General features: G+C 65.9%; 670 protein-coding genes, 4 tRNA genes, 1 other RNA gene, 5 pseudogenes and 1 riboswitch (1 of these 681 running past the window's edge). Of the genes and pseudogenes, 328 read left to right on the top strand and 352 right to left on the bottom strand.

Features of this window, described 5'->3' with window-relative positions; genetic code table 11:
• A protein-coding gene (locus V5734_RS18155) for a 4Fe-4S binding protein (RefSeq protein ID WP_347311011.1) crosses the window boundary here: on the bottom strand, positions 1–1,290 show its 5' portion. The gene continues 750 nt to the left of window position 1, outside the view; 1,290 of the gene's 2,040 nt are visible here — the first part of the coding sequence; its start codon is at positions 1,288–1,290; the stop codon falls past the left edge of the window.
• 129 nt (positions 1,291–1,419) lie between these two features.
• Between V5734_RS18155 and V5734_RS18160 the strand changes: the two genes are divergently transcribed.
• The 10 genes from V5734_RS18160 (at position 1,420) to V5734_RS18205 (ending at position 10,382) form a co-directional block, all read left to right on the top strand.
• A complete protein-coding gene (locus V5734_RS18160; protein WP_347311012.1) occupies positions 1,420–3,177 on the top strand; it encodes a cytochrome D1 domain-containing protein in 1,758 nt (585 codons plus the stop codon).
• Between the two features lie 78 nt (positions 3,178–3,255).
• Positions 3,256–4,047 carry a uroporphyrinogen-III C-methyltransferase gene (gene cobA, locus V5734_RS18165; protein WP_347311013.1) on the top strand — a complete coding sequence of 264 codons (792 nt, stop codon included), beginning with the start codon at positions 3,256–3,258 and terminating at the stop codon, positions 4,045–4,047.
• Positions 4,040–4,342: a c-type cytochrome gene (locus V5734_RS18170; RefSeq protein WP_347311014.1), complete on the top strand. Its 303-nt coding sequence runs from the start codon at positions 4,040–4,042 to the stop codon at positions 4,340–4,342. Before cobA ends, V5734_RS18170 begins: the two co-directional genes overlap by 8 nt.
• A complete protein-coding gene (locus tag V5734_RS18175; RefSeq protein ID WP_347311015.1) occupies positions 4,339–5,487 on the top strand; it encodes a cytochrome D1 domain-containing protein in 1,149 nt (382 codons plus the stop codon). The genes V5734_RS18170 and V5734_RS18175 overlap by 4 nt, the downstream gene beginning before the upstream one ends.
• A 2-nt stretch (positions 5,488–5,489) precedes the next feature.
• A complete protein-coding gene (gene ahbB, locus V5734_RS18180) occupies positions 5,490–6,476 on the top strand; it encodes a siroheme decarboxylase subunit beta (RefSeq protein ID WP_347311016.1) in 987 nt (328 codons plus the stop codon).
• Positions 6,473–6,946 (top strand): Lrp/AsnC family transcriptional regulator, encoded by a 474-nt coding sequence (locus V5734_RS18185; RefSeq protein ID WP_347311017.1) that lies wholly within the window; start codon positions 6,473–6,475, stop codon positions 6,944–6,946. Before ahbB (V5734_RS18180) ends, V5734_RS18185 begins: the two co-directional genes overlap by 4 nt.
• Entirely contained in the window at positions 6,943–7,428 is a 486-nt protein-coding gene (gene ahbB, locus V5734_RS18190) for a siroheme decarboxylase subunit beta (RefSeq protein WP_347311018.1), read from the top strand. Before V5734_RS18185 ends, ahbB (V5734_RS18190) begins: the two co-directional genes overlap by 4 nt.
• 3 nt (positions 7,429–7,431) lie before the next feature.
• Positions 7,432–8,640: a heme d1 biosynthesis radical SAM protein NirJ gene (gene nirJ, locus V5734_RS18195; RefSeq protein WP_347311019.1), complete on the top strand. Its 1,209-nt coding sequence runs from the start codon at positions 7,432–7,434 to the stop codon at positions 8,638–8,640.
• Positions 8,615–10,162, top strand: a complete 1,548-nt coding sequence (locus V5734_RS18200) for a cytochrome D1 domain-containing protein (RefSeq protein WP_347311020.1) — start codon at positions 8,615–8,617, stop codon at positions 10,160–10,162. Before nirJ ends, V5734_RS18200 begins: the two co-directional genes overlap by 26 nt.
• Complete coding sequence (locus V5734_RS18205) at positions 10,119–10,382, top strand: hypothetical protein (RefSeq protein ID WP_347311021.1); 264 nt, start codon at positions 10,119–10,121, stop codon at positions 10,380–10,382. The genes V5734_RS18200 and V5734_RS18205 overlap by 44 nt, the downstream gene beginning before the upstream one ends.
• 142 nt (positions 10,383–10,524) lie before the next feature.
• On the opposite strand, the gene V5734_RS18210 is transcribed toward V5734_RS18205, so the two are convergent.
• Positions 10,525–11,229 (bottom strand): SDR family NAD(P)-dependent oxidoreductase, encoded by a 705-nt coding sequence (locus V5734_RS18210; RefSeq protein WP_347311022.1) that lies wholly within the window; start codon positions 11,227–11,229, stop codon positions 10,525–10,527.
• 236 nt (positions 11,230–11,465) lie between these two features.
• On the opposite strand from V5734_RS18210, the gene V5734_RS18215 reads away from it, so the two are divergent.
• The 9 genes from V5734_RS18215 to ptsP all read left to right on the top strand — a co-directional run bounded on the left by V5734_RS18215 (position 11,466) and on the right by ptsP (position 21,516).
• Positions 11,466–12,014 (top strand): HutD/Ves family protein, encoded by a 549-nt coding sequence (locus V5734_RS18215; RefSeq protein WP_347311023.1) that lies wholly within the window; start codon positions 11,466–11,468, stop codon positions 12,012–12,014.
• A gap of 199 nt (positions 12,015–12,213) precedes the next feature.
• A complete protein-coding gene (hutI, locus tag V5734_RS18220) occupies positions 12,214–13,422 on the top strand; it encodes an imidazolonepropionase (RefSeq protein ID WP_347311024.1) in 1,209 nt (402 codons plus the stop codon).
• 218 nt (positions 13,423–13,640) lie between these two features.
• Complete coding sequence (locus V5734_RS18225) at positions 13,641–14,933, top strand: 3-deoxy-D-manno-octulosonic acid transferase (RefSeq protein WP_347311025.1); 1,293 nt, start codon at positions 13,641–13,643, stop codon at positions 14,931–14,933.
• The gene (locus tag V5734_RS18230; protein ID WP_347311026.1) at positions 14,917–15,888 is read left to right on the top strand and encodes a threonine dehydratase; all 972 of its coding nucleotides are present in this window, start codon (positions 14,917–14,919) and stop codon (positions 15,886–15,888) included. Before V5734_RS18225 ends, V5734_RS18230 begins: the two co-directional genes overlap by 17 nt.
• A 114-nt stretch (positions 15,889–16,002) precedes the next feature.
• On the top strand, positions 16,003–16,479 hold the full coding sequence (locus V5734_RS18235) for an NUDIX hydrolase (RefSeq protein ID WP_347311027.1): 477 nt from the start codon (positions 16,003–16,005) through the stop codon (positions 16,477–16,479).
• Positions 16,480–16,529: 50 nt separating this feature from the next.
• On the top strand, positions 16,530–16,961 hold the full coding sequence (locus tag V5734_RS18240) for a DUF1178 family protein (RefSeq protein ID WP_347311028.1): 432 nt from the start codon (positions 16,530–16,532) through the stop codon (positions 16,959–16,961).
• A gap of 98 nt (positions 16,962–17,059) precedes the next feature.
• Positions 17,060–17,710: an SDR family NAD(P)-dependent oxidoreductase gene (locus V5734_RS18245; protein ID WP_347311029.1), complete on the top strand. Its 651-nt coding sequence runs from the start codon at positions 17,060–17,062 to the stop codon at positions 17,708–17,710.
• Positions 17,711–17,794: 84 nt separating this feature from the next.
• Positions 17,795–19,054, top strand: a complete 1,260-nt coding sequence (locus tag V5734_RS18250) for an aspartate kinase (RefSeq protein ID WP_347311030.1) — start codon at positions 17,795–17,797, stop codon at positions 19,052–19,054.
• Positions 19,055–19,269: 215 nt separating this feature from the next.
• Positions 19,270–21,516, top strand: a complete 2,247-nt coding sequence (ptsP, locus tag V5734_RS18255) for a phosphoenolpyruvate--protein phosphotransferase (protein WP_347311031.1) — start codon at positions 19,270–19,272, stop codon at positions 21,514–21,516.
• 24 nt (positions 21,517–21,540) lie between these two features.
• On the opposite strand, the gene V5734_RS18260 is transcribed toward ptsP, so the two are convergent.
• Complete coding sequence (locus V5734_RS18260) at positions 21,541–22,356, bottom strand: EcsC family protein (protein ID WP_347311032.1); 816 nt, start codon at positions 22,354–22,356, stop codon at positions 21,541–21,543.
• 44 nt (positions 22,357–22,400) lie between these two features.
• Complete coding sequence (locus V5734_RS18265) at positions 22,401–22,886, bottom strand: GNAT family N-acetyltransferase (RefSeq protein ID WP_347311033.1); 486 nt, start codon at positions 22,884–22,886, stop codon at positions 22,401–22,403.
• 77 nt (positions 22,887–22,963) lie between these two features.
• On the opposite strand from V5734_RS18265, the gene V5734_RS18270 reads away from it, so the two are divergent.
• Both V5734_RS18270 and V5734_RS18275 read left to right on the top strand, forming a co-directional pair.
• Complete coding sequence (locus V5734_RS18270) at positions 22,964–23,548, top strand: flavin reductase family protein (protein WP_347311034.1); 585 nt, start codon at positions 22,964–22,966, stop codon at positions 23,546–23,548.
• Between the two features lie 24 nt (positions 23,549–23,572).
• On the top strand, positions 23,573–24,520 hold the full coding sequence (locus tag V5734_RS18275; RefSeq protein WP_347311035.1) for an ornithine cyclodeaminase family protein: 948 nt from the start codon (positions 23,573–23,575) through the stop codon (positions 24,518–24,520).
• A 40-nt stretch (positions 24,521–24,560) separates the two neighbouring features.
• Here the strand turns inward: V5734_RS18275 and V5734_RS18280 are convergent, their stop codons facing one another.
• From V5734_RS18280 to V5734_RS18295, 4 genes are all read right to left on the bottom strand, one after another.
• Positions 24,561–26,159, bottom strand: coding sequence for a SulP family inorganic anion transporter (locus V5734_RS18280; protein ID WP_347311036.1), 1,599 nt, complete (start codon positions 26,157–26,159; stop codon positions 24,561–24,563).
• A gap of 129 nt (positions 26,160–26,288) precedes the next feature.
• Positions 26,289–26,762: a restriction endonuclease gene (locus V5734_RS18285; protein ID WP_347311037.1), complete on the bottom strand. Its 474-nt coding sequence runs from the start codon at positions 26,760–26,762 to the stop codon at positions 26,289–26,291.
• 728 nt (positions 26,763–27,490) lie between these two features.
• Positions 27,491–27,664, bottom strand: a complete 174-nt coding sequence (locus V5734_RS18290; RefSeq protein ID WP_347311038.1) for a hypothetical protein — start codon at positions 27,662–27,664, stop codon at positions 27,491–27,493.
• Between the two features lie 30 nt (positions 27,665–27,694).
• Positions 27,695–27,883 (bottom strand): hypothetical protein, encoded by a 189-nt coding sequence (locus V5734_RS18295; protein WP_347311039.1) that lies wholly within the window; start codon positions 27,881–27,883, stop codon positions 27,695–27,697.
• A gap of 249 nt (positions 27,884–28,132) precedes the next feature.
• On the opposite strand from V5734_RS18295, the gene V5734_RS18300 reads away from it, so the two are divergent.
• The gene (locus V5734_RS18300; protein ID WP_347311040.1) at positions 28,133–28,666 is read left to right on the top strand and encodes an adenine phosphoribosyltransferase; all 534 of its coding nucleotides are present in this window, start codon (positions 28,133–28,135) and stop codon (positions 28,664–28,666) included.
• 135 nt (positions 28,667–28,801) lie between these two features.
• Here the strand turns inward: V5734_RS18300 and V5734_RS18305 are convergent, their stop codons facing one another.
• From V5734_RS18305 to coxB, 11 genes are all read right to left on the bottom strand, one after another.
• Complete coding sequence (locus tag V5734_RS18305) at positions 28,802–30,214, bottom strand: FAD-binding oxidoreductase (RefSeq protein ID WP_347311041.1); 1,413 nt, start codon at positions 30,212–30,214, stop codon at positions 28,802–28,804.
• Positions 30,215–30,253: 39 nt separating this feature from the next.
• On the bottom strand, positions 30,254–31,072 hold the full coding sequence (locus V5734_RS18310; RefSeq protein WP_347311042.1) for an MBL fold metallo-hydrolase: 819 nt from the start codon (positions 31,070–31,072) through the stop codon (positions 30,254–30,256).
• Positions 31,073–31,159: 87 nt separating this feature from the next.
• Entirely contained in the window at positions 31,160–31,744 is a 585-nt protein-coding gene (locus V5734_RS18315) for a GNAT family N-acetyltransferase (RefSeq protein ID WP_347313664.1), read from the bottom strand.
• Positions 31,744–33,006, bottom strand: a complete 1,263-nt coding sequence (locus tag V5734_RS18320; protein WP_347311043.1) for a M16 family metallopeptidase — start codon at positions 33,004–33,006, stop codon at positions 31,744–31,746. The genes V5734_RS18315 and V5734_RS18320 overlap by 1 nt, the downstream gene beginning before the upstream one ends.
• Entirely contained in the window at positions 33,003–34,394 is a 1,392-nt protein-coding gene (thrC, locus tag V5734_RS18325) for a threonine synthase (RefSeq protein ID WP_347311044.1), read from the bottom strand. Before thrC ends, V5734_RS18320 begins: the two co-directional genes overlap by 4 nt.
• A gap of 8 nt (positions 34,395–34,402) precedes the next feature.
• A complete protein-coding gene (locus tag V5734_RS18330) occupies positions 34,403–35,077 on the bottom strand; it encodes an SURF1 family protein (protein WP_347311045.1) in 675 nt (224 codons plus the stop codon).
• An 82-nt stretch (positions 35,078–35,159) separates the two neighbouring features.
• Entirely contained in the window at positions 35,160–35,963 is an 804-nt protein-coding gene (locus tag V5734_RS18335; protein ID WP_347311046.1) for a cytochrome c oxidase subunit 3, read from the bottom strand.
• Between the two features lie 21 nt (positions 35,964–35,984).
• The gene (locus tag V5734_RS18340; RefSeq protein WP_347311047.1) at positions 35,985–36,563 is read right to left on the bottom strand and encodes a cytochrome c oxidase assembly protein; all 579 of its coding nucleotides are present in this window, start codon (positions 36,561–36,563) and stop codon (positions 35,985–35,987) included.
• Positions 36,560–36,724 carry a hypothetical protein gene (locus V5734_RS18345; RefSeq protein ID WP_347311048.1) on the bottom strand — a complete coding sequence of 55 codons (165 nt, stop codon included), beginning with the start codon at positions 36,722–36,724 and terminating at the stop codon, positions 36,560–36,562. The genes V5734_RS18340 and V5734_RS18345 overlap by 4 nt, the downstream gene beginning before the upstream one ends.
• On the bottom strand, positions 36,724–37,656 hold the full coding sequence (gene cyoE, locus V5734_RS18350; protein ID WP_347311049.1) for a heme o synthase: 933 nt from the start codon (positions 37,654–37,656) through the stop codon (positions 36,724–36,726). Before cyoE ends, V5734_RS18345 begins: the two co-directional genes overlap by 1 nt.
• Positions 37,657–37,709: 53 nt before the next feature.
• Positions 37,710–38,573 (bottom strand): cytochrome c oxidase subunit II, encoded by an 864-nt coding sequence (gene coxB, locus V5734_RS18355; protein WP_347311050.1) that lies wholly within the window; start codon positions 38,571–38,573, stop codon positions 37,710–37,712.
• Positions 38,574–38,761: 188 nt separating this feature from the next.
• Here coxB and tldD point away from each other — a divergent pair, with 188 nt between their 5' ends.
• Entirely contained in the window at positions 38,762–40,183 is a 1,422-nt protein-coding gene (gene tldD, locus V5734_RS18360) for a metalloprotease TldD (protein ID WP_347311051.1), read from the top strand.
• 19 nt (positions 40,184–40,202) lie between these two features.
• On the opposite strand, the gene V5734_RS18365 is transcribed toward tldD, so the two are convergent.
• Entirely contained in the window at positions 40,203–41,849 is a 1,647-nt protein-coding gene (locus tag V5734_RS18365) for a hypothetical protein (RefSeq protein WP_347311052.1), read from the bottom strand.
• A gap of 261 nt (positions 41,850–42,110) precedes the next feature.
• On the opposite strand from V5734_RS18365, the gene dprA reads away from it, so the two are divergent.
• Entirely contained in the window at positions 42,111–43,241 is a 1,131-nt protein-coding gene (gene dprA / locus V5734_RS18370) for a DNA-processing protein DprA (protein WP_347311053.1), read from the top strand.
• A gap of 52 nt (positions 43,242–43,293) precedes the next feature.
• On the opposite strand, the gene V5734_RS18375 is transcribed toward dprA, so the two are convergent.
• Positions 43,294–43,725, bottom strand: a complete 432-nt coding sequence (locus V5734_RS18375; protein WP_347311054.1) for a hypothetical protein — start codon at positions 43,723–43,725, stop codon at positions 43,294–43,296.
• A 210-nt stretch (positions 43,726–43,935) separates the two neighbouring features.
• Between V5734_RS18375 and topA the strand changes: the two genes are divergently transcribed.
• The 7 genes from topA to V5734_RS18410 all read left to right on the top strand — a co-directional run bounded on the left by topA (position 43,936) and on the right by V5734_RS18410 (position 51,794).
• Entirely contained in the window at positions 43,936–46,515 is a 2,580-nt protein-coding gene (topA, locus tag V5734_RS18380; protein WP_347311055.1) for a type I DNA topoisomerase, read from the top strand.
• Positions 46,516–46,643: 128 nt separating this feature from the next.
• Positions 46,644–47,225, top strand: coding sequence for a L,D-transpeptidase (locus V5734_RS18385; protein WP_347311056.1), 582 nt, complete (start codon positions 46,644–46,646; stop codon positions 47,223–47,225).
• A 77-nt stretch (positions 47,226–47,302) separates the two neighbouring features.
• The gene (locus V5734_RS18390) at positions 47,303–48,007 is read left to right on the top strand and encodes a CoA transferase subunit A (protein WP_347311057.1); all 705 of its coding nucleotides are present in this window, start codon (positions 47,303–47,305) and stop codon (positions 48,005–48,007) included.
• On the top strand, positions 48,007–48,633 hold the full coding sequence (locus tag V5734_RS18395; RefSeq protein WP_347311058.1) for a 3-oxoacid CoA-transferase subunit B: 627 nt from the start codon (positions 48,007–48,009) through the stop codon (positions 48,631–48,633). Before V5734_RS18390 ends, V5734_RS18395 begins: the two co-directional genes overlap by 1 nt.
• Positions 48,634–48,755: 122 nt before the next feature.
• Positions 48,756–49,766 (top strand): lysylphosphatidylglycerol synthase transmembrane domain-containing protein, encoded by a 1,011-nt coding sequence (locus tag V5734_RS18400; protein ID WP_347311059.1) that lies wholly within the window; start codon positions 48,756–48,758, stop codon positions 49,764–49,766.
• Positions 49,747–51,060: an FAD-binding oxidoreductase gene (locus tag V5734_RS18405; RefSeq protein ID WP_347311060.1), complete on the top strand. Its 1,314-nt coding sequence runs from the start codon at positions 49,747–49,749 to the stop codon at positions 51,058–51,060. Before V5734_RS18400 ends, V5734_RS18405 begins: the two co-directional genes overlap by 20 nt.
• Positions 51,057–51,794 (top strand): SDR family oxidoreductase, encoded by a 738-nt coding sequence (locus V5734_RS18410; RefSeq protein ID WP_347311061.1) that lies wholly within the window; start codon positions 51,057–51,059, stop codon positions 51,792–51,794. The genes V5734_RS18405 and V5734_RS18410 overlap by 4 nt, the downstream gene beginning before the upstream one ends.
• Positions 51,795–51,800: 6 nt before the next feature.
• On the opposite strand, the gene meaB is transcribed toward V5734_RS18410, so the two are convergent.
• Positions 51,801–52,778: a methylmalonyl Co-A mutase-associated GTPase MeaB gene (meaB, locus tag V5734_RS18415; RefSeq protein ID WP_347311062.1), complete on the bottom strand. Its 978-nt coding sequence runs from the start codon at positions 52,776–52,778 to the stop codon at positions 51,801–51,803.
• Positions 52,779–52,879: 101 nt separating this feature from the next.
• Between meaB and V5734_RS18420 the strand changes: the two genes are divergently transcribed.
• Positions 52,880–53,629, top strand: a complete 750-nt coding sequence (locus V5734_RS18420; protein WP_347311063.1) for a DUF3108 domain-containing protein — start codon at positions 52,880–52,882, stop codon at positions 53,627–53,629.
• Positions 53,630–53,636: 7 nt separating this feature from the next.
• Positions 53,637–56,090, top strand: a complete 2,454-nt coding sequence (gene hrpB / locus V5734_RS18425; RefSeq protein ID WP_347311064.1) for an ATP-dependent helicase HrpB — start codon at positions 53,637–53,639, stop codon at positions 56,088–56,090.
• Between the two features lie 24 nt (positions 56,091–56,114).
• Here the strand turns inward: hrpB and argF are convergent, their stop codons facing one another.
• Both argF and V5734_RS18435 read right to left on the bottom strand, forming a co-directional pair.
• Positions 56,115–57,041 (bottom strand): ornithine carbamoyltransferase, encoded by a 927-nt coding sequence (gene argF / locus V5734_RS18430; protein WP_347311065.1) that lies wholly within the window; start codon positions 57,039–57,041, stop codon positions 56,115–56,117.
• Positions 57,042–57,102: 61 nt separating this feature from the next.
• The gene (locus V5734_RS18435) at positions 57,103–58,290 is read right to left on the bottom strand and encodes an aspartate aminotransferase family protein (RefSeq protein ID WP_347311066.1); all 1,188 of its coding nucleotides are present in this window, start codon (positions 58,288–58,290) and stop codon (positions 57,103–57,105) included.
• A gap of 548 nt (positions 58,291–58,838) precedes the next feature.
• On the opposite strand from V5734_RS18435, the gene V5734_RS18440 reads away from it, so the two are divergent.
• From V5734_RS18440 to V5734_RS18460, 5 genes are all read left to right on the top strand, one after another.
• Positions 58,839–59,420, top strand: a complete 582-nt coding sequence (locus V5734_RS18440; protein ID WP_347311067.1) for a GcrA family cell cycle regulator — start codon at positions 58,839–58,841, stop codon at positions 59,418–59,420.
• A gap of 80 nt (positions 59,421–59,500) precedes the next feature.
• Positions 59,501–60,427 (top strand): ABC transporter ATP-binding protein, encoded by a 927-nt coding sequence (locus tag V5734_RS18445; protein ID WP_347311068.1) that lies wholly within the window; start codon positions 59,501–59,503, stop codon positions 60,425–60,427.
• A complete protein-coding gene (locus tag V5734_RS18450; RefSeq protein WP_347311069.1) occupies positions 60,424–61,185 on the top strand; it encodes an ABC transporter permease in 762 nt (253 codons plus the stop codon). The genes V5734_RS18445 and V5734_RS18450 overlap by 4 nt, the downstream gene beginning before the upstream one ends.
• A gap of 78 nt (positions 61,186–61,263) precedes the next feature.
• Positions 61,264–62,634, top strand: a complete 1,371-nt coding sequence (gene rimO, locus V5734_RS18455; RefSeq protein ID WP_347311070.1) for a 30S ribosomal protein S12 methylthiotransferase RimO — start codon at positions 61,264–61,266, stop codon at positions 62,632–62,634.
• Positions 62,631–63,251 carry a GNAT family N-acetyltransferase gene (locus tag V5734_RS18460; protein WP_347311071.1) on the top strand — a complete coding sequence of 207 codons (621 nt, stop codon included), beginning with the start codon at positions 62,631–62,633 and terminating at the stop codon, positions 63,249–63,251. The genes rimO and V5734_RS18460 overlap by 4 nt, the downstream gene beginning before the upstream one ends.
• 72 nt (positions 63,252–63,323) lie before the next feature.
• Here V5734_RS18460 and V5734_RS18465 read toward each other — a convergent pair whose 3' ends face one another.
• The 4 genes from V5734_RS18465 to V5734_RS18480 all read right to left on the bottom strand — a co-directional run bounded on the left by V5734_RS18465 (position 63,324) and on the right by V5734_RS18480 (position 65,224).
• The gene (locus tag V5734_RS18465; protein ID WP_347311072.1) at positions 63,324–63,611 is read right to left on the bottom strand and encodes a hypothetical protein; all 288 of its coding nucleotides are present in this window, start codon (positions 63,609–63,611) and stop codon (positions 63,324–63,326) included.
• Positions 63,612–63,678: 67 nt separating this feature from the next.
• The gene (locus V5734_RS18470; RefSeq protein ID WP_347311073.1) at positions 63,679–64,041 is read right to left on the bottom strand and encodes a diacylglycerol kinase; all 363 of its coding nucleotides are present in this window, start codon (positions 64,039–64,041) and stop codon (positions 63,679–63,681) included.
• A gap of 111 nt (positions 64,042–64,152) precedes the next feature.
• Positions 64,153–64,431: a DUF6455 family protein gene (locus tag V5734_RS18475; RefSeq protein WP_347311074.1), complete on the bottom strand. Its 279-nt coding sequence runs from the start codon at positions 64,429–64,431 to the stop codon at positions 64,153–64,155.
• An 88-nt stretch (positions 64,432–64,519) separates the two neighbouring features.
• The gene (locus V5734_RS18480) at positions 64,520–65,224 is read right to left on the bottom strand and encodes a M48 family metallopeptidase (RefSeq protein WP_347311075.1); all 705 of its coding nucleotides are present in this window, start codon (positions 65,222–65,224) and stop codon (positions 64,520–64,522) included.
• A 172-nt stretch (positions 65,225–65,396) separates the two neighbouring features.
• On the opposite strand from V5734_RS18480, the gene V5734_RS18485 reads away from it, so the two are divergent.
• Positions 65,397–65,633 (top strand): hypothetical protein, encoded by a 237-nt coding sequence (locus V5734_RS18485; protein ID WP_347311076.1) that lies wholly within the window; start codon positions 65,397–65,399, stop codon positions 65,631–65,633.
• Between the two features lie 4 nt (positions 65,634–65,637).
• Here V5734_RS18485 and V5734_RS18490 read toward each other — a convergent pair whose 3' ends face one another.
• Both V5734_RS18490 and V5734_RS18495 read right to left on the bottom strand, forming a co-directional pair.
• Entirely contained in the window at positions 65,638–67,071 is a 1,434-nt protein-coding gene (locus V5734_RS18490; RefSeq protein ID WP_347311077.1) for a UbiA family prenyltransferase, read from the bottom strand.
• A 10-nt stretch (positions 67,072–67,081) separates the two neighbouring features.
• The gene (locus V5734_RS18495) at positions 67,082–67,969 is read right to left on the bottom strand and encodes a lytic transglycosylase domain-containing protein (protein WP_347311078.1); all 888 of its coding nucleotides are present in this window, start codon (positions 67,967–67,969) and stop codon (positions 67,082–67,084) included.
• Positions 67,970–68,321: 352 nt separating this feature from the next.
• Here V5734_RS18495 and V5734_RS18500 point away from each other — a divergent pair, with 352 nt between their 5' ends.
• From V5734_RS18500 to V5734_RS18565, 14 genes are all read left to right on the top strand, one after another.
• Positions 68,322–68,516, top strand: coding sequence for a hypothetical protein (locus V5734_RS18500; protein WP_347311079.1), 195 nt, complete (start codon positions 68,322–68,324; stop codon positions 68,514–68,516).
• A 321-nt stretch (positions 68,517–68,837) separates the two neighbouring features.
• Positions 68,838–69,032 carry a hypothetical protein gene (locus tag V5734_RS18505; protein ID WP_347311079.1) on the top strand — a complete coding sequence of 65 codons (195 nt, stop codon included), beginning with the start codon at positions 68,838–68,840 and terminating at the stop codon, positions 69,030–69,032.
• Positions 69,033–69,317: 285 nt separating this feature from the next.
• On the top strand, positions 69,318–69,512 hold the full coding sequence (locus tag V5734_RS18510) for a hypothetical protein (RefSeq protein ID WP_347311079.1): 195 nt from the start codon (positions 69,318–69,320) through the stop codon (positions 69,510–69,512).
• Positions 69,513–69,738: 226 nt separating this feature from the next.
• Positions 69,739–69,933, top strand: a complete 195-nt coding sequence (locus tag V5734_RS18515) for a hypothetical protein (protein ID WP_347311080.1) — start codon at positions 69,739–69,741, stop codon at positions 69,931–69,933.
• A 242-nt stretch (positions 69,934–70,175) separates the two neighbouring features.
• Positions 70,176–71,048: a Flp pilus assembly protein CpaB gene (gene cpaB, locus V5734_RS18520; RefSeq protein ID WP_347311081.1), complete on the top strand. Its 873-nt coding sequence runs from the start codon at positions 70,176–70,178 to the stop codon at positions 71,046–71,048.
• A 241-nt stretch (positions 71,049–71,289) separates the two neighbouring features.
• Positions 71,290–72,702, top strand: a complete 1,413-nt coding sequence (locus V5734_RS18525) for a type II and III secretion system protein family protein (RefSeq protein WP_347311082.1) — start codon at positions 71,290–71,292, stop codon at positions 72,700–72,702.
• A gap of 4 nt (positions 72,703–72,706) precedes the next feature.
• Positions 72,707–73,381 (top strand): OmpA family protein, encoded by a 675-nt coding sequence (locus tag V5734_RS18530; protein WP_347311083.1) that lies wholly within the window; start codon positions 72,707–72,709, stop codon positions 73,379–73,381.
• Positions 73,382–73,645: 264 nt separating this feature from the next.
• Positions 73,646–74,896: an AAA family ATPase gene (locus V5734_RS18535; protein WP_347311084.1), complete on the top strand. Its 1,251-nt coding sequence runs from the start codon at positions 73,646–73,648 to the stop codon at positions 74,894–74,896.
• Between the two features lie 15 nt (positions 74,897–74,911).
• Positions 74,912–76,363 carry a CpaF family protein gene (locus V5734_RS18540; protein WP_347311085.1) on the top strand — a complete coding sequence of 484 codons (1,452 nt, stop codon included), beginning with the start codon at positions 74,912–74,914 and terminating at the stop codon, positions 76,361–76,363.
• A gap of 5 nt (positions 76,364–76,368) precedes the next feature.
• A complete protein-coding gene (locus V5734_RS18545) occupies positions 76,369–77,337 on the top strand; it encodes a type II secretion system F family protein (RefSeq protein ID WP_347311086.1) in 969 nt (322 codons plus the stop codon).
• Between the two features lie 15 nt (positions 77,338–77,352).
• Complete coding sequence (locus tag V5734_RS18550; protein WP_347311087.1) at positions 77,353–78,342, top strand: type II secretion system F family protein; 990 nt, start codon at positions 77,353–77,355, stop codon at positions 78,340–78,342.
• A 4-nt stretch (positions 78,343–78,346) separates the two neighbouring features.
• Entirely contained in the window at positions 78,347–78,910 is a 564-nt protein-coding gene (locus tag V5734_RS18555) for a tetratricopeptide repeat protein (RefSeq protein WP_347311088.1), read from the top strand.
• A 27-nt stretch (positions 78,911–78,937) separates the two neighbouring features.
• On the top strand, positions 78,938–79,798 hold the full coding sequence (locus V5734_RS18560; RefSeq protein WP_347311089.1) for a tetratricopeptide repeat protein: 861 nt from the start codon (positions 78,938–78,940) through the stop codon (positions 79,796–79,798).
• Between the two features lie 4 nt (positions 79,799–79,802).
• Entirely contained in the window at positions 79,803–80,348 is a 546-nt protein-coding gene (locus V5734_RS18565) for a prepilin peptidase (protein WP_347311090.1), read from the top strand.
• On the opposite strand, the gene V5734_RS18570 is transcribed toward V5734_RS18565, so the two are convergent.
• On the bottom strand, positions 80,318–81,940 hold the full coding sequence (locus tag V5734_RS18570) for a hypothetical protein (protein ID WP_347311091.1): 1,623 nt from the start codon (positions 81,938–81,940) through the stop codon (positions 80,318–80,320). The genes V5734_RS18565 and V5734_RS18570 overlap by 31 nt on opposite strands.
• A gap of 144 nt (positions 81,941–82,084) precedes the next feature.
• Between V5734_RS18570 and V5734_RS18575 the strand changes: the two genes are divergently transcribed.
• The 5 genes from V5734_RS18575 to V5734_RS18595 all read left to right on the top strand — a co-directional run bounded on the left by V5734_RS18575 (position 82,085) and on the right by V5734_RS18595 (position 87,925).
• Positions 82,085–83,395 carry an ATPase gene (locus V5734_RS18575; protein ID WP_347311092.1) on the top strand — a complete coding sequence of 437 codons (1,311 nt, stop codon included), beginning with the start codon at positions 82,085–82,087 and terminating at the stop codon, positions 83,393–83,395.
• Positions 83,395–84,186, top strand: a complete 792-nt coding sequence (locus tag V5734_RS18580) for an NAD(P)-binding domain-containing protein (protein ID WP_347311093.1) — start codon at positions 83,395–83,397, stop codon at positions 84,184–84,186. The genes V5734_RS18575 and V5734_RS18580 overlap by 1 nt, the downstream gene beginning before the upstream one ends.
• 120 nt (positions 84,187–84,306) lie before the next feature.
• Entirely contained in the window at positions 84,307–86,709 is a 2,403-nt protein-coding gene (locus tag V5734_RS18585; RefSeq protein ID WP_347311094.1) for a ligase-associated DNA damage response DEXH box helicase, read from the top strand.
• Between the two features lie 122 nt (positions 86,710–86,831).
• On the top strand, positions 86,832–87,494 hold the full coding sequence (pdeM, locus tag V5734_RS18590) for a ligase-associated DNA damage response endonuclease PdeM (RefSeq protein ID WP_347311095.1): 663 nt from the start codon (positions 86,832–86,834) through the stop codon (positions 87,492–87,494).
• Positions 87,491–87,925 carry a PaaI family thioesterase gene (locus V5734_RS18595; protein WP_347311096.1) on the top strand — a complete coding sequence of 145 codons (435 nt, stop codon included), beginning with the start codon at positions 87,491–87,493 and terminating at the stop codon, positions 87,923–87,925. Before pdeM ends, V5734_RS18595 begins: the two co-directional genes overlap by 4 nt.
• A 2-nt stretch (positions 87,926–87,927) precedes the next feature.
• Here V5734_RS18595 and folD read toward each other — a convergent pair whose 3' ends face one another.
• The 13 genes from folD to ybgC form a co-directional block, all read right to left on the bottom strand.
• On the bottom strand, positions 87,928–88,818 hold the full coding sequence (gene folD / locus V5734_RS18600) for a bifunctional methylenetetrahydrofolate dehydrogenase/methenyltetrahydrofolate cyclohydrolase FolD (RefSeq protein WP_347311097.1): 891 nt from the start codon (positions 88,816–88,818) through the stop codon (positions 87,928–87,930).
• A gap of 10 nt (positions 88,819–88,828) precedes the next feature.
• Complete coding sequence (locus V5734_RS18605; RefSeq protein WP_347311098.1) at positions 88,829–89,719, bottom strand: bifunctional 5,10-methylenetetrahydrofolate dehydrogenase/5,10-methenyltetrahydrofolate cyclohydrolase; 891 nt, start codon at positions 89,717–89,719, stop codon at positions 88,829–88,831.
• 149 nt (positions 89,720–89,868) lie between these two features.
• Complete coding sequence (locus V5734_RS18610) at positions 89,869–91,545, bottom strand: formate--tetrahydrofolate ligase (protein ID WP_347311099.1); 1,677 nt, start codon at positions 91,543–91,545, stop codon at positions 89,869–89,871.
• 501 nt (positions 91,546–92,046) lie between these two features.
• Positions 92,047–92,826, bottom strand: a complete 780-nt coding sequence (locus V5734_RS18615; RefSeq protein ID WP_347311100.1) for a methyltransferase domain-containing protein — start codon at positions 92,824–92,826, stop codon at positions 92,047–92,049.
• A gap of 30 nt (positions 92,827–92,856) precedes the next feature.
• Positions 92,857–94,788, bottom strand: a complete 1,932-nt coding sequence (gene ftsH, locus V5734_RS18620; RefSeq protein WP_347311101.1) for an ATP-dependent zinc metalloprotease FtsH — start codon at positions 94,786–94,788, stop codon at positions 92,857–92,859.
• Between the two features lie 80 nt (positions 94,789–94,868).
• Positions 94,869–96,137: a tRNA lysidine(34) synthetase TilS gene (gene tilS / locus V5734_RS18625; RefSeq protein WP_347311102.1), complete on the bottom strand. Its 1,269-nt coding sequence runs from the start codon at positions 96,135–96,137 to the stop codon at positions 94,869–94,871.
• Positions 96,134–96,979 carry a tol-pal system protein YbgF gene (gene ybgF / locus V5734_RS18630; protein WP_347311103.1) on the bottom strand — a complete coding sequence of 282 codons (846 nt, stop codon included), beginning with the start codon at positions 96,977–96,979 and terminating at the stop codon, positions 96,134–96,136. Before ybgF ends, tilS begins: the two co-directional genes overlap by 4 nt.
• Before the next feature lie 13 nt (positions 96,980–96,992).
• Positions 96,993–97,517, bottom strand: coding sequence for a peptidoglycan-associated lipoprotein Pal (gene pal, locus V5734_RS18635; RefSeq protein ID WP_347311104.1), 525 nt, complete (start codon positions 97,515–97,517; stop codon positions 96,993–96,995).
• A gap of 76 nt (positions 97,518–97,593) precedes the next feature.
• Entirely contained in the window at positions 97,594–98,922 is a 1,329-nt protein-coding gene (gene tolB / locus V5734_RS18640; protein WP_347311105.1) for a Tol-Pal system beta propeller repeat protein TolB, read from the bottom strand.
• Positions 98,923–98,998: 76 nt separating this feature from the next.
• Complete coding sequence (locus tag V5734_RS18645) at positions 98,999–100,171, bottom strand: hypothetical protein (protein ID WP_347311106.1); 1,173 nt, start codon at positions 100,169–100,171, stop codon at positions 98,999–99,001.
• Positions 100,172–100,182: 11 nt separating this feature from the next.
• Entirely contained in the window at positions 100,183–100,662 is a 480-nt protein-coding gene (tolR, locus tag V5734_RS18650; RefSeq protein WP_347311107.1) for a protein TolR, read from the bottom strand.
• A 3-nt stretch (positions 100,663–100,665) separates the two neighbouring features.
• A complete protein-coding gene (gene tolQ, locus V5734_RS18655) occupies positions 100,666–101,361 on the bottom strand; it encodes a protein TolQ (protein WP_347311108.1) in 696 nt (231 codons plus the stop codon).
• A 117-nt stretch (positions 101,362–101,478) separates the two neighbouring features.
• Positions 101,479–101,880, bottom strand: coding sequence for a tol-pal system-associated acyl-CoA thioesterase (gene ybgC / locus V5734_RS18660; RefSeq protein ID WP_347311109.1), 402 nt, complete (start codon positions 101,878–101,880; stop codon positions 101,479–101,481).
• A 197-nt stretch (positions 101,881–102,077) separates the two neighbouring features.
• Here ybgC and V5734_RS18665 point away from each other — a divergent pair, with 197 nt between their 5' ends.
• Together V5734_RS18665 and V5734_RS18670 are read left to right on the top strand one after the other, a co-directional pair.
• Entirely contained in the window at positions 102,078–102,389 is a 312-nt protein-coding gene (locus V5734_RS18665; RefSeq protein WP_347311110.1) for a bactofilin family protein, read from the top strand.
• 60 nt (positions 102,390–102,449) lie between these two features.
• Positions 102,450–103,313 carry a class I SAM-dependent methyltransferase gene (locus tag V5734_RS18670; RefSeq protein WP_347311111.1) on the top strand — a complete coding sequence of 288 codons (864 nt, stop codon included), beginning with the start codon at positions 102,450–102,452 and terminating at the stop codon, positions 103,311–103,313.
• A gap of 33 nt (positions 103,314–103,346) precedes the next feature.
• Here the strand turns inward: V5734_RS18670 and V5734_RS18675 are convergent, their stop codons facing one another.
• The 4 genes from V5734_RS18675 to ruvC all read right to left on the bottom strand — a co-directional run bounded on the left by V5734_RS18675 (position 103,347) and on the right by ruvC (position 106,271).
• Positions 103,347–103,970 carry a hypothetical protein gene (locus V5734_RS18675; RefSeq protein ID WP_347313665.1) on the bottom strand — a complete coding sequence of 208 codons (624 nt, stop codon included), beginning with the start codon at positions 103,968–103,970 and terminating at the stop codon, positions 103,347–103,349.
• A 97-nt stretch (positions 103,971–104,067) separates the two neighbouring features.
• Positions 104,068–105,093 carry a Holliday junction branch migration DNA helicase RuvB gene (gene ruvB, locus V5734_RS18680; RefSeq protein ID WP_347311112.1) on the bottom strand — a complete coding sequence of 342 codons (1,026 nt, stop codon included), beginning with the start codon at positions 105,091–105,093 and terminating at the stop codon, positions 104,068–104,070.
• Between the two features lie 3 nt (positions 105,094–105,096).
• Positions 105,097–105,771 (bottom strand): Holliday junction branch migration protein RuvA, encoded by a 675-nt coding sequence (gene ruvA, locus V5734_RS18685; RefSeq protein ID WP_347311113.1) that lies wholly within the window; start codon positions 105,769–105,771, stop codon positions 105,097–105,099.
• On the bottom strand, positions 105,768–106,271 hold the full coding sequence (ruvC, locus tag V5734_RS18690) for a crossover junction endodeoxyribonuclease RuvC (protein WP_347311114.1): 504 nt from the start codon (positions 106,269–106,271) through the stop codon (positions 105,768–105,770). The genes ruvA and ruvC overlap by 4 nt, the downstream gene beginning before the upstream one ends.
• A gap of 317 nt (positions 106,272–106,588) precedes the next feature.
• Between ruvC and V5734_RS18695 the strand changes: the two genes are divergently transcribed.
• Positions 106,589–106,777 (top strand): DUF1127 domain-containing protein, encoded by a 189-nt coding sequence (locus tag V5734_RS18695; RefSeq protein WP_347311115.1) that lies wholly within the window; start codon positions 106,589–106,591, stop codon positions 106,775–106,777.
• 89 nt (positions 106,778–106,866) lie between these two features.
• On the opposite strand, the gene V5734_RS18700 is transcribed toward V5734_RS18695, so the two are convergent.
• The 6 genes from V5734_RS18700 to V5734_RS18725 all read right to left on the bottom strand — a co-directional run bounded on the left by V5734_RS18700 (position 106,867) and on the right by V5734_RS18725 (position 112,015).
• Positions 106,867–107,214, bottom strand: coding sequence for a hypothetical protein (locus V5734_RS18700; RefSeq protein ID WP_347311116.1), 348 nt, complete (start codon positions 107,212–107,214; stop codon positions 106,867–106,869).
• Positions 107,215–107,293: 79 nt separating this feature from the next.
• Positions 107,294–108,172: a 50S ribosomal protein L11 methyltransferase gene (locus V5734_RS18705; RefSeq protein ID WP_347311117.1), complete on the bottom strand. Its 879-nt coding sequence runs from the start codon at positions 108,170–108,172 to the stop codon at positions 107,294–107,296.
• Between the two features lie 41 nt (positions 108,173–108,213).
• Positions 108,214–108,759: a sugar O-acetyltransferase gene (locus V5734_RS18710; RefSeq protein ID WP_347311118.1), complete on the bottom strand. Its 546-nt coding sequence runs from the start codon at positions 108,757–108,759 to the stop codon at positions 108,214–108,216.
• 1 nt (position 108,760) lies between these two features.
• Complete coding sequence (gene msrA / locus V5734_RS18715) at positions 108,761–109,414, bottom strand: peptide-methionine (S)-S-oxide reductase MsrA (protein ID WP_347311119.1); 654 nt, start codon at positions 109,412–109,414, stop codon at positions 108,761–108,763.
• A 9-nt stretch (positions 109,415–109,423) separates the two neighbouring features.
• On the bottom strand, positions 109,424–110,779 hold the full coding sequence (locus V5734_RS18720) for an MATE family efflux transporter (RefSeq protein ID WP_347311120.1): 1,356 nt from the start codon (positions 110,777–110,779) through the stop codon (positions 109,424–109,426).
• The gene (locus V5734_RS18725) at positions 110,780–112,015 is read right to left on the bottom strand and encodes an MFS transporter (protein ID WP_347311121.1); all 1,236 of its coding nucleotides are present in this window, start codon (positions 112,013–112,015) and stop codon (positions 110,780–110,782) included.
• A gap of 177 nt (positions 112,016–112,192) precedes the next feature.
• Here V5734_RS18725 and V5734_RS18730 point away from each other — a divergent pair, with 177 nt between their 5' ends.
• The 4 genes from V5734_RS18730 (at position 112,193) to V5734_RS18745 (ending at position 115,018) form a co-directional block, all read left to right on the top strand.
• Complete coding sequence (locus V5734_RS18730; protein WP_347311122.1) at positions 112,193–113,254, top strand: YeeE/YedE family protein; 1,062 nt, start codon at positions 112,193–112,195, stop codon at positions 113,252–113,254.
• Between the two features lie 101 nt (positions 113,255–113,355).
• Positions 113,356–113,724: a COG4315 family predicted lipoprotein gene (locus V5734_RS18735; RefSeq protein ID WP_347311123.1), complete on the top strand. Its 369-nt coding sequence runs from the start codon at positions 113,356–113,358 to the stop codon at positions 113,722–113,724.
• 8 nt (positions 113,725–113,732) lie between these two features.
• A complete protein-coding gene (locus V5734_RS18740; RefSeq protein ID WP_347311124.1) occupies positions 113,733–114,239 on the top strand; it encodes a sigma-70 family RNA polymerase sigma factor in 507 nt (168 codons plus the stop codon).
• On the top strand, positions 114,236–115,018 hold the full coding sequence (locus tag V5734_RS18745) for an anti-sigma factor family protein (RefSeq protein WP_347311125.1): 783 nt from the start codon (positions 114,236–114,238) through the stop codon (positions 115,016–115,018). Before V5734_RS18740 ends, V5734_RS18745 begins: the two co-directional genes overlap by 4 nt.
• A 7-nt stretch (positions 115,019–115,025) precedes the next feature.
• On the opposite strand, the gene V5734_RS18750 is transcribed toward V5734_RS18745, so the two are convergent.
• On the bottom strand, positions 115,026–117,221 hold the full coding sequence (locus tag V5734_RS18750; RefSeq protein ID WP_347311126.1) for a primosomal protein N': 2,196 nt from the start codon (positions 117,219–117,221) through the stop codon (positions 115,026–115,028).
• A gap of 87 nt (positions 117,222–117,308) precedes the next feature.
• Between V5734_RS18750 and fsa the strand changes: the two genes are divergently transcribed.
• The 4 genes from fsa to V5734_RS18770 all read left to right on the top strand — a co-directional run bounded on the left by fsa (position 117,309) and on the right by V5734_RS18770 (position 120,456).
• Positions 117,309–117,962: a fructose-6-phosphate aldolase gene (fsa, locus tag V5734_RS18755; protein WP_347311127.1), complete on the top strand. Its 654-nt coding sequence runs from the start codon at positions 117,309–117,311 to the stop codon at positions 117,960–117,962.
• A 131-nt stretch (positions 117,963–118,093) separates the two neighbouring features.
• Positions 118,094–118,801 (top strand): DUF484 family protein, encoded by a 708-nt coding sequence (locus tag V5734_RS18760; RefSeq protein ID WP_347311128.1) that lies wholly within the window; start codon positions 118,094–118,096, stop codon positions 118,799–118,801.
• Positions 118,802–118,810: 9 nt separating this feature from the next.
• The gene (locus V5734_RS18765) at positions 118,811–119,740 is read left to right on the top strand and encodes a tyrosine recombinase XerC (protein WP_347311129.1); all 930 of its coding nucleotides are present in this window, start codon (positions 118,811–118,813) and stop codon (positions 119,738–119,740) included.
• Positions 119,741–119,763: 23 nt separating this feature from the next.
• Positions 119,764–120,456 carry a CDP-alcohol phosphatidyltransferase family protein gene (locus V5734_RS18770; protein WP_347311130.1) on the top strand — a complete coding sequence of 231 codons (693 nt, stop codon included), beginning with the start codon at positions 119,764–119,766 and terminating at the stop codon, positions 120,454–120,456.
• Between the two features lie 3 nt (positions 120,457–120,459).
• On the opposite strand, the gene V5734_RS18775 is transcribed toward V5734_RS18770, so the two are convergent.
• Complete coding sequence (locus V5734_RS18775; protein ID WP_347311131.1) at positions 120,460–121,296, bottom strand: EamA family transporter; 837 nt, start codon at positions 121,294–121,296, stop codon at positions 120,460–120,462.
• Positions 121,297–121,549: 253 nt separating this feature from the next.
• Between V5734_RS18775 and V5734_RS18780 the strand changes: the two genes are divergently transcribed.
• From V5734_RS18780 to V5734_RS18825, 10 genes are all read left to right on the top strand, one after another.
• Positions 121,550–122,110 carry a NifU family protein gene (locus V5734_RS18780; RefSeq protein ID WP_347311132.1) on the top strand — a complete coding sequence of 187 codons (561 nt, stop codon included), beginning with the start codon at positions 121,550–121,552 and terminating at the stop codon, positions 122,108–122,110.
• 3 nt (positions 122,111–122,113) lie between these two features.
• Positions 122,114–122,719: a tRNA (adenosine(37)-N6)-threonylcarbamoyltransferase complex dimerization subunit type 1 TsaB gene (gene tsaB / locus V5734_RS18785; RefSeq protein ID WP_347311133.1), complete on the top strand. Its 606-nt coding sequence runs from the start codon at positions 122,114–122,116 to the stop codon at positions 122,717–122,719.
• Positions 122,716–123,141 (top strand): ribosomal protein S18-alanine N-acetyltransferase, encoded by a 426-nt coding sequence (gene rimI, locus V5734_RS18790; protein ID WP_347311134.1) that lies wholly within the window; start codon positions 122,716–122,718, stop codon positions 123,139–123,141. Before tsaB ends, rimI begins: the two co-directional genes overlap by 4 nt.
• Before the next feature lie 169 nt (positions 123,142–123,310).
• The gene (locus V5734_RS18795; RefSeq protein WP_347311135.1) at positions 123,311–124,306 is read left to right on the top strand and encodes a BMP family lipoprotein; all 996 of its coding nucleotides are present in this window, start codon (positions 123,311–123,313) and stop codon (positions 124,304–124,306) included.
• Positions 124,306–125,874 (top strand): ABC transporter ATP-binding protein, encoded by a 1,569-nt coding sequence (locus V5734_RS18800; protein ID WP_347311136.1) that lies wholly within the window; start codon positions 124,306–124,308, stop codon positions 125,872–125,874. Before V5734_RS18795 ends, V5734_RS18800 begins: the two co-directional genes overlap by 1 nt.
• Positions 125,874–126,965: an ABC transporter permease gene (locus V5734_RS18805; RefSeq protein WP_347311137.1), complete on the top strand. Its 1,092-nt coding sequence runs from the start codon at positions 125,874–125,876 to the stop codon at positions 126,963–126,965. Before V5734_RS18800 ends, V5734_RS18805 begins: the two co-directional genes overlap by 1 nt.
• Positions 126,965–127,933 (top strand): ABC transporter permease, encoded by a 969-nt coding sequence (locus V5734_RS18810; protein ID WP_347311138.1) that lies wholly within the window; start codon positions 126,965–126,967, stop codon positions 127,931–127,933. The genes V5734_RS18805 and V5734_RS18810 overlap by 1 nt, the downstream gene beginning before the upstream one ends.
• A complete protein-coding gene (locus tag V5734_RS18815) occupies positions 127,917–128,720 on the top strand; it encodes a purine-nucleoside phosphorylase (protein WP_347311139.1) in 804 nt (267 codons plus the stop codon). The genes V5734_RS18810 and V5734_RS18815 overlap by 17 nt, the downstream gene beginning before the upstream one ends.
• Before the next feature lie 111 nt (positions 128,721–128,831).
• A complete protein-coding gene (locus V5734_RS18820) occupies positions 128,832–129,752 on the top strand; it encodes a sulfite exporter TauE/SafE family protein (RefSeq protein WP_347313666.1) in 921 nt (306 codons plus the stop codon).
• Positions 129,749–130,510, top strand: coding sequence for a TIGR02186 family protein (locus tag V5734_RS18825; RefSeq protein ID WP_347311140.1), 762 nt, complete (start codon positions 129,749–129,751; stop codon positions 130,508–130,510). The genes V5734_RS18820 and V5734_RS18825 overlap by 4 nt, the downstream gene beginning before the upstream one ends.
• Before the next feature lie 41 nt (positions 130,511–130,551).
• On the opposite strand, the gene V5734_RS18830 is transcribed toward V5734_RS18825, so the two are convergent.
• From V5734_RS18830 to V5734_RS18865, 8 genes are all read right to left on the bottom strand, one after another.
• Positions 130,552–131,289: an SDR family oxidoreductase gene (locus V5734_RS18830; protein ID WP_347311141.1), complete on the bottom strand. Its 738-nt coding sequence runs from the start codon at positions 131,287–131,289 to the stop codon at positions 130,552–130,554.
• A gap of 1 nt (position 131,290) precedes the next feature.
• Positions 131,291–131,527, bottom strand: coding sequence for an Lrp/AsnC ligand binding domain-containing protein (locus tag V5734_RS18835; RefSeq protein ID WP_347311142.1), 237 nt, complete (start codon positions 131,525–131,527; stop codon positions 131,291–131,293).
• A 119-nt stretch (positions 131,528–131,646) separates the two neighbouring features.
• The gene (locus V5734_RS18840; RefSeq protein ID WP_347311143.1) at positions 131,647–133,176 is read right to left on the bottom strand and encodes an ATP-dependent DNA helicase; all 1,530 of its coding nucleotides are present in this window, start codon (positions 133,174–133,176) and stop codon (positions 131,647–131,649) included.
• A gap of 42 nt (positions 133,177–133,218) precedes the next feature.
• Positions 133,219–133,851 (bottom strand): acyl-homoserine-lactone synthase, encoded by a 633-nt coding sequence (locus tag V5734_RS18845; protein ID WP_347311144.1) that lies wholly within the window; start codon positions 133,849–133,851, stop codon positions 133,219–133,221.
• Positions 133,852–134,019: 168 nt separating this feature from the next.
• The gene (locus V5734_RS18850) at positions 134,020–134,733 is read right to left on the bottom strand and encodes a helix-turn-helix transcriptional regulator (RefSeq protein WP_347311145.1); all 714 of its coding nucleotides are present in this window, start codon (positions 134,731–134,733) and stop codon (positions 134,020–134,022) included.
• Positions 134,678–134,893 carry a hypothetical protein gene (locus V5734_RS18855; RefSeq protein ID WP_347311146.1) on the bottom strand — a complete coding sequence of 72 codons (216 nt, stop codon included), beginning with the start codon at positions 134,891–134,893 and terminating at the stop codon, positions 134,678–134,680. Before V5734_RS18855 ends, V5734_RS18850 begins: the two co-directional genes overlap by 56 nt.
• Positions 134,894–135,103: 210 nt before the next feature.
• Positions 135,104–136,396, bottom strand: coding sequence for a crotonyl-CoA carboxylase/reductase (gene ccrA / locus V5734_RS18860; protein ID WP_347311147.1), 1,293 nt, complete (start codon positions 136,394–136,396; stop codon positions 135,104–135,106).
• 134 nt (positions 136,397–136,530) lie between these two features.
• Entirely contained in the window at positions 136,531–137,931 is a 1,401-nt protein-coding gene (locus V5734_RS18865) for a 1-acyl-sn-glycerol-3-phosphate acyltransferase (protein WP_347311148.1), read from the bottom strand.
• Positions 137,932–138,071: 140 nt separating this feature from the next.
• On the opposite strand from V5734_RS18865, the gene V5734_RS18870 reads away from it, so the two are divergent.
• Positions 138,072–138,695, top strand: a complete 624-nt coding sequence (locus V5734_RS18870) for a hypothetical protein (RefSeq protein WP_347311149.1) — start codon at positions 138,072–138,074, stop codon at positions 138,693–138,695.
• A 122-nt stretch (positions 138,696–138,817) separates the two neighbouring features.
• The gene (locus V5734_RS18875) at positions 138,818–140,788 is read left to right on the top strand and encodes a protein meaA (RefSeq protein WP_347311150.1); all 1,971 of its coding nucleotides are present in this window, start codon (positions 138,818–138,820) and stop codon (positions 140,786–140,788) included.
• Between the two features lie 61 nt (positions 140,789–140,849).
• Here the strand turns inward: V5734_RS18875 and V5734_RS18880 are convergent, their stop codons facing one another.
• Positions 140,850–141,455 carry a GNAT family N-acetyltransferase gene (locus tag V5734_RS18880; protein ID WP_347311151.1) on the bottom strand — a complete coding sequence of 202 codons (606 nt, stop codon included), beginning with the start codon at positions 141,453–141,455 and terminating at the stop codon, positions 140,850–140,852.
• A 160-nt stretch (positions 141,456–141,615) separates the two neighbouring features.
• Here V5734_RS18880 and V5734_RS18885 point away from each other — a divergent pair, with 160 nt between their 5' ends.
• Positions 141,616–141,969: a cupin domain-containing protein gene (locus V5734_RS18885; RefSeq protein WP_347311152.1), complete on the top strand. Its 354-nt coding sequence runs from the start codon at positions 141,616–141,618 to the stop codon at positions 141,967–141,969.
• Positions 141,970–142,183: 214 nt separating this feature from the next.
• The gene (deoD, locus tag V5734_RS18890) at positions 142,184–142,888 is read left to right on the top strand and encodes a purine-nucleoside phosphorylase (RefSeq protein WP_347311153.1); all 705 of its coding nucleotides are present in this window, start codon (positions 142,184–142,186) and stop codon (positions 142,886–142,888) included.
• 33 nt (positions 142,889–142,921) lie between these two features.
• Here the strand turns inward: deoD and V5734_RS18895 are convergent, their stop codons facing one another.
• Entirely contained in the window at positions 142,922–143,809 is an 888-nt protein-coding gene (locus V5734_RS18895; protein WP_347311154.1) for a LysR family transcriptional regulator, read from the bottom strand.
• A 95-nt stretch (positions 143,810–143,904) separates the two neighbouring features.
• Here V5734_RS18895 and glyA point away from each other — a divergent pair, with 95 nt between their 5' ends.
• A complete protein-coding gene (gene glyA, locus V5734_RS18900; protein WP_347311155.1) occupies positions 143,905–145,227 on the top strand; it encodes a serine hydroxymethyltransferase in 1,323 nt (440 codons plus the stop codon).
• A gap of 47 nt (positions 145,228–145,274) precedes the next feature.
• Positions 145,275–146,258 carry an aldo/keto reductase gene (locus tag V5734_RS18905; RefSeq protein ID WP_347311156.1) on the top strand — a complete coding sequence of 328 codons (984 nt, stop codon included), beginning with the start codon at positions 145,275–145,277 and terminating at the stop codon, positions 146,256–146,258.
• Between the two features lie 6 nt (positions 146,259–146,264).
• Here the strand turns inward: V5734_RS18905 and V5734_RS18910 are convergent, their stop codons facing one another.
• A complete protein-coding gene (locus tag V5734_RS18910; protein ID WP_347311157.1) occupies positions 146,265–147,131 on the bottom strand; it encodes an urea carboxylase-associated family protein in 867 nt (288 codons plus the stop codon).
• A 46-nt stretch (positions 147,132–147,177) separates the two neighbouring features.
• Positions 147,178–147,366 (bottom strand): hypothetical protein, encoded by a 189-nt coding sequence (locus tag V5734_RS18915; RefSeq protein ID WP_347311158.1) that lies wholly within the window; start codon positions 147,364–147,366, stop codon positions 147,178–147,180.
• 252 nt (positions 147,367–147,618) lie between these two features.
• On the opposite strand from V5734_RS18915, the gene V5734_RS18920 reads away from it, so the two are divergent.
• From V5734_RS18920 to V5734_RS18940, 5 genes are read left to right on the top strand one after another with little or no spacing between them, the layout of a single operon-like run.
• Complete coding sequence (locus tag V5734_RS18920) at positions 147,619–149,229, top strand: peptide ABC transporter substrate-binding protein (RefSeq protein ID WP_347311159.1); 1,611 nt, start codon at positions 147,619–147,621, stop codon at positions 149,227–149,229.
• Between the two features lie 60 nt (positions 149,230–149,289).
• On the top strand, positions 149,290–150,213 hold the full coding sequence (gene oppB, locus V5734_RS18925; protein WP_347311160.1) for an oligopeptide ABC transporter permease OppB: 924 nt from the start codon (positions 149,290–149,292) through the stop codon (positions 150,211–150,213).
• A gap of 25 nt (positions 150,214–150,238) precedes the next feature.
• Entirely contained in the window at positions 150,239–151,144 is a 906-nt protein-coding gene (locus V5734_RS18930; RefSeq protein WP_347311161.1) for an ABC transporter permease subunit, read from the top strand.
• Position 151,145: 1 nt separating this feature from the next.
• Positions 151,146–152,114 (top strand): oligopeptide/dipeptide ABC transporter ATP-binding protein, encoded by a 969-nt coding sequence (locus V5734_RS18935; protein WP_347311162.1) that lies wholly within the window; start codon positions 151,146–151,148, stop codon positions 152,112–152,114.
• Positions 152,111–153,124, top strand: a complete 1,014-nt coding sequence (locus tag V5734_RS18940; protein ID WP_347311163.1) for an oligopeptide/dipeptide ABC transporter ATP-binding protein — start codon at positions 152,111–152,113, stop codon at positions 153,122–153,124. The genes V5734_RS18935 and V5734_RS18940 overlap by 4 nt, the downstream gene beginning before the upstream one ends.
• 122 nt (positions 153,125–153,246) lie before the next feature.
• On the opposite strand, the gene V5734_RS18945 is transcribed toward V5734_RS18940, so the two are convergent.
• Positions 153,247–154,101, bottom strand: a complete 855-nt coding sequence (locus tag V5734_RS18945; RefSeq protein ID WP_347311164.1) for a fumarylacetoacetate hydrolase family protein — start codon at positions 154,099–154,101, stop codon at positions 153,247–153,249.
• Positions 154,102–154,298: 197 nt separating this feature from the next.
• Between V5734_RS18945 and V5734_RS18950 the strand changes: the two genes are divergently transcribed.
• The 8 genes from V5734_RS18950 to V5734_RS18985 all read left to right on the top strand — a co-directional run bounded on the left by V5734_RS18950 (position 154,299) and on the right by V5734_RS18985 (position 162,732).
• Entirely contained in the window at positions 154,299–155,888 is a 1,590-nt protein-coding gene (locus tag V5734_RS18950) for an ABC transporter substrate-binding protein (protein ID WP_347311165.1), read from the top strand.
• Position 155,889: 1 nt separating this feature from the next.
• Complete coding sequence (locus V5734_RS18955) at positions 155,890–156,951, top strand: ABC transporter permease (RefSeq protein ID WP_347311166.1); 1,062 nt, start codon at positions 155,890–155,892, stop codon at positions 156,949–156,951.
• A gap of 5 nt (positions 156,952–156,956) precedes the next feature.
• Entirely contained in the window at positions 156,957–157,862 is a 906-nt protein-coding gene (locus V5734_RS18960) for an ABC transporter permease (RefSeq protein ID WP_347313667.1), read from the top strand.
• 43 nt (positions 157,863–157,905) lie between these two features.
• Complete coding sequence (locus tag V5734_RS18965) at positions 157,906–158,739, top strand: ABC transporter ATP-binding protein (protein WP_347311167.1); 834 nt, start codon at positions 157,906–157,908, stop codon at positions 158,737–158,739.
• Complete coding sequence (locus tag V5734_RS18970) at positions 158,727–159,497, top strand: ABC transporter ATP-binding protein (protein ID WP_432759646.1); 771 nt, start codon at positions 158,727–158,729, stop codon at positions 159,495–159,497. The genes V5734_RS18965 and V5734_RS18970 overlap by 13 nt, the downstream gene beginning before the upstream one ends.
• Complete coding sequence (locus V5734_RS18975) at positions 159,494–160,546, top strand: dipeptidase (protein ID WP_347311168.1); 1,053 nt, start codon at positions 159,494–159,496, stop codon at positions 160,544–160,546. Before V5734_RS18970 ends, V5734_RS18975 begins: the two co-directional genes overlap by 4 nt.
• Positions 160,543–161,748 (top strand): winged helix-turn-helix domain-containing protein, encoded by a 1,206-nt coding sequence (locus V5734_RS18980; protein WP_347311169.1) that lies wholly within the window; start codon positions 160,543–160,545, stop codon positions 161,746–161,748. Before V5734_RS18975 ends, V5734_RS18980 begins: the two co-directional genes overlap by 4 nt.
• A 90-nt stretch (positions 161,749–161,838) precedes the next feature.
• Positions 161,839–162,732, top strand: coding sequence for a DMT family transporter (locus V5734_RS18985; protein WP_347311170.1), 894 nt, complete (start codon positions 161,839–161,841; stop codon positions 162,730–162,732).
• Here the strand turns inward: V5734_RS18985 and V5734_RS18990 are convergent, their stop codons facing one another.
• Complete coding sequence (locus V5734_RS18990; protein WP_347311171.1) at positions 162,733–163,605, bottom strand: MurR/RpiR family transcriptional regulator; 873 nt, start codon at positions 163,603–163,605, stop codon at positions 162,733–162,735. It lies immediately after the preceding gene.
• Positions 163,606–163,748: 143 nt separating this feature from the next.
• Here V5734_RS18990 and V5734_RS18995 point away from each other — a divergent pair, with 143 nt between their 5' ends.
• The 9 genes from V5734_RS18995 to V5734_RS19035 all read left to right on the top strand — a co-directional run bounded on the left by V5734_RS18995 (position 163,749) and on the right by V5734_RS19035 (position 174,554).
• On the top strand, positions 163,749–164,537 hold the full coding sequence (locus tag V5734_RS18995) for an N-formylglutamate amidohydrolase (RefSeq protein ID WP_347311172.1): 789 nt from the start codon (positions 163,749–163,751) through the stop codon (positions 164,535–164,537).
• A 1-nt stretch (position 164,538) separates the two neighbouring features.
• A complete protein-coding gene (locus tag V5734_RS19000) occupies positions 164,539–165,045 on the top strand; it encodes a TRAP transporter small permease subunit (protein ID WP_347311173.1) in 507 nt (168 codons plus the stop codon).
• Positions 165,045–166,364, top strand: a complete 1,320-nt coding sequence (locus V5734_RS19005; RefSeq protein ID WP_347311174.1) for a TRAP transporter large permease — start codon at positions 165,045–165,047, stop codon at positions 166,362–166,364. The genes V5734_RS19000 and V5734_RS19005 overlap by 1 nt, the downstream gene beginning before the upstream one ends.
• A gap of 55 nt (positions 166,365–166,419) precedes the next feature.
• A complete protein-coding gene (locus V5734_RS19010) occupies positions 166,420–167,457 on the top strand; it encodes a TRAP transporter substrate-binding protein (protein WP_347311175.1) in 1,038 nt (345 codons plus the stop codon).
• Between the two features lie 155 nt (positions 167,458–167,612).
• Positions 167,613–168,977 (top strand): glutamine synthetase family protein, encoded by a 1,365-nt coding sequence (locus tag V5734_RS19015; RefSeq protein WP_347311176.1) that lies wholly within the window; start codon positions 167,613–167,615, stop codon positions 168,975–168,977.
• 38 nt (positions 168,978–169,015) lie between these two features.
• Positions 169,016–170,404 (top strand): aldehyde dehydrogenase family protein, encoded by a 1,389-nt coding sequence (locus V5734_RS19020; protein WP_347311177.1) that lies wholly within the window; start codon positions 169,016–169,018, stop codon positions 170,402–170,404.
• Entirely contained in the window at positions 170,401–171,549 is a 1,149-nt protein-coding gene (locus tag V5734_RS19025; protein ID WP_347311178.1) for an iron-containing alcohol dehydrogenase, read from the top strand. The genes V5734_RS19020 and V5734_RS19025 overlap by 4 nt, the downstream gene beginning before the upstream one ends.
• Before the next feature lie 186 nt (positions 171,550–171,735).
• Positions 171,736–173,844, top strand: coding sequence for a YjbH domain-containing protein (locus V5734_RS19030; protein ID WP_347311179.1), 2,109 nt, complete (start codon positions 171,736–171,738; stop codon positions 173,842–173,844).
• Entirely contained in the window at positions 173,823–174,554 is a 732-nt protein-coding gene (locus tag V5734_RS19035) for a YjbF family lipoprotein (protein WP_347311180.1), read from the top strand. Before V5734_RS19030 ends, V5734_RS19035 begins: the two co-directional genes overlap by 22 nt.
• 164 nt (positions 174,555–174,718) lie before the next feature.
• Here the strand turns inward: V5734_RS19035 and V5734_RS19040 are convergent, their stop codons facing one another.
• Both V5734_RS19040 and V5734_RS19045 read right to left on the bottom strand, forming a co-directional pair.
• Positions 174,719–174,910: a hypothetical protein gene (locus V5734_RS19040; protein WP_347311181.1), complete on the bottom strand. Its 192-nt coding sequence runs from the start codon at positions 174,908–174,910 to the stop codon at positions 174,719–174,721.
• A 140-nt stretch (positions 174,911–175,050) separates the two neighbouring features.
• A complete protein-coding gene (locus V5734_RS19045; protein ID WP_347311182.1) occupies positions 175,051–175,674 on the bottom strand; it encodes a CAP domain-containing protein in 624 nt (207 codons plus the stop codon).
• 173 nt (positions 175,675–175,847) lie between these two features.
• Between V5734_RS19045 and V5734_RS19050 the strand changes: the two genes are divergently transcribed.
• Positions 175,848–177,152, top strand: coding sequence for a UDP-glucose dehydrogenase family protein (locus tag V5734_RS19050; protein ID WP_347311183.1), 1,305 nt, complete (start codon positions 175,848–175,850; stop codon positions 177,150–177,152).
• 58 nt (positions 177,153–177,210) lie between these two features.
• On the opposite strand, the gene V5734_RS19055 is transcribed toward V5734_RS19050, so the two are convergent.
• From V5734_RS19055 to V5734_RS19070, 4 genes are read right to left on the bottom strand one after another with little or no spacing between them, the layout of a single operon-like run.
• The gene (locus V5734_RS19055; RefSeq protein ID WP_347311184.1) at positions 177,211–178,719 is read right to left on the bottom strand and encodes a malonate--CoA ligase; all 1,509 of its coding nucleotides are present in this window, start codon (positions 178,717–178,719) and stop codon (positions 177,211–177,213) included.
• Positions 178,720–178,770: 51 nt separating this feature from the next.
• Entirely contained in the window at positions 178,771–179,559 is a 789-nt protein-coding gene (locus tag V5734_RS19060; protein WP_347311185.1) for a metal ABC transporter permease, read from the bottom strand.
• Entirely contained in the window at positions 179,552–180,310 is a 759-nt protein-coding gene (locus tag V5734_RS19065) for a metal ABC transporter ATP-binding protein (protein ID WP_347311186.1), read from the bottom strand. Before V5734_RS19065 ends, V5734_RS19060 begins: the two co-directional genes overlap by 8 nt.
• Positions 180,307–180,810, bottom strand: coding sequence for a transcriptional repressor (locus V5734_RS19070; protein WP_347311187.1), 504 nt, complete (start codon positions 180,808–180,810; stop codon positions 180,307–180,309). Before V5734_RS19070 ends, V5734_RS19065 begins: the two co-directional genes overlap by 4 nt.
• 80 nt (positions 180,811–180,890) lie before the next feature.
• Here V5734_RS19070 and V5734_RS19075 point away from each other — a divergent pair, with 80 nt between their 5' ends.
• The 3 genes from V5734_RS19075 to V5734_RS19085 all read left to right on the top strand — a co-directional run bounded on the left by V5734_RS19075 (position 180,891) and on the right by V5734_RS19085 (position 183,480).
• The gene (locus tag V5734_RS19075; protein ID WP_347311188.1) at positions 180,891–181,823 is read left to right on the top strand and encodes a zinc ABC transporter substrate-binding protein; all 933 of its coding nucleotides are present in this window, start codon (positions 180,891–180,893) and stop codon (positions 181,821–181,823) included.
• 86 nt (positions 181,824–181,909) lie between these two features.
• Complete coding sequence (locus V5734_RS19080) at positions 181,910–182,908, top strand: aldose epimerase family protein (protein WP_347311189.1); 999 nt, start codon at positions 181,910–181,912, stop codon at positions 182,906–182,908.
• A gap of 59 nt (positions 182,909–182,967) precedes the next feature.
• Positions 182,968–183,480, top strand: coding sequence for a GbsR/MarR family transcriptional regulator (locus tag V5734_RS19085; protein WP_347311190.1), 513 nt, complete (start codon positions 182,968–182,970; stop codon positions 183,478–183,480).
• A gap of 33 nt (positions 183,481–183,513) precedes the next feature.
• Here the strand turns inward: V5734_RS19085 and V5734_RS19090 are convergent, their stop codons facing one another.
• On the bottom strand, positions 183,514–184,266 hold the full coding sequence (locus V5734_RS19090) for a DUF1013 domain-containing protein (RefSeq protein ID WP_347311191.1): 753 nt from the start codon (positions 184,264–184,266) through the stop codon (positions 183,514–183,516).
• A 125-nt stretch (positions 184,267–184,391) separates the two neighbouring features.
• Here V5734_RS19090 and V5734_RS19095 point away from each other — a divergent pair, with 125 nt between their 5' ends.
• The 5 genes from V5734_RS19095 to V5734_RS19115 all read left to right on the top strand — a co-directional run bounded on the left by V5734_RS19095 (position 184,392) and on the right by V5734_RS19115 (position 187,927).
• Positions 184,392–185,021, top strand: a complete 630-nt coding sequence (locus V5734_RS19095; protein WP_347311192.1) for a ribonuclease T2 — start codon at positions 184,392–184,394, stop codon at positions 185,019–185,021.
• A 126-nt stretch (positions 185,022–185,147) separates the two neighbouring features.
• Positions 185,148–185,309 carry a hypothetical protein gene (locus tag V5734_RS19100; RefSeq protein ID WP_432759698.1) on the top strand — a complete coding sequence of 54 codons (162 nt, stop codon included), beginning with the start codon at positions 185,148–185,150 and terminating at the stop codon, positions 185,307–185,309.
• Positions 185,310–185,402: 93 nt separating this feature from the next.
• Positions 185,403–186,389: a type I glyceraldehyde-3-phosphate dehydrogenase gene (locus V5734_RS19105; protein ID WP_347311193.1), complete on the top strand. Its 987-nt coding sequence runs from the start codon at positions 185,403–185,405 to the stop codon at positions 186,387–186,389.
• Between the two features lie 74 nt (positions 186,390–186,463).
• Positions 186,464–187,366 carry a LysR family transcriptional regulator gene (locus V5734_RS19110; protein WP_347311194.1) on the top strand — a complete coding sequence of 301 codons (903 nt, stop codon included), beginning with the start codon at positions 186,464–186,466 and terminating at the stop codon, positions 187,364–187,366.
• A gap of 123 nt (positions 187,367–187,489) precedes the next feature.
• Positions 187,490–187,927 carry a DoxX family protein gene (locus V5734_RS19115; protein ID WP_347311195.1) on the top strand — a complete coding sequence of 146 codons (438 nt, stop codon included), beginning with the start codon at positions 187,490–187,492 and terminating at the stop codon, positions 187,925–187,927.
• A gap of 184 nt (positions 187,928–188,111) precedes the next feature.
• Here the strand turns inward: V5734_RS19115 and V5734_RS19120 are convergent, their stop codons facing one another.
• From V5734_RS19120 to V5734_RS19130, 3 genes are all read right to left on the bottom strand, one after another.
• Positions 188,112–189,425, bottom strand: coding sequence for an aspartate aminotransferase family protein (locus V5734_RS19120; RefSeq protein WP_432759647.1), 1,314 nt, complete (start codon positions 189,423–189,425; stop codon positions 188,112–188,114).
• Positions 189,422–190,456, bottom strand: coding sequence for a phosphotransferase (locus tag V5734_RS19125; RefSeq protein WP_347311196.1), 1,035 nt, complete (start codon positions 190,454–190,456; stop codon positions 189,422–189,424). The genes V5734_RS19120 and V5734_RS19125 overlap by 4 nt, the downstream gene beginning before the upstream one ends.
• Positions 190,457–190,799: 343 nt before the next feature.
• Positions 190,800–191,117, bottom strand: a complete 318-nt coding sequence (locus tag V5734_RS19130; protein WP_347311197.1) for a hypothetical protein — start codon at positions 191,115–191,117, stop codon at positions 190,800–190,802.
• Between the two features lie 222 nt (positions 191,118–191,339).
• On the opposite strand from V5734_RS19130, the gene deoC reads away from it, so the two are divergent.
• The 17 genes from deoC (at position 191,340) to V5734_RS19215 (ending at position 210,479) form a co-directional block, all read left to right on the top strand.
• Positions 191,340–192,314 carry a deoxyribose-phosphate aldolase gene (gene deoC / locus V5734_RS19135; RefSeq protein ID WP_347311198.1) on the top strand — a complete coding sequence of 325 codons (975 nt, stop codon included), beginning with the start codon at positions 191,340–191,342 and terminating at the stop codon, positions 192,312–192,314.
• Positions 192,315–192,321: 7 nt separating this feature from the next.
• Positions 192,322–194,679 (top strand): aldehyde dehydrogenase family protein, encoded by a 2,358-nt coding sequence (locus V5734_RS19140; protein WP_347311199.1) that lies wholly within the window; start codon positions 192,322–192,324, stop codon positions 194,677–194,679.
• Positions 194,676–195,374 (top strand): fumarylacetoacetate hydrolase family protein, encoded by a 699-nt coding sequence (locus tag V5734_RS19145; protein ID WP_347311200.1) that lies wholly within the window; start codon positions 194,676–194,678, stop codon positions 195,372–195,374. The genes V5734_RS19140 and V5734_RS19145 overlap by 4 nt, the downstream gene beginning before the upstream one ends.
• A gap of 299 nt (positions 195,375–195,673) precedes the next feature.
• Positions 195,674–196,570, top strand: coding sequence for an ankyrin repeat domain-containing protein (locus V5734_RS19150; RefSeq protein ID WP_347311201.1), 897 nt, complete (start codon positions 195,674–195,676; stop codon positions 196,568–196,570).
• 190 nt (positions 196,571–196,760) lie between these two features.
• Positions 196,761–197,342 carry an amino acid synthesis family protein gene (locus tag V5734_RS19155; RefSeq protein WP_347311202.1) on the top strand — a complete coding sequence of 194 codons (582 nt, stop codon included), beginning with the start codon at positions 196,761–196,763 and terminating at the stop codon, positions 197,340–197,342.
• Positions 197,342–198,703: a hypothetical protein gene (locus tag V5734_RS19160; RefSeq protein WP_347311203.1), complete on the top strand. Its 1,362-nt coding sequence runs from the start codon at positions 197,342–197,344 to the stop codon at positions 198,701–198,703. Before V5734_RS19155 ends, V5734_RS19160 begins: the two co-directional genes overlap by 1 nt.
• Positions 198,704–198,810: 107 nt before the next feature.
• Positions 198,811–200,103, top strand: a complete 1,293-nt coding sequence (locus tag V5734_RS19165) for an ABC transporter substrate-binding protein (RefSeq protein WP_347311204.1) — start codon at positions 198,811–198,813, stop codon at positions 200,101–200,103.
• 43 nt (positions 200,104–200,146) lie between these two features.
• Positions 200,147–201,028 carry a branched-chain amino acid ABC transporter permease gene (locus V5734_RS19170; RefSeq protein ID WP_347311205.1) on the top strand — a complete coding sequence of 294 codons (882 nt, stop codon included), beginning with the start codon at positions 200,147–200,149 and terminating at the stop codon, positions 201,026–201,028.
• Entirely contained in the window at positions 201,025–201,966 is a 942-nt protein-coding gene (locus V5734_RS19175; protein ID WP_347311206.1) for a branched-chain amino acid ABC transporter permease, read from the top strand. Before V5734_RS19170 ends, V5734_RS19175 begins: the two co-directional genes overlap by 4 nt.
• On the top strand, positions 201,963–202,664 hold the full coding sequence (locus V5734_RS19180) for an ABC transporter ATP-binding protein (RefSeq protein ID WP_347313670.1): 702 nt from the start codon (positions 201,963–201,965) through the stop codon (positions 202,662–202,664). Before V5734_RS19175 ends, V5734_RS19180 begins: the two co-directional genes overlap by 4 nt.
• Positions 202,665–203,360, top strand: a complete 696-nt coding sequence (locus V5734_RS19185; protein ID WP_347311207.1) for an ABC transporter ATP-binding protein — start codon at positions 202,665–202,667, stop codon at positions 203,358–203,360.
• Between the two features lie 175 nt (positions 203,361–203,535).
• Positions 203,536–204,555: a BMP family protein gene (locus tag V5734_RS19190; RefSeq protein WP_347311208.1), complete on the top strand. Its 1,020-nt coding sequence runs from the start codon at positions 203,536–203,538 to the stop codon at positions 204,553–204,555.
• Positions 204,555–206,099 carry an ABC transporter ATP-binding protein gene (locus tag V5734_RS19195; protein ID WP_347311209.1) on the top strand — a complete coding sequence of 515 codons (1,545 nt, stop codon included), beginning with the start codon at positions 204,555–204,557 and terminating at the stop codon, positions 206,097–206,099. Before V5734_RS19190 ends, V5734_RS19195 begins: the two co-directional genes overlap by 1 nt.
• The gene (locus V5734_RS19200; protein ID WP_347311210.1) at positions 206,089–207,138 is read left to right on the top strand and encodes an ABC transporter permease; all 1,050 of its coding nucleotides are present in this window, start codon (positions 206,089–206,091) and stop codon (positions 207,136–207,138) included. Before V5734_RS19195 ends, V5734_RS19200 begins: the two co-directional genes overlap by 11 nt.
• Complete coding sequence (locus tag V5734_RS19205; RefSeq protein WP_347311211.1) at positions 207,138–208,082, top strand: ABC transporter permease; 945 nt, start codon at positions 207,138–207,140, stop codon at positions 208,080–208,082. Before V5734_RS19200 ends, V5734_RS19205 begins: the two co-directional genes overlap by 1 nt.
• Positions 208,083–209,348, top strand: coding sequence for an amidohydrolase family protein (locus V5734_RS19210; protein ID WP_347311212.1), 1,266 nt, complete (start codon positions 208,083–208,085; stop codon positions 209,346–209,348).
• A gap of 276 nt (positions 209,349–209,624) precedes the next feature.
• Complete coding sequence (locus tag V5734_RS19215; protein WP_347311213.1) at positions 209,625–210,479, top strand: class I SAM-dependent methyltransferase; 855 nt, start codon at positions 209,625–209,627, stop codon at positions 210,477–210,479.
• A 72-nt stretch (positions 210,480–210,551) separates the two neighbouring features.
• Here V5734_RS19215 and V5734_RS19220 read toward each other — a convergent pair whose 3' ends face one another.
• The 7 genes from V5734_RS19220 to V5734_RS19250 form a co-directional block, all read right to left on the bottom strand.
• The gene (locus V5734_RS19220) at positions 210,552–211,319 is read right to left on the bottom strand and encodes a DUF1523 family protein (RefSeq protein ID WP_347311214.1); all 768 of its coding nucleotides are present in this window, start codon (positions 211,317–211,319) and stop codon (positions 210,552–210,554) included.
• Between the two features lie 10 nt (positions 211,320–211,329).
• The gene (locus V5734_RS19225; RefSeq protein ID WP_347311215.1) at positions 211,330–211,608 is read right to left on the bottom strand and encodes a hypothetical protein; all 279 of its coding nucleotides are present in this window, start codon (positions 211,606–211,608) and stop codon (positions 211,330–211,332) included.
• Positions 211,605–212,978, bottom strand: a complete 1,374-nt coding sequence (locus V5734_RS19230) for a DUF6638 family protein (RefSeq protein ID WP_347311216.1) — start codon at positions 212,976–212,978, stop codon at positions 211,605–211,607. The genes V5734_RS19225 and V5734_RS19230 overlap by 4 nt, the downstream gene beginning before the upstream one ends.
• A 151-nt stretch (positions 212,979–213,129) precedes the next feature.
• Positions 213,130–213,486 carry a hypothetical protein gene (locus tag V5734_RS19235; RefSeq protein WP_347311217.1) on the bottom strand — a complete coding sequence of 119 codons (357 nt, stop codon included), beginning with the start codon at positions 213,484–213,486 and terminating at the stop codon, positions 213,130–213,132.
• Entirely contained in the window at positions 213,483–215,420 is a 1,938-nt protein-coding gene (locus V5734_RS19240) for an AAA family ATPase (RefSeq protein WP_347311218.1), read from the bottom strand. The genes V5734_RS19235 and V5734_RS19240 overlap by 4 nt, the downstream gene beginning before the upstream one ends.
• A 75-nt stretch (positions 215,421–215,495) precedes the next feature.
• On the bottom strand, positions 215,496–216,623 hold the full coding sequence (locus V5734_RS19245) for a hypothetical protein (protein ID WP_347311219.1): 1,128 nt from the start codon (positions 216,621–216,623) through the stop codon (positions 215,496–215,498).
• Positions 216,624–217,700, bottom strand: coding sequence for a hypothetical protein (locus V5734_RS19250; protein ID WP_347311220.1), 1,077 nt, complete (start codon positions 217,698–217,700; stop codon positions 216,624–216,626). It lies immediately after the preceding gene.
• A gap of 169 nt (positions 217,701–217,869) precedes the next feature.
• Here V5734_RS19250 and V5734_RS19255 point away from each other — a divergent pair, with 169 nt between their 5' ends.
• A complete protein-coding gene (locus tag V5734_RS19255; protein ID WP_347311221.1) occupies positions 217,870–219,156 on the top strand; it encodes an acetylornithine deacetylase/succinyl-diaminopimelate desuccinylase family protein in 1,287 nt (428 codons plus the stop codon).
• Positions 219,157–219,213: 57 nt separating this feature from the next.
• Here the strand turns inward: V5734_RS19255 and panC are convergent, their stop codons facing one another.
• Positions 219,214–220,056, bottom strand: a complete 843-nt coding sequence (panC, locus tag V5734_RS19260) for a pantoate--beta-alanine ligase (protein ID WP_347311222.1) — start codon at positions 220,054–220,056, stop codon at positions 219,214–219,216.
• Positions 220,053–220,880, bottom strand: a complete 828-nt coding sequence (gene panB, locus V5734_RS19265; RefSeq protein ID WP_347311223.1) for a 3-methyl-2-oxobutanoate hydroxymethyltransferase — start codon at positions 220,878–220,880, stop codon at positions 220,053–220,055. Before panB ends, panC begins: the two co-directional genes overlap by 4 nt.
• 162 nt (positions 220,881–221,042) lie before the next feature.
• On the opposite strand from panB, the gene V5734_RS19270 reads away from it, so the two are divergent.
• Positions 221,043–222,515, top strand: a complete 1,473-nt coding sequence (locus V5734_RS19270; RefSeq protein ID WP_347311224.1) for an ABC transporter substrate-binding protein — start codon at positions 221,043–221,045, stop codon at positions 222,513–222,515.
• Positions 222,516–222,540: 25 nt separating this feature from the next.
• Here V5734_RS19270 and V5734_RS19275 read toward each other — a convergent pair whose 3' ends face one another.
• Positions 222,541–223,350, bottom strand: a complete 810-nt coding sequence (locus V5734_RS19275; protein WP_347311225.1) for a class I SAM-dependent methyltransferase — start codon at positions 223,348–223,350, stop codon at positions 222,541–222,543.
• A gap of 114 nt (positions 223,351–223,464) precedes the next feature.
• Here V5734_RS19275 and V5734_RS19280 point away from each other — a divergent pair, with 114 nt between their 5' ends.
• On the top strand, positions 223,465–223,806 hold the full coding sequence (locus V5734_RS19280; protein ID WP_347311226.1) for a cupin domain-containing protein: 342 nt from the start codon (positions 223,465–223,467) through the stop codon (positions 223,804–223,806).
• A 13-nt stretch (positions 223,807–223,819) separates the two neighbouring features.
• On the opposite strand, the gene V5734_RS19285 is transcribed toward V5734_RS19280, so the two are convergent.
• Both V5734_RS19285 and V5734_RS19290 read right to left on the bottom strand, forming a co-directional pair.
• Positions 223,820–224,725, bottom strand: coding sequence for a L,D-transpeptidase (locus V5734_RS19285; RefSeq protein WP_347311227.1), 906 nt, complete (start codon positions 224,723–224,725; stop codon positions 223,820–223,822).
• 185 nt (positions 224,726–224,910) lie between these two features.
• Positions 224,911–226,113 carry an aminopeptidase P family protein gene (locus V5734_RS19290; RefSeq protein ID WP_347313671.1) on the bottom strand — a complete coding sequence of 401 codons (1,203 nt, stop codon included), beginning with the start codon at positions 226,111–226,113 and terminating at the stop codon, positions 224,911–224,913.
• Positions 226,114–226,349: 236 nt separating this feature from the next.
• Here V5734_RS19290 and V5734_RS19295 point away from each other — a divergent pair.
• Both V5734_RS19295 and gdhA read left to right on the top strand, forming a co-directional pair.
• Positions 226,350–226,685, top strand: a pseudogene (locus V5734_RS19295) (integrase core domain-containing protein); the annotation flags it as partial.
• A gap of 167 nt (positions 226,686–226,852) precedes the next feature.
• On the top strand, positions 226,853–228,163 hold the full coding sequence (gene gdhA, locus V5734_RS19300) for an NADP-specific glutamate dehydrogenase (RefSeq protein ID WP_432759692.1): 1,311 nt from the start codon (positions 226,853–226,855) through the stop codon (positions 228,161–228,163).
• A gap of 633 nt (positions 228,164–228,796) precedes the next feature.
• On the opposite strand, the gene V5734_RS19305 is transcribed toward gdhA, so the two are convergent.
• A complete protein-coding gene (locus V5734_RS19305) occupies positions 228,797–231,031 on the bottom strand; it encodes an acyltransferase family protein (protein ID WP_347311229.1) in 2,235 nt (744 codons plus the stop codon).
• Between the two features lie 233 nt (positions 231,032–231,264).
• Between V5734_RS19305 and V5734_RS19310 the strand changes: the two genes are divergently transcribed.
• The 9 genes from V5734_RS19310 to V5734_RS19350 all read left to right on the top strand — a co-directional run bounded on the left by V5734_RS19310 (position 231,265) and on the right by V5734_RS19350 (position 244,637).
• Entirely contained in the window at positions 231,265–232,218 is a 954-nt protein-coding gene (locus V5734_RS19310; protein ID WP_347311230.1) for an SseB family protein, read from the top strand.
• Positions 232,219–232,561: 343 nt separating this feature from the next.
• On the top strand, positions 232,562–233,878 hold the full coding sequence (locus V5734_RS19315) for a UDP-glucose/GDP-mannose dehydrogenase family protein (RefSeq protein WP_347311231.1): 1,317 nt from the start codon (positions 232,562–232,564) through the stop codon (positions 233,876–233,878).
• Positions 233,879–233,885: 7 nt separating this feature from the next.
• Positions 233,886–235,364, top strand: coding sequence for a glycosyltransferase (locus tag V5734_RS19320; protein WP_347311232.1), 1,479 nt, complete (start codon positions 233,886–233,888; stop codon positions 235,362–235,364).
• Between the two features lie 10 nt (positions 235,365–235,374).
• On the top strand, positions 235,375–236,433 hold the full coding sequence (locus V5734_RS19325; RefSeq protein ID WP_347311233.1) for a hypothetical protein: 1,059 nt from the start codon (positions 235,375–235,377) through the stop codon (positions 236,431–236,433).
• A 21-nt stretch (positions 236,434–236,454) separates the two neighbouring features.
• The gene (locus tag V5734_RS19330; protein WP_347311234.1) at positions 236,455–237,873 is read left to right on the top strand and encodes a mannose-1-phosphate guanylyltransferase; all 1,419 of its coding nucleotides are present in this window, start codon (positions 236,455–236,457) and stop codon (positions 237,871–237,873) included.
• Positions 237,866–239,389: a right-handed parallel beta-helix repeat-containing protein gene (locus V5734_RS19335; protein WP_347311235.1), complete on the top strand. Its 1,524-nt coding sequence runs from the start codon at positions 237,866–237,868 to the stop codon at positions 239,387–239,389. Before V5734_RS19330 ends, V5734_RS19335 begins: the two co-directional genes overlap by 8 nt.
• A gap of 120 nt (positions 239,390–239,509) precedes the next feature.
• The gene (locus V5734_RS19340; protein ID WP_347311236.1) at positions 239,510–240,853 is read left to right on the top strand and encodes an alginate O-acetyltransferase AlgX-related protein; all 1,344 of its coding nucleotides are present in this window, start codon (positions 239,510–239,512) and stop codon (positions 240,851–240,853) included.
• Between the two features lie 5 nt (positions 240,854–240,858).
• A complete protein-coding gene (locus V5734_RS19345) occupies positions 240,859–243,597 on the top strand; it encodes a tetratricopeptide repeat protein (protein WP_347311237.1) in 2,739 nt (912 codons plus the stop codon).
• The gene (locus tag V5734_RS19350) at positions 243,594–244,637 is read left to right on the top strand and encodes an alginate lyase family protein (protein WP_347311238.1); all 1,044 of its coding nucleotides are present in this window, start codon (positions 243,594–243,596) and stop codon (positions 244,635–244,637) included. Before V5734_RS19345 ends, V5734_RS19350 begins: the two co-directional genes overlap by 4 nt.
• An 18-nt stretch (positions 244,638–244,655) precedes the next feature.
• Here V5734_RS19350 and V5734_RS19355 read toward each other — a convergent pair whose 3' ends face one another.
• Complete coding sequence (locus V5734_RS19355; RefSeq protein WP_347311239.1) at positions 244,656–245,585, bottom strand: LysR family transcriptional regulator; 930 nt, start codon at positions 245,583–245,585, stop codon at positions 244,656–244,658.
• A 150-nt stretch (positions 245,586–245,735) separates the two neighbouring features.
• Here V5734_RS19355 and chvE point away from each other — a divergent pair, with 150 nt between their 5' ends.
• The 10 genes from chvE to V5734_RS19405 all read left to right on the top strand — a co-directional run bounded on the left by chvE (position 245,736) and on the right by V5734_RS19405 (position 257,213).
• On the top strand, positions 245,736–246,794 hold the full coding sequence (chvE, locus tag V5734_RS19360; RefSeq protein ID WP_432759648.1) for a multiple monosaccharide ABC transporter substrate-binding protein: 1,059 nt from the start codon (positions 245,736–245,738) through the stop codon (positions 246,792–246,794).
• A 79-nt stretch (positions 246,795–246,873) separates the two neighbouring features.
• Complete coding sequence (gene mmsA, locus V5734_RS19365; RefSeq protein WP_347311240.1) at positions 246,874–248,394, top strand: multiple monosaccharide ABC transporter ATP-binding protein; 1,521 nt, start codon at positions 246,874–246,876, stop codon at positions 248,392–248,394.
• 11 nt (positions 248,395–248,405) lie between these two features.
• Positions 248,406–249,602, top strand: a complete 1,197-nt coding sequence (gene mmsB, locus V5734_RS19370; RefSeq protein WP_347311241.1) for a multiple monosaccharide ABC transporter permease — start codon at positions 248,406–248,408, stop codon at positions 249,600–249,602.
• A 4-nt stretch (positions 249,603–249,606) separates the two neighbouring features.
• The gene (araD1, locus tag V5734_RS19375; RefSeq protein ID WP_347311242.1) at positions 249,607–250,596 is read left to right on the top strand and encodes an AraD1 family protein; all 990 of its coding nucleotides are present in this window, start codon (positions 249,607–249,609) and stop codon (positions 250,594–250,596) included.
• A gap of 9 nt (positions 250,597–250,605) precedes the next feature.
• A complete protein-coding gene (gene araD, locus V5734_RS19380; protein WP_347311243.1) occupies positions 250,606–252,348 on the top strand; it encodes an L-arabinonate dehydratase in 1,743 nt (580 codons plus the stop codon).
• A complete protein-coding gene (locus V5734_RS19385) occupies positions 252,348–253,283 on the top strand; it encodes a Gfo/Idh/MocA family protein (protein ID WP_347311244.1) in 936 nt (311 codons plus the stop codon). Before araD ends, V5734_RS19385 begins: the two co-directional genes overlap by 1 nt.
• Positions 253,284–253,295: 12 nt before the next feature.
• Complete coding sequence (locus V5734_RS19390; RefSeq protein ID WP_347311245.1) at positions 253,296–254,825, top strand: aldehyde dehydrogenase (NADP(+)); 1,530 nt, start codon at positions 253,296–253,298, stop codon at positions 254,823–254,825.
• Between the two features lie 68 nt (positions 254,826–254,893).
• Positions 254,894–255,745, top strand: coding sequence for a 2-dehydro-3-deoxygalactonokinase (locus tag V5734_RS19395; RefSeq protein ID WP_347313673.1), 852 nt, complete (start codon positions 254,894–254,896; stop codon positions 255,743–255,745).
• Positions 255,742–256,353 (top strand): 2-dehydro-3-deoxy-6-phosphogalactonate aldolase, encoded by a 612-nt coding sequence (locus V5734_RS19400; protein ID WP_347311246.1) that lies wholly within the window; start codon positions 255,742–255,744, stop codon positions 256,351–256,353. The genes V5734_RS19395 and V5734_RS19400 overlap by 4 nt, the downstream gene beginning before the upstream one ends.
• A complete protein-coding gene (locus tag V5734_RS19405) occupies positions 256,350–257,213 on the top strand; it encodes an SMP-30/gluconolactonase/LRE family protein (RefSeq protein WP_347311247.1) in 864 nt (287 codons plus the stop codon). The genes V5734_RS19400 and V5734_RS19405 overlap by 4 nt, the downstream gene beginning before the upstream one ends.
• 25 nt (positions 257,214–257,238) lie before the next feature.
• On the opposite strand, the gene ureG is transcribed toward V5734_RS19405, so the two are convergent.
• The 11 genes from ureG to V5734_RS19460 form a co-directional block, all read right to left on the bottom strand.
• A complete protein-coding gene (gene ureG, locus V5734_RS19410) occupies positions 257,239–257,856 on the bottom strand; it encodes an urease accessory protein UreG (RefSeq protein WP_347311248.1) in 618 nt (205 codons plus the stop codon).
• Positions 257,853–258,494 (bottom strand): urease accessory protein UreF, encoded by a 642-nt coding sequence (locus V5734_RS19415; RefSeq protein ID WP_347311249.1) that lies wholly within the window; start codon positions 258,492–258,494, stop codon positions 257,853–257,855. The genes ureG and V5734_RS19415 overlap by 4 nt, the downstream gene beginning before the upstream one ends.
• On the bottom strand, positions 258,491–258,988 hold the full coding sequence (gene ureE, locus V5734_RS19420) for an urease accessory protein UreE (RefSeq protein WP_347311250.1): 498 nt from the start codon (positions 258,986–258,988) through the stop codon (positions 258,491–258,493). Before ureE ends, V5734_RS19415 begins: the two co-directional genes overlap by 4 nt.
• 9 nt (positions 258,989–258,997) lie before the next feature.
• Positions 258,998–260,740 (bottom strand): urease subunit alpha, encoded by a 1,743-nt coding sequence (ureC, locus tag V5734_RS19425; RefSeq protein ID WP_347311251.1) that lies wholly within the window; start codon positions 260,738–260,740, stop codon positions 258,998–259,000.
• Positions 260,741–260,751: 11 nt separating this feature from the next.
• The gene (locus V5734_RS19430; protein WP_347311252.1) at positions 260,752–261,081 is read right to left on the bottom strand and encodes a hypothetical protein; all 330 of its coding nucleotides are present in this window, start codon (positions 261,079–261,081) and stop codon (positions 260,752–260,754) included.
• Between the two features lie 13 nt (positions 261,082–261,094).
• On the bottom strand, positions 261,095–261,409 hold the full coding sequence (locus V5734_RS19435) for an urease subunit beta (protein WP_347311253.1): 315 nt from the start codon (positions 261,407–261,409) through the stop codon (positions 261,095–261,097).
• Positions 261,406–261,597, bottom strand: coding sequence for a hypothetical protein (locus V5734_RS19440; RefSeq protein WP_347311254.1), 192 nt, complete (start codon positions 261,595–261,597; stop codon positions 261,406–261,408). The genes V5734_RS19435 and V5734_RS19440 overlap by 4 nt, the downstream gene beginning before the upstream one ends.
• 9 nt (positions 261,598–261,606) lie before the next feature.
• On the bottom strand, positions 261,607–261,909 hold the full coding sequence (locus V5734_RS19445) for an urease subunit gamma (protein WP_347311255.1): 303 nt from the start codon (positions 261,907–261,909) through the stop codon (positions 261,607–261,609).
• Between the two features lie 10 nt (positions 261,910–261,919).
• Entirely contained in the window at positions 261,920–262,738 is an 819-nt protein-coding gene (locus V5734_RS19450; protein WP_432759649.1) for an urease accessory protein UreD, read from the bottom strand.
• A 159-nt stretch (positions 262,739–262,897) separates the two neighbouring features.
• Positions 262,898–263,521 (bottom strand): glutathione S-transferase family protein, encoded by a 624-nt coding sequence (locus V5734_RS19455; RefSeq protein ID WP_347311256.1) that lies wholly within the window; start codon positions 263,519–263,521, stop codon positions 262,898–262,900.
• 7 nt (positions 263,522–263,528) lie between these two features.
• Positions 263,529–264,308 (bottom strand): transporter substrate-binding domain-containing protein, encoded by a 780-nt coding sequence (locus V5734_RS19460; RefSeq protein WP_347311257.1) that lies wholly within the window; start codon positions 264,306–264,308, stop codon positions 263,529–263,531.
• A gap of 135 nt (positions 264,309–264,443) precedes the next feature.
• Between V5734_RS19460 and V5734_RS19465 the strand changes: the two genes are divergently transcribed.
• Positions 264,444–265,190: an amino acid ABC transporter ATP-binding protein gene (locus tag V5734_RS19465; RefSeq protein WP_347311258.1), complete on the top strand. Its 747-nt coding sequence runs from the start codon at positions 264,444–264,446 to the stop codon at positions 265,188–265,190.
• 2 nt (positions 265,191–265,192) lie between these two features.
• The gene (locus tag V5734_RS19470; protein ID WP_347311259.1) at positions 265,193–265,930 is read left to right on the top strand and encodes an amino acid ABC transporter permease; all 738 of its coding nucleotides are present in this window, start codon (positions 265,193–265,195) and stop codon (positions 265,928–265,930) included.
• A gap of 48 nt (positions 265,931–265,978) precedes the next feature.
• Here V5734_RS19470 and V5734_RS19475 read toward each other — a convergent pair whose 3' ends face one another.
• The 7 genes from V5734_RS19475 to V5734_RS19505 form a co-directional block, all read right to left on the bottom strand.
• Complete coding sequence (locus V5734_RS19475) at positions 265,979–266,755, bottom strand: succinate dehydrogenase iron-sulfur subunit (RefSeq protein WP_347311260.1); 777 nt, start codon at positions 266,753–266,755, stop codon at positions 265,979–265,981.
• Between the two features lie 3 nt (positions 266,756–266,758).
• Positions 266,759–267,055, bottom strand: a complete 297-nt coding sequence (locus V5734_RS19480) for a hypothetical protein (protein WP_347311261.1) — start codon at positions 267,053–267,055, stop codon at positions 266,759–266,761.
• Positions 267,055–267,501: a hypothetical protein gene (locus tag V5734_RS19485; RefSeq protein WP_347311262.1), complete on the bottom strand. Its 447-nt coding sequence runs from the start codon at positions 267,499–267,501 to the stop codon at positions 267,055–267,057. Before V5734_RS19485 ends, V5734_RS19480 begins: the two co-directional genes overlap by 1 nt.
• Positions 267,501–269,303: a succinate dehydrogenase flavoprotein subunit gene (sdhA, locus tag V5734_RS19490; RefSeq protein ID WP_347311263.1), complete on the bottom strand. Its 1,803-nt coding sequence runs from the start codon at positions 269,301–269,303 to the stop codon at positions 267,501–267,503. The genes V5734_RS19485 and sdhA overlap by 1 nt, the downstream gene beginning before the upstream one ends.
• A 12-nt stretch (positions 269,304–269,315) precedes the next feature.
• On the bottom strand, positions 269,316–269,687 hold the full coding sequence (sdhD, locus tag V5734_RS19495) for a succinate dehydrogenase, hydrophobic membrane anchor protein (protein ID WP_347311264.1): 372 nt from the start codon (positions 269,685–269,687) through the stop codon (positions 269,316–269,318).
• A gap of 10 nt (positions 269,688–269,697) precedes the next feature.
• Positions 269,698–270,081: a succinate dehydrogenase, cytochrome b556 subunit gene (sdhC, locus tag V5734_RS19500; RefSeq protein WP_347311265.1), complete on the bottom strand. Its 384-nt coding sequence runs from the start codon at positions 270,079–270,081 to the stop codon at positions 269,698–269,700.
• A gap of 187 nt (positions 270,082–270,268) precedes the next feature.
• Complete coding sequence (locus V5734_RS19505) at positions 270,269–270,961, bottom strand: DUF1194 domain-containing protein (protein WP_347311266.1); 693 nt, start codon at positions 270,959–270,961, stop codon at positions 270,269–270,271.
• Positions 270,962–271,218: 257 nt separating this feature from the next.
• Between V5734_RS19505 and V5734_RS19510 the strand changes: the two genes are divergently transcribed.
• Positions 271,219–271,797, top strand: coding sequence for a DUF4274 domain-containing protein (locus tag V5734_RS19510; protein WP_347311267.1), 579 nt, complete (start codon positions 271,219–271,221; stop codon positions 271,795–271,797).
• Positions 271,798–271,815: 18 nt separating this feature from the next.
• Here V5734_RS19510 and V5734_RS19515 read toward each other — a convergent pair whose 3' ends face one another.
• From V5734_RS19515 to V5734_RS19530, 4 genes are read right to left on the bottom strand one after another with little or no spacing between them, the layout of a single operon-like run.
• A complete protein-coding gene (locus tag V5734_RS19515) occupies positions 271,816–272,847 on the bottom strand; it encodes a MaoC family dehydratase (protein WP_347311268.1) in 1,032 nt (343 codons plus the stop codon).
• A complete protein-coding gene (locus tag V5734_RS19520) occupies positions 272,847–273,050 on the bottom strand; it encodes a DUF1737 domain-containing protein (protein ID WP_347311269.1) in 204 nt (67 codons plus the stop codon). Before V5734_RS19520 ends, V5734_RS19515 begins: the two co-directional genes overlap by 1 nt.
• A complete protein-coding gene (locus tag V5734_RS19525; protein ID WP_347311270.1) occupies positions 273,047–273,604 on the bottom strand; it encodes an NnrU family protein in 558 nt (185 codons plus the stop codon). The genes V5734_RS19520 and V5734_RS19525 overlap by 4 nt, the downstream gene beginning before the upstream one ends.
• Positions 273,605–273,644: 40 nt before the next feature.
• Entirely contained in the window at positions 273,645–274,523 is an 879-nt protein-coding gene (locus V5734_RS19530) for an HpcH/HpaI aldolase/citrate lyase family protein (protein ID WP_347311271.1), read from the bottom strand.
• 220 nt (positions 274,524–274,743) lie between these two features.
• On the opposite strand from V5734_RS19530, the gene V5734_RS19535 reads away from it, so the two are divergent.
• Positions 274,744–274,899: a hypothetical protein gene (locus tag V5734_RS19535; protein WP_347311272.1), complete on the top strand. Its 156-nt coding sequence runs from the start codon at positions 274,744–274,746 to the stop codon at positions 274,897–274,899.
• Between the two features lie 42 nt (positions 274,900–274,941).
• On the opposite strand, the gene V5734_RS19540 is transcribed toward V5734_RS19535, so the two are convergent.
• Positions 274,942–275,688: a sulfite exporter TauE/SafE family protein gene (locus V5734_RS19540; protein ID WP_347313675.1), complete on the bottom strand. Its 747-nt coding sequence runs from the start codon at positions 275,686–275,688 to the stop codon at positions 274,942–274,944.
• A gap of 310 nt (positions 275,689–275,998) precedes the next feature.
• Between V5734_RS19540 and mdh the strand changes: the two genes are divergently transcribed.
• The 10 genes from mdh to lpdA all read left to right on the top strand — a co-directional run bounded on the left by mdh (position 275,999) and on the right by lpdA (position 288,352).
• Complete coding sequence (gene mdh / locus V5734_RS19545) at positions 275,999–276,961, top strand: malate dehydrogenase (protein WP_347311273.1); 963 nt, start codon at positions 275,999–276,001, stop codon at positions 276,959–276,961.
• A 246-nt stretch (positions 276,962–277,207) separates the two neighbouring features.
• Complete coding sequence (gene sucC, locus V5734_RS19550) at positions 277,208–278,401, top strand: ADP-forming succinate--CoA ligase subunit beta (protein WP_347311274.1); 1,194 nt, start codon at positions 277,208–277,210, stop codon at positions 278,399–278,401.
• Positions 278,401–278,907 carry a hypothetical protein gene (locus tag V5734_RS19555; RefSeq protein ID WP_347311275.1) on the top strand — a complete coding sequence of 169 codons (507 nt, stop codon included), beginning with the start codon at positions 278,401–278,403 and terminating at the stop codon, positions 278,905–278,907. Before sucC ends, V5734_RS19555 begins: the two co-directional genes overlap by 1 nt.
• Positions 278,908–278,916: 9 nt before the next feature.
• Entirely contained in the window at positions 278,917–279,798 is an 882-nt protein-coding gene (gene sucD / locus V5734_RS19560; RefSeq protein ID WP_347311276.1) for a succinate--CoA ligase subunit alpha, read from the top strand.
• Positions 279,799–279,847: 49 nt separating this feature from the next.
• Positions 279,848–280,564: a sulfotransferase family 2 domain-containing protein gene (locus V5734_RS19565; protein WP_347311277.1), complete on the top strand. Its 717-nt coding sequence runs from the start codon at positions 279,848–279,850 to the stop codon at positions 280,562–280,564.
• An 89-nt stretch (positions 280,565–280,653) separates the two neighbouring features.
• Positions 280,654–283,620, top strand: a complete 2,967-nt coding sequence (locus tag V5734_RS19570) for a 2-oxoglutarate dehydrogenase E1 component (RefSeq protein ID WP_347311278.1) — start codon at positions 280,654–280,656, stop codon at positions 283,618–283,620.
• Positions 283,620–285,158, top strand: a complete 1,539-nt coding sequence (gene odhB, locus V5734_RS19575) for a 2-oxoglutarate dehydrogenase complex dihydrolipoyllysine-residue succinyltransferase (protein WP_347311279.1) — start codon at positions 283,620–283,622, stop codon at positions 285,156–285,158. Before V5734_RS19570 ends, odhB begins: the two co-directional genes overlap by 1 nt.
• A 269-nt stretch (positions 285,159–285,427) precedes the next feature.
• Entirely contained in the window at positions 285,428–286,231 is an 804-nt protein-coding gene (locus tag V5734_RS19580; protein WP_347311280.1) for a sulfotransferase family 2 domain-containing protein, read from the top strand.
• Between the two features lie 158 nt (positions 286,232–286,389).
• The gene (locus V5734_RS19585) at positions 286,390–286,785 is read left to right on the top strand and encodes an MAPEG family protein (RefSeq protein WP_347311281.1); all 396 of its coding nucleotides are present in this window, start codon (positions 286,390–286,392) and stop codon (positions 286,783–286,785) included.
• A gap of 178 nt (positions 286,786–286,963) precedes the next feature.
• A complete protein-coding gene (gene lpdA / locus V5734_RS19590; RefSeq protein ID WP_347311282.1) occupies positions 286,964–288,352 on the top strand; it encodes a dihydrolipoyl dehydrogenase in 1,389 nt (462 codons plus the stop codon).
• A gap of 14 nt (positions 288,353–288,366) precedes the next feature.
• Here lpdA and V5734_RS19595 read toward each other — a convergent pair whose 3' ends face one another.
• Together V5734_RS19595 and V5734_RS19600 are read right to left on the bottom strand one after the other, a co-directional pair.
• Positions 288,367–289,017, bottom strand: a complete 651-nt coding sequence (locus V5734_RS19595) for a GntR family transcriptional regulator (RefSeq protein WP_347311283.1) — start codon at positions 289,015–289,017, stop codon at positions 288,367–288,369.
• Between the two features lie 32 nt (positions 289,018–289,049).
• Positions 289,050–289,769: a M48 family metallopeptidase gene (locus V5734_RS19600; RefSeq protein ID WP_347311284.1), complete on the bottom strand. Its 720-nt coding sequence runs from the start codon at positions 289,767–289,769 to the stop codon at positions 289,050–289,052.
• A 159-nt stretch (positions 289,770–289,928) separates the two neighbouring features.
• Here V5734_RS19600 and V5734_RS19605 point away from each other — a divergent pair, with 159 nt between their 5' ends.
• Together V5734_RS19605 and V5734_RS19610 are read left to right on the top strand one after the other, a co-directional pair.
• On the top strand, positions 289,929–290,255 hold the full coding sequence (locus V5734_RS19605) for an FYDLN acid domain-containing protein (RefSeq protein WP_347311285.1): 327 nt from the start codon (positions 289,929–289,931) through the stop codon (positions 290,253–290,255).
• Positions 290,256–290,437: 182 nt separating this feature from the next.
• Positions 290,438–290,513, top strand: a tRNA-Ala gene (locus tag V5734_RS19610).
• Positions 290,514–290,874: 361 nt separating this feature from the next.
• Here V5734_RS19610 and V5734_RS19615 read toward each other — a convergent pair.
• Genes V5734_RS19615 through V5734_RS19630 form a run of 4 tightly spaced genes read right to left on the bottom strand, consistent with a single transcriptional unit; the run spans position 290,875 to position 295,708 of the window.
• Positions 290,875–291,588, bottom strand: a complete 714-nt coding sequence (locus V5734_RS19615; RefSeq protein ID WP_347311286.1) for a DUF3726 domain-containing protein — start codon at positions 291,586–291,588, stop codon at positions 290,875–290,877.
• Positions 291,588–293,261 (bottom strand): hypothetical protein, encoded by a 1,674-nt coding sequence (locus V5734_RS19620; RefSeq protein ID WP_347311287.1) that lies wholly within the window; start codon positions 293,259–293,261, stop codon positions 291,588–291,590. Before V5734_RS19620 ends, V5734_RS19615 begins: the two co-directional genes overlap by 1 nt.
• Positions 293,262–293,270: 9 nt before the next feature.
• Positions 293,271–294,257 carry a membrane dipeptidase gene (locus V5734_RS19625; RefSeq protein ID WP_347311288.1) on the bottom strand — a complete coding sequence of 329 codons (987 nt, stop codon included), beginning with the start codon at positions 294,255–294,257 and terminating at the stop codon, positions 293,271–293,273.
• A complete protein-coding gene (locus V5734_RS19630) occupies positions 294,254–295,708 on the bottom strand; it encodes an aldehyde dehydrogenase family protein (RefSeq protein ID WP_347311289.1) in 1,455 nt (484 codons plus the stop codon). The genes V5734_RS19625 and V5734_RS19630 overlap by 4 nt, the downstream gene beginning before the upstream one ends.
• Before the next feature lie 85 nt (positions 295,709–295,793).
• Between V5734_RS19630 and V5734_RS19635 the strand changes: the two genes are divergently transcribed.
• On the top strand, positions 295,794–296,645 hold the full coding sequence (locus tag V5734_RS19635) for a LysR family transcriptional regulator (protein WP_347311290.1): 852 nt from the start codon (positions 295,794–295,796) through the stop codon (positions 296,643–296,645).
• A gap of 14 nt (positions 296,646–296,659) precedes the next feature.
• Here V5734_RS19635 and V5734_RS19640 read toward each other — a convergent pair whose 3' ends face one another.
• The 3 genes from V5734_RS19640 to hemF form a co-directional block, all read right to left on the bottom strand.
• Positions 296,660–297,631 carry a 2-hydroxyacid dehydrogenase gene (locus V5734_RS19640; protein ID WP_347311291.1) on the bottom strand — a complete coding sequence of 324 codons (972 nt, stop codon included), beginning with the start codon at positions 297,629–297,631 and terminating at the stop codon, positions 296,660–296,662.
• Between the two features lie 21 nt (positions 297,632–297,652).
• Positions 297,653–297,946, bottom strand: a complete 294-nt coding sequence (locus tag V5734_RS19645; protein ID WP_347311292.1) for a chorismate mutase — start codon at positions 297,944–297,946, stop codon at positions 297,653–297,655.
• Positions 297,947–298,068: 122 nt separating this feature from the next.
• Positions 298,069–298,950: an oxygen-dependent coproporphyrinogen oxidase gene (gene hemF / locus V5734_RS19650; protein ID WP_347311293.1), complete on the bottom strand. Its 882-nt coding sequence runs from the start codon at positions 298,948–298,950 to the stop codon at positions 298,069–298,071.
• 149 nt (positions 298,951–299,099) lie between these two features.
• On the opposite strand from hemF, the gene V5734_RS19655 reads away from it, so the two are divergent.
• Complete coding sequence (locus V5734_RS19655; RefSeq protein WP_347311294.1) at positions 299,100–299,459, top strand: hypothetical protein; 360 nt, start codon at positions 299,100–299,102, stop codon at positions 299,457–299,459.
• A gap of 16 nt (positions 299,460–299,475) precedes the next feature.
• A complete protein-coding gene (locus V5734_RS19660) occupies positions 299,476–299,862 on the top strand; it encodes a hypothetical protein (RefSeq protein ID WP_347311295.1) in 387 nt (128 codons plus the stop codon).
• Here V5734_RS19660 and V5734_RS19665 read toward each other — a convergent pair.
• Genes V5734_RS19665 through clpS form a run of 3 tightly spaced genes read right to left on the bottom strand, consistent with a single transcriptional unit; the run spans position 299,856 to position 302,075 of the window.
• A complete protein-coding gene (locus V5734_RS19665) occupies positions 299,856–300,665 on the bottom strand; it encodes an SDR family NAD(P)-dependent oxidoreductase (protein WP_347311296.1) in 810 nt (269 codons plus the stop codon). The genes V5734_RS19660 and V5734_RS19665 overlap by 7 nt on opposite strands.
• Positions 300,666–300,706: 41 nt before the next feature.
• A complete protein-coding gene (locus V5734_RS19670) occupies positions 300,707–301,714 on the bottom strand; it encodes a class I SAM-dependent methyltransferase (protein ID WP_347311297.1) in 1,008 nt (335 codons plus the stop codon).
• A gap of 19 nt (positions 301,715–301,733) precedes the next feature.
• Positions 301,734–302,075 (bottom strand): ATP-dependent Clp protease adapter ClpS, encoded by a 342-nt coding sequence (gene clpS, locus V5734_RS19675; RefSeq protein ID WP_347311298.1) that lies wholly within the window; start codon positions 302,073–302,075, stop codon positions 301,734–301,736.
• 141 nt (positions 302,076–302,216) lie between these two features.
• On the opposite strand from clpS, the gene V5734_RS19680 reads away from it, so the two are divergent.
• Positions 302,217–302,927 carry an HAD family hydrolase gene (locus V5734_RS19680; RefSeq protein ID WP_347311299.1) on the top strand — a complete coding sequence of 237 codons (711 nt, stop codon included), beginning with the start codon at positions 302,217–302,219 and terminating at the stop codon, positions 302,925–302,927.
• Positions 302,928–303,154: 227 nt separating this feature from the next.
• Complete coding sequence (locus V5734_RS19685; protein WP_347313676.1) at positions 303,155–304,960, top strand: D-alanyl-D-alanine carboxypeptidase family protein; 1,806 nt, start codon at positions 303,155–303,157, stop codon at positions 304,958–304,960.
• A gap of 4 nt (positions 304,961–304,964) precedes the next feature.
• Here the strand turns inward: V5734_RS19685 and ccoS are convergent, their stop codons facing one another.
• The 4 genes from ccoS to ccoG are packed head-to-tail and all read right to left on the bottom strand — an operon-like array spanning position 304,965 to position 309,205.
• Positions 304,965–305,123 carry a cbb3-type cytochrome oxidase assembly protein CcoS gene (ccoS, locus tag V5734_RS19690; protein WP_347311300.1) on the bottom strand — a complete coding sequence of 53 codons (159 nt, stop codon included), beginning with the start codon at positions 305,121–305,123 and terminating at the stop codon, positions 304,965–304,967.
• A 10-nt stretch (positions 305,124–305,133) separates the two neighbouring features.
• On the bottom strand, positions 305,134–307,317 hold the full coding sequence (locus tag V5734_RS19695) for a heavy metal translocating P-type ATPase (protein ID WP_347311301.1): 2,184 nt from the start codon (positions 307,315–307,317) through the stop codon (positions 305,134–305,136).
• A 3-nt stretch (positions 307,318–307,320) separates the two neighbouring features.
• Entirely contained in the window at positions 307,321–307,776 is a 456-nt protein-coding gene (locus V5734_RS19700) for a FixH family protein (protein ID WP_347311302.1), read from the bottom strand.
• Position 307,777: 1 nt separating this feature from the next.
• Positions 307,778–309,205 carry a cytochrome c oxidase accessory protein CcoG gene (ccoG, locus tag V5734_RS19705; RefSeq protein WP_347311303.1) on the bottom strand — a complete coding sequence of 476 codons (1,428 nt, stop codon included), beginning with the start codon at positions 309,203–309,205 and terminating at the stop codon, positions 307,778–307,780.
• Between the two features lie 193 nt (positions 309,206–309,398).
• Between ccoG and V5734_RS19710 the strand changes: the two genes are divergently transcribed.
• Entirely contained in the window at positions 309,399–310,079 is a 681-nt protein-coding gene (locus V5734_RS19710; protein WP_347311304.1) for a DUF2270 domain-containing protein, read from the top strand.
• A gap of 96 nt (positions 310,080–310,175) precedes the next feature.
• Here the strand turns inward: V5734_RS19710 and ccoP are convergent, their stop codons facing one another.
• The 4 genes from ccoP to ccoN are packed head-to-tail and all read right to left on the bottom strand — an operon-like array spanning position 310,176 to position 313,614.
• A complete protein-coding gene (ccoP, locus tag V5734_RS19715; protein ID WP_347311305.1) occupies positions 310,176–311,048 on the bottom strand; it encodes a cytochrome-c oxidase, cbb3-type subunit III in 873 nt (290 codons plus the stop codon).
• Positions 311,045–311,263, bottom strand: a complete 219-nt coding sequence (locus V5734_RS19720; protein WP_347311306.1) for a cbb3-type cytochrome c oxidase subunit 3 — start codon at positions 311,261–311,263, stop codon at positions 311,045–311,047. Before V5734_RS19720 ends, ccoP begins: the two co-directional genes overlap by 4 nt.
• A 10-nt stretch (positions 311,264–311,273) precedes the next feature.
• Positions 311,274–311,999 (bottom strand): cytochrome-c oxidase, cbb3-type subunit II, encoded by a 726-nt coding sequence (ccoO, locus tag V5734_RS19725; protein ID WP_347311307.1) that lies wholly within the window; start codon positions 311,997–311,999, stop codon positions 311,274–311,276.
• 13 nt (positions 312,000–312,012) lie between these two features.
• Positions 312,013–313,614 carry a cytochrome-c oxidase, cbb3-type subunit I gene (ccoN, locus tag V5734_RS19730; protein ID WP_347311308.1) on the bottom strand — a complete coding sequence of 534 codons (1,602 nt, stop codon included), beginning with the start codon at positions 313,612–313,614 and terminating at the stop codon, positions 312,013–312,015.
• A 210-nt stretch (positions 313,615–313,824) separates the two neighbouring features.
• Here ccoN and V5734_RS19735 point away from each other — a divergent pair, with 210 nt between their 5' ends.
• Positions 313,825–314,664: a universal stress protein gene (locus tag V5734_RS19735; protein ID WP_347311309.1), complete on the top strand. Its 840-nt coding sequence runs from the start codon at positions 313,825–313,827 to the stop codon at positions 314,662–314,664.
• Between the two features lie 48 nt (positions 314,665–314,712).
• Here the strand turns inward: V5734_RS19735 and V5734_RS19740 are convergent, their stop codons facing one another.
• Both V5734_RS19740 and fnrL read right to left on the bottom strand, forming a co-directional pair.
• On the bottom strand, positions 314,713–316,275 hold the full coding sequence (locus tag V5734_RS19740; protein ID WP_347311310.1) for a trimethylamine methyltransferase family protein: 1,563 nt from the start codon (positions 316,273–316,275) through the stop codon (positions 314,713–314,715).
• Between the two features lie 196 nt (positions 316,276–316,471).
• The gene (fnrL, locus tag V5734_RS19745; protein WP_347311311.1) at positions 316,472–317,218 is read right to left on the bottom strand and encodes a transcriptional regulator FnrL; all 747 of its coding nucleotides are present in this window, start codon (positions 317,216–317,218) and stop codon (positions 316,472–316,474) included.
• A gap of 57 nt (positions 317,219–317,275) precedes the next feature.
• On the opposite strand from fnrL, the gene hemN reads away from it, so the two are divergent.
• The gene (gene hemN / locus V5734_RS19750; RefSeq protein ID WP_347311312.1) at positions 317,276–318,631 is read left to right on the top strand and encodes an oxygen-independent coproporphyrinogen III oxidase; all 1,356 of its coding nucleotides are present in this window, start codon (positions 317,276–317,278) and stop codon (positions 318,629–318,631) included.
• A 17-nt stretch (positions 318,632–318,648) separates the two neighbouring features.
• Here the strand turns inward: hemN and V5734_RS19755 are convergent, their stop codons facing one another.
• From V5734_RS19755 to V5734_RS19780, 6 genes are all read right to left on the bottom strand, one after another.
• On the bottom strand, positions 318,649–319,863 hold the full coding sequence (locus tag V5734_RS19755) for a glycosyltransferase (protein WP_347311313.1): 1,215 nt from the start codon (positions 319,861–319,863) through the stop codon (positions 318,649–318,651).
• Positions 319,860–321,464, bottom strand: a complete 1,605-nt coding sequence (locus V5734_RS19760; protein ID WP_347311314.1) for an ABC transporter ATP-binding protein — start codon at positions 321,462–321,464, stop codon at positions 319,860–319,862. The genes V5734_RS19755 and V5734_RS19760 overlap by 4 nt, the downstream gene beginning before the upstream one ends.
• Positions 321,461–322,564, bottom strand: a complete 1,104-nt coding sequence (locus V5734_RS19765) for an ABC transporter permease (protein WP_347311315.1) — start codon at positions 322,562–322,564, stop codon at positions 321,461–321,463. Before V5734_RS19765 ends, V5734_RS19760 begins: the two co-directional genes overlap by 4 nt.
• Entirely contained in the window at positions 322,564–323,649 is a 1,086-nt protein-coding gene (locus V5734_RS19770; RefSeq protein WP_347311316.1) for a microcin C ABC transporter permease YejB, read from the bottom strand. The genes V5734_RS19765 and V5734_RS19770 overlap by 1 nt, the downstream gene beginning before the upstream one ends.
• Positions 323,650–323,680: 31 nt before the next feature.
• Positions 323,681–325,552 carry an extracellular solute-binding protein gene (locus tag V5734_RS19775; RefSeq protein ID WP_432759693.1) on the bottom strand — a complete coding sequence of 624 codons (1,872 nt, stop codon included), beginning with the start codon at positions 325,550–325,552 and terminating at the stop codon, positions 323,681–323,683.
• Between the two features lie 195 nt (positions 325,553–325,747).
• Entirely contained in the window at positions 325,748–326,272 is a 525-nt protein-coding gene (locus tag V5734_RS19780) for a c-type cytochrome (RefSeq protein ID WP_347311318.1), read from the bottom strand.
• A 121-nt stretch (positions 326,273–326,393) separates the two neighbouring features.
• Between V5734_RS19780 and V5734_RS19785 the strand changes: the two genes are divergently transcribed.
• Positions 326,394–327,227, top strand: a complete 834-nt coding sequence (locus V5734_RS19785; RefSeq protein ID WP_347311319.1) for a prephenate dehydratase — start codon at positions 326,394–326,396, stop codon at positions 327,225–327,227.
• A 9-nt stretch (positions 327,228–327,236) separates the two neighbouring features.
• Here V5734_RS19785 and V5734_RS19790 read toward each other — a convergent pair whose 3' ends face one another.
• Both V5734_RS19790 and nudC read right to left on the bottom strand, forming a co-directional pair.
• On the bottom strand, positions 327,237–327,710 hold the full coding sequence (locus tag V5734_RS19790) for an SRPBCC family protein (protein WP_347311320.1): 474 nt from the start codon (positions 327,708–327,710) through the stop codon (positions 327,237–327,239).
• Between the two features lie 40 nt (positions 327,711–327,750).
• On the bottom strand, positions 327,751–328,710 hold the full coding sequence (gene nudC / locus V5734_RS19795; RefSeq protein WP_347311321.1) for an NAD(+) diphosphatase: 960 nt from the start codon (positions 328,708–328,710) through the stop codon (positions 327,751–327,753).
• A gap of 213 nt (positions 328,711–328,923) precedes the next feature.
• Here nudC and V5734_RS19800 point away from each other — a divergent pair, with 213 nt between their 5' ends.
• Both V5734_RS19800 and V5734_RS19805 read left to right on the top strand, forming a co-directional pair.
• Positions 328,924–330,903: a bifunctional 2',3'-cyclic-nucleotide 2'-phosphodiesterase/3'-nucleotidase gene (locus tag V5734_RS19800; RefSeq protein WP_347311322.1), complete on the top strand. Its 1,980-nt coding sequence runs from the start codon at positions 328,924–328,926 to the stop codon at positions 330,901–330,903.
• Positions 330,904–330,967: 64 nt separating this feature from the next.
• Positions 330,968–331,315, top strand: coding sequence for a hypothetical protein (locus tag V5734_RS19805; RefSeq protein ID WP_347311323.1), 348 nt, complete (start codon positions 330,968–330,970; stop codon positions 331,313–331,315).
• On the opposite strand, the gene V5734_RS19810 is transcribed toward V5734_RS19805, so the two are convergent.
• Positions 331,304–331,810, bottom strand: a complete 507-nt coding sequence (locus V5734_RS19810; protein WP_347311324.1) for a protein-tyrosine phosphatase family protein — start codon at positions 331,808–331,810, stop codon at positions 331,304–331,306. The two genes, V5734_RS19805 and V5734_RS19810, sit on opposite strands and share 12 nt — an antisense overlap.
• A 112-nt stretch (positions 331,811–331,922) precedes the next feature.
• On the opposite strand from V5734_RS19810, the gene ffs reads away from it, so the two are divergent.
• Together ffs and rsgA are read left to right on the top strand one after the other, a co-directional pair.
• Positions 331,923–332,019: signal recognition particle sRNA small type (gene ffs / locus V5734_RS19815), an RNA gene on the top strand.
• 156 nt (positions 332,020–332,175) lie between these two features.
• Positions 332,176–333,216: a ribosome small subunit-dependent GTPase A gene (gene rsgA, locus V5734_RS19820; RefSeq protein WP_347311325.1), complete on the top strand. Its 1,041-nt coding sequence runs from the start codon at positions 332,176–332,178 to the stop codon at positions 333,214–333,216.
• A 15-nt stretch (positions 333,217–333,231) separates the two neighbouring features.
• On the opposite strand, the gene V5734_RS19825 is transcribed toward rsgA, so the two are convergent.
• Positions 333,232–333,852 carry a YdeI/OmpD-associated family protein gene (locus V5734_RS19825; protein WP_347311326.1) on the bottom strand — a complete coding sequence of 207 codons (621 nt, stop codon included), beginning with the start codon at positions 333,850–333,852 and terminating at the stop codon, positions 333,232–333,234.
• 282 nt (positions 333,853–334,134) lie between these two features.
• Here V5734_RS19825 and V5734_RS19830 point away from each other — a divergent pair, with 282 nt between their 5' ends.
• From V5734_RS19830 to recR, 3 genes are read left to right on the top strand one after another with little or no spacing between them, the layout of a single operon-like run.
• Positions 334,135–335,889, top strand: a complete 1,755-nt coding sequence (locus V5734_RS19830; RefSeq protein WP_347311327.1) for a DNA polymerase III subunit gamma/tau — start codon at positions 334,135–334,137, stop codon at positions 335,887–335,889.
• Between the two features lie 10 nt (positions 335,890–335,899).
• Positions 335,900–336,253: a YbaB/EbfC family nucleoid-associated protein gene (locus V5734_RS19835; RefSeq protein ID WP_347311328.1), complete on the top strand. Its 354-nt coding sequence runs from the start codon at positions 335,900–335,902 to the stop codon at positions 336,251–336,253.
• 47 nt (positions 336,254–336,300) lie between these two features.
• On the top strand, positions 336,301–336,858 hold the full coding sequence (recR, locus tag V5734_RS19840; RefSeq protein ID WP_432759694.1) for a recombination mediator RecR: 558 nt from the start codon (positions 336,301–336,303) through the stop codon (positions 336,856–336,858).
• A 19-nt stretch (positions 336,859–336,877) separates the two neighbouring features.
• On the opposite strand, the gene V5734_RS19845 is transcribed toward recR, so the two are convergent.
• Positions 336,878–337,774, bottom strand: a complete 897-nt coding sequence (locus V5734_RS19845; protein ID WP_347313677.1) for a LysR substrate-binding domain-containing protein — start codon at positions 337,772–337,774, stop codon at positions 336,878–336,880.
• 175 nt (positions 337,775–337,949) lie between these two features.
• Between V5734_RS19845 and ugpB the strand changes: the two genes are divergently transcribed.
• From ugpB to ugpC, 4 genes are read left to right on the top strand one after another with little or no spacing between them, the layout of a single operon-like run.
• Positions 337,950–339,263: a sn-glycerol-3-phosphate ABC transporter substrate-binding protein UgpB gene (gene ugpB / locus V5734_RS19850; RefSeq protein WP_347311330.1), complete on the top strand. Its 1,314-nt coding sequence runs from the start codon at positions 337,950–337,952 to the stop codon at positions 339,261–339,263.
• Positions 339,264–339,305: 42 nt separating this feature from the next.
• On the top strand, positions 339,306–340,187 hold the full coding sequence (gene ugpA / locus V5734_RS19855; RefSeq protein ID WP_347311331.1) for a sn-glycerol-3-phosphate ABC transporter permease UgpA: 882 nt from the start codon (positions 339,306–339,308) through the stop codon (positions 340,185–340,187).
• An 8-nt stretch (positions 340,188–340,195) separates the two neighbouring features.
• Positions 340,196–341,032 carry a sn-glycerol-3-phosphate ABC transporter permease UgpE gene (gene ugpE / locus V5734_RS19860; RefSeq protein ID WP_347313678.1) on the top strand — a complete coding sequence of 279 codons (837 nt, stop codon included), beginning with the start codon at positions 340,196–340,198 and terminating at the stop codon, positions 341,030–341,032.
• Positions 341,033–341,035: 3 nt separating this feature from the next.
• On the top strand, positions 341,036–342,052 hold the full coding sequence (ugpC, locus tag V5734_RS19865) for a sn-glycerol-3-phosphate ABC transporter ATP-binding protein UgpC (RefSeq protein ID WP_347311332.1): 1,017 nt from the start codon (positions 341,036–341,038) through the stop codon (positions 342,050–342,052).
• An 86-nt stretch (positions 342,053–342,138) separates the two neighbouring features.
• Here ugpC and V5734_RS19870 read toward each other — a convergent pair whose 3' ends face one another.
• The 5 genes from V5734_RS19870 to V5734_RS19890 all read right to left on the bottom strand — a co-directional run bounded on the left by V5734_RS19870 (position 342,139) and on the right by V5734_RS19890 (position 347,580).
• Entirely contained in the window at positions 342,139–342,603 is a 465-nt protein-coding gene (locus tag V5734_RS19870; RefSeq protein WP_347311333.1) for an Hsp20 family protein, read from the bottom strand.
• Between the two features lie 141 nt (positions 342,604–342,744).
• Entirely contained in the window at positions 342,745–343,554 is an 810-nt protein-coding gene (locus V5734_RS19875; RefSeq protein WP_347311334.1) for a trypsin-like serine peptidase, read from the bottom strand.
• A gap of 132 nt (positions 343,555–343,686) precedes the next feature.
• Complete coding sequence (glcF, locus tag V5734_RS19880) at positions 343,687–344,979, bottom strand: glycolate oxidase subunit GlcF (RefSeq protein WP_347311335.1); 1,293 nt, start codon at positions 344,977–344,979, stop codon at positions 343,687–343,689.
• Positions 344,979–346,088 carry an FAD-binding protein gene (locus tag V5734_RS19885; RefSeq protein WP_347311336.1) on the bottom strand — a complete coding sequence of 370 codons (1,110 nt, stop codon included), beginning with the start codon at positions 346,086–346,088 and terminating at the stop codon, positions 344,979–344,981. Before V5734_RS19885 ends, glcF begins: the two co-directional genes overlap by 1 nt.
• Positions 346,089–346,146: 58 nt before the next feature.
• Positions 346,147–347,580 (bottom strand): FAD-linked oxidase C-terminal domain-containing protein, encoded by a 1,434-nt coding sequence (locus tag V5734_RS19890; RefSeq protein WP_347311337.1) that lies wholly within the window; start codon positions 347,578–347,580, stop codon positions 346,147–346,149.
• A gap of 217 nt (positions 347,581–347,797) precedes the next feature.
• On the opposite strand from V5734_RS19890, the gene V5734_RS19895 reads away from it, so the two are divergent.
• Together V5734_RS19895 and V5734_RS19900 are read left to right on the top strand one after the other, a co-directional pair.
• Complete coding sequence (locus V5734_RS19895; RefSeq protein ID WP_347311338.1) at positions 347,798–349,234, top strand: arylsulfotransferase family protein; 1,437 nt, start codon at positions 347,798–347,800, stop codon at positions 349,232–349,234.
• A 251-nt stretch (positions 349,235–349,485) separates the two neighbouring features.
• On the top strand, positions 349,486–350,124 hold the full coding sequence (locus tag V5734_RS19900) for a nucleoside/nucleotide kinase family protein (protein WP_347311339.1): 639 nt from the start codon (positions 349,486–349,488) through the stop codon (positions 350,122–350,124).
• A 339-nt stretch (positions 350,125–350,463) separates the two neighbouring features.
• On the opposite strand, the gene V5734_RS19905 is transcribed toward V5734_RS19900, so the two are convergent.
• Positions 350,464–350,880 (bottom strand): phosphohydrolase, encoded by a 417-nt coding sequence (locus tag V5734_RS19905; protein ID WP_347311340.1) that lies wholly within the window; start codon positions 350,878–350,880, stop codon positions 350,464–350,466.
• Positions 350,881–350,967: 87 nt separating this feature from the next.
• Here V5734_RS19905 and V5734_RS19910 point away from each other — a divergent pair, with 87 nt between their 5' ends.
• From V5734_RS19910 to V5734_RS19920, 3 genes are all read left to right on the top strand, one after another.
• Positions 350,968–351,150: a type II toxin-antitoxin system HicA family toxin gene (locus V5734_RS19910; protein WP_347311341.1), complete on the top strand. Its 183-nt coding sequence runs from the start codon at positions 350,968–350,970 to the stop codon at positions 351,148–351,150.
• Positions 351,151–351,203: 53 nt separating this feature from the next.
• Positions 351,204–351,593: a type II toxin-antitoxin system HicB family antitoxin gene (locus V5734_RS19915; protein WP_347311342.1), complete on the top strand. Its 390-nt coding sequence runs from the start codon at positions 351,204–351,206 to the stop codon at positions 351,591–351,593.
• Between the two features lie 78 nt (positions 351,594–351,671).
• A complete protein-coding gene (locus V5734_RS19920; protein WP_347311343.1) occupies positions 351,672–351,905 on the top strand; it encodes a hypothetical protein in 234 nt (77 codons plus the stop codon).
• On the opposite strand, the gene V5734_RS19925 is transcribed toward V5734_RS19920, so the two are convergent.
• The 44 genes from V5734_RS19925 to V5734_RS20140 all read right to left on the bottom strand — a co-directional run bounded on the left by V5734_RS19925 (position 351,883) and on the right by V5734_RS20140 (position 383,784).
• On the bottom strand, positions 351,883–352,740 hold the full coding sequence (locus V5734_RS19925; protein WP_347311344.1) for a DNA adenine methylase: 858 nt from the start codon (positions 352,738–352,740) through the stop codon (positions 351,883–351,885). The two genes, V5734_RS19920 and V5734_RS19925, sit on opposite strands and share 23 nt — an antisense overlap.
• Positions 352,741–352,859: 119 nt before the next feature.
• Complete coding sequence (locus V5734_RS19930) at positions 352,860–354,140, bottom strand: hypothetical protein (RefSeq protein ID WP_347311345.1); 1,281 nt, start codon at positions 354,138–354,140, stop codon at positions 352,860–352,862.
• A 151-nt stretch (positions 354,141–354,291) separates the two neighbouring features.
• On the bottom strand, positions 354,292–354,474 hold the full coding sequence (locus V5734_RS19935) for a hypothetical protein (protein ID WP_347311346.1): 183 nt from the start codon (positions 354,472–354,474) through the stop codon (positions 354,292–354,294).
• A gap of 13 nt (positions 354,475–354,487) precedes the next feature.
• A complete protein-coding gene (locus V5734_RS19940) occupies positions 354,488–354,808 on the bottom strand; it encodes a hypothetical protein (protein ID WP_347311347.1) in 321 nt (106 codons plus the stop codon).
• Entirely contained in the window at positions 354,808–355,098 is a 291-nt protein-coding gene (locus tag V5734_RS19945; RefSeq protein ID WP_347311348.1) for a hypothetical protein, read from the bottom strand. The genes V5734_RS19940 and V5734_RS19945 overlap by 1 nt, the downstream gene beginning before the upstream one ends.
• The gene (locus V5734_RS19950) at positions 355,095–355,568 is read right to left on the bottom strand and encodes a M15 family metallopeptidase (RefSeq protein WP_347311349.1); all 474 of its coding nucleotides are present in this window, start codon (positions 355,566–355,568) and stop codon (positions 355,095–355,097) included. The genes V5734_RS19945 and V5734_RS19950 overlap by 4 nt, the downstream gene beginning before the upstream one ends.
• A 7-nt stretch (positions 355,569–355,575) precedes the next feature.
• Positions 355,576–355,725: a hypothetical protein gene (locus V5734_RS19955; protein WP_347311350.1), complete on the bottom strand. Its 150-nt coding sequence runs from the start codon at positions 355,723–355,725 to the stop codon at positions 355,576–355,578.
• Positions 355,709–356,053 (bottom strand): hypothetical protein, encoded by a 345-nt coding sequence (locus tag V5734_RS19960; RefSeq protein WP_347311351.1) that lies wholly within the window; start codon positions 356,051–356,053, stop codon positions 355,709–355,711. Before V5734_RS19960 ends, V5734_RS19955 begins: the two co-directional genes overlap by 17 nt.
• Before the next feature lie 68 nt (positions 356,054–356,121).
• Entirely contained in the window at positions 356,122–357,522 is a 1,401-nt protein-coding gene (locus V5734_RS19965) for a hypothetical protein (protein ID WP_347311352.1), read from the bottom strand.
• Between the two features lie 12 nt (positions 357,523–357,534).
• Positions 357,535–357,915, bottom strand: coding sequence for a hypothetical protein (locus V5734_RS19970; RefSeq protein ID WP_347311353.1), 381 nt, complete (start codon positions 357,913–357,915; stop codon positions 357,535–357,537).
• Positions 357,912–359,375 (bottom strand): hypothetical protein, encoded by a 1,464-nt coding sequence (locus V5734_RS19975; RefSeq protein ID WP_347311354.1) that lies wholly within the window; start codon positions 359,373–359,375, stop codon positions 357,912–357,914. Before V5734_RS19975 ends, V5734_RS19970 begins: the two co-directional genes overlap by 4 nt.
• 2 nt (positions 359,376–359,377) lie before the next feature.
• Positions 359,378–359,878: a hypothetical protein gene (locus tag V5734_RS19980; protein ID WP_347311355.1), complete on the bottom strand. Its 501-nt coding sequence runs from the start codon at positions 359,876–359,878 to the stop codon at positions 359,378–359,380.
• 9 nt (positions 359,879–359,887) lie between these two features.
• Positions 359,888–360,292, bottom strand: a complete 405-nt coding sequence (locus V5734_RS19985) for a hypothetical protein (RefSeq protein WP_347311356.1) — start codon at positions 360,290–360,292, stop codon at positions 359,888–359,890.
• A gap of 77 nt (positions 360,293–360,369) precedes the next feature.
• Entirely contained in the window at positions 360,370–362,502 is a 2,133-nt protein-coding gene (locus tag V5734_RS19990) for a family 43 glycosylhydrolase (RefSeq protein ID WP_347311357.1), read from the bottom strand.
• Between the two features lie 17 nt (positions 362,503–362,519).
• On the bottom strand, positions 362,520–364,562 hold the full coding sequence (locus V5734_RS19995; protein ID WP_347311358.1) for a hypothetical protein: 2,043 nt from the start codon (positions 364,560–364,562) through the stop codon (positions 362,520–362,522).
• Positions 364,563–364,937 (bottom strand): DUF6950 family protein, encoded by a 375-nt coding sequence (locus V5734_RS20000; RefSeq protein WP_347311359.1) that lies wholly within the window; start codon positions 364,935–364,937, stop codon positions 364,563–364,565.
• Entirely contained in the window at positions 364,937–365,584 is a 648-nt protein-coding gene (locus V5734_RS20005) for a hypothetical protein (protein WP_347311360.1), read from the bottom strand. The genes V5734_RS20000 and V5734_RS20005 overlap by 1 nt, the downstream gene beginning before the upstream one ends.
• Positions 365,581–366,288, bottom strand: a complete 708-nt coding sequence (locus tag V5734_RS20010) for a hypothetical protein (RefSeq protein ID WP_347311361.1) — start codon at positions 366,286–366,288, stop codon at positions 365,581–365,583. Before V5734_RS20010 ends, V5734_RS20005 begins: the two co-directional genes overlap by 4 nt.
• The gene (locus tag V5734_RS20015) at positions 366,285–368,210 is read right to left on the bottom strand and encodes a hypothetical protein (protein WP_347311362.1); all 1,926 of its coding nucleotides are present in this window, start codon (positions 368,208–368,210) and stop codon (positions 366,285–366,287) included. Before V5734_RS20015 ends, V5734_RS20010 begins: the two co-directional genes overlap by 4 nt.
• The gene (locus V5734_RS20020; protein WP_347311363.1) at positions 368,203–368,343 is read right to left on the bottom strand and encodes a hypothetical protein; all 141 of its coding nucleotides are present in this window, start codon (positions 368,341–368,343) and stop codon (positions 368,203–368,205) included. The genes V5734_RS20015 and V5734_RS20020 overlap by 8 nt, the downstream gene beginning before the upstream one ends.
• Positions 368,340–368,759, bottom strand: a complete 420-nt coding sequence (locus V5734_RS20025) for a gene transfer agent family protein (protein WP_347311364.1) — start codon at positions 368,757–368,759, stop codon at positions 368,340–368,342. Before V5734_RS20025 ends, V5734_RS20020 begins: the two co-directional genes overlap by 4 nt.
• A 5-nt stretch (positions 368,760–368,764) precedes the next feature.
• Positions 368,765–369,214 carry a phage tail tube protein gene (locus V5734_RS20030; protein ID WP_347311365.1) on the bottom strand — a complete coding sequence of 150 codons (450 nt, stop codon included), beginning with the start codon at positions 369,212–369,214 and terminating at the stop codon, positions 368,765–368,767.
• Between the two features lie 65 nt (positions 369,215–369,279).
• Entirely contained in the window at positions 369,280–369,474 is a 195-nt protein-coding gene (locus V5734_RS20035) for a hypothetical protein (RefSeq protein ID WP_347311366.1), read from the bottom strand.
• A complete protein-coding gene (locus V5734_RS20040) occupies positions 369,471–369,965 on the bottom strand; it encodes an HK97 gp10 family phage protein (RefSeq protein WP_347311367.1) in 495 nt (164 codons plus the stop codon). Before V5734_RS20040 ends, V5734_RS20035 begins: the two co-directional genes overlap by 4 nt.
• The gene (locus V5734_RS20045; protein ID WP_347311368.1) at positions 369,965–370,369 is read right to left on the bottom strand and encodes a DUF3168 domain-containing protein; all 405 of its coding nucleotides are present in this window, start codon (positions 370,367–370,369) and stop codon (positions 369,965–369,967) included. The genes V5734_RS20040 and V5734_RS20045 overlap by 1 nt, the downstream gene beginning before the upstream one ends.
• On the bottom strand, positions 370,366–370,701 hold the full coding sequence (locus V5734_RS20050) for a head-tail adaptor protein (protein ID WP_347311369.1): 336 nt from the start codon (positions 370,699–370,701) through the stop codon (positions 370,366–370,368). Before V5734_RS20050 ends, V5734_RS20045 begins: the two co-directional genes overlap by 4 nt.
• On the bottom strand, positions 370,701–371,249 hold the full coding sequence (locus tag V5734_RS20055; RefSeq protein WP_347311370.1) for a head-tail connector protein: 549 nt from the start codon (positions 371,247–371,249) through the stop codon (positions 370,701–370,703). Before V5734_RS20055 ends, V5734_RS20050 begins: the two co-directional genes overlap by 1 nt.
• 23 nt (positions 371,250–371,272) lie before the next feature.
• On the bottom strand, positions 371,273–371,446 hold the full coding sequence (locus V5734_RS20060; protein WP_347311371.1) for a hypothetical protein: 174 nt from the start codon (positions 371,444–371,446) through the stop codon (positions 371,273–371,275).
• Positions 371,447–371,506: 60 nt separating this feature from the next.
• Positions 371,507–372,733 carry a phage major capsid protein gene (locus tag V5734_RS20065; protein WP_347311372.1) on the bottom strand — a complete coding sequence of 409 codons (1,227 nt, stop codon included), beginning with the start codon at positions 372,731–372,733 and terminating at the stop codon, positions 371,507–371,509.
• Positions 372,734–372,744: 11 nt separating this feature from the next.
• Complete coding sequence (locus V5734_RS20070) at positions 372,745–373,602, bottom strand: head maturation protease, ClpP-related (protein WP_347311373.1); 858 nt, start codon at positions 373,600–373,602, stop codon at positions 372,745–372,747.
• Positions 373,589–374,833 (bottom strand): phage portal protein, encoded by a 1,245-nt coding sequence (locus V5734_RS20075; RefSeq protein ID WP_347311374.1) that lies wholly within the window; start codon positions 374,831–374,833, stop codon positions 373,589–373,591. Before V5734_RS20075 ends, V5734_RS20070 begins: the two co-directional genes overlap by 14 nt.
• A 1-nt stretch (position 374,834) precedes the next feature.
• Positions 374,835–376,541 (bottom strand): terminase large subunit, encoded by a 1,707-nt coding sequence (locus tag V5734_RS20080; protein WP_347311375.1) that lies wholly within the window; start codon positions 376,539–376,541, stop codon positions 374,835–374,837.
• 1 nt (position 376,542) lies between these two features.
• Entirely contained in the window at positions 376,543–377,007 is a 465-nt protein-coding gene (locus V5734_RS20085) for a hypothetical protein (protein ID WP_347311376.1), read from the bottom strand.
• A 75-nt stretch (positions 377,008–377,082) separates the two neighbouring features.
• Positions 377,083–377,439 (bottom strand): HNH endonuclease, encoded by a 357-nt coding sequence (locus V5734_RS20090; RefSeq protein WP_347311377.1) that lies wholly within the window; start codon positions 377,437–377,439, stop codon positions 377,083–377,085.
• 116 nt (positions 377,440–377,555) lie between these two features.
• Positions 377,556–378,362: a hypothetical protein gene (locus tag V5734_RS20095; protein ID WP_347311378.1), complete on the bottom strand. Its 807-nt coding sequence runs from the start codon at positions 378,360–378,362 to the stop codon at positions 377,556–377,558.
• Entirely contained in the window at positions 378,359–378,952 is a 594-nt protein-coding gene (locus tag V5734_RS20100) for a hypothetical protein (protein ID WP_347311379.1), read from the bottom strand. The genes V5734_RS20095 and V5734_RS20100 overlap by 4 nt, the downstream gene beginning before the upstream one ends.
• Before the next feature lie 212 nt (positions 378,953–379,164).
• Positions 379,165–379,860, bottom strand: coding sequence for a DUF1376 domain-containing protein (locus V5734_RS20105; protein ID WP_347311380.1), 696 nt, complete (start codon positions 379,858–379,860; stop codon positions 379,165–379,167).
• Between the two features lie 97 nt (positions 379,861–379,957).
• A complete protein-coding gene (locus V5734_RS20110) occupies positions 379,958–380,308 on the bottom strand; it encodes a hypothetical protein (RefSeq protein WP_347311381.1) in 351 nt (116 codons plus the stop codon).
• Positions 380,305–380,790, bottom strand: a complete 486-nt coding sequence (locus tag V5734_RS20115; protein WP_347311382.1) for a hypothetical protein — start codon at positions 380,788–380,790, stop codon at positions 380,305–380,307. The genes V5734_RS20110 and V5734_RS20115 overlap by 4 nt, the downstream gene beginning before the upstream one ends.
• Positions 380,790–381,425 carry an MT-A70 family methyltransferase gene (locus V5734_RS20120; protein ID WP_347311383.1) on the bottom strand — a complete coding sequence of 212 codons (636 nt, stop codon included), beginning with the start codon at positions 381,423–381,425 and terminating at the stop codon, positions 380,790–380,792. The genes V5734_RS20115 and V5734_RS20120 overlap by 1 nt, the downstream gene beginning before the upstream one ends.
• The gene (locus tag V5734_RS20125; RefSeq protein WP_347311384.1) at positions 381,422–382,363 is read right to left on the bottom strand and encodes a ParB/RepB/Spo0J family partition protein; all 942 of its coding nucleotides are present in this window, start codon (positions 382,361–382,363) and stop codon (positions 381,422–381,424) included. Before V5734_RS20125 ends, V5734_RS20120 begins: the two co-directional genes overlap by 4 nt.
• A complete protein-coding gene (locus V5734_RS20130) occupies positions 382,363–382,842 on the bottom strand; it encodes a DUF1937 family protein (RefSeq protein WP_347311385.1) in 480 nt (159 codons plus the stop codon). The genes V5734_RS20125 and V5734_RS20130 overlap by 1 nt, the downstream gene beginning before the upstream one ends.
• Positions 382,839–383,390, bottom strand: a complete 552-nt coding sequence (locus tag V5734_RS20135; RefSeq protein WP_347311386.1) for a hypothetical protein — start codon at positions 383,388–383,390, stop codon at positions 382,839–382,841. The genes V5734_RS20130 and V5734_RS20135 overlap by 4 nt, the downstream gene beginning before the upstream one ends.
• Before the next feature lie 187 nt (positions 383,391–383,577).
• The gene (locus tag V5734_RS20140; RefSeq protein WP_347311387.1) at positions 383,578–383,784 is read right to left on the bottom strand and encodes a hypothetical protein; all 207 of its coding nucleotides are present in this window, start codon (positions 383,782–383,784) and stop codon (positions 383,578–383,580) included.
• Here V5734_RS20140 and V5734_RS20145 point away from each other — a divergent pair.
• Complete coding sequence (locus tag V5734_RS20145) at positions 383,783–384,418, top strand: DUF4145 domain-containing protein (protein ID WP_347311388.1); 636 nt, start codon at positions 383,783–383,785, stop codon at positions 384,416–384,418. The genes V5734_RS20140 and V5734_RS20145 overlap by 2 nt on opposite strands.
• Before the next feature lie 170 nt (positions 384,419–384,588).
• Here V5734_RS20145 and V5734_RS20150 read toward each other — a convergent pair whose 3' ends face one another.
• Complete coding sequence (locus V5734_RS20150; RefSeq protein ID WP_347311389.1) at positions 384,589–384,960, bottom strand: hypothetical protein; 372 nt, start codon at positions 384,958–384,960, stop codon at positions 384,589–384,591.
• Between the two features lie 87 nt (positions 384,961–385,047).
• On the opposite strand from V5734_RS20150, the gene V5734_RS20155 reads away from it, so the two are divergent.
• Positions 385,048–385,377: a hypothetical protein gene (locus tag V5734_RS20155; protein ID WP_347311390.1), complete on the top strand. Its 330-nt coding sequence runs from the start codon at positions 385,048–385,050 to the stop codon at positions 385,375–385,377.
• 17 nt (positions 385,378–385,394) lie between these two features.
• Here V5734_RS20155 and V5734_RS20160 read toward each other — a convergent pair whose 3' ends face one another.
• A complete protein-coding gene (locus tag V5734_RS20160) occupies positions 385,395–385,673 on the bottom strand; it encodes a hypothetical protein (RefSeq protein ID WP_347311391.1) in 279 nt (92 codons plus the stop codon).
• Positions 385,674–386,184: 511 nt separating this feature from the next.
• Here V5734_RS20160 and V5734_RS20165 point away from each other — a divergent pair.
• From V5734_RS20165 to V5734_RS20175, 3 genes are all read left to right on the top strand, one after another.
• Positions 386,185–386,703: a hypothetical protein gene (locus V5734_RS20165; protein ID WP_347311392.1), complete on the top strand. Its 519-nt coding sequence runs from the start codon at positions 386,185–386,187 to the stop codon at positions 386,701–386,703.
• A gap of 99 nt (positions 386,704–386,802) precedes the next feature.
• Positions 386,803–387,030 carry a hypothetical protein gene (locus tag V5734_RS20170; RefSeq protein ID WP_347311393.1) on the top strand — a complete coding sequence of 76 codons (228 nt, stop codon included), beginning with the start codon at positions 386,803–386,805 and terminating at the stop codon, positions 387,028–387,030.
• Positions 387,027–387,455 (top strand): hypothetical protein, encoded by a 429-nt coding sequence (locus tag V5734_RS20175; RefSeq protein WP_347311394.1) that lies wholly within the window; start codon positions 387,027–387,029, stop codon positions 387,453–387,455. The genes V5734_RS20170 and V5734_RS20175 overlap by 4 nt, the downstream gene beginning before the upstream one ends.
• 39 nt (positions 387,456–387,494) lie before the next feature.
• Here V5734_RS20175 and V5734_RS20180 read toward each other — a convergent pair whose 3' ends face one another.
• Positions 387,495–387,860, bottom strand: a complete 366-nt coding sequence (locus tag V5734_RS20180; protein WP_347311395.1) for a hypothetical protein — start codon at positions 387,858–387,860, stop codon at positions 387,495–387,497.
• 129 nt (positions 387,861–387,989) lie between these two features.
• Here V5734_RS20180 and V5734_RS20185 point away from each other — a divergent pair, with 129 nt between their 5' ends.
• The 14 genes and pseudogenes from V5734_RS20185 to V5734_RS20250 all read left to right on the top strand — a co-directional run bounded on the left by V5734_RS20185 (position 387,990) and on the right by V5734_RS20250 (position 393,517).
• Positions 387,990–388,205: a hypothetical protein gene (locus tag V5734_RS20185; RefSeq protein WP_347311396.1), complete on the top strand. Its 216-nt coding sequence runs from the start codon at positions 387,990–387,992 to the stop codon at positions 388,203–388,205.
• On the top strand, positions 388,202–388,501 hold the full coding sequence (locus tag V5734_RS20190) for a hypothetical protein (RefSeq protein ID WP_347311397.1): 300 nt from the start codon (positions 388,202–388,204) through the stop codon (positions 388,499–388,501). Before V5734_RS20185 ends, V5734_RS20190 begins: the two co-directional genes overlap by 4 nt.
• A gap of 3 nt (positions 388,502–388,504) precedes the next feature.
• Positions 388,505–388,798, top strand: coding sequence for a hypothetical protein (locus V5734_RS20195; RefSeq protein ID WP_347311398.1), 294 nt, complete (start codon positions 388,505–388,507; stop codon positions 388,796–388,798).
• 77 nt (positions 388,799–388,875) lie between these two features.
• Positions 388,876–389,028, top strand: a pseudogene (locus V5734_RS20200) (DNA translocase FtsK); the annotation flags it as partial.
• A 120-nt stretch (positions 389,029–389,148) separates the two neighbouring features.
• Positions 389,149–389,424 carry a DUF2312 domain-containing protein gene (locus V5734_RS20205; RefSeq protein WP_347313679.1) on the top strand — a complete coding sequence of 92 codons (276 nt, stop codon included), beginning with the start codon at positions 389,149–389,151 and terminating at the stop codon, positions 389,422–389,424.
• 3 nt (positions 389,425–389,427) lie between these two features.
• On the top strand, positions 389,428–389,658 hold the full coding sequence (locus tag V5734_RS20210; RefSeq protein WP_347311399.1) for a hypothetical protein: 231 nt from the start codon (positions 389,428–389,430) through the stop codon (positions 389,656–389,658).
• Between the two features lie 39 nt (positions 389,659–389,697).
• On the top strand, positions 389,698–389,940 hold the full coding sequence (locus tag V5734_RS20215; RefSeq protein WP_347311400.1) for a hypothetical protein: 243 nt from the start codon (positions 389,698–389,700) through the stop codon (positions 389,938–389,940).
• Entirely contained in the window at positions 389,937–390,578 is a 642-nt protein-coding gene (locus tag V5734_RS20220; protein ID WP_347311401.1) for an HNH endonuclease signature motif containing protein, read from the top strand. The genes V5734_RS20215 and V5734_RS20220 overlap by 4 nt, the downstream gene beginning before the upstream one ends.
• Positions 390,575–390,814 (top strand): hypothetical protein, encoded by a 240-nt coding sequence (locus V5734_RS20225; RefSeq protein WP_347311402.1) that lies wholly within the window; start codon positions 390,575–390,577, stop codon positions 390,812–390,814. Before V5734_RS20220 ends, V5734_RS20225 begins: the two co-directional genes overlap by 4 nt.
• Before the next feature lie 4 nt (positions 390,815–390,818).
• The gene (locus V5734_RS20230) at positions 390,819–391,037 is read left to right on the top strand and encodes a hypothetical protein (RefSeq protein ID WP_347311403.1); all 219 of its coding nucleotides are present in this window, start codon (positions 390,819–390,821) and stop codon (positions 391,035–391,037) included.
• The gene (locus V5734_RS20235; protein WP_347311404.1) at positions 391,034–391,285 is read left to right on the top strand and encodes a hypothetical protein; all 252 of its coding nucleotides are present in this window, start codon (positions 391,034–391,036) and stop codon (positions 391,283–391,285) included. Before V5734_RS20230 ends, V5734_RS20235 begins: the two co-directional genes overlap by 4 nt.
• Positions 391,278–391,490, top strand: a complete 213-nt coding sequence (locus tag V5734_RS20240; protein WP_347311405.1) for a hypothetical protein — start codon at positions 391,278–391,280, stop codon at positions 391,488–391,490. The genes V5734_RS20235 and V5734_RS20240 overlap by 8 nt, the downstream gene beginning before the upstream one ends.
• Positions 391,483–391,821 carry a DUF4326 domain-containing protein gene (locus V5734_RS20245; RefSeq protein ID WP_347311406.1) on the top strand — a complete coding sequence of 113 codons (339 nt, stop codon included), beginning with the start codon at positions 391,483–391,485 and terminating at the stop codon, positions 391,819–391,821. The genes V5734_RS20240 and V5734_RS20245 overlap by 8 nt, the downstream gene beginning before the upstream one ends.
• A gap of 112 nt (positions 391,822–391,933) precedes the next feature.
• Entirely contained in the window at positions 391,934–393,517 is a 1,584-nt protein-coding gene (locus V5734_RS20250; RefSeq protein ID WP_347311407.1) for a recombinase family protein, read from the top strand.
• Here V5734_RS20250 and V5734_RS20255 read toward each other — a convergent pair.
• Together V5734_RS20255 and V5734_RS20260 are read right to left on the bottom strand one after the other, a co-directional pair.
• Positions 393,480–393,556 (bottom strand) — tRNA-Met (locus tag V5734_RS20255). The genes V5734_RS20250 and V5734_RS20255 overlap by 38 nt on opposite strands.
• 59 nt (positions 393,557–393,615) lie before the next feature.
• Positions 393,616–394,629 carry an NAD-dependent epimerase/dehydratase family protein gene (locus V5734_RS20260; RefSeq protein ID WP_347311408.1) on the bottom strand — a complete coding sequence of 338 codons (1,014 nt, stop codon included), beginning with the start codon at positions 394,627–394,629 and terminating at the stop codon, positions 393,616–393,618.
• Between the two features lie 125 nt (positions 394,630–394,754).
• On the opposite strand from V5734_RS20260, the gene selD reads away from it, so the two are divergent.
• Positions 394,755–396,935, top strand: coding sequence for a selenide, water dikinase SelD (gene selD, locus V5734_RS20265; RefSeq protein ID WP_347311409.1), 2,181 nt, complete (start codon positions 394,755–394,757; stop codon positions 396,933–396,935).
• Positions 396,936–397,113: 178 nt separating this feature from the next.
• Here the strand turns inward: selD and mnmH are convergent, their stop codons facing one another.
• Positions 397,114–398,184: a tRNA 2-selenouridine(34) synthase MnmH gene (gene mnmH, locus V5734_RS20270; RefSeq protein WP_347311410.1), complete on the bottom strand. Its 1,071-nt coding sequence runs from the start codon at positions 398,182–398,184 to the stop codon at positions 397,114–397,116.
• A 38-nt stretch (positions 398,185–398,222) separates the two neighbouring features.
• Complete coding sequence (locus tag V5734_RS20275; RefSeq protein WP_347311411.1) at positions 398,223–398,819, bottom strand: L,D-transpeptidase; 597 nt, start codon at positions 398,817–398,819, stop codon at positions 398,223–398,225.
• 299 nt (positions 398,820–399,118) lie between these two features.
• Between V5734_RS20275 and V5734_RS20280 the strand changes: the two genes are divergently transcribed.
• Genes V5734_RS20280 through V5734_RS20290 form a run of 3 tightly spaced genes read left to right on the top strand, consistent with a single transcriptional unit; the run spans position 399,119 to position 403,404 of the window.
• On the top strand, positions 399,119–399,826 hold the full coding sequence (locus tag V5734_RS20280) for an ABC transporter ATP-binding protein (RefSeq protein WP_347311412.1): 708 nt from the start codon (positions 399,119–399,121) through the stop codon (positions 399,824–399,826).
• Positions 399,820–402,189, top strand: coding sequence for an FtsX-like permease family protein (locus tag V5734_RS20285; protein ID WP_347311413.1), 2,370 nt, complete (start codon positions 399,820–399,822; stop codon positions 402,187–402,189). Before V5734_RS20280 ends, V5734_RS20285 begins: the two co-directional genes overlap by 7 nt.
• A gap of 3 nt (positions 402,190–402,192) precedes the next feature.
• On the top strand, positions 402,193–403,404 hold the full coding sequence (locus tag V5734_RS20290; protein ID WP_347311414.1) for an efflux RND transporter periplasmic adaptor subunit: 1,212 nt from the start codon (positions 402,193–402,195) through the stop codon (positions 403,402–403,404).
• A gap of 206 nt (positions 403,405–403,610) precedes the next feature.
• Here V5734_RS20290 and V5734_RS20295 read toward each other — a convergent pair whose 3' ends face one another.
• Together V5734_RS20295 and V5734_RS20300 are read right to left on the bottom strand one after the other, a co-directional pair.
• A complete protein-coding gene (locus tag V5734_RS20295; RefSeq protein ID WP_347311415.1) occupies positions 403,611–406,139 on the bottom strand; it encodes an ABC transporter permease in 2,529 nt (842 codons plus the stop codon).
• Complete coding sequence (locus tag V5734_RS20300; RefSeq protein ID WP_347311416.1) at positions 406,136–406,840, bottom strand: ABC transporter ATP-binding protein; 705 nt, start codon at positions 406,838–406,840, stop codon at positions 406,136–406,138. Before V5734_RS20300 ends, V5734_RS20295 begins: the two co-directional genes overlap by 4 nt.
• A 28-nt stretch (positions 406,841–406,868) precedes the next feature.
• Between V5734_RS20300 and V5734_RS20305 the strand changes: the two genes are divergently transcribed.
• The gene (locus tag V5734_RS20305; protein WP_347311417.1) at positions 406,869–407,537 is read left to right on the top strand and encodes an arylesterase; all 669 of its coding nucleotides are present in this window, start codon (positions 406,869–406,871) and stop codon (positions 407,535–407,537) included.
• An 18-nt stretch (positions 407,538–407,555) separates the two neighbouring features.
• On the opposite strand, the gene V5734_RS20310 is transcribed toward V5734_RS20305, so the two are convergent.
• Positions 407,556–408,287 carry a Crp/Fnr family transcriptional regulator gene (locus V5734_RS20310; protein ID WP_347311418.1) on the bottom strand — a complete coding sequence of 244 codons (732 nt, stop codon included), beginning with the start codon at positions 408,285–408,287 and terminating at the stop codon, positions 407,556–407,558.
• Between the two features lie 86 nt (positions 408,288–408,373).
• On the opposite strand from V5734_RS20310, the gene V5734_RS20315 reads away from it, so the two are divergent.
• Together V5734_RS20315 and V5734_RS20320 are read left to right on the top strand one after the other, a co-directional pair.
• Positions 408,374–408,766: a hypothetical protein gene (locus tag V5734_RS20315; protein ID WP_347311419.1), complete on the top strand. Its 393-nt coding sequence runs from the start codon at positions 408,374–408,376 to the stop codon at positions 408,764–408,766.
• Positions 408,767–408,880: 114 nt separating this feature from the next.
• Positions 408,881–409,375 carry a Dps family protein gene (locus tag V5734_RS20320; RefSeq protein WP_347311420.1) on the top strand — a complete coding sequence of 165 codons (495 nt, stop codon included), beginning with the start codon at positions 408,881–408,883 and terminating at the stop codon, positions 409,373–409,375.
• Between the two features lie 66 nt (positions 409,376–409,441).
• Here V5734_RS20320 and V5734_RS20325 read toward each other — a convergent pair whose 3' ends face one another.
• A complete protein-coding gene (locus V5734_RS20325) occupies positions 409,442–410,251 on the bottom strand; it encodes a response regulator (protein WP_347311421.1) in 810 nt (269 codons plus the stop codon).
• 97 nt (positions 410,252–410,348) lie between these two features.
• Here V5734_RS20325 and V5734_RS20330 point away from each other — a divergent pair, with 97 nt between their 5' ends.
• From V5734_RS20330 to V5734_RS20345, 4 genes are all read left to right on the top strand, one after another.
• On the top strand, positions 410,349–410,495 hold the full coding sequence (locus V5734_RS20330; protein WP_347311422.1) for a NepR family anti-sigma factor: 147 nt from the start codon (positions 410,349–410,351) through the stop codon (positions 410,493–410,495).
• Positions 410,492–411,055: an RNA polymerase sigma factor gene (locus V5734_RS20335; RefSeq protein WP_347311423.1), complete on the top strand. Its 564-nt coding sequence runs from the start codon at positions 410,492–410,494 to the stop codon at positions 411,053–411,055. The genes V5734_RS20330 and V5734_RS20335 overlap by 4 nt, the downstream gene beginning before the upstream one ends.
• Positions 411,052–412,830, top strand: coding sequence for a sensor histidine kinase (locus V5734_RS20340; RefSeq protein ID WP_347311424.1), 1,779 nt, complete (start codon positions 411,052–411,054; stop codon positions 412,828–412,830). Before V5734_RS20335 ends, V5734_RS20340 begins: the two co-directional genes overlap by 4 nt.
• A gap of 67 nt (positions 412,831–412,897) precedes the next feature.
• Positions 412,898–414,472: a phospholipase D-like domain-containing protein gene (locus tag V5734_RS20345; RefSeq protein WP_347311425.1), complete on the top strand. Its 1,575-nt coding sequence runs from the start codon at positions 412,898–412,900 to the stop codon at positions 414,470–414,472.
• Between the two features lie 2 nt (positions 414,473–414,474).
• On the opposite strand, the gene V5734_RS20350 is transcribed toward V5734_RS20345, so the two are convergent.
• Positions 414,475–415,536 carry an AI-2E family transporter gene (locus V5734_RS20350; RefSeq protein ID WP_347311426.1) on the bottom strand — a complete coding sequence of 354 codons (1,062 nt, stop codon included), beginning with the start codon at positions 415,534–415,536 and terminating at the stop codon, positions 414,475–414,477.
• A gap of 183 nt (positions 415,537–415,719) precedes the next feature.
• Here V5734_RS20350 and V5734_RS20355 point away from each other — a divergent pair, with 183 nt between their 5' ends.
• A complete protein-coding gene (locus V5734_RS20355) occupies positions 415,720–415,917 on the top strand; it encodes a CsbD family protein (protein ID WP_347311427.1) in 198 nt (65 codons plus the stop codon).
• Positions 415,918–415,927: 10 nt separating this feature from the next.
• Entirely contained in the window at positions 415,928–416,437 is a 510-nt protein-coding gene (locus V5734_RS20360) for a pyridoxamine 5'-phosphate oxidase family protein (protein ID WP_347311428.1), read from the top strand.
• Between the two features lie 322 nt (positions 416,438–416,759).
• On the opposite strand, the gene V5734_RS20365 is transcribed toward V5734_RS20360, so the two are convergent.
• Genes V5734_RS20365 through V5734_RS20380 form a run of 4 tightly spaced genes read right to left on the bottom strand, consistent with a single transcriptional unit; the run spans position 416,760 to position 418,907 of the window.
• On the bottom strand, positions 416,760–417,719 hold the full coding sequence (locus V5734_RS20365) for a DUF3618 domain-containing protein (protein ID WP_347311429.1): 960 nt from the start codon (positions 417,717–417,719) through the stop codon (positions 416,760–416,762).
• Positions 417,703–418,113, bottom strand: a complete 411-nt coding sequence (locus tag V5734_RS20370) for a phage holin family protein (protein ID WP_347311430.1) — start codon at positions 418,111–418,113, stop codon at positions 417,703–417,705. The genes V5734_RS20365 and V5734_RS20370 overlap by 17 nt, the downstream gene beginning before the upstream one ends.
• Positions 418,110–418,643, bottom strand: a complete 534-nt coding sequence (locus V5734_RS20375; RefSeq protein WP_347311431.1) for a hypothetical protein — start codon at positions 418,641–418,643, stop codon at positions 418,110–418,112. Before V5734_RS20375 ends, V5734_RS20370 begins: the two co-directional genes overlap by 4 nt.
• 21 nt (positions 418,644–418,664) lie before the next feature.
• The gene (locus V5734_RS20380) at positions 418,665–418,907 is read right to left on the bottom strand and encodes a hypothetical protein (RefSeq protein WP_347311432.1); all 243 of its coding nucleotides are present in this window, start codon (positions 418,905–418,907) and stop codon (positions 418,665–418,667) included.
• A gap of 179 nt (positions 418,908–419,086) precedes the next feature.
• Between V5734_RS20380 and V5734_RS20385 the strand changes: the two genes are divergently transcribed.
• Positions 419,087–419,260 (top strand): DUF1328 domain-containing protein, encoded by a 174-nt coding sequence (locus V5734_RS20385; protein ID WP_347311433.1) that lies wholly within the window; start codon positions 419,087–419,089, stop codon positions 419,258–419,260.
• 106 nt (positions 419,261–419,366) lie between these two features.
• Here V5734_RS20385 and V5734_RS20390 read toward each other — a convergent pair whose 3' ends face one another.
• The 5 genes and pseudogenes from V5734_RS20390 to V5734_RS20405 all read right to left on the bottom strand — a co-directional run bounded on the left by V5734_RS20390 (position 419,367) and on the right by V5734_RS20405 (position 423,417).
• Positions 419,367–419,825: an HWE histidine kinase domain-containing protein gene (locus V5734_RS20390; RefSeq protein WP_432759695.1), complete on the bottom strand. Its 459-nt coding sequence runs from the start codon at positions 419,823–419,825 to the stop codon at positions 419,367–419,369.
• 123 nt (positions 419,826–419,948) lie between these two features.
• Positions 419,949–420,571 (bottom strand): annotated as a pseudogene (locus V5734_RS20395) (PAS domain S-box protein); the annotation flags it as partial.
• On the bottom strand, positions 420,565–420,963 hold the full coding sequence (locus tag V5734_RS21645) for a hypothetical protein (protein ID WP_432759696.1): 399 nt from the start codon (positions 420,961–420,963) through the stop codon (positions 420,565–420,567). The pseudogene V5734_RS20395 and the gene V5734_RS21645, both read right to left, overlap by 7 nt.
• 298 nt (positions 420,964–421,261) lie before the next feature.
• Positions 421,262–422,095 carry a PRC-barrel domain-containing protein gene (locus V5734_RS20400; RefSeq protein ID WP_347311436.1) on the bottom strand — a complete coding sequence of 278 codons (834 nt, stop codon included), beginning with the start codon at positions 422,093–422,095 and terminating at the stop codon, positions 421,262–421,264.
• An 86-nt stretch (positions 422,096–422,181) separates the two neighbouring features.
• Complete coding sequence (locus V5734_RS20405) at positions 422,182–423,417, bottom strand: DUF2254 domain-containing protein (protein WP_347311437.1); 1,236 nt, start codon at positions 423,415–423,417, stop codon at positions 422,182–422,184.
• Positions 423,418–423,561: 144 nt separating this feature from the next.
• On the opposite strand from V5734_RS20405, the gene V5734_RS20410 reads away from it, so the two are divergent.
• The 3 genes from V5734_RS20410 to V5734_RS20420 all read left to right on the top strand — a co-directional run bounded on the left by V5734_RS20410 (position 423,562) and on the right by V5734_RS20420 (position 427,074).
• Positions 423,562–424,701 (top strand): AI-2E family transporter, encoded by a 1,140-nt coding sequence (locus V5734_RS20410; RefSeq protein ID WP_347311438.1) that lies wholly within the window; start codon positions 423,562–423,564, stop codon positions 424,699–424,701.
• A gap of 97 nt (positions 424,702–424,798) precedes the next feature.
• Complete coding sequence (locus tag V5734_RS20415) at positions 424,799–425,290, top strand: hypothetical protein (protein ID WP_347311439.1); 492 nt, start codon at positions 424,799–424,801, stop codon at positions 425,288–425,290.
• Between the two features lie 365 nt (positions 425,291–425,655).
• Entirely contained in the window at positions 425,656–427,074 is a 1,419-nt protein-coding gene (locus tag V5734_RS20420) for an FAD-binding oxidoreductase (RefSeq protein ID WP_347311440.1), read from the top strand.
• Positions 427,075–427,104: 30 nt separating this feature from the next.
• On the opposite strand, the gene hemC is transcribed toward V5734_RS20420, so the two are convergent.
• Positions 427,105–428,055 (bottom strand): hydroxymethylbilane synthase, encoded by a 951-nt coding sequence (hemC, locus tag V5734_RS20425; RefSeq protein WP_347311441.1) that lies wholly within the window; start codon positions 428,053–428,055, stop codon positions 427,105–427,107.
• A gap of 104 nt (positions 428,056–428,159) precedes the next feature.
• On the opposite strand from hemC, the gene hemE reads away from it, so the two are divergent.
• A complete protein-coding gene (gene hemE / locus V5734_RS20430; protein WP_347311442.1) occupies positions 428,160–429,185 on the top strand; it encodes a uroporphyrinogen decarboxylase in 1,026 nt (341 codons plus the stop codon).
• A 3-nt stretch (positions 429,186–429,188) separates the two neighbouring features.
• Here the strand turns inward: hemE and V5734_RS20435 are convergent, their stop codons facing one another.
• Entirely contained in the window at positions 429,189–429,824 is a 636-nt protein-coding gene (locus tag V5734_RS20435; protein ID WP_347311443.1) for a TetR/AcrR family transcriptional regulator, read from the bottom strand.
• Between the two features lie 127 nt (positions 429,825–429,951).
• On the opposite strand from V5734_RS20435, the gene V5734_RS20440 reads away from it, so the two are divergent.
• The 9 genes from V5734_RS20440 to V5734_RS20480 all read left to right on the top strand — a co-directional run bounded on the left by V5734_RS20440 (position 429,952) and on the right by V5734_RS20480 (position 441,360).
• Positions 429,952–431,991 carry an NADH:flavin oxidoreductase gene (locus tag V5734_RS20440; RefSeq protein ID WP_347311444.1) on the top strand — a complete coding sequence of 680 codons (2,040 nt, stop codon included), beginning with the start codon at positions 429,952–429,954 and terminating at the stop codon, positions 431,989–431,991.
• Positions 431,992–432,114: 123 nt separating this feature from the next.
• Positions 432,115–432,978: an FAD binding domain-containing protein gene (locus V5734_RS20445; protein WP_347311445.1), complete on the top strand. Its 864-nt coding sequence runs from the start codon at positions 432,115–432,117 to the stop codon at positions 432,976–432,978.
• A complete protein-coding gene (locus V5734_RS20450) occupies positions 432,975–433,451 on the top strand; it encodes a (2Fe-2S)-binding protein (RefSeq protein ID WP_347311446.1) in 477 nt (158 codons plus the stop codon). The genes V5734_RS20445 and V5734_RS20450 overlap by 4 nt, the downstream gene beginning before the upstream one ends.
• A 1-nt stretch (position 433,452) precedes the next feature.
• Complete coding sequence (locus V5734_RS20455) at positions 433,453–435,696, top strand: xanthine dehydrogenase family protein molybdopterin-binding subunit (RefSeq protein ID WP_347311447.1); 2,244 nt, start codon at positions 433,453–433,455, stop codon at positions 435,694–435,696.
• Between the two features lies 1 nt (position 435,697).
• A complete protein-coding gene (locus V5734_RS20460) occupies positions 435,698–435,943 on the top strand; it encodes a MoaD/ThiS family protein (RefSeq protein WP_347311448.1) in 246 nt (81 codons plus the stop codon).
• Between the two features lie 210 nt (positions 435,944–436,153).
• Positions 436,154–437,260, top strand: coding sequence for an ABC transporter ATP-binding protein (locus V5734_RS20465; RefSeq protein WP_347311449.1), 1,107 nt, complete (start codon positions 436,154–436,156; stop codon positions 437,258–437,260).
• 82 nt (positions 437,261–437,342) lie between these two features.
• On the top strand, positions 437,343–438,437 hold the full coding sequence (locus V5734_RS20470; protein ID WP_347311450.1) for an extracellular solute-binding protein: 1,095 nt from the start codon (positions 437,343–437,345) through the stop codon (positions 438,435–438,437).
• Between the two features lie 86 nt (positions 438,438–438,523).
• Positions 438,524–440,170, top strand: a complete 1,647-nt coding sequence (locus V5734_RS20475) for an ABC transporter permease (RefSeq protein ID WP_347311451.1) — start codon at positions 438,524–438,526, stop codon at positions 440,168–440,170.
• A gap of 5 nt (positions 440,171–440,175) precedes the next feature.
• Positions 440,176–441,360 carry an ABC transporter permease gene (locus V5734_RS20480; RefSeq protein WP_347311452.1) on the top strand — a complete coding sequence of 395 codons (1,185 nt, stop codon included), beginning with the start codon at positions 440,176–440,178 and terminating at the stop codon, positions 441,358–441,360.
• Positions 441,361–441,412: 52 nt separating this feature from the next.
• Here V5734_RS20480 and V5734_RS20485 read toward each other — a convergent pair whose 3' ends face one another.
• The 7 genes from V5734_RS20485 to V5734_RS20515 all read right to left on the bottom strand — a co-directional run bounded on the left by V5734_RS20485 (position 441,413) and on the right by V5734_RS20515 (position 448,015).
• Positions 441,413–442,342: an AEC family transporter gene (locus V5734_RS20485; protein ID WP_347313680.1), complete on the bottom strand. Its 930-nt coding sequence runs from the start codon at positions 442,340–442,342 to the stop codon at positions 441,413–441,415.
• A gap of 16 nt (positions 442,343–442,358) precedes the next feature.
• On the bottom strand, positions 442,359–443,159 hold the full coding sequence (locus tag V5734_RS20490) for an MBL fold metallo-hydrolase (RefSeq protein WP_347311453.1): 801 nt from the start codon (positions 443,157–443,159) through the stop codon (positions 442,359–442,361).
• 1 nt (position 443,160) lies between these two features.
• A complete protein-coding gene (locus V5734_RS20495; RefSeq protein WP_347311454.1) occupies positions 443,161–443,967 on the bottom strand; it encodes a TatD family hydrolase in 807 nt (268 codons plus the stop codon).
• A 63-nt stretch (positions 443,968–444,030) separates the two neighbouring features.
• Positions 444,031–445,158 (bottom strand): DNA polymerase III subunit delta', encoded by a 1,128-nt coding sequence (locus V5734_RS20500; RefSeq protein ID WP_347311455.1) that lies wholly within the window; start codon positions 445,156–445,158, stop codon positions 444,031–444,033.
• Complete coding sequence (gene tmk, locus V5734_RS20505) at positions 445,155–445,766, bottom strand: dTMP kinase (RefSeq protein ID WP_347311456.1); 612 nt, start codon at positions 445,764–445,766, stop codon at positions 445,155–445,157. Before tmk ends, V5734_RS20500 begins: the two co-directional genes overlap by 4 nt.
• 8 nt (positions 445,767–445,774) lie before the next feature.
• On the bottom strand, positions 445,775–446,944 hold the full coding sequence (locus V5734_RS20510) for a D-alanyl-D-alanine carboxypeptidase family protein (RefSeq protein ID WP_347311457.1): 1,170 nt from the start codon (positions 446,942–446,944) through the stop codon (positions 445,775–445,777).
• 21 nt (positions 446,945–446,965) lie between these two features.
• Entirely contained in the window at positions 446,966–448,015 is a 1,050-nt protein-coding gene (locus tag V5734_RS20515) for an SPOR domain-containing protein (protein WP_347311458.1), read from the bottom strand.
• 241 nt (positions 448,016–448,256) lie between these two features.
• On the opposite strand from V5734_RS20515, the gene V5734_RS20520 reads away from it, so the two are divergent.
• A tRNA-Ser gene (locus V5734_RS20520) sits at positions 448,257–448,346 on the top strand.
• 270 nt (positions 448,347–448,616) lie between these two features.
• The gene (locus tag V5734_RS20525; protein WP_347311459.1) at positions 448,617–448,859 is read left to right on the top strand and encodes a hypothetical protein; all 243 of its coding nucleotides are present in this window, start codon (positions 448,617–448,619) and stop codon (positions 448,857–448,859) included.
• A gap of 146 nt (positions 448,860–449,005) precedes the next feature.
• Here V5734_RS20525 and V5734_RS20530 read toward each other — a convergent pair whose 3' ends face one another.
• Positions 449,006–450,163 (bottom strand): hypothetical protein, encoded by a 1,158-nt coding sequence (locus V5734_RS20530; protein ID WP_347311460.1) that lies wholly within the window; start codon positions 450,161–450,163, stop codon positions 449,006–449,008.
• A gap of 322 nt (positions 450,164–450,485) precedes the next feature.
• A complete protein-coding gene (locus V5734_RS20535) occupies positions 450,486–451,076 on the bottom strand; it encodes a hypothetical protein (RefSeq protein ID WP_347311461.1) in 591 nt (196 codons plus the stop codon).
• Between the two features lie 71 nt (positions 451,077–451,147).
• Between V5734_RS20535 and V5734_RS20540 the strand changes: the two genes are divergently transcribed.
• The 4 genes from V5734_RS20540 (at position 451,148) to V5734_RS20555 (ending at position 455,450) form a co-directional block, all read left to right on the top strand.
• Entirely contained in the window at positions 451,148–451,435 is a 288-nt protein-coding gene (locus tag V5734_RS20540; protein ID WP_347311462.1) for a hypothetical protein, read from the top strand.
• A 97-nt stretch (positions 451,436–451,532) separates the two neighbouring features.
• Positions 451,533–452,423, top strand: coding sequence for an SH3 domain-containing protein (locus V5734_RS20545; protein ID WP_347311463.1), 891 nt, complete (start codon positions 451,533–451,535; stop codon positions 452,421–452,423).
• 80 nt (positions 452,424–452,503) lie between these two features.
• Entirely contained in the window at positions 452,504–453,289 is a 786-nt protein-coding gene (locus V5734_RS20550) for a CPBP family intramembrane glutamic endopeptidase (RefSeq protein ID WP_347311464.1), read from the top strand.
• 88 nt (positions 453,290–453,377) lie between these two features.
• Entirely contained in the window at positions 453,378–455,450 is a 2,073-nt protein-coding gene (locus V5734_RS20555; RefSeq protein WP_347311465.1) for a M13 family metallopeptidase, read from the top strand.
• A gap of 217 nt (positions 455,451–455,667) precedes the next feature.
• Here the strand turns inward: V5734_RS20555 and V5734_RS20560 are convergent.
• Positions 455,668–456,512: pseudogene (locus tag V5734_RS20560) on the bottom strand (IS110 family transposase); the annotation flags it as partial.
• 317 nt (positions 456,513–456,829) lie between these two features.
• On the opposite strand from V5734_RS20560, the gene V5734_RS20565 reads away from it, so the two are divergent.
• The gene (locus V5734_RS20565; RefSeq protein ID WP_347311466.1) at positions 456,830–456,997 is read left to right on the top strand and encodes a hypothetical protein; all 168 of its coding nucleotides are present in this window, start codon (positions 456,830–456,832) and stop codon (positions 456,995–456,997) included.
• A gap of 83 nt (positions 456,998–457,080) precedes the next feature.
• Here V5734_RS20565 and ychF read toward each other — a convergent pair whose 3' ends face one another.
• From ychF to V5734_RS20580, 3 genes are all read right to left on the bottom strand, one after another.
• The gene (gene ychF, locus V5734_RS20570) at positions 457,081–458,178 is read right to left on the bottom strand and encodes a redox-regulated ATPase YchF (RefSeq protein ID WP_347311467.1); all 1,098 of its coding nucleotides are present in this window, start codon (positions 458,176–458,178) and stop codon (positions 457,081–457,083) included.
• Positions 458,179–458,291: 113 nt separating this feature from the next.
• Positions 458,292–459,374: a WD40/YVTN/BNR-like repeat-containing protein gene (locus V5734_RS20575; RefSeq protein WP_347311468.1), complete on the bottom strand. Its 1,083-nt coding sequence runs from the start codon at positions 459,372–459,374 to the stop codon at positions 458,292–458,294.
• Between the two features lie 2 nt (positions 459,375–459,376).
• Positions 459,377–459,646 carry a MoaD/ThiS family protein gene (locus tag V5734_RS20580; protein ID WP_347311469.1) on the bottom strand — a complete coding sequence of 90 codons (270 nt, stop codon included), beginning with the start codon at positions 459,644–459,646 and terminating at the stop codon, positions 459,377–459,379.
• A 105-nt stretch (positions 459,647–459,751) separates the two neighbouring features.
• Here V5734_RS20580 and trpA point away from each other — a divergent pair, with 105 nt between their 5' ends.
• Positions 459,752–460,543 (top strand): tryptophan synthase subunit alpha, encoded by a 792-nt coding sequence (trpA, locus tag V5734_RS20585; RefSeq protein WP_347311470.1) that lies wholly within the window; start codon positions 459,752–459,754, stop codon positions 460,541–460,543.
• 123 nt (positions 460,544–460,666) lie between these two features.
• On the opposite strand, the gene V5734_RS20590 is transcribed toward trpA, so the two are convergent.
• Complete coding sequence (locus V5734_RS20590; protein ID WP_347311471.1) at positions 460,667–461,455, bottom strand: ZIP family metal transporter; 789 nt, start codon at positions 461,453–461,455, stop codon at positions 460,667–460,669.
• Positions 461,456–461,559: 104 nt separating this feature from the next.
• On the opposite strand from V5734_RS20590, the gene V5734_RS20595 reads away from it, so the two are divergent.
• Positions 461,560–462,723 carry an alpha-hydroxy acid oxidase gene (locus tag V5734_RS20595; RefSeq protein WP_347311472.1) on the top strand — a complete coding sequence of 388 codons (1,164 nt, stop codon included), beginning with the start codon at positions 461,560–461,562 and terminating at the stop codon, positions 462,721–462,723.
• Between the two features lie 31 nt (positions 462,724–462,754).
• Here V5734_RS20595 and V5734_RS20600 read toward each other — a convergent pair whose 3' ends face one another.
• Positions 462,755–463,900 carry an MFS transporter gene (locus tag V5734_RS20600; RefSeq protein WP_347311473.1) on the bottom strand — a complete coding sequence of 382 codons (1,146 nt, stop codon included), beginning with the start codon at positions 463,898–463,900 and terminating at the stop codon, positions 462,755–462,757.
• A gap of 197 nt (positions 463,901–464,097) precedes the next feature.
• Here V5734_RS20600 and V5734_RS20605 point away from each other — a divergent pair, with 197 nt between their 5' ends.
• The 4 genes from V5734_RS20605 (at position 464,098) to V5734_RS20620 (ending at position 467,177) form a co-directional block, all read left to right on the top strand.
• Positions 464,098–464,721 (top strand): 50S ribosomal protein L25/general stress protein Ctc, encoded by a 624-nt coding sequence (locus V5734_RS20605; protein ID WP_347311474.1) that lies wholly within the window; start codon positions 464,098–464,100, stop codon positions 464,719–464,721.
• Between the two features lie 178 nt (positions 464,722–464,899).
• Positions 464,900–465,583: an aminoacyl-tRNA hydrolase gene (pth, locus tag V5734_RS20610; RefSeq protein ID WP_347311475.1), complete on the top strand. Its 684-nt coding sequence runs from the start codon at positions 464,900–464,902 to the stop codon at positions 465,581–465,583.
• 65 nt (positions 465,584–465,648) lie between these two features.
• Positions 465,649–466,800, top strand: a complete 1,152-nt coding sequence (locus V5734_RS20615; RefSeq protein ID WP_347311476.1) for a serine hydrolase domain-containing protein — start codon at positions 465,649–465,651, stop codon at positions 466,798–466,800.
• A gap of 8 nt (positions 466,801–466,808) precedes the next feature.
• Positions 466,809–467,177: a DUF2237 family protein gene (locus V5734_RS20620; RefSeq protein ID WP_347311477.1), complete on the top strand. Its 369-nt coding sequence runs from the start codon at positions 466,809–466,811 to the stop codon at positions 467,175–467,177.
• Positions 467,178–467,180: 3 nt separating this feature from the next.
• Here the strand turns inward: V5734_RS20620 and V5734_RS20625 are convergent, their stop codons facing one another.
• The 11 genes from V5734_RS20625 to V5734_RS20675 form a co-directional block, all read right to left on the bottom strand.
• Positions 467,181–467,732 carry a helix-turn-helix transcriptional regulator gene (locus tag V5734_RS20625; RefSeq protein ID WP_347311478.1) on the bottom strand — a complete coding sequence of 184 codons (552 nt, stop codon included), beginning with the start codon at positions 467,730–467,732 and terminating at the stop codon, positions 467,181–467,183.
• Between the two features lie 50 nt (positions 467,733–467,782).
• Positions 467,783–468,394, bottom strand: a complete 612-nt coding sequence (locus V5734_RS20630) for a hypothetical protein (RefSeq protein ID WP_347311479.1) — start codon at positions 468,392–468,394, stop codon at positions 467,783–467,785.
• Positions 468,395–468,493: 99 nt separating this feature from the next.
• Positions 468,494–468,820: a hypothetical protein gene (locus V5734_RS20635; protein WP_347311480.1), complete on the bottom strand. Its 327-nt coding sequence runs from the start codon at positions 468,818–468,820 to the stop codon at positions 468,494–468,496.
• A 404-nt stretch (positions 468,821–469,224) separates the two neighbouring features.
• Positions 469,225–470,457, bottom strand: coding sequence for a tryptophan synthase subunit beta (trpB, locus tag V5734_RS20640; RefSeq protein WP_347311481.1), 1,233 nt, complete (start codon positions 470,455–470,457; stop codon positions 469,225–469,227).
• A gap of 14 nt (positions 470,458–470,471) precedes the next feature.
• Positions 470,472–470,918: a GNAT family N-acetyltransferase gene (locus tag V5734_RS20645; RefSeq protein WP_347311482.1), complete on the bottom strand. Its 447-nt coding sequence runs from the start codon at positions 470,916–470,918 to the stop codon at positions 470,472–470,474.
• Positions 470,915–471,565, bottom strand: coding sequence for a phosphoribosylanthranilate isomerase (locus V5734_RS20650; protein WP_347311483.1), 651 nt, complete (start codon positions 471,563–471,565; stop codon positions 470,915–470,917). The genes V5734_RS20645 and V5734_RS20650 overlap by 4 nt, the downstream gene beginning before the upstream one ends.
• A 9-nt stretch (positions 471,566–471,574) precedes the next feature.
• Positions 471,575–471,937 (bottom strand): LapA family protein, encoded by a 363-nt coding sequence (locus tag V5734_RS20655; protein WP_347311484.1) that lies wholly within the window; start codon positions 471,935–471,937, stop codon positions 471,575–471,577.
• A gap of 9 nt (positions 471,938–471,946) precedes the next feature.
• A complete protein-coding gene (gene ihfB, locus V5734_RS20660; RefSeq protein WP_347311485.1) occupies positions 471,947–472,228 on the bottom strand; it encodes an integration host factor subunit beta in 282 nt (93 codons plus the stop codon).
• Between the two features lie 295 nt (positions 472,229–472,523).
• Entirely contained in the window at positions 472,524–474,209 is a 1,686-nt protein-coding gene (rpsA, locus tag V5734_RS20665; RefSeq protein ID WP_347311486.1) for a 30S ribosomal protein S1, read from the bottom strand.
• A gap of 184 nt (positions 474,210–474,393) precedes the next feature.
• Complete coding sequence (locus tag V5734_RS20670; RefSeq protein WP_347311487.1) at positions 474,394–474,960, bottom strand: hypothetical protein; 567 nt, start codon at positions 474,958–474,960, stop codon at positions 474,394–474,396.
• 37 nt (positions 474,961–474,997) lie between these two features.
• Positions 474,998–475,582: a (d)CMP kinase gene (locus V5734_RS20675; protein WP_347311488.1), complete on the bottom strand. Its 585-nt coding sequence runs from the start codon at positions 475,580–475,582 to the stop codon at positions 474,998–475,000.
• 181 nt (positions 475,583–475,763) lie between these two features.
• Between V5734_RS20675 and V5734_RS20680 the strand changes: the two genes are divergently transcribed.
• A complete protein-coding gene (locus tag V5734_RS20680; RefSeq protein ID WP_347311489.1) occupies positions 475,764–476,243 on the top strand; it encodes a YHS domain-containing (seleno)protein in 480 nt (159 codons plus the stop codon).
• Between the two features lie 16 nt (positions 476,244–476,259).
• Here V5734_RS20680 and V5734_RS20685 read toward each other — a convergent pair whose 3' ends face one another.
• From V5734_RS20685 to miaB, 12 genes are all read right to left on the bottom strand, one after another.
• Entirely contained in the window at positions 476,260–476,757 is a 498-nt protein-coding gene (locus V5734_RS20685) for a hypothetical protein (RefSeq protein WP_347311490.1), read from the bottom strand.
• Positions 476,754–478,103, bottom strand: coding sequence for a 3-phosphoshikimate 1-carboxyvinyltransferase (aroA, locus tag V5734_RS20690; protein ID WP_347311491.1), 1,350 nt, complete (start codon positions 478,101–478,103; stop codon positions 476,754–476,756). The genes V5734_RS20685 and aroA overlap by 4 nt, the downstream gene beginning before the upstream one ends.
• A 109-nt stretch (positions 478,104–478,212) precedes the next feature.
• The gene (gene trmB / locus V5734_RS20695) at positions 478,213–478,914 is read right to left on the bottom strand and encodes a tRNA (guanine(46)-N(7))-methyltransferase TrmB (RefSeq protein ID WP_347311492.1); all 702 of its coding nucleotides are present in this window, start codon (positions 478,912–478,914) and stop codon (positions 478,213–478,215) included.
• Between the two features lie 54 nt (positions 478,915–478,968).
• Entirely contained in the window at positions 478,969–479,433 is a 465-nt protein-coding gene (gene queF, locus V5734_RS20700) for a preQ(1) synthase (protein ID WP_347311493.1), read from the bottom strand.
• A 101-nt stretch (positions 479,434–479,534) separates the two neighbouring features.
• Positions 479,535–480,701, bottom strand: coding sequence for a methionine adenosyltransferase (metK, locus tag V5734_RS20705; protein WP_347311494.1), 1,167 nt, complete (start codon positions 480,699–480,701; stop codon positions 479,535–479,537).
• A 5-nt stretch (positions 480,702–480,706) separates the two neighbouring features.
• Positions 480,707–480,756: riboswitch (SAM-SAH riboswitch) on the bottom strand.
• A 33-nt stretch (positions 480,757–480,789) separates the two neighbouring features.
• On the bottom strand, positions 480,790–482,265 hold the full coding sequence (gene lnt / locus V5734_RS20710; protein WP_347311495.1) for an apolipoprotein N-acyltransferase: 1,476 nt from the start codon (positions 482,263–482,265) through the stop codon (positions 480,790–480,792).
• A gap of 59 nt (positions 482,266–482,324) precedes the next feature.
• Positions 482,325–483,212, bottom strand: coding sequence for a hemolysin family protein (locus V5734_RS20715; protein ID WP_347311496.1), 888 nt, complete (start codon positions 483,210–483,212; stop codon positions 482,325–482,327).
• A gap of 39 nt (positions 483,213–483,251) precedes the next feature.
• A complete protein-coding gene (gene ybeY / locus V5734_RS20720) occupies positions 483,252–483,758 on the bottom strand; it encodes an rRNA maturation RNase YbeY (protein ID WP_347311497.1) in 507 nt (168 codons plus the stop codon).
• Positions 483,742–484,761 (bottom strand): PhoH family protein, encoded by a 1,020-nt coding sequence (locus tag V5734_RS20725; protein WP_347311498.1) that lies wholly within the window; start codon positions 484,759–484,761, stop codon positions 483,742–483,744. The genes ybeY and V5734_RS20725 overlap by 17 nt, the downstream gene beginning before the upstream one ends.
• 144 nt (positions 484,762–484,905) lie before the next feature.
• Entirely contained in the window at positions 484,906–485,199 is a 294-nt protein-coding gene (locus tag V5734_RS20730; RefSeq protein ID WP_347311499.1) for a hypothetical protein, read from the bottom strand.
• A 1-nt stretch (position 485,200) separates the two neighbouring features.
• The gene (locus V5734_RS20735) at positions 485,201–485,773 is read right to left on the bottom strand and encodes an OmpA family protein (RefSeq protein ID WP_347311500.1); all 573 of its coding nucleotides are present in this window, start codon (positions 485,771–485,773) and stop codon (positions 485,201–485,203) included.
• 204 nt (positions 485,774–485,977) lie between these two features.
• Positions 485,978–487,255 carry a tRNA (N6-isopentenyl adenosine(37)-C2)-methylthiotransferase MiaB gene (miaB, locus tag V5734_RS20740; protein WP_347313681.1) on the bottom strand — a complete coding sequence of 426 codons (1,278 nt, stop codon included), beginning with the start codon at positions 487,253–487,255 and terminating at the stop codon, positions 485,978–485,980.
• 181 nt (positions 487,256–487,436) lie between these two features.
• Here miaB and V5734_RS20745 point away from each other — a divergent pair, with 181 nt between their 5' ends.
• Both V5734_RS20745 and V5734_RS20750 read left to right on the top strand, forming a co-directional pair.
• Positions 487,437–488,309, top strand: a complete 873-nt coding sequence (locus V5734_RS20745; RefSeq protein WP_347311501.1) for a glycosyltransferase family 2 protein — start codon at positions 487,437–487,439, stop codon at positions 488,307–488,309.
• A 31-nt stretch (positions 488,310–488,340) separates the two neighbouring features.
• The gene (locus V5734_RS20750) at positions 488,341–489,042 is read left to right on the top strand and encodes a hypothetical protein (RefSeq protein ID WP_347311502.1); all 702 of its coding nucleotides are present in this window, start codon (positions 488,341–488,343) and stop codon (positions 489,040–489,042) included.
• A gap of 8 nt (positions 489,043–489,050) precedes the next feature.
• Here V5734_RS20750 and irrA read toward each other — a convergent pair whose 3' ends face one another.
• Positions 489,051–489,446 carry an iron response transcriptional regulator IrrA gene (gene irrA / locus V5734_RS20755; protein WP_347313682.1) on the bottom strand — a complete coding sequence of 132 codons (396 nt, stop codon included), beginning with the start codon at positions 489,444–489,446 and terminating at the stop codon, positions 489,051–489,053.
• A 205-nt stretch (positions 489,447–489,651) separates the two neighbouring features.
• Between irrA and fabA the strand changes: the two genes are divergently transcribed.
• From fabA to V5734_RS20775, 4 genes are all read left to right on the top strand, one after another.
• Complete coding sequence (gene fabA / locus V5734_RS20760; protein ID WP_347311503.1) at positions 489,652–490,161, top strand: bifunctional 3-hydroxydecanoyl-ACP dehydratase/trans-2-decenoyl-ACP isomerase; 510 nt, start codon at positions 489,652–489,654, stop codon at positions 490,159–490,161.
• A gap of 22 nt (positions 490,162–490,183) precedes the next feature.
• The gene (gene fabB / locus V5734_RS20765; RefSeq protein ID WP_347311504.1) at positions 490,184–491,413 is read left to right on the top strand and encodes a beta-ketoacyl-ACP synthase I; all 1,230 of its coding nucleotides are present in this window, start codon (positions 490,184–490,186) and stop codon (positions 491,411–491,413) included.
• A 6-nt stretch (positions 491,414–491,419) separates the two neighbouring features.
• Positions 491,420–492,208 (top strand): enoyl-ACP reductase FabI, encoded by a 789-nt coding sequence (locus V5734_RS20770; RefSeq protein WP_347311505.1) that lies wholly within the window; start codon positions 491,420–491,422, stop codon positions 492,206–492,208.
• A 403-nt stretch (positions 492,209–492,611) separates the two neighbouring features.
• Positions 492,612–493,289, top strand: a complete 678-nt coding sequence (locus V5734_RS20775) for a hypothetical protein (RefSeq protein WP_347311506.1) — start codon at positions 492,612–492,614, stop codon at positions 493,287–493,289.
• A gap of 108 nt (positions 493,290–493,397) precedes the next feature.
• Here the strand turns inward: V5734_RS20775 and V5734_RS20780 are convergent, their stop codons facing one another.
• Complete coding sequence (locus V5734_RS20780; protein WP_347311507.1) at positions 493,398–493,988, bottom strand: hypothetical protein; 591 nt, start codon at positions 493,986–493,988, stop codon at positions 493,398–493,400.
• A 164-nt stretch (positions 493,989–494,152) separates the two neighbouring features.
• Between V5734_RS20780 and V5734_RS20785 the strand changes: the two genes are divergently transcribed.
• The 3 genes from V5734_RS20785 to V5734_RS20795 are packed head-to-tail and all read left to right on the top strand — an operon-like array spanning position 494,153 to position 496,634.
• On the top strand, positions 494,153–494,836 hold the full coding sequence (locus V5734_RS20785; RefSeq protein WP_347311508.1) for a haloacid dehalogenase type II: 684 nt from the start codon (positions 494,153–494,155) through the stop codon (positions 494,834–494,836).
• Positions 494,833–495,660: an alpha/beta fold hydrolase gene (locus V5734_RS20790; protein ID WP_347311509.1), complete on the top strand. Its 828-nt coding sequence runs from the start codon at positions 494,833–494,835 to the stop codon at positions 495,658–495,660. Before V5734_RS20785 ends, V5734_RS20790 begins: the two co-directional genes overlap by 4 nt.
• Positions 495,657–496,634: a threonine ammonia-lyase gene (locus tag V5734_RS20795; protein ID WP_347311510.1), complete on the top strand. Its 978-nt coding sequence runs from the start codon at positions 495,657–495,659 to the stop codon at positions 496,632–496,634. Before V5734_RS20790 ends, V5734_RS20795 begins: the two co-directional genes overlap by 4 nt.
• A gap of 38 nt (positions 496,635–496,672) precedes the next feature.
• Here V5734_RS20795 and V5734_RS20800 read toward each other — a convergent pair whose 3' ends face one another.
• From V5734_RS20800 to leuC, 4 genes are all read right to left on the bottom strand, one after another.
• Positions 496,673–497,698 carry an endonuclease/exonuclease/phosphatase family protein gene (locus tag V5734_RS20800; protein WP_347313683.1) on the bottom strand — a complete coding sequence of 342 codons (1,026 nt, stop codon included), beginning with the start codon at positions 497,696–497,698 and terminating at the stop codon, positions 496,673–496,675.
• Between the two features lie 41 nt (positions 497,699–497,739).
• Positions 497,740–498,576: a hypothetical protein gene (locus tag V5734_RS20805; protein WP_347311511.1), complete on the bottom strand. Its 837-nt coding sequence runs from the start codon at positions 498,574–498,576 to the stop codon at positions 497,740–497,742.
• Between the two features lie 277 nt (positions 498,577–498,853).
• On the bottom strand, positions 498,854–499,459 hold the full coding sequence (gene leuD, locus V5734_RS20810) for a 3-isopropylmalate dehydratase small subunit (protein WP_347311512.1): 606 nt from the start codon (positions 499,457–499,459) through the stop codon (positions 498,854–498,856).
• Between the two features lie 12 nt (positions 499,460–499,471).
• A complete protein-coding gene (gene leuC, locus V5734_RS20815; protein WP_347311513.1) occupies positions 499,472–500,887 on the bottom strand; it encodes a 3-isopropylmalate dehydratase large subunit in 1,416 nt (471 codons plus the stop codon).
• A 247-nt stretch (positions 500,888–501,134) separates the two neighbouring features.
• Here leuC and V5734_RS20820 point away from each other — a divergent pair, with 247 nt between their 5' ends.
• From V5734_RS20820 to V5734_RS20850, 7 genes are all read left to right on the top strand, one after another.
• Positions 501,135–502,472, top strand: a complete 1,338-nt coding sequence (locus V5734_RS20820; RefSeq protein WP_347311514.1) for a mechanosensitive ion channel family protein — start codon at positions 501,135–501,137, stop codon at positions 502,470–502,472.
• Positions 502,473–502,657: 185 nt separating this feature from the next.
• Entirely contained in the window at positions 502,658–503,029 is a 372-nt protein-coding gene (rsfS, locus tag V5734_RS20825) for a ribosome silencing factor (protein ID WP_347311515.1), read from the top strand.
• Entirely contained in the window at positions 503,029–503,499 is a 471-nt protein-coding gene (gene rlmH, locus V5734_RS20830; protein WP_347311516.1) for a 23S rRNA (pseudouridine(1915)-N(3))-methyltransferase RlmH, read from the top strand. Before rsfS ends, rlmH begins: the two co-directional genes overlap by 1 nt.
• A gap of 117 nt (positions 503,500–503,616) precedes the next feature.
• Positions 503,617–505,140 carry a 2,3-bisphosphoglycerate-independent phosphoglycerate mutase gene (gpmI, locus tag V5734_RS20835; protein WP_347311517.1) on the top strand — a complete coding sequence of 508 codons (1,524 nt, stop codon included), beginning with the start codon at positions 503,617–503,619 and terminating at the stop codon, positions 505,138–505,140.
• On the top strand, positions 505,137–506,270 hold the full coding sequence (locus V5734_RS20840) for a murein hydrolase activator EnvC family protein (RefSeq protein WP_347311518.1): 1,134 nt from the start codon (positions 505,137–505,139) through the stop codon (positions 506,268–506,270). The genes gpmI and V5734_RS20840 overlap by 4 nt, the downstream gene beginning before the upstream one ends.
• A gap of 3 nt (positions 506,271–506,273) precedes the next feature.
• Positions 506,274–507,614, top strand: a complete 1,341-nt coding sequence (locus V5734_RS20845) for a S41 family peptidase (protein WP_347311519.1) — start codon at positions 506,274–506,276, stop codon at positions 507,612–507,614.
• On the top strand, positions 507,611–508,096 hold the full coding sequence (locus V5734_RS20850; protein WP_347311520.1) for an RNA pyrophosphohydrolase: 486 nt from the start codon (positions 507,611–507,613) through the stop codon (positions 508,094–508,096). The genes V5734_RS20845 and V5734_RS20850 overlap by 4 nt, the downstream gene beginning before the upstream one ends.
• Positions 508,097–508,117: 21 nt before the next feature.
• On the opposite strand, the gene V5734_RS20855 is transcribed toward V5734_RS20850, so the two are convergent.
• Genes V5734_RS20855 through V5734_RS20870 form a run of 4 tightly spaced genes read right to left on the bottom strand, consistent with a single transcriptional unit; the run spans position 508,118 to position 510,937 of the window.
• Positions 508,118–509,302 (bottom strand): peptidase S41, encoded by a 1,185-nt coding sequence (locus V5734_RS20855; protein WP_347311521.1) that lies wholly within the window; start codon positions 509,300–509,302, stop codon positions 508,118–508,120.
• A gap of 60 nt (positions 509,303–509,362) precedes the next feature.
• Positions 509,363–509,779, bottom strand: coding sequence for an NUDIX hydrolase (locus tag V5734_RS20860; protein WP_347311522.1), 417 nt, complete (start codon positions 509,777–509,779; stop codon positions 509,363–509,365).
• Positions 509,769–510,044, bottom strand: a complete 276-nt coding sequence (locus tag V5734_RS20865; protein WP_347311523.1) for an NfeD family protein — start codon at positions 510,042–510,044, stop codon at positions 509,769–509,771. The genes V5734_RS20860 and V5734_RS20865 overlap by 11 nt, the downstream gene beginning before the upstream one ends.
• Positions 510,044–510,937, bottom strand: a complete 894-nt coding sequence (locus tag V5734_RS20870) for an SPFH domain-containing protein (RefSeq protein WP_347311524.1) — start codon at positions 510,935–510,937, stop codon at positions 510,044–510,046. The genes V5734_RS20865 and V5734_RS20870 overlap by 1 nt, the downstream gene beginning before the upstream one ends.
• A 129-nt stretch (positions 510,938–511,066) precedes the next feature.
• Between V5734_RS20870 and V5734_RS20875 the strand changes: the two genes are divergently transcribed.
• Positions 511,067–512,320 carry a DNA polymerase IV gene (locus V5734_RS20875; RefSeq protein WP_347311525.1) on the top strand — a complete coding sequence of 418 codons (1,254 nt, stop codon included), beginning with the start codon at positions 511,067–511,069 and terminating at the stop codon, positions 512,318–512,320.
• Between the two features lie 27 nt (positions 512,321–512,347).
• Here V5734_RS20875 and V5734_RS20880 read toward each other — a convergent pair whose 3' ends face one another.
• Positions 512,348–513,208 carry an N-formylglutamate amidohydrolase gene (locus tag V5734_RS20880; RefSeq protein WP_347311526.1) on the bottom strand — a complete coding sequence of 287 codons (861 nt, stop codon included), beginning with the start codon at positions 513,206–513,208 and terminating at the stop codon, positions 512,348–512,350.
• A gap of 152 nt (positions 513,209–513,360) precedes the next feature.
• Between V5734_RS20880 and V5734_RS20885 the strand changes: the two genes are divergently transcribed.
• Both V5734_RS20885 and ykgO read left to right on the top strand, forming a co-directional pair.
• Positions 513,361–513,435: transfer RNA gene (locus V5734_RS20885), tRNA-Val, on the top strand.
• A gap of 67 nt (positions 513,436–513,502) precedes the next feature.
• Entirely contained in the window at positions 513,503–513,628 is a 126-nt protein-coding gene (ykgO, locus tag V5734_RS20890; protein ID WP_263334173.1) for a type B 50S ribosomal protein L36, read from the top strand.
• An 88-nt stretch (positions 513,629–513,716) separates the two neighbouring features.
• On the opposite strand, the gene V5734_RS20895 is transcribed toward ykgO, so the two are convergent.
• The 11 genes from V5734_RS20895 to V5734_RS20945 form a co-directional block, all read right to left on the bottom strand.
• Entirely contained in the window at positions 513,717–515,357 is a 1,641-nt protein-coding gene (locus tag V5734_RS20895; RefSeq protein ID WP_347311527.1) for a peptidoglycan-binding domain-containing protein, read from the bottom strand.
• A gap of 28 nt (positions 515,358–515,385) precedes the next feature.
• Entirely contained in the window at positions 515,386–516,570 is a 1,185-nt protein-coding gene (locus V5734_RS20900) for a phenylacetate--CoA ligase family protein (RefSeq protein ID WP_432759650.1), read from the bottom strand.
• Positions 516,570–517,388 carry an ABC transporter ATP-binding protein gene (locus V5734_RS20905; protein WP_347311528.1) on the bottom strand — a complete coding sequence of 273 codons (819 nt, stop codon included), beginning with the start codon at positions 517,386–517,388 and terminating at the stop codon, positions 516,570–516,572. Before V5734_RS20905 ends, V5734_RS20900 begins: the two co-directional genes overlap by 1 nt.
• A gap of 72 nt (positions 517,389–517,460) precedes the next feature.
• The gene (locus V5734_RS20910) at positions 517,461–518,741 is read right to left on the bottom strand and encodes an ABC transporter substrate-binding protein (protein ID WP_347311529.1); all 1,281 of its coding nucleotides are present in this window, start codon (positions 518,739–518,741) and stop codon (positions 517,461–517,463) included.
• A 68-nt stretch (positions 518,742–518,809) separates the two neighbouring features.
• Positions 518,810–519,886 (bottom strand): branched-chain amino acid ABC transporter permease, encoded by a 1,077-nt coding sequence (locus V5734_RS20915; RefSeq protein WP_347311530.1) that lies wholly within the window; start codon positions 519,884–519,886, stop codon positions 518,810–518,812.
• Positions 519,886–520,212 (bottom strand): hypothetical protein, encoded by a 327-nt coding sequence (locus tag V5734_RS20920; protein ID WP_347311531.1) that lies wholly within the window; start codon positions 520,210–520,212, stop codon positions 519,886–519,888. Before V5734_RS20920 ends, V5734_RS20915 begins: the two co-directional genes overlap by 1 nt.
• Positions 520,213–520,322: 110 nt before the next feature.
• Complete coding sequence (locus V5734_RS20925; protein ID WP_347311532.1) at positions 520,323–520,697, bottom strand: VOC family protein; 375 nt, start codon at positions 520,695–520,697, stop codon at positions 520,323–520,325.
• On the bottom strand, positions 520,694–520,942 hold the full coding sequence (locus V5734_RS20930) for a hypothetical protein (RefSeq protein ID WP_347311533.1): 249 nt from the start codon (positions 520,940–520,942) through the stop codon (positions 520,694–520,696). The genes V5734_RS20925 and V5734_RS20930 overlap by 4 nt, the downstream gene beginning before the upstream one ends.
• A 2-nt stretch (positions 520,943–520,944) precedes the next feature.
• Positions 520,945–521,931 (bottom strand): branched-chain amino acid ABC transporter permease, encoded by a 987-nt coding sequence (locus tag V5734_RS20935; RefSeq protein ID WP_347311534.1) that lies wholly within the window; start codon positions 521,929–521,931, stop codon positions 520,945–520,947.
• An 80-nt stretch (positions 521,932–522,011) separates the two neighbouring features.
• Complete coding sequence (locus V5734_RS20940) at positions 522,012–522,833, bottom strand: ABC transporter ATP-binding protein (protein ID WP_347311535.1); 822 nt, start codon at positions 522,831–522,833, stop codon at positions 522,012–522,014.
• Positions 522,830–524,857 carry an AMP-binding protein gene (locus V5734_RS20945; protein ID WP_347311536.1) on the bottom strand — a complete coding sequence of 676 codons (2,028 nt, stop codon included), beginning with the start codon at positions 524,855–524,857 and terminating at the stop codon, positions 522,830–522,832. Before V5734_RS20945 ends, V5734_RS20940 begins: the two co-directional genes overlap by 4 nt.
• A gap of 155 nt (positions 524,858–525,012) precedes the next feature.
• On the opposite strand from V5734_RS20945, the gene V5734_RS20950 reads away from it, so the two are divergent.
• The 4 genes from V5734_RS20950 (at position 525,013) to V5734_RS20965 (ending at position 529,522) form a co-directional block, all read left to right on the top strand.
• Positions 525,013–526,941: a PAS-domain containing protein gene (locus V5734_RS20950; protein WP_347311537.1), complete on the top strand. Its 1,929-nt coding sequence runs from the start codon at positions 525,013–525,015 to the stop codon at positions 526,939–526,941.
• A complete protein-coding gene (locus tag V5734_RS20955; protein WP_347311538.1) occupies positions 526,938–527,657 on the top strand; it encodes a response regulator transcription factor in 720 nt (239 codons plus the stop codon). The genes V5734_RS20950 and V5734_RS20955 overlap by 4 nt, the downstream gene beginning before the upstream one ends.
• Positions 527,658–527,668: 11 nt before the next feature.
• Positions 527,669–528,322, top strand: a complete 654-nt coding sequence (locus tag V5734_RS20960; RefSeq protein ID WP_347311539.1) for a histidine phosphatase family protein — start codon at positions 527,669–527,671, stop codon at positions 528,320–528,322.
• Between the two features lie 69 nt (positions 528,323–528,391).
• Complete coding sequence (locus V5734_RS20965; protein ID WP_347311540.1) at positions 528,392–529,522, top strand: saccharopine dehydrogenase family protein; 1,131 nt, start codon at positions 528,392–528,394, stop codon at positions 529,520–529,522.
• A gap of 107 nt (positions 529,523–529,629) precedes the next feature.
• On the opposite strand, the gene V5734_RS20970 is transcribed toward V5734_RS20965, so the two are convergent.
• The 9 genes from V5734_RS20970 to V5734_RS21010 form a co-directional block, all read right to left on the bottom strand.
• On the bottom strand, positions 529,630–530,799 hold the full coding sequence (locus V5734_RS20970) for a DNA recombination protein RmuC (RefSeq protein ID WP_347311541.1): 1,170 nt from the start codon (positions 530,797–530,799) through the stop codon (positions 529,630–529,632).
• Positions 530,796–532,655 carry a DNA mismatch repair endonuclease MutL gene (gene mutL / locus V5734_RS20975; RefSeq protein WP_432759651.1) on the bottom strand — a complete coding sequence of 620 codons (1,860 nt, stop codon included), beginning with the start codon at positions 532,653–532,655 and terminating at the stop codon, positions 530,796–530,798. Before mutL ends, V5734_RS20970 begins: the two co-directional genes overlap by 4 nt.
• 79 nt (positions 532,656–532,734) lie before the next feature.
• Entirely contained in the window at positions 532,735–534,045 is a 1,311-nt protein-coding gene (locus V5734_RS20980) for a M16 family metallopeptidase (protein WP_347311542.1), read from the bottom strand.
• Entirely contained in the window at positions 534,042–535,394 is a 1,353-nt protein-coding gene (locus V5734_RS20985) for a M16 family metallopeptidase (protein WP_347311543.1), read from the bottom strand. The genes V5734_RS20980 and V5734_RS20985 overlap by 4 nt, the downstream gene beginning before the upstream one ends.
• A gap of 73 nt (positions 535,395–535,467) precedes the next feature.
• On the bottom strand, positions 535,468–536,025 hold the full coding sequence (locus tag V5734_RS20990) for a DUF3035 domain-containing protein (RefSeq protein ID WP_347311544.1): 558 nt from the start codon (positions 536,023–536,025) through the stop codon (positions 535,468–535,470).
• 52 nt (positions 536,026–536,077) lie between these two features.
• Positions 536,078–536,548: a signal peptidase II gene (gene lspA / locus V5734_RS20995; RefSeq protein WP_347311545.1), complete on the bottom strand. Its 471-nt coding sequence runs from the start codon at positions 536,546–536,548 to the stop codon at positions 536,078–536,080.
• A 13-nt stretch (positions 536,549–536,561) separates the two neighbouring features.
• Positions 536,562–538,163 (bottom strand): bifunctional phosphoribosylaminoimidazolecarboxamide formyltransferase/IMP cyclohydrolase, encoded by a 1,602-nt coding sequence (gene purH, locus V5734_RS21000; RefSeq protein ID WP_347311546.1) that lies wholly within the window; start codon positions 538,161–538,163, stop codon positions 536,562–536,564.
• 12 nt (positions 538,164–538,175) lie between these two features.
• On the bottom strand, positions 538,176–539,882 hold the full coding sequence (locus V5734_RS21005; protein WP_347311547.1) for a heparinase II/III family protein: 1,707 nt from the start codon (positions 539,880–539,882) through the stop codon (positions 538,176–538,178).
• 134 nt (positions 539,883–540,016) lie between these two features.
• Positions 540,017–541,303 carry an RsmB/NOP family class I SAM-dependent RNA methyltransferase gene (locus tag V5734_RS21010; protein WP_347311548.1) on the bottom strand — a complete coding sequence of 429 codons (1,287 nt, stop codon included), beginning with the start codon at positions 541,301–541,303 and terminating at the stop codon, positions 540,017–540,019.
• 82 nt (positions 541,304–541,385) lie between these two features.
• On the opposite strand from V5734_RS21010, the gene V5734_RS21015 reads away from it, so the two are divergent.
• The gene (locus tag V5734_RS21015; RefSeq protein ID WP_347313686.1) at positions 541,386–541,553 is read left to right on the top strand and encodes a DUF1674 domain-containing protein; all 168 of its coding nucleotides are present in this window, start codon (positions 541,386–541,388) and stop codon (positions 541,551–541,553) included.
• 47 nt (positions 541,554–541,600) lie between these two features.
• On the opposite strand, the gene dapB is transcribed toward V5734_RS21015, so the two are convergent.
• A complete protein-coding gene (gene dapB / locus V5734_RS21020) occupies positions 541,601–542,419 on the bottom strand; it encodes a 4-hydroxy-tetrahydrodipicolinate reductase (protein ID WP_347311549.1) in 819 nt (272 codons plus the stop codon).
• Positions 542,420–542,518: 99 nt separating this feature from the next.
• Here dapB and rbfA point away from each other — a divergent pair, with 99 nt between their 5' ends.
• Genes rbfA through truB form a run of 3 tightly spaced genes read left to right on the top strand, consistent with a single transcriptional unit; the run spans position 542,519 to position 544,622 of the window.
• Entirely contained in the window at positions 542,519–542,947 is a 429-nt protein-coding gene (gene rbfA, locus V5734_RS21025; RefSeq protein WP_347311550.1) for a 30S ribosome-binding factor RbfA, read from the top strand.
• Positions 542,919–543,668, top strand: coding sequence for a phosphodiester glycosidase family protein (locus V5734_RS21030; protein WP_347311551.1), 750 nt, complete (start codon positions 542,919–542,921; stop codon positions 543,666–543,668). Before rbfA ends, V5734_RS21030 begins: the two co-directional genes overlap by 29 nt.
• Positions 543,669–543,719: 51 nt before the next feature.
• A complete protein-coding gene (truB, locus tag V5734_RS21035; protein WP_347311552.1) occupies positions 543,720–544,622 on the top strand; it encodes a tRNA pseudouridine(55) synthase TruB in 903 nt (300 codons plus the stop codon).
• A gap of 57 nt (positions 544,623–544,679) precedes the next feature.
• Here truB and V5734_RS21040 read toward each other — a convergent pair whose 3' ends face one another.
• The 3 genes from V5734_RS21040 to V5734_RS21050 form a co-directional block, all read right to left on the bottom strand.
• Entirely contained in the window at positions 544,680–546,659 is a 1,980-nt protein-coding gene (locus V5734_RS21040; protein WP_347311553.1) for an FAD-dependent oxidoreductase, read from the bottom strand.
• A gap of 74 nt (positions 546,660–546,733) precedes the next feature.
• On the bottom strand, positions 546,734–548,281 hold the full coding sequence (locus V5734_RS21045; protein WP_347311554.1) for a trimethylamine methyltransferase family protein: 1,548 nt from the start codon (positions 548,279–548,281) through the stop codon (positions 546,734–546,736).
• A 185-nt stretch (positions 548,282–548,466) separates the two neighbouring features.
• Complete coding sequence (locus V5734_RS21050) at positions 548,467–549,918, bottom strand: aldehyde dehydrogenase family protein (RefSeq protein WP_347311555.1); 1,452 nt, start codon at positions 549,916–549,918, stop codon at positions 548,467–548,469.
• 198 nt (positions 549,919–550,116) lie between these two features.
• Between V5734_RS21050 and V5734_RS21055 the strand changes: the two genes are divergently transcribed.
• Entirely contained in the window at positions 550,117–550,770 is a 654-nt protein-coding gene (locus tag V5734_RS21055; protein ID WP_347311556.1) for a peroxiredoxin, read from the top strand.
• A 136-nt stretch (positions 550,771–550,906) separates the two neighbouring features.
• Here the strand turns inward: V5734_RS21055 and pnp are convergent, their stop codons facing one another.
• Positions 550,907–553,054 carry a polyribonucleotide nucleotidyltransferase gene (gene pnp, locus V5734_RS21060; RefSeq protein ID WP_347311557.1) on the bottom strand — a complete coding sequence of 716 codons (2,148 nt, stop codon included), beginning with the start codon at positions 553,052–553,054 and terminating at the stop codon, positions 550,907–550,909.
• A 275-nt stretch (positions 553,055–553,329) separates the two neighbouring features.
• Between pnp and V5734_RS21065 the strand changes: the two genes are divergently transcribed.
• Together V5734_RS21065 and V5734_RS21070 are read left to right on the top strand one after the other, a co-directional pair.
• Positions 553,330–553,689 carry a hypothetical protein gene (locus V5734_RS21065; protein ID WP_347311558.1) on the top strand — a complete coding sequence of 120 codons (360 nt, stop codon included), beginning with the start codon at positions 553,330–553,332 and terminating at the stop codon, positions 553,687–553,689.
• A gap of 471 nt (positions 553,690–554,160) precedes the next feature.
• A complete protein-coding gene (locus V5734_RS21070) occupies positions 554,161–554,631 on the top strand; it encodes a nucleoside deaminase (RefSeq protein ID WP_347311559.1) in 471 nt (156 codons plus the stop codon).
• Between the two features lie 98 nt (positions 554,632–554,729).
• Here the strand turns inward: V5734_RS21070 and rpsO are convergent, their stop codons facing one another.
• From rpsO to V5734_RS21100, 6 genes are all read right to left on the bottom strand, one after another.
• Positions 554,730–554,999 carry a 30S ribosomal protein S15 gene (gene rpsO, locus V5734_RS21075; protein WP_347311560.1) on the bottom strand — a complete coding sequence of 90 codons (270 nt, stop codon included), beginning with the start codon at positions 554,997–554,999 and terminating at the stop codon, positions 554,730–554,732.
• A 153-nt stretch (positions 555,000–555,152) separates the two neighbouring features.
• Positions 555,153–556,106, bottom strand: coding sequence for a calcium-binding protein (locus V5734_RS21080; protein ID WP_347311561.1), 954 nt, complete (start codon positions 556,104–556,106; stop codon positions 555,153–555,155).
• 112 nt (positions 556,107–556,218) lie between these two features.
• On the bottom strand, positions 556,219–556,746 hold the full coding sequence (locus V5734_RS21085; protein ID WP_347311562.1) for a DUF1643 domain-containing protein: 528 nt from the start codon (positions 556,744–556,746) through the stop codon (positions 556,219–556,221).
• Positions 556,743–557,399: an RluA family pseudouridine synthase gene (locus V5734_RS21090; RefSeq protein WP_347311563.1), complete on the bottom strand. Its 657-nt coding sequence runs from the start codon at positions 557,397–557,399 to the stop codon at positions 556,743–556,745. The genes V5734_RS21085 and V5734_RS21090 overlap by 4 nt, the downstream gene beginning before the upstream one ends.
• A 95-nt stretch (positions 557,400–557,494) precedes the next feature.
• Positions 557,495–558,391, bottom strand: a complete 897-nt coding sequence (locus V5734_RS21095; protein WP_347311564.1) for a homocysteine S-methyltransferase family protein — start codon at positions 558,389–558,391, stop codon at positions 557,495–557,497.
• 4 nt (positions 558,392–558,395) lie between these two features.
• On the bottom strand, positions 558,396–559,019 hold the full coding sequence (locus tag V5734_RS21100) for a LysE family translocator (protein WP_347311565.1): 624 nt from the start codon (positions 559,017–559,019) through the stop codon (positions 558,396–558,398).
• Between the two features lie 133 nt (positions 559,020–559,152).
• On the opposite strand from V5734_RS21100, the gene V5734_RS21105 reads away from it, so the two are divergent.
• Positions 559,153–559,575, top strand: coding sequence for a VOC family protein (locus tag V5734_RS21105; protein WP_347311566.1), 423 nt, complete (start codon positions 559,153–559,155; stop codon positions 559,573–559,575).
• 30 nt (positions 559,576–559,605) lie between these two features.
• Here the strand turns inward: V5734_RS21105 and V5734_RS21110 are convergent, their stop codons facing one another.
• The 3 genes from V5734_RS21110 to V5734_RS21120 all read right to left on the bottom strand — a co-directional run bounded on the left by V5734_RS21110 (position 559,606) and on the right by V5734_RS21120 (position 562,095).
• Complete coding sequence (locus V5734_RS21110) at positions 559,606–560,388, bottom strand: GFA family protein (protein WP_347311567.1); 783 nt, start codon at positions 560,386–560,388, stop codon at positions 559,606–559,608.
• Positions 560,388–560,843, bottom strand: a complete 456-nt coding sequence (locus V5734_RS21115; protein WP_347311568.1) for a GAF domain-containing protein — start codon at positions 560,841–560,843, stop codon at positions 560,388–560,390. The genes V5734_RS21110 and V5734_RS21115 overlap by 1 nt, the downstream gene beginning before the upstream one ends.
• A 73-nt stretch (positions 560,844–560,916) precedes the next feature.
• Positions 560,917–562,095, bottom strand: a complete 1,179-nt coding sequence (locus tag V5734_RS21120) for an acetyl-CoA C-acyltransferase (RefSeq protein WP_347311569.1) — start codon at positions 562,093–562,095, stop codon at positions 560,917–560,919.
• 91 nt (positions 562,096–562,186) lie between these two features.
• Here V5734_RS21120 and V5734_RS21125 point away from each other — a divergent pair, with 91 nt between their 5' ends.
• The 3 genes from V5734_RS21125 (at position 562,187) to V5734_RS21135 (ending at position 564,896) form a co-directional block, all read left to right on the top strand.
• On the top strand, positions 562,187–562,516 hold the full coding sequence (locus V5734_RS21125) for an STAS domain-containing protein (RefSeq protein ID WP_347311570.1): 330 nt from the start codon (positions 562,187–562,189) through the stop codon (positions 562,514–562,516).
• Complete coding sequence (locus V5734_RS21130; RefSeq protein ID WP_347311571.1) at positions 562,513–562,995, top strand: ATP-binding protein; 483 nt, start codon at positions 562,513–562,515, stop codon at positions 562,993–562,995. The genes V5734_RS21125 and V5734_RS21130 overlap by 4 nt, the downstream gene beginning before the upstream one ends.
• 320 nt (positions 562,996–563,315) lie before the next feature.
• Positions 563,316–564,896, top strand: a complete 1,581-nt coding sequence (locus tag V5734_RS21135; protein ID WP_347311572.1) for a gamma-glutamyltransferase family protein — start codon at positions 563,316–563,318, stop codon at positions 564,894–564,896.
• Positions 564,897–564,976: 80 nt separating this feature from the next.
• On the opposite strand, the gene hspQ is transcribed toward V5734_RS21135, so the two are convergent.
• Entirely contained in the window at positions 564,977–565,303 is a 327-nt protein-coding gene (gene hspQ / locus V5734_RS21140; protein ID WP_347311573.1) for a heat shock protein HspQ, read from the bottom strand.
• A 251-nt stretch (positions 565,304–565,554) separates the two neighbouring features.
• On the opposite strand from hspQ, the gene V5734_RS21145 reads away from it, so the two are divergent.
• Complete coding sequence (locus V5734_RS21145) at positions 565,555–566,136, top strand: lytic transglycosylase (protein ID WP_347311574.1); 582 nt, start codon at positions 565,555–565,557, stop codon at positions 566,134–566,136.
• A gap of 3 nt (positions 566,137–566,139) precedes the next feature.
• On the opposite strand, the gene V5734_RS21150 is transcribed toward V5734_RS21145, so the two are convergent.
• A complete protein-coding gene (locus V5734_RS21150) occupies positions 566,140–566,751 on the bottom strand; it encodes a LolA family protein (protein WP_347311575.1) in 612 nt (203 codons plus the stop codon).
• A 148-nt stretch (positions 566,752–566,899) separates the two neighbouring features.
• Here V5734_RS21150 and V5734_RS21155 point away from each other — a divergent pair, with 148 nt between their 5' ends.
• The 3 genes from V5734_RS21155 (at position 566,900) to V5734_RS21165 (ending at position 568,679) form a co-directional block, all read left to right on the top strand.
• On the top strand, positions 566,900–567,373 hold the full coding sequence (locus V5734_RS21155) for a BrnA antitoxin family protein (RefSeq protein ID WP_347311576.1): 474 nt from the start codon (positions 566,900–566,902) through the stop codon (positions 567,371–567,373).
• A gap of 99 nt (positions 567,374–567,472) precedes the next feature.
• Positions 567,473–568,144: a hypothetical protein gene (locus V5734_RS21160; RefSeq protein WP_347311577.1), complete on the top strand. Its 672-nt coding sequence runs from the start codon at positions 567,473–567,475 to the stop codon at positions 568,142–568,144.
• The gene (locus V5734_RS21165) at positions 568,137–568,679 is read left to right on the top strand and encodes a TIGR02391 family protein (protein WP_347311578.1); all 543 of its coding nucleotides are present in this window, start codon (positions 568,137–568,139) and stop codon (positions 568,677–568,679) included. The genes V5734_RS21160 and V5734_RS21165 overlap by 8 nt, the downstream gene beginning before the upstream one ends.
• A 164-nt stretch (positions 568,680–568,843) precedes the next feature.
• On the opposite strand, the gene V5734_RS21170 is transcribed toward V5734_RS21165, so the two are convergent.
• The 4 genes from V5734_RS21170 to V5734_RS21185 all read right to left on the bottom strand — a co-directional run bounded on the left by V5734_RS21170 (position 568,844) and on the right by V5734_RS21185 (position 574,758).
• Entirely contained in the window at positions 568,844–569,176 is a 333-nt protein-coding gene (locus V5734_RS21170; protein ID WP_347311579.1) for a hypothetical protein, read from the bottom strand.
• The gene (locus V5734_RS21175; protein ID WP_347311580.1) at positions 569,173–572,109 is read right to left on the bottom strand and encodes a DNA translocase FtsK; all 2,937 of its coding nucleotides are present in this window, start codon (positions 572,107–572,109) and stop codon (positions 569,173–569,175) included. The genes V5734_RS21170 and V5734_RS21175 overlap by 4 nt, the downstream gene beginning before the upstream one ends.
• Before the next feature lie 14 nt (positions 572,110–572,123).
• Positions 572,124–573,302: an aminotransferase class I/II-fold pyridoxal phosphate-dependent enzyme gene (locus tag V5734_RS21180; protein ID WP_347313687.1), complete on the bottom strand. Its 1,179-nt coding sequence runs from the start codon at positions 573,300–573,302 to the stop codon at positions 572,124–572,126.
• Positions 573,303–573,429: 127 nt separating this feature from the next.
• Positions 573,430–574,758 (bottom strand): amidase, encoded by a 1,329-nt coding sequence (locus tag V5734_RS21185; protein WP_347311581.1) that lies wholly within the window; start codon positions 574,756–574,758, stop codon positions 573,430–573,432.
• Between the two features lie 147 nt (positions 574,759–574,905).
• On the opposite strand from V5734_RS21185, the gene V5734_RS21190 reads away from it, so the two are divergent.
• Positions 574,906–576,132 (top strand): FAD-dependent monooxygenase, encoded by a 1,227-nt coding sequence (locus V5734_RS21190; protein WP_347313688.1) that lies wholly within the window; start codon positions 574,906–574,908, stop codon positions 576,130–576,132.
• A 35-nt stretch (positions 576,133–576,167) separates the two neighbouring features.
• On the opposite strand, the gene V5734_RS21195 is transcribed toward V5734_RS21190, so the two are convergent.
• The 6 genes from V5734_RS21195 to dapD all read right to left on the bottom strand — a co-directional run bounded on the left by V5734_RS21195 (position 576,168) and on the right by dapD (position 579,799).
• Complete coding sequence (locus V5734_RS21195) at positions 576,168–576,350, bottom strand: Trm112 family protein (protein WP_347311582.1); 183 nt, start codon at positions 576,348–576,350, stop codon at positions 576,168–576,170.
• On the bottom strand, positions 576,347–576,985 hold the full coding sequence (locus V5734_RS21200) for an LON peptidase substrate-binding domain-containing protein (protein ID WP_347311583.1): 639 nt from the start codon (positions 576,983–576,985) through the stop codon (positions 576,347–576,349). Before V5734_RS21200 ends, V5734_RS21195 begins: the two co-directional genes overlap by 4 nt.
• Positions 576,986–577,012: 27 nt before the next feature.
• The gene (locus tag V5734_RS21205) at positions 577,013–577,921 is read right to left on the bottom strand and encodes a co-chaperone YbbN (protein WP_347311584.1); all 909 of its coding nucleotides are present in this window, start codon (positions 577,919–577,921) and stop codon (positions 577,013–577,015) included.
• A 144-nt stretch (positions 577,922–578,065) separates the two neighbouring features.
• Positions 578,066–578,398 carry a hypothetical protein gene (locus tag V5734_RS21210; RefSeq protein ID WP_347311585.1) on the bottom strand — a complete coding sequence of 111 codons (333 nt, stop codon included), beginning with the start codon at positions 578,396–578,398 and terminating at the stop codon, positions 578,066–578,068.
• A gap of 138 nt (positions 578,399–578,536) precedes the next feature.
• Positions 578,537–578,962, bottom strand: coding sequence for a GlcG/HbpS family heme-binding protein (locus V5734_RS21215; RefSeq protein ID WP_347311586.1), 426 nt, complete (start codon positions 578,960–578,962; stop codon positions 578,537–578,539).
• Between the two features lie 9 nt (positions 578,963–578,971).
• Positions 578,972–579,799 carry a 2,3,4,5-tetrahydropyridine-2,6-dicarboxylate N-succinyltransferase gene (dapD, locus tag V5734_RS21220; RefSeq protein ID WP_347311587.1) on the bottom strand — a complete coding sequence of 276 codons (828 nt, stop codon included), beginning with the start codon at positions 579,797–579,799 and terminating at the stop codon, positions 578,972–578,974.
• Positions 579,800–579,964: 165 nt separating this feature from the next.
• On the opposite strand from dapD, the gene V5734_RS21225 reads away from it, so the two are divergent.
• Complete coding sequence (locus V5734_RS21225; RefSeq protein WP_347311588.1) at positions 579,965–580,831, top strand: TIGR00730 family Rossman fold protein; 867 nt, start codon at positions 579,965–579,967, stop codon at positions 580,829–580,831.
• A gap of 2 nt (positions 580,832–580,833) precedes the next feature.
• Here the strand turns inward: V5734_RS21225 and V5734_RS21230 are convergent, their stop codons facing one another.
• From V5734_RS21230 to V5734_RS21240, 3 genes are read right to left on the bottom strand one after another with little or no spacing between them, the layout of a single operon-like run.
• Positions 580,834–582,411 (bottom strand): 5-guanidino-2-oxopentanoate decarboxylase, encoded by a 1,578-nt coding sequence (locus tag V5734_RS21230; RefSeq protein WP_347311589.1) that lies wholly within the window; start codon positions 582,409–582,411, stop codon positions 580,834–580,836.
• Positions 582,408–583,598, bottom strand: coding sequence for a pyridoxal phosphate-dependent aminotransferase (locus V5734_RS21235; protein WP_347311590.1), 1,191 nt, complete (start codon positions 583,596–583,598; stop codon positions 582,408–582,410). The genes V5734_RS21230 and V5734_RS21235 overlap by 4 nt, the downstream gene beginning before the upstream one ends.
• Positions 583,595–584,227, bottom strand: coding sequence for a TetR/AcrR family transcriptional regulator (locus tag V5734_RS21240; RefSeq protein WP_347311591.1), 633 nt, complete (start codon positions 584,225–584,227; stop codon positions 583,595–583,597). The genes V5734_RS21235 and V5734_RS21240 overlap by 4 nt, the downstream gene beginning before the upstream one ends.
• Before the next feature lie 133 nt (positions 584,228–584,360).
• Between V5734_RS21240 and V5734_RS21245 the strand changes: the two genes are divergently transcribed.
• Positions 584,361–585,773 (top strand): M20 family metallopeptidase, encoded by a 1,413-nt coding sequence (locus V5734_RS21245; protein WP_347311592.1) that lies wholly within the window; start codon positions 584,361–584,363, stop codon positions 585,771–585,773.
• A 194-nt stretch (positions 585,774–585,967) separates the two neighbouring features.
• Here the strand turns inward: V5734_RS21245 and V5734_RS21250 are convergent, their stop codons facing one another.
• From V5734_RS21250 to pncA, 3 genes are read right to left on the bottom strand one after another with little or no spacing between them, the layout of a single operon-like run.
• Positions 585,968–587,095 carry a P1 family peptidase gene (locus V5734_RS21250; protein ID WP_347311593.1) on the bottom strand — a complete coding sequence of 376 codons (1,128 nt, stop codon included), beginning with the start codon at positions 587,093–587,095 and terminating at the stop codon, positions 585,968–585,970.
• 58 nt (positions 587,096–587,153) lie between these two features.
• The gene (pncB, locus tag V5734_RS21255; RefSeq protein ID WP_347311594.1) at positions 587,154–588,446 is read right to left on the bottom strand and encodes a nicotinate phosphoribosyltransferase; all 1,293 of its coding nucleotides are present in this window, start codon (positions 588,444–588,446) and stop codon (positions 587,154–587,156) included.
• Positions 588,447–589,055 carry a bifunctional nicotinamidase/pyrazinamidase gene (pncA, locus tag V5734_RS21260; RefSeq protein ID WP_347311595.1) on the bottom strand — a complete coding sequence of 203 codons (609 nt, stop codon included), beginning with the start codon at positions 589,053–589,055 and terminating at the stop codon, positions 588,447–588,449.
• 135 nt (positions 589,056–589,190) lie between these two features.
• Between pncA and V5734_RS21265 the strand changes: the two genes are divergently transcribed.
• The gene (locus V5734_RS21265; protein ID WP_347311596.1) at positions 589,191–590,423 is read left to right on the top strand and encodes an Hsp70 family protein; all 1,233 of its coding nucleotides are present in this window, start codon (positions 589,191–589,193) and stop codon (positions 590,421–590,423) included.
• A 37-nt stretch (positions 590,424–590,460) separates the two neighbouring features.
• Complete coding sequence (locus tag V5734_RS21270; protein WP_347313689.1) at positions 590,461–591,378, top strand: rhodanese-related sulfurtransferase; 918 nt, start codon at positions 590,461–590,463, stop codon at positions 591,376–591,378.
• A 21-nt stretch (positions 591,379–591,399) separates the two neighbouring features.
• On the opposite strand, the gene V5734_RS21275 is transcribed toward V5734_RS21270, so the two are convergent.
• Positions 591,400–592,551, bottom strand: coding sequence for a glycosyltransferase family 4 protein (locus V5734_RS21275; RefSeq protein ID WP_347311597.1), 1,152 nt, complete (start codon positions 592,549–592,551; stop codon positions 591,400–591,402).
• 301 nt (positions 592,552–592,852) lie between these two features.
• Between V5734_RS21275 and V5734_RS21280 the strand changes: the two genes are divergently transcribed.
• The 4 genes from V5734_RS21280 (at position 592,853) to V5734_RS21295 (ending at position 598,518) form a co-directional block, all read left to right on the top strand.
• On the top strand, positions 592,853–594,250 hold the full coding sequence (locus V5734_RS21280; protein ID WP_347311598.1) for an O-antigen ligase family protein: 1,398 nt from the start codon (positions 592,853–592,855) through the stop codon (positions 594,248–594,250).
• Entirely contained in the window at positions 594,247–595,323 is a 1,077-nt protein-coding gene (locus tag V5734_RS21285) for an acyltransferase family protein (RefSeq protein ID WP_347311599.1), read from the top strand. Before V5734_RS21280 ends, V5734_RS21285 begins: the two co-directional genes overlap by 4 nt.
• A 41-nt stretch (positions 595,324–595,364) precedes the next feature.
• Positions 595,365–596,045 (top strand): SGNH/GDSL hydrolase family protein, encoded by a 681-nt coding sequence (locus V5734_RS21290; protein ID WP_347311600.1) that lies wholly within the window; start codon positions 595,365–595,367, stop codon positions 596,043–596,045.
• A gap of 232 nt (positions 596,046–596,277) precedes the next feature.
• Positions 596,278–598,518: a LamG-like jellyroll fold domain-containing protein gene (locus V5734_RS21295; protein ID WP_347311601.1), complete on the top strand. Its 2,241-nt coding sequence runs from the start codon at positions 596,278–596,280 to the stop codon at positions 598,516–598,518.
• Between the two features lie 110 nt (positions 598,519–598,628).
• Here the strand turns inward: V5734_RS21295 and V5734_RS21300 are convergent, their stop codons facing one another.
• Positions 598,629–598,889, bottom strand: a complete 261-nt coding sequence (locus tag V5734_RS21300) for a spike base protein, RCAP_Rcc01079 family (RefSeq protein WP_347311602.1) — start codon at positions 598,887–598,889, stop codon at positions 598,629–598,631.
• A gap of 153 nt (positions 598,890–599,042) precedes the next feature.
• On the opposite strand from V5734_RS21300, the gene V5734_RS21305 reads away from it, so the two are divergent.
• Positions 599,043–601,028: a right-handed parallel beta-helix repeat-containing protein gene (locus V5734_RS21305; protein WP_347311603.1), complete on the top strand. Its 1,986-nt coding sequence runs from the start codon at positions 599,043–599,045 to the stop codon at positions 601,026–601,028.
• 65 nt (positions 601,029–601,093) lie between these two features.
• Here V5734_RS21305 and V5734_RS21310 read toward each other — a convergent pair whose 3' ends face one another.
• The gene (locus V5734_RS21310; protein WP_347311604.1) at positions 601,094–601,963 is read right to left on the bottom strand and encodes a glycosyltransferase family 2 protein; all 870 of its coding nucleotides are present in this window, start codon (positions 601,961–601,963) and stop codon (positions 601,094–601,096) included.
• A 322-nt stretch (positions 601,964–602,285) separates the two neighbouring features.
• Between V5734_RS21310 and V5734_RS21315 the strand changes: the two genes are divergently transcribed.
• A complete protein-coding gene (locus V5734_RS21315) occupies positions 602,286–602,951 on the top strand; it encodes a VPLPA-CTERM sorting domain-containing protein (protein ID WP_347311605.1) in 666 nt (221 codons plus the stop codon).
• An 84-nt stretch (positions 602,952–603,035) separates the two neighbouring features.
• On the opposite strand, the gene V5734_RS21320 is transcribed toward V5734_RS21315, so the two are convergent.
• The 3 genes from V5734_RS21320 to V5734_RS21330 are packed head-to-tail and all read right to left on the bottom strand — an operon-like array spanning position 603,036 to position 606,326.
• Positions 603,036–603,860 carry a CpsD/CapB family tyrosine-protein kinase gene (locus V5734_RS21320; RefSeq protein WP_347311606.1) on the bottom strand — a complete coding sequence of 275 codons (825 nt, stop codon included), beginning with the start codon at positions 603,858–603,860 and terminating at the stop codon, positions 603,036–603,038.
• A 43-nt stretch (positions 603,861–603,903) separates the two neighbouring features.
• Entirely contained in the window at positions 603,904–605,439 is a 1,536-nt protein-coding gene (locus tag V5734_RS21325) for a GumC family protein (RefSeq protein WP_347311607.1), read from the bottom strand.
• Positions 605,436–606,326 (bottom strand): ExeA family protein, encoded by an 891-nt coding sequence (locus V5734_RS21330; protein ID WP_347311608.1) that lies wholly within the window; start codon positions 606,324–606,326, stop codon positions 605,436–605,438. Before V5734_RS21330 ends, V5734_RS21325 begins: the two co-directional genes overlap by 4 nt.
• Before the next feature lie 494 nt (positions 606,327–606,820).
• Between V5734_RS21330 and V5734_RS21335 the strand changes: the two genes are divergently transcribed.
• The 6 genes from V5734_RS21335 (at position 606,821) to V5734_RS21360 (ending at position 614,837) form a co-directional block, all read left to right on the top strand.
• The gene (locus V5734_RS21335; protein ID WP_347311609.1) at positions 606,821–607,510 is read left to right on the top strand and encodes a sugar transferase; all 690 of its coding nucleotides are present in this window, start codon (positions 606,821–606,823) and stop codon (positions 607,508–607,510) included.
• Between the two features lie 122 nt (positions 607,511–607,632).
• Positions 607,633–610,083: a tetratricopeptide repeat protein gene (locus V5734_RS21340; RefSeq protein WP_347311610.1), complete on the top strand. Its 2,451-nt coding sequence runs from the start codon at positions 607,633–607,635 to the stop codon at positions 610,081–610,083.
• Positions 610,084–610,219: 136 nt separating this feature from the next.
• Complete coding sequence (locus V5734_RS21345) at positions 610,220–610,855, top strand: polysaccharide biosynthesis/export family protein (protein WP_347311611.1); 636 nt, start codon at positions 610,220–610,222, stop codon at positions 610,853–610,855.
• Between the two features lie 12 nt (positions 610,856–610,867).
• Positions 610,868–612,352 carry a hypothetical protein gene (locus V5734_RS21350; RefSeq protein WP_347311612.1) on the top strand — a complete coding sequence of 495 codons (1,485 nt, stop codon included), beginning with the start codon at positions 610,868–610,870 and terminating at the stop codon, positions 612,350–612,352.
• A gap of 177 nt (positions 612,353–612,529) precedes the next feature.
• Complete coding sequence (gene xrtD / locus V5734_RS21355) at positions 612,530–614,131, top strand: VPLPA-CTERM-specific exosortase XrtD (RefSeq protein ID WP_347311613.1); 1,602 nt, start codon at positions 612,530–612,532, stop codon at positions 614,129–614,131.
• Between the two features lie 10 nt (positions 614,132–614,141).
• On the top strand, positions 614,142–614,837 hold the full coding sequence (locus tag V5734_RS21360) for a rhomboid family intramembrane serine protease (RefSeq protein WP_347311614.1): 696 nt from the start codon (positions 614,142–614,144) through the stop codon (positions 614,835–614,837).
• 26 nt (positions 614,838–614,863) lie between these two features.
• Here the strand turns inward: V5734_RS21360 and V5734_RS21365 are convergent, their stop codons facing one another.
• The 3 genes from V5734_RS21365 to V5734_RS21375 all read right to left on the bottom strand — a co-directional run bounded on the left by V5734_RS21365 (position 614,864) and on the right by V5734_RS21375 (position 618,072).
• Complete coding sequence (locus V5734_RS21365) at positions 614,864–616,075, bottom strand: glycosyltransferase family 4 protein (protein WP_347311615.1); 1,212 nt, start codon at positions 616,073–616,075, stop codon at positions 614,864–614,866.
• Positions 616,076–616,187: 112 nt separating this feature from the next.
• Positions 616,188–617,069 (bottom strand): esterase-like activity of phytase family protein, encoded by an 882-nt coding sequence (locus V5734_RS21370; protein WP_347311616.1) that lies wholly within the window; start codon positions 617,067–617,069, stop codon positions 616,188–616,190.
• Positions 617,056–618,072 (bottom strand): glycosyltransferase family 2 protein, encoded by a 1,017-nt coding sequence (locus tag V5734_RS21375; RefSeq protein ID WP_347311617.1) that lies wholly within the window; start codon positions 618,070–618,072, stop codon positions 617,056–617,058. Before V5734_RS21375 ends, V5734_RS21370 begins: the two co-directional genes overlap by 14 nt.
• A 120-nt stretch (positions 618,073–618,192) precedes the next feature.
• Between V5734_RS21375 and V5734_RS21380 the strand changes: the two genes are divergently transcribed.
• Positions 618,193–618,765, top strand: a complete 573-nt coding sequence (locus tag V5734_RS21380) for an acyltransferase (RefSeq protein ID WP_347311618.1) — start codon at positions 618,193–618,195, stop codon at positions 618,763–618,765.
• 1 nt (position 618,766) lies between these two features.
• Here V5734_RS21380 and V5734_RS21385 read toward each other — a convergent pair whose 3' ends face one another.
• The 7 genes from V5734_RS21385 to V5734_RS21415 all read right to left on the bottom strand — a co-directional run bounded on the left by V5734_RS21385 (position 618,767) and on the right by V5734_RS21415 (position 625,630).
• Positions 618,767–620,173 carry an oligosaccharide flippase family protein gene (locus V5734_RS21385; protein ID WP_347311619.1) on the bottom strand — a complete coding sequence of 469 codons (1,407 nt, stop codon included), beginning with the start codon at positions 620,171–620,173 and terminating at the stop codon, positions 618,767–618,769.
• 271 nt (positions 620,174–620,444) lie between these two features.
• Entirely contained in the window at positions 620,445–620,867 is a 423-nt protein-coding gene (gene arfB, locus V5734_RS21390) for an alternative ribosome rescue aminoacyl-tRNA hydrolase ArfB (RefSeq protein ID WP_347311620.1), read from the bottom strand.
• 301 nt (positions 620,868–621,168) lie between these two features.
• Positions 621,169–621,792, bottom strand: a complete 624-nt coding sequence (locus V5734_RS21395; protein WP_347311621.1) for a queuosine precursor transporter — start codon at positions 621,790–621,792, stop codon at positions 621,169–621,171.
• Between the two features lie 93 nt (positions 621,793–621,885).
• The gene (locus tag V5734_RS21400; RefSeq protein WP_347311622.1) at positions 621,886–622,770 is read right to left on the bottom strand and encodes an esterase-like activity of phytase family protein; all 885 of its coding nucleotides are present in this window, start codon (positions 622,768–622,770) and stop codon (positions 621,886–621,888) included.
• Entirely contained in the window at positions 622,743–623,642 is a 900-nt protein-coding gene (mepA, locus tag V5734_RS21405) for a penicillin-insensitive murein endopeptidase (RefSeq protein ID WP_432759652.1), read from the bottom strand. Before mepA ends, V5734_RS21400 begins: the two co-directional genes overlap by 28 nt.
• A complete protein-coding gene (locus V5734_RS21410; RefSeq protein WP_347311623.1) occupies positions 623,639–625,006 on the bottom strand; it encodes an MFS transporter in 1,368 nt (455 codons plus the stop codon). The genes mepA and V5734_RS21410 overlap by 4 nt, the downstream gene beginning before the upstream one ends.
• Positions 625,007–625,099: 93 nt before the next feature.
• Positions 625,100–625,630: an acyl-CoA thioesterase gene (locus V5734_RS21415; protein WP_347311624.1), complete on the bottom strand. Its 531-nt coding sequence runs from the start codon at positions 625,628–625,630 to the stop codon at positions 625,100–625,102.
• A 136-nt stretch (positions 625,631–625,766) separates the two neighbouring features.
• Between V5734_RS21415 and V5734_RS21420 the strand changes: the two genes are divergently transcribed.
• From V5734_RS21420 to V5734_RS21430, 3 genes are all read left to right on the top strand, one after another.
• Positions 625,767–626,060 (top strand): YggT family protein, encoded by a 294-nt coding sequence (locus V5734_RS21420; RefSeq protein WP_347311625.1) that lies wholly within the window; start codon positions 625,767–625,769, stop codon positions 626,058–626,060.
• Between the two features lie 65 nt (positions 626,061–626,125).
• Positions 626,126–628,168: a DNA helicase RecQ gene (gene recQ, locus V5734_RS21425; RefSeq protein ID WP_347311626.1), complete on the top strand. Its 2,043-nt coding sequence runs from the start codon at positions 626,126–626,128 to the stop codon at positions 628,166–628,168.
• A 212-nt stretch (positions 628,169–628,380) separates the two neighbouring features.
• Positions 628,381–628,782 carry a RidA family protein gene (locus V5734_RS21430; RefSeq protein ID WP_347311627.1) on the top strand — a complete coding sequence of 134 codons (402 nt, stop codon included), beginning with the start codon at positions 628,381–628,383 and terminating at the stop codon, positions 628,780–628,782.
• Between the two features lie 62 nt (positions 628,783–628,844).
• Here the strand turns inward: V5734_RS21430 and V5734_RS21435 are convergent, their stop codons facing one another.
• The gene (locus V5734_RS21435; RefSeq protein ID WP_347311628.1) at positions 628,845–631,061 is read right to left on the bottom strand and encodes a response regulator; all 2,217 of its coding nucleotides are present in this window, start codon (positions 631,059–631,061) and stop codon (positions 628,845–628,847) included.
• 160 nt (positions 631,062–631,221) lie between these two features.
• Here V5734_RS21435 and V5734_RS21440 point away from each other — a divergent pair, with 160 nt between their 5' ends.
• Positions 631,222–636,663 (top strand): alpha-2-macroglobulin family protein, encoded by a 5,442-nt coding sequence (locus V5734_RS21440; RefSeq protein WP_347311629.1) that lies wholly within the window; start codon positions 631,222–631,224, stop codon positions 636,661–636,663.
• Complete coding sequence (gene pbpC / locus V5734_RS21445) at positions 636,660–638,693, top strand: penicillin-binding protein 1C (RefSeq protein ID WP_347311630.1); 2,034 nt, start codon at positions 636,660–636,662, stop codon at positions 638,691–638,693. Before V5734_RS21440 ends, pbpC begins: the two co-directional genes overlap by 4 nt.
• 94 nt (positions 638,694–638,787) lie before the next feature.
• On the opposite strand, the gene V5734_RS21450 is transcribed toward pbpC, so the two are convergent.
• The 4 genes from V5734_RS21450 to V5734_RS21465 form a co-directional block, all read right to left on the bottom strand.
• Positions 638,788–639,966, bottom strand: a complete 1,179-nt coding sequence (locus V5734_RS21450) for an acetyl-CoA C-acyltransferase family protein (protein WP_347311631.1) — start codon at positions 639,964–639,966, stop codon at positions 638,788–638,790.
• 31 nt (positions 639,967–639,997) lie between these two features.
• Entirely contained in the window at positions 639,998–640,834 is an 837-nt protein-coding gene (locus V5734_RS21455) for a metallophosphoesterase (RefSeq protein WP_347311632.1), read from the bottom strand.
• Positions 640,835–640,932: 98 nt separating this feature from the next.
• A complete protein-coding gene (locus tag V5734_RS21460) occupies positions 640,933–641,673 on the bottom strand; it encodes a metallophosphoesterase (RefSeq protein ID WP_347311633.1) in 741 nt (246 codons plus the stop codon).
• Between the two features lie 67 nt (positions 641,674–641,740).
• Positions 641,741–642,349, bottom strand: coding sequence for a dimethylsulfonioproprionate lyase family protein (locus V5734_RS21465; protein ID WP_347311634.1), 609 nt, complete (start codon positions 642,347–642,349; stop codon positions 641,741–641,743).
• A 264-nt stretch (positions 642,350–642,613) separates the two neighbouring features.
• Here V5734_RS21465 and V5734_RS21470 point away from each other — a divergent pair, with 264 nt between their 5' ends.
• Positions 642,614–643,099, top strand: coding sequence for a GNAT family protein (locus tag V5734_RS21470; protein WP_347311635.1), 486 nt, complete (start codon positions 642,614–642,616; stop codon positions 643,097–643,099).
• 66 nt (positions 643,100–643,165) lie between these two features.
• Here V5734_RS21470 and serA read toward each other — a convergent pair whose 3' ends face one another.
• Positions 643,166–644,761, bottom strand: coding sequence for a phosphoglycerate dehydrogenase (serA, locus tag V5734_RS21475; protein WP_347311636.1), 1,596 nt, complete (start codon positions 644,759–644,761; stop codon positions 643,166–643,168).
• A 51-nt stretch (positions 644,762–644,812) separates the two neighbouring features.
• On the bottom strand, positions 644,813–645,967 hold the full coding sequence (locus tag V5734_RS21480) for a phosphoserine transaminase (protein ID WP_347311637.1): 1,155 nt from the start codon (positions 645,965–645,967) through the stop codon (positions 644,813–644,815).
• 158 nt (positions 645,968–646,125) lie between these two features.
• Here V5734_RS21480 and serB point away from each other — a divergent pair, with 158 nt between their 5' ends.
• The gene (gene serB, locus V5734_RS21485) at positions 646,126–646,998 is read left to right on the top strand and encodes a phosphoserine phosphatase SerB (RefSeq protein WP_347311638.1); all 873 of its coding nucleotides are present in this window, start codon (positions 646,126–646,128) and stop codon (positions 646,996–646,998) included.
• A 100-nt stretch (positions 646,999–647,098) separates the two neighbouring features.
• Here serB and V5734_RS21490 read toward each other — a convergent pair whose 3' ends face one another.
• On the bottom strand, positions 647,099–648,094 hold the full coding sequence (locus tag V5734_RS21490; protein WP_347311639.1) for an asparaginase: 996 nt from the start codon (positions 648,092–648,094) through the stop codon (positions 647,099–647,101).
• Between the two features lie 175 nt (positions 648,095–648,269).
• Between V5734_RS21490 and V5734_RS21495 the strand changes: the two genes are divergently transcribed.
• Both V5734_RS21495 and V5734_RS21500 read left to right on the top strand, forming a co-directional pair.
• The gene (locus V5734_RS21495; protein WP_347311640.1) at positions 648,270–648,797 is read left to right on the top strand and encodes an invasion associated locus B family protein; all 528 of its coding nucleotides are present in this window, start codon (positions 648,270–648,272) and stop codon (positions 648,795–648,797) included.
• Between the two features lie 124 nt (positions 648,798–648,921).
• Positions 648,922–649,014, top strand: a pseudogene (locus V5734_RS21500) (chemotaxis protein MotB); the annotation flags it as partial.
• Between the two features lie 215 nt (positions 649,015–649,229).
• Here the strand turns inward: V5734_RS21500 and V5734_RS21505 are convergent.
• Entirely contained in the window at positions 649,230–649,586 is a 357-nt protein-coding gene (locus V5734_RS21505) for a hypothetical protein (RefSeq protein ID WP_347311641.1), read from the bottom strand.
• Positions 649,576–649,863 (bottom strand): rod-binding protein, encoded by a 288-nt coding sequence (locus V5734_RS21510; protein WP_347311642.1) that lies wholly within the window; start codon positions 649,861–649,863, stop codon positions 649,576–649,578. The genes V5734_RS21505 and V5734_RS21510 overlap by 11 nt, the downstream gene beginning before the upstream one ends.
• 1,086 nt (positions 649,864–650,949) lie before the next feature.
• Here V5734_RS21510 and V5734_RS21515 point away from each other — a divergent pair.
• Complete coding sequence (locus V5734_RS21515; RefSeq protein ID WP_347311643.1) at positions 650,950–651,585, top strand: flagellar hook-length control protein FliK; 636 nt, start codon at positions 650,950–650,952, stop codon at positions 651,583–651,585.
• A gap of 12 nt (positions 651,586–651,597) precedes the next feature.
• Positions 651,598–652,269 (top strand): flagellar hook capping FlgD N-terminal domain-containing protein, encoded by a 672-nt coding sequence (locus V5734_RS21520; RefSeq protein ID WP_347311644.1) that lies wholly within the window; start codon positions 651,598–651,600, stop codon positions 652,267–652,269.
• A gap of 6 nt (positions 652,270–652,275) precedes the next feature.
• On the opposite strand, the gene ubiB is transcribed toward V5734_RS21520, so the two are convergent.
• Both ubiB and ubiE read right to left on the bottom strand, forming a co-directional pair.
• Positions 652,276–653,805, bottom strand: a complete 1,530-nt coding sequence (ubiB, locus tag V5734_RS21525; RefSeq protein ID WP_347311645.1) for a 2-polyprenylphenol 6-hydroxylase — start codon at positions 653,803–653,805, stop codon at positions 652,276–652,278.
• 3 nt (positions 653,806–653,808) lie between these two features.
• Entirely contained in the window at positions 653,809–654,561 is a 753-nt protein-coding gene (ubiE, locus tag V5734_RS21530; RefSeq protein ID WP_347311646.1) for a bifunctional demethylmenaquinone methyltransferase/2-methoxy-6-polyprenyl-1,4-benzoquinol methylase UbiE, read from the bottom strand.
• Positions 654,562–654,645: 84 nt separating this feature from the next.
• Between ubiE and mutM the strand changes: the two genes are divergently transcribed.
• The 3 genes from mutM to rpsT all read left to right on the top strand — a co-directional run bounded on the left by mutM (position 654,646) and on the right by rpsT (position 656,751).
• Positions 654,646–655,497: a bifunctional DNA-formamidopyrimidine glycosylase/DNA-(apurinic or apyrimidinic site) lyase gene (gene mutM / locus V5734_RS21535; protein ID WP_347311647.1), complete on the top strand. Its 852-nt coding sequence runs from the start codon at positions 654,646–654,648 to the stop codon at positions 655,495–655,497.
• Between the two features lie 61 nt (positions 655,498–655,558).
• Positions 655,559–656,335, top strand: a complete 777-nt coding sequence (locus tag V5734_RS21540; RefSeq protein WP_347311648.1) for an enoyl-CoA hydratase — start codon at positions 655,559–655,561, stop codon at positions 656,333–656,335.
• A 149-nt stretch (positions 656,336–656,484) separates the two neighbouring features.
• Positions 656,485–656,751 (top strand): 30S ribosomal protein S20, encoded by a 267-nt coding sequence (gene rpsT, locus V5734_RS21545; protein WP_347311649.1) that lies wholly within the window; start codon positions 656,485–656,487, stop codon positions 656,749–656,751.
• Positions 656,752–657,269 lie beyond the last annotated feature (518 nt).

The following is a 657,269-nucleotide window of genomic DNA, read 5'->3' on the forward strand; positions in this document are numbered from 1 at the left end:
GAACCCGGCCCGGCCGATCAGCCAGAGTTTCGGCCGCCGCGTGATCCATTCCTGCGCAAAAAGGATCAGCGTCAGGACCGCGAGCATTGCCGCGACGATCCCCGTTTCAACCCGCTTCGCCTCCCAGATCTCGCGCCAAAGGGGTTCCGGTTCGGGCGGCGGGGCAAGCCGGTAGGCGTCGGGCAGGCGGTAATCCGCGCCGATGGTCATCGCCACCTCGCCGCTGTCCGTGGGTCGGGTCGCGGTCACCTCGACGCGGAAGGGCTGCATCGGGTCGATGGTGGCCGGAAGGCGGAACAGGCTGATCTCCTTCACCGGCGGAGCGCCTTCGACGGCCAGCTTCCTGACCATCCGGTAGCTCGCCTCGTCCGGCTGGTGACGGGTATCGCCCTGGACGATGGTCACGCGGTCGAAGACCCCGGTTTTGCGCCAGTCGGTGCCACGATGGGACTGGAGACCCGAAGAGATCACGATCAACTCGGTCTCGCCCGCGCCCATCGCGCCGATAGCCGAGGTGAAGACCTGCTGGCCGAGAAGGTTCTGGCCGACCGAGGGCGGATCGACGAGGCCACCCCAGAGGTGGAGGAAATCCCCCTCGCCTTCCGGCACAGGCACCTTGGCGCCGGCAAGCGCCGCAGCGGCCTCGCTCAGGGTGACTCGGACCTCGCCGAGCGCGCCGGACTGAACCAGCTCGGGCCAGTCGGCAGGGACAAAACCCAACCGGTCGATTCCGCCCCCCGCAGCCAGAATACCCCGCCCTATCGCAAGCGTGCGGGCGGTCCTGAGGATGCCATCGCGGATGACACCGGTCGAAACCGTCGCGCGCGAGATCACATCCGGAAGGCCCGGCGTTTTCGCGAGCGCCACATCGCGCGGCGCTGTCAGGTCGTAGCCCGCGAATCCGTTCACGTAGGCGGCGATGTCGGCGTCCGAGATGCCCAGCGTCAGCACCGGCTCGTTGTGCTGCATCAGCCGCGCCCCCGCGATCCGCGCATCCGGAGAAATCCCCACAAGGACGTCGAGCGGCCGCCCCGAATAGCCGACCGACCCGGCGATTTCCCAGGTCGAGCCGATATGGCCGACGACGCTGCCGTCCCGCCGCACGGTCCAGCCGGGGACACCGGCCTCGTCGCGCGTCACCGACAGATCGCCCGCGCCAAAGATCTCGGCGGCAATCGCGGCATCGGGAACGGAAGGAGCGATCGCGTCAGGCGCAATCCCCACCCCCCCGGCAAAAACCGGAGCGGCGAGAAGCGTCAGCGCTGCGATGAGCGGACCGAAAAGGCGCATGATAAGGGGTCTCGAAGTCTCGACGGACCCTCGCCCGGCGCACATCGCACCGCCTTGACACAAGTCAAGGAGCGCGGCGCCGGCTTCGCGCAAGGTCGCCACAGCCTCACCAGCAGACGGAGAAAACCCATGACATCCCGAGCCAACCGCGCCAGGAGGGTGTTGCTGAGCAGCGCTGCCCTGACGCTTGCCCTGATCGCAGGCCCCGTGCTTGCGCAGGAAAAGCCCAAGGACCACGCCGACGGCCCCGCCGCCGCGTATGAACCGTCCATGACCACGCTCGGTCAGCTGAAGGTCGAGATTCCCGGCCGCAAGCCCGACGACCCGGTGATGACCGCCGAGGAGTTCCAGTCGGCCACGCAGATCTATTTCGAGCGTTGCGCCGGCTGCCACGGCGTCCTGCGCAAGGGCGCGACCGGCAAGCCGCTCACGACCGACATCACCCGCGCGAACGGTTACGATTACCTGCAGAGCTTCATCACCTACGGCTCCCCGGCCGGCATGCCGAACTGGGGCACCTCGGGCGAGCTGACCGAAGAGCAGGTGGACCTGATGGCCCGCTATCTCCTCCTCGAACCGCCGGCGCCGCCAGAATGGGGCATGCCGGAGATGCGCGAAAGCTGGAAGGTCATCGTCGCGCCGGAAGATCGGCCGAAAGAGAAGATGAACGATATCGACATCGACAACCTGATGTCGGTGACGCTGCGCGACGCGGGCCAGGTCGCCCTGATCGACGGCGGCACCTATGAGATCAAGGCGGTGATCGACACCGGCTACGCGGTCCATATCAGCCGCATCTCGGCCTCGGGCCGCTACCTCTTCGTGATCGGCCGCGACGGTCTCGTCAACATGATCGACCTCTGGATGGAGACGCCCGCGACGGTTGCCTCGCTCAAGATCGGCATCGAGGCGCGGTCGGTCGAAACCTCCAAGTTCGAAGGCTACGAGGACAAGTTCGCGATCGCCGGCGCCTACTGGCCGCCGCAATACGTGATCATGGACGGCGACACGCTGGAGCCGCTCAAGATCGTCTCGACCCGGGGCAATATCTACGACGAACAGGTTTACCACCCGGAACCCCGCGTGGCGTCGATCCTGTCGTCGCACTACAAGCCCGAATTCATCGTGAACGTGAAGGAAACCGGCAAGATCCTCTTCGTCGACTATACCGACCTGAAGAACCTCAAGACGGTCGAGATCGAGGCGGAGCGCTTCCTGCATGACGGCGGCTTCGACAGCACGCACCGCTACTTCCTCGTCGCGGCGAACGCGCGCGGCAAGATCGCGGTCGTCGACACCAAGGAAGACAAGCTGACCGCGCTGGTCGAGACCGGGGGCCAGACGCCGCATCCGGGACGGGGGGCGAACTTCACGCACCCGGTTTTCGGCCCGGTCTGGTCGACCTCGCACCTCGGCGACGAAACGGTGGCGCTGATCGGCACCGATCCCGAAGGGCATCCCGACGAGGCCTGGAAGGTCGTCGACAGCTTCTATGCGCTCGGCGGCGGGTCCTTGTTCATCAAGACCCATCCGCAGTCCGACCACCTCTATGTCGACGCGCCCTTGAACCCGGATGCGGAAACCTCGGCCTCGGTGGCGGTCTTCACGATCTCGGCGATGACCGCCGATGCCGATCCGGAATTCCAGACTCTGCCGATCGGCGAATGGGCCGGCATCGCGGAAGGCCAGCCGCGCGTGGTGCAGCCGGAATTCAACAAGGAAGGCACCGAGGTCTGGTTCTCCGTCTGGAACGGCAAGACCCAGGAAAGCGCCATCGTTATTGTCGATGACAAGACGCTGGAGCTGAAGGAGGTGATCAAGGACCCGCGCCTTGTGACCCCGACCGGCAAGTTCAACGTCCTGAACACCCGGGAAGACGTCTACTGACGCCTTCGCGGAACGGGCGGAGGGGGCTTTGTCGGCCTCCCCTCCGCCCGACACCGGACCACGGAATGAGAGGCGGTCATGAAAGACCTTACCACAGGCAAAGTCTTCCTCATCGGCGCGGGGCCGGGCGATCCGGAGCTTCTGACGCTCAAGGCGCTCAGGCTCATCCGCGAGGCCGATGTGGTGGTCTTTGACCGGCTCGTCTCGGACGAGATCATGGCGCTGATCCCGAAGGAAACAAGGCTGATCGACGTGGGCAAGATGGCCGGCCGCCACAAGGTGCCGCAGCACGGCATCAACGCGCTTCTCGTCGACCTCGCGCGCGAAGGCCTTACGGTCGTGCGCCTGAAGGGCGGCGATCCCCTCATCTTCGGGCGCGGCTCCGAAGAGGCGGAGGTCCTGCGGGCGGAGGGCATCCCCGTCGCCTATGTGCCGGGGATCACCTCCGCCCAGGGGGCGGCGGCCTCGACCGGCGTGCCGCTGACCCATCGCGGCCTCGCCACCGGCGTGCGCTACGTCACCGGCCACCGCGCAAAGGATGCGCGGCTCGACCTCGACTGGGCCTCGCTTGCGAGCGAGGAGACGACGCTCGTCGTCTACATGGGGGCGGCCAACATCGCGGAAATCGCCTTCCAGCTCATGCGGCACGGGCTTCCCGCCTCGCTTCCCGTCATGGCGGTCGCCTCGGCCACGACCCCGCGCGAGGCGCGCATCGTCTCCACCCTCGGGACCGTCGCCACCGACATCGCCACGACCGCGCCGGAGGCGCCGGTGCTTTTCGTCATCGGCCACGTCGTCTCGCTTTACGATCAGGTCGCACTCGCCGACGCGCTTGCCTGCGATGGCGCCGGGATGGCGGCCTATGCGTAGCCTCGTCGCCCTTCTCGCGCTGAGTCTGCCGGCAGTGGCGGAAGTCAGCCCCGAGCGGGCGACGAAACTCGAAAACATCGTGATCCAGGATTGCGGCTCCTGCCACGGGCTGACGCTGAAGGGCGGGCTCGGCTCCGCGCTCACGCCCGACATGCTCGCCCATGCCGAACCGCAAGGTCTGGCCGCGATCATCCTCGACGGTGTGCCCGGCACCGCGATGCCGCGCTGGCGGCCGGTCCTGTCGGAAGAGGATGCGCTCTGGATCGCGGACTATCTGAAAGGACGCCCCGAATGAAAGCCCTTGTCGCCGCCCTTCTCCTGGCCGCTGCCGCCCCTGCCCTCGCGGACGAGCCCTGTTGCGCCACCGGCGATCTCGGGCTGGTGGTCGAGCGCGCGACCGGATCGCTTCTGGTCGTCGACCGCTCCGATCATGCGGCCCTCGGCCGGATCGAAGGGCTCGGGGATCTCAGCCACGCCTCGCTCACCTACAGCCCCGACGAGCGTTTCGCCTATGTCTTCGGCCGCGACGGCGGGCTGACCAAGGTCGACATGCTGACCCGCACCATCGCGAAGCGGATCGTCCAGGCCGGAAACTCCATCGGCGGGGCGATCTCCGACGACGGCAAGCTGATCGCGGTATCGAACTACGAACCCGGCGGCGTGAAGGTCTTCGACGCGGAGACGCTCGACCCGGTGGCCGACATCCCGCTCAACGCCAAGACCATCGGCCTCGTCGACGTGCCCGGCCGGCGCTTCGTCTGGTCGACCTGGGATTCCGGGGAAGCCTGGATGGCGGATTTTTCGACACCCGACATGGCGCTGACCAAGCTCGGCGATGTTGGTGCCAATCCTTTCGACGCGGTCCTGACCGACGATGCCCACACGTACCTTATCGGGCTTTTCGGCGAAAAGGGCGTGACCGCCATCGACCTTTGGGACGACCAACCGGCACCGGTGCGATTCCTCAAGGATTACGGCAAAACCGAGGACGACCTGCCGGTCTACAAGATGCCGCATCTTCAGGGCTGGGCTTTCACCGAAGGTCAGTACGTCCTTCCCGCCGTCGGCCAGCACGAACTCCTCTGGGTCGACCGGACGAGCCTTGAGGAGGTCGCGCGGACACCCGTTCATGGCCAGCCGGTCTTCATTATCGCCCAGCCCGGCTCGCCTTACGTCTGGGTGAACTTCGCTACCCCGCTCAATGACACCGTTCAGGTCGTGGACAGCCGCACGCATGAGGTTGTGAAGACCCTCAACCCCGGCGCTGCCGTCCTCCACATGGAATTCGCGCCGCGCGGCGCCGAGGTCTGGATCTCGGCCCGCGACGACAACCGCGTGATGATCTACGACACCCACAGCTACAAGGTGACGGGCGAGATCGCGGCCGAAAGCCCTTCCGGCATCTTCTTCACCGCGCGCGCGCACCGGACGGGGCTCTGACCATGCTCGACCGGCTCGACCCCATCGACCGCCGCCTTCTGGACGAGTTCCAGCGCGACCTGCCGCTGGTGCCGCAGCCCTTCGCCGCCATCGGGGCGGCACTGGGCGTCAGCGAGGACGAGGTGATCTCGCGGCTGGAGCAGCTTGGCGCGCGCGGCATGGTCGCCCGGGTCGGCGCCACCGTTCGGCCGAACACCGCCGGCGCCTCGACCCTCGCCGCGATGGCGGTGCCGGAGGACCGCATCGACGAGGTCGCGGACATCGTCGGGGCCGAGCCGGGGGTCAACCATTCCTACCTGCGCGAGGACGACTGGAACCTCTGGTTCGTCGCCACCGCGCCCGACACCGCCGCGCTCGAGGCATCGCTCGGCCGGATCTCCGCGAAAAGCGGCCTTCGCGTCCTCGACCTGCGGCTGGTCCGCCCCTTCAACATCGACCTCGGCTTCCGCCTTGACGCCCGCGCGCGCGCGGCGATGCCCGAGTCCCGCGCGACACGTCTTGCGGTTCTCGAATCCGCGGACCGACCCATCCTTCAGGCATTGACCGAGGGACTGCCGCTCGTCTCCCGCCCGTTTGCCGCCGTGGCGCAGCGGATCGGCCGGCCAGAAGTCGAGGTCATCGCCCGGATCGCCACCCTCTCGGGGGCTGGCATCCTCACCCGTGTCGGGGTCATCGTCCGCCACCGCGCCATCGGCTGGGCGGCCAACGCGATGGTCGTCTGGGACCTGCCCGAGAACAGGATCGCCGCCGCCGGCCCGGCCCTCGCACGGCTTTGCGGCGTGACGCTGTGTTACCAGCGGCGCACCGTGCCGGGGCTCTGGGACTTTCCGCTCTATTCGATGATCCATGCCCGCAGCCGCGCCGAGGCCGAGGAGGTCCTGGCGGAGGCCGCCGCACTCCCCGAACTTGCCGGCGCGCCGCACCGGGCGCTCTTCTCGCTTCGCTGCTTCAAGCAGACCGGCGCGCTTCTGAAGGCGGATGCGGCATGAGACGGACAGCGCTTTCCCCGGACGCGCTCGACGCCACCGACCGGGCGATCCTGAACGCGCTCCAGGACGGTTTCCCCCTGGCCCCCCACCCCTTTGCAAAGGCCGGCGAGGCGCTCGGCATCAGCGAGGAGGACCTGATCGCCCGGATCAGGAACCTGCGCGAGGAAGGCGCCATCACGCGCTTCGGCCCGTTCTTCGACGCCGAGGCGATGGGCGGGGCCTTCTGCCTCTGCGCCATGTCGGTGCCCGAGGACCGGTTTGACGCGGTCGTGACTTTGGTCAATGCCCATCCGGAAGTCGCGCACAATTATGAACGCGCCCACCGGCTCAACATGTGGTTCGTTCTTGCGACCGACCAGCCGGAGGGCATCGAACGGATGGCGCAGGAGATCGAGGCCGAAACCGGGCTCACGGTGCTGCGTTTTCCGAAACTGAAGGAATTCTTCATTGGTTTCCGGGTGAAGGCATGACGATCGACGCGACGGACCGGCGCCTCATCAACGCCACCCAGGGCGGCCTGCCGCTGACGCCGGAGCCCTATGCCGAGGTCGCCCGCTGGCTCGGCCTCGGCGAGGACGAAGTGATCGACCGGATGAGATCCATGCAGGAGCGCGGCGTGATCCGCCGCATCGCGCTCGCGCCCAATCACTACGCGCTTGGTGTCACCGCCAACGGCATGAGCGTCTGGGACGTCGAGGATGGCCGCGCCGAAACACTTGGCGCCCGTGTCGGCGCGCTCGACTTTGTCAGCCACAGCTATCTGCGGCCGCGCGCACTGCCGGACTGGCCCTACAATCTCTTCGCGATGGTCCACGGTCGCGACCGCGACGAGGTGGAGGCCAAGCGCGCCGAGATCGCGGAGCTTCTGGGCGGTGCCTGCCGGGCGAACGACATCCTCTATTCCACCCGCATCCTCAAGAAGACCGGACTGCGGCTGAGGGAAGGAAGCTGACCGATGTTCCGACTGACGCAATACATGCATGAACTCGTGGCGCCGACGCCAGTCCGCCGCCGCTCGGGGCCGGTCAAGCCGGTGGTGATCTGGAACCTGACCCGGCGCTGCAACCTGCGCTGCCGGCACTGCTACACGACCTCGGCCGACGTGCCCTTCCCTGGCGAACTCAGCCATGATCAGGCGATGGGTGTCCTCGACGACCTCTCGGCCTTCCGCATTCCCGCGCTGATCCTGTCCGGCGGCGAACCCCTCAGCCGTTTCGACTTCTTCGAACTGGCCGAACGCGCGAGGGCGTTGAACTTCCGCCACCTCAGCCTCTCGACCAACGGCACGCGGGTGGCCGAGCACGCCGACCGCATCGCCGATCTCGGCTTCGACTATGTCGGCATCTCGCTCGACGGGATCGGCGCGGTGAACGACTGGTTCCGGGGCGTGGAGGGTGCATTCGACGATGCGCTCGCCGGTGTCCGCGCCTGCAAGGCGAAGGGGATCAAGGTCGGGTTGCGGTTCACGATCACAGAGGACAATGCCCACACACTCACGGACATGCTTGACCTCTGCGAGGCGGAAGGGGTGGACAAGTTCTACCTCTCCCACCTCGTCTATGCGGGCCGGGGCGACAAGCACCGGGGCGACGATACCGCCCATGCCCGCACGCGCGCGGCGATGGACATCATCATCGACCGGGCCTGGGACGCCGTCGAGAACGGCCGACCGCTGGAAATCGTCACCGGCAACAACGACGCCGACGCGGTCTGGTTCCTGCGCTGGGCGGAAGGCCGGTTCGATGCCGCGAAAGTGGCGCATGTCCGCGATCATCTGGAAGCCTGGGGCGGCAATTCCTCCGGCCTCGGCGTCGCCAATATCGACCCGCAGGGCAAGGTCCATCCCGACACCTACTGGTCCGACTACACGGTCGGATCGGTGAAGGAGATGCCCTTCTCCGCGCTCTGGACCGGCGCCGACCCGATGCTGGCGACCCTTCGCCAGCGGCCGCGCCCCCTGAAAGGCCGGTGCGGCGCCTGCGCCTTCCAGCCCGTCTGCGGCGGCAATACCCGTATCCGCGCGCTTCAGGTCACGGGCGATCCCTGGGCCGAGGACCCGGCCTGCTATCTCAGCAACGCCGAGATCGGCATCGAGGATGCCGCGCGGCTGACCGTCACGCCCTTCCGAGGCAAGAGCCATGATCCGGCACATCGTTTTCTGTAGTTCCCTCGCCGCTATGCCGGCGCTTGCCGCGCCTTCGGGCGCGGCTCTTTTCTCTCAACACTGCGCCTCCTGCCATGCCGAGACCCGGCTTGGCGGCACGGGCCCGGCGCTGATCCCCGAAGCGCTCGGCCGGATCAAGGGCGAGGCGCTGGAGGAGATCATCGCGAAGGGCCGCGTGGCAACGCAGATGCCCGCCTTCGCCGACACCCTGTCGCCCGAGGATATCGTGGCCATCGCCGCCTATATCGGCGAACCTCTCGCCGAACGGCCCGACTGGCAGCCCGCCGATATCGACGCGACGCGCGAGATGCGGGCCGACTATACTCCGGCACCGGCCCCGGTCTTCACCGCCGATCCGATGAACATCACGCTCGTCGTGGAAACCGGGGACCACCATGTCAGCGTCCTCGACGGCGACACGTTCGAGGTGCTCGACCGGTTCCCGACGCCCTTCGCGGTGCATGGCGGTCCGAAATTCTCGCCCGACGGGCGTTATGTCTTCATCATGTCGCGCGACGGCTGGGTTGAGAAATACGATATCTGGTCGCTCCACGAAGTGGGCCGGGTCCGTGCCGGCCTGAACTCCCGCAACATCGCGATGAGCCATGACGGCAAATGGCTCGCCGTCGCCAACTACCTGCCCAATACCCTGACGATCCTCTCGACCGAGGATCTGAGCGTGGCGAAGGTGCTCGACGTCGCGGGTCGCGAAGGGGCGCCGTCCCGCGTCTCGGCCGTCTATCAGGCGCCCGACCGCAAGAGCTTCGTCCTCGCCCTCAAGGACGTGCCGGAGATCTGGGAGATCGCGACGGACCCGGAGGCGGGCCCCTATCACGACGGCTTCGTCCACAGCTACGAAAAGGGGATGGAGGAAGGGCTGGCCGCCGAACAGGGCCTTTTCGCCCGCCGGCGGATCGTGATCGGGGCGCCGATCGACGATTTCTTCTTCGACCCCGGCTACCGCAACCTCATCGGCACCAACCGCGAGGGCGACAAGGGCGTCGTCGTCAATCTTGACGTCGGGCGCGAGGTGGCGGAGCTTCCGCTGCCCGGCATGCCGCATCTCGGTTCCGGCATCAGCTGGATGCGCGACGGCCGCCGCGTGATGGCGGCGCCGCATCTGCGCGAAGGCGTCCTGAGCGTCATCGACATGAAGACCTGGGAGGTGGTGAAGACCATTCCGACCGACGGGCCCGGCTTCTTCCTGCGCAGCCACGACGCCTCGCCCTATTTCTGGGCCGATGTCTTCTTCGGCCCCCACAAGGACGAGATGCACGTCATCGACAAGGACACGCTGGAGATCGTCAAGACGCTCCGACCGGCGCCCGGCAAGACCGTCGCCCATGTCGAGTTCACGAAGGACGGCGCCTATGCGCTCGTCTCGATCTGGGAGGATGACGGCGCGGTCATCGTCTACGACGCGAAGACGCTCGAAGAGGTAAAGCGGCTTCCGATGAAGAAACCCTCGGGGAAGTACAATGTCTGGAACAAGATCACCTTCGAGGACGGAACCTCCCACTGAGGGGCGCTGGCCGCTCTGGAAACTCGGGCTTCTGCTCTACCCGTTCGTCGCGGCGGCGGTGGCGATCAACCTTTTCATGCTCGGCCTGATGGGACAGGCGGTGGGTCTGTCGGCGCTGTCGCCGCTGCTCACGCTGGCCCTGTCGGTCCCGCTCGGCCTGCCGGCAACCTGGCTGGCGGCGCGCTGGGTCCGGCATCTGATCGACGAGGCAGGCGGCTAGCCGCCCGACAGGCGCTGCGACCGCGCCGCTCGGTGCGCCATGCGTCCGCCTCGTTCATCGGACCCGAGGAGAGGGCCAGACGACCCGCAGGCCCGGACAATTCGCGCGGCGAACGGCCCGATGCTCCGGCAAGGCGGATCGCCTACCACTTTTCGCCGAACGGCCGGATGTCCAGTTCAAAGGTCCATGCCGACCGATCCTGCCCCGCCAGCATCAGGGCCGTCTCAGCGATCTTGTCGGGACGAATGAAGAATTCGTCGGGCGCGCCCTTTGCGAAATTCGCGCGCGTGTCTGCCGTGTCGATCACGCCGTCGATCACCAGATAGGCTACATGAACTCCGCCTGGGCCGAGTTGCTTGGCCAGCGATTGCGCCAGGATGCGCTGCGCTGCCTTTGCCGGGGCGAAAGCGGTGGTCCAGAGATTTCCGCGCAAGGATGCCGTTGCGCCCGAAACGATGATAGTGCCGGACCCGCGTTCGGTCATGCGCGGCCCGAGGATCTTCGCCGTGGAAAAAAGCCCCAGAACGCCGACGCGCCAGCTTTGCTCGAACTGATCCTCGGAGATTTCGGAGAGCGTGCCGAACTGGCCAAGATCGGCGTTGTAGATCACGACATCGACCTCCCCCATGTCACGCTCGACCGTTTCCAGCGCGGCCCGAAGCGATCCGGACTCACCCGCATCGCTGGCGTAGCCGCGTGCAACCGGGCCCGAAGCGGTGCCCCCGCCCGGAGTGGAGCCCGACCTGCTCAACAGGGCGAGATCGTAACCCGCTTGCCGGAAAACTTCGGCATATGCTGCTCCAAGGCCCGGACCAAATCCGATGATCGCGCAGAGCTTTCCCGCCATGCCATCCCTCTGCTGTCGGTTTTCTGACGGCACCACGATAGCACGGCAGTTGGCCAGGCATGAAATCCGCACTATCGCCTCAGGAAGGGCGGCAAGGTTGACGCGGTGCAGAATTCCTGCCGTCACGTCGAAATAGCCGGTCGTCTCCGTGGCATCTGCTTGCCGTCTGGACGGAACCCGGGAATCTGTTATTTGTCTGATCATATCGACCTCTAGCCCAACGAAAAGGCCGCGCCATGCACATTATTCCCGCCTCCGCCTTCCGCACCCAGCCGTGGAAGAACGGCGGCGGCGTCACCCACGAAATCGCGCGCGAGGACGCCGGCGACCGCCTCCTCTGGCGTCTTTCGGTCGCCGAGGTCGCCTCCGACGGCCCGTTCTCTGCCTTCCCGGGCCTTGCCCGCATCCTCACCGTGATCGAGGGCGCCGGGCTCCACCTCGACACGCCGGAGGGTCGGCTTGACGCCCTGCCCTTCACGCCCACCGGCTTTTCCGGCGACCTGCCGGTAAACTGCCGGCGCATCGCCGGGCCGGTCCGCGATCTCAACGTGATTCACGATCCCGAACGGATCGCCGCCTCGGTCCGGATCCTTGACGGAACCGAGCGCCACGAAAGCCCACCCGTCCCCGGCCGTCGCTACGCGATCCTCGCGACAGGCCCCCGAGCCGTCGTCGACGGCACCGCGATCCCGCCGGGCGCAGTCGGATTTTTCGAACATGGAACCGCGCAAGCCACCACCATATTCCCGGCTATCCTCGTGATTTTCGAACAAATCCCGACCTGATCTTCCCGCTGCCCGAAGACCGCCGCCGGAGGCGCCCGACGGTGCCGGCAATCCTTCGGCTCAGTCCCGCACAACCTTCAGCTGGCCTGACGGCACGTAACGCCCGCTTCGCGAACATCATTCCCCGCCGTTATGTCTAGGCATATTATCCGGACTGACATATGATCGAGTTCTCAACCGTTTTCGCCGGACTCTCCCCATGCGCCAGCCGAATGTCCTTCTCGTGAACTGCCGCGCCGCGACGATGTCCGGCCCCGAACCCTACGGGCTGATCGAGGATGCGGCCGTGGCGCTGACCCCCGACGGCATCCTCTGGGCCGGAGCGGCGGACGAGATCCCCGCCGCGACCGCCGCCTTCCCGCACCACGATCTCGGCGGCCGCCTCGTCACGCCGGCGCTCATCGACTGCCACACGCATCTCGTCCACGGCGGCGACCGCGCGGGCGAGTTCGAGATGCGCCTGAAGGGCGCGAGCTACGAAGAGATCGCCCGCGCCGGCGGCGGCATCGTCTCCACCGTCCGCGCGACACGCGCGGCCAGCGAGGAAGAGCTGATCGCCGCCGCCCTGCCGCGAATCGACGCGCTGATCGCCGAAGGAGTCTCCACGGTCGAGATCAAGTCCGGCTACGGCCTCGATATCGAGACCGAACTCACCATGCTGCGCGCCGCGCGCCGCCTCGCCGCGCTCCGCCCCATCGAGGTCGTGACCAGCTTCCTCGGCGCCCATGCCGTGCCGCCCGAGTACCGGAACCGCGCCGACGCCTATCTCGACGAGGTCTGCCTGCCGACGCTGAAGGCCGCCCATGCCGAGGGCCTCGTCGACGCGGTCGATGGTTTTTGCGAAGGCATCGCCTTCACGCCGGCCCAGATCACCAAGGTCTTCGACGCGGCGAAGGCGCTCGGCCTGCCGGTGAAGCTCCATGCCGAACAGCTCTCCAACCTCGGCAGCGCGGCGCTTGCCGCCCGCTACGGCGCGCTCTCGGCGGATCACCTCGAATATCTCGACGATGCGGGCGTCGTGGCCATGAAGAAGGCCGGCACCGTCGCCGTGATCCTGCCCGGCGCCTTCTACACGCTGCGCGAGACCCAAAGCCCGCCCGTCGGCCTCTTGCGGACGCACGGCGTGCCGATGGCCGTCGCCACCGACCTCAACCCCGGCACCTCGCCCATGAACTCGCTCCTTCTGGCGATGAACATGGCCTGCACGCTCTTTCGCATGACACCGGACGAGGCGCTGGCGGGAACCACGCGCAACGCCGCGCGGGCCCTCGGTCTTTCGGATCGCGGCATGATCGCGCCGGGCTTCCGCGCCGACCTCGCGGTCTGGGATGTCGCGCATCCGGCAGAGCTGTCCTACCGCATCGGTTTCAACGCACTCCACCAGCGCATCATCGGAGGCTGGCTGTGATCGCCCTGATCCCCGGCACCGTGACGCTGGTCGGCATCCAACGCGCGAAGGAGCATGGGCGAACGCTGCCAACGCCCCCCGGCGGCTGAGCGTCTTCGTCACCCGAACAGGCTTGGCGGGTCCGGGACGGCCCCGCCTCGGATCGCCCCCGACAAGGCCCGGGCGCAACCCGGCCCGGCTTGCCGCGCCCCCTCCGCCTGTGCGACATCAGCGGAACCATGATCCTCTATCGCCTGATCCTCTCCCTGCTCCTCTGGCCGTGGCTCGCGCTGCGCCTCTTGTGGCGGTTGTGGACCGGGCGCGGGGACAGGGCGCTGGACGAACGCTGGCTCCTCGACCGACCAGAGCCCGCTCCGGCGCGGCGCATCTGGGTCCATGCGGCCTCGAACGGCGAACTCACCTCGGCCCGCGGCGCGCTCCGCAGCCTTCTCGACCGCGCGTCCGACCTCCGTCTCCTCGTCACCTGCAACACGTCCACGGGCCGCGATCTCGTCGCCGGCTGGGGCGATCCCCGGATCGAGGCGCGCCTCGCCCCGGTCGACCTGCGCCCCGTCCTCAACCGCTTCCTCGACCTCTGGCGCCCCTCCGCCCTCGTCATCGTCGAAAACGAACTCTGGCCGGAGCGTTTGGTGACCTCTGCCGCGCACGGCCTGCCGGTCTTCGTCATCGGCGCGAGGATGAGCGCGCGCAGCCACCGTTTCTGGTCGCGCCTTCCCGGTCTCGCCCGCCGCCTGATGAAGAGCATCACCTGGCTCGCCCCGCAGGACGAAGACTCGCGGACCCGCTTCACCGACCTGGGCCTTGCCCCGGACCGCATCGGACCGGCGATGGTCCTGAAATCCGCCGCCGCCGCGTCAGACGCGGCGCCGCTCCCTTTCCCGCGCGCCCACACGATCCTCGCCGCCTCGACCCACGAGGGCGAGGAAGAGATCGTGCTCGACGCCTTCGCGGCGGCCCGGGCCGACCTGCCCGACCTTCATCTCGTCCTCGCCCCCCGCCATCCCCGCCGTCGCGACGAGGTCGAGGCGGCGATCCGCAAGCACGGCCTCGCCTTCGCCACGCGCTCGCGTGGCGCGGACCCCGAGGCCGGGACGCCGGTCTACCTCGCCGATACGCTGGGCGAGATGGATCGCTGGTATGCCGGTGCCGGGGTCACCTTCGTCGGCGGCTCGCTGATCGACCGGGGCGGGCATACGCCGTTCGAACCGGCCGCCCACGGCTCCGCGATCCTCACCGGACCGCATGTCTCGAACGCCGCGCCGGCCTATGCGGCCCTCATCGCCGCCGGCGGCGCGACCGAGGTGCGCGATGCCGCGAGCCTTGCTACCGCGATCCGCGCCCTCGCCGACCCCGCGCTCCAGGCCAAACAAACCGGGGCCGCCCGCGCGGCGCTCGCGGGCTTTGGCGCCTCGGACGCCATCGACGCATTCCTCGCCGCCCTTGCCGACGCGACCGGGATCGCGGCGCTCGCCCAGACACCGGAAGGACCCGACCATGCAGTTCACGCTTGACGAGCTGGAGGCGGCCGCCCGCCTCGTGCACCAGCACATGGACCCCACGCCGCAATACGAATGGCCGCTGCTCTCCAGCGCGACCGGCGCCGGTGTCTGGGTCAAGCACGAGAACCACGGGCCGATCGGCGCCTTCAAGGCGCGCGGCGCGATCACCTTCATCGACTGGCTCCGCCGCGCCCATCCCGACTGCCCCGGCATCATCACCGCGACGCGCGGCAATCACGGGCAGGCCCAGGCGCGGGCGGCGACCCGTGCCGGGCTGCGCGCCGTCGTCTACGTGCCGAAGGGCAACTCCGTCGAGAAGAACGCCGCGATGCGGGCGTTCGGCGCCGACCTGCGCGAACATGGCGAAGATTTCGACACCGCGAAGGACGAGGCGATGCGCGCAGCGGCGGCGGAAGGTCTCTTCCCGGTCCCGCCCTTCCACCGCGAACTCGTGCGCGGGGTCGCGACCTACGCGCTGGAGTTTTTCCGCGCCGCGCCGCCCCTCGACGCGGTCTATGTACCGATCGGCTGCGGGTCGGGCATCTGCGGCGTGATCGCCGCCCGCGACGCGCTCGGGCTTGCGACCGAGGTGATCGGCGTCGTCTCGGCCGAGGCGGCGGGCGCGAAGCTCTCGGTCGAGGCCGGACGGCTGACCGAGACCAACGCCGCCCGCACCTTCGCCGACGGCATGGCGGTCCGGGTGCCGGTGCAGGCGGCCCTCGACATTTACGGGCCGGGCGCCGCCCGCATCGTCGCGGTCGGCGAGGACGAAATCGCCGCGGCCGTGCGGCTCTGTTTCACCGCGACCCACAATGTCGCCGAAGGCGCGGGCGCGGCCGCGCTCGCCGCGTTGATGCAGGAGAAGGGCGCGATGCGCGGCCGGCGGGTCGGGCTGATCCTGTCGGGCGGAAATATCGACACGGACTGGTTCCGGACCATCCTGTCGGGCGGAACGCCCCGGCCATGACGCTGGAAAATTCCCGGCCGGCATGTTAGATTTTCACTATTCCCACGCAAGAACGGGAAGCAAAGAGCAGGTTTCGACACAGGAGCCGGGCCCATGACGGGTACCGGGCGGCCCATGAAAAAGATGGAAGAAGGCAAGACCGCCCCGACGGAGGCGATGGCACAGAACGCGGCGCTCTGTTTTCGCGTCACCAAGAAACGCGGGGCCGAGGTGCTTTTGGTCACCAGCCGCGACACCGGGCGCTGGGTCATTCCGAAAGGCTGGCCGATGAAGGGCAAGTCCGGCGCGGAATGCGCGCTCCAGGAAGCGTTCGAGGAGGCCGGGGTCGAAGGCCGGCGGGTCGCAGGGATCGTGGGGCTCTTTTCCTATGACAAGGTGATGGACGACAAGTCGCTGCAACCTTGCGTCGTTTCTGTCTACCCGGTCGAGGTCGCACGGCTGAAGGCCAACTTTCCCGAACGCGGCCAGCGCGAACGGCGCTGGATGAGCCCGAAGAAGGCCGCGCGCAAGGTGGCCGAGCCGGAATTGAGAACGATCCTCGCCGGTTTCGATCCCGCGAAACTCGCCGATGCGGATGGCGGAACCGCTTGATTTCGGCGCGGTTCTGCCCACATAGAGCGGGTAGTCCCTAGGATGACGCGATGATCCGCTACGCTTTGACCTGCGCCAACGATCACGGCTTCGAAAGCTGGTTCCAGTCGGCCGAGGCCTTCGACCGCCTCGCCGCCTCCGGCTTGGTCGCCTGCGCCGTCTGCGGGTCGGACAAGGTGGCGAAAACCCTGATGGCGCCGTCAGTGCGCCCCGCGCGCCAGTCGACGGAGCCCGCCGCCAAGCCGCTCACGACCCCGCAGAACCCGGCCGAGATGGCGCTGGCCGCGATGCGGCGCCAGATCGAGGAAAACTCCGACTATGTCGGCATGAACTTCGCCGCCGAGGCCCGCGCGATCCATGACGGCGAGGCGCCGGAACGCTCGATCTACGGCGAGGCGCGGGCGGACGAGGCCCGGAAGCTGATCGAGGACGGCGTGCCCGTGGCACCGCTTCCGTTCCTGCCGGCGCGCAAGACCAACTGACGGCGCCGACTGAAGGAAAGGGGGCCGTCTGCCCCCTCTGCGCGCGGATGCGCGCATTCACCCCCGAGAGTATTTGCCGAACAGAAGAAGGAGAGACCATGCGCATCATCGTCACCGGGGCGAACCGGGGTATCGGCAGGGCGCTCTTCGAGGCGGCGGCGGCGCGGGGCGAGCGGGTCACGGGGACGACGCGCGGGATGCCCGGGGGGCCGGGCTGGCTCCGCCTCGACGTGACGGAGCCGGCATCGGTGCGCGCCTTCGCATCGGCCTTCGGCGACGCGCCTCTCGAACTGCTCGTCTGCAATGCCGGGGTCTATCTCGACAAGGGCGCGGACCTCGCCTCCGGCTACCCGGCCGAGGCCTGGGCCGAAACCTTCGCGGTCAATGTCACCGGCGTCTTCCTGACGGCGCAGGCACTCTTGCCCAATCTCCGCGCGGCGAAGGGAAAGGTTGCGATCATCTCGTCGCGCATGGGCTCGCAGGCGCTCGCGCCTGGCGGAAGTTACATCTACCGCGCCTCCAAGGCGGCGGCGGTCAATATCGGGCGCAACCTCGCCACGGATCTGAAACCGTCGGGCATCGCGGTCGGCATCTATCACCCCGGCTGGGTCCACACCGATCTCGGCGGCGCCGGCGGCGATGTCACGCCGGCCGCGTCCGCCGCCGGGCTCCTGGCCCGGTTCGACGCCCTCTCTCTCGCGACCACGGGCTGCTACGAGGATTGGCGCGGCGCGGCGATTCCGCTTTGATCGCCTCCGTCTCGCCCCTTGCCCTTGGCGCCATCGCCGCATAAGAAGCGCGCGACTTGGACTCGGGCGCGACAGGGGGGCCGGATGCCGCTTCTCGTGATGAAATTCGGCGGCACCTCGGTGGCCGACCTCGACCGCATCGCCAATGCCGCCGCGAAGGTCAAGCGCGAGGTCGAGCGCGGTTACGACGTCATCGTCATCGTCTCGGCCATGTCCGGCAAGACCAACGAACTCGTCGGCTGGGTCGAGACGACCTCGCACCTTTACGATGCGCGCGAATACGACGCGGTCGTGGCCTCGGGTGAAAATGTGACCGCGGGCCTCATGGCCCTCAGGCTGCAGGAAATGGGCGTGCCCGCGCGCAGCTGGCAAGGCTGGCAGGTGCCGATCCGGACGACATCGGCCCATTCCGCCGCCCGCTTCGTCGACATCCCGCGCACCAATATCGATGCCAAGTTCGCCGAAGGTTTCAAGGTCGCCGTCGTCGCGGGCTTTCAGGGCGTTTCCGACGAGGGCCGCATCACCACGCTCGGGCGGGGCGGGTCCGACACGACGGCCGTCGCCTTCGCCGCCGCCTTCGGCGCAGAACGCTGCGACATCTACACCGACGTGGATGGCATCTACACGACCGATCCGCGCATCACCGACAAGGCCCGCAAGCTCGACAGGATCGCCTTCGAGGAGATGCTGGAGCTTGCCTCGCTCGGCGCGAAGGTGCTGCAAACCCGCTCGGTCGAGCTCGCCATGCGCTACAAGGTGCGCCTGCGGGTGCTATCCTCGTTCGAGGATACCGACGACAACTCCGGAACCCTGGTCTGCGACGAGGAGGAAATCATGGAATCGAAAGCCGTCTCTGGTGTCGCCTACAGCCGCGACGAAGCCAAGATCACGCTGGTGACGGTCGAGGACCGCCCCGGCATCGCCGCCGCGATCTTCGGCCCCCTCGCCGAAGCCGGAATCAACGTCGACATGATCGTCCAGAACATTTCGGAAAAGGACTACGAGGGCCACACCGTCGCCGTCACCGACATGACCTTCTCGTGCCCGGTCAATCAGGTCGCCCGCGCGAAGAAGGCGATGGAAGATGCCCGCGCCGCCGGAACGATCAATTATGACGATCTGGTCGTCGATACCGAGGTCGCCAAGGTTTCTGTCGTCGGCATCGGCATGCGTTCGCAATCCGGCGTGGCCTCGAAGATGTTCAAGGCGCTCGCGGCCGAGAACATCAACATCAAGGTCATTGCAACGTCCGAAATCAAGGTCTCGGTCCTGATCGACCGGAAGTACCTGGAGCTTGCCGTGCAGGCGCTTCATGACGCCTTCGGTCTCGACAAGGCCGCCTGAGAGGACCGCCCTCTTACGGCGCCCGGGACGGGCACCGGCGTGGCCGGACGGTCGTTTATTTCATGCTGCCGAACTTTTGGACGGATTGCCGTCCCGATCAGCCCCGAGGGAATCCGCAGGTCCGCCTTACTCAAAAACAATTCACTCGGCGCCCGGCTTGTGGTCTACACAGGGCCACAGGGGCGCCGCCACAGCGAAAGATATCCGGACGACACATGGCCGAACGGAGCGAAAGTGAAAGCCGCAAGCTGCTCCGCCGCTTGCGCGACCTGCTCGCCGAACCCGGCGCGGGCCAGGAGCGGCTTGACCGCATCACGCATATCATCGCCGACTCGATGCATTGCGAGGTCTGTTCGATCTACCTCTTCCGCGACGACGACACGCTGGAATTGTGCGCGACCGAGGGCCTGAAGAAGGAATCGGTGCACAAGACCCGGATGCGGATCGGCGAGGGCCTGGTCGGCCGCGTCGCCAAGACCTCGTCCCCGGTCAATACCGGCGACGCCCCCGCCGAAAAGGGGTTCCGCTACATGCCGGAAACCGGGGAGGAGATCTATTCCTCCTTCCTCGGCGTGCCGATCCAGCGGCTGGGCGAAAAGCTCGGCGTTGTCGTCGTCCAGTCGAAGAGCGCCCGCCAGTTCTCCGACGACGAGGTCTATGCGCTCGAAGTCGTGGCGATGGTGCTGGCCGAGATGACCGAACTCGGCGCCTTCGTCGGAGAGGGGGAGGCGCTGTCGGCGCTGCACCAGCAGCCGGTTCTCTACCGTGGCGCCACCGGGCAGGAAGGCTCGGCCGAGGGCCGCGTCTGGCTGCACGAGCCGCGCGTCGTGATCACCAACCTGGTGGGCGACGACCCGAAGAAGGAACTTGCCCGTCTCAATGCCGCGGTCGACCAGCTTCGCCTCTCGGTCGACGCGATGCTGACCATGACCGACGGACAGGACAAGGAACAGAGCCAGGTTCTCGAAGCCTACCGGATGTTCGCCAATTCCCGCGGCTGGATGCGGCGCATGGAAGAGGACATCGCCCGCGGCCTGTCGGCCGAGGCGGCGGTGGAAAAGGAACAGTCGGCCGCCCGCGCGCGCCTGGAGACCGTGCCCGACCCCTATCTCCGCGACCGGCTCCATGACCTTGACGACCTGTCGAACCGGCTTTTGCGCATTCTCACGGGACAAGGGGCCGATACCGGGGCCGAGATGCCCGACAACCCGATCCTCGTCGCGCGCAATATCGGCCCGGCAGAGCTTCTGGACTATGGCCGCAAGCTCAAGGGCGTGGTGCTGGAGGAAGGGTCCGTCGGCTCCCACGCCGCCATCGTCGCCCGCGCGCTCGTCATCCCGCTCGTCATCCATGCCGACCGGATCACGACCGAGGCGCTGAACGGCGACCACATCCTCGTCGACGGCGATCAGGGCATCGTGCACCTGCGGCCCGAAGACACCGTTGCGGCCGCCTTCCGCGACAAGATCGCGATGCAGGCCGCCGCGCAGACCCGCTACGCCAGCTTACGCGACCTGCCCGCGACCGCGAAATGCGGCACCACGATCGCGCTTCACATGAATGCCGGGCTGATGGCCGACCTGCCGTCGCTGGTGGGCTCCGGGGCCGAGGGCGTGGGGCTGTTCCGCACCGAACTGCAGTTCCTCATCCGCAGCCACGTTCCGAAGCGCGCCGAACTGGCCACGATCTATTCAAGCGTGATGGACGCCGCGAAGGGCAAGCGCGTGGCGTTCCGCACGCTCGACATCGGGTCGGACAAGGTCCTGCCCTACATGAAGCGGGTGGACGAGCCGAACCCGGCGATGGGCTGGCGCGCGATCCGCGTCGGCCTCGACAAGCCCGGCGTCATGCGGATGCAGCTTCAGGCGCTGATCCGGGCCGCGAACGGCCGGCCCCTGACGGTCATGTTCCCCTTCGTGGCCGAGATGGACGAGTTCCGCCGCGCCCGCCAGATGCTTCTCGACGCGATCCAGCGCGAACGCCAGCTCGGCCGCATCCTGCCCAGCGCGCTTGAGATCGGCGCGATGCTGGAAACGCCCTCGCTCGCCTATGCGCCGAAGGCGTTCTTCGAGCTTTGCGACTTCATCTCCATCGGCGGCAACGACCTCAAGCAGTTCTTCTTCGCCGCCGATCGGGAAAACGAACAGGTCCGCCGCCGCTACGACCTCCTCAACACGAGCTTCCTGTGCTTCATCTCGCACATCGTCGCCCGCTGCGCGGAGACCCGCACGCCGCTGTCATTCTGCGGCGAGGATGCCGGCCGGCCGGTCGAGGCGCTCTGCCTCGCGGCCCTCGGCGTCCGGACGCTCTCCATGCGCCCGGCCTCGATCGGTCCGGTCAAGCACCTGATCCGGCGTGTCGACCTGACAGAGTTGCGGCAGGTGATCGACGCGGATTGCGCCGAAGGCTCCCTGAACGTCCGGGCCGCGGTCATGGACTGGCTCGCCCGGCAGGATATCTGACCAGACGCGCCGGCCCGCCGTCGCTCAGTCGCCGACAGGCCGCGCCAGCGCCGCGCGAAACTCGGTTTCGATCGCTTCGGCGCCGTGCTGCCGTTCGAGCCGCATCAACCCGAAGCGCACATGCGCCATGTCGCGGTAATACCCCAGGAATGCGAGGTTGATCCCCGCGCCCGCCGCCGCGCCGAGAACCGGCACGGCCTGGCTCGCCAGCTTGCGGCCGAGAACGGCGGCGAGTGCCGGCGCGACCTTCTGGATCACCGCCTGGACGGTCGCCCCGTTCATCGCCATCCGCGCGCCCAGGAAGCTCGTGTTGACCCCGTCGTCATCCGCCAGCGGGCCGCCCGCCCCGAAGATTTCGAGGCAGGTCAACCGCGTCGCGTCAGCGCGCGGGTCGAAGCCATGCTGGCCCGCCACCTTCTGCATCGCCGAGAAGAATAGCGTGACCGTTGCCGGCAGCTCGATCACGGCCGAGCCGATCCCGCCGAAGCCGCCGAGTGCGCCGCCGGTGGCCACCGCGACATGGTGGCCCCATGCACCCACATCCGGCGCGCGGGGATGAGCGCCGACCACGCCGGCCGTCCGGTAGGCGCGCTCCAGAAGCTCCGCCGTCCCGCTGTCGAGCACCCGACGCACCCCGAGCGGCAGCGCGGCAAGCCGGGTTTCGATCCCGCCGCCGACCCGGTTCATCACCCGCATCACCGGGCCGTTCGCGCGGGCAAGACGCCGCGCCAGCGCCGCGATCTCGGCCTGGACCTCGGGGGGCAGCACGCCCCCCGGACTGCCTTTGGCCGCGACCGACGTGGCCGGGTCGGGCACGGGAAGGTTCGAAACCTCTGTCATGCTGGAAAGATAAGTACTGCCGCGCGGCGCTGCAATCTGGCGGCTCACGCCGCCTTTTCGACCGGCCCCGTCACACCGTCCCACGCACCGGGCCTGAGCGCGAGGCCGAGAACCCGCTCCGGGTTGGTCGGCGGCGGCATCTCGACCCCGTCGAGCTTCTTGAAGCCGAACCGCCGGTAATAGGGCGCGTCGCCCACCAGCAGCACCCGCTCCCAGCCGATCCGCGCCGCCTCGGCGAGGCTTTCGCGGATGAGAAGGCCGCCCAGCCCTTCGCCCTGCCGGGTCGGATGGACCGCCACGGGACCGAGAAGCAGGATGCGCTTGCCCGCCACCTGGGCCGGCCAGTAGCGGATCACGGCGGCGAGGATACCGTCGCCATCGCGCAGCACATGGCAGAGGTCCTTCACCTTCGGCACCCCGTCGCGAAGACGGTAGGACGAAAGCGCCGTCCGCCCCGGCGCGAAGCAGAGGTCATAGAGCGCCTCGACCTCCCACCAGTCGGCCTCGGTCTCCTCCTCGAGCCTGTACAAGCGCCGTTCCCCTTCGAATCCGCTGGAATTCGCCCCTAACATGGGGGCAGGATCGGTTCAAACCGAATGAGAGGCTCATGTTCTACCGACCCGAAGAAGGCCACGGCCTGCCGCACAACCCCTTCAACGCGGTCATCAACCCCCGCCCCATCGCCTGGGTCGGCACGCGCGGGAGCGAAGGCGACAACCTCGCGCCCTATTCCTTCTTCAACGGCGTCGCCTATACCCCGCCGCAGGTCATGTTCTCCTCCACCGCGCGCAAGGATTCGCTGCGAAACATCGAGGAAACCGGCGTCTTTTCCGTCTCGACCGTTGAATACGCCGCGCGCGACAAGATGAACCTGACCTCGGGCGCCTACCCGCCCGGCACCGACGAATTCGTGCTCGCCGGCGTGGCCAAGGCCGAATGCCGGACGATCCCCTGCCCCCGCGTCGCCGACGCCCCCGCCTGTTTCGAATGCGAGGTCGTGCAGATCGTGCGGCTTCGCGGCGACAACAACCACCTCGTCATCGGCGAGGTGAAGGGCATTCACTTACGCGACGACTGTCTTGTCGAAGGCCGCTTCGACGTCACCCGCTTCCAGCCCCTCGCCCGCGGCGGCTACCGCGATTATTCCGTCGTGACCGAGGTTTTCGAGATGATCCGGCCGAGCGAGAAGTAGGCCGCCCGATTGAAAGACGATGCGATGACAGGCACCGACCAACCGCTCTACCTGTCCGATACACAGCTCGAAGCGCTCGACATCCAGCCGTCCGAGGTCGCTGATGCGATCGAGGCCGCGCTGATTGCCAAGGCCGAAGGGCGGCTCCATACCGCGCCGAAGACGGCCATCCTGCCCGGCGGCGGACGCTACGCGATGTCCACGCTCGCGGTTGGTGACGACGGCTTCATCGTGGTCAAGCAGGTCACGGTCTGTCCGGAAAACCCCGGCCGGGGCCTTCCCGCGATCAACGGGGCCATCATGGTCCTCGACGCCCGGACCGGGCTCTTACGGGCCGTTCTGGGGGCGAACTGGATCACAGCCGTCCGGACCGCGGCCTTGTCGGCGGTCGCGGCCCGCCGCCTTGCGGATCCCGGTGCCGAGACGGTGGCCTTCGTCGGGACAGGCGTACAGGCCCATTCCCATCTTGACGCCTTCGCGGACCTCTTCGCCCTGAAACACATCCGGGCATACGGACGCGGGCGGGCCAATATCGACAAGCTCTGCCGGCACGCGCGCGCGATCGGTCTCGAGGCCGAGGTCTGCGCCCGCCCCGAAGACGCCTTGCGCGACGCCGATCTCGTGGTGTCGTCCGTCACCCTCGACTACACGATCGACCCCTTCCTCGACGCCCGCTGGCTGAAGCCGACGGCCTTCGCCGCGATCACCGATGCCTGCCTTCCCTGGATCCCCGACAGCATGACCGCCTTCGGAACCGTCATCGTGGACGACCGTCGGCAGGAGGCCGAAAGCGACAAGCCGATGCTTCCCTACGATCAGATCACGGGGGATCTGACGGACCTGGTTTCAGGATCGGTCGACGTCGGACCGTGCGGACGACCGGCGGCCTTTGCGTTCAGGGGCATATCCCTCGGGGACTACGCCGCAGCGGTTCTCGCGGTCAACCGGGCCGGGAACCGCGACACGACGTGAAGGCCCCGCGCCCGGAGCGCGGAAATCGGCGCCGGCCGCCTCAATGCCCCCCGAACAGCCCGCCGCGCACGGTGTAGTCCGCCGCCAGCGCATAGTCCGGGTCGTCGGCGCTGTCTTCCATCAGTTGCCCGGCGCGCTGCAACAACTGGTGGCAGTCGCGGCTGAGGTGGCGCAGGACCAGCGTCTTGCCAAGCGCGTCATACCGCGCGGCCAGCGCCTCGATCGCGGCCAGCGCCGACTGGTCCGCGACCCGGCTCTGGGCGAAATCGACGACGACCCGCTCGGGGTCCGCCTCGGGCGCGAACAGCTCGGCGAATCCCGCCGCCGACCCGAAGAACAAGGGCCCCTCGACCGCATAGACCCTGGCTCCGTCCTCTCCCACCGTCACCCGCGCATGGATGCGCCGCGCGTTCTGCCAGGCATAGGCGAGTGCAGAGATGATGACGCCCGCCACCACCGCCGTGGCGAGATCCGTCGCCACCGTCACCGCCGTGACCAGCACGATCACCACCGCATCGGTGCGCGGCACCCGCAAGAGAACGCGGAAGCTCTGCCAGGCGAAGGTGCCGATCACCACCATCAGCATCACGCCGACGAGCGCCGCCACCGGCACCTGCTCGATCAGGGGCGCCGCGAAGAGGATGAAGGACAGCAGGAACAAAGCCGCCGCCACCGCCGCGACCCGTGTGCGCCCGCCCGAGGTGACGTTGATCATCGACTGGCCGATCATCGCGCAGCCGCCCATGCCGCCGAAGAATCCGGTCACGGTGTTGGCCACGCCTTGCGCCACGCATTCCTGGCTCGCGCCGCCGCGCTTGCCGGTGATCTCGCCGACGAGGTTCAGCGTCAGCAGGCTCTCGATCAACCCGATCGCGGCAAGGATGACCGCATAGGGAAGGATGATCCTCAGCGTCCCGAAGGTGACGGGCACCGAGGGGATTCCGAATTCCGGCAGGCTCCCCCTGATCGAGGCGAGGTCGCCCACCCGCGGCACCTCGATCCCGAAACCGATGACCAGCGCCGCCACCACCGCGATCCCGGCCAGGGGCGCCGGCACCGCGCGGGTGATCCGCGGCATCACCCAGATCACCGCCATCGTCGCCGCCGTCAGCGCCAGCATCAGCGCGAGCGTTCCCCCTGCCATCCAGTGATGCGCCCCGTCCGGGCCCGCGATGCGGAAATGCTCGAGCTGCGCCAGCCCGATCACGATGGCGAGGCCGTTGACGAAGCCGAGCATCACCGGATGCGGCACGAGGCGGATGAACTTCCCCAACCTCAGAACCCCCGCCGCGATCTGGATCAGCCCCATCAGGATCACCGTCGCGAAAAGGTATTCGACCCCGTGATCCGCCACCAGCGACACCATCACCACCGCCAAGGCCCCCGTCGCGCCCGAGATCATCCCCGGCCGCCCCCCGATCAGCGCGGTGATGAGCCCGACCATGAAGGCCGCATGCAGCCCCACCATCGGATGCACCCCCGCCACGAAGGCAAAGGCCACCGCCTCGGGCACCAGTGCCAGCGCCACCGTGAGCCCCGACAAAAGCTCGGTCCGCAAGGCACCGAGCGACATCGGGAAAGCCGGCGCATGGGGCGGCGAGACGGCGGCGGCGGCAGCCGCCAGCACGGATCGGGACATCGGAACCTCGGGGATTGTCTGGTCGGACCGTCCCCTTAACGGCATTTCTCCGGCCGCGAAACCCGAAAGCCCCGTGGTGAACGCATGACTGTTGCCCGCCTGCGCCGATATACCGAAAACGACAGGCGGTCAGAGGTCCAGTTTCCCCTGCGCGCCCTTATCCTCTTCCCGCGCGGCCTTCTTGAACGTGTCGGACCGGCGCAGCGGAATCTGCACCGCGCGGTCGCGCAGGCGCAGCGCCTCTTCCACCGTCACGATCTGCACGCGCGGCACCGGGGCGGCGTCATCGGACTCATACTGACCGGCGGCGGCGGCCTCGGCCACCATGGGCTTGGTCGGTTCGGTCAGCGTCAGGAACACGCCGGTCTCGGCCTTCTCGCGCTCGATCACGCCGCGCAGGTCGCGGATCATCGCGACCGAGACATTGTCGCCCGCCTTGACGGAGACCAAGGCGCGGCTTGTCTTGCCGAAATAGATATTGCCGTCGATCCCCTTGTCGGCGCCCTTTTTCGACAGGTTGCCGGGCTGCGCGTTGATGAGGGAAAGAGCCCATTTCTCGAACTCGAAATAATAGTTCTTGTCGGTCCGGCCCCGGTTGGCCATGTCCCGCGCCCCGGCAAGGTCCTGCGGCACGCCGTGGGTGGTGAATTGAACCTTCGGGAAGGCGTCGCGCAGCCGCTTTTCGATCAGGCCGATGGCGAGGTGGGTGACGTCGATGCCGACCCACTGGCGGCCCAGCTTCTCGGCGGCATGGACGGTGGTGCCGCAGCAGCAGAACGGGTAGAGGACAACGTCATTGGATTATTGGGTTGTGGAAGTTGACCGCACATACGGTGACTGAAATAAGAACCGCGTTATTAATTACAAGAACAAGCGACTTAGGAATCATATGAACCGATGGATAAGACGGGCTGCAGCTCTCAGTATAGTTGGTTTTGCATCATACTATTCATACGATTTTTTTCGTGCCGGGTTCATGAGTCTTCCTGAGCTTCCAGTGGGGGCTTATACTCTCTCCTTCAGGAACGGCTTTAGGGCGATCGTCTTGGATGCTGACGTTCCAGATATGTCTGGCGATGATGCACCGAGGTATTTTAGGTCCCTCTCAGTAGCAAATCGAGAACGCAAATACCTCGGCTTTCCGTTTGAGGTTCAACCGTGGTTCAAGGATGTCTGGTCGTGGTGCGATCCGCCAACCGTAGAAGAGACAGCCGAACTTGAGCAGATGTCGGACGACTTTAAGCGCACTGTCGCGAATGCACGTTTCGAAGCTGTCTGTCGAATTGATGTGGACGACAGTAAAGTCATACGCGGCCTGATCTTTTCAGTTCCTAGGCTCTAACTTCGCAGTGCAGGTAAAGGCTCCCGGTCGGCTTCAGCACCCGGTGCAGTTCGATCAGCCGCACCGCTATCATGGCGAGATAGGCCATCATGTCGTTCTCGCCCAGGAACGACCGCATCGCGCGCAGCATCTCGGCCGCCGCCCCGTTGCCCGACCGCAGCACGTCTTGGAACGCCGCTTCCGCTGAGTCGTTCTAGTGCCAGGTGCCGTCGAAGGCCTCGGTCTGGGCGGCGGACTCGTTGCCCGACGGCCCCTTGAACAGGACGTTGTAGGAGGCGTTCGAATTGAAGGGCGGGTCGAGGTAGATCAGGTCCACGCTCTCGTCCCGGATGCTGTCGCGCAGCACCTTCAGGTTGTCGCCGTAGTAAAGGTGATTGCTCATCGGCCTGCCCGCCCCTGTCCGGTCGCGCCCAGTCGCGCTCTTATTGGTTGAAAAGACCTTAACCGCTTTGCCGCCGCAGACAAGCGGAACCGGCCCGGCGCCGCACCGTGAACGCCCCGCACGCTCTGTAGCTACGGAAAACCTACGAGGCTCCTACGCGGTCCCTACGGCAAACCGACGCCCCGGAGCGGGTTTGCGGGGCCCTGTCCCCATGCTACCAACCCTTCGGAACGACCGACCGGGGGCCCCATGCAGAAGACCGTCAAGGACTACATCCGCACGATTCCCGACTTCCCGCACGAGGGGATCCTGTTCCGCGACGTGACCACGCTTTTCGCCGATGCGCGCGGGTTCCGGATGGCCATCGACCAGCTTCTGCACCCCTATGCGGGGATGAAAATCGACAAGGTCGTGGGGCTCGAGGCGCGGGGGTTCATCCTCGGCGGGGCCATCGCGCATCAGTTGACCAAGGGCTTCGTGCCGATCCGCAAGAAGGGCAAGCTGCCGGGCGCGGTGATCTCGCAAGCCTACAAGCTCGAATATGGCGAGGCGGTGATGGAGGTCCATGACGACGCGCTTCAGCCGGGCGAAAAAGTGTTGATTGTCGATGACTTGCTGGCCACGGGCGGGACCTGCGAGGCGGGGATCAGGCTTTGCGAACGGCTCGGGGCAGAGGTCGTCGGCTGCGCCTTCGTCGTCGACCTGCCAGAACTGGGCGGGCGAAAGCTCCTGGAGGCGCTCGGGATGAATGTGCATGTCTTGTGCGAATTCGAGGGGGCATGAGCACGGATTTAACGCGGCGGTAAGGATTCGCGCCTAGACGTGACCCTGTCCGGTTCGTCCGGACCATGCTTGCAACATGTGAAACGGTTCATTGCTCCTGCCCCGCCGGTCGCTCCAACCGGCGGGGTTTCCCGTTCAGCCCCGCAGAACCGCGCCGGGATTGAGGATGCCCAAGGGGTCGAGCGCCGCCTTCAGCGCCCGCATCGCGGCCAGTTTCGCAGGGTCGCCGTAGCGCTCGAGATCCCCGACCTTGGCCCTCCCGATGCCATGTTCGGCGCTGACCGAACCGCCAAGTTCGTGAACGAGATCATGGACGACGCGCGTGATCTCACCGGCCTTGCCGGCATGGTCGGCGGCCCGGCCGCCTTTCGGCGGGAAGACGTTGTAATGCAGGTTGCCGTCGCCGAGATGGCCGAAACAGTTGATCCGAAACGGCCCGAGCGCCGCGACCGCCGGTCCCGCGCGGTCGAGGAACCCCGCGATTTCGCTGAGCGGCAGGGAGATGTCGTGCGACACCACCGCGCCGATACGCCGGTTGCCCTCGGGCAGGTTCTCTCGCAGGTCCCAGAGCGCCCGGCGCTGACCCTCGCCGGACGCGATCACCGCATCAACGACCAGGGCCTCTGCCTCGGCCGCCTCGTAGATCTCGCCCAGAACCGTCTCGGGATCGAGACCGGGTGGCAGGCCGATCTCGGCCAGAACCGACCATTCGGGACGGTCGGCGAAGGGTTGACGCAGCTCCGGCATGGTTTCGTCGAGGAATCTCAGCCCCTGCCCGCTGATCAGCTCGAAGCTCGTCACGTTGCCGCCAGTCCGCTCCTGCGCGATCGTCAGAAGCCGCAACGCCGCCGCCGGACCCGCGACCGCCAACATTGCGGTCCCCACCCCGGCGGGGCGCGGGAAGAGCCTGAGCGTCGCGGCGATGATCACCCCGAGCGTGCCTTCGGAGCCGATGAGCAAGTCCTTCAGATCGTAGCCGGTATTGTCCTTCCTGAGCCGCTTCAGCCCGTGAAAGACCGAACCATCGGCCAGCACCGCCTCCACCCCGAGGCAAAGCTCGCGCGCATTTCCGTAGCGCAGGACCGCGACGCCGCCGGCATTGGTGGCAAGATTGCCGCCGATCCGCGCCGTGCCTTCCGAGGCGAGCGACAGCGGAAAAAGCCGCCCCGCGCCCTCCGCCGCGGCCTGCGCGTCGGCCAGCGTCATGCCGGCCTCGGCGATCATCAGCCCCTCTTCGGGCCAGATGCCGCGCAAGGCCGCCATGCGTTCCAGCGACAGGATGAGTGGTGCGGGCCCTTCGGGCATGACCTGCCCGAGAACCAGCCCGGTGCCACCGCCCCAAGGGATGAGTCCGACCCGTTCGGCCGCACAGGTGCGCACGATCTCCGCCACCTCGGCGGTCGAGCGGGGCCGCGCGAGAAGCGCCGCCGGTGTTGCCGCCCTGCGGCGCGGTTCCTCAAGGTATCGCGGTTCGGCGGGGCCGATCGTGCCCTCCGGAAGGCGGGCGGCGAGCGTTTCGGCGAAAGCGGCATCTGCGGGGTTCAGCATGGCCCGATGAAGCACGGTGGGCGCGCGGCCCGCAAGGGGTCAATCGAGCCCCTGCGGCGCAAGTGCGATCACGGTGGGCCGGGACGGGAGCGTACGAAGCGAGATCTCGATCCCACTTTCGCGCCGGATGTCGATGACGAACTCCTCCTCCATGCCGCGCAGGAACCGCGCGAGCCCCTCCGGCCCGAACCAGTGCATCGGCAGGACGATGGAGGAGCGCAGGCGCTTCAGGACCCGGATCATCGTCGGCAAGTCGAGGGTCATGCCTCCATCGACCGGCGCCATAACCACGTCGAGCCGGCCAAGGGCCGCGTATTGCTCCGGTGTCGGTTCATGATGGAGATGGCCGAGATGGCCGATGCAGAGACCCGCGACCTCGAAGACGAAGATCGAATTGCCAGAGGGCTCGACAGTGCCGGCGAACCCCCGGATATCAGTCGGGACGTTGCGGATCAGCATCTCGCCAAGGTCGAGATGATGGTCCGCAGGTTCGCCTGTATAATCCCAGCCCTGAAGCACATGCGCAATGCGCTCGTCGGGCGCGGAGGTCCAGTGCGAGGAATGGGCGTGGTTCATCGTCACCACGTCCGGCACCACGTCGGCGGCACCGAGGATCCCGGTGTAATCGGTCGCGACGGAGAGGCCGCCGGAGGTCTCGATGAAATAGGTCGAATGCCCGACATAGGAGAGCCGGACAGTCTCTTCCGGCAACGGATAGCCCCAGCCCGCGCGCCAGATCATCTCGATCCCCGGCGCAGCATCTGCGATGGCGATGCAGTGGCTTGGTGTGCGGGTCTGCGCAGTCGCTGGTGCAGCAAGCCCGAGGAGCATCGTGCAGCAAAGGATGCGGACGAACATCGGCGTCACCTCCACTGGCAAGGGTAACGTGCCCGGCGTCGTCTCACCCAGCGCAAACCAGTTTCGCCCGACTTCACGCTTGCGTGATCAACCGGCCCCGGTCCGCCCCCTCCGGTCGCTCCGAAGGTTGGCGTAAAGCACGTGGTTGCGCCAGCGGCCATTGATCTGAAGATAGCTCTGCGCGACGCCTTCGTACTTGTAGCCTGTCTTCTCCAGCACCCCGCGCGAGGCGGCGTTTTCCGGCAAGCAGGCGCTTTCGATGCGGCTTAGGTCGAGCACCGTGAAGCAATGGTGGATGACGGCGCGGAGGGCTTCCGCCATGTAGCCCTGCCGGGCGAAGGGCGCGCCGATCCAGTAGCCGATCGTCGCCGCCTGCGCCGGGCCACGGCGGATATTGTCGACCGTCACCGCGCCAAGAAGGCTGTCGTCCGACCGCCTGATCAGAAAGAGCGGCAGCGCCGTGCCGCCCGCATGCGCCCGCGCCGCCCAGTAGACCCGGTTGGTGAACGCCTTGCGGCTCAGGTGGTCTGCCGACCAGACGGGCTCCCACGGCTCCAGGAACGCGCGGCTTTCGGCCCGCAGGGATGCCCAGGCCCGAAAGTCCGAATGTTGCGGCAACCGCAGCGTCATCCGCTCAGTTTCGATCCGGACCTTGCGCCGGCGGACGAGCATCAAGCCGCGAGCCTGCCGCGCAAGGCGTCCAGCGCCGGCGCGCCCCCGACCGGGCCGTAAAGTGCGAGTGCCGTCGTGGCGCCGCCGACCAGCCGCTCGGCAAAGTCGAGGACCGCAGACCGGCCCACCGCTTCGATCTCGGCGGTCGTTTCCTCGGCGGACTGCACCCGCCCCCAGATCGCGATATGACGCGCCATCCGTTCGGCGCGCCCCGAGGGGCTCTCCAACCCCATCAGCAATCCCGCCTTCATCTGCGCCCGCGCCCGCGCGATCTCGGCCTCGGTCATGTCCTCGGCCGCGCGCTTCATCTCGTCGATGGTCAGCCCGGAGAGATCGGCGATCTCCTCGGCCGAGGTGCCGGCATAGATGGTGATCATGCCGGTGTCGTCGTAGCTGCCGGACTGCGCGTAGATCGAATAGCAGAGCCCGCGTTCCTCGCGGATCTTCTGGAAGAGGCGCGAGGACATGCCGCCGCCGAGCGCCGTCGTATAGACCTGCGCGGTGAAGAAATCGACGTCCCGCACGCCCGGCCCCTGGAAGCCGAGCGCGAAATGCACCTGTTCGAGGTCTTTCGTCTCGCGCCGCTCCCCGCCGGACCAGCGCGCCGGCTGAAGCATCCGACGTCCCACCGGCTTCAGGTGGCCGAACAGCGCCTCCGCCTCTCGGACGATGGCAGCGTGATCGACGGCGCCGGCGGCCGAAAGGATCATCTGGTCCGGACCGTAATGCTCGCCGACAAAGTCTGTGAGGTCGGCACGACCGAAGGCCGAGACCCGCTCGGCCGGGCCGAGGATGGTGCGGCCAAGCGCCTGATCGGGAAAGGCCGCTTCCTGCAGCCAGTCGAAGATGATGTCGTCGGGCGTATCCAGCGCCTGGCCGATCTCCTGCAGGATGACGTGGCGCTCGGTCTCGATCTCCTTCGGATCGAAGGCCGGATTGAGAACGATGTCCGAGATCACGTCAAGCGCGAGCGGCACGTCCGCCTCCAGCACCCGCGCGTAATAGGCGGTCATCTCGCGGCTGGTATAGGCGTTGATGTAGCCGCCGACATCCTCGATCTCCTCGGCGATCTGCAAGGCGCTGCGCCGGGCCGTACCCTTGAACGCCATGTGTTCGAGGAAATGCGCGATGCCGTTCTGCTCGGGCCGTTCATGCCGTCCGCCGGCGGTCAGCCAGATACCGATGGAGGCCGAGGCAAGGCCCGGCATCCGCTCGGTCACGATCCTCAGGCCGTTCGGAAGCGTCGTCAGTTGCGTGGTCACCGCCTGCGCCTTTCATGTACCAGCGCCTCAAGGGCGGCGAGGTCGTTCGGAACACGTGTAACACGTTCGGGGCGCGAGAAAAGATCGGCCATGCGGTCGGGCAAGGGCGGACGGTGGCCGCTCGCCTTCTCGACCGCGTCGGGAAACTTCGCCGGATGGGCGGTGGCGAGCGTGATCATCGGCACCGACGGATCGCGATGCGCCTCGGCGACCGCGACGCCGACGGCGGAATGCGGGCAGAGAAGCTCTCCGGTCGTCGCCCGCATCCGCGCGATGGTGGCAAGCGTCTCCTCCTCGGACACGTGGCCCGAGGCGTAGAGATCGCGCAGGGACTGAAGCGCGCCCTGGCTGACGCTGAAGCCGCCCTCGGCCTTCATCTCGTCCATGAGCTGCGCCACAGCCCTTCCGTCGCGGCCATAGGCATCGAAGAGCGCGCGTTCGAAGTTCGAGGAGACCTGGATATCCATCGAGGGCGAGATCGAGGGCGTCACCCCCGTCGTCTCATAGCGCCCGGTGGTGAGGCAGCGGTGGAGGATGTCGTTCTGGTTCGTCGCGATCACCAGCTTGTCGACGGGGAGCCCCATACGCTTCGCGATGGTGCCGGCGAAGATGTCGCCGAAATTGCCGGTGGGAACGGTGAAGCTTACCCTCCGCCCCGGCGCGCCGAGCGACACCGCCGAGGTGAAGTAATAGACGACCTGCGCCAGCACCCGCGCCCAGTTGATCGAGTTCACACCGGCAAGGCCGACCGCGTCGCGGAACTCGAAATGGTTGAACATGTCCTTGAGCCGCGCCTGACAATCGTCGAAATCGCCGTCGAGCGCGAGGGCGTGGACATTGTCCTCCGAGGGCGTCGTCATCTGCCGGCGCTGGACGTCGGACACCCGGCCATGCGGGAAGAGGATGAAGACATCGACATTGGCAAGGCCCCGGAACGCCTCGATCGCCGCCGAACCCGTGTCGCCGGAGGTCGCGCCGACGATCGTCACCCGCTTTCCGTCGCGCGCGAGCGCGATCTGGAAGAGCTGGCCGATGAGCTGCATCGCGAAGTCCTTGAAGGCGAGCGTCGGGCCGTGGAAAAGCTCCAGCAGGAAGTGGTTCGGCGCGAGCTGCACCAAGGGGGCCCGGGCGGTATGGCCGAACCCGGCATAGGCGGCATCGATGGCGGCTCGGAACTCGGCATCGGTGAAGGCGTCGCCGACGAAGGGGCGCATCACCCGGAAGGCGGCCTCCTCGTAGGACAGCCCGCCAAGATCCGCGATCTCGTCTGCCGTGAGCACCGGGACGGTCTCGGGCACATAGAGGCCGCCGTCACGGGCAAGGCCGGTCAGCATCGCCTCGCCGAAGCCCAAGGTCGGGGCCTGCCCCCGGGTGGATACATAACGCATGTCGGTCCTCAATTCGTCCGCTGCCTGATACGCCAGAGAAGAAACGCTGTCATCCCCGCCCAGACCCCCGCGAGCGAAAACCAGGTGATCGCGTATTGCCGGTGGTCGTTGGGGATCGACGCGGTATCGACCGGATCAGGCGTGACCGGCCGGTCATCGGGACCGTCGCGCCCGACGATCAGCACGGGTTCGGCATGCAGTGCCCCGGCCATTGCCTCGACGTCGCGCGCGAACCAGATATTCTTCGCGAGATCCGGTGCCGGGGTGTAGCTGTCGGCGTCCTGCGGCCAGAGCAGGTTTCCGGTGATCGTGACAGGCGCGGCGTGCATCGGTGGCGGCCCTTCATCCTCGGCGACGAACCCCCGGTCGATCATCACGGTGCGGTCGCCGACTATGAACGGAGAGATGATGCGGTAACCGCTGCCGACATATTTCTGGCCGGACAGAATCCTGAGATACGCCTGCCCGATCCTCCCTGTCGCCGTCACCGGCCGGTACTGGTCGCGCTCCGGATCGGGGCCGGCGATACCGTCAAAAGCCGCCGGTTCGTCGCCGATCTTCGCCTCGATCGCGGCGATGACGCCCTCTTTCCATGCCAACCGGCGCACCTGCCAGAAGCCGAGCGACATCAGGATGGCGATGCCGCCGGCACCGAGGATCAGGGCGGAGAGATAACGCTTCATCGGCTCCACATCGAAGGGGCGCCGGATGACCCCGCGCCCCTCATTTCTTCTTGGAAAAAATACTCAAATCCGACCGGCCGGATCAGGCGCTGCCCCAGATATAGATCGCGGCGAAGAGGAAAAGCCACACGACGTCGACGAAGTGCCAGTACCAGGCGGCGGCCTCGAAGCCGACATGCTGCTCGGGCGTGAAGTCGCCCTTCGTCGCACGGATCATGCAGACCAGAAGGAAGATCGTTCCGATGATGACATGGGCGCCGTGGAAGCCTGTCGCCATGAAGAACGAGGCGCCGTAGATGTTGCCGGCGAAGCCGAAGGCGGCATGGCTGTATTCGAAGGCCTGAAGGATGGTGAAGCAGACCCCGAGGAACACGGCCAGCGCGAGGCCGTTGATCATGTCCTTGCGGTTGTTATCATGCGCGATCGCATGGTGCGCCCAAGTCGCCGCCGCCCCCGAGCAAAGCAGGATCAGCGTGTTCATGAGCGGCAGGTGCCAGGGGTCAAAGGTCTCGATCCCCGCCGGCGGCCAGACACCGTCGACGATCGGGCTCATCGGCCCCATCGGATAAAGCGCGTGCTTGAAGAAGGTCCAGAACCATGCCGAGAAGAACATGACCTCGGACATGATGAAGAGGATGAAGCCGTAGCGCAGGCCGATCCGCACGACAGGCGTATGGTCGCCGGTATTGCCCTCGTGCACCACGTCCGACCACCAGCCGTACATGACGTAGAGGACCAGCGCGACGCCGATCAGGAACATGAAGGGCGTGATCGACTTCATCCACAGGACGGCACCGAAAAGCATGACGAAGCCGCCGAGGGCCCCGAGGAACGGCCAAAGCGAGGGCGGAAGGATGTGGTAGTCGTGGTTTTTTGCGTGCGCCATGTCGGTTTCCCTGATTTGGCCTCAGTTATAGTCGGCCGTTTTTGCGTGCGAAAGACTCGCCTGCTCGCCCGGCAGTTCGGTTTGGTAGAATGTGTAGGAGAGCGTGATATTCCGGATACGCCCGGCGTCACGGTCCTTCACGAGGTCCGGGTCGACGTAGAAGATGACCGGCATCTCGACCCGCTCGCCCGGCTGCAACACCTGTTCGGTAAAGCAGAAGCACTGGATCTTGGTGAAGTAATAGCCCGCGAGGTCGGGGGCGACATTGTAGCTCGCCGTGCCGGCGACGGGATGATCGGTCGGATTGTAGGCCTCGTAGAAGGCCATTCCGGTTTCGCCGATCTTCAGCGTCATCTCGCGCTGGGCCGGGTGGAATTCCCACGGCATGTCGGGATCGGTATTCGCGTCGAACCGCACGGTGACGAGTTCGTCCAGCACTTCGGCTGCGCCATCGGCCCGTATGCTCGGCGTGCCGGCATAGCCGGTCACCCGGCAGAACCAGGAGTAGAATGGCACCGCCGCCCAGGCGAGCGCTCCCATCGTCACGACCACGCCGACCAGCATCGCCGCCACGCGGTTGTTGCCCTCCAGCCGCTTCATTGCTTCGCCTCCGAGGCCGGAAGCTGGCCCTCCTCAAGATGCGAGATCTTCACGACCGTCAGACCGAACACCAGCGCAACGAAGGCGCCGAGGACGAGACCGAGACCGAGGTTGCGCCCGAAGCGGCGGCCGTGAATCTCATGATCGCGGTGAATGGCCATTACCACCCTCCAAGCCCAAAGGGCGCCAGGCTCGTCTCGACCAGAAGCGCACCGAAATGCAGGAAAAGATAGGCGAGCGAGAAGCGGAAGAACGCCTTCTCGGCCTTGTAGCCGTCCGCCTCGGCCTGTCCCTCGTCGCGACGGACGATGCGGATCGCGCCGCGGATGAACATCAGGTTCAGGACCACGGCCGTCACCAGCGTGACCGGCCCGCCGATCGAGGTAAGCGCCAGCGCCAGCGCCATCGGCGCGAGCAGGAGCGTGTAGACGAGGATGTGTTTGCGGGTTGCCGCCCGGCCATGCGTGACCGTCAGCATCGGCACGCCTGCCTTGGAATAGTCGTCCTTCATGAAAAGCGCGAGCGCCCAGAAATGCGGCGGCGTCCACATGAAGATCAGACCGAACATCAAAAGCGATTCGAGCGAAACGCCGCCCGTCGCCACGGCCCAGCCGATCATCGGAGGAAAGGCCCCGGCCGCGCCGCCGATGACGATGTTCTGCGGCGTCGAACGCTTGAGCCACATCGTGTAAACGACGACGTAAAAGAAGATCGTGAAGCCCAGGAACGCGCCCGCGAACCAGTTCGCGGCGAGCCCGAGCATCAGGCAAGAGAGGCCCGAAAGCGCAAGGCCAAGGCCCAGCGCCTCGCCTTCGGTGACACGGCCGGACGGGATCGGCCGCGACTGCGTCCGCCGCATTACCCGGTCGATATCGGCGTCATACCACATGTTCAGGGCGCCCGACGCACCGCCACCGAGCGCGATGAAGAGGATCGCGGTGAAGGCGACGAACGGATGGACCGAAACGGGCGCCACGATCAGCCCGACCATCGCGGTGAAGACCACCAGCGACATGACACGCGGCTTCAGGAGCTGGACGTAATCGCCGAAGCCCGCCTCCTGCCCGTGGTCAATGGCGCTCAGATCGCTCATCGGGTCCCCTCCCTGTCAGGCGGGCGCGGCGTTCCGCGCTCGCCTGGCGGCCGTCAGTCGGCCGATGCCACCTGAACCGGCGCGGACGTGCCGAGAGCGGCGGTCTTGGTGCGCGCGACCCAGTCGTCGTAGACCTCCTGGCTGACCACCTTGACGGTGATCGGCATGTAGGCGTGGTCCTTGCCGCAAAGCGTGGTGCACTGGCCGAAGTAGATGCCTTCCTTCTCCGGCTTGAACCAAAGCTCGCCGATGCGGCCCGGAACGGCCGAATGCTGCACCGCGAAGGCCGGCACGTACCAGGCATGGATCACGTCGGTGGCCGTCACCTGGACGACGACGGTCTTGTTGACCGGCAGCACGACCGCATTGTCAGCGGCCAGCAGGTATTCATCCTGGGTATAGCCCGCGGCTTCCAACTCCTCGCGCCCTAGCAGGAACGCGTCGAAGGAAATGCCCTCATCCGGGTACTCGTAGGACCAGAACCACTGGTTCCCGATCACCTTCACCACGATGTCCGCCTTCGGAATCTCCACCTGCTTGAACAGCGTCGGCAGCGAGAACGAGCCGAGCACCACGAGAATCAGCACAGGAACCAGCGTCCATGCGATTTCGAGCGGCGTGTTGTGGGTGAACTTCGCCGGCGTCGGGTTGGCGCGGCTGTTGAACCGCAGGATTACCACCAAGAGCAGGGTCACCACGACGGCGACGACCGCGATGCAGAGGTAGAGCAGCATGTGGTCCAGCCACTGCTGTTCGTGTGCGAGTTCCGTTACCGCCGGGTGGAAGCCGGTGCCACCGGGATGCGGCGCCCCGACGACCTCAAGCCCGGTGATTCCGTCCTGCGCCCATACGGCGCCAGCGATGAGGCTGGAGGTGAAGATGGCCCCGAGGCCGGAAAGAATGGTCGCAAAGCGCATGTCGTGTTCCCGTTCCTGCCGCGGCTTCTACCCGCCGCTTTCAGTCTCGTCCGACCCCGAAAACTCCCTCGGGCCGGGCGGTTGTATCCGCGCACTCTAAAATCATATTAGAGGGAGTGCGACAAGCGAAACCATTGCGGCAAAGAGCCACTTTTGATCCAAATCAAAGACTGCTGGGGGCGATGACAATGACAGACGGCCGGTTTTCCCCGTTCGAGACCCATCTCGACCCCGAAGGCGCGCTCGCGATTCTGCGCGAGGCGACCTCGGGCGCCGATGACGGGGAACTTTTCCTCGAACGCCGGCGCTCGGAATCGCTGGTCTTCGACGACGGCCGGCTGCGGAATGCCAGCTACGACGCCTCCGAAGGGTTCGGCCTTCGCGCGATCCGGGGCGAGGTCGCGGGCTATGCGCATTCGACCGAGATTTCCGAGGCTGCATTGCGGCGCGCGGCCGAGACCGCGCGCCTCGCCGTCGGCGAGGGCGGCGGCACACTCGCGGCCCCGCCGCGGGGCACGAACCTGAAGCTCTACACCGACGCCGACCCGATGGCCGACGCCACCTTCGGCGTGAAGGTAGAGACGCTGCGCGAGATCGACGCCTATGCCCGCGCCCTCGACCCCCGCGTCGTGCAGGTCTCGGCCACCATCGCCGCATCCTTGCAGGAGGTCTTCATCCTTCGCCCCGAGGGTGGCCTCGTCTCGGACATCCGGCCGATGGCCCGGCTCAACGTCTCGGTGATCGTCGAAGAGAACGGACGCCGCGAATCCGGCAGTCACGGGGGCGGCGGCCGCGCCGGTCTCGCGGCGCTGATGACCGAGGATCACTGGCAGGCGACGGCGCGCGAGGCGCTGCGGATCGCGCTCGTCAACCTGCGCGCGGTGCCCGCCCCGGCCGGCGTGATGGACGTGGCGCTCGGCGCCGGCTGGCCCGGCATCCTTCTGCATGAAGCGGTGGGCCATGGGCTTGAGGGCGACTTCAACCGCAAGAAGACCTCGGCGTTCGCCGGGCTGATGGGCCAACAGGTCGCCGCGAAAGGCGTGACGGTTCTGGACGACGGCACGATCCCGGACCGGCGCGGCTCCATCACCGTCGACGATGAGGGCACACCCTCGGGCAAGAACGTCCTGATCGAGGACGGCGTGCTCGTTGGGTTCATGCAGGACCGGCAGAATGCCCGCCTGATGGGGGTAAAACCGACCGGCAACGGACGCCGTGAAAGCTTCGCCCACATCCCGATGCCGCGGATGACCAACACCTACATGCTGGGTGGCGACGCCCGCCCCGAAGATGTGGTGGCCGATGTCAAGGACGGCATCTATGCCGTGGGCTTCGGCGGCGGACAGGTCGACATCACCAACGGCAAGTTCGTCTTTTCCTGCACCGAGGCCTACCGGGTGAAGAACGGTGTCGTGGGCGACCCGGTGAAGGGCGCCACGCTGATCGGCGACGGGGCGACCGCGCTCAAGAACATCCGCGCGATCGGCAACGACATGACCCTCGACCCCGGCATCGGCAATTGTGGCAAGGCGGGTCAGTGGGTCCCGGTGGGCGTCGGCCAGCCCACCCTGCTGATCGGCGGACTGACGGTGGGCGGCTCGGCGGCCTGAGACGCCGAACCGCCGAATTTCACGCGGCGCGCAGCTTGCTCCGGCAATAGCAGGAGGCACGGATCGGCACCGTGGCCCGCGCCGCCGCCTGATCGAGTTGCAGCTTGATATGCCTTGCTTCGGTCAGTTCCCCGCGTCGGACAAGGCATTCATGAAGCCCGTGCAGGCTCCAGACGTTGCGAGGATGCTGGCAGGGCCGTGCCAGCGTATCGTCGAGCCCGAGATCGGCGCGATACACCGCCTCCGCCTCGTCGAACTTCTGCGCCTCCATCAGTAGCGCGCCGAGCGCGTGGCGGGTCGGCTGCATCCAGCCCCAGGGCTCGTCGTAGACGAGATTGTCGTCCAGTTCGACGCTCCTCCGCAGATGGGCGAGCCCTTCGTCGATGCGGCCGGCCTTGAACGCGATCTCGCCGTCCATCATCGCCTCGCCGACCTGAAGCACGTCCTCGCAGGTGTTGTTGAAGACCATCCACTGCTCCGGAATCGCCTTTCGCGCGGACACGGCCCGCTCGCGCTCGTCCGCCGCCTCCCCATGCCGCCCGAGATTGGCCAGCGCGATGGCCCGCGCCTGATGCATCGCGGCGGTCGTGTAGCAGTAAAGCGCGCGATCCTCGGGGAAAGGTTCGTCGAGTATCCCCTGCCAGTTGCCGAACCGGATCATGGCGTGGATCTTCTTGCCGTAGAAGCTTTCGAACAGCTCCGGCATGTAGCGCACGACCGGATCGGGCAGCATCTCCATCAGCCGTTCCGACGCGGCGAGCGCGACCTCCGGCTGGCCGAGGAACATCGCGCCGTAAGCCTCGAAATGGACATTGTGAATGCGGTAGACGGTGTAGAAGTTCTCCCCGCCCGCAAAGGCTTCGTACTTGCGGTCGATCTCGGCGGCCCACCGGTTTCGCGCGACGACGCTCTGATAATCCCCGCAAAGGACGTCGATATGCGTCGCCATGTGGATCAGATGACCGCTGTCGGGCACGAGGTCCGTCAGCCGGTCGCCATGTTTCAACGCCTTTTCCGGCGTCGGCGACATCTCCATCAGGTGGATGTAGAAGTGGAGAAGTCCTGGATGGTCCCAGGCGTCGGCGCGCTCCTCGAACGCCTTTTCCAGGACCGCCTGCGCCTCCAGCGTCGAGGCGCCTTCCATGGGACCGCCCTTCACGAGGTCCCACAGATGCCAGGGCGTCCGGTTCATCAGCGCCTCGGCAAAGATCGCCACGACGTCGAGGTCGTCGGTATGGGCGGCGTGGACCTTTCGCATCGCGTCGGCGAATGCGTCGGTCCAGGGTGTGTAGTCCTCGACCTCCGGGTCGTCAGGGAAACGGTGCGTGAGCGCGTCTATGAGATCGGCTTCGACGCGGGAAAGGCCGTCCCTCAACGCCAGCGCCGACGCGATCGCCGCGTGGGCGCGCTTCAACGTGGCCTTGCGTTCGGCGGCGTCGAAGATTTCCCAGGGCTTGTTGTAGTTGGGGCCGAGAGCATGGGCGAGCGCCCAATAGGCCGCGCCGCATCCGGGGTCGGCATCGATGGCCTGCTGGAAATCGTCCACGGCGGCCTCGTGGTTGTAGCCGTAAAGCCAGACAAGCCCGTGGTCGAATGCCTTCTGTGCGACGGGCGATGAAGTGGTGATGGTCCGCGTATGGCGGCCGAGGTCGAACTCGCTGGGCACGATCCCCTCCCTTCCTGTTGCGACGTTTTCACTGGTGGATACCGATCAAACAACGGGCGGGAGCGTAGCACGGCCGGGCGATAAATTCGCCCTCGGACAGGGAAAAGCGGCACTTCGATCGGCCGATGCGCCCGCAATCTGCCCCGGGCTGCGAATTTTTCGCCACAAGGCCCTGCAATCCCGCGCGAATCGTAACCATTGATTAACCTTAAGGTTGCAGATTGCCCGTGCGAATGAGGCGAAGGCACGAGGGATCAAGGTTTGTTTTCTTACCCCACCCCCTTCACCCCACCCACCACGGAAGACGACAGACTGTCGTGGCTCCGCCTCATTCGCTCCCGCCGCGTCGGCGTCGCGACATTCTATCGGCTTATCGAGGAACACGGCACCGCCCGGGCGGCGATCCTGGCCTTGCCGGAGATCGCCAGGGCCGCCGGTGTCCAGGCCTACGAACCCTGTCCCGAAGGCGTCGCCCTTGCGGAACTCAAGGCGGGCCAAGCCGCCGGGGCGCGGCTTCTCTGCCGGGGCGAGCCCGCCTATCCACAAGCGCTCGCCGACCTTCCCGACGCGCCCCCCGTGCTTTGGGCGATGGGCGATCCCGCGCACCTCGCGCGGCCGATGGTGGCGCTGGTCGGCGCCCGCAGCGCGTCCTCGCTTGGCACGCGCATGGCGCGGAAACTGGCCGAGGGCCTCGGCGCCGCCGGGTTCACTGTCGTCTCCGGCCTCGCTCGGGGCGTGGATGCTGCCGCCCATACCGCCGCCCTGCCGACCGGCACCGTCGCGGTGATGGCGGGCGGTGTCGATGCGATCTATCCGGCCGAGAACACGGCCCTCGCGGGAGAGATCACCGAGAAAGGGCTGCGCCTGTCGGAACAACCGATGGGGCTTGCCCCGCTCGCCCGGCACTTTCCCCTTCGCAACCGCATCATTTCCGGCCTCGCCCGCGCCGTCGTGGTGGTGGAAGCGGCCGCACGGTCGGGCAGCCTGATCACCGCGCGCACCGCCCTTGACCAGGGCCGGGACGTTCTGGCCGTGCCCGGCCACCCGTTCGACGGCCGCGCCTCCGGCTGCAACATGCTGATCCGCGATGGCGCAACGCTGGTGCGCGGCGTCGACGACGTGCTTGCCGCCCTCACGCTCGATCCCCCGGCCGAGCCGCGCATCGCGGAACCCGCTGTCGCCGCGTCACCCGCCCCCGAACGCATCTGGCGCGGCATGGCCGCCCTTCACCGCCAGATCCTCGACCGGCTCGGGCCGAGCCCGGTGGCCGAAGATCAACTCATCCGCGACCTCGCCCTTCCCGCCGCCACCATCGCGCCGGAACTCCTCACGCTCGAACTCGACGGCCGGATCGAAAGGCAGGCGGGCGGTCTCCTGTCGCGGGCCGAGTGACCCCCCCCAATACAACGCTGGCGATTTTCCGGCTGTGTCGCCGGGCCCGGGTTCAGGGGCAGACCTCGGCAATGACGGGGCGGAACTGCGCGCAATACATCGGTTCCGCCCACCACACATCGGTCGCACCGAAGACCACCTCGGTGGCCACCCAGCCGGTGGCCGTCCGCCGGAAGAACGCCTGCCCGCCGGTCCAGTCCGCATCCGGCAAGAAATAGCCGGACTGCCAACCGGGCGTCGCGGCGATGTCGATCGCCGTTCCGCCGGGCCGCTGGGCGCTGACCATCGCGAAGGCAACGTCGCCGGCGACCCGCAAGCCGCCGACCACGAACTCCACCGGCGGGCCAAAGATGACCTCGGCCTGCGGGCGCATCGCGTTCATGATCCCGCGCCGATCCGCGCTGCCCCTTTCCGGCTCATACCAGCCCTGAGCGGCCGCTGTCCCCGCCCAGACCAACACAACGGCCGCCAATGCCCGTGCCATCGTCACTCCCCCTTCGACGTCGCCCGGCGGCCGTTCCAAGCAGCCGCAGCTTCATGGCGCCGCACCCTGCGCAATCCGGCAAGTCGGCATCGTGCAGGTTAGCAGCGAACCCGTCATCGGAACAACGTGCCCGCGGGTCCATTGACATTCGGCACCCTTGCCCCACATGTTCCGCGCCCATAGCGAAAGACCCGTTTTCAAGAGGAAGTCATGGCCGTCGTCGTCGTAGAATCCCCCGCCAAGGCCAAGACAATCAACAAGTATCTCGGTTCCGACTACACGGTTCTCGCCTCCTACGGCCATGTCCGGGACCTGCCCCCGAAAGACGGATCGGTCGACCCCGAGCACGGATTCGACATGAAATGGGAGGTCGCGTCGGACAGCAGGAAGCACATCCGCGCGATCACCGAGGCGCTCAAATCCGACGACACGCTGATCCTCGCCACCGACCCCGACCGCGAGGGCGAGGCGATTTCCTGGCACCTTCAGGAAGCGCTGGCGCCGAGCCTGAAGAAGGGCAAGACCGTCCGCCGCGTCACCTTCAACGCGATCACCAAGGCCGCCGTGAGTGAGGCGATGGCCCATCCCCGCGACGTCGACACCGCGCTGGTCGAGGCCTACCTCGCCCGCCGAGCGCTCGACTACCTCGTCGGCTTCAATCTGTCGCCCGTCCTCTGGCGGAAGCTCCCCGGCGCGAAATCCGCCGGGCGCGTCCAGTCCGTCTGCCTTCGCCTCATCGTCGAGCGCGAGATGGAGATCGAGGCGTTCCGCGCCCGCGAATACTGGACCGTGACCACCGCGCTGACGACGCCGCGCGGGCAGGAGTACCAGGCCCGCCTCACCGTTCTCGGCGGCAAGAAGCTCGACAAGTTCGACATCGCCAACGAAACGGCGGCCGAACTGGCGGTGCAGGCGATCAAATCGCGCGACCTGCTCGTCAAGTCGGTCGAGGCGAAGCCTGCAACGCGCAACCCTTACGCCCCCTTCATGACCTCGACCCTCCAGCAGGAGGCGAGCCGCAAGTTCGGCATGGGGGCGAAGGCCACGATGTCCGCCGCCCAGCGCCTCTACGAGGCCGGCCACATCACCTACATGCGGACCGACGGCATCGACATGGCCCCCGAGGCGGTGACGGCGGCGCGCGAAGAGATCAAGAGCCGGTTCGGGGGCGACTACGTTCCCGCCAGCCCGCGCCTTTACAAGAACAAGGCCAAGAACGCGCAGGAAGCGCATGAATGCATCCGGCCGACCGACATGTCGCTGTCGCCCGACAAGCTTCGGGCCGAGGGCGAGCAGAAGAAGCTCTACGACCTGATCTGGAAGCGCACCATCGCCAGCCAGATGGAAGCCGCGCGTCTTGAGCGCACCACCGTCGACGTCGGCAGCGCCGATGGCCAGGTCGTGCTGCGCGCCACCGGGCAGGTCGTCATGTTCGACGGTTTCCTCAAGGTCTATGACGAAGGCCGCGACGACGAGGGCGACGAGGACAGCGCCCGCCTGCCGCAGATCATGGAAGGCGAAAAGGCCGAGAAGCGGACGATCACGCCCGAGCAGCATTTCACCCAGCCGCCGCCGCGCTACACCGAGGCGACGCTGGTCAAGCGGATGGAAGAGCTTGGGATCGGCCGCCCGTCCACCTATGCCTCGATCGTCACCACGATCCAGGATCGCGACTATGTCCGCAAGGACAAGAACCGGCTGATCCCCGAGGACAAGGGCCGGCTCGTCACCGCGTTCCTCACGAACTTCTTCCGCCGCTACGTCGAATACGACTTCACCGCCGATCTCGAGAACGAGCTCGACGAGATTTCGGCGGGCGACCGGAACTACAAGGAGGTGCTCGCCCGGTTCTGGCGCGACTTCACCGCCGCCATCGCGGAGACCGCCGATCTGAGAATCGGCGAGGTTCTGGAGAAGATCGACGAGTTCCTCGCCCCCCATCTCTATCCGCCGCGCGAGGACGGGTCGGACCCGCGCGTCTGCCCGACCTGCGGCGAAGGCCGGCTCAACCTCAAGACCGCGCGCTCCGGCGGCGCGTTCATCGGCTGCTCGAACTACCCGAACTGCCGCTATACCCGCGCGCTTTCAGCCCTGAACGGCGAAGACAGCGGCACGGCGGACCGGGTTCTGGGCGAGGATGGCGGCGATGATATCTGGCTGAAATCCGGCCGTTTCGGCCCCTATGTACAGCGCGGAGAAGCGACCGAAGACACGCCGAAGCCGCCACGCGCCAGCCTGCCGAAAGGCTGGACGCCGGATGCGATGGACCTCGAAAAGGCGCTGACACTCCTCAACCTGCCGCGCGAGATCGGGGCGCATCCCGAGGATGGCGAAATGGTCGAGGCCGGGATCGGACGCTATGGCCCCTACGTCAAGCATGGCCGTATCTACGCCAATCTCCCCGATGTGGAGGAGGTCTTCACCATCGGCATGAACCGCGCGGTCGAGGTTCTGGCGGAGAAGGCGCAGCGCGGCCGCCCCGCCGCCACAGCCCCCTTGCGTGAGCTTGGCGACCACCCGGATGGCGGCGCGGTCCAGGTCATGGCCGGCCGCTACGGTCCTTACGTCAAATGGGAAAAGGTGAACGCGACCCTGCCGAAGGAGCTGACGCCCGAGGCCGTGACGCTCGACGAGGCGCTGGCGCTGATCGCCGAGAAGGCGGCGAAGAAGGGCGGCGGGCGGAAGACGGCAAAGAAGCCCGCGGCGAAGAAGGCGGGCGCCAGGACGGCGGCTGCAAAGAAGCCTGCGGCGAAGACAGCCACGAAGAAGACGGCCGCGAAATCCGGCTGATCCGCATCCGGCGCCCGCTCCGGCGGACGCGGTCCGATCACATACAGCTTCAAGAATATGTGACTGGCAATCGCGGCCGGAAGCCGTCACCTTGCCGCCTGAATCAGGCAAGAACGCGGAGCAACGCCATGAACAAAAAGACAATTACCCGGCGTCACCTTCTCGGCGCCGCGGCGGCGGCGGTCGTGCTTCCGGCGACCGCACGGGCACAGATGGCGCTGCAACCGGCCGAGGTGGAGGATGACTTCACCCGCCGCAACGTGTCGAGCTTTGCGGCACATGACTGGCGCGACCATTTCAGCGATCTCGGCAAGGGCACGATCCTCGCCGACACCGTGTCGCGCGCCCTTCACTACTGGAGCGGCGACGGCAGCGACTACCGGATCTACCCGACCTCGGTTCCGAAGACGGAAGAGCTGACCAAGCGGGGCTACACCGAAATCGTGCGCAAGAAGGTCGGACCGGACTGGACCCCCACGGCATCACAGCGCGAACGCTTTCCCGACTGGAAATACATGCCGCCGGGACCGGACAACCCGCTTGGCACCCATGCGATGTATCTCGGCTGGCCGGCCTATGTCATCCACGGCACGCACGACACGAGGAAGATCGGCCGGCGGTCGTCGGACGGCTGCATCGGGCTCTTCAACTCCAGCATCGCCGAACTATTCGAGATCACGCCCATCGGTACGCAGGTCCGCCTGATCTGAGCACCGCTGCGCCGCGGCGATTGACTTGGGAAGCCCCCCGCGCCACAACTCCCGCGAAGACATTTCGGGGAGAAACCATGAAGAAGGTATTCGGTACGGCGAAGGAGGCCCTCGACGGCCTTCTTCACGACGGCATGTTCATCGCGGCGGGCGGCTTCGGCCTCTGCGGCATCCCGGAACTGCTGATTGACGCTCTGGTCGAAAGCGGCGTCAAGGATCTCACCATCGCCTCCAACAACTGCGGCGTGGATGGCTTCGGGCTCGGCAAGCTGCTCGATACCAGGCAGATCAGGAAGATGATGTCGTCCTATGTCGGCGAGAACGCCGAATTCATGCGCCAGTACCTTTCCGGAGAGCTGGAGCTGGAATTCAACCCGCAAGGCACGCTTGCCGAGCGCATGCGGGCAGGCGGCTGCGGCATCCCGGGCTTCTACACCAAGACCGGCGTCGGCACGGTGATCGCCGAGGGCAAGGAGCACAAGGACTTCGACGGCGAGACCTATATCCTCGAACGCGGGATCTTCGCCGACCTCTCCATCGTCAAGGCCTGGAAGGCGGACGAGACCGGCAACCTCGTCTTCCGCAAGACCGCGCGCAACTTCAACCCGCCGGCCGCGATGTGCGGGCGGACCTGCGTGGTGGAGGTCGAAGAGATCGTGCCGACCGGCAGTATCGATCCCGACCACATCCACCTGCCCGGCATCTACGTGCACCGGATCATCCAGGGCGCGCATGAAAAACGCATCGAACAGCGCACCGTGCGCAAGCGGGAGGAAGCCTGATGCCTTGGGATCGCAATCAGATGGCGGCGCGGGCCGCGCAGGAACTGAAGGACGGGATGTATGTGAACCTCGGCATCGGCATTCCGACGCTGGTCTCGAACTACATCCCCGAAGGCGTCCATGTGACGCTGCAATCGGAAAACGGCATGCTCGGCATGGGTCCCTTCCCCTACGAAGGCGAAGAAGACCCCGATCTGATCAACGCCGGCAAGCAGACGATCACCGAACTGCCGCATTCGGCCTATTTCGACAGCGCGCAGAGCTTCGGCATGATTCGCGGCGGCAAGATCGCGATGGCGATTCTCGGCGCGATGGAAGTCAGCGAAAAGGGTGATCTCGCGAACTGGATGATCCCGGGCAAGCTCGTCAAGGGCATGGGCGGGGCCATGGATCTGGTGGCCGGCGTCGGCCGGGTCGTCGTGGTGATGGACCACACCTCCAAGCACGGTGAATCGAAGGTGCTGCGCGACTGCACCCTGCCGCTGACCGGCAAGGCGGTCGTCGACCGGATCATCACCAATCTCGGCGTCCTCGATGTCGGCCACAAGGGCCTTCACATTGTCGAACTCGCCGATGGCGTCACCGAGGATGACCTTCGCGCCGCGACCGAGGCAACGATCGTCTGACCTGATCGAAAACGTCTGATGCGGCCGGACGGGCTTTCCCCATCCGGCCGCATCGGACTGTCGACTTTTTCGAAACAAATCCATAATCCTGCCCCAATCCGTTGCTAGCGACCGGGGCAATGATGAGCGCAGACCTGCCCCTTCCCAAATCCCCTTCCCCGGCGCCAACGCGGCGGCTGCGGGACATCGTCGTGATCGGCGGTCTTCTCGTGCTGTTCGCCGCCGGGCTCATCGGCCTCGCCGCCGCCACCGGCTGGGAAGAGACGCGCGCCCAGATTGCCCGCCTCGCGCTTTGGCAGGGGGCGGTTCTGCTGGCTCTGTCGCTCGCCAATTACCTGCTGCGCGGGTTGCGCTGGCACTTCTTCGCCCGTCGCCTCGGCCTCGCGACGACACTTCCGCAGGACCTGCGGCATTTTCTCGGCGGCTTCGCGATGGTTGTGACGCCCGGCCGGGTCGGTGAACTGGTCCGCATGCGCTGGCTGAAGCGCGAGACGGGTTGGGCCTTCGAACGCACGGCGCCGCTGGCGCTGGTGGACCGCGCCTCCGACCTTGCCGCGATGGCGCTGCTCCTCGGGTTGTCCGTCTCGCTCGCCACGACCGGGGTAAGAGGCGCGGTGCCGGTGACGCTCCTGGCGCTGGCGGCGGCGGTCGTCGCGACGCGGCCAAAGCTTCTTGCCGGGCTCGTCACCCTCGCCCACCGGATGACAGGGCGGGTGCCCCGGATCTTCGGGCGGCTCCGCGCCTCCGCCCGATCGCTCGACCGTTTCGCCGGCGCGGGCGCCACGATCCCGGCACTTTTTCTCGGCATCGGCGGCTGGTTCGCCGAGGGCTACGCCTTCCACCTGCTTCTCGGCTGGATGGGCGCCGATATCGGTCTCATGAAGGCCATCGCCATTTTTGTCTTCGCCACCCTCGCCGGCGGCCTGACCGGGGCACCGGGCGGGGTCGGCGGGGCCGAGGCGGCGATGATCGCGCTTCTGGCATTCGAAGGCATTCCGATGGAAGTCTCGGTGCCCGCCACTGCGATCATCCGCGTCACCACACTCTGGTTCGCGCTCGGGATCGGCATGGCCGTCTTCCCCTTCGCCGAACGCCATTCCCTGAGGGGGGCAAATGCTCTGGAAGACCGCTGATTATGCCGGCTGGGGCCGCGCGCTGACCGCCAAGGGCGAGATCGCCCGGCCGGAACGGCGCCGCGCCCTCGACGCGCTTCTGAAAGACGGGCTTGTCCCGGCGATCGGCATGCGCCGCAGCTATGGCGACGCCGCATTGAACGACGGCGGCCGCGTGATCGACATGACGCGGCTTGACCGGATGCTCGGCTTCGATCCCGCGACCGGTATCCTCGATGTCGAGGCCGGCGCGCGGGTGGGCGAGATCGCCGCCACCTTCGCCCCCAGGGGCTGGCTTCCGGCCGTCATGCCCGGCACCGGCTTCGCCACTGTGGGCGGCTGCATCGGCCAGGACGTGCATGGCAAGAACCACCATCATGCGGGTTCGTTCTGCGAACATGTGGTTTCGCTCACGCTGCTGACGGCCAAAGGCGCGGTCGAAGTGTCGCGCGACAAGACACCGGAGCTGTTCAGCGCCACCGCCGGCGGGCTGGGCCAGACCGGGGTGATCGCCTCGGCGCGCCTGAAGCTCCTGCCCTGCAAGGGCGACGTGATGGTCGTGACCGAGCGTCGGGTCGAGGGGTGGGACGAATTCCTCGCCCTCCTCGACGCGTCCGAGGCGACCTATACGGTCGGTTGGATCGACGCCACCGCGACCGGCGCCGCCCTGGGGCGCGGTATTCTGGAGGAGGGTGAGACCGGATCGGGCCTTGTCCCGAAGCGGGTCAAGTACCGCAAGGTGCCCTTCGACGCGCCGCACTTCTCGCTGGCCGGGCCGGTGGTGCGCAGCTTCAACGCCGCCTATTACCGCCGGGTGCCCGCGACGGGGCGGACCGTTGTGAAACCGATCTCGGATTTCTTCTTTCCGCTCGACAAGATCCACGACTGGAACCGGCTTTACGGAAAGCGCGGCTTCCACCAGTTCCAATGCGTCGTGCCGCTGGCCTCCGCCCCCGCCCTTCGCGACATGCTGGATGAGATCGCCAGTTCCGGCCTCGCCTCGCCGCTCGCCGTCCTGAAACGCATGGGACCGGGGCGGGCCGGTTACCTGAGCTTCCCGATGGAGGGCTACACCCTTGCCGTCGACTTCCCCAACCGCGCTGAGGCGCGCGAACTGATCCGCCGACTCGAAGCGCTGTCGGTCGATGCCGGAGGGCGGCTTTATTTCGCCAAGGACAGCCTCGCCCGCGGCACCGACATACCCGCGATGTATCCGGATCTTGCCGAGTGGCAGGCGGAGGTCACGAAGGCCGATCCGGATGGTGCGCTGATCACCGACCTTGTCCGCCGCCTCAACCTCAGGAGCGCCGCATGAATTCGACCTGGATCATTCTCGGCGCTACCTCGGCGATGGCCCGCGCCTTCGCTCGCGCGGTGTCGGCCGAAGGCGCGGCCGTCCTTCTTGCCGGGCGCGACAAGGACGACCTCGCGGCCCTCGCGTCAGACTGCGCCTTGCGCGGCGCACGGCTGGCCGAAGCGGTCGAGTTCGACGCCCGCAAGCCCAAGAGCTTCGCCGCGCTGATCGAGCGGATGGAGGCGGAGGAGGGAGAACTCAACGCCGCGGTCTTCGTCGGGTCGATGCCAGAACAGTCGGCGATCGACGCCGATCCCTCGCTGATCGACGGCGTCGTGACCGACAGCCATACCGGCCCCGCCCGCTTCCTGCAGATGCTCGCGCCCGTCATGGAGGCACGCGGCGGCGGCACCGTGGTTGGCGTCGCCTCGGTCGCCGGCGACAGGGGACGGATCGGAAATTACGTCTACGGGTCCGCCAAGGCGGGCTTCGCGACCTATTTATCCGGCCTTCGGAACCGCCTGACGCGGGCCGGCGGGCATGTGGTCACGGTCAAACCCGGCTTCGTCGATACCGCGATGACTTGGGGCCTGCCGGGGATGTTCCTCGTCGCCGCGCCGGAGGCCGTGGCGGGCGATATCCTAAAGGCGGTCCGCAAGAGGCGGAACACGGTCTACACGCCATTCTTCTGGCGCTACATCATGCTGATCATCCGGCACATCCCGGAGCCGATCTTCAAGAAGATGAAGATCTGAAAGCGATCAGCCGCCGCCAAGCGCCGCGAGAACCTCGGCCGCCGCTTTTCCCGGCGCGGTGCGGCCTTCGGCGACCGCGCCGCCCAGCGCCTCCATCCGTGCCCGGATCGTCGGATCGGCGTTCAGCCGGGCAAGGAGGCCCTGCCGCACCTCCTCCTCGAACCAGTGCCGAGCCTGTTCGGCGCGCCGCTCGGCGAAATGCCCGGTTTCGCGTCGCCAGGCGGTCAGCGCCTGTATCTCGGCCCAGGCGGTGTCGAGCCCCATCCGTTCCGCCGCCGAGACGCACATCGCCTTCGGGAACCCTTCCGGATCCTGCGGCCGCTTGCGCAGCAGGCGAAGCGCCCCGGAATAATCCGCGCAGGTTCGAGTCGCCGTCGATTTCAGTTCTCCATCCGCCTTGTTGACGAGGATCAGGTCCGCCATCTCCATGATCCCGCGTTTGACGCCCTGCAACTCGTCCCCGCCGGCCGGGGCGAGCAGCAGCACGAAGATGTCGGCCATCTCCGCGACCAGTGTCTCGGACTGGCCGACACCCACCGTTTCGACCAGCACGACGTCGAACCCCGCCGCCTCGCACAGGGCCACCGCCTCGCGCGTGCGCCGGGCGACGCCGCCGAGATGGGTCTGGCTTGGCGAGGGCCGGATAAAGGCGTTGGGATCGCGGGCCAGCCGTTCCATCCGCGTCTTGTCGCCGAGGATCGAGCCGCCGGAGCGCGCGGAGGACGGGTCGACCGCCAGCACCGCGACGCGCAGCCCCTGCCCGGTCAGCATCGACCCGAACGCCTCGATGAAGCTCGATTTGCCGACGCCGGGCGTACCCGACAGGCCGATCCGCAAGGCCTGCCGGCGGGTGCCGAGTGCCTCCAGCAGTGCCGTCGCCTCGGCCCGGTGATCGGCCCGGCCGCTCTCGACAAGCGTGATCGCCCGTGCCAGCGCCCGCCGGTCGCCGCGCGCAACGCGTTCCGCAAGCTCGCTCATCTCCATGTTACGCAACCGGCAGCCTTTCGCTGAGTGTACGGGGTTGTGAATTGACCTTCGCCGGGTTTTCTTGCCTGTTCCGGCGGGCCGATGTCCAGAGCAGAGGCATGAAAAAAGCGAGCAGCGCCATGACGATCACCTCCCGTTTCCTCGCCCCAGCGGCGCTCTTGCTGGCTGTCGCCGCAGGCTCAGCCGTCGCCGATCAGAAGGACAGTGCGGTCTTCGACCTGACCCTGAAAGGCATCCATGCCGGAACCCTCTCCATCAGCGGCGCGATCGAGGGGCGTTCCTATGCCGTCTCAGGCGTCCTGAAAAGCGGCGGCCTCGTCGCGCTCGTCCGGAAGATCCGCTACGATGCCCGCGCCTACGGGACCGTTGCAGACGGTCGCTTCACCCCATCGCGCTACGAAGAGGACGCCGATACCGGCAAGCGCCAGTCGCAGTCGGTGATGGACTACAAGGCCGGGGTGCCGCAGGTGAAGGTCTATAATCCGCCGAAATCGCCGCGCCCCGGCGACGTCGACGCGGCGACGCAGGGTGGCACCATTGATCCCCTGACCGCGCTATATGCGGCCCTTCGCGACGTGCCGGCAGCGGAGGCCTGCAACCAGACGCTCGCCCTTTTCGACGGCCGCCGGAAAAGCCAGGTGGTTCTGAGCGATCCAAGGCCGGTGAACGGAGGAACGGCCTGCGCAGGCGAATACCGCCGCCTCGAAGGCTTTTCGGAGAGGGAAATGGCCGATAAAAGCCGGTTTCCCTTCACCATGACCTATGCAACGACCGGCGATGGCCGGTTGCGCGTGACCGAGATCTCGATGGACACGATCTATGGCAAAGGCAGGCTGAAACGGCGATAACGCCGGTGTGCGTGACCGCCTTCCCATAGACGAGGCCCTGCCGGGGCTGATTGCCGCCCTCCGCGCCGAGGGTCGCGCGGTGCTGCAAGCGCCCCCCGGCGCCGGCAAGACGACGCGGGTGCCGCTGGCGCTTCTCGACGCTGGGTTTGTCGCCGGCCGCATCGTCATGCTCGAACCCCGCCGCCTTGCCGCACGCGCCGCCGCCGAGCGCATGGCCGAAACCCTGGGCGAGACCGTGGGCCAGACCGTCGGCTACCGAATCCGGGGCGAGGCGAAGGTGTCGAAGGCCACCCGAATCGAGGTCGTGACTGAAGGCATCCTCACGCGGATGTTGCAGTCCGACCCCGAACTCGGCGGCATCGGCGCGGTCATCTTCGACGAGTTTCACGAACGCTCGCTCAACGCCGATCTCGGACTCGCGCTCGCCTGGGAGGTGCGCCAGGCGCTGCGGCCCGACCTCGTGATCCTCGTCATGTCGGCGACGCTTGATGCCGAACCGGTGGCCGCGATGCTTGGCGCCGCCCCGGTGATCACCTCCGAGGGCCGCGCCTTTCCGGTCGAGACCAGGTGGCTCCCCCGCCCGACGGACGCCTCGCTGCGCTTCGAGGCGGCGGTCGCGGGGCTGGTGGCGGAGGCCGCCGGGGAAACCGAAGGCGGTATCCTCGTCTTCCTCCCCGGCGAGGGCGAGATTCGCCGCGTCGAGGCGTTGCTGAAAGGCCGGCTGCCCGCAGATTGCGCGATCCGCCCGCTTTTCGGCGCGATGGACTTCGTCGCGCAGCGCGCCGCCATCGCGCCGGCGAAGGCGGGCCGGAAGGTCGTGCTCGCCACCGCCATCGCCGAAACCTCGTTGACGATCGAGGATATCCGCGTTGTCGTCGATGCCGGCCGCTCGCGGCGGGCACGCTTCGACCCGGCCTCCGGCATGGCCCGGCTTGTCACCGAACGGGTGACGAAGGCCGAGGCCGAACAACGCCGTGGCCGCGCCGGGCGGGTCGCGCCCGGCACCTGCTACCGGCTCTGGACGAAGGGAGAGGAAGGCGGATTGGGTCTGTTTCCGCCTCCGGAAATCGCCGCGTCGGATCTCACCGGGCTTGCCCTCGAACTGGCGCTCTGGGGATCGGACGGCGGCGACCTCGCCTTCCTCACGCCGCCCCCGGCCCCGGCGCTGGCCGAGGCGCGGGCGCTCCTGACCGGCCTCGGCGCGCTGGACGATGGCGGACGCATCACCTCGCACGGGCGGGCGCTCGCTGCACTCCCGCTCCATCCCCGGCTCGGCCACATGCTGGTCACGGCGGGACCGGAGGCTGCGACGCTTGCCGCCCTTCTCGCCGAGAAAGACCCCTTGCGCGGGGCACCTGCCGATCTTTCCCTGCGGCTTTCCGCGATCCGAGATCCAAAAGGATACGAGGCTGACCATCCACACCGCGTGGACCGTGGCACGGTCGAACGCATCCGCGCCGAGCCGAAACGGCTCTCGCGGATGGTGCGTCCGGTCGCGGACGGGTACGATGCCGCCGAGCAGTCTGCCCTCGCCTATCCCGACCGCATTGGCCTCCGGCGCAAGGGCGAGGCGCCGCGCTACGTGCTTTCGGGCGGCAAGGGCGCGGTCGTCGCCGAGGGTGATCCACTTGGCACCGCGCGGCTGATCGTCGCGACCGATCTCGACGGCGATCCGCGCGAGGCGCGGGTCCGGCAAGGCATCGCGTTTTCCGAGGCGGCGCTTCGCCGTCTTTTCGCCGACCGCATCCACTGGCAGGACATCGCGGAATGGTCGCGCCGCGACGGCAAGGTGATCGTCCGGCGGCAGGAACGCTTCGGCGCACTCGCGCTTGCCGAGCGGCACTGGCCCGACGCCCCGCCGGAGGCGCTGGCGCAAGCCGCCCTTGACGGTCTTCGCCAGATCGGGCTGCCGTGGTCCGCGCCCGCAGGGCGCCTCAGGGCCCGCATCGAGTTCTTGCGGCGCGAAGGGGCGGACCTGCCGGACTGCACCGACGCGGCCCTCCTCGACAGCGCTGACGGCTGGCTCCTTCCGCATCTCGCCGGCAAGCGGACCGAGGCGGAGTTGCGGGCGCTCGACCTCACCGAAGCACTCAAGGCACGCCTCGATTGGGACCAGCGTCAGCTTCTCGACCGGCTCGCTCCGGCGAGTTTCGAGACGCCTCTCGGCCGCCATATCGCGATCGACTACGAGGGCGACCATCCGTCGATCACGCTCCGGCTTCAGGAAATGTTCGGCGTGACCGGGCATCCGACCGTGGGGCCGAAGCGCCTGCCCCTGCGGATCACGCTTCTGTCGCCCGCGCAACGCCCGGTCCAGACCACGCTCGACCTGCCGGGCTTCTGGGCCACAAGCTACGCAGAGGTCAGGAAAGACATGCGCGGCCAATATCCCAGGCATCCGTGGCCCGAGGACCCGACGGCACACGCGCCCACGCTCAGGGCCAAGCCGCGCGGGAGCTAGGGGGCTCTGCCGCCCGCCCGCATGTCAGACGCCGAGGCACCAGCGCATCACGGCCTTCTGGGCGTGGAGGCGGTTCTCCGCCTCGTCCCAGATCACCGAATGCGGGCCGTCCATCACCGCGCTCGTCGCCTCGTCGTCGCGGTGCGCCGGCAGGCAATGCATGAAAAGCGCGTCCGGCTTGGCCTCTTGCATCAGCCGCTCGTTGACCTGGTAGCCGCGCAGCTGGTTGTGCCGCCGCTCGCGTGCCGATTGCGGGTCGTGCATGGAGACCCAGGTGTCGGTGACGACGAGGTCGGCGCCCTTGACCGCCTTCATCGGGTCGCGCTCGATAGCGATCGTGACGCCCTTGGCGCGGGCCTCGGCGACGAAACCCGGTTCGGGATCGAGCGTCTCGGGCCCGGTGAAGGTGAAGTCGAAGCCGAACTGACCGGCGGCATGAAGGAAGGACGCGCAGACATTGTTGCCGTCGCCCGACCACACGACCTTGCGGCCGGCGATTGGCCCGCGATGCTCCTCGAAGGTCATCACGTCGGCCATGATCTGGCACGGATGGCTGCGGTTCGTCAGGCCATTGATGACAGGCACATCGGCGTATTCGGCCATTTCGAGCAGCGTTGCCTCCTCGAACGTCCGGATCATGATGAGGTCGACATAGCGCGACAGGACGCGCGCCGTATCGGCGATGGTTTCGCCGTGGCCCAGCTGCATGTCGGCGCCCGAGAGAACCATCGTCTGGCCGCCCATCTGCCGAACACCGACATCGAAGGAGATCCGGGTCCGGGTCGAGGGCTTTTCGAAGATCAACGCGACCATGCGGCCCTTCAGTGGCTGGTCGTCGTCGGGCGTGCCCTTCGGCCGGCCGTTCCGCGCCGTTTTCATCGCGTGGGCGTTGTCGATCATCGACCGGAGCGCGTCCGGGGCGGTCTTGTTGATATCGAGGAAATGGGTCATGTCACGGTCTTTCCACGTCTGGAGCCGGGGGCTGTCTGCCCCCGGACCCCCGAGAGTATTTTCAAACAGAAGAAGGGGTGAGGGCGAGTTGCGTGGCGGCCGCGTCGAGCCGTCGGACCGCCTCGGCGATCTCGTCGTCGGTGATCGTCAAGGGCGGCAGGAGCCGCAGCGCATCGTGAGCGGCGGGAACGGTGAGAACATGCTGGTCGTAGCCTGCCTTCACCACATCGACCGGGGCGACCTTGCAGACGAGGCCGAGCATCAGGCCCTGACCGCGCACCCCTTCGAAGACGTCGGGATGGGCGGCAACGAGTCCTTCGAGCTTTTGCCGGAAGAGCGCGGCCTTGCGGTTCACCTCTCCGAGGAAAGCCGGGTCGGCGATGATCTCCAGAACCTTGGCGCCGACGGCGCAACCAAGGGGATTGCCGCCATAGGTGGAGCCATGGCTACCCGCGACCATGCCGGCGGCGGCGCGTTCGCTGGCCAGGACCGCGCCGAGCGGGAAGCCGCCGCCGATGCCCTTGGCGACCATCATGATGTCGGGCGTGATCCCCGAAAATTCATGCGCGAAAAGCCGCCCCGTGCGGCCGACGCCGCATTGCACCTCGTCGAGGATGAGAAGCGCGCCCGTCTCGTCGCAAAGCTGGCGGATGGCCTTCATCTCGGCGTCGGTGAGTGGCCGGATGCCGCCCTCGCCCTGGATCGGCTCGACCATCACGGCGGCCGTCCGGTCCGATATCGCCTCCTTCAGCGCCGCGATGTCGGCCCAGGGCAACTGCCGGAAGCCCGGCATCAGCGGGCCGAAGCCCTTGACCATCTTCTCGGACCCGGCAGCAGCGATGGCGCCGGTCGAGCGGCCGTGGAAGGCCCCCTCGAAGGTCAGGATCTCGATCCGGTCGGGGTCGCCCTTCTCGTACCAGTATTTCCGCGCCATCTTGATGGCGAGTTCGGCCGCCTCGGTGCCGGAATTGGTGAAGAAGACGGTGTCGGCAAAGGTATGGGCGACGAGAAGGTCGGCCAGCCGCTGCTGCTCGGGGATCAGATAGAGGTTCGAGACATGCCAGAGCTTGCCGGCCTGTTCGGTCAGCGCGGCCACCAGATCGGGATTGGCATGGCCGAGCGCATTCACCGCGATCCCGGCGCCGAGATCGAGGTATCGCGACCCGCCCGCCTCGATCAGCCAGGAGCCCTCGCCCTTCACGAAGGAGAGGGGCGCGCGGTTATAGGTCGGCAGAACGGTCGGGATCATGCGAGAACTCCGATAGGGAAGGCCAAGGGGTGCCTCAAGGGGCGGGCCATGTCAACGATGTGAGGGGGGGTGTGGCGGGGCCACGGGGCGACGGACGTCAGGCGCGGATGCGGCGGCGTCGGGGACGGGCAAAAAGGCGGGTCCGGTGCGTCATGCCTGCCGCATATCGTCAAAGGGCGCGCCTGTCCATCGGGAATTCGTGCGCCGGACCATAGGCGCAACTGTCGAGAAACCGGCCGGGCGCGGCCCTGACGGCCCTGGGATTGTCTTTATGCACGATGTTGGACGCGTCGGAAATCAGAACATGCTCGAGCTGGCGCCGTTCCGGAGTCAGGCGGCAAAGGCACGGTCCGGGAATGCCGTGGCCGGTGATCCGGATCGCTGCCGCGCCGTCGCACGCGCCGCTCCCAAGTCAAATGCGCCCCTCCCCCTTGTCGCGGCCGCCCTGAGCTTGTATCTCAGTGCGTCCCGATTAGAATGGGACCAACCGAATTCAGGACCTGCCGGCCTCTTGCCGCCACTGCCGGTCCCAAACCCGAGGATCTGTCATGTCCTGGACCGACGAACGCGTCGAGACGCTGAAGAAGATGTGGGGCGAAGGCCAGTCGGCGAGCCAGATCGCAAAGGAACTGGGCGGCGTCACCCGCAATGCCGTGATCGGCAAGGTCCACCGCCTCGGCCTCTCGAACCGCGTCGGCGGCGCGCCCGAGCCCGTGAAGGCGAAGCCCGCCGACCCGGCGCCCAAACCGGAGGCCCGCCCCGCCGTCGCGAAACCCGCGCGGACGGAAGAAAAGCCCGCCGCCCAGCGCCCGGAACCCGCCCCGGTGGCCCCGCAGGCGGCACCGGGCCGCAAGCCGATCATTCCCGCAGGCCAGCCGCTGCCGCCGCAGCCCTCGGCCGGCGAAATTAGCCCCGAGGCGCTCGCCTCCGTCCGCGAGGTCGAGAAGAAGGCGCGTAAGATCAGCCTGATGGAACTGACCGAGCGCACCTGCAAATGGCCGATCGGCGACCCCGCGACCGAGGATTTCTGGTTCTGCGGCCTCTCCACCCAGCAGGGCAAGCCTTATTGCGAGGCCCATGTCGGCGTCGCATTCCAGCCGATGTCGTCGCGCCGCGACCGGCGGCGCTGATCGTGTCGGGAAGCGGCAAGAGCCCGCTTTCCTTCGCCGCGCCCAAGGTCTAGCCTGCCGCACGCGAGCAGGAGACTTCCATGAGCCCGATCATCGAGGTCAGCGACCTTTCCAAGACCTATGCCAGCGGCACGGCCGCCCTGTCGGGCGTGACGCTCGATATCCGCGAGGGTGAGATCCTCGCACTGCTCGGCCCGAACGGCGCCGGCAAGACGACCTTCATCTCGATCCTTTGCGGCCTCGTCACGCCGACGGGCGGCAGCGCCCGGGTCGGCGGGCACGACATCGTGCGCGACTATCGCGCGGCGCGGGCCCTCATCGGCCTTGTGCCACAGGAAATCGCGGTGGAGCCGTTCGAGACGGTGATGAATACGCTGCGGTTTTCGCGGGGGCTGTTCGGACGGCGACCGGATGACGCGCATCTGGAGAAGGTGCTGAAGGCGCTCACGCTCTGGGACAAGCGCGATGCGCGGCTCAACGAGCTTTCGGGCGGCATGAAACGCCGTGTGCTGATCGGAAAGGCCCTCTCCCACGGGCCGCGCGTACTCTTCCTCGACGAACCGACGGCGGGCGTCGACGTGAACCTGAGGCGCGAGATGTGGTCGGTGGTCCGCGACTTGCAAAAATCGGGCGTGACGATCATCCTGACCACCCACTACCTCGAAGAGGCCGAGGAGATGGCCGACCGGATCGGCATCATCGACAAGGGGCGGCTGCTGCTCCTGGAAGACAAGGCGAAGCTCATGCACGAATTCGGCCGCAAGCGGCTGGTCGTGGAACTGGTGGAACCGCTCGCGGAACTGCCCTCGACGCTGACGGGGCAGGATCTCACGCTTTCGGCGGATGGTACTCATGTCAGCTACGACTATGACACGCGCGCCGACCGCAGCGGCATAGCCCGGCTTCTGGCGGGGTTCGCCGCGGCAGGCATCGGCGTGCGGGATCTGGAGACCGAGCAGAGCTCACTCGAAGACGTGTTTCTGAGACTGGTGGAGGAAGGCGCATGAACTGGCAGGCCATGCGGACGATCTTTCAGCACGAAATGGCCCGGTTCTGGCGGACGCCTTGGGAGTCGCTCGCCTCTCCGGTCGTTTCGACCGTCCTCTATTTCGTCGTCTTCGGGGCGGCGATCGGGGGACGGATCCAGTCGGTCGAAGGTGTCACCTATGGCGCCTTCATCGTGCCGGGGCTGATCATGCTGACGGTGTTGCAGCAGTCGATCGCCAATGCCTCCTTCGGGATCTTCTTTCCGAAGTTCGCAGGCACGATCTACGAAATCCTCGCCGCTCCGGTGTCGTTCATCGAAGTCGTGCTCGGCTATGTCGGCGCGGCGGCGCTGAAATCGGTGATCATCGCGGTGGTGATCTACCTGACCGCGCTGTTCTTCGTCGATCTTCCCGTTGCTCACCCAGTCTGGGCACTGGCGTTCCTGATCCTGACGGCCTTCAGCTTCTCGCTCTTCGGGTTCCTGCTCGGCATCTGGGCCAAGGACTGGCAGCAGCTGCAATTCATCCCGCTGATGGTGGTGACCCCGCTCGTCTTCCTCGGCGGCGCCTTCTATTCCGCCTCGATGCTGCCGCCCTTCTGGGAAGGGGTCGCCCGGTTCAACCCGGTCCTCTATCTCGTTTCGGGCTTCCGTTGGTCGTTCTTCGGGCAGGCGGATGTGCCCGTCGCAGCGTCTTTGCTGGCGGTCTCGGTCTTCCTCGGCCTCGGAATCTGCGCTGTCTGGTTCATCTTCCGCACCGGCTGGCGGCTTCGGGCCTGACACCTCATTCCCGCGCATCGGGAAATTCCTTGGGCGAAGCATCTTCCCGCCTTCACCGCGTTCCATTATATGGCGCGGATGCCCATGAACCCGCCGAACCTTCGCCCCGACCTCGCGCCGAAGCCCGTCTTCGATACCGCTGCACGTCCAGGACAGCCGAGGATCGGCATGGTTTCGCTCGGTTGCCCGAAGGCGCTGGTGGACAGCGAGCGGATCCTGACCCGGCTCCGCGCGGAAGGCTATGCGATCTCGCCCGACTACGGCGGCGCCGACGCGGTCATCGTGAATACCTGCGGCTTCCTCGACAGCGCAAAGGCCGAGAGCCTTGAAGCGATCGGCGAGGCGTTGACGGCGAACGGCAGGGTGATCGTGACCGGCTGCCTCGGAGCCGAGCCCGATTATATCACCGGCGCGCATCCCTCCGTCCTTGCCGTCACCGGCCCGCATCAGTACGAACAGGTGCTCGACGCCGTCCACGCCGCCGTGCCGCCCTCGCCCGATCCGTTCGTCGATCTTCTTCCGGCGACGGGCGTCAGCCTGACGCCACGCCACTACAGCTACGTGAAGATTTCAGAAGGCTGCAATCACAAGTGCCGCTTCTGCATCATCCCCGACATGCGCGGCCGGCTCGTTTCCCGCCCGGCCCACGCGGTCGTGCGAGAGGCGGAAAAGCTGGTCGAGGCGGGGGTGAAGGAGCTTCTGGTCATCAGTCAGGACACCTCGGCCTACGGGGTGGACCTTAAGCATGCCGAGGCGAAGGGACACCGGGCGCATATCACCGACCTCGCCCGCGATCTGGGAAGCCTCGGCGCCTGGGTGCGGCTCCATTACGTCTATCCTTACCCGCATGTGCGCGATCTGATCCCGCTGATGGCAGAGGGATTGATCCTGCCATACCTCGACATTCCCTTCCAGCACGCCCACCCGGATACGCTGAAACGGATGGCGCGGCCAGCGGCCGCGGCGAAGACGCTGGACGAGATCGCCGCCTGGCGCGCCATCTGCCCCGAGATCACCCTGCGCTCCACCTTCATCGTCGGCTATCCCGGCGAGACCGAGGAAGAGTTCCAGACCCTCCTCGACTGGATGGACGAGGCGCAGCTCGACCGGGTGGGCTGCTTCCAGTATGAAAACGTCGCCGGCGCGCGGTCGAATACGCTGCCGGACCATGTCGCCGCCGACGTGAAGCAGGAGCGGTGGGAGCGGTTCATGGAAAAGGCCCAGGCGATTTCCGAAGCGAAGCTCGCGGCGAAGGTTGGCAGCCGGATCCAGGCCATCGTGGATACCGTTGACGAGGAAGGCGCAACCTGCCGGACGAAGGCCGATGCCCCCGAGATCGATGGCAACCTCTTCATCGACGAGGGGTTTGAAACCCTGTCGCCGGGAGATATCGTGACAGTCGAAGTCGACGAGGCCGGGGAGTACGACCTCTGGGGTCGCCTCGCGTGACGGCGATCCGCTTCGACGAGGCGCGGCCGGAAGATCTCGACACGGTGATCGCGATCTCGGCGATGACCCACCGGGAGCATCAGGACCGTCTGCCCGAGGCCTTTCCCCCCGGCCTTGACAACGAGCTGAACCAGATGTTCCGGGATCATTTCAAGGCGCCTCATGGCGCGCCGGCCTTTCCTGCGACCCGGATCCTTCTTTGCCGCGACGGCGGCCGCATCGTCGGTCATGCCTTCCTGCGCGTTCAGCGGTTCGACCGGCAGACCGACGATCACGACGTGGTCGGCACGGTCCTCGATATCTCCCTCCTGCCGGAGTACCGGCGTAAGGGGCTCGGCACGCGGCTTCTCGACGAGGCCCGGCAGACTTTGAAAGAGATGGGGGCGACCCGGGTCGATGCCCATATCTGGCGCGGCAACCACGCCTCGGCCGCGACCTTCAGGGGCCAGGGTTTCGAGATGCTCTACGGCCTTTACGTTCAGCGCCTGTCAGAGCCGGTGGCCGGTCGGGTCCACCGGGCCGAAAAGCCCGAGACCTGGCGCGGAAAGATGCTGATCGGAAGCCTCGCGCTCAACCTCTTCCTCCTCCTCTGGCTCATGGTCTTCCTGAACCGGTGACCCCTCGCGTTCCGGGATCCTGGCCCGCCACCGCCGGGAGCAAGCGGGGCGGGCCATCGGCATGCGCGCACCCTACCCGCGCGACACGCTGTAAAGGATCCAGCCCTGATACCGGGCCACTTCGACGGCTCCGGTCTCGGACACGAATGCGGCGGCCGCGCCGCCTCCGCCCGGACAACCGACGAGGTCGGCGCTGTCGTCGAGGAACTGGTTGGTAAAAGCGTTCTCGCCCACCCGTTTGCAGAGGTCACCGGGGCTTCGATAGCCGCTCATCACCGGCAGCGGATCGCCGACCGGAACCGGCGCCGTGCAGGCAGCCAGGGCGAAGGGAACCAAGAAGGAAGCAATAACAGGACGCATCGTGAACACTCCTTCCGCGCCTCGAAAGCATATCACCGACCTGCCCCCATGACGATACGGGTATCCCCTACCCCAAAAGGATGACGAGCCAAGCCAGGCCGCCCGCGCTTGCCGTAAGCGCAACGGCAGCCGAGCCGCAATCCTTGGCCTTCCCCGCGCGCGGATGCCGCTCGGGCGAGGCGAGGTCGACAATCTCCTCGATCGCCGTGTTGAAAAGCTCCGCCGCAAGGACCAGCAGACCGAGTGCCACGATCAGCGCCCGCTCACCCGTCGTGAGGTCGAGCGAAAACGCGAGCGCCACCGACAGGAGGTTGATCACACTCCATTGCCGAAGTGACTTTTCGCTCGCCCAAGCCGCCCGCCACCCCTGGAGCGACCAGCGGCAGGTGTTGGCGAAGCGCCGGATTTCGCCGCCGATGAATGCGCGCATGAATCCCTCCCGCATCGTTTCGGGCAACGTAACGGGTGCCGCAGCGCCCTGCCAATCGGGAACCGCGCGCCGGATGACCGGCGGTGGCGGGAATGTCACGGGTACCGGCGGTCAGACGATGCCGCGCAGACCTTCGAGAACGGCACGGTTGGCGCACCAGTCCGGGGCCTCGGCGGCGGTTCGGTCATGCCCGGGCTGGCCGCGCAGGGCCTGTCCCTCGTCGCAGACCCGGCACATCTCCAGCATCGCGCGGAAATCGTCAGGTGTCAGGATTCCGGCCTGCACCGCGCAGCCGACGTCGACCCCGTGGCGCCGCGTCTCTTCCTCGGTCAGGAAATACGGCAGGTCCGGCACCTCCGTTTGTGCGGAAATCGAAACGACCTTGCCCATCGCGATGCTCCTTTACGCGCGCGTGATGGCTTCAGCATCGGGCCGCAACCAGTCGTGCCGCAATGATCTGGATCAAGCGCGGACGCCGTTATCGGAGCCCAGCCAATGTCCGCCGCACAGTTTCGATGCGGCTGGCATTCGGCGGGTGGGTGCCGAGGAACTGGTTGCCGGGATCGGGAATGCGCGTGAAGAACACGGCGCCACGCTCGGGGTCGTAGCCGGCATCCCAGGCCAGGATGGTACCAAGCGCATCGGCCTCCAGCTCGAAATCCTTTGCATAGCGCCGCGCGCCGAGTGTGCCGCCGAGATCCTGCGCGCTTCGGACAGCCTCCGGATCCCCGCCGCTCGCCGCGGTCAGGACGCCAAGAACCAGCGCCCCGGTCATGGCCGTCTGTCGCTGGCGCGGAATATGTTCGGCAATATGGTGGGCCGCTTCATGGCCGAGGACGAAGGCGATTTCGTCCTCGTTCCGCGCCTCGGCGATGAGCGGCAGGGTGAATGCGATGATTGGCCGTCCGTTCGGGTCGAGCGTTTGATAGGCATTCGGCGGCTGACGAGGGCGGTCGTCGACGACGATGCGGAAATCGCAGTTGTTCCCGACGCTGCGAGCACGGCATTCGCGTTCGATCACCGGCTCCATCCGCGCGACGACGGACATGAAGTTGCTGGCGGCCACATCGGGCGCAACCGGCGGCGCGGCCCCATAGCTGACAGAGGATGGCGCGGACACCGGCGGTGCCGGCTCCACGCATCCGGACAGCGCGAGAAAGACGAAGACTAGCGTTCTTTTCATAAGCCTCTCCGGGGCTTTTGGCTGCTCATGTCTGCCGCGCGAATCCTACCGTCCCGAGGCGGATCGCGAAAGCCCCCGAAATACGGCAGTTTTTTCGGGTGGGGTCCGCCCGGGCCTTCCCCGCGCACTTCAGTCCATTGAGGACCGGCCGGCATCGCGCTAGACTGAATTCATGTTTACCATCGAGCACGATTTCGACGCCACCGTGATTACCCTCGTCGACGAGGGTAGCCCGCATCTTGAAGAAGATGTGACGATCCAGACGTTCGAGGAATGCGTCACGATCGAGCAATTCGATCCGCGCCGCGACGAGGTGGTAAAGATCGTCATGTCGATGGCCCAGGTGCGCGAACTGGCGGCCGCGCTCAACCTTCCGGAAGGCGTCTACCGGCTTTCGCCGAAGCGCTAGAGCCTCAGCCCCCGAACCACTGCGACCAGAGCCCGGCGGCCCAGAACATCAGGCTGAGCGTGATCATCAGGATGCCAATGCCGAACTTGTCGCGCATCGCGAAGACGATCGGGTCGTAATCCTGCTTGCCGAACCAGCCGAGCATCACCATCCGCACGAGCCAGAGCGTCATCGGGATCATCGCGAGCCAAAGGATCCAGGTCGTCGGATAAAGCTCCTGCCCCTGATCGCTGATCGAATAGAGAAAGAAGATGAGGACGGCGCCGATCGTGCCGAGCCAGGCGACGTTGAGAAGATCGCCCCGGTCCGGCCGTCCGTAACCCCGCCCCGGCAATCGTTCGTCCGAGGTCGCGAGCGTCAGTTCCGTCAGCCGCTTTACGCATCCGAGCGTGATGAAGATCGGGAAGATGAAGATCAGCATGTAGATCGAGACCTCGACCTGACCGGCCGCGGCTCCGGCGATCACCCGGATCGTGTAGAGCGCTGCCAGGGTCGAGATATCCACCCAGCGCAGCCGCTTCAGCTTCAACGAATAGGCGAGCGAGGTGACCATGTAGAGCACGACGACCCCGAAGAACGCCCAGTTGAGCGCCGCCGCGACCCCGAGCGCGAGGAGCATGAGCCCCCCGAACGTGGCCATCCCGACCGCAATCGGCACATCGCCGCTGGCAAATGGCCGCCGGCATTTCGTCGGATGCAGCCGGTCGGCTTCGAGGTCGAGAAGATCGTTGACGATATAGATGGAGGAGGCGGCCGCGGAAAACGCGACGATGCCCCAAAGGATCGGAACCAGTGTCACCAGATCGAAACGGTGCGCCGCGATCATGGCGAGGAGGAGCAGGACGTTCTTGACCCACTGATGCGGCCTCATCGCCTTCAGGAGCGCCCGCCAGCTCCAGCCACCCGCCAGCTCGACGACGTTCTGCCCCCGCGCCGCCAGTTCCCGCGCGCGCGGCACCCGGCCGACGACCAGCGCGTTTTCGGCCTTTTCCCAGACCGCCATGTCGACCGCGTCGTCGCCAGCATAGTCGAAGCCGCCCTCGCCATAGGCCGCCACCAGCGCCTTGGCCTTGTGGGCGCCCTTGAGGTTCGTCGTCGAGTCCGAAGCGAAAACCGTCTCCGACAGCCCGTATTCCCCCGCCAGCCGCTCCACGAGGCGACGATCGGAGGCGGAGGCCAGCACCACCTCGCGCCCCGCCATCCGGCTTCTGAGGGCGAGGTCGGCGACCTCGGGATTGACCGGCAGAAGGTCGGTGCGGATCGGCGCAATCTCCACCAGTTCGGCCTTGAGCCGCTCCGGATGGCGGAAATGCAGCGCCGCGGCGCGCAACGTCGCGATCGGATCGTGGCCAAGCCCCGCCCAGAACGACTCGAACAGCATGTCGGTCTTCAAAAACGTGCCGTCGACGTCGAGGACGAGCGGCTTCACTTCGGTCATCTTCGGAAACTCATCCTTTCACGGCGAACACGCAGCCGTCCGTCACCAGTTCCGGCGGGGTGACGCACAGTCCGCGCGCCACCGCCCAGGCCGCCAGGACCTTCGGCACATAGGCCCGGGTTTCCGCGTAGGGCGGCACCCCGCCATTGTTCTTCACCGCGTTCTCGCCGGCATTGTAGGCGGCGAGCACCATCAGCGGATCGCGGTTGAATTCCTTCATCAACCAGTCGAGATAGGCAACCCCGCCCTTGATATTCTGGATCGGATCGGTGCTGTCCGAGACGCCGAACCGGTCCGCCGTCGCCGGGATGAGCTGCATGAGCCCCACCGCCCCGGCGGTCGATACCGCGTCCTTGCGCCCCGCGCTTTCGATGCCGATGACGGCGAGGACAAGCGCAGGCGACACCTCGGTGCCGATCGTCGCCTTGAGGATCTCGGTGCCGTGCGCGGCGGCGATGTCCTGAAGGTGCTGAAGACGGGGGGCGGCGACGGACTTGCCGCCCGGCCCCTGCGTCAGCGCGGAAAGCGCGGTCGAGAACCGGCCGGCCCCGTCGGCGAGCGTCGGCGAAACGACATTCCAGTACCAGTCGAACGCACTCGGCTGCGGCAGCGCCGGTTCGAGCCCCGGCGCGACGCCGCCGCGCGGGATCGGATGTTCCGGGGGCGGCAGCCGCGTAGCGAGCCTGCGCGCCTGTTCCTCGGGATCGATCTGGACAGTGATGCGCTTTGCCCCGGTCGCCGACACTGAGGCCGATCCCTTCGGCGCGCTGATCCGCTTGAACGTGAAATCCGGATACCCGTTCGCCGCCGTTTTCGCCGGGGTCTCGGCCGACGCGACATTCGCCGCGAGCAACAGGGCGGCGCCACACGATAGTACCGGTCCGATGCTTTTCAGCATGCCGCCTGTCCTGACTGCTCTTGTTTTTTCTTGCCCCACTTGTCTCAGAAAACCAGAGGCCGGACTAGCATTTCCGTGCTTGACGGCGCCGGATTCGCTGAAGATTCGGCCTTTTGGCAACAGGCAAAACCAGCGAATACGGTCACGAATGAAGATTTTTATCTATTAAAAACAGAGTTTTACATGCAAATTTCGAAAAAGTGACCGCAACTATAAAATGTACGACCAATGCCCAACTCCTGCCACGATTCGACGGCCTCATAAGCCCATGCCGCGACGGAGACGGGACTTGGTGTAACTCCCCGGACGACACGGAGCGGATGGTGTAACGGGCGAACCTACGGAGAGAGACATGAAACTGTTCAAGCTTGCGAAGAAGTTCAACAACGAAGAAGACGGCGCCGTGACTGTCGACTGGGTCGTGCTGACCGCCGCCGTCGTCGGCCTCGGTGTGGCCGCCCTGGCCGCCGTCAAGAAGGGCACCGGCTCCCTCACCACGAAGATCAACAACTACCTGTCCAGCCAGTCGATCAACTCGACCTTCTGATCCCGGATCGGACAAGACCAGCAAAGGCCGCGCCCCTCCGGGCGCGGTTTTTTTGCATCCAAGGGCTGGGTGACGATTCCCGCCCGGGTCCGGCGGCCGCAGCGCGTCCGGCATACTGACGCCCGACAGGAAACACCCGGACCTCATCGTTTCCAAACTCCCCGAGATTTACATGGAAATGCACGACACGCGCCCAAGTTGTGTCACGATTCGAGAGCAAAACAGTCTCATGCCGCGACGGAGACGGGGCCGGATGAAGACCCGGCAATACGGTTCGCGGATGGAGCAAAAGCGAACCTTAAACCTACTACGGAGAGAGACATGAAACTGTTCAAGCTTGCGAAGAAGTTCAACAACGAAGAAGACGGCGCCGTGACCGTTGACTGGGTCGTGCTGACCGCCGCCGTCGTCGGCCTCGGTGTGGCCGCTCTGGCCGCCGTCAAGAAGGGCACCGGCTCCCTCACCACGAAGATCAACAACTACCTGTCCAGCCAGTCGATCAACTCGACCTTCTGATCCCGGACCGGACAAGACCAGCAAAGGCCGCGCCCCTCGGGGCGCGGCCTTCTGCTTTGACGCGTGGACGCCGGTGGCGGTGCAGCTGCGCGCGGCGTCCGCCTCGACCACACGGCGCGTTACGTCAAGCCCTGATGAAATGCCCGCGTATTGCACGATGTCCGCCCAACTTGCGTCACGATTCGCGGGCAAAACACCTCCATGCCGCGACGGAGACGGGACCTGGCGTAACTCCCCGGACGACACGGAGCGGATGGTGTAACGGGCGAACCTACGGAGAGAGACATGAAACTGTTCAAGCTTGCGAAGAAGTTCAACAACGAAGAAGACGGCGCCGTGACCGTTGACTGGGTCGTGCTGACCGCCGCCGTCGTCGGCCTCGGTGTGGCCGCCCTGGCCGCCGTCAAGAAGGGCACCGGCTCCCTCACCACGAAGATCAACAACTACCTGTCCAGCCAGTCGATCAACTCGACCTTCTGATCCCGGATCGGACAAGACCAGCAAAGGCCGCGCCCCTCCGGGCGCGGTTTTCTGTTTCCACCAGCGCCACGAGTCGTTTCGCTTTTGCTATCGCATAGCGCGAAAATGAACGACCACTGCCCAAATCATGCCATCTTGGCAGGCTTTACTTGGATCAAGGGCAAAGGGCGACATACGAGTTCGGAAGCCGGCACGGCGACGGCCTCTCTACAAAACGGAGCATGTGATGAAGATTTGGAGGATGATCTCGCGGTTTCAGGCTGACGAAGCCGGCGCGGTGACCGTCGACTGGGTCGTGCTGACGGCAAGCGTCTGCGGACTGGTGGCGTTGGCGATGGCGGGGCTCAAGGGCAACATGACCAGCATCGGTCAGAAGACCGAGCAGTTCCTATCCGCCCAGACGATCAACACGACGTTCTGATCGCATCCCACGCGGAAGAACTGTTCCGGCAAGAATTAGAGCGCTCCGCGAACGGGGCGCTCTCAGCCATTCGGGACTGGAAAAAGAGCAGGAATGTTTCCAGTCTCGGCAAGATTCCACCCAACCGGCGTGCTTTGACCACCATTTCGCCGTATTCCATTCGGATATTCCACGCTAAAGAGGCGCGCGAGTCTGCCGGGATCCGGCGAGCGTGCTTTGCCTGATCGACGAAAGGAACGACTATGCGTCTGGTATTTGGTTTGGTTTTGGTACTGGGTGTCGCGTTGGCGGGCTTTGCCGTCTACATGGCCCAGGGCTTCATCGCCCAGACCCAGGCTGAGCGGGACCGGCTTGCTGCGGAGCAGGCGCGGGCAGTGCGTCTGGTTGATGTCGTTGTCGCCAAGAAGGCGATGAACTACGGCGACCGGTTCACGCGGAACGATCTCGAAGTGATCAAGGTGCAGGCCGGCAAGGTGCCGGCCGGTACTTTCACCACCGTCGTCGCCCCGCAAGGTGGCGACAAGTCGGTCGTTCCGGTCTTCTGGGAAGGCGAGACCCGGCCCCGCGCGGCGTTGCGCAGCTATGAACCGTTCGAGCCGATTCTCGGCGCCAAGGTGACCGAACCCGGCATCGACGCGGGGATCAACGCCAACCTCTCTGCCGGCATGCGCGCCTTCGCGGTCAACGTCGACGTGACGTCGGGCGTCTCGGGCTTCCTGCGCCCGGGCGACCGCGTGGACGTCTACTGGTCGGGCGCGGTCAATGGCCAGGACGTGACGAAGCTGATCGACGAAGCCGTCCGGCTCATCGCGATCAACCAGAGCGCCGATGCCGACCGCAGCGAGGAAACCGTGATCGCTCGCACCGTGACGGTCGAGGCGACGCCGAAACAGATCGCGGCACTGGCGTTGGCCCAGCAGACGGGCCGGCTGACTCTGTCGCTTGTCGGCACCGGCGATGTCGAGCAGGTCGGCGCGATCGAGATCGACCGCAAGACCCTTCTCGGGATCGTGGAGGCCGCGCCGGTCGCGGCGCCCGAACCGGAGAAGGTCTGCACCATCCGCACCAACAAGGGCGGCGAGATCATCGAAACGGTGATCCCCTGCACAAACTGACCCGATCCGCGGCATGCGGTTCAACCGGGCGCCGGCCACCACATGGTGTGGCCGGCGCCTTCGCATTTTACTACTGCTTCCCGACTGTTGCGGCTTGTCCACATAAAGACGTCGGCGCAACACGTTGATTCTTGCAAAAAAACGTGTCTTCCCGCATTGTGACTGCAATCTGGGCGATAAAGACCCCTTCAAGCGGGCATCAAAGACCCATCAATGAGGCGTGATCGGAGAGGCAGGTCACATGAGCATGAACAGACTATTTGCGGCAGGAATGCTGGGCGTTTCGCTCACCATGACGGCCATCCCATCCGCTCAGGCGGAAACCCTGAAAATCATCAACGGCTCGGTATCGAGCGCGCTTACCGTACCGATGAACCGCGCGGTGGTTGTAGAATCCGACCAGCCATTCGCGGAGCTGTCGATCGCCAATCCCGGCATTGCCGACATCTCGACCCTTTCGGACAAGTCGATCTACGTGCTCGGCAAGGCACCGGGGCGCACGACACTGACGCTTCTGGCGCCGGACGGGAAGTTGATCACCAACGTGGATGTCCAGGTCTCGCTCGACGTCGCCGAATTCAAGGAGCGGCTGCAGCAGATCCTTCCGGGCGAGAAGATCGAGGTTCGCACAGCGAACGACGGCATCGTGCTTTCGGGCGTCGTGTCCTCGACCGCGAAACTCGACCGTGCGCTCGATCTAGCCGAACGCTACGCGCCCGACCGGGTTTCGAACCTCATGAGCGTCGGCGGCGTCCAGCAAGTCATGCTGAAGGTCCGCTTCGCGGAAATGCAGCGGTCCGTCACCAAGCGCCTGAGCTCGAGCCTCGGCGTGTCGACGCCGGATCCGACGCGGTCCGTCAACGTAGAGGCTGGGACCGGCGCCAACCTCAATGGTGCGGTCAGTGTCGCGCGCGGCGGCGGCTTCACGACGGCTCAGACCGGCGGCTTCGGCATCGGTTTCACGGCCGGCAGCGTCCAGTTCGGTATCCTGCTCGAAGCGCTTGAGAGCAAGGGGCTCGTGCGCACGCTTTCGGAACCGAACCTGACGGCCCTCTCAGGCCAGGAGGCGAAATTCCTTGCCGGCGGCGAATATCCGATCCCGGTTCGCAACACCAATGATACCGTGACGGTCGAATACAAGCCCTTCGGCGTTGAATTGGCATTCACGCCGCGCGTCGTCGATGGCGACGTGATCAACCTGATGATCAACGCGGCTGTGTCGAGCATCGACACCACGGTGCAGACCAGCGTCGGAACGGGCATCACGCTCAACGCCTTCAAGCGGCGCGAGGCCGAAACCACCGTGGAGATGCGAGACGGCGAAAGCTTTGCGATCGCCGGTCTTCTTCAGGACGACTTCAACGACTCGAGCGGCCAGATCCCCTGGCTCGGTGACGTTCCGGTGCTCGGCGCGCTGTTCCGTAGCGCCGACTTCCAGCGCAACCAGACCGAGCTCGTGATCATCATCACCCCGCACCTCGTTTCGCCGACGCGCGGCGAGGCGCTGGCCCTGCCGACCGACCGGGTGAAGGCGCCCACCGAAGCCGAACTCTTCCTCTTCGGCAAGACCGCATCGCAGGGGGCGTCGAAGGGTGCCATCGGTGAAGTTGCCCGTCAGGACTATTCCGGGTCCTACGGCTATGTGATGGAGTGAGACGATGCAGAAGCGTGTGAGCCTTCTCCTTCTTTCGACCGGCCTTGCGGTGATGGCGGGCTGCTCGAAGGAAACCAACATCGCCCGGTCCTTCTATTCCGAAGCCGGTTCCGAGATCGAAACCCGCGATTTCGGCAATGCGACCATGAACAACACCATGGTCCAGTCTGGCGAGCGGTCCTACATCATCGACCTGACGCGGCGGTTCGCGGCCGATGTGCCGAACACCGTGAACTTCGCCTTCGACAGCGCGGTTCTCGATGCCGGCGCACAGGCGGCCCTGATGCAGCAGGCCGACTGGATCCGGCAGTTCCCGGAAGTCCGCTTCCGCGTCTACGGCCATACCGACCTCGTGGGCTCAAACGCCTACAACAAGGGGCTCGGCCTGCGTCGCGCGAATGCGGTCGTCGCCTTCCTCTCGACCCAGGGCATCAGCCGCTCGCGGCTCGAGGCGGTGGTCTCCTACGGCGAAACCCAGCCTCTGGTCTTCGTGCAGAGCGAGGAACGGCGCAACCGTCGCACCGTGACCGAAGTGTCCGGGCTGGTCGAAAAGAACCCCGCCCTCCTCAACGGCAAATATGCCGAGGTGATCTTCCGCGAATACGTCCAGAGCGCCCAGCCGATCCACACCCAGGAAGAGGTGTCCGGCGGCGGTCAGGCCGCGGGTTCCGGCGGTTGACGCGAAACGACGCGATTGTTTCTACCTTTGGGCGGTCTTTGGCAACAAAGGCCGCCCTTTCCTTTTGATCGTGTCCAGAAATCGCATATTTACGATCTTTTAGCCCAAATCTTGCCAAGATTTTCACGGAGTTTCGAAACTCGGGAGTAATGGCGTGGCCTCAGAGTCGCGCTGGGTGGTTGGAATTTGGACCGTGGTGATTCGATGCAAGAGCGCGACAAACGGAACCAGAATTCGGCCCCGCGTGAAAAAGGACGTGTGGGAATGAGCAGTGTAGCAGCCTTGCAGCCGGAACCGGCACCGATCGTCGCGTGCACGATTTCGCGCGATGTCAGCAACTTCGACCTACTGATCGAAGACATGGAAACCGAGCTTGGGGAAAGCTGGGGCGACCTGACCTTCGACGATGCGGTCCTCTTCCTGAACCAGCCCGACGCCGATTCGCTCGAATTCGTCGCCATCGCTGTCGATGCGCAGGATGAAAACGACCTCGCCCGGATCTCCGGAATCATCACCACTGCCAAGGACAAGGGCCTTAAGGTGATCCTCATCGCCGAAGAGGTCAGCCCGATCGCGCTTCACCAGCTTCTCAAGCTCGGCGCCGATGATTTCGTCCCCTACCCGCTTCCCGAGAATGCCCTGCACGACTCGATCGAGCGTCTGCACAAGGCACCGGCCGCGGACATGGTCCTGCACGACGCCCCCGCGTCGCCAAGCTTCAAGCCCAGGGGCGACCGGGACGGGGTCATCCTGCCGGTCCACGGACTTGCCGGCGGCACCGGTGCCACTACCCTCGCGGTGAACCTCGCCTGGGAGCTTGCGACCGTCCAGAAGGACAACGCCCCCCGCGTCTGCCTGCTCGACTTCGATTTCCAGTACGGCTCGGTCTCCACCTATCTCGACCTGCCGCGCCGCGAAGCGGTTTACGAGATGCTGTCCGATACCGCCTCGATCGACAATGTGAGCTTCCTTCAGGCGCTCCTGAGCTTCAACGACAAGATGCATGTCATGACCGCGCCGTCGGAAATGCTGCCGCTCGACATCGTCACCTCCGAAGACATCAACCGGGTTCTCGACGTGGCGCGGGCGAACTTCGACTTCGTCGTCATCGACATGCCCTCGACGGTCGTCCAATGGACCGAGGCGGTCTTGAACCACGCCCATGTCTACTTCGCGACGATGGAGCTCGACATGCGTTCGGCCCAGAACACGCTGCGCATGATCCGCGCGCTCAAAGCCGAGGAACTCCCCTACGAGAAGCTGCGCTACGTTCTCAACCGGGCGCCGAAGTTCACCGACCTGTCCGGCAAGGGCCGCGTCAAGCGGTTGGCGGAAAGCCTTGATATCACGATCGAACTGCAGCTCCCCGACGGGGCCAAGCAGGTGACGCAGTCCAACGACCACGGCCTGCCGCTGGCCGAGACCGCGGCCAAGAACCCGCTCCGCCGTGAAATCGCGAAGCTCGCCAAGTCGATCTTCGACGTCAACGTGGCAGCGGAAGCGGCCACTGCCTAACACCGGGAGCCTGAGATGTTTTCTCGCTACAAGAAGCCCACCGCCGCAGCTCCGGCACCTGCCGCCACCGCGAAGCCCCAGGCCGCCGCGCCCGCATCGGGTGAAGGCGGCCGCCCGGCCATCGCGCGACGTCCCATGGCCGGAAACGCCACGGCGCCGGCCCAGGCCCTGGCGATGGACAAGGAGAAGAAGCGCAAGGAGCGGATGGGCGAGTTGAAAGTGGAGCTGCACAAGCGGCTTCTCGACAACCTCAACCTCGGCGCGCTGGAACACGCCACCGAAGCCGACCTGCGCCAGGAAATCGTCTCGATCACGACCGAGGCGCTGGAAGACATGAGCGTCGTTCTCAACAAGGACGAGCGCTCCACCCTCTTTCAGGAGCTTTATCACGAGGTCATGGGCCTCGGCCCGCTGGAGCCGCTGCTTCAGGACGACACGGTCAACGATATTCTCGTCAACGGCCCGCAGCAGGTCTTCGTCGAACGCGCCGGCAAGCTCGAGCTGACCGACACGACGTTCAAGGACGAACGCCACCTTCTCAGGATCATCGACAAGATCGTGTCGGCCGTGGGTCGGCGCGTTGATGAATCGAACCCCTATGTCGACGCCCGCCTTGCGGACGGTTCGCGTTTCAACGCGATGGTGCCGCCCATCGCGGTCGACGGCTCGCTCGTCTCCATTCGTAAGTTCAAGAAGGAAAAGCTCGCGGTCGACGACCTCGTCCGCTTCGGCGCCTTCACCGAAGAGATGGCCGCCTATCTTCAGGCCGCCGTCTCGACCCGCCTCAACGTCATCGTCTCGGGCGGTACGGGTTCCGGTAAGACGACCACGCTCAACGCCCTCTCCTCCTTCATCGACAACTCCGAACGGATCCTGACGATCGAGGACACGGCGGAACTTCAGCTCCAGCAGGTCCATGTGGGCCGGATGGAAAGCCGCCCCGCGAACGTCGAGGGCAAGGGCGCCGTCACCCAGCGCGACTGTCTGAGGAACGCGCTCCGGATGCGTCCCGACCGCATCATCGTCGGCGAAACGCGCGGCGAGGAAGTCATCGACATGCTCCAGGCCATGAACACCGGCCACGACGGGTCGATGACCACGATCCACGCGAACTCCGCCCGCGACGGCATCAGCCGTCTGGAAAACATGATCGCGATGGCCGGGATCGAGATGCCGATCAAGGCCGTGCGCTCGCAGATCGCCTCGGCCGTCAACCTCATCGTTCAGGCCTCGCGTCTGCAGGACGGCTCGCGCCGCATGACCTCGATCACCGAGATCACCGGCATGGAAGGCGACGTCATCTCGATGCAGGAGATCTTCCGCTACGAACGGCTCGGCCTTGCGCCCGACGGCAAGATCATCGGTCGCTTCACCGCGACCGGCGTGCGCTCCGCCTACGCGGACCGCTTCCGGTCCTGGGGCTATGACCTGCCGCCATCGATCTACGAACCCATTGCAGCGGAGTAACGCGCATGATCATCAGCCCGACACCAATCATCTACGGCCTGATCTTCCTTGCCGTTCTCCTTCTGGTCGAGGGCATCTACCTTGTCGTCTTCGGCAAGTCGATCTCGCTCAACTCCAAGGTCAATCGCCGGCTCGACCTTCTGGAAAAGGGGGGGCAGCGCGAACAGGTCCTGGAACAACTCCGCAAGGAAGCCAGCCAGCACCTCAAGGCAAAGGGCATCCCGCTCTATTCGATCCTTGCGGCCAAGGCCCAGAAGGCAAACATCGCATTCTCACCCAAAGCCCTGGTGGCCATCATGGGGCTTCTGTCGGTGGTCGCTTTCCTCGGCCTCAAGATCGGCACCGCGGCCTCGACCCCGGTGCAGATCGCCGTCTCCATCGTGATGGGGATCGGCGCGGTCTATTTCTGGGTCAGCAAGAAGGCCAAGAAACGCATGGACCTCGTCGAGGAACAGCTTCCCGATGCGGTCGAACTGATGGTGCGGAGCTTGCGTGTCGGCCACCCCTTCTCCTCGGCGATCCAGATCGTCGCGAAGGAGGTTCCCGACCCGCTCGGCACCGAATTCGGCATGATCGCCGACGAAAGCGCCTATGGCCGCGAAGTGTCCGAGAGCCTCAAGGACCTGGCCGAACGCATGGACATGCAGGATCTGCGCTTTCTTGCGGTGGCGGTCACGATCCAGCAGCAGTCGGGCGGCAACCTCGCCGAGATCCTCGACGGCCTGGCCAAGGTGATCCGGGCGCGCTTCCGTCTCTTCCGGCGGGTCCGCGCCATCACCGCCGAGGCGAAATGGTCGGGCATGTTCCTGTCGATGTTCCCGCTCGGCGTGCTGGCCGTGATCCAGATTCTGAAGCCGGACTATTTCGACACGGTGAAGAACACGGCGGCCTTCGTGCCGGCCGCGCTCATCGTCTTCACCTTCCTCGCCATCAACGTCGTCTTCATGAAGATGATGGTCAACATCAAGGTCTGAGGGGGCCACACCGTCATGCTGAGCACGATCAACGACTTCCTGATCGAGAAGATGGGCCCGCTTGGCCCGCTCTTCGCCGTTGCCGTCCTCGGCATCGTCCTGGTGGCCATGACGCTGCCGACGATCCTGAAGAAGCGCGCCGATCCCTATGCAAAGCTTCGCGACACGTCGCGCCCGTCGGGCAATGCGTCGAATCGTCCGACGACCGAAAAGAAATCGCTGCGCGCGTCCAAGGGCACCGACAAGCTCGACAAGTTCGCGAGCTTCCTCGAACCGAAGTCCGAGGAAGAGATGAGCACGTCGCGGCTCAAGATGACCCGCGCCGGCTATCGCGGCAAGAACGCGGTCCGCACCTTCCACGCGATCCAGTTCATCCTGGGCATCGTATTCCTGCTTGTCGGCGTGATCTACGCGATCGTCGCCTCGACCACGGACGACGTCTCCACGACGAAACTGATCCTCGCGGTGATCCTTCCCGGCGCGATCGGGTATTACCTGCCGAAATACTGGCTCGAACGCCGCATCCAGTCGCGCCAGCAGGAGATCCAGAACGGCTTTCCGGACGCGCTCGACATGCTTCTCGTCTGCGTCGAGGCCGGCCAGTCGCTCGACCAGGGCATCATCCGGGTGTCGAAGGAACTCAAGACCGGCTATCCCGCGCTCGCCGAGGAATTCGAGATCGTCGCGCAGGAAATCAAGGCCGGCAAGGACAAGAGCACGGTGCTGCGCGCCTTCTCCGAACGCTCCGGCGTGCCTGACGTCGCCTCCTTCGTGACGGTCATGATCCAGTCGCAGACCTTCGGCACCTCGATCGCCGAGGCGCTCCGGGTCTATGCGGGCGAAATGAGGGACAAGCGCGTGATGCGGGCCGAGGAAGCGGCCAACAAGCTGCCGACGAAAATGACGCTCGGGACGATGATGTTCACGGTGCCGCCGCTCCTGATCATCCTTGTGGGTCCGTCGGTCTACGATATGATGCAGCTGTTCGCGAATTTCTCACCCTGAGACGATGGCACTACGCATAACGGTTCTTCTGTTCGCAGCCGGATTGCTGGCCGCCTGTCAACCGACAGGCGGCCTTCCCGCGAATGGCGGCTCCCCCTTCGCGCCGTCAGGGCCCGCGCGGGGCGAGGCGGTCGACGGCCTAATTGTGGGCCACCGCCTGATGGCGGCGGGCGAGTACGAACTGGCACTCAAGGCCTATTACCGCGCGGCGGCCGACCGCGGCATGACCATCGACACGCTGTCGGCCCTCGGCTCCGCCAACCTCCGGCTCGGACGGCTCGGCCAGGCCGAGCGGCTCCTGCGGCGCGCGGTCAAGGAGGATGAGACCTTCGTGCCGGCCTGGAACAATCTCGGCGTCGTTCTGATGGAGACGGGCAAGTATGCCGAGGCGAGCCGGGTCTTCCGCACCGCCTTCGCCCTCGATAGTGGCCAAACAGACTCCATCCGCGAAAATCTGCGCCGCGCGCTCGCCAAGATCGAGGAACCGTCCTATGATATCAGCGATACAGGTGAATTCTCTTTGGTGAGGCGTGGCAACGGGCAATACCTGCTCCTCACCACACATTGAGGCAAGAAGCAGCAAAGGACGCATGAAATGCGCCACCCTATCCTGATTTCTCTCTGCATCGCAGGGGTTGCGGCCCTGTCGGCCTGCCAGAAGGCGTCCGATGCCGAGGTCGACCGCGCGATCAAGGACGTCAATGTCATCGACGAAAGCAACCTCAACGACGTCATGCTGACGGTGGCCGACCCGGACGAGGCCGTGGCCTATTTCCAGAGGACCGCCGACGCCAATCCCGACCGCATCGACGTGAAGCGGGGTCTGGCGAAATCGCTGGTCCGCGCCAAGAAGCCGTCCGAGGCGGCCCTGGTCTGGAAGTCGGTGATCGACAGCCGCGAGGGCACGAACGAAGACCGCGTCGCCCTTGCCGACGCACTCATCCGCGCCAACGAGTGGAAGAAGGCCGAGGCCGAACTCAACATGATCCCGCCGACCCACGAGACATACGAGCGCTACCGGCTGGAGGCGATGGTCGCCGACGCCAACAAGAAATGGAAGAAGGCCGACAGTTTCTACGAGACGGCGTTTGGGCTCACCACACAGCCGTCGGGCGTCCTCAACAACTGGGGCTATTCGAAGTTGACCCGCGGAGATTTCGGCGGCGCCGAAAAGCTCTTTGCCGAGGCGCTGACCTATGACAGCTCCAACTTCACGACCAAGAACAACCTCGTCCTCGCCCGCGCGGCGCAGCGGCAATACGATATGCCGATCGTGCCGATGACACAATCCGAACGGGCCGAATTGCTCTACACGGCGGCGCTGACGGCGATCAAGCAGGGCGACGTAACCATCGGCAAGGGGCTTTTGGAAGACGCGGTCGAGACCAGCCCGCGCTATTTCGAACAAGCCGCCCGCGCGCTTGAGACGATCAATGCCAGCGTGGTGAAAGGCTGACCCAATGCTCGGACTGACGGCGCCACAGGCGTATCTCGCTCTTCTGCTCACGGTTCTGCCGGTCTGCGCCTGGGTCGCATGGTCCGATCTCAAGACGATGAAGATCCCCAACAAGGCGGTCATGGCGCTGCTCGCGATCTATGTCGTGGTCGGGCTTCTGGTGATCCCGTTCGAGTTCTGGGCCTGGCGCTGGGCCAACTTCGTCGTCGTCCTTGCCATCGGCTTCGTGCTGAACGCCGTTGCGAATGTCGGCGCCGGCGATGCCAAGTTCGCTGCCGCCGCCGCGCCGTTCTTCTCGCAGCGGATCGAGCATCTCCAGCTCATCCTGATCCTGCTCGCGGCCTTCCTGCTCGGCGCCTTCGCCGCGCATCGGCTGATGCGCGCGGTTCCGGCCGTTCGGGCAGCAACGCCCGACTGGGTGAGCTGGACGCGCAAGGATTTTCCGATGGGCCTCGCGCTCGTCGGGACGTTCCTGACCTATCTCGTCTTCATGGCCTTCCCCGGCGTCCTGGCGGCGCTTCAGGGGGCGATCGGCTCGACCAGTATGTAAAGCGGGCTCCTGTGCACCTCGCGCAGGGCCCACCCCCCCTCCTCCAGTGATTTGAGCATCGAGGAGCGGAGAGAGAACGCCATCGGGCAAAGCGGCACGACGAGGTAGTCGGCATTCTCGATCCCCGGAAGGCCGCCATAATACCAAGGCGCCGCCCCTTTCACGGTCTTGAAATCGCCGAACATCCAGTAGGCTGAATAAAGGTCCGTTCCCATCAGCGCGGAGCCGGAATAGCCCGCCGCCATCAGGTCGTCGGTCGCCAGTTCGAACCATGCGGAGATGCCGCCCTCAAGCTGGCATTCCGGAAGTTCCTCGCCGTTCAGGACGGGCACGTCCTCGCGCTTGGCGAATTCACGGTAGCTGGCGAAAGGGTCGCCCGGCTGGTCGTAGGGGCGTTTGAGGTTGGCGGTGTAGAGCCGCGAGGCGGGCGTCAGAACGTCGTCGGCAAGAGGCAACCGCGGCAGGAGCGGTACCACATCCGTCGTGTCGGAGGCCATGTGGCGCCAAGGGCTGAAGGCGAGGTTGATCGCTGACGGCGCGCCGAAGCAGAGGGCCGCCACCCCGGTAAAGGTCAGGGCCGCGCGCAGATCCCAGCCGCAGCCGTTGATGGTGCCCGGCTCCGGCCGCAGCACGAACGCGAACATCGCCAGCAGATACAGCCATTGCGGGTCGTTGCCGAAATTCTGGTAGGCGACGTAGAAGCAGCCTGGCATCAGCACCAGAAGCGTCAGCCCCTCGACCGACCGGCCCGCCTGACGGAGAAAGATCACCCCGGCGACCAGCGCGAGGCTGCCGCCCATGTAGAGCGGCGCAACGATCACGTCGATCAGGCTTTCGCCCGGCGCCTGCCGCGCGTCGCCGGTGGCGACGGTCAGCAAGTCCTGAAGGTAGGCAAGCCAGAAGTCCGTCCCCGCGAGAGCGGTGACGAAGGCCGCGACGGCAAGCCCCGCGATGGCGGCCGCCAGGATCATCACCCATTGCCGGCGCGCCAGGAGCGCCACCAGCACGCCGGGTGCAAAGGCCGCGAAGTAAGTGACCTTGGTCAGGACCAGAACCGCCATCCCGAGCCCGATCAATGCCCCGTCGAGCCAGGGCCTTGGCCGGTCCAGCGGCGCCAGCACCGCGAGCGGGATCGCGATATAGCTTACCGCCCACGCCCAGCGGTTGTAATGCATGGAAATCGACGTCGCGCTCTGTGCCTCGCCGTGCACGAGGGCGAGACAGAGAAGCATGACGAAGCCGCCATAGGCATAGGGCCAGATCCCGGTGAGCCGGCTCATCGCCACCCGCATCACCGGCAGGAAAAGCACGACGGCGACAAGGATCTGCGCATAGAAGATCGCATGGCCCAATCCCGCCCCCGCCTGGATGAAGACCGAGATCGGCGCAAGCGCCAGAATTCCGATCGGCGTCATGAAATCGACATGCGGCCACTGCCCGTCGGCCATGCGCAACACAAGCTCTGCCAGATGCATCGTGTCGCCCTCGTGCTTGCCGAGATAGAAGGCGCCTTTCAGAAGCGGCGCGCCGCCGAGGATCAGCACGAGGGCCGCCATGAAGGCCGCCAGAACGGGGCTGCGGGGTCTGCTCATTAGGGCCTCTAGTCCAGAATTGTTTCCATTTTTTGGCCACAATAACCCGGCAGACTGCCGCTGTGAATCCCATGTCGGGTGGACGGGGCCGGAATGTGCCTTGCCCTGCCACGCCCGACATCCGCCGAAGAAGGTTTGACCCCGATGAACATGCAGGTGACCAACGTTATCGCGCCAACGCCGCCCCGCTCGATGACCGATACCGGCCTTTCGATCGTGATGATGCGCGATATCCTCCTCAAGACGATGTTCCGGATGAACCTCGAAACCGTCTCGGAGATTTCCCGGATCATCGCGTTGCCGATTCCGACGACGCAGGAGCTCATCGACCTCGCGCGGAGCCAGAAGCTCCTCGAGGCGACGGGCACGCTCCACGCCAACTCGGGCGGCGAAATGGGGTATCAGCTTGCCGATGCCGGCAAGGCGCGGGCGCTCGATGCGCTCAGCCAGTCCGAGTATTACGGCGCGATGCCGGTGCCGCTCGACGTCTACCGCGAGCAGGTCAAGAAGCAGTCGATCCGCAACGTCGCGCTGACCCGTCAGCAACTGACCGGCGCGATGGGCCACCTGATCCTGCCGGACGAACTTCTCGACCATCTCGGGCCCGCCGTCGGCGCGGGGCGCTCGATCCTCATGTACGGACCGCCGGGCAACGGCAAATCCTCGATCTCGAACGGGATCCGCGACGCGCTCGGCGACAAGATCTACATCCCGCGCGCCATCGAATATGCCGGTCAGGTCATCACCGTCTACGACCCGATCGTCCATTCGGCCGCCGAAGCCTCGGTCGACGACCCGAATGCGCTGCGCCGGTCCTCGAACCGCTTCGACAACCGCTATGTGCTTTGCGAGCGGCCGACGGTGATCACCGGCGGTGAACTGTCGCTCGACATGCTCGACCTCACCTACAACCCGACGGCGCGGACCTATACCGCCTCGCTCCAGCTCAAGGCCACCGGCGGCGTCTTCATCATCGACGACCTTGGCCGCCAAGCCGAGCCGCCGCAGAAGATCGTCAACCGCTGGATCGTTCCGCTCGAGGAAAACAAGGACATCCTCGCGCTCCAGTCGGGCGAGAAGTTCGAGGTGCCCTTCGACACGCTGGTGATCTTCTCCACCAACTTCCACCCGAACGAGATCTTCGACAAGGCGGCGCTTCGCCGGATCTTTTTCAAGATCAAGATCGACGGGCCGAACCAGGAAATGTTCCTGAAGATCTTCGCGATGGTGGCGAAGAAGAAGAAGATGCCGCTGAACGAAAAGGCGCTCCTGCACCTCCTGAAGGTCAAGTATCCGACGATCAGCAACGTCTATGCGAACTACCAGCCGGTGTTCCTGATCGACCAGATGATCGCGATCTGCAACTTCGAGGGTATCCCCTACCAGATGACGCCGGAGTTGATCGACCGGGCCTGGGCCAACATGTTCGTCCGCGACGAAAAGATCGTGCATTGATGCGCGGGCTTGGGATTGCCGGTTCCGGAAGGGCGGCGCGCCCCTTCCTCTCGCGGCTTCAGGCTGCCGGTATCGGCGCGGCCAGCTTCGCTGTCCCGGGCTCCGGGGCCGGGCCGCTCGACCGGGACGGTTTCGCGCGCGGGCTGACGACGCTGATCCTCGTGCCCGCGGACATCGCCGAGGCAGAGGCGCTCTTGTTCGAAGCGCAGGGCTTCGCCAAGCGCGTTCCCTCGCTCAAGACCGTCGTGATCGCCGCGACGCTTTCCCCCCGCTATGTGCGGGCGCTCAGGGGACGCATCGCCGCAAGCATCGCGCTGGTCGACGCGCCCTATTCCGGCACGATGCGCGCGGCGGAAGAGGGGCGGCTGTCGTTCTTCCTCGGCGGCGGCAAGGACGAGATCGCCAGCCTCGCCCCGATATTCGGCCAGCTCGGCCACAAGGCGGCCCGCATGGGCGGTTTCGGGACAGCGATGGCGGCTAAGGTGATGAACGACTTCCTCGCCGCCTCCACGACCGCGATGACACGGATCGCGCTTGACTGGGCCGAGGCCCAAGGGATCGAGGATGCGCAGCTTCTCGACATGACCGAGTGCCTCTTCTCGGGCCGAGCCCTGCCGGGCTGTGACATGGTTGACTACGGCGCCGGCTGTCTTGCCTCCGACGATTGCATTGCGACGCTGGTGAAAGAGGTCGAGTCCGCCCTCGACACGGCGCTTGCCGGCGCGCACCTGACGCCGCCCCGTGCGCTCGACGACGTTTTCCGCAGCATGAAGGCCCGGCCCCTGCACTGACCTGCCTGCGGAGAGCACCGCGCCAACCGCCCGTCTCATTCGGGAAGTCGATCCCGGCGGCTTCCCGGAACACGGCGATTTCTGAGGCATGACGGGCGCAATCCGCATAGAGTGCCGGCCATGCGTGCCCTCCCCGCCCCGTTTTCAGACTGGTTCTCTGCCCGTGGCTGGTCCATCCATCCGCATCAGCAGACGCTGCTCGACCGGGCGGCGGATCCCGCACTCCTCCTTATCGCGCCGACCGGCGGCGGTAAGACGCTGGCGGGGTTCCTGTCCTCTCTGGTCGAGCTTGCGGACGGGGCGCACAAGGGCCTTCACACGCTCTACATATCCCCCCTCAAGGCGCTCGCGGCCGATATCCGGCGCAACCTGACGGCGCCCGTCACCGAAATGAAGCTGCCGATCCGGATCGAGGACCGGACCGGCGATACCTCCTACACCAAACGCCGCCGCCAGCGCGCCGACCCGCCGCATATCCTTCTGACGACGCCTGAAAGCCTCGCCCTGCTTCTCAGCTACGAGGACGCACCGCGCATCTTCGCAGGCCTCAGCCGCGTGATCGTGGACGAGGTCCACGCGCTTGCCGAGTCGAAGCGCGGCGACCAGTTGATGCTCGGCCTCGCGCGGCTCGACCGCCTCGCTCCGGGTCTGCGCCGCGTGGGACTGTCCGCGACCGTCGAGGATCCCGGTGCAATCGCCCGCTTCCTCGCCCGCCACCCGGACCGGTGCGAGATCGTTCATGCCGATCCTGGCCCCGACCCTGAGATCGCCATGCTGGAAACGGAAACGCCGCCACCCTGGGCCGGCGGCGGCGGGCGCTACGCGATACCCGAAGTCCTGGCCGAGATCCGACGCCACAAGATCACCCTGATCTTCCACAACACCCGCGCGCAGGCGGAACTTTTTTTCCGCGACCTCTGGCTCGCGAACGACGAGGGCCTGCCGATCGCCATCCACCACGGCTCGCTCGCCCGCGAGGCCCGTGAAAGGGTGGAAGCGGCGATGGTCGCCGGAGAGCTGCGCGCCGTCGTCTGCACCGGCTCACTCGATCTCGGGATCGACTGGGGCGACGTCGACCTTGTGATCCAGGTCGGCGCGCCGAAGAACGTCAAGCGGCTGGTGCAGCGGATCGGCCGGGCGAACCACCGCTACAACGCCCCGTCGAAGGCGCTTTTGGTGCCGGCGAACCGCTGGGAGGTGGTTGAATGCCAGGCCGCGCTTGACGCGGTGAAGGATCACGACCTCGACGGCGATCCGCGCGGGCCGGGGCCGCGCGACGTCCTGTGCCAGCACATCCTTATCGCCGCGTGCTCCGGCCCCGTCTCCGCCGACGAGATGTACCGCGAAGTGAGAAGCGCCGGCCCCTATGCGGACCTGTCGCGCTCCGACTTCGATGCGTGCCTCGATTTTTGCGCGACCGGGGGCTACGCGCTCAAGGCCTACGACCGCTGGCAGCGGCTGATGCTCAGGAACGGCCGCTGGACCCTTCGTGACCCCCGCGCGGCGCGCGACATCCGCATGAACATCGGCACGATCACCGATGCCGAGATGGTCAAGGTCCGCTGGCAGAACCGCATGGGCGGCGCCCCCCTCGGCGAGGTCGAGGAAAGCTTCGCCTCGACGCTCACGCCCGGCGAAACCTTCCTGATCGGCGGTCAGGTCGTGCGCTTCATCGGCTTGCGCGAACTCGCCCTTGAAGTCGCCCCCGCACCGGGTCGCGAACCGAAGATCGCGGTCTATTCGGGCACCAAGTTTTCCACCTCGACCCAGCTTTCGGAGCGTATCTTCAGGATGCTTCAGGCGCAAAGCTGGCCGAACCTTCCCGCCGCCACCGCCGAGTGGCTGAGCCTTCAGCGCGAGGTGTCGCGCCTGCCTGCGCGCGACCGGCTTCTGGTCGAAAGCTTTCCGGCCGAAGGGCGGGCGCATCTTTGCGTCTACGGCTTCATGGGCCGCGCCGCGCAGCAGACGCTCGGTCTCCTCCTCACCCACCGGATGGAGGAGCTTGGCCTCAACCCCCTGGGCTTCGTCTCGACCGACTACGCGACGCTGATCTGGGGGCTCGACCCGGTCACCGATGCCGCAGCCCTTCTCGACCGCGAGGGCTTGCGCACCGGGCTCGGCACCTGGCTGGCCGGCAATGCGGTGATGAAACGCACCTTCCGCAATGTCGCCCTCGTCGCGGGACTGATCGCCCGCAACCTGCCGGGCGCGCGGAAATCGGGCCGGCAGGCGACATTCTCGTCGGACATCCTGTATGACACGTTGCGGCGCTACGATCCTGACCACCTCCTGATGCAGGTCACGCGGGAAGAGGCGATGCGCGGGCTGGTGAATTTCGGGCGGATCGAGGCGATGCTCGACAGGGTGGGGGGCCGGATCGACCACCTCACCCTGCCCCGCGTCACGCCCCTGGCCGCGCCGCTCTTCCTCGAACACGGGCGGGTGCCGGTGGACGGCGCGGCGCGCGAGCGGCTTCTGGCCGAGACGGCGGAGCGGCTGATGGCCGAGGCGGGGCTCGGCTGAGGGTGCGGATGAGGGGCGCTGCCCCTCTGCGGGCCGTGCGGCCCGCATTCACCCCGGGGTATTTGCCGAACAGAAGAAGACCGGGCGTTGCGTTTTTCACCGGCAAGGGGCAGGAACAAGCCATGAACAGCTATGCCTTTTCCTTCGCCGGCGCCACACTTTCGGCCCTGCCATCCGGCGCGCTACACTGGCCGGCGGAAGCCTGCCTTGTCGTCTCGGATCTGCATCTCGGCCGGTCGGAGCGTTATGCGCGGCGCGCGGGGGCGCTTCTGCCGCCCTACGAGGTCGCCGACACGCTCGCCCGGCTCGACGCGGATATCGCGGCCACGAACCCACGTCTGGTGATCTGCCTTGGCGACTCGTTCGACGATCTCCAGGCCTCAGAGTTGGCGGAGGACGAAGCGCTCTGGCTTGCCCGCCTGATGGCCGGCCGACGCTGGGTCTGGGTCGAGGGCAATCACGATCCGGGGCCCGTCGGCCTTGGCGGCGAGCATCGCGCGGAGCTCGGGCATGGTCCGCTTTGGTTCCGCCATATCGCGGTCCCGGGGGGGCGCGCCGAGGTCTCGGGCCATTACCACCCGAAACTTCGGCTTGCGGGCCAGTCCCGACGCTGCTTTCTTGTCGGTGGCGAACGAGTGATCCTGCCGGCCTACGGCACCTATACCGGCGGTCTCGGCGCGACGGATCCGGCCCTCTGCGACCTGATGGGGTCGGGCACGGTGGCCGTTCTGACCGGAAAAGTGGCCCGCCCGGTGCCCGTGCCGGCGAAAGGGAGATGGGGATGAACAGTCAGGTTGACACCGCCCTTGCCGAGAAACTGCGCGCGAGTTTCGCCCGCCAGAGCCTGATGACGACCTTCGCCGCCGAACTGACGGCGATCCGGCCCGGCGAATGCGAGATCACGGCGCCGATCCTGGCGTTGGCCCGCCAGCAGCACGACGTCGGCCATGCCGGCCTGACCTTTGCCCTCGGTGACACGGCCGCCGGCTACGCAGCTCTGTCCCTCATGCCCGAGGATGCCGAAGTGATGACCGCCGAGATGAAGATCAACCTCATGGCGCCGGCAAGAGGCGACCGGCTGATCGCGACCGGCCGCGTCGTCAGGGCGGGACGCAGGCTCACCATCGTCACGGCCGAGGTCGAGGCCGAATCCGGCGGGCAGCGCAAGCTGGTCGCGCTTCTGCAGGGCACGATGGTGCCCGTCGCCCCGGCCTGAGATCAGGCAGTGAGGCCTTCTGGTTCGTTGATTCCGTTTACGCGGCATGCGGCGGTGAGGGTGTTTGCGAGGAGGCAGGCGATGGTCATGGGGCCGACGCCTCCGGGGACGGGGGTGATGGCGCCGGCGACCTTGGCGCAGCTCTCGAAGTCGGCATCGCCGACGAGCTTCGTCTTGCCGTCCCGCTCGATGCGGTTGATGCCGACATCGATCACGGTGGCGCCTGGCTTGACCCAGTCGCCCTTGATCATCTCGGGCCGGCCGACGGCGGCGACGAGGATGTCGGCGCGGCGGCAGACCACGCCGAGGTCCTTCGTGCGGCTGTGCGCGATCGTCACCGTGCAGCTGTCGCCGAGAAGAAGCTGCGCCATCGGCTTGCCGACGATGTTCGAGCGGCCGACCACGACCGCGTCCATCCCGGCGAGCGACCCGTGGTGGTCGCGCAGCATCATCAGACAGCCCAAGGGCGTGCAGGGCACCATCGACTTCTGCCCGGTGCCAAGAAGCCCGACATTCGAGATGTGGAACCCGTCGACATCCTTCGCCGGGTCGATCGTGTTGATCACGAGGTCGGAGTTCAGGTGCTTCGGCAAGGGCAGCTGCACCAGGATCCCGTGCACCGCCGGATCGGCGTTCAGCCGTGCGATCAGCGCCAGGAGATCGGCCTCCGAGGTCTCCGCCGGCAGCTTGTGCTCGTAGGAGTTCATCCCCGCCTCGACCGTCGACTTGCCCTTCGAGCGGACATAGACCTCGCTCGCCGGATCCTCGCCGACCAGAACCACCGCGAGGCCCGGCGTGATCCCGTTCTCTTCCTTCAGCCGCGCGACATGGGCCGCGACCTCGCCCCGCACCCTGGCCGCAAAGGCCTTGCCGTCGATGATCTTCGCACTCATTCCGATCTCCTCAATTCGCAATCGCATAGGCATCGCGGTACTGCGCCTTCTGCAGCCGCGTCGCAAGAACCGCATTCTTCATCAGCATCGCCACCGTGACCGGCCCGACGCCGCCCGGAACCGGCGTGATCCAGCCCGCCACCTCGGCGCAGCTGCCGTAATCGGCGTCACCCACCGTGCGCGGCCCCTCCGGCGTCTCGATCCGGTTGATGCCGATATCGATCAGCGCCGCGCCCGGTTGCAGCATCGCGCCGGTGACAAGGCCGGGCTTGCCCACCGCGACGAAGACCGCATCGGCCCGGCGCGAATGCACCGCCACCTGCCGCGTCATGTGATGGCAGACCGTCACCGTCGCGCCCAGCCCCATCATCAGGAAGGCGATCGGCTTGCCGACGATCTCGGAATGGCCGATCACCGTCACGTCGAGCCCCTCGATCTTCAGGGGGAGGGTCTTCAGGATCTCCACCGCCGCCACCGCCGTGCAAGGGCCGAGCGCCAGGTCGTTGTAGACGATATTGCCGATCGAGGCCGGGTGCATGCCCTCGACATCCTTCAGGGGATGGATGGCGCGCTGCAGCTCCTTCACTGGGATATGCGCCGGCAGCGGACGCTGGATGATGATGCCGTTCACGCGCGGATCGGCGTTCAGCCCGTGCAGGACCCCGGTCAGCTGCTCAAGCGAGATGTCGGGCGGATAGGTCCGCGCCTCGAAGGCCACACCGGCACCGTCGGCCTGCTTCTGCTGGTTGCGGACGTAAAGCTCCGCCGCCGCGACATCCCCGACCGAGATCGAGACGAGCCGCGGCGCCCAGCCCTCGCCCGAAAGGTGCGCCGCCTCCGCCGCGACCTCGGCCAGCATGCGCCGCGCAATCGCCCTGCCGTCGATGATCGTCGCACTCATCCGCCGCCGGTTCCCTTGTCCGCCAGGCCCGACGCGCATCCGCCCCGGCCCTGCCTGCCTCTTCGTTGCCCGAATTCCCCGCGGTGGGGGGAGGGGCGTCCATCGGCCCGCCGATGGGCGGCGGGGGGCGAAGCCCCCCTGCCTTTGCCTTAGAACAGGCCCTCGACATGGCCCGCGTCGTTCAGCCGGATCACCTCCGCCGACGGCACCTTGGGCAGGCCCGGCATGGTCATGATCTCGCCGCAGATCACCACGATGAACCCCGCCCCGGCGCTGAGCCGCACCTCGCGCACCGGCACCGAATGACCCGTCGGCGCGCCCCGCACGTTCGGATCGGTGGTGAAGCTGTACTGGGTCTTGGCCATGCAGACCGGCAGATGGCCGTAGCCCGCCGCCTCCCAGGCCTTCAGCTGCTCGCGCACCGACTTGTCGGCGATCACCTCGTCGGCGTGGTAGATCCGCTTCGCGATGGTCTCGATCTTCTGGAAGAGCGGCATCTCGTCGGGATAGAGCGGCGCGAAGTTCGCCGAACCGCCCTCCGCCATCTCCACAACCTTCCGCGCGAGATCCTCGATCCCGGCCGACCCGTTCGCCCAGTGCTTGCACAGGATCGCCTCGGCGCCCTGCTCGGCGACATAGGCCTTCACCGCCGCGATCTCGGCATCGGTGTCGCTGTAGAAGTGGTTGATCGCCACCACCACCGGCACCCCGAACGACTTCACGTTGGCGATGTGGCGGCCGAGGTTCGGGCAGCCCTTCTGCACCGCCGCCACGTTCTCCGCCCCGAGATCGGCCTTCGCCACCCCGCCGTTCATCTTCATCGCCCGCACCGTCGCCACGATCACCGCCGCCGCCGGCTTCAGACCCGCCTTGCGGCACTTGATGTCGAAGAATTTCTCCGCCCCGAGATCGGCCCCGAAGCCGGCCTCGGTCACCACATACTCACCCAGCTTCAGCGCCGTCTTCGTCGCGATCACCGAGTTGCAGCCATGCGCGATATTGGCGAAGGGGCCGCCATGCACGAAGGCCGGGTTGTTCTCCAGCGTCTGCACCAGGTTCGGCTGCATCGCGTCCTTCAGAAGCACCGTCATCGCCCCGTCGGCCTTGATGTCGCGGGCGTAGACCGGCGTCTTGTCGCGGGTATAGGCCACCACGATGTCGCCGAGCCGCTTCTGCAGATCCTCAAGATCCTTCGACAGGCACAGGATCGCCATCACCTCGGAGGCCACCGTGATGTCGAACCCGGTCTGGCGCGGGAAGCCGTTCGACACGCCGCCAAGGCTCACCACGATGTCCCGAAGCGCCCGGTCGTTCATGTCCATCACCCGCCGCCAGCTCACCCGCCGCGCGTCGATCTGGAGCGCGTTGCCCCAGTAGATGTGGTTGTCGATCATCGCGGAAAGCAGGTTGTGCGCGCTCGTGATCGCGTGGAAGTCGCCGGTGAAGTGAAGGTTCATCTCCTCCATCGGCACCACCTGCGCGTAGCCGCCCCCGGCCGCCCCGCCCTTCATCCCGAAGTTCGGCCCCAGCGACGCCTCGCGGATGCAGATCACCGCCTTCTTGCCGATCCGGTTCAACCCGTCGCCAAGACCCACCGTCGTCGTCGTCTTGCCCTCGCCCGCAGGCGTCGGGTTGATCGCCGTCACCAGAACCAGCTTGCCGTCCTTCCGACCCTCCAGAGACCGGATGAACGCCTGGCTCACCTTCGCCTTGTCATGACCGTAGGGCAGAAGATGCTCCGAAGGAATCCCGAGCTTGTCCCCGATCTCCATGATCGGACGCTTCCGCGCTTCCCGCGCAATCTCAATATCCGTCTTGAACGCCATAGCCTTCCGTCTCCCTTTGGGCTTCCTGCCGGTTGCCTTCAGCACCGGCTATAGCTGTCCCATCCCGAGGCGTGAGGATGGATTACGACATTTTCGCGGGCGGAATCGCCAGAAGAGGTTTCGTATCGGAACGCCCCGTCTGCGATAAGCGCGGGAACCGAAGTTCGAAACGTGCGTTGACCATGCGGACCACACGGGAAGGGCTGACACCATGCGCACGACCACGCTCATCGTGAATTCGGGCTTCGCCCTCGGCCTGACGCTTGCTTCGTTGCTTTTCCTTGTGGTCTGATCGGTCAGGCGGGACGCGCGCGAGGCGGGCTGGTGCGGGATGTGCAGCCGGCGCCGGTCTCCGATCCGCAAGATACCCACGACGAACCCCGTAACCGGAAACGAGACGAAACCTGCATCGCAGTCAGCCACGCGGCCGGGCCGGGTGAGCTTTGCATGACGCTTATTCGGCACGGGCGCGGGCAGGGACTTTCCGCTGCTGATGCGGGGTCAAAGCGTGAGGGTGAAGAAGAGCCGGCGGAAGGGGAAGAGGACCGACCCGTCCGGCTCGATCGGATAGGCGGCCGCCAGCGCAGCCTCATAGCGCGCAAGGAATTCAGCGATTTCCGCCTGCGACATCAGGTCGAGATAGGGCCGCATCGCCGTCGATTCGGTGAACCGCCGGACCGGATGGCCGTCCGCGACCGGCTCCACCCGCTGGACGTAGTCGGTCTCCCACACATTGACCCGGCCGAGACCCGAGAGCATCCGGTGATACTCCACCGGCGGCGAGACCGGCGCCCTCCAGGCCGCAAGATCGAAGCGATCGGGAAACATCTCGGCCGCGAAATCGCGTAGGAACCGATGCGACGGCGCGCCGTACTGGCGTGGCATCTGCACCGCGAGCGTACCGCCCGGGGCCAGTTGCGCGGCGAGGTTCGGCATCAGCGCGGCGTGATCGGAAAGCCAGTGCAGCGCGGCGTTGGAAAAGACCAGGGCCACCGGCGCTTCGGCGCGCCACGCAGCCGCGTCGCCTTCGATCAGTTGATGATAGGCCCCGCCCTTCCGCGCCGACGCGAGCATGGCGGGCGATGCATCGAGGCCGATGATCCGTCGCCCGGCGTAACGCGCCGCCAGCGCCGGCCCGGCCGCCCCGTTGCCGCAGCCCAGATCGACGATGTCGCCCTTGGGCAACTCGCCGACCTGAGCCAGAAGGTCGAGCGCCGGCCGCAAACGGAGGCCGCCGAAGCGCGCGTAGCTTTCCGGGTTCCAATCGCTCCGACCAGACATACGAATCCTTTCGCCCGCCCCGGGCGGGACTCAGGCCGAGGGCTCGGGCTCCATCCCGCCGCCTTTCGGCGCCTTCGGCTTCTTGGTCTTCGGGATCGCGGTCAGCGACGGCGCCGCGGGGCCCTTGTCGGACCCGTCATCGCTGTCGTCGCCGCTCTTCGGCGCCTCACCGCGAATGACGCGCATCATGTCCTCGCCGGTCAGCGTCTCGTATTCCAGAAGGCCCTGGGCGAGGTTTTCCATCTCCTGCCAATTGTCCTTCAGAATGGTCTTGGCCCGCTCATAGGCCTCGTCCACGAGCCGGCGAACCTCCTGGTCGATGATCTCGCGGCTCTCTTCCGAGGCGTTGAAATGCGACTGGTTGCCAAGGAAGCTTTCCTGGGTCGAGGTGTAATTGATGTTGCCGAGTTTGTCGGACATGCCCCACTGGCTGACCATCGCGGTGGCGAGGTTGGTGACGTGCTGGATGTCCGAATAGGCGCCGTTGGTCACGTTCTGGGGGCCGAAGACCAGTTCTTCCGCCGCCTTGCCGCCCATGACCGACGCCAGACGCGACAGGGCCGCCTCGCGCGTCATCGAAAGCTTGTCGCGTTCCGGAAGGTAGAAGGTGACGCCAAGCGCCCGGCCGCGCGGGATGATCGTGACCTTGTGGACCGGATCGTGCTGCGGAACGTGGATACCGACGATGGCATGGCCGGCCTCGTGATAGGCGGTCAGTTTCTTTTCGTCCTCGGTCATGACCATCGACCGGCGCTCCGGCCCCATCATGACCTTGTCCTTGGCCTTCTCGAAATCATCGAGCGAGACGAAGCGACGCCCGATCCGGGCGGCAAGAAGCGCAGCCTCGTTCACGAGGTTGGCAAGGTCTGCCCCCGAGAAACCGGGTGTGCCGCGCGCAATAATGCGCAGGTCGACATCGGGGCCGAGCGGGACCTTGCGGGCATGGACGCCGAGGATCTTCTCTCGCCCCTTGATGTCGGGATTCGGCACCTGCACCTGGCGGTCGAAGCGGCCGGGACGCAGCAGCGCGGGGTCGAGCACGTCGGGCCGGTTCGTGGCCGCGACGATGATGATGCCCTCGTTGGCCTCGAACCCGTCCATCTCGACCAGAAGCTGGTTCAGCGTCTGCTCGCGTTCGTCGTTGCCGCCGCCGTAGCCGACACCACGGCTCCGGCCAACGGCGTCGATTTCGTCGATGAAGACGATGCAGGGGGCGTTCTTCTTGGCCTGTTCGAACATGTCGCGGACGCGCGACGCGCCGACGCCCACGAACATCTCGACGAAGTCGGAGCCCGAAATGGTGAAGAAGGGGACGCCCGCCTCGCCCGCGATGGCGCGGGCCAGAAGCGTCTTGCCGGTGCCCGGAGGGCCGACCAACAGCGCGCCTTTCGGGATCTTGCCGCCGAGGCGCGAGAATTTCTGCGGGTTGCGCAGGAACTCGACGATCTCTTCCAGTTCTTCCTTTGCCTCGTCGATGCCGGCCACGTCGTCAAAGGTCACCCGGCCATGCTTTTCGGTCAGAAGCTTGGCGCGCGACTTGCCAAAGCCCATCGCGCCGCCGCGTCCGCCGCCCTGCATCCGGTTCATGAAGAAGATCCAGATGCCGATCAGGACGAGGAACGGCAGCCACAGCGACAGGACCGAGAAGAAGCCCGATTGCTGCTGACGCTCGGCCTTGACGGAGATGTTCTTGCCGATCAGCGTCTCGACAAGCTTGTCGTTCATCTGCTCGCTCTGCGGCTGGATCGTCACGTAGGTCTGCCCGTCCTTGGTCTGGACCTGCACCTGTTCGCCGTCGATCACGACCGCGCTCACCTCGCCCTTGTCGACCTTCTGGATGAAGTCGGAATAGGCCAGGGTCCGGGAATTCATCGTCGTCTGACCGTTCCCGAAAAGGTTGAACAGCGCCAGGATCAACAGGAACAGCACGACCCAGAAGGCGATGTTTCTCGCGTTACCCAAGGGATATCCTCCAAACGAACTCTTGCCGCAGCGGCGGACCGCGCGGGCTTTCCTCTAAAATAGAGATTAGCAGGCCGGGTTCAATGCGATAAGAGGAATGAGTGGAAGCCTGCGACGATTTCCGCCGTCCAGCCATTCTCCAGCCCGGCCAGGGGCGCCGCGATCAGCGTGTCGCCGCACCACACGGCCGGCGACACGACCAGCGCCGCGCGGGTCTGCCCCGTCGCCCGCCAGTCCTCGCACCGACGGAGGCCCGCTGCCCCCAGCGCCCGGACAGAAAGCCCCGGATCATGCGGGCCGGTCAGGCGCCAGCGACCGTCCCAGAGGGCGTCGGTCGGCCCCTCCACCCCCGTGACGGCCTTCGGTTCCCGGGTCATGCGGATCTCAGTGTCCGCGATGACGATCCGGCACCCTGCGAGCGTGGCATCGCGCCCTTCGGCGATGGCCCTTTCCAGCCGAAGGACGGCCTCCCCGCGCGGCGCGTAGCCGCCGCGCGCGATCCAGCGCAGCGCACCGATCAGAATCCGCCGCATCATCTCGGGCCCGAGCCTGCCGAACTCGGCCCGCGCGATGATCACTTCGCCCGCCCGTGTCTGTGCTACCTGCGCCGCCTTGTCGGACGCGGCGGCGCGGAGCGCGCCCTGGGCCATCGCGAGATTCGACGTGACGGTCGACAGTTTTTCGACCGTGATCCCGAGCGGCCTTAGCGCTTTCAACGCCTTGCGCGCCCGGACCCGGGTGAACCTTTCGTCGGCATTCGAAGGGTCGTCGACCCAGCCGACCCCGTTCCGGGTCAGATAGGCGCGAAGGTCCTCGCGCAGAGTCAGCAGGTATGGCCGCGCCCAGCGGAGACCCGCCTCTTCCCACGATCTCCGCATCCCTGCGAGTCCGTCGACGCCCGCCTCCCGCACCAGCCCCATGAGGAACGTCTCCGCCTGATCGTCGGCGGTGTGGCCGGTCACGACATGGCCGATCCCATTCTCCCGCGCCCAACCCGCGATGAGGTTGTAGCGCGCGCGGCGGGCCTGATCCTGAAGGTTGCCCTGGATCGGCCCGTGGTCCCAGATCAACGTGTCATGCCGGACACCGAGCGTCTTGCAGCACTCCGCGACGAACCGCGCCTCGTCGGCCGCTTCGGGCCTCAGCCGGTGATCGACTGTCACCGCGCGGACCTCGCCGCCACGATGGGCCTGGGCGCGCGCGAAAAGGTGCAAGAGCGCCATCGAATCGCTGCCGCCCGAAACGGCCACGCCGATGACGGGGGGCTTTTCGCCGGGAAAAGCGCAGTCGGCAAAATGCAGAAGAACGGCGTCTTCGCCCTCCGAGAGCGGCCAGCCGTCTTCAGTCACTGGCAGCCGAGAGTGCGCAGCGCCGTGCCGGCCTCGACCGCTTCGGGTGCGGTCGGGAAACGGGTGCCGACCTCTCCAAGCGTCACGCAGGCCTCCTGGGTCTGGCCGAGAAGGCCAAGCGAGGCGCCGAGCTTCAGGAGGGCCGCCGGCGCCCGCGGCCCGTTCGGCGCGCCCGAAAAGGCGTCGAGATAGGCCCGCGCCGCATTCGATGTCTCGCCAAGCTGCGCCAGCGCCTCGCCCCGCAGGAAATGCGCATCACCTGTCAGGGGGCCGCCCGTATAGGACTGGGTGAAGGCCGCAAACTGGTCAGCGGCGCCGCGAAAGTCACCGGAATCGAGCGCCGCCTTCGCCCGATCGAAATCCGCCTGTTCGCTGACGGCAAGCTCGGGCATGCCCGAAGGGTTGACTTCAGGCAGCGAGGTGACGGCCGGCGCCGTGGCCCCGCCCGCATCGCCGCCGAGGGTGGCCGTGACGGGCAGGTTCGCCGGATCGCAGCCCTCTTCAAGCTCGCAGAGGCGGAATTCGAGATCGCCGACCCGGTTGGTGCCGTCCGCGACGACCCGGTTCACCCGGTTCTGCAATGCCTCGGTCTCGGATGTCAGCCTCGACAGCGCCGCCTCGATGGCGTTCATCCGGTCGAGCGCGGAGGCCCCGCCGGCCGCCTGCATCGCCGCATCGCCGCCGGCCAGAAGCTCGGACCTGAGCGCCTGCAGCTCCCCCGCGAGGGTTCCGAGTTCGGCGCGTATATCGGCCAGCGTCTGGGCCTTGTCCTGTGCGATGGCGGCCGAGAACGGGGCGGCCAGCGCGGCCGCCACCAGGAATGAGCGAAGCACCCGGATCATCCTTCGCGCCGCCTCAGACGCCCGCGCCCGCGCCGACGACCGTCACCGCGCGGCGGTTCTGCGAATAGCAGGCCTCGTCCGAACAGACCGCGAGCGGCCGTTCCTTGCCGTAGGACACGGTCTGGAGACGCGCCGCCGAGACGCCTTGCGAGATGAGGTACGCCTTCACGGCATTCGCGCGCCGGTCGCCGAGCGCGATGTTGTATTCGCGCGTGCCCTGCTCGTCGGCATGGCCTTCGATGATCGCGGTATTGTTCGGATGCCTGTTCAGCCACACCGCCTGCTGGGCGAGGATCGACTGTGCCTCGGCGGTCAGCGTCGACTGGTCGATGAGGAAATGCACCCGGTCGCCGATCGTCTGCTGGAAATAGGCCAGCGAATTGGGATCGTTGGGATCGCCGAGACCGCCCGCCGTGATGCCGCCCGCGCCACCGGCACCCGCCGCACCGGCCCCGCCCGCGCCATACCGGTCGGGGTTGTTACAGGCCGACAGCGCCAGCGCGCCGGTCAGAAGAAGGATGGTCGAAAACTTGTTCATCGGGTTGTACCGCCTGTGTTTCTTGGCTCGATGCCGTTACCATATCATTCCGCGTTTCGCTTGGAAACGTGCAGTCTCAGGGCAGAAGCGGCGACCATGCCGGGTCCGAGGCGCCACCTTCCATAGGCACCGCGCGCAGGTTGCGCCCCGAAATGTCGACCGAGTAAAGCTGCGACATGCCGCCCGCGCCCGCCGTCTCGCGCGTGAACATGATCACCCGCCCGTTCGGCGCCCAGGTCGGGCCTTCGTCAAGGAAAGAAGCCGTCAGCAGGCGCTCTTCCGATCCGTCGGTGCGCATCACGCCGATATGGAAGCGGCCGGCATTCTGCTTGGTGAACGCGATCATGTCGCCGCGCGGGGACCAGACCGGGGTCCCATAGCGCCCCTCGCCGAAACTGATCCGCGTCGCCTCGCCGCCGCCCGCCGGCATGATGTAAAGCTGCTGGTTGCCCGAACGGTCGCTCTCGAAAACGACACGGGTGCCGTCGGGCGAGAAGGACGGTGCCGTCTCGATCGACGGCGCGTTGGTCAGTTGCGTTGTCTGTCCGGACGAAAGCTGCATCGAATAGAGGTCGGTATTGCCGTTCTGCGACAGAGAGAAGACGACCGTGCCGCCATCAGGCGAAAACCGGGGGGCGAAGGTCATGTTGCCCGAAAGCTCCGCCAAGGCCCGCGACGAGACCGACGCGATGTCCATCAGCTTGATGCGGGGAAAGCCGGTTTCGAACGAGGTGTAGAGGATACGGTCGCCCGAGGGCGAGAAGCGCGGCGCCAGCACGATGGTGGAACTGTCGGTCAGGTACTGCACGTTGGCGCCGTCGTAATCCATGATCGCCAGCCGCTTCAGACGCTGATCCTTCGGCCCGCTTTCCGAGACATAGACGACGCGGCTGTCGAAATACCCCGTCTCTCCGGTGATGCGGGAATAGATCTGGTCGGCCACCTTGTGGGCGATCCGTCGCCAGTCGCCCTGACCGCCGCCGAACTGCATCCCCGAACCGAGTTCGGCGTTGGAGAAGACGTCGTAGGGGCGGAACTTGACGTTGATCCGGCCGTCCGATCCCAACGCCACCGCGCCCGTGATCAGCGCCTGGGCATTGATCGCCTTCCAGTCCGCATAGGCGACCGGCGCGTCGAAGCTCGTGACCGGGCTGATGAAGGCGGAGGGCGGGATCTCGCGGAAGAGGCCCGTGCCCGCAAGATCGGCCGCCACCACGCGGGTGATGTTGGCCGCGATCTCCGCCGCGCCTGGATTCTCGGCGATGAAGGTCGGCGCGGCGAAGGGCAAGGGTTCGATTACGCCATCCTCAATGACGATCCGCAAAGGGCCGGACTGGGCCGCGACCATCGGGGCCGCAAGACCGGTGACCGCGATCGCCAGGCAAAGCGTGCGAAGAATACTCATGACGTTCCCTTTTCTTCGGGCCCGGCGAACCGGGGGGCGTTTGGGATTGCGGCCTGCGGGGCCATCGCGAAGCGGGTCATTTCATCCTCATCTTTTCAGGGTTGAAGACGATTTCAACCTCGCGCCACTGTTCGTATTTCTCCGGCGGCAGCGGATAGCCGGTCTTGGCGCAACGGATGATCGCCCGGCGTCCGGCCTCGTAGGCCTGCCTGGCGGCGGCCTCGTTGCCGCCCTCGTAGCCGATCATGCGGATCGAGTTGCTGACCGGCATGCCGGACTGGTCCATGCTGACACCGACCGTAACCACGGTATTGAGCGCGTCGGTCGACAGCGCGCCGACGTTCCAACATTGCTTGACCGCGATCACGAGCGCGTCCTTCTCGCCACCCGTCATTGGCGGGCCAGAAGGGGCGGTGCCGGTGCCCGGTGCGGGCGTGTCGGACTGCTCACCCGCCATTGCCTCTGCAAGCAATTGCTTCATGGCGTCGTCGCTCGGCGCCTGCGGTTCGGGTGCGGCGGCGGTCTCGGTCGCTGCGGGCGCGGGTTCGGGTGCCGGTTTCGGCTTTTCGGGCTTCGACTTCGGCCGGACCGAACTTTGCGGCGCGGCGGAGGCGAGTTCGGTCTGGTCCTTGTTGGCCTCGGTCTCCAGCACCTGGCCGGTTTCAGGCGGTGCCGTGGCCTCCTCGGGCTCGACCGGGGTCGGCTCCGGCGACGGTTCGGGCGTGGTCTCGGCGACCGCCTCGGGCGCCACGTCGGCGTTCTCCGCAGGTGTCACGGTCGGCTCGGGCGCGACGCGCGGCGCGGCCTTCGGATCGGGCTGGGCCTCGGTCGGAAGCGGGTCGGCGGGGCTTTCGACGGGCGTCGCGGGCGGCGTCGGCGGGGTGTCCTCCACCACCGTTTCGGGCGGGGCAAGCTCGGTCACGTCCGGCGCGACATCGGGTTCGGGCTGCGGCTCCGGCTCGGCCGGCTTGGCAGGTTCCGGCGGGGTTTCGGCGACGGGGGCTTCCGGCGTCTCCTCGGCAGCGGGCGGTTCCGGTACCGATGGCGCCGGCGGCGCTTCCGTCGCGGCCTTGGGGGCCGCGGCCTGAAGCGCGCTGAACTCGGCCTCCGACATCAGCGTGACCTCGGCCGTCGCCACGGGCGGCGGCAGGTCATGCGAGAAGAAGATCCCGCCCACGATCAGCCAGAGGATCGCGGCCAGATGCGCGCCCCCCGAAATGATCATGCCGATGCGTTCTGACCGGTCCATGGGCATCCGCCCTAGTTCCCCGCCTGCCCGTTGAAGCTCGGCCCGCCCGCGTCGGTGACGAGGACGATGTCGGAGAACCCGCCGGAATTGAGCGCGCCCATGACCTGCACGACCCGCTCGTAAGGGATCTTGCCGTCGGCGCGGAGGAAAAGCTTGCCGTCGTTCCGCTCAGCCGCGATCGCCGTCAGCCTGGCGATCAACTCGGCCTCGGGCACCGCCGTGTTCTGGATGGAGATCGTGCCGTCCTCCTGAACGGAGATGGTCAGCGGCTCCTCCTGCTCGGTCGATACCGCCTGCGCGGCGGTCTTCGGCAGTTCCAGCGGCACACCGACGGTCAGCAACGGCGCGGCCACCATGAAGATGATCAGAAGAACCAGCATCACGTCCACGAAGGGCGTGACGTTGATCTCGCTCATCACTGCGGCCTTGCCGCGTCCGCCCCGGCGGCGGTGCCTGCCGCCTCCGCCGCCCTTGATCACGCCCGCGCCCATGGTTCAGGCGTCCAGCTGGCGCGAGAGGATGGTGGCGAATTCGTCGGCAAAGGCTTCGTAGCCGGCGATGATCCGGTCGCTGTCCGTCGACAGTTTGTTATAGAAGATGACGGCTGGGATCGCGGCGAGTAGGCCGAGAGCGGTGGCCACCAGCGCCTCGGCGATGCCGGGCGCCACGACGGCAAGCGAGGTGTTCTGGCTGATCGCGATTTGCTCGAACGCGACCTTGATCCCCCAGACCGTGCCGAAAAGCCCGACGAACGGGGCTGTGGAGCCGACCGTAGCAAGGAAAGGAAGCCCGCGCGTCAGGCTTTCCGTCGCCTTGACGATGGCCACGTCCATCGACCGGTCGATCCGCGCCTGCGCGCCCGCGATCAGCTCGCCATCCTGGCGGTGGCTGCGCCGCCATTCGACCATGCCGGAGGCGAAGATCTTCTCGCTCGGCCCGTCCGGCTGGCTGCCGATCTTCTCGAACAGCTCGTCAAGCGGCTCGCCCGACCAGAACGCCCGGTCGAAGATCGCCGCCTCCTGCCGCGCGCGGCGATAGGAGATGAATTTCTGCACGATGATCGACCAGGACCAGAAGCTGGCCACGGTCAGCATGATCATCACCAGCTGGACGACGAAGGACGCGCGCCAGAAAAGCGCGAGCAAGGAAAAGTCGATCTCCTGCGCCATCGCGAGGGTTTGGGTATCCATGGGTTACTGCTCGCCGTTTTGGGCCACGTTTTCGCGGCTCTATTACTTGTGATTCTATCCGGGTTTTAGGGGGAAAGCCAACACATCTGCGTCAACGTCCGCGCGAAACCGCCGCCCTCAGTGCAAAGCCGGCGCCAGCCTGCGGCGAAGTTCCGCCGGAAGCCGCGCCGGCGCCCCCGCCTCGGTCAGGCAGACGAGGGTCACGACCGACTGGAAAAGCCGCTCTCTCCCGCGCGACACGACCTGCTCCAGGACGACCCGCGCACCGCTGGCGGCCTCGACCCGCGTCTCGACGACCAGTTCGTCGTCGAACCTGGCCGGGCGAAGGTAATCCGCCTCGACCCGCCGCACGGCGAAGACGATCCCCTCCTCCGCCTTCAGGCGCCCCTGATCGACGCCGAGGCTTCGGACCCATTCGGTCCGGGCGCGTTCGATGAATTTCAGGTAGTTCGCATAGTAGACGATGCCGGCAAGATCGGTGTCCTCGTAATAGACGCGAAGGGCAAGGCTGTGGATCATGCGCGGCGGTTTCCCTGATTTCCGGCAGCCTAAGCACGGGCCGGGCCGGGCACAATAGACCCCGGCCGCCGCCGCCGATCCGCCGTTTCCCGCGCATCGGGGCGAAACTGGGCTTGGCAGGGATGCCCCTTCTCCTGTAGCCAAAGTGAAGATCATTGCCCGCGACGCCCGGGCACCAGCGCCAGGCAGGAGCCAGAATGACAAGATCGGTTATCGAGGAAGACCTCACCATCGACGGCAACGTCGTCTCGAAGGACGGCGATATCGACGTGAAGGGCAAGGTGACGGGCGACATCACCTCGCGGTCGGTCGACGTGCACGTCTCGGGCAAGGTCCAAGGGGCGATCACCGCGGATACCGTCACGATCCAGGGGGCGCATTCCGGCCGCATCGAATGCAGCGAACTCTCGCTCGAAAAGAATGCCGAGGTGAAGGCCGACGTGAAGGCCCAGACGCTATCGTCGGAAAAGGGCGCACGGCTGGTCGGCAAGGTTCAGATCACGGGCTGACCCGGACAGGGCGCTTTCCCGCGCGCCCGGCCCGTGGTTAACTCCGGGCCGGAGGCAGGCATGACAACATCCGATCCCCTCGCCGGCGCCAATGCCGGGCAGGCCGAATTCTGGACGTCCGGTCCGGGGCTGAAATGGGCCGCGCAGCACGCCCGCCTCGACGCGCTTTTCGCACCGGTCACGGCGGAGCTTCTCGACCGCGCCGCGATCGCGCCCGGCGAAAACGTTCTCGACATCGGCTGCGGTGCCGGCGATTCCACGCTGGCCGCCGCTGATCGAGCCGGGCTGAACGGCCGGTCGACGGGCCTCGACATTTCCGAAACCCTACTCGCGGTGGCACGCCGCCGCGCGGCCGGGCGGTCCGGGATCGACTTCATCCTCGCCGACGCGCAGACCCATCCTTTCCCAACTGAGACCCACGACCTCCTGATCTCGCGCTTCGGGCTGATGTTCTTCTCGGATCCGGTTGCCGGCTTTCGTAACCTCGCCCGCGCGCTTAAGCCGGGCGCAAGGGTCGCGTTCGTCACCTGGGCCCGGATGGAGGAGAACCCCTGGAACCGCGACGCCAAGGCTGCGGGAGTCGCCCGGCTCGGCCCCGTGCCCGCCGACGAACCGCGCGCGCCCGGCCAGTTCGCCTTTGCCGAAATCGGCTATGTCACGGATATCCTCGCCAGCGCCGGCTTTACGGGCATCACCGGAGAGGAAGCTACCAGCCACCTCAGTGTCGCCGGCAGCGCCGGGGACGCGGCGGAGCTTGCCACCAGCATCGGCCCCGTCTCGCGGATTCTCCGCGACAAGGGCGGCACGGAAGCCGACCGCGCCGCGATCGCTACCGATCTCGCCGATCTCTTCCGGCCCTATGAAGGTGCGGACGGGGTCCGGGTGCCGGCGGTTCTGAACTTCTTCTCCGCCCGGCGGCCCTGATCCGAAAATGCCCTCGGCGTCTGGCCTTGCCCGCTACCCGTCCCGCGCGATCCGGGCGGCGAGCCGGAGCGCATGGCTTGGCTCACGCGCGACCTCCGGCAGAACAGGGTCGTAGGCGGCCCGGATCACGTCCGAGATTTCGGGCCGCAGGATCACCCCCTCGCCGATCTGGCCCAGCGGCGACCGCTCGACGAAGGCCCGGTCGGACCAGAGCAGGATCACCTGCGCCGCAAGGCCGAGCGCCACGGTCTCGGCCGGAAGATCGGCCGTCGCCTTGTCGACCCGGACGAACGCGACGCAGGCGCGGATGGCGCCGCTTTCCTCGAAACGGAAATGCCGGTATTGCGTCGCCCCCTCGCGACCGAGCCGCGCCACCAGGAACTCCAACCCCTCGACCAGCCGGCCGAGATCGGGTACGTCGAGAAGCTCAGACCACTCGCGGAAGAAGAAGATCATCAGGTTCGCGCCCTGCTCGGGGTCGGTCTCGGCCATCTTGTGCCCGGCCAGCGTCACCGTCGCCTCGATGGCGCCCTTGACCGTCGCGAGGGTCGCGTCGCTGACGCCGAAGACCACCGGCACGATGGGCCGCGCCCAGCGCGCGAACAGGTATTCGCCCGACCGTCTCGTGAACAACACGGCAATATCCTCGGGCGTCACGGTCTTCCCTTTCACTGTGGCAGAGATACCTTCGCCGGAGGCATAGAAGTTTTGCCCCGCCGCCTCAACCCGCGCGGCTATGGCCGCAGAAAGACGGTCACTTCACGAAAAGGTCGCCCTGCCCCGGCGCCTTCGGCGCGGCGAGGCCGAGATGGGTCCAGGCCTTGCCCGCCAGCATCCGGCCGCGTGACGTCCTCTGGAGCAGGCCCTGCTGGAGGAGGAAGGGTTCGATCACCTCCTCGATCGCGTCGCGCGCCTCGCTCAGCGCCGCCGACAGCGTCTCCACCCCGACCGGCCCGCCGGCGTAGTTTTCCGCGATCAGCGTCAGGTACCTCCGGTCCGCCCCGTCGAGGCCAAGATGATCGACCCCGAGCCGCGTGAGCGCGGAATCGGCGATCTCCCGCGTCAGCCGCCCGTTGCCCTCGACCAGCGCGAAATCGACCACCCGCCGCAAGAGCCGCCCGGCGATCCGAGGCGTTCCCCGCGCCCGCTTCGCGATTTCGAGCGTCCCTTCCGGGTCCGACGAGATCCCCATCATCCGCGCCCCGCGCGTGACGATATGATCGAGCTCGGGCACCGTGTAGAATTGGAGCCGGGTCGGAATCCCGAACCGGTCGCGGAGCGGTGTCGTCAGAAGGCCGAGCCGCGTCGTCGCCCCGACCAGCGTGAAGGGCTGCAGTTCGATCCTGACGGTGCGCGCCGCCGGCCCCTCGCCGATCACAAGATCAAGCTCGAAATCCTCAAGCGCCGGGTAGAGGACCTCCTCCACCGCCGGATTGAGCCGGTGGATCTCGTCGATGAAGAGGACGTCGCGCGCTTCGAGATTGGTGAGGATCGCGGCAAGGTCGCCCGCGCGCGCCAGAACCGGGCCTGAGGTCATACGAAAGTTGACGCCAAGCTCCTTCGCCATGATCTGCGCGAGCGTCGTTTTTCCAAGACCCGGTGGCCCGTGAAAGAGCGTGTGGTCCATCGCTTCGCCGCGCCTCCGGGCGCTTTCGATGAAGACGCGCAGGTTCGCCCGTGCCTCCTCCTGCCCGACGAAGTCCGACAGCGATTGCGGTCTAAGGCTGCGGTCTGCATCCTCGGGCTGCGGGGCGGGCCGAAGTGTGGGGTCCGGTTCCATGCCCTACCCCTTCGGCATCAGAAGCTTCAGCGACGCGCGGATCAGGGCGGGCGCGTCGGCGCCGTCATTCGCGCCCGCTGCCTCCGCCACGGCGGCGGCGGCCTCGCCCTGCCCGTAGCCGAGGTTGATCAGCGCCGACAGCGCGTCGGCCGTGGCGGACGCCGAGGCAGAGGGACGCGTCGTGGCTTTCGGCGCAGGCCTGGCGGCCGGCGGTTCGATCACCTCCTCCTCTGACGCGGGAACGTCGACCGAAAGCGCGCCGCCGAGCGCCATGACCGTCGGCGCCTTGTCCTTCAGCTCCATCACCACCCGTTGCGCCAGCTTCGGGCCGACGCCCGGCGCCGCCTTGACCGACGTCCAGTCTCCGAGGGCAATCGCGCGGCCCACCCCTTCGGCGCCGAGCGTGCCGAGGATCGCCATCGACGCCTTCGCGCCGACGCCCTGGACCGTGGTCAGAAGCCGGTGCCATTCCTTCTCCAGCAGCGTCGGAAAGCCGAAAAGCTGCAAGAGATCCTCGCGCACCAGAAGTTCGGTGTAGAGCGCCACCGCCTCGCCCACCGGCGGCAGTGACGCGGCGGTGCGTTGCGAAACATGGACGACATAGCCGACCCCGCGCACGTCGATGAGCACGTGATCCATCGCGCGGTGCAGGATCACCCCGGCAATGCGCCCGATCATGCCGCCCCTTTCAGCGCCGCCGCCAGACGGCCGGCGCTTTGCAGGTGATGGGCATGGCAGATCGCGATGGCGAGCGCATCAGCCGCATCCGGCCCGGCGAGGTCCACACCCGGAAGCTGGTACCGCACCATATGGGCGATCTGGGCCTTGTCGGCGTGGCCGACGCCGACCACCGCCTTCTTGACCGCGTTCGGGGCGTATTCCCCGACCGCCAGCCCGGCCTGCGCCGGCACCAGCATCGCGACGCCCCGCGCTTGCCCGAGTTTCAGCGTCCCGGCGCCGTCCTTGTTGACGAAGGTCTGCTCCACCGCCGCCGCGTCCGGCGCGTGCTCGGCGAAGATCCGGGTCAGCGCGGCATGAAGCGACAGCAGTCGCGCGGCAAGATCGGCGCCTTCCGAGTGAATGATGCCGTTTGCGACATGACTGAGTCGCGATCCAGCCACCTCGATCACACCCCAACCGAGGTTTCGAAGCCCCGGATCAATGCCGATTACACGCATCTGCCTCTACTCTGTTGCTTTTTTCCCACGACTAGCACGAAAAGCGAACATCGCAAAGGCTGAATGCCGGTTTCAGGCCCGTGATCGCCCGGCGCTCACGGCAGGCTGGAATCGTCGCTGCGCGTGCAAAAAACGACATATTTTGCACCCGCAGAAACGACTTTATTACAAACGGTTACGCCGCGCCCCACCTATGCGCCAAATGCATGACCGGGCTGCAGGCGGCGCTATTGTCGTTCGCAGAGCGCCCAATTATCTGACGGCTCGAAGCAGAGATGCACATATTCGATGCATCCTGAAAACCCGAGGAAATGACAATGTCCGTTTATGAACTGAACCGCCCCGCCAGCCACGTCACCGGCTTCTTCGGCACGCTCGTCGTTGCCTTCGCCGCTTGGAACGATGCCCGCGTCACCCGCAACGCTCTGTCGCGTCTGACGGATCGCGAGCTTGACGATATCGGCCTGAGCCGCGCCGACATCGACACGATCGCGTCGCGCGCCTGATCGACGTCAGACCGCGACCTTGGTCGCCAAAGGCCGTGCCGGGTGATCCCGACACGGCCTTTCTTTTTGCCGTTACCCCAAGGAAGACGTCAGTAGAGGAGCTTGCGGATCTGCTCCGATGCCGAAACCGTCAGAGGGTCGGCCTGCAGGATATAGGCGCCGACATGTTCGGCGGTGCCGCCGGCTTTTAGGGCTGCGATCCGCTCCTCGTAGCGCTCGGGGCCGATGGAGGCCAGGACCGCCGCCTTGATGGCGACGATGGTCAGGGCGACCAGCACCAGAGGGCCCAGAAAGCCGGCCCTCCGCAACGGGCGCTGACGCGCCTTGTAGTAGGACATGCCGAGCGCGCCGTCGGCCTCGAAGCCGCCCCCGGCATTGTGAATCCGCTCGATGCGGCCGAGGCGGCCATAAAAGTTCTGCAAATTACGATCGACCATGTCGATCTCCCAAGTCTCGCGCCCCCGCACATGTCGAGCGTGAGGAAACTTTGTGGCGAAAATGCGGCGCGGCGCTTGGTTAATCGGATTGGACACGGCGCAGAACCAATATGGTCCATTCGCCGATTTCGTCGCGCGATACGAGGCAAAAGCCGTTGGATTTGTAGGCCGAAACCACGGCATCCGCCTGCGGGTTAAGGATTCCGGACAGAATCGCGTAGCCGCCCGGTCCCGTCATCGCCGCCATATCCGGTGCAAGCTCGATCAACGGGCCCTTGAGAATGTTGGCGAAGACGAGATCGAAAGGCGCCTTTTCACGAAGGCCGGGATGATCGAAACCCGCCGCCTCGACGCAAGTGACGCGGCCCGTCAACCCGTTTGCGGCGACATTGGCCAAGGCCACCTCGACCGCCACGGGGTCGATGTCGGAGGCGATGACCGGATCGGGCCAGATCGCCGCCGCCGCCATCGCCAGAACCGCCGTGCCGCAGCCGATATCGGCGACGTTCCGGCCCCGGAACCCGGCCCGGTCAAGCCGGTCAAGCGCCAGAAGGCAGCCGAGCGTGGTGCCATGATGCCCGGTGCCGAAGGCCATCGCCGCCTCGATCAGGAGCGCGACCTTGCCCTCGGGAACCTTGTCGGCATCGTGGCTGCCATAGACGAAGAACCGCCCCGCCTCGACCGGTTGGAGATTGCGCTTCACATGCGCGACCCAGTCAGTCTCCGGCACTTCGGAGACGGCGAAGGGCTCCGCCCCGTAGATCGCGGCCATGAGCGCCAGTTCGATGGAGTTGGGCTCCTCGTCGAAATAGACCCCGACCTCGTAACGCCCCGACCCGTCCTCGATCTCGAAACAGCCGATGCCGGTCGGCTCGGGCAGGAAGTTCTCCATCGCCTCGGCCAGCGCTTCGGCGCGCTCCCGGTCCGGAAGGGTTGTCAGGGCGGCGTAGGTGGACATGGGGCATCCTTCCCGGGGACGAGCGGCAGCGTTGCGCGGCCCTATAGACCCCGGGCGGGGATGCCTGCAACCCGTGATCCTGCCGGAACGTCACGTGACACGACCGCCCCGGCGGCGACGATGGCCCCGTCGCCGATGGTCACGCCGGGCAGAAGGATCGCCCCGCCGCCGATCCAGACATCCGCCCCGACCGTCACCGGCAGCGCGCGTTCGATACCTGCGCGGCGCTTTTCGGGGTCGCGGTGATGGTCGGCGCAATAGATGTGGACGCCCGGCCCGAGCATCGACCCCGCGCCGATCCGCACCGGCGCGCTATCGAGCACGACGCAGCTGGCGTTTAGATACACCCGATCGCCTAGCGTCAGGTTGATCCCGTAGGAGCAATGGAACGGCGCCTCGATCCAGCAGTCGCTGCCGAGCGTGAGGAGATCCGCGAGAAGCGGGCTGCAGGCGCCCCGCGCATCGGGCTCCATCACCCGGTGCTGGTGGCAGGCCCGCCGCGCTGCTCGGCGCATCTCCACATAGGGCGCGTCGAGACACGAATACCACTCCCCGCTTGCCATCACCTCGCGCGGGGAGCGGGCCATGTCACGCCTTGAGCCCGATCGGACAGCTCACGCCGGTGCCGCCGACGCCGCAATAGCCGGCCGGGTTCTTGGCAAGGTATTGCTGATGATAGTCCTCGGCGAAGTAGAAGGGGTCGGCGGGCTTGATCTCGGTCGTGATCGCGCCATACCCGGCGGCCTTCAGACGGTCGGCATAGACCTTGCGGCTCGCCTCCGCCGCCTCGGCCTGCGCATCCGTATAGGTGTAGATGCCCGAGCGATACTGCGTGCCGACATCGTTGCCCTGCCGATTGCCCTGGGTCGGGTCATGGCCTTCCCAGAAGACCTTCAGAAGGTCGTCGTAGGAGATCACCTTCGGATCGTAGATCACCCGCACGACCTCGTTCTGCCCGGTGAGACCCGTGCAGGTCTCCTTGTAGGTCGGATTGGGGGTGATCCCGGCGGAATAGCCGACCATCGTCAGCCAGACGCCATCCAGTTGCCAGAACTTGCGCTCCACGCCCCAGAAGCAGCCCATGCCGAACATCGCCTCTTCCATGCCCTCGGGCACCGGCGACTGGAGCGGGCGGTGAAAGATGAAATGCTCCTCGGCCGTCGGGATCGGTTCGGTGCGGCCCGGCAGGGCCTCGTCCTTCGCGGGCATGTCGGATTTCTTACCGAAAAGGGCATTCAGCATGTGACTCTCCTATTCAGCGGCGGCGACGACGGGCTGCGGCCGGTTCAGGGATCGTATATAGCGCCAGGCAAGCCATGCGGCTACCGAACCCGCGATCACATTGACGAGCGCATTGGCCCAGACCACGCCCTGCGACCCGGCAAGGGCGGCCATCGCCATGCCGGCGGGGAACATCAGAAGACCGTCGCGGAACCAGTTGGCGGCGGTGGACCACAAGGGCCGCGCGAGGTTGTTGAAGGTCGCGTTGGCGACGAAGAGCGCGCCGGTAAAGATGAAGGCGCCCGCCGCGTAGTGGGTGAAGATGCGCACCACCGCTTCGCCGTCTGCCGACAGTCCGAAGGAACTCGCGATCGGGCCGCTCAGCGCCGCCATCAGCGCCCAGGTGACGAGCGTATAGGCTGCGCAGAATTTCAGCGCGGCCCAGTAGGCCTCGCCCACCCGGTCCGGGCGGCGTGCGCCGTAGTTCTGGCCGATGATGCCGCCGATGGCGCCGGACAGCGCGAAGATCCCGCCGAAGGCGAGGATCGTGAGACGCATCACCACCCCCCAGCCGGCAACGGCGCTTTCGCCGAACTGCGCGATCTCGCGGGTCAGGACCCAGTTGCCGAACGGCGTGGAGAGCTGCGTCGCAATCGCCGGAATGGCGATGGCGAGGTAGGGCCGGTAGAACGCCGCGACATCCTCGCCCGCCGGCCGGGCCAGGATGTCGTGAATGCGGATCGCGAACCAGAGGCCGAGCATGCACATCGCCCCCCGCGCCACGACGATGGAGATCGCCGCCCCGGTCACCCCCCAGCCCATCCAGACGATCAGCAACGGGTCGAGCACGACGGCAACGCCCCCCGCGACCATCGTCACCGCCATGGAGCGCCAAGCATCCCCCACCGCCCGCAGCAGGGCCGAGCAGGCGATGCCCACGGCGATCATCGGCATCGACGGCAGCGTGACGGACAGGAAATGTTCGGCAAGGTCCAGCACCTCGCCCTCTGCCCCGGAGGCGATGAGCACCTCGTGACGAAAGATCCAGATCACGCCAGACACGGCCGCCTGTGCAAGCGCCATGAGAACGATCCCGGTGGTAGCGATGCGCCGCGCACGGGCACGTTCGCCCATCCCGATCGCGCGCGAGACGAGCGCCACCGCGCCGATCATCATGCCGATGGCGATCGACATCACGGCGAACTGGATCGTCCCGGCGATGCCCACGGCGGCGATCATCGCCTCGACCCGAAGCTGGGAAATCCACCAGAGCGCGAGGAAATCGACGAGGAAGGTGAAGGAAAGCCCCATCGCGCCCGACAGCGACATGACCACGACATGCCGCATCAGGCTGCCGGTGACGAACTTGCCCTGTTCCGCCGCCATCTACTCGGCCGCCACCGGCAGGCCGCGGGCGAAGATCGTCTCGTATCCCGGTTCCGGGTGGCGCGGGATCATGAGCGCGAGGAGGAGCGACACCCCCGCCATCGCCGCCGCGAGCCCGAAGACCGCGCCGGGTGACACGACCCAGAGATAACCGAGGGCCGCCGGCAGGAAGACCGCCGCGATGTGGTTGATCGTGAAAGCGACCGCCGCCGTCGGCGCGATGTCCTCGGGCGCGGCGATCTTCTGGAAATAGGTCTTCAGCGCGAAGGCCAGCGAGAAGAAGAGGTGGTCGATGACGTAAAGCGCTGCCGCGACGAAAACGCCCCAGCCGAACCAGTAGACGCCGCCATAGGAGAGGAAGACCAGAAGCAGGCCGCAATATTCGACGATCAGCGCCCTGCGCTCGCCGAAGCGGGCGACGGCATGGCCCATGAAGGGCGCCGCGATCATGTTGACGAGGTAGTTGATCAGGAAAAGCGCCGTGACCTCGTGCACCTCGAAGCCGAAACGCTCGACCATCATGAAGGCCGCGAAGACGACGAATATCTGCCGCCGGGCGCCGGCCATGAACTGCAAGAGGTAGTAGAGCCAGTAGCGTTTTCGCAGGACGAAATGCTTGAGCTGCGGGTCCGGAGCCTCGAACTGCGGATAGGCGAGCGCCGCGAAGATCGCGACGGCGAGCGTGAAGCCGCCGGAAAGCCCGTAAACGAGATTGTAGCTCAGGTCGAAGGTCTTCCAGGTCAGCACGATCAGCCCGTAGGCCACCATCGAGGCCCCCGAACCGATGGCGACGATCCAGCCGATGGTCTGCGGCGCGCGCTTGCGGTCGATCCATTGCAATTGCAGCGACTGGTTGACCGTCTCGAAATAGTGGAACCCGATCGAGGACAGGAGCGTGATCGTCAGGATTCCCCCGAACGTCGGAAACATCGCGGTGACGGCCGTCGTCGCGCCAAGGAGGCCGAGCGCCAGCAGCGCGAGCACCTGTTCGCGCAATACCCACAGCAGCACGATGACCCCGATGGCGAGGAAGCCGGGGATCTCCCGCACCGTATGAAGCCAGCCGATCTCGACCCCGGTGAACCCCGCCGCGTGCTTGACGAAGTTGTTGAGAAGCGCCGACCATGTCGCAAAGGCGATCGGCATCGCCGCCGCCATCAGGAACAGCAGGAAGGCAGGCTGACGCCAGCGCGGCAGGTGGGCCGCTTCCTTGAGCGTGAGGGTCGGGATGCGCATGCGCCCGACATACGCCGCTTTTTTCGCTGTGGCGAGAGCGATCACGCGCGGCATCGCACAGCCCGGCACGCCGGTTCGCACAGTCGCGGCGGAGCCGAGATTCGCACCGGCACATGATCTGTATCAAGGCGCTCATATTCATGATACCGCATGCGTCCAGACAGGGAGGAAACGCCCATGGACATTCTTGCACTCGTGGAAGGGATCGGCGAAGCGCCGGCAGCCGCGCTTCTCGGGCTGATCACCGGCATCGTCTTCGGCGTCGCGGCCCAGCGCTCGCGCTTCTGCCTGCGCGCCGCCACGGTGGAATTCGCGCGCGGGAAGCTCGGGCCGCGCGTCGCGGTCTGGCTCCTGTGCTTCTCCACGGCCGTTGTCTGGGTGCAGGGGGCGGACCTCCTCGGCTTCATGCGGGTCGAAGAGGCGCGGATGATGGCCATCGCCGGGTCCTGGGCCGGTGCGATTGTCGGCGGCATCGTCTTCGGCATCGGCATGGTCCTGTCGCGCGGCTGCCCCGGACGGCTCCTCGTCCTCGCCTCGTCGGGCAATCTCCGCTCCGTCGTCTCGGGCCTGATCTTTGCCGTCGTCGCGCAGATGAGCCTCAAGGGCATCCTCGCACCGCTCCGTGATCGGATCGCGGGGTCGTGGATCACGCCCGGCGGCCAGAACGTCAACCTCATCGACTGGAGCGGGCTGCCGCGTGAAAGCGGGCTTGTCCTCGGCATCCTGATCGCGGTTCTGGCACTCTATCTTTCGCGCCGGAACCGGATCGGCGCCTCCACCCTCATCTTCGCCTCGGGCGTCGGTTTTTCCGTGGCACTCGGCTGGATCTCGACCTACGCGCTCGCCCAAGTCAGCTTCGATCCGGTGACAATCAGCTCCGTGACCTTCTCCGGCCCCTCGGCCTCGACGCTCATGTTCTTCCTCGAACCGGTCCGGGTTCTCGAATTCGACGTTGGCCTCGTTCCCGGCGTTGTGCTGGGCGCGGGCGTGTCGGCGCTTCTCGCCGGGCAGTTCCGCTTCGAAGGGTTCGAGGGCGAAAGCAACATGCGCCGCTCGATGTTCGGCGCGGTGCTCATGGGATTCGGCGCGATGCTGGCCGGCGGCTGCTCCATCGGCGCCGGGGTGACGGGCGGGTCGATCTTCGCGGCCACGGCCTGGCTTGCGCTCTTCTCGATGTGGGTCGGCGCGGTTGTCACTGACCTCCTGTTCGACCAGAGGGCCGAACGCGCGGCCGCCTGACGATCACGAAACCGCGACCAGCGGGATGGAATGCGTCTGATCGGCGTCTTTCTTCCAAGGTGTCCGCGACGGGCGCCTGTGACAGACCGGAGAAAACCCACATGACCCGCTTCATCCTTCTGACCGCCAGCCTTGGCCTTTCCGCCACCGTCCTTCTTGCCGCGCCGATGACCGGCGAGAGCGCCAAGGGCGCGGTGCTGACCGACGCCAAGGGCATGACCCTGTACACCTTCGACACCGACAAGGACGGGATGTCCGCCTGCTATGACGCCTGCGCGACGAACTGGCCGCCCTTCTTGGCCGCCGACGGCGACGCGGCAATGGGCGATTTCAGCTTGACCGAGCGGACGGATGGCAGCCACCAGTGGACCTTCAAGGGCATGCCGCTCTACACTTGGATCAAGGATGCCAAACCGGGCGACATCACCGGCGACGGCGTCAAGGACGTCTGGCACATCGCGCAGCCGTAAGGGTCCGTATGAGCGTTCTGGACGAGATCGAGGCGGCCATCCCGAGGCTGAGACGCGCGGCGCGGGCCCTGACCCGCGATGCTGCTGCGGCCGACGACCTTGTCCAGGACAGTCTGGAACGCGCGCTGGCCCGCCGCCGCCACTGGCGCGGCGACGGGCCGGTCGCCGGCTGGATCTGGAAGATCATGCTGAACATCCACCGCGACGGCGCCCGACGTGCCGCCCCGCATCTGGTCGTGGTGGACGAGTTGCCGCAGGTTCCCGCGGCGGGCGACGCGGCCGAGGACCGGCTGGCGCTGGCCGAGGTTCGCGCCGCCATCGCCCGCCTGCCCGTCGATCAGCGCCAGGTGCTGGTTCTGGTGGCGCTGGAGGGCCAGACCCTTCAGGCCGCCGCCGCGATCCTCGGCATTCCCGAAGGCACACTGGTCTCCCGCCTCGGCCGCGCCCGCGCGGCGCTGCGGTCGATGACGGGGCGCGATCCGCGGACGCCCCTGCAAAAGAAGGACAGCCGATGAGCGGCCACCCCCCGATCCCCGAGGATGACCTGATCCGGTTCCATGCCGGCGCGATCACAGGCGCCGACCGCGACACCATGTCCCGGCGGATCGAAGACGACCCGGCTGCGCGTGCCTGCCTCGACGACTGGTCCCGCCAGGACGAGAGTCTGCGCGCCGCCTACGACGGGACCTTGGACGAAGCGCTGCCCGAACCCCTGCGCCAACGGCTGGCCGAGGCCCGCCGCCAGGACCGCGCCGGAATGCGTCGGCGCCTGGCGGGGCCGCTCAGGATCGCGGCGGCGGTCGCGCTTCTGGCGATTGGCGGCATCGGCGGCTTCATCCTCGCCCGCCTCGACAGCAAGGTCCCGGCGCAGGTCCGCGTCGCCGACGCGGCCCTTGCCGCCTACACGACCTACGTGGCCGAGGTCGCCCATCCGGTCGAGGTTACAGCAAGTGAAAGCGCGCACCTGACCCAGTGGCTCTCGAAGCGCCTCGGCCATCCCATCGCCCCGCCTGATTTCGCCGCCGCCGGCTTCCGGTTGATGGGCGGGCGGCTTCTTCCGTCACCGACCGGCCCGGCGGCGCTTTTCATGTACGAGGACGACCTCGGCCGCCGCGTCACGCTTTATGTGGCACCCGGAGAAGACAGCGGCGACACCGCGTTCCGCTTCGCGGAAAGGCCGGGCGCGCAAAGCTTCTACTGGATCGACGGCAGCCTCAGCTATGCGGTGACTGGCGACATCCCGCGCGACGCGCTGCGGGCAATCGCGGTCGCGGCCTACGACCAGATGATCTGAGGCCGGGTCAGTAAAAACTCTGCGGGTCGATGTCGATCGCGAGACGCAGGTTGTTCGGCACCTTCAGCTGGCCGACCCATTCCGCCAATGCGGGTTGCAGCGCCACGCCCTTCGCCGCCTTGACGAGAAGCCGCACGCGGTGACGGCCGCGCACCCGCGCGACAGGGGCCGGCGCCGGCCCGAAGACCTGCGCCCCGATCCGGCGCAAGGGCGCGTCGCGGCGGGCAAGCTCGGCGCCGAAGTCGAAGACCGCTTGCACGTCGGGCGCGGACAGCACGATCCCGGCAAGGCGCCCATAGGGCGGCATTCCCGCCGCCTGCCTCTCTGCCGCCTCGGCACGCCAGAACGCCTCTTCGTCGCCCGACAGGATCGCCCGGATCACCGCATGTTCGGGCTGGTAGGTCTGAAGCATCGCGACACCCGGCTTCTCGCTCCGCCCGGCACGGCCCGAGACCTGCCGCATCAGCTGGAACGTCCGTTCCGCCGCACGCAGGTCGGAGCCTTGCAGCCCGAGATCGGCATCGATCACACCGACGAGCGTCAGGAGCGGGAAGTTGTGACCCTTCGCGACGAGCTGCGTGCCGATGATGATGTCGGCGCCGCCGCCGGCGATCTCGGCGATCTTCTCCTTCAGCGCCCGGGCCGAACTGAAGAGATCCGAAGAGAGCACCGCCACCCTTGCCTCTGGAAAACGCGCCGCGACCTCCTCGGCCAACCGCTCGACCCCCGGCCCAACCGGGGCGAGACGGCCAACCGCCTGGCAATGCGGGCAGGCTTCCGGCATCGGTTTCGTCTCGCCGCATTGGTGGCAGACGAGCCGTTTCAGGAACCGGTGCTCGACCATCCGCGCGTCGCAATGCTCGCAGCCGATCTGGTGACCGCAGGCGCGGCAGATCGTGACCGGCGCATAGCCGCGCCGGTTGAGGAAAAGAAGCGCCTGCTCCCCCCGCGCGATCCGCTCGCGTACCCCTGAGACCAGCGTCGGGCCGATCCAGCGGTTCGGCTCCAGCCGTTCGTCGCGCATGTCGATGGCGCGAAGCTCCGGCATTTCGGCCACGCCGAAGCGGGAGGTCAGGTCGATGCGCCGGTATTTCCCGGCCTCGGCATTGGCCCAGCTTTCGAGGCAGGGCGTTGCCGAGGCCAGCACCACCTGCGCATCGCACAGCGACGCCCGCAGCACCGCCATGTCGCGGGCATTGTAGAGAACCCCGTCCTCCTGCTTGTAAGAGGTGTCATGCTCCTCGTCGACGACGATGAGGCCAAGGTCGCGGAACGGCAGGAACAAAGCCGAGCGCGCGCCGACGACAAGACCGACATTGCCCTCGCCCGCCATCCGCCAGAGCCTCCGGCGCTCGGTCATCGTCACGCCGGAATGCCATTCGCCGGGCATCGCGCCGAAGCGGTCCTCGACCCGCGTGAGGAATTCCGCCGTCAAGGCGATCTCGGGCAGCAGCACCAGCGCCTGCCGCCCCTGCCGCAGGCATTCGGCCACGGCTTCGAGGTAAACCTCGGTCTTGCCCGACCCGGTCACACCTTTCAGCAGCGTCGTGCCATAGGCCCCGCCCGCGATGGCCGCCCTGAGCCGCGCGGCGGCGGCCGCCTGATCCTCGGCAAGCGCCTTTCCGGAAAGGTCGGGAGCGAGCCGGGGATAGGGCAGATCGCGCGGGGCCTCCTCCTCGGCCACCGCGCCATGTTTCACCATCCCCTTGACGACGCTGGTCGAAACGCCGGCCAGCCCCGCCAGCTCGCCAAGCGTGAAGGCCGCGCCGCCATACTCGTCCAGAATGTCCAGCACCCGCGCCCGCGCATCCGTCATCCGGTCGGGCTCCGCCCAGCCCCGGCGGTAGACCTTGCGCGGCCCCGGCGGGTCGGCGAGCCCCGGCGCGCGGGTCGCGAGCCGCAGCATCGCCGGCATCGGCGTCAGTGTGTAATCGGCCGCCCGCATCAGGAAAGACCGCATCGCCGCGCCCATCGGGGCGGCGTCGAGAACCCGGGTGACGGGGCGCACCTTGGCAAGGTCATAGCCGCCCTCGCCCGGCCCCCAGACCACGCCGAGCACCCGGCGCGGACCCAGCGGCACCTCGACGAAGGCCCCCGTGAAACACCCGCCTTCCGGCGCCCTGTAGTCGAGCGGCCGCCCCAAGGGCTCCGTCGTCAGGACGGAGACGAGCGCGCCTTCGTCGAAAAACCCGAAGTCAGTCACGCGGCGCTGCCTTTCCCGGGTTTCGGCGGCACGACGATTGCGCTAAAAGCCCGCCCGAAAGCCCTTGCCAGCGACAGGACCGCAGCCATGAAATTCTTCGTCGATACCGCCGACACCGCCGCCATCCGCGAACTCAACGACCTTGGCATGGTCGACGGAGTCACGACGAACCCGTCGTTGATCCTGAAATCGGGCCGCGACATTCTCGAAGTGACCAGGGAAATCTGCGACATGGTCTCGGGCCCCGTTTCTGCCGAAGTGGTGGCCACCGAGGCCAAGGCGATGATCGCCGAAGGCCTGAAGCTTGCCAAGATCGCGCCCAATATCGCGATCAAGGTGCCGCTGACCTGGGACGGGCTCACCGCCTGCAAGGCTTTCGCATCCGAAGGCCACAAGGTCAACGTGACACTGTGCTTCTCAGCCGCGCAGGCGATCCTCGCCGCCAAGGCCGGCGCTTCCTTCATCTCGCCCTTCATCGGCCGGCTCGACGACATCCACATGGACGGCGTCGAACTTATCCACGACATCCGCACGATCTACGACAACTACAGCTTCCAGACCGAGATCCTCGCCGCCTCGATCCGCTCGGTGAACCATGTCATCGACTGCGCCAAGATCGGCGCCGACGTGATCACCGCGCCCCCTGCCGTCATCAAGTCGATGGCGAACCACGTCCTGACCGACAAGGGCCTCGACCAGTTCCTCAAGGACTGGGCGCAGACCGGACAGAAGATTCTCTGACTGCCGAAAGGGTCCGGGAGTCATCGTTGCAACGGTTGCGCCCGGAACGCCCCGAACTTGGAAAAAGTTGCAGAAATCGCTTTGGCGGGCTGCTAGAGTCGGCGGAAACCAAGAGAGAAACGGGGGCAGAGATGGCCGAAACGGCGAACATTGCGGCGGATGTCAGGGACCGGCTCATCGCCGAGCCGGAGGTGATCCTCGAGGATCGCGACTTGATGAAGGCGCTGATCGCCGCCAATGAACGCGCGATGGGGGCCAATATCGTCGACCTGCGCGGCATCGCCATGGAACGGCTCGAAGCGCGCCTGGACCGGCTTGAGGATACCCATCGGTCTGTCATCGCGGCGGCCTACGAAAACCTCGCCGGCACCAACCAGGTGCACCGCGCCATCCTCCAGATGCTCGACCCGACCGAGTTCGAAGCCTTCCTGAAGAATATCGGCGGCGAGGTGGCCCAGATCCTGCGGGTCAACTGCGTCCGGCTGGTGCTGGAGACCGTGCAATCCGATCACGATCCGTCGCTGAGCCGCCTTGGCGACGTGCTTTGCGTGGCGGAACCGGGTTTCGTCGATACCTACATGTCCGGTGGCCGCTCCGGCCCGTCGCGCAGCGTCGTCCTGCGCCAGACCTTGCTGGAATCCGAGACGATCTACGGCCGGGACGGCGCCTGGATCCGGTCCGAGGCCGCGTTGCGGCTCGATCTCGGCCCGGGCCGCCTGCCGGGGATGCTCGCGCTCGGCGCGGAAGATCCGCATCAGTTCCGCGCCAATCAGGGCACCGACCTTCTGACGTTCTTCGGGGGCGTCTTCGAACGCGCGATGCGGCGCTGGCTGGCCTGAGCCGGGGCGATGAGCATCGCCCTCACCCCCGCGCTCCGCGACGCGCTCTCCACCTGGCTCGACCACCTCTCGGCCCTTGACGGCGCTGCGGAGAACACGGTGAAGGCCTACCGGACGGACGTGACGGGGTTCCTCGCCTTCCTCGCCCGGCATCACGGCGAGGGGATCGCGCCGAAGCGGCTTGCCACGATCACGCAAAGCGACATGCGCGCCTGGATGGCGCATGAGCGGCAAGGCGGCACCTCAGCCCGCTCGCTCGCCCGCAAGCTTTCGGCGGTCAAGGGCTTCACCCGCTGGCTGTCGGAGCGCGACGGGTTCGATCCGACCGCGATCCTTGCCGCGCGCAGCCCCAAATTCCAGCGCAAGCTGCCGCGCCCCCTGAGCGAGGACGGCGCGCGAGATGTCATCGACCTCATGGGCAGCACCCCGCGAGAGGACTGGATCGCCGCGCGCGATGCCGCCGTGGTGACGCTGCTTTACGGCTGCGGGCTGCGGATCTCCGAAGCGCTTGACCTCACCGGCGCCGACAGCCCGCTGCCGCAATCCCTGCGCATCCGCGGCAAGGGCGACAAGGAGCGGATCGTGCCGGTCCTGCCCGCCGCCCGTGCCGCCGTCGCCGCCTATGTCCGGCTCTGCCCGCTTCCGGTCGAGGACGAACCCGCCGAGGCGCTCTTTCGCGGCGCGCGCGGCGGCCCGCTGAACCCGCGCCTCATCGCCAAGGCGATGGAGCAGGCGCGGCTCGGTCTCGGCCTGCCCGCCTCGGCCACGCCGCATGCCCTCAGGCACAGTTTCGCGACCCACCTTCTGACCGCCGGGGGCGATCTCCGCGCCATTCAGGAACTTCTCGGCCATGCCTCGCTCTCGACGACGCAGGCCTATACAGCGGTTGACACCGCACGCCTCATGGAGGTCTACGACAGGGCGCATCCGCGTGCCTGAGGGAACAAGGAACGACTGAGCCGATGACCCCGCAGATAAAAGCGCTGTCCGTCCACCTGTTCACCGCGACCGGGGCCGTCTTGTCGATGCTGGCCATGCTCGCCGCGGTCAAGGCGGAATGGAGCCTGATGTTCCTCTGGCTCGTCGTCGCCCTTATCGTCGACGGGATCGACGGCCCGCTCGCCCGCCACTACCACGTCAAGACGAATTGGCCGACCTATGACGGGGTGCTTCTGGATCTCATCATCGACTACCTCACCTATGTCTTCATCCCGGCCTTCGCGCTTTTCCAATCCGGGCTCCTGCCCGGCTGGACCGGCTGGTGCGCGATCATCGTCATCACCTATGCGAGCGTGATCTACTTTGCCGACACGCGGATGAAGACGACCGACAATTCCTTTGCGGGTTTCCCGGCCTGTTGGAACATGGTGGTCATCGTTCTCTTCGCGCTGGAGCCCAATTTCTACCTGATGCTGGCGATCATCGTGGCGCTGGCGCTGACGATGTTCACCAACCTGAAATTCGTCCATCCCGTGCGGACCGAACGCTGGCGCTGGATCACGCTTCCGGTAGCGCTCGCCTGGACGGCCTTCGCCGGCCGCGCGGCCTGGGTCGATTTCGCGGCCGGCGACCTTGCCCATTGGGGGCTCGGGCTGACCTCGGTCTACCTGCTTCTCGCCGGAATCGCCCAGCAGATCTTTCCCGAACGCGCGTAAGCGTCAGATCCGCGTCAGGATCACACCCGCCGCGATCAGCCCGACCGAGACCGCCTTCGCCCGTGTCATGCGCTCACGGAAAAGTAGCCAGCCGATGAGAACCGCGAAGAGGATCGACGTCTCGCGCAGGGCCGCGACAAGCGCGATCGGGGCGAGGGTCATCGCCCAGACCGCGACCGCGTAAGAGCCGTAGGACGCCGCCGCCGCAAGGCTGCCCATCGCCCAGACCCTGCGCCCCGAGGGCAGCGAGGACCGGCCGCGCAGCGCCAGCATCGCGGCGGCAAAGATCACCCCGTCGATCACGAAAAGCCAGCCGACGAAGACCGTCGCGTTCTCCGCCACCCGCGCGCCAAGCCCGTCCACCAGCGTGTAACCCGCCGTCGCGCAGGCCGAACCGAAGGCGAAGGGCAGCATCCGGCGCGACTCGCCGCTGGTCCAGACGCCACGCGCGAGCAGGAGGATGCCGAACCCGAGGACGAGGATGCCCGCCGCCTCGGCAACCACCACGACCTCGCCGAGCCAGATGGCACCGACGAGAAGCGTGATCATCGGCGCGGTGCCGCGGGCAAGCGGATAGACGCGGCTGAGGTCGCCATGCTCGTAGGCAAAGGTCAGGAAGATCTTGTAGGCCGAATGGATCGCGCCGGACGCCAGAAGCCAAGGCCAGACTGCCGCTGCCGGGACCGGCTGGGTCGCCGCGACGGCGACACCGATCAGGCCCTGGACGCCCGACAGGACCATCATCGTTCCGACCCTGCTCGCGCCAACCCGCACAAGCGCGTTCCAGGTCGCGTGAAGGAGGGCGGCCGCGAGGACGGAGAGAAAGACGGTGAGCGACATCGCGGACCTCCGGCCCTGACGCCTATCCGCGCCTTCGAACTTCCGCAAGCGGGACCGTCGGCCTTCAGCCGCCTTGCGCGTTGGCGGGCGCTCAAACCCTTGAAAAACAATCACCCCGCGACAGTCATCTGCGGGAACGAAGGGGTGCGCATATTCGCTCGCGCCGCGCCGCCCGCACCCAGCTTAGAATCGTTCCAAACCTTGACTCCACCCGGTCCCGGGCGCATATCTGACCAGCAACGGAGGCGACCCCATGTTCATCCAGACCGAATCCACGCCGAACCCCGCAACGCTCAAGTTTCTGCCGGGCCTCGCGGTGCTGGACAGCGGCACAGCCGACTTCCCGGCCCCCGATACGGCGGCGAAATCCCCGCTCGCCCGCCGCATCTTCGCGGTCGACGGCGTCACCGGGGTCTTTCTCGGCAACGATTTCGTCACCGTGACCAAGGCCGAGGCCACGCTCTGGGAGCATATCAAGCCCGCGATCCTCGGCGCGATCATGGAACATTTCCAGTCCGGCCAGCCGGTGATCGAGGGCGAGCGCGCGGAAAGCGCCCACGCCGCGCATGATGGGCCGGACAGCGATATCGTCAAGCAGATCAAGGAACTCCTCGACACCCGCGTGCGCCCCGCCGTGGCGCAGGACGGCGGCGACATCACCTTCCACGGCTTCGACCGGGGCATCGTCTACCTGCACATGCAGGGCGCCTGCGCCGGTTGCCCGTCCTCGACCCTGACGCTGAAGATGGGGATCGAGAACCTGCTGCGGCACTACATCCCCGAAGTGGTCGAGGTGCGGCCGGTCGCGGCCTGAGGAATGGCCGACCCGCTGATCCTGGCCTTCGACACATCGGCCGCGCATTGCGCGGCCGCTTTGCTGTCGGGCGACATCGTGCTTGCCGCCCGGTCCGAGGAGATGGGGCGCGGCCAGGCCGAACGGCTGATGCCACTTCTGGAAGAACTCCTCTTCGAAACGGGCAAGAGCTGGACCGATCTCGACGCGCTCGGGGTCGGCACCGGGCCGGGCAACTTCACCGGCATCCGCATCTCGGTCGCAGCCGCACGGGGCCTTGCGCTCGCTCTGGATATCCCCGCCGTCGGGGTCAACGGCTTCGACGCCCGCGCCTGCGGAGAGGCGACATCCCCGGTCTTGATCGCCATCGAGGCGCCGCGCGCGATGGTCTACCTGCAACGGCGGGATGGGAACGCGGCAGAGCCCGAACTTCGCCCGGCCGCCGACATCGGCGCGCTCGATGCGCCGGTCCTGTGGCTCTCCGACCTGCCAGGGGCAGAGATGGCGGCGCGCATCGCCCACGTGGCGCGCGACCGAAGGGGCGAGAAACAGCCCCGCCCCGCCCCCCTCTACCTGCGACCCGCCGATGCCGCGCCAATGCGCGACGCGCCGCCGGTGATCCTGCCGTGACCGGCCAGACCGATCCGGTCGAACTGGCTGCGATCCATGCCGAGAGTTTTACCGTGCCGCGCCCCTGGGGCGCCGATGAAATCGCCGGGACCCTGACCCAGCCGGGCAGCTTCCTCTTGACCGCCGCCGACGGTTTCCTGATCGGAAGGGTCATCGCGGGCGAGGCCGAACTCCTGACCCTCGCCGTCCGCCCCGCCGGGCGCAGGCGGGGCACGGGCGCCCTGCTCGTGGGCGCGTTCCTCGACGCGTCCCGCGTGCAAAAGGCGGAGCGCGCCTTTCTCGAAGTGGCCGCCGACAACGCCGCAGCCCGTGCGCTCTACCGTCGCGCGGGCTTTTCCGAGGCGGGGCGCAGGCGGGCTTACTATCGCACCCCGGACGGTGTCGCGGTCGATGCGATCGTGATGTCTCTCGATCTCGGCTGATTCCCGGCAATCTCGTTGACCAAAAGGTCAAACTGCCGCCCCGTCACCGTCAAATAGCTATTGACCGACTTCGACGCTTACGCGCTAATCGTGGGAATCCGCGCGTGACCGGCCTCCGCACTGGACCACCGCGGACGCGGATCAACAGATTACCAACCGGGAGTTTTCCATGACCCTTATGCAGAAATTCCTCGGCGCGGCCGCTGGCCTGGCGCTGACCTCGGGTGCGGCGCTGGCCGATCCGGCGATCATCTACGACCTCGGCGGCAAGTTCGACAAGTCGTTCAATGAGGCCGCTTATGGTGGGGCCGAGCGCTGGAAGGCGGAGACCGGCGGCACCTACAAAGAGCTGGAAATGCAGTCCGAGGCCCAGCGCGAACAGGCGCTGCGCCGCCTGGCCGAGGCCGGCGCCAACCCGGTCGTGATGACCGGCTTTGCCTTCGGAGACGTCCTCAACACCGTCGCGCCCGACTTCCCCGACACCAAGTTCGCGATCATCGACATGGTCGTCGATCAGCCGAACGTGAAATCGGTGGTCTTCAATGAGCATGAGGGCTCCTACCTCGTCGGCATGATGGCTGCGCTCGCCTCGAAAACCGGCACGGTCGGCTTCATCGGCGGCATGGACATCCCGCTGATCCGCAAGTTCGGCTGCGGTTATGCCGAAGGCGTGAAGGCGGTGAACCCGAATGCGACCGTGGTGATGAACATGACCGGCACGACGCCCTCGGCCTGGAACGACCCGGTGAAGGGCGCGGAACTCGCCAAGGCGCAGAAGAGCCAGGGCGCCGACGTGATCTATGCCGCCGCCGGCGGTACCGGGATCGGCGTTCTCCAGGCCGCCGCCGACGAGGGGATCCTTTCGATCGGCGTCGACAGCAACCAGAACTATCTGCATCCCGGCCAGGTCCTGACCTCGATGCTGAAGCGGGTGGACAACGCTGTCTACGAAGCCTTCAAGGAAGGCACCGACCTGCAGCCCGGCATCAACGTCATGGGCCTTGCCAACGACGGCGTCGGCTATGCGATGGACGACAACAACGCCTCTCTGGTGACGCCGGAGATGCAGGCGGCGGTCGATGCCGCGGCCGAGAAGATCAAGTCGGGCGAGATCGTGGTCCACGATTACATGGCCGACAATACCTGCCCGTCCGCGTCGTTCTGATGACGCCGGGCGAAGACAAGGGGCGGCCGGAAACGGCCGCCCCCTTTGCCATCGAGTTGCGCGGGATATCGAAAGCCTTCGGGTCGGTGCAGGCCAACAAGGACATTTCGATCCAGGTGGCGAAGGGCACGATCCACGGCATCATCGGCGAAAACGGTGCCGGGAAATCCACGCTGATGTCGATCCTCTACGGTTTCTACAAAGCCGACTCGGGCGAGATCTTCATCAACGGCCGGAAGACCGAAATCCCCGACAGCCAGGCCGCGATCCGCGCCGGCATCGGCATGGTCTTCCAGCATTTCAAGCTGGTGCAGAATTTCACGGTGCTGGAGAACGTCATTCTCGGCGCCGAAGACGGCGCGCTCCTGCGCCCCTCGCTCGCCAAGGCGCGGGCCGTGCTCGGCGAACTCGCGCGCGAATACGAACTTGACGTCGACCCCGAGGAGGTGATCGAGGAACTGAGCGTCGGCCACCAGCAGCGGGTGGAGATCCTGAAGGCGCTTTACCGCCATGCCGATATTCTCATCCTCGACGAACCGACCGGGGTGCTGACGCCCGACGAGGCGGACCATTTGTTCCGTATTCTCAAGGGATTGAAGGAACAGGGCAAGACCATCATCCTGATCACCCACAAGCTTCGCGAGATCATGGAGATCACCGACACGGTGAGCGTCATGCGACGGGGTGAGATGACGGCGACGGTGAAGACCGCCGGGACGAGCCCCGAACAACTGGCCGAACTGATGGTCGGCCGCAAGGTGCTGCTCGACGTGACGAAAGCCCCGGCCAAGCCGGGCAAGACCGTGCTGGAGGTCGAGAACCTGCGCGTCGTGGACGCCGACAAGGTGGAGCGGCTGAAAGGCATTTCCTTCACGATCCGCGCCGGAGAGATCCTCGGCATCGCCGGCGTCGCGGGAAACGGCCAGTCGGAGCTACTGGCCGTCCTCGGTGGCATCGCGTCCGGCACCGGCCATATCCGGCTGAACGGAGAGGAGCTTGACCTCACCGGCCAGCATTCCGACGGCCAGTCGCGCCGCGCCAAAGGCATCTCGCACGTGCCCGAAGACCGCCAACATCTCGGCATGATCATGGACTTCGCCGCCTGGGAGAACATCGCCTTCGGCTATCACAACGATCCCGCCTATCAGAAGAACGCCCTTCTGATGGACAACGAGGCGATCCTTGAGGACACGAAGGGCAAGATGGAGCGCTTCGACGTGCGCCCGCCGATTCCCACGCTGCCCGCCAAGAGCTTTTCGGGCGGCAACCAGCAGAAGATCATCCTCGCGCGCGAGATCGAGCGGAACCCCGACCTCCTCCTCGTCGGGCAGCCGACTCGGGGCGTCGATATCGGCGCCATCGAGTTCATTCACAAGCGCATCGTGGAACTCAGGGATGCCGGCAAGGCGATCCTCCTCGTCAGCGTCGAGCTTGACGAGATCTTGGGCCTCGCCGACCGCATCGCGGTGATGTTCGACGGCCGCATCATGGGCGAACGCCTGCCCGATCAGACCAACGAGCGCGAGCTTGGCCTTCTGATGGCCGGCGTCGCCGGGGAGGCCGCCTGATGACCCGCTTGCCGCGCTGGGCCGATCTCGTCCTTGTGCCCCTCATCAGCCTCCTTCTCGCCGGCATCATCTCGGCCCTCGTGATCCTCGCCATCGGGCAAAGCCCGTCCGAGGCGCTGAAGACGATGGTGATCGGGGCGGTCGGATCGCCCTATGCCTGGGGCTACACGCTTTACTACGCGACGAGCTTCATCTTCACCGGCCTTGCCGTGACCGTCGCCTTTCATGCCTCTCTCTTCAACATCGGCGGCGAGGGGCAGGCGCAGCTTGGCGGGCTCGGCGTGGCGCTCGTCTGCCTGTCCCTGCCCTGGCCGCACTGGACGCTGGCGCTGCCCGCGGCGATGGTGGGCGCGGCGGTCTTCGGCGCGGCGTGGGCGGCGATCCCGGCCTATCTCCAGGCCAGGCGCGGCAGCCATATCGTCATCACCACGATCATGTTCAACTATATCGGCGCGGCGCTGATCATCTACATGCTGGTGAACGTGCTGCGCCCGCCGGGGCAGATGGACCCGGCCACCGCCCGCTTCCCCGAAGGCACCAAGCTGCCGACCCTGCACGAGATCCCCGGCCTTGGCCTGATCTTCAACAAGCAGGTGCCGGCCAACGTGACGTTTTTCGTCGCTTTGATCGCCTGCTGGCTGATCTGGCTCCTCCTCTGGCGTACGCGGCTCGGCTATGAGATCCGCGCCTTCGGCAAGTCCGAAAAGGCCGCGATCTATGCCGGGATCCGGCCCGTGCGCATCACCATGATCGCGATGCTGATCTCGGGCGCTCTGGCCGGGCTCATGTCGATCAACAACGTGATGGGCGAAAGCGAGCGGCTCCTGCAGAACTCCGCCGAGGGGGCGGGCTTTATCGGCATCGCCGTGGCGCTGATGGGGCGCAACCATCCGGTCGGCGTCTTCCTGGCCGCGATCCTCTTCGGCTTCCTCTTCCAGGGCGGGGCGGAGCTTGGCCTCTGGACCTCGATCCCGATCGAGCTTCGGACCGTGGTGCAGGGCCTCGTGATCCTTTTCACCGGGGCGCTCGACCATATGGTGCGGATGCTCCTTGGCTTCTTCTTCCGGCCCCGGCCGCTGGGGGTGGCGTGATGGACTATGCGACGCTCCTCCAGATCCTCGACTCGACGATGCGGCTCGCCACACCGCTTCTCCTCGCCTGCCTTGCCGGCCTCTTTTCCGAACGGTCGGGGATCTTCGACATCGGGCTCGAGGGCAAGATGCTGATGGCGGCAATGTGCACCGGAGCGGTCGCGGCGATGACCGGGCAGGTCTGGCTCGGCGTGCTGGCCGGGATATTCGGGTCGATGCTCTTCGCCGGGGTCCACGGGTTCGCCTCGATCACCTTCCGGGGAAACCAGCTGATCTCCGGCGTCGCGCTCAATTTCGTGGCCTCGGGCATCACCGTTCTGATCGCGCAATCGCTCTTTCGGCAGGGCGGGCGCACCCCTCCCCTATCCGGCGACGCCCGCTTCAACCCGATCGCGCTGCCATTCGCGGACAGCCTGTCGAACGTCCCGCTGATCGGCCCCTTCTATTCCGAGGTCCTGTCCGGTCATACCGCGCTCGTCTATATCGGCCTTCTCTGCGTGCCCCTGACCTGGTGGGTTCTCTACCGCTCGCGCTTCGGCCTCCGGCTCAGGGCGGTGGGCGAGAACCCGGCCTCCGTCGATACCGCCGGGATTTCAGTCGTGCGCCTGCGCTATACCGCCGTCATGATCACTGGTATCCTGTGCGGCCTGGCGGGCGCCTACATGGCCGCCGGATTGCAGGCCGGGTTCGGCAAGGAGATGACGGCGGGACGCGGCTACATCGCTCTGGCTGCGCTGATCTTCGCGAAATGGCGGCCGTGGTATGCGCTGATGGCGACGCTGCTCTTCGGCTTCTTCCAGGCACTGGCGCTGCGCCCCGACGTGATCGCGAAGACGCTGCATTTCTCGATCCCGGTCCCGGCGCTCGACGCGCTTCCCTACATCCTCACGGTGATCGTGCTGGCCGGCTTCGTCGGCCGCGCGATCCCGCCCCGCGCCGGAGGCGAACCCTATGTCAAGGAGCGCTGAGCTTGCCCGGATCGTCCGCGACCGCGCCGGGGCGGAGCCGGTCAGCCACGGCCTGATCCTCGGCTCCGGCCTCGGCCACATCGCGGGCGAGGTCGCGGGCGCGGCCATCGACTATGCCGACCTGCCGGACTTTCCCCATGCGGGCGTTTCGGGGCACAACCCGAAGCTCGCCGTCGGCATGCTGGAAGGCCGCCGGGTCGCGGTTTTCGGCGGCCGCGCGCATTACTACGAAAGCGGACGGGCGGACGCGATGCGGTTGCCGCTGGAGGTCTTGAAGGCATTGGGCGCGGAGCGGTTGATCGTCACCAATGCCGCCGGCTCCCTCGTGCCCGCGACCCCGCCGGGATCGCTGATGATGCTTTCCGACCACATCAACTTTTCCGGGCTGAACCCCCTGATCGGAGAACCGACCGACGCCCGCTTCGTCCCGATGACGGACGCCCACGATCCGGCGATGCGGGCGGCCCTGCGCGCCGCGGCAACGGCCGAGGGTGTGGAGATGGCGGAAGGCGTCTACGCCTGGTATTCCGGCCCCTCCTTCGAGACGCCGGCCGAAATCCGGGCGATCAGGACACTGGGCGGCGATGCGGTCGGCATGTCCACGGTGCCTGAAGTGATCCTCGCCCGATTCCTCGGACTGAGGGTCGCCGCGATCTCCGTGATCACCAACATGGCGGCCGGAATGAGCGACGAGAAGATCAGCCACGACCACACCAAGGCGATGGCGCCCGTCGGCGCGGCCAAGCTCGAACGCGTGCTCCGACGATACCTGCGCGATCTGGACTGATCTGACCGGCCATTCTGGCCCGAACGCAGCCGCGCCGATCATTTGACACTCCCCCGGCATGAGGGCATGACTGTCGAACGGCCCTTCTTTTCAGCGGACATCCCGGCCCCGATGCAGATCTATCTGCCCATCGCAGAGGTTTCAGTCAACGCCTTCCTCCTTTTCGGACTTGGCGGCTTGGTTGGAATGCTGTCGGGGCTTTTCGGCGTCGGTGGCGGTTTCCTGATCACGCCCCTGCTCTTCTTCATCGGCATCCCGCCGACGGTCGCGGTGGCGACCGGGGCGAATCAGGTCGTGGCCTCGTCCGTCTCGGGCGTTCTCGCCCATATCAAGCGGCGGACGGTGGATTTCCGCATGGGCGTCGTGCTTCTGGCCGGCGGTCTTCTGGGGTCCGCGCTCGGGATCTGGGTGTTCAACCTGCTGTCCCGGCTTGGCCAGATCGACCTCGTCGTCCAGCTGTCCTACGTGGTCTTTCTCGGCCTCATCGGGCTTCTGATGCTGCAGGAAAGCCTGCGCGCCCTCCGGCGGGCGCGGAAGGGACCGGCGGCGCCGATCAAGCGGCACCAGCACATCTGGGTCCACAAGCTGCCGCTGAAGATGAAGTTCCGCACCTCCGGCCTTTACATCAGCGTGGCGCCGCCGCTTCTCGTCGGCGTGCTGGTCGGCGTTCTGGCCGCGATCATGGGCGTCGGCGGCGGGTTCATCATGGTCCCGGCGATGATCTATCTGCTCGGGATGCCGACCAAGGTCGTGATCGGCACCTCGCTTTTCCAGATCATCTTCGTCACAGGCTTCACCACCTTCATGCATGCCTGGACGAACCAGTCGGTCGACCTCATGCTGGCGATGATGCTGATCATCGGGGGCGTGGTCGGCGCCCAGATCGGCACGAGGATCGGCGCCAAGCTGCGGGCCGAGCAGCTGCGCATTCTCCTCGCGCTTCTTGTGCTTCTCGTCTGCCTCAAGCTCGGCATCGACCTTCTGATCGAACCGGGAGAGCTTTACTCGATCTCGGCGGTGGGGGGCGCATGATCCGGCTTCTCGCTTTCCTCCTGCTCCTGCCCGCATTCGCCCATGCAAGCGAGGAAGTGGTGGCGGGGCTCAGCCATTCTGAGATCTCGATCACCGCGAATTTCGACGGCTCCGACATCCTGATCTACGGCGCGGTGAAACGCGAAGAACCGATTCCCGGCGGCCCGCCCCTGGAGGTGATTGTCACGGTCGAGGGGCCATCGACCCCGATCATGGTGCGGCGCAAGTCGCGGACCTTCGGCATCTGGGTCAACACCGCCGGCGTCGAGGTCGACCGCGCGCCAAGTTTCTACGCCGTGGCGACCACGGGGCCGCTGAACGAGATCCTGTCCCAGACCGAGGATCTGCGCCAGAAGATCTCGGTCCCGCAGATGATCCGATCCGTAGGTGCCCCGCAGGAGATCGCCGACAGCCCGGCCTTCACCGAGGCGCTGATCCGCATCCGCGAGGGCAACGGGCTCTACTCCCTGAAGGAAGGCTCGGTCGCGCTGGAGGAGGCGACGCTCTTCCGCACCGATATCGACCTGCCGGCCAATCTGGTCGAAGGCAATTATCTGACGCGGATCTTCCTTTTGCGCGACAAGCTGGTCATCGCGAAACACGAGGCGTTCATCGACGTGCGCAAGGTCGGGCTGGAACGCTGGCTCTACGATCTGGCGAACGGCCAGCCGATGATCTACGGCATCCTCGCGCTTGTCCTCGCGGCCCTTGCGGGCTGGCTGGCGTCGACGGCGTTCCGGCTCCTGCGCAACGGCTGAGGCGGGGAAAACGCCCCGGACGACCGCCTCTGGCCGGGAAGTCAGCCGCGCCCCGCGAGGGGCATGTTGGTCGCCATGATCGTCATCGACAGCACATTCGCCGAAAGCGGCAGGTTCGCCATGTTGAGGACCGCCGTGGCCACATCCCCCACATCCATCATCGGTTCCGCGCGGATCGAGCCGTCGGCCTGCGGCACGCCCTGCCCGATCTTCTCGGCCAGCTCGGTCCGTGCATTGCCGATGTCAATCTGGCCGCAGGCGATGGAGAACGGGCGGCCGTCGAGCGCCAGCGTCTTCGTAAGGCCGGTGACGGCGTGTTTCGTCGCGGTATAGGCGACCGATCCGGGCCGGGGCGCCTGGGCCGAGACCGAGCCGTTGTTGATGATCCGCCCGCCAATGGGATCCTGCGCCCGCATCTGCCGAAAGGCGGCGCGGGCGCACAGGAACATGCCGGTGAGGTTGACCGCGACCGTATCGGTCCAGTCGGCGAGCGGGATCTCGTCGATGAGCCCTGCCGGCCGCGAGATGCCGGCATTGTTGAAAAGCGCGTCGATCCGCCCGAACCGCGCGGCCGTCTCGGCGAAGGCGGCATCGACCGCTTTTGCATCGGTGACGTCGCAGGCAAGCGCCAGCGCGTTCGCCTGCCCGAGGGCGAGCTTTTCCAGCATCCGGCCCCGGCGCGCGATGAGCGCGACGTTCCAGCCCTCGGCGAGGAACCGTTCGGCTACCGCGCGGCCGATTCCGGCGCTCGCGCCGGTGACGACGATCGTCCGCGCCATCTCAGAACGCCTTGAAGGTCATCGTCGTCAGCGTCCGGCTGATGCCCGGAATGTCGAAGAGCTTCCCGGACAGCCAGTGGCCGACATCCTCGTCCTCGGGGATGTAGATCTTCGCGATGAGATCGTAGTCGCCGGAGGTCGAGTAAAGCTCGGACACGACCTCGCGGTCGTAGATCTCGTTGGCGACATCGTAGGTCTTGCCGGGCTGGCAGCGGAACTGGACAAAAACGCAGCGCATCGGGTGTCTCCCTGTCTTTCGCGGCCGAGACTAGAGGGTTTTCCGGGCGACCGGAACCCGCCGCGCGAGGCCCCGGCGGCGGATGCCTCCGGCGGGGATATTTGCGGCAAGATGAAGGATCAGTCCTCGTCCGTCGGGGCGAGAGAGAGGGGGGCCGCGGGTTTCGGCAGGTCGTCGGTTGTGAGGGGAACCGTCGGCCGGGCGAGCCGGTTGCGGACCACCCAGTGCAGCCGCGTCTCGGCCCGGGTGATGGCGACATAGGCGAGGCGCTTCCAGAGCGGCAGCCCGGCCTCCATCCGGCCTGTGCGGGCGGCGACGAAGAGGTCGGGGGCGAAGACCTGCACTTCGTCCCACTGCGAGCCTTGCGCTTTGTGGATGGTGACGGCGGCGCCGTGGAGGAAGGCCGCGCCCATGCGGGCGGCGAAGGGGATGAACGGCTCCTCCTCGTCCGGCAGTTCGATCTTGACGATCGAGGCGGCGGAGACCTGCGGGTCCTCGGCACCGATGACGTGGAGCCGCGAGAAGCCGGGTTTCTTGCCGGGGCCGAGATAGATCACCTGGGCGCCCTTGATCAGCCCCCGCGCCTCGAGGTCGATGCGCTTCTTGCGGTGCTTGAGGGGCAGCTCGATCCCGTCGCAGATCAGGGGTTCGCCCGGCAGGAGTTCGTCCGCCGGCGCGCCATAGGCGGCGCGGAACGCCTGGATGAGGCGGATCCGGGTCTGGTTGCGCCAGACGAGGACCGGCGAGCGGGCCATCAGCCCGGACTCGACGCGCTCGGCCCAATGGATGCGGTCGTCGCGCCGCGCCGCCTCGACGACCATCGCCTCGAAGGTCTCGAAGGTCAGGTCGGGATCCGCGAGCGCATGGGCGAGGTCGAGGATCGGGCTGTCGCTTTCCTGCCGGTGGATGCGGTGGAGGTGGAGCTTGCGGCCCTCGGAAAGCTTGTCGAAGACCATCTCGCCGGACTGGCCGACGGGGGCAAGCTGCGCCGGATCGCCAAAGAGGATCAGCGTCGGGAAAATCTCCCGCAGGTCGTCGAACTGGCGCTGGTCGAGCATCGAGGCCTCGTCGACGAAGCCGATGTCGAGGGGATCCTCCCGCCGTTTCCAGCCGAGGATGAAGTCCGAGCCCCGGAGCCCCGCGGTGGCGAGCGCGCCGGGGATGGACTTCACCTGATCGTAGAACGCCTTGGCGCGGTCGAGCGCGGCGTCGGTCAGACCCTCGATCTCCGGCCGATCGCCATTTCCGGCGAGCCATTCGGCGATCTTCTCGTATTCGGGATCGTAGACCGGGGTGTAGAGGATGCGGTGGATCGTCGTCGCCGGGACGCCGCGGTTGCGCAGGACGCTCGCCGCCTTGTTGGTCGGGGCCAGGATGGCGAGGGTGCGGCGGTCCTTCCGCCGCTTGCCTTCGTAATCGCCGGAGATCGTATCCACCCCCGCCTCTCCCAATGCCTTGGTAAGCGACGCGAGCAGCATGGTCTTGCCTGACCCCGCCTTGCCGATCACGGCGAGCAGTTGCGACCGTCCGGACGCATCCGGCGTCAGCGCCCCCTCGACAATGTCGATCCCGGCATCGCCGAGAAGCGCGGCGACGCGGTCCCAGGCTTCGGCCTGATCGTCGGAAAAAGTGAGCGCGGGCACGGACATCGGCGCGACCCTATAGGCAGGTCAACGTCGATGCCAGCGGGTTCAGCCAGCGGCGGGAAGGTCCTTGCGGTCGCCGAAGGCGCGGTCGAACCAGAGTTGCGCGACCTCCGGCGAGATCCCGGCCTTGCGGGCCATCTTGCGGCGCACCTCTTCGGAGAATTCCCATAAGCCGAGGCTGATCGCATCGGCGCCCTGCCCTTCCGTGCCGAGAACCGTCGGTTGCCAGCCGAGAAGCCGGTAGATGCGGATCATCCGGGCATCGAAGACGCCGACCGCGCGGGCCAGGCCGAGGCCGACGCCCAGTTGCGCGCCACCGAGCATGAGCGCGGCCGACGTCGTGGCCGGCATGTTCTCGGCGAGGCAGAAGCGCGTGCATTCCCAGACCTTCGGATGGGCAAAGCGCCGCCCGCCCGCGAGCGAGGAGAAGTGTTCGTTGACCATCGTCCGGCCGAGGGTCGGCAGGAAGCGCATGGAACCGCCATGCCGGCCATCTGGCGTCTGCCAGATCACGTAGGTGGGATTGAGCCCGTCATAATCGTCCCGCTCCCACCCCCGGTTGTCGACATCGACGGCCCAGCCGAGGCGTTTGCGGAACTGCGTCGCGCGGTCGCTGAACATCGTGTCGCGGAGACGCGGATAAAGGCCGAGTTCTTCGCCAGTCAGGAATCGTAGCATTCTGCCCTCCATCAAGATGGAAAGGGCGTAGCGAAACTTAGTTAATTCGAGCCTAGCCGGACGGAATGTTCGTTGAATGTTCCAAAGCGTCGGATCGGCGGCATAAGTCCGGGGTGTGCGGTTTCACCCAGGTGCGGGGATCGCCGGACGGGTCCTTTCCCCGGAGCGTCAGAGCAGGACGAAGCCTTCGGCCACGGCGCGGGCCACGGCATGGGTCGTGTTGGTGGCCCCGAGCTTGAAACGCGCGCTTTCGACATAGGTCCGGAAGGTATGTTCGGAAATCGCGAGGGTGTCGGCGGCCTGCGCGCGGTTCAGCCCCATCGCGAGCATGGTGAGCACGTCGATCTCGCGCGGGGACAGGCTGTGCATCGCGTGGAAGTCGGTGCCGCGTTCGATCTCGAGCGCTTTCTGATTGATGAAATGCGCGATCAGGATCAGGTCGGAGACATGTTCCGCAGTGAACTTCTGCCAGGAATCGTCACTGGCGCGGTTCGACACGGTGAACATCGCGAACTGGCCGTTCGGGCCGCGGATCGGCACCGAATAGCCCTGATTGCCGACACCTGCCTCCAGCGCCTCTCCGAGAAAGGCCCGCGTGTTGCGCCCGGACCAGTCGAGGTTTTTCCAGTCCACCGGGTGAAAGCGGCGGAAGCAGCCCTGCACGACCGGGTCAATGCGGGCGAAATCCTCATCGATATAGCGGTCGACCCAGGCCGGCCTATAGGTCAGGACGGCGTATTGCTGACCCGTCGAATTGACCGAGTGATAGACGAGGTGCTCGACGCCGAAATGGCAGCGAAGTCCGAGAATGACGGATTGGAGATCGTCAAGCGTTGTCGCTTGCTGCAACGCCTCGATGAAGCTTGTAAGCCTCGCCTGCATCCAGAGCCATTCCTCCGGCCGTAACCTCTGCGGCCTGAGCAATCTCTGCGGCGGCGACGAGCGAAGTGTCGTCCAGCTGTTCGGCCAGGGCCCTGAGCCCGTTACCCTTCGCGAAGGCCTTGAGATCGGTCAGTACGTCCAGGATCCATTCGTATTGCATTATCACTCTCGCAGAAAGCGGAATATAGGACACATAGTCAACCCCAGCATGTAAATGTTCGGTTTCTGACAGACCGTTTTCAACTCCCCGAATATGACGGGAGCGAATCACCCAACATATTGATTTTGTTAGATCTGCAAATGAAACCGCCCGTGCCTTCGATCGAAAAGCGCGGGCGGAGGGTTGAGTTCGGACGCTGCGGCTGGGGCGTCAGCCGGTCTTTCCGGCGGCGAGCGCGTCCTCGAATGTCCGAAGCCCGGTGCGCGGCGACTGAACCAACACCGCCATATTGCCCGGTTTGTGCTCGTTCCGGCGCATCTTCATATGCGCGGCCGGGATCTCGGCCCAGGGGAAGACCTCGGACATGCAGGGGTCGAGACGGCGCTCCAGCATCAGCTTGTTGGCCGCCGCCGCCTGCTTGAGGTTGGCGAAATGGCTGCCCTGCACGCGCTTCTGGTGCATCCAGAGATAGCGCACGTCGAAGGTGCAGTTGAAGCCGGTGGTGCCGGCGCAGATCACGACCATGCCGCCGCGCTTGACGACCAGCACCGAGACCGGAAAGGTCGCCTCGCCCGGATGCTCGAACACCATGTCGACATTGTTGCCCTTGCCGGTGATCTCCCAGATCGCGGCGCCGAACTTGCGCGCTTCCTTGAACCACGCGGCATATTCCGGCGTGCCGACCTTGGGCATCTGACCCCAGCAGTTGAAGTCCTTGCGGTTGATGACGCCCTTTGCCCCGAGCCCCATGACGAAATCGCGCTTGTCCTCTTCCGAGATGATGCCGATCGCGTTGGCGCCCGCCGCGTTGATCAACTGGATCGCGTAGGATCCGAGCCCCCCCGACGCACCCCAGACCAGCACGTTGTCGCCGGGCTTGAGGATATGCGGACGGTGTCCGAACAGCATTCGGTAGGCGGTCGCCAGCGTCAGCGTGTAGCAGGCCGCCTCTTCCCAGGTCAGGTGCTTGGGCCGCGGCATCAGCTGCTGCGCCTGCACGCGGGTGAACTGCGCGAACGAGCCGTCATGCGTCTCGTAGCCCCAGATCCGCTGCGAGGGCGAGAACATCGGGTCGCCGCCGTTGCACTCCTCGTCGTCGCCGTCGTCCTGGTTGCAGTGGATCACGACCTCGTCGCCGACCTTCCAGCGCTTCACCTTGTCGCCGACCTTCCAGACGATGCCCGAGGCATCGGACCCGGCGATGTGGTAGGGCTGCTTGTGGCCGTCGAACGGGCTGATCGGCACGCCGAGGCCCGCCCAGACGCCGTTGTAGTTGACGCCCGCGGCCATCACGAGGACCAGCACCTCGTGGCTGTCGACCTCCCAGGTATCGACCACCTCGACCTGGAAGGACTTGTCGGGTTCGCCATGCCGTTCGCGGCGGATCGCCCAGGCGTACATCTTCTTCGGAACGTAACCGAGGGGCGGCATCTCGCCGATCTCGTAAAGCTCTTTCTCCGGCGCGTCGTATTGCGCGATCCCGGTATTCACATCCAAAGCCATGGGCGTCTCCTGAAGTCCGTGCCGCAACGCAGAATCAATGCGGATCTAGGGGATGGAATATGATCGGCGCGGTAATATTGCAATAGCTTGAAGGTCTATTTTGTAATTTTATGTCGCTCCCGTGACTGATATGATCATTCCACCGGCGCTTTCACCGCCGGAGATGCCGCAGCCGCAGAAAAATGCTGTGCGACGGAGGCCGCGTAAAAGCCGATGAGCGCCCGGTCCTTCGGCGGCACGACGATCCGGTCACGCTCGCGGCGGACGATCTTGCGCAGGCCGAGAATACCGAGCGCATGCGCCATCGCCTTCGACACCGAGCCTTCGGATAGGTCGAGCAGCACATCATTTGCGCGCAGCCGTTCGGCCAGCGCCTCGGCCCGCGCCGTGAGTTCGGCAAGCGGGATGTCGGTATCCTCTCCGAGCGCGGCGCAGAAAAGCGGCACCGGCAGGACCGAGACGTTGCGGGCGATGCGCCGCATCATCTCGGCCGCGAGGTCCGCTGTGACATCTTCATGGGGCTCCGTCAGGAACCCGGACAGCGATAGCGGGGTGCCGAAACTGACGGAAGCCGTGCCGAACTTCTCGAACCGTCCGGTCAGGACACGCCGCAATTGTCGCCCGACGAACAGCAGGATCGAGCCGATCGAGGCCCGGAACCGCCGTTCGCCCTTGGCATGGGCGGCGGTCAGCACCCGGTCCTCGATGATCCGGTCGTAGGCGAGGGACACGGGCACGAACACCACGTCATTCCCCCCCGGCCGGTAGCCCGCGACGATATAGCCGAGAATGCCGAGCTTCGGTGCGCCCACCCGGCCGTCGAGGCTCAGCCCGCCTTCGGGGAAGATCGCCTGGGTGACGCCCTCCTCGATCGCCATCTGGACATAGCGCGAAAGCACCCGCCGGTAGAGCGTGCTGTTCGAGCGCCGCCGGATGAAATAGGCACCCGAGGCGCGGATGAGCCACGACAGCGGCCAGACCCGCGCCCATTCGCCGACCGCGTAGGACAGGGCCGAGCGGCTGGCGGCGAGATACGTCACCAGAACGTAGTCCATGTTCGACCGGTGGTTCATGACGAAGACCACCGTCGCGCCCTTGTCGATCCTCGCGATGGCGTCGGTGTCGACCTGGCCGATGCGGACGCGGTAGATCAGCCGGGCGAGCCATTTCGCGGCGCGGGCAGCAAAGCCGAAATAGACCGTCGCCGAGAAGGCCGGGACGATTTCCTTCGCGTAGCGGCGGGCGCGTTCGTGCAGGACGGTCTCCGGCACCCCGGTCTCCGCCGCCTCCGCCGCGATCGCCTCGGCGACCCTGGGGTCATGGACAAGGCGCACGATCATGTCTGGCCGCGCCATCAGCTTGAAGGGCTGGATCGGCCGGTCGAGCCGCGCGTTGAGTCGCGCCACCACCTTCTCCATCCGGTACCGGAAGAACCAGCGCACCGAGGGAAAGAGGAAATGCGACGCAAAGGTCACCCCGGCGAAGACGAGGATCAGGACGAAAAGCCAGAGGGGCAGCGTCACGGGCCGGAACATGCCGAGACCGTGGCAAATTTCCTGCGCGCCGTAAATTGCCGAGATCGCTCGCGGACCGCGGAACCTCACACATGCGTGAGGCGCGTTTCCCGCCCCGCATGCTACCCTTCGGCATTGACCGCCATCAGGGAGAACCAAAGATGTTGAAGACGACGATTGCGACACTTGCGCTATTGGCTGCGGGCAGCGCGTTCGCGCAGGATGCCGGCATGAGCTTTTTCGTGACAAGCCAGAACCCCGGCAATGGCGGTGATTTCGGCGGAATCGCAGGTGCCGATGCGCATTGCGCGGCCCTGGCTGAGGCGGCGGGCGTCACCGGCAAGACCTGGGCCGCCTATCTCTCCACCAGCACGGAAAACGCGCGCGACCGGATCGGGGCCGGCCCCTGGGTGAACGCCGCCGGCGTGACCGTGGCCGAAAGCGTCGACCAGCTCCACAGCGCCGACAACAACATCTCGAAGGACACCGCACTCAATGAAAAGGGCGAGGTGGTGAACGGCAGGGGCGACACCCCGAACCGCCACGACATCCTGACCGGCTCGATGCCCGATGGCACCGTCGCCGCGGGCATGACCTGCGAGGACTGGACCAGCAACGCCGCCGAAACCGCCGGGATGGTCGGGCACCATGACCGCATGGGGCTCGACGACTCGGACGCCGCGAAATCGTGGAACTCCTCGCATTCCTCGCGCGGCGGCTGCGGGCTCGAAGCCTTGCAGGGTACGGGCGGCGACGGTCTTCTCTACTGCTTCGCGACGAACTGACCGAATTTCGGGCCGCATCGCTGCGCTGCGGCCCGAAATTTTTGCACCGCAGCATCTGGACGCGCAACAATCTTCCGTCTAGGTTCTCGCCGGAGGAATTATATTGCCGCGAGGTGTTGCCCATGACGTCCCAGCAAGAGCGTGATCGCCCCTGGCTTTTCCGCACCTATGCCGGCCATTCGACGGCGGAGAAGTCGAACGCGCTCTACCGCGCGAACCTTGCCAAGGGTCAGACCGGCCTTTCGGTCGCCTTCGACCTGCCGACCCAGACCGGCTACGACAGCGACAATGAGCTGGCAAAGGGCGAGGTCGGCAAGGTCGGCGTGCCCGTCTGCCATCTCGGCGACATGCGGATGCTCTTCAAGGACATCCCGTTGGAGCAGATGAACACCTCGATGACGATCAACGCGACGGCGCCGTGGCTGTTGTCGCTTTACATCGCGGTGGCCGAGGAACAGGGCGCGGACATTTCCGCCCTTCAGGGCACCGTCCAGAACGACCTCGTGAAGGAATACCTGAGCCGCGGCACCTATATCTGCCCGCCGAAACCCTCGCTCGCCATGATCACCGATGTCGCGGCCTACACGCGCGAACACCTGCCGAAATGGAACCCGATGAACGTGTGTTCCTACCACCTGCAAGAGGCGGGCGCGACGCCGGAACAGGAGCTGGCCTTCGCGCTCGCCACCGGGATCGCGGTGCTCGACGACCTCAAGACCAAGGTGCCGACGGAAAGCTTCCCCGAGATGGTCGGCCGCATCTCCTTCTTCGTGAACGCCGGCATCCGCTTCGTGACCGAGATGTGCAAGATGCGCGCCTTCACCGAGCTTTGGGACGAGATCTGTCGCGACCGCTACGGCATCGCGGAAGAGAAATATCGCCGCTTCCGCTACGGCGTGCAGGTGAATTCGCTCGGCCTCACCGAACAGCAGCCGGAAAACAACGTCTACCGCATCCTGCTGGAGATGCTGGCGGTGACGCTGTCGAAAAACGCCCGCGCCCGCGCCGTGCAGCTGCCGGCCTGGAACGAGGCGCTTGGCCTGCCGCGTCCCTGGGATCAGCAATGGTCGCTGCGGATGCAGCAGATCCTCGCCTATGAGACCGACCTTCTCGAATACGGCGATCTTTTCGACGGCAACCCGGCGATCGCGGCCAAGGTCGAGGCGCTGAAGGACGGCGCGCGCGCCGAGCTCGACACGCTCGACGGCATGGGCGGGGCCATCGCCGCGATCGACTACATGAAGGCGCGGCTGGTGGAGAGCAATACCGAACGGCTGAACCGGATCGAGACGAACGAGACGGTGGTTGTCGGCGTCAACCGCTGGCGCGAGGCCGAACCATCGCCGCTGACGGCGGGCGACGGGGCGATCCTGACCGTCGACCCCTCGGTCGAGGCCGATCAGATCGCCCGGCTGGATGCATGGCGCGCTGCGCGCGATCAGGGTGAGGTGGACGCAGCGCTGGCCGAGCTGCGCTCGGCAGCGACTGCGGGAAGGAACGTCATGCCGGCCTCCATCGCCTGCGCGAAGGCGGGCGTCACGACCGGCGAATGGGCCGGCGTGATGCGCAAGGTCCACGGCGAATATCGCGGGCCGACGGGCGTGTCGAAATCCGTCTCGAACCGGACCGAGGGCCTTGACGAGATCCGCGCCGCCGTCGACGCGGTCTCCACCCGGCTCGGCCGCAAGCTCAACTTCCTCGTCGGCAAGCCCGGCCTCGACGGCCATTCCAACGGCGCCGAACAGATCGCCGCCCGCGCCCGCGACTGCGGCATGGACATTACCTATGACGGCATCCGCCTCACCCCGGCCGAGATCGTCGCCGCCGCGACCGAGACCGGGGCGCATGTGGTCGGGCTCTCGATCCTGTCGGGCAGTCACCTGCCGCTGATCGAGGAACTGATGGAGCGGATGCATGCGGCCGGCCTGTCGCACGTGCCGGTCGCCGTCGGCGGCATCATCCCCGACGAGGATGCGGCAAAGCTTCGCAACATGGGCGTCGCGCGGGTCTATACGCCCAAGGATTTCGAACTGAACCGGATCATGTTCGACATCGTGGCGCTGGCGGAGCCGAAGGCCGAGGCGGCGGAATAGGGGTGCCCCGGGCGGCCCGCCAGCGACTGGCGGGTTTGCGGCCCTTCGACGGCGATGGGTTTCAGGCCCCGGAGGCCGACGACGTTCGCGCGGACCCGAAGGGTTTTACAAAGAGAACCCATTCATTCGCCTCGACGCGCCAGTCGGCCTTCACGACGGCGCGCCGGGCAACCTCGCGATAGCCTTTCGAGGCGTAAAGACGAAGCGCATCGTGATGGGTGTCCTCGGCAATCAGGCTGATCGACGTCCGGCCCGCCCGCACCGCCACGTCTTCGGCATGGGCCAGAAGCGCGCTGCCGAGGCCCCGACCCCGGAACGCCTCATAGGTGGCAAGCACGTTCAGGTACCACGATCCGGGCGCCAGCGCCTCAAGCTCCAGAAGCGGGACGAAGATCGCCGGCGTGTCGGGGTCGATGGCACCGGGTTCGTCCTCCGCCGGATAGCCCAGAAGGCAGGCGGCAACCACGCCATCTACTTCGGCGATCCAGGCATTCCGGAATGAAAAATTCCCACTCTCCCGCGCCGCCCGTTCCTGACCATAGGCCCAGGGATCCCCGTCGGCGCCAACCGATTTCCGCCAGAAATGCAGCGGCAAATCATCCGCCGCCATATTGATGAAGCGCGCCAGATGCTCTGCATCTAATGCCTTGGCTTCCCGGATCAACATATGCGCTCATTCCCCGTTCGTGGCCGTGCCCCCGCACAGGCGCATACATCGACGATAATTCGAAACCTTGCCACCCCCTTCGAAGCGGGATGGCCTCTTGTCAGGTCACCGGTTGGGCCCTACCACGAAGCGGTGACCAGCGAACCTTGGATGGACTGACATGAGCGATATGGTTTTCCGACTTCCCGAGCCCGGCCCGGAGCCGATGCTGACCGACCTTGACGGATGGACCAAGGTCGAGGGCAGCCCAAGCATGAAGACATGGGTCCAGCACACCTCCATCGACGGCAGCGTGATCAGCGGCACATGGGAGGCAACGCCGGGGGCCTGGCATGCGGTCTACAAGTTCTACGAGTTCGTTCACCTGATCGAAGGCCAGATCACGATCACGCCGGACGGCGGCGCGCCCGTGACCTTGCGGCCGGGTGACGCCTTTGTCGTGGAGCCCGGATTCTCGGGAAAGTGGACGATCGAAAAGCCGGTCAGGAAGCATTTCTGCATCAAGCTGAGCTGACGCGCTGACCTGTCCGGCGCTCCTTGCGGCCGGGCAGGTCTGTAGCTACGGGAAAACTACGGAAATCCTACGGATATCTCACTGCATGAATACGCAGTTTTTCAAATGATTTGAATGCCATCACCCCAATTTCACGTCCATCCGACCACACCCCATTAACCTTCCGGTTACCCTGCCCTATCCTCCCCCTCGACCCACACGGCGAGGAGGCCCCATGTCCACACATATCGGTGCGAAGCCCGGCGAGATCGCCGAGACTGTCCTTCTGCCCGGCGATCCTTACCGGGCCAGGTGGGCGGCAGAGACGTTCCTGACGGATGCCGTCTGCATCAACCAGGTGCGGGGGATGCTCGGCTTCACCGGGAACTGGAAGGGCAACCGGGTGACGATCCAGGGGTCGGGGATGGGCATGCCCTCGCTGTCGATCTACGCCAACGAACTGATCCGCGACTATGGCGCGAAGACGCTGATCCGAATCGGGTCGGCCGGAGCGATGCAGGAGGCTGTGAAGATGCGCGACGTGGTGATCGCGATGACCTGCTCCTCCATCTCCTCGCCCTCGCGCGGGTTCTTCCGCGAGATGCAATTCGCACCGTGCGCCGATTACGGCCTTCTGGAAAAGGCCGTGATTGCGGCGCGGGCGAAGGGGACGCGCTTTCATGCCGGCGGCATCTATTCCACGGACGTCTTCTACAACGAGCGGCAGGACCTGATCGACATGCTCGCCGGACACGGAGTTCTGGCGGTGGAGATGGAGGCGGCCGAACTTTATACCGTCGCAGCCCGGCACGGCGCACGGGCGCTGGCGGTGCTGACGATCTCCGACCACCTTCTGACGCACGAGGCCCTGCCGGCCGAGGATCGCGAGCGGTCGTTCGCGGATATGGTGGAAATCGCGCTGGAGGCAGCCTTTGGCTGACCCCAACGGGGGCGCAGCGGTATCAGGACGGCTTCATCCCCCACCGTCCGGGCCAGAGGCCAACCAGTCGGCCACCCGCGCGGCGGGGCTCGACGGGCGCAGCCCGCGCGCCGACCAGAGGGTGAGCGCCAGCCCCGTCGCCACGCGCCGCGCGAAGGGCGCCACGAGCGCCCCGCTGTCGAGATGCGCCTGGACGAGCGCGGAATGGCCGATGAGAACCCCCGCGCCGTTCACCGCCTCCTCGACGGCCAGCGCGTAGAGCGAGAAGACCGGACCGGCGGGGGTAAAGTCCCGGCCGGGCATCGCCACATCGGCCCAACGCGTCCAGTCATCGGCCCAGGCGCTGTCGGTCAGACAGGGAAGGCCGGCAAGGTCTTCGGGCGCCGCCAGGCGGGTGGCAAGCACCGGGGCGCAGACCGGGAAGATGTCGTCGCCCGCCAGCGCCCTGCCCTCGCCCGCCGGCCGGTAGAAAAGGTTCAGGTCGAACGGCGCGCGCTTCAGGTCGGGCGGGGCCTCCATCGCGGTGATGGAGATCGTGATCTCGGGCGCCGCGGCGCGCAGACCCGGCAGCCGGGGCGAGAGCCAGAGCTGGGCGATGGCGGGCAAGGTCGCGATATGGACCGTGCGGGGCGCCGCCTCGGCCCTGAGCCCCTGCACGGCCAAGCCCAGCCGATCGAAGGCCTCGGTGAAGTCGGGCAGGACCCGCCGGCCAAGGGCGGTCAGCCGCACCCCCTTGGCGTCGCGGTCGAAAAGCGCCGCCCCCAACGCGTCTTCCAGAGCCTTGACATGGGAGGTGACGGCCCCCGGCGTGACGCCGAGTTCGGTGGCCGCGGCGGCGAACCCGCCAAGCCGCGCCGCAGCCTCGAAGGCACGGAGGGCGTTGAGCGGCAGGCCTTTCGGGCGTGGCGGGGCGACGGGCATGGGTGCCTCAGTTTTTCTAGCCCTAAATTTTCGCAAATCTGATTTGCGCGGGCAAGCGCAGTTTGCTCGACTGGCCGCAACAGAGGAGTCACACCATGCCGCATCTTGCCAGCCGTCCCTGGGTTCCCGCCGCCTGCGAAGCGCTTGTCCAGCGCCAGGCCGCTGAGACCGCCGACCCGTCCGACATCGTCGCCGCCCGCATCGAGACGCTGATCGGACGCAACGCAGAGATCCACGACCGCGACTGCTTCAACCTCAACCCGGCGACGAACGTGATGAACCCTCTGGCCGAGGCGGCCCTGTCGCGCGGGCTCGGCTCGCGGCCCTCGCTCGGCTATCCGGGCGACAAGTACGAGATGGGGCTGGAGGCCATCGAGGAAATCGAGGTCATCTGCGCCGAACTCGCCGCCGAGGTCTTCGGGGCCAGCTACGCCGAGACCCGGGTGTTTTCGGGCGCGATGGCCAACCTCTACGGCTTCATGGCGCTGACCCGGCCGGGCGACGCGATCATCGCCCCGCCGGCGTCGGTCGGCGGCCACGTCACGCATCACAAGGCGGGCTGCGCCGGGCTCTACGGGCTTGTCAGCCACCCGGCCCCGGTCGATGCCGACGGCTACACGGTCGATCTGGACGGATTGCGCGCGCTGGCGCTCAAGGTCCGGCCGAAACTGATCACCGTGGGCGGCAGCCTCAACCTCTTCCCCCACCCGGTGCGCGAGGTGCGGGCGATTGCGGACGAGGTCGGCGCGAAGGTTCTTTTCGACGCGGCGCATCAATGCGGGATCATCGCCGGGCGCCAATGGGCCAATCCGCTCACCGAAGGCGCGCACCTGATGACGATGTCTACCTACAAGAGCCTCGGAGGGCCCGCAGGCGGGCTGATCGTGACGAACGACGCCGAAATTGCCGAGCGGCTCGACCATATCGCCTTTCCCGGCATGACCGCCAACTTCGACGCCGGCCGCGTCGCCGCGCTGGCGCTGACGCTGCTCGACTGGCGGGATCACGGCCGCGACTACGCCGCCAAGATGGTCGCCGTCGCCAAGGCGCTGGCCGGCGCGCTCGCGGCCGAGGGGTTGCCGGTCTTCGCGCATACCCGCGGGCACACCGCCTCGCACCAGTTCGCCATCGAAGCGGCGGGGTTCGGTGGCGGGCAAGCGGCGTCGAAGACCCTGCGCAAGGCAGGGTTCCTCGCCTGCGGCATAGGCCTGCCCTTGCCGGAGGTCGCCGGCGACCTAAACGGGCTGCGCATCGGCACGCCCGAGATCGTGCGGCGGGGCATGACCGAGACCGACATGCCCGAGCTTGCCCGGTTGATCGCGGCGGGGCTGCGCGCCAACGACCCTGCGTCGCTTGCGGCCGAGGTCGCGGCCTACCGTCAGCAGTTCACCGGGCTTCACTACGTCTGCAAGGCTTGACCTCGCCACCCCGATCGCGTCCTTTCGCCCGAAAGAAAGGGCGCGCGATGAAGACACGGCGACTGGGAAACGACGGCCCCATGGTCTCGGCCATCGGGCTTGGCTGCATGAGTTTCGCGGGGTTCTTCGGCGCGACGACCGAAGCCGAAAGCCTCGCCTGCCTCGACGCCGCCTTCGACCGCGGGATCGACTTCCTCGACACGTCGAACATCTACGGGATGGGCGTGTCGGAGACAGTTATCGGCATCTGGCTCCGCAGCCGTAAGCGTAGCGTGACCATCGCCACCAAGGCCGGGATCGTCACCGGCCCGCCGCGTCGCTTCGACAATTCGGAGACCCATCTCAGGGCGGAGCTTGAGGCGTCGCTCAAGCGTCTCGGTCGTGATCATGTGGAGTTGTTCTACATCCATCGTCGCGCGCAGGAGATTCCCGTCGAGGAGGTCGTCGGGACGCTTTCGCGGCTGATCGAGGAGGGCAAGATCGGCGGCTACGGCCTCTCGGAGGTATCGCCCGCGACCGTAAGGCGCGCGGCGTCGGTGCTGCCGCCGCGCGCGGTGCAGAACGAATACTCGCTCTGGTCGCGGCAACCCGAATTGGGGCTGATCCGCGCCTGCGCCGAGACCGGCGCGGCCTTTGTCCCGTTCTCGCCTCTCGGGCGAGGCATGCTGAGTGACGCGCCCCCCGACCCGGCGCGGATGGCGGAACAGGATTTTCGTCGGAACGGTCCGCGCTTCCAGCCGGAGAACTACGCCGCCAACCGGCGCGCCATTGACGGGTTCCGCCGCTTCGCGCGGGAACGCGGCTGGACCACGGCAGCGGCGGCTTTGGCCTGGGCCCTTGACCGTGCTCCGCACCTTATCCCGATCCCCGGCACACGGAGCGCCGCGCATCTGGCAGAATGGGACGGCGCCGACACCATCGCCTTCACCGACGAGGACCGGACCGAGATCGACCGCCTGCTGCCGCCCGGCTTCGCACATGGCGACCGCTACGCGGACGCCCAGATCGTCGGCGTCGAGCGCTACTGCTGACCCTGCTCAGGCACCGTGGCTGCGGTCGTAGCCGCTCCGCGCCGGGCTCTGCCAGCCCGAGAGCGCCTCCGAGTCGGGGCGCAGCACCTCGACCAGAAGCGGGTGGCAGGCCGCGGTGTCGGACGAGTGTTCGGATGAGCAGTCACCACCAGGACAGGCGGAGAGCGCGCCGAGAAGGTCGATCTCGGCGAAGAATTCGAGGTAGTCGCCCGGCCGGACCGGCGAGGCCTTCATGAAATACTGGCCCGTGTCGCGGGTGAACCCGGTGCACATGAAGACGTTGAGGACGTCGTGCACATGGTGCTCGGCCTCGTCCGGCGTGAGGCCGGTCTCGGTCGCGAGCGTCCGCGTCAGGTTCGAATGGCAGCAATGGTGATACTGGCCGCCGCCGCTCAGAAGGCAGTGGGTATAGGGATCGCAGCGGGTGCCGATCACGTCGTGAACCGAGCCGCCGAACGCGTCGAAGCCGTACCAGTCGAGCGTGTCATGGGTGATCGTCGCCATCGGCCGGAGGTGCGGGAAGGATGACCACATCCGGTCGCCGGTGGACAGGTGCGTGCCGTGCAGCGCCCGCGTCTTGCCGGAATAGAAGCGCTCGGACAGATCGGCCGCATTCCAGAGGTTGAGGTCACCGACCTGCGGGCCTTCGACGGAATGGATGCGGAAGAAATGACCGGCCGGCACGCGGAAACAGCGCGCCTCGCGCGGGGGCACCCTCACCTCGGCAACCGGGGCGAGGGTGCTGCGCGCCCTGCGATAAAGCGCCATCGGCGGGGGCGGCAGCGTCGCGATAGGGTAACAGATGACGGGGCGGACGGCGCGGCGGTCGTCGGCATCGGCGGGCGTCGGATTTTCGGGCTGGGCGAGTTTCATGGGGCCTCCTGATCTTGGCCATCCTTGCCGGGACGCGCGCTGACGGTCAATCGCGCCGAAGGCAATGACGGGGCTTCCCGTCGGTTTCCGCGCCGCAGGCGGCACAACGGTAGTGATCCGCCCCGCCCTTGCGATCAAGGCGCCAGCGGCAGGCCCGGGTCAGCGTCGTGCCGCGCCGCACCAGCCAGAGATAGAGAAAGACCGAAACAAGGAGAATGAGGAGTAGCGCCGGCATTCCGCCCTCTAGCACGGCGCGCGCCGGTGTGTAAGGATGGCATGGAGATATGTCCGGCGGCAGTTTGAGGTGGACGATCCGGCAATGTGACCGCCCATCGGGCGATCTGTCGGATCCGGCCGTCATCTTGACGTCACGTACATGTTTCGTCCCGGCGCATTTCACTTGCCAGACAAGGCGCGCGCACTAGGCTCCTCGCATCCCGCGCGACGGTAGCCCGCCGCGCAATTCAACCAACAGGAGGTTCAAACGATGAACAAGCTTCTGCTCACGACCATTCTCAGCATCGGCATTGCGCTGCCCTCGATCGCCGCGACGCCGCAGCCCGGCGAAACCCTGGCCGAGAACCAGAACTACACCTACTGGCTTCTCGACGCGATCAAGTCGATGGATCCCCAGATCAACACCGACGTCGAAGGCTCGGGGATCATGCGCTCGCTCTTCGAAGGCCTTTACAACGAGGATCAGGTCGGCAGCCTGGTGCCCGGCGTCGCCACGTCCTACGAACTGTCCGACGACAAGACGACGTACACGTTCCACCTGCGCGACAACGCCAAATGGTCGAACGGCGATCCGGTGACGGCGAACGACTTCGTCTATGCCTGGAAGCGCCTCGCCGATCCGGCGACGGCCTCGGAATATGCCTGGTACATCGAGTTGATGCAGATCGAGAACGCATCGGAGATCATCGCCGGCGAGAAGCCGGTGGACGAGCTTGGCGTCCGCGCGATCGACGATCAGACCTTCGAGGTGAAGATCACCGCCCCGCTCCCCTACTTCCCGAAGATGACCACCCATGCCTCGGTCTTCCCGGTGAACCAGAAGGTGATCGAAGCGTTCGGCGACAAGTGGACCGAGCCCGGCAACCTCGTCGGAAATGGCGCGTATGTGCTGAAGGAGCATATCCTCGGCGAGAAGGTCGTGATGGAGCCGAACCCGGAATACTGGGACAACGAGCATACGATCCTGCAGCATGTCACCGCGCTGACGATCAACGACAACGACGCCGCCCTGACCCGCTACCTCGCCGGAGAGCTTGACCGGGTGCAGATTCCGGCGGGCCAGTATCCGCGCCTGAAGGCGGAATATCCCGATGAGGCGATCTCGGTTCCGCAGTCCTGCTCGTATATCTACATGTTCAACCTCGACAAGGCGAAGGGTCCGGCGGCGCTGCAGGACGTGCGCGTGCGCAAGGCGCTGTCCTATGCCATCGACCGCGACATCATCGTGAACAACATCCTTCAGGGCGGGCAGGCGCCGTCCTACAACTGGACCCATGCGGCGACGGAGGGCTTCCAGATGCCCGAGATCGACTACGCGACGTGGTCGCAGGCGGAGCGCACCGCGAAGGCCAAGGAACTGCTGGCCGAGGCCGGATACGGGCCCGACAACCCGCTCAATCTGACGCTCAACTACAACACGTCGGAAGCGCACAAGAAGATCGCCATCGCGGTCCAGCAATTCTGGAAGGGGGTCGGCGTCAACCTCACGCTCAACAACATGGAGTGGAAGGTTCACACCGACAAGATGCAGAACCAGGACTTCGAAGTGGCGCGCTATGCCTGGTGTGGCGACTACAACGAAGCCTCGACCTATCTTGACCTGTTCACCAGCTATTCGGGCCACAACAACGGCAAGTTCTTCTCGGAGGACTACGACCGGTTGATGAAGGAGTCGAAGACCGCCGCGGATCCGGCGCCGCTCTACGAGCAGGCCGAACAGATCCTCGCGGATGAAATGCCGCTCGCGCCGATCTATCAGTACACCAAGGTCGAGATGATCAAGCCCGACCTCCGGGGCGCCGGGCTGAACAACCTGATGCAGAACTGGTACCTCAAGGACATGTATCGCGTCGCCAACTGAGGCGGCTTCCGGGGCGCGCCCGACCGGCGCGCCCCTTCCCTTGCGGTCGGATCTGTTCCCATGCTCACCTATATCGCCAAGCGTCTGGCCATCGCAGTGCCGACGCTTTTGCTGCTCATCATCATCTCGTTCCTCCTGATGCATGCGGCCCCGGGCGGCCCCTTCACCCAGGAACGCGCCCTTCCCCCCCAGGTCCTCGCCAACCTCGAGGCGAAATACGGCCTCGACCAGCCGCTCTGGCGCCAGATGGTGACCTATGTCTGGGGCATCGTCAGCGGTTTCGATTTCGGCCCGTCCTTCATCTACAAGGACCGAACGGTGAACGAGATCATCGCGCAAGGCTTTCCGGTCACGCTGACCTATGGATCGCTTTCCTTCGCGCTCGCCGTCCTTGTCGGCGTGACGCTCGGCGTCTTCGCCGCGATCTATCACAATTCCTGGCTCGACTACCTCGCCGTCGGCGTCTCCATCGGCGCGCAGGTGCTGCCGAACTTCGTCATGGCGCCGATCCTCGTCCTCGTCTTCACGCTCTGGCTGCGGTGGCTGCCGGGCGGTGGCTGGGAGGGCGGGCAGTGGCAGTATATCGTGATGCCGGTCATCGCGCTCTCGACCTCGTTCATGGCCTCGATCGCGCGGATCACGCGCTCCTCGATGCTGGAAGTGCTGAACTCCAACCATATCCGCACTGCCCGCGCCAAGGGCCTGCCGGAGCGCAAGGTGATCCTGCGTCACGCGCTGAAGCCGGCGATGTTGCCGGTGATCTCCTATCTCGGACCGGCCTTCGTCACGATGATCACCGGCTCGGTCGTGGTGGACATCTATTTCTCCACCGGCGGGATCGGGAAAAGCTTCGTCGACTCGGCGCTCAACCGCGATTATGCGGTGATGATGGGGGTCACGATCCTCGTCGGCGCGCTCACCATCCTCTTCAACCTCGTGGTCGATATCCTCTATGCGTGGATCGACCCGAAAATCCGGTACTGAGCCCATGGTCGTGGACACAATCAAGATGAAGAGCCTGAGCGACCGGCTCGCCGCCGAGGAGGTCAAGGGCCGGTCGCTCTGGGCCGACGCGCGCAAGCGCTTCGTGCATAACAAGGCAGCCGTTTTCGGGCTGATCGTGCTGATCCTGGTCGGCCTCTTCGCGCTCTTCGGAAACTACCTCGCCGTCTGGTCGAACGAGGAGCTGGACTTCACGGTCATGGGTCAGGTCCAGGAACTGGGCGGCCCTTCGCTGTCGAACGGGCACTATTTCGGCACCGACGACCTTGGCCGCGACCTGTTCGCGCGCACCGTCCAGGGCACGCGAATCTCGCTGATGGTGGGCATCGTGGGCTCTGCCATCGCCGTCATCGTCGGCACGCTCTACGGGGCCACGGCCGGTTATGTCGGGGGGCGGACCGACAACGTCATGATGCGCACCGTCGATATCCTGATGTCGGTCCCCTACATGTTCGTCCTCATCCTGCTTCTGGTGATCTTCGGCCGTTCGATCGCGATGCTCTTCGCCGGCATCGGCCTCATCTCCTGGCTCGACATGAGCCGGATCGTCCGGGGCCAGACGCTCAGCCTCAAGCACAAGGAATTCATCGAAGCGGCGCAGGCGACGGGCGTGCCGACCTTTACCATCATCCGCCGCCATATCGTGCCGAACCTGCTGGGGGTGGTCGCGGTCTACGCGACATTGCTGGTTCCCCTGATGATCCTGACGGAAAGCTTCATCTCCTTCCTCGGCCTCGGCGTGCAGGAACCGCTGACAAGCTGGGGGGCGCTCATCTCCGAAGGCGCGGGGTCGATGAACTACGGCACGCTCTGGCAGCTGGCTTTCCCGCTCTTCTTCTTCATCATCACGCTCTTCGCCTTCTTCTTTGTCGGCGATGGGCTGCGCGACGCGCTCGACCCGAAGGACCGCTGACATGGCGCTCTTGGAAATCCGCGACCTCGGGGTCAGCTTCGACACCAATGACGGCGTAGTGAATGCCGTCAACGGCGTCTCCTTCGATCTGGCGAAGGGCAAGACGCTCGGCATCGTCGGCGAAAGCGGCTCCGGCAAGAGCCAGCTCGCCTTCTCGATCATGGGGCTTCTGGCCAAGAACGGCCATGCCCGCGGCTCGATCCGGTTCGACGGGCAGGAGATCCTGAACGCGCCGCCGGCGGTCATCAACCCGATCCGGGCGATGAAGATCGCGATGGTCTTTCAGGATCCGATGACCTCGCTCAACCCCTACATGCGCGTCGCGGACCAGATGGCCGAGGTGCTGATCCACCACAAGGGCATGGCCAAGTCAGAGGCAGTGGCCGAGTCGGTGCGCATGCTCGATGCCGTCAAGATCCCGGACGCGGCGGGCCGCGTCCGGCTTTACCCGCACGAATTCTCGGGCGGGATGCGGCAGCGGGTCATGATCGCCATGTCGCTGCTCTGCCGGCCCGAGCTTCTGATCGCGGATGAGCCGACGACCGCACTCGACGTGACCGTTCAGGCGCAGATCATGACCCTTCTGGCCGACCTGCAACGCGACTTCGAAATGGCCACGATCCTCATCACCCACGACCTCGGCGTCGTCGCGGGGTTCTGCGAGGATGTGCTGGTACTCTATGGCGGGCAGGTGATGGAACAGAGCCCGGTCGATCCCTTGTTCGCCGAGCCGTCGCATCCCTATACGCGCGGTCTTCTGCGCGCGATCCCGCGGGTCGACCAGCAAGGCGAGGAACTCGACAGCATCCCCGGCAGCCCGCCCAACATGACGCGCGCCCCGAAGGGCTGCCCCTTCGCGCCGCGCTGCGATTACGCGGGCGAGGATTGCCTCGACCACCTCGATCCGATCGCCGAATTCGCGCCGGGCCGTTGGCGCGCCTGCAACCGAACCTTGGAGGAACTGGCATGACCGAACCGCTCCTGCGGGTCGAGGACCTGCGCGTCACCTTCGATCTGCGCCGCGCCGGCAACATGCCCTGGACGAAGCCCCGGCTTCTGCGCGCTGTTTCCGGAGTCGATTTCGAGCTTTACCCAGGTGAAACGCTGGGGATCGTCGGCGAAAGCGGCTGCGGCAAGTCCACCCTCGCCCGCGCGATCATCCAGATGGTGCCGGCGACCGGCCGCGCGATCTGGCAGGGCAAGACCGATCTTCTGGCGCTGACGAAGCGCGAGATGCTGAAATACCGCGCCGATATCCAGATGGTCTTCCAGGACCCTCTGGCGAGCCTCAATCCCCGCATGACGGTCGGTCAGATCATCGCGGAGCCGCTAAGGACTCACCGGCCCGACATGGCCGAGGGCGACCGAAGGACCCGCGTCAAGACGATGATGGACCGGGTGGGCCTGCTGCCCAACCAGATCAACCGCTACCCGCACGAATTCTCGGGCGGCCAGTGCCAGCGGATCGGTATCGCCCGGGCGCTGATAGTGGAGCCGAAGCTCCTGATCTGCGACGAGCCGGTCTCGGCATTGGACGTGTCGATCCAGGCGCAGGTGATCAACCTTCTGGCCGAATTGCAGCGCGACCTCGGGCTCGCGATGATCTTCATCGCGCACGATCTTTCCGTGGTGAAGCATATTTCCGACCGGGTGATGGTGCTCTATCTCGGCCGGACGATGGAGGTGGCGGCGGGCGGCAATCTCTATTCCGAACCACAGCACCCCTATACCCAAGCACTCCTCTCCGCGGTCCCGATCCCCGACCCCGTGGCGGAACGGACGAAGGCGATGATCCCGCTCGAGGGCGACCTGCCCTCGCCGCTCAACCCGCCGTCGGGCTGTGTCTTCCGCACCCGCTGCCCCCGTGCCGAGGCACGCTGCGCCGAAAAGGTTCCGGAACTGACGATGGGCGCGCATGGTGTCGCCTGCCATTTCCCCGGGCCTCTGGCGAATGTGCGGAAAGTGGCGGAGCAGGCTTGACGACCCGGCCCCGAGGGCAGCACGTGCGCGACGTCGCCGTCCTCAGGAAGCCGAAAGGATCGGGGCGCGCGTCGCCATCCGTCGCTGCGCCGGGCCGTTGCGACGAAGGCCGGGCCCGGACTTCAGCCCCTGACCACCCGCTGGGTCTGGACGCCCAGCCCCTCGACCGAGAGCCGCATCACTTCACCGCCCTTCAGGTAGACGGGCGGTTTTTGTCCCATGCCGACGCCCGGCGGCGTTCCGGTGGAAATCACGTCGCCCGGCTGCAGGGACATGAAGCGGCTGACGTAAGAGACGAGATGCGGCACCTTGTAGACCATCGTCGCGGTCGAGCCGTTCTGGTAGCGGTGCCCGTCGACCTCGAGCCACATATTCAACGCGTCGATGTCGCCCGCCTCGTCCGGCGTCACCAGCCAGGGGCCGATCGGACCGAACGTGTCGCAGCCCTTGCCCTTGTCCCAGGTGCCCGCCCGATCGATCTGGTATTCGCGTTCCGAGACATCGTTGATCACGCAATAACCCGCGACATGAGCAAGCGCGTCAGCCTCCTCGATATACTTGCCGCCCTTGCCGATGACGACGCCGAGTTCCACCTCCCAGTCGGTCTTGACGGAACCGCGCGGGATCTCGACATCGTCGTCGGGACCCGAGATCGCCGAGGTCCACTTGTTGAAGATCACCGGCTCCGGCGGCACCGGCAACCCGGATTCGGCAGCATGGTCGGCATAATTGAGGCCGATGCCGATGAACTTTCCGATCCGGCCGACGCAGGGGCCGAGCCGCAGATCCTCCTGCGGGGTTCCGGGAACCAGCGGCAAGTTCTCCGCATCCGTAGCGGCGAGCCGTGCCAGCGCCTCGGGCAGAAGCGCCGCACCGGCGATATCCGGGACGATCCCCGAAAGGTCGCGCACCCGCCCGGACGCGTCGAGCAGTCCGGGTTTTTCCTGACCTGCCGGCCCGTAGCGAAGAAGTTTCATTCGTCGACCTCCCATTCCGATTTCCGCCGCAGGCTGGCGGCAGGACCCGCCGGGGTCAAGCGTCGATCGCCGGCGGTCATCGGGGGCGATTATCCTTGACTCGGAATTTGACCAAGCGGTTAATCGGCGCACGACGATCCCGGTCCGGCAAGGGCCGGGACGAACAGAAAACACCACCGACAGCGGAGACTTCAGGAATGCTACACAGTCGCACACTACTGGCGGCCACGGTCGCGGCCTTCACGCTCTTCAGTGCGCCGGTGCGGGCCGAAACGCCCGCCGACACGCTGATCCAGGCCTGGGCCATCGACGACATCATCTCGCTCGACCCGGCCGAGATCTTCGAATTCACGGCCTCGGAGATCGCCGGCAACTCCTACGAGGGCCTGATCGGCTACGATCCGGCGGACGTGACCAAGATCTACGGCAAGATCGCCGAAAGCTGGGAAGTCGCGGCCGACGGCATGTCGATCAGCTTCAAGATCAAGCCGGGCCGCACCTTCGCCAGCGGCAACCCGATCACGGCCGAGGACGTGGTCTTTTCGCTGACCCGGGCGGTCAAGCTCGACAAGTCGCCGGCCTTCATCCTGACCCAGTTCGGCCTGAACGCCGAGAATGTCGACCAGATGGTCGTGCAGGAAGGCGATGACACCGTCGTCTTCAAGATGGACAAGCCCTACGCGCCGACGCTGGTGCTTTACTGCCTGACCGCCACGGTGGGCTTCGTCGTCGACAAGAAACTGGTCATGGAGCACGAGGCCAACGGCGATTTCGGCTATGAATGGCTGAAGACCAACTATGCCGGCTCCGGCCCCTTCACGATCCGCGAATGGCGCGCCAACGAAGCCGTCGTGATGGAGCGGAACGCGAACTATTCGGGTGACGCCCCGCCGATGGCCCGCGTCATCTACCGCCACATCCCCGAAGGCGCGACCCAGCGGCTTCTGCTGGAACAGGGCGACGTCGATATCGCCCGCTCCCTCACCGCCGAGGAAATCGACGCCGTCCGCGCCAATCCGGATCTCAAGATCCAGGAAGGCCCGAAGGGCTCGATCTACTATCTCGGCCTCAACCAGAAGAACGAGTATCTCTCCAAGCCTGAAGTGCGCCAGGCGATGAAGTACCTCGTCGACTATCAGGCGATCGCCGATACGATCATGAAGGGCAAGGTGACGGTGCACCAGGCGTTCCTGCCCGAGGGCTTCCTCGGCGCGCTGAACGACAACCCCTTCTCGCTCGACGTGGCCAAGGCGAAGGAACTTCTGGCCGCGGCGGGTGTGCCCGACGGGTTCTCCGTCACGATGGATACCCGCAATACGCCTGAAATCACTGGCATCGCCCAGGCGATTCAGCAGACGATGGCGGAGGCCGGAATCCAGATGGAACTGATCCCGGGCGACGGTCAGCAGACGCTGACCAAGTACCGCGCGCGGAACCACGACATCTATATCGGCCGCTGGGGCCCGGACTATCAGGACCCGCATACCAACGCCGACACCTTCGCGCGCAACCCGGACAACTCGGACGATGCGGCGTCCAAGCCGCTGGCCTGGCGCAACGCCTGGGACATCCCGGACATGACCGCGAAGGCCGATGCCGCCGTTCTGGAAGGCGACGCCGCCAAGCGCGCCGAGATGTATATCGAGATCCAGAAGGAGCATCAGCAGACCTCGCCCTTCGTCATCATGTTCCAGGAGATCGAGGTCTCGGCGATGCGCAACAACGTCAACGGCTTCATCGTCGGGCCGTCGTTCAACGACAACAACTACGCGCACGTGACCAAGTAGCATGGGCGATACGACAACCGGCGGAGGGCGCGGCAGCGCCCTCCTGCATGTCGCTTGGAAGGTCGTGAAACTCCTCGCGACCGTCGCGCTGACCTTTCTCGGCCTCCTCGTCGTCACCTTCCTCATCGGCCGGGTCGTGCCCGTCGATCCGGTGCTCGCAGTTATCGGCGACCGCGCGCCGAAGTCGGTCTACGACCGTGTCTTCGTGGAGCTTGGCCTCGACAAGCCGCTCTACGAGCAGTTCTGGATCTACCTCCAGAAAGTGCTCTCCGGCGATTTCGGCCAGAGCTTCCTGACCAAGCGCGATATCGTCGACGACATCCACCGCGTCTTCCCCGCAACGCTGGAACTGGCCACGGTCGCCATTCTGATCGGTACGCTCTTCGGGATCCCGATGGGGGTCTGGGCCGCGGTGCGTCAGGGCCGGCTCGCCGACCAGCTGGTGCGGGTCTTTGGCCTCGTCGGCTATTCCGCCCCGATCTTCTGGCTCGGTCTCCTCGGGCTTCTGGTCTTCTACGCGCGCCTCCAGTGGGTCGCCGGGCCGGGCCGCATCGACATCGCCTATGAATACGCGATCACACCGAAGACCGGTCTCCTTCTCCTCGACAGCGCGATGCAGGGAGAGTGGGGGGCATTCCGCAATATCTTCTCGCACATCATCCTGCCCGCCTCGCTCCTCGGATATTTCTCGATGGCCTATATCAGCCGCATGACCCGCAGTTTCATGCTGAATGAACTGGCGCAGGAATACGTCACGACCGCGCGGGTCAAGGGTGTGCCGGAATGGCGGATCATCTGGGTCCATGCGCTCAGGAACGCCGCCGTGCCGCTTGTGACCGTTGTCGCCCTGTCCTACGCCAACCTCCTCGAAGGCTCGGTCCTGACCGAAACGGTCTTCGCCTGGCCCGGCCTCGGCCAGTACCTCACCAATTCGCTCCAGAACGCCGACATGAACGCGGTTCTCGGCGGCACGCTGGTGATCGGCCTGATCTTCGTCGGGCTGAACCTGCTTTCCGACCTTCTCTACACGCTTCTCGACCCCCGCGTCCGGAGGGGCAAATGACCGCGATGACCCGCCGCGAATGGCTTCTCTCCGACCATCCCGCCTCGCGCCGCCAGGCGCGGTTCGGACAGGCCTACCGGACCTGGCTCGCCTTCCGCTCGAACTGGCTGGCGATGATCGGGCTTGGCATCGTCGTCGCGCTGATCCTCGTCGCGATCTTCGCCAACGTCATCGCCCCCTATGACCCGGTGATCGGCGGCGACCTCCGGACCGCGCGGTTCCTGCCGCCCTTGTCCGGCGACCACCTGCTCGGAACTGACGACCTGTCGCGCGACATCTTCAGCCGGATCGTCCACGGCTCGCGTCTGACCCTGATGGTGGTGGTTCTGGTCGCCGTCATCGCCACGCCGATCGGCCTTCTGGTCGGCACCACGTCAGGCTATTTCGGCGGCTGGGTCGATACCGTGCTGATGCGGATCACCGACATCTTCCTCGCCTTTCCGCGCCTCATCCTCGCGCTCGCCTTCGTCGCGGCCCTCGGCCCCGGCATCGAAAACGCGATCATCGCCATCGCGATCACCTCCTGGCCGCCCTACGCCCGCCTTGCCCGTGCCGAAACGCTGACGATCCGCGACAGCGATTTCATCAATGCCGCGCGCCTTCAGGGGGCCTCGTCGGCGCGGATCCTCTGGTATCATATCACGCCGCTCTGCCTCTCGTCGGTGATCATCCGCGTCACCCTCGACATGGCGGGGATCATCCTGACCGCGGCGGGCCTCGGCTTCCTCGGCCTCGGCGCGCAGCCCCCGCAACCGGAATGGGGCGCGATGATCGCGGCAGGCCGGCGCTTCCTCATCGACCAGTGGTGGGTCGCCACCATGCCCGGCATCGCCATCTTCATCGTCTCGCTCGGCTTCAACCTTCTCGGTGACGGCCTGCGCGACGTGCTCGATCCCAAGGCCCGCAAATGATCCTTCATCTTGCTGCAAATATCCCCGCCGGAGGCTCCCGCCGATGACGCCCCTCCTCACGGTCGAAGACCTGCGCATCACCTTCCCGACCCGGCAGGGCCCCTCCGAGGTCGTGCGCGGCGTCTCCTTCACCCTCGGCCGCGAACGGCTCGGTATCGTCGGGGAAAGCGGCTCGGGCAAGAGCCAGACCGGCCGCGCGATCCTCGGGCTGACGCCGCCGCCGGGGAAGGCCACCGCAAAGGTTCTCGACTTCGACGGAATCGACCTCCGCAACGCCTCCGCCGCCACCTGGCGCAAGCTTCGCGGCGCCCGGATGTCGATGGTGATGCAGGATCCGAAATTCTCGCTGAACCCGGTGATGACCGTCGGCAAGCAGCTTCTTGAGGCGCTGAAGTTCGGCGCCGGAGAGACCCGGGCCGAGGCGAAGGCCCGCGCGCTCGCGATGCTGGAGGCGGTGCAGATCCGCGACCCCGAACGCGTGTTCCGCGCCTATCCGCACGAACTTTCGGGCGGCATGGGCCAGCGTGCGATGATCGCGATGATGCTCGTCACCGAGCCCGACCTTCTCATCGCGGATGAGCCCACCTCCGCCCTCGACGTGACGGTGCAGGTCGAGGTGTTGCGCATCCTCGACGCGCTCGTCCGCGACCGCGGCATGGGCCTCATCTTCATCAGTCACGACCTGCGCCTCGTCTCCTCCTTCTGCGACCGGGTGCTCGTCATGTATGCCGGCCGGGTGGTCGAGGAATTGAAGGCCTCCGAACTCTCGAAGGCCCAACACCCCTACACACGAGGCCTGATGAACTGCCTGCCGAAGATCGAGGGCGGGGTCCGCCCGCTGCCCACACTTGAAAGGGACGCGGCATGGGCGGAGTGATGCTCGACGCGACGGATCTTCACGTCACCTTCCGCAGCGGCGCCGATACGGTGCAGGCGGTCCGCGGCGTCACGTTCTCGGTCGCAAGGGGGGAAAGCTTCGGCATCGTCGGCGAAAGCGGATCGGGCAAGTCGACGGTCCTGCGCGCCATCTGCGGCCTTGCGCCGACCACGGCCGGCACGATCCGGTTGAACGGCAAACCTCTCAGCGATCCCCGCTCGGCCGAATTCTACCGCGAAGTGCAGATGGTCTTTCAGGACCCCTATGCCTCGCTCCATCCCCGCCACACGATCGACAAGGTCCTGTCCGAGCCGCTGGCCATCCACGGCTTCGACCGTCGGGAGGAGAGGATCGAAAAGGCGCTGTCCGATGTCGGCCTCGGCGCCGATTTCCGCTTCCGTTATCCGCACCAGCTGTCCGGCGGCCAGCGCCAGCGCGTTGCCGTCGCAAGGGCGCTGATCCTCGAACCCGAGGTCATACTGCTCGATGAACCGACCTCCGCCCTCGACGCCTCGATCCAGGCCGAGGTGTTGAACCTCCTCGACCGGATCCGCGCCGAGCGGGGCCTGACCTACATAATGGTCTCCCACGATCTTGCCGTCGTTGCCCATATGTGCGACCGCCTGATCGTCATGCAACACGGGCTTGCGGTCGAGGAACTGACGCGCGACGCCCTCGCCGCCCACCGGGCCGAGACCGACTACACGAAGAAACTGCTCTCGGCTTCCGGGGGCTACACTCCAGCCGAGGCATCATGATCCCTGTTTTCGACGGCCATAACGACTTCCTCCTGCGGCTTCTCCGCGATCCGGGGAATCGCGACACGATCTGGCTGACGGGCGAAGGCAAAGGCCACCTTGACCTGCCCCGGATGAAGGCCGGCGGTTTCGCGGGCGGTTTCTTCGCCGTCTACATCCCCTCGCCCGTGGCACACGATGCGCCTGACTACGAGGCGATCATGGATGCCCCGCCCTACGACCTGCCACTGCCGGACCTCATCGGCGCGGAAGAGGCGCAGCCGGTGGCGGCCGCGATGGTCGGGCACCTGATGTGGATGGAGCGGACCGGCGCGCTGTCGATCTGCCGCTCCGTCGCCGATATCCGCGCGGCAATGGCGGCAGGCAAGATCGCCGCGATCCTGCATTTCGAGGGCGCCGAGCCCATCGGCGAGGATCTCGACGCGCTCCACCTCTGGCACGCGGCGGGCTTGCGTTCGCTCGGGCCCGTCTGGTCGCGGCCCACCGTCTTCGGCCACGGCGTCCCGTTCCGATACCCCGGATCGCCCGACAGCGGGCCGGGACTGACCGAGGCGGGCAAGCGGCTCATCGCCGAATGCAACCGGCTCAGGATCATGATCGACCTCAGCCACCTCAACGAGGCGGGCTTCAACGACGTCGCCGCGATCTCGGACGCGCCCCTCGTCGCCACCCATTCGAACGCCTACGCCGTCACCCCGTCGACGCGTAACCTCACCGACCGGCAACTGGCGATGATCGCCGAGTCGGACGGCATGGTCGGGCTCAACTTCGCCACCGTCTTCCTGCGCGAGGACGGACGGAAATCGACCTTCGACGGATGGGATCCGGTCCTGCGCCACCTCGACCACCTGATCGGCAGGCTCGGCGAGGACCGGGTCGGCCTCGGATCGGATTTCGACGGGTCCACTGTGCCGGCGGATATCGGGGACGTGGCCGGCCTGCCCCGCTTGATCGCGGCGCTAAGGTCGCATGGCTACGACGAGGCGTTGGTGCGCAAGCTCGCCCACGAGAACTGGCTCGCGCTTCTGGAGCGGACCTGGGGCGGATGAGCCTGCCACTCCTCGGCAACGCGGAGGCGCGGCGGCTTTTCCTCGACCGTCACGCGCTGATCGAGCCGCCGTCCGGTCCCGCGAAGGGCGATGACCTCCTGGCGCTGATCCGGCGCCTCGGTTTCGTTCAGGTCGACAGCATCAACACGGTCGAGCGCGCGCATCACATGATCCTCTGGTCGCGGCGGCAAGGCTACCGGCCCGGCAACCTCGCCCGTCTTCTGGAACGCGACCGCACGCTCTTCGAGCACTGGACCCATGACGCCTCGGTCATCCCGACCGAGTTCTTCGACCACTGGAAGCTGCGCTTCGCCCGCGATGCGGAGCGTATCCATACCCGCTGGGCCGATTGGCAAGGGTCCGAGTTTCACGCGAAGGTGGAGGACGTCCTTGCCCATATCCGCACGGGCGGGCCGTGCGGATCGGGCGATGTCGGCACCGACGAAACGCGCGGCAAGGACGGCTGGTGGGAATGGCACCCGTCGAAGACCGCCCTCGAATACCTCTGGCGGTCCGGCGCACTCAGCGTCTGCCACCGCCGGAATTTCGCCAAGGTCTACGACCTCACGGAACGTGTGCATCCCGACGCCCATGCCGCGTCTGCGCCCGCAGAGGCCGAGACCATCGTCTGGGCCTGCAACGCGGCACTCGACCGGCTCGGTTTCGCGACATCGGGCGAGATCGCATCGTTCTGGGATACCGTTACGCCACAGGAAGCGAAGGACTGGTGCGCTGGCGCCCTGAAACGGGGGGAGATTATCGAGATCGCCGTGGAAGGCGCCGACGGCCGTCTGCGCAACTGCTTCGCTCGGCCCGACGTGACAGACGCGGCGGCGGCGGTGGGGGAAGCGCCAAACCGGGTCCGCATCCTCTCGCCCTTCGATCCCGCGCTCCGCGACCGAAACCGCGCCGAGCGGATCTTCGGCTTCTTCTACCGGATCGAGGTCTTCGTCCCGGAGGCCAAGCGCCAGTACGGCTACTATGTCTTCCCGGTGATGGAACGCGACCGGATCATCGGCCGGCTCGACGCGAAAGCGGTTCGCGCCGAGGGGCGGCTTGCGGTCCGTGCCTTCTGGCCGGAACCGGGCGTCGCGATGGGCGCGGGCCGCATCGCGCGGCTGATGGCCGAGCTTGACCGCCTTGCCCGGTTCGCCGGCTGCGACCGGGTGAGCCTTGCAGACGGCTGGTTGAGGACGGCCTGAGGCCGCCGAAAACGACATAAACCCGCGTCGGCATCGGATGAGACCGCCCCATGCCCGGTCGGCCAGTCTGCCCCGAAAGGGAGGGACGGGATGGGCGGCGAGATCGGCTATCGGCGGGGTGTGATCCTCGTTTTTGCGGCGGCGGTGCTCTGGTCTCTCATGGGCCTCGCGATCCGGCTGATGGGCGATGCGGGGACATGGCAGGTGCTATTCTACCGCTCGCTCGGGCTGGTGCCGGTGCTTTTCGTGGTGATCTGGCACCGATCGGGCGGGCTTCCTTTCGCCCGCATCCGCAAGGCAGGCTGGCCAGGGCTCGTTGGCGGGACCGGCCTCGTCTTCGCCTTCTCGGGCGCGATCTTCGCGATCCAGACGACCACCGTCGCCAATGCCGTCTTCCTTTTTGCCGCCGCCCCCCTGATGACGGCGGTGATGGCCTGGCTTCTTCTGAAGGAACCGGTGCGGCCGGCGACATGGGGCGCCATCGCGCTGGCCGGGATCGGCATGTTCGTGATGGTGCGGGAAGGGCTCGCCATCGGCGCCGGAATCGGCAACCTCGCCGCCCTCTTGTCCTCGGTCGGCTTCGCCGCCTTCACGATCACGCTGCGCTGGGGACGGCTTGGCGACATGCTGCCCGCGGTCCTCATCGGAGGAACGCTCTCCATCCTCGTCGCCGCAGGCGTGATCGCGGCGCGCGGCGAAAGCTTCGCGCTTCCGCTCAGGTCGATCGGGATCGCGATGCTGATGGGCGTGGTGTTGCTCGGCCTCGGCATGGCGATCTACACGGCCGGAAGCCGCGTCGTGCCGGCGGCCGAGATCGGGCTTCTGTCGATGGCAGAAGTGATGCTGTCGCCGGTCTGGGTCTGGCTTTTCCTCGGCGAAAGTGCGAGTGCGGGCACCTTTGCCGGCGGCGCGGTCCTGCTGACCGCCATCGGCTTGAATGCCGCCACGGGCATGCGCCACCGGCCGCCGCCCCTGACGGTGTGATCAGCGCGACCGCCTGAAGAACCGCGCGCGGGCGTAGAGGTCCTCAAGCCGCTTCATCCGCGCCTGCGTCTCGTCCCAGGTCAGGGTCTGCACCGCCGCCAGAAGCGTTTCGATCAGAACCTGGATGGCCACCGTCGAATCCCAGGCGGAGGGCGCCTCGATATGCGCCGAAAGCCGATACCGGGCGCGCTCGGCCGCCGGGGAGACCCATTGATCGGTGATCAGGACGACCTCCGCCCCCTGATCGGCGGCAATCTCGACAAGGCTCAGAACGTTGTTCTCGTAGCGGCGGATGTCGAAGGCCAGGAGAATGTCGCCCGGCGCCAGGTCGATCAGCGCCGGCGGCCAGGCATTCGACATGCCGGAGATCAGCGTCACGTCGCGGCGGATGATCTTCATGTGGGTGACGAAATAATCCGCCATCGCATGAGTGATCCGCCCGCCCATGGCGAGGATCTTGCGATTCTTGTCGGCCATCAGCCGGGCGATGGCGTCGAACTCCGCATGGTCGATCTGGCCGAGTGTCGCTTGCAGGTTGCCCACCACCGCATCGGCGAAGCGATTGAGGATATGGGTGTCCGGCACGCCACCCGCCCAGCGGTCATGCTTGGCGATGGGCGAGATCAGGCGCTCCTCGACCTCGGACCGGACCACGGCCTGAAAATCCGGATAGCCCTTGTAGCCAAGCTTCTGCACCAGCCGCACCACCGTCGGCGTCGAGACGTCGGCGCTCTTCGCAAGCGCGGTGATGGAGCCGAGAACGGCCACGGGATAGTTCCGCGTGATATGGCTGGCCAGCTGACGCTCCGCCCGCGTGAGGTCATCGAAGCGGGCCTTGATCTGCTGTTCTATCGTCCGCACGGCACCTGGCACTCAACGGCACTCCCTTACAGCCCGAGACGTTCGGGCCGCACTCCCGAAAGGATTGTAACAGAAATTTTCGTTCAGAAAACATCTTGACAGAAAGCGGGGCGACGGACGAGCCTTGAAGGGGTGAATCAGGGGGCATCGGGGAAATGGTGGCGGCAGGAATTCAGGGCCTTCCGGTCGTGAAGACCGAGAACGGCGATGCGCCGGGGCCGTTCCTGATCGTCTGCGAACATGCGTCCAACAACTTTCCGCCGGCTTTCGGCACGCTCGGCCTCGGGCCCGAGGCGCGGGCCGCGCATATCGCCTGGGACCCGGGCGCACTGGGGGTCGCGCAACGGCTCGCCACCAACCTTCACGCACCACTCGTCGCCGCCGGCATCTCTCGTCTGATCTACGATCTGAACCGGCCGCCGCATTCCGCCGGCGCGATGGCCGCGCGGAGCGAGACCTACGACATTCCCGGCAACGCGGCTCTGACGCCGGCCGAGCGGCGGCGGCGGACCGAAGCCGTCTACCTGCCCTTCCACGCCGCCCTTCACGCCGAGATCGCGCGGCAGCTGGCGGCCGGCACGCCGCCGGTCATCGTCACGGTCCACAGTTTCACCCCGGTCTGGTTCGGCAAGCAGCGCGATGTCGAGTTCGGCATCATCCACGATGCCGACCCGGCTCTCGCCCGCGCGGTGCTGGCCGAGGCGAAAGCGCGCACCGGTCTCGATTGCCGCCTGAACGAGCCCTATTCGGTCGCCGACGAGGTGACGCACACGCTCCGGCTTCAGGCAACGCCCTACGGTCTTGCGAACGTGATGCTTGAGATCCGCAACGACCTGATCGCCGATGCCGAGGCCGAGCGCGCAATGGCCGATGGCCTCGCCCCGGTTCTTCGCGCCGCGCTTGCCGCGATTTCCCCGAAACCCGCGGAAAAGGCTGCGATTTGACATGCCGAACTGGTGCCGCACCTATGTCCGTTCGATCGAGGCGCTGAACTATCGCGTCGGCCGGATGGCGATGTACCTGCTGTTCGTGATCATGGGCATCCTGCTCTGGTCGTCGATCACGAAGATCATTCGCGTCCCGGCGATCTGGACGCTGGAGATGGCACAGTTCACGCTCGTCGCCTATTACCTTCTCGGCGCGCCCTATACGTTCCTTCTGGACACCAACGTACGGATGGACCTGCTCTACGCCCGGCTCCGCCCACGCACCCAGGCGTACTGGGACGTGTTCACGGTCTTCGCCCTGATATTCTACCTTTGCGTGATGCTCTACGGCGCCTTTGGAAGCACCGTCTATTCCTTCGAGACCTGGGAGCGGTCGCCGACCGGCTGGCGGCCGTATCTCTGGCCGATCAAGACCATCATCTGCATCAGCTTCGTCCTGATGATCCTTCAGGCCATCGCGCATCTGATCCGCGACTTCGCGATCATCCGCGGCAAGGAAATCTGATGTCTTACGAGTCGATTGCGGTCCTCATGTTCTCGACCATGCTCCTGATGATGATCACGGGGCAGCGGGTCTTCGGCGCCATCGGCTTCGTCGCGGTCGTCGCGGCGATCTCCCTCTGGGGGCCGGGCGGGTCCGACATGGGCTTTTCGTCGGTGATGAAACTGATGAAGTGGAACTCGCTCCTGACGCTGCCGATGTTCGTCTTCATGGGCTATGTGATGAGCGAAAGCCGTCTGGCCGAGGATCTTTACAAGATGTTCCACGTCTGGTTCGGGCCTTTACCGGGCGGACTGGCGGTCGGGACGATCATGCTGATGGTGATGATCTCGGCGATGAACGGTCTGTCGGTCGCCGGCATGGCGATCGGCGCCACGATCGCGTTGCCGGAACTCGTGAAGCGCAACTACGACAAGCTGATGATCTCGGGCGTGATCCAGGGCGGGTCCAGCCTCGGGATCCTGATTCCGCCCTCGGTCGTGCTGGTGCTCTTCGCCCAGATCGCGCGGCAACCCGTCAGCCAGCTCTGGCTCGCCGGGCTGCTGCCGGGACTTCTGATGGCCTCGCTCTTCGTTGTCTACATCGTGACCCGCTGCTGGCTGAACCCTTCCCTCGCCCCCAAGATGACGGCGGAGGAACGGGCCGAGGTCAGCTGGCCCGAACGCATCCGGCTTCTGCGCGCGGGGCTTTTGCCGCTGGTGATCTTCGGCGCGATGATGATCCCCTTCATCAAAGGCTGGACGAGTCTCACCGAAGCCTCGGTGGTCGGCGCGCTGACGGCCGTCGGCGCGGCGGTGATCAAGGGCCGCTTCACCCGCGAAGTGTTCGAGGTTGCGACACGCAGCACGCTCGCCATCACCACCATGTTCATGCTGATCATCATGGCGGCCCTGTCGTTCGGGGCGGTTTTCGACGGGCTCGGCGCCGGCCGGGCAATCGAGAATTTCTTCATCCGCGACCTCGGGCTGACGGCCTGGGAAGTGCTGATCCTGATGCAGCTCAGCTTCCTGATCATGGGGATGTTCCTCGACGATACCGCGATGCTGGTGATCGTCGCGCCGATTTATGTCGGGCTTGCCAAGGCGCTCGGCTTCGACCTGATCTGGTACGGCATCCTCTACACGATCACCTGCCAGATCGCCTATCTGACACCGCCCTTCGGCTACAACCTCTTCCTCATGCGCGCCATGGCCCCGTCCGATTTCACCCTGCCGATGATCTATCGCTCGGTCTTTCCGTTCGTCGCGGTCATGGTCATCACGCTGATCGTCGTGATGGTCTTCCCCGAGATCGCGCTGTGGCTGCCTGAGGTCCTGCTATGACACCCAAGTCCAGACCCCAACCAAGGGGCACCCATCTGCAACAAGGAGAGACACGATGACCACAAGACGCAAGTTTCTGACCACGGGCGCGCTCGCCGCCGGCGCGGCGACCCTCGCGGCCCCTGCGGTCCGGGCCCAGGCGCCGATCAAGTGGCGGCTTCAGACCTATGCCGGCGCGGCCCTTGGCGCCGAGGTGATCCAGCCAGCGATCGAGGCGTTCAACACCATCGCCGACGGCCAGATGGAGATCGAGCTCTTCTTCTCGGACCAGCTTGTGCCGACGTCCGAACTGTTCCGCGCGATGCAGAACGGCACGATCGACGCAGTCCAGTCGGATGACGACAGCATGGCCTCGCCGACGGAGGTGACCGTCTTCGGCGGCTACTTCCCGCTGGCGCTGCGCTACTCGCTCGACGTGCCCGCGCTCTTCAACCACTACGGTCTCGACGAGATCTGGAAGGAGGAATACGCCAAGGTCGGGATCAAGCACATCTCGGCCGGGTCGTGGGATCCTTGCCACTTCTCCATGAAGGATCCGGTAACCAAGCTGGCCGACCTTCAGGGCAAGCGCGTCTTCACCTTCCCGACCGCCGGCCGTTTCCTCGCGCAGTTCGGCGTCGTGCCGGTCACGCTGCCGTGGGAAGACATCGAGATCGCGCTGCAGACGGGCGAGCTCGACGGCGTCGCATGGTCGGGCATCACCGAGGTCTATACCGCGTCTTGGGCCAAGCTCGCGCCGAATTTCCTGACCAACAACATCTCCGGCGCCTGGATCGGCCACTTCTTCGCCAATATGGAACGCTGGGACGCGGTGCCGCCGCATCTGCAACTGCTGATGCAGACCTGCTTCGAGCAGTCGCACTATTACCGCCAGCACTGGTACTGGGCCGGCGAGGCGCGGCTTCGGGTCGAGGGCGCGGAGACCAAGCTGACCTCCATCTCCGACGAGGAATGGGCGACGGTCGAGGAAGCCGCGCGGAAGTTCTGGGAAGAGATCGCGGCCGAAAGCGAGACCAAGGCCAAGGTCGTCGGCATCATCGAGAAGTACAACGAGACGATGGTGAAGGCCGGGCGGCCCTACCGCAACGTCTGACAACGACCCGCCGGGCGGCGGAGCACCGCCGCCCGGTTTCGCGACCGCGACCGAGACACCCATCTGCGCCCTATCGGGCAATTTGATCAAATGTTAGAACCACGGGTAAGGCGGGGCGCGAATCCACGCCACCGACGCAAACAGGGAGAGGCTGAATGCCCGCAAATCTGACATTCGACGCGCTGAAGAAAGCCGTCGCCGGTGGCGAGATCGACACCGTACTCGCCTGCTTCCCGGACATGCAGGGAAGGCTGATGGGCAAGCGCTTCGTCGCGCGGCACTTCATCGACGGCGCCTGGGAAGAGACGCATTGCTGCAATTACCTCCTCGCCGTCGATGTCGAGATGTACACGGTGCCGGGCTACAAGTCGGCGAGTTGGTCGAAGGGCTACGGCGACTACGTCCTGAAACCCGACCTTTCGACCTTGCGCCATATTCCTTGGCTCGAAGGCACGGCGATGGTGCTTTGCGACCTGCTCGACCACCACACGCACGAAGAGGTCGCCGTTTCCCCGCGTGCGATCCTCAAGCGGCAGGTGGCGCGGGCGAAGGCGATGGGCTTTGACGCGATGATGGCGACGGAACTGGAGTTCTTCCTGTTCCAGGACAGCTACGACGACCTCAACGACCGCAACTACCAGAACCTCCAGCCGCTCGGGCGGCACAATATCGACTACTCGATCTTCGGCACAACCAAGGAAGAAAGCGTGATGCGGGCGATCCGCAACGGGCTTTGGGACGCGGGAATTCCGATCGAGAATTCCAAGGGCGAGGCGGAGGTCGGGCAGGAAGAGATCAACGCGAAATATTCCGATGCGCTCGATACCTGCGACATGCATGCGATCATCAAGAACGGCGTGAAGGAGATCGCGTTCCAGCACGGCCGCGCCGCGACCTTCATGGCGAAGTACAGCCACGAACGCGCCGGCTCGTCGAGCCATGTCCACCAGTCGCTCTGGAAGAACGGCAAGCCCGCCTTCCGGGACGAGAAGGACCCGCACGGCATGTCCGACCTGATGAAGCACTACATCGCCGGACAGCTCGCCTACGCGCGGGAGATCACGCCGCTTCTCGCGCCCTATATCAACAGCTACAAACGCTTTGTCGTGGGGATGTTCGCGCCGACGAAGGCGGTCTGGTCGCTCGACAACCGCACGGCGGGCTTCCGCGTCTGCGGCGAAGGCACCAAGGCGATCCGCGTCGAATGCCGGATCGGCGGCGCCGACCTCAACCCCTACATGGCTTGCGCCGGTCTATTGGCGGCGGGGCTGGCCGGGATCGAGCAGAAGCTGGAACTGGAACCCGCGATCGCCGGTGATATCTATCACGCCAAGAGGGTGCGCGAGATCCCGCACACGCTGGGCGAGGCGGCCGACCTGATGAGCAAGTCGAAGATGCTGCGCGCGGCCTTCGGTGACGATGTCGTGGACCATTACACCCGCGCCGCCCGCTGGGAGATCGAGGAACAGAACCGCGTCGTGACCGACTGGGAAGTGAAGCGGGGATTTGAGCGGCTCTAACGCCGTATGAGGCGCGGTGTGCGCCAAGTGAGGACGACATGACCAAGATGATCCAATGTATCTCGCCCGTCGACGGGCGGGTCTATGCCGAGCGTCCGGCCCTGACGCTGGCCGAGGCGGAGGCCTGTGTCGCGCGCGCCAGGGCCGCCCAGCACGGCTGGGCCGAGCGGCCGCTGGAGGAGCGCATCGCGCTTGTGAAGGCGGGGGTCGCGAAGCTCAACGAGATGAAGGCGCGCGTGGTCGAGGAGCTGGCCTGGCAGATGGGCCGCCCGACCCGCTATGGCGGCGAATTCGGCGGCGTCGACGACCGCACCAACTACATGGCCGAGATTGCGGCCGACACTCTTGCGCCGATGGTCGTGGAGAACTCCAACCTCTTCGAGCGCCGGATAGAGCGCGAGCCGCACGGGATCGTCTTCATCGTGGCGCCCTGGAACTATCCCTACCTTACCACGATCAATACGCTGGCCCCGGCCCTCATCGCCGGGAATGCGGTCATTCTGAAGCACGCGACCCAGACGCTGCTTGTGGGTGAACGGCTGGCCGAGGCCTTCCACGCCGCCGGTGTGCCCGAGGACGTGTTCCAGAACGTCGTTCTCGACCACCAGGTGACCGAGGACCTGATCGGCCAGCGCGCCTTCGGCTTCGTGAACTTCACCGGCTCCGTCGGGGGCGGCGTGGCGATGGAGAAAGCGGCGGCGGGGACGTTCACGGCGCTCGGGCTCGAGCTTGGCGGCAAGGATCCGGGCTATGTCATGGACGACGCCGATCTCGACGCCGCCGTCGACAGCCTGATGGATGGCGCGATGTACAATGCCGGCCAGTGCTGCTGCGGGATCGAGCGGATCTATGTGCATGAAAGCCTCTACGACGCATTCGTCGAAAAGGCCGTGGCCTGGGTCAAGGCGCTGAAACTCGGCAGCCCCTTCGAAGCCTCGACGACGCTCGGCCCGATGGCCAACAGGCGCTTTGCCGACACCGTCCGCGGCCAGATCGCCGATGCGATCACCGATGGCGCGACGGCGCTCATCGACCCCGCGCTTTTCCCCGAGGATGACGGCGGCGCCTACCTCGCACCGCAGATCCTCGTGAACGTCAACCACGAGATGCGAGTGATGCGCGAGGAAAGCTTCGGCCCCGTGGTCGGCATCATGCCGGTGAAGGACGACGATCACGCCATCGCGATGATGAACGATTGCGACTACGGCCTGACCGCCTCGCTCTGGACCGCCGACAGCGCACGGGCCGCGCGGATCGGCCGGCAGCTGGAGACCGGGACGGTGTTCCAGAACCGCTGCGACTACCTCGACCCCGCGCTCTGCTGGACCGGCTGCAAGGATACCGGGCGCGGCGCCGCACTCTCTCCCCTGGGCTTCCAATCGGTCACGCGGCCGAAATCCTACCATCTCAAGAAGGTGACGAAATGACTGTGCCGACCGCCAACTGGTCCTACCCCACCGCGATCAAATTCGGTCCGGGCCGCATCAAGGAACTGGCCGACCACTGCAAGGCGGTCGGCATGAAGCGCCCGCTTCTCGTGACCGACAAGGCGCTGGCCTCGCTGCCGATCACGACGCAGGCGCTCGAGATTCTCGACGCCGCTGGCCTCGGCCATGCCGTCTTTTCCGAAGTCGATCCGAACCCCAATGAAATCAACATGGCAGCGGGCCTGAAATTCTATCGCGAGGGCGGGCATGACGGGGTCGTGTGCTTCGGCGGCGGCTCCGCGCTCGACCTCGGCAAGATGATCGCGCTCATGGTCCATCAGACCGTCAGCGTCTGGGAGCTCGAGGATATCGGCGACTGGTGGACCCGCGCCGATGCGTCGAAGATCGCGCCGATCATCGCGGTGCCGACGACAGCCGGAACCGGATCGGAAGTCGGGCGCGCGGGTGTCCTGACCAACTCCCAGACCCACAAGAAGAAGATCATCTTCCATCCGAAGCTTCTGCCCGCCGTCACGATCTGCGACCCGGAACTGACCGTGGGAATGCCGAAGTTCATCACCGCCGGCACCGGTATGGACGCCCTCGCCCACTGCCTTGAGGCCTATTCCAGCCCCTTCTACCACCCCATGAGCCAGGGCATCGCGCTCGAAGGTATGCGGCTGGTATTCGAGAACCTGCCCAAGGTCTACGCCAACCCGACCGACCTCGAGGCGCGCGCGCACATGATGAGCGCGGCCGCGATGGGCGCGGTGGCATTCCAGAAAGGGCTCGGCGCGATCCACTCGCTCAGCCACCCGGTCGGCGCCGTCTACGGCACGCATCACGGCACGACCAACGCCGTCGTGATGCCGATGGTGCTCGACTTCAACCGAAAGGCCATCGAGGACCGGATCGGGAAGGCGGCCGCCTATCTCGGGATCAAGGGCGGCTTCGACGGGTTCCGCGCGAAGGTGATGGACCTGCGCGCAGAGCTTTCCATCCCGGCCAACCTGACCGCGATGGGGGTCGAGGTGGCGCGGCTCGACGAACTGACCGAGATGGCGCTCGAGGATCCGTCCTGTGGCGGCAACCCCGTCGAGATGACGCGCGAGAACACCCGCGCACTCTACGGCGCCTGCATGTAGGCGGGGTCGCTCAGTCGCCGCGGGGTGGGCACGCCCCCCCCTCGCGGTGCCGGCCGTCCACAATCGTTGCATTTTTGCCGGCTCGCCGGCAAAGGCCCGCCTGAAGCGGCGTGTTGCGGTCTGTTGCCTCTCGCAGTAACAGCCTAACCGTGTATAGTGCCACCCAATAAGAAATCGGAGAGCAGGGTGCGGGGACAGAAGATCGCGGGCTTCGGCATGGCGACGGTCGCGGCGTTCGGCGCGATCATGGCGTATGCCGATCCGCTCTTGAGCGACAATCCGGGGACGTTCGGCCTCCCTGGTCTCATCGACATGCCGTCTGCCGAAAGCATCCCGGAAGGGACGATCGGCGCAACGGTCTTCCGCTTCGGCGGCGGGCTTCGGATCACGGCGACGTTCCAGGTCACCGACCGGCTTCAGGGGGCGTTCCGCTATTCGCGCGTTCCCGGCATCTTCACCAACGGCACAGCGCTTTACGACCGGTCCTTCGACGTCCAGTATCGGCTGCTCGACGAAAAAGGCATGCGCCCGGCGGTGGCCATCGGCCTGCGCGACTTCATCGGCACCGGGGTCTATTCCGGCGAATACATCGTCGCGACGAAGACCATCACGCCGCGCCTGCGCGCCACGGCCGGCCTTGGCTGGGGCCGGCTTGGCACCAACGGCGACATCGGCAGCCCCTTCGGAAGCCGGCCGACCCTCGATATCGGCCAGGGCGGCAAGGCCAACACGGACCAGTGGTTCCGCGGCCCCGCCGCACCGTTCTTCGGGTTCGCCTGGGACGCCAACGACAAGCTGACCCTCAAGGCGGAATATTCGTCGGACGCCTATCCGCGCGAAACCGCCGCCGGCACCCTTTCCCGCGACTCCTCGGTCAATTTCGGCTTCGACTACCGGATCAACAAGTCTGCCAGCCTCAGCGGCTACTACCTCTACGGCTCCGAGGTCGGCCTGCAATTCAACCTCTCCCTCGACCCGCGCAATCCGCCGGCGCCGAGCGGGCTTGAAACCGCGCCGCTGCCGGTGCGTCCGCGGCCGTCGCCGTCCAGCGACCCGGCGGCCTGGGCCACCGACTGGACCGCCGATCCGGAGGTGCATCCCGGTGTTCAGACCGCCGTCGCCAAGGCGATGGAGAAGGACGGGATGGTGCTGGAAAGCATGGCGCTTTCGGCAACCCGGGCCGAGGTTCGGCTGCGCAATCAGAAATACCTCGCCCAGCCGCAGGCCATCGGCCGCACGGCCCGCATCCTGACCCGCGCGCTGCCGCCCTCGGTCGAAACGCTGGTCATCACCTCGGTCGCCGAGGGCATGCCCACCTCGTCCGTCACGCTCGCCCGCCGCGACGTGGAGCAACTGGAAAGCGAGGAATCCGTGGCGCTGCTGCGCAAGGCGGAGTTCAGCGATGCCGTTGCCGGTGCCCATCCCGGCCTCGTCCAGACCGAGGGTGCCTATCCTCGCTTTGTCTGGTCGTTGTCGCCCTACGGCGAGGCCAGCGTCTTTGATCCCGACGATCCGTTGCGCGCCGATTTCGGCGTGGAGCTTGCCGGGCGGTATGAATTCGCGCCGGGCCTGATCCTTTCGGGCAGCGTCCGCAAGAAGATCATCGGCAATCTTGACGAGTCGACGCGGGTGTCGGATTCCACCGTCTACCACGTCCGTTCCGACCTCGTGGAATACCAGAAGCAGGGCGATCCCGGCATACATGACCTGACGCTCGCCTGGTATTCGCGCCCGGCCCCGAACCTTTACGGGCGCGTCACCGTCGGCCTTCTCGAACGCATGTATGGCGGCGTGTCGGGAGAGCTGCTGTGGAAACCCGTTGACAGCCGGCTCGCGCTCGGCGCCGAGGTGAACTACGTCAAGCAGCGCGACTTCGACACGCTCTTCAGCTTCCGCGACTACGAGATCGCGACTGGCCATGTCTCGGCCTATTACGATTTCGGCAAGGGCTTCATGGGCCAGGTCGATGTCGGGCGCTACCTCCTCGGCGACTGGGGCGCGACCTTCACGCTTGACCGCGAGTTCGCCAATGGCTGGAAGGTGGGCGCCTACGCGACCTTCACCGATCTTTCGGAGGCCGATTTCGGCGAAGGCTCGTTCGACAAGGGTGTGCGGCTGACGATTCCGGTGTCCTGGACGACCGGCACCCCCTCCATCAACAAGGTCTCGACAGTGATCAAGCCCCTCAACCGCGACGGCGGCGCCCGGCTCGACGTCGATGGTCGTCTCTACGACACGATCCGCAACACCCATCAGGGCGACATGCAGATCCAGTGGGGGAGATTCTGGCGGTGATGGTCCGGCAACGGCTGGCCGGGCTCGGGCGCGTGGCGCTCCTGTCCGGCATTGTCCTTGGCACTGCGCTCGCGGGCTGCGGTTCAGACACCTCAAAGACCGAGGGCACGTCGATCGCGATCGGCGTCGTCAAGGGCCTGAAGCAGAAGCTTCTGCCGGGCAAGACCGCCCCGGTGGCAACCCCTGATCCGGAAAAACTGGCGGCGGCGGCGAAGTCCTCCTTCTCCGGGCCGATCATTCTGGCGCAGATCGAGAAATCCGGGCTGCTGACGGTGCTTGGCGAATACGGACGCAACGGCGCCACGCGCACCTATTCGACGCCCAACCAGCAGACTTTGGTCCTGCGCGACGGGCTCCTGATCGCGACCCGCGGGCTTGGCGATGATCTCATGTCGTCGGAAAGCGCGGCTGCCGCCGCCCTCGTCACCCGCCGCCAGTCCGGCAACGTGGCGCGTGTCTACCGCTATCTCGACGGTGAGGGGATCGAACGGCCGCTGCCGATGAAGTGCGCCATCACCCTGGGACCGTCGAAGTCCCTCGATTTTTCCGGCAGTCACTACGACACGGTGCAGGTCGACGAGACGTGCAAGTCCGGCGGGGTCAGCATGACCAACACCTACTGGGTCACTGCGGGCGGCACGGTCGCATTGTCGCGCCAATGGATCGGCCCGGCCCTTGGCCATGTGACCATCCAGCTCGTCCGCCCCTGACCTACGGAATATTCTTGCTTCGGACCTGACGGTTTATGGCCGCCCGTGGACGCCTGATCGGTGCACGCCGACGTGTTCACCACCGTCCTTCATGACAAGCGAAAAAGCACAAAGGCCGGACGCGATTGCATCCGGCCTTTGCAGAATTCGAGAAGATCGACGGATCAGGAGTCCGACGAAGCCGCAGCGATCACGCCGAGGAGGAGGAGCGCCGGAACGATCAGGCCAGCGTTCGAGGAGCTGGACTCTTCGACGACGATCGGCTCGGCTTCAACCATCGGGGCCGAGTAGCCGCCGGCGAAAGCAGCGCTGGCCGAGAGGGTCACGACGGCAGCGACAGTAGCAAGTTTCTTCATGTTAGTTCTCCGCTCTAAAACCGGTACAAGCCACCAATCGCGGCAGCTTCCTCGTTCAAAAAAGCATAATCTTGGCCGGATGCAAAGAGGAATTCTGCGATGCCGCAGCAGAAACAATCAGGTGTTGCAGATTAGCAGTGTCAGCCCGCAAAAGTCTGGGAAACGTAATAATTTCCGCAATATGGGGCCTTTGCGTCGAAGCCGATTCCCGATCCCAGGCGCGACACTTTCCGGTCGAGGATATTGCGCCGATGGGCCGATGATTCCATCCAGAGAGTCACGATGGTCCGGGCCAGGGACGCATAGCTGTGCGGCGGGATCGACTGGCCGTTTCCGCCGAGAAACCCGCATGCGGACGCGTTTGCAATCCGGAAGGAACGCCCGTCGATCTGAAATCGCGCCACCTGGCCGATATTCTCGGACCCCGCCCGGAACCGCAGGCCCGACGCCTTGAGGCGGGCGACCGGCGTCGCCTGACCCGGCGTCTTCGACCGGTGCGTAAGATGTCGCGAACGCGCCATCCACTTCGCATGCTGGCCTGCGACTTTCCGCAGCCCGCCCGCCTCGCCCAGCGGCGCAAGACCGGCACGACAGCGATGATAGTTGACCTCGGCGCGGATGGCCTTGTCGATCAGGCCCTGGTCGATCCGCCCCTCCGCCCGGATGGGGGCCTGCGCCCCCGGAACGGTCGCGCGCGAACAGGCTTCGGCCGCACCCGCCACCGGCATCAGCAGCAGTCCGACAAACAGGATCTTCCGAAGCATGGCGACAGCCTTCCGTCCATGGCGGTTTGAGAGACAAGTTCCCCTGAAGGGGAACACTGTGCACGAAACTTTGGCAATAAATTGGCAACGTACCGTCGAAGTCCTGCTGAGGCGTTGACAGGCAAACGGCGATCGTTCCAAGTCGGCGCAACATATTGTTCGAGGACGAATTGATGAAAATCGCAATGATCGGAACCGGATATGTCGGCCTCGTCTCCGGGGTCTGTTTCTCCGATTTCGGCCACGAGGTCGTCTGCGTCGACAAGGATCCGCGCAAGGTCGCGATGTTGACCGGGGGCGAGGTTCCGATCTACGAACCCGGGCTCGACGTGCTGATGGCCAGGAACGTCGCCGCCGGACGCTTGTCGTTCACCGGCGACCTCACCTCCGCCGTCGATGGCGCCGAGGCCGTTTTCATCGCCGTCGGCACGCCGACCCGGCGCGGCGACGGGCATGCGGACCTGACCTATGTGATGGCCGCCGCCGAGGAGATTGGCCGCGCGCTGACCGGCTATGCCGTCGTGGTGACGAAATCGACGGTCCCGGTCGGCACCAATGCCGCCGTGCGTGCGGCGATCGAGAAGGCGGCACCGGACGCCAAGTTCGACGTTGCCTCCAACCCCGAATTCCTCCGCGAAGGGGCGGCGATCGACGATTTCATGCGGCCCGACCGGGTCGTCGTCGGCGTGACCTCGGAGCGCGCCCAGAAGGTGATGGGCGAGATCTACCGCCCGCTCTTCCTGCGCGACTTCCCGATCCTCTACACCGATCTCGAAACCGCCGAGATGATCAAGTACGCGGCCAACGCCTTCCTCGCCACCAAGATCACCTTCATCAACGAGATCGCGCGGCTTTGCGAAAAGGTTGGTGCCGACGTGAAGCAGGTGTCGCGGGGCATGGGCCTCGACAACCGGATCGGCAACAAGTTTCTGCATGCCGGGCCCGGCTATGGCGGGTCGTGCTTCCCCAAGGACACCTCGGCGCTGGCGCGGATCGGGCAGGAACACGCCGCGCCGATCCAGATCGTCGAGACGGTGATCAAGGTCAACGAAGAGGTAAAGCGCCGCATGGTCGAGAAGGTGACCGATCTTTGCGGCGGCTCGGTGAACGGCAAGACCGTCGCCGTCCTCGGCGTGACCTTCAAGCCCAACACCGACGACATGCGCGACGCGCCGTCGCTGACCATCGTGCCGGCACTGGTCGGGGGCGGGGCCAGGGTGCGCGTCGTCGATCCGCAGGGCCGGCGCGAGGGTGAAAAGCTACTGCCCGGCGTGACCTGGGTGGACGACGCCTACACGGCGGCCGACGGGGCGGACATCGTCGTGATCCTGACGGAATGGAACGAGTTCCGCGCGCTCGACCTCACGCGTCTCGCCCGGAGCATGGCGCAGGCGCGCATGGCCGATCTGCGCAATATCTACTCGCCGAAGGATGCCGAGGCGGCGGGATTTTTGGCCTATTCCGGCGTCGGGCGCTGATCCTGCCGCGGACCGGGGCGCTGCCCCGGACCCCGGGATATTTCCGGCAAGATGAAGATCAGGGTACGAAGACGTGTCGCAGCTCCTGCCGGAGCGCGGCCTTCTGCACCTTGCCCATCGTGTTGCGCGGCAGCGCCGCGCGGACCGCGATGTGCTTCGGCTGCTTGAACTTCGCGAGGCTTTGTCCGAGCGCCGCGCGGATCGCCTCCGGATCGGGTGCGGCACCGGGTTCGGGCACGATCACCGCCACGACGGCCTCGCCGAAATCGGGATGCGGCACGCCGATCACCGCGCTTTCAAGCACGCCGGGCAGCGCGTCGAGGGCAAGCTCGACCTCCTTCGGGTAGACGTTGAAGCCGCCCGAGATGATCAGGTCTTTGCCGCGCCCGACGATGCTGACATAGCCGTCGGCGTCGATCGCCCCGAGGTCGCCGGTGATGAAGAAGCCATTGGTGCGGAGTTCCTCCGCCGTCTTCTCCGGCATGTTCCAGTAGCCCTGGAAGACGTTCGGGCCGCGCACCTCGATCGTGCCGATCTCGCCTTGCGGCAATGCGCGCCCCTCGGCGTCGCAGACCTTCATCTCCACGCCCGGCAGGGGGAAACCCACCGTACCCGCCCGACGCTCGCCCTCATAGGGGTTCGATGTGTTCATGTTGGTCTCGGTCATGCCGTAGCGTTCGAGGATGCGGTGGCCGGTTCGCGCCTCCCACTGGCGGTGGGTCTCGGCCAAAAGCGGCGCGGAGCCGGAGATGAAGAGCCGCATCCCCGCCACCAGGTCGCGGGTCAGGCGCGGATCGTCGAGAAGGCGCGTGTAGAAGGTTGGCACCCCCATCATCGTGGTCGCCTGCGGCAGGTGGCGGATCACCTCATCCGCGTCGAATTTCGGCAGGAAGATCATCGGGCAGCCGGCGAGGAGCGCCACGTTCGTGGCCACGAAAAGCCCGTGCGTGTGAAAGATCGGCAATGCGTGCAGGAGCACGTCATCCGCCGTGAAGCGCCAGTAGGCGGCCAGCACCTCGGCGTTGGACAGAAGGTTCGCATGGCTCATCATCGCGCCCTTCGACCGGCCTGTCGTGCCGGAGGTGTAGAGGAGCGCCGCGAGATCATCGGCCGCCCGCGCGGCGACCGGCAGGGGGTCCGCAACCGCGGCGGCCTCGGCAAAGCTGCCCGTGCCGTCCGCGTTCAGCACCGCGAGGGCGGCGCCGCAACCCGCCGCGACCGGGGCGAGGGCCGGTTCGGCCCGGCCATCGCAAAGCAGAAGCTTTGCCCCCGCATCGGCGACGAAATATTCGACCTCGGCGGCGGTATAGGCGGTGTTGAGGGGCAGGAACACGATCCCGGCCCGGAACGCGCCGACGATCACCGCGAGCATGTCGGGGCTTTTCTCGAGCTGCAACGCCACGCGATCGCCGGGCTTCAGACCGGAGGCGACCAGCGCGCCGGCGAACCGCGCCGCGCGTTCCGCGAAAGCGGCGTAGCTGATATTGCCATGATCCGGCAGGATCAGGAAATCCCGCTCGCTGCCCTCATGTCGCCCGAAAAGCGCATCGTAGAGATGATTGGCCATGCCGCCCCCTCGTTTTCACCTGGCCCAGATATCCCCGCCGGAGGCCGGAATCTAGCGCGCGTGTCGCGAAGGGGCGAGGCTCAGCACGAAAATCCCGGCAGATGCAGCGACGATCGACGGCCCCGCCGGCGTATCGAGGCGGAGCGACAGCCAGAGCCCGGCCAGGACCGCGGCGGCGCCAAGTGCCACGGCCCAGGCCGCCATCGCCTCCGGCGTCCGCGACAAAGCCCGCGCGCTGGCCGCCGGGATGATCAGCATCGCCGCGATGAGAAGCGCACCGACGATCTTGATCGAGACCGCGACGACGAGCGCCAGGGCGAGGGTGAGGACGAGTTTCTCGCGCCGCGGGTCGATGCCCGCCGCCTGCGCCAGTTCCTCGTTCACGGTCGCGGTCAGGAGGGCGTTCCAGCGCCACACCATAAGCGCGAGGACAAGCGCGGACCCACCCCAGACCCAGACGAGATCACTGGCACTCACCGTCAGGACATCGCCGAAGAGGTAGGCGGAGAGGTCCGACCGAACACCCGGCAGGAACGACACCGCGACAAGGCCGAAGGCGAGCGCTGAATGGGCCAGCACACCGAGCGCGGTGTCGGCCGCCCTGCCGCGGCCGCTGAGCCCGGTCACGGCGAGCGCCATCGCCAGTGCGACGATTGCGGTCCCGGCCGCCACCGGCAGGTCCGTCGCCAGCGCCAACGCCACGCCAAGGATCGCCGCATGCGAGGTCGCATCGCCCATATAGGCCATCCGCCGCCAGACGACGAAGGCGCCGAGGGGGCCGGCGGCCAGCATCAGGCCGATCCCGGCCAGGGCGGCGCGGATGAGGAAATCGTCAGGCATTCTCGGCCTCGGCCTTGTGATCGTGGTGGTGGCCATCGCCCGGATCGTGCGCATGGTCGTGTTCGTGCCGGTAGAGCGCCAGCGCCCCGCCGGTGCCGAAGCCGAAAAGCGCGCGGTATTCCGGCGCCGCCGATACGACCTGCGGCGCACCTTCACAGCAGACATGGCCGTTGAGGCAAATGACGCGGTCAGAGGCGCTCATCACGACATGGAGGTCGTGACTGACCATCAGGACCGCCACCCCGGTCTCCTGCCGCACCTCCTCCAGCAGCTTGTAGAAGCCCGCGACCCCCGGCTGATCGAGTCCTTGCGTCGGTTCGTCGAGGATCAGGATCTCCGGCCGCGCCAGAAGCGCCCGCGCGAGGAGAACGCGCTGCAACTGTCCGCCGGACAGCGCCGACATCTGCCGTGCTTCGAGTCCCGGCACACCCGTGCGCTCAAGCGCCCTCGCGGCCTCCGCCATCGGAATCAGCCGTGGCAGAGAGAGGAACCGCGCGACCGTCATCGGCAAGGCCGGATCAATGTGAAGCCGCTGCGGCACGTATCCGACACCGAGGCCGACGCGCCGCGTCACCGTGCCCTCGGCCGCCCGTTCGAGCCCGATCAGCGCCCGGATCAGCGTCGATTTCCCCGACCCGTTCGGGCCGACGATGGTCACGATCTCGCCCGCGCGGATCGCGAAATCGACCGCACTCAGCACCGTCTGGATTCCGTGGCGGACCGTCAGTCCACGCGCTTCGATGAGCGTCACGATGCGGCCTCCGCGCAGGCGGGGCAGAGGCCCAGCGCCTCGACGTTCATGCGTTCGACCGAAAAGCCGATCTGCGCCGCCGCGGCCTCCATCGCGCCGCGCACGGCGTCGGCCGGCGCCTCCGCCACCGCGTCACAGGCGCGGCAGATGAAAAAGGCGGGCGAGTGCGTCTCGCCGGGATGCATGCAGGCGGCAAAGGCATTGAGCCGGCGGATACGATGGGCGAAGCCCTGATCGACAAGGAAATCGAGCGCCCGGTAGGCGACCGGCGGCTGGTTCCCGAACCCAGCCTCCGCCAGCTTCTCCAGCACTTCATAGGCGCCGAGCGCCCGATGCGACTCGAGAAGGATCTCCAGCGCACGGCGGCGGACGGGCGTCAGCCGCGCACCTGTCTTTGCGCTCAACTCCTCGGCCCGCGCCAAGACATCGCCGGTGCAGTGCGCGTGATCATGCGTGGCGAAAGCGAGCGCCGGATCGGAATGCTTCTGTTCGGTCGTCATGATGGGCTCTAGCCGCTTGACATGTTATGCTATAACATACGATATCGCATTCCAACCCGCAATCCCCGAAGGAATCCAAGATGCGACGCCCGTTATCGCTTGCAGCGACCCTCACCGTTCTGGCGCTCCCGGCGTGGTCGGAGGTCCCCGACGTCGTGACCGACATTCCAGTCGTCCACTCTCTTGTTTCGGCCGTTCTGGGCGATCTCGGCAATCCGATGCTGCTGCTCGACAAGGGTGCGGATGCCCATGATTTCCAGCTTCGGCCGTCGCAGGTCCGGGCGCTGAACGGGGCCGATCTCGTCATCTGGGTCGGGCCGGGCATGACCCCGTGGCTCGACCGCGCCATTGCCGGGGCGGACGGGCCGATATCGGTCGTGCTTCTCGACGTGCCGCGCACGACGCTGCGGCAGAACGCCGAGGCCGAGATGCATGCGGCCGCTGCGGATACCGGCACTGAGGAAGAAAGCGATCATGAGCACGAGCATGGCGGGTTGGACCCGCATGCCTGGCTCGATCCCGACAATGCGGCGCTCTGGATCGGGAGAATCGCCGACGCGCTGGCGGACCTCGATCCCGGCAACGCGGTCGCATACCGCGCCAACGCCTCGTTGGCCCAGGCGCGGATCGAGACGCTCGACCGCGCGCTGGGTGAACGGCTGGCCCCGGCGAAAGGGGCCGGGTTGATGGTCGCCCATGACGCTTACGGCTATTTCGCCGACCATTACGGGCTGACTATCGTGGCCAGCCTCGCCTCCGGCGACGCCGCCAGCCCCGGCGCGGCACATTTGACCGATCTGCGGGCGGCGCTCGACAGCGGCGCGGTCGCCTGCATCTTCCCCGAAGCCGCGCACGATCCCGCCCCCGTCGAGGCGCTTGCCGAGGGCGCGCCGGTCCGGATTGGGAAGTCGCTTGACCCCGAAGGCCGGGCGATGGAGCCGGGACCAAACCTCTATCCCGATCTCATGACAGCGATGGCCGACACCATCGCCGACTGCGTCGCGGGGGATTGACCGGCGTCGATGCCCGGGCCACCAAGGGATGAGCGCGGACGCGAAGAGATGATGCCGGCCCGCCAGACCAGCCTTCAGGGCCACAGATGAGCGCCAATATCCGCGATTTCGGCATCACGCAGGCGGGCGAACGGGTCGAGGCAATCGACCTCACGGGCAGCGGTCTTCGCACCACGATCCTGACCCTCGGCGCGACGGTTCAGGATCTGCGCCTTGAGGGGGCCGACTGGCCGCTGGTTCTCGGGGCCGATACCCCTGACGCCTATCAGGGGCCGCTCCTCTATGCCGGGGCGATCGTCGGGCCGGTCGCGAACCGGATCGCCGGCGCCTCGGCCACAATTGCCGGGAAGCGGTATGAATTCGAAGCAAATGAGGGCGGGCGGACGACGCTCCATTCGGGCGCGACCGGGCTTCATGCGCGCCTCTGGCAGATCGAAAGTGCGACGGCGAACGAAGCGACGCTTTGCATCGACCTTGCCGATGGCGACGGCGGCTTTCCCGGCAACCGCAGCGTCACCGCATGTTTCCGGCTGATCGAACCCGGCGACCTTGTCATCGAGCTCAGGGCCACCACCGACGCGCCTAGCCCGATCAACCTCGCCCATCACGGCTACTGGACGCTCGACGGCACACCTGACACGCGCCGACACCGGCTGCGGGTCGCCGCCGACCACTACCTACCCGTCGATGCGGAGCTGATCCCGACCGGAGAGGCCCGTCCCGTCGCCGGCACCGAATTCGACCTGCGTCACGGGCGGCTTCTGACCGATGCGCCGCCGCTCGATCACAATTTCTGCCTCGCAATGTCCCGGCGCGACCTGACGGAGGTGGCGGACCTTTTCGGTGCGTCCGGCATCAGGCTCCGGCTCGCGACGACCGAGCCCGGGCTTCATGTCTATGATGGGCGGCATTTCACCCCCGGCCCCGGCCGGCGCGGCCTGAACCCGCATGCCGGGATCGCACTTGAAGCCCAGGGCTGGCCGGACGCGCCGAACCACCCCGGTTTTCCGACGGTTACACTCGCCCCCGGCGAGATCTACCGCCAGATCACGCGATTCCGGATCGACCGGCCCGACAAGCCTTGACCGGGCTGCGGTTTTCGGCACCCTGAGGGCATTCGGATTTTGCAGAACTGAAGAAATCCATGCCGCAGCCGCCTGCCTTTCCCGACATCGTGGCCGAGATCGGAAGCCTCTTCGGTCTGTCGCGCCCCGCGGGTCAGTGCTTTGCCGCGATCTGGCGGGCGGCCCAGCCGCCCTGCGCCGACGACCTGACCGGGCTTCTCGGTCTGTCGCGGTCCAACGTCTCGACAGCGTTGAAAGAGCTGCGCGACTGGGGGCTCATCACCCGTGCACGGGCGCCCGGGGATCGCAAGGACTACTTCACCGCTCCGCCCGATCCCTGGGATGCCGTTCGCGCCGTGCTTTCCGCGCGCCAAAGACGTAGCGTCGCACCTATCCTGGACCGCCTGATCGCCGCCGAGGCGGAAACCGGCGACGTGCGGACCGCAGCGCTTCACGCGGTGCTCAGCACGATTTCGGCACGGATGGACGCGCTCGCCGTCCTTGATGCCGACGCGCTCGCGCGGGCTTTCGCCCCCGGATCGGAGGAGAAGCCGGAAACCGCCAAGAAGAAGAAAAAGAAACGCAAGTCCTGACGCGCCGACCGTGCAGCCGGAGCGTCGGGCACCTTACCTTTCGTCGTCGTCCTCGTCGTCGTCATCGTTCGGCAGGTTGAAGAAGCTGTCCGCATCCGAATAGTCGGCCGGGTTCTTCTCCTCTTCCTCCGATCGCGACAGCGAGAAATTCTCGAGCCCGGCGATCGACGACGGCATCTTCGGCTCCGACGACATCCCGAGCGATTGCTCCGTCGAGACCAGCTTGCGGCGCTCATCATCGGACATCACCGCGCCGTCCGCGGCCCGCTTCTTCGCAGCCTTCTGCACGGCGGCGTCCAGTTCGGACTGCCGGCAGAGGCCGAGCGCGACCGGGTCGATCGGCGTGATGTTCGAGATGTTCCAATGGGTCCGGTCGCGGATCGAGGCGATCGTGGGCTTGGTCGTGCCGACGAGCTTGCCAATCTGCGAATCCGCGAGCTCCGGGTGGAATTTCACCAGCCACAGGATCGCCGCCGGACGGTCCTGCCGCTTCGACAGAGGCGTATAGCGCGGCCCCCGGCGCTTTTCCTCGCCGAGTGAGGCCGGGTTGAACTTCAGCTTCAGCTTGTAGAGCGGATCCTTCTCACCCTTCTCGATCTCGCTCGGCTCGAGCTGGCTGTTGGCGATCGGGTCGAAGCCCTTCACCCCCGCCGCGACGTCACCGTCGGCGATGCCCTGCACCTCGAGCTCGTGCATGCCGCAGAAATCCGCGATCTGCTTGAAACTGAGCGTCGTGTTGTCCACAAGCCAAACGGCAGTGGCCTTGGCCATAAGCGGTTTCGTCATGCGGCTTCTCCTTTACAAATCTCTCCCGCGCCGGGAAAACGGCCGCGACCCTTCGGCCGCCATTCCTCGTTTTCAGGGAAGTTCGCGGGCTATATAGTCGTTTCGACGACCGGAGAAAAGAGAAAATGCGCTGGCTCCTCGCCCTCGCCCTGAGCGCCCTGCCAGCCTTTGCCGAGGGCGAGCGCGCTGGCGAATTCGACTATTACATCCTGTCGCTTTCCTGGTCGCCGACATTCTGCGCGCTGACCGGGGATGCGCGGGGCGAGGATCAGTGCGATCCCCGGCACGAGTTCAGCTTCACCCTGCACGGACTCTGGCCGCAATACGAGTTCGGCTGGCCAAGTTACTGCCGGACGGGAGCGCGCGATCCCTCCCGCGCCGAAACGGGGGCGATGGCGGACATTATGGGGTCATCGGGGCTGGCCTGGTACGAATGGAAGAAGCACGGGCGCTGTTCCGGCCTTGCGGCCGGCGACTATTTCGCCGCGTCCCGGCAGGCCTATGAGAAGGTGACGATTCCAGAGGTTCTTGCGAGCCTGCGGAAGGACGTGACGCTTCCCGTCCACGTCGTCGAGGAGGCCTTTGTCGAGGCCAATTCCGGCCTCGACGACACGATGATCACCGTCACCTGCGAGGCCGGCCGCATCCAGGAAGCGCGGATCTGCCTGACCCGCGACCTCCGGTTCCGGCCCTGCGGCCTTGACGCTGCCCGCGATTGCCGGATGCGGGACGCTCTTATGGAAGCGGTGCGGTAGGGCCGCCGAACGGCCAGTCCTGGCATCCTCCTGGTCAGTGGTGCGCGAGGGGCTGGACCGCCCGGCCAGTTCACCCCGTCGACCTGGCTGAGGAACCGCGCCTGATCCCTCATCTCGACGCCGAGATTGGCGGTCACTCCCCTCGCCCGCATCGTCGCCGGCGACGCGCCCAAGACCATCGCCGACGGGCCGCCGGTGCCCGTGAAGGACGTCACTTGCCATTTCGTGTCGAACAAGTCGCCGACATCATCACGACTGCCGGGAGGCATCCGCAACCAGGAACCATGATACTGTATCGGGTACAATTTATGGCATTCCAACCCGTTGCACCCGGATCGGCGCCGTGATCTGACGGAAAGCCGATCAGGTATGGAGGCCCCGATGACGGTGCGCATCGCGCTCAATGGGTTCGGCCGCATCGGCCGCTCGGTCCTGCGGGCCGCCTTGACCGATCCAACCCATGCCGATCTGGAGGTCGTCGCGGTCAACGATATCGCCAGGCCGGAAATGGCCGCCTATCTCTTCGAATACGACAGCACCTTCGGGCCGTGGAAAGGCGAGGTCCGGCTGGAGGACGGCGCTCTCATCGTCAATGGCCGCAGCATCCGGCTGACCGGCGCCCGCGATCTTTCCACGCTCGATCTATCGGGCATCGACATCGTGATGGAATGCACCGGGCTTGGCGGCGAGAGGTCGTTCGCCGAGGCGGGGCTGCGCGCGGGGGCCCGCCGGGTTCTGGTTTCCGGCCCCTCGGCGACGGCGGATTTCACGCTGGTGCTCGGCGCAAACGACGAGATGCTGGCAGCGGAGTACCGGATTGTCTCCAACGCGTCCTGCACAACCAACGCGCTGGCGCCCCTCGCCCGGCTGATCGACCGGAAATGGGGGGTGGAAACCGGGTGGATGACGACGATCCATTGTTATACCGGCAGCCAGCCCACCGTCGATGCGCCCGGCGCCGACTTCGCCCGAAGCCGCGCGGCGGCCTTGTCGATGGTGCCGACCACGACATCGGCGCAGCGACTCCTGGACGTGGTGCTGCCCGACCTCGCCGGCCGGATCGAGGGCGCGGCGGTCCGGGTGCCGGTGGCCTCGGTCTCGGCAGTCGATCTCTCGGTGATGACGCGCGATAAGCCGGGGCGGGAGGCGGTGAACGACGCGCTGAGAGCAACTGACGGCGTGATCGGCTGGACCGAAAAACCGCTCGTTTCCTCCGATCTCCGGGCGCGGCCGGAGAGCATCGTCATGGCGCTGCCAGAAACGCATGTGACCAGGGGCGGGCTGATCCGCGTCTTCGGTTGGTATGACAACGAATGGGGATTTTCGAACCGGATGCTGGATGCGGCGCGGCTGATGGCCCGGCACTGAGCCTGCGTTTTTCGAGGCATTCCGGCAGCAAATCTGCCAAAATCCGGCCGATAGAATCCGGATTGGAAGAAAAGATGGATCGTCTCGCCTCCGATCGCATGTTCATCGCCGTGATGGAGACCGGCAGCTTCACCGCCGCCGCCGGGCGGCTCGGCACAAGCTCGGGCCAGGCCTCGAAGCTCGTCTCGCGGCTTGAGGCCGAACTCGGCGTTCGCCTTCTCAACCGCACGACGCGAGCGGTTTCGGCGACGGAAGTCGGGCAGGCCTATTTCGAGCAGATCCGCACCCTGATCGAGGATTACGACACGCTGGATCAAAGCGTGCTTGATGCCGCCCGCGCGCCGCGCGGGCGGGTGCGGCTGACCGCGCCGCTGACCTTCGGCGCCGTGGAACTGGTTCCCGCACTCACCACCTTTGCCTCCGCCTATCCCGAGATCTCGCTTGATGTCAGCTTCTCCGACCGGATCGTGAACCTCGTCGACGAGGGCTTCGACGCGGCGGTGCGGATCGGGCGGCCCCGCGACACGACGCTGATCGCGCGGAAGCTTTCCGAGATGCGGTTGGTTCTCGTCGCCTCCGACGGTTATCTCGGGCGGCGTGGTGTCCCGGACTGCCCCGAGCACCTCACGGAGCATGACTGCATCATCGACACGAATTTCCGGGATCCGGGCCACTGGCCCTTCCGCCGCGACGGCAGGTTGCTGACCGTGCCCGTGCATGGGCGGCTCAGCTTTTCGAACGCCGAAGCCTGCCTGAAAGCGGCAGAGGCAGGGCTCGGCTTCGGCTATGTACCGGACGTCATCGCGGTCGAAAGCCTTGGCGCCGGCCGGGTGCGCGCCGTCCTTGGCGACTACTCCGACGAGCCGCTCGGCGTCTTCGCGCTCTATCCACCCGGGCGGCACCTTGCGGCGAAAGTGCGGGTTCTCGTCGATCACCTTGCCCGCCATTTCCGCGACCGTGGCGGTCGGCACGCGTAACAAGGGATTTCTTCCGAAACGGATGAAATTATCTTCCCTTAAACCAGATTATCATTCTCACGGAAGCAAGTCATGTTCCGCCCATCGGCCGCAGCGGCCACGCGAACAGGAACGGAGACGACGATGACCACCTATGACACCAATCCGGCCGACAGTCTGGCCACGGCCTCGAATGCGCAATACGCCGCCCTGATCCTTCGGGTCACGATGGGCGTGTTCTTTCTCGCCCATGCCTGGCTGAAGATCGCGGTCTTCACGCCTTCTGGCACGGCCGGCTACTTCGCCTCCATCGGATTGCCGGGCTTTCTCGCCTATCTGACCATCGCGGCCGAGCTTCTCGGCGGCCTCGCGCTCATCGCCGGGCTCTGGACCCGCTGGGTGTCGCTGGCGCTTGTGCCGGTTCTGGTCGGCGCCGCCTATTTCGGACACGGCGCGGCCGGGTTCTTCTTCTCCAACCCGAATGGCGGCTGGGAATTTCCGGCCTTCTGGACGGTCGCGCTGATCGTGCAGGCGCTTCTCGGCGACGGCGCCTATGCGCTCGGCAAAGGGTCGGCGCGCTGAGAACCCAGCCCTGCGACAAAGCGCGATCAAGCCCGCGAGCGCCGCGAAGATCGGGTGCGGACGCATCGCGCTGAACTCAACTACGTTGTAGGCGCCGTCTCCTTTCAAGAGGCGGCGCCTCGTCTTGAGCCAATCGCCCCCGAGGAAATCTGCAATCAGCCTTTTCGAAAAGCCACCCGGCGGGTCAGACCGCAGCGAGAACCGCGCCGAGCCGGCCGAGGAAGACATCGGCATTGGCGCGCGAAAAGACCAGCGGCGGGCGGATCTTCAGCACGTTGCCGGCCTTTGCGGTCGCCGAGATCAGCACATGCTTGGCGCGCAGGTCGTTGACGATCCGCCGGGCGAGGGCCGCGTCCGGCCCGCCATCACGCTCGATATCGGCACCGATGAACAGCCCCGCGCCACGAACCGTCCCGAGGCAGTCGTGGTGGCCGGCGAGGTCGCGAAGACCGTCAGCCAGATACGCGCCGGTCGCGCGGGCATTCTCCATCAAACCCTCGTCCTCGATCACGTCGAGAACCGCACCCGCGGTCGCCGCCGCCACGGCATTGCCGCCGAAGGTGTTGAAGTAGCGCGCCCTCGCGCCGAATTCGGCCACGACCTCCGGCTTCAGCACCAACCCCGCGACCGGGTAGCCGTTGCCCATCGGCTTGCCGAGCGAGACCATGTCGGGGATGAGCCCGTGCCGTTCGAACCCCCACATCGCAGCCCCCGTGCGGGCGAAACCGGGCTGCACCTCGTCGGCGATGAAGAGACCGCCCGCCTTTCGGATCACTTCGACCGCCGGTGCGAGGAAACCGGGCGGATCGGCGAAGATCCCGTCGGAGGAAAAGATCGTATCGACGAGGAGCGCGGCGGGCCGGATGCCGTGGCGCAACAGATCGTCGATCGCGGATTGCACCGCCGCCGCAAAACCGGCCCCGGGATCGTCACCGAACCGCGCCGGATCGGGTGCGGGCACGGTACGGACATGGGCGCCAAGCGGCACGCCGGCCCCGAGCGAGGGCGACAGCTCGGCGATGCTGGCGGTCACCCCGTGATAGGCGTTCTCGGTCACGATGATGCCGGTCGCGCCGGTGTGTTCCCGCGCGATGCGCAAGGCCAGATCATTGGCTTCGGAGCCGGTGCAGGTGAACATGACGTGGGATAGCGCCGCCGGGAACGTCGCGAGAAGCCGCTCGGCATAGGTCAGGATGCCGTCGTGCAGATAGCGCGTGTGGCTGGCGAATGTGGCGGCCTGACGGCTCATCGCCTCCACCACGCGGGGGTGGCAATGCCCGACGCAGGCCACGTTGTTGTAGGTGTCGAGATAGGCCGTGCCATCCTTGTCGTAAAGCCAGACGCCCTCGCCCCTGACCAGATGCACCGGCGTTTCATAGAAGAGCCGGTATGCGGGGCCGAGCGCCTTCGTGCGGCGTGAGACGAGGGCTTCGTCCTCGGGGCCCAGATGGCCCTGTCCCGCGACATGGGCGTTGGGCATCGTTTCGCGGCGGGTCATGACAGGTCCTTTGCGAGGGTGGCGGAAAGACGGGCGCGGGCGGCGTCGCGGTCAAGGCCGGCGAGCGCCTCGAACCCTGCGCGCGCGCCCGGGAGGTTGCGGAGGAAGTAGGCGGCGTTCTCCGGCTGCCGCGCGGCGCGCCAGTTCGACAGGACCACGGTCGTGACCATCCGCATCGTGACCAGATCGAGGATCAGCGCCTCTTCGCCGGGCAAGAGCGGCAGAATGGAATGCCAACCCGCGATGACCTCCGTCAAGGCGGCGAGCGGATCGGCCGGATCGGCCTGATAGGAGGCCGCGACGGCGAGGTCGCAGATGCGCGGCGTCCTCACCATGTCGCCGAAATCGAGGATGCCGGTGATTTCCGTTGCGGCGGGATCGGTCAGGAGGTTGTGCGGGTTGAAGTCGGCATGGACCACCTGCCAGGGCAATACTGCGAGAGTTGGCGCGATCTCGGCATCGAAGCGGTCGAGGGCGGTTTCACAAAGCGCGCGAAGCCCCGCATCGGTGACTGACGGCAGCAGCGGCCGCAGTTTCGCAGCATTGCGGATGTCCCAGATCAGCTCGTGATCCTCCGCCGGATGGCTGAACCCTTCGAGCGCCCTCGTCAGTCGCGCGGCGGTCCGCCCGACCGCGCGGCGGAGTGTGGGCGTAGCTCTCACGGCGTGAAGCGGCGTGCCATCGACCCAGGTCAAAACCCGCACGATGCTGCCGGACGCAAGGGGAATCTCCACCCGTCCGTCCCGCGCGGCGATCACCCTTGGCACCGGCAGGCCGGGATCGGTTCGGGCGATGTGCGAAAGCGCCTCGGTCTGGAAATTCGTCACCTCCGGCGGCTCGGCCGCATTGGCGATCTTGAGCACGTAGGTGTCTGAGTCCGTCGTCAGCCGGAAATTCTGGTCGCGCTCGGAGGCGAGAGGGGCAAGCCGCCCATCGAGGCCGAAATGTTCGCGCGCAAGCCGCAAGGCGTCCGCCTGCGACAGGCGGGGCTGGTCGGCGGTCATGCGGTTGCCTGCGGGCGAGGCGCTCATCGGGGTCTCCGGATCGTTTGGGGGAAGTAGCCATGAAACCCGCGCCTGCACAAGCGGGGTCCGGTCTCGCGGCTTGGGCGAGGTCAGTCGCCGAGTTCTTCGGGAAGAATGGGATTCAACGTCCCGCGCCATGAGCCGCCGCCCCGGCCGTTTCACGCAGTGCGTCTTCGTCTCGGCGCGTCTTCGGGAACCCTGCGCTTTCCGGGCGAAATCCCGATCCGCTTCGGCATTTCCGATGCCATGGCTCATTGCCATATGCCGCTCCGGCTCTTGCCGATCGGATACGCGACCTGTCGCGACAACTGGGGCGCGATTGGCACGGATGATTGCCGGATTGGCGCCGTCACAGGTCACGGAAATAGGGGTCGATCTTCCAGTAGCCCGCCATGTCTGCCGCCTTCGCATGGGGCAGGCCAACCGCCTCCATCGCGTAGAAATCGACGCCGAGGAGCGCCGCGAGGCGCCAGCCACGCGCGGCCCCGTCCCGGGCCGGACTGCCTTCGGCGAACATGGATTCAATTTCGGTCGCAGCGCTCACCAGAACATAGATCAGCTCGGTCGCCCGCGCCTCGGGCCAGCGGCCGACCATCTCGCGGACAAGCGGGCGCCAGCCATCCGGCGCATCGAGCAGATGCTCGATCGCGAAATGCACCTTGTCCAAACTGGCCGCCCCACCAGACATCGACCGTTAAAATCAATATCGCGGCCCCCAAAGCCGCTTCCATCCGCCCCTGTTGGGCCCCGGATCGGGCGCGCCTGTCAATAACCTTCGGGGAAACGCTACGTTTTTGATCCGATGGTCAAATCCCGCCGTTGCAGTCGCACGGGACATTCGCTAGCGTCTCGCGCTATAGTCCGTCAGCGCCTGGTACAGGATATCGCGATGCCGAGCCATAAAGGCCAGCACCTTCCCAACAGCGAGCGCAACCCCGGCGTTCCCCTGTCGCTCGATTGGTTCGAACAGATCGCGGTCAACACCCCGGCGGCCGAGCGGCGCGCGGCGACGCTGACCACGCGGCGGACCGTGAAGAAGGAATGGCAGGCCGCCTGGCTCGTCAACGCGGTCCGCTGCATCGACCTCACCACACTCGCGGGCGACGATACCGAGGACAGGGTGCGCCGCCTCTGCGCCAAGGCGCGGCGCCCGCTCGCCGACCACATCATGGCCGGGCTCGGGCTTGAGGCGCTTCATACCGGCGCGGTCTGCGTCTATCCGACGATGGTGCCCGCTGCCGTGAAGGCGCTTTCCGGAACCGGCATCCCCGTGGCCTCTGTCGCGACCGGCTTTCCCGCGGGGCTGATGCCCCTGCCGCTCCGCCTAGCCGAGATCCGCTGGGCCGTCGATCAGGGGGCCGACGAGATCGACATCGTCATCACCCGCGCCCATGTCCTCGACGCGAACTGGTCCGCGCTTTACGACGAGATCGCCGCGATGCGCGAGGCCTGCGGCGGCGCCCATATGAAGGCGATCCTCGCGACCGGGGATCTCAAGACCCTGCGCAATGTCTACAAGGCGAGCATGGTGGCAATGCAGGCCGGCGCCGATTTCATCAAGACTTCGACAGGAAAAGAGGGCTTGAACGCGACCCTGCCCGTGAGCCTCGTGATGGTAAGGGCGCTGCGCGATTACGGCGAGCGGACGGGCGTTCGCATCGGCTTCAAGCCGGCGGGCGGCATGAAGTCCGCCAAGGACGCGATCGCCTGGCAGATCCTGATGAAAGAAGAGCTCGGCACCGGCTGGCTTTCGCCGCATCTCTTCCGTCTCGGCGCCTCCTCGATGCTCGGGGATATCGAGCGCCAGCTCGACCACCACGTCACCGGACGCTACGCCGCGTCCTCACGTCATGCGATTGCCTGAGGGACCGATGCCGACAGTGACCGAGATACTGGAAACGATGGAGTACGGACCGGCCCCCGAGGCGTCGGGCGAGGTCATGGCCTGGCTCAAGGCGCGCGGCACGTTCGGGCACTATATCGACGGGGTCTTCACCAAACCGGGCAAGACGTTTGAAAGCATCAATCCCGCCACCGGCGCACCGCTCGCCAAGGTCAGCCACGGCAGCGCGGCCGACATCGCCACCGCCGTCAGATCCGCCCGCGCGGCCCAGCCCGGCTGGGCGAAACTTCCCGGCCACGAGCGCGCGAAATGGCTCTACGCGCTGGCCCGCCACATCCAGAAACGGGAACGCTTCCTCGCCGTGCTGGAGACGCTCGACAACGGCAAGCCGATCCGCGAGAGCCGCGACATCGACGTGCCCCTGGTCGCCCGGCATTTCTATCACCATGCCGGCTGGGCCGAGATGCTGGAGGACGAATTCCCGGGGATGAAGCCCGTTGGCGTCTGCGGCCAGATCATCCCGTGGAACTTCCCCCTCCTGATGCTCGCCTGGAAGATCACGCCAGCGCTCGCCGCCGGCAACACCGTGGTCCTGAAGCCTGCCGAACAGACGCCCCTGACCGCGCTCGCCTTCGCCGAGATCTGCGCGGAGATCGGCCTGCCCAAGGGCGTCATCAACATCGTGACCGGCGACGGTGAAACCGGCGCGGCGCTGGTGGCGGCGGATGTGGACAAGATCGCCTTCACCGGCTCGACCGAAGTGGGACGCGCGATCCGCAAGGCGACGGCCGGGACGGGCAAGAAGCTGACGCTGGAGCTTGGCGGCAAGTCGCCCTTCGTGGTCTTCGCCGATGCCGATCTGGATGCTGCCGTCGAGGGCGTGGTGGACGCCATCTGGTTCAACCAGGGCCAGGTCTGTTGCGCGGGCTCGCGCATCCTCGTGCAGGAAAGCGTCGCGGCGACCTTCCAGAAACGCCTTTCCGCGCGACTGGCGAAGCTCCGAGTCGGCGATCCCCTGGACAAGTCCACCGATGTCGGCGCCATCGTCGACGCGACCCAGCTTCAACGGATCCGCGACCTTGTCGCCGAGGGTCAGGCGCAGGGCGCCGTCCTCCATCAGGCGGAAGGCCAACTGCCCTCCGCCGGTTGCTTCTTCGCGCCCGGGTTCTTCACCAACGTCGCCCCCGCCAACATCGTCTCCGAGGTCGAGATCTTCGGCCCGGTCGCCACGCTCACCACGTTCCGAACGCCCGATGAGGCGGTGGAACTGGCCAACAACACCCGCTACGGGCTCGCCGCCTCGATCTGGTCTGAAAACATCAACCTCGCGCTCGACGTGGCCTCCAAGGTCAAGGCCGGCGTCGTCTGGGTGAATTCCACCAACATCTTCGACGCCGGCGCCGGCTTCGGCGGCTACCGCGAAAGCGGGTTCGGCCGCGAAGGCGGGCGCGAGGGAATGCATGAATACCTCACCGGCCCCGTCCCGAGGGCGAAGCCCGAGGCGGAACCGGGGCGGCTCGATGCCGCGCCGGTTCCGGGCGCCGCGTCGAAAGGCCCCGCACCAATCGACCGCACCGCGAAGATGTATATCGGCGGCGCACAGAAGCGGCCCGATTCCGGTTATTCCTATGCCGTCATCGCGAAGGGGCGGGAGATCGGGCTTGCCGGCCTCGGCAATCGCAAGGACATCCGCAACGCGGTCGAGGCCGCGCACAAGGCCGGCGGCTGGGGCAAGGCCACCGGCCACAACCGCGCGCAGGTACTCTACTACCTCGCCGAGAACCTCTCGGCGCGGGAAGCGGAATTCGCCCAGCGCCTGAAATCCGCCGGCGTCCCGAAACCGGCCGACGAAGTGGCGACCGCGATCCGCCGGGCGTTCTACTACGCGGCCCAGGCCGACAAGTTCGACGGCGCCGTCCATTCGACGAAGTCGGCCCACGTGACGCTCGCCATGCCCGAAGCCTTCGGCGTCATGGGCGTGGCCTGCCCGGACGACGCGCCGCTTCTGGGGTTCCTCAGCCTCGTCCTGCCCGCCATCGCGATGGGCAACCGCGTGGTGGCGATCCCGGCGCCGTCGATGCCCCTTGCCGCGACCGACCTCTACCAGGTCTTCGACACCTCCGACCTTCCCGGCGGCGTGGTCAACATCGTGACCGGCGCCAGGGACGAGCTGGCCAAGACCCTCGCCCAGCACGACGACGTCGCCGCGATGTGGTATTGCGGCGGGCCGGACGGGGCCCGGATGGTCGAGGCCGAAAGCACCGGCAACCTCAAGGCCACCTGGTGCCTTGCCAACCGCGACTGGCATGGCGCCGCCGGTCAGGGTCGCGACTTCCTGCGGCGCGCCACTCAAATCAAGAACATCTGGGTTCCATACGGCGAATGACCGACATCCTCTTCCCCCTGCCCGCCCCCGTCCTCGTGCCGATGCGCGACGGTTCAGGCTTCTTCCCGGTGACGCGGATCTTCTGCGTCGGACGCAACTATGCCGATCACGCCAAGGAAATGGGCGCCGAGGCCGACCGCGAGGCGCCCTTCTACTTCACCAAGTCGCCCGCCCACCTGACCCTTACCGGCGCGACGATCCCCTACGCGCCCGGCACCGCCGATTTCCACCACGAGATGGAATTCGTCGTGGCGATCGGCGCCGACGGGTTCCGGGTGAGCGCGGAGAAAGCGATGGACCTCGTCTTCGGCTATGGCGCCGGTCTCGACATGACGCGGCGCGATCTTCAGGCCGCCGCGAAGGACAAAAGGCGCCCCTGGGACACCAGCAAGGATTTCGAGTATGGCGCGATCCTCGCCCCCCTCTCCCGCGCGGCCGAATTCGGCGTACCCGGGCCGCAGGCGATCACGCTGCTTCTGAACGGAGAACCGGTCCAGCGCTCGCACCTGTCCGAGATGGTCTGGTCGGTGCCCGAGATCGTCGCGCATCTCTCGACGCTCTACCACCTGCGGCCCGGCGACCTCATCTATACCGGCACCCCGGCAGGCGTCGGCCCGGTCGAGCCCGGCGACCGGCTGCACGGAGAGATCGACGGCCTCGCGCCGGTCGATCTCATAATCGGGGCAGCGACGTAAGTCGGCGATGGCGGCCCGCCGCCGGTCGGCTCCGGCCTCTGCGCGGGGGCCGGGGAAGACGGGATGCGGGATTGGGTTCGCCCGCGTCATGCGCGTCGCACCAGTCAAAAACGAGGACAGGGCGCGGCGCTCCGCAGGCTCAAAGGCGAACTGCCGCTCGCGCGGGTTTGCGCCCAGGGGACAATGACGGCTTTGTGCGCACCACAGACACGGCGGATCGCCAAGCCGACCATGTTTTGGCGCACTGCGCGAGTCGTGGTATAGTTTCCCATTCACATCTCTGAGGGGAGGACGTCGCCATGCAATCGCGTGTCTTCTTGCACCTTCGCCTTCTTGCCTTTGTTGGTCTCTTGCCAGGGGCCGCCGAGGCGCAGGATCTGAATGCCTTGGCCACCTCGGGCGACATGCCGGCCCTGAGGGCGGCCCTGCCCGAAGGCTCCCATCCCGACCCGGACATACTCGTCGAGCCACTCTATCATGCGTCCCAACGTGGGCGGGGCGAGGTCGTGACCTACCTGTTGTCTTTGGGGGCCCGGCCCGACTCCGCGACGAAATTCGGTACCGCGCTCGGGATTGCCGCCCGAAACGACCATACCGGAATTGTCGCGGCCCTGCTTGCCGCCGGTGCCGATCCGAACCTGCCTGGCGGTGAATTCGGACTGATGCCGCTTCACCAGGCAGCCGAGCGCGGAGCAATCGAGTCGGCCCGACTGTTGCTTGAACATGGCGCCGACGTGAATGCCGAAACCGCTCGCCTGGGGTGGCCCGCCATTCATTTTGCGGGATCGAAGGACCGAGCCGAGATGGTCGCATTCCTGCGCGACATGGGCGCCGCTCCCGCGCCCGTGGATGCCTTGAAGCCGGGGGAAATCGGGGCGGCCTCGCTCGAGACGGGACGCGTTCTGGCGATCGAGTGTGGCGGTTGTCACGGCATGGCACCCGGCAAGAGCGGCACGGGGCAACATCCTGGCCCCAACCTAGTCGGCGTTATCGGCAGGGCCAAGGCGTCGGTCGAGGGTTTCCCCTACTCGAAGGCGATGCGGTCTCAGGCGGGGCGCTGGACACCCGAGGAACTCAACGTTTTTCTCGCCGACCCGCACGATGTCGTTCCAGGGACCGAAATGACCGGCGGTCGTCAGCCCGATCGCGCTGCGCGGGTTTCCATCATCGCCTATCTCAACCAGCTTGCGCCGTAGCGACACGTGTAAAGCAAATCCTCGTCGCGCTGGCTGACACTGACAGCGATCAGCCCGCCTGCGATCCGATGCACGTCCGGTTTGTTCCGCACGGAAATCCGACGTGGATCCGACACAGGCAAGAACCGGAATGTTGCGGCCCCACAGGGATTGCGGCATGGTTCCGGCATCCGAAGAAGGAGCATCGCCCGTGCCTACGTTTCGCCTGCGCAAGATGAGTGTCATCCTCGACGAGATCCACCACGACAGCGGACCGGACGCGCCGACGCCGCGCCTGCGCGGGGCGGTGCTCGCCGTCGTGTCGAACCCCTTCGCCGGGCGCTATGAACCCGACCTGCAACCGGCGATGGAGGATCTGAAGCCCCTCGCCGTGACGATGTGCGAAAGGCTCATCGCCGCCCTCGGCGGCAAGGAGGGCATCGACGCCTACGGCAAGGGCGCGATCGTGGGCTCGGCGGGAGAGCTCGAACATGGCGCGCTCTGGCATGCGCCCGGCGGTTACGGGATGCGCGCGATCCTCGGCGACCCGAAGGCCATCGTGCCCTCGACCAAGAAACTTGGCGGTCTCGGCGCCTCCATCGACCTGCCTTTGACGCACAGCGACGCCTCATACGTCCGCAGCCATCTCGACGCGATGACGGTGAGCGTGCCGGACGGGCCGAAACCGGACGAGATCGTCTTCGCGCTCGTCATGGCCAAGGGGCCGCGCGTGCACAGCCGCATGGGCGGGCTGGAAGCCCGGGATATCAAGGGCGAGGACGGTCTGCGCTGATGCGCGCACTCGCGGTCGTCGCGGTCCTGATACCGGCGGCTGCGTTCGCGCATGCCTCCGAACGCGCGGTCATGCTGACACTGCCGACGGGCTGGTACCTGATCGGTGCCGGCGTCGTGGTGGCCCTGACCGCGGCGCTCGGGCTTCTGCCGGGTCGGCTTCCGGCCTTCACGACGCACCGGCTTTTCGACCGGCCCGCGCTGCTGTCACACAGCGCGACAAGCTGGATCGGGGCCGCGCTGTTCTGGGGGCTTGTCGTCGTCGGGATCTGGGGCACCCGCGATCCCCTGGAAAACCTCCTGCCGCTGACCGTCTGGACGGCGATCTGGGTGGGCCTCACGCTCGTCTCCGTCCTTTTCGGCAATCTCTGGCGCGATATCGAGCCCTGGACAGGACCGGTGCGGTTTCTGCGTCGGCTGACAGGCTGGAAGGGCGCCATCGGCCTCTCGCGCCTCGGCCATCTGCCCGCGACGCTTGGCTACCTGGCCTTCGCCTGGTTCGAGATCGTGTCGCTTTCGCCCGCCGATCCGTTCGTCCTCGCCCGCGCGGCAGCGGTCTACTACCTGCTGATCCTCGCACTCGCGGTGGCCGAGGGCGAGGACTGGCTGCCCAAGGGCGAGTTCCTGACGGCCTATTTCGGAATGATCGCCAGAATCGCCCCTTTCTGGGCGGAGCCGACGAACGGCCGCCTCACGGTCATGGCGGGGTTGCCGGGCGTGCAAGTTCTGCGTCTGCCGCCGCTCGGCCCGTCGGCCATCGCCTTCGTGACGCTGATCCTCGCCTCGGTCAGCTTCGACGGGCTGCACGAGACCTTCTGGTGGCTGATCCGGCTCGGCATCAACCCGCTCGAATTCCCCGGCCGCTCGGCCGTCTACGGCGCCAACAGCGCCGCACTGGTGGTCTTCTGGGGTCTGAGCGCGTCCCTCATCCTCGGTGCGATCCGCCTCGGCCTGCCGCGCGGGGCGCGCTTTCGTGCGCTTGCCGGGCCGCTCATGCTGTCTTTCCTGCCGATCGCGGCGGGCTACCATGTCGCCCACTACTTCGTCGCGCTGCTCACCAACGGGCAATACGCGATCGCCGCGCTCAACGACCCGTTCGGGGCGGGGCTCTCGCTCCTCGGCCTGCCTGAGCATTGGGTGTCCTTCGGTTTTCTCAACGAGCGCGGCGGCGTCATGGCGGTCTGGCTTATCCAGTTCGCGGTGATCCTGACGGCCCATGTTCTGGCCGTCCTTCTGAGCTACCGGCTCTCGGAGAATATCGACGGCGCCCAAACATTTCGCGCCCACCTGCCGATGACGCTTCTGATGGTCGCATACACCGTCTTCGGGCTCTGGCTGCTCTCCGCGCCGGTCGGCGCGTGAGAAAGGGTTTGCATTGGGCCCCGAGTCGTTGTTCCGTTGCCGTGGAAAAGACCCACTCAAGCGCGGAATTCCAAAAAACCGCGCCGGTTCAACAGCGGAGATGTTTGATGACCAACAAACTGCTCACCCCGAATCCCTCACGCCGCTCGGTTCTGAAGGGGGTGGCCGCTGGCGGCGCCCTTCTGGCGACCGGCATGACCCCGCGTTTCGTACAGGCGCAGTCCTCCGCCCCAATCAAGCTCGGCTTCCAGCTACACCGCACCGGCATCGGGGCCTCCTACGGCCGCTGGTACGAACGCACGGCCACCGCCGCGCTGAAGGTTCTGAACGACGCCGGCGGCATCAATGGCCGCCCGGTCGAGATCGTGTTCGAGGATGACGGCACCGATCCCAAGCGCGGCGCCGAGGTGGTCGAGAAGCTCACCAGCCAGGCGAATTGCGACCTGATCTTCGGGACGCTCTTTTCCCATGTCGTCATGGGCTCCGCCCCCCGCGCGGGCGAACTGAAAGTCCCCTATCTCGTCTGCTCCGAAGGCCACCATGTCGCATCCGGCGCCTTGAACCGCTGGACGCTGCAACCCGGCATCACGGACGTCAAAAGCCAGGTGCAGTCGATGGCGCCCTGGGTCACGCAGATGCTCGGCAAGAAGGTCACCATGGTCTTTCCGGACTATGCCTTCGGCCACGACCACCGCGACTTTTTCACCGCCGCCGTCGCCGCGCAGGGTGGCGAGGTCATCAAGCATGTCGCGGTCCCGCCGACCGAGACCTCCTTCACCCGCTACTTCCCGCAGATCCCCTCGGATACCGAGGTGCTTTACCATGTCATGGTCGGCCCCGCCGTCCTGACCTTCGTGAAAGAACTGGGCGAGTTCTACGGCTCGGGCGCGCGGCCCCAGATCTTCGGCTTCATCGACTCGCTCGAAGCCGTGAACATCGCCTCGCCCGGCCTTGAATTCCTTGAAGGCACGCATTTCTGGGAAGGCCACCCGCGCTACAAGCAGGCGGATGCCTCCGAGGCCGAAACAGCCTACCGCGCCGCCGTCGGCGTCGACGACACCGGCGCGTCGGTCTCCGACCCCGCCGACATCGCGACCTACGCGCACATGTTCTCGGTCTGGGAAACGCTCTTCGCCATCAAGGACGCGATGCAGGCCGCCGGGTATCAGGGCCCGGACGACCGGCAGAAGGTGGTCGAGGCGATGGAGGCGATGACCGGCTTCGACGAGGGCAACGAACATCCGCAGGGCCCCAAGGTCTTCAACGGCAAGACCCACCAGGCCTTCGGGCTTCAGTCGATCTCGCGCGTCGAGGGCGGCAAGCTGGTGCGCGTACACCAGACCGCGATGGAGGACGGCTTCTATCCCGACGAGGTCGACTACACGACACAAAGCTTCTGACCAGTAAGGGACGGGCGGGGACATTCCCCGCCCGAACTGTGCCGTGGACTTCGGACCCTTCCTTCTCCTTGCCCTGATGGAGGGCCTTGTCACCGCCGCGGTGCTTGCGCTGACGGCGTCGGGGCTGAGCCTCGTCTTCGGCATCATGCGTGTCGTGAACGTGGCGCATGGCGAGTTCTTCATGCTCGGCGCGGTGCTGGCCTGGTTCACGTCGCAATGGGTGCCGGGGCCGCCCGCCGTCGCCTTCGCGGTCGCGCTCGTGGTCTGCCCTCTGATTGTCGGGGGCATCGCCGCGCTCGCCGATACGCTCGTGCTGAAACGGCTGCACTACGAACCCGAGGCGACCATCGTCGCCACGATCGGCCTTCTCTACATCCTGCAACAGGCGGCGCTGAGCTTCTTCGGCCCCGACGCACGCCCGGTCCCGGCACCTTTCTCCTTCCGCCTGCAACTGCCGTGGTTCGGCTATTCCGGCTACAAGCTTGCGGTGGTGGTCGCGGCGGTCCTGCTCTTGCTCTGCGTCTGGTTGATCCTGAAGCATACGCGCGCCGGGCTGGTGATGCGGGCGACGCAGATCGACCGCGACACCGCCCGCGCCTTCGGGATCAACGTCGACCGGGTCTATGCCGGCGTTTTCGCGATGGGCGCGGGGCTCGCCGCCATCGCCGCGGTGCTGATCGTGCCGATCCAGCAGGCGCATTACCTGATGGGGGGCGATCCGCTCCTGCTGTCCTTCATCGTCGTCATCATCGGCGGCCTCGGGTCTTTGCGCGGAACGCTTGTCGCGGCGCTTCTGATCGGCCTTTCCGACGGTGTCATCTCCACCTTCTTCGCCCCGACGCTGGCGAAGATCATCGCGACGCTCGTCGTGGCGCTCGTCCTCGTCTTCCGCCCGCAGGGCCTGTTCGGGAAGCGCGCCGCATGAAGCCCGACCGCGCGCTTGTCCTGCACCTCGGCGTGCTCGCCGCGCTGCTCGCGGTGCATTTCGCGGCGCCGGCCTATCACCACACGAACATCGCCCGGATCATGGTGCTGGCGATCTACGCGATGGGCTACAACATCGCCTTCGGCTATACCGGGCTTCTCAGCCTCGGCCATGCGCTGTTCTTCGGCGCCGGGCTCTACGGGGCGGGGCTTCTGGTCTATCACGCCGGCGCGGGCGCGGCCGAGGCGATGGTTGCCGGGCTTGTCGCCGGCGGCGCGGTGGCACTTGCCGTCGGGCTTCTCGCGCTGCGCACGTCAGGCGTCGCCTTCATGATCGTGACCCTGATGTTCGCGCAAGCGGGCTACCTGACCGTTCTCTATTTCGGCGCCTGGACGCGCGGGGACGAGGGCATCGTCATTCTGCAGGCCGCGAGGAGCATCGGCCCCCTCGACCTTTCCGACGACGGCACCCGTTATCTCGTCGCGCTCGCGCTTTTCGCGACAGCCCTTCTGGTCAACCTCGCGCTCGTCCGCTCGCCCTTCGGGCGCGTCATGGTGGCCATGCGCGAGAACGAGGAGCGGAGCCGGATGCTCGGCTTCAACCCGTTTACGGTGAAGCTCGGCGCGCTCACCATCTCGGGCCTTTACGCGGGCCTCGCCGGTGCGGCCTACGGCCTCATGTTCGGCTATGTCGGCGCAAGCCTCGCCTCGGTGCAATACTCGATCCTGCCGCTTCTCTACGTCCTTCTCGGAGGTGCGGGCACGGTCCTCGGCCCGTTCCTCGGCGCGCTTTTGATGTTCTACCTCATCGACTACGCGAGCGCGGTGACCGACGCGCATCAGTTCGTCACGGGCGCGGCGCTCGTCCTGCTGATCCTCTTCGCGCCGAAGGGCATCCTCGGCACGCTGCGCGCGAAGGGGGTGAAATGGCTGCCGTGACGCTGTTGGAGGCGAGCGGGCTGACCCGCCATTTCGACGGGCTGAAGGCCGTCGACAAGGTGAACTTCGATCTTGCGGAGGGCGAGATCCACGCGCTGATCGGTCCGAACGGGGCCGGCAAGACCACCTTCGTCAGCCTGCTCTCCGGCCGCATCCCGGTCCAGTCCGGCACGATCCGTTTTGCCGGTCGCGACATCACGCGGCTTCCCGCCCATGCGCGCGTCCGTGCCGGCATCGCCTACACGTTCCAGATCACCCAAGTCTACGCGGCCCTTTCGGTCTTCGACAACGTGGCGCTTGCGGTGCAAAGCCGCCATTCGCGCCAGCTGACCGAGGACGCGATGGCCGCCCTTGCCCGCGTCGGGATCGAAGACCGTGCGGACCAGGAGGCGGGTACGCTCAGCTACGGCCATCAGCGGCTTCTTGAGGTCGCGATGGGCCTTGCCCTGAAGCCCAAACTCCTGATCCTCGATGAACCGACACAGGGCCTCGCGATAGGGGAGATCGAGACGTTCAAGGACATCGTCCGCAGCGTCGTGCCGGACGCGACGGTTCTCCTGATCGAGCACAACATGGACGTGGTCATGGATCTGGCCGAGCGCATCACTGTCCTCAACTTCGGCGAGGTTCTGGCCACCGGCACACCAGAAGAGATCCGTGCCAACAAGGCGGTTCAGACCGCCTATCTGGGGGGCTAGATGCTGATCCTCGACGCCATAGACGCAAGCTACGGCGCGGTGCAGGTGCTGCGAGGGCTGACGCTGTCGGTCGCTCCGGGCGAGGTGCTTTGCGTCATGGGGCGGAACGGCACGGGCAAGTCCACCATGCTCAAGACGATCATGGGTCAGGTGCCCGCAACGAAAGGTTCGATCACGCTCGACGGCGCACGGATCGACGGGCTTCCGGCGCATGAGGTGCCGCGGCACGGCATCGGCTACGTGCCGCAGGGGCGGCGGCTCTTCGGCGATCTGACCGTGGCGGAGAACATCGAAATCGGGCTCATGACACGCGGCCGAGGTACGCGCGTGCGCGATTCGGTCCTCGACCTCTTCCCGCGACTCCGCGAGCGGATGACCCAGGTGTCGCGCACCCTGTCGGGGGGCGAACAGCAGATGCTCGCCATCGCCCGCGCGCTGTGCCTCGAACCGAAGGTGCTTCTCCTCGACGAACCGACCGAAGGGTTGCAGCCGTCGATGATCGCGCTCATCCGCGATACGGTTCTCGCGCTGAAGGCAACGGGCGTGGCAACGATACTTGTGGAACAGCGCGTCGACGCCGCGCTTTCGGTGGGCGACCGGATTGCATTCATGGCAGGCGGCAGCGTCGCCGAGACCGTTCCGGCCGGGGGCCTGCATCCGAACGCGGCGCATTTCACGACCTATGTCGGCGTGTGACACCGCCCTCGATACCGCCACCCGAAACGGCGCCCTGCCCGTTTTGCAGGCAAGCAGGCCGCGCCCCCTATCCCCGCGCAGGTTCGGCGGCATAGAATCTTCTTGCGCGAATCTGCGGGAACTTTACCAATTGATAAAATTTGACGCCACGTAAGCGAACCAACAGGGGCTGCACATGATCAACGCACCGAAGTCCGGTCTCAACCGGCGCCATCTCATGGCCAGCGCGGCGGGCATCGCCGCGGCCGGCATTCTGGGCCTGCCCAAGCGTGCCCTCGCCGCCGACCCGATCAAGGTCGCGGGCATCTACACCGTACCTGTCGAACAGCAATGGGTGAGCCGCATCCACCTGGCCGCCATGGCCGCCGTTTCGGCCGGCACCGCCGACTATGTCTACACCGAGAATACCGCCAACACCGACTATCCGCGCGTCATGCGCGAATATGCCGAACAAGGCTACAAGCTGATCATCGGCGAGATCTTCGGGGTCGAGCAGGAAGCGCGCGAGGTCGTGGACGAATATCCCGACGTTGCCTTCCTGCTCGGCTCGTCCTTCCTGCCGGACGAGGCGCATCCGAACCTCGCCGTCTTCGACAACTACATCCAGGACGCGAGCTATCTCTCCGGCATCATCGCAGGCGCCATGACCAAGGGCAATATCGGCATGGTCGGCGGCTTCCCGATCCCGGAGGTCAACCGCCTGATGCACGCCTTCATGGCCGGCGCGCGCGAGATGAACCCCGACATCAAGTTCCAGGTCTCGTTCATCGGCTCGTGGTTCGATCCCCCGAAGGCCAAGGAAACCGCCTTCGCGATGATAGACGGCGGCGCCGACCTTCTCTACGCCGAGCGCTTCGGCGTCTCGGACGCGGCGAAGGAGAAGGGCGTTCTGGCCATCGGCAACGTCATCGACACGCAGGCGGACTATCCCGACACGGTCGTCGCCTCCGCGCTCTGGCATTTCGAGCCGACGCTGAACGCCGCACTCGCCAAGGTCGCGGCCGGAGAGTTCAACGCCGACAACTACGGCACCTATTCCTTCATGAAGGAAGGCGGCTGCTCGCTCGCCCCCCTCGGTACGTTCGAAGGCAAGGTACCCGAAGCCGCGCTGGCGCTGGTCGCCGAACGTGAGGCGGCGATCAAGGATGGCTCCTTCACAGTCGAGATCAACGACGATGAGCCGAAGTCGTCCTGATGGCTGAGAAGACTGGGGCGGAGGTCGTCCTCCGCCTCGACGGCATCACCAAGCGGTTCGGCCCGCTCGTCGCCAACGACGCGATCTCGTTCGAGCTGAGACGGGGCGAGGTCATCGCCCTTCTCGGCGAAAACGGCGCGGGCAAGACGACGTTGATGAACATCCTCTTCGGCCATTACACGGCCGACGAAGGCCGCGTCGAGGTCTTCGGCAAACCCCTGCAACCGGGCCATCCCCGCGCGGCGCTCGCCGCCGGGGTCGGCATGGTGCACCAGCATTTCACGCTCGCCGATAACATGACGGTGCTGGAGAACATCCTCGTTGGCACCGGCAGGCTTCTTTCCCCACGCCTCGGCAGCGGCGCGGCCCGCGCCAAGGTCGCGCGGCTGTCGCAGGATTTCGGCCTCTCGGTTCATCCTGACGCCAGGGTCGGCACGCTCACCGTCGGCGAGCGCCAGCGGGTGGAGATCCTGAAGGCGCTCTATCGCGACGCCCACATCCTCATCCTCGACGAGCCCACCGCCGTCCTGACCCCGCAGGAGACGACGGCGCTTTTCGAGACGCTGAGAAAGGCCGTGGCGCTCGGTCTCTCGGTCATCTTCATCTCGCACAAGCTTGGCGAGGTGATGGCGATATCCTCCCGCGTTCTCGTCCTCCGCCACGGGCGACTGGTGGGCGAGGTCGCGACCGCCGACACCGATCGCCACAAGCTCGCCGAGATGATGGTCGGGGCCGAGATCACCGCGCCGCGCCTCTCCGAACGCACACCCGGCCCCGCGCTCCTGACGCTGTCCAATGTCGACACTCTCCGCCGGGGCAACGCGCCGGGCCTCGCGGGCGTCAACCTCACCCTGCGGGCGGGCCAGATCACCGGCCTCGCCGGCGTCTCCGGCAACGGACAGGCCGCGCTCGCCGCGCTAATCGGCGGACTGGAGAGCCCGGCCCACGGCGGCATGGAACTGCACGGGGACGTGCCCGCCGACTGGTCGCCGCGCGCCGCCCTCAGCGCCGGCATCGCCCGCATCCCCGAGGACCGGCACCGGACCGGAACTGTCGCGGATTTCACGCTGACCGAGAACGCCGTCCTCGAAAGCTACGCGCAGCCCCCTTACAGCCGGAAGGGCTGGATGGACTGGTCCGCCGCCGAAGGTTTCGCCCGGAAGATCATCGAGACCTACGATGTCCGCTGCCCCGGCCCCGCCGCCCGCATCCGGCTTCTCTCCGGCGGCAATATGCAAAAGCTGATCCTCGGCCGGGTGCTGGAAGCCGGGCCGAAGATCATCCTCGCCAACCAGCCGGTGCGCGGGCTCGACATCGGCGCCGTCACCTTCGTCCACAACCGCCTGATCGCGGCGCGCGACGCGGGCGCGGCAGTCCTGCTGATTTCCGAGGATCTCGACGAGGTCATGGCGCTTTCGGACGTCATCCACGTCATCTACGAAGGCCGCCTCTCGCCCGCCTTCCCGCGCGGATCGAAGACGCCGGCCGAACTGGGCACATGGATGGCCGGCCACGGCTTCGGGGAGGCGAGCGATGCGGCTTGAGCCGATCCCGAACCCCTCCGCGCTCCGCCGCATCGGCCTTCCGGCGGGGGCGCTGGCGCTGACGGTACTCATCGCCTCATTTCTGGCGCTTCTGGCAGGCGCCAATCCCTTCGCCACGCTCGGCCTGATCCTGAAGGGCGCCGTGGGGTCGAAATTCGCCCTTCTCGAAACACTGAACCGTGCGACGCCGCTCATCTTCACCGGCCTTGCCGTCGCCGTCGCCTTCCGCGCCAAGCTCTGGAATATCGGCGCGGAGGCGCAGCTTTACGCGGGCGCCATCGTCGCCGTCCTGCTTGGCACCGGCGCGTTGCCCCTGCCCTCTGCGCTCCTCCTCCCCGTCATGGCCCTTGCCGCGATGCTCGCGGGTGCGCTCGTCCTACTCGGCCCGGTCCTTCTCAAGACCCGCCTCGGGGTGGATGAGGTCGTCACCACGCTCCTCTTCAACTTCATCATGCTGCTCTTCGTCTCCTACCTCCTAGAAGGGCCGATGAAGGACCCGATGGGCATGGGCTGGCCGAAATCCTCCGCGCTTGAAAAAGCCGCGCGCCTGCCACGCATCGTCGAGGGGTTGCGGCTCCACTGGGGCTTCGGCCTCGCCATTCTCTCGGCGATCGCCGTGTGGGTGATCCAGACCCGCACCACGCTCGGCTACGAGATTCGCGCCGTCGGCCTCAATGCCGAGGCCGCGCGCTTTGCCGGCATCCCGGTCGGCCGCGTCATGGTCAAGACCGCGCTCCTTTCCGGTGGCCTCGCCGCCCTCGCCGGCTTTTCCGAGGTCGCGGGCCTCAAGGGCAACCTGACCTTGGACCTCTCGCCGGGCTTCGGCTACACCGGCATCATCGTCGCGATGCTGGCACTCCTGAACCCGCTCGGCGTCGTCGTCTCGGCCCTCTTCGTCGCGGGCGTCTTCGTCGGTGCCGACAGCATGAGCCGCGCGGCGGGCGTGCCGACCTACATCGCCGATATCCTCCTCGCGACCGCGCTCCTGACCATGGTGCTGGCGCTTCGCCTCACCACGACCCGCATCCGGTGGCGCTGATGGATATCCTCGACATCCTCCTCTCGGCAAGCTTCTGGGCCGCCGTCATCCGCATCGCCTCGCCCCTGATCTTCGCCACACTCGGGGAACTCATCTGCGAACGCGCGGGTGTCCTCAATCTCGGGATCGAGGGGATCATGGTGATTGGCGCCTTCGCGGGCTGGATGGCGGTCTATCTCGGCGCCGGGCTCTGGGCCGGGGTTCTGGTGGCGATGCTCGCGGGCATGCTCTTTGGCCTTCTCCACGCCACGCTGACCGTGCCCTTCGGCCTTTCCCAGCATGTCGTCGGCCTCGGCATCACGCTTCTGGCCACCGCCACGGCCAGCTTCGCCTACCGCCTGTCGCTGCCCGAAGTCACATCGCCGCCGAAGATCGAACCCTTCCAGCCCTGGGAGATCCCGGTTCTGAGCGACATTCCCCTTCTCGGGCCGGCGCTCTTCTCCCAGACGGCGCTCACTTACCTCGCCTTCATTCTCATCGCGGTAGTCTCTGTCGTCCTTTACCGCACACCGCTCGGCCTCGCGCTCAGGGCGGCTGGCGAGAACCCCGCCTCGGTCGAGGCGCAGGGCCTTTCCGTCACCGCGATCCGCATGGGCGCGGTGGTCGTCGGCTCCGGCCTCATGGCCGTCGGCGGCGCCTTCCTGACCATGTCCGCCTTTTCGAGCTTCTTTTTCGAGATGGTGAACGGGCGCGGCTGGATCTGCATCGCGCTCGTCGTCTTCGGCGCATGGAAGCCCGGAAAGGCCGCGCTCGGCGCGCTGCTCTTCGCGGCCTTCGACGCGCTGCAGGTCCGGCTCCAGCAGACGCCGATGGGAGCGCTTGTTCCCTACCAGGCCTTCCTTATGGTGCCTTACGTCCTCTCCATCCTCGCCCTCGTCCTCATGTCGCGACGGGCCGAGGTGCCGGCCGCGCTGATGGTCCCGTTCAACAAGGGGGAACGCTAGATGTTCGACCTGATCGTCAAGGGCGGCACCCTGCCCGACGGCTCCGTATCCGACATCGCCATCACCGGCGACCGCATCGTCGCAACCGGCCGGGTTGAGGGGGAGGCGCGCGAGGTCATCGACGCGACCGGCGATCTTGTCTCACCGCCCTTCGTCGATCCGCATTTCCACATGGACGCGACGCTCTCCTACGGCCTGCCGCGCGTGAATGCCTCCGGCACGCTCTTCGAAGGCATCGCGCTCTGGGGCGAGTTGCGCGAGGTCGCGACAGTCGAGGACATGGTGGCCCGCGCACTGACCTATTGCGACTGGGCGGCCTCGATGGGCCTCCTGGCGATCCGCACCCATGTCGACACCACGCCGCACCACCTGCGCACCGTCGAGGCGATGCTGGAGGTGAAGCGGCTTGTGGCCGGCTACATCGACCTGCAACTCGTGGCCTTCCCGCAGGACGGGCTCTACCGGACCGCGACGGGGCGCGAGAACGTGATCCGCGCCCTCGACATGGGCGTCGATGTCGTCGGCGGCATTCCCCATTTCGAACGCACGATGGAAGAAGGGGCGGACTCGATGCGCGACCTCTGCCGCATCGCCGCCGAAAGAGGCCTCAGGATCGACGTCCATTGCGACGAGACCGACGAGCCGATGAGCCGGCATGTGGAGACGCTGGCGCGCGAGGTGACGCGCCACGGCCTTGGGGGTCGGGCGGCCGGGTCACACCTCACTTCGATGCATTCGATGGACAACTACTATGTCTCGAAGCTCCTGCCGCTGATCGCCGAAAGCGGCATGACGGCGATCCCCAACCCCTTGATCAACATCACCCTGCAAGGCCGCCACGACACCTACCCGAAACGCCGGGGCCTGACGCGGGTGAAGGAGATGCAGGCCCACGGGATCACGGTCGGCTGGGGGCAGGACTGCGTGATGGACCCCTGGTATTCGCTCGGCACCGCCGACATGCTCGACGTGGCCTTCATGGGCCTTCACGTCGCGCAGATGACCCACCCCGAGGAGATGGCGCGCTGCTTCCGCATGGTGACGGAAGACAATGCGCGGATCGTGGGGCTGGAAGGCTACGGGCTGAAGAAGGGTGCTACAGCCTCACTCGTGATCCTCGATGCGGGCAATCCGACCGAGGCGTTGCGTCTCAGGGCCGAACGTCTTGTCGTCATCTCCAAAGGCAAAGTGATCTCGCGCCGCAAGCGCAACGACGCACGGCTCGATCTGCCGGGGCGGCCGGGACGCGTGCGGCGGCGGCTTTAGTTTCCCTGAGACGAACGCTCGGACCGAACGTCGTGCAGACGGAAGAGGCCGCGACCGGCGTGGACGGTCTGTCGGGCGCCGTCATTGCCCAAAAGAATGCTATTGGCGGCGGCGCGAAGTTTCAGCACCCTGTGCAAGTCGAACCGCGACGCCGGCCGGCCTTCGCTACAGGCCGTGCCCGTTTCCGGCACGTTGATAGCGTATCGGAACGCCCGCTGCTATTTTCATGATGCAACGTCAGCGCAGGTTCAGAATTTGCCGAAAGGAGAATGACCGATGGCGAGCTCCGAGGAAATCAATGCCGACATGCTCGGGTTCTGGAACGGGCACGGAGGCCGGACCTGGGTGGAGCGGCAGGCGCACACCGATACAACCCTTGAGCCGGTGATCGCGGCGTTGATTGCCTTCGCCGCACCCCGCAAGGGCGAACGCGTCCTGGACGTGGGATGCGGATGCGGCGCGCCGACGATGGATTTCGCGCGCAGGGTTGGAGCCTCCGGGCGGGTCGTCGCGATTGACATCTCGTCGCCGATGCTGGCCGAGGGGCAGGCGCGCGCCGAGGGCGAAGGGCTTTCCAACATCGAATGGCGGGAAGCCGATGCCGCCTCTGATACGCTCGAGGAATATGATCTCCTGACCTCGGCTTTTGGAACGATGTTCTTCGGCGACCCTGTCCGCGCCTTCGCCAACATGCGAAGCGCCGCCGCCCCCGGTGCGCGCATGGCGATCATCTGCTGGCGATCACTTGCCGAAAATCCGTGGATGGGCGTGCCGATGGCCGCCGTCGCACGCCACCTGCCGCCGCGCCCCGCACCCGTCCCCAACGCCCCCGGCATGTTCGGCTTTTGCGACCCCGAGCATGTGACCGCGATCCTCACCGCCGCCGGCTGGGCGCCGCCGACTTTCCGCAAGCTCAACCTCGACCTCGACATTGCGGCCGGCCGCGGACTGGACGAGGCGGTGGATCAGGTAACCAAGATCGGCGCGGTGAACAGCTGGCTTCGCAGCCAGCCGCCAGAGATCATCGCTACGGCCGTGGCGTCGCTGCGCCAGACGCTCGCAGAGCACACGGATGGCCCGAACGTCCGTCTGCCCGCGGCGATGTGGCTGATCGGCAGCAGGCCGGCCTGACGACGGGCTGGCATCCTCGGTCTTTGACTACCGAAACCGGCGCGAAACGGCCAGATGCCGGTTCGTTTGACCTCACCCTCTCGGTTTGCCCTTCCACGTCCCGAGCCAGCCCAGGAACCGCCCCCAGACGCCGCGCGCCCTCGACGCCGCCTCGTCGGCCCGGTCCTCGACCCCGTCCCAAGCCTCGCCCATATCCTCCAGCACCGGGTCGATGGAGCGTTCGCGGAACTGAAGCCACATCCGCCGGATCATCAAGAGGATCAGGGCCAGCACCACGAAGAAAACAATGTTGAACCACGGGATGATCGTCGCGTCCGGCCCAGCCACCGGCTTGATCGAGATCGCGTTGGGGAAGGCCGAGAAGTAAACCATCCTCCAGCCGTAATGGGTGACCGACACCCATTTCGGCGCCTCGGCGGTGGACTTGTTGTCCTCCGCCTGCGTCTGCAGGTTCGCGGTGTCGAACTTGAAATAGGGCGGCCAGGACCAGCTCGTATCCTCGTTGCGGTAGACCATCGGCTTGCCGTTGGCCTTCACCGCCTGAATGAACTGCACGTCGCGGTTGATGAGCCCGGTGGACTGATCATCCGGGTTGGCCCAGAAGATTCGTGTCCAGTCGTTCAGGTCCTGCCGCTCCTGATAGGTGTTCACGATCCGCACGATGTCGTGCTGCGGCAACGTGTAATGCAGGAAGGCCGCCACGAAGAGGAAGACGACGATGCGCCAGCTCCAGGTCAGGACGCGCCGCCCCCGGCTGCCCGCGGGGTAGATCCAGTGCAGCACTCCGATGAGCACCGCGACGGCGAGGATGACGATCCCCCAGAACGTATAGCCCGACATCGCACTTCTCCTACTGGGCGTTCACAAGATAAAGGGTCACAAGGACGACGACGATCGGGATCACGTAGACCAGCAGGATCAGCTTCCTGCGCAGCCCATGCTCGTAATCCCGCATGCCGGCTTCGATATAGGCGTCGCGCGCGTCCGCATCACCCCCTTCCGCGTTGTCGGCGTCCCACTCCTTCTCCAGTTCCTCACGCCGGACCGAACGGGAGTAGATCGACAGGAGCAGATAGGCCACCGACAGGCCGATAAAGCCGAAGACGGCAAGGCGGAGAAAGGCGATCATCTGCGCTCCTTACGGACGGCGCCCCACGGGCCGACGATCTCGACGATATCCTCCCGCCGCCCGATGGGCCAGCCCGGCCGCCCGGACGGCGCGCCATCCATCCCCGGTTCGGGGCCGAATAGCGCGCGCCGCGCACCGGCCTTGTCGATCTGGTATTCGCGTTCGAGGTAATCGGCCACGTATTGCTTCTTCGCCTCCGGCCATCCCCGGTAGAGGTGATAGAAAAGCTCCTTGTGGCAGATGAAAAGCTGGCGCAGGTCGAGCGTCGAAAGCTCCGCCAGAAGCATGTTCACAAGATCCCGGTCGGCATGGGGCTTGGCGCGGAGCGTGTAGAAATACGACGGATGCGCCGAGGTGATGCGCGGCCATTGCCCGCCCGTCTCGACCCACCTCAGAAGGGCTGCAAGCCCCTGGAACTCCTCCGGCAGCCGCGCCCCGAGCGCGTTCGCCGCGATCCTCAGGTCACGGCGCGACCCGTGGCCGATATCGAGGCCCAAATCGGCTGCGGCCGAGACGACGATGAAATCCATCTTCTGCCGCAGGATCGCTGCCGCGTCGGCGCCGGGCGCGTTGACGATGGGCTCCACGAGGTCGTTGATCTCGAGGAACTTGGCGATCTGGTTGCGGTCCTTCATGTCGAAGACATAGCGGATCGGCAGCGCGCCCAACGCCGCCTTCGGCCCGACCGAGATCGCCGCCGGATGGTCCACGTCGCGGAAGATGTAGATGCCGCCGAAATGCGCGGTCCAGAAGTTGCCCTGATCGAATGTCGTTGCCTTCAGCGTGATCGGATTGCGCGTCACATCGCCGGTCTTCCGGGCGAGCGTGATCATGTCGGCGATGAGCACGTCATCCCACCAGCCGTCCTCCTCGGTCCGGAACCGCTCGATGAGGCCGGCGAGCTTTTGCCCCTCGGCCACATGGTTCCCGGTCGTATCGGCCACCACCGTCACCCGGCGGATATCGAACAGCTTCGTCGGAGAGGTCAGGTCGAAGACGGTATTCTCCAACTCCCCCGCCACCGCATCGCGCGCGGTGAGCGTGAAAAGCTGCGCCTCGTTCTCCTCGATGAACTTCGTGAGGATCCCGCGCGAGGTGGAGAACTTCGCGTTCAGAAGCGGCGCGTTCTTCTGGTCGGTCGTCAACAAGATGAACTGCCGGTTGCAGCCATTGGGATTGAGGTAGAGGTCGTCGCTGAGCTCATCGCCAATCTCGGGGGAGTAGCCCGAAATGTCGATATGGAAGTCGGAAAGCTTCGTCTCCTTTCCCGTCAGCGCCTTCAGCGCCCGGTTATACCGCTCGATCAGCGCCGGGCTTTCGACCGGGATCAGGTTCCCGAACATCAGGCCCTTTTCGATGAGGCGTTTCATTCGGATAAGCCTCCAACGGTCGTGAACAGCGCAAATGGCAGCGCCCGGCCTGCGGGGTGGGCGAGAAGCGCCCGCCCCGGGGGGGCGGGGCGGGCGCTGCCCGTGGCAAGCCACGGGCGAAGGCCGAATTGCGCGAGACCGTTCATACCGTTCAACCTCGTGCCTTTCGCTGCAAATACCGCATCAACCACAGATCGGCTGGCAACCATGCGAGCGCAGAAATCACTGTGCCCAATAAGGCGGTTAAGAGAACTTCTCCACCGGACCAGATCAGCATAGCCTTATTTGCTGGCACCCATATCAAGCCCGAGACGACCAACGACAGAGCGAAGCTGACGAGCAAGCTGCGGCGGAGCAGCAGCGACCATACCTGCCCAAACTCCTCTTGAGTTGGAAGCTCCCGGCTCGCCTCTTTCACGATGCTGAAGCCGAGTCCGATGGCGGTGACCAGACCGGCTGCCAGGAAAAAGACCCACCCCGGGTTTTCAAGGAAGACTGCGCTGATCACCCCTTCCCCTCCAGATACCGCCGCTTTGCCTCCTCCTGCCGCCGGAAATCCCGCACCATGTTCTCGATGGCCACCTCGTCCGACTTGTCGGCATAGCGGAATTCCGAATCCGCGTAGCGGTTGATCTCCTGCACCACCATCTCCACCGTGATCGGCCTCTGCAGGTCCGAAATCATCGCCTTCTTCTCGTCGTAAGACTTGAAGAGGAACAGAGCCGGCTCCTCCATCCACTCATCCGGCAGTTCGAAATCCATCGCCCGCACCTTCACCGCGTCGGTGATGTTCTTCACCGCCCGGCCGGTGAAGCGCTCATCGGCCTCCTGGATCGCCTTCAGATAGGCGCCGAGCTTGGCGATGGTGTCGAGTTCCCCGATGGCGTCGCGGACCTGATCGAAGACCTTTTCGAGACCATCTTCGAGGGGACGTGAATGCTTCTCGAAGCTCTCCGCCACCGCGCGCTTGATCTCCTGCGCGGCGTAAAGCTCATGATCACCGAGCGGGATCGCATGGATCTTGCCGAGAAGGAGCGCGAGGATGTCGATGTAATCCTCACGGCTCTGCGGCCCATCGACCAAAAACCGCGCCCCGGCCCGCTGGCGAAGCGCGTCGTCGACGTTCTCGGGGTAGTTCGAGAACATGCCGAAGGTGCAGTTCCCCCGCACCACCGTATTCGCCCCGGCGAAGGCCTCCATCAGCACGGCGGTAATCTCCTGCTGCCCCGCCGAGGACTGCCGGTCGCCCCGCTTGCCCGCCACTTGGTCAATGTCGTCCACAGTGCCGAAACCGATCACGGCGGGGTCCATCACGTTGTTGATGAAGGCCTTCGCGTTCTGCCCCGACTTGCCCTGATAGCTGTCGACATTGTCGATACTCAGGTTCTGGTAGCGGAACGGGTAGTTCGCGACCTTGCAGTAGTCGTTCAAAAGCCCCGCCATCATCTGGATCAGCGTGGTCTTGCCCGTCCCCGGCTTGCCGTCGCCCATGAAGGTGAAGATGAAGCCACCGAGTTCCGCGAAGGGGTTCAGCTTCCGCTCGAAGTCATAGGCCATGAGCATCTTGGCCAACCGCATCGCCTGGTACTTGGCGATATGGTTGCCGACGACCTCGTTCGGCTTCTTGAAGGTCATGACGAGCGTGGACCCGCGCGCCTTCCGCGCCGGCTCGAAGCCCGAGATCGGGAAATCGTCGGCCTCGACCCGGTAATTCGCGCCCGTGAACGCCTCCAGCCGCGGCGCGGCGGCGGCACGGAGCCTGACCTTCTCCATCAGCTGCTCGGCATAGGCGAGGACCACCGCCACCAGCTTCGGCTCCTCGGTGGCAAAGACCGCGATGTCCTGATCCAGCTCCCAGAGCGCGCCGTGAAGCGCGAGCTGCGCATTGTCGGTCAAGACCTCGTCGACCGATCCGATCTCCACCGTCACCTCACTCGCATGCGCGGCCAGAAGGAACGCGGTCGCGTTGGCGAAGACCGAGAGCACGGCAAGGGCCTCCGCCGCCAGAAATTCGGAAAACTCGTTGGCGCGCCCCGCCGGCAGCCGGTTTTCGAGATTGGCCTTCTTCAGCTCGACAAGCCCGGTCTGGTCCGAAAAGGCATCGCCGACCGAAAGCGCGATCGCCAACGCGCGGCGGAGCGCCTGCAACACCGTCGCCTCGACGGGCGCCACGATCGGGTCGTCGCCGCCGATCCCCTCGATCCGCTCGATCAGCCGCACCCCCTCGGGCCGGGCCACCGACCGCGTCACCAGCCCCGGCGTCGTCGAGCGGAACCTCGGACTCGCGCCGATGCCGGGCGAGCGCTCTGACGGCTTGTCCACGACTTGCGCCCTGGCCAGACGCGGCGTGTGGTCGAAGCCTTCCAGCATCGAGGCCGCCGCCGCGTAATGCGCCCGGATCTCCTCTTCCTTCAGCTCCATCTCATTCCGCGGCGCACTCATCTTCCACCCTGACCCTCTGTCTTCATCTTGCCGAAAATACCTCACGGGGGTCCGGGGGTGTGAAACCCCCGGCCGCTATCCGTAGACAAGCACCCGGCCCTCCTTGCCGACGACGAATTTCCGCATGTCGCGAAAGCCGGCCGGATCCTTCTCGGCGAGAACCTGGAACGGTCGCTGCGGCAGGATCAGGCTCCGCGTCACCCGAGTCGCCCCGGTCTCGACCCCGCGCCCTGAAAACGGATCGAGCCGGAAGACCTCGCGCTCGGTCGAGGTGAACCAGCCCTTCTCGACCTCCACCCGCTCGCTTTCCAGCTCCTCCATCGTCCAGGCCAGCGCCCAGTCCTCGCCCACCGGCGACTTCGCCTCCTCCAGCACCTCGCGGATCGGTCCGGTCTGGAGCGTGAAAGCGTTGGAATACATCGGGCCAAGGTGCAGCCGCCTGAGCCGCTTAGGGTGGAGATCGTCGAAATCCGTGTCGAACCCCTTGGCGATGGTGACGAGCTTCAACCCGCCCAGAGACTGCGCCATCAGATGCGCCTGCGCTGCCGGCCAGCGGCGTTCGTCCAAGGGCAAGGCCTTGCGCCCCGAATCCACGACCTCCATGAGATATAGGACCGGCACATTGAGCTGGCTGTCATAGACGCCCCAGTGCAGGAGGTATCCGCGCCGCCCGCCGGATATTTCGGCAATGAACTCCGCCTGCGGATGCATCTGGGCGAAGTAGAGCCCGCCCTTTGCCAGCGATTCATAGTAAAGCCGCTGCGACAGCGCGTATTGCAGTCGCGTCGGCACCACCCGCTCGCCGACGATCTGGCGCACCATCTCGTCCTTGAGCCGGTCAGCCTCCGGCAGCCCGTCGAGATGCCGTCCCGCCTGCGCGGCATCGTTCGCCATCGTGACGAGCTCCTGAAAGATCGGAAATCCGCTTTCGTGGAGGTCGATGGTCAGGTGCTTCTGCCCGATCCCGTCGAGACGGCCCGAGACGAGGTATTTGAGGCTCAGCGCCTTGAACGTCCGTGCGATGGCGCGGACGTAGCCCTCCAGCACATCGGCATCCATCGCCGAAAAGGCGCGGTCCTTCTCCATCTCCACGGCGACGCCCGACAGCAGCTTGGTGATCGTCTCGAACTTGGCGAAATACCGCCGCGCCGCCAGATCGTCGTCCAGCGCCCTATGGTCGGTGGTCAGGTCAAGGTCGGGCACTCAGCCACCATAGAGGTTCTTGTCGTGCTTCTCGACAATCGCCGCGAAGCGCCGCGCGAAGCGCTCGTCGGCCTTGGCCTTCTGCTCCAGCACCTTGCGGGCGAAGACCATCTGGTCCTCGTGCGCCTCCAGCATCTCGGCCATCCGCGTGTTCGTGGCAGCGCCGATCCCGGCCATGGCGGCCTGCGCCTCCTGATCGGTCTTGACGCCGATCTCGTTGATCTTGTGGGCCACGTCCTGCTGCTGCGCGGTCTTCAACGATTTCGTCAGCGCGTCGTAGAGGACCACCCGCTGCTTGGTGTCGGTCTGGAGCTTGTTAATCAGCACCATCTGCGTCGCCGCCTGGTTCTGAAGGCTGTCGACCCAGGTCTTGCCCTTCTCGATATAGCGCTCCAGCGTCTGGGACTTGGCGAGCTTCACCTGCTCGTCCTGCACCATCGCGTTGTATTGCTTGTTCAACTCCGCGAGCTCGCTTTCCAGCTTGGTCCGCGCCGCCGCGTCCTGCTCGACGCTGATCCTGTTCTCCAGCTCGATGATCTTCGGGTCCATCGCCTGGATGTCGCGGCGCAGCTGTTCCAGCTCGCCCACCGTGACCTCGCGGTCGCCGAGGGTCTCGGTCAGGTTCGCCTCGACCTTGCCCTTGTGCGCGTTCAGCACCTGCAACTGGCCTTCGAGAAGCTTCACGATCACGTCGGACTTGCCGATCAGGTCCTGCAACTTGTCGTCGATCGAGGCGCCGCGCAGGCGTTCCTGCCGCATCGCTTCGGACTTTCCGGCGGCGAAGATACCGACGAAGCTTTCCCACCCGGTCTTCGAGCGCATCTCGTCGAAATCCTTGGAAAAGCCCGCCGTCACGTCGTCAAGCCCCATGATCAGCTCGGCGATATTCGCGTTCATGATCTCGGCATGCCTGTGCACGTCGTCGAGGGTCGCGTTCTCGATGTCGATGGCGACGTCGTCGCCGGTCTTGAGCTTTGCCCGCGCCGTTTCGATCCGGCTCGTCAGTTCGGAAATCTTCGCCTGGGCATCGGCCACCTGCTTCTGGCTCTCCAGGATCTGGGCATCGAAATCGGACATGGACACTCCCTAATGTTAATCTATTTTACAATGATAGGGACGGGCGACCGCCTTTTCATCCCTGCCGTCCGAAAAACTTATCGCAAAACCACGCTGATCGTCATCCTACAATTGCGGAAGGAATGGTTAGCCGTTGCGGGCGGACCGGCGCTGCGATTAGCCTTGGCCCATGTCAGCTTCACTCGACCAACGCCTCGCCACCGAAGTCGCCGCCCGACGCGACGACCTGATCGCCCTGACCCAGGACCTGATCCGCATTCCGACACTGAACCCACCCGGGCGGAACTACCTCGAAATCTGCGAGTACCTCGCCGAGCGTCTTGGTCGGGGCAGCTTCAAGGTCGACCTGATCCGCGCCGAGGGGGCGCTCGGAGACAGCGCCGCCCATCCGCGCTGGAACCTCGTCGCCCGGCACGAGGGCGGGGGCGCAGGCGACTGCGTCCACTTCAACTCGCACCACGACGTCGTCGAGGTCGGCCACGGCTGGACCCGCGAGCCCTTCGGCGGAGAGGTCGAGGGCGACCGCATCTACGGCAGAGGGTCGTGCGACATGAAGGGCGGCCTTGCGGCGTCCATCATCGCCGCCGAGGCCTTCATCGCCGCCTGCCCCGGCTATCGCGGCGCCATCGAGATCAGCGCCACGGCGGACGAGGAATCCGGCGGCTTCGGCGGTGTCGCCTACCTCGCCGAACAGGGCTGGTTCTCGCCCGAACGGGTCCAGCACGTCATCATCCCCGAGCCCCTTCACAAGGACCGCATCTGCCTTGGCCACCGCGGCGTCTGGTGGGCTGAGATCGAGACCAAGGGCCGCATCGCCCACGGCTCCATGCCCTTCCTCGGCGACTGCGCCGTGCGACACATGGGGGCCGTGCTCGCCGAGATGGAGGCGACGCTCTTCCCGCTTCTCGCCACCAAGCGGACCGAGATGCCGGTGATCCCGGAAGGCGCGAAGCAATCGACGCTCAACATCAATTCGATCCACGGCGGCGAGGCCGAGCAGGACGAGAACTATACCGGGATGCCGGCCCCCTGCGTTCCCGACCGCTGCCGCATCATCATCGACCGGCGCTACCTGATCGAGGAGGACCTCACCGAGGTGAAGCGCGAGGTGACGGCGATGCTGGAACGGGTGAAGGCGGAGCGCCCGACCTTCGACTACGAGGTCCGCGACCTCTTCGATGTGCGCCCGACCATGACCGAAAAGGACGCGCCCATCGTTCGATCGACCGCCGCGGCCATCGAAAAGGTGCTGGGGCAAGCGGCGGGCTACGTCGTCTCTCCCGGCACCTACGACCAGAAGCATATCGACCGGATCGGGCGGCTGAAGAACTGCATCGCCTACGGGCCGGGCGTTCTCGACCTCGCCCATCAGCCCGACGAATGGGTGGGCATCACCGACATGCTCGACAGCGCCAAGGTCATGGCGCTTGTCCTCGCCGAACTTCTCGCGCCATAGGTTTCGTCGGTGCCCTACAGCACCGGGGGTCCGGGCCGCAAGATCCGGAAACGGCCGTCAGCGCGTGACGTCGATATTGTCGATCAGCCGCACCCCGCCGAGCCAGGCGGCGGCGAGGATCCGGGCGGGCCGGTCCAGCATCTGAAGCGGCTCCAGCCCCTCGGCGCCGCGAAGCTCCAGGTATTCGACCTCGCCGAAGCCGGCGCGCTGCACCTCCTGCCTCGCGCGGGTCAGCGCCTCCGCTACCGGCGCGCCGTTTCGGATCACGGTGCCGGCCGCCGACATCGCCCGGTGGAGCGCCGGCGCCGTGGCGCGGTCGGCGGCCGAAAGCCGGGTGTTGCGCGAGGACATGGCAAGCCCGTCGGCCTCGCGCAGGGTCGGGCAGCCGGTGATGGCGACCGGAATGTTCAGATCGCGCGCGAGGCGGCGGACGATCTGCAATTGCTGCCAGTCCTTCTCGCCGAAAAACGCCCGGTCCGCCGCAGTCATCAGGAAGAGCTTGGTCACCACCGTCGCCACGCCGTCGAAATGGCCGGGCCGGAACATCCCTTCGAGTTCGGCGCTGAGCCCCGAAACGCGGACACTCGTCGCGAAGCCCTCGGGATAGACGACCTCCGGCGGCGGCATGAAGAGAAGATCGACACCGGCGGCGGCGAGCATCCCGGCGTCGCGCTCCTCGGTCCGGGGATACTTGGCGAGATCCTCGGGATTGTTGAACTGCATCGGGTTCACGAAGATCGTCGCGATCACCCGATCCGTTCCGGCCCGGGCCGCCGACACGAGGCTCAGATGCCCGGGATGAAGCGCGCCCATCGTCGGCACGACACCCACGGACTGCCCGGCTGCCTTCCAGCCCGCGACAACACCGCGGAGTGCCTTCACGTCACGGACGGTTCTCATTTGCGCTGGGGCTCCTCGCCGAAGACATGTTCGGGGCCGGGGAAGGTGCGCGCCCGCACCTCGGCCGCATAGGCGGCGATGGCGCGGTCGGCCTCTTCGCCAAGCTCCGCATAGCGCTTGACGAATTTCGGCCGGAACGCCGTGAAGAGGCCGAGCATGTCGTCCACGACCAGCACCTGCCCGTCGCAGGACGCCGAGGCACCGATGCCCACGGTCGGAATATCGACCGCCCGGGTGATCTCGGCCGAAAGCGCATCGGGAACCTTTTCGAGAACGACCGAAAAGGCCCCGGCGGCGGCGACCGCACCGGCGTCGTGGCGGATGCGGTCGGCATCTTCGCCCCGGCCCTGAACCCGGTAACCGCCGAGCGTGTTGACCGCTTGCGGCGTCAATCCGATATGGGCCATCACCGGGATGCCGCGCTGGGTGAGAAACCCGATTGTCGGCGCCATATGCGCCCCGCCTTCGAGCTTGACCGCCCCTGCCCCGGTTTCGGACATCAGCCGCGCGGCATTGCGGAAGGCCTGGTCCGGCCCCTCCTCGTAGGATCCGAAGGGCATGTCGACGACCATCATCGCCCGGTCAAGCCCGCGCGCCACGGCCTGACCGTGCAGGATCATCATCTCCATCGTCACGCCGAGCGTGGACGGCAGGCCATGCAGCACCATGCCGACGCTGTCGCCGACGAGGACCATGTCGCAATGAGGATCGACGAGCCGCGCGACCGGGGTCGTGTACGCGGTCAGCATCACCAGTGGCGTGCCGCCTTTCCGCGCGCGGATATCCGGCGGCACAGGCCGCTTCGTCTCACTCGTCGCACTCATTCCGCTTCCTCCCCCCGCGGCTCTCCCCAAATGATAGCTGCACCGCAGCATCGTTTCCAGCACTCTCTTGCCCCCCGCGCTGCCAGCCGCGCTTGATCGCGCGCGAAAACCGGCCAAAGATGACCCATCTCCGCCTGCCAACGAAGACAAGGGAGTCTCGGAATGCTCGACCGTCTGACAACAACCGCTGCCGCGCTGGCGCTGATGACCGGGGCGGCGCTGGCCGCGCAGGACACGATCACCCTCGGCATGGTGCTGGAGCCACCCAACCTCGACCCGACCGGCGGCGCCGCGGCGGCCATCGACGAGGTGGTCTATGCCAACATCTTCGAGGGGCTCACCCGGTTCGGCCCCGACGGCTCGGTGCGCCCGGCGCTGGCCGAAAGCTGGGATGTGGATGCCGAGGGCAAGGTCTACACCTTCCACCTGCATGCCGGTGTGACCTTCCATGACGGCACGACGATGGACGCCGAGGACGTGAAGTTCTCGCTCGACCGCGCGCGGGCGGAGGACAGTACCAACGCGCAGAAGGCGCTTTTCGCCGGCATCGCGGATGTCACGGTCGTCGACCCCCTGACGGTTCAGGTGACGCTCTCGGACCCGAACGGCAACTTCCCCTACAACATGGCCTGGAGCGACGCGGTGATCGTCGCGCCGGAATCGATCGCGACCGATGCCACCAACCCCATCGGAACCGGCCCCTTCAAGTTCTCCGGCTGGGTGCAGGGGGACCGGATCGAGATCGTCCGCAATGACGCCTATTGGGGCGAACCGGTGGCACTTTCCAAGGCCACCTTCCGCTTCATCTCCGACCCGACGGCGGCCTTCGCCGCGATGATGGCGGGTGACGTGGACGCCTTCCCGAACTTTCCCGCGCCGGAAACGCTGCCGCAGCTGGCCGCCGATCCGCGCTTCAAGGTCATCGTCGGCTCGACCGAGGGCGAGACGATCCTGGCGATGAACAACAAGGAGCCGCCCTTGGACAACGTGAAGGTGCGCGAGGCGATCGCCCACGCGATCAACCGTCAGGACATCATCGACGGCGCGATGTTCGGCTATGGCACACCCATCGGCACCCATTTCGCCCCGCACAATCCGGACTACGAGGATCTGACGGCACTGTCGGCCTACGCCCCCGAGAAGTCGAAGGCGCTTCTGGCCGAGGCCGGGGTTTCCGACCTGAAACTCCGCCTCGCGCTGCCGCCCCCGACTTACGCCCGGCGTGGGGGTGAGATCATCGCCGCGCAGCTGGCAGCCGTCGGCATCCAGACCGAGATCACCAATGTCGAATGGGCGCAGTGGCTTGAACAGGTGTTCAAGGGCAAGGATTTCGACCTGACCATCGTCAGCCATACCGAACCCATGGACATCAACATCTACGCCCGGCCCGACTATTATTTCCAGTACGGCAAGCCCGAATTCGTAGCGCTGATGGACAAGCTGAACCTCACGACCGACCCCGAAGGCCGCTCCGCACTGTTAAAGGAAGCGCAGGAGATGATCGCGAAGGACTACGTCAACGCCTACCTCTTCCAGCTCGCCAAGACCGGTGTGGCGAATGCGAAGATCGAGGGGCTGTGGGAAAACTCGCCAACCCAGGCGAATGACCTGACAGCGGTGCATTGGGTCGACTGAGCTACAGGCCGCGCCCCGACCGGCACTAGACGGGGGCACTTGCCCTCACGGCCCAGGCGCGGGCGGATAGCGGGATGCTGCCATCGGGCGCGCGCGGCAGATCGGCGTCGAGTTTCCGGCGCAGTTTTTCCCGTGCGTCGGGTGAAAGCCCCGCGCAATATCCCGGCGCTGGCCCGGCGCCGAGCGTGAAGGGATGCCAGAAATCCTCGAAGCTCGCGAACGGCGTCGGAACCTCGACCGCGACGACCTCGGCCTCCGGCCCCCACGCCCCGGATGCAAGCCCGGCCAGCGCTTCCCGCGTGCAGTCGGGAAAGCGGCGGTCCTCCGACAGCGTCTCGGCGGCGGGGTCAAGCGCGGCGGCGGCGCGCCAGAACGCGTGGATGAAGCCGACACCTCCTGCGGGGTAATCCCAGACGTAGAAGCCGAGCCGCCCACCGGGCCGGGCGATCCGAACCATCTCGGCAAGCATTGCGCCCTTGTCGGGAACGAAATTGAGGACAAGGCCCGAGACGACGGCATCGCGGCTTCGGTCCGGCAGGTCGAGCCGCTGGCCGTCGCCGGTCTGGAACGTGGCCCTCGGATCGGGACATTCACGCGCGGCGTGGCGCACGAAATCTTCAGACGTGTCGACCGAAAGGATGGTGCGCGGCCCCGCACCCTCCAGCACCGCGCGGGTCAACGCCCCGGTGCCGCAGCCGACCTCGAGCCAGTCTTTTCCCGGCGGAACCTCAAGCCAGCCCACGAACCGCGCAGCGATCTGACGGCTCCACCGGCCCATGTAAGTGTCGTAATTGCTGCCGCCCTGCCAGGCGTCGTGACGCGATGTTTCGGACATGGTGGGCCCCGCTCGAAAAGATCCGTCTTTGAAACGTTGAAAGGATACACCCCTTCCGCCGTGCTCGCCCGATCTTTATCGTCGCCCCGCAGTCCCCATGCCCAAGGTGATCCGATGTCCGGTTTTGTCCGCCTCACCCCTTCCGCCGCCTCAGCCGAAACCGACCGTCCCGCGCCGGAAAAGGTGATCTCGGGCGACCCGGTCCACACCACCTGGAACGTCGAGGAGCGGGACGGCCTTTATTGCGGCATCTGGGAATCTACGCCCGGCAAGTGGCGGATCAGCTACGATGAGTGGGAATATTGCCGCATCCTCTCCGGCCGCTCCGTCATCACCGACGCGAACGGGGCCGAACACAGGCTCGGCCCGGGCGACAGTTTCATTCTCCGGCCGGGTTTTTCCGGCACATGGGAAGTGATCGAGACGACGCGGAAGGACTACGTCATCCGCCTCTGAGCCGGACGCCGGCTCAGTTGATTTGCTGGAAGACCCCAGACGGGTCGGCCGCCGGATCGGTCGCGGCCGAATCCTCCGGCGTCACCCCGACGGTCGGCACGAATTTCGGCCAGGGGATGTTGCCGGCGGCGATCTGCGCCTGAACGTCGACCGGCAGCGAGGCGATCGGCACCATCAGCCCGTGGGCGTTCTCCACCATCGGATCTTCCGCGATCGCCGATTCGGCCGCCCCACGGACATGGACGCGCGTTCCGTTCGGCACCTTCTCGAAGAGGTCGATGATGTCCTGATTGAAGAGCCGGATGCAGCCCGCCGAAGTCGCGCGACCGATCGTCGAGGCGTTGTTGGTGCCGTGGATCCGGTAGAACGTGTCGCGCCCGCCCCGATAGAGGTAAAGCGCCCGCGCGCCGAGCGGATTGTCGAGCCCGCCGGGCAGGCCGCCCGCCACCGGGCCGTAGACATCGGGTTCGCGCCGGATCATGTTCTTCGTCGGCGTCCAGCTCGGCCAGACCTGCTTGCGTCCGATCACCGCGTCGCCGGAAAAGCCGTAGCCCTCGCGCCCGACGGCGATGCCGTACCGCGTCGCCGTGCCCCCTTCATGAATGTGGTACAGGACCCGCGCATAGGGATCGACGACAATCGAGCCCGGCTTGTCGGGGCCGAAGTAGAACACCTCAGTGCGCGGATTCTGCCCGGTCAGGTAACCTGCCGCGACGGCCGGGATCACCACGTCGGCGTCCTGCACGGACTGATAGCGGGCGACGACCTCGGGCGACACGACGGCCGGGGCAACGCCGGTCGTCGGGTCGAAACGTGATTGCTGGGTTGGGGCGCCGCAAGCGGCAAGCGAGGCGACCGCAAGAAGGGCGAAAACACGCGTGACGCCGAGGCGCCGCACAACTCCTGAAAAGACTGTCATGGCAGCGAGAGTATCCGTTCCTGTTGTCCTGTCGCCGCGCGAATCCCAACCGGAATCGCACCGGACGCATCCAAGCGCGGCATCGCCCTTCATGTCGACCCCTTCCGCGCCCGAGCGTCAAGGCCCGGACGGCGAATTTCCCGGCGCCGGGGCGTGGCGGCCACATGCCCCGGCGCCGGCTGCCTTCAGCCGACCACGTTGAATTCCGGGCCGTAGGGGTACTTGGTGATGTCCTCGTTGCCGTCCTCGGTGATGACGAGGATGTCGTGCTCCCGGTAGCCGCCCGCGCCCGGCTGTCCTTCCGGGATCGTCAGCATCGGCTCCATCGAGATCACCATGCCGGGTTTCAGCACCGTGTCGATATCCTCGCGCAGTTCCAGCCCCGCCTCGCGGCCGTAATAGTGGCTGAGCACACCGAAGGAATGGCCGTAGCCAAAGGTCCGGTACTGCAGAAGCTGACGCTCTTCTAAGAAGTCATTGATCTTCGCCGTCACCTCGGCGCAGGAGACGCCCGGCTTCAGAAGGCTCATCCCGTATTCATGGGCGGCCACGTTGGCCTCCCAGATCTTCAGGCTCGCCTTGTCGACCTCGCGCACGAACATGGTGCGTTCCAGCGCGGTGTAGTAGCCCGAGATCATCGGGAAGGTGTTGAGGGAAAGTATATCGCCCACCTGCAACGCCCGCGCCGTGACCGGGTTGTGGGCGCCGTCGGTGTTGATCCCCGACTGGAACCAGACCCAGGTGTCGCGGTACTCTGCCTCGGGGAAGCGCTTGGCGATCTCCAGCTCCATCGCATCGCGGCCGGCCATCGCCACGTCGATCTCGCGCGCACCGGCCTTCACCGCGTCGCGGATCGCGTAACCGCCCACATCGGCGACATTCGCCCCGTGCTTGATCAGCGCGATTTCGGCGACCGACTTGTGCATCCGCTGCTTCATCGTCGCCGGGGCGATATCGACCACCTTCGACGGCGACAGGAACGATTTCAGCTTGTCGGACTGCAAAAGCGTCAGATGATCCGCCTCGTAGCCGATGACGCGGCCCTCGCCCGTCACCGACAGGATCGCGCGCCAGTAATTGTCGCGCTGCCAGTCGGTATAGGTGATGTTGTCGCCGTGGCTGCGCCGCCAGGGCTGCGCCGCGTCGATACCCGCGCTGATCGTCACATCCTCGGTCGCCGTCACGACCAAGGCATAGGGCCGTCCGAACGAGCAGTAGAGGAAGCCCGAATAATAGGCGATGTTGTGCATCGAGGTGAGGACCACCGCCTCCACCCCCATCGCATCCATGATCACGCGCAGCCCGCCCAGACGCTGGGCATATTCCGACGCGGCGAAGGGCAGGATCTTCTCGCCCTGGTGAAAGCGGTATTGTTGTGGACGTTCCATCATTTGTCAGACCTCACTTGATGGGGTCCGGATCGCGTGCCCGGAACCCCCGAAAGGTCCCGGCGTACAGGACTGCGGCGGATGTCTCCGCAAGCGTCGGGGCAAATGCCCCTGCGGCGACGCCATCGCCGCGGGCTCGGTGGGGTTTCTAACGGGGCGGGGACGGGCCGGCTAGCCAGAAAGCGACATGGTTCATCCTCAAAGTTCAATCCATGTGTCGTCAACGCGGCAACGGGATCGAGCACCGCCCGACCAAGCCCAACCATCCGTGGACCAACGGTCAGGTCGAGCGCATGAACCGAACGATCAAGGACGCGACCGTGAAACGCTTCCGCCATGACAGCCACGACCAGTTCCTGACGCATCTCGCGGACGTCACGGCAGCCTACAACCTCGCGCAACGCCTCAAGACCCTCAGTGGCCTCACGCCCTATGAGTTCATCTGCAAGGTCTGCACGTCAGACCCAGACAGATTCATCGCCAATCCGATCCATCGGATGCCGGGACTGAACAGCCAGGAGACCTCGTCCACTATCCGGTTCGCGCGTCGGAGCCGAGCAGCGCCCTCTTGAACCGGATCGGGTTGCGCAGCACTAGAACATCAAATAACTGATCAAATCGCATGCATATTGCGGCGCCAGCGCCCACACGTTAATCGCTTGGCGAAAATGCTCCCCGAAAAGTGACGAAATACATGAACAATATCGACGAAAAGCTGCAACCGATCCTTGCCGAAGTGATGCGGCGCAATGCCGGGGAGCCGGAATTCCACCAGGCCGTTCACGAGGTCATGGAAAGCCTCGGACGCGTCGTGGCCAAGAATCCCGACTACCTCGAACAGGCTCTGATCGAACGCATCTGCGAACCCGAGCGCCAGATCATCTTTCGCATTCCATGGGTCGACGATCAGGGCAACGTCCAGATCAATCGTGGTTTCCGCGTCCAGTTCAACTCGGCCCTCGGCCCCTACAAGGGCGGGATGCGGTTTCACCCCTCGGTCAATCTCGGGATCATCAAGTTCCTTGGATTCGAGCAGATCTTCAAGAACGCGCTGACCGGCTTGCCGATCGGTGGCGGAAAGGGCGGTACGGATTTCGACCCCAAGGACAAATCCGAAGGCGAGATCATGCGCTTCTGCCAGTCGCTCATGACCGAGCTTCACCGCCACCTGGGCGAACAGACCGATGTGCCGGCGGGCGATATCGGCGTCGGCGGGCGCGAGATCGGTTATATGTTTGGGCAATACAAACGTTTGACCAATCGCTATGAATCCGGGGTGCTGACGGGCAAGGCGATCGCCCATGGCGGCTCGCGCGCACGCACAGAGGCGACCGGTTTCGGCAATACCTATTTCACCAAGGCGATGCTTGAAACCCGCCAGACCGGTTTCGATGGCAAGCGTGTGGTGGTGTCGGGCGCAGGCAACGTCGCGATCCATACCATCGAAAAGGTGCAGTCCTTTGGTGGCACGGTCATCGCCTGCTCGGACTCCAGCGGCTATATCATTGACGAGAACGGGATCGACCTGGGCCTGCTTCAGGAAATCAAGACGGTCCGGCGCAAACGCATTTCGGAATATGCCCGGTTGCGTGGAGACGGGGTCCATTTCGTACCTGTCGGGAAAGGGTCAATCTGGGATCTGCCCTGTGACGTGGCGATGCCCTCGGCCACCCAGAACGAGCTTTCGGGCAAGGATGCCAAGTCGCTGGTCAAGAACGGCGTGCTGGCTGTGGGCGAAGGCGCGAACATGCCCTGCACCCCGGAGGCGATCCGCATCCTGCGCGGGGCCGGCATCCTGTTCGGGCCGGGCAAGGCGGCGAATGCCGGGGGCGTTGCGACCTCGGCGTTGGAAATGCAACAGAACGCCAGCCGTGACCGTTGGAGCTTCGAGCAGACCGAGCAGCGGCTGGCACAGATCATGAAGAGCATCCACGACCGATGCGCTGAAACCGCCGATGAATATGGGGCTCCCGGTGATTATGTTCTGGGCGCCAACATCGCCGGTTTCGTTCGGGTTGCCGAAGCGATGCGGATGCTTGGAGTGATTTGAGCCGACCCGGCGGGCTATCGAAAAACAAGGGCGATTTCTTCTTTGCGCAGCAGCTTCCACTGACCGGGGGCCACGTCGTCATGCAAGCAAGGATCGCCCAAACCTTCGCCCCGCAGGGCCGCGACGAAGCTGCCGGTCGCGATGCATTGTCGCACAAATCGGGGTCTGACCGCAGTTCCCGACTCGCTCCCGACCAAGGCAACGGACCGGCCTCTTTGCTCCAAAGTCCGCTCCGGGCCGAGGCTGTGCGGAAACTGGCGGTGGGAACATTGTTTCCAGGACTGCTCTTCGCCGCCCGCTTGGTTTGGCATCACGGCGCAAAAGTCGCGCGGCCGTTCAGCCTGAGGGCGCCGCGGTCAGGCCCCGCGTCCCGATCATCGAGATCATCCGCTTTACGTTGTAGGCCAGTAGCCGTTGCGGTCCGGCGAGGAGCTTCTTGATCGTGCGCATCTCTTTCTCTCTTATTCGCGATGTAAGTTTAAGATTGAAATGCGCTGATGTCGCTACCGTATTTGGCTAGCCTTGCGGAGCGCCCTTTCGGGGCTCTGATAATGCGACCGCCTTCCGACGGCATTTATGTACCAAGGTAGTTTTGCAAGGATCCGCAACGGAGAGCGGTTATGTCGGAGAGTATCACGGTCGGGCTCGATCGGGCGAAGAATGCGCGCCAGTTGCATGGGCCGAACACTGCGGGTCGGTCACATCGTCAGAGCATCCCCGGACAACATTGCGCGCTTCGAAACCGCTCCGGATTGCCCATTCAGCACCGTATTCGGACACGTGGTCGTCGTCCCGGTAGAGAAGGCGGCCGCGCTCGCCAATCCGGCATTCCGAACCGCAGAAGATTCCGCTCATCGGGACGAACGTTCCGCCCACCTCATGCACGAGCCCCTCGAACATGGTATCCGGGCCCTTGGTACGGGCAAGAGACGCCTCCGCCGGGAAAGTGGTCGCGAAGGGCCGCTTGAAAAACGCATCGTCGAGAAACCGCCGGGGCACGTTGAATGGAACCTCGGGCACCGCCCCAATGACGATCGCCTGACGACCCTCCCGCACGAGTTCCGATAGCAGGAAACGCATCGCCAACGCCATCGCGTCCGGTCCCTCCTTCGTCTCGCCCCCGACGTCGATCGCGACCGATGCCCCGTCGCCCGGCTCCCGCGCAAACCGTGTTCCGTGATAGGACAAGGACCAACGGCCTGCCAGGATGACCGACTTCAACGACGGCGTACGCCGAACCACCTCGAGCACCGCATTGTTGCGTGTGATGCAATCCTCCGCCCACGACAAATGCCGGTTGACTAGGCCCGGAAGTGGGGGGCATCGGTCCACGACGAACACCCATCCCAGCAAGCCTTGCGACCGTAGCCATGCGTCAACACCCGGAATGAGGGCCGCCGCATGGCTGTCACCCCAAAGGAGAACCGAAGGAGCCCCTCGCTCATCCGTTCCGATCGGACACATCGCTTCAATGTCGTCCCACCAGGCAGCGCGGCAACGACGTTCAACGTCCGACATGTCCGACGCGGACCTGAACTCCCGATAGCTGGCTTCGGGAAGGCGCAGCTTCATTCCATGATCGGTTCCAACGACAAGCGCGGCCGAGAGCGTCAGTGCCGACCCCGCCGCTGACAGCTGGAATATTCCCCGCCGCGTGAACGCGCGCGGCCCCGACCGGAGCCGGAACGGCTGTTCGACGAAACGCCAGCTCGCCCAAGCGGCCAGAAACGCGAAAGAGACGGCCGCAATCAGCATGATTGCCGTCGGCTGACCATTCGACACCGTCCTCGCAATCACGATCGGAGGCCAGTGCCAGAGGTAGAGCGAGTACGAGATTCGCCCGGTCCAGACCAAGGGCCAAACGGTCAGGATGGCGGTTGCAATGCTACCCGCCCGAGATGTGGCCCAAATCACCAAGGCGGTGCCGACCACGACCGGAAGGGCGGCCCCCCCCGGAAAGACGGTGCGCTCGGTATATCCGACGACGCACGCAAGGATGAGGCCAAGACCAACCATTCCGGCGAGGCCGGCCGCCATCCTGTTGAGCGGGACACGGGTGGGGGCGAAGAGAACGAGGATCGCGCCGACCCCGAGCTCCCAAGCCCTCAGATGCGGCATGAAGAACGCTGCCACCTGCCCGGTAGGCATGGATGAAGTACTCCATGCGAAAGATCCCGCGACCAGCACCGCCGCCGTAAGCGCCGCGCGCCGACGACCGCCCCGGAAGGCCAGCGCCAGGATCAGGGGAAAGAAGATGTAGAACTGCTCCTCCACGCCGAGCGACCACGTATGCATCAGCGGCTCATAGGACGCATCCGATCCGAAGTAGTCGCCCGTCGCCCGCATCAGGTAAAGGTTCGAGACGAAGGCGACGGTCGCGATCGTGGATTTCGACAGGGCCAGGTACTGCCAAGGCGGAAACAGGAAGAATCCGGCCAGCGCGAGACACAAGAGAAGGAACAGCAGAGCCGGAAGAATGCGCCTTGCCCGGCGCTCGTAGAAACCGATCAGGGAAAAGCGTCCCGTCTCAAGGTCGCTCACCAGAATGGAGGTGATGAGAAAGCCCGAGATGACGAAGAAGACATCTACACCGACGTACCCGCCTTCGAAGCCGGGCAGGCCCGCGTGGGCGAGAATGACGGACAAAACGGCAACGGCGCGAAGGCCATCAATCTCGGGACGGTAATTCATTTGACGCGGTAACTGCTCAAGAACAAGATCATTCGAAGCAGACCAACCATCCGCGACTTGCGCACTGTGTATTCCCGACACCGGGCAATCAACCATAAGTTGGTGGCGCCTGATTTTTCGCTCAACCGCCCCAGGCGCTCGACGGCTTTCGGAGCGCTGCCCGCACTTCAGAGCCAAATCTCCCCCCACCCTTTGGTACGTGCAATCACTCGCCAATGCAGCGGCTCACGGAGAAATCAGGGGCGGACGCAGCGGCGAATGTTGTAAGTTTCCGACAGGGCTGGCAATACCGTGTGGTTGTAAGGCGTTCGGCTTCACAGTTTCGCTGGGAACCGCGTAATCCGTGGCATATCTCTATTGTTCATCGAGTTGCGGACTGGTCGGGACGAAAAGGAACCGGGATGAGGCAGGTGCGAATTCGGCTTCCGAACGGGGACAAGGTGGTCTTCCGGTCACGGCGGCCGGACTCGGCCGAGCCGCATGCCGAACTGTCCGAGAGCGACGACGGGGAAGGCGGTACGCCAATCGACGTCAGCGAACCCGAAATGGCGGAACGCGCAGTGACGGCCATTGATCGCGCCTATTCCGAGATGATCAGCGGCGGAGAAGCAGAGCTTCTGCGCTTCTATCGGGTTCTGGCCGGGTCGAATCTGTTCGTCCTTCTCGACCCGTCGGATGCGGACGAGGCTCCCGAACCGAAGATCATTCCCGTCGAGGGCGGGCACTACGTGCTCGTCTTCGATCTGAAGGAGCGTGTCACCGAACTGACCGGCTATGACGCGCCGACCTCGCGCGTCACGGGCAGGGATGTGTTCAACCTCATACGCGGCCGCGACATCGGGGTCGCGGTCAACATGGGGGATGCGCCCTCGGCAATGCTGATCCCCGGCGACGCCATCGACTGGATCTGCGACACGCTGGAGGATACCGCATCAAAGACGCCGGTTCCGGCCTCTGCCTCGGGACGGTTCAAGGCGCTCCTCGCGCCACACAACTTTCCCGACACCCTGCTTCTCGCGCTGAACGACAGGCTTGCGACGCTTTCGGACGCTTATGACAAGGCACTGCTGCTCCGCGCCGAATACGACGACGGCCAGTCGGGATATCTTGTGGCGTTCTCTGCCGTCGAAGATGGCGACCGCGGCATGATCGCCGCCTCCGTGAACGATGCGCTGGCGTCGTTCAGGGGGAAGGATGTCGCACTCGATATCGCGTTCATGGCCCGGGAAGAGCCGTTGCTCGACCGGATCGGCCGGGTGGCGACCCATCTGCGGGCGGACTCCGCGAAAAGGACAGACGGCGGATCATCCAAAAGGCTTGCCGCGCCCGATCCAGGCAAGGCCCGGCCGCATACGCTGAAGTGACGGCCTGGCGACGCGGGTCGAACGGTTTCGGGCAACAATAGCTGTCGGCCGCCGAGCCGTTTCCCGACGACGAATGCCGTACCGCGAGCCGCGCGGGGCCGATTACGGACACATTTTGGCGCGGTCGCGGCGCGGGTCGCTCCCGATACATAATTTTTCTCTTTATATCAGCATCTTGAGTGAAAAGAGGACACCTTCCGGCCAATCGCGGACCCGCGACAATCGTTACGACTGATAGGACAGTAGGTACAAATTAACCCGTGTCGTCCGCAATTTAGACAAAAATTTCGCCAATTCGTCCGCGATACGACTCCTCAGACAAATCGTTGCTGGGGTAAGAACAATGAAAATCAGCGTATTCGGCATTGGCTATGTCGGCGTCGTTTCGGCGGCCTGCCTGGCCAAGGACGGCCATGAGGTGATTGCCGTCGACGTCGACCCCGGAAAGGTCAAGTCGATCAACGACGGCCTCTCACCGATCGTCGAGGAGGGGATCGACGACCTCGTGCGTGAGGTCGTGGCGGCGGGCAAGCTGACCGCCACGTCGGGTACCGACTTCGCCATCAAGAATACCGACGCTTCGTTCATCTGCGTCGGGACCCCGTCTGCTCCGGACGGTTCGGTGGGGCTGACCTATGTCGAGGCGGTCTGCCGGAATATCGGCGCGGCGCTGAAGGACAAGGCGGGATATCACTCCGTCGTCATGCGCTCGACCATCGTTCCGGGAAGCACTGAGCGCTGCTGCATCCCGGCGCTGGAAGAGGCGTCGGGCAAGACGGCCGGCGAAGGTTTCGGCCTTGGATATTACCCCGAGTTCCTGCGCGAAAGCACGGCGATCAAGGATTACCACGACCCCGGCCTTATCGTCTTCGGCACGATGGACAAGCCGACCGAGGAGGTCCTGACCGCGCTGAACACTGCCCTGCCCTGCCCGATCCACAAGGTCGACATCGCGACGGCCGAATTGGTGAAATACACCTCCAATGCCTGGCGCGCGGTGAAGGTCACCTTCGCCAACGAGATCGGCAACATCGCCAAGGCGTCGGGCATCGACGGCCAGACGGTGATGGAGATCCTCTGCTCGGACGACAAGGTCGCCATGTCGCCCTACTTCATGCGGCCGGGCTTTGCTTTCGGTGGGTCTTGCCTGCCGAAAGACGTCCGGGCGCTGCGCTTCCTCGCGCGGAGCACAGATACACGCGCCCATATGCTCGAAGCCGTGCTGGAAGCGAACGAGGCGCAGATCGCGCGGGCCGAGCGGATGATCGAGGCGTCGGGCGCGAAGAAGATCGGCTTCGTTGGCATCAGCTTCAAACCCGGCACCGACGACCTCAGGGAAAGCCCGCTTGTCGCGCTCGCCGCGCGGCTGATCACCAAGGGAATCGACGTCGATATCTACGACCCCTTCGTGCAGGAGGCGTTCGATTCCGGCACCCCCGGCGCGGGCCGCGGCAATGACGGCATACCCGACCTCAAGGACCGGATGGTCGGCGATCTCGACCGGCTGATCGAAGGGTCGGGCGCCGTTCTGGTCGGCAACTACTACAAGGAAGCCGTCGACAAGCTGAAGGCGGCGGCCAGCAATCGCCCCGTCGTCGACCTGACGCGCCTCCATCGCGACATGGTCAGCAACGGAACCTACGCCGGTATCTGCTGGTAATCCGGCCGTGGTCCGCGCCCTGACCCATATCGCCTATTTCGCAGTGATCGTGCTGCTGACCCTCGTGGTTCCCGCCTCCTTCGTTGGTGACCCGAGGGCAGCGAAGCACGCGATCATCGTGATCGGCGTCCTTGGTGCCTGGCGCTATTCCTGGGCGATGCTCAACCTCTGCCGGGCGGTGATCTTCCGGCGGTTCGTCTACCCGCGCCGCAAGGCCGCTGCCTTCAAGGCCGACCGCGAAAGCGGCCGGCGCCGGCATGCCTTCTTCATGGTCACCTCCTACATGGTCGACCAGGACACGACGCTGATGGTCTATCGCCGGCTCTTCCGCGCGGCGGCGGCGGCGCGGGACGGTGCAACCATCGTATCGTCGGTGGTGGACGGCGCCGACGAACGGTTGATCCGCGAGATCTACGCCACGATGCCGATCGACATGTCATCGGTGAAGCTGGTGATGGACCGCATCAAGTCGAACGGCAAGCGTGATGCGATGGCGCGCGCGCTCCGGCTTCTGGCGAGCTTCTCGCCCACGCCGCACGACATCATGATCTTCGTCGATGGCGACACGGTGGTGCCGCTCGACGTGGTCGAGCAGTCCGCACCGTGGTTCCAGGATCCGCGCGTCGGGGCGCTGACCACCCACGAAGCCGCCATCGTCGACAAGGACAACCTCTTCAAGGACTGGTTCGTCCTGCGCTTCAACCAGCGCCAGCTGATGATGTGTTCGATGGGCCTGTCGGAGCGCGTGCTCACGCTGACCGGCCGGATGTCGGTGTTCCGCGCCTGCCTTGCCACCGACCCGGGTTTCGTCAACGGCGTCGGCCACGATTTCCTGAACCACTGGCGGCTCGGCCGCGTCACCTTCCTGACCGGCGACGACAAGTCGACCTGGTACTGGCTGCTGCGCAACGGCTACAAGCTTCTCTACCTGCCCGACATGATGTCGGCCTCGGTCGAGACGCAGCCGCGCGCGACCTTCTACGACAGCGCCAAGACGCTGATGGTGCGCTGGTTCGGCAACATGATGCGGACCAACGGCCGCGCGCTGCGCCTCGGGCCGCGCTCGATGGGGTTCTTCACCTGGTGGTCGATCCTCGACCAGCGCGTGAGCATGTTCACCACGCTCTTCGGCCCGATCTCGGTCGCCGTGACCGCGCTCTTCGTCTCGCCGCTGGTGATCCCGCTCTACATCGGCTGGGTTCTGGCCACCCGCTACATCTTCTGCGCCTTCATCGCGCTCTTCAACGGGGTCTGGTTCCCGGTCACGCACCCGCCGATCCTCTATTTCTCCCAGATCGTCGGCGCGGCCATCAAGACCTTCGTCCTCTTCCGCCTCGACAAGCAGAAGTGGACCCGGCAGGCCTCGACCGGCGGCGGGGCGGCGATCGGGCTTTTCGACCGCCTGAAGGCCGCGGAATCCGCGGCGCATCATGCGCTGACCCTCTGCTGGCTGACGCTGGCAGTCATGTATCTGAGTCTAATCTGAGGCGATCGCGGTGGGCGTTCACAAAGCAGAACTGAGAGACCTGAACCTCGGCGGCGGCCATGTGCCGGTGCCCTACGAGTTCGGGTATGAAAACGAACACCCGGCGGTCTCACTGCCCTTCACCCTGCATGTCTACGGGCAGCAGTTCACCGGAAAGAAGATATCCGTCACGACCATCCAGCTCGTGCCGCAGGACGAGATCTACCTAATCAAAGGCACCCGCCACGCAGTCAGGCTGCAATTCGAGTTCCAGAACTTCTCGCTCACGATCTATCCCGAAGTGGTCGTCGTCGGAGAAAGCCGGGACGATCTGGTCCTGAAATTCGTCGACCCGACCGGCGATCACGTCGCGCAACTGCGCTTCGTCCTGAACAGCTTCATCGCCGGCGACTTCGTCACCCTCGGCGCGGTGATGAGCTATTCCGGCCCGATCAAGCCGAAGGAAGAGAAGAAGTCCGTCGAGCCGAAATGGACCGAGCGTTACCGCAGCATCGCGGTCGCTCTGGTCTCGGGCCTCCTCGCCCTCACGGCCGCAAGCGCGCTCTATGTCCGCTACACGACGGGTTACGAAATGCACCCTGTTCTGATCGAGCGCGCGGGCCAGCCGATGCAGGCGACAACGCCGGGACAGGTGTCCTATCTCAACCCGGACGCGAAGAAGGGCGAGGTGCTCTTTTCGGTTAACGCCAATAGTGGCGATGTTTTGAACTTCCAGATGCCGTGCGACTGCCAAGCCATTGTAAATCAAGGCGTTAGTGAAGGTCTGACGGTCCTCCCAACCGACGTAATATTGACAATTTTGGTTAATAACTTCGACCTCAGTGTTCAGGCCTTGATGAGTGTCGAGGGGTTGGCGCGGGCGATGAAGGGCGACCGGGTTTACCTGGATCTGGCAGACGGCAGGTCCATTCCGGTCCAGGCGGTGGCGGGCAAATCCGCGAACACCGCGGCCATGAGCGGAGAGCTCTTCGTCCCGGTCCAGCTGGTCGCACCGGAAGGGGCACTGACGGAGGAGGATATCGGCAAATTCGCGCAGGTGCGGCTGACGAAATCCTACCTTTGGAATTAGGGGGCAGAGAGGTTGCGTGTCGTGAAAAAGATCTATCCACTGATCCTTTGCGGAGGAAGCGGAACCCGGCTCTGGCCCATTTCGCGCACACGCAGCCCCAAGCAATTCCAGAAGATCGGCGGCAAGGATTCGCTGACCTTCTTCCAGGCCGCGATCCAGCGCCATCGCGGTGAGCATTTCCACGACCCGGTAATCGTCACCAACCTGCGCCATCGCGGGACGGTCGTGAGCCAGCTTCGCGAAATCCAGTGCGGATCGCGCATTATCTGCGAGCCGATGGGCCGCAATACCGGCCCGGCCGTCCTTGCCGCCTCGCAAACGCTTTTCGGCCGCGACCCCAACGCGATCATCCTCGTCATCCCCGCCGATCACGTGATCGAAGGCGAGATCAACGAGACCATCATCCGCCAGATCGACGCCGCCGCCGCAGGCCAGATCATCACCTTCGGAATCGAGCCGCGCGGGCCCGAAACCGGCTTCGGATATATTTCCAAGGGCGCCGAGAACCCTGACTTCCCCGGATTGCACAGCGTCGAGCGCTTCATCGAAAAGCCGCCTCTGGCGAAAGCGAAAGAGCTTGTCGACAGCAAATCCGCGCTCTGGGCCTCCGGCATCTCGATGTTCTCCGCCCGGACGATCATCGAGGAATACCAGAAGCTCGACCCCGAGACCGCCGTCGCCGTCAAGCGCTCGGTCATGGGCGCGAGCCCCTTCCCCGAGGCGCTCTACCTCGAAGCGGACGCATTCAGCCAGACCCGGGCCGAGCCGACCGAAAAGGCGGTCTTCGAGAAGACCGACCGGATCGCGACGGTTCCCCTGAACGTGATCTGGAGCGACGTGGGCAGCTGGTCCGCGATGTTCGACATCTCCAAGCCCGACAGCAACGGCAACGTCCTGCAGGGCGATGTCATCGTCGTGGACAGCAAGAACACGATGGTTCGCTCGGAAACCCGTCTTGTCAGCGTCGTGGGTCTCTCGGACATCATCGTGGTGGACACGACCGACGCGGTTCTCGTCACCCGCCGCTCGAAGTCGCAAAGCGTCAAGGAGGTGGTCGACAACCTCAAGGCCCGTGGACGCCCGGAGGCGGAACACTACGCCGGCGCCGCCCCGACGATGGTGCCGTTCTCGATGCCGCGCGGGCTCGAGCAGATCCATCAGACCGACAGCTTCCAGCTTGGCACCAGCCAGATCCCGATGGGCGCCTGCATCGACCTTGAGGCCGGTCACGGCCGCCAGGTCATCGTGGTGAAGGGCATGGTGCATGCGCAGGGGCCGACCTGGCAGAAAACCGTGCGCGAGGGCGGCCGGATCTATTCCGACCCGGATGGGCCGATCCGCATCACCAACTGCGCCGATATCGAAACCGAACTTCTGTTCATGACCTTCGATATCCCGGTGGAGTCGCCTAAATCCCTGTCCATGCCGAGCCATGGCTGATGTAGGCAGAAGCCTCGCCGTTATCGGAAAATCGACCGTGGCCGCCGGCCTCGGTCTTTTCCTGTTCGCGGCCTCGGCGATGGCGGCACCGGATTGGAAGCTCATGGACCTGCGCACGAAGCTCGCCGCGCTCTCGACCACGCTCGGGACCGACGAAGCATCCCGCGACGTGCCGGTGCGCGATCTGGTCGCGGGGCTGGACGGCAACGTGCTCAGGCATCGCCGGGAATCGACGACCGCGTATAGCGAACCCGACGCGCCGGCGACGATCGGCTGGACCGACAGCCGATTTGCGGTCGCGGCGCTGTCGCAGGTCTACGGCGGTCAAAACAATCTCGCCGTGTTTCAGGCGAGCAGCGGCAATGGCACCGATGCGATCCATATCGACTCCGGTGTCGTCACGCTCCGGCAGCTGCGCGGCCAGATGACCAACAGATATGTCGGCAGGGACATCGACACCGGCGCCGATCTTCTCCGCATTCCGCTCATCATCGGCGAGAAGGCGACCTTGCGGCTCACCCCCGGCGAAACGCTGATGCTCAGCCGCCGCGACGGCGCCTTCATCGTCAGCTTCGGCAGGATCGAAGCCTACGGGGCCGAGATTTCGGCAACAGCGGAGCCCAGCGAGGCGAACAAGGACTTTTCTCCCTTCATCGCCTCGGTCGGGTCCGGCTCGGTGCATCTTTCGGGAGCGACGCTGAAGTATCTCGGCTTCGGCAATACCGAGAAGTTTTCCGGCCTGTCCATCGTTGCCTATCCGACGATGCGGCCGGCGAACCGAACCGTGATCGAGAACACGCGTTTCGAGGATATGGTGACCCTCGCTCTCGTCGGGGTGACGGATGCCGAGCTTCACGACAACCGGTTCTTCGACATGCGTCGAAATCCGCTGCTGCTGTCGCACGCGCCGCACTCGATCGTTGCGGGAAACCTCTTCTCCGGCAGCTCGCCCACGAATGCCATCCGGGTGTCCAACGGCTCGGGCGGCACCGAAGTGACCGGCAATATCATTCTTGAAGGGTCGCGCGCGGGCATGCTGATCTCATCCGGCAGCGACAATGTCTCGGTCACCGGCAACCTGATCTGGCGGCGCAACGGCGGCGGCGTGAAGTTGCTCGACGTGACCTGCGGCCGGGTTGAGCGGAACGTGATCCTCGACGACAAGCAGAAAGGCGTCGAGGTGCGAAACAGCCGGGATGCGTTCGTGCATGCCAACAAGATCATCGGCAACAAGAATGCCGGCGTGTGGGTCTCGGGCCAGACGAAGGGCGAAGTCACGTACATCACCGACAATCTCCTGCGCGAGAACGGGTCCGGCCTGACGACGGCGGCGGGGGCTGCAATCGCGCTCAAGGGCAACGATCTCTCCAACCAGTTTCCCCGGCTTCTGGACGGCGACGTCACCCAGCAGTTCCGGTCGATCATAGCGGATCTCCGTGGCCAGACGCCGATCCTCCTCGATGCGGGCGGCGCCTCTCCGACAGACATTCTGGCACCGACCGAATGCGCCCTTTAGCCCCGTCCCCGCGAAACCCGGCGTGAATTGCTTGGCGAAGCGGGACACCATGCTGTAAAACCACGAGAGGCAGAAAACGACGGCGATGACGCCGCGATTGCAGGCAGTGGAACCGTGCCGATGACGCGAAGCAGCAATGCCCGGATGCGGGCAAGTCGCAAGGCGCCAACCTTGCTGCGCGCAATTGGCGGGCAGGTGCCGCTGCGGTGGGTGGTCTGCGCCATCGGGCTTGCAATTGCCACGCTCCACCCTGCCGCGCTCGCCGCGCAATCGCTCTTCGGTTGTCGCGATCTTTCCTCGGCGCAAACGCCGACACTCGAAGGCCGCCAGGGCGTCTTTTTCCGGATCGACCCCGATCTGCTGACCTACAACCGCTTCTCCGACGAGATCGTCGCATCCATCGGAGTGCTCTCGCGCAACCTCGCGGAGAAAGGCACGACCCTCATCGTTGTTCCGGTGCCGGCGAAGGCGCTGGCAATGCCGCAATTTCTTGGCCCGGACACCGCCGCCTACGGCTACGATCCTGCTCTCGCGCTCACGATCTACGAAGACACGCTCGCGCGCCTCAAGTCGGCGGGCGTGGAGGCTATAGACGCCCGGCACGCGCTGCGCACCTCGGTCTCGGGAGAGATGGCGTTCTTCATGGCCGATCCCCGACTGACCAATGCCGGCCTTCTTGCGCTGGCCCAGGAAATCGCCGGCAGGCTGCACACTGCCCCGGCCAATGAGGGGACGGCGGTCTACGTCTCCGAACCCACCGGAGCGCGAACGCTTCCGTCGCAGGATCGTCTGAACCTGCAGATGCACTGCCTTACGCCGCTGCCCGACGTCACCACCATGGGCTTCGAGACTGTCGGCGAAGACCCCGCGCCCGCCGAAGGCGCCACTCCGGTCATCGTGGTCGGAACCGAGCTTACCGGCGCACCTGAACTGAACTTCGCAGGTTTCCTGTCGGAGCTTTCGGGCCTCAAGGTCGATCAGTTGAGCGTTCCGGGCGACCCAATCGCAGCACTCTCGGCCTATTTGACGTCGGAGGGCTACCTTGAAAACCAGCCGGAATTCCTCGTTTGGGAGGTTCCGTCTTGGGCCAATCTCGGCCTCCGTGGCGACCAACCGCTCCGGGAAGTCACGGCCGCCGCGCGGAATGATTGCAGCGAGGATCTGGTCGTGACGCAAGCGGCGCAGAACCGGGTCAGGGTCGATCTGTCCGGCATCGCGCCTGACGGCACGTCGAGCCTCCGCCTCGACACCGGGGCCGGCGCGCCGGCCCGCGCCGATTTTCATTTCGTGTCGAAGACCGGAGCCGAACGGACTAGGCCGGTCATGCGCGCCGAGGGCCAGCCGCTGACCGGCCGGTTCTTCATGCCGCTGACCGGCCTTTGGCCCGATGGGACCGCTTCTGTCGAGATCGAGACCGTGATCGACCCCGACGCCCTGCCCCAGGTCGCGCTATGCCGAGGATAAGACCGATGCGTCGCCTCCTTCTCCCGGCATTGTGGGCCGTCCTTGCGGTGCAACCCGCGCTCGCGGAGCGGTTGACGCTGAACTACCTTCCGCCCGACCTGCCGCCCAGCAACGTGTGCAACGCCGACCCGGAGGAACGCGACCCGGCGGAGTTGCAGGAAGGCGCGCCGGAAGAGCAGGACCAGGCGCCGGCACCGGAGGACGTCGCCTTCCTCGACTACCTCACCCGCGACATCCGCGACCTCACCCACGAGGATGCGGACCGCTGGTTCGACTTCATCACGGTCCTCATCAATCGACGGGCCGAGCTCGATCCGGGCTTCGCGGGGATCGAGGAAGCGTTTGCCCGCATCGACGTTTATGTCTCGGCCGGGCGGCTCGACGCGCTGCGGAGCCTTGGCGCGGTCGAGGGCCTCGCGCGGCGGTCCGGCGACCTCACGAACAGCCAGAAAGTCCGGCTGGCACGGCTTTACTGGAACGGCATCGGCGTGGCCGAGGATCGTGGCGTGGCCGAAGAGCTGATCACCACGGCGGCATTCGCGGGCAATGCGGACGCACTGATGGAGGCGCTCCGCCTTCAGGTCGCTGGCGGCAGCATCGAGACCTGGGACCTCGCCCCGGAAGAAACCGCGACCCTCGCCTTCGGCGGCATGGTCGGGCGGCTCAACAGGGGCATTTGCGATCGCGCCGAACGGATGGCCCGCGAATACGAAGACGGCGACATCCTAACCCCGAACCCGGACCTCGCCTATGCCTGGCGCAAGTTCGCGGCCGATCTCGGCGGCGCGGAAGCCGCCTGGCGGGTCGTCGAATATCATCTGTCCGCAACCGCCGGGGAGAAGGACAACGAGATCCTCCTGCATTACCTCAGTCTCGCTGTCCGGAACGGCTACGCCATCGAACCGGGAACCGTCGAGGACATCGTTGCCAGCGGCGCCACCACCGAGGCGGAGATCCGCAAGACGCTCGGCTATAACTACAACCGTGTCGGCTCCGCGCGCCGGCGGACGGCGGTGCCCTACCTCGACCTTCAGGTCCATCTTACCGGTGACTTCTCCTCGGCCGAGAACGATTACCTGCGCTACCTTAGGGAGGTCGCGGCCTTGCCGGGCGCCCCCGCCTCCATCCTGACCCGACTCGCGAAGGAGCTTCTCCAGCGACGGGGCCGCTGGGCTGCCGAGGCTGAAGCGACAGTCCTTCTCGAACAGGCTGCCGCGCGTGACGATCCCGACGCGATCATTCTGCTGGCAAATATCCTGATGAGGTATCGGGGCGAGACGGCGAAGACGAGCCGGACGGAAAACCTGTTGATCGACGCGGTGTCCCGCCTTGGGCGGGGCGACGCGATGAACGCGCTCGACGCGCTTTATCGCTGCAAGTTTCCCGGTGCGCCGATGCTGCCGGAAGCCCAGTTCTGGGCCAACGTCTACCGGACTGCCGATGTCGCGCCGGTGGGCGTATCGCCCACCGATCTTGCCAAGTTCGATACCGCGATGGAGCCCGAGGCGATCGCCAAGATCCAAAGCCTCGCGCTTCAGGGGCATGGCAGTTCCACGGCAGACCAATTGCAGCTTCTCCAGGCCGATCCGGCCGCGTCCGACGCCGCGTTGCGGTTCTGGGCGGTTCGGGTCAGTCGCAGCGACCAGGCGCTGGAGGATTACGTCAAGCAGGAATTCGAACACGCGCTGACGCGCGGCGAGCGCTACAGCGCCGTCGAACTCTTCCGCCGCGCCTTTCTCGATATCGGCCCGTCCATTTCACTCGATCTGGCCGTGACGCTGGTGAAACATGCGGGGCGTGATCCCACCGTCGTCTCCGAGATCGAAGCCCTTCTGAAACTGTCGGCACAGCGCGGCGAGGGCGCCGCGATCCGGCTCTTGCAGCGTCTCACTGGCCGCGACGGCGAAGAGGTCTACCGCACCTATGCCGATGCGATCGAAACGCGGGGGGATTTCCTGGCCCTTATGTACGCCGCGCCCTACGTCCCGGATGACCGGTTCGATGACTACATGGACCGCGCGATTTCCGAGATGAATTGCTTCACCAAGGATGTCGCAGAACTCGCCGATGCCTATGCGCTCCGCGAACGGCCCGATCAGGCCTACCACTGGCTTCAGGTCGGGTTGGCGATGGAAAAGGGCCACGTCCTGTCAAAACTCGGCCTTTCCGATCAGCAACTGACGGATTTCGGACGCGGCAAACCGGCCCCGACCTCGGCGGTCGATACGCTGTCGCTCAGCGAAGGCGATCAGGACGCGCGGCGTCGGCTCTACCTGCGGATGGCCGATCCGGACGACCCTGCCTACGACCCCGAAGCGGCGGCGACGCATCTGGAGACGATCGTCAAGCACGACGACGCGCCGACCCTCTCCTGGGCGCTCGCGCAATACCGTCGCGCCGATCAAAGGCTTCGGGATGAGATCGCCAAGCGCATCGACCTGCGCGCCATCGAGGAGCGCGCGGCGCAGGAAGGCGACAGCGCGGCGCAATTCGAGCTTGGGATGCTCCTGCGGACCGAGGCGTCGGGTGGCGCCGATCTGAACGCCTCGGCCACATGGCTGCTCCGCGCCGCCGAAGCCGGCCATACCGAAGCGATGGTCGAATACGCCGTCGCGCTGGGTTTCGGCCTCGGGATCCCGGCGGATCCAAAATTTGCCGAGATCTGGCTGCGGGAGGCGGACAGCCTGGGCAATCCGCGCGCGCGCGATCTCATGAACGTCCTCTCTGCGATGGCCAGAGAATGATGCTTCGCTGCGTCATGAAATTGGCCGATCGACTTCTGCCAGTGCTGCCAGCGGCGTTCCTGTCCGCCGGAATTGCCGGGGCGCAGGAACCTGTCTCTTGCGCCGCTCCGCCGGACCCGGTCATTTCGTTGTCGTTCGTCAGCCGGTATGCCGAAGGCGACGAGAACAGATCGACCATAGATCCCCGGCGCGAAGCCGAAGCGGAGGATGCGCTGAAACCGCTCGATCAATTCATCGACGCGCTCGCCGACCGGACCGAGAGCCTCTATTCCGGCCGCATCCAGGATCGCGAGGCCGCCGCCAACTGCATCCTCGACCAACTCGGTCGCTGGGCCGAGGCGGACGCGCTGACCGATCTCGGGACCGAGACGGTGAAGTTGACGATCGGATCCCGCTACGCCGCCTTCGCGCTGATCCTGTGGCAGACCCTGCCCTACGCGCCCGACCATCCGCGCCGCACCGCGATCCTCGATTGGCTCGACCGCCGCATGCGGGCCGAGATGTCGTTCTGGTCCGACGCGCCGAGCGGCGCGCAGAAGGGCAACCTGCGCGCCTGGGCGGGACTCGCGGCGGCCGCGGTTTCGGTGCAGACGGACCGGCCCGAACTACGCGATTGGGCCGATGACTCGATTGCCGCGGTCATGTGCTCGGCCAATTCCGATGGAAGCCTGCCGCAGGAAATGGGCCGAGGCGAATTCGCGCTGCACTACCAGCTTCACGCCATCGCCCCCCTGGTGACCGCCGTGGTCTTGCTTGAGCGGCAGGGCGTTCCCGCGAGGCGGCATTGCAATGACGCCATTCACCGGATCGTCGATTTCGCAATCGCGGACCTCGCCGACGGCGCCCGGACAAAGGCCATCACCGGGGTCGAGCAAAGCCTCTTCAACGGCTCGGAGCAGTTGACCACGTTTCAGCTTGCCTGGATCGAACAATACCAGCTGCTGCGCAAGTCGGAGAGGCTGGAGGCGCTCGCGCGAGATCTCAGGCCGCTCATCTACACCAAGCTCGGCGGCAATCAGACGGCGCTCTGGCGGCGTTAGCAGGACGCGTCCACCCTCTCATCGACCCCCGCGCGATTCCAAGAGCACCGCATCCTTCAGGTGCAGGCCCAAGGGCGACAATGGTCGGTCGCGCAAGCTCAGGAAGAAATAGGGGGACACCCGGATCGTCTGGTCAAGGCTCAGCGTCGTGAAGCCGGCGCTGACCGGTTCGCCGACCAGAAGCTGCACGACCTCTTCCGAGACCGGGGCGATCGCATCCGTTCGGGTGAGATAGGCAATCATCAGGAGGAGCGAGGAGCTGTTGACGATGTTGCCGGGCGCCCGCAGCCCGGCCAGGCCGAAGGCGTTGTTCATCGCCTCGCGGATCGGCGCGCCCCTTTCCTGCATCACCCATTCGTAGGACGCGAGATCTGCCAGCGAGACCGAAGCCACGGACGACAGCGGATGATCCCGCCGGACCAGCAAGGACACCTTTTCATCGCGCATCGGTTCGACGTCGAAATCGCGGCTCTCGATATCCGGCAGGAAACGTGCAAGGGCGAAATCGAGGCGGCCGGCCGCGAGGTCGCGCAGAAGCTGCCGGGAAGGGGCGACATCCACGGTGATCTCGGCCTCGGGTGCATTCGCCTTGATGCTCTGGATCGCCGGAACGAGGTAGCCCACCGCCGGCCCTGTGACGGCGCCGACATGGACCGAACCGCCGCGCCCGGCGCGCAGGATCGCGACCTCGTGGCCGAGGTCATGCAGTTCCCGCAACATCGCCCGCGCCCGCTTGGCGACGGCATGACCGACCGCCGTCGGTTCCATCCCCTTCGGGTGGCGGACGAACAACGCGGCCCCGACCGCCCGCTCGATCTCCGACAGCATCCGCGACGCCGCCGGCTGGGTCACCTTGATTTCGTTGGCGGCCAGCTGAAGTTGCCCGTGTTCGGCGATCTCGGTCACCAGCCGCAACTGGGTCGGCTTGAGCGTCAGTTCGGGCTGCATGGCATACCAGTTTTGATATCAGGATAAGCATCAATGTAATTTTACTGATATGTCTATGCAATCTAGAAATACCCCACAGTCGAATCGACTTGCCAACAGGAGGAGTGAGGCCGGGCCGAAGGTTGCGGGCCTCTATTCAGGGAGAGAGCCATGACATTCAAACCGTTCGCCATCGCGATGGCGATGTGCGCCTCGGCATTCGCCTTCGAGGCCGCCGCAGAGGGCACCGTGGGCATATCGATGCCGACGAAATCCTCGGCCCGCTGGATCTCGGACGGAAACTCGATGGTCGAGCAGTTCACCGCCGCCGGCTACGACACCGATCTGCAATACGCCGAAGACGACATTCCCAACCAGCTCGCCCAGATCGAGAACATGATCACCAAGGGCGTGAACGTGCTGGTCATCGCGGCCATCGACGGCACCACGCTGTCGAACGCGCTGGAAAACGCGGCGGCGGCCGACATCAAGGTCATCGCCTACGACCGGCTGATCCGCGACAGCGGCAACGTCGACTATTATGCGACCTTCGACAACTTCAAGGTCGGCGTGCAACAGGCGACGAGCCTCGTCAACGGCCTCAAGGAACGCTTCCCGGACGTGAAGCCGTGGAACGTCGAACTCTTCGGCGGCTCGCCGGACGACAACAACGCCTACTTCTTCTACGACGGCGCGATGAGCGTCCTGCAGCCGATGATCGACGCGGGCGACATCGCGATCCCTTCGGGTCAGATGGGCATTGACACGGTCGGCACGCTGCGCTGGGACGGCGCGGTGGCACAATCGCGCATGGATAACCTTCTGTCGGCCAACTACACCGACAAGCAGGTGCAGGGCGTCCTCAGCCCCTATGACGGGCTCTCCATCGGCATCCTGTCGTCCTTGAAGGGCGTCGGCTACGGCTCGGGCGATCTGAAGATGCCGATCGTCTCGGGTCAGGACGCGGAAGTCCCCTCGGTGAAGTCGATCCTCGCCGGCGAGCAGTATTCCACCGTCTTCAAGGACACCCGCGAACTGGCCCGCGTCACCGTCGGCATGGTCGACGCGATGCTGAAGGGCGGCGAGCCGGAGATCAACGACACCACGACCTACGACAATGGCGTCAAGGTCGTGCCGTCCTACCTCTTGGAGCCGGTCTCGGTCGACGCCACGAACTGGGAAGAAATCCTGATCGGGTCGGGCTACTATACCAAGGACCAGATCCAGTAAGCGTGACACCCGTTTGCAATCGGAGGGCCGCCCGCGCCGGGCGTGGGGCGGCCCTTTCCCGACTGGGCGAGGCAGGACAATGACCCCACTTTTGGAGATGCGCGCCATCACCAAGACGTTTCCGGGCGTCCGCGCGCTCGACCGGGTGAGCCTGAGCGTGCGCGAGGGCGAGATCCACGCGCTCGTCGGCGAGAACGGCGCCGGAAAGTCGACGCTGATGAAGGTGCTGTCCGGCGTCTATCCCGCAGGAAGCTATGACGGCGAGATCCTTTACGACGGGGCGCCCATTGCCCTTTCCGGCATCGCGGACAGCGAGGCCAAGGGCATCATCATCATTCATCAGGAGCTGGCGCTGGTGCCGCTCCTGTCGATTGCCGAGAACCTCTTTCTCGGTAACGAACGCGCCAAGGGCGGCGTCATCGACTGGCGCGACACGTTCCGCCGCACCGAGGACCTTCTGAAGAAAGTCGGCCTTGCCGAAACGCCCGCGACGCTGGTGGACAGCCTCGGGGTTGGCAAGCAGCAACTGGTCGAGATCGCCAAGGCCCTTTCGAAGGACGTCCGGCTTCTCATCCTCGATGAACCCACCGCCGCCCTTTCGGAGGCCGACAGCCAGGCGCTCCTCGACCTCCTTCTCGAACTGAAGGCCCAGGGCGTGACCTCGATCATCATCAGCCACAAGCTGAACGAGGTGCGTCGCATCGCCGATACGGTGACCGTGATCCGGGATGGAGCGACGGTGTCCACAATGGACGCGCGCACCGAGACCATCACCGAAGATCGCATCGTCCGCGACATGGTCGGCCGCGACATGGCCCACCGCTATCCGGAGCGGGAGCGCCGCGCCGGCCCGGTAATCATGGAGCTTCGTGACTGGAGCGTCTGGCACCCGGAACATTCCGGCCGGCAAGTAATCAAATCGGCGAACCTGACCGTGCGCGAAGGCGAGGTCGTGGGGATTGCGGGTCTCATGGGATCGGGCCGCACCGAGCTTGCCATGAGCCTCTTCGGCCGGAGCTATGGTCGCAACATCAGCGGCGAGCTGACGATACACGGGGCGCCGGTCGACGTGTCGACGGTGCCAAAGGCCATCGCCGCCGGACTCGCCTATGTGACCGAGGACCGCAAGTCGCTCGGCCTCCTCCTCGAAGAGACGATCCAGCGCAATATCACGCTGACCAACCTGCCGGCGGTGTCGTCGAACGGTGTCATCACCGAAGCGAAGGAAACGCAGGTGGCCGAGAAATATCGGGCCGCGATGAACATCCGTACGCCGTCGGTCTTCCAGAAGGTGATGAACCTCTCGGGCGGCAACCAGCAGAAGGTCGTGCTCTCGAAATGGCTTTTCGCCGGACCCGAGGTGCTGATCCTCGACGAGCCGACGCGCGGCATCGACGTGGGCGCCAAGTTCGAAATCTACGGCATCATCAACGAGCTGAGCGCGCAAGGTAAGGGGGTGATCATGATCTCGTCGGAAATGCCAGAACTGCTCGGCATGTGCGACCGCATCTACGTGATGAACGAAGGCGCGCTCGTCGGCGAACTGACGGCCGCCGAGGCGAGCCAGGAGCGGATCATGTCGCTCATCGTGACGGACTAGGAGGGGACGGGATGGATCTTGCGGAACGCGGCAAAGCGGGAACGGCGGGGGGGATCGGCCGCTATCTTCTGAGCCACCTCAGGGAATACGGTCTCCTATTCGCGCTGATCGCGATCATGGTCTTCTTCCAGATCGTGACCGAGGGAACGCTCCTGAAGCCGGTGAACATCACCAACCTGTTCCTCCAGAACAGCTACATCATCATCATGGCGCTCGGCATGCTGGTCGTCATCGTCTCGGGCAATATCGATCTCTCGGTCGGCTCGGTGATGGGTTTCGTCGGCGCCTTGGCCGCGGTGATGATCGTCGAATGGGGCTGGCCCGTGGCGCTGACCATCCCGGCCTGCCTGATCGTCGGCATCGTGATCGGCGCGGCCCAGGGCTACTGGGTCGCCTACTGGAAGATCCCATCCTTCATCGTGACGCTCGCGGGAATGCTGGTGTTCCGCGGCCTCTCGCTCTGGCTTCTCGAAGGGCAATCGGTGGGGCCGTTTCCGAAGAGCTTCCAGCTGCTCTCGACCGGGTTCATTCCGGACATCTTCGGCATCGGCAAGCCGAACGGCACGGCGCTCGCCGCCGGCGCCATCGCCGTCGCCGCGATCGTCTGGATGGGGCTGAAGGCCCGCGCCCGCAACCGGCAATACGGGATCGAGGACGAACCCACCGCCTTCTTCCTGACGCGCAACCTGATCGTCGCCGGGGCGCTCCTCTTCGTGACCTACAAGCTTTCGACCTTCCGGGGGCTCCCGAACGTGCTGATCTCGATGGTGGTTCTGACCATCGTCTACGCCTTCCTCACCGAGAACACGACGCTCGGCCGGCGCATCTATGCGCTTGGCGGCAACGAGAAGGCGGCGAAGCTGTCCGGCATCAAGACCGAGCGCCTGACCTTCCTCGCCTTCGTCAACATGGGGATGCTGGCGGCGCTGGCCGGGCTGATCTTCGCGGCGCGTCTCAACACCGCGACGCCCAAGGCCGGTTTCGCTGTGGAGCTCGACGTGATCGCGGCCGTCTTCATCGGCGGCGCCTCGATGTCCGGCGGCGTGGGCAAGATCGTCGGCGCGGTGGTCGGCGCCTTCATCATGGGCGTGATGAACAACGGCATGTCGATCATGGGGATCGGCATCGACTACCAGCAGGTGATCAAGGGCCTCGTCCTGCTCGCCGCCGTCTTCTTCGACGTCTACAACAAGCACAAGCAGGCCTGACGCAATGCTCCTTTCCCAGATCGCCTTGTCGGACGGCCAGCGCGCCGTCGTCTGCCGCGACGCGAGTGGCAGCCATTTCGTAAACGGGGCCAAAAGCGTTATGGCGCTGGCCCAGGGCGCCATCGGGCGCGGCGAAAGTCTGGCGGATGCGGTGGCGTCGCATGGTCTCGGCGCCCCGGTCGACCTCGCCGCCGCCTATGCCGAGGGGCGGATGCTGCTGCCCGTCGATCACCCGGACCCCGCGCATCTGCACCTGACCGGCACAGGCCTTACCCATCTCGGCAGTGCGGCCACCCGTGACGCGATGCACGCCAAGGCCGATCCGGAACAGATGACCGACAGCATGAAGATGTTCCGCATGGGCCTTGAGGGCGGCAAGCCCACAGCCGGCGCGGTCGGGACGGAGCCGGAATGGTTCTACAAGGGCAACGGCCATGCCGCGACGGCGCCCGGCCAGCCGCTCCTTTCGCCCGGTTTCGCCAAGGATGCGGGCGAGGAGCCGGAGATCGCCGGCATCTACCTCATCGGACACGACGGCACCCCCTTCCGCCTCGGCTTCGCGCTCGGCAACGAGTTCTCGGACCATGTGACGGAGCGCGGCAACTACCTCTGGCTCGCCCATTCCAAACTGCGTCCCGCCTCATTCGGGCCGGAGCTTCTGGTGGGTACGCTGCCGGCGGATATCCGGGGGCAAAGCCGGATCCTGCGCGACGGCAAGGTGCTTTGGGAAAAGCCGTTTCTGTCGGGCGAAGCGAACATGTCGCACAGCCTCTCCAACCTCGAACACCACCATTTCAAATACGATCTCTTCCGCCAGCCCGGCGATCTTCACGTCCACTTCTTCGGCACCGCGACCCTGTCTTTCGCCGACGGGATACGGACCGAGGCCGGCGATGTGTTCGAGATCGAGGCGCCGGGCTTCGGCCTGCCCCTCCGCAACCCCCTCGCCGTCGCCGCGCCCGAAACGCGCGCGCGCGCCGTCACATCCCTCTGAGGACGCATCATGACCTTCAAACCCGCGACATGGCCCCGCAAACTCCGCTCCCAGGAATGGTTCGGCGGCACCTCCCGCGACGCGATCTACCATCGCGGCTGGATGAAGAACCAGGGTTTCCCGCACGACCTCTTCGACGGCCGGCCCGTCATCGGCATCCTCAACACCTGGTCTGAACTGACACCCTGCAACGCGCATCTGAACGACCTCGCCCAGCGCGTGAAGCACGGGATCTACGAGGCCGGCGGTTTCCCCGTCGAGGTGCCGGTCTTCTCGACGTCCGAATCCGGCTTCCGCCCGACCGCGATGATGTTTCGCAACCTTGCCGCGATGGCGGTGGAGGAGGCGATGCGCGGCCAGCCGATGGACGGCTGCGTCCTGATGGTCGGCTGCGACAAGACGACGCCGTCGCTGCTGATGGCCGCGGCTTCGACCGACCTGCCGTCGATCGTCGTCACCGGCGGGCCGATGCTGAACGGCTATTACCGCAATGAACGCGTCGGCTCCGGCACGCATCTGTGGAAATTCTCCGAAGCGGTGAAGGCGGGCGAGATGTCGGCCGACGATTTTCTCGAAGCCGAAGCCTCAATGTCGCGCTCGCCGGGTTCGTGCAACACGATGGGCACAGCCTCGACGATGGCCTCGATGGCCGAGGCGCTCGGCATGGCGCTTTCCGGCAACGCCGCGATCCCGGCGGTGGATTCGCGACGCCGGGTCATGGCGCAGCTGACCGGGCGCCGCATCGTGCAGATGGTGAAGGACGACCTGAAGCCATCCGACGTGATGACGCGCAAAGCCTTCGAGAACGCGATCCGCACCAACGGCGCCATCGGCGGCTCCACCAATGCCGTCGTTCACCTTCTCGCCATCGCCGGGCGGGTTGGCGTCGACCTCACGCTCGACGACTGGGATGCGCTCGGGCGCGACGTGGCGACGATCGTCAACCTCATGCCCTCCGGCAAATACCTGATGGAGGAGTTCTTCTATGCCGGCGGCCTGCCGGTCGTCCTGAAGCGCCTTGGCGAGGCGGGCCTTCTCAACAAGGACGCGCTGACCGTGGCGGGCGAGACGATCTGGGATCAGGTCAAGGACGTGGTGAACCACAACGAGGATGTGATCCTGCCGCTTGAAAAGGCACTGACCCAACATGGCGGCATCGCGGTCCTCAAGGGCAACCTGGCACCGAAAGGGGCCGTGCTGAAACCGTCGGCCGCGAGCCCGCATCTTCTGAAACATCGCGGCCGTGCCGTCGTCTTCGAGGATATCGACGACTACAAGCGCAAGATCAACGACGACGCGCTCGACATCGACGAGAGCTGCGTGATGGTCCTCAAGAATTGCGGGCCGAAGGGCTATCCGGGCATGGCAGAGGTCGGCAACATGGGTCTGCCGCCGAAGGTGCTGAAGAAGGGCATCACCGACATGGTCCGCATCTCGGATGCGCGCATGTCCGGCACCGCCTATGGCACCGTCGTCCTTCACACCTCACCCGAAGCGGCCGCCGGGGGGCCGCTTGCCGTCGTCCGCGACGGCGACATGATCGAACTTGACGTGGAGGCGCGGCGCCTGCACCTCGACATCTCCGACGCGGAACTTGCCGCGCGGCTCGCCGGCTGGACGCCGCTTCAGGACCAGCCCGCCTCCGGCTATGCCTGGCTCCACCAGACCCACGTCACGGGCGCCGATACCGGGGCCGATCTCGACTTCCTGAAGGGCTGCCGGGGAGCGCCGGTCGGAAAGGATTCGCACTGATGAAGATCGCGCTCGTCGGCATCGGAAAGATCGCCCGCGACCAGCATATCCCCGCCATTGCCGCCTCCGCCGACTGGGATCTTGCCGCGACCGTCTCCCGTCACGGGGCGGTCGAGGGAGTGGAGAGCTTTTCCGACTTCGATGCGATGCTGTCGGCACGGCCCGACATTCCCGCCGTCTCGCTCTGCCTGCCGCCGGTGCCGCGGTTCGATTATGCCGCAGCGGCCCTGCGCGCGGGCCGGCATGTGATGCTGGAAAAACCCCCGGGCGCAACGCTGTCGGAATGCCATGCGCTCGAGGCGATGGCCCGCGACCGGGGACTGTCGCTTTACGCCACCTGGCATTCGCGCGAAGCGGCACAGGTGGCCCCGGCGAAGGCCTGGCTTGCCGGCAAGACGATCCGGCAGGCGCGCGTCACCTGGAAGGAGGACGTGCGCCGCTGGCATCCCGGGCAGGACTGGATCTGGCGGCCGGGCGGGCTCGGCGTTTTCGATCCCGGCATCAACGCGCTGTCGATCCTGACCGAGATCCTGCCGGAACCGGTACACCTGACTCGCGCCCGGCTGACCTTCCCGTCGAACCGCCAGACGCCCATCGCGGCGGATTTGGGCTTCGCCCATCCCGGCGGCGCCGACGTTACGGCGGTTTTCGACTGGCGTCAGAAGGGTGAACAGACCTGGACCATCGAAATCGAGACGGACGAGGGGGCGCTTCTGCTTGCAGAAGGCGGCGCGCGGCTCTCGATCGACGGAGTCGAACAGCCGGTTGCCAAAGCCGAAGGGATGCCGCTCAGCGGCGAATACCCGCGACTTTACGTCAAGATGGCCGCCCTCGTCGCGCGGGGCGGGATCGACATGGACCTCGCGCCGATGACTCATGTGGCCGATGCCTTTACACTCGGCGAACGCCTCGTCACCGACCCTTTTCACGACTGAACGGACGACCCCATGCAAGACAAGACCGACCTTGCCCTTCGCGGCCAGCATCTGATTGCGGGCGACTGGACCGCAGGTGCGGCGACCTTCCGGTCGGAGCCTGCGCGCGGCCCTGCGCGCGACTTCGCCGTCGGCACGCCGGATCTCGTCGCCCGGGCCTGTGCCGCCGCGGAGGAGGCGTTCTGGTCCTATGGCTATTCGACGCGAGAGGACCGCGCCGCGTTCCTCAACGCCATCGCCGACGAGATCGAGGCGCGGGGCGAGGCGATCACCGAGATCGGCACCTCCGAGACCGGCCTGCCCGAGGCGCGTCTGAACGGCGAACGCGGGCGGACCACCGGCCAGCTTCGCCTCTTCGCGTCCCACATCCTCAATGGCGATTACCTCGACCGCCGCCATGACGAGGCGCTTCCCGACCGCCAGCCGCTTCCGCGACCCGACTTGCGGATGATCCAGCGGCCCATCGGGCCGGTCTCGGTCTTCGGCGCCTCGAACTTCCCGCTCGCCTTCTCGACGGCGGGCGGCGACACCGCCGCAGCGCTTGCCGCCGGTTGCCCGGTGGTGGTCAAGGGCCACTCCGCCCATCCCGGCACCGGCGAAATCGTCGCCGAGGCGGTCGCGGCGGCGATCCGCGCGACCGGAATGCCCGCCGGGGTGTTCTCGCTGATCCAGGGCGGCCGCCGCGACGTGGGCGAGGCGCTCGTCACCGATCCGCGCATCCGCGCCGTGGGCTTCACCGGCTCGCTCGCCGGCGGCCGCGCGCTCTTCGACCTTTGCGCCTCCCGTCCCGACCCGATCCCGTTCTTCGGCGAACTCGGCTCGGTCAACCCGATGTTCCTCCTGCCGTCGGCGCTGAAGGCGCGGGGGCCGGAGATCGCCAGGGGCTGGGCCGGGTCGCTGACGATGGGCGCGGGCCAGTTCTGCACCAATCCCGGCATCGCGGTCGTCATCGACGGCCCCGACGCCGACGCCTTCACCACCGCCGCGACAGAGGCCCTGAAGCCCGTCGGCGCACAGGTCATGCTGACCGACGGCATCGCGAGCGCCTACCGGCAGGGCCGGGACCGGATCGCGGGATCACAGGGCGTGCAGGAGGTTCTGACCTCGATGTGCGACCTGAGAAACGCGACGCCCTACCTGTTCGCGACGACCGGCCGGGAGTGGCTTTCCAACCACGCGCTTGGAGAGGAGGTCTTCGGGCCTCTGGGCCTGATCGTGCGCGCCGCCGATGCCGCCGAGATGGAAGAGATTGCGCGAAGCCTGCAAGGACAGCTCACCTGCACCCTGCACCTCGACGCCGGCGACACGGCGCTCGGCCAGAAGCTGATGCCCGTTCTCGAACGGAAAGCCGGCCGGGTGCTGGCGAACGGCTTTCCGACGGGTGTCGAGGTTTGCGACGCGATGGTCCACGGCGGACCCTACCCCGCCTCGACCAACTTCGGCGCGACCTCGGTCGGCACGCTGTCGATCCGGCGCTTCCTGCGCCCGGTCTGCTATCAGAACATGCCAGAAGCGCTCCTGCCCGAGGATCTTCGGGGGTGAGCGCCGCCTCGCCTCGCCCCGACTGGATCGCCGCCGACTGGGGCACCAGCACGCTTCGTGTCTGGGCGATGGCGGCGGATGGCGTCCCCTTGACCGAGGCCAGGTCGGACGACGGCATGGCGCGGCTCGCACCTGAAGGGTTCGAAGCGGCGCTTTTGCGTCTGGTGGGCCCGTGGTTGTCGGGCCCTGAGCCGGTTCCAGTGGTGATCTGCGGCATGGCGGGCGCACGCCAGGGCTGGCGCGAGGCGCCGTACAGGCCGGTGCCATGCCCGCCGCTCGGACCGGAGATGCTGACCTTCGGGGCGAACGACCCGCGCCTTGCCATCGCCATCGTGCCCGGCCTCAGCCAGGCAAGACCCGCCGACGTGATGCGCGGGGAAGAGACGCAGATCGCCGGCCTTCTTGCCGCCGCGCCGGGCTTCGACGGCATCGCCTGCCTGCCCGGCACACATACGAAATGGGCGCATCTCAGCGCCGGCGAGGTCGTCGGGTTCCAGACCTGTATGACGGGCGAGCTTTTCGCGCTCCTTTCCGGCCAGTCGGTCCTGCGGCATTCGGTCGGGACCACGGGCTGGGACAGAGAGGCCTTTGCCGAAGCCGTCGCCGACGCCATGAGCACGCCCCAGAAGCTCGCCGCCCGGCTTTTCGGCCTCCGGGCCGAGGCGCTCCTGTCCGGGCTCGCGCCGGACCGCGCGCGGGCGCGGCTGTCGGGCCTTCTGATCGGCCTCGACCTTGCGGCGAGCCGGCCCTACTGGCTCGGGCAGGAGATTGTCCTGATCGGCGAGGGCACGCTTGCCGGAAGGTATGCCGAGGCCCTCGTCGCACAGGGAGCCGAACCGCGACAGGCAGATGCGACGGAGGTCACGCTCGCCGGGCTGCGGGCCGCGCGCGCGAAACTTGCCGAAAGGGGCTGGCCATGACCGGACGCCATATCGTGGCGATCCTGCGCGGCATCCGCCCGGAGGAGGCCGAGGCCGTCACTGAGGCCCTGATCGCCGCCGGGATCACGAAGATCGAGGTGCCGCTCAACTCGCCCGACCCGTTCGCCAGCATCGAGTGCATGGCCCGCCGGTTCGGGGACGCGGCACTGATCGGCGCGGGCACGGTCCTGTCGCCGGAGGATGTCGGGCGGGTAAAGGATGCGGGCGGCGCGCTCGTCGTTTCACCCGACTGCAATACCGACGTCATCGCCGCCACGAAGATGCTTGGGCTCCTGTCCTATCCCGGCGTGATGACCCCCACGGAATGTTTCGCGGCCCTCCGTGCGGGCGCCGACGGGCTTAAGCTTTTTCCGGCCGACCTGATCGGGCCGAAGGGGCTTGCCGCGCTCCGCGCCGTGCTGCCGGGCGGAACCGAGGTTCTGGCCGTCGGCGGGGTCAGCGCGGACAACATGGCGGAGTGGCGCGCGGCAGGGGCGGCCGGTTTCGGGCTTGGCACCGCGCTCTATCGGCCGGGCGACGGCCCGGTGGAGGTCAGCGCGAAGGCCACACGGATCGTTGTGGCCTATGACACGGTTTTCGCACCATGACGGCGATGGTCTACGATCCGCGCCCGTGCGAACTTGGCGAAGGCGCCTTCTGGCATCCCGAACGCGGCCAGCTCTTCTGGTTCGACATCCTCGGCCATCGCCTGCTCAGCCGCGACGCAACGGGACCGCGCGAATGGGCGTTCGGGGAATGCGTTTCGGCCGCCGGCTGGATCGACCACGACACGTTGCTGATCGCCTCCGAAACCGCGCTCTTGCGGTTCTCCCTCCTCGCCGGCGAACGGACGCCCGTGGTCGCGATGGAAGCCGACAATCCCGTGACGCGCTCGAACGACGGCCGCGCCGATCCGTTCGGCGGGTTCTGGATCGGCACGATGGGCAAACGCGCCGAGCCCGGCGCCGGAACGATCTACCGGTTCTTCGATGGGCGGCTGGAGCCGCTTTTCCGGAACATCACGATCCCGAACGCGATCTGCTTCGCGCCGGACGGAGCAAGGGCCTATTTCGCCGACACGGCCGCGCAGCGGATCATGGTTCAGGCGCTCGACGCCGAGGGCTGGCCAAAGGGCGCGCCCGAGGTGTTCGTCGATCTCGGGCCCGAAGGGATCGAGCCTGACGGGGCGGTGACCGACAGCGAGGGCTATCTCTGGAACGCCCAGTGGGGCGCCGGGCGCGTCGCGCGCTACACCCCGGACGGGCGCTTCGACCGGGCGATAGCGGTGCCGGCGCGACAGGTCTCCTGCCCGGCTTTCGGGGGGGCGGCGCTTGACCGGCTTTATCTCACGACCGCGCGTCAGGGGATGGATGCCGCAGCGCTCCTGGCCGACCCGCTGGCCGGGCAGACCTTCGTTGCGAATCCCGGCATCCCCGGCCGGCCGGAGCCCCGCATCCGCCTCGGCTGACCTTCGGCCGGTACGGGCGCGCGGCTCAATTCAGGGTCAGGCCGCCCTCGATCTCCAGAAACCGGATCACATCCCCGATCCCGACCCCGCGCCGGACCTGGGCGAGGACGAAGGGCCGCGTTCCCCGCGCCGCCTTCGTGTCGCTCTCAAGGAGCGCCAGATCGACGCCGACATGCGGCGCGAGGTCGGTCTTGTTGACGACAAGCAGGTCGGACCGCGCGAGTCCGGGCCCGCGTTTTCTTGGGATGTCCTGCCCGGCAGCCGTGTCGATCACGTAGATCGTCAGATCCGCGAGTTCCGGGCTGAACGTCGCGGCGAGGTTGTCGCCCCCGCTTTCGATCAGGATAAGGTCGAGATCCGGAAACGCGCGGCGCAGGTCCGCCACGGCGGCAAGGTTGATCGAGGCATCCTCGCGGATCGCGGTATGCGGGCAGCCGCCGGTTTCCACCCCGCGAATGCGCGTCTCGGGAAGCACCTGGGCGCGGACGAGGTAGTCGGCATCCTCCCGGGTATAGATGTCGTTGGTGATAACCGCCATTGAACAGCGCGGGGCGAGCGCCTTGGCGAGTTGTTCGGTCAGGCTGGTCTTGCCGGCGCCGACCGGGCCGCCGATGCCGACGCGCAGGGGGCCATTGGTGTTCATGTCCGGAATATCCTTACCTCCATCGTCTCATGCCGCATCGCCGCGAGGTCGGCCCCGAGGGTCGCGCCGCCAAGGTCCGCCTCGTCCGCCCCTGCCGCGCGCCGGGCAATCTCGACGATCGCAGGGTGCAGCCGGTGCAGAACCGCCTGCCCCTCGGTCTGACCGAGCGGCATGAAGCGGATTGCCGCAGAGACGAGGTTACCCGCGAAGGCATGCAGGTACTGGGCGATCACCTCCTCCTCCGGCAGGCCGAGCGGTGCGGTGGCCTCGCCCACCGCCACGGGAAGTGCGCGGGCCGCCAGGTCGCGTCCGGTCAGCGCCGACACCGTGGCCGCGAAGGCCGCACCCTGATCGAGCGTTTCGGCCAGCCGCTCCGCCGAAGGCTGGAGCGCGCGGGCAAGATCGTCGAGCGCCCCGAGGTCAGCGCCCGTCCGCAGGGCCAGCGACAGGAGCACCGCGTCCTGCCAACCGGCGCCGAAACGAAGGATGTCGGTCAGCCAGTTCGTCAGAGCGGATGCCGATTTTACCCGCCCGTCGGCAATCGCCCATTCCAGCCCGTGCGAATAGGCGAAGGCACCTGTCGGAAAGGCCGGGGACAGGTACTGGATAAGGTCCAGCCGGGCAATCAGCGCGGTCATGGATGCGCGTGCGAATGGCCGTGATCATGCCCATGCGACGGCCCGTGATCGTGGCCCATCGTGCGACCATGCCCATAGGCTCCGCCTTCGGGGCTGAAGGGAAGCACCACGCGTTCGATCCCGGCGCCGATCTGACGCAACATCGCCTCCAAGACATGGTCTTCGCGGATGAGCAGCCGGTCCTTGCCGATCTGGCAGGGCGTATGGCGGTTGCCGATATGCCAGGCGAGACGCGGAAGGTCGCCTGTCACCGACAGGACCGCCTCGGGCGCGGCAACAACACTGACGAGCCGTCCATCCTCCAGTTCGAAGCAGTCGCCGGCATCGAGGCTGACGGTTTCCGCAAGATCGACGAAGATTGCGAACCCTTCGTCGGTGACAAGCCGCTTCCGCCGGAGCATCCGCGCATCGTAGTCGAGCGTCACGCTCGCCTCGGGCGTTGCGGTCGTCGTTCCCTTGCGGCAGATCGAATGCGTTGCGGGAAGTGCGGTCATGTCGGGTCCTCAATACAGGAAATAGCGCTGCGCGAGCGGCAGTTCGGCGGCCGGTTCACAGGTCAGCAACTCGCCGTCCGCGCGGACCTCGTAGATCTCGGGATCGACCTCGATGGTCGGGGTCGCCGCGTTCAGCTTCATGTCGGCCTTGCCGATGCCGCGCGTGCCGGCGACGGCAAGCGTGGTCTTGGCAAGGCCCAGCACGCGGCCGATGCCGTCGGCCTCCGCCGCTTGCGACACGAAAGTCACAGCATTGCGTTCGACCGACCGGCCATAGGCGCCGAACATCGGCCGCGTATAGACGGGTTGCGGCGTCGGGATGGAGGCATTCGGATCGCCCATCTGCGCCACCGCGATGACGCCGCCCAGCAACACCATCTCGGGTTTCGCGCCGAAGAAGGCGGGCGTCCAGAGGACGAGATCGGCGCGCTTGCCCTCCTCGACCGAGCCGATATGGGCGGAGATCCCGTGCGCGATGGCCGGGTTGATCGTGTACTTGGCGACGTAGCGCTTGGCGCGGGCATTGTCGTTGGCCCCCGTCTCTTCGGGCAGGCGCCCGCGCTGCTGCTTCATCTTGGAAGCCGTTTGCCAGGTGCGGGTGATGACCTCGCCCACCCTGCCCATCGCCTGGCTGTCCGACGACAGGATCGAGAAGGCGCCCATGTCGTGCAGGATATCCTCGGCCGCGATGGTTTCCCGCCGGATGCGGCTTTCGGCGAAGGCCACATCCTCGGGCACCTTGCGGTCGAGGTGATGGCACACCATCAGCATGTCGAGGTGTTCCTCGATCGTGTTCACGGTGTAGGGCATCGTCGGGTTGGTCGAGGACGGGATGACGTTCGGCGCGGCGACGACCTTGATGATGTCGGGCGCGTGCCCGCCGCCCGCGCCTTCTGTGTGGAAGGCGTGGATGGTGCGCCCCTTGATGGCGGCGAGTGTATTCTCGACGAACCCGCTTTCGTTCAGGGTGTCGGTGTGGATCATCACCTGCACGTCCATCGCATCGGCCACCGACAGGCAGCAATCGATGGCGCCGGGGGTTGTGCCCCAGTCCTCGTGCAGCTTCAGCGCACAGGCGCCGGCCTTGACCTGTTCTTCGAGTGCCGCCGGCAGCGAAGCATTGCCCTTCCCCGCGAAAGCGAGGTTCATCGGAAAGGCATCGACCGCCTGAAGCATCTGCGCGAGGTGCCAGGGGCCGGGCGTGCAGGTCGTTGCCAGCGTCCCGTGGGCCGGACCAGTGCCGCCGCCGAGCATCGTGGTGATGCCGGAATGCAGCGCGTCGTCGATCTGCTGGGGGCAGATGAAATGGATATGCGCGTCGAACCCGCCGGCCGTCAGGATCTTGCCCTCGCCCGCGATGATCTCGGTCCCCGGTCCGATGACGACATCGACGCCCGGCTGCGTGTCCGGGTTTCCGGCCTTGCCGATCCTGGCGATGCGCCCGTCGCGAAGGCCCACATCGGCCTTGTAGATGCCGGTCCAGTCGAGGATCACCGCATTCGTGATGACTGTGTCCATCGCCCCTTCGGCGCGGGTGCGCTGCGACTGTCCCATCCCGTCGCGGATCACCTTGCCGCCGCCGAACTTCACCTCTTCGCCGTAACGCAGGGCGTTCGCACCGCCCGAGGCGCGTTCGGCTATGAGGTCGCGCTCCACCTCGATGATGATCTCGGTATCGCCGAGCCGAACGCGGTCACCCGTCGTCGGGCCGAACATGTCCGCATAGGCGGCGCGTGGGAGAGTGTTTGGCATGATGATGCTCTTCAGGGCTTGTAGCGGCCTTTTCCGGCGGGGCCTTTCCGATGCAGGCGGGTGACGTTGCTGCGGGTGCGCTTACGGATCGGCTTCAGCGCGGCAAGCGTGGTGGCGCCGGGACCGGCGCCGCGCCAGAGCGCACGGGAAACGGCGTGCCCGGCATCGCTCGCTGCGCCGGCCTTTTCTGCGACCATGCGCATGTGTTCATCCGGACCGAGGTTCCACACGCCGATGCCGCCCATCATGCGCATCGCGATGACCATCTGCGCCTCGGCCATCATCGCGGTGAAGACGACAGCACTTTGCCAGTAATCGACGGGCATCTTCATCCGGAACATCGCGTGGCTCCTCTCAGTCGCTGTCGATCGCGCCCATCACGGCCTTGTTGAACCCAAAGACCCGACGCGCGCCGGCATAGGGGATCAGCCACACTTCGCGCCTCTGCCCCGGCTCGAACCGGATCGCGGTTCCGGCGGGAATGTCGAGGCGTTTGCCACGCGCCGCGTCGCGGTCGAAATCGAGGCCGGGATTGGCCTCCGCGAAGTGGTAATGGCTGCCGACCTGCACCGGCCGGTCGCCGGTATTGGCGACAGTCAGGGCCGTGACCTCGGCAGCCGCGTTCAGCACGATATCGCCCGGCGCCGGAAAGACCTCGCCCGGGATCATCCGCGCCGCCTTGCGACGATCCATACGGCGATCGGTGCCGCGACGACGAGCGCGAGCAAAAGCGCGTGATCGGGTTCCGAAAACGCATGGGCGACGAGGCTGCCGATTCCCTCCGCATGGTGATCGCCGCTATGGGCAAGGGCAAAGGTGGGCATCATCATCGCGGCAACGGTCGGGGCGTGTTTCATGGCACTCTCCTATCGGATGGGATGGTGGACGGTGACGAGCTTGGTTCCGTCGGGAAAGGTCGCCTCGGCCTGGATCGCGTGAATCATCTCGGGGACACCCTCCATGCACTGCTCGGCCGTGACGACATGGGCGCCCGCCTCCATCAGGTCGGCGACCGGGCGTCCGTCGCGGGCCCCCTCGACAACGAAATCGGTGATCAGGGCCACCGCTTCCGGATGGTTCAGCTTGACACCACGCGCCAGCCGCCCCCGTGCGACCATTGCGGCGAGGCTGATCAAAAGCTTGTCCTTTTCGCGGGGTGTCAGGTTCATTCCATCCTCTTCAGTTCTGCCAGACCCGCGGCAGCGGCCCCTCGCGCAGCGCACCCAGAAGCGATACGATCTGCCGGCGCAACCGGAAGGCGTCGGCCGCCATCGCCCGCGCCACGAGCTTTCCGGAAAAAGCCGAAGCGGCCCAGGTCACGCCGGGCTCCTGCGGCGCGGCGCGCAGTGGGCCGAGCCGGTCTTCGGCCCCCTCGGCGACCAGAACGAGCGAGGCGAAAGCCCGCGCGCCATCCAGAACCGCCGCGCCACGACGCAGCGTTTCATCTTCGAGCCGCAGCGGCTCCACGAAAACCGGTCTGCCGTCGCGGGTGATGTGGCGCAGATCGCTCAACGCGACGCGCGCCACCGTTTCACCCATTGCCGCGCGGCCGAGAATGACGGTTTCAAGAAGCAAGCAGCCAGCGCCAGCGCCAAGCTCGATCCGCGTGCGCCGGTTCAGCCGCGCGCCATTGAACAGGATCGTCTCCTGCGGCAGCCAGTCGAGCCAGCCGCCCGCGCCGACCCTGAAATCCGCCGCAACCTCTGCGGGGGCGCCCATAGCGCGGTAGGCACGTTCGGCCGTCTGCGTTGTCGCCACCGCCCGAACGCCGGGACCAAGGTCGAGCCGGTAGGACAGCGTATCGCCCGACGCCAGCCCGCCAGACGTATTGAGAAACACCACCTCTGGAACGGTTCCGCCCACATTCGGAAGGATCGCCTTGGCGGAACCTTGCTGGCGCAGATCCTTCAGCCGGGTCCGCCCGTTCACCTGGGCGAACCCCACCGCAGCGGCGCCGTGGCTGCGTTGATGGACGACCTGGCAAAGCTCTATCGACACGCATGTCCCCGGACTGGTTCGGGGCACTGTCCGGCGCGGCGCGACGGAAACGCAACCGGATCTCAGGGGGCCGCAGGATGCATCGGCGCCGGAATGCGGAAGGGCGCCCAAGTGATGGGCGCCTTGCTCATTTAATGGGCACAAGTGCCACGGCGCGACTCAGCCGAGCTTTCGCGCCATCCACTCCAGCATGTGCGGCCGGTAGGCAGTCATTTCCTCGGCCACAGCGGGCACTGCCTCGACACGCGCCCGATACGCGCGGACTTGCTCGGGCCAGATGATGTCCGCGCCCACGGCGGGGGCGATGAGGTCGATCCACGCAAAACTCGCCGGCAGGCCGCAATCGCCAAGTCCGAAAGGAAGATCCGCCCCGGCCGCGAGCTGCCCGACGAAGCGGCCGAGATGCTTGTTGATCTCGGCCTCCTGCCGCACCACAACCGCCGGATCGCGACCCGAAGGGGCCACATGGGGAAAGAGCCCGCGCAAGGCAGGCTCCAATCGCGTATCATGATATCGTGCGCGTTCACGCATCCGCGCCCGTGCCTCGATACCTTCGGGCAGGAGTGGCGGGCCGTCGAACCGCTCCTCCAGATATTCGATGATCGCCTCTGAATCGCCGAGGATGAACCCGTCATGGTCCATCCCCGGCAGACTGCCCTGCGGCACGATGTCGAGGTAGTTCTCCGGCTTCGCGACCTCGCGGAAGGCCACGCCCTTGTGCCGGAGCGCGATCCGCACCTTGGCGCAGTAAAGGCTCTCGGCCCAGGTATAGAGCGTGATCATCGCCAGCTCAGTTGCCGAGCTTCCACTTCGCGCCGAGATCGTCGAAGAACCCGGCTTCCTTCTTCAGCGTGATCCAGGTGTTCACGTAGTTGATCCACACCTGATCGTCCTGCGGCAGCAGCATCGCGATCGGCGTCCGCGCGCGCGGCGCAGAGACCGGCACGATCATCAGTTCGGGATATTGCTCGACCAGTTTCTGCGCCTCGACATTCGAGGTGATATGCGCCTGCGCCCGCCCCGCGAGCACTTCCTGATAGTCGCGCGCCGGGGCTTCGACGATCTTGTGCTGCGCGTTCGGAAAGAACTGCGTCACCTGCTTTTCCTGCGTCGTGCCGAGCGTGGCGGCAACGACGACGTCAGGCTTGTCGAGATCGGCCCAATCCTTGAAGCGATCCGCGTCCTTCTTGTTGATCAAGGGCACGGTGGCGAGCGTGAAATAGCTCTGCGAATACCCCGCCGCCTTGGCGCGGGCGGGCGAGATCGAGGCCGAGCCGGTGATCTGATACTGCCCCGCCGTCACACCGTTGACGAGTGTCTTCCAGTCGGTCGGCACGAACTCCACCTCCACCCCGAGGTCGGCGGCAAGGGCGGCCATCACGTCGATATCGTAGCCGGTATAGGAATTGCTCGCCGGGTCCTTCATCGTCATCGGATTCCAGTCGCCGGTGGTGCCGACCTTCATGACACCGGAACTGAGAATGTCCTGAAGCGCCGATTGCGCCCCGGCCGCAGTGGTCGCGGCGGCCATGAGGCCGATGGCGGCGACGAACGCCTTCAGAAATCCCATTGCGCGTCTCCCTGTTGGTCACATTTCCTTCTGGCCCGAATTCTTCCCTCGAATTCCCGGGCATAGCAAGTCATGGTGCCGTGAACGGACGCGCGGAGGGGTCTCTCGTCCCGCGCAGGAACGGGGTGGGGACGGATGACAACGAAAGACGCGGGGCCGATCATCCGGCTCGACGCCGTGTCGAAATCATTTGGGGATTTCCAGGCGTTGAAGTCCGTCGATTTCGCGGCCGGCAGCGGCGAACGGATCGTCATCTGCGGCCCCTCCGGCTCCGGCAAGTCGACGCTGATCCGATGCGTCAACGGGCTCGAGATGCCCGAGGCGGGAACCGTCACCGTGGACGGCATCCCGGTCGGGCCTGCCACCTTGCGCACGGTGCGCGACCGGGCGGGCATGGTGTTTCAGCAGTTCAATCTCTTCCCGCATCTGACGGTTCTGGAGAACCTCACGCTCGGCCCCATCCGCGCGCGCAAGATGCCGCCCGACGCCGCGCGCGACATGGCGATGCGCTATCTGACCCGCGTGCGCATCCCCGAACAGGCGCAGAAATACCCCCGCCAGCTTTCGGGCGGCCAACAGCAGCGCGTCGCCATCGCCCGCGCGCTCTGCATGGAGCCGAAGATCCTGCTGTTCGACGAGCCGACCTCTGCCCTCGATCCCGAAATGATCGCCGAGGTGCTCGACGTGATGGTGGGGCTTGCCGGAACCGGCATGACGATGGTCGTCGTCACCCACGAGATGGGTTTTGCGCGCAAGGTCGCCGACCGTATGGTCTTCATGGACCACGGCGAGATCGTGGAGGAAGCCCCGCCCGAAGCCTTTTTCACCGCTCCGAAAAGCGCCCGTTGCCGTGATTTCCTCGACAAGATCCTGAACCACTAGCCATGCGGAAACTTCTTCTCCCCGCCCTCGCGCTCCTCGTCTCCGGTTGCTCGGCCAACTGGGGCTGGTACGTCGTCAACCCCTCGACGAAATCGGGCTGGACCAACCTGTCGTTCCTGCTTTCGGGCCTGAAATACACCGTCCTCCTGTCGCTCACGGCGATCCTCATCTCTGTCAGCCTCGGCCTTCTGGTGGCGCTGCCAGGGCTGTCGCCCAGCCGCTGGTTGAGACGCATGAGCCGAACCTATGTGGAGCTTGTCCGCGCGGTGCCGCTCCTCGTGATGATCCTCTGGGTCTATTACGGCCTGCCGCAGCTTACCGGACTGACGATCAGCGTCTTCTGGGCCGGCGTCCTCGCGCTCGCCCTTTCCGACAGCGCCTTCGAGGCCGAGATCTTCCGCGCCGGCATCCAGTCGATTGCCCGCGGACAGTACGAGGCCGCCTGGTCCATCTCGCTCGGCTATGTGGACACGATGCGCTACGTGATCCTGCCGCAAGCGATCAAGCGCATCCTTCCCGCGCTCGGCAACCAGCTTGTCTACATGCTGAAGATGTCGTCGCTCGTCTCGGTGATCGGCATGCAGGAACTGACGCGCAAGGCGAACGAGCTTGTGGTGACGGAATACCGGCCGCTCGAAATCTATACCGTTCTGGTCCTCGAATACCTCGTCCTGATCCTCATCGTCTCGGCCGGCGTGCGCTGGCTGGAGCGGCGGCTGGGCAGCGACGAACGGCAATGAAAAAGGCGGGCCGCCGGCCCGCCTCGATCCATGTCATGCCGACGTCGGTCAGACGACGCGCTCGACCATCATCTTCTTGATCTCCGCGATGGCCTTGGCCGGGTTCAGCCCCTTGGGGCAGGTCTTCGTGCAGTTCATGATCGTGTGGCAGCGATAGAGCTTGAACGGATCCTCAAGCTGGTCCAGCCGCTCACCCGTCGCCTCGTCGCGGCTGTCGATGATCCAGCGATAGGCGTGCAAGAGCGCGGCCGGGCCAAGGTAGCGGTCGCCGTTCCACCAGTAGCTGGGGCAGGCGGTCGAGCACGAGGCGCACATCACGCATTCATAAAGCCCGTCGAGCTTCTTGCGATCCTCGATCGACTGGCGCCATTCCTTCGCGGGGCGGTTGGTCTTGGTCTCCAGCCACGGCATGATGGAGGCATGCTGGGCGTAGAAATGCGTGAGATCGGGGATCAGGTCCTTTACCACCGGCATGTGCGGCAACGGATAGATCTTCACGTCGCCCTTGACCTCATCAAGCCCGTAGATGCAGGCCAGCGTGTTGATCCCGTCGATATTCATCGCGCAGGACCCGCAGATGCCTTCCCGGCACGACCGGCGGAAGGTCAGCGTCGGGTCGACCTCGTTCTTGATCTTGATCAGCGCGTCGAGGACCATCGGCCCGCACTGGTCCATGTCGAGGAAATAGGTGTCGACGCGCGGGTTTTCCCCAGTATCCGGGTTCCAGCGGTAGATCTGGAACTTGCGGACATTCTTGCCCTCGGGCTTCGGCCAGGTCTTGCCGACACGGATTTTCGAATTCTTCGGAAGCGTGAACTGGACCATGATTTATCCCTTCCAATCGGGGCGGGTATAGAGCGGCCGGCGCGGCGGCTGGCCGGATTTCTGAAAGACGCAGGCATCGTAGAGCGCCGAGGGATCCTTGCCCTGGATGAAGTCGGACGAGATCGAAATGTCGCCCTTCACCCTTGGTCCGGACGTGCCGGTGCCGACCGCGATCATGCCGCGCGGACTGGCGGCGAGATGAGCGCGCTGGAAGCATTCCCGTTCGGCCCGCTCGACCGGTATCGGACCGCAGGCGGCCAGAAGCGGAAACAGCGCAATGGTGGGCATCGCAATCCGCATCAGTTCGCCCCCAGCGACGACCGGATGGTGGAGCCGTCCTTGAGGTAGAGAAGCGCGCGCTGTTGTTCGGCCACCGTCAGGGTCGGCCACAACTCGGCATCGCCTGGCAGCAGCGGATACTGAACCGGCAGCGGCAGATTGCCCCGTGCCGCAACCGGCGCGGCCGCCACGGGCGCTGGCGCCTGGGCACGGACGGGAACGGGTGCGGGTGTCGAGATGGCCGTTGCGGACGGCCCGTCGCCGACGCAAGCCTTGATCGCCGCCAGTTCCTCGGGCGTTGCATGGATGTTTCCGGTCACGCCGGACGCCCGCGCCGCGGCGGCACGCTGATTGAACCCGACCCGGTCACTGCATTCCTGGACCGAGCGGTGCCCATATCCGCCGCCGGACACACAGCCCGCCAGCACAAGCGATGCCGCAACCCAGAGAGCGGGCGCAGGGCGCATCAGTAGACCCTCGCCTTCGGCGCGATCTTCTTCAGGTCGATCCCGCCCTGGTCCTGCGTCGTGAGCGGATCGAGATGCACCGGACGGGTGGTCAGCGTCACCCTGTTGCCGTCGACCTTCGCCAGCGAATGCACCCGCCAGTTCGCGTCGTCGCGGTTGGGATAGTCCTCGTGCGCATGGGCGCCCCGGCTCTCCTTCCGCGCCTCGGCCGCAACGATGGTGGCGAGCGCGTTCGGCATCAGGTTGGTCAGCTCCAGCGTCTCCATCAGGTCGGAGTTCCAGATGAGGCTGCGGTCCGTGACCTTGAGGTCGCCCATCTTGGCCGCGACCGCCGTCATCTTCTCGACGCCCTCGGCCAGCGTCTTGTCGGTGCGGAACACCGCCGCGTCGGCCTGCATCGTCTTCTGCATCTCGAGCCGGAGATCGGCGGTCGGGATGGAGCCATTGGCATTCCGCAACCCGTCGAACCGGTCGAGCGCCTTGTCGACCTCCGCCGTGTTCACCGGCTGGTTGCGGGTCTTCGGATCGACAACCTCGCCCGCGCGGATCGCGGCGGCGCGGCCGAAGACCACGAGGTCGATGAGGCTGTTGGAGCCGAGCCGGTTGGCGCCGTGAACCGAGGCGCAGCCCGCCTCGCCCACCGCCATCAGGCCGGGCACGACGGCGTCGGGATCCTTCGCAGTCGGGTTCAGCACCTCGCCCCAGTAGTTCGTCGGGATGCCGCCCATGTTGTAATGCACCGTCGGCAGGACCGGGATCGGCTCTTTCGTCAGATCGACACCGGCGAAGATGCGCGCGCTTTCGGAAATGCCGGGCAGGCGCAGCGCCAGGGTTTCCGGCGGCAGGTGGTTGAGGTGCAGGTGGATATGGTCCTTGTTCGGACCGACGCCCCGGCCTTCGCGGATCTCGATCGTCATGCAGCGGCTGACGACGTCGCGGCTGGCCAGATCCTTGTAGGTCGGCGCATAGCGCTCCATGAAGCGCTCGCCCTCGGAGTTGGTGAGGTATCCGCCCTCGCCGCGCGCGCCCTCGGTGATGAGGCAGCCGGAGCCGTAGATGCCGGTCGGGTGGAACTGCACGAACTCCATGTCCTGCAGGGGCAGCCCCGCGCGCGCCACCATGCCGCCGCCGTCGCCGGTGCAGGTATGGGCGCTGGTCGCCGAGAAATAGGCGCGGCCATAGCCGCCGGTCGCCAGCACCACCATCTTCGCGTTGAAGACATGGATCGTGCCGTCGTCGAGCTTCCAGGCCACGACGCCAGTGCAGGCGCCATCGGTCATGATCAGGTCGATCGCGAAATACTCGATGTAGAATTCCGCGTTGTGCTTCAGCGATTGGCCATAGAGCGTGTGCAGAATCGCATGGCCGGTCCGGTCGGCAGCCGCGCAGGTGCGCTGCACCGGGGGGCCTTCGCCGAATTCGGTCGTGTGGCCGCCGAAGGGACGCTGGTAGATCTTGCCCTCTTCGGTGCGGCTGAACGGCACGCCGTAATGTTCAAGCTCGTAGACCGCCTTCGGCGCTTCCCGCGCGAGGTATTCCATCGCGTCGGTATCGCCGAGCCAGTCGGAGCCCTTGACGGTATCGTACATGTGCCACTGCCAGTGGTCCGGGCCCATGTTCGACAGCGACGCGGCGATGCCGCCCTGGGCCGCGACGGTGTGGCTCCGGGTCGGGAAAACCTTGGTCACGCAGGCCGTGCGCAGGCCCTGTTCGGCCATGCCGAGCGTCGCGCGCAGGCCAGCGCCGCCGGCACCGACGACGACCACGTCGTATTCGTGCGTTTCATAAGGATAAGCGGTCATGTGTCTGGTCCTTCAGAGCGCGAGCCGGATCAGCGCGTAAAGCCCGGTGGCGATCAGCGCATAGGAAAGGCAGATCGTGCCGACGATCAGCGCCTTGCGGGTAAAGCCGTGGGCATAATCCTCGATCATCACCTGGGCGCCGTTCTTGAAATGGATCATGCCGACAAGGATCGTCAGCCCCGCGACGATGGCCGGGAACGGCCTGCCGTAATAGGCCACGACATCCTCGTAGGGCGCGCCGACGATGCGGCCGAAGGTGAAGATGAAGAGCGGCACCAGAATGGCGAGAGCCACGGCGCTCACCTGCATGTGCCAGAAGTGCTCGGTCCCGGACTTGGCGGAGCCAAGGCCAACGGCGCGCTTGCGGTCGGTCAGATATCTCATGCCCGCCCCCTCAGAGAATGGTGATCGTGATGAGGGTCAGCAGGACCGACCCGATGATGAGACCCCAGCCCAGCTTTTCGGCCGTCGGGATGTCGAGGCCGCGTCCGCTGTCGAAGTAGAGGTGACGGAGGCCGGCGAGGAAGTGATACCAGACCGCCCAGATCGAACCGGCGAAGACGAGCTTGCCGAACCACGACCGCACCACGCCGTCGGCGATGGCGAAATAATCGGCGCTCGTTGCGGCTGCGAGAAGCCACCAGACGATGAGGAGCGCCGCGACGATCAGCGCGTTGCCCGTGATCCGCGTGAAGATCGAGGTGATGGAGGTCAGCTGCGGCCGGTAGACCTGCAGGTGCGGCGATAGCGGGCGGTTGCCCCGATTGACATCGGCCATTGTCGGTCCCTCTCTTGCCCGCGCCCGGCCGGAGGGTGGCAGGACGCTTTGGCCCTTGAATAGCGAAAATCCCGCCCATGTCACGCCGCGATTGGCTCAAAGACGACGATTCCGGGATCGTTAGCGGTAAAAATTACTTTTGTGATCACGAGGAAAATTTTTGTGATCGCAAATATGAGAGGCGCCGTCACCTTTCGTAACGCACGGGAATCGCCTTCCCCGGAAGGGTCGAAATCTGCCGTTCGGTCTCGCGCCGGAGCTTGCGGCGCATCCGTTCGGGGTATTCGTCGTAATCCTCGGCGGTGACCACGAAGGCATTCCCGCCGGTGACGACGTTCTCGGCGAAATACTGCGGCAGGCCGGCGTCGTCGCCCCGGATCACCAGCGCATTGACGGTGATGGCGAAGCTGTCCATCTCGGCCCTCAGGCCAGCCGGCTCGGACCCTTCGTTGTTGCGTCCGTCGGAGGAGATATCCATCACCCGGCGCTTGCAGGCGGGCGCCGCGTCGAACACGCCGAGGCCGAAGGTCATCGCCTGGCCGATGGCGGTGGAATACTCGATCCAGACCCGCGGCAAGGTCTCGATCCGCCCGGCGAATTCCTCCAGCTCGGCGGCGCTGCCGATCCGGGTCCAGGGCACCGACAGATCCTGCCGCGACGATCCGGTCCATTGCATCAGCGCCAGCGCCGCTTCGCCGCGCACCAGCGCCTCGGCCACGACGCCATCGCGCAGGCCCTCGGCGAGGCCCCGCATCTGCACCTCGTATTCGCGCCGGTCCACGGACCCCGACACATCCACGGCAAACAGAAGCGCAAGCTCGCAACCTGCCGCCGGGGCGGCGAGCGTTGCCAACAGAAGCGATGCGGCGATCCCACGCATGGACCGAAGGTTAGCGCCTTCGGCCTCGCCGCGCGATCACAAAGGCATCAGCCGCGAAACCGTTTCATGCCCGGTTGCGCATTCGTCCCGGACGGCAAAGACGAGACGCCCGGATCTCGCGGGTTCACCCTCAAGGCGAAATGCCTTCTGGTCCTTCAGCTTTTACCTGTGGCCGCGACGCCCTCCACCGACTATTCAAGACCTGTCGGGTTCGACGCGGGTTCGTCATCCCGCGTGAGGCCGACGGAGAACGGAGGATGAAAACGGTGAACCCCGAAGACATGACCTTTAGTTTCGAGGATTGGGAAAGGACCATCGGTTTTCTCGAAGGCGGGCGTGATCCGGACCTGTGGCACCAGCTCGTGGACGGGATGAACTACGACGACCCAAGGGCGCTCGACTATGTGCTGTGGATCGTGCGCCAGCCGGACTGCGATATCGCGACCGCCGCGCTGACCTTCGTCTCGCTCCGCTGCGCGGACCATGTCTGCGCTGCCCCCCGGCTGCACAGCGGCGCGGACGACCGGGTATCGCGCATCGCGTCCGAAATCTGCGCCCGATCCGAGGCGTCGGGCTACACCCGCGCGAAGATCGGCTGGCACGCGCCGGACCATATTCCGACGCCCGCCGCAGTGCTCGCGGACATCCGGGCGAACTGTGCCAAACTCGGCCTGGCGGCGGGACGGACCCATCTGCCGATACCCGCGGCGGTTCTTGGCGCCGATTTCGACAAGCCGCCCGCGGCCGCGAGTTATTTCGTCGACGAAGGCGGCTTCACCCATATGAGCGCGATGGACCCGTTCATGCAGGCAATCATGGGATTCAGGTCGAACTGACCGTGGCCGCACACCCCGTCACAAAGGCATCAGCGCCCAGTAGTCGAGGTCGAGCAGCACTTCGGGCAGGTATTTCCCATCCTGCCCTTTCAGCGCGAATTCGGGCGCGCCGTGCTTTACCGCCACCAGCCGCAACCGGATCGCGCCGACACCCGGCGCGGCCGTCCCGGCCTTGTCGAGCACCTCGGACCAGGCGCGCACCGTATCGCCCGAGAAGCAGGGATTCGCATGGGCGCCCGCGTTCAGCGCGACGATCATCTGCGCGTTCGCGAGCCCGTTGAACGACAGCGCGCGGGCGAGGCTGATGACGTGCCCGCCATAGATCAGCCGCCGCCCGTCCTCGCGGTTGGTCGCGTCGAAATGGACCTTGGCGGTGTTCTGCCAGAGGCGCGTGGCGAGCATGTGCTCGGCCTCCTCGATCGTCACGCCATCGACGTGGTCGATCCTCTCGCCGACCGCGTAGTCGCCCCAGCGGTGTGGCTCACCTGCCAGCGTGAAGTCGTAGCGGCTGAAATCCAGCCCCACCGGAAGGACGAGGGCGCCCGCCGGGACCGCCTTCTGAAGCTCGGGCACGACCGTCTCTGGCGCCGGCGCCGCAAGGTCGCGCTTTCGCACCATGACCCAGCGGACATATTCCAGCACCACCTCGTCGTCCTGGTTCAGTCCGCGCGTGCGTACATAGACCACGCCCGACTTGCCGTTCGAATTCTCCTTGAGCCCGATGACCTGACTTTCGGACCGCAGCGTATCCCCGGCCCAGACCGGCTTCAGCCAGCGCCCTTCGGCATAGCCGAGATTCGCGATGGCGTTCAGCGAGATATCGGGCACGGTCTTGCCGAAGACCGTGTGGAATGCGATCAGGTCATCCATCGGCGCGGCCTTGAGCCCGCAGGCCCGCGCGAATGCGTCCGAGGAATACAGGGCATGCCGCGCCGGGTAGAGCGCGTGGTAAAGCGCCCGCTCCCCCCCGGAAACGGTTCTCGGGACCGCATGCGCGATCACCTCGCCGAGCCTATAATCCTCGAAAAAGCGGCCCGGATTGGTCTTCATCACAATTCTCCCAGATTCGCGTCCGGGGAATAGGTGCCCGGTACGTCCTTCGCGACCGCCTGGCCGCAACGCATGACGCCTTTGCCGGCGTCGAACGCGTAGACCGGGCCGCCATGCAGTTCCCATCCCTGGTTCAGCGCGGCCGTCACCCTGTGACAGAAGGCCGACGTGTCGTCATCGCTGAGGAAGCGGTAGAGTTTCATCCGTAGGTTCCCAGGAACGGGTTGTGGCCCAGCCAGATATGGACGCCCGCAATCAGCCCGTAGACGACAAGCGCGATCGCCCCGCCGATGGCATCGCTGCGCAAACCACCCGGCGCGGGCCGCTTCCAGTCCTCCTGCGCATTGATGAGAAGGATCGAGACTACGGCCCAGGCACCGATCCCGCCAAAAAGCACGATGGAGGCCAGATCGCCGTTGACCAGCAGATGCGCGAACGCCCAGAGGAGGACGCCGAGGAGCATCGGATGACGCAGCCGCGTCTTCACGAGGCCCTTCGAATGCGGCACACCGAGCAGAAAGATCGCGATCAGCATCAAGAGGTCGGTGAGATGCCCCATACCCGGCAGCGGCGTGTAGACCGGCACGATCTCGGCGCGCCGGTAACCGATCACCATCAGGATGATCGCGGCCAGTGAGAGGACCGTGACGACCATCTTTCCCGGCAGGTCGCCCAGCTTCGCCCGAAGTCCCGGCAATACTCTCTTGAACAAATGTGACGCGACCCAGAGGATCAGCCCAAGGACCAACACCTGCATTTCGAACCTCCCGAACCGTTGAAGACGCGCCAGACTTTCCTTATTTCGCGCGCTCCGCAATAGCCTCCGCGCGGGAAAGGATCTGCCGCGCGGTGACGACATGGAGGTTCTCGACGATCTTTCCGTCGACGACGGCGACGCCCTGCCCGGCCTGCTCGGCCTCCTCGAAGGCGGCGATCTGGCGGCGGGAGAGGTCGATTTCGGCTTCCGACGGCGCAAAGGCCTCGTTCGCGATTTGAAGCTGGGCGGGGTGGATCAGGGTCTTGCCGTCAAAGCCCATGTCGCGGCCCTGCGCGCATTCGGAGCGGAGCCCGTCCTCGTCCCTGAAGGCGTTGTAGACACCGTCGACGATGGTCCGGCCGAACGCCTTGGCCGCCAGCAGGCAAAGGCCAAGCCCGGCCTGCATCGGCAAGCGATCGGGCCGGAACCGGCTGCCGAGTTCCTTGGCAAGGTCGTTGGTCCCCATGACCATGCCGCCCAGCCGGGGATGCGCCGCAATCGCGGCGGCGTTCAGCATCCCCGCCGCCGTCTCCATCATCGCCCAGAGCGGAACGCCGGGGATCAGGGCCGCCACCGAATCGAGATCGGCCGGAGAGGACACCTTGGGGATCAGGATCGCATCGACGTTCGCCCCGGCGCCGATCGCCGCGGCAATGGCCAGCACGTCCTCCCGCCCCCATGCGGTGTCGAGCCCGTTGACCCGCACGATCCGGGCGCGGTCGCCGAAATCGGCCTCGGCGAGCACCCTGGCCAGAAGGGCGCGGGCGGCCACCTTCTCCTCCGCCGCCACGGCATCCTCTAGGTCGAAGATGATCGCGTCGCAGTCGAGGCCTTGCGCCTTTTCCAACGCCCGCTCCTTCGAGGCGGGGATATAGAGCACCGAACGATACGGGCGCGGACGGTCGTCAATAGCGGGCATGGGCATCCCCTCGCAATATTGTTGCGCCAAGAACCACATTCCCGGCACATTCGGCAAGCCCGAAATTGCCGCATTGCAGAAAAATCGAGAGCCAAACCCTATTTCTCTGGCCGGAAAGCACCCGCCAACGGCGCGCAAGATGGCCCGCACTCCTGCTTAACAGGTTTTTGCCGTTCCCGGCGCAGCGTTGCGCCATCGCGAGCTTTGAAGGGGTCAGACCATGAAACATAAGCTTTTCGCCTTGTCGCTCGGCTTCGGCGGCGTCATCTTCGCCACGCACCACGCGTTTGCCGAGACGCAGGCGCGATGCGCGACGGGTGAGACGGTGGTCGATCAGTTTGCGGACCAGCGTCCGGCTGGAGGCAACGGTGCTTGAAAGAAGTCGCCGGAATCTCGCAGGGCGGTTCTTTCCGGGGCGCTACCCCCCTGCTGCCGCATCCCATAGGTGCTTGGCCGACACCAGAAGCAGGGCCCAGGTCACCAGCCGGAAGAACAGGGCCTCCGGCAGCACCCTGACCAGCCGCACGCCGGCCAGCACCGCCAGAATCGCCGGAACACCGAGGATCGCGGCAATCTCCAGGTTCGACAGCGACAACTGCCCGAGCGCCCAATAGGGGATGAGTTTCACCGCGTTGACGAAAGCGAACAGGACCGTCGTCGTCCCGGCGAAGGCCGCCTTTTCCAGTCTCAAAGGCAGCACGTAGACCTGATAGGGCGGCGCACCCGCGTGGCTGACGAAGCTCGTATAGCCGGTGAGCGCCCCCCAGAAGAGCCCCGGCACCACGCGGGCCGGCTTTCCCGCGCCTTCCGGCCTCAGGCCCAAAAGAAGCGTCAACGCGAAGATCAGGCCGATGACGCCGACGATCCCGGTCACCAACCGTTCCGGCACCGCGGCGGCCGTCACCCAGCCAAGGCCGATGCCGATCACCGCCGCCGGAGCGAGGATCGCGAGCACACGTTTGTCGTAGGACCGCCGGTAGGCATAAAGCCCGACCATATCCGAGGCGACATAGACCGGCAGAAGCAACCCCGCCGCCGCGACCGGCGAGATGGCCAGGGCCAGAACCGGCACGCCGAGCATGCCGATGACCGGCAACCCGCCCTTCGACATGCCCACGAAGATCGCGGCGATGACGGCAACGCCCCAGAATTCCGGCCCGGCCATCATGAACACTGCCTTCTTTCTCCGCCGGGGACGGTCCAACGGGAACCTTCATCGGGCGGCCTTGGACAAATGCCCCCAGGCTGAAACGAATCTCGCCCGGCGTGTTTGCCACCTGCCATCCCGTCCCAAGCCAAACCCGATTTCACGTCTGCGGACCCGTTCCGGACCGCTCCGCCAAGCTCTAGCCCCGGCGCTCCGGCCGGGAAAGCACTTCCGTTGCCGCACCGCAGCAGGCTTGCACGCCAGCCTTCAAGCGATTACCCAATGGCCCGGAACTGACATCCCATCCACCTGGACCCGGAGACCTATCATGGCCAGACCCAAGATTGCCCTCATCGGCGCGGGGCAGATCGGCGGCACGCTCGCCCATCTCGCCGCGATCAAGGAACTCGGCGACGTCATCCTCTTCGACATCGCCGAAGGCACGCCGCAGGGCAAGGCGCTCGACATCGCGCAGTCCGGCCCCGTCGAAGGCTTCGACGCCGCGCTGAAAGGCGCCAACGATTACGCGGACATCGCAGGCGCGGACGTCTGCATCGTCACCGCCGGTGTGCCGCGCAAGCCCGGCATGAGCCGCGACGACCTCCTCGGCATCAACCTCAAGGTCATGAAGTCGGTCGGCGAGGGCATTGCCGCCAATGCGCCCGAGGCGTTTGTGATCTGCATCACCAACCCGCTCGACGCGATGGTCTGGGCGCTGCGCGAATTCTCGGGGCTCCCGCACAACAAGGTCGTCGGCATGGCCGGCGTCCTCGATGCGGCGCGCTTCCGCCACTTCCTCAGCCTCGAGTTCAACGTCTCGATGAAGGACGTCACCGCCTTCGTGCTCGGCGGCCACGGCGACACGATGGTGCCGCTCGCCCGGTATTCCACCGTCGCCGGCATCCCGCTGCCGGACCTCGTCGAGATGGGCTGGACCACGCAAGAGAAGATGGACGCGATCATCCAGCGCACCCGCGACGGCGGCGCCGAGATCGTCGGGCTCCTCAAGACCGGCTCGGCCTTCTACGCGCCGGCGGCGTCCGCGATCGAGATGGCCGAGGCCTATCTCAAGGACCAGAAGCGCCTGCTGCCCTGCGCGGCCTACGTCGATGGCGCCTTCGGCCTGAACGGCATGTATGTCGGCGTGCCGACGATCCTCGGTGCCGGCGGTGTCGAGCGCGTCGTCGACATCAAGCTGAACAAGGACGAACAGGCGATGTTCGACAAGTCGGTCGACGCCGTGAAGGGCCTCGTCGCGGCCTGCAAGGGCATCGACCCCTCGCTCGCCTGACCTTTCTCCGGGGGCGCCGCACGGCGCCCCCGACTCACGCTCCGACGCCTTTCGCGGCGGCGCGAATCTCCCTTCCCCAACAAATTTCTCCCAAGCGCTTCCGGTTTGTGATCACACCATTTCTTGCTGTGATCACAAATTTGCGGTTTTCGGCCGATCCGGCCGATTTCCCGCATTTATCATTTCTCCGCCCGCGCCGCTTGTGCCATCACGTGCTCCAAACCGAACGGATACGGGGACATCGCGATGAACATCCACGAATACCAGGCCAAGGCATTGCTGCGCAGCTACGGCGCTCCGGTTTCCGACGGCCGCCCGGTCCTGCGGGCGGAAGAGGCCAAGACGGCGGCAGGCGAACTCGACGGCCCGCTCTGGGTCGTCAAGGCGCAGATCCATGCCGGCGGCCGCGGCAAGGGCCACTTCAAGGAAGCCGAGGCCGGTGAAAAGGGCGGCGTCCGCCTCGCCAAGTCGGTCGAGGAGGCCGCAGCGCTCGCCAAGCAGATGCTCGGCCGCACGCTCGTGACGCACCAGACCGGCCCCGCCGGCAAGCAAGTCAACCGCATCTATATCGAGGACGGCTCCGACATCGCGCGCGAGCTTTACCTCGCCGTTCTCGTCGATCGCGGGACCAGCCGCATCTCCTTCGTCTGCTCGACCGAGGGCGGCATGGATATCGAGGACGTCGCGGCAAAGACGCCCGAGAAGATCCTGTCCTTCTCCGTCGACCCGGCCTCTGGCCTGTCGGACTTCCACGGCCGCCGCGTCGCCTTCGCGCTCGGGCTGGAGGGCGCCCAGGTCAAGCAGTGCGTGGGCCTGATCAAGACGCTCTACAAGCTCTTCGTCGAGAAGGACATGGAGATGCTTGAGATCAACCCGCTGATCGTCGGCACCGACGGCAACCTCAAATGCCTCGACGCCAAGATGGGCTTCGACGGCAACGCGATCTACCGCCACCCCGACATCGCCGCCCTTCGCGACGAGACCGAGGAGGACCCGAAGGAACTCGCCGCGTCGAAGTTCGACCTCAACTACATCGCGCTCGACGGCGAGATCGGCTGCATGGTGAACGGCGCCGGTCTTGCGATGGCGACGATGGACATCATCAAGCTTTACGGCGCGGAGCCCGCCAACTTCCTCGACGTGGGCGGCGGCGCCACCAAGGAGAAGGTGACCGAGGCCTTCAAGATCATCACCTCCGACCCGAACGTGAAGGGCATCCTCGTCAACATCTTCGGCGGCATCATGCGCTGCGACGTCATCGCCGAGGGCGTGATCGCGGCGGTGAAGGAAGTGGGCCTTCAGGTGCCGCTGGTCGTCCGGCTTGAGGGGACCAACGTCGAGAAGGGCAAGGAGATCATCGAGAATTCCGGCCTGAACGTGATCGCGGGGGACAATCTTTCCGACGCCGCACAGAAAATCGTCAAAGCGGTGAAAGGGTAATGGGGTTCCAAGACCTCCCCGGACGTTTCGACGGTCTGTCGGAAGAGGGTGCTGCAAGAGCAGCGCACCAAGCTGCATATCGAGAAGCGATTGCCCTAATGGCGTTCAGTTCAGCAGAGTACTTTCCGAACGAAGAGATCATCACCGAAGCACAACGCCAATTCATCGACCACGTGTTCGCTTTTACGATCAACGCTCGGCGAGCTATTGAAATCAAAGTCGTCAAGGGGATTCAGATCAACGTCGGGCGCTGGCGCCTCACTGAACAACTCGACGACTTCAATCCAACTACTGACCTGTGGGAAGTAATTAACAAGATCGTACATGCCAGGCATCTGAAGATCTTTGTTAATCAACGGAAATCCCAAGTTATGCAGGTTGGGCATGAGTGGCGCTTAACATTTCTTGAAGTTCAATCTGACCGCGGCGAAAAGATCCACGTCGATCCATTCGGAATGGCGTTTTCTTATGTCGACGCAATGTCAGTGCACTTCCCGGCTCAATAGGGGATAGATATGTCCGTACTGGTCAACAAGAACACCAAAGTCATCTGCCAGGGCCTCACCGGCAGCCAAGGCACCTTCCACACCGAACAGGCGATCGCCTACGGCACCAAGATGGTCGGCGGCGTGACGCCGGGCAAAGGCGGCCAGACCCATATCGGGCTGCCGGTCTTCAATTCGGTGCATGAAGCCAAGCGCGCCACGGAAGCGAATGCGTCGGTGATCTACGTGCCCCCTCCCTTCGCGGCCGACTCGATCCTCGAGGCGATCGACGCCGAAATGGAGCTGATCGTCTGCATCACCGAGGGCATCCCGGTCCTCGACATGATGAAGGTGAAGCGCGCCATCGAAGGCTCCAAGAGCCGCCTCGTCGGCCCGAACTGCCCCGGTGTCATCACCCCCGGCGAATGCAAGATCGGCATCATGCCCGGCCATATCCACGCGAAGGGCTCCTGCGGCGTCGTCTCGCGCTCGGGCACGCTGACCTATGAGGCGGTGAAGCAGACGACCGACCTCGGCCTCGGCCAGTCCTCGGCCGTCGGCATCGGCGGCGACCCGATCAAGGGGACCGAGCATATCGACGTCCTGAACATGTTCCTCGACGATCCCGAGACCCAGTCGATCATCATGATCGGCGAGATCGGCGGCAGCGCCGAGGAAGAGGCGGCGGAGTTCCTCAGCCAGCAGAAGAAGAAGGGCCGATGGAAGCCGGTCGCCGGGTTCATCGCCGGCCGCACCGCGCCGAAGGGCCGCCGCATGGGCCATGCCGGCGCCATCGTGGCGGGCGGCAAGGGCGACGCGGAATCGAAGATCGAGGCGATGAAGAGCGCCGGGATCGTCGTCGCCGACAGCCCGGCCACGCTCGGCGAAGCGGTGTTGAAGGCGATCGGCTGATCGACGTTTCGCCCCGGACGGTCCGGGGCGAAACCCGGGGAGGGTAGGAATGCCGGTTTTTCGTGTCGGTGACAAACTTCACTACTACGCGCACGTCCCGAAATGCGGCGGGTCGTCGGTGGAAGCCTATCTGAAGACCCGCTTCGGCGCGCTCGGCTTCCTCGACACCCGCTTCCTCGACCTGCCCGAGGCGCGGCGGTGGACGAAATCCTCGCCGCAGCACCTGCCCTTCGCCGCCTTTTCCCGGCTGATCCCGGAAGACTGGATCGCGTCCTCCTTCGCGGTGGTGCGCCATCCGGTGAAGCGGCTCGTCTCGGCCTTCCAGTACCAGGTGGAGGTCGAGGGCACCGTCGCCGCGCTCTGGTCCATCGACGAATGGTTCGACGACTGGCTGAAACGGGCCGAGGCCGAACCGTTCCTTTACGACAACCACCTCTGCCCGCAATCAGCCATCGTGCCGGCGGGCGCGACCATCTTCCGTCTCGAGGACGGGCTCGACAAGATCGTGCCGCATCTCGACGCGCTTGCGGGCGACACCAACGGTCCGCGCAGCATCCCGGCCGAGAATGTCCGCAAGAAGGGCATGTCCCCCGATGCCGAGCGCCTGAAACCCTCGTCCGAGACGCTGGCCCGCGTCGCCGAGTTCTACGCCGAGGACTTCGCCCGCTTCGGCTACGGCGAAAGCACGCCGCCGAAATCCGCCCATCCGAAGCCGAAGGGCCTCGTTGGCCGATTGACCGGCGCCCTTTCGGGGAAGCGCACATGACGCCTCCCCTTCACCCGGCTGCACGAGACCCGCGCGGCCATATCCATGATGACAGGAGCGGCCGGGTCTGAGCCCCGCCGAGAGAGATCATGACCGAACAGAAACCCAACGACCAGTTCCACGCCTCCTCCTTCCTGCAAGGCGCGAATGCCGAATATGTCGAACAGCTCTACGCGCGGTTCGCCAATGACCCGGCGGCCGTGGATGCAAGCTGGGCCGCGTTCTTCCATTCGCTCGGCGACACCGAGACCGATGTCCGCCGCGAGGCGCAGGGCGCGTCCTGGGAGCGGGCCGACTGGCCGCCGGTTCCGGCCGACGACCTGACCGCCGCGCTGACCGGCGAATGGCCGATCGCGGCGAAGGAGATGAAGGGCGCCGGCGACAAGATCAAGGCGAAGGCCGCCGAGGCGGGCGTCGCCGTCACCGAAGACCAGATCAAGCGGGCGGTCCTCGATTCGATCCGCGCCCTGATGATCATCCGCGCCTACCGGATCCGCGGCCACCTCGTCGCCGATCTCGATCCGCTCGGCATGAGAAGCGAGAAGCCGCATCCCGAGCTCGACCCGCGCTCCTACGGCTTTTCCGAGGCCGACATGGACCGGCCGATCTTCATCGACAAGGTTCTCGGCCTCGATTTCGCGTCGATGCGGCAGATCCTCGACATCGTGAAGCGCACCTATTGCGGGACTTTCGCGCTCCAATACATGCACATCTCCGATCCCGAGCAGGCCGGCTGGCTGAAGGAACGGATCGAGGGCTACGGCAAGGAAATCGCCTTCACCCGCGAGGGCCGGAAGGCGATCCTGAACAAGCTCGTCGAGGCCGAGGGCTTCGAGAAGTTCCTGCACGTCAAGTATATGGGCACCAAGCGCTTCGGCCTCGATGGCGGCGAGGCGCTGATCCCGGCGATGGAACAGATCGTCAAGCGCGGCGGCAATCTCGGCGTGGAGGAGATCGTCGTCGGCATGCCGCATCGCGGCCGCCTCAGTGTGCTCGCCAACGTGATGGCCAAGCCCTACCGGGCGATCTTCAACGAATTCCAGGGCGGCAGCTTCAAGCCCGAGGATGTCGACGGTTCCGGCGACGTGAAGTACCACCTCGGCGCCTCGTCCGACCGGACCTTCGACGGCAACACCGTGCACCTGTCGCTGACCGCGAACCCCTCGCACCTCGAGGCGGTGAACCCGGTCGTTCTCGGCAAGGTCCGCGCCAAGCAGGCGCAGCTGAACGACAGCGACCGCACCAAGGTGCTGCCGATCCTCTTGCACGGCGACGCGGCCTTCGCGGGGCAAGGCGTGGTGGCCGAATGCTTCGGCCTCTCCGGCCTCGTCGGTCACCGTACCGGCGGCACGATGCATATCGTCGTCAACAACCAGATCGGCTTCACCACCGCGCCGCACTTCTCGCGCTCCTCGCCCTACCCGACCGACCTCGCGCTGATGGTCGAGGCGCCGATCTTCCACGTCAACGGCGACGACCCGGAGGCCGTCGTCCACGCCGCCAAGGTCGCGACCGAGTTCCGCCAGAAGTTCCACAAGGACGTGGTCATCGACATGTTCTGCTACCGCCGCTTCGGTCACAACGAAGGCGACGAGCCGATGTTCACCAATCCGCAGATGTACAAGGCCATCAAGACCCACAAGACCACGCTCCAGCTCTATACCGAGCGTCTGGTCAAGGACGGCCTGATCCCGGAAGGCGAGATCGAGGACATGAAGGCCGCCTTCCAGGCGCATCTGAACGAGGAATTCGAGACCGGCAAGAACTACAAGCCGAACAAGGCCGACTGGCTCGACGGCCGCTGGTCGCATATGAGCCGGGAAGACGGCGAATACTCGCCCGGCAAGACCGCGATCAGCAAGAAGACGATGACCGAGATCGGCACCGCGCTGACCCGCGCGCCGGACGGCTTCGACCTCCACAAGACCGTCGCCCGCCAGCTCGAGGCGAAGTCCCAGATGTTCAAGTCCGGTCACGGCTTCGACTGGGCCACGGCCGAAGCGATTGCCTTCGGAAGCCTCGTGACCGAGGGCTATCCGGTCCGCCTCGCCGGCCAGGACTGCACCCGCGGCACCTTCTCGCAGCGCCACTCGGCCTTCATCGACCAGACGACGGAAGAACGCTATTACCCGCTCAACCACGTCAAGGCCGGCCAGGCGCGCTACGAGGTCATCGACTCGATGCTCTCCGAATACGCGGTCCTCGGCTTCGAATACGGCTACTCGCTGGCCGAGCCGAACGCGCTCGTGATGTGGGAAGCCCAGTTCGGCGACTTCGCCAACGGCGCCCAGATCATGTTCGACCAGTTCATCTCGTCGGGCGAATCGAAGTGGCTCAGGATGTCCGGCCTCGTCTGCCTTCTGCCGCACGGGTTCGAGGGTCAGGGGCCCGAACACTCCTCCGGCCGGCTCGAGCGTTTCCTCCAGCAATGCGCGCAGGACAACTGGATCGTCGCCAACTGCTCGACCCCGGCGAACTACTTCCACATCCTGCGCCGCCAGGTGCACCGGCCGTTCCGCAAGCCCCTGATCCTGATGACGCCGAAATCGCTGCTGCGCCATCCGCTCTGCGTCTCTGACGCCGAGGATTTCACCACCGGGTCCGGCTTCCACCGTGTTCTCTGGGACGACGCGCAGAAGGGGCATTCCGAGACGAAGCTCGTCGCCGACAAGAAGATCAAGCGCGTTGTGATGTGCTCCGGCAAGGTCTATTTCGACCTTCTGGCCGAACGCGACAAGCGCGGCATCGACGACATCTACCTGCTCCGGCTCGAACAGTTCTACCCCTTCCCCGCCCAAGCGATGGTGAAGGAGCTTGAGCGCTTCAAGGGCGCCGAGATGATCTGGTGCCAGGAAGAGCCGAAGAACCAGGGCGCCTGGACTTTTGTCGAGCCCAACCTCGAATGGGTGCTCGGCCGGATCGGCGCCAAATCGGCGCGCCCCCGCTATGTCGGCCGCACCGCCTCCGCCTCGCCCGCGACCGGCCTCGCCTCGCGCCACAAGGCCGAGCAGGAGGCGCTGGTGAACGAAGCCCTTACCCTGGGAGAGAAAGCCTGATGACAACCGAGGTCCGCGTCCCCACGCTCGGCGAAAGCGTGACCGAGGCGACCGTCGCCACCTGGTTCAAGAAACCGGGCGAGATGGTCGCGGTCGACGAGATGCTGTGCGAACTGGAAACCGACAAGGTGACGGTGGAGGTGCCCGCGCCCGCCGCCGGCCGCCTTGCCGAGATCGTCGCGAAGGAAGGCGAAACGGTGGGCGTGAACGCGCTTCTCGCCCAGATCGCCGAGGCCGGCGATGCCGGCCCCGAAGAGATTACCCCCAAGAAAAGCGCCGCAGCCGCCGCGCCGAAAGCCGAAGAGGGCAAGATGTCTGGCAAGAACACCGATGTAATGGTTCCCACCCTCGGCGAAAGCGTGACCGAGGCGACCGTCTCCACCTGGTTCAAGAAGGTCGGCGATGCCGTCGCCGTCGACGAGATGCTGTGCGAGCTTGAGACCGACAAGGTTTCGGTGGAGGTTCCCTCGCCCGTCGCCGGTGTGCTGGCAGAGATCGTCGCCCCCGAAGGCACGACCGTCGATGCCAAGGCCCGGCTCGCGGTCGTGGGCGAAGGCGCCGCCGGCGCCGCCCCGGCCCCGGCCAAGGCGGAACCGGCCCCGGCCGCTACGCCCGCCGCCAGCGGCAAGGACGTCGAGGACGCGCCCTCGGCGAAGAAGGCGATGGCCGAGGCCGGCCTGACCGCCGCTCAGGTCACCGGCACCGGCAAGGATGGCCGCATCATGAAGGAAGACGTGGCCAAGGCCGCTGCCGGCGCCGTCCAGGCCGCGCCCGCTGTCGCCTCCGCCGCGCCCGCCCCGGCCGCCGCGCCGCGCGCCCCGGTCCCGGCCGAGGATGCCGCCCGAGAGGAGCGCGTGAAGATGACGCGCCTCCGCGCTACCATCGCCCGCCGCCTCAAGGACGCGCAGAACACCGCCGCGATGCTCACGACCTACAACGAGGTCGACATGTCGGGCATCATGGCGCTCCGGAACGAATACAAGGACCAGTTCGAGAAGAAGCACGGGGTGAAGCTCGGCTTCATGTCCTTCTTCGTGAAGGCCTGCTGCCACGCGCTGAAGGAGGTGCCCGAGGTCAATGCCGAGATCGACGGCGGCGACGTGGTCTACAAGAACTTCGTCCATATGGGCGTCGCTGTCGGCACGCCGACCGGCCTCGTCGTCCCGGTCGTCCGCGATGCCGACCAGATGGGCTTCGCCGCGATCGAGAAAAAGATCGCCGAGCTTGGCGTCCGCGCCCGCGACGGCAAGCTCTCCATGGCCGAGATGCAGGGCGGCAGCTTCACCATCTCGAACGGCGGCGTCTACGGCTCCCTGATGTCCTCGCCGATCCTGAACCCGCCGCAATCGGGCATCCTCGGCATGCACAAGATCCAGGACCGCCCGGTCGTGGTGAACGGCCAGATCGTGATCCGCCCGATGATGTACCTGGCGCTGAGCTACGACCACCGCATCGTCGACGGCAAGGGTGCTGTGACCTTCCTCGTCCGGGTGAAAGAGGCGCTGGAAGACCCGCGCAGGCTCCTGATGGATTTGTGATCCCCGAACAAGCAGCTCTGGGACGGGACGCGCCAAGCGCCCCTTCCCAGACCAGTTGGACAAATTTGCCGAGCCGAGACAGGCACAAAAGCAAAACCGGAATGGCAGACGCCCTTTCTTGCCGCCACCCTTGATGCCGGGCAGATAGCCCGGGCCGCGGCCAAGGGCGGGATCCGCGACCAAAGCCTCTCCCACGGAGTGTCACAATGCCTTCGCCTGTTCCCCGCCTCTTCGTCGAACCCGAGGTGCCACAGCCGAAGCGTCGGGCCTTGCAGGAACGCGTTGCGGAACGTCACCGGCACATTTTCAGCCGCCCTGAGCAGGTCGCCCGCTATCTGGCATCGATTCACCTGCCCGCAAGCCTGACCTGGTCTTTCCTCAACAACGGGAAGGCGGGAACCTCCTCGGCGCGGCGCTTTCTCTTCGAACTGGAGTTTGGCGCCCCTCTGACGGTTCACTGGAACGTGCGTCATGACATCAACCCCGATAGCGTCGTCCATTACCTTCAGGGGGAAACGGGTGTGCTGCGCGCAGCGGTAGCCCTATCGACACCTTTCGCCACTCTCGACGCAGCCTTGCGCCTGACGACGGTTCGCCATCCGCTGACGCGCGCGGTTTCAGCCTTCGAATACTTGTGCAAGTCCAACGATCTGGCGCATGACTGGTTTGCGGCAGACCGGCTGCGCATGAATGCGTTGCTGGGCTTCAACTGGGAGTCCGACGCGCGCAGCGCGCGCGGCTTCTCGATGTTTCTCGACTATATCATGTGGACGGGAGAGAGCCTCGGCAACCTCGCGATCAACCCGCATTGGCGCCCCCAGATCGACAACATCCTCCCGGATCTCTACCGCCCGGATATCGTCGGCCGCCTCGAAGACATGCGAGCCTTCTATCGCGCCACGGCCGTGCAGCTCGACCGGCCCTTGCCCGCAGACTTCGACCTCCCCCACTCCAACCGACAGGAATATCTCGCCCGCACGGACTGGCTCTCTCCCGAGGCTCGCAGGAAGATCGGGAAGATTTATGCGCGAGACCTTGACTGGCTCGGCTATGGCCCGGAGGAGGCTGGCTGACATGCCCTTTGCACTTGTTTATGACGTCAGCGGCAAGCGCAGGGCGGGACCTCCCCCCATCCCCTCCCTCGCATGGAGGGGGCACCGCCGCTATGGCCTTGACCTCCACGGCGCGGCGGCACAGCCTTGGCCACGAAAGGCGCAGAAGGAAAACCGACATGTCCAGCGAACTGAACATCCTCGCACTCTACGGGCTCTTCACCTGCCTCATCCTGATCCTCAAGATGACCGGCGCGATGGGGCAGCTCGGCATGGGCTATCTTCTCTCCTCGCGCGACGAACACCGGACGCTGACCGGCATCACCGGCCGCCTCGACAGGGCGCTCACGAACTCGATCACCGCGATGGCGCTCTTCGCCCCGGCGATCCTGATCCTCGCGCTCAAGGAGGGCTTCGGCGGCGCCACCCTCACCGCCGCGCAGGTCTTTGTCGTGGCGCGGGTGCTCTACGTGCCGGCCTACGGCCTCGGCCTCACCGGCATCCGCACACTTCTCTGGACCGCTGGTTTCGCCGCGACGGTCGTCCTCTATCTCATGGCGCTGATGGCCTCATGACCCCTTCTTCTGTTCCGAAATACTCTCGGGGCGCGCGGCCCACGGGGGCCGCGGCGGAGGGCAGACGGCCCCCCGGACCGCCCTCCGCATGTAGCTACGCCTGTAGTTACGGATGTATGACGGATGCGCTACGCCACCCCGACGCAAAACCGACGCCAGATTTCTGAAGGAGCATCCCATGGCTGAGTTCGACGTGATCATCATCGGCGCCGGTCCCGGCGGATATGTCTCGGCGATCCGCTGCGCCCAGCTCGGGCTCAAGACCGCCGTAGTCGAGGGCCGCGAGACGCTCGGCGGCACCTGCCTCAACGTCGGCTGCATCCCTTCGAAAGCGCTTCTTCATGCCAGCCACATGCTGCACGAGGCCGAGCACAACTTCGCAAAGATGGGCCTGAAGGGCAGCGCCCCGTCCGTCGACTGGACGCAGATGCTCGCCTACAAGGACGATGTCATCGGCCAGAACACCAAGGGCATCGAATTTCTCTTCAAGAAGAACAAGATAACCTGGCTGAAAGGCTGGGGCACGATCCCGGAACCCGGCAAGATCAAGGTCGGGGACGAGGTTCATTCGGCCAGGAACATCGTCATCGCCACCGGTTCCGAACCCTCGAGCCTGCCCGGCGTGACCGTGGACGAAAAAACCATCGTCACCTCGACCGGCGCGCTCGCGCTGCCGAAGGTGCCGAAGTCGATGGTGGTCATCGGCGCCGGCGTCATCGGACTCGAGATGGGGTCGGTCTATGCCCGGCTCGGGGCCGAGGTGACGGTCGTCGAATATCTCGACGCGATCACCCCCGGCATGGACGGCGACACCGCCAAGACCTTCCAGCGCATCCTCTCACGCCAGGGCCTCAAGTTCATCCTCGGCGCCGCCGTTCAGAGCGCCGAGGTCAAGCGCGGCAAGGCGACCGTCCGCTACAAACTGCGCAAGGACGACAGCGAGGGGAACCTCGACGCCGAGGTCGTCCTCGTCGCGACGGGGCGGAAACCCTATACCGAAGGTCTTGGGCTAGGGGCGCTCGGGGTCGAGATGGAGAGCCGTGGCCAGATCAAGACCGACGGCCATTTCGCCACGAATATCAAGGGGATCTACGCGATCGGCGACGCGATCACCGGCCCGATGCTCGCCCACAAGGCCGAAGACGAGGGCATGGCGCTGGCCGAGATCCTCGCCGGCAAGGCCGGTCATGTGAACTACGGCGTGATCCCCGGCGTGATCTACACGACGCCCGAGGTCGCCAGCGTCGGCAAGACCGAGGAGCAGCTGAAGGAGGAGGGCCGCGCCTACAAGGTCGGTAAGTTCGCCTTCATGGGCAACGGCCGGGCCAAGGCGGTGTTCCAGGGCGAGGGCTTCGTGAAGCTTCTGGCCGACAAGGAGACCGACCGCGTCCTCGGCGCCCATATCATCGGGCCCGCGGCGGGCGAACTGATCCACGAGATCTGCGTCGGCATGGAGTTCGGCGCCTCCGCGGAGGACATCGCGCTCACCTGCCACGCCCACCCGACCTTCTCCGAGGCCGTGCGGGAAGCGGCGCTCGCCTGCGGCGACGGGCCGATCCACTCCTGATCGCGCGGCGGTGGTCAGGCCGTCAGGTGCCGCAAACCTTGCGTGACGTCGGTGCGGACCGCCAGCCGCAGCGCCGGTTCATCGCCCGCCTTCAGCGCGGCGATGATCATGCGGTGATGCTGCGGCGGTTCTGACCGCGCAATCCGGGAATAGAGCGCGCGCATCGTCGGCCCGAGCTGCAACCACACCGTCTCGGCCATCGCCAGCATCGCCGGTGCCTGGGCGCGCAGATAGAGCGTGCGGTGAAACTCCAGGTTGGTGCGGATATAGGCCACCGCGTCGCGCTTCACCGCCGCCTCGGCATTGGCCATGTTGATCGTCTGGAGACGTTCGATGAGCGCCAGATGCGCCCGCGGCAGCGCCCGGCTGGCAAGCTCCGTCTCGATCAGCGCCCGGAGCGTCGCCAGCTCCTCGATTCGCTCATGCGACAGATCCGGCGTCGCGACCCGCCCCGAGGCCGACAGCGTCAGCGCCCCTTCCGCGGCGAGCCGCCTCAGCGCCTCGCGCGCCGGCGTCATCGACACGCCATAGCTTTTCGCCAACCCCCGCAGCGTCAGCGCCTGGCCGGGCGCCAGTTCGCCATGCATGATCTGCTGGCGCAGCGACCGGTACAGCCGGTCGTGGGCGGATGCGCCGGTATCGGAAGGTCGCGTCTGGGTCAGCATGTCGGGATGTGATCACAAGACCCAGGCCGCCGTCAATCACCCGTTGCGCCGCTCCCCGGGGCAGCGGCGAAGTCCAGCCGGTGCAATGCGCCGCCATTCTCGCGCAGCCACCGCCGGTGCGGCTGATAGCCCGGCATCAGCCGCGCCACGATGGCCCAGAAATCCGGCGAATGGTTCATCTCGGCAAGATGCGCGACCTCGTGCGCGGCCACGTAGTCGAGAACCTCGGGCGGCGCCATGATCAGCCGCCAGGAGAACATCAGCCCGCCATCGGCCGTGCAAGACCCCCAGCGCGACCGGGTATCGCGCAATGTGATCCGCGAATAGCCACGGCCGAGCGTCGCGGCATGGCTCTCGCAGGAGGCCTGCAACCGCTGCCGGGCGGCGAGCTTGAGGAAGGCCGCGACCCGCGCGCCCAGCCGTTCGGGATCGGGCGGCACGAGAAGCGCCTGCGCCTCGATCCTGACCGCGCGCACATTCGCCGGGGTGACGGTCAGATCCCGCCCTTCGAACGGAACCGGCGCTCCAAAAACGACGCCCTGCCGCACGGCCGTGCCGCTCAGGACGGCGCGCAGCCATCCGGCCTTGGCTTCGGCGAAGCTCAGCGCCTCGGCCTCCCGCGCGCGCGCGGGCATCGACAGGGTCACCCGCCCGTCCAGCCGCGAGACGCGCAGCGAGAACCGTCGCGCCCGGGCCGAACGGCGCAAGGTGATTTCGACGGGCGGTTCGCCCGACAGCATGTGGCGGGTCATACCCCCTCCTTCCGACGGCGCCAGAATACTCGGCCTGCCGGGCGCGAAAAGCCCGAAACGCACCCCCGCGCGAATTGCAGCCGAAAGCCTTTGACAGCCCCGCCCTCTTGTGGCAGTTGGCTGCGACTCTCGAATAGACGTGCACGGAAGGAGTGTTCCATGCCCAAGGACGAATGGGGCGTCAAGCGCCTCTGCCCGCACTGCGCCAGCCGGTTCTACGATCTGCAGCGCGACCCGATGACCTGCCCCGAATGCGGTCATACCTTCACGGCCGAAAGCCTCGTCGCCGGGCGCGGCCGGGCGATGATCTCCGAAAAGACCCCGTCGAAGGATCTCGTCGTGGATGCCGACGACCTGACGGATGACGATGATCTCGACAACGATGCGGGCGACGACGATCTCGACGACGATCTTCTCGAGGACGACGACGATGACGTCTCGCTCGACGATATCGCCGATGTCGCGACGAACGAGGACGAAGGCTGACCGGCCGTAAAGGCAGTTTCACGCGGGTTCGGAAACGGGTGCGGCCACGGCCGCGCCCGTTTCGTTTTCCGCTACCGGCCCACCCGGCCCCGAACTTTCGGCGCGCGCCACTTTTCGCTTGCGCCCCCCGTCCCGCTTGCCTATATCGCCGGGCACACGGGCTGCGCGCCCGGACCTCCGGTGGGGCCATAGCTCAGTTGGGAGAGCGCTTGAATGGCATTCAAGAGGTCAGGGGTTCGACCCCCCTTGGCTCCACCAAACAAATCAAAGACTTAGAAGAAAAACAGGCCCGCAAGCACGGGTCTTTTCTTTGCTGAGTAACGCTTGGGGTAACCGAAAAAGGGCCGGAACCCACGATTCCGACCCTCTGCGCCTCCCATCATTGTAGTGCTAGGCGGATGCCTTACACCGCCCCATGAGTTCAATCTCGTTGATCAGTTCGCCCGCCAGTTCCTCGGCAGTCTCCCCGACGTCTACAACGCCTTTGCCGTCCTGAAACTGACCCGACGTGTCGTTAGGCTCCGAGAGGACACCCGTCTGCGGGTTGCAGGAAGTGCACCACCTCGGCGAGGCAAGACGACAGCCTGTCCTCTGCGAGGCGGGCTGCCGCGTTCCACCGCTAGTCGTTGTCGCTTGCGGCCGCGCCGGCGCCCTTGCGCGACGTTTCCGAGGCGGGCACGGTCGTTCTCATGGCAAGGACGTTCAGGCCGGACGCGGCGGCGCCGGAAAGCGGAGAGAGCGGGCCGGCCGGCAGGACGGGTGGCACCGCCAAGGTGCCGGCGATCTTCAGAGGCGCTGACGGTTCAGCCAGAAGCCGAACGGCAGCATCCATGGGCCAGATCCCGGCGGCCGTTACGGCGAGACTGCCCTTCGGCCAGTTCAGCGAGATCGCGCCGCCGTCGCGCTCCGCGATGAGCGCGAGAAAGGGCACGACAAGGATCGGCCGGTTCACCGGCCCGGTTTCAGGGCCGCCCCTCGCCATCGGTCCTTTGTGCAAGCCTGCATGATCGCTGAGCGCGGCGCCAAGCGCGATCGGGCAGAGCCCGTCCGCCCCCGGCGCGCGCCAGATGCCGTCTTCAATCACGGGGCTCCGCCCCTTGTCGTCCTGCCGTGCGGCGTCGAAAAGCGCCAGAAGCGCCCCAGCGCCGTCAAGCCCCTGCGCGGCGAGCCAGCCAGCGGCAAAGCCCGCCTCCTCCGCCAGCCCCCAGTTCATCCCGGCGCCACGCGCGGCTTTCATCGAAAGCGCCTCGATCTCATTGCGCGAGTACCGGATAGAGGCGGCCGAACTGGGCGGCGGCCCGGATCGGGTGGGATCGTGGGGATCCGTCTTCATCATCCATCCTCCCCGGCAAGGTCCGACGGATAGGGCTCCCCCTGAAACAGACTGATGCGCACCCACTTGTCGGACCGGGGATCGAAGCGGCTGGCCCCAAAAAAGGCGAGCTTGCAGCGCATGAGGTCGATCGGCAGCATGTCGGCGGCGATCAGGTTGTCCTGCACCTCGGCGAAGGGGTGACGTTGCGCGATCTGCGCGCGGCGGACCATGTAGCGGTGCTCCGGATGCGCAAGGAGGAACCGGGCGAGCGGCGCCTCGGCGTCCCAACCGGTCAGAGCCTCGGCCAGTTCGCAGGCGAGCCGCGCGATACAGAGCGGCTGCTCAAGCTCCGCCCCCGGCTCTTCGTGTCGCTCGCCGATCCTTGGTTCCAGCTTCTCTTCCGAGACATACCAGAACCGCGCCGTATTGTCCCTTTGCGTGAAATCGATCTTCAGCGCCCAGCCGTATCGGTCGCGCAGGATGTCGCGCAAGGTGCCGGCCGTCATCGCCCCGTCGATCCGGAATGCGGCCGCTTCGTCCGCGCTCATCGTCGCGGCGAGATCGTCGACCAGCGCCCCGTGCGGTTCCAGCATCAGCGCAAGCAGCGCCTCCTGACCTTCCAGCGACAGCGCGCCCTTCCCCCAGCGCCAGAGCGCATCCCAGGGATGCGGGTTCGCGCCGGGCCAGCCGGGCAGATAGCCGCCGATCCGGTCGAGATCGCGCCAGAGGTCGGCGAGCTTCGCAACTTGCAAGGGATGCTCCGAACGCCAGGCCGCAACGTTGTCCCGAGCGGCGGCGAGCGCGGACCGAAACCCGGCGACAGCGGCGTCCGATACCGCGTTTTGCGCCCGGACCCGCGCCAGCGCCTCCTCGCGGGCGGCCATCCAGTTGTTGAGAAGGACCGGATGGCGGACGAGAAACGGCGCCATGCCGAGACCGGTCGAATTGCCGACTCCAAGGCCGCGCTTGAGCGCGGGATCGAGGCGGACGGCTTTCGCGCCCCCCCGCGCCGCCGCGAGATGCTCGACGATATCGACGGTGAAGGCGCGGGTGAGCCAGACCGACAGCATCTCGGCCTGAAAAGGCGCCGACAGTTCAGGGCGGCCAGCAATCGCGGTGCGGTCGGCGGCGCCGAACTTCCCCGCGCCGTAGACCGCCGTCGTGCGCATCAGATAGCCGACGGCGGCAAGCTCCGCCGCGTCGGGCTGCTGCCCGGCGGCAAGACGGCCGACCACATGCGCGAAAAGCCGGACCGAGCGGTTCGCCCGGCTGAGGCTCAGCTCGCTCGGGCCGATGCGGCCGGCCTCCTGCAAGGGCACATTTGCTTCCAGCCGGTCGAGGTCGGCCGGGCTCGGGCCACCGTCAAAAAGCGCGAAGGTGGCGTCCCAGGCGGTGGCGATCACCCGGTCGGAGCGCATCTCGTCCGGCAGGTCATGGGCGAAGGCGACGAGGCTGTAGGTCCGCTCCGGCCCCTTGGCACGATAGACGGCGCGACCGACGCCCTTCTCGTCGATGTCCCAGACCGGCCGGTCGAAGCGCCAGCCTTCGGCCCGCATCCGCCGAAGAAGGATTCGCAGGAACGACAGACGCATCGGATGGGCGCTGCCCATCCGGGCGAGGCGCATGACCTCCGACGGCGACCGGCGGAAGGCGGCAAGGTCGGCGGAGCGTGTGATTTCGGCCCTGTCCATCACGCCCCCTCACGCCTTTCCCGCAGGCCCGAAGCTCGCTTCGAAGAATCTCAGCCAGTTGCCGCCCATCACCGCCGCGACCGTATCCGCATCCATCCCGGTGGCCCGCAGACCGGCGGCAATCCTACTGAAATCCTGATTGTCGGCGAACCAGTCCGGCATCGGCGGGAAGCCCGGCGCCGCCGCGTTCCCCTCGCCGTAGTCGATCTTCTTGGTCCAGCGACCCACGCGCATCCATTCGACAACACTGTCCGGCTGATCCTGGCACAGGTCCGTGCCAATGCCGATCCGCTCCGGCCCCATCAGATCGGCCGTACGCGCGATCATGTCGCAAAAGTCCTGCAAGGTGCAGGCGCTGCCATTCTTCAAATGGTGCGGATAGACCGAAAAGCCAAGCATTCCTCCGCTTTCAGCCAGCGCCTTCAGCACATGCTCCGACTTGTTCCGCAGCGCCGGATGCCAGCTTGCCGGGTTGGCATGGGTGATCGCGATCGGCCGGGTGGAATGGGCGATCGCCTCCAGCGTCGAGCGTTCGGCGGAATGGCTCATGTCGATCACAAGGCCCACCCGGTTCATCTCGGCCACAACCTCGCGCCCCATGCGCGTCAACCCGCCATCCTCGGCCTCGTAACAACCCGTCGCGAGAAGCGACTGGTTGTTGTAGGTCAGCTGCATGAACCGCAGGCCGAGCGTATGGAGCACCTCGACTAGGCCGATATCGGCCTCGATGCAGGAGGGGTTCTGCGAGCCGAAGAAGATCGCGGTCCGCCCTGTTTCCCGTGCGAGCGCCACATCAGCGGCGGTCTTGCCCTGAAAGATCAGATCCGGAAACCGCTCGAACCAGCAGTTCCAGGCCTCGATGTTCAGCACCGTCTCGCGGAATGTCTCATGATAGGTGATCGTCACGTGAACCGCATCGACGCCACCCTCGCGCAGCTGGCGGAAGACCTTTTCCGACCAGTTGGCATATTGCAGACCGTCGATGACCGGTGTCATTCCGGTGCCCCCGCCGCGACATAGGCGGTCTTCACCGTCGTGTAGAACTCCGCCGCATAGCGACCCTGTTCGCGCGGTCCGAAGCTCGACGCGCCACGCCCGCCGAAGGGGACGTGATAGTCGGTGCCCGCCGTCGGCAGGTTCACCATCACGCAGCCCGCCCGCATATTGGCGCGGAAATGGTTCGCGCGGGCGAGCGAGCGGGTCATGATCCCGGCGGTAAGGCCGAATTCGCTGTCGTTGGCGAGGTGGAGCGCCTCGCCGTAGCTGCCAGCGCGGATCACGCAGGTGATCGGCGCGAACATCTCTTCCCGATTGATCCGCATGTCGTTGCGGGTGCCGGCAAAGACCGTTGGCGCCATGAAGTGGCCCTCGGTCGGACGGTTCACACGGTTGCCGCCGCACAGAAGCTCCGCCCCTTCGGCCTTGCCGATCCCGACATAGTCGAGGTTCTGCGCCAGCTGGTCCGCGCTGACGACCGGCCCGATCTGGGTGCCCTCTTCCAGCGCGTGGCCGACCTTCAATGCGCCCGCCGCCGTCACGAGCTTCTCGACGAAGGCGTCATGGATCGTCTCGTGCACGATCAGCCGGCTCGTGGCCGTGCATTTCTGGCCGGTCCCGCCGAAGGCCGCGTTCGCCGCGTGGGCGACGGCCAGGTCGAGATCGGCATCGTCCATGATCAGCATCGGGTTCTTCGACCCCATCTCCATCTGAACCTTGGTCATGTTCGCGACCGCCGCCGCCGCGATCCCCCGTCCGACGGGCACCGACCCGGTGAAGCTGATCGCATCGACCTTCGGGCTTTCAACGAGCCGCTGCCCGACATCGCGCCCCGGCCCCGTGACGAGGTTGAAGAGCCCGACCGGAATGTCCTGCTTGGCGATGATCTCGGTCAGCGCGACGGCGCTCGCCGGCGTGAGGTTCGCGGGCTTCCAGACGACGGCGTTGCCGAAGGCCAGTGCCGGGGCGATCTTCCAGGCCGGCGTCGCGACGGGGAAGTTCCAGGGCGAGATCACGGCGACAACGCCGACCGGCTCGCGCCGCACGTCGATCTCGATCCCCGGCCGCACGCTTTCGGCCAGATCGCCCTGATTGCGCAGCGCTTCCGCCGCGAAATAGGCGAAGAACTGCCCGGCGCGATAGACTTCGCCCTTGCCTTCGGCGGCGGGCTTGCCCTCTTCGCGGGCGATGATCCGGCCGATCTCCTCGGCCCGCGCCATCAGTTCGGTGCCAATGGCCATCAGCACTTCATGCCGTTTCTGGATACCCGCCGCCCACCAGACCGGCTGCGCGCGCCGGGCGGCGTCGAGCGCGGCATCGAGCTGTGCGGCACTTGCCTGGTCGTAATGCCCGATCAGGTCGGAAACATCCGAGGGGTTGCGGTTCTCGATGGTCGCGGCGCCCTTCTGCCAGGCTCCGTCGATGTAAATTCCGGCCGGATTGCGTATCATGGATTCCTCCCGTTCTCTTCACATAGACGGCGGCGTTGCTTTCAGGCAATCTTGAACAATTGAAGTTTTATTCAGGCTTTCTGAAATGGCCATCACGCTCGGAATGCTGCGTGTCTTCCGCACCGTCGCCGACCAGGGCTCGCTCGCCGGCGCCGCATCGGTTCTGGGGCGCACCCCCTCGGCGCTGTCGATGACGCTGGCCCAGTTCGAGGAGGAGATCGGCGGCCCGCTGTTCGAGACCGACCGCAAGAACCGGCTGACCCCGCTCGGGCTGATGGTGCTCGACGAATGCCAGCGCGCGACGGATGCGTTCGACCGCTCCAGCGGCGCGATCCGCCGCCATGTGCTGTCGGGCGCCGGACTCGTGCGGATCGCCGCCGTGCCGTCGGCGACCGTGACGCTGCTGCCCGACGCGGTCGCTCGGTTCCGGCGCCTGCACCCGGATGTGCGGCTGGAGATCAGCGATGTCGACAGCGCCTCGGTCCTGCGCCGCATCAAGCTCGACGAGGCGGATATCGGCATCCTCTCGGCCGGCATCGCGGACAGACCTGCCGGCGCCGTGATCCGTCGGGACGAACTTGGCATCGTCTGCTCGAACGGCGGGCCGATCGCCGGGCGGCGGAACCCGCCGTCCTGGGACCTGCTCGCGCTGGAACCCCTGATCGCCAACCCCCTGTGCGGCCTCGTCGACCATGATAGCGTCCGCGCGCTGCTGAATGAGGGTCATCTTGAAGCGCGGAACACGACGGCGCTTCTCACCTTCGTCAGAAGCGGCCTCGGCGCCACGATCCTGCCCGCGAGCGCCCTCGAAGACCGCGCGGACGGGATCACGTTTCTCGTTCCCGAAGATCCGCCCGCCTTCCGCGAACTGCGCAAGATCAGGCCCGAAACCCGCCGCCTCAGCCCGGCGGGCGAGGCATTCTGGGACGCGCTCTGACGGCGCTGGCGCGGTCAGGCGACCCGGTCGCGCGGCGTACGGCCCGCGAAAAAGTCCACGAGGTTGTCCATCACCCTGAACCCCATAGCCTCGCGCGTCTCGCGCGTGGCAGATCCCAGATGCGGCAGCATGACGAGGTTCGGCGCGGCCATGAGCGCCTCGGGGATGCGCGGCTCGTTCTCGTAAACGTCAAGACCCGCACCGCCGATCCGGCCCTCTTCCAGCGCTTCGGCCAGCGCCGCCTCGTCCACGACCTCGCCGCGCGCGGTGTTAATCAGGAACGCGCCGGGCTTCATCAGGCCGAACCTGCGCGCGTCAATCAGATGGCGGTTGGCCGCGCCTCCGGGGCAGTGGAGCGACACGAAATCGCAACGCGGCAGAAGGTCGTCGATCGCCTCCACCTGCGCGGCGCCGGTTCTTGCCAGAACCTCGGGCGCCACGGCCGAGCGGTTCTGGACGAGGATCGTCATCCCGAACCCGTGATGGGCACGGTCAGCGACGGCCTGCCCGATCCGCCCGAATCCGATGATACCCAGCGTGGCCCCGCTGACCTTGGTGCCGATCAAGTGCGTCGGTCGCCATCCGCTCCACGCCCCCGCGCGAAGGTCGCGCTCGCCCTCGCCCGCGCGCCGTGCCGCCATCAGCATCAGCGTCAACGCAAGATCGGCGGTGCAATCGCTCAGGACGTCGGGTGTGTTGGTGACCGCAATGCTCTGGCCCTTCGCCGCCGCGACGTCGATATGGCTGAAGCCGACCCCGTAATTCGCAAGGATGCGGGTGCGGATCGCCGGCCGATCGAAGACCTCGGGCCCGATCCGGTCGGTCACCGTCGGCAGGATCGCGTCAAACGCCCCCAGCGCGTCGCGCAAGGCATCCCGCCCAAGCGGGGTGTCGGCGGTATTGAGCGTCACGTCGAACGTCTCGGCGAGTTTCACCTCGACCGCTTCCGGCCACCGCCGCGTGATCAAGATCCTTGGTCGTGCCATTTCCATTCTCCTGCCGGGCCGTCAGTTCGGTCCGATTACCGCCTCTTCGCGGGCGATCGACCAGTCGATAAGGTGGCGCCACAACGCCTCTGCCAGCCCGGGATCGAGCCCTTCGGCCATCGCGCGGGCGCGGACCTGTGCCACGACCTCCTCAACCCGCTCGTCGATCCGCGCGGGAAGGCCCAGCGCGGGCTTGAGTTCGGCCGCACGGTCGATGTACCCCGAACGCTCGACGAGCAGGGCAACGATCAGCCCGTCGACCCGGTCGATCTCGGCTCTGATCTCGGCCATCGTCCTGCATTCCACCGGCGTCATCCGTCTCTCCTTCGCAGTCCGCCCGCCTCATAGCGGCTGCGGCGCCCCGCGACAATGCGGCCCGACGTCAGGCGACGGACGAAAGCCGCCGGAGCTTTGTCGGTGATCCCCGGATCGTCCGCTCAGACCCATTTCGCGAGCGGCGGCAGGCTCATCAGCACGGCATTGGCATCATGCCCCGTCTCGAGGCCGAACTTGGTGCCGCGGTCGTAGACGAGGTTGTATTCGGCATAAAGGCCACGATGGACAAGTTGGGCGTCGCGGTCCGCATCGCTCCACGCCGTGCCCATCCGACGCTCGACAAGGGGAAGGAAGGCCGGCAGGAAGGCACGGCCGACCGCCTGGGTGAAGGCGAAATCGGCCGCCCAGCCGCCAGTGTTGAGATCGTCGTAGAAAATGCCGCCGACGCCGCGCGCGCGACCGCGATGCGGGACGAAGAAATATTCGTCGGCCCAGGATTTGAAACGCGGGTAATAGCCCGGATCGTGGGCGTCGCAGGCGGCTTCGAGCGTGGCATGGAAATGCACCGTATCCTCGGGATACTCGATGCAGGGATTGAGGTCGGCACCGCCGCCGAACCACCAGGCATGCGGCGTCCAGAACATCCTTGTGTTCATGTGGACGGCCGGCGCATGCGGGTTCTGCATATGGGCGACAAGGCTGATGCCCGAGGCCCAGAAGCGCGGATCGCTCTCCATTCCCGGAACGCCGCGCGCCGCCATCGCCGCCTGCGCCCGCGCGCCGAGCCGGCCGTGGACGGTCGACACATTGACCCCGACCTTTTCGAAGACCCGGCCGCCGCGCATCACGCTCATCAATCCGCCGCCCGCATCGCCGCCGCCGTTATCGCTGCGCTTCGTCCGCGTCACCTCGAACCGGCCGGGGGCGGCGTCCGACCCGGCGGCGCGGTTCTCGAGGCCTTCGAAGGCCGCCACGATCTCGTCCCGCAGGCTGCGAAACCACGCCGAGGCGCGCGCCTTTTCCGGTTCCATCTCTTCGTTCATTCCATCCATCCCGGCCCCCTTGCAGTTCGCTTAACAGCTTAGTTCGCGTCCCGCCAGAATGACAAATCCGCGCGGCCGGCGAGCGAGTGTTTGGCCCGCCCGCGCGGGGCCGCTAGAGTAAGCGTGTCACAATTGCCGCGAGTCGCCCGATGTTCGTTCGTCCCGCCCTGATTGCAGTTGCCCTTGCGGGTCTTTCGGCCTGCGCCGACACTGCCAACCGCTGCGGCGGGCCGGAGACGCGCGACATCAGGACCATCGACAGGCTCATCGCCGAAACACGCGCCAATCTGGACCGTGGTTATACGCAGGCGCGCGAGGATAGCGGCGCGGCGGTGAATTTCTGCCTCGGCAGCCACCGCTCCAATGTCGGGCTCAGCTTCTGTACCGACTCCGGCACACGGACCCGGCCGGTCGCGCTCTACACGGCGGCCGAAACGCGCAAGCTCGAAGCGCTTCTGGCCCGCCGGGATCTGCTCGCCGCCCGCATCGCCGCCTGTGCCCGACCCTGACCGGAAAGTCCGTCCCATGCGCCTTCGCTTCACCCTTCTCCTCACCGCCCTCGTCGCCGCCTGCGGCACACCGCAGGAACAGTGCATCCGCACCGCGACGCGCGAACTTCGAACCCTCGACCGGCTGATCGCGGAGACCGAGGCCAATCTGGCGCGCGGCTACACCTACGAGGAGCACGAAATCATGCGCCACGAGTGGACGCGCTGCGACGACTGGGTGCGCGGCACGCCGGTCCGGATGTGCTTCGAGCCGGTATGGGATACGGTCAGGCGCCCGGTCGCGATCGACCCGGAGGCCGAGACGCGCAAGCTCGAAGGATTGCAGGCGCGGCGGAAGGCGCTTGGGCGACAGGCCGATGCCGCCATCGCCGCCTGCCGCGCACGCTATCCGGAAACTCAGTAAGCCGGGACCGACACGGGATCGATCAGCCCCCGCCCGCCATCGACGGTCAGAATCTGTCCGGTCACGAAGCTCGATCCGCTTGAGGCAAGGAATTGCGCCGCCTCGGCGACTTCAGACGGGGTCGCAATTCGGCGAAGGGGTGTTCCCCCGGCAATCAGGTCGTGCCAGTCGGGGTTGTCCTTGAGCGCCGATTGCATGCTTGCACTCATGATGCTGGCAATGGCGATCCCGTTTACCCGGATGCGCTCTGGCGCCAGCGCCACGGCGAGAGATCGCGTTGCCTGATCAAGCGCGGCGCCGGCGATGGAATAGGCCAGCAAGTCCGGCTGCGCCCGCCGCGCCGCGAGGCTGGAGACGTTGATGATCGTTCCGACGGGACCATCGGTCTGATCCTCCTTCTCGGCCTGAGCGATCATCCGCTTCGCTGCCATCTGGCTCAGCTTCAATGCCGGCAGGAGGTTCTGCTTCCACATCGCGTCAATGGACGCGTCGTCGGGATTGAGGGGATCCGTCGTCAGCACCGCCCGCTGCGCGTTGACCAGGATGTCGATGCGCTCGAACGCATCGACCGTCGCCGAGAGAAGGTTCGCGAGCGTCAGTTTCTGGCTGAGGTCGCCACCGAAACAGCGGACCGGCCCGTCTTCCCCGGCCGCCGCTCCGACCTCTTCCGCCAGCTTTGCCTCGTCGCTGTCGGCAAACATGACGCGGGCGCCGCGATCGACGAAGTGGCGGGCAATGGCGAGCCCGATGCCTTTGGCGGCCCCGGTGACGATGGCGGTCTTGCCGGCAATGGACAGGGACATGAACTCTCCGGGTTGATTCTGCCGCGGCAGGTTACGGGATTTCAGTGGCGCGGGCGAGGCGCGGCCACCGGGCGCGCCGCCGTCAGCAATTTGAAGCCGCCGTCGCCACCGATCTCGGCCACCTCGCGGAAATGCCTGGCCAGCACCGCCTCGTAGGGAAGATGGCGGTTCGCGACCATCCAAAGACGACCCGAGGGCACCAGCATCGCCGCCGCCGCCGCGATGAACGCGGCGCCGAGCGCCGGTTCGGCCGCGCGCCCGGTGTGGAAAGGCGGGTTCATGACCACCGCGTCGACCGATGCCTCGGGCCGGAAGCGCGTCGCATCCTCCCAATGGAACCGAGCCCGCGGGTCGGTGATATTGCGCCGCGCACAGTCGAGGGCGGCACGGTCGGCCTCGATCAGGTGAACTTCCTCGACGCCCGGCCGGGCGAGCACTTGCGCCGCGAGCCAGCCCCAGCCGGCGCCGAGATCGGCGACCCGCGGGGGAAGACGGTCCGGGAGTGCTTCGGCAAGCAGGGCGGAGCCGTGATCGACCTTTTCCGCCGAAAACACCCCCGGCGTTGTCACAAAACCCGGTGCCGGATGCAGGTCCGTCGCGCGCCAGTCGTCGAAGCGCGGCCCGGCATCGAACCGGAAGATCTTGCCGTGCGCCTTCGCGACGGGGGCCGAGACGGCGGCCCGGGCGCGGATGTCCTTCAGCATCGTGTCGATGCCGTCGGTCTTCTGCCCATCAATCCAGACCGGCCCGCCCGCGACGACCCGGGCCGCCGCCTCGGCCACCATGGCGCGGGCCGCGCCCCGCGCGCGCGGCACGAAGATGATCGCCGCCGAAAAGCCGTCGGGCGTCCCGGCGATCTGTGGCACCACCGTCCATCCCTGCGCGACGAGGGCGTCGTGATCCGGGCGAAAACCCTGCACGATAACCGCACGGTCTTGCGGCAGGTCCGACAGATCGGTCGCGCCACCCGGTCCGAGGACGAGAATGCTGCCCGAAACAGGCAAATGGTCGGCGCCCTGAAGCGCGAGGGAAAGTCTCGGATGGGTCATGTGAACCGGAGCCCCGCCCCTATTCCTTTTCCATCGTGCATTGCAGGGGGTGCTGATGCCGCCGGGCGAAATCCATCACCTGCGCCACTTTCGTCTCGGCCACCTCGAAGGAAAAGACGCCGACCACGGCCAGCCCCTTCTTGTGCACCGTCAGCATGATCTCGAACGCCTGCGCGTGGCTGAGGCCGAAGAACCGCTCGAGGATATGGACGACGAATTCCATCGGCGTGTAGTCGTCGTTCAGGAGCAGCACCTTGTAGAGGGGCGGCCGCTGCGTCTTCGGACGGGTCTTGGTAATGACCGTGCTTTCGGGGTCATTGCCGTCCTTGCGGTCCGACAGGGTGATGGGGCGCAATGACAAGAGCTCCCTCCTCGGGATTCGGGCGCAGGGGTTCGGAATGACAATATAATCCATGGGCCGGATGAGAAAAAGGTTGCGATTACATCGGCATTGATCCGATCGACCGAAAACGTCAGATTGAGCGCCCTGGGGAGGATGCCCATGCCCGCACTCACCACCATCGCCTTCGATGCCGACGACACCCTGTGGCACAATGAACGCTTCTTCCGCCTGACCCAGGACCGGTTCGCGGAACTCCTCGCCGGCTATGCGCCCCGCGATCATCTCGAGGACAGACTGCTGGCCGCCGAACGGCGAAATCTCGGGCGGTACGGGTTCGGCATCAAGGGCTTCACGCTGTCGATGATCGAAACCGCCCTCGACGTGACCGGCGACAAGGTGCCCGCCCAGGTCATCCGGGAGATCGTCGGGGCCGGGCAGGAGATGCTCGATCACCCGATCGAGCTTCTGCCTCATGCCCGCGAGGCGGTCGCGCGCCTCGCTGCGGATCACCATATCCTCTTGATAACGAAGGGCGACCTTCTCGACCAGGAACGGAAGCTGGCGCAATCGGGGCTTGGCGATCTGTTCGATGGGGTGGAAATCGTGTCGGACAAGACCGCCGCCGTCTACGCCGCGATCTTCGCCCGCCACGGCCACCTCCCTGAAGCCACGATGATGATCGGCAACTCGCTGAAATCCGACGTGCTGCCCGTCCTCGCCCTCGGCGGCTGGGGCGTCCATGTCCCGCATGACCTGACCTGGGCTCTGGAACACGAGGAGCCACCCGCCAGTCACGCGCGCTTCCGCAGCCTCGACGATCTCGGGGCGCTCGGCGACCTCGTCGCATCGGTGGAATCGGGCTGCGGCTGAGCCGATCTGGTGGTTGTGCCGGACGTTGCACCCATATCTGCCCGGCGCGACGGGATTATCTCAGCATTGGCAACAAACACATTGAAACAAGGGTGTTTTCGCATCGCGGCAGCTGTGCTATCGTGACGCAAATCAGTGAAGCGCCGGCGCCAATGACCGGGGCATGAGGCAGGAAAAAGGTGAGACAGGTGTTTGCTTGTCCGGGGCAGTGCGTCCATCGCACCCGCATGTTCGTCGCATTCGTGCTGGCGTTTCTTCTGACGCCGATGCTTGCGCTCTCGGCACCCTATGCCGATTTCGTCATCGACGCCCGAACCGGCGAGATCCTGCATCAGGACAACGCGGATACCCGCCTTCACCCTGCCTCTCTGACCAAGATGATGACGCTCTACATCGCGTTCGAGGCGATCGAGCACGGCGAGATCACGCTCGACAGCAAGGTCACGATCTCCAAGCACGCCGCCTCGCAGCCGCCGTCGCGGCTTGGCCTCAAGGCCGGCCAGACCATCGCGCTGCGCTACCTGATCCGCGCCGCCGCGATCAAGTCGGCGAACGATGCCGCCACGGCGATCGGCGAGGCGATCGAAGGGTCCGAGTCCGCCTTTGCCCGGCGCATGAACCGCACCGCGAAGCAGCTCGGGATGAGCCGCACGACCTTTGTCAACGCAAACGGCCTCACCGCCGCCGGCCACCTCTCGACCGCGCGTGACATGACCACGCTGGGCCGGCATGTCTTCTACGACTATCCGCAGTACTACAACATCTTCTCGCGCACCACGGCCGATGCCGGCGTGGCGCAGGTCGCCCACACCAACCGCCGGTTCCTCGCCTCCTACAAGGGCGCGGACGGAATCAAGACCGGTTACACCGCGGCGGCGGGGTTCAACCTCACCGCATCCGCCCAGCGTGGCAACAAGCGCATCATTGCCACGGTGTTCGGCGGCAAATCGACGGCGAGCCGTAACGCTCGGGTGGCGGAACTCATGGATCTCGGCTTCGGAAAGGCCCCGAACCGGGCAACCATCCAGAAACCCGCGCGGCCAGAATATCTCGCGAGCGCTGCGCCCGCAGACGACGGGATGGCCGAAGCCGTGGCACGCGCGGTCACCACGGCAACCGGCGCCGTTCCTGCCGGCAAGACCATCCGTCTCAACGTCGCCATCGCGAAAAGCCCGCGCCCGAAGGCACGGCCGCTGCCGGGCACCGAGGCGCCGCCGGAACAACTGCTTCTCGCGATGCAGGACGACATCAACGCGGCCCTCGCCGAGGCGCAGGAACTGTCCCTTACCGACGCGGCGCCGCCCGCCGTTGTCGTCGAAGCGGCGGGTGCAACGGAAGCGGCGCCTAATGCCGGCGCCCCCGAGGAGATCGTGGTGGCGGAGGTGCCCGAGCCTGCCGGGCCGATCTTTGCCGCAACGACCGAAGCGCAGCCTGAAACCACGATCGCCCTCGCCGCCGCTGCCGACGGCCCGGTTCAACCTGTGGACGCCCCCCTCGACCCCGCGACGGCAAATGCTCCGACCCAGTCCCCGACGCCCCCTTCCGCACCCAGACCGGCCGAACCGGCAGCGGACATCGCGGTGGCAGCGGCCGAACCGGTCGCGACGGACCCGGTTTCGGAGCCCGAGGTTGTCGTTGCCGAAACTGTCGCCGAACCGGCCGAAGCCCCGGTCGCCATCGCCGCGCCGGATACGCCTGCGCCGAAGTCCCGCCCGGACCAGATCGTGCTTGCCTCGTTCACCCCGAATGCACCCGTCGCCGAGGAACTGGAGGTCGTGACCCGCGTCTCCACGTCGGGCGGGCGGCAATGGTCGATCAACGTCGGGCATTTCGGCTCGCGCTACAACGCCGAGCGGGAACTTCTTCAAACCGCTTTGGTCGAGATGAACACGCTCGACGAGGCGCTCAGAAAGGTCGTGGCGCGGAAGGGCGGCTTCGATGCCAACTTCGTCGGCATGACCGAAGAGATGGCGAACCTCGCCTGCCGCCGGCTGCAAGCCCGGCAGACCGAATGCACGGTGATCGGGCCCTGACCCGTCAGGGTTTCGGGTGATCGTCCCAATCGGAACTGAGGATGCGGTTCGCATCGCCGTCCGGATCGTCGTATTGCCGGTGTTTCAGCGACCACAGGAAAGCCGCAAGCCCGATCCCGCCGAGAAGCAGCGAGACGGGGATGAGGTAGACGAGCATTTCCATCCTGGCAGCCCTATCTCAACCGAAGCGCGTTGAGCGAAACCGTGATCGAGGAGGCCGACATCGCCAGCGCCGCGATGAGGGGCGTCGCAAGCCCCACAAGTGCCACCGGCACGGCGACGACGTTGTAAGCCAGCGAGAGACCGAAGTTCTGCTTGATCCGCCGCCGGGCGATCTGCGCGATCCGCAGCGCGTCGGGCAACGGCGAAAGATCCTGCCCCAGAAGCACGATATCCGAAGCCGTCCGCGCGGCGTCGAGCGCCGTGGCCGGCGAGATGGAAACATGCGCGCCGGCAAGGGCCGCAGTGTCGTTCAGCCCGTCGCCGACCATCAACACCCGATGCCCCTCTTCCGTCAGCGCCGCGACCCGCGCCGCCTTCTCTTCGGGGCGCATACCGGATTGCCAGACGGGGATGCCGAGCGTCCGCGCCAGTGCCGCGACCGGCGCCTCACCGTCGCCCGACAGCAGGAAGACGTCCTTGCCCGCGGCGATCAGCGCCCGCACCGCCTCCTCCGCGCCGGGGCGGGGACTATCGGCGAAGGCGAACTCGACGGGCGCGCCGTCGCCCTTGCCGAACCAGGTCGCGGTGCGCGCGCCGGGTTCGGCGCCAAGCCATTCGGCGCGGCCGAGCCGCACCGTCGTGCCGCGCCAGCGCCCCTCGACGCCCGATCCGGGCACTTCGCGGATATCGGTGACCGAGGCGCGGCGAATGCCGGTGGCACTGAGCGCGCCCGCGAGTGCCCGCGACAGCGGATGCGACGAGGCTTCGGCCAGCGCGGCGACAATCTCCAGATGGGCACGCGGCCATTCGGACAGGTCCAATGGCTCTGGCGCGCCTAAGGTCAGCGTGCCGGTCTTGTCGAAGATGACGGTATCGACCTCTGCCAGTCGCTCCAGGGCCGTGCCGTCCTTGATCAGGAACCCCTTGCGGAAGAGTTTACCCGAGGCCGAGGTGACCACCGCCGGCACGGCAAGCGCCAGCGCGCAAGGACAAGTGATGATCAACACCGCCGCCGCGATATTGACCGATAGCCGCAGGTCCCACGTCAGGTACATCCAGGCCGTGAAGGCCGACAGCGCGAGAAGGTGGACCGAAGGCGAATAGGCCCGCGCCATCCGGTCGGCGAGCGAGGTGTATTTCGTCCGCGCGTTTTCCGCGACCGCAACAAGGTCGGCCATGCGGTGAAGCGAGGAGTCGCGCCCCGCCGCCGAAACCCGCACGGTCAGCGGGCCGGTCAGGTTGACCTCGCCCGCGCTCACCACACTGCCTTCGCCGGCCCAGACCGGCAGCGTCTCCCCGGTCAGGAGCGAGCGGTCGATCTCGGATGCGCCTTCCGTCACGGTTCCGTCCACCGGCATCCGCGCGCCGGGCCGGACGCGGACGAGGTCGCCGACGGCCAGTTCCGCGATGGGAACGATCTTCTCCTCACCGCCCTCGACCTTCGTCGCGCGGGGCACTTCGAGCGCGGCGAGTTCCTCCGCCGCCGACCGGGCCGCAGCGCGGCTGCGGTAATCGAGGTAGCGGCCCGCCAGCAGAAAGAAGCACAAGGACACCGCCGCGTCGAAATAGGCGTGGCGGCCGCCTTCGAAGGTCTCGTAGAGGGAGACCGTCGAGGCGAGGATCAGCGCCAGAGAGATCGGCACATCCATGCCGAGGCGGCGCGCCTTGAGCGAGGTCCAGGCCGAGGCGAAGAACGGTTGCCCGGCAAAGGCGAGTGTCGGCAGCGCGATGGCCGCCGAAATCCAGTGGAACAGATCGCGCGTCGCGGCCTCCGCGCCGGACCAGACCGCCACGGACAAGAGCATGATGTTCATCATCGCAAAACCCGCGACGCCGAGCCGCATCAACAGATCGCGGCCCCGCTTGTCGGTTTCCGTCACCGACAAAAGACCGGGATCAAGCTCGTGCGCCGGGTAGCCGATGGTCTTCAGCCGGGCGATCACGTCGTCCGCCGTGACCTCCGGCCCGGCCGCGACCGAAACGCGCTTCAATGTCAGGTTCACCCGCGCCGACGTCACCCCCGGCATCGCCGCCAATGTGCGCTCCACATCCGAGATGCAGGCCGCGCAATGCGCGGTCGGCAGCGACAGGATCAGGCCCGTCGCCTTTTCGGCCCTCCGCGCGGCGACGGCTTCGGCGGCGGGGGCCGCGACGCAGGCAGGACAGGCCGAGATCGAGGGCGCGGCCGAGGACATGGGTCAGCCCTTCACGAAAAGATCGAGACGCTGGTGGAACCGCGTGCCGTCCTCCGCGAAGGCTTCGAGAAGGATCATCCACTTGCCCGGGGCGAGATCGGCCGGCGCCACGTAATCGCCGTTCCGCCAGGCGAAGTCCGGCTTCAGGTCGTCGGACGCCTCTGTAGTGCGCCCGACCGTGGCCGAAAGCCGCTCCACCCGGACCGGCAGCCCGTCGGCGTCACGGAAGGCGAGCCGCAACTCGCCGGCCTCGTAGGTATGGCCAAGGGTCCAGCCGAGCGCCTCCTGCGCGGCGCGCTCGGCATCGAAGGTCTGGCTCGCGACATAGGAGTTCTTCACTTCGAGTCCGGGGAAGGTGCCGATGGCCTTCACCGCCATCAGCACGTTGACCCCGATGATCACCGCGAAGGCCGACGCGGCGATCAGGAAGACCTTGCGTCCGGTCAGAGGTGCGGCCATGTCACTGTCCCTTCCCGTTGAAGACCGTGTCGACACTGACGCGGTCCGTGCTTTCCAGATCCTCGACCCAGAGCCGGACCGCGGTCCGGTCCTCGGTCGCAGCCGGGCTCCCGGCCCGCGCGGTGACATAGACCCGCTCCGTCTGGGTCTGGTCCGCCGCGACCGTCACGACCATCTGTTCCGTTCCCTCGAGCGAGATCTGCAGATCCGCCTCCGAACTCAATGATATCTGGAACGGCCGATCCTCGCCATGCTTGTTCCTGAGCCGCACCTCATAGGTATTGCGGATCGACCCGTCGGCAAGGACGACGAACGTCGGATTGCGCACCGGCGTGACGTTGAGGTCGATGGGCGAGCGGATGAAGAGCGCGACGATCAGGCCGATACCGACGGCCGACCAGAGCGCGGTGTAAAGCAGCGTGCGCGGCCGGAAGATATGCTTCCAGAGGTTCTTCGGGTGCCCGCCGGCGCGCTCCTCTGCTTCGTCCTTCAGGGCGATGTAGCCGATCAGACCGCGCGGCTTGCCGATCTTGTCCATGACCTCGTCGCAGGCGTCGATGCAGAGCGCGCAGGTGATGCATTCGAGCTGCTGGCCGTTGCGGATGTCGATGCCCATCGGGCAGACGTTCACGCAGGCCATGCAGTCGATGCAGTCGCCCTGGCCGGGGTCCAACTCGCCCTTCTTCAGCTTGCCGCGCGGCTCGCCGCGCCACTCGCGGTAGGCAACGAGAAGCGTGTCCTCGTCCATCATCGCCGCCTGGATGCGCGGCCAGGGACAGGCGTAGATGCAGATCTGCTCCCGCGCGAAGCCGCCGAAGAAGAAGGTGGTGGCCGTCAGGATCGCCATCGTGAGATAGGCGATGGGATGGGCCTGCCCGGTAACGAGATCGACCAGAAGCGTCGGCGCGTCCGTGAAATAGAAGACCCACGCGCCCCCGGTGGCGAGCCCGATCAGGAGCCACAGAACCCATTTCGTCATGCGGAGCCGGAATTTGCGGAAATCCCATGTCGCGTTCCAGAGCCGCACCCGGGCGTTGCGGTCGCCCTCCACCCAGCGCTCGACGAGGATGAAGAGGTCGGTCCACACGGTCTGCGGGCAGGCATAGCCGCACCAGACCCTGCCCAGCGCCGACGTGAAGAGGAACAGACCAAGCCCGGCCATGATCAGCAGGCCGGCGATGAAATAGAACTCGTCCGGCCAGATCTCGATCATGAAGAAGAAGAAGCGGCGATTGGCGAGGTCGATCAGAACCGCCTGATCCGGCAGGTTCGGCCCGCGGTCCCAGCGGATCCAAGGCGTGATGTAGTAAATGCCGAGCGTGACCGCCATGATCACCCATTTGAGCGAGCGGAACGTGCCCTTCACGCGGCGGGGGAAGACAGGCTCCCGGGCCGCGTAAAGGGCCGGAGGGGTCTCTGTGGAACTCATATTCGGTTTCCTGGATTTATCCGTTCGCGCGGTCTTCCTAGGTGCGACGCAACCTCATGAGCCTTGATATAGGTCAAAATCGCTGCCGGGAATGCGGCGAATGCACCCGCCCGGCGAAGGCCGGACGGGTTTCAGGGCTTGGCGTGATGCGCGTCCCGGCATTGAATAGGGGCAGTCGGGGAGGACACGCAACATGGATAAACGCAGGGCAAGGGACGCGTCGGAATTCACGGCCGCCGAAATCGGCGCATTGTCGCATCTTTACCGGGCCGAAGTGTATCGCTCGACCATCTGGCGCACGCGGCTGGACACGACCACGAACTGGGCCGTCGTCACGCTGGGCGTCGCGCTCTCGATCACATTCGCCTCGCCCGGCGCGTCGCCGATGCCATTGCTGATCGTCGGGGTGCTCATCCTGCTCTTCGTGTCGCTCGAGGCGCGGCGCTACCGCTATTTCAACGTATGGCGCGCCCGGTCGCGCTGGATTGAAAAGCACTTCTTCGCGCCGATGCTGACCGATGGCGACCTGCACACCGAGGAGGACTGGCAGGGCATATTGGCAAACGATTACCTGCACCCCGCCTATCACATCGGCTTCATGACCGCGCTGGCCCGGCGCGTTCGGCGCAACTACCTCTGGATTCTCGGAATTCAGGCCATCGCCTATATCGGCAAGCTCGTCATCCACCCGTTTCCGGTTCAAAGTCTGGAGGACTTCACCGGCCGCGCCGCGATCGGGCCTCTTCCCGGCGGGATCGTGCTGTTCCTCGGGGCGGTCTACTGCATCGCGGGCGCGGGCCTGGCCTTCTGGGTCGCCCAGGCGGATGCGCGGCGCGCGAAGGTCAGGGGTGCGAATGCCGAAGCAATGGGTTAAAAGAAGAGAAAGGCACCGGCGCCCCCAGGAAACGCGCGAACAGGACGGGGCGCCGATGCTCTCCACCCGGGGGGGCCTGAGCCCCCCCGAATTCTTTTACTCGCCGCCACCGCGGCTGTGGACCCAAGCCGCGACCGCGCGGATATCGGCCTCGGACAGGCGTCCGGTCCAGGCGGGCATCACACCGAAACGGGCATTGGTCACCGAATCAGTGATCGCCGTTTGATCGCCGCCATAGAGCCATATTGCGTCGGTGAGATTCGGCGCGCCTTGACTTCTGTCACCTGTCCCGTCCTCGGCGTGGCAGGCCGTGCAGTTGTCGGCAAAGACCGTCGCGCCCTCAGCCGCAAGCGCCGCATCATGTTCCTGCCCGGAAATCTGCAGGACATATTGCGCGACCTGGTCGATCTGCTCCGGCTCCAGCAATTCGTCGGCGCCGAATTTCGGCATTTCGGAATAGTGGGCGTCCGGATCGGTCGTGTTGCGGATGCCGTGGCTGATCGTGGTGTGGATGTCCTCGATCGTGCCGCCCCAGAGCCAGTCGTTGTCCAGCAGGTTCGGGTATCCGACCGCACCCGCCGCGCCCGAGCCGTGGCACTGCGCGCACCAGGTGCGGAACACGGCGCCGCCGGCATTCTGGGTGTAGTTGACCAGTTCCGGGTCGGTGGCGATCGCGGTCAGATCGGCCGCGACCAGCTTCGCCTCGATCGGTGCGTTGGCATCCTCGTAGCGCTGGATCTCAACGGCGACGTCGGCGCGCGTATCCTGGCCGAGAAGGCCTTGCGTCGCACTCGATACAAGCGGCCAGGCCGGATACGCGATAGTATAGAGGACACCCCAGATGATGGTCAGGTAGAAGGTCCAGAGCCACCAGCGCGGCAGCGGATTGTTGAACTCCTGGATGCCGTCCCATTCGTGGCCGGTCGTTTCAGGATCGACCTTGGAGGTCTGTACGGGTCTCTTGCTCATTTCAACGCCTCCTGCGCCTTGGCGCCGATGCCCCCCGTCGCGCCATTGTCTCGCGCGGGTTTGTCTTCATGCCGGAACGGGATATTCGCGATGTCCTCGTGGACGCGCCGCGATCCGGGCCGGAAGGCCCAGAACACGACGCCGAGGAAGATCAGTGTAAGTGCCAGAAGCACCCAGCTGTCGGCGAATTCCCTCAGAAGCGAATAGATGTCCATCGCCCCCTCCTCAGCGGTTCGGGTCGGGCTGGAAGGTCGTGAAATCGACCATCGTCCCCAGAACCTGCAGATAGGCGATCAGCGCATCCATTTCGGTGATGCCCGGCTGGCCGTCGAAGTTCGACACGTTGGCCCCCGGATAGCGCTCGATCAGACCGTCGGTGTCGGCATCCGGATCGGCCTGTGCGGCGAAGTCGGCCTTGGCCAGTTCGATCATCTCCGACGTGTAGGGCACACCCACCAGCGCATCCGTGCTCAGCCGCTCGTCGATATGGGTCAGCTCGATCAGGCGGTTGGCGAGGAAGCCGTATTTCGGCATCACCGATTCCGGCACGACCGATTGCGGATCGGTCAGATGGTCGACATGCCACTCGTCGGAGTAGCGGCCGCCCACCCGGGCCAGATCCGGCCCGGTGCGCTTCGATCCCCACTGGAACGGATGGTCGTACATCGATTCCGCGGCGAGGCTGTAGTGCCCGTAACGCTCCACCTCGTCGCGCATCGGGCGGATCATCTGGCTGTGGCAGACGTAGCACCCTTCGCGGATGTAGATGTCGCGGCCGGTCAGTTCCAGCGGCGTGTAGGGCCGCACCCCCTCGACCTTCTCGATCGTGTTCTCGAGATAGAAGAGCGGTGCGATCTCCACGATTCCCCCGACCGTGACCACCGCGAAGGCGCCGATCAGAAGGGCCGTCGCATTGGTCTCAAGGAACTTGTGCTTGTCAAGAATACCCATGATCCGGGCCCCCTTATTCGGCCGGGACAGCGTTGGAAGCGCCAGCCACGGCCGGCTGCTTCGCAACGGTTGCCCAGAGGTTGTAGACCATGATCAGCGCACCGGCGAGGAAGAGAACCCCGCCCAGACCGCGCACGACGTACATCGGGAACTTCGCGGCCACGGTGTCGGCGAAGGCGTTCACGAGGAAGCCCTGGCTGTCGACTTCGCGCCACATCAGGCCTTCCATGATGCCCGTCACCCACATCGAGGCGGCGTAGAGCACGATTCCGATCGTGGCGAGCCAGAAGTGCCAGCTCACGAGGCTCAGGCTATAGAGCCGCTCGCGGTTCCAGAGGCGCGGCACGAGGAAGTAGAGCGCGCCGAAGGTGATCATGCCGTTCCAGCCAAGGGCGCCGGAATGAACGTGGCCGATGGTCCAGTCGGTGTAGTGGCTGAGCGAGTTCACAGCCTTGATCGACATCATCGGACCTTCGAAGGTCGACATGCCGTAGAAGCCGACGGACACCACCATCATCCGGATGATCGGATCGGTGCGCAGCTTGTCCCAGGCGCCCGAGAGCGTCATCAGGCCGTTGATCATGCCACCCCAGGAGGGCATCCAGAGGATGATCGAGAACACCATGCCCAGCGTCGAGGCCCAGTCGGGCAGCGCGGTGTAGTGCAGGTGGTGCGGACCGGCCCAGATATAAAGGAAGATCAGCGCCCAGAAGTGGATGATGGAGAGTTTGTAGGAATAGACCGGGCGCTCGGCCTGCTTCGGCACGAAATAGTACATCATGCCGAGGAAGCCCGCGGTCAGGAAGAAGCCCACGGCGTTGTGGCCGTACCACCACTGCGTCATCGCATCCTGCACGCCGGCGAAGACCTGCACCGACTTGGAGCCGAAAATGGAAACCGGAATGGCGAGGTTGTTGACGACATGCAGCATCGCGACCGTCACGATGAACGACAGGTAGAACCAGTTCGCGACGTAGATATGCGGCTCTTTCCGCTTGATGATCGTGCCGAGGAAGACGGCGAGATAGGCGACCCAGACGATGGTCAGCCACCAGTCCACGTACCATTCGGGTTCGGCGTATTCCTTGGACTGGGTGGCGCCGAGGATGTAGCCGGTCGCGGCCAGAACGATGACGAGCTGGTATCCCCAGAAGACGAACCAGGCGAGATTGCCGCCCCAGAGGCGGGCAGCCGACGTGCGCTGGACGACATAGAAGGACGACATGATGAGCGCGTTGCCCCCGAAGGCGAAGATCACCGCCGAGGTATGCAGCGGCCGGAGCTTGCCGAAATTCAGGTAGCCATGCGTGAGTTCGGAAAAGTTCAGCGCCGGAAAGGCAAGCTGAAAGGCAATCGTCACACCGACAAGAAAGCCGACCACCCCCCAGAGCGAGGTCGCGATCACGCCGGCGCGCACCACGCCATCATTGTATTCGTTGACCGGCGCCGACAGGCTCTCGCCCGTATGGCGCAAGACCCAGAGAAAGGTCAGTGCCGCGGCGAGCATCACCGTCAGCGCGTTCACCATATAGGCCAGGTCGTGCGCGTAATTGGCGGCAATCGCGGCAAGAACCGTGATGGCGCCAAGCACGGCAAGCTTGATGTAATCCCACATGTCAGCGTTCCCTCGTCATGCCTTATACGCCCGATTCGCTAACGCCCGGGCGGCCTTAGATTGGTCGGGTTTTGGACGCGGGGCGAGGGAGACGCCTTGATCTGGGTCAAATCTTCCGCCCGCCGCGCTTGATCCGTGTCAAAGCCCGCACCTCGGCGATCCCGCTAATCTCGCGTTCACACCTGCAGGTGTATCAAAAGGAGAAGTCCGATGGCCTTCAAGTCCATTCTCACGATCGTAACCGACCCGAAGGGCGCGGCCTCCCAGATCGACGCCGCCGTCGCGCTGGCCAGGCGCGAGGACGCCCACCTCGACGTGCTTTGCATAGGCGTCGACCGCACCCAGACCGGATATTACTACGCTGGTGCCACGGCGATCCTGACCCAGGAAGCCTACAATCAGGCCAAGGAGGAGGCCGCAGCCGCCGAAGCCGCCGTGCGCGAGCGGCTGAAACCCGAGGATATCCGCTGGGGTGTCGACACCGCCGTCGCCCAGATCGGCGCGCTCGGCGGGCCGGTGGCGATGCTCGCCCGGTTCTCCGACCTCGTGGTGCTCTCCAAACCCTACGGAAAGAGCGGCAACCAGGCCGCCGAAGCGATCCTTGAAGCCGCGCTCTTCGAGGGGCGCGCGCCCGTTCTCGTCCTTCCGGACGGATACGAAGCCGCCGATTTCGGCAAGCGCGTCGTGCTGGCCTGGAACCAGAGCGACGAGGCGCTGATCGCCACCCGCGCGGCCATGCCGTTGCTCAAGGCCGCGACGGCCGTCGACATCACGATCATCGACCCGCCGAGCCACGGACCCGAACGCTCCGATCCCGGCGGGATGCTATCGCAGCTTCTCGCGCGCCACGGTGTGCATGCCGAGGTGTCGGTGCTGGCAAAGACCCTGCCGAAGACCTCCGAAGTCCTGTCCCGGCACGGCCGCGACATCAATGCCGACCTGATCGTGATGGGCGCCTACGGACATTCCCGCTTCCGCGAGGCGATCCTTGGCGGCGCCACGCGCAACATGCTGGAAATGGCCGAGGTTCCGGTCTTCATGGCGCATTGAGCCGCACGGCAATGAAAAGGTAAGCCGGGTCCGGCTTGCCTGTCACCGTCAGATCACCTCGACCGCCCCGGCATAGGCCGCGACGATATGCTCGTCGGCATGGGCAGCGAGCGCCGCGATCTCGCGCAGTTGATCTTCGTTCAGAACCCCCTCCTCCGGCGCGGCCTCGATCGCCGAAAGCGCCGCGGCGCGGGCTTCGTCGAAAGCACCGCGGCGGCCGGATTTCTCGTAGTCGTCACGACCCCGACGCAGGAAAACGGACGGCGACAGCTGATCCCGGCAGGTCTGGATCGTATGCGGGCTGTCGAGGAAATGCCCGCCGGTGCGGATCTTCAGCATCTCCTCCCAGTTCATGTCCTCCTCGGCGAGCGAGGGCTTGCGGATGAACCGCCGCATCATCGCGCCGATCTCGTTGTCGAGCACCGCCTGAACCGGGCTGAACACGGTCGCGCATTCAAGCTGCCCGACCCCGCCGAGGATGTCCGCCCCGGCCAGCGCCACCGTCTCGCCGATGAGCGCGCGTTCGGCCATCGACTGGAGATCGACATCGGGCGTGTCCGACCCCGACCCGTAGGTATGGGTCAGCATGCCGAATCCGTCCTTCATCAACTGGATCGACATGTTCGCGGCCTGAAGGCTCTCGACGCAGGACTGGAGCGCGGATCCCGTCCGCATGTCGAGCGTGAACATCAGGGGCGTCGCGATCACCGGAATGCCCGGCGACAGCACATGGGCCATGACCGTCATCCCGACGATCTCTGCCGCCGCCATCACCGCCATCGACGGCACCGACAGGGGCGCCGTGCCGCCCGAGGAGGGCAGCGAGCAGGCATGGAGCGGCACGCCGTATTGCCCCGCCGCGATGATCACCTGCGTGTCCATGAACTTGAATTCGAGGGGGGTGAAGGAACAGGTGATGGCGCTGGTGATCGGATTGGCGCGCAACTCCGCCTCACCGCCCGCCGCGATGGCGGCGATCTTCATCAGGTAATCGACGTTCTGCCACTGATAGGGCTGCATCCAGACATGCTTGTCGGTCCGGGCGATCAGCCGGCCGAAGCTGTGGATGTCGGCGGTCTTCTCGGGCACGCCATGCACGAAGGGATGGGCGATGAAGCCGACGTGATCGAGCGTGTTGGCCACCGCCGCGATTTCGCTCACCGCCGTCAGGTCCATGTTGCGATATTTCGAATCGCGCGGGTTCACATAGCCATGCGCGCCGGTGCCGGTGCGCATGATGAAGCCGCCGTCGGGGCGCGGCAGGGGAAGATCGAGATCGCGTCTCTTGCCGGCAAGACGGGCTGTCTTCGGCGTGGCGTCCATCGCCTCGGCGATCATGTCGCGCGGCAGCCGCAGCCGGTCGGCATCCCGGCCCTCGGTCGCACCCGCCGCCAGGAACGCCTTGCGCGCCTCCGGATGCAGGACCACGACGCCGTAATCGGCCAGAAGCGCGACAGTGCGCGCCTTCAGGGTTTCAAGATCGCCTTCGTCGAGAAAGCCGAACCGCGCGCGCGGGCCGATCGGGCTTTCCTGCCGGAACGCGGTGGCGGTGAGGGATTTGCGCACCGCGCGCGCACGGCGCGCCGGACGGCCGGTGGGTTGCTGTTCCATACATACCTCCCTGGAAACAGAGATAGATACGGCACACACCGATTAGGCTGACTGCCTGCCGACTTCAGCTGCGCGCACAGTAACAGGCGCCCGCAAGCCGGCAAAGAAAATTGCGCGGGACGTATCGCAGCCCGGGGCTGGCCGCAGGCCAGTCAGATCGACGCGCCCCTGGCGGCGGTCGTCGCGGCGGCCTGCGTCAGCCGATGAGACCACCATCGGCATCGTCGCCGGACTCTTCCAGAAGCCGGTCGAAGCTCGGCACGGTGACGTGCCGCTTGCCTTCCAGCACGATCACCCCGTCGCGCTTGAGCGCCGACATCTGCCGGCTGACCGTCTCCAGCGTCAGGCCAAGGTAATCCGCCATCGCCTCCCGCGTCAGCGGCAGGTCGAAGGTCATCCGGCCCTGCGGCGTTCTCAGATGCAGCGACGCCTCGCGGCGGGCGACGATCGCCAGAAGGCTCGCGATCTTCTCCCGCGCAGTCTTGCGGCCGAGCAGAAGCATCCATTCCCGCGCCGCGTCGAGTTCGTCGAGCGTCATCTCAAGCAAGCGCTGGCCGATATGCGGCGTGCGCCCCATCAGTTCCTCGAACGGCTTCTTGCGGAAGCAGCACATGAGAAGATCGGTCGTGGCGATGACGTTGTAGGGCGCCTGGTCGCGGCCCGGCCGCCCGACGAAATCGGACGGGAAGAGGAGCCCGACGGTCTGGGTTCGTCCGTCCTCCATCACCTGGGTCAGCGTCGCGACGCCGGTGACGACGGAAGCGACGAAATCCATCCGGTCACCGGACCAGATCAGCGTCTGCCCGGCTTCGAAGCTGCGATAGAACTTGATCGAGTCGAGGGACTCCAGCTCGTCCGTTTCGCAGCGCGCGCAGACGGCCCGGTGCCGGATCTGGCAGTTGCCGCAACTCGGCGCGCTAGGAGGGGTTTCGTGAATTGTCATGCGCATTTTTGACTTGGGTCAAGTTGGAGAACAAAGACTCTGGCTAAAGCTAGGCATATGGAAGCTGAATCGCAACTTACGCGGCTCGGACTATTTGACGCGCGTGTCCCGCGCTATACTAGTTATCCGACCGCCCCGCATTTCAATTCGTCCGTCGGCGCCGAAGATTTTCGCGCATGGGTGGAAAACATCGCAGAGGGCGCGCGAATATCGCTTTATCTGCATGTTCCGTTCTGTCGCAGGCTTTGCTGGTTTTGCGCCTGCCGGACACAAGGCACCACTTCCGACGATCCGGTCCGGGCCTATGCCGAGGTGCTCAAGGCGGAACTGGCGATTTTGAAGGCGCATCTGCCGAAGGGCGTGACCCTGTCGCGGCTTCACTGGGGTGGCGGCACGCCGACGTTGATGCCGCCCGAGGTCATGCAAGAGGTGGCCGGGACGGTCTTCGACATCGTGCCTCTGGGCGACGGCGCGGAGTTCTCGGTCGAGATCGACCCGAACGAGATCGACGATGCCCGGCTCGATGCGCTGGCGGCGGCGGGGATGAACCGCGCCTCGATCGGGGTTCAGGACTTCGAACCGGCCATCCAGAAGGCGATCGGCCGCGATCAGAGCTTCGAAATCACGAAGATGGCCATCGACAAGCTGCGCGAGCGGGGCGTCGCCTCTCTGAATGCCGATATCCTCTTCGGTCTGCCGCATCAGAACCGCGAGCGCATCGCGGCCTCGGTGCAGAAGCTCCTCTCGCTCGCCCCCGACCGTGTCGCGCTTTACGGTTATGCCCATGTGCCGTGGATGGCGCGGCGGCAGGTGATGATTCCCTCCGACGCCCTGCCCCGGCCCGAGGAACGGCTGCAACTTTTCGAGACCGCGCGCGACCTCTTCGTCGCCGACGGGTATGACGAGATCGGAATCGACCATTTCGCCCTTCCCGGCGACGGGCTCGCGGTCGCGGCGCGGGAAGGCCGGCTGCGCCGGAACTTCCAGGGCTACACAGACGACCTCGCCGATGTGCTGATCGGCCTCGGCGCCTCCTCGATCTCGCGCTTTCCGCAAGGCTACGCGCAAAACGCCCCCAGCACCTCCGCCTATACCCGCGCCATCCGCGACGGGCGGTTCGCCACCGCGAAGGGACACGCCTTTGCTGGCGAGGATATCCTGCGGGCCCGGCTGATCGAGGCGCTGATGTGCGATTTCCGCATCGACGCCGGGGAAATCAGGGGCCGGTTCGGGCTGACCGAGGCGCAACTCGCCGGGCTTTTCGCCCCCGCCGCGCGGGAATTCGGCGACATGGTGGAAGTCAGCGCCGCGGGTCTCTTCATCCCCGAACGCGCCCGCCCGCTGACCCGGATGATCGCCCGCACGTTCGACGCCTACGATCTGTCGAAAGCCGGACACAGTCCGGCCGTCTGACCGCCCCCATCCCGAGGTCAGCCGCCGGCGCCCTCGACGAAGTCGATGAGACGCGGAAGGCAGTGACGTTTCAGGTCGTACCCCTCCACGATCGTCTTTCGCGCCGCCGCGCGAAGCGGCAGCGCCGCCCCGGGATCGGCCAGCGCCTCGATCAGCGCCCGCGACCAGCCCGCGATGTCGAAGAAATCGACGAGCCGCCCGTTCTCGCCGTCGCGGATCAGCTCTTCCACCGGCGCAGTGCGAGAGCCGACGACCAGCGCCCCGGCGCTCATCGCCTCCAGCATCGACCACGACAGGACGAAGGGATAGGTCAGGTAGGCGTGGACCCGCGTCACCCGCATCAGCGACAGGAAACCGGCATAGGGCACCTGGCCGAGGAAATGCACCCGGCTCTGGTCGAGCCTGTCGCCCACCTGGTCGAGGAAGATCTGCTTCCAGCTTCTCCCCTGCCCCGGCGAAGGACCATAGCTTTGCCCGTCGCCGCCGACGATCACCACCTGCGCCTCCGGTCGCGCCGCCAGCACCTCGGGCAGCGCCCGCATGAAGACATGGTAGCCGCGATAGGGCTCCAGGTTGCGGTTTACGAAGCTGATCACCTCGTCGCCGGCGCGAAGGACCCTGCCGCCGGGAAGTGTCAAGCTGGCGGCCGGGTCGGGGCAGACGCGGTCGGTGTCGATGCCGTCATGGACCACGCTGATCCGGTCGCGGAACTCCGCAGGGAAGGTCGAGGCTTGCCACTTCGTCGGCGAGAGTGCCGCATCGGCCTCGGCGAGGGCCATCAGCAGATGGGTCTTCCGCGCCGAGGTCCGCAGGCGCGGCGCCATCCCGCCGCGATGGAATTCCTTGTCGAAATCGGTGTCGTAGCCGGTGGTGTGATAGAAGAATTCCGCATAGGTCAGGTGCCGCGCCCGCGGCCAGACCTCGCGCAGGAACAACGTCTCGCCCCAGCCGCCATGCCCGAAGACGACGTCGGGAACGAAACCCTTGTCCCGCGTAAGCTGGACCGCCGCGCGCGCAACCGAGGCGCCGCGCTCGGCCGCTTCGGCATAGGTCTTGCCCAGCCCTTCGGCCTTCGTCTCCTGCGGCGTCCGGTAGCGCAGGACCGGCACCGGCGACGGCCGCGCGTTGGTCTCGGTCGTCAGACCCACGACCTGATGGCCCCGCGCCGCCAGCGCCGGCGCGAGGTGAAGGAACTGGCCGGGGAAGTTCTGGTGGACGAACAGGATCTTCATGCCGCGCCCGCGTCGCCCGTCCCGAACGCCGCCGCCATCAGCTCGCGCGTGTAGTCCGACTTCGGCGTGTCGAAGATCGCGGCGCTGGTGCCTGCCTCGACCACATCGCCCGCCTTCATCACGATGATCTTGTGCGACAACGCACGGATGACCCGCAGGTCGTGGCTGATGAACAGGTAGGCCAGCCCGTAGCGCCGCTGGAGCGAGCGCAGAAGCTCCACGATCTGGACCTGCACCGTCATGTCGAGCGCCGATGTCGGTTCGTCCAGCACCACCACCTTCGGCCGCAGGATCATCGCGCGGGCGATGGCGATGCGCTGACGCTGCCCGCCCGAGAATTCGTGCGGATAGCGCTCCATCGTGGCAGGGTCGAGCCCGACCTCGGTCATGATCTCGGCCACCATCTCGCGCCGGTCGCGCCCTTCCTCGACGCCGTGCACGGTCAGCCCCTCGGCGATGATCTGCTCGCAGGTCATGCGCGGCGACAGGCTGCCATAGGGGTCCTGGAAGACGATCTGCATGTCGCGGCGAAGCTTTCGCAACTCGCGTGGCCGCCACCGGGAAATATCCTGCCCGAGATAGAGGATCGGCCCCTCCGACGCGATCAGCCGCATGATGGCGAGCGCGAGCGTCGTCTTGCCCGATCCGCTTTCTCCGACGATGCCCAGCGTCTCTCCGGCCCGGACCGAGATCGAGGCGGCATTGACCGCCTTCACATGGCCCACCGTCTTGCGGAGAAGCCCGCGCTGGATCGGGAACCAGATGCGCAGGTCTTCAGTCCGCACGATCTCTTCCGCACCCTCGGCCACCGGATCCGGGCGGCCATGCGGCTCGGCGGCGAGGAGCTTTTGGGTATAGGGATGTTGCGGGTTGGCGAAGATCTCCGCCACCGGCCCCTGCTCCACGATCTCGCCGCCCTGCATCACGCAGACCCGGTCGGCGATGCGCCGCACGATGCCGAGGTCGTGGGAGATGAAGAGCAGGCTCAACCCCTCGCGCTCCTTCAGGTCGGCGAGCAGGTCGAGGATCTGCGCCTGAATGGTGACGTCGAGGGCCGTCGTCGGCTCGTCCGCGATCAAGAGTTCCGGCCCGTTCGCCAGCGCCATCGCGATCATCACCCGCTGCCGCTGACCGCCCGACAACTGGTGGGGGTAATCGGCCAGCCGGCGCTCCGGGGCGTCGATGCCGACCTTCTCCAACAGCTCCACGATCCGCGCCCGCGCGGCCTCGCCGGACAGGTCCTGATGCAACGCAAGGCTTTCGGAAAGCTGCTTTTCCAGCGTGTGCAGCGGGTTGAGCGAGGTCATCGGCTCCTGGAAGATGAAGCTGATATCGTTGCCGCGCACGTCGCGCAGCACCGGTTCCGGCGCGCCGATCATCTCGCGGCCAAGGTAGGTCACCGAGCCGGCAACGTCCGCATTGCCACCGAGAAGCGCCACCGTCGAAAGCGCCGTCACGGACTTCCCCGACCCGCTTTCCCCGACAAGCGCCACGGTCTCGCCCTTGCCGACAGAGAAGCTCACGCCCTTCACCGCGTGAATGATCCGCCCGTCCTGCCGGAAATCGACCCTCAGGTCGCGGATGTCGAGGACAGTGCTCACTTGAATGTCTTCCTCGGGTCGAAGGCATCGCGCACGCCCTCGAAGATGAAGACGAGAAGCGACAGCATGATCGCGAAGGTGAAGAAGGCAGAGAAGCCGAGCCACGGCGCCTGAAGGTTGGACTTGCCCTGAAGCGCGAGTTCCCCGAGCGAGGGCAGGTTCGACGGCAGCCCGTAGCCGAGATAGTCGAGCGCCGCGAGCCCGCCGATGGCACCGGTGACGATGAACGGCAGGAAGGTCAGCGTCGCGACCATCGCGTTCGGCAGGATGTGGCGGAACATGATCACCCGGTCGGTCACACCGAGCGCCCGTGCGGCGCGGACATATTCGAAGTTCCGCGCCCTCAGGAATTCCGCACGCACGACGCCGACCAGAGCGGGCCAGCCGAAGAGGATGGTGACGAAGACCAGAAGCGAGAAACTTCGCCCGAGGATCGCGAAGAGGATGATGATGACGTAAAGGCCGGGGGTCGATCCCCAGATTTCCAGGAGCCGCTGGAAGGTCAGGTCGACCCAGCCGCCGAAATAGCCCTGCACCGCGCCGGCGGCGACGCCAATCAGGCTCGAGATCGTGGTGACGATCAGCGTGAAGAGGATCGACAGTCGGAATCCGTAGATGATGCGCGCCAGCACGTCCCGCGCCGTGTCGTCAGTGCCGAGCCAGTGGTCCTTGTCAGGCGCCGAAGGGGCCGTGCCCACGTTGTTGATCGTGTTGTAGCTGTAGGGAATCGGCGGCCAGAGAACCCAGCCGGCCTCGACCTTCTCGCCCGCGACCTCTCCGTCGGCCGCATCCTCGATCACGCCCTCGGGATCGTCCCAGCAATCGACCAGCCCTCCGGTCTCGATCAGGCACTCAACCGCCGGATCGCGGTAGATCGCCTCGGTCTTGAAGTCGCCGCCGAACGTGGTCTCGGGGTAGAACTTGTAGATCGGGTAATAAAGCTGCCCCCGGTAGCTCACCAGGATCGGCTTGTCGTTCGCGATCAGCTCGGCAAAGAGCGATAGGACGAAGATGACGAGGAAGATCCACAGCGACCAGACCGCGCGCCGGTTGGCGGTGAAGTTGCGCCAGCGGCGCTGGTTGAGGGGCGAAAGCCGCATCAGCCCGCCCGCTTCTCGAAGTCGATCCTCGGATCGACGAAGACATACATGAGGTCCGACAATAGACCGATGAAAAGACCGAGCAGGCCGAAGACATAGAGCGTTCCGAAGACCACCGGGTAATCGCGCGCGACCGCCGCCTCGTAGCCCAGCCGCCCAAGCCCATCGAGCGAGAAGATCGTCTCGATCAGGAGCCCTCCGCCGAAGAGGACCGCGAGGAAGAGGCCGGGGAACCCCGCGATGACGATCAGCATCGCGTTGCGGAAGACATGGCCATAAAGCACCCGCCCCTCCGTCAACCCCTTGGCCTTGGCGGTCAGCACGTATTGCTTGTTGATTTCGTCGAGAAAGCTGTTCTTCGTCAGCAGCGTCAGCGTCGCGAAGCTGGAGATGGTGGAGGCGACGACCGGCAGCGTGATGTGCCAGAAGTAGTCCGTGATCTTGCCGATCATCGTGAGCTGTTCCCAGTTGTCGGAGGTCAGCCCGCGCAGCGGGAAAATGCGCCAGTAGCTGCCGCCGGCGAAGAGAACGATCAAAAGGACGGCGAACAGGAAGCCGGGGATCGCATAGGCGACGATGATCGCGCCGGACGTCCAGGTGTCGAATTTCGATCCGTCCCTGACCGCCTTGCGGATGCCGAGCGGGATCGAGATCAGATAGGCCAGAAGCGTGGACCAGAGCCCGAGCGTGATCGACACCGGCATCTTCTCGATCACCAGATCGACGACCGAGATGGAGCGGAAATAGCTCTCTCCGAAATCGAAGCGCAGGTAGTTGCCCATCATTTCGAGGAACCGCTGCGGCGCGGGCTTGTCGAAACCGAACTGCTTTTCCAGATCCGCTATGAACTCCGGCGGCAGGCCGCGCGCCCCGAGATAGCGCTCATCGCCGCCCACCTGCTGCTGCTGCCCCGCATCGCCGCCCCCCGCGATGTTGCGGAAGACGTCGCCCTCGCCTTCGAGCCGGGCAATGATCTGTTCGATCGGCCCGCCGGGAACGAATTGCGTCAGGGTGAAGTTGATCAGCATGATGCCGACCAAGGTCGGGATCATCAGCAGCAATCGTCGCAGGATATAGGCGCCCATAGGCCGGTCTGCTCTTTCCCCTCGCGGCGCGTCAGTTTAGCGCGCCCGCCGCCTTGAGTGCGGCGGCCTTGTCGGCGTTGTACCACCAGAAGTCCAGTTCGCCCAGCGCATAGGGCGGCATGTTTTCGGGGTGTTCGTACATGTCGTAATAGGCGACCGTGTGCTTGTTCTTGTACCATTGCGGCACCCAGAACATATAGGCACGCAGCACCCGGTCGAGCGCGCGGACCGCCGTCGTCAACTCCTCGCGCGACTTGGCGCCCTCGATCACCGGGATCAGCTTGTCCACTGCCTCGCTTTGCAGGCCCATCAGGTTGAAGACGTCGTCGACGGATTTCGACCCGAAGGTCTGTTGCAGCTCCGATCCCGGGGTCAGGCTGCCGCCGAGATGGCCGGTGAGGATATCGAAATCATGGCTGCGGGTGCGGTTGGTCATCTGCGCGTCGTCGACCCGGTTCAGGCTTGCATCGACGCCGAGCGCGCGCAGGTTCTCGATATAGGGGTTGAACACCCGGTCGAAGGTCTGGCTGTCGTTCAGGAACTCGACCTTCAGCGTCTCGCCCTTGTCGTTGCGGCGGATGCCGTCATTGCCGACCGGCCAGCCCGCCTCGTCGAGAAGCGCCGCCGCCTTGCGCAGGTTCCCCCGGTCAAGCTGCCGCTCGCCCGACACCGGCGCCATGACCGGTTCCTGGTCGAGAACGCCCGCCGGCAGCAGGTCCTTCAAGGGCTCAAGAATAGCCTTCTCCGCATCGGATGGCAGGCCGGTGGCGGCCATCTCGCTGTTTTCCCAGAACGAATTGATGCGGGCGTAAAGCCCGTAGAAGAGCGAGGCATTCGACCATTCGAAGTTGAACATCAGGCCGATCGCCTCGCGCACACGCGGGTCCTGGAACTTCTCGCGGCGCAGGTTGATGATGAAGGCCTGACCGCTGGCGATGTCGCCGTCGTCGAGTTCGGCTTTCTTGACCCAGTCGTTCTGGACCGCCGGGAAGTCGTAGCGCGTCGCCCAGATGAGCGACGAGGCCTCGTTCCGGAACGTGTAGGCGCCGCCCTTGAAGCCTTCGAACGCCGCGTCGTAGTCGCCGAAATACTCGATCCGGATGCGATCGAAATTGTGCCGGCCACGGTTCAGCGGCAGATCCTTGCCCCAATAGTCGGGGTTGCGCCGGTAGGTGATGCGTGTGCCGATATCCATGCTGTCGTAGAGATAGGGGCCCGATCCGAGGAACGGTTCAAGCGAGGTGGCCTCCAGATCGCGGGACCTGGCCTCGAAATCGGCTTTCGAGAAGACCGGCAGGCCACCCACGGCCTGGATCAGGTCGCGCTTGGGAAAATCCGCCTTGAAGGTGAACTTGATCTGCTTCGGCCCCAGAACCTCCGCCGCCTCGACTTGCTGGCCGATCACGGCGCGGAAGCTCGACAACCCCTTGTCGCGCAGGGTTTCATAGGAAAACATCACGTCGTCCGCCGTCACCGCGCTGCCGTCTGAAAAGACCGCCTTGGGCCGCAGGCTGAAGATCACCCAGGACCGGTCCTCGGGGTATTCGATCGTCGCGCAAAGAAGGCAATAGGCGGCATCGACCTCGTCGGCGGTGCCTTCCATCAGGCTTTCGAGCATGATCGTGGACAGGGCGGCGGCACGCCCCTTGACCGTGTAGGGGTTCATCGAATCGAAGCCGCCCGAGGTCCATTCGGCGATCTCGCCGCCCTTCGGCGCCTCCGGGTTGACGTAGCCGAGATGGGCGAAATCGGCCCCGTATTTCAGATCTCCGAAGGTGGAAATCCCGTGCGCCGTGACGACCGTGTCCTGGGCCAGGAGCGTTCCGCCAATGCCGGCGGTCAGCGCGGCCGACAGGCCGGCGACCGCCATCCCCCGACGCAGCCCGCGCCCGACGCTCGCCATCACCGCGCCGCTGCCCATTCGTTCCATGCCCATAAAGTCCTCCGTGGCGCGCGATGCGGCGCGTCCGTGTCTGCCGCGACGAGGCTAGAACGTCGTGGCCCCGGGCATCAAGTTGCGAATTTGTGAGATTACGCGCGGGCGACGAAAAAGGGCCGCCCGAAACGGGCGGCCCCGGTCATCCGATATGGCCGTCATTCAGCCGCCGAGCGTTTGCAGATAGGCGACGATATTCGCGCGATCTTCGGGCTTCTTCAGGCCCGCGAAGGACATCTTGGTGCCCGCGACGACGCCTTTGGGGTTCTCGAGGAAGTCGTTCAGCGCCTCGGGCGTCCAGTCGCCGCCATGGCCGACCATGCCGTCCGAATAGCCGAAGCCCGCGACCGAGGCGACCGCGCGGCCCACCACGCCGTCCAGATGCGGGCCGGTGCCGTTGGTGCCGTCGATCTTGTGGCAGGCCTTGCACTTGCCGAAAACCTTCTCGCCCGCGCCGGCATCGGCCGAAGCCAGAAGCGTCGCGAAGTCGGGGCCGGCATCCGCCTCCGGCGCGGCCTCTTCCGACGCGCCGGTGTCGATCGTGTAGGCCTGCGCGACCTCTTCACCGCCATGCGCCACCGCGCCGGTATGATAAAGCGAGTCGGCCGCCCATTTGCCCAGAAGGAAAATCAGAAAAGCCCCGCAGAGCGCGCCGCCGGCCTTGGTTATCGTCATCGTGTCGAACATGTCGCGCCTCTACCCTGGCATTTCCTCGCGGCGTATCTACCCGCTTCCCCTGCCCGGTTTCAAGGTATAGTTAGCGCGACGAAACGCCCGGCCACCGGGCCGACGTCAAGGAGCCACCCCAATGACCGGTCGGATCGCCTTCCAGGGAGAGCCCGGAGCCTATTCTCATGAAGCCTGCAGGCAGGCTTACCCCGGCATGGAAGCGCTGCCCTGCCCGACCTTCGAGGAAACGATCGAGTCGGTGCGCCGCGGCGATGCGGACCTTGCCATGTTGCCGGTGGAGAACTCGACCTATGGCCGCGTCGCCGACATCCACCACCTCTTGCCGGAATCCGGCCTTCACATCATCGCCGAGACCTTCGTGCGCGTTCATATCGCCCTGCTGGCGGTGCCCGGCACGCGGCTGGAAGAGATCGAGCGCGCGATGAGCCACACCGTGCTACTCGGCCAGTGCCGCGGGTTCCTCACGAAACACGGCATCCGCCCCGTGACCGGCGCCGATACGGCCGGATCGGCCCGCCACGTTGCCGAACTGGGCGACCCGAAGCTTGCCGCCCTCGCCTCCGAACTGTCGGGCGAGATCTACGGGCTCGACGCGCTCGCGCACAAGATCGAGGACCGCGCCCACAACACCACCCGCTTTCTGGTGATGGCGCGCGAACCGAACCTCAAGCGGCGCGGCGATGCGGGGATGATGACGACCTTCGTGTTCCGCGTCCGCAACATCCCGGCCGCGCTTTACAAGGCGATGGGCGGCTTCGCCACGAACGGCGTCAACATGACCAAGCTCGAAAGCTACATGGTCGACGGCTCGTTCTCGGCCACGCAATTCTACGCCGACATTGAAGGCCATCCCGACGACGCGAACGTGCGCCGCGCGCTTGAGGAGCTGGACTACTTCACCTCGTCGATGACGCTTCTCGGCGTCTACCCGGCCGATCCCAGCCGGCACTGACGGGAAAGGTCAGGGCGCCCGCGATGTCAGGTGCCTGAGTTCCAGATCGGCCGCGAACTTCTGCACCCGCCCTTCGAACCGGCGGGTATAGCTTGCCCGGTTCAACCGCACTGACTGAAGGAGAAGCCGCGCCGCAAGCGTCTGCGGCTTCACTTCGAGCTGAACGGCAAGGCGGGTGCGGCTTCGCGACAGCGCGACGAGGCCGAGCGTCAGCATTCCGTTGAACCCCTTGCCCTCGATCCGGCACCGAAGACCGGACGGGGGATCGTATTCGTCCAGTTCGCAGACCACCCGCCGCATCTTGCCACGCACGGGAAACCGCAGGCTCCAGGTCATCCCGACGCCCGCCTCGGCCGCCGGATCGACCCGCGCCACGTCGGCGCCGCGCCGGAGCGCGCTCCGCTCGAACGCCGCGAAATCCGACACCGCGCCGAAGACGATCTCGGCCGGTGCCTCGACATCCTCTTTCGTGGAAAACTTCACGCCGGCAATCCCCGATCATTCCTTCCCGGACGTTCTGGCGTCAATCCAGACGGTCCGCAACCCAGTTGGTCAGCAGGAACCCCGCGATCGCGCCCGCGCGCGGGCGGCGGATCGACGGATGGCGGCCCGCCAGCACCTCCGCCATCTCGTCGCGACTGATCCAGCGCGCATCCTCCAGCTCCGCCAGGTCCAGCGTGATCTCCTCGTCCTCGGCCTCACCCGCGCATCCGAACATGAGCGAGGAGGGATAGGGCCAGGGCTGGCTCGCCAGGTAGGTGACGCGGCCGACATGTATGCCCGCCTCCTCCGCGACCTCGCGCCGGACCGCCGCCTCAAGCGTCTCGCCCGGCTCCATGAAGCCCGCGAGGCAGGAATACATGCCCTCGGGCCAGCCCGGAGAGCGGCCGATGAGCGTGCGGTTTCCCCGCGTGATCAACATGATCACCACCGGGTCGGTACGCGGAAAATGCGACACGCCGCAGGACGGGCAGCGGCGTTGCCAGCCGGCTTCAGCCACCTCGCTCGGGGCGCCGCAGGCCGAACAGAACCGGTGGCTGCGGTGCCAGGCGAGGACCGACTTTGCCGTCGCCACCAGTTCGGCGTCGCGCGGCGAGAGCGCGGCCATCACCCCGCGCAGTTCGGCGAAACGGTGATCCTCGGGCAGTGCCGGGTGGCGCTGCTCGGTCGGATCGAAGAAGACCGCCGTGGGCGGCACCTCGCCCTCGGCCGGCGCCCAGGCGGATATGTCGGCTGCGAAGCGCGGCATTCCGTCATCGAGACCAAGGAAAATCGGCTCTGCCACCGCATCCGACAGGGCCGGATGCCCCGGCCGGACCCAGCCCGCCGCCGCCCCGGCAACAAGCGGCTTGCCGCGCCAGACCGGCAGAACCCGGGCCGTTTCCTCTCTGAACAGCGCCGCGATCTCCCCCGGCCGCCGTCGCAATTCAGCCGCGCGGTCGAGTGCCGAACCGCCGAATGTCACCGTTTCCGCAAGCCGCATCCCGTCCTCCAGCTGCGCCAGATGTGACACGGGCGGGCGGGGGTTGCAATTGCGGCAACAACGCCGCGTCCCTTCGCGGATTGCACAACCTAGTGGCGAATATTTCCACCAAATTTCGCCATGTAAGTGGCGCCGCTCTGAATCAGCGGATAAGTACGCGGATGTGTCATACTAGCCTGCGATAGTCTCGACGACTCAGCCAAGGGGGCGACAATGACGTTTCGACCGCAACACCCACTGACCCGCCGGGGATTCCTCGCCGGGAGCGCCGCCGGAGCTTCCTTGATCGCCCTCCACCCCTACTCCGCCTTCGCCGCCGCCAATCAGGCCCATCTCAGGATCATGGAAACGACCGACCTGCACGTCCACGTCTTTCCCTACGACTACTATTCCGACAAGGCGGTCGACACCGTCGGCCTCGCCCGTACCGCCGCCCTGATCGACGCCGTGCGCGCCGAGGCGACGAACGCGATGCTGGTCGACAACGGCGACTTGCTGCAAGGCAACCCGATGGGCGACTACATCGCCTACGAGCGGGGCATGAAGGACGGCGACATGCACCCGATCATCCAGGCGATGAACACGCTCAACTTCGACGCCTCGACGCTCGGCAATCATGAATTCAACTACGGCCTCGACTTCCTGATGAAATCGCTCGCCGGGGCGAACTTCCCGTTCGTCTCCGCCAACGTGGTCAAGAAGATGGGCGCGAGCCCGCGCGAGGACGAGACGCTGATCAAGCCCTACATCATCCTCGACCGCGAGGTGACGGACGGGGCGGGCGAAAAGCACCCGATCCGCGTCGGCCTCATCGGCTTCGTGCCGCCGCAGATCGTGACCTGGGACCGCCGCCACCTCGAAGGCAACGTGCAAACGCGCGACATCGTGACGACCGCACAGGCCTGGGTGCCGCAGATGCTGGAAGAGGGCTGCGACATCATCGTCGCGCTGTCGCATTCCGGGATCGGCGCGGCAGAACATACCGACGGGATGGAAAACGCCTCGACGCCGCTCGCCCGCGTGGAGGGCATCGACGCGGTCCTGACCGGGCACAGCCACCTTGTCTTCCCGTCCCCGGCCTTCGACGGCGTTGCAGAGGTCGACGTGGCCACCGGCACGATCTCGGGCAAGCCCGCCGTGATGGGCGGTTTCTGGGGGTCGCATATGGGGCTCATCGACCTTCTCCTCGAACGCGACGGCAATCGCTGGAAGGTGATCAGTTCCACCTCCGAGGCGCGCCCGATATCCAGGCGGAACGAGGATCGCTCGGTCACCGCACTGGTCGAGAGCGTCCCGACGGTTCTCTCTTCGGTAGAGATGGAACACGACGCGACGCTCGCCTATGTCCGGCAGGCCGTGGGCAAGACCTCGGCGCCCTTGTACTCCTATTTCGCGCTCGTCGCGGACGACCCCTCGGTGCAGATCGTCTCCATCGCCCAGAAATGGTACATCACCGAGATGATGAAGGGCACCGAGTACGAGGGCCTGCCGATCCTCTCGGCGGCGGCGCCTTTCAAGGCCGGCGGTCGGGGCGGGCCGGACTACTACACCGACGTTCCGGCCGGCGACATCGCGATCAAGAACGTGGCCGACCTCTACCTCTACCCGAACACGATCCGGGCGGTGAAGGTGACGGGCGCCCAGCTCAAGGACTGGCTGGAACGGTCCGCCGGCATGTTCAACCAGGTGACGCCGGGCGAAGCCGATCAGGTCCTCCTGAACCCCGACTTCCCCAGCTACAACTTCGACGTGATCGACGGCGTCACCTACGAGATCGACCTGTCCCAGCCCTCCAGATACGGACCGAAGGGCGAGGATCTGAACCCCGAGGCAAACCGCATCGTCAACCTCGCCTTTGACGGCAAGCCCGTCGACCCGGCCGCCGAATTCGTGATCGCGACGAACAATTACCGGGCCTCCGGCGGCGGCGATTTCCCCGGCGCCAAGGGTGACACGATCATCTTCGAGGGGCCCGACACCAACCGCGACATCATCGTCCGCTACATTGTCGAAGAAGGCACGATCAACCCGACCGCAGACGCCAACTGGCGTTTCAAGGCACTCCCCGGAACCAGCGTCCTGTTCGACACCGGCCCGAAGGCCACCGAACATATCGGCGACCTGACGGCGGTGAAGATAGAGCCTGCGGGCGACGGGCCGGACGGCTTCGCCCGGTTCCGCATTACGCTCTGATCGGACTCGACGGCAGGGCCCGCGCGCGGCATAACCGCAGGGCAACCTACCGGGAGGTGTCGTCTTGCGTCCCATCCTTTGGGCTCTCGCCCTTGCCGTTATCGTGGCCGGCGCAGCCTATGCCACGCGTCCGGGAATGGCGGATTTCGACGCACTCCTGCGCGCAGCGATCGAGCGGCGTATCGCTACGACCGATGTCACGACCGATGGTGACGCCCTGTCGACAATCGCGCTTGTCGGTTGCAAGCTGCGCCCATCCGACTGCTTCAACCTCGTCCGCAAGAGCCTTGACGTCTCGGCCGAAGACCGGACCTTTTTCACCCGGTTCACAGTCGTCGAGGGGGAGCGCCGGGCAAGCTGCACGGGTGCCTTCACGAAGATCTGGTGCGAAAAGGGTGTGCTAGAGAACTGACCGCCACGACCCCGTCGCCCGCGCGGCCCACGCCTCCTGCGCCGCCGTCTCGACCGCACAGGGCCGCGCGGCGCGCAACCGGGCGAGTGCGGTACCGGGCGCCTCGCCAGCCTCGACCATCAAGCGCAGCACCGCCATGCCCGACCGCCCGCATCCGCCGAGGCAATGCGCCAGAACACCGCGACCGCTTGCCAGATGCGCCCGCGCCCCGGCGGACGCCTCGGCCCAGCCTTCGCGCAACGCCGCGCTGTCCGCGCCGAAATCGGTGACCGGCAGGTGCCGCCAGCCGATTCCCCGCGCCGCCAGATCGGCCGACAGCCGAAGCGCGCCATGCGTCGCCAGTTCCGGTCCCGTCGCCATCGTCATCACAAGCGCAGGCGCCCAGTTGAGGATCGCGCCGAGGTCGCCGGCATAATCGCCATCGCGCCCCGGCATCGGGCATAGCGCCAGCCTGCCGCCGCCCGCCGGCACCGCCGCAATGATGAACCCGCTCAAACCCGCCTCCCCGCACAGTGCCGGCGCGCGATGATCGCGCCTTGCGACGGCGGGATCAACTCTGGCCGCGCCGGGCTTGCGCCGGCGGCGCGTCCAGCCTAAATAGAACGTCGAGAGGTTGGCGCGGGCGAGCGCCTCGCCAACCCGGTCAGGTCCGGAAGGAAGCAGCCGTAACGAGCCCCGCTTGGGTCGTTGTCCAGCCTCTCACCCGCAACCCCATCCGCGAAGGAGTCGAACATGGCAGAGCTTGTTTCCCTCCGGGCCGGGGTTTGCTGAGACCTTAAGCTGCCCCGCCCCTCCCGACATTTCCCGCCCGCGGCCAAGGCCGCCGGGCATCGGTATCGGCATATCCCGAGGGCAGATCATTGACCCCGAACTCCCAATCCCTCGCTGACCTCGGCTGGTCGGCGGATTTCCTGCGCCAGCTCGACGACGACGATCTGGCCAACCTCACCCCCGCCCGCATCGCCGGCGTCCACCGGGCCCGGCTGTCGGCGCTGACCACGGAAGGCCCCGTCGAGCTCACCCTGCCGCCTGACCTCTCGGCAGGCGATGTCGCCGTCGGCGACTGGGTGCTTGCCGACGGCGAAACCGGCCGCGCCACGCGGCTTCTCGACCGCAAGTCCCGCATCTTCCGGCGCGCGGCCGGCGATCCCTCGCGCGAGCAGCTCATCGTGGCCAATGTCGACACCGTCTTCATCACAACGACCTGCACCGAGGAATTCAACGAGGCGCGGTTGGAGCGGTACCTGTCGCTTTGCCACGCCGGCGGGGTGCCACCGGTCTTCGTCCTGACCAAGATCGACCGCACCGACGAGCCGGACGCCTATCTCGACCGCCTCCGTGCCATCGGCCCGAACGTGCCGGCGGTGGCGGTGAACGCCAAGGCCCCCGGCGCTGTGGAGGCCCTGAAACCCTGGTGCGGCCCCGGCCAGACCGTCGCCTTCCTCGGCATGTCCGGCGTCGGCAAGTCCACGCTCGCCTCCGCCCTGACCGGCCTCGACCTCGACACCGGCGAGGTTCGCGAGGACGACATGAAAGGCCGCCACACCACCACCGCGCGCGAGATGCACGCGATCCCGGGCGGCGGCTGGCTGATCGACACGCCGGGGATGCGGGAACTCAGGCTTACCGACATGGCCGAGGGGATCGACGAGACTTTCGCCGAGATCGCCGAACTCGCGACCCAGTGCCGTTTCCGCGACTGTTCGCACGGCCCGGAACCCGGCTGCGCCGTTCAGGCGGCGGTCAAGGCGGGCGATGTCGACGCCGCCCGCGTCGAGCGCTGGAAGAAGCTCCGCGCCGAGGATGCCGAACACTCGGCCCTCGCACTGGACCGCAAGCGGAAGGGCAAGTCGCTGTCGAAGCTCGTCAGGCAGGTGAAGAAGGTGAAACGCGGGGAATGATCCCGGAGGCCACGCCTACCGTTCGGTCGCACCCTTGCCCGACAGGATGTGGCCGCGGAACTTCTCGATCCGAGCCAGGCGCGTGTCGCGCCTGGCGGCGGAAGAAAGGTTGATCACATAGCTCTTCTGCCGCCCCGGCGTCAGCCGGTGGAAAGCCTCGGCAAGCTCGGGGTCGGCATCGAGCGCCTCGACCAGCTCCTCCGGCAACGTCGGCGCGGCTGTGTCCTTTGCCGGCAGGAGGCCGGCCTCGGCATAGCCCATCGCTTCCTTCAGGTAGGCCGCGAGGGTCGGTTCGATCGCCGCGACCCGATCGTTGTCGCGGAATCGGATCATGTCGGGGTGCCTTGTGTTCGGCCCCTGCCGTTCAAGCACCCCCGCCGGATCCGTCATCAGCGCGGCATTGAAGAAGGTCAGCCGGAAGTCGCCGCGCAACGCGCCGATGATCGCGATGTTCCGCCCGGCGTGCATATAGCAGGGATGCCCCCATTTCACCGTCTCGACAAGCCCCGCTGCCCGGCAGATCCCGCGCAGCTTGCCCAGCCCCACGCTCCATGTCCGGGTCGAACAATCGGGCGTCGCGAACCGCGCGCAGCGGCCGCAGCCCTTGGTGAAGAAGTCCTCGATCTCGGTGATCATCTCCGGTCTCTCCAGTTCCGGCGGCATGTCGGTCTTTTTTCGGGGATCGGCCGCCATCCCGCAAGCCGGCCATGCTCGGCGGACCGCCGGACCGGCAAGAGCATGCCCAAAAAAAACCGTTGCGAAACCATGACGCCACCGCGTGCCGTGTAGCTACGGAAAAACCACACGTACCCTACGCGTCCGGGACGCGAAACCGACGGGCCGCTGACGGGTGGACGAGGGCCACACGGACCCTTACGTTAGCCCGAGCCCCGAATCCGAGAGCGGCCCGAACACCTTATGACCGAGACCCAAGGGACCCGCTACCAGGTCCTCGCCCGCAAGTACCGCCCCGAGACCTTCGCCGACCTCGTCGGGCAGGACGCGATGGTGCGCACCCTGAAGAACGCCTTTGCCGCCGACCGGATCGCACAGGCCTTCATCATGACGGGCATCCGGGGCACCGGAAAGACGACGACCGCACGGATCATCGCCAAGGGCATGAACTGCGTAGGCCCCGACGGCACGGGCGGCCCCACGACCGATCCTTGCGGCAAATGCGAACATTGCGTGGCGATCATGGAAGGCCGCCATGTCGACGTGATGGAGATGGACGCAGCCAGCCGCACCGGCGTCGGCGACATCCGCGAAATCATTGAATCCGTTCACTATCGCGCCGCCTCGGCGCGCTACAAGATCTACATCATCGACGAAGTTCACATGCTCTCGACAAACGCCTTCAACGCGCTTCTGAAGACGCTTGAGGAACCGCCCGCGCATGTGAAGTTCATCTTCGCCACGACCGAGATCCGCAAGGTGCCGGTCACGGTCCTGTCGCGCTGCCAGCGCTTCGACCTGCGCCGGATCGAGCCCGAGGTGATGATCGCGCTCCTGCGCAAGATCGCGACTGCCGAGAAGGCCGAGATCACCGACGACGCGCTCGCCCTCATCACCCGCGCCGCCGAAGGCTCCGCACGCGACGCGACCTCGCTTCTCGACCAGGCGATCTCCCACGGCGCCGGAGAGACGACGGCGGATCAGGTCCGGGCGATGCTCGGCCTCGCCGACCGGGGCCGGGTGCTCGACCTCGTCGACCTGATCCTGAAAGGCGACGCGGCCGGCGCGCTGAACGAACTCAGCGCCCAATATGCCGACGGCGCCGATCCGATGGCGGTGCTTCGCGACCTTGCCGAGATCACCCACTGGGTGTCCGTGATCAAGATCACGCCAGAAGCGGCCGAGGATCCGACCATCGGCCCCGACGAACGCGCGCGCGGTCAGGCGATGGCCTCGGCCTTGCCGATGCGGGTGCTGACGCGGATGTGGCAGATGCTCCTGAAGGCGCTGGAGGAAGTGGCCGCCGCCCCGAACGCGATGATGGCGGCGGAAATGGCGGTGATCCGCCTGACTCATGTTGCCGACCTGCCGGATCCCGAGCAACTGCTCCGCCGCCTGTCCGAAGGCCCCGGTCCCGCCGCGCCGCAGGGACGCGGGGGGGCGCCTTCGGGGACGACAGCCCATGCCGCGCCGGCCCATGCCACCGCCCGCGCACAGGTGGCCTCGGCCCCGACCGGGAATGGCACCGCAACGGCGCTCGCGCGGGCGCCGGAAACTTCGCTTGCCCGATATGCAAGCTTTCCGGCCGTTATCGAGCTGATCCGCCACAACCGCGACGTGAAACTGCTTCTCGAAGTGGAAAACCACGTCCGCCTCGTTCATTACGCCCCCGGCCGGATCGAGTTCGAACCGGCGGCGGACGCGCCCCGCGACCTCGCCGCGACGCTGGCCGGGCGCCTTCAAAGCTGGACCGGCGTGCGTTGGGGGGTTTCCGTCGTCTCCGAAGGCGGCGCCCAAACGATCGCCGAGGAACGCAGTGCCAAGGAAGACGCCGCGAAGGTGAAGGCGAAGGACAATCCCCTTGTAAAGGCGGTTTTCGCGGCCTTCCCGGATGCCCATATCACCGCTATCAGAACGCCCGACGACGTTCAGGCCGAGGTCCGGGCGGAAGCCCTGCCCGAGGTCGAGGACGAATGGGACCCGTTCGAGGACAATTGAGGAGAAGACGATGCTGAAAGGTTTGGGCGGGCTCGGCGGACTTGGCGACATGACCAAGATGATGAAGGCCGCGCAGGAGATGCAGTCCAAGATGGCCGCGCTGACCGAGGAGATGGATCGCATCACCGTCACCGGCGAAAGCGGCGCGGGGCTTGTGAAGGCGGTCTGCACCGCGAAGGGCGAGCTCAAGTCGCTCGACATCGACCCGTCGATCTTCCAGCCCTCCGAGAAGGAAGTGGTGGAGGATCTGATCCTCGCCGCGATCAAGGATGCGCAGAAGCGGGCGCAGGACCGTACGCGGCAGGAGCAACAGAAGATGATGCAAGAGATGGGCCTTCCGGCCGACATGAAGCTGCCCTTCTGACCCCCGTGTCCGACAGCACCCGCGACATCGAGGCGTTGATCGAGCTGATGGCCCGCCTGCCGGGCCTCGGACCCCGCTCGGCGCGGCGCGCGGTTCTGCATCTGATCAAAAAGCGTGGGCAGGTGATGGCGCCGCTCGCGCAGGCGATGGCCCAGGTCGCGACAACCGCGCGGGAATGCGCCATCTGCGGCAACATCGGCACCGCCGATATCTGCGACATCTGCCGGGACGAGCGGCGGGCGACGGGAGAGATTTGCGTGGTCGAGGACGTGGCGGACCTCTGGGCGATGGAGCGTGGACAGTCGTTCAAGGGCCGCTACCACGTTCTTGGCGGAACGCTTTCCGCCCTCGATGCCGTCGGCCCCGAGGAATTGCGCATTCCCCGGCTATTGGACCGTATCCGCGACGAGGGGATCGCCGAGATCATCCTCGCCCTCAACGCTACCGTCGACGGCCAGACGACCGCGCATTACATCGCCGAGGCGCTGGAGGGGACCGGCGCCACCGTGACCTCACTGGCGCAGGGCGTGCCGATCGGCGGCGAACTCGACTACCTCGACGACGGCACGATCCAGGCCGCGCTCCGGGCGCGGAAACGGGTCTGACGAACGGCAGGGCGCGCCGTCACCGAAAGCGGAAAGGCTCGAGGCTCTTTTCGAACGCGTCGAGGAATTCGAGCGCGAGGAGCGACGCGCGCGCGTTCGAGGGGCGCAAAAGCGACAGCCGGTGCGGCACATCCGGGCGGAACGGCCGGATGACGAGCCCGCGATGCTCGTATTCCCGCGCGTCCATTTCGCTGACGACGGACACGCCGGCCCCGGCCGCGACCAGCATGCAGGCGGCCGTGAACTGCCGCGTCTCGACATGGCTGCCGAGCCGCATGTTTCGCAAGGCAAACGCCTCTGACAGGCGCTGATAGAAGCCGCTGTCGCGCCGCGTGTGAATGATCCGTTCGTGTGCGAGATCCGAGGGCCAGATCTCCGCCTTCGCCGCCAGCCCATGGCCCGTGGGCAAGATACAGACGGTCCGCATCAGGATCGTTGAGCTTTCCACCGTCGGGTGCCCCGCGAACTCGTCGGTGACACCGCAATCGTATTGCTCGCCGATGATCCACTCGAGGATGCGTTCCGGCCTGTCCGGCTCAAGAACCGCAGTGACGTTCGGCCGGTCGGACAGGAAGTCGGCGAGGACTTTCGGCAGATGGCTCGTTGCGAAGCCCGGCAAGCAGGCAATCCGCAGATGGCCGGCTTTTCTGGTGCTGAGATCCTGCGTCAACTGGCCGATCCGGCCGAGATTGTCGAGAACCCGCTCCACCTCGCGCAAGAGGAATTCCGCCTCGCGCGTCGGCACCAGGCGACCGCTCGAACGCTGGAAAAGCTCGAATTCGACCGAGGACGAGAGCGCCGACAACAGCCGGCTTACGGCGGGTTGCGAAATCGCCATCTCCTCCGCTGCGCGAGTGATCGAGCCTTTCAGCGCAACGGCGCGAAACGCTTCAAGCTGACGGATCGGGAAGGACATCTCGGGTGCCTCGTCGCTGCGGCCCTCGCAGAGCAGCCAATGGCTTCTCATAACTCTATGTTATATTTTTTCAATATAAAATTTACTTGAATTATGAGGCACATGGGGTTCTCCTTGATTGGCAGAGTCTCAAGGCCGCAAATCGGAAAGCGGCCATTCATTTGTGGAGGAGAGAATGCAACGTCATTTCAAGGGCGTCCTTTTGGCCAGCGCGGTCATCGGGTTCGTGACCCCTGCCGCCGCGCAGACCGAAATCCAGTGGTGGCACGCCTTTACCGGCCGGCTCGGAGAGTTGCTCGAGCAGCAGGTCAAGGACTTCAACGCCAGCCAGAGCGAGTATGTCGTCGTGGCGTCCCACAAGGGCAACTATTCCGAGACGCTGAACGCCGGCATCGCCGCCTTCCGCGCGGGCGAACAGCCGCATATCCTTCAGGTCTTCGAGGTCGGCACCGCGACCATGATGGCCGCCAAGGGTGCGGTGAAGCCGGTCTACGAGGTGATGGCCGAAAGCGGCCTGCCCTTCGATCCGGATGCCTACATGGCCGCCGTAAAGGGTTACTACACGACGACCGACGGGCAAATGCTGTCGCTGCCCTACAACTCCTCGACGCCGGTCCTCTACGTGAACCGCGACGCATTCACGGCTGCCGGGCTCGATCCCGACATGGACCTGTCGACGTGGCAGAACGTGGGCGTAGCGCTTGACGGGCTGAAGGCCGGCGGCTCCACCTGCCCGCTCACCACCGCATGGCAGAGCTGGATTCAACTTGAAAACCTCTCCGCCTATCACAACGTCCCGTTCGCCACGAAAGAGAACGGCTTCGCCGGGTTCGACACCGAGCTGGCCTTCAACGGCCCGGTTCAGGTCCAGCATATCCAGGCGCTGGGCGACTGGGCCAAGGACGGGAAGTTCATCTATACCGGTCGCCGCAACGAAGGCGGCGCCAACTTCCGTGGCGGCGAATGCGCGCTCTTCACCGAATCCTCGGCCGGCTATGCCGGCGTGAAGTCCGAGGCGCAGTTCGCCTTCGACATCCGCCCGCTGCCCTATTGGGACGGCGTCGAGGGCGCGCCGCAGAACACCATCATCGGCGGCGCCTCGCTCTGGGTCATGGCCGGGAAGCCGGCGGAGGACTACAAGGGCGTCGCGGCGTTCCTGAACTACCTCTCCTCGACCGACGTCCAGGCGGCCTGGCACCAGAACACCGGCTACCTGCCGATCACGCTCGCGGCGGCCGAGAAGACCAAGGCCGACGGCTTCTACGACGCCAATCCCGGCACCGACATTGCCGGCATGCAGATGACCGCAAAGGCGCCGACGCCCAATTCCAAGGGCATCCGGCTTGGCTCCTTCGACCAGATCCGCACGATCATCGACGAGGAACTGGAGGCGGTCTGGGCCGGTGACAAGGACGCGCAGGCGGCGCTCGACTCCGCGGTGACGCGGGGCAATGAGCTCCTGCGCCGCTTCGAGCAGGCGAACCGTTAAGGTCCGCGCGGGGGCGGTTCCGCCGCCCCCGCCCTCGCTCCGATGGAAAAGCGCGTCACCTTCAAGGGCTGGCTCCTGCCGCTCCTCCTCGTCCTGCCGCAGGCGGTCGTCTCGGCGGTCTTCTTCTTTTACCCGGCGGGACAGGCGGTCTGGCAGTCGATGTTCATCCCCGATCCGTTCGGGCTGAAGTCGCAGTTCGTGGGACTTGGCAACTTCGAATACCTCCTCGGCAACAGCTACTACCGGGCCTCCTTCGTGACGACGGCGGTATTCTCGACCCTCGTCACGGTCGTCTCGATGGGCGTGGCGCTTTACCTCGCGCTTCTGGCCGACCGCCTGATCAAGGGATCGGGCACCTACCGGACGCTCCTGATCTGGCCCTATGCCGTTGCCCCCGCGGTCGCGGGCGTCCTGTGGCTCTTCATGTTCAACACCCGCGTCGGCGTCGTCGCCTGGTATCTCGGCGTCCTCGGCTATGATTGGAACCATGTGCTGAACGAGACCGAGGCGATGGGCCTCGTCGTCGTCGCCTCCTCCTGGGGCCGGATCAGCTACAATTTCCTCTTCTTCCTGGCCGGCCTTCAGGCGATCCCGAAATCGGTGATCGAGGCCGCCGCGATCGACGGCGCGCATTTCTGGACGCGCTTCCGCACCATCGTCTGGCCGCTCCTCTCGCCCACGACCTTCTTCCTTTTGGTCGTCAACGTGGTCTACGCCTTCTTCGAGACCTTTGGCGTGATCCACACGATCACCGCCGGCGGCCCGCAGCAGGCGACCACGATCCTTGTCTACAAGGTCTTCTCCGACGGCTTCGTGGGGCAGGACCTCGGCTCCTCGGCGGCGCAGTCGGTGATCCTTCTGATCGTGGTGAGCGCACTGACCATCATCCAGTTCAAGTTCGTCGAACGGAGGGTGCATTACTGATGGCGGGAATGGTCGAAAAGCGCGGATTTGGCCTGTGGCTCACCCATCTCGGGTTGATCGTCGGCGTCCTCTTCATCTTCTTCCCGATCTGGCTCGCCTTCGTCGCCTCGACCGTGACGCAGCCTGAAATCGCCCGCCCGCCGATGCCGCTTCTGCCCGGCGACCAGTTCTTCGAGAATTACCGCAAGGCACTCGTCTCGGGCGTCAACGCCCCCGTCGCGACGATGCTCTTCAACTCGTTCGTGATGGCGATGGGGATCGCGGTCGGCAAGATCGTGATCTCGATCCTCTCGGCCTTCGCCATCGTCTATTTCCGCTTCCCCGGACGGAAGGCGTTCTTCTGGCTCATCTTCCTGACCCTGATGCTGCCGGTCGAGGTGCGGATCGTGCCAACCTACGAGGTCGCGGCGGGCTTCGGCATGCTGAACAGCTATTCGGGCCTCATCTTCCCGCTCGTGGCCTCGGCGACCGCGACCTTCCTCTTCCGGCAGTTCTTCCTGACCGTGCCGGACGAACTGGCCGAAGCCGCCCGCGTCGACGGCGCCCGCCCGATGCGGTTCTTCTGGGACATCCTCTTGCCGATGAGCCGTACGAACATCGCGGCCCTCTTCGTGATCCTCTTCATCTATGGCTGGAACCAGTATCTCTGGCCGCTCCTCATCACCACCGACCCGGAGATGAACACCATCGTGATGGGCATCAAGCAGATGTTCCCGTCGGGCGACGACATCGCCGACTGGCCGGTGATCATGGCGACCTCGATCCTTGCCATGCTGCCGCCCATCCTCGTCGTCGTGTCGATGCAGAAGCTCTTTATCCGCGGCCTTGTCGAAAGCGAGAAATGACGAATGGCGACCGTGACGCTCGAAAACCTGCGCAAGAGCTTCGGCAAGACCGAGATCATCCACGGCGTCGATATCGACATCGCCGACGGCGAGTTCATCGTGATCGTCGGCCCCTCGGGCTGCGGCAAGTCCACGCTTCTCAGGATGGTCGCGGGGCTGGAAACCGTCACCTCGGGCGAGGTGCGGATTGATGGCGCGCGGGTGAACGAGAAGGAGCCGATGGACCGCAACATCGCGATGGTCTTTCAGAATTATGCGCTCTACCCGCATATGACGGTCGCGGCCAACATGGCCTACGGGTTGAAGATCGCCGGAAAACCCAAGGCCGAGATCGCGGAGCGCGTGGCCGAAGCCGCGCGGCTCCTGCAACTCGAACCCTATCTCGATCGCAAGCCGCGCGAGTTGTCGGGCGGCCAGCGCCAGCGGGTGGCGATGGGCCGGGCCATCGTGCGCGAACCGGCCGTGTTTCTCTTCGACGAGCCTTTGTCGAACCTCGACGCGAAGCTTCGCGTGCAGATGCGGCTGGAGATCAAGCAGCTACAGCGCAAGCTCGGCATCACCGCGCTCTACGTCACCCACGACCAGGTGGAGGCGATGACGCTGGCCGATCGGATGATCGTGATGAATGCGGGCGTCGCCGAACAGATCGGCGCGCCGATGGAGGTGTACGAGAACCCCTCCACGACATTCGTCGCCGGCTTCATCGGCTCACCGCCGATGAACTTCCTTTCGGGCGTGGCGCTGCCGGCGCTACCACCGACGACGGAGCTTGGGGTCAGGCCCGAGCATGTCGAATTGACGGCGCCGGGGGCGGGCAAGGTCGACGCGACCGTGCTTTACGCCGAAGCGCTCGGCGCCGAAACGCTGGTCCATCTGCGGCTCGCCGACGGCGTACAGGTAACGGCGCGGATCGGCGGCAAGGCCACGCCGCCGTCGGAAGGCTCGACCACCGGCCTTGCCTGGAGCGACGAGCATGCGATGCTTTTCGGGCCTGACGGGAAAAGGGTGCCGCGCAGCTAGCGGCGAAAGCCATTCACCCGGCGGGCCAAAACAAAAAGGGCGCGTGTCACCACGCGCCCCCGTTATTATGGGATCAGAGTGGCGGATCAGGCCCCGACCGTCTCGACCGCTTTCGCCTCGACCGTGTCGCCCTTGGCGATCTCGATCCGGCGCGGTTTCAGCGCCTCGGGCACTTCGCGCACAAGGTCGATATGCAGCATGCCGTCTGCATGGGTCGCGCCAGTGACCTTCACGTGGTCGGCGAGCGCGAAACGCCGCTCGAACGCGCGGGTCGCGATGCCACGGTGCAGATAGGTCTTCGCGGTCTCCTCGGCGGCCTTGCGGGCAGCGACGATCACGGCGCCTTCCTTCACCTCGACGTTGAGCTCGTCCCCGGAAAACCCGGCAACGGCGATCGAGATCCGGTAGGCGTTCTCATCGGTCTTTTCGATGTTGTAGGGCGGATAGGTCGGCTGGGCCACATCGGCCGACAGCACCCGGTCCATCATGTCGGCGATCCGGTCGAAGCCGACGGTCGCGCGATAAAGCGGCGAAAAATCATACGTGCGCATGGGTCATCCTCCATTGAGCGATGTGCGTCCGTCCTTGCGCAGGACCAGACGAGGGTTCATTCCAGGGCCCTGATGCGGCACCCCGGTACGGCTCAGATGTGAATGGAAATGAGGTCTGTCAAGGGGCCGGGCGAAGCGGCGTCAAGGCTTGAGGAACTTCGCCCCGCCCGCCTTGGTGTTCTGCGAAAGCTGCGCCCCGAAACCCGGCGTCACCTTCTTGAACGTCCGTTCCTCGACCGCATAGGCCGCGCGAAGCTCCGCCAGCGGCTCGGTCATCGCGGTCCCGAGGGCGACCGGCTTGCTGTCCATCTCCGCCTTCGCCGAGACCACCGAGACGATGCTCGGGACGCCGTTGCGGATCGAGAATATCGGCGCGCCGGACGATCCGAAATCAACCGAGCAGGTCATCACTAGAATGCCGGGCTGCCGCCCCAGCACTTCGCAGGCTTTCTGGAGCGACGGTGCCTCCGACCGCTCGAGCGCATAGGAGACGATGCCGACCGTGTCGCCCTGCATCGGATCGGCGCCGATCTCGAACGGCTGAACCGACGGCAGCCGGATCGGCTGGTCGAGCTCGAGGAGCGCGAGATCGTAGGCCACCCGGTCCATCCGGTCGCGGCCCTCATAGGCGTAATCGGGATGGCTGACGGTCCGCGTGACGCCACGATAGGCGACCGCGCGGCCATTGCGCCAGCCGGCAAGGAACTTGAAATCCGCCGGATCGTGACGAACCCCGCTCGTCTGGTCGTAGAGGCAATGCGCGGCCGTCAGGACGAGTGACGGCGTGATCAGCGCCCCGGTGCAAAACGCCGATCGGCCGATATCGATGCGCCCGACCGCTTCCCATCCGCGCGTTTCGTCGGCCGTCGTCAGCGCCGTCAAGGCGGTATCCTGCGCCGCCGTGCCGAAGGGCACGGTCGCCAGAATCATCGCCGCCAGAAATGCCCGCATCTCGCCCTCCGGAGTTCCGCCGGTTCTAGTCTCCGGTTTGGGCAAGATTATGGCCGCCCGCCGCCTCCGGCAAGCGGCTGCTGAACCGTTGCGCGCCTCACGGCACGGCGACGCCCGCCCTCTGCGGTCCCCCTAGGTTCCGGTTGAAAGGGCGCGGGGCTTCGGCCCGCCCGTCGCCCAGTCGAGAAGTTCGACAGTGTGGACGACCGGGATCCCGGTGCCCGATCCGATCTGCATCATGCAGCCGATATTGCCCGCGGCGATGAGATCGGGCGCCTTCGCCTCCAGGGTCTTCACCTTGCGCCGCTTCAATTCGCCGGAAATCTCTGGCTGGAGAAGATTGTAGGTGCCGGCCGAGCCGCAGCAAAGATGCGGGTCCGCAGGCTCCACCACCTCGAACCCGGCCGATTTCAACAATTGCTTCGGCGCGGCGGTCACCTTCTGCCCGTGTTGCAGGGAACAGGCGGCATGATAGGCGACGCGCAGCGGTTCGGGCGCCGTCGCCTCGGGTTTGAGCCGCGCGAGCAGTTCCGTCACGTCGCAGGCCAGCCCCGCGATCTCCGCCGCGTCGGTCGCGAGGTCCGTGGTGCGGAACATGTGGCCGTAGTCCTTCACCGTCGTCCCGCAACCGCTCGTGTTGATCACGATCGCGTCGAGGCCCGCGCCGCGCCTTTCCGCCATCCACGCGCGGATATTCGCCTCCGCCGACCCCTGCGCCTCAGCCTCGCGCCCCATGTGATGGGTAAGCGCCCCGCAGCAGCCGGCGCCCTTCGCCACCACGACGTCGCAGCCGAGCCGGCGCAAGAGCCGGATCGTCGCATCGTTGATATCGGTATTGAGCGCCCTCTGCGCGCAACCCGTCATCAGCGCCACCCGCATCCGCCGCTCCCCGGTCGCGGCGAAGACCTGCGGATCGTCATTGCGGCTCACCGGCGGCACCTGCTTCGGGGCCATCGCCACCATCGCCCGTAGCCGCGCGTCCGGCAGAAAGCGCGCAATGGGCCGCGCCATCTTGGCCCCCAGAAGCGCGAGCCGGAACCGCGTCGGATAGGGGATAACCTGCGCCAGCACCCAGCGCAGGGCGCGGTCGCGCCAGGGCCGGCGGTAGGTCTTTTCGATATAGGCGCGGGCATGATCGACGAGATGCATGTAATGCACGCCCGACGGACAGGTCGTCATGCAGGCAAGGCAGGACAGGCAGCGGTCGATATGCCTGACCGTCTTTTCATCCGCCGGCCGGCCATTTTCCAGCATGTCCTTGATCAGGTAAATCCGGCCACGAGGGGAATCGAGTTCGTCGCCCAGGACCTGGTAGGTCGGGCAGGTCGCGGTACAGAACCCGCAATGCACGCAGGTCCGCAGGATCTGGTTCGCGCGCTGGATGCCCGGATCGCGAAGCTGCTCTTCCGTGAACGTCGTCTGCATCAGCCCATCAGCCCCGGATTGAGAATGCCTTTCGGATCGAACCTGGCGCGCAGCCCCGCCGAAATTGCCGCGATCGCAGCGGGCTCTGGCTGGAACGGTGCGATCCGCCGGCGCACCTCCTCGGTCGCGCGGATCAGCGTCGCGTGCCCGGCAAAGGGACCCAACCGGGCGCGCAAGTCCTCGCCCTCCGGCATCAGCAACCAGACGAGGCCGCCGCCCCAGTCGTAAAGAACCGCCCGCGCCCCGGCCCGCGCCACGAGGTCGGGGGCATCGGACGGTCGGACAGACAGGCGCCAGACATCGCCCTTGGCAGAATGGAACGCCTCCACGTCGCGCACATCGCGCCAGAGCGTGCGGCAGGTCTCCGCCGCGGTCTCGACCCGGACGGGGCCAAACCGCCCGAGCAGCACCGCCAGCCGTTCGCTCCGATAGGCGACCGACTGCGCGAAGCCCTCGATGCGGATCAGCGTCCCCATCGCCCCATGCGCCGCACCGGTCACGTCATAGGGCGAACCGAGCGCGGCGGTCATCGCGCTGAGCGCGTCGCCGTCATGAAGCCCCTCCAGCACCAACACCGCCACGGATTCCGGCGCCGGCAGCACCTTCAGACTGACCTCGGTCAGAACGCCGAGCGTCCCCCAGGCCCCCGCCATCAGCTTGACGAGGTCATAGCCGGTGACGTTCTTCATCACCCGTCCGCCGTTCTTCACGATGGCCCCGGTCCCGTCGACGAACCGCACGCCCAGAAGCGCGTCGCGGGCGGCCCCGGCCTGCACCCGCCGCGGCCCCGAGATATTGGCCGCGACCATCCCCCCCAGCGTGGGCTCGCCCGACGTTCCCAGAAGCCCGCGCCAATCCGCCGGCTCGAAGGCCAGCCGCTGCCCCTCGGCGGCCAGCGCCGCCTCGACCTCGGCCAGCGGCGTCCCCGCCCCCGCGACCAGCGTCAGCGCGCCGGGCTCATAGAGCCGGATCCCCGCGATCCCCGAAGCGTCGAGGACATCGCCCGCGACCGGCCACCCGACCGGCCGCGTCCCGCCCCCGGCGATCCGCAAGGGGCCGTTCGCCCCGGCGATGATCGCGCTCAACTCCTCTTCCGTTCCTGACCGCATGATCTTCTTCTGTTCGAAAATACTCCGGGGGTCCGGGGGCAGCGCCCCCGGGGCGATCTCAGGCGGCACGACGCGGGGCACTCGCGGCGAGCGGAAACACCTTGGCGGGGTTGAGAAGCCAGCCCGGATCGAAGACATCCTTCACCCGCATCTGCGCCTCGATATCGGCGGCGGAATATTGCACCGCCATCAGATCGCGCTTCTCGATGCCCACGCCATGCTCGCCGGTCAGGCAGCCGCCAACCTCGACGCACAGCTTGAGAACTTCCGCCCCGAAGGCCTCGCAGCGCTCCAGATCGCCGGGCTTGTTGGCGTCGTACAGGATCAGCGGATGCATGTTGCCGTCGCCGGCATGGAAGACATTGGCAACCCCGAGCCCGAACTCCGCGCTCATCTCGCCGATCCGGCGCAGAACCAGCGGCAGGGCCGAGACCGGGATCGTCCCGTCAAGGCACATGTAATCGTTGATCTGCCCCATCGCCCCGAAGGCCGACTTGCGGCCAAGCCAGATCTTCTTCGCTTCCTCCTCCGACCCGCTTTCGCGGAACTCGACCGGAGCATGCCGCATGGCGATCTGGCGAATGAGGCCCAATTGCTCGTCGATCTCGGCCTCCGCCCCCTCGACCTCGACGATGAGAAGCGCCTCGCAGTCGGGATACCCGGCATGGGCGAAGTCCTCGCAGGCGCGGATGCAGGGCCGGTCCATGAATTCGATCGCGACGGGAAGGACACCGGCCTTGATGATGTCGGCGACGCAGGCCCCCGCGACCTCGTTCGAGTCAAAACCGATCAGCACCGGCCGCGCCCCTTCGGGCTTCGGCAGGATGCGCAAGGTCGCCTCGGTGACGACACCCAGTTGACCTTCCGATCCGCAGACGACGCCCAGAAGGTCAAGCCCGCCCGCATCCATATGCGCCCCGCCGATCTCGAGCACCTCGCCGCCCATCGTGACCAGCGTGACGCCAAGCAGGTTGTTGGTCGTCACCCCGTATTTGAGGCAATGCGCACCACCCGAATTCATGCCGATATTGCCGGCGATCGCGCAGGCGAGTTGGCTCGACGGATCGGGGGCATAGAAGAACCCGTCGGCCTCGACCGCGCCGGTGACCGACAGGTTCGTCCGCCCCGCCTCGACCCGGATGAAGCGGTTGTCGTAATCCACCTCCAGCACCTGGTTCATCCGCGCGATGCCGAGGATCACGCTGTCCGCCGTCGGGAGCGCCCCGCCCGCGAGCGACGTCCCGGAACCGCGCGGCACCACCGGCACTCCTTCGGCGTGGCAGACCCTGAGCGCAGCCGCGACCTCTTTTGTCGAGCGCGGCAGGACGACGGCGAGCGGCGGACAGCGGTAGGCGGAAAGAGCATCGCATTCATAGGCGCGCGTTTCGGTCGGATCGTCGATCACCGCATCGGCGGGCAGAACCTCGCGCAGCCGCGCGGCGATGGCCGACCGCCGGGCAAGGATCGTTTCGTCGGGGCGCGGCATATCCATGCGAATTCTCCAAATTGGTAAAATTTTATAACCAATATCGGCGACAGACAACAAAAACCACGCGAGCGCCCGGAAAATCGGCAGCCTGGACCGATCAAACTTCAAGCAGGTTGGCGAATTTTCGCCGACATTCCGCAGCATTAGCGGATTACTGGCACACTATCAGCCTGTTTGCGCTACCTTTTATACGGGGGGTGGCAACAAATGGACTGGATTCATGATTGCTGACCTCTGGCGTCGATCTGTCGCGGACAGTGACAACCTCGCCGAGAAACTCCCCAAGATCGGCCTCTTCCTCGGCCTGCTGGCGCTTGCTTTCGCCTGGGGTGTTGCGACGGTGAAATGGAAGGTCTTTCCGCACCATCAACTGGTCTACCTCGAATCCGGGGTCGTCGCCCTCTCGAAGATGGAAGTCACGGAACTTCCCCACGCCGTGATCGAACTCGCACCCGACGAAACATCCCCGGACCCAGTGGCGCTTTTCGGGCCCGAACCGGCGGGCGATGTGATCCTGATGACCGGCGGCTTCAACTACAGGCAGGATATCTGCCCCGAATTCGGCTGCATGGCCTGGGTGATGGAACGCGACGGAACGGTGCTGCATTCCTGGCAGTACGATCCGTCCGCCCTCTTCGACCGCGACAAACTCGCAGGCTTCACCGGCGAGCGCGAGGCAGGCAACATCTATGTCCAGGGCGCGGCGCTCGACCCCGCAGGGCATCTGGTCGTGACCTTCCAGGCGCGCAACATGTTTCCCTATCAGGTCGCGGTCGCCCGCTTCGACTGGGACGGACGGCTCGACTGGATCCGCATCGACGGCAGCCACCACTGGCCGACGGTCGGCGATGACGGCCGCGTCTACGTGCCGATGGCGCGCATCGAGAGCGACGCCACCACCGTCGCCGCGACACGTCAGAAACTTCAGTGCAAGTACGGCGCGGTCTTTCAGGAAGGCGTTCGCGTGATTTCCCCCGATGGCGCGGTGCTGCACGAATTCTGGATGGACGACGTCGTCCGGATGAGCGACGCGCAAGGCCTCGCCTATTCGGTGCGCGACGATTGCGATCCCTACCACGTCAACGGAATTGCGCTCCTGAACGAAGCCGCCGCACATCGGCTTCCGGGTGCGCGGGCTGGCGACCTTCTGGTATCGCTCCGCTCCTCCTCCTCGCTCGTCGTGCTCGATCGGGACAGCGGGCGGATAAAGCACCATATCGCCGGGCCGATGGTCGCCCAGCACAGCCCCCGCGTCCTGCCCGACGGCGATGTGGCGGTCTTCGACAATCTCGGCGGCATCGACACGGCCAGGGGAACGCGGGTCCTGAAACTCGACATCGTGACCGGGGCGCCGACGACGCTCTTTCCGCGCGATGCGGACAAGCCGGGCGGCGACCTCTTTTCCGAAGCGCAGGGTGACGTGAATTTCTCCGCCGACGGCAGCCGGGCACTCGTGGCCGAGACCCTCGGCGGGCGGATGTTCGAGTTCGACACCGCGACGGGCGCGCCGATCTGGTCCTATCGTTCGGTCTCCGACATGGCGCCGTTCTACGCGGCGGAAGGCAATCCCGTCGACGGCCCCGCCTATGCGCTGATGCATACCCAGGGCGCGCATTTCCTCAGCCGCGCCGCGTTCCGCCGGTTGACCGGCGGCTGACCGGTCTCGGGCGGCGGCGGGTGATGAGTTTCGGTCTGCCGGAGAATTGCATGCGAAGTCGTCAGACGCGCGGAGGTCATCGCTTCGCCTGTCTTTCGGGGAAATATCGCGGGAACTCCTGGGCCCGCAGCTTGCGATGGGAACCAGATCCATACCACACTTGCGACAATTGTTTTCAAGTCGGGGGGCGACGGGCTTGTCTTCCTTCGACACACGGCGAACCTGAATCCGAAGATCCGAGGGACCTCTCGATGGCGCCATATATCGAGCTTTCTGAACTCGCGAACCTTCTCGCGACGCGCGCGGCAGCGGGCGCGCGTGTCGTCGCGGCCCTCGCCGGCGCGCCCGGATCTGGCAAATCTACGCAAGCCGAAAACCTGGCCGCGATGCTGGACGCGCGGCAGGCGGGGTCCGCTGTCGTCCTGCCCATGGACGGCTATCACTACGACGATACCTATCTCGTCCCGGCGGGTCTGAGGCCGCGAAAGGGTGCGCCCGACACCTTCGATGTCGGCGGGCTGTTCCATACCCTCAAGCGTATCCGCGCGCGCGACGAACCCTTCGTCGCCGTTCCGGTTTTCGACCGCGACCTCGAGATCGCGCGCGCCGGTGCGCGGATGATCGCGGCCGATGTGCCGATCGTCATTGTCGAGGGGAATTACCTTCTGCTCGGGCAGGAACCTTGGTCGCGCTTGCGACCGTTGTTCGATATCGCCGTCCTGCTCGACGTTCCGGCACACATTCTCGGCGACAGGCTTGCCGGGCGGTGGCGGCGGTACAAGCTGACGCCAGAGGAAATTGCCGCCAAGCTCGAAGACAACGACCTCCCGAACGGACGCCTCGTCATGGCCGAAAGCCGCGGCGAGGATTACCGCCTGGCGAACGGGTAGCGGCATGTCGCGGCACGGGGATCATGGGCTTAAAGAGGCTTGTCACACTGTGCCACATTCATGGCTTCGGGCTTCGAATCGCGGCATCGCCAGAGGTCATGGATCTTGGTGCCAGCTTCGGACGCGTTCGCCCACCGCGACGGGTCGCCCCCCCATCGGCGGAGCCTACCTGACTGCCCGTCACCGAAAGGATTACTTCAACCCACTGAAAAACATCGGGTTTCCCATTCAAAACGAGCCGAGAATATGGAGTTGGTGGCGAGGGGGCGCAACATCGAGACACCCCCCATCAGATTCGGGCGGTTTGTCGCCTGATCTGGCGATCCCGGGCGGCCCCGTCTAGCCATTCAGATGATCGAGTGCCCGATGGTATCTCTCCATCCGCTCCAGGTCCTTCTGGGACGGCGAACTGATCCTGGACAAGTCCGCGTTGTCTTTCAGATCGAGGATCTTCACCGCACGCGCCAGCTCGTTTGACCCTGCCCGCTCGATGAACTCCTCGTATGTTTCGCTGATGCGCCGCGTGACCGCGTCGAGCGCCGCCGCCTGAACGTCGGTCAGACCTTCGCGCCGCAGCTGATCGATCGTCCAATCCGTGTCTTCCACCACGTCGTGCAAGACCGCCACGACCCGCTCGTCTTCCGTTCGTGCGGCCTGAAGAAGACGCAGCGGATGGAGGATGTAGGGCTCGCCGGCCTTATCGACCTGTCCCTTATGGGCGCCTGCTGCGATCTCGATAGCGCGTTCGATGTTCAAGGCTGGAGTCCTCCAGATGTCAAACCGTGCGCATTATATTGCGCATACCCGCTTGCGTATCGGGTGGATTTGTGTATATATATACACATGGAAACGAATAGCAAAAAGATCATTGCACGTCTCCTGAACGAAGGCTTCGAACTGATCTCGCAGAAGGGATCGCATGTGAAGCTAAGAAAAGGAACACGGACGGTGATCGTTCCTCATCCGAAGCGGGACCTGCCAACCGGCACAGCCCGCAACATAGCGAAGCAAGCGGGCTGGATCTGATCCAGCCCGCGGGCACCGCGGGATGGGAAGGCGGAAAAGGAGAAGATGACTGGATGAACTACTGGGCCATTGTCCATCACGATCCGGGGAGCGCATATGGAGTGAGCTTCCCGGACGTTCCCGACTGCTTCGCCGCAGCGGACGAGGAGAAGGACATCATGCGGAACGCGATCGCGGCGATCGACGACTACTTCGACGATGGCCACGCCTATCCTGAGCCTCGCGCCGTGTCGGACATCGTCAAGGGGTATGCGGAAGATCTGGCCGCCGGCGCCTTCCTGATCCATGTGCCCGTCGTGAGACGCTCGGCAAAAACCGTGCGTGCGAACATCAGCATGGAGCAGGGACTGCTTGAGGCGATCGACGAGGCTGCCGATCGTTTGCAGATGAACCGATCGGCATTCCTTGCACAGGCGGCGCGGCACGAGATCGAGCGCGTCTAAAGATCCGCGACGACAATCGGAGACGGGGCCGTACCATTCCGGCCCCGTCATGCTTTCGTGACCCGATGGAGCGATGACATGGCGCGGTGGACCCGCAAGCGCATCAAGGGCAGCGATCCGCGCGGCGAGGACTGGTCCGTCTTTCGTGAGGGTGAGGCAGTCGGGCGCGTCTACTACGAGAAGGGCCGCAACGGGGCGCCGGATTGGTTCTGGGCCTCATGGGTGATACCCGCCGCGTCAGGCCGGTCTGAGACGCGCGAGGAGGCGCTGGAACAGGTGCGGCGGGCGGTCACGCCGAAAGATCCAGCGTAAGCGCGGAACCCCGATACTGCGGACGGTTGACCTGATTATCTCGCACATCACTTGGGACGCGGAGGCCTTTGGAGACCACCAGCAACTCAGCACCAACTCGCTTCTCATTAAGCGAGTAGTTAATTCCAAAGGCGTATTGGCGGCGATCTCTGTAAAGTCTGCGAATTTCTGGTGTGTCGTCGTAGGTGACTAACCAAGGCAAGCCAACCGCCAATACTTTTTCTGCGAGCGTGGCGTGGTCGTCCGGCTTGTAGAAGTTTGTGTAAAGTTCCGGCCCCTTCTTGAAGTAGGGAGGGTCGATGAACATCAGGGTGTTTTCCGGAAGTGTGGCCCCGCAGCAATCGAGGAAGTCCAAGGCGTCAGAGTTTGAGAGGTGGATCCTGTCCGCATAGCGAGAGACCCGCCTTATCCGGCGGACGAGATCATCGCGGTTGAAACGACAGTCGATCAGGTAGTTGCCGGTCTGGTTAAGGCCGCCAATGATGCCGCCGCTGCCAATCACGCCAGACCGATTGGTCCTATTGAGGAAAAAGGCTGAGAAGCCGAGCGCTAGCGGATCGTTCAGCAACCCTGCTTTGTTGATCACCCTCTGGCGCCGCCACTCCTCGACCGTCACAGGCGTTTTCTCCACCAGATCGACAAGCGCATCGGTCTCATTCAGCACACAATGCCAAAAGGACCATACGGCAGGGTCGATATCGTTGATGTGTATCTCGGCGACAAAGCCTCCGTAAAGCAAGGATAGGGCTAATCCGCACCCCCCAGCGTAAGGCTCGGCGTAGTGCCCACGATCAAGCTTGTTGAGGCGGAGCGTCGTCGAGACCACATTCAGCATGGATGATTTGCCGCCAGGATACCGCAGCGGTGAAGCTCCTCTAGCCATGCCATAACCCCTTTCCCTTTCGTGTTTTCAAGGAGTTCTACCAAGCCTGGTTCTGCTCGGCCAGAACTTTCTCAGGGTTTGCTGGCTGCGGCCTCGATGCATTTCAGGATCACGGGTTTCAGCACGCTCAAATCATTGTTGACTTGGTCACCGTTGAATGTCGCCGCGAGAGCCTCATGCTTCGTAGAGTTACCATAGTCTTGGGTGCGCGTGAGGGCAGACCTAATCGCAGTCCTGATGGTCTTTCCGGTCAATCCATACCCCTCTAAGCGATTGTTGCTGAGGAAGCTGTCGAAGCTCGTGCCGTCATGGCGGCCAGCGCAGGCTGTCAAAGTCTCCATGAAGGCCCACACGCCGATGCAAACCAGGGGAGTGTGACCTTCCAATTCAACGGTACAGATCGAGTGGTATAGGCTTTCAAGCTTATGGTTTCCGTAGGCCTTCAATGCCGAAGCGATCTCGTCGGCGTACTGGATATGACGCACCTTCTCGGGTTTCCGAGGGGTTTTTCTGGTGCGTTTTCGCGGCTTCGTGCCGTCACCATTTGACGCAAGCGACTCGGGCTCAGTCCGCGTCGCAGTGACGCCTGGCAATGATCCCAAAGGGCGAGCGTACTCGATGATCTTGGGTTTGTTCATTCGCGAGTTGACGACCTTGCCCTCAACCAGATCGCGGATAAAACGCCGTGCGATGGTGTCAAATTCGGCCTTGGGCCGCGTTCTGGCGAGGTCTTCAGGGTTCGCTTGGTCGAGGCCCATCGCCTCACGAAAGACGTCAATGCCTAGGAACCTCTGAACGGTTGTCAGCTTGCCCTTGCGTTCCTCGGACGAGATAAGACCTTCATGTTGGGCATAGTCGAGAAAGGCTTGTGCGACCTTGTTCTTGTTGCTCCCGCTGTATCTCTGCGACTGCTCAGCGTTCCATGCCTTGCGGCCTCTTCCGTCGTACGCTCCGTTGTGCATTCGTTCAAGCCAAGGGCGCACTTCTTCGTCATTGTCGAAGACGACGGCCGCGAAGCTCTTGGGCGGTCTTCGTTGTGCGGCAAGAGTGGAAAAGCCCTTGCGAAGACGCGCTGGCGCGCGGTCGGGATCGGCCAGCAGCTTCAAAGCACATAAGCGCCGGTTGCCCTCGGCCATCGTGTATGCGTCTTTCTGTCCCTTAACGGGAACCAGCGCCACGCGCTCAAGCGGGTTAAGGCCTATATGGGCGATATCGCGCGCCAACGACCATACATCCTCTTTGTCGCAAAGGTATTCGATAACTTCGTCTTCGGTCGCTAGGTCAACATGGCGGGGGTTTGTTAGGTCAAGGAAAATGCGCCCGATTGGAACCGGATCAGCGAGAATACGCATAGGTCATGGCCTCATTTCAATGCCGAGCGTTCAATGCCCAAGCTCAGTTCAAAGGAGGCTTGAAGATTGGCCGATAAACCACAGGTTGACAAGTTCAAGGAAGCCGCCTGCGCCCTTGATTGTGACGACGACGAAGGTTTTGCAGCGCCGTCTACTGCACGCCCGCCTTCGCCTCGGCATCGGTCAGGATAGTGTCGATCGCCACGATCTTGCCGTTCGCGCGGTCCAGAGCCTCGTCATAGTCGGTCAGGAGGAGCGCCACGCCCTTGAGAGTGTCCGTCTCGCGCGCAGGCACCACCTCCGGCGCCCGAAGATCGGCGGGCACCTCCGGCACCACATACCGCGTCTCAACGCGGGGCGACGTGCCGCAGGCGGCCAAGATGAGCGATAAACCAATCAGGCACGGGCGCATCGTTCTCCCCTTTTTCAATGGCGTTTCGGATCGCGTCGTATTCGGCGGCCTTGTCGGCCTGCCGGGCGGCCTCGGCGCGGGCCACATCGCGCGCCAGGGCGGCTTGGGCGGCAATGTCGGCCTGAACCCGCGCCTCGCGCACGAGCGCGGCCACATCGGCCGCCAGGGCGGCATTGGCGTCCCGTAGGTGCGCGACATACCAGACGCCAGCTCCGCCGATGAGGACGGCCGCGACGAAGGCGTAGAGGCGGGCCATCACCGATCCCCCACCTTGATCTTGTGCAGCTCCGTCAGGTTGTGGTCGACCACCTTCGCCATGACGACGATGATGAGCCAGATCGCCCACCCGTAGCCGAAATGGGCCAGGGCGATTCCCGCCGCCATCGCCCCGGCGTATTTGATCGCGCCCCATGCGTTGCCGGCCGCCGCCATGATCGAGGCGACGATGCCGTTCAGCTCGCGCCCGCCCGCGCGCAGGATCTTGGTCGTCAGGGCGATGTCCCAGATCTGGAAAGCCGCGAGGACGAATAGGGAAAAGCCGGTCATGCGATCACCTCGTAGTGCGGGCCATCGGGGAAATCGCGGCCGGGGTGACGCTCGTTGTAGTCGAGCCCTTCCTGCTTGAGCGCGAGGGCCAGCATCCCCAGATCGGTGACATGCGGCGCCAGGTCGTTCATCGGCCGGTCCCAGACGCAGCCCCACCGGATCTTCACGTCCAGTTCACGTGCGGCCGTCAGCATGGCGGCGGCGATGTCGTAGATCGGCACCCACCACCAGCGCGGCTTGCCGTCGATCCACGGCACCAGATCGACCGCCTTCCCTTCCAGATGCTTGGAACGCATGGTCTTCGACGTGCCGGCCGCCACGTAGCGGCGTTGCTCTTCGACCGAGCGGATGCCGTCATGCACCGTGAAATCGGTCTTGGTGATCTGGATCGCACGCTCGACGACGCGGACGAGATCGGGATGGACATCGGCCAGCTCGGCGCGGCTCCTTGATCCGAGGAAATAGGTCATCTCTGCCTCACGGGATCTGCGGAGCGAGGCACGACGCCACGCCCCAGGTGATGAGAAAGACGGCCACGGTCAGCACGGCGCCGACGCGCATTACGTGCCAGAAGTCCTTGCACGGGCTGACCGGATCGCGGCGGATGTCCTTAAGAGCCATCTTCATTGCGGACCTCCCTTGTCGCGCGGCCCATGACACGCTCGACCAGGGCCACAGCAATCAGGCCGACGACGAAAGCGGACGCGGTCAGCACGCCAAGCGCGGCTCCGCCCACCTCGGCCAGCTCGGGAAGCACCTTGGAGAGGATGTGCGGGCTGATCGTGCCAAGCCCGAATGCCACCGCGACACCGACCGTCACGACGCGCACCGTCTCCTTCCACGGCTTCCTGGTAACGAGGGCATTCACTAGCCCGCCAAGCCCCCCGAAGAAGGCGATGGCTTGACCGAGGGGCGAGAAGACCTCGCCCCAGACGTTCGGATTATCCGGTGGCATTCGCTTCCCCTTCTTCCTTCCCTTTCGTGGCCGGGCCAGCCTTTGAGGCCAGCCCGAGCCGGTTTCGCTCACCAGATCCGCGCGGGGCGGATAATCGGCTTGGAGTAGTTCGGCGCGACGTTGCCGCTCTGGACGAGGTTCGAGGCGAGCCCGAACTTCTCCGCCTCGTTGTTGCGGACGTAGCCGGAGCCGTTCGCGTCGATCCACGGGTAGCGGTTCGGGTTAGGCGAATCCGCGTGATGCACCCGGTTCCCTTCCACCTCCATGTTCGAGGCCCGGTTGATCTTGATCCCGTTGCCGGTGGACGAGGTGACGAGGTTCCGTTTCACCGAAACCCGGTCATAGGGGCCATTGTGGAAGCTGACACCTTGCAGCGCGGCCCTGAGCGGGTTCGCCGGGTTCGTGATCCACTCCATGAAGATGTTATCCTCAACCGTGATATCGGTGAGGGTCGCCCCGACGAGGAAGCTCTGGAATGCGTCGGCATGGTTGTCATCGACCTGGAAGGCATCGCCCGAGAAGTTGCCGATCGTGCGCTGCCGGTGATTGGTGGAGCGGTAGGAGTCGCCGCAATAGCCCTCGATATGGTTGCCCACCATTTCCGAATCGACGCCGCCGAGGCCGAAGCCGAAGCGAACGCCAATCGCCATGCAGTTGCGGATCGCGGAATTGGCTCCCCCGAGGAGCGCACCGCCCAGAAGCTCGTTAAGCCAGCGCGCCTGGTTCCAAACAGGGTAGTCGTCACTGTCAGGCGCCGCCCGGAACAGAATGCCGTCGAGAACGATGCCGGGATTGTTGCCATAGGAGGTGATCCCGTACTCCTTGATGGTCACGGAGGTATCCGGGCCATCGGTCCAGACCGCCAGATCGCGAAGGGTGATGTTCTTCGCGTTGCCGAAGGTGATCCGCTGGAAGTGCGCGGAGCGTGGTCGCTCGGAAATGATCGTGATCGGGCTGGCCGGGTTCACGCCATTGAAGGCGAAGTTGCCGTATTCGGTGCCGGCCAGGACGATGGTTTCGCCGGCCGGCAACGCGCGGGCCTTGGCGTCAAGTTCGTTCGCATCGAAGGCGCGATAGGTGCCGGTCTGAGGAGGGGCCGGGGGCGGTGTTGAGCCGCCGCCGCCGGAGACCGTATCATTCCCGCCCGGAGCGGTATCCTCGCCAGCCGGCGGATCGTCCGGCGCAGGCTCGTCTGGCTGTTCCGGGCCGGGTTCCTCCACGGGAGGATCGGCCGGTTCCTCGGGATCCGCCGGAGGATCGGTGGGCTCGTCTGTCGCAACATCGAGGTCGCCGATCGACTTCGCCCGCATCGTCACGAGGTAGTCGCCGACCCCTACCGCCTCGATCGACGCGACCGAGGTCAGGAACAGGATGCCGTGGGTCTTGTCGTAGACGGTGGAGCGCAGCCCATCAGCAGGAGCGACGTCGGGGTTGTAGTCGTAGCGGGGGTCGATCTTGTCGAGTGTCATCTGCTGTCCTCCTCAGAATGCCGGCTGGATGTTGATATCGAGATAGCCGAGGCCCGGCTTTCTCACCGGGCCCGCCGGCAGGGTGTATTCAAAGAGACCCTCGAACGCCCCCGGCACATCGGCATCGGAATCGCCCGCGTTCGGCCGGTAGATCAGGACACCGTCGGCGGGTGTGAAGCTCCTGATGGATCCGTCCGGCAACGTGTAAGTTCCGTTTCCGACTTCAGCGGTCTTGCGGGAGAATTTCACGGCACCCGTCGCCCGCAACCGCATCGAGAAAAAAGCGGCCGTCGCGTCGGTCAGATCCACCTTTTCCCCCATCTCGTCCAAGGCCTGGAATACCCAGGCTTCGCCGTAACTTCCCTGCGTCACGTAGAGTGCTGGCCTGCTCAATTTCTGCCCCCGATTGCTTTGAATGAGCCCCGTCCACCGGGCACCCTCATGGATCCGCGCCCGCCCGGCACCCGGAACTGCGGCGGCTGTCTTGCGGCGATGATGATGTTGCCGAGCGTCGCGTTATTGGCGATGCTCCCGGTTGCCATTGCCCCGAGAACAAGGCCTTTGGCCGCTGTCCCCGTCACGACGACCACCGCGCCGGCGGACGAACTGATGACCAGCCCAGCCGATGCGGCCGCCACGACATCGGCGCCTGCCAACGCGGAAGACCCGATAACGAGGCTCTCCGCAGTATCGCCCGCCACCGGTGCGACTCCAGCTGCGGACGACGCCAGCACAAGGCTCAGGGCCGCGCTGGCGCTCAAGCCCACATCGCCGACAGCGCCGGTCACCGATGACCCGATGACCAGCGATGCCGCCACCGTCGCCGCTACATCCGCCGCCGCCGCGGCGGATGAACTGATCACCAGACTTGCCGAACCCGCACCTTCGACAGCCACACCGGCCGCAGCGGAGGAGGAAATAACCAACCCTACCGATGCCGCGGCCTCGACCTCTACCACCCCAGTGGCCGACGAGGCGAGGGTAAGCGATCCGGTCGAGGATGCCTCCACCAGCGCCTCGGCCGCCGCTGACGATGACAGCGCCAGGTTCAACGTCGCACCGCCGGACACCGTCGGGGCGGCCGGAACCGCCAGCTGGCGCCAATCAGCCGGACCGACGGCCGGGAAACCGCGCAGAAGGCCCGGATTCGCGATCTGTGTGAACGACCCCGACATGGCGCCGTTGACGTTCGTGGCGCCGATGATCGATCGCGGCCCTATATCGTAGACGGAGCCACTGACGCCATCGAGTGCCGGCACCCAGGCATGGGTGAGGTCGCTGCGCGTCAGTATTGCCCGAAGCCCACCGAGCCGCATGGCCCGCAGATCGGCCGCCGACAACTCCGCGTCAAACATACCGACGACCGCGATCGCGCCACCGAAGCCGGTGCTGACACTCGTCGGATGGTGTCCGAGGCTCAGCGGCTGAGCGCCGGTCTGCTGAGCACCCGCCGGAGCGGTCTGCGTGGTATAGGTGGCCTCGGCGATGTCGGTCACCTGAGTCCCGACGTAGATCTTCGGAGCGTTGCCAGCCAAGTGGGTGCCGGCCACGAAATACCAGGTCGCGTCGTCGGTATCGTAATCCTTCGCGGTGATCGCGAGCGCGTTGGTCGTCGCGTACTTGCGGACAAAGCGGAAGTCCGCCTTGCCGGCATTATCGCCGAGCGCGAGGAGCCAGAACCGCTCCTTCGCCGCCGTATTGCCCCGGCGGTCGATCACGGAGGCCGCGCCCGAGAAGTTGTTCGGCAGCCGGATCCAGGCGACCAGCGACATGTCCGTGGTGTCGCCCGTCGTGACGTTACCGCAGTCGATACTCTCCGCGCCGCCTTTCGTGCCGCCCCAGTAGAGCGCCATCGTCAGCTATCCGCGTATTCGAGCACGGCCCCGAACAGGACAGCGCTGTCCGTCTTCGTGTCGCTGCCGTCGGAGCCGAGCCGGATGATATCCATCGCCACGAAGCTGTCGACCGCCCAGTCGGTGTCCGTCAGGGTGATCGCGTCCTCCTCGAGCCGGCTGGCGGAGCCGGGCTTGCTGCTGGTCGTCAGCGCATCTGTCCGCGATGCCGGCGAGGTGTTTGTGTTCATGATCGCCGTGGCGGCGGCGCGGTGCGTGACATTCCAGACGACGTTTCCGGCGGCGGTCTTGGACGACCATTCCAGCACCAACTTCGTCGATCCCGCCACCCAGTTCTTCGGGACGGCAAAGCCGACGCTCACGGTTCCGGTCGCGGCGTCCTGGAATATCCAGACGCCGATGTCGCGGACGGTCGAAGCGTTGTAGGCCGAATACGGCGCCCAATAGGCCGCCGCACTCTTGCTGAGCGCGTTGCCGAGCAGCGGGATCCTGTGCAGAGCCATCTGCGCGCCTCAGAGATAGGCAGCGAGGTTCAGTGCCCAGCTGGTCACCGTGAACTGCTGGCCGGCGGCGAGAGAGGTATTGTCGACCTCCATGTCACCACCACCGCTGGTCGCCGTGATGCTGCCCTGGTCGTGGCAGGTGCCCCCCTGCTTTAGGCGGAAGTGCCCGGCCGTGCCGGTCGCGTCGGCCGAGGCGTCTTGCCATGTGCCGATCAGCGACTTTACCGCACCCGAAGCCGCCGACATCCAGTCCGACGGAAGGGTGATCGTCGCGAGCACGGTGCCTGTATCGGCGGCGGCGGCGTTCGCGGGCGCAGCGCCGGTGCGGATTTCGAGCGTCGGTGCGGTGCCGATCTGGGTTTCGTAGGTATCCAGCATCGCGTTCAGGACGGCTGCGGAGAACTTGCGCGCCATGTGTCATATCTCCTTTGTTCGCCCAGAGGCGTTTTGGTCTCGTTTCGGTTTTGTTGACGGGATGGCTCAGCCGGCGATCACAACGGGCCGCCTTCGAAGTAGGTATTGATCGCGGCCCCCGTGATCGTCTTGGTGCCCGATCCGTTGAAGTCCACGAAGACCTCGAAATAGTCGTCGCCGTCGGCCTCGACGATCTCGTCGACCGCGAGGAACATGTTGCCCGACGTCGTGTAAGCCGTCGCTTGCGCGATAGCCGTCCCGTTCTTCTTCAGAATCAGCAGGTTGTTGTTCGATGCGACGGCATTGGAGAAAATCATCTGCGAGCGGACGCGATACCGCCCGGCGGGCGGAGTCCACCGAGATGTTCCGGTGTCGTAGTGACTGCCGATGTCGCGGTCTTCGGTGTCGAACGTCACCAGCGTTTCCGTGTCGACCGTGACGTTCTGGGCCGTCCCGTTCTTGTTCGCCCGGAAATAGGCGCGAGGTTGGTTCCCCTCCGCGTAGTATTTCCCGTCTTCCTTTCGGACCATTCTGACGTAGCGATCCGAGCTGAAGCCGAAGCCGATCATCACCTGCGACGCGCACCAGGCTCCGGCGGCGACCACGATGCCGGTCCCGTTCCCGGCCGAGAGAGACGCGAGGTAGAAACTCTCCGCTGCGCCATCCGCCAGCGTCACGGTCGCCACCTGGCCGCTCCCGGCAATGTAATAGACGACACCTTCCTGCGGGTAGAGGGTGACCGCTCCGGCGACCAGCGCCTCTTCCCGTGCAATGTCTTGACGGATCTCGCCTGCGAACGACGTGACGGCATTCTTCATCACTTCGAGCGCCGCCGGATCGATAGCCGCGAGGTTGATGATGCCGCCATGCCGCACCGAAGATGACGTCTTGCACCGGGCCTCGGACCCCCAAGTCCCGCCGAGTGTGTCAGCCTCGAAATAGTAGGTCTGCCCGACCTCATTTCCGGATGTGTCCGCATAGGCGTCGACATAGCAACGCCAGATCTCCTCCAGCACGCCCGCATTGTAGCGGCGATGGCGAGCCAGGATCGGGGCTTCTATCTTGTGCGTGCCGGTCAGCTCCTGATCGAAAGCCCAGGCTCCGGTGATCGCAGAGGCACTGTAGAACCGGATGCGCTTGGTGTTCTCGCCCTTCACGGCCATCCAGTAGGTCGACCCGACCTTCACGACATGGGCGTCGATCATCGCCTGTGTGTCGGCGCCGAAGTTCACCTGGACCGGCGACGCGAAGGTCATCGCGTCCTCGTCCGTGCATTGCGCGACGAAGATCCGCTTGTGCTTGGTCGACACGCTGTAGGTATCGTTAAAATCGTTGCCGTAGCGCACGGCGAAGAAGCAATAGAGCGTCCCGTCAGTGTCCCGGAAGAGTTTCGGCGCCCAAAGAAGATCGGCGGGCTGGCTCCCCCCGGTCACGGGGTTCACCGCGTCGGTCAGGGCCGACGATCCGAACGTGACCTGGTGCCGCTTCCAGGTGATGAGGTCTGGCGAGCGGTAGATCACCGCATCCCAGGCGCCGACGGAATAGTTGGTGACGGAAATCCAAAACTCGCCATTGTGCCACATCAGGAACGGGTCGCGGGAATTGAGCACCTGGCCGGTGGTTCCGTGCTCGATCGCGTCGGCGTTCAGGCGCTTGAAGACCTCGCCATCCACGCTGCTGTAGAACATGATCGGCGCGGCCGACGTGTCCTGGAAGAAGGCGGCGATATAGGCGTTGTCGACCGTCACCGCGCGGCGCAGGCCATCGACCCCGAGATCCTGAAGGACGGACCTTGCGCCCGTCGCCGTGCTGTCGACAACATGGTCGATCCCGTCGCACCGGAGGATCGCGCCATTCTCGATCCCGCGCGTGACGGCGGCGGCCATGCGCGCCCGCGTGGTGAACACCGGCCCCGCCTCGTAGAGTTTGATGCCGTCCGCTTTCGTGACGTGGTGGCCGGAGGCGCCCGACGCTGCGACTTCGTAGAAGACACCGGCGCGGCGCGCGAAAATCAGATCGCCAGTCTGGACCGATTGCAGCGACCCACCGGCGGTGTAGGTCAGGCTCGCATCCGCGATCATCGCCGCAACGTCATCGTATTCGGCAATGACGTTGCGCTCGACGGCAGCGGCCCATGATCTGAATTTCGCCTTGTCGACCTGAAGTGTATCGACGACGACGCCGGCGGCGCCCCCATATGGATAACCCATACCTTACCTCGCGGAACTTAGGTGATTGTCTGTGTTTCGGGCCCGGCATCGGCCGCGTTGGCCACGCCGGAGACGTTGATCGAGCGGACATACCAGTCGAAGGTTCCAGCGCCGCATGAATCGTCGAATGCCACCGTCTCGGACGGATCGGTGTAGAAAGTCGCGATCAGGACGGGCCCGCCGCCGCTGTCACGGTAAACTTCCGTCTTCCAGATACTCGCCGACACCGACGCCGTGAAGCTGACCCGCGCAACGCCACTTGTCTGGTCGGAAACGGACAGGCCTGTCGGCGCGGCCGGTGCCGAACTGCTCGCAAGCGCCGTGACGTCATCTTCCGTGACGTATGCGCTTTTCACGCCGTTGGGCGCCGCGAAGGCAAGCCGCAGATCGTAGACCGCGCCATCGGTGAGAGGCGCGATGATGGCCGATGTCTGACCAGTGTTCGTCGCCCAGATCGACCAGGTAGATGATGCGTTCGGTTTATATTCGAGGACAGGCGTCAGGGCATCGCTCGCGGGCGCGTCCCATGCCGCGGCGATTCCCGCGACATAGGTGGTTCCCGAGGAAATCACGCCCTGCGCTGCCGCTGCGAAGTTCGTCGGCGCCGGAATGCCGGCGGAACTGTCCGGTGTCGGCAGGGTCTGCGCCCGACCCTCCTCCGCGACTGACCACGTGTGGTCAGACGGATCGTAGAGCGTCAGGTCCAGGATAACCGACCCATCCCGAAGATTCAGGCTGGACCGCTCGACCCGATAGGTTCCGTCGATCGCTGCTTCCGGCATCGAAAACGAGATCACGCTTTCATGGATCGCGAGAATGGCGCGCGGCTTGAACCGGGCCGTGATCCTCTGGCGCGGGTTGGCGCGGCCCGTCGCGATCTTCGCCGCCATCCGCCCCTGCCGATGCGTCGGCGCGAAGGTGAAGTCGGCCAGCGCGCCACGGATCTCCTCGCCGTCCTCCGCCATCCGCGCCTCGTCGTTCCACGGATCGCCTTCCGTCTGCTGGAACGCGAGCGTGCGGTCGACATAGGTGAACGGCAGCGTGTTGTATCGGTCGAGCTGGTCCGGGCCGTCATCGCCGGTCTGTATCTCCAGCACGTCGGCCGACGTCAGCGTGACGCTTGGCGACTTGGCAACGCCCATTTCGATGCCGATCTTGCCATTCGGCAGCAACCTGACATCTCCGCCGCAGGCGTCCAGCATTCGCCGCAGGACATCTCCCGGCTTCTCGGACAGGCTGTAGCTGCCGGCGAGACGCCAACGTGCCTCCGTTCCACCAGCGGCGAGCGCAACGTGGGCGTCGGCATCGTCGGCCGCCGCCGCGAGGAATGCCTGATCTACGTATCCGGCCCGGTTGAACCCGTCCGGGCTTTCGATGAGGTCAGCGATGATGAGCGCCGCGTTCTCGGAATAAGCGCTCGCGCCGGTTCTCGGATCCGGCACGATGGTCGTGTTCGCGACCACCTCGATGCTCGGCTCGTTGTTCGGGTAGACCCTGCGAAAGTCGGCGGGAGGCACCTGTTGCGCGACGGTAAGCGTCGTCCAGAGCCCATCGAGCCGGTGCAGATCGTCCCAGTCAGAATAGATCGCCTCCACTGTCGCGTAATTCGCCGACGGGACGAGACCTTTGCGCTGCAGGATGCGAACGCGCTTCGTTCCTCCGCTGGTGTATTGGGCCTCGGTGACATAGCCGGAGCCATCCAGCGTCACCTCGCCCTTGTTGAGATAGTAGCCCTCGACCTCGTCGACGAGGCCGTGCCCGTGCACGACGACGCGGTAGAAAACACCGGACTTCGCCCGGAAGAACACGACCGTTCCGCCCGCGCGCACCTTTCCATAGTGCTTGATCCTCGGACCGACCGCCTGGCGGATATTGAGCTGGATATCCTCCGGCTTCGGAGCATCCGGCTTGTCCGGCGCAAGCGCCTTGGAAATCAGGAGAGAGGCGCCGATCGACACCAGAGACCCGCCAAGTGTCAGGCCACCCGCCGCCGTGACAAGAGCAAACGACCCCGTCGCCCCGAACACTGCGGGGAGTGCTGTCGCAAGGAGCTGCGGCATTCAGGCACCCCAACCTTCGAGAAGTGTGAACCCGGTGGGCGAATAGACGCCACCAGCGGACCTGATAAACAGACGGCCGCCGGACAGGATGCCGCAGAACGTCCGCCCACCGACCCGCGCGACGCACACGCCGTTCTGGGTTTCGCCGGACCGGAACTCCGCCATCGCCTTGCGGCAGAATTCTTCCAGCCCGCCGGCGAGAAGGATCATCCGCCGCCATTCGAAGGGCCGCGCGTATCTGCCGCGATATGGCGCCGCGACATCGACCCCCGTGACCTCACGCCAGAATTCCGCTGCCCACAGGGCGCAGACAGGATCGCCCTCGCGCCAGTCGCCGCCATTGGTCCGCGCGATGAACGCTGCCGGCGTCATCATCACCAATCCGTCCAGTTCACGTTCGTGGACATGACTTCCGGCACGAATTCGAGCCCTTCGTCATCGCCATATCTGCGCTTCTGATCCCTGTCCGTCAGGAGCCCGTATTGCGGCGATCCCTTGCGGGCCAGGACCCCCTCAACCCGAAGCGTCGTGATGACACCTCCCGCACCGGGTGCGAGCGACCACGAGACGTTCGTCATCAGCCCGGCGTCGAGCGCGACCGGCACACCGACAGGAAGAGGACGGCCGAACTGATCCGTCAGGTCCGGGTCGAAAAGCTGAAACGACAGATTGGCGGAGCGGCCTCGATACTCCGACGGGGCTCCAATCAGCGCCGGGATGCGGGACTGGATCTGCGTCGGGGTGCTTTCCTTGTCGAGAAGCTCCCACGGGATGCCAAGGATGTATTCCCTGAGCGGCGCGAGATTGTCCGACCCGCCCTCAAGATCCGATATGCCGACAAGCTCTCCGAGACCGGCCCACGTGACCCCGTTGCCGTCGACGACGTAGCCCTGCCAGTCCGAAATCCGCGCCGTGACGGATGCGAACTGCAATTCCAGCAGCAGCGCCGAGGGAATGGCCTCTTTCGCCAGCAGCGCCTCGACTGCGGCCGGATCCGGCTGTGCGGCAAGAAGACGGCTCATCGGTCGAACGCCTCGACGACTTCGATACCGACTGACGGCGTGATGCGCACATGATGCTCAGGCACCCGCATGCCGTCATCGCTTACCAGCCGGCAAACGAACATCGGAGCCGACACATTCACAGTCGAGCCTGCGATCACGGCCTCGCGCAGGGGCGGATCGAATGACACCGCCCCATCCACGTTTTCGACGACGCGGTAAAGGAAGTCATTGATCGAAAAGTAGGCGCCCACCTCAATGTGTCGACCAATGTAGTTCTCCATGTGGATGATGCGCGCCCCGGACGGAGCGGCGAAGGCGATGACCGGTTCCGCACTGGTCGGCAACGCCCAACCGGTGCCGTCCGTGAACAGCGTCCCATCAGACCAAGGCGAATAACCATTCGCGATATCTGTCGCTGAGATGCCAATCTTCGCGAGGAAGTCTGCCTCTGTTGTCTGCAAGCGCGGCGTGAACCTGTTGCAGATCGGAATGCGGAACCGCCCGAACCTCCCCCTGAGCTGCGCGGCAAGCGCACGAAGCCGCATCGGCTGCGATCCACGCAATGCCGGCAGGCTGAGCGCCCCGCGCCAAACCCGGTTTTCCCGCCACAGGATTTGCTCGCGACCATCGAGACCGACGCCAGACGACGACGTCGATCCGCTGAGCCAGAGATCTACTACATCGAACAGGGGAAGCTCCGACGGCCAGTCAAGGATATTCATCGACGCCGCTGCGCCTCCCGCGCCTGCTTGCTGAACTGGCCGATCTGCGCCGCCGAGACCGCGCCGCTCACCCGTTCGATCTTCGCCTGAAGAGCGCCGTTATCGTCGAAGAAGACCCGGACATCGACGCCGCCACCGCCGCCGCCGCCCTTGGTGTGATCGATGATCGTCTCACGCGGATGAACCATCGCCATGAAGCCGCCCTTGCCGTCGAGACCGCCGGCACGAATCCCCGACCCCGTATATCCGCCACCGTCGGCGCTCGGGACGCCGAAGGCACCGCCGATGACCCGGCCCAGGATGCCGCCAAGCCCGCCACCACCGGTCAACGGACCGGAACCGAAGAACACATATTCGAGCAGCGCACGCTTGATCGATTCCTTCAGCGCATCGAAGGCGTCGCCTGCCGTGCGCGCGCCGGAGGCGATGTCGAGGATCCCGTTCTTGAAGCTGTCGAGCTTCTGCGACTGCAGGTTCTCGTTCAGATCGGCGAGCGCCCTGTTGTAGAGGTCCTGACCGATCTTTCCTTCCTTCAGGAGCCGGACGAGCGTCGCCTTCTCTTCATTGTAGCGCTCCAACTCCGTGCGCGTGGACGCGTAGAGCGCCTTCACCTTAGCCAGGTCGGCTGCCTCTTCTGCATTGATGGTGCGTCCACCGACGCCGCCGCGCGACGAAACCTTCTTCGGCGCGTTGCGGGAGGCGAGCGACTGCTGCGCCGCGTTGCCGCCCGGCGTCCTGCCGCCATAGGCGTTGAGCGCCTGGCCGCCAGGAGAGTTGCCGAAGGAAAGCTCCTGCAAGCGGTCTTCCGCGGCGATCCGCTGCTGCGCGAGGTCCCATGCCGCCCTGGCCGCGTCGCGGATCGTATCGGCGAACCCGGCAGCGGCCGTTTGGGCATGTCCGAACGCCGTCGTTGCGGCATCGATCGCCGCGCCGATGTTGATGGCAGCCCCGGCGATTTTCTCGACTTCCGCGAGCAACCTCTGACCTCCGATGACGGAATCGTTCAGCCTCGTGACAAGACCGCCCGTCGCCTGATCTGCGGCCTCCAAGCTGCCGTAGACAGAAACCAGCGTGTCCCGAAGGCCCTTGAACGCTTCAACCCGTCCGGCCGTGTCGGTGGCGCTTAGAACAGACTGCAGAGCCTGCGCAACCAGGACGGCATCGGCACCGGTCAGATCCAGGTCTTCGCGGATCCGCCGCAGCGCCTCCTCGTAAGCAGTGGCGCCACCGGCGTCCCGCGTGACGGCATCCAGCGATCCGAACTGCGCGCCGACACCGGAGGCGACATCCGCGATCTGGCGCTCCGCTGCGTTCCGCTTCAGCCGCTCCTGAATGTCGAGTGCACGTTGTGCCTCGTTTGCGAGCGATCCATATTCATCTTTGAGATCGGCTGTCCCCTTCAGGGCGAGATCAGCAGCAGAGGCGTAGTCCTTGACGGCAGACGACAGGTTCTTGACCTTGTCCTCGAGCGTCTCCGCCTTGTCGGCCGCCTCCTCTGACCCCATCGCCATGTTGAAGAAGACGGCCGCCAAAGGCAGGCCGATCGCCGCCACCACGCCCATCAGCGGCCCGAGCGTCCCGAGCGTGCCACCGAGGGCACCGAGGCCGCCGAGAAGCTGCGGCGCTTGCTGCGACATCGCCCGCATGACCGTCGTGCCGCCTGCGATCTGAACGGCCAGGTCACCGAACTGGTTCGCGGTGTTCTGGATGACGAAGCGTTGCGCGCCCGTGACATTGCCAAGACGCGCAAGGCCTGTGGCGCTCTGCGTGAGGCCATCCGTTACCTTCTTGTTCGCCTTCTGGAACTCTGTCTCGATCTTCCGCCCGGCCGCGGCCGCACGCGCCTCCGCCTTCGCGAGCGCGCGCTCCATCTTGACGATGCGCGCGTCCAGAGCAAAGACGAGTGCCGCTTCGTCAGCCATCTTTGCCGAACCCCTCGATTTCCAATTCTGCCAAGCGCTCGTCGGTTATGTCGCTGCCGGACGGTGCCCGCTTCTTTCCGCCGTGGAACTCCGAAAGCCCGTCCATGCAGGCGGCGAACTCCCACAGGCTCATTCGGTCGACATCTCTCGGGGTGAACCCGGCAATGGCTCCTCCTGCGTAGAACTTGCTGAACTGCCACTTTCCGGGGGGCTCAGCTCCCCCGTCGGCTCCCCCACCGGGTCGTCCTCGACGCCCATGATCGCCGCCGCGAGGACCAAGGTCGCCGTCACCAAGAACCTCGCCACAGGATGCGAGTCGGAAAGTTCGGAGAGGAGCTTCCTTGCCTCACCGGGCGGCATTCCACCGCCGATCAAACCGTGGCGAAGAACCGCGAACGGCCAGTCGACCCGCCAATGATCGCCGCGCAGACCGTTCAACACCTGCATGGGTCCGGCGTCGCAGGCATCCTGCACGGCCCTCAGTTCGCCAAGACCGAGGGCGAAGACATGCGCACCCCCGATCCAGTTCAGCTCGACGCGATGGCTCATGGCGATCAAGCCTTGTCGGTCGTGGTCGGCGTTCCGTCGAATTCGATACGAACGGTCGCGGTGACCTTCTGGCCCTTGGTGCGGGTGTTGTTGAGCTGCGTCAGGAGCGCGGGACCAGCTTCATACTCGACATCACCGCTGGCGGCGTTCGCATGCTGCACACGGATGTTGACGGTGGCGCTCGACCGGAACCACTGCAAAAGCGTCTCGTGGCTCTGCTGCGCCCAGACCGCCTCGCCCTCGATCGTGTATTCGGTACTGCGCACCTGCTTTTCAACCGAATAGGGCAGGCTTTCATCGTCGCAGTCCGCGGGCACCTCGACGCGGTCGACCTGCGCCTCGCGATTGTAGCTGAAGCCCATGATGCCACAGAGCTTGGCATAGGTGCCTCCGCCCGGGGTCGTCTCGACCTCGAGGACGAGCTGCTCATACTTTGCCGTTACGGGCGCTGCCATGTCGTTTCTCCATGCCGGAACGGCCGCCAGGGCGGACGCGTTCGTTACCTTTCAGGGATGGGCGCTCAGGCCCGGTTCTGGCCGTCCCCGGCCGTCTTCTTCCGCTGCGGCGGAACCTCTGTCGCCGCGCCGGCCGCTACGGCCGCCGCGATGAAGTCGCGCGGGAAGCTCTGCGGCTCCGCCTTTGCCTTCGCTCCGAAACCAAGGCCCCTCGGTCGCGACCAGTGAAACTCGCGCGTGAAGATTGCCTTCGCCATCATCCGCCCCAGATCCGGCGCGCGGCCTTCACGGCTGTCGCGTTGATCCGGCGCGTCGTCGTGCGCTTCTTTGCCCGAACCGCCGGGAAGAAGAATGGCTGGGCCGTGGCTCCCGGATGCCAGCCGCCCTGGTCCTGACGCTTGCCCCGCTCTACCGACGCATTCAGGGCCAGCGCGTGCGCCCGGGTGCCGAATTCGACGAATCGCGCATAGAAGACCTCGTCGCTGCCTGCGAAGATCGTGATACGCATATCGATGTTTGTCGGGCCGTCACCGTACATCTGCTGCACAACTATCGCCCCCGATGGTGCATCGCCCCATGTCCATCCGATACTAGCGGCCAACTTCCCCGACTTGCCTCGCGGTGCAAGGCGGCGCATCAGTGCGACATAGTCTTCCGCCGCACGTTCCATCTCGTCGCGCACCGCCTGCCTGATTTCTTTCGGCAGCGCCCGGAAGCGGGCCCGGAGCCGATCCATTCCCTCGACGGCCATCAGCCCTCCTCGACGATCGCCTCGACGATCACGATGCCGTGCGTCGTGATGCCGTCCGGATCATCAAGAACCCTGACTTGGACGACCTCGATCGACACGAGGGCGCCGGGATCGATTGAGCCGGCATACCTGTGGAGCGCCTTCTTGGCGGCGTCCGCGATCGCCTTCGCCTCGCGCTTGCCATCCTGTGCCTCGGACCAGCAGTCGATCTGCATGGTCTCGACGCGGCCGTCGACGCATTCGGCATCGTCCGGCACATAGTCCGAAGGACCGATGCTCACATAAGGTGCGGCGACAGTTGCCGGCGGCCGGTCATAGACCTTCTGCCCGATGATCGCGGACACGCCCGCATCAGCCTTCAGCCGCGCGACGATCATCGCCTGCAGCGCGTTCGATTCGCTCATACCGCCACCCCGCTCTGGCAGGTCAGCTCCAGGTAATGCCGGTCATCGGTCGGAACGATCGAACGGATGTTATAGACGACGGAAGTCCGGATATCGCGCATGCGCCACTCCGGCGTGATCTCGCGCGAGGCCGCGCTGGCCCGGATCTTGGCAACGATCGTCTGCTGACCCGCCAGACGCGCCTGCAGGACGGTCTCCCCGCCGCGAAGAAATCGGAATTCCGCGCGGACGCATAGCCGCTCGACCCAGCCAAGGATCGTGCCACCCTGACCGTTGTCGGTCGATGTCGGTGCATCGAATGCGATCGCCTCGATCAGGACGGGCGCCGGCATCAGATGATCGCCCGGCGATAGGGCGCGATCAGCGCGGTAACCGCAGGTGGAAGCACATCACCACCACTAGGATTCTCGTAAAGATGCGCCGCCAGGATCATGATCGCCGCCTTAATCGGCTCGGGACATCCGTTGCCGGCAACCCATTCGATCGTGACGGCACCCAGCCTGTCGTCCGTATCCGGCCAGCCGTCGACCGGATCGATCACAGCCTCGAAGCGGCTGACGTCGACCTTGTAGGCGGAGGAAGGCATCACGATCTGCGTCGGCGTAGTGTCCCAATACTTGATCGACGTCACCGACACGACGGGGCCGAGCGGGATCGCGATGCAACCGGTCGGAAATGCATCCAGCGTTAGCGTCCAACTTTGCGGCATCAGCGCCCGGCCCAGAATGCCAGACCAGCCATCGAACCTGCCGATCGCGGCCTTCAGGAGCTGGTCGATCAGATAGTCATCGTCCGGGAAGCCGATCCGCAGGTTGTCCTTGACCGTCTTCACGTCGACCGGCAGCGCGGTCGGCGGCGTGACAAGCGTCATGTTGTGCATGGAACCCCCCGGACGATGCGCTGTCACTCAGCGTCGTCTTCGGACCCGGCAAGTTCTGCCGCCGATGCCTTTTTGTAGCCGTAGGCGGTCGGGTCGAGCCCGAGACGGATACAATCCGCGCGGGTGAAGGTCTGCTTGCCGGACGTGGTGACCACGCCGACACCTTGGGCTTTGGCTTTGGGTTTTTCGTCGCTCATTCGTCTCTCCTGTGAAGAGCCGCCGGCAGAACTCTGCCGGCGACGTGGTGGTCAATCGGATCAGGCGTTCTTCAGAACCTTGATCGCTTCGGGGTTCACCACCGCACCGCCGACCCGCTTCGTCGTGTAGAAGTGGACATAGGGCTTGTTGGTGAACGGGTCGCGGAGCACGCGGACACCCGTGCGATCGACGATCAGGTAGCCGCGCTCGAAGTCGCCGAAGGCGAGCGGGATCGCGCCGGTGCCGATATTCGGCATGCCGGGCATCTCTGTCACCGGATGGCCCGCCAGTTGCGCCGGCTGGCCTTCCTGCATCGAGGGCTGCCACATGAACTGACCGTTGAGGTCCACGAGCTTGCGCAACTCACCGATGGTCGTCCGGTTCGCAACGAACCGCGCCCCCATCGAGAAGGATTCCGGCAGCGCGTAGACCAGATCGTAGACCTCGGTCGCAGCGATGTCCGCCACGGCGGCGGCCGGCACGATCTGGATTGCGCCGAGCGGGTTCGCCGCCGCATTCGCCGCGCCAGTGACGTAGGTCAGGAACCCGTTCGGACGGTTGACGCCGGTCCCGGACACGAAGGTCAGTCCTTCCTGGTATGCGAACTCGGTCTCGACCTCACCGGCAAGCCATGCCTCCAGGTCGATCTCGCTGTCGTCCAGCATGCCCTGCGTCGCCGCCGGGTTGGCATAAAGCTCACCAGGGCGGATCGTCATCGCGCCGAAGGTCGGCGTGTTGGTCTGCGTCCGGGCCGCCGTCTCGCTCACCCAGCCGGAAGCCGCGCCGCGCAGGTTGAACAGCTTCACGAACGCCTGTTGCGAGGTGACCTGCACCTTGGCGATCTGCCGCATCGGCGACACTTCCACCAGCTTGTCGGTGATCGTGCGATCCCACTCCACCGGCGCGAGGTAGCCGCCTTCGGAATCCGCACCCTTGTTCAGGCTCGCCTGGACGTCGCCCTTGCGGACATGGGCACGGAAGGCAGCGGTGTACTCCTTGTCCTTGACCCGGTCGTCCTGACCGGCGCCCATTGCGGCGGCCGTGATCTTGACGTTGATCTTGTCGATCTCGGCCTGGGTTTCGGAAAGGCTGGCATTCAGCTTTTCCAGCTTCTCGGTCGTCACGACGTCGTCGAACTTCGCCAGGACCTCCTTGTTTTTCGCCTCGATCGTCTCCTTGAACGTCGAGAAGTCGCCGTTGACCTTTTCGATCAGGGCCTTGATGTCGCCGGTCGCGTCCGCGCGCACAGCGACGATCCCGCGGAGCGGGTTCATCTGCTTCGTCATCGCTTTCTCCTTCAGAAAGACAGGGTTTGCGTGAGCTGCTGAAGCGCAGCGCGGAGGTCATCGTCGTCAGCTACGGCTTGACGCTGGAGGGCGGCCGCGACGGCCTCCTCCCCCACCAGATCACCAATGAGGCTACGGCTCTCATTGCGCGACATTCCCGCCCGGCGCATGGCGAACTCGGCCTTCAGCGCGGGCTTCATCTCGGCAAGGGCTTTCGCCTTCGCCGGATCCTTCTTCGTGGCGTCGGATGCAAGGAACCCATCCGCCAACCCGTTCTCGACTGCCTGTTCGCCGTTGAACCAGGTCTCGTCATCCATCCAGCGCGCCGCAGCCTTCTTGGTGACGCCGGCCCGGTCGGAATAGACGGTGGCCATCGCGTCGTCGAAGGGCTCCATCGTCTTCGCGGCCTCGGTCAGGTCATGCCGGTTGCCGATCGCGACAACCCAGGCATTGTGGACCATAAGGAAGCCGGCCTTGCCGATCATGATCTCGTCGCCTGCCATCGCCACGACCGAGGCCGCGCTGGCGGCAATCCCCAGGACGCGCACCGTAACCTTCGCCTTGTGTTCGCGCAGGAGGTTGTAGATTGCCACCCCCTCGAAGAAGTCGCCCCCTGGCGAGTTGATGTCGACGAACACATCGGTGCCTTCGCCGATCGAGCGCAGGGCCGCGGCGACACGCTTGGAGGTCACGCCGCCGCCGGTCCAGAAGTCCTCTCCGATCACGTCAAGGATCGAGATGGTGTTGTCTGGCGTCTGTTGTGCGGCGATCCCACCGTTCCAGCGGTCGATCGCCGACGAATCCGGCATGAAGGCACAGGTTTGCGGCAGCTTGCGGGGCGAAAGCTCTGGCAGGTTACGCTGGCTCATTGCCGGCTCCTTTCTGGGCTATTGCATTCGGCGCGATGTCGCGCTTCGGAAGGTCTGAGATATCGCGGACCTCGTCGTAATCCATCCACGGCTGGTGTCCGCCGGACCCGAGCGCCTTGGCGAAGAACTCGGCCTGGTCCGTCATCGAGCCGCGCAGAAGCGCGCCCGCGTTGAACTTGATGTCGTAACGCCCCTGCTCGGCCTCGGTCAGACAGGACCGCTTGATCGCCTGCTCCCACGCGGTGAACCACGGGTTGAGCGCATAGCGCACGAAGAGCTGGCCGAGGACGTCGATGCCCGACCCCCAGGACGTGTCGTCCATCCCCAGGAGCGGGCGCGGCACGCCAAAGATCCTGCCGATCTCTTCGACCTGCATGGTGCGGTTCTCGATCTGCTGCGCATCCTTCGCCGTTCCGGTCATCGCCGCGGCCGTCATGCCTTCTTCAAGGACCATCCACGACCCGGCATTGTCCGTGCCCTGGTAGCGCTGACGGATGCTTTCCCGAAGGTTTTCCAGCGACTCGGCGCCGAGCTGGTTCGGGTGGGTGATGACGCCGCCAAGCTGCATCCCGTTCTTGTGGAACTTGACCTGGCTCGTCTCCAGCATCCGGGCCAGCGTGATCGCCTCGGCCGCCTGCCTGACCCGCGACACACCGCGCAGCGCATCCTCGGAATCGTCGTAGACATGCAGAAGGTCTTCATGCGCAATCCGAAGCTGCGTTCCATCCGGTCGCGTGTAGGTATGCGTCACAGACCAGTCCGGGTTCTGCCGCGTCTCGACGCGCGCCGGGTCGATCGGCACAAGACGCTGGACGATTCCGCGTGAACGCACGATCAGCGCCATGCCGTCGCCTTCGGTCAGGGCCCGACGCTGCGTGATCTGGCGGAAGTTGAACGCCGTCTGCCAATCGTTCGGCTGACGGTGGAGCATCCGCGCCAACGGATGCTCCGTGACCTTCTCCTTGGTGTCCGCATCGATCATGTGCAGTGGCAACATGCCGATGGCGGAGCTGATCAGCGTGACGCTCCGCATCACCGCCGTGTTCCGCATCGCATCGCGCACGCTCACCGCGATGCCGTCGGCGCCACCGGTACGAATGAACTCCATCAGCCTCGGGTCATTCAGCCCGTAGAACTCCGCCGCCTGCGCGGCGACGTAGACCACGCGATCCGTTGGCGCCGCCGCCTCCGGCTTTGGCGGAACTCCGCGAAGGCGGGACAGGAACCCCATGTCAGACGACCAGAAGCCCGCGCTCGCGATAGACCGAAAGGCCCTTCGCGACCGGGTTCAGGAACATGAGCATTGCCGCGTCGAACATCGCCATGAGCGGGTCGATCTTGCTTGCGCCGGCTGTCTGCTTTTTCACGAGCCAGTTGCTCCCTACCAGTTCCATTTTCGCATTCCCCGCCGCCCAGGCCATGATCGGCTGGCCGCAATGTCGGAACTCCTGCACCTTCAGCTTGTTCGGGATCTGCAGGACCGCCCTCTGCATGCGGTAGCCCTGCGATACACCCGTCACACGCTTGGCCAAATCCGCGTCTTCCTCGATCTCTTCGAGGCCCGTCGCCGGACCCGAACTGTCGTATCCGATGCCGTGTTCCTCTGGCAGAAGTCCTGCATCGAAGATCCTCCGGCAGATCGCCCGCATGTCCTGCCCGATCTCGGATTCGCTGTTGCGAACGATGAGGTCGCCGGACCGCTTGAAATCCTCCAGCGCCGGCGCGATCGACTTCCGCCGCTCGAAGACCTCCGGCTGCGCCCACGATTGCTGCCAGAACAGCCAGTCCCCGTTTTCCCTGTGCCGCCCCATGACACCAAGCGAGGCGATATCATCCATCCCGCCGCCATCGACGCCGATCGTGCAGACGTCGACGAGACCGAGCAGGACATCGAACGTCAGGTCTGGCATCTTTGCGGCTTCCCAATAGGCAGCACCCGACCACACATCGGCATGGAGCCCGACGCCCATCTCGACGTTCAGGTGTTGCGATGCGAACAGCGAAAGCGCTTCCTGACCGCCAACCTCGGCCTCCGCGAACTTCTCGCGAAGGTAGTCGATCGATACCGACCGCTCGATGTTGGGGTTCACCAGCCTCCACGTCTCTTCGTCGCGCCACGCCCCAGACGCCTGCATATCCTGTGGCAGCTCGTACAGCACCGGCAGGATCGGCAGGTTCAGCTTACCGTCCCGAACGCCGCGGGCGAGGGACAGTCGGCGCTTGAACTCTCCGTGCGGCGGAACCTTGGACTGTGTCGTGATCTCCAGAAGGAACCCTTCCGGACGGGCCGCAAGTCCGCCCTCCAGTTCCAGGTAGACACCCGGCGCTTTCGCCTTGTGTCCTAGAACGTGGGTCTCGTCGACCAGCACATAGGCCGCCTTCGAACCGGTCACTACATCGCCATCCGCCGACAGGATGCGGATCGTCGCACCCGTGTTCATGTGGATGATCGTCTTCGAATGCGACTTCACATCGAAGATGCCGCCGCTGTCCTTGTCGAGCCGCGGGTCGAGCTTGATGATGCCGGCCGCCTGGCTGAAGGCGATCTCGGCGATCTTCTGTGTCTCGGCGATCAGGATCGCCTCGGCGTTCGGCCTCTCGTTCAGGATCGCGGCTGTCACGATGATGGCCGCGCTGATCGACGACTTTCCGTTCTTCTTCGGGATCATCACGAAGAACTGCCGGATCATTCGGCGGCGCGTATCAGGGTCATAGGCTCCGAACACCGCCCGGACCAGATCGAAGATCCACTCCTCGCAGACTTCTCCGAGCGTCGGCGTTCCGATCATGTCAGGCACGCGAAGGCTCTTGAAGACCCTCAGCGCCTTCTCGGCGACAGGTGCGAAGAGCGGCAAATCCGGGACGAGGGAACGGCCTTCCCTGATCCGCTCCTTCCAGTCAGGGCAAGCGGTCGACCAGGGATTGTGATCGAGCGGCATGTCAGTGCCAGAGACCAGGCGTCAGGTCTGGATCGGCATCCGCTTGCTCAGCTGCGGCTCGTCGCGCGGCCTCCTTCTTCCCGACCGGTTCATCACGCTGCGAAGGTTCACTCCGCAACCTCTGCTCTGCGAGATGACGATCCCGTTTTTCGACGACCTTGCCGAGTTCCTTCAGCGCTCCGACATTTCCGGCGTTGGCCTCATCCGCCAGAACCTTCGCCCGCCAAAGCTCGAACCTGGTGCGCTGCATGTCGCGGCGCTTCAGCTCCGAAAAATAATACTTCTTCAGCGTCGGAAGGCTGATACCCATGCCGGACGCAATCTCAGGATCGCTGTAGCCCATCGCCAGACCAAGAATGACCTTGTCGGCATTCGATTTGGTCCAGCAATGCGCCGGCCGACCACGGCGTCCGCTAGGAAGCGTGACGAGGTCGCCGAACAGATCGGTTGCCAAATTCTCAGCCATCCAAGAAAAAAATCTCCGCGTGGCGGGGGCGCGGGTCTAGGGCCCGGCGCCCTCCAGACTTTCGACCCGCCCCCCCTACCAGATGCCGGCACGCTCCTCGGCTTGCTTGGCGCCGTCATGGCAGGTCTTGCACAGGCACTGCAGGTTCCGCTCGTCCCAGAACAACGCTTCGCTGCCGCGATGGGGTCGCCGGTGATCCGCGACGAGCTGCGATGTGTCCGCCTCGATGCATCCACACTTGGCGCAGGTGAATAGATCGCGCTTCAGAATTGACCAGCGCAGCCTCTGCCACTTGGCGGTCGAGTACCACTTGCGCCACGGCTGCATCTCGCGACGTTGGCGGCTACGCTCGGCCTCCGTCGATGGCTGCGGCTGTCCGATGCGAGGAGGCAGGGACGGCATGTGCGTTGGTAGCCGCTTCAGCCGCCCCATCACTGCCCCTCGATCAACCGGATTGCACCAAACAGAAACGCCCGCTGCTGGACGGTGATCCAGGCGGGCGTGACTGTGGATGATGGCAAGTGTTGTGCCCGAAGCGGACTTACGTGTCAAGCCAGATTTTGTGTCCGACGCAGATCGTAGCCCCGCATGCGGTCCAGAGCGGCGGCGAGAGCCCGGCGAAGAGCCTCGCGTGTATCCCCCTTCGCAGCCCATCCGTGATGCCGCAGCACGTCGCTCAGGCTACGGTCACCGAGGCACACCATGTCCACCAACGTCCGGTCTAGGATGACGCCGCGCGCTGTCGTTCCGCGCTTCGACGGGCGGAGCCGTCGCACCTCCAACGCGGCACCAGCACCAATGCGGGCAATCAACGCCTTGAGCCGAATGCCCTCTGCCACATAGGCGTCGATGAACTCGCCACCGGAAGCGCTTCCGGTATGCAGCGCCTCGAGGGACGCGCACTTGTAGCCGGCCGACCCGTGACGTTCCGTCAGGTCCCGGTAATCACGGGCCACCTGCTCCTGCCCCGGCGAGAATGGCGGAATGAAGCCCGCCGCCGTTCCCGTGTCGCGTTCATGCCGGAGCCGGGCGTCATTGCGCATCGCATCGAATACGTCCGCCCGCTTGATCGCCGATCGGTGCAGGACCTCTCCCGGACCGCGATATCCGGCGGGTCTGGCCGTTCCCGCCGAGCCCGGCACGATCTCGACAGGGCGGAACACACCGAAAGCGCCGCGCGCCGGGGCTGGCCCGATGTCCGGCCCGCAGGCCGACGGAACAGCGGCAGACGCCTTGATCGTGGCAAGACGTGCCGCCTCCGGCATCCTGGCGAAGGTTTCAGCGGAAATCCCGCGCGGCGACAGGTCGACCATGTCGCGGCCGAAGACACCCACAAGCTTGCGACCTCCGGTCATTCCACCGTCTCCTTGCCCCGCAGCGTGCGTTCGCGTTCAACCAGCGCCTGGCAATCGGCCATCCGGCGGCGATAGGCGCGTTCCCAGTCGAGATCGTCGGTCGCGACGGAGAGGCCGGCCGCCTTGCGCTCGGCGATGATGGAGAGGCGCCGGGCATTCTGCGCCGCCTCTTCGAGGACCAGTGCCCGCGCCTGCGGCGTGTATGGCGGCACCTTGCGCCGGGCGATCCATCCGTAGGTCTCGACCAGCGTACCCTCCGCGATGGCGCGCGGCCCCTCGACCGATCCGAACCATGACCGGAGCGCCGGCAGCTCGTCGAGCGGGCGCGGCTGGATCACCTCGGCGAACCCGATGAAGGTCGCGTGATCGGGCCAGAAGTTGCGGTCACTGCCCTGCCCCTTGCTGCGCAGCATCTCCTCCAGCGCCTTCAGCGAGGCGTCGGCGAGATAGCCGAGATCGTCGGCGATCCGGTCGAGCCGCCGCTGCGCCTCCTCGGGCTCGACCTTCTTCGGAAACCGGAAGCCGAGCGGATCGAGCAGGATGCGCCTGATCCTTCCCCGGTTCGTCTCAGCGTGGGCCATGTCCTGCATCACTGCCACCTCTTCTTTTCTCAGCCTGCCGCCCGTTGGACAGGTCGCCTCGTTGCCGCTCTCACCACCTCAAGAAGGGTCCTGTATTGTAAGGTGATGTTCTTTCCTGTCTTGTAGGGCTCTCTCACCGCAACCCCATGAAATATCGCTGAGATTTCACTGTGAATTGGTGAGATATCTCAGCGGTCTCTCTGCAATCTCTCAGCTGTCTCTCAGGCCTCCGAACCGTCCCGGCGCATGGGCACGACGGAGGGCACGCCGGCCGCCGCGAGCGCCGAGGCCACGTTCTCCTGACTGACCGCCATGCCGCCCCGGATGAGCCAGTTGGCGACCTGCGTGATCAGCATGTCGTCGCCGACGAGCCGTGCGGGGCGCTTCATCGCCTCCATCTGTTTCTTGACCTTCCACTTCACCTGGCTGAGCTTTGCCGCCTCGCGGCCCATCTGGCGGCCGTGCTTGCGGTTCCAGGCGAAGAGGGCGAAGTCCGCGACGGTGCGGTGCCCGAGCCGCCTGTCCCGGCGGCCGTCGTCGCCGTCGACATGGCACGGTGACCAGCCGTAAAGCGCGGCTTCCCTGACCTCGCGCCACGCGGCAAGGTCGGCCCCGAAGCCGGCGAGCCGGGCGAGCGCCACATCATTGTCCGGCAGCGTGCCGCCCGGATCCTGCTTGACCGCCTCGCACCAGAGGAGGAAGGCTGTGAAGCCGGCCGCGCGCCCCGCCGATCCGGCCGCGCAGGCCTCCGCTACGAAGTCCGACCCGAGCAGCCGGTGAAAATAGAGCGGGAACCAGTCCTGATCCGCGATCGTCTGCCCCCATTGGAGCGGGTAGACCCAGAAGTCCTCGTCAACATGCATGCCCTGCCCCCGTTCCGCGCGGTGATCCGCGTCTGATGTTTGGTGATCCATCATCCAGCGCCCCTCGGCATCTGCACGTCGCCGTCCCAGGCATCGAGGCGGAGCGTGCCGGCATCGGGCCGGCTGAACATGTAGTGAAGCCGGCGCCCGGTCATGACGCCCTCAGCTGGTGCCAGCGCTGCAGGATGGCCGCGTGCGGCCTGCCGATCACCGCCACCAGCTCCGCGATGTCGCCGTAGCGGCCGCCTGTCCGGAACACGACCGCATCGCGCTCCGGCGTCCAGAACGGGTGCGCGGGCATCGAGGGCGGCGGCTTCTCACCCGATCCGGCACCCTCGGCTGCCTTCGGCTTCGAATACTTGCCGCAGCGCGGCTTCAACCCGAGGTCGCGCCGCATGTTGCGGACATCACCCCGGGTGCAGCCGAAGATCTCGGCGATATCGGCCTCGGGATATCCTTTCTCCCAGAACCGGACGAACTTTTCCCGCTCCGCCGCCGTCATGCCGCCACCTTCGACGCATGGAGCCGCATGGCGGCGCCGAGGATCCGCTCCCAGGCGCATTTGCGGCCGTTCTTCATGGAGCGCGCGATGTAGCCAGGCTTGAACCCGAGCGCCCCGTCAGCCGCCCGCATCGAGGGATAGCAGACCCCGCCGATGATGATCTCGCGGGACCGATGTGCACGGCCCCGCCGTTGTGCGAGGCCGATCCGGTCGACGCGGCCTTCGGCAAGGGCGCGATGAATGGCAGCGGCAGTGACGCCAAACGCCCGCGCCGCCTCGCGCGCCGATCGATAGTCGACCCCGCGAATCCGGACCGGACATGGCTCCGCGCCGATCTCCCCGGTGCCGACGCGATGAAGCGTGCCGCGCCGGACTGCCAGTCGAACCGTGTCGGGCACGACCCCGAAGTGGGCCGCTGCCGCTGCCGCAGTCGGGAAGACCTGCCCCCGGATCTCGATGTCGCGATAGATGGTGCCCCCCATCACACGGCCTCCGCGTCGAGCTTGCCAACCTCGTTCCCCCATGACGACCAGCCGGGGCGGGATCGCCGCGAGAACAGTTCCAGACGCTGCACGTCCGGCATCAGCGCCTCGGCGGCCAGATAGCCCGCCTCCGGCTTCGCGGAATGCTCGCGCAGCACACCCTCGATCGTGATCGAAGCGGACGGCCAGTCGCCCTCACGCCCGACACCGTCGTCATAGGTCGGGATGACCGACCGCGTGGACCGCGTGGTCTTCGGCGCGCCGCGCGTGCCGATCAGGAAGGGCTCGTTCGAGCTGCGCAGGATGTATCCGGTCCCGAACGCATCCTTGCCCCTGACGGTCCGCTTGACCCACGTTCCGGCGGTCTTGAAGGCGAAGCCCCAGGAGGTGAGAACCATCAGCGCCTCTGGCAGCATCGGGTTCGTGGCCCAGAGCCAGAGCAGACAGTTCGGCGCGGCGAGGATGCCGACCGGAAGGCCGGCGATCCATTCGTCCGGCGTGCAGCCGTAATGCGCCTTGGCGTTCTTCGCTTCGCCCTTGGCCGAGAAGTTGTCGAACGACCAGGGCGGATCGGCCATGATCAGGCCAAAGCCACCGGCCGGGCGCAATGCGATGAACTGGTCGCGTTCCGTCATGTGATCGCCCTCTGCGCCTTGCGTTCCTTGGCGGCGACGGCGGCCATGCGCTCCGCGATCGCCGCCTCGCCCGCGACAGCGACCGGAGCTGCGCCTTCTGAGAGGTGGCGCCTGAGAAGGGTCACGAGCGTCGCCTTCGCCAGCTCGCGCGGCGACTTGCCCACGTAATCCGGACGCTTTGCGACGACGGTCATCGCATCGCGGATCTTCATCACGTCATGGGCTGCGCAGAACGCCCGAAGATCGGCATCGAGGGCACCGGGCCCGACCTCGATCAGCGCGGCGAACCACGGATTGAGGACGCTCGTCGCGAAGTGGTAGACCGTGACCTCCGGCTGCGCTCGGATGGCGTCGAGCGCGACGGTGATCATTGCCGATCGCCCCGCCTCGACATGGCGCTTGATTTCCATGATGCAGTTGAGAGACCCCGGCCGCAGGTCATAGTATCCGCTACCCGCATTGTAGGTCATCAGAACGCATCCGGCCGCCTCGACCGCATCGCGCGATCGCACCGCCCAACCGACATTCGCCGACAGCGCGGCCTTGTAGACATTGAAGGACGTCATCCGGATCACCGACCCGTTGATCGCCGCGAAGGCCGCCGCCTGCCCGGCCTCCGCCGTCATCACGATCATCGCCGGGACCTGTGTGAATCCGGCGATCTTGGCCGCATGGGTCCGATGCTGGCCGTCGATCAGGGAATAGAGCCCGCCAACAATCGGCGCGACCACGACGGGCGTGAACATCGACCAGTTGAAGCCCCTGGCGATCTTGTCGATCGCGGTCCAGTTTTTCGGCCCGAGCGGGCGCTGGAAACTGTCGTCGACCCTGAGAACGTCGATATCGAGCCACCGCAGCTCGGGCACCGCCCCCGCCCGGACATCCTCCGGTGGTAGGATCCGGCGATGATCGACATCGATGCTGCGTAGATCAGACATCACACAGCCTCCGCGTAGACATGGACAACGCGGTTGGCGGCGATGGCGGTCCTGACCTCGTGCCAGACGCCACTTGACTGGTCCCAGCCGCGGATATCCGGCACCACGACCGACCGCGCGGCGGCAAGAAGCGACTTGCACCAGCGCGTCCAGAACGCCTCGTCGAGCGGGTCGATCCGGTCCGTCGCGTGGCACATGCTGGCCGCCTGCATGATCGGCGAGATCGCCGTCACCCCGCGCCGGGCGAGCCGGATCGCGTGGGTGCGGGCCTCGGCCATTGCAAAGACCGAACGGTCCACGTCCCACGCCCCGTCCGGCCCGACCGCGATCTTCGAATAGGGCGTGGCGAGATAGACGAGGCCATACGCCTCGCGCGCAACGCTGTCGGCATTGGCGCCAATGCGCAGAAGCGGCAGGTCGCCCGCCTTCGCGGCCTTCAAGACCGGCCCCCATGCGGGGGTGCATCCGAACGCGCTCATCCCGCCTCCTGCCTGAACTCAGTCAGGATGGTGATCTCGCCCCCGACGGTAACATTGAAGTAGGAGGCAGCTTCCAGAGCCATGCGAACCCGCTTCTCGGGCTCCTCCCCCTTGGTGGCGTGCAGGACACCTAGGGCGTAGGAGAAGCCGCTGCCGACAGCCGCATATCCATCGACGCATCGTGCGACCTGATAGTCCTCGTCGATCTCGAAGAGCTCGCCCTCGAACCCGGCGAGAAACGTCCCTCCCGTCTCCACGCCGTTGTCGTTCCTTGCGAAGCCAGCATCCTTGAACGTATGACGCACCGCGTCGATGAACGGACCGCACATGTAGCGCATCACATCCTGACCGACTTCTCGCGGCGGCAGCGAGAGCTTGTACTCTAGCAACTGACCCATCCGGAACGACGTGGTGTACCCGAGGATCATCGACCCGTTGCGAAAGACCTTAGGATCCGACCTGAAGTGCCGATGGTGTCTGTTGGTCGCTTGGCTGTCCGCCCCAATAAGAATGCCGTCCTTTGTCTTGAGACCCACCACGCATGTCATCATCCCGCCCTCCCCGAAAGGCCGGCCGGGCCGAGGCCCGGCCGCAGTCCAACAGGGAGGAGCCGTGCGTGGGGCCGACGCCCCGCGCAGGATCCGGCGGCGCATAGATCGGACAGGACGCCGCCGAATTCGGTGAAAGGGTCGCGCGTTAGTGGCCTTGAAAAAAGGGAAGGGTCTCCCCGACGTCTCAGCAGACCTGATGCCGTTCGATTCCGAGGCGATTGCGCCGGAGTGCCTCGACCGCTCCAATCTCCATGATCAGCGCAAGCGCGAGATCCTGTTGACCCATCTCGTCCAGCCGCAGGTATTGTTCCAGAAGCTGCCGGACCAGCTCGGCTGGACTCGCAGCATTTCGCATCGCAGAGTTCAGATAGGCAACTTGAGAATTTGACATGGGACAGCTCCGTTTCGATTGCCCGCACGCCGGGTGCAGAACTAACAGTTCGGCGTTCACCACGCTGAACGAGAGCCCTATTGGCAACCAGCGGTGGCACGTCTTTGCCGTATGTGCGTCCTGTAGGCACACGATCATCGTGGAGGCCACGGGCAATCACCCTTCCGAAAAGCCCTCTCAATTCGGCCATGCGGAGTTCGCAAAGCGGTTCTCCGTCACAGCCATATGGCCTGAGCCGCCGAAGCTGAGCGTGGTGGAACACCTCGACGAGGAAATCCGCGCAACCTACGATGAGGCAGAGGCGTGCTATGCCGACGGCCACAGCCGCGCCGCAGCGATGGCCTATCGTGCGACGATTGAACTGGCGCTCAAGAACCTCAACCCCGAGGGCAAGGGCATGCTGGCAGCCAGAATTAGGGCAATGAAGGGCACGCTTCCAGATGGCCTTATCGACCTGCTCAACCACGTGAAATTCCTTGGAAACGAGGCCGCACATGCCGGCGCGCCAGACATTGACGACCTGAAGGCGGGCCGGGACTTCACCAGGTTGTTTCTGACATATACTTTCGAGCTTCCCGCACGAGTTCAGGCCGCTGTAGACCGAAGGGTTGCATCCGAAGCGAGCAGCGGCTGACTTCGTTCGGCGTGTCCGGCCGTCCTGGCGCCGCCAACGGGCCATTCTGAAAAAGGCGCGGCGGCCGAGCAGGACCGCCGCGCCAGTGAGGCCCGCCTGACAGGCGATGTCGGACACGGGCAGGAAAGGCGTCGGAAAAACTTTTCCACCGGGTTGTGCACAAGGTCCGCTCATCTCCGGCCCTCTTGGCGCTTCCACTCGGCCATGAACCAGGCGATCGCCTGCGGATAGGCGAGGAAGACGAAGCCGATCCGGTCGCCGCAGGCGCGGTTGTCGCCGTTCCACCAGTTCGCCGCCGTGCGGGGGTTCACGTCGAAGGTGCGCGCCACCATCTCGGGGCTGCGGAAATTGGCGCGGAGCCACCGGGCGAAGGCGGGGATGAACCAGTCGCGGAAGCGGTCCGCGTCGATCCCGGCGAAGGCGTCGGGCCCCGTCTTTTCCGGAAAAGTATTACACCAAGACTTTTCCGAACGACCTGTGTCATCCTCGATTCGTGGTAACGAGTGAGAAGAGGGAAAGGACCGGGGGGATGTCGCGTTCATGCGGCATCCCCTCGCGTCAGACAGGAACAGGTGGGGATCCGGGTTTGCACCCCCGAACCCCCGATCACACCCATGGAGCAATGAGACATGAGCATGAAATCGTCACCGCTGGGCAGCATCGACCCCTCCCTTCGCGGCAAGGTCGTCGTCGGCATTTCGTGGTTCGAGCAGGCCGACTACGCAGCCGCGCGCGCGATCATGACGGACGACGTATTGCCAGCCAGCCACGACCTCTGGCTTCAGAAGGCGCGCAAATCGGAACGCGAGGCGCAGGAGATGGGCTATCGGACCGTCCGGGCCGTAATAGACCCGAAGACATTCCCCGCCTGGTGCGCCGAGAACGGTTTCCCCGACATCGACGCCAAGGCCCGCATGGCCTTCGCGAACCACCACGCCGCAGGTCAGATACGGAACTGAGACCGGGACGGCGGCGTTCATGCGGCATCCCCTTTGGTGTCACCATCCGGGAAAAAGTGCGCAGGCTCCAGCGGCAGCTTCTTTTTCCGGGCGTGATCCATCAGGAGCTTTTGCATGTCGGACGGGATCAGCCCGTCGGAACCCCCTCGGCTCTTCGGATAGCCCCATCTCCTCACCCGAATTTCACTTCGGCCGGTGATCCGCGCCACAGCGGCGACGCCGCCGCAGATCTCGATAATGGTTCTGGCTGGTTCAAGCATGGCCGCAATAATTGCGATTATCGCAATCTTTTGCAAGCCCCTTTGTTGCGATTTTGCCGGCTAACACGATATTGCGATTTCGGCAATTATGTAAGTCATGGATACTATTGACGGAAAATGGATCAGCGCGCGCCTGACGGGCACTCGGGGCGAGAAGGCAAAGCTCGCTAGAGCGATGGGCCTTAATCCCGATCAGATATCGAAGATCCTCGCGGGGGAGCGCGCCGTCAAAGCTAACGAGGTCCCGAAGGTTCTTGCGTACTTTCGCCTCGATGAGGATCAGGCGCTGCAAGAGCTTCGCGCACTCTGGGGTGATCTAACACCCTCAGAGCGGTCGTACCTGCTAACGTCTGCACGAGCAATTCGCGATCAGCACCGGCCGGAAGATCAGTGATCTCGCGAACCGCGGCAATGATGGAGCGCAACTCGCCAATCAACATACCCACTCCCGCATAGGAACAATCATAGAACGTTAACCGGAATATATGCTTTTACCAGCCACTACCGAAGCGTGTGGAAACTTCCCCGAAACCACCGAAGGCACAACATGTTGAGTCTAGCCGATTCGAAATCAATATCTGCCATTGTTTTCACTGCCGCGACGATCGCATTTACCACCCCGGCATTGTCGTGGTCTCTCTTCACAAGCGACGACGAGACGTTCACACTCGCATGCGAGGCGACCCTGAAGAGAAGGCTGAAATCGCCATCGAGCTACCAGCGACTGGAAGCAATCGGCCCTGTGTTCTCGACGGCCACCTTCGCAAAGTCACGGGGATGGGACTTCTCGGATAAGAAGGAAGCGGACGAGATGGCCGCCAATTCTGACCCGCGCATCGCGGAGACATTGGAAACCGCTCGGAAGCTGTTCGACGCGCACCCAGGCGTGATCGCGGAGCTTGCGCTACGCTACGAAGCGAAGAATGGCTTCGGCACGTCGATCGCGAATGCCGCAATCTGCACCACGCGCCTGCGATCCGAAGAGCCGCTGGGGAAGGTGACCGAAAGCGACGTCATGATCAACGGCTACACAGACTTGGAGTGGTCCATTTCGCAACTTCGATAAACCGGCCACTTCATAATTTGCGTTTTTCGCAATTATCTGCTTGACCTAATATTGCGATAATCGCAGTATCGCCGCCATCGATCACCGATGGAGGCGCAGATGCCAACGGCTATCCCCAAACTCACGGACCGCTCTGCCGCCCCCGGCCGCGCCGGGCTTTTCCTTGGCGCGGCCGACCTCATCCAGGAGATCGCCGAAGACCCGGCACGGACCCGCGACCGCGCGCTGATCCTGATCGTCGCCGGCTTCGTCGCCGTGGCGGGCACGCTGGCCAGCGAATGGCTGATCCCCGCCCTCGCCGCCCTGCGGATCGGGGGTGGCGCATGACCATGATCCACAACGACGACGCGCTCGGCTTCTTCCTCGCGCAGATGGCGACCAAGCCGACCGCCGCCGACCGGGTAGAGCTGTTCCAGAATGCCGTGATCGAACAAGGCGGCGACTTCACCACGCCGGCCTTCGACGGCGGGCGCGGGTCGCACCTGGTCGAGGTCCAGCTATTCGGCATCCACGACGCCGGCCAGACCACGGACGAGGCGGTCCTGAACTGGACCGCCAAGGCGATGGATCACATGGAACGAAAGCGGCTGACCGGAGCGGCCGAGCGGATGGTGCTGTCGGACATGCGCGGCCTCTCGGTCGAGGATCTGCGCGCCGCCGGCGAACGTGTCCGGCTCTACTCGCAGGACATGGCGGCCATCGCCGCCGCACGGCGGATCGAGATGATGATCGCGAACGGGAGGGCGGCATGACCAATACCGTTCGCCGGGTTCAAGGCCTCGTGCGGAAGGTCAGGTCTTTTCTGAACCTCCCGCGTCAGTCCGATCAATCTCGGCTTGAAGCGCGTCTGCAATCTCTCGAAGAGAGGCTGGAAGCATGCGAGCAGCGGCAAGCTCAACCTCGGAATATGGTGTCGATCTATCTTCCGCAGGAACAGACGTATCCCAGTGGAACGCGTTGTGCACCGATCGTCCCGCAACCTCGTGGGTGCAGGAGATGAAGAACTGCACGTCGAATCGCGGTGGCACTCCGGGCGTTGCCGGACTCACGACCCGGACGGTCGAATTCCCGGTCGCCGTCTCTTCCACGGTTTCTGGCACTGGATCGGCACCGGCGACGAATGCGATCCGGCCATACCCGAGGCTTCTGACATCCATGAATCATGTCTCCTTTGAGGTTGCATCGAAGGGGATGTGGCGGGCCGCGCGTGCGAAACGCGGCCCGCACCTCAATCTACAGTGTCGCCCGAGGCGCTGGCAACAAGATGTTGACGGAAGGAAAGCAGAATGACCCCGTCCGATCTATGGCAGGCGCTGCGCCTCGCTCTGGCCCGCGCCCGCGCGGCGGAAATCCTCGCCGCGCATTGCAACGACGACACCGCCGAGGATCACGAGCGCGATGAGGACGAGGCCACCGACGAGGTGATGAGCCTGCTCGCCAGCCTCGCCGACGCCGGCGAGATCGCCCGCGCAGAACAGACCGCCCGGAGGGAAGCCGCATGAACGCGATCGCCGCCATCCCGCCGCAGCCGGCGCCGGACCTCCAGCGCCGCATCCTGGTCGAGGCGATGATCTGCCTCGTCTCCCGCGCGATCTGCCCGCCCGACGGCACCTTCCCCGGCGTCTACACCCGGGCGACGCTCGATCGGCTGGAAACCTCCGGCCTCGCCAGCGTCACGCGGACGGCCGGCGCAACGGCGATCACCATCATGGGCATCAGCGCCCGCACCAACGGCAGCGAATACGCGCTCCTGAGCGGCTGGATCGCCGCCGCACGGACGCGGATCGACAGGCAATAACGGATGACCGTGAAGGCAACATCGCGCCTCGGTCCCTGCGGTCTGCAAGAGGAATGGCGGCCGGATGCCAGCCTCCACGGGAATGGGGAAGACTGCCCGGCCTGCGCCCTGCGGCGCGATGAACTGCGCGCGGCGGCGGCGATGGACCAGTCCGTCGCATGCAATTTCTGCGGCGGCACCGGCCGCGTCGGCCGCGCGGTCGCCGACATCATCCGCGAGGCCGTGGAGTGGGCTCGCGATCACTACTGGCCGGAGCGCGAAGCGCGGTGGCGCAACCAGTCGAAACCGAAGCCATGATGGAGGACACCGCGATGAACGTGAAGGCGGAAATGACCCTGACGGGACCGGACGGGACAACGGTCGGCCCCTTCTCGATGGAAGACCTCACCGCCGCATCGGCGCAGGTTGGCGACGAGCTGACGGCCGAGGCCGCGCGGATCATCATCAGGGAGGGGAAGTGCTCCACCTCATTCGTGCAGCGGCAACTGGCCATTGGCTACAATCGCGCCGCGCGGATCGTCGAGGCGCTGGAAGCGCTCGGCATCGTGACCTCGGCCGATCACGTCGGCAAGCGCGAGATCGTCGCGACCGAGGTTCCGCGATCACTCCAACTCGCTGCAGCTGTCCAGGCCAAGGTGCGCGCGCCGATGAAGGAAACCGAGGCAGACCGTAGGGTCAGCGACGCGACCTACAACGTCGCCGCCGACGAGCTGCGCCAGTTCGTCGAACGCTACGAGCGCCTGGAGGCCGAGAAGAAGGACATCGCCGACCAGCAGAAGGAAGTGATGGCCGAGGCAAAGGGTCGCGGCTACGACACCAAGGTTCTGCGCAAGGTCATCGCGCTCAGGAAGCGCGACAAGGACGATGTCGCCGAGGAAGAGGCCGTCCTTGAGATGTACAAAGCCGCGCTCGGGATGGCCTGACCAATGCCGCGCATCACCTTCACCGCCCGACCCATCAACGCCCCGCAGGACAGCCGGACGGGCGGCCGGCGCACCCTGCGTGACAAGCAGGGACCCGTTTTCTTCGTCGGGCGTCCCGGACCTTTGGGCAGGGGCCGGGACAACCAACCTCGCCGCTTCCCCGTGGTGCCCTTCTACTTCGCCGCGCTCGTCGCCATCGCCATCGCCTCAAGCGCGGCGCACCGGATCTTCTGATCATCACGCTCGCCGCGCCCCAAACGAACAGGACCCACCATGTCGAAGACAAGCCTCGGAGATCTCAACAGCCACCTGTTCGCAGCACTGAACCGGCTATCCGTCGACACGCTGAGCCCGGAAGACATCGAGACCGAGTGCAAGCGGGCCGAGGCCGTCGTGGCGGTGGCCGACCAGATCACGAACAACGCCAAGACGCAGCTCGCCGCGGCGAAGCTCTTCGCCGAGCACGGATCGGCGATCCTGCCGCACCTGCCGCTGATCGGGAAGGGCGGGGAATGAAGGGCACCCGCATCGAATATTTCGAGGACGAACTCGCCTGGATCGAGGCGAACCGCCACCTGCCCCGCCGCGAGCTGCACAGGATGTTCTGCGCCCGCTTCGAGCGCCAGGACGTCAACCAGTCGAACCTGACCGCGCTCTGCAAGAGGAACGGATGGCTGACCGGCCGCACCGGGCACTTCGAGAAGGGCCAGCCTCCAGCGAACAAGGGCAAGCGGATGCCGTTTCATCCGAACTCGGCCAGGACGCGGTTCAAGAAGGGCCAGCGGCCCGCGAACAAGCACGATGTCGGCTACGAGAGCATCGACCGGGAAGGCTACGTGAAGATCTGCGTCGCGGAACCGAACCCCTGGACCGGCGCACCGACACACATGGCGTTCAAGCATAGGTGGCTGTGGGAGAAGGCCAACGGCCCGCTGCCTGACGGGCACGTGCTGAAATGCATCGACGGCGACAAGACCAATACCGACCCGTCGAACTGGGATCTGATCCCGCAAGCGCTGCTGCCACGCCTGAACGGCCGCTTCGGGCGCGACTATGACGCCGCGCCGGCGGAGGTGAAGCCGACGATCATGGCGATCGCGAAGCTCGAACACCGGGCGCGCGAAGCCCGGAAAGATGCAGAGGACAGACCATGAGAATGATTGCCCCCCAAACCATCGCCTTTACCGCCCAGGTGACCGAGGACGAGATCCGCGAACGCATGGCGATGGAGGTGCTGGAGCAGATCGGAGCCCTCGGCGAGAACGGCAAGCCGCTCCCGGGCATCAAGTGGTCTGTTCATCGCGGCACCGGCCGCGGTGGCGGCTACACGATCAACGTGACCGGCCCCGCCCCGGTGCGCATCTCGCTTCCGAAGCCGTCGGAGGGATAGGCCCATGCGCTCTGACCTTCACGACATCGAGGTGATCTTCCAGCACCGGACAGAGCGCGCGGTCTGCATCCGCGAGACGGAGGGCAGCAAGGACATCTGGATCCCGCTCAGCCAATGCGAGATCGCGCCGAAAGAGAAAGACCTACTCGGCGGCCTCTCGCGGGGGCGCATCGCGGTCCTCACCGCTCCGGAGCGCGTCCTGATCGAGAAGGGGCTGATATGACCCTCCGCTTTGCCCCGCCCGCCTACCCCGGAGGCCGCCATTGCCTGCTCTGCGGCACGGTCATCGTTGGCGCAGCCTTCCCGCCAGCCGTGAAGGGCGACGATTGGGTCTGGCGGCTGTGGATCAGCGGAGAGACCAGCGCGCCCAATGGCCGCGCGAAATCGGAACAGGCCGCGAAGAACGCGCTCATCGCGCGGTTCAGGGATTTCCTGCGCGCGGCGAAACTGGAGGAGAAGAAGGTTGCCTGACCGCCTATCCCTTCACCTCACGCCCCACCCGCGGCGCTATTCTGTCGCGGAGGAATCCGGCGACGTGTTCCGACACGACGACGACTTCGAGGGCTTCACGTTGACGATCGAGCTGCTGGACGAGGCAGAGGCCGACGCGGTCCTGCGCGCGCTGAAGGTGATGATGCCGCACTGGAAGACAGACGATGAGGTCTATGATGGCTGAACGCGTCCAGCTTCGCCGCACCAAAGGATGGCGCATGCCCGAGAACACCGTGAAGGTGGATCGTTCGACGCAGTGGGGGAACCCGTTCGCGATTGGAACGATCAGATGTTCCGGCAAGGGCAAGACGTTTCTCGAAGAGACCGTGACATCGCGCGAGGTCTCTATGCGATTCTTCCGAGATTTGCTGAGCTATAGACGCCGGCCATATCCGACCGATGAAGAGATCAAGACAAAACTGCGCGGCAAGAACCTCGCCTGCTGGTGCCCGCTTGGCGAGCCTTGCCATGCGGACGTGCTCTTGGAGATTGCGAACCGAGCGGAGGCGGGCTGAGAATCATGGACGCCCCGCGCGACACAACGCTAGGCTTGGCCGGGTTCTTCCGGGCCGCCGAGGCGTTCGCCGCGCGGCGGGCGTCACAGGCACCGTGCAGCGAGGATGAGACATGCGCGCAGGGATCTACGCCCGCTATTCCAGCGAGCTCCAGAACGACCGCTCCGTCGACGACCAGATCGCGCTCTGCGAGGACTTCGCGCGGCGCAGCGGCTACACCGTCGCCGGGCACTACGCCGACCGCGCCATGTCCGGCACCACGATCCACGGCCGCGACGGTCTCGCGCGTCTTCTTCACGACGCCCGCGCCGGCGCCTTCGATGTCGTCGTCGTCGAGGCGCTAGACCGCCTCTCTCGCGATACCGAGGACCTTGCCGGGATCCACAAGCGCCTGACCTTCGCCGGCATCGACATCGTGGCGGTCCATGACGGCCGCGCCGATGTGCTCCAGGTCGGCATTCGCGGCCTCGTCTCGACCCTCTTCATCAATGACCTGCGCCACAAGACCCGGCGCGGGCTTGCCGCCGTCGTGAAGGACGGCCGCCACGCGGGCGGGCGAGCCTATGGCTACCGAGCTGTCCCGGGCGAGCCTGGTCGCCTCCGGATCGTGACGGAGGAGGCGGATGTCGTCCGCCGGATCTTCCGCGACTACCTGGACGGCGTGACGCCGCGTGACATCGCCGGGCGGTTGAACGCGGAGGGGATCGCCCCGCCGCGCGGCGCGAAGTGGAACGCCTCGACGATCAACGGCAACACGAAGCGCGGCCACGGCCTCCTTCAGAACGCGCTCTATTCCGGGCACATCGTCTGGAACAAGACCCGCGCCGTGCGCGATCCTGACACCGGCAAGCGCATCTACCGGCCGAACCCTGAATCCGAATGGCAGCGCGCCCACGCCCCCGAACTGGCCATCGTCGCCGAAGATCTCTGGCAGGCCGCCCAGGACGAAAAGCGCGTGCGCGGCCACAACGGCCCCGGCACGTTCCGAAAGCGCAAGCGCCTTCTTTCCGGGCTGATCAGGTGCAGCGAGTGCGGCGGCGGGATGACGATGCATGACAAGCGCGGGGCGGCGATCCGCATCAAGTGCTCGCGGCATCGCGAAAGCGGATCCTGCGGCAACGGCCGGTCCTACCGCCTGGATCACATCGAGCGGGCCGTGATCGACGGTATCCTCGACAAGCTCAGGAACCCGGCCGCCCTGACCGCACATGTCGAGGCGCTGCAATCCGACCGCCGCAGCGCGGCCCGCACCCGCGCCTCAGCCGAGCGCGCTGTCGCCACGGCAAAGGGAAAGATCGATCGGCTGAATCGGGCGCTCATCTCCGGCCGAATCGACGAGGCGTTCTTTGATGCCGAGATCGTCGACCTCCGAGCCGAGCTCGCAAACGCCAGCGCGGCGCTGGAGGAGGCGCCGGCCGCTAAGGTCGTGACCCTACACCCGGCATCTATGCGACGCCTCGAAAGCCTGCTCGCGGTCCTTTCCGAACACCTTCCGTCGATCGACCCCGAGGCCGACGCCGACATGTTCAACGCCTTCAGATCGTTGATCGATCACGTCGTGATCCACGACAGGCCCGATGGCCGCATCGACTGCGAAGTGGTCGGCCACCTGTCCGCGATGGTCGGAGAGGACGCCGGCGACGCATGGGGGGTGGAGATGGTGGCGAGGGGGGGACTTGAACCCCCGACCCCGTGATTATGAGTCACGTGCTCTAACCAGCTGAGCTACCTAGCCACTCGGGGCGCTAGGTATGCCAGCCCCCGCCCCCCGTCAAGGATGAATCTCCCCGGGCGTCAGAGCCGGTAATAGTCGCGGTACCAGGCGACGAAGGCCGCCATGCCGGCACGGATATCCGTCTCGGGCCGGTATCCGGTCAGCCGGCGCAGAAGGCTGTTGTCCGCCCAGGTCGCCCGCACGTCGCCCTTCTGCATGTCCATCAGGTTGCGCTTCGCCTCGCACCCCGTCGCCGCCTCGATCGCCGCGATGAAGTCGCCGAGCGCCACCTTCTCGCCGTTACCGATATTGACCACCCGCCAGGGCGCCACCGGCGACAGGCTGTCGCCCTCCCCGATTGTCTCGGGGCTTTCCGGCCGTTCCGGAACCGCGCCGATGAGAAGCCGGATGGCGCGGACGAGATCGGTCACATAGGTGAAATCGCGGAACATGTTGCCGTGCCCGTAGACGTCGATCGGATCGCCAGCGAGGATCGCCCTGGTGAACTTGAAGGGCGCCATGTCGGGCCGCCCCCAGGGGCCATAGACCGTGAAGAACCGGAAGCAGGTCGTGGGCACGTTCCACAGATGCGCCCAGGAATGGGAAAGCGCCTCGGTCGCCTTCTTGGTCGCCGCATAGAGCGAGACCTGCGTATCGACCTTGTCGGTCTCGCGGTAGGGCATCTCGGTATTGGCGCCATAGACCGAGGAGGTCGAGGCGAGAAGAAGGTGCTTCACCCCGAGATCGCGCGAGACCTCCATTACGTTGAACGTGCCGTCGATGTTTGCCGACAGGTAGCTGCGCGGCGCCTCCAGCGAATAGCGCACGCCGGCCTGCGCGGCCAAGTGAACGACGATGTCGGGCCTGAAGGCCGCCATATCGGCGGCAAGGCGCCCGTGATCCTCCAGCATCGCCTCGGTGAAGCCGAAACCGGGATGCTGCTGCAACCCGGCGAGCCGGCGCCGTTTGAGGCTGACGTCGTAATAGTCGGTCATCCCGTCGAAGCCGTGGACGCGGAACCCCTCGGCCAGCAAGAGTTCGCACAGGTGATAGCCGATGAACCCCGCCGCCCCGGTGACATAGATGCGCTGCATGACTCTTCTCCGCGACCTTTCGACGATCCTTAGCCGCTCGCGCCGATGTGTCCAAGCCCGGGCCGCGTCTTTGCCGTGGCGCAAGCGGCCCGCGCGGGTTAGGGAAGGGGAAAAGGGGGCAGGCGATGCAGGTTCAGATCCCGCTCACTCGCGATCTGGTGTTGATCGGCGGCGGCCACACCCATGCGCTGGTCCTGCGCATGTGGGGGATGAAACCTGTTCCCGGCGTGCGCCTGACCCTCATAAGCCCGGACCCGACGGCCGCGTATTCCGGCATGCTGCCCGGCCATGTCGCGGGGCATTATCCGCGCGCGGCGCTTCAGATCGATCTCGTGCAGCTTGCCCGCCATGCCGGGGCGCGCCTGATCCTTGGCCGCGCGACCGGGATCGACCGCGCGGCGCGGCGCGTTCAGGTGCCCGGGCGGCCCGACGTGGCCTATGACATCGCCTCGATCGACATCGGCATCACCTCCGACATGCCCGCCCTGCCGGGGTTCTCCGACCATGCCGTGCCGGCGAAACCGCTCGACGCCTTCGCGGACGCATGGGAGGCGTTTGCCGCGCGCGCCGCGCGCGGACGCGCCGAACCTGCCGTCGCGGTGATCGGCGGCGGAGTCGCCGGGGTCGAACTGGCCCTCGCCGCCCGCTACCGGCTTGGCCCCGGCGCCGAGGTCTCGGTGATCGAGAAGGGCGCGGCGCTGGCGCTGATCGGCGCCGGTGCGCGGCGGGCGCTCCTGTCCCATCTCGAGCGGGAGGGGACCCGCCTTTTCGAGCACACCGCCGTCGTTGCGGTCGAGACTGGCGGCGTCCGGCTTGCCGACGGGCGGCGGGTGGCGTCGGCTTTCACGCTCGGCGCCGCGGCGGCCCGGCCGCAGGAATGGCTGAAGACGACCGGCCTTGCGCTGACCGGCGGCTTCGTAAACGTGGGCCCGACCCTTCAGACCGACACCGATCCGTCGATTTTCGCGGCAGGCGATATCGCGCATATGCTCCACGCGCCACGGCCCAAGGCGGGGGTTTACGCCGTGCGGCAGGCGCCGGTTCTGCTACATAACCTGGGCGTCGCCTTGACAGGCAAGGGCGCGATGCGGCGCTACCGGCCGCAGAAGGACTACCTCAAATTGATCTCGACCGGCGGTAAGGGCGCGGTCGCCGACAAATGGGGCCTGCCGCTTGACGGCGCCTGGCTCTGGCGCTGGAAGGACCGGATCGACCGCAAGTTCATGGCGCGGTTCCACGACCTTCCGGCAATGACGGCCGAGCCCTTGCCGGCAATCGTTGCCGCAGGCGTGGCGGAGGAGATCGGCAAGGGCAAACCCCTCTGCGGCGGTTGCGGCGCCAAGGTCGGGCAGGCGGACCTGAAGGCCGCGCTGTCCGGCCTGCCGCGCCCGGCCCGGCCCGATGTTCTTTCGGGGCCGGGCGACGACGCGGCGATCCTCACGCACGGCAAGGGCCATCAGGTGATCACAACCGACCATGTCCGCGCGTTCACCGAGGATCCCTACCTTCTGGCGAGGATCACGGCGATCCACGCGATGGGCGATATCTGGTCGATGGGCGCGCGGCCGCAGGCAGCGCTCGCCCAGGTGATCCTGCCGCGCATGTCGCCGCGCCTTCAGACCGAGACCCTGCGCGAGATCATGGCGGCAGCGGCCGAGACGTTCGGGTCGGAGGGCGCCGATGTCGTCGGCGGCCACACCAGCCTCGGGGCCGAACTGACGGTGGGCTTCACGGTCACCGGCCTCGCCGCCCAAATGCCGGTCAAGCAGTCGGGCGCGAAGCCCGGCGACTGGCTGATCCTGACGAAACCGATCGGCACCGGCGTGATCCTCGCCGCCGAAATGGCCCGCGCGGCACCCGGCGCGGTCGTTGCCGGCGCGCTCGCCTCGATGTGCCGTCCGCAGGGCGCGGCGGCGCGGCTGATCGCGCCACAGGCCCACGCGATGACCGACATCACCGGCTTCGGCCTCGCCGGACACCTCCTCGCGATGCTGGAGGCATCGGGGGTGAGCGCGCGGATTTCCCTGTCGCACGTGCCGTTCCTGTCCGGCGCCGGGGAGCTTGCGGCGGCGGGCCACGGCTCCACCCTGCTGCCGGCGAATCGCGCCGCCATGGCGCGGATGTTCTTCACGGAAAGCCCGCGCGCCGACCTTCTCTTCGATCCGCAAACCGCCGGCGGACTTCTCGCCGCGATCCCGGCGTCGGCGGCGCTCGACGTCGCCCATCGCCTCCGCGCGATCGGCGAAAGCCCGGCCATCATCGGCGAAGTGATCGAAGGGGCACCGTTCCTGACGGTCGAGGATTGACCACGGCGTCATCCGAAGGCGCGCCCGTTCCGGGCGCAGGTCTTTCCTCTCGCGTCCGCCGCGTGCGCGCCGGACACTCGGAACCACTCCGCTGGAGATATCTTGGGAAAGGCGAACACGCGGGTGCCCGGCAGACCCAGGTACGATCCGGTTCCGCCTTGGGGACTGCCCGCCGGTTTCAGCCCCGGCCGGTCGGGAGAAGCGCGGCGATGGCGGCGACAACGCGGTCCGCGAGCGGGCCGAGCGCATCAGGCGTGAGGCTCGCGGCCTCCACGACCGTCTCGCCGTCTTGCGCGACCCGGGCGCGGTGCTTGTCATACCGCGGATCGTAATGCCGCTCCATCAAGTCGCGTGCGAGATCGGCGAACGCGCCGGCCCGGGCGAGGCCCAGCCATCCCTCGATCACCTCGGCCGAATGCAGGGGCCTCAATCGCCCGACGACTTCCTCCAGCCGCGCGCGATCCTCGGTGATGTCGGCATAGGCCCGTGCGAGGTAGTCCGCCCGCGCGGCCGCCGGCGCGGCGATCCGTACCCGTGGCGCGGCGCACATCGCCGCCCAGAGCTGTTTCGGCACGCCGAGGTCGCCGACGCGGGAACTTTCCGCCTCGACCACGACTGGCCGGCTCGGGTCGAGGGCCGCGAGTTCCATCGCGAGCCGCGCCTCGAACGCCTTCTGCGAAGGCTGCCCGCCCGGCCTTTCGCCAAAAAGCGAGCCTCGATGATTGGCGAGCCCTTCGAGGTCGATCACCTGCGTTCCGCGCGCGGCGAGCAGGGACAGGAGCTCGGTCTTGGCCGAGCCGGTATTGCCATCGAGAACCACGACCGGCGCCGCGACCGGCCGGTCCTGGATCTCGGCGACCACAAGCTTGCGCCAGGCCTTGTAGCCACCCTCGACCAGGTCCACCCGCCAGCCGACCTGGGCGAGGATCGCCGCGAACGACCCCGACCTCTGCCCGCCGCGCCAGCAATAGACCAGCGGGCGCCAGCCACCGGGCTTGTCGGCGAGCGGCCCTTCGAGATGCCGGGCGGCATTCCGCGCCACCAGCGCCGCACCGAGCTTGCGCGCGAGGAACGGCGACTGCTGCTTGTAGATCGTCCCGACACGCGCCCGCTCCGCGTCATCGAGGACCGGCAGGTTGATCGCGCCCGGCAGGTGATCCTCGGCGAATTCGGCCGGGGAACGCACGTCGATCACCGCGTCGAAATCGAGCGCGGCGATCTGCTGCAGGGAAGTGAGGGTCAGCGCCATGGCGCCCTTCTAGCGCCGGAGCGCGCCGGCCGAAAGGGTCAGTAGACCATCACCGGCGCGCCGATCTCGACCCGCTGGTAAAGATCCATCACATGCTCGTTGACCATGCGCAGGCAGCCGTTCGACACGGAGCGTCCGATGGAGTTCGGCTCGGTCGTGCCGTGGATGCGGATCGCGGTGTCGCGGCCGTTCTGATAGAGATAGATCGCCCGCGCCCCGAGGGGATTCTTCGGCCCGCCCGGCATGCCGTCGGCATATTTTGCGTAGGCCTTCGGGTTGCGTTCGATCATTTCAGGCGTCGGTTTCCAGCTTGGCCATTCGACCTTCCTGCCGACGTCGCAGGCGCCACGGAAAACCAGTTCCGCCTTTCCGACCGCCACGCCGTAACGGATCGCCACGTTGCGTTTCACGACATAGTAGAGGAAATGCTGGGACGAGATCACGTGGATCGAGCCTGGCTCGAGATCGCCCCGGACGCGCACCACGGTCGGGTAGAATTCCGGTGCGATGGTCAGGCCCGGAATCGGTTCCGCCGGGATTTCAACGGGTGCGGTTGCGGCCGTGACCGGATGCGCCCCGACGCCGAGCGAAAGCGCGCCAACCCCACCAAGAACAAACGAACGGCGATCGTACATGACATCCTCCTGACTTCCCGCCTTCGCGGGGCTGCGGTTGGATACTTACTCAATAGCAGAGTTCTGATCTGCATTAGGGGCAATTTCGTCAACAATTGAGACAGGCTGTTGACGCAATTGCGCCAAAGCTTCGGCAGCGCACGCCACACTGTTGCCGCGCCGAGCCGGCCTTCCGTTATTGACCGGCGCCAACTCCGCCCCTCATACCGTCCTGAAGGCGACATCCGGCCTCATCCGTTTGAGGCGGATCAAGGACAGGTCGCCGCGGTTCCGGCGAAATGGCCGCAAAGGACGCGCCGATGACGAAACCTGTCTTCAGAACGGTCGGGCTGACCAAGGTCTATGACACCGGGACGGTGAAGGTTCACGCTTTGGCCGGCGTCGATCTGGAACTGTACGAGGGGGAACTCACGGTGCTCCTCGGCCCGTCCGGGTCGGGCAAGTCGACCCTTCTGAACATCCTCGGCGGTCTCGACAACGCGACGTCGGGTCACGTCTGGTTCCGCGACCAGGAGCTGACCAGGCTCAGCGATCGCGCGCTGACGGCCTATCGGCGCGACCATGTCGGGTTCGTGTTCCAGTTCTACAACCTCGTCGCCTCGCTGACCGCGCGCGAGAACGTTCAACTTGTCACGGACGTCTCAAAGGATCCGATGCGCCCCGCGGAGGCTTTGGAGATGGTGGGCCTTGCCCCCCGCCTTGACCATTTCCCGGCCGAGCTATCGGGCGGCGAGCAGCAGCGCGTGGCCATCGCCCGCGCCATTGCCAAGCGGCCCGACGTGCTTTTGTGCGACGAACCGACCGGCGCCCTCGATTCCCGGACGGGTGTGCAGGTGCTGGAAGCGCTGAAACGGGTGAACGACGATCTCGGCACCGCCACGGTCGTCATCACCCATAACGTCGCGATCCGGAAGATGGCCCACCGCGTCATCCGTTTCCAGGACGGCAAGCTCCTGAGCACCGAGGTGAACGAGACCCGCATCGACCCGTCGGAGATCGAATGGTGATGCATGCGCTCGACCGGAAACTCCTGCGCGACTTCGTCCGGCTCTGGGCGCAGGCCCTTGCCATCGCGATGGTGCTGGCCTGCGGAGTAGCGGCCCTTCTCACGTCATTCGGAACCTATCAGGCGCTCGGCGACAGCCGCGACGCCTATTACGAGCGTAACCGCTTCGCCGACCTCTGGGCGCCTGCCCGCCGCGCACCTCTGTCGCTTCTACCCGACCTTGCGGCGATCCCCGGCATCCGCTCCGTCGAGGCCCGGATCGAAGGCCTCGTGACGCTCGATATTCCCGGACGCGAGGAAACCGCGGTGGGCCAGGTGATCTCGCTTCCCGCCTCGGGCGAACCTCTGCTAAACGTCCCGTTGATGCGCAAGGGCCGCCTGCCCGATCCCGACGCTCCGTCCGAAGTGGCGGTCACCGAGCCGTTCGCGAAAGCCAACAAATTCGAGCTTGGCGACAGCTTCTTTGCCAATCTCAACGGCACCCGGCGCGAACTCACGATCACCGGAACGGTCCTCAGCCCCGAATTCATCTACACGCTCGGCCCCGGGGCAATGATGCCCGACAACGAGGGCTTTGGCGTGATCTTCATGCCCGAACGGGCGGCGGCGGCCGCTTTCGACATGTCGGGCGCCTTCAACAGCCTTACCGTCGGGCTTTACAAGGGAACGAACGAGGCCGAGGTCATCGACAGGATCGACGCGCTTCTGGAACGCTACGGCGGCACCGGCGCGCACGGCCGCGACCGGCAGATCTCCGACAGCTTTGTCTCGTCCGAGCTTACCCAGCTCTGGACGATGACCGTGGTCCTGCCGCCGATCTTCTTCGGCGTCGCGGCCTTCCTCGTAAACATGGTGCTCGGCCGGATCGTCGCGCTGGAGCGGGCGGAGATCGGGCTGTTGAAGGCGTTCGGCTATTCGAATGCCGCCATCGCCCAGCACTACCTGATGCTCGCCGGGCTGACGGCCATCGTCGGCGTCCTGATCGGCTGGGGCTTCGGCGCCTGGCTCGCGCACGGGCTCGCGGAGCTTTATGCGCGGTTCTACGACTTTCCCTACCTCATCTTCCGTGGCTCGTGGTCGGTCTACGCGGTCTCGGCGGTGGTCGGCATCGCCTCGGCCGCATTCGGGGCGCTCCGCGTCGCGCTCCGCGCCGCCGGTCTTCCCCCGGCCATCGCCATGCAACCCCCGGCCCCGCCGCGGTTCCGCCGGGGCTTCACCGACTGGCTGATGACGCAACTTCATCTGTCGCAGCCCGCGATGATGATCCTGCGTTCCATCACCCGCTGGCCCATACGCGCGGCGTCGAGCGCGCTGGGGCTTTCGATGTCGGTGGCGGTCCTTGCCGCGGCGAGCTTCTTCAACGACGCGATGGACAAGATGATGGAAACCACTTTCGGCCTCGCCAACCGGCAGGATGTGGTCCTCATCTTCACCGACAACCGGCCCGAGATCGCGATTGACGAGGTCGCGAAGATACCCGGCGTGATCCAGGCCGAAGGGCAGCTCACCGAAGCGGTCAAGCTCCGCCACGGGCACCTTACGAAGTATGTCGGGCTGGAGGCGCGCCGCCCTGACGCCGACCTTTCGCGGATCGTCGGCGGCGCGGGCAGGGTCATCTCCGCGCCGCCCGGCGGTATCGTGCTGGCATCCCGCCTTGCCCGCCAACTCGGTCTTGCCGTCGGCGACACGGTCGAGGTCGAGTTCCTGCAAGGACGGCGCGAGACGGTGACGCTGCCGGTCACCGCGACGATCGAGCAGTATGTCGGCCTCGCCGCCTATATGGATTTCGACGCCTTGAACGCGATCCGCCGGCAGGCGCCGCAGGTCTCGGTCGCGAATATCTCGCTCGACCCCGCGCACAGGGCGGAATTCCATCGCACTTTGGCCGAGATGCCGCGCCTCGCCGGAACCGCGATGCTCACCGACATGCGGCGGTCGTTCGAGGAGACGATCCAGCAGAACATCACCATCACCGCGACGGTCTATTCGGTCATCGCCATGCTGATCGCCGTCGGTGTCACCTATAACGGCGCCCGCATCCAGATGTCCGAGCGCGCCCGCGAACTGGCGAGCCTTCGAATCCTCGGCTTCTCGCGCGGCGAGGTGTCGTTCATCCTCGTCGGCGAGGCGATGATCCTCGCGGTCCTCGCCCAGCCTGTCGGCTGGCTCGCGGGGCTCGGCATTGCCTGGGCCTTTACCCAGGGGATCGAAAGCGACCTCTACGAAATCCCCTTCGTCATCGTGCCGGCCACCTTCGCCCGCGCGAGCCTCATCGTCCTTCTCACCGCGCTGGTCTCTGCGCTTGTCGTGCGCCGGCGCATTGACCGGCTCAACCTCGTCGCGGTCATGAAAACACGGGAGTGACCCATGGCACTGCAACCCCGCCACTACATCATCGGCCTGCTTGGCGCCGGCGTCCTTGGCGGCCTCGCCTGGATCGCGTTCCGGACCGATCCGGTTCCGGTGGACCTTGCCAAGATCGACCGCGGCCCGATGCTTGTCACGGTGAACGCCGACGGCAAGACGCGGGTGAAGGACGTGTTCGAAGTCGCGGCCCCGATCTCGGGCACCGCCCGGCGGGCGCCGGTCGAGGTCGGCGATGCGGTGACGGCGGGCGAAACCGTTGTCGCGGTCGTCGAACCGGCCGCCCCTGCGCTTCTCGACGCGCGGTCGCGCGAACAGGCGGAAGCCGCCGTGCGAGAGGCGCGGGCGGCGTTGACCTTGGCCGAGGCGCAGTTCCGCCAGGCCGAGGAAGAACTGCACTACGCCCAGACCCAGCACGACCGCGCCCGGACGCTGGCCGAACGCGGCGTTTCCTCGCAGACCGCACTCGAAGACGCGAGCCAGCTCCTCGCCATCCGGCTCGCCGCGCGCGAGGCCGCGCGCTCCAATGTCGAGATGGCGACGAGCGCCCTTGCCCGGGCCAGGGCCACGCTGATCGTCCCGGGCGCCTCCGGCTCCAGCCGCGACACCTGCTGCGTGACGCTGAAGGCGCCGATCACCAGCACGGTCCTTTCTGTCGACATCGTCAGCGAAACGCCGGTAGCCGCCGGCACACTTCTCCTCACCCTCGGGCGCACCGACGACCTCGAGATCGTGGCCGACCTTCTGTCTGCCGACGCGGTCGGTCTCAAACCCGGGACCCGCGCCATCGTCGACCGCTGGGGCGGGCCGGCGCCGCTGGAGGCAATGCTCCGCAGCATCGAGCCGTCGGCCCATACCAAGGTCTCCGCTCTCGGGATCGAGGAACAGCGCGTCGATGCCGTCTTTGACATCGCGAGCCCGCCGGAAGAATGGGCCGGGATCGGCGACCGTTTCGCCGTCTATCTGCGCATCGTCACCTGGGAAGGCGACGGCGTGATGCAGGTTCCGCTTTCCGCGCTCTTCCGCCGGGACGGGGGCTGGGCGGTCTTCCGCGCCGACGGGGAAACGGCCCGCCTGACGCCCGTCACGATCGGCCACCGCAACGGGACCGCGGCGGAAGTGACCGAGGGCCTGTCACCCGGCGACCGGGTGATCCTTCATCCCTCCGACAGCATTGCCGACGGCACGCCCATCACCGAGCGCACAACCGGATGATCATCGCGTTTCGCGATTTGACACTTCCTCCGGAAGCAGCCAAGCCAGCGGGGAACGACCACCTGTGACCCTCCACGCCACGTTCACTGTCGAAGGCATGGCCTGCGCCTCTTGATTGGGGCGGGTAGAGCGTACGCTGAACTCCGTCAAAGGCGTAAAGGACGCAAAGGTCGTCCGCTCGCCGGAACCTGGCCCCGGTCACACCGTCAGTCGCGCGCCCTCAGCACCCGCGCCGGCCGCACCGCGAGCGGTCTCAGCGCGAAGAGAAGCCCGGCGATGAGCGTCGCGAGCGCCCCTCCGACCACGATCACCAAGGCCGAGACCGGTTCGAACCGGAACTTGCCCTCCATCACGAAGGCCATTACTGCCCAGCCCGCACCCGCGCCGAAGGCGACCGCAACGAGTCCCGCTGCCGCCCCCATCAGGGCCGAGCGCAGCGCGAAACTTCGCAACACAAGTCCCCGCGTCGCGCCGAGCGTCTTCAGGACCGCCGCCTCGTAGACCCGCGCCCGCTCTCCGGCCGCCGCGGCGCCGATCAGGACGACCACCCCGGTCAGCAGCGTCACCCCGGCGGCGATGGCCGTGGCCCGCGCGATCGCCGCCAATGCCTCGCTCACCCGGTCGATGGCGTCCTTCACCCGGATCGCGGTGATGTTGGGATAGGCCGTTGCCAGATCGCGAAGGATTGCCGCTTCCGCCGCCGCATCGGCATAGACGGTCGCGATCCAGCTGTGCGGCGCGCCTTGCAGTGCCGCAGGGTTCATCAGCATGACGAACCCGATCCCCGCCGTGCCGAAATCCACTTCGCGGAACGACGTGATCTCGGCCTCGATATCGCGGCCGAGCACGTTGACCGTCACCTTGTCATGCAGCTTCAGCCCGATCTCTTCGGCCTCCTCGCGGGCGAAGGACATCTGCGGCGGCCCGGAATAGTCCTCGGGCCACCACGTTCCTTCAGTGATCACCGTCCGGTCCGGCGGGGTTGCGGAATATGTGAGCCCCCGGTCCCCCCGCACGACCCAGTGATCGCCTGCGACCTCGCGTGCATTCTGCCCGTTGATCTTGGTCAGGATGCCCCTGAGCATCGGTGCCGTCTCCACCCGGCTGACCGCCGGATCGCCCTTCACGCGCGCAAGAAAACCATCGATCTGGTCAGGTTGGATGTCGACGAAGAAGAACGACGGCGCCACGTCCGGCAGGTCGCGGTCGATGGAGGCGCGGAGGTTGCTGTCGATCTGCCCCACGGCCGCCAGAACCGACAGGCCGAGACCAAGCGACAGGATCACCGCCGTCGCTTCTTCGCGCGGGGAGCCGATGGCCGAGAGCGCGAGGCGCAAGGCCGGCCGTCCCCGCGCCCGGTGGCCGATGCGCCGGGCGAAACGGCGAAGGCCGATGGCGGCGAGCGTCAGCACCAAAAGCGCCGCCACGATGCCGCCGAGCGTGCCGAAGGCGAGTTCGGGCACACCCGAGAACCCGACCGCGACCGCGACCAGAAGCCCCGCGATCCCGAGAAGAACCAGCGACAGCCCCAAGCCCGGCCAGACCCGTCGTCCCGGCCCGAGATCGCGAAACAGCGCCGCAGCCTTCACCTCTCGTGTCCGCGCCAGCGGCCAGAGCGCGAACAAGGCCGCCGTCAGCACGCCGTAGATCGCGGCTTCGGCAAGCGGCTTCCAGCTGACGCCAATCTCCACCGGGATCGGCAGGCTTCGCGCGATGAGCGGCCCGGCCACGATTGGTGCACCCGCGCCGAGGATCAGCCCCGCCGCGACACCAAGCACCGCGAGAGCCGCAACCTGAACGAGATAGACCGCGAAGATTGTCCGTGACTCCGCGCCAAGCGCCTTCAACGCCGCCATCGTCGCGGTCTTGCCATCGAGATAGGACCGCACCGCAGCGCCGATGCCGACGCCGCCCACCGCCAGACCGGCGAGACCGACCAGGACGAGGAACGATCCCATCCGGTCGACGAAACGCCGCATCCCCGGCGCCCCGTAACGGGCATCCTGCCACTGCATGCCCGTGTCGCGGAACGCCGCCACGGCCTCGCGGCCAAGGGGGCCGATTTCGGCGCCCTCGGGCAGCAAAAGCCGGTAATGCGTGTCAAAAAGGCTCCCCGGCTCCAGAAGGCCGGACCCTTCCAGATCGGCCGTCCGCACGATCGTGCGCGGGCCAAGCGTGAAGCCGCCCGTGGTCGCGTCGGGTTCCCGAAGGATCCGCGCGGCCAACCGGAATTCCCCGGTGCCAAGCCGGAACCGGTCGCCGACGGCAAGGCCAAGCCGGTCGGCAAGCACCGGGTCCATCGCAGCGCCCGGAACCCCGTCCACCGGCGCAAGCGCCTCCGCCGGCGTCATCGCCGGGTCGAGGACGAGTGCGCCGGTCAACGGATACGACTCGTCGACCGCCTTCACCTGCGTCAGCGCGCGTTCAGCTTCCCCGCCCTCTCCTTTCACGGCCATCGAGCGGAAATCGACGATCTCGGCCACTTTCGCCGCCCGCGCCGCCATGAACGCGCGTTCCTCCGGGCTTGCGAAACGGTAGGTGAAGGACATTTCGGCGTCGCCACCCAGAAGCACCGCACCCTGATCCCGGATCGCCGCGTCGATGGCGGAGCGCACCGTGCCCACCGCCGCGATCGCCGCGACGCCGAGCATCAGGCAGAGAAGGAAGACCGCGAAATCGCCAAGGCCGCCACGCATCTCGCGGCGGGCAATCCGCAGCGCGACGGGCAGGGTCATTCGGCCACCTTCGCGCGCATCGCCCGATCCTCGCCGGCGATGCGACCGTCGGCAAGCCTGACCACCCGGTCGCACCGCGCCGCCAGTTCCGGGGCGTGGGTGACGAGGATCAGAGTCGCCCCGTGCAGGTCGCGCAAGCCGAAGAGAAGCTCCATGATCGCCTCGCCGGTCGCCCCGTCGAGGTTGCCCGTCGGCTCGTCGGCAAGGAAGATCGCCGGGCGTGGCGCGGCCGCGCGCGCAAGCGCCACGCGCTGCTGCTCCCCCCCGGACAGCTGCGCGGGGTAATGATCCATCCGGGCGCCGAGGCCCATCGCCTCAAGCTCTGCCGCCGCGCGTCCGAACGCGTCCGCCGTGCCGGCCAATTCCAGCGGGATCGCGACGTTCTCAAGGGCCGTCATCGTCGGAATCAGGTGGAAGGACTGGAAAACGATCCCCATATTGCCCCGGCGGAACCGTGCGAGCGCGTCCTCGTCCATCGCCGTCAGATCCCGGCCCAGGGCCGTGACCCGGCCGGACGTGGCGCGTTCGAGCCCGCCCATGAGCATGAGGAGCGAGGACTTGCCAGACCCCGACGGCCCGACGAGCCCGAGACTTTCGCCTTTCTCGACAGAAAGGGTAACGCCCCGCAGGATGTCCAGCGGCCCGGCATTGCCTTCAAGCACAAGCCGCGCGTCCTCAAGGCTCAGTATCGTTTCATTCATTCCGGTTATCCGCCCGTTCCGCCTCAGAATGGCATATGGGGTGCGGCACGGGTTGCGCAACCTTGCGCGGGTCGCGGGGATCGCGGTCCTGCTTGCGGCGCCGGCATCTCATGCGGCCGAACCCGCGCGCATCATCGCCTTCGGCGACAGCCTGACGGCCGGATACGGCCTGCCGCCCGAGGAGGGGTTCGTTCCCCAGCTTCAGCGTTGGCTCGGCGATCACGGGACCGTGGCGGAGGTTCAGAATGCCGGTGTCTCCGGCGACACGACCGCCGGGGGGCTTGCCAGGATCGACTGGACGCTTTCGGCCCCTGCCGACGCGATGATCGTCACGCTCGGCGGCAATGACCTCTTGCGCGGGCTGCCGCCCGAAGAGGCGCGCGCCAATCTCGACGCGATCCTGACCCGGACCGAGGCGAAGCACCTTCCCGTCCTCCTCGTCCCGATGCTCGCGCCCGGCAATTACGGGCCCGACTACAAGGCGAACTTCGATGCGATCTATGCCGATCTGGCGGCAAAACACGGTGCCCTTCTGGCCGAACCGTTCCTCGCGCCGATCCTCGCCTTGCCCGACCGCCAGCAGGCGCTCGCGGACTACGTCCAGCCCGACGGCCTTCACCCGACCGCAAAAGGCGTGGCGCTTGTGGTCGAGGCGCTTGGCCCCAAGGTTCAGGAGCTTCTGACGCGGACGGAGTGAAGCCCCGGGCGGTCCTTTCTACATCAGGGGCCGTTGCTGCGGGCGCTCGAGGTCGATCATGGCGAGGTCCGCCAGCGCCGCGATCTTCTTCAGTTCGAGGCTCCCGTCGCTCCACTGCGCAAGTCCCTTCGCGCGCAGGGCTTTCAGGGTCTTGTTCGTGTGGACCAGCGAAAGACCGAGCGCGTCGGCAAGGTCCTGTTGCCGAAATGGCAGCGGAACGCGGTTGTCCTTGTACATCCCGGCCGCCTTCAGCCGTTCGTGGATCCGAACGAGGGCCCAGGCGATCCTCTGCGTCGCGTCCCGCTGACCCAGCGAGGCGATGGTTTCACCGAGAAAATGCTCCTCGACGGCGGCGATCCAGGTCAGGTCGTAGGCCCGTCCGGGATGCTGGCGGAAAAGATTCCACATGTCGCCGCGGCGGAACACGCAAAGCGTCATGTGGGTTGACGCCTCGACCGAATGCATCATTTCGCCCATCAACCCAGCCTGAAGACCGGCAAAGTCGCCGGGGAAAAGGAAATTGATCACCTGCCGCTTGCCGTTCTCCAGCGTGGTGTACCGGGTGCCCATGCCGGAAAGGACTGTAAAAAGCTGCGGGCTGGTCGACCCTTCGAGAAGGATCGTCGTTCCCGGGGCCACCTTCAGCTCTCCGGTCTTGAAGGTCTGCATGAACGCAAGCTCGTCATCGGTGAACGGCGTGAAGAGCGTGCGCTTGCGGAGCGGGCAGTTCTTGCAGGCCGTGCTGGTCATCTCGCCCAAATCCTCGCGCCATGTGTCGCAGTTTAATGCGCGATCCGGCGTTTGGTTCCATTGTCCGATCTTTCCGGGGGGGCGAAATGTCGGCAATGGCGGGCGAATGCAAAGACGCAAATGCCTATCTCGTCGCGGTACGGGATTTCGTGGTGTCGCAGGATCTTGCCGACACCGTTCGGGAATTCGATCCCGGCGCCATGATCGTCACGGCGCGAACCTGCCGCGAAACCCTGAACGCGATAAAGACATGCGACCGCCTCGCGCTCGCGTTCGTCGAGGCGGGGCCGGACCGGATCTTGAGGGCACGGCTGGACGTCACGATCCGCGAGCGGCATGGGCGGCTCGTGCTCCTGGGCGACGACGCCGAAGACGAGTGGGAAACCGGAGGGGCACCGGGCCGCATCTGGCCGGTCCTCATGCGCCCGTTTTCAAGCCAGGCGGTGACGGCGCTGCTGATCGCGGGCCGGCGCGCATAGGGAACCGCGCCCGCCCCGGGGCGTTCTTCCCACAGATGATCGGCGGGAGTCGCCCGCTTGGTCGCAATGGAATTCGCCCCCCGCTTTGCGGCGCCTGACACGGAAGGAAACACCATGAAAGACGCGATGAAAGTTGTCCCCGGACCCGAGACGGTCAAGACCGGAGTGCAGAAGGTCAAGCCGGTCGCCAAGGGCTTGGCGGAGGCGCTGGCCGACACCTATCGCTTGGTCTTCAAAACCCACGCCTATCACTGGAATGTCGAAGGTGCGCTCTTCTATCCGATCCACAAGCTGACCGAGGCGCAATATGCCGACATGTTCGAGGCCGCCGATGAGCTGGCAGAGCGCATCCGGGCCCTCGGCCAACTCGCGCCGGCGCGTCTCAGCGACGTGATCGAGGCGTCCGTCGTGAAGGATGCCGGGAAACTGCCGTCGGCGCAGGCGATGGTGGAAGACCTTGCAGACGATCATGAAAAGGTCGCCAAGCGCATGCATGCGCTGATTGCCCTGGCAGATGAGCACGAAGATCCCGTGACGGCCGACATGATTACCGGCCGTTCGGCATTTCACGAGAAAGCCGCCTGGATGCTGCGCGCCACCGCGAAGTGACCGCGATCCGACAACGAAAAGGCCGGGCAGGACACTGCCCGGCCTTTTGGCGGCTCGGTTCGCCGATCAGGCGGCGAGGGTTTCGGTGGACGAAAAGAACATCGCCTGGCCGACGGCCGAACGCACCTGCTCCTCCGAGAACGGCTTGGTGATCAGGAAGGCGGGTTCCGGCCGGGCTCCGGTCAACAGACGTTCGGGGAATGCCGTGATGAAGATCACCGGAATATCGTCGAACTGCGCGAGAATGTCGTTAACCGCGTCGATACCCGACGAATTGTCGGCCAGCTGGATATCGGCGAGGATCAGGTCCGGACGGTTGGACGCGGCGAGCTTGACGGCGTCCTTTCGGGTGCGGGCGATACCGGTGACGCTGTGGCCGAGATCCTGAACGATGGAGACGATGTCCATCGCGATGATCGCCTCGTCCTCGATCACCATCACCTTGCCGGAAACGGAATTTTCCATCTCACGGCGCGCGATATCAATGAAATCGGCGGCTTCGGACGGTGTCACGTCCATGATCACGGCGATTTCGTTCGCGGAGAACCCTTCGATCGCGTGCAGCAACAGCGCTTCGCGCGTGTTCGGGGTCAGCGTCGCCATATGGCTTTGGGCGCGTGCGGAAAGGCGGGTATCCGCTTCGCCCACCGGCGCACCGGCGCTGGACCAGACAAGATGAAAAGCCCGGAACAGGCCAAGCTTGGCGTCGGAATTGGCCTTTGCGGCACCATCGTCGAGCAGGATCGCCTCCAGCGTCGCCGCCGCGTAGCGGTCTCCGCTGTCCTGGCTTCCGGTCAGGGCGCGCGCGTAGCGGCGCAGGAACGGAACATTCGCCGCGACCGACGTGGCGAAGTCTCGTGGTTCCGTTGACGTCATTTTTGTCTCCCATCGCAATTTTCTTTGGAACCAACGCCCGACTGGTGCGTTAGGTTCCATACGATCGTGAAAAAACTGGCCCAGGCATGCGCGCGTGATGAAACAGAGCAACGAAACGGCAAAGCTGCAAGCGCAGATCGATGAGAACCTGAAGAAGGTCTATCAGGACGCGCTTGAGGAAAAAATTCCGGACAGGTTCAAGGATCTGCTGGAACAGCTTCGGCAAAAGGAAGCCAAGCAATGACGTCAACCGCCGATCCGCGCGACGATCTGCCGGACCATCTTCCGGCCATGCGCGCGTTCGCGATCAGCCTGTGCGGCAATCCGGCGGCGGCCGACGATCTTGTCCAGGACACGATCGTCAAGGCCTGGACGAATATCGACAAGTTCCAGCCCGGCACGAACATGCGCGCCTGGCTGTTCACGATCCTTCGCAACACCTTCTTTTCGGACAAGCGCAAGCGCAAACGCGAAGTGCCCGACAGCGACGGTGTCCATGCCGGCAGGCTTTACGAGAAGCCGGCGCATGACGGGCGTCTTGCCTTCACCGATTTTCGCAAGGCGTTCGACCAGCTGTCGCCGGAGCACCGCGAGGTGCTCATCCTCGCCGGTGCGTCGGGCTTTTCCTACGAAGACGTCGCGTCGATGACCGGCGTTGCCGTCGGCACCGTCAAAAGCCGTGTGAACAGGGCCCGGGCAAGGCTCTGCGAGCTTCTGGGGCTTCGCGACGGCGAAGACCCGATCGCGGGGGCGGACGGTGCGACGCTCGCCGTGCTGGGCACGTCGGGAGAGCAAGCGGCATGACGGACGCGCCCGCGCGGCGCGGGGTGCAGGACAGGCTCGGCTACCGCGTTGCCTTCCTCCTGGCGGTGGTGCTTCTGCCGCTCACCCTGATATCGGTTTTCAAATCCGTCGCGGTGCGAGAAGAAACCCTGGCGCGTTCGCAAGCAGCGCTGATGGGTGAAACGATGCGCGCCGCCAGCGGCGAATTGCGCCTGATCCAGCAGGCGCGCGGTGCCGCCACGGTCCTGTCGGACGCGGTCTGGCCTCTGGTGCCGGATGACGCCGAATGTTCGGCCCTTCTGCGCCGGCTGATCGAAGAGGAAAGCCAATATTCGCTGATCGCCTATGTGCCCGAGAGCGGGATCAGCATGTGCAACTCCGCCGGGAAGAGATTCGATTTCGCCGAAGACCCGTTGTTCATCCGGGCCTCGCAAGATCAGAAAACGTCGTTTGCCGTGAAGACCGTGGGCCTCGTTTCCGGGGCGTCGGTTCTCGTGATTTCCCATCCCGTATTTGACGAAGACGGGACCTATCGCGGCCTTGTCAGCCTGTCCCTGCCCCATGCCGGGCTGAGGGTCGCGGAGGACAGCGGGTCTGACGAGCATCGGCCGCTGACCATGATTACCTACGATTCCTCCGGCACCGTCCTCACCGCGTCCCGGCAGCTTAACGATATCGGTCTGGCCATTCCTCGCGACCGCTCCCTTGCGGCATTGATCGGGAACCGGGCAATGGCCTTTTCGGCCATGTCCGAGGCCGACCAGCCGCGGCTTTTTTCGGTGGTTCCTCTGGTTCCGGACGAGCTTTATGCGCTCGGCTCTTGGCCGCCGGAGGGCGCAAGCGCGACGAGCGGCATTCTGGGCGCGGCGCCCGTGCTGTTTCCGATGCTCATGTGGGTGGCGAGCCTCGTGGTGGCCTGGCTCGCGGTGGAGCGTTTCGTCATCCGGCACATCCGCAAGCTCAGCCGGTCGCTGCACTCCTTCGCGAGCGGCAACCGCATGGTGGGCGATATCGACGTCAGAACCGCCCCGGCGGAGATCCGCGACATGGCGGAAGCCTACGAGCGGATGACAGAGACGATCCTGCACGACGAGGCAGAGCTTGAGGACATGGTCCACCAGAAGGAAGTGCTTCTGCGCGAGGTGCATCATCGCGTGAAGAACAACCTTCAGCTCATCGCCTCGATCATGAACATGCAGATGCGCCGCACGCATTCGAGCGAAGCGAAAAGCATCATGAAGGGCCTGCAGGACCGGGTGATGAGCCTCGCCACCATCCACCGGGAGCTTTACCAGACCGCCGGACTGTCGGACGTCCACTCCGACGAACTGCTCTCGACGATCGTCCGGCAGATCACCAACCTTGCCGATCGTCCGGATCGGAAGTTCACGGTGCACACGGACTTCGCGGATATCCGCATGACGCCCGATCAGGCCGTGCCGCTCGCGCTTCTCGTCGCGGAAGCGATCACCAACGCATTGAAGTACGCGCATGGCCCCGGATCCGCGCCGGCAGAGCTCTGGATAACGCTGACCCGGCGAAGCGAAACGCGGGCGGAACTTCGGGTTGGCAACAGTCTGGCCGCGCGGCGTGCCGCCGAACCGGACTCCGATGCGTTTGTGGGGGACAGGCAATCCAGCGGCCTTGGCACCCAGCTTGTCGCGGCCTTCGCGATGCAGCTTGGCGCCACAGTGGAGCGTCTGGAATCAGATGACGTCTATGAGCTGATCGTCGATTTCGAACTGCGCCCACTTACCGAAGGGGAAGAGCGCGAGATGCAGGCGCGGACAATCTAGAGGGAACCCGACCGCGCCGTTCTGCGTTGGTCGGGCATGTTTGTCCGGAATTCCACGCCCGTCCGTCATGCTCAAGAAGTTTGAGTACAAAACCGTGCGGTCCGCTTTCGAAATCCTGCTCACGGCCGAGCGGGCTTATCCGGCGCTGGAACGGGAGTTTCTGAACGCGCGCGCGGAAATCTGGGCCAGTTTCCGGATCTTCGACCTGACGACGCGGCTCCGCTCCGACGAAGCGCGCGCGATTGGCGAGACGTGGTTCGACCTGATCATCCACACGCTCAAGCGCGGTGTGGCGCTCAACATCGTCATCACCGATTTCGATCCCGTGGCGCGGCCGGCGCTGCACAGAATGACATGGCGGTCGCTGCGCCGGCTCGTGGCGGCGGCCGAACTGGCCGGCCCGAAGGCCCGGCTGAAGGCCATTCCGGCGATGCATCCGGCCAGGACCGGTGTGCTTCCCCGGCTCGTCTTCTGGCCCATGATCCTCGGCAAGCAGATCCGCGCCGCCGCCTGGCTGAACCGCCGCCCCCTCCCCGTGCGCGACACAGCGATCCGCGAGATGCCGGGCCTTGCCGAACGGCTGGTCCGGCTGAGCGACGGGCGCTTCCGCCCCCGGCTTTGGCCTTTGCCTTGCCTTTACCCCGCGACGCATCACCAGAAGCTGGCGGTGTTCGACCGTAAGCGCCTTTATATCGGCGGCCTCGACCTTGACGAGCGCCGTTACGACACGCCCGACCACGATCAGCGCGCAGACGAGACCTGGCATGATGTGCAACTCCTGCTCGACGGCCCGGCCGCGACCGAAGCGCAGGCGCATCTGGAAAGTTTTCTGGACGTCACTGCAGGCCGTGCGGAGCCGCCCAGACACCGGGCCCTGCTGCGAACCCTTTCGCGGCGCCGCAAGCACGATGCGATGCATTTCGGCCCCGAACCCCTGGTGCAGGAGCTTGCCACCGCACATGAGCATTATGCCCGCCGCACCCGGCGGCTCATCTATCTGGAAACCCAGTATTTCCGCGACCTGAAACTTGCCCGCTACCTCGCCGGTCTCGCTGCAGGGAACCCTGGCCTGGGAATGATCCTCATCCTTCCGGGCGCCCCGGAAGAGATCGCGTTCAAACGACGGGCTGGCCTCGATGCCCGGTTCGGGGAGTTCCTTCAGGCCCGTGCGCTGAAGATCCTCATGCGGTCATTCGGGCGGCGCCTCTTCATCGGCGGTGCGGCACAACCCCGCGCATTCGGCGAGGCGGATGAAAGCGTCAATGGCCGCGACCGGCTGCACGGCGCGCCGCTCGTCTACATCCATGCCAAGGTCTCCATCTTCGACGATGTGGCGGCAATCGTCTCGTCGGCCAATCTGAACGGACGCAGCCTGCGCTGGGATACCGAGGCGGGACTTCTCGTCACGCGCCGCCCTGACGTTCAGGCGTTGCGCAGACAGGTCTTTTCGCACTGGCTGCCGAGCGATGCGGGCGACGGATTTTTCGATGGCGCGCGGGCCGTGCCGGAATGGCGGCGACTGGCGCTCGAGAACGCGCGGAAGGCACCCGCGGACCGGGCCGGGTTCATCCTGCCCTACGATCTCAGGGCGGCCGAGTCCGACGCGGCCAGTGTGCCGCTCGTTCCCGACGAGATGGTCTGAGGTCAGGCGCTTCCCGGCTGATCGGACACCGCGCGCGGTTCGGCGATGGCATCGTTGAGTACGAGCACCCACAAGAGCATCGGGATCGCGACGATGCCCCCGATCGGCCCCCAGAGCCAGAGACCGAAGATCAGCGCGAGAAACACGAGAAGCGGATTGACAGACATATGCCGCCCAACGAGCGCGGGCGTGACGAACTGCCCCTCGATCGCGTTCAGGATCAGGAACGAGGCGGCGGGCGCCAGCGACAGGATGCCGTCGAATTCCGCGACGCCGACGAACAGGAGGACCGTGATGAAGACGGCCGGCCCGAGGTAGACCACGAAATTCACGATGAAGGCGACCACGCCCCAGATCATCGCGTCGGGCAGGCCGAGGACCTGAAGCACCGCCGCGGTGATCGCGCCGAGCCCCGCGTTGATCAGGGTGATCGTGGAGAAGTAGCGCGACACGTTCCGCTCTGCCAGGCGCAGGCGATGCGCAAGTTCCGCACGGCCGCCGGCATTGGACAGCCGCAGCGACACCCACGAATAGATCTCGCTCCGCGTCAGCAGGAAGACGAAAAGCGAGCCTGCGAAGACCAGCACCTGCGACAGGATCGCGGGGGCGGCCATGAGCGCGTCGGCGACCGAGGGGATGGCGACCCCGTCCTCGGCAGCGGCGGCGACTGACGGCGCGGCGTTGGCCTCCGGGGCAATTGCATCGGCGACGCTTTCCGTCACGTCGGAGAGCCCGCGCAGAAGGCCCCGCAATCCGCGCACCACCTCCTGCATGTCGGACCAGACCTTCGGCGCCTGCTCGACCAGCCGCGCGATCACGGGATGGAAGGCGAGGATCAGCGTCCCGATCACGACAAGCGTCGCAACGAGTCCCACCAGCGCGCCCCAGACCGGGGAATATCCCCGGTGCTCCCAAAAGTCGGATAGAGGCGACAGCACCACGCCCGCGACAAGGGCCAGCGTGAGCGGTGCGAGGATCGCCTCTCCCAGGTGCATGGCCGCAACGACGGCCACAGTGGCGAGCGCGATCACCGAGAGCTGCGCGAGGCGTTCGGTCTTGTCCAAGATGGCCTCCCCAATTGTCATGGGACAAACGCCGGCCGTGGTGGACGGGTTCCGGACGGACGAAGACCGGTCTGGCGGCATGTCGCCGAGTTGGGATCGTGACGTCGCCTCGCGGGAACATGCCGGGGCGGCGCGCGTTGAGAAGGCACATCCCTCGAGAAATCCAACGTGAAGGAGAATGACATGAACTGGGATCAGATCGCCGGAAACTGGAAGCAGCTGAAAGGCAAGGCTCAGGCCAAGTGGGGCGACATCACCGATGACGACTGGAACAGCGCCGAGGGCCGCCGCGAGCAGCTCGTCGGTCTCGTGCAGGAAAAGTACGGCCATGCCAAGGAAGCGGCCGAACGCGAGGTCGACGACTGGGTGAAGCACCTTTGAGGCTGTCCCGATGAACGACCGCACGGCATTTTCCGAAGATCCGAAAGCCGCGCTTTTTGCGGCAATGGATGAGGTGCGCGTAGGCATGCTCGGGACCCTGGCGTCTGGCCGGCACATGCAGCCGATGACCCATTTCCCCGATCCGGAGACTGATGCGGTTTGGTTCATCACCTCGACCGAAACGGACCTTGTCCGGTCGGTCGGTTTGGGGGCCCGCGCGCAGTATTGCGTGACGGGCCTCCACCACGACTTCCATGCCTGCCTCGCCGGAACGATCGAACAGTCCGGGGATCGCGCGAAGCTGGAAGAGCTTTGGTCGCCCGTCGTTGGCGCCTGGTTCGACGGCGGAATCGACGATCCGACGGTCAGCCTCCTGCGGCTCATGCCGCAGGAGGCCGCCCTCTGGACCTCGACCGACAGCGGGGTCCGGTTCGGGCTGGAAGTGCTGCGCGCAAACCTGTCGGCGGATCACAAGCCCGATCTTGGCGACCACGTGGTGATCCGTTTCGACGCCGCCTGACCTCTGTTACAGTAATGCACTGAAACGCGCCGTCCTTCCGGACGGCGCGTTTCGCCATGCAAGACAGTCGAACGGCGCAGAGGCTTGAACCCCTGGCGGCTCGCAGCGGTTGGCCGACGCGCTGTTCGATTGCCGCAAGGAGGTCTGCCGGGCCAGGTTGTGTCTGCATTGCCGCCGCGCGGGCCCTTCCACATCCCGACGGGTCCAGCACGGACGCCGCCTATCCTGAACAAGCCTCAAGTCGGCATGACGAAACCGGCAGCCGCAAGGGGCGCGGGTGAAGAAAGGACAATCCCCCGCGCAGGAACCTCTTGCGATCGTGTCAGGCGGGTTTGGGCGCCGCCTTGCCGCGCTTGGCTTCCGCTTGCGCGCGGTCGCGCAGGTTGTCGCCAATCTCGGCAGCCTTGTCGGCAGCCGTCTCGGCAACATCGCGTGCCGATGTTTTCAGCTCATCGGCCACGCCGCTGGCGACCCGCTCCATACGCTCGCGCTCTTCGCGCAGCATGGCCGCCGCCGCATCCATGAGCCGGTCGCTTTCGGCCCCGAATGTCCGGTCCTCGACCCGGGTGCGCGGCAATGCCGCCGCGAAGGCCGCGCCGAGTGCCATTGCCAGGACACCCGCGATCATCGGATGTTCGTTGATCAGCCTCTCGGTCTCCCGTCCACCGGCACGCGCAGTTCGGCTCACGCGCAGGCGTGCCAGATAGGCCGCTTCTCGGGCCTTCACGATCCGGTCTCGTGCGACTTCTGAAAGCCCTTCCAACCCATCGAGAAGGCTCACTCGCATATCCTCGGTGAAACTGGCCAGAACCTTTGCCCGTTCGGCAGCGTAACCGCGCAAATCGCCGGCATAGCTGCGCGCCTCGCTATCGATGTCGCGCAACGCCTGCGACGCCCTTTCGCGAAGCGCATCAATCCGACCCGCCCAGTCCCCGATCTCCGGGGAGGTGTCCTCGGGCGTAGCGAGTTGATGCGACGGGTTTGGATAGCCCCCCTCATCCTCCCAACGCGCGCGCGTGGTCTCCTGCGTCGTCTTGCGATTGCCGAAGACGAGCCAGGCGATACCGACGCCGGTGAGGGCGAGCGCGATCGGGTTCGCGCGGACGGCATTGTCGATGGAGCGCGTATAGACGGCGGCATTGCTGCGGATCAGACTCAGCGCCTCTTGCGCGAGGCTTTCGACGGAGGTGCGGTCCTGCAAGGCGTCCACGGCTGAATTGAGACGGGCGCGGCTGCGCTCCAGTTCGGCCTCGATATGGCCGGTGTCAGGATGCTGTGTCATCGGTCATGATCTCCTTCAACGTCTGTGCGTCGCGGCGGACATTCCGGGCCGTGCGGCGCAGGGTGAGGTTCGACGGGGCCAGTACGCGGATCCCGAGCGCCGCAAGGATCGCGGAGATCAGAAGCAGTGCGACCGCGACGGCAAGGGCAGCCCATCCGGCGGACATGCCTTGCGCCACCAAGGCTGCGACGGCGGCCCCTGCCAGAAGGTTCAGCGCCGCGAGGGACACCGCGACACAGACGATGACAAGGACGAGGCCCGTGACCGCCCGGCGCAGGTTCTCCTCAAGTTCCGCACGGGCGAGTGCCGCCTCGCCCCGGACGATGTCCATGAGTGCGTCGGTGACGTCGGTGAAGACTGCACTGATGCCCCGGTCTTGTGGTTCGGTAGTCAAGATTTCGATCCCAAGTGAGGGCCCGCATGGTGTGCAGCTGGCGTCGTCGCTGGCGCGGCCGGCCACTGGCCCGGCAAGGGCGCCAACGCAGTCCGTGCGTCAGATGCCTCCGTTTGACTTGCCCGCGCGAACCGCGAGAGCACGAAACCTGCGACGGCCGCTCCCGCGACGAATGCGCCGGGGTGGCTTCGGGCAAACCGCTCCGCTTCGTCGACAAGGGACGCAAGGCTGCGCCGGCGCAGATCGTCGGACAGTTCGGAGACGCCGCCCGCGACCACGTTCAGGATGCGACTTTGCAGGTCGTCTGCCCCGTCATCCGCGCGCAGCCTGTCTGCGAGTTTCCGGCCCTGGTCCGACACCATCTCCTTGCCGGCCTCGGCCCGGGCCTGCGCTTCGGAGCGCAGCGCGGCCGTTGCACGTTCTGCGGCGGCCGCCGCCTCCTGCTTCGTGTAGTCGAGGGCCGCCGCAACCGAGCCGGACACGGTTTCGGCAACGTCTTCGACGGACTTCTTGACGGTTTCGTGTGGCACTTGCACCTCCATCGCGGGTGGTTATCGCGTGTCGCGGTGCCCTTCATGAACGGCGGTCGACATCCGCGGTCTTGCGGATTCAACGTTCAGGCATGGACTGCGGTTCCCGGCACCGTTGCGCCGCGGCGCTTCTTCGCGCGCGGCCCGGACGAAGCCAGATCCGCTGCTCGCCCGCGACCCGACGATCGCAATGATCGCCCGGATGTCGAGAGCGTGAAGCACAGTCCCGCTCAGTCCCGAAAACTCGAACAGGATCATGCGCATCGCGCTTTCCCTACCGTTGACTGAAACGGAAACGCCTGGGGAAAAGCGCGGGCTCCGGCAGCCCTCCGGCCGCGCGCCAACCGTAACGACCGAGACTGGAGGGAACCTTTTGGCGACGTCCCGCGTTTTCCAGACATCTGCATCGACACAGCACTGCAACAGCAAGAGGAGCGACTACCATGCTCGGTTGGGCCATCACCTTTCTCGTCATCGCGCTGATCGCCGCGGCTCTGGGCTTCGGCGGAATTGCCGGCGCCTCCGCCGGAATCGCGCAGATCCTGTTCGTGATCTTCCTGATCCTGTTCGTCGTCGCGATGGTCGCGCGGGCGATGCGGGGCAAGCCGCCCGTCTGATCAGTCGAAGATCCAAAGATCCACTGCACGTGTTCCCGATCCGCATTTACCGGATCAGCGGCGGCCAGACCGGACCGGGGTATGTCCACATCGGTCCGGTCGCTTTTTATGCGGCGGCGATTGGCCCGGCCTGTCCGATGGCCCGCGACATCGCCTCGTCGAGCGAAGCGTAGTCGACCGGCTTCGACACAAGGTCGATTGACAGAAGCTCGTCGGGCAGCGCGTCACCGCCATCGCCGGTAAGGAAGACGACGGGAATAATCCCGCCCTGGGACGAAAGCGCCCCGTACTTGGCCGCGCTGGTGGCCAGTTCATGCAGGATCAGGCCGAGGGCATGGGCGGTTGGCGTGCTCACCCTGACCGGCGGACCGGAAAGCACCAGCCGGTCGTTGCCTTCGGCCGTATAGGGAGCGAGCTGGCGCCGGATAAGATCCCCGAGAAGCGGTTCGCCGGCGCCTTCGGAAAAGATGCTGTCATGCGCGGCCGCGATTGCCCTGAGCCGACCCGAGAACGTCTCTTGGAAGGCGTCGAAATCGCCGGAATTCCGCATCGTGTGCGAGGCCATGGCCTGGATCGTGGCAAGGATGTTCTTGACCCGGTGGTTGAGCTCTCCAACCAAAAGGCGTTGCCGCGCTTCGGCGTCTTTCTTGCCGGAAATATCCTCGATCACCGAGATGAGATACGATACCGCACCCACATCTTCGCGGACGCAGCCGACCGTGAGGTTCACCCAAATGATGCTTCCGTCCTTGCGCAAGTAGCGTTTTCCATCTCGTATTCATCGATCGTCCCCGCCAAGACATCCGCCAGAAGCGACAGATCCTTGTCGAGATCCTCGGGGTGGGTGATGTCCTGGAAGGATAGACGTGCCAATTCGTCCGGCGTGTAGCCGAGAATGTCACAGAGCTTCGTACTGACGCGAAGCCAGCTGCCATCCCGCGCGACATGGGCGATGTCCACGGCGGCGTTCTCGAACCTCGCGCGGAACCTCGCCTCGCTTTCGCGGAGTTTGGCTGCATGATGCTCGCGTTCCGAAAGATCGTAGAAATAGCAGACAGCCCCCAGCCTCCCGTCCGGGAGCGTCACACGCTCGATCTTCCAGTCGTAGGATTCGAGCGCGTCGATATCGTGCCGTCGTTCGACCGTGCTTGGCGCGTGATAGGGAATGCCGGTCTCCAGCGTGCGGCGGAAATGTCCGATTGCCTCGGAGGCGAAAGGTTCCGGCCAGAGGAGCCGCAGGATCTCGGAGAAATCGCGCCCGATGAGGGGCGATACGGTGCCGAAGGTTTTCTGCGCACCAGCGCTCAGCATGGCGAGGCGGAAATCGGCATCCACGGCGTGGATCCCGAACGGCGCGTTGGCGACGAGGTGCTTGAAGCTGTCATGCGAGGCCTTGAGCCTAGCCTCGCTCTCCTTGCGCTTGGTGATGTCGACACCGGACGCAACGATGTAGTCGATCGCGCCCGACGGATCACGATGGGGAGCAAGCTGGAAGTCGATGCAGAGCCGCCGATCGCCGGCGACCCGGATCTCGGCATCGTATCGGGCCGGTTCGCCATCGCCGCGCGGGCCACGGCTTCGCGCAATCGGTCCTGCGCCGCCCGGTCGAAGTTCCACCAATAGCAATCCCAGAAGGGCAGTCCGACGATATCGCCTCGCGCCAGACCGGCGGCCCGCAGCGCGGGTTCGTTGACCTCGGTCACCTTGCCATCGGTCGACAACGTCCCGACGAAGGCAACGATATTATCCAGTACGCCGCGCAATTGGCGCTCTGTCGCATCGTCTGGCGATGCCAACTGATTTGGAACGGGGACGTCATCCAGGGCGTAACCGCTTCATCTTCGAGGGCAGGACTTGTGCCTTGGACCGCAGAGTCGTGAGCCCAAGGCGCATATCGCGAGAAATTAGATACGGAAAAACCGCGGCCTGTCTTCAAGGAACAGGCCGCGGTTCACGCGTTCGCACGGATGGGGGCCCGCGCGCACTCGTTACTCTACGCGCTTATTTTTCATAGGTCGGAAGCGCCTCTAGCTGGTCGCGGGTCATCGAGACATAGACGCGCACGTCGTCGCCGCCGGTTTCGTGCAGGATGTCGATATCCGCCATCGCGAGCTCGACGGGCTTTTCACCGAGTCCGAGGAAGCCGCCCACGTCAATGATACCGTGCGTGATCTTGCCCTGATCGTTCAGGATCAGTTCGGAGATCTCTCCGATCCACTCGTCGTTGGCGTCGTAGGCCTTGGCCCCGGTCAGCATCTCGGTGGTCAGGTCCGCCTCGACGGCGGTCTCGTAGCCGTCGCGCATGACCGGATCCCGCGTCACCGCCTCGGCGGCGTCGTTCGCCACGTCGCCAACCGCGGTCGCGGTCGTGGCGGCGGCATCGCCGACGGTATCAGCCTTTTCCATCGCGCCATAAGCCCAGCTGTATTCCGGCGCTTCCTCGAAATTCGCGCGCGAGGCATTCATCACGAGGAAATAGTCGGCCTCATCGTCCGCCGTCGCGCTGTCGCCGACGAAGCGGAGGGCGCTCATGTCGACGGCCACCTGGCGCTCGCCCATACCGAGGAAACCGCCAATGTCGACGAGGACTGCCTCGACCGAACCGTCGCGCGAGAGGATGACGTCATTGACCTCGCCGATGTCGTCCCAGCCGTCCTGAAGACCGTCGAAAGCATCGCTGTCGAGGGCGGTTTCGCTGCTGTAGACACGCTGGCCGATGAACTCGGACGCATGCACTTCCATCGGGTCCGCCGCTTCGCGGAACATCACGTCCTGCGCGACCGAGGCGGTGCCGGCAAGGGCGAGGAATGCGGTGGAAATCATGAGGTTTTTCATGAGGATAAACTCCTTTGACCTTTACTGCATGAGCGCCGGAGCGCTTGCAGGGTCAACGTTCATCCAGCATCAGGGTTCCGACGATTTTACGAATTGACGGTCCGGCCTGCGGGCCCCGGCATGAGTTCGCTCACCGAGCCGATGTCGGTCTCGGCATGCCCCACGCGGGCGAGGTCGGCCAGAAGCAGCCGCGCATGCTCGCGCAATGCCCGGCGCGTCCCGGCGTGCCCCGATGCGAACAGGCGTTGATAGGCGCGGGCAAGGCCTTCCGCCATCAGGATGTTGGATGCCGCCGCGCGACGGAGCGGATGATAGGCTTCGTCCAAAAGCTCCTCGATGGAGGCGCCGGGCAGGATCACCCGCACATTTCCGCGCGTGTCCCGTATCGCTTCCAGACGCGGCGTCGAGCGCGAAACCCCGGCCAGCGCCCCCGACAGCATGTCGCAGACAGCGAGCGCCGTGAACGTATCGTTGACCCCGGGCGACAGTGCGCGGAGCGCGATTTCGACAAGGAGGTTCATCGAGAAATGCACTGTCCCCGCATCCGACCGGGCCGGTTCCTGGCGCACCGTGGCAGAGAGCTTTTCGCGGATATCGGGGGACACCTCGTCACTGACCGAAATCACCGGCGTATCGGGAAAGAGGTAATCCCCGGCGGTCCTCTCGACCTTCAGAACGACACCGGCCTTTTCCGAGAGGGCGACAAGCCCCTTGCGATCAAGCCGCGCGAGGTAACCCGACTCCGCCGTCGCCGCGAGCGGACGGAAGGTCGCAGGCGCCGGCAGTCCGCCATCTTCGCTGTTCTCCCTCAACCGTTTGAGATCGCGCTCCAGCCGCGCCGCGATCTTTGCGAGTTCGTCATCGACGGATACGGATTGGGCGACGGTCCGGACGAACCAGATCAACTGCACGACCGACGCGACGGCCAAAACACCGGCCCCCAGGGCCGCGATGCGCGCGGGCTCTTCACCGCCGAAACCGAGCCCGGCGAGCGCGAACAGGAACGTGCCGCCCAAAAGACCGGCGGTGACCTGATTGGCCCGCTCCGTCGTGAAGCGCTTCAGCAACCTCGGCCCGATGCTGGACGCGGCGAGAGTAAAGACGACGAGGGTAAGGGAATATGCAAGCGAGAGCGCCGTCATCGCACTCGTCGCGACGACGGAAAGGATGGTGCGCACAGCCTCCGCATCGAGGGCGCCGAGCCATGCGGGGGTACCGTAGAGCCGCTCGGCCATGGCCAGGCCCACGCCCGCGGCACCAATTAAAAGGGCAAGGGAGGCCGGAACCGTCAGAAGCGCCGTGAATGGTGTCCGCCAGGTCATGGGTCTTCCGCATCCCTCTCTCCGACAATGCTAACGCGCCATGCCCTTACCGGGTTCCCGCAGACTGTGCCAAGAATGGAACCGATTGGCGTCTTGCTGCGTTGACGATCCTAGGGCGATGTTTCGGGACGCCGGGGGAGCAGCATGAGTTCGGACAGTCAGCGCTTGGAGAACGCGGACCGGGACGTGCGCGGTGCGGATCTGGCCGCGATCCGGCGGTACCTGGGAATCATCGCGTTCATCTGTGCCGCCGTCGCAATCTACTTCGCGAAACAGGTTGTCCTGCCCTTCATCCTCGCTGTCCTTCTGGCGCTGACGCTCAGCCCGGTCACACGCACCCTCGCGCGCATCGGCGTTCCACCCATCGTCACGGCGCTTGTGCTGATCATCGCCGTCGCCACGTCGATGGCGGCCGGCGGCTATTTGCTGAGCGATCCCATTTCCGACTGGATTGACGACGCGCCCCGGATTCAGCGTGAGCTGGAAGGGCGTCTGCACGACATCACCGATTCCATCCGCTCGGTCCAGAAGGCGTCCGAAAAAGTCGATCAGATCGCGGAAACGGCGAAAGACCCCGACGTCGTCAAGGTGGCGATAGATCAGCCCGGCATCCTGACCTCGACGATACTCGATGTCGCGTCCTTCGCAACAACGTCGCTTGTGGCCCTCGTCCTTGCCCTGTTCCTGCTCGGCTCCGGCGACATGTTCTATGTCAAGCTGGCAGAAAGCTTCCCTCGCTTTGGCGACAAGAAGCGGGCCCTGAAGATCGCCTACGGCGTCGAGCAGAGCATTTCGCGATACCTGCTGTCGATTGCGGTGATCAATGCATGTCTGGGTATCGTTGTCGGGCTTGGCCTGTGGTTGATCGGGATGCCGCAACCGGCCGTCTGGGGGGCGGTGGCGTTCCTCTTCAACTTCCTCCCCTATATCGGTGCGATCGCGGGGGTCGCTCTTGTGGCGGCCGTGTCGATTGTCAGTTTCGACAGCTTCGGTCATGCCCTCCTCGCGCCCGGCTTCTATTTTCTGGCCACGACGATCGAGGGGCAGTTCATCACGCCGGTGATCCTCGGGCGGCGGCTGGAACTGAACGCGGTCTTCGTCTTCGCCACAGTCGTCTTCTGGGCCTGGATGTGGGGCTTCGCCGGCGCGTTGACGGCGGTGCCGTTTCTCGTCTGCCTCAAGGTCCTGTGCGACAATGTCCCGGCCTTGTCGACGCTCGGCGACTTCCTCGGCACGTCCGAAATCCGCGGCCGCTACGACCCATTGCGCGGCGAGGACGGCTGACGGCCCGCGCCGCGGGGCGGGAACCTCCCGCACCGGCCCGGCGTTACTTCCCCGACGGCCAACACCGGCCGCGCCGAAACGTACGAGGAGCAAGACCATGTTCACCACCACCACCGCACGCGGCCTCCTGGCCGGTCTCGTCATCGCCACCGCCGCGCCCGTCTTCGCCGAAACCATCGTTCGCGAGGTCGAGGTGACTGCGGATATCGACGCAATCCGGAACACCCAGGCGGCCACCCATTGGACGAAGCTGTCGGACGACCTCGAAAACGCCATCGTCAGCGATCTCGTCGGCAGGACCGGCGAGGAAGGCGCGAAGATCCTCGTCGATATCGACGAGGTCGAACTGGCCAACAGCTTCCAGTCCGCCGCCGGCACGGCTGAATCCCGCCTCGTCGGGGACGTCGCGGTCACCCATGACAGCGACAACACCAAGTTCGACGCATACGAGCTGACCGTCACGTTCGAACAGGCGGGACCGTTCTTCCTGCCGGGCACCGACTTGTCGACCATCACGATGGACAGCCAGGAATATTACAATGCGATGATCGCGGCCTTTGCCGATCACGTCGTGCGAAACCTGAAGTAATCGCTCCTGAATACTGGGATCGAATTGAGCCCCGGGCAGGCCTGCCCGGGGCGTCTTGCCATGCGGCGCATGTTGTCGGGGTCATCGACCGCGGCGGTTACCAAGCGAAAAAAGGCCGCCGGGGATCGAATGATCGACACACCGGCGGCCAGAGGAAGGCGATGGGGACAGGGCCTTCCGTCAGATCGGCGACACGCGGGGAACGCGGACAGGAATGCCGACTGTGAGAAGAACGCGCGATGCGCGGACTTGTTCCCGGCACTCCGCCGCCCTGCGTTCACAAGCGAGCCTTCAGTCCGCGATTTCCCTCTGGTCATTTGCACGTGCCCACAAGTAAGTGGTGCCGATCACGGGAGGTTCCGAACATGACGCTCATCGCCCGCCTGACGGACATCCTCGGCACGGGCCAGGTCCTGACCGGAGCGGATATGGCGGCTTATTCCAGCGACTGGACCGGGAAATACAACTGGACGCCCCGCGCCGTCTTGCGCCCCGGCACGACCGGGGAGGTCGCCGCGATCCTCCGCCTCGCATCCGAAGAGGCAATCCCCGTCGTCCCCACTGGAGGCCGCACTGGCCTGACCGGCGCTATCGCAGCCGAAGGGGCCCTCATGCTCTCGCTTGAGCGAATGAACCACATTCGCGCGATCCGGCCGGAAGCCCGCGTCGCCGTCGTGGAAGCGGGCGTCATCCTCTCCACGCTCCACGATGCCGCCGAGGCTGCGGGCCTCTACTTCCCGCTCTGGTTCGGCGCCCGCGGTTCGGCCCAGATCGGCGGAGTTCTCTCGACCAATGCCGGCGGTTCCAACGTGCTCCGCTACGGCTCGACACGTGCTCTCTGCCTTGGGATGGAGGTGGTCCTTGCCGATGGACGGGTGATGAACCTGATGTCGGAGCTTCACAAGGACAATTCCGGCTATGACCTGAAGGATCTTTTCATCGGCGCCGAAGGCACGCTCGGCATCATCACGGCCGCCACGATGAAACTGGTGCCCGCGCCCAGGGCACATGCCACGGCGATGCTTGCCGCCCCTTCCCTGCCCGCCGCCCTCACCCTCCTCAACCGCCTGCAGGAATCGACCGGTGGCCTTGTCGAGGCCTTCGAATTCATGCCGCGCCCCTATCTTGAGCAACTGCGCGACCGGCGGCCCGACCTTGGCCTGCCCTTCGCCGAGATCCACGACGTCACCATCCTTGCCGAACTCGGCGCCACCGCGCCGCGCGACACGACCCCGCTTCCCGACGGCTCGGTCCCGCTCACGACACTCCTCGAAGAGACGCTCGCCTCGATGATGGAGGACGGTCTCGTCCTCGACGCCATGCTCGCCCGGACCGAGGCCCAGCGCCGCGCGATATGGGCCCGGCGCGAGGCGGCGGCGGAAATCACCGTCGGCCACGGCCACACCGTCGACACCGATGTGGCCCTGCCGCTCGACAAGGTCGACGCCTTCCTTGCCCGCGCCCTCGCCGCCACCCAGCGGATCGACCCCGGGGCGGAGACCAACACCGTCGCCCATCTCGGCGACGGCAACCTCCATTACACCATCTTTCCGACCCGCGAGGATCCGGCACTGGACGAGACCCTCACCGAAGCGGTCGAGGACATCGTCGCCGACCTCGGCGGATCGTTCTCGGCCGAGCACGGGATCGGTCTTTCCAAGCTTTCGTCGATGCGGCGCCGAAAGGATAAGGTCGCGCTCGACATGATGCGGGCCCTGAAGGCGGCCTTCGATCCGAAAGGAATCCTCAACCCCGGCAAGACCGTTCCCAACAAAACGTCGTGACCAAAGATCGCGCGGGCAGGCTTTGTCTGCTCAGCGCCAGTCGAAGAACCCCTTCGGCGCCTCTGCGAGGAGCGCGCGCGCGAGGTCGGCGCCAGCCTCCGCTGCATCGGAGGCACCAAAGCGCCGCTCGCCCCGGATCACTTCCGACCCGTCCGGGCGCAGGATCTCGCCGCGCAGCCAGAGGCCGCCGCCCTCATGCACCGCCAGTCCGGCGATCGGCGTTTCGCACGACCCGTCGAGCGTTCTGAGATAGGCCCTTTCCGCCGCCAGCCGCTCACCGGTCGGGGCATCGTGGATCGCCGCCAGCAGGGCGCCGGCCAACGTGTCGTCGGCGCGCCGCTCGATCCCGATGGCGCCCTGCGCGACGGCGGGCAGCATCTCGTCGACCTCGACCGCGCTTTTCGCCAATGCCGCCATTCCAAGCCGGTTGAGCCCGGCCATCGCAAGGAAGGTCGCATCCGCCACGCCGTCGTTCAGCTTCTTCAGCCGCGTCTGCACGTTGCCGCGAAACTCCACCAGCTTGAGGTCCGGCCGGCGGTTCGCAAGCTGGGCCCGCCGGCGCAGCGAGGACGAACCGACAACCGCGCCCTCCGGCAGATCGGCCAGCCGCGCGAACGAGGTCGACATGAAGGCGTCGCGCACATCCTCGCGCGGCAGATAGCAGTCGAGCACCAGCCCGCGCGGCTGGTCGACCGGCATGTCCTTTGTCGAATGCACGGCGATGTCGATGGCGCCCGCCAGCATCGCCTCCTCGATTTCCTTGGTGAAGAGCCCCTTGTTGCCGATCTCCTTCAGCGGCCGGTCCGCCGCGATCAGGGTCTTGTCGTCGCCGGTGGTCTTGATGATGACGATCTCACAGGCGTCTTCGGGCAGGTGATGCGCCGACATCAGCCTCTGGCGTGTCTCGAACGCCTGGGCGAGCGCCAGAGGCGAGCCCCTGGTGCCGATCTTCAGCGGATTTTGTGCGTTGGGCATGTTCATGGCACCGGCATAGCCGCGACAGAATGCCCGCGCAATGGCCCGAGGCATGGCCCGCGCTTGACATCGGGTCGCAGGCCGGGATGAAAGGGGCGAAGGAGAGCACGATGACCAAGACGATCCTGCGCGCCCTAGCCGGCGAAACCCAAGCCGTTCCACCGATCTGGATGATGCGCCAGGCGGGCCGCTACCTGCCGGAATACCGTGAAACAAGGGCAAAAGCGGGGGATTTCCTGTCGCTTTGCTACAATTCCGAGCTTGCGGCCGAGGTCACGCTGCAACCCATCCGCCGCTACGGCTTCGACGCGGCGATCCTCTTCGCAGATATTTTGTTGCTGCCTCAGGCACTTGGTTGCGATCTCTGGTTCGAAACCGGCGAAGGGCCGCGATTGTCCACGATCACGACTGCGGACGGTCTGGCTGCACTGAAACCCAAGGACGCGATTCACGACACGCTGGGTCCGGTTTACGAGACCGTGCGCATCCTTTCCCGCGCCCTGCCGCGCGAGGTCACACTGATCGGCTTCGCCGGGGCTCCCTGGACGGTGGCGACCTACATGATCGCCGGGCGCGGAACACCCGACCAGGGTCCGGCACACCGCCTAAAGGCCGAAGATCGGGCAACCTTCTCCGGCCTCATCGACCGTCTGACGGAGGCGACGATCGACTATCTCTCGGCTCAGGTCGAGGCCGGGGCCGAAGTCGTCAAGCTGTTCGACAGCTGGGCCGGGTCGCTCAAGGGACAGGACTTCGACGATTTCGCGCTTCGGCCAGCCAAACGGATCATCGCGGAACTCAAGGCCCGCCATCCGGGGCTGCCGGTCATCGCCTTCCCGCGCGAGGCGCGCGCGCGCTATGTCGGCTTCGCGAAGGCGACCGGGGCGGATTGCGTGGCGCTCGACAACTCGGTCTCGGCCGAATGGGCCGCCGAACACGTCCAGAAGGACGGCTGCGTGCAGGGCAACCTCGACCCGTCGCTCCTCGTGACGGGCGGGCCCGCACTGGTCGCGGAAACGAAGAAGATCGTCAGCGCCTTCTCGAACGGCCCGCATATCTTCAACCTCGGGCACGGGATAACGCCAGATGCGGATCCCGAGAACGTGCACCGGATGATCGAGGCCGTCCGGGGCTGAATCTCAGCGGCTGATCCGGGCGTGGTGACGGGCGGTGAAGGCCGCGAGCTCCGCATCCGTGGCGCGCTTTCCCGTGAAGGTTTCCAGGTAGGTCGGGATGCGGGTGAGGCGGACCTGGAACGTTTCGTCCGTGCCGAGCGTGATATAGCCGACCTGCGTAAGGTAGATCGTAGTGGCGCGGATGTCGGCTTCTTCCGGCACGTAGCCGTAGCGCTCGAACATCGCCCGAATCGCCCCGATCCGGCTTGCATCTGCCGCCTCAAACGCGGCGCCGAGCCGGATGTCGGTGCGCGCCCAGTCGCGCATCGCGACGTCGAGCGGGGCATCGAACAGTTCGGGAGCGATCCAGCAATCGAAGAGATTCAGCACAGCCGACGCGATCGTTGGCGCCGGCAATTCGGTCTGACGGATCAGATTGCCGGTGTTCTTGTCCTGCCAGCGCCGGACAAGCGCGGACAGAAGGGCATCGCGGTCGGCGAAATGCCAATAAAAACTGGTGCGCGAGAGTTTCAGGCGCTTCGCCAGCGGCTGGATCTTCACCGCCTCCACGCCACCCTCGATCAGCAGCTCATAGGCGGCATCCGTCCAGCCGGCCTCCGTTCCACGCCAGCCGCGTCCAAGGGGTGCTTCGTCTTCCATAGGCCTGATCTAGCCCGACTCGTTTCGCGACGGTCGCAAAAAATCGACACATATGTCGGTTTTTGTCGATCACATCACACTTGCACCGCTTAATATCCCTGCGACACCGCCGATGAGGGAGATCATCATGGCCTCGAACGACCCGCTTCTTCAGCCCTATCAACTGAAGCACCTGACACTGAAGAACCGGATCATGACGACGAGCCACGAGCCCGCCTATCCGGAAAATGGCATGCCCAAGGACCGCTACCGCGCCTATCACGTCGAACGCGCCAAGGCAGGTATCGCCATGACGATGACGGCAGGCTCTGCGGCGGTATCGAAGGACAGTCCGCCGGTCTTCAACAACATCCTCGCCTACAAGGATGAGGTCGTCGGCTGGATGAAGAAGCTGACCGACGAATGCCATGACCATGGCTGCGCGGTGATGATCCAGCTGACCCACCTTGGCCGCCGCACCCATTGGAACAAGGGCGACTGGCTGCCCGCGCTGACCACCTCGCATCAGCGCGAGCCGGCCCACCGCGCCTTCCCGAAGAAAATGGAAGACTGGGACATCGCCCGCATCATCCGCGACTACGCCGATGCGGCCGAACGGATGGCGGCCGCTGGCCTCGATGGGGTCGAACTGGAATGCTACGGCCATCTGATGGACCAGTTCATGTCGCCCCTGACGAACGAGCTGGACGCGCCCTATGGCGGCAGCCTGGAAAACCGGGCGCGCTTCGCGATGGAGGTGACGGCCGCGATCCGTGAGCGCACCGGCGACAAGTTCCTGATCGGCGTCCGCTACACCGCCGATGAGACCGCGAAAGGCGGCATCACCGAGGATGAGGGCGTGGCGATCGGCAAGATGCTGCGTGACAGCGGCAATGTGGATTTCCTCAACATCATCCGCGGTCAGATCCACACCGATCCGGCGATGACCGACGTGATCCCGGTGCAGGGCATGAAATCCGCCCCGCATCTGGATTTCGCGGGCCGTATCCGGGCCGAGGTCGGGATGCCGACCTTCCACGCCGCCCGCATCCCCGACGTCGCCACCGCCCGCCACGCGGTCGCCAGCGGCAAGCTCGACATGGTCGGCATGACGCGGGCGCATATGGCCGACCCGCATGTGGTACGGAAGATCATCGAAGGACGCGAGGACGACATCCGCCCGTGCGTCGGCGCCACCTATTGCCTTGACCGCATCTACCAGGCCGGTGACGCGCTTTGCATGCACAACGCAGCCACCGGGCGCGAGCTGACCATGCCGCATGACATCGCGCCTGCCGAAACGCGCAAGAAGGTCGTGATCGTCGGCGCCGGACCTGCCGGGCTAGAGGCCGCCCGAGTAGCCGCCGAACGCGGCCACGCCGTGACGGTGTTCGAGGCTGCGTCGCAACCCGGCGGGCAGGTCCGCCTGACCGCGCAAAGCCCGCGCCGAAAGGAGATGATCGGCATCATCGACTGGCGCATGGCCCAATGCGCCGCCCGCAACGTTGAATTCCGCTTTGACACCTGGGCCGAGGCGGACGACGTGACAGCGCTCAATCCCGATGTCGTGATCGTCGCCACGGGCGGCCTGCCCCATACAGAAGTGCTGGAAACGGGCAACGACCTCGTCGTCTCAAGCTGGGATCTGATCTCGGGCGATGTGAAGCCGGGTTCCAATGTGCTCGTCTACGACGACGCGGGCGACCATGCCGGTCTTCAGGCCGCCGAAGTCGCCGCCAAAACCGGCGCGAAGGTCGAGATCATGACGCCCGACCGCAGCTTCGCACCCGATGTGATGGCGATGAACCTCGTGCCTTACATGCGGACGATGCAGGACAAGGACGTCACCTTCACCGTGACCTATCGCCTTACCTCGGTCGCGAAGGACGGCAACCTGCTGAAGGCGGTGATCGGTTCGGACTACATGCCGCTCGCCAAGGAGCGGCACTACGACCAGATCGTGATAAACCACGGTACGCTGCCGCTCGACGAGCTGTATTTCGAGCTGAAGTCCCTGTCGTCGAACCTCGGCGAGGTCGACTACGAGGCACTGATCGCCGGCAGTCCGCAGAAGGTCAGTGGCGGCCCGGCTGAGGGGTTCCAGCTGTTCCGCATCGGCGACGCCGTGGCCGCGCGGAACACCCATGCGGCAATCTATGACGCCCTCCGGCTGGTGAAGGACATCTGAGGGCCGCCCCGGCCTTTCCCTTTCCGCAATGATCGGTATTGTGTTGGCTCGGAACCGATCTGCGCCCGGCGCGCGGCGGCGACGGAACATACTGCGAAGGCGGCCCGGAGGCTTAGGCAAAAGATGCGATACGTAGCTGCGAAAACCGCGAAGGAGGCTGCGGGGCTGCTCGCGGCCGAACCCGGATCGTCCCGGATTCTTGCCGGGGGCACCGACGTGCTCGTCCAGTTGAAATCCGGCGTGGTCGAACCCGACCTGATCGTCGATATCAAGAAGATCCCCGGACTCGGTGACATCACCGCCGAAGCGGGCGGCTTCCGCATCGGCGCGGCCGTCCCCAATGCGGTGCTCGGGGAACACGCAGGTGTCGTGGCGCTTTGGCCCGGCGTGGTCGAAGGCGCGAACCTCATCGGTTCGACGCAGGTGCAGGGCCGCTGCACGATGGCCGGCAACCTCTGCAACGGCTCGCCCGCCGGCGACGCGGTGCCTGGCCTCGTCGCCGCGAATGCGGTCGCCCGGATCGCCGGCCCCGACGGGGAACGCGATTGCGCCGTGGCGGACATTCCGGCCGGCCCCGGCAAGACCACGTTGAGGAAGGGAGAGATCATCACCTCGATCTTCCTGCCCGCCCGGCCCGAACGCGCCTCTGACGCCTATCTGCGCTTCATCCCGCGGACCGAGATGGACATCGCCGTCGCCTCCGCTGCCGTGTCGCTGGAACTGGACGATGACGGCACGGTCAAATCTGCCCGCATCGCGCTTGGCGCGGTTGCCCCGACCGTCGTCGTGGCCGACGCGGCGGCGCAGCTACTCGTCGGAACGATGCTCGAAGACGCCACACTCGCGAAAATGGCCAAGGCGTGCGAGGCCGTCTGCAACCCCATCGACGACAAGCGCGGCACGGTCGAATACCGCACCAAGACCGCCGGCACGCTCGCCAAGCGCGCCGCCGTCATCGCCTATGCCCGCGCCGGAGGTTCGAAATGAAGTCCATCCCCGTCTCAACCACGATCAACGGCGATCCCTATGAATTCCTGTGCGCGCCGGACGAGACGCTGCTCGACGTTCTGCGCAATCGCCTGGCGCTGACCGGCGCCAAGGAAGGCTGCGGCACCGGAGATTGCGGCGCCTGTTCGGTTGCACTGAACGGACGGCTCGTCTGTTCCTGCCTTGTCCTCGGAGCCGAGGCCGAGGGCGCCGAGATCAGCACGATCGAGGGCATGGCCGACGGCGACGTGCTTCATCCCCTCCAGCGCCATTTCATCGACCATGCCGCCCTTCAGTGCGGCATCTGCACTCCGGGAATCCTCGTCGCCGCGAAATCGCTGCTGGAGAAGAACCCCGATCCGACGGACGAGGAGGTGCGCTATTGGCTCGCCGGCAACCTGTGCAGATGCACGGGTTACGACAAGATCATCCGTGCCGTTCAGTCGGCCGCGGCCGAGATGAGGGGGGCCTGAGATGTCACTGGACGAATACCGCAAGCGCGAGTTCAAGCAGGTTGGAACCAGGGTGCGTCGCCCTGACGGGGTGGACAAGGTCACGGGCCGGGCGATGTACGGCGCGGACGCAACCGCGCCCGGGATGCTGATCGGCCGCATCCTGCGTTCTCCGTACCCGCATGCCCGGATCAAGGGTATCGACACCTCGGCCGCCGAGGCGCTGAAGGGCGTGAAGGCGATCCTGACCGGTGCCGACCTTCCCGCGCAGGACGACGACTTCATCCGCGACGTGCAGGACAACTGCATGGCCCGCGACAAGGCGCTCTATGACGGCCATGGCGTAGCCGCCGTCGCCGCGGTGGATGCCGCCACGGCCAAGGCGGCGCTGAAGCTGATCAAGGTGGATTACGAGATCCTGCCCCATGTCACCGACGTGGACGTGGCGGTCAAACCGGGCGCACCGGTCGTGCAACAGGGGCGCACCTTGGAAAACGTCCCGGCCGGCATGTCGGAGAACGTGACGAGCCATTGCGAATTCGGCCACGGAGATCCCGCCGCCGGATTCGCCAAGGCCGACAAGGTCATCGAACGTCACTTCCGTACCGCAGCCACCCATCAGGGTTATATCGAACCCCATGCCGCGCTCGCCTCCGTCACCTCGGACGGCAAGGCCGAGCTTTGGTGCTGTACGCAGGGGCAGTTCTTCGTTCGCACCTTGTGTGCCGCGATCATGGGGATGGAGGCGAGCCAGCTGCGCGTCACCGCCTCGGAAATCGGCGGCGGATTCGGCGGCAAGACGACCGTCTTCATCGAACCCGTCGCACTGGCGCTTTCCCGCAAGGCCGGCCGGCCGGTCAAGATCGTCATGACCCGCGACGAGGTTTTCCGCGCCACCGGCCCGACCGTCCATACTTCGATGGATATCAAGATCGGCATGACCAGGGACGGCAGCATTACCGCCGCCGAGGCGCATCTGCGCTACTCGGGCGGTGCCTTCCCTTGCGGCACAGTCGACATGGGAGCGCAAGCCGCCTTCGCCGCCTATGACCTTGATAACGTTCGCACCTACGGCTGGAACGTGCTTACCAACCGTCCGAAGGAAGCGGCATACCGGGCACCGGGCGCGCCGCAGTCGATCTACGCGGTCGAAAGCGTGGTGGACGAGCTTTGCCAGCATTTCGGGCTCGACCCGCTCGACGTCCGGCTGAAGAACGCGGCGAAGAAGGGAACCAAGTCGTCCTACGGGCCGACCTTTCCGGATATCGGTCTGACCGCCACGCTCGAGGCCGCGAAGGCGCATCCGCATTACGCGGCGCCCCTGTCCGAAGGTCAGGGCCGCGGCATTTCCTGCGGGTTCTGGTTCAACTTCGGCGGCAACAGCTGCGTCAGCCTCAACGTCAACACTGACGGCACGATTGGTGTGACCGAGGGCAACCCCGACATTGGCGGTTCCCGCGCCTCGATCAGCCTGATGGCGGCCGAGGAACTGGGCATCGACTACGACCGGGTGCGCACCATCGTCGCCGACACGTCCTCGCTCGGTTACAACGACGTCACCGACGGCAGCCGCGTGACCTTCGCCGTTGGCCTCGCCACGATCAAGGCCGCGCGCGAGGCGATCCGCGTGATGCGGGGCCGCGCGGCGAAGATCTGGGGGATCGACGAGGACGCCGTCGACTGGAAGGACGGCGCGGCAGTGCCGGCCGGTCCCAACGCCGGGAAGTTTCCGCCGATGAGCCTCGCCGAGATCGCTGCCGTGTCCTTCGAGACCGGCGGGCCGATCGCCGGCCATCACGAGGTCAACGTGGACGGCGCGGGCGTCAGTTTCGGCGTCCATATCGTCGATGTCGAGGTCGACAAGGAAACGGGCGCGACGAAAGTCCTGCGCTACACGGTCTTCCAGGATGCGGGCAAGGCGGTGCATCCATCCTATGTCGAGGGCCAGATGCAGGGCGGCGCCGTGCAGGGCATCGGCTGGGCGCTGAACGAGGAGTACATCTACGGGGCCGACGGACGGTTGCAGAACCCCGGCTTTCTCGACTACCGCGTGCCGGTCGCCTCGGACTTGCCGATGATCGACACGGTGATCCTCGAAATTCCGAACCCCGGCCATCCCTACGGCGTGCGCGGAGTGGGCGAGACTGGGATCGTGCCGCCTCTGGCGGCCCTCTCCAACGCCGTCTCGCGGTCGGCCGGTATCCGGCTTTCCGAACTGCCGATGTCGCCGCCGCGCGTTCTGAAGGCGCTCGGCGCGGCGGGCTGAGATGGTCAGGGTCCTGCTCTGGGGTTCGCTCCGGCAGGCGGCGGACGGTCAGACCGAGGTCGAGGTCGAGGCGCGGAATTTCAAGGAGCTCCTCGACAGGCTCGCCGCGCGCTATCCGGGGCTTGAGCCCCAGATTCGCCGCGGCGTCTCGCTGTCGCTGGACGGCGTGATCTATCGCGAGGCCTGGTTCACCGAGATCCGGCCCGACGCCGAAGTCGTGCTGATGCCTTACATGACCGGTGGGTGAGCGCAAAATTCGCCGCCATCATGCGCCTGCGGAACAAATTGTCGCTTCAGCGCAGAATTGCGTCGCGAGGAGGCCAAACCTCAACTTCGTCCCGACAGAATTTCCCATCCCGATACGGTTCCGAAACAACATCTTGCAATCGTGGGCCGGTTCCGTGTTAGTTTTACTACGGGTAAAGAAGACTCATAAAATCCGACGGGGAGCCCAAATTTGACAGATTCAAAAACCGGCGGCGACGCCGCGTTCGTAGAGTTTGATCATGTTCAGAAGAGCTATGATGGAGAAAATCTGGTCGTCAAAGACCTCAACCTCTCCATAGCCAAAGGCGAATTCTTGACGATGCTCGGACCGTCGGGCTCGGGCAAGACGACCTGCCTCATGATGCTCGCGGGATTTGAGACCGCGACGCATGGCGACATCCGGCTTGCCGGGCGTCCGATCAACAACATCCCGCCGCACAAGCGCGGCATCGGCATGGTGTTCCAGAACTACGCGCTTTTCCCGCACATGACGGTGGCCGAGAACCTCGCCTTCCCGCTGGAAGTGCGCAAGATCGGCAAGTCCGAACGCGACGCAAAGGTCAAGCGCGCGCTCGACATGGTGCAGATGGGCGCCTTTGGCGGACGCCGACCGGCCCAGCTTTCGGGCGGCCAGCAGCAGCGGATCGCGCTTGCCCGCGCCCTCGTGTTCGAGCCGGAGCTGGTGCTGATGGACGAGCCGCTTGGCGCCCTCGACAAGCAGTTGCGCGAACATATGCAGTTCGAGATCACCCGGCTGGCCCATGACCTCGGCATCACCACGGTCTACGTCACCCACGACCAGACCGAGGCGCTGACGATGTCGGACAATATCGCCGTCTTCGACGATGGCCGGATCCAGCAGCTCGCCCCGCCCGCAGTCCTTTACGAAGAGCCCGAAAACAGCTTCGTCGCCCAGTTCATCGGCGAGAACAACACGCTTCTCGGCTTGGTGAAGGAGATCAAGGGTGACGTTGCGGTTGTCGAACTCGATGGTGGCGAACTGATCGACTGCAAGCCGGTCAACGTGTCGAAACCGGGCGAGCGCACGCGCGTGTCGATCCGGCCCGAGCGGGTCGAGTTCAACAAGTCGCGGCTTCAGGCCGGCGCTCACACGCTGAAGGCCGAAGTGCTCGAATTCATCTATATGGGTGACATCTTCCGGACCCGGCTGCGGGTCGCGGGCAACGACGACTTCGTCGTCAAGACCCGCAACGCGCCCGACCAGGTCCGGCTCACCCCCGGCCAGCAGATCGAGATCGGCTGGCTGCCGCAGGATTGCCGCGCGCTCGACGCCTGAACGCAATCCATGAATTTGGCCCAGGCGCCTGTCCCGGGGCGTGGGTCAACACAATCAAGACGGGACTGTTAGGGAGTAACCAATGAAACTGAACCAAACTCTTCTTGCGACAACCGCGCTGGTGTTGTCGGCGGGGGCCGCTTCGGCCGTCGACCTGACGCTGGTGTCGTGGGGCGGCGCATACCAGAACTCGCAGCTCAAGGCCTATGCCGAACCCTACATGGCCGAGCATCCGGACGTGAACATCATCTGGGACGAAAGCTCGGCCGAGGCTGTCGCCAAGCTCCGCGCGATGAACGAAGCGGGCAACATCACCTGGGATCTCGTCGACGTGACCGTGTCGGACTCGATCCGTCTCTGCGACGAAGGTCTCGCGAAAGAGATCGACTTTGACGAAGCGCTCGCCCCGGCACCGGACGGCACGCCTGCCTCCGAGGACTTCGGCGACACTCTCGTGAACGACTGCTTCATCCCGCAGATCGTCTACTCGACCACGTTCGGCTACCGCACCGACCTCGTCGGCGACACGCCGCCGACCACCGTCTGCGACATCTTCGACCTCGAGAAGTATCCCGGCAAGCGCTCGCTTCAGAAGCGCCCGATCGACAACGTCGAATGGGCTCTCTACTGCGACGGCGTCGCCAAGGAGGATATCTATGAAGTCCTGAGCACCGATGAAGGCCAAAAGCGCGCCTTTGACAAGCTCGGCACGATCAAGGATCAGGTCGTGTGGTGGAGTGCGGGCGCCGAGACGCCGCAGCTTCTGGCCGACGGCGAAGTCGTTATGGGGTCGACCTTCAACGGCCGCCTCTTCTCGGCCATCGCCGAGCAGCACCAGCCGATCGCGATGCTCTGGGATATGCAGTCCTACGATCTTGACGGCTGGATCGTCCCGGCCGGCCTGTCCGAAGAAAAGGAAGCGGCAGTCATGGACTTCCTGAAGTTCGCGACTGACACGCAGCGCCTTGCCGATCAGGCCAAGTACATCTCGTACGGCCCGGCCCGCGCCTCCTCCGCACCGCTCGTCGGCAAGCATGCGGAACTCGGCATCGACATGGCGCCGCACATGCCGACCGACCCGGCGAACGCGACCAACCCGCACGTCTATGACTACGGCTGGTGGGCGGACAACCGCGACGATCTGGACGCCAAGTTCCAGGCCTGGCTCGCGCAATAATCGCGCGTTTCGGAGGGGGCCGTCAGGGCCCCTTCCACCCCATTCGTTTGTGACTTTGATCATCTGAAATCTCTCACGGGGGAGACATGAGCGACACAACCCAAGTCGGTCCGATGCGGGCTGCCGATGGCACGCCGCTGAAGAAAAGCCTCGCCCGGGCGCTCCGGCGCCAGAAACTGCGCGCGCTGATGCTGATCGCGCCGCTTCTCATCTTCGTGCTCGTCACCTTCATCGCGCCGATCGCAGACATGCTCTTCCGATCGGTCGAGAACCAGATCGTCTCCGACACGCTGCCGCGCACGGTGGTGGCGCTGAAGGACTGGAACGCAGATTCAGGAGAGGCCCCCGGAGAGCAGGTCTTCGCCGCCCTCTCCACCGACTTCCAGATCGCCGCCGAAGAGAAGAACCACACCAAGCTCGGCTCGCGCCTGAACTACGAAAACCCCGGCATCTCGTCCTTGTTCCGCAAGACCGGCCGCGGCGCCGAGGATATCGGCAAGACCTTCATGGACCAGTTCGTCGATCTCGACAAAACCTGGAAAGAGCCCGAAACATGGGCCGCGCTCATGGGGTCGGACAGCTGGCTCGCCGACGACGCTGCCTGGATCAAGGCCAAGGACAAGAAAGCGCCGCAGCCCGCGTTCGATCTGCGCGACGGCGTCGCCGCCGCGCTGCCGACGACCGCCGCCGTCTATCGTACATTCGCCCGCGACGTGCGGATTGACGGCCGCAAGAGCCCGTCCGACACCAAACCCTGGCCGGTCCTCTTCTCGGCGCTGGCCCAGGACCTTGCCGTGGCCACGCCCGACATGCTGTCGCAGATCGCCGGCGGCGACATAGCGCGGCTTCAGGCGGCGGCGACCGCCGTGGACAGCTCCGCCCCCTACTCCTTCAAGGAGGCGTTCCTCGACATCGACAAGGACTGGGGCGACGTCGACAAGTGGGAGACGATCAAGGCCTACAGCCCACCCTACACGCCCGGCTATTTCCTGAACGCGGTCGACCTCGAACAGGGGCCCGACGGCATCCAGGCCCGGCCCGAACAGCAGAAGATCTATGTGAAGCTGTTCGTCCGTACGCTCTGGATGTCCTTGATGATCACCTTCTCCTGCCTTCTGCTCGGCTACCCCGTCGCCTGGCTGCTGGCCAACCTGCGCTCGTCCACGGCGAACTTGCTGATGATCCTCGTCCTCCTGCCATTCTGGACCTCGCTTCTCGTGCGGACCTCGGCCTGGAAGGTGCTTCTGCAACAGCAGGGCGTCATCAACGACATCCTCGTCTGGCTCGGGCTCGTCAACGATGCGGGCCGGCTCGTCATGATCAACAACCAGTTCGGCACGATCATAGCGATGACGCACATCCTGCTGCCGTTCATGATCCTGCCGCTCTACTCCGTGATGAAGACGATTCCGCCTTCGTACCTGCGGGCCGCCAAGTCGCTCGGCGCCACGAACTGGACGGCGTTCTGGCGGGTCTACTTCCCGCAATCGGTGCCGGGCATCGGCGCGGGCTCGATCCTGTGCTTCATTCTCGCCATCGGCTACTACATCACGCCGGAACTCGTCGGCGGTACGAACGGCGTCTTCATCTCGAACCGGATCGCCTACCACATCTCGTCCTCGCTGAACTGGGGACTGGCGGCCGCGCTCGGTGCGATCCTGCTCGGCGTCGTGCTGCTGCTCTACTACGTCTACGACAAGGTCGTCGGCATCGATAACGTGAAGCTGGGGTAAGGAATATGAGCATCGCACACGCCGAGATTCCGACCCCGAGCCTCACCGGCTTCACCCTGCCGATCATGGCGGCTGCGGGCGCATTCACCGGCTACATCGTCGGCACCGCGCACGGAACCCAGGTAACTGGCGTCATCGGCGGAGTCGTCATTGCCGTGGCGCTGGGTTACGTGCTGGCGCAATTCATACCCGATCGCCGGATCGGACGCCTTGGCGCCGCGATCCTTGCGGGGATCGCGGGGATGGCGTTCGCCGGTTTCTCCGGGCTCATTGCCGGGGTGCTGATCGGGTTGATCCTCAGCTGGTTCGCCTACTGGCTTTCCTCCGGCGACTATCGTGCCTCGGTTCCAACCTATGCGACGGCGGGCGATGTGCTCTGGCACAACTCGTTCAAGTTCATCTGCGGGCTGATCTTCTTCTTTCTCATCGCGCCGATCGTCGTGGTGCTGCCGCTGTCGTTCAACGCCCAGGATTTCTTCACGTTCACGCCCGAAATGCTGGCGCTCGACCCCGAAGGCTATTCCCTGAAGCACTACCGCGACTTCTTCACCAACTCCGACTGGCAGGGCGCGCTCCTGAACTCCGTCCGCATCGCGCCGGTCGCGACGCTTCTGTCGGTCAGCTTCGGCACCCTCGCCGCGATCGGCCTCAGCCAGAGCCACGTCCCGTTCCGCCGGGCGATCATGGCAATCCTGATCTCGCCCATGATCGTGCCACTGATCATCTCTGCCGCCGGGATGTACTTCTTCTATTCCCGGATCGGGTTGCAGGGAACGTATTGGGGCGTCGTCCTCGCCCATGCCGCGCTCGGTATTCCCTTCGTGATCATCACCGTGACCGCGACGCTCGTCGGGTTCGACCGGTCGCTGACGCGGGCGGCAGCGAATATGGGGGCCGGACCGATCCGGACCTTCTTTAAGGTACAGATGCCGCTGATCCTTCCCGGCGTGATCTCCGGCGCGCTCTTCGCCTTCATCACCTCGTTCGACGAGGTCGTCGTCGTTCTCTTCGTCGGCTCGGCGGGTCAGAAGACGCTGCCCTGGCAGATGTTCATCGGCCTCAGAGAACAGATTTCGCCGACGATTCTCGCCGTGGCCGCGATTCTCGTCGCGTTCTCCATTGGGCTTCTGACCGCTGTCGAGCTTCTGCGCCGGAGATCTGAACGGCTGCGCGGCATGAGCCCGAGTTGAGCGTGAGCAAGGCGGGTTCACGCCCACCTAATGGGATCTGATCCCGACTGTCTCACCCCAGAAGATTGAGCCAGACCGAGACGGTCAGGACCGACAGGGCGGTGGCCATCAGAACCGCCGTCGCCGCGACCCGTTTTGCGACACCGTACATGTTGGCGAAGATGTAGGAATTGACGCCCGGCGCCATGGCCGCCGTCAACACCGCCGACCGGAGCGGCCCCTGGCCGAGCCCGAGCGTCTGGCCCATTCCCCACGTGATCACCGGATGCAGGATCAGCCCCACCGCGCAGACATACAGCACGGTGACCATGTCGCCTTCGGGACGGTAGCGCACCAGAACCCCGCCAAGACCGAAAAGCGCCGCTGGTAGTGCCGCACGAACCATCAGATCGACCGCCTCGGTGAAGACCTGCGGCGGAGTGGTTCCGCTCAGGTTCACGGCAAAGCCAAGCGCGATGCCGATCACCAGCGCGTTTCGAAACATCGCCGTGAATACCGCTCGGCCCGTGCTCAGAAGACCCCGGCCGGAATGCCGCACCACCTCCATCACCGTGATGCCAAGCGCATAGCAGTATGGCGAATGCACCGCGATGATCGCGTAGTTCGGGGCAAGCGCCCCTGCCCCATAGGCCCGTTCCGTGATCGGCAGGCCGAGCAGAAGGGAATTCGAGAACAGGCAGCAGAAACCGATCGCGACCGCATCTGGCCACGGGCGCCGGAAAATGAACCGTGCCCCCAATAGCCCGGCAAGGAAACCCGCGGTCGCGCCGGTGTAGAAGGACAGAAGCAGCGGCCACTGAAACGTCTGGCCGAGATCGAGATCGGAGATCGCCCGGAACAGCAGGCACGGTATGGCGAAGTTCTGCGTGAACTTCATCAGCCCGTCTACGCCCGCATCGGAAAAGAGGTTCAGCCGGACAGCGGCGTAACCGAAAGCGATGACCAGAAAAACCGGAAGCGTGACGTCGAGAAGGGACTCGATCGGCAGGTTCAACCGCTCAGACCTCGAATTCCAGCACCATCCCGTCATAGGCGGCGCTGATGTGGTCGGGGGTTTCGGCCTCCACCGTCGCATAGTCGATGTCGATATGCATGTTGGTCAGAACCCCACGCTTCGGCTTGGCCCGCGCCAGCCATTCGAGCGCGAGGGCAAGATGCGCATGGGTCGGATGCGGCGTCCGGCGGAGCGCGTCGACGATCCAGCAGTCGAGCCCGTTCAGGTGACTGTCCCAGACCGGCTCCTCGATCTTCAGGACGTCAGGCAGGTAGACCACCTTGCCGATGCGGAATCCGAGCGCGTCGATATCCCCGTGATCGACCTCGAACGGATCGAACTCGATCGGACCGCCGGCACCGTCGACGATCACCGGCCCCCTGATCGTGTGCAGATCGCAGATCGGCGGATAGGAGGAGCCTTCGGGTTGCACGAAGGCATAGGCGAAGCGCGACATGATCTCGTGCTGAGCCGCGCCATCGGCCCAGACCTGCACCCGCTTGCGGGTCAGGAAGACGATCTGGCGAAGGTCGTCGAGGCCGTTCACGTGGTCGGAATGGGAATGCGTGTATAGCACCGCGTCGAGCGACGACACTTCCTGACGGAGGAGCTGTTCCCGCATGTCGGGCGACGTGTCGATCAGGACGCGGGTCGTGCCGCCGGCGTCGATCCGTTCGACCAGGAGTGAGCAACGGGTGCGGCGGTTCCGGGGGTTCTCCGGATCGCACGCGCCCCAGATCCCGCCAATTCGCGGCACCCCGCCCGAAGAGCCGCAGCCGAGGATGGTGAACCGCATCAACGCCATGTCACGCCGCCTTCGCGGCCGAAGCCGCCTTGGTGAATAGCCGGTCGAAATTCGCTTCGGTGCGCCGCGCAAAGTCCTCGTATGAAAGTCCGAAGACCTCGGCCCCGACCTTCGCGGTATGCATCGTGTAGGCCGGTTCATTGCGGCGGCCGCGATGCGGCGGCGGCGCGAGGTACGGCGCGTCGGTTTCCACGAGGATTCGGTCGAGGGGGGCGGCGGCGAAGATATCCCGCAGTTCCTGGCTTTTCGGGAAGGCCGCGATGCCGGACATCGAAAGGTAGAAACCCAGGTCGAGCGCCGCGCGGGCAAGGTCCGGCCCCGAGGAATAGCAATGCATGACGCAGGAATAGGCGCCGGCCCTGTGTTCCTCGGCCAGGATACGCGCCATATCCTCGTCCGCAGCGCGGGCGTGGATGATCAGCGGCAACCCGGTCTCGCGCGCCGCCGCGATATGGATGCGGAGCGAGCGTTGCTGCACCTCGGCACTGTCCGCCGTGTAGTGGTAGTCCAGACCCGTCTCGCCGATGCCCACGAACTTGGGATGCTTTGCCAGCGCGACAAGGCCGTCCACGGTCGCCATCGGCTCCTCGGCGGCACTCATCGGGTGGGTGCCGGCGGCGTAAAACACGCCCGCATGCGCCTCGGCAATGGCGCGGACGGCGGGTTCGTTCCTCAGCCGCGTGCAGATCGTCACCATCCGGCGCACACCGGCCGCACTGGCACGGACGATAACGTCGTCCAACTCCTCCGCGAAATCCGGGAAGTCGAGGTGGCAATGGCTGTCGGTTATGCGCGGCAGGGAGGTCATGAGCCAGCCTTTAGCGCGTTTTTCCGGCAATGGAAATGCGTTGGCGGCGGGACCCTGCGATGCTCAGGCCGCACCTTCGCGCGCGGCCTCGTCGATCTTCAACACCATGTCGAGGATGAGCGCGGCCGGGTCGAGATTGACCGCGCGGCCATGCCGAGCGCGGGCGCCGAGACTTTGATGCAGGGCCGCCCAGCGACGCCCGGCCCCGGCATCAGGCGCAAGGCGGGCGAGGAGAGCGGCTTCGCCCGGTGCGGCTTCCGCCCCGGCCGTGCCAAGCGCACCCGTGCGGGCAAGCCGGGCGAGGAAAAGGTCCATAAGCGACAGAAGCAGGTCGAGCTTTTCTTCCGCGCCCCGCATCGCGGCCTTCTCGGCAAGTTTCAGCGCCTGCATCCGATCGAGCCGCGGCAACGTCGCGAAAAGCGACACGATGGACGCATAGGTGTCGAGCCCGTCGAGATTGGCAAGCCGGATCGCCTCGCCCACGGATCCGGCGGCCAGCACCGCAAGGGCGGTGCTGTTGCCCGCATCGACGCCGGCCATCGCCATCGCCTCGGCCAGATCATCCGGGCGGAGCGTCGCTAGCCGCAGCTCGCGGCAACGCGACCGGATCGTCGGCAAGAGCCGGGACGGCTGGTGCGAGACGAGAAGGAAGGTGACGCCATGCGGCGGCTCTTCCAGCATCTTCAGGAGCGCGTTCGCGGCGGCAACGTTCATCTCGTCAGCCGGATCGACGATCACCGCGCGGCGACCGCCATCGGTCGCGGACATGTGCAGGAAGTTCTTCATCCGCCGAACCTCGTCGACGGTGATGACAGTCTTGAGCCGCTTCTTCTCGTCGTCCCAGGCACGGCGAAGGACGAAAAGCCGTCCCTCCGACCCGGCATGGATGCGGCGCGCGACCGGATGGTCGGGCGCGATGTCGAGCGGTTCGGGTGTGGGCGGAGCGTCAGTGAAAAGGCCGCCGCCGTCGTCTTCGGGCGTGGCAAGCAGAAAGCGCGCAATCCGCCAGGCCAGCGTCGCCTTGCCGACGCCGAGCGGGCCGGTAAGAAGCCAGGCGTGATGAAGTCGTCCGGCGGCGTATGCATCGAGAAACGCGGCTTCCGCCCCACCCTGCCCGATCAGCCGAACGGTGTCGCGCGGATGCGGTGCCCCCTCGACCCGGTCGGGTTCCGGATGCGCCTCCTCGCTCATGCCAGAGCCTTGTCGGCGACGGCCGCAATATCCGCCGCCACGGTATCCGGTGGACGATTGCCGTCGATCACCCGGCACCGCCCGGGAAATTCGGTAGCGAGGGCGAGGAACCCCTCGCGCATCCGGTGTTGCAGGTCGGCCCCGAAATCCTCGAACCGCTCCTCGGTGCCGTTGCGGCTCTTGGCGCGGGCAAGGCCGGTATCGGGATCCATGTCGATGACGAACGTGAGGTCGGGCTCGCGCCCGATCATCAAAGCGTGGAGCTTGTCCACGACCGCCCTCAGATCCCCACGGGAAAGGCCCTGATACATCCGGGTCGAGTCCGCGAAACGGTCGGAGATCACGATCTTCCCGGCGGCAAGCGCGGGCTCGATCACCCGCTCAAGATGATCGCGGCGGGCTGCGGTGAAAAGCAGGATCTCGGTCTCGGCGGACCAACGGTCGGGATCGCCCTCGAGAACCAGCCGCCGGATCTCCTCCGCCCCCGGGCTGCCACCCGGTTCGCGGGTCAGGACCACGTCGCGCCCTACGCTTCGCAGATGCTCGGCCAGACGCAGTGCCTGGGTGGATTTCCCGGACCCGTCGATCCCCTCGAACGTGATGAACATCGCCTTGGTCAGCTTTGCAACTCGGCAACTTCGGCCACAACCCGTTTGGCAAGGATGCCGAACGCCGTGCGCAACCGGCTGGTGAAGCCGCCCTTCGGCACGGCCCGTTCCGCCACAAGGGGAACGGTCACGACGGGTATACCCGGAATTTCGATCTGCATCTCGGCCAGCTTCTGACCGTCCTCGATCGGCGCTTCGATCGGGCTGGAATAGACGACATTGGCCTTCAGCTTGTCCTGCGCGAGCGAGGGCAACAACAATTCGACGTCATCGCCGACGACAAGCCCGACACTCTGCGCCTCGCCCAGCCAGACATCGGCCTCGGCGATGCGGGTGCCCTTCTGGGCGACCGTCTTCTGGACGAATTCGCGAAAGGCCCAGTTGGCGATCGCCTCGGCCTCCTGCGCGCGTTCGGCCTCGCTTTCCATCCCGGTGAGGACGAAGACGATGCGCCGGCCGTTCTCATGCACGGCAGAGCCGACGAGGCCGTAGCCGGCTTCGGACGTATGACCGGTCTTGAGCCCGTCAGCCGTCCAATCGCCGCTGCCGCTGGTACGCAACAACGGGTTGCGGTTGCGCGAATTGGCGGGCACCCGATCCTTGTAGTTGTACTCCGTCATCGCGAAATACGGATAGAAATCGGGAAATTCGGTGATCAGGCGCGTGGCGATGAACCCCAGGTCGCGCGTGCTCATGCGCTGATCCGGGTCAGGCCAGCCCGAGGCATTCGCAAAGGTCGACTGGGTCATGCCAAGATCCCTGGCGCGCTGCGTCATCAGTTTCGCGAAGTTTTCCTCCGAACCGGCAAGGCCCTCGGCGACCACGACGCAGGCATCGTTGCCCGAGTTGATGATGATCCCGTGGATCAGTTCTTCGACGGTGGGACGGTCGTCGGGCTTCACGAACATCTTCGACCCGCCCATCTTCCAGGCTTTGGTCGACACGGAGAATGTGGTGTCCATTCTGGCACGCCCGTCCCGCAACGCCTCGAACAGCATGTTCAGCGTCATCAGCTTCGACATCGATGCCGGAGGAAGCATCTTGTCGGCCTCCTTCGCCAGAAGCACGGTACCCGTGGTCACATCGTAAACCCAAGCCGAGCCGGCCCGCGTTTCGAATGCACGGGCCGGCAGCGCGGCGAAAAGGCCGATCAGAAGAATGGCGGCAAGGCGGATCATGTGGGCGCCGAGGCTCCTTCGCTAGTTGGATACCGGATAGGCGTCGGGATAGCCGATGCCCTTGACACGGGATGCGAGCGCGTCGCGCTCGGCGACGCTTGCCGCCGGGCCGACGATCACCCGCCAGTATGTCTTGCCCTGGCTCTGATCAGCCTTCACGGTCGCTGTCATGCCTGCGGATTTCATCTGGTCCGCCGCCCGCTTGGCGTTCGCCTCGACGGTAAAGATGCCGATCTGGACATAGGCCCGCTTCAACGTGGACGCTGGGGCCGGGGCGGGTGCGGCCACAGGGGCCGGGGCGGCGGCAACAGCGTCGGCGCGATCGATCGCGGCGGCGGCAGAGGCGGTCAGAGGATCGAGTGTCGTCTGTTCGATCTGCCCGGTCGGCGCCGCCGTGCCAGCCGGCGCGGTTGTGGCCGGATCGGTCTTGGGTTTCTTGCGGAGGAAGCCGAAAAGCCCACCCGATTTCTTGGCCGGGGCAGCCTTTGCGCCCGCTTCTGCCGTCACGGCGGGCGCGGCATCCGCACCCGCGGCGGCAATGGTCGGTTCCGCGGCGCCGGTTGCCGGCGTCTCAGCCTCCGGGGCCGGCGCCTCGGCCACCGCCTCCTCCTCGACGATATCGATCTCTGCCGGCACCGGCTTTTCCTCGCGCCGGAGCGCCACGACGCTCAGATCCGTGGGTTGCCCCGCGAGCATGCCGAGCGCTTCGGCCGCGTCGGAGGACACCTGGAGGCTCGGCCCCGGATTGTCCCGTTCGCGCCGGAAGAGCGCGCCCACCACCGATTTTCCGTTCTTCGGGTTGCGGATCATCACCCGCTCGGGATCGACCACGCTCGAATGCGCGACCCAGACGCCGCCCAGCGACGGCCGCCCGTCCCAGAGCCCCGCGCCGGTCAGGTTGAACACGTTCGGGGCTTCGACGTCACGCTCGACCGAAACCGGGGAGGCCACGGAGGAACCCGCTCCGCCGGGCTGAGCCGCCCCGAAGGGTGCCTTGCCCTCTTCGCATCCTGTCAGCGCCAGAGCGGCTGCAAACGCCACCCAAAGTTGCGCCTTCCCCTGCCTCATCATCCTCGCCCCCGATATTCGCGCAGACGCTTCGCCGCGCTTGACCTGCCCAGAAAGAAAGGCCCGGTGGAACCCGAATGGGAACCGAGCCGACCCTTGCGCCCGATATGACACGCCTTTGCAGCGCTTGTCGGCAGTGTAGCGGTTCGCAGGAGCCAAGAAAAGGCCGTGCGATCCGCCGCGCGGATTTCGGCCCGCCCGCACCTTTCAGAATCGCGTGAGCCGCGGTAAGGGCGGTCGGGTCGGAGGAGTGGCAGAGTGGTTTAATGCACCGGTCTTGAAAACCGACGTAGGTGAAAGCCTACCGTGGGTTCGAATCCCACCTCCTCCGCCACCACACTTGATTTAACTATTTAATATTAAAGACTTGACCGGAAGATATGACAGTCCATCCCCCATTTCGACCACCATTACCTTTTTGAAGCCCGCCCTATCAAGGACGGATAATGTTACGGTTTATGGTGAGTGAACGGGGGCAGCGGTCCCGAATGCTTGGCCGCTAGCGATTTTCCCTCCCCCCCCCCTCGCCAAACAAATTCTCTGCGCCGAGCTTGGCTTCCGACTGCCGCTTTACCGAATGCGGAAACTTTGCTTAGAACAAAGGATGAACACTCGAATTGTCCTGACCGCGCGGTTCGGCCTCCGCGTCGAAGACTTCATGGATTGCCATGTGTTGACCGTCGAATGTCTGCACTGCGGCCACAAGGGCCATGTATCAGCCGCGACACTGCGGAGCATGTTCAAGCCTTATGAGCGCATCAAGCTGATCGAGCACAAGCTCCGTTGTAGCCAGTGCCGGAGGACGGGCGGGAGCCACTGGTATGTGGAAGAGATCAACGCTGAATAGGCGTTGGCACATGCAGCGCCAAGGTTTGCTTTGCGGGCTTTGCTATCGTTCACTCCTTCGCAGCCAATGACCGCTCTATAGGCCGAAGCGGACACGCCCATCATCGCGTATGGCAGGTTCCCGCGTCGTGGCTTCTCCCTGGTAACCTAACCATAACGCCTTCGAAGCTCCTTAGTCCAAGTGTTCCAAAGGTTGCACTTTGATAAAATCAATAACCGTGCGACTTGCTGGGCATTATAGACCTCATAGGGTCCGAGACGTGGTGTATCAGAGGAAAATGCATGGGCAGTCATAGTGTTCCGCAAATACTCGCAAAAATTTATAGCATCCGGCAGGGAGACCTGACGGTCGCGAATATCGACCCCATCCGAGTGATCTGAAGGGTCATCGAGCATTTTATAGATATCGATTTCGGTTTGATCGCCACGGGTCACCCAATCAATTGTTTTTTCTGGATCTATCCCGGCCTTTCGCAAACGCTCTTTGAACGGATCCAAGACTTCTGGGTTCCAGACAAAAGTCCCTTGCCCAATTGTTCGCGGTTTCTTTGGGCTCGCCTTCACGCCAAGATCAAGTTCCTCTATGGCTGAATACGCAAGGTTAATCGCTACAGACGTGACCACGTGCGACGAGAAATCGACTGAGTGTTTTTGAAACGCTTGTTTGAAACGAGGATGCATCGACCACGGCGTGACACTCTCAGTCTCGTAGCTATGTGCCAACTTGTGAATGGCATACACAAGCTTCCTGTCTCGCCAAGCTTCAGCAGCGATTGCGACCGCAACTGGTAGCGTTTCACGGTAGGTAAACCATTGAAAGAAGCCGTCGCTTCGAAAAACGTTCTCAAACGTTGTCCGCCGATCTGCTTCGTCGTCAGGAAGTTTGAACCCGGAAGTGGGTGGGTTCTTAACAAAGGGGAACCCTTCAAGAATAAGGTTTGCTGCGCATACAAGTTGGATAATATTATCGGCCTCGGCTTGTTCTGTCTCCAGCAGAAGCAATCTCCCTTCTTGTTGCCCTTCGCGGCGGATGCCAATGTCTTTCAACGCACTGGCTTGAGAAAGTTCGCTCATACCTCTTTCGGAGAAGGCATATCGCATTGATGGGTCTGGAATGTCCCGTGTGGACCAGTTCGCGGCAGCAAAAATAGAATGAATTAAATCTATTTCACTGGGTTTAAACACAAGAAAGCTACAAAACTCTGGCATCGGCCCCCTCAAAATAAATTTCACATTTAACCAATCGGAGCAAGTTTGCAATGCCCGCTTCCTGGGCATAGCTGCTGTGCGCGCGAGATGCAGCATCGATCACTCTGGGCTCAAAGCGGCCATCCGGCACTCTCACGCGGCAGTACAGTCTTGGGCCTAGATCGAGTTGCTTTCCTCACGGGCCATCCTCGCGATAGCATTTGTTATCCGCCGCAGCTCAACTGCATCCGTTGACCGCCCGCCGTGCTTCCAGTTCCAGTGCGCCTTGCCGCGCGGCGCGCCACCGCACGCGCCATGAACGCGGCAGACGGCCCACCCACGGACCGCTGGTGCCTTGCAGCGCTCTCCGGTGCACTTTGCCGTAGCGCGGCACCTGGGTGCGTCCCTGAGGCGCTGTGCGGGGCTCATGGGGTTAGCGTCACTTTTCTTCATCAATACCCCTCCCCCCATGCTGGACGGGGCCGACAATTGCCTGACCGCCTTCATTCACGGTGACCCGTTCCACTCGCACGACCTGCTGGCCCTTTGACCGATAGCGTTTCAGCGTCTCCATCTGTGTCGCAAAGGTGCGCGTCAACTTGGTCAATGCCCGCTCGGCGCTGTCCTTACTCTGTAGTCCTTCTGCCCAAAGATACCGCCGCGACGAATCCAGCGCGCAGACATGAACCGCCGCCATTTGCGCCGCCAGCATCGCCTCGATTTCGTCCCTCGGTTCCAGGCCGATGATGACGCCCAGCGCAAAGCGCATCGAAACTTCCGATATCTCATTGGTTCGGGAAACCGAGTTTCCGATTTGGCCAAGGAAAGCGTTCAGAAAGCCGGTGTCATACGTTCCCAAGGCCGCCATTAATCGCATGAAATCGTCGGCGCTGTTGTCCTCGCCCACTCGCAAGTTCGCCTCCTTACCGTCCATCGTCACGGACACGGTTGGAGCCTTGTCACGGCGCTTGCGTACCTTCTCGGCCAACTTCGCGATGGTCTCATCCGTCGTCTTGGTCACATTGCTCATTTCGCACCTGCCTATGGCTAAATGTATATATGTCCCGGTTATTGGGACGCGGATTTCGTGGGAACGGCCGATTGCGTCCTAGAAAACAGGACGCCTTTACGGACACCAAGGCGGGCGTGGTGACGGGGTCGATCAGTCTGCGCAGCAACGGCAGCCGGTTGTTCCTGTTGAACCGCAAAGGCGCGACCTGCACGGCCGTCTACAACAATGCGGCGGTCGCCGGATCGACCGAACTCAGCAAGCTTGTTTGTTCGGACGGGAACAACGGCAACGCGACCCTGCGCTACGGGTCGGACGGCAAACCCGCCCATGTGCTCTACAACGCCGGTCTCGATGGCGGCGGCACGGTTCGGTTCTGATGGCGGTTGCGCCATGGCGCGGCGCCCGACGGAAATGGATGAAGGACACACTCGATCACGGTCTGGTCAAGCCACCCGACGAATGGAGGAACTACGAATGAGACCACTACTCTCTGTTGCCGCGTGCCTTGCGCTTGCGACCGCACTGGCTGCGCCGGACAGCGCCCAGGCGGGCGGGGCCGCGACGGCGCTGGGCGCCATGACGGCGCCGCAGATCCCGGCCGTCGCGGCGGGCTCCGACCCCGACATGTTCGCGACCGGCGTGCAGTCCGGACCCGACTTCTGGCAGGTGACCGGGGTGGCATCCAACGACACGCTGAACATCCGTTCGGGTCCCGGCACCGGGAACCGCGTCGTCGCCCGCGCGCCCAACGGTGCGGTGCTTCGCAACCTCGGCTGCCAGGGATCGGGCAGCGCGCGGTGGTGCAAGGTCGAAACCAAGGACGGCACCATCCGCGGCTGGGTTAGCGGCAAGTTCCTGCGGGAATCCGGTGGTAGCTCCTCCGGTGCCGCGGCGGATGTGCCGGAACTCGCCGTGCGGACCTCGGGCGAGATCGAGGTGCGTTGGTCCTCGGGTTGCACCATGCTCTACAACTCCCGCGGCGACCGGCTGAGCACGGGCGGCAGCTGCTCGCGTTCCCAGCGCGACAGGTCCGATGACGCCGTCACCCGCTACATGCGCGAGCAGGGTGGTAGCGCCGCCGAAGGCGGCGGCGCGCCGATGAAGATGAACGGGCTGGGCCGGGTGACACAGGGAGGCCTCGTCACAGGCAAAATCACCTCCAAGAACGGGCGTAGCTATGCCCTGATCCTGACCGCAACGCAGGACGGGTTGACCTGCACCGGCTCCTTCGACGAAGCGCCGGGCGTAGGTGGCGCTTCGAGCACGATCATTCACTGCACCAACGGGAGCAGTGGAAGTGCTATCATGAACGGCAAGACGCTAACCTTCACGGCCGGCGGCAAAGGCGGATACGTGAAGTTCTGACCGAGAACCGGCACGTGCCTGCCCCGCCGGTTGTTCCCTCGCCGGCGGGGCGCTTGGCGCAATGAAACTCAGGTTTGCACATGACCGACGCGTCCGCATTGCCCGATGAGAACGAGCGCTTCGGCTGGCTCGAACGGAAGGACGATGACTTTCCCTACTATCGCGGGCATCCGGTCGAGGTATCGACGGGAGGCTGGATCGTCGTCCTCGTTGCGGTCGTGCTGGGCTTTGTCGAGCTTCTCTACGGCCCGAGGTTCATGCCTGTGGGGGGCGGGCGCTTCGTCGTCGCCTTCCTCTACTGGGCGATCCCGCTCGCGGCGCTCGCGCTTGTCGCGGGGCGTCATTGGCGGGCGCTGTTCCGGCCGTTGAGGGCGGCCGATTTCCTATGGATGATCGGCTTCGCGATCCTGAACGTCATCGTCACGCTTGGCACCGGGACGATCATCACCCGGCTGCTGAATGCGACGGCGAACAAGGCGATTGCCGGCGCCGGTCATCTGGCCGGGGACGACCTACTTCAGCTTTTCGCGCGGAGCGGCATCCAGCTGATCGGCGAGGAAGTCATGTCGATCCTGCCGTTCCTCGCGCTGATGTACTGGCTTTGCGGACGCGGCGGCATGGGCCGGAAATCGGCGATCGTCGTCGCCGCATTGATCGTGGCGGTGCTTTTCGCGGCCGAGCATCTGCCGACCTACAACTGGAACATCCCGCAGACTCTGCTGGGGGTGGGGGTTGCGCGGATCGTGCTGCTTCTGCCCTACATCATGACCAAGAACCTCGCCGTTTCCGCCGGGGCGCACATCCTCAACGACTGGATGTTCTTCGGAGTTTCCGTCCTGAGCGCCGCAACGGCCCCAACGAACTGAAAAGACCCTGCCGGGAGGAACGGGCACCCGGGCAGGTCAAAAGACCGGGCAAATCCTGTCGAACCGAAAGTGCCAGAGGAGAATTGAAATGAAGTCGACGCTCACCCGAACCTCCACGTTGGCGCTTGGCGCCGCACTTCTTGCGAGCACCGCGTTCGCCCGGAACGAGGATCTTCCGCCGCTCGGTCCCGACGACCTCCTCTTCTCGGTCGAGAACATGGATCCAAGCGTCGATCCGCGCGTGGATTTCTACCATTTCGCCGCAGGCGGCTGGCTCAAGCGTGTGCCGCGCCCCGAGAACGAGGCCTCCTACAGTTTCATCACGATCCAGGCGCAGAGGATCGGGGACCAGGTCACCGCCGTGGTGGCCAAGGCCGTCGAGGAGGCAGCGACGGCTCCCAAGGGCAGCCCGACACAAGAGGTCGGGGATTTCTACACAGCCTACATGGACATCGACCACCGCAATGCGGAAGGCATGGCGCCGTTGCGGGGCGAGATGGACAGGATCGACGCCATCTCGTCGCTGGACGATCTGGCCCGCTATTCGGCGCACTTCCTGCGGGTGTCCGGGGTGTTGCTCCTTGCCGGTTTGGGGCCGGAGGGTGATCTGGCGGACAATTCGCGCTACGCGATCTATGCCGGGCCCGGAGAGCCCGGGATCAAGGCGCGTGACGTCTACAGTTCGGATGACAGCGCGCCCCGTCGCATCGCCTACCGCCAATACGTCCACGGTATCCTGACCACCGCAGGCTACGAAGCGGCGGAGGCCGAGCGGGTGACAGACCTCGTGCTCGACCTCGAAACGGCACTTGACACGGCGCAACTCACGGATGCCGAAAAACTCGACTTCAGGAACGTCAACAACCGGATGTCGTTGCAGCAGGCGCAGGATCTGGTTCCGAACTTCGACCTGCGCGCCTTTCTCGACGAAGTCGGAATAGCACAGCCCGAAGAAGTTATCGTGACCCAGCCGAACTACTTCAAGGCGCTGTCGGAGATGCTCGCAAACCGGCCGTTGGATGATTTCAAGGACTATCTGCGGTTTCGGCTGATCAACAAGTATGCGGGCGTTTTGTCGAGCGACTTCGACGAACCTCAGCGCGCGCTGAACGAGGCGTTTTCGGGTGTCGCGACCCTGCGCCCGCTTGCGGCGCGCGCGCAGGGGCTGCTGCAGCAGTCGCTGGGCCAGCCACTCGGACATCTCTACGTCGACGCCTATTATGATGAGGAGACACGAAAGAAGAGCTTCGAATTGGTCGACTACATCGTCGCCGCCTTCGCGGAGCGGATTCCGACGCGCGCCTGGATATCGGACGCCACCAAGCAAGAGGCGCTGGCGAAGCTGAAGGCGTTCAACAACAAGGTCGGATATCCCGATACTTGGATCGACTACTCTTCGGTCGACATTGTCCCCGACAATCCGGTCGCCAACCTGATGGCAATTGCGGAATTCAACATTGATCGCGATCTGGCCAAGCTCGGCGGTCCGGTTGTGCGTGACGATTTCAACAGTGAGAGCACGCTGCCGACGGCGATGAATGCGCAATACAACGTGCAGATCAATGGCTTTCAGATCACCGCCGCAATCTCCCAGCCGCCGGCCTTACAGCCCGATGCGGATCCGGCCGTTCGGTTCTGCCGCTTCGGCGGGGCAATCGGGCACGAGGCCACGCATGGATTTGACACGCTCGGCCGGCAGTTCGACGCCAAGGGAAATCTGCGCAACTGGTGGACGGATGAAGACACCGCGGCCTTTGTCGCCGAGGCGAAAAAGCTGGTCGAACAGACCGAAGACACCGAAATCGCTCCGGGCCACTCCGGAGATGGCAAGTTATGGGTAACCGAGAATATGGCAGACGTCGGCGGTATCAAGCTCGGCTATACGGCATTGATGAATTACCTAGCCGATCATCCCGACGAGAATGTCGAGATCGACGGGTACTCGCCGGCGCAACGCTGCTTCATCGCCTGGACGCAACTCTGGGCCGAAAATGCCACCGAGCCGTTCCTGATCAACGTGGCCGAGAGCGGCGATCACCCGCCCAATATCTACCGGGCAACTGCTCCCCTGCAGCATTTCGACCCCTTCTACGACGCCTTCGGTATCAAGGAAGGCGACCCGATGTGGCTGCCGCCTGAAAAGCGGGTGAATGCGTGGTGAGGCCTTTGCGATCCTCAAAACGTAGCGTTGGATGCGTTGGGCGAAAGCCAGACCTGCGCCAAAGCGAATGCCACATCACTAGCGTCAGCCCGGCGACTTCATTTGCTCACTGGTCGCGCCGGGAGTCGCTTCGGTTTTAAGAGAGTGAACCGTCCCGGGTTTGCCGGAGGCTGATTTTGGTTAGTTACGCGGCCATGTCTTCAGTTTCCAGAGCCGCATACCGGCTCCCGCGCTTGGTGATCCGGCCGAGGATGGTGCGGCCCCGGTACTGAACTGTCGTGGAACAAGCCCAACCCATGCCGCGAAGTCGCGGCTACGGTCAAATGCTTCGCCCTTTCCGATCGCCGCAACCATCGCCGTCGAGATCATCGACCCGATCCCTGGGATCGTCATGATGTTGGCGCAGTTCTCCTCGGTGCGGCTGATCTCGGCGATCTCAGCTGACACGGTCTCGATCCTCCGGTCTAGGCAGAGCCAGTCGCCGTAGAGCCCGATCAGGATGCCGCGCATCCGAGGAGATATCTCGTCCCGGCGTTGCTCAAGGATCGCGTCAAACGAGTTCTTCAGCGCCCGAAGACCCGATCGGACAGTGATGCCCTGCCCGATCAGGAAGGTCCGGATCTGGTTGATGGTTGCCGTGCGGCGCGACACGAGCCGTGCGCGCACCCGATGCAGAGCCTGCAGGTCGAGATGGTCCTGACTCTTCTCGGAGACGGTCCGAAGGTTCGGTCGAAGGGCCGCCTCGGCGATGGCTTCGGCGTCGTTGTAGTCGTTCCTCTGTCCCTTGTTGAACGGCTTCACGTAAATCGCTGGGATGATCCGTGGCTCAAATCCCATGACCCCAAGCGTCCGGCTCACGAAATGGGCACTGAGACAGGCTTCCATGCCGACAACACAGCGCGGCAGGTTCTCGAACGTGACGTTCAGCGCCAGCCTCTTGATCTGCTTGCGCAGAACCACCTGACCGCGTCAGTCAAAACCGATCAGATGAAACGTGTCTTTCCCGATGTCGATCCCGACAACCGAAAGGTCCTCGAGCCGTTCTGTATTCTTTGCACACATGGCTGCTTCTCCTGGTGAGACGGATGATCTCGGATCAGGATAACCCGACGGTGTGGAAGCAGCCGGCACATCCCATTAGCAGCCATTCGACGCCCTCCAGGCTGACGGTCTCTTTGCGCCCCAATTGTCGCCATTCAAGCATTTGATTGTCGACCCTGAAAGCAGACGTGCTGGCCCAACGGGGGCTTGGACGAGCTGCGCCACTTCACATGCCTACGAGCCGGCAGGGCATTTTCCGCCGAGAACGGGTATGATACCCATTTTCCCAATAAGGTCGGGTACGGCAAGCGGCACGCTATACGGCTCTGTACGGCGAATTGGACGATGCGATCTTTGCCTATTTCGGGCTGAGCCAAGACGAGCGGACGCTCGTGCTCGAAACCGTTAATGTCCTGATGCCCTCGATCCATCCTCGCAGCTTCAAGAGCCTCGGCACGCCAGCACAGCATCTCGTGAAGGCGGAGGATTTCGACATCAACGCATAGGCGCTCGCCCAGTCATTGACAGACTGGTCGAAGCGAAATGGCGGACGTGGCAGTTTCCGGGTCGAAATTGCGGCCAGCGACCCTTACGCGTTGAAGAGGAAGTGCAGGACGTCGCCGTCCTTGACTTCGTAGGTCTTGCCCTCGACGCGGAACTTGCCGGCCTCACGCGCGCCGGCCTCGCCGTTGCCGGCGATGTAGTCGGCATAGGCGATGGTCTCGGCGCGGATGAAGCCGCGTTCGAAATCGCCGTGGATGACGCCGGCAGCCTGGGGGGCCAGCGTGCCCTTCTCGATGGTCCAGGCGCGGGCCTCCTTGGGGCCGACGGTGAAGTAGGTCTGAAGGCCGAGGAGGTCGTAGCCGGCGCGGATCAGGCGGTCGAGGCCGGCATCTTCCAGCCCCATTTCCTCAAGGAACATCGCCGCGTCCTCGGCGGGCATCTGGGCCAGTTCCTCCTCGATCTTGGCGGAGATGACGACGGAGCCGGCCCCTTGCGCGGCGGCCATCTCGGCGACCTTGGCGGAGAGGGAATTGCCGCCCGCAGCCGAGGCCTCCTCCACGTTGCAGACGTAGAGGACGGGTTTCGAGGTCAGGAGCTGGAGCATGGCCCAAGCCTTGGCGTCGTCCTCGGCCACCGTGACGGTGCGGGCGGGTTTGCCGGCCTCGAGCGCGGCGAGGGCCTCCTTCATCAGCCGCTCCTGCGCCACCGCCTCCTTGTCGCCGCCCTTGATCTTGCGGGCGATGTTGGCGAGGCGGCGTTCGATACTCTCCATGTCGGCGATCATCAGCTCGGTCTCGATCGTCTCGGCGTCGGCGATCGGGTCGATCTTGCCCTCGACATGGGTGACGTCACCGTCCTCGAAGCAGCGCAGCACATGGGCGATGGCGTCGACCTCGCGGATATTGGCGAGGAACTGGTTGCCGAGGCCCTCGCCCTTCGAGGCGCCGCGGACGAGGCCGGCGATGTCGACGAAGGTGATGCGGGTCGGGATGATCTGCTTCGAGCCGGCGATGGCGGCGAGCTTGTCGAGGCGCGGATCGGGCACGGCGACGTCGCCCACATTGGGCTCGATCGTGCAGAAGGGGAAGTTCGCGGCCTGCGCGGCGGCGGTGCGGGTCAGCGCGTTGAAGAGCGTGGACTTGCCCACGTTCGGCAGCCCGACGATGCCCATCCTGAAGCCCATGATCCGCCCTCCGTTAAGGTCGGGGGCATCTATGGGGTCAGGGGGTGGGCGGTCAAGGGGGCGGGTGCGAGGGGCCGCCCGCTCCCCAAGGGATGTCGGCCTCGGTGAAAGGGCTAGCGGGCGAAGGCGACCTGGGCGATGGGCGGCAGGGTCGAGGAGACGCGCCGCCAGCTTTCGCCCCCGTCGGCCGTGGTCCAGAGGTTGCCGGTGGTCGAGCCCATCGCGAGGCGGTCGCCGGTGTCGTCGACGCAGAGCGCGTGGCGGTAGATCAGGTCGTAGGCGTTTTCCTGCGGCAGGCCGTTGCCGAGGATGTCGAAGCTCTTACCGCCGTCGCGGGTCCGGGTGACGACCAGCCTGCCGCCGACCGGCACCCGGCATTCGTCCTTGACGCCCGGCGCGAACCAAGCGCGCTCGGGGTCCTTCGGGTGAACCGCGACGGCAAAGCCGAAGGCCGAGGGCTTCGCGGCGGCGCTGTGTTCGGTGAAGGTCCGGCCGCCATCGGTCGAGGAGAAGATCCCGCAATGGTGCTGGCACCAGATCCGGTCGGGATCGGCGGGACCGGCGGCAATGAGGTGCGGGTCCTGGCTCGTCGGGTCGGTCGCCATCTCAGGCGGCAGGAAGTCGGCGCGGAGCCCATGCCCGCCCTGTTCCCAGGTCGCGCCGCCGTCACGGGTGAGCCAGACGCCGCCGCAGGAGACGCCGAGGGCGATCCGGTCGCTGTCGCGCGGATCGACGAGGATCGAATGGATGCCGGGGTGATCGTAACCGCCGCCGAACCACTTCGCCCGCTGCGGCACATCCCAGAGGCTGTCGACCAGCGTCCAGCTTTCGCCCCGGTCCGCGCTGCGGAAAAGCCCGCCGGGCAGCGTTCCGGCCCAGAGGTGCCCCGGCCGGTCGGCACCCCCCGGCGCCAGCGCCCAGATCATGTCGAGCGCCGGCGCGTCGGCGGCTTCCGAGGCCGGATAGGCCGGACAGGGCAGTTCCACCCAGGTTCCGCCGCCATCGTCCGAACGGTGCAGCTTGCAGCCGAAATGGCCGTGGTTGAGCGCGACGTAGAGCGCCCCGTCGCGCGGATCGTCGAGCATCTGGCTCACCGGGGCCGCCAGGAACGCCGGTGCCCCGTCCTGCCGCCAGCCCTCCCCGTCCGGCTCGAACCGGAACAGCCCCTTGCGCGTCGCCACCCAGAGCGTCTTCATCCTCAACCTCCCGACAATGCCTGAAGCACATAGATCTCCGACCGCGCGCCGACCGGATCGGAGAGCCTCAGCCGGTCCGCGATCATCTCACCGTCGACGAAGATGTTGACGTGACGGCGAAGCCGCCCCTGTTCGTCGAGGATATAGGAGCGCAGCAGCGGATCCTCGGCCCATGCCGCCTCCAGCGCCTCGCGCACGGACACCGCCTCCGCCTCCACCCGCGGCACGGGCCGGTGGCGCATCAGATTGGCGGTGAAACGGATCACGGGCATCGGCGTCTCCACCCTCATCTTTCCACAATTCGCGATCCTGGCGAAGCCCCATTGATTTTGCCGGCGCTTTTCTGCAAGACCGGCCGGACGGACGAGGAGATAGCCATGACCCGGATCGAGACGACATTCGCCGCGCTGAAGGCCGAAGGGCGCAAGGCCTTCGTCTCCTACATCATGGCGGGCGATCCCGACCTCGACACCTCGCTCACTCTTATGAAAGGCCTGCCGGCCGCGGGCGTCGACGTGATCGAGCTTGGCATGCCCTTCACCGATCCGATGGCCGACGGCCCGACGATCCAGCTCGCCGGCCAGCGCGCGCTCGAAGGCGGGCAGACGCTGCAGAAGACGCTCGACATGGCGGCCGAGTTCCGCAAGACCGACGACAGGACGCCGATCGTGATGATGGGCTACTACAACCCGATCTATTCGCGCGGCGTGGACAAGTTCCTGACCGATGCCAAGGCCGCCGGCGTCGACGGACTCATCGTCGTCGACCTGCCGCCGGAAGAGGACGAGGAGCTTTGCATCCCGGCCCAGAAGGCCGGGATGAACTTCATCCGCCTCGCCACGCCGACGACCGACGACAAGCGCCTGCCGAAGGTGCTGCAGAACACGTCCGGCTTCGTCTACTACGTCTCGATCACCGGCATCACCGGCGCCGCCGCCGCCGAAGCGGGCGATGTCGGCCCCGAGGTCGCGCGGATCAAGGCGGCGACCGACCTGCCGGTCATCGTCGGCTTCGGCATCCGTTCGCCCGACACCGCCCGCGCCATCGCCTCGGTCGCCGACGGCGCCGTCGTCGGCTCCGCCATCGTCAGGATGGTCGAGGAAAAGCGCCCCGTGCCGGAGATCCTCGCCTTCGTGAAGGGCCTCGCCGACGGCGCGCATTCGGCCTGACCGCCTCTTCTTCTGTTCGAAAATACTCCCGCCGGAGGCAGACCCGAGCGGTGTCCGGGTCACCGGACACCGCGAGAGGAAAGACTTGCGCCCGGAACGGGCGCGCCATCGGATTGCGCCCGGTCAGCCGAGCGTGACGTCGAGAACCATCATCAGCACCAGCCCGAAGATCAGCCCCGCCGTCGCGCGATCCTGATGGCCGTTGCGGTGAGTCTCGGGCAGGATTTCGTGGCTGATGATGTACAGCATCGCACCCGCCGCGAAGGTCAACCCCCAGGGCAGCAGGTCAGAGGCGACAGACACGGCGGCGGCACCGATCAGCCCGCCCACGGGCTCGACAAGCCCGGTCAGCGTCGCGACGAAGAAGGCCCGCCCCCGCGAATAGCCGCGCCCGGTGAGGGCGACGGCGACGGCCAGCCCCTCGGGGATGTCCTGGAGCGAGATCCCGGTCATCACCGACAACCCGTTCGCCACGTCGCCGCCACCGAAGGACACGCCGATAGACAGGCCCTCGGGAAAATTGTGGATGGTGATCGCGATCACGAACAGCCAGATCCGGGCCAACGCGGCGCTGTCCGCCCCTTCGTGCCCGGTGACGAAATGCTCGTGCGGCAGCGTCGCGTTCAGCCAGGCGACGAATCCCGCGCCGAGCGCGATCCCCGCGCCGGCCACCAGCGCCGCCCAGACAAGGGACCCGTAAAGCCCCGTCGCGACCTCGATTCCGGGCAGGATCAGCGAGAAATACGAGGCCGAGAGCATCACCCCCGCCGCGAAGCCGAGCATCGTGTCGCTCGTGCGCTGCGACATGCTGCGCCCGACGAGGACCGGGATCGCCCCCGCCGTCGTCGCCGCGGCGGCGACGAGCCCGCCCATGAGGCCCCACCAGATCGTGTTCGCCGCCACATCCTGCATGGCCGCACTCCATAGCGGCCCGCGACAAAGCGCAAGGGCCAAAGCGCATTGCCAGAACCCTTCCGGATTGGTAATCCGACCTTACCAATCCGGAAGGGGCAGTCATGGCCGTCATCACCTGCATCGACGATCTGAAACGCGTCTACCGGCGCCGGGTGCCACGGATGTTCTACGACTACGCGGAATCGGGGAGCTGGACCGAACAGACCTTCCGCGAGAACGTCACCGATTTCGCCGAGATCCGGCTGCGCCAGAAGATCGCCGTCGACATGACCGGCCGGTCGACCGCGGCCGAGATGATCGGCCAGAAAGTGGCGATGCCGGTCGCGTTGGCGCCGGTCGGCCTCACGGGGATGCAGAACGCGGACGGGGAGATCAAGGCGGCGCGGGCGGCCGAGAAGTTCGGCGTGCCCTTCACGCTCTCGACCATGTCGATCTGTTCGATCGAGGACGTGGCGGCGCATGTGTCGAAGCCGTTCTGGTTCCAGATCTACGCGCTCAATGACGACGCGTTCAACGCCGCGATCATCGGGCGGGCGAAAAATGCCGGCTGTTCGGCGCTGGTCATCACCGTCGATCTTCAGATCCTCGGCCAGCGGCACAAGGATCTCAAGAACGGCCTCTCGGCGCCGCCCAAGTTCACCATTCCGACGATGATCAACCTCGCCACCAAATGGGGCTGGGGGCTGGAGATGCTGCAAACCAAGCGGCGCTTCTTCGGCAATATCGTCGGCCATGTGGAGGGGGTCAGCGACCCCTCGTCGCTTTCGGCCTGGACGGCCGAGAAGTTCGACCCGGCGCTCAACTGGGACAAGATCAGGAAGCTCATGGACATGTGGGGCGGCAAGGTGATCCTGAAGGGGATCCTTGACGTCGAGGACGCCGAGAAGGCCGCGAGCCTTGGCGCCGACGCCATCGTCGTCTCGAACCACGGCGGGCGGCAGCTTGACGGCGCGCTTTCCTCGATCCGGATGCTGCCCGAGATCGCGGCGGCGGTCGGAAAGAAGACCGAGGTCTGGATGGATGGCGGCGTACGCTCCGGCCAGGACGTGCTGAAGGCCGTGGCGCTTGGCGCCAAGGGCGTGATGATCGGGCGCGCCTTCGTCTACGGGCTCGGCGCGATGGGCGAGGCGGGCGTGACGAAGGCGCTCGAGGTCATCCACAAGGAACTCGACACGTCGATGGCGCTTTGCGGCGAGACGGGTCTTGGCCATGTCGGGCGACACAACGTGCTGATCCCGAAGGGGTTCCTCGACCGCTACCAGTGACGGATCCGGCGGGGCCCGGTTGTCCGGCCGGTCAGCCGCCGCGCCGATTCAGCGCGACAACCAGCGGCACGATCGCCGCCATGATCAGCGCGACGGTCAGGAAGGCCGTGCGCAACCCCGCGGTCTGGGCGATCGCCCCCATCGCCGTCGGGCCGATGAAGAAGCCGGTGAACCCGATCATCCACGCGCGCGAGATCGCATGCGCCCTTTGATCGGGGCGGACCAGACGGCCGAGAATCGAGTTCGCCGAGGGCACCGTCACCGCCACCCCGAGGCCGAGAAGCCCGACACCCAGCACCGCCACCGCCGGCACCGGCGCGGCAGCGATCACAACAGCCCCGATCACCCCGATCACCGCCGACCAGAGCACCAGCCCCGCCTCCCCGAACCGTTCCGCCGCGACCTGACCGCCAAGCCGGCCGAGCCCCATCGTCAGCCCGAACGCCACCGGCCCGAACCCGCCATTGCCGGCCGGCCCGCCCAGGGTGCGTTCGATGTGGAGCGACGACCACGTCTCGGTCGCATTCTCGCTGACGAAGGCGGCAAGGAGGATGCAGGCGCATAGCAGGATCGGACCCCAGGGCGTGCGCCGGTCGGCCCCGTCGGGCGCCGGGGCGGCGCCGCTCCATCCGCGCCGTTCCCGCATGGCCGCCGCGAGGACAAGGGCGACGAGCGACAGGACCGGCAACACGTCGGCCGGGCCGTGGCCCGCCTGCCGCGCAAGGCTCGCCACAAGGGCGGACGCGGCGAAGGCGAAGGAGAACATTGCGTGCGAGAAGTTCATGAGGTGCAGGCCGTGCCGGTCCTCCAGCACCGACAGCCGCATGTTAGCACCAATGTCGAGCAGCGAGACCGAGGCGCCGATCGCAACCATCGCGAGCCCGAAGCCCAGCGCGTCGCGGGCGAGAAGCGGGTAGAAGAAGGCAACAGACAGCAAGACACCGGCGACAGGAAGGCCGAACCGGCCGAGCCGCGCCATCAGCCGGGGCGCGAGCGCCATCGCGGCGATGCCGCCGATGGCCGACATCATCATCGCGAGACCGAAGGCCGCGTCGGGCGCAGCGATCCGGGCCTTGATGTCGGGCACGAGCGCCGCGAAGGCGCCCCAGAGGACACCCACCGCCGCCAGCCCCGCATTCGGGGCCTGCGCGAGAACCGCCGCCCTCAGGATCGCCATGTACCTGCCTCTTGCCGCCCGATCCGGCCCCGGCTAACACAGGCGCCGAAGGGTCAGACAGTCACGAATTGTTGCCGCGCCGCATCGGAGATGGCGGCCACAAGAATCCACTTTCCTTCGCGGCCAAACCCCTCTATACGGCGCGCTTCATGGGCATGCACCCTTGGAGGATGCCCGATTAACCTATGGAGATACCAATGGCTGGTGAGATCCCCGATCTTATCGCCGAGGTACGGACGGGGACAGGCAAGGGGGCCGCTCGTCAAGCTCGTCGTGAGGGCTACGTACCCGGCATCGTTTACGGCGGCGGCAGCGATCCGCTTCCGATCAACGTCAACTACTACGCGCTTCTGAAGAAGCTGAAGGCAGGCCGGTTCCTGTCGACGCTCTTCAACCTCAAGGTCGAAGGCCAGGAAGACGTCCGCGTCATCTGCCGCGGCGTGCAGCGTGACATCGTGAAGGACCTTCCGACCCACCTCGACCTGATGCGGCTGAAGCGCACCTCGCGCATCAACCTCTTCATCCACGTCACCTTCGAGAACCACGAGAAGGCGCCGGGCTTGAAGAAGGGCGGCACGCTCACGATCGTGCGTCCGGAAGTCGAGCTGGAAGTGACCGCGGGCGATATCCCCGATCACATCACCGTCGACCTGACGGGGCGCGAAATCGGCGATGTCATCCATATCGGCGACATCGATCTGCCGAAGGGCGCGACGCCGACGATCCACCGCAACTTCGTCATCGCCAATATCGCCGCGCCCTCGGGCCTGCGTTCGGCGGACAGCGAAGAGGCCGGTGCCGAGGAAGAGACCGAGGAGTAATCCCCGGTCTGTCGCGACTACGGATTGCGGGGCCTTCGGGCCCCGTTTTTCGTTTCGAGGCGGAACGGTGGCGGAGGGACGTTCAGTTGCAACGCTCAACCTACCTGACTACAAAAGGGCCGGCCGGTAGGGCATTTGCGCCCCCGGCTGACCGGCCGTCACTGCAGGAGAGCGCGTTTTGAAACTCTTCGTCGGACTCGGAAATCCCGGCGCGAAATACGCGATGAACCGGCACAATGTTGGCTTCATGGCGATCGACCGGATTGCCGGGGATCACGGATTTCCGGCCTGGCGGAGCAAGTTCCAGGGGGCTGTCAGCGAAGGCCGGCTCGGCTCCGAGCGGGTTGTGCTGCTCAAGCCCATGACCTTCATGAACCTTTCCGGCCAGTCCGTCGGCGAAGCGATGCGGTTCTACAAGCTCGATCCGGGCGACGTCGTGGTCTTCCACGACGAACTCGACCTCGCCCCCGGCAAGTGCCGGGTCAAGACGGCGGGCGGCCATGCGGGCCATAACGGGCTGCGCTCGCTCCACCAGCATATCGGCGACGCCTATGACCGCGTCCGGATCGGCATCGGCCATCCCGGCCACAAGGACCGTGTCGCCCCCTATGTCCTGTCTGATTTCGCCAAGGCCGACCAGGACTGGCTCGACGATCTCCTGCGCGGGATGTCCGAGGGCGCGGCCGCGCTGGCCCAGGGCGATGCCGCGCGGTTCATGAACGCGGTCGCGCTTCGCACCGCGCCGCCGCGCTCCTCGACGAGCGCGAAACCGGACGCGGCCGCGAAGCCCGCGCCGGAACCGGAGACCGGGCCAGAGGCGCGCAGGTCTCCGCTGCAGCGGCTCCTCGATCGGTTCTCGTAGCTGATCGACGGCCTTGCCCGGCGCGGCGCGGCGTGGTTCGGTGAAGGCAGACCTCGGAGGACGCGATGAGAAAAGCCCTGTGGATCGCCTTGCGCGTGGTTGCCGTCGTCGTTCTGGCCGCCGCCGTCCTCGGCGTCTGGAAGCGCGAGGAGATCGTCCGGCTGATGGCGGTCAACTCGCTCTTTGCCGAAGACAAGATTACGGCGAATTTCAGCCATATGGACCGGCTGTTCCTGACCCGGCCCCTGTCGCGGGGCGACAGGCCGGTCTCGTCCCTGCCCGAGGGGCCGGCGCTGACCCTGCCCGAGGGCGCCGGCGGCTGGATCGCGGCGCGGTCGGTGACGGCGCTTGTCGTCCTCAAGGGGGGCCGCCTCGTCCATGAGAGCTATTACCGCGGCACCGGGCCGGAGGATCTGCGGATCTCGTGGTCGGTCGCGAAAAGCTTTCTGTCGGGGCTCTTCGGCATTGTCCTCGCCGAAGGCAAGATCGCCTCGCTCGACGAGCCGGTGACGCGCTACGCGCCGACGTTGGCGGGCTCCGCCTATGACGGGGCCACGATCCGCCATGTGCTCAACATGGCCGCCGGGGTGGCGTTCAACGAGGATTACCTCGACTACGGTTCCGACATCAACCGGATGGGCCGGGTGCTGGCGCTCGGAGGGTCGATGGACGGCTTCGCCGCCGGGCTGACAGTCCGTGCCGCCGCGCCCGGCACCTACTGGCACTATGTCTCGATCGACACGCATGTCCTTGGCATGGTGATCGCCGGCGCCACCGGCCGCGACCCGGCCGAACTTCTGGCGGAACGCATCATCCAGCCCCTCGGGCTTGAGGCGGAGCCGTATTACCTGACGGACGGCGACGGCACCGCCTTCGTCCTCGGCGGGCTCAACATGCGCTCGCGCGACTATGCGCGGTTCGGCCAGATGATCCTGCAAAAGGGCGAATGGCAGGGCCGGCAGATCGTGCCGGCGGACTGGATCGACGCCTCCACCCGGCCCTCGGCGCCGGGCGGCGCGCTTTACGGCTACCAGTGGTGGATCCCCGAGAACGCCGACGGAGACGTGATGGCGCGCGGCATCTACGGGCAGTATATCTATATCTCGCCGCGTCACGACACGGTGATCGTGGTCAATGCCGCCGATCGCGGGTTCGAAGAGCCCGGCGTGGATGCGGAAAACGTGGCGATGCTGCAAGCCATCGCCGCGGCAAGATAGGAGACGACATGGAGAAGGACCCGGCCATCAACGTCCTCGGCGGCAAGCTGGAGCCCTGCTCGACCGCACCGCTCACCGGATTCTTCCGCGACGGACATTGCAATACCTGCGCCGAGGACCGGGGCAGCCATACCGTCTGCGCGGTGATGACGGCGGAATTCCTCGCCTATTCGAAATATGTCGGCAACGATCTCTCGACGCCGCGCCCGGAATTCGGTTTTGCCGGCGTCAAGCCGGGCGAAAGCTGGTGCCTCTGCGCCGGGCGCTTCCTGCAGGCGCATGACGAAGGTTGCGCGCCGAAGCTGCGGCTCGAGGCGACGCATCGTCGCGCGACCGACATCGTGCCCCTCGAGGTTCTGAAGCTCTACGCCGTGTGAGGCTCAGCCCACCGCGCGCAGGAGCGGCGCGGGCTCCGCCTCGTCGGCCTCTGCCGCAACCGGGGGCGGCATCATCCCCTCGTCCATCAGATCCTCGATGAAGAGGCTGAGAAGCTGCGGCCGGCCGGTCACCCCGGATTTGCGGTAGATCGCGTTGGTCTGTGCCTTGACCGTGCCCTCGGCAGTGCCGCGCAACACGGCGATTTCATGGGTGCTAAGCCCCTTGATCGCAAAAAGCGCCACGTCGCGCTCGGCCGAGGTGAGACCCCAATCGCGGAACCGGCCCTGCATCAGCTCCATGAAGGCGCCTGAGACCTGCCGCAGCTGGTCCTCGGCCCGTTTCTGGCGCCGCATGCTGCGCTTGAGGACGACGATGCCCACGACCGCGCCGGCGACAAGGCCGAGGACGGCACCGATCTCAAGAAGTTCCTTGAGTTCCCAGCTGATCGGCCGGTGCTGGATGCCGAGAAGCGTCAGCAGCGTGCCGCCGAGCAGGAAGGCCGCGCAGACGATCTGCACCACCAGAACCATCGCGAGGGCGAGAAAATCACGCATGTCCGCAGCCCCCTTCTTCAATCCGGGGCGACCCTGCGCCGTGTCGAAGGTCACTTGCGGACATCGCCACCCCGTCCTTTGTTTCCGCCCATCTTGCCGCCCGTCTCACGGGACGGTTCACCGGCTGTCTCCTTCGACGGTTCGCTGGCCGTCTCCTTCGACGGCTCCTTGGCGGGCTCGCTGGCGGTTTCCTTCGAGGGCTCGCTCGCGGTCTCCCCGGAGGGCTCGCTGGAAGTTTCGTTGCTTGGCTCGCTGGCCGATTCCTTCGTTGGCTCCTTGGCGGGCTCCTTCGCCGGTTCCTTGGTGGGTTCCTTCGCCGGTTCCTTCGACGGGCTGCTACCGGCCTCGCCGGTCGACCCCGTGCTGGAGCTGCCTTCCGATGCCTCGTCGGCGGGCTGGCTGTCACGGCCCCGGCTGGTGACTTCGATGTAGTCGCGCAGAATCTCGCCCGACGACGGGTCGAGCACGACCTCGCGGCGTCTGTTCCCCCTCATCGCCTGGATGCGGATCCGGCCCAGCCAGGTGCGTTTCTTGTAGGTGATCCGGTAGCCTTCGCGGCTGAGCCGTCGTTCGACATCGTCCTGAAAGGTCGCCGACACCGCCGGCACGGCGGAGGACAACAAAAGACCGGAAGACGACAACAGGAACCCGCGACGAGTCATGACCACACTGGAACTACCCAAAACCGTTAACGATCATGCCCTTGGCATCGCATTGCGGCAAGAAATGCCCTCAGTGAGGCCATTTCGGTTTCGGGATCGTCAACGATCCCCGATTTCGTCGAAGATCTCTTCGGAAAGGAGCGTAATCCCGTCGGCGTCGTAGACTCGCTCCACCCCGGCGCCACAGCGGTCGATCTTCTCCATCACGCAGGCGCCGGCGCAGTTGAAGACCCGGCGGAGGGAGCCTTCGTCGCTGCGCGCCTCGATGGAAAGCGCGATGCTGTTCCAGCGCACGTCGATATCGCCGAAGCCGTCGGCGGCGATTTCCTGAAGCTGGCGCTGCACCAGTTCGCCCATGTTGACCGACGGCTGCATGAGGTAGATTCTTTCGCTCGGCGGCGCCGAAAATCCGGCAAGGTGTAGCATGGCTGTTCCCCTGATCGCAGTGTTCCACTCAAGACGCGGCGCCCGGCCCTCGTGCACCGGGACGCCCTGATCCGAGTTGGGGGTCAATCGGCGACAATGGCCATAAACCCGCGCCAGACGCGGCTAAACCGAAGTTTATGGGCGCGCTAAAGCGGGCGAATGCATCACCAATGCCCGACCCGGGTCGGGTTTGCGTCCGGATGGGCGACGATCGATAGGGTTGGAAACGGAGCGCAAGCCTCGCATGGGGCGGGTGGCGGGGCGTCGGTCGTCTCCGATCGCAGCCCGCCAGGCCCAGCGAATCGGCCTCGCGGCAAGAGAACGCCCCGAAAATTCAGGGCGCCCGGCCGTCCGGGCGTCCCTTCGGCCGCGTCACGCGGCCCGTTCGCTTTCGCAAGATTGCGTCAGGTCTTGATGTCGAAGCCCAGGTGCTTGGCCACGGCGAAGATGTCCTTGTCGCCGCGGCCGCACATGTTCATGACGATGATATGGTCCTTGGGCAGGTCCGGCGCGATCTTCATGACATGGCCGAGGGCATGGCTCGGCTCCAGCGCGGGGATGATGCCTTCGAGCGCGCAGGAGAGCTGGAACGCCTCCAGCGCCTCCTTGTCAGTGATCGAGACATACTCGGCGCGGCCGGTATCGTGGAGCCAGGCATGTTCCGGCCCGATGCCGGGATAGTCTAGACCGGCCGAGATCGAGAAGCCTTCGAGGATCTGGCCGTCGTCGTCCTGAAGAAGGTAGGTGCGGTTGCCGTGCAAGACGCCGGGTCGTCCGCCGGTGAGCGAGGCGCAATGCTCCATCCGCTCGTCCACGCCCTTGCCGCCGGCCTCGACGCCGATGATCCGCACCGAGGGATCGTCGAGGAACGGGTAGAAGAGGCCCATCGCGTTGGAGCCGCCGCCGATCGCGGCGATGACGGTGTCGGGCAAACGGCCTTCGCCTTCCTGTTCCGCCAGTTGCCAGCGCACTTCCTTGCCGATGATCGACTGGAAGTCGCGGACCATCGCCGGGTAGGGATGCGGGCCCGCCACCGTGCCGATGCAGTAGAACGTGTCGCGCACGTTCGTCACCCAGTCGCGCAGCGCGTCGTTCATCGCGTCCTTGAGCGTGCCGCGACCGGAGGTCACCGGCACGACCTCGGCGCCGAGAAGCCGCATGCGGAAGACGTTCGGCGCCTGACGCTCGACGTCATGGGCGCCCATATAGACGATGCATTTCAGACCGAACTTGGCGCAAACCGTCGCGGTCGCCACGCCATGCTGGCCGGCGCCGGTCTCGGCGATGATGCGGGTCTTGCCCATGCGGCGGGCGAGGATGATCTGGCCGAGCACGTTGTTGATCTTGTGCGCGCCGGTATGGTTCAGCTCGTCCCGCTTCATGTAGATCTTGGCACCGCCGAGATGGTCGGTGAGCCGCTCGGCGAAATACAAGGGTGAGGGCCGGCCGACATAGTGCTTCCAGAGCCAGTCCATCTCGGCCCAGAAGGTCGGGTCAGTCTTGGCCTTCTCGTACTCGGCCTGAAGGTCGAGGATCAGCGGCATCAGCGTCTCGCTGACGAAGCGGCCGCCGTAAATGCCGAACCGTCCGTTTTCGTCGGGTCCGTTCATGAAGCTGTTGAACAGGTCGTCGGCCATCTGAGCGCCCCCTATCAAGACAGATCGCGTTTAAAGCCTATATGCGACGGCGTAAAGCCGAGCCTCTCGTAAAATCGGCGAGCGTCGCGGCGGGTGGCGTTCATGGTCAGCTGCATGAGGCGGCACCCTGCGGCGCGCGCCCGCGCCTCGGCGTCCGCGAACATCGCCTCGCCGATCCCCTGCCCGCGCATGTCGGTTGCGACGCGGACGGATTCGACCTGCGCGCGGCGGCTGGCACGGAGAGACAGGCCCGAGATGAGGGTCAGCTGGTAGGTGGCGACGATGCGGCCGTCCTTCTCGCCGACGATAAGGGTGTTGCCACCCTCAGCCTTCATCGCGTCGAAGGCGGCAAGGTAGGGGGCCAAGTCGGTCCCTTCCCGCGCCGCGCCCAGCGCGTCGTCGGTCAGAAGCGCGAGCACTGCCCGCACGTCGTCGCGTGTGGCTTCGCGGAACCGGATCATGCCGGAACGGCACCCTTCGCCGCCGCGATGAAGGCCCGGATAAGGCCCGCGTCCTTCACGCCCGGCGCGCTTTCGACGCCGGAAGAGACGTCGACCTGCCGCGCACCGGTCAGCCGGATCGCTTCGGCGACGTTCCCGGGCGTCAAGCCGCCGGCGAGCATCCACGGGCAGGGCCAGTATTTCCGCGCCACCAGCCGCCAGTCGAAGGAGAGCCCGTTACCGCCGGGCAGGGCCGCGTCCTTCGGGGGCTTGGCATCGACCAGAAGCTGGTCGGCGACGCGGCCATAAGTCTGAAGTGCGGGGAGGTCGGCCTCGTCGGCGATGCCGACGGCCTTCATCACCGGCAAGCCGTAGCGGGCGCGGATTTCCGCGACGCGCTCGGGGCTTTCGCCGCCATGCAATTGCAGCATGTCGAGCGGCACCGCGCCGGTGATCGCGTCCAGCTCCGCATCGGTCGCGTTGACCGTCAGCGCCACCTTGGCCACCCCCGGCGGCACCCCGGATGCGAGCCGCGCGGCGGCGGGGATCTCGAGATGGCGCGGCGATTTCGCGAAAAAGACGAAGCCGAGATAGGTCGCGCCCGCTTCCACGGCCACGGCGACATGGGCCGGCTCTTTCAGCCCGCAGATCTTGACCCGGATATCCATGTCCGAGACTTAGCGCGTCGCGCCCTTGCCCTCAAGAAGCGCCAGAACCTCGTCCTCGGGTTCGGGCTTCTCGGCCTTGAGGCGGTTCACCTCGCGCTCCAGCCGGCCGGCGTCACGCTTGTGCTGGCTGAGGGCGCTGCGATGCTTGGCCTCGCGGAACCATTCCCAGACGAAGCCGATAGCGAGGCCCGCAACAATCCCCGCGAAGATGACTAGGAAGAGCGGCAGTTCGAGCGACCAGTTGATCCCGAGATAGGCGTCGATTTCCGCCGGCAGGAGGCGCAGCGTAACCGGATCGCGGTTGGCCGACGCCACCGCGACGAGAACGATCGCAAGGACCGCGAGAAAGACCAGTCGGAGAAAACGCAGCATGGGGGATCATTAGCCCCCGTTCAGCCTGTCCCGCAAGAGCTTTCCGGTCTTGAAGAAGGGGACATGCTTTTCCTCGACCTCGACGGATTCGCCGGTGCGCGGGTTGCGGCCGGTGCGCGCATCGCGCTTCTTCACCGAAAACGCGCCGAACCCCCTGAGTTCGACCCGGTCGCCCCGCGACAGCGCCTCGATGATCTCTTCGAAGATCGTGTTCACGATCCTTTCGACGTCACGCTGGAAGAGGTGCGGATTTTCCTCGGCAATCTTCTGGATCAATTCGGACCGGATCATTCGGAACCCCCCTGTGCGGACCGTCCAGGCCAACGGCCGCAGTTTTTATTCCCGCCGACTATAGGCGCAATCCGCGAATGGACAAACAGGAAAGCCATTGGAAAGGCGGGGAATTCTGCGTGATTGCAGGTTTTGTGCAGCGGATTTCGTAGCGTCAGCCGACACTGCACTGCAGCATTTGTACGCTTCGAACCATGTTCGGGACGGGCGGGGCGACTGGCGCCGCGCGCGATTCGCCCAAACGAAAACGGCCCCGCCAGAGGCGGGGCCGTCGATGATCGTTTCGAGGGCGGCCTTACCTGTCGCCCGAGCCCTTGAGGGCCGCGCCGAGGATGTCGCCGAGCGAGGCGCCCGAGTCGGACGAGCCGTACTGTTCCACGGCTTCCTTCTCTTCGGCGATCTCGCGCGCCTTGATCGAAAGGCCGAGGCGGCGGGTCTTCGAATCCACGTTGGTCACGCGGGCATCGACGTGGTCACCGACCTGGAAGCGCTCGGGGCGCTGGTCGGCGCGGTCGCGCGCGAGGTCCGAACGGCGGATGAAGGACTTCATGCCGTTGTACTCGACCTCGATCCCGCCATCCTCGATCGCGGTGACCGTGGTGGTGATGACCGAGCCGCGCTTCACGCCGTCGACCGCGTCGGAGAACGTGTCGGCGTCGAGGCCCTTGATCGAGAGCGAGATACGCTCCTTCTCGACATCCACCTCGGTGACGGCGGCCTTGACGATGTCGCCCTTGCGGTAGTTCTGGATCGCATCCTCGCCACGCTGTTCCCAGCTGAGGTCGGAGAGGTGAACCATGCCGTCGATATCGTTCTCGAGGCCGATGAACAGACCGAATTCGGTGATGTTCTTGACTTCGCCCTCGATGACGGTGCCTTCCGGGTGGGTTTCGGCGAAGACTTCCCACGGGTTGCGCATCGTCTGCTTGAGGCCGAGCGACACGCGGCGCTTCGCGGTGTCGATCTCCAACACCATGACGTCGACTTCCTGCGAGGTCGAGACGATCTTGCCCGGATGGACGTTCTTCTTGGTCCAGGACATTTCGGAGACGTGGACGAGGCCCTCGACCCCAGCTTCCAGTTCCACGAACGCACCGTAGTCGGTGATGTTCGTGACACGGCCCTTGTGGACCGAGCCGATCGGGAACTTGTCTTCGACCGAATCCCACGGATCGGACAGAAGCTGCTTCATGCCGAGCGAGATGCGGTGGGTGTCCTTGTTGATCTTGATCACCTGGACCTTCACGGTCTCGCCAATCGACAGGATCTCGGACGGGTGGTTCACGCGGCGCCACGCCATGTCGGTGACATGGAGCAGGCCGTCAACGCCGCCGAGATCGACGAACGCACCGTATTCGGTGATGTTCTTGACCACGCCGTCGACCGTCTGGCCTTCCGACAGGTTGCCGATGACCTCGGCACGCTGTTCGGCGCGGCTCTCTTCGAGGATCGCGCGGCGCGAAACGACGATGTTGCCGCGGCGGCGGTCCATCTTCAGGATCTGGAACGGCTGCTTGAGACCCATGAGCGGGCCGGCATCGCGCACCGGACGGACGTCAACTTGCGAACCGGGCAGGAACGCGACAGCGCCGCCGAGATCGACGGTGAAGCCACCCTTGACGCGGCCGAAGATGGCGCCGTCGACGCGCTCTTCGCTGGCATAGGCCTTTTCGAGACGGTCCCACGCCTCTTCGCGGCGGGCTTTCTCGCGGCTGATGACGGCTTCGCCACGGACGTTCTCGACACGGTCGAGATAGACCTCGACCTCGTCGCCCACGGCGATCTCGGCGTTCTCGCCGGGATTTGCGAATTCCTTGAGGTCGATGCGGCCTTCCATCTTGTAGCCGACATCGATGATGGCTTGGCCCGCCTCGATGGCGATGACCTTGCCTTTGACAACCGAGCCCTCTTCGGGGGTGTCGATCTCGAAGCTTTCCTTGAGGAGGGCTTCGAATTCCTCCATCGTCGCTTTAGCGCACATGCGTTCAGTTTTCCTTTTCAACATGATTATCTGGCCATGCGGTTGGCTCCGCCGGTCTTTCGTTGCATACGACCAAAGGGGCCACGGCATGGCCGGACCCTTCGGACCGCGTCCCTATAGGGGGGAATCGCCGCTGCGGCAAGGGTTCTGTGGCTGTCGGCGCCGTCACCGGCCGCCGTTCCGCTCACTCGCAGATGCGCGACACCAGATCGTAGCGCGGCACGGGGTATTCGCGCGGCCCGTCGGTCGGCAGCGCCGTATCCGGCTGCCAGACCGGGGACCACGGCAGATTCACGCTGTCGGGGTCGAGCGCAAAGCGCTGGCAAATCGCGAAGTCCCGTGTGGTTACATCGCCAAGGTTGCGGAGGTCGACAAGATGGCCCACCCTTTTCGTCGCGGTGGCGCCGAAGGCCAAAGGCGGGTCGAGTACAAACCGCCGCGTCGCGGGACCGAAGAGCGCCGCTTCTCCGCGCCAGTCGGTCCCCGAGGCAAAATGCAGCTCGAACAGGCCGGGCGGGACGAGGACGCGGAAGAACTCACCACCCCGGATGTAGGCCGCCAGAACGTCTTGCCCGGTTCCCATGTCGCGCAAGTGCAGCAGGTAGTCCGCGCCAGCGACCGTCTTGATCTGGAGCGGGAGCTTCGCCGGAAGGCCGGAACGGTTCCACATCAGCCCTTCCGGACGCTCCGCCGCCTCGCCGGGGAGGACGAGCGCCAGCCAGAAGAGACAGACCCCGAAGACACGCCACATCGTCCCGATATGGGAATCGGCGCCCCTGCCGTCGAGGTCAGCCGAGCCGCGCGGCGACGATGTCGCAGGCCGCGCGGGTCGCGGCCGCGATGCTCAGGTCCGACGTGTCGATCAGCACGGCGTCCACGGCGGGTTTCAAGGGCGCCTCGGCCCGTTCCGAATCCCGCCGGTCACGCTCGATTACCTCGGCCAGGACTTGCGCCTCGTCACCGCCGACTTCCAGCCAGCGGCGGTGGGCGCGGACCTCCGCGCTGGCGGTGACGTAAAGCTTCACCTCCGCGTCGGGGCAGATCACCGTACCGATATCGCGCCCGTCAAGCACGGCGCCGCCCTCGCGCCGGGCAAAGCTGCGTTGAAACGCCACCAAAGCCGCCCGCACCTCCGGGATGACGGCGACCCGGCTGGCCGCCTGCCCTGCCTCCAGCGTGCGGAGGTCGCCGCGGTCCAGATCCTCTTGCGTCAGGCTCTGGGCCGCCGCCACCGGATCGCCGCCCTTGGCGCCGACCGCCCGGTAGAGAAGCCCGGTATCGAGATGGGCGAAGCCGAAATGCGCGGCCACCGCGCGGGAGACCGTCCCCTTCCCCGCCGCCGCCGGCCCGTCGATCGCCACCGTGAAGATCATCGCCACCTCCGTCCAGATCGGCCATAGCGCAGCCGTCCTGCCGGGTCAAACCGCCCTTCGCCCCGGTTCGGGACGACCGGGCAGGATAAGCGGACGATCGGTCATGGGGCGTCCGGACCGGCCACCCTATCTGCATCGGACCGGGGCCGCTCCCGCCCCGGCAGCCATGAAAGGAAACGATATGAAACGCACTCTCCTCCTCGCCGCTCTGACCGCGGCGCTTCCCGTTCTCGCCGCGCCCGCCTTCGCGGCGGATGAGTTGAACATCGCGCCCGGCCTCTCCTACGCCGGCGCGCCCGTGGGTCTTCACGGCGCCGACCCGGTCGCCCTGGTGACCGGCACGGTCGTCACCGGCGAGGGTGAGTTCTCCTCGGTTCTGAACGGGGCCGCGTATTACTTCGCCTCGGCCGGGAACAAGGCCGCCTTCGACGCCAATCCCGCGGCGTTCGAGCCGCAGAACGGCGGCTTCTGCACCTACGGCGTCGCGGTCGGCAAGAAGTTCGACGGCGATCCGCGCCATTCGGTCGTGCATGAGGGCAAGCTCTATGTCTTCCTCAACGCGAAGACGCGCGAGCTGTTCCTCGAAGACGTGGCCGGCGCGCTGAGCAAGGCGACGGAGAACTGGGCGCAGATCGAACACGTCGCGGCGAGCGATCTCTGATGCCAAGCGCGCGCCTCTAGCGGGGCGCGCGCTTCCTGTTGAGCCAGAGCCGCAGGAGCGCCGCGAACAGCATGGCGAGGAGCAGCCATTTGAGCGTCGTCAATGCGCTCGCCGCCTGTGGCAGGATGTCGGGAAAAGCCCCGTCCGGCCGCTTCAGCATCGCCCGGACCAGCGCGTTTTCAAGGTAATCGACGCCCGCTTCGATGACGGCCAGGGAGCCCAGGCGCCCCGCCAGCCGTTCGGGAGCCAACTGCGCAAAGACCTCGCGGAAACTCAGGCAGAGCATCGCCGGGAAGAGAAGGTCGAGCGGTTGAACCACCCAGAGATAGCGCCAGCGGGCCGCTTCCCCGAGCGAGGCGAGGAACGCCCGTGCCTCTGCCGGCCCATAGGGCAATCTCGGCGCATCGAAGAGGCAGACGCTCCATGTGGTGCAGTTCCACAGGCTGAGCGCGACCATGACCAGCCAGACGAGCGCCGTCGCGACGACAAGCGCGCGTCCGCCGCTGTCCGTCACCGGCCCGTCCGCGCGATCTGGGCGCCGAGCCCGGACATCAGATCCTCGAAGACCGGGAAGGACGTGGCGATGGGGCTGCCGTCATCGACGCTCACGGGTTGTTTCGCGGCGAGGCCGAGGACGAGGAACGACATCGCGATCCTGTGGTCGATATGGGTGGCGCAGGTCGCGCCGCCCGGCACGCCGCCCGCCCCCAGCCCGTGGACGATGAGGACGTCCTCTTCCTCCTCGACCCGTACGCCGCAGGCTTCGAGCCCGCGCGCCATCGCGTCGATCCGGTCGCTTTCCTTCACCCGCAATTCCTTCACGCCGCGCATCACGGTGGTGCCTTCCGCGCAGGCCGCGACGACGGACAGGACCGGGTATTCGTCGATCATGCTTGCCGCGCGCTCCTCCGGCACCTCGATGCCCTTCAACGTGGAGAAGCGGACACGAAGGTCGGCCACTGGCTCGCCACCCTCCTCGCGCGGGTTCTGGAACGCGATATCCGCCCCCATCTCGACGAGCGTGGTGTAAAGCCCGTTGCGCGTCGGGTTCTGGCTGACCCCCGGCACGAGGATGTCGGAACCCTCGACGATCAGCGCCGCGCAGACCGGGAAGGCGGCAGAGGACGGGTCGCGCGGCACGGCGACGGTCTGGGGCTTCAGTTCCGGCTGGCCAGTCAGCGTGATGACGCGACCTTCGGATGTATCCTCGACCGTCAGGTCGGCGCCGAACCCCCTCAGCATCCGTTCGGAATGGTCCCGCGTCGGTTCCTTCTCGATCACCACGGTCTGGCCCGGAGCGTTCAAGCCCGCCAGAAGCACGGCCGATTTCACCTGCGCCGAGGGCACCGGCACCGTGTAGCGCACCGGCACCGGATCGGCGGCGCCGACGACGGTCATCGGCAGGCGCCCGCCGGTCCGGCCATAGGCCCGCGCCCCGAAGAGCGCAAGCGGATCGGTGACCCGCCCCATCGGGCGCTTGCGAAGCGAGGCATCGCCGGTGAAGGTCGCGGTGACGGCGCTTGTCGCCATCGCCCCCATAATCAGCCGCACGCCGGTGCCGGAATTGCCGCAGTCGATCACGTCAGCGGGCTCGGAGAAACCGCCGACACCGACCCCGTGCACGGACCATGCCCCCTCGCCCGTCCGCGTGACCTCCGCTCCGAAAGCGCGCATCGCCCTTGCGGTATCGAGCACATCCTGCCCTTCGAGAAGCCCGGTCACCTTCGTCTCTCCGACCGACAGCGCGCCGAGGATCAGCGCCCGGTGCGAGATCGACTTGTCGCCCGGCACCTCGGCCACGCCCTTCAGCGGCCCGGACTTACGGGCGGTCATCGCAACAGGCTCACCGTGGCCGGACATGGGTCTCTCCCTCGCAAAATCGCCTCGCTGATAGCGCAAGCGCCGGGGGCGGTCCATGCCCCACGCGGCGTCTTCGTCGCGAAAATGCCCCTGCCGGAGGCATCCGCGCTCAGACCCGGCGGAACGTCAGGTAGTGCGGCACCCGGCCCTCGCGGAGCGCCTTCTGCTCGTAGCGGGTGGACAGCCAGTCGTCCCACGCCGCACCGCTGTCGTTCACGAGTTCGAAACCGGCCTTCGGCACCTCGATCCGGGTCTGCCGGACATAGTCGGGTATGTCGGTCGCGACCCGGAATTCGGCCCCCGGCGCCATCACCCGCGCAAGGGGCAGAAGATGCTCTGCGGTCACGAAGCGGCGGCGGTGATGGCGGCGTTTTGGCCAGGGATCGGGATAGTTGAGGAAAGCCTTGGCGACGGAGCCTTCCGGCAGCACTTCCATCAGGTCGCGCGCGTCGCCGGGGTGGACGGCAAGGTTGGTCACGCCCGCCGCGCGGATCTTGCCGAGAAGCATCGCGACGCCGTTGATGAAGGGCTCGCAGCCGATGATCCCTACGCCCGGATACCGCGCCGCCATGTGCACCAGATGCTCGCCGGCGCCGAACCCGACTTCGAGCCAGACCGGCCGGTGGTCGCCGAAGATCTCCGCCGGGTCGATCAGCGCCCGCTCGGGGTTCTCCTCGCGCGTCACGCCCCGCGGGCGCAACGTGTCAAGATCCTCGGACAAATAGGTCTTCTGGCTTGCGCGCATCGACTTGCCGCGAATGCGGCCGTAGAAGTTGCGCCATTCCGGCTGGATCTTGCTGTCGTCTGTCATCGTCTCGGAGCCCCGAAGTGGTCGGCGGCGTCTAGCGGGCCAGACCTGCCCCGGTCAACCCCGGCCACGGTAGGGCTGCACGCCCTGGTCGGGAATCCAGACGCCCTCCGGCGCTGCGCCGGTCTGCCAGAAGACGTCGATCGGGATGCCGCCGCGCGGATACCAGTAGGCACCGATCCGCAGCCATTCGGGGTCCAGCAGGTCGACGATCCGCTTGCCGATGGCGATGGTGCAATCCTCGTGGAAGGCGCCGTGGTTGCGGAAGGAGAAGAGGTAGAGCTTGAGGCTCTTGCTTTCCACCAGCCAGTCGCGCGGGATGTAGTCGATCACGATATGCGCGAAGTCCGGCTGCCCCGTCATCGGGCAGAGCGAGGTGAACTCGGGCGCGGTGAAGCGCACGACGTATTTCGTGCCCGAATGTCCGGCAGGCACCTTCTCCAGCACGGCATCTTCCGGCGAGGCCGGCTGCGTCACCTCGGCGCCAAGTTGCGACAGACCGGAAACGTCGGTCTTGGGCATGGGATCTTCCCTTCCGAAAAGGACAAGGCGGGCACGATGGCCCGCCCTGCCGCCAATAGGTGCATGCCGTCCGCGGTCGCTGCGGCGCGCGGTCCGTTGCCTTATACCGCCTTCTTCAGCGCCTCGACCAGATCGGTTTTTTCCCAGCTGAAGCCGCCATCGGCCTCCGGCGCGCGGCCGAAATGGCCATAGGCGGCGGTGCGCTGGTAGATCGGCTTGTTGAGGTCGAGATGGGTGCGGATGCCGCGCGGCGTCAGGTCCATGACCTTCGCCACCGCTTTTTCGATTTCCGCCTCGGTCACCACGCCTGTGCCGTGGGTGTCGACGTAGATCGACAACGGCTTCGCCACCCCGATCGCGTAGGAGAGCTGCAAGGTGCAGCGGCTGGCCATGCCCGCCGCGACCACGTTCTTGGCCAAGTAGCGCGCGGCATAGGCGGCCGAGCGGTCGACCTTGGTGGGGTCCTTGCCGGAAAACGCGCCGCCACCGTGAGGGGCCGCCCCGCCATAGGTGTCGACGATTATCTTGCGCCCGGTCAGGCCCGCGTCGCCATCAGGCCCGCCGATCACGAACGTCCCGGTCGGGTTGACCCACCATTCGGTCTTCTCGGTCAGCCAGCCCGCGGGCAGGACCTCGCGGATATAGGGCTCCACAATGGCGCGGATGTCGTCGGAGGTCTGGCTTTCGTCGGCATGCTGGGTGGAGAGGACGAGCGATGTCACCTCGACCGGCTTGCCATCCTCATAGCGCAGCGACAGCTGGGACTTGGCATCGGGGCGCAGCGTCGGCTCGGCGCCGGATTTCCGCGCCTCGGCCAGCCGGCGCAGGATCGCGTGCGCATACTGAATCGGCGCCGGCATGAGTTCCGGCGTCTCGTCCACCGCGTAGCCGAACATGATGCCCTGGTCGCCCGCGCCGTCCCGGTCGACGCCTTGTGCGATATGCGCCGACTGCTCGTGCAGGAAGTTCAGGACATGGCAGGTGTTCCAGTGGAACTTCTCCTGCTCGTAGCCGATATCCTTGATACAGTCGCGGGCGATCTGGCCGATCCGGCCCATGTAATTCTTCAGACGTTCCTGATCCGACAGACCGACCTCGCCGCCGACCACGACCATGCCCGAGGTCGCAAAAGTCTCGCAGGCGACGCGGGCATTCGGCTCCTCGGCGAGGAAAGTATCGAGGACAGCATCGGAAATGCGGTCGCAGACCTTGTCGGGGTGGCCCTCCGAAACGCTTTCGGAAGTGAAGATGTAGTTCTGGCGGGTCATGAAAGTGCTCCATTGGGGTTACCCCCGCCACGCCAGGAAGCCGTTGTGGCGGTTCGATGAGACTGCGTAGCCGCAGGCAGAGGCGGGGTCAACGTGATTGTCGCCACCGGGCCGCCGCGAGCGCCAATAGCGACAGAGTCAGCAGGATTGTTGCCGGCAGATCGCCCGAGCGCGCATAGACCGTCGGGGCGAGTGCCGGCGGCACATCGGCGTCGATCCAGCCTTCGGTGTTGAGCGGAACCGTCTCCAGCACCCTGCCTTTGGCGTCGATCACCGCCGTCACCCCGGTATTGGCGGCGCGGAGAAGCGGCAATCCCTGCTCGACCGCGCGAAGCCGCGCTTGCGCCAGGTGTTGGTAGGGGCCGGCGAGGTTGCCGAACCAGCCGTCATTCGTCACTTGCAGCACCCAGTCGGCGCGGTCCGGCGCGCTCGACAGGTCCTGGGGAAAGACCGCCTCGTAGCAGATGAGCGGCAGCACCTTGCCAGCCCGGCCAAGATCGAGGGTCCGCGCGCCCGGCCCGGCGGTATAGCCGTAGCCTTCCTGCGCCGCAAAGGCCGCGATGCCGAACTTCGCCGCCAGTTCGGCGAGCGGGACGTATTCGCCAAAGGGGACGAGGTGCCACTTGTCGTAGATGCCGATGATGCGCCCGTGCCCGTCGGCGACGACGAGGCTGTTGAAAAAGCGCGCGCCCTCGATCCGCTGGATGCCGGTCGCGACGGGAACCCCGCCGGAGGCCACGGCGACCTCGTCGGCGAAGAAGGTGCCGGAGCGTTCGAGAAGGTAGGGCACCGCCGTCTCCGGCCACACGATCAGGTCGAGCGGTTTTTCCGCCGGCGCGGCGCTGGCCGTCAGCAGCCGGTCGAGGAAGACCTTCCACATGTCGCCCTGCCATTTCAGGTGCTGGTCCGCGTCGGGCTGGACGAGACGCACCCGGATCGCCGGATCTCGGGGCGTTTCCGGCATGTCCAGCCGATGAACACCGCCGGCCCAGATCCCGCCCAGCGCCAGGGCGGAGAGCCCGGCGAGGCCCATCCGACCGGCCAGCCCCCGCGCGAGAAACGGGGCCGCGACGGCCAGCGTCGTGATCAGCGTGAGGCCGATGGGTCCGATCCAGGCCGCCGCCTGCATCACCGGTGTGCCGATCCAGACATGGCCGATCAGTGCCCAGGGAAAGCCGGTGAAGAGATAGGTCCTAAGAAGGTCCGTCGCCGCGAGGCCAAGCGCGAAGCCCAGCGCCCGCGCCCCGCCGCCCGGCCCGAGCGCCGCGATCCCGGCCGCGAGCGCCCAGAACAGCGCCATGCCGACCGCCATGAAGACGAGCGCGAAGGGCGCCATCCAGCCGTGGCGGGCGACGTCGATCAGAAAGGGCTCGACGATCCAGAAGAGGCATGCCGCGAAATAGCCGGTGCCGCCGGTCCAGCCGAGCCAGACGAGGCGGGTCGTCCGCCCCTCTCCGGCGATGAGCGCGGTGAGAAGCCCGAGTGCGGGCAGGGCGATCCACCAGAAATCCCAGGGCGCCTGCCCCGCCGCGACGCCGGCGCCGAAAAGCGCGGCGAGTACCATTCGGCGCGCCGAAGGCCGGGCCGCGCGCCCGAAGAAGCGTCCGGGATGAAGGCGCATGGTCAGCGCTTGGCCTGCGGCAGGCGCACTCTCAGTCGCTTGATCCGGCGGGGATCGGCGTCCATCACCTCGAACTCGGCGCCGCTTTCATGCGGGATCACCTCGCCGCGCGCCGGCACCCTTCCGACCAGCATGAAGACGAGGCCACCCAGCGTGTCGATCTCTTCATCCTCTTCCTCGCCCGCAAGCTTGAGGCCGATCTGGGCCTCGAAATCGGCAAGCGGCGCCCGCGCCTGCACGATGTACTGTCCCGGCTTTTCCTCGTTCCAGAGGCCATCCTCCGACGTGTCGTGCTCGTCCTCGATCTCGCCGATCACCGTCTCGATCAGGTCCTCGATCGTGACGAGGCCATCGACGCCGCCGTATTCGTCGATGACGAGCGCCATGTGGATGCGCTCGGACTGCATCTTCTGCAGAAGAACCCCGATCGGCATCGACGGCGGCGCGTAAAGCAGTGGCCGCAGCATCTTCCTGAGATTGAAACGGGGCTTCGGGTCGGTAAATGCCTGTTCGAGCGCGAGATCCTTGAGGTGTATGAGCCCCAGCGGACTGTCGAGCGTGCCCTTGAAGACGGGGAGCCGCGAGAAGCCGCTTTCGCGGAAATTCGCCACAACGTCGTCGAGAGAGGCGGTCACCGGCACCGCGACGATCTCGGCCTTGGGAATCGCCACGTCCTCGACCCGCATGCGGCGCAGGTTGCCGATGCCCGGCAGGGGCTGGGTTGACGAAACGCGGGCGTTGTCCTCTTGGGCCTCCACCGTCTCGCCGGCATCAGTCTCGGAGGGGGTGAAGGCGTCGATGATGCGGCCGAAAAAGCCACGTTGCCCGGTACTGTCGGAGGGGTCGGGCGCGTCCTGCGCCACCGTAGACCCGTCTAAACTGTCGCCCATTGGTCCTTTCCAGATATCCCGCGCGGCACCGCCGCCGGTTCACTCATATGGGTTCTTGAAACCCATTTTGACAAGTATGCGAATTTCCGCGCCCTCCATCAGCGCGGCATCGCCGTCGCGGACGTGATCGTAGCCGAGCAAATGCAACACGCCATGAACCAGAAGATGCGTGACATGCTCTTCCACCGGCTTGCCCTGCTCTTCCGCCTCGCGGATGCAGGTTTCCCAGGCAATGGCGATGTCGCCCAACTCCTCCGGCATGTCGGCCGGGCCGGGGCGCGGACGGTCCGGCGCGCCGCCATCGGCCTCTGCCCCGCGCTCGTCCGACGGCCAGGACAGCACGTTTGTCGGCTGCGGCTTGCCGCGGAAATCGGCGTTGAGGTCGGCGATGCGCACATCGGCGCAGCCGAGAAGGCTGATCGCAAACCCCGCATCCGGCAGCGCCTGGTCTTCCATCACCGCACGCGCCGCACGTTCGGCCAGCGCGCCGAGCCCCACGGACTGCCAGCGCGCGTCTTCGATCAGTGTTTCAACCAGTGGCTCCATCGTCGCGGTCATAAGCCTCGATGATGCGGGCCACAAGCGGGTGGCGCACAACGTCCTTCGCGGTGAAATAGTTGAAGCTCACGCCCTTCACGCCGTCGAGGATGCGTTCGGCGTCGGACAGGCCCGAGAAGACCCCCTTCGGCAGGTCGACCTGGGTACGGTCGCCGGTGATCACCATCCGGCTGCCTTCGCCAAGCCGGGTCAGGAACATCTTCATCTGCATCGTCGTCGCGTTCTGCGCCTCGTCGAGGACGACGAAGGCGTTGGACAGCGTCCGCCCGCGCATGAAGGCGAGGGGGGCGATCTCGATCCGCTTTTCCTCGATCAGCTTCAGGACCTGCTTGGCCGGCAGGAAGTCGTTCAGCGCGTCGTAAAGCGGCTGCATGTAGGGATCGACCTTCTCCTTCATGTCGCCGGGAAGGAAGCCGAGCCGTTCGCCGGCCTCGACCGCCGGGCGCGACAGGATAATCCGGTCGACATGGCCGCCGATCAGCATCGTCACGCCGACGGCGACGGCCAGATAGGTCTTGCCGGTGCCCGCCGGGCCGATGCCGAAGGCGAGCTCATGCTGGAAGAGGTTCTTGACGTAGGCCTTCTGCGCCTCGGTGCGCGGCTCGACCTGCTTCTTGCGGGTGCGGATCTCGAATCTGCCTCCCGCGAACATCTCCAGCTGTTCGTCGAGGCTTTGCGGCGCGGCCGGACCGCTTTCGCCCATGCGGATCGCCGCGTCGATCTCGCCCGCGTCGATCGGGCGCCCGGTTTCGAGCTTGCCGTAGAGGGTTTGCAGAACCGCCGCCGCGTGGCCGCGCGCCTCCGCCGATCCGACCACCGCGATCTGGTTGCCGCGGCGCAGGATATGGACCCCGAGTTGATGTTCGATCTGTGCCAGGTTGCGGTCAAACTCGCCGCACAGGTCAATCAACAGCCGGTTGTTGGGAAATTCCAGAAGCGTCTCGTGCAGATCTTCGGGATGCGGCGGCGGGGTCAAGGCGCTGATGCCCAAGCAAATCTCCTTTGACAGGCGGTCATGCGGAAATGGTGCCCCTGTCGACGTCACAACGCAAGTATAGCCTGTCGATATTGGCAGGAATGTGAAAAAAACCGCCAACGGCCGGTTGGCCGTGGCGGTTTCGCATCATTTGCAGGCTCAGATCGGATCGGGGATGGTCGAACCGCGCTTGTGGTCTGCCGCATAGCCTCGCGGCAAGACGCCCGAACAGACCCTTTCACCCGTCTTCGGATCGAGGCGGAGAACCGAATAGCCCTCGATCCCGTCATCCGCCATCCAGACGTCGCAACCGTCGGGGTCGACATAGACGCCCCATTTGACCTTCTCGGCCAGTTGCCCGCTGTCGACGAAACGGTCGACGCTGTGGTCGGTCTTCACGCAGCCGGCGAGGGCGGCGGCGGCGAGGCCCAGCAGAACGATACGCGCGCTCATCTCAGTACCCTCCGATTTCGCGGTAGCAGACGATCTCCACCCGCCGGTTCTTCTGCATCCCCGCGGCGGTCACGTTCGAGGCGACCGGCATCCGTTCGCCATAACCGTTGACGGCGGCAAGCCGCGCGCCGACCGACCGGGCGACCCGCGCCACCGCGTTGGCGCGGCGCTGCGACAGGCGCATGTTGTATTCGTCCGAGGCGCGGCTGTCGGTATGGCCGTGGATCGCGTAGGAGAAGACGCCCTTCTGCCGGAAGAATGCTTGCAACCGCGCCACCTCCGACGCGCGGATGGTCGCGCTGTCGGTGGCGAAAAGCTGGTCGGCGTTCTCGACCAGACAGCTTTCGACCTGAAGACAGATCGGCTTGCCGTTCCGGTCGGTGCGGTTCCAGGCATAGCCTTCCCAACCGTCGTCGATCATCCAGACCTGGCAGCCGTCCGGCGTCTGCGCCAAAGCCGGTTTGTAACGGTCTGCCTTGATCACCCGCGTTTCGGCCATGACCGGCACGGCCGCCATCGCCCATGCCGCCGCGAGCGCCGCGATGCGCGCGCCTCGTGAATACGATGCTGTCACCCGTTCCCCCACACCCAAATTCTGGCGCCGCAGACCCCAAGCCGCAGCGCTGTCCAATACCCGGCCAGAAGTCTAACAGGGAATCCGGGATTCCGAACCGGGCAATGTGAAGAGATTGTATTTGAAGGCGAAACAGATCCGGCGGTCGCGGCCGACCTTGCCGGAAATGACCGGCAATTGATCAGATTTTCCAGCGATGCCGGGTCAGCGCCCGGCGATCTCTCCGGCGAGGGAGTTCGGCGCGGAGCCGGTGATTCTCACCCTGGCGATGGCGCCGGGGGCGGCATCGGCCGCCACATGGACCGCATGAAGATAGTCGGACTTGCCGACCATCTGGCCCGACAGGCGTCCCGCTTTCTCGAAAAGCACGTTTACCTCGCGCCCGACCATCGCGGCTTGCGCCGCGCGCTGCTGCTCGGTGATCAGCGCCTGAAGCGCCTGAAGCCGGGCATCGGCGACGTCCGCCGGCACAGGCGACCTTTCGGCGGCGGGCGTGCCGGGACGGGCGGAATACTTGAAGGAATAGGCCATGCCGTAGTTGACGGCGCGGATCAGCTCCATCGTGGCATCGAAATCGGCGTCGGTCTCGCCGGGGAAGCCGACGATGAAATCGCCCGACATCATCATGTCGGGCCGGGCCGCACGGATCTTCCCGATCAGGCGAAGGTAGTCCTCGGCCGTATGCTTGCGGTTCATCGCCTTGAGGATGCGGTCCGAGCCCGACTGCACCGGCAGGTGCAGATAGGGCATGAGCTTCGGCTCCTCGCCATGCGCGGCGATCAGGTCGTCTTCCATGTCGTTCGGGTGCGAGGTCGTATAGCGGATCCGCTCCAGCCCGTCGATCTTCGCCAGCGCCCGAACCAGCCGCGCGAGCGACCAGTCGCCCCCCTCGCCCGCGCCGTGATAGGCGTTGACGTTCTGGCCGAGCAGCGTGATCTCGCGCACACCCTTCTCCACCAGTCCGCGCGCCTCGGCCAGGATCCGGTCGGCGGGGCGCGACACCTCGGACCCGCGCGTGTACGGCACGACGCAGAAGGCGCAGAACTTGTCGCAGCCCTCCTGCACGGTCAGGAAGGCGGTCGGCCGCGCCGATGCCCTGGGCCGGTCCGGCAGATGGTCGAACTTGTCCTCTTCGGGGAAGTCGGTATCGACCGACTTTTCCCCGGCCTCGGCGGCCTTCGCCATCGCCGGCAGCCGGTGATAGCTTTGCGGGCCGACGACGAGATCGACAAGCGGCATCCGCCGCAGGATCTCCTCGCCCTCGGCCTGCGCCACACAGCCCGCGACCCCGATCTTCAGGTCGGGCTTGTCGGCCTTCAGCGGCCGAAGCCGGCCAAGATCGGAATAAAGCTTCTCGCTCGCCTTCTCGCGGATGTGGCAGGTGTTGAGAAGCACCATATCCGCGTCCTCGACCGTTTCGGTCGTGACATAGCCCTCGGCGCCCATGGCCTCGGCCATGCGCTCGCTGTCGTAGACGTTCATCTGACAGCCATAGGTCTTGATGAAGAGCTTCTTCGGCAAGGCAGCCGCCTGTTCCTTGGGGTTGCGCGGGGCTTCCTACACCCATTCGCCGGGTGGCGACAACTCCTCAGACGCCACCGGCAGGATTGCAATCCGGGCGGCCTTCGCCGAATCTGCCAGAAAACGACACCGGAAGGGCCCGATGCACTTCGCCTCGCTGAACGACCTCCTCGCCAAGGGCGCGGGGCTTCTGGCCAAAGGGCCGGTGGCGCTCGTCTTTGCCGAGGACGCGGTGGAGATCGCCTCGACCGTCACGCATCACGCGGCGGCGGGGTTCCGCGAGGTCGTGGTCTTCCTGCCCGAGGGCATCGACATCCCCGCGACGGTCGAGGCGGCGGCGCAATGGGTGCGCCACGACACGCACGCGCCGCAGGCGCTGGAGACGGCGGTCAATGCGTTGATCGCGATCGCCCCGGCGACGACCTGGCTTTATTACTGCTACAACGCGGAATACCTCTTCTTCCCGTTCTGCGAGACACGCAGCGTGGGCGAGTTGCTGACCTTCCATGCCGAGGAGCGGCGCGACGCGATGCTGACCTACGTGGTCGACCTCTACGCGCCCGACCTCGGCCGCGCGCCGAATGCCGTCAGCCTCGACGAGGCGATGCTCGACCGCTCGGGCTACTACGCGCAGGCGCGGCGCGATCCGGCGAACCACAACCATCCGAAAGAGCGCCAGCTCGACTTCTTCGGCGGCCTGCGCTGGCGGTTCGAGGAGCATATCCCGAAAGCCCGGCGCAAGATCGACCGGATCGCGCTCTTCCGGCCGCAGGCGGGGCTCAGGCTGCGGCCGGATCACACGTTCAGCATCGAGGAATACAACACCTATGCCTGCCCTTGGCACCATAACCTCACAGCTGCGGTCGCCTCGTTCCGCGCGGCAAAGGCGCTGGCGACAAATCCCGGTTCGAAATTCGATATCCAGGGCTTCACCTGGCGCAATTCGGCGAAGTTCGACTGGCATTCGCAGCAGCTCATGGATCTGGGGCTGATGGAACCGGGGCAATGGTTCTGACGCCGCCCGCCCCGGCAACGGTGCTAGACGCATGATGGCACCGTATTTCCTTGCGAACTACTTCATCGCCCTCGTGATCTTTTGCCTCGTCGGCGGCTACGTTCTGGCTGCGCTGATCCTCGCCCCGTTCGGCAGGACCATTCATCTGAAGATCGTCGACGTATGCGCGGCGCTGCTGGCAGCCGAGTATCTGTATTCCGAGGGCAGGAACTGGATACGCGGCGCCGATTTCCGCTACTCGTTCGACGGTGCCACGGTCTATGTCACCGATCGCGGTCCGATTGAGTTCGAGCAGGTAGAGCGCAGCGATCTTCTGGAAACGTCATTCGGAGACGGGGCCGACCTGCACAGGATCGGGTTTGAAATCGAGGGAGCCGCCGAAACGGTGCGCAACTATTCCGACCTGTATCGGCATTGTCCTTCCGTGCCGTCAGACCACGAACTGGAGGAGTTCATCGACGCCAAAGGCGCAGGTCGCTGCCCGAACGTGCGGCCGGGAGGCACACGCTATTTCAGATCCACGAACACCCCCGCGGTTCATCTGGATTGCCCGCCGATCAGGGCGGGCAAACACCAACCCGATGGTGCGAAATTCTGCCGGATGAGATTCACCCACGGACAATTCGATGTCCGGGTTGTGATGTGGGAGACACCGCGGTCACTCTGGGCACGGACACGCGATCACGTCATCGCCATCCTCGATCAGTCCTTCAGGGTCGAGTTCGACGGCTGATCTCGGCGTCAGCCGCCTGTCTTCTTGAGACGGATCACCACGTCCACCCGCGCGAGTTCCGCCCCTTCCGGCAAAGCGGGCAGCCGGGCGATCTTCAGATCCTCGGCCGGGGCGTCGACAAGCCGCCCCTCTTCCTCCCAGAAGAAATGCGGGTGATCGTCAAGCCGGGTGTCGAAGTAGCTGCGCGAGCCGTCGACGGAAATCTCGTTGACCAGCCCGGCCTCGCAGAAAGCGCGGAGCGTATTGTAGACGGTCGCAAGGGAGACGGGCTCCCCGGCCCGGGTCGCGGCGGCATGCAAGCCTTCGGCCGTTACGTGCCGGTCCTTGCCATCGCCGACCAGAAGACCCGCCAGCGCCAGGCGTTGCCGCGTCGGCCGCAACTCCGCCTGCGCGAGCCAGCGCATGCCGCGTTCCTCCACCGTCGCGTCGGTTTCCGTTTCGGTCACGCTCCCGGGCCCCTTTCATCTTTGCGGTTGAATATATAGGCCCCGGAACCGGCAAATTTCAATCCATTTTCCCTTGTGCGCCCGGCCGGGCTGCGCACTTGCCCTGATGCGGAGGCGGGTGATAGAGGGAATAAAGACAAGAACGCCGAAGGGGATGGGCGGTATGACGAGTTTTCCGACACGGTTCGAGAAGGAAGATCTGTTGAAATGCGCGCGGGGCGAGCTTTTCGGCCCCGGCAATGCGCAATTGCCCGCGCCGCCGATGCTGATGATGGACCGGATCACCGACATCTCGGGGGATCGCGGTGAACACGGCAAGGGTCATGTCGTCGCCGAATTCGACATCACGCCGGATCTGTGGTTCTTCGACTGCCATTTCCCCGGCAATCCGATCATGCCGGGCTGTCTTGGGCTCGACGGCCTCTGGCAACTCACCGGCTTCAACCTCGGCTGGCGCGGCTGGGAAGGGCGCGGCTATGCGCTCGGTGTCGGCGAGGTGAAACTGACCGGCATGGTCCGGCCCGACCGCAAGATGCTGACCTACTTCGTCGACTTCACCAAGGCCGTGCAGACCCGCCGGCTGACGATGGGTGTCGCCGACGGGCGCGTTGAAGCGGATGGCGAGACGATTTATCTCGTGAAGGACATGAAGGTCGCGCTCTCGGCGAGCTGACCCTGAAGGAAGGAGTGCGCCCATGCGCCGCGTCGTCATCACCGGGATCGGGATCGTCTCTCCCATCGGCAACAATGCGGCCGAGGTCGAAGCCTCCCTGCGCGCCGGCAAGTCTGGCATCGTCTTCGCGCCGGAATATGCCGAGCACGGCTTTCGCAGCCAGATCCACGGCATGCCGCAGATCGTGCTCGAAGACCACATCGACAAGCGCAACCTGCGTTTCATGGGACCGGGGGCGGCCTACAACTTCCTCGCCATGGAACAGGCGATCGCCGATAGCGGGCTTGAGGAAAAGGACGTCTCGAACGAACGCTCCGGCCTGATCATGGGGTCCGGCGGACCCTCGACCTCGAACTTCTTCCAGGCCCATCAGATCGTAATCGAGAAAGGCTCGCCCAAGCGCATGGGACCATTCATGGTCACCCGCTGCATGTCGTCGACGAACTCCGCCTGCCTTGCGACGCCCTTCAAGATCAAGGGCGTGAACTATTCGATCACCTCGGCCTGCTCGACCTCGGCACATTGCATCGGCAACGGCACCGAGCTGATCCAGATGGGCAAGCAGGACATCGTCTTCGCTGGCGGCGGCGAGGAACTGGACTGGACGCTCTCCTGCCTCTTCGACGCGATGGGGGCGATGTCGTCGAAGTATAACGACACGCCCGAGACCGCATCCCGCGCTTTCGACGCGACGCGCGACGGCTTCGTCATTGCCGGCGGCGGCGGCGTGGTGGTGCTGGAAGAGCTTGAACACGCCAAGGCGCGCGGTGCCAGGATCTACGCCGAAGTCACAGGCTACGGCGCCACATCCGACGGCCACGACATGGTCGCCCCCTCGGGCGAGGGCGGCGAACGGTCGATGCGGCTTGCGGTCTCAACCCTGCCCGAAGGACGCAAGATCGGCTACATCAACGCCCACGGAACCTCGACGCCCGCCGGCGACGTGACCGAGGTGAAGGCGATCCGGCGGGTGTTCGGCGAAGGAGGTGTGCCGCCGATCTCCTCGACGAAGTCGCTGACTGGCCATTCGCTGGGCGCCACAGGCGTGCATGAGGCGATCTATTCGCTTCTGATGCTCAACGGCAATTTCATCACCGCCTCGGCGAATGTCAGCGAACTTGACCCGGAACTGAAACCCGAGGAGATCGCCACCACCTACCGCGAGGGGGTGGAGCTCGATTCCGTCCTGTCGAACAGCTTCGGCTTCGGCGGGACCAATGCCACGCTCCTGATGAGCAAATATCTGGGATAGGCTCACATGGCCGAACTGATGCGAGGAAAGCGCGGGCTCGTTATGGGCGTCGCGAACGAACGCTCCATTGCCTGGGGCATCGCCGCCGCGCTCGCCGCCGAAGGGGCGGAGCTGGCCTTCTCCTACCAGGGCGAGGCGTTCGGCAAACGGGTGGAACCCTTGGCCGCGTCCGTCGGGTCGGATTTCCTCGTCAACGTGGATGTCACGGATGACGCGAGCCTCGACAGCTGTTTCGCAACGCTGAAGGACCGCTGGGGGCGCCTCGATTTCCTGATCCACGCGATTGCCTATTCCGACAAGAACGAGCTGACCGGCCGGTTCATCAACACCAGCCGCGAGAACTTCAAGACATCGCTGGCGATCTCCTGCTTTTCCTTCATCGACGTGGCGCGGCGCGCCTCCCAGTTGATGCCGGAGGGCGGAAGCCTCGTCACCCTGACCTATGCGGGGTCGAACCGGGTGACGCCCAACTACAACGTGATGGGGGTCGCGAAGGCCGCGCTGGAAAGTGCGACGCGCTATCTCGCCAACGATCTCGGGCCGCAGAAAGTCCGGGTCAACGCGATCTCGCCGGGGCCGATGAAGACGCTCGCAGGGGCGGCGATCGGCGGCGCCCGCGCCACTTTCCGCCACACCGAGGCCAACGCGCCGATGCGCGCCAACGCGACGCTTGAGACCATTGGCGGAACGGCGGTCTATCTCTGCTCGGACTACGGCGCCTGCACGACCGGAGAGGTCATCCGCGTCGACGGCGGCTTCCACGTCCTCGGCATGCCGCAGCCGGAAAACCTCTGAGCAGCGCTGTCGGGTCGAAGCCCCGACACAGATCGCCCCCGGCCGGCCCCAGTGCAAAGGGCGGCGCCCGACCTTGGGTGGGCGCGGCGCGAGGTGCGATTTGGGCGCTTTATCGTGCCAAACCCCTCCGACCGAACTTCTGCTGGAACCGTCGCAATGCGCCCTCCCAGGGGGAGGGTCGGGCGCCGCCCGGGCTGGTCGCCCGGGCGAGTGGTGTAGATGGGGCGCCATAGAGCAATTGAATGACCAATCGAGCACGATGCAGCGAATAGGTGTGTCAGATCGGGTCTGAAGAACCGAGTGCGCCGAGACAGATATCGCCGAGCAATTCAGGCGAATGCGTTCAAGAGTTCCAATCAGAATTGGTTTGATGCAAGAATGCCTTCGAGAGGGTTCACCTCAGTTGGCGTATTTCGTTGTGATGATTAAAGTTCATATCCACGAAGACGACGTAGGAATACGAAATTTGTATCCGGCGTCTGCCTTGCGCGAGATCAGTGATGATCTTTCGGTGGTGCAAGCCAGTTTCGAAAAAAATCGTTCACCGGATGGCTTGGGCTGGTCTGAAATCCATATTGTGCAGGAGCCGGAGAATTCATTCCTCTCGCTAAACCCAAAACTCGCAGACATCGTCAGCGTGATAGAACTGGAACTTCCGAGAATTGATGAGTTCGAAGTCGGATTTGGCTCCGACAACCCGCTTCACCACTTCGAAAGGGACGCACTATGCTATGGATTTGGTCGCCATCTCTATCTTAAGCTCGATGCCGACGGCGACGATCTGCGGGCGATTTGGTACGAAGCCAGATCGCGTGATCCGGAAGAACTTTTGGCGCTCAGACGTGCGATTGAAGCCGTCGATGGGGTACAGCCGCTAATGCTTGCCGACTACTGGCTGAATCTAGGCGGGTTGGTCCGGGATTCCGAATTTCTTGACAGATACTTCGGAGTCATAAGTGAGGCTGCTGCCAAAAGAGAGGCTGCCATCCAGCCTTCAGGGCCAGAACAATATGCACCCGCCCATAAAATCGGCGGCTGGTTTGCCGGATTGATCAAGAGCGTACTGGGCCGCGTGAGTTAGAGATATACATTTGCGGTTGAACTTATCGCGGAAGATAGGCGCGAACTCCCTTGACACGAGTGTCAGCGCTCTTGGCGCGAATGGCCGCTCCGTCCCGCAAAACCCCACTCACTCCTTCCCCAGCCTCTTTCGCAACCCCTCGCTCTCATCCCGGTACGCCTCCGCATCGCCATACGCAACGAAATTGCCGTAGTGGTCATGCCTCCCGGCCATGCGGCGGGCGTGCTTGATCGGGCACCAGTATTGCTCGGTCCGGCCCGCCACCTCGCGCACGAATGAGATCAGGCCATTGCAATAGCCGCAGTAGATACAGTTCAGCTTCTGCAAGCCGTTCAGATAGGCCAGATGCTGGCGGTCGATGGCGATGTGATCGGCGCGGCGCACCTTCGCGATCCCGTAGACCGGGAAGCAGATCGCCTGGTAGACGCTCACGAACAGGTCGAGAAGCGCGAAGGGGATTATGAGCGCATAGATCACCGGCGCGGTCAGGATGACCATCGGCCGCGCGGCGGCAAGGAACGCGCCCAGTTTCACCCTCAGTGCGCGGTGCCGCGCCAGAACCTCGCGGTCGAATGTGATGCGACCGCGCTCGATCCGGTAACGCAGCCTGGCGCGGCTTTCCTCCAGGTCGGCGTCGATCTCGGCCTCGATGGCGCGGACGGCCTCCTTCAGACGCTCGACGGGGGACGGGATAGTCATTGTGCGCTCCTCATGGCTTCAGCCTGTCGCCTGCCGGGATCGTAGCCCCCCTGACCGGGCGTTTGTCAAACACAGCAGAGGGAAGGGCGCGCATTGTTCCCCGCACATTTCCACCCTTGCCCCTTGCCCTTGCCCGCGCCAGTCTGGGTCCGACAGGGGGCCGCATGACCATTATGACCTGCATCTTCGACGCCTACGGCACGCTCTTCGACGTTGCCGCCGCCGCCCGGCTCGCGGCCGCCGAACCGGGACACGAGGCTTTGGCGGCAACCTGGCCGAAACTGGCCGAGGACTGGCGGCGAAAACAGCTCGAATATACCTGGCTTCGGGCCGTCATGGGCCGGCACACCGATTTCTGGACCGTCACGCAGGACGGCCTCGACTGGGCGCTTGAGGCGGCGGGGCTGTCCGATCCGGACCTTCGCGAACGGCTTCTGGCCCTTTACTGGGAGCTTCAGGCCTATCCGGAAGTGCCCGCCATGCTTGCCGCGCTGAAGGCGAAGGGGCTGGCGACCGCGATCCTCTCGAACGGCTCGCCGGACATGCTCGCCGGGGCGGTCACGTCGGCCGGGATCGGCGCATTCCTGGACGATACGCTTTCGGTCGAGAGCGTCGGCGTCTTCAAGCCCGACGCGCGGGTCTACCGGCTCGTGACCGCGCGTTTCGCCTGTACTCCCGAGAGCGTCCTCTTCGTCTCCTCCAACGGCTGGGACGCGGCGGCGGCCTCGGGCTTCGGCTTCCGCACCGCCTGGGTCAACCGGGCGGGGGCGCCGATGGACCGGCTGCCCGCGCGGCCGCACCACGTCTTGTCCGATCTCACCGCAATCCCGGATATCGCACGCCCATGACGCTCCTTCATTTCACGGCCTCCGACGGCGCCCGCCTTGCCTACCGTGACGAGGGCGAAGGGTTGCCCGTCCTCTGCCTCGCGGGCCTCACGCGCTCGTCGACGGATTTCGACTTCGTCGCACCTCATCTCAGCCATGTCCGGCTGATCCGGGCAGACTATCGCGGACGCGGCGGATCGGAATGGACTGGCGCGGCGAGCTATACGGTCCCGCGCGAGGCGCAGGATGCGCTCGAACTCCTCGACCATCTCGGTCTCGAGCAGGTGGCGCTGCTCGGCACCTCTCGCGGCGGGCTTATCGGCATGATGCTGGCGGCGACCTCGCGACACCGGCTTCTCGGTCTTTGCTTCAACGATATCGGCCCGGTTATCGAGCGGACGGGGCTGGAGAAGATCTTCGACTATGTCGGCCGAAATCCTGCGGCAAAGACGATGGACGAACTCGTGGCGCGGATGCCGAAGGCGATGCCGGGCTTTGCGAACATCCCCGAGGAACGCTGGCGCGCCTTTGCCGAACGGCTCTATGTCGAGGTGCCGGAGGGCCTGCACATCCGCTACGATCCGGAACTGCGGACCAGTTTCCTTGCGGCCTTCGACGGGCCGGAGGTCGACCTCTGGCCCGTGTTCGACGCCTGCGCCGGCCTGCCTCTTGCGCTGATCCGAGGGGCGAATTCCGATCTTCTGTCGGAGGCAACGGCAAAGGAGATGCGGCGCCGGCGGCCGGACATGATCCATGCGAACGTGCCGGACCGCGCCCATGTGCCCTTCCTCGACGAGGCCGAAAGCCTCACCGCCCTTACCGCCTGGCTGGGATTGATGCGATGAACATAGAGATGATCGAGGCCGCAGCCGAACGGTTGAAGGGGCACGCGCTCCGCACCCCGCTTCTTAGCTCACCGTTTCTCGACGAGATTGCCGGACGACGGGTCTTCGTGAAGCCGGAATGCCTCCAGCATACCGGGTCGTTCAAGTTCCGTGGCGGCTGGTCGGCGGTTTCGGCGCTTTCGCCGGAGGCGCGGGCGCAAGGTGTGATCGCGTATTCCTCCGGCAACCACGCGCAAGGCGTGGCACAGGCGGCGCGAGCGCATGGGACGCCTTGCGTGATCCTGATGCCGGCCGACGCGCCGCGGGTGAAGATCGCCAATACCCGCGCACTCGGGGCCGAGGTTGTCCTGTATGACCGCGCCACCGGCGACCGGGACGCGATCGGCGCGGCGCTTGCGGAGGATCGCGGCCTCACGCTGATCAAGCCCTTCGACGAGCCGCAGGTGATCGCCGGGCAGGGCACAACGGGGCTTGAGATCGCCGAACAGGCGGCCGAGGCCGGAGTGACGGAAGCCGAGGTGCTGGTGCCCTGCGGTGGCGGCGGGCTGACGTCCGGCATTGCGCTGGCGCTCGAAGCGAAGGCGCCGGGACTCAGGGTCCGAACGGTCGAGCCGGAAGGCTTCGACGACGTGAAGCGCTCGCTCGCGTCGGGGCGGATCGAACGCAATACGCGGCTCTCGGGGTCGCTCTGCGACGCGATCGTCACGCCGTCGCCGGGCCAGATCACCTTCCCGATCCTCGCCCGGCTTTGCGGGCCGGGCCTTGCGGTGAGCGAGGATCAGGCGCTCGCCGCGATGGCGGCCGCGTTCGCGCGCCTCCATGTGGTGATCGAACCGGGCGGGGCGGTGGCATTGGCCGCTGCCCTTTATCATCCGGGCGAGATCGCGGGCGATGCGGTGATCGTCGTGGCGTCCGGCGGCAATGTCGATGCCGAGATCTACCGCAAGGCGCTCGAACGCTTCGCCACGGGCTGACGAGGGGCGCGGAATACCCGGCCCGCTCTCGTGGCCGGTCACGGCAGATCGAGATCGACCCAGACCAGCCGGTGGCGCGACGCGGCCTCGGCCAGCACAGCCGCATCGCTGCCGGGTTCCGGCCACCAGACCCCCGCCGCCGTCACCTTCAGCGCCGACGAGGGAAGCACATAGTCCACGCGCATGTTGCCCGGGCCCGGATCGTCTGGCCAGTCCGCCGTGTCGAGGGCCGGATCGCCCGATTGCCCGACGTTCGCGCCCCCCTGCCCCGCCGCCGCCACGCCGCCCGTACTCGCAGGTTTCGGATCGCGGAACCGGTCGCCGTTCAGCAACGCCTTTAACGCGTCCGGCTGGCCATCGCCGTCCACGGTGTCGAGATTGGCATCGCCGAGCAGAACCAGCGGCCCTTTCGGTGGGGGATATGGCAAGGCGCCGTCCAGCAGGCGCGACCAGAATGCGGCCTCGTCGTGGTTGCGCCGTCCGTTGCGATCCTCCGGCCCGTCGAAGACCGGCGGCGAGGCATGCCAGGCCAGGAGCGTCAGGGTCCCGCCGCCCGGCAGATCCACCGGAACCGCCCAGTGGCCGGTCGAAGAAAGTCGCTGTACCGTCGATGCTTCGGGCGACAACTCGGCGCCGTCGATCAGCGCGCCGGGCAGATCGCGCCAGAGAAATCCCGAATAGTCCTCTGCCGGCCCGAGAGGCAGGCGCGACAGTATCGCCATTCCCCCCTCGCCCGCGAACCGTCCGAACCCCTGAGCGTCGCCCGGCCCGCCAGTCCGACCGTCGCCGTCGACGTCGATCCCCGTGGCCCAGCCGGTATTCGGCCTGAGCGCGAAACGATGCGGATAGTCCCGGCCCTTGATGGCGATCCGCCCGGCAAAGGCGTTGAGGGCGACAAGGTCGAGGTCGTAGTCGATGCCGGTCAGAAGCAGCACGTCCGGCGCTGCCGCGGCGATCACCGATGCCGCCGCCTCGACCTGGGGGTCAGTGCCCGTGAGTATGTCGCGCAGGAGGAGCCCCGGCCCCTTGCGGGAAAGGTCGGCATTGTAGGTGGCAACGCGCAGCGGTTCGGCCGTGGCAGGACAGGCGGCGATTGCGGCAAGGATCAGGCCGGCAAAAGCTCCGCTTCGGCAGCCACATTGTTCTGCCGGCGCTTCGCCGCGATCATTCCGGCGATACGTCCCATCGCGATGCCGCGCATGAAGAGGGAGGCGGGAAGGAAGGCCCATGCTGTCATCGTCCAGATCAGGGTTTGCGGGCTTTCCAGCGTCACCGGCGAGAAGGCGAGCGAGGCGAGCTTGACCGCGGCAGGGATAAGGAACGGCAGAAGAAAGCCGAGCGCGATGTTGAACCTTGCATCGCGCTGCAGGCGGTCGACCACGTCGCCCCCCGTCGTCGGATCGAAGGTGGGCAGGTTGATCCAGACGTTGAACGTCCCGATCCGGCTCGGCCAGCCGATCATCCGCATCGTCACGACAAAGCCGATCAATGTCAGAAGCGAGATCATGTAGGCGATCCCGGCAGAGGTCCGCACCATGATCAGGTGGCGCGTGCTCATGTCCTCCGGCAGCATCAGCACGACAAGCCGCACCGGGCTGTAGGGCACGTCGATAACCTCGCCCAGCTTGTCGCCGAGGGCCGCGATGAATTCCGTCAGCGTCGTCGGCTCGGTCTGGCCGCGCACGATGGTGGACAGGAGCATCACGGTGATGAAGAGCGACAGGAAGCGCAACCGGTTGAAGGGCGGCGCGTCACGGAACTCCACGAGGCCGGGATAGGTGGAGGCATATTCGAAGAACGTCAGCGCCGCGGCGAAAAGCGCCACCAGGGCGACGATTTGCGTCGTGTCGCTGGAGACATGCGGCAGCATCAGGGACGGTGTCGCGATCAACACCATCACCAGCACTGCGCGCACCAGGGCGCCTGTGAGCTGAGAAATCACTGCCCTACATCCTCAACCTGGCCGGGACCGGTACATTGCCGGGCGCCTTGGACCAACTTGAGCCCGCCAATTGTGGCGAACTGCCTCTTTGTTGCCCAACTTTTGCCCAACTTCGTCTCCCCATCAACGTTTCATTAAGTTAAATCCGGGCATTGGGGCCTTTTCGTGGAAGAACTGGTGCGGCAATGCATCATTTCATGAGCAAGAATCCGCCGACAATCGCGCAACAATAAGGCCGCCCCGAAGGGCGGCCCAAGATGTTGTATTTCAGTGGTTTTCAGACCCAAGGACGAGCCTGGGCCGCCGTCTGTTCGAATGTGTCGATGCTGGAAACTTTCTCCAGCGTCAGGCCGATATCGTCCAGGCCATTGAGGAGACAGTGCTTGCGGAACGGGTCAACCTCGAAGGCGAAGCTCTGCCCGTCCGAGGTGGTGACCGTCTGCGCCTCGAGGTCCACCGTCATCCGCGCATTGGCGCCTTTCCGCGCATCCTCCATCAGGACGTCCACGACCTCCTGCGGCATCACGATCGGCAGGATGCCGTTCTTGAAGCAGTTGTTGTAGAAGATGTCGGCGAAGGAGGTGGAGATCACGCAGCGGATGCCGAAGTCGAGAAGCGCCCAGGGGGCGTGCTCGCGGCTCGACCCGCAGCCGAAATTGTCGCCGGCGACGATGACCTCGGCATTCCGGTAGGCCGGCTGGTTCAGCACGAAGTCCGGGATTTCCTTGCCGTCCAGCGTGAAGCGCATCTCGTCAAAGAGGTTCTTGCCGAGGCCCGAGCGCTTGATCGTCTTGAGGAACTGCTTGGGGATGATCATGTCGGTGTCGATGTTGACCAAGGGCATTGGCGCCGCGACCCCGGTGAGGGTGGTGAATTTGTCCATTGTCGCTCTCCCTTACACCGCTTCCGCCATCAACTCACGCACATCGGTCAGATGCCCCGTGACCGCCGCCGCCGCCGCCATCGCCGGCGACATCAGGTGGGTGCGTCCGCCCCGGCCCTGACGGCCTTCGAAGTTGCGGTTCGACGTCGCCGCGCAGCGCTCGCCGGGCGCAAGCTGGTCGGGGTTCATCGCGAGGCACATGGAGCAGCCGGCAAGCCGCCATTCCATCCCCGCATCGATGAAGATCTGCGCCAGACCTTCCTCTTCCGCCTGCGCGCGCACGAGGCCCGAGCCCGGCACGACCATCGCGCGGATGCCCGGCGCGATCTTCTTGCCCTTCAGGATCTCGGCGGCCGCCCGCAAATCCTCGATCCGGCCGTTGGTGCAGGAGCCGATGAAGACCGTGTCGATCTTGATGTCGGTCAGCCTCTGGCCCGGCGTCAGGCCCATATATTCCAGCGACCGCGCAGCCGCCTCGACCTTGCCGCCCTTGAAGTCTTCCGGCGAGGGCACGGTGCCGGTGATCGGCAGCACGTCCTCGGGGCTGGTGCCCCAGGTGACGACGGGGGCGATATCCTCGCCCTTCAGCGTCACGACCTTGTCCCAATGGGCGTCGTCGTCCGACTTCAGCGTCTTCCACCAGTTCAGCGCGGCTTCCCACTGCGCGCCCTTCGGCGCGTGGGGACGGCCCTGCACATAGGCAAAAGTCTTCTCGTCCGGCGCGATGAGACCCGCGCGCGCACCGCCTTCGATCGCCATGTTGCAGACGGTCATGCGGCCTTCCATGGAAAGATCGCGGATCGCCTCACCGCAATATTCGATGACATAGCCGGTGCCGCCGGCGGTGCCGGTCGCTCCGATCACCGAAAGCGTGATGTCCTTGGCGGTGACACCCGGACGCAAGTGCCCGGTGATCTCCACCTTCATGTTCTTGGACTTCTTCTGGATCAGCGTCTGGGTGGCAAGCACATGCTCCACCTCGGACGTACCAATCCCGTGCGCCAGCGCGCCGAAGGCGCCGTGCGTGGCGGTATGGCTGTCGCCGCAGACCACCGTCATCCCGGGCAGGGTCCAGCCCTGCTCCGGCCCGACGATGTGCACGATCCCCTGGCGGATGTCGTTCACCGGGTAGTAGTTGATGCCGAAATCCTTGGCGTTCTTGTCGAGCGCCTCGACCTGGATGCGGCTTTCCTCGTTCTCGATGCCCTCCGCGCGGTCAGGCGTCGTGGGCACGTTGTGGTCGGGGACCGCGATGGTCTTTTCCGGCGCGCGCACACCGCGCCCCGCCATGCGCAGGCCCTCGAAGGCTTGCGGGCTCGTCACCTCGTGGACGAGGTGACGGTCGATATAGAGCAGGCAGGTGCCGTCGTCCTGGGTATCGACGACATGGGCATCCCAGATCTTGTCATAGAGTGTCTTGGGGGACATGGGTCCTCTCCGGTTCTTGAGAAATCTTGCAAAGGCGACAGGAATGCGGCGCCGATCAAAGTCGGGCCAGCACCGTCATCGTCGCGCCGAAGAACCGCCAGGGCAGGCGCGCGCGGTCGTCCATGTCGAAGAAACGTTTCATAACGGGCGGAGATACACCTTCGCCCCGAGTCCCGCAAGGCCGCGCGTCGGACTTGCCAGCCGGTCCGCGAAGCTGGCACAAAGGCGAAGAGAGCGAAGGGACGTGATGGAAACGGAACTTGAAAGCCTCCTGTCCTCGTTCGCCACGGTCTGGGACACGATCCGGCTCAACCTCCGGCTCCTTCTCCTGCCGCGGCAGCTCGAACAGGTCACGGTCATCCTCGCCTGCGTCGCGCTCGCGTGGTTTGTCACAAGGCGGCTGGAGCCCCGGTTCGACACCTGGATGCGGGGTCTCTCGGGGCGTCCGAAATGGCAACTCCGCTGGCTCGTCGTGCTGCGCAACCGGCTTCAGCTTGGCCTTTTCGCGCTGTTCGCCTGGTCCGCGACCGGCATCTATGCCGCGATCTACGCCTTTCCGTCCCGCCGCTACCTGATCGTCCTGGCCGCCACGATCGCCGCCGCCTGGTTCTTCATCCGGGTCGCCGCCCAGATCGTCAAGAACCGCTTCCTCCGGCAGGTCGTGAGCTGGGGGCTCACCATCTACGCGACGCTCTACTACGCCGGGCTCCTCGACGAGGTGGCGGCCTTCCTCGACGGGATCGCGATCGAATTCGGCGACTTCCGCCTGACGCTTCTCGCGATCCTCAAGGCGGTTCTTGTCACGGGGCTCCTTTTCGCAGGGGCGCGGCTCCTGTCGCGCGGCGCGGCCCAGCGCATCGGGGCGAACGAGGATATCAGCCCCTCGATGCGGGTTCTGACGGTCAAATTCCTGCAGATCGCGCTCTATTCCGCGGCCTTCTTCATCGGCTTGAAGGCGGTGGGCTTCGACCTCACCGGCCTCGCGGTCCTGTCGGGCGCGATCGGCGTCGGCCTTGGCTTCGGCCTGCAGAAGGTCGTGTCGAACCTCGTTTCCGGCGTCATCATCCTCCTCGACAAGTCGATCAAGCCGGGTGACGTGATCTCGCTCGGCGACACGTTCGGCTGGATCGAGGCGCTCGGCGCGCGCTATGTCTCTGTCGTCACCCGCGACGGCAAGGAATTCCTGATCCCGAACGAGGACCTGATCACCGGCCAGGTGGTGAACTGGTCGCATTCGAACCAGTATGTGCGGATCGACCTTTTCTTCGGCACCGCCTATTCCGATGATCCGCACCTCGTGCGCAAGGTCGCGATCGAAGCCGCCTATTCGGTTGGCCGGGTGCTGAAATCCCATCCTGCCGTCTGCCATATCACCGGCTTCGGGGACAGTTCGGTCGACTATATCCTGCGCTTCTGGATCACCGATCCGGCGGAGGGGCTCACCAACGTCAAGGGCAACGTCTATCTCGCGCTTTGGGATGCGTTCAAGGAGCACGGAATCTCGATCCCCTTCCCGCAGCGCGAGGTCAAGGTGCTGCCCGGTTCGGTGCTGGCGACCTCAGGATCGGATCGGCGGGGACAGTAAAGCTCGGCAGGGGCTTGCCAATCGCGGCAATCCACCTCATTCGGGCCACATTGAGATTTTACAATCGCGATGCTACCTTTTACCCATGCCCAGCGCCGGGGCGGGGGCGGCGCGCAACCCAGGAGGACGATGTCCTGTTTCATACTGCAAAGGCGGCCGGATCTTCGGCCGCAGGGCCGGTGCCGATGACGGCGACGCCCACCGAGGTCCAGAGCGACGTGCTGCTCGCGCGGATCCTCGCCTCTCTCGATGACGACAAGGCCGAAGACGTGGTGACGATCGATCTCCGCGGCCGGTCCTCTGTCGCCGATTACATGGTGGTCTGCTCGGGCCGCTCCTCGCGCCAGGTCGGCGCCATCGCCGAAAAGCTGATGGAGCGGCTGAAGCAGGAATTCGGCCGGACCTGCCGTGTCGAAGGCAAGGAGCAGGGCGACTGGGTCCTGATCGACGCCTCCGACGTGGTAGTTCACGTCTTCCGCCCCGAAGTGCGGGAGTTCTACCAGCTTGAGAAGATGTGGATGCCCGCCGGGGCCGGACTGAGCGCCCGGCAGAACTGATGCGGCTGCATATCTGCGCGGTCGGGCGCCTGCGCGCGGGGCCCGAACTCACGCTGATCGACGACTATCTCAAACGGTTCGACCGGACGGGCCGGGCGCTGAGCCTCGGCCCGGTTTCCGTTCACGAGGTCGAGGACAAGAAGGGCGGCGGCATGGAGGCCGAGGCCGATCTTCTCGGCCGCGCCGTGCCGTCCGGTGCTTTCCTCGTGGCGCTCGACGAGCGCGGGCGGCAGATGACCTCGCCAGATTTCGCCAGCACGATTGCCCGAACCCGCGACGGCGGGCGGCAGGACATGGCCTTCCTGATCGGCGGGGCGGACGGGCTGGCGCCCGGCCTTCGCGGCCGCGCCGACATGCTTCTGTCCTTCGGCCCGATGGTCTGGCCGCACATGCTCGTCCGGGTGATGCTGGCCGAACAGCTCTACCGCGCCGCCTCCATCCTTGCCGGTGCGCCGTATCACCGGGCATGACAGACCGGTGCGGAGGGCGCAGAACCGCCCCACGCCTGTCACCGGCAATCCTGATGCCCGGTTGCCGGCGCACCGCGATCGCCCTAGAACTCGGGCCAAAGCCAGAAGGATCGTGCCATGACTGCCCCGCGCCTCGTTGTCCTTTGCATTCTTGACGGCTGGGGGCTCCGGGCCGAAACGACGGGCAACGCGGTGGCCCTTGCGACGAAGCCCACCTTCGACAGGATCATGGCGACCTGCCCGCATGCGCAGCTTGTCACCCACGGGCCCGACGTTGGCCTGCCTTCCGGGCAAATGGGCAACTCCGAGGTCGGGCACACGAATATCGGCGCCGGCCGGATCGTGGCGATGGACCTCGGCCAGATCGACCTCGCCATCGAGGACAGGAGCTTCTTCTCCAACGCCGCCATCACCGCCTTCATCCACACGCTCAAGGCAGATGGCGGCACCGCGCATCTGATGGGCGTGATCTCCGACGGCGGCGTGCACGGGCATATCGACCATGTTCTGGCGGCCTGCGATGTGGTGACGAAGGCCGGCGTTCCGGTCGCGCTCCATGCCGTGACCGATGGCCGCGACGTGCCGCCGCAATCGGCCGACCGCTTCGCCGCCGACCTGATGAAGCGCCTGCCCAAGGGCGCGACTGTGGCCACCGTCACGGGCCGCTACTTCGCGATGGACCGCGACAACCGGTGGGAACGGGTCTCGCGCGCCTACGCCGCGATGGTGCGAGGCGACGGCGTCCCCTCCGCCTCCGCCACCGACGCGGTGGCCGAGGCCTATGCGCGCGGCGAGACGGATGAATTCATCCAGCCCACGGTGATCGGCGACTACAAGGGGGCGAAGGGCGGCGACGGGTTCTTCTGCCTCAACTTCCGCGCCGACCGGGCGCGCGAAATCCTGCTCGCCGTTGGCGAGGACGAGTTCGAGGGCTTCGACCGGGGCGCCCGCCCGCATTGGGCGGCCCTTCTCGGCATGGTCGATTACTCGAAGACTCACGACGCCTTCATGGCCGCCGCCTATCCCAAGCGTCCGGTCGTCAACACGCTCGGCGCCTGGGTGGCCTCGCATGGGCTGACCCAGTTCCGGCTCGCCGAGACCGAGAAATATCCCCATGTCACCTTCTTCCTGAACGGCGGCAAGGAAGCGCCCGAGGTGGGAGAGGACCGCTACATGGCTCCGTCCCCAAAGGTGGCGACCTATGATCTGAAACCCGAAATGTCGGCCAGAGAGGTCACCGACCACTTCGTCGCGGCGATCGAAAAGGGCTATGACCTCATCGTCACGAACTACGCCAATCCCGACATGGTCGGCCATACCGGCGTCCTCGAAGCCGGCATCGCGGCGGTGGAGGAGGTGGACCGTGGCCTGGCCCGCGTTGTTGCCGCCCTCGAAAAGGCCGGGGGCGCGATGATCGTGACCGCGGATCACGGCAATTGCGAAACGATGATCGACCCGGAGACGGGCGGTCCACACACCGCGCATACGACAAACCCGGTGCCGGTAATTCTCGTCGGCGGGCCAGAGGGCGCGACGCTCCGCAATGGCCGCCTCGCCGATCTCGCGCCGACGCTTCTCGATCTCATGGGATTGCCGCTGCCGCCCGAGATGACCGGGCGAAGCCTGATCGGCCGGGTATGAGACGGGCGGCCTTCCTTCTTCTTCTGGCGCTCGGCCTTGCAGCGCCGGTACGGGCCGCCGACCCGGCCGTTCCGGCGGCCGAAGCGGCGGCAACGGAGTTGCGCGCGGCAATCGAGGCGCTGAACAGCGCGGAAGGTTCCCGAAACCGCGTCGCGGCGCTCACGCGCACGATCCAGGCCTATGAGGCCGGCCTCGGTTCCCTCCGTGACGCGCTTCGCCGCGCCTCGGTGCGCGAGGCCGAGATCGGCGCATCCTTCGAGGCGCGGCGGGAGCGGATTGGCCAGATTCTGGGCGTCATGGCAGCGATGGAACGCGACCCGGCGCCCTTGCTGCTGCTGCATCCGGAAGGGCCAATGGGCACGGCGCGGTCAGGCATGATCCTCGCCTCCGTCACCCCCGCACTTCAGCAAGAGGCCGAAGCGCTCAAGGCGCAACTTGAAGAGTTGAAACGCCTCCGCGCACTGCAATCCGACGTGACGGCGACCCTGCAAAAGGGGCTCGTGGCCGCGCAATCGGCGCGCACCGCGCTCAGCCAGGCGGTGCAGGACCGCACCGATCTGCCCGAACGCTTCCTCGAAGATCCCGAGGAACTGACCATCCTCGTCAACAGCGCCGACAGCCTGGACACGTTCGCGGCCGGGCTCGCCTCGATGGAAACCGATATCGGTGCGCCGATGGACGATTTCGAGGGCGCCAGGGGCACGCTGCCGCTGCCGGTCCGCGGTACGCTCCTGCGCAGAGCGGGTGAGGCAGACGCCGCCGGCATCCGCCGCCCCGGCATCCTCATCGCAACCAGACCTGCGGCGCTAGTGACCATGCCCTGGCCCGCGACGATCCGCTACAGGGGCCCGCTTCTCGACTACGGAAATGTGATGATCGTGGAGCCGGCTTCCGGCTATCTTCTGGTCCTTGCCGGCCTCGGTGCCGTCTATGGCAACACCGGCGACGTCATCGAGGCCGGGGCGCCCGTCGGGCTGATGGGTGGCGCGGCGACGGAAAACCTCTCATTTCCCGCCGACGGCCAAGAAGGCGGTGGCGCAGACCGGACGGAAACGCTTTATATAGAACTGAGACAGGGCAAGGAGCCCGTGGACCCGGCCCCGTGGTTCACAGAGACAAGGGAAGACTGAGCGATGCGGAAATTCTTGATGGCCGCCCTCGGCGGCACAGTGGCCGGCGTGGTGCTGACGACGCAGGTGGCAGGCCCCCTCGTCGCGCAGGAGGCCGGCAAATCCTCCACCGTTTACGAACAGCTCGACCTCTTCGGCGATATCTTCGAGCGGATCCGAAGCCAGTATGTCGAGCCAGTGGATGAGGGCAAGCTGATCGAGGCCGCGATCAACGGGATGCTGACGTCGCTCGACCCGCATTCGAGCTACCTTGCCGCCGACGCCTTCGCCGACATGCGGGTGCAGACCCGTGGCGAGTTCGGCGGTCTCGGGATCGAGGTCACCCAGGAAGAGGGCTTCATCAAGGTGGTGTCGCCCATCGACGGCACCCCGGCGGCAGAGGCGGGGATCCAGGCCGGCGACTTCATCACGCATGTCGACGGCGAAAGCGTGCTCGGCCTCACGCTCGACCAGGCGGTCGACAAGATGCGCGGGCCGGTCGGCTCCGAGATCATCATCACCGTCGCCCGCGAGGGCACCGACGAACCCTTCGACGTGTCGATCATCCGCGACACGATCAAGCTCACCGCCGCGCGCGCGCGTCTCGAAGGCAACACGGTCGTGCTGCGCGTGACGACGTTCAACGACCAGACCTACGACAACATGGCCGACGGGCTGAAGAAATCCGTTGCCGATGCCGGCGGGATCGACAAGGTCAACGGCTTCGTCCTCGACCTGCGCAACAATCCGGGCGGTCTGCTGACCCAGGCCATCGCCGTCTCCGACGCGTTCCTCGACAAGGGAGAGATCGTTTCGACCCGTGGCCGCAATCCGCAGGACAGCGAACGCTTCAACGCCGAACCGGGCGACCTGACCGAAGGCAAGCCGATGGTCGTTCTCATCAACGGCGGCTCCGCCTCGGCCTCGGAAATCGTCACCGGCGCGCTTCAGGACCACCGCCGCGCCATCGTCGTCGGCACCAAGTCGTTCGGCAAGGGCTCGGTCCAGACCGTGATCCCGCTCAGGGGCGAGGGCGCCATGCGGCTGACCACGGCGCGCTATTACACGCCGTCGGGACGGTCGATCCAGGCGCTCGGCATTTCGCCGGACATCGTCGTCGAACAGCCGAAACCGGCCCCCGCCACCGAGGAGGAAGAACCTGCCTCGGCCGCGAGCCGGTCGCGCTCCGAGGCTGATCTGCGCGGCGCGATCACCAACGACACGATGACCGAGGACGAAAAGCGGGTCTGGGAAGAAGAACAGACAAAGGCCGAGGAATCCGCGAAACTGCGGCTGGAGGACTACCAGCTCGCCTATGCGATCGACATCCTCAAGGGTCTTTCCGCCATCGCCGCCGCCGAATGACCCCGGACGAGGCCGCCCGGCTGCCCTACCGGCCCTGCGTCGGCGTCATGCTGATCAATGACGCCGGCCTGATCTTCGCGGGACAGCGCAAGGACAATCCCTACCCGGCCTGGCAGATGCCGCAAGGCGGGATCGACAAGGACGAAAAGCCGCGCAGGGCGGCGCTGCGCGAACTTTGGGAAGAGACCGGGGTGACGGAGGACCTTGTCGAATTCGTCGCCAAGGCGCCGGACTGGGTGCTCTACGACCTGCCGCCCGAGCTTCTGGGGCAGGTCTGGGGCGGCAAATACCGGGGCCAGAAGCAGCGATGGTTCCTCTATCGGTTCAGGGGCACGGACGATCAGATCGACATCGAGACGGAGCATCCGGAATTCTCCGAATGGCGTTGGGTGACGGCGGCCGAGATGCTCGACGCCATCGTCCCCTTCAAGCGCGCCGTCTACGAAGAGGTCGTGGCGGCATTCCGGGAGCACTTGGCGTAAGCGCGACGCGCCACCTCGCCATCACGATATCGCCTTCACGGCGGCCGCAAGTTGCGGATCGCGGCCCTGACGAAGATCGGCGGCGGTGATATCGACCGCAGGGTCCGGTCGCAGGTCGCCCGCAGCCACAAGATGCCGAGCGATCTCCTCAGGGGTGGACGACACGGCGACGCCGGTTTCCCAGTCGTGAAAGGCGGTCGAGTAGCGCATTGCCGCCCTCGATTCCGCCAGGTCGACCGTCCCGCCCTCGGCGAAAAAGCGCAGGTCGTCGCCCATTCCCTCGCCGACAATGCTCAGTGCCGCACCGAACATGTCTTTCAGGAGGGCGGCGCAGACGATCGCGGCCGAAAAGGTGAACTTGTCGACCAAAACGGCGCAACGCTCGCCCCGCCACGCCTCCCTGACCGTGCGCAGGAACGGGACCGTCTTCAGGAAATCTCCGCCCGGATTGCCGCGAAGGTCGAAAACGAGGTTGCGATCAGGCGCGGCGATGACGGCCTGCGCGACACGCGCCAGCCCGGCCTCAAGCGCACCGCCTTCGGGATCGTAGAAGTCTCGAAGCGAAACGCGGATCGCCCGATGGCCGATCTCGTCCGCCGTCGCAAAGCCGTGCGGCCGTCGGATGGCGGGCTCCAGGCCACCCTTCTCGCTGACGGGATAAAGATCCATCGCCGGAACAGTGCGATCACGGGCCACCCTCAGTTCAACGATACCGCCTTCGCTGTCGCGGAAATCATATCTCGCACCAGCGTCAGGGCCGCACCCGGTCAGTTCCCCCAGCGCCGCCGGCCAGACGAGGAGCAACGCCCCGATCACACGCCGCCGCTGCGCATTGCCGGCGAGCATCGGCTCCGCACCGGCAAGGAAGGCGTCGACGGGCCTTCCGTTGACGGCGACCAGCCGCATGTCGAGAAACCCCGAGAGGCCGGCCGGTGCCGTCGTCAGGTAGATTCCGGCACCGATGGCGACAAAACGCAGCGGGTGAACCGCGATGGCGGCATTCGGGATCAGGCGGGTATGGCCGTTCCGGGGAAGGGCCAGAAGGCGCATCGCGGCGAGAAGAAAAAGATCGAGGTTTCCTTTGCGGGCCGCATCGCGGAGTGCGCCGAGCCTGTCCCGCACCATGTCGGGACCAATATCGCGAAACGCCTGGTCGCGCCGAAGCACGATATCCTCGATCAGCTCCGCATCCATGTGAAAGGACATCCCTCTTCCTTCACCCGCGCAACCGTCCCAAGCCGCGCACACGGGCGCAGGATTTCACCTTTACGCCAGAAAATCCGAAAGCCGTGCCTGAAGATAGGGTACGGCGCGCGCATGGTTCAGGAAATCGGGAATGGGCATCATTTCCCAATACTGCCCCTCATCGCCGAAGACGATCCGGCTGATCTCCTCGGGCGCGATGCGGCCGCCGAAGAAGACCGCGCGGCCACCCGGCACGTGGTGCGAGGCATAGTCGCGCCGCCAGATCAGCCGTTCTTCCGGCAGGATCAGACCGTATTCCTCGCGCAACTCCCGTAACGCACACTCCGCCGCCGTCTCCCCGCCCTCGCGCCCGCCGCCGGGGAAGTCCCAGCAGCCGGCGAAGGGAAGCTCCGGCAGGTCGTCGCGCAGATGGGTGAGGACCCGACCCTCTCCGATCAGCGCGATCTTCGCACCGACGAAGGCCGGTTCAGTTGTCATTGATGTCGCGGTTCCAGACTTTCACCTGCCCGTGCCGCACGCCGACGACCCGGCGCAGCACCAGCCAGGCGACGAGCGAGGCCACCGCGAAGACGAGGACAAGCGCCGCGAGCGATCCGCCAAGGACACCGAGCCACAGCAAAAGCCCGGTCAGCGCCGCGCCAACCGCGAAACCGAGGAGGATGAAACCGGGGATCATGATCTCGAGGATCGCGAGCACCGCGCCAGCGATCATCCAGACCCACCATTCCTGCCAGAAAAGCATCAGGCCCGCCCCTTCAGCATCTTGAAGGCATCGCCAAAGGCCTCAAGCGCCTGCGCCGGCACGATCACCGTCTGCTTGCCGGCGCCCTGGCCCACGGCCGTGAGCGCCTCGACCTGCTTCAATGCGACCTGGTACTGCGCCGCCTCGATTCCGTTCTCCTTGATCGCCACGGCCACGACCTGCGTCGCATAGGCCTCCGCATCCGCCGAGATGCGCCGCGCCTTCGCCCGCTGCTCGGCCGCGTACAGATCCGCGTCGGCTGCAAGCTCCACCGACCGCTTCTTGCCTTCGGCCTCGGTCACCTGCGCCCGCCGTGCCCTCTCGGCGTTCAACTGCTGCAGCATCGCCGCCCGCGTCGCCTCGTCAAGGTTGACGTCCAGCACCTCCGCCCGCGTCACCTCGATCCCCCAGTCATCGACCATCGCCGCGACCTGCTCGCGCACCTTGCCGATCAGCTCCGATCGGTTCGACTGCACCTGGTCCAGTTCCATCTTGCCGATCTCCGACCGCACGATGCCGGCAACCGTCGTGGCAATCGCCCCATCTACGTCGCGGATCCGGTAGACGGTCTTTTCCGGCTCGGTGATGCGGTAGAACACCGAGGTCTCCACCTTCACCAGCACGTTGTCCGCCGTGATCGCATCCTGCAACGCGTTGGGCAACTGCCGCTCCAGGATCGAGATCTTGTGCGCCACCCGGTCGAGGAACGGCACGATGAAGTTGATCCCCGGCCCGAGCACCGCGCGCAACCGCCCGAACCGTTCCACCACGTGCTTCTCCGACTGCGGCACGATCCGCACGCCGAGCATGACGCATAGGATGATGAAGATGGCGAGTGCCAGCAGCACCCCGTTCCCGCCGATCAGCTCTCCGATTACTTGTCCGAAATCCATTGCACCGCCTCCAAAATCCGTTTCGGCGGACTATGCCTTCCCGCCCGATGCGTGAAAAGCCCTAACCCGACCGTCCGGCGGCAACGTCGCCCCGTTTCGCGCCCGAACGGACTCGGCTATTCTCGCGCCATGCCCGCCCTTTGTCGCGATTGCCTCCATCCATTCGAGACCGGACAGCGATGCCCGGCCTGCCGGAGCCCGCGCGTCCTATCGCACCCGGAACTCCTCAGCCTCTCCATCGCACACATGGACTGCGACGCCTTCTATGCGAGCGTCGAAAAGCGGGACAACCCGGACCTTCGAAGCCGGCCGGTCATCGTCGGCGGCGCCCATCGCGGTGTCGTCTCAACCTGCTGCTACCTCGCCCGCATCAAGGGCGTTCGGTCGGCTATGCCGATGTTCCAGGCCCTGAAACTCTGCCCCGAGGCGGTGGTCATCAAACCGAGGGGCAGCCACTATGCGGCGGTGTCGAGGGAAATCCGCGCCCTGATGGACGAGCTGACGCCGGTGGTCGAGCCGCTTTCTCTCGACGAGGCGTTTCTGGACCTGACCGGAACGGAACGCCTGCACAAGGCTCCGCCGGCCGTCCTTCTCTGCCGGCTTCTCAAACGGATGGAGGAGGAGATCGGCCTGACCGGTTCGGTCGGCCTGTCCCACAACAAGTTCCTCGCCAAGGTCGCCTCCGACCTCGACAAGCCGCGCGGGTTTTCGGTGATCGGCAAGGCCGACACCGCCGCATTCCTGAAAGGCAAGCCGGTGCGGATGATCTGGGGCGTAGGCGCGGCCACGCAAGGCACGCTCGATGCGGCCGGCATCCGGACGTTCGACGACCTCGCCCGCTGGGACCGCAAGGACCTGATCCAGCGCTTCGGTCAGATCGGCGACCGGCTCTGGCACCTCGCCCGGGGAGAGGACTTCCGCAGGGTCAATCCGCACGAGCCGATGAAGTCGATCTCGGCCGAGACAACCTTCGACGAGGATATTTCGGACCGCGACCTCCTCGACGGTCATGTGTGGCGGCTGGCCGAGAAGGTTGCAGATCGGACGAAGGCCAAGGATCTTGCCGGGCGCACCGTGACGCTGAAGCTGAAACGGGCCGATTTCACCACGATCACCCGGCGGCACTCGTTGCGCGAACCCACCCAGATCGCCGACCGGCTTTACCGCGAGGCGGCCGACCTGCTGGCCCATGTCGGCGACAGGGGCCCCTACCGGCTTCTCGGTGTCGGGCTTTCGGACATCGTTCCGGCCAGCGCCGCCGATCTGACGCCCGATCTTCTCGACCCGGCGGCGGCGAAACGCGCCACCGCCGAACGCGCGACCGATGCGATCCGCGCGCGGTTCGGGCCGAATGCGATCGTGAAGGGCAGGTCGCTTCGCTAGGCTGCGGCGAACCGGACGCCGCCCCCGTCACTCAGCGGCGAGCGAAACTTCCCCGCGACCGATCTCGGCGATCTCGGTCAGGATGGACTGGAGAACCCGCCGGAAGCTCATGAAATTGCCGTTCGGGCGGACCTCCCGCTCGTTCATGTAGAGCGCGCGGTCGATCTCGATCTGCACGGCGTGGAAGCCAAGCGACGGGCGGCCGTAGGTCTGGGTGATATAGGCACCTGCGAAGGGCGCGTTGCGAAGCGTGCGAAAGCCCGCCCGCTCGAACGCGGCCTCGATCCGGTCCATCACATGCGCCGCGGCTGCCGAGCCGAAGCGGTCGCCGAGCACGATCTCGGGTCGCCCGGCGCCGGCCGATGCGATGGAATCCATCGCCTCATGCGGCATCGAGTGCATGTCGACGAGGATCGCCTCGCCGAAATTCGCGCGCGCTGTCTCCAGAAGGTCGCGCAGGCAGTCGTGATAGGGCCGCCAGCAGGCGTCGATTCGCGCCTCGGCCTCATCCCGGGACATCTTGCCGCGATAGATCGCCCGGCCCCCGGCGACGACCCTGGGAATGACGCCGAGGCCCGAGGCGATGCGCGGATTGTGCGCGGCAAGGCGAACGCCGTCGATCAGCGCCGGATCAAGCTCGTCGGCCGCGCGGTTGAGGTCGATGAAGGCGCGCGGGGCGGTCGCCGCGAGGAGCGGCGCGCCGAGGCTTCCAACCCCGTCGAGAAGCGTGTCGACAAAGGCGTCCTCGGACGAGCGGATCGTCCGTTCGTCCAAGACCGAGGCGCGCAGGAACGCGGCGGGGTAGTCGCGCCCGCTATGCGGCGAGGCAAAGACGACACCGGTCAGGCGCCGCTCCGGCATCACCAACTGATAGGGCGCACGCGCCATGCCTTCTCCTTTACGTCGGGCGAACTATAGCGGCAATCTTTGCAACCCTGAAACCCCTTGCAAGCTCTCCCGACTCCTTTTATAGACCCACGGACCGACGCGGTTCCGCCCGCGTCCTAATTGTTTGGGATCGGCGGAATCGTTGACGGAACGGGCGGTTAGCTCAGCGGTAGAGCACTACGTTGACATCGTAGTGGCCACTGGTTCGATCCCAGTACCGCCCACCATCCGCCCCCGATTCGGGGGCATGTAGTTTTGAATGGCGCGACGCGCGCCGCGAATAGGAGAAGACCGATGAAGGTCAGAAACTCGCTCCGCTCGCTGAAGTTGCGCCATCGCGACTGTCAGATCGTGCGCCGCAAGGGCCGGGTCTACGTGATCAATAAGACCCAGCGCCGCTTCAAGGCCCGTCAGGGCTGAAGCGCCGAAGAGAACGATGCGAAAGGCCGCCGGTTTCCCGGCGGCCTTCGTGTTTTCCGGGTCGGTGAGCCCGCGCCCTTGGTGGATGTCAGAGCGAATCCACCAGAAGCCGCGCCACGGTCTGCTGGTTCAGATATCCCGTCACGGGCAGCCCCCGCGCCTGTTGGTAACGCCGAATCGCGCGACGGGTCTCATCGTCGAAAGTTCCGTCCGCAGCGCCGGGCTTGAGACCGAGCGCCGCAAGCCGCTGTTCGACGAGCGAGCGCATCACCGGGTTGAGGTTCAGCGCCTTTTCGGCCGCCTCGGCCTTCTGGCGCGCATCCGCCTCTGCCGACGTCTCACTCAATTCGGCGATCCGGCGCCGCGCCTCTTCGACAAACGCGCCGTTCGGATGGGCCGCGACATAGTCCTGATAGACGCGGACCGTGTCCGTTTTCTGCGCGGCGTCCCACGCCTGCCGGTCGTTGGCCGCCGCCTGCGCCCGTCGCTCTTCATCGAAGACCGAGAGCCGTTCCTGCGCCAGTTCGGCGAAAAGCCCGTCGGGATAGCGCTTGAGATAGGCGCGCAAGCCCGCCTCGTCCCCGGCCGCGCCGGTCTGATCCCAGTAGAGCCGGTCCTGCTGGTCCTGCTCGGCCTTGCGCGCGGCGGCCTCGGCTTCCAATTCGGCGGCTCGCTTGTCGGCTTCCTGCGCAAGAACCTCCAACTGACGTCCGGTCAGAAAGCCCGTCCCGTCATATCCGGCGCGGGTTTGCCAGACCTTGATGGCGTTGCGCGAACCGGGGCCGAAGACACCGTCGATCCCCTTGGGGTCGATATCGAGGATCGAGAGGTTGCGCTGGACCTCGCGACGCTGATCGCGGGTAAGGCGGAGCGCGGCCTCGGCCGCCTCGGCCTGCGCGGCCGGATCGTCAAGCCGTGCAATGGCCGACTTCGCGGCAGCGGCGTGGGCGCCGTCGGGGAAGCGGTCGAGATAGGTTTCGAACGCGGCGCGGGTGCCGATGGCCTCGGTCGCCGTCCAGAAGGCCTGTTCGCCGCCACCGGCGGGCGGGGTGGCGGGTTTCGGTGCGTTGCCGTCCGGGATCGGAAGAAACGGCGCGAATGTGCCGATGTAACCGACTGCACGCAGGTCTTCCGCCGACGCGACAAGCTCCGCCATCGTCCTGCCGCGCATGTCCGCAAGGTGGCCCGCGAACGCCGACACTTCCGCCGCGTCGCCTTCGATCACGGTCACGCCCTGCGGCACGTCGACCGGGCCAACGCCGGCCGCAAGCCCGCGACCGAGGTCGATCCGCCGGTCTTCCGTCCCCAGCAACACAAGCGCTCCGCCGGGCCGTTCGCCGGCAATGGCAAGGACGGTCGACAGGGAGAGCCCCGCGTTGTCGATCGACGCCAGCGTCGGCTGGTCCGCCCCGGTCGCGACAAGCCAGGTCTCGGCCCCGGCATGGACGAAGTGGCCGGTGAGAAGGATCACGCTTCGACCCGGCCTCACCGTGTCATCGTAATGTTTGGCAAGAAGCGTCCGCATCACCGGCGCGGTCAGATCGGCCCCCTTGCGCATCGTGAACCCGGCCACCTCCAGCGCGTCGGCCGCGTCGAGCGCGTCATCTGCCGAGGTAATGTCGGCGGCGTTGCGGTAATTCTCGTTGCCGATGACCAGTGCGGCGTCCTGCGCGAAGGCCGGCGCCACGATCACGGCGGCAAAAAGCGCCAGGCAGGCTGTCTGTCTCATACGTCACATCCCCGTTTCGGGGCGAGACCTACTCGTACTTCCGCTGATCCTCAATCACTATGCCATCGTTCGGCAGCGACCCTTTGGAAACCAGCTGGATGCGGCCTCGCAGTTTCAGAATGTCCATCACGGACTTCTCGTATAACGCGGGGTTGCCGGATTCGGTTTCCACCAAGACCGTCATCGCATCCATCTCCCCCTCCCGGGTGGCGACAATCCGCGCACGGGCGATGTCGTCGTGACGGGCGACGAAGTCGGCCACCTGCTCGGGGCGGACGAACATGCCCTTGATCTTGGTCGTCTGGTCGGCGCGGCCCATCCAGCCCTTGATCCGGGCATTGGTCCTGCCGCAGGGGCTTTGCCCCGGCATCACCGCCGAGAGGTCACCGGTCGCGAACCGGATCAGCGGGTAGTCGGGGTTGAGCGTCGTGACGACGACCTCGCCCACCTCACCCTCGGGCACCGGATCGCCGGTGCCGGGGCGGACGATCTCGACGATCACGCCCTCGTCGACGATCATCCCCTCCATCGCCGGGCTTTCATAGGCGATGTTGCCAAGATCGGCGGTCGCGTAGCATTGCAGGCAGGCGATGCCGCGGTCGGCATATTCCTTGCGCAAGCTGGGGAACAGCGCGCCGCCGCCAACCACGGCACGGGTGATTTTCAGCCGCTCGCCCATCTCGTCGGCACGGTCGAGGATGATCTTGAGGTAGTCCGGCGTCCCGGCATAGGCCGTGGTGCCGATATCGGCGGCGGCGCAGACCTGAAGATCGGTCTGTCCCGTTCCGGCGGGCAGCACCGCCGCGCCGACCGCGCGGGCGCCGTTCTCGAACATCATGCCGGCGGGTGTCAGGTGATAGCCGAAGCAGTTCTGGACGATATCGCCCTTGCCGATGCCGCAGGCATGGAGGAACCGGCCCATCCGCCACCAGTCGTCGCTGACCCCGCCCGGCTCGTAGATCGGCCCCGGCGACTGGAAGAAATGCGCGACATTCGTGACCGGCAGCCCGCCAAAGGGTGGCTTGGCTTTCTGCCGGGCCGAAAGGTCGGATTTCCGCAGGACCGGCAAGCGGGCGAGGTCGGCGAGGGTCGCCACCGGCGCCATCCCGTTGCGCTTCAGTTGCGCGTTCAGCGCGCGCAGATGGTCGGCGGCGCGTTCGTCGTCGGGCCGGGTTTCGAGATCGTCGTAATGGGTCACCTTGAGATCCTTCATCACGCCAGCCAACGCTTTCGGCGGCGGTAGGAACGGACGTCGCGGAACGACTTTCGGCCCTCGTCCGACATGCCGAGGTAGAATTCCTTCACGTCCGGGTTTTCGCGAAGCTCGGCGGCGGGGCCGTCCATGACGACCCGGCCGCTTTCGAGGATGTAGCCGTAATGCGCGTAGCGCAGCGCCACGTTGGTGTTCTGCTCGGCCAGAAGGAAGGTCACGCCCTCCTTCTCGTTCACGGCCTTCACGATCTCGAAGATCTGCTCGACGAGCTGCGGCGCGAGGCCCATCGAGGGTTCGTCGAGAAGGATCGTCTCGGGCTTCGACATCAGGGCGCGGCCGATCGCGACCATCTGCTGTTCGCCGCCCGACGTGTAGCCCGCCTGGCTCTTGCGGCGTTCCTTCAGGCGCGGGAAATAGGTGTAGACCATGTCGAGATCGGCGCCGATCTGGCCCTTGTCGGCCCGCGTATAGGCACCCGTCAGGAGGTTATCCTCGACCGTCAGGTGCCCGAAACAGTGGCGCCCCTCCATGACCTGGATGACGCCCATCTTGACGAGCGCGGCCGGGTCAAGGTCCTGCACGCGCGCGCCGCGATACAGGATCGAGCCCTTGGTGACCTCTCCGCGTTCGGAATGGAGGAGGTTGGAGATCGCCTTGAGCGTCGTCGTCTTGCCCGCGCCATTGCCGCCGAGAAGCGCGGTGATGCCGCCTTTCGGGACCGACAGGCTCACGCCTTTCAGGACGAGGATCACGTGATTGTAGATCACCTCGATATTGTTGACCTCAAGCAGCGTCTCGGTCTTTGCGGCGTCGAGCATCGGGGTCCCCCGCGCGGAATTGATCCAATGGACCCCGGCCCTGGTCGGGCCGGGGAAGCTTGTGCATGGCGCCTAGTTGCAGCGCTCGGCGATGTTGTTTTCCGAAGCGAAGGCCGCGGAATCCTCGGCGACCAGCGGGTCGATCACGTCGGTGTCGGCCGCGATCCAGTCCGAGGCCTGGTTCCACTTCTTGGCGGCGGCATCCCACTGGAAGATCATCGCCGTGCCCGGACCGCCGTGATCGGCGCAGGATGCGGAGATCGGCTGGGCGAAGCCCGGCAGGCCAAGTTCCGTCAGCCGCTCCTCGGTGAGGTTCAGGGCCTCGAACCCGTCGCGGACCTGCGCCGGGTTGACGGCCGACGTGCCGGCGAGTTCCTGTGCCTTGCGGATCGCTTCGGAGATCGTCATTGCCGCGTACATGCCGCGGGAATAAAGGACGTTGCCGGGGTTCGATCCGTCGCCCGCCGCCTTGCCCGCGTCATAGACGTATTGCTTCAGGTCGGCATAGACCGGGTAGTCGCCGCCGGTCCCGTGGAACGAGATCATCTTGTAGCCGTTGGCGCCGTCTCCGGCCGGCAGCACGTCGTTCTCGGACCCCGACCACCAGATGCCGTAGAAGTGATCCATCGGATACTTGATGTTCACGGCTTCCTGGATGGCGACGGCGTTCATCACGCCCCAGCCATACATGATCACGTAATCCGGCTTGTCGCGGCGGATCTGGAGCCACTGCGACTTCTGCTCCTGCCCCGGATGATCGACCGGGACTTCGACGAACTCGAAGCCGTGCTTCTTCGCCAGTTCCTGCAGCGTGCGGATCGGCTCCTTGCCGTAGGCCGAGTTGTGGTAGACGAGGGCGATCTTCTTGCCCTGAATGTTGTCGCCGTTCTGGGACAGGATATCCTTGATGATGATCGACGCACCGTCCCAGTAGTTGGCCGGGTAGTTGAAGACATTGGCGAAGACCTTACCGTTGGCGGCCGAGGTCCGGCCATAGCCCGGCGTGTAAAGCGTGATGCCGTCAGCCGTCACTTTCGGAATGAGCTGATAGGTGATCCCGGTCGAGAGCGGGTTGTAGACCAGCGCGCCGTCGCCCTTGGTCGCCTCGTAGCATTCGACGCCCTTTTCCGTGTTGTAGGCCGTCTCGCATTCCGGCACCGCGACCTTTTCGCCGCCGATCCCGCCGTCACGTTCGTTCAGGAGGGTGAAGTAGTCGTTGAACCCGTCCGCGTAGGGAATGCCGTTCGCCGCATAGGCGCCGGTGCGGTAGCTCAGGTTGGGCACGTTCAGTTCCGCCATCGCGGGCGTCGCGACGGCGAGCGCGAGGGCGATGGCTGTCAGGGTCTTCTTCATCGGGTTCTCCTCCCATGGAATGGATCGGTTGGCCGGCCGGTCGCCGGTCTTGTGGTTGGGCAGCCCCCCTAGTGCGGGAAGGGCCAAAGCCGGAGTTTCTCTTTCGCGAGCCGCCAGAGCTGCGCCATGCCGTGCGGCTCGGCGATGAGGAAGATCACGATCAGCGCGCCGACGATCATCAGCTCGATATGCGCGGCGAGGTCGGTCGCCCAGCCGAGCTGGCCGACGAGGATGTTCTTCAGCAGAACCGGCAGAAGGACGAGGAAGGCGGCCCCCGCGAAGCTGCCGAAGATCGAGCCGAGCCCGCCGATGATCACCATGAAGAGGATGAGGAACGACTTCTGGATGCCGAAGGCCTCGCCCACCTCGACCGCGCCGAGATAGACCGAGAAGAAGAGCGCCCCGGCGATGCCGATATAGAAGGACGAGATTGCGAAGGCGGAAAGCTTCGTCGTCAGCGGGTTCACCCCGATGATCTCGGCCGCGATATCCATGTCGCGGATCGCCATCCACTTGCGGCCCACGGTTCCCCGGGTGAGGTTCCGCGCGAGCCAGGCGAGGCCGAAGAGGATCACGAGGCAGAAGAGATACTTCGCCTGGGCGGTGGTCTGCGCGCCGGTCACGGCATGGCCGAGGATCGTGCGTTCCGGCGCCGAGATCTGGCCGGAGGCCGAGTAGTTGTAGAACCACGGCACCTTGTTGAAGAGCCAGACAAGGAAGAACTGCGCGGCAAGCGTCGCGACGGCAAGGTAGAAGCCCTTGATCCGCAAGCTGGGCAGGCCGAAGAGGACGCCGACCCCGGCGGTGATCCCGCCCGCGAGAAGGACGTGGATCAGGATCGAGACTTCGGGAAAGGCGGTCATCAGCTTGTAGCAGGCATAGGCCCCCACCGCCATGAACCCCCCGGTGCCGAGCGAGACCTGCCCGCAATAGCCGACGAGGATGTTCAGCCCGATCGCCGCGATCGAATAGATCAGGAACGGCACGAAGACGGCGTTGGCCCAGTAGTCGTTGATCAGGAACGGGACGACCCCGAAGGCCACCGCCAGCACGGCATAGTAGCGCCAGCGGTCGAACTTGATCGGAAAGGTCTGGCTGTCGTCCACATAGGACGTCTTGAAGTCGCCTGCCTCGCGGTAGAACATTAGGTGGCTCCTCCATCATCAGCGTATTGGATTAGCAGGTGCGAAATCTCTCTAACCGCGCTTTCGCTGGTGTAGAGTGACCCCATCGCCAAGGCGCGGTTCAGCATCTTTCTCCGAAACGGGTAGGTACTCGTGTCGTCGGAGAGCATTTGAAGTTGTGAAAGCATGAATACCAGCGCCGCATCATATTCGTTTCCGCCGTTTTTGCGGATCATTTTGCAGACGCGTCGCATCGTTACCGGCTGACCGGGACCAACCGGATCGTACTCGTACTTCTCCTTAAGAACCCGCAGAACCTTTCCACCGAAGACCAAACCTGCAAACATGATCGCATCCTTTTAATCATAGCCAAAAGCGGCACTCCTAATCAGTTTCACAGGTACCTTTATACAATCCGGACGAGAGACCCGTAAATTTCGGTTTTCCAAGCATTTCATCAGCCAAACTCCTTCGCATTGCCGGGAAAGTCGTCGCCCTGCGGCCGGACCAGACAGAACCGATGCCCGGTCGGCGCCTCCATCACGATCCAGGTCTTGATCCGCGCGACCTCTTTTGCGCCCAGCGCCTTCAGCCGTTCGCATTCCGCGTCGCGGTCGTCGGTCTCGATGTCGAGATGGACGCGCGGTTCGTGGTCCACCGCCTGCAACAGGACGCGCGGGTAGCCTGTATGGTCGTCGAAGACGGCGTATTTGCCGCGCTCGTCGATCTCGCCCTTCCTGCCGAGCATGGCCGACCAGAAGCCCACGGCCTCGGTCAGGTCGTCGGTCTTGCAGTCGATGCAGACGACGCCGATGCGGGAACGGTGGCTCATGCCTGCCCCTCCGGCTGGCGGTGATGCTCGCGCGGGACCTGCTTCGCCGGCTTGGCGTAGCCGGTCGCCTCCGAATGGCGCACCAGCCACAGCCACGCGACGATGCCGATGCCGCCGCCGAGGGCGGCGAGCAGGGCGGCGATGGTCAGGCTCGAACCTGCCGTGTCGCTTGTCAGGGCGATGTAGCCGAAGGCCCAGAAGCCGGCCCAGGCGATGACGTTCAGGATCGCGATCAGTTTTTGCACGCTCATACCCTCTCGATGATCTTTTCGCCGAAGAGACCTTGCGGCCGGAAGACGAGGAAAAGAAGCGCGAGGACATAGGCGAACCAGTTTTCGGTCGCCCCGCCGATCATCGGGCCGATGAGGAATTCGAAGAGCTTTTCGCCCACGCCGATGATCAGCCCGCCGACGATGGCACCGGGGATCGAGGTGAAGCCGCCGAGCATGAGGACCGGCAGCGCCTTCAGCGCGATGAGCGAGAGCGAGAACTGCACGCCCGACTTGGTGCCCCACATGATCCCGGCGACGAGGGCGACGATCCCGGCGATGGACCAGACGAGCACCCAGATGAAGCGGAGCGAGATGCCGACCGACAGCGCCGCCTGATGGTCGTCGGCCACGGCACGGAGCGCGCGGCCGTACTTGGTGTATTGCGAGAAGAGCGTCAGCGACAGCACCAGCAACGCCGCCACCACCGTCGCCACGATGTCGAGGTTGTCGATGAAGAACCCGTAGCCGAAGGCCGCGTCGGTCACGCTCTCGACCGTTTCGGAAATCCCCTGCGGCAGGCCGACGTCGAGTTTCTTGATGTCCGCCCCCCACATGATGTCGCCTAGGCCTTCAAGGAAGTAGGCCATGCCGATCGTCGCCATGAAGAGGATGATCGGCGGCTGGTTCACGAGGTGCTTGAGGACGAATTTCTCGATGATGATCGCCAGAAGCACCATCACCGCCGCCGTGAGGACGATGGCGACGAGGGCCGGCAACTCCCAGCCGAAATTGTGCAGGTCGGTGCCGAAGACCGCGTTGATCAGATGCGCGAAGGGCACCTGCCCGTCCTGAAAGCCGACAAGCGTCAGCGCGGCGAAGAGCGCGAGCACGCCTTGCGCGTAATTGAAGATGCCGCTGGCCTTGAAGATCAGCACGAACCCGAGCGCCACGAGCGAATACATCACGCCCGCCATGAGGCCGTTCAGCGTGACCTCCATCGCATAGAGAAGCTGGTCAGGCATGGCTTGCCTCCGTTCCCGCCGGGCGGCGCGTGTAGCTACAGGAGAAATACGGATGAACTACGGGGAAACGACAGAAGAACTCAGTCATGCGAGACCCCCAGATAGGCGTCGATGACGTCCTGGTTGTTCCTGACCTCGTCGGGTGTGCCGTCGCCGATCTTCTTGCCGTAGTCCATCACGACGACCCGGTCGGACAGGTCCATGACCACGCCCATGTCATGCTCGATCAGCGCGATCGTCGTGCCGAACTCGTCGTTGACGTCGAGGATGAAGCGCGACATATCCTCCTTCTCCTCGACGTTCATGCCCGCCATTGGTTCATCAAGGAGGAGGAGCTTCGGCTCGGCGGCAAGCGCACGGGCGAGTTCAACCCGCTTTTTCAATCCGTAGGGCAGCCGGCCGACAGGTGTCTTCCGGATATTCTGAATTTCGAGGAAGTCGATGATCTTCTCGACCTTTTCCCGGTGCTCGGTCTCTTCCCGCTGCGCCCCGCCCCACCAGATCGCCTGACCCAGAAGGCCCGATTTCATCATCGTCAGCCGCCCGGTCATGATGTTGTCGAGGACAGACATCCCATCGAATAGCGCAATGTTCTGGAACGTCCGGGCGATGCCGAGGCGGGCGACCTGATAGGGTTTCATCGGCCCGCGCTTGTAGCCCTTGAACCAGACCTCGCCTTCCTGCGGCACGTAGAAACCCGAGATGACGTTGAGCATGGAGGATTTGCCGGCCCCGTTCGGCCCGATGATGGCGCGAATCTCCCCTTCGCGGATGTCGAAGGAAATATCGGTGATCGCCTTCACCCCGCCGAAGCGCAGAGTGATGTTCTTCATCTCCATCAGAACGCCGCCGATCTTGCGGCCGTCAGCGGTGGTGTAGCCTTCCGGATTCATTACATTCATTCCGCCGCCATCCTTTCCGGCGCATTGACGACCTTCGCGTCGCGGATCGTCAGCGTCGCCTTGATCTTGCCCTTGCGGCCGTCTTCGTAGGTGACCTCGGTCTCGGTGTAGACGCTGTCGCTGCCGTCGTAGAGGGCGGCGATGAGGTCGGCGTATTTCTCCTCGATGACCTTGCGGCGGACCTTGCGGGTGCGGGTCAGTTCGCCGTCGTCCGCGTCGAGTTCCTTGTGCAGGATCAGGAAGCGGTGGATCTGGCAGCCGGCCAGCATCGGGTCGGCGGCGACCGAGCGGTTCACCTCTTCGACATGGCCGGAAACCGTCTCAAGCACTTGCGGATGCTGGCTCAGTTCCTGGTAGCTCGCATAGGCGATATTGTTGCGCTCGGCCCAGTTGCCGACCGCCGTCAGGTCGATGTTGATGAAGGCCGTACACATCGAGCGGTTGGCGCCGAAGACCACGGCTTCGAGGATGTTCGGGTAGAATTTCAGTTTGTTTTCGACGTATTTCGGCGCGAAAAGGTGCCCGTCGGCCATCTTGCCGACATCCTTCGCCCGGTCGATGATGCGAAGGTGCCCGGTGCCTTCCTCGAAGAACCCGGCGTCACCTGTCGCCACCCAGCCCTCGACGTCCTTGGTCGAGGCGGTCGACTCGGGATTCTTGTAGTATTCGACGAATGTGCCGGGCGACCGGTAGAAGACTTCGCCGTTCTCGCCGATCTTCACCTCGACGCCGGGCGACGGCACGCCCACGGTGTCCGACCGCACCTCGCCATCAGGCTGCTGGGTGATGAAGACCGATGCCTCGGTCTGGCCGTAGAGCTGCTTCAGGTTGATGCCGAGCGAGCGGTAGAAATCGAAGATCTCCGGCCCGATCGCTTCGCCGGCGGTGTAGCCGACGCGGATGCGGCTGAACCCGAGCGTGTTCTTCAAGGGGCCGTAGACGAGGATATTGCCCAGCCAATAGCGGAACCGGTCCATGCCGGAGACCGGCTTGCCGTCGAGGATCGCCGGGCCGACGCGGCGCGCGATGGCCATGTAATGATCGAACATCGCCTTCTTCAGCCGCCCGGCATCCTCCATGCGGATCATGACGTTGGTCAGCTGAGTCTCGAAGACGCGCGGCGGGGCGAAGAAATAGGTCGGCCCGATCTCGCGCAGGTCGATCATCATCGTCGAGGCGTTTTCCGGGCAATTGACCGTGAACCCGGTCCACATCGCCTGCCCCATCGAGAAGATGAAGTCGCCGACCCAGGCCATCGGAAGATAGGCCACGACCTCGTCGTCGCGCTTGAGATGGTCGAACTCGGCGGAGTTCTTCGAAGTCTCGATGATGTTGCGGTTCGACAGGACCACGCCCTTCGGCTTGCCCGTGGTACCGGACGTGTAGAGCATCACGCAGGTGTGGTCGTATCCGAGTTCGGCGATCCGGGCGTCGAGTTCGGCGTCGAAGCGTTGATGCGCTGCTTTCCCCTCGGCGGCGATGTCGGCAAGCGCGTTCATGTGCGAATGGTCGTATTTCCGCATGCCGCGCTTGTCGAGATAGGCGATGTGCTGAAGCTTGGTGCCCCGGCCCTCAAGGCTTTCCTGCACTTCGAGGACCTTGTCGACCTGCTCCTGATCGCCGGCCACGACGAAGCGCGCGCCGCAATTCTCGAAGACATAGGTCATCTCTTCGGCGACCGCGTCCTGATAGAGCGGCACCGGCACGGCGCCGCACATCTGCACGGCCACCATCGACCAGTAAAGCGCGGGGCGGTTGCGACCGATGATTGCGACGTGATCGCCGCGCTCGATCCCGAGCGTCATGAAGCCGAGCGCCATCGCCCGGACTTCCTCGGCCGTCTCTGCCCATGTCCAGCTTTGCCAGATGCCGAATTCCTTTTCCCGGAATGCCGGCAAGGCGCCCCACCTGGCCGCGTTGCGCGCCAGGAGGGCGGGAATGGATTGCAATTCGCGCGAAGTCGCGTTTTGTGACACCGATGGTCCTCCCCCGCGCCGTGCGTTGGGCGCGCCGTCTCGCCGCATGGGCGATTCTTCCGTCGCCGCCAGCGTTGCGCGGCCAGACTAAGTCGTCAAAGATTTCCTGACTTTTTCGCAATCCTTACGAATTGTAACAGGCGACCCTTGCGCCTTCCGTCCAGACGCCCAAGGGTGCTAGCGATGAGGGCGGAGGAGGGCTTATGAACCGGGAAGACGTGTGCGCAAAACTGACGCAGGCCGGGCTGAACCTCATTCAGCAGGCGCTTTCGATCTTCGACCGCGACCTCCGGCTTGCCGTCTCGAACCGGCAATACCGGCTGATGTTCGACCTGCCCGACGAACTGACCCGGCCCGGCACCTCGTTCGAGGACACGATCCGCTACCTCGTCCTGCGCGGCGAATATGGCGAGGTGGAGGATGTCGAGGACGCCGTGCGCCTTCGGGTCGATCAGGCCCGCACCTTCAGCCCGCATTACATGGAGCGCCGCCGCGCCAACGGCCGCATGATTTCCGTCGAAGGGTCCCCCTTGCAGCAAGGCGGCTGGGTCACCGTCTATACCGACATCACCGGGATCAAGGCGCAGGAGGCGCTTCTGCGGGCCCGGTCGGAAGAGTTGTCGGAGGAGCTTCTGGCCCATGCCGAGCGGCTGGCGCAGGCCAACCGGGAACTTGCCGCCACCAACGCCGCGCTGGAGGAGGCGAAGCGCGAACTGACCGAGATGGAAGCCCGCACCCGGCTCGTGACCGAGATGATGCCGGCCCATATCGCCCATGTCGGGCCGGACCTGCATTACACGTTCTCGAACCGCCGGCTTTCGGCGATCATGCCCGGCAGCCTTTCCGACATCGTCGGCCGCCCGGCGCCCGAAGCGCTCGGGGCGGAGACCTTCGCCAGGATCGAACCGGGCCTCCGCCGGGCGCTGAAGGGTGAAGCGAATGTGTTCGAGATCACCCACGCCGCGTCCGGCCGGCGTATCCGCATCGCGCTGACGCCCGACCACGGGGCGGGCGATCAGATCCAGGGTGTCTACGCCCTGTCAATGGATGTCACCGAAGAGGCGCAGGCACGCGCCGCGCTGAGCCAGAGTTCGAAGCGGGAACTCGCGGCGCAGTTGACGTCCGGCCTCGCCCACGACTTCGCCAACCTCTTGACGATCATCCTCGGGCTTCAAGGCAGGCTTCAGCGGCTGCCCGGCCTTCCGGCAGGCGCGGGGGAACTTTCGCGCGCGACGCTCGCGGCTGCCCGGCGCGGCGGCACGCTGCTTGACCGCATCGCGTCGATTTCCGGGCCGCGTGAAATCCGGCCGCAACCGACCGACCTCGCGGCCCTGCTGGCCGATCTGCGGATCATGGCCGGCCCGTCGCTGCCCGAGGGCATCGGCCTCGATATTCTCGTCGCGGAACTTCCGGGGCCTGTGCTGCTCGATTCCGGGTCGTTGCAGGATTCGCTCCTCAATCTCATTCTGAATGCGAAAGATGCGATCGGCGGCGGCGCCGGGCGGATCACACTGACGGCGCGGCCGGTGCGCGATACCTGGCTCGAAATCTCGGTCGCCGATACCGGGCCCGGCTTTTCCGAGAAAGCGCTCCGGCACGGGCTCGATCCGTTCTTCACCACAAAGGGCGGCGAAGGCTCCGGGCTCGGACTGTCCATGGTGTACGATCACACCAAGCTTTCCGGCGGAACGGTGAAACTGACGAACCGCGCCGAGGGTGGCGCGAAGGTCACGCTGCGACTGCCGCTTCGGCAAGCCGGGACCAAGCGCGCGGAGCCGCTTCTTGTCCTTCTCGTCGAGGATACAGAGGAGATCCGTACCGACGTCCGCGAGATGCTGCGCGGGCTCGGCCACAACGTGATCGAGGCGGCGAGCGCGGATGAGGCGGCCGAGCTTGTCGACCTGCCGGGGCTTGACCTGATCCTGTCCGATATTGGCTTGCCCGGCGGCACGAACGGCATCGACTTCGCACAGGGCCTGATCGGGCGGGGCCATCCGGCGCGAATCGTCCTGATGACATCGCTGCCACCCGGTGATGCGCTCCGGTCCCGTGCGGGGGCCATCCCGGTCCTGACCAAACCCTTCACCATCGACGACCTCGCCGGATTCCTTGCCCGGAAGGAGGCCGCATGACCGCCGCCCAAGACAGCCGAGCCCATGTCGCGATCCTCGACGACGAGCCGGAGATCCGGCGGATGCTCTCGGACGCGCTGGAGGAGGCGGGGTTCCGCACCTCCGCCTATGCCCGTGCGACGGAGTTCGAGGCGGCGCTGAAACGCACCGCGCCCGATGTCTGTCTTGTCGATCTCGGCCTGCCGGACCGCGACGGCCTCGCGCTCGTCCACCGACTGGCGCTCGAATCCGGGGCCGCGATCATCATCATCTCGGGCCGGGCACAGGTGCAGGACCGGGTGACGGGGCTGGAACTTGGCGCCGACGACTACATCATCAAACCCTTCGACCCGGCCGAAGTCGTGGCGCGCATTCGCGCGCGTCTGAGGAAAGGTCGCAACGATGCGGACCGCACGGCTTCCGTCGCGCATTTCGCCGGCTGGACCGCCTATTTCGACCGTTACGTCCTGGTGGGCGACACCGGAGAGGAAGTGCCGTTCAGCCATGCCGAGGGCGAGGTTCTGCGGCTTTTCCTCGACAGCCCGAAGCGGTTGATCTCGCGCGCGCAGATGCAGGAAAACCTGGGCGGCGCCGCGGGCGATAGCTTCGACCGGGCGATGGATGTGCGCATCTCGCGGCTCAGGACCAAGCTGGGCGAAGATCCGAAGAACCCGCGCCTGATCAAGACGATCTACGGGGCGGGTTATATTTTCCTTGGCGACGTGCGCTGGGGTTGAGAAAAGACGCCATGACGGAAATCACGCTCATCCGGCACGGGCAGGCCAACAGCGGCGCCCGAAACGAGGAAGACTACGATCGGCTCTCTCCGCTCGGCCGGCAACAGGCGGAATGGCTGGGCGCGCATCTGCGCGCGACGGGCGGCTTCGAGCGGCTGATCTCGGGCACGCTGCGGCGGCAGGAGGAGACGGCGGCGGCGCTGAACCTCGACGGCCGGCCGCATCACCGTGACGCGCGGCTGAACGAGCTGGACTATTTTGGCCTGTCCCACGCGATCCAGGCCCGCCACGGCATCCCCTTCCCCGACAGCCCCGACGCCTTCGCCGCGCATGTTCCGCAGGTGCTCGACCTTTGGCGGAATGGCGATGCCGGCGAGGGGCATGAAAGCTACGATGCGTTTCGCAACCGGGTCCTCGGTGCCGTCGAAGACGCGGCCGGGGACGGGGCGGGCGCGGTTCTCGTCACCTCGACCGGGGTGATCGCCACGCTCTGCGCGCTGGCGCTGGGGCTCGAGGCGGTGATGAAGGCGCGGATGTTTCTCAGGGTGATGAACACCTCCGTCCACCGCTTCGACTACAGCGACGGCACGCTTCACCTCAGCCAGTTCGGCGCGATACCGCATCTTGACCACCCCGATCGCCACGCCGCGCGGACCCATTTCTGACCGCGAGGGGACTTGCCCCGGCGCCCCGGCAGTCGCAGTCTGGGCGCGAACCTTCGGAGAGGCTGAGCGATGCGAATTCACTGGTGCGGCACTGGCCTCTCCTCCCGCCCGGGTTTGCGCCGCCTGATCCTCGCGGGCCATCCTGTCACGGTCTGGAACCTGCCCGTTGCGGCGGCGGTCGAGGCGGTCGGCGACATCTCCAAGGAGATCCGCGCGATGGAGCCGGGCGCGCTTGAAGACGCGCTGTTGCCCGGCGATATTGTCGTCTCCATGTTGCCGGCCGACCTGCATGCTGGCCTCGCCCGGCATTGCGTGGCCCACAATGTGCATTTCGTGTCGTCGAGCTACATCTCCCCCGAGATGCGCGAACTGGATGAGCCCGCGCGGCAGGCCGGGGTGGCGGTGGTGAACGAGGTCGGGCTCGATCCGGGGATCGACCATCTGATGGCGCACGACCTTGTCGCGGCCTACCGGGCGTCGAAAGCCTATGATCGCGACAACGTTCTGTTCTTCACCTCCTATTGCGGCGGCGTGCCGGCGCGGCCGAACGCGTTCCGCTACAAGTTCTCGTGGTCGCCGCTCGGCGTGCTCAGGGCGCTGATGGCGCCGGCGCGGTCGGTCAGGGACTTTTCCGAGCTTCGGGTGGCGTATCCCTGGGACGCGGTCCGGAGCTACTCCGCACCGCTCAGGCAGCCGGAGACGTTCGAGGTCTATCCGAACCGCGATTCGGTGCCGTTCATCGCGGACTATCACTTCGACCCGGAGTGGAAGGTGAAGGAGTTCGTGCGCGGGACGCTTCGGCTGAACGGCTGGGCGGATGCCTGGGCCGGGGTGTTCGAGGAACTGGCGTTGAAGCCCTCGGACGCGCGGCTGAAGGCATTGTCTGACGAGCTTTGGGAAAAATTCCCGCTCGCGGAGGGGGAACCCGACCGGGTGGTGCTCTGCGTATCCCTGAAGGCGGATAAGGCGGGGAGACCCGTCTGGCACCGGACCTGGGTTCTCGACGCCGAGGGAGACGTCAGGGGCTCGGCGATGGCGCGGCTGGTGTCGGGCACCGTCGCGCTGGCGGTGGAGAGCGTGATGGCGCGGGAATTCCCCGTCGGCCTTCACGGCGCACCGCACGATCCGCGCCTGGTGACGCGGTGGCTGGAGGAGGTGGGCCATCAGGCGCAATACATGCGGCTGGTGGATCACCTCTGAGGGGGTGTCCGTACGTTCGGGCGCCTGGATGCAATACGACGGTCCGGTCAACCCGGCACATCCTGACCCGAGGGCCTCACGGGAGCTTTCCCGTGCAGCCGCCTCGGTCAGGGCTTCGTCAGCGGCACGACCCTTGGCGTCCCGTCCTCGGGCGCCAGTTCCTCGAAATCGAAATTGTCGAGCTTCGCCGCCCGCTTTCCAGCGCGTTCGGCGGCGGTCGTGATGCCGTCGAGATCGCCCCGCGCCTGGTTGAAATGGGTAGAGAGCTTGTCGACCCGCTCCACCACCAGTTCCACATCGCGGTGAAGCTGGCGCAGCGTCGTGCGGATCGCGCCGGCCTGCTCGCGCATCCGCGCGTCCTTCAGGACCGCCCGCATCGTGTTCAGCGTCGCCATGCAGGTCGTCGGCGAGACGATCCAGACCTTGACCGCGAAGCCTTCGCGCACAAGCTCGGGAAAATTCGCGTGCAACTCCGCATAGACCGCCTCGGAGGGCAGGAACATCAGCGCACCGTCGGCAGTCTCGCCGTCGAGGATGTAGCGCTCGGCGATGGCCTTGATGTGGTTGCGGACGGCGATGCGCAGCATGCGCTGCGCCTCGATCAGCTGCGACTGGTTCTCGGCCCGGCGCAACGCCTCGTAGGCTTCCAACGGGAACTTCGAGTCGATGACGATGGGGCCGGGCGGGTTCGGCAGGTGGATCAGGCAGTCGGCACGCCGGCCGTTCGACAGCGTCGCCTGCATGGTGAAGGCGTCGGGCGGCATCGCCTTCCGGACGAGATCGTTCAACTGGATCTCGCCAAATGCGCCGCGGGTCTGTTTGTTCGACAGGATGTCCTGCAAGGACAGCACGTCACCCGACAGCTTCTCGATATTCGACTGCGCCTTGTCGATGGTCTCCAGCCGCTGCTGCAATTCGCCGAGCGATCGGGCGGTGCGGGTGGCGGTGCCATGCAGGCTTTCGCTCATCCCGCGCGAGACCTCGGCCAAGCGCTGTTCCATCAGCGCGAGGACCCTGGTCTGGGACGCAGCCTGCGCTTCGGAAACATGGGTGAGACCACCGGTCAAGCGCTCCTGCCCGGCGGAGAGCGCCTCGACCCGGGTGCCGAGCTGGCTGAGGTGATAACCGAGGGGTTCCGTCATCCGGGCGGAGCGGGACGCGGCGCGGAGCGTCACGATCAACAGGATGAACAGCAGCAACAGAAGCGCCGCCCCCCCAAGAACAGCGAGGACGAGCGGGTCGTCGAAAGCGTAGGTCTGTCCGTTCACGGTGATCATGTGCGCCCGAAAAGCCGTTCGATATCGGTGAGCTTCAGCTCGACATAGGTCGGCCGGCCGTGATTGCACTGCCCCGAGAGCGGTGTGCGCTCCATCTCGCGCAGAAGCGCGTTCATCTCGTCGGGCCGCATGCGGCGCCCCGTGCGGATCGACCCGTGGCAGGCCATGCGGCTGAGCACCGCGTCGATCCGCGATTGCAGCCGCAGGCTGTCGCCCCCGTCGTGCAACTCGTCCAGGATGTCCTTCAGCAGGTTGGCCGCATTGACCTCGCCCAGGATCGCGGGGGTTTCGCGGACGGCGATGGCGCCGCCGCCGAAGGGTTCGATGCTGAGGCCGAGGGTCGCCAGCGTCGCGGCGTGGTCGAGAAGTAGGGAGGCGTCCGACTCCGACAGATCGACAATTTCGGGGATGAGAAGCGCCTGCGCCGCGACACCGTTTTCGTCGCGTTGCCGCTTCAGGCGTTCGTAGACGAGCCGTTCGTGGGCGGCGTGGCCGTCGACGATGACAAGGCCGGTCGCGGTCTGGGCAAGGATGTAGTTCTCGTGGATCTGGGCGCGGGCGGCACCGAGGGGGTAGTCTTCCTGCGGTTCTTCAACGGCTGGATCAGGTGCGGAATCGAAGCGGGCGGAGGCTTCGGCGAGTTCGGGGGCAAGCGGCGCCTGCATCTGGTAGGCCGCGCGAAGCGCGCCGGGCGTAGGCCGGTCCATCTGGTAGATGCGGGGGCTGCCCACGGTCTCTGGCCGGAGCGCGCCGAGCGTCGCGCCGGCGACGGTGGACGAGGCACGATGACCCGCCTCGGCAAGCGCGTGGCGCAGGGCCGAAACGATGAGGCCGCGGGCGATTCCGGGTTCGCGGAAGCGAACCTCGGCCTTCGCCGGATGGACGTTGACGTCGACGCGCTCCGGATCGCAGATCAGGTTCAGGACGGCCGCCGGATGACGGTCGCGGGACAGCACGTCCATGTATGCCGCGCGCAGTGCCCCGATGAGGAGCTTGTCGCGCACCGGACGGCCGTTGACGAACAGGAACTGCTCGACCGCCGCGCCGCGCGAGTAGGTGGGCAAGGCCGCGAAGCCAGTCAGGCGGATGCCCTCGCGTTCGGCGTCTACGGCCAGGGCGTTGTCGGCGAAATCATTGCCGATGAGGCGGCGGAGGCGCTGGCCGAGCGCGTCGAAAAGCTCCCCCTGCTCGGCATCGGCGCGCAGGACCACCTTGCCCTCGCCACCGCCAGTCGAGTCGCGAAGGGTGAAGCCGACATAAGGTTCCGCCATCGCGAGGCGCTGGACCACGTCGCGGATCGCCTGCGCCTCCGCCCGGTCGGAGCGGAGGAATTTCAACCGGGCGGGCGTGGCATAGAAAAGGTCGCGCAACTCGACGACGGTGCCGCGCGTCAGCGCGGCGGGGCGCACCGGCTCCGTCCGGCCACCGGAGACGGCAATTTCGGCGGCGTCTTCCCCGGCCGCGCGGGACGTGATCCTGAGCCGACCGACAGCCCCGAGCGAAGGCAGCGCCTCGCCCCGGAACCCGAAGCTGCGGATATTGAGAAGGTCGCTGCCGTCGATCTTCGATGTCGCATGGCGGGCGAGCGCCAGCGGCAGGTCTTTTGCCATCATGCCGCAGCCATCGTCGCGAACGCGGATCAGCGTCTTACCACCATCGGCATAGGTGATCTCGACCCGCCGGGCGCCGGCATCGAGGGCGTTCTCCACCAGTTCCTTGACCGCCGAGGCCGGACGCTCGACCACCTCACCCGCCGCAATACGGTTGACGGCAGCTTCGTCAAGCTGGCGAATCCGGGGAGGTTCAGGCAGGATATGGGGGCTTTCGGCGTTCATCCTACAAGAACTAGCACGCATCGTCGCGATTCGGCCAGTTCACCTTTTGTATCGGCCTCCAAATTCCACCGGCTGCCGAGCCGCCTCGGCGGCGGTCGGGTCAATTCTGAACTGTCAGACCGACCGGCTGGCCAACCACCACGAAGCGCAGATCCTCGGGCTTCATGAGCCGCGCCGCCACCCGCTTGATATCGCCAAGCGTCACCGCCTCGATATAGGAATTGCGGTCGTTGACGTAGGACACCGGCAGCCGTTCGGACTGCATGCCGACAAGGATGTCAGCGATCGGCCCGTTGCCGTCGAAGCGCAGCGGATAGGAGCCGGTGAGATAGGTCTTGGCGGCCTCCAGCTCCTCGGCCGTAACTCCTTCGGCGGCAACCCTGGCCCAGACGTCGCGCACGACGTCGATGGCCTCGGCCACCTTCTCGTTCGCGGACGCGAAGGAGCCCTGCCAGGTCTCGGCGAGGTCCATCGGCACGAGATAGGTAGAGATGCCATAGGTCAGACCGCGCTTCTCGCGGACCTCGTCCATCAGCCGGGCGGCGAAACCGGGGCCGCCGAGGATCTGGTTGAGAACGTAGGCCGCGAAGAAATCGGGGTCGTCGCGCTTGATCCCGGCATGGCCGAAGGCCACCACCGATTGGGGCGAGGCATAGTCGATGACGGTGACGCCGCCGGTCAGCCCCATCTTTGCCGGCTGCGGTATCGGCGCGCCGGTTTCGGGGAGCCCCCCGAGAAGATCGTCAAGAAGCGCGCCAAGCTCGGCCTCGGTGATGTCACCGACGGCGGAGACGAAGAGCCGGTCACGCGCCATCACCGCCGCCTTGGCCGCGAACAGGTCATCGCGGGTCAGCGCCGCCACGCTCTCCAGCGTTCCGTTGCGCGAGGAGCCGTAGGGGTGGTCACCGAAGGCCAGCATGTCGAAGTTGCGCCGCGCGATCTCTCCCGGGTCCTTCTCGTCCGAGCGGATGATCGAGGCGACCTGTCCCTTGACCCGCTCGATCGCATCCTGATCGAAGCGGGGCTCGGTCAGCGCCCGCTTCAAAAGCGCCACGGCTTCGGGGCGGTTCTCGCTCAGCATCCGGGCCGAGACGGTCACGCCGTCGTCGTAGGCATCGAAGCTGAAATTCGCGGCGAGGCGTTCGCGCGCGGCGGCAAACCCCTGACTGTCGAGATCGCCGGTGCCTTCTTCCAGAAGCGCCATCATCAGAAGCGTGGCGCCGCGCTTTCCCGGCGCATCAAGGCTGGCGCCGCCTTCGAAACGCAGTTCAAGCGCGGTGAAGGGAATCGAATGCTCCTCCACCAGCCAGGCGTGGATACCACCGGGTGAGGTCACCTCCCGGATGTCGACAGCCCCGGCGGGCAGGGCCGCGAAAACCGCGATGGCTGCGGCGAAGAAGGCCCGGATCATTGCATCACCTCCGCCGTCTCATCAGGTGTCCCGTCGCGCATCATCCAGCCGGTGACGGCGCGCTTGCGGTCGAGGATCTCGACCGCCGCTGTCATCACATCGGCCTCAGTCACGGCGTCCAGGACGTCGGGCCATGCCTCGACGTCGGCGATGGTCAGGCCGGAGGTCAGCGCCTCGCCGTAGCGGCGGGCGAGGCCGTCGATGTCGTCTTCGGCATAGATCATCGCGGCGCGGATCCGTGTCTTCACCCGCGCGAACTGATCCGCATTGACCCCGGTCTTGAGGAAATCGCTCAGAACACCGTCGAGCGCCTTTTCGGCATCGGCAAGGCTCACACCCTCAGCCGGGACCACAGCGAGGTTGAAGGTCGTGTCGTCGTAGGATGTCCCGTCATAATGCGCCGACGTGTAGATCGCCTGCTTGGTGCCGAACTGGAGCTTCGTCGCGAGGATCGACGTCTGGCTGCTGCCACCGAGAAGGTCGGCGAGGATCGTCAGCGCGGCCGCCGTCTTCTGATCACCCGGATCACGTTCGGGGGCGAGGTAGCTGCGGGTCACGTAAGGCTGCGAGACCCGCGGATCGGCGAAACTGAGCCGCCGTTCGGCAAGTTGCGGCGGTTCCTGCGGGCGGGCGCGCGGACCGATATCCGGGGTCGGTTCCAGCGGGCCGTAATAGGTCTCGGCCAGCTTCTTCACCTCCTCGGGATCGACGTCGCCGGCGACAACCAGCACCGCGTCGTTCGGCGCATAGTAGCGGCGGTACCAGTCGAGCGCATCCTGCCGGGTCAGCGCCTCCATCTCGTGCCGCCACCCGATCACCGGCGTGCCGTAGGGATGGTTCAGGAACTGCGCGGCCGTCCTTTGTTCGGAGAAGATCGCGCCGGGATCGCTGTCGGTGCGCTGGTTGCGTTCCTCGATGATCACCTCGCGTTCGGTCTTCCAATCGTCCTCGGACAGGATCAGGCCGCGCATCCGGTCGGCCTCCATCCGCATCACGAGGTCGAGGCGGTCCGCCGCGACGCGCTGGAAATAGGCGGTGTAGTCATAGGATGTGAACGCGTTGTCGGAACCGCCATTGGCCTCGACCGTTTTCGAGAACTCGCCGGGGGCGAGGTGTTCGGTTCCCTTGAACATCAGGTGTTCGAGGAAGTGAGCCACGCCCGAGACGCCGGGTTTCTCATCCGCGGCGCCGGCGCGATACCAGACCATGTGGACCACGACCGGGGCGCGGTGATCCTCGATCACGACGGCTTCCAGGCCGTTCGGCAGGGTAAAGCTCGTGACGTCGCCGGCAACGGCTGGTGTCGCAGTCAGAGCGGTTAGTGCCAGCCAACGGAAGATACGGAACATGGCGGTCTCCCTCGATCCCGGTTGAGAGGTAACCGCCCGGCAGGGAACGTCAAGCCCGCTGACGGAGAGGTGATCAGTTGCCCTGGACGGCTTCCAGCGGCGGGGCCCCGACATTGCGGACCCCTGCGGCGCGCCAACGCTCCAGTTCGGCGTACTGATCGAGCGACATCGGCTGGTACGCACGGTAATAGACGTTGACGTTGAACCACCGCTCCAACAGCCGCCCGTCATGCTTGCGCCGGTATTCCAGATCCTCGGCCGCGAGCACTTCGCGGATATCGGCAGATGTGCCCCGCCGCGCGGCATAGGAGACGAGCGCGCCGTTGCCGGCCGGCACTGCCTTGCGGTCGAGTGCCGCGGGGTTGCCGCCAAGGGCCGCGACCGCGTCGGCCTCGGGCGTCGGATCGGTGATATTGGTGCCGCCCGGCGTCGGCTCCGGCAAAGCGGCCAGATCGTCGGGCAATTGCAGCGGCTTCGTCGGAAGGACGGTGAATTCGTCGGGGCCGCGGCCTTGCGGCTTGATATTGAGCAGCTTCGGCGCCTTTTCCTCGTCGCCTGCAAGGCGGCCACAGGCGGTCACCGCCACAAGCGCGCAGATCGCGAGTGCGCGGATGCCAGTCTTCGCCCCCATGGGTTTCTCCCTCACCTGCCTGACCTTCGTTTAGCGCATGTCTTCGGGCGCGTCACGGGGTCTTCTCCCGCCCGGTGAAGAGGACAAGGCCGATGGCGCCGGCGAAGATCGCGATGTCGGCGACGTTGAACGAATAAGGGTTGTCGATACCCGGCACCGACATGTTGAGGAAATCGGCAACGGCTCCGTAAAGGATCCGGTCGAGGACATTGCCCATCGCGCCGCCGATCAGGAAGCCGGCCGAAAGCTTGACGATCCGGCTGTGCGGCTCGCGCCGCACCCAGAGCCAGACCCAGAGCGAGATGACCACGGCCATCGCGATCAGCACCCAGCGCGCCAGATCGGCGTTGCTGGAAAAGAGGCCGAAATTGATTCCCTGGTTCCACGCCATGCGGAGATTCAGCCAGGGCGGCAGCACGTCGATCCGCTGGCGCGTGTAAAGGTCGAGTGCCTGGACGACGAAGAACTTCGACACCTGGTCGAGCGCGAAGATCCCCGCCGCCGTCTGGGTCACGAGCCGCATTGTGCCACCCGCATCAGTGCCGGAAATGCCGTTGGCCGGTGAAGACCATTGCCAGCCCCGCCGCGTCCGCCGCCGCGATCACCTCGTCGTCGCGCATGGAGCCGCCCGGCTGGATCACCGCCGTGGCCCCGGCCTCTGCCGCCGTCATGAGGCCGTCGGGGAAGGGGAAGAAGGCGTCGGAGGCGACGACGGAGCCTTTCACCGTCGGCTCCGCGAGGCCCAGCGCCTCGGCCATGTCGGCGGATTTGCGCGCGGCGATGCGGGTCGAATCGACCCGGCTCATCTGCCCGGCGCCGACGCCCACGGTCGCGCCACCCTTCACGTAGACGATGGCGTTCGATTTCACGTGCTTGGCGACCTTCCACGCGAAAAGGAGGTCGGCCAGCTCCGCCTCGGTCGGGGCGCGTTTCGTCACGACCTTGAGATCGGCGGGGGTCACGAACCCGTTGTCGCGGTCCTGCACGAGGAACCCGCCCGCGACCTGCCGGAAGGCGAGGCCGGGCGATTTCGGGTCGGGCAGGCCCACGGTCGTCAGAAGCCGCAGGTTCTTCTTCGCGGCGAAGACGGCCTTCGCCGCATCGTCCGCGCCGGGGGCGATGACGACCTCGGTGAAGATCTGGCAGATCTCCTCGGCGGTCGCCGCGTCCAACGGCCGGTTCAGCGCGACGATGCCACCAAAGGCCGAGGTGCGATCACAGTCATAGGCGGCCTTGTACGCCTCGAGAAGTGTCTTGCCGCGCGCAACGCCGCAGGGATTGGCGTGCTTGATGATCGCGCAGGCCGGAGCGTCGGCGGGATCGAACTCCGCCACCAGTTCGAAGGCGGCGTCGGTGTCGTTGATGTTGTTGTAGCTCAGTTCCTTGCCCTGATGCTGGGTCGCGGTGGCGACGCCGGGGCGGTTCGAGCCATCGGTGTAGAAGGCCGCCGACTGGTGCGGATTCTCGCCGTAGCGGAGCGTCTGGGCGATCGTCCCGGCAAAGGCCCGGCGGCGGGGTGCCGGATCGCCGATGGCGCCGGCCAGCCAGTTCGACACCGCCGCATCATAGGCGGCCGTCCGGGCATAGGCCCGCTGGGCGAGCTTGCGGCGGAACTTTGGGCAGGTCTTGCCGCCGTGCTGGTCCATGTCGCCAAGGACCTTGGCGTAGTCCTCCGGATCCACGACCACGGCAACATGGGCGTGGTTCTTCGCCGCCGCGCGGATCATCGCCGGGCCGCCAATGTCGATGTTCTCGACGCAGGTGTCATAGTCCGCGCCCTTCGCCACCATCGCTTCGAACGGGTAGAGATTGACCACCAGGAGGTCGATCGGCTCGATCCCGTGCTCCTCCATCGCGGCAACATGGCCGGGATTGTCGCGAAGCGCCAGGAGTCCTCCATGGACCTTCGGATGGAGCGTCTTCACCCGGCCGTCCATCATCTCCGGAAAGCCGGTCACATCGGCCACGTCGCGCACCGTGAGCCCCGCTTCGCGCAGCATCGCCGAGGTGCCGCCGGTGGAAAGCAGTTCCACCCCGCGCTCTGCCAGTCCCTTGGCGAAGTCCAGCAGCCCGGTCTTGTCGGAGACGGAGATCAGGGCACGGGAAAGCGGGGCCAGGCTGGCATCGGCATCGGTCAAGGGCAGCGTCCTCTACTTGGGCAGCGCATCGTCATCGCGAAGCGTATCTCGGATGGCCGAGGGGGTATCCTGTGCCTTGGCCAAGGTCCAGCCCAACTGGCATGCATAATCGAGGACATGGGCCGAAAGGACGATCTGTTTCGCCGCGCGCGGCTTCAACCGCCCGGTTTCGAGATAGACCGAGGGTTCGAGCGTCAACTCCCCTACCCCGTCATGGCGGAAAACCCAGATCTCGCCCGACTTCAGCGCCAGCGACACCGCCGTGCCGCCGAGGTCTATGGCGGCATCGACATCGGGATGCAGGTGGAAGCGGAGCGAGAAGGGCACGCCCTGATGTTTCGATCGCTCCATGATCGTCTCGAACCGCCGCCGGTCGGCGACCGTCATCGCGCCAAGCGTGTCCTCGCCCGCCAGCGCCCGTCCGTCGATGGAGAGCATCAGGTTTCGGATATGGGTCAACCCGTGGGTCGGGACATAGCCGTTATGCCCGGCCATGAGCCGGTGGCCGGCGCTGTCATCCTCGGGCTGGGCCCAAACCTGATCGGGCACGTCGGTGAACTGGCCGCGCGGCGAGGCGGGCAGCACCCCGCCGGCGCCGAGGCGGGAGGACGAAAAGCCCTGGATGCAGAGTGTCGAATGCGAGGGCGTCGCCCGCCCCGCCCTTCGCCAGTCAGGCCCGAAGCTCGCGCCCGAACCGCAGTTGACAACGACGGGTCGGCGCCCCGAGGTCAGTTCCATCGCCAGGGTCGAGGCATGGGCGTTCGACGAGGCGCGCCCCGTGGGCGGAGGGGCGGCATCGACGATGATCGTGGTGCGGCCCGCCGCAAGCCGGGCGTACCCCATCGCGAGGCCATGCGCCGTCAGCGCCCGGCCGCCCACCGTCGCCAGCGCCTGATCGAGCCGCCCTTCAAGCCCCCTGCCCCCGCCGTGGAACCGCGCGAGCCCGCCATCGGCATGGCGGAGGGCGCGCAGCGTGGGCGCGATGCGGTCGATCGCGTCGAGATGGGTAGCCTGCGGGCTCCGTCCCGCGTCGGACAGCGCCTCCGCCGCCCAGGTGAGAAGCGTGAAGACCTCAAGCAGTTCCTCGGGATTCCGCGTCGGGATGCCGCCCTCGGCATCGATCTCGCGCGCGCATTCCCTGGCCAAAGCCGCGGCGGCGGGGCCGACATGACGCTCCATCCCCGTCAGCGCGAGGCCGGCATAGACAAGGCCGGTCAAGGCCTCGAACCGCGGCAATCCGGGCGCGGCCGTTTTCCAGCGCCGGGCGAGGAAGATGGTCTGGCGGCCGAGGCTGCGGAAGTAGGCGTCCGACTGCGCCCGGTCGCGGCCGTTCAGAAGCAGGATCGCGTGGTTGATCCAACGGATGAGCCGCCGCCCGGTCAGGTCGGGCGTCCAGCCCGGCCCGCCGCCACGCCCGTAGCGCCGGATCCAGTCGAAGACCCAGTCCTGCGCCCTTTCCCGCGCCGGCCCGTCGGCGACGGCGGCGAGATCATCGAGCCAGGCGGAGCCGTGGATCTCCTCCTCGAAGCGGGGATCGGGGATCGGCAAGTCCCAGATCGACTTGCCCTTGGCCTCGATCAGAAACCCGGCGAAGAGGAAATTGCCGGCGGTCAGTTGCTTGCCGCGGGCGAAGGAGCCGATGGTCTTCGGCTCAGGCTGGCTGACGAAGCCGGTCGCGGACCGCGCCAATGCCGCCAGCCGCGCGTGCAGCCGGTGCATAAAGCCCATGTATCCGCTATCGGATCGCCCCACGCCTCACGGTCCTCGTTCTTCCGTTGCCCGGATTTATCCGGGAATCTGCCCGGGCCGGAGATTACCGGCAGCCCTGCCCCATGTCACCGGCTAAAGGTCCGTCAGGCATTGGCCAGGCGAAGGCAGGCGATGAAGAATCCGTCCATGCCGCCGCGCTCCGGCCAGTAATCGGGGCGAAGCCGGAGGCCGCCTTCGCCCGTGATCCAGCCGGATTCGATTCCGGGCAGATCGAGCGCGCCGCGCTCAACGGCAAGGCCGGGATGGCGTGAGAGGGCGGCGGAAACCTGCCGCTCCCCCTCCTCGGGCAGAAGCGAACAGGTCGCGAAGACCAGCCGGCCGCCAAGGCGAAGGCGGGTGAGCGCCCGGTCAACAAGGGCCGCTTGAAGGGCGGCGATCTCCTTCAGCGCGGCGGGGTCGCGGACGTAGGGCAGGTCGGGATGCCTGCGGATCGTTCCGGTCGCCGAACAGGGCGCGTCGAGGAGGACGGCGTCGAACCCTCCGGCCCCGTCCCATGTCAGCGCGTCTGCCACGACCACCTCGGCGGCAAGCCGGCAGCGCGCGAGGTTTTCGCGCACCCGCTCCATCCGTGCCTCGGAGAGGTCGAGCGCGGTCACCTCGGCGCCGGCGGCGGCGAGTTGCAGCGTCTTGCCGCCCGGCGCGGCGCAGAGGTCGAGTACCCGCTCGCCGGGGCGCGGCGCCAGCACCTTCGCAGCAAGGGCGGCGGCAGCGTCCTGCACCCACCAGTCGCCCTCGGCATAGCCGGCAAGATCGGAAACCTGGCCGGCGCCATGAAGCCGGACCGATCCGGTGGGCAGCGCCTCGCCCCCGAGGCGGGCGGCGAGCGCCGCCGCGTTGCCGTCCTTCGGCGTGAGGTCGATGGGCGCCCCCTTCGCCTGCGCGGCTTCCATCGCCATCGTCGCGGCCTTGCCCCAGGCGGACATCAACCGGCCCCGGAGCCAGCCGGGCAGCGGATCGGCCGGCAGCGCCGCCCAGTTTTCAACCGGCGTCTCGGAGACGCGGCGAAGCACGGCGTTGACCATGCCCGCGAAACCCTCCGCCTTCCGGCCCGACGCACGGGTGAGGCTGACGGCCTCGCTGACGACGCCGTGCGCGGCGGCTTTTTCGGCGAAGATCTCGGTGACGGAAACGCGCAGGATCGTGCGAACGAAGGGCGGCGGGGATTTCCGGAGGAAGGGTTTCAGGACCGCATCGGCGCGTCCGAGATTTCGCAGCGTCGCCAGGGCAAGGCGCTGCGCCCGCGCCCGGTCGGGTGGTGCCAACCCGGAAAGCGCCCCGCGCGCGACCTGATCGGAGAGCGGCGCGCGATCCTCGAGGACCCCCGTCACCAGTCGCGCCGCGACACCCCGCGCCGTCTCGTCCCTGACCATGCGTCCCCCGGTTGCGACCCTTGCCGGCCCCCCGTATAACATGGACCTACGCGAAACAAGGAAGGCCGGAGTGGCGACGGAGATGACCAAGGAACTGCCTGAAGCGGCCAAGCGCGCGCTGGCCGAGGCCGAGGCACGGCGGAAGGCCGCGTCCGCGCTGGACCTGCCAGCGGAACTCGGCGGCCGCGAAGGGCCGGAACCGGTGCGCTATGGCGACTGGGAGAAGAAGGGGATCGCGGTCGATTTCTGAAAGCGGCCGGTTGCCCGGGCAGGGTTCCCACGCTCCCGGCTTGAGCGTCAGATCCCAAGCACGTCCAGCATGTCGTATTCGCCGGGCTTCTTGTCCTGCCCCCAGAGTGCGGCCCGAAGCGCGCCGCGCGCGAAGATGCCCCGGTCGGTCGCGATGTGGCGCAGGATGATCCGTTCGCCGTTGGCGGCGAAGATGACGTCATGTTCGCCCACGACATCGCCGCCCCGGATGGCAGAAAAGCCGATATGCCCGCGTACGCGCGCGCCGGTGATCCCCTCGCGCGCCCGGTCGCGGATGTCGGGGAGGTTGAGCCCCCGCCCGGCCGCCGCCGCTTCGCCCAGCATCAGCGCGGTCCCGGAGGGCGCATCGACCTTGTGACGGTGATGGGCCTCGACGATCTCGATATCCCAATCGGCATCGAGCGCCGCCGCGACCTTCTTCGTGATCTGGGTGAGAAGATTGACCCCGAGACTCATGTTGCCGGCGCGGACGATCACGGCATGGCGCGCGGCGGCCCTGATCTTCGCGAGGTGCTCCTCTTCCAGCCCGGTCGTTCCGATGACGTGAACCGCGCGGGCCTGCGCCGCGAGCGCCGCGAATTCGACCGTGGCGGCAGGAGCGGTGAAGTCGATCACGGCCTGTGCCTTTGCGAAGGCTTCCAGCGGGTCGTCGGTGACGATGACGCCGCTTGCGGCCCCGCCCATCACCGTGCCGAGATCGCGGCCGATCCAGTCGTGGCCGGTCCGCTCCACCGCGCCGACGAGGCGTGCGCGGTCCGAGGCCGCGATCAGACGGACAAGCATCTGCCCCATGCGTCCCGAGATGCCGGTGACCACGATGCCGGGAATATCTGTCGGTTCGGTCATGCGCGCCTCCGCTCTGCCAATCGGCTTCCTTTAGCCGCTGCGGAACGGCTTGGCAAAGGCCCGTTGCGGGGCGGGCCGGCATGGCCTACATGCTGTGGCATGTCACAGAACCGTTCCTCCCGTGCCTCCGGCCCCTCGCAGCGCCAGCTGCGCGTCGGCGAACTCATCCGCCGCACGCTTTCCGAAGTGCTGATGCGCGGCGAGGTCCACAACGACGAGTTGGGCGCGATGTCGATCACCGTGGGCGAGGTCCGCGTCTCGCCCGACCTGCGCATCGCGACCGCCTACGTGCTGCCGCTTGGCGGAGAAGGAGCAAAAGAGGCGCTGGCGGCGCTCAACCGCTCGAAGGGGGAGCTTCGCCATCACGTGGCGAAGGCGATGACCCTGAAGTTCGCGCCGGAGCTGCGATTTGTCCTCGACGAGACCTTCGACCGCATGGATGCGACGCGCCGCCTTTTGGCAGATGAGAGGGTGCAGCGCGATATCGCGAAGCGCGACGATGACGACGACGATGGCGATCTGGGCTAGGGCCGCCGCTGCGGTCCTGCTTCTTGCAGGCGCGGCCCAAGCGGAATCCTGCCATAGGCTGGAGCACGAGGGCGAGATCTACGCCGTCTGCGAGGCGGTGGCCGGCGAGGATCTGCGACTTTTCCTCGAAGATGCCGACGGCGCCACGATCGGCACGTTCGAGCGGCTGCGCGAGGGTCTCGCCGCCGAGGGGCGGCGGCTGGTCTTCGCGATGAATGCCGGGATGTATCACCCCGACCGCCGCCCTGTCGGGCTCTACCGATCCGAGGGGCGCGACGTCTCGCGGCTGGTGACGTCGGCGGGTCCGGGGAACTTCGGGCTGGTTCCGAACGGGGTCTTCTGCATCCGCCCGCAAGGCTTTGCGGTGATCGAGACGCTGAGCTACGAACGCGCGGCGCCGGACTGCCGGTTCGCCACCCAATCCGGACCGATGCTGGTGATCGGCGGGGCACTGCATCCGAAGTTCCTCGAAGACTCGGACTCGCGCTACGTCCGCAACGGTGTCGGCGTCTCGGCCGATGGCAGCCGGGCCTATTTCGTGATCTCCGACGGGGCGGTCAATTTCCATGCCTTTGCGCGGTTCTTCCGCGATGCCCTTGGTGTGCCGGATGCGCTCTATTTCGACGGCAACGTCTCGCGCCTCTACGCCCCCGAGATCCGGCGCGACGATTTCGGATTTCCGATGGGTCCGATTGTCGGGCTCTCGGTGCCGGCGGATTGACGGCCCCGCCGCCATTCGCTAGCAGGCGGCCTTCCTATCGAAAGAAGAGACATGGCACGCAAGAAGGGTCGCGACATTTCGGGCTGGCTGGTGGTGGACAAGCCGGCGGGCATGACCTCGACCGCAGTCGTCAACAAGGTCCGCTGGGCGTTCGGCGCGAAGAAGGCGGGCCATGCGGGAACGCTCGATCCGGACGCGACCGGGGTGCTGGCGGTGGCGCTCGGCGAGGCGACGAAGACGGTGCCCTACATCACCGATGCGCTGAAATGCTACCGCTTCGCGGTGCGGCTCGGGGCGGCCACGAAGACCGACGACGCGGAAGGGGAGGTCATCGCGACCTCGGACCTGCGCCCCAGCGATGACGAGATCCGCGCCGCATTGCCGGCGTTCCGGGGCGAGATCATGCAGGTGCCGCCGCAGTTCTCCGCGGTGAAGGTCGAGGGCGAGCGTGCCTATGCGCTGGCCCGGGCCGGCGAGGAAATGGAGCTTGCCGCGCGCGAGCTGTGGGTCGAGAGCCTGGAGATGACCGCCCGGCCCGACGCGGACACGGTCGAGCTGGAAATGGTCTGCGGCAAGGGCGGCTATGTGCGCTCCGTAGCCCGCGATCTCGGGGCCGCCCTCGGATGCCATGGCCATGTCCTGTGGCTTCGCCGCGACTGGTCGGGGCCGTTCGAAGCCTCGGACGGGGTGACGATCGCGAAGATCGACGACCTGGCCAAGAGCGAGGCGTTGGACGCGCTCTTGCTGCCGCTCGAAGTCGGGCTCGCGGACCTGCCGGAACTGAAGGCGACGCCGGAAGGCGCGGCGCGGCTGAGGAACGGCAATCCGGGACTGGTCATCGCCTCGGACGTGGAGTGGGGCGACGAGGCCTGGGCGAGTTACCAGGGCCGCGCGGTGGCGGTCGGGGTCTACAAGTCGGGCGAGCTGCATCCGAGCCGGGTGTTCAACCTCTGATGACGGCGCCGGGGGCGCTGCCCCCGGACCCCCGAGGTATTTCGGGCAAGATGAAGGTCAGAGGCCGAGCCCGGTCTTTCGCCCTTCGTGGAAGGCGTACGGTGCCTGGCGTGGCGCGGAAGCGTCGCCGATGAGATAGGTTTCGAGATCGGCGATGTCGACCGAGAGCGGGTCGAAGGCGCGGTTTGTCGTGGACATGACGAGTGCGGAAGCCTCGAGACGGCGTTCGTCGCCGGTCAGAAGGTTGCGGAGCGTCGCGCCGTCGCCGTGCCATGCGCCGATCAGGTGTTCGGTGAGGAAGGTCACGCCGAGTTTCGCGAGCCGGGGGCGGAGCGCGATATCGGATGAGGTGCGGGCGAGTTCCTTGCCGATGAAGGGTTCGGGCGTGACGATGGTGACCTTATGGCCGCGCTCCGCCATCGCCCAGGCGGTGCCGAGGCCGCGCCAGTTGCCACCTTCGTCGTAGAGGATGACGTCGTCGCCGAGCCTGGCCTCGCGGCGCATCACGTCCTCGGGGGAGAAGACGTTGCCCTTGTCGATGCCCGTAAGCCGATCCTTGCCGGGCATCCAGCGCTGGAAACCGTCCTCGTCCGGGAGCGAACCGGTGGCGAGGACGACCGCATCGGGATTGAGCGCGCGGATATCCCCTGCCTCCGCGTAGGTATTGAGGTGAAGCCGGACCTGGAGCCTTTCGAACTGGCGTTCGTACCAGTCGAGAAGGTCGAGGATCTGGGCGCGGCGCGGCTGTTCGCCGGCCAGGCGGAACTGGCCGCCGATCCGGGGCTGGGCCTCGAAGAGATCGACGCGGTGGCCGCGTTCGGCGGCGGTGCGGGCGGCTTCGAGCCCGGCGGGGCCGGCGCCGACAACGACGATGCGGCGGGGTTTATCGGCGGGGGTGAAGCGGTCGCCGCCCCATTCGAACTCGCGCCCCGCCGAGGGATTGATGAGACAGGAGATCCAGTAGTCGCGGCTGCGCCGGCCCCAGCACATCTGGTTGCAGGAGATGCAGCCACGCACGTCCTCCGCCCGGCCTTCGGTCGTCTTGCGGGCGAGGTGCGGGTCGGCGATCTGGCCGCGCACGATGGAGACGAGGTCGGCCTGGCCGCTCGCGATCACACTTTCGGCGTTTTCCGGGGTGCGGACATGCGCCTCGGACGTGACCTTGGCGTGCTTCACGACCTTCTTCAACTCCTCGGTGAAGGGCGCGGTCAGCTTGTCGGCGAAAAGAAAGGTCGGCATCAGCCGCTCGAAATCGAGATATCCGCCGTGGCCGCAGGTCACGTAGTCGATATGGCCGGTCGCGTCGTGACAGGCGACAATCTCAGCCAACGCTTCGCCCTGAAGAAGCACGTCGTGGCTGTCGGACGTGGAGATCGCGAGGCCAATGACGAAATCCTCGCCGCAGGCCTTTCGGATGCCCGCGATGATGGCGCGCGACATGCGCGTGCGGTTCTCGAGGCTGCCGCCCCATTTGTCGGTGCGCCTGTTGGACCAGGGCGTCCAGAACTGATCGAGCAGCGAATGGTAGGCGCCCCAGACCTCGACGCCCTGGAAGCCGCCCTTCTGGCAGCGGATGGCGGCGGCGATATGGGCGTCGATCAGTTCTTCGATCTCGGCCTCGGTCATCGCGTGGGAGCCGTCGCTGTCGTGGTAGGATGGCCCGCCCGACGGACCCCAGTGCGGCGCGAAGCTGAGGTCGGAATCGCCGTGTGCCCCGATGTGGTAGAGCTGCTGGAGGATGACGGCGCCCGCCTCCTTCACCGGTTCGGTCACCTTGCGGAAATGCGGGATGACCTCGTCTGTGCCGTGGCGGAAATTGCCGCGCGTGAGGACGCCGGTGCGGTGCACGGGCATCGGTTCGGCGACGATCATGCCCGCACCGCCCAGCGCCCGTTCGAGGAGATAGGCGCCGAAGCGCGGGCCGGGCAGGCCCATATCCGACATGTTCGCGGTATGGGCGCCGAAGACGATGCGGTTGCGCAAGGTGTGGCCGCGCAGCTGAATCGGCGAGAGGAGGTGGGAGTGGCTGGTCGTCATCGGGCGTCCATCGGGAAGTACATTCTCAGCAGCGGAGTCACAGGCCTTCTGCGTGGCGGGCGAGGCCCGGCCCCTCAATACCACGCATCCGGCATGTCCGCTTTCTTCCCGGTCACGAACTCCTTCAGCGCTTCGTCGATGCCGGGATCGAGCGGCGGCGCCATATATTCGCGCAGACGCTCCTTCCAGAGGCGGTTGGCGCGGGTCGCGGCGTCATCGCTGCCCGCCGCCTCCCATTTCTCGAAGGGCTCGTTGTCGGCCGTCTCCGAATCCCAGAACGCGGTTTCGTAGTTCGCCATCGTGTGGGAGCAGCCAAAGAAGTGATTGCCCGGACCGACCTCGGCGAAGGCGTCGACGGCAAGCTGGTTGTCGTCGATCTTGACCCCGTCGAGATAGGAATGCAGCGCCCCGCAAAGATCGGCGTCGAGCATGAACTTCTCGTAGGACATGGACAGAAGCCCGTCGAGAAAGCCGGCCGAATGGAGGATGAAGTTGGCGCCGCAATGGACAGCGGCGAGCATCGACATCGTGCCTTCGGTCATCGCCTGCGCATCGGGCAGCTTCGACGTGGTGAAATTGCCCGAACAGCGGAGCGGCAGGTTCAGCCGGCGGGCAAGCTGGCCGATGACCATCGAGCCGATGGCGGGTTCGGGCGTCCCGAAGGTGGGCGAGCCGGATCGCAAGGACATCGAGGACAGGAAGTTGCCGAAGACGACCGGCGCGCCGGGACGTTCCAGCTGGGTCAGCGCGCAGCCGGCCATCGTCTCGGCCAGCGACTGGGCGATGGCGCCCGCGTTGGTCACGGGGCCCATCGCGCCGCCGAGGATGAAGGGCACGATCACGGCAGCCTGATTCGCGCGGGCATAGGCGCGCAAGCTCTTCGTCATCGTGCCGTCCCAGACCAGCGGAGAGTTCACGTTGACGTTGCCGAGGATGACGCAGTTCTCGTCGACGAAACCCTCGCCGAAGACGATCCGCGCCATGTCGATCGAATCCTCGCTGCGCTCCTCGGCCGTGACCGAGCCCATGAAGCAGCGGTCCGAATAGCGCAGATGGGCGTAGACCATGTCGAGATGGCGCTTGTTCACCGGAATGTCGGTCGGTTCGCAGATCGTGCCGCCGGAATGGTGGAACCAGGGTGAGGATTGCGCGAGCTTGATGAAGTTCTCGAAATCCTGAAGCGTGCCGAAGCGGCGCCCACGGTCGAGATCCATCACGAAGGGCGAACCGTAGGCGGGGGCGAAGACGACGTTCCTGCCGCCGATCCGGATCGAAGCGGCCGGATTGCGGGCGTGTTGGGTGAATTCGGCCGGCGCGGTCTTCAGGATCTCGCGCAGCATGCCGGGTTCGAACTTCACCAGACCGCCGTCGATCCGCGCCCCGGCCCGTTTCCAGTGATCGAGTGCGACGTCGTCATCGCGGAACTCGATCCCGGTCTCGGCCAGGATGCGGTCGGCGGCGGCTTCGATCTTCAGAAGGTTCTCTTCCGAGAGGATGTCGTAGGTCGGGATGTTCCGCACGATGTAGGGGCGGCCCGGCCCGGAGGCCTTGTGCGAGCGTTCGCGCCGCCGTGCCTCGCGTCCGCCGTGACGCGCGCGCGTTGCCGTTTCATCAGATGCCATGTCGCTCTCCCCGTTCCGACCGTGCCCCTTGATGTTAAGGGCAGCGGGGCCGGCGCGGAAAGTATCGGCGCCGACATTCGAGACCGCGAAGATGTCGTTTTGCGGACGGTCGGGTTCCGCATGTCCGGCAAAGGCCGGACCGGTCCGAAGGGGCTCGATGCCCCGACCGGACCGACCCCGCCCGCCTACTCTGCCGCGAGATCGGGGGCCCAGCCGGAGATCGCCTTGACCTCGAGGAACTCCTCGATCCCCCAGTGGCCGCCTTCGCGCGCCCGGCCGCTTGCCTTGACTCCGCCGAAGGGTGAACCGGCGCCACGGCTCTGGCCGTTCATCTCGATCATGCCCGATTTCAGCGCGAGCGCCATCCGGTTGCGCCGGGCGCCGTCCTGGCTCTGGACGTAGTTCGTCAGGCCGTAGGGCGTGTCGTTGGCGATGCGCACCGCCTCTTCCTCGCTGTCGAAGGGGATGATCGAGAGCACGGGCCCGAAGATCTCCTCGCGCTCGATGGTCATGCCGGGTTTCACGTCGGCAAAGACCGTGGGCCGGACATAGTAGCCCTTGTTCATCCCCTCGGGCAGGCCGAGCCCGCCGGCCACGAGCCGCGCGCCCTCGTCGATGCCCTTCTGGATGTAACCCTGGATCTGGTCCCACTGGCGCTTGTTCACCACCGGGCCGATATGACGGCCATGTTCCGACGCCGGGCCGACCTTGACCGCGTTGGCCACCTCTGCCGCCGTCTCGACCGCGGAATCGTAGATCGCGCGCTCCACCAGCATCCGGCTGGGGGCGTTGCAGCTTTGGCCCGAGTTGTTCATCAGGTGCAGCACGCCGCGCTTCACCGCCTTTTCGTCGGCATCGGCGAAGATCACGTTGGCGCCCTTGCCGCCAAGCTCCAGCGTCACGCGCTTCAGCGTCTCCGCCGCCGCCTTGGAGATGGCCCGGCCGGCCCGTGTCGAGCCGGTGAAGGAGATCATCTCCACGTCCGGATGCGCCGAAAGGACCGAACCGACGCCGGCCCCGTCGCCATTCACGAGGTTGAAGACCCCCGGCGGCACCCCGGCGTCATGGCAGAATTCGGCGAAGATCATCGCGTTGAGCGGGCTTTCCTCGGACGGCTTCAGAACGCAGGTGCAACCGGCGAGAAGTGCCGGGACCACTTTCAGCGCGATCTGGTTCATCGGCCAGTTCCACGGCGTGATCAGCCCGACCACCCCGATCGGTTCCAGCGCGATCCGGTCGTTCGGTGCGTGGGGGCCAAGCGGGCGGATCCATTCGATCTCGTCGAAGGCGCGCAGGAAGTTCTTCAGATGCCAGGGCAGGCAGGGCGCCTGGCTGTCGCGCGCCATGTCGATCGGCGCCCCCATCTCGAGCGAGATCGCCTCGGCGAGGTCGCCCTTCCGGCGCTCGTATTCATCGAGGATTCGCGCAACGATCGCGCGACGCTCCGCCGGAGGGGTCGCGGCCCAGGACGGAAACGCTGCCTTCGCGGCCGCGACGGCGGCGTTGGTGTCCGCCTCCGAGCCGAGCGAGATCACCGCGCAGGGATCCTCGGTCGACGGGTCGATCACCGTGCAATCGCGGGGGGTCACGGGGGCGGTCCAGCGACCACCGATGTAGAATTCGCGTCGTTCGATCATGGCACACCTCGTCTTTCGCGGCCGGACTTTGGCAGGCCCGCGGATGGGCCGCAAGGGTGGAAAGCATAATTTGATCAAATTATGCCTGGCTCATATTTGGCGATTTGTCGCGCAGCGATGAAGCAGGGTGTATTTGCGCGCGCCCGGGCGTATGTTCTGCGGCAACAAAGCCTTCAGTCCAGAACAAGGAGACAGCAGATGGGCCTGCGCATCAACGACACGGTTCCCAATTTCACCGCCCAAACCGATCAGGGCCTGATCACATTCCACGACTGGATCGGTGACAGCTGGGCGATCCTCTTCTCGCATCCGAAGGACTTCACCCCGGTCTGCACCACCGAATTCGGTGCCGTCGCCCAACTGGCCGACGAATGGGCCAAGCGCAATACCAAGGTCATCGGCATTTCGGTCGACGGCGTCGAGGAGCACAAGCGCTGGAAGCGCGACATCGAGACCGCGGCGGACGCCGTCGCCGCCTTCCCGATCATCGCCGATGACGGGCTCCACGTTTCCAAGGCCTTCGACATGCTGCCGGCCGAAGCCTACCTGCCCGAGAATGCCACCGCGAACGACAGCCAGACGGTGCGCTCGGTCTTCATCATCGGTCCGGACAAGAAACTGAAGCTGTCCATGACCTACCCGATGAATGTCGGCCGCAACTTCGCCGAAGTGCTCCGCGCCCTCGACGCGCTTCAGACCGCGAACGGCAAGGGCGTCGCGACGCCGGCGAACTGGACCGTGGGCCAGGACGTGATCGTGCCGCTCGCGCTCGACGACGCGGCGGCGGAACAGAAGTTCGGCCAGATCAACAAGGTTCTGCCCTATCTGCGCTACGTGAAATCGCCTAAGTAAGGGCCCGTTACGCGACGCCCGGCGCGGGACGGTCCGCGCCGGGTTTCGGCCAGCCGGCCCTTGTCAATCCGCCCCCTTACCAATGAAAAGCCCGGGCACAGGCCCGGGCTTCCAATTTTTTCGGGAGTGCGTCGCCTTACTCGGCGTCGGCCTTTTCCTGCTTCTCCGGCGCGATCTCCTCGCCGGTTTCCTGATCGACCATCTTCATGCCAAGGCGGACCTTGCCACGGTCGTCGAAGCCGAGAAGCTTGACCTTCACTTCCTGACCTTCCTTCAGCACCTCGTTCGGATGCTGCAGGCGCTTGTTGGCGATCTGGGACACGTGGACCAGACCGTCGCGCTTGCCGAAGAAGTTGACGAAGGCGCCGAAGTCCACGAGCTTCACGACCTTGCCGGTATAGACCTTGCCCTCTTCCGGCTCGGCCACGATCGAATAGATCATGTCGTAGGCCTTCTTGATCGAGTCGGCGTTGGCCGAGGCGATCTTGATGACGCCGTCGTCGTTGATGTCGACCTTGGCGCCCGAGGTTTCCACGATCTCGCGGATGACCTTGCCGCCAGAGCCGATCACTTCACGGATCTTGTCGGTCGGGATCGTCATCGTCTCGATGCGCGGCGCGTGGGCCGAGAACTCGGTCCGACCGGCGGACAGAGCCTTGGCCATCTCGCCGAGGATGTGCATCCGGCCGTCCTTGGCCTGGGCCAGCGCCTGCTCCATGATCGCCGGGGTGATGCCCGCGACCTTGATATCCATCTGGAGCGAGGTGATGCCGTTTTCGGTGCCCGCGACCTTGAAGTCCATGTCGCCGAGGTGATCCTCGTCGCCGAGGATGTCGGTCAGAACGGCGTACTGGCCGTCCTCTTCAAGGATGAGACCCATCGCGACGCCAGCGACCGGCGCCTTCAGCGGCACACCCGCATCCATCATCGAAAGCGACCCGCCGCAGACCGACGCCATCGAGGAGGAGCCGTTCGATTCGGTGATCTCCGAAACGACCCGGATCGTGTACGGGAAATCGGTCGGCGCCGGCAGAACCGCCTGAAGCGCGCGCCAGGCCAGCTTGCCGTGGCCGATCTCACGACGGCCCGGAGGGCCGAAGCGGCCAACCTCGCCGACCGAGTAGGGCGGGAAGTTGTAGTGCAGGAGGAAGTTCGAACGGTAGTTGCCGTGCAGCGCGTCGATGATCTGCTCGTCATCGCCGGTGCCGAGGGTGGTGATCACCAAACCTTGCGTCTCGCCGCGGGTAAACAGCGCCGAACCGTGGGTGCGGGGCAGGATGCCGACCTCGGAGACGATCGGGCGCACGGTCTTCGTATCGCGGCCGTCGATCCGGGCGCCGCCCGAGATGATGTCGCCGCGCAGGATCGAGCTTTCGAGCTTCTTGAACGCCGCACCGAGATTGGCATCGCCCAATTCTTCTTCCGAAAGACCGGCCTTCACCACGTCGCGCGCGGCGGAGATCGCGTTCACCCGCTCCTGCTTGTCGCGGATCGCGAAAGCGGCGCGCATGTCCGTTTCACCGAGCGTCTTCACCTTGGCATAAAGCGCCGAATAGTCGGCCGGCTGGAAGTCGAACGGTTCCTTGGCGCAGGCTTCGGCGAAGTCGATGATCAGGTCGATCACCGGCTGCATCGCGTCATGGCCGAACTTCACCGCGCCGAGCATCTCGGCCTCCGAAAGCTCGTAGGCTTCCGATTCGACCATCATCACGGCGTCCTTGGTGCCGGCGATGACGAGGTCGAGCCGCTGCTCGGGGTTCATCCGCAGCTGGTCCATGTCGCTGACTTCGGGGTTCAGCACGTATTCGCCGTTCGAGAAACCGACGCGCGCGGCGCCGATCGGGCCCATGAACGGCACGCCCGAGATCGTCAGCGCGGCAGAGGCCGCGATCATGCCGACGATGTCGGGATCGTTCACGAGGTCATGGCTGAGCACGGTGACGATGACGAGGACTTCGTTCTTGAAGCCCGGCACGAACAGCGGGCGGATCGGACGGTCGATCAGGCGCGAGGTCAGCGTCTCCTTCTCGGAGGGGCGCCCTTCACGCTTGAAGAAGCCGCCCGGGATCTTGCCGGCGGCATAGGTTTTTTCCTGGTAGTGGACGGTCAGCGGGAAGAAGTCCTGGCCCGGCTTCTGCTCGCGGGCATAGGTCACGTTGGCCATGACGCTGGTCTCGCCCAGAGTGGCGATGACCGAGCCGTCGGCCTGACGCGCGATCTTCCCCGTTTCCAGCGAGAGCTCTTCCTGGCCCCACTGGATGGATTTCTTTGTCACGTTGAACATATGTCGTTTCCTCTTGGGAGCACCCACGGGCGTATCCCGTGTCTCCCCTTTTGCATGGCGGCCCCATTGCCGCCGCCCCCAATCCTTCGCATGCGCCCGGGGGCATGGGCTCACGTCACAGATGGAGGGGGGCCATACAGGAAAACCGGCGGGTTGGGAAGCGGGGAGTTGTCATGGCATGAAACCGCGCCTGCCGGTCAACGTCCTTGCTTTGCACTCCCCGATCGAACACACTCGATTAATCGGGTGCAATTAGCCCCCGGGGGGGAGGTGCCATGTTCAGGATGGCATTACTCGTGGTGGCCGGCCTGACGGTTCCGGACGCATCAGACGCCCGCCACGTAAATTCCTTTGTGCGACCGGATGGTTCAAACCACGACGCGCTCGAAACCTACCGACAGGACCTATACCACGAATACAGCGCGTGTTCGGATGCCGCCTTGATCCGCATCCTCGGCGAGAGCGAAGCGGTAATGTGTTCCGTCCTCTTTCTTGCCATGAAACTGTCCTTCCTGGATGGCGTGACGTTGGAGCGATATGTCAGGATGCCCGCAAAGACAAAGGCGATGACGAATGAAAAGGGCTACGCGGCATACCGGACTTGGCTGCATCGCTATGCCATTTCGGCGGATTAGAGCGGATGGCCGGATTTAGGGCGGGCGCGCGGCTCGCCCTCTCCAACCCGCGGCATCCACGGGTCCGGTCGTTCTATGGCTGCCTGGATGCTCTCCGATTTCTCGAAGTCAGACGGAACGGACCGCGCATATTTGGGCAAGTCGAAGACCTGAACCGGACTGCTCCGGGAATGCGGCGAGCGTGAAGGTTTCACCAATGCCCGAAAGCCAAAACGCACACCCGGGGGGATTGGCTCAGGTCACAGAGGGACGAAGGCCAAACAGGAAAGCTGGCGGGTTCGGAAGCCGGGAGTTGACAAGGCACGCTTTGGCATTTCGGAACTGCGGAACGGAGTGGACCTCCTGCTGGCCCGGTCCTTTGGAGTTTCGGGCTACACACTCCGTGGTATGTTCTCAAAGCACAGGGTGGGGATCAATTCCCCCCCCCTGACGAGTGATTTGCCTCATCCCATGCACGTTAGGCGGCCCGACATGACCCACGACCAGATGATCACCTACCTTCTCGAAGCCAACGACGTTGCCCGCAGTGCGGCCGACCACGGTCATCATCCGTTCGGTGCGGTACTGGTCGGCCCCGACGCCACGATCCTTATGCGTCAGGGCAATATCGACACGGTTCGTCACGCCGAAACGGAGCTCGCGCGCCGCGCCGCAGCCGCATACTCGCCGGAGTTCCTCTGGTCTTGCACACTGGTCACGACTGGCGAGCCATGTGCCATGTGCGCCGGCACGTTCTATTGGGCTAATATCGGATGCCTAGTTTATGGTTACGAAGAAACGCAGCTCCTCGCACTGACCGGTGACCATGCCGAGAACCCGACAATGAATCTGCCTGCGCGCACCGTGCTCGGCTCCGGACAGAAGGCCATCGAGGTGCACGGCCCCTTCCCCGAAATTGAAGATGAGCTTCTCGCTCCGCACCGTGGCTTCTGGCGGCGATAGCCTGCGGCTGGGCATCTTCCCTGGATCGAAACGGCCGCCTCAATGAAAAACGCCCGCACCTTTCGGCACGGACGTTCCGTTCCATCGAGGGGAACGACTTAGCGGCGGATACCGAGGCGCTGGATCAGGGTCTGATAGCGGCCTTCGTCGTTCTTCTTGAGGTAGTCCAGAAGCTTGCGGCGCTGCGCGACGAGCTTCAGAAGGCCCCGGCGCGAATGGTTGTCCTTCGCATGGGTCTTGAAGTGTTCGGTCAGCGTGGCGATCCGCGAGGACAGGATGGCGACCTGAACTTCGGGCGAACCGGTGTCGCCTTCCTTGGTCGCGAATTCCTTCATCACGCGGGCTTTTTCTTCAGCAGTGATCGACATCGGGGTCTCCTTTCGGGTCAGAGGTCATGGCACAAGCCGGGATGTCGTCCAGCAGGGCCCTTGGAGAAGCATCCGCCATTTCCAGCGGATGCGCGCGTATAGGGGAGATTCCTCCGAAAGGAAAGCCTCAATCGCGGCGGTCGGATCAGGGGGTCACGCCGCCTGCACCTCGTTCTGTGCGACCAGCGTGATGTCGTCCGCAGTCAGGTCCGGATTGCCGAGCACCCGGGCGATGACCGCGCCGTCGAGAAGGATGTGCACCGCCCCCTCGGTCCCATCGTCGGGTTCGACGGTGATCTCGGGATCGGGATGTCCGGCCGGGTCAAAGACGACGACAAGCTGATCCTCCGCGGGATCATAGTCAACGATGGTCGCGGTTCCCTCGGCCCCGCCCAGCCACCCCGGCAGGACGAAGGCGTCCGCGCCCTCGCCCCCGTCGGCCCAGTCGTCCTGGCCGACGAGGATCGTGTCGTCGCCGCGCCCGCCGTTCAGGAAATCGCGCCCATCGGTGTCGGGCGCACCATCGGCCGTGACGCGGCCATCGAGCACGTCATTGCCGTCACCGCCCATGAGCGTGTCCTGCCCGACCCCGCCGAACAGCGTGTCGTCGCCGTCGGACCCTTCGAGCGCATCGTCGCCCGCGCCCCCGTCGAACCGGTCGGCCCCGCCACCGCCAATGAGCGCATCGTTGCCGTCGCCGCCAAAAAGATCGTCGTCGTCCTCGTAGCCCGAAAGCAGATCGTCACCCGCACCACCGTCGAGCCAGTCTTCGCCATCCTCGCCGTGGAGCGTGTCGTCACCTTTGCCACCGATGATCGTGTCGTCGCCCGCCATACCGTGCAGATCGTCCGCGCCTTCACCGCCATCGAGCGTGTCGGCCCCCTCGTAGCCGCCGATCTGATCGTCGCCACCATGGCCGAACATCGCTTCGGATTCGGCGCCGCCGGCTATGATCTCGGCCAGAGGCGTGCCTTCGATGGTGTTTTCGGGCTGGGCGCCATTTCCGGACGCAGGGCATTCGTCCGCGTCGTCATCCTCCGATTTAAGTATGCCGGTGAAATCCACGGCGGCCCCCACCATCAGAATCCCGAACAGACTGGCCAGCATGAGCATATCGCACCCCAACGTTTCCCGGGCTGGACATCCCCATGACCGGCGCACCCCAGGGGCCAGTGAAGCGGAGGAGTGTTAAGAACGGGCCAACGTCAGCCCTTTGGCATCAATTGTCGGCATTTTCCCCGCCGTTTACCCAACGTTCCGGCCCGCGCGCATAGCCGATATAGAGCGGATGGCGCGGCTGCCCGCCCTGTGTCAGCCCCAGATGCCAGAGCGGATGCCCCCCGGCGCGCAGGAGCCGCACAACTGTATCCCCGCGCCCGAGATGGCCGCCATGCGCGCCCCAGCCGCAGAGGATCATGGTGGCATCAGTGGCGACCTCGGCAAGGATCGCATCGTTCGCCGCCCCGACCGGTTCCGCCGCCCGCTTCAGATCGCGCGGATCGGTGGCCCGGAAGGCAAAGACGTTCGCCACAGCGAAACCGCCGAACCCCGCCGCCCGCGCCCGCCTTTCGCAGCGTTCGATCGTCGGGTCGTTCCGCGCCTCGGTCGCCGTCGAGGGATTGAGGAGGATATAGAGGAGCCGCCCGCCTTCGCCCCAGTCGCGGCTAAGGAGGTAGCGATAGGCCTCGCAATCGGAATAGAGCGCCTCCGACCGGGTGCCGTCGGCCTCGTGCCGGCGGGTGATCATCGGAACGGACAGGGGGCTGTGAACGTCATCCCCTTGCCGGTCTCGGGATGGGCGATGCGCAGGCTTTCGGCGTGGAGCATGAGGCGCGGGAAATCGCGCGCAGGCCCTTCGGCATAGAGCGCGTCGCCGAGGATCGGGTGGCCGATCTCCCTCATGTGGACGCGCAACTGATGGCTCCGCCCGGTGATCGGAAAGAGTCGCACCCGTGTCGTGCCGTCCTCGTCATGGCCGAGGACCTTCCAGTCGGTCTGGGCGGGCTTGCCGGTCTCGTGGTTCACGTGCTGGCGGGGGCGGTTCGGCCAGTCGACGATCAGCGGCAGGTCGACGCGGCCCTCTTTCGGTTCGAGATGCCCCCAGAGCCGGGCGCGATAGGCCTTCTTGGTCTTGCGCCCCTCGAACTGGGCCGACAGGACACGCTGCGCGTGCCGGGTCAGCGCGAAAACGATGGCGCCCGACGTGTCGCGGTCGAGCCGGTGAACCAGAAGCGCCTCGGGGAACACCATCTGCACCCGCGCGATCAGGCAATCCGCCAGATCCTCGCCCTTGCCCGGGACGGTGAGAAGCCCGGCGGGTTTGTCGACGACGAGGATCGCGTGATCGGCATGGATCACGCGCAGCGGCTCTTCGGGCGGGGCATAGGCGGCGTCGGTCATGACGGCCCCCTAACACGCAGCCGCGCCGTCCGCACCCCTTCGCGTTCCCACCTGGGTCGAATATCCCCGCCGCCGCGCGCCGCGACCGGCCGAGTTCAGACGATCCGGTGACCGGCTTCCCTCAGCCGCCGGGCGATCTCGGCGATATGGGCCGGGGTCGTTTCGCAGCAGCCGCCGACGATCGTCGCACCCATCTCGACCCAGCGCATCGCGAAATCCGCATAGCGTTCGGGCGTCATCTCCGGCCTCGCCGAGAGGGCGTCGACCGTCGGGCTGTCCTTCAGGAAGTCCTTGGTGATCTGCTGGAAGCCATTGGCATAGGCGCCGAAGGGAAGGCCGAAGCCCCGCAGCGCCCCGAGCGCGGCGGCCATAGCCTCCGGCGCCGAACAGTTGGCGAGCACGGCAGAGGCGCCCCCGGCTTTCAGGACCGGTCCGAGGTCGGAGAGCGCCTCGCCGGAGCGCAGGCGGCTTCCGTCCTCGTCGTCGACGGTCACCGACAGCCAGACCGGCTTGCCGCCCACCCGCGCCCCTTCCAGAACCGCCCTGGCATGGGCCAGCGACGCCACCGTCTCCGCCAGGAAAAAATCGACGGCGGGGGCAAGGAGGGTGGCGATCTCGGCGTATTTTCCCACCGCCTCGGCATGCGGCGGATGCGTTTCCGGGCGGTAGGAGGCGACGAGAGGTCCGAGCGATGCGGCAATGCGGCCGGCCCCGTTCTCGGCACGGGCGTTCGCGGCCTCCGCCAGCGCCTGCATGTGCAGGGCGGCGAAGCGGTCGTCGAGGCCGGCCTTCACCAGACGGTCGTGATGGATCGCATAGGTGTTCGTCGTCGCCACCGTGGCGCCGGCGGCGAAGTAGTCCGCGTGGACGGCGCGGACGAGGCCGGGGTGATCCAGCATCACCTGCGTCGCCCAGAGCGGCGTCGGCGTGTCGCCGGATCGGGCGACGAGTTCCTGGCCCATGCCACCGTCGAGAAGGATTATGTCCGCCATCGTCTCACTCCCATACCAGCCGGGCGGCGAGACCGGCGAAGACCAATGCCGCGATCCGGTTCAAGATCCCGAGCCGACGGCCAAGCGCCCGACCCATCGCCCCGGCAAGCGCGCCATAGCCCATCGTCACCAGGGTTCCGGTAACGGTAAAGATCCCGCCGAGAAGCACGATCTGGTGCCAGACCGGCCCGTAGGCCGGATCGGTGAACTGCGGCAGGAAGGCGAGGATGAAGAGGATGACCTTGGGATTGAGCGCATTGGCGAGAAAACCGCGCCCGAGCGCACGAAGGGGCCGGGTCGCGCCGCGCTCCTCGGCATGTGGCGGGCCGGCACGCCAGGCCTGAACGGCGAGCCAGAGAAGGTAGAGCGCGCCCATCCAGCGGATCGCGCCCAGAGCCGCCGGATGTGCCGCGATGAGCGCCGAAAGGCCAAGTGCCGCGAGCGTCACGTGCAACGCGCCCCCGAGCCCGACGCCAAGCCCGGCCGCGATCCCGGCTCGCGGCCCGCCCCGAAGCCCCGAGGCGGTGGCGAACATCACATCCGCCCCCGGCGTGAGGTTCAGCATCAGCCCGGCCAGGGTGAAGGCCAGAAGCTGGGCAGAGGGAAAGGTCTGGATCGTCTCCCACATCGGTCGGGCTCCTTTGCCGCCAGCGCTGACGGAAACCGCCGCCCGCGTCAAGCCGCCGAGGTCTGGCCCCCGGACGGGCGTTGACGATTCCCCGGAAGCGCGGCAGCGTTGCCGGGGGACAATGGAGGGGCGGATGGAGTTCGAGACGGTCTCAGCCAAGGACTTCGGGCGGGCGCTCAAGGGGATCGGGCTCAACCTCCTCGTTCGCGACGTAAAGGCCCTCGCTGCGTTCCTCACCGAGGTCTTCGGCATGTCGGCGCACCGGCTGTCGGCGGATTTCGCGATCATGACCTATGCGGGCGAGGTCTTTCAGCTGCATTCCGACGCCACCTACCATTCGCATCCCCTGCCCTCGCTTCTGCCCGAGGCAGGCGCGCGCGGGGCGGGGATCGAGATCCGGCTTTACGAAACCGATCCGGACGAGGCAGCCGCCCGCGCCGCCGCCTTTGCCGGCGCGACGATCCTGCAGGCACCGGCGGACAAGCCGCACGGGCTGAGGGAATGCGTGATCCTCTGCGAGAACGGCTATGCCTGGGTGCCGAGCCGGCGGATCTGATCCCGGTTCCGGCCAGAGCGGCGGTTTGGCCTACCAGCCACCCGATTGCGGCAGGCCGTCGTCCATTTCGTAATAGTCGCCCTTGCTCGCCACGAAGATGTGTTCGAGGAGCCGGCCACCGGTCGGGCCGAGGACCGAGCCCGCCTCGACCGAGACCTCGCCCGCCGCCGAGCGGAACCACAGGCTCGACCCGCAGCGGCCGCAGAAGCCGCGGGTTCCGCCGCCGGGGGTCCGGTATTCCGCGAGCGTATCGCGGCGGCGCCACTCCATGCAATCTTCGCCGGCGTCGAAGGAGGCGGAGTAATGGCCGGAGAGCTTGCGGCACTGGGCGCAGTGGCAGGCGGTGACTGGTCCTGCCGGTCCCGGAAGATCGAAGGCGCAGGCGCCGCAGAGGCAGGCACAGGCGAGCAGTTCCGGCGCCGTGTCGCCGGGTGGCGGTGGCGGGCCCTCCGGGCTGTAGTAGTCCCCCGCGTCTTCCCGATGCCAATGCTCCGCGAGCTTCAGCCCGGTCGGCAGATCGAGCGCGCCGCCCGCGACGCAGATCTCGGTGCCGTCCACAGGCCGCCAGAAGAGCGAGGCGCCGCAGGTCGCGCAGAAGCCGCGATCGACGCCGGGCGACGAGCGGAACCAGCGTAGCGTGGCGGCAGAGACAAGCCGGAACCGTGCGCGCGGCACGAAGCTCCCGGCCCAGAAATGGCCGGAGGTGCGGCGGCACTGGCTGCAATGGCAGGCGATGACGTCGCCGAGCGGGGCCTCCGCCTCGAAGGCCACGCCGCCGCAGAGGCAGCTCCCGCGGTGGACCCGCCCTCTCATCAGAGGGCGCCGAAAACCGACGCGAGGATCGCGGAAAGGCCGTCGGCGTCTTCTTCGGTGAAGGCGTCGGGCTGGTCGCTGTCGATGTCGAAGACGCCGATGAGCCGGCCGCCCTTGCCGAAGACCGGCAGGACGATCTCGGACCGGGTCGAGGCGGCGCAGGCGATATGGCCGGGGAACGCCTCCACGTCCCGCACGAGCTGGACCTTGCCAGTGCGTGCCGCCGCGCCGCAGACACCCCTGGCGAAGGGGATGGTGAGGCAGCCATGGCCACCCTGATAGGGGCCGATCTTCAGGGTTTCCGGCGCGGTCACGCGGTAAAATCCGGTCCAGTCGAAGCGGGCATCGGACTGGTGCACCTCGCAGGCGACGGTGGCCATCAGCGCGACGATGTCATCCTCGCCCTCGGCGAGGCTTTCGATCACCTTGGCGAGCGTGGGGTAGTCGACAGTCATGCGGTCTCCTGTTGCGGCCGGCCGGGGGCAGTCTGCCCCCGGACCCCCGAAGGTATTTCTGGCAAGATGAAGATCAACAGCGCTCGATGGCGATGGCCGTGCCCTCGCCGCCGCCGATGCAGATGGCGGCAATGCCCCGCTTGAGGCCGCGCTTTTCGAGCGCGTTCAGGAGCGTCACCATGATCCGCGCCCCGGAGGCGCCGATCGGATGGCCGAGCGCGCAGGCACCGCCGTTGACGTTGACCTTGGCGTGGTCGATGCCCAGCTCATGCATGAAGGCCATCGGCACGACGGCAAAGGCCTCGTTCACTTCCCAGAGGTCGACATCTTCCTTCGTCCAACCTAGCCGTGCGAGAAGTTTCTTCGCAGCCGGAATCGGCGCGGTCGGGAACTCCGCCGGCGCATGGGCATGGCTGGCATGGCCAAGAATGCGGGCGCGGATCTTCAGGCCGGCCGCCTCGGCGGCGGCGCGAGAGGCGAGGACGAGGGCGGCCGCGCCGTCGGAGATCGACGAGGAATTGGCCGCCGTCACGGTGCCGTCCTTGCGGAAAGCCGGCTTCAGTGTCGGGATCTTTTCGGGCCGCGCGGTGGCCGGCTGTTCGTCGACGGCGACGGTCGTCTCGCCCTTGCGGGTCGTGATGGTGACGGGCGCGATCTCACCCGAGAAGGCACCCGTGCGCTCGGCGTCGAGCGCGCGGGAGAGCGAGGCGAGAGCGTAGTCGTCCTGCTGGGCCCGGGTGAACTGGAACGCGGAGGCGCAATCCTCGGCAAAGGTGCCCATGAGGCGTCCTTTGTCATAAGCATCCTCGAGCCCGTCGAGGAACATGTGATCGAGCGCGTTCGCATGCCCGAGCCGTGCGCCGGACCGCATCTTCGGCAGGAGATAGGGCGCGTTGGTCATGCTCTCCATCCCGCCGGCGACCATGATCCCGGTCGACCCGAGCGCGATCTGGTCGTAGGCGACCATTGCCGCCTTCATGCCCGAGCCGCACATCTTGTTCAGCGTCGTGGCCGGCACCCCCTCACCCAGGCCCGCCTTGAACCCGGCCTGGCGCGCCGGGGCCTGGCCCTGACCGGCGGGCAGGACACAGCCCATCAGGAGTTCTTCGATCTGGTCCTGCGTCGAACCGGCATCGGCGAGCGCGGCGGCAATGGCGACGCCGCCGAGCGTCGCCGCATCTGTCCCGGCAAAGGCGCCCTGGAAGCCCCCCATCGCGGTCCGCGCGGCACCGGCAATCACAACCTCTTCCATTCCGAACTCCTTCCCGATCCTTCGTCCAGAGGCATACAGAATAGTAAGGATTGGCGTCTAGCCTTCGCGTGACAAGACCGAGGGCAGAGCAATGAACCTTTCGACGGACACCGGAGACGGCGCACTGATCGTGCGCGTGAACGAGGAGCGGATCGACGCGGCCGTCGCGATCCAGTTCAAGGACAGGATGCGCGAGATGACCGGCGGCGGGGCCGGGCCGGTCATCCTCGACCTCTCGCGGGTGATGTTCATCGACAGCTCCGGGCTCGGCGCCATCGTCGCGGTGATGAAGTTCCTCGCCCCGGCAAGGCGGCTCGAGCTGGCGGCGCTGACACCGAATGTCGGCAAGGTCTTTCATCTGACGCGGATGGACAGCGTCTTCCCGATCCATGCCAGCGCCCCGGAACCACGTCGGGAATGACGACTGAACCTGCTGCGAAAACCGAAGCTGCGGGACAGGGCACGACGCCGGGAGGCGATCTGTTCCGGGCCGCCTTCATCGCCGAACCGATCGCGGTGCGTGACGCGCTCCGGGGCGCGGTGGCGCGATTCGCCAGGCGGATCACGACGGAAGATGCCGGGGCGCTGGAACTTGCCCTGGCGGAGGTGCTGAACAACGTCGCCGAACACGCGTATGCGGAGATGCAGCCCGGTCCGGTCGCGCTTTACCTCCGGCGGGCGGGTGGCGACCTTCATTGCGTCATCGAGGATCGGGGCCGTCCGATGCCCGGTCTTGCACTGCCGGAGAGACAGCTGCGAACCGTCGCCACCACGATCGACGATCTCGCCGAGGGTGGCTGGGGCTGGGCGCTGATCCGCGACCTGACGGCGGACCTCGCCTACAGCCGGAAAGACGGCCGGAACAGGCTGACGTTCCGCATTCCTCTCACCGCCCGGTAGCGGGAAGAGCGCCGCAAATATGCCGCAATGACTCCCAAACTCGGCCCGAATGCCACGCAAGGATGGGACCCGTAGCTGCTTAAGGCTTCCCTCGGCGCCGCGTTCAACAGCCCCCACCCATTGCGCGGCGCCGAGGTCTTTCCCTTTCACGACTGGATTAACTCCGCCGCCTCGGGTGAGCCATATGGTGCCCTGACGTCGTGGTCCGACGCCTGCCCGAGTCCGCTGCCGGATGATCGGCAGAAATCGCACCGGACCGTCAGTTTTCCGATTCATCGCGGAATCGAAACGCGATAGCGTGCCCGCGACAGGAGGGCACGATGCGCGATTTCCAGCTACCCGGACGATCCCCCGTTCTGGCCGCGAACGCGGTCTGTGCCACATCCCATCCTCTCGTGGCCAAAACCGCGCTCGATGTCCTGCAGGCGGGCGGCAACGCGGTGGACGCCGCGATCGCCGGTGCCGTGCTCCTTGGGTTCGCCGAACCGCAAAGCTGCGGCATCGGCGGCGACTGCTTCGCGCTCGTCAAACCGGCGGGCACGGAAGAGGTAATCGCATTGAACGGATCGGGGCGGGCGCCGAAGGGGCTGCGGGCTGCCGCCCTCCGCGACCGGGGCATGACGGCGATCGGCACGGAAAGCGTCGAGTCGGTGACGATCCCCGGCGCGATCGACGCCTTTTGCGCGCTGTCTGATCGCTTCGGTCGCCTTGGCCTCGCCGCGAGCCTCGCCCCCGCGATCCGCTATGCCGAAGAAGGAATACCCGTCGCGCCCCGCGTCGCGTTCGACTGGCCGGAGAGTGGCGCGCGGCTGACCGGCGCGGCGCGGGATATCTACTTGCGGGACGGCAAACCCCTGATCACCGGCGACACCTTCCGGGCGCCCGGCCAGGCCGAGGTTCTACGCCGGATCGCAAAGGAAGGTCGGGCCGGGTTTTACAATGGCGAGGTCGCCGAGGATATGGTGCGCACGCTCAAAGCATTGGGCGGCACACATGACCTGTCCGACTTCGCCGGGACCGCGTGCACCTGGACCGAACCGATTTTGGGCCATTATCACGGTCACGACCTTCTTGAGCATCCTCCCAACGGTCAGGGCGCGACGGCGATCCTCATCCTGAAAATCCTGTCGCATTTCAACGTTGCTGCGCTTGACCCCTTCGGCCCGGACCGCGCGCATCTGGAAGCGGAGGCCGCCAAGCTCGCCTATGACGCGCGCGACCGCTTCATCGCCGATCCCGACTTCACGACTCGGCTCGACCACATGATCTCGGACGACACGGCGGCGCGACTGGCGGCCCTGATCGACCCGAAACGTGCGATGGAGCAGGTCGCCAGGCGGGCCGAGGCAGTTCATCGCGACACGGTCTATCTGACCGTCGTGGACCGCGACCGGATGGCGGTGTCGCTCATCTATTCGACCTACTGGGGCTTCGGTTCCGGCATTGCGTCGGAAAAATTCGGCATCCTCTTTCAGAACCGGGGCGCCGGGTTCACGTTGGCCGAGGGCCATCCGAACGAGGCGGCCGGCGGCAAGCGGCCGATGCATACCATCATTCCGGCGATGCTCTCCCATGAGGGCCGCGTGATCATGCCCTTCGGCGTCATGGGCGGGTCATTCCAGCCGATGGGGCACGCACATGTGGTGTCGAACCTTCTCGACTATGGCATGGACCCCCAAGAGGCCCTCGATGCGCCGCGTTCGATGGCCGAGGACGGGGTGCTGAAGGTGGAGCGCGGATATCCGGACGCCACCGCACGGGCGCTCGCCGGCATGGGGCATCGCGTGACCGTTCCGGACGGTCCGCTGGGCGGTGGGCAGGCGATCCTCATCGACCACGCGCGCGGCATCCTGCACGGCGCGTCCGACCCGCGAAAGGACGGTTGCGCGCTCGGCTACTGACGTCGGGCGCGCCCTCTCGGGACGGCGGCAAAGACGTGGGCGGGGTCGCAACCCACCTTCCCCGGCGACGCCCGGCCGGCTCAGTTCAGCTGGAAATGCAACGGATAGCGGCCGTCCTCGAAATCCCCGAAAAGGTCGGGCAGATCGGGATGATCGACCGGTTCGCCGGAATAGTCGGCGATGAGGTTCTGCTCCGAGACATAGGCGACGTAGTAGCTGTCGTCGTTCTCGGCAAGAAGGTGGTAGAAGGGCTGCTCCTTCACGGGGCGGCTGTCCTCGGGGATCGCCGCGTACCACTCGTCGGTATTGGAGAACATCGCGTCGACATCGAACACGACACCACGGAACGGGTGCTTGCGATGCCGCACCACCTGTCCGAGATGATATTTCGCACTCGTTTTAAACATGTCGTCCATTGCCCCTTGTATATTTTGTACTCCCTTGACCGGCTGGATGTCCATGTCTCAGACCGATTCGGACGGAAACAGTCTGTGGACCTCGCCCATACAGTTATTGCCGGCCGTTGCGCAAAAGCCGCGCCACTCACCCCTGAGAGGATCGGGCCGCGGCGGCGTGACCTTGTCCGACGCCGCTTTGTGATTTCCTCTTGCCTCGATTTTCCGTAAACTTGCGAAAAAAGAAGATCGAGCGAGGCAGTATGAGCAGACTTTTCCGGCTGGGTGTCCTGTTGCTGTTGGTGTCGTGCGGTGGCGGAAACTACTCTGCGCCGCGCAACCTCGACAATGCCTGTTCGGTCCTTGATCAGCGGCCGAAATACCTGACCGCGATGAAGCGCGCCGAACGGAATTGGGGCGTGCCGATCCATGTGCAGATGGCGACGATCTACCAGGAGTCGAAGTTCATCGGCAACGCCAAGACCCCGCATCGCTTCGCGCTCGGGATCATCCCGATGGGTCGCCAAAGCTCGGCCTACGGCTATTCCCAGGCGCTGGACGGCACCTGGGACGACTACGTGAAGGCCACACGCAATCGGAGCGCGCGGCGCAACAAGATCACCGATGCCACGGACTTCATCGGCTGGTACATGGACCAGTCCGAAAGGAAACTCGGCATCTCCAAGTGGGACGCGACGAGCCAGTACCTCGCCTATCACGAAGGCCATGGCGGCTTCTCTCGGGGCAGTCACAACGAGAAGGCCTGGCTGTTGCGGGTCGCGGCCGAGGTGGGGGCGCGTGCGGAGCTTTATCAGCGCCAGCTTATCGCGTGCGGCAAGCTCTGAGGATCACTTGCGCTCGGGGCGCTTGAGCTTGGCGGCTTCCGCCTGGATCGAAAAGAGGCTGGTTTCGTAGCTTTGACCGGTTTTCAGCGGTCCGAGGATGACCGTCGTCCGACCGCCCGCCTCGTCGGTCACCAGCCACTGCTTCAGCGCTAAGGGGTTGGCGGAAAAGGCCATTTGCAGCGTGCCGAGCTCGGGATGGGCGGGGTCTTGGGCGGTTACAACGGTTAGGCCGTCCACCTCGTCATGGCCGACGACCATTTTGTCGCGGGTGAGGTCGACCGTCCGGGCGAGGATGAGGTTCAGGGGGGTCTTCGAGAGCGGATATTGCTCGGGCGGTTGGTTGGATTTCCCATCAAAAACAGCGACTTGGCCGCCGGTGGCGAGGACGAGGGTGCGGTCGGGGGGGGCGTATTCGAAGCGCATCCGGCCGGGGCGCTGGATCAGGACGCGGCCGGTGGCGGTGCTGCCGTCGGCGTTGATTTGCCTGAACTCGGCCTCCGCCGTCTTCAAGCCGTTGATATAATTGGAAATCGCGTTCAGCGACAGCTTCTCGGCATGGGCCGGGAGGGCCAGAACGGCGGCGAGGACGGGGGCGAGGAAAGCGGTCAGTTTCATGGAGCCTAGATAGGCCAGCGCCCGTGGTTATGCCATAACAGCCGCGTCACATATCCGTAGGTTTTCCGTAGCTACGGACCGCGCGGGCGGGAAACCGCCTTTTCACACCCCTTTGGCATGGTTGGGGCCCCGCGTTCGAGAGGCCGACATGCCCAGACAGACCAGATCCGAAAAGGACCGCCTTGCCGCCTACCACGAACTGGCCGAGACAATGCGGGGGCTGGAGGCGGACCTGCGCTGGGGGCTGAACGATACGCTCCGCCTCCCCCATGAATGGCAGGAGATCGCCGCGCGGCCCGGCGTGCCGAAGAAGCAGATGGTGACGATAAGGCTGGACGAGGACGTGCTCGCCTTCTTCCGGGCGATGGGGGCGGGGTACCTGACGCGGATCAACGCGGTGCTGCGGACCTTCATGCTCGCCCGGCTTGCCGGCGTGGTGACGGGGCCGGAAGGGGTGGCCTATGCGCCGTCGCTGGAGGATCAGGCCTATGCGCTCCGCCGCGAAATCCTCGACCACGCGGCGGCGGTCGAAGCGGCGCGGGAGGCCAAGGAGCACGACGCCGAGATGCGCGAGAAGGTGAAGGGGCTGACGGCGCTCAGGGATTCACGGTTGGGGAAGTAGGGGGGGGTCCACCTGCAGCGCGGAACAAACAAAAAACATTTGCCGGCTTAACCAAGTGGAACTACATTGTGGATATCCTCACTAAGAGAAAGTCCCACAATGGCAGATCAATCGTTTCCGCAGATACCCTCAACGGTGTGGTGGGGGGTTCGCGAGATCCTGCAGCGCTCGCCACGAGCCAAGATCGACGAGAGTATGCTCGCCGCAACCCTCAGCGTCCAATCGGTTGCTGCAAAGCAATATATTGTAGAGTTGAAGAAGGTAGGTCTTCTGGACGACGAAGGGCGTGGAACACCACTTGCGAATGCCTGGAGAATGGATGAGAGCTACGCACAGGCAGTGGATGAACTTGCGAATGCGTGCTACCCGGAAGGACTAGTCACTATCGCCCCTCCGGGAAATGCAGACAGGCAACGCGTTGTGAATTGGTTCATGACGCAAGGATTAGGCGCAGGTACCGCAGGAAATAAGGCCGCAACGTACCTCATGATTACCAGCCCTGAGCCCGGAGCTGCAGGAGCTGCAGCCGCTCGCGGTGAGAGCAAAAAGTCAAGTTCCTCTGATTCAGTGGCGACATCCACTTCTGCCCCTCCCATTCGGAAGAACGCTCCAGCAAGGAAGCAGGCGCCTCGCGCGCCCGAAGGAGCAAGGGTCGACAGCACATCAATCCCCCTAAACCTGAATGTCCAAATACACATCAGCGCAGATGCATCCAGCGAGCAGATCGAGACTATATTCTCAGCGATGAGGAAATACCTCAGGAATGATTGAGCAAATCAAGAAATTCCAAGCCTTCCTTGTGGAGCTGGGAGTGGCGAGAAATGTCTTGGCGCTCCCAGCACCCAGGATGTTGGCTATTGAGGATCATACGTCCGATGATTCCTCTGGAACTACGATATTTTCCCACTCTGTGGTCGAACCTGAAATCGTGAACGTGTCCCGCGATCTATTTGCATCTGGGCATTACAACTTGGCAGTAAGTAATGCGTTCTTAGCGCTGGACAAGCTTGTGGCGGAGCGCTCTGGTCTCAATCAGTCCGGCACGACCCTCATGGATCAAGCGTTCTCGCCGGCTAAGCCCAAGCTCAGGTGGTCGAACCGTATCACTCAATCTGAGAAAGACGAGCAGCGCGGATACCACCAAATCTACTCAGGCTCTATGCTAGGCATACGAAACCCAACTACACACGAGTTTGATTGGGTTGACAGCCCAGAGCTGGCTCTCGAATTGCTTATGCTCGCGCAGCATCTGGTGCGAAAGGCAAAGCTCGCCGTGACTGAGCAAACAAAACCAACAACAGCTTAGCCCAGTGCAACGCTCAAACTTATTGTCCCGCCCGGCGGCAACGCCGGGCAGCGCCCGACCCTCCCCCCCGGGAGGGCGCTTCACGCCCACCCAGGGTCGGGCGCTGCCCTCGGGGTGGGGTGCTGGCGTTGGGAAGGGTGGCGGGCTAGAGCGAGGTCATGGATTCAAACCGATGCCGCATAGTACATAAAACTGCCCCAAGCATAACCCATCAATGCGCACACCGATGCCGCCAAAACAAAAGTAGAAAGCAAGCGGACCTTCCCGGTCAAAAGTCGGGACGCGACAGCGTTGGCCAAGCCAACGCCGGCAGCGCAGATGAGCAGGAAGACGGTATATCCCTCGGGATCGTCTTTGAATCCCAGCACCGCATCGGCAAGAGAACTCTCTCCGCTAAACTCGGTTGCACTGACAAACGAGGCGTAAAACGCGACCCAGCCAACGGCAAGTTCGGCGAAAAACGCTCCGATGGAACCGAGAAACGCACGCGCCCTCACTGCTCCGGCACCAGAATCTCCCGCTTCCCGACATGGTTCGCGGCGGAGACGAGCCCCTCTTCCTCCATCTGCTCCACCAGCCGCGCGGCCTTGTTGTAGCCGATGCCGAGCTTCCTCTGGATATAGGAGGTCGAGACCTTGCGGTCGCGCAGGACCACCTGCACGGCCTGGTCGTAGAGGGCGTCCTCTCCGTCCGTGTTGCCGCCGAGCCCGAGGACGAGGTCGATGTCGCTCTCCTTGTCCTCGTCGGGGCCCTCGACCACGCCGGACATGTATTCGGGGGGGCCGAAGGATTTGAGGTGGGTCACGATCTCCTCCACCTCCTCATCCGAGACGAAGGGCCCGTGGATGCGGGTGATGCGGGAGCCGCCGGCCATGTAGAGCATGTCGCCCATGCCGAGGAGCTGTTCGGCGCCCATCTCTCCCAGAATCGTGCGCGAGTCGATCTTGGAGGTGACCTGGAAGGAGATCCGGGTCGGGAAGTTGGCCTTGATCGTGCCGGTGATGACGTCGACCGAGGGGCGCTGCGTCGCCATGATGAGGTGGATGCCGGAGGCGCGGGCCATCTGGGCGAGGCGCTGGATGCAGGCCTCGATCTCCTTCCCGGCGACCATCATGAGGTCGGCCATCTCGTCGACGATGACGACGATGTAGGGAAGGGCGACGGGCGTCGTCTCTTCGGTCTCGAAGACGGGATCGCCGGTTTCCTCGTCGAAGCCGGTCTGGACGGTGCGCTTGAACATCTCGCCCTTGGCGAGCGCCTCGCGGACGCGGCCGTTATAGCCCTCGATGTTGCGGACGCCCATCTTGGACATCTTGCGGTAGCGCTCCTCCATCTCGCCCACGGTCCATTTGAGGGCGACGACGGCCTTCTTGGGGTCGGTGACGACGGGGGAGAGGAGATGCGGGATGCCGTCGTAGACGGACAGTTCCAGCATCTTGGGGTCGATCATGATCAGCCGGCATTCCTCGGGCGTGAGCTTGTAGAGCAAGGAGAGGATCATCGTGTTGATGGCGACGGACTTGCCCGAGCCGGTGGTGCCGGCGATCAGAAGGTGGGGCATCTTGGCGAGGTTGGCGACGACGGGTTCGCCGGCGATGTCCTTGCCGAGCGCGAGGGGCAGGCGGAGGTTGCTGTCGCCGAAGTCGCGGGCGGAGAGGATCTCGCGCAGGACGACCTTTTCGCGGAAGGCGTTGGGGAGTTCGATGCCGATGACGGTGCGGCCGGGGACGGTCGAGACGCGGGCGGAGAGGGCGGACATGGAGCGCGCGATGTCGTCGGCGAGGCCGATGACGCGGGAGGCCTTGAGGCCCGGCGCGGGTTCCAGTTCGTACATGGTGACGACGGGGCCGGGGCGGACGCTGACGATCTCTCCCTTGACGCCGTAATCGTCGAGGACGCTTTCGAGCATCCGCGCGTTTTCCTCCAAAGCCTCGTCGGAGAGCGGCCGGCGCTGGACCGAGGAGGGGTTGGCGAGAAGCGAGAGCGGCGGGATCTCGTAGTCGCTGGCCTTGTCCTCGAACCGAAGGCGCGGCTGGGCCTCGGCGAGCGCCTGACGCGACGGCGCGGGGGCCTTGCGGGCGGTGTGCTGGACGATCGGCTTGTGGGCGGCCGCGCCGGCGTCGCCGTCAAGATCGGTGAAGGCGTTGCGGTCGAAGGTGTCTTCGGTGTCGAAGAGCGGTTCGGCCGTCAGCGTGGCCGGCGCGTCCTCGAAATCGGGCTCGGCTGCGGGCGCGAACATGTTTCCGGCGGGCAGGCGCGAGGCCGGCATGAAGCGCGGTTCCGCCGCGGCGGGAGCGGAGGCGATGGCGGCGGTCATCCGCGAGGCGGCGCCCGACGTCAGCGGCGGTTCGGCGCGCAGCGCAGGTTCCGCCGGCATCGGCTGGCCGCCACGGGATTTCACGGCATCGGCAATGCGCGCCTTGATCCGGTCCTCGGACGGGGCCTCCGCATGGCGGGCGCGGCGCGAGAGATGCGGCTCGATCAGCTCCGGTTCCGGATCGTCGGCATAGGCGGGTTCGGCCACGGAGAGGCGGGCAAGCTCCGTCACGCGGGCGAGAAGACCGCGCTTTTCACGGACCGGCGCCCGATCCTGCGCCATCGGCTCGCCGTAGCGCGGATCGGCGCGGAGCACCTGGGCGCCACGGCGCGGCGCGGTCGTGGCAAGGTCCGCGTCTTGCGCCTCGGCCCATGCGGCATCCTCCTCGGCCCGTTCCAGCGCCGCCTCGCGGCGAGCGCGATTCCGGTCCTGGAGCGCCTGCGCGCCGCGCACCGACGCGACGGCGCCGCGTCCGATCGCGCGCAAGAGCCAGTCATAGGCGACGATGGTGCCGACGAGGAGGAAGCGCCCGATGGCCTTCACCTCGCGCATGTCGAAGCCGAGGACGAAGAGCGCCATTGCGACCGCGCCGGCCCCGACGAGCGCCGACATCACCTTCAGCCCGAAGGTCGCCGAGACGGGCGCCACGCCGAGGATCGCGCCAAGCACGGTGTCGCCGAAAAGCCCGCCAAGGCCGAAGCTGTGCGCCCAGTCCGGCCCCGCGAGCATGGTCGAGGCATAGACCGACATCAGCGCGACCGAGATCGGGGCGAAGATCACCCGGCCGAGCGCGCGTTCCTCGCCGCGATGGGTCATGAAGCGCACACCCCAGGCCGCGAAGACCGCCGCGATGCCCCAGGATCCGTGGCCGGCGATGACGAAGAGCGGCGAGGCGATGGCGGCGCCGAACCGTCCGAGAAGGTTTTTCGCCGGCTCATCGGTCGCGGCAAGCCAGCTTGGGTCGTCGGGCGAATAGCTCACCAGCATCATCGCGGTCATGACCGCCAGAACGATCAGCGCGGCGCCGAGCAGTTCCTTGCCGCGCCGCTCGATCGCGGCCTGCATGTTCTGGTCCAGAAGCGGATCGCGCTGTCGTGCCTGGTAGGATGCCATATGTCCCTCGTCCCTCAACCGTAGAGGCAGTCGCGGAGCTTCGTGAGCCCGCGCCGCATTTCTTCTTTTGGGGCCACCATCGCAACGCGGATGTAACCCTTGCCCGGATTGTGCCCGCCGACTTCGCGGGCAAGATAGGCGCCGGGCAGCACGCGCACCCCGGTTTCGCGCCAAAGTTTCAGCGAGGCGTCCTCGCCATCCTCTACGGGCAACCAGAGGAAGAACCCGCCCTCCGGCCCCTGATAGCCTTGAAGGCCGGCAAAGACCTTGTCGGCGATGCGGAATTTTTCCTGATAGAGCGCACGGTTCACCTCGACATGCGCCTCGTCGCTCCAGACCTTTGCAGAGACATGCTGGACGGGCAGCGGCAAGGGCGCGCCGCCATAGGCACGGAGCTGGCGGAAGCGGGCGATGCATTCGTGCCCGCCCGCGACGAAGCCCGAGCGCAGGCCGGCGAGGTTGGAGCGCTTGGAGAGCGAGTTCATCACGATGAGGCGCTCGGGGTCGGCGCCGATCTCGTCGGCGACCTGAAGCGCGCCGACGGGCGCATGGTCGCGCCAGATCTCGGAATAGCATTCGTCGGAGAGAAGGACGAAATCGTGCTTTTCGGCGAGCCGGATCAGCCCGGCGAGGTAATCGCGCGACGCGACCGCGCCTTGCGGGTTCGCGGGCGAGCAGACATAGGCGACGCCGACGCGGTCGAGGAGCGCGGGTGGCAGGCCCTCGTAATCGGGCAGGAAGCCGGTGGCGGCGGTGGCGGGCACGAAGACCGGCTCCGCCCCCACGGCCAGGGCGGCGGCGGCATAGGGCTGATAGAACGGGTTCGGCATCAGCACGACGGGCTGCGCGCCGTTCTTCACCTCGGGGCAGAGCGCGAGACAGGCGTCGAAGAGGCCTTCGCGCGTGCCGTTCAGCGGCATGATCCGGTCGGGGCTGAGATCGGCACCGTAGCGCAGGCGAATCCAGCCCGCGATGGCGGATAGAAGGCCGGGCGTGCCGTCGTTCGGGGGGTATTTGCCGAACTCGGCGAGATGGGCCTGAAGGATGGGGCCGACGAAATCGGGAATTGCGTGCTGGGGATCGCCGATGGTCATGGCAATCGGCTCGCCACCCGGTTCGTGGGTGTCGAGCAATTTCCGCAACCGCGGGAACGCGTAATCTGGCAGGTTCGAAAACCGCTCGGGAAACGCCATTGCTGCCTCAGTCATCGGGGTCATTGGTGCCCCGTTTTGCCGACAGATTAGCCGCGTCGCGGGCGCGGGTCCAGAAAAAGCAATGCTTTCCGGGGGCTGGATGCAATAGATTGTGGCTTTTTGGCCCTCAGAGCAGCGCCGCCTCGGCCGCCGCCCCGGTCCGCAAGAGCCGTTCCTCGCCCATCGGCCGGCCGAGAAGCATGATCCCGGTCATTGGCAGGCCGGTGGGAAGGGTCAGCGCCGAGACCCCCATGAGGTTGCCGATCCGCGCGTTCCTGAGCCCGAGGAGGTTTTCGGTGGTGAAGTAATCGTCGTCAGACAGGAGTCTTTCGGCATTGGGCGGAAGGATCGGGGAGGACGGCAGGAGCACCGCATCATAGCTCGCGGTGCGCTCGGCCCAGACCGCGCGGATCGCCCGGAGCCAGCGCCATCCCGCAACGAAATCGGCGCCGGAATACGTGGCGCCGGCGCGGAACCGTTCGCAGACGGGGCCGTACATCTTGTCGGGCTCCGCCTCGATCTCGCGCTGCCAGATCGCGTAGGCTTCCGTGGCGTAGATCATGCCGGAAAGACCCATCGCGTCGCCAAGCTCGGGCACCGCGCCCTGCACGATCTCGGCGCCGGCATCCTTGAGGCGCTGGAGCGCATGCGTGAACCCGGCGAGCGGTTCGGGCCGGATGTCGTCGTGCGCGACGTTTTCGAGGACGAGGAAGCGGGCGCCCTTCAGGGTCGCGCCCTTGAGGTCGGCGGGCTTGCCGCCTTCGAGGGCAGCGAGCAAGAGGGCCGCGTCCTCGACCGTGCGGGTCAGCGGCCCGACCGTGTCAAGGCTTTCGATCAGCGGCACGACGCCCTTGAGCGAGAGCCGGCCCGAGGTGGTCTTGAGCCCGACGAGGTCATTCCACGCGGCGGGAAGGCGCACCGATCCGCCGGTATCGGAGCCTATCCCCGCCGCCGCGAGGCCGAAGGCGACCGAGGTGGCGGCGCCGGACGACGACCCGCCCGGCGCGAGGGCCGGGTCGTTCACGTTGGGCGGCGTCGCGGTCATCGGGTTGAGGCCGAGGCCGGAGAAGGCCAGCTCGGTCATATGGGTCTTGCCGAGACAGACGAGGCCCTGCGCGGTCGCGCTCCGCAACACCTCGGCATCCGTCGCGGGCACCCGGCCTTCGAGAAACCGCGAGCCCGCCTCGGTCGCCACCCCGGCGGTGTCGAAGAGATCCTTCCACGAGATCGGCACCCCGTCGAGCGGCGACAGGCGCAGGCCCGCCTTCGCCCGTTTCGCCGAAGCGGCCGCTTCCTCCAATGCCCGGTCCTCGGTCAGCCGCGCGTAGATGCGGTCGCGGTAGTCATGGTTGCGGATCGCGTCGAGGAAGGCCGCCGTCAATTCCTGCGGGTCGATCTCGCCCCGCCCGATCGCGCGGCCAAGGTCGCCCGCGCTCATCTGCCGCCATTCCGCCATCGCCACCTCCATCTCGTCCGGGGGTGACGGTAACGGCGCGCCCCCCGGTTGAAAAGCGGTGCAGTGCGGCGTCGGGGACGTTAGCGCCCGCGCGATGCGTCGCCGTCGCGCATGGACAATCCCGACGCGAGGGCGATACTGGCGGGCATGGATTACGATGCGGATGTGATCATCACCGGCGGCGGGCTGAACGGCCCGGCCCTCGCGCTCGCGCTGGCGCGGGCCGGGCTGACGGTGACGGTGATCGACGCCCAGCCCGCGACGGCGCGGGCGGAGGCGGATTTCGACGGCCGCGCCTATGCGCTCGCCATCGCGTCGAAGCGTCTTCTGTCGGCGATCGGGGTCTGGGACCGGATCGCGGCGGACGCCCAGCCGATGCTGGAGATCAAGACCAGCGACGGGCGGCCCGGCGAGGGTCCGTCGCCGTTCTTCCTGCATTTCGAGGCGGCGGAAATCGAGGAAGGCCCGATGGGCTTCATGGTCGAGGACCGCCACCTTTACGCGGCATTCCTTGAGTCGATGCAGGCGGAGCCGAACATCACCCACCTGCCCGCCACGACAGTGACGGCACAGGAGGCCGGACCGGCGGGGATCACAGTGACGCTGTCAGACGGGCGGAGCCTGACGGGCCGCGTGCTCGCCGGTTGCGACGGCCGGCAATCCGGCACCGCGCGGCGGGCGGGGATCGCCCGCACCGGCTGGGGCTACGGCCAGACCGCGCTCGTCTGCGCGGTCGCGCATGAAAAGCCCCATAACGGCATCGCGCACCAGTTCTTCATGCCGTCGGGGCCCTTGGCGATCCTGCCCTTGACGGGCAATCGCTCCTGCATCGTCTGGAGCGAGACGGACGCCGAGGCGAAGGCCATCGCGGCACTCGACGACGCGGCGTTCCTTGAGGTTCTGCGGCCCCGGTTCGGCGATTTCCTCGGCAAGATCGCGCTCGCTGGCGGGCGGTTCAGCTATCCCCTGAACCTGACGCTCGCCAACAGCTATGTCGCCCCGCGCCTCGCGCTCGTCGGCGATGCGGCGCATGGCGTCCACCCGATCGCCGGGCAGGGTCTGAACCTCGGCTTCCGCGATGTCGGCGCGCTGGCGGAAGTTCTGGTCGAGGCGCACCGGCGCGGCGAGGATATCGGCGCGGGCGACGTGCTGGAACGTTACCAGAGCTGGCGGCGGTTCGACGCGACGTCTCTGGCGCTTGGCATGGATGGGGTCAACCGGCTGTTCTCGAACGACAATCCCCTGCTTCGCGCGGCCCGCGACCTCGGCATGGGTATCGTCGGCGCGCTCCCCGCCCTGCGCCCCGGGTTCATTCGCCAGGCAGCCGGGATCGCCGGAACACCGCCGAAACTGTTGCAAGGACGGGCGCTTTAGGGTCGGCCGCGCCCCTGCGCACCGCCCGACCCCGGTCACTCCAGCCGCCGCGCCTCGTCGATCAGCATCACCGGAATCCCGCCCCTGATCGGGAAGGCGAGCTTCGCGGGTTTGGAGATCAGTTCCTGCGTCTCGGCATCATAGGTCAGCGGCGCCTGGGTCAGCGGGCAGACCAGCGCCTCAAGCATCCGGCGGTCGGGCGTCACTTCGTCGCTCATTGCCGCACCTCCTCGTCGCCGCCCCTCAGGGCGAACTCCATCAGCGTCACCAGCGTCTCGCGCCGGGTCTGAAGCGACGGCGCCTCCAGGAGCGCCTGCTTGTCCTCCGGTTCGAACGGGCAGAGCATGGAGAGCGAATTGATCAGCAATTCGTCCTCGGCCTCCTTCAGGCTGCCCCAGTCGGTGGAGAGCTGTTCGGCGTTGAAATAACGGCGGAGGAGCTTCAGGAACGCCTCCCGGTCGAAAGCGGGATCCTCTTCGACGCCGCCGCGATCGCGGGTGAAGTCGTCCCAGGAGACCTCGGCGGAGAGATAGGGGGTGAACCCCGAAATCTCGCGGACGAGACGGAAGCGGGAGACCCCGGCGAGGGTGATCATGTAGCGCCCGTCATCGGTTTCGGAGAACGCGATGACCCGCCCGGCGCATCCGATCCGCGCCAGAAGCGGCTCCCCTTGCGGGCCGGGGCGCGGCTGGATCATACCGATGAGCCGCTCCGGCGTCTTCAGCACATCCTCGAGCATCGCGAGGTAGCGCGGCTCGAAGATCTGAAGCGGCAGGCGGGCGCGCGGCAGCAGCAGCGCCCCCGGCAGCGGGAAGAGCGGGATTTTCGCGGGCAGGTCGCCATGCAGCTTCATGGCCTCGATCCTAGCGGGCGGTGGCGTTCAGGCAAAGAGCAGCGAGGACAATTTCCGCCGGCCCTTGAGCACGACCGGATCGTTGGGCTTCAGCGCCTCGAAGATCGTGAAGAGCTGCTTCTTGGCGGCGCCGTCGTTCCACTCGCGGTCGCGCTTGACGAGCTCCAGGAGTTCCTCGACCGCGCCTTCGATCTTGCCGGCAGCGTGGAGCGCCTGAGCCAGGTCGAACCGCGCCTGGTGGTCGTCGGGATGGGCGAGCACCCGGTCGAGAAGTTCCGCCACCGGCCCGGCCGTCGCGGCCTGCTTGAGAAGCGCGAGCTGCGCCCTGGCGGCCTCGACCTCGGCCGCGCCGGCAATCGCGGCAGGCACGTTGGCCAGCAGCCCCTCGGCCTGCTCCTGGTTTCCAAGCGCCAGATGCGCGCGGACGAGCCCGCCATAGGCGCGGGCGTTTTCCGGCTCCTCGCCGAGGATCGCCGCGAAGGTTTCAGCGGCATCCACCGCCGCGCCCTCGCCCAGCATCGCCTCGGCGGCGTCAAGCGCCTCGCCAAGGCCGCCATCACCGGCAAGCGCGGCCAGCTTGTCGACGAACGCCTTGATCTCCGAGCCGGGGACCGCGCCCTGGAACCCGTCGACCGGCTTGCCCTGCCAGAAGGCATAGACGGTCGGGATCGACTGGATGCGAAGCTGCCCGGCGATCATCTGGTTCTCGTCGACATTGACCTTGGCCATGCGGACCTTGCCCCTGGCCGCCGTCACCGCGGCCTCGAGCGCGGGGCCAAGCGTCTTGCAGGGGCCGCACCACGGCGCCCAGAAATCGACGATGACCGGCACCTCGCGGCTCGCCTCGATCACATGAGTCATGAATTCCGCTTCGCTCACGTCGCGGATGAGATCGCCGGCTTCCGCCGCATCCTTCGTTTGACCGAATTCGAGCATGTCTGCCCCCCTTGTCCCGTGTTGCCCCCTATATGAGCGCAGGAGGCCGAAAGGCCAAGGGGCTTCCGACCCCGAACCTTTCCGCTTCATCTTGCCGGAAATATCCCCGCCGAAGGCATCCGCCCCGGCCACCGGCACAGCCGGTCAGGGCTTGTCGAAGAACGGCGTCACCTGCGCCACGACCACCGCGTTCTCGGCCAGCGCCTTGTCCATCAGCGCGCGCTCGTCGTCCTCGATCTCGTGGCCCTGCGCCAGGCGTTCATCAAGCGTGCCGTAGCCGGTGACGTCGAGCGGCGCGAGGTCGGCTTCCTTCAGGACCGCCACCGACTCGCGCACCGCCTCGGCCTCGTCGACGCCCGAGGCATAGATCATCAAAGCGGCGCCGGTCGCGCCCTTGGGCAGGCCGTCGCCCGCCTTTCGCCCGACCTCGACCACGAGGGTGAAGACCTGCTGGGGGCGTTTCGTCGCTTCCTTCATCGGGGCGTCCCATCGCGTTGCGGATTGACGACCGCGTCATACCCGCGTGGCGCATTGAAGGAAAGCCGGGAGAAGCCCCTCAGGCCCGCCTCACGTCCGCAGCGACGCCTGAGCGCCCCAGTGCCCGGTCGACGATCGTCAGCCGCCGTCAGCCGTGAACCCTGCCGTCGCGATCCCCGCCGAGGCCGCCGCCTCGTCGTTGTCCGAGGTGTCGCCCGACACGCCCACCGCCCCGAGGAGGGAACCGTCGGCGGCACGGATCAGAACGCCGCCGGGCACCGGCACCATCTCTCCGCCGACCGCTTGGACCGCGCCCGCGAAGAAATGCGGCCGGTCGATCGCCATCTGGCCGATCGCGCGTGAGCCGAGGCCGAAGGCAACGGCGCCCTTCGCCTTGCCCGCCGCGATCTCGTAACGCTTGAGGCTCGTGCCATCCTCGCTCGCAACCGCGATAACCGCGCCACGGGCGTCGAGGACAACGACGCTGAGAGGCTTCATGCCCTTCTCTCGCGCATGGGCAAGCGCCCCCGAAACGATCGTCTGCGCCTTTGCAAGTGTCAGCATCGCCACCCCTTAGTCACGCAAAAGTTCGTTGATCGAGGTCTTCGACCGGGTCTGGGCGTCCACCCGTTTCACGATCACCGCGCAGTAGAGGTTGATGCCGTTCTTCGACGGCATGGAGCCCGCGACGACCACTGATCCCGCGGGGACTTCGCCATACATCACCGCGCCGGTCTCGCGGTCCACGATCTTCGTGGACTGACCGATGAAGACGCCCATGCCGAGGACGGAACCTTCGCGGACGATGCACCCTTCGACCACCTCGGAGCGGGCGCCGATGAAGCAGTTGTCCTCGATGATCGTAGGGCCGGCCTGCATCGGCTCCAGCACGCCGCCGATGCCGACGCCGCCGGAGAGGTGGACGTTCTTGCCGATCTGCGCGCAGGAGCCGACGGTGGCCCAGCCATCGACCATCGAGCCCTCATCCACATAGGCGCCGATGTTGACGAAGGACGGCATCAGCACCACGCCCTTACCGATAAAGGCCGAGCGGCGGACGATGGAGCCAGGCACCGCGCGGAAGCCCGCCGCGCGCCACTGGTTCTCACCCCAGCCCTGCCATTTCGACGGCACCTTGTCCCACCAGTTCGATCCGCCGTTCGAGCCGGAAATCTCGTGCATGTCGGTCAGCCGGAAGGACAGCAGCACCGCCTTCTTGGCCCATTGGTTCACGTGCCAGTTGCCGTCGGCCTGCCGCTCCGCCACGCGGAGCTCGCCGCTGTCGAGCGCGGTCAGGGTATCTTCGATCGCCTCGCGGATCTCGCCCCCGGTCGAGGGCGTGATCGTGTCGCGCGCCTCCCATGCGGCTTCGATGGCGGTCTCAAGTGCGGCATTGGACATCGGCGTCTCCCCCGGGGCTGATTGCGCGTGAAGATGCCCTATAGGGCGCGGCGGCCCTTGAGGCAATGCGACGTCGCGCGTCACAGTTTCGCCATCCAGCGTGGCCAAGCTGGCCTGAAAGGGCCAAACCGGCTAGGTCTGGGCCAAAGGCAAACCGAGGACAGCATGAACGACGAGCCCCGCAGCCACCCCTTCCGCCACAGCCACCAGGACGTGGAGGCCGCCGACCGCATTCCCGATACCGCGCAGACCCGCGCGCCGGCCTACCGGCTGGCCTTCACCGACGCCGACTTCATGTGCCGGGAGGAACTGCGGCCGGTGCGGCTGCAACTCGAGCTCCTGAAGCCGCAGATGATCATGGACGAGCGCGGCATCGAATCGACCATCGTGCTGATGGGAAGCGCGCGCATTCCCGATCCGGCCGGCACGGCCCGGCGGGCCGCGGCGCCGCTGATCGAGACGGCCGGGGGGGCGAAGACCGATGCGGCGTCGGGCGCGGCGGCCCTGTCGCACTGGTACGAGGAGGCGCGCAAGCTCGCCCGGATCATGACCGAGAAGAGCATGGAGAGCTATGGGCGCGAGAATGTGATCGTCACCGGCGGCGGGCCCGGTATCATGGAGGCCGGCAACCGCGGCGCGGCGGATGCCGGCGGCCATTCCATCGGGCTCAACATCGTGCTGCCGCACGAACAGGCGCCGAACGCCTACGTGACGCCGGACCTTTGCTTCAACTTCCACTATTTCGCGATCCGCAAGATGCATTTCCTGATGCGCGCGAAGGCGATCTGCATCTTTCCGGGCGGGTTCGGCACATTCGACGAGATGTTCGAGAGCCTGACCCTGATCCAGACAGGGCGGATGAAGCGGGTGCCGTTTCTCCTCTTCGGCCGGGACTTCTGGGACGAGGTCATCAACTGGAAGGCCTTGGCCAAGGCCGGCACGATCTCCGAAGAGGATCTGTCGCTTTTCACCTATGTCGATACCGCCGAGGAGGCGGTGGAGATCATCGCGTCGTTCCGCGACGGCTGCTGAGATCAGCCGCCCGCATCGATCTCGATCATCACCGGCCCGCCTGCGGACCGGAGGTCGCGGAGCGCTTCGGCGACGCTTTCGGGCGACATCTCCACCCTCCGGAAAAGCATGCGGCACGACTGCGCCACGGCTTTGAAATCGGGGGGCGTCGGGTGGCAACCGATCACGCTGACGCCCACTGCATCCATTGAGGCGGCGATCTCTCCATAGGCGTGGTTGTTCCAGATCAGGAAGGCGATGGGGAGGTTCTCGTCCACCGCCGTCATCAGTTCCGGCAGGGTGAATTGCGCGCCGCCATCGCCGACGAGGCAGATCACCGGCGCCCGAGGGTCGGCCAGGGCGGCGCCGATGGCGGCGGGGATCGCATAGCCCAGCGCGCCGAAGCCGGTCGCGGCGTTGAACCAGCCGCCGGGGCGATCGTGGTCGTAGTAGAGGTTGCCGGCGTAGATGGCTTGGGTGGAATCGCCGACGAAGATCGACCCCGGCAGGGTGTCGCGCACCGCGTTCAGGACCGCGATCCCGGCGCGCGTCGTGTCGTCGAGCGCCGCCAATGCCCCCTTGCGGGCAGTCTCGGCGCGTGCCGCACCGCCGGTCGCGGTGCCATCGGGCAGGGCCGCGACGAGGGCGGGCAGGACCGCTTCGGCATGACCGTGAAGCGCGAGGTCGGCGGGGTGCCGGGCCAGCTGGGCCGCGTCGACCTCCACCCGGATCAGCCCTTTCGGCCAGGGCAGGCCGCCGCGTCCGTACATGTCGTAATCGGTCGGCCCAAGTTCGGTGCCGATGGCAAGGACCGTATCGGCCCCCCGGATCAGGTCGCGGACCGGTTCGAGGCTCGGGCTCGCCGGCACCGTCAGGGGGTGGCGGTGCATCAGCCCGCGCGCATTCACCGTCTGCACGACCGGCGCATCGAGCGCCTCGGCCAGCGCGCGGAGGGCGGCCTCCGCCTTCAGCGCTCCGCCACCGACAAGGATCAGCGGGGTCTTGGCGCCGGCGAGACGGGCGGCGGCTTCAGCGATGGTCCCGGCGGCGGGCAGGAGTGGCTCGGGCACCGGTTGTGGCGCGGCGGTTGCGGCCGCAAGCCCCATCACGTCGGTCGGCACCTCGATATGACGCGGGCCGGGGCGGCCGGTGGCGAACCCCGCGAAGGCGCGGTCGAGCGCCGGGCTCAGGGTGGTGGGATCCTCCACCCGTTCGGAGGAGAGGGCGACGAGGGCGGTCATGCCGCGCTGGTCCGGAAGCTCGTGCAGGTGCCCGAGGCCCTTTCCCAAGGTGTCGCGCCTGTTGACGCCGGAAAGGACGAGCATCGGCACCGAATCCGCCCGCGCCTGCCCCATCGGCGTCAGCGTGTTGGTCAGACCCGGCCCGGTGATCACGAAGGCGACGCCGGGCTGGCCCGAGACGCGGGCGTAGCCATCGGCCATGAAGCCCGCGCCCTGTTCGTGGCGCGGCGTGACGTGGCGGATCGAGGAGCCGGCGAGGCCCCGGTAAAGCTCCACCGTATGAACGCCGGGAATGCCGAAGACGACACGGACCCCGCGCGCTTCGAGCGACTTCACAAGCGCTTCACCGACCGTTGTCATGCCCGTTCTCCTTCAGCCATACCCGCCGCATGGGCGACAATCCGGTCGCAAGCCGCGCGGAAGCGGCTGTCATCCACCGTGAGCGCGACCCGGACCCAGCCCTTCAGCGTGCCGCCGAACGCCGATCCGGGCATCACCGCGACCCCGCTTTCGTTCAGAAGGCCGAAGGCATAGTCGCGGTCGCCCTGCCCCGTCGCGGTCACGTCGATCAGCGCGAACATCCCGGCCTCGGGCCGGTGCACACGGAGCGCGGTTTCCTGTGCCAGCCGCTCGTCGAGATACTTCGCCCTGGCCGCAAAACGGGTCCGCATGCCCGCCGCGACGGCGGACGGTTCGGCGATAGCGTTCGCGGTCATGTCGGCGATGAAGGGCTGATTGCCGAAGAGCATCGTCTCGGAGAGCGGCAGCAGGCGTTCGGCGAAGTCCGCCGAGCTGACCGACCAGCCGGAGCGGAAGCCGGGTGCGGCGTGGGATTTGGAGATCGAGGCGACGCAGACTGTCCGGTCCGCGAGTGCGGTCCTGTCGAAAGGCGACACGAAGGCGACGCCGTCAAAGACCAGTTCCTCATAAACCTCGTCCGAGAGGATCCAGAGATCGTGCGCTTTGGCCACCGCGCCGATCGCGTCGATGTCCTCGGTGGTCAGCACCGCGCCGGTCGGATTGTGCGGCGTGTTGAGAAGGATCGCCCGGCTGCGCCCGGTGATCCGCGCCGCGATGTCGGCGGCGGCGATGCGGAACCCGTTCTCGGACCGCAGGGGCACCGGCACCGGCACCGCGCCGCTGGCCCGGATCACCCCTTCGTAGGTCGCGTACATCGGATCGCCGACCAGCACTTCGGTTCCCGGCTCGGCCACCCCCATGATCACGGTGTAAAGCGCGGTCTGGGTACCGGGAAAGCACAGAACCTGATCCATGCCGACGGGCCGCCCGGTGCGGCGGGCGTAGCGGGCGGCGAGGGCGGCGCGCAGCGTTTCCTCTCCGCGCCCCGTCGAATACTCGGTCCGGCCGGCGCGCATCGCCTCGGCCGCCCGGTCGATCAACGCCGCCGGGGCCGGCACATCGGGATTGCCGATCGTGAGGTCGATGACGTCGCGGCCCTTGCGCTTCATCTCGACGGCGGCGAAATGCACGTCCCATTTGGCGCCGCCGAGACCGGAAAGCCGGTCGAGGATCGGGGCATATCTCATTCCGCTTCCTCCAGTGTCAGGTCGAGAAGGGCGGCGACCGAGGCGCGGCCGATGGCCTCGATCTCGCCCGCGGCGAAGGCGTCGGGCAGCGCCCCACCTTCGAGCCAGAGCCCGTCGATCACCGCGTTGCAGGCAATGGCGAGGCGGCGGAGCTCCGCCGTGCCGGCCTCGCGCCCGCTTTCGGCGAAGGCGTCTGCTATCAAAGCCTCAAGCCGGTCGCGGTAGGCGAGGTAGTTTTCCTCGTGCGTCGCGCGCATCGCCGGATCGCGCCGGACCATGTGGATGAAGGCCGCCCAGAGCGAGAGCGCGCGCGGATCGACGACGGGCGGGGTCAGCGAGGCGGTGACGAAGCGCGCAAGCCGCGCCCGCGCGGTGGCGCCGGCGATGTCGCGCTCGCTGCCTTCAAGCTGGGTCGCCATATGCGCCTGATAGGCGGCGTTGACCAGGTCTTCCTTGGACGAGAAGTGGTGCCGGATCATCCCCTGCGACAGGCCCGCCGCCTCGGCGATGGCGCGCACCGTCGTTTCGGCCGGCCCCGCCTCTGCCATCAGGTCGAGCGTCGCGGCGATGAGATCGGCGCGACGGCTCTCGGGTTCTTCCCGGGTGAATTTCCGCCGCTGGGAGGACATGCCGGCTGCTGCTCCGCGAAAAATTATACATTTGTATATTTGACCGGCCGGCGCGCCCTCCGCAAGGGGAATTCGCATCTGGCGCCCCGGGCGCGAACGCGGCAGTCTGGATCGGGTATATCGGAGATCGGGAATGAAGAACAGCGACAGGCTTTGGGACATCGTCGAGACCCATCGAGAGGCCTTCACCGGCCTGGCCGACAGGGTCTTCGACACACCGGAAGTGGCCTATACGGAATACGAAAGCGCGGCTGCGCATGCCGAGATGCTGGAGGCGACGGATGCCAAGATCACCCGCGATCTGGCCGGCATCCCGACGGCGGTGACGGGCGAATGGGGCGCGGGCGGGCCGGTGGTCGCGATTCTCGGCGAATACGACGCGCTGCCGGAGCTGGGCCAGGAGCCGGGCGTGGCAGAGGAGCGGCCAGTGGGCCGCTTCGGTCATGGCTGCGGGCACAACCTTCTGGGATCGGCGGCGATGATGGCGGCGGTGGCCTTGCGCGACTACCTCGCCGAAAAGGGGCTGCCGGGCCGGGTGCGGTATTACGGCTGCCCGGCAGAGGAAGGCGGGGCGGCGAAGACCTTCATGGTCCGCGCCGGCCTTTTCGACGATGTGGATGCGGCCATCAGCTGGCATCCGGCCGACTATACCGGGGTGTTCGAGGCCAATTCGCTGGCCAATACCCGCATCGACTTCACCTTCCACGGCCGGGCCGCCCATGCGGCGGGGTCGCCGGAACTGGGGCGATCTTCCCTTGATGCGGTGGAGCTGATGAACGTGGGCGTGAACTACCTGCGTGAACACATGCCGGACGATGCACGGGTGCATTACGCCTATCTCGACGCCGGCGGGACGGCGCCCAACGTGGTGCCGGCCAAGGCGACGGTGCGGCAGCTGATCCGGACACGGCGGCTCCGCGACCTCAACGGTCTGGTGGCGCGGGTGCGCAAGATCGCCGACGGCGCGGCGCTGATGACCGAGACGCGGGTGGAGGCGAAGGTGGTCTCCGCCGTCTCGGACCTCCTCGGCAACCGGGTGCTGGAGGAGGCGATGCAGGCCAACATGGACCGCCTCGGCCCGCCGGATTTCGACGCGGCCGATCTGCCCTTCGCCGAGGCGATCCGGGCGACGCTGACCGAGGAACATATCGCTGACACGTTCCGGCGGACGGGCCGGCCGGTCGATCCCAAGTTGGCGCTGTGCGATTTCGTCGTGCCGCTCGACGCGGCCCCGCAAGCGGCGATGGGGTCGACGGATGTGGGCGACGTGAGCTGGGCTGTGCCGACCGTGCAGGCCTGGGTCGCGACCTGCGCGATCGGGACGCCGTTCCATTCCTGGCAGCTGACGGCACAGGGCAAGTCCCCGGCCGCGCACAAGGGCATGGTCCACGCCGCGAAAATCATGGCGACGACCGGGCGTGACCTTTTCGAGCGGCCGGATCTGCTGGCTGCGGCGAAAGCCGAACACGCGGCCCACCTGGCGCGCGAGCCCTATCGCTGCCCGATGCCGGACGAGGTCACGCCGCCGATTCCAAAGCAGGCGTAAGGGATGGGCGCGGAGGGACGCGCCCGACACTGGGAGGACGTGTTGGCCCGACTGTGCGGCGCGCTTCATGGTCCCACACACCTCCACCGGTTTTCATGAGACTACCGTCGCAATGCGCCCTCCCGGGGGAGGGTCGGGCGCGTCCCGGGCTGGTCGCCCGGGCCAGGTCGGGCTTCAGCACGAGACCGGAGCTGTCACTTCTGTGTCTTCAGACCGAGACGCTCAAGCAGCCGATCATGCGGGATTGCCGGGACGAAATTGCCGTCGCGCCCCTCCATGTCGGCATTGGCGATCATGCTGTTGAGGATTGCCTCTTCCACCGACTGCACCGCCGCCTCGAAGAAGCCGTCGATATCCTCGTCGGGGACGTAGGCGGCGGAGAGAAGACCCTCGGACGCGCCGCCCATGATCGCGCGGTTCGCGGTCGAGAAGGCGAGGAAGATGTCGCCCGAGCCGTGGCGGCCGAAGCCGCCCATCCGGCCGACGCCCATCCCGGCCCGCTGCGCCAGCCGCTTCAGCTGGTGCGGCAGGAACGGCGCGTCTGTGGCGATCACGGCGATGATCGAGCTGAGGTCGGGATCGGGGGTCATGCGCCGCACGGGCAGGTCGTCGAATGCCCCGCCGATGCGGTGGCCGAGCACGGTCAGATCCCCCCGCGCGCCGAAATTCGCCTGGACAAAGGCGCCAAGCATGTATTCGTGCCTGCCATAGCTCACCCAGCGCGAGGCGGTGCCGGACCCGGCCTTGAAGCCGAAGCATTTCATCCCGGTGCCGCCGCCGACGCTGCCTTCCTCGATGGGTCCGGTCGCCGCGCTTTCGATGGCGGCGAAGACGTGATCCTCGGTCACGTGGAAGCCGTTGATGTCGTTCAAAAATCCGTCATAGGTCTCGGCCGCGACCGGGAGCGCGAAATCCTCGTCGAAGCGGCCGGCGAAATGGCGGACCGCCCAGCGGATCGTGGCGTCGCGGGTCAGGCCGCAGGAATGGGTGTTGGTGATCGTGATCGGCAGGGCGAACTTGCCCGCCTCGGCGATGTAATGCACTCCGGTCAGTTCTCCGTTGCCGTTGAGGCTGTGGAAGCCGGCGAAGACCGGCACCTGCACCTCGTCCACCGGGCGCGGCAGGATCGCCGTGACGCCGGTGCGGACCGGGCCCTTGCCGATCTTCAGCGTCCCCTTCCCGTCGATGATCGTCGCGTAGCCGACGCCGACGCCGGGCACGTCGGTGATCGCGTTCAGGGGGCCCGGCCGGCCCTCGAACCGAAGCCCGAGCCCGGCGGCGCGGAGCTTGCCCGAGGGGGTGCGCTGGGACGACGACGGCATGATGACCTCCGATACTCAGATGCGCATGATTATCGCGGGCGCGGAACCCGCGCGACCGTCAGACGATCACGTCGATCCGTTCCTGCGCGCCAACGCCGAAGACGCGCTTGTAGCGGGCGATCTCGTCCTTCGGACCCATCGCCTTGTTGGGATTGTCCGAGAGCTTCACCGTCGGCCGGCCGTCGGCCGCGACCGCCTTGCAGACGAGGCTGAACGGGGCCAGCCGGTCGCCCGCGACGAGGCCGCGGAAGTCGTTGGTCAGAAGCGTGCCCCAGCCGAACGAGGCCTTGACCCGGCCGACGAACTTGGCGTGCAGTTCCTCGATCTTCTCGACGTCGAGGCCGTCGGAGAAGATCACCAGCTTCTGGCGCGGATCCTCGCCCCGCTCCTTCCACCAGCGGATTGCGGTCTCCGCGCCGGCGACCGGGTCGCCGCTGTCGATGCGGATGCCGGTCCAGCCGGCCAGCCAGTCGGGCGCGTTCTTGAGGAAGCCTTCGGTACCGTAGGTGTCGGGCAGGATGATCCGGAGATTGCCCTCATGCTCCTCGTGCCAGTCGGCGAGTACCTTGTAGGGCGCCTCGCGCAGGTCGTCGTCGCTGTCGGCCAGCGCGGAATAGACCATCGGCAACTCGTGGGCGTTGGTCCCGATCGCCTCGATGTCGCGGCGCATGGCGATGCGGCAGTTGGAGGTGCCGACGAAAGCGTCGCCCAGACCCTCGGCCATCGCTTGCACGCACCAGTCCTGCCAGAGGAAGGAATGCCGCCGCCGCGTGCCGAAATCGGCGATCTTCAGGCCCTTGATCGCGCGCAGCCGCTCGATCTTTTCCCAGAGCCGCGTCATCGCGCGGGCGTAGAGCACCTGAAGCTCGAACTTGCCCATCCGCGCGAGCACGGCGCGGGAGCGCAGCTCCATCAGGATGGCGAGCGCGGGGATTTCCCAGAGCATCACCTCGGGCCAACTGCCCTCGAAGGTCAACTCGTACTGGTCGCCCTTGCGTTCGAGCTGATAGGGCGGCAGGCGCATCGTCTCGAACCATTCCATGAAGGACGAGGAAAACATCTGCCGCTTGCCGTAGAAGGTATTGCCGCGCAGCCAGGTCGACTCGCCCCGCGTCAGCGAGATCGAGCGGACATGGTCGAGCTGTTCCCGAAGCTCGCCCTCGTCGATCAGGTCGGCCAGCGGGATATGGGTCGAGCGGTTGATCAGGCTGAAGGTGACCGTGGTGTCGGGCCGGTTTCTGAGCACCGACTGACACATCAGGAGCTTGTAGAAATCGGTGTCGATGAGCGACCGGACGATCGGGTCGATCTTGAAGTTGTGGTTGTAGACGCGGGTGGCGATATCGACCATTCAGGCCCCCAGCCGCACGCCGGCCGCGCGCATCTTGTCCCGCGCGGCGGCAAGGGAACCGTCGAGGTCGATCGCGCGGCAGGCGCCTTCGAGGACCGTGACGGTGAAGCCGAGCTTTGCCGCGTCGATTGCCGAATAGGCGACGCAGAAATCGGTGGCGAGGCCGACAAGGGTCAGATCCGCCACACCCCGCGTCCTCAGGTAGCCTTCGAGACCGGTCGGGGTTTTGTGGTCGTTCTCGAAAAAGGCCGAATAGCTGTCTATGGCGGCCCGGAAGCCCTTGCGGATGACGAGGTCGGCCGGATCGGTCGAAAGATCCTTGTGGAACGCCGCGCCGTGCGTGCCCTGGATGCAATGCGAGGGCCAGAGCACCTGCGGGCCATAGGGCATGTCGATCAAGCTGAACGGCGCCGCGCCGGGATGGTTCGCGGCGAAGGAGGCGTGATCGGCCGGGTGCCAGTCCTGGGTCAGGACCTTCGCCGCGAAGTCGCCCATCAGCGCGTTGACGCGCGGGATGATCTCGTCCCCGCCGGCGACGGCCAGCGCGCCGCCCGGGCAGAAATCGTTCTGCACGTCGATGACGATCAGGGCTTCGGTCTTCGGGCGCATGGCTTCCCCCTCTGGCATCATCCGTTGCTAGGCTGCGCCCGGCGTCAGGTCAATGGCCGGCGAAGTCCCGAGGCTTGCGGCACCGCTTGGGCTTTGCTACATGCGCGCCTCCCACCCTTCCCGTGCAGGTCCAGCATGTCCCCCGCGATCGGCGTCGATTTCGGCACCTCGAACACCGCCGCCGCGATCCTTCGCGACGGCGCGGCGCGGATCGTGCCGCTGGAAGCGGGGAACGAGACGCTGCCGACGGCCGTCTTCCTCGACTATGCCGCGCGGCGCACCGTCTTCGGCAGCGCCGCCGTGCGGGCGATGATCGACGGGCAGGACGGGCGGTTCATGCGGGCGCTGAAAAGCATTCTCGGCACGCCTCTGGCGCGGGAGAAGCGGCAGTTCCTGAACCGGCGACTGACGCTTCTGGAGATCGTGACGGAGTTTCTGGGCGAAATCCGGGACCGAGCCGAAGCGGCCACCGGCGCGGAAATACGGCGCGTCGTCGCGGGCCGTCCTGTTCGGTTTCACAGCGCCGATCCGGCGCGGAACACGCAGGCCGAGGCGGATTTGCGGGGCTGTTACGCGGCGGCCGGGTTCGAGGAGATCCGTTTCGTCAACGAGCCCGAGGCGGCGGCCCGCGCCGCCGGGCCGGGGCGCGACATCGGCCTGATCGTCGATATCGGCGGCGGCACATCGGACTTCACGCTGTTCGAGAGGCTGGACGAGCCGATGCACATCCTCGCGAGCCACGGAATCCGCCTCGGCGGCACGGATTTCGACAAGGCGCTGAGCCTTGAGAAGGTGATGCCGCTCCTCGGTCTCGGCGGCGAGCTATGCAACGAGATCGGGCCGGGGCGTCACGATGTGCCGCGCGCGCTTTTCCACGATCTCGCAAGCTGGGAGAAGATCGCCTTCCTCTACGGCCCCGCGACGTTGCGAAACACGCAGGCGATGGCGCGGCTGGCGGTGGAGCCGCGGCGGCTGAACCGGCTGGTAAGGGTCATCGAGAACGAGATCGGCCATGACGTCGCCTTCGCGGTCGAGGCGGCGAAGATCGGCGCGAATGGCGCGGCCGAGGCGGGAATCGACCTTGCCCTCGTCGAGCCGGGATTGCGGCCGGTCCTGACCGGGACCGAGCTTCTCTCGGCGCTTCACCCCTCTGCGCGGGCAATCCGGACGGCGATCGACGAGACGCTGACGTTGGCGGGCATCGGCGGCGATGCGGTCGGACGGGTGATCTTCGTCGGCGGGTCGAGCCTTCTTTCGGTCGTCGAGGCCGAGGTGCGCGCGGCCCTTCCCGGCGCCGCGGCGGAACGGTCGGACGTCTTCACCGCCGTCGTGCGGGGGCTTGCCCTTTGCACCGCCGATGCGGGCTGACTTGCCTGCGGCCCGCGCGCCCCGTATCACCACGCCCATGTTCACCGTCGCCGCGCTCTACAAGTTCACCGCCTTCCCCGACCCTGCCGCGCTGCGCCCGGGATTGCTGGCGGCATGCGAGGCGGCCGGGGTAAAGGGCACGCTGCTTCTCGCGCGCGAGGGGATCAACGGCACCATCGCCGGGAGCCGCGCCGGCATCGACGCGGTGCTGTCGCATATCCGCGGGATGCCCGGTTGCGCCGATCTCGACTGGAAGGAGAGCCCTGCGGCGGAGATGCCGTTCGGGCGGACGAAGGTGCGGCTCAAGCGCGAGATCGTGACGATGGGCGAGCCGGACGTGGACCCGACCGGCGCGGTCGGGCATTATGTGGCGCCGGCCGACTGGAATGATCTGATCTCGTCGGAGGATGTCGTGGTGATCGACACCCGCAACGATTACGAGGTGGCGATCGGCACGTTTCAGGGCGCGGTCGACCCCGGCACGACGAGCTTTCGGGAGTTTCCGGCCTGGTGGCGCGAGAATGCCGGGCGGTTCGCCAACATGCGCGTGGCGATGTTCTGCACCGGCGGAATCCGCTGCGAAAAATCCACGAACTTCCTTCTGAATGAAGGCGTGGAGGAGGTCTATCACCTCAAGGGCGGTATCCTGAAATATCTGGAAGTCGTGCCGGCGGAGGAAAGCCTCTGGCAAGGCGCCTGCTTCGTCTTCGACCAGCGGGTGGGAGTCGGCCACGGCCTGACCGAGAGCGGCCACCGGATGTGCCATGCCTGCCGCCGCCCGCTGGCGCCCGGGGATCTGGGCCACGCGGATTTCGAGGAAGGCGTGTCCTGCCCCGCTTGCATCCACGACTATTCCGACGCCGACCGCGCCCGGTTCCGCGAACGGCAGCGGCAGGTGGAGCTTGCCGAGGCGCGCGGGGGCCGGCATATCGGCCCTCAAGGTCCAGGGCGCTGAAGGCCGAACCGGGACCGAACGTCAGGTCCAGCCGAACTTCTCGAAAAGGCGGGTGAACCTGAGGGGACCGACGCGCGACCAGTCGTAGCCAAGCGCCGCCTGCCGCGCGGCCGCACCGCGGTCGCGCCGCAGTTCCTCGGACCCGGCGAACTCGGCAAGCCGGGCGCGGAACGCCTCGATATCGTCAGGGTCGAGCAGGGTGATCGCGCCGGTTTCGGCGCCGATCCGCCCGGCGCCGGCCTCGGACGCAAGGACCGGCAGGCCGTGGGCGGCGGCTTCGTAAGTGGCGATCGGATCGCCCTCTTCGAGCGAGGGCAATAGCGCCACATCGGCGCGGAGAAGTTCCGCCGCGACATCGCGGGTGAAGCCGATGGAGGAGACGCTGTCGCTGGCGAGGACATCGGCGAAGCGGGCGCGGATTGCCGGTTCGATGTCGCCGACGAGACGCAGGACTGCCCCTTTCGGCGGTCGCCGCCACGCCTCCAGCAGCCGGTGGGCACCCTTGCGCACGCAGACCGCGCCGACGAAGACAAAGACCACCGACGCGTCCGGTGTTTTCAATGGGCGGCGCGGCAGGGATCCGGGCACCCATGTCCCGTAGCTCGCCGGAATGATCCGGTCGGCGACGGGCGTTCCGACGTATGAGCGTTCCGCCACCGGGCTCGGCGCAAAGATCGCGGTGCAGAGGGATTGCCGCCAGTTCTGTTCCGCTATCCGGTCGTCGGTGATCCCGTGCGCCGGCGCGAGGCCGAGCGCGGCATACGCGGCGTCAAGCACCGGTTTCGCCGCCTCCATCCGCGTGTTCACCGATTCCGCAACGATTGGAATCCCGCGCCGGGCGAGGCGTTCGTAGACAGACACCGGAACCGAGGGCCAGAGATAGGCGATGTCCCCATCGCCCAGCGCCGCGAGGAAACGCCGGTGCAAGGCCGGCTCGGCGAACCGTCGGAAAAGACCGAAGGGAAGCCGCGAAAGCCCACGGGGGATCACACTATTCACCGGCAGGCCGGTCGGCCGGGCGCCGAGGAAGGCGGAGGTCGAGAGGTCGCACGCGAGGCCGGTCGCCCGGGATGCCGCCAGGATCGACCGGCAGGTGCGGCCGACGCCCACATCCTCGCACGGCATCGTGATCAGGGTTCGGATCGCCCGGACATGAATGGGTAGCTCCCTCATAAGCCGCCTCTTCCTTCGCGGGCATGACGGGCAGCGGACATCTGTGGCATGTTCCTAAAGTGGGCGGTTCAGGTCTATCGCCAAGCCACAGAAAAGTGAAGCGACGGCGACGCGGTGGCCGGACCGGCGGTTCGCTGCCGGGGCCGATCACCGGGCCGGGGCCGGATTGTTGTCGAATTCTTGACAAGTCACCCGGATCGCGGCGGAAAGACGCCCGTCCGGGCGCCGCGATGGACAGCCGGGGCGGCCTCATTTAGTCATTGGGGCGTATTTTGGAATAGGGTCCGCGCATTTGAGCGACATGACCGCAAGACTTCCGGCGCGCGAGATGGGTGCCAGCCGACCGGCGACTGAAGGGTCCGGCCGGCGGGCCCTTGCGACGATCGCGCTCATCACACTGATGCTGCCGGTGACCTTCTCGATGGGCACCTGGACGATGTCGCCATCGCGGGCGCTGTTCCTCGTCCTGCTGCCGATCCAGCTTTTCAACCTGCTGCGCGGACAGTACGGCAAGGTCACATACATCGACTGGCTGATCCTCGGCTACATGGCGTGGCGAACCTTCGTGCCGTTCATCCATAATCCACAGGTCGCCCTGCAATATGCCGGGTCGAACTCCGTCATCTTCCTCGGCGGCTACCTCGTGGGCCGCGCAACGATTCGCACGGCCGAAGATTTCCAGTGGATGGCCAAGGTGCTCGCCGCCTTCGTTATCTTCAGCTTTCCGTTCGCGATCTATGAAACGATCACGGGGAAGTTCGTCATCCCGCATCTTTTCGAAAAGATACCCGGCGTGACGAGCGTCAAGGACGTGAACTACATGCGGCGCATGGGGATGGACCGGGTGCAGTTCGTCTTCGTCCACCCGATTCACTACGGATTGTTCTGTTCGCTCGCACTTTCCGTCTATTTCATCGGCTTGAGAGGCGTGATTTCCGGGTTCTGGCGCTGGATCGGGATGTTCATCATCATCGCGTGCTGCCTCATGTCGGTGTCGAGCGGCCCGTTCCTGTCGACGATGGCGCAGGTCGGACTGATTTTCTATGCGTTCTTGTTTCGCAACGTCGACCGGCGCTGGCTCTATTTCGGTCTCTTCTTCGCGTTCTCGTACACGGTCATCGAGCTCGGCTCCAACCGGCCCGGCATCGTCGCCCTGATGTCCCTGCTGACCTTCTCCGCCTCGACGGCGAATGTCCGTTTTGTCCTCTTCGAATATGGCATGGCGCAGATTATGCGGACGCCGCTGTTTGGCATTGGGTTCCGCCAATGGGACCTGCCGTCCTGGATGACCGGCAGCATGGACAACTTCTGGCTTGGCCTCGCCCTCATCTTCGGATTGCCGGCATTTCTGTTCATGTTCGGTGCCGTCGTCGCTGGTCTCGTCGGCATTGGCAAACGCGCCTTCAAGCCGGGCGGCGTACTGTCGAATGTCCGGCTGGGATGGGGCATCATGCTTGTCAGCCTGACGCTCACACTCGCCACCGTCTATATCTGGAGCGAGGTCGCGTCGCTCACCATGTTCATGATCGGGAGCGGCGTCTTCTTGCTTCACGCACGGGAGGCCGACGAGGGAGACACGCCGCCGCCGGCCGAGGTCGACGGCCGGGCCGGGCCGACCTATTCGCGGTTCGCGCCCGAAGTGTCACGCACGGCTTCCGCCCCGCCTGCGCGGCAACGGTTTGACAAGGGACGACGATGAAACCCGCGCTGTTCGCCAACCGGTCGAACCTTCTCGACACGATCCGGGCCATCGCGGTGACGATGGTGGTGCTGTTTCATGTCGCCACCCGATACCCGGTGGCGGACCTCGACCTGGTCGCGCGGCAATTCCTGCGCTACGGATTCCTCGGCGTCGACATCTTCTATCCGCTCAGCGGCTTTCTCATCACCCGGTTCCTTCTCGGCCATAGCGAGCGCGGCTCGATCAAGGCCTTCTTCCTGCGCAGGTTGTTCCGGATCGTGCCGCTCTACGCGGTCGCGGTGACCATCTTCTTCTTCGCGGCAACCGTCATGCAGTACGAGGCGGAAAGCCTAGACAAGATCTGGGTGACCTACCTCTTCCTGACCGGCTGGTTCGCCTTCTTCACCGGCCCGGACAGCATTCCGTACACGATCACCTGGTCGCTGTCGGTCGAGGAGTTTGCCTATATCCTTTTCGGCTTGTCCGCCTTTCTGCTGCGACGGTCGTTTCCGGCGATCCTCGTCTGCCTCGCCATCGCGCCGTTCGTTCTGCGTGTCTACCTATACGCAGAGGGGTATGAGAACATCTACTACTTCCCTCTCGCGCGGCTCGACAGCATCGCAAGCGGCGGGCTGGTGGCGGTGCTGATCGGGCGGGTGCGGCATCTCTGGGCACTGCTGGCAGCCGGAACGGTCGCCTCGATGCTGGTCTGGAAAGCGGGCGGGCCGGTCGGGTCGGCGGCGCTCTTCACGACGGTAACCCTTGCGACCTGCACCACGATCGCGGCCTGCGAGACGGTGCTCAGCGCCCTTCGCGGGCGGATCCTCGATGCGGCGGCGCGGGTCGGGCTTTATTCCTACTTCATCTACCTCTTCCACTTCTTCTTTCTTTACGCCCTCTTCATGGTGGTCGGAAAACTCGGCATCGCAATGCCGTCGTTCTGGATCATGGGGCTGTTGTGCATGGCGACAACCTATGTCGCGGCCTGGATCTCGTTCACCTGGTTCGAAGCGCCGCTGATGCAGTTCGGCAGGCGGCTTGAAAGGGGGGCGCCCTCCCGCCCGGTGATCGCCGAAGGGCAGAAGCCGTGAAAGATCCGGCCATGTCGTTCAGCCGCCGGGCCTGAACCCGGATGGGACGGCGGGCGGCCCTTTTCATCCTGTTCGCCGCCACCGCGCTTGCCGTCATGGCGGCACTGTCCCGGCCCGGCGTCCCGCAAGATCGCGCATTGGCCCCCGGCCCGCGGGGAACGGGGCCGATCATCGTGGCGGTTCTCGGCACCAGCCTGACGAAGCGGGCAAGCTGGCCCGATCGTTTCGCAGGAGGTCTGAGCGAGTGCCTTGGCCGCGAGGTTCAGGTGACGAGGGTCGCCCGCGCCAACGCCAACTCGCGCTGGGGGCTTGCCGAGGCGGAGAGGGTGGCGGCGTCCCGACCAGACCTCGTCCTCATCGAATTCGCTCTCGCAGATGCTGATCTGACCGACGGCGTCTGGCCCGGTGAGAGCCGATCAAACCACCGCGCGATCATCGAGGCGATCCGCGAACGGCGGCCGGATGTGCGGATCGTGCTCATGACGACCAATCCGGTCGGCGGGCTGCACCGGCTGAAGCGGGCATTCCTCGGCCCCTACTACCGCGTCTACCGCGATCTCGCGGACGAACTCGGCGCCGGCCTTCTGGACGCCTGGCCGCGCTGGCCGGGGACGGCGTCCATCCCCGACGGCGTTCACCCCGCGCCCGAGGCGGAGGCGCAGATTGTCGTCTCGCCGCTGCTGACGCTCGTCGCGCCAGGCTTCGGCGCCGTTTGCGGCTAGCTTAACAACCGGCTGACCTGGCGCGCGCGGGAACCCGCCGGAGCGCAACGCGCCTGTGCGGGATGGTATTCCCCGGGGGCAATTTGCCGGCACCGGTGTGGACGGACCCTCCGCCGCTGCGGCGGAGGCGGGTTCCGCCCGGTCCGGTTGACGCCACCGGACGAGCGCCGCCAGCACCTCCGGTACCGATCGGCCGGACCGGCGGCACCGTCCCGCAAGACGGGAATACGCCATGATCTCGCTATCTGCCGTGACACTCTACCTGAATCCCAAGCGGGCTTCCGGCCCCGGCCCCGCACCAGGCGCCGTGTCGCTCGCGGCGTTCAGCCGCGACCGGACGCTCTTCGACAGCGGCGCCGGCTTCGATCTGGCGATGGCCGACATTCCGCTTTCGGGCACCGGCACGGCGGGCGAGGTCGTGCAGGCGCGGGCGGTATCGCTTGACGATGGCGGCGCCACGACGACGGCATGGGTGGACGTCGCGACGGTTGACGGTGGCGGGACCTGGGCCGGGGCGATCACCGCACCGCGCAGTTCGTCCTGGTTCCGGCCCGAAGTGCGGCTGAAAACCCAACCCGCTGTCACGGCACAGGGCGCGAACCGGTTCGGCGTCGGCCATGTGATCGCGATCTGGGGCCAGTCGGAGCCGGACCGCATCCTCTCGGCATTCTACGACAACACGCCTGCGCCGGCCGTCACCGACCCCGAGGCGGTGCAGGTCTTCGATGGCGCGGCGACCACGCCGGCGCGGCACTTCATCACCGACGCGCAGCCGCTGACCGCCGCCGTCGCCGCAATGGCCGCCACCTTCATTGCCGAACGGCCGGGCGAGAAATTCGCGGTCATCTTCCAGACGGTTCCCGGCAGCGATCCGCGCGGCCTCGTCAATGACGGCGATCTCACCCGGAACTGGGCCGACGACAAGGCCCTGCACGAATTCGCGACGGCGGACGGCCAGCATGTGGGCCTTGCGGCAATCTCCTGGTTCGCCTCGCCCGGCAGTTTCGGACTGAGCTATGGCGAGGCGATGTTCCCGCTGTTCGCCGGCCAGACGACCGCCGGAGTGCCAATCACCTTCCCGGCAACGATCAGCTACGGCACGGGCCTGAGCTATCAGGCCGATCATTGGTTCGGCGAGCTCTACGATTATACCAGGACGCGGTGGGTGCCTTACGGGCCGCACCGCTTCGACATCGACGCCGACATGCGCGACGCGACCCACTACGCCAACGGCAGCCAGCAGTTCAACCTCGTCAACAAGGAGGCCGTCCGCCAGAGCTGGCGCGACATGCTCGCCCTGCCCGCCGCGACGATGTTCCTGCCGCTGTCGATCGAACCCGTCACCTATGTGAACGGCTATGACGACGGCGCGGGCGGCTGGTCCGACTTCGCCCATCCCGCCGGCAATTCGGCTGATGGCACCTCGGCCTCGGCGCGGCTGACCGCCCACGCGGTGTTGCAATCGGCAGGGCTTTCCGGCTGGTCCGCACCGGAATTCGACGCCTGCCTTTGGGAGCCTTCCGGCGCCTGGGTGGAGGTCTGGTCCTCGGCCGGGCCGGTCACGACGACGCGGCTTGCGCGGGCCGAGGCGCCGATCGGGACGGCGCAGGCGCATTGGACCGAAGCGATGGGGTTCCAGATCAACGGTCTTCCGGCCAGAAACGCCCAGATCGTCGCGGGCCGGGTCCGGATCTTCCCGAACGGCGGCAGTTTCACCCATGCCGATGCGATCCAGTATGGCGAGGGCGGGGCGACCGGCATGATCGCCTTTCCGGAAGATTTCTTCGCGGAGACATGGAAGAACCTCCCGATCGTCGATGTCGGTGCGGCGGGCCTGAACGGCGTGCCGGTGCGACCGCTCGCCGACCCCGCGGTGCTGGCCAACACCCTTCCCGCAGCAGCGCCGAGTTTCACGACATCGGCCACCGGGCCCTACTTCCTGAATCCGATCAACGTGCCCGCTGGCGTGTCGGCCATCACCTTTGCCGGCCGGTTCCGCTTTTCCCTGCCGACCAACACGACCTACATCCTCTTTTCTCAGACCAGCACCGGCTTCGACGTGGAATTGATGAACACCGGCAACCTGCGGGTCACGATCGAGGACGGGACCGGCGCCAAGATGCTGTCGTCGAGTATCATCTCGACGGCGTTGGTTTCCGGGGTCTGGTACGACATCGTCTGTTCGGCGGATCAGGTTGCCAATGTCCTGCGGGTGGCGATCAACGGAACACTTGTGGCCACGGTCCCGTTCACCGCCACCGGCAACGGTCTTTTCCAGAGCAGCCGGGCGATCGGCTTCCTCGGGCGAAACACCGGCACACTGCAATATCTCGGGGATGTGGAATACCTGCGCGCCTGGTACAGCGCCACGACGACCGGCGCCCCCCCGGCCGCGACACCCTTCAAGGAGATCCTGGGACCGGCAACCGTCGCCAATGCCGACCTATGGAAGCTTGGGGCCGACGCCGTTTAGGACGGTGCGCAGCACCAAAAAAGAAGGGGCCGCGAGGCCCCTTTTTCGTGCCGCTCTTTCGGCCCGCCGGGCGCGTGCCGGCATGCGTTAACGCCGGCGGCGGCTTTGCCCTACCAAAGCGCAACAATGCCGGCGGCGGTGGTCCCGGTTGCATTGACGCCTCTGGTCCGGATCGGGAGAACGCTGCCGGCCTGCACGTTCTGGAGCAGCACACTCTGGCCACCGGCCAGGCGGGCGGAGACGTCGCCGGTCTGACCGACGAAGAGCGCGCGTGGCAGCACCGGCAGGTCGGTCGCGTCATTCGGCACGACCGTTTGGGCGTCGCGCGCTGGTGCCGTGAGGCTCGTCGGGTAGTCGGAAAATTTGTCCATCTTTCTCATCCTGATCGCCCTCGCCTCCGGCCCGCGGCGGCCGGGCGATCCGGCCGGGCTCCGCAATCCGGCGATGCGTGGGGGTTGCATGGCCAAGTTCGGGCGACCGACCCTCGCGGCGGGCACCCGAGCGCGGATTTTTGGGCAACGTGCATGAAGATCGGAACAAACAACCGCACGCTGAGCATTGTTTCCCACGAAGTGCGCGGGATTCACCCTGATCGGCGGAATCGTGCCGTTTTCCTTAACAATTCCCTTGGGGAACCCGGTGAATTCACCGTCCAGGACACATCGCAACTACAATTGTGCCCAATCTTTGCCATGTTGTCCCGCATTGTTCGGATTGTCGATACACTCGCGATGCGAAGGATAGCTGTTATGAAACTTGCTCGCTCACTCGTCCTGCTCGGGCTGAGCACGGCTCTGTATGCGTCAGAGGCCAGTGCAACCGACTTCTTTGTCAAGGCCGTCACGGCTGGTCCCGTTACCGGTACTCCGTTGGCAATCGTCACCCTGCAGTCTGGCGAGACCACGACAACGGAATCCAAAGTGCTGGCGACGGGCAAGAACAAAACGTTCGAAAGCTCGTTGAAGCTAAAGACCGGGAAAGAGACCTCCGTCAGCGACCGGGCCGGGAAGTGGGTCACCGCGCCAAGCAAGACCGACACCAGCGGGACGTCAGGCGAGACGACAACTGTGGCCGAGACGCCCACGGGGTCCACGACCGAATCCGGAACGACGAGCGGATCGGGCACGGAAGGCGGCGCCACCACGACGACGTCAACGACAACCAGCGGCACCGGCACGGAGAGCGGCACGACCACCACGACAAGCGGCACGACCACCACCACATCGACAACGCCCACGACGACAACAACCCCCTCCCCAACGACCACAACTTCTACGACGACAACGACCGCGCCGGCCCCCACGACATCGCCGACGACCACGACGGGAACGGTTTGGGCGAGCTTCGATACGCTGATGCAATCGGGGAAAGTCGCCGGCGGCGACCGGGTCTTCCTGATGGACGGGTATCATGGCGCCTTGGTGATCCGCGACATGAACTTCACCTCGCCGGTGGTGATCGCGCCGATGTCGGGTGCGGTGGCCCATGCCGATTCTATCCTGATCAGCAACTCTCACAACGTCTTCGTCCAGGGTTTGAAGGTCTGGGCACGCTCGACGAATGCCGGTAACGGCGCGCTGGTGCGGTCCTATTCGAACAACAGTGACATTGCTTTCACCGACCTCGACGTTCGCGCCGTCGCCAACTCCGGCAACTACGCGCAGTGGACGCTGACCGACTGGACCAACAACCAGCGAGAGGGCATCCTCGCCGACGGGAACCGGGTCACCGTCGCCAGGAACCGGGTGACGGGGGTCTATCACGGCATTCAGGCTGCCGGTGCGAACGCGCTCGTCGAAGAGAACATCGTCGATGGCTTTTCCGGCGACGGCATGCGCGCACTTGGGGATAATTCGATCGTCCGCCGCAACAAGGTGCAGAACTGCTACCAGATCAACGCGAACCATGCAGACGCGTTCCAGTCGTTCTCGCGCGGGGCGGGTGGTACGGCAGGCACCGGTACTGTTCGTGGCCTGACCATCGTGGACAACAAGTTCTTCGAATGGACCCTTCCCACCACCAACCCGCTGCGTTGCAAGCTTCAGGGCATCGGGATGTTCGACGGCATGTACGACAACGTGAAGATCCACAACAACGTGATCGCCGTTTCAGCCGGTCACGGCATCGCGCTCGCCGGCCCGCTGAACTCGATCATCTCCAACAACACGGTGATCAACCCCGATCCGAACACCACCAACCGTTACCCCTGGATCCGGATTTCGCCGCACAAGAACGGGACGCCGCCGAAGAACGTGGTGTTCGCCAACAACATGACGATGGCGCTGTACGTGTACAACAACGCGACGAACAATGTGTCCGAGACAAACAACATCATCGTGACCAACGCCTCGAACGAGTTCAACTCGGTCTCAAATCGGGACTTCACGCTCAAGTCCACCTCCAAGGGCGTCGATGCGGGTGATCCGGCCTATGCGCCCGGAAAGGACATCACCGGCGCAGCCCGGCCGAAGGGCAAGGCGCCTGACGCAGGGGCATACGAGAACTTCTGACCGGTCCTTGCGACCACGAGCGCTCCGCCCCGCCGGCCACGCCGGCGGGGTTTTCATTTTCGGGATCAGAACTCGCCCCCGAACGCCTGGCGAAACATCCATGCTGAGCGCAGGAGGCGGAGCCGGATCAGCACCACAGCGCCACGGAACCGCTCCCCGCTACCGGAGAGCTTCGGGCTGAAAAGCAGCCTGGGAAGATGGGCCGGCGCACTCGCCGCCATCGCGACGGCGCGCAGCGCCCACCGCAGGCGCCCGCCACCGTCATGTGCGGCCAGATGCAGGCCATGCATCTCGCGCGCGATACGGCGCCACTTGCGTTCCAGCGCGGGCCAGTCCGATCGGGTCGGATGGGCAACGCGGAGCGTTTCGTCCAGCACCAGACGAAAGCCCTTCGCCCGGGCGCGCTGGCACCATTCCGCATCTTCGGAAAGGCCGTTGATGAAGGGGCCGACCGCGTCGAAGACGGCCCGCGTCGTTACAAGGTTCGCGGTCACCGAGAAGCCTTTTTTCTCGATGTATTCCTTGTAGTTGAAGGCAAAGACCGTTTCAAACGCCTCAGCGCCGGAGCGTGGCGGCGGCGTTTCGTCGAAGACGTCAATCGCACCCCCGATGATATCGGCCCGGCCACAGGCGCGTTTCGCCGCAGCCAGCCAGTCCGACGCCGGGACGCAGTCGGCATCCAGGAAGATCAGGCCATCCGCACTGCTTTCCCGGACGCCCCGGTTTCTGGCCAGTGCAGCGCCCTTGCCGGGCTCCGACACGAAACGGACCTGGGGAAACTCCGCCTTGACGGCGTCGATCGGTTCGCTCGATCCGTTATCGACGACGAGAATGTCGACGCCACTGGTGTCAGCTGCGGTCAGGGCGGTCAGGCAACGACGCAGCCGCGCGACATCGTTGTAGTGCGGGATGATGACGACGTGATCGGCGCTCATGCGTGGTTTGATTCCCCATTCGGCGAACCAGTCCTGCCATGGCGCGGGCGCCGAACTGAACCCCAAACGGGGCGCCGCGAAACGATGGTTGCTTTTTGGACCTATAGGTGAGCAATCGCGCAACAATATTCGTATCCAAATCGGCAACGATTTCCGCATGAAGCGGTAACATTTGCGCAAATCTGAAACAGAATCATCTTAAGGTTGAGTTTCGGGGAATGTGGAAAAAAAAAGGCGTGCATATGTTCCAATGAGGGTAAAACGTGATACAAGTATCGCTATGGTAATTTGTACCGGCTGATTTTGATGTGAAGGGGTGGAAATGCTTGGGATGAAATGGTGCGCAGGGGCCATCGCGGGCTTGGCACTTGCGGCGGGCGCCTCGGTGGCGAACGCCTATGTTATTGATTTCACGGATTCGTCGACCGGGACATCCGGGACGCTTTTCCAGGGCACCGTGTCGTGGACGCTCACCTCTAACGGCATCCTGAACAACTCGCAGAGCTTCGATGGCACTTCGACGCCCTCCGGCACCGGCCTGTCTTTCGAGACAGACGGCTACGGTGTGGGGGCGCATGACGACGAAATCACGACTTCGCCGATGCGCCAGGAATGGATCGAGCTCACCTTCAGCGCTCCAGTGCTTATCGACGCAATCTACTTCCTCGACCTGTTCGTCTCTCCGGACCGTTCTTCGGTCGAAGTTGGTCAGGCGTCGATCAACGGCGGCAACCCGCTTCTGACGTTGACTGCGACCGATGTCGCACGCACTGGTGCGCCTGGTTTTGTCGGAGCGACCTTCGCGCCGATCTACGCCACAGTCATCCGCTTCACCGTGCTCAGCTCCAATGATAGCTTCGGCTATGCCGACGGCGCGCTGGCGGGTGTGGGTATCGCCCCGATCCCGGTTCCGGCCGCGGGCGCCCTGCTCCTTGGCGGTCTCGGTGGTCTGGCGGCTCTGCGCCGCCGCCGTCGCAAGGCGAACTGAGCCGGCGATCAGAATTCGAAAAGGCCGGGCAGTCGCCCGGCCTTTTTCGTTATGCGCCTTTCGGGCACACCCGGTGAGGGTCGATCACCCGTAGGTGCCGTAGCTGTAGCCCACGGAATCGTCGGCATAGCGGCACTTGTTCAGGACCACGCCGAGCACATTGGTCAGCTGCGCCAGTTCCTTCTCGCAGATGTCGATGTTCGGGAGCGTCGTGCTTTCCGCGGCCGCAACGAGAAGTGCGCAATCGACGTTGCCGAGGAAGCCGACATTGTCGTCGCTCGCGAGCATCGGCGACATGTCGAAGATCATGATGTCCGGCTGCCAACGCCGCTCGATCTCGTCCAGCTTCTCGCGGGTGGAGGCACTTTGCAGAAGCTCCGCTGGATGCCGGCTCGCGGCGCTGTTCATGCAGACGATCAGGTTCGTGCCGATCCGGACCGCGATATCGTCGAATGACGCGTTGCCGTCGAGCACCTCGTGGAACGATGCGGAGAGACTGTGCCCCAGCGTCTTGTGCAAGGCCGGACGCCGCAGGTCGAGGTCGATCAGCATGACCTTGAGGTCTTTCTGCCGCGACAGGCTGAGCGCCAGATTGATGGCAATCGTGGTCTTGCCGCAGGCCGCACCGGGCGAGGTGATCGCCAGACGGCTCCAGCCCTTCTCTTTCATCTGCCGGATCGTGCGCGAACGGAGCATGTCGTAGGGCGTCGCGTCCTTGCCTCCGGACAGCGCCGTGATGCGGTGGCGGAGCGCGGTGCCGGACGATACCGTGATCTCGCGCAGACCTTCCCAGGAAGCGGCCCCGCGTCCGGCTTTCTGGACGACGTTTTCCCGCACGGTTTCCGGCGCCCCGAGGGCCGCCTTGCGCATCTCCCGCGCCTTGGCCAGTGCGGCTTCAAGCTTTTCCATCGTTCCCGTTACCCCTGCGCATACTTTTGAACGTCAGCCGCTGTCACAGCCGGATGCCGAACTTCGCCGCCACCTTGCCGACGATAATGTCGAGCGGAAGGTAGTAAACGTGAACGGCATAAATAATCGCCGGAATGCCGACGACGGCGACCAGCAGCAACGCGGCGAACCCGGACCGCCGCATCATCGTTTCAGAAGGCGTGCGCATGTAGGGGATCGTCGCGATCGGCGTGATGCCGAACGTCTTGATGAGGTCCTTCGGCCGCCGCACCGCGCGGTTCAGAAGCTCCAGAAGGATGATCACGCCAATGCCGAGCGCCGCGCCGGAAAAGATGCCGCCACCTGCGATCAGAATCCGGTTCGGGCTCGACGGGCGGTCGGGGACTGTCGCTGCGTCCACGACCGAAATGCGCTCGCCCTTGGAACGGATCTCGATCTGCTCGCCCGCGGCTGCCTGCGCCTGTCGGGCCACGGCGGTGTTGTACTGCTGCTGGATGTTCGCATAGTCGCGGTTCAGCGCGTCGAGCGCGACCTGGTTCGCGGGCGTGCGGTCGATCGAATCCTTCAGGACGGCAAGCTGGTCGATCAGCTGCAGGCGCTGTTCTTCGAGGATCTGGATCCGGGTATCGAGGTCGGCGATCTGCACGTCGAGCATCGTCGCAGCGGGATTACCGGTCGTATCCGGCGGCAACTGCGCCTTCACCACCTCTTCGAGCTGCGCGATCTGCAATTGCAGCATCTTCACCTTCGGGTTCTCCGGGGTGAAAACGGCGAGCATGCCGTTCAGTTGCTGACGCAACTGGTCGAGTTGCCTGGCCTCCGGCGTCTGGTTTGCGGTTGCGGCGGCATTGACCTGGCCGGTCGAATTGAAGATCGCGATCATCCGCGCCTTCTGGTCCTTCAGCGTGGCGATATCGCGCTCAGCCGTCGCCAGCCGGTCCTGCAGCAGCGTCTGCTGGCTCAGCCGGAAGTTCAGGGTGTTCGGCAGCGCGTCGGCATTCTTGTTCTGGAAGTCGAGAATCTTCTCGCTCATGATGTCGATCTCGCCCGACAGCCGCTTCACTTCCTGATTGAAGAACTCCAGCGTGTCCTCGGCGCGGCCCGTCCTGATCTCCACATCGGCATTCAGGATGAGTGTGACGTATTCATTCACCACGCCCGCCGCGATCCGCCCGGTTTCGCCGTCGAAGGCGATGGTCATGATTGTCGCCGCCCCACGTCCGGCATTCTTGCCGATGCGCGTGTTCTGGCGCATCCCCCGTACGATGTCGTCCGGGGACATTTTCGGCATGTCGCGGAACACCTTCAGCTTCTGGGCAATCTCCAGAAGGTTGGCGCGGGTCATGAGTCGGTTCTCGATCGTCTGGAGCTTTTCCAGCGCCTGCGCCTGCACCGTGGGGGCCGCGAGTGGGCCGGGAATCTGCGAGGATTCGACTATGAGCACCGAGTTCGCGGTATAGACCGCCGGCAGCAGGAAAGCCGCGGCGATGGACCCTGCCGACACCAGCGCGAAAATGATGACGAAGTAATGAAGCCGCCGCAGGAAGACAGCAAAGTAGAAAGACAGGTCCAGGTTCATTTACGCTTCTCTTCCTCGGCCGCGATCTGGGCAGCAAAGAATACCCCATCATCCAGAACGGACTGCACCACATGTTCGTCAACATGGTGGTTATCCATACTCCAAGCGTAGAGTAATGCCATGTCGCACAGCTGGTTGACCAGACGCGGAACGCCGTGGGTCACCCGATAGACCATCCGCGCCGCCGGTTCGGTCACCTCCTCGCCGGTGCCGCCAGCCGCTTTCAGCCGGTGCGCGATCAGTTCGATCACCGCCCGTTCGTCGAGCGGCATGAGATGGAAACTCGCCGCGATCCGCTGGGCAAGCTGGCGCAGCGCGGGGTCAAGCACCATGTCGCGCAACTCTGGCTGACCGACCAGCACAAGCTGGATGACCTCGTCCTTGCCGGAGTTGATATTGGTCAGCATCCGCAGCTCTTCAAGACTTTCTGGCGAGAGGTTCTGCGCCTCGTCGAAGATCAGCACGACCCGTCGTCCGGCGGCGTATTCCTCGATCAGATAGTCCTGAAGCTTCTGGAAAAGCTGGACGTAACCGACCCCTGTCTCGAAGGGCAGGCCGAGCGAGTTCAGCACCCACTGGATCAGTTCCCCGCGTCCGCCCTGGGCATTCGAGATCAGGCCGACCGTGACCTTGGAGCCGAACTGGCGCAGAAGCTCACGCAGGAGCGTGGTCTTGCCGCAGCCCACACCGCCGGTGACGAGCGTGATCGGCGCACGGCTGAGGATGCCGAATTCGAGAACCGAATAGGCACGCCGATGCTGCGCGGACCAGAACAGGAAATCCGGGTCCGGAACGAGCGTGAAGGGACGCTCGCGGAACCCGAAGAAATCCATGTAGAAGCCGACGCTGTTCGTTTCGTCCGTGTTGGTCTCCACGACCTTGTTCATCCGCAATCCATTTCACACAATGCCGTCCCGGGCCCCGCCCGTGCCGTCAAGGACTTGTTACCCCGGTGTAGCCCGGAACTCACGGGGTTAAATAGTCACACGACTTCGGCAACTTAATGGCGGTCCCCGTCAGTACTTCCGACGCTTTCTATATGCGCTTCGAATCGATGTCCCGCATGATGCAACGCAATCGCGCCCGGAAACACGACAAATGGCGAGAACCGATCAACTGTTGCGGGCGGGGAAACAAAATTCCGCGATCCGCCGCCGCTGTGCCCCTTTCGCTGCCTTCGTTTCGGGCAGATATCCCGGCCGGCGGCAGAAAAACCCTTTAGATTCGAAATCTTGATTCCTCGGTCAGCCGTATGATGGTAAGTAGGTGTGGGTGGATGTTGCCGCATCCAGGAATCGAGATTACTGACGCCGGGCGCAACGGACGCGTCCTATTTTATTGATTGTGGGTGAGTAATGGGTGTTCCGGGCGGAGCTTGGATATGACGTTGCAGATCAATGACCTTTCCGATGATTTTGGCATGGCAAGCGCTCCGGTGGGTCTTGTGAACGTTTCGGACCGCCGGGGATTCTACCGGAATTACATCAAGCGGGTATTTGACGTCGCCGCCGTTCTGCTGGCCAGCATCATCGTCGTTCCGGTCATCGGCGCGCTCGCGATCCTCGTCGCCCTCGACGGTTCTGCGCCGTTCTACTGGAGCGATAGAGTCGGACGGCGCGGGCGGACATTCAGGATGCTGAAGCTGCGGACGATGGTGCCGCAGGCGGATCGCCTTCTCGAGGAATATCTTTCGCGCAACGCCGAGGCTCGGCTGGAATGGAACAGCACCCAGAAGCTCAAATCCGATCCCCGGATCACCAAGGTCGGCAGGTTGCTCCGCAAGACGTCGCTCGATGAATTGCCCCAGCTCTGGAATGTTCTGATCGGCGACATGTCGCTGGTCGGGCCGCGGCCGATGATGCCGAACCAGAGGGCGCTCTACAGCGGGATCGCCTACTACGCGCTCCGGCCCGGGATCACCGGGCCCTGGCAGGTTTCGGACCGAAACGAGTCCGAATTCTCCAAGCGCGCCGAATTCGACCGCGAGTATGACGAAACCCTATCGTTGGCGGCCGACGTGAAGCTGCTCTTCGCCACGATCAGGGTTGTCGTCAAAGGCACAGGTTATTGATTTGACCACCACCTCCCGTTTCAGGCAGTAGCCGCGTAGCGCAATAACGTCGCGTGACCCATCGCCTTGGAATAGTCCAAGTTCCACGGCATAGGGTATGAGGCATCCATCGAGGATAACGAATGGCCCTTCGCAAGACCCTGACAGCCATCGCGCTGGGTATCAGCCTGACGGCCCTTTCGGGCTGCGACTCGGCCGAAGAACGTGCCGAGAAGTTCTACCAGTCCGGCCTGCAATACCTCGAAGCCGGCGATATCGATCGCGCGCTGGTGGAGTTTCGCAACGTATTCAAGCTGAACGGCCAACACCACGACGCGCGCCGCGCCTATGCAGAGGCGGAACGCGGCCGTGGCAACCTGCGCGAGGCGTTTTCGCAGTATCTGCGGCTGGCCGAGCAATACCCGGATGACATCGATGCGCAGCGGGCCCTTGCCGAGATCGCGGCGCAGGGCGGCGACTGGGCCACGGCATCGCGGTATTCTGCCGCCGTTCTGGAGAAATCCCCGGATGAACTGGCCCTCCAGGCCGTGAAACTGGCGGCGGATTACGGCCAGGCGACCGAGGAGAACGATGTCAGCGGCCAGATCGCGGCCGCAACAGGAGCGCGGGCACTTCACGCGAAGCTGCCGGACAACCTGCTGCTCGCCAGGGTCATCATCGACGACCTGATCCGCGGCCAGAACTACGACGACGCGCTCGTCGAACTGAACAGGGCCATCGAGGTCGCCCCAACCGACCGCGCGCTCCTGGCACAACGGCTGTCGGTCCACGCCGCCCTCGGCGACGACGCGGCGGTGGAGGAAGGGCTGCGCGACATGGTCGCCCTCTTTCCGGATTCACCGGAGATGGGGCAGGCGCTCGTCCGTTGGTATGTGTCGCGGGGCGAAACCGACAAGGCCGAGGCCCATCTGCGCGCCCGGATCAAGGCGGGAAGCGAGGATCAGGGGCCGACGCTCGAACTCGTGCGTTTTCTCGCCGAACAGCGCGGTCCCGAAGCCGCCGTGGCCGAGCTGGAGCGGGTGATTGCCTCCGGCGCGTCAACGTCGGTCTACCGGGCTGCACGGGCCGGGTTCATCTTCGACCTCGGCCAACGGGATGCCGCGATCGCCGAGATGCAGGAACTCGTCAAGGATGCCCCGCCGTCGGACGAATCGCGGCGGACCAAGGTAGGCCTTGCCCGCATGCTGACGATCACCGGCAATGCCGTCGGTGCCCGCGCGCTGGTCGAGGAAGTTCTGGCCGAGGATGCGGGCGATGCCGAGGCTCTGAAACTCAAGGCCGGCTGGCTGATCCTCGACGACGAGGTCGGAGACGCGGTGGCGATCCTGCGCAGGGCCTACGACCAGAATCCGCGCGACGCCTCGATTCTGACGCTGATGGCACAGGCCTATGAACGCGACGGCAACCGGGACCTGATGCGCGAGACGCTGTCTCTTGCCGTCTCGGCCTCGAACCGGGCGCCTGCGGAGTCCTTGCGTTATGCACAACTCCTGGCGTCCGAGAACAAGCTGATTCCGGCAGAAGGTGTGCTTATCGACGCCCTCAGGATCGCGCCGGGCACCACGTCGCTCCTCGTTCCGCTGGGCCAGATCTACGTGCGGGTCCAGGACTGGTCGCGCGCCGAGGCCGTTGCCACCGAACTCGAGGCGCAGAAAGACCCTGCGGCGCGACCGGCGGCGCAATCCCTGCGGGCCGCGATCCTGGCGGGTCAGCAAAAGACCGATCAGGCGATCGGCTATCTTCAGGGCCTCGTCGATCAGGGTGCCGGCGGCCTTGACGCCAAGGTCGCCATCCTGCGCGCCCATCTCGCCGGCGGCCGCACCGGGAATGCGCTGGCCTATTCGGAAAGCCTTCTGGCCGAGGATCCGGACAACCCCGATCTGCGATTCATCGACGCCTCCGTGCGGGCGCTCGCCGGCCAGGCCGACGCGGCCGAGGCCGCCTATCGGCAACTCGTCGCGGAAGACAAGAGCCGCCTGCCGGTCTGGCTCGCGCTGGCGCGCACCGTCCTTTCCAACCCCGCCCGCGCGAGCGAGGCCTCGGCCCTGATCGACGAAGCGCTCGTCGCGCTGCCCGATTCAGCAGAGTTGAAATGGGCGAAGGCCGGTTTCCTCGAACGCGCCGGCGATGTCGATGGCGCCATCGCGATCTATGAAGGGCTCTACAAGGATAACAGCGCCAACCCCATCATCGCCAACAATCTGGCGAGCCTCCTGTCGACCTATCGCAGCGATCCCGACAGCCTTGCCCGGGCCGAAGTCATCGCCCGGCGCCTCCGCGGCAGTACGCTCGCGCCCTATCAGGACACCTACGGCTGGATCGCCTATCAGCGCGGCCATTTCGACGATGCCGTCGACGAGCTTGAGAAGGCGGTATCCGTTCTGGGCCACGATCCGATGGTGCGCTACCATCTGGCGATGACCTACCTCGCGCTCGATCGCAAGCCGGAGGCGCTGGCGCAATTTCGCGAAACCCTGGCGCGCGCCGGCCAAGACGATTCGCGCGACTTCGTTCTCACGGCGCGGAAAGAGGCGGAGCGTCTGGAAACAGAAGGCGTCACAGTCGGGAACTGAAGACGCCGCCTGTTGCCTCCGGGGCACTTTGCCCGGCATTGGGCCGCCCGGAGCGTGAGCTTTGCAAGTTAACGTTTTGATTCAGTGTCGATCCCTCGTAACCTTGTATCGATTCGAATGTGATTGGGGATCCGAAATGTTTAGAGCCCTGCTGGGCCTTTTTCTGGCCGTTCTTCTCGTTCCTGCTGCGTGGGCCCAAAGCGGCTATCGCATCCAGCCGGGTGACGTGTTGCAGATGGAGGTCCTGGAAGACCCGAGCCTCAACCGCAGCCTTCTCGTTCTCCCCGACGGCAGGGTGAGCCTGCCGCTCGTCGGCACGGTGCGCGCCTCGGGCCAGAGCGTCGAAGGTCTGCGCAACGCGATCTCGTCCGCGCTCGCGCCGAATTTCGCGTCGCCTCCGACGGTGTTCCTGTCGGTTGGCCAGCTGAACCCGGTCACGTCGGCCGTCAACACCGCGGTGGCGCAGGCCGCCGCCGCGAATGTCGCGACCTACGGCACGGTTGCTGTCTATGCCCTTGGCGAAGTGACCAATCAGGGCCGGGTGGATGTCAAGACGGGCACGACGCTTCTTCAGTTCCTGGCCGAAAGCGGCGGCCTGACCCGGTTCGCGGCCACCAAGCGGATTCAGCTGCGCCGTCCGGATGCGAAGACCGGGACCGAGACGGTCTACAAATACAACTACAAGGCCGTGCAGGCTGGCGCCAAAGCACCGGTGATCGTGTTGCGTGAAGGCGATGTGATCGTGGTACCGGAGCGCAAACTCTTCGAATAAAAGGCGGACAAGGTGGGGACGAGCAGCAGAACGATCGCGGTAATCGCGGCAATCTCGACAATCTGGCCCAATGCCGCGCTCCCTCAGGGGAGCGCTGGCACAATCGGGACCGGCACGAATGTCGCAGGCACAACGGCCACGACCGGGGCGCGGGCGGCGGCGGGCGCGACCGCTCCCGCACCGGCGCAGGGCGGCCTCCAGTTCGACATCGGCGTCAGTTCGAAACTGACGGTCGATGACAACTTCCAGCTCAAGCAGACCAGCACCGGCACCTCGACCATCTGGGACAACCGGGTCGATCTGAACCTGAGCAGCGTCACCGGCGTTCAGGATTTCAGCCTGAACGGTTCCGGCGTCTTTCGTTATGCCGACATCCCCGGACGCTCGATCTCCGGCTTCGAGGATCCGACGATCCGGCTCCGGTACAGGCTCGACGGTGTCAACAGCCGGCTGACCCTCACCGGGCGCTACCGGTTCGTCGACCGGGAGTTCCTCGATCCGTTCCAGATCGAGCAGGAAGAAACCAACTTCAACGGCCTCTATGCCGGCGGCGGCACCGTGACGTTCAAGAACGCCGCCTTGAACTACGTCACCGGAATCAACGACCCGCTGACCTTCACGCTCGACCTCGGGCATGACGAGAAGGACTACGACTCGACCGCGGTCGCATCGAACCCGCGGCTCTTCGATACCGAGAGCGACAGCATCGACGCGAATGTGTCGATGAAGGTCTCGCCGCTCACCAGCCTGCGGCTCAGCGCCGGGCTGACGGATTACAGCGCGAACGACCCGAACCAGACCCGGCGGAAGACCACCGACTACGCCATTGGCGTCGTTCAGGACATCAACCCGGTTCTCGTTCTCGACGCCCAGGTTGGCTATACCGAAGTGGAGACCGACACGGTCCTGGGGACGCGACGGCGCGACGGCGCGACCGGGGCTGTCACGCTGACCCAGACCCTTCCGAACGGTTCCGTCTTCGCCGCGCTCGACTCGGCACTCAACCAGAACGGCACGCGCACGACCCTGCGCTTCGGCCGCGACCTGCAATTGCCGCTCGGGAACTTGCGCGCCTCGGTCGGCGGCACGAAGACGCCGGGCGGCGACACCTATGTCGTGGCCACCGTGGCCTACAGCCGCCAGCTGAAGTCGTCCGACATCACGGTCTCGCTGAACCGCGCGGTCTCGACCAACAACATCAACGAGGATGTTCTCGATACCCGTCTGACCGTCGGCTACGGCTACGAGATCGACGCCAATTCGCGGATCAATCTCGCGCTGAACTGGGGCCGGTCGGAAAGCGCCGGAATCGGCGCCGCCCCGACGATCGAGCGGACGACGCTGCGCGCCTCCTATTCGCGCGACTTGACGCAGGACTGGGCGATGACGGGTGGCGTTCAACTGCGCAAGCGGACCGATTCCACGCCGGGCGTCGGCGACGCGGACTCGAACTCGGTCTTCCTGAGCCTCGACCGGACCTTCAATTTCCGGCCCTGACGGTGCGGATCGGGCCGGAATCCGGCTTGCTGTTCCGAAGGGGTTTGGAACGGGCATGCGCAACGGCAGATCCCACGCATGGGAACGTGTACGTGTGCGGCTCCGATTCCAATTCAACGCGGCGCCGAAACACTATAGGTTCACGAGAGTTGCAGAGTACCCGCGGGCAATCGGAAGATGACGCAGTCGACCAGTCCTGACCAAAGCGCCGGTTTCCCGGTGGGTGTCATTCGCCCGGCGGGTCTTGGGCTTTTCGTCCTTCTTCTCATCGCATCTCTGCCCATCTTCTGGATCGGCTTCGTCTCGCTCGCGCAGGCCTGGTCGACGGCGGAATACAGCCACGGTCCATTGATCCCGCTGATCTCGCTCTACCTGTTCCTGCGCGAACAGCGGCGGATGCCTCTTCCCGAAGCCGGGGCACGCTTGCGCTGGCCCGGCCTTCTGGTCATCGCCGGATCCCTTGCGCTTGCCGCCCTCGGCAACCTGATGCGGGTGCCCGACATTGTCACCTACGCGTTCATTCTCTGGGTCTCTGGCGTGGTGCTGACGATCTTCGGCTGGGATCGCGGCCGCCGGCACCAGTTGCCGGTCTTTCACCTGATCTTCATGCTGCCGCTGCCGCAAATGCTTTACTGGAAGCTGACGATCTTCCTGCAGTGGGTGTCCTCGGCGCTCGGCGTCTGGTTCGTCAGCCTCGCCGGTGTGGCTGTCTATCTTGAAGGCAACGTGATCGACCTCGGCATCTACAAGCTTCAGGTGGCCGAGGCCTGTTCGGGCCTGCGCTACCTCTTCCCGATCCTGAGCTTCTCCTACCTCTTCGCGATCCTCTATCGCGGGCCGTTCTGGCACAAGGCCGTGCTTCTCCTCTCGGCGGCACCGCTTACCGTCCTGATGAATTCGGTCCGGATCGGCATCATCGGCATCCTTGTCGACCGCTACGGGATCGAACAGGCGGAGGGCTTCCTGCACTTCTTCGAAGGCTGGGTGATCTTTCTCATCTGCGTCGCGATCCTTTTCGGCATGGCGATGGCGTTGCAACGCCTGACGCCGAAGCCGATGCCGCTGGCCGAGGCGATCGACCTCGATTTCGAGGGTTTCGGCGGTATCCTCGCACGCGTCCTCGCGATCCGCGCGGCGCCCGCACTGGCGGCGGCCGTCATCCTGACCGGCGCCGCCTCGACCGCCTGGCATACGCTGCCGGCACCCGAAGCCGTGGCGCCGGCGCGCGATCCGCTGCTGCTGTTTCCGCGCAATGTCGAGGGTTGGCAGAGCTACACCGTCGATCTGGAACCGGATGTGGAGCGGGTTCTGGCCGCCGACGATTACCTCAATGCCTTCTACCAGAAGCCGGGCGAACGCAGCGTGGTGAGCTTCTTCGTCGCCTGGTATGCCAAGCAGACCGAAGGCCAGGGCATCCACTCGCCCGAAGTTTGCCTGCCGACCGGCGGATGGGAAGTGTTCTCGCTGGAGGAAGTGCCGCTCGACCTCGACGCGGTCGGCTACGGAACCTTCCGCGCGAACCGGGCCGTGATCCAGAAGGGGTTGTCAAAGCAACTCGTCTACTACTGGTTCGAGGGGCGCGGCAAACGCGTGGCCAACGACTTCCGCGCCAAGCTGAGCGTGCTGACCGACAGTCTGACGCTCGGCCGGACTGACGGAGCACTCGTCCGCTACGTCACCCCGATCGAGGCGGACGAGACCGAAGCCGATGCCGAAGCGCGGCTGAAAAGCTTCATGTTGCTGAGCCTCGCCAACCTGTCGCGCTACGTGCCGTTCTGACGGAGATGCGATGCACGTTCTTGCATCCGATCCGTCCCGTCGGGGCACCGAGATGACCTCGCACGATGAACGTTTTGCCGGATCGGGCCGCATTCCGCGCGCCGTCTGGATCGTCGTCTCCCTGTCGGTTCTGCCGGAGCTCATCCTTCAGGGGGCCGATCTCGATCTCTGGGGACGGCCCGGATGGCGGTCGGTCGCCTATGAATATGCCGGGTTCTGGGCGGGGCTATTGGGCGATTGGCGGCCGAACTACACGCTCCAGCCGATCCTGATGTTCGTCACCTACGGGTTCCTGCATGCCGGCATCTGGCACCTCGTGCTGAACATGACGACGCTGCTCGCACTGACCCCGCCCCTGGTCGCGCAGGTCGGAACCGGCCGGTTCCTCGCGCTTTACGGGGTTTCGATCCTCGGCGGCGCGGTGGGATTCGCCGCCCTGACGCGCGCGACCGCCCCCATGGTCGGGGCTTCGGGAGCCCTCTTTGGACTTGTCGGCGCGCTCATGTCGCTCGATTTTCGCCGGCGGATCGACACCGGGCGGCCGGTTGCGCCGCTGGCCGGGACGGCGCTTGCGCTGATCCTTGGCAATGCGCTGGTCTGGTGGGCGACGAACGGGCGGCTCGCCTGGGAAACCCATCTCGGCGGATTTCTGGCCGGCTGGATAGCCGCAATGGCCGTGCCCGACCGCCGCGCGGACCGGGCCTGATCCCATCCGATCCGGGTGGCGCCCGCTCAGCCGCGCCCCATGCTGGCGAAGATCCTGTCATAGGCCGCAAGGAGATGCGGCACCGAATGGGCCCAGCTCAGGCGCTCGGTCACCCGCGCCCGCCCGATCCGGCCCATCTCCAGCCGCCGCTCCGGCGCATCCATCAATTCGGCGATCTTCGCCGCGAAATCCTGCGGGTCGTTCGCGCGGGCGTAAAGCGCGGCATCGCCCGCCGACGCCCGCCCCTCTTTCAGATCGAACTGCACCACCGGTTTTTCCAGCGTCATGTATTCCATGACCTTGTTCATGGTGGAGATGTCGTTCATCGCGTTCTTCGGATCCGGGCTCACCCCGATATCGCAGCTGTTGAGCGCACGCAGCATATCCTCGTCATAAAGGGCACCGGTGAAGGTGAAGTGGTCGCCCAGTCCGCGCCGCGCCACGTCGGCCTCGACGTTCGGCAATTCCGGGCCGAAGCCGACGATGATGAAATGCACATCCGGGCGGCCCGTGTCGCGGATCAGGTGGTCCGCCGCGGCGACGAGAAGGTCCATCCCCTCCTGCTGGCCGATCACCCCGATATAGCCAAGGACGGTCCCCGCCCCCTTCCGCATCGCCGGATCGGCGGGCCGGATCTCGAACTTCTCGATCTTGGGCGCAGACCGCACGACGAACACGTCCTCCGGCGCCATACCGCCGCGCCGGATGGCGATCTCGCGGAAGCTTTCGTTCGTGGCGATGGAGACGGAGGCACAGGCAAAGGTCATGCGCTCCCAGATCAGCATGATCTTGTAGAGCAGGCCCTTCCTGTCGAACTTGGCCTCGAAAAGCTCCGGGCAGACATCGTGGTGGTCGAAGAGGTATCGCACACCCGCAAGCCGATACCGCAGCGCCAGAAGAAAGACGAGGTCGGGCGGGTTGCAGCCGTGGATGACATCGAATCCCCTTTCGCGCCGGACACGGCGGGCGAGCCGGAACCAGTGCCAGAGCGACCAGAGATATTCCTTCGCGTAGGCCACGGCACCGGAATGCGCCTCGTCAGGTTCGGGATACCGGTAGATATGGATCCCGTCGATGACCTCGTAATGCTTGTCCCAGCCGCGCCCCGTCGGGCAGATCACGCTGACGTCGTAGCCCGCCTGGTTCAACGTCGTCGCCTCAAGCCAGACACGCCGGTCAAGCGGCACGGGGAGGTTCTCGACGACGATCAAGACCCGCCGTTTCGCCTTCGCTGTCATCGTCATCTCCTGCCCCGGCCGCGCGGTCCTGCTGATAAAGGTTTCGCGGCCGGTTCGCAAAGCCACGGGCGATCCCTGCCCCCGGTGACAACCGATCTGTGCCCGCTTCTCCTCACTCGACCACCTCGTACTCGGCGAGGATGGTTTTCTGGACGAAAAGGAAATTGTCGTCCGAGATCAGGCTGACGATCAACCGGCCTTCCGGGTCGACCCAAAGGCTCATGCCCTCCATGTTGTCGAGCGTTCCGGCGCGCGTTTCCAACAACGTCTCGGGCGCACCGAAACCGGCGCCGTCATAGGCAAAGCGGCGAATGTGCGTGGCGAAGCCGGTTGCCGCAAGCCGGCGTTCGAGGAGCCAGAGCTTTCCGTCCGGGCCAAAGACCGCATCGGCAGCGTCGAACCCGTCCTCGGCGGGAAGCGGCGGGCCGGGCTGCCAATCGCCCTTGCGGCCGATGTAGGTGCCGAACGTCGCACCGTCGCCGGGCGTTTCAAGAATCGCGATCAAACCGCCATCGGGAAGGATCGCCAGCCCCTCGAACCCGGCATTGCCCCAGAGGTCGCGGAACCGGTCCCATCGGTGAAGCGTCACCGGCATCAAGTCCGGAAGGCTGACCGAGGTGATCCGCGTATAGCTTTCATAGCCGACATAGACCGATCCGTCCGGCCCGACGCTGAGCGCCTCGGCGTCGGCGGTGAAGCCATGAACCGGCTTGCCGGAATTATCGAGGAGCCGCGCCTGCCAGTCGCTTTCGACATTCGTGATCTGGCCCTTGTCATCGCGGCTGACTTTGGCGCGGAACATCTCGCCCTCATCCGTGACCGCGAGGAAAGAGGCACCGTCCCCGGCCATCGCCAGACCGGAAAAGCCGCCAAAGCCCTCATGGTCTTCCTGCCACTCGTAGATCCCGCGCGGGATCAATTCGGTGGCGCCGGCATGTCCGGCCAGAAGGACGGCAAGCAGGCCAAGGCCAGCTGCCGCGTCAACTCCCCGCACGGCCGAACGCGATCCGCCGCGCCTCGGGTGAAAGCCGCTCGCGCACCGATTTCGGCGGGCCGAGCCCCCAGACAGCGCGCAGAAGCGCGCCGGCCTGCGGCAGCGCCCCTCTCAGCACGAGCTGTCCCGCCTTCGCCGTCGCATAGGCCATCGCGACCGGCAGGCCGATCGGGTTGAAGCGGCGCACGAAGAGCATGCGGCTGTGATACTTGAACCAGAAAGAGAACGGTGAGGCGAGGCGTTCGAGCGTTGGTGATCCTATCGCGGTGCCGGCATGGTGGTAGACGACAAGCCCGGGTGCCACGACGAGGGGCATGTCACCGCGCCGGAGCGCCCAGTCGGCCTCTTCGTAATAGAGAAAGTAATCCTCGCGCATCGGACCGACCGCTTCGTAAAAAGAGCGCGAGGCGACCATGCTGGCCCCGGTGATGAAATCGAGATCCGCACCCCTCGGCAGGACCGCCTCGGCCGCGGCCCGACCGAGATTGACGTTGCCCGAGACGCCGGTCCAGAGATTGACGAGTCCGCCGTCGATCTGCACGCGGTGCGGCGGCTCCGCGAAACAGACCCGCCCCCCCATCAAGGCGTAATCCGGCGTCTCCTTCGCGGCGGAAAGGATCGCGCGGCAGGCTCCCTTGTCGGCGAAAGCGTCCGGGTTCAACACCCAGAAATGGTCGATCCCGGACATCGCCGCCGCGACGGCGAGGCCGACATTGACGCCACCGGCGAAGCCCCGGTTGGCCCCGGAATGGACCAGCGTCACTGCCCCCGCCTCGGCGCGCGCCGGTCGTTCCTCGCCCCCGAATTCCCGTAGATCGACACCTTTGGTGGCGGCCCAGCCGCGCAAGGTGGAGACGGTGTCGTCGGTTGACGCGTTATCCACCACGATCACCGCCGGCCGGCCGCCTTCCTGTTCGAGAAGGCTTTCCACACAGCCGAGGATGACGTCGGCGGATTGGAAGGCAACGACGATCACGCCGATCGGAAAGTCAGGTTCGGACATGTCAACTCACTCAGAACAGGGATGGCGGCGGGGTACCCCCGGAAAGTGGTAGCAATTTGGCGGGGATCGGGCCAGTCCCGAAAGACCGGCGGAATTGCGCCCAAGGCTTCGGGATGCTTAATGTCGGATCAACCGCAGAAGGAGACCGGGATGGCCGTTGCCAGAAGATCGCTGCTTTCGCGCCTCACCCGGGCGGTCCGGTCGTTCCTCGACCCTGCCGTGCTCGTTCACCCGTTCCGGATCCTGCACTATTACGGCTACACCCATGTCAAGCAGCGCCGGCTCCTGACACTCGGCCGGGACGTGCGTCTCGCGCCCAATGTCTCCTTCGCGAACGGCGAGCGGATCGCGCTTGGCGATCAGGTCCAGGTCGGTGCGCGGTGTTCTCTCTGGGCGGGCAAGACGACGAGCTGGATCCGGGTCGGCGCGCGCACCACGTTCGGGCCGGAATGCTTCGTCACGGCGGCCGACTATGGCCTCGCCGCCGGCACCCGCATCACCGACCAGGAGATGGTGGAGCGCGACATCATCATCGGCGAGGATTGCTGGATCGGCACGCGGGCGATCCTGACCGCGGGCGTTACGATCGGCGACGGCGCGGTGATCGGGGCGGGATCCGTCGTCACCCGCGATGTGCCCGCCGGCGCGATCGCCGTCGGCGTTCCGGCGAAGGTCGTGAAGATGCGGCAGTGACCTAACGGACCACCCGCCGCCAGAGATAGCCCCGAAGCGCCGACATCGAGGCCAGCGCGGCAAGGCAAACGGCCACCACGGCCCAGCGCGACCAGTCGAGATGGGCGATCAACCCGGTCTGTGGCGGATAATACCGCGCGTCGATCAGGGCGGCGACACAGGCCATCGCCGTCAGGGCGGAGGGCAGCACCAGCGGCTTGAGCGGGAGTCCGGTCCGCCGGGCCGCGAGGTTCAGCGAAACCAGGTATCCCAGAAGCTCCGCCACCATCGCGATGTAGATCACGGTCATCACCGTGCCGGTATGGGTCACGGCATACCATGAGACCGGCAGGGACAAGACCCGGAACAGGTTCGCCACCGCCGCATTGCCCGACCGTTCTTTCGACAAAGCGACCGTCGATCCGCCGGTTTTCGCGACGCGCAGGGCCTGCACCACAGTCATAGGCACCAGAATCTCGAGAATTGCCGCGTATTTCGGTCCGAGCAGAAGATGGATCACCGGCCCGCCCAGAAGCACCACGCCGATAAGCAGGACGATGCCGATCGCAAGGCCCGCCTCGGTCGCCGCGACTCCGAGCCAGCGAAACGACTCGTCGCGGTCCCGCGCCGCGCCGAGCTGCGGCAGGAAGAGCGACTGGACGGCCCCCGCGAGGACCAGCGTCGGGGTCAGCGTCAGGGTGATCGACATGGAAAAGATGGCAAGCTGGCTCATCCCCAATTCGCGCCCGACGATCAGCCTTTCGCCGTTGAAGACGCCGAAAAGCAGGATGCCGTTCAGGAGAAGCGGCCAGCCGAACACCGTTGCGCGCCGGATCAACCCGAAATCGAAGGTCACGCCATACCGCCGCTCGGCCATCAGATGCGACAGGATCACCATCGCGCCCGCCTGCACGAAAAGGGCGATCAGCATGATCCGGTAGTCGCCGAAATAAAGCGCCAGCGGCCAGACGGACAGGACGGAGATCAGCGGCGGAACCGCCTGTGTCACGATCCAGGGGGTGAAATTCAGATGCCGCTTGAGCCGATGCATGTCGAAATGCTGCAACCCGTTCACGAGGGGGATGAAGGCGATAGCCTGATATGCCCAGGCGATCTCCTCGATGCCGAGAAAGCGCGCGTAAGGATAGGCGATGGCGAAGAGCAGGATACTCGACGTTACGCCGCGGATCAGTTGAAAGCCCTGTAGCGCCTTCTGGACGCCGGGATCGTCGCCATCCTTATCGACGACGATCATCTGGTTCAGACCGAAATAGGAGAACATCTCCACGATCGACATCGCGATCGCGAAGGTGGAGGCGATGCCGTAATCCTCTGGGCTGATCAGACGCGCAATGATCAGATTGCGCAGCAGCAGCAGCGCCGAGCCAAAGGCGTTGCCCGACACGAGCATGAAGGCTTTCCTCAGCATGATGCGCTTGTCTCGACCCCTTCTGCCGGCGCGTGCAGTTTTCGGCCCGAATGCCCCGAACCGCAAGGCTTGACTTGGCGAAAGGGGGAGGTTGCAGGCGGATGAGAGGGAAATTGGCCACGGATCATCCGACCGTCTCAAATCCAGTCAGAACGTTACAGAAGCCGGGTTCCGGAGCCGCAACAAATCGCCCTCTGCGGCCGCATGGTCGCCGTTGCGGAAACTGCGCGCCGACGGATCTTCCCTGCAATCGGCCAAAGCCGCCGCGAGATCAGTCCTCGTCCTCGACCTTGCCGCGCAGGCTCTTGACCGCGCCGCGCGCCGTCTTGGCCTTCAGCCGGCGTTTCTGGCTGCCGAGCGTCGGGCGCGTGGCGATCCGCCGCTTCGGTGCGACGAGGGCGGCGCGGATCAGGTCGGCCAGACGCTCGCGTGCGAGTTCGCGGTTGCGGGCCTGGCTCCGGGTTTCCTCCGCCCGGATCACGATGGCACCGTCCAGGGTCCAGCGCCGCCCGGCCAGCCGCTTCAACCGCCTCTTGACCGGATCGGGCAGGTTCGGGCTCCGCTCCGCCTCGAACCGCAATTCGACGGCGGTCGAGACCTTGTTGACGTTTTGCCCCCCCGGACCGGAGGAGCGGATGAAGCTTTCGGTCATCTCCCAGTCGGCGATGGTGAGTTCGTCGGTGATATGCAGCATCGGGCCAGCTTTCGGATGGGCAGGCGGGGAGGATAACGCAATCTTCGGGCGATTTCCGGAACAGAAAGGGCCGCTCCGATTTGGAGCGGCCCTCCGAGATCTACGGAGATGGGCCAGTTAGGGTGTCGAAGATCGACTAGGCCCAGTCAGGGTTTGAAACCCTTGGGTTTGCCCTCAGGCCACGGCCCCCCTGACTGTCCCGACACCTCTCTCCAATATCACTCTAGACACTGGATCACCTCCTTTCTCTGCGTTGCCGTTATCCACAGGCTGCCACAGATTTTGTGTTTGTCAAAAGTTTTTACGCAACTTTTGCTGTCAACCTTGTAACAATTACGCGGAAGGGTATGAGTGCCACAATTGCGAGCGAAAGTTTGACGAGCCAGTCCGCGCTGGCAAGCGACACCCAGAGCGGTACTTCGGGGCCGGTTCCGAGAAGCGGCAGCACTTCGCCGGCCCAGCTCACGTCATTGGCCGGTTCAAGGAAGACCAGCGCGGCGGAAAAGGCCACGGAGAAGAAGATCGCGGTGTCGAGCGAGGCCCCGATCAGCGTCGAGACGAGCGGCGCCCGCCACCAGCCCCGGCCGCGCAGCCGGTTGAAGACGTGAACGTCCATGAGCTGGGCGACGAGGAACGCAAGGCCGGAGCCGAGCGCGATCCTGAGCGTCACGAGCGGGCCGAACTCGCCCATGATCTGGGTGCCGATCAGCGAGCAGAACACGCCCACGACAAAGCCGGCGACGACGACCTTGCGGGCGGCAGCCGGGCCCTGGATGCGGTTCGTCAGGTCGGTGACGAGGAAGGCGAAAGGATAGGTGAAGGCGCCCCAGGTCAGCCACTGACCGAAGAGGAACTGCACGAGGATGTTGGAAGCCACCACGATGGCGGCCATGGCGAGAATGCCAGGGATCAGGTTGCGGGTCATGTCATATCCGTTTTTTACAAGGTCGCGGCGACTTGGTCCGCCGTTCCTGCGGCGAACGGGCGGCCCTTACGCCCTCGGCGCGGCCCGGTCAAGTCACTCGGTCACGCGGTAATCGACGATTTCGGTGCGCTGGGTCGGCAGGAAATTGTCGTCCGAGATCATCGTCAGCCGGATCGCGCCTTCGGAATCCTGCCACACCGCGAGGCCTTCGAGGTTGTCATGCGTGCCGGCATGGGTCTGCAACAGAACCTCGTCGCCCGCGACCCGATCACCATCGAGCGTGATCCGGCGCACCCTGCTCATGAACCCGACAAGGCCCCAATAATCCCGCTCCAGCAGATAGAGCCGCCCGTCGGGGCCGAAATCCGCGCCGACCGGCCGCCAGCTACCGTCACGGCGGAGCGTGAAGGGCCGATCCCAGACGCCGTTCCGGCCACGAAAGACCGGGATCGTGTCGCGACCCGAGAGTTCGGGCATCGCGTAAAGCGCGCCTGAGGTGTCGATCGCCAAGGCCTCGATGCCCGCGTTCACTTCGAAGTTCCTGAAGGCCTCCGGCCAGTCCTCGGACAGCCATTTGCGCCCTTCGGGTCCGTAGCGGACGACCCGGTCCTCGGTCTCGTAGGAGACGTAGAGCCCGCCGTCGGGGGCGAAGGCGACGCCTTCGGCGTCGTCCATCGGATCCTGCACCGGGGTTCCGTGATGCGAGAGCGGGATCACAGGCGCCCCGACCTCCACCGCGACGACCGCGCCGTCGGCACCGCGCGTGAAACGGCCAGTGAAGATAGCGGCGCTGTCGGAAACGGCAACGAAGCCGAGACCGTCCGGACGCAGGTCCAGCGCGGAAAAGCCGCCGAATTTCGGCGACGGGTCGGTCCAGACGAAGGTTCCGACATATTCCGCATGCGGGGTGGCTGAAACCGCCCCGGTCACGGCGACAACCGCCGCGAGGATCAGTCCGAGACGAGAACGGCGGAACATTGTCTGGGCAGGTCGGCCATCGTGTATTCGCGCGGACCCCGCTTTCGCGGCCCTTTAGGTTTGGTCTGTTTCGGCGGGTTCTTCAACTCGTCGAGATAGGTCGTGACCCACCAGGTCAGAGTCTCGTCACAACCGTCCCCGCCTTTCGACAGATCGGCGACGGTCGGGGTCTGGGTCTGGCAGTCCCGCGACCCGGCGGGGCATTTCAGGCGGACATGGAAATGCGTGTTGTGGCCGTAAAGCGGGCGGATCTTCTGTAGCCACGCCTTGTCTGAGGCCCGCGCGGTCTTGCACATCTCGACCTTGACGGCGGCGGCCACGAAGATCCGGTCCACCCTCGGGTCCGATGCGGCGGCCCGCATCAATTGGTAATGCGTCGCGGTCCAGTTGCCATTCACCCGCTTCTGATCATTGGTGCGGACCGAGATGGAGCTGATCTTCTCGCGCTCGCCCCGGCTGAGGTCGAGGCGCCGCGGCGGCAGCATCCATATGTCGGCGTCGAGGCCGATCTGGTGGCTGGCATGGCCGGAGGTCATCGGCCCGCCGCGCGGCTGGCTCATGTCGCCGATGTAGAGACCGGCCCAGCCAAGCTGGCGCGCGGTCGCGGACAGGTCGGCCACGAACTGCACGAGTGCCGGATGACCCCAGTTGCGGTTGCGGCTGAGCCGCATCGCCTGCCAGGTCGGCCCGCTTTCGGGCAGTTCGACAAAACCGGCGCCACATCCCTTGGCGTAGGTGCCGATCGACGCCGGCGCCTGCCGCGACGCAGCTTTGGTCGCACCGAAAAGCTGGTTCGCGAGCGGCTCAGCGCCGGCAATGCCGCCGAACGAGATCGCCGCCAGAATGGCAAGGAGCAGTCCTGTGCGTCTCACATCCGCTCTCCGTAAGGCTTGACCCATCTGAGGATGATCATGCCGATCAGGAAGAGTGCGATCAACGGGATCGAGATGCCGATCCGCTGCGATCCGCTGATCGTTGTGAAAACGGCGATGGAAAAGGGCGCGATGAAGGCCGTTGCCTTCCCTGAAAGCGCGTAGAGGCCAAAGGCCTCCGTCGCGCGCGCCTGCGTCGTGTGGAAGACCATCATCGTGCGGCTCGCCGCCTGGATGGACCCGCCGGCGGCGCCGATCAGGATGCCGCAGGCGTAGAAGATGTAGTCGGGCATCGAAGATCCGGCCGCGAAGGGCATGCCGTAGAACGCATCCCGAGACATGCCGGCGATGACGAGGCAGACCGCGATCAGCACGTACATCGCGAGGTTGATGACCGGCTTCGGACCGCGCGCACTATCCATCTTGCCACCGAGCCAGGCGAAGAGCGCGCCGGAAATCGCGCCGACAATGCCGAAGACCCCGATCTTCGTCACCGACCACCCCAGGACGCCGGACGCATAGACGCCGCCGAACCCGTAAAGCGCGTTCAGCGCGTCGCGGTAGAACATCGAACTGAGGAGATGGGCGGCCAGACTCTGCCGGCCCTTCAGCGACTTCAGAAGCCGCCAGAGATCGGCCATCGCGGTGCCGAAGCTGAACCCGCGCACCGGAGCTTTCGGTTCGCGCACCCAGGCGAAGAACGGGATCATGAAGACGGCATACCAGACCGCCGTCAGCGGCCCGACGGCCCGCGTCCCTTCGCGCGTGGCAGCGTCGAGACCGAAGAGTGGGTCGAGCCCGATCAGGGTTTTCCCGGTCGCGGCGCTTTCGTTGAAGAAAAGAAGCATGATGATCAGTGCCACGATCCCGCCGACATAGCCGAAGGCGAAGCCGGAGCCGGACACCTTGCCCATATCGGCGTCGCCGGTCAGGTCCGGCATCAGCGAATTGGTGAAAATCGTCGCGAATTCCATGCCGATCAGGCCGATCCCGAACCAGATCATCGCGCGGAGAAGATCCGGCTCGCCCGGCACCAGCGTCCAGAGCATCCAGGACCCGACGACATAGAAGGCCGAGAACAGCCAGATCCACACCATGCGCTTTCCCGATCCGTCGGCGATGGCGCCGAGGATCGGCGCGAGGACGGCGATGACGATGCCGGAGGCCGTCTGCCCCCAGCCCCAATAGGCCTGCGCCGCCGCTCCCGCCGCCTCGGCGTCGAGCCCCTGTCCGGTGAAATGCGCGCGCGCCACTTCGGCGAAATAGGGGCCGAAGACGAAGGTCAGGCAGAGCGTGTTGTAGGGCTGGCTCGCCCAGTCGAAGAACCACCAGCCCCAGATGCGCTTCTTCGCCGATACGGTCATTTACCTGCCCTCGCCTGTTGCCGGGATGAAGCCCGAAAACCCATGCGGGCGCAAGCGCCGGTTGATTGCCGGCCGACTTGAGCGGCGCGGGGTTCAGCGACGGGGCGGCCAGAGCCGTTCGGCATCGGCCGCGATCCAGGCCTTGACCCAGTCTGGCAGTTCCGGGCTTGCCTCAGCCCGTCCGAGCGCGGCCAGAACCTCTGGCGGCGCCACGATCCCGGATTTGGAGGTGACGGCAGAGCGCAGGAGCATGTGGCTGGTGCATTCGCCCGCCCGCCACATGCTCTGCTCCATGTAGATGAAGCGGTGATCCCAGCCAATGCAGCGGCTAACGATCTCTACCCGGTCGAACATCCGAACCCGGCGGCGGTATCGCAGCGTGTTGCCCGCGACCGTAATCCCCCAGCGGTGCTTGCGGATGACATCGCCGAGGCCGGTCCGCATGGCCAGCGGAATGCGCCCAAGATCGAAAAGGGTCAGCGTCCGGCCATTGTTGAGTTCCGCCCAAAAATCGAGGTCCCAGGGCCAGCAGATGTGATGTGACACATGCGCATCGGTGATCCCTAGGGGCGCCGCGCGGCGGTTCTTCCAGATCTCTTTCGCCATGCGGACAAAGGGATACATCGGCGCTCCTTTCGCGTGATTGTGTGAGCCGTGTATCAGGGTGACGCTCGCGTCAACCGGCGACGTTGCGTTAGACGGTTGCGGAAGCGGGGCGCGGGACTTACCTGTGGTCCGACTTTTTTGGCCGGAGAATTCCATGGTTTCGCTCTTTCAGGCGCTGATGCTGATCCTCAACGTGGTCTGGTTCATCATGATCACGCATATCATCATGTCCTGGCTCCTGAACTTTCAGGTCCTGAACATCCGCCAGCCGATGGTCAGCCAGATCTGGTATGGCCTGAACCGGCTGCTGGAGCCGATCTACGCGCCGATCCGCCGCATCCTGCCAAATACGCCGGGGCTCGACCTTGCGCCGCTGGTCGCATTCATCGTTCTGATCATCGTCCAGAGAGTGCTGATCAACAACGCGGGCTTCTTCTACGGCTACTGAGCCTTGCCCGCGGCGGGCGGCTGTGACAGGGTCGCCGGCAATCGAGCAACAAGAACCCGCGAGCCATGACCCGCGCAGAGGATCTCCTCTCCTCCGTCTTCGGATTCTCCGCCTTTCGGCCCGGACAGGCCGAGATCGTGTCGGCCGTGGCCGAGGGACGGAACGCGCTCGCAATCATGCCGACGGGCGGAGGCAAGTCGCTCTGCTTCCAGCTTCCGGCGCTGATGCGCGAGGGTGTGACCGTGGTCATCTCGCCCCTCATCGCGCTGATGCGCGATCAGGTCCGGGCCCTGCGGGAAGCCGGGGTTGAGGCCGGCGCGCTGACGTCCGGAAATACCGAGGAAGAGACCGAAGGCGTCTTCGCCGCGCTCGACGAAGGCCGGCTGAAACTTCTCTACATGGCACCCGAGCGGCTGGCGTCCGGCGGCACGCTCACGCTCCTCCGCCGCATCGGCACCAGCCTGATCGCAGTCGACGAAGCCCATTGCGTCAGCCAGTGGGGCCACGATTTCCGCCCCGATTACCTGCGCATCGGAGAGTTGCGCCGCGCCCTCAACGTGCCTCTTGCCGCCTTCACCGCCACGGCGGACGAGGAGACGCGGGCCGAGATCGTCACACGGCTCTTTGGCGGGGCCGAACCCCAGACCTTCCTGCGCGGCTTCGACCGGCCGAACATCCACCTTGCCTTCGAGGTGAAGGACCAGCCGCGCCGGCAGATCCTGGGCTTCGCCGCCGCCCGCAAGGGCCAGTCGGGCATCGTCTATGCCGGAACCCGCGCCAAGACCGAAACGCTCGCCGCCGCCCTGCGCGAGGCCGGTCATTCTGCCTGCCACTATCACGGCGGCATGGACCCGGACGACCGGCGCGAGGTCGAGGCGCGGTTCCAGCGCGAGGACGGATTGATCGTCGTCGCCACGGTCGCCTTCGGGATGGGGATCGACAAACCCGACATCCGCTGGGTCGCCCATGCCGACCTGCCGAAGTCGATCGAAGCCTATTACCAGGAGATCGGCCGCGCCGGTCGCGACGGCGCACCGGCCGAGACGCTGACGCTTTACGGCCCCGACGACATCCGCTTCCGCCGCACGCAGATCGACGAGGGGTTGGCCCCCGCCGACCGCAAGGCCGCCGATCACGCCCGGCTGAATGCGCTTCTCGGTCTCGCCGAGGCGACGGAATGCCGGCGCCAGCGCTTGCTGGCCTATTTCGGCGAGGCGGCGGAACCTTGCGGCAACTGCGACCTCTGCGGCACGCCGCCCGAGATTTTCGACGGGACGGAGGCAGTCAGGAAAGCGCTGTCGGCGATCCTGCGGACCGGCGAGAGCTTCGGAGCCGGCCATCTCATCGACATCCTCACGGGAGCCGAGACCGAGAAGGTCCGCGAACGCCGGCATGACGAATTGCCGACCTACGGAGTGGGGCGCGATCTGCCGAAGCCCCAGTGGCAGGCGGTGTTCCGTCAGATGATGGGGCACGACCTGATCCGGCCCGACCCCGAGCGGCATGGCGCCTTCCGGATGACAGAGGCAGCTCGGCCGATCCTGCGGGGGGAAGCCTCGATCACGCTTCGCCGCGACACGATCCGCAAGGCCGCGGGGAAGCCCGCGCTGAAGATGCTCGTGTCGGACGAGGACGCGCCGCTTCTCTCTGCGCTGAAAGCCAAGCGGCGGGCTTTGGCGGAGGCGGCGCGGGTGCCGGCTTATGTGATCTTCCCCGACCGCACCCTGATCGAGATGGCAGAGACGCGGCCGGCGACGCTTGACCAGATGGCACGGGTCAGCGGGGTCGGCGCGAAGAAGCTCGAAAGCTACGGCGCGGCCTTTCTGGAAGTCATCACCGGTGCAGCGGAGGCACTCCATCCGGCGCGGATGAAGCTGGCCGGACGGGCAGAGGGGGCGCTCTTCGACCGACTGCTGGCGGCACAGACCGACCTTTCCCGGGGCGAGGACGGCACCGGGAAATACCTTTCCTGCACCCCTGCGACGCTCAGGAAGATCGCCGAGTCGCGGCCAGGATCGCTGGCCGAGCTAGAGCGGATCGGTGGCATGGGCGACCAGAAGGCGGAACGATTCGGATCGGCCTTCCTTGCGATCCTCGAAGAGGGGTGAGTCAACGCATCCGGTCTGGCAGGAACCGGGCATTCGGGGTCCGCAGATGGGAAGTCTACCGCCACGCCCCCAACGCCTTGCGCCCCCAGAAAGACCAATCCTGGCGGTGAATTCCATTAAAGTTCGATGGGCGAACAGCGCTTCGTTCAATGCCCCTGCCGTCCGGAAGTCTGCTACCATCCCATGATCGCAACTCACACGGGGGAAGAGCGATGAGTTACACACGTCAACTGATCTCCAACGGGAACCCGATGGAGGAAATCGTCGGGTTCAGCCGCGCCGTTCGGGTTGGCCCCTATATCTCGGTCGGGGGAACGGCGCCCGTCGATGCCGCGGGCAAGACCGTCGGCCCCGGCGACGTCTTCGCACAAACGACGCGATGCTTCGAAATCATACGGTCGGCTTTGGAACAGGCCGGTTCCGGCCTGCATGACATCGTGCGGACCAGGGTGATCCTGACCGATATCGACAACTGGAAACAAGCGATCGAGGCGCGGAAAGGGTTCTGTCGTGACGTGCGTCCCGTCGACACCATCATGGCCATAAACCGCTTCGTGAACCCGGAATGGCTTGTCGAGATTGAAGTCGACGCGGTCGTCGCCGATCATGTTTGACGCCTGCCGGCGGGTTTCGTGAGCTGGCACCGGATTGCGCGTCTGATCGCGTCGACCCGCGATCAACCCGGCCGTCCTGACGGAATCGGGACCGCCGGGCGCGCAGTTGCGGGGCAATGCTCGGCAATTTTGGCGGCGATGACCGCCTTCTTCAGCGGTTTGGTCAGACAGTGGTCGATCCCGGAGTCGAGAATCGACACCCGATCCCCGTCCATGGCATGCGCGGTCAAGGCAACGATGGGCACCGCAGGAAGACCGCGTTCCGTCTCGATCGCACGGATCGCCCGGGCGGCCTCGCGGCCGTCCATTTCAGGCATGGAAATGTCCATGAAGATCATGTCGGGCCGGAAGCTTCGCCACAATTCGACCGTTTCGCGGCCATTTCCGGCGAACCGAAGCTCGATATCGAAACCGGCGACCATCTTCCGGAACACAAGCCGATTGGTGCGGTTGTCCTCGGCGGCGAGCACCCGCATCGTCCGCCCGTCGCCGCCGAGCGGCTCGGCCGCCGCGACGGGTACGATCTCGGCCGCTTTGGCGGGGTAAGAGAGTTCCAGCAAGACCTTTAGCAACTGGCTCCGCAAGATCGGTTTTTGCATCACCGCGGTCATGTCGGCCGTCCGGTCGGCCGCCGCGTCGGGCCGGGACGACAAGAGCAGAATCGGCACCGTCACGCCCGCCGCACGGATTCGCGCGGCAAGGTCCGGCCCGTCGATCTCGGGCATGTCGTGATCGGTCAGGATCACCTCAAAGGCGGGGCCGGCAGCGAGCGCCTCCAGGGCTTCGGCGGGTGTTCGGCAATTCGTCACCTCCAGCCCGTAGGTCTCGAGCTGCCGCTCAAGGATCACCCGGTTGATCTGCACATCGTCGACAATCAGCGCCCGTTTCAGAAGCACCGGACGGTCGGGATGCATTGCCGCGCCCGTCGGTTCGGCCGGGGCGAAGTTCACCTTGAAACCGAAGCACGATCCCTGGCCCGGTTCACTGTCGACCCAGATCGTTCCGCCCATCAGCCGCACCAATTGCCGGGTAATCGGAAGGCCGAGGCCCGTCCCCTCGAACTTGCGGGTCGACTGATCCTCGACCTGGTTGAACTCTCCGAAAATAAGGTCGACGTGATCGGGCGCGATGCCGATGCCGGTATCCTCGATCGAGACATGAAGATCGTAGCTGTGATCGGTCCGCTCGATCCCGACGACACGCGCCAAGACGTGCCCATCGGCGGTGAATTTCACCGCATTTCCAATCAGATTGGTCAGTATCTGCCGCACCCGGCCCGGATCGGCGATGTAGCGCGTGGGCAGGAACAGGTCGAAATCGACGAGGAGTTTCAGCCCCTTCTCGCGCGCCTTGGGTTGCAGGAGCAGCATCACCTCATGGAGGCAGCGTTCCAGATCGAAGGGCTCGGGGTAGAGCCGCATCTTCTCCGCCTCGATCTTGGAGTAATCGAGCACGTCGTTGATGATCACCAGAAGCGCCTCGCCCGACGACTTGATCGTCTCGGCGAAGAGCTTCTGTTCCTCGGTCAGCGCGGTCTCGCACAGGAGTTCGGCCATGCCCACGACACCGTTCATCGGAGTCCTGATCTCGTGGCTCATATTGGCGAGAAAGGCCGACTTGGCGCGGTTCGCCGCCTCGGCCCTTTCGCGCGCCTCCTCCAGTTCGGCCTCGCGCTGCATCGCCTCGGTGATGTCGAGCGCCATCGAGACGAGATCGCCGGCTTCGCCCCGGCGGTCGAGAAAGCGGATATGGCGCCCGTCGCGAAGCAGGACCACCGTCGGCTCGATGACGTCGCGCCCCAGCCGTTCGATCATCTCGTGACACCAGTCCTGCACGTCCTCGCCCTCAAGGTCCGCCACACCTTCGGCAAGCACCGCCAGCACCTTGAGATAGGGATCGCCGAGCGCGACGCCGCCTGCCCCGAAGAGATCGAGATAGGCCCGGTTCGCGGTGACGAGCCGTGCCGCGGCATCGAACACAGCAAAACCATCCTCGATGGTCTCGATCGCCTCCCAGAGCTGGCGTTGGGCAACCTCGGCTTCGCAGTTGGCGCGTTCGAGATCATGCAGGACCTGACTGTTCTGATCTTTCAGCGATTCGGCTTCGCACCGGGCAAGTTCGAGACCTTGGCGTTGTTCGACGATCTGGTCGGAGAGGCTGCGCGCGTGGCGGGAAAGCTGCGAGTTCGCGGCGAAGAGTTCGCGTTTCTTCTGCTCCAGAAGCCGCTCGGCAGCGAGTCTTGACCGCCGTTCCCGCGCCAGTTTCTCGACAATGCTCACGCTTTCCTTCCTTTCGTCGGCCCGCAGCGTTCGTGCGCGCGACCCACCATCGCGACACGATGTGAACGAAGGCTTAAATCGAACCGCCCCCGGCGCTGCGCTTGCAAATGCGGCGATGGGCGTGTCAGCATCCCCGCATTGACCGAGACTGGAGATTTCAATGCGCAGGTTTCAGATCGCAGCCCTAATCGCGGGACTTCTGCTTCCCCTTGGCGCCCAGGCGCAGGACCGGACCTACATCCCCGAGCGCCGCGCGATTCTGGTCGAGGATCTCGATTTTTACGGCTCCGATCTCCGGGCAATCTTCGATGTCGGCTTCGACTCCTGCGAGGCCGCTTGCCTGGCGGATTTGGCCTGCAAGGCCTTTACCTACAACCGCCGGGCCGGGTCCTGCTTCCCCAAATCCGACGTCACCGACCAGAAGCCCTATCAGGGCGCGCTGTCGGGATGGGTGCGTGGGGCCGATCCGCAGGCGCTTGCCGGTGCGGCGGCGCGCGCTGCTGAACTGTCCTTCCTCAGAGACGAGGATTTCGATGCCGCTCTGGCGCAGGCGCGCGGATTGGGGGCCGAGCATGTGACCGGAACCGCGACAGAGGACGAGCTTCTCGCCGCCGCCAACGCAGCGCGGGCGGCGGGCGACGCGGCGGGGACGTTGCGCTACCTCGGCGCGGCGCTCAGCCTCTCGGATGCGGCCGACCGCTGGTCGGACTATGCGGACGCGCTTCTGGCGCTTCCGACCAATGACCGAAACGTCCGACGCGGCTATGCCGAACGTGCGGCGGCGGCGGCGGTAAACGCCTATCTGCGCGGCCAGAATGCCGGGCTGAGGGCGACCGCGCTTGCCACGCTTGCGCGCGGGTTCGAGGTGGCCGGGCGCGGCCGCGACATGATCCCGGCTTTGCGGCTGGCGCAGTCGCTGCAACCGCGCGACGACACGGCCGCGGCTCTGGAGGATGCCATCGGCAAGTACGGCTTCCGTATCGCCGAGACGCAGGTCGAGAGCGACAGCGCCTCCCCGCGGATCTGCGCGGTCTTCACCGAGGATCTCGTGCGGGCGGGCACCGACTACGCCACCTTCGTCAGGCTGCCTGCGCCGGGCCTGGCCGTGGACGCATCAGGCCGGCAGATCTGCGTCACCGGCGTTAACCACGGCAACCGCTATGCGCTGACCTTCCGCGAAGGCCTGCCCTCGGCCACGGGGGAGACTTTGGCGAAAGACGTGACCGTTACCCAGTATGTCCGCGACCGCAGCGCCGCGGTGCGGTTCCCCGGCCGCGCCTATGTTCTGCCGAAGGTTGGGCAAAAGGGCATTCCGGTGGAGACGGTCAACACCGACACCCTCGACCTGACGCTCCTGCGCATCTCGGACCGCAACCTGATCCGGGCGATCCAGAGCGACTATTTCGGCCGGCCGCTGAATTACTGGTCGTCCGAACAGCTGAAGAACGAGGTGACGGAAGAGGTCTGGAACGGCACGGGCGCAGTCGCGAAGGATCTGAACCGCGATGTGACGACACTTTTGCCCCTCGACGGGGTGCTGGCCGATCTAGGACCCGGGATCTATGCGTTGCAGGCGGCGGTTCCGGGGCTCGACCCCTACGACCATCCCGCCGCTACGCAGTGGTTCGTGATCTCCGACCTCGGGATGACCGCGATGGAGGGGGTGGACGGGCTCCATGTCTTTGTCCGCGCGCTGTCGGACGCGGCGGCCAGCGAAGGGGCGACCGCGACGCTTCTCTCACGGGCCAATGCGGTGATCGGAACGGCGACGACCGATGCGGCGGGCTACGCGCATTTCGCCCCCGGGCTGACGGCCGGGACGGGGGGCGCGGCGCCGGCGCTGGTGACGGTGGAAAAGGGCGACGACTTCGCCTTCCTGTCGCTGACCGAGCCGGAATTCGATCTTTCCGATCGGGGCGTCGCGGGGCGCGAGGCCGCGCCTCCGATTGACGTCTTCCTTTCGACCGACCGGGGCGCCTATCGCGCCGGTGAGACGGTGAACGCGACGTTGCTGGCGCGCGATGCGACGATGGACGCGCTCGACGGGCTGCCGATCTCGGCGCGGCTGATGCGGCCGGACGGCGTCGAATATTCGCGCGCCCTTCTCGCGGGGGCCGGCGCGGGCGGGTTCGTCGCCACCATGCCGCTCGCCGGGAATGCGCCGCGCGGGACCTGGCGGATCGAGGGTTTCGTCGAAGAGGGCAAGGTGCTGGCAAGCCAGAGCTTCCTCGTCGAGGATTTCCTGCCCGAACGCATCGACTTCGAGCTTGCCCTGCCCGAGGGCGCGATCCGGCTCTCGGACACACCGCCCCTCTCCATCGAAGCGCGCTACCTGTTCGGCGCGTCCGGCGCCGGGCTCGACATCGAGGGCGACATTCGCATCTCGGCGCTGACCGCGCTCGATGCCTACCCGGGCTATGTCTTCAGCCGTTATGATGAGCCCTTCTCACCTTACCGCGATGCCCTCTACGATACGCAGCCGACCGACGCAGACGGCAAGGCCACGGTTCCGGTCGCCTTCCCCGATCTCGACGAGGCGGCGAACCGGCCGCTGGAGGCGCGGATCTCGGTGCGTTTGAAGGAAGGATCGGGCCGGCCGGTGGAGCGGGAGATCACGCGGCGCATCCTGCCCGACGCGCCGGTGATCGGGATCAAACCGCTCTTTGAAGGTGGCACGGTGCCCGAAGGGGCGGAAGCGCGGTTCGACCTGATCGCGGTGGGAGCGGACGAGGCCCCGGCGGCCCGGCAGGTCCACTGGACGCTGAACCGGATCGAGACGAACTACCAATGGTATTCGCTCTACGGTGACTGGAACTGGGAGGTCACGACGACCCGGTCGCGCGTCGCCGAGGGCGATGCGAGCCTGACCGCCACCGGAGCCACGGGGATTTCCGCCGCCGTCGGCTGGGGCAATTACGAACTGGTGGTGGAGGCCACGGACGGCGCCTATTCCGCCGCCTCGATGGAATTCTACGCCGGCTGGTACGCGCCCGCCGACGCGGCGGAAACGCCGGACACACTGACCGTCGCGCTCGACAGGGAGGCCTATCGGCCAGGCGACACCGCGCGGTTGAAGATCGAGCCGAGGGCGGCGGGCGTGGCGCTGGTCACCGTGCTGTCGAACCGGCTCATCGACATGAAGGCGGTCGAGGTCACGGCGGGCGAAAACGTGATCGAGCTGCCGGTGACGGATGACTGGGGCGCGGGGGCCTATGTCACCGCCTCGGTCGTGAGGCCGCTTGCCGAGGAAGCGGGCCGGGTTCCGGCACGGGCGCTCGGCCTCTCCTACGCGCCGGTCGATCCCGGCGCGCGGAAACTTGCGGCATCGTTCGCGGTCGCGGCGGAGGCCGACCCGCGCGCGCCGTTGCCGGTGGCGCTGAAGGTCGATGGCGCGGAAGGCGCAGAGGTCTACGCCACCATCGCCGCCGTTGATGTGGGTATTCTCAACCTCACCGGCTTCACCTCCCCCGACCCCGAGGCGCACTATTTCGGACAACGAAAACTCGGCATCGGCATCCGTGACCTCTACGGGCGGTTGATCGACGGGCGGACCGGCGTCATGGGCGCCGTTCGGTCGGGCGGCGATGCGGCGACCGGCCTCAGGATGCAGGCGCCGCCGCCGACAGAGGAACTGGTCGCCTATTTCTCCGGCCCGCTCATGGTCGGCGCGGACGGCTATGCGCGGACCGAGTTCCAGCTTCCGAGCTTCAACGGAACGGTGCGGCTGATGGCCGTTGTCTGGTCCGGCAAGGCCGTCGGACAAGCCGAGGCAGAGGTGCTGGTGCGCGATCCGGTCGTCGTGACGGCCTCCGTGCCGCGCTTCCTCGCCCCCGGCGACGAGGCGCGGCTGCTCCTCGAGATCGTCCATGCGACGGGACCGGCGGGGCGGATGGGATTGGACGTGACGGCCGAGGGGTTGGTGACCGGCCCCGCGCCGTCGGGCGTCGATCTGGCCGAGAAGGGCAAGGCGGTGGTCAATGTGCCGCTCGCTTCGGGGCTCGCCGAGGGGGTCGGGACCATTCGCATCGCGCTGACGACGCCGGACGGGCGGCAACTGGTGAAGGACCTGACGATCCCGGTTCAGGCCAACGACCCGCAGATCGCGCGGCAGAACCGGTTCGACCTGGCCGCCGGGGCGAATTTCACTCTGGATGAGAACGTCTTTGCGGGCCTCCTGCCCGGATCGGGCCGCGCCACGCTCGCCGTCGGGCCTCTCGCCCGCTTCGATGCGCCGGGTCTTCTCGCCACGCTCGACGCCTACCCCTATGGCTGCACCGAGCAACTCACCTCGAAGGCGCTGCCGCTGCTCTATTTCGATGAGGTAGCGGCGGCGATGGGCGCGGGAGGCCGCGACGATATCGCCAAGCGGGTCGAAGAGAGCATCGCTGAGATCCTGCTCAACCAGTCCTCCAACGGCGCCTTCGGGCTCTGGTACGCGGATGCGGGGGATCTCTGGCTCGATGCCTATGTCACCGACTTCCTCAGCCGGGCGAAGGCGCAGGGCTACGCGGTGCCGGATGTGGCCTTCCGAAACGCGATGGACAACCTCAGGAACCAGATCAACTACGCCCCGGATTTCGACGAAGGCGGCGGGGCCTATGCCTACGCGCTGATGGTTCTCGCCCGCGAGGGGGCGGCGGCTGTGGGCGATCTGCGCTACTATGCCGATGTGAAGGTCGAGGCTTTCGATACGCCCATTGCTGCCGCGCAACTCGGCGCGGCGCTCGCCTCATACGGCGACCAGCGCCGGGCGGATGCGATGTTCGCGCGGGCGGCGGACCTCCTGGCCCGGCGTGGGCCGGAGACACAGCTCTGGCGCGCCGACTACGGCACCGACCTGCGCGACGCGACGGCGCTGCTCGCGCTGGCGTCGGAGGCGGGATCGACAGCGGTCGATCCGGATGCGCTTGGCGACAGGGTAGCGTCGGGGATTGCCGGCCAACGGCTCTCGACGCAGGAGGCGACCTGGGCGTTGCTCGCGACCCATGCGCTGATCGACCGCCCGGGGGCGGACGGGTTCACCGTCAACGGCGCGCCCGTCACCGGGCCCCTCGTGCGGGTGCTGGAGGCCGAAACCGCGACCGCGCAAGTCATAGCCAACGGCACGGACAGCGCTGCGACGGTGACGCTGACCACCTTCGGCGTTCCGGTGGAACCGGAGCCGGCGGGCGGCAAGGGCTATTCCATTGAGCGGCGCTATTTCACGATGGCGGGGGAGCCCGTCGACATCGCGTCCGTCTCTCAAGGCGCCCGCCTTGTCGCGGTGATACAGGTCACGCCGCACGGCTCCGACGAGGCGCGACTGATGGTCAGCGATCCCCTGCCCGCAGGGTTCGAGATCGACAACCCGTCGCTGGTCCGCGCCGGGGATATCGCGGCGCTTGACTGGATCGACACGGTCGAGACGCGCAATGTGGAGTTCCGGCAGGACCGCTTTCTCGCCGCGGTCGACTGGACCTCGGACGACCCGTTCCGGCTGGCCTACATCGTCCGTGCAATCTCGCCCGGAACGTTCCACCAGCCGGCGGCTGCGGTCGAGGACATGTATCGGCCCGACTACCGGGCGCGCACGGCGACGGGCCGGATCACGGTGACGGAGTGAGGCGCCACGCGCTTTTCCTCCTCGCCGCGGTCCTTCTTGCCGGGGCGACGGCAAGGGACGCGCTCGACCTCTGGGTCGCGCGAACGGATCTGCCGGCGCTGACGATCGACACCGGCACCGAGGTCGTGGCACGCGACGGGACGCTTTTGCGGGCCTTCACGGTCGCCGACGGGCGCTGGCGCCTCGATCCCGGACCGGTCGATCCCCTCTTCCTCGACCTGCTCATCGGCTATGAGGATCGGCGCTTCCGCGACCATCCCGGGGTCGACCCCTTGGCGCTTCTGCGCGCCGCATGGCAGGCCGCGTGGAGCGGGCGGATCGTCTCGGGCGGGTCGACCCTGACGATGCAGGTCGCTCGGTTGCTGGAGGACAGCGGCACCGGGCGGGTCGCCGGCAAGCTCCGCCAGATGCGCGTGGCACTGGCGCTGGAGCGGCGGCTGAGCAAGGACCAGATCCTCGGGCTCTACCTCCGGCTTGCGCCCTATGGCGGCAATCTCGAGGGCATCCGCGCGGCGTCGCTCGCCTATCTCGGCAAGGAACCGCGACGGCTGACGCCGGCGGAGGCCGCTCTTCTGGTAGCGCTGCCGCAATCGCCCGAAACCCGGCGACCCGACCGCCATCCCGACGCCGCACGCGCGGCGCGGGCGCGGGTGCTCGCGCGCATGGTCGAGGGCGGCGTGATCGGCGCCGACCGCGCGACCGCTGCGTTGAGCGAGGCGGTGCCCACGGCGCGCCGGCCCTTCCCGGCCCTCAGCCCCCATCTCGCCGAACGGCAGCGCCGGGACCACCCGGGCGCTGCCCGGATCGCGACGACGATCGACCCGCGCCTGCAACGCGGCCTGGAAGCTCTTGCGGCCCGGACGGCGGCGGGCGGCGCCAGCCGCGTGTCGCTCGCCATCGTCGTCGCCGACCACCGGACCGGGGAAATTCTGGCCAGCGTTGGTTCGCCCGACTGGACCGACGACCGGCGCGCCGGCTTCGTCGACATGACCCGCGCCACCCGCTCGCCTGGCTCGACCCTGAAACCGTTCGTCTACGCCCTCGCATTCGACGAAGGACTTGCCCATCCCGAAACGCTGATCGAAGACCGTCCAACGGCATTCGGCACCTACGCACCGCAAAACTTCGATCGGACCTTCCGCGGGACGATCCCCGTGCGACAGGCGCTGCAACTCTCGCTGAACATCCCGGTCGTCAGCCTGACCGAGGCGCTCGGCCCCGCGCGCCTAATCGCCACCTTACGTCGCGCCGGGGCCGACCCGGTCGTGCCCGGCGGCCAACCCGGTCTCGCCGTGGCGCTCGGCGGGGTCGGCGTGACGCTGGAAGAGCTTGTGCAAGGCTACGCCGCCCTTGCGCGCCTCGGGGCGCCGGTCCGGCTTTCGGCCGAACCCGGGCAGGCGGGGCCGCTCGACCAACGGCTCTTCGGGGCCGAAGCGGCCTGGCTCACCGCCGATATCCTCGCCGGACTGCCACCGCCGCCCAACGCCCCCGCAAACCGGCTCGCCTACAAGACCGGCACCAGCTATGGCCACCGGGATGCCTGGGCGATCGGTTTCGACGGGGGGCATGTGGCGGGCGTGTGGCTGGGCCGGGCCGACGGCGCCTCGGTCCCCGGCGCGTTCGGCGGCGATCTCGCCGCGCCGATCCTCTTTGAGACCTTCGCGCGTCTCAAACCCGCTCTCGATCCCCTGCCGCCGCCACCGCCGACGACGCTGATCCTGCCGAATGCGCGCCTGCCGCTGCCGCTGCAACGCTTCCGCCCGCGCGGCGCCGTCTTCGCCGCCGCCCCGGACGGCCCGGAAATCGCCTTTCCCCCCGACGGGGCCGAGGTTGAGACCGCCGAGCATCTCGCCCTGAAGGTCCGGGGCGGTACGCCGCCCTTCACCTGGCTCGCCAACGGCGCGCCGCTGGTCCTCGCCGACCGCAGCCGCGAAACCGCCCTCACCGCGCCCGGCGAAGGCTACCTCAGCCTCTCCGTCATCGACGGCAAAGGGCGAAGCGCCACATCGACCGTGACCCTCCGCCCCTGAACTTCTTCGTTGCCGATATTCCCCCGCCGGGGGCCGGCCGCGCCCGGCGCGGCGCCGGCGAGCGGGGGCTCGATGCCCCCCGAGACGGCCTTCCTCAGACCCGCTCGATAGCGAGCGCGATGCCCTGACCGCCGCCGATGCACATCGTGACCAGCGCCCGCTTGCCGCCGATGCGCTCAAGCTCGTAGAGCGCTTTCACGGTGATGATCGCGCCGGTGGCGCCGACCGGGTGACCGAGCGCGATGGCGCCGCCATTGGGGTTGACCCTGGCCGGATCGAAGCCGAGCCCCTTCGAGACCGCAAGCGCCTGCGCCGCGAAGGCCTCGTTCGATTCGATCACGTCGAAATCGCCGACCGTCAACCCGGTGCGTTTCAACAACGCCTCAACGGCCGGAACCGGGCCGATGCCCATCACCTCGGGACGCACTCCGGCATGGGCGTAGCCGATGACCCGGGCGCGGGGCTTCAACCCGGCCTGTTCCGCCGCCGAGGCCCTCGCCAGCACCACCGCCCCGGCACCGTCGTTGATCCCCGAGGCATTCCCGGCCGTCACCGTGCCGTCCTTCTGGAACACCGTCTTCAACCCCGCCAGCGCCTCGAGGCTCGTCGCCTTCGGGTGCTCGTCGGTGTCGAAGACAACGGTGCCCTTGCGGGTCTGCATCTCGATCGGAGCGATCTGGTCCTTGAACCGGCCCTCGGCGATGGCCTTGGCGGCCCGCACCTGGCTTTCCATCGCGAACGCGTCCTGATCGGCGCGGGAAATGTCATGCTCCTTCGCGACATTCTCCGCCGTGACGCCCATGTGACCGGTCCCGAACGGACAGGTCAGCGCCCCGGTCATCATGTCGAGCGCCTTGGTGTCGCCCATCTTCTGACCCCAGCGCGCGGCCTGCAGCGCGTAGGGCGACCGGCTCATGTTCTCCGCCCCGCCGGCGAGCGCGAAATCGGCATCGCCGAGCATCAGCGACTGAACACAGGAGACGATGGCCTGCACGCCGGATCCGCAAAGGCGGTTCACGTTCATCGCCGGCGTGCCGTTCGGCACCCCCGCCTGGATCGCGGCGACGCGGCTCAGATACATGTCGCGCGGTTCGGTGTTGATCACATGGCCGAAGGCCACGTGGCCGATCCGGTCACCGTCGACTCCCGCCCGTTCCAGCGCCGCCTTCGCGGCAACGGTGGCGATGTCGATGGGGGCCATCCCGGCAAGGGCCCCGCCGAATGTGCCGATCGCGGTGCGCGCACCGGACAGTATGACGATATCGTCGCTCATGTGTCTCCCCTCAAGTAAATCATGCGGCAACTTACACGCCGCGCTGCAGCAGGACTAGCGTAATCTCCGGTGGTTGCAGAATGCGCAAGGGCAGGCCGGAATATCCGATCCCGCCGGAAACAACGAGATGCCGCCCCGCTTCGCGGATGTGGCCCCAACCGTATCGCGAGCCGAAGGCCGATGGCGTCAGCGGACGCCAGCCGCCGACGTTGATCTGGCCGCCATGGGTATGGCCACTCACCTGCAGGAAGGCGCGTGGATCGTTCTCGGCGAAATAATCCGGCTCATGCGCCATCAGGATCGCCGGGGCACCGGGCGGCACTTCGGCGAATGCGGCTTCGGGATCGTGAAGTCCGGGGTGGCCGTGCCGGCGCAGTGCGCGCTGGCTGTCGATTCCGGCCAGCCAGAAACGTCCGTTGCCGAAGTCGACCGGAATCGCGCTGTTGGACAATAGCGTGATCCGGCTTGCCTGGATGGCCTCGGCCACCGAGTTACGGGCAAAACCGCTCTGGCGCGCCAGCGCGCAGTCCCACCAGTCGTGATTGCCAAGGACGGCCGCGATGCCCAAAGGCGCGGTCAGCGGCGCGAGTTCAGCGATGATCGCGCTGGCGGGAACGCTCCGTGCCGGCAGGTTTCTGTCGGCGATAAAGTCGCCCGGCAAGAGGATCAGGTCGGGCTTGAGCGCGTTGGTCATCGCCACGATCCGGCGGAGTGCCGTCAGCGGCGTCCAGGGCCGGCAGATATGAAGATCCGACAGGACCACGATCGTCATGTCCGGCAGGGTCCAGCGTGGATCGGCGATCCGGTGCTGGACGATGCGCGGATGGCTGAAGAATGTGAGCGGGCCGTGCCGCCGACGCGAACTCATCCGCCGGCTCCGGTCAAGGCGATAGGGCGTGTCGGAAACGGGCACCGGGTCATGCTGGCGATCAAGCACCGAACGCGCGGCGGCATCAAGCCCCACGCTCAGGCCGGTGGCAGGATCGGCACCCGTCCGCCTTCGGTCAGATGCCAGACCTGGTGGCCCTCGATCACGACGGCCGTCAGGGGCTTTCCGTAACCGGCGCCCGTGTCGATGTTCAACCGGTTGCCGTAGTGGCAGGGGGCGTCGACCGGTGTATGGCCGTGGACGACGAGCATTCCGTGATCGCGCGGATCGTCAAGGAAGTCCCGGCGGATCCAGAGGAGATCGTCCTCTGCCTGCCGCTCGACGGGAATGCCGGGCCGGATGCCGGCATGGACAAAAAGCGCCGCACCGCGTTGGAAGTGCAGGTTCAGCCCGCCGAGAAAGGCAACATGCGCCTCCGGCACGGCCGCGACCGCCTCTTCGTGCAGATCGAAGAGCAGCCGCTCGCCGGTGCCGGCCACGCCATAGGACGCGAGCGTCGTACCGCCACCCAAGCGCGGGTCGGTCCAATGCAGACCCTCGCGAAGACCGGGGTCGTGGCTGTCGGGATCGACGAGGAAGTTCGCGAACATCCGGTCGTGATTGCCCTTGAGCACGACCCAGGGCGCGCGCCCGGCAATTCCGCGCAGGAGGTAGTCGATCACGCCACAGCTGTCGGGACCGCGATCCACCAGGTCGCCTATATGGACGACCGGTGCTTCCCGATCACCGTTTTCCGCGCGATCCGCCGCGATCAGGCTGTGCGCCGCTTCGAGTTTGTCGAGATGGCCGTGAATGTCCCCGATCGCATAGGTGCGCATGATCCGTCCCGTCCTGAAACCGGGCGGACCCTATCGCGGGCGCGCGCGCGGATGCAATGCGGCAATGTCAGCCGGCAAGGGCCTGCGGATCCGGCAAGAAGGCATAGGAGTGGGTGTTCACGTCGCCGCTCCAGCGCCAGAGCGCGAGCATGCCCTCAGGGCCGGTGCGGAAGGCATGCGGCATCAGGCTCGGGTGATGGATCATCTCACCGGCGCCGCGAATGCGCGTGTCTTCGCCCGCGGTCCAAAGCGCCCGCCCGGCGAGGATCACGTAGGTTTCATCCGCATCGTGATTGTGAAGTGCGTAGTAGGTGTCGGGCTGCTGGTAGAACAGGCCAAGCCTCAGGTCAGGCGCCGGGATCGGCCCCTCGGGGCCCATCAGCGTGGTCACGGCACAGATCGCGGCGGCGTCGTCGCTCATCCGGTCGGCGACTGGGTTCGTGCCCCACGGAATGAGGCTCTGCGCCGCGAGGATCGCAGCTGTGGCCGGGTGGTCCGACGCGGCCAATATCTTGCGGATCTGGGCGTCGAGCGCCGTGGGCTCTTGGGGCGCAATCGGTTCCGGGGCGGGGGTGGTCAGCAGCGCCTGCGCGGTGCGGTCCGCGGCGTCACGCCCCTCGCCCCGGTAGATCGCGGCCAGCGCTTGAAGCAAAGCGTCGTATTCCGGTGCGTACATGGCCGCGGTCCTTCCCAAAAGCCGATTGGATCGAGCTTCTATGGAAAATCATGGGGGCGACGCGAACGCGGGCGACATGCGGGTGTCGTATCCGGTCGGATCGTCGCCAAAGGCGCGGCGAAGGCATCCCGTTAAGGTCAGGCGACCGCTGTACGGGGGAAGCGGACACCAGAACTTGAACTCTGGTGATACTCGTTTGCGTTGACCGGCGATGCCTGCGGCCGCAGAAGGCGGCAACCCGAAAGAAACTGGCGGCGGCGCAAGATGACGTTTCAGCCCAGAACGGAAATCACATTCTCTCGGCTGCCCGAGATCTCGGCAGACGAGATCATCGCACACATGTCCGACCCGCGCGTGGCCGAGCACATGCCGCTTCTGACCTTCGCGTGGGACCCGCAGGTTCTTTCCGGTTTCGTCGCCGCCAAGGAAGAATGCTGGCGCCGCGACGGACTCGGCCACTGGGCGATCCTCGCAGACGGGGCCTATGTCGGGTGGGGCGGTTTCCAGAAGGAGGGTGACGAGTGGGATTTCGGCCTGGTGCTGAAGCCGGAGGCCTTCGGGCTCGGGGTGCGGATCGCCCGGCAGGCACTCGCCTTCGCGAAAGCTGACGCACGGATTCCATTCGTGACATTTCTTCTGCCGCCGTCGCGCCGAAACCTCGGCGCCCTCGCCCGGCTCGGCGCGCGCCTCGTCGGCGAAACCGAATATTCTGGCGCACGCTTCCTGAAATACCGCCTCGACACTCTTTGAGCACGTCTGGATGGGCAAAAGAAAACCGGGCCGGCACTGCGGCCCGGTTCGGGGTGGTGAGACGCGTCAGGCGACGTCGAAGACCAGAGGTTTCACCTGCTGGAACAGCCCGGTCTTCATCAGCTTGTCGATCACCGGCTGCGGGATCGGATCGTCGACATAAAGCAGCGCGATCGCGTCCTTGCCGCGCGAAGACCGGCCGAGGGTAAAGTTCGCGATGTTCACGCCGTTTTCGCCCATCGTCTGGCCTAGCGTGCCGATGATGCCCGGCACGTCCTCGTTCGTCGTGTAGAGCATATGCGCCCCGATCTCGGCGTCGATATTGATGCCCTTGATCTGGATGAAGCGGGGCTTGCCGTCGGAAAAGACCGTCCCGGCGATCGACCGCTCGCGCTTGTCCGTCACCACGGTCAGCTTCATGTAGCCGTCGAAGACGCCTGCCTTGTCCTGCTGGGTGGTCGAGATCTGAATGCCCCGCTCTTTCGCGACGATCGGGGCCGAGACCATGTTCACGTCCGGGTTCGTCGCCTTCATGATCCCGGCGATCGCACCGCAGTTCAGTGCCTGGAGGTTCATCTCGGACACCGTGCCGTCATAGAGGATGTTGATCGCCTTGATCGGCTCATCCGTCATCTGCCCGGCAAAGGCGCCGAGATGCTGGGCGAGCTTCAGCCACGGTCCCATGACGGCGGCTTCCTCGGCCGTGACCGAAGGCATGTTGAGCGCGTTCTGCACCGCGCCGGTCAGCAGGTAGTCCGACATCTGTTCGGCCACCTGAAGCGCAACGTTTTCCTGCGCCTCGGTCGTGGCGGCGCCAAGGTGCGGGGTCACGACAACGTTCGGCAGGTGGAAGAGCGGACTCGCCGTCGCCGGTTCCACCTCGAAGACGTCGAAGGCGGCGCCGGCGACATGGCCCGATTTCAGCGCCTCGGCCAGGGCGGCTTCGTCCACGAGGCCGCCACGGGCGCAGTTAACGATGCGCACGCCCTTCTTCGTCTTGGCGATGTTCTCCTTCGACAGGATATTGCGGGTCTTGTCGGTCAGGGGAACGTGGAGCGTGATGAAATCGGCGCGCGCCAGAAGCTCGTCAAGCTCCACCTTGGTCACGCCCATCGCCTTCGCGCGTTCTTCGGACAGGAACGGATCGTAGGCCACGACCTTCATGTGCAAGCCCAGCGCCCGGTCGCAGACGATGCCGCCGATATTGCCCGCGCCGATGACGCCAAGCGTCTTGTTGAACAGCTCGACCCCCATGAAGCGGTTCTTCTCCCACTTGCCGTCATGGGTCGAGGTCGAGGCCTCGGGCAACTGCCGCGCGACGGCGAACATCATCGCGATGGCGTGTTCGGCGGTCGTCACCGAGTTGCCGAAGGGCGTGTTCATCACGATCACGCCCTTCTTCGAGGCGGCGGGGATATCGACGTTGTCGACCCCGATCCCGGCGCGGCCGATGACCTTGAGATTGGTCGCGGCGGCAAGGATCTTTTCGGTGACCTTGGTCGCCGAGCGGATGGCGAGGCCGTCATACTGGTCGATCACTTCCAGAAGCTTGTCCTTGTCCTTGCCGAGATCCGGCAGGTAATCCACATCGACGCCGCGGTCGCGGAAGATCTGCACGGCGGTTTCGCTCAGCTTGTCGGAAACCAGAACTTTGGGTGCCATTTCAACAGGCTCCTTGATTTTCGGAAAATTCGGGAACGTTTCGGGACGGCGTCAGGCCGCCACCGGCTGTGCGTCGATCTCGGCCGCGAACGCCCATTCGATCCAGGGCATCAGGGCCGCGACATCGGCGGTCTCCACCGTGGAGCCGCACCAGATCCGAAGGCCCGGAGGCGCGTCGCGGTAGGCGCCCGCGTCGAGCGCGACGCCCTCCTTCTCAAGCCGCTTCGCGACCGCCTTGGCAAAGGCGGCGCCATCCTTGATCCGCGGATCGGTGAACTTCAGGCAGACACTCGTGGTCGAGGCGGTCGCCGGATCGACGGCGAGATTGGCGATCCAGTCCTTGTCCGCGATGAACTCCGCGATGGCCTTCGCATTGGTCTCGGCCCGCGCGATCAGGCCCTTCAGGCCGCCGACCGACTTCGCCCATTTCAGCGCGACGAGGTAATCCTCGACGCAAAGCATGGAGGGCGTGTTGATCGTCTCGCCGGTGAAGATGCCCTCGATCAGCTTGCCGCCCTTGGTCATGCGGAAGATCTTCGGCAGCGGCCAGGCGGGCGCGTAGCTTTCCAGCCGCTCGACCGCGCGCGGCGACAGCACAAGCACACCGTGCCCGCCCTCGCCGCCCAGCACCTTCTGCCAGCTGAACGTCACCACATCGAGCTTGTCCCACGGCAGATCCATCGCGAAGGCCGCAGAGGTTGCATCGCAGATCGTGAGACCCGCGCGCGCCGCCGGGATCGCGTCACCGTTCGGCACGCGCACACCCGAGGTCGTGCCATTCCAGGTGAAGACCACGTCCTTGGCGAAATCGACGGCGGCGAAATCGACCATCTCGCCATAGGGCGCCTTGCGAACCGTCGCGTCGAGTTTCAGTTGCTTGACGACATCGGTCACCCAGCCTTCGCCGAAGCTCTCCCAGGCCAGCATCTCGACCGGTCGGGCGCCCAGAAGCGACCAGAGCGCCATCTCGACCGCGCCGGTGTCGGAGGCGGGCACGATGCCGATGCGGTAATCGGCAGGCACGCCCAGGATTTCTCGTGTGAGGTCGATCGCCTCTTTCAGCTTCGCCTTGCCGACGGCGGCACGGTGCGACCGGCCCAAGGGCGCGTCAGCGAGCATGTCGAGGGAAAAACCGGGAATCTTCGTGCACGGGCCCGAAGAGAAACGCGGATTTGCCGGCCGCGCGGCCGGAGTCGTCTTGACCATTGCTGGTATCCTTCCAGATATACGCCCCTCGTTGGGGAGGGGTGTCCCACCGCCGGAAATAGAGGGGGCCGGAGGCTGGCACAAGCGGAAAAAGTGATCTAAAGCGCCGCTTGAGCCACAAAAACCGACACCGCCCGTCCACTATCGGAAACTTCGCCATGCACATCGCCACGCTTCTCGCCAACCCGACGCGCGCCAATCTCGACCGGGCAGCGGTGGAGGCCCTGCGTGACGCATGGGGTGGGGGGGCGGCAAACTGGCTGAACCCGGGCGTGGCGGCGGAATTCGCGGTCGATACGGTGCCCGCGAACCGCTGGGACGCCTGGGAGGGATTGCAGGGCATCGGCATCGACCTTGTCGTGCAGCCGGCCGAAGGGCGGCGCAAGGCGATGATTCTCGCGGACATGGACTCCACCATGATCGGACAGGAATGCATCGACGAACTGGCCGATATGGCAGGCGTCGGCGCGCTCGTGGCCGGGATCACCCGGCGCGCGATGAACGGGGAGCTGGACTTCGAGGGTGCGCTCCTCGAAAGGGTCGGCCTTCTCAAGGGCTTGCCTGCGGAGGTCATCGGGCAGGTCCTAGCCGAGCGCATCACCTACACGCCGGGGGGGCGCGAACTGATAGCGACGATGAAGGCAAATGGCGCATATGCGGCCCTCGTCTCGGGGGGCTTCACCGCGTTCACGACGGCGGTCGCCGCCCATCTCGGCTTTGACGAACACAGGGCCAACACCCTCCTCGTCGAAAACGGTGCGCTCACCGGCGATGTCGCCCGGCCGATCCTCGGGCGCGAAGCCAAGATGGCCGCGCTGCGAGAGATCAGCGATCGCCTTGGCATCCGCCACGACGACGTGATGGCGGTCGGAGACGGGGCCAACGATCTCGGGATGCTCGGCCTCGCCGGCGCCGGCGTGGCGCTCCACGCCAAGCCATCTGTTGCCGCCCAGTGCGACATCCGCATCAACCATGGCGACCTGACGGCGCTGCTCTACATCCAGGGCTATTCGACCGACGAGTTCGCCTGACCCGGCGCCGCGAGTGCCCGCCGCACAAGCGGCGGGCACGAGGGGAAAAGCTTGCGCCCGGAACGGGCGCTCAACTGGTTCACTTCCCGTTAGCGTCGGACTAGGCGGCGAAGCCGGGAGAAAGCCGGATGTCACCCACGGCAAGGCCGCGCCGATTGGTGATCGGGCCCGTGAGATAGCGCGCGAGAACCGGGTCATCCGGCGCGATGGCTCCAAGCCGCCGCAAGAGCGCCGCGACGGCGGCTTCCGACGCACGGGTCCCGCCGTCCATGATCTTCAGCGCGATGCCGCGTTTCTGCTTCGGCAGGATCGCCACGAACACCGCTTCGGCGCCGGTCTTGACGGCGACCGAACCGCCCATCGCGCGCATGAGTTTCGTGCATGCCCGGCCCTCGCCCGCGACAAGCTCGGGATGACGGGTCATGGCGGCGACGAGACGGGCCGCGGCGCGTTCGCGCGGGGTGCCCTCAAGGCGCCCCCCGGCGAAAAAGGCCATCGCGCGGGCAAGCCCATGGACGCTCGTGGCGAAATTCGGCGCCGAACAGCCGTCGATGCCGAAGCCGGGCGATGTCTCGCCCGTCACCTCTTCGAACGCGGCGCGCACCGCCCGCTGAACCGGGTGATCGACTTCATGGTATTCCGGCCCTGCCTTCAGATGCTTGGCTAGCGTCAGAAAACCCGCATGTTTCCCTGAACAGTTGTTGTGAATCTGGCAAGGCGACGTGTCGGAGCAGATCAACTCCTTCCTCGCCGCCGGATCGTCCGGCATCTGCACCCCGCAGCGCAGATCTTCTTCGCCAAGACCGAGGTCGGACAACCAGCGCGCAACCCGTTCCGTATGAATGGCGGCCCCATTGTGGCTGGCACAGGCCAAGGCAAGCTGCGGTTCGCCCAGCCGGGCCGCGTCCGCCGCTCCGCTTTCCAGAAGCGGCAGCGCCTGGATCATCTTGCAGGAGGAGCGCGGAAAGATCACGGCGTCGGGATCGCCCCAGGCCTCGACGACCTCGCCCTTCTCGTCGCAAATCACCGCGTGGCCGAGATGCATGCTCTCGAGCATTCCGCCCCGCCACAGTTCGATCATCGGTACGGCTGGCATCTTCCCCTCACCTTTGCGCGAATTTCTGCCTCCGGGGCTTTTCGCTCCTGTCGGATTCGCGTTAAGACGTGCATATCGAGTTGACGCGCGCCCCGCCAAGCCAAAAAGCTGCCGTATCAAGGGCAGCACCTGCCGGGGCCGCCGAGGAATAAGACAGCTGGAGGCTGCGGCAAAGATGACTTCACCGAGCTGGCGCGCCACGGGCGCATTTCTTCTGGCAGCGACGATGGCGACCACCGCCGCCGGGCAGGTATCCACGAACCGCGTGGCCGCCAATACCGACTGGAGTGTCTTCGTCGAGGAGAACCCCAAGGAATGCTGGGGGGTCTCGGCGCCCAAGGAAACCGTGAACACGAAAGACGGTCAGGCGGTCTCGGTCCGGCGCGGCGATATCCTTCTGTTCGTGACCTACCGGCCCGGCTCCGCCGAAGGCGAGGTTTCGTTCACCGGCGGCTATCCCTTTGCGGGCGGTTCGACCGTCGGGCTCGAGATCAGCGGCACCACGTTCGAGCTTTTTACTGACGGAGAGTGGGCCTGGTCGGGATCGAAGGACGATGACGGAAAGATCGTCGCGGCGCTGAAGGCCGGTGCATCGGCTGTTCTGACGGCGCATTCGAGCCGGGGAACCGAGACCAAGGATACGTTTTCGCTCCTCGGTGTCAGTGCCGCGCTCGACGAGGCGGCGAAGCGCTGCGCCGGCTGACGCCGCGCCGTCTGCGCGTTGTTCGCGGTCGCCGGCGGGGACCCGACCAGCCATCCTGCCGGGGTTAGGCTGGTGTTAAGACACGGCTGATACCCATCACCTTGGGTGAAAAGAGGTTGGTGGGATGGGTGCGCGATCAAACGCGACGCCAGTCATCATCAAGCGCAAGAAGGTCGTTGGCGGCGGCAGGCACCACGGTGGGGCGTGGAAGGTTGCCATAGTTACATCCTTCACAGATCGGCGCTTTGCGCCGGGTTTCACTTGCCGTCGCTTGACGGCGCCAGTGGCGTTCTGACCGATGCGGAGTCCCGGGATCGCTCCCCGTCCGCGCCATCCGGGTTTCGGATGCAGGGCCGACCATGCGGCCCAAAATCTAATAGTTCGCTAAGGCAAGACGGTCATTGACGGCATTTTGAGACAATTTCGCCGGGATCAGGCGCGCTTCTCGACGCCGCCGCCGCCGAAGGTGACGGATTGGGCACGGCCCGCGCTATCATAGGTGTCGAGCCGGGAGCCCGCGCGGCGGATCGCCTCGACGCGGGCCCGCGCCGCCTTCACGCCCTCGATAGCTGCCGACAGCAGCCGCTGGTTTGCCTCTGCGCGCGACCTCAGACGCGAAAGCGCACCGTCGGCATCGCGGCGCGGAAGGTCCGGGAGGCGGCCGACAAGGTCCGTCTTGCGGGCCGCAAGCGCCTCGAGAGACGTGAAGTTTCCGCGGCGGATGGCCTCTGCCTCGTCCCGGAGGAGCGCGTCGAGGGTCGCGATCAACGTCGTTTCGTCAGTTCGCATTGTCGGCCCTCCGCTTCAGGGCTTCGAAAATGCTCTCGGCAAGGCCAATGCCACCCGTCCGGGCCATCTCGGCCGCCTGCTCGCGCCTGAGGAACGAGGAGAACTGCTCCTCGCCCACGCCGCCGCCAAAGCTCTCGCGCGCTTCGCCGAGCCCGACGGATTTCAGCATTTCCGTCAGGAACTGGGCCTCGAGCGCTTCGGCCGCGGAACGCAGTGCCTGGTCTTTAGACTGTTCGGCCCGGAGCGGGGCAGACGTCACGGCGGAGATTGCATCCATCGGCGATCCCTCCAATTGCGGATATCTCAAGGACTATGGGAAGACCGGGGTAAAGGATCGGTAACCTCATGCTGAAATAGTCTTCCGCACACAGACAGAAGTCGTGAGCACATGGACCTGATTCCCCTCGCCGATCCCGTCCGGATCAGGACGACACAACGGGACGACCCGTGGGCCGATACCGGCATGGCCAGCGCTTTGGCCGCTTTCCTCGCGGTTCTCGGCGACCCGGCGTCGGCGGCCGACAGTGAGCCGCCGCAGCCGGCAATGTGGGCCGGGACGGCATTGCTCCCCGACAGATCGCTTCCTTTCCAAGGGCACACTCAGCCGCCATGGGACGGCGGGACAACCGAACAAGTGGCCGATTGGCTGCGTGGTCAGATCGCCGGGGCGGAACCGAGCTTGCCCGCAGCGGATGCCGGCGGGTCCGGCCCGAGCCTTGCGGCAACGGCCGGATACCCGGAGGCCGGGATCGCTCTGCCGGCCGGCCCATCGGATGCGGTCTCGGTCACGGCCGGTGCGCCGGCGTTGCGCACCGAAACGGCGGCAGCGGCCCTTGCGGGTTGGGCCATACCCGAGGCCGGCAGAAGGCTCGCCACTGGAGACCGGGCCAACGGATCGGAACCGAGGACTGGGACGACAACCGCAATATCCGATGCAGCACCTACGCAAACCACCCTGCCGGCGACGCGGGCAGAGCCCGGCCGGAATGCATCGCTGCCCCTTCCGGGTCCGGGCGCACGCGGCATGGACAGCGCACTGCTGGCGCCTGAAGTGACGCCGGCCGTTCCAGCCGCGCGCGACGACACGGCCGCGCCGCCGGGTCTTCCGCAGTTTACGGTTCCGGCCAGTGCCGCTGCGCCGCACGGCTTGGCAGCGATGGATCGCCCTTTCACGGGGAATTCGAACGGTGCCGAAACCGCCTCGGCCCGGACTCCGCCCCTCGCAGCGGACGCCCGGCCCGGCCCGGCGCGCACGGATGCCAGACCCGTCGCACAATCCCTGGCCGCGACGACCGTGGCACCGCCTGCGCCAGACGCTACGGCAGAAGCCATCGCCCCGACGCAGTCCGGGCGAGAAGGCGCCATGGTCGGGACGCCTTTCGCGGAGGGCGGCGGCACGACCGCCGGTACGGCGATATTGGAAGGCCAGCGGCCCGGCATCCCGGTCGTGACGCAGGCCAATCCCGACACGGATGCCAGGCCCAACCCGGCCGATATCCGGCTCGACCCCGGCGACCCGGTCGTATCGGCGAGCGACTCCGCGCCTCTCGCCCGGGGCGCAGACCGCGCATCCGCCACCCATGCCGCGGCCGTGACGCTGCCGGCGGGCCTTGGCCATCGGCTGGCCGAGGCGGTCGGCCAGTTTCCGGATCGGCCGGTGGAGATCACCCTTTCGCCGGAGGAACTCGGCCGGGTTCGGCTGACGCTCGCCACCCATGACGGGGCGCTCACGATGATGATCCAGGCGGACCGGCAAGACACGCTCGACCTCCTGCGCCGGAACATCGGGTCGCTGGCGCAGGATTTCCGCGATCTCGGCTATCAGGATCTGAGCTTCAGCTTCGGGCAGGAGCGTGATCCGCGCCAGCCACAGGACACAGGCACATCCGTTTCAGCGACCGAAAGCGACAGCCTTTCGGTCTCCGCCGCCGCCCCATCGTCCGGAGCAGACCGCGCCCGACCTCTGGCGGTGGATGGCGGGCTTGACCTCAGATTGTGAAAGGAACCGACGATGGACGCCGTGATATCGGCCACGACCCGGACCGGCATGACGAACGCTCAAGGTCAAAGCCAGCAGGGAACGCTGATCAACAGCGATTTCCAGACCTTCCTCCTGATGTTGACGACGCAGATGCAGAACCAGGATCCGCTCAACCCGATCGAATCCTCTGACTACGCCGTCCAGCTCGCCACCTTCTCGGGCGTCGAGCAGCAGGTGCGGACCAATGCGCTGATCGAAGCAATGTCGGCGCAGATGGGGCTCTCCGGAATGGCGCAGATGGCGTCCTGGGTCGGGATGGAGGCGCGGGTCGCAGCCCCCGTGGCATTCGACGGCGTCCCGTTGACGCTCTATCCCGAACCCTCGAATGGCGCCGATCAGGCGGTACTCGTGGTTCTTAACGCTGAAGGGCAGGAAGTCATGAGCGCGCAGGTCACGGTTTCGCATGATCCGGTCACCTGGGCGGGAACGGATGCGAACGGGGCACCACTCCCATCGGGCGTCTATACGTTCCGGTTGGAGAATTACAGCGAGGGAAAGCTGGTCGAGACGACAGCGGTCGAGGCCTATGGCCGCATCGAGGAAGTGCGCAACGGCACGGGCGGCGTTGCCTTGGTCATGGACGGCGGTGGCATCGTCGCGCCGTCCGACATCAAGGCCGTCCGCGAACCGTCCACGCCCTGACGGCCGTCAAAGAAGCGTGGCCAGCGCGAACCCGAGGCCGGCGATGGCGGCACCGAGAGCAACGAGAAGGACCGTCCCAGTCAGCGACCGGCGCGGCGGCGGGGCTGGCACCTCTGTCTGGCGGGCAAGGAGCGCCTCGGCGATCTGCGGAAGGCGCGGGCCGAAGCGGCCGAGCACCCGGGCGGTCCGCACGAGATCGCGGATCAGAGCCTGCGGCCCGACATTCTCGCGGATATAGCGTTCGACGACGGGCCGCGCGACCTGCCACATGTTGATGTTGGAATTGAGCGAGCGCGCGACGCCTTCGACTACGACCATCGTGCGTTGCAGAAGGATGAGTTCGGTCCGCGTCTCCATCCCGAACCGCTCGGTGACCTCGAAGAGGTAGGCCAGAAGCCGGGCCATCGAGATATGGGTCGCGTCCATGCCGAAGATCGGCTCCCCCACGGCCCTCAGCGCGCGGGCGAACTCGTCCACGTCGCGGTCGCGGGGAACGTAGCCCGCTTCGAAGTGCACTTCGGCGACGCGGCGATAATCCTTGCGGATGAAGCCGATCAGGATCTCGGCATAGACCCGGCGGGTATATTCGTCGATAGAGCCCATGATGCCGAAGTCATAGGCGATGATATCGCCGTTCGCCGCGACCTTGAGGTTGCCCTGATGCATGTCGGCGTGAAAGTAGCCGTCGCGCAGCGCATGGCTAAGGAAGAGCTGGAGAACCCGCTCGGACAAGGCCACGCAATCGTGTCCGGCCGCCCGGATCGCCGCGACATCGCCAAGCGGAATCCCCTCCGCCCATCCGAGCGTCATCACCCGGCGCGACGACAGGTTCCAAAACGGCTTCGGCACCTGGAAGCCTTCATCCTTTTCGGTATTCGCGGCGAATTCCGAGGCCGACGAGCTTTCGAGCCGGAGATCCAGTTCCCCCATCACCACGCTTTCGAAATGGCTGACCACGTCGGTGGGGCGCAACCGCCGCGAGGCGGGCGAAAGCACCTCGATCAGCCCGGCGGCGAAGTGGAATGCGTCGATGTCGCGCTGGAAGGCACGCTCGATCCCTGGCCGCAGGACCTTGACCGCCACTTCCTCGCCGGTTCCTGCGAGCCTGGCGCGGTGAACCTGCGCGATCGAGGCCGCGGCGACCGGCTCGGAGAATTCGGAGAACAGCGTCTCCACGCCTTGGCCAAGCTCATCGGCAACGGTTTGCTTGGCCACCTTTGTCGGGAAGGGCGGCAGCTTGTCCTGCAATACCCGAAGCTGGTCCGAAAGCTCGACTCCGACCACGTCGGGGCGGGTCGAAAGCACTTGGCCGAACTTGATATAGGCGGGGCCGAGCGCGGTCAGCGCCCGTGTCACCGGTGGTTGTGACGGGTCGCCGCGATAGCCGAGCCATTTGAAGGGCCAGCCGAAAATATGGGCGGCAAGGCGAAGGCGCGGCGGGACCTCCATCGCCTCGAGCGCAACCTTCATCGCGCCCGTGCGCTCGAAAGTCGCACCGGTGCGGATCAGCCGCCAGACGTTGTGCGGACCGCGCAAGGCTCAGATCTTCCAGCCGGAATGGAGGGCCGCGACCCCCATGGTGAGGTTGCGGTATTTCACCTGGCTGAACCCGGCTTTGCGGATCATCGCGGCGAAAGTCTCCTGGTCGGGAAACTTGCGGATCGATTCGACGAGGTATTGGTAGCTCTCGCGGTCGTTCGCGACGATCTGGCCCATCACCGGGATCACGTTGAAGGAATACTTGTCGTATGCCCATTGCATCGCGGGGTTCGGCAACTGGCTGAACTCCAGCACCATGAGCCGGCCTCCGGGCTTCAGGACGCGGAAGGCCTCCGACAGCGCATCGGGAATGCGCGTCACGTTCCGGATGCCGAAGCTGATCGTGTAGACGTCGAAGCTGTTGTTCGCGAAGGGCAGCGACATCGCATCGCCGACGACCCATGACAGCCTCTCGGCCATGTTTTCGGCCTCGGCACGCTTCTGGCCTTCGATCAGCATCGATTCCGTCATGTCGAGAACCGTGGCCTCGGCCCCCGGTGCGCGCTTGAGGAAGCGGAAAGCTATATCGCCGGTTCCTCCGGCCACATCCAGAAGCTTCTGGCCCGGACGCGGCGCAAGCCAGTCCATCATCGCATCTTTCCAGAGGCGGTGGATACCGACGGACATCACGTCGTTCATGATGTCGTATTTGTTCGCCACACGGGTGAAGACGCCGTGGACCATCCCGGCCTTCTCGCCCTCGGGCACGTCCTTGAACCCGAAATGGGTCGTGCGGGTATCGCTTTCGGTCATTGGCCCTTGCCGTCCGATGGAACTCGTCCTTCTTATAGAAGCCTTGGCCGCAGAGACAATGCGGCGTTCACGCACCGGACGGACATGCCCGAACTGCCCGAAGTCGAAACCGTGCGCCGGGGCCTTCTGCCCGCGATGAAGGGCAAGGCCGTCCTGGCCGCAGACATTCGAAGGCCCGATCTGCGCTTTCCCTTTCCCGAACGGATGGCCGAGCGACTGACCGGCGCGCGGGTATTGGGCCTGCACCGACGGTCGAAATACATTCTCGCCGACCTGTCGACGCGGGAGACGCTCCTGATCCACCTCGGCATGTCGGGTCGGATGCTGATTTCCGGCGTCATGCCGGGGGTGTTCCATCAGGAGCATCCAGCACCCGCCAAGCACGATCATGTCGTCCTCGACATGGAAGGGGGCGCCAGGGTGACGTTCAACGACGCGCGCCGGTTCGGCGCGATGGACCTGATGACAACGGCTTTGGCCGAGGAGCACTGGCTCCTTCGCGATATCGGGCCGGAGCCCTTGGGCAACACGTTCAACGAGGAATATCTGGTCGGGCGTCTGAAAGGCCGGACGATGCCGGTCAAGGCCGCGCTTCTCGATCAGAGGATCGTCGCCGGGCTTGGCAATATCTATGTCTGCGAGGTGCTGCACCGTGCGCGGATCGACCCCCGCAGGAAGGCCGGGCAGATTTCGGCGGCGCGGGTCGCCGGGCTGGTCCCGATCATCCGCGACGTGCTGAACGAGGCCATCGAAGCGGGCGGATCGTCCCTTCGCGACTACCGCCAGGCCGATGGCGAATTGGGCTATTTCCAGCATGCGTTCCGCGCCTACGACCGCGAAGCGAAACCCTGCGTCACGCCGGGCTGCACCGGCACTGTCGCCCGAATCGTCCAGTCTGGGCGGTCCACCTTCTTCTGCCCGCGCTGTCAAAGATGACTTGATCCCGGCGACCGGGCTGGTAGGACTCTCCCTCGCATCTGCAGAAAGGCTCAGGTCCATGGCTTACGAGACCCTGATCGTCGAGATCGAAGACAATGTCGCGCTTATCCGGCTGAACCGGCCCGATGCGCTGAATGCTCTCAACTCGAAGCTGATGGCGGAGCTTTCCGATGCTGTGACCGAGGCCGAGAACAACGACAAGGTGCGCTGCATCATCCTGACCGGCTCCGAAAAGGCCTTTGCCGCCGGCGCCGACATCAAGGAGATGTCGGAAAAGACCTTCGTCGAGGTCTTCACCGACGACCTTTTCGGTGCGAACGTCGAAGCGCTCCTGCGGTGCCGCAAGCCAATCATCGCGGCGGTGGCGGGATATGCCCTTGGCGGTGGTTGTGAGCTTGCGATGATGTGCGATTTCATCATTGCCGCCGATACCGCCAAGTTCGGCCAGCCGGAGATCAATCTCGGCGTCGTCGCCGGGATCGGAGGCACCCAGCGGCTGACCCGCTTCGTCGGCAAGTCGAAGTCGATGGACATGCACCTGACCGGGCGCTTCATGGATGCGGCCGAGGCGGAGCGCTCGGGCCTCGTCAGCCGGGTCGTGCCGGCCAACAAGCTTCTGCCCGAGGCGATGGCCGCGGCGCGCAAGATCGCCGAGAAATCGGCGGTGGCGACGCTCGCCGTGAAGGAAGCGGTGAATCGCAGCTATGAGACGACGTTGCGCGAGGGGCTCTTGTTCGAACGCCGGCTGTTCCACGCGCTTTTCGCCACCGAGGACCAGAAGGAAGGCATGAGCGCCTTCCTCGAAAAGCGCCAGCCGCAATTCCGCGACCGCTGAAACCCCTTTCCTTTGTCCGCGTTTTCCCTTAAGGGACCGCGGTCACATGCGCGTGGAGCCCGCTCAGGCTGGAATCGACCGGTTCACTGGGAACCCGGGTTTTGTCGCGCTTAGGTATCGAAACAAACCCGGAAGTTGGGAAACCACACATGGCCAATACGCCCCAGTCCAAGAAACGCGCCCGCCAGTCCGAGCGCCGTCAAGACATCAACAAGGCCCGCCGCTCGCGGATCCGCACCTACCTGCGCAAGGTCGAAGAGGCGATTGCCTCGGGCAACCAGGAATCTGCGGCGGCCGCGCTCAAGGCCGCCCAGCCTGAACTGGCGCGCGGCGTGACCAAGGGCGTTCTGCACAAGAACACCGTTGCCCGCAAAATGTCGCGCCTCGCCGCGCGGGTGAAGGCGATCTCCGCCTGATCCGACCCGCTTGACGATTCGCGAAAAGGCGCAACCCAAGGTTGCGCCTTTCTGCATTTCTGACCCGTCTTGTGACCCCTGTGCCCCATTTGCACAGGCTCTCCGGATTCGCTGCGGCAAAGGGTGAGTCAAGCGCGAAGTTCTGTTGCGGCGCTGTCCCGGCCCTTGCTAGCGTCCTCTGGCGATTCACATCGTCTTGGGGGGACATGCGGTAACCACGGGCCGAAGCAGGTGCTGCACCCTGCCGAGACCTGGAACGCGCGCCGGCAAATTCGGCGGGCGGGGTTGTGTTCGGACGCCGGAACCTTTCCGCGCGGGCCGGGCGGGGGGCCGGTTTCCGGTCGCTGCCATGTCCAAATAACCCGCGCTTCCCGGCGGAAGCGGCAAGAGTCCGGGGCTGCCCCCGGCTTCTTGACCGTTTTTGCGTGGAAGCAAGACAGGAGGAATCGCCGCGGGAACAAATGTATCGGCACAATCTGCATGTGCCGGACAGTGATAAAAGACGTGGACGGACACAA

Origin of the sequence: Defluviimonas sp. SAOS-178_SWC (genome assembly GCF_039830135.1) — a bacterium.
GTDB lineage: Bacteria > Pseudomonadota > Alphaproteobacteria > Rhodobacterales > Rhodobacteraceae > Albidovulum.

Coding starts and splice junctions, on each gene's coding strand:
- V5734_RS18300 (WP_347311040.1), top strand. CDS start 28,133: ATGCAGAAGACCGTCAAGGACTACATCCGCACGATTCCCGACTTCCCG.
- V5734_RS19240 (WP_347311218.1), bottom strand. CDS start 215,420: ATGAGTGCGCCGCGGAATGAGATGGAGCTGAAGGAAGAGGAGATCCGG.
- V5734_RS19640 (WP_347311291.1), bottom strand. CDS start 297,631: ATGGCACGACCAAGGATCTTGATCACGCGGCGGTGGCCGGAAGCGGTC.
- V5734_RS20715 (WP_347311496.1), bottom strand. CDS start 483,212: ATGGGCGACAGTTTAGACGGGTCTACGGTGGCGCAGGACGCGCCCGAC.
- lpdA (WP_347311282.1), top strand. CDS start 286,964: ATGGCTGAGTTCGACGTGATCATCATCGGCGCCGGTCCCGGCGGATAT.
- V5734_RS20405 (WP_347311437.1), bottom strand. CDS start 423,417: ATGACCTGGCGGACACCATTCACGGCGCTTCTGACGGTTCCGGCCTCC.
- V5734_RS20620 (WP_347311477.1), top strand. CDS start 466,809: ATGGAGAAGGACCCGGCCATCAACGTCCTCGGCGGCAAGCTGGAGCCC.
- V5734_RS18880 (WP_347311151.1), bottom strand. CDS start 141,455: ATGTTGATCCGGGAAGCCAAGGCATTAGATGCAGAGCATCTGGCGCGC.
- V5734_RS18595 (WP_347311096.1), top strand. CDS start 87,491: ATGAACAGTCAGGTTGACACCGCCCTTGCCGAGAAACTGCGCGCGAGT.
- V5734_RS21540 (WP_347311648.1), top strand. CDS start 655,559: ATGGCTTACGAGACCCTGATCGTCGAGATCGAAGACAATGTCGCGCTT.
- V5734_RS20050 (WP_347311369.1), bottom strand. CDS start 370,701: ATGCCGGCGCCCGTCCTGATCGAGGCGATCGCATTCGATGCACCGACA.
- V5734_RS20980 (WP_347311542.1), bottom strand. CDS start 534,045: ATGATCCGGGCCTTCTTCGCCGCAGCCATCGCGGTTTTCGCGGCCCTG.
- V5734_RS21070 (WP_347311559.1), top strand. CDS start 554,161: ATGACCCACGACCAGATGATCACCTACCTTCTCGAAGCCAACGACGTT.
- fabA (WP_347311503.1), top strand. CDS start 489,652: ATGACGAGTTTTCCGACACGGTTCGAGAAGGAAGATCTGTTGAAATGC.
- V5734_RS18420 (WP_347311063.1), top strand. CDS start 52,880: ATGAAAAAAGCGAGCAGCGCCATGACGATCACCTCCCGTTTCCTCGCC.
- V5734_RS19540 (WP_347313675.1), bottom strand. CDS start 275,688: ATGGCCGGGCCGGAATTCTGGGGCGTTGCCGTCATCGCCGCGATCTTC.
- V5734_RS20180 (WP_347311395.1), bottom strand. CDS start 387,860: ATGGATGTCAGAAGCCTCGGGTATGGCCGGATCGCATTCGTCGCCGGT.
- V5734_RS21450 (WP_347311631.1), bottom strand. CDS start 639,966: ATGAGCGACGATATCGTCATACTGTCCGGTGCGCGCACCGCGATCGGC.
- V5734_RS18480 (WP_347311075.1), bottom strand. CDS start 65,224: ATGAAAAGAACGCTAGTCTTCGTCTTTCTCGCGCTGTCCGGATGCGTG.
- V5734_RS20060 (WP_347311371.1), bottom strand. CDS start 371,446: ATGAGCGACGAAAAACCCAAAGCCAAAGCCCAAGGTGTCGGCGTGGTC.
- V5734_RS21130 (WP_347311571.1), top strand. CDS start 562,513: ATGACGACTGAACCTGCTGCGAAAACCGAAGCTGCGGGACAGGGCACG.
- V5734_RS18335 (WP_347311046.1), bottom strand. CDS start 35,963: ATGGCGCACGCAAAAAACCACGACTACCACATCCTTCCGCCCTCGCTT.
- pncA (WP_347311595.1), bottom strand. CDS start 589,055: ATGCGCCCGAAGACCGAAGCCCTGATCGTCATCGACGTGCAGAACGAT.
- V5734_RS20325 (WP_347311421.1), bottom strand. CDS start 410,251: ATGACGTCAACGGAACCACGAGACTTCGCCACGTCGGTCGCGGCGAAT.
- V5734_RS19290 (WP_347313671.1), bottom strand. CDS start 226,113: ATGGAACGTCCACAACAATACCGCTTTCACCAGGGCGAGAAGATCCTG.
- V5734_RS18405 (WP_347311060.1), top strand. CDS start 49,747: ATGCTCTGGAAGACCGCTGATTATGCCGGCTGGGGCCGCGCGCTGACC.
- V5734_RS21250 (WP_347311593.1), bottom strand. CDS start 587,095: ATGCCGTCGTCGTCCCAGCGCACCCCCTCGGGCAAGCTCCGCGCCGCC.
- V5734_RS18280 (WP_347311036.1), bottom strand. CDS start 26,159: ATGTCCCGATCCGTGCTGGCGGCTGCCGCCGCCGCCGTCTCGCCGCCC.
- mdh (WP_347311273.1), top strand. CDS start 275,999: ATGGCCAGACCCAAGATTGCCCTCATCGGCGCGGGGCAGATCGGCGGC.
- V5734_RS20910 (WP_347311529.1), bottom strand. CDS start 518,741: ATGAAGAAGACCCTGACAGCCATCGCCCTCGCGCTCGCCGTCGCGACG.
- V5734_RS18825 (WP_347311140.1), top strand. CDS start 129,749: ATGATCCGGCTTCTCGCTTTCCTCCTGCTCCTGCCCGCATTCGCCCAT.
- V5734_RS18735 (WP_347311123.1), top strand. CDS start 113,356: ATGACCCGCTTCATCCTTCTGACCGCCAGCCTTGGCCTTTCCGCCACC.
- V5734_RS18570 (WP_347311091.1), bottom strand. CDS start 81,940: ATGAGCAGACCCCGCAGCCCCGTTCTGGCGGCCTTCATGGCGGCCCTC.
- V5734_RS18545 (WP_347311086.1), top strand. CDS start 76,369: ATGATCATCAGCCCGACACCAATCATCTACGGCCTGATCTTCCTTGCC.
- folD (WP_347311097.1), bottom strand. CDS start 88,818: ATGAGTGCGAAGATCATCGACGGCAAGGCCTTTGCGGCCAGGGTGCGG.
- V5734_RS19230 (WP_347311216.1), bottom strand. CDS start 212,978: ATGAAACGCCTCATCGAAAAGGGCCTGATGTTCGGGAACCTGATCCCG.
- V5734_RS19475 (WP_347311260.1), bottom strand. CDS start 266,755: ATGGTCCAGTTCACGCTTCCGAAGAATTCGAAAATCCGTGTCGGCAAG.
- V5734_RS20500 (WP_347311455.1), bottom strand. CDS start 445,158: ATGAGCGAGGAGGCGCATCCGGAACCCGACCGGGTCGAGGGGGCACCG.
- V5734_RS20360 (WP_347311428.1), top strand. CDS start 415,928: ATGAACGACCGCACGGCATTTTCCGAAGATCCGAAAGCCGCGCTTTTT.
- rsfS (WP_347311515.1), top strand. CDS start 502,658: ATGACGGCGACGCCCACCGAGGTCCAGAGCGACGTGCTGCTCGCGCGG.
- V5734_RS18940 (WP_347311163.1), top strand. CDS start 152,111: ATGACCGAACCGCTCCTGCGGGTCGAGGACCTGCGCGTCACCTTCGAT.
- V5734_RS18915 (WP_347311158.1), bottom strand. CDS start 147,366: ATGCCGGCGCTACTCCTCATTCTCCTTGTTTCGGTCTTTCTCTATCTC.
- V5734_RS18445 (WP_347311068.1), top strand. CDS start 59,501: ATGAGCCCGATCATCGAGGTCAGCGACCTTTCCAAGACCTATGCCAGC.
- V5734_RS20085 (WP_347311376.1), bottom strand. CDS start 377,007: ATGGCTGAGAATTTGGCAACCGATCTGTTCGGCGACCTCGTCACGCTT.
- V5734_RS19210 (WP_347311212.1), top strand. CDS start 208,083: ATGTTCGACCTGATCGTCAAGGGCGGCACCCTGCCCGACGGCTCCGTA.
- V5734_RS18780 (WP_347311132.1), top strand. CDS start 121,550: ATGTTCATCCAGACCGAATCCACGCCGAACCCCGCAACGCTCAAGTTT.
- V5734_RS18710 (WP_347311118.1), bottom strand. CDS start 108,759: ATGGCCCGCTCCCCGCGCGAGGTGATGGCAAGCGGGGAGTGGTATTCG.
- V5734_RS20605 (WP_347311474.1), top strand. CDS start 464,098: ATGGCTGGTGAGATCCCCGATCTTATCGCCGAGGTACGGACGGGGACA.
- V5734_RS18670 (WP_347311111.1), top strand. CDS start 102,450: ATGACAACATCCGATCCCCTCGCCGGCGCCAATGCCGGGCAGGCCGAA.
- V5734_RS20030 (WP_347311365.1), bottom strand. CDS start 369,214: ATGGCAGCGCCCGTAACGGCAAAGTATGAGCAGCTCGTCCTCGAGGTC.
- V5734_RS20480 (WP_347311452.1), top strand. CDS start 440,176: ATGAGCATCGCACACGCCGAGATTCCGACCCCGAGCCTCACCGGCTTC.
- hemF (WP_347311293.1), bottom strand. CDS start 298,950: ATGAACGAAGAGATGGAACCGGAAAAGGCGCGCGCCTCGGCGTGGTTT.
- V5734_RS20320 (WP_347311420.1), top strand. CDS start 408,881: ATGAAAGACGCGATGAAAGTTGTCCCCGGACCCGAGACGGTCAAGACC.
- V5734_RS19710 (WP_347311304.1), top strand. CDS start 309,399: ATGGATAAACGCAGGGCAAGGGACGCGTCGGAATTCACGGCCGCCGAA.
- fabB (WP_347311504.1), top strand. CDS start 490,184: ATGCGCCGCGTCGTCATCACCGGGATCGGGATCGTCTCTCCCATCGGC.
- V5734_RS19885 (WP_347311336.1), bottom strand. CDS start 346,088: ATGCGGTCAGGAACGGAAGAGGAGTTGAGCGCGATCATCGCCGGGGCG.
- V5734_RS18185 (WP_347311017.1), top strand. CDS start 6,473: ATGAGACGGACAGCGCTTTCCCCGGACGCGCTCGACGCCACCGACCGG.
- V5734_RS18740 (WP_347311124.1), top strand. CDS start 113,733: ATGAGCGTTCTGGACGAGATCGAGGCGGCCATCCCGAGGCTGAGACGC.
- recR (WP_432759694.1), top strand. CDS start 336,301: ATGGCCCGCCTGCCGGGCCTCGGACCCCGCTCGGCGCGGCGCGCGGTT.
- trpA (WP_347311470.1), top strand. CDS start 459,752: ATGACCCGGATCGAGACGACATTCGCCGCGCTGAAGGCCGAAGGGCGC.
- V5734_RS18730 (WP_347311122.1), top strand. CDS start 112,193: ATGGACATTCTTGCACTCGTGGAAGGGATCGGCGAAGCGCCGGCAGCC.
- V5734_RS21145 (WP_347311574.1), top strand. CDS start 565,555: ATGAGCAGACTTTTCCGGCTGGGTGTCCTGTTGCTGTTGGTGTCGTGC.
- ybgC (WP_347311109.1), bottom strand. CDS start 101,880: ATGATCCACAGCCTTGCCCTTCGCGTCTATTACGAGGACACCGATCTT.
- V5734_RS19190 (WP_347311208.1), top strand. CDS start 203,536: ATGATCAACGCACCGAAGTCCGGTCTCAACCGGCGCCATCTCATGGCC.
- rpsO (WP_347311560.1), bottom strand. CDS start 554,999: ATGTCGATCACTGCTGAAGAAAAAGCCCGCGTGATGAAGGAATTCGCG.
- V5734_RS19075 (WP_347311188.1), top strand. CDS start 180,891: ATGCGACGCCCGTTATCGCTTGCAGCGACCCTCACCGTTCTGGCGCTC.
- V5734_RS19355 (WP_347311239.1), bottom strand. CDS start 245,585: ATGCAGCCCGAACTGACGCTCAAGCCGACCCAGTTGCGGCTGGTGACC.
- V5734_RS19525 (WP_347311270.1), bottom strand. CDS start 273,604: ATGCAGGTGTTGGTCCTTGGGCTGATCCTCTGGGTCGCGTCACATTTG.
- V5734_RS18760 (WP_347311128.1), top strand. CDS start 118,094: ATGGCCGAAACGGCGAACATTGCGGCGGATGTCAGGGACCGGCTCATC.
- nirJ (WP_347311019.1), top strand. CDS start 7,432: ATGTTCCGACTGACGCAATACATGCATGAACTCGTGGCGCCGACGCCA.
- V5734_RS20015 (WP_347311362.1), bottom strand. CDS start 368,210: ATGGCTGACGAAGCGGCACTCGTCTTTGCTCTGGACGCGCGCATCGTC.
- V5734_RS18215 (WP_347311023.1), top strand. CDS start 11,466: ATGCACATTATTCCCGCCTCCGCCTTCCGCACCCAGCCGTGGAAGAAC.
- V5734_RS20595 (WP_347311472.1), top strand. CDS start 461,560: ATGGCCGTCATCACCTGCATCGACGATCTGAAACGCGTCTACCGGCGC.
- V5734_RS19830 (WP_347311327.1), top strand. CDS start 334,135: ATGACCGAGACCCAAGGGACCCGCTACCAGGTCCTCGCCCGCAAGTAC.
- V5734_RS20230 (WP_347311403.1), top strand. CDS start 390,819: ATGCGCTCTGACCTTCACGACATCGAGGTGATCTTCCAGCACCGGACA.
- V5734_RS21155 (WP_347311576.1), top strand. CDS start 566,900: ATGCCCAGACAGACCAGATCCGAAAAGGACCGCCTTGCCGCCTACCAC.
- V5734_RS19930 (WP_347311345.1), bottom strand. CDS start 354,140: ATGCGTATTCTCGCTGATCCGGTTCCAATCGGGCGCATTTTCCTTGAC.
- V5734_RS18850 (WP_347311145.1), bottom strand. CDS start 134,733: ATGCAGGCGAGGCTTACAAGCTTCATCGAGGCGTTGCAGCAAGCGACA.
- V5734_RS19040 (WP_347311181.1), bottom strand. CDS start 174,910: ATGAAGAAACTTGCTACTGTCGCTGCCGTCGTGACCCTCTCGGCCAGC.
- V5734_RS21105 (WP_347311566.1), top strand. CDS start 559,153: ATGGAGTTCGAGACGGTCTCAGCCAAGGACTTCGGGCGGGCGCTCAAG.
- V5734_RS20925 (WP_347311532.1), bottom strand. CDS start 520,697: ATGAGCCACCGTTCCCGCATCGGCGTCGTCTGCATCGACTGCAAGACC.
- V5734_RS21160 (WP_347311577.1), top strand. CDS start 567,473: ATGGCAGATCAATCGTTTCCGCAGATACCCTCAACGGTGTGGTGGGGG.
- V5734_RS19695 (WP_347311301.1), bottom strand. CDS start 307,317: ATGTCCTCGGCCGCGCCCTCGATCTCGGCCTGTCCTGCCTGCGTCGCG.
- V5734_RS20770 (WP_347311505.1), top strand. CDS start 491,420: ATGGCCGAACTGATGCGAGGAAAGCGCGGGCTCGTTATGGGCGTCGCG.
- V5734_RS18560 (WP_347311089.1), top strand. CDS start 78,938: ATGCGCCACCCTATCCTGATTTCTCTCTGCATCGCAGGGGTTGCGGCC.
- V5734_RS19115 (WP_347311195.1), top strand. CDS start 187,490: ATGACCACCTATGACACCAATCCGGCCGACAGTCTGGCCACGGCCTCG.
- V5734_RS20130 (WP_347311385.1), bottom strand. CDS start 382,842: ATGAGCGCGTTCGGATGCACCCCCGCATGGGGGCCGGTCTTGAAGGCC.
- ccoN (WP_347311308.1), bottom strand. CDS start 313,614: ATGTGGGATTACATCAAGCTTGCCGTGCTTGGCGCCATCACGGTTCTT.
- V5734_RS20860 (WP_347311522.1), bottom strand. CDS start 509,779: ATGACAACTGAACCGGCCTTCGTCGGTGCGAAGATCGCGCTGATCGGA.
- V5734_RS19405 (WP_347311247.1), top strand. CDS start 256,350: ATGACGGCGATGGTCTACGATCCGCGCCCGTGCGAACTTGGCGAAGGC.
- V5734_RS18575 (WP_347311092.1), top strand. CDS start 82,085: ATGAACATGCAGGTGACCAACGTTATCGCGCCAACGCCGCCCCGCTCG.
- V5734_RS19455 (WP_347311256.1), bottom strand. CDS start 263,521: ATGATCACGCTCTATACCTGGGCCGAGAGCCTTTACTGCGCCAAGGTG.
- sdhD (WP_347311264.1), bottom strand. CDS start 269,687: ATGAGATATCTGACCGACCGCAAGCGCGCCGTTGGCCTTGGCTCCGCC.
- V5734_RS20100 (WP_347311379.1), bottom strand. CDS start 378,952: ATGCAGGACATGGCCCACGCTGAGACGAACCGGGGAAGGATCAGGCGC.
- ccoS (WP_347311300.1), bottom strand. CDS start 305,123: ATGGAAATGCTCGTCTACCTCATCCCCGTCTCGCTGCTTCTCGGCGGG.
- V5734_RS20065 (WP_347311372.1), bottom strand. CDS start 372,733: ATGACGAAGCAGATGAACCCGCTCCGCGGGATCGTCGCTGTGCGCGCG.
- V5734_RS18555 (WP_347311088.1), top strand. CDS start 78,347: ATGGCACTACGCATAACGGTTCTTCTGTTCGCAGCCGGATTGCTGGCC.
- V5734_RS18235 (WP_347311027.1), top strand. CDS start 16,003: ATGAAAAAGATGGAAGAAGGCAAGACCGCCCCGACGGAGGCGATGGCA.
- V5734_RS18795 (WP_347311135.1), top strand. CDS start 123,311: ATGACCCTTATGCAGAAATTCCTCGGCGCGGCCGCTGGCCTGGCGCTG.
- V5734_RS20290 (WP_347311414.1), top strand. CDS start 402,193: ATGGCACTGCAACCCCGCCACTACATCATCGGCCTGCTTGGCGCCGGC.
- V5734_RS18260 (WP_347311032.1), bottom strand. CDS start 22,356: ATGACAGAGGTTTCGAACCTTCCCGTGCCCGACCCGGCCACGTCGGTC.
- V5734_RS18375 (WP_347311054.1), bottom strand. CDS start 43,725: ATGGCACGGGCATTGGCGGCCGTTGTGTTGGTCTGGGCGGGGACAGCG.
- V5734_RS20075 (WP_347311374.1), bottom strand. CDS start 374,833: ATGGGGTTCCTGTCCCGCCTTCGCGGAGTTCCGCCAAAGCCGGAGGCG.
- V5734_RS21275 (WP_347311597.1), bottom strand. CDS start 592,551: ATGAGGGAGCTACCCATTCATGTCCGGGCGATCCGAACCCTGATCACG.
- V5734_RS18805 (WP_347311137.1), top strand. CDS start 125,874: ATGACCCGCTTGCCGCGCTGGGCCGATCTCGTCCTTGTGCCCCTCATC.
- V5734_RS19105 (WP_347311193.1), top strand. CDS start 185,403: ATGACGGTGCGCATCGCGCTCAATGGGTTCGGCCGCATCGGCCGCTCG.
- V5734_RS19565 (WP_347311277.1), top strand. CDS start 279,848: ATGCCGGTTTTTCGTGTCGGTGACAAACTTCACTACTACGCGCACGTC.
- ureC (WP_347311251.1), bottom strand. CDS start 260,740: ATGCCAAACACTCTCCCACGCGCCGCCTATGCGGACATGTTCGGCCCG.
- V5734_RS21175 (WP_347311580.1), bottom strand. CDS start 572,109: ATGGCATCCTACCAGGCACGACAGCGCGATCCGCTTCTGGACCAGAAC.
- V5734_RS19835 (WP_347311328.1), top strand. CDS start 335,900: ATGCTGAAAGGTTTGGGCGGGCTCGGCGGACTTGGCGACATGACCAAG.
- V5734_RS19000 (WP_347311173.1), top strand. CDS start 164,539: ATGCCGAACTGGTGCCGCACCTATGTCCGTTCGATCGAGGCGCTGAAC.
- V5734_RS19670 (WP_347311297.1), bottom strand. CDS start 301,714: ATGACCCATCCGAGACTTTCCCTCGCGCTTCAGGGCGCCGACCATTTG.
- V5734_RS20535 (WP_347311461.1), bottom strand. CDS start 451,076: ATGAGCAATGTGACCAAGACGACGGATGAGACCATCGCGAAGTTGGCC.
- V5734_RS19605 (WP_347311285.1), top strand. CDS start 289,929: ATGCCCAAGGACGAATGGGGCGTCAAGCGCCTCTGCCCGCACTGCGCC.
- V5734_RS20335 (WP_347311423.1), top strand. CDS start 410,492: ATGACGTCAACCGCCGATCCGCGCGACGATCTGCCGGACCATCTTCCG.
- V5734_RS20865 (WP_347311523.1), bottom strand. CDS start 510,044: ATGCTTTTCTGGCAGGAATGGTGGGTCTGGATGATCGCTGGCGCGGTG.
- V5734_RS21365 (WP_347311615.1), bottom strand. CDS start 616,075: ATGACAGCGAAGGCGAAACGGCGGGTCTTGATCGTCGTCGAGAACCTC.
- glcF (WP_347311335.1), bottom strand. CDS start 344,979: ATGCAGACGACGTTCACGGAAGAGCAGCTTCGCGATCCGGGCATCCAG.
- V5734_RS21460 (WP_347311633.1), bottom strand. CDS start 641,673: ATGCGCACCTATGCGATCGGGGACATTCACGGCCATCTCGACAAACTC.
- mmsA (WP_347311240.1), top strand. CDS start 246,874: ATGACCCCACTTTTGGAGATGCGCGCCATCACCAAGACGTTTCCGGGC.
- V5734_RS18525 (WP_347311082.1), top strand. CDS start 71,290: ATGAGCATGAACAGACTATTTGCGGCAGGAATGCTGGGCGTTTCGCTC.
- V5734_RS19185 (WP_347311207.1), top strand. CDS start 202,665: ATGCTGATCCTCGACGCCATAGACGCAAGCTACGGCGCGGTGCAGGTG.
- V5734_RS19555 (WP_347311275.1), top strand. CDS start 278,401: ATGGGGTTCCAAGACCTCCCCGGACGTTTCGACGGTCTGTCGGAAGAG.
- V5734_RS19090 (WP_347311191.1), bottom strand. CDS start 184,266: ATGACGAAACCGCTTATGGCCAAGGCCACTGCCGTTTGGCTTGTGGAC.
- V5734_RS19285 (WP_347311227.1), bottom strand. CDS start 224,725: ATGACAGTCTTTTCAGGAGTTGTGCGGCGCCTCGGCGTCACGCGTGTT.
- V5734_RS20985 (WP_347311543.1), bottom strand. CDS start 535,394: ATGTTCCGTATCTTCCGTTGGCTGGCACTAACCGCTCTGACTGCGACA.
- V5734_RS19955 (WP_347311350.1), bottom strand. CDS start 355,725: ATGAAGATGGCTCTTAAGGACATCCGCCGCGATCCGGTCAGCCCGTGC.
- V5734_RS21015 (WP_347313686.1), top strand. CDS start 541,386: ATGACCAAGGAACTGCCTGAAGCGGCCAAGCGCGCGCTGGCCGAGGCC.
- V5734_RS18910 (WP_347311157.1), bottom strand. CDS start 147,131: ATGAAACTCGCCCAGCCCGAAAATCCGACGCCCGCCGATGCCGACGAC.
- ihfB (WP_347311485.1), bottom strand. CDS start 472,228: ATGATCCGGTCCGAATTGATCCAGAAGATTGCCGAGGAAAATCCGCAC.
- V5734_RS18495 (WP_347311078.1), bottom strand. CDS start 67,969: ATGCTGAAAAGCATCGGACCGGTACTATCGTGTGGCGCCGCCCTGTTG.
- V5734_RS20940 (WP_347311535.1), bottom strand. CDS start 522,833: ATGAATGTAATGAATCCGGAAGGCTACACCACCGCTGACGGCCGCAAG.
- V5734_RS21180 (WP_347313687.1), bottom strand. CDS start 573,302: ATGGCGTTTCCCGAGCGGTTTTCGAACCTGCCAGATTACGCGTTCCCG.
- V5734_RS18980 (WP_347311169.1), top strand. CDS start 160,543: ATGAGCCTGCCACTCCTCGGCAACGCGGAGGCGCGGCGGCTTTTCCTC.
- V5734_RS18765 (WP_347311129.1), top strand. CDS start 118,811: ATGAGCATCGCCCTCACCCCCGCGCTCCGCGACGCGCTCTCCACCTGG.
- trpB (WP_347311481.1), bottom strand. CDS start 470,457: ATGGCCGACGACCTGTTCAACAGCTTCATGAACGGACCCGACGAAAAC.
- V5734_RS19095 (WP_347311192.1), top strand. CDS start 184,392: ATGCGCTGGCTCCTCGCCCTCGCCCTGAGCGCCCTGCCAGCCTTTGCC.
- V5734_RS19440 (WP_347311254.1), bottom strand. CDS start 261,597: ATGAAACACGCCCCGACCGTTGCCGCGATGATGATGCCCACCTTTGCC.
- V5734_RS18800 (WP_347311136.1), top strand. CDS start 124,306: ATGACGCCGGGCGAAGACAAGGGGCGGCCGGAAACGGCCGCCCCCTTT.
- leuD (WP_347311512.1), bottom strand. CDS start 499,459: ATGGACAAATTCACCACCCTCACCGGGGTCGCGGCGCCAATGCCCTTG.
- V5734_RS20840 (WP_347311518.1), top strand. CDS start 505,137: ATGAGACGGGCGGCCTTCCTTCTTCTTCTGGCGCTCGGCCTTGCAGCG.
- V5734_RS21470 (WP_347311635.1), top strand. CDS start 642,614: ATGACGTTTCAGCCCAGAACGGAAATCACATTCTCTCGGCTGCCCGAG.
- V5734_RS19755 (WP_347311313.1), bottom strand. CDS start 319,863: ATGAAGATCCTGTTCGTCCACCAGAACTTCCCCGGCCAGTTCCTTCAC.
- V5734_RS19800 (WP_347311322.1), top strand. CDS start 328,924: ATGACGTTTCGACCGCAACACCCACTGACCCGCCGGGGATTCCTCGCC.
- V5734_RS19020 (WP_347311177.1), top strand. CDS start 169,016: ATGACCAAGATGATCCAATGTATCTCGCCCGTCGACGGGCGGGTCTAT.
- V5734_RS19925 (WP_347311344.1), bottom strand. CDS start 352,740: ATGCTGAATGTGGTCTCGACGACGCTCCGCCTCAACAAGCTTGATCGT.
- V5734_RS20460 (WP_347311448.1), top strand. CDS start 435,698: ATGGTCAGGGTCCTGCTCTGGGGTTCGCTCCGGCAGGCGGCGGACGGT.
- V5734_RS18700 (WP_347311116.1), bottom strand. CDS start 107,214: ATGGTCGATCGTAATTTGCAGAACTTTTATGGCCGCCTCGGCCGCATC.
- serB (WP_347311638.1), top strand. CDS start 646,126: ATGCACATCGCCACGCTTCTCGCCAACCCGACGCGCGCCAATCTCGAC.
- V5734_RS19215 (WP_347311213.1), top strand. CDS start 209,625: ATGGCGAGCTCCGAGGAAATCAATGCCGACATGCTCGGGTTCTGGAAC.
- tolB (WP_347311105.1), bottom strand. CDS start 98,922: ATGAGTATTCTTCGCACGCTTTGCCTGGCGATCGCGGTCACCGGTCTT.
- V5734_RS18485 (WP_347311076.1), top strand. CDS start 65,397: ATGTTTACCATCGAGCACGATTTCGACGCCACCGTGATTACCCTCGTC.
- rpsT (WP_347311649.1), top strand. CDS start 656,485: ATGGCCAATACGCCCCAGTCCAAGAAACGCGCCCGCCAGTCCGAGCGC.
- V5734_RS20220 (WP_347311401.1), top strand. CDS start 389,937: ATGAAGGGCACCCGCATCGAATATTTCGAGGACGAACTCGCCTGGATC.
- V5734_RS21510 (WP_347311642.1), bottom strand. CDS start 649,863: ATGGATGCAATCTCCGCCGTGACGTCTGCCCCGCTCCGGGCCGAACAG.
- V5734_RS21505 (WP_347311641.1), bottom strand. CDS start 649,586: ATGCGAACTGACGAAACGACGTTGATCGCGACCCTCGACGCGCTCCTC.
- V5734_RS20250 (WP_347311407.1), top strand. CDS start 391,934: ATGCGCGCAGGGATCTACGCCCGCTATTCCAGCGAGCTCCAGAACGAC.
- trmB (WP_347311492.1), bottom strand. CDS start 478,914: ATGACAGACGACAGCAAGATCCAGCCGGAATGGCGCAACTTCTACGGC.
- V5734_RS18895 (WP_347311154.1), bottom strand. CDS start 143,809: ATGCCCGTCGCCCCGCCACGCCCGAAAGGCCTGCCGCTCAACGCCCTC.
- V5734_RS20545 (WP_347311463.1), top strand. CDS start 451,533: ATGAGACCACTACTCTCTGTTGCCGCGTGCCTTGCGCTTGCGACCGCA.
- V5734_RS18310 (WP_347311042.1), bottom strand. CDS start 31,072: ATGTTCGTCCGCATCCTTTGCTGCACGATGCTCCTCGGGCTTGCTGCA.
- V5734_RS20420 (WP_347311440.1), top strand. CDS start 425,656: ATGACGCTCATCGCCCGCCTGACGGACATCCTCGGCACGGGCCAGGTC.
- V5734_RS20025 (WP_347311364.1), bottom strand. CDS start 368,759: ATGAGCCATCGCGTCGAGCTGAACTGGATCGGGGGTGCGCATGTCTTC.
- V5734_RS20600 (WP_347311473.1), bottom strand. CDS start 463,900: ATGGCGATCCTGAGGGCGGCGGTTCTCGCGCAGGCCCCGAATGCGGGG.
- V5734_RS21080 (WP_347311561.1), bottom strand. CDS start 556,106: ATGCTGGCCAGTCTGTTCGGGATTCTGATGGTGGGGGCCGCCGTGGAT.
- V5734_RS20455 (WP_347311447.1), top strand. CDS start 433,453: ATGTCACTGGACGAATACCGCAAGCGCGAGTTCAAGCAGGTTGGAACC.
- rbfA (WP_347311550.1), top strand. CDS start 542,519: ATGTCACAGAACCGTTCCTCCCGTGCCTCCGGCCCCTCGCAGCGCCAG.
- ugpC (WP_347311332.1), top strand. CDS start 341,036: ATGGCGACCGTGACGCTCGAAAACCTGCGCAAGAGCTTCGGCAAGACC.
- V5734_RS18610 (WP_347311099.1), bottom strand. CDS start 91,545: ATGGCGTTCAAGACGGATATTGAGATTGCGCGGGAAGCGCGGAAGCGT.
- V5734_RS18515 (WP_347311080.1), top strand. CDS start 69,739: ATGAAGATTTGGAGGATGATCTCGCGGTTTCAGGCTGACGAAGCCGGC.
- V5734_RS21375 (WP_347311617.1), bottom strand. CDS start 618,072: ATGTCCGAACCTGACTTTCCGATCGGCGTGATCGTCGTTGCCTTCCAA.
- V5734_RS20215 (WP_347311400.1), top strand. CDS start 389,698: ATGTCGAAGACAAGCCTCGGAGATCTCAACAGCCACCTGTTCGCAGCA.
- V5734_RS19775 (WP_432759693.1), bottom strand. CDS start 325,552: ATGGCGAGCGTCGGGCGCGGGCTGCGTCGGGGGATGGCGGTCGCCGGC.
- V5734_RS20530 (WP_347311460.1), bottom strand. CDS start 450,163: ATGCTGCATCTCGCGCGCACAGCAGCTATGCCCAGGAAGCGGGCATTG.
- V5734_RS18770 (WP_347311130.1), top strand. CDS start 119,764: ATGACCCCGCAGATAAAAGCGCTGTCCGTCCACCTGTTCACCGCGACC.
- V5734_RS19920 (WP_347311343.1), top strand. CDS start 351,672: ATGGCGCGGTGGACCCGCAAGCGCATCAAGGGCAGCGATCCGCGCGGC.
- V5734_RS21300 (WP_347311602.1), bottom strand. CDS start 598,889: ATGGACAAATTTTCCGACTACCCGACGAGCCTCACGGCACCAGCGCGC.
- V5734_RS19875 (WP_347311334.1), bottom strand. CDS start 343,554: ATGCGGGCATTTCTGGCGGCGATGATTCTGGCGACCGTGCCCTTCGGC.
- V5734_RS19485 (WP_347311262.1), bottom strand. CDS start 267,501: ATGCGCCCTGCGCCCGCTCTCTGGGTTGCGGCATCGCTTGTGCTGGCG.
- V5734_RS19010 (WP_347311175.1), top strand. CDS start 166,420: ATGACCACAAGACGCAAGTTTCTGACCACGGGCGCGCTCGCCGCCGGC.
- oppB (WP_347311160.1), top strand. CDS start 149,290: ATGCTCACCTATATCGCCAAGCGTCTGGCCATCGCAGTGCCGACGCTT.
- V5734_RS21205 (WP_347311584.1), bottom strand. CDS start 577,921: ATGCTCGAATTCGGTCAAACGAAGGATGCGGCGGAAGCCGGCGATCTC.
- V5734_RS19990 (WP_347311357.1), bottom strand. CDS start 362,502: ATGGGTTATCCATATGGGGGCGCCGCCGGCGTCGTCGTCGATACACTT.
- V5734_RS20745 (WP_347311501.1), top strand. CDS start 487,437: ATGCACTTCGCCTCGCTGAACGACCTCCTCGCCAAGGGCGCGGGGCTT.
- sdhA (WP_347311263.1), bottom strand. CDS start 269,303: ATGACCGCTTATCCTTATGAAACGCACGAATACGACGTGGTCGTCGTC.
- V5734_RS18505 (WP_347311079.1), top strand. CDS start 68,838: ATGAAACTGTTCAAGCTTGCGAAGAAGTTCAACAACGAAGAAGACGGC.
- V5734_RS19270 (WP_347311224.1), top strand. CDS start 221,043: ATGCTCGACCGTCTGACAACAACCGCTGCCGCGCTGGCGCTGATGACC.
- V5734_RS18475 (WP_347311074.1), bottom strand. CDS start 64,431: ATGGGCAAGGTCGTTTCGATTTCCGCACAAACGGAGGTGCCGGACCTG.
- ruvB (WP_347311112.1), bottom strand. CDS start 105,093: ATGGAACCGGACCCCACACTTCGGCCCGCCCCGCAGCCCGAGGATGCA.
- V5734_RS19085 (WP_347311190.1), top strand. CDS start 182,968: ATGCCGCAGCCGCCTGCCTTTCCCGACATCGTGGCCGAGATCGGAAGC.
- V5734_RS21240 (WP_347311591.1), bottom strand. CDS start 584,227: ATGTCCTCCCAGCGGCGGAAATTCACCCGGGAAGAACCCGAGAGCCGT.
- serA (WP_347311636.1), bottom strand. CDS start 644,761: ATGGCACCCAAAGTTCTGGTTTCCGACAAGCTGAGCGAAACCGCCGTG.
- V5734_RS20045 (WP_347311368.1), bottom strand. CDS start 370,369: ATGAGCGAATCGAACGCGCTGCAGGCGATGATCGTCGCGCGGCTGAAG.
- V5734_RS19200 (WP_347311210.1), top strand. CDS start 206,089: ATGCGGCTTGAGCCGATCCCGAACCCCTCCGCGCTCCGCCGCATCGGC.
- ubiE (WP_347311646.1), bottom strand. CDS start 654,561: ATGACCGAAAGCGATACCCGCACGACCCATTTCGGGTTCAAGGACGTG.
- deoC (WP_347311198.1), top strand. CDS start 191,340: ATGCCGAGCCATAAAGGCCAGCACCTTCCCAACAGCGAGCGCAACCCC.
- V5734_RS21285 (WP_347311599.1), top strand. CDS start 594,247: ATGAAACCCGCGCTGTTCGCCAACCGGTCGAACCTTCTCGACACGATC.
- V5734_RS20340 (WP_347311424.1), top strand. CDS start 411,052: ATGACGGACGCGCCCGCGCGGCGCGGGGTGCAGGACAGGCTCGGCTAC.
- V5734_RS19220 (WP_347311214.1), bottom strand. CDS start 211,319: ATGTCGGGCTATACGTTCTGGGGGATCGTCATCCTCGCCGTCGCGGTG.
- V5734_RS21165 (WP_347311578.1), top strand. CDS start 568,137: ATGATTGAGCAAATCAAGAAATTCCAAGCCTTCCTTGTGGAGCTGGGA.
- V5734_RS18230 (WP_347311026.1), top strand. CDS start 14,917: ATGCAGTTCACGCTTGACGAGCTGGAGGCGGCCGCCCGCCTCGTGCAC.
- V5734_RS19785 (WP_347311319.1), top strand. CDS start 326,394: ATGACCGGTCGGATCGCCTTCCAGGGAGAGCCCGGAGCCTATTCTCAT.
- fsa (WP_347311127.1), top strand. CDS start 117,309: ATGAAATTCTTCGTCGATACCGCCGACACCGCCGCCATCCGCGAACTC.
- V5734_RS20935 (WP_347311534.1), bottom strand. CDS start 521,931: ATGCCTGACCAGCTTCTCTATGCGATGGAGGTCACGCTGAACGGCCTC.
- V5734_RS20850 (WP_347311520.1), top strand. CDS start 507,611: ATGACCCCGGACGAGGCCGCCCGGCTGCCCTACCGGCCCTGCGTCGGC.
- fnrL (WP_347311311.1), bottom strand. CDS start 317,218: ATGACAATTCACGAAACCCCTCCTAGCGCGCCGAGTTGCGGCAACTGC.
- aroA (WP_347311491.1), bottom strand. CDS start 478,103: ATGTCCGGCCACGGTGAGCCTGTTGCGATGACCGCCCGTAAGTCCGGG.
- V5734_RS19615 (WP_347311286.1), bottom strand. CDS start 291,588: ATGAAGACGGATCCCCACGATCCCACCCGATCCGGGCCGCCGCCCAGT.
- V5734_RS20785 (WP_347311508.1), top strand. CDS start 494,153: ATGACCATTATGACCTGCATCTTCGACGCCTACGGCACGCTCTTCGAC.
- V5734_RS21120 (WP_347311569.1), bottom strand. CDS start 562,095: ATGGAAGAGGTTGTGATTGCCGGTGCCGCGCGGACCGCGATGGGGGGC.
- V5734_RS19460 (WP_347311257.1), bottom strand. CDS start 264,308: ATGGGATTTCTGAAGGCGTTCGTCGCCGCCATCGGCCTCATGGCCGCC.
- V5734_RS21110 (WP_347311567.1), bottom strand. CDS start 560,388: ATGAGAGGGCGGGTCCACCGCGGGAGCTGCCTCTGCGGCGGCGTGGCC.
- V5734_RS21230 (WP_347311589.1), bottom strand. CDS start 582,411: ATGACAACGGTCGGTGAAGCGCTTGTGAAGTCGCTCGAAGCGCGCGGG.
- V5734_RS18720 (WP_347311120.1), bottom strand. CDS start 110,779: ATGGCGGCGGAACAGGGCAAGTTCGTCACCGGCAGCCTGATGCGGCAT.
- V5734_RS18410 (WP_347311061.1), top strand. CDS start 51,057: ATGAATTCGACCTGGATCATTCTCGGCGCTACCTCGGCGATGGCCCGC.
- V5734_RS19315 (WP_347311231.1), top strand. CDS start 232,562: ATGAAAATCAGCGTATTCGGCATTGGCTATGTCGGCGTCGTTTCGGCG.
- V5734_RS18965 (WP_347311167.1), top strand. CDS start 157,906: ATGACGCCCCTCCTCACGGTCGAAGACCTGCGCATCACCTTCCCGACC.
- V5734_RS18450 (WP_347311069.1), top strand. CDS start 60,424: ATGAACTGGCAGGCCATGCGGACGATCTTTCAGCACGAAATGGCCCGG.
- V5734_RS20145 (WP_347311388.1), top strand. CDS start 383,783: ATGGGACAGCTCCGTTTCGATTGCCCGCACGCCGGGTGCAGAACTAAC.
- V5734_RS20020 (WP_347311363.1), bottom strand. CDS start 368,343: ATGAGCCTGTGGGAGTTCGCCGCCTGCATGGACGGGCTTTCGGAGTTC.
- V5734_RS19080 (WP_347311189.1), top strand. CDS start 181,910: ATGAGCGCCAATATCCGCGATTTCGGCATCACGCAGGCGGGCGAACGG.
- V5734_RS19770 (WP_347311316.1), bottom strand. CDS start 323,649: ATGGGCGCCTATATCCTGCGACGATTGCTGCTGATGATCCCGACCTTG.
- rlmH (WP_347311516.1), top strand. CDS start 503,029: ATGCGGCTGCATATCTGCGCGGTCGGGCGCCTGCGCGCGGGGCCCGAA.
- mutM (WP_347311647.1), top strand. CDS start 654,646: ATGCCCGAACTGCCCGAAGTCGAAACCGTGCGCCGGGGCCTTCTGCCC.
- V5734_RS19890 (WP_347311337.1), bottom strand. CDS start 347,580: ATGGATATGCCGCGCCCCGACGAAACGATCCTTGCCCGGCGGTCGGCC.
- ychF (WP_347311467.1), bottom strand. CDS start 458,178: ATGGGCTTCAGGATGGGCATCGTCGGGCTGCCGAACGTGGGCAAGTCC.
- V5734_RS21495 (WP_347311640.1), top strand. CDS start 648,270: ATGACTTCACCGAGCTGGCGCGCCACGGGCGCATTTCTTCTGGCAGCG.
- V5734_RS20175 (WP_347311394.1), top strand. CDS start 387,027: ATGACCATGATCCACAACGACGACGCGCTCGGCTTCTTCCTCGCGCAG.
- V5734_RS18995 (WP_347311172.1), top strand. CDS start 163,749: ATGGTGGCGGCAGGAATTCAGGGCCTTCCGGTCGTGAAGACCGAGAAC.
- recQ (WP_347311626.1), top strand. CDS start 626,126: ATGACCCGCGCAGAGGATCTCCTCTCCTCCGTCTTCGGATTCTCCGCC.
- pdeM (WP_347311095.1), top strand. CDS start 86,832: ATGAACAGCTATGCCTTTTCCTTCGCCGGCGCCACACTTTCGGCCCTG.
- V5734_RS21420 (WP_347311625.1), top strand. CDS start 625,767: ATGGTTTCGCTCTTTCAGGCGCTGATGCTGATCCTCAACGTGGTCTGG.
- V5734_RS20155 (WP_347311390.1), top strand. CDS start 385,048: ATGAGCATGAAATCGTCACCGCTGGGCAGCATCGACCCCTCCCTTCGC.
- V5734_RS20450 (WP_347311446.1), top strand. CDS start 432,975: ATGAAGTCCATCCCCGTCTCAACCACGATCAACGGCGATCCCTATGAA.
- V5734_RS19150 (WP_347311201.1), top strand. CDS start 195,674: ATGCAATCGCGTGTCTTCTTGCACCTTCGCCTTCTTGCCTTTGTTGGT.
- V5734_RS20040 (WP_347311367.1), bottom strand. CDS start 369,965: ATGGCCGTCGAGGGAATGGATCGGCTCCGGGCCCGCTTCCGGGCGCTG.
- V5734_RS20750 (WP_347311502.1), top strand. CDS start 488,341: ATGATGGCACCGTATTTCCTTGCGAACTACTTCATCGCCCTCGTGATC.
- sucC (WP_347311274.1), top strand. CDS start 277,208: ATGAACATCCACGAATACCAGGCCAAGGCATTGCTGCGCAGCTACGGC.
- V5734_RS18500 (WP_347311079.1), top strand. CDS start 68,322: ATGAAACTGTTCAAGCTTGCGAAGAAGTTCAACAACGAAGAAGACGGC.
- V5734_RS21465 (WP_347311634.1), bottom strand. CDS start 642,349: ATGTACGCACCGGAATACGACGCTTTGCTTCAAGCGCTGGCCGCGATC.
- V5734_RS18245 (WP_347311029.1), top strand. CDS start 17,060: ATGCGCATCATCGTCACCGGGGCGAACCGGGGTATCGGCAGGGCGCTC.
- V5734_RS21305 (WP_347311603.1), top strand. CDS start 599,043: ATGAAGATCGGAACAAACAACCGCACGCTGAGCATTGTTTCCCACGAA.
- V5734_RS18725 (WP_347311121.1), bottom strand. CDS start 112,015: ATGCGCATCCCGACCCTCACGCTCAAGGAAGCGGCCCACCTGCCGCGC.
- V5734_RS20960 (WP_347311539.1), top strand. CDS start 527,669: ATGACGGAAATCACGCTCATCCGGCACGGGCAGGCCAACAGCGGCGCC.
- dapB (WP_347311549.1), bottom strand. CDS start 542,419: ATGACCGAACCGACAGATATTCCCGGCATCGTGGTCACCGGCATCTCG.
- V5734_RS19520 (WP_347311269.1), bottom strand. CDS start 273,050: ATGAAACTCTACCGCTTCCTCAGCGATGACGACACGTCGGCCTTCTGT.
- V5734_RS18840 (WP_347311143.1), bottom strand. CDS start 133,176: ATGTCCGTGCCCGCGCTCACTTTTTCCGACGATCAGGCCGAAGCCTGG.
- V5734_RS18585 (WP_347311094.1), top strand. CDS start 84,307: ATGCGTGCCCTCCCCGCCCCGTTTTCAGACTGGTTCTCTGCCCGTGGC.
- V5734_RS19400 (WP_347311246.1), top strand. CDS start 255,742: ATGACCGGACGCCATATCGTGGCGATCCTGCGCGGCATCCGCCCGGAG.
- V5734_RS21210 (WP_347311585.1), bottom strand. CDS start 578,398: ATGAAGGAAGCGACGAAACGCCCCCAGCAGGTCTTCACCCTCGTGGTC.
- lspA (WP_347311545.1), bottom strand. CDS start 536,548: ATGCGGCTCGTGACCCAGACGGCGGCGGGGATCTTCGCGCTCGACCAG.
- tldD (WP_347311051.1), top strand. CDS start 38,762: ATGACAGACGGCCGGTTTTCCCCGTTCGAGACCCATCTCGACCCCGAA.
- V5734_RS19700 (WP_347311302.1), bottom strand. CDS start 307,776: ATGGCCGCACCTCTGACCGGACGCAAGGTCTTCCTGATCGCCGCGTCG.
- V5734_RS18835 (WP_347311142.1), bottom strand. CDS start 131,527: ATGCGCTGCGTTTTTGTCCAGTTCCGCTGCCAGCCCGGCAAGACCTAC.
- V5734_RS21515 (WP_347311643.1), top strand. CDS start 650,950: ATGGTCGGGACGCCTTTCGCGGAGGGCGGCGGCACGACCGCCGGTACG.
- selD (WP_347311409.1), top strand. CDS start 394,755: ATGCAGGTTCAGATCCCGCTCACTCGCGATCTGGTGTTGATCGGCGGC.
- cpaB (WP_347311081.1), top strand. CDS start 70,176: ATGCGTCTGGTATTTGGTTTGGTTTTGGTACTGGGTGTCGCGTTGGCG.
- V5734_RS18855 (WP_347311146.1), bottom strand. CDS start 134,893: ATGCAATACGAATGGATCCTGGACGTACTGACCGATCTCAAGGCCTTC.
- V5734_RS20380 (WP_347311432.1), bottom strand. CDS start 418,907: ATGCGCATGATCCTGTTCGAGTTTTCGGGACTGAGCGGGACTGTGCTT.
- irrA (WP_347313682.1), bottom strand. CDS start 489,446: ATGCGCTGGCTCGCGCAGGCGGAGTTGCGGCCGACGCGGCAACGCCTG.
- ccrA (WP_347311147.1), bottom strand. CDS start 136,396: ATGGCTTTGGATGTGAATACCGGGATCGCGCAATACGACGCGCCGGAG.
- V5734_RS20400 (WP_347311436.1), bottom strand. CDS start 422,095: ATGAAAAACCTCATGATTTCCACCGCATTCCTCGCCCTTGCCGGCACC.
- V5734_RS19645 (WP_347311292.1), bottom strand. CDS start 297,946: ATGACGCCGGTGGAATGCAGGACGATGGCCGAGATCAGAGCCGAGATC.
- V5734_RS21225 (WP_347311588.1), top strand. CDS start 579,965: ATGAACGACGAGCCCCGCAGCCACCCCTTCCGCCACAGCCACCAGGAC.
- V5734_RS21320 (WP_347311606.1), bottom strand. CDS start 603,860: ATGGAAAAGCTTGAAGCCGCACTGGCCAAGGCGCGGGAGATGCGCAAG.
- V5734_RS19385 (WP_347311244.1), top strand. CDS start 252,348: ATGAAGATCGCGCTCGTCGGCATCGGAAAGATCGCCCGCGACCAGCAT.
- V5734_RS19250 (WP_347311220.1), bottom strand. CDS start 217,700: ATGTCCGATTTCGATGCCCAGATCCTGGAGAGCCAGAAGCAGGTGGCC.
- V5734_RS18665 (WP_347311110.1), top strand. CDS start 102,078: ATGACAAGATCGGTTATCGAGGAAGACCTCACCATCGACGGCAACGTC.
- V5734_RS21010 (WP_347311548.1), bottom strand. CDS start 541,303: ATGGTCAGGGACGAGACGGCGCGGGGTGTCGCGGCGCGACTGGTGACG.
- odhB (WP_347311279.1), top strand. CDS start 283,620: ATGACAACCGAGGTCCGCGTCCCCACGCTCGGCGAAAGCGTGACCGAG.
- V5734_RS18775 (WP_347311131.1), bottom strand. CDS start 121,296: ATGTCGCTCACCGTCTTTCTCTCCGTCCTCGCGGCCGCCCTCCTTCAC.
- V5734_RS21235 (WP_347311590.1), bottom strand. CDS start 583,598: ATGAGATATGCCCCGATCCTCGACCGGCTTTCCGGTCTCGGCGGCGCC.
- V5734_RS21030 (WP_347311551.1), top strand. CDS start 542,919: ATGACGACGACGATGGCGATCTGGGCTAGGGCCGCCGCTGCGGTCCTG.
- V5734_RS18225 (WP_347311025.1), top strand. CDS start 13,641: ATGATCCTCTATCGCCTGATCCTCTCCCTGCTCCTCTGGCCGTGGCTC.
- V5734_RS19205 (WP_347311211.1), top strand. CDS start 207,138: ATGGATATCCTCGACATCCTCCTCTCGGCAAGCTTCTGGGCCGCCGTC.
- topA (WP_347311055.1), top strand. CDS start 43,936: ATGGCCGTCGTCGTCGTAGAATCCCCCGCCAAGGCCAAGACAATCAAC.
- V5734_RS18295 (WP_347311039.1), bottom strand. CDS start 27,883: ATGAGCAATCACCTTTACTACGGCGACAACCTGAAGGTGCTGCGCGAC.
- V5734_RS19680 (WP_347311299.1), top strand. CDS start 302,217: ATGCCCGCACTCACCACCATCGCCTTCGATGCCGACGACACCCTGTGG.
- V5734_RS18530 (WP_347311083.1), top strand. CDS start 72,707: ATGCAGAAGCGTGTGAGCCTTCTCCTTCTTTCGACCGGCCTTGCGGTG.
- V5734_RS18615 (WP_347311100.1), bottom strand. CDS start 92,826: ATGTCTGGTCGGAGCGATTGGAACCCGGAAAGCTACGCGCGCTTCGGC.
- V5734_RS21065 (WP_347311558.1), top strand. CDS start 553,330: ATGTTCAGGATGGCATTACTCGTGGTGGCCGGCCTGACGGTTCCGGAC.
- V5734_RS20185 (WP_347311396.1), top strand. CDS start 387,990: ATGACCCCGTCCGATCTATGGCAGGCGCTGCGCCTCGCTCTGGCCCGC.
- V5734_RS19430 (WP_347311252.1), bottom strand. CDS start 261,081: ATGTTCCGGATGAAGATGCCCGTCGATTACTGGCAAAGTGCTGTCGTC.
- V5734_RS21095 (WP_347311564.1), bottom strand. CDS start 558,391: ATGGCGGACATAATCCTTCTCGACGGTGGCATGGGCCAGGAACTCGTC.
- V5734_RS20590 (WP_347311471.1), bottom strand. CDS start 461,455: ATGCAGGATGTGGCGGCGAACACGATCTGGTGGGGCCTCATGGGCGGG.
- V5734_RS20820 (WP_347311514.1), top strand. CDS start 501,135: ATGGAAACGGAACTTGAAAGCCTCCTGTCCTCGTTCGCCACGGTCTGG.
- V5734_RS21395 (WP_347311621.1), bottom strand. CDS start 621,792: ATGACCCGCAACCTGATCCCTGGCATTCTCGCCATGGCCGCCATCGTG.
- V5734_RS20110 (WP_347311381.1), bottom strand. CDS start 380,308: ATGACGGCGGCGGAGCGGGAAAAGTTCGTCCGGTTCTGGGAGAAAGGA.
- V5734_RS21315 (WP_347311605.1), top strand. CDS start 602,286: ATGCTTGGGATGAAATGGTGCGCAGGGGCCATCGCGGGCTTGGCACTT.
- V5734_RS21115 (WP_347311568.1), bottom strand. CDS start 560,843: ATGACTGTCGACTACCCCACGCTCGCCAAGGTGATCGAAAGCCTCGCC.
- V5734_RS21190 (WP_347313688.1), top strand. CDS start 574,906: ATGGATTACGATGCGGATGTGATCATCACCGGCGGCGGGCTGAACGGC.
- V5734_RS18820 (WP_347313666.1), top strand. CDS start 128,832: ATGCAGATCTATCTGCCCATCGCAGAGGTTTCAGTCAACGCCTTCCTC.
- deoD (WP_347311153.1), top strand. CDS start 142,184: ATGTCCACACATATCGGTGCGAAGCCCGGCGAGATCGCCGAGACTGTC.
- V5734_RS18875 (WP_347311150.1), top strand. CDS start 138,818: ATGACGTCCCAGCAAGAGCGTGATCGCCCCTGGCTTTTCCGCACCTAT.
- V5734_RS20855 (WP_347311521.1), bottom strand. CDS start 509,302: ATGTCCTTTCACATGGATGCGGAGCTGATCGAGGATATCGTGCTTCGG.
- ureE (WP_347311250.1), bottom strand. CDS start 258,988: ATGACCGCACTTCCCGCAACGCATTCGATCTGCCGCAAGGGAACGACG.
- cobA (WP_347311013.1), top strand. CDS start 3,256: ATGAAAGACCTTACCACAGGCAAAGTCTTCCTCATCGGCGCGGGGCCG.
- lnt (WP_347311495.1), bottom strand. CDS start 482,265: ATGGTACTCGCCGCGCTTTTCGGCGCCGGCGTCGCGGCGGGGCAGGCG.
- V5734_RS18955 (WP_347311166.1), top strand. CDS start 155,890: ATGGGCGATACGACAACCGGCGGAGGGCGCGGCAGCGCCCTCCTGCAT.
- V5734_RS18605 (WP_347311098.1), bottom strand. CDS start 89,719: ATGAGTGCGACGATCATCGACGGCAGGGCGATTGCGCGGCGCATGCTG.
- V5734_RS18440 (WP_347311067.1), top strand. CDS start 58,839: ATGTCCTGGACCGACGAACGCGTCGAGACGCTGAAGAAGATGTGGGGC.
- V5734_RS21325 (WP_347311607.1), bottom strand. CDS start 605,439: ATGAACCTGGACCTGTCTTTCTACTTTGCTGTCTTCCTGCGGCGGCTT.
- V5734_RS19940 (WP_347311347.1), bottom strand. CDS start 354,808: ATGGCCCGCCTCTACGCCTTCGTCGCGGCCGTCCTCATCGGCGGAGCT.
- V5734_RS19965 (WP_347311352.1), bottom strand. CDS start 357,522: ATGACACTCGACAAGATCGACCCCCGCTACGACTACAACCCCGACGTC.
- V5734_RS20435 (WP_347311443.1), bottom strand. CDS start 429,824: ATGGAAGACGAAGCACCCCTTGGACGCGGCTGGCGTGGAACGGAGGCC.
- V5734_RS19665 (WP_347311296.1), bottom strand. CDS start 300,665: ATGTCCCTGTCCATTGCCGGCAAGACCGCCATCGTCACCGGGGCCGCC.
- V5734_RS19975 (WP_347311354.1), bottom strand. CDS start 359,375: ATGGCGCTCTACTGGGGCGGCACGAAAGGCGGCGCGGAGAGTATCGAC.
- V5734_RS18705 (WP_347311117.1), bottom strand. CDS start 108,172: ATGTCCACCTACGCCGCCCTGACAACCCTTCCGGACCGGGAGCGCGCC.
- V5734_RS20415 (WP_347311439.1), top strand. CDS start 424,799: ATGTTCACCACCACCACCGCACGCGGCCTCCTGGCCGGTCTCGTCATC.
- V5734_RS21310 (WP_347311604.1), bottom strand. CDS start 601,963: ATGAGCGCCGATCACGTCGTCATCATCCCGCACTACAACGATGTCGCG.
- V5734_RS21195 (WP_347311582.1), bottom strand. CDS start 576,350: ATGAGCGACGAAGTGACGCCCGACCGCCGGATGCTTGAGGCGCTGGTC.
- V5734_RS20845 (WP_347311519.1), top strand. CDS start 506,274: ATGCGGAAATTCTTGATGGCCGCCCTCGGCGGCACAGTGGCCGGCGTG.
- V5734_RS19275 (WP_347311225.1), bottom strand. CDS start 223,350: ATGTCCGAAACATCGCGTCACGACGCCTGGCAGGGCGGCAGCAATTAC.
- V5734_RS19445 (WP_347311255.1), bottom strand. CDS start 261,909: ATGAACCTGACACCCCGCGAAAAGGACAAGCTTTTGATCAGCCTCGCC.
- V5734_RS20055 (WP_347311370.1), bottom strand. CDS start 371,249: ATGCACAACATGACGCTTGTCACGCCGCCGACCGCGCTGCCGGTCGAC.
- V5734_RS21245 (WP_347311592.1), top strand. CDS start 584,361: ATGAAGAACAGCGACAGGCTTTGGGACATCGTCGAGACCCATCGAGAG.
- V5734_RS21290 (WP_347311600.1), top strand. CDS start 595,365: ATGGGACGGCGGGCGGCCCTTTTCATCCTGTTCGCCGCCACCGCGCTT.
- V5734_RS18345 (WP_347311048.1), bottom strand. CDS start 36,724: ATGGCCATTCACCGCGATCATGAGATTCACGGCCGCCGCTTCGGGCGC.
- V5734_RS19595 (WP_347311283.1), bottom strand. CDS start 289,017: ATGCTGACCCAGACGCGACCTTCCGATACCGGCGCATCCGCCCACGAC.
- V5734_RS19980 (WP_347311355.1), bottom strand. CDS start 359,878: ATGGCTCTGCACAGGATCCCGCTGCTCGGCAACGCGCTCAGCAAGAGT.
- V5734_RS20010 (WP_347311361.1), bottom strand. CDS start 366,288: ATGAATATCCTTGACTGGCCGTCGGAGCTTCCCCTGTTCGATGTAGTA.
- V5734_RS19600 (WP_347311284.1), bottom strand. CDS start 289,769: ATGACCCGCCACATGCTGTCGGGCGAACCGCCCGTCGAAATCACCTTG.
- V5734_RS18285 (WP_347311037.1), bottom strand. CDS start 26,762: ATGGCCAACCGGGGCCGGACCGACAAGAACTATTATTTCGAGTTCGAG.
- V5734_RS19870 (WP_347311333.1), bottom strand. CDS start 342,603: ATGCGCACGTATGATTTTTCGCCGCTTTATCGCGCGACCGTCGGCTTC.
- V5734_RS19585 (WP_347311281.1), top strand. CDS start 286,390: ATGTCCAGCGAACTGAACATCCTCGCACTCTACGGGCTCTTCACCTGC.
- V5734_RS19415 (WP_347311249.1), bottom strand. CDS start 258,494: ATGACCGCGCTGATTGCCCGGCTGGACCTTATCCAGTACCTGTCCCCG.
- V5734_RS20245 (WP_347311406.1), top strand. CDS start 391,483: ATGGCTGAACGCGTCCAGCTTCGCCGCACCAAAGGATGGCGCATGCCC.
- V5734_RS18465 (WP_347311072.1), bottom strand. CDS start 63,611: ATGCGTCCTGTTATTGCTTCCTTCTTGGTTCCCTTCGCCCTGGCTGCC.
- V5734_RS18845 (WP_347311144.1), bottom strand. CDS start 133,851: ATGCTACGATTCCTGACTGGCGAAGAACTCGGCCTTTATCCGCGTCTC.
- rpsA (WP_347311486.1), bottom strand. CDS start 474,209: ATGTGCGCTAAAGCGACGATGGAGGAATTCGAAGCCCTCCTCAAGGAA.
- cyoE (WP_347311049.1), bottom strand. CDS start 37,656: ATGAGCGATCTGAGCGCCATTGACCACGGGCAGGAGGCGGGCTTCGGC.
- gdhA (WP_432759692.1), top strand. CDS start 226,853: ATGCGGCGCAATGCCGGGGAGCCGGAATTCCACCAGGCCGTTCACGAG.
- V5734_RS20870 (WP_347311524.1), bottom strand. CDS start 510,937: ATGGATTTCGGACAAGTAATCGGAGAGCTGATCGGCGGGAACGGGGTG.
- V5734_RS20965 (WP_347311540.1), top strand. CDS start 528,392: ATGCGAATTCACTGGTGCGGCACTGGCCTCTCCTCCCGCCCGGGTTTG.
- V5734_RS18340 (WP_347311047.1), bottom strand. CDS start 36,563: ATGAAGCGGCTGGAGGGCAACAACCGCGTGGCGGCGATGCTGGTCGGC.
- V5734_RS20795 (WP_347311510.1), top strand. CDS start 495,657: ATGAACATAGAGATGATCGAGGCCGCAGCCGAACGGTTGAAGGGGCAC.
- V5734_RS20225 (WP_347311402.1), top strand. CDS start 390,575: ATGAGAATGATTGCCCCCCAAACCATCGCCTTTACCGCCCAGGTGACC.
- V5734_RS20080 (WP_347311375.1), bottom strand. CDS start 376,541: ATGCCGCTCGATCACAATCCCTGGTCGACCGCTTGCCCTGACTGGAAG.
- V5734_RS20790 (WP_347311509.1), top strand. CDS start 494,833: ATGACGCTCCTTCATTTCACGGCCTCCGACGGCGCCCGCCTTGCCTAC.
- V5734_RS20730 (WP_347311499.1), bottom strand. CDS start 485,199: ATGAGCGCGCGTATCGTTCTGCTGGGCCTCGCCGCCGCCGCCCTCGCC.
- ybgF (WP_347311103.1), bottom strand. CDS start 96,979: ATGATCCGGGTGCTTCGCTCATTCCTGGTGGCGGCCGCGCTGGCCGCC.
- V5734_RS19005 (WP_347311174.1), top strand. CDS start 165,045: ATGTCTTACGAGTCGATTGCGGTCCTCATGTTCTCGACCATGCTCCTG.
- V5734_RS18205 (WP_347311021.1), top strand. CDS start 10,119: ATGTCTGGAACAAGATCACCTTCGAGGACGGAACCTCCCACTGAGGGG.
- V5734_RS20990 (WP_347311544.1), bottom strand. CDS start 536,025: ATGGGGGCGAAGACTGGCATCCGCGCACTCGCGATCTGCGCGCTTGTG.
- V5734_RS20510 (WP_347311457.1), bottom strand. CDS start 446,944: ATGATCCGCCTTGCCGCCATTCTTCTGATCGGCCTTTTCGCCGCGCTG.
- V5734_RS18250 (WP_347311030.1), top strand. CDS start 17,795: ATGCCGCTTCTCGTGATGAAATTCGGCGGCACCTCGGTGGCCGACCTC.
- V5734_RS20355 (WP_347311427.1), top strand. CDS start 415,720: ATGAACTGGGATCAGATCGCCGGAAACTGGAAGCAGCTGAAAGGCAAG.
- V5734_RS18175 (WP_347311015.1), top strand. CDS start 4,339: ATGAAAGCCCTTGTCGCCGCCCTTCTCCTGGCCGCTGCCGCCCCTGCC.
- leuC (WP_347311513.1), bottom strand. CDS start 500,887: ATGTCCCCCAAGACACTCTATGACAAGATCTGGGATGCCCATGTCGTC.
- V5734_RS20275 (WP_347311411.1), bottom strand. CDS start 398,819: ATGTACGATCGCCGTTCGTTTGTTCTTGGTGGGGTTGGCGCGCTTTCG.
- ptsP (WP_347311031.1), top strand. CDS start 19,270: ATGGCCGAACGGAGCGAAAGTGAAAGCCGCAAGCTGCTCCGCCGCTTG.
- V5734_RS19350 (WP_347311238.1), top strand. CDS start 243,594: ATGATGCTTCGCTGCGTCATGAAATTGGCCGATCGACTTCTGCCAGTG.
- V5734_RS21335 (WP_347311609.1), top strand. CDS start 606,821: ATGACGTTGCAGATCAATGACCTTTCCGATGATTTTGGCATGGCAAGC.
- V5734_RS20780 (WP_347311507.1), bottom strand. CDS start 493,988: ATGACTATCCCGTCCCCCGTCGAGCGTCTGAAGGAGGCCGTCCGCGCC.
- V5734_RS20125 (WP_347311384.1), bottom strand. CDS start 382,363: ATGTCTGATCTACGCAGCATCGATGTCGATCATCGCCGGATCCTACCA.
- V5734_RS19195 (WP_347311209.1), top strand. CDS start 204,555: ATGGCTGAGAAGACTGGGGCGGAGGTCGTCCTCCGCCTCGACGGCATC.
- V5734_RS20920 (WP_347311531.1), bottom strand. CDS start 520,212: ATGTTTGCAGGTTTGGTCTTCGGTGGAAAGGTTCTGCGGGTTCTTAAG.
- V5734_RS19225 (WP_347311215.1), bottom strand. CDS start 211,608: ATGATCGCCTTTCTCCGCCTTGCCGTCTTCGGCTTTATCGGCCTGTCG.
- V5734_RS19465 (WP_347311258.1), top strand. CDS start 264,444: ATGACAACGAAAGACGCGGGGCCGATCATCCGGCTCGACGCCGTGTCG.
- tolQ (WP_347311108.1), bottom strand. CDS start 101,361: ATGGATACCCAAACCCTCGCGATGGCGCAGGAGATCGACTTTTCCTTG.
- V5734_RS21125 (WP_347311570.1), top strand. CDS start 562,187: ATGAACCTTTCGACGGACACCGGAGACGGCGCACTGATCGTGCGCGTG.
- V5734_RS21215 (WP_347311586.1), bottom strand. CDS start 578,962: ATGCTGACACTTGCAAAGGCGCAGACGATCGTTTCGGGGGCGCTTGCC.
- ykgO (WP_263334173.1), top strand. CDS start 513,503: ATGAAGGTCAGAAACTCGCTCCGCTCGCTGAAGTTGCGCCATCGCGAC.
- panC (WP_347311222.1), bottom strand. CDS start 220,056: ATGAGAACCGTCCGTGACGTGAAGGCACTCCGCGGTGTTGTCGCGGGC.
- V5734_RS20650 (WP_347311483.1), bottom strand. CDS start 471,565: ATGGATATCCGGGTCAAGATCTGCGGGCTGAAAGAGCCGGCCCATGTC.
- V5734_RS19515 (WP_347311268.1), bottom strand. CDS start 272,847: ATGAAGACCAATCCGGGCCGCTTTTTCGAGGATTATAGGCTCGGCGAG.
- V5734_RS20945 (WP_347311536.1), bottom strand. CDS start 524,857: ATGCGGCGAGACGGCGCGCCCAACGCACGGCGCGGGGGAGGACCATCG.
- V5734_RS18385 (WP_347311056.1), top strand. CDS start 46,644: ATGAACAAAAAGACAATTACCCGGCGTCACCTTCTCGGCGCCGCGGCG.
- V5734_RS20670 (WP_347311487.1), bottom strand. CDS start 474,960: ATGTGGCGTGTCTTCGGGGTCTGTCTCTTCTGGCTGGCGCTCGTCCTC.
- hutI (WP_347311024.1), top strand. CDS start 12,214: ATGCGCCAGCCGAATGTCCTTCTCGTGAACTGCCGCGCCGCGACGATG.
- V5734_RS19335 (WP_347311235.1), top strand. CDS start 237,866: ATGGCTGATGTAGGCAGAAGCCTCGCCGTTATCGGAAAATCGACCGTG.
- V5734_RS18580 (WP_347311093.1), top strand. CDS start 83,395: ATGCGCGGGCTTGGGATTGCCGGTTCCGGAAGGGCGGCGCGCCCCTTC.
- V5734_RS18565 (WP_347311090.1), top strand. CDS start 79,803: ATGCTCGGACTGACGGCGCCACAGGCGTATCTCGCTCTTCTGCTCACG.
- V5734_RS21345 (WP_347311611.1), top strand. CDS start 610,220: ATGTTTAGAGCCCTGCTGGGCCTTTTTCTGGCCGTTCTTCTCGTTCCT.
- V5734_RS18470 (WP_347311073.1), bottom strand. CDS start 64,041: ATGCGCGCATTCATCGGCGGCGAAATCCGGCGCTTCGCCAACACCTGC.
- V5734_RS18550 (WP_347311087.1), top strand. CDS start 77,353: ATGCTGAGCACGATCAACGACTTCCTGATCGAGAAGATGGGCCCGCTT.
- V5734_RS19720 (WP_347311306.1), bottom strand. CDS start 311,263: ATGGACATCTATTCGCTTCTGAGGGAATTCGCCGACAGCTGGGTGCTT.
- V5734_RS19570 (WP_347311278.1), top strand. CDS start 280,654: ATGACCGAACAGAAACCCAACGACCAGTTCCACGCCTCCTCCTTCCTG.
- V5734_RS20365 (WP_347311429.1), bottom strand. CDS start 417,719: ATGACACAGCATCCTGACACCGGCCATATCGAGGCCGAACTGGAGCGC.
- V5734_RS19055 (WP_347311184.1), bottom strand. CDS start 178,719: ATGGCCAATCATCTCTACGATGCGCTTTTCGGGCGACATGAGGGCAGC.
- V5734_RS18435 (WP_347311066.1), bottom strand. CDS start 58,290: ATGATCCCGACCGTTCTGCCGACCTATAACCGCGCGCCCCTCTCCTTC.
- V5734_RS18510 (WP_347311079.1), top strand. CDS start 69,318: ATGAAACTGTTCAAGCTTGCGAAGAAGTTCAACAACGAAGAAGACGGC.
- araD (WP_347311243.1), top strand. CDS start 250,606: ATGACCTTCAAACCCGCGACATGGCCCCGCAAACTCCGCTCCCAGGAA.
- sucD (WP_347311276.1), top strand. CDS start 278,917: ATGTCCGTACTGGTCAACAAGAACACCAAAGTCATCTGCCAGGGCCTC.
- V5734_RS19145 (WP_347311200.1), top strand. CDS start 194,676: ATGACCGACATCCTCTTCCCCCTGCCCGCCCCCGTCCTCGTGCCGATG.
- V5734_RS18745 (WP_347311125.1), top strand. CDS start 114,236: ATGAGCGGCCACCCCCCGATCCCCGAGGATGACCTGATCCGGTTCCAT.
- meaB (WP_347311062.1), bottom strand. CDS start 52,778: ATGGAGATGAGCGAGCTTGCGGAACGCGTTGCGCGCGGCGACCGGCGG.
- argF (WP_347311065.1), bottom strand. CDS start 57,041: ATGACCCATTTCCTCGATATCAACAAGACCGCCCCGGACGCGCTCCGG.
- V5734_RS20630 (WP_347311479.1), bottom strand. CDS start 468,394: ATGACTCGTCGCGGGTTCCTGTTGTCGTCTTCCGGTCTTTTGTTGTCC.
- hemE (WP_347311442.1), top strand. CDS start 428,160: ATGACCAAGACGATCCTGCGCGCCCTAGCCGGCGAAACCCAAGCCGTT.
- V5734_RS21090 (WP_347311563.1), bottom strand. CDS start 557,399: ATGACCGACGCCGCCTATGCCCCGCCCGAAGAGCCGCTGCGCGTGATC.
- V5734_RS19900 (WP_347311339.1), top strand. CDS start 349,486: ATGGCGCCATATATCGAGCTTTCTGAACTCGCGAACCTTCTCGCGACG.
- V5734_RS19845 (WP_347313677.1), bottom strand. CDS start 337,774: ATGTCCTTCCCGATCCGTCAGCTTGAAGCGTTTCGCGCCGTTGCGCTG.
- V5734_RS21330 (WP_347311608.1), bottom strand. CDS start 606,326: ATGAACAAGGTCGTGGAGACCAACACGGACGAAACGAACAGCGTCGGC.
- V5734_RS21005 (WP_347311547.1), bottom strand. CDS start 539,882: ATGCACCGGCTGCACGCGCGGCTGGCGGCATTGGCGCGGTCCGCGACC.
- V5734_RS20205 (WP_347313679.1), top strand. CDS start 389,149: ATGAAGGAAACCGAGGCAGACCGTAGGGTCAGCGACGCGACCTACAAC.
- V5734_RS19950 (WP_347311349.1), bottom strand. CDS start 355,568: ATGACCTATTTCCTCGGATCAAGGAGCCGCGCCGAGCTGGCCGATGTC.
- msrA (WP_347311119.1), bottom strand. CDS start 109,414: ATGCTGAATGCCCTTTTCGGTAAGAAATCCGACATGCCCGCGAAGGAC.
- V5734_RS19140 (WP_347311199.1), top strand. CDS start 192,322: ATGCCGACAGTGACCGAGATACTGGAAACGATGGAGTACGGACCGGCC.
- V5734_RS18945 (WP_347311164.1), bottom strand. CDS start 154,101: ATGAAACTTCTTCGCTACGGGCCGGCAGGTCAGGAAAAACCCGGACTG.
- V5734_RS21295 (WP_347311601.1), top strand. CDS start 596,278: ATGATCTCGCTATCTGCCGTGACACTCTACCTGAATCCCAAGCGGGCT.
- pal (WP_347311104.1), bottom strand. CDS start 97,517: ATGAACAAGTTTTCGACCATCCTTCTTCTGACCGGCGCGCTGGCGCTG.
- xrtD (WP_347311613.1), top strand. CDS start 612,530: ATGACGCAGTCGACCAGTCCTGACCAAAGCGCCGGTTTCCCGGTGGGT.
- V5734_RS19995 (WP_347311358.1), bottom strand. CDS start 364,562: ATGCCGCAGCTCCTTGCGACAGCACTCCCCGCAGTGTTCGGGGCGACG.
- V5734_RS19015 (WP_347311176.1), top strand. CDS start 167,613: ATGCCCGCAAATCTGACATTCGACGCGCTGAAGAAAGCCGTCGCCGGT.
- V5734_RS19175 (WP_347311206.1), top strand. CDS start 201,025: ATGAAGCCCGACCGCGCGCTTGTCCTGCACCTCGGCGTGCTCGCCGCG.
- V5734_RS21085 (WP_347311562.1), bottom strand. CDS start 556,746: ATGATCACCCGCCGGCACGAGGCCGACGGCACCCGGTCGGAGGCGCTC.
- V5734_RS21455 (WP_347311632.1), bottom strand. CDS start 640,834: ATGAGTTCGCGTCGGCGGCACGGCCCGCTCACATTCTTCAGCCATCCG.
- V5734_RS21100 (WP_347311565.1), bottom strand. CDS start 559,019: ATGTGGGAGACGATCCAGACCTTTCCCTCTGCCCAGCTTCTGGCCTTC.
- rimO (WP_347311070.1), top strand. CDS start 61,264: ATGCCCATGAACCCGCCGAACCTTCGCCCCGACCTCGCGCCGAAGCCC.
- mutL (WP_432759651.1), bottom strand. CDS start 532,655: ATGCGTGCTAGTTCTTGTAGGATGAACGCCGAAAGCCCCCATATCCTG.
- V5734_RS21280 (WP_347311598.1), top strand. CDS start 592,853: ATGACCGCAAGACTTCCGGCGCGCGAGATGGGTGCCAGCCGACCGGCG.
- V5734_RS20625 (WP_347311478.1), bottom strand. CDS start 467,732: ATGCGTGATTTTCTCGCCCTCGCGATGGTTCTGGTGGTGCAGATCGTC.
- V5734_RS18490 (WP_347311077.1), bottom strand. CDS start 67,071: ATGACCGAAGTGAAGCCGCTCGTCCTCGACGTCGACGGCACGTTTTTG.
- V5734_RS20385 (WP_347311433.1), top strand. CDS start 419,087: ATGCTCGGTTGGGCCATCACCTTTCTCGTCATCGCGCTGATCGCCGCG.
- V5734_RS19625 (WP_347311288.1), bottom strand. CDS start 294,257: ATGACACCGGTCATCGACGGTCTGCAATATGCCAACTGGTCGGAAAAG.
- V5734_RS20905 (WP_347311528.1), bottom strand. CDS start 517,388: ATGCTCGACGCCGCAAAGACCGAGACGCTGCTTGAGGTCAACAATATC.
- V5734_RS19945 (WP_347311348.1), bottom strand. CDS start 355,098: ATGACCGGCTTTTCCCTATTCGTCCTCGCGGCTTTCCAGATCTGGGAC.
- V5734_RS20880 (WP_347311526.1), bottom strand. CDS start 513,208: ATGGCGCGTGCGCCCTATCAGTTGGTGATGCCGGAGCGGCGCCTGACC.
- ugpE (WP_347313678.1), top strand. CDS start 340,196: ATGGTCGAAAAGCGCGGATTTGGCCTGTGGCTCACCCATCTCGGGTTG.
- V5734_RS20675 (WP_347311488.1), bottom strand. CDS start 475,582: ATGATCTTCACGGTGGCGATCGACGGGCCGGCGGCGGCGGGGAAGGGG.
- V5734_RS19165 (WP_347311204.1), top strand. CDS start 198,811: ATGACCAACAAACTGCTCACCCCGAATCCCTCACGCCGCTCGGTTCTG.
- ruvC (WP_347311114.1), bottom strand. CDS start 106,271: ATGCGTGTAATCGGCATTGATCCGGGGCTTCGAAACCTCGGTTGGGGT.
- V5734_RS20305 (WP_347311417.1), top strand. CDS start 406,869: ATGGCATATGGGGTGCGGCACGGGTTGCGCAACCTTGCGCGGGTCGCG.
- V5734_RS20950 (WP_347311537.1), top strand. CDS start 525,013: ATGAACCGGGAAGACGTGTGCGCAAAACTGACGCAGGCCGGGCTGAAC.
- V5734_RS20550 (WP_347311464.1), top strand. CDS start 452,504: ATGACCGACGCGTCCGCATTGCCCGATGAGAACGAGCGCTTCGGCTGG.
- V5734_RS20555 (WP_347311465.1), top strand. CDS start 453,378: ATGAAGTCGACGCTCACCCGAACCTCCACGTTGGCGCTTGGCGCCGCA.
- V5734_RS19390 (WP_347311245.1), top strand. CDS start 253,296: ATGCAAGACAAGACCGACCTTGCCCTTCGCGGCCAGCATCTGATTGCG.
- V5734_RS18935 (WP_347311162.1), top strand. CDS start 151,146: ATGGCGCTCTTGGAAATCCGCGACCTCGGGGTCAGCTTCGACACCAAT.
- V5734_RS21185 (WP_347311581.1), bottom strand. CDS start 574,758: ATGGCGGAATGGCGGCAGATGAGCGCGGGCGACCTTGGCCGCGCGATC.
- V5734_RS21480 (WP_347311637.1), bottom strand. CDS start 645,967: ATGGTCAAGACGACTCCGGCCGCGCGGCCGGCAAATCCGCGTTTCTCT.
- V5734_RS20105 (WP_347311380.1), bottom strand. CDS start 379,860: ATGATGGATCACCAAACATCAGACGCGGATCACCGCGCGGAACGGGGG.
- V5734_RS20300 (WP_347311416.1), bottom strand. CDS start 406,840: ATGAATGAAACGATACTGAGCCTTGAGGACGCGCGGCTTGTGCTTGAA.
- V5734_RS20235 (WP_347311404.1), top strand. CDS start 391,034: ATGACCCTCCGCTTTGCCCCGCCCGCCTACCCCGGAGGCCGCCATTGC.
- V5734_RS20095 (WP_347311378.1), bottom strand. CDS start 378,362: ATGACCGGAGGTCGCAAGCTTGTGGGTGTCTTCGGCCGCGACATGGTC.
- V5734_RS20170 (WP_347311393.1), top strand. CDS start 386,803: ATGCCAACGGCTATCCCCAAACTCACGGACCGCTCTGCCGCCCCCGGC.
- V5734_RS20475 (WP_347311451.1), top strand. CDS start 438,524: ATGAGCGACACAACCCAAGTCGGTCCGATGCGGGCTGCCGATGGCACG.
- V5734_RS20285 (WP_347311413.1), top strand. CDS start 399,820: ATGGTGATGCATGCGCTCGACCGGAAACTCCTGCGCGACTTCGTCCGG.
- truB (WP_347311552.1), top strand. CDS start 543,720: ATGGCACGCAAGAAGGGTCGCGACATTTCGGGCTGGCTGGTGGTGGAC.
- V5734_RS19910 (WP_347311341.1), top strand. CDS start 350,968: ATGGAAACGAATAGCAAAAAGATCATTGCACGTCTCCTGAACGAAGGC.
- coxB (WP_347311050.1), bottom strand. CDS start 38,573: ATGCGCTTTGCGACCATTCTTTCCGGCCTCGGGGCCATCTTCACCTCC.
- V5734_RS20120 (WP_347311383.1), bottom strand. CDS start 381,425: ATGACGGAACGCGACCAGTTCATCGCATTGCGCCCGGCCGGTGGCTTT.
- V5734_RS21410 (WP_347311623.1), bottom strand. CDS start 625,006: ATGACCGTATCGGCGAAGAAGCGCATCTGGGGCTGGTGGTTCTTCGAC.
- V5734_RS19435 (WP_347311253.1), bottom strand. CDS start 261,409: ATGATCCCGGGCGAGGTCTTTCCGGCGCCGGGCGATATCGTGCTGAAC.
- V5734_RS20310 (WP_347311418.1), bottom strand. CDS start 408,287: ATGACCAGCACGGCCTGCAAGAACTGCCCGCTCCGCAAGCGCACGCTC.
- ahbB (WP_347311018.1), top strand. CDS start 6,943: ATGACGATCGACGCGACGGACCGGCGCCTCATCAACGCCACCCAGGGC.
- V5734_RS20655 (WP_347311484.1), bottom strand. CDS start 471,937: ATGCTGCGTTTTCTCCGACTGGTCTTTCTCGCGGTCCTTGCGATCGTT.
- V5734_RS20210 (WP_347311399.1), top strand. CDS start 389,428: ATGCCGCGCATCACCTTCACCGCCCGACCCATCAACGCCCCGCAGGAC.
- V5734_RS19630 (WP_347311289.1), bottom strand. CDS start 295,708: ATGATACGCAATCCGGCCGGAATTTACATCGACGGAGCCTGGCAGAAG.
- V5734_RS19050 (WP_347311183.1), top strand. CDS start 175,848: ATGAAAATCGCAATGATCGGAACCGGATATGTCGGCCTCGTCTCCGGG.
- V5734_RS21490 (WP_347311639.1), bottom strand. CDS start 648,094: ATGCCAGCCGTACCGATGATCGAACTGTGGCGGGGCGGAATGCTCGAG.
- V5734_RS20190 (WP_347311397.1), top strand. CDS start 388,202: ATGAACGCGATCGCCGCCATCCCGCCGCAGCCGGCGCCGGACCTCCAG.
- V5734_RS18870 (WP_347311149.1), top strand. CDS start 138,072: ATGTTGAAGACGACGATTGCGACACTTGCGCTATTGGCTGCGGGCAGC.
- V5734_RS19120 (WP_432759647.1), bottom strand. CDS start 189,425: ATGACCCGCCGCGAAACGATGCCCAACGCCCATGTCGCGGGACAGGGC.
- V5734_RS20680 (WP_347311489.1), top strand. CDS start 475,764: ATGAAACGCACTCTCCTCCTCGCCGCTCTGACCGCGGCGCTTCCCGTT.
- V5734_RS20645 (WP_347311482.1), bottom strand. CDS start 470,918: ATGATCCGGTTCCGCGAAGCCACACGCGACGACGTGCGGGCAGTGCTC.
- V5734_RS18200 (WP_347311020.1), top strand. CDS start 8,615: ATGATCCGGCACATCGTTTTCTGTAGTTCCCTCGCCGCTATGCCGGCG.
- nudC (WP_347311321.1), bottom strand. CDS start 328,710: ATGCGGCTTGCGGAAACGGTGACATTCGGCGGTTCGGCACTCGACCGC.
- V5734_RS19765 (WP_347311315.1), bottom strand. CDS start 322,564: ATGCGGCTTTCGCCCCTCAACCAGCGCCGCTGGCGCAACTTCACCGCC.
- V5734_RS19685 (WP_347313676.1), top strand. CDS start 303,155: ATGTTCGTCGCATTCGTGCTGGCGTTTCTTCTGACGCCGATGCTTGCG.
- V5734_RS18960 (WP_347313667.1), top strand. CDS start 156,957: ATGACCCGCCGCGAATGGCTTCTCTCCGACCATCCCGCCTCGCGCCGC.
- V5734_RS20000 (WP_347311359.1), bottom strand. CDS start 364,937: ATGATGACGCCGGCAGCGTTCATCGCGCGGACCAATGGCGGCGACTGG.
- V5734_RS20970 (WP_347311541.1), bottom strand. CDS start 530,799: ATGATCACCGTGAACGGACAGACCTACGCTTTCGACGACCCGCTCGTC.
- V5734_RS20490 (WP_347311453.1), bottom strand. CDS start 443,159: ATGGCGTTGATGCGGTTCACCATCCTCGGCTGCGGCTCTTCGGGCGGG.
- V5734_RS21200 (WP_347311583.1), bottom strand. CDS start 576,985: ATGAAGCTGCATGGCGACCTGCCCGCGAAAATCCCGCTCTTCCCGCTG.
- V5734_RS21360 (WP_347311614.1), top strand. CDS start 614,142: ATGCACGTTCTTGCATCCGATCCGTCCCGTCGGGGCACCGAGATGACC.
- V5734_RS20470 (WP_347311450.1), top strand. CDS start 437,343: ATGAAACTGAACCAAACTCTTCTTGCGACAACCGCGCTGGTGTTGTCG.
- V5734_RS19470 (WP_347311259.1), top strand. CDS start 265,193: ATGCGGAAACTTCTTCTCCCCGCCCTCGCGCTCCTCGTCTCCGGTTGC.
- pncB (WP_347311594.1), bottom strand. CDS start 588,446: ATGGTCGATATCGCCACCCGCGTCTACAACCACAACTTCAAGATCGAC.
- V5734_RS18270 (WP_347311034.1), top strand. CDS start 22,964: ATGTTCTACCGACCCGAAGAAGGCCACGGCCTGCCGCACAACCCCTTC.
- V5734_RS21265 (WP_347311596.1), top strand. CDS start 589,191: ATGTCCCCCGCGATCGGCGTCGATTTCGGCACCTCGAACACCGCCGCC.
- V5734_RS18865 (WP_347311148.1), bottom strand. CDS start 137,931: ATGTTCCGGCCCGTGACGCTGCCCCTCTGGCTTTTCGTCCTGATCCTC.
- V5734_RS19025 (WP_347311178.1), top strand. CDS start 170,401: ATGACTGTGCCGACCGCCAACTGGTCCTACCCCACCGCGATCAAATTC.
- V5734_RS19985 (WP_347311356.1), bottom strand. CDS start 360,292: ATGGCGCGCAAGTTCTCCGCAGCCGTCCTGAACGCGATGCTGGATACC.
- V5734_RS20615 (WP_347311476.1), top strand. CDS start 465,649: ATGAGAAAAGCCCTGTGGATCGCCTTGCGCGTGGTTGCCGTCGTCGTT.
- V5734_RS19125 (WP_347311196.1), bottom strand. CDS start 190,456: ATGAGCGCCTCGCCCGCAGGCAACCGCATGACCGCCGACCAGCCCCGC.
- V5734_RS20525 (WP_347311459.1), top strand. CDS start 448,617: ATGAACACTCGAATTGTCCTGACCGCGCGGTTCGGCCTCCGCGTCGAA.
- gpmI (WP_347311517.1), top strand. CDS start 503,617: ATGACTGCCCCGCGCCTCGTTGTCCTTTGCATTCTTGACGGCTGGGGG.
- V5734_RS21045 (WP_347311554.1), bottom strand. CDS start 548,281: ATGGCATCTGATGAAACGGCAACGCGCGCGCGTCACGGCGGACGCGAG.
- V5734_RS18920 (WP_347311159.1), top strand. CDS start 147,619: ATGAACAAGCTTCTGCTCACGACCATTCTCAGCATCGGCATTGCGCTG.
- V5734_RS18395 (WP_347311058.1), top strand. CDS start 48,007: ATGCCTTGGGATCGCAATCAGATGGCGGCGCGGGCCGCGCAGGAACTG.
- V5734_RS18810 (WP_347311138.1), top strand. CDS start 126,965: ATGGACTATGCGACGCTCCTCCAGATCCTCGACTCGACGATGCGGCTC.
- V5734_RS21400 (WP_347311622.1), bottom strand. CDS start 622,770: ATGTTCCGCCGTTCTCGTCTCGGACTGATCCTCGCGGCGGTTGTCGCC.
- metK (WP_347311494.1), bottom strand. CDS start 480,701: ATGACCCGCCAGAACTACATCTTCACTTCCGAAAGCGTTTCGGAGGGC.
- V5734_RS20875 (WP_347311525.1), top strand. CDS start 511,067: ATGCCCGCCCTTTGTCGCGATTGCCTCCATCCATTCGAGACCGGACAG.
- V5734_RS19635 (WP_347311290.1), top strand. CDS start 295,794: ATGGCCATCACGCTCGGAATGCTGCGTGTCTTCCGCACCGTCGCCGAC.
- V5734_RS19960 (WP_347311351.1), bottom strand. CDS start 356,053: ATGCCACCGGATAATCCGAACGTCTGGGGCGAGGTCTTCTCGCCCCTC.
- V5734_RS18645 (WP_347311106.1), bottom strand. CDS start 100,171: ATGGACCGGTCAGAACGCATCGGCATGATCATTTCGGGGGGCGCGCAT.
- V5734_RS18535 (WP_347311084.1), top strand. CDS start 73,646: ATGAGCAGTGTAGCAGCCTTGCAGCCGGAACCGGCACCGATCGTCGCG.
- V5734_RS18950 (WP_347311165.1), top strand. CDS start 154,299: ATGCTACACAGTCGCACACTACTGGCGGCCACGGTCGCGGCCTTCACG.
- V5734_RS20150 (WP_347311389.1), bottom strand. CDS start 384,960: ATGAACGCGACATCCCCCCGGTCCTTTCCCTCTTCTCACTCGTTACCA.
- V5734_RS19825 (WP_347311326.1), bottom strand. CDS start 333,852: ATGATCACCGAGATCGAGGACTTCTTCACCAAGGGCTGCGGCCGCTGC.
- V5734_RS20580 (WP_347311469.1), bottom strand. CDS start 459,646: ATGCCCGTGATCCGTTTCACCGCCAATCTGATGCGCCACCGGCCCGTG.
- tolR (WP_347311107.1), bottom strand. CDS start 100,662: ATGGGCGCGGGCGTGATCAAGGGCGGCGGAGGCGGCAGGCACCGCCGC.
- V5734_RS21135 (WP_347311572.1), top strand. CDS start 563,316: ATGCGCGATTTCCAGCTACCCGGACGATCCCCCGTTCTGGCCGCGAAC.
- V5734_RS18240 (WP_347311028.1), top strand. CDS start 16,530: ATGATCCGCTACGCTTTGACCTGCGCCAACGATCACGGCTTCGAAAGC.
- V5734_RS21050 (WP_347311555.1), bottom strand. CDS start 549,918: ATGATCGAACGACGCGAATTCTACATCGGTGGTCGCTGGACCGCCCCC.
- V5734_RS21520 (WP_347311644.1), top strand. CDS start 651,598: ATGGACGCCGTGATATCGGCCACGACCCGGACCGGCATGACGAACGCT.
- V5734_RS18985 (WP_347311170.1), top strand. CDS start 161,839: ATGGGCGGCGAGATCGGCTATCGGCGGGGTGTGATCCTCGTTTTTGCG.
- ruvA (WP_347311113.1), bottom strand. CDS start 105,771: ATGATCGGGCGCATTGCCGGGGTGATCCTGCACCGCGCGATGGATCAC.
- V5734_RS20005 (WP_347311360.1), bottom strand. CDS start 365,584: ATGAGCCGTCTTCTTGCCGCACAGCCGGATCCGGCCGCAGTCGAGGCG.
- V5734_RS20115 (WP_347311382.1), bottom strand. CDS start 380,790: ATGGGGGGCACCATCTATCGCGACATCGAGATCCGGGGGCAGGTCTTC.
- V5734_RS19340 (WP_347311236.1), top strand. CDS start 239,510: ATGACGCGAAGCAGCAATGCCCGGATGCGGGCAAGTCGCAAGGCGCCA.
- V5734_RS20515 (WP_347311458.1), bottom strand. CDS start 448,015: ATGATGAGGCAGGGGAAGGCGCAACTTTGGGTGGCGTTTGCAGCCGCT.
- V5734_RS20390 (WP_432759695.1), bottom strand. CDS start 419,825: ATGGCCTCGCACACGATGCGGAATTCCGGCGATTTCGACGCCTTCCAA.
- V5734_RS19895 (WP_347311338.1), top strand. CDS start 347,798: ATGATTGCTGACCTCTGGCGTCGATCTGTCGCGGACAGTGACAACCTC.
- V5734_RS20330 (WP_347311422.1), top strand. CDS start 410,349: ATGAAACAGAGCAACGAAACGGCAAAGCTGCAAGCGCAGATCGATGAG.
- mmsB (WP_347311241.1), top strand. CDS start 248,406: ATGGATCTTGCGGAACGCGGCAAAGCGGGAACGGCGGGGGGGATCGGC.
- V5734_RS19345 (WP_347311237.1), top strand. CDS start 240,859: ATGCGTCGCCTCCTTCTCCCGGCATTGTGGGCCGTCCTTGCGGTGCAA.
- V5734_RS20035 (WP_347311366.1), bottom strand. CDS start 369,474: ATGATGGCGAAGGCAATCTTCACGCGCGAGTTTCACTGGTCGCGACCG.
- glyA (WP_347311155.1), top strand. CDS start 143,905: ATGCCGCATCTTGCCAGCCGTCCCTGGGTTCCCGCCGCCTGCGAAGCG.
- ybeY (WP_347311497.1), bottom strand. CDS start 483,758: ATGGAGCCACTGGTTGAAACACTGATCGAAGACGCGCGCTGGCAGTCC.
- V5734_RS18400 (WP_347311059.1), top strand. CDS start 48,756: ATGAGCGCAGACCTGCCCCTTCCCAAATCCCCTTCCCCGGCGCCAACG.
- V5734_RS20315 (WP_347311419.1), top strand. CDS start 408,374: ATGTCGGCAATGGCGGGCGAATGCAAAGACGCAAATGCCTATCTCGTC.
- panB (WP_347311223.1), bottom strand. CDS start 220,880: ATGAGTGCGACGAGTGAGACGAAGCGGCCTGTGCCGCCGGATATCCGC.
- V5734_RS19110 (WP_347311194.1), top strand. CDS start 186,464: ATGGATCGTCTCGCCTCCGATCGCATGTTCATCGCCGTGATGGAGACC.
- thrC (WP_347311044.1), bottom strand. CDS start 34,394: ATGCGTTATGTATCCACCCGGGGGCAGGCCCCGACCTTGGGCTTCGGC.
- V5734_RS19060 (WP_347311185.1), bottom strand. CDS start 179,559: ATGCCTGACGATTTCCTCATCCGCGCCGCCCTGGCCGGGATCGGCCTG.
- V5734_RS19510 (WP_347311267.1), top strand. CDS start 271,219: ATGAAAACGGTGAACCCCGAAGACATGACCTTTAGTTTCGAGGATTGG.
- V5734_RS18695 (WP_347311115.1), top strand. CDS start 106,589: ATGTCCGTTTATGAACTGAACCGCCCCGCCAGCCACGTCACCGGCTTC.
- dapD (WP_347311587.1), bottom strand. CDS start 579,799: ATGTCCAATGCCGCACTTGAGACCGCCATCGAAGCCGCATGGGAGGCG.
- V5734_RS20090 (WP_347311377.1), bottom strand. CDS start 377,439: ATGGGGCGGCTGAAGCGGCTACCAACGCACATGCCGTCCCTGCCTCCT.
- V5734_RS21385 (WP_347311619.1), bottom strand. CDS start 620,173: ATGCTGAGGAAAGCCTTCATGCTCGTGTCGGGCAACGCCTTTGGCTCG.
- pnp (WP_347311557.1), bottom strand. CDS start 553,054: ATGTTCAACGTGACAAAGAAATCCATCCAGTGGGGCCAGGAAGAGCTC.
- V5734_RS21270 (WP_347313689.1), top strand. CDS start 590,461: ATGTTCACCGTCGCCGCGCTCTACAAGTTCACCGCCTTCCCCGACCCT.
- chvE (WP_432759648.1), top strand. CDS start 245,736: ATGACATTCAAACCGTTCGCCATCGCGATGGCGATGTGCGCCTCGGCA.
- araD1 (WP_347311242.1), top strand. CDS start 249,607: ATGCTCCTTTCCCAGATCGCCTTGTCGGACGGCCAGCGCGCCGTCGTC.
- V5734_RS19780 (WP_347311318.1), bottom strand. CDS start 326,272: ATGTTCGACACGATGACGATAACCAAGGCCGGCGGCGCGCTCTGCGGG.
- V5734_RS20070 (WP_347311373.1), bottom strand. CDS start 373,602: ATGAGCCAGCGTAACCTGCCAGAGCTTTCGCCCCGCAAGCTGCCGCAA.
- V5734_RS19740 (WP_347311310.1), bottom strand. CDS start 316,275: ATGGAACAGCAACCCACCGGCCGTCCGGCGCGCCGTGCGCGCGCGGTG.
- V5734_RS20915 (WP_347311530.1), bottom strand. CDS start 519,886: ATGTTCTACCGCGAGGCAGGCGACTTCAAGACGTCCTATGTGGACGAC.
- V5734_RS19620 (WP_347311287.1), bottom strand. CDS start 293,261: ATGGACAGGGCCGAAATCACACGCTCCGCCGACCTTGCCGCCTTCCGC.
- V5734_RS18315 (WP_347313664.1), bottom strand. CDS start 31,744: ATGCTCGTCCGCCGGCGCAAGGTCCGGATCGAAACTGAGCGGATGACG.
- V5734_RS20495 (WP_347311454.1), bottom strand. CDS start 443,967: ATGACCTCCCTGCCGCGCATAACCGACAGCCATTGCCACCTCGACTTC.
- V5734_RS18885 (WP_347311152.1), top strand. CDS start 141,616: ATGAGCGATATGGTTTTCCGACTTCCCGAGCCCGGCCCGGAGCCGATG.
- V5734_RS20195 (WP_347311398.1), top strand. CDS start 388,505: ATGACCGTGAAGGCAACATCGCGCCTCGGTCCCTGCGGTCTGCAAGAG.
- ugpB (WP_347311330.1), top strand. CDS start 337,950: ATGCAACGTCATTTCAAGGGCGTCCTTTTGGCCAGCGCGGTCATCGGG.
- V5734_RS20635 (WP_347311480.1), bottom strand. CDS start 468,820: ATGCTACACCTTGCCGGATTTTCGGCGCCGCCGAGCGAAAGAATCTAC.
- V5734_RS20410 (WP_347311438.1), top strand. CDS start 423,562: ATGAGTTCGGACAGTCAGCGCTTGGAGAACGCGGACCGGGACGTGCGC.
- hspQ (WP_347311573.1), bottom strand. CDS start 565,303: ATGTTTAAAACGAGTGCGAAATATCATCTCGGACAGGTGGTGCGGCAT.
- ugpA (WP_347311331.1), top strand. CDS start 339,306: ATGGAAAAGCGCGTCACCTTCAAGGGCTGGCTCCTGCCGCTCCTCCTC.
- sdhC (WP_347311265.1), bottom strand. CDS start 270,081: ATGGCCGATGTCAATCGGGGCAACCGCCCGCTATCGCCGCACCTGCAG.
- V5734_RS21430 (WP_347311627.1), top strand. CDS start 628,381: ATGAGTTACACACGTCAACTGATCTCCAACGGGAACCCGATGGAGGAA.
- V5734_RS19535 (WP_347311272.1), top strand. CDS start 274,744: ATGAAACATAAGCTTTTCGCCTTGTCGCTCGGCTTCGGCGGCGTCATC.
- V5734_RS18160 (WP_347311012.1), top strand. CDS start 1,420: ATGACATCCCGAGCCAACCGCGCCAGGAGGGTGTTGCTGAGCAGCGCT.
- V5734_RS19255 (WP_347311221.1), top strand. CDS start 217,870: ATGTCAGCTTCACTCGACCAACGCCTCGCCACCGAAGTCGCCGCCCGA.
- V5734_RS20445 (WP_347311445.1), top strand. CDS start 432,115: ATGCGATACGTAGCTGCGAAAACCGCGAAGGAGGCTGCGGGGCTGCTC.
- V5734_RS19045 (WP_347311182.1), bottom strand. CDS start 175,674: ATGCTTCGGAAGATCCTGTTTGTCGGACTGCTGCTGATGCCGGTGGCG.
- miaB (WP_347313681.1), bottom strand. CDS start 487,255: ATGAACGTCTACGACAGCGAGCGCATGGCCGAGGCCATGGGCGCCGAG.
- ureG (WP_347311248.1), bottom strand. CDS start 257,856: ATGAACACCAATGGCCCCCTGCGCGTCGGCATCGGCGGCCCGGTCGGC.
- V5734_RS19480 (WP_347311261.1), bottom strand. CDS start 267,055: ATGCGGATTGCGATGCCCACCATTGCGCTGTTTCCGCTTCTGGCCGCC.
- V5734_RS18930 (WP_347311161.1), top strand. CDS start 150,239: ATGAAGAGCCTGAGCGACCGGCTCGCCGCCGAGGAGGTCAAGGGCCGG.
- ccoP (WP_347311305.1), bottom strand. CDS start 311,048: ATGAGCAAGAGACCCGTACAGACCTCCAAGGTCGATCCTGAAACGACC.
- V5734_RS18540 (WP_347311085.1), top strand. CDS start 74,912: ATGTTTTCTCGCTACAAGAAGCCCACCGCCGCAGCTCCGGCACCTGCC.
- V5734_RS18330 (WP_347311045.1), bottom strand. CDS start 35,077: ATGAAGCGTTATCTCTCCGCCCTGATCCTCGGTGCCGGCGGCATCGCC.
- V5734_RS21440 (WP_347311629.1), top strand. CDS start 631,222: ATGCGCAGGTTTCAGATCGCAGCCCTAATCGCGGGACTTCTGCTTCCC.
- V5734_RS19915 (WP_347311342.1), top strand. CDS start 351,204: ATGAACTACTGGGCCATTGTCCATCACGATCCGGGGAGCGCATATGGA.
- V5734_RS18905 (WP_347311156.1), top strand. CDS start 145,275: ATGAAGACACGGCGACTGGGAAACGACGGCCCCATGGTCTCGGCCATC.
- V5734_RS19280 (WP_347311226.1), top strand. CDS start 223,465: ATGTCCGGTTTTGTCCGCCTCACCCCTTCCGCCGCCTCAGCCGAAACC.
- V5734_RS21380 (WP_347311618.1), top strand. CDS start 618,193: ATGTCGGATCAACCGCAGAAGGAGACCGGGATGGCCGTTGCCAGAAGA.
- V5734_RS18305 (WP_347311041.1), bottom strand. CDS start 30,214: ATGCTGAACCCCGCAGATGCCGCTTTCGCCGAAACGCTCGCCGCCCGC.
- ccoG (WP_347311303.1), bottom strand. CDS start 309,205: ATGAGTTCCACAGAGACCCCTCCGGCCCTTTACGCGGCCCGGGAGCCT.
- V5734_RS21040 (WP_347311553.1), bottom strand. CDS start 546,659: ATGACGACCAGCCACTCCCACCTCCTCTCGCCGATTCAGCTGCGCGGC.
- V5734_RS20345 (WP_347311425.1), top strand. CDS start 412,898: ATGCTCAAGAAGTTTGAGTACAAAACCGTGCGGTCCGCTTTCGAAATC.
- V5734_RS20165 (WP_347311392.1), top strand. CDS start 386,185: ATGTTGAGTCTAGCCGATTCGAAATCAATATCTGCCATTGTTTTCACT.
- V5734_RS18830 (WP_347311141.1), bottom strand. CDS start 131,289: ATGGCGCGGACGATCGTCGTCACCGGCGCGAGCGCCGGAATCGGCCGC.
- V5734_RS20135 (WP_347311386.1), bottom strand. CDS start 383,390: ATGACATGCGTGGTGGGTCTCAAGACAAAGGACGGCATTCTTATTGGG.
- V5734_RS19655 (WP_347311294.1), top strand. CDS start 299,100: ATGTTCGTTCGTCCCGCCCTGATTGCAGTTGCCCTTGCGGGTCTTTCG.
- V5734_RS21150 (WP_347311575.1), bottom strand. CDS start 566,751: ATGAAACTGACCGCTTTCCTCGCCCCCGTCCTCGCCGCCGTTCTGGCC.
- V5734_RS18210 (WP_347311022.1), bottom strand. CDS start 11,229: ATGGCGGGAAAGCTCTGCGCGATCATCGGATTTGGTCCGGGCCTTGGA.
- V5734_RS20575 (WP_347311468.1), bottom strand. CDS start 459,374: ATGAAGACGCTCTGGGTGGCGACGCGCAAGGGGCTGTTCCGGTTCGAG.
- V5734_RS20440 (WP_347311444.1), top strand. CDS start 429,952: ATGGCCTCGAACGACCCGCTTCTTCAGCCCTATCAACTGAAGCACCTG.
- V5734_RS19530 (WP_347311271.1), bottom strand. CDS start 274,523: ATGCCCGCTATTGACGACCGTCCGCGCCCGTATCGTTCGGTGCTCTAT.
- mnmH (WP_347311410.1), bottom strand. CDS start 398,184: ATGGCGCTGACCCTCACTTCCCTGCAGCAGATCGCCGCGCTCGATTTC.
- tsaB (WP_347311133.1), top strand. CDS start 122,114: ATGGCCGACCCGCTGATCCTGGCCTTCGACACATCGGCCGCGCATTGC.
- tmk (WP_347311456.1), bottom strand. CDS start 445,766: ATGTTCATCACGTTCGAGGGGATCGACGGGTCCGGGAAATCCACCCAG.
- V5734_RS20260 (WP_347311408.1), bottom strand. CDS start 394,629: ATGCAGCGCATCTATGTCACCGGGGCGGCGGGGTTCATCGGCTATCAC.
- V5734_RS19735 (WP_347311309.1), top strand. CDS start 313,825: ATGGCCTTCAAGTCCATTCTCACGATCGTAACCGACCCGAAGGGCGCG.
- V5734_RS20955 (WP_347311538.1), top strand. CDS start 526,938: ATGACCGCCGCCCAAGACAGCCGAGCCCATGTCGCGATCCTCGACGAC.
- V5734_RS19160 (WP_347311203.1), top strand. CDS start 197,342: ATGCGCGCACTCGCGGTCGTCGCGGTCCTGATACCGGCGGCTGCGTTC.
- V5734_RS20900 (WP_432759650.1), bottom strand. CDS start 516,570: ATGAAGGATCTCAAGGTGACCCATTACGACGATCTCGAAACCCGGCCC.
- V5734_RS20895 (WP_347311527.1), bottom strand. CDS start 515,357: ATGAGACAGACAGCCTGCCTGGCGCTTTTTGCCGCCGTGATCGTGGCG.
- V5734_RS18975 (WP_347311168.1), top strand. CDS start 159,494: ATGATCCCTGTTTTCGACGGCCATAACGACTTCCTCCTGCGGCTTCTC.
- queF (WP_347311493.1), bottom strand. CDS start 479,433: ATGCCCAAGACCGACGTTTCCGGTCTGTCGCAACTTGGCGCCGAGGTG.
- V5734_RS19505 (WP_347311266.1), bottom strand. CDS start 270,961: ATGCGTGGGATCGCCGCATCGCTTCTGTTGGCAACGCTCGCCGCCCCG.
- V5734_RS18970 (WP_432759646.1), top strand. CDS start 158,727: ATGGGCGGAGTGATGCTCGACGCGACGGATCTTCACGTCACCTTCCGC.
- V5734_RS18390 (WP_347311057.1), top strand. CDS start 47,303: ATGAAGAAGGTATTCGGTACGGCGAAGGAGGCCCTCGACGGCCTTCTT.
- V5734_RS21055 (WP_347311556.1), top strand. CDS start 550,117: ATGGGCCTGCGCATCAACGACACGGTTCCCAATTTCACCGCCCAAACC.
- V5734_RS18170 (WP_347311014.1), top strand. CDS start 4,040: ATGCGTAGCCTCGTCGCCCTTCTCGCGCTGAGTCTGCCGGCAGTGGCG.
- arfB (WP_347311620.1), bottom strand. CDS start 620,867: ATGCTGCATATCACCGACGAACTCACCATCGCCGACTGGGAGATGACC.
- hemN (WP_347311312.1), top strand. CDS start 317,276: ATGGAAGCTGAATCGCAACTTACGCGGCTCGGACTATTTGACGCGCGT.
- V5734_RS21340 (WP_347311610.1), top strand. CDS start 607,633: ATGGCCCTTCGCAAGACCCTGACAGCCATCGCGCTGGGTATCAGCCTG.
- ahbB (WP_347311016.1), top strand. CDS start 5,490: ATGCTCGACCGGCTCGACCCCATCGACCGCCGCCTTCTGGACGAGTTC.
- V5734_RS20280 (WP_347311412.1), top strand. CDS start 399,119: ATGACGAAACCTGTCTTCAGAACGGTCGGGCTGACCAAGGTCTATGAC.
- V5734_RS18275 (WP_347311035.1), top strand. CDS start 23,573: ATGACAGGCACCGACCAACCGCTCTACCTGTCCGATACACAGCTCGAA.
- V5734_RS21415 (WP_347311624.1), bottom strand. CDS start 625,630: ATGTATCCCTTTGTCCGCATGGCGAAAGAGATCTGGAAGAACCGCCGC.
- V5734_RS18815 (WP_347311139.1), top strand. CDS start 127,917: ATGTCAAGGAGCGCTGAGCTTGCCCGGATCGTCCGCGACCGCGCCGGG.
- V5734_RS20295 (WP_347311415.1), bottom strand. CDS start 406,139: ATGACCCTGCCCGTCGCGCTGCGGATTGCCCGCCGCGAGATGCGTGGC.
- V5734_RS19070 (WP_347311187.1), bottom strand. CDS start 180,810: ATGACGACCGAACAGAAGCATTCCGATCCGGCGCTCGCTTTCGCCACG.
- ccoO (WP_347311307.1), bottom strand. CDS start 311,999: ATGGGTATTCTTGACAAGCACAAGTTCCTTGAGACCAATGCGACGGCC.
- hemC (WP_347311441.1), bottom strand. CDS start 428,055: ATGAACATGCCCAACGCACAAAATCCGCTGAAGATCGGCACCAGGGGC.
- V5734_RS20140 (WP_347311387.1), bottom strand. CDS start 383,784: ATGTCAAATTCTCAAGTTGCCTATCTGAACTCTGCGATGCGAAATGCT.
- V5734_RS19660 (WP_347311295.1), top strand. CDS start 299,476: ATGCGCCTTCGCTTCACCCTTCTCCTCACCGCCCTCGTCGCCGCCTGC.
- V5734_RS19395 (WP_347313673.1), top strand. CDS start 254,894: ATGGCGGCGGATGGCGTCCCCTTGACCGAGGCCAGGTCGGACGACGGC.